The following is a 922,746-nucleotide window of genomic DNA, read 5'->3' as shown; positions in this document are numbered from 1 at the left end:
TAATGGAAACCGACTCCGCCCAGCCGGACTGCCCGCTTTTTGATTTTACTTCAACCAGAATAAAGTCCTTATCCACTTCTGTTCCGACACTTGTAGTAAACGGATTCAGCAGCTCCATTTTCACGTGCCTTAAAATGACGCTTTTAATTTCCATTCCCATTCTCTCCCGGCATTATCTCTTTTCCGAAGGCTCTTTTCGTATAAATTGTTGTTTTCGCCTATCAATGTTGTCCGTTGATTTCCGCTCCAGGCTGCTCGCTTTCCGCGGGGCGGGCGGTGAGCCTCCTCAACGCTCCGCGTCTGCGGGGTCTCACCTGTCCCGCTACTCCCGCAGGAGTCTCGCACCTTCCGCTCCAATCAACTCAGCAAATTAATCTAAGTTATAAAAAAGCAACAAACTTTACGAAAACAGCTTTTCCAAAAGATAAAAGTATTGATTTTCCGCAGCCTCGTGCTTTATAAGATCTGTTACAATCCAGCCTTGGCTGAGATAATGAGCAAACGCTTTTTTCGTGCTCTTTCTCCATTTCTGAGCCAATTCAAAATCCCGCTTTTTTATGTCCTGAAAATTCCCTGGGACCGGTATAAGAATTTTGTTATTTTCATAGTCTAAATTTACTTTTTCAGGGACTGCCAAACCATCAGCGGCCCCTGTTTCTATTGCCCTTGGCAGAACTTCAGAAGACAATTGGCGCACAGGACCCTCATCTTGAATTCGCCACTCCACTAAAAATCGATCAGATGGTATGCCTGCATTCATATGGTCTGACATTTCACCATAAGCATTTTCTATATATTGAGTGCATACAGCCCCGAGCTTATGGAGATTGAGATTCGCATTTACAGTTTCAAGAGGGTCGTATGTCCAGGAAATGAGATCATAGCCTTTTTCAAGCGCAGTCTGTTTTTGCGCATATTTCAGCTTTTCACCAATCCCCAACGCCCGGCACTCCGGGTGAATCCCCAGGCTGTGGGAGCAAAGATATACCTTTGTGCCGTCAAAGCCGGGAAAGCTGTATTGAAAACCGATCAGTTCCTCTCCCAGGAACGCACCTAACACAAACCCTCCATTTTTAACCGTTGCAACTGTATGATTAACCGGCACAGCTTCTTCCACACTCCATATTCTTGCTTCAAGTTCGTATACTGCTTCGAGATCCTTAACTGTGTGAAGGTTTTTAATGGCCAGTGATGTTAATGCTTCTTGCTTCATAACCTTCCCCTTTCCCTATAATTGCGATAAAACCCCTAAAATATAATATGAGCTACAACAGCTACAATCGGCAGCGTAATAATAGTACGGAGAAGGAATATAAGAATTAAATCTTTTATGCTGACAGGGAGATTTGACCCTAAAAGCAGGCCGCCCATTTCAGACATGTAAACGAGCTGTGTTACAGAGACACAGGCAATGACAAATCTCGTCATTTCACTTTCAATGCCGCTGCCGATGACTGCCGGAAGGAACATGTCTGCAAATCCAACCACCATTGTCTGGGCCGCTTCTGCCGCTTCCGGAATTTGCATTAGAGCCAGGACTGGCTCAAACGGCTTGCCAAGAATCGTAAAAGCCGGGGTGAATTCAGCAATCACCAGGGCAACCGTTCCAATTGCCATAACAATCGGCAGAACTCCCATCCACATGTCTAAAACATTCTCCAAACCTTCTTTTACAACAGCGCCTGCACTATTATTTGTACGCGCTTTCTTAATAGCATTATTTAATCCCCATTTAACAGGTGTAGTATGTGAAGGAATAGAAGTTTCCTCTTTCATCACTGTTCCTTCATAAGCAGTATCAGCTTTTCTGGACAATGGCGGAATCCGCGGCATTACTACAGCTGCCACCAGACCAGCAAGGATAATTGTTAAATAGTAATGTATGAAATATTGCTCTAAATTTAAATATTGAATAATGACAATCGTAAACGTTATGGAAACAACCGAGAAGGTAGTTGCAACAACTGCCGCCTCCCGCTTTGTATAATATCCTTCTTCATATTGTTTTGTCGTCAGCAGGACTCCAATTGTTCCATCACCTACCCATGATGCCAGACAATCAAGCGAAGAACGTCCCGGCAGCTTAAAAACAGGTCTCATCACTTTAATCAATAATGCACCAAAAAATTCGAGCAGGCCAAAATTTAATAAAAGCGGCAGCAATAAACCTGCCAGAAGAAAGGTAGTAAACAGGATCGGAATTAGATCATAGATTAAAAGTGCGCCAGTGTTCTCTGAATATACTGGTTCCAGACCAATCTCAAATAAAGTAATAATAGCAAAAACTGTTCCAAGCAAACGGGCCGCTACCCAAAATTTACTTACATTTAGCAATTTGTTCAAATAAGGGCTGTTTAAGATAAAGCCCGGTTTAAAAACTACTGCTATCAGTGAACCAATAACTGATAGAGCCATTATAGTAACAGTAATCGCAGGTATGGAAGCACCCAGCAGCCCGTTAATTTGATTTGCTAAATATGCAACCGGGATTGTAATCCCTTCTTCTCCTTGAATCGGCACCATAAATAGTAAAACCCCGATCAGAGAAGGAATTAAAAATTTTAAATAGTCCCCGGTTGTGTAGGCTTGCCTTTCCTCCTGCTGAATTAATTTCTTTGAAAGACTGCTCATACGTATGCCCCCTTTTATTTTTCTGATTTTAACACTCCTGCTGTTCAGCTTTATTCAACAAATAACTCCTGATCAGCGTATAAGATTTCCAGTTCCTGCTGTCTCTTGGCAATCCTTTCACGATCCTGTTCATCGATACCCGCGATCAGCACTTCCAGTAAACTAATAACCGATGCAATTGAATGATGTCCGGTATCCATTAGTTCATCAGTAGTAAGTGTGACTGCAGCCATCTGCCCAATTGGCGAAAGCTGTCTGTCTGTAATGGCAATCACCCTGGATCCCTTCCTCTTAGCGAATGAGGCCAGCTTTAAGGTTTCCTTTCGATAGCGAGGGAAAGAAAAAATGACAACTGCTGACTGTTCTGTCAAATCACACACATCCTCAGGAAGAAAACCGTGAGGGCCTGAGATATAGACATTTACCCTCATTTGTTTAAGAGTGTAATAGAACCAGTATGAGGCCGCATAAGAGCTGCCAAAACCCCCAATATAAACCCTGTCTGCCTGAATTAAGGCATCAATTGCTTTCCAAAGTTCTCTTTCATCAACCTGATCAAGCAATTGCCGAAGTATTTTCCTCTCTTGATCAATGACTCTCTTAAACAGGTTCTCTTTCGCTGCATTTATTATGTAAGAGTCATTTTCATTTGCAGCCTGCTGTTTCCCTGCTAGCCAGTCTTTTCTGATTTGTTCCTGCATTTGGGAATAACCGCTGAACCCAAGTGCATATGCAAGCCGAATGACCGTTGTCTCACTGACTCCTGCATTTCTGCCAACTTGAAATGCGGTTAACAACACCGCCTCATTAGCATGCTCCATAATAAATTCAGCTGCTTTCCTCTGTCCTGGCGAGAGGGATGAATAGCTTTCTTTAATCATCTGGTTCATTGTTTTCTTATCCATGCCGGCTCCTCATGAATAGTGAAGGAAAAACTTCTTATGCAAATTATAAAGCATGAAATGCTTCTCAAACAAGAAGATTTTCTACTATTCAAAATTATTTTTATTTACATTTCGTTTAGAAATCCACTCTTTTATGTGAAGGTAATCCTTCTTTTAGTAAATTCTAAAGGATGAAATACTTCTTTAGCAAGAGAAAAATGTATTTTTAAAAATACAAATTTATTTTTATGCAAAAACCATATTTCCTTATGATGAATGACTTATAAATTACTTTCAATGCAAACCTTTGATATCCTTAAACGTCTAAAATAATTTTTTAGGCAAACGGTTGCATCATTTTCCTGCCCGTGTTATTTTAAGATAATAATTAAACTAAATAGTATTTTCATAGAATAAATTCATGCATTCATCGAAATTTTTTATCGTGAAATTATGGGAATGCTTTTTTAGTCCACATAATGAAAGCCCATACAATAAGGGAGAGAAGAACAATGAAAAAATTATTTTCTTTTGATTTCTGGCAAAAGTTTGGAAAGGCATTACTTGTAGTAGTGGCTGTAATGCCAGCTGCAGGTATTATGATTTCACTTGGCAAGCTTGTTGGCATGTCAGGTACTGACATAGCATTTGTGCAAGCGATTGCACGAGTTTTGGAGGATATCGGCTGGGCCATTATTACAAATCTTCATATCTTATTTGCAGTTGCAATTGGCGGTTCCTGGGCTAAGGAGCGTGCAGGCGGAGCGTTTGCAGCTCTTATTGCTTTCATTCTGATTAATAGAATTACAGGCGCCATATTCGGAGTAAAGTCCGACATGTTAGGTAATACCGAGGCCACGGTAAAATCCCTTTTTGGACAAGATCTTATTGTCCCGGACTATTTCACTTCTGTTTTAGGTGCACCAGCATTAAATATGGGAGTATTCGTCGGGATAATTTCAGGTTTTCTTGGCGCAAATTTATTTAACAAGTATTATAACTATGATAAATTGCCAAATTCACTTTCCTTTTTCAATGGAAAGCGATTTGTACCCTTCACTGTAATCGCCGGCTCTGTTGCAGCAGCCTTGGTCTTATCAATTGTTTGGCCATTTATTCAAGGATTATTAAATGATTTCGGACAATGGATTGCTACATCACGGAATACAGCACCAGTTATCGCTCCATTTGTTTTTGGTGCACTGGAAAGATTGCTTCTTCCATTTGGATTGCATCATATGCTGACAGTCCCAATTAATTATACAGAGCTCGGCGGAACTTACAAAATCCTCACAGGCTCTAATGCAGGTTCAACGGTCGCTGGACAAGATCCGCTATGGCTCGCATGGATTGCCGACCTGAATAACTTTTTGGCTGCAGGAGATACAGAAAGCTATAAGCAATTGCTGAATGACGTTACCCCTGCCCGCTTTAAAGTTGGCCAAATGATTCTGTCCGCTGCTGCCTTATTGGGAATTGCGCTTGCAATGTACCGCAATGTAGATCCTGAGAAAAAGAAGAAATACAAATCGATGTTCTTCTCAGCTGGTTTGGCAGTATTCTTAACTGGAGTAACAGAACCGATAGAATTTATGTTTATGTTTGCTGCTCCACTTCTTTATATCGTGTATGCAGTTATGACAGGTCTGGCATTTGCAGTCGTTGACATTATTAATATCCGTGTTCATTCTTTTGGCATCATTGAATTGATTACAAGAACACCAATGATTATAAAAGCTGGCTTATGGCTGGATCTTGTAAACTTTGTAATTGCCTGCCTTGTATTCTTCGGACTAAACTTTTGGGTTGCCAATTTTATGATCAGAAAATTTAACTTCCCTACACCAGGACGCAATGGAAACTATATTGAAGAAGAAAATAATGCTTCATCTTCTGAAACTTCAGTCAAGAAAAATTCACTGGCTCCTGTGTTAATCGAATTATTAGGCGGAAAAGAAAATATTGAAGACGTTGATGCCTGTATGACCCGCTTGCGTGTCACAGTAAAGGACACTGCATCAGTTGCTGGTGAACAGGACTGGAAGAAGAATGGAGCTTTAGGTCTTATCGTTAAGGACAAAGGCGTTCAGGCAATTTATGGACCAAAGGCAGATGTCCTTAAATCTGATATCCAAGACCTTCTGGGAGCTTAACAATGAAATTATTAACTCTAAACTGTCACTCATGGCAGGAGGAACAGCAGCTGGAAAAAATCAAAATTCTTGCTGAGGCTATTAAGGAGAACCGCTATGATGTCATCGCTCTGCAGGAAGTCAGCCAGCATATCAAAGCCCCTTTAATAGATGGCCATATTAAAAAAGATAACTATGCACTGCTGTTAATTGAAGAATTGAGAAAAATAGGTGTGGAAGATTACGTTTTTAAATGGGATTTCTCACATATTGGATATGATATTTACGAAGAGGGTCTTGCCATATTGACAAAGCATGAAATAAAGGAGGATTTTTCCTTCTTTATTACCCAAAATAAAGACCAGGCACACTGGAAGACACGAAAAATTATTGGTGTTAAATTAGTTTACAAAAACAGACCAATTACCTTTTATTCTTGTCACCTTGGCTGGTGGGATGATGAAGAAGAATCCTTTAAGTTTCAGGCTGAATCTCTTCTTGCACTTGCATCTAAAGATGAACCCGCCATTTTTATGGGTGATTTCAACAGCTCGGCGTATGTCCGCAATGAAGGTTATGACTTTCTCATCGGCAAAGGGCTTTATGACACTTTTGAATTAGCAGACAAGCAGGATTCAGGAGTGACGGTTAAAGGCAAAATTGCCGGCTGGGACGAAAATAAACATGAGATGCGCATCGACTTGATTTTATCATCGTATCCGATCCATCCAAAATATTCACGAGTTATTTTTAATGGCATAAACAAACCCATCATTTCCGATCATTATGGAGTGGAAATTGAAATTTAGCCATAAAGAAAATCCCTGACAATGAAGTCAGGGATTTTCTTTATACCGTCAGCCTGTAAACCGGTTCGGGATGAAAGGCCTGAAAAATCTCCCCTGTCGGTTCAAAACCAACTTTCTCATATACACGAATAGCCGGCTCGTTCTCCTTGATGACAGATAGGTAGATTTCATGGCACCCATATTTCTCTTTCATTTCCTCAATTACAAGCTTAATAGCCGGTATGCCATAGCCTTTCCCCTGAAATTGATGTCCAAGCATCAGACTGACAAGTTCATAGCGGCCATGCTCTTTATCCAGACCATGAGTCGCAAAGCCAATTAATGATTCGCTATCGTATATACCTTTACATGTCCAGCCATTGACTGAAGCCAGAGCAATGAAAAAAGCATTGGAACCGACAAACCTTTCGAAAATTTGAAACTTCTTTTCCTGCTCTTCTTCAGATTTCAAATTTATAATCTCAAAAAAATTTTTCTCTGTAACAGGTTTCAGTTGTAAATCCATGTCATCTTTCCTCTCATTCCAAATCATTCCTAAAAATAAATTCGCAGCCATAGCCAAGAATTCCTTTATAAAAAGATAAAAAGCCTCCCGTTAAAATTTATAGGGAGGCTCCTGCATTATTATTTTTTCCGTTTCTTTGTCAATCTGCCTAATAAGAAAGCTCCTGCTGCAACACCAATGACTGTATTTGTTTTCTTGGTAAATACCTGCTTAGCCACAAGGTTTAAGTTCTGCGGCCGTTCTGCCAGGCGTCTCATGAAGTAGCCATACCAGTCATGTCCAAAAGGAACATATGTGCAGAAATTATAGCCTTCACCAGCAAGCTTCAGCTGCATATCCTTGCGGAAGCCATAGAGCATTTGAAATTCAAATTTATCTTTAGGGATATTGTTAGCCCTTACAAAATCTTTTACATGATTAATTACATTATGGTCATGTGTTGCAATAGACGTGAATTTGCCATTCAACAGATGCCATTCTATTAATTTAATAAAGTTAGCGTCAATGTCATTTTTGTCCTGATAAGCAATTTCTTCAGGCTCCTTGTAAGCACCTTTGACAATCCGCAGCCGGAAATTCTGATATTTCTTCAGGTCTTCTTCAGCATCCAGGAAATATGCCTGAATAACTGTACCGAAGTTATTGTATTCCTTAGATAATTCATCCAGAATGTCAAAGGAAGGCTGCAAGCGCTTAGAGTCTTCCATATCCATATTCACAAATATACCATACTGGCTTGCTCTCTCTACTATCTCCCTAACATTTTCCAGGCAGAAAGAGTAGTCAATATCAAGGCCTAATTGAGAAGGCTTTAAAGAGATATGTGCATCCACCTGATTTTCATGAATCGCCTCTATCACTTCTATTATTTGTTTTTTCGCTTCTGCCGCCTCTTCTTTTTTATATACAAATTCCCCGAGGTTATCGACAGTACAAGAGATGCCATGAGCATTAAGCTCTTTTATGCTCTGAATAGCTTCTTCTAAATTTGTCCCCGCAACTACATTCTGCGCACCCAATTTCAATCCGTATTTCTTTGCGGCACTATTCAGAAATTCGTTTTGGGAAAGGCCTATAAACAGATCTTTCAACATAGAAATATCCCCTAACTCTTGTAATTTCACAATAAAATTATAGCATAGATTTTCAATAAAAATTATTTTGTGAATTTTTATATTTTAACGATTCCCTATCACTGTTTCGTTAAAACATCGGTAGTTCTCAGTTCAAAAACAAATTTCCTATCAACAAAAAAATGCCTGGCTACGACAGCCAGGCATTTTAAGTATGATTCCGACTGGGTTCGAACCAGCGACCTCTACCCTGTCAAGGTAGCGCTCTCCCAGCTGAGCTACGGAATCGTTATGAATATTTCCCTGTATTGGGGACAATATAAAATATACTTCTTTCTAACATAAAAGTCAATACCTATATTTCATCCATAGACTATAAAGTTAGCAGCCGGGAAGCTAGATTACATTCCCATTACAATTTATGCATTTATGCCTTAAAGGTATCTTTTTGAGAATTTTTGCTTTATAATGCCCTCTATATGATTCATTTGTTAGTTGAATCAAACTATACAGGGTTACGGAAGGAGAAATATCAATGAAGAAACTAATGTATCCCTTTTTACTAGTATTAATATCTGCTGTTTTAGCTGCTTGCGGAGCTGACGATAAAAGCAAGAGTGCAGATAAAAAAGAAGAGCCGAAAACAGCTGAAACCGATCAGCAGGACCAGCAAAAGCAAATGGAAGAAATGCAAAAGAAAATGGATAAGCAAAAGCTTGATGAAGAAAAGACAGTTGCAATTGTGAATGACCAGGAAGTTCTTGGACGTGAGTATAACAGTGTACTTACTTCTTCACAAATGATGTATCAGCAAATGGGACAAGACCCTACTACAAAAGATGCTGCCGAGAAAATTAAGAAGCAGACACTTGATAGTCTTGTGGGCCAGACACTTCTTCTCCAGGAGGCTGATAAAAAAGGCTATAAAGCTTCTGATGAAGAAGTCAAAAAGCAGCTCGAAGAAACAAAAGGACAATTCAAAAATGATAAGGAATTTGAAACAGCAATGAAACAGGCTGGCCTTAATCCCGATTCATTAGAGAAGGAAATTGCCAACAATATTAAATATACGAAATACATCGAAGGCGAGATTAAACCTGAGAATGTTACAGATGCTGAAATTCAAAAATTCTATGAAGAATATGCAAGCCAGGGTGGTGCTGAAGGACAGGAGCCCCCTAAATTGGAAGAAGTAAAACCGCAGATCAAACAGCAGCTCGAACAGCAAAAACAGCAGGAAATGCTCGTTAAGCATGTAGAAGATTTGAAGAAAAATGCAAATATTGATATTAAAGTATAATTATCATTGAGCAGCTCCCATTTACGGGAGCTGTTTTTCTATGATTATTCATCATGGAATCTATTGGATATCTTCTTCCCCTTGAGTAATTATTTAAATGCTGTAATATGTATTGGGGAGGATTCTACATGATTAAACACACTACATTCATTCAAATAATTGCAGGTTATTTAATTCTCACTCTTGGTGTTTCACTAATCATCTTATCCAATCTTGGTGCAGGTGCCTGGGACACTGTTTATGTTGGGCTTTTCAATAAATTCGGTCTTACCATTGGAACCTGGTCATTCCTGGTTACGGCTTCCCTTATATTTTTCAATGCCATACTTTCCTGGGAAAAGCCGCAGTTTAAATCATTTATTGGAACCATTTTAGCGAGTCTGGGGATCGATTTTTGGATGGAGCTTGTTTTTAGCGGCTTCACCGTTACACACTATCCCTATCAGATACTTGCCTTCTTTACTGGTATTATACTTCTGGGCTTCGGAGTATCTATCTATATCCGACCGCAATTATTCAGCGGCCCCATTGATGGATTAATGATCGCAACTGCCAAAAGGCTCAATATCAGTATGAAGACTGCACGTATTATTAATGAATTTTTAGCACTGGCCATTGGCCTTCTCTTAGGCGGTCCGGTCGGAATGGGTACTTTGTTAGTAGCCATCTTTTTAGGCTATGCCATACAATATGGGACTGTCCTTCTAAATCACTTAAAAGATAAGGGATTAAAGATAATTTAAAAGACTTCATTTATGAGGTCTTTTTTTATGCGAACAAATTTTCGCATTTCACTTGATCAGGAACGCACGTTCGTTTATAATGTAAATAAAAGTAAGGAGGGGTTTCTCTATGAAAGGAATTCTTTATCGAGCTATGGAAGAGAGAAAGCCTGTGGAAATCATTTATCTCTCCAAACGCAATTCATTTTCACAAAGAAAAATATTAATCAAAGAACTTCGAGGCAGCACGATTTTAGCCTATTGTTTATATAGAAAACAAATGCGTATCTTTAATTTGAATCATATCATGTCCATTTTACCCGAAAAGAAGGCTCGCCAGATCAGCTAAAAGACCAGTTCACTTCATTCATCAAGGCTGTATTTCACAGAAGAAGTACGGCTTTTTATTATGCCTCCTTCCCGATTATCCTGCTCCCTTTGGGGTATATATTCTCTAACTGGGAATGGACACTAAAATTCCCCATGATTAGGAAAGGAAGGATGTTATGAAAACTAACTCTTTAATTACTGCATTGTTTGCAGGCAGCCTTTTACTGGCAGGCTGTAATCAGACTGAAGAGCAAATTGTAGAGGAGGAAGACAAAAACAACCCTTCTATGGAAGAACAGCGGGCAGAAACGGAGGAAACACCCGAAGAAAACAAAAGAATAACTGAAGAAGTTGGCTTGGGAGACACTCGAGACCTTTTCACAGAGGCTTATGGTGAAAATAAAAACAACGAGGAGATAGCCCGCTTTAATGGAGACAGTATGCTGGTAGAGTTTAAAACCCATCGCGCAGTTAATGTTGAGCTGCAATTTGAAGATATGGAAAAAGATATGAGTAATGAAGAGGCTCTTGCATTTATCGAAAAAAGGATTCCGAAAGATGCTGAGGAAGTTAACAGAGTTAAAGATGATAATAACCAGCGTGAAATCATTGAGTATAAAAGCAAACTATTAAAAGAAACCCTCAGTGAAGAAGTATATGAAGGCGATGAACCCGGTACATTCACTGTTCTATTAACCAGTAGCGAAGAAGATTACGTCAGTGCCACTATTTCTATCGGCCATAGCGACCAAGGTGCCTGACAGACCCAGCAGGAGAAGCAAAAAGGAAGGATCTCATATGAGCATCCTTCCTTTTATTCTATAAATTTATTTTTCGTATTTGGGACCTGCCTGGCTCCAGCGCGCGAGTTTTTTTTATTAAGTTAAGCTGTTTGCGGCTTTGCCTGATCGTCTTTTTTAATGAAAACCTGCAATGCAATCAACAGGATAAAAATAACTAATCCTACAATATCAGTAACCCCTTCAGGGTAGATAAGCAAAAGTCCCCCTGCAATTCCCAGCAGTCTTTCAAAAATATTCAATTTACGCAGCCAGTAGCCAATTACGCCAGCGCCAATTGCCATCATACCTGCCAAAGCAGTAAATACTACCCAGATTAAGTAATACCAGGTTGTATCAATCATCAATAACTCCGGTGAAAGGACAAACATGTATGGAATAATAAAAGCCCCGATGGCAAGCTTTGATGCTGTTACTCCAGTCTTTATCGGATCTCCGCCGGATACACCAGCCGCCGCAAATGCTGCAAGAGCAACTGGAGGTGTGACATCTGCCACAATACCAAAATAGAACACAAATAAGTGAGCAGATAAATCAGGTACGCCCAGAAGAATGATTGCCGGGGCGGCTATTGTAGATGTAATAACATAGTTTGCAGTTGTTGGTGACCCCATTCCCAGGATAATTGCTGCCACCATTGTCAGCATCAAAGTTGGGATCAGCAACCCGCCTGAAAGATCAAGAAGGCCATTCGCCATCTTTAATCCAAGACCTGTTTTAACAACTACTCCAACAATAATACCTGCCGCAGCTGTTGCTGCAGCAACGCCCAAAGCCGTGCGTGCACCATCAACTAAAGCATCGATAGCATCTCTGAATCCAATGCGCGTTTCCTTGCTTATCATACTTACTGCAACCGTAATTACAATTGACCAAAGAGCAGCACGTATTACACTCATTCCGCTCATTAGCAGGATGATAACTGCCAAAATCGGCAGCAGCAGATAAATCTTCTTCAATACTTCCTTACGGTTAGGCATCTCTTCATCTTTCAGCCCTCTAAGTCCTACACGTTTTGCTTCGAAGTGAGTCATTATCCAGACCCCGGCAAAATATAGAAGTGCCGGAATAGCAGCTGCCTTTGCAATATCCCAGTATGTAATGCCGCCGCCAATAAACTCAACCATCAGGAATGCAGCAGCACCCATGATTGGAGGCATAATCTGGCCGCCGGTTGATGCAGTCGCTTCAACTGCGCCAGCGAATTCTTTCTTGTATCCAAGCTTTTTCATCATTGGAATGGTAAAGGAGCCTGAAGTTACTACGTTAGCTACAGAACTTCCGCTAATTGTTCCCTGTAGTGCACTTGAGAAAATGGCAACCTTCGCCGGTCCGCCTGTTCTCTTTCCAGCGATGGATACGGCCAAATCATTAAAATACTGGCCAACCCCCGTTTTTACAAGGAACGAACCAAATAACAAGAATAGGAAAATAAACGTAGCAGATACGCCTAAAGGGGTACCCAGGATTCCCTCGGTCGTAAAGAACATGGTCTGCACCAATCTTTCTAAATCAAGACCCCGGTGCGCCAAAAATGCCGGCATATATGGCCCGAACATCGCATAGGCGAGAAAAATGACGGCAATAATGGTGATGGGAAGACCAACCGCACGCCTGGTCGCTTCCAGAACCAGAAGAACTGCAATTAAACCAACATAAAAATCAATCTCGGTCAGACGCCCGGCCCTCATGACAATTTCATCAATAAAAAGTGGCCAATAAGCTCCTACAGCAATACCCAGTATAGCTAAAATGATATCGTACCAGGCAACCTTATGCTTTCGTCCTCTGTCTTTCTTCCTTGCAGGGAATAACAGAAAAATTAGGGCTAGTGCAAAACCTAAATGAATCGAACGCTGCAGCTGGGCTGTAAGCATCCCGAAAACCCCTGTATATAAATGGAAAAGCGAAAATGCTAAAAGCCCAAAAAAGACGATCCAGCCTAATACTCCTCCTAATTTCCTTGTACCAGCCTCTGGATCATATTTCTCCAGCAATTTCTGCTGTTCCTCAAGAGATAATGTTTCCCCTTTATTTTCCAAGGATATTCACTCCTTTCAACACCTCGAATAAGTTTATTTTTTTTGCCTTTATTCTTACCCATGTACCGGGTTCGATATAATCTGTAAGGACATATTCCTGGCCTTGCAAAATCAATCTGTGATTCGCTCTGACCTTACCCAGCCTTAAGTCAAATGAAGGAAAAACCCTTTTCATATTCTTAATATAATATTTGCCGTTCTTTTGTTCAAATGTTTCTCCATCTGAAGCATTTTCAGGCATGCCGATGGCAAAATCCTCATACATAAGTTCGAACAATTTAATACTTCCATCACCGGTTATAGTATAGCTTTCAACAACATCTGTAAGGTGGATGGAATGTGTATACTTTATCTTAAATGTTCTGTCCTCTTTAATCGGGAAATAAGCAATCACCTTTCCTTTGTTTTGATACTCAAAAACAACTGCCTGCTTAATGGGTATGAAGAACATGATTGCGATGGTTATGATAACGAGGAGTGCCAGGACCGCTTTTTTATTCCCTGGCCTAAAAAAGTTCATGGAACCTCCACCTAAAAAATATTGTCAGCTTTTACATTTGATTGCCATTTCACTTTAAAATTAATTGACCGGCGCAATAACCTTATCAGGTTTTACAGCCGGCCAAATTTGATCATTGGATTATGTTAGTGAAAGATTATTCAGCTTTAAAGCCTTTTTCGTCAAAATACTTTTTAGCACCAGGGTGCAGTTTAATACCAGTACCTTTAACAGCATTTTCAGCCTTAATCATTTTTCCTTTGGCATGTGTAACTTTATCAAGGTTCTCAAAGATTGCTTTCGTAATATCGTAAACTACATCCTCTGAAAGGTCATTTGAAACAACAAGCATTGCCTGTACTGCTACTGTCGGTACAGCTTCTGCAAGCTTATATGTTCCAGATGGCACTTCATCCTGAACATAGTAAGGATATTTTTCAATTAATGAATCGATTTTATCCTGTTCAATCGGAACGATCACAACATCTTCAGTTGCAGAAAGCCCTTCTACAGCACCTGTAGGTGTACCTGCTGTAACGAATGCAGCATCAATCGTGCCATCCTGGATCCCGGCAGTTGACTCATCAAAAGAAAGGTCCTGTTTTTGGATGTCATCCAATTTGATTCCATGCACTTCAAGGATCTGCTCTGCATTTGCAGCAGTTCCTGAACCAGGTGCTCCGATTGAAACTTTTTTGCCTTTTAAGTCTTCAACAGATTTAATGCCAGATTTTGCAGTAGTAACGATCTGGATTGTTTCAGGATAAAGTGTGCCGATCGCACTTACATTGTCAACTGCTGCACCTTCAAACATTAATTTACCTTCTTGCGCATATGACGCAATGTCAGTTTGAGAGAATGCAATCTCTGCATTGCCATCTTTCAATGTGTTCATGTTCTCTGCAGATGCACCTGAAACCTCTGCATTTGTATCAATGCCTGTAGCATCAGAAATAATCTCAGCGAATGATCCGCCCAGCGGATAGTATGTACCGCCTGTCCCACCAGTCACGATGCTCATAAACTTAGGCTTGTCTGCGCCGCCTTCTCCATCTCCGCCGCCTTCATCTTTTCCGCCGCCGCAGGCTGCAAGAACCATAGAAAGCGCTAACAGCAGAGCTGTGGCCAGGAATATACTTCTCTTTTTCATCCTATTTCCCCCTTATAAAGTTTAGATTTTATCAATTATATACTAACATAAACCTTATTAGAATTGTCAAATGATTCCTAGCTGCATTATGATTTGGAAACTTACTTACTCAAATAAAATTGTATCCCGGTCTATGAATGAGAATGCAAGTAAAAAGCAATTCCTATATATATATGATAAAATCATCATGTAAACTCTTACATAAAGACTAAACGGAGGAACAGACATTATGGATTACCCTAGAGGATCAATACAGGATATCAGGATTCAAAGCAAAGAACTGGGTGAAGAAGTTGAACTGCTCATTTATTTGCCCCCTTCCTTCTCACCTTTATATAAATACACTGTTGTTATAGCTCAGGACGGGAAGGATTACTTCCAGCTGGGAAGAGTCGGACGCATCGCAGATGAATTATTAGATGGAAAAGAAATCGAAAACATCATTATTGTTGGTGTCCCTTATAAAAACGTCAAGGACAGATGGGAGAAATATCATCCGGACGGTGGACAGCACAATGCATATATCCGTTTTCTTGCACATGAACTTGTTCCATATCTTGACCGTGAATTCCCGACCTATCAAATGGGAATGGGACGAGCACTTATGGGAGATTCCCTTGCTGCAACTGTTTCCTTAATGGCGGCCCTTCAATACCCTAATACTTTCGGGAGGTTAATTCTTCAATCACCTTATGTTGATAACTCCGTTTCAGTAGCAGTAGAGGAATTTACGCATCCTCACCTTCTTAATATTTATCATGTTATCGGGAAAGGCGAGACATCTGTAAAAACCACAGGAGGGGAAGAGAAAGATTTTCTTACTCCAAACCGGGATCTTTCCAATTTGTTTAAGCAAAGGAAATTTCCTTACTTCTATGATGAATTCGATGGAGATCATACCTGGACATACTGGCAGCCTGATTTAAAAAGGGCATTAAAGTTTATGTTTTAACTGGAAATTGAGTGAAAAGAACTATACTCCGCTATAAAAAGATTACCTAAGCTCACTGCTTTTTATTGTGAAAAAAGGTATAATTATATAGTGAATTTCGAAAATTTGCTATAATAGTTCAACAAAGTGTTTTTCATTTAAGTTAACCTGCAAATTATAAAAATTATTAATAAACATGGAGGTTGTTGTATGGAGACTAATTACGGCATCGTTATTTTCCCGTCAAAAAAGCTGCAGGATTTGGCCAATTCTTATAGAAAGCGGTATGACCCGCATTATGCTCTAATTTCTCCGCATATAACTTTAAGATCGCGCTTTGAAGCATCTGAAGAAGAAATAAAGCGGCTGACAGAAACGCTTTATGAAATTGCTAAGAAACACGAACCATTTCAAATAAATGCATCAAAAATCAGCTCTTTCCAGCCTGTCAACAATGTGATTTATTTCAAAATTGAGCCTTCAGCACAGCTCGAAGAGTTACATGTTGAACTAAATGATCATATTAGCGGAGAAACACCCGAGTATAATTTTGTCCCACATATTACCATCGGGCAAAAACTCTCCAATGATGAGCATTCAGATGTTTATGGAAGCTTAAGGATGCAGCCCGTGAATCATGAAGAGGTTATCGATCGTTTTCACCTTCTGTATCAGCTGGAAAATGGTTCTTGGACCGTTTATGAAACATTCAGGCTAGGAAAGGAATAGTGAAATGGAAGTAAAAGTTGTATCATCTGAGCAAGAACTGCAAGATGCTTTCTCAGTAAGGAAACACGTTTTTGTCAGCGAGCAAAATGTTCCTGAAGAAGAGGAAATCGATCAGTTCGAGGACGAAGCAGTCCATTTTGTACTTTATAATAATGGCATGCCTGCAGGTGCCGGAAGGTTTCGTACCGTTGACGGCAATGGCAAAGTGGAAAGAATTTGCGTATTGAAGGAACACCGCAAGAGCGGATCCGGAAAAGCAATAATGGATAAAATTGAGGAACATGCTTTGAAACAGGGATTGTCTGCCTTAAAATTAAATGCCCAGACTCAGGCCATACCTTTTTATGAAAAACTGGGCTATAAGGTGATCTCTGAAGAATTTATGGATGCCGGAATCCCGCACCGTACAATGAAGAAAACGATATAACGGACAAGCTCCTGCCATGATGGCGGGAGCTTTTTTGATGCCTCATCCCAGACAAAACGCGTTAGAAGCTGCTTTGAAAGTTATTTGCAATAATTATCGGGCTTTCTGCAAACACTATTTGGGATACAGCATTCTAAGGAGTGGTTTGAATGGAATATTTACATATCTTAAGTGTACTTGTGGTAGGATATATTTTCTTGTTTATTATGGCAAAACTCCTGGGAAAAACACAAATTACACAAATTACTCCTTTTGATTTTATCTCAGCCATCGTGCTAGGCGAGCTGGTTGGCAATGCTTTATACGACCAGGAGACTGGAATACCCGAGATTTTCTTTGCTGTTACAGTATGGGGAACTTTAATTTACGCGACGGAAATCATTACTCAGAAATATAAACGGGCACGCAAGCTTCTTGAAGGTGAACCCTCAATAGTTATAAAAAAAGGGAAAATTATTTACGAAGAACTGAAGAAAAATCATCTTGATATCAATCAGCTTCAGCACCTCCTCCGATCAAAAGATGTTTTTTCAATCAGGGAATGTGAATATGCCATTCTGGAAACAGATGGAACGGTCAGCGCATTAAAAAAGCCGCTTTTCGCAGCACCAACCATTCAGGATTTAAATCTCCCAATAAATAATGCAGAACTGCCTGTAACATTAATTTTAGACGGAGAGGTGGTTTGGGATAATCTGAAGAGCATTAATTGGGACGAAAAGATACTAAAGAATGAAATAAAAAAATTGGGAGCGAGCGGTGTCAAAGATGTTCTGTATGCTGAATGGAAAAAAGGAGAGGCATTGCACGTGCAAACGTACTAAGCCTCTCCTTTTTCTGCCTGATGGCTCTTTCTTATATGCATTCACTAATAAAACGCCCTTTTCCTGTCAGCTCTCCATATGTTTCTTCTGCTATTTTCCTTGTGTTGCGTGTTTGGGTGTTTTCCCGCTCCTTAGTAATTGATTTAGTTGACCTTCTTTGAAAATCAAGGGGAAGTTCGTGGCGGAAAGCTTTTTCATTGGATTGTGCTGATATCCTGGCAACTGGCACGAACCGAAAAGGATCATACTTTGTGCCAATCTCTCTTTCTGCATACTGATTATATTGATATGAAGCTACAGGCAGAATATAGCCCATGAAGACTCCCCTTTCGATTATGTATTTAGCTGATTATTAAGAGAATACGTAACTATTTTTAATTTTATGTACCCGTTTCCATGAAATTTTAAACAGAAAAGCACTTTAGAATCCTCTACCGGTTTGTTATGATTAAATTTGTCTTGTTGTTAAAAAGAAATAATATTGTTAAACTCGGCAATTTATATATAATGGGGTATTTTTATGAAAACAGCAAAGTTACATAATAAGACTGTGAATCTGGAACAATTGAACAGAGAAAGTTTTCAGCATATTTATGAAGAAGGCAAAAAAGGAAAGCTGTTCTGCCCTGAATGCGGAGCTTCTGTCCGTTTGTATTTGGGAATTCTTGATGAACCTCATTTTTATCATATTCATCAAGACAGCAGAACGTGCAGAGATATAATTCTTAACCCCGAACCAGTCCAGACTGAGAATGAAGAATATATAGAAAGAAATGGGTTTAAAATTCCTGTTTCGGGGTCAATTGCTTCAGTCGCAATAAAGGAAACCGAATCAGCCTTTAAAAAAGCTCAGCCGGTAAAAAATATCCCCCCCTATAGAAAAGAAGGTACTGCCAGTCCCAGTTTCCCTGATGAATACCTAAAGTCCCTTTTACAGGCAGGTGTATTCTTGGATAAACAGCAGGCAGCGGCTGTGTCTCATTTAGATGGCCCGCTGCTCGTTCTGGCAGGTGCAGGCAGCGGCAAAACCCGTGTTTTAACAACACGGACTGCTTTTATGCTTCGCGAGAAAAATATCGACCCTAAATCCATTATGCTTGTTACATTTACAGCTAAGGCTGCTGCTGAAATGAAGGAGCGTCTTATCCAATACCCCGGAATGGATTCCCGAAAGGTTAGGCAAATCGTTTCAGGCACTTTTCACAGTTTATTCTATCGGATACTTTCCTTCCACAATCCCAATAAATGGACTTCAGGAAAGCTCCTTAATAAAGAATGGCAACGGGAACAGATTATTAAAGAATCCAGCAAAGACTTAAAACTCGATGAAAAGGAATTTGCCTTTGATCTTGCCCTCCAGCAAATCAGCTATTGGAAAAATTCTCTTATCGTACCTGGCAAGGTTAACCCAAAGAATGATTGGGAGGAACAAACTGCGATTCTTTATCAAAGGTATGAACAAACTAAAACAAAAAAAGAATTATTTGATTTCGATGATATGCTCACAGGCTGCCATGCCCTTTTTCTGGAAGAACCTGAGATTCTGGAACAATATCAAAACCGCTTTCATTATTTCCTGATTGATGAATTCCAGGATATTAATAATGTTCAATATGAGCTAATGAAAATGCTGTCTGATAGAACTAAAAATGTCTGTGCCGTGGGAGACGATGATCAATCTATATATGCCTTCAGAGGAAGCGATCCCCAGTATCTTTTGGATTTCGAGAAAGATTTCCCTGGTGCCAAGGTAATAACATTGAATCAGAATTATCGCTCTGCTCATGAGATTGTATCAGCTGCTAACAAAATTATTTCTCTGAATAAATTTAGACGCCCCAAAAGCATGAGTGCTCAATTTTCCGGTGGACAGCACCCCTTCCTCTTTTTTCCTTATGATGAGGAAGAAGAAGCTACGATGATCCTGACTGATATCCGGGAAAAAATTGAAGAAGGATATGAACCGGGGGATTTTGCAGTATTATTCCGTACCCATACCGGGAGCAGAGCCATTTTTGAGCGGCTGGCTAATTCCAGCCTTCCTTTTAAATTGGATCAAGATGCCGAATCATTTTATGATCGATTTATTGTTCGAAGCATGCTTGCTTTTCTAAAGCTATCGGTAAATGAGGATGACCAAAATGCTTTAAAGGATATGCTGCCTTCATTGTTTATTAAACAATCCGTCCTTCAGGATATTAAGGCAGAAAGCATCTTACAGGATTGCTCATTGCTGGAGAGCCTGAAGTTTATAAAAACAGGCTTTGCTTTTCAGGAAAGCAAATTGAAAAAAGTGATCCCTGTTACAAGATCAATCTCAGGGCTTACTCCAACCACCGCAATTGAAACGGTTGAAAAAGAATTGGGATTTCAGGACTTTATAAAAAAACGAGGCAATGAAGGCAATAAAATGGATAAAGGCTCTGATGATATAAAAGATTTGAAGGTCGCTGCACGTAATTTCCAGTCTCTTCAAGAGTTTCTGGAGCATACTGAACATATGAAAGCCATGAACAAAGAAATCAAGCGCCTAAGCAGAAATAATGATAATGCCGTTACATTAAGCACTATCCACCGTGCAAAAGGGCTTGAATATAATGTGGTATATGTGGCCGGTGCAGTTGAAGGAAACCTTCCGCATGACCATGCTTTGGAAGCTTACCGTTCAGGTGAGTCTGCCCCTTTAGAGGAAGAAAGAAGATTAATGTATGTTGCTGTAACAAGGGCCAGGAAGGATTTGTATATATCTGTTCCGGAAAAAAGGCGTGGACGGAAGGCATATCCATCAAGGTTCCTTGCCCCCATCACAAGAAGCGGCAGAAACAAAGACGAAAAATAAACAGAAGACCTGGCTGCTAACCCGGCCAGGCCCTTCTGTTATTTTTTATTCATCATCTGGGAAATGGTATTAAAGTCAAGCTGCTTACCATCAGCAACGATCGATTTAACAATCTTATCTTCCATATCCTTAGAGACGGGTTTGTTTGCAATCTGCGAAACCCTTTTGATTACATTTCGCACTGTTTTCTCATCTTTAAAATTTGCACTCTGCAAAGAGCCGGCCAGTTCAAATACATCCTTCATATTTACGCCTGTTTTCTTTTCAAGGTTTTTAAAAAAGTTGTTATCCATGCTGCTCAATCACGCTCCTTCATTTACTCTTTTATATCTTATGAAGGTGGGCGGAAAACGTGAAATGTATTATATATTTATCGCAGTCTTACGGGCAGTAAGACCCACATTGATTGAAGTTTCACTTTATGTACATTATATGCAAAAAAGCCGACACAAAACCTGCTGCTGGTTCTGAGTCAGCTCTTTATAATCTAGTTGTAGAAACTTGCTCCGACGATAATGAGTAAAATGAATAGGACGACGATTAAAACAAACGTATTTCCATAGCCCCCGCCATATCCGCAGCCTCCATAGCCATAGCCCATGCCTCTCACCTCACTTGGATTTCTCCCTACACAATATGTGATAATTAAGCAGGATGTATGGGCAAGCTCCCAAGACAGGCTTGGTTTATTCATTCAGATTGGAATAAGGGGCTTGTTTTATATAACCTAAAACAACATTCCTGTGTTTTTTCCTAATATGATTTAGCCTTTCGGCTTAAAAATTAGTGCACCAATAAAACCGAAGATAATGGCTGCTGAAATACCGGAGCTGGTCACTTCGAACATTCCCGTCAATACACCGACAAGCCCATGCTGATCAGCTTCCTGAAGGGCTCCATGGACAAGGGAATTGCCAAAGCTGGTTATCGGGATCGTCGCGCCGGCTCCCGCAAAGTCTGCAAGTGGTTCATAGAGTCCAACTCCATCAAGAACAGCTCCTATAACAACCAAAAGACTTAATGTATGGCCAGGTGTCAGCTTAAAAACATCAAACATTAGCTGGCCAAATACGCAAAACAGGCCTCCAATTACAAAAGCCCAGAAAAACATAGGCAGCATACAAATTCCTCCTTTAAGTCATTTCGATAGAAACAGCATGAGCAATACAAGGGATGCTCTCATTCTGCTGGAATGTCAATGGGGATAATAGTGCACCCGTAGCGACGACAAGAATTCTCCTATAAGTCCCCTGTTTCATTTGATTCAATAGATGTCCATAAAGGACAGCAGCCGAGCACCCTGCACCGCTTCCTCCAGCTTGGACTGGCTGATCATCTTTATAAATCATTAAACCGCAATCCTTAAATTTCTCTCTGTCTATCTTCAATCCATTATTTGTGAGCAGTTCATAAGCTGTTTCCTGGCCAATTCTCCCAAGGTCCCCTGTGACGATCAAATCGTAATGCGATGGATCCAGCTGCATGTCTTTAAAGTGTGCAGTAATGGTATCTGCTGCTGCAGGCGCCATGGCTCCTCCCATATTAAAAGGGTCTGTCAGTCCCATATCGATAACTTTGCCGATTGTGGCAGAAGTGGTAACCGGCATATTTGAACCAACTCCTTTCGCTGAAATCAGAGCCGCACCTGCACCAGTTACTGTCCATTGGGCTGTTGGGGGCTTTTGGCCTCCATATTCTGTCGGGTATCTGAATTGTTTTTCAACAGCGGCATTATGACTGGAAGCACCTGTCAAAACGTAATCAGCACCTTGGTAATTAACAATAAAGGACGCCAGCGCAAGTCCTTCCATTGAAGTTGAACAAGCTCCGAAAATCCCGAAATACGGGATTTGAATCGTTCTTGCACTTAAACTTGAAGGTGTGATCTGATTAATTAAATCCCCTGCAATATAAAACTGGACATCCTCCTTTTGGATATTTGCCTTATTTAAGGCCGTCTGTCCCGCCTCTTCCAAAAGGATTCGGTGTGCTTTTTCATAAGAGTCTTCACCCATCCATAAATCATCATGAAGAACATCAAAATCCTCTGACAGGTTGCCGTTTGCCTCAAATGGCCCGCCGGATACACCAGCAGCTGTAATTACCGGGCGGTTTTGAAAGACCCAAGATTGTTTTCCCTTTAGCATTAAATAACCCCCCACATAATTAATAACGTTTTAATCAGGGCCACTACAAAAGCCGAAAACACTCCAAATAGAATAACCGACCCAGCAAGCTTGAACATGTTCCCGCCTACTCCCAGTACAAAACCTTCCGTACGATGCTCAATAGCCGCTGAAATCACAGCATTTCCAAAACCAGTTACAGGAACTGCGCTGCCTGCTCCGCCAAACTGGCCCAATCGGTCATAAACGCCAAAACCTGTCAGCAGCATGGAGATAAAAATCATGGTAGCAACTGTTGGATTTCCAGCTGTCTGTTCCGTGAAGTTAAAAAAGTAGATATAAAAATAAGTGATTGCCTGTCCGACAACACAGATAAGCCCTCCTACCCAGAAAGCACGAATACAATTTTTCAAGATCGGGCGCTTCAGCTCATGTTTTTGCTCAAGCTGCTCATATTGCTGCTGTTCAGGTGTTTTATTTGCTTTTTTACTCATGCCCCTTCTCCCTTCCTATGTCATTTCATTTTTAAGCTTAATGATTTTATCAAGTTTCTTTTTAGCCTTTTTGTCTGTAAAATCGGGATCTTTCATTTTTTCCTGGAGTTCTACTGCCTCAATAAAGATTTTATAATCGCTTGAAACAATGAAGTTCTCATCAGGGTATTTCTCCTCAAGCATTTTTGTCATTTCCTTTTCAATTTTTTTCATGTGGAATCGCTGCAAGTGCTTCACTTTATAAGCAACAAGTGTATCCCCATTGCTTTTGACAACAGCAACATCATAAAGTTCTTTCATTTTTTCAACATCATGCTCAATGTTTTCAACTAAATCCAAATTTTCCTTTGTATTTTTATCAATTAATACAGCAGGGGGATGGGTCGTTTTGAGGAGCGCAAGGTCGCTTTCCGTCACCTTTCCGTCTCCGCTGCAGCCTGATAATAAGATAAGTGAAAATGCAATAAACAATAAAAGTTTCTTTTTCATAATAGTCCCTTCCTATGTAGAATCTTTAAGTATATTGTCCTCGAAATGTTTTGGATTTATGAACATTAATATCCAGCCTATTTTTACCAGGAAAAAACCAAAAAAAATAGCCGGAAACACCGGCTCCTATTTTTTATTGTTTTTTTCCACAGCCGCATCCCTTTTTCTTTTTCTTTTTCTTTTTCTTAATGACCGGCTGAGATTTTTCCGTTTGCTGATCTTTGTCCTTATTTAACATTGATGAGGCCCTCCATTTACAATAATTTTCCTCTAATTAATTTATGCAGAGCCTCAGGAGCTTGTGTAAATCAAATACCCAAATAAATATAAAAAAGCTAATCAATCAGCTTTTGCATAAGAGTTTCTATAATGGCAGCCAGTCCGGCAACCGCTAAAATGAGCAGCACCGGAGCTGCAAAGGATGCATAGAAATAATAGGAAGCATATAAAAATAAGGCACTCCACACGCCAGTACACCAATAACAGCTTAGAAGCTCCCCGAAGAATCCACGCACCCTTCCTTCTTTCACAATCCAATAAACTTCCATTTCCCCGTTCTCATCTGTTTCTTCCACTTCTTCCAGAAAAGGCTTTCGCAAAAAAACAGTAATTTTATCAAATACAATCAGTCTGGTCAGCCTGAAGCTTGCAAGAGCCAAAATCAGCAGCTCCATAGGTGTTATGTCCACTTTTTTCACCTCAAATGTAAAATAATAGCCTATTTTTTGAAAAAACAAGGCGTTTGTCCGTAACCCATAGGGCACTTCGGCAATATGTTAGTAGTGTAGACCACAAGAAACAAACAAGGAGGAAAACAAAAATGGGTTGTGGAAAAAAAGACGACTTCAAAGGCAAAAGCTGTGTATGTGAAGTAGTTCGTGCTATAAAAGATATTCAAGATAACGCAGAAGATGTGTGCGAATGCCCTTCAAACTGTTTCCTGGAGCCGCTTGGAGCGATTTCACCTTCAAACAGAAAGCGGCATAAGCGCCCGGATACACGCGTATTCACACTAAAAACAGCAGATGGGTCACCATTCCATGCATTCTTTACAGGAAATGACTGTGCTTGTGTATCAATCTTCTTTAGAGTAGAAGAAGTATTTGATAACTGCTGTGCAGTGCTTCGCGTTCTAGAGCCAATTAACAGAAAACCTGGCCCGGACAAAACAGTAAACCTTGTTGATGACTGCTGCATCGACTTGAAAAAGGTTTGCGAAGTTGACTACTTCCGCAGTACAAATGACTGCGTAACTGTTGACTTAACATGCTTCTGCGCTGTTCAATGTATTGCCGATGTTGACCTGGATATTTGCGAAGACTAATCATAGAGGCCAGCCGAACCATTCGGCTGGCTATTTTTTGGCCGGCCTCCCCGATTTCAGGTTACCTTCTTAGGCCGATCATTTTGATTGCATTTAAAGATTGCAGATTTATTTTCTCAATACGTTCATCAAATAACTTTACCTCAATCCATTCTTCATTTTTTGAAACAAGAAATCCCCTTATTGCCTTTTCCCCTGTTTCAAATGTGCATGGTATGGGCGGAAGCTGTTTTGGGAAATCAATTAAATAATCCAGACGCTCAAGTGTGTCCATTTCCTTAAAACTCTTTACTCGATTGAAAGATGGTTTTCTTTTTTCTGTCGTAAAAGCAAAGGATGCACCTTTTTTCTCTTCTCTCCCGGATTCAAACTCTTCAATTGCTTCCTGCACCTCCATTTGCCCAGCAGTCTTTTCGACTTTTTCTTCCGGCACCTTTTGTACCTCTTTAGGGACAGCGAAATCAAGCAGGTTTTCCTTTTGTTTTCGTTCCTGCTCTGCTTTCCTGCTCGAATAGATTGTTTGCATCCTGTTTTCAGGAATTTGAAAATTAGGCTGCTGTATATAGAATAGCGGCTCCTTTTCTCTTTTCTCAGTCACTATGCCCACCTCCGCAATCGTTATGGTTCGTCGTATTATATGTATGCAGAAAATGGGCTTTCGTTTCTGAGGAAATAAAAAAAGCCCGCTCACATTGGAGCGGACAAATTCTATTAAATGATATGATAACCGGAGTCTACGTGAATATTTTCACCCGTTATTCCTCTCGACAGACTGCTGAATAAGAATAGAGCAGTATCTCCTACTTCTTCAGGAGTTGTGGTTTTGCGGAGCGGAGCTTTTTCTTCAATTTCTTTAAGAATCGAATTAAATTCGCTTATTCCTTTAGCAGAAAGAGTCCTGATTGGACCGGCTGAAATGGAATTAACTCGGATTCCATCCTTTCCAAGGTCGTTAGCCAAATATTTGACGCTTGCATCAAGGGATGCTTTTGCCACACCCATAACATTATAATTCTTCACAACCTTTTCACCGCCAAGGTATGTGAGAGTCACAATGCTTCCGCCTTCTGCCATTAATCCCCTTGCTTCCTTTGCAACAGCAGTCAGCGAATAAGAACTGATATTGTGAGCCAGCAGGAACCCGTCTCTTGTTGTGTTCATGTATTCGCCCTGAAGTTCTTCCTTATGGGCAAAGGCGATGCAATGGGCTATCCCATGAATTACACCCGCTTCCTCCTTAATTGTGCTGAAACATTTTGCGATGTCTTCATCACTTGTTACATCACATGGAAGCACTAATGATTGGGCATCCTCCAATGAATCAGCCAATTCACGAACACTTTTCTCCAGTCTTTCTCCCGCATATGTAAAGATTAAACGGGCACCAGCATCATGAAGGGATTTGGCAATTCCCCATGCAATGCTTCTTTTATTAGCTACACCCATTACGACGAATGTTTTTCCATTTAAAGAAAGAGTCATTATAAATCCTCCTGAATTTATTATCACATGTTATTAGTACCTAGTGCTAATTGTACATCAATTCTGCGCAAAAGAAAAGCCGAAAAAAATCCTGTTGTTTCTGGAGGATTTTATTCGGCAAGAAAAAAGGCAATCAGATTCTAACACCATTCACAAAATTCAAGTTCACGTTTTAATTCATCAACGTATTCCTTAGATCCTGTAACAATCAAGCGATCATTGATATGCAGTTCAGTATCTCCGTGAGGAACAATGGAATCCTTTCCTCTAAATATCCGGACGAATATTACATCCCCCGTAAACGGGAATCTCCGAAGCATCATGCCTTCAAACTGCTCATTCTTCAATCGGATTTCATATAAAGCAGTCTCCTGGTTCGTTAATATGTTCACCACGCTTGGTGACTCGATTAATGCACGAAGCAGCGCCTTAGAGGAAAGAATAGTTGAAAACAATTCAATGTCATGCTCCCGAAGCGTTTCTTCCATATCAGGGCTTTCCATCCGGCAAATGACACGGTCCACTCCCTTATCTTTAAAAGCAATGGATAATGTAGCATTTGTCTCTTCATCCCCTGTGGAGATTACAACAATATCAGACTCAAAAGCCTCTGTTCCTTCGAAATTTCCAATATCAAACTCATCAACTTCAATGATGTCGAACAAAGAGTCCGCTATCTGCTTTTCCGCCTTTTCCTGCTTCTTATGATATAAAGCCGGCTCGTAAAGGGATGACTTAAGCTCATTATAGATCGGCATAGTCATTTGGTTTGCACCAATAAAGGATACTTTGAGCTTCTTCTCCTCAGCAGCTTCCTGAGGAAATAGCTTTTTAAAGACAACAGGTGTGAATATACTTGTTATGACAGCAACTAAAATTAATGTGCCGCTCATTTCTGCAGTTATAACATCCATTCTTTCACCTATTGTTGCTGCAGCAATTACAAGGGAAAGAGTTGACGTTAACAAGAAACCTGAGGCGATAACCGTTTTGATATCATACCATCTTTTTAAAATATAAATCGGTATAAGCTTTGACAGCAGCAGAGCAATCAGCAGCAATGGTATAAGCATAAGCATCTTGGGGTCTCCAAACAAAGTCCATACGTCGAGCTCTACCCCTACCATTACAAAGAATATCGGTATAAGGAACCCGTATCCAAAAGAATCCAGCTTATGGATCATTTCCTGATTTGGCGCCAGCAGTGATACAAGAACCCCAGCAAGGAATGCACCTAAAATATTTTCTGCCCCGACTGTTTCTGATAATGCCACAAGAAAAATAATTAGTGCAAATACTGCTCTTGTTCCAATCTGAACTGTTCCTGTCGACATCGCTTCAAGAAAATTAAGGTTCTTAAACCTTCTGCCGAGGAAATACAGCAATACGCCTACTCCAAATAAGATTAGAAGCAGCCATGTATTTCCTCCGCCTTTATCATTTAGAGATACAAATACAGCCAGTAAAATCATTGTAGCCAAATCTGCAATAACTGCGATTAAAAGAATAATTTGGCCAATGCCTGTTTTCATTAAGTGTGCTTCCTTAAGAGTAGGAACTACAACTCCCAGAGAGATGGTGGATATTATTAAAGTCATTAAAAAAGCATTATCAATGAATCCTGCCCAAACAAATACATAAGACAGTCCTAATGAAACAAAAAATATTCCTATAAAAACAATTGAAGACACTGCAAATGAATTTGGCTCAAGTTTTCCGCTGGGCAGCTTTTCTCTCTTCTTTGAAGAAGAAAAAGCTGTAAAGTCAATCTCAAGTCCGCTCAGGAACATTAAAAAAATAAATCCAAGTGTCGAAAGAGTTTCAAGCCACATATCCTCATGGACAATATCAAAGCCGCTTTTTCCGATAATTAAACCAATAAGAATCTCGGCCACCACTACCGGAATAAAATTAACCTTCAGCCGATGCAGTATAATCGGCGTTATAAAAGCGGCAAGAATAACAATGACAAGCGATGCTACTGATGCGCCATGTTCCATAATATAACCCCCTTAACCTGTTAAATAACTCATAAATAATGTCGCCATTCCAAAATAAATTAAAATACTGATCAGATCATTAATGGTTGTAATAAATGGACCTGACGCCACTGCCGGGTCAATTTTCATCCTGTGCATCAGTAAAGGGATCAGTGCACCTGCAAGGGTGGCAACGATCAATGTAAACAATATTGAGACGCCAACTAAAACACCCAGAAAGAAATTTCCTTTCCAGAAATAAACAATGAAAGTAACAAGAATACCGCAAATACCTCCATTTATTAAGCCGGTCCCTGCTTCCCTTATCACCAATTTCCATTTGTTTTCTTTCTCAAGGTCTCCAGTAGCAATTCCCCGGACAGCAACGGCCAATGCCTGAGTCCCGGTATTTCCGGCCATCCCTGCAATAAGAGGAATGAAAACAGCCAGTATGGCCACCTTATCCAATGTGTTCTCAAACCTTCCGATAAGGCTTGCAGTTAACATACCCAAAAACAGCAGGATGATAAGCCATGGAAGCCGTTTACGCGCAGCAGAAACTGGATTCCGGTCAATATGATCCATATCTGATACAGCAGCTAATTTGGAGTAATCATCAGATGCTTCTTCTTCCATGACATCCATAACATCATCAACTGTAATAATACCCAGCAAGTGATTTTGAAAATCGACAACCGGAACAGCCAGGAAGTTATAGTCCTTAATTTTTCTTGCGACTTCTTCCTGATCTTCACCCACAGATACGGAAACTACTCTGTCATTGGTGATTTCTGAAATCATCGTGTCATCGTCACTTACTATTAAATCCCTTAATGAAATGACGCCAATAAGCTTCTTTTCGTCATTTACAACGTACACATAATAAATGGTTTCAGCCCTTGGCGCTTCATTCTTTAAGATATACATAGCAGAACGAACCGTCTGATTGGCTGACAGAGAGACAAATTCAGTTGTCATAATACTTCCTGCTGTATATTCTTCGTAATGAAGCAAATCCTTAATTTCTTTTGCCGATTCATCATCCATAATTGTTAAATAGCTGACAACCTGGTCTTTATCAAGTTCATTTAAAACATCAACCGCATCATCGGCATACATTTCTGAAAGCATATCTGCTGCATAGTGGGGATTCATCTCGGCAAGAACGTCTTTATAATCTTCTTCCTCAATCTCCAGGTTTTCAAAAAGAGCCGCCATTTCTTCTGGAGATAGATAAAGATAAATTTTTGCACGGATGTCCTCATCCAGATCTTTAAAAAATGAAGCCTGATCATATGGGTGCATATCAAGAAATTCATTTCTAAAGATATCAATTTCTTCATTTTGTAAAGATTGGATTAAAAGACTGGCATTGATTTGAGATCCTGATCTTTCCTCTGCATGATCTTCCATACAAAATTAACCTCCTCTCATAAAGCATCCATACCCTGTTGGCTAACAGGAAAATGTACTTAACTATACTAGCAAATCTTTGTTTTTTTGTCGTCTCTGAGCAATCCATAAAGTGAAACTTCAATCAGTGGGGAGTGATTTTCTCCCCGCTGATTATTAGTTAAGGGCCACAGGACAAGGAAGGCTTCGTCAGCATGAGCATCGCACGACCAAATGCGACAGCTTTTGGGAGGACGTGTCGTTCTTAGTCTTTGTCCTTATTTCGGGCCTTTACATTATAAAGCGAGGCGACTTGCCCAGGGGTGACAAGCATAAGACGGGCAGATGGCGGGAAGTGCCTTTCTCCCCATCAGCTAATTGACTTAGCCCCTAGGAGCTGCAGCTAGTTTGGGCAGTTTGACCCCCACTTATCCTCCATTGGTTCCTCTGGTTCTTTGAAGTGGGGGTCTTACCCTGCCCGTTAGACTGCGATAAATTTAATTTTCCCATTCTTTAAACTTAAAATCGTTAAAGCTTTATCTGCTGCGGAAAAATAATGCGTTATGATAAATATTATGAAAATTGATATGATAACAGTAGAACTTTAAAGGAGCCTAAAAAATGAGACTAGATATTATTGGTGATATTCACGGCTGCTTTGCTGAATTTAAGGAGCTGACTTTTAAACTGGACTATATCTGGGAAAAGGGATTTCCTGTACATCCAAGCGACAGAAAACTGGCCTTTGTGGGAGACTTAACTGACAGAGGCCCAGATTCACTTGCAGTCATTGAAGCAGTATATAACCTTGCAGCAAACAACTTGGGATACTATGTCCCGGGCAACCATTGCAATAAACTCTACCGCTTCTTTTTAGGGAATAAAGTGCAAATTACACATGGACTTGAAACAACAGTCGCTGAATATGAGCAGCTGTCTCCCAAAGCACAGGATGAGGTAAGACATAAATTTATGGAGTTATATGAAAACGCACCTCTATATCATGTAATCGATAATAACAAACTGGTTATCGCACATGCTGGAATTAAGGAAAGCTATATTGGGAAGCATTCTTCAAAAGTAAAAACTTTTGTTCTGTATGGTGATATTACAGGAGAAAAAAATCCGGACGGCACACCTGTAAGACGTGATTGGGCAAGAGAGTATAAGGGCGAAGCTGTAATCGTCTATGGCCATACTCCCTTAAAGGAAGTGAGGAGAATTAATAACACCTATAATATTGATACAGGCGCTGTTTTTGGCAATAAGTTAACCGCGCTTAGATATCCGGAAATGCAATTGCTATCTGTCCAATCCCGCATGCCTTATGTTGAAGAGAAATTCAGGAAGATGTAACCAAAAAAGCCGGCAAATGCCGGCTTTTTTAAAGTGAAACTTCTATCAGTGGGGAGCTCTTTATCCCCCACTGATTGTTAGTTGAGGCCCACAGGACAAGGAAGGCTTCGTCAGCATGAGCATCGCACGACCAAAGGCGACAGCTTTTGGGAGGATGTGGGTCACAAAGACGTTGCCACAGGACAAGGAAAGCTACGGCAGCGATACATCGCACGACCGAAAGCGTCAGCTTTTGGGAGGATGTGGCGTTATTAGTCTTTGTCCTTCTTTCGGGCCTTTACATTATAAAGCGAGGCGACTTGCCCAGGGGTGACAAGCATAAGACGAGCAGATGGTGGGAAGTGATTTACTTCCCATCAGCTGATTGGCCTATGACCTCGAGCCCCTAGGAGCCGCAGCTAGATTGGGCAGTTTGACTCCCACTTATCCTCCTTTGATTCCTCTGAGTCTTGAAGTGGGGGTCTTACTGCCCGTTAGACTGCGATAAAGTGAAACTTCAATCAGTGAGGGGGCTTTATCCCCCACTGATTGTTAGTTGAACCAATCGGGCCTTTACGGGCAGTTTGACCCCACTTATCCTCCATTGATTCCGCTGAGTTTGAAGTGGGGGTCTTACTGCCCGTTAGACTGCGATAAAGTGAAACTTCAATCAGTGAGGGGGCTTTATCCCCCACTGATTGTTAGTTGAACCAATCGGGCCTTTACGGGCAGTTTGACCCCACTTATCCTCCATTGATTCCGCTGAGTTTGAAGTGGGGGTCTTACTGCCCGTTAGACTGCGATAAAGTGAAACTTCAATCAGTGAGGGGGCTTTATCCCCCACTGATTGTTAGTTGAACCAATCGGGCCTTTACGGGCAGTTTGACCCCACTTATCCTCCATTGATTTCGCTGAGTTTGAAGTGGGGTCTTACTGCCCGTTAGACTGCGACAAAAGACAATTCATGTCTTCCGGAAGCGGTTGATCAAATATAAGGGGTTTGTGCAGGAATGGATGTTCGAAGGAAAGGCTGCAGCAGTGCAGCGCCTGCCGCCTGATGAACCGCCTTGTGCCCCCGTATAATTCGTCACCTGCAAGAGGAAAACCAAGCCATGCCAAATGAACTCTTATCTGATGAGTTCTGCCAGTTTCAAGTTTCAGTTTTACGTGTGTAAATTCTTTATGCCGGCCGATGACCTGATAATGTGTACATGCATATTGGCCTTCCTCACTGACTTCCCGCTCAATTATACTGTCTTTCTTTCGCGCAATCGGCTGTTCTATTGTTCCTGCATCCGGGCAGATTGAGCCTTCAGCAAAGGCTTGATACATGCGATGGATTTTTCGTGAGCGCTGCTGTTCACTGAACAAATGATGTACATGCCTGTGTTTAGCAATCAGAACCAGGCCAGATGTATCTCTATCCAGTCGTGTCACAATATGGGCAGCAGACTTTAAGCCGATTCGCTGATAATATCCAATCAGCCGATTAGCCAGACTTCCGGTAGGATGTTCTCTAGAAGGAATGGAATTCACACCTGCGGGCTTGTTTACTACAAGAAGATAATCATCTTCATAAAGAATATTCAGGGGCAAGTCTTCCCCCTTCATGCCTTCACTTGGAACTTCTTCAGGGAATCCAACCTGAAGAACATCACCTTCTCTTAACAAATAACGGACATTTACTTCCTGACCATTCACCTGAATAAAGCCGCCGTCAAATTTTATATCTGTCAGTGCAGTTTTGGAAATATGATTGTCTTTTAAAAACTCCCTGATTAATAAGCCCGCCTCCCGGGCAGTAATTTTCCATTGTAATTCAAAACGTGCCATGAGCTGCAGGCTCCTGTTCTGTCAGATGGTGACCTTTCTTCAATCAGCAACAAAAGAATCGTGGACCCTTTTCCAGAATGGAAATGGCCTGAACCTCGCAAAACGGATCTTTTCATCTGCCACTCTGAATTGAATTGACTTTACATCTTTATGAAGAAGGGTCAAATGATCAATAGTAATTTGGAAATCCGGTTCATTCACCGGCTTCAGCATGCATGTATGGTGGGCCGGCAGTACGAGCGGCGAGCCCACTGTACGGAATACCTTATTATTAATGGAAGCCATTTCAGCAAGCTGGATGGCAGGCAAAGAAGGGTGCAGAATTGCCCCTCCAAGCGCCTTATTATATGCTGTGCTTCCTGATGGTGTAGAAACACACAGGCCATCTCCGCGGAACCGTTCAAAATGCTGGCCTCGTATTTCCACATCCATAACTAAGGTACCTTCTACAGCCTTGACCGTAGATTCATTTAATGCAAGATAACGGGTTTCTTTCCCGCCATGCTGGTAGCGGATAATCACTTCAAGGAGCGGATATTCAATTACCTGATACGGGGTTTTGGCAATTGCAATGACAAGCTTTTCGATTTCCTCCGGAACCCAGTCTGCATAAAAGCCAAGATGGCCTGTGTGTATACCAACAAAGGCGGTCTTGTCCAGGCGGCTGCTGTATCGGTGAAAGGCATAGAGTAAAGTGCCATCCCCGCCTACCGATATGACTATATCAGGCTCTTCTTCATCATATGTAAGCTCGAAGTCCAATAAATAGGTTCTCATTTTGTGCATGAGTGTATTCGATTTTGAATCTCCTTTTGAGGTAATGGCAAATTTCATCTTATCCAAGCTCCTCTTTTATACTGTTAGTTTTCTCCCTTTTGCTGTTTTTCTTTTTTTCTTGTAAAGAATGCCTGGGCATCCTGGATTTCACCGCGAATGAGTGACATTTCTTCATCAAGCCTGAAAGCAGCCTCTGCCGCCCGCTGAAGCCTCATCTGAATATCCTCAGGAAATTGGCCCTTATATTTGTAGTTCAGGGAATGTTCAACCGTGGCCCAGAAATTCATGGCAAGAGTTCTGATCTGAATCTCCGCAAGTATTTTCTTTTCTCCCTTGATCGTCTGAACTGGATAACGGATCACGACGTGGTAAGAACGGTAACCGCTTGCTTTTTTATGAGATATATAATCTCTTTCTTCAACTATTTCAAAGTCATTTCTTTGTCTTAATAGTTCAACCACTCTCTTAATATCATCAACAAATTGGCACATCATTCTTACACCGGCAATATCCTGCATTTCTGATTCCAATCTGTCGAGTGGAATGCCTTTTTGATTTGCCTTATCTAAAATGCTGGCAATTGGCTTTACCCTTCCGGTAACAAATTCAATCGGAGAATGGGAAGAATCCATTTCAAATTGGCTTCTCATGCCTTTTAGCTTTATTTTCAACTCTTCAACCGCCTGCTTATATGGCGCCAAAAATAAGTCCCAATGCTTCACCTGCAACACCACCAAATATCCGAAATAAAAAAGACGGCAACCGTACTGCACCTGTAAATCAGCAAAATTGATCTCTGTTCAAATACATAGCCTATCTCTATATCCAAGTATTAAGCCGCTTAAACATTCAGCTGGAATACATTCTCTACTTTTTCTACCATTTCATTTCCGTAATTGCTGTTCCCTCGGATATTTTCGATTAAGTCTCCTAATTCCTCATGAAATCCTGCAAGCTCAAGGCGAGCTTGATTAATGTCAGAAGCATAAACCCTCATGTGGCCATCAAGTGCCTTTTTTAATTCCGGCCAGACTGTTTCCGGAAGGGAAATATATGTATAGTCATCGTTTTTCTCTGCTATATAAATAAATGAAAGATTGTCGGAATCAGCTAATATTTGCTGCATAGCGGTTAAACCTGAAACGGTCCCAGACTCTATTCCCAAGATTAATTCATTTCCTATCCATTCTGCATTTACAATTGTAAGTTTCTGTTTCATTTTTCTACCTCCATTGTCATTACCTATTCTATCGCAGATTTTATGGACAGTAAAACCCCTGCTGCAATTTTTACAGCAGCAGGAAGCAAACTCCCCTGAATGAATTTATCACAAGCCTAAAAAGATCTTCAAAGGATTGAAGTCCATGCTTAATAAGGAGATAATACAGATAATTACTTATAGCTGAGGTGTACAGGCTTGTCTAATAAAAATATTGAAATCGAATTTAAAAACATGATCACCACAGATGAATTTACCGCTTTAATGAATTTTTTAAATTTAAGAAGTGAAGATTTTTCTGAACAGGAGAATCATTATTTCGATACACCTGATTTTTTATTGAAGGAAAAAGGAAGTGCCTTAAGGATCAGGCATAAGTACGGCTCGTTTGAATTGACTCTTAAACAGCCCCACCCTGAAGGGCTGCTGGAGACGAATGAAGATCTTTCTGAGTCCGAAGCAGCAGAGATGATTCAGACCGGGAAAATCCCAAGGGAACAGATAAAAAAGTCCTTAGAAGAGCTTGGCATAAAGACAGATAACCTTCGATACTTTGGCACTCTCACAACAAAACGTGCAGAAAAGGAATACAATAAAGGATTGGCTGTTCTTGATCACAGCCGCTATTTAGATAAGGAAGATTTTGAGATAGAATTTGAAGTAGATGATCGGAAGGATGGCCAAATGGTTTTTCTTAATTTACTTCAGCAGCTTAACATTCCTGTCAGGAAGACCGAAAATAAAATTAAGAGGTTTTATAACGAAAAATACAGACAGCAAAAGGCCTAATAGAAACTGGCCTTTTGCCAAGGAGCAATACAATGAACATAGATCAGCTAAAACTATTGATGGAGCTGCAGGCACTGCAAGGATTAAATAACTCTAAACAAACAAATGCTTCTAACCCTCTGTTTCAAGAGCTGCTGGCAGGGCTGGTTTCGGAAAACAATGGTTCATCACATCAAACTACCGGCGGACTTGGAGCAGTTGCGTCTTTAAAGCCTTATATTAGCGCTTTACAAACCGATTCTCCTGCAGCTGCTGCTCTACCGCCTGTTAAGCTAACCAAGTTAGCCGAATCTTCAAAAAGTGATTTTGATGATCTGATTCAAAAAGCATCAGATATGTTTAATGTACCTGTTAATCTGATTAAGTCAGTCATTAAGCAGGAGTCAAACTTTAATCCGAATGCCGTCAGTCATGCAGGTGCTTCCGGCTTGATGCAGCTAATGCCGGAAACAGCCAGGGGGCTTGGTGTTAGAAATATCTTCGACCCTGCAGAAAATATTTTTGCAGGAGTCAAATATTTACGGCAAATGATGGACAGATATGGGGATAATGTAGAACTGGCACTGGCAGCCTATAATGCCGGACCTGGAAATGTGGATAAATACGGGGGTATACCGCCTTTTAGAGAAACCCTAAATTACATAAAGAAGGTTACCACTTCGTTTATGGCTTAAGCTTCCTGACTGCCGCCCGATTTACCGGGCGGCTTTTTCATGTGCTTTTTTAGAAAATGTTCCGGATTGACAGAAAGGGCTTAACCCATACTAAAAAATAAGCTGGCCAAGGAAACGTTAATAGGGCACAGTAAGCTATTTGTTTGAGATATAAATCCCTCATTGATAAAATAAAAAGAGATTACAGCAATTAATATTAAATAGGAAGTTTTTTTACAATGATTAACTCATAAAAGGAGTTTTAAATATGGCCGAGAAAATGCACACTCCCTTCGACGCTATTGGTGAGGAAAAGCTTCACCAGCTAATTGACGCTTTTTACCTGCGCGTAGGACAACATCCTGATCTCGTTCCTATTTTTCCAGATGACCTGACAGAAACAGCCAGAAAACAAAAACAATTTATGACTCAGTATTTAGGGGGACCTCCTTTATATACTTCAGAACATGGACATCCTATGCTTCGCGCGCGGCACATGCCATTTCCTATAACAGAAACCCGGGCAAGGGCCTGGCTTTCATGCATGAATGAAGCGATGGACCATATCGGGCTGGATGGACAATTGAGGGAAGACTTTTTCTCCAGGCTTGTGCTCACTGCTCAGCATATGATCAATACACCCGAGGCCGGAGTGAAAGGTGATAGCCCGTGAATATGCGAGAATCCAATGAAATCAAGTTCACGTCACCACATTGCTATGGCAGTGAAAAAAAACCCATAGAAGTCTATATGTTTGTTGACCCGCTTTGCCCTGAATGCTGGGCTCTGGAGCCAACCTTAAAAAAGCTTCTGATTGAATACGGCCGCTATTTCTCCATAAAGCATGTATTAAGCGGCAGACTGGCAACTTTAAATATGGGGAAAAGACAAAACTACGAAAACATTGCTGATTTGTGGGAAAAAACTGCAAGCCGCTCTGGAATGTCATGTGATGGAAACCTCTGGTTCGAAAATCCAATTTCTTCCCCGCATCTGGCTTCAGTTGCAATTAAAGCGGCTGAATTACAGGGGAGAAAAGCTGGCATCAGATTTTTACGCAAGCTCCAGGAAGTTTTATTTCTTGAAAAGCAGAATGTGTCAAATTTTGAGGTCCTAAAGGATTGTGCTAAGGAAGTCGGTCTTGATGTAGTAGAATTTGTTTCTGATATTCATTCAGATAGTGCAGCCAAAGCTTTTCAATGCGATTTAAAAATAACTTCTGAAATGGATGTTCAAGAAATACCAACTCTTGTCTTTTTCAATGAAAACATAGAAGATGAAGGCATCAAAGTAACCGGGTATTATCCTTATGAAATTTATGAACAGATTTTGGAAGAAATGCTGCCTGCTAAACCTGAGCGTTCTCCTCTTCCGCCCCTGGAATATTTCTTAAAATATTTTAAGCTGGTGGCCAGCAAGGAGATCTCCGTAGTATACGATATGACAGACAGCGAAGTGAACAAGGAAATGAAAAAGCTTCAGCTAAAGCAAATCGCTGAATATGTACCTGCAAAATACGGTAATTTCTGGAGATATTCCGGGTAATCTCAAAGCTGTGCAAACTGCACAGCTTTATTTTTTTCATGAAAAAACCATGCAGTCTAATGCACGGCTCTTTCACAATTTATTTTTTTACGAACAAAGGGGATGGGAGAAATTTTTCACGTCCAAACAAAAGGGGTAAATGCTTGCATGTGATCAACTTCACATCTGTACTATATCATGACCAAAATGAACAAGGCAATTAGTTTGTGCCCCTTTTCACAATATTGTCAAAATCAAGTCATGACACTCTGGACAACCGCATAAAATAATTGTAAATATGTACAAGGAGGAGACTGCAATATGAAAAAGCTGCCTGTATTTCTGATGCTGATGCTCATTTTAGTCTCCTTTATTTTGAATATTTTCGGCCTCATGAAGCTTATTCCCCTTTTCATTACGTCACCTATTCTATTTATTTCACTCCTGATCTTATGTTTATATTTAAATGACCGAAGGAGATTTAAGGGTTTTTAACATCAAAAAAGGTGCCGGGCAATATAGCCTGGCACCTTTACTGTTAAGAAAGCAAGTTTTCCATTTCATTAAGCTTTTCTTCAAATACTTTGCAGGCATCCTCAATCGGCTTGCTGCTCGTCATATCTACACCGGCTTTCTTTAGCACTTCAATTGGGTAATCCGAGCTGCCGGATTTCAGGAACTCAATATATCTGTCAACTGCAGGCTGGCCTTCCTGGAGAATTTGCTTGCTTAATGCCGTAGCCGCACTGAAGCCTGTTGCATATTGATAAACATAATAATTATAGTAGAAATGCGGGATTCTGGACCATTCCAGGCCGATTTCCTCATCAATTACGATATCTTCATCCCCAAAATACTTTTTATTAAGTTCATAATATTCTTTAGTCAATGAATCAGCAGTCAAGGCTTCATTGTTTTGTGCCTTTTGATGAATAAGATGTTCAAATTCTGCAAACATGGTCTGGCGGAAAACAGTGCCTCTAAAGCCTTCAAGATAGTGATTCAGCAGATACAGCCGCTTCTTATCATCATCAATTGTTTTTAGCAGATAATCGTTTAAGAGGGCTTCATTACAAGTCGAGGCAACCTCTGCAACAAAAATTGAGTAGTTTCCATAAGGGTATGGCTGATATTTTCTTGTGTAATAGCTGTGTACCGAATGGCCAAATTCATGAGCAAGAGTAAATAAGTTGTTCACATTATCCTGCCAGTTCATTAGTATATAAGGGTTGGTGCCATATGTTCCCGAAGAATAAGCACCGCTCCTTTTGCCCTTATTCTCATGAACATCCACCCATCTATTTTCAAAACCCTCTTTTAAAATATTTAAATAGTCTTCACCAAGCGGCTTTAATCCTTTTAAAATCAGATCTTTTGCTTCATTATAAGGTATCTCCATTTTTACTTCCTTCACTAAAGGAGTGTAGAGATCGTACATATGAAGCTCCTTAACCCCAAGAACCTTCTTGCGGAGTTTGACATAGCGATGCAGCAAATGCAGGTTATCGTTAATGGTATTGACCAGATTTTCATAAACACTTTCAGGAATATTGTCCGCAGAAAGGGCAGCATGGCGCGCGGAGTCATAATTCCGGATCTTAGCGTTGAAGTTATCTTTTTTTACGTTTCCGCTTAGAGTGCTGGCAAATGTATTACGAAACTTCCCATAAGTCTCATATACAGCTTTGAAAGCATCATGCCGGACACGCTGCTCGTCACTTTCAAGAAAACGGATGAATCGTCCGTGAGTAATTTCGACTTCTTCCCCATTTTCATCTTTAATGGACGGAAACTCCAAATCTGCATTATTCAGCATTCCAAATGTATTACTGGAAGCCCCAAGCACCTCGGAAGCCTGAGCAAGCAGGGATTCCTGCTCAGCAGATAATACATGAGGCCTTTGAAGATTAATTTCCTCCAGTGAATGTTTATATAATTGCAGCTCGGTTTTTTCCTTCAAATAGCCTGCAATCTTCTCTTCATCTTCAGCAAGCAGCTCAGGAACAATATAAGCAAGTGCACTAGCAGCTTCCGAATACAAATTTTTAATTTTGTCATCCATTCCCTGATAAAATGAATTTGTTGTATCCTGGTCATAACGCATATGGGCATATGTATAAAGCTTCCCAAGGCGCGAAAGTAAATGATCCTGGAACTGAAGCGCTGCATATAATGTTTCAGCACTTTCTCCGAGCCTGCCCTGATACTTACCTGCATCCGGAATCAGCTTCTGAACTTCACTGTATTCCTTGTTCCACTCATCATCAGAAGGGAAAATATCCTCCAAACGCCACGTATCTTCAGGTGAAATCTCATTCCTTGCCGGCAGTTTCTTTACAGTAGTTTCATTAGCCATACATTCATCCTCCATTCAAAAGTCCCATTACACTATCTTCTCCTTGAAGAAAAAAATTCCTGCTTTTTTAAATAGCAAAAGTGGAAGTCTTTGATTATTTTATGTTAAATAAGACTTTTTCATTTATTTGCCCTGCAAAATCCTTTGAGTGATGCCTCTATAAAAATCGTCCTCTATTTGGATTATACGGGAGTAATGCTCATGCTCACCGCTTAATGCAGTTTTTTTGTATAAACCTTTTTCTGCATGTTTAACAATGTTTAAATTAATAAGGACATCAAGATATTCTTTAATCGCATGGATTTCGGAGCCGGTTTGAACAAGCGGGATTGACCTGATTTTTATATCGTTATTCTTTACCCTGCTGCGAAAGGCTGCAATCATCTGCGGAAGTGAGAAGGGCCTCTCTTTGCCGACTATATCCATAAACAAATAACTCTGCCACTGTATAGGTGAGGTTTCTATATATGGAGAATGGCGTACAGGAAGGCCAATTTCAGGCGGGAGGAACGCTGGAGCAATTGAGCGGGAGTATAAATCCTGAAGAAAGTTATTTCTAATAGCACCGCTATTTTGTGAAAGGGAATTCTTTATTTTCCGAACTTCTCTTTTCCATTCATCTAGATTTATATCATTTTTAAAATATGGATTAAATAATATAGCTGGATCTGCTTGGAAAATTGGTTTTACATCATAATGCGCGCAGGCATTTCTGACTGTAAGGGGCTGGATATGGTGGATATTGATAAAAGACTTTGTAGTGGGGCAAAAAGAAGGGATTACCCAATGGCCTGAAGCTGCTTGCCGAAGAAATAGGTATTGGAAACCAGATAAAGAAATCTTTGCTTTGCCCATACGCTTAATACTTTTCCCTGCCAGTATCCAAATTGGAACGATACCTGTCTTAAGGTAGGCTTCTGTCCGTTTTATAAATAACTCCTCCGAAATGTTTGAGCATTGATATTCAAGAGCATAATGTACACCTTCATAATGGACATCAATATCCGGCCGCTGTGATATTTCCGGATAAAATGGTTCCAGAATTGGATTTAAACCTTTTTTCTTTAGCCATTGAAACAATAACACCTTTCCGGACATATGGTATTCTGTTTCCCTTTCATACCTTTCCGGACATTCAGAACCCTTTCTGTGGCTGAAATGCGGGATTCTTTTCTTTCCGATTTTCATTATTACTTTCTCTTTGCATTCCGGGCAGTAAAAGTTGTGATTTTTCCTGTACTGCTGTAAAACCGGGATGCTGTGTGAACCTATGAGGCTTATTCGCACTCCATTCTCTGTTGAGGCAACTAACAAGTGACCATCTCCTTTCCTCCTTATTCTTCTATTCTTAATGGTTAAATTCCTTTTTATCTGATGTATTCTCTTACAGTTTTTTGCTTAGGCTCTTTTTCAAATATCAATGTTTCTTTATTTATGAATTTAGCCCGTTGATTTCCGCTGCAGGCACGCAGCGAACCCGCGGAGGAATGTGAGCCTCCTCGGCTTCGCCTGCGGGGTCTCACACTTCCCTATCCTCCCACATTGAATAAGCTTCCTCGAATGAAGACCGCACGAGGAAAATGCGTCAGCATTTTCGAGGATCAAGTGCCCACAGCGAAGATCAACTCAGCAAATTTAACTAAGTTAAAATAGCAACAAACTATACTAAAAAGCGTAAGCTTATTGATTGCTTCTATGAAACAGTTCACATACAAAAAAGCCGATTTCAAAATGAAATCGGCTTTTCTTTACTATTTAAAATGTTTTCTCAGATTTTCAAAAACATCATTTTCTATAATCAATTTACCATATTCCATTACACGGTGAATAGTTGTACTTGTTTCGTGCCCGTATTCAAGAAGAATACTCAGCATGTTATCTATGTCATCCTCTTCAAAAAGCTCTTCAGGGAACTCTGCGAATAAATAGTATTTCCCTTCAAAGGAATATAGCCTTGTAGTAATGGAATCAAGAATTGACCGCTTTGATAATGAAATAATGTCTTCGAAATCTTTAAATGTTAATAGGAACTCAAGATCTCCTTCATATCCGTTATCATTATCATCATCGGATTTACGGAAATGATGATCAAGCATTTCCTCTATATGTTCATCCACAGGCAAATCTTTCACTTTTTCATCCGGGACAGGAAGCTCAAACTTTTGACCATCCTTTGATAGCTGAGCTTTTGTTACAAGAACCTCCAAACCCTTATCCAACGCTTGAACCTGTATCCATAAAGGGCCTTCAACAAGAAATTCTTCCTCCTGATGGACTTCATCCATCATTTCCCAAAAGAGTTCCTCACTCCGCTCACGATTGTACCAAATCTCTTCACGGTCAAAGCCTCTTTCTTCTATATCAAGATAAGAAATATAAAATTTAACAGTATGATCATTAATACGTTCGATTTCCATGCAGCAACTCTCCCTTCTGGCTATGATTGAAGGGACTAAATACCCCCAGCAGTCATGTGTTATCCATTTACCCGTAAATCAATTGGTTAATCCCCGATTAACTTGAAGGTAAAATGTATTTTGTACCTTGTACTTTTATTTTATGACAAATTGAGCATAAAGGGAATTAAAAAGTCATATGTTTAAAAAAACCGTTAAATGCCTATATTGTCCCAGTTGGTCCATCTCATTGGCTTAACTAAGTATTCTCTTATTATATCCATTTTCCTTTTTCTTTTTCACATAAAGGACAAAAAGACCTTCTTCTGTTAAACAGAAAGAAGGCCTCTCAATTTTAAGTATATTTGTTAATTAACCATACGCTGTGCTTCACGCAACTGGTAAGTACGGACTTTTCTTGGAAGGAAACGTCTTATTTCGTCCTCATTATATCCCACCTGCAAACGTTTTTCATCAAGAATGATTGGACGTCGAAGCAGCCCCGGGTTTTCCTTGATTAGCTCAAATAAATCTTGGAGAGGCATTGATTCAAGGTTTACATCAAGCTTTTGGAATGTCTTTGAGCGAGTTGAAATAATTTCATCTGTTCCATCTTCAGTCATACGAAGAATTTCTTTAATTTCATCAATCGATAGCGGTTCTGAAAAGATATTTCGTTCTTTATAGGCAATTTCATGCTCTTCCAACCATGATTTAGCTTTCCTGCAGGATGTACAACTTGGTGAAGTGTATAATGTGACCATTTTACAATTTCACACTCCTTAAATTTAGACATATATGAAACTATCAGAGATTATATTTGTTTAATCAAATATTTCTAGAGTGTTCTAGATTAAAATAACTTTAATCAAGGAATTTATATTATTAATTATACACTAAACAATATCTATTTGGTATAACTTTTTATAAATATGATAAAAGTATTAAACATTCATTAAACAAACGGATTAAGAATTAGAATCTACTTAATAAGACGAATGAACAAGCAAAAAGTTTCATTTTTTTATATGTTTTTTGTTATAATTCCTTCCATAAAGTTTCTTTAGCCTAAACCTAAGGAAATTTTATGTATGAATTTTTTTTAGTTCATTACTAAATTATTCTTTATATACCCTTGTTAATTTTTAATAAACCAAAATGCTTATTAATATTTTCTCAATTAATTAATGAAAATGAAAACACAGCCATTTACAAAAATGGCTGTGTTTTTCCAAATCCTTATAAATCCTCTAAGACATCCGTTCCATTTTTATCTTCTTCATAAGTCAGAACCTCATCTACTGGCTGATATGACTTTCCATAAAAATGCGAATCTTTATAAGTGTGAATCATTTCATAGGTTTTCTTCATGGCTTCATAAATCATTTCTTCACTTTCGTTCTCTGGGGACCAATATAGAATTTCCATTGTATTGATTTCATTGGTCGCAAGAGACCGGCGGCTGTACCCGATTGATTGGGCATGCTCAAACCCTTCTCTTTTATAGAACTTAAGGCGCTTTTCAGTATCCGTGTCTTCATAATCAACCGGCTCCACTTCCAATATGATCGGTTTGCCTTTGGCTTTAAGAGTTTGAAGTAGTTTATGGCCAAGTCCCTGTCCTCTGGATTCCTTCGAAACAAACAGATAATCAATAAAAACAAAGTTATCCAGCTCAACATACATAAGCACATGATGTGGACCTTCATCTTTATGATAGATGTCTGACCGTTCCTTTAATAAGGTTTCCATATGCTCTCTTGATTTCATTTCTTCAATCGGGAAATATTGATTCAGTTTTTCATACCAATGCATGGATCTTCTCCTTTTTTGCCCGTAAACAAAGTATTGTTTTAAGAGCATGAATATTTATTCCAGCATGATAAGCTCCCAGCTTTCCTTTCCACTTACTTACTTAGGGTGATATTATTTCCAATCAGTTTAAGTATTTGTGGAATTTCCCCTTTTAATACTGGAAAATTTCGAATAAAATATGATTAGGGATGTTTAAACACTAACTAATCACAGGAGACTGTGAAAAGAAAGATGGAGGTTTATCATGGTTGGTTACATAGCTGATTTAACGATTGTTGCATTGCTTATAATTGGATTTACTGCCTTGTTAGGTGTACTAACTAATGGTATTGGAGAAAAGATTTTTGGCGGTAAAAATAAATCCGAATTCGTGGATCAATCCGCAAGAGTGCAGACTGGATGGAAAAGCGTAGGCGGACAAAAAAAGCAGTAGCCTATGCCTCTATACTATGATACCGTATACAAAATTCGTGTCAAATAATAAGTAACTTAATTTTTTGATAAACAAATCAAGAAAGAGACCGAAATAATCGGCCTCTTTTTGCTTTCATGGTGTATAATCCACATTTTGTGTATACGAATTACCTGCATTCCATAAAAGGAATTCATTAATTCCCTGTTCTTTCAGTGCCTTTATTTGTGCTTCAACTTCCGCTCTTCCATACTCCTTATAGTTTCCGGCTCCTAAATAAGACGCTGTAAAGTCCTGAAGCCATGGTCTGGATACAGGAGGACTATCCAACTCTCCCAACTTTCGATTCTCAAGTTTAGCATATTCAGAAACCAGCTTATAAGGTTCCAGGTCCGGCTTGGCAATGCCGAAATAAGATGTCCAGTGGCTTGGATAAATCATAGAAGAAATTACATCCACATGTTCTGAGATCTTAGAGAAATTTTGGCCAATTCCCGGTGCCTCAGGAAGGGTCGCCGTGTAGCCAAAGATATCGACCGAGACCTTTACCCCATATGGCTCGAGCTGCTTCCTGGCATACTCGACAAAATCAGTAACCGCACTTACACGCTTTTGTACATTTTCAATTTTAAGACTTTCGTATTCACCCAAACTATATTTCAAAGAGCTATCACGGTGTTCAAACCCCTCAGGAAATCGGACATAGTCAAATTGAATCTCCTGAAACCCCATTTTTGCAGCTTCGATTGCAATTCCAATATTGTAATCCCAAACTTCTTTTAAAAATGGATTTACAAAGGATTCACCTCTGCCATTCTTCCATACTGTATTTCCTTCTTTATATGACCATTCAGGCTTTTTATTCGCCAGAACAGAATCCTTGAAAACGACCACCCGGGCAATCGGATAAATTTGCTTTTCTTCCATGGTTTTCAAGACTTTTTTGGGATCCTTTATGTAAGGCTTGCCGATATCGGTATAGGGTGATTTTTCTTCTGGAATATACGTTAAGTTCCCCCAATCGTCCTTAATATCGATTACCATCGCATTCAAATCGGTTTCATCCATCATTTTCACTAATTTATTAAATTTTTCTCCCCCTGCTGAGTGGCCTGTGACATATATGCCCCTTACAGCATCTGGATATTGAAAATGAAAGCCAGAATCAAATTGAAAACGGCTTACTTTTTCCGGGAGTGTTTTCACAAGCGAAACATGTTCCCTTTGGGGGTTTTGTCCTGCTTCCTGATTTTCCTGTTCTTTTGCCTCACTTGGATTGGCTGACATAAATAAAGCTGACACTAACATTAAGGCAGCAGCTAACTTTAATGACTTATTCACATGTTATGCCCCCTTTTCTAATCATTATCTTGCTACCTACATTATAAATTTTTTCAAAGAATTAAGAACTATCATTATACTAAATTATCTTTTTAACTACTCTTTAAACCAATTTAATTAAAAAATTTGAAATTCATGTTTAAATAAACAAAATGACGGAAAAATATAAATAATTGAAAATTCTCATAGTAATATTCCGGAAAATGAGGTATTATATATAAAAGCACACATTAGCGAATAAAAGTGTTAAAGAGAATTTCCACTCTCTCCATATGTGACTGGGCAATTTACATCTTGGTAATTCCTTTATAGCGAACATTTACTTTTCCAGGATGTAAAAAACGATCTCAGTAGAGATCGTTTTTTGTTATTTGGCATATTTAGCTTTTAATTCGTTATACTCTTTTTCAGAGCAATAAACAAAATGACCAGCTGTTATTTCGCGCATTTCCAGCTTTTCATTGTCAGCGTAATTGTGAACTGCCGGATCATAAGATTTTCTTCTGCGGGACCGTTCCGTTTCAGGATCTGGAAGCGGAATAGCTGACAGCAGTGATTGAGTATAAGGGTGCATTGGGTTATTATATAAATCTTCTGCTGGTGCAAGTTCAACCAGTTTACCGAAGTACATAACACCAATGCGGTCACTGATGTATTTTACCATAGATAAATCATGTGCGATAAACAGGTATGTCAATCCTTTTTCACGCTGCAGCTTTTTCATAAGGTTTACTACCTGTGCCTGAATGGAAACGTCCAATGCTGAAATGGGCTCATCGGCAATAATGAAATCCGGGTCAACTGCAAGAGCGCGCGCAATCCCGATTCTCTGTCTCTGCCCGCCAGAGAATTCATGAGGGTAACGGTTAGCATGTTCTTTGTTCAGACCAACAGTGTCCAAAAGTTCGTATACCCTCTCCATACGTTCCTTTTTGCTCTTTGCCAAACCGTGAATATCGATTCCTTCAGCAATAATATCGGCAACCGTCATACGAGGGTTTAAGGAAGCATAAGGATCCTGGAAGATCATTTGCATTTTCCGGTTAAACTTTTTCAGTTCTTTTGCAGATTTTTTGCCGTGAACATCTTCACCTTCAAAAAGAACCTGCCCATCAGTTGCATCGTATAATCTGATAATTGTTCGTCCAGTAGTTGATTTACCGCAGCCAGACTCACCAACAAGTCCAAGGGTCTCACCCTTATAAATATCAAAAGTAATCCCATCAACTGCTTTCACCATATTCGGACGGCCAACATTAAAATGCTGTTTTAAGTTTTTAATTTCAAGCAATTTTTCTGCCATTACTATTTTCCCTCCTTGACTAGTACAGGCTTTTCAAAAGTGGAGGATAATTGGCGCATACGTTTTTTTACTGCTTCCGGCGGCTCAACCTTAGGAGCATCCGGGTGAAGAAGCCATGTTTTTGCAAAATGTGTTTCTGAGATTTGGAACATCGGCGGCTCTTCTTCAAAATCAATTGCAAGTGCATATTGATTTCTTGCTGCAAACGCGTCTCCTTTTGGAGGATTTGTCAGATCCGGGGGCGTCCCTGGAATAGCAGCTAATTCAGCTTTCTCATCATTTTCTAAGCTTGGCATGGATGCAAGCAATCCCCATGTATAAGGGTGACGCGGGTCATAGAATATTTCATCTACAGTACCCATTTCAACAATCTGGCCAGCATACATTACAGCTACCCGGTCCGCAACATTTGCTACAACACCGAGGTCATGCGTAATAAAGATAATGGATGTATCCATTTTATTTTGCAGATCTTTCATTAGCTCCAGAATTTGCGCCTGAATCGTAACGTCAAGTGCAGTTGTCGGCTCATCAGCGATAAGCAGCTTGGGATTGGCTGCAAGAGCGATCGCAATCATCGCACGCTGTCTCATACCGCCGGAGAATTCATGCGGATATTGATTTACCCTTTTCTCAGGCATCGGAATACCAACAAGTCTCAGTAATTCTATTGCTCTGTTTTTGGCATCAGTTTTAGACATATTCTGATGTTTAATCAGCACTTCCATTATCTGTGTTCCAACTCTCATCGTCGGATTCAATGATGTCATTGGATCCTGGAAGATCATACTGATTTCTTTGCCGCGGATCTTTTCCATTTGTTTTTCTGTTTTGGGCACGATGTCATCACCGCTAAGCAGGATTTGCCCGCCTGAAATTTGGCCTGGCGGCATAGGTATTAACTTCATAATAGACTGGGAAGTAACACTTTTGCCTGACCCTGATTCACCAACAATCGCAAGCGTCTCTCCCTTATGAAGGTCAAAGCTGACTCCACGGACTGCTTTTACTGTACCTCCATATGTTTGGAATGAGACTTCTAAATTTTTTACTTCAAGTAATTTTTCCATGTTCTCACTCCTTATTTACGCATTCTTGGATCTAGAGCATCACGCAAGCCGTCACCAACCACGTTAAATGCAAAGATTGTTAAGCAGATAAACACAGCAGGGAAGAATAAGCGCCATGGGTAGTACCGCATAGCCGCAAGTCCATCATTGGCCATTGTTCCCCAGCTCGCAATCGGCGGTGTTAGCCCAAGACCAATAAAGCTTAGGAATGCTTCAGTGAAAATAGCAGATGGGACAGTCAGCGTCATGGTGACTAGGATAGGCCCCATTGAATTTGGAATTAAGTGTTTGCCCATAATCCTGCTTGTATTGGCACCAAGCGTTTTGGCAGCCAGTACATATTCCTGATTTTTAAGAGATAACACCTGACCACGGACGATTCGCGACATATTGATCCATCCAGTTATGGACATGGCTATAATCATTGTCGACAATCCCTGTCCAAGTACAACCATTAACAAGATTACTAATAATAGATAAGGTACACCATATAAAATATCGGCAAAGCGCATCATTCCTTCATCTGTGCGTCCGCCTTTATAACCGGCAATACCGCCCCAAAGCACACCAATAATCAAATCAATTACAGCTGCTGCAACTCCAATGAAGATGGAAATTCGTGCACCTTCCCATGTACGGGCAAACATGTCACGACCAAGATCATCCGTTCCAAACCAATGTTCAGAAGAAGGGGACTGGTTTTTGTTGCTTAGATCATTTGATGCATAATCATATGGAGTCATATATGGTCCAAAGATTGCCATGAAGATCAGCAGTCCTAATAATACTAATCCAAACAGGGCAAGCTTGTTTTTTCGAAATCTAATAAATACATCCTTCCAGAAAGAAAGACTTGGTTTTGAAATCTTCTCAGCTTCACCAAGCTGTGTTCCGACTAACTTAAATTTATCTTTCGAAATCTGCATAATTACTCTCCTTTCTTCCCGCCTGCAAGTTTGATGCGTGGGTCGATGATTCCGTATGCAATGTCAACAAGGAGAATAGATACAAGCAACAGAATACTGTAGAAAACGGTTACACCCATTATGACCGTATAGTCACGGTTGTTGATACTAGTTACAAAGTGCGCACCAAGTCCAGGAATACCGAAGATTCTTTCAATAACAAAACTTCCTGTTAAAATACCCGCTGTCAGTGGCCCCATATAAGTTACTACTGGTAAAAGGGCATTACGAATCGTATGTTTTACTGTAATTACTCCCCTGCTTAAACCTTTTGACTTAGCAGTCTTAATATAATCATTCGCCAGAACTTCAAGCATGCTCGAACGGGTTAACCTTGCGATAAACGCCATTGGTGTTGAAGCCAATGCCACGGCTGGCAGAACGCTGTGCATAAAAGTTTCCCACCGTGCTACAGGGAAAATACCCATTTTTATTGCCAGGAAATATTGCAGGAATGATGCCATGATAAAGGAAGGTACTGATATACCTAATACAGCCACAATCATTGCTGTGTAATCCGGCCATCTATTGTGCTTTAATGCCGCAATAATTCCTAAAAGAACCCCTACTGCAACGGCGATAAAAATGGCTTCCATTCCAAGAAGAAATGAAACAGGGAAACCTTCATTAATCAAGTCGTTAACAGTTTGACTTTTATATTTAAATGACGGGCCGAAATCCCAATTCACGATACGAACAAGATACTCCCAATATTGTGCATACCAAGGCTTGTCCAAGCCAAAATGAGCATTCAGGTTAGCTTCAATTTCGGGAGGAAGTTTTTTCTCAGATGCAAAAGGGTTTCCGGGTGCAATGCGCATGAAGAAAAAAGTTGCCGTAACGATCATCCATAAAGACAGAAGCATGTACAGCAAGCGTTTTCCAATATATTTCGCCATTGTCAAACACCTCCAATTTATTACTATGCCTTAATCAGAAACGAAGGTATATGGGACAATTAATCCCATATACCTTTCGTCTTAATCAATATTTTTTATTCAAAGTGTGCCCACTTGTACTGAACATCACCAAGACCAGATACAACAACATCTTTTAAGTTATCAGCCTGTACCCAGTTATTAGTGTAGAAGTAAATTGGTGCTACCGGCATATCTTCCATGAAGATTGCTTCAGCATCTTTTAATAGCTGCTGGCGAGCTTCAGGGTCTGTTTCAGTTGAAGACTTAGCAAGCAGATCCTGGAACTCTTTGCTTTCCCATCCAGTATTGTTATTTCCGCCATCAGCGTCACGATACATTTCAAGGAAGTTCATTGCGTCGTTAAAGTCACCTAGCCAGCCCATACGTGCCACTTGGTAATCCATTTGATTTACCTTATCAAGGAATACATTCCACTCAGCATTATCTAGGGTTACTTCAACACCAAGATTTTGCTTCCACATATCCTGAATTGCCTGAGCAATCTTTTGGTGTGCTTCAGATGTGTTGTAAGATAGCGTTACTGCTGGAAGCTCAGAAGCATCTTTATAGCCAAGCTCTTCAAGACCTTTTTGTAAATACTCTTTTGCTTTTTCTACATCATTGTCAGGGAAATAACCTTTTTCATTTTCTTCAAACATTGATGGAGGAACAATCGCCATAGCTGGAAGCTGTTCACCCTGAAGGATATTGTCGATGATTTCCTGACGGTTTATAGCATGTGCAAATGCCTTACGAATATTAACATTGTTGAAAGGTTCAACAGTTGTATTGAATTTGTAGTTGTAAATACCTGCAATTGGGTTTGTTACTAAACGGCCATCATCTTTAAGAGCCTGCATAGCATCAGTTGGAAGTGCACCAGTAGGAGCTCCAGCCCAATCTAGTTCTCCATTGTCAAACATTGATAATTCAGTGTTCGGATCATTGATCATGATCATTTCAATGCTGTCCAGCTTAACTGATTCAGCATCCCAATAAGTTTCGCTCTTTTCAAGAACGATTTTATCGCTGTGAGACCATTCTGTTAAATGGAAAGGTCCGTTAGTTGTATAGTTTTCACCAGCATCAGTTGCCCACTCTGGATTAGCTTCTGCAACTTTGCTGTTAACCGGCAGGTAAGTATAGAAAGCTGTCAATTCCAAGAAATATGGAGTTGGGTTAACAAGCTTTACTTCAAGAGTTTTGTCATCTACTGCTTTAACGCCTACAGCATCAAGTGAGCCTTTGCCAGTGTTGGCTGCTTCAGCACCTTCGATGTAGTAAAGCTGGTATGCATATGTTGAGTTGTTAGCTGGATCAAGTGCCCACTTCCAAGCATATACAAAGTCATTAGCAGTTACAGGGTCTCCATTAGACCACTTTGCATCACGGATTTTGAAAGTGTAAGTCTTTTGGTCATCAGAAACCTGAACATCTTCTGCCATTGCATTTTCAGGCTTTCCTTCTTTGCCAATACGAGTCAAACCTTCAAGAACCTGGCGAAGAACTGTACCAGATGTGGCATCCTCTGCTAAGCCTGGGTTTAATGATGGTGGTTCAGTGTTGATATTTACTCTTAATTCCTGCGGTACATCAGACTTTCCGCCGTCATCTCCGCCTTTTTCGCCGCCGTCAGCATTGTCTCCGCCGCCGCTGCATGCAGCAAGGAACATACTTAGCACAAGCAGCATGCTAAAAAAGATCGATAATCTTTTGTTCACGGTATTAACCCCCTATTAATTTCCTCAAACAATCCCCTTACCATTTGTCTTTCACAAAAAACACAACTGTGCGCCCCAGATATATTACTTAAATAGTCTGTTAATTCAATTTAAAAAATTTGCAGACTATTTAAAAGGCAACAAAAAAAGCAAGTTTATATTCTCTTAACGATAGATTATCCTTATATTCTGATAATTCAGATTAAATAGATTAACCTATAATATGTAAGCTATAAACTTACTCAATATGCACCATATTCTCGCAATCTGGAGTGATATAGTTTTGTTTTAAATGTAACAAATTCGTAAAGATTATGTTTGTTACGTTTATTATAAATAGTTTAAAAACTTATTGCAAGTGGCTTTTTGTACATGCAATTCCTTGAAGTGCGACATTTTTCGTCAAAAAGTCTTATAAATTAAGATTTTTGAGATAATAAAAAAATTTTTTTTTTTAAGATATTTTGCTATTTTACCAGGTTTTTCAACCATATATTGGTAAAATATCTCCTTGAACTACAGGCATGAACGCCCTTTAATTTCTTATTCTGTGCTTGATTTTTGTGTCCGAATAGTTTACCTTATAATATAATACGATAAAAATAAATGATCTTGTCGGCAATGAAAAAAGAGTAGTACATTTACCCAGGGTTAGCAGAGAGTCTGTGGATGGTGCAAACAGGCAGCCCGGTAAATCGAATGGACTTTTGAGCCTCTGATTTTTCAGGCGCTTCCCTGCGTTATCGGGGACCTATGCGTTTTTCTGCATAGGGCAGAGTGACTCAGTTTTTGAGTAATTAGGGTGGCAACGCGGACCATTCGTCCCTATTTTATAGGGATGAATGGTTCTTTTTTATGCCATTTTTTATAATTACGTGGCAAACTTCACTTCAACACCTGACAATTCATGATCTTTTAAGCCGATTAAAGGAGGAAAAACATGAAAACTATATTTTCCGGCATCCAGCCCAGCGGCACAATTACTCTTGGCAATTACATTGGTGCAATGAAACAATTTGTTGAACTGCAGAATGACTACAACTGCTATTTTTGCATTGTTGATCAGCACGCCATAACTGTTCCCCAGGACAGACTGGAATTGAGGAAAAACATTCGAAGTCTTGCTGCCCTATATTTGGCTGTTGGAATCGACCCTGAGAAATCCACCCTGTTCATCCAATCGGAAGTTCCAGCCCATGCCCAGGCAGGCTGGATGATGCAGTGTGTTTCTTACATCGGTGAGCTCGAGCGCATGACTCAGTTCAAAGACAAATCAGAAGGTAAAGATGCCGTATCTGCAGGACTGCTGACCTATCCCCCTTTGATGGCTGCAGATATCCTTCTATACAATACTGACTTGGTTCCGGTTGGAGAGGATCAAAAACAGCACTTGGAATTAACCCGCGATCTTGCTGAGAGATTCAATAAGAAGTACAACGACATCTTCACTGTTCCAGATGTCAGAATCGCCAAAGAAGGCGCAAGAGTAATGTCACTTCAGGATCCATTAAAGAAAATGAGCAAATCTGATCCAAATAAAAAATCATTTATTTCATTATTAGATGACCCAAAACAAATTGAAAAGAAAATAAAAAGTGCCGTAACAGATTCTGAAGGCATTGTTAAGTATGATAAGGAAAACAAACCAGGAGTATCTAATCTCCTTTCCATTTACTCAATACTTTCAGGTAAAACCGTTGCAGAAATCGAAGGAGAATATGAAGGCAAAGGATACGGGGAATTTAAAGCCGGCCTTTCTGATATTGTTATTGGAACAATTAAACCTATTCAGGATAAATACTATGAATTAATGGAATCTGAAGAACTTGATCTTGTACTTGATCAAGGAGCTGAAAAAGCTAATAAAGTCGCATACAAAATGATTAAAAAAATGGAAAACGCCATGGGACTTGGCAGAAAGAGAAAATAAAAAAACAGCCTTGGGCTGTTTTTTTTAATTTACTTTTGGACCATGCTCCATTTCCCACAACTTCTCAAAAAACGGCTGTCCTTTTATTAAGTTTTCACAAAACTTTTCATGTTTACTTGACCAGCCGTATTTACTTTCATCAAATAATTCATACCAGGCCTCTTCAAAATTCATTGATTGTATTTTCGTATAACGTTCAGGGCTCCACTCCGTATACCAATAACGGATTTCAGCATCATTTTTGGAGGAATGAAGCTGATCCAGCGCCATAAACAGAAGCTGTTTAAGCTGTCTTTCTTTTCTTGTCAGGCCTGCCATCAAATCCGGAGAAGGAGAAAGAATATGGAATTCCTTCAATGCGGTTTGATCATTAAAAGAGTAATTAGCCGTTTCCTGATTTTCCAGCATTTCATATGCAAGCTGCTCCTGCCTTGGTATTAACCTGCTTTTTCTGATTGGAATATTGTAGCCGATTGTATCTACAGCCAGTATGCCTGTCCCATCTGATACAACAAAGCAATACTCCAATTGGATGCGTTCATGATTTTTCCTTAAGTAAGCTTTTTGATAAATGTCATCTAGCAGTTGTTGTGGCAGCTCAGAAAGATCATTCTCAATATAATTAAAAAGGACCGGGTCAATCTTCAGCAGCGGAACCTGGTCAAGCAGTTCTACCCCATCATCTTTTCTCCATTCATGAAAATGGCATACATTGTATCCATTTTCTTCTCCTTCAAACCAATTCACCCAAACATCATGAAGATACAACATTTTTCAACCCCCACTTCAACAAACTATTTGTCACTCAGTATGGGCAGCAGGCAGTAAATTTATTCCTATATTGCACTCACAATCCATTTTTTGTAATTAGGAAGCTTTATTTTGATGAGATACTCTTTTAATCATCCTCATTTGAATAGGGAAGATATATGCTCAATGTAATGATAATTATTCCAATCGGAAGCAAATAGCATTCCGGGCGATAGGTGATAAAATGCAAATATCCTTTGAAGGTTTGTCCAGTTGTAAGCAAATTCAAGTACCCTATGACACTGACTCCTCCCGAAACAGAGACTCCAAACCCCGTTAAAAGCCAAAATGCCCTAAATAACATGTTCTTTACTATATTTGTGAGTCATATAAGGTTTTATTGCTGCCATAAACTCACTCCCACTATCTTTTTTACATGTATATGAAAGCATTTGTTTAGATATGTACAAGCTATAGGCCACAAGACAGCAAAAAAACGCCTTATTACAGGCGTTTTTTTGCTATCTGTTGGATTTAGGGTTGAAGGCATCTTTCAAGCCTTCCCCTATGAAGTTGATTGATAGGATTGTAAACGTCAGAATCGCAGCAGGCGGAATCCAAATCCACCATTTACTTGTTAAAACATCAGGACTTCTTGCTTCCTGAAGCATGTTTCCCCAGGTTGGAATGTTGATTGGTACACCAAATCCGAGGAAGCTTAGGCCTGTCTCAGCTACAATCATCGCTGCAAGAGTAATGGTTGCCTGAACAATAATGGTTGACATGACGTTCGGCAGCAAGTGTTTAAAAATGGTTTTTGGTGCAGAGCATCCAATGGATACAGCACTCATAATATACTCATTTTCCTTCTCAGCCATGACCTTGCTTCGCACCAGACGTGCCGTCCCTGTCCAGCTTAGTACACTTATTACAAATATGAGGGTTCCTGTACTTGATTCGATAAAAATGGATTTCAATACGATAACAAACAGCAGGAATGGAAAGTTCATCATAAAGTCTGTAAATCTCATCAGGGCATTATCGACCCAGCCGCCAAAGTATCCGGCAGTAGCACCAACTAGAGTACCAATGGTAATAACAGCCAGCGTGATAGAGAATGCAAGCAAGAGTGATGTCTTGCCGCCGTGAAGAGTTCTGGCAAAAACGTCCCGGCCAGACTTGTCAGTGCCGAAGTAATGGTCAGCAGATGGTTCTTTGCTCATTTGTGTTAAATTAATCTTAGCTGTCTCCTCAACCGGCATAGTCAGCGGCTCAGCTAATATGGACATTACACAGACCAGCAGCAGGAAAACAAGACTGATCATTGCTGCTTTATTGCGCAAAAACTTGCGGCGGGCGAGAGCCCATGGTGATTGACTCTTCGGCGGTTTAACAGGCTCTGCTAAACCAGGCGAAGTTTGCTGTGAAATTGATGGTTCCATACTCTCACCTACCTAACTTAAACGAATACGCGGATCTACTAATCCATATAGTAAATCTGCAACTAAATTTCCAATTAGTGTTAAAATAGTCAGCATCATGGCAATAGCCATCATGACTGAATAATCACGTGAATTAACTGATTCTACGAATAAATAACCGATGCCAGGGTATGTGAAAATGGTTTCTGTGATAATTGCCCCTCCAAATAGGTTGGCAATATCGAATCCAAGTAAAGTAACAATAGGTATGATTGAGTTTCTTAGAATGTGCTTATTATAAATCGCAGATTCTTTCGTACCTTTAGCTCTTGCTGTACGAACATAATCTTTGCGAGAGCTTTCGATCATATCATTTCTTAAGAACTGTGTATAAGCGGCTGTAGCCATGGCTCCAAGTACTATAGCAGGCAAAACTGTATGTTTGGCTTTACTTAAGTAATATTCCAGTGTCCCTGCTTCTACCCCGCTGCCGATACTTCCACTGGCTGGAACCCATCCAAGATTGATGGCAAAAACATAAATGGCAACTAAAGCTGCAACAAAGCTTGGAATTGCAAGTGCTAGATAGTTAAACGCTGATATTAAATAATCTCCAATGCTATAGGCAAACCGCCCAGAGTATCTTCCCATTAAAAAGGCTAAGAAATAAGTAATTAATAGAGCTGATATTCCTAAAATAATCGTGTTCGGCAAACGGTCACCAATTAATTCCATAACCGGGCGCTTATGAACAAATGAATCTCCAAAATCTCCTTGTACCACACCACTCATCCAGCGGACATACTGCACAGGAATAGGATCGTTCAATCCCATCTGCTCACGCATTTCTTCAATATATTCCGGATCTGAGTTTAATGGGTCAATTTTTCCAGATAGTGCATCACCAGGCATAAGCTTTGCCAGGGTGAAAACCACTACCGAGATAAGGAAAATTATGGGAATCATACCTATGAGTCGTCGAATTGTGTACTGTAGCATTTCCATTCCCCTTACCAAACAAAAATTTATTCGCTGGTTAAACTTGTATTCCTTGGAGGAGCAACTCCCCCAAGGAATACAGGTTCCTATTATTCTGTTACTCTACAATATGCCACTTGTGGAACTCATCTGTTCCAAATGGTGTTACTTTAACTCCGCCAACACGCTTGTTGATCGCCCATGGATCTACACGCTGCTCGAAGAAGATGATAGGCAATTCTTCATTAACTAGCTTTTGCCATTCATTATAGACTTCCTGACGGTGTTCAGTAACATCTTTACTTGCATCTTCAGGGAATGCAACACCCTTCTTAATTAGCTCATCAGACTTTTCATTGTACCATCTCCACATGTTCCACTTATCAGTAGATAACCAGATTCCAGCTGGATCTGGATCATTTGCAAGTCCCCATGCACCCATGAATGTTTCAACAGATGGATCATCTGCTTCGATAGTGTCATAGAAAAGGTTGAAATCTTTTAATGAACCGCCGTTAAGCTTTGCGTTTAAGCCAACTTCCTGCCAGGATTGCAGGATGAATTGAGCACGTGCCTCTGAAGTTTCAGCGCCTGCCATTGCATCAAAGTTAATTGTGAATGGCTTTCCTTCTGGATCTTCACGGAAGCCGTCGCCGTCTTTGTCCACATAACCTGCTTCGTCAAGTAATTTCTTTGCTTTTTCAGGATCATACTCATATGGATTGATTTCTGAATCATCAATCTTAGCCCATGATACTGAAGGGAAAGGAGTGTTTAATGGTTTTCCTAAGCCGTTTGCAAAACCATCGATAAATGCCTGACGGTCAATGGCATGTGCCATTGCATGGCGAAGGGATTTGTTCTGGAACTTCTTATTATCAGATACTACTACACCTTTTTTAGTGTCATAGTGACCCCAGTCAAAAGCAATATAGCTGTAAGACATAGCATCTGCTTCTACAGGATTTACATTATCAAGAGCTTTAATAGCTTCCCACTGATCTTTTGGAGCTTCAATAACATCAATTTCTCCGTTTTGTACTAAACCTTGCGCAAGAGAACCATCAATGATTTTGTAAACTACGCCATCCAATTTGGCTGGTCCCTGCCAGTAATCATCAAAACGCTCAAATTCGATCATTTCGCCAGGTACGATGTTTTTCACTTTAAAAGGACCTACACCGATTGGAGCTTTACGAATTTGATCGGCATCCGGAAGCTCTTTAGAAGAAATATCTCCGTAGTAGTGCTTTGGCTCAGGATAAATCCAAATATTTTCCAACAAGTTAACAGAAGGCTCAGTTACTGTTACCTCAATTGTATAATCGTCTACTACCTTGATACCTTCAATTTTGTCAGCTTTACCATCTTTATATTCTTGAGCACCTTTGATCATTGCTACGTTAGCAAAACGAGCACCTTCATAAGTTGGATCTGCAATTAAATACCAAGCAAATTCCATATCTTCCGCTGTTAATTCTTCACCATCATGCCATTTAACACCTTGCTTAAGCTTGAAGGTTAATTTAGTATTGTCTTCAGATAACTCATAGTCTGCCAAGTTCGGTTCAGAAATAAGCTCATCATTTACTTTGAGCAATCCTTCATGCATAAATTGAAGGGCATTTGCATCATCTTCACCTTCATAATAAGCAAAAGATAAAACGCCTTTAAATGGCTGTGTGTAACCGAATGTTACTGTGCCGCCTTCTTTTACTTCTCCAGATGCTTTCCCATCATCTTTTGGTTCCTTTTCAGTGTTCGCTTTTTCTCCGCCGCCAGAACATGCTGCAAGGAATACAGACATGACAAGCAGAAGCGAAAGCAGCCAAAATGCTGATTTCTTCATTGTTTTCCCCCCGAAAAATATTTTTTGACAAAGCCTTATTTATATAAGTGACAAGCGACTCTATGCCCAGGCTTCACCTCCTTTAATTGCGGTTTTACACTCTGGCATTCCGGCATTGCATGTGCGCAGCGCGGATGGAATGTACATCCTTTCGGAGGATCAATCGGGCTTGGTACATCACCCTCTAATATGATTCTTTCTTTTTTCTTGCGCGGATCCGGTTCAGGAATCGCGGAGATCAGAGCCTGAGTATATGGATGCAGAGGCTCTGCATAGAGGCTGTCCTTTTCAGCAACTTCAACAAGGCCTCCCAGATACATAACCCCTATCCGGTCACTCATATGTTTAACAACACTCAAATCATGGGCAATAAATAAGAAAGTAAGATCAAATTCATCCTGCAGCTCTTTTAAAAGATTCAATACCTGTGATTGGACTGAAACGTCAAGTGCTGAAACAGGCTCATCCGCAATTATCAGCTTAGGCCTTAAAGCCAGGGCTCTTGCGATTCCGATACGCTGTCTTTGCCCGCCGGAAAACTCATGCGGATATTTATAGTAGGCATCTTCAGGCAGCCCAACTTTCGCAAGAAGATCCATTACTTCCGGCTTCAGTTCCTTTTCGGATTTGCTGTTGTAATTTCTGATTGGCTCCGACACAAGGTGTCCGACCATCATCGTAGGATTTAATGAAGCATATGGGTCCTGGAAGACCATCTGGAAGTCCTGGCGGATTTTCCTCAGGCTGGTTCCTCTTACATTTGTGATATCCTGTCCGTCAAAGATGATTTGCCCCTCAGTCGGTTCCAGAAGTCTGAGTATTGTCCTGCCTGCTGTTGATTTTCCACAGCCTGATTCTCCAACCAGGCCTAATGTCTCCCCTTTTTTAATTTCAAAGGAAACATCATCGACAGCCTTAACGACAGCTACAGTCCTTCTAAGGATTCCGCCTTTTATCGGGTAGTATGTTTTTAGGTTTTTAACCTCTAATAGCACTTCATTGCTGCTTTTATCCTTTTTTAGAACAGCTGTATTATTATGTTCTGTACTCATTATGCGTTCACCTCTTGTTTCGGCTGGCTTGTCTCGTAAAGCAGGCAGGCAACCTCATGTCCTTCTTCATTTTCTGCCAATTGAGGTGTAACTGTCAGGCATTCTGGCATTGCCTTAGGGCAGCGTGCCGCAAATTTGCAGCCTGTTTTAGGCATATTTTTTAATGAAGGTACAATTCCTTTTATTGTGCTTAGCTTTTCCACTTCTTCATCCATTTTCGGAATGGCCCCCATCAGGAGCTGAGTGTATGGATGCTTTGGATTGTGAAATAAAGAATCTACATCTGTCCGCTCTGCTATTTTCCCTGCATACATAACAATTACTTCATCGCACATCTCAGCCACTACACCAAGATCATGAGTAATCAGAATGACGGACATATCATTGACTTCCTGGATTTCTTTTAAAAGCTCAAGAATTTGGGCTTGTACAGTCACATCCAGGGCAGTAGTCGGCTCATCAGCGATCAGCAGCTTCGGCTGGCAGGCAATGGCTATGGCAATCATGACCCTTTGCCTCATACCTCCTGAAAGCTGATGCGGATATTCATCTACAATTTTTTCAGGTCTTGAAATTCCTACACTTTTTAGAAGTGCAATACTTTTAAGCCGTGCTTCTTTTTTGGAGATCTTCATATGATTGAATAATACTTCCTGCAGCTGGAACCCGATCGAGAAGACAGGATTTAATGAAGTCATAGGTTCCTGGAATATCATCGCGATATCTTTTCCCCTGATCTTATTAATCTCTGAATCTGTCATGTTCTCCAAATGTACACCGTCAAAGAGAATTTCACCGTTTCGGATCTTGCCAATGCCTTTAGGCAGGAGTTTCATAACAGAGAGGCTCATTACAGATTTTCCACACCCGGACTCTCCCACTATTCCAACTATTTGCCGGGGTTTCACTCGGAAAGAAACATTATCAACTGCGTTATAGTATGTACCATCTATGGAAAAAGCCGTTTCTAGATTCTTCACCTCTAGTAAAGGTGCGTCTTTATGCTGACGGGGATTTGCGCTCATAGGACACCTCTTACATTTTTAATTATTCTGTCAATTCATTCTATTTGTCTAAAATATTATTACAAACTTATTACAATTGCAAGATTTTTTTAAAATTTATTAAAATTCATTTTTCTATATTAAAAAAAAAGCCCACATTTTAGGACTTTAAAGCGAATGTGAATCCAGTTTATATAAAGTTTGATCTACAAAATATTCGGACGGCATACTAAAAGAAATTTTTGTAGAAAAACTTTTTTTCTCTTTGAATTCCTTTACAATTTCGTAGCCGGCAGCATAACCAAGTAATAGAGGATAGGGTCTCTCACCATATAATATCTTTTGATGGAGCCTATCATTCTTTTTTAATTTCAGGTTCGGTTTAATCAATTTATCCCAAAAATTCCTGATCTCCTCTTTCGAATACCGGGTGCACCAGGATCCTCTGAACTTCTTTCCACAGTGTATTTCTACTGAATGTTCGGCAAGCCCTTCCAGTATAATGGAATCTAGCAGCGTAAATTCTTCAAGCTTTTTTTTCTGCGAGTTAATTCTGCAGACATGGTGATATTCATGCACAAATAATGCCTCTAGTTCAGCTTCTTCTATTTCAGAAGGAAGAAACAGAAAGAGCATATTTGCAAAGGATACACCTGATTTCCCAGAATGCCGCGAAAAAAGTCCGCCTCCACCAGACGGGAAAATGTAAACATTAATGTCAGGTCCCGCCCACATCCTCCTATATTTTAAGTGAATGTTTTTTGCCAGATCCCACACTTTCTTTTCTTTTAACTCCTTGAAAATATTCCTGCTGAACCGGTCAGGTGTATACATGCCGAAGCCTGTTAGGTACTCGTATATTTTTCGGGGATTATCATCATTGAAGGGTTCGGTAAGCTTTTCACATATTTTAAGGGGTTCTTTAAAACCTTCCTCTAGCCATAAATCTGTTCTAACTATCCCATTTCTGCACCTCCTTATACTCGATAATATGTAGGTATAAGGATTTGGTTAATCAAAAAAGCTGATTCAAAGGAGGTTTGACTTCCCTTAAATCAGCTTTGGTTATTTCTTATTCATATCTTTTAAAAACAATGGTTGCATTGTGGCCGCCAAAGCCCAGTGAATTGCTCATTGCAGCTGTTATTTCTTTTTCCCTGGCCTTATTTGGAACATAATCCAAATCACATTCAGGATCCGGACTTTCTAGATTAATGGTTGGCGGCAGGATTCCTTCCTTCATTGCCAGAACTGTGAAAATGGCTTCAATTCCGCCTGCAGCTCCCAGAAGATGACCTGTCATTGATTTAGTCGAGCTTACTGCCAATTTATAGGCATGCTCTCCGAACACCTCTTTGATTGCCAACGTTTCAAACTTGTCATTATAATCGGTACTTGTGCCATGAGCATTAATATAATCGATATCATAGGGCTTTAAGCCGCCATCTTCGATTGCCATTTTCATGGCTCTTGCTCCGCCTTCTCCTCCTGGAGCAGGTGCAGTGATATGATAGGCATCCCCTGTAGCACCATAGCCCACTATTTCTGCATAAATTTTTGCGCCGCGGGCAAGTGCATGCTCAAGTTCTTCAAGTACTACAATTCCAGCACCCTCTCCAATAACAAACCCGTCACGATTTTGATCAAATGGACGGCTGGCCGTTTTTGGATCCGGATTGGTTGAAAGAGCGGTGTTTGCACAAAATCCGGCTACAGACATTTTTGTGATTGGTGCTTCTGCCCCGCCTGAAATCATCGCATCGGCATCGCCGCGCTGAATAACCTTGAAGGCATCTCCGATTGAGTTTGTACCAGTGGCACATGCAGTCACTGTACATGAGTTAAACCCTTTTGCCCCCAGATAGATCGAGACTTGGCCAGTTGCCATGTCCGGAATCATCATTGGCACGAAGAATGGGCTGACTCTTCTGTATCCACGTTTCATAAATATTTCATATTGATTTTCAAATGTTTCCATTCCGCCGATGCCTGAACCAATCCAAACACCGATGCGATGAGCATTTTCATCTGTAATCTGAAGGTTTGCATCTCTAACAGCCATCATGGATGAAGCAACAGCGTAATGTGTGAAGCGGTCCATTTTTCGGGCATCTTTTTTATCAAAAAAATCTTCCGGATTGAAATCCTTTACCTCAGCAGCTACTTTAGCCGGGTACTCATCTGCATTTAATCTAGTCAGCGGTCCAACCCCTGAAACACCTGACTTAATATTATTCCATGTCGTTTCTGTATTATTTCCAAGCGGTGTTACAGCTCCAATGCCTGTAACAACAACCCTTCTTTTATTCATAAGATTGCAGCTCCTTTTATATTATCATCATATTTAAAAGCTCTTTTCGCGTATATACTGTTATTTTTGTCTATCAATGTTGCCCGTTGATTTCCGCTCCAGGATGCTCAGCGAACTGCGGGGTCTCACCTGTCCCACTACTCCCGCAGGACATTGAATAAGCTCCCTTGAGTAAACAGCGCACGAAGAAATGCGAATGCATTTTCGAGGATCTCGCACCTTCCGCTCCAATCAACTCAGTAAATACTATATAAAATGCAGCAAACCTTGCGAAAACAGCCTATTTAAATGAGGTTCTTATCTTCCCCATCTTATCGCCATGGCTCCCCAGGTTAGTCCTCCCCCGAAGCCGACCATCACAAGCAAATCATCATCTTTAATTTTTCCAGCTTCCAGCTCTTCCACCAATGCAATCGGAATAGATGCAGCAGAAGTATTTCCGTATTTATCCACTGTTTTGGACATCTTTTCAGCAGGAAGTTCCAATCTTTGACGGGAAGCTTCCATGATGCGGATATTAGCCTGGTGAGGGATTAAAAAATCCACGTCTTCTTTGGATAATCCAGCTTTCTCAAGTACGTTGATGCAGCTTTCACCCATTTGACGGACTGCAAATTTGAACACTTCACGCCCGTTCATGATGATATATTCATCCTGGTATAGATGTTTTGCGCCCGTTCCATCTGCTCCTAATTCAAATGATAATATTCCCCGGCCATCCGAGACTTGCCCAATTACAGCTGCACCTGCTCCGTCTCCAAATAAAACGGCAGTATTACGGTCATTCCAGTCTGTAATTTTTGAAAGCTTTTCTACACCTACTACTAAAACATTTTTATATGTCCCAGTTTCAATAAATTGTTTTGCCGTTATGATACCATACATGAATCCTGCACATGCAGCACTAACATCCATTGCCGCCGCCTTGCTAGCTTTTAGCCTCTCCTGGAGCATGCAGGCAACAGATGGAAAGGGGTTATCCGGTGTAACCGTTGCAACTAAAATCAGATCTAACTCCTCTGCTTCAATGCCTGCATTATCCAATGCCTTTAATGCCGACTCATAGGCCATATCTGATGTATCTATGCTGTCATCCGCAATTCTTCTCTCTTCAATTCCAGTTCTGGTCCGGATCCATTCGTCAGAAGTATCAACTATTTTCTCCAAATCAGCATTTGTTACCACTTTTTCAGGAAGATATCTTCCGATTCCTATAATTCCAGCATTCATGGAGCCCCACTCCCTTTCATATTTACAAACCCATAAGTATTCTCTATTTAAATATTATTATCAATTATTATGACTTGGTACTAATTTTATCAAAAGTTTATACAATAACGCAACACTTTTTACCTTCCCGTACTTTTACTCCACAAATGTCTATACCCGGTCAACTTTTCTTCATATGCTGATAATATAGGCATCTGGAAGGAGGGAACTGGCATATGCTTAACAAGGATGAAAAAGACAGGGGAAATACAGAAGACCCTTTAACCCATTTTTTATTTGGAGATAGAGTCAGAAACCATAAGCCAGCTGAAGGGAAAATTGATTTTGACAGCAGTGCTGAAGAATATCAGGGGAAAGACGAATGGCTTTTCGGAGGCAGAAGCAGAAATGCTCATGAAGCTGACGACTGGCTCTTAGGGGGAAAAAGGAGAGAAACTACTGAAAGAGAGAGTTCCGGCAAAGAAAATGAAAACAATATCCTGAACAACATAAACGTAGAGGAACTCATGGGCAACATTGATACGCTGATGTCTTCAGCTCATCATTTAAAGCCGTTGCTGAAAAAAGCGGGTCCTTTGCTGGAGATGTTTTGGAAGAAGTAGAGGCAGAGTTTCCCCCAAAACAACAAAAACCAGCCCAAAAGGCTGGTTTCCCAAATTATTCACTCTCATTCAAAGCATCCGTTTTGCCCATTTCATAGGCTTCGTTCATGACTTTGGTGAATAGGTTCATGAATGGCTGGATCATTTCCATAGATAGTTCGATGCCAGCTTCGTCAAGCTGCTGTTTGGCTTCTGGCAAGTATTTCATTGCGATTTGCATGAATTCCATGTTTTTTTCGTTCATCTTGCAGTACCTCCTATGTATGGTAATTACTATTCAGGCAATTTGCCTGTTTTTTTGTAATTCTCAATGACAGCGTTTAGTTCTTTTTTGAATTCTTCGTCAACGTCAGGGCTGAATTTCCCAAGTGAAATCACTTCATCCTCGAAATCGAAGGATAGATTTCCTGATTCAAGCTCGCCTTCGTTATATTTTTCTGCCACTAGTTCATATAAAACATCTACATGCTGAATTGTACTGGTCAGGACGACTGATTCACCCAAATCAGACTGATCGGAAATATATCCGATGGCGTAGAGCCCTTCTTCTTTCAGCTTTTCGATAACAGGAACATTATACCCATCTCCGGCCGGATATACAACATCTGTCTTATTGGCAATAAGTTTGTCCAAAAGAGCGATGGCTTTGTTATCATTGTCCCAGTTGCCGACATATTGGATCTGCACGTTTACATTATCATTGATATAGTTTGCACCTTCATAAAAACCTTCTACTTCCGGCTGCCATTCAAAAGCCGCCAGTATTCCTACATTATTCGTTTTCGTCATATGTCCTGCAACCATGCCTCCGAAGAAACCCATGGCATATGCTTCAAAGTTCAAACTGGTGGTGTTTTCATTTTGGGCGTCACCATTAAAGCTGACAAAGTGAATGTCAGGATATTTTTTTGAGATGTTATTAAAGTATGCAGCGTATTCATTGCCATGTCCAAAGATCAGGTTTACACCTTTTTGGTCAAACTCTTTAACTGCTCTTTCAACAACCATCTCTGAATTCATTCCTTCTTTATAATAAACCTCAATATCATAATGGGATTGAATCTTTAGCATGCCTTTATAGCCTTTGGTCCCCCATACTTGGTCATTGACAGTATCGGGCACTAATAATCCAGCTTTCTCAAGTTTTCCTGCAGACATCGGCTGTCTGCAGGAGGCCAATAAAAGAAGGCACAAAAGAAGGATCCCTAATTTCTTTAATGTCTTATGCATCTTCTTTTTCTCCGCCTCTCTGTCTTTCGCTTCCTGCTGCCGGCTTAATTTACCAGTCTAATTCAATTCTACCTTTTCTTTATCTCAAATGGAAAGATTTTTTTCCAATTTACCAGTCATCCGGGTTTCCTAATGAAATAAAATGTCTTCTTTGTTTTTCGAGACCATCGGAGAATTTTACTGAACACTGAATCGTTCTTTCAGTTACTTTCCCTATTGCCAAATCGGGACATCTCCAATTTTCATTATAGTCAAAGGAAAGATAGTCAGCGCATTTTCGCCAGTGCCCGGTGATACTGCTTTTTAAAAGATAGGACTTATCGAAAGGACTATCTGCACAACTTGATAAGAAATTGATGAAATCATCAATATAGATAGCATCATGTATCCATTCTCTTTCACTTATCATTACTCTTTCTTTCGCAATAGATTGATGAAAACTGAATTCCTTAGGCTGCCAGGGACCATAAATAACAGGCAGATAAAAGGATGAAACTGAAATATTGTTTTCTTTAAGAATTTTAATAGCATCTTCCAGCCGGCTGTGTGTTCTGCTGATGTCTTTAAGCCACTGAATGGGGAGCAAAAATGCAATTTTAACCTGGAGGCTCTGGAATATAGACAGGTTTTTCATAAGAAATCCTTCAATAAGCTCCTTCTCCCTTAAAGCTGCAAGCTTATTCCTAATATACAAGTCGTATATATCTATAAAAATCATGTCATTTTTTAGTATTTTTCCCGATTTAATCCATTCAAAATATTTTTTTTCATTGAAATTGGCATTCCGTCCGATTGTCAGACGTTTTTCGTGAATTAAAGCGTCATCTTTTTCTTTGTCGAAATGAATTCCATCTATCTCGCAGCCCTGTTCCAGAAGATGCTTGCACAGGCTGAAACCTATAAATTCAAATGTCCCTAAAATGACTGCCCTGTCCATCTTCACCCCTCCTTGAAAGCATATTAATGTATACTATGCTCAAAGGATTGTCTTTATTTCTGCGGAATTTAAGCAGATTTACAGGACTTTTTCATATTTTCTAAAGAAGTTTGTCATTTGAGAAGAAATTCGCTGTTTTTTATCTGGGAGGATATAAAACACTGAGATAGGGCTATTTTCATTTTCCCATTGTATGGATCGTTTCTTTAAATAATCCGATTGCTTGTAAGCTCTTCCGCCGGCCAGAACCTGAATGATTCTGACGGGGACTTTAAGGCCGGATGTGAGGTTTTTTTCATGTTTGCTCAGCTGTTCTGCTATGTTATCCTTTTCTATTTCATAGGAAGCTGCCAGTTCTTTTAATAGTTTCTTATAAAAGAACTTATGCTCTTTTTCCTGGTCGAGATGATGCTTTAGTGAAAGAATAGGATTTATTAATACGGCTGAACGAATTAAATCACTCATTTCATGCAGCAGCCTAAGGGCAACCAATGCTCCCATGCCCTCAGCAATAATATGGATCTTTTCGTTTATAATTTCTGTACGCGTGATATGTTCATACAAGTACTTAGCCTTCTCAACAGCCCGATCGCTTCCCCAGTGCCTTCCGTATAAATTTGAATAAAAGATCGTATAGCCATCTTGTCTTAGTTTCTTAATTAATGAATATTTCCCTTCATTCTGAGTCCAAAAACTGCAGTTTCTATCAACAAAGTGCCGATCATCCCCAATTATCAGAATACCGAAACCACTTGGTTTATCTGGGTAATGAATCATGCACCATTCTGTATCCAGCTGGAAGTTCCGGCTTTCCATAGTAAAACTCCTTTGCAAGTTTGTTCATAATATAATGTATGTAAATAAACTTAAAATGAAAGGGAGATTAGCCTAGTTTTAGACAAGTTCATCAATGGGCTGAAAAGAGAAAAAATAAATTTATTTCTTTAATGGCTTATGCTAATATGAAAAGGGATTAATTATGTTAGAGGTGAAATAGATGAGATTCTTTTGGACATTCTTCTGGACTTTCCTTCTTGTTCAAATGTTAACGTACGTAGTTTCCTCAATGCTTGGAGCGCCATACGATTTTGTAACCGGCACCATTCTGGCGGTTGGGACAACTGTTTTAATTTTTGTTGTCGCTTCCATCATTCCTGAAGGTCCTGTTGAGAAAGAAGGAATTCATTAATCTGCAGCTTCTGCAGGAAATGAAAAGAGTCATCCTGTTAATTCAGGATGATTCTTTTCATTTGTGGCTTTATTTTACCAGCAGTTCAATTCTGCCGTTTTCTGCTGATATAATAACTTCACTTTGATCTTTAATTTCTCCTGCGATTATTTTGCGGGCGAGTGCTGTTTCTACGTTCCTTTGGATAAACCGTTTGAGCGGCCTGGCGCCGTATACAGGATCAAATCCGTTTTCTGCAATATATTCTCTCGCATCATCATTTATACTTAACTTAATATGCTGATCTGATAATCTTGCTTGAAGCTGAGTAATTAATTTTAATACAATACCCTTTATTTCATTGAGAGCTAAAGGCTTAAACAAGATAATTTCGTCCACTCTGTTTAAAAACTCCGGTCGAAAATGGCTCCTCAGCTGTCCAAGTACATTGTCTCTGGTCTCTTCAGTTATGTCTGCCTCATTGGCAGAGCGTTCCAGAAGAAAGTGGGAGCCGATATTGGAAGTCATAATGATAACCGTATTTTTAAAATCAACCGTGCGGCCCTGTGAGTCAGTGATCCTTCCATCATCAAGCATCTGCAGGAGGATATTAAATACTTCTGGATGGGCCTTCTCAATTTCATCAAGCAGGATTACTGAGTATAGCTTCCTTCTGACAGCTTCTGTCAGCTGACCGCCTTCCTCATAACCTACATACCCCGGAGGAGCACCAATCAATCTTGATACAGCATGTTTTTCCATATATTCGGACATATCAATTCTGATTATTTGTTCCTCACTATCGAACAGTGATTGTGCAAGTGCCTTAGCTAATTCTGTTTTTCCCACTCCGGTTGGACCAAGGAAGATGAAAGAGCCAATGGGGCGGTTCGGATCTTTAATGCCTGCCCTGGCTCTTAGGACAGCATCTGACACAAGCTGCACCGCTTCATCCTGTCCAATCACTCTTTCGTGAAGGATATTTTCAAGGCGAAGAAGCTTTTCACGTTCACCTTCAACAAGTTTAACCACGGGAATACCTGTCCACCTTGCCACAATGCCAGCAATCTCTTCTTCTGTGACTTCCTCTCTCAGCAGCCGGTCCCCTTGATTCTCATTAACTGCTTTTTCAAGCTCTTTCAATTCCTTTTCCAAAGCCGGGATCCTTCCATGGCGAAGCTCTGCTGCTTTATTCAAGTCATAATTATTTTCGGCCTCCTCAAGTTCACGGCGCATTATCTCAAGCTGCTCCCGCTTTTCCTGGACTTTTTGGATTCCTTCTTTTTCAAGCTGCCATTTAGCTTTCATGCTATTTGCCTGATCCTTTAGTTCAGCCAGTTCTTTTTGCAGGTCTCCGAGTCTCTGTTTGCTTGCTTCATCACTTTCTTTTCTTAGTGCCGCTTCTTCTATTTCCAGCTGCATGACCCTTCTTGTGACTTCATCCAGCTCAGATGGCATTGAATCAATTTCCGTCCTGATCATTGCACAGGCTTCGTCAACCAAGTCAATCGCCTTATCAGGGAGGAAACGGTCTGTAATATACCTGTCTGATAAGGTTGCGGCAGCCACTAAAGCACGATCGTGGATGTTGACTCCATGATGTATTTCAAAGCGCTCCTTCAGCCCTCTTAGAATAGAGATTGTATCCTCTACATCCGGCTCCTGCACCAATACCTGCTGAAAACGCCGTTCCAGCGCAGGATCTTTTTCGATATATTTGCGGTGCTCCTCAATTGTGGTAGCTCCTATACAGTGCAATTCTCCCCTTGCAAGCATAGGTTTCAGCATATTCCCTGCATCCATGGCTCCTTCTGTTTTGCCCGCACCTACAATGGTGTGTAATTCGTCAATAAAGAGAAGAATTCTGCCTTCGCTTTTCTTAACTTCATTTAAAACTGCTTTCAGTCTTTCCTCAAATTCACCCCGGAATTTGGCTCCCGCAATTAAAGCGCTCATATCAAGGGCAAAAATGGTTTTATCCTTAAGGCCTTCAGGCACATCTTTACGGACAATTCTCTGTGCCAAACCTTCGACTATAGCGGTCTTCCCAACCCCAGGTTCGCCTATTAAAACCGGATTATTTTTGGTTTTCCTTGAAAGGATGCGAATAACATTCCTGATCTCGCTATCCCGGCCAATTACAGGATCAACTTTTCCCTTCTTTACCTCTGAGACAAGATCTCTTCCATACTTTTTTAATGCCTCATATGTTGATTCAGGATTTTGCGATGTCACTCTCTGATTCCCCCTAACTTCTTTAATCGCCTGCTCCACTTGCTTATTACTAATACCGTATGATTTTATAATTGCTGCCGTTTCGGTTTCCGCTGCTGCAGCAGCCAGCAATACATGCTCCACTGACATGAAATCGTCCTGAAAAGTCTTCATATAATTTTCTGCTTCTGCCAGCAGCCTCTGCAGTTTACCGGTAATATACAGCTTCCCTTGTTCTGTTCCTGAACCGGATACTTGCGGTTTTTTTCTAAGTGCTTCCTGCATTTTATTAGAAAAAGAATCCGCTTGAATATGCACTTTTGACAGGATTAATGACACAAGGCTGTTTTCCTGTTCGAGTAAAGCCAGGAATAAATGGGCTTCATCCACCTCCTGATGCTGTTCGCGAATAGCTATTGTCTGTGCATTCAATAACCCTTCCTGAAGCCGCTCTGTCATCCGATTTATATCCATTATGCAACCTCCTTTTGACCTTTTTTGACCTTTTATTTTTATTATAAGTCAATCTTTTCATATGTAAAGTTTTCAGCTTTTTCCATATTTAAAAAGCCATCCGCTATTGGGATGGCTCCATTTCCTATTTCCCCAATTTACATTTAATTAATCAGGGCTTTCTTTTATATGTCCAAATCCGGTTATGATTGGATGTTTCCGGAAATTGGTCTCCAGCTCTCATTTTAAGCATTTGCGGATTATTGACGTTGCTTCCCGTTTCGCCAATTTCTATATAAATTCCATTATTAGGCGCTTTCTGGCCAGGCTTAAATTGTCTGTTTTGCCCCATCCAAATACCTCCTTTAATCGTAAATCACTTATTATTATTTCCACTCTTGCATCTCTCATGAGGGAAACTATTGGCATTCCCCAAAAGCAATGAACAGGATATTACTTTACTCTGCCGTCCTTTTTATTGTTAAATGGGGAGGTGTGAGATTTCAATATGGAGGATTTAAATGTGACTGATTTTCTGGCATTGCTTAAATACTTGTTTTTAGGTTTGTTTCAGGGATTTACAGAGCCTATTCCCATTTCATCCAGCGGGCACCTGGAAATTGCGCAGCACTTTTTCGATCTGGACATTACAGGTCTTAGCTTTGCCCTTCTTGTAAATACAGCCTCTTTATTAGCAGTTCTGCTTATATACAAAGAGGATATTATAAGACTGATTCGAAATGGACTTGCATACGTTACAACCAAGGATAAACAGGCTGAATCAGACTTCCGGTTTATCATTTACTTGATTATCGGTACCATCCCTGCCGGTGTTATTGGCATTTTGTTTGAGGATTTTATTGATGATCATCTTGCCAATATTAAGACAGTAGGGATTACTCTTATCGTAACTGGACTTGCCCTGTGGCTGATCCGGAATTTACGAGGACGGAAAAATGATGCTGAATTATCTTATAAGGACGCAATCATTGTAGGTCTTGCACAGGCAGTTGCCCTGATACCGGGAATCAGCCGTTCAGGTGCTACCATTGTCGCCGCTATGGGACTTGGGATGAAACAGGAAACAGCCTTAAGGTTTTCTTTCCTTTTATATATCCCCGTAAGTGCAGGCGGAATGATATTGGGTTTCAACGACATTTTAACAGATCCCAATTTATCTGAATTGGCTTTGCCCTATACTATAGCCTTTTTTGCCTCACTGATTGCATCTTACTTTTCCCTGAAATGGTTCATGAATATTATGGCTAAAGGGAACCTGAAGTATTTTGCGATTTATTGTTTTATTGTTGGGCCGCTTGTTTATTTCCTATCTTAATGGAAAAGCCTTCTCTGCGATGAGAAGGCTTTTCCATTATAATATCTCTGAAAGAATGGCTTTTTGAACATGAAGTCTGTTCCCAGCCTGCTGAAACACAGCGGAATTGTTTCCATCAATGATCTCTGCTGTAACTTCCTCACCGCGATGGGCAGGCAGACAATGCAAAAAGACGTAATCATTTTTGGCTTTTTGGACAAGATATTGATTAACCTGATATTCAGCAAAGTCTTTGAGCCTCTTGTCATTCTCTGCTTCCTGGCCCATGCTCGTCCAGACATCCGTATAGATGGCATCGGCATTAGCAGCGGCTTCTTCAGGATCCGATGTGACGATTACCTTTGAACCGGTTTGTTCGGCAAACTCTTGTGATTGCTGGAGAACAGATTGATCCGGTTCATATCCTGCAGGACAGGCAATCGTGATATTTACCCCCATCTTGGCAGAAGCAATCATTAATGAATGGGCCACATTATTGCCATCGCCTATATATGCCAGGTTTTGGCCTTTTAACTCCCCATTTTTCTCTTCGATTGTTAGAAGATCTGCAAGAGCCTGGCATGGATGATAAAGATCTGTCAGGCCGTTAATAACCGGGATGTCCGCATGATAAGCAAGTTCCTGGATCTTCTCATGGGAGAACGTGCGGATCATAATCGCATCAACATACTGGGAAAGCACTTTAGCTGTATCCGCAATGCTTTCTCCTCTTCCGAGCTGCAGGTCCTGGCTGTTTAGATATAAGGCATGGCCCCCAAGCTGAAGCATCCCTGCTTCAAAGGAAACCCTTGTACGCGTAGATGACTTTTCAAAAATCATGCCAAGAATTTTCCCATTTAGGAAAGATGTTTCTGCCCCCTGCAGATAAGCTTCCTTTAATTGCTTTGCTTTTTCCAAAAGCCCCTTTATTTCGTCTCCTGAAAAGTCTGCAAGTGTTAGAAAGTCCTTCCCTTTAATATTTAAGCTCTTATCCGCTGCCTGAATTGAAATCATATGACGCCCACTTCCTTTTCTGCCTCATTATTTTTTATACCCTGCCAATCTTCAATGGATTTAACATCCAATTCGCCTGCCGTCATTGAATTTAATAATGCAATAAGCGTTTCCTTTTCACTGAAAGTCAAAATTCGGTTTTTGGTTCCCTTTTCTCTCATTTTTTTATCTTCTTCACTCATTCCGGGATTATATAAAGCAAAGGTTTCCTGGGCATTCCAGTCCATATTGTCTTGAGACAGGAAAACAGGCACAGCTTTAGCCTGATTAATATAATGTGTTAATTCGTCTGTTTTTGGAGAATTTGCTATTACCACACAATTGCCCTTAACACCGTTTAAACCAGCGTGGAAAGACTTTCTGACAGCTTCCTCATAGTTGGGCGCCAGTGAAATGCCCTCACCTGTTGATTTCATTTCAGGACCTACTTTACTGTCCAATCCCTTTAAAGCATAATTCGAGAAGACCGGGAATTTTACACATACAAACGGGAATATCGAATCAGCTGGAATTTCATCTTTCGACAAATTATATTTCCCAAGCAATATTTTTGTCGCAATCTCTACCAGCTGCACACCTGTGACCTTGCTGATAATAGGCACCGTTCTGCTTGCACGGGGGTTAATTTCAAGAATATATACCTCTTCACCATTCACGATATATTGAATATTCATAAGTCCTTTATAATTGAGCTTTTGCACAATCGCTTTTGCATAGGCCAGCATTTTATTCTGGACTTTCTCTGAGAGATTTTGCGGCGGGAGAACGGACATGCTGTCCCCTGAGTGCACTCCGGTTTTTTCAATATGCTCCATAATTGCCGGTGCACAGATATAATTTCCGTCTGCTGCCAGATCAAGTTCCGCTTCTAAAGCATGCACGAATTGATCAATTAAAATTGGATAAGGGACATCACCTTTCGTTAAATAACTCTCCAGCTCAGCTGATGAAGAAATACGCTCCATTCCTCTGCCGCCTATAACATAGGATGGGCGTACAAGAATGGGGTATCCAATGTTTTCAGCTGCTTCTTTTAGCTCTGCTTCTGAGTGGACAACATCTCCTTTTATCCTCGGGATATTTAAATCATCCAATAGCTGATAAAAAAGCTTCCGGTCCTCTAATGCATCAATTGTATTTGAGTCAGTTCCTAGCAGGGTAACGCCATAAGCTTCAAGATCGGATGCCAGATTCAGAGCTGTCTGCCCGCCAAGCTGCACAATGACTTCTGAAACTCCTTCTGCTTCAATCACATTCAGGATATCCTCAAGGATTAACGGTTCAAAATAAAGCCTGTCAGCGGTTGTATAATCCGTACTTACCGTTTCAGGGTTGTTATTGATCATGATCGTCTCAACGCCTTCATCTTTCAGTGCAAACACTCCCTGAACAGAGCAATAGTCAAATTCAATGCCCTGGCCAATCCTGATGGGGCCGCTTCCGATAATCAGGACTTTCCTCTTATCACTCTTCACCTGTTCATTTTCACCAAAATAACTGGAGTAATAATAATTAGATTGTGCTTCAAATTCAGCTGCGCATGTGTCAACCATTTTATAGGCCGGAAGAATGCCAGCCTCTTTCCGTTTGTCCCTGACTGCTTTCTCTGTTACATTCCATTCGAATGCAAGAAATTTATCACTGAATCCCTTTTCCTTAAAAAGCTGCAGATCTTCTTTTGTTGCACCATCAAGTGTTAAGGAAGAAATGTGTTTTTCCAGTTCCACCATTTCACTGAGTATGTGGAGATAGAAATAATCAATTTTTGTGATAGAGTGTAATGCTTCTAATGAGTGATTTCTCCGCAGCAATTCAATCACGGTAAAAAATCTTTCGTCAGTCTGCATTAATAGCAGTTCCTCCAGTTCATCTGCTGATTTAGCAGATAAGACTGGTGATATTAAATCCATTCCCTTCACTTCAAGTGAATGGATTGCTTTTAAAAGAGCCCGTTCCAGATTCCGGTCAATACCCATTACCTCTCCGGTGGCTTTCATTTGTGTTCCGAGCTTGCGGTCTGCTGAAGGAAATTTATCAAAAGGCCATTTTGGAAATTTAACAATGACATAATCCAGAGCTGGTTCAAAGCTTGCAAATGTGTCTCCTGTTACAGGGTTGATAATCTCTGATAAGTTATACCCGACTGCAAGTTTTGCAGCCATTCTGGCAATTGGATAGCCTGTTGCTTTGGAAGCAAGGGCAGATGACCTGCTGACTCTCGGATTTACTTCAATCAAGTAATAATTCCTGCTATGCGGATCCAGGGCGAATTGAATGTTGCACCCGCCAATAATGCCAAGCTCTGAAATGATCTTAATTGATGCTGATCTCAGCATCTGATACTCATCATCTGTTAAGGTTTGTGAAGGTGCGACAACAATTGAGTCACCGGTATGAACCCCCACAGGATCAATATTTTCCATATTGCAAATCGTGATGCACGTATTCTGGGAATCCCGCATGACCTCGTATTCTACTTCCTTAAATCCTGCTATGCTTTTTTCAACCAGGCATTGGCTGATCGCACTCTCTTTTAAGCCGCCCTGCACCAAAGTCGTCAGTTCATCGAAATCTCCTGCTATGCCTCCGCCTGTTCCGCCAAGAGTATAAGCTGGACGGACGATAATAGGAAATCCAATTTCGCGGGCAAATTGGATGGCTTCTTCCACTTCATGGACAATGATGCTTTCAGGAACAGGTTCGTTAAGCTCATGCATCAGCTTACGAAAAGCTTCCCGGTCTTCACCTTTCTTTATGGATTCAATACTGCTTCCCAAAAGCTTCACTCCATAACGTTCAAGCACACCTGATTCACTAAGTTGAAAAGCAAGATTCAACCCTGTCTGGCCTCCAAGTGTGGCAAGCAGGCCATCGGGACATTCTTTTTTTATAATTTTCTCAAGGCTGTCAGCTGTCATCGGCTCGAAATAGACTTTGTCTGCAAAAGCTTTGTCAGACATGATGGTGGCCGGATTGTTATTCACAAGGATAACCTTATATCCTTCTTCCTTTAATGCTGCGCAGGCCTGTGTTCCTGCATAATCAAATTCTGCTGCCTGCCCGATGACAATCGGGCCTGAGCCAATTACTAATATGGATTGGATGCTGGTGTCTTTAGGCATAAGCGAAAACTCTCCTATTCTCCTCTTGAATCATGTTCATAAACTCATCAAAAATATAATCACCATCCGCCGGCCCCGGATGGGCTTCCGGATGGAATTGCACCGTATGAATTGGCAGGACCTTATGCATCAGTCCCTCAATTGACTGGTCATGAAGGTTTACATAGCGGGTTTTAAACCCTGTATCTTTTAAGCTTTCTTCATCAACCACATAGCTATGATTTTGTGATGACATAAAGACTGTGCCCTTTTTCATGTCCGCAATCGGGTGGTTGGCACCCCTATGGCCAAAGGACAGTTTCTTTGTATTGCCTCCAAATGCTAATGCTGCCAGCTGATGGCCAAGGCAAATTCCCAATGATGGATACAGCTCAAGCACCTTTTTTATTTCCGGGAGTATGCTTTTTAATTCTTTTGGATCTCCAGGCCCGTTTGAAAGCACCACACCGTCTGGATTTAGTTTTTTTATCTGTTCAAAGTTTGTATTATATGGAACAGATGTAACCTTGCACGCTCTTTTCAGCAAAGAATCCACAATTGATTTTTTAGCGCCAAAATCCATGACAACTATATGAACGTTGCCCTCTCCAAAGCACTCCATAGCTTGTGAAGATACTTTACAAACTTTTTCATCCTTTGGAAGCAGCAAGCCGTCAGCTGACGTTTCCGAAGAAGACATTTTTGCCGGCATGCTGCCTTCTGAACGGATTTTCTTTACAATGGATCGGGTGTCCATATGCCCTAATAAGGGAATATTCCATTTCTGAAGGTATTCCTGAAGCGAATAAGCCGATTTGTAATGCGAAGGATTTCGGCTTCCTTCATATACAATAACCCCGGCCACATGAGGTTTCTTGCTCTCAAAATCAGACTCATTTATTCCGTAATTTCCGATTAAAGGATACGTAAATACAATGATTTGGTCCTTATAAGAAGGATCTGTCAATACTTCCTGGTAGCCTGTCATTCCTGTAAAAAAAACGATTTCCCCTTCTATTTCCTTTTCAGGCTGATCCGTCAGCCATTGGCCCTTATAGGAATGGCCGCTATTTAAGTGAAGGTATCCTTCCATTATCAACACCTCGAAGCAATCTGTATATTTATATAACTTTGTTAATTTTTATTCATTTATTTGAAAAATAATACAGCTTACACAGCTGATTTTGAAAATTCCTTTATTATGGATTGAAGAATTTGTACCGCTTCATCTATTTCAGATCTGGATGCTGTCAAAGGAGGCAGCAGCCTCAAAACATTTTCCCCTGCAGGCAATGCCAGCAAGCCCTTGTCTCTTAATTTCTTTAACAAAGATGGAAGGGGGATATCTGATTCAATACCGACCATCAAACCAAGATAGCGAATCTCCTTAACAGCTGAAATCTGTTCAAGCGATTCTGCCAATTTTTCAGCAAGATACTCACTCATTTCCTGAACGTCCTGCAAAAAATCATCATTAAATATTGTCTTCATTGTAGCAATAGCTGCAGCAATGCTGATCGGGTTCCCGCCAAATGTTGATCCATGGCTTCCCGGTCCAAACACCCCTTCTAATGTTTTTCTTCCAATTACAGCGCCAATTGGCATTCCGCTCCCCAGGCCTTTAGCTGCGGTTACGATATCGGGAGCAAGGTCAAAATGCTGAAATCCAAAGGCTTTCCCCGTCCTGCCAATGCCGGTCTGAATTTCATCTACTATCAGCAGCGCACCGTATTCTTTGCAAAGCTTCTCTGTTTCTGCAAGAAACTCCTGATTCCCAATGTGAATCCCGCCTTCACCCTGGACAATTTCCAGCATTACAGCGGCTGTTTCCAAATCCATCTCATCCTTTAATGCATTAATATCATTAAAAGGAACATATTTAAACTTTTCCAGCATGGAACCATAGCCACTTTTTATTTTATCCTGGCCTGTTGCAGCCATAGTGGCGAAGGTCCTCCCGTGGAAGGATTGCTGAAAAGTAATGATTTTTTCCCGTCCGGAGGCTTTTCTGGCAAGTTTGATCGCTGCTTCATTTGCTTCTGCTCCACTGTTGGCAAAGAATACAAGGTCCATGCCCGCGGCTTCAGAGAGAGCTTTTGCTGCATTCTCCTGCTGATCCTGTATGAACAAATTGGAAACATGCCAGAATTTATTCAGCTGTTCGTTAATAGATTTTTGGACAGCTGCTGGACGGTGACCCAGATTGCAGACTCCGATTCCTGAGGTGAAATCCAAATAGCGCTTTCCGCTTTTATCAAAAAGATAACTTCCTTCTGCTTTTTCCGGCTCGACTTCCCACCGGGCATATGTTGGAAATAGGTTACTCAAGTTAAGACCTCCTTCTTGGCAGATACGTTCGTCCCGATCCATATGCCATCCTCATAAAACTTTTCTTTACCTGATACAATCATTACGCTATTTAGTCCTTTGCTGATTAGGCTCAAGGCAGAGGTAACTTTTGGAATCATTCCGCCAGTAATTTTTTTATCGTTTATATGCTGTTCAATTTCATCCGCGTCAAGCCGGGGAGCGAGGTTGCCGTCAATGAGAATTCCTTTTACATCCGTTACAAAGATGCAATGTTCAGCTTTAAGGGCATTGGCAACAGCTGCCGCAGCATAGTCGGCATTGATATTCAGTTTCGTGCCTCCTTCTGAAGCTGCAATAGGAGTAATGACAGGGACCAGGTCTTCGTTAAATAACATTTCCAGTACTGACTGATTAACAGACGTTATTTCTCCAACCAGTCCAAGCTCATCCTGATTGATGCATTCTGCCTTTAGTAATCCTGCATCACTGCCATTTACACCAAAACTTCTCAATCCATGCAGTTCGATCATTGAGGTAAGTTTGCGGTTTGATTGTCCTGCCAAGACCATCTCTGCTACCTCCAGAACTGCCGGAGTCGTCTTTCTTAGCCCATTGACAAATTCATGAGGAATACTATAAAGTTCCAGCATGCTGTTAATTGCCGGGCCGCCTCCATGAACAAAAACAATCTGGTATCCTTCATTCTTTAACACTAAAAGACTATCAAAAAAGTCATCTCCCAGTTCTTCCATAACACTGCCGCCGCATTTAATGACTATACTTTTCAAATAGCTTCCCCCTCACGTGCGATAGCTTGCATTGATTTTGACATAATCATAGGATAAGTCACATCCCCAGGCCTTCCCTATGCCAGCTCCCTGATGAAGATTCACAGTAATCTGAATGGCAGAATTGGATAAGTACTCTTTTGCTTCTTCTTCTGAAAATGCCAAAGGAACACTATCTTTCAGCATGACTATAGGTCCGATTGCAATATCAACCAAAGACGGATCAATAGCCGGCTGGCCCTGACCGATTGCCCCGATAATTCTGCCCCAATTGGCATCTGCTCCATATATAGCAGTCTTTACAAGGTTCGAGCCGACAATCTGTTTAGCGATCACTCTTGCATCGTCATCGGTTTTCGTCCCCGATACCTCCACCTCGATCAGCTTTGTTGCTCCCTCACCATCTTTTGCGATTTGTTTGGCAAGACTTTCACATGTTTTGGAAAGCATCTGTATAAATACATCCCAATCTGGATGATCCGGCGAAAGTTTATTGGTACCGCTGGCTCCATTGGCCATGACCATTACCATATCATTTGTTGAGGTATCCCCATCAACGGTTATCTGATTGAACGTTCGATCGATAACCTGTTTTAAAGCAATTTGCAAATCAGAGCTGGCTATATTCGCATCCGTTGTGATAAACGCAAGCATGGTTGCCATATTGGGATGAATCATTCCTGAACCCTTAGCAGACCCGCCCATCGTGACTGTTTTTCCATCTATAAGTGCAGAATAGCAGCATTTCTTCATCACTAAATCTGTTGTTAATATGGCTGTCTGAAAATCGTCTGAGTGTAATGCCTCATTGCCGGGCTTCAGCATCTTAATACCCTCTTCTATCTTATCCATCTGCATATACTCGCCAATGACACCGGTAGAGGCAACCGCCACATGCTGTTCCTTTATATTGAATTTATCTGCTGCTGATTTTCTCATTTGATAAGCATCTATTAGCCCCTGTTCCCCAGTACATGCATTGGCACATGCACTATTTACAATGACTGCCTGTATGAGCCCATCTGCTGCAATGCTTTCCTGTGTCACTTTTAGAGGAGCCGCCTGAAAATGGCTGGTTGTATAAACTGCTGCACAATTTGCAGGAGTCTCACTTAAAATAATCCCTAAGTCCTTTTTGGAATAGCGCAGTCCGGCATGAACACCAGCTGCTGTGAAGCCTTTTGGTGTGATGATGCTTCCGGCGGGCAGTTCAGTTACTTCAGCTTGAGATACTAATTGCATTTATCTTTCCTCCTTATGGATAGAGCGGAACAAATCCGAGACCCGCTGCTTCATCACATCCGCTTATTATATTGGCATTTTGCACAGCCTGACCGGCAGCGCCTTTCATTAAGTTATCAATCACTGAAACGATTGTCAGCCTGCCCGTTCTGGAGTCCATATGGATACCTATGTCGCAAAAATTAGAGCCTGCAACCTCTTTTACAGAAGGGAAAGTATTTTCCGGACGAATCCGGACAAATGGCTGGTTTTCATAGACTGATTGATAAAGTTCAAGAATTTGAGAAGAAGTGTATTCCTTGGTCAGCTGTACATAACTGGTTGTCATAATGCCCCGTGTTATCGGAAGAAGATGGGTCGTGAAGGTGATAGGCTTCATTTCGGAATTCCACTTCATCAGCTGCTGTTCGATTTCCGGTGTATGCTGATGCTGGTTTACCTTATAAACCCGCAGGTTTTCATTTGCTTCAGCATAGCTGGTTGTTCTCGAAAGCGCCCTTCCTGCCCCGGACACTCCGGATTTTGCATCGATGACAACACTATCTGGTCTTATTAAATTTTCATTTACAACAGGTGCAAGACTTAGCAAAGCAGCTGTTGGATAGCACCCAGGATTAGATATGATTTCTGCGGATGCTATTTCTCTGCGGTGCCATTCCGGAAGACCATATACTGCTTTTTCTACGAGTGATTCGTTTGCAGGAGCGTGTTTATACCACTTCTGATAGGCTTGAGCCGGAATTCGAAGATCACCGGATAGGTCAATTACCTTAACGTCTTTACCTGAAAAATCTTCAGCAAGTTTTCCCGAAATCCCGGATGGTGTAGCCAGAAAAACAATATCAGACTGGGCAGCTATTTGATCTGAATCTATTCCCTGTAAATTTTCGTCTAATATTCCATATAGATGCGGATATTCAGTCCAAATGGGGATGTTATCTTTGGTAGAATGAATCGATTTAATGTTAAATTCCGGATGCTGCTTGAGGATACGGAGCAATTCAGCACCCCCATATCCGGTTGTTCCGATTATTGAAACGTTCATAATTGCTCCTTTCACACTTTATTGTATATTTAATCATTTATATACATATTTATGAATTAATGTTTCTCTTATTATAGAAACTGGTTTGAAAAATTGCAACCTATTTTACTGAAGTTTTAAAGATTTCTAATATTAATTATCCGATTTCTTGATAAATTGAAAAAACCGGCCTGTGCAGGCCGGTTCTCAAGTGTGTATGGCAAATAATAGCATAAAGAAGAATATTGAAGCATTAGCAATTTCATAAACACCAATTTTTTTAGGTGTAAATGACTTCCCATAAAATACAATCGACCTGAAAAGGCTGGGAAGAAACGCAGCAGATACAAGCCATCCGCCCGCCAGCAGCCAAAGTATCGGTACCGCAGTATGAAAGATCCATGAAACCCATTTAAAGGAACTATTTTTCTTTTCCCTGATCATTGATTTTACATAGAAAGTGCTTCCTGTAAAAAATAAAACAGATGCCGCAAACACAGTCCAGGCCATTGGTGAAATTTCCCCCTGCGGCAAGAAGCTGCTCGCAAGACCTGCTATTGAAAATGCACAAATAGCACTAAAGTCATTGCCCAATGCTCTATCTCTGTTTTTGGAAGAATAGAGCGCATTAATAATAAAAAAAGGAACCATAAGAAGTCCGAAAATGATAATCGATGGCCTTTCCAGTAAAGGAACTAATAGGAGTAAAATAGCCGGGACCAGATAAATGGCTGTCCATTTAGAGTATAAAGCCATTCTTTTTCTTTTAAATAGCAGAAGTCCTGGATAAGTGGCCAGATATAGTAATATCCATCCTAAAAAAAACGGGATATGAGACCAAATAATATCAGATGCAGCTGCTCCGAGCCAAAATGGCAGAATCAGCATTGCCCAGGCACCATGCTGTTTTGGCATAAATAACTTCATCTATAATACCTCCCCGCTGCTTTCTGCCTATAATATATAATCTTCTGGGTAAATAGAAAGTGAAGATTATCACTGATACACGCAACGCCACAAAACGTTCAATTTTGAGGATATTAAAAACAGCCCAAAATAGAATTGGGCTGTTCTGCTTTTATCTTTATTTCATTCTTTCGCTCACTAAATACTCAACAATCCAATCAGGACCTTTGGGATCACCAATGCTGAAAAACGGCGCTTCAAAATTTGCATCGTTTGGTTTTATAACGTTATCATCCCAGCTGATCACTGTACAGATATTTGTCAATTCCTTCATAAGGTGCATATCTTCATCACTTCTTAGCAAGAGAGCCTTAGAAAAAGATGCCTTTTTATGACCTTCAATAAGCACGACGTCCGGCTGCAGCTGCAGCACAATCCTTACCTGCTCCTCCAGGCTCCAGCTTTTCTTCTCGGCATGCATAAGCAGTCTGCCTCCCCCTTCTACAAGAGAAGCGGCAGCCCCTGATTTAATATGGCTTGTAGAATCCTTTCCTTCCGGGGTTTCAGGTTTGCCGCCATGACCATGATGTTTAATGGTAATGGCAGAAAGCCCCTTCTCTTTTAATCCTGAAATTAATTTATTTATCAACGTTGTTTTTCCGCTGTTTTGATAGCCGGCTACCTGAAAGATAACAGGTTCCTTTACCATGGCCATTCGCTTCCTTCATGGTCCTCAAGCAATAGCACTTCAACGGTGTCCCCCTTGCCATAGCCTCTTGTTCCGCCTGGCAGAATCATTAGCGCATTCGCACCGGCAAGACTCATCACAATGTTTGATTTATCCACTCCGCTTGGTGCTGCCACCAGTCGTCCTGACAAATAATTAACAGATGTCCTGACAAATCGTGTAAACGGGTTTGCTTTTGGAAATTCTGCCACTAGTTCAGCAGTTTCTTTCCTTAAATGCGGTTTCTCAGAGAACAGCATTTTTCGGATGACTGGTCTTGTAAAAAGTTCAAACCCGACATAGCAGGCAGAAGGATTTCCCGAAAGTCCAAACAGAAGCTTTCCTTCATGCTGGGCAACAGTCGTCACACTGCCTGGCCTCATGGCAACTTTATTGAAAAGCACCTCAGCCTCAAGCTTTTCATAAATGCCCGGCAGATAATCAAAATCGCCCACAGATACACCGCCTGTAGTGATCAGCATATCCACATTGTTCAATGCTTCTTTCACAGCATTAAAACATGTATCAAATTCGTCAGGAAGCTTTCCATAATAAATAACTTCCGCGCCGGCCCGTTCAATTTGCGCTGTAATCATATGAGCATTGCTGTTTCTGATTTTCCCCGGCTCCAGCGGTTCATGGACTTCCAATAGTTCAGTTCCTGTTGCAAATAATCCAATAACAGGCTTTTTGGCAACAGGCACTTCTGCATAACCAAAGGTTGCGAGAATGGCCTGAATTCCGGGATTGATCTTTGTCCCCTTTTTAACTAAAGAATCTCCTTTTTTTGCATCTTCTCCTTTGAAAGAAACATTGTCTCCCGGTTTATAGGATCGCTTTATGGACATAAAATTCTTACCGTCTTCTTCATATGCTTTTGCCAGTTCAAGCATTACAACTGCATCACATTCCTGAGGCATTTGCGCACCGGTCATGATCCTCACAGCCTGGAATGGACCAATGTTTTTAGAAGTCACATGCCCCGCCCCAATGTGGTCTACCACCTCAAATACGACGGAATTTTCCATTGAAGCTTCCTTTGTATCTGCAGAACGGACAGCAAAACCATCATATGGTGATCGATCAAAATGAGGGACATCATTTGTCGCTTTTAAATCTTCTGCCAGAAAACGGCCATTGCTTTCATTAATGGATACGTATTCTGCACTTCCGGTTAATTGATATGCCATGATTTTTTCAACTGCTTCAGCAACAGGAATGGGAGTTCTTTTTTCCAGCATGATATCAGCTCCTATGTACTTTTCTTAATGTCTTCTCTAATTCAATTATTATAAACGTACATGAAAATCCATAACATGACAATCGTCACACTTTCTGTTTTCATCTGTGCAGGGTTTACCCAAAGGCTGTTTTCGTAAGGTTTGTTGCTTTTTGTATATTATTTACTGAGTTGATTGCAGCGGAAGGTGCGAGATCCTCGAAAATGCATTCGCATTTTCTTCGTGCGGTGTTTACTCAAGGGAGCTTATTCAATGTCCTGCGGGAGTAGCTGGACAGGTGAGACCCCGCAGACGCGGAGCGTTGAGGAGGCTCACCGCCCGCCCCGCGGTTCGCTGAGCAGCCTGGAGCGGTAATCAACGGAAAACATTGATAGGCGAAGAATAACAATTTATGCGAAAAGAGCCTACCCAAAAAACTTTATAAAAAGCCTGCAAGTGTGATGCCCATCACCAAATCAAAAAGGGAATTCGTATATTCTTTAGATAGTTCACAAGATAGAAGGAGGAAAATACAATGACTATACAAATTACAGAAGATCGTCTCGTAAAAGATATCGTAAATGAATTTCCAAAGACAAGTGATGTTTTTAAACGTCATCGCATTGATTTTTGCTGCGGCGGAAATATTCCGCTGGCGCGTGCTGTTTCAGAACAGTCAGCAGATATGAACGTCCTGATTAACGAATTAAACGAAGTAATTCAAAAGGAAAACCAAACTGATAATTTAGAGGTTTGGACAGATAGTACATCAGAAGATATTATTGAACATGTCATTAATCGATATCATCGTCCTCTTGAAGAAGAACTATCGCAATTAAGCCCATATGTAACAAAGGTGTCAAGAGTACATGGAGAAAGCCATGAGGAGCTTCTTAGAGTCCATCAATTATTCTATGAATTGAAGCACGAGCTTCTTGAACATACTTCCAAAGAGGAAGAGTCAGTTTTTCCACTTCTGCTGAAGCTTGAAGATCCTAAAGTTGAAAATCGCGAAGAAATCATCAGCTATATCCGGGAGCTTGAGAAGGAGCATGATCATGCAGGTTCCATCTTAAAGGAATTGAGGGAAATTACAGCTGATTTTACTCCTCCAGCTGATGCATGCGGTTCTTACCGTCTTGTATATAAGCGGCTTGAAGATTTAGAAAGCCAAACGTTCATGCATGTTCATCTGGAAAATAATATTCTTTTTCCTCGATATATATAAACACTCATTATCTGCAGCCAATATCGGCTGCAGATTTTTTGTGCATTCAAACGGCAAAAATAAAAGCCTGCCCGCTATGTCCATTTTTCATGACACAGCAAAACATGCTTTTTCATCCCCCAATATAGGACATTTCAATCTTTTTCCTGTTTGCAGCGGTTTCTTCTGTCCGTTCGTCTGAGTACCTGTCTTTTCTGCCATTCCAAATCTTAATAATCCGATCGGTAATTTCTTCGTCAGTAGCGCCTTTTCTCATAAATTCCTTTAAATCGTGCCCTTCACCATTAAATAGGCATGTGAAAATTTGGCCATTTGCTGACAATCTTGAACGAGTGCAGCTTGAACAGAAGGATTCAGAAACAGATGTAATAAACCCAACATCCACATCGGTGCCTTTATAGCGGTACCGCTTGGCCACCTCTCCGAAATAATCCGGATCTACCGGCTCTAATAAATAGTGTTCCTTTAAGATCTCATAAATCTCTTTTTTAGTTACAACCTCATCCATTTTCCAGCCGTTTGTGCTGCCGACATCCATGTATTCAATAAAACGGAGCTGTAAGCCGTTATCTTTACAAAACTTAGCCATCGGGACAATTTCAGAATCATTCAGGCCTTTTTTGACGACCATATTAATCTTAACGCCAAGTCCTGCTTCTTTTGCTGCTTCAATCCCTTTAATAACTGGTTTGACACCCACATTGCGTCCGTTGATTTGTCCGAAAAGCTCATCATCCAGACTGTCAAGACTGATGTTAACCCTCAACAGTCCTGCTTCCTTTAAGTCCTTTGCATGTTTGGGAAGCAATACACCGTTGGTGGTTAGTCCAATATCTTTTAATCCCTCAATGTCTGAAAGCATTTTAACAAGTTTAGGCATGTCCTTTCTCATAAGGGGCTCCCCGCCTGTTAACCTGATCTTCTCCACTCCAAGGCTTACGAAGATTTTAGCCAGCCGTTCAATTTCTTCATAGCTGAGCAGCTCGCTTTTTGGAAGAAAAGCAAAATCAGGACCGAAGATTTCTGCCGGCATGCAATATTGGCAGCGGAAATTACAGCGGTCAATGACAGAAATGCGCAGGTCTCTTAAAGGTCTATTCAATTTATCTTTAATAATTGTTTTAGCCATTCCGTTCAACTCCATTTAAAGAGTGACTTTATTAAGCTTTCTATACAGAGGTATATTTTAGCCTTTCCCTTAAAATAACAGAAATAACCCAGTATCTCAAATTAAGGGCTTTTACTATTAGAACATACAATCGCTGCAATGTTAATAGGGAATTGCTGTTTATTAGTTAAGACTGACCATTTCTATAGAAAATGCCACAATAAAGACACAAAAGCCGGCAATGTTTTCACTATACAAATGATATTATTGTGAGAAAAGACAGTTGTTATATGAAGGAGGATTCCCATGGCTCATACAGCCATTAAACAGACACATTCCATTGAGATTAAAGAGCTTCTTCATTTCGCTGACCGGCATATGAAAACACAGAAAGGGGCTTATATTTTTCAGGAAGGCATGGATGCTGATGAGCTATATATCATCCTTTCCGGCAAGATTCAAATCAGCAAGATAACAGCGGACGGCAGGGAACTCACCTTCAGGCTATGCGGGGAAAATGAAATCATTGGTGAGCTGACCTTATTTACCAGCGATCCTAAATATTTATTGAATGCTTTAGTTCTTGAAGCTGGTGAGGTAGCTGTAATAAAAAAAGATGTCCTGGAAAAGGAGATTTTTAAAAATAGTACTCTGGCCTATGAATTTATGAAATGGATGAGCGACCATTTCCGCAATACACAGACCAAATTCAGAGATCTCGTGCTCAATGGAAAAAAAGGTGCCCTGTATTCAACTCTTATCAGAATGACTAACAGCTATGGAATAAAAGTAAATGACGGCATACTCATTGATCTGCCACTTACGAATCAGGAACTTGGAAATTTCTGCGGCACCTCCAGAGAGAGCACCAACCGGATACTGGGCGAACTGAAGAAGGACGGCATTATTTCAATAATAAATGGAAAAATTACAGTTAAAGATCTAGAGTATTTAAAAAATGAAATAGGCTGTGAAAATTGCCCTGCCGTATACTGCAGCATTGAATAGGAGTGCAGTCATGATGCACTCCTTTACTCCTTTATGCTTTTGCTGCTTTCGTTCTAAGTGCCTTAGGAATATATACACAAAACGGCTCGCTTTCCATATAATCCCCTGTCATGGCAAATGCACGTGATCTCGATCCTCCGCAAACATAACGGAATTCGCATTGGCCGCATTTCCCTTTATATTTATCAGGATTTCTGAGATCTTTAAAGATGGGTGATTCCCTGTATATTTCAGCGAGCGGCTGTTCCCTTACATTTCCTGCTTTAACAGGCAAAAGCCCGCTTGGATAAACGTCCCCAACGTGTGAAATGAAAACAAACCCGTTTCCGTCATTTACTCCTTTAGGCGCCCTGCCTAAACCATCTATAGAACCCGTCAGCCCTTGCTGTGTAAGTGCATCGAGATATTGAATATCCTCATTTTGATCTTTTGCTTCCTTCATTTTTTGCTGAATGACAACTCGGCGATAATGCTGGGCTGCTGTTGTCTTAATATCGAAGGAAACCTTTTTGCTTAAGTTATACAGCCATGTAAAAACCTTCTCATGCTCAACCGGTGAGATCATATCCTTTTCCTGCCCTCTCCCTGTTGGGACGAGGAAGAACACACTCCAAAGAACACATTTGAGTTCTTCTACAACCTGTGCCATTTCCTCAAGGTAATCGATATTATAACGTGAGATCACTGTATTAATCTGGACTGGAATTTCAAGCTCGTGCAGATATTTAATCCTTTCAATCGTTAAATCGTAGGAACCGGAAGTCCCTCTAAAGTGGTCGTGTATTTCTGCATTTGGCCCATCAAGGCTGAACGCCCATCGAGCTAAGCCGACCTGTTTGGCTTTTTCAATAGCTTCTTTCGTTACATTTGGTGTCGCACTGGGCGTCATGGAAACACGAACGCCCTTTTTCACCGCATATTCGGCAATGTCGAATACATCCTGCCTCATTAATGGATCTCCACCCGTAAACACAAGCATAGGATTATTCATTTCCCTGATTTGGTCAATCAGGGCCATCCCTTCTTCAAAGGAAAGTTCTCTCGGATCTCTCCTATATTGTGCCTCCGCACGGCAGTGCAGACATTTTAGCTGGCATGCCCTTGTTAATTCCCATATCACAATAAAAGGGTCTTTATTAAAATCTCTATCAAATCCCATTAGAAATGCCTCCTTAATGGCCTTACTCCCGGCCATTTGTCAACGCAAAGCAAACTATATTTTGTCTTTCCATTGTTATTATAGGATAATCGGCATGTGAAATAAGTGAACTACCTCACAAGGGCACAAAAAAACAGCAGGAAATACTCCTGCTGTTTTGAGCTTAAATTTTATCGTACGCCAAGTGCAATTTTTGCATAGCGGGACATTTTGTCCTTGGACCAAGGCGGGTTCCAGACAATATTCACTTCAGTGTCTTTTACTTCAGGGATATCTGCCAGCGCTGACTTTACTTGTTCAACAATTGTGCCTGCCAAAGGACAGCCCATGGAAGTAAGAGTCATATCAACTATAGCTTTCCCTTCCTCTTCCATTTTCACATCATATACCAAGCCTAAATTTACAATGTCAATGCCCAGCTCAGGGTCTACTACAAGCTCCAGTGCACCCATAATGCTGTCTTTTAAATCCTGATCCATATCTGCAGCACTCCTTCATTATTTACTATCTTTATCTTAACAAAAATTTAAATGAATTGAAAAAATACAGGTTATAAATGTTCCTCGAACCATTTAACTGTTTCAAGCAGTCCCTCCCTGCTGACTTTATGCCCCGCTTGTTCATCTGATATAAACAGGAGGGTTTCAGGTGAGTCACTATACAGGGACTGGATGGTCTCATAAAATTGGTATGTATAGGAATAAGGAACAACCGGGTCCTTCTTGCCATGCCAGAACATGAGCGGCCTTCCGCCAAGCTTTTCTGGCTGAAGGCTCAGATCACGCTCCCTAAGGATTCTCAGAAGATCTGCAAGTTCTTCATTTGTGAGCGGAACCTTAATATTATTTTTCTTAAGTTCATCAAGCTGAAGCTGAGCAAACTTTTCATAATATGGCATACCCATAAGGCTAACTGCAGTTTTGACCCATTCATACTGTGTCAGGGCGCCCAAAGTGACTATTCCCCCCATAGAGGTGCCCACAAGCCCTATTCTTCCCTGGTCAATCAGGTCCCTATCCTCATAGACATTCCTGATTATGTTCAATTCTGCAATGGTATTCAGAACAATATCCCAAAGCTTGAAGTTTAAATCGCTGCCTGATAAGCCCTCGGATCTTTCCCCATGAAATAAGGTGTCCGGCAGCACTACCCTAAACCCCTTTTCTGCAAGCAGATAGGCATAATGCAGATTATGTTCTTTGGCACTCGTAAACCCATGAACAAAAATGATAAAAGGCAGGGGTTCCCCTTTTATTTCCTGTCTGGCAAGTTCAAGAACAGGAATTTCTCTGATAAGCTTACGTTCAATAACAACCACATTTTTTCCTCCTAAACCTGTTGTACCAAGATGAATTTTTTTACAAAATTATTATAATATTGATAACATATATGTATAAAATGATTTTGTAAAAGCTTAAGCTCTTGTCTTATGTAAATTCTTTCTATATTTTCAGTTTAACATGTGGACTTTTCTTTTCCAAAACCTTTACACTTAAAAGAAAAGCGGGGCATACTTCAATATAAGCAATGCGCTGCAGTCCGCTGGCTGCAATTACATTATTATTATAAAAGTGCTGAGCGCTTAGAAGGAGATCTTATGGCAGAAAAACATTTAATTGCATTGGACCTTGATGGCACTTTATTAAAAGATGACAAAACCATCTCGGCTAAAACTAAAATGATTATTCAAAAGGCACGTGAACAAGGGCATGAAGTAATGATTGCCACTGGAAGGCCATTTCGCTCGAGTGAAATATACTATCGTGAAATGGGTTTGACTACGCCGATTGTCAATTTCAATGGTGCATACATACATCATCCTAAAGACCATAATTGGGGTGTTTACCACACACCACTGCAAATGAACGTGGCAAAGGAAATTGTCGAAGCCGTTAATAGCTATACTATTCATAATATCGTGGCAGAAGTTATTGATGATGTTTATTTGCACTACCATGATGAGAAGCTTCTCGACATCTTCGGTTTTGGCGATCCGAATATTACGACCGGAGATTTGCGCAGTTACTTAAAAGATAATCCGACAAGCATGCTGATACATACTGATGAGGAACATGTAAAATCCATCAGAAATCATCTTTCCGAGGTCCATGCCGAAGTAATTGACCACCGCAGATGGGCGGCTCCCTGGCATGTCATTGAAATCGTGAAAACGGGACTGAATAAAGCTGTTGGCCTCAAAAAAGCAGCTGATTATTTCCAAATACCGCCCGAGCGGATCATTGCTTTTGGCGATGAGGACAATGATCTCGAAATGCTTGAATTTGCAGGCTACGGGATTGCCATGGGCAATGCGATCGACCAGGTGAAAAATATTGCCAAAGAGGTCACATTAACCAATGAGGAAGATGGAATCGGCATTTATCTAAATGACTTATTAAATCTTAAAGCTCTTTAAGCAGCTGACCAAAAGGAATTAAATTGAAACCATTAAATCCCCTTTTTAAATCCTTCCTTTAGAGCATACTAAAGATGAAGCAGCCCAATTGCGGCTTCAAACTCTTTCATGGAGGGGATTCGAATGGGTAAACGTAATAAATCAAAACGCTTCGTTCAACAGGGTGCTGATACTGTTAGTAAGCATGATGAGCGTATCCCGTACCACATGACCTATGCTGAGGCGGAAGCCCAAAAACTAGCTAATGTGAAAGAATCATCCCTCGGAGGAATATAGCGATGGGTAACAGATTATTTCAGGAAGCCAGAAAATATGTGGAAATAGCCAAAAATTCTGCAGGCGAAGAAACTGTTTCCCGGGCGAAAAATGCTTTAAGTTCTGCATTTGCCAACTCCACAGCGGCTGAACAGGCTCAGCTCCGGGAGATGCAGCAGGAACTTGAACAATATTCGCAGTATCGCTAAAAAGAGCTGGCGGCCTCAATGGCTGCCAGCTCTTTTTAATTGCTTTCCAGTATAACAGGATAAGAATTCATAATATCTCCGTCTTCATCTTTTTCATATAAATGCAAAACCACTGTTCCGTTTTCAGGTATGTTTTCAGAAGGAAGGCTTATCTTTATCCTAAAGCTCTTCCAATCATTTGATGAAGCCAATATGGTCTTTTCAGACTGCAGCTCATTATGGCCGTCTTCAACTGTATACCATAGCTTTCCGCTTTTTGGCCGAGCTTTAAATAATATGATATATTCGCCGTTCCTGCCTGTAACCTTTGCCTGGCTAATGGAAGGATTTTGGCCAGGGATATAAACAGATGCTTCAGATTCAGGTTTTGTCTCCAACTTTTTGCCATTTAAGTTTGATGCCAGAAGCCTGGCTTTTACTATGTACTCTCCCTCCTTAACTCTATTCCCTTTATACCTGTAATCCCACTGCTCTTCCCATACCTTGCTTTCATCCGGTTTGACGGCAATGGTTTGAATAGCTTGTAAAAATGCTTTTCCTTCTGAGGAAGAATATACCTTTTCGCCTTCTTGACTGAAAATCTCCACTTCATAAAACTGAGAGGATCCAAACTCAAAGCTCAGCGGATAATTGGCCTTATTCCTCAGAAGCAAATCGATCTTTAGTGTTTCCTGTCCTGCTTGAGGCATTACATTAAAATCAAAAGGCATTTCCTTTATAGAAGCTTCAAAACTTTGCATAGGCATAGTGAGGATAATTACAGCAGCAGCCAAAAGCCGAAGCATCCTTCATCCCTCCATTCATTTAATCCCTGCGGAAGAAACCATATACACCAGTGGTTTGAACAATATTTGTAAAAGCATTCGGATCCACTTCTTTTATGATCCTTTCAAGGTCAAATAACTCATATCGGGTGATGACAATCATCATCATTTCCTTATTTTCATTTGTAAAAGCTCCCTTTGCAGGGAAAGTTGTTATTCCCCTGACAAGATGGTCATGGATCGCTTTTTTCATTTCTTCGGATTTTTTCGTGATAATCAGAGCTGTAAGTTTTTCATGTCTGGTATGGATGGCATCAATAACCCTTGTAGAAGCATAAAGGGTTACAAGGGTGTATAGTGCTTTTTCCCAGCCATACAAAAAACCGGCTGTTATAATAATAATGGCATTAAGAGTGAAAAAATATGTACCGACAGGTTTGTCTTTCATCCTGGACAAGACCATCGCAATGATATCCATTCCTCCTGTGGAAGCCCCCCATTTAAGTGTAATCCCTACACCTACAGCTGCTATGACACCTCCAAAAACGGCATTAAGCAGAATATCCCTGGATACATGGATTACAGGTATCACTTCCAGGAAGAAAGACATCAGGAAGACGCTTAGAAAACTATAAATCGTAAACGAACGGCCAACCTTTTTCCAGGCCAATATGGTAACAGGAATGTTTAGAATGAACAGCAATATCCCTGTTGATCCGAAATCACCCAAAATACTTGATAAGAGCTGTGCCACCCCTGTAAAACCGCTTGCATATACATTAGCGGGTATCAGAAAAAAATTCATCGCGATAGCATTCAATACCGCGCCAATCAAAACAATAAATACCTTCTTAGTTTCTAGCCAAACCATTTTTTACCCCCTGAATTTTTATAGTTTCTTTACCCCAATAAGGTGCATTTTCAACACAATTCATTGTTTTTTCTCCTTGATTTCTATAAACTTAATTCATATAGTTTGAAAGCAGGTGAAAGATAATGTCAGTAAAAATTCTAGCTGACAGTGCGTGTGACTTGCCGCTTAGCTTTTATAAAGAACATGGCGTCACACTTTTCCCGTTACAGGTCCAACTGAATGATGGAGAATATGAAGATTTAGTCACCATAGAACCTAAGGATGTTTATAGAGCTATACGGGAAGGCCAAATGCCTAAAACATCTCAGGTATCCCCTCTTCTTTTTGAAGAGACGTTCAATAAAATGGCAGAAAACAATGAAAACGGCATTTATATTGCTTTTTCCTCCGAACTTTCGGGTACATACCAGACCGCTGTCATGATCCTGGAGCAAGTAAAAGAGAAATATCCCGATTTCCAATTAAGCATCATCGATTCCAAGGCTGCTTCATTGGGATATGGATTAATTGTGAAGGCTGCTGCTGCTGCAGCGCAATCAGGCGCATCCAAGGAAGACCTCCAGAAAGTAATCGAATTTCGCTGCCGAAACCTCGAGAGCTTATTTACGGTAAATGATCTTGAATACCTCGCAAAAGGCGGCCGCGTTTCGAAAGCCTCGGCTTTTTTGGGCGGACTTTTGAATATTAAACCTCTTTTAACAGTAGAAGATGGCAAACTTGTGCCGATTGAGAAACTGCGCGGCAAGAAAAAGCTGCTTCGCCGCATTATTGAGCTGATGAAAGAAAATAGGACTTCCTTTGAGATGCAGACTGTCGGCATCAGCCATGCTGATGATGAAGACACAGCTCTTGAAATGAAAAAGCTGATACTGGACGAGCTTAATGCCAAAGAAGTCTATATTACTTCCATTGGCTCAGCAATCGGGGCTCATACAGGCCCAGGTTCTATAGCGATATTCTACTTTAAGCAAATTTAAACCATAAGTGCAGGATACATACTCCATTTCATTCTGACAGACAATATGACTGTACTTCAGTTATATTCCTGAAGGCTAAACCCATCAGTATGAAAGGAGTATTTTTATTATGCCGCATACTTCCGATAATGATAAGAAAGCGAAAGACAATAATGCGCTTCTCCACGAAAAAAATATGATGCGCGAGAAAAACCGCAAAGCCGGGAAAAACCAATATTCGAAAAAGACAGATCATCTTTAATAATAAAACGGGCAAGCATTGGCTTGTCCGTTTTATTATTTTTTGCAGTTGATTAGTCTTTCTTAATATATGTCCATCCTTCTTCCTGATAAATCCTGCCTTCCTTCATAAGCCGGCCCAAAGCTCTTTTAAAAGAAGCTTTGCTTAACTGAAAACGCTCCTGGATATCTTCCGGGGCACTTTTATCGCCATATGGCATCGCACCGCTTCGGCTTTCAAGATAAGAGATGATTTTTTCGGAATCATCATCAAGTGCTTCATGCTTTCTTGGAATAAGAGAAACATTCACGGTCCCATCTTCTTTCACATCAACTATGCGGCCTTCCACTTTCTCTCCAAGACGGGGCTCTCTTTTTCGCTGGGATTCATGGATAAACCCTTTAAAGCCCTCAGCTGTATAAATCCAGCTTCCAACCTTTGCGGTTCTATAAATATGTCCGTGAATATTTTTATTAAAGTCACTTTTGGATGCTTTAATTGAAATATCGGTAATGACAGGATCAGTAGCCATTTTCACATAAATTCTGTTATTCTTATTTACCCGGAGTGTAATATATAATCTATCTCCTTCAATCGGCCACACAGCTTCATGGACAGGAAGATCCTCCTCCCCAAGGAGCATGTCTTTCTGAATGCCAATATTGATAAATACACCGATGCCGGGCTTAACATCGCTTACATGTGCCCATCCATATGTACCCGCCTGAACCTCGGGAATGACAGTTGTTGCTGCGATTCTTCCCTGTGAGTCCATGTAAAGGAAAGCCTCAACCTCCTGCCCTTCTTCGAGCTTTTCATCCGTCTCATTCTGATGAAGAAGAACATCCTCCTCTCCATCTGTCAAAAAATAGCCAAATGCTGCTTCCCTTGAAACGATCAGCTTAACAGCACGGCCCAAATTCTCTTCTATAGCCATCTCTTTTCCTCCTTCTCAGCAGTAAACAGCAAATATTCATTATATTAAATCTTTCCCAAAAAAGATCACATAACTCCTAAAGTTGTTTGAACTGCTATATTTTACTATAATAAGGACAAGAAGTGAAACTTAAATTGTAATCGCCAAGGAGGCTGTCATGTCTAAAGAAAGCTCATTTGATATTGTATCTAAAGTTGACTTTTCTGAAGTAACCAATGCCATTAATATTGCCATGAAGGAAATTTCCACCCGCTATGACTTTAAAGGCAGCAAAAGTGATATAAAGCTGGATAAAGAGGAGCTTGTGCTTCTATCTGATGATGAATTTAAGCTTGACCAGCTTAAGGATGTTTTATTAGGCAAGTTAATTAAACGGGGCATTCCTGTAAAAAATCTTGATTACAGCAAGATTGAGGGAGCATCAGGCGGAACGGTCCGCCAAAGAGCAAAGCTTGTCCAGGGCATTGATAAAGAAAATGCCAAGAAGATTAATACCCTGATTAAAAACAGCGGATTAAAGGTGAAGAGCCAGGTTCAGGATGATCAGGTACGTGTAACCGGCAAAAACCGCGATGACCTGCAGAAGATTATTGCTGCTGTTAAAGAGGCAGATTTGACAGTTGATGTTCAATTTGTTAACTATCGCTAAAAAAAGCAAACGGAAAACTCCGTTTGCTTTTTTGTTTGTTTAGTTTATCGCAGTCTAACGGGCAGTAAGACCCCCACTTCAAGACTCAGAGGAATCAAAGGAGGATAAGTGGGGGTCAAACTGCCCGTAAAGGCCCGATTGGTGAGATACAGTGAAACTTGCCGACGCGCAGGCAGAGGCTTAGTTGAACCAATCGGGTTCGTAGTGTCGATTGATCGAAGCGCTAGCGGAGATCTTAGCGACACTAGAACGCGACTAACAATCAGTGGGGGATAAGGAAAACCCCCACTGATTGAAGTTTCACTTTATCCATTCACGCTGCAGCTATTTAACAAATTTATACATTAATAGTTCATCTGCATAGGTCCCATCTTTTCTTTTTATATGTTTGACTTTGCGGCCTTCCTCCTGAAATCCGAATTGCCTGTAAAGGTGGATAGCCCTTTGATTATATGCAAAAACCTCAAGACATATTTTTTCCAGACCAGGTTCTTCTTCCGCCCATTCCAGGAATTGTTTAAGCATTTTGCTTCCCAGCCCCTGGTTGCAATGCTTCTCCTGTATGGTGATGCCGAAATAACCCAGATGGTTCACTTTTTTGCTTTTTGACCGCCGAAAGTTCAGCATTCCAACCACTTCGTTGTCAACTTCCGCTACTAAAATAAGATCCCCAGTTCTAATGCTCCGTTCAATCCACGCTTCTTCTTCTGCAATTGTTAAATTAAACTCATCCGCCTCGGTCATTAAAAAATCTGTTTCTCCAAAAGCCTTCCGGCAATGAGCGAGAATGGCTTCCGCATCACTTTTGGCAGCTGATCGAATCTGCAATTCCTGTTCCCCCACTCTTTTTAAATCCATTATATAAGAGAGATGCAAATAATTTCCATGTTTTTTCATCATAATAAAATGGAATTAAAAGAGTATTAATGATTTGGAGGGATTTAGTAATGTCTAATACTCAAAACAATCCACAGGAATTTCCGCCTCAGCATCAAGATCATCAGCCCGGGACAGAGGCGCCAATGCAGCCTGAGCCCCAAACGGTGGATCCAAATTATAAAGGATCTGATAAATTAAAAGGAAAAGTTGTTTTAATAACAGGCGGAGACAGCGGCATCGGTAAATCAGCCGCCATTTATTTTGCCAAAGAAGGAGCCAGCGTAGCGATTGTCTATCTGGAAGAACATGAAGACGCAGAAAAGACTAAAGAGGCCATTCAGGCTGAGGGACAGGAATGCCTGCTGATTTCCGGTGATATCGGAAGCGAAACATTCTGTAAGGATGCAGTCAGAAAGACACTTGATAAATTTGGTCAAATCGATGTACTGGTGAATAATGCAGCCGAGCAGCACCCTCAAAAAAGTCTGCTTGATATCACTGCTGAACAGCTTGAAAAAACATTCCGAACAAACATCTTTTCATTTTTCCATCTGACAAAGGCAGTACTGCCACACCTGAAAAAAGGAAGCTCCATCATCAATACTGCATCTATAACCGCTTATGAAGGAAACGAACAGCTAATCGACTACTCTTCTACAAAAGGTGCGATAGTCTCCTTCACACGCTCATTGGCCAAATCGCTGGCTGGACAGGGAATTCGCGTAAATGGAGTGGCTCCGGGACCTATTTGGACACCGCTTATTCCATCTACATTCTCAGCCGATAAGGTATCAAAATTTGGATCAAATACCCCAATAGGCAGAGCAGGACAGCCTTATGAATTGGCTCCGGCCTATGTCTATCTTGCCAGTGATGATTCATCTTATGTGAGCGGCCAGATGATCCATGTCAATGGCGGCACAATTGTAAATGGGTAAACGAAAGGGAAGCCTGCCAGAGGCTTCCCTTTTTTTATGATACAATCTGTGGTTCTTCAGTATTCGGACTGCTGCATGAGCAGCGTTTTACAATTTTATGGGGAATAATAATTCGCTTTACAGGCTCCCTCGGGTTTTCAATTCTGTATATGAGGCTTCGTGCAGATTCAAACCCCAGATCGAATATATTGATATCGACAGAAGTTAGGGGAGGCCTGGACATTTCAGCCAAAAGCACATTATTAAAGCTGATGATAGACATATCTTCAGGAACTCTTATACCCAATTCATCCAACGTATTCAGGACACCCAATGCCATTAAGTCGTCGGCAACCACAAGGGCAGTTGGAGGTTTTTTCAGGGAAACGAGTCCTCTGACAGCTTCCTGGCCACCTTCTTTTAAGAATTCCTCATGAACAATATATTCATTTACCAGCTCTATGCCAGCATCCCTTAATGCTTTTTCATAGCCAAGCAGCCGTTCAACTGTAACGGTTAGATTCAAGTTTCCGCCAACAAACGCAATTTGGTTATGGCCAAGCTTAATCAAGTATTCCGTTACTTCTTTGGCTGCACGGAAATTATTATTATCCACGTAAGTGATTTCTTCTTCGTCTGAAAAAGGCTTGCCTATAACAACAAACGGGAAATCTCTTTCCTTTAAGAAGGCAAGGACTTTGTCCTCCACTTTTGAATAGAGCAAAATTACTCCATCTACCCGGCCGCCCTGTACCATCTGGATGACGCCTTCATAGATTTCATCATCCGTTTTTCCGGTTGTCATATGGAGGGCATAATGCCTTTCATGGGCACCCTCACTCAGACCTCTAAGTACAGTAGGGAAGAATGGATTCTGAAATACAACATCTGTGGAACTCGGCATTATCAGTCCAATTGCGCGCGTTGACTGGCTTGCAAGACTGCGGGCAATAAAATTCGGATGGTATCCTAATTGTTCCATCGCCTCTCTGACTTTTTGCTTGGTTTTCTCGCTGATGCGAGGATTGTTGGCAATAACCCTTGAAACAGTAGAAGGCGCGACTTTTGCCATCTTTGCAACATCTTTAATTGTGACTGCCAATAGAATCACCCTCTCCTTGAGGTCTCTGTTATTATTATTATAATCAAAACAGGTTTGATTTTCTTTTCATTTTTAAACTGTTAACAGGATTAGGAAGAAGGGAGGCAATTAAAAATAAAATTACTCTGATCTCTTCTTTTTGGACCGCTTCCATAAAAGATAGAGAAAAATCATAAAAGCTGAATAAACTGCCGCCAGTGCTCCAATTAGCGGAATATTCAATCCTGACTTTTCTTTCAGAACATATACTTCAGCTTCTTCCCGATCAATAATCAACTCATATTTATCGTCTTTACTGCGGATAAGATCATTAGAAATCATGCCGCGGAGCTCTCTTTCTTCTTCCAATTGTGAGGAATCAAGAACCGCTTTCTGTGTCTTTGTTGAATTATTGATTGCAATTACCGTTGTTTCATCATCGAATGTCCGTTTATAAACAGCAAAACCGTCCTTTTCCTCCAGCAGTTCCATGTCGCCTCTCGTTAGAGATGGCAGTAATCCCCTTACTTCCCCGAGTTTTGTAATATAATCTATCAACTCTTTGTCTGTACGGAAATCCATTTGCCTGCGGTTATCAGGATCTTCACCGCCATCCATAGCTATTTCACTTCCATAATAAACAATCGGGATCCCAGGTGAGGTATACATGTATGTTAATGCAAGCTTCCATCTTGGTCCCGGATGATGATTTTTTGTGATAGCATCACGGGTGAACCTGACAGTATCGTGATTATCCATGAAGGTTCCCATTAGATAGGGATTTTCATAAAATGCTTTATTTCGATCCCAGTTTGTAAAAAGCCAGCTTAACGGTTTATCAGGTTCTGCAAAGGCGGTTCTCAGATGGTCATTTAAAGGATAATCAACAAAGCCGTCTATCCCTGTTTTTTCATATTGGGCAATGTATTTGGGATCATCCGACCATACTTCCCCAAGCAAATAAAAGTCTTCTTTGACTGATTTGACATTTTTAGAGAAGTCGGTCCAGAAAGATTTTGGAACATGCTTAACGGTATCAAGGCGATAACCGTCAATATCCGTTTCTTCGATCCACCACTTTGCTGCATCCATTAAATAGTTTTTCACATCAGGGTTTTCCTGATTTAAATCAGGGAGCCCATAAATCCAGCCATTTTCAATTTCAGTTTGATCCGACCAGTTCGCGATATCCTTTTTTTCATGGAACCAATCTTTTTTTTCAGGATCATTAACCCAATCGTGATTGTAGCCTACATGGTTCACTACGAAGTCCAATATCACTTTCATATCTCTTTTGTGGGCTTCTTTGACTAGCTCTTTGAACTCATCCATTGTGCCAAAGTGTTCTTCCGTATTATAAAAATCTTTTATCCAGTAACCGTGATAGCCTTTCTCTTCATTATCAAAAACCGGAGTCAGCCAAATTGCTGTAAACCCCATATCCTTAATATAATCAAGGCGTTCAGTAATTCCCTTGAAATCTCCGCCATGATAAGCCTTTGGGTCCTGAACATCAACTTTAAAGTCATTGTCTGGATCTCCATTGCTAAATCGGTCAACCATTAAAAAATAAATTGTTTCATCTTGCCATTTGCGCTCTTCTTTTTCAGCTGCTCCTGCCGGCAGGGCATAAAAAAGAAGAAACGGGATTAAGATGAAGGTTATGATTCCTTTTTTCATCGCCGCTCCTCCTTCATTTTTCAAGCCGCTCCGAGACTCCAATCAGTTCGCAGCCTGCAGCGGCCAGTAAAGTTTCAGCCCTTTAAGATTAGCCTTTTGTTCCCCCTGCCGTCAAACCTGATACAAAGTATTTTTGGAACATGAGGAAAAGTGCAGCAATCGGAATCGCTATTAAAACCGAGCCGGCTGCAAACTTTGTAAATTCATTTCCAAATTGCTTGGCAACCATTTCATACAATCCTACTGCCATTGTGAACTTTTCATCTGTTCTTAATAAAATTCTGGCAAGGATGAAATCACCAAAAGGAGCAATGAATGAAAATAGCGCAACTACCGCTACAATTGGTTTTGCAAGCGGCATAACAATTTGCCAGAAAACACGAAGATGGCTTGCACCATCCATTTTCGCAGATTCATCAAGTTCTTTCGGAATCGTATCGAGATAGCCTTTCATCAGCCATGTATTCATAGGGATCTGGCCGCCTACATACACCAGGATCAATCCAAGATGTGTATCAATTAAACCAGTTCTTGTCGCTAATACAAAAATGGCGATCAGGGCTGCAAAGTTAGGTATCATTTGCAGTACCAGGAACGTTAATAAACCATTTTTCCGCCCGATAAAACGGTAACGTGAAAACGAATAGGCAGTCAATGATACTGTAATAACCGTAAGTATCATGGTCAGCGTACTTATTTTCAATGAATTCCAATACCATTTAACATAATTGGACTTCTCTAAATCAAATAGGTATTTATAATGGGCCAAGGTGGGATTTTCAGGAAACATAGTTGATCCCGACAAACTCTGGCCCGGATTTAATGATGAGCCTACTACCCACAAAAGCGGATAAATGACAATAAAGCTCATTAAGGCAATGATTACATATGAAAGTGTCAGCCGGATCATTTTATTTTTCTTCATGCTCATATCTACATCAAATCCTCTTCTTGGAATGATTTTGTTCTTCTAAACTGCCATAGTGCTACAGTGATGACGATAAGCGACAGAATCATGGTAACTGCAGCTGCTTTGCCATACTGGGCAGAAGTCATAGTCAGTTTATAAATCCAGGATATAAGAATATCCGAACCGCCGGCATTTTGGCCCGGAATAGCCGGTCCGCCGCCATTAAACAAGAAGATAACATTAAAGTTATTGAAGTTGAACGTATACTGAGTAATGATAATCGGTGCCGTTGCAAACAAAACCAACGGCAGAGTAATCTTTGTGAATTTCTGCAGAATCGTTGCACCATCAACAGTTGCAGCTTCATAAAGCTCATCCGGAATAGACTGCAGCACACCTGTTGTCATGGCAAAAATGAACGGGAATCCAAGCCAGGACTGGATGAAAATTAAAGCTAAACGCGTCCAATTTTCCTCAGTCATCCATGGAACGGCACCGATGCCAATTGCATCTAGAATTGTTTTATTAACCACACCGAATGTTTCATTGAACATTCCTGAGAAAATCAGTATCGAGATAAATGAAGGAACTGCCCAAGGGAGAATGAAAATTGTACGGATAATCGCTTTCCCTTTAAGATCCTTCTGGTTAACGAGAATTGCCAGGAAAATACCCAGAGCTACCTGCAGAGTCGTAGCTACAAAAGTCCAGACTATTGTCCAGCCCATTACGCCAAAGAAGGTTTTTCTCCATAAATCCAGTTTAAAGATATCGATAAAGTTCTGAATGCCAATCCAATCTACCAGCTTTGCAGGTGGAGAATGGTATAGATCATAGTTAGTAAACGCAAGAAGAACTACGAATAAGATGGGAAAAATAACAACGAACACCAAAAGAAAAAACCCGGGTGAGATCATTAAGTATGGGAAACCATTATCAAGGAGATTGTGGTACTGTTCTCTGACACTGTTTAATTCCAGTCCCAAATCACGTTTTTTCCCGTTATTATAAGCATCATAAATATTAAAGGCATAAATGATCAGCCCCAATGCTGTTACGATCAATGCAATAATTCCATCGATCAAAAGAAAAATCGAATGGTCCAGAACTGGAATTTCCCCTAGTGTGAAAAGTCCCCAGAAACCCCAATTCAGTGTGTCAAAGAATGCTGCAAAGAAAGAAACGGTAAGAATTAAAAATATGGCACCTTTAAGGAACTGTTTATTATAAAACTGTCCAAATCCAGGCAGGATGGATAATAGAGCAGCATTTCTTCCATGGTTGGATGTCATTTTTTTTGCGTCCATACGGCTATTGCCTCCCCTTTCTTATAGGAGAAAGTATTTTTCTATTAGTATAATTCATTTATAAGAATATTAGCGATTGTTTTTGTGCAAACGGTTGCTCTTAAGAGGAACATGAAAGCGGCTTTCTGCCGCTTCTGCTTAAAGGTTCGAAAGTATTCATTTGAAGCAGAGACCTATCTGGCTCCAGGCAATCATTACATAAAAGTATGGGCAATACCTCCTCAGAGGTACCGCCCTTTTGTCTGTCAAGCTTTACTTGGCAGGGTGATTTGTTTCAATATTTGTTTTGATCGTTTTAACTGCATCATCAAGCGCTGCTTTTGGCTCCGCTTTACCTGTTGCAATTGTTTGAAGTGCAGAGGCCATTGGTCCCCAAACTTCAGCCATTTCAGGAATGTTTGGCATTGGAACAGCGTATTGAGATTGCTCAGCAACTGCTTTTGCAGCTTCATTGTCTGCGATTACCGGATCTTCAATAAGAGATTTTACAGGAGGGATTTCCTGAGTTGTCTCAAAACGGATTTTTGCGTTTTCTTCGTTTGTAATATGTTCAACTAACTTTGTTGCCCAGTAAGGGTTTTTAGTGAATGCAGTTACATTCCATCCCTTAACACCCATAAATGTCTTAACAGGCTCACCGTTAGGAAGCTTAGGCATTACAGATACACCAACATCGATCCCTGCATCCTTCATTCCTTGAAGTGCCCATGGACCATTCATTACAGAAGCAGCTTTTCCTTCATTGAATAGGCCATCCATTGCAGCTCCTCCGCTTTCCCCGATAATTCCTTTAGGGAATAAGCCTTCACTGTACCATTTTTGAATAAACTCAGCACCTTCAACAGCACCTTCGTTATTTAAACCAACATCTTCACGGTCTAATGCTCCGTCATTTTCATTGAAAACATATCCACCCATGCCGGCGATAGGGCCGTGAGCGAAATAGAAGTTATCGAATAAAGCCAGGAATCCATACTGTCCGCCAGTTGTTAATTCTTTAGCTTGAGTATAAAGCTCATCCATTGTTTCAGGAGCTTTTTCCATTAATGCTTTATTATAGATGAAAACTGGTGTTTCGGTTGCTTTTGGAAGACCATATAGTTTTCCGTCATACATTTGAGCACTGATGGATGATTCTGTGAAAGTATCAAGAACGCTGTCATCAACCTTGATTTCCTGAAGAAGACCTTCCGTTACAACCTGTCCAATTTGGTCATGAGGCAATGTAACAACGTCAGGTGCATTTCCTGCAGGTCCATCAAGTCTTAACTGGTCACGGATTTTATCAGCCATGCCTAATTCTTTGAATTCAACTTTAATTCCATATTCTTTTTCAAAAGACTCAATAGCAGGCTTTAATGCTACGCCTTTATCTGTGTCTTCCCAAACTACTAATTTTTCCGGTTTTGGCTCTTCAGCCTGGTTTTCACCTGTGCCGTTATCTTTATCTGTATTTTCCGGCTGTGCCTCACGCTGAGGACCGCAAGCTGCCAGCATTCCTATTACTAATACCAGCATCATAAAGAAAGATAGTGACTTTTTCATGATATTGCCCCCTTAAATAGATCTGTTGCTTAATGTAAATAGTACAACCGTTTGCACAAAATTGTAAACGCTTTAATCTATTTCTAAAAAAATCAGCGTTCACTTAAACTATAATTCAATGAAACCGCTTAATGAAAACGATTGCACAATTTCTAATTTTTATTATACAAGGTTTCTGGGCTTTTACAACTACTTTTTTCTAAATTATTTTTGAATGAAGAAAATATATTAAAAATACTCGAATATATACTATACATTTTTGCTCCATTCCTATGGTATAATGCAAGCGATTGCACTTTGAAAGGGGAATTATAATGGAAAAGGCAGCCATCATACACTACCCTGCTGATCATTTTGTTTATCCTATCAGCAGGAAAACCTTACATATTAGACTGCAAACAAAGAAAGATGATATTTCTGAAGTCACTTTACTGCACGGTGATCAGTATTTATGGGCGGATGGGAAATGGCAGTACGAAAAAACAGATATGCAGAAATCAGGTTCTGATGGCATTTATGATTATTGGCATGCCTATATTAACCCGCCATTTAGAAGATCCCGATACGGATTTCACTTAAAGTCCGGTGAAGAAGAATTGATTTTGACTGAAAAAGGCTTTTACGAGAAGGCTCCTGCTGATTCAGGTTATTATTTCAACTTTCCCTACCTGCATCCTGAAGAAGTATTTCAAGCCCCATCCTGGGTGAAGGATACGGTCTGGTATCAAATTTTCCCGGAAAGATTTGCTAACGGAAATCCCGACAATGACCCCAAAGGTGTTCTTCCCTGGGGAAGTGAGGAGCCATCTAAAGATAATTTTTTTGGCGGAGATTTTGAAGGTGTTATTGGACATCTGGACTATCTCGTGGAACTCGGCATTACCGGCATCTATTTCACACCTGTTTTTAAGGCATTTTCCAATCATAAATATGATACAATAGACTATCTGGAAATTGATCCCCAGTTTGGTTCGAAGGATACTTTAAAGAGACTGGTAAAAGAATGCCATGACCGGAATATTAAAGTGATGCTAGATGCCGTTTTCAACCATAGCGGATACTATTTCCCCCCCTTTCAGGATGTGCTTGAGAAGGGAGAAAAATCACCTTATAAAAATTGGTTCCATCCGCATAGTTTCCCTCTAAGAGGCGGGGAGTACCCTAATTATGAGACCTTTGCTTTTGTAGAGCAGATGCCAAAACTGAATACAAAAAATCCAGAGGTGAAAAAATATTTGCTCAAAGTGGCCAGATACTGGATTGAAGAGTTTGATATAGACGGCTGGCGGCTGGATGTGGCAAATGAAGTTGACCATCAGTTCTGGCGTGAATTCAGGCAGACTGTAAAAAACATCAAACCAGACCTCTATATATTGGGTGAAGTCTGGCACAATTCAATGCCATGGCTGCGCGGAGACCAATTTGATGCTGTCATGAATTATCCTTTTACCACCAACCTGCTAAACTTAATTGCAAAGAAATCCATAACCGGCAGTGAATTCGCCAATAATATGACCGCTGAAATTCACAGCTATCCTGCCAATGTCTATGAATCTGCATTCAATCTGGTTGGAAGCCATGATACACCGAGGATCTTAACGGAATGTGAAGAAAATAAAGACAGGGTAAAGCTAATTTACACACTTTTATTCACCTTTATGGGTTCACCATGTCTATATTATGGAGATGAAATTGGACTAAGTGGTGTAATGGATCCCGGATGCAGAAAATGCATGGAATGGGATGAGGCAAAACAGGACCGTGAATTGTTTTCTCATATTCAAAAGCTTATTAAGGTTCGGAAGGAAGAAAAGCTGCTCGCAAATGAAGGTCAATTTGAATTCGTTCAGACAGATCCTAATATAGTTGCCTACCGAAAATACGATGATGAAAAAACAATTATAGTACTCGCCAACCCTGCGGATGAAAGCGCGGAATTTGTATTGCCTTATCCGCTTAAGGGTGTTAAGGTAACGAATATGCTTACAGACAAAGAATTTGCAGCTGAAGCGGAAAACCTTAAAGTTCAGCTTGATGGCTGGGGGTTTGAAATCCTGTCCTTCCCTGCAAAGCTTCACTAAATAGGAAACCTGATTGAAATAAGGAAAAGTTTTTAAGGGCAAGACCTTAAGGCTTTTCTTTTTTCGTTTATATATGTCGTGGGTCCCTCCTATTTACATGAAATCATTTCAAATAGGGAGAATAACCATGACTAAGAACCAGAAAAAAATGACATTATTTGCTCTAACCTGGCCGATTTTCATTGAAATATTGCTTCACATGCTCATGGGGAATGCCGATACGCTTATGCTTTCGCAATATTCGGATGAATCTGTGGCTGCCGTCGGGGTGTCAAATCAGATCCTTTCACTTGTAATCGTCATGTTTGGATTTGTAGCGACCGGGACATCCATCCTAATTGCCCAAAATCTCGGCGCGAAAAATAATAAAACGGCTGCTGAAATTTCAACTGTCTCCCTGGGGGCAAACCTGGTATTTGGGGTATTCCTCAGTATTATTTTATTTGTTTCAGGCAAACCGCTGCTCCGCATGATGGATTTGCCTGAGGAGCTATTGAGCCAGGCAAATGCCTACTTAGTCATTGTTGGAGGCTTTTCCTTTGTTCAGGCATTGATTATGACAATTGGAGCCATCATCAGAAGTTACGGATTTACAAGAGATGTTATGTACATTACAATCGGCATGAACATTTTAAATGTGATTGGCAATTACTTTTTTATTTTCGGCCCTTTCGGTTTTCCGGTATTGGGTGTAGAAGGAGTGGCCATCTCTACTGTCGTCAGCAGATTGATCGGATTGGCAGCTGCTGTCGCCGTCCTGCTTAAAAGAACGGATAAAGCACTTCCATTCCGATTACTTTTCCGCTTTCCAAAGGTACATATCAAAAACCTTTTAAAAATCGGGATACCTTCAGCGGGAGAGCATTTATCCTATAATGGATCGCAAATGGTGATTACGATATTCATCGCTGCTCTCGGAACAGAGGCTTTAACTGCAAAGGTTTATACGCAGAATATCATGATGTTCATATTCCTGTTCAGTGTCGCCATCAGCCAGGGCACACAAATCCTGATAGGCCATATGGTAGGCGGAAAGGATTATGAAGGAGCCTATAAAAGATGTATGAAAAGCCTGCGCTTAGCCATCATCATTTCATTCGGGACTGCGGTTCTTTTCTCCCTGTTCTCAGAAAAATTGATGGGCATATTCACTTCTAATCCAGATATCATAAAGGTTGGCAGTGTTCTCATTCTTTTGACCATCCTCCTGGAGCCAGGCAGATCGTTTAATTTAGTCGTCATCAACTCCCTGCGTGCAGCCGGGGATGTAAAGTTCCCCGTTTATATGGGGATCCTTTCCATGTGGGGCGTAAGCGTTACCCTTTCCTATGTTCTGGGAATTCATTTTGGACTGGGTCTTGCCGGCATTTGGATCGCCTTTATTGCCGATGAATGGCTTAGAGGATTGCTTATGTTATGGCGCTGGAGATCCAGAGTTTGGGTGAATAAATCATTCGTGTCTTCAAAAGCGGTATAAATAAGAAAAGCGGAAGCGCCTTGCTCACGAAGGAGCGCAGACTAAGAACGCCACGTCCTCCCAAAAGCTGCCGCTTTCGGTCGTGCGATGTATCGCTGCCGTAGCTTTCCTTGTCCTGTGGCAACGTCTGCATGACCCCCATCCTCCCAAAAGCTGTCGCTTTTGGTCGTGCGATGATTATGCTGACGAAGCCTTCCTTGTCCTGGGGGCCCCAAGCACAAGACGAGCCTCACGGAAAGGCGTTTTTTGCCTTTATGGGTGGATTGCCCGAAATGTGGAGGCGACTGCTCAGGGACGACAGGCATAAGACGGTTCCTGTAAGAAGGCGTTTTTCCTTCTGAAAGGAAACGGCTTATGCCCCGAGTCCCTAGGAGCCGAAACAAGACAAGCTTGTGACCTCGAGGGGGTAGGCGCTGGAGCTAGACAGTTATCGAAGTTTAAAATTATATATATATATTTTACCAATAAATTCTGCAGCCCGCTGCATACTTACTCCATAGCAAAAGCGGCAGTTACGGCTGCCGCTTCTTTTTTCATTCTGCAATATTTATATTATAATCCTTAAACCACACATGGATCTGTGCAAGGTGTGCTAACAGCTGGGGACCAGTCATGAGCTGCCCAAACCATGGTTCCCGGAATGAGTCACCTCCCGACTCAATAATACCCCTCAGCTGGCTGCTGTCAAAGAATTCATACAGTGCGGATGAGCGGTCCTCGAGGTATCCATTGAGCATCTTCTGGACTGCAGCCGTATATTCTGGATTATGCGTTTTAGGATAAGGGCTTTTCTTTCTGTATAACACTTCATTCGGCAGTATGCCTTCAAGTGCTTTGCGAAGGATTCCTTTTTCGCGGTTTCCATGCATTTTGATCTCCCACGGAATATTCCACACATACTCCACAAGCCGATGATCGGCAAAAGGCACCCGTACTTCAAGGCTGGCCCCCATACTCATTCTGTCTTTACGGTCCAATAAGGTCGTCATAAAGTAAATCATATTAATATAGAAAAGCTCTCTCCTGCTTGCATCCTCCCTGTTCTCCCCGTCTAAAGCAGGAGTTTCGGAGATTGCCTGAAGATATTTTTCCCTAGCGTAATCCTTAAGGTTCAGTTTCTTCCTCCAATTTTCTTTCAATAGGTCATGCCGGGCTTCGAGTGACCTCATCCATGGGAATCCCTTCCTCTTCAAGTCTTCCTCTCTATGGAACCATGGATAGCCGCCAAATATTTCATCAGCACATTCCCCTGACAGACTGACAACAAAATCCTTTTTTATTTCCCTGCAGAACCATAGCAGGGAGGAATCAACATCAGCCATACCCGGAAGATCCCTTACATGCACAGATTCGATTAAATCCTCTGCCAGCTGCTTCTGGGTGATTATACTGCTGTTATGTTTCGTATTAAAGGTCTGGGACATCTTCTGTATAAATGCACCATCTGAATTAGGCTGAAACTCATTAGCCTTGAAATACTGATCATTTCCCTCATAATCTATCGAATAAGTGGTCAGTTGGCCCTTACCCTCTTTTTCGTAGGCTTTTGCAGCAATAGCTGTAATCGCACTGGAATCCACTCCGCCGGAAAGGAACGTGCATAACGGAACATCCGAGACCAGCTGCCTTGTCACTGCATCCGTAAATAGGTCTCTGACTCTCTCAGCCGTCTCCTCAACATTATCCTCATGTGGGGCACTTTTCACATTCCAATAACGCCATGCCTTCAGTCCATTTCTCGAAAAGATCAGCGCATGAGCTGGCCTTAATTCATCAATACCTCTGAAAACACCCGATCCCGGAGATCGTGATGGCCCCAGTCCAAAGACTTCAGCCAAACCTTCCCTGCCGACTTCTGCCTTAACTTCAGGGTGAGCTAAAATAGCTTTTAATTCAGATCCAAATAAAAAGCCATGTTTCGTTTCTTTATAAAATAAAGGTTTTACCCCTAAACGATCCCTGCCAATAAATAATTGTTCTTTCTTCTCATCCCAAACTGCGAAAGCATAGATGCCATTCAAATATTGAAGGCAATTTTCTCCCCATTCTATATAAGAAGTCAGCAAAACCTCAGTGTCAGAATGGCCCTCAAACGAATATCCTTTTATAAGGAGTTCTTTACGGAGATCTTCCGTATTATAAAGCTCTCCATTATAGCAAATCGTATAGCGGTTTTGACGTTTTTCCCTAGTCATTGGCTGTTTTCCGCCTGCCGGGTCTACAACGATTAACCTTTTATGGCCCAATCCAGCATGCACATCTGTCCATATGTTTGTTTCATCTGGACCCCGCTTTGCCAGCGTATCCGCCATTTTGCCAATTGCAGTCGTTTCTTTTCTCAAATCCCTTTGGAAATCAATCCAGCCGGTAATTCCACACATATTACATCATCCTTTCAAAGCGGAATTGCATGGGCACATTTTTCATGATGCTATTGTATGCTGGGCCAAGAAAAAAGTTAATTGTCCACATTCATGCGGTTATAAAAATCGCCAAAACTGTCTAAAAAGAAGTTGAGGAAGTTAATGGAGGTTTTATATGAATAGACAGCAGCGAACAAAGCTTATCGAATATCAATCCCGTGCTTTTACAGAAGGCACTGTAGAGTATATCAATGATCAATGGGTATTTTTTGACCACGAAACAGATGAAGCATCCATCTTGGACGAATTCCTCCATCAGGAAATGGAAGTGTTCCGCTTTAAACGCTGGAAAAAGGGCATTTTATTCGAGGATGGCAAGGTGGCTTTTGATGATGAAACGTTTCACTTGAAGAACCAGGATTCAATTCGGATTCGAAAGCATCTGGTTTTCTCACTCGAAAGATTATTGGAAGAAATGAATGATGACGCCTTCTACCAGTTCGTAACCACTCTAAATTCCATGCAATTTTCGGTCTATGACTGCATTTACTGCTATAACCAGCTCGCATTTTTTAATGATAAAGACAGGAAAAGCGGTGTTAACTTCATCGTTTTTGATAACCAGGATCATATATGCAATGTGCAGCATCACTTTTGCTATTATGAAAAAATGAGTGACCGATTTGAATTTACCTTAAACAGCGGAAAAAGAATGGTAATTGAGAAGATTTCTTCATAGAAAAAAACGGAAAAGCGACTGGAGCTGGACAATAATCTGACTTCAGAATTAATATAAAGAAACAGCAGCCTGCCTTTGATGGCAAGCTGCTGTTTCTTTATGGTGCTAGCTGTGCGTTTGAACGTATTTTGATAGACCTTCCTCAAAATCTCTCGTCATAAGCGGCTTATGTATATAGAAGCCCTGTGCATAATGGCATTTCAATTCCTTTAAAAGCTCAATCTGCTCCAGTGTTTCCACCCCTTCAGCCACCACCTTAACGGAAAGTCCATGTCCCATTGTGATGATGGCTTTTACAATAGCAACATCAGATGTATTTAATCGAAGGTTATTGATAAACGACCGGTCGATCTTTAATGTATTGATTGGAAGGTCCTTTAAATAACTTAAAGAAGAGTATCCGGTTCCAAAATCATCAATGGATACCTTGACTCCGATTTCCTGCAGAGACTGCATAACTTGTATACTGTGCTCAACATTTCTCAGCATCGTGCTTTCCGTCAGCTCCAATGTTAAATATTTCGGCTCCATACCGGAGAGCTCCAATGCCATCTTAACTTCCTGGAGAAATCCCGGCTGCTGGAATTGATAAGCTGACACATTCACAGAAATGGAAAGAGATTCATAGCCGAGCATTTGCCAGCGCCTATTTTGCTGACAAGCCGACCTCAATACCCAGCCGCCAATATCCGCAATTAGACCAGTTTCTTCTGCAAGAGGAATAAATTCACCGGGTGAAACAAGGCCAAGTTTTGGATGATTCCAGCGGATCAGAGCTTCGCTTCCGTATAAATTGCCTGTTTCAAGGTCGATTAATGGCTGATAGCATAAATAAAATTCATTTTTCTGCAAAGCTTTTCTTAAGTAGCTTTCCAGCTCAAGCCTAACCATAGCCTGTTCATTCATTTCCATCGAGAAAAAGGTGACCCTGTTACCTCCCTGAAGCTTGGATCGGTTCGTGGCAATATCCGCATTTTTCAGCAGTATGTGCTCATCCGATCCATCGTCCGGATATAGGCTTACACCAATACTCGCAGTAACAATAAACTCCTGATCTGACTGAAATAAAGGTTGGGATATTTCATCTAATATCTTTTTGGAGGCTTTCATAACTTTATCAACGGTTGCTTCCCTCGATAATACCAGGGTAAACTTATCACCGCTGAACCTTCCCAAATAAGAACCGGAAGGCAAAACCCTCTCAATTCTTTCGGAAATTTCCTTTAACACCATATCCCCGGCAAAGTGCCCTAGACTGTCATTTATGATTTTAAAGCGGTCAATATCAATAGAAAGAACGGCAATTTTCTTCTGTTTCTTCCTGGCTCTCTTTAATTGCATTTCCAATTGTTCTGTAAACTTCATTCTGTTTGGCAGCCCTGTATCCCGGTCAAAAAAAGCCAGTTCTGTTATTTTCTCTTCAATTTTTTTCTGTTCTGTAATATTTCTGCCGATTCCATAAATGCCTACACATTCCCCGTTAACCGTAATCGGAATATTTTTCAGCTGAAAGAGATTCTTCTCGCCGTTTTTTGAATCAATATAAACATTATAATATTGCTCCTTTCCCCTTAATGCCCGATAAAAGTGCATCCGGACTCTTTGTACATCCAGATCGCTCACATAGGAAAGAGCTGTTTTTCCGATTATTTCTTCCCGGCTGTACCCGAAGGTTTTCTCAAATGCCGGGTTGACACTAGTGAAATTCCCCTTCAGATCAGTTGAATAAACAAAGTTTGCATTATTATCAAATAGAGACTTATAATATTGTTCTGACATTTTAAGGCTGCTGTTTAATGCTTTAATATCATCCTGAGAAGCATGCATTAAATGAGTTAATGAAGTAATCGTATTAAATTGGGCGGTTTTTTCATAAACAAATTCATTCTGCTGTTCCTTCTTTGATTCAGCACTATTTTCTGATAGAGCAAGGTATGTAAGAGAATGTCCGATCATCTGCGGAAGTCCGCCTTTACGGCAGGAAATTTCTCCATAAGAGAAGAAGCCGTTAGACGGAGCTATTTTCTGGAACATTGCCAGTTCTTTTTCCGTAAAGTCTCTGGCAAATTGCTTCCTGGCCATGCAATTGTATATAAATATGCTTTCAGGAGAAATCTGGTCAAGCTGTTTTAATTCCTGTAAAGACCGGTCAATAATGTCCTCCAGATTTGCATAAGCAAACGTAAGTGTTTCTCCTGCCTCAACCCTTCTGTTTACTTTAATTGCACCATTTTCAAGTAATTTTATTATAAAAACAGATACTTTTTCTCCGCGGTACTGTAAAAGGAACGGGAATTCAGTACCTGATTTCGGCAGTTCCTTAATAAAAGCCTCTCCCAAATAGCGTTTTAGAATAGTTAAAGGCCTCTTATCGTCCAGGGAGTAGATGATAGATCCTTCGGCCTTTGTGACAGTAAAGCTTTTTCCAATCTCCTGCCACTGATAATTTTCAAAATGACGCACTGACAGATGGCCGCTTTGAAGGGCAACTGCAACAAGCCCATCGCTGGTGATCCCATCTTGAGTAAAAGAAAAACCCTCCTGGAATAAAGCATTATCTCCGGCAAGGCCGCCGGAAATCACCATGTTTGGCTGGGTTTCATTTATTCCCTCCAAGAGGTCAGTGGAATCGACATCAAATCCTGCAGGAAAGATAATTACAGCTGCGGTATTAAAGATAGCAAGTTCCCGTGCCAGGGCTTTGCCCATTTCATAACTGTCTTTAAAATCGCTCCTGTTTAACAGGAAAGATTTTAATTCCGTTTTTTCGAAAATAGTAAAGCAAATGATTGTTTGTTTTTCCGTAATGCGCCCTTCATGAATTTCACCGGAGGTTGAACAGCCTGCTATATGTGCAAGTGGAAGCTTATCTGCCAGTTCCTTTTGAAGTTTCGCGATAAATAGGCTCTCAGGGGTCCCTGTAAAAACCTGCACAAGCAAATTCGGGTATTCAGTCAATTCATTCAAGTCTATAAAACTATTAAGCTCGCTAATATTCTTATATAAACATGTAATCGTCTGTGCCATAAAAACCCACCATCATAGTAAGATCATTAGACCCGCTGATAGGATTGCTCCTTATACAGCTGAGACTGCAGATTCTAATTTTTTTATCATATAGTTAGATATAGTTTTAAATTACCATATTTAGTGAAGTCATGACATGACAAAATTAGAAAAAGCTGCCTTTTCGGCAGCCTTTTCTATAAATATCCATATTTAAGTCATAAATGTTAATGGCAATTTAACAAAGCCTAAATATAGAACCAGGATTAATGCAACAATAAACTGGCCCCATAAGATAGAGGTTTTTTTCCCTTTGACAGTGCGGATGATAATCATTTCAAACATAGCAATTACCCAAATGCCTACTAATGACTTCAACACATAAAGAAGGTCGATGCTGTTAAGGCTGCTTAAGATCCAAACTCCTGTTCCAATGATCAGAAGATAAAATAATCTCAAGATCATGTGGACCACTTTTAAACCTTTTTGTTTGCCGCTTTTATGCATTATAAGGGCAATAATAAATAGAACAAGTGCTAATAACCATGTTGTTATATGGGCATGTATCATTCCAGTGCCTCCTAATGTAAATTCGATATCATCATACCATATTGGCTATGAAATTCCTAAAGTTAAGATGCAGAAAAAGATTATCTAAAGGCAAATTTGTGAACTATTTATGACAAAGTGTGATATATATCATTGACATTCTAAAATTATAAAATAAATTCTTAAAAGCCTGTGTTTTTTACACAGGCCATCTTTCTTTTTATTTTTGGCTCTTTATGTATAAATTGTTGTTTTTCGCTTTTCAATATTGTCCGTTGATTTCCGCTCCAGGATGCTCAGCGAAACACGGGGCGGGCGGTGAGCCTCCTCGACGCTGGGCGTCTGCGGGGTCTCACCTGTCCCGCTACTCCCGTAGGACTTTGAATATGCTACCTTGAGTAAACACCGCACGAAGAAAATGCGAATGCATTTTCGAGGATCTCGCACCTTCCACTACAATCAACTCAGGAAATATAATATGAATAGCAACAAACTTTGAGCAAACAGCCTTATTTTTCTATAAAATTCGTCAAAGTTCCTATATTTTCTACTGTAATTTCCACTTTATCTCCCGGCTTAAGAAAGCGTGGAGGCTTAAAGCCCTTGCCTACCCCTGCGGGAGTGCCAGTAGCAATAATATCTCCAGGCTCAAGTGTCATGCCTTTTGACAGAACCGAGATGATTTCATCGATTGGAAAGATAAAGTTTTCAGTATTTGAACTTTGTCTGATCTCTCCGTTTACCTTTGTATGAATGTCAAGCTGATTCGGGTTTTCAACAGCAGAGGAATGGACAATCCATGGACCCATCGGGCACGTGGCATCCAGGCTTTTACCGATAAAAAATTGCTTATGGCGGGACTGCAGATCCCTTGCTGTCACATCATTAATGATCGTGTAGCCAAAAATGTGTTCCCATGCTTTTTCCTTTGGAATCGCCCGTCCTTTTTTTCCGATTACAACGGCGAGCTCTCCCTCATAATCAAGCTCTGCAGTGACATTCTTGTGATTTAAGACTGTTGCATCAGGTCCTATTACCGTTGTTGGCGATTTCGTAAAGACCATTATGTGCTCTGGAATATCTTCTTTGCTCCCCATCTCAATGGCATGCTCGGCATAATTCTTGCCTACACAAAAGATATTCTTATCCGGACGGGGAATCGGCGCTTCCAATGCAACGGAAGCGAGCGGGCGAAAGAGTTCTTCCCTTGCAGGATTGCTGCTTAGCCAATCTGTTAAACTATGTACTTTATCAATGAACTTATCCCCTAAAGCAATACATTCCTTCAAAGTCGCCGGCAACTCACTTTTGTCTTCCATTTTTTCTAAAGCTGCTTTTAGTGGAAGCACCTTTGTCCCGGTCTCGTCCAGTAAACCAACGCCGCTTCCTGTGCTATCCTTAAAAGTAACAAATTTCAATCCTATCACCTCATTCTATTTTTCACTTTTTTAGTATAATATAAATTTTCAGTTTTTTGGACAATTTTAACCTTTTCTCTTCCAATTAGGGACCTTCAAATAAGTGAAGCTCCTCCAGAGCCATTCGACAGGTCCATAATAATAGCGGGCAATCCAGAAGCGGCTGATGATGATCTGGAAAGTGAAGATGACCATAACTAAAAGTGTCCCCCAAAATGCAGAGACCTTCCCATAGAACCCTAAACCATAACTGTAAAAAATAAAAGTCGAGATAATCGACTGGAAAAGATAATTTGAGAGCGACATTTTCCCCACATATGAAAGCGGCAGCAGGAATCCTGGTCCATGACTATTGTTTATCATCACCGCTATCCCTAAGCCATAAGCAATTGCCAGCAGCGGACCTCCAAATATGTCCTGCATGTAATCCAATCCCAGGTTGCTTACCGTTATGTAAGGAAGCAATTTGAACAATAACCCTGCAGCCAAAGAGATCAGCATAATTTTCATGAGGAATGCCCGGTTTTTTACTGGCTCCTCTAGCCATCGCAGCTTGGCTGCTCCTCCCCCTATTAAAAATAAAGGAAAAATAGATGCCAGCATGATAGGCAGTGAAGCAAGATTGTTAACACCTGACCAATCCTTGATACGCTGTGAGGCAATCTCGGAAAAGCTTCCATTTTGATAGGCCTGTAAAGAAGCTAATGCGGCTTCTTGGTCATAGATTGACAGATCTTCAGGCGGAACAACCAGAACTGTTGCAAATAACAATAGAACAAATAGCAGATTGGGAATGATATAAAGCAATATTCCAGTTAAAAGCATATGTTTTCCGGACATTTTTACAAACAATAAAAAGATAAAGCCAAAGATTGCATAGTTTATTAAAATGTCCCCATGCCAAATAAGAAAAGCGTGAATGATGCCTATCAGCAGCAAAAGGGAAAATCTCCTTGCAGCCATTCCTCCAAACCCAAGGCCTTTGGCCATTGCCCTCTCCCTTAAAATGACTAACCCATAACCGAACAACATTGAAAACAAAGGATAGAAGCTTGCCTGCACAAAGATATCGATAAACGCATAAGCCCCTTTATCTGACGGACTGTCCCACCATTCAAAAGGATCAATGTACAGATATGGTGAATGGAAGGAAAGCATATTAACTAAAAAAATCCCGAGAATGGCAAACCCTCTCATAATATCCAGCGAAATGATCCGATCCTTCTCCAGAACTGTTCTGACCTGCCTGTCCATAAAGCTCCTCCTTCTTTGATAAGAAAATCTAACCTTAATGATAGAGAGCTATATTCTGCTTGTCCAGAAAAGAAATGCTCCAGCGCATGTAACTAGGCGCTGGAGCTGGACGGAAATCAACATTGAAAAATTCCCGCTTTCTTTTAATTAACAAAACGGCCTGTTTTCCCTTTCGACTCCCAGTAGCTGTTCCGAAGGTGGATTTTTTGAATTTTCCCTGAAGCCGTTTTCGGCAGCTCTTCGACAAAACTCACTCCCGTTACTGCTTTGAAGTGGGCCAGCTTCTCCCTGGTGAAACTGATAATCTCCTGCTCAGTCAGTGTATTCCCATGTCGCACGACTACAAAGGCATGAGGCGTTTCCCCCCACTTTTCGTGAGGCACTGCAATGACAGCTGCTTCCGAGATGGCAGGGTGCTCGTATAATACCCCTTCTACTTCGATAGATGAGATGTTTTCCCCGCCGCTGATAATAATATCTTTTTTTCGGTCAACGATTTCTATATTGCCATATTCGTCTACATTTCCCATATCACCGGTATGAAGCCAGCCGTCCCGAATCGCTTCCATTGTTGCCTCTTCATTTTTCCAATAGCCTTTCATGACCCCGTTGCTGCGGACAACTACCTCACCGATTTCTTTGCCATTATGGGCAACTTCTTCACCGTGTTCACTGATTACCCGGACTTCACAGCCAATCATCTGATGTCCTGCCTTCGCTTTCATCCGGTACTGCTGGTTAAGCGGAAGTTGTTGAAGATGAGAACGAATCGTCGATACAGTGCTTAATGGAGATGATTCGGTCATGCCATATACCTGTATGAACTCCCACCCAAGCTCCTTTTCCACTCTTGTTACAAAAGCTGGCGGAGGAGCCGATCCAGCTATAACCACCCTGACATCCTGCTCAACAGAAGGAGCAAATTGTTCATAATGCTGCATCAGCGAATTCAGTACCGTAGGGGCCATATGCATGACTGATACTTTATGCTCCTGAAGGGCGCCAAATATCTTTTCCGGCGTGGCTTTTCTCATACACACCTGAGAAGCGCCATTTGCCGTGTAATAAAAAGGCGAACCCCATCCATTCACATGAAACATCGGCAGGACATGCAGCAATACATCCTGATCGCTAACTCTCAAATGATGCATAGTTGACAAGGCATGCAGGTAATTGTTGCGGTGGGTCAGCATGACACCTTTAGGATTGCCGGTTGTACCGCTTGTATATAAAAGGCTGCAAACGTCATTTTCGTCGAGGACCTCTCTTTGAAATGGACTGCTGGCCTGGCTGCTGAGCCATAAATCATAATCGGTTTCTTCTGTATCTTCCTCTTTATAATGCACGAAGATTTTTTCCACCGTTTTCAGCTGATCTTTTACAGGAAGTATAAGATGGTAAAGGTCCTGATCTACAAACAGGATTTTCGATTCGCTGTGATTCAATATGAACAAATAGTCTTCCGGCTTCAGCCTGATATTTAGCGGAACCATTATTCCGCCCAGCTGAAAAACTCCATAAAACCCCTCCAGCATTTCAACTGAATTGGGTGCCAGGTAAGCAATACGATCCCCTTTTTGAATACCTGAAGCTTTTAAACCATAAGAGAGCTGATTAACCCTTGTGTTCAATTCCTCATATGTAAAAGTTCGATCATCTGCAAAAATGGCTTTCTTAGAACCGTAAAGGGATACAGCACGGTCTAAAAACTGCATAAGTATTAATGGAACATTCATTTTACAGCACCTCACAGAAAATTTTGTTAATTTTATATTATCACAAAAATTAAAACAGTTTCATACTAATTTTGTCTGTTATATAACATTTTATCGTCGCCTTGAATTAACATACAACTGAGATATTATTGGGCTGATTAATCACATTCAGCAATTAGGCACATACGATATACAAGAAATCATTTTAAAGGGTGTTATGTATGCCAGCTATTGTGGGAGTCGTACAGGTCATATCAATCGGAAGCAGTTCTGTCTTCAACATTGGGGATGTCTATAAGATCATGCCTGTTTCTAACGCTAAGACCTTTTCAGGCGCTGGATCGTTTAATACAGGGGATGGCCTGAATGTTTACAATCACCGGAGCACAACAAACACTTATGATTGTGATGGCGTGGATCAAGGCAATTATTTTAATGCTTAAAACGGGTGATACTATGAATTTTTATATACAGCAATCCATTCATATTAATTTCATAAAGATCGGCGGGATTACAAACTCTTCCGTCATGCAGATTGGAAGTGCAGGCATCATAAAGCCGGCGTCTTATTTGTATAACACTGGCGGCTTTACTGAACCTGCACCTGAAGCGGAATTGCCAACGCCGGCGGGGCCAGCAGGGGGGAGTGTTTTTCTGGGGCCAGCTGTACCCCTGACATGAGGGCAGAAACAATAAGTTCATTTTAATAAAGCGAGGTGGTGCGCTTGAATCAGCAACTAAATACCTATCTTCAGCAATTGCATGCTTTTGTAGAAGCACAGGAAAAACGAATACGGAGACTTGAAGCTGCGGTTAAAAAACTTCAGGAAGAAACTGAAGTTCTGAAAAGCCGTCCGCCAATGCAGGTGGATCGGATTGAGTATAAATTTGACCAGCTTAAGGTTGAATCTCTTGAAGGTACTTTAAATATTGGCTTAAACCCTTCTGAGCTGCAAAACATTGAAGATTTTGCCGTAGATAACAAAAACATTAAAGCACCTGTTTCGCCTAAAACCCAGATGAAGAGAACGATGGAAATTGAAGACGCCATTTATCAATATTTAGAAAGGGAACTTCCGGAAATTACAGCTTTTGCCCAGAAGAAATTAAATGTCAATGTGGATGACTCGTATATTGAGTTTATCAAAGAAGATATCAAAAAGCAGCTGCCTAACCGGATTGACTTCTATACCCAGCAGCAGGCATCAAATCGCTCCGGGCAGGAAAATAACGAAGAGATTATCGAGCTGATAAAGAAGGAGATTCACAATGGGGTCTATGCCTTTATCTCGCATTTGCCAGAGAATATGAAGGGAATGAATAAGGAATGAACTATCAGGTATACAACAGAGATTTATGTGTTGGGAGCATAAGAGTGCTTGGTGTATCCAGTTCATCTGTTTTAATGGTTGGCGATACACAATCGATCCAGCTTGCAGCAGCTTTTGATACACCTCCTGAATCACTTCTGATAGGGCCTTTTGTGCCTCTGACACCGGAGTAAGCTGCTATGCTGCAAAGAACTTCATCCGTTAATAGAATCAATATTGACACCGTTTCCTTTTCTTCAGTATTTGAAATTGGGGACTCTTGTTTCATTAAAGGATTCTCCAGAGCAATTGCCGCTCAGCGTGAAGTTGAATATTTTAACGCAAAGGAAGGGAATTTTTCAGTATATCCCGTATTCAGGGAACCCATTCCTATAATCCCTATTGAAGAAGATATAAGCATGCAGACTGCACAGCTAAACCCAATCATTAAGGTGCATAACATTGATATTATCGGGGTTTCCTCCTCATCTGTCATTCATATTGGAAACAGTGGAGATATTTCAATGGAAGCCCGAGTCAAGCATATCCGTCAGGTTTATCCCAAAAACAGCACTTCTCAAGGATGAAAATTTTTTTCATAAAGGATGTTTTACATGCCAGCTATTATCGGACCGGTACAAATCATCAATGTCGGCGGGGGTATTGTGCAGTTTGGAGACTCCCTGTACATCTCTCCAAAAAGCAATTCCAAATCAACGACAGGACAGGGTGCCGCAAATTCGGGCGGCTTCATCATTACAAACAATGGCCTGAGTGCCAGCAATGTGCTGGATACCAGTCTGGTTGATCAGCCAAATGTCGGCAATAACTAATTGATTGAAAGTATAATGGACGATAGCGCTTTCGTTATCGTCCTTTTGATTTTCGTTCATTCGACTTCCTTGCTTTTGTCAGCTTAGATGAAGGCTGCTTCCTGATCCATTTCAAATATTTCCGGATTTTATCATCCTGCTGCAGTAACTGGATTGAATTCAGCCGGACAGCCAGCTCTGCATTCGTATATAAAGCATGAATCTGCTTATGGCAGGGTATGCATAATTTAGCGGTCGGCAGGAAGGTGCCTCCCATTTCTTTCGGCGTTAAATGGTGGACTGTTATATCAGTATACTCCCTCAGGCATAATTCGCAGGTTCCGGTTTCTGTGCGCTTTTTTCCCATGCTAAGCCTCCTTTATCTTTACATTACCCTTTATTTTGGGACGGCAGTAATTCGCGGGGATGTTTCGGCTGTGCGAGCCTTTTCAGCTGATGTTCGCAATAAATACACCTCCTGCACATACACGAAAGCCGGCAAGTCCCCTTGCCGGCTTTTCCTATAACTTAATTGTATGAGCTCCATCAAAGAAAAATAGGTATCTTTCATTGACTTCCCTTTTTAAAATCTGCTCCAATGCTCTGGTGTACATATCAATTTGTACTTTGTACCTGTTTTCAAGAACGGGTTTTGCTTCAGCAAACCCTCCCTTATAACGGCCGCTGATTCCATCCGTTTTATAATCCAAGAGCACCAAACCATGCTCATCTTCGAATACACAGTCCACGATCCCCTGAATGAGAACAGGTTCATCTTCACCCTGCCAATCTGAATAAATTTCCCGGGCAGGGAAAGATAAACTGAAGGGGATTTCTCTGCGTAACGATTTAGCCTGAACCATTCTCTGTCCCAGTTCAGTTTCGAAAAATTGCACAATCAGCTGTGGCTCAACGCTGGCACGCTGCTCTTCCGTGAGCAATTCTTTCCTGACCATCTCATCCATTTTGGAGGATATCGTTTCCACTGATGCAGGCCTGCCGAAATCAATATGCTGCATGACAGCGTGCATAGCAGTACCCCGTTCAGCTGGAGAAAGTGATTTTTCCTGCATAAAGCGAGGCCGGCTGAGCATCGGTTTACTGATTTTACGGATTAATTCGGTACCGCTGTCTTCTTCAGAAAAAATCTCCCGCTGTCTCTTCACTTCCGAAACCGATTGTTTAGATCTGGCTTGAGCTGCCTGCTTAAAGGAATATTTCCAGGAAAGCTGTTCCTCAACTTTATCCTTATAAGCCGATTCTGCCGGAACAGTTTTTCCTTCATAAACCAATTTCAGCAATTCCGTTTCGCCCTCAGTGGCTTCTTCCGGAAGAACTGCAGCTTCTTCGCTTTTAATTATGGTTATATTCCAGCAGGAAGGGTGTTCAAGTATATCACCCGAGACGAGAGGATCCACCGGAACTTCCCCTCTCAATGCCTCACACTCCCGATGCCGGACAAGAGCCGGGCCAATCCAGTCCAGATAACTGGTTGCAGAAGCCCTGTCATACTCATTCAGGAGCCAGTCTTTATGTTCGGATGCCTGCAGCCACTTATTTAATTTTTTGTCTGCACTCTTGACAGACGAAACCAGGTACAGTTTTTCCTTCGCCCTCGTTAAAGCAACATATAGAACCCGCATTTCTTCAGCCAGCATTTCCATTTTCTTTTTTCGTTTAAAAGCAATTTGCGGCAGAGAGGGATACGAAATTCTCTTCTCGGCATTTACATATTTTGCAGCGAATCCAAATTCCTTATCAAGCATATATGCCTTTTTCAAGTCCATCGTATTAAAGCTGCGGGCAAGCCCTGCAATAAAAACAAAAGGAAATTCAAGACCTTTGCTGCTGTGGATCGTCATGAGACGGACAACATCTTCCTGCTCACCTAAAGCGCGGGCAGCACCAAGGTCATCGCCTCTATCCCGCATTCGTTCTATAAACCTTAAAAAGCGGAATAATCCTCTGAATGAGGTTGCTTCATACTGCCTGGCTCTGTCGTACAATGCCCGAAGATTTGCCTGTCTTTGTTTTCCGCCTGGCATACCGCCGACAAAATCATAAAATCTGGTTTGTCTATAGAGATGCCAGATCAGCTCCGAAAGGGAACCCTGCCGCGCCATTACACGCCATTCTTCAAGAGCATCAAAAAATGGCCGGACCTTTTCATTTAATTCTCCCGTTTCAAGGGTTGGGTGATTCCGGCAAAAAGAAGTTAATGCTTCATAGAATGAACCCCTTTTATTCTGGATTCTGATTTGTGCAAGCTCTTCTTCGGTCAGACCCAAAATAGGAGATCTTAGAACCGATGCCAGTGGAATATCCTGATACGGATTATCTATCACTTTTAGAAGTGACATCATTATCGCTACTTCTGTTGCTTCAAAATAACCGCTGGAAAGGTTGGCATAGACAGGGATTCCCTGCTGTTTGAATTCCTCCATAATCTGAGGAGCCCATGTCATGGAACGAAGCAGGATGACAATATCCCTGTACTTGGCAGGCCGCCCGGAATGAGTCTTTGTGTTGTAAACTTCTTTCCGATTCCCAATGATTTCTTTAATTTTAGAAGCCATATATCTGGCTTCGAGCTGTGACTGGGCTAAATCTTCGCTGTCAAAACCCTCATCTATGGATTCAGGTTCCGGTTCACTCTTTTCATTTCCCTCAAGGTCAATAATAGCAAGCTCAACAGGCTGCTCCTGATCCTCTGAATAGGGAGCTCCTTTAATAAGTTCAGCTGCCTGGTCATACTCAATTTCACCGACAGACGTCCCCATAATCTGCTTAAAGATATAGTTGGTCCCATGCAGAACTTCTTTACGGCTTCTGAAATTTCGCGCCAGATCAATTCTGAGCCCTGCTCTTTCTCCATCCCGTTCAAACCGCGTGTACTTGCCCAGAAACAGATTAGGCTCTGCAAGGCGGAAACGGTAGATCGACTGCTTAACATCCCCTACCATGAATAAATTCCCGTTCTCTTCTGAATCTGCCGTTACCAGCTGCAAAATAGCTTCCTGAACCATGTTGGTATCCTGATACTCATCAACCAGAACTTCTTTGAACTGATTTCTGCAGACACGAGCCGCTTCTGAAGGCCAAAGCCGTCCCTCCTCATCTGGTGATGAAAGAATTTCAAGGCAATAATGCTCAAGATCAGCAAAGTCAACAAGCCCTTTTTCAGTTTTAACCTGATTAAAGCGAATCGAAAATGCTTTAACTAACGAAACAAGCTCTTCGATATGGGGCTTCATTTCCGCCATATCACGCATGAAGCTTTCCTGTCTGCGGAGAAACAGTTCTTCCTGCAGGCCGGTTATGATTTTCTTGGCCTGATCCCTAAGTTTTTTTGCTTTTTCGACCAGTCCTTCATCATATTCATCGCCCTTACATGCTTTGGCTCTGCCAAAAGACCATGATTGCATCGCTTCATACAGCATCGCCCATGAATCATTTTTCGCTTCAATTAGTGTATTTACAACATGGAGATCTGCGATAAAGTTCTCTGCTCTCGGAGCAGGTCCCCCTGGAAGCTTGGTCAGCTCAAGCCCATATTCAAGCAGCTGTTTGGCTCCTTTCAGCTGAAGATCAATATCCTCCAAAAGCGAACGGACAAATGGAAGCTGCTCAAGACTGCTGACTCCGTCCACATTATACATCTCAACAATTGAATCAAGATATTGATTAGGCGAAGGGTTGGAACAGGCAAAATCGTATAAGTCCCTTATTATATCCTGAAGGGCAGTGTCACTTCTGTCATTTGTAAAAGTGTCAACAAGTGCAAAGAATCCTTCATTTCCCTCTTTGCCGTATTCATCTTCAAAAAGCTCTTCGAGTACTTCATCCCTCAAAAGCTGTGCTTCAGTTTCATCAGCGATCCGAAACCCCGGATCAATATCGGTCATGTAGTAATATTTGCGTATCATCTCTAAGCAAAATGAGTGCAGAGTCGAGATGGATGCCCTGTTTAATAAGCTTACCTGTTTTCTGAGGTGAGCAGATCGCGGATTATCATTTATAGCTTTTTCAAGAGCCTCGCCGATTCTGTGCCTCATTTCTGCTGCCGAGGCATTTGTGAAGGTCACAACCAGCAGTTCATCGACATTAATAGGATCTTCATCCGCGATAATCTTATTGATAATCCTTTCAACCAAAACAGCGGTTTTCCCTGATCCGGCTGCTGCAGCCACCAGGATATCCTGGCCCTTGGCCATAATCGCTTTCCATTGGTCATCAGTCCAGGTTGCACCTTCCGGCTTAGGCGGTATGGTCATTTTCATCTCCCTCCACCTCCTTCTTGATGATTTCAATCATGTCTTCTTTTGGCTTAGGAGTAAATAATCTGTAATCATTTGTTTCAAGAGATTCATCAAATTGGCATACAGATTTATAGGCGCAAAATGTACATGGTGTTTTTTCCTTCATTTTATATGGGGCAATATCAACATTGCCCTCTGTAATCTTATTGCCTGTATGCCTATACATCTTTCTTACATAGCGGCGCAAATAATCAAACTCCTGCTTGCTTGCCACTTTAGACCGCTTCGAAAGGGTGCCGTCCTTTTTGAACCCCGCTGAAATAATGGATGAGTCGCCTGTCTCAATAGTCTGGTCCATTAACTTGATTACATTTTCTTCTCCAAGCAGGAGGCCATTCATTTTGAATTTCTTATAGAGTTCCTGTTCGATATCCTCCAATGTCAGCATTTTTGATGTGCTGACGATTGGATTATGGACATGGAAGTAAAGGACTCCTGCCGGATCGGCTTTTGTTCCAATTAAAGAGCTGGAATGGGCAATAATGATGTCCAGATATGTCAGCATCTGCAGAGCAATGCCATAGTAAACCTCACTTACATTCAGATCCTTGGAGCTGGATTTATAGTCAATTACCCGTAAAAATGTCCCGTTGGCATCCTGAGCCTTGTCTACTCTGTCAATTCTTCCGACAAGCTCCATTTTAGCCCCGTTTTTAAGAGGAAAAGCAAGCGAAGGAAGCTCTCCTTTCGGCCCAAACCCCAGTTCAAGGCCCACCGGCGAGAATCCGCTTGATTTGGCATGCTCGCTGATGACATAGGAAGCCCTGCTGATAATTTGCTCAAGCTTTCTCTTAATATAGTGATGCCTGTTCGAGCTTAAGAGAATTTCATTTTGAAGTTTAGGAGCAAGCATTTCAACTGCTTCTTTTGCAAGGATCTCACACTGTTCCCTCGTCATATCTGTCCATGAAAGTTTCTGAGTCATAACTGTTTCTGCAATAAATTTTAAAGCAGCATGGAAAAGATCCCCGATATCCGGTGCCTCCAGGCGGTATACCTGTCTTTCCCGCAGCCTTAGTCCATGCTGTGCAAAATGGGAAAATGGACAGCTATGGAATAATTCCATTCTCGAAACACTCGCCTGAATATGGTCGCCATATAATTCCTTACTGACGTCCTCACCAAGCTGAAGTGTCCTGTTTTCATAATTAAGGCTGGAAAGCACCTTCAATGCAGGCCTTCTCCACTGCTCATTTTTAAGGTAATAGTTATAAACATCCCACCAAAGGTCATAGATTGGATAGCTGCGTTTTTTGAGCTGAAGCTGTGAAGTCAAATACGATAATGCTGTATTAAGGTTATCAGCATACTCCAGCTGCTCTGTTTCCGGCAGCTCTGCCGGATCAGACATGAAGGAATGATGCCTGCAATCAGGAAATAAATCTCCCAATCTTTTAAAATAAGGAGACGGCATAAGTGCTTTACCTTCTTCATTTGCCAATGGGTAGCTGATATAAAGTTTTTCTGATGGAGTAACAAACGCTTTATAAGCTATAAATTCCTCATCAAGCAGACGTGTGCGGCTTCCCGGCGCCAGTTTCATTCCGTTCGTGTTCAGCATTTCCCTGTCGTCATCCGCCAGCACACCATCCTCCGAGAATTTGGCAGGAAGTACTCCTTCATTAAGCCCAATGACAAAAGCAGCTTTAATATCGGTTAGCCTTGATCTTTCCAAATCGGCCGCCATGACCTGATCAATGGCAGGCGGAACAAGCGTAAAGCGAAGCGACTCCAATCCGGCATCAAGAATGGATGCAAAACGCTTAAGGCTCACTTCTTCTTCACCAAGCATTTCCACATATTGATCCAGAAGCTCCATAATGGAATTCCATGCTTGTCCATGTTCCCTTGACTTAACAAGGTTCCCTTTATCCTCCTGAGCAGTTTTCCACTTTTCAATCTTCAGAGGAACATCCAATTCTTCCATGTATAAGAATAAAGCTTCACACAAGCTGCGGCCATCAGCAGCCTTTCTTAAGCGCCTGTGCAGCCTTACTATTGGGCCTGTAATCATTTCGCGCAGATCATTTAACTCATCTTCTACTTTTTTCTCGGCATCAGTCTGGGCAACTGCTTCAAACTCGAGCCCCCTGATTCTTCTGTATGTCCATCTCTTCTTCTTCGTCCATTTGTCTCCTTGAATGCCATAGGCAAGAACATAGTTCTCAAGTCTGTCCATTTGCTCACGAAGCTTTCCGGTGTTTAATCTGGACGGAAAAATCAGCTCTGTTTTTATAGCTCTGAAAATCGGTTCATAGCGCCAATTCCCATTGATTATCTCAAGTGTTGACCGGATTAACTCAACGAGCGGGTGATTCAGCATGGTTCTTTTCTGATCAATAAAAAATGGGATATCATAGTCACGGAACACTGTTTCAATCATGTCATGATAATCCTGGCCATTTCTTGCCAGTACGGCAATATCACGGTAGCGATAGCCATCTGTGCGAACAAGCTTGTTAATTTCCCTGGCAACGCCCTCAATTTCGGCTCTCCTGCTGACAGCCTGTCCAATGTGAATGTCCGCTTCCCCTGTAAATGCCTCTGCAGGCCTGCTGTCAAAATGTGCCTCAAGATGCTTAAGTGAAGGCGTGATCCACCTTTTTTGCTCGGAAAGGAGCATCTCTTCCACATCCAGCCTGTTGCGGGAAGCCAATTCTTTGATTGTCTGATAGTTCTCTCCCGGCATTCTGAATAAATGAAGCTCATCAGAAGCATTATTCTTAAACGGCTGGTCAAGCGTTAATGTGATTGTGACGTTTTTACACTGCTTCATCAGCTGTTCAACAATTGCATATTCCTGTGGTGTAAAGCTGTAAAACCCATCTATATAAACCTCGGCATTTTTTAGATACTCTGAATGGGAGGCTTTTTCCGCAAGCAGGCGGAAATAATCCTCGGAATCTGTATATTTGCCAGAAAGGGATTCCTCAAAATTTTTATAGATTATCTCAAGATCATGCAGCTTATCCTGGAGTGCCTTATTTGACTTCCCCCTTGCCGAGAGCTGATATTGCCTTTCTGCCAGTTCGTCGGGAGCTACACAATATCGTTTGAATTCGGTCATTATTTGTTCTACTTGCTGAATAAAGCCATTTTTGTCTGCAGCCCTTTGAAAAAGCTTAAGATCATCCTTTTTATCTTCAATGATTTTGCGGATTAGCATGCTGATGCCTACACTATTAAGATGGTATCTGCTCATGCCTCCCGTTTCCTGAAGAATTCTCCAGGCAAGACGCGTGAAAGAGTATACCTGACTGCGGATCATTCCGCCAAGGCCAGGTGTTGTAATTAATTTATATTCTGAAAGGAACGTCATTTGTTCCGGCACTAAATAAATGATTGGATCTCCATCCGGATTAAACCGCAGTTCATCACGGATTTGGTTAAGGCAGTATTCCGTTTTACCGCTCCCGGAACGGCCTATCAATAAACGTACGGTCATATTTTTCCTCCTAACAAAGGTCTCTTTCTATCATTATTTTATCATATAAGCTGTTCAATTTTTTGTATGGGGTTCTTCAAAATTGTGGAAATGACAACTTTCCTATTCGGGGTTTCGGGCATAAAGTATATCGGCAGGTGATAAGGATGATTTCAAAACAGGTCCTGATTGCAACTTCAGTCATTTTGACAATTACAGGAATTTTCGTGGCCAGCAACATTTATACACTGATCCCAATTTACGGGGAAATTGCAGATACATTTAAAGTAAATGAAAATCATATTGTGGCCGGGGGAAGTCTTTTTGCACTTTTTTATGCTGCTGGCCTATTATTCTTTGGACCTGCTTCCGATACATTTGGCAGACGGAGAATTATTATTTCAGGTTTGCTTGCCTCTGCATTATCTACTTTTGCCGTCGGGCTCTCTCCTAATGCAGAGGCGCTCTATATTACCAGGTCAATTCAGGGAGTAACCCTCGGCAGTTTTGCACCTGTTGCCTTCGCTTATTCTTTTGACCTTTTTCAGCCAAGGAGCCGTACGCTTCTGCTGGTTTTCATCAACACAGGATTTCTTGCTGCAGGCATACTTGGGCAGCTGATCAGCTCGGCAATTACTTTTTATTATAAATGGAACTATGCTTTTTATTTCTTTGCTGTTTGCTATTTCATTCTTTTCCTGGTCTCGTATAAAATACTCCCGCCCGCTTCTCGTCCCTTTAAATCAGAGATTTCCACTGTTACTATTATGAAAAAACTAATAAGACAGGGAAGCCTGCTCAAATGTTACGCTATCACCTTTACTCTTCTGTTTTCCTTCGCAGCTTTTTATGATGCAATAGGCAGGTCTTTCAGGGGAACTATGGAGGAATTGTTCACAATAAGGGCAGTGGGGTTGATTGGGGCTCTTTTGTCACTCTTTACCGGTAAATTAATTGCGCGGATTGGGGCATACTCCACATTGAAGCTTGGTTTACTTTTGGGGACAGTAAGTATTATTAATATGTTTTTCTTCAGCAGCACGAAGGCCCTGATAGCTATTTCCATCATGTTTGTGGCCGCCATATCCCTTCTTGTTCCCACTGTTATCACATTGATTGGCATGCTTGCAGGAGCTGACCGTGCAAAAGCCCTTTCTCTCTATTCTTTTATCCTATTAACCGGTGCGAGCCTTGCACCGCCAGCAGCAATGATTCTTCAATTTCATAATGTATTGTATTTGCTTCTTGCGTTTTTTCTTCTGAATTTTGTTTTTTGCTATTTTCTATCAAAAGAAGCTGCTCTTGATCTTCAGTCATAATAATAGGCTAAGCGCGGACCATATCCGCGCTTCTTCACTCTTTCCATTCCTTTCGGAGGAGGCCGTAGAGATACATATCATGCCGTTTTCCATCGCGTTCCAGAAACTCTCTGTAGCAGCCTTCTCTCAGAAATCCAAGGCTTTCATAAAGAGTCTTGGCTCTGGTATTATACGAAAATACTGTAAGCTGCAGCCTATACAGATTCAGTTCCCTAAAAGCATAGCGGATCAGGCATTGCATAGCTTCTTTTCCATACCCTTTTCCCCATTTGGTTTCATCTGCAATGGCTATGGTAACCCAGCCTGTTCTGTGCGGCCATAAAATACCGTTTAACTCTGCATAGCCGATTAATTCATTTCCTTCTTTTAACCTGAGCGAAAACCTGAAGGTGTCTTGCGGGCACTCATCAAGCCACTTCTTAATTTCTGTTTCCTTTTTAGGTTTTACCGGCAGAGCATCCAGATTTCTCATGATTTTTTCGTCCGCATGCCACTCGATTATTTTTTTGATATCTTCGTCAATAAACGACCCGAGAATAATATTTTCCCCTGATAATACTGTTCTGCTTAACACTTTATTCACTCCCGTAAAAATAATTATTCAGGAGATGGAATCCCTTGGATAAAGAAAGAGCTCCCGAAGGAACTCTTTATTCGTACGTTTCCACAAATACTGTGGCTCCCATTCCGCCTCCGACACATAAAGAAGCTATTCCTTTATGGCCTCCTCTTCTCTTTAACTCATGAACGAGACTCACGACAAGACGAGCACCTGTACATCCAATAGGGTGTCCAAGGCTGATTCCGCTTCCATTTACATTTACTTTTTCCCGGTTTAAGCCAAGTTCTCTCTCAACCGCCAAATATTGGGCCGCAAAGGCCTCATTAACTTCAATCAAATCAGCTTCTTCAAGCGACCAATTGACACTGGCAAGACCATTTTTAACTGCCGGAACAGGTCCTCTTCCCATTACTTTCGGATCTACTCCCGCTACAGAGAAGCCAGCAATCTTTGCCAGCGGCTTCAGTCCTCTTTCGAGAGCCAGCTCTTCCGGCATGAGGACCAGTGCTGCTCCGCCGTCATTCAGGCTGGATGAGTTTCCTGCTGTTACCGTTCCGCCCTTTCTAAAGACCGGCTTCAATCTGCTCAGTTTTTCCGCTGTTAAGTCCGCACGCGGGTTTTCATCTTTTGCAACGGTTACTTCTCCTTTCCGGGTCTTCACAGTAATTGGAACGATCTGCGAATCAAAGTAACCGTTTTCAATTGCGTGCAGGGCTCTCTTATGGCTAAGCAATGCCGCTTCATCTTGCTCTTCCCTTGTGATGGAATGAATTTCTGCCAGGTTTTCTGCTGTTTCTCCCATCATGATATGATGGATTGGATCTTCGAGAATCTCCCATACTGTGTCGGTTACCTGTCCATGCTGCATGCGGGCGCCCCAGCGATGCTGTTTTAATACATAAGGACTGGAGCTCATGGCTTCTACTCCTCCGGCAATAACGATATCTGACATACCTGATGCAATCTGCAGGGCAGCGGAAATAATGGCCTGCATACCGGATGCACACTGTCTCTGGACTGTGAACCCTGTTGTCGTATCGTCAAAGCCTGCAAGCAATGCTGCTGTCCTTGCTGTGTTCGGTTCATCAGTACGCTGAATGCAGTGTCCCAAAATTACTTCATTCACGTCACTGCTCTGCAACCCGCTTCTTTCGGCAGCCTCTTTTAATACTGGAACAATCAAATCTGTCGGCAAAAGATCCTTAAAGGCCCCTCCAAAAGTCCCAACCGGTGTTCTTACTGCTGATGTTATTACAACATTTCTCATACTTTTCCACCCCTTTTATTATCTGATTAACGAGCACTCGCTCGGAGTCAGGTTACATCATAATACCGCCATCTACATGCAGGACCGTTCCATTCACATAATCAGATTCATCCGAAGCCAGAAACAGATATGCATTCGCAATATCTTCCGGTTTTCCCAGTCTGCCCAGCGGAACCATACCCTGCATTTGGCCAATCACCTTTTCCGGCACTTTTGCTGTCATGCCTGTAGAGATAAATCCTGGAGCCACGGCATTTACGTTAATTCCTTTTCTGCCGAGTTCTTTTGCCCATGTTTTGGTCATTCCCACCACACCCGCTTTGGCTGCAGCGTAGTTTGTCTGTCCGACATTCCCATAAATTCCGGAAACAGAAGATGTATTGATAATTTTTCCTCTTCCCTGCTCCAGCATGAATGGAAGCACAGCTTGTGTACAATGGAAAACACCTGACAGATTCACATCCATAACCGCCTGAAAATCATCCGGGGATAACTTTGAAAGCATCCCGTCCCTGGTTATTCCTGCATTATTGATAAGGATGTCAATTTTCCCAAATGCCGCTTTTACAGCTTCCGCCATACTGTCTATGCTTTGCCTGTCAGCCACATTAACCTGAAAGAACTGTGCATTTAATCCTTTTTCCTTGAGCTCTTGAGCCCTGGTTATTCCCATGTCCGCGTCATAATCTGCCATGGCTACTGCGGCTCCTTCACCTGCAAACCTTTCTGCTGCAGCGAGACCAATCCCATTGGCTGCACCTGTAATAATGGCGACTTTATCCTTAAGCCTCATTAATTGCACCTCCACTATATATACAAATATTCCGACACCAAAAACTAAAACTAATCCGTAACGTGTACACCAGCTCTTATTCGACAAAGCCCGCAGATTCTCCTGTATCCATGCAATTATTCTTAAACAACGATCCCAGTCTTTCAAGGGAACTGTTGGGAATTTTTTGAATCGGTTTAACCGCAGCCAAAAAAGGCTAAGAAATATAAAACAATAGCAGCAAATTGGAAAGGGGCATTTATCATGAAAGTTGTTTATGGATTGATGGCACAAAACGGAGACGCCCAGGAGCTGTTATGGGACTTGGGATTTTGGGAAAGTGAAGAATCCGCAAAGGAATACTTAAATGCCGAAATGGCCAATTCACGCGGAATTACCGTAGAGCCTATTAATATTAATGACGCTATTCCCATTCACCCGGAAGAAATAGAAGAAGAAAAAATGGTCGCTTGTTCCCTTTGTGGAATTGAATACAATCGTGAAGATGTGAATATGACTGATTATGATCAAAACGTGTGTGTAAACTGCGAACCTGAATATAGGGATAATCCTAATTTGCATGTTATCTAAGATTAACCTTTTCTGCAAAAATAAGGGACTCGAATATTCGAGTCCCTTTTACTATAAGATCTGTTAGAATGACGCATCCATTTCATCAAGCGGCCAATAGCGCAGGTTTACTTTCCCTACAACCTGGCCGGCTGAAATAAATCCAAAATGCCGGCTGTCCCAGCTTCCGAGACGATTATCTCCCATAACAAAAAGTTTACCCTCTGGGACAGTTTCTGTGCCCGTCATCTCCAGCAGTGTAAAGTCACCTGTCAGTTTGCCTCCTGAGATTTCTTTTCGGTACTTATCCAAATAAGGTTCATCCACTTTCCTGCCATTAATAAATAATTCATCATTACGGTATGCAATTTCATCCCCTGGCATTCCAATTATTCTTTTTACAAAATCCTCTTCATCATTATGATGGAAAACAATTACGTCAAAGCGTTCTAAATCGCTGACCTGATAGCCGATTTTATTGACAATCAGCTTATTTCCATCCTGAAGGGTAGGCATCATGGATTCACCTTCGACAATGTAATTGGAGAAGAAAAAAGTCCGTATAAAAGCAAAGATGATAATGCCTATTGCAAAAGCCTTCAGCCATTCCGCTCCTTCTTTTCTCAATCCTTCCTTCACCATTCATCTCCCCTAGTACTTATGCATTCAATGCTTTTTATTCCCGCGATCTTTTTCTACGCTCATATTCATCTTTATTTCAATAATTTTGCCGACATACCAAAGAATGAAAATGACCAGTGCCACAATAGCAGTCCGAATTGGCTGTGTTATTAATGATCTGATATCATATCCGACAAAGCTTATTGTAAAAATCATCACTATTTTCCCAGTCAGGACTGCCAGCATATATTGAGCAATACTGATATTTGAAAGCCCGGCTACAATATTGACAACCGCTGAAGGAGTAAACGGAAAACAAAGCAGGATGAACAATGGCCCGAATCCATGCTTTTCAACCCATTTCATAAGCTTCTGTACCTGCTTATTTTTTTTCAAAAAACGGAGTATTCGTTTCTGGCCATATTTTCTGACCAGCAGGAAAACAATCAGCGCTCCTGCGACCGCTCCGACCCAGGAGTATAAAAATCCCAGCCAGAGACCAAATGCACTCGCATTTGCCATAACAAACAAAAACAGAGGCAGAAAGGGCAAAAATGCTTCTAGCATCGGAAGCAGAATACCCGGAAGAGGCCCAAATGAACGATACTCCCGGATTAAATCCATTATATTCTCTAATGTAAACCAATCTTTGAGCAGTTCAAAATCCATTAGTATCTCCTTGTCCAATATGCAGCAATACCTTAGTCGACTCGTTTTGATAAAGTGAAACTTCAATCAGTGGGGGGTTCTTTTTCCCCCACTGATTGTTAGTTGAGGCCCACAGGAAGTGGGTCACAAAGACGTTGCCACAGGATGTGGCGTTCTTAGTCTTTGTCCTTCTTTCGGGCCTCTACGGGCTGTTTGACCCCCACTTACCCTCCTTTGATTCCTCTGAGTCATGAAGTGGGGGTCTTACTGCCCGTTAGACTGCGATAAATAATAAGTTTCCCCTAGTTTTACCATTTCCCCTTTTATTGTACACCTAATCCGGCAAAAACAGTGTTTCTAACTTTTTTTATTTTCGCACTTTCCGTATAAATTGTTGTTTTTCGCCTATCAATGCTGTCCGTTGATTTCCGCTCCATTCAACTCAGGTAAATTATACACAAAAAGCAGCAAACCATGCGAAAACAGTCGTCTTTATTTTGAAAGAAATTCATGGATTGCCGCTTTATTCGCCTCTTTATCTATGCCCAAAACCGCAGCACCATTAATTCTCTCGTTTTCAAATGTTCCATCAACAGGAACGCGAAGAGTCTCTACATTCCTGTTATCCTTAGATACGAAATCTTTTCCGATATACAGAATGTCACCCGTGTTCATATTGGTATTTACAAAAGGAGTTACCACCCCGATGAGTTTTGGAAGCTTCGTAATGGTCTGAAGGCTTGTAAACTGGCTTGCTACTTCTTTCATTACCTTCTGCTGGCGTTCTACTCTTCCAAAATCCCCTACTGCATCCTGCCTGAACCTGACGTACCCAAGGAGATGCTCTCCATCAAGCCGCTGCAGGCCCGGTTCCAGTGTTACACCAATATTGGCAGACATTCTTTTTTCCACATCAATTTCTACCCCTCTGGGAAAAGCTTCATCAATTAAATGTACAAAGCCTTCAAAGTCAACAATGGAGTAATATTTAATATCTATATCAAAGTTCTCTTTAAGCGTCTGCCTCAATAACTCAGGGCCTCCATAAGCAAGAGCAGAATTTATTCTGTTTTGCCCATGTCCCGGTATGTCCACATACATGTCTCTCATAAAAGAAATAAGCTTATATGTGCCCTTTTCAGGATGATACTGGGCAACCATTATGGTATCAGCCCTTGATTTCTCCTCTCCCCTTGCATCACTTCCAAGAATCAGGATATTCGTCCCGCCATATTTATCTTTTTCGCCATTGAATTCAAACTCTTCTGTCTGTATATTTGCTTCTCCTTCTGTCTGGGAAACACCTTGCTTAAATTGAAAATAAGAATAGCCAAGGGTTCCTGCAATCAAGAGAAGCAGAATCAGGAGGACAGATTTCCACTTTCCTTTCTTTTTCTTCTTTTCATATCTATCTGATCTCATAAGAATAAGTCCTTTCTTTAAAGCAAATTATGGAACAGTGTAAACACCTTCACTTATATTTGACTGCAGAGTTCAATAAAAAGTTTCGATAGCTATGCTGGTATATCCTGTATACCTTATATTTTGCAGATGAATTGAATTCTTTGCAATTTATTTTAAATGGTTTCTTGCATAAAAAATGACAACATTTATATCGGCAAGTTTTGTGTTCCTTTACAGCCTTATGAAAAAACCGCAAACCCGAAGGTCTGCGGTTTTATCTTAGAGATATTCATCAAACCAGCCGGCTATGTAGTTTAGGCGGCTGATTCGCAAATTCGGTTTTCCGCTTCTTGAAAGCTCGTGATTGGCTTCAGGGAACCGGACAAATTTTGCTGTTTTCTTCTGATGCTTTAAGGAAATGAATAATTGCTCTGCCTGTTCAATTGGACAGCGATAGTCTTTTTCACTGTGCAGAATCAGGAGTGGTGTATTTATATCATTCACATAAGCAAGCGGAGAGTGTTTCCATAGTTTTTCTATATCATTCATATCACTCTTGATTTGCCAATCAGTAAAATAGTAGCCGATATCACTTACTCCATAAAAGCTGATCCAGTTGGAAATGGAGCGCTGGGTGACAGCTGCCTTGAACCGGCTGGTGTGTCCAATAATCCAGTTGGTCATAAAGCCTCCATAGCTTCCTCCTGTTACGCCAAGCCTTTCTTTATCGATGAAATCGAAGTTTTCGAGCGCGTAATCGACCGCATCCATAATATCCTCATAATCCTTGCCCCCGTAATCTCCTCTGACAGCGTCTACAAAATGCTGGCCATATCCATGGCTTCCCCGCGGGTTGATAAACAATACCGCATAGCCTTTTGCAGCAAGGCATTGGAATTCATGGAAATAAGAATTGGCATACATAGCATGAGGACCGCCATGGATTTCAAGCACAAGCGGTGCTTTTTGGCCCTCTTTTAGATGGACTGGTTTCATGATCCAGCCATGGAGGTCCCACTCATCCGAAGATTTAAACTGAATGGGCTCTGCATCTGCCAGCTCCACTCCGCTCAGGAACTCTTCATTGACTTTTGTCAGCTGTTTTAATTCCCCTGTCGGAACATCAAGTAAAAATAACTCCCCGGGAGATGACGGTCTGCTGATGGCTACAACCGCTTTATTGATAGTTCCGCCTGTAGTCAGTCCATATACATGCTGCTGATCCAGCAGGGCAGGATATAATTCCCCATCTAAAGAGCCATAATAAACAACTGTATTGCCATGATCAGTTGCCAGTAAATAGAAGCTTCTGCTGTCCTCTGCCCAAAGAATTCCCGGTGTTACTGCACCCTGCTGGAAATCTCCGATGGCATAATCACCAGCCAAAATGTCTGATTCTGCAGTCAGGCACTGCAGATCTTCAAATTCCAGGTTATACACCCATACTTTGGTATGCGTAGCATTTTCGTATTCCCTTTCATGCCCGAACAATCCTATGTATTTTCCATCCGGTGACCATGCAGCGCTTCCGAAATAACCTTTTCCATTTGTAATCTTTTTCATGTCTTTTGTTTCAAGATGAATGATATACACATCGCTTAGAAAAGAAAAATCCTTATCTTCACTCAAATCTGCCGAAACAGCAACCCATTTCCCATCTGGAGACCAGTCCTGCAATTGGAAATCATGTTCTCCGGTTGTCAGCTGCTCCATCTCGCCAGTTTCTATATCTATTAAGGCAACCTGGCTGTACCTTCCGTTCCAAAAACCCTGGGCGTCAGATTTGTGTTTCATTTTTTCAATTTCAATCGGTATTGGCTTTTCTTCCTTTTTTTCCTGATTTTCTAGTGTTTCTGCGTCTTCACCCGGTTTCATTGAAAGATTGAAGGCAAGTTTCTTTCCATCAGGGGACCAGACAGGATTTGAAGCACCATTTGCACAATGTGTCAGCTGTCTGGCTTCTCCGCCTGCTTTGCTCATTACATAAATCTGTGACTTCCCGCCTCTGTCTGATACAAATGCAATTAACTCCCCATCTGGAGACCAGCGGGGTGAATGATTGCGGTGTTTGCCATAAGTCCACTGAACAGGCTTATTGCTTTTTGCAGTATTTATGTAAAAAACATTTGAACTATATGTATTTTCTTCTTCAAGCATTTTGGTCTCGACAAAAGCCAAATCAGATCCATTCCTGGAAAGCTGCGGATCAGCTACAGATTTTAAATGATAAAGGTCTTCTGGTTTAATTGTTCTTTTTTGCGTCATTTATTTCATCCTTCCTAACTGTGTGTTCTACTTATTTCGACATCAGAAATAAAATCCCTTCCCAATTAGCTTCAGACTGAAACTTTTTTTCATTATTGGAAATGATGAAGTATAACAGTATTTCGACAAATATAGGCTCTTGCAAGATAAAACATTCCTTTGTAAAATTAGATAAGAACATACGTTCTTGCGCTAGGCAGGATACTATTATTTAAGGGGAGCAGAACAATATGACCAGAATTCCTGAGGAAGACCGTAATATCATGGAACAGGCTATTTATCTGCCAATGGTGCTGACGGTTTTAAATCGCGACTCCATTGTCATTAATAAAAGCCCGTTTAAACTAAAACAGCCTTATCTTGATTTGGTTGAAGAAACAATGAAGGTCATTCAAAGTGAACTCTCTGAGGTAAAACGCTATATGAATAAAAACCAGCTAAAGGTACAGGAAATAAAGAGGGATGAGGCATTTACTATGTTTATGTTCCTGTACAAAGGATATGAGGAACATCATAATTATTTTAATCCCCGAATCCGCAATAAAGTTCAGGAGCTAATGACGTATTATCTTATTAAAAAACCTTTGCCGGGACCAGGAAAAAATCGGAAAGCCAATTAATTTTTGTATAAGAAAGCCTGCATCTAATAAGGTAATATACTACGGAAAATAGAAGCATGAAACTCCGCATGCTTCTTGGTTATCCTTCAATTCCAGCCCTTTTCTATTGGTAGGCTCCTTTTCTCTCCGAAGCATTCATTATTTTGGAACCATTCGCATAGTAAAGTGACTTTCTCTCTGAATCTTCTATCCTTTTTGTCAATGTCGTTTTCAGCAGTGCTGTTCTGAGCACCTGGTTATTCAGAGTCGTATATGAGACTGGAATTATAAAGCTTTGTTTGTTCTTAAAAACTACCTGGGTTTGTGCGTTCTCCGCTCGCTTGAAGTAATTTATGTGATCCAATGCAATCCACATACATTCCGGATTGCTTGGAGAGGCTGTCGGGAAAAAATAAATGAAATTTGTGGGGTCAATCGTTATCGGAGCTTTATGGGTAAAGCCGGTTAATTGGCGTGTACCCTCTTTTCTTCCTTCATAGCTTGATCCAAAATATTTACAGCTGCTTTTAATAATTTCAATCGGCTTAAAGGGAGAAGTTACTTCCTCATCAAGCTCCCAGATTTGCGAATAGACTTTTATCCCATAAGAGAGAGGTTTAATAATCATCGTATTTGGATTGATTTCATATTCTTCAATTATTTGAATATTTTGGGTCATACATTTTCATCTCCTTTTCTATTTCGTGCTCGCTTTTCCATATTAACACCAATTTATCTAAAAATTACTAATTTATTCAATAGTTTCTAAATTGTTCACATTTTAGACATCCGGAAAATATTTTCTAAAAATTTAAAAAATTAGTTGATTATTCAGAAGCAATTCCATATAATATTAAAAAGCTCAGGGGTGGTTTCCATGAAGGAAAAATCATACACCGACTTAATGAAAACGAGTGGATCTAAGCGGAAAAATCTTAAGGAATCTTATGTACTGGATCTTTACCTTGATATGCTTATTTCCGAAATACTGCTGAATAATGAAAGAGAAAAGCTGATGAAAAAAATAGACGCAGCGATTGATGAAGGAAATAAACCGGCATTTATGCATTTTTCGAAGCAATACAAAGACCTTTCCAAGCGTTTTGGCACATAAAAAGCAGTTTGCCCCCGCCAATCAGCGGGGTATTTTATTTTTAGTCAGAAAGGCGAGGAATAATGAACAGCAGGCATTTATTTTTAATGGGCGGAAGCCCTCCATTTGGGCAAAGGTTAGGAAGAATGTTTACAGAGCTTGCCTGCGGCTCGGATGGCAAAATAGCTATACTCTTTTTGGAAAGGGAAGGCTGGGAGATGTATATGAAGAAGTATACTTCTGCCTTAATTTCTTATGGAGCCAGGAGTTTCTGCTATCTCCCGCTTTCCCCTGACCCAGCAGAATCTTACCTTCAAGAATTAATGTCCTGTTCCGGCATCATTATTGGAGGGGGTAACACAGAAAATTACAGAAAATTCATTGTTGATAGTGAAACCGGAGAATGCATTAGAAGGATGTACATGAATGGTATTCCTGTAGCAGGCTTTTCGGCAGGCGCCCTGATCATCCCGGAACATTGCATCATTCCCCCTATTGATACACCTAAAAGACAGCACCTCTTTTTGAAAGGGCTCGGGTTAATCAGGGGTTGCGCCATCAGTGTCCATTTTACCAAGTGGAATGAACGGGAAAATCTAAAGGCAGCGGCAGGAAAAGTCAATGCAGCGACTGGTTATGGAATTGACGATGATGCAGGCGTCTATTTTCACAATGAAATTCAGGCTGACGATGAAGGAAGCATACATATTTATAAAAATGGAATTTAAAAAAAGCAAGCCGATTGGCCTGCTTTTTTAGTTATAATGAAGCAACTCATTCCTCTGTCTGCTTCCGTTCTTTCTGCCTCTGTTCCATTTCAAATTCTTCCAGCATAGAAATGCGCTCAAGCATCGTTGGATGCCCATATCGGAATACTTTCACAAGAAGCGGCGGATTTACCTGGCTTAAACCGGCACGTGTCAGCTCCTGAAATGTTTCTATTGCGGCTTTTGAATCCTTTGTCATTTCAATGGCATAGCGGTCTGCCCTTGTTTCCTGATACCGTGAAACAAGATTGGATAGAGGGCTTGAAATAAAGAGCAGCATTGAAAGAATCATCAAAAAAAGCGGCAGGGAACGTATGTCATTTACTGCAGGAATTTTTAGCGCTCTTCCCCATTTATCTACTGCTTTTTCCATTAATTTAGCAGTCAAATACAGCCCCAGCAGAGAAAGCAGCAAGTATCCTCCAATTCCGATGTAAATATGCTTCTCCACGTAGTGGGCCATTTCATGTGCCATTATAAACAGAATTTGGTCTTCAGTTAATTTATTTAGAGTTGTGTCCCAAAGAACAATTCTTGAATTTGAGCCGATCCCTGTTACATATGCATTCAGCGCATTCGTTTTCTCGGCCATATCGACCTCAAAGACATGTTCAGCCGGTATTTTAGCCTGATTGGCCAAATCAAGAATTTTCGTTTCAAGCTGTTTATCTTTTAAAGGATAAAAATCATTATACAGAGGGTCAATGACAACCGGCTGCAGAAACATCATAAATAAGGTAAATGGAACTGATAATAGCCATGCGTAAAGCCACCATCTTTTCCTGCTCTTATTAATCAGCCAGTAAAGAACAGACACGATAAGAAGCATCATTCCATAATTAACCCAAAAATCAATGAGTTCATCCTTCATCCACCCACTGAAGCTCTGAGTGGAGATATTATACGTTTTTGAAAGCGAAAAGCTGATATAGCTTAATGGCATCGTAGCAATAAAGGCGAAAAAAGAAAGCCAAATCAAATAGATTGCCGTTTGCAGGAATTTGTATGGCGCAGTCTGTTCCGCCCATTTTTTAAAAGCCTTTGATAAGCCAAATAAAAGAATAAATAAATAAAATATCCATTCAAAAGGTGTAGAAATAAAAAACAGCAGGTTTCTTATTTTAGAATATTCCTCACTGAGCATCAGTTCCCTGCCGTTCAGGAAAGTTGCCGGATCTGCCCGTGACCCTTCATACTCAAAGGGCAGACTGGCATCAGCAAAATAGAATAGATACCAATAAAAAAATAAACCGTATACGAAAAAGGCCAGAGCCCCATAAAAACCTAATTTCCGCGCCATCCAATTCCCCTCCTATGGTACAACCTTTCTATATTTAGTTTAGTATAAAAATCTGTAAATAGAACTCAATTGATGGGACAATCATTTCTTTCTATTCCAGCTGTTCTATTGAAAAAGCCGGTTCAAGAAGGAACCGGCTAAAGAACATCCATCATTATCTTTTCTAAAATAAAAAAGAATATACAGATAACACAGCTATTGATCCCAGTACAACGACAATTACATTTGCACCTAAAAAGGCTGCCAGAAAAGCAGCAGCTGCACCGAGCAGACCAAACCAAATATCTTCATTTATAAAAAGAATACCCGGAAAAATGAGTGCCCCTAATGTCGCATAAGGCACATTCTTTAATATCCCCTGAACAAAGCCGGGAAGCTCCTTCCCCTTAAAAAGCACAAAAGGCAGCAGCCTTGGGATATAAGTAACTGCTGCCATCCCAACAATCATCCACACAATATGGCTACTCATGCTCCTGCCCCCTGTCCCTGTTTTTTACACTTTCTATCCATTCCACTATTACAGCAGATAAAAGCGTGGCCGATACAATTGCCCAGCCTGTCGATAGCGTATTAGTCAAAGTGAAAATCGTGTTAAAACACGCTGCAAGTGCGGCAAGAAAAACAACTTTTGCACTTTTTTTCATAGACGGAACAAGAAGGCCGACAAACATGGCATAAAGTGCAACAGACATGCTTTCCTGCAAGGTCTGCGGAAGGCTCGCCCCAATAAGATGCCCAAGCCCCGAACATATGACCCAGCTTGCATAGGAAACCGATATGAGCCCCAGCATATAACCGCTTGTTACCTTTTCTTCACGTACTGCTGCTACTGAAAAGGTTTCATCCGTAATCCCAAATGATAAAATCACCTTGTTGGCAGCCTGTTCATCGTCCCACTTTTCATTAAGAGAAGTAGACATCAAAAAGTGCCTGATATTCACGATAAAAGTTGTTAAAACAATTTCAAATATGCCTGTTCCCAGTGTAAGCAGGCTCAGGGATATGTACTGTGCTGCCCCGGCAAATACAAGCAAACTCATTAAAACTGTTTCACCTATTGTAAGACCGGTTGTTTTGGCAAGCAGCCCAAATGTTAAAGCAATGGGTGCATATCCTATCGCGATGCTGATTCCCGACTGCACCCCTTTTCTAACTTCACCGGAAGGCTTGCCGACTGCAAGTTCTGCCATGATGCTCACCGCCTAAAAATATAATAAAAGGTTCTAAAAATTATACTATAATAGACTTAAAATTAGAAGAATATGTTATCGTCTTTGAATTTTGATATAATGCCGCTTGAACAAAAAATCCGAACAAGGCAAAAACCTTGTCCGGTCCACAAATCTAAATAAGAATCGCCTTGTCGCTGTTCATTTTCTCCCCACGGATTTTCTGGAATTCCTCCAGCAGTTTTTCCACTGTCAAATCTTTCTTCTCTTCCTCATTTGTTTCAAAAATAATCTGGCCTTTGTCCATCATGATCAGCCTATTTCCCAGGTCAAGCGCCTGCTGCATATTATGGGTTACCATTAATGTGGTAAGATTATATTTTTCCACAATCTCTTTCGTAAGGCTGGTAATTAATTCTGCACGAGCCGGGTCCAAGGCAGCGGTATGTTCGTCCAAAAGTAATATTTTTGGCTCTGTGAAGGTCGCCATCAGCAGGGAGAGCGCCTGCCGTTCTCCGCCTGACAGCAGTCCAACTTTTGCTGAAAGTCTATTTTCCAATCCCAGATTAAGCATTTCCAGGTGACTCTGGAAAAAGTCACGCCGTCTCCTGGAAACCCCTTTCCGAAGTCCGCGCGCCGCAGTTCTCGCATAAGCAATGGCCAGATTTTCCTCTATCGTCATGGAAGGGGCTGTTCCGGCCATCGGATCCTGGAAAACACGTCCAATCAGCCTGGATCTTTTATGTTCCTTCACGAGAGTGACATCCTTTCCATCAACCAGCACTTCTCCCATATCAGGAATCAATTTGCCTGAGATCATGTTCATAAGTGTAGATTTTCCCGCTCCATTACTGCCGATAACCGTCATGAAGTCCCCTGGTTTCAGGTGAAGATCTATTTTGTGTAGAGCTGTTTTTTCATCTGGTGTTCCCTCATTAAACACTTTATGAATCTGATTTAATTGCAGCAAATTGTTCACCACTTTTCCCGTAAGCATTCGTTTTTTTCGCTTCTGCCAATCTCCTGCGCTTTCTCTGCTTCTCCTTCTGCTGCTGAATAAGCTTGGGCAGAATTAGCGCACCAATCACGATTACTGCTGTAATCAGCTTCATATCTCCTGTTTCAAGGAATTCCACTCTCAATGCAAGAGTTACGATAATCCGGTATAGAATGGCTCCTCCGATGACAGCCAATGTAGCTCTGACAATTGTTTTTGCACCGAAAATTGCTTCTCCGATGATTACGGATGCAAGCCCGATGATTATCATCCCGATTCCCATTCCGACATCACTGAATCCGTTATACTGTGCCACTAATGCTCCTGAAAATGCCACCAGTGCGTTTGAAATACCCAAGCCGGCTATCTTCAGGAGGTCTGTATCAGCAGAAAAGCTGCGGATCATCGTCTCATTGTCTCCTGTCGCCCGTATAGCCAATCCAATATCTGTCTTTAAAAAAAGATCAATCAGTACCTTAACAGCAAATGCTAAAACCAGCATAAGCAATAGAATCCCCCAGGTCTTAGGAACAAAACTCATTCCCACCGCTCCGAGCAGGCTTTGGATAGTCTGATCAATTCCAAGTCCCTGCCAGAATGCTGTAATCTTTGTAATAGCCGTTTCCTCAGACAGCAGAGGAACATTTGACTTACCCATAATCCTGAGATTTATAGAGTATAATGCAATCATCATTAATATTCCTGATAAAAGGGCGTTAATTTTTCCTTTTGTATGAAGAAGGCCTGTAAGGCAGCCTGCTGCAAAACCCGCAAGCAATGCTGCCATAGTCGCCAAAAATGGATTGTATCCCCCTGTTATCATGACAGCAGCAACAGATGCACCCGTTACAAAACTTCCATCAACCGTCAGATCGGGGAAATCCAATATTCTGAATGAGAGGTAAACGCCCAGCGCCATTAAGGCATAAATAGCGCCTGCTTCAATGGAGCCAAAGATGGCAGTTGGCATAGTAATCTTCCTTTCTATTAGAAAAGCGCTAATAATTTGCAGACATTACTCCACAAACTCAGCAAGCCCGTTCCATTCATCTTTTAAGTCAATGCCCATTTCTTCTGCAGCCTTTTTATTGATTACCAGCTTTAGGTTCTGCGGATATTGGACAGGCAGTTCGGATGGCTTCTTGCCTTCTTTTAAAATTTTTGCCGCCATTTCCCCGGCTTCATATCCGATATCTTCATAGTCAAATCCGTATGCAGCAAATCCCCCGCGTTTAACAGAATCCAGCTCTCCCACGAAAAGCGGGATATCATTGTCGTTTGAAACTTGAATGACAGATTCCAAAGCGGAAACGACAGTATTATCGGTAATAATATAGATGGCATCTGCTTTTCCGACAAGTGATTCTGCAGCCTGTTTCACTTCAGAAGAATTGGATACGGTAGCTTCGGCCAATTTCATATTTTTACCAGAAAGAGCTTCCTTCACCTTATCAATCTGCACCTCTGAATTTTGTTCTCCTGAATTGTAAATAACACCTACCGTTCCAGCCTCAAATTGCTCATCTATAAATTTAACCATGCTGGGTATCGCATCAGGATGGGTATCTGTTGTACCAGTTATATTTCCTTCAGGTGCATCCAGTGATTTAACTAATTGCGCACCCACTGGATCAGTTACTGAAGTAAATACAATTGGTATATCTTTCGTTGCATTCAGTGCACTTAATGCACTGGGTGTAGAGTTGGCAAAGATCAGGTCCACTCCATCTCCGGCAAAATTATTGGCAATGGATTGATTATTATTCTGGTCCCCCTGAGCAATCTGGACATCGTAGCTTGCTTTAATGCCTGAATCCTCCAATGCCTTTCTAAAGCCCTCCAGCGCCGCATCTAACGAAGGATGTTCGACAATCTGAGTAACTCCTATATTAATTGACTCTCCCTTTTCTTTATCCGAAGAGCCTGCTTCCCCATTTGTACTTTCACTTCCGCAGCCGCTTAGCAGTAAAGTTCCTATAAGGCCTGCCGCAGCTATAGCTTTAAATGTTTTTACTCTCTCTAACATACTGGTTGTCCCCCTCTTATCTCTATCTTTTACTTCAGCACTTTTATGCTTTTATGCTTTTATTCACTAAATTATATAGTCAATAGCTGTACGATTCAAGTGATTTTTTAATAATTTTCAAAAAATTTATTATATTAATAAAGAAACACCGCATTAAATGCTGCGGTGTCTCATATTACTAATTTATTTTATTTCCCTTTAAACTCAGGTTTTCTTTTTTCGGCAAAAGCTGAAAGAGCTTCAACTCTATCTTCCGTTGGAATAATAACTTCGTATGCCTTCCTTTCAATCTGCAGCCCAGTCTGCAAATCAACACCCATTCCATGCTTTACAGCAAATTTAGCCTGCTGAAGGGCAATTGGCCCGTTGTTAAGCATTTGTCCGGCAAACTCAAAGCAATCATGTAATAGATTATCCTTTTCAGTCACTTTAGTAAGGATGCCGTAATTAAGCGCTTCTTCAGAAGTGAGCCTCTTTGCCGTCAATATTAACTCAAGGGCTTTAGCCTGGCCAATCAGTCTTGGAAGCCTCTGTGTGCCTCCTGCACCCGGTATTATGGCTAAGCTTGTTTCTGTAAGTCCCATGGAAGTGCCGGAAACTGCAATGCGGAAGTCGCAGGATAGTGCCAATTCCATCCCGCCTCCGAACGCAAAACCGTTTATGGCAGCGATAGTAGGCTGCGGAAGCTGATCAACCAGGGAGAATACCTCACCTATTTTATATACATTCCTGCGTACTTCCTCATCAGATAATGTCCTGCGCTCTTTAAGATCCGCTCCGACGCTGAATGCTTTTTCTCCAGCCCCTGTAAAAATAACAACACGAACATCCGGACTGGTGCGCAGTTTTTCAACTGATTCCTGGAGCTCCGACAAAGTTTCATAATTAAAAGCATTCATTGCATCAGGGCGGTTAATCGTTACTACCGCAATATGACCTTTTTTTTCGACTGCAATAGAACTCATATGTATCTCTCCTCTTTCTTTTGCTACCTAATAATTCGATAAATTTCGCGAAAACCCTTTCAAATTTAGCAATTCAAATGAAGAATAGAAAAGGACAGACACATGTCATGCCTGCCCTTAAAAGCCTATTTAGCCTGAAGAACCTGATTCTTCAATGCCCTTCGTAAGATTTTGCCAGTTGTATTCTTGGGAAGCTCCTCTAAAAATTCGATCGAAGATGGCACTTTATATCTAGCCAGATGCTCTGCACAGTATGCAAGCAGCAATTCTTCTGTCAGCTGGGGATTATTTGTTACTACATAACACTTTACCGCTTCACCCAGATTCGGGTCAGGCACGCCCAATACAGCAGCTTCTACGACCTCCCTGTGATTATAGAGCACCTCTTCTACTTCCCGCGGATACACATTATAGCCGCCGACTAAAATAAGGTCCTTTTTACGGTCAACGATATAAAAATAGCCTTCCTCATCCCTTTTTGCAAGGTCTCCTGTATGAAGCCAGCCATCACGGATTGTGGCCGCGGTTTCTTCCGGCAGCTTGTAGTACCCCTTCATTACGTTTGGCCCGCGTACGGTCAATTCACCAACTTCGCCAACAGAAACTTCCTCTCCCAATTCATTTACGACTTTATTCTCAACGTTCATAATGGATTGCCCGATCGAGCCTGCTTTACGCGGTTTATCAAGCGGATTGAAGCATGTAACCGGAGAAGCTTCTGAAAGACCGTATCCTTCCGAAACAATGACATTGAATTTTTTCTCAAAACCATGGAGAAGCGCAACCGGCATGGCAGCACCACCTGATATGCACAGCCTTAATGATTTCAGATCTTCCAGATTGCCATCTTCATACTGAAGAAGGAAATTGTACATGGTCGGAACTCCGGCAAAAACAGTAGGTTCATATTTTTTGGCTAGCCTGAAAATCTCTTTCGGGCTGAATTTTGGATCTATTAAAATGGTAGCCCCATTCATCAGAGGTGCATTGAGAGCAACCGTTAAACAGAAAACATGGAACATAGGCAGAGTAGTAATAACCCGGTCATTCTCATTCATGTGTAAATAGTCGCTTACATCCTTTGCATTGCTGTAGAGGTTTTTATGTGTAAGCATGGCACCTTTTGGCTTTCCTGTCGTACCGGATGTATATAGAATAACGGCTGTATCATCTTCTTCGAGTTCAGGGCCCTTAAACCCAATATCTCCTAAAGCAATTAATTGTGTAAACGATTTCATTTTTGAAAAAGCAGATAATGCAGACAGATCCTGTTCTGAAGCTTGTCCCTGGGGTGTATCACAAATAATATAGTTTTCTACCTTTGGAAGCGCCTGATGCATCTTTTCAATTAAAGGCACTAATAGATCAAGCGTGACAACCGCTTTTACATCACCATTATTTACAATGTAGCCGATTTCATCAGGTGTATAAATTGGGTTGATCGGTATAACAGTTGCTCCAAGCCGCAGTGCTCCATGCAGGCCGATGACAAAATGCGGTGAATTCCCCAGTAAAAGAGCAATATGATCCCCTTTTTTCACTCCCAGCTTTGAAAGCCCATCCGCAAATTTGGTTACAGCACCATCAAGCTCCGCGTACGTACTGGACTGATCCATAAAATAATAGGCAGTCTTATCGCCCATCTTAATCGCCGTTTCATGCAGCTGCTCTGTTAAATTCATTTACACTCCCCCTATAATGAATGAATAGTCATTCATTTTTATTAAATAAATTTTCTAAATATATTATATTGAAAGAAATTTTTGTATTCAAGTAGGAAAGCGAATCTTTCACAATTTCTTTTTTTCAGAGTGACTGGCTCGCAAGACTTTATATAAGAATAAGAAAAGCCGGCATTATGCCAGCTTTCTCTCATTAATACACCAGGTTAACGAATTCTTCTTTAGTCACATTTCCGAAGTAATGCTTAATTTCCAATCCTTCAAGAGCCTTTTCAACCTCTGACTTTTCATAGCGAATTCCTGTTAGCTTGTTTTCAATTTCACTTACATCGCCAACCCCAAAGAAGTCCCCATATATTTTGCATCCCTCAATTTTTCCTTTTGTGACATTAAGTCTGATATCAATTTGACCAACTGGAAAGCGATAAGAATGCTGAAGATCAAATTTAGGTGATCTTCCATAATTCCAATCCCAGTTCTGATAGCGCTCCCTGGACAGCTGGTGAATTCTTTCCCAGTCCTCATCCGTAAGCTTGTACTCCGGAATTTCACCTAAATCTCCAAAAATATTCTTTAGAAGCAAAGTGCGAAATTCTTCAATCGTAATTTTTTCGTCCAGGAACTCCGAGATATTAGCAACCCGGCTTCGAATTGATTTAATGCCCTTTGATTCAATTTTATCCTTCTTTACCTTTAGCGCTGAAACGACACTTTCAATTTCGGAATCAAACAAGAGGGTGCCATGGCTAAACATTCTCCCTTTGGTGGAAAACTGGGCATTCCCGGATATTTTTCTGCCTTCTGCCATCAGATCATTCCGGCCGCTTAATTCAGCATTCACACCAAGCTTCTGCAAAGCTTCTGTAACTGGTTCGGTAAACTTTTGGAAGTTGTGAAAGCTGTCACCATCATCTTTTGTAATAAAACTGAAGTTGAGATTGCCTAAATCATGATAAACGGCCCCTCCTCCAGATAGCCTTCTGACAACATGGATGCCATTATCCTCCACGTATTCCGTATTAATCTCTTCTACTGTATTCTGGTTTTTTCCGATAATAATGGAAGGTTCATTAATATAAAACAGCAAATAGGTTTCTTCAATATCAAGATTCTTTAGTGCATATTCCTCAATAGCAAGATTAATTCTGGGATCTGTGATTCCCTGGTTGTCGATAAAAAGCATCTATTTTCCTCCTTAAAATATATGAGACCATTGGTAATCCGCTATAGAAATAGGACCGGCATATTTAGTCGATGCCTCCTCCTTCAGCTTTCGAAGTTCACCATAATGAGGCAAATGTGTCAGCAGCAGATTATTCACCTTTGCTTTGCTGGCCAATGTTCCAGCATCCAGGCTTGTCATATGCCCCGCATTTTTCCCGTTCTGATGACCATAAAAATTACACTCGCAAACTAATAGATCAGCATTTTCGCTAAATGCCACCAGCTCTTCTTTATAAGAAGTATCTGCCGTGTAAACAAGTGATTTGCCGCCTGCTTCAATTCTCATTGCATAGCATGGCACAGGATGATTGGTTTTCATAAAGCGAATCTGAAATGGTCCTGCTGTGAGAGTGCCTTCAGGATCATAGGCGACTCCTTTTGTAATATCCTTATATGTAAGTTTGGCAAATTCAGGCTGGTCGAAAGAATGTCCATAAATCGGGAGTGCAGCTGTTTTCTTGCCCAGGAAGCCCTGAATGAGCCTTGCATGCTGCAGCACTCCTATATCCGCAATATGATCTGGATGGTAATGCGAGATAATCAGCCCATCTAAGTCTTCTGGCTGAAAAAAATTCTGCATTTTTGAAAGCACGCCGCTTCCGCAGTCTACCAGCAAATGAAATCCTTCATGCTCCAGCAAATACCCGGAACTGGCCCCATCTGCTTTAGGATAACCGCCCCAGCTGCCGATTACAGTTAACTTCATCACAAATTCCCTCCTACTATAACTGGATAACCTGGCTTTCCTATGTCCAATATACTCGATTATGCCTATTTTTTCACTTTTTAAAAATTGTATTGAAACAGATGTTGACATAAAAATACTGTTATAATACAATGAACTTAAATAATCAAACTATTTAGAACAAAAACACAAATTAGGAGGCTTCAACATGATTCAAAACATTATGGAGTTTTTCAGAAACCTGCCGGCAAAACAATGTTCAGAATGCGGGAAGTCGATCGAAGAACAGCATGAATGCTACGGAAACAAGTGTGAAAAATGCATGGGAATGACAGATTTATAGAATAATATATTTAAAGCCAGCCCACACAGGGCTGGCTTTGCTTTTACTTATAATCAATCAGTCTGCTCTGCAGCAGCTGCAAATCTTTTCTTGTGCATGGCAGTAAAGTAAACAAAAGATCCTGCAATGAACAAGGCTCCGAAGCTCAGGAGAATTACCGCATTCTCCCACATAAAATCAAAATTGCCGCTTGAAATGACTGCCTTAAAACCGGAAACAGAATAGGTCATAGGCAAATATGAACTGATTGGCTGAAGGGCATTAGGAATCAGCTCAAGCGGAAAAGTACCGGCACTTGTTGTCAGCTGGAGTATTAAAATAATGATCGCAACAAACCGGCCTGGGTCACCCATGACAGTGACAAAGAATTGAATAAGCGCTATGAAAGTCAGACTGGTTAGGATTGTAAACAGAAGAAACAAAGGTACACTCTGAACTTCCAGGCCAAGTCCCAGCAATAGAATCATCGCTGCAATAAGACCCTGAATAATGCCTATTCCTGCTAGGATTCCGAACTTGCTTGCAAACCAGCTGAATCCTGAGCGCGGAACGCCAGCGGGTTCCCTAAGCGGGAATACAATGGAAAGCAGCAGAGCTCCAACAAAAAGACCAAGAGACAGAAAATATGGTGCAAATCCTGTACCGTAGTTTGGAACTTCTGTAATCTTATCATTATCTATTTCTACCGGATTTGCCATCATGTTATACGTTTTATCGCTGGCATTTACTGATGAAGCATTTTCAGCGCCATCAGCTAATTTATTTGCTAACTCAGACGATCCTTCATAAATTTGTGAATTGCCCTCAGCAACTTTGCCTGCACCAGCTTCAAGCTGCTTCGAGCCGTCTGCAAATGCAGCTGAACCTTGTGTCAGTTTGCCAAGGCCTCCTGACAGATCTGCTGCACCGCCTGCCAGCCTGTCTGCTCCGGCCTGCGCTTCACCAAACTTCTGAGCAAATGTTTCCATTCCTGCATCGAAATCTTTATGGCCCTGTACCAGCTTAAGGGAGCCATTTTCCAGCTCGGCTGTTCCTTGGGCAAGCTGATTTATTCCCTGCTGGAGCTGCTGCTGTCCTGCCTTTAACTGCCCCATTCTTTGGGACAATTCAGCTCCTCCACTAGATAGTTTGCCGGCTGATTCGGCAAGCTGGGCTGATCCGGTCTTCAGCTGTGCAAGTGCAGTCTGAAGCTCAGCCTTTTCAGGAGAACCTTCTGGAAGCTGCGATAAGATGCCCTGCAGCCTTTGTTCTAAAAGAACAGTGCCTCCGCTGAGTTTTTGCGCTTCCGTCTGCCATTGCTCCAGAGATGAAGATAATGAGTTTGCTCCATTTTCAAGCTGTTCGGTTCCATCGATCATAACTGGAAGTTTTTCTTTTACTGTTAAGATTCCTTCTTTTGTTTGTGTAACACCTGCAGAAAGATCTTCACTGCCTGACTTTAGCTGATCAGAAGCATTTCTCAATTCCGATTGGCCTCCTGCAAGTTTGCCTAAACCTTCTGAAAGAGATTTAGCTCCTTCTGCCATTTCCTTAGAACCCTTGCTTGCTGTGCTTACGCCGTTATTGAACTCAATGGATTTATTGGCCAAAAGCTCAAGCTTCTCATGCAGGGTTTTGGAGCCGTCCTTAAGATCAGCTGCTCCTTCACTGATTTGAAGGGCACCATCACTTGCCTGTCCAATGCCATCTGCAAGTTCCCCTACCTTATCAAACATGGTTTCTGCATATGTTTCAGTTACTTTCTCTGACAGTGACGCTTTAATTTTTTCAACAGCCGTCCCGCCAATTTGAGCAGATAAGAAATTGTAGCTCTCATTAGGAACGTAAATCAGATTCATTTTCTGCGGTTTGTCTTCCAGCAGAGTGGTAGCATTCTTGGAAAAATCCTTAGGAATTTCAACCAGCATATAGTATTGCTGATCATTTAGATCCTTATATGCTTCTTCTTTATCAACAAATTGAAAGTTAAAGTCCTTGCTTTCCTTTAAATTATCAACAAGATCATTGCCCAGGTGCAATTCATTTCCTTCCAATACAGCACCGGCATCTTCATTAACGATGGCAACCGGGAGATCATCTAAATGATCGTATGGATCCCAGAATGCCCACAGGAACATTCCACTGTATAAAACCGGAATAAACATGACTGCTATAATTGGAATCAGCAGCTTTTTGTTTTTTATAATGGCTGAAAACTCCTTAAGGAAAAGTTTGTTTTTCACCGTAAATCCCTCCAAATTACTTTTTGACTATTTTTCTCATTTGGTCATTTTTCTGAAAAAATAGAGGACTATCTAGTTCGATAATCCTTTCATAATGTATTGCTCAAACAGAAGAGCTATTTTTTCTTTTTCCAATGGTTCATGACGCTGTTCCCAATCAAAAATAAGTGCAATATAAAGCTTAAGCATGACAAAGGAAGTCAGTTCCGGATCGCATTCCCGGATTTCTCCTCTTTCAATGGCAAGTGTAACTTTATCTTTCACATATTTAATTATCGCATCCTCCACTTTCCCAATTACATCTGTAACAGCAGGAGTTCCCATTTCCTTTGCTTCCTGGAAAAGCTTGATTGTCAGCTGATGCTTCATGCGGAATTCAAGTATTTTATACAATCCCCGATGAACATTTTTGTGAAAGGGCAAAGAAGGATCAAGCGCTTCATCGGCTGCATTTTTCATTTCCGTGATAAGCGTATGGATAATTTCATCAAACAGCTCTTCTTTATTTTTAAAGAAATTATAGATAGTGCCTTTTCCAACATTCGCAAGCTTTGCAACCTGATCCATAGTGGTTGCTTTATAGCCGAAAAGAGAAAATGATTTTGTGGCTGCTTCAAGAATCTGCTGTTTCCGATCTGCTGACATAAACTCACCTCTTCGAAAATGACTAAATGAACAATTTGGTCATTAGTACAAGAAGTAATTTATCATACTCTATTTGAAAAAGCAACCTGAAATGAGGCCAATTTAAAAAGCTGTCACACACGGACAGCTTTTGGCTTGTTGATTTGCAGGTATTCTAATGTATTTCGAACTGCCTCTTCTGCCTGATCTATGCAGTCAGGAACACCAAGACCTTCATACGAACTTCCTGCCAGAAAAATGCCCGGCAGCTCATCCTGCGCCTGTTTCTTTGCCAATCCGACGCGTTCTTTATGTCCAACGGTATACTGAGGCATTGAATCCTTCCATCTTGTTACATAACTAAATTCAGGATTCATATTAATATTCATCGTTTTATTTAAGTCATCAAGCACAACTTTAATAATTTGATCATCTGACAGATCCACAACTGCTTCATCACCGGCTTTGCCAACGTAACAGCGCAGAAGCACTTTTCCTTTTGGGGTAGAATGAGGCCATTTTTTATGTGTCCAGGTACAGGCAGTAATGGTGTAATCACTGTGGCGTGAAACAACAAAACCCGTTCCGTCTATATCCCTTTCAATCGCATCCTCTGGAAAAGCCAGAGCAACAGTTGCCACTGAAGTGGACGGCATTTCTTTAAACTGCTCAAAAAGTCCCCAGCCGGAGAAGATGCTGCACAATGCATGGTGGGGAACAGCCATAACTATGCAATCTGCATTAAGGCTTTCTCCCCCATTTATTTCAACGGTATAGCTTTTGCCATTCTTAATAACCGATTCAATGCGATGGCCTTTCAGCACAGTCCCGGGTTCAAGCTTGCTTTCGAGAGCATCGACAAGTGATTGAAGCCCTGATTTGAAAGTAAGAAACATTCCTTCTTTGCTTTTGCTGTTTCCGGCTTGTTTCGGCTGAGAGCCTGCAGACTTCTTCATTCCCATTATTAAGCTTCTATACTTCTGTTCAACCTGATAAAACTGCGGGAAAGTGGCCATAAGGCTCAATTGATCAATATCGCCTGCATATATGCCAGAGAGAAGCGGTTCAATCAAATTATCGACAACTTCGTCACCAAGCCTTCTTCTGAAAAAGGCACCCAGAGACTGATCTGTGGAAGGATTGGAGCGCGGCAGCACAAAATCTGCCGCAGCTCTTGCCTTTCCTGCAGGAGAGAATAAGCCGGTTGTTATAAAGGGAGCAATTTGTGTCGGGATGCCCATGATGGATCCGCCAGGCATTGGATATAGTCGCTGCCTTACAAGGACATAGGACTTGCCAGAAGTATTTCTCACAAGTTCCTTTTCAAGGCCCGCTTCCCTGGCAAGGCGCGCTGCACTTTGCTTACGGGCCAAAAAGGAGTCTGGCCCTCGTTCGATCACAAAACCGTCTCGTATTATTGTTTGAATCTTGCCGCCAAGGCGATGTGAAGCCTCTATGAGCTTAACGTCCAGAGCCAAGCCCTTTTCTTTAGCTTCCTTCTTCAGATAGTAAGCTGCAGCAAGACCCGTAATTCCTCCTCCAGCAACAATAACTTTCTGTCTCTCTCCCTGCACGGTAAATCGCCTTCTTTTCTATTTTTTTGCATTATCGCAGTCAACAGGCAGTAAGCCCCCACTGAGTGAAGTTTCGCTTTATCTATTCAGCAATTTAAAAATGGCATCTGACATTGCATCAATGAACTCAGGCTGTGAATTCGGCATTTCAGGGCGGTAATAGCTTGCTCCCAGCTCATCAGTGACAACTTTGCATTCATAATCATTATCGTACAGCACTTCAAGATGATCTGACACAAAACCTACTGGTGTGTAAACGAATGCTTTGTAGCCTTTATTCTCATAAAGATCTCTTGTCAAATCCTGTACATCAGGCCCAAGCCATGGCTCAGGTGTGTTTCCTGCACTTTGCCAGCCGACAGCATAGTTTTTGACACCAGCCTGTTCAGCTATGAGGTCAGCTGTTTCCTGCAGCTGAAGCGGATATGGATCCCCTGATTGCAGGATTTTTTCCGGCAAACTATGTGCAGAAACAATTAATACTGCAGAATCTTTTTCTTCAGCAGGCATTTTATCGAAGGTTTCTTTTACCCGATCAGCCCAATATTTAATAAACTTAGGCTCTTTATACCAGCTTTCAACTGACCTTATTTCAAGGCCTCCAAGCTTTTCAGCCTCTTCCTTGGCTCTGCCGTTATATGATTTCACGCTGAAGGTTGAGAAATGAGGCGCAAGAACAATGCTGACAGCTTCCTCAATCCCATCCTCATGCATTTGTTTAACCGCATCTTCTATGAACGGTTCGATATGCTTCAACCCAATATACATTTTGAATTCATACTCGTCCTGAATTTCATTTAAATGCTTTTCAAGTTTTTCAGCCTGATCTTTAGTAATTTCTGCAAGCGGCGATATTCCGCCGATCGCTTCATACCTGCTTCTTAAATCTTCAAGCATTTCCTCAGAAGGCTTTCTTCCTCTGCGGATATGTGTATAGTAACGCTCAATGTCTTCTTCCTTATAGGGAGTTCCATAAGCCATTACAAGTAAACCCATTCTCTTTTTACCCATGTCATCCACCTCAAATTCTGTCTCCAGTTTTTATTGTGCCAAAAAACAAATCGATTACCAAAACTAATGCTCATAGCAATATGCAAGTGCAGCCTGCTATCGCTTTAAGCCAGCCGGAGGCTATTTGCTTAATTTTGAGGCAGAGTATTCGTGAATAAAAGCAGTTAATTTCTTTAATGTATCAGGGTTAACCTCCGGGAAAACACCGTGTCCAAGGTTGAAAATATAACCCGGCTGGGCCATTCCCTGATCAAGAATAGCTTTTGCTTTTTCCTCGATAACCTCCCAAGGTGCAAGGAGAATCGCAGGGTCTAGATTACCCTGAACTGTTTTGGTGATGCCTTTTGCCCTTGCTTCCTGAATCGGAAGTCTCCAATCAAGCCCCACTACATCAAGCGGCAGATCATGCCACTCCAGTGCAAGATGGCTTGCGCCTACACCGAACATGATCAGCGGAACATTCTCTTCTTTCAAGGCAGAGAAAATGCGATTCATTACTGGCTTAATAAAATAGCGGTAATCTTCCACATTCAGGGCACCAACCCATGAATCGAAAATCTGGATGGCTTTTGCACCTGCTTTGACTTGGGACTTCACGTAGGTAATAGTCATTTCTCCAAGCTTATCCATTAACGCAAACCAGGCTTCAGGCTCTGCATACATAAATGCTTTTGTTTTGTTGTAATTCTTTGATGGACCGCCTTCAATAATATAACTTGCAAGAGTAAACGGAGCACCTGCAAAACCGATAAGAGGAACAGTGAGCTGCTCTTGAGTAAGAAGCTTAATAGTATCCAGGACATATGGAACATCCTCTTCCGGATTGATTTCACCAAGCTTTTCTACATCTGCTTTGGAACGGATTGGATTTGATATAACAGGGCCGATTCCTGATTTAATTTCCACATCCACCCCAATGGCTGGAAGCGGTGACATAATGTCTTTATAAAGAATGGCAGCATCATTGTTATACTGCTCAACCGGCAGCCTTGTTACATAAGCACAAAGTTCTGGCTGGTGTGTAATTTCGAATAGGGAGTATTTTTCTTTAATTGCTCTATACTCCGGCTGTGAGCGGCCAGCCTGGCGCATATACCATACAGGAACATGCTCTGTCTGTTCTCCTCTTGCTGCCTTCAGAAATGTATCATTAAATGAGTTCGTCATTAAATTTTATCCACCTTTCAAGTCTTGTCTGCGTATTATTGTAATATATATGTAACCAAATTAGAAATCTCGAATATCTATCCTTTATGACTATATCCTTTTTTCTCTGTTTTTGTATAGATTTGAAAGCCAAATGTCAAAAAATTGACGTTTTTAACTGTTTAAATAAGGGAAAATTGAAGATTGTAAGGATATAAGCACAATATAAATATATTTTAAATAATGTAGTGTTTATACTTCAGAGTGAACAATATAAAACTTATCCAAGTGGAGTGAGAAAAAATGAAGCTTTATATGGCCAGAGGAACTTACGATTTTTTGAAAAAAATTGAGGATAAGCACCCAAATGAAAACATGGTTACAATGCAGAATACTGATACATCCTTATTAATTCATGAAACATCAGGCGCCTCCATCTTTAAAGAGCCCCGTTCCTATGAAGTCATCGATTCTTCCGGAACCTTCTCGGGCGCAGGATTTGCCGTTCTGAACAATGTACCTGTTACAGATGAAGGCAGGCCGCTATTTGAGCACCGGCTGAAAAACAGGGCAGGACTTATCGAAAATGAACCGGGATTTATGGCTATCCGTGTCCTGCGGCCTCTTGAATCAAACACATATGTCACCCTAACGCTATGGCAGGATGAAAAATCATTTAAAAACTGGCAGAATTCCAAAGCATATGAAAAAGCACATGAAAAGCGCGGGACGGAGAGCGGCATTGATAAGACACCGAATATTTTTTCCAGCCCTCCATACGTGACCCAATATTATATCCCTGAAGAAGAGTAACAAGAAAAGAATGCTGGAGCCAGATGTTCTAAGTTATCTTTCTTACCTATTAAAAAAGGATGAGCCCTTATAGCTCATCCTTTTTTCGCCTGTTTTTTTATGATTCCATTTCGGTTGGCATAAACGGCTGCCTGTGTACGGTCTGTAACGCCCAGTTTACTGAGGATATTGCTTACGTGTGTTTTGACGGTTTTGATGCCAATGAACAATTCCTCACTGATTTCCTGGTTAGTCATCCCTTCCCCAATGCAGAGCAGAACATCAAATTCCCTTTCAGTTAAATCATCATGAGGCTTTTTCTCTTTTTCTCTGAAACGGCTTACCATTTTCCCCGCAACCTTTGACTCAATGACAGGCTCACCCTGCGCAGCTTTCTTAATGGCATTTACAACTTCGGCAGCATTTGCCGTTTTCAGCATATAGCTGAAGGCACCCGCTTCAATGGCTGGAAAAACTTGCTCATCATCGTAAAAGCTGGTTATAATAATAATTCTGCATTCAGGAAAGCTTTTTAAAATCTCCCTTGTCGCTTCTATTCCGTTCCCATTTTCCATCAGGAGATCCATCAAAACGATTTCCGGCCGCTCTTTCAGCACAAGCTTTACAGCTTCATTCCCACTGCCTGCTTCCCCAATGACCTCTATGTTAGATTCAGTTGCCAAATAAGAAATAATGCCCCTTCTGACCATTTCATGATCATCCACAACTGCTACCCTGATCATTTCAGCCTCTCCCCTTTGCCGGAATTTTAATATCTATATAAGTTCCTTCGTTTTCTTTGGATCGTATTTTGAATATTCCGCCAACCTCCTCGCAGCGTTCCCTCATAGTTTTCAGCCCGTAAGAAGTGATTCTCTCTTTATGAGGATTAAACCCTTTTCCATTATCAGCAATAAAAAGATAGATGTAATCTTCCTCTTCCGTTAGGGTTATTCTGATCTTTCCTGCATCCGCATGTCGGAGCACATTAGATAAAGCCTCCTGGACAATCCTGAATAAATGTTCTTCCGCTGCTTTGGAAAGATTTTCAACCTCATCAATGCTTGCATGGAATTCGATGTTTGTTTTTGCCTTTAACTCCTGTATCAGCTTAATAATACCGTCACAGAGTCTGTCATTACTCAACTGCACAGGCCTAAGATGGAGGAGAAGCGCTCTCATTTCCCCCTGGGCTTTCGCAGCGATTTCAGAGATTTCATTTAACTGCTCTCTCGCTTTAACACTATCCAAATCAAAAACTCTCAGGGCTGCTGAAGACATCATACTTAATGCGAAAAGCTGCTGGCTCACTACATCATGCAGATCCCTGGCCAGGCGCTGTCTTTCTTCCATTACAGCTGCTGAATGGGCGGTTTGTGCCAATGCAGACTTTTCATCGGCAAGCCGCTGCATGGAAAAAACCTGCTCCTGAATATTTTCAGCCAGCTGATTCAGTTCATCTGATATTAATCCTATTTCATCTTTTTCATAAGATTCCATCCGATCAGCATACTTGCCGCTTCTTAAGGTCGAAACAAATAATAAAATATCACCGAGTCGCCCTTTTATTAAGTAGCTGCCCTTGAGCCCAAAATAGGCACCCGTAAGGAGTAATACCGTTAAAACATACAAAAACAGCCAAAAGGTGCTCTTTATTGTCAATGGCGATTCAGAATTGTAAAATAGATAGACCTGCAATCCGACAAAAAAGATTAATGAACTTATAATGGCCATCATAATAAAGCTCTGCACAAACCAATACCTGATTCCGCTTTTTTTCATCTTATACCCCTATACTTTATCGATCCGAATGGATCCAATTTTTACTTGTACAGCGATTTTCAGCTTTCTGGATGCTTCATCATAACCAGGTGACTTATATTGAAGACTGCGGTTGATGTCACCTGTCTTTTGATCAAAAATGCGGATGTCTCCTATATTAATATTTGACTGGATCATCACCGGAATGTTTTCGGGGATGATCATTTTCACATCGCCAATCCACCCTCTCACAATGACAGGCGTCTCTTTCTCCGGGATGAAAGCTTTGCTGAAATCGATAAAATAATCACCGATCATTGTATATAAATCCATCGGCTCGAGAGACCAATTCGGCTGTTTAAAATCCACATCGCCAATTGAAAAGCCTCTTATATTTTTAAGCGGCTGAGGGCTTTCATATTTTGAGATATTAATAACTTTTTTCTCCGATGCACCTTTGTCTTTCCCATAGATATCTGCCGGAAAATCCTGTTCAAAATGTACCTTTAAACGATCTTTTTTCAAAAGAATATTAATGCCGATAAAAATAAGAAACAGGGGCCAGAGTTTCCAGATTTCCATAAACCTGAATTCAATTACTCCGAGACGATCAAGGATTAATAGCATTGAAAATACAATTAGAAATAACCCGGGAAACATCCCGCTCCGGCTATTCTTCAGTATGTATGACAGCAGATAATAACACCCGGCAGCCAATAGGATAAAGGGGTAAATTACGACAAATACCTCTTTTATTTCCAAGGAAATGACACCTATGTTCATAAGAAGAAGCAAAACCCCAATAGCTGATAAAGTTATCGCGAAGATTATTTGATTAACGGACCTGTATCTCATAGGCTTTCCCTTCCCTCTTTTCTCCTATTCTTGTATTCGCTAATGCAAAAACATTTTCCTTCTACATTCATTTTATCAGTCAGCAATTCTATTGAAACATCCCCCGGTGTGTTTTAGCCTCCTCCTCTGGACGGATTCAATTCATATCACCATTTATTTCATTCCATCATATTCTGTACTACATTCCGAATCGGGTGATTCGCCTAAACCGGCGCTTCTCTTATGGAATTTTGAAAGGGGGAAAATCAAGTGGGAGTTGAGCTGACAGCCATCCATTGGATATATGTTCTTTTTATTGTCTTCATCATCGGCTTCATGGTTATGAAGAGAGATACAACGCTTGTCTGTATTGCGGGCATCTTTTTAATTGCCATTACAGCTACCGGCTCCTTAAGCGGTTCAATCAGCAGTATTTTTACCAGTTTTATATTTGCGATAACAGAACTTCTTTCCACTATACTGGTCATTTCCATTATAGTGGCCATGAGCCGGACACTGACCACAACTGGAATTAATGATGTCATGATCTCTCCTTTTTCCAGGTTAATCAGAACACCGGCACTTGCCTACTGGACGATCGGAATTTTGATGATGGTCATCTCCTGGTTTTTTTGGCCATCTCCTGCTGTTGCCTTAATGGGGGCCGTCCTTCTTCCCGTCGCCATCCGGGTAGGATTACCTGCTTTGGGTGTGGCAATGGCCATGAACCTGTTCGGTCACGGCGTCGCACTATCCGGAGATTTTATAATCCAGGCTGCCCCGAAGTTAACTGCCGATGCTGCTGGTCTTCCAGTAGGCGAGGTCATATCAGCCAGTGTTCCGCTTGTTATTATTATGGGTGCAGTCACGACTATTACCGCTTTTTATCTTATCAAGAGAGATATGAAAAGCGGCAAGCTGACTGCAGATACTGGGCTTACTGGGGATACACCAGCTGAACTGCAGGCTGATGCCAGTCAAAAACATCTGCTTTCACTTAAACAAAAACGTTTTTTTGCGTTATTAATTCCAATCTTATTTGCTGCTGATGTAGCAGCCATGTTTGCGTTAGATCTTCAGGGCGGTGACGCAACAGCTTTGGTAGGCGGTACATCGATATTTATTCTCCTGCTGATCACGCTCGCTGCCCATCGTAATAGGGGCCTTGAAAAAACAACAGCATATTTAGTTGAAGGCTTCCAGTTTGGATTTAGAGTATTTGGCCCTGTCATTCCAATTGCAGCTTTCTTTTATCTGGGGGACGCTGGATTTTCTCAGATGATAGGAGACTTTTTGCCAAAGGGCTCGCATGGAATTGTTAATGATCTTGGAGTGGGGCTAGCATCTGTTGTCCCTTTAAGCAAAGAGGTAGGTGCCATTACACTGACTGTCGTTGGAGCCATTACGGGGCTTGATGGATCCGGCTTTTCCGGCATCTCACTTGCAGGCTCCATTGCAAATCTATTTGCGACAGCTATCGGCACAGGTGCTGCAACCTTAACGGCTCTCGGGCAGATAGCTGCCATCTGGGTAGGCGGTGGCACACTGGTTCCCTGGGCCCTTATTCCTGCAGCCGCAATCTGTAATGTAGATGCTTTTGAACTGGCTCGCCGGAACCTGCTTCCGGTCACAATTGGCTTAATTGTAACAACTATTGCAGCCATGTTCCTCATCTAATAGAAGCAAAATGAGACTATCGGGCGATAGTCTCTTTTGCTTCTATGCTGATTCCCGCTCATATGAATTTCTTCTGAACATTGACTTTAAGGCCGTGTATAGGGAGATTGAAATGAATACCCAAATATAGCCTGCTGCAAATCCTGCTGCAATATCAGACGGATAATGTACACCCATCACGATCCGGCTGATCCCCATAAAAAAAATCCAAATGCCGGCTATAATCGCCGTGATCCATTTCGCTGACGATTTCTTCAGCTCGGTAATGATAAAATAGGCTAATAACGTATATAGAATCATCCCAATCATCGCGTGTCCGCTCGGAAAGCTGAGACTCGCCACCTCAACAAGATGCTCCTGATCAGGGCGCGGCCTTCCAACAGCCTCTTTAAGCCACTTATTTACTTCATTTCCCGCTGCAACAGCAAAAACAACAGCTGCCATCGCCTCATAATTCCTATACTTGAGCCAAAGCAGCGCTAAGAAAGCCAATGTAATAATCCCTACACCGGTTTTACTCCCCATATTGTCCATGGCTTCAAAAAACGGATGGGTGCTTTCTGAAAATAATCCTGTAAAGAATTTTGACAAATAACGGTCAAAATCAAGAGTTTGTCCGTTAGTAACGGCAACAAGAAAATATAGAAAAATGGATGCGGATACAGCCAGGAAAAAATAGGTCCATTTAGATTTAAGCATTTCCAATCTTACTAATACCTCCCATTTTGGTCTTAATTTATATTATCATCTCTACTTTACTTTTATTATGTTAAGTTTGCATAAAAAAAACATTTTTCCCTTTATCCCATTAAAGAATGTTATAATAATGGAAAAATTACATCGATAGGAGAGGAAATCATGTCTGAATCACTATTTAAAAAACTGGAAAGCTATTACGATGAAATGGTCTCCATCCGGCGCTATCTTCATCAGAATCCTGAAGTATCTTTTAAGGAAGAAAAGACGGCTCACTATATCAAAACCTTTTATGAAAATCTGGGGATTGAAGTCCGGAGCCATGTAGGGGGAAATGGAGTGGTTGCCAGGATTCATGGCAGCAAACCAGGAAAGACCATCGCTTTAAGAGCCGATTTTGATGCACTTCCTATCCAGGATGAAAAGGATGTCCCATATAAATCATTGGTCCCTGGGGTAATGCATGCTTGCGGACATGATGGACATACGGCAACTTTACTTGTACTGGCGAAGGCACTAAATGAACTTCGCGATGAATTAGAAGGTACATATGTAATGATTCACCAGCACGCCGAGGAATATGCTCCGGGCGGAGCGATTTCGATGATCAAAGATGGCTGCCTTGAGGGTGTCGATGCCATTTTTGGAACACACCTGTGGGCATCAGAACCAACAGGGAAGATCCAATATCGGGTTGGCCCATTTATGGCGGCAGCAGACAGGTTTGAAGTTACCATCCAAGGAAAAGGCGGGCACGGAGCACAGCCTCACAAAACGAAAGATGCGATTGTAACTGCCTCCCAGCTGGTTGTCAATCTTCAGCAAATCGTCAGCAGAAAAGTAAATCCAATTGACTCTGCCGTTGTAACAGTTGGTTCCTTTGTAGCTGATAACGCATTTAATGTAATTGCTGATAGAGCAAAATTGATCGGTACTGTCCGCACATTTAACGAGGACGTCCGCACTAATATCGAAGAGGAAATCGAGCGCATTGTCAAAGGAACATGCTACACAGCAGACAGTGACTATGAGTATCAGTTCCATAGAGGCTACCCTGCTGTTGTCAATCATAAAAGGGAAACCGAATACCTGGCTGAACTGGCAGGAAAAATTGATGAAGTCAGATGGGCAGAAGAGACAGACCCTGAAATGGGCGGTGAAGATTTCGCATACTATCTGCAGCATGTGAAAGGCACCTTCTTCTTTACAGGGGCAAGACCTGAAAATACATCAGAAAATTACCCGCACCATCACCCAAAATTTGATATTGATGAAAAAGCCATGCTGATCGCAGCCAAAACACTGGGAGCAGCAGCTTTAAACTATCATAGCTATCAGGAAAGCAAGGACTCCGTTGAAGTAGGAAAATAAGAAGAAATTCGAGTGTGGGCCAGGTGACTGGCCCATTTTTTTGTGGTGGTGTGGGCCTGCTTTATGAGCCGTTTTAAGTTTTAGCATAATAACCACCCAAAATGACCGCAATGAATCACACTCGCCTCAAGCAAAGTATTAAAAACAGCCCCAAGCCTAATCAGGCCTTGGGGCTGTCTTTAAAATTCTCATACGATAAGCATTTTTAGCGGTTTCACCTAAGTGATCTAGCAAATTATAGTTCGCATACGCCCCGACAGCAGCACCAATACCCGGCACCAGCTGGAGCATTTTAACAAAGTCAATATAATCCCGGTATTCCTGCTGAAATACCTTCCAGTCCATATCAGCCAGTGTTTCCTTCCGGTCATCCCATTCTTCAATCAGCTTCAGCGTTTCTTTCCTTTTATCATCACTGGAAAATGCGAGCTGAAAGACATGGAGGAGAAACAGGCGCTCTTCATAATCTTTTGTATCAAATCCATATATAGAGGCAGATTCAAAAAGAAATTTCATCTTAATGCTCAGCAGCAAGGGAAAATCAGCAATGCCAAGGAGTATTCCCCCTGCCCCGGTTCCGGCACCTTCGACAGCAGCTGTTTTGCGGTAAGTCGAAATCTTTTCTTCCAGCATGAGATCCATGTTTTCCAGGCTGCGGCCGGCAGATTGTTTTTTTCTGGTGAGTGCATTCGATCCAACCAAAGTGGCCTTTACCATATTCTTAATGCTGTCAGTGATAATTTGATGAGCTTTTTCAGGTATTATACTATTTACCTTTGTCTGAGCTTTTTTGGAAAGGCGATTCAGCATGCTGGAGCGCTTGTTGATCCGTCTCTTCCATTCTTCAATTTCATAAAAAGCCTTTAATTCATACTCCATCATTTTTCCTACCTGCCTTTTTTCAGGATGACTCTATATACGCACAAAAGACAGCAATGGTTTCATTTTAAGCCCGGCTGCCTGCCAGCCGTTTCTGAATATAGATATGAGTATATACATATGCAAATAAAACTCCAACGGCTAAAGCCAAAAGCGAAGCCAGCCATCCGCCATTTGCCAGTACAGCAAGAGATAATAGGAGTGCCTGAACATAAAGTATTCCTGTCAGCAGCTGTTTAAAGGACTTCTCCTGTATATCCTCTTTAACCGGATATAAATTCACCCACAGCTTATCCTGATGGTGATTCCATAGCGGCAGCAGCTGAAATCCGGTTAAGTACATGAATAACGGCACAAGCAGGATTTGTCCCATTCCATACGAAATCAAATAAATTGCTCCAGCACCAATAAGAGTTAAACGAATGAATAAACCGAAGTAATCACCGGAACGGAGAAATGTACGGACATAAAGGTTTTTAAAAGTTGCATCCTGTTTGAATGGAATTCCTGAAAGCAGCCAATCAAGCCACTTCCGTCTTTTTACGCGGTCTTTCAGCTTTGGAACATCTGTAAACATATTGGCCAGCCTGTAGAAGGAGGTCATTCTTCGCTCTTCCTGATCAATCAAATATTCCCATTTCAGCCCTTTATACCTGGATTTCATGGTAAAGAACAAATACAGCAGGATCAGCAGCACACCTGCTGCCAGCATAAAAATGGGGGAAGCGCCGCTAAATAGAAAATATAGAAACACAGCGTTAACAGCATAACGGACACATGTATCCAATACATGTACGCTTGTTTCGATATAATATTGTATCTTCCAGCGTATCAGCAAATTGATCATTTTTAGCATCAGCAGGATGAGCAGAAATGGTAAAAACACTTTAAAATTGCCATCATTCACCGCTGCATATAAGGGCAATAAAACTCCAAGCCCCATAACAAGGAGATATGCATGCACAAAAAAGCTGACTGCCATCGAACGTCTGAAATACCCTGAAAGCCTGTCTTCAAGCGGCAGCAGAAAAATTTTGTCTGCTTCAGAAAAGAATGTATAAATTGGGCTGTATGTAACCAGAAGAGCTAAGATGATTGCTATAACCGCTGCAGCAGGAAAATCACCGGGCAGAGTTTTTATCCACTCCTGATAATAAAAAGCTGCAGTTCCCAGAAGAAACACCATGACAATGACAATATGGCCATTAAAGATATATCGGAGATAGCGGGAAAGCTCTTTGACTGTTCTCCCGAATCTCTCCTTCCATAATTGTTTTTCATCAAACATAATCTTCTTCCTTTGTGAGCTGGATATATAAATCATCGAGGGTTGCTCCCGGCATTGCAAATTGCTGCTGCAGCTCCGCTAAAGTTCCCTTCGCCCTTACTTTGCCTTCATGTAAAATCACAAAACGATCACAATACCTTTCAGCAGTTGCCAGGATATGGGTAGACATAAGAATGCCGGCACCGCTCTCTTTCATTTTCTTCATCAAATCGAGAAGTGACTGAATGCCAAGCGGGTCCAGACCTACAAATGGTTCATCAACAATGTATAATGACGGCTGCACCAAAAAAGCGCACATGATCATTACTTTCTGCTTCATCCCTTTAGAAAAATGAGCTGGAAACCATTTCAGTCTTTTTTCCATTCTGAATTCCTTCAGCAGTGTTTCCACTCTTTGTTTATACTCTGTTTCAGGCAGACCGTATGCCATGGCTGTAATACGCAAATGCTCTTCGAGTGTAAGTTCATCATACAAAATTGGGGTTTCCGGAACAAAAGTGAATTGCTTGCGATATCCTTCCTTATCCTTAAGGAATTGCATGCCATTGATCGTTATTTCTCCCTCCTTCGGTTCCATTAAGCCAATTACATGTTTGATGGTCGTACTTTTTCCGGCTCCATTAAGGCCAATCAGGCCGACGATTTCATGTTCACCCACTTCAAAGGAGACATCCTTTAAGACCGGGTTTCTCGTATAGCCGCCGGTAACGTTTTTAATTTCAAGCAGCGCCATTCTCAACGTCCTTCCTACTATGTATAAGTCCATTGTAAAAAAAGCCAAAGTAAATTGTCCAGTTTAGACAAAATTCCTGTATATAAATTACGGGACGGGACATTCTAATCTATGAAGGGGAAACAAGTCATTTGAACACCATTCAGATGATCAAAACTTGAAATGAGGTGTCTGTCGCAGACAGTTTCCTTTCAGTATAAGCTTCAAACGTTCCTAATAAGGGGATGGTTGCATTGCACATGAAACCTGATGATCTTAAACACTTGATCGCTTTACCCGTAAGTGGTCACTAAGTCATTTTTTAAATGAGGTGTTTGTTAAAGACTATCATCCATGCTTTATACGCCTGTAAAAGCTTATAAAGAAAATAAGGGGATGGTCCGATTGAACAAAGATCGATTTTCTCTAGATATGAACACAATTCATTCATAAATGAGGTGTTTGTTAAAGAGAATTCACCTGAAATAGAAACGTACCAATAGAAGCTTCCCCTTCACGAAGGCAGGATTCCAAGCGGATCCTGCCTTTTATTTTTTAAGCTGTTTTCGTAAAGTTTGTTGCTTTTTAATAACTAGATTAGTTTGCTTAGTTGATTGGAGCGGAAATCAACGGACAGTATTGATAGGCGAAAACAACAATTTATGCGAAAAGAGCCATTTTTTATGACTAGACCCACGCCATAATCCCATCCCCTTTTGCTTTTTTGTTTTTTGGAGGATATGGTAGAATTGTGAAAAAGATATCTGGTTAGGAGCTGACATAATGAACGATTGTATTTTCTGTAAAATAATCAATGGCGAGATTCCTTCAGCCAAAGTTTTTGAAAATGAGCATGTGATGGCATTTCTGGATATAAGCCAGGTCACAAAAGGGCATACACTTGTCATTCCGAAAGTACATAAAGAAAACTTATATGAAATGGATGCTGAAACAGCCCGGAACTACTTCGAAGCTGTTCCGGAGATTGCCAGAGCCATTAAGGTCGAATTCGATCCAATTGGCCTGAATTTAATTAATAACAATGGTGAACACGCCGGACAGACCGTTTTCCATTTCCACTCCCACCTTATTCCCCGTTATGGTGACGGAGATGGCTTAGGGGTAGTGTGGAAATCACATCAATCTGATTACTCAGCTTCAGATCTTAAGGAAATCTCTGATGCCATAAAAAAGCATCTGTAACCCTCTGATCCTCCTGTTTCTGCAGGGGGAATTTTTTCTCCAATTTTTCAAAATGTTCATTTTTTTCTCTGTACAAATCAATATAATTTGTTAACATATTAACTATCTTTATTTCTTCACAGCGTTATAGTGAATTGATTTTATATTTGGAGGGAGAAAAATGTACCGTGCTCTAAATTTTAATGCAGGTCCCGCAGCCCTGCCGGAAGAGGTATTAAAAGAAGCGGAAAAGAGTTTGCTGAACTTTGGCAATACAGGAATGGGCATAATGGAGCTGAGCCATAGAAGCAACGAATATCAGGCAGTACATGATCAGGCAATCACACGCTTAAGAAGACTGCTGGCAATCCCGGATGACTTTGAAGTGCTTTTTATTCAGGGCGGGGCAAGTCTCCAGTTTTCCATGGTGCCGATGAACCTGCTGGGAAAAGACCAGGCAGCCCATTATATTCTTAGTGGTTCCTGGTCCGAGAAGGCTTTAAAAGAAGCAGATAAAATTGGCGAAACCGTCATTTCTGCCTCCAGTAAGGAACAAAAATACAGCTTTATCCCTGAATTTAGTCAAGATGATATGCCGGACAATGCTGCCTATCTTCATATTACCAGCAACAATACAATCTACGGCACACAATGGCAAAGCTTTCCTTCAAATAAAAAAACACCGGTAGTAGCAGATATGTCAAGCGATATTTTAAGCCGTCCTTTGATAGTAGACCAATTTGATTTGATCTATGCCGGTGCCCAGAAAAATCTCGGCCCTTCCGGTGTAACAGTAGTCATTATCCGAAAAGAACTATTAAAAAGATCTTCTGAAACGCTCCCTATAATGCTGAATTACAATACATTTGCCAATAACAACTCTTTATATAACACGCCTCCTACTCTTTCAATCTATTTACTGTCACTTGTGCTTCAGTGGGCAGAGCAGATAGGCGGCCTTCAGCAGATTGAAAAGGCCAATGAGAAGAAGGCAAAAATGCTCTATGATGTTATTGATGAAAGTGAAGGTTTTTACATAGGGCATGCCCATAAAAACAGCAGGTCCCATATGAATGTTACTTTTAATCTTCACAGCGAAGATCTCTCCAGGGAATTTCAGATACAGGCAAAAGAAGCAGGGTTCGTCGGGCTTGGCGGACACCGTTCTATCGGGGGGTGCCGCGCATCCATTTACAATGCTGTGCCAGAGCACCATGTTGAAAAGCTGGCCGCATTTATGAAAGCTTTTAAAAATAATAATTAATAAATATAACACCTTTGAATTACAGTAAAATATGTTATAATGAGTTAAAGTTTTTCGCTGCAGGCAAAGAGTGCACTGCAGGAGAGACGAACAGAGCTTAGTCAGAGAATAGCAGAGGAGAGATGAGAATTGAATACAAAAAATTTAGTGGCCTTATCCCTATTGGTCGGGATGGGCGCAGTGCTTCATGCCGTTGTTCCAGGTTTTTTTCTCGGAATGAAACCGGACATGATGCTTACCATGATGTTCTTAGGCATTATCCTTTTTCCATACACCCGAAGCGTTTTGCTTTTAGGTTTAGTTACAGGCCTGATTTCCGGGTTTACCACAACCTTTCCCGGAGGATTAATCCCGAATATCATTGATAAGCCTGTTACTGCATTCACATTTTTGGCATTGTTCCTGATCGTAAAGAAATTCAGGAAGAATATCGTCAGTGCAGCTGTCTTAACAGCAGCAGGAACCATCGTATCCGGAATTGTGTTTTTAACTTCGGCATACCTGATTGTCGGACTGCCGGGACCTTTCACAGCATTATTTGCAGCAGTTGTACTTCCTGCAGCTGCAGTTAACACCGCTGCAATGGTAATCCTTTTTCCTGTAGCACATTCAATTGCAAACAGAACAAAGCTGACTCAGCAGACGATCAGCCAATAATTATATACAAAAAGCCCGCAAATAAGCGGGCTTTTTTATTTGGAAACTATTTAGAAACTGCCCACAATCAGACCCAGCAGGAACAAAAACGCCCCGCCTGCCGCTAAAGCAGCCGCCCTTTTTTTGAGAACATACTTCGGAGGATAGACTCCGGGTTTCTTTATTGAAAGGAAAAAATGAATACCTCCTAAAAACAGCACCACACTTAATGCAAAAATCCCCGCCGCTGCTCCGGACAACCTGCCTCCCCCTTTCGCAAAATATTCTTCTATTGAATTGTATGCCTGTTTGCCGGGAGCTATGAGAATATGGTTTACTCTTATATGTTTTGTGATATAGATATAGATAGAACATTTTTCATTTTCAGCTTTAGAAAAATGAAGATTGCAGTAAAATAGACATATAAATAAGATTCTGAGGTGATGGTTATGAAAGCCAAATCGTTATTGCTTGGACTATTAGCTGGCGGTGCTGCAGCCGGCATATCCACCCTATTAACTGCACCTGCTTCAGGAAGGGATACCCGACAGCAGTTTAAAGAAAACACAAGCCTTCTGAAAGAGCAGCTTTTAGAATTAAAAACAGAATTGATGGCCATAAAGGAGTCAGCTTCATTTGCTTCTAAGGAAGGTAAAACAGCCTTTAAGGAATTCTCAAGTGACATCAAATATTCAATCAGCAATTGGAAAAACGAGATCCTTCCCCATCAGCACAGGCTGCAGCGTGAATTGCAGGAAATTGAAGCAGCCATACACGAACTTGAAACAAATATAAAGTAAATAAAAAAACCCTTCTTTTTTCTTTGGTTAAAAAGAAGGATTTTTTTTATTTTGGAACGAAAACTAATATATTATTAAAATGCTTCAAATTTTTTTAAAACTTTAAATGGGCTCTCATCCCTTGACCTTAAGCCTTTTGTAGAAATATTTGATTATATTTCTAAAAATTTTGTAAATTTATATCTTTATTAATTTTTGTTTTATTGGCATAATGATACTATAAAAGAAAAATGAACTTCCGGCTGAATAGCCAGAATAATTAATTTTACAAAGTAGGTGAACTTTTGAATGTCGGACAAAGCAATTTCTATAAAGGAAGCAATGATTTTCAGCCAGAGAGTGGCACAGCTGAGTAAAGCCCTGTGGAAGTCTATAGAAAAAGATTGGCAGCAATGGATAAAACCCTACGATTTAAACATTAATGAACATCATATTTTATGGATTGCCTACCATTTAAACGGAGCATCGATTTCCGATGTTGCCAAGTTTGGTGTAATGCATGTTTCTACTGCATTCAACTTCTCCAAAAAGCTCGAAGAACGGGGTTTTCTTCAATTTTCTAAGAAAGAAAGCGATAAAAGAAATACCTATATTAAATTGACTGAGGATGGCGAAAAGGTATTATTAAGTCTTATGGAAACCTATTCACCTGAAAAAAACGCCGTGTTCTCTGGTGCAATGCCACTAAGAGAGCTTTATGGAAAATTTCCTGACATCATCGAAATCATGGCAATAGTCCGTAATATATATGGTGACGATTTCATGGAGATCTTTGAAAAATCCTTTGCAAACCTTGAAAATCAATTTGATGAAGATGAGGGCAAATTAAAGAAGAAACAAGCAGAAAAGGAACTTGCTTAATTAAAAAAGTTCCTTCCAACAATATGTAAACCCTTACAAAGCGAATCACATGCATTCGCTTTGTATTTATGAAAACGGTTGCTCACTGCTTCACATTGGTTTCATTTTTTTAAAGTTTTTTTCGACAAAATCTGTTTGTTTTCCCTATTGATTTTTTTATTTATTCATCGTAAAGTATCATAAGTGAGTTTGAAAGATTACTATTTTACTCCTTGTGGAGGTATTTTTATGATGAATTGCTGGAAGACGATTAACTTCACGAAGCAATATGGATCGCAGAGACTTTTTATTTTGTCTTCCTTAACCATGCTGGCTACTTTCATATTTACATATGTTCCTGCAACATATGTATTTATGCCAGGTTCCTTTTACGATAATTATTTCATTTTCTTTGCAGCGGGACTATGGCTAATGTATCCAGTCCATAAGCTGCTTCACTACCTTCCAATTGCACACCTTGGAATTATCGTAAAAAAACAGCTGATTATTAAATATGGATTTATGCCAATTATATATATCCGAATAACGGAGCCTATTTCAAAACGGCTTTTCCTGACTGCCACTCTGGCACCTATGTTCATTATAAACAGCCTGCTTCTGGCTGCTTGCTTTGTTTTTCCTCATTATGTACATTATTTAGTCATTCTGTTTGCTTTCCATGCAGGCCTGTCTTTTTCTGACATTGTCTGCGCAAAAAACGTCCTTAATGCTCCAAATCAATCTTATGTAGAAGAAAATGAAGATGGATTTGAGATTTTACTTCGTTCGAACCATTAGCAGTAATCCCGGGTATCCTGACAAAGGATACCTTTTACTTACCTGACAGGCAATCTTAAATACTATCTTTTTTTCGTGAACTTTGTTATTGTAATTAACAGACAAAACATGTTACAGCAATCATATGACTGCCCAAGGAGGGAATCTTGGATGATCTCCATCTTTATTATTTTTGCCGTTTTTATTTTATTTTATATCAACAAGATGACAAATTCGCTTTGTCTCCAAAAAGAGATTCCTGAGGAACGGCAGCCCAAAGTATTCAGAACCATTAACATTCTTATCACCATATTGCTAATCTCTTCATTTGTAGAAATCTTGTATGCTTAGGATATCCTGAGCGCTCTTACCATGAGCAAAAGCGGCGGTAAATTTCCGCCGCTTTTTATATATACATTAATTTCACACATCAAAGCTTAGCAAAAACAAGAAGCTCCAATGATGATTAACAAAATGAACAGCACGACAACTAACGCAAAACCTCCGCCGCATCCATGTCCTCCAGACATATGGTTGCCTCCTCTCAAATTCCGGCACAGGGCCCTGTCAGACCCTATGCCAACCTAGATTTACAGCCACGCGCAGCCTACAATGATTAATAAAATAAACAATACAACGATTAACGCGAAACCTCCGCCGTATCCAGCACCCATGGATAACACCTCCCCTTCAGGTTGCTACCATATCCTATTCATTTGCCTCTGTTGTCGGATAGGCTTCTATCCCGGCTATCCAAACTTTTTTAGGCTGCTTGAAACCTCCCATCAGAGGGTTCCATGTATCATATGTACAATTGTCCTGAATGGGATGGGCGAATACCCAAATTTTTTTAAAAAACAATGGTTTATGAACCAAGCATTACTTTCTTCTTTTGTTATTTTTTTCATTTATGGTATAGTAGAGAATGTGATAAATGAAGGCACTGTGAAGGCAATTGCTGGTTTTTAAGAAGTCTAAAAATTCAGCAGAAGACAGCAGTCAAGCTCTCCAGAGCCAAATTTGAAAATTAATTTAGGAGTGTTCAACATGAAGAAATGGATGCTATCGCTCTCCATTGCAGCTGGAGTAATTGGATTAAGCGCATGCAGCAGCACCGGCGGCGACTCAGGAGATGTTGTTGTTGAAACAAAGAGCGGAAACATTACGAAGGACGAGCTTTATGAAGCAATGAAGGAAAAATACGGCGAACAGGCGCTCCAGGAGCTCATTTATGAAAAAGTTCTTTCTGATAAATACAAAGTAACAGACAAGGAACTTAACGAGAAAATTGATGAACTAAAACAGCAGCTTGGCGCTAACTTCGAGATGGCACTTATGCAATATGGCTATAAGGATGAAGAAGATTTAAGGGAAACCTTTAAAACAGGCTTGCTTCAGGAAAAAGCCGCTATTAAGGATATTGAAGCAACAGAAAAAGAAGTTAAAGAATACTACGATAACTACAAGCCGGAAATTAAAGCACGCCATATCCTGGTAGAGGATGAAAAAACGGCGAACGAAGTAAAGAAAAAGCTTGATGAAGGCGGAAAGTTTGAAGATCTGGCCAAAGAATATTCTAAAGACCCTGGATCTGCTGCAAATGGCGGAGATTTAGGCTGGTTCGGCCCAGGTAAAATGGTTCCTGAATTTGAAGAGGCAGCTTATGCACTTGATGTTAATGAAATCAGCGCCCCTGTTCAATCAGAACATGGTTTCCATATTATTCAAGTAACTGAGAAAAAAGAGAAAAAGTCCTTTGATGAAATGAAGAAAGAAATGGAATATCAAGTAAAAGTCTCCAAGCTTGATGGCGAGAAAATACAGCAGGCAATGGATCGTGAACTAAAGGCTGCTGATGTTGATATTAAAGATAAGGAACTAAAAGGAGTTCTTGATAAACCTGAAGCTGAAGGTGAAGCTGGAACCGAAGCGAAATAAAAAAACGGGGCTCCATGCTGGAGTCCCGTTTTTTATGTGTTATTAAAGTCAGCCTGCTGATTGCTGAGCGGATTTCCGCTCTTCTTTTTCCCGTTCAAGACGCTTCATATAAATTTCACCCTCGCGTTCTATGCTGTCATGCTCCACTTTTTTCTCTTCCCTGCCTGTCCTTACCGCCATATATGCACTTATAACGATTCCGGCTGCAACAAAATATACCCAAATTGGAATCATCTTTTTCCCCTCTTTCTTTTCATATGGTTGTCCATTTACTATAAAATGTATGCTGAACCGGAAAAAATATGATAGACAGACACTAAAAATGCCATCCTTTCCCATTAGGAAGGATGGCATTTATTATTTATGAAAACTAGGCTTATAGAATGAACGGTTATCCAGAGCAAATACCCGCTCCGAAAACTCTCCAGGTTTTACCCTTTCAAGAGCTCTATCAAGCATATTCATTTTTGCATCAATATTATCAATATAATGAAGAATTTCTGCTTCCTTGATTAATGGCGGCTTCGGACTGCCCCATTCTGCTTTGCCGTGATGGGACAAGACCAGGTGCTGAAGGACCATAATCTCTTCACCGCTGATTCCCAGTTCCTCAGCAGCTTTTCCTATTTCAGTTATCATAATGGTTATATGCCCTAGAAGGTTTCCTTCTATTGTGTAGGATGTCGAAATCGGTCCGGACAGCTCTGTAATTTTCCCTAAATCGTGCAGGATGACTCCAGCGTACAATAAGTCCTTATCCAGGCTTGGATACAAACCGGAAATTACTTTAGCCAAATCCAGCATGGAAACAACATGATAGGCAAGACCGGAAACGAATTCATGATGATTCTTGGTAGCGGCGGGATATTCAAGAAAGTCCTTTTGATGCTTCTTCAGTAAATGGCGGGTGATCCGTTGAATGTTCGGATTTTTCATTTCAAATATATATTGAGTGATTTTACTCATCATTTCATCAGTACTTAAGGGTGCTGTTTCGAGAAAGTCTGCCAGCTTCACCGGATCAGTTGGAGAGGCCGGCCGTATTTGGCGGATTCTTAACTGATTGCGTCCACGGTAATTTAAAATATCCCCCGCCACTTTTACAATGGTTTCGGGACTGTAGTTTTTGGCATCTTCATCAGACACATCCCAAAGCTTTGCTTCAATTTCCCCGCTTTGGTCCTGGAAGATAAGGGTCAAGAACGGCTTTCCATTACTCGCAATACCCTTAGTTGCATTTTTGATGAGCAGAAAAAGCTCGATTTGTTCTCCTACTTCGTAATAAACAATTCCTTTTGACATACGTGCGCCGACGCTCCCTTCACGAGGTTGTTTAAAAAGGGCATTCAGAAATAGACACATCTTTTGCAGCCTCTTTAAACATGCAATTCTATTAACCTAGTATACCACACAGGTCCTGCTCTCTCCTAAATTAATCATGTCTTTTGTCCGCCATAAAAACCCATTCACTTTTTCATGAATGGGTTTTTTGATAATTGCGGGTTACAGCAAAAGCAGCAATATTGGAATAAATAACGAAAGGATAATTGCAGAAGTTGTCATGGCTATACACCCCATGGCACCTTCTTCCTCTCCCCACATGAGTGAACGGCTGGCTCCCAGCATCTGTGCTGAAGTGCCCATTGCCAATCCTTTGGCAGCTTTACTATTTATTCCAAGCCACTTCAATAGGTTTGGTCCCATCATAACGGAAAAAAGACCAGAAAATAGCACAAAGAAAACAGTAAATGCCGTGGTTCCTCCTAGGCCATCCGAGACCGTTAAGGCTACCGGGAGTGTTACCGAACGCGGAATAAGAGATGCCATGATCTCCTGATTAAAGTGAAAAACCTGTGACATAATGTAAACCGAAAATATGCCTAAGGAGGTCCCGGCAAAGACTCCTGAGAATATTTTCTTAAGATGTCTTTTCATTAAGGGCCACTCCTTATATAAAGGAACCGCAAAAGAGACAACCGAAAGCTGGAGGAGCAGTTCAAACAGACTGCTTCCTTTCTGATATACTGATAGAGGGATGTTGCCCAATAGAAGAAGGATAATCAAGAGCGCAGTTCCGGTGTATAAAGGATTTAGCCAGCTCTTCTTAAACTTCCTGAAAACTTGCAGGCTTGCGATATAACTGGCAAGAGTCATCAAGATGCACCCTATACTATTGAATAAAACAGAACTCATTTTTGGCGCCTCCTTCTTATATTTTCATATATTTGAACAGAATACGCTGTGCCCAATAAACAGCAAAAGCTGCTTAGAACCAGGACCAATAGGAAATGAAAATTTAATAGAGGAATAAAATTGGGAGATAAAAATAATCCAATGACAAAGGGGATAAACAGCAGGGACATATGTTTAATTTGAAAAGATGCTGCTTTCTCTATCCATTCTAATCTAATTAAATTGGTTACCAATAGGATCAATAACATAAGCATCCCTATGACACTTCCAGGAAGCGGAATATGAAAGAACGCAGCCGCAAAATTCCCTGCTATCAGAAAAATAGCGAGTAACAACACTTGAATCAGCCAGGGCAAATTATTTTCTCCTTCCTTACCACTTTTTATCATCTTACTGGATAAAATCAGAAAAAACATGATATTTGTAAGGTTTCTTTACACACTTTTTTAATTACCTGTTAGGTTTTGTTAGATTTGCTTACCATACAGATAAAAAAGCTGCCTGCTATAATTAGACAGGCAGCTTTTCCTTTGCAACTGATTGTATTTGTTCTTCCTGAAAATGCGGCAGAAGATGCTTATGACAGGTGAAAAATAAAATTTGCCTTCCTTTTAGATTCTTTAACAGGTTAATCATTCTTGCAGTTCGGACATGATCAAAATTCACGAAGCTATCATCAATAATAATGGGGAATGGGTATTTGCCATAAATCGTCATGGCGAGTGCAAGTCTAAAGGATACATATATCTGTTCCGCAGTCGCCTGGCTCAGCTCTTTTGCTTCAAAAACTGCTCCTGTCCTGCTTTCTATGAGAAAACCGCTCCCTTCCTCTTTAGGAAAAATCCGTACATAGCGGCCATTGGTTAAGTAAGAAAGATAGTGCTCTGCTTTATCCAGCATTTTTGGCAAGCGCTCATTTTTAAAGCTTCTTATCGTTCGATCTAATATATCCTTGGCAGCGGCATATTTTGCCCACTCCCGTGCTTCTGCTTCAAACTCAGATTTCAGCAAAGCGAATTTATGCAGGAGTTCCGCATATGTTCCGCCCTCCTCAAGAATTCCTATTTCATGTTTTACTTCTGAAAGTTTGCTCTGCAGATCAGGAATACTTTCCTTGAGCTGAGCAGCTTTTTCGCTAACGGCCTGGATCTCCGCTTCCGGTTTTGTCACATTGGAATATATTCCGATTTCCTCCTGTGAAAAAGAGTTAAGATCCATTTGCTTGCGGACCTGTTTTATCTGTTCTTCAAGTTCTGCTAATTTCTGTGCTTCAGCTGCTTTTTCCCGGTATTCATCTGAATTATCAGTGCCTGCGCTTGAGAACAGATTCTTGCATTCATTTTGGAAGTGGCTAAGTTCGGCAAGCACTGTGCTGAGTTCCAGCTTTAACTCCTGAAGCTTGGCTTCTCTTTCACCCTGCTTGATCTGTTTTTCCATTTCTTCCTTCAGCCTTTTTTTCAGCTGATAGCCGATTTCCTGAACATTTCCCGGCTCGCTATTTAATAGAGTCTTTAGCTTTTGAAAAGTTTGGAGCTTCTCATTGATTCCCTTACCTGCTGATGCCTTTCTTTCAAGGATGTATTTCTTTTCCCTGGTATGGACTTTCAGCTTTTCAATCAGACTAAAAGCCTCGCTTAAATAGTTTTTGGCAATTTCAGAAGGAAGCAGCAGCTGCTTCCCCAGCTGCAGGAGTTCAGATTCAAGTTCGGCAGATTCCTTTTCCCATTTTTCAAAGGAGTTAATGACCTTTTCATATTTTTCATTTGTTTGTTCAAGCTGAAATTGTAATTGGATAAGCTGATTTTGCCTTTCGCTGTCTTTCTTCAGCTGCGCCTCCAGACTCGCAGCATGCTGAATGTCAGGATGCTTTAATTTCTCCAGCAGTGATTGTTCTTTTTCACTCAGGGCTTTTATCTCATCTTTAATAAAGCTGTCCTCTCCCTTAGGCTCCTTTTTGTTTACACCGGCAAAACAAAAGGCTGCGCCTATCAAACCTGCACCGGCAATCACCCATAATTGACTAAAGATTCCCCAGCCTGCAAAAGCTGCAAACAGAACTCCCAAAAATAAAAGCTGCCTCTTTTCCCGGTATGCTTTTTGCTGTCTTTTTTCCTGCTCCTTTTTTTCTGTTTTTTGAAGGAACTGAAGCCTTTCCTGAGTATCCTGCAGCTCTTTTTCGATATTATGCTTATTCGCGGTGAAGCTCAGTGTTTCTCTAACGGCCGCACGTTCATCCTCCGTAAGAAGCAGCCCTGTCAATTCGCCAATTTTTTGTTCCGTATTCTCCAGCGCCGACCTTTCATCGTTAAACCGCCCGTCCAGCTCCAGTTTCATTGCTTGCAGATGATTTCGCCGGGAATTTACTGCATTAATCTTTTCCTTCATAAAAACACTCGTATCAGCTTGTTCAAGCTGCTGTTCGTCAATTTGAAGATGGAGTCTTTCCTGAAGATTTATGATTTCCTCTGAAATATTACCCAGCTTTATTGATAATTCTTTTTCCTCTTGAATTAATCTATCCAGCAGCGGCAGCCCCTCAACTGCTGCATTGATTTGCGGCTCATGCTTAAGGAGCAAGTGATCAGGCTGACTGCTTTCCAGCTCTTGTTCCAAAATGCTTATTCTGGATTCCAGACTGGCTTTTCGCCCTTCCAGCGGCTTTATAAGGCTTTCAAGCTTCTCCAATAGAGCAAGCCCATTTGCCGGAAAAGGCATGTCTCCAAATCTTCCCCTTTCTTTAATCAGCTCCTGCTCCTCTGCTAATAAAGGATAGAACTCCTTCCACTCTTTTAGCCGGGATAGCTTCTGCTGATATTGCTCCAACTCATGCTGTATTCTCTGTAAATCGTTTGCGATGCTATCTTTTTCCTGCAGCAATATCCAGTAATGCTCATTATTCTGCTCCGCTTTTTTCAAATCCCGATGCAGCTGCTTCATCTCTTTCAGCTTTACATTAAGGGCTGGCTTTTTTCCGTTTGGCTTAAAGCGGCTTTCCAATTCCTTTTGAAGTATATTTTCAGCAGAAACGAGATAATCCGTACCCAGTGAACCTGCTGAAAACAAATACCTGCCCAAATCTTCACCCTTCATTTGGTTCACACTTTGCAGTCCATGAATATTAAAAGAGAAAATAGATTGATACAAGTTTTTGTCAATATGATGAAGGAGTCCGCTTAAAAGGTCTTCTCCTCCCCTGGTACCATCCTCAAGAAGGACGCTGACATCACCTGACGCTTTGCCTTTAACCCGTTCTATGACCGCCTTCCCTCTATCAGGAAAAACAGCGGTAATCCTGCCGCCATATTTTGCTCCTTCCTTAGGCTCATACCTTAATTCTGATTGGGTCTTTGCCGGAAAGCCAAAAAGAACGCTATGAATAAAAGACATGATGGTAGATTTGCCTGCCTCATTTTCTCCGTAAATAACCTGCAAGGATTGAATACCTTCAAGTTTAAAGTCAGTAAGCTTACCATAACCGTAAATTTGTATGTCTGTAATTATCAAGGGTCCGCCTCCATTCATTGTCCTCAAGCTTTGTATAATAGGTCCACCAGCAGTGCTTCAGCTTCCTCGGCGATTCTCTGTTTTTCATCCTTAGTGAGTTCGTTCATAAATCTTCTTGCCAGGGGATGTGAATACAAAGGCAAAGCACTTTCACTGCGCTCTGCAAACTGACCCGCGGTTTTAAAAAGCTCACTGAAAAAATCTGATTCATGTGCCAGATTTTCTTTATTCCACATTCTTTTTTCATTTACTGTGATACCGGAAATCCATACAAATGATTCCTCATCTGCCTCTTCCTCCTGCAGCGTTTCGAGGAGCTCGCCATTGGTTATGCTTCTTAATTCGTGATCAGGTATTCCAGTTTCTGTAAGTGTCAGATTCAGGACTGTCCCCCGCCTGTTTTGGCGCTTTTCTTCCATCAAATTTAAGCAAATATCATATACATCCTGATAGTTCTCCAATCCGGAAGCATCTATTTCTGCATTTTCCCAGATTACAGGAGCAGCTTCCAGAAACTCCATCTTTGCACCCGAACTATCAAGCTCAACTAAATAGCATCCTTTCGGACCGGTTTCTTTCCGGTTTCTTCCCTGTATATTACCGGGGTAAATGACGGGCGGCTGGGAAATGATAATTTCCCGTTTATGTATATGTCCAAGAGCCCAGTAATCAAAGTCCTTTCCAAGCAAATCATTTATTCGGAACGGTGCATATGGAACGTGATCACTGCTGCCTTCAAAAGAGCCATGAAGTATTCCAATATGCAGATCAGCAACATCTTCCCTGTTATATTGATCGATCATCCTTTCCAGCACATGTCTCTTAGGGTAGCTGAAACCATAAAGATGAACAGATGTGCCATTTTCAGCTGTATGCTTCACCACTTCAACTTCATGGGAAAAAATATGGACATTATCCGGCATTGGCAAATGGGCCCATCGGCCATCCATATGGTCATGATTACCATGGACTGCATAAACAGCAATCCCTCGTTCATCCAGCCTCTCCATCTCCTTACGAAAACGGGTTTGTGCCTTTATGCTCCTGTCTTCACCGTCAAATAAATCCCCGGCTAAGATGACAAAGTCAACAGCATGGAAAATGGCTAAGTCAATTATTTTGGTAAATGCGTTGAAAGTACTTTCCTGCAGTTTTTTAAAAATGGCCGGGGGCAAATGCCTCAAACCGGACATCGGACTATCCAGGTGTAAATCTGCAGCATGAATAAACGTAACCCTTTTCATGTAAACTTCCTTTCATTCCTTTTCTTTCATTTTACCTCATCCAAAAAGCGAATGCACGTTCCTATCCTAATTTATATAAGATAATTCTTCTTGAGTTTTCTTAATCGGTTTTAGACCGGGAAGCTTGTGCATAAAAATGTACAAGACTATTTCCTTGAGGACTGGCTTTGAGCTTCTGGGAAAATTTAAAGGGCGGAGTGGTATATTGGGAATTGGAATATATTTAAGTTACGTGTTTCTCGGACTGTCTCTGGCAGCTCCAATTGGGCCGGTTAATGCCGTCAGGCTTGAAAAAGGGATAAAAAATGGATTTTGGCATGCGTGGATTGTTGGAGTGGGATCTATGTTTGCTGATGCGTTTTATATGCTGGTTGTATACCTTGGACTCGTCCATTTTTTGGACACCCCTGTTGTACAGATCTTCCTGTGGCTTTTTGGAGGATTTATTCTTTTATACACGGGGATCGAAAGTATTGTAAATGCCAATAAAATTTCCATAAGCTATGTGCGCAGCCAGGATTCCTTGTTTAAATGTTTTTTCTCCGGATTTATTATGTCTATATCCAGTCCTCTTTCCATTCTGTTCTGGCTCGGCATTTACGGATCTGTACTTGCAAAAACAGCCGCGGCTTATGGAAAAACAGAGCTCTTTTTATACAGTACCATGATTTTTCTGGGACTGATGCTTTGGGATCTATTTGTCGCAGGATTGACCACAGGGTTTCGCCGATTTCTGACCTCCAAAGGGATCATCATCATATCGATTCTTTCAGGATTATCGCTGATTGGATTTGGGGCTTATTTTGCATTCGAAGGGTTAAAGGCATTATTTGCTTAAAGAATATTATTGAAAAAAGCTCCGTTTCTTAAAGTAAAGGGTTCCGTTTTGAGGTGCTATTCTAAAAAAATGCACAGAAATGACAGTCCTTTTGACATCTAAAATGGCATATAAAAAAAGCAAAACTCGCCCCAAAAATGGCGAGTTTTCTTTGTTATAATTCACGGTTCTTCTTTAACTAAACCAGCTAATAGGAGTCAAGAACTTCTTATAAAAATATTTATTCTCTCGTGTTATACTTTTAAAGGCACGCCAAATAACCCTCCAAATACTGTTTGGAAGGTTTTTCATTAGATGCCTTTTCTTGTTGTTTAAGCCATATCTAGGAAGGGCTCATTCCTTTTTAGAATTGCATAAATCCAGTGTAGAAGCTTATTTACACACGCTATCATTGCTACTTTTGAATGCTTTCCTTCATTTCGTTTCCGATCATAGTACTCTTTTAGCTTTTTATTCCTGGAGCTTCTTATACCGCATAATACGGCCATATACAAAGCGTGCCGTAAACGGCCTGAACCTCGTTTAGTAATGTGATTTATCGTAGCTGTGAACTTTCCTGATGAATGGACACTGGGATCTATTCCTGCATAAGCTACAAGTTTTTTAGGGTGGTTAAACCGGTCAACTTCCCCGATTTCGGAAATAATCGTTGCAGCGATTTTTCCTCCTATGCCGGGAATTGATTGGATTATCTTATATTCTTCAATTTCTTCTGCCAGGACATCTATCTGCCTCTCCAAGTTGGATAGGTGCTCCTGGTACTGAAGAAGCATAGAGATATACATATCTAAACTGTACAAGTGGCTTTGATATATACATTGTTGGAACGGATTTCGCTTGGCTGAAGCCATTAATTTAGCTACTCTCTCCCTGGCCCAATTCGCAGAACGTTTTACACGCATTTCCTCAATTCGCTCCATTATCTTTCCTTCACCTGCACTCAAAACATCTTGAGATGTGGGAAAATCCTTCAATACCTGAAGAGAGACTTTTGAAAACAAATCTCCAAACACTCCCCTGTATTCCGGAAATACCTGATCAAGAATAGTATGAAATTGAAGTTTTGCCTGAACGTAAAGGTTCGTAACGGTTTCGTATTGCCTTGATAACGTTCTTAGATTTAGAAGTCTTAATCCTCTTTTTTTATAAGGCTCAAAATCTTCCTTGTAATAAAGAACACAAAGATGATATGCATCAACGGCATCCGTCTTTACTTTTCTAAGGCTTGTTTTCTTGGCTTGATGAGAAATAATCGGATTTACCAAGATATATAGATATTGATTTTCCTCTAGACATTGAATAATTGGTGTGTGGTAATGTCCTTTAGATTCAAGAATCACCGCTGGTCTAACCCCAGTTTTCCTCTCTATTCCTTTTAAAAAGGAAACAAATGAATCCAAAGCCTCCTTGATATGCTTTACACTGAAGCTTTTTCCATATGGCCTATCCTTATCTAAGAAGGCTTGGGCCTCACTTTCTCCCTTGGCCACATCCAGGCCAACTACTGGATTCAATTTCATCTCTCCCTCGTTGTACTCACCAGTAACCCCTATACCTTCCTGTAGTTTCATAGCTTCGCTTGTTATACGAGATCACATTGTCCCAACCAGCCTCAAACATCTTTCTACAAGTAGGGGGTGAACGGTTTAATCCTCGGGATCTATTCCCACGCACCCGTACGTTCTACCCTGGCTACTGAAATAATAGGTCCTATAAAAAAAAGAGCCAACCAGTAAAAACTGGTTAACTCTATAATACGAAAGCACCCGTTAGCTGAATAAGAAAAGCGTGCTTTCTTTTATCATTACACCATAGTTGAAGAGGGAACCAAAATTACCCTTGGATTTCAGTTACAGTAACCCCACTACAATAAAAAAGAAAAAAGTAACTGACATAGATAAGTGTTATATTTATTATAAAAGCAGGTTTTTAATTAACTTTTAATCAAACAACAATATAACACTAAGGAAAAAAATAAGGAAAAGTAATAGTCAGAAATCTACTTTTCTCTTATAGATAAACCGCTTTTATTAAGTTTAAGTTAAACGAACACCCGTTGTAACGCAACCTGATTGAAATGGATTGTCAGTAAATGTAACTTCACCTTCAAGAGTTAATGGGATTCTAATGGTTAGATTTTTATTAATAGGGTCTAATTTCACTTTTAGTTTACACTTTTTTCCCTCTTCCACGCAAGAAATGAAAGAATCTACAAGTATGCGAGAACTTAAATTGTAGATAATGGTTAAACAAACTGGTTGAGTTAAATCTGTTAAAGTACATGGCATTTTTCTGCACCTCCTTTTCTCCTAACTAATATTAGGAAATGTAAATAGGACAAGTTTGGTGTGGACAAATGCATATTGAACGACAAAATGTGTAATTACCTTTCCAAAAATTATTTAAACGCCCCTTAACTAACAATTATTAAAGAGTAGAAATTATTTTCTTGAACCTGCCCCATTAGTTGAATAAGAAAAACATATTGCCGGCAGCTCAAGTGACATTGATTTTGACAGTTATTTTGACACTATATTTTAATGGTACAATACTTATTGTCCACTTTAAAATATAATTTCAATTGCTAAGGCAAAAATGATGAAAGAGGGGAGAAAACCTTAATATATAAGGAAAAAGACGTGTGCCAATTCACACGTCAATTTTTATGTCATTTATCGATAAAGCACTGGAAAACGGAACCCTTTATTCTTAAAGACGGAGCTTTTTTCAGATTATTCGTTTTTAGTAAGCTGTAATGCTTTTTTAATATCTTTAAACGAATTGGATTTGCCATACATCAATACTCCGCCCCTGTATACTCTCGCTCCAAAGACAGCGAGCAGTATAATGGAAACGAGAAGAATCGCAATTCCTAGAATCGGCTCCCATACCGGCAGTGACAGCATCCCTACTCTCATGAACATGAGCATCGGAGTAAAGAATGGGATATAAGACGTGATCGTTACAAAGGAAGCTTCCGGCTGGCTTAAGCCAAACATAGCAATCATAAAGCCTGCCACAACCATCATGGTCATTGGAGTAATCATCTGCTGGATATCTTCAATTCTGCTTACAAGCGAACCAAGAAAAGCCGCCAGTGTGGCGTATAAGAAATATCCAAGAATGAAAAAGATGAGTGCATAAGCGATAGTCGTAGCCGGAATGTTTCCAAATCCAAAGAATTCAAAAAAGCCGCCTTCCATCGTATCAAGATTTTGTTTGACTGAAAAATAACCAACTAATAGTATGAGTGCCATTTGTGTCAGGCTAAGCAGCCCGATTCCCAATATTTTTGCGAACATCTGCTTGATTGGTGAGACACTGGATATCAAAATTTCCATAACACGGGAAGACTTTTCTGTCGCTACCTCCATGGCAATCATATTAGCGTATAAGATGACTGCAAAATAAATGATGAATAACAGAACATAAACAAGCCCTCTTGCCTGATTCAGTTCTTCTTCTGTTTTGGCGTTTTCTTCAAGAGCGGTTTTATCAAAAGGCACAGGCTCATACAGCTTGCTTAATTGCTCCGGGCTAAGGTTTATTTGAGTGGCGGCCATTTGCGTTTTCAGCTGCTGCAGCCCGCCCTGCAATTCGGATGGGATCGCTGAATCGGCTATGCTTCTTGCTTTATAGGCTGCTTCAGGCAGCTCTTCTTCAGTAAAGGATAACAATAAAAGTCCTTTATACTTTTCATCCTTAACAGCATTTTCTCCTTCTGCCTTTGACCCTTTGTAGGCAATTAAAGAAATATTGTTATTCAGGGCATCCATTTGTTCCTGAAGAGGAGCTAACAGCACACCTGTCTCATCGATTACGGCAATTCGTTCTTCATCATCCTTATCGAAATAATCAATAATACCGGATAAGTTGGCAAGCCCTGCAACTATCGCCACAGTAAGGAGAGTCGTAACAATAAATGACTTGGTCTTCAGTTTGCTTAAATAAGTATGAAGAAGAATCGTCATAAAGTTATTCATAGGAAGCACCAGCCTTTTCTATAAAAATATCATTCAGTGACGGCTCTTCCAAAACAAATTTACGGACAAACCCCTTCTCTGCAACCTCTCTGAAAATGGCTTCAGCGGCATCTTCACCGGAAATCTGCAGCTGAATCCCCTCAGCTGTCTGTCTGGCTTTCACCACTCCCCTGCTATCCTTCAAAAAGCTTAAATCATAATCTGCATGGATAATAAGATTTTTCCTGCCAAAGGAACGTTTAATTTCTTTTAAAGATCCGTGCACTACTGGCCGCCCTTTTTGCATGATGCATAAGTGTTCACAAAGCTCTTCTACATGCTCCATCCTATGTGAGGAAAAAACAATCGTTGTACCGTTATCCCTTAACTCCAGTACAGCATCCTTCAGCAGTTCTACATTAACCGGATCCAATCCGCTGAATGGTTCATCCAGAATTAAAAGCTTTGGCTTATGTATAACAGCAGTAATAAACTGGATTTTCTGCTGGTTTCCCTTTGAAAGCTCTTCAATTTTTTTATTGGCGTATTCAGGAACTTTGAACCGCTCAAGCCAATAAGTTAATTCCATTAAACAGTCCTGCTTTCCCATCCCTCTCAGCTTAGCTAAATAGATAACCTGATCCTTGACCTTCAGCTTTGGATATAAACCTCTTTCTTCAGGAAGGTAGCCTATCAGCGGGCTGGTTGAATAATCGATGGGATTTCCATTCCACGTAATCTTTCCTCCGCTGGGATCCAATAGTCCCAGTATCATACGGAAAGTAGTCGTTTTACCGGCTCCATTCGCCCCCAGGAATCCAAACATCTCACTTTCTGGAATAGAAAGTGACAAATCGTCCACTGCCGTAAACTTTCCAAAGCGCTTTGTTACATGCTCAAGCTCTAAAGCCATTTCGAATTCCTCCTTTTCCTATTTAGCAATACGTACAGAATAGGAAAAAAGTTCCCTGATTTAAAGCAATTTTTCCGAATAAATTTTGCACATTCTAAGAAATTATGCAAGAATAATAGTAACTATCTGAATTTTATAATAAGAGAGGAGTCTCATTATGAAGACTTACAAGCTTACTGCATTTGAACAGGACGGGGAAAAGATATTGGATGAAGCATTCCAGGCAGCTTCTGATGACGAAGCTAAAAGTGTGGGAGAAAATCTCCTTAAGGAAAAAGGGCTGGATGAGAAAACTCACCGCTGCACCTCTCCTGCGGGCAAACTGATACTGTTTCATAGATAGGAAGAAAAGTGGAAGCACCTTGCCCACGAAGGAACGCAGACAAAAAGCGCCACCTCCTCCCAAAAGCTGCCGCTTTCGGTCGTGCGATGTATCGCTGCCGTAGCTTTCCTTGTCCTGTGGCAATGTCTGCATGACCCCCATCATGGGGGCCTCAAGCACAAGACGAGCTTGTGACCTCGAGCGGTTTTGCGCTGGAGCTGGACAGTTATCTGAATTCAATGATGTACATTCTGATAAGAAAAGCAAAGGGCTCAGCTCTTTGCTTTTCTTCTATCAATCTTTATTTCCCCTTAAATACAGGCTTTCTTTTCTCAATAAAGGCCTGGATTCCTTCTTTGTGATCCTCTGTTTGCCGCATTTTATGCTGGCCAAGCTTTTCGAGCTCAAGCACTTTTAGCAGGAGCGGCCGGTTTTTATCAGCAAGAATTTTCTTTGTCTTAATCATTGCTTCTGTCGGTCTGTTCAGCCATTGGCTTAATTTTGCATCAACTGCTGTGCTTAAATCAGCTGCTGCTATTTCGTGAATCAGCCCCATTTGCAGAGCTTCATCTGCAGTCAGCACTTTTCCTTCCCAGATTAAATGCTTCGCTTTATCTTCACCAATGCGCTGCTGCAGGAAGAAGTGAGCCCCACCGTCAGGAATTAAGCCGATTCCAATAAAATTCATGGCAAGCTTGCTGTTCCTGTCTGCCAATATATAATCAGTGGCAAGGGCCAGGCTCAGGCCCAAACCGGCAGCTGCCCCTGTAACAGCACTAATGGTCAGCTTCGGCATGCTATAAAGAGTTACAGCCAGCTCGCTGATGCAATCCATCACATCCGGGAAATCGCTTTCATTTGTTTCCAAAAGCATAGTCTTAATATCCCCGCCTGAGGAAAATGCGCGGCCCCTTCCTTTCAATACAACAATATCAATCTCATCCATTTGGCCAATATCTTTCATGGCAGTCAAGAGCCCTTTCAGCATTTCCACATTCAATGCATTCAATGATTCCGGCCTGTTCATTTCAACTGTCGCCACACGCCCATCAAGCTGAACACTGACAGTATCAGTTACAAAATCTGTTGTCAAAATCTTTCCCCTCCTTTAAATGCTTCTTTTATTATAAAGAGTATTATTATATTTAAAAAGCTTTTTGTCTAAAAATTTTTAATTTTGTCACTTGTTGGTCACTTCCTCGATACGCTCTCTCTGAAAGAACTGTAATTTACCCATTTAGCTAAGCCAAAAACTAATTTGATGATATTAAAAACAGCATCCCAAAAGGATGCTGCAAATGACCCATATTTACTTTGCATGACCTGTATATTCTTTTTGGACCTGCTCTCTTAAAGCCATTTTGAGGAATTTTCCTACAGAGGTTTTTGGTATTTCCTCAAAGAAAAGTATTTCATCCGGAAGCCACCATTTTGCAAATTGCGGTTTCAGGAATTCATAAAGCTCTTCTTTTGTGGTCTGCCCTTTAAATGGCTCTTTCAGAACTACGCATGCCACCGGCCTCTCCTGCCATTGCTCATGCGGGACAGCAACAACCGCTGCTTCAAATACCGATTCATGAGCCATTAAGGCATTTTCGATATCAACGGAAGAAATCCACTCCCCTCCACTTTTAATTAAATCTTTTGTCCGGTCAACGATTTTCATAAATCCTTCTTCATCAATGGTTACGACATCTCCCGTGTAGAGCCAGCCATCACGGAATGCTTCATTGGTCCGCTCATCTTTATAATATTCAGAAGCAATCCATGGCCCTCTTATAGCGAGTTCCCCCATTTCCTTTCCGTCCCATGCTGCTTCCCCATCCTTGCCGGCAATCTTCATTTCCAGCCCAGGTACAAGGATGCCCTGTTTGGCTTTTATATCCAGCCTCTCTTCTGCTGATAGCTCTTCCTGATAGCTTTTTAAAGTCGAAATAACAACAAGCGGGCTTGTTTCAGTCATTCCGTAGGCATGCATGAATGGAATTTTGTGCTTTTGCTCGAAGGCTTTAATCATGCCTTTTGGCGCTGCCGAACCTCCACATAGAACCGATCGGAGTGAGCTCATATCATATTTATTTTCATCAAGTTCTTTTAATAATCCGAGCCAGATTGTCGGCACTCCGGCTGTTATGGTAACTTTCTCAGATTGAATAAGCTCTGCCAGAAGTTTCGGTGTAAAATATGGTCCCGGCAATACAAGAGTGGTTCCAAACCAGACAGCAGCAAACGGCAGCCCCCATGCGTTTACATGGAACATCGGCACTACCGGAAGAGCGATATCCTTCTCGCTTACAGCTGCACTGTCTGCCATCCCAAGTGCCATACTGTGGAGAACAATGCCTCTGTGGGAATAGACGACCCCTTTAGGGTTGCCTGTAGTTGCCGAGGTATAGCACATTCCCGCTGCTGAATTTTCATCCAGATCATCAGGATATTCATAGGCACCACTTGCTTCATTTATAAGCTTTTCATAGTGATATACCGGGGAAAGAGAAGTCTCAGGCAATTCTTCTTCATCTGTCATAATGATGAACGCCTTGACCGTCTTCAGTTCATCCTTAACCTTCTCAATTAGCGGTACAATGTCAGGATCAATCAGCAGCACTTTATCTTCGGCATGGTTAATAATATATGTTATATGCTGAGGTGACAGACGGATATTAATCGTGTGGAGAACAGCTCCGCTGCATGGGATGGCGAAATAAGCCTCCAGGTGACGATGATGGTTCCATGCCAGTGTCCCGACCTTATCCCCTCTTTCCACTCCCAGCTTTTGCAGGCTTTCTGCCAGCTTCCTGGTCCTTTCTGCAATCTCCTTATATGTCAATCTCTGAATTCCGCCGGCCGTTCTTGATACGACCGTTTTCTTTGGAAAATACTTTTCTGCCCGCCTGATCATTTGCGTCATAGTCAAAGGTGTCTGCATCATCATTATAATTCCCCCTTTTTAGAAAACGCTTACATTTAGAATCATAGAGATCTATGATCTTTTACCTATTCATTCTCTTTATTTTCATGAATTCCTTTAATATTTTTCTCAATTTTCCGAAATATTTTTTTAAAAAAATCCCCGCCTATTCGGCTAGGGATTCATGTTTATTAAATAGCTCTTTTAATATTTTCAATTTCTCATCTGTATAATATTCAAAACTGTCATTATACGATTTTGGATCCTTCGGGTTCGCAAAATGAGTGATTTTTCCTGTCCCGGGATCAATGAACTTACTGGAAGCCCCGCATCCAAGCCCGATAATTGTCTGCTGTTCTTCCATGATCATAATGTTATAAATGCTTTCCTGATTTGGAAGGGCATAACCGACATTTTCAAGATTGCCGAGAATATTTTTCTGGCGGTAGAGATAATAAGGATCGTAATTATGCACTTTCGTCCAATTCTCAGCCATGTTCATCATTTTTTCAATCTCTTCACGATCGGCAACTTTATATTTTTGCTTGTTCTTTGTCATTTCCGAAGCTCGTTTAAAGGATAAAGTATGGACAGTCAGGGATTCCGGCATTAATTTTTCTGTTTCATCCAGAGTATACGCAAATTCCTGAACACCTTCTCCAGGCAATCCAATGATCAGATCCATATTGATATTGTTCATGCCCATATTACGGGCCAAATAGAATTTATCCACGGTTTCTTCTACTGTGTGGTGACGGCCAATTGCTTTCAAGGTCTCCTGAATATAGGACTGAGGATTGATGCTGATACGGTCAATATTCCATTTTTTAAGCACTTCAAGCTTTTCAGGTGTAATCGTATCCGGACGGCCTGCTTCGACAGTGACCTCCCGAATGTTTTCTACATCTGGAAAAGATTCATACATTTCCTCATAAAGCATATCCATCTCTTCTGCCGTAATGCTTGTCGGAGTCCCTCCGCCATAATAGACAGTAGTAATTTTCACATTATTTTCTTTCAGCCAATCACCAATTTTGCGTATTTCAAAATGAAGGCCGCCAAGAAATGAGTTAACAGAACCCTGCCTGCCATTAATCGCATAGGCAGGAAAAGTACAATACGCGCACTTTGTCGGGCAGAACGGAATGCCAATATATATGCTTACCTCATTTTTTAAGTCATAAAGATCCGGCACAACAGCAAGCTGCCGGTCTACAATATTCTGCATAAGCTGAATTTTTTCATCTGTAATCAAGTACTCTTCCTTCAGCTGCTGATGAGCTTCCTGGAGAGGTGTCTGATTCTGCATGGCACGGTGAAGCAATTTTGTGGGACGTACTCCGGTCAGGATACCCCACTTCTGGGTAATGCCAGTCCAGTCCTGCAAAACAGTCAGGTATACATGTGATACTGCATTCTTCACTTGTCTGAAAGTCTCTTTGTCAGACTCAGCCGGAACAAATTCCTTTTCAAAATTGGCTGTAAGATTCCTGTTGTCTTTATCAGTAAGCTCTGCAATGGCTTTAATGCGTTCTCCCTGCTCAAGCTGAAAAGAAATGGTCAGATCTGCTGCAGCATTCTCACCCAGCACCACTTCACATTCTTCAAAAAAGAGGTTCCCGATCAGCCGAAGCGGCCGATGGAACCGTTCATCCTGTATGCCTAAAATTGAAATGTTCAAATCTATCACCTTTTTTTAGAAATTATAATAAATCTGCCGGTGTTTCATCTCACTGACGGCAGCTGCAGAGTCTTTATTATTCATGTTGACAAACTCCTTTTAGTGTACAGAAATGGGGAAACAAGGTCAATATCAGGGAAGTGAATCCTATTGGAACACTTTATTTAATTCACTCTTTTTCTATCTATCTCTTTATCCAATGCCCTAAATCAAAAAGAGAGCCAATCTGCCTGACTGGACTCTCTTTCATTCATTTTATTTTAGCAGATTCATTTTCTTCAGGAAATCGATCGGATGCTGTTTGCGGAAATGTTCTTTAACCATGTAGCTTACGCCGCTCTGGTCATTGGATCGTGTCAGCCAGTCTGCTGCTTTTTTTACCTCTGCCGGGGCATTGCCCATTGCCACACCCAGACCGGCGGCTTCAATCATTTCCAGATCATCTCCAGAATCTCCTATGACGACCATTTGATTTCTGGAAATTCCAAGGTGCTCGCATAAATAGAGCAAACCATTCAGCTTTGAAACTCCGGCAGGAACAATGTCCATCCTCAGATCATTCAGTTTAATGACTTCCACATTTTCAAACATGCCCCAAATGGCTGTCTTAGCATCCTCAAGGTCTTCTTTATCTTCAAAGTACACTTCAATTTTTGGCGGTGTGACCGGCTCATCTAAAATGGTGTCACTTAATGAATCCACAAACTGCTGGGAATAAAAAATGGGATCGCCGGTTGTAAAAACAGTTTTAGCAAGCATGTTGGTATTGAGCTTCGTTTTGTTGGCAAGGGAATATTTTTCGTGCACCAGCCTGATTTGACAGGTAAAGCCTTCAAGCAGGCGCACGATTTCAAACGTTTCATCTTCCTGAATCCTTTTTACAAAAATCGGCTTTTCCTGAGAAGCTGCAATATATGCCCCCCTGTGTGTGACCAGCAAAGAATTGATTTTCAATGCTTTAGCCACTTTTTTCGCGGATGGAAAGCTTCTGGACGTAACAAGTGTTACATAGATCCCTTTTTGCTGCACATATTCAATCGCTTCTTTTGTTGATTTATGAAGTCTTCCATTTGATTGGAGTAATGTTCCGTCTATGTTTAAAGCAAGCATTCTGTATATCATCCAATTTGCCCCCTATTCTCGGTGTAAAATTGTCCTATTACACTTTTATGAAGAGAAGGACTGGAATAGAACATGACATGGACAATGCAGAAATTTTTTATAGCTTATCTGTGTTAGTGAAGGCGTTTATCTGTTTTCATAGATCAATTGATTTGAAGAATTATAAATTAGTCATTTACAATTTGGATGCTCCGTATTAAGATGGAGTCAATAAAAACTGCATATCTTATTTTGCACTAGGGGAGCTTTTTGGCTGAGAGGAACAATCCGTTCTGACTCTTATCACCCGATCTGGATAATACCAGCGTGGGGAAGTGCAGGTGAACGGCTATCATTTCTAGTGTTTTGATATCATTCAACTGCATTTCCTTATGGGAATGCAGTTTTTTATTTTCATTAGGCTCTTTTCGTATAAATTGTTGTTTTTGGCCTATTAATGCTGTCCGTTGATTTCCGCTCCAGGCTGCTCGCTTTCCGCGGGGCGAGCGGTGAGCCTCCTCGACGCTTCGCGTCTGCGGGGTCTCACCTGTCCAGCTACTCCCGCAGGAGTCTCGCACCTTCCGCTCCAATCAACTCAGTAAATAAGATACAAAAAGCAACAAACTTTGCGAAAATAGCCTTTCATTAAAACTAAAATAGGAGGATGGCAAAATGCAGGAAAATTTTTTATGTGGAACTAGTGAAATTACAGGGTGCAGGTTTTCAATTTACCCAATGACTGACAGGTTTGCGGAGGTTATTTTGTCAGCTCTAAAAGAAGTGGACACGAGCAAGGTATGGATGGAAACAGATGATGTGAGCACCTGTGTGCGAGGCAGGTCCATTCATGTTTTCGATGTGGTCAAAGCTATTTATCTTGAAACAGTTAAGCATGGGGACCATGTAGTGTTTAACGGGACTTTTTCAAATGGATGTCCCGGTGATACTGCGGGCGATGCTTATCTTGCTGAAAATGAGGAACGGGCGAATGAAGATTCAGCAGCAGGAATCAGCCAGGAAGTCGCTGTCCAGTTTGCCCTTTATCCGATGGGGATTCCTGATTACATGAACGTCATTATGAACCAGGTCGAGCTCGCAAAGAATCGGGAAACTTTTACTAAAGGAGTGCATTATGCTTCAAGACTGGATGGAGATGCACACGCTGTTTTTAAAACACTGGAGGATGCTTTTGAAAACTGCAAGAAAAGCGATTCTACACATATTGTTATGACAGTGAATATGTCTGCCAACAGTCCATCCAAAAAGGAGACTGAGTAATATGCTTGAAAAGTGGAAGCTTCGAGAAGTCATTGTCCTGTCTGTACTCGCTGTCGTGTTTGCAGTTGTATATCTGGTATTCCTGCAATTTGGCAACGTGCTATATGGAATGTTCGGCTTAATTGGATATGATCTTATTTTTGGCATTTGGTTTATTGTTTCAATTATCGCAGCTTACATAATCAGAAAACCCGGAGCAGCCTTTTTATCGGAAACCATCGCTGCAGCCATTGAAGTCATGATCGGCAACGCAGTTGGTCCCCGCCTGATACTGTCAGGGATGATTCAGGGGATTGGAGCAGAAGCTGTTTTTGCGGCCACGAAATGGAATAATTACCGGCCATGGGTTTTAATTGCTGCCGGAATGGGCTCATCTGTTACTAGTTTTATTTGGGGCTATTTCATTTCCGGCTATGCGGCCCTCTCACCCGGTTATGTTACGGCTATGTTTTTTGTGAGGCTGATCAGCGGTGCTTTATTAGCTGGATTGCTAGGCAAATGGCTAAGCGAAAGCCTTGCGAAAACAGGGGCATTAAACAGCTTTCCTATTGGAAAAGAGCTAAAAAGGGGAAAACCGGAAAATGGAATTACAGCATAATAGGCACATATTAAAAACTGAACAGCTTTCCTTCAGGTATGAAGATGTGAAAAAACCTATTTTAAAAGATGTGCAATTCAGCCTTTATCCAGGGGAAGCAGTTCTATTGCTGGGCCCAAGCGGCTCGGGAAAAAGCACACTTGCTTTCTGCTTAAATAAATTATATCCGGAGGCCGTTGATGGCAAATTGGACGGGACCATTTCATTCAAGGGAAAGATGCTGGAGGAGTTCGGCCCTGGCGAAATTAATCAGCACATTGGCATTGTGTTTCAAGACCCCGAAAGCCAATTTTGCATGACCACAGTCGAGGATGAGCTGGCATTTGGGCTTGAGAATATGAAAACACCTCCTGAAGAAATAGAGAGTAAGATTGATGAAGCATTGGAGCTTGTTCATCTTTTGCCGTATAAACATTCCTTAATCCACACCCTTTCCGGGGGCCAAAAGCAAAAGCTTGCACTGGCATGTGTTTTATCATTAAAACCGGATATCCTGATTTTGGACGAACCGACAGCAAATCTGGACCCGGCTTCAAGCTATGAACTTACACGCATAATCAAAGAGCTTAAAGAGAACCAGGCATTTTCCCTGCTAATAATTGAGCATAAGCTGGATGATTGGATTGATTTGACCGATCGGTGCGTGGTCCTAAACAAGGAAGGTGAAATTTTATTTAATGGAAGCACGGCAGAATGCTTTAATCAATATGCAGAAGAACTACTGCATGAGGGCATCTGGCTGCCAAGCGCGGTTAGAGCCGGCCTATTAGGAAAAAAAGAAGGTATTTACAAAGGGGAAAAGCTCCCGTTGTCTGATCGGGAATTAATCGCCGGATTAGCAAATCCCTTTTGTGCACTTCAGATTTTAGACAACCGGAAGAAAAAACACCAAGCTCATGAAGAGCAGATTATCCTATCAGCAGAGAATCTAACGTTTAATAAAGCTGGTAAGGACTTGCTAAGAAATATTAGTTTTTCTGTAAAAAAAGGCGAATTTGTGGCAATTGCCGGTTCAAATGGGTCAGGAAAAACAACACTTTCCAGACTGCTGGCTGGACTATATCCTCCTTCAAAGGGCAATATACTATTTTATGACAGCTCCCTTTCCCAATGGAAGGAGAAGGAGTTAAGACAGAAATTAGCTTACGTTTTTCAAAATCCCGAGCATCAATTTATTGCAGACTCTGTCTATGATGAAATAGCCTTCAGCCTAAAAATACAACAAATTCCTGATGCCGATATTCAAAAAACAGTTCAGGCTGCTCTGCTTCAAGTGGACTTGCTCCAATGTGCTGACTTGCATCCTTTTTCCTTAAGCCAGGGACAAAAGCGGCGGCTTAGTGTCGCATCGGTGCTTGTGAATGATCAGGAGCTTCTCCTCCTTGATGAGCCAACCTTTGGACAGGATGCCAGGACGTCCGGGGAGCTTATGAAGCTATTGGAAACAAAGATCCAAAGTGGAGGTTCCGTGGTGATGATCACGCATGACATGGAAATCCTCCATTCCTATGCGGACAAAGTGATTGTTCTTTCAGAAGGAGAGAAGATTTACGATGGTTTGCCAGATGCATTATGGAAGAAAGATGAGATTATGAAGATTGCTTCCCTAAAGGTTCCTTACCTAGAAAAACTCAGGAACGATATCGGGTCCATTGCAAGGGGGAAAAAGCTTGTTCTTACATGAATTTAACCCAAGCATTAAAGCATTCACTGTCATAGTCTGTGTGTTAATTCTATCGGTTTTCTTTGATCCGGTTACACCTTTTCTGACCTTAGTGATGACTGCAGCAGCCACCTTTATTTTTGGAAGAGTTTCATTCAAAAGATGGATACTGCTTTTCACGCCATTTATCTTTATGGCTGCAATATATATTTGGTCAGCTCTGATTTTTTCTAAAACGATTGAAGGAGAAACCATCCTTTGGTCATGGGGGATATTCACATTGACTGAGGAGAGCTTTCTGCGTGCCCTCTCCCTTGGAATGAGAGTTTTAAGCTTTACCTCTCTGTCTCTTCTTTTCATTTTAACCACAAAGCCGACAGAGTTTCTGCTCAGTTTAATGCAGCAATGCCGGCTCTCTCCAAAGCTTGCATATGGAATCATGGCAGGCTATCGGTTCCTGCCATTAATGAAAGAAGAATTTGAGATTATCCGAAGCGCCCACCGGATCAGGGGAGTACCCAAAGCCCGAAAACTCTCGGAAAAAATGGCTGAGCTTAAGAGGTATGCAGTTCCTCTCCTTGCCGGAGCGATCCGTAAAGCTGAAAGGACAGCGATGGCTATGGAATCAAAAGGGTTTACCGGAGATAAAAACCGGGAATTTTATCATAAAATCTCTGTTTCCTGGAAAGATTGGGCATATTTTACCTTCTTTATAGGAGCAGTACTGGGCAGTGCCTATATTTCATGGCTATTCGGGTTTCTGCAGCTTTACAATGGCGAACTTTAGCAGACAATTCTTGATTTCCGTGCGGATAGAATCTTTTTATGTGCGGTAGGAGCAATTTTATGTGCGCGTTTAGCTCCATTTTATGTGCTCAAAGCTGATTTGGAGACATACCAGCAAATTTCTTACATTTAAAAATACCATAAAGTACCATAAATAACTATGAATAAATCTTATTTACTCTCCTAAAGCTATAATTGTAACAATCAAGAAAACTACACCAAGGAGATGATTTACATGGCAAGAAACAGCAATTCTAATCAGCTTTTAGTATCAGGAGTCAGTCAGGCAATTGATCAAATGAAGTATGAAATTGCAACAGAATTCGGTGTGAACCTTGGCCCGGAAACATCTTCAAGAGCAAATGGATCAGTAGGCGGAGAAATTACGAAGCGCCTTGTGCAAATGGCTGAGCAGCAGCTTGGCGGAGCACGATAGTCCTTCAGCGAAATCATAGTAAAATAAAATGCCGCTTCCAGCTGATCCCGGAAGCGGCTTTTCACCCTATTTAAGCATATCCAATATATCTTCCACAGCCTCAAGAAGAGATGACGCCTGGATATCGGCACTTGTTGGACCAGAGCCGATAAAAACAGTTTTACAGCCTGCCTTCTTACCCGCCTCAATGTCCCGTTCATGATCGCCTACCATAATGCTTTTAGTCAGATCAAGATTGTGCCTTTCAGCCAAATCCACCAGCATGCCTGCATTTGGCTTGCGGCATTCACAGCCTGCTTTCGGCTTATGAGGGCAATAGGCGACCTCTTTAATATGTCCGCCTTTTGCTGAGACAAGCTCCTGCAGCCTTTCATGAATTCTCTTTAGCTCCCTTTCTTTCAAAAAACCGAGCCCCACGCCGCCCTGATTGGTCACAACGAAAATTTCATAACCGGCTTTGGTCAGCTCATCCACAGCTTCTGCTGCCCCTTCCAGTAAATATAACTGCTCCGGCTTGTTAACGAATTTCACCCTGTCTGATAGAACCTCATTCAAAACGCCGTCCCGGTCCAAAAAAATGGCTTTTTTCAATGTGCTGCCCCTTTCATTAAATCGATATCTATCATAAAGGTACCCAAACCTTGTTCAGTTTAATATACGAAGATGCTTTTTTCTTATAAAAAAAACCCCGGAATCAATTTCCGGGAGTTTTCTCATGGTATTATTCAGCTGCACCATAAAGGTCTTCAAGAGGCTTCATGATGATTTTGTTCATTTCTGCAATCATCATGCTCATGCGCTGTTCTGCTTCCATAAGCTTTGAAATCTGGGCGTGCTGCTGTACAAGCGCGACTGTCTTTTGAGCCTGTTCTACTTCTTCCTGTGTAATATCCTGGCCCATCATTTGTTTTTGCTGAAGTTCCATCTGGATTTTGCGGAAGTTATCAAACATTGCTTTTGAAGACGGATCTGCATTCACATCATCATATGCCTGCTTTAGAGCCTTATATTCATCGCTTTCCCGCACTGCTTTTTCTAATTCATAGGCTGAGTCATATAAATTTACTGCCATTAAAAACACTCCTTCCGATTCTTGTTCAAAATGGACAATTCACTCTCCGTTTCGAACATCCACTACACTATAACAAACTATGACAGTAAACGCGAGGCGATACCCTTTAATTAATCAATATAGCAATGATTCCCTGTACGAGACCAATAATACCCCCAAGCAGAAAACCTAAGTTTGTAATCATGGCTAACTCGCTTTTGATGATGGAAAAGACCATATCTTCTAATCTTTCAACCGAAAAATTGCTGACCTGTTCACGGACAATTTCTGCCAGACGAAGCCGTTCCATAACCATTTCTGTCTTTCCTGAAAGCCAATCAGAAAGCATCTGAACACTTTTAGGAGCAAGCTCTTCTATCAGTACTGTCCTATAAGGGTTCATAAAAGATGAGATAGGCTTTTTAAATACATTTTCCAGATTTATGACTCTGTGTGCAATATTCTTTAATACTGAAAGAATCTGTTCCTTTTCGAGCTGCTCTTCAATAACTGCAGCTTCCATCTCAAGGATTTTACGCCACTCTTTTTGTAAAAGGGTTGTAATCAGGTCGGCCGTACCCTCATTACTTAAAAACCTAACAATTTCCGGCTGAATTTTATCCGCAAGATTAATGTTGCCCATGAACATCTGCAGCATATTGCTGAGCACGCCGCTGCGTTCACGAACAAAATCATCAGCCATTCTTTGTATCCTCATTTTGCCTTCAATGCTGGAGAAATAATCAACCCCCTTTTGAAGGATCATTGAGCTGATAGCCGGAATTTTTTCATCCGCTTTATCCAACAGGCCCTGAGGAATAACATTTTTAAGAGGCAGGCCTCGATATTCACTTATAATCTTTTCATATTTCTGCTCAATTAATAAGTTTATGCGGTACTCCGTTTTCGATTGGCCATCCGTGATTCCAAACGCTGCAAGAATGTCCTCTGCTGATTTTTCTGATTGCAGGATAGTTTCCATCTCTTTCTGAACAATCCCGGTCATATCATGCAAGAATTGATCATTGATGAACTTTTTCTTAATGCTTTCCGGTGTCAGAAGATGATTAACAACCAGCTTTCCCATCTGATCAGCCATTTCATCTCTTCGTTTAGGAATCAGCCCAGGGGTAAATGGAACCTTCCATTTACCTATGTACACGGCATTATAAGGTTTAAAGAGCATTTTAATAGCCAGGTAGTTAGTAAACCCGCCAATGAGTGCCCCAATTATCATCATTAATATTATTGTCATTGCAATTTCCATAGATATCTCTACCTTCCTTAAGTTACAGGCGCCTCTTGACGCACCATTTAATTGCCCAGAACATACGATATGGTATCAGCTTTTGCCTATTTTTTCATTATACAGTGAAAACTTCATCAATGGGAGTTTTGCACATTCTGCGGAATAAATTCAGCATTCAATTTGCAAACTGCATGAGGTTGTTCAGAATAGGCTCAAATTAAGATAAGCAAATGAGGAATGATCATGACAGTTTCTTTATTGCCTATTACGATTGTTCCGGTAAAAATGTTTCAGGAAAATCAATTTCGCATTCAACTTAGCCATTCTCTCGTACATTACTGGAATATTGATTTGCAAAAGCCCCATTTGCTGCGGATCGGCATGCATGCCATTCAGGTAACCATCGAAGGAGCAAACATTACAAAAGATGAAATTATGTTCTGTGAACGGCTTTTTCAGGAATGCTGCCTGCCAATGGAAGATCTCCATTTTGTCGCCAGTTACTCCAGAAAGGACTTTACTATTACTGCCGGGCCGGTTATTGGACTGATGACGGATTTTAATGAAAGTGGCGAAGAGCCTGATTTCCGATCAATTCATTCTTTTTGCGAAGAATTGCATGAAGTTGTTTCCGGCTTGCGCGGATATTTCTATGTATTTCATTTTCGAGACTGCATTGAAGGAAAGCTGCAGGGTTATTGCCTGCGTGAGGGAAAATGGATAAAACGTCCCGTTCCTTTGCCTGGTGTGATTTATAACCGGATCCACTCCCGGATGCTTGAAGCAAGTTCTGCTTTTCAATCATTTAAAAATAACTTGATAAACTTTAACATCCCAATGTTTAATGACCGTTTCTTATCGAAAAAGGAAGTTCATAACCTCCTCTTTTCTGAGGACCATATGCATCCCTATCTGCCTGATACAGCCATTGCGGATGAACAAACCATCAAGGAAATGCTGGCCAGACACAGGTTAATATTCCTTAAGCCCATACATGGCAGCCAAGGACGGAATATTATCAGACTTAGTATACAGGACGAAGAAATCATGACAGAAGTATCGACCGGAAACGGCAGGGAAAATACGCTCACATTCAAAAATTATGACCGTTTTGCACAATGGTTCAAGCAGTACCAAAAGAAAACAATTTTTCTGGCACAGCAGGCCATACCTCTGCAAACTTATAAGAACAGGCAGCTTGATTTCCGCGTGCTCTGCCATAAAAACTTTCAGGATATCTGGAGGGCCACTTCTGCAGTGGCAAGGATTTCTGCCGAACAGCAATTTGTTTCCAATATTGCAAGAGGCGGGGAAATTATGAAGCCCCTAAGAATCTTCACGATGCACTCTGATCAGAAAACAGCGGTTCAGCAGCTGGCGTTATTTAAGGAGCTTGCAGTTGAAACAGCAACCATCATCAGTCAGAAATGCGAAGGCCTTGTTGGAGAACTCGGGATTGATATTGGATTGGACTCTAATGGAAAACTCTGGATCATTGAAGTGAATTCTAAACCCTCCAAGAACTTTGAAGACAAAGAAAAAAGAATAAGACCCTCTGCCAAGGCACTGATCGAATATGCAACGGCTTTATCATTTATCCAAAAAGGAGGACTACAAAATGCTTTCATTCGGAATCATGACTCTAAACAAACGGAGTGAACAGCCATACTTTACGGAATTGGCGAAGAGAGCTAATGAATATAACATTAATTGCTTCAGGTTTGTGCCTACAGATATCAATCCTGTTTCAGAAAGGATTGCAGGTGATTCCTATAACCCTTCTTCAGGGGAATGGGAGCCGGCAGAATTTCCAGTGCCAGAGATTCTTTATGATCGCTGTTTTTACAGAAATGACTCCCGCTCGAAACAATGTATATCCATCGTGAATTGGCTAAAGGCAAGAAATGACATCCAATTCCTTGGCTACGGATTGCCTAATAAGCTTGAATTATATGAAATTCTCTCCTGTTCAAACATATCACCTTATTTGCTGAAGACGGCTCCATTTACCGGAGCTGACAGTTTCATAAACAGCCTCATTACTAATCAGCCCTGCATTTTAAAACCGGCAAGCGGGTCACAGGGACATGGAATCTATTATATTGAAAAAACGGGCAAAGATATTCTTGTTAAAACAGATAAAAGGAATGCCCAGGTTTCACGCAGCTTTGAAACTGAAGAAAAGGCAGCTGGATGGTTGAATAAATTGACCGCAAAACATCAATACCTCATCCAGCCATATGTGAATCTATCAAACAAGGACGGTCAGCCCTTTGATATAAGAATATTGCTTCAAAAGGACAGGAATGGTGCCTGGAAGGAGCTGGGCCGGGGCATTCGCACAGGCAGAAAAGGAGGCATCGTCTCCAACTTAAGCGCTGGCGGCAGCAATATTTCTTTTAAGGAGTGGGTCACTAAATACCCACCTTCATTAAAGAGTTTTCTTTCCGATGAGCTTTATGACATTATCGATACACTTCCTGCTGCACTTGAACGAAAGCTTCCCCCGCTATTTGAGATGGGAATCGATATCGGAGTGGAAACTAACGGCTCTATTTGGATTCTGGATATTAACTCAAAGCCAGGAAGGAAAACCATCCTGAACAGCCAGCCTGAGAAGGAGGAAGAGTTATATACCGCTCCCCTTCTCTATGCCAAATTCCTGGCAGCCAATAAGGAAATGGAAAGGAGAACGAATCATGAGAAAACAATATCAAATTGAAATTTCCGATTCCGCCTCCAAAACAGTTTATATTCCAAATGAGCTGAACCTTCATACTCATTTGACGAAACTGGCATTTGGCACTCATTCGGCAGATTCTTCTTTCTTACTCCAGAAGACAAAGAAGAACTCCATCATCATAAGTAAAGATGTTGCCGAAGCACTGCATTTCCCTGATCTCAAGATTCCTCTGCATGCATTTGCCAATAAGGGTACTCTGTACCTCGGCCCGCTCGTAGGTATCTTCACATCAGGATTCACCTCTTTTCCTTTAAGGCCGGTTGGGGATCGAACCCTATTTTTTGCCAAACTGCTTTCGGTCAAAAAAACGGTAGGTGCCATTCCGTTTTTATTCGGTGACCAGCAAATTAACTGGGAAAAAGAAACCATCCATGGGCTTTTTTATCATGAGGAAGGCTGGGAAACCTTTGAAGTCCCTTTTCCGAATGTTGTTTATGATCGGCTTCCCAACCGAAGAAGTGAAAGAAGGAATGAGCTGAAGGAAGTTCGCGCCCGCCTTCAGAAAGACTATTTAATTCCCTGGTATAATCCTGGTTTCTTTAATAAATTAGATGTTTATGAAAGACTGCAGAACGATGATAATATTAGTCATTACCTGCCTGAAACCCACCCTTTTTCTTCTTTTTCTGTAATTGAAAGAATGCTGGCTGATTATGGCCATGTTTTCCTGAAGCCTATTAATGGAAGCCTTGGGCTTGGGATTCATCAAATTATTTATGATAAAAGGGATGGGAATTATTATTGCCGATATAGAGTTCGGGACGAAAATCGGCTGAGAAGGTTTAACACTTTGGAAAATTTAATGCGGAATGTTTTTGCAGGACGAAGTTTAAGCCGGATGCTTGTTCAGCAGGGAATTCATTTGCTCCGTCATGAACAGAGAGCGATTGATTTCAGGGTTCATACCAATAAAGATGAGAATGGAGAATGGAAAGTTACCGCCGCAGCGGCAAAAATGGCGGGACCCGGAAGTGTTACAACTCATGTGAAAAGCGGAGGTGAAATCAAAGTCCTTGAAGAAGTATTTGAATCGGATGCAGAAAAAAAAGAGGCAATGTCGAAGTTAAGTGAGGCGGCACTTAATATCAGCAAGGCACTGGAACGGAACATGGAAGGTATCATCGGTGAAATCGGCTTTGACTTTGGATTGGACCGAAATGGCCATGTATGGCTGTTTGAAGCAAATTCAAAGCCCGGAAGATCCATATTCAAACACCCTCAGCTCAGGGAGTTCGACTTTCTTACCCGCAAGCTATCACTTTCATTCGCCGTTTTCCTTGCCGAAGCATCTATTATGAAGCCTCAGGAAATTGTGAGATGAAGGTTTATTATGACTGGGCCAGCAGGACCTGGTTCGGCAGCAGCAGTTGTACCCTTGGAAGCAGCCAACACCCTTTAAACATTATTAGCCCGCAGGCAGCACGAGATTCGCTTTCCTTTTCATTATCCTTGCGGAACGGTAATGCGGGACCGGTGATTGGCATTCTTACCGGAAAAGGAAAGGATCAGGCTATTGCCGGCAATGGTCCTTTATTTAAGGCCCTCCAGAATAGCATATTGCAAAAGAGCGGGGTTTCCTATGTATTTACCCCAGAGAACTTTAAGGATAATTCCGTGAACGGCTATATTTATATTCCCAGTCAGGATAAGTGGATTGAAGCCATGTGCCCTCTTCCGCATCTTGTCTACAACAGGGTGCCATTCCGGAAACTTGAAAAAACAGAAGCCTTTCATAAAGCAAGCCGTATTTTCAACCAGCAGGCTATTCCATTTTTCAATCCGGGCTTTCTGGACAAATTCGACATTTACCAGCTATTAAAAGACCATTCGCCATTAAAGGATTATATTCCTGAAACCATTCTTGTCACCGGGCCAAAGCCTCTAAAGGATTTTATCCACAGATATAATAATATCTACTTAAAGCCGGCAAACGGTTCCAAAGGCAAAGGAATATACCAATTAATCCGGCTGGAAAAAAGCATCACATTAAACGGTCTGCACGATTCATTCAGTTACGCTGATTTTGAACATTTCTGGTGCCAATGGGAGACTCACCTGATGGGTAAACCTTATTTAGCACAGAAAGCGATCAGCCCTGCCAAATTAGAAGGCAAGCGATTTGATTTTAGAATCTTAGCCCATTTCAGCGGAGGCAGCTATTCGGTTACAGGGATTGGCATTAGGCAGTCTCAGGACCAGGACATTACAACCCACATCCCGAATGGCGGGGTGATGATTCCATATGAAAGTGTCCGCACAAAAGAACATGATGCGTTTATTCATACTGCAGCATCGGAGGCAGGAAAACTTCTTGAGAAAACGAAAGGTTTTCATGGAGAATACTCTATTGATGCTGGATTAACTGATCAGGGCAACTATGTGATTTATGAAATAAATTCAAAGCCGATGAGTTTTGATGAAACCTGGATAGAAGAAAAAAGAATTGAAGAACTGACCCGCTTATTTCTCTCATTGTCCGGGTTCTAGAATGCTACTAAAAATAGCCGTGCACCCACAGCGTGCACGGCTATTTCTATGCGATTTTTTTACAAGTGTCCCTGACAAAGAATTAATAAGTCGTTACAGGGCTTTTCGCTGTCTTAACCCGATTTTTTTTAGAGGCACTTCCGGCAAAAGATTTAAACTGGTCTTTAAGCTTTTGGCGTGACTCGGGGTTTCTCATTAAATAAGCTGCTCCAAGGGCCATGGCTGACATCATAAATTTGTTGTTTCTTTTCATCCTTTTTGCCTCCTTTTAATGTTAAAATGTTTCTACATCTGTTCCATTCCCTTTTTCAGGAACGTTAAACGGGATATTACAACATCTGGAGGAATCCTAATGCTGACACACTTTCAATTCAAACCTTTATATGAAAACAAACAATTGCCGGGATGGACATTTTCTTTTTACTTCAAAAAGCAAAAAGTTACCGGCATCTATCATCCAGACGGAAAAATTGAATGGACATCCGGAGATCCTGCCGGACAGGAGGAGGACCTGAAATCCCAAATTCATGAATTGATGTTATTTCATGTGTATGAATAAGCATTTTTCACAAAGTTTGTTGCTTTTTGCAGATATAATGAGTTGATTGTAGCGGAAGGTGCGAGATCCTCGAAAATGCTCTCGCATTTTCTTCGTGCGGTGTTTTTTCAGGGAAGCTTATTCAACGTCCTGCGGGAGTAGCGGGACAGGTGAAACCCCGCAGACGCGCATACGCCGAGGAGGCTCACCGCACGCCCCGCGGTTCGCTGAGCAGCCTGGAGCGGAAATCATCGGGCTACATTAAAAGGCGAAAAACAGCAATTTATACGAAAAAAAGCCAGGAATAAGAAAAAAACTAGAGAAATCATGCATGACGATAAAGCTCTTTTGGAAAAATAATCCCGCCAGGATATTACATCTAAAGGAGCGATTGACACATGGATAAAAAACGCAGGGTTTCAGAGGACGTCCATTATGAAGGCAGGGACAAAGCTTATATGGATATAGACAGGATCATAAACGAGGGTCTTTCCGGAGGCTCCGTCCATGGGCGCGGCGGTGATGTTAATATCGAACAAGCCAGGGAACTGCATGAGGAAGAACCTCCATATGAGGCTGAGTAAAAATAAGAGGCACCTGAATTCAGGTGCCTTTTATAGAGATTAAATTGAATTTATTGTACTGTTAGATAACTATCTAGCTCCAGGCGCCAAAAAGCGGGCGCCTTCCGCTTTTCTGGTTATCTGCTTTTCACAATCATATTCACAGCTTCCTGGATTGCATCCTCCGCATTTTTGCCTTCATTGTTTGCTTCACGGATGCATGTCTCCAGGTTTTTAGCTACAATATATCCCATTGCACGGTCAACAGCAGAACGGACAGCAGATAATTGTGTAACAACATCCTTGCAGTGTTTTTCTTCTTCCATCATTCGGATCACACCCCGCACCTGGCCTTCCAGCCTTTTCAAGCGGTTTTTCATTTCAGGTGTATATTCCATGAGTCTCACTCCTCACACTCTCAATTCCCTTTATAGAAACATTCACAGATTAAGTTAATTTTTTCAATTAAATTATAACTGCTATAATATAAGAAACACAAAAAATTATCAAACCAAAGGGTAAAGATATGTTAAACAAATTACATGACCGGTATCCGGGCTCTCAACTTCAATTTAAAAAACCTGATTTTAGCTTTAATTCTGATTTGTACTGGTTTCATCATGAAGAGTCAGGCCAATGGCTTGGCATTCCAGTTCAAGAGGTATCTGGGGATAGTCTGATGGTATTGAAAACTTTGTTTGAATTCCATGACAGTTCCATTCACCTTGCCCCTGCTGCGCAAGCCTGGTTTCAATACTTATTTTTAAATGGGGATCACCCATCATACGCAAAAGATGTTCCATACAGGCTGGTTCAGTTCAAAATGTCTGAGGGCGAATGGATACGTGAGGATATGGAAGCTGCTTTTAGAGGTTTTTTCGAAAAGGACATAACGATTTTATGGAACGGGGAAGCCACAGGGGTCATCATTGAAGAGGGTAAAGACTCTCTTGCCGAAGAAGAATTCCTTGCTGTTTCCAATGCTTTGGAAAGTGATTTTTTTGTAAATACAGCCTTTTACATTGGCATTCCGAATAAGGCGGGGACACAATTACACAAGCTTTTTAAAGAAGAACAGCTTCTATTCGCGCAGGCTTCCTCATTGCTTCCAGCTGAAAGAGTGCTGAATTTTGAAAAGCTCTTCCCCTCCCTTATCACTGGGCATCTGGATGTATTTTTAAAAAAGAGCCTGCTTTCACGCCTTTCTTTACTGGAAGAAGACCCTGAACTCCTGCACACCATAAAAGTGTTTTTAAAGAACAGCTCCAACGTTTCATTAACGGCGAAAAAATTGTACATCCACCGGAATACTCTGCAGTACAGGCTTGATAAGTTCACAGAGAAGACCGGCATTCAGTTGAAGGACTTTAACAGCGCGCTGACTGTTTATTTAGCCTGTTTGCTGATTGAGCAAACCTGACTTGAGCACATTGCATAAAAACGCTTTCAGTTTTTTGTGCAGTTTGGCCATATGGGAAAACACTCGTATCCATTAAACTGTAATTAAGAAAAAGATTATTGGGAGGTTACCCTGATGGCAGAATTAAAACTCGATAATATTTATAAAATTTATGATAATAAAGTAACAGCTGTAGAAGATTTTAACCTTCATATTAAAGATAAGGAATTTATTGTTTTTGTCGGCCCTTCCGGCTGCGGTAAATCCACAACTCTCCGTATGATTGCAGGTCTTGAGGAAATTTCAAAAGGCGACTTCTATATCGATGAGAAGCGTGTCAACGATGTTCCTCCAAAAGATCGCGATATTGCAATGGTTTTCCAGAACTATGCACTTTATCCGCATATGTCCGTGTACGATAATATGGCTTTCGGCCTTAAGCTTCGCAAGTTTCCAAAAGATGAAATCGACCGCAGAGTTAAAGAAGCAGCAAAAATTCTGGGGCTGGAGCCTTACCTTGACCGCAAGCCAAAAGCATTGTCTGGCGGACAGCGCCAGCGTGTAGCTTTAGGCCGTGCGATTGTCCGTGATGCAAAGGTGTTCCTCATGGACGAGCCTCTATCAAACCTTGATGCAAAGCTTCGTGTTCAAATGCGTGCAGAAATTGCCAAGCTTCACCAGCGTCTTCAAACAACTACTATCTATGTAACACATGACCAGACAGAGGCCATGACAATGGCTACCCGCCTTGTTGTTATGAAGGATGGAGTAATTCAGCAGGTTGGCGCACCAAAAGAAGTTTATGAAAAGCCTGAAAACGTTTTTGTAGGCGGATTTATCGGCTCACCTGCCATGAACTTCTTTAACGGTACGCTTGAAGACGGCAAATTTATTATTGGCAAAACTCAGATTGCAGTCCCTGAAGGTAAAATGAAGGTTCTTCGGGAACAGGGTTATACAGGCAAAAACATTATCCTTGGCATTCGTCCGGAAGACATTCACGATGAGCCGGTATTTATTGATGCATCTGCCGGTTCAAAAATCAATACCCGCATTGACGTTTCCGAACTGACTGGTGCTGAAACAATGATTTACTCAAGCATAGAAGGCCAGGATTTCGTAGCACGCGTGGATTCCCGCACTGATATTAAGCCGGGCCAAAACCTTGAGCTTGCTTTCGATATGAACAAAGCGCACTTCTTTGATGCAGACCATGAAAGAAGAATCCGTTCTGAAAAAGAATAACATTGAAGCCCCGTCAAAGCTGACGGGGTTTTTTAATACTGTCAGCATCCGCCAAGCCGTCACCAGGTGCTGCCGCCATCTATTTTCTTTCTACTCTTTGATAAATTTCACCGAATCATGACCGCATGATGGACACTTCAGCAAGTGGGGACATTCCTCCTGCTGATAATCCCGGGGATAGCCATCTTCCATTTTCATCTGGTCAATTGGCATATAGGCACTATAATCATCGTAAAAGTCCATTACTCTTCCACTGTCCTCCATCCTGCTTCCGCAGGAGCTGCAGGCTGATTCGATTTTCTCAAAGCCGTTGCAGACTGGGCAAATAGCCATTCCAATCCTCTCACTTTCGTTTTCTTTGCTGATATTTATTATGATTTGTCTGTTTAATCTTCGTTATGTAAGACTCTTAATCAGTGAATTTTATCAGGAAAAAATTCCCGATTTCTTGAAAGAATAAACTTTTATAAATCAAACATAATAGAGAGTAAACACAGCGGCATCAAGCATCCGCAGTAAAAACCGATGGGTTACGCCAGGCAGTGGAGCAGGATAAAATCCTTGCGCTGGTGCAATTCCAGCTAACCCAGCCAAAAACCAATACACTTATATTTCGAGGAGGAAATCACATGAACAACCAATCATCTAGCAGAAGCAATTCCTCAAACCAGTTACTAGTACCTGGAGTAGCTCAAGCACTTGATCAAATGAAGTACGAAATCGCTACTGAATTTGGTGTAAACCTTGGTGCAGAAACAACTTCCCGTGCTAACGGATCTGTTGGGGGAGAAATCACAAAACGCCTTGTTCAAATGGCTGAACAACAGCTTGGCGGCGGTTCTTTCTAATAAAGCAAGATAACAACAATTGAATAAATATGGCTTTGGCCCTCCTTCTTGAAAGGGGGGCCATTTTATTTAGACCATCTTTTCGGGCACAACCCAATTCTCATATTGTTCTTCCGTGATATACCCTGTTTTTAAGGCTGCTTCTTTCAAGGTTGTATTCTCTCTGAATGCGAGTTTGGCAATTTCCGCTGCCTTTTCATAACCTATATGCGGATTGAGTGCCGTTACAAGCATTAGTGATCTCTCAACATGGCCATTAATCACTTCTTTATTAGCCTCCAGTCCCATCATGCATTTTTCATTGAAAGAGGCCATTCCATCTGCAAGAATACTGATGCTTTGGAGAAGATTATAGATAATAACAGGCTTGAACACATTCAATTCAAAGTTCCCCTGACTTGCTGCGAATCCAATGGATGCATCATTTCCAAATACCTGGCAAACCACCATTGTAAGGGCTTCGCTTTGTGTCGGATTTACTTTGCCAGGCATGATTGAACTGCCTGGTTCATTTGCCGGGATCGATAATTCCCCAATTCCGCTGCGCGGCCCGCTTGCCAGCCAGCGGACATCGTTGGCTATTTTCATCAAATCTGCTGCCAGCCCCTTCAATGTCCCATGAACATGGACAATTTCATTATGGCTGGTCAGGGCCTGAAATTTATTGTCAGACGAACGGAATGAATAGCCTGTAAGTCTGGATATTTCGTTTGCCATTTCAGGTCCAAATGACTTCTCTGCATTAATGCCCGTTCCGACTGCTGTACCGCCAATGGCTAAGTCAAGCAGATACTGCATTGCGTCCATCAGCATCTTTTCATTCTTTTCAAGCATGGCACGCCAGCCGCTGATTTCCTGACCCAATGTAAGAGGTGTTGCATCCTGCAAATGAGTCCTGCCTATTTTGACGATTGATTTGAAGGCCTCTTCTTTCGATTTAACCGTCCTTATTAATTCCTTTAATGACGGAAGCAGCTTTTGCTCCGCCTCCGTATAAGCTGCGATATGCATGGCAGTCGGAAATGTATCATTAGAGCTTTGAGACATATTGACATCATCATTTGGATGCACTTTACTATCCCGTACCCCTTTCTCGGCCAGCAGTTCATTCGCCCTTTTGGCGACAACCTCGTTTACATTCATATTTGATTGTGTGCCGCTCCCTGTCTGCCATACAGCCAGAGGAAAGTGGCTGTCAAACTTATGGTTTAGAACTTCATCACAAGCTGCTGTGATAGCTTCCATCTTGTCATGGGAGAGCTTCCCAAGCCTGTTGTTGACTACTGCTGCAGAACGCTTTACCTTGGCAAAAGCATAAATTACTTCCATCGGCATCTTTTCAATGCCGATTTTAAAGTTATCCTTGCTCCGCTGTGTCTGGGCTCCCCAATATTTATCAGCTGGCACCTTCACTTCGCCTAGAGTATCTTTCTCAATTCTAAAATCAGCCAATTTCATACCTCCTTAAATGATTATTATGATTCCTTTATATTCTTTTCCCTTATTTTCAAAATTTAATGATAAAAATGAGCAAAACAAAAGCGGAAGCTCCTTGCTCACCCCCGACATGCACAAGACGAGCCGCTCGGGAAGGTGTTCTTTACCTTTCTGCGCGGCTCGTCTTGTGGCCCCGAGGGGGTAGGCGCTGGAGCTAGATGCAAACACTCTTCCACAGAGTTATTCTCACCGTTCAATCTTATAGTTTCCTCTACAATAAAAAAACTGCCTGGCTGGATCAGCCGGCAGCTATGCTTTTACAATTGTATACCCAATAAAGTATCCAAGCACCATAATACTTGCTATCACTAAGGTAATAGAAAATTCCTCCATAAAAATCTCCTCCAGATCTGTGTGATAGCTTAAGATTATCATGAATACCGGATTACAATTTCTTTATACCAGTACTATTGTGTGTCTGAGTAATGAATTTTTTTTGAACAAAATTCCTAGTGGGATAAAACCATTAATAAAAAAGAAGCGCCATCCGGCGCTTCCCTCTATCCTGCAAGTGTTGACCCCTGCTGGAGCTGATACATTTGATAATATTTGCCCTTTTGCTCCATTAACTCATCATGGTTACCTTTTTCAACGATCCTGCCCCTATCCAGAACGAGGATTTGATCAGCATTTCGGATTGTCGAAAGCCGATGGGCGATGATAAAGGTGGTTCTTCCTTTTTTCAGCACGTCCATGGCTTCCTGGATAATTAATTCTGTCTCAGTATCTATGCTTGATGTTGCTTCGTCCAGAATCAGGATGGCCGGATCAAAAGCAAGGGCACGAGCAAACGAAATGAGCTGCCTCTGCCCGCTGGAGAGCGTGCTCCCCTTCTCGATAACCGGCTCATCAAAACCTTTTTCAAGATGCTGAAATATCTTATCTGCTCCGACATCCTTCAGGGCTTTTTCCACTTTCTCCCGCGATATTTCAGGATCATCAAGGCTGACATTGGAAGCAATGGTCCCGGTGAACAAAAATGGATCCTGGAGGACGATGCCCATATGCTTTCTGAGCTCCTGCCTTGGAATCTGTTTTATGTCCATTCCATCGATCCTAATCTTCCCTTCCTGGCAATCATAAAAACGGAAAAGAAGATTCATGATCGAACTTTTCCCTGAGCCGGTATGGCCAACCAGCGCAACTGTCTCCCCGTGCTTTGCTTCAAAATTAAGATCCTTCAGCACATATTCCTTCTCCTTATAGCCGAAGTGAACATGATCAAAAGTAACATTCCCTTTATAGCGGGATATTTTATTATCACTGATATCAATGCCTTCTTCATCAAGCAGTTTGAAGACTCGTTCACCGGCAACCAATGCCTGTTCGAGATTGGCCAATTGGTTGACAATGCCCTGCACAGGCTGAAACAGGCGGTTAATATAGTCAACAAAAGCATATAGCATCCCAAGTGAAATGACAGCTGCCGCATTGAGCGACTCTCCTCCGAAGTACCAGATAAATGCAACAAAAACCACATTTCTCAGCACACCCACTAAGTTATGCGATGTAAGTGAATTCAGGCTCAGAAGTTTATTTTGGAAGGTAAAATGCTCTGTATTCAGCTTTTCAAAATCCTTCTGTGTATCTTTTTCGCGGCCAAACGCCTGGATAACATTCATTCCCTGAATCGATTCATTCACCATGCCATTTATATCACTTACCCTGGAACGGATTACATGATTGTATTTTGATGCATACTTACGGTACACAATCGCCCATACATATAAAATCGGGAGCAGGATTAAACATATCGCAGCAAGCTTGGCATTTAAAATAAACAAAGCGATATAAATACCTGAAATATATATGGCACTTGTAAAAAAGGTTGCCAATACGGTCACATAAAGCTCACGGATGGCTTCGGTATCATTGGTTATGCGAGCAACCACCTTGCCTGCCGGAAGATTATCAAAATAACTGATTGGAAGCCTTTGAATCTGCCCGAAGACATCCTCTCTCATTTGCTGGATAATCCTATTTGCTGACTTTTGCAGAAAAAAACGCTGGCCGTACTGAAAAAATGCAGCGATAACCAGTAATCCAAAGTAAAAGGCCAAAAGCTGAACAATCTTAGGAATCTCGGGTGAATAGAATAGCATTAATTCTTCACCAGTCAATGCCTTCCCTGCATAGGTTTCGGTTTGGCCGCTTTTTTCAATATAGAGTTTGCCCTCTTTGAAGGTTCGCTCTCCATCAAAAGCAATATCACCCCTGATAAAGACGAATTGGCTGCCAGCCTGCAAGATGCGGGCCTGATCAATTTTCCGCTCACCCTGATCAATATTTTGCTCCTTTTTGTAAAACTGGCCATCATACTCCACAGCATCTTTTCCGCCTTCTGTCTGATACCAGACAGATTCTATGCCAAGGATATGGTCATCAATCATCTTCTTCGCGATGAAAGGCCCTGCCAGATCTGCTGCCACAGCGACTGTAAGCATCAGCAATGCCGCAATAATCATTTTTTTATAATGAAGTGCATATTTGAATAACCGCTTTCCTGTGGTCATGAAAGCACCTCCTCTTCAGCAGATGTTTGAGCCTGCTGCCTCAAAAATTGTTCCTTGTACCATCCATCCATAGCCATCAAGTCCTCATGAGTGCCTTCTTCTGCTATCATGCCTTCATCAAGGACGATAATATGATCGGCGTGCTGGACTGCTGACATTCTGTGTGTCGTAATGATTGTCGTTTTTCCTTTGCGCTCAGTCCGGATATTATCAATAATTTTCTTTTCTGTTTTAGCATCAACGGCTGATAAAGAGTCATCAAGTATCAGAATTTCCGGATCCTTCACAAGGGCACGTGCAATCGAAATCCGCTGTTTTTGCCCTCCTGATAAGGCCACTCCTTTTTCACCGACCATTGTTTCAAGCCCTTCCGGCAGAAGTTCAAGGTCTTTTCGAAAAGCTGCCAAATCAATCGCTTTTTGCATATCCTCTTCAGTTGCATCCTCTTTTCCAAAAAGGATATTTTCTCTAACAGTCCTCGAGAAAAGAACATGATCCTGTGGAACATACCCGATCCATCCTCTCGTTCTTTCAAGCTCCTGTTCTTCAATCGGAACATCTGCAATCGCAAGCTTCCCTGTGCCTGACGGATATTCTCTTAATAGCTGCTTTATAAAAGTGGTCTTTCCGCTTCCTGTTTTTCCTACAATGCCCAGCGTTTCCCCGCGTTCAATATGCAGCTTAATCCCTGTGAGATTAGCCGTTTTTGAGGAAGGATATTGGAAATGAACATCCTTGAAGATAACATTCTCAGGAACTTCAACGATAGACGGGTTTTCAGGATTCACAATATCCTGCTTAGCGGACAATGTTTCCTGTACACGGTCAAGGGATGCATTTCCCCTTTGCATGACATTAATTAATTCTCCAATAGCAAACATTGGCCAAATCAGCATGCCTAAATACACATTAAAGGACACGAGCTGGCCCAGGGTGATGGTTTGGTGGAAAACAAGATAAGCACCGTATCCAAGTCCTATCAGATAGCTTAGGCCCACAATCACTTTTATCGTCGGCTCAAATAGTGAATCAATTTTGGCCACTTCAATATTTTTGCTGTATACATCTTCAGTGAGTTCATGGAAACGCTGCTGATCCGCTCTTTCCTGAACATAAGCGCGCACCACCCGAACTCCCGAAACAGATTCAAGAACCCGGTCATTTAGTTCCCCGAAGGCATCCTGTGCGCTCATAAACCGCGTATGAATCTTCTTCCCGTAAATTTTTATCAGATAGGCCATGATAGGCAAAGGCAATATTGCTGCAAAAGTTAGTTTCCAGCTAACCAGGAACCCCATCGTAAACAATATTGTCAGCATGAAGACGCTGGAATCCACCAGTGTTAATATTCCGAAACCGGCCGTTACCGAAATAGCTTTTAAATCATTTGTTGCCCTGGCCATTAAATCACCGGTCCGGTTTTTCTCAAAAAATGTTGGAGTCATTTTCAATAGGTGCCCCATAAACTGTGAACGCAGTTTTCTTTCTACCAGGAATGCCCCTCCAAAAAGCTGGTACATCCAGATATAAGTGATTGCATAGGACACGATTGTGATGATTGCCAATAAACCAAGGTACTCCATTACTTTAGCACTGCTCATTTGACCAAGATGAATATCATCAATTGCCATCCCTACAAGCCTTGGAGGCATAACATCAAGGATTCCGACAATTATCAGCAGAGAAATGGCAATTGTATACCTTTTCCAGTTTTCTTTAAAAAACCAGCTTAATTTTCCTAAAATCGAAAACAACGATCTCTCCCCTTTCCGGTATGAAGCTCACGTTTCTAAAGAGAGCTTTCATACAAAAACCAGCAGCAAATACATAACTAGCCTCCATCCAGATCCTCCGGCAAAATTGTTTTTCTTTTCATTCTTACTGCATTCATAAAATTTTCCTCCCTTTTTTACGGCTGCCGACAACAGCCGCTATTGAAATATATGGAAACAGGCAATGCCTGAATTTCCTATTGGTGATATTTGAGAATTAGACGAAAAAAAGACATACCGCGGCATGCGATATGTCTTAAGAGACAAAAGAGCCCACGTTACGAAATGTAACCTGTGCTCCTTCAAAATGTGCAGGCAGATCCTGTTTACATTTTAATATTGTTCTAAAGGAGAGGTTACAGATTTTAATTTTTGTGTTGTTGTTTGATGATGATGAATTAAGATCATTTTGTAGCCCTCCTTTTCATTTTTTTCCATATTGGTAAGATTATCACCGCTTACACTAAAAGTCAATCAGCTTTTTACCTACTTTTAAAAATTTTCTGTTATTTATTATAAAGGCTCTTTTCGTATAAAGTGCTGTTTTTCCTCTATCAATGTTGTCCGTTGATTTCCGCTCCAGGCTGCCGCTCCAATCAACTCAGTAAATAAAATACAAAAAATCAATAAACCTTGTAAAACAGCATTTAAAAAAAGGATCCGCCGGGATCCTTTATGAAGCCAATCTTCTTTTTTGCCTGTTGATGAAGTCGATGGTTATCCTGTTAAAGGCATCAGGTTTGTCGATGTTGCATACATGTCCTGCATCTGTAATGATTTTGACTGTAGCTGTTTTAGCTTTTTGGGCAATGCTTTTTACAGACTTAATAAACAAGTGGTCTTCCTGTCCCATAATAAAAAGGGTAGGAATGTGAGAAATGCTGGATTGGATTCTTCCCAGGTACGGATTAACCGATTTTGTTAAGGACAGCCAGTTGATGAATTCTTTTTGGCACATTTTTGCTGCCTGCCTTACAAAGGCATGTCTTGATTCAAGGTGGTTTCTTTTTGGCATGATAATCCACGCAAAAAGCTTATAAAGCAGCATATATGGCAGGATATACTTAGTCAAATTCGCAATGGCTATCAAAAACCTTGTGCGCCAATTCAATTCAGTAATGGCACCGCCCAAAATCATGGAAGCTACTCTTTCCTGATGATTCTGCGCGATTGTCTGGATCACTATAGTCCCCAGCGAAATTCCGACAAAGTGGGAGTCTGTAATATGAAGATGATCGAGCACATCCACTATATCCTGAGAAACCTCTGTAAAATGATCTCCTTCTTCCCAGGTGCCCTTTCCTGATTGACCATGTCCCCGCAGATCTACCAGCAGAACATTGAAATGCTTTTTGTACTCTCTCATTTGTTTATACCAAATTGCAGAGCTGCCCCCTGCACCATGAACAAAGGTAACCCATGGCAGGGACTCATCTTTCACATACGTACGGTAATATAGCATATATACTCCAATCCACATTCAAGTGTCATTTTTCTTAGTTTTGTTTTTAAGAAGTTTCATTCTATTGTAAAGGATTTCAGCGAAAAATGCTTATAATATCACAAAAAATTCACTAGTTTCTTTTCAAGTATTTTCTGCCAAATATTCATCCTTTCCCTATTAAAGACATTAAAAAACCAGCTAACTATGTCAGCTGGTTCTTCTCCTGCTATTCTTCAATTATTGCTGCAGTCCCATAGGCTATGATTTCTGCAGCATTCTGCATAACCGCTGAGGTTTGCAGCCGCATTCCAATGATTGCGTTGGCCCCTTTTGCCTTTGCATCTTCAACCATTCTGCCAATTGCCTTCTGTCTGGCTTCATCCATCATTTCAGTATATTCGCCAATTTCTCCGCCTACAATTGTTTTTAATCCTGCCAGAATATCTTTTCCTATATGCTTTGTCTGGACGGTACTCCCCCTTACAAACCCTTTAATCTCTTTAATCTTTTTTCCGGATACCGTATCAGTAGTCACGATAATCATTTTGTTCTTCCTCCTCTTTTTCTCTTTTTCTCTCAGCTATCAGCACAATAAATAATGCAAAAATCATTAAAGCATATAAAATATAAAACATAATTGCAGCCTTCATATTAATAAACAGCATGACAATCCCGAGAAGCTGGCCGCCACCGGCTGCAAGAAGCAGCATCTGTTTTAATTTTTTCATCCTTCCATCCCTCAATTAATCTTTTTTCTGCCAGATCTTTCTGACGAAAATCAAGTAAAACAGCGTCGGCATTGGCGCCTGAATTAAACCGATAATTCCCCATAGCCAATAATTGTGGCCGTGCTTTCTTGCATCAAGAAATAGGAACGTACTCTGTGCTATTAAGATGACTCCCACAATAATCAGCAACGGAAGAGATATTTCTTCGCTGTTCATGTGCCATTCACCTGTTTCACGAAGCTGACTGTGCTATAGGCCATAATAAAAACTGTGACAACTCCCTGCAGAATAAAAAATACAGACGGAACCTGATACAGCATGAATAATACAGAAGTTACAATGAGGAGTGCTGCAACAGTGAAGATAGCTAACTCCCTGATCAATTTCCTTTTCATTTCCTGTTTTTGCTCTGCAACTAAGTTTTCAAAAAATTGCAGATCAGGTGTATATACCGGGACGTTTTCTTCCAGCGTTTCCCATCCGTCTTCAATTTCCTTAACTGCAGCCAATAATTGCTCATCTTGATGATCTTGTTCCAGCTGCAGCACTTTCCTGTTCACCATGTAGCTTCAACTCCTCTCTTACAGACATGATTCCATTGTGCACTCTAGATTTGACAGTGCCTGAAGATATGTTCATCATTTTTCCTATTTCCTCATACGAGTAGCCATAATAATGTTTAAGAACAATAGGTATCCTAATCTCGTCTTTTAGTTTTCCCAAAGCAGACAAGGCATCATTCCATTCTTCATTTCGGCTTTCAAGATGCCATTTCAAGCGTCTGAAAACCTCTTCCTGTGCTTTCCAGCTCTTCTCTCTTTTCGACTTTCGCTTCTGATCAATATACAAATTTGTCGCAATGGTTATCAGCCAGGAGGAAAATTTTGATTTGCCATTAAAAAGTCCGATTTTTTCAACACATTTGGCCATTGTTTCCTGAGCAAGCTCTTCAGCTGCATCGGGATTCATTGTAATTTTGATTAAGTATTTAACCAGAAAGGGATAGTTATTTTTAAAAAGCATGGCAAAAGCGAGCTGATCACCTCGTTTGGCACTTGCTATAAGGTCTTTCTCCTCCATCAGCTTCTTTCCTCTCTTCTTATCATCCCATTGTTTTCTGTTTATTTCACTCATAAGACGTTCAAGAGATGAAAAGGTTCATTATTCTTTAAATTATTTTTTATACATAAAAAGCCCCTGTTATAGGGGCTTTTCTGCCTTTTATTACATTATACTGCACCAGTCTGTTCCAAAGAATGTGCTTCACCTGTTTTTTCTGATTTTTTCGTTAATCCCGGGAGAACGATGCTGTAAAAAACACCGACAAGTGCTAAACAGCCGCCTACCATCCAATAAAGCATTTCCACTCTGAGGAACCCCGGAAAGCTGACAGCAATAAATCCGAGTGTTATGGATTGTGAAAGCATCATCAGCGGACTTATCCACCCCTGTACTCTTCCCATCATCTTCGGATCAACAATACTTGGCATCCAGCCGCCAATTGCGATGTTCACTAAAGGGAGTCCGAAAGCTGCAGCAAATAATAAAGATAGGAAAATAAACGTGTTCTCTGCAAAAGAGGCAGCAATGATGAAGATTCCGGATAACAGCAATCCGGCAATGATCAGCTGATAAAGTTTGAATTTTTGAGTAAGCAAAGAGGCCACAAAGCTGCCAATAAGAACGCCAACCCCAAATGTTATTCCGAGCAGGACTGAGTATTCCTCATAGGATTGCGGCTCGAGTTTGTATTTCAGCATAAAAATAGGCATGACTGAAAATCCGCCGTTTACCACTCCGAAAACGAAGAAGCCAACAAGTAAAGCAGATAACAATTTGTGCTGGAGAATATATTTTATCCCCAGATTAAAGTCCTTGAAAACAAGCGGGATATTCAGGTCTTTAAATCCATGAGCGCCATTTGGCAGACGGACCTCTTCAGGTATACGGCAGGATTTTATTAATAATGCACTGATGATAAAGGTAAGTGCATCAGTTACAATCGCACCGTATACTCCCACTGTCCAGTAGGCAAAAATGCCAAGGCCGTTTCCGAACAGCATGAAAAGACTCATCACGACCTGATTAAGGCCTGCAGCAGTTGTATAATCTTCACTTTTCAATATGCCTTGAATCATTGCATGTTCAGCTGGAAAGAAGAATTTCTGAATGGCGCTCCTCAGGAACAATACTGCAAATACCAGCGGCATCCAGCCAATAATAATAGTCAGTAAAAGCAAAATGGATAATAACGCGCTGATCCAATCACAATGATAAGCTATTTTCTGGCGATCCATCCTATCCGCAAACACTCCAACTAAAAAAAACACCGCCAGGGTCGGAACAGAGAACATCAATTCAGTTAATGTGGCATAAAAAGGCTGTTCCGAGAAACGATCCAGCAAATAAAACATAAATGCTGTTAAACCAATCGTGCTGCCCATCTGAGAAGTAAAGTTGGCGAAAAATAATTTCACATAATTGGCATTTTTAAAAATTCCTTTGAATTTCTTCATCCCTTTTACCTCAGTTTCCCTGTTTATATCTCTACTATATATTGCCACAAGCAGTTGATAAAGCGGCTTTTGATGGTTTTTATCTCCTTCTGCAGACTGATGGTGCCTCAACCCCTAAATACGTATGAATTAAAAAAGGTAATTATTCACTCTTGAAACCCGGGTGGTTTACGGTTGTGATTACCGGGGTAATTCCATAGTACAACCACATCATTAATCCATTAATATATAAAATACTTTTTTAAAAGGAGATTTTTAAAATGAAAGAAATTATTTCTAGTAATGTATTAGTTCGAAACAAGTTCACTATGAAGAAAATGCTTGAAATTTACCAGGCGTCAAAACAATTTGAAGGCACCACTTATCTCTACAGCAAACACAAAGCGGTGGATGCCTCAAACCTTTCTAAATTAGTGTCTTTCCTTTTAACAGTGAAACCGCAAACGAGTCTGAAAATCATTGTGGAAGGAACTGAAGTCCAGAACCATCTGGAGCATATCAAAGACATGTGCAGCAACCATGTTTCTGTACTTCGCATGTCAGAAAAACGTTTAATCAATACAGCTGAAACAATTCAGCTATAATTGACTATTTTATTGCAGAGTGAATGGAGTGAAAATAAATGATACGTACAATTTTTATGGTAGTTGGAGCGATTGTGGTAATTGGAGCACTAATCAGCTGGTTATTCTAAATTATTTCTATTAAAAAAGGCCGAATGGCCTTTTTTTTGGCTCTTTTCGTATATATTACTGTTTTTCAGCCATCAATGTTGTCCGTTGATTTCCGCTCCAGGCTGCTCAGCGAACCGCGGGGCAGGCGGTAAGCCTCCTCGACGCTCCGCGTCTGCGGGGTCTTACCTGTCCTGCTACTCCCGCAGGACCGTGAATAAGCTTCCTTGTGTAAACACCGCACGAAGAAAATGTGAATGCATTTTCGAGGATCTCGCACCTTCCGCTCCAATCAACTCAGTAAATAAGAGGAAAAAGCAATAAACCTGGCGAAAACAAACTTTATTTATTTATATGCAATGGCAATTGGCTGATAAAATCCAGACTCTTCAGGGAGGAGCCATTTGACCCGCCGAAACCCAGCTTTGCGCAGAAAATTGTTTAACTCTTCCTTTCTGTAGGCCCTATACTGAGAAAGTCTTTCTGACACAGACCAGGTCCCGTCTTTTTCAATCATTGTAAAATGCCTCAAATTATATATATCAGAATTCTGATGCCAATCCCAAAGCTGAAAGGTTATGGTGTGACCCCTTTTTGCAGGCAATGTGGATGTTGGCCTTTCTTTATGTATTTCATCATAATTCCTGATAGAAAAGAGAAAAATGCCTTTCTCGCTGAGTATACTGTAAACCTCTTTAAGTGCCTTGATGCATTCTCTTTCGGTGATAAGGTGCGGCAAGGCGTTATCCATCGAGATAATGGCATGAAAAGATTCACTGTGCACAGATGACAATGACCTCATATCTGCATGAAAAAATGGGATGTACAGTTTTCTCAGCTCTGCTTCTCTTTTTGCCCTTAAGATAGACTTTCCGCTAATGTCTGATGCAGTTATTTTGTACCCCTTTTTGGCGAGAGCTAATGTCTGAGTCCCTATTCCGCAAGAACAATCCAATAAAGATGATGTTTTTTTTATGCCTTCTGCCGATAAAAGTTGATCCAGTACATCGCCCTGTCTGGCAATGGAACGATCCCAATTCTCAAATATTAAGTGATACTCTTCAGCTAATTCATCATAAAATTGTTCTGCCATGGTAGATTACCTCCTTAAAAAAAAGAGTACAGCTTTTCACTGTACTCGTAAAATGTATTAATCATTCTTCTTTTCTTTATCTTTCTTTTTATCTTTATCTTCTTCCTTGTGTTTTTCTTTCCCTTTATTCCATTTCTCTTTCCATTTCTCTTTTTCTTTTTCAATTTTTTCTTTTATCTTCTCTGTTTCTTTTTTTATGTTGTCTTCCCATGCTTTTCTTTGCTGCTCCCTTTGCCTCTGTTCCATCAGGCCGGCAATATGAGGGACATTAAATGACTCTGCTTCCTGATTTTTCAGGGCTTCTGACATGATTGCCCGGAATATCGGAGCCGTGCCTTCACTGCTGGAGGTAGTAAGATAATTATTCGCATCTGTCTTATCATGGCCTACCCACACAGCACCAACCAGCTGTGGGGTGTAGCCGACAAACCATTGATCCTTAACTCCGTCAATGCCTTCGATGGTCATTTGTGTACTGCCTGTTTTCCCTGCAACTTCTCTGCCTGGTATTTGGGCAGCCTTCCCTGTACCATGCTGAACTACCCCGAGAAGCATGGTTGTCATTTTATCTGCAACATCCTTGGAAATGACTCTTGTATTCTCACCTTTCCACTCTGCTACTGTGACTCCATTTTTATCAACTATTTTTGTAATGGAGTGTGCTTCCGGCCTCTCGCCGCCATTTGCAAATACAGCATAGGCCTGTGCCATGGTCAGAGGTGAAACTCCAACACTTGTGCCCCCAAGAGCAAGTGCAAGATTTTGATTGATGGCTTCTTCAGGTATGCCAAACCTCTTCGCCGCATCTACCCCTTTGTCCACACCAATCTCATCCAAAAGCCATACAGCAGGCACATTCAAGGAGTCCTTGACTGCTTCATACATTGGCACATTTCCCCGGAACTGGCCATTATAGTTATTCGGCTCATAATCTTTCCCGAATGTCATTCTTTCATCTTTAAGTTCATCGGTGATCTTCCAGCCCGATTCCAGTGCTGCTGTGTATGGCACAATCGGCTTCATTGTCGATCCCGGCTGGCCTACTTTATGAACGGCACGGTTATGTCCAAGAAGGGTATGTTCACCTCTTCCGCCTGCAAGGGCACGGATTCCGCCATTCTTTGGATCCAGAAGTACGGCTCCGCTTTGAACCTGCTGATCTCCAGTACCTTTAGGAAATAATTGATCATTTGTGTAGGTTTCTTCTACACTGCTCTGCATATCCTGATCAAGCTCAGTATATATTTGATACCCTTCACTTAAAAGCTCATCAAGCGAAATATTATATTTATTAATCGCCTCTTCCAGAACCACGTCTACATAATATGGGTATTTCCCTTTAAAGGGATCACCGCCGCTGTCTTCAAAAACAAGCTTTTCATTTTTTGCCTTTTCCCATTCCTTTTCAGTAATAAAGTTGTGTTCCTTCATACGGTCAAGGACGGTATTCCTTCTCTCAATTGCCTTTTCTTCATTTTGGTAAGGATTGATGGCTGATGGGGCTTTAACCAGCCCTGCCAGCAATGCTGCTTCACTAATGGAGAGATCCTCAACATCTTTTCCATAGTACTTCATCGCCGCACGTTTGATCCCCCATGCGCCTTCCCCGAAATAAACCTGGTTTAAATACATTTGAAGAATTTCGTCTTTGCTGTATTCCTTTTCAATTTCAAGGGCCAGGAAGAATTCTTCCAGTTTTCTTTTGTATGTTTTTTCTGCAGACAGCAGCGCATTTTTGGTCAGCTGCTGGGTAAGTGTACTGCCGCCCTCGACTATTCCGCCTGCTTTCACGTTTGTAAAGAAAGCCCTGCCTATTCCTTTTAAATCGATGCCCCCGTGTTCATAAAAACGGTGGTCTTCAATGGCAATAACTGCATTTTTCATATGATCAGGAATTTGATCTATGGAAATGCCTTCATTTTTATTTGCTGAGATCTTGCTGGCTACTTCCCCATCAGCGTCATAAATGACTGTGGATTGTGCAAGCCCTGCTTCGAGTGCACTGATATCCGCATCCTTATATGAAAAATAGACGAAGCTTAAGAAAGCCAGGACCACAGTAGATGCAAGCAATATGGATACCTGTGTCAAGTGAAGCTTATTCCAAGTTGACTGAAACTTTTTAATAACTGAAGTTTTCTTTCTCATATTTCCTCCAAATTCTTGCTGATGATTAATTTGCATTTGTGCGGAAGTCTTCAGATTACACCGATATCAGCATAACTTCAAAGAATATGTTTTTATATAGTATTTGTTACCATGCAAATTTCTGAAGTTCATATAAAAATACCCTGAAATTCCCAATGTTACTCTTCACTATGCTGAAAATGTGCATTAGAATTTACGGAGTCCGGTCATTTTTTATGGGGGTATTGTGTTTTCAAGCTGTATTTTTATGATTTACTCTTCTCAGCAGAGGGTATAGAACCAATAAGTTTCCTTACCATAAGAAGGAGTGAACACTGATGAATTTTAACAAAATTGTATTGGGCTATGATGATACAGACGGAAGCAGACAGGCTTTGAATATGGCAATCGGATTAGTTAAACAAAACCCTGATGCTCAGCTGCTGGTTGTTCAGGTCTTTGAAGAAACAGTTGAAAATATTCCCATAAACAATGAAAAAGCGGTAGAGCCTGTAAGAACGAATGGCTATCTGCTTGAAGGAATTCAGATCCCTCCTCTTCCTGTTTATCATGATGAATCCTCTTCCAATACACACGCAAGAGTAAAGCATAGCGTAGACAATACTTTTTACAATGCAAGGGAAATTCTTGAGCCTTACAGCATTAATGCGAAGTTCGATGTTATTGAGGGAAATTCTGCAGAAAGCATTTGTGAATATGCAGCGGCCGAAAATGCAGATTTAATTATTGTGGGAAGCTCAGGCAAGGGCGGAATTAAAAAGATGTTCCTGGGCAGCACCAGTACAAAAATTGCCAGGAATGCTCCTTGCCCCGTGCTTATAGCTAAGGATAAGGAAAGTCCGCAAATCCCTTAAAATAGAAAAGCAGCCCGGAGGCTGCTTTTTTATGTGAATTCAGCTATTATTGGTGAAGGTCTTTATTCTCTGCTGCCAGCTCCTCAAATCGTTCTTTAGAAGACAATTCATCGAAACTGCTGTAAATTCTGAAATGGTCCTGATCAATAATCCGGTAGTGCTGGCTGATGATATTCTGCTGAAGGATCAGACCGTTGCTTCTCTTCAATTCCCTCCACCAGAGTTTTCCGCCAAGAGTCTTTTCCTTCCTGTAATCAATTCCTTCTCTAGCAATAGTTTCCAGAACTTCTAATGGTTCATTTCCAAACAAAAACCGGACCGTTTCCGTTTCTCTGAATAAAGCACAAACGGCTACCACTGTCGACCAGCCTGCCTCTGCCCGCCCTTTCTCAATTTGAACAAGCGTCTTTTTTGAAACACCAATAATTTCCGCCATTTTATCCTGTGTGTATCCTGCCTCTGTACGTATAAGACGGATCTTATCTGAAACTTTCAGTATAATTTCATCTCTAGTCAATGCAGCTTCATTCCCTTTTTGTTGTTGGTGTAAATTTACACCTGCCTCTATATTATAAAAGAAATAATAACCATTTTACAAATAAAAAACTGCCTTTTTCTTTAACTATACCAATTATCACAAAATAATGACTGTGCTTTTAGTCACAAGTTGGCCTTATTCCTCAGGGTAAAAATTACTGATATTTTCCATTAAATTAACAGAGGATTTTGCCGGATTCTATCGAAATCTATTGGTTAACTGTTATTATGCAAAAAAGTGGAGGATAAAATGACGATTGAAACAAATAATGCCATATTGGAACTTCTGCTGACGGAAAAAGAAAACCTTTTAAGTGAATGGAATGAGAAAATCCTCATAAATAAGGATGACCCTTTTAAAGATAAAATTAAGGATAATGGCGATGCCATGTTCCAATTAATTATTCAAATCTTAATAAAAGACGGGCAAGAACTGGAAAACTATATTCAGAAACTGGCCTACACTGTCGCTGAACAGCGAGTAAAAGCAGATAGTAATATTGGAGACTTTGTTTATAATGTCAACTTGGGAAGAACAATCGTCCTCAATATATTTAATCGTTCCGAAATACATTTTCATGAACTCCAGAGACAGTACGAAAGAATCGGTTATTGCTTCGATAAATTCTTATATCATGCTGTGTCCAGATATACGGATGCCAAAGATCAGATTATTAAGGAAAAAACACAATTTATTGATTCCACCCATAAAGATAGATTAACTCTTCTGGGCCAAATGACTTCAAGCTTTATTCATGAGTTCAGAAATCCGCTTACCTCTGTACAAGGGTTTATTCAGCTTTTAAAATCCGAAAATCCCTCCATGAAGTATTTGGATATCATTTCAAATGAACTTGAGCAGCTGAATTTTAGAATTTCACAATTCCTTCTCCTCTCTAAAAAGGAACTGATCGGAAAAGAAAAAATTACATTCTCTCTAAATGAATTAATAGATGAAGTCCTGATATTCTTATATCCCAGTATCCTGGATGGAAAGGTTACAATCCTTCAGGATATAAAAGATGATATCTTTTTGGTTGGCTATGCGGATGAAATCCGCCAAGTCTTCATTAATATTATCTTCAATGCCATTGATGTGCTTACACAGTACCGCAGCGACCCTGTCATCCATATTAAAAGCAAATGGACTTCAGATGGGCACATAAGATTGGATATTTCGAATAATGGGCCAAGAATTCCTGATCATCTTATCAATTCCATTTTTGAGCCATTTGTTACAACAAAAACACTCGGAACAGGGCTGGGTCTATTTGTCTGCAGAGAGATAATTGAAAAACATCAAGGGACTCTGACATGTGATACCGAATCAGACTGGACCGTTTTCAGCATAACTTTGCCAACTGAAAAGCTGACTGAAGATATGAGCTGACTCCGAATCCTGGGAACAGCTTTTTCGTCTTCCATACTAAAAATGCTTATATGATTTAAACAATAAATTATTATATTTATAGTTTGCCGGAGGGGGTTTGTCACTTGTTTTCTTTAAAGGTAGATGAGGATATAGAATTGCAATTGTTCCAGCTTCATCATTCAGAAGAGCTTTTCAGCTTGGTGGACCGGAACCGAAGCCACTTAAGAGAATGGCTTCCATGGGTAGATAATATGGCTTCACCTGTTCAGTATCATTCGATCATTCCTATATGGCTGAAACAGTTTGCCGATAATAACGGATTTAATGCCGGAATCCGTTATCAGGGAAAACTTGCAGGCTCTATTGGTTTTCACCATATAGACTGGAACAACAGACAAACCAGCATTGGATACTACCTTGCTGAAAATTTTGAAGGCAGAGGAATTATGACACGAAGTGTGCAAGCCATGGTCAATCATGCTTTTTTTGATTTAAAACTGAACCGCATCGAAATACGCTGCGGAATCAGAAATGGAAAAAGCCGTGCGATCCCTCAACGGCTTGGCTTTCGGCAGGAAGGAATCATCCGGGATGGCGAGTATCTTTATAATCGATATCACGATCTTGCCGTATATGGACTTCTGGCAAGAGAATGGAATGTTTAAACAAAAAGCCTGCTCAGGCTTTTTTATTTTTCCCTGCATACAAGATCTTGGATTAATTATTTCTCCTGATTACATCTCTTAAATAAGGGTAATTTCAATTAAAGTAAATCCTTTATTCATGGTTTATTTGTAAAATTCATGAATAAGGGAAAAGTACTTATTATAAAGGAGGTGCCGGCCCCTTACATATCGTGTAAGGGATAATATGATCACCCTTAACCTTTTCTTATTATTTTTATTAATCGCATTAACTGCTTTTTTTGTTGCATCTGAATTTGCCATTGTTAAAGTGAGGACTTCACGAATTGACCAGCTTATGCTGGAGGGAAATCCTAAAGCCGGTTCTGCAAAACAAGTTATAAGCAGTCTGGATGAATATTTATCTGCCTGTCAGCTTGGAATTACAATCACCGCACTGGGTCTCGGGTGGCTCGGTGAACCGACTATTGAGAGACTGCTTCATCCTGTATTTGAAAGTCTTAACTTGCAGGCTTCCGTAACTCATTTCCTATCCTTTGTCATTGCTTTTGCTGTTGTGACATTTCTCCATGTGGTCATTGGAGAGCTTGCGCCAAAGACCTTTGCGATTCAAAAGGCAGAAGCTATTACTTTAACTTTTTCAAAGCCATTAATATTATTTTACAGGGTTATGTATCCGTTTATCTGGGTTTTAAATGGTTCAGCCAGAGTTGTTACAGGATTATTCGGACTGAAACCAGTTTCAGAGAGTGAAATGGCCCATACAGAGGAAGAACTGCGGATTATCCTATCTGAAAGCTTAAAGAGCGGTGAAATTAATCCCTCTGAATACCAGTATGTGGACCGGATATTTGAATTTGACAATAGAATCGCCAAAGAGATTATGGTTCCCCGGACCGAAATTGTTACCATTCCGGAAGATTCATCACTGGAAGAAACCCTCGATCTCATATTAAATGAGCGTTATACCCGCTACCCGGTTACGGCGGGCGATAAGGATAATATTCTCGGAATCATTAATGTTAAGGAAATTTTAACTGACTGTGTAAGAAAAAAATGTGAAGGCAAACACCCCTTACTGCAATATATTAAACCTGTCATCAGGGTGATTGAAACCATTCCCATTCACGATTTGCTCCTTAGAATGCAAAAGGAGCGTTCACATATGGCGATTCTTCTTGATGAGTACGGCGGAACAGCTGGAGTGGTCACAGCAGAAGATATCCTGGAAGAAATCGTAGGTGAAATCAGGGACGAATTTGATGCCGATGAGCTTCCGCTTGTTCAAAAGACAGGGGAAAACCATTATATCCTTGATGCAAAACTGCTGATTTCAGAAGCAAATGATCTCCTGGGAACAACATTATCTGATGATGATGTTGACACTATCGGCGGTTGGATTATGACGCAGAAGTATGATGCTGTTCAGGGAGACTTTGTTGAAGAAGAAGGATACAGATTTATGATTAAAGAAATGGATGGACACCATATTTCTTATATAGAAGTTGTGAAAATATAAACTGCATTTTCTTTAAAACCGGGAGCGCACTTTTTGCTCCTGGTTTTTACTGCCTAAGGCGTGCTTTTGCTGAAACTTTTCTGCCTCTATAAAAATTTTTATTTTTCCGAATCTTTTTACTTCATATTTAATGAATAATTTCATAAAATAAATGTAATCCATTTTTCCAAACTGCTACGTTTGACTGTACGGTTTCCGCTAACGTATAATTGATTCTAACTATATCTCTTGTTGTAAAGCATTATTATGGAGATATAAGTATTCAAAACAGAGGTGATATGATGGGGCTTACTATCGTATCGGCGAATTAGCCAATATTGCTAACGTTTCTAAAAGAACGATTGACTACTACACTAGCATTGGCCTAATAAAAGCGAAACGCTCAAAATCAAATTATCGCATATATTCAGAAGAGGTTTTGTCTGATCTAAGATTTATTGAAGAATGCAAAATACTGCATCTTCCACTTGAAGAGATTAAGAGAAAACTAGAAATGAAAACGAAAAGGGAGATTCAGACAGGGGAAGTTGAAAAGCATATTAACGCAGTCACATTACAGATGAAACAGCTGCAGCAGGAAATAGCTGTGCTCATGCCGCTCATCAATACAATGAATGAGGAGCAGAAAGATGGCTTCTCCAGAAAGCTGACTGCCGAAAGTACTGCATTGCTCCGTTCCCTTTCCGGCTTAACAAGCTAATCCCATTTTTCACAAAATCAGGAGGTGACACCCTGCCCGTTTAGGCGGGATAAGGGGAACTTATTTGGACATATTAAACTTGGTTTTTATAGCCATTTTAATTGCTTTAACGGCTTTTTTCGTTACTTCGGAATTTGCCATTGTTAAAATACGAAGTTCCAGAATTGATCAGCTAATTGAAGAAGGCAATAAAAATGCAATTGCTGCGAAGAAAGTGATTTCCAATTTGGATGAATACCTTTCAGCCTGCCAGCTGGGAATTACCATTACAGCACTCGGTCTTGGCTGGCTGGGTGAGCCGACAATTGAACACCTGCTGCGTCCGGTGATAAATAGTTTCGGTCTGCCGTCATCCATTTCGCATGTTATCTCATTCAGCATTGCTTTTGCTTTTATCACCTTCCTGCATGTAGTTGTGGGAGAATTGGCCCCAAAGACTCTGGCGATACAAAAAGCAGAAGCGGTAACACTTTTAACAACACGTCCTTTAATCTGGTTTTACCGGGTTATGTATCCGATCATTTGGGCGTTGAATGGTTCTGCCCGCCTATTGACCAGCATGTTTGGATTAAAGCCTGCTTCTGAACACGAATTAGCACATTCTGAAGAAGAACTTCGCATTATTTTATCAGAAAGCTATGAAAGCGGCGAAATTAACCAATCTGAGTTTAAGTATGTAAATAAAATCTTTGAGTTTGATAATCGGATCGCGAAAGAAATCATGGTTCCGCGTACTGAAATTGTTTCTCTCTCAAAAGATGATACACTTGAAGATTTTCTGCAAATCGTTCAGGAAGAGAAATTTACTCGATATCCCATTATAGATGGAGATAAGGATCATATCATTGGCATGGTCAATATTAAAGAAGTCATGACAGATCTCATTATGAACCGGGAATTATCATCAAGCACTCTTGAATCATACATTCGTCCCATTATCCGGGTCATTGACAGCATACCTATCCATGAGCTGCTGCTTAAAATGCAAAAAGAACGCATCCACATGGCCATCTTAATGGATGAATACGGCGGTACCTCGGGGTTAGTGACTGTTGAGGATATCATTGAAGAGATTGTTGGCGAGATCCGTGATGAGTTCGACATGGATGAAGTACCGATGGTCAGAAAGACGCAAGAAGGCCAATATATCATTGATTCAAAAGTTCTTGTCAGCGAAGTCAACGACTTGCTGGGTACCGATATTAATGATGAAGATGTTGATACCATTGGCGGATGGATATTGACTGAGAATTACGAAGCCAAACAAGGTGATATTATCGAGTACGAAAAATATCGATTTAAAATTCTGGATATGGAAGAGCACCATATTAAGTATGTTGAAGTGACAGCAGTACCTGAAACAGAAGAGCCGGCACCTGCAAAAGAAGTGCCCTTTACTGAATCAGAAGTATTGTCTTAAATAATAAAAGGAACAGCCTTCTTGTGTGCTGTTCCTTTTATTTGTCCTTATTGCTCCCGCGGAAATCTAATCGTGAATTTGGTCCCTTCCCCCTTTTCACTGCTGACAGTAATTTCTCCGCTGTGCAGCTGAACAAGCTGTTTGACAATGGAAAGACCAATGCCAAACTCACCAAATGAATGATTGGTCCTGGATAGATCCGCTTTATAAAATCGCAGCCAAATTGACTCAATTTCTTTCGGGTCGATGCCTATACCCGTGTCTTCTATTAAGATCAATGTCTGATCAGGATCTTCTTTGCCCCTTAAAAATATGGAGCCCTGCTCGGTGAATTGAATGCTGTTCTTCACAATATTCACCAGAATCTGAATCAGCCGGTCATAATCCGCATACACCGAAACCCCTTCTTCAGCCTCTATATAAATCCTGTTACCTTTTTCCTCTGCCTGAATTTCCAGCTGTTCCTTAACAATTTCAAAGGCTTCCATGAGATCAATATCCATTTTATTCAGCTGCAGCTGGTTGGAACGAATCTTTTCATAATCCAGATTTTCATTCACCAGCCGAATAAGCCTCTTTGCCTCCCTGTCTATCAGGATCATCCCTTTTTCTGTATCCGCCTCCGGGATCAGACCTCCCTTAATACCTTCAGCCAAACCGCTTATGGTGGTCAAAGGAGTCCGAAGCTCGTGCGAGACATCAGCGATGAATTTCCTTCTTCTATTTTCCAGTCTTCTGATTTCTTCATTAGATTCCCTCAATCTTGCTGCCATATCATTAAAGTCTTTGGCCAATTCCCCAATTTCGTCCATATAGGTGTAAGGCACATTGATATCATAGTTCCCGGATGAAATCATAGAGGCAGCATTCCTAAGCTCAGTTATCCTCTTGATCAGATTTTTAGAAAGAACCAGACTTAAAAGGATGGTCGCAGAGAGTGAAATAAAAATGGTATATAATAAAAATCGATTTAATTCGCTGACAACCTCCATAGCCCCTGTTATTGGGGACAGAAGCAAAACTCCGCCAACAAGATTGCCCCCCTGCATATATGGCATGGCAACTAATGTTACCTCCTGGCCGAAACGTTCTATATCATGCTTTACAGTTACTTTTTTTCCTTTCGAAATTCCAGCCCATTCGGATTTGGTCAGCTGAATCATCGGATCCGATTTAAGTTCAGGATACAAGACCCTTCCTTTATGATCGAAGAGAATGTATTTGATGTTTCTGGCATCGAGCAGCTGGCTGTATTCTGTTAGAAATTGTTCATCCCCTTCTATCCTGACTGTTATGTCTGTCAGGATCTGCTCTCCATAGGAATCGAGCTCTTCCACTTTATTTTCAAAAATATAATTCTCCACAAACTGGGAGAATAGAAGGCTTAATAACAGGAAGGCCAGTATTAGGATGCTGACATGACTGATCAGCAGCTGATAAAAATACTTAACCTTCATTTTCCGCTGCCGTTTCATCGAATTTATAACCTACACCCCATACAGTATGAATAAAGGGCTGCTCATCCGTGCCTATTTTTTTCCGGAGCCTTTTTATATGTACATCTACGGTTCTTTCATCTCCATAAAACTGATAACCCCATACACTATCGAGCAGCTGCTCTCTAGTAAAAACCTGTTTGGGATGTTTTACAAGGTAATACAGCAAGTCAAATTCTTTTGGGGTCAAATTCTTTAAAAGCTGCCCATTATAATATGCCTCTCTGGATTCTTTGCTGATTTTGAAATATTCACTGGCAACAAAGTGATGTTCATCTGTTCCTGCTTCAGCCTGAAATCTGCGTGTCACGGCTTTTATCCTGGCCATCAGAGTAAGCGGGCTGAATGGCTTGGTCACATAATCATCGGCACCCATTTCAAGTCCAAGAACCTGATCGGATTCGCTGTCTTTTGCCGTCAGCATAATAATCGGAACCTTGCTCAGTTCCCTTATTTTCAGGCAGAGCGTCACTCCATCCATGACCGGAAGCATCCAATCAACGATAATTAAGTCCCATTTTTCTTTATTAAAATGCTCAAACCCCCGCTGGCCATCGTGAACAAACACACCCTGATACCCTTCTTTCATAAAGAACATCTCCAGCATTGAACAGACACTTTCATTATCTTCCACAACCAGTATTTTCAATTTCCCTTCACCGCCCATGAACAGTCTTTTATTCTTAATGTAATCGATATGAGTGTTTTTTTTCAATGAATATCTCTAACAATAATGTTTTTCTAAAATCTTTCTTCAAAGAATATTGTGTTTTGCTTATAAATTCAGCCCGTTGATTTCCACTGCAGGCACGCAGTGAACCCGCGGGGAGGAATGCGAGCCTCCTCGGCTTCGCCTGCGGGGTCTCACACTTCCCTCTCCTCCCGCAGGACATTAAATAAGCTTCCTCGAAGGAACACCGCATGAAGGAAATGCGTCAGCATTTTCGAGGAGTAAGTGCCCACAGCGAAGATCAACTCAGTAACTCAAACTAAGTTATGTACTATCAACAATACTTTACGAAAGCAGCCTTTTCTATAAAGTCAGCCAAATTCTTTATTGTTATCAATATCTTGGGAAATGCTAATTACGACTTATCATTTTGAAAGGAGTGCAGTATAAGATGAATAAAAAATTTCTTTTATTTGTATCTTTTTGCTTTATTTTAATAGGGGCCGCGATTTCGGTTAATGCTGAATCTGCGCCAAGGGGAAAGTCACCGGCACAGGAGCAAATACATGAACACCATCACAGAATGATCGATGAATCTTTAATGAAATCTCTTCTGGAACAAGGATTCACTAAAAGAGAAATCTTCATAGCTGCCCACATTGCGAAGTTTTCAAATAAACAGGTTGCAGAGGTATTGACTTTTTATAAAAAAAATAACTCCTCCTGGGAAAAAACAGCTCAGCAGTATGGAGTGGATTTAGACAAAATAAAGAAGCACCATCATCACATGGATAAGTTCCTTGAAGCGAACAAGGGGGTTGTTCTGCAAAAGGTCTCCGAGTACTCCGGCAAATCGGCTCAAGTGCTGCAGGGGTATCTTGACAAAGGAGTTCCACTTCGTTTCCTGGTTTCAGGTGCAGCCATGGCAAAGGCGGCAAATAAGGATTTGGGTGAAATCATCCAATTGAGGGAACAGGGAAAATCATTACACGAAATAAAAACAGAATTAAATGTTGATAAAGAACAAATCCATGCAGAAATGAAAAAACTGGTTGATGAAATTCACAAGGAAATCAGTAAGGCAAAATAATAAGATAAAACCGCAGAGTCAACTTCTGCGGTTTTGTTTTATATAAAACAGACTTATAATGAAAGAAAGAGGTGAAACAAAATGACAGATGAAAACCCGGTGTACCCTGCCGACCTGGATGAAGAAACTTTATTCATGGTTTCCCAGACTTTTAAAGCTTTATCCGATCCAACAAGGCTTAGAATTCTTCACTTATTATTTCACGGAGAGTATTCTGTAAATGAAATTGCCGAAAATCTCTCCCTGCTCCAGTCTACCGTTTCTCACCAGCTTCGCTTTTTGAAAAACCTGCGCCTGGTAAAATTCCGCCGTGAAGGAACAACTCTCTTTTACAGCCATGATGATGAACATGTTATTAGTTTATTGAACCAGGCTATTGAACATAGCCAGCATTCATGAATAAGCTGTCCTTAAGGCTTTATTAATTGCAGCTTTCATTATGGCCTGGACAGCCTTTTCTTTCTCCCTCCACTTGTATCGTGCTATGTTCAATCCCATATTCATCATGCAGAACAGATTGAGCCGCATGAAGGACTGCATCGTGTCCGCCCTCATTTTCAATTACAAGATGGCAGCTAAGAGAAGGAAAACCGGAAGTAATCGTCCAAATATGAAGATCGTGAACGTCTTTTACATGTGCAAGTCCGAGGAGCGCACTTTTAATGTCCTCTGGATTCAGGTGGGAAGGTGTCCCCTCCATTAAAATGTGGAAAGACTCTTTTGCCACTCTCCATCCGCTTACAAGAATGAGAACTGCTACTATTACACTTGCAATTGGGTCGGCAATGCCCCACCCGAAGAAATAAATTAACAGTGCAGCGGCAATTGCTCCAACAGAACCAAGCAGGTCACCTAGAACATGCAGAAAAGCACTCCTAACATTTAAATTATGCTCCTTATCCCCGCTCATTAATATGAATGCTGCTGCAATATTGACGAGAAGACCAATCGATGAAATCACGAGCATTCCCATACTTTGAACAGCCGGCGGCTCAAGAATGCGGTGATAGGCCTCATAGAAAATATAGAGAGAAATTAGGAGCAGTGTAATGCCATTTATTGAAGCAGCAATAATTTCAAATCGTTTATAGCCGAATGTTTTTGAATTTGTCGCCTTTTTTTCGCCTATTTTGATAGCCAGAAAACTCAAGCCAAGCGCAGCTGCATCACTCAGCATGTGTCCGGCGTCCGATAGCAGCGCAAGGCTATTAGTCCATATTCCGCCAATCACTTCTACAATCATAAATGAAGCAATTAAAATAAATGCCCACATCAAAGCCTTTTTATTGCCAGTATGATGGTGATCATGTGAATGTCCATGCCCGTGCCCATGACTGTGTCCCATATAATGCACCCCTTTTATATGAATATATGCTCATATATATTATGTATGACTTTGGCTTATTGTTCAATAATTTTTACTATTCCCTTTTAATTTAGACTAAATGAATAGACTCAAACATCTGCAGGCGATTTCAACAGGAACAGCAGAAAATTGAAAGAATTATTCCGGGCAATTATAGAATTCATAAAAGGGCTGCCTGACTATACAGGCAGCCCTTTCCCTTATGAAAGATAAACAAAATAACCCATAAATGCAATACATAGTCCATACATGATGGGATGGATCTCTTGTGGCCTTTTAAGTGCCAGCATTGTAATTGGGTATAAAATAAAACCGAGTGCAATCCCTGTTGCTACACTGAAGGTCAATGGCATCATTAAGATGGTCACGAACGCAGGAATTGCGATTTCCAGTTTACCCCAATCAATATGTTTTACCTCCATGGCCATCAGTGCTCCAACAATGATCAGTGCCGGCGATGTTACTTCGGCCGTTATCACACTGAGCAATGGAGAGAAGAATAATGCAACCGCGAAGCATGCAGAGATGATTACTGATGTAAAACCTGTTCTTCCTCCAGCCGCAATCCCTGAACTGGACTCAATCATGGAAGCAGTTGTAGAAGTTCCAAGCACAGAGCCTACTACAGTTGCACTGGAGTCTGCCAGAAGCGCTTTGCCGGCATTAGGAATTTCATTATTTTTCATCAGGCCAGCCTGACTTGCGATAGCTATTAAAGCTCCTGCTGTATCAAAAAAGGCAACAAATAAGAATGTAAATATTACTGCCAGCATTTCCGGAGTAAAGACTTGATCAATATGCAGAATAACCTCACCAAATGTCGGTTCAAGGCTCGGAATAGCACCGACGATTTTTTCCGGCTTATCAATAAGGCCAATTAACATTCCGGCAGCAGCTGAGATGACCATCCCATAAAAAATGGCCCCTTTAATACCCCTTACCATCAATACAATTGTTAATATAAAACAGAAGACAGCCAGCAGCGTGACTGGGGATTTAATATTGCCAATCGCCACAAATGTCGCATCATTTCCGACAACAAGTCCAGCATTTTTCAATCCTATGAAAGCAATAAAGAATCCGATTCCGCCTGCAATTGCATGCTTTAAATCCTTCGGTATAATGTTAATAATTTTTTCGCGTATTTTTAATAAACTTAAAATCACAAATAAGACCCCTGAAATAAATACACCTGTTAACGCTGTTTGCCACGGAATACCCATTCCGATGCAGACAGAAAAAGTGAAGAAAGAATTGAGGCCCATGCTTGGGGCAATCCCAATCGGATAATTGGACAGCAGGCCAATTAATAAAGAGCCAATAATAGCCGAGAGTGCCGTAGCAGTAAAAACAGCCCCTTTATCCATTCCGGCCTGGCTAAGGATAATTGGATTTACAATTAGAATATATGCCATTGATAAAAACGTGGTTAAACCTGCAATTGTTTCCTGTTTGTATGATGTTTCTCTTTCATGAAACCGGAAAAAAGATGACATGCCAATCCCTCCTTTTTTTAGGAAATTAAAAAAGCTCCGCAAGATGCGAAGCTGCCATAAAGAAAAACAGAAGAAATAGCATGCCTATTCAAACAAGCTATATCCCCTGTAGTCAAGCTATTTACGGCAGCCCGGTAGAAACGCTCAGACCCTATCTCTGAACATATACAGGTAAAATGTAAAACGCAGCACATCAATCAGTGTACTGCCCAAACATTATATATTGATATAATGAAACCAATTCTAGCAAACTCAAATTTGGACGTCAATTCTTTAATTTATTCTGAGAATTCTCTTTTATCTTGAAGCTGATTAATAAGATTTAACGTTAATTTTTTGAGTTTATGGGTAAATAATAAGAAAAACCGGCATGAGGAGGAAGGTCGTAATGTTCATTGTATATGCAAGCTTGATTCTTATAGCAGCATCTCTGATTTTTCTGGGCATCTATGCTTTTAAAACTTATAAGGATGCCAAACCCGCAATTAAGAAGCTGACAGCAATAAGCACTGTCATGCAGCTAAAGGCAGATCAAGTGAAAAATGGGGTTGACGAACTGACAGCAACCCAGAAAGAAATCCAAAGGGATATCAATTTTAAGAAACAAACATTTAATAATACAGTGGCTGCTGTTAAAGAAACACCGAAAAAAATTAAAAAGTGGTGGAACATTAAAATACCTTTTATCCATCAGATAAAGTGAAACTTCAATCAGTGGGGGTTTTCCTTATCCCCCACTGATTGTTAGTCGCGTTCTAGTGTCGCTAAGATCTCCGCTAGCGCTTCGATCAATCGACACTACGAACCCGATTGGTTCAACTAAGCCTCTGCCTGCGCGTCGGCAAGTTTCACTGTATCTTACCAATCGGGCCTTTACGGGCAGTTTGACCCCCACTTATCCTCCTTTGATTCCTCTGAGTCTTGAAGTGGGGGGCTTACTGCCCGTTAGACTGCGATAAAATAAAACGAGGGCTGAGCCCTCGTTTTATTTTGCCCTATTTGATTGAAAGTGTACGATACGCTTCTCCATCGGATTGTACTTTGGGATCTTTTTTATCATTTTTCTTCCCGCTGCCCGGTTTGAATGTATTATTTCTGTGATAGAGGGCACTTATTTCTCCGCCAATAACAAGTGCAAGGCCGGTTAAAAAGAACCAAAGCATTAATACAATAACTCCGCCAAGACTGCCATATGTGGCTGAATAATTTCCAAAATTGCTTACGTAAAAGGATAAGCCAAAAGATATGATCTGCCACATAACCGTTGCGGCTATTGCACCCGGCAATACCTGTTTGAAAGGAAAATGTTTATTCGGCGCTACCTTATAAAGAATAGCCAGGACTGTAACCATGATCACAAAAGCAATAGCCCACCTCAATACATTGATCAAAATTTGCATCCCATCAGATATATTTATAAAATTACCAATAAAATTCAAGATAACTTTCCCGAATACAGGAAGAACCATGGCAACAATGAATGCTGCAAGCAGTCCAAGTGTTAAGCCTATGGAAACCAGTCTTGATTTTATAAATGATCTCGATTCCTTTACATCAAACGCATCATTCATAGCCCTTATGAAAGCCTGCATTCCATTAGAAGCCGACCATAATGTACCGATAATACCAAAAGTCAGCAGACCGCCGTTCGGCTTCGTAATGATATCTATCACATTATCCTCGATCACACTAAACGAATCAGACGGCATTACACTCTGCAGATATGTTAATGCTTTTTGAGGATCCAGAGATAGATATGGAACAATGGAGATAAGCAGGATTAATAAAGGAAAAATGGAGAGCATATAATAATAGGCTTGTTCGGCTGCAAGCCCGGTTGCCCGATCTTTCTTAAACTCCTTTCCGAGCTTCTTGCCAAATTGAATAACCTTATGCATGTAACTGCCCCTCCCTTATACAGCTAATTTGCTTGTATGTGTTTATTTCCCCGAAGAGCTTTGAACTAATCGTATTTTCATAAAATATTCAATCAGGCTCGTAAAAAAGATATCATTAAATGATCCTTACAAAGGAGTACAGATCTAAGCGTATTAATTAACCCCGGAATCCCTCATCTAATATAAGAAATGTTATAATTAGATATAGTGATTATCAGACTTGCCAATTAATTAGTTTGAGCTAAACTGGCACAAGCCATCATATTATATTATTAGCTTATACAGATACTCGGGTATCATATAAAAATGGGGGTCATTTATGAACGTATCACTCGAAACTGCTGTTGAAGTAAATGTACATAAAGGATTGACTAAAGGAAAGCTTGCAAAAAGAATTTTCTTCATCATAGTTGGAGCCATACTTATGGGCGTAGGAATCGAAGAGTTTCTTGTGCCCAATAAAATTCTGGATGGCGGAATAGTAGGCATCTCCATTATCCTCTCTCACCTGTCCGGCTGGAAACTGGGCTGGTTTATTTTCATCCTTAATATTCCATTTTTTTACATAGGATACAAACAGATAGGGAAAACCTTTGCGTTGTCTACGCTGCTTGGGATTGCCGTATTATCAGCAACTACCCTCCTTTTGCATGACGTTCCTGTTTTTACTGAGGACTTGCTGTTAGCAACGGTATTTGGCGGCATTGTTCTTGGTGTTGGGGTCGGCATGGTGATCAGGTATGGAGGATCATTAGATGGAACTGAGATTCTGGCCATTCTGGTAAATAAAAAACTTCCGTTCTCTGTCGGGGAAATTATTATGTTTTTTAATATCTTCATTTTTGCTACGGCAGGCTTTGTTTTCGGCTGGAACCGGGCTATGTATTCCATCCTCGCTTATTTCATTGCTTTCAAAACAATTGATGTGGTGATCAGCGGGCTGGATGAATCAAAATCAGCCTGGATCATCAGTGACCAGCATAAGGTAATCGGTGAAGCGATTCTGGCACGGCTGGGAAGAGGAGTTACCTATTTAAATGGGGAAGGTGCTTACACAGGGGATGATAAAAAAGTAATCTTTTGTGTCATCACCAGACTGGAAGAGGCAAAATTAAAAGCCATCGTTGAAGAAATTGATCCCAGTGCTTTTTTAGCAGTTGCTGATATTGCGGAAGTTAGGGGCGGAAGATTTAAAAAGAAAGCCATTCATTAATTAATAATTTATAAACATGAGGCACCTGTTAAATCAAAATAACAAATAAATATATTAGCAATAAGATAAATATCAAAAAGATAACAGCTGTTATTAAGTATATTAGAGATCGGGATGATGAGTAGGTCTGCTGGTTAATTCTTTTTCTGACCTGAAAATAATTCATGGTAGAGTAAACAAGAATTGTCAGGCCGGTAACCAGAGAAAACAGACTTAATGAAATGGCAATGCTGTCTGCAAACTTATTTACTCTCTGCACATTATTAAAATGCAGCGTGGAAGCAAGTACGCCTATTCCAATTACAGCGATCGATGTTCTTACCCATGCCAGGAAGGTTCTTTCATTTGCCAGATGCTGCTGTATGTATTTCGACTCTTTGGTTTCTTCCATCAGAAACAGCTCTCCCTTATCTGAAGTTTACGATTATTTTTACCGCTTAACCACAGGTTAAACATTAAAGGGAACAGCACCCGCTGCCCCCTCCCCAGAATTATAAAATATCCATCCAGATTTTAATGGATGTAGCCAGTATTAGTACAGCCAAAATAATTTGAAGAATTTTTGTATTTACTTTCTTTCCTGAAGCAGCTCCTAATGGAGAAGCAATTAAGCTGGCAATAATCATAACGGCTGCAGGAACATAGTCTACCTGTCCGGTTGCCAATTTACCAGCTGTAGATCCAATCGATGAAATAAATGTGATTGCCAGTGATGTCGCAATCGTCATCCTTGTAGGAATCTTCAATACTACCAGCATAATAGGAACCAGTAAAAAGGCACCTGCTGCACCGACGATACCAGCCCCGATGCCGACAATCAAAGCAAAGAAGGCTGCAAGCCATTTATTGAACTTTACTTGATCCAAAGGGATATCATCCAAGCCTTTTTTCGGCACAAACATCATGATGGCAGCAATTAAAGCTAAAACACCATATACAAGGTTAATGCCGCCTTCAGTCATAAACCTTGAACCATAGCTTCCGATTAAACTTCCGGCCAGTATGGCTGAACCCATATAAATAATTAGTGTCTTATTCAGATATCCGCCTTTCCTGTAGGCCCATACACCTCCGATTGTAGCAAAGAAGACCTGTACTGCACTGATTCCGGATACTTCATGAGCAGAAAAAGCAGCTAATTCAAATAACGGCGGAATGTATAATAGCATTGGGTATTTAATGATTGAGCCGCCAATTCCCACCATTCCGGAAATATAAGACCCGATAAAACCAATTAAAAATATAACGATCAAAAAAGTAAAATCCATGTGGCCATCCCCTCCTTTTAAGCAATAAAAGGGAGCGCAGACCCCCTTTTATCTTTTCAATAGATCAGCCTTTTTTTATCCAGAACTTTAACACTCCATTGTCATCCTCATGTTTTAAAAGCTCATGTCCTGTTGACTCTGTCCAGGCAGCCAAATCTTTAACTGCTCCTTTGTCTGTTGTATGAACTTCAAGCACTTGCCCTGATTCGATTTCACCTATTGCTTTCTTCGTTTTTACGATTGGCATTGGGCAAGCTAAACCTTTTGCATCCAGTATTTTTGCTGCGTTCATATTTCATTCCTCCAATTTTTATTATTAGTTTTTGATAAATCCTTCAAAAAATTATCTTACAGCACAGCGATTTGGACCGATTTCCATCTCACGCTGTTTTTCTTCGTCCGGGCTGATTTTTCCCATATTTGTTTCGCGGATTTCCTGATAAGCATTAGGCTGAGGAGGAAGATTTTCAGAAACTAACTTTCTGAACTCACCTTCGTCTTCAATGTTTAATCCGTGATTTTTAGCAAATAATGTGCCAAGTTTTTCGGATACGCTGCCATCCTCATTTAATTCTTCAATAATCATGAAGTGTGCAGGCATAACAACTAATTCGCCTGATAGGTCTTTATAGCGTTTATAAAGTGTTTCTCTTAAATCTCCAGCCCAATCCCCGGCTTTACCGGCGAGGTCAGGACGTCCGATAGAATCGATGAATAGAATATCACCTGAAAGAAGGTATTGATCGTCCACTACAAAAGATGTTGAACCTATTGTATGGCCTGGTGAGTAAATAGCTTGAATGCTGATTTTAGTAGAACCAATCATGACTTCGTTTCCATCTTCAAGACGGCTGTATTCAAATGTTACTTCTTCAGCATCTTTAGGAGGAAGCCAGTAGGAAGCACCCGTTTTTTCAGCAATTTTGCGTCCGCCAGAAATATGATCTGCATGGAGATGTGTGTCAAAGACATGCTTGATCTCTGCATTCTTTTCAGCAGCAAAATCAGTAAATACGCCTGTCATTCTTGTGGCATCGACGATTGCAGCTTCACCGTTTGAAATCACCATGTAGGAAAGGCAGCCTTTTCCAATGCGGACGAATTGATACATTTCTCCGCCATCCTTTAAATCTCCCACTTTAACAGGCTCAAGGTGTTCACTCCATGATTTCATCCCTCCTGCGAGGTAGGAAGCATCTCGTCCTGCTTCTTCAAGCATTTCTGCGACCATGACAGAAGAACCTTCTTTTGCACACACTACTAAAAGCTCTTTATCAGCCGGAATTTTATCAAGAATAGGTTCCACTCCATCAAGAAGGTCGAAGTATGGAACATTCAAGTATTCAAAGTTTTTGCCTTCAATCTTCCAATCGTTAAAGTCGGTTTCATTACGTACATCAAGTATAAATAATTCTTCATTATGAATAACCTTTTTTGTTACTTCACTAGCAGTCATTGCTTTCATCGTTTAAATACCCCCTGATGTATAATTTAGTTTAAAAAATTTTAGTTAAGCTTCGTTTCTGTCGGTCCATTCCATTCGGACATTCCCGGAACTACATTAATTACATTTGAGAAGCCTTTTTCAGCTAATACCTGGGATGCCATATCACTTCGGCTCCCTGTACGGCATACTACAAAAATCTTTTTATCCTGGTTCAGCTCGCTAATTCTTTCCTCCAATTCTCCGAAGGGAATCGAAACAGCATTGGGAATATGGCCGAATGCATATTCAGCAGGTTCCCTGACATCGAGAACAACAAGATCATCATTAGAATCTATCTCTTTTAAGAGATCATCGTTAGAGGCAACAGGCTCAAAAGTTGCAGCTTCGCGCTCTTCATTTTCACCTGCTTTTCGTATATAATGCTTAAGCACTTCGCCTTCTTCCATTGTGCCAAGATATTGATGTCCAGAGCTTTTTGCCCAAGCCTGAATATCTGCTTTTGAACCTTTATCTGTTGCAAGGACCTCAAGTACTTCCCCCGGATTCAGATTAGTGATTGCCTTTTTCGTTCTTACAATCGGCATTGGGCAGGCAAGCCCCTTTGCATCTACTGAAGAGTTTGTTTTTAACGTTTCCATTTAATATTCCTCCTTATAAATTTAGATAAATAAGTTGACATTGCCGTCTTCTGCATCTGCAAGATATGCAGCTACACCGGCATATTCCACACCATCAATGATTTCTTCCTGTTTAAATCCAAGAAGGTCGACAGTCATTTGACAGGCTACCAGCTTAACATCCTGTTCTTTTGCCAATTCAATCAAGTCTTTAACTGGCATAGTGTTGTGCTTTTTCATAATATCTTTGATCATCTTAGGACCCATTCCAGCCATATTCATCTTCGATAATCCCATTTTTTCCGGACCTCTTGGCATCATTTTGCCAAACATTTTTTCCATAAAAGTTTTTTTGACTTGAATTGGCTCATCTTTTCTAAGAGCATTCAGTCCCCAGAATGTGTGAAAGATGGTTACCTCATGATCGTAAGCAGCTGCACCGTTTGCAATGATATAAGCCGCCATCACCTTGTCATAATCTCCGCTGAATAGAACGATTGTTGTTTTTTTCTTTTCCAATCTTTTATCCTCCCTTTGGGTATTTTTATAATCAAAAAAATTTATTTATTTGTTATAAGCTTTTAAAACGAATCCAAATACCTTACAGGGTATATACTAGAGTAAATTTGACTTTCTGTCAACACCTGTTAATGGCCGTTTGCAGATCAATACTATAATGGTCCTTCCCAGTTCATCATACCTCCAAGCATGTTAATGACACTAAACCCCTGTCCTTCAAGAAATCGTGCAGCTAATCCGCTGCGGTTGCCTGATCGGCAAACCATAACATATTCCTGATTCTTATCCAGCTCATGCATACGAAATTCAATTAGTCCAAGCGGAATATGAATAGCTGAAGCTATCTTTCCTTCTTTTACTTCATCAACTTCCCGCACATCAATGATATTTAACTTTACTCCGGCAGCAAGCTGCTGCTCTACTTCATTAACAGTCATTGTTTTCATTTAATATTCTCCCCTTTATCTCCAGGCGCTTACTCCGCCTTTGATGTTTGTAATGTTCTTATATCCGGCTTTTTTTAGAATTTTACTTGCTTTGCTGCTTCTCATTCCGCTTTGACAGATAACAACAACTTCCTTATCTCTTGATAGCTCTCCCAGATTCTGGTGTAGCTGATGAAGAGGCATGTTCTTAAATCCTGGAATATGGAAGCTTTTAAATTCAGCTGTTGTTCTCACATCAATGTATTGCTTTGTTTTATCCTTCATTTCATTCTTCAGCTGAGCAGTTGTCATCTGCTTTACGCCCTTTACTGGAATCAGCTTCTGAACGAGAAAAATAATTAGCAGGGCGATAATGATTCCATTTGCAATAGTCATTTGCTTACCTCCAAATTTATGTGATAACGCTTTTTGTTTTTATACCTTATGGGGTATATTATAACTAAATAAAAAAAGGAAGTCAACTAACCATCATCTGCTTTTAACAAGTAAGTTGACAGCCTCTTCAATCATGATGGAACTCTCAATTCCCTTTTCAGCGTTTTCAACAATACATTGTTCAAGATTGGAACTGACAATAACTGCAATTGCTTTATCAATTGCTGATCTTGAAGCTGTTAGCTGGGTAATGACAGATTTGCAATCTTTTTCATCCTCCATCATTTTTAAAATCCCTCTAAGCTGGCCCTCCGCCCTTTTGATTCGATTTTTAGTTTTTGCATCGTATAACACACGCTTCACCCCATTTTAGTTTTATTTTACACAGTGACAATCAGGCATTGAAAAACCAACTATCTTAAACCCTTTTTTTCGCAGCAGCCTTACTCCAACATTTTTCTCTAAAGAGCTGGAGGCAACTAAATGGATTTGGTTATAAGGTATATCGTTTATATGCCTATTGATATATGGAATGGGCAGATTGATCGCTCCGGGTATTTCACAATGACAGGAATCATTATAATCCCTGACATCCAGCAGGGCTATGCCTTCCTTGGGCAGGCATTGATCCAAATGATAACAAGGTATATTTTTAATAGGATAATACCTTTTAAATAATGGGAAGCTAACTAGCAGCAAGGTTAAAAAAATCAGCAGCATATTTCTCTCCTCTGCGTAAATAATTCAATTACAATTCATACAATATACCCTATCGGGTATATTGTCAATACCTTTTTTACAAATAGAAAAACACCCGCGTGGGTGTTTTTCATTAGCAGCAGTCACTGTCATTGCCTAACAGGACCAGTCTTTCATTATCCTGATCATGATCAAGAATCATACTTTCCGTATGCGGCTTGATTTCCGGGTCGATCGCCACCTGTATTTCATTTATAGTTTCGATTATATCATCTGCTTCCGGCTCATCCAGAGCCAGTCCAATTTGAGGGCCTCCTCAGCCAAAGCCTGCAAAATAAACTCTAATGCCGCCAGTATTTTTCTCTTGAAGAATCTTTTTCAATAGATCCCGAGCTGAATCCGTAATTTTCATGATCATCATCCTTTCCTCAGTTTATCAATGGCTGTAAAGAAAATATTAATATCAGGGAGGCATTTAGTTACCTTTCTATACCCCCGCCTGTACACGTTAATATTACTTCAATACTCCTTGAGAAGGAAAGTATTTAGTTTTATTCTGCCCATTTTAAAAAAACATGTTTGCAGCCCAGCCAAAAAAAGACGAACCAAAACATACTTTGGTTCGTCCGTCATTTTTATAAATATTTTCTGTGGATGCTCTTTCCATCGTAAGTGAAAAGCATGTTCTTGCCTTCAACAATGGTTTCCATATGGACGCCTCTGCCCCAAAGCTGGTGTACATATGGGAGTACTTTTTCAAGATATTTAAGATCAAGCTCTACACCTTCAAACCAGTGCTTTAAGTATAGTTCACCATTCTTCATATAATCGCCGTCATTAACCGTCAAATATGGGAATCCTCCATTTACACGCATGCTGACAAGCTGATCGCGCACATGCTCCCACTGTTTATCCACTACTTTATAATCCTTACCCTGTTTTTGGAACAGATACATATCTTCTCTCATAACAAGGTCTTTTGTTAAATAATTTCTTAAAAATGATATATCTGACTCGATTTCACGAACCTCGAACATTTTTTCCCGGCCTGAATTTGGCACTGCACCGCGCCTCTTCATTTCCTCAGTCGGATTGTTATATCGTTCTTCAATATCTTCAAAAATCTTCAGACCCAGATAATATGGATTGATTCCGGTTCTGGACGGCTGCACAACCCCTGCATTCAACTTTGCAAATTCCAGCGCTTCAGCAGATGTCAAATCCATTTCCCTTAAGATGCGCTGATGCCAATACGATGCCCAGCCTTCGTTCATAATTTTAGTTTCCAGCTGCGGCCAAAAATAGAGCATTTCTTCCCGCATCATCGTTAATATATCCCGCTGCCAGTCGGTTAGCTCCCTGCTGTAGCTCTCTATAAACAGCAGTAAATCTTTTTCTGGTTTCGGAGGGAATTTCTTATTTTTCTTCTTTGGTACATGCTTCTTGTTTCTTTCATCCAAATCCCATAAATCATCATAAGGGCTGGCCGCTGCTGTATCACCGCTGCTTTCATATTCATCATCTGTACTCCAGGCTAGCTTCGGCCTCATTAGAGACGGATCAATATGTTCTTCAATTGCCAGCACGGCATCAAGGAAAGTTTCCACTTCCTTTTTCCCAAACTCAATTTCATACCGCCTTATTCTTTCAGCGGTGGCAGCCATGCTCTCTACCATGTCCCTCTTTGTGTTTTGAAAACGGACATTATTTTTAAAGAAATCGCAGTGTGCTAAAACATGCGCCACAATTAATTTGTTTTGGATAAGGGTATTGGAATCAAGCAGAAACGCATAGCAGGGATCCGAGTTGATTACAAGCTCATAAATTTTTGATAAACCTAAATCATAATGCAGCTTCATTTTATGAAACTGTTTTCCAAAGCTCCAATGCGAAAACCTGGTCGGCATGCCATAAGCGCCAAATGTATAAATGATTTCTGCAGGGCAAATTTCATACCTCATAGGGTAATAGTCCAAGCCAAACCCATTTGCAATTTCAGTAATTTCCTGAATGGCATATTCCAATGATTTATTATCTTCCTCCCGCATTGCCACTCCCCCTTTTAGTCCTTACCATAATCTATGAACCAACAAGAGGATTGATGAGTAGTCTCTTCATAAGCTTGTAACAAATTACAGCAAAAAGCGGAGCATTTCGCCCCGCTTTCCATATGGCATTAGTCATCCAATTCGACTTTTAATACTTTACCTGTTTCAGCGTCAATATCAACATCTGCTTCGCCTTTTTTTGTCTGCAGTTCAACTTCATATAGGATTTGTCCATCGTCTTCATCTATTTCAATTTCTTTCATCATTCCATTAACTTCTTTTTCAGCTATTTCAATAGCATTTTGTTCGGAAATTATTTTTTCCCCATTTATCTCTTTTTCGGCCTGATCATTGTCATCATTGTCATCCCGCTCTTTATTAATTGAAATGACTTTACCATCTAAAGCGTTAATTTTAATATCGAAATCTTCTTCCCCATTATCAATATCAATTTCATAATACTGTTTGCCTTTTACTCTTTCCAATTCAATGCTCTCAACGCTTCCCTCTGCTTCAGAAAGAGCAATCTTCTTCGCCTCTTCAACAGTAATCAAATCCTGCTCAGCTTCTGTCTTACTCCCAGTACTTCCTTTTTCATTTGTATCTGCGGCACCTGCTGCAACAGCACCACCCAACAATAAGGCTCCTGCCAACGAAATAACTGCAAATTGTTTGTTCATTTTACTTTTCCTCCTTTTTCTTTTCTACATGTTCAATATAACCGGTGAAAATGAGAGAAAAAGGATAAGAAAATTAAAATTTGATGAGAAAGGAATTAATCATCCCATGTAACCGACATTACTGTTCCTGTAATAGCATGGATTTGGACAGCGGCCTCTCTGCCGTCATCCTTTTCTATCTCAACAAGATAATAAGATCCGCTGTCTGTTTTCTCAAAGCTGATATCATCCACCTCTCCAGGTTCATTTTTTAGAGCAATTTGAATAGCTTCCTCTTCGGTTAGATTTTTAACAGGAACCTTTGTTTCCTCGGCAAAACGGGATAGAACTTCTCCAGTCAGGGCATCAACAGTAATCTTTATCTTCGCTTCATCTTTCTGAACGATTGCCTCGAAGGCTGGTTTTTCTTTATAAGTCATCTTTTTCATGGAGAGTAATTCACCAGATTCTTCTACCCGAATAATTTCCTTTATTTTTTCTTCATCAAGCTGCTTCTGTTCACCGTTAGGAGTCTGTTCCTTTTTTTCAAAAGAAAGAATTTCTCCTCCGTTTTCACTTAGCTTTATTTGATAAAACGCTTCGTCTTTTTTCATTTCAATCAAATAAGTGCTGTTTACTTTTTTCACATTCAGAATTTCTCCCTGATATCGGTCTTTTATTAATTCTCTGGCTTCACCTTCAGTAATTGATTCAGAAGCAGAGACATCAGTGAATTGTATTGCAGCAAATACAAGGAGCGCAGCCAGCAGAAGCCCCGAAGCTGCAATTATAAGTTTTTGCTTCATTCCTTACACCTCCCACTTAGCTTATTTCTCCATTATCTATTAATAAGATGAGAAATAGATGAGAATGGTTATGTCACTTTGAATATGACGAATGCTGCAGTTCCTACTCCTTCAGTACTTTCGAGCCTTATTTCAACTCCTAGCGCATCTGCTATTTCTTTGGCAAGGGACAGTCCCAGTCCTGATCCCCCTGTTTTTCTATTTCTAGCCTCATCAACCCGGTAAAAACGATCAAATACTCTTGGCAGATCCTTCATAGGTATACCCATGCCGCGATCTTCAATCCGGATATAGACTTCTTGTTTCTCTGCTCCAGCAGTAACCTTTATGACATCATCACTGTATTTCCTGGCATTATCCAGAAATATAAACAGGAGCTGCTTTAATTTATTTTCATCAGTTTGAATAAGTGTATTTTCAGACAAATCCGAATCCAAATGCACAGTCCTATTAAAAGCATCTTCATATGTCCGAGTGACTTGGGTTAAAAAACTGTTTAGTTCCACCATTTTCAAATCAATCATCCAGTGGTCATCATGCCGTGCAAGCAAAAGAAGCTGTTCTGTCATCTCCTTCATTCTTAACGCCTCTGAGTGAATGGCTTCTATGGATTCATTAAATAATTCAGGTTTTTTCAGCCCCCTTCTCTTAAGCAGGCTGGAATAACTTTCTATAACAGTTAATGGAGTTTTTAATTCATGGGAAGCATTTGAAATAAAAAGTTTTTGCTTCTCATAATTGGATTCAAGAAGATCTATCATATGGTTGAAGGTTTCACCCATTTGCTGCAGCTCATCATGAGACTTCCCTTCCAGCTTAAGACGCTTGAATTGTCCGCTTTTTCTAATTTCTTTCATTGTGGCTGTCATAGTCGCTACAGGCCTTGTAATAAACTTGCTAAGGATCGCACTGGAAATCAAAACCGGAATCATTGCCACGACTGTGCCAATCCCCAGAACGAAGCGAAGAGTCTTTAATATTTTTTCCGCACTTTCCATGCTTCTGGTCAGCTGAAAACTTCCTATTTCACCATCCGGCAGAATCACAGGTGCAGATGCAAACATATAGACCCTATTATCACGTTCCATTGTTTTTATTAATTCACTGCTGATGTACTCTGCAGGGATTTCACTGAGCCCCTTTTCGTCCGGGGATGTGGAGGTTACTGCCTTTTTATCTGGCTGAACAAGTCTTACCATTCCATTTGAAGGAACAAAGGCCCTAAGCAGTTCAGTTTCCGGAACATTCCCGATGGATCTTTGGGTAATCTTTATCATATTTGCCATTTCATTCGATATAGCAGCCCGCTCATTTTCATATACCAATTTGCTGAAAACAGCATAAACAGCGAAATTCATTATAAGCAGAAGGACTGCAAAAAGAACGGTTGTATACAAATAAATTTTCTTCCTAAGATTCATTTCGTCTCCTTTAATACATACCCTACTCCGCGGATAGTGTGAATAAGAGAAGGCATCTCAGGCAAGTCTATTTTTTTGCGCAAATACCTGATGTAGACATCAACAACATTTGTGTCCCCCAAAAAGTCATATCCCCAGACAGCCTCCAAAATCTGTTCCCTGTTTAGGACCTGTTTTTTATTTGTCATTAAATAAACCAGTAAATCAAATTCTCTGGGCGTCAGTTCTATGGATTGATCTCCCCTGCTGACTTCCCTTGTTTTCTCATTGAGCTTTAAATCTGACACTTCAAGACAGTCAATAGCCGGAGTTTTTTCTGCAGCTGCTGTTTTAACCCTTAGTGCCGCCCGAATCCTCGCAAGCAGTTCCTCAATCTGAAAAGGTTTTGTTATGTAATCGTTCGCCCCCAGATCTAAACCAGATACTTTATCTTCCACTGAGCTTTTTGCCGTCAGCAGCAAAATGGGGGTCTGTTTATCCTTGCTGCGAATTCTTCGCAGAATTTCAATTCCGCTAAATCCTGGAAGCATGATATCCAGGATGATTAGGTCCCAGCTTCCAGTCCTGTATAACTCCATTGCCTGAAAACCATCCATTGCCTTTGTTACTCGATAGCCCTCGAATTCAAGCTCAATTTCCAGAAGCCTGGCAATTTTAGCTTCATCCTCCGCAACAAGAATTGATTCCTTCAAAAAACTCACTCCCCAATTTGACAGTTTTATTCATATTCCAAGATTATCAGAAAGATTTGTTTTTATCATTATTTTGAATAAGGAAATGAAAAAAGCCCCCGAAGGAGCTTACTGAGTTTTTCTCTCTACAGATAGGCTAACCGCTTTGTTATCCTTGAGGTTATGCGTGACCATCACCAATACGGTTACCGGATTCCCATCTTCTTTTACGGTAAAAGTGAAGGTGTCTGTTACATCTGTTTCAGTAACTTTCTTTCTTCCTCCATACTGATAATCCACTACTTCTTCCCCAGGGTAGTCTTCTTTTACAACTGCAATGGCGATTCTCCCATACTTTTCATAATCCGGTTTCTGTACAGCTCCTGCCAATGAACCTCCCCCGGCTAATAAACAAATCAGCATAAAGATGGATAAATACTTTTTCATTTTTCCCTCCAAAGCATATGTCGTTACTTATATTTTTGACCCAGGCTTTGATTTTATGTAACCGAATTTCCTATAAATGAATGTGGCCAATATATACAGGTAAATGATGAAAACCCATGTATATCAACAAGTCCAAGATTTACTTTGAAATAAAATGCCGCATCATCATAAACTATAATCAACTCCTGGAAGAGGAGGAGAGGACAAATGAATAAAGTGGATTATGACCGTGCGTTATATTATACACACCGGTCTGAATGGGATAACCTGCTGATCCTGATGGTCAGGACAGAAGACCAATTTCTTTCGAAGAAAATCGAACATTTTCTTCATGCCTACAATTTCGAAAAAGACTATTCTGTCATTGAGAAACATTTATACTCACTGCTTAGATATATTGACCACGCCAATGAATTATCGGAAAATCAGCTGCCAAACACTGTATTTTATGAACTAACCTGACAAAAGAATTCCACCAATAATAAAACACGGATTTTTTTGGTCCGTGTTTTTGTTTTTTATTGTTTTAATTCCTGCTTAATTTGACCATATGCCTTCATATATACCTGAAGTTCCTTCATTAAACCCTCTACCAGTTTGGCTGGTTCCTCAAAAAGGCCATCATTTTCATAATCAAAACAATGCGGGTCCAGAACAAGCTGTTTAGGTATAACATTGGCATATACGCCTCTGCCGGCAATTCTTAAATTATTCAGTGCATTGATGCCGCCTTTTCCGCCACCTGCCACAACCAGCAGGCCGACTGGCTTATGGGCAAATTGCTCACTCCCCAGGAATTCCAGCACATTCTTTAATGCTCCGCTCATGGCACTGTGGTACTCAGGGGATGCCAGAATAACTCCATCAGAGTCAGCAATCTGCTGGCGCAGTTTTTTAACAGCAGGCAGCCCATATTGTTCTTCTGTTCCATTGTATAAAGGAATTTCTCCAAGGCTTAAGTCGATCAGTTCAGCATTATATTTTCTTGCAATATAACGGGAGGCTATTCCCGTGCGTCCCTTCATTCGCGGACTTCCATTAATAATTGTAAGCTTCATTATAAACTCTCCTTTAAGATCCTATATTATTTAGTATATAGAAACATGCGCTTTTACACATCGTCAGGATGGCTGAGTTTTATAAAGCTTGTTTTAGTACTAATTCAGTAAATATTTCCTCAGACTTTTGGATGAGTTTTTATTTTGTCTCGGCAATCCCATGACGCACGGCATAAAGTGCTGCCTGTGTCCTGTCTGCGAGCTCTAACTTGGAAAGCAGGTTGGAAACATGGGTTTTGACTGTCTTTTCTGTGATAAAAAGAGATGAAGCTATTTCTTTATTGCTTTTTCCTTTTGCGATCTCTCTCAGTACCTCGAGCTCTCTCTTTGTCAGCTCTTCAAGCGGCTGTCTTTCCGTATTGTTTTTATTCGTTAAATGTGTAAGCAAATGGGAGGTGGCTTTTGGATGAAGCTGATGCTCCCCTTTCATCAGCTGGGTTATTGCCTGAACAAGAATATCCGGCTCAATATCCTTCAGCTGATATCCTGATGCTCCTGCCTCAATGGCGGGTATTACATGATCCTGGTCTGAAAAACTTGTGAGTATCATGATTTTTACATCAGGATAATTCAGTTTAATCTGCCTTGTGGCTTCAATCCCATTCATTACAGGCATATCCAGGTCCATTAATACAACATCAGGCTGGTGTGTTTGCATCATCTCAACAGCTTCAAGGCCGTTTTTTGCCTCCCCGATAATTTCGATTTCCGGCTGAGTTTTAAGAAAAAATACAAGTCCCCTTCTAACAACATGATGATCATCCGCTATTAAAACCTTGATGGCCATTTATTTCCCTCCCTTTTCCAAAGGAATGACAACTTCAATATTCGTTCCTTTATTTGGCTCTGTTATTAATTTGAATAAACCATTCAGTGCTTCCGTCCTTTTCTTCATGCTTTTGAGGCCGAGAGAAGGGATATCGTTTTCACGGTAGTGAAACCCTCTGCCGCAATCGGAAATCACCATGGTAACTGTTCTTTCATCCACAGTCAGTACTACATCAGCTGTTGATTCACCGGAGTGTTTCTTGCAATTAGCCAGAGCTTCCTGGCCAATTCTCCAAAGTGTTTCTTCAATTTTTCCCGGAAGGCAGATTACACCCTTAACTTTTGAGTTTAGCTTTAGGCCAAGCATTTGACTGTAAGTCTGCATAGCACATATAATTCCATTTTCCAGTCCGCGCGGTTTGAGCTGCCAGATAAGCGCTCTCATCTCGCTTAAGGCTTCCTGTGCGAGATCCTGCATGTAGGAAAAGGTTTCTTTCATTTCCGTGTTATCAGTCATTTCCGCTCCTCCTCTCGCCGTCAAGCTTAAAGAGAACAAAAGCTGGTTGACAGAATCATGCAGGTCCCTTGCCAGCCGGTTTCTTTCCGCAGCAAGTGCCGTCTCATGTTCGAGCTGTGTCAGCTTGATCCGTTTTATAGCCGTTCCGATTTGGAAAGCAACAGATTCCAGCAAAGCCAATTCTTCCGGTGAAAAATGGGTTTTAGCAGGTGAGCCAATATTAAGAACACCAAACTTTTCCTCTCCCGCTCTCAGCGGTACGGAGGCATGATGGGTTAGCCCGTTGGTTTCCTTTCTTTGCTCTGCAATCGCATCTTCTATTCTTTTGCATTCAATTATATTTGAAGCTTTGTTTAATCTGCCGTCATTATAGCGGTCAATACACCAGCAATCTCCCTTGCACATCGGCCTGCAGTTATCCGCGGAAAGGGCAGGGGGCAGTTTCTCTTCTGCTGCCAGGCGGAAGTCCCCCTGGCTGTCGATCAAAAATACCCAGCCCGTTTCCAGACCCGTGATGTGAAGCAATTTTTGCAGCACCTCTTTAAGAAGCGAATCTATTTCTGTTCCCTCATTCAATAGCTCTGCTATTTCTTTTAATATTCCGATTTCTGATTGTCTTTTTTTCCCCAACACCCAAATCCCCCTTGGTCCTTGTCATATATGTACTTATTATTATATAACTTATTTTCCCTTACTTCCTTGGCATTTGGGAGGAAGCAGCCTGCGACTAAAGATGTAGACCCAAGAAGCCCATCATTAAAAACACCGAAGAGCAATTCTCTTCGGTGCAGATTTTCTATGCTATTGGATAATTTTGAACAAATGGATGAAGAACGATTTCGTCTATTATCATGTGTTTCGGTGCTGATGCCATGTAAACAACAGCATTTGCGATATCTTCGACTTTCAGCCAATCTTTTTTCTCTTCGAGTCCCTGCTTGGATTCTGCAAAGAACGTATCAACCATTCCAGGATTTATCGTTCCGACGCGGATACCGTATTCTCTGACTTCCTGAGCTAAAGATCCCGAGAAGCCTTGAACTGCATATTTTGTTGCCGTATAGGCTGATCCATTCGGGATAGTATACCTGGCTACATCTGAAGAAATGGTAATGATTGTACCTGATTTCCGCTCTTTCATATGCGGCAGTACTGCCCTGCTTCCGAGAAAAACTCCCTGCACATTGACTTCAAAGACTTTTTTCCACTCTTCCAGTGTCGTTTCATCAACCTGTTTAAAAAAGCCCATACCTGCATTGTTCACAAGAAGGTCAAGCTGCCCGTATGTCTGAAGAGTTTTTTCAACTGCTGCCTTTACTTGTGCTTCATTTGAGATATCCGCCTGAATGGGCATTACATCTGAAAATCCCATTTTATTGAGGTCTTCTGCAGATTGATGTATTTCCTCTGAACTTCCAATCAGGGTTAGCTTCATGCCCTGCTGAGCCAGCTTAACAGCGATTTCCTTGCCGATCCCTCTGGATGCACCTGTTACAATTGCCGTTTGTCCCTTTAACATCGAATCTTCCTTTCTGTTGACACTTATGGGTGTGAAATTTATTTTGATAGTGAAATACCCATTCTTTCTTCGACGATGCCCATAAATGCTTTTTGAACGGATTCCAGTTTCTCCTTGCTGCCGGCTAATGAAGAGTCATTGATTCCAAAGTAAAATTTAATTTTCGGTTCTGTACCTGATGGCCTTAGGCAGATCCAGTTACCTTCTTCGAAGAAATACTTAATAACATTGGACTTTGGCAGGCCGATATTCTCCTCTGTTCCATCTGCTTCCGTTCTGATTCCTGTTAAGTAATCTTCTACAGCCTGAACTTTCATGCCTTCAAGTTCCTTTATCGGATCAGCACGGAAAGATGCCAGTGTCTGCTGGATTTTTTCAGCTCCTTCAATTCCTTTGAGTGTCATTGAATTTAATCCTTCAAGGAAATAGCCAAACTCATCAAATAAGCTGAGCAATGCTTCATATAGGGACATGCCTTTCTTTTTATAATAAGCAGCCATTTCTGTCGCAAGCAGGGCTGCCTGGATAGCGTCCTTGTCCCTTGCAAAGTCGCCGATAAGATATCCATAGCTTTCCTCATATCCGAACAGGAAGCTGTATTCACCCGACTCTTCATATTCCTTGATTTTTTCTGCAATGAATTTGAAGCCAGTTAAAACATCAATGGTTTCTACTCCAAAAGAAGAGGCAACCCTGCGGCCAAATTCAGATGTAACGATCGTTTTTAGCATGATGCCATTGTCAGGCAATGTATTCTTTTCTTTTTTCTGAGAAAGTATGTAGTGAAGCAGCAACGCCCCTGTCTGATTCCCTGTCAAAAGAACATACTCACCTTCTTTGTTCTTCGCAGCGATTCCAAGCCGATCGGCGTCCGGGTCTGTAGCAATTAATAAATCTGCATTGGTTTCTCTTCCATCTCTCATTGCCAGCTCAAAAGCATCTTTTTCCTCTGGATTAGGGCTCTTTACTGTTGAGAACTCAGGATCCGGGAGCTCCTGTTCCTTTACCACATGCACATTTACATAACCCAGCGCTGACAAAGCCTCTCTGACAGGCTTGTTGGCCGTACCGTGAAGAGGCGTAAATACTACACGCACATCCGCTTCGTTCGCAGCACCGGGATTTTCGGAAATGGTAAGGAGCTGCTTCTGATAGACCTGATCAACTGTTTTGCCGATCATGGTGATGAGCCCTTTTTCCTTTAATACATCTTCATCCAGTACTTCTATCAGCAACTCGTTTTCTAATTCATTTACTTTGCTTATAACAATGTCAGCTTCCGAGGGAGTCAGCTGAGCCCCATCCGATCCATACACCTTATAACCATTGTATTCCGGAGGATTATGGCTGGCTGTAATGACTATACCTGCATACGCATGCAGGTACCGGACTGCGAATGAAAGTTCGGGAGTTGGACGAAGCTCGTCAAATACATACGTCTGTATGCCCCTGCTGGCAAGTGTTTTAGCCGCTTCCATTGCAAATTCCGGAGACATCCGGCGTGAATCATAAGCAATAGCCACTCCCCTATTTTTTGCTTCCAATCCTTTTTCCTCTATGTATGCCGCTAATCCTGCAGATGCCTTCCGGACAGTATAGATATTCATGCGGTTTGTTCCCGGGCCAATTTCCCCGCGCATGCCTCCTGTTCCGAATTCCAGTCCCTTATAAAATGCTTCTTCAAGGAGCTTTTCATTTCCCTGCAGACCTTTTAGCTGTTCTAATAATTCATTGTCCAGATCCTCATGGTTTATCCATCGTTCTGCTGCTGTTTTCCATTCCATTGTATAACCTCCTAAAAAAAGCTTCTGCATATCCTTTTCGAGTTTCAGATGGATATTCCTTTTAATAATATCCGAGTTATTTTGACAAAATTCCACCCTGAGATTATGTATTCTTCCATGAAAAAGCATTTGAGCGCCAGGTGAAAGGCGCTCAAGCTGCAACTATATATTACTTCTTATATTTAATGCTGTAAATATCATGCCGGCGGTCTTTTAGCTGGCGTACTGTGCCATCCTGCCTCTGGCGGCGGAGGATTTCCAGATCAACATCACCTATCATGACCATTTCGATATTCGGATTTGTTTCCCCCACTATGCCATCCCTTGCAAACTCAAAATCGGATGGGGCAAAAATCGCAGATTGTGCATACTGAATATCCATATTCTCTGTTTGCGGAAGATTGCCGACCGTACCTGAAATAACCGTGTATATTTGATTTTCAACAGCGCGCGCCTGAGCACAATAGCGTACCCTTAAATATCCCTGACGATCTTCGGTACAGAAAGGGGTAAATATTATTTTTGCCCCTTTATCAGTCGCAATTCTCGCCAGCTCAGGAAATTCGATGTCATAGCAGATTTGAATGGCTATTTTTCCGCAGTCCGTATCAAATACCTTTACTTCATCTCCGCGGCTGATTCCCCACCATTTGCGCTCATTTGGCGTAATATGGAGCTTATACTGCTTTTCAATCGTTCCATCCCGGCGGAAAAGGTAAGCAATATTATATATCTCGTCATCATCTTCTTTAACAAAATGAGAGCCGCCAATAATATTGATATTATACCTGACTGCCAAATCCGTAAATAACTCGATGTATTGCTCAGTGTATTCTGTCAGCTTTCTGACCGCTAGGCTTGGTGAACGTTCTTCCAAAAAGGACATCAGCTGGGTAGTAAATAACTCGGGGAAAACCGCAAAGTCGGACCCTGAGTCAGAAGCTACATCTGTAAAATATTCCACCTGATGAGCAAACTCATCGAAGGATTTTATCTGCCGCATTAAATATTGAACCACGCATATACGTACCGGGTAGCTCGTTTTATAAAAGCGTTTGCTCATTGGTCTGTAGTCGACATTATTCCATTCCATCAGGGTGGCATATTTATTTGACTGCACATCGTCAGGCAAATAGTTGGGATTAATCCTCATCAGGGTAAATCCATTCAGGAGCTGAAAGGATAAAACCGGGTCATAGATTTTATGAAGCGACACCTCGTTAACATATTCTCGCGGGTTCATTTCATTGGAGTATTTATGATAGTTTGGAATTCGTCCGCCTATGATGATGCTTTTTAAATTTAAAGACCTGACAAGCTCCTTCCTTTCTTCATACAGGCGATGGCCGATTTTCATTCTGCGGTAATCAGGATGAACCATTACTTCTATTCCATAAAGGTTATAGCCTTCCGGATTATGGTTCGTTATGTATCCTTTGTCTGTCACATCATCCCAGGAATGACGGTCATCATACTCATCAAAATTTATAATAAGGCTTGAACAGGATCCAATGATTTCCCCGTCATATTCTGCAACAAACTGGCCTTCAGGGAAAATTTCCAGATGGCTTTCAAGCTGATCCTTCTTCCAGGGAACCATGCCGGGAAAACATAACTCCTGAAGGGCAATGATATGATCTATATCTGAATGCCGGGTATTTCTGATAATCATTTTCTTCTCAAACTTCGTTAAATCAAGCTTTGTCAATGGTGGTGCACTCCTTTTGTCAGAAAAGCGGAAGCGCCTTGCCCACCCCCGACACCTCGAGGGGGCAGGCTGCTTGCGCTAGACAGTTTTCAAAGTTAAGATTTTATACTTGCTTTCTCTCGTAATAAATCTCCTGGGGGCTGTTACAAAGATCAGCCTCTCCAGAGATGTACAGATTTCTATTCCCTTTTTTGCAGCATTCGTAACTTCTTAAGTAAATTCCCTCTTAATTATCTTGCTTCTTTTCCTTTGTATATATTTCTATAAAGGTGTTAAATGTCTTCTTTTTATTTATAACCCGTTAATATCTTTGCCACAAAAGCCCTATTTCTGCTGATTGTCTGCACATGTTGATTTACAAGGGATGTCCAATAGCTTTATAATTTTAGAGTACATATTAATAAGGAGATTATTATGGAGAAAACACAAACAGACCGGCGGGAGAATTTGCTGTTTATTGCCTGGGCAGCTTCGATTCTTGCTATGTTCGGCAGCCTTTATTTTTCGGAAATCAGGCAATATGAACCGTGCGAGCTTTGCTGGTATCAGAGGATTGTCATGTATCCCTTTGCTGTCATACTAGGCTTGGGTGTGGTTAAAAAGGATTATCGCATCAGCTTATATACAATGGTGTTATCTGCTGTTGGAGCCGGTATTTCCATCTACCACTACTCAATTCAAAAGATTTCATTTATGGCTGATCATGCAGCAGCATGCGGGAGAGTTCCCTGTACGGGGCAGTATATTAATTGGCTGGGATTTGTTACAATTCCATTTTTAGCATTAACAGCTTTTATTATTATTTTTATTTGCAGTTATCTTGTCTGGAAGAAAACGAAGGAGGCAGCAGAATAATGAAAAAGGTCATTATATTTCTTGCCATTATCGTTGCATTATTTGCAGCAGTTGGAATGTTAACTAAAATGCAAAACGAAGAAAAAGTGTCTGAGAAAAATCCATATGAAAAGGATTCACTTCATCCTGAAACAGTCAAACAGCTTGGAGACCCGAATTATCAAAACCTGATCCTTCCCGAAGAATTGGACAAAAAGTTAGATGAAAAAGAAGATGTAACGGTTTATTTTTATAGCCCGACATGCCCTCATTGCCAAAAGACTACTCCAGTGGTGGCCCCGCTTACAGAAGATATGGGAATTGATCTGGTGCAATTCAACCTGCTTGAATTTGAAGACGGCTGGGACAATTACGGAATAAAGGAAACTCCAACAATCGTTCAATTCAAGGACGGCAAAGAGGTTAACAGAATTACCGGTTCACAGGAAAAAGAAGTTTTTGAACAGTGGTTTAATGAGAATTCCAAATAACCCAAAAACGCCTGCTGCAGCAGGCGTTTTTTCATACAAGCAATTCATTTGCGGCTTTAGCATAAACACTGAATAAATCATTCCGGGGCATTCTCTCTCCGCAAAAATGACTGTAATCAAACGGAAATGATAAGCCGAATTCTTGAAGTATTTGAACATTTTTGAAGAATATCGTTTCATATTTGCCGCTGATTGGGCGGGATTCCAGGATAGCCATGAGCGTCTGCAGCCCTGCTATAACCTGATAAGCCTCCTTTAATGTTCCAAAGTATTCAAAGTGTCTGGTAGAAGTATGTAAAATCTTCTGCTGTTCAAATTCTCTTATATCATCGTCTGTGAAATAAAGAGGAAACACATTTGAATAGAATTTTCCTATTAATTCTTGAATTTTTAGTTCCTGATCAGGAGTTGATGCAAATACAACCTTCACTGATAACCCACCTTTGTAATCCTTGTAATCAGTTCGTAATATATACATAAGAATATCATATTCTAAAAGCCCTTTAGGGTGGTAATTATACCCATGGAGTAGGGATTTGTTGGTATTTATTCCTCCTCCGGAAATAGATGGCACAGGTATAATGCTAAATAATTAGTTCTAAAGATCTATAATAACCCCCTTTTCAGCAAAAAAAAAGGTGATTTTAAATATTACAATAATTTTTCGAGGACCACTATTCCTTTTATCAGCTGGCTTTAAAGGCTAAAATATTATTGTCATTAATTTATATGTAATAAAGGTCAGATTATTCAATCAGGATAAGGAGTAATTTATGGTAAAACTACAAAGGTTTGGTGAATGGTGTGAAATAGAAGTACCTGCCCACTGGGAGGGATATTCAATCGAATATATTGTCAGGACATTATGGGGAGCACCAAAGAAACAAACACACAATATGAGAATGAAAAAACAGGTATTATCCAATGATGAACCTGCCAATTGGACAAAACCTGTGCATGCAGGAGATAAATTAAAATTTCAATTTTTCGAGGATGAAGATCCAGGCGTTATCCCATCATATTATGAGATTGATGTTCTTTTTGAAGATGACCATATGCTTGTTTTGAATAAACCGGCCGGTATGGACACGCATCCTAACTTACCGGATCAAACGAATACCCTCGCAAACGCTGCAGCTTTTCATATACAAATGCAGGGGGAGTATAGAGGCATAAAACATATACATCGCCTGGATCGTGACACAACCGGAGCCATTTTATTTGCGAAACATGCATTAGCTGGTGCAATTCTGGATAAAGAGCTGGAAGAAAGAAGAATTAAGCGCACATATTTAGCTTTAGTCCATGGCAAAATGTCAAAGAATAGAGGGACCATAAGGGAACCAATTGGGCGGGACAGGCATCATCCAACCAGGAGAAGGGTATCCCCCGGCGGTCAGCCTGCTTCAACAAACTATGAATTAATTGAGTACTATCCTAAACAAAATCTTTCACTTATTAAGTGCCGTTTGGATACAGGCAGAACACACCAGATCCGTGTTCATCTAAGCCATATTGGACATTCTCTTGCGGGGGATACATTATATGGCGGGAAACCTGTTTTTGCACGGCAGGCACTGCACGCAGTAAAGCTTGAGATTCCGCACCCATTCTTAGAGGAGGCTATAGTCTGTCATGCGCCTTTCCTGGATGTCCCTGGGATTTTCAAGGGAATTGACCCATATCGTTTTTAACTTAGAGCTGCCCTATCTTAAGGCAGCTTTAGTTTTCTGCTAAAAAGCAGAGGAATTGATGCAAAAAAAGAAGCCCCAAATGGGACTTCTTTGGATTAATTCAATTAGTCATGAGATTTACGCATAGCCTTCATGATGAAGCCTACGATGAATACAAGCACGATAGCACCAATTAAAGCAGGAATAATAGCAAAGTCAGCTACGACTGGTCCCCAATCACCAAGAATTAATGACCCTAACCATGCACCAATGAAACCAGCGATGATGTTACCGATAATTCCGCCTGGAATATCTCTTCCCAAAATCATACCTGCTAACCAACCAATAATACCACCTATAATTAATGCCCATAAAAAGCTCAACATTGAAAATCACTCCTCGTTTTAATTTATTTTAGCTTTTGATCAGATAAAGAATTTCATTCAGCTGCGCAGCTTTTGGTGATCTTATCTGCTTGTACAATTAAATTACCCAGGATTCATTATCTAAAACCAAAAATTTAAAAACTATTCTACTGGAAAAATTTTATAAAATAAAAAAACACCCGTTAGGATGTTTTTTGCTATATGATTTTAGAAATCAAAGTTGTCCGGATCTGCTCCAAAGCGATGGTTATTATTTAATGCATTCATTTGTCTCATTTCATCTTCAGTTAATTCAAAATCAAATATATCTGCATTTTCCCTTAGTCTATCTTTTTTCACAGATTTAGGAATGACCATTATGCCGTTTTGGAGATGCCATCTTAGAATAATCTGGGCTGCTGATTTGTTGTGCCTTTCAGCAATTTCTTTTATGTCACTGTCCTCGAGCACTCTTCCCCTGGCAATTGGAGACCAGGCCTGTACTTTTATATTATGTTCACTGCAAAATGCCCTCAATTCTTTCTGAGAAAGAAGAGGATGCAGCTCAACCTGATTGACTGCAGGCTTTTCAGAAGAATTCTCCAGAATATCCTTTAAATGATGAATTTGAAAATTGCTCACCCCTATGGCTCTTGCCTTGCCATCCTTATAAAGCTTTTCAAGCGCCTTCCAGGTTTCGAGGTATTTCTCCTTAACCGGCCAATGGATAAGGTATAAATCTATGTAATCCAATCCCATCTTTTTCAAACTATTATCAAAAGTATTAAGGGTCTGATCATATCCCTGATCCGTATTCCATACTTTTGTCGTAATGAACAGCTCTTCTCTGGGCACTCCGCTTTCTTTTATTGCCTTGCCAACACCCTCCTCATTTTCATAAAAAGCCGCAGTATCAATCAGCCTGTATCCTATGTTAATGGCATCTTTTACTGTGTTTTCAATCTGCAATCCCTTTTCGACTTTATATACTCCGAGCCCGAATTGAGGCATTTCAACTCCATTATTTAAGGTTAAAGTGCCGCTGATATCCTTCATATGATGGAATCATCTCCTTCCTTGTTTTAATTCATTTTATCATTTCCAGGAGAAGGGGACCTACTGTTTACACTCCAAAACAAAAGCGATTGCCTTAGAGATGCAATCGCCCATCTATATAAACGGCAGATGCCGGGATTTTATATTTCCGCATTATTTACCAGTTTTTCTCATGTAAAAATGATTTTCCCGGTGAAATTTTGTCCTAAACAAAGGACAGGATCATTTTTCAAAAAAGAATAAGCAGCTGACAAATCAGCTGCTGAAGTTTTAAACTACTATGAAATTGCCTTGTTTCAATCCATAAAAATATAATCGGTGAAGAGGCCGTGTCATGGCGACATAAAGCAATTTAATGTCCAGTTCAGAATTTCTGGAAAACTCCTCTTCCATGGACAGAATCATAACAGCATCAAATTCAAGTCCCTTGGCCAAGTAAGATGGCACGATAACGATTTCATCCTTCGGTATGCTTTCCTGTTCCTGCAGCAGTTTAAAAGGGAGCCTGGCATGCTTTTCAAAAAGGCTGTGAATGAGCTGACAGTCTTTCATCGTTTTCCCGATCACCGCAAATGTTTTATACTCTTCTTCTTTCAATGAAATGACCTGTTTCTCAAGCTGTTTTACCAGTTCGCTTCCATCTTCCCTCCTGATAAACTCAGGATTTCTGCCATGGCGGACGACCGGCTCCACCTCGGGGAATGAGTAAGGAAGAAGTTTAAGTAATTCATTTGCTTTTTCCATAATTTCCACTGTAGTACGATAGCTTTTCTGAAGCTCTGTATATGTTGCACGGGGAAAAATAAAATCCAGGACCTCCTGCCAGCTTATGAGCCCCCTGTAGGAGTGAATTCCCTGGGCAAGGTCCCCCACTAGTGTAAACATATCTGTATCAAGTGACTTTTTTAGTGAGAGAAGCTCCATAAAGCTGTAGTCCTGGGCTTCATCAATGACAATATTTTTCGCCTTCAGCTCTTTGGGAATGCCAAATAAGCTTTCCTGCAGATAAAGCATTAAAGCTAAGTCTTCCCTCTCATAAACTTTTTTTCTGAACAGCTCCCGGCAATATTCACAAAGTTTATGTGCATCGTCAACAGGCAATTTTCCGCCTGATAATCTTGAAAGACGTACAGAATCTTCGAATAGGTCTTTGTAATACCGGACCAGGCTTTTTTTCGGGAATTGCTTCATGTATTTAGGCACAGCTGTCCTGAAGCTTCTTTTTAGTTCTTCCAGTCTGGATGCTTTTTTATCAAGAGCATCTGAAACATATTGTCTTCTTTTCTCAGGGTCCCTGCCTCTATAGAGGGCCCTTTCAATTCTTTCGTCATAATACGTTTCGATTTTCTTAATGATATTTTTCTTTTTCTTTGCAAGATCGTTTTGAAGCACAGCCTTCAATTTTTCCAGCCTGCGGTAAAGAGGGAGATAATTGTAGTCCTCTAAAAAAAGCTGGAAGAATTTCTTGCGGCCAAAAAGCCTGAACTTATCTACCATAAAATCATCACTGGGGCAGAAGCTATTATATATTTCTCTGAGGTAATTAGTGAGGATGGTTTGAAATACCGGTGAACCTTTAATGGATGATGCCCAGGCTGCAAGTTTTACTTCCTCACTGCCCTGGTCTTCAAGCAGATTCACTAATTTATTGTCTTCCGCCAATTTCAGGTTTTCGCCAAGACATGCCAGGACATATTCCGGGTAAGTTGTCTGACGGACTCTCTCTACCCCAAGTTCAGGGAGCGCCTCAGAAATATAATCAATGAAAAGCCTGCTCGGCGCCAGTATCATCAGCTGTTCAGGGGCAAAATTTTCTTTGTACTGGTAAATGAAATAACTTATTCTATGCAAAGCAATGGTTGTCTTGCCGCTGCCTGCCGCCCCTTGAACAATGATGGGCTTATTCAAATCAGCACGTATTATTTTGTTCTGTTCTTCCTGTATGGTTGAAATAATTTCAGTAAGGCGGTTGCTTGAGCTTTTTGAAAGTGATTCCTGAAGCAATTCGTCTGTGGTCGTGAGGTCAATATCCCGTATTTCATCCAGAATCCCATCTTCAATCATATATTGCCTTTTCAACGATAAATGTCCCGTAAAGCTTTCTTCATAGGAATGGTATTGAACTTCTCCCAGCCTGCCTTCATAGTATAAATTGGCTATCGGAGAACGCCAGTCAACTATAATCTGCTCCTGATTTTCCCTTGAATACAATGAAGTTTTGCCTATGTACAGTATCTCTTCTTCTTTTAAATCCTGCCGTAAGAAATCAATTCTGGCAAAGTAAGGCTTTTTCCGGGCTTTTTTGAGCTGCATTAATTCATCTTTGGACATTTCAAAAAAACGGGCATTTGTCAGGAGCGAAGAGTAACTTAAACTGGATTCAAGCCAGTCAATGTCCTCGAAAGCTTCTTTCATATTTTCCTGAAACTTGTCTTTACTTGATTCGGATGTTTTAATCACGACATCAATATAACGTTTCGTGAATTCAAGCCGCTGGACTTCCTTTTGAAAATCGGGGTGTTCAAAATCAGATGACATATGTTTCTCCTTTCAAATATTTTTCAGCCGCAATGGAGAAATACATATGAGCGTACGCGTGGGCAGAAAAATATATTATCAGAAAAGTCTGCAAGAATCAAGTGGTGACAGGCACCGCCCGAAATTTGTCGAATTGAACAGATATATACATCAGCAATCATTTTAATTTATAATATGAAAAAATACATTTTAGGAGGTGATGGGAATGGCCATTGCAGCTGCAATGCCTGATAATGCAGCGTCTCATGCAAAGCCTGATATTGGTGGCGATACTTTGCATGAGGCGGTAATGGACTAAATTATCGCCCATTCAGCTAAAACCATTTCTGATATCGGCTTTGCACCTTATTCATTTTTTATTTATCAAAATAAATAAGGAGCTGGCAGAAATGAGTTATGTAAAAGCACATGCTGTTTTACCGGAGAATCTGATCGCAGAGATTCAAAAATACGTTCAGGGTGAGGCTATTTATATCCCCAAACCGGAAAAGGACTACCGAAAATGGGGTTCCCGCTCTGGAGCAAGAAAAGCTCTGGATGATCGGAACCATTCTATAAAAGTCGCCTTTCAGAACGGTAAAACCATCACCCAATTGGCGGAGGAATATTTTCTTTCCGCTGAGACAATCAAAAAAATAGTTTATAAAAAATGAATTTTTCGCACTGAACTCTGTTCAGTGCTTTTTCATATGCCATGTTCATTTCCAAATCGTTTTATACATTTACATTTTTATGTAATTCTTATAAAGTGAAGTTGATATACAGAGGTGCTGAAGGTATAGGAGTGTGTATAATGGAACCTTTTATCAGGAATGATCAATATAATTTTATTAAATATCAGACCCAAGTGCTGATTAATGGCCATGCATCTGTCAATGATACAGGGGTGCTGAATGCACTGAAGTCTCTTTCAGCAGAAAAGGTAATGGGCCTTTTTGCAGAGCTGAGTGAGGAACAAAACCAGCTTCTTTCCCCAGTCAGTGATATAAAAGAAAGAGATCAGGCTGATGCCTTCCTAGCGCATATTAAGGAATATGTAATACCCTTTCCGTCTATAACTGAACAATCGATCAAAAAACTGTTTCCCAAGGCAAAAAAACTAAAAATGCCAGCACCTGAAAATATCGATTTCAGGGAAATAAGTTACTTGGGATGGGACGACAAAGGTACAAACAGGAAATATATGATCAGCCTCCTGGATGGCAAGCTGACTGGCATATATGGAACATTTAAACCGCTTGGCAAAAAAGGAATCTGTGCCATCTGCAACAAACTGGAAGAAACAGGCATGTTCTTAACTGAAATTAAGGGTTCTCAGTTAGGCACCTATACCAAAAAAGGGAATTACATTTGCCAGGACAGCCGGAAATGCAATGAAAATTTGATTTCACTTGAAAACTTGCATGATTTTATTGGAAGGCTAAAAGGGTAGATTGTCATTTCCCAATAATTAAGACACCGCCGAATTTGGCGGTGTTTTTTTTCAGCTGAAAATAGTCACTTCGTTTATTCTTATTAAACTAGGGAATATTACTGTAATAAAAAAAACTATCATATTTTGTCGATTTCGTATAAAATAATTACGTTTGATTGAAGTTTTCCTAAAATATTGGGGGTAAAAAAATGGTTTTTAAGAAAAAGGACAAGTTTAACACGCTGTTAAGCAATATTTCCATGAATCTAAAGGATAGTGCAATTTATTTTGCCGACTATAAGATCAACAATGTCAGTGATTTAAAAACCTTTTCAAAAACGATGAAGGACTATGAAACAAAAGGCGATTCCTATGTACATGAAGTCATTAAGGAGTTAAATAACGCTTTTATTACGCCGATTGAAAGAGAAGATATTCTTCACCTCGCCATGAGCATGGATGATGTGCTGGATGGATTTGAGGAATGTGCTGATTTATTTGAAATGTATTCCATGACACAGGCTGATGAATTTATGCTGAAGTTCGTGGATGCAATTAAGAACTGTGCAATTGAAATTGAAAAATCTGTTGAACTTCTTTCAACTAAGAAATTACTGCAAATAAGAGATCATGCAATCAAAATCAAAGATTACGAATCCAAATGTGATGGAGTCCGCCGTCAGTCAATCAAGCATCTTTTTGCCACCGAAAAAGATCCTATCCGCATCATTCAGTATAAAGAAATTTATGAAACTCTGGAAGATATTGCTGACAGCTGCCAGAATGTCGCCAACACGCTTGAAACCATCATCATGAAAAATGCTTAAGGGGCGATCACAATGGATGCAGTATTTATTATTACAATCTTAATTGTCATTGGAGCTCTGGCATTTGATTTTATCAATGGATTTCATGATACGGCAAACGCAATAGCTACCTCTGTCTCCACGAAGGCTCTTAAACCAAGGCATGCCATCCTATTGGCTGCCGTCATGAACTTTGTTGGTGCCATGACATTTACTGGGGTTGCCAAAACCATAACAAAGGATATAGTGGACCCTTTCACTTTGCAGAATGGTTCTCTTGTCATTCTGGCTGCTTTAGTTGCTGCGATATTCTGGAATCTGCTGACTTGGTATTATGGCATCCCAAGCAGCTCTTCCCATGCAATCATAGGATCAATTGCCGGTGCTGCGATTGCCGCAGCAGGATTTTCAGCTTTAAACTATCAGGGGTTTTTAAAAATCCTTCAAGCACTTATCTTTTCGCCGTTAATTGCATTTGCAGCCGGTTTTATTGTTTACAGCATCTTTAAGATTGTTTTCAAAAATAATAACCTGACTAAAACAAATCGGAACTTCAGGCTGTTTCAGATTTTCACAGCAGCCCTGCAATCTTATACACATGGAACAAATGACGCACAGAAAGCCATGGGTATTATTACAATGGCACTTATAGCAAACAACTATGTCACTTCAACTGATATACCATTTTGGGTACAGTTTTCCTGTGCATTAGCAATGGGTCTCGGGACTTCCATCGGCGGCTGGAAAATCATTAAGACAGTCGGAGGAAAAATTATGAAGATCCGCCCGATTAATGGAGTGGCTGCTGACTTAACAGGTGCAATGATCATCTTCGGCGCTACATATATTCATTTGCCAGTCAGTACCACACATGTTATTTCCTCTTCTATCCTGGGTGTAGGTTCTGCCCACAGGCTTAAAGGAGTAAAATGGGGAACCGCACAGAGAATGCTTATTACATGGGTAATCACATTGCCGATATCAGCAACATTAGCGGGTATTGTTTACCTCATCTTGAATGCGATTTTTTAAATTTAAAAGGAGCGGGCTTAGCCTGCTCCTTTTTTTATCTGCTGCTTTGCCCTATTATCAGTTCATCAATGGGTATTTCAGAAAAAGCCTTGTACCGATTAACCTTCTCATGAAAGGAAAGAAAATGGGTCACATCATTAGGAACGGCCACACAGTGCATTCCTGCCTGAACAGCAGCAATTGACCCATTTACAGAATCTTCGATGGCCAAACTTTCTTCCGGTTCAACGCCCATTTCTTCAAGTGCCTTTATGTAAAGAGCAGGATCAGGTTTTACCTTTTCAACATCTTCTTTTGTTTTAACCGTTTGAAATAGAGACTCGATTCCAAAGTGTTTTAAATAATGCTTAACCCACTCTCTTCCTGAGCTGGATGCAACTCCAAGCATTAGGCCTTTTTCAATGCATTTTCCTATCAGTTCCTGAACCCCTTCTCTCAGAATTAAAATATCTCTTTGGCTCTGGAATGCTCTTTCTGTTTTTTCCTGTATAGATTTACGATTAACTTTAATACCTAATTTATCATCAATGTAATTAAAAAGAATATCATCTGTGGTGCCAATGCCCTTCGCAAAATCCTCCAGCCTAAGATCAAATCCGTAATCTTCAAACAGAATATGCTTAAAGACCTTATACCACAAAGATTCTGTGTCTACAATGGTTCCATCAAAATCAAAAATTACAGCCTTTATCATTCTGTCACCGCCCCAAATTCTCTCCTTACATTAGACGCTTTTTTTCAGATAAAGTTACTTCTGCCTCGAAAGGCGAGAGATTTAATTTACCTGCTTTTCAAGTATTCTTTTTGTAAGCTTTCGGATAACCTCAGGCAAAATGTCAAATGTATACGGTTTATAGACCCGCTCAGTCCACTTGTGGCCAGCTTTGCCATAAACACCAAGGTTAATTACAGATATATTCAAATCCCTCATCGCCTTTAATGGAATCGGAAACAGGCTGTTCAATGCGGGGAAATTCTTTTTAAGAGATTGTATGTCCTCATCCGAGCCGTCAAAAGATAAAAAGCTTCCATCTGATAAATAAGGGAAATATTTGCGGACTTTGAATGTTTCGCCTGTTTTCTTAGCCTCTTCAGCAAGCACTTCCTCCAGACAACTTTTTAAAAAGATGCCTCTTTCTGCAGTCACATCAATTGTGTTGGCAGGAAGAAAGGGTGTTCCATAAAAAAGAATCACTCTGGGTTTTTTCTCAGGGTCTGATTGGTGAAGAGCTTCTACAATATCAAAAGCAATCATTCTGGCATCAGTTTCATGAAGCGAGCTCTTTTTCCGTGCTTCTTCCATAACACTCACAGTATCGATGCCCTTTTCTTCAAGATAGACAAGAAACTCATCTAAAGCCGTCACTTCTGTTCCCCAGTCCAGCTGTCTTTCCGGCAGCTTATTGACGGTCCGAAAATCCTTATAGGCACCTTCCAGGCGGTGCTCAACAGCTATGGCCGCACCTTCTGCAATCATTTTCAGTTCTTTCGAAAGCTGCTTCAGAGGTTTCTCATAGAAAAAATAATTGAAATAAACCCTGCAGCCCACTGCCGTCTGAACGTCATATCGTTTTTTATCATCCCTCATATATAAACAGCTTGGCGGAAGCACCAGTTCTCCTTCCAGCTTCTCAGTCAGCTGAAAATTCTGGCTGATGCGCGCAGTCAGCTCTGCAGCAATTAATGTAGGATCAATTCCTGCAAGACTTTCACCAGCGTGGGTCTCCCTTCCGAAAATGGAGAAACACGGCAAAATCTTGCCTGCTGTACCCGTGTAGATATACTTAGTGGTATCTCCGTCATACAATGGCGAGATAAAATCATTATTTATGGCAGCCATATATTCCAGGCCCATCTTTTCTTTCAGTCTCAGCAATTCGGAAAGCGCTGCTCTGCTTCCTTTATGCTCACCCTCCTCATCAGCGTTGAACATAACCAGCAAATTGCCTTCCAGCTCACCGGGATTTTCCGAGAAATACAGGAGATTGGCCAGATGGACAGCAATTCCGCTCTGCATATCCAACGCCCCTCTCCCAAAAAGCCACTCATTGGACCGGGCATCTTCCTGCACTTCCGGATCAGAGTCGTATTGTTCAAAAAACTCCTGAAGTTTATCTGGATTATGGGCCATGCCCTGGATGGGACCAAAATCCTCTATGCCGACCGTGTCCAAATGGGCCAGATATATAATGGTCTTTTTGCTCATCTCCCTCCCCTTGAGGAAGGCAAACACATTCTTGCGGCCCAATTCATCTCCGGGGATTTCCTGGGTCCATACTAAATGATCATTATTCTGAAAAGATGGAAACGAACAGATTACTTCCTTTAGAAATTCAGCTTTATGCCCTTCTCCATCTGAATGGTTATAGCTCTCCATCTGCACAATGGCCTTTGTTAAATATTCGGCCTGCTGACTAAGATTCATGGTTTTAAGATTTGCAAACATAGGCCAACCCCATTTCGTTGTCGTTTGACCTTAGTTTATAAGCATCCTCTATTGAGAATCAACACTTTTTTATTTCAGGGGGAAGCAAAATTGCATTAGAGTAGCTTTTTTCTATATATTAGGATGAAACAGCCAATATATAGAATAATAACATTAAGGTCTTGAAATTTTCATTAAAAACGAATATTATATAATTTGTGCTTTCTAAACGTTCGTATTTATCAATAACACATATAACCTGAAAGAAGTTATAGTTTATGGGGGACTTTTTATGTTCAAATTAAAAGAAAATCAAACAAATGTAAAGACTGAGGTCTTGGCAGGCATCACAACTTTCTTAACAATGGTTTATATTGTGGTCGTAAACCCTGTCATCTTATCTGATGCAGGTGTACCTTTTGAGCAAGTCTTTTCTGCAACCATTATTGCAACTGTCGCAGGTACTCTATGGATGGCACTGTTCGCCAATTATCCAATTGCCATCGCACCGGGAATGGGCCTGAACGCCTATTTTGCTTACTCTGTTGTCGGCACCCACGGAAATATAGATTACATGACTGCATTCTCAGCAGTATTTATTGCTGGTATTATCTTTATTATATTGTCACTTACCCCTTTCCGGGAAAAGCTGATTATTGCAATACCGGATAATTTAAAGCACGGAATTACTGCCGGAATCGGGTTGTTTATCGCCTTTATCGGGTTGCGCTTAACCGGGCTGATTACAAGCCACCCAACAAATCTTGTGGCACTCGGAGACTTGCATTCTCCTCAATCGATTCTTGCGCTTGTCGGCCTTGCTGTGACATTAATTCTCATGACGCTCGGGATTAACGGGGCTTTATTTTTCGGCATGATTATCACTGCCCTGATTGCCTTCTTTACAGGACAGCTTTCTTTTGACCAGGGATTTGTTTCATTGCCTTCGCTTCCGGATGGGATCATCATTTTAAATCCATTCGAAGCAATAGGAGATGTTATCCAGCACAGTTTATACGCCGTTGTATTCTCCTTCCTGCTTGTAACGATTTTTGATACAACTGGAACGATGATTGGTGTTGCCCAGCAGGCCGGATTAATGAAAGGCAAAACGATGCCCAGAGCACGTGAGGCGCTTTTGTCGGATTCCATCGCTACTTCTATCGGTGCCATGTTCGGTACAAGTCCGACTTCAGCCTATATTGAATCTTCAACAGGTGTGTCAGTCGGCGGAAGAACAGGATTAACAACCTTGACTGTTGCAGGTTTGTTCCTGCTTTCAGCTTTCTTCGGACCTCTTGTCAGTGCGGTATCAGGTCTTGCTGCCATTACTGCACCTGCCCTGATTATCGTTGGAAGTCTGATGATGGGCAGTATTTCTCATATTAAATGGAATGAACTTGATGAAGCATTCCCTGCATTCCTGATTATCTTAAGCATGCCGCTGACATCCAGTATTGCTACAGGTATTGCACTTGGATTTATCGCTTATCCGCTTATGAAAGTGGTAAAAGGGAAATGGAGAGACGTTCATCCCCTTGTATATTTATTTGCAGTATTATTCTTTTACCAGCTTGCGTTCCTGCCTCACTAACCGGAAGCGCCAGCTGAATAAGATCAAAAGCTTGTCCAATCCGGACAAGCTTTTTTTTGCATGGAACCGCTTCTATTTCATCCCTGAACCTTCATATTCTAGAAGTAAAGAATGGACAAGTTAGGGTGATAGGCTTATGTTTGAAAAGCTGCTTGTAACTTTAATAGGAAGTTTATTATTAGGCATTGGCATTAACGGCTTCCTTGTCCCCCACCATTTACTTGACGGGGGCATTATTGGCATAGGGCTGATCCTTCATTATTACTACGAATTTCCCACTGGATTGAGCATGATTGTCCTGAGCATTCCATTATATGTACTTGCCTGGTTTTACGAGAAAAAATACTTCTTCTATAGCCTGCATGGCCTTCTGATTTCATCCTTCATCATTGATTTGCTCTCGGAAATACGGGGGAATTTTGAGCTTTCCATATTGCCCAGCTCCATTTTAGGGGGATGCCTGGTGGGGTTTGGGATCGGCCTTATGCTCCGTTATGAAACCAGCACAGGGGGCACAGACCTGCTGGCACAGCTGATGACAAAGCTCCTTCCTATTAATATCGGCGCTTTAATATTCGCAATTGATGGATTGGTTATTTTAAGCGGATTAAAGATAGTCGGTATTGAAAAATTCCTGTACTCGTTTATAACCATACTATTCGTAGGCGCCATGACGTCCTTAACGGTTATAAAAAAGACGGTCAAATGAAAAAAATCGACAGGTGCCTGACACCTGTCGATTTTTCTTATGCTTCTGCTTCAATTTTTTCATTTATATCGTTATAAAGATTTCCATCCATTTCACCTGTGATTCGGCTCGTTAGGATACCGGAAGTCATAGATCCGCTGACGTTAAGGGCTGTGCGTCCCATGTCGATTAGCGGCTCAATGGAGATCAGCAAACCAGCCAGTGCAATAGGCAGATCAAGGGCAGATAGTACCAGGATCGCTGCGAATGTCGCACCGCCGCCGACCCCTGCCACACCAAAGGAGCTGATCGCTACAATGAGAATGAGAGTAAAGATAAATCCCGGTGACAGCGGGTTAATGCCCACAGTCGGAGCAATCATTACAGCAAGCATGGCCGGATAGATTCCCGCACATCCATTTTGGCCAATAGAAAGGCCGAATGATCCTGCAAAGTTGGCAATTCCCTCAGGAACACCGAGTGACTTTTGCGTTTTAATATTCAAAGGCAATGCACCCGCACTTGTTCTTGACGTAAAAGCAAAGGTCAATACCGGGAATGCTTTTTTCAAGTATGTGATTGGATTTAATCCGCTTAATGTTAAAAGCAGCAGGTGAATCAGGAACATAATGGCTAGTGCCACATAAGAAGCAATAACAAATTTTCCTAAATTCAAAATGGAGTCAAAATCACTCATGGCGACTGTTTTCGTCATAATTGCCAAAACTCCATATGGTGTCAAGCGTAAAATTAATGTAACAACTCGCATGATGATTGCATAGAATGCATCCACAATTTTCGCAAAGAGTTCAGCCTGCTCTGGTGATTTCCTTCTCACACCAAGATAAGCAATCCCTAAAAAGGCTGCAAAGATAACGACTGAAATCGTAGATGTTGGTCTTGCCCCTGTAAAATCAAGGAATGGGTTGGCCGGAAGCAAATCAAGCATTTGCTGCGGGAACGTTCTTCCTTCAATGCCCTGATAGGTTTCTTCAAGCTGTTGGCCGCGGGCAGTCTCAGCATCCCCTCCGCTGATTTGGACAGCCTCCAGGTCAAAACCGACAGCTGTTGCAATTCCGACAGCAGCAGCAACTGCAGTGGTACCTACAAGCAGTCCAAGGATAAGGACACTTATTTTTCCAATATTATTTGTTAATTTCAGTTTAGTAAAAGCACCTAAAATCGAAATGAAGACAAGCGGCATGACGATCATTTGCAGGAACTTCACATAACCTCCGCCAACTAAATTAAACCAGTCTGCTGATTTGGCAATAACCTCAGCACCCGGTCCATATATCAGCTGAAGTGCGAAGCCAAACAGGATCCCTAAACCAAGCGCTGTAAACACACGCTTTGAGAATGAAATATGCTTTTTCTGCATAAAGAATAATGCGCCTAAAAGAAGCAGCATTACGATAATATTTAAAACTAAAAGTCCTGTACTCATCGGACTGAATCCTCCCCAAAAGATGTTATCATAATGACTTACTATAATACATGTATTCCTATGAGTCAAGTCGGAATTAAAATTTAAATTTTCTTATTATATATTCCATTTAGCTGTGGAATGTTCTTGTTTTTCTTTTTATTTGTGCCTAAAACCATTGAAAAACCCTGCAGTATAAAAAGTGCCGGGTCCAGATAGATAATTCTTGTCTAATTATTTTTCCGGGAAAGTGCCTTTGTCTTTTCAAAGCATTGTTCCATCGCACTCATCACCGCTGAACGGAACCCTTTTCTCTCCAGTTCGGCAACAGCTTCTATTGTTGCACCTCCTGGAGTACAGACCTCATCCTTCAATTCCGCAGGATGCTTGCCTGTTTCCAGCACCATCCTGGCTGCCCCCAAAATAGCCTGTGCTGCAAGCTCATAAGACTGATCACGGGGCAATCCGGCTTTTACACCTCCATCTGCCAATGCTTCAATGAAGATATAGGCATAAGCGGGCGAAGAACCGCTGATAGCCGGAATTGCGTCCATCATCTTTTCTTCCATAACCGCTGCTCTGCCAATACATGAAAATATTTTGATTACATCTTCCATCTCCTCAGGAGATAGCGATTCATTAGCTGAAAGAACACACATGCCTTCACCTACCAATGATGGGGTATTAGGCATGGAACGGACTGATTTAATCTTTCTGCCAAATGACTTTTCCAGAAAAGAAAGACTTATGCCTGCCGCAATCGTTATGATAATTGTATGGGAAGTAATGCTATCTTTAATTTCTTCAATAACCGCAGCATGCGCATCAGGCTTAATAGCCAGAAACAGTATATCTGCTACCTCAGCTGCCTCACTATTAGAAAAGCGTGTTTGTATATCCCACCTGCTTTTAACGTCAACAAGCGTCTTCTCCGTTTTCGCTGAAGCAATAATCTGCCTTGCATTCACCAGATCAGATTTTAATATACCCCCGATTATTGCCTGAGCCATTTTTCCGCATCCGATAAAACCGATATTTTTATTCATTAATCCACACATCCTGTCTTGTATTCCTTTTGCTATTATACTGCAGGTATGGTTATGAAAAAATAGCACAGGGTAAAAACATAAGACTGACCTCATAAAATACTATTGGAGAGATTGACTATGAAGGAAATAACACAATATGCTCCTCTTCCAGAAAGTTTTTACCGGCAGCCGACGCTTCAGCTGGCTGAAGCACTTCTGGGCTGCTTATTGATCAAAGAAACTGAAGAAGGAATGGCATCAGGCTATATTGTTGAGACAGAAGCTTATATGGGCCCGGAAGACAGAGCAGCACACAGCTTTGGAAACAGGAGAACAAAAAGGACCGAGATCATGTTCAATGAACCCGGTTTTGTCTACACTTATGTGATGCATACCCATTGCCTTGTTAATGTGGTAAGCGGCCCAAAAGAAAAGCCGGAAGCTGTATTGATCAGAGGGATTGAACCTGTCGAAGGACTTGAGTTAATGAAGAAAAGACGTAAGATGGAAGATCTTAAAAACCTCACTAATGGTCCCGGTAAATTAACTAAAGCCCTTGATATAACAATAGATGATTATGGCCGCCATTTTACCAGCCCTCCTCTAATGATTGCTAAAGGAATCCCTCCCGGGGAAATCAAACAGGGAAAACGAATAGGCATTGATAATTCCGGTGAAGCACGGGATTATCCCTGGAGATTCTGGATGGCGGATAGTCCTTATGTATCACGGAACAGAAAATAACAGCTATGTAAAAAAACGACCGGAAAGCCCCCTTCTGATTGGGTTTTCCGGTTATTTATCTGCCTTAACCTGTTAGTTTTTTTATTTTTTTAAAAATTGGATAGGATAGGAATAACTGTGCGTTCTCTGAAGAGGTGAATGGAATGAATGCTCTTTATGCTTTTTTGTGGATTTTCGCTCTATGGAAGTGGGGTGACTGGAGAAATTGGAAAATGTATTATCCCACCATCCTTTTTTACATATTAGGGGATTTTTTATATTTATATCTGCTCTCAGATTTTTATCCGATGTGGACATATGATCCACAGGGGGTCGATGAGAAGGTGAATCTTACAAATACCCATGTCAGTTTTTCCATAATGGCTGTAAAGTATCCGGTAACCATTTTGATCTATTTATACAGATTTCCTGGCGGCAAACTTATTAAGAAACTGCTTTATATTTTAGGCTGGGTCCTTCTCTATACTGTAAATGAGGTTGTTGACATCAAATTAAATTTGATAAAGTACGATAATGGCTGGAGTTTAAAATGGTCGATTCTTTTCAATGCTGTTATGTTTACCATCCTTTGGGTGCACCACAAGCGGCCAGCTGCCGCATGGGGACTGTCCATTCTTTTCATCCTCTTCCTATGGAGGCAGTTCGATGTACCATCAGCTGTTTTTAGATAAGTGTCTAATTTCATTGCAATTTGTCGATAAAAAAACAAGCTATTTTACTGGACTTTTTTTATTAAAGCGTTTATTTTACTATAAAAAGGCAATATTCTATGTATAAGTTTCAATAAATTGGAATGGGATGGTGTTACGATGGCAAACAAGAAAAATGTTAAATCTCCCGGCAAAGATCTAAATATTGGTGCGAATGTTTCATTAAACGGCCTGGTAACAGCTGTTTTTGATAATATGGTCCATGTCCAGATTGGCGCTAAGATAGTAACAGTTCATGTTAAAGACCTGTATTCCGGATTAAATAATCCATTATTTAATAAACAGCAGGCTTAGTATCCACCATCTCTAAACATACTTCAGGAGGGGCAGCTCAAAGGCTTGCCCCTTCTGTTTTTTAGACCGGCTGTACCTGCTTATACTTCCCTGCCGTGACTGCATAATCTCCAAGCACTTGATAAGCCTTCAAACCGGATTTGTCTAATAATGACACAGCTTCTGCAGCTCCCTTAACGATCAGGGCCTGTTCTGACACTTTGCTGGCGATTTCAACTCCCTCAGGGAATTCATATCCTTCAGCATCACCCAATATTACCCAGAGCGGCTGTTCAGGAACAGTTTCTTCCGATCCAGCTTCCTCAAATACTGAAGGTAAATCGGCTTTGCCCACATGAATCAGATCTTCAATAATCGCACTCGCTGTCGGGAACATGCCTGCTCCAGGTCCCTGCAAACTGATATTTCCGACAATATCCGCATCGATTGAAACGGCATTCTGCACGCCTTCTACTCTGTATAAAGGATGAGATTCTCCTGTCAGGACCGGCTTTACTGTACAGCGGACAGAATCTTTTTCCTTCTGAATTGATGCTATATGTTTAAATTTCAGCCCCAGCGAATCAGCCAAACGGATTTGTTCAATCGTAATATCAGTAATGCCTTCTCTTACAGAGTATTCCTGTTCCGGCGCTTTCCCGAATACAAGCTCGCTCAGAACAACTGCTTTGTAAAAGGCGTCATATCCTTCGATATCGTTTTTAGGATCGGCTTCTGCATAGCCTTTTTCCTGAGCGATTTTCAATGCTTCTTCAAATGATAAGTTCTCCTCGCGCATACTTGTCAAAATGAAATTGGATGTGCCATTTAAAATTCCTTCAATCCGTTCGATCCTGTTGGCATTTAGCAGCTGCCTGATGGTCTGAATGATGGGGATTCCGCCGCCGACTGTTGCTTCAAATCCCAGTGATACATTCTTTTCTTTTGCCAGCCTCGCAAGCTCACTTCCATGAAATGCAAACATCTCTTTATTCGCTGTAATGACGTGGCATCCTCTCAATATGGCCTGGCGCAGATACGTATAGCCCGGCTCCCTGCCAACAATGGCATCAATTACGACATCAAGCTTTGGAAGCTCAATAATATCCTGAAAGTCATCTGTTAAAAGCACCTCATCATCAGGCAAAGAATGTTTATTCACATTTTTGACCAGGATAGCGGAAACCTTCACTTCTTTCCCGAGTATCGCCTGAAGCCTTTCCTGATGCTTTCTGATTGTTTCATACACTCCTTTTCCAACAGTTCCAAACCCCAATAGCCCGATCGTTATCGCTGACATTATTTATTCCCCCTTGTTAAAATTTAAGGCTCTTTTCATATAAAATGTTGTTTTTCGCCTATCAAAGATGTCCGTTGATTTCCGCTCCAGGCACTCGCTTTCCGCGGGGCAGGCGGTGAGCCTCCTCGACGCTCTGCGTCTGCGGGGTCTCACCTGTCCCGCTACTCCCGCAGGACGTTGAATATGCTTCCTCAGATAAACATCGCACGAAGAAAATGCGATAGCATTTTCGAGGATCTCGCACCTTCCGCTACAATCAACTCAGTAAATAAGATAAAATTAGCAAAAAAACTTATGAAAATAGCCAGATTTAAAGTGCGTATTCCAATCAAAACAAAAAACCCCTTCCGTCCATTACAGACAAGAAGGGGTTTGAATTAATATTCCGTTCATTCCGCCTTCTTATCTTCGGAAAATGTATTCCTCTGAATTTGGCACCGTGCATGAATGCTGGTTGCCGAGGCTTCATAGGGTCAGTCCCTCCGCCTCTCTTGATAAGAAGTTTCTAAGTATTCAATTTATATGAATCATAAACATTTATCAGGTCTACGTCAACCTTTTTTGAAAAATTATTTTCTTCAGACGCTTTCACTTTCATTGAAATCTTCCGTTATGATCTCAAGAAAATGCTTAAGAATTCTGGCAGTCAGCCCCCAGATGACCTTATCCTGGAAATAGTAAAATACCTCTTCCGCTCTCCTTGTCTGCCAATTGTAATTTTCACCTCCGGCAATCAAATCAAAAGGAAAATTTTCTTCTGGCTCTACCTTAAAATTCACGTGATACGTTTCCGGTTTTACTTTTTTCAGAAATGACAGAGGCACAGTAAAAACCTCTTCTACTTCATCAGGGTTCGGCACAATCTTGTCCGGGTTTTGGATAATGCCTGCATAAGGGTAAATAATTTGACCGAAGGAAATCATGTAATCCAGCGGGGAAACATTTGTGATGCTGTCTTCGCCCACACCGAGTTCCTCAGAGGTTTCACGGATGGCCGTATGTTCTTCATCCCTATCTTCCGGATCTATCCTTCCGCCGGGGAAACATACCTCCCCAGGCTGCCTTCTCATTTTTAGTGAACGTACTTCAAATAGGACATGTACCTCATTATTGATTTCAACCAGCGGAAGCAAAATAGCGAACTTCGAAAATCGCTCACTCCCCAAAATGATGGGGGTTCTGTTCCTTAACCTTTTAGCCAGTTTCTCAATCTCCATATCTGCCCACCTCCAGCAGCAATTCAATTAAGTTATTATCTCTTTATCATACTGTATTCTTTGCATTTTATTAATTTATACGGCTTGTGCCAAATAATGATTCCGGACTATATATTATTGCATCCTGCCTTCAAAAGGAAAAGAACGTTTCTCCGCCTGCAAATCAGGGAAAATAAAAAAATATCATAATACACTGGGAGTGAAAAATATGAAGAAGAATATATTAATAGGCGGATACGATACACAGCAAGAGCTTAAAGAAGCCATTGAAGGTGCAGGGTCAAATGGGTATCAGAAGGAAAATCTTGTGATCGTCTCAAAGGATGGAGCAAATCTTGAAAGCTTTGCAGACAATTACGGAGTGAACTTGCGAATAGTCGGTTCCCAGGAGCTGGGCAATCAGCGTTTTCTTGATTCTGTTAAAGCTCTTTTCATGGGGGAAGATCCGGCCACAAGTTCAGGGATTGATCCCGATAAAAAAGATGGTACACGGTTTGATGAACATGACCTGGATCGATACGCAGGCATGGTTTTTGACGGAAAATATGTCTTAATCGCTGACTATTATGGGAAATATCCAAACTCCATGCAGGACAATCAGAGAATCACTGCCGAAAACTCTGAAGGATATATGGAGAGTGCTTCAGCCCGGGAGGTTGTCCATGAATCGGATATCAAAACACTGGCAGATAAATCCGCTGATACATGCTGTGTCAACGAGAATCCCAGTCGTGTTCAGCATTCACATACTTTAGCAGAGATGAAAACCAGTGAAGTAAATCGGGAAGAAGTGCTTACAAAAGACAGGCTTAAATAGCAGCAGCCCCCTGAAAATGGGGGCTTTTTGCTGAAACAAAAAGAGAGGTTTCCCTCTCTTTAGGCATATTTCTTCTTATCCTCTTCCTGTTTGAAAAAGCTTTTCATTGCATGGAATACATCTGCTTTTTGCTTAAGAATAAAATATCGGAAATCATCATTTTTGATATTTTTATAGGCGGACATCAGGGTCGAGTGGCGGTTGTACTGGTTGACCTCACCGTATCCAAACATATTGGACACCTTCATCAGGTCTTCCACAAGCTTGACACAGCGGGCATTATCAGAGGTCAGGTTATCACCGTCTGAGAAGTGGAAAGGGTAAATATTAAATTTACGCGGATCGTACTTGGCATCTATCAGCTCAAGTGCTTTTCGGTAGGCAGATGAACAAATCGTTCCACCGCTTTCTCCTTTTGAAAAAAAGTCCTCTTCTGAAACCACTTTTGCTTCTGTATGGTGGGCAATAAATTCAATTTCAACTGTCTCATATTTGGTTCTCAGGAACCGCGTCATCCAGAAGAAAAAGCTTCTGGCCATATACTTTTCCCATATCCCCATCGATCCGCTCGTATCCATCATCGCAAGCACGACAGCCTTTGAATCAGGCTTTACAATTTCGTTCCAGGTCTTAAACTTCAAATCTTCCTTATAAATCGGGTGGAACGCTGCCTTTCCCTTCATTGCGTTGCGCTTAAATGCCGACATCATGGTCCTTTTCTTATCAATATTGCCCATTAACCCTGTCTTTCTGATGTCATTAAATTCAATATCCTCTATCACATTTTCATCCTGTTCTTTTCTCTTTAAATTAGGTAATTCCAATTGTTTAAATAAAGCTTCTTCAATTTCCATCAGTGATACTTCTGCTTCAAAATAATCCTCGCCTGCCTGGTCGCCTGCTCCTTGCCCCTTTCCGGGTCCTTTCTTGCTGCCGGATCCGTCACGGGCCACTACATCTCCAATCTGGCTATCTCCATCGCCTTGGCCGACATGTTTGTTTTTATCATAGTTATAACGGATTTTGTATTCATCCAATGAGCGAATCGGAATCTTTACCACTTCCCGCCCATTCGACATTACAATGTTTTCTTCCGTTATTAAATCAGGCAAATTGTTGCGGATTGCTTCCTGGACTTTATCCTGATGACGCTGCTGGTCATCATAGCCTTTGCGATGGAGGGACCAATCTTCTTGGGAAATCACAAACTGATGGTTATTGACATTCGTCATGTTAACCCCTCCTTTTAAATTAAATTTCACACATTACAGCTTTCCAACATACAATATCGCGAGTGTCAAAAAAGATGAAACATCCCCATTTCAGCAGTCTGCCTTCATTTCATAGATTCATTTCCCGGCAGTGATTTTGATATTCATGCACCAATACAAAGAAATGTTTATTACTCTATCATATGCGGGAAGGCAAAATAATTTACAAATAATTTTGACAATAAGACATTCGAAGCATCTTTTGGACAAGCCCATTTTTTATACAAAATAAACCTCCGCGGTTAGCGAAGGTTCTTGTCTTTGTTTTTATTCTGAATAGGATCCGGATATTTATCGTAATCCTCTTTTAATTCTTTATTGGTCCGGAGATTTTCCATCTGCTTGCCCAGGTTTTCCATTTCCTCAATATTTTCTGCCATTGAGCTGTTTCTCGGTGTATAATCCTTATCTAATTCTTTCTTTTTCATGAATATCACCTCTGCTGTATATATACCCCTAAACGGGCTAATCTAAACTTTTATACTGATTCTGCAGGCATAATTATGGCCAAGTGTAAATAGGATTATACAAAAGGGGGGGATTTTATGAGTGAAATCCTTTGCTGCAGCTGGTGCGGTGAATTATCGATATTTGAGCGGACCGTTTACCTTGAAAATAAGCCAATCTGTCCGGAATGCCAGAAAAAAAAGAAAGAACCCGCATTAAAAATCGACAAAAATAGATGAAGAGGCTTTTCGAAGCCTCTTTTTTTATATGTATTAAATCTATTAATTACATACTAAAAAATAAGCCTGGCAGCAATACTGCCAGGCCCTCCATTTATCGATTCAGCAAGCTTCCCACATAGCGGAGCAGTTCGTTTGCTGATGTGGAGTTATATCCATGTTCGTCGATCAGACGTGCTACTACCTCATTCACCTTCTTCAGCTGCTGCTCATCCGGCGTTTTTGAAGATGTTGTGATTTTCACGACATCCTTCAGGTCGGCAAAGAGTTTCTTCTGAATGGCTTCGCGCAGACGGTCATGCGAATTATAATCAAAGCGCTTGCCTTTCCTGGCATAAGCGGAGATGCGGATGAGGATTTCCTCCCTGAATGCTTTCTTCGCATTTTCGGAGATGCCGATCTGCTCTTCGATTGAGCGCATCAGCTTTTCATCCGGACTGATTTCCTCACCGGTTAATGGGTCGCGCAGTTTCGCTTTATTGCAGTATGCTTCAACATTATCAAGATAGTTTTCCATAAGCGTTTTCGCAGATTCTTCATAGGAGTAAACAAATGCCTTTTGGACTTCTTTCTTAGCGATATCATCATACTCTTTGCGGGCCAGAGAAATAAAGTTCAGATATCTTTCCTTAAGCTCTGGAGTAATGGATGGATGCTGATCCAATCCTTCTTTTAGCGATCGCAATACATCCAGCGCATTGATGCTTGTGATATTTTTGCGGATGATTGTCGAAGAGATCCTGTTGATGACATAACGCGGGTCAATGCCGCTCATGCCCTCATCTGCATGCTCTTTTTTCAATTCTTCCACATCTGCTCTATTATAGCCTTCAACACTCTCTCCATCATACAAACGCATTTTCTTAACTAAATCAATATCGCCTTTTTTCGGATCCTTCATGCGGGTTAAAATCGTAAACATCGCTGCCACTCTTAAAGTATGCGGTGCAATGTGCACATTGGAAACATCGCTTTCACGGATCATTTTATCGTAAATCTTCTCTTCCTCTGAAACCTTTAAATTATATGGGATTGGCATAACGATTATCCTGGAATGCAAAGCTTCATTCTTTTTATTGGAAATGAATGAACGATACTCTGTTTCATTCGTGTGAGCGACAATTAGCTCATCTGCCGAAATCAGGGCAAAGCGTCCGGCTTTAAAGTTGCCTTCCTGAGTCAGGGATAATAAATGCCATAAAAACTTCTCGTCACACTTCAGCATTTCCTGGAATTCCATCATACCGCGGTTTGCTTTATTCAGTTCCCCGTCGAAACGGTAGGCACGAGGATCGGATTCTGAACCATATTCAGCAATAGTTGAAAAGTCAATGCTTCCAGTCAGATCAGCAATATCCTGGGATTTCGGATCTGAAGGGCTGAAAGTTCCAATCCCCACCCTGCGGTCTTCGGAGAAAATGATTCGTTCAATTAAAACATCTTCTATGCGGCCGCCATACTCCTGTTCGAGACGCATACTATTCAATGGCGATAGGTTTCCTTCAATTCTTATTCCATACTCATCATAAAAATCCTTGCGGAGGTGATGCGGAATTAAATGAAGCGGATCTTCATGCATTGGGCAGCCCTTAATAGCATAGACCGCGCCCCTTTCAGCGTGGGAATATTGCTCCAAACCTCTCTTTAGCATTGTCACTAAAGTTGATTTACCGCCGCTGACAGGACCCATTAATAAAAGGATCCTTTTACGGACATCAAGGCGTTTGGCAGCAGGGTGAAAATACTCTTCTACCAGCCTTTCCAATGCTTCTTCTAATCCAAAGAGCTGATTGCTGAAAAATTGGTATCGTTTTTGCCCTTTCACTTCTTCGACACCGGCATCCTTAATCATATTATATACCCGCGAATGTGCTGACTGGGCAACCCATGGCTTCTCTTTGACAATTTCTAAATACTCTCCAAAAGTCCCTTCCCATTTAAGCTTTTCTTCCTCGTGTCTGTACATCTCAATTTTTTTTAGAATATCCATAAGGACCTCCCCCTGTCGCATTATCAGAGACGATTAATATACTCTATGCGCACCGGCAATCGAACATGCGTAAACTATTAAGAGTTTGGTTTGTACTTTTTACGGGGATTAATTATTAGGAATACTTTGCTGCAGGAATCTTACTGTAAAAAAAACTCCATACTTTTCATTCACAGTTATTCATTTTTGGGCTATAATAAGCTTATATTTACATGCTTGCCTATTGAGATACCGCTAAAGGAGGATTACATATACATGGGTACAATTATTATTATCGGTGTAATGGTTGCTTTCCTTGCTGCTATTTTCACTGCCGGCTATGATGACAAGCCAGGCGTAAGCAAAAAATAAGCTGCTGATCTATTCAGCAGCTTTTTTCTTATTTCAATATTCTCCTAGCTTAAATCCATCTTGTTTTTCTGAACAAAATCCTTCATATACATGCGTGTCTGCTTTTCGAGCATGTCGGCAATTTGACTGGTCCAAGTGTCCTTCCGCTTGCCGCCTGTACGCTCATCATAATACTCGGAAATGATTTTATTATACACTTCCAGCTCTTGGCGGTATGCTGTTTCATCCTGATTATACTCATTTTCATGATAAATGTGCTGAAAAGGGAGCCGAGGTTTTTTGTCGTTCTTTTTGGAAGGGTAGCCAACAGCCAGTCCAAACAAAGGAATCACACGATCTGGTGTTTTTAATAGCTCAGCCACTCCCTCCAGATTATTTCTTATTCCGCCAATATAGCAGAGTCCAAGTCCCAGCGATTCTGCAGCAATGGCAGCATTCTGCGCAGCCAAAGCAGCATCAATGACAGCCACCATAAACTTCTCTGTGCTTTCGATTGATGGGATTACATTTTTATTTTCCATTTGTCCGATGACTTCATGACGATGCAGATCAGCACAAAACACGAAAAAATGGCCATTTTCAGCTACATAATTCTGATTGCCTGCCATTTCAGCAAGTTTCGCTTTCTTTTCTTTATCTGTCACTCCGATTATTGAATAGGCCTGAACAAAACTTGAAGTGGAAGCAGCTTGAGCAGATAGTACAATTGTTTCAATCTGCTCTTTAGACAGAGGCCTGTCCTCAAAATTCCGGACGGAACGATGGTCCATCAGCAAGTTGGTAACTTCATTCATCACATCTCATCCTTTCCATATGTACTTTTTCATTTTACCCAGAGAAGAAAGTTTTCTCCAAAGAAAAAGGCCTGATAATCTTTCAGGCCCTGTGTTTTCCTATGATAAATGTAAGTATTCCTGCTGGCGCAGTGCTTCATAGACAAGAATGGCAGCTGTGTTGGATAAGTTAAGCGAACGGATATTATTGTTGATTGGTACCTTTAACAAGCGCTCTTTGTTTCTTTCAATAACATCATTGGGAAGACCGGTCGTTTCCTTGCCGAAAATAAAATAATAATCCTTCTCGACTTTGCTATAGTCAAAAGTGGAATATGGCTTGGTGCCATCCTTCATTAAATAGAAGTATTCACCTTGTTCAGTGCTTTTAAAGAAATCATCCAATGAATCATGATAAACAATTTTTACAAATTGCCAGTAATCCAGGCCAGCCCGCTTCAGCATTTTATCATCTGTTGAAAAGCCGAGCGGCCGGATCAGATGCAATGTCGTATCAGTAGCCGCGCAGGTACGGGCTATATTGCCTGTGTTGGCCGGAATTTCCGGCTGGTATAATACTACATGCAATCCCACTTTTTTCACCTCTAAATTAAATCTGCATGTGTTATTATATCACGTTGAAATCACCATACAAATTACTGATCATCGGTAATTGTCAAAAATTTATATTTAATATTTGGTGTATAAGCTGTTGAATCTTCGTAAGCCCAATAGCGCATTCGGCTGTTATAGGTGTGGGCATTGACGAGGGGCATTCCTGATGCATCTTTGCCCGTCACGATTGTTGTATGGTCAAAGCGCCCGTCTCCCTGAAAATCGTAGCAAATAACATCTCCTATTAAGAGCTGATCCGCACTGGAGACTTCCTCGGCCCTCAACCCTGAATTTGAACTGGGCAAATACCACCGCATTGAATTCGCTACTGTCCAGCTGTAGCTCCAATTCCCGCTTCTCATCCACCAGCCTTTACCGCGGTTGGGGTATCCCCTCATTGGGCCGCCGCCTGCATGAAGGCACTGGGAAATATAATTGGTGCAATCCACATCAAATTTCTTATAGGCCGGATTATAAGTGTTCCACCATTTTTCTGCATACTGTACAGCCTTCATGCGGTCATATTCATACTCATACCTTTCTTCTTCTTCAAATACCCGGTCTGAAGATACTTCTTCTTTTTTACTATCTTTAAAAGGATTTTTCTCCCGGTCTTCAACAAATACTCCTTTATAGAAGTCGGCTATCCGCTCTTCAATCTCTTCTTCCAAATAAAATATGCCTTTTTGTTTAATTAGATATTTGAAGTGAACTCTATATTCGACCGGAGTCACATCTTCCTTCTCCTTGCCGACCCTGATCACATTTCCGGTTGCCTGTGCTTTCACAATCTCACCGGAGCGGCCGGAAAGAGATTCTTTCTTTTTCTCAATCTTAGGGCATGTATGAATTGAACTTCTTGAATGGGAAACGCACTGCTGCACTCTTTTCTTTAACAGCTCATGAAGCTGGTCCCTCACGCACCTCACTCCTCTCCTATTCAATACATATGAGAGGAAGCAAAGGACTTTGCTTAATTTTTCGCGCAATCCTGCAGTAAATCAGCCGGGCTGACCAGTTTCTGCGGTCATACAGAAAAAAAGCTATAAAAAAAGGGGGGATTTCTCCCCCTCATTGTTCAAAAAAACTCAAACCTTTTTCTATTTCAGCAATGACTTCTCCGTCTTTCTCCTGCTGCAATGCCTGTTTTAGTGCAGGGAGTGATTTTTCCCCGCCTATTTTCCCGAGCGCCCATGCGGCCGTTCCCCGTATTACCGGCCTCGGATCCTCTTTCATAACTTTAATTAGGTCTTCTGCCGCTGTCTCATCTTTGTAGTGAGCCAGGGCGATGATGGCATTTCGCTGGATCGGCTTTTTCCCTCTCCAGGAACCTGAGACCGGGCCATATTTTTCTTTGAATTCACGGTTGCTGATAAAAAGAAGCGGCCTTAAAAGCGGCTTTGCCACTTCCGGATCCGGCTCCATTTCATCATGCAGATGAAAATCCTTGCCTTTATTTTCAGGACATACAGTTTGACAGGTGTCGCAGCCATAAAGCCTGTTCCCCAGTTTTTCTCTATACGGCTCTGCGAGAAAACCCTTTGTCTGTGTCAAAAAGGCAATGCATTTCTGTGCATCAAGCTGACCTCCCTGAATTAAAGCTCCTGTCGGGCAGACCTCAACACATTTATTGCAGCTTCCGCATTTGTCTTCCATTGGCTTATCAGGCTCAAAAGGCAGATTTGTTATCATTTCTCCAAGATAAACATACGATCCGAATTCCGGTGTGATGATGGAACAGTTTTTTCCGCTCCAGCCGATTCCGGCACGCTGGGCAACGGCCCGATCTACCAGCTCACCTGTATCCACCATGGATTTGCATATCGCCTCAGGAATTCTTGACTGAATGAATTCCTCAAGCTTCTGAAGACGTTCCCTCAGGATATGATGATAATCCTTCCCCCATGAAGCCCGGCAGAAAATCCCCCTTCTTTCACCTCTTTTGCTGACAACCCTTACCTTCATTTTGGAAGGATAAGCAACCGCAATGGAAATAATAGACCGGGGCTTGTCCATTAGCAGGCCGGGATTCACCCTCTTCTCAATATCAGGCTCTTCAAAGCCTGACTGATATTGAAGCTCCTGCTGGCGAATCAGCCTATTTTTCATTTCATCAAATGTGCCCGCTGTCGTAAAACCGATTTTATCAATGCCAATTGTTTTGCTGTATTCAATCACTTCCTGCTTGAATTGTGCAAAGTCCATTGTATGACCTCCTTTCGCGGAGAATTTAATTTATCGCAGTCTAACGGGCAGTAAGACCCCCACTTCAAGACTCAGAGGAATCAAAGGAGGATAAGCGGGGGTCAAACTGCCCGTAAAGGCCCGATTGGTTCAACTAACAATCAGTTGGGGATAAGGAAAACCCCCACTGATTGAAGTTTCACTTTATATGAAAGTCTTTAATTTATTGAATCACCGCTTATTATGATAAACTATTTTAAAGTAATTTTGGAGGTGGAAAGCTTGGAAATTATGATAGCTCCAGAGCTGTGCAAATTATTGCCCCATTTTAAAGTCGGATTTATTACATATAAAAATATCGAAGTCGGACAATCTCCTCAAATGGTAAAGGGCAGACTCCAATTATTTCAGGAATCTATTTATTTTGACTTAGAGGACAAGAGTGTTACAGAATTTGAAGGGATCAAAGAATGGCGGCAGATCTTCAAAACGGCAGGCAAGGATCCAAACCGCTACCGCCATTCTGCAGAAGCACTTTACAGAAGAATTAAAAAACAAAATTATCTGCAGCCGGTCAACAGCTCCATCGATATTAACAATTTCTTTTCCCTGGAATACCAAATACCGATCGGCGTATATGATGCCGATAAGCTTTCAGGCCATCTGACTATCAGGTTAGGCAAAGAAGGCGAAGAATATAACGGCTTAAACGGAAGGCCCAATTCGCTTGCCAATTTAATAATCAGTGAAGATGCGGAAGGGCCATTTGGCAGTCCGTTTGTGGACTCTGAAAGGACAGCTGTCACCGAACAGACTAACAATGCCGTTCAAATTGTTTATTTGCGCCCCTCTCTGGAAACGGATAATGCTGAAAAAATGACAGAATCATTAATGAACATGTACACTCAAGTGCATGGCGGAGAAGGAATCTTTAAGGTCATTGAATGTTAGTCACTTCTATAGAAATCGAGTGGAATCTGCGGATGCCGCCCGATTTTTTTATTTAATAGCCAAAGAACATGAAAAAACGCAATACCTCGTTCTTTTTGAACGAAACACTGCGTTGGCTATGTATGGAGCGGGTGAAGGGAATCGAACCCTCATCATCAGCTTGGAAGGCTGAGGTTTTACCACTAAACTACACCCGCGTTTATATGAAGTTGCAGATTACTGATTTCGTTCCCGTTCTTGCATGCCTCTTCCTCTGAAAGATTATTCAAGGAAGCCCATGCGTCGAGGCAACTCGCTGATGATTCATGGATGTATTGCTCGTAGCTGAGGTTTTACCACTAAACTACACCCGCGTTTGTGAATGTATATTCAATCATAAATGCAAATATGAATATACATTTTGTCGAATCAACTATTTTATAGTACTAAAATCAGCGTAAATGGTCAACCCTTTTTGAGAAATTTGTCGAAAAAACAGAGAGGGGCTATTTCCCCTCCCTGTTTTATACCCACCACATTTCCGAAGGCTGCTCTTCGATTAAGATGGATTTTAGGTTCCTTACTGCTCTTGTAAATCCTTCTTCAATCGACATAAGCGGATCTTCGTGCTCGATGCTGACAACATAGTCATAACCAAATGTGCGCAAAGCGCTCATCATATCAGACCATTCCTGCAGGCTGTGTCCGCATCCGACTGACCTGAATGTCCACGCCCTGGTCTGCACATTGCCATACGGCTGCATATCCGTTAACCCGTACATATTCACATTTTCCTGGTCAATATAGGTATCTTTTGCATGAAAATGATGAATGGCATTTTCTCTTCCCAGTATCTTGATTGCTGCCACAGGGTCGATGCCCTGCCACCATAAATGGCTTGGATCCAGATTGGCCCCAATGGCGTCACATGTTTCTTCCCTTAATTTTAAAAGCGTGTAAGGAGTGTGCACTAGAAATCCTCCATGCAGTTCGAGACCAATTTTCACATTATGGTCTTTGGCAAATTGTCCTGCTTTCTTCCAGTAAGGAATGAGCTTCTCCTCCCATTGCCATTTCAGCACTTCTCCATACTCATTCGGCCACGGTGCGACCGGCCAATTCGGATGCTTTGCTCCATCCCCGTCACCTGCAGTGCCGGAAAAACAGTTAACAACCGGAACATTCATTAAGCTGGCTAACTTAATCGTGTCGCATAATACACGGTCTGACTCCTTTGCAAATGCTTTATCAGGTGAGATCGGATTGCCATGACAGCTGAATGCGCTGATTTCTAGCCCCCTCGACAAAACCTTGTTAAGGTAATCATCCCGGAGTTCATTGCTTTCCAAAAGCTCCTGCAGGCTGCAGTGAGCGTTACCGGGATAGGCTCCCGTTCCGATTTCAACAGCCTTAAGTCCTGCAGCTTTCACATGATCGAGCATATCTTCAAAATTTTTCTCAGCAAATAATACGGTAAATACGCCGAGCTTCACAAAATCCCCTCCTGGCTTCTCTTAAATTTCTCGATTGCTGCTACTGTAAATCGCATCAATAATCCTGGTTGTCTGCAGTGCTTCTTCTGCTTTAACCATAAATTCTTCGCTGCCCAAACAGCTGTTAATAAAGTTCCGTGCCTGCTTTAAAGCATAGTCATCTTCTCCCGGGAGCCATTCAGAACGTGTATTCAGGAGCATTCCATGTTTGGATTGATTTAAACTGAAGGGAAATAAATCAATTCCTCCATACTGCCCTGAAAGACTGAGGCTTTCATCATCCTGTTCAATATTGGCAGACCAGGAAGTCTCAAAAAGAAGGGAAGCGCCATTCGCAAATTTTATGTAAGCTGTCACATGATCATCTACTTCAAAGGATTGATGGTCAAAACTGCCCCATAGATTCACCTGATCAGGCATTTTGCTTAATGTATTGTAAGCTGTACCGGATACCTCCGTTTCAGCCGGGTTTCCCAAAAGCCAAAGCGAGAGGTCAAGCAAATGGCAGCCATAATCAATCAAGCTTCCTCCGCCCTGGAGTTCCTTATTGATAAAAACACCCCAGCCCGGCACCTTTCTTCTTCTCATCGCTCTTGCCCGGGCTGCAAACGGAGTGCCAATTTCATTTTCTGAAATGAGTTTTTTGGCAGCCTGTGCCTCTTTCATAAACCGGTAGTGATAAGCAATGGCCAATACCTTCCCGGACCTGTCTCTTGCCTCAATCATTTTCCTGCATTCTTCCGCCGTCATGGCCATCGGCTTCTCACACAAAACATGCAGCCCGGCCTCCAGCGCAGCAGCAGTAATTTCAGCATGAAACTTATTCGGTGTACAAATAACCACGGCATCTGTTTCATTGAATACTTCTTTATAATCTGTAAAAGCGCTGCTGATTCCAAACTTCTTTGCAGCCAGCTGTGCAGTATCCTCATTCACATCGCAGATAGCTGTTATGGAAGCACTTTCCGATAATTTCATTAAAACGGGAATATGCCGGGATTGGGCAATTCCGCCAGCACCGATAATTCCGATCCGAAGTTTTTTCATGGATGCACCTCAATTAATTCTTACAATCTGCTTTGTTTCGCTGGACTCCAGGGCAGCAAGAATCACTTGGAGCGACTTCATTCCCTCGGAACCGGAGATGGCAGGCTCCTGTTCATTTAAAATACTTTCAATGAAGTGGTCAATGACCCCTGAACTCTTTTGCCCGCCTTCTTCATTTGTCTGGATTCCGCCGAGCTCGTACTTCACTGTTTCACCGTTTGCATACTGAACAATGAGAGAGTTCACCGGATCATCCTCGAGTCTCAAAATAGCTTTTTCACCATAAATAATTGTAGAATTGTCTTCTTTAGATACGTAAGACCAGCTTGCAGCCAATGTACCGATCACACCGCTTTCCGTTTTCAAAACGCATACGGCTGTATCATCGACATCAGCACCGGCTTTGGCACTTGTTTCGACAAATGCTCCGACCTCAGCAAACTCTTCTCCCAGAAGGTAACGCAAGAGGTCGGTCTTATGGACACCAAGGTCACCCATCGCGCCAATAAAAGCCTGATCCTTTTTGAAGAACCAGCTTTCTTTGCCATCTGCACTCCATCCCTCCGGCCCGCCATGTCCAAAAGCAGTCCGGAAACTGTAGATTTTTCCCGCTTCCCCCCTTGCAATCAACTCCTTTGCTTTTTTATGAGATGGAACAAAGCGCTGATTATGAGCAATCATTAATTTCTTTCCATTTTTATGGGCCGCTTCTATCATATCCTGCGCCTCTTCCATAGAAGTGGCCATTGGCTTTTCACATAAAACATGCTTGCCCGCGTTCAATGCTGCAACTGAAATTGGGGCATGCAGATAATTCGGGGTGCAGACACTCACTGCATCTATATCCTTGTCATCCAACAATTCCCTATAATCGGTGTATGCCTTCGCCTCGTAGAGATCAGCAAATCCTTTTGCACGCCCTTCATTAATATCACATACTGCTGCAATGACAGCCCCGCTGCTTGCATGATATTCAGGCATATGCCGATGCTTGGCTATACTTCCGCATCCAATGATCCCAATCTTGAGTTTTTTCATCTTAATTCTCCACTCCTTCCTGTTTCACACTGATACTCTCAAGCGGCTCCGCATTTCCATAGACCGGTACCGGAAGATCAGCCGGCTTCGCCCATTTAACAGCATTTTTAATAACCTGCTGGACGTCCTTATGATAATAGGTTGGATACGTTTCATGTCCCGGACGGAAATAAAAGATTTTTCCTTTTCCCCGCTTGTATGTGCAGCCGCTCCGGAAAACCTCACCGCCTTCAAACCAGCTCACCATTACAAGCTCATCCGGTGCAGGGGTATCAAAATGTTCTCCATACATCTCTTCTTTTTCCAGTTCAATATATTCTCCAAGTCCTTCTGCAATCGGATGACTCGGGTCTACAATCCAAATTCGTTCCTTTTCATCCGCTTCTCTCCACTTTAAATCACAGGAAGTTCCCATCAGCACTTTAAAAATTTTAGAAAAATGGCCGGAATGAAGGACAATCAGCCCCATTCCATCGAGTACTCTTTGTTTTACTTTTTCGACGATTGCATCCTCAACTTCCCCATGCGCCAGGTGCCCCCACCAGACTAAAACATCTGTTTCCTGCAGGACAGCATCACTGAGTCCATGTTCGGGCTCATCCAATGTCGCTGTTTTCACCTTAAAATCTTCTCCACTTAAAAAATCCGCAATGGCACCATGGATACCATCAGGATAGACTGCCCTTACCTTTTCATCCTTTTGCTCATGGCGATTCTCATTCCAGACAAGCACGTTAATCATGGATCTTCCTCCTTCTTAATTCATATTTCTATATTCATTTGGGGAAATTCCCTCAGTCTTTTTAAAGACTTTGCTAAAATACTTTTCATCCTGATAGCCAACCTGAAAAGCAATTTCATAGATTTTCAGTTTATGGTTCTGCAGAAGCTCCTTGGCCTTGTTCATTCGGACATTCGTTATAAAGTCTGTAATAGTAGCCTGATATTCCTGTTTAAACTTCCTGGAGATGTACTCCCTGCTTAAATAAAATCTATCTGCAATTTCCTGCAGATTAATATCTTTGTTATAACTTTCCAGCAGAAACTGTTCTATTTGCTGGATCACATTCATTTCCCTGTTTTGCTCCTGATGGCATTCTACTGGAGGATTTTGCTGCTTCCATTCATTAATGGCTTTTTCCAGGATTTCATTCAAAATGTCCGGATCGATAGGCTTCAAGATATAATCAAAGCTTTTATAACAGATGGCATTCCTCATATAGTCGAAATCATCATATCCGCTGACAACAATCGTCTTGCTGGATAGATCTGAAGAATGTATCCATTTTAAAAGGCTTATGCCATCTCTCTTTGGCATGCTCATATCTGTGAATATGATTTCCGGGCGATGCTCTTTAATCAGCTTTATGGCCTCATTTCCATCTGCCGCCTCCATGATCGTGTCAATCCCCAAACGGCTCCAATCTCCAAGAAGCATTAAACCTTCCCGCACATGCTGTTCATCATCCACAATAATTGCTTTCATCTTTTCCACCTTCCATCCTTTTTGGAAGTTTAATAGAAACCAGCAGCCCGCCCTGCTCCAAGTTCTTAAGCTGCAGGTAAGCCCGTCTGCCATAATAAAGTTTTAACCGGACATAAACATTCTTCAGTCCGATATTCATTGACTCACCCTTTTGCCCTATCCTGTCATTCATCAAATGCATCCGGATTTCCTCCAGCCTGCTCTCAGAAACGCCTGTGCCATTATCCTCAATAAGAAGATCCAGGTAAAATTCATCCTGTCTGCAGGTTATTTTAACCTCTCCAGTTTTTTCGCGTGCATCAAAGCCGTGTTTAAAGTAATTCTCCACTAAAGGCTGTAATATCATTTTCGGGACAGGGAACCCCAATGCTTCATCATCAAGCTGAAAATTAAACTGAAGCTGATCACCAAATCGTTCCTTTTGGAGCAGAAGGTAGGCCTTGGTATGGTCAATCTCTTTTTGAAGAGGAACCATCCCCTCCTCCATATTCATGCTGTACCTCATGATTTTTGAAAGGCGGGTAACAGAAGAATAAATTTGCGGGCCCTGATTTTTCAAGGCCGCAGTTCCAATTGACTGCAATGCATTGTATAAAAAATGCGGATTAACCTGTGACTGCAGAACCTTAAGCTGATTTGTCTTATTTTCAAGCTGAAGCTTATACTCCCGATTAATCAGATCATTAATTTTATCGATCATTTGCCTGAATCGATCCCCGAGATAACCAATCTCATCATTACCGAAAGATTTAAAACGGACATCAAGATTTCCCTTTTCAACTTGATCGATATTTTTGAGGAGAATTCTGATGGGAGAGGTAATCCTGACAGAAATAAATAACGTGGCGAGAATAACCAGGCACAGCCCGACTACGCCAAACATGATATTGATTTTTGCCACACTGAATGCACTTTCATATAAAGTGGTATATGGGACTCGCTTAACAAGATACCAGCCGCCTGAATTTTGCGATAATTGATCGTATATCATTACACCGCTGAATGTATCTTCCTCCCATTCAGCCGTGCCTTTTTCTTTATTTGCCCCTATCACCCAATCAATCCACTCAGGTGTTTTATCTCCGTTATCAGCTTCATCCGTTGAACGATAGATCATGTCACCTTCAGGAGATATAATATAAAATTCTTCATTTTCCCCCGAATAAAGATTGCGGCTGATATTAGTTATTTGATCCGGTGAAAACTCCAATGATATATAGGCCAATAGATCATCCGCTGGAATATTGATTAAAGACCGGTGAAGCGTAATTACATTCTCAGGCTTCTTTTCATCAGGATCCTTTATCTTATGGACCGGCTCAAGAAACATATTGTTTGGACTTTCTTCCGCTTTTTCGTAATATTCCTGATTGGCATTTGTCAGCCTCTTTGAAAAAACAACAGTAGAGCGGCGGCTCGCTGTTATAAGCCGATCTTCCTTTGCAACTGCTATATTAACCCGTTTGATATTTTCCTCAGCATACAATATGGTCGAAATTACATTTCTTACAGCTTCGACAGCCTGGTAATTATTTTCCTTCCTCGGATCTTTTAAAAAGTTTATAAAACCTGGATTATTGTAGAGAGATAGTGTCAGCCCATCCAGTTCATTTATGTACCCCTCCAGGTTCACTTTTCCTTGATATAATAGGTTGCTATTTTCTTTAATGGCCTGGTCCTTCAAGGATTCGGCTGTATGGTAGTAAGTGATGATAATAGACGCCCCAAATGGAACGATTGTGGCAACCATTAATAGAACAATCAGTTTATTCCTAATGCTCCTTTTGAACATTTACATCCCCCGCTGCTATCTCTTTTACAATAGTATAAAGCAACTTCCCTTTTTGGGGATGCCTTTTTTCTATGGGATTTTCCGGATTATAAAGTGAAACTTCAATCAGTGGGGGTTTTCCTTATCCCCCACTGATTGTTAGTCGCGTTCTAGTGTCGCTAAGATCTCCGCTAGCGCTTCGATCAATCGACACTACGAACCCGATTGGTTCAACTAAGCCTCTGCCTGCGCGTCGGCAAGTTTCACTGTATCTCACCAATCAGGCCTTTACGGGCAGTTTGACCCCCGCTTATCCTCCTTTGATTCCTCTGAGTCTTGAAGTGGGGGTCTTACTGCCCGTTAGACTGCGATAAAAATAGAAAACAGAAAGCATATCTTTTGCAGACATGCTTCCCGTTTCACCAAAATTTATTTCAAGTTATCCCAGGATGCCTGGAAGCGTTCAACAACCGTATCATAATCAATCTTTCCGGCAGCATATTCCTGGATTGTTGCTGCAAACTCTTTATTTGCACCATCCGGCCATCTGAACCATGTCCAAGGAATCGTTTTCTCTTCCTTAGAATACTCAAGAATATGCTTTCCAAGTGGCCCTAAACCTGTTGGCTCAATATTGTCAAAGGCTGGAATGAAAGCAAACTCTTCTGTGATATAACGTTTGCCTGTTTCAGATGAAACCATCCAGTTAAGGAATAACTTGGCTTCTTCAAGATGCTCAGAGTTTTTGTTAAGAACCCAGTTGTTCGGTACGCCTACCGGTAAACGGTCTGCCTTAGCTTCATCATCAGTCAGAGGAATCGGGAGGAATCCCATATTAATGTCAGGGTCAATTTCAAGAATCATGTTCTCTGTCCAGTTCCCCTGCTGAAGCATAGCTGTTTTGCCGGAAGCAAATAGTGTGACTTGCGTATTGTAATCAGTTGTTAACGGATTGTCATTTCCGAAGTTAATTTCAGTATCAAGAACTTCTTTGAATTCTTTAAATTTATCATTGCCGGTTAACTTTTCAGATCCGCTGTATAAGCCTTCAATAAATGCAACAGGATCCTCCTGCTGTGCAAATGGAATGTTTAACAAATGCTGTCCAATGACCCACCACTCACCGTAACCGGCAGAGAAAGAGGTAATTCCTTTATCTTTGAGCTTTTTAGCAGCATCCTTCAATTCAGAAATCGTATTAGGCGGTTCAGTAATTCCCGCTTCTTTAAATAAATCCTTGTTATAAATAAACCCGTATCCTTCCAGGTTTACCGGCATTCCATAAAGCTTGCCATCTGTATCGGTCGTTGGCACCTTTCCAATTGGAAGTACATGCTCTGCCCACGGCTCATTTGAAAGGTCAGCAAGATGCTCTTTCCAAAGCTCCAGTTCCTTAAATCCGCCATTATTAAAAATGTCAGGCTGTTCTCCGGAAGCAAACTTCGCTTTTAATGCGGCACCATAATCAGCTCCGCCTCCGACAGACTCAAGCTTAATTTTAATATTTGGATGCTCTTTTTCGAATTCGCTAATCATTTCCTGAAGCTGATCGGCAATCTCCACTTTAAATTGGAACATGTTCAGTGTTACCACTTCATCACCATTTTTTGAATCATCCTTTGGCTTTTCATCCCCTGAAGAGCTGGAAGAAGAACAGCCCGCCATAATGCCGGCCATCAGAATCAATGACAGCAGTAATAGAGCAAAGCGTTTCATTTTGTTTCCCCCCTGAATAATTTTATATAAACTTTCACAGCCTCTTTGGATGTAAAAGTCTCTACCACTACTTAATGGATCCTTGTGCAATGCCTTTTATAATATGCTTCTGCAGGAACAGGAAGAAAATGATGACCGGTGTAATGCCCATCACAAGGGCAGCCAGTCCCATATCCCACTGCTTTGTATATTGTGCGAAGAATGAGCTTGTGGCCAAAGGAATCGTCCTAAGCTCTGCATCCTGAAGCACCAGAAGCGGCAGCAGATAGTCATTCCAGATCCACAATGTATTTAGAATGACAACCGTTACAGTTATTGGCTTCAGAAGCGGAAAAACAATTCTCCAAAAGACGCCAAACTGGCTGCACCCATCAATTCGGGCCGACTCTTCGATCTCGATTGGAACTGTTTTAATAAAACCGTGATAAAGGAAAAGTGATAATGGTACACCAAAGCCAAAGTACATAATGATGAGACCAGGTATGCTGTTTGTCAGATTCAGCGTGCCACCGAGTTTCATCAGAGGAATCATAACGGTCTGGAATGGAATAACCATCGCAGATACAAATAAAACAAACAGGATTTTGCTGAATTTCCCCGGAGTCCTAACCATCTTCCAGGCAGCCATAGAACTGATGACAACCAGTCCAATATTGCTGATTACCGTTATTATAAGTGAATTCCAGAAGGCCCGAGGGAAATTAATGATATCCCATACCTTCAGATAATTGGAGAATAAAAATTCCTGCGGCCATGCTGCAGCATCAATCAGGATATCTGCAAAACCCTTTACAGAATTAATGAACACGAAGTAAAAAGGAATGAGGAATATGATTCCTAATAGAATTCCGATGATCTCCAGCAGCAGCGTAACCTTCGTATATCTGGGATTCATTATGCCTCAACCTCCCTTTTCTTCGTCATCATCACCTGAACCGTTGTAAAAATAGCTACCACAAGGAAGAATAAAATCGATTTTGCGGTACCAAGACCATACCGGTTATTCTGGAATGCCTCTTGATAAATGTTAATCGCAACCGATTGTGTCGAGTTAAATGGCCCGCCGCCTGTCAGTGAAATATTCAGGTCAAAAATCTTAAATGCCATTGATATCGTTAAGAAGAAACAAATCGTAAATGCCGGTAAAATAAGCGGAATGATTATTTTTGTCAACAGTGTCCAGCTTGATGCTCCATCGATTCTTGCTGCCTCAAGCAGTGTCTGATCAACCCCCTGCAGTGCTGCAATATAAATAACCATCATATATCCGCTGATCTGCCAGGCAAACACAATTACAATGCCCCAGAATGCTGTTGTCTCATCTCCAAGCCATGGAAGCTTAAAAACTGAAAGATCCGTTAGATTACCGATAGCAGCAAACCCTTTTACAAAAATAAACTGCCAGATGAACCCAAGCAATAATCCCCCAATAACATTCGGGATGAAAAACACAGTCCTCAATAAATTCCTGGACTTCAAGGCTGCGTTCAATAATAATGCAAGCCCAAACCCTAGTAAATTACTAATAATAACCGAAGCTAACATAAATTTAGTAGTAAATATAAAGGAATCAAAAAACTTGGGATCACTCTTAAAAATCTTTATATAGTTTTCAAGCCCAACCCACTCAACTACAGAACTAACTCCATTCCAGGACGTAAACGAATAATAAATCCCCATTAGGAAAGGAAAGATCTGTATCACCAGGAAAAAAATTAATGCCGGTCCTACAAAAGCAAGGTATGTTAAGATCTTTTTCAAATTTGCTTTTTTCCTGGAAACTGTTTTAATCTCTGACTTAATTACCGGTTCCCCGATCTCAACCTTTGTCTCCAACTCTCTTCACCGCCCCCTCTTCTCTTGCAAACGCTTTCCTACATTATATTTGAAACCGTTTGCATATATAGGTGACTGAATTGACTAAATGGTGCAATATTTTGACTTTTTCAAAGGGTATAACTTGTGTTAATGGAAAACATTGCATAGAATGAAGCTATCTTGAATATAGGGATGTGAATTATGATAGTAAAACTTCGGTATGAACCAGAGGAATTAAAGCTGCTTCGCTGTTTACAGGGAAGAATGCGGCTTTCCCCTAAAGATTACAGCTACTTTCTTAATTTAGAAAAAGGTTTTTCAGGAGAGCAGCAATTTGATCAACTGCTGGAACAATCGTCTGAGGAATGGATTATTCTTAATGATTTATTGTTCGATTACAGTAACACCCTTTTCCAAATAGATTCACTATTAATCACTGGAGACTGTATTTATATTTTTGAAGTCAAGAATTATGAAGGAGACTTCTATATCGATCAAGACAGATGGTACACAGCACCATCAAAAAACGAAGTGAAAAACCCCCTTCTGCAGCTGCAGCGAAGTGAATCACTCCTGAGAAGACTTCTGCATGAATTGAGAGTAAAAACCCCACTTAAGGCTCTTCTTATTTTTATTAACCCCGAATTTCATTTGTATCAGGCCGCAATGAATCTTCCTGCTATATTTCCAGCGCAGCTTAATCGCTTTTTAGACACATTGAAAATGAAATCCCAGCCGGCAACTAAAAATCATTTTATGCTGGCGGAAAAGCTAATGTCGCTTCATATGAAAGATATTCCTTATGGCAGGCATTTTAAGTATACTTTTGAAGAATTAGAAAAGGGGGTTAAATGTACTTCTTGTGGCTTATTTATGTCTTTATTAAATAAAAACAATTTAAAATGCGGCTGCGGATCAATTGAGAAAACTGAATTTGCTATATTGAGGAGTGTTGAAGAATATAAAATACTATTCCCTGAAGAAAAAATAACAACCAAGTCTATTCATATGTTTTGTAATATTCTAAACTCAAAAAGATCCACTCAAAAAATCTTATCTAAGCAATATCAGATCAATGGATTTGGTAAGACATCCTATTATGAACCTTTTTGAAATGTATTTTGGTCAAAGTATTCAAATTCCCTTGAGGTATAGAGAGTAGGCTACCTTGTATCTATTCTATGCTTTGAAGCTGCCCTTCTTTTTGTTTTTAGTGGAGACCTGGTTTCTATGCTTTGATGCAGCTTCTTTTGGATTTTAATGAAGATGTGGTTACTAACCTATCCTTTGACGTACCTTCTTTTGGTTTTTAGTGAAGATGTGGTTACTATCCTATACTTTGATGCAGCTTCTTTGGATTTTTAGTGAAGAAGTGGTCTCTATCCTATACTTTGATGCAGCTTCTTTGGGTTTTTAGTGAAGATGTGGTCTCTATCCTATACTTTGACGCAGCTTCTTTGGGTTTTTAGTGAAGATGTGGTCTCTATCCTATACTTTGACGCAACTTCTTTTAATTTTGATGAAGATGTAGTTTCTATCCTATGGTTTGACGCAACTTCTTTTAATTTTGAGAAGATGTAGTTTCTATCCTATGCTTTAACTCTTTCATTCTCGTTTGCTAATAAAGAGTTATCTACTTTGGAGCTACACCACATCCATTATTTGCTTCATTAATTCAAACTTGGTTTATCTTGTAGCATAGGAAGCTTCCGAACAGTTCAGAACTCTATTCAAAACCACCCTCTGAACCGTTCGGAACTCTGCATTGAAACAATTGGTGATAATCAGAAAAATAGTTGTATGGATGATTAATGTCCTTCAAAATTAGCAGGGATATAAATTAACAACAAAAAAAGGTTTCCTATTAAGGAAACCTTTTTTTCAGATACCGGTGGTCGGGGTCGAACCGACACTCCAGAAGGAACACGATTTTGAGTCGTGCGCGTCTGCCAATTCCGCCACACCGGCATATTAAAATGTAATAAATCTTGTGGTGCCGAGGACCGGAATCGAACCGGTACGGTAGTCACCTACCGCAGGATTTTAAGTCCTGTGCGTCTGCCAGTTCCGCCACCCCGGCGTATATCAGCGAATCAAGATTTAAATTATGGAGGCGGCAACCGGATTCGAACCGGTGGTAAAGGTTTTGCAGACCTCTGCCTTACCACTTGGCTATGCCGCCATAAAAACAAAGAAATTCTGGAGCGGAAGACGGGATTCGAACCCGCGACCCCCACCTTGGCAAGGTGATGTTCTACCACTGAACTACTTCCGCAAAATGGCTGGGCTAGCAGGATTCGAACCTGCGAGTGACGGAGTCAAAGTCCGGTGCCTTACCGCTTGGCTATAGCCCAATGATCAATTCATAATACATTTATATGAGAGTTACACTTGTACTGTTACATTAAAATATGGGGCGACTGATGGGAATCGAACCCACGAGTGTCGGAGCCACAATCCGATGCGTTAACCACTTCGCCACAGCCGCCATAACAATATTGGCAGGGGTAGTAGGAATCGAACCCACATCAAAGGTTTTGGAGACCTTCGTTTTACCATTAAACTATACCCCTATATAAATGGTGGAGGGGGGCAGATTCGAACTGCCGAACCCGAAGGAGCGGATTTACAGTCCGCCGCGTTTAGCCACTTCGCTACCCCTCCATATTAACATAAAAAAGTGGTGCCGGCGAGAGGACTTGAACCCCCAACCTACTGATTACAAGTCAGTTGCTCTACCAATTGAGCTACACCGGCTAATCACAAAACAAGGTGGCTCAGGACGGAATCGAACCGCCGACACAAGGATTTTCAGTCCTTTGCTCTACCGACTGAGCTACTGAGCCATATTAAGATATTTTGCCTAAATAAAATTTGGCTTCGTCCTTCGTCCCGATTTATCAATCGGTACGCTGAAGTATTTCAAGGCAGCTTATTCGGTCGTGCTCTACCGACTGAGCTACTGAGCCATAAAATTATTTATATTGTGAAAAAATGGCGGTCCGGACGGGACTCGAACCCGCGACCTCCTGCGTGACAGGCAGGCATTCTAACCAACTGAACTACCGGACCGGATTGCGGGGGCAGGATTTGAACCTGCGACCTTCGGGTTATGAGCCCGACGAGCTACCGGACTGCTCCACCCCGCGATAATAATAATATGGTGGAGGATGACGGGATCGAACCGCCGACCCTCTGCTTGTAAGGCAGATGCTCTCCCAGCTGAGCTAATCCTCCAAAATGGTGACCCCTACGGGATTCGAACCCGTGTTACCGCCGTGAAAGGGCGGTGTCTTAACCGCTTGACCAAGGGGCCAATATGAAATTAAAATGGCGGAGAGCAAGGGATTTGAACCCTTGATACGCGGTTAGCGTATACACGATTTCCAATCGTGCTCCTTCGGCCACTCGGACAGCTCTCCATTTGGCTCCGCAGGTAGGATTCGAACCTACGACCGTTCGGTTAACAGCCGAATGCTCTACCACTGAGCTACTGCGGAAAAGTGGTATTATAAAACAGCCTGGCAACGTCCTACTCTCACAAGGGGACAGCCCCTAACTACCATCGGCGCTGAGAAGCTTAACTTCCGTGTTCGGTATGGGAACGGGTGTGACCTTCTCGCTATCGCCACCAGACTATTTTCAAGACAAGTATTATTATACCGTCTTTCTATCATTTTTCAAGAGGAAATTTACTTTTTTTCGTTCCCTCAAAACTAGATAATGTATGAAGAAGAATTTGTCGAGTATTCACCAATGACTTGGTTAAGTCCTCGATCGATTAGTATCAGTCAGCTCCACATGTCGCCACGCTTCCACCTCTGACCTATCAACCTGATCATCTTTCAGGGATCTTACTAGCTTGACGCTATGGGAAATCTCATCTCGAGGGGGGCTTCATGCTTAGATGCTTTCAGCACTTATCCCTTCCGCACATAGCTACCCAGCGATGCCTTTGGCAAGACAACTGGTACACCAGCGGTGCGTCCATCCCGGTCCTCTCGTACTAAGGACAGCTCCTCTCAAATTTCCTGCGCCCACGACGGATAGGGACCGAACTGTCTCACGACGTTCTGAACCCAGCTCGCGTACCGCTTTAATGGGCGAACAGCCCAACCCTTGGGACCGACTACAGCCCCAGGATGCGATGAGCCGACATCGAGGTGCCAAACCTCCCCGTCGATGTGGACTCTTGGGGGAGATAAGCCTGTTATCCCCGGGGTAGCTTTTATCCGTTGAGCGATGGCCCTTCCATGCGGAACCACCGGATCACTAAGCCCGACTTTCGTCCCTGCTCGACTTGTAGGTCTCGCAGTCAAGCTCCCTTGTGCCTTTACACTCTGCGAATGATTTCCAACCATTCTGAGGGAACCTTTGGGCGCCTCCGTTACTTTTTAGGAGGCGACCGCCCCAGTCAAACTGCCCACCTGACACTGTCTCCCGCCCCGATCAGGGGCGCGGGTTAGAATTTCAATACAGCCAGGGTAGTATCCCACCGACGCCTCCACCGAAGCTGGCGCTCCGGCTTCTCAGGCTCCTACCTATCCTGTACAAGCTGTACCAAAATTCAATATCAGGCTACAGTAAAGCTCCACGGGGTCTTTCCGTCCTGTCGCGGGTAACCTGCATCTTCACAGGTACTATAATTTCACCGAGTCTCTCGTTGAGACAGTGCCCAGATCGTTACGCCTTTCGTGCGGGTCGGAACTTACCCGACAAGGAATTTCGCTACCTTAGGACCGTTATAGTTACGGCCGCCGTTTACTGGGGCTTCGATTCAAAGCTTCGCTTGCGCTAACCTCTCCTCTTAACCTTCCAGCACCGGGCAGGCGTCAGCCCCTATACTTCGCCTTGCGGCTTCGCAGAGACCTGTGTTTTTGCTAAACAGTCGCCTGGGCCTATTCACTGCGGCTCATCAGGGCTATTCACCCTAATGAGCACCCCTTCTCCCGAAGTTACGGGGTCATTTTGCCGAGTTCCTTAACGAGAGTTCTCTCGCTCACCTTAGGATTCTCTCCTCGCCTACCTGTGTCGGTTTGCGGTACGGGCACCTTTTCCCTCGCTAGAGGCTTTTCTTGGCAGTGTGGAATCAGGAACTTCGGTACTAAATTTCCCTCGCCGTCACAGCTCAGCCTGTATGGTAACGGGATTTGCCTCGTTACCGGCCTAACTGCTTGGACGCGCTAATCCAGCAGCGCGCTTACCCTATCCTCCTGCGTCCCCCCATTGCTCAAACGGTAAAGAGGTGGTACAGGAATATCAACCTGTTGTCCATCGCCTACGCTTTTCAGCCTCGGCTTAGGTCCCGACTAACCCTGAGCGGACGAGCCTTCCTCAGGAAACCTTAGGCATTCGGTGGATGGGATTCTCACCCATCTTTCGCTACTCATACCGGCATTCTCACTTCTAAGCGCTCCACCAGTCCTTGCGGTCTGGCTTCAACGCCCTTAGAACGCTCTCCTACCACTGACATCGGAAGATGTCAATCCACAGCTTCGGTGATACGTTTAGCCCCGGTACATTTTCGGCGCGGAGTCACTCGACCAGTGAGCTATTACGCACTCTTTAAATGGTGGCTGCTTCTAAGCCAACATCCTGGTTGTCTAAGCAACTCCACATCCTTTTCCACTTAACGTATACTTTGGGACCTTAGCTGGTGGTCTGGGCTGTTTCCCTCTTGACTACGGATCTTATCACTCGCAGTCTGACTCCCATGGATAAGTCTTTGGCATTCGGAGTTTGTCTGAATTCGGTAACCCGATGGGGGCCCCTAGTCCAAACAGTGCTCTACCTCCAAGACTCTTACTACATGAGGCTAGCCCTAAAGCTATTTCGGAGAGAACCAGCTATCTCCAAGTTCGATTGGAATTTCTCCGCTACCCACACCTCATCCCCGCACTTTTCAACGTGCGTGGGTTCGGGCCTCCATCCAGTGTTACCTGGACTTCACCCTGGACATGGGTAGATCACCTGGTTTCGGGTCTACGACCACATACTCATTCGCCCTATTCAGACTCGCTTTCGCTGCGGCTCCGTCTTATCAACTTAACCTCGCATGTAATCGTAACTCGCCGGTTCATTCTACAAAAGGCACGCTATCACCCATTAACGGGCTCTAACTACTTGTAGGCACACGGTTTCAGGATCTCTTTCACTCCCCTTCCGGGGTGCTTTTCACCTTTCCCTCACGGTACTGGTTCACTATCGGTCACTAGGGAGTATTTAGCCTTGGGAGATGGTCCTCCCTGCTTCCGACGGGATTTCTCGTGTCCCGCCGTACTCAGGATCCACTCTGGAGGGAACGAAGTTTCAACTACAGGGCTTTTACCTTCTCTGGCCGGCCTTTCCAGACCTGTTCATTTACCTCGTTCCTTTGTAACTCCGTATAGAGTGTCCTACAACCCCAGGAGGCAAGCCTCCTGGTTTGGGCTAATCCCGTTTCGCTCGCCGCTACTCAGGGAATCGCGTTTGCTTTCTCTTCCTCCGGGTACTTAGATGTTTCAGTTCCCCGGGTCTGCCTTCCATATCCTATGTATTCAGATAAGGATCCTATCCCATTACGGATAGGGGGTTTCCCCATTCGGAAATCTCCGGATCAAAGCTTACTTACAGCTCCCCGAAGCATATCGGTGTTAGTACCGTCCTTCATCGGCTCCTAGTGCCAAGGCATTCACCGTGCGCCCTTTCTAACTTAACCGTATTTGACAGGTTCATCGAAGATGAACAGTATCAAAGGTTTTTAACTCTATTTAACATAGAGAGAATTCACTAAAATGGCGATTACTCGGTTATTGCTTCTTCATAATCATTATCTAGTTTTCAAAGAACGAATCTTTCATTGAGAGATTGAACTCTCAAAACTGAACGAACAAAGAACGTCACGTTTCTTGTAAATATTCCTTAGAAAGGAGGTGATCCAGCCGCACCTTCCGATACGGCTACCTTGTTACGACTTCACCCCAATCATCTGTCCCACCTTAGGCGGCTGGCTCCAAAAGGTTACCCCACCGACTTCGGGTGTTACAAACTCTCGTGGTGTGACGGGCGGTGTGTACAAGGCCCGGGAACGTATTCACCGCGGCATGCTGATCCGCGATTACTAGCGATTCCGGCTTCATGCAGGCGAGTTGCAGCCTGCAATCCGAACTGAGAATGGTTTTATGGGATTCGCTTAACCTCGCGGTCTTGCAGCCCTTTGTACCATCCATTGTAGCACGTGTGTAGCCCAGGTCATAAGGGGCATGATGATTTGACGTCATCCCCACCTTCCTCCGGTTTGTCACCGGCAGTCACCTTAGAGTGCCCAACTGAATGCTGGCAACTAAGATCAAGGGTTGCGCTCGTTGCGGGACTTAACCCAACATCTCACGACACGAGCTGACGACAACCATGCACCACCTGTCATCCTGTCCCCCGAAGGGGAACGCCCTATCTCTAGGGTTGTCAGGAGATGTCAAGACCTGGTAAGGTTCTTCGCGTTGCTTCGAATTAAACCACATGCTCCACCGCTTGTGCGGGCCCCCGTCAATTCCTTTGAGTTTCAGCCTTGCGGCCGTACTCCCCAGGCGGAGTGCTTAATGCGTTTGCTGCAGCACTAAAGGGCGGAAACCCTCTAACACTTAGCACTCATCGTTTACGGCGTGGACTACCAGGGTATCTAATCCTGTTTGCTCCCCACGCTTTCGCGCCTCAGCGTCAGTTACAGACCAAAGAGTCGCCTTCGCCACTGGTGTTCCTCCACATCTCTACGCATTTCACCGCTACACGTGGAATTCCACTCTTCTCTTCTGCACTCAAGTTCCCCAGTTTCCAATGACCCTCCCCGGTTGAGCCGGGGGCTTTCACATCAGACTTAAGGAACCGCCTGCGCGCGCTTTACGCCCAATAATTCCGGACAACGCTTGCCACCTACGTATTACCGCGGCTGCTGGCACGTAGTTAGCCGTGGCTTTCTGGTCAGGTACCGTCAAGGTACCGGCAGTTACTCCGGTACTTGTTCTTCCCTGACAACAGAGTTTTACGATCCGAAAACCTTCATCACTCACGCGGCGTTGCTCCGTCAGACTTTCGTCCATTGCGGAAGATTCCCTACTGCTGCCTCCCGTAGGAGTCTGGGCCGTGTCTCAGTCCCAGTGTGGCCGATCACCCTCTCAGGTCGGCTACGCATCGTGGCCTTGGTGAGCCGTTACCTCACCAACTAGCTAATGCGCCGCGGGCCCATCTGTAAGTGATAGCCGAAACCATCTTTCAGCTTTCCCTCATGTGAGGAAAAGAGTTATCCGGTATTAGCCCCGGTTTCCCGGAGTTATCCCAGTCTTACAGGCAGGTTGCCCACGTGTTACTCACCCGTCCGCCGCTGACTTCAGGGAGCAAGCTCCCATCTGTCCGCTCGACTTGCATGTATTAGGCACGCCGCCAGCGTTCGTCCTGAGCCAGGATCAAACTCTCCATATAAGAGTTGATTAAGCTCGTTTTGTCTTTTCAAAAAAGACTAATGATTAAACGTTGACGTTTTGTTCGTTCAGTTTTCAAAGATCAATTTCGCTTGTTATATTTTACCTAATCGCTCAGAAGCGACTTTATTAATATAACATGTGTTGATTTTATCTGTCAACACTTTTTTTATAAGTTATCCGTCGCCTGTGAAAGTGTTTTTCGTTCATATCGCAGCGACGGATATAAATATAACAAGGATTTAAATAAAGGTCAATAGCTTTTAAAGTTTTTTTACGATAATTTTTTTTTGAGTTTGTAATACCTGTGATAAATTCCTTGACCTTTTGTTTCTATATTCACTACATCTATGAAATGCTTATCAATCAAATACTCCAGAAGCATGCTTAAGTCAACCGCATACAGATGAAGTTCATCATGGTTCATAATATCATGGATGGACCATTCTTCTTTCTCAGCAAGCACATCGGCAAGATGACTTATTCCTTGCTTGGTTCTTGAATGGATTAAAAATTCACTTGCAAGGAACAGCAGCTCCAGCCTTTTTTCAAGCGGCTCCTGGCTATTCACCAATTCTTCATACAGCTTCATGATTTCAGGCTCAATTTGCTTTACCTGATTCCATACAGTTACTTCCGGATGGAATCCATTTTCGATAACAGCAAGCCTGGCCAGATGATGAAGGGAATGGACAATATGGTTATAGGCATCAAAATAATGCCGATTTTCAAAGAAGGCTTTGCCATCCATATATCGTCTGATCAGCTTGGCAAACTCAAGTCCCATTTTTAATTTTCGTCCATAGAATGGAAACTCTCTTAATTCCACCTTCAGGTTATGAATATATTCATTTCGATCAAATAAAACTTTTCCACTATAGAGCCAATCAAAGATTTTCCGGTTCGACCCCAGCAGGATCCATTCGCGAAGCTGCTTATCGGTCACGATATGCAGAGCCGCTTTTTTATCTTTATATGTGTAATGTTTAACAAACACAGGTTCATCTGCTTCCTCAACAAGGATCAGCAGTACAGCATCAAATGTATCAGTAGCAGGAATAGCCTTTTCCATTTTTTCGGTCATAATCACGCCTAGAGTGTTTGTCTGGCTTGCCCGTTCCTGGTATATAGGACGGAGAATATCTTCCATCTTAATTCCTCCATTTTATTGATAGCGTATATCTTCGACAATTATAAATGAAATCCTTCTTAAAGGTGAGACATTTTTCGACACCATTCTATATTAATATTTATTTCAGTAAAAGGAGTATGGTATAGTTAGTTTTTAGGAGGGAGCAGTATGGCTAAGTACTCAAATAAAATCAATAAGATTCGTACATTTGCCCTTAGTTTAATTTTCATCGGATTTATTGTTATGTATCTCGGAATATTCTTCAGGAATTCCGCTCTTCTCATGACAATATTTATGCTTCTCGGAATGCTCTGCATTCTTGCCAGCACCGGTGTTTATTTTTGGATCGGCATGCTTTCAACAAAAACCGTGCAGGTGGTTTGCCCGAATTGCGGAAAACACACAAAGATGCTTGGCCGCGTTGATATGTGCATGTACTGCAATGAACCTTTGACGCTTGATCCAAATCTTGAGGGCGCTGAATTTGATGAAAAATACAACAAAAAAAATACGAAGCAGAGCTGATTTATCTCTTGCTTCCATATTCAAGTTCTAAAATGACCGGCTCTCTAACAGCCGGTTTTTTATTGGATAAAAATAAAAAGCTGACAGCACAGCGCCGGCAGCTTTAAAAATTTATTAGTGAGCTTCTTTACTTGCACAATCCGGACATGTTCCGTAAATCTCCATTCTATGATGGCTGATTTTAAAACCTGTAACATGCGAAGCAAGGTGCTCTACTTCATCCAGGCCAGGATAGTGGAAGTCTACGATCTTGCCGCAGCTTTCACAAATGACATGATAATGATGAGTGGTAACAAAATCGAAGCGGCTAGATGCGTCACCATATGTCAGTTCCTTTACCAGGCCAACCTCACGGAATACTCGTAAATTATTGTAAACTGTTGCCACACTCATATTTGGGAATTTCCCCTCTAATGCTTTGTATATATCGTCAGCAGTCGGGTGTGACATGGAGTTTATTAAATATTCAAGTATCGCATGACGCTGCGGAGTGATACGTACTCCAGTGTCTTTTAAAGTATCCAGCGCCTCTTTTAATTCCATATGCGCCACCGCCATGCACCTCTTTTCCAACAAATATTCTTACTTTATAATCTTTATAAATAGTGTACTAATTTTTTACCACATTTGTCAATATTACAAACACCTTAATAGAGGGAATCAGCTCTTTTCATCATGCAGCGGCTGCTCACCAGTGCCCAAATGGTGATTCACAAATCGCGCAGCAACAAACAGCAGATCAGACAGCCGGTTCAGATAGATTAAAACGAGCGGATTTACTTCATCACTGAGTGACACCGCACATCTTTCCGCTCTTCTCACAACGGTTCTCGCTACATGGAATGCCGCTCCTGAAGGATGGCCGCCAGGCAAAATAAAGTTATTAAGCACAGTAAGATCAGCTTCCCACTCATCAATTTGCGTTTCCATGAAGGTGATATCCTCTTCCTTTATCGTCCATTTAACTTCTTTTCCTGCGGGCGTTGCCAGCTCTGCTCCTGCATGGAACAAGTCAGTCTGCACTTTATGGAAAACCTGCTCCGCTTTTTCTTTACCGCTGAAATACTCGCTTCTTAAATGGCTTAAAGCCAATCCAATCATAGAATTCGCCTCATCACATGAACCGTATGCCTCTACGCGAATGTCATTCTTACTGACTCTTTGCCCATATATTAGTGATGTTGTCCCCTTATCTCCCGTTTTGGTATAAATCCTCATTTCAATACCCTCTTTCAAAATCGATGACATTCATATAATCTTTGTTATTTTTTATATATGTATGAAGGTTATGCCTAAAAATTTCAAAAGATCTTGGTAAATAGTTTTTTGTTCGGCTTGACAGGTGAGGTGTGACCGTTACATTTTCCATCCTCCAGAAAGAATGGCCTTCAGGCAGGGGCTCGTTTTCAAAAACATCCAGGTACGCATGTGAAATCTGGTGTTTTTCGAGTGCAGACAGAAGCACCTTTTCCTCGACAAGATCACCTCTTCCTATATTCATAAACACTGCAGAATTCTTCGTAGCAGCGAAATGCTTTTCTTTTAACAGATATTTAGTTTCTGGTGTGCTTGGAAGGACAGAAACGATAAAATCAGCTTCAGGAAGGATCCCGGTTAGCCTGCTGAGTGGAAAAATACGATCTGTCCACATATTTTCCCTTCCGCTCCTATTCACTCCAGCCACTTTCATGCCGAAGCATTTGGCGAGTCTTGCAATCTCTCCCCCTATTGCCCCTACACCGATAATTAATAAGGTTTTTCCATGCAGCTCTTCCATCGGCAGATTACGATTCCAGTCTTCTGCCTTTTCATTTTCAGCCAGCAATGCTCTTTGTTTAACATGCCCTAACATAGTTCCAAGTGCAAATTCAGCCATAGGGATTTTATGGATTCCTCTTGCATTTGTAATTAAGATGCCTTTCTCCTTACAGGCTTTCAAAGGCATTTCATCCATTCCCGCTGACATCACCATAATCCACTTTAATTTTGTTGCTTTATGAATATGTTCTTCTGTCAGATCTTCTCCATAGGTAATAAATACTTCAGCATTATAAAAGGATTCCCCTGCAGCTTCTATTCCGTCGCAAAACAGGAAATCTCCCTCAGGGAAATCCCGAATTACTTCCTCGCGCAGCTCTTCGGGAGGCAAAATGGAAGACACAATTTTCATAAACTCCACTCCAACGTAGTTTTATTCATCATACCACTCATCACTGAAGGGTAAAAATATTAAAAAAAAACGGACCTGTTCAGGTCCGTTTCGAAAAAGTATCTGAGGAGGTATGCCCTAATAAAATGATATGCAAAACTTGTTCTTCGGAATGGACAAAAGCCTTGTTCCGATAAAAAATAGGCTACCCATTTAAGCTTTAGTCAAATTCTCCTTAATATACTCCAGTGCTTCCTCGACATGATCCTTAACCTTTACCTTGCGCCATTCTTTCACGAGCTTGCCTTCCTGGTCAATTATAAAGGTTGAACGCTCAATCCCCATATATTCTTTCCCGAAGTTCTTTTTCAATTTCCACACACCGTACGCCTCTGCCGCTTTATGGTCTTCATCTGCAAGCAGCAGGAAAGGCAATCCATGCTTTTCAATAAACTTCTCATGTCTGCTGAGCGGATCAGGACTTACTCCTAAAACGACTGCGTTCACATCTGCAAAATTCTGATGCTGGTCCCTGAAATCACATGCCTGCGTTGTGCAGCCAGGTGTCATGTCTTTCGGGTAAAAATACAGAACAACATTTTTCCCGCGGTAATCTGATAATTTCACTCTTTCACCATTGCTTGCCTCAAGCTCAAAATCTGGAGACGTTTTACCGATTTCAATCGCCATCTTCATTCCTCCTGTTGAATAGTTTATTACTCTAAGCCTATCCAACTTTTCCGGCAAAAACAACCGATATCATTATAAAGCACGGTCACCTGCATCAAATACTACCCTGGCTACGAATGCTGCCGGGATCACATACCCGATTAACGCTTCCAATACGGCAATAAGCCTGCCTATTCCAACAGGACTGACATCTCCATACCCAACAGAAAAAAGGGTTACGGCACTAAAATAAAAACCCGTCTCCAGCCTCTCGAGGAAACCGGTTTCCATATATTCAGTGCCGTCCATCAAAACCACCAGACCATGTAAATCAAGCCAAATATATATCAGCCCAAACCCAATCAGAATCGTTGCATATAAACTTATGAGATAAAGGAAATTCTCAGCAGACACCCATCTTCCCTTAATCTTGGCGGATGAAAAAAGAGTCTGCAGACTCATGATCATGCACAGCACGATTAAAATCAGCGATAAATAAAAAGCCATACTGCACCTCATTTCGAAATGCCTTCCAATTCATTTATACGCTTATGGCCTTTCCCATATGACAGCCTGTCTCGGAAACTCTTTCTGCTTTGGGACGGGTTCGCCCAATTAAGAAAAGCTCAAGCGCCTTGCTCACCCCCGACAAGCACAAGACGAGCCTTCCGGAAAGGCGTTCTTTGCCTTTTTGGAAGGATTGGCTTGTGACCTCGAGGGGGTAGGCGCTGGAGCTAGACAGTTATCGACGTTCAAAAATTAAATACTTACTTATCACTTAAAAAAAACCGGGATTTTATCCCAGTTCTAATTGCCCGCTCCCCGATATCGCTTAACACCTGAATTCCAGGTCAGGATCGAGATGCCGAAAAATACGATTCCGATTACAGGTGTTAAAAAGGAGTATAAAAACCATTCTTCTTTCCCCAGAAAGTAGGAAGCCGGATATACACCGACAAAGGCAAACGGAAGAACCCAGGTGAGGACAAAGCGTATAACACTATTGTAAATATCAACCGGATACCTTCCATAATTCCCGATGTTATACATCATCGGCATGATAGAGGTTCTGGCATCTGCCCAAAAGCTGATACAGGCAATCAGTACAAAGATGCCTCCATACACAAGCATTCCGCCTATCACAAATAAGAAAAACAAGAACGGGTCAGTCCAGGTAATCCCTAAACCAAGGCTGTTTCCAGCGTAGATCATAACAGCAATGCCTGTTACGGCCCCAAACAGGGATTCAAGCTCCATCCGTTCCAATACGATTTGAAACAAACTATGGATCGGCCTGGTTAAAATCCTGTCGAGTTCACCTTTTACTATATATCTCTCATTAAAATCCCAAATATTAAAGAACGATGAAAACAGCGCATATGGCACAAGGAAAAAACCGTAAATAAAGATGATTTCATCCCTCGTCCAGCCGCCAAGAAAATTAGTATGGCCAAAGACGACTAGGATAAAAATTAAATTGACTGCCTGAAATAGAAGATCTGAAAAGATCTCAACAAATAAATCTGCGCGGTACTGCATTCTTGTTTTCATATATTGGGCGACATATTGAAAGAAAATGGCTATATAAAACATGCGTCACCCTCCTTGAATAATGAGCTGTTTTTTCGCTATGATCCACAGAACCTGAATGGGTATGATCAGAATAAGAACCCAGATCCCCTGCATAATAATCGCCTGGATGGCTTCATTATTCGAAAAACTATTTGTAAAAATCATGCTCGGCACATAGCTGATACCCTGAAAGGGCAGAAATTTCAGTACATCCTGTGCCCATAACGGAAAAAAGCTGATAGGAATCAGAAGGCCGGAAAAGAGATCAATCACAACTCTTTTTGCCCGGATAAGCCCTGTGTTATTAAATAAGAAGAAAGTGGTAATGCCTGTCAGCAAATTAATTTGCGTATTAATAAAAAAACTTAATACTATCGATACCGCAAAGAAAATCCAGGTCGTCCAATCCGCAGAAAATTGGAGCGGAAAAATGAACGAGACGATAACCATGCCCGGAACGGAGAAAAAGAAGAGACGGAATATTCCTTCCCCCAGTCCCTGCATCGTTTTCATACCCAGATAATTATATGGGCGGATCAGCTCCACCGCTACTTTTCCTTCTTTAATTTCAGCAGCCATTTCCCGGTCTATATTATTAAAGTAAAACGCTCTGGCCATCCAGGCTACAGCCACATATGTCGACATCTGGACCACAGACATGCCCTCAATCGCATCTTTTTCTCCATAAATGGCACTCCACAAGAAATAGTAAGCGCCAATATTAATGCTGTAAATCAGAATACCTGTATAATAATTTGTTCTGTAGGCAAGCATCATCAAAAAACGGATCCGAATCATTTCGATATACTTATCCACAGGAACACCCCCGGGTAAAAGTAAATTCTTTCATTAAGACATCCCCCGGTCATAAATATTTCTTATGATTTCCTCTGTTGAAGTTTCTTTAATATTGATGTCTTTCACTTTCAAATCCGCAACCACCTTGGCAATCAGCAGGGAAATCAGTTCATCATTATCCTCTGTAAAGGCTGTAAAGATCGCTTCTTTCTCATCCTTTTCCCATTTCACTTCCGATGAAGCCGTTATTCGGTTTAAGTCGTTCAGGGTCACGTCTTCAAGGAACTGGAATTCTATTTCCTTCCCTTCTCCCCATTTTTCCTTCAGGCTTTTTAAGGCTCCATCATAAATGATGCTCCCCTCATCCAGCATCACTACGCGTTCGCACAGCGCCTCGATATCCGACAGATCATGAGTAGTCAGCAGAATGGTTGTATTATATTTTTCATTGATTTCTTTTAAAAACTCTCTGATCTTCAATTTAACAAGCACATCAAGTCCAATAGTCGGCTCATCCAGGAACAAGAGCGGCGGATTGTGGATGAGTGCTGCTGCCAGTTCACACCTCATTCTTTGCCCGAGTGAAAGCTTCCGGACCGGCTTATCGAGCAGAGGTTCAATATCCAGGGTTTTGATCACATGTGCCATATGGCTGTCGTATTGCTCATCGGAAACTTTGTACACCTTCTTGAGCAGCCTGAAGGATTCCTGAACAGCAATATCCCACCAAAGCTGGGATCTTTGGCCGAAGACAACTCCAATCGTGCTGACGAATTTTTCACGGTCTTTATGAGGGTTCATTCCATTCACGATCACTTCACCGCTTGTCGGGGTCAGGATCCCTGTCAGCATTTTTATGGTCGTTGACTTCCCGGCTCCATTTTCACCTATATAGCCAACCATCTCGCCCTGCTTTACATTAAAGCTGATATTGTTCACCGCTGGCACAATCTTATAATTCCTTGTAAGCAAATCACGGAAAGCACCCTTTAATCCGGAGCGGCTGGAATAAGCTTTAAACTCCTTTTTTAAGTTCCGGACTGTTATTGCATCATTCATCTTTACTCCTCCTGCCAATTAATGCCCTAATGAAATAGTTTAGACAAACAGCGCCTTCTTCACAACTAGATTGCTTCAAATCCTATTTTTAAAATACAGAATAATCCGCCTTCCCTTAGGATTGGACGAAGCCCCTTCCAAACATGTTAAAATAATGACGGACATATAAATGGATTTTATCAGGAGGATTAACATGCAATTTACTAATTCTGAACGGCTGCATAAACAAGCTTTAGAACATATTGTCGGCGGGGTAAACAGTCCTTCCCGCTCCTATAAAGCAGTTGGCGGCGGCTCGCCGGTCGCAATGGAACGGGCACAGGGTGCTTATTTCTGGGATGTGGACGGTAATCAATATATTGATTACTTGGCTGCATATGGTCCCATCATTACCGGGCATGCCCATCCGCATATTACAGAAGCCATAAAAACAGCTGCTGAGCGCGGAGTATTATATGGAACTCCGACACCACATGAAGTGAAATTCGCCGAGATGCTTAAGGAAGCAATGCCTAATTTGGACAAAGTCCGTTTTGTGAATTCAGGTACTGAAGCCGTTATGACAACGATCCGTGTGGCAAGGGCCTATACGGGAAGGGACAAAATCATTAAGTTTGCAGGCTGCTATCACGGCCATTCCGATCTTGTCCTGGTTGCTGCAGGCTCAGGGCCTTCAACACTTGGAACGCCTGACTCTGCCGGAGTTCCAAAGAGCATTGCCCAGGAAGTGATCACGGTTCCTTTCAATGAAATCGAACCATATAAGGAAGCGCTGGAAAAATGGGGTGACCAGATCGCTGCTGTGCTGGTGGAACCGATTGTCGGCAACTTCGGAATTGTTGAACCAAAAACGGGGTTCTTGGAACAGGTTAACGAATTAACACATGCAGCCGGTGCGCTTGTCATTTATGATGAAGTCATCACAGCTTTCCGTTTTATGTATGGCGGCGCTCAGGATCTGCTTGGTGTAAAACCGGACTTGACAGCCATGGGGAAAATCATTGGCGGCGGCCTTCCAATCGGTGCTTATGGCGGAAAGAAAGAGATTATGGAAACAGTAGCTCCTTTAGGTCCAGCCTATCAAGCTGGTACAATGGCTGGAAATCCGGCATCGATTCTATCAGGAATTGCCTGTCTCGAAGTTTTAAAACAGCCTGGTGTCTATGAATATCTGGACAGACTGGGAGAAATGCTTGAAAAAGGGATCAGCGAGGCAGCTGAAGAACATAATATCCCCATTACCATTAATCGATTAAAAGGTGCCCTGACAATCTACTTTACGGAAGAAAAAGTGGTGAATTACGAGCAGGCGGAAAATACAGATGGAGAAATGTTTGCAAAGTTCTTCAAGCTGATGCTCAATCAAGGTATAAACCTGGCTCCTTCGAAATATGAAGCCTGGTTTATGACAATCGCGCATACAGAGGATGATATTCAAGCCACCATTCATGCAGTGCAAAATGCATTTCAGCAATTAAAGGACGAATAAATATTCACTATTTTATACACTGACGGGAGCAGAAATGCTTCCTTTTTCTTTATTTCCAATAATGAAAACGTTTACAATAATGGGGTTTTTTTATACAAAAGCCTATTTCCCCCTCCAAACCATATCCAACTTTTTGTATAAATAATTGATTTCTGAAAATTCATATGATATGATGGGAGAAATCTTTTGTGTAAGAGCGGATTACGCTGACATAAAGAACATTATGTCCTGCAGCATATCCCGAATTATCCAACTATTCATTCAATAAATGCTCCATGCATTTACCTTTCAAACCAAAGATAACTTTGCAATACCCTCATTTAAAACCCGTAAACAAAAAAAACTTATAGATTACTATTTTTCAGGAGGTGAACGGCTTTAAGGCACAGCCTTATTTTCAGCCGAATTTTATGACATTACAGCAATGGAGTCCTTCACTTTTTAAAGAGTTTCACCGTCAGGAGCATGATGCGTGCGGCATCGTTTCTGCCATGGAGAAAAAGAAAGTCCCAACCCGCGAAAATATTTTCAGCTGCATCAATGCGCTTGTTACGATGAATCACCGTGCCGGTTTTATTAATGGAGAAGGAGACGGTGTAGGGATCCATATTGATATCCCCAGAGAGCTGTGGAAAGAAAAATTAAAGGAAGCGGGAGCCGATTCTAACGCAGCAGAAAAAGATGGATTTGTGGTTGGCCATGTATTTATGTCCAGAAAGCAGGATACTGAATTACTGAAAACGATCTTGCTGCAAAAACTCGCTGACGCAAATCTGACGGTTATTTATGCATCTGACGAAGTAACCGAATCTTCAGCTTTAGGACCGATTGCCATACAGGAAAATCCAGTATTCTGGCAGTTTGCCTGTTTAGCAGAATCGAATGGTGCAGAGCTTTCCAAAAAGCTGTTTGAATTAATCGTTGATTTTGAAGAAGACGAACATGTCCATGTCGCCTCCCTTAGCCAGCATCATGCTGTGTACAAAGTTATGGGAGCCGGAGATATTCTTCCGAAATATTATCATGACCTGGCAAGCCCCATTGTTGCTTCAACAATGACACTTGGGCATAATCGCTATTCAACTAACACATTATCAAGCTTTTTCCGCGTGCAGCCTTTCAGCGTGCTGGGACACAACGGGGAAATCAACACCATTGCCAAGCTTAGGGATGAAGCCAAAATGGTCGGCGTTCCGCTAGTAAAAGACGGCAGTGACTCACAGGATCTGAGCAGAACGCTTGAAACGTTTATTTGCCGTGACGGCTATACTCTCTTTGAGGCAATGGACGTCATGTTCCCTCCTATTGTGAATGAAATCAAGTCATACCCTGAGCATCTTCAGGATATGTACGCCTATATCCGGGAAGCATGGGGACATTTTGCCCAGGGACCAGCAGGAATTATTTCAAGATTTGCCGATGAGGCAGTGTTCAGTGTTGATGCATTGGGCCTTCGCCCGCTGTGGATGCTGGAAACCGAAAGCTCCTACCTGTTCTCATCAGAACCAGGAATCATCCCATCCAGTGAATATGTTAATGAGCCAAAGCCGCTATCACCAGGTGAAAAGGTGGGGCTGAAATGGGACGGAGACACTCTGGCTGTTTACGAACATAGCCACTATCAGGCTGAAGTTTTTGAAAGATTTTCAAAGAGAGTGAACGCTGAAAACTTCCGGATTCACCTGCAGGCTCCTAAACTGGAGAAAACCATTACTGTAAATTACCCGGATAAGATTCATAACGGGCAGTATAAAGCATTCGGCTGGGAGAGAGACCATGTCCAGCTTGTCGAGCAAATGGCAGAAAAAGGAGCGGAGCCAATCCGTTCTCTTGGACACGACTCACCTTTAGCAGCACTGAATCCTCAGCGGAAAAACATCGCAGATTTTATTAAGGAAAGTGTTGCTGTCGTTACAAACCCTGCCATTGACCGTGACCGGGAAACGGAGCATTTCTCAACCCGTACGATTATCGGCCAGCGTCCTTCTTTATTTGAAAAACAGGAGCAAGGGGCCGTTATTGAATTGCAGACTCCTATTTTAATAGAAGGCAAAGCAGGCTTTGAATGTTCCGATGAACTCAATCAGCCGAGCTATGACCAAGTAACCGGCTTCTATCAGGAACAAAAGCTGATATCTTATTTATCTTCCACATTTACGAAAGATGAAACGGTAAAAGAAGCTTTAGACCGTTTAGCAGCAGAAGCGGTTGATGCGGTCAAAAATGGCAAAACCCTGCTTGTACTGGATGATGCCAATGCTCATCAGGAGGACGCTTACTGGATTGACCCGCACCTGGCCGTCTCTGCGATCGATCAGGCTCTTGTCAAAGAGGCATTGCGCCGTGAATGTTCCCTGCTGCTCCGGTCTGCTTCAATCAGATCGCTTCATGATATCATTACCGCGTTCGGTTTAGGCGCTGATATTATAAGCCCTTACTATATGTTTATGACGGTTCTAGGCGAATCTGATACACCGCTGAAGAATTTATATTCAGCTCTGACTAAAGGACTTGAAAAAGTCATTTCCACTATCGGGATTCATGAATTAAGAGGCTATGGCCGGTTGTTCTCTGCCATTGGTCTTCATGAGGAATTAGCCGGATATCTGAATATCGTCAACTTCTTCGGATCTAAAGAACTTTCATTCAGCTTCAGCGTTTTAAAGGAAGACGCTTTTGCCAGAGCGGAAGATTACCAGAATGAAAAGGAACGGATCGGAAAAACGTTCAGCCTTTTCCCGCGCATCTGGAAAGCGATCGGCGAAGTGGCATCGACTGGTGACTATAGTGTTTACAAGGAAAAAATTACTGAACAGGAAGACCAGAACCCGACAACAATCCGCCATTTAACCGGATTTAAGGAAACGGCTTCTCATCTGAAGCCGGATGATATCAGCCTGCATGTGGGCGAGCATGACCTGCCATTTGTTATCTCCTCCATGTCCTTTGGCTCTCAGAATGAAACGGCCTTTAGAGCCTATGCAGAAGGTGCTGACAGGCTGAACATGGTCAGCCTGAATGGTGAAGGCGGAGAAATCAAGGATATGCTCGGAAAATATCCGAGGACCCGCGGACAGCAGGTAGCATCAGGACGCTTTGGTGTTAATGCCGAGCTCCTGAATTCATCCAACCTGCTGGAAATAAAAATTGGGCAGGGTGCAAAGCCTGGTGAAGGCGGTCACCTTCCGGGATCCAAGGTTACGGCAAAAATTGCAGAGGCACGTAATGCTACAATTGGATCGGATTTGATTTCACCTTCCAACAATCATGACATCTACTCGATTGAAGATTTGGCACAGATGATTCATGAACTTAAGACAGCCAATGACAAAGCCAAGGTTGCAGTTAAGGTGCCGGTTGTGCCGAATATCGGAACCATTGCAGTCGGGATTGCAAAAGCTGGTGCTGATATCATCACATTGAGCGGTTTTGACGGAGGTACAGGGGCAGCGAGAATTCACGCCCTTCAGCATGTTGGCCTTCCAGTTGAGATTGGTGTAAAGGCAGCTCACAACGCCCTGCTCGAAGCAGGCATCCGCGATAATGTGGAGCTTTGGGCTGATGGCGGCATCAAGAGTGCTGCAGACGTATTGAAGGTTATGCTGCTGGGTGCTAACCGTGTAGGCTTTGGTACACTCTCCATGCTTGCTATCGGCTGTACGACATGCCGCGGCTGCCACCTTGATACTTGCCATGTTGGAATTGCAACACAAATAGATTCAGAGGCACAGGCGAAGGAACATGGCTTAAGAAGATTTGTTCCACGCCAATTCGATCTTGCTGTTAAAGGCATCATGAACCTGTTTACTGCTTTTGGCGAAGAACTGAAAGCATTGGCAGCTTCTGTTGGCATAAAAAATCTGCAGGATGCTGTAGGACGTTCTGATTTGCTTGTACAGATTAAAGGACAGGATCAGCTTGACCTGACCCACCTGCTGAAGACACTTGAAATCGGCCAATTTTCTGCCCAGGAAGCACCTGAAGCCCTGCAGGAAGCCCAGCTGCAGGTAGCTGTTGGAGCAGAGTATCTCGATGCAAGTGTAGAAGAACTGGATCAGTCACGTGAATTCCAAAGCGTCACTTCCGAGCAGCGTGTACTGGGAAGCCGGGTTTCCTGCCACCGTGTAAGAAACAGACTCGACGGTTCTTACAAAACTCTTCCGCAAGTTGATTTGAAATACAAAGGCGGTTCCATCCCAGGCAATGGCCTTGGAGCTTACAACAGCTTCGGCATCAACATCGAAGTTGCCGGAGGCGCACAGGATGGCATCGGAAAAACTTCTTTCGGCGGACAAATTAAAATCTTTAAAGCAAAAGGCAAAAATGGCAAGTTCTATAATGGCTCTGTTGGTAAAGGCTTCGGCTATGGAGCACAGGAAGGCTTGCTTGTAGCTCAAGGAAATGCTGACGCCCGTGCCGGAATCAGATTATCCGGAGCGGATATGATTATCGGCGGCCAGCTGCAAAGGCCGCTGCCTGAAAAAGAATACGGCAATATCGGTTCAAACGCCAATATTAAAGGGTTTGCCTTTGAGTATATGACGAATGGCCGAGGCCTGGTCCTTGGCGATGCCGGTCCATGGATCTGCGCAGGAATGACAGGCGGTGTTGTTTACTTAAGACACCAGCCGGAAATGGGCTTAACAAAAGAAGCCATCCAGCGCAGAATTGCCAAGGGAGCTAAAGTTTCGGTTACTTCTCTTTCCGATAAAGGAAAGGAAGATGTAAAAGAACTGCTTGGCCAATACATTGCCATGCTGAATGATCAGGGACAGACAGAAGAAGCTTCCCAGCTTGCTTCCCTTCTTAATCATCCGGAAGACCACTTTGTTCAAGTAATACCGGTCAAAGAACAGGCAGACCCGTCCGTTTCCACAGAGTGATTATCTGCACAATCATGCCCCACCCGTTTCTGCGGATGGGGCTTTTTGTCTTCTTTAAGGCACACTTAACTTTTTTACTAACTTTTAATAATAATTTCATATAAATGCCCCTTGAACTTCTTTCCATATCCCTGTATAGTACATTATTGTTTAACAATGAGCAAAATCGTTTAAAGTAGGTATAATTACTGCTTTTACGGTTAAATCACTTTTCAATGAACCCAATTTTTATGAAAGAAAGGACATACATTGTATGAAACTTGGCGCCCGCATACTTAAGACGGGAATCGCAATCATTCTAGCTCTATTATTATCAGAACTTTTTCAGCTTCCTGCTCCTATCTTTGCAGGAATTGCCGCTATTTTTGCGGTTCAGCCGACCATTTACAGATCTTATCTTTCTATTGTGGAACAGATCCAGGGGAACGCAATCGGTGCATTAATTGCCGTGATTTTTGTGCTTTTATTCGGCAACCATGTCTTTATCATAGGTCTGGCAGCTATTATTGTTATCACGATTAATCTTAAGCTAAAAATAGAGAACACAATTGGCCTGTCACTTGTAACCCTGATTGTCATCATGGAGACACCGGGTGATACCTTTCTGCAATTTGCACTTATTCGATTCTCAACCATTATGCTCGGGGTATTATCAGCTTTTATTGTTAACCTTGTATTTCTTCCGCCTAAATACGAAAACAAGCTTTATTTTAAAATATCCAATAACACAGAGGAAATTACCAAATGGATCAGGCTTACCATACGCCATGCATCTGAACACAGACTGCTGAAAAACGATATAGATAAAATGAAAGACAGCAATGTTAAGCTTGAACAGCTGTACTTAATGTATAAAGAGGAAAGAAATTATTTTAAACGAAACGATCTGGTTAAATCCAGGAAACTCGTTATTTACCGCCAAATGATTTCCACTGTAAAACGCTCACTGGAAACATTAAAAAAGCTTCATCGATTTGAAAATGATCTGCAGCAAATGCCTGAAGAATTCCAGCATGCTGTGCAGCAGCAGCTTGATATTCTTATCCATTATCATGAACACGTCATGCTAAAATTTATCGGGAAAGTTCGTCCGAATGTAGTATTTGAGGAAGGCGACTTCAGCCTGAGCAGAAAGGAACTGGTGAATCTTTTCCTGGCTCAGCAAAAAGAACATGAACATGATGAAGAATCCATTCTCCCGCATATCATGCAGATTGTATCAGCTATTGTTGATTACGATGAACATGTGGAGCACCTGGATAAACTTATATCCAGCTTTCAGTCATATCACAAGGACGAAAATGAGGTTACCATACCGGAGAATGCCGAGTAGACTGTGGTCTATTTACAACTTACATTCATAGGAAAAAGCAGCTGATGTCAGCTGCTTTTTTGTTAATTCTTCATACGCGGATCAAGTGCATCCCTTAATCCATCACCCATTAAATTAAATCCGAGAACTGTAAGCATGATCGCAAGTCCCGGGAAGATCATCGTCCATGGAGCCTGTATCAAATATGCCTTCGCATCAGAGAGCATTTTCCCCCATTCAGGATTTGGCGCTTCTGCACCAAGGCCAAGGAATCCAAGGGCAGCACACTCAATAATCGCTGTTGCAATCGCAAGTGTTCCCTGTACAATTATTGGTGCCATACTATTTGGCAGAACATGCCTGAATAGAATACGGCTGTTGCTCATCCCAATCGCTTTTGCAGCCATAATATATTCCTCCTGTTTGACACTCAGCACTCTTGAACGGATCAGTCTGCCAAAGTTGGGAATATTGATAACCGCAATGGCAATCAGGGCATTTCTTAATGATGGGCCAAGCACAGCCACAATCGCAATAGCCAGCAATATGCTTGGGAAAGCAAGCATGATATCAAAAACGCGGGAGATGATGGTATCAACCCATTTGCCATAATATCCTGCTACTACCCCCAAAAGGCATCCAACTACAATAGATCCGATTACGGCCAGAAAACCTACCCATAATGAGATCCTTGCCCCGTAAACCACCCTTGAAAAGATATCCCGGCCAAAGTCATCTGTTCCAAACCAATGCTGGCTGGATGGAGCCTGAAGCCTTTTTGAGAGCATCTGTTCATTAATCCCCTGCGGTGCAATAAGCGGTGCAAATACTGCCAGAATGATGAAAAATAATACAATGATCGTGCCGATTAAAGCCAGTTTGTTTTTTCTAAAGCTCCTCCATGCTTCCACCCAGGGGGAAACCGCTTTTTCTTCAGCTGGCATAATAGGCGGCTGAAGGTCTTTTTGTGTTGAAAGTTCCAAGTCTGTTCCCCCTCCTTAATTATATTTAATCCGCGGATCAATTGCTGCATACAGCAAGTCCACCACCAGATTGATCATGACAAAGATAAATGCAATGATAAGAATGCCTGACTGGATAACAGGATAATCACGATAGTTGATAGCCTCATAGATATACCGTCCGATTCCCGGCCAGCTGAAAATCGTTTCTGTTAAAATGGCGCCCCCCAGCAATAATCCCATTTGAAGACCAATAATCGTAAGAACTGGAATGATGGCATTCTTTAATGAGTGCTTATAAACAACCCAGAACATTCTCAAGCCTTTGGCCCTCGCTGTTCTGACAAAATCGGATCTCATTACCTCAAGCATCGTAGAACGGGTAATTCTCGCAATGATCGCCATTGGGATGGTCGCCAGGGCAAATGCCGGCAGAATCAGGTGTCTGATGACATCCCAGAATTGATCGATTCTTCCCTGCAGGAGAGTATCGATCATATATATGTTCGTTATGGCTTCAATCGGATTTCTTACTTCTTCCCTTCCCGATGTAGGCAGCCAGTCCAGCTTAATGGCAAATGCCCACTGCTCCATCAAGCCGAGCCAGAAGATTGGCATGGAAACGCCAATAAGCGCCAGCACCATTGCCACATAATCAAACCATGAATTCTGATACCAGGCACTGATGATTCCGGCATTCACACCGATAAAAACAGCAATTAACATGGCAACGAATGTAAGTTCAATTGTTGCAGCCAAATACGGCCAAATTTCCTGGCTTATTTCCGTTTTAGTCCGGAGTGATTCTCCAAGATCCCCCGTAATAAGCCCGCCCAGATATGTAAAATATTGAAGGTACCAAGGCTGATCCAGCCCCAGCTGCTTCGTTAATTCCTCTACTGCTTCTTTTGTTGCCAATTGTCCCAAAATAATCTGTGCCGGATTACCCGGTATTGCCCGGATCATAAAAAAGACGATCAGCGAAAGCCCCAGCAGAACGGGAATTAGGGAAAACAGACGTTTAAGTGTGTAGGACAGCATTGCCATCTCACCTCTCTTGAAGGTTATTAAGAAAAGCGCAAGCGCCTTGGTCACCCCCGACAAGCACAAGACGAGCCTCTCAGAAAGGCGTTCTTTGCCTTTTTGGGGGGATTGGCTTGTGACCTCGAGGGGGTAGGCGCTGGAGCTAGACAGTTATCGAAATTCAAAGTTTCCTAATTTATAATATTTCTATATAGAAAAGGGAGCTACAGAACTGTACTCCCTTTTCCTTGAATATAAGAAGTATTCTTATCTCACTTGAAAATCAGCTTATTTAAATTCTACAGTTGCCAGTAAATCAGAACCTGTTGGATGCGGCTTGAAGCCTGTGATATCAGCTTTACCCGCAAGGATTGGTCTTGAGTGAACAAGCGGAATCCACGGAGCATCTTCTTTGATCAGAAGCTGAGCCTCTTTGTAAAGTTTTTCACGCTCTGCCTGGTCTGCACTAGCCTGAGCTTTTACAAGCAGTTCATGCACTTCAGGGTTTTCGTAGTAAGAGTAGTTGTTAGAACCAATGCTGTCCTGGTCAAGAAGAACATACAGGAAGTTATCAGCATCCCCATTATCGCCAGTCCATCCTAATAGGAATGTATCAGCTTCACCATTCTTAGCTTTATCCAGGTAAGTACCCCACTCATAAGTTACAATCTTTGCTTTTACGCCGATTGCATCAAAGTTGGCTTGAAGTGCTTCAGCCACTTTTTGTCCATCCGGCATATATGGTCTAGGAACCGGCATTGCCCATAGCTCCATTTCAAAACCATCTTCATATCCTGCTTCTTTTAAAAGTTCCTTAGCCTTCTCAGGGTCAAACTCATAATCCTTAACGTCATCATTGTAACCCGCTACGACTGAAGGCATTGGGTTTTTCGCAGGCTCAGCTGCACCGGCATAGAATGCATCAATAAGAGCTTGCTTATCAACTGCATAGTTCAATGCCTGGCGGACTTTTTTATCTTTTAATGGTCCACGTGTGCTCGTCAATCCAAGGTAAGCTACGTTTAATGATGGACGTTCAAACGTTTGAAGATCCGGATTTCCTTCGATTTGGCCAACATCACTGAAGTTAACGCCATCGATTAAGTCGACTTCGCCTGTAGCCAGGGCGTTCAGACGAGCAGAGTTTTCAGGGATGACACGGAAGATAACCTCATCCAGCTTTGGAAGGCCATCCTGCCAGTATTCTTCATTTTTCACAAGAGTAATGCGGTCGTTTGCTTTGTATTCTTTAAATGCAAATGGACCTGTTCCCACCGGGTTGTGAAGGAATTTTTCACCATGCTTTTCAATCGCAGCCGGGCTTGCAATTCCAAATGGAGACATTGCAAGGTTCTTTAAGAATGGTGCAATTGGCTTGTTTAAAGTAAACTCAACTGTGTAATCATCTACAGCTTTCACTTCAGAGATTTTATCCCCAAACTGAGAGTTATAGTAATAGAACTGCTCAGCGTTTCCAGCTTTCCATCTTTCAAAGTTGAAGACAACCGCTTCGGCATTAAAGTCAGTTCCATCGTGGAACTTTACGCCTTCACGAAGCTTTAATGTATGCTTTAGCCCGTCTTCGCTCATTTCCCATTCAGTAGCAAGGCCAGGCTGAATTTCCGTATCCTGCTCACCAAATTCGATCAGAGTTTCATAGATGTTTTTTGTAACTTTAAAAGATTCGCCTTCTGTTGTAATAGCGGGATCAAGTGAAGTAGAATCACCGCCGCGGCCAAATACTAATGTGCCGCCTGATGACGTTTCTTCTGTATCTGTACCTTTCTCTTTATCCTTTTCGTCTTTCGTTCCGCTGCTTGAGTTGCTGCTGCAGCCGGCAAGAGCCAGTGACAGTAACAAAGCTGCAACCAGGAACCAAATGCCATTGCGCTTCTTCATTGTTTTCCCCCTTTATTCTTTTGCCGGTATCGGCTGTTTACATATTTATCATCCATGCAGTTCTGCCTATATAGCTCAGCTATAGAGATGGCAGGCTGCAAAGTGACCCGGTTCAATTTCCTTCAGCTGCGGCCTATCTGTTTTGCAGATTTCCATGCATTCTTTACATCTAGTATGGAAGGCACATCCAGCTGGCGGATTCTGCGGGCTTGGAATGTCCCCGGTTAATAATTCCCTGTCTTTCTTTAATGTCGGGTCAGGGATGGGAACTGCACCAAGCAATGCCTTTGTATAAGGATGCAGCGGCTTATCGTAGAGCTGGTCAGAGGTTGTGATCTCTACTAACCTTCCAAGATACATAACACCGACTCTATCACTGATATGTTTAACTACCCCGAGATCATGGGCAATGAATATATACGTCAGCTGAAATTCTTTTTGAAGATCTTCCAGCAGGTTGAGCACCTGTGATTGAATGGATACATCAAGTGCTGAAACTGGTTCATCTGCAATGATCAGCTTAGGCTTGGTCATCAATGCTCTTGCGATTCCAATCCTCTGCCTTTGGCCTCCGCTGAATTGGTGCGGATAGCGTTTGGCATGGTAGCTGCTGAGGCCGACAACCTCAAGCATCTCTCTTACCCGCTGTTTACGCTCTTCTTTGTTCCCGATGCCGTGGACAATGAGAGGCTCCTCCAAAATCTGCTCAACAGTATGGCGGGGATTTAACGATGCAAACGGATCCTGGAATACCATCTGCATTTCCTTTCTCATCTTGCGCATTTCCGCTGAGTTTAGGGAAGTCAGATCCTTGCCTTCAAAAACCACTTTCCCCTCTGTCGGTTCAATCAGGCGCATCAGCATTCTTCCTGTGGTTGATTTGCCGCAGCCAGATTCACCTACAAGGCCAAGCGTTTCCCCTTTGTTAACGAAAAAGGTGATATCATCAACCGCTTTCACATCACCCTGTTTTCTTCCAAACAGGCCGCCTGTTACGGGGAAATATTTCTTTAACTGATTAACTTCCAACAGCACTTCGGTCATCAATGACACCCCCAGACTCATGCAGAAAACAGCGCACTGTATGCTGTTCTGCATCATTGGCATTATAAAGCGGAGGACTTTCCGTCATGCACCGGTCATGGACAAATTCACAGCGAGCTGCAAAACGGCATCCAGTCTTGATGGAGCCCGGTTTAGGCACATTTCCCGGAATCGAATATAATCGCTCTTTTTTCTCTCTTACATCAGGCACTGATTGCAGAAGTCCCTGGGTATAAGGATGTTTTGGATGTTTGAATATCTCTTCTACAGGAGCTTCCTCCACTATTTTCCCGGCATACATGACAATTACCCTCTCACATACTTCCGCTACTACCCCAAGATCATGCGTAATCATGACTATGGCTGTGTCGAGCTTTTCATTAAGATCCTTCATAAGGGATAATATCTGGGCCTGGATGGTCACGTCCAAAGCAGTTGTTGGCTCATCTGCAATCAGAAGCCGAGGATGGCAGGACAATGCCATGGCAATCATTACCCTCTGCCTCATTCCCCCTGACAGCTGGTGGGGATATTCCTTTACTATCTGCTCTGCCCTAGGCAGGCCAACAAGCTTAAGCATTTCAACAGCCTGCTGGATTGCAGCCTTCTTATTTAACTTCTTATGTAATTTGATTCCTTCTGTCAGCTGATCTCCTATTGTAAATAACGGATTCAATGAAGTCATCGGCTCCTGAAAAATCATAGCCACTTCATTTCCCCTTATTTCACGCATTCTTTTTTCTGATGCTTTTACGAGATCTTCTCCATCTAAAAGAATTTCACCGCCAACAATTTTTCCCGGGGGCTGTGGAATCAGCTTCATAATGGATAGAGATGTAACACTCTTCCCGCAGCCTGATTCTCCTACTATCCCCAGAATTTCACCCTTGTTGACCGAGAAGCTGATATCATCCACAGCCGGAACTTCTCCATCTGAAGAGAAAAAGGATGTCCTTAGCTGTTTTACATCTAAAACTGGAGCTTGAGTCACACGGATACTCCTTTCCTGATCGTCCGTTTCTATGAAATGGGACATATTTAACAATTTTGGACCTTAGGTCACTATCTTTTTTTCATTCTATAAAAAAAGATTGGTTAAGTCTACTCATTTTTCTAAATTATTTAAATATAGTAAACATTATATATTTTTAGATATGGTTTTAAAGTAATATCCTACTAATAATTATGAAAAAGATGGAGATTAATGACCGTTATTTACAGGCAGCTATTTTAACACTATAGTAATTTAACGCATTGCTATAAAAAAGCACACAAACAAAGCCGGCCCTGTAATAGAGCCGGCTTTTAAACCTAATTTTCAAGCTGCTGAACTTGAAAAAGCTTGTAATAATTGCCTTGTCTTTTCATTAATTCGTCATGGCTTCCCGCTTCAGAAATTTCACCATGCTCTATCAGAATTATCCTATCTGCATGTGTGATGGTGGAAAGGCGATGAGCGACGATAAAAGTCGTGCGGTCTTTAGCCAATTTTTCCAATGCTTCCTGTATCAGATGTTCACTCTCCAGATCAAGGGCTGAAGTGGCTTCATCCAGTACAAGGATCGGCGGATTTTTCAAAAAGATTCTCGCAATGGCAATTCGCTGCTTCTGTCCTCCCGAGAGTTTCACACCGCGCTCGCCAACCTTGGTATCATAGCCTTCAGGCAAATTCATAATAAATTCGTGGGCATTTGCAGCCCTGGCAGCATCAATTACTTCCTCTTCAGTGGCATCGGGTTTGCCGAGCAGAATGTTAGTTTTGACCGATTCACTGAACAAAATATTATCCTGAAGCACCATCCCGATTTTATCGCGAAGGCTCCTTACTTTAAACGAACGGATATCAGTGCCATCAAGCAGAATTCTGCCTTCATTCACATCGTAAAAACGCGGAATCAGCCCTACCAGAGAGGACTTTCCTCCTCCGCTCATCCCTACAAGGGCAATCGTTTCCCCTGCTGATACATCGAGATTTATTTCCTTTAATACCGGAGGCTCATTCTCATTGTAGGAAAAGCTCACTTCTTCAAATTGGATATGCCCTTTAACATCCCGGCATTGAATGGCATCAGGTGAATCGTCAATATCGTATTTCTCATCCATTAACTCAAATACCCGGTCCATGGATGCGATTGATTGCGTTAAGGTGGTTGAAGAGTTAACAAGTCTTCTAAGCGGTCCATACAATCTATCTATATAAGCGACAAATGCCATCATGACACCGAGGGAAATATCTCCCTGGATAACCTGATATCCTGAATACCCAATGACTAAAAGCGGTGAAATATCTGTAATGGTGTTAACTACTGCAAATGCTTTTGCATTCCACTTCGTATGGTCGATCGCTTTTGTAAGGAAATTCTTATTTTGCGCATCAAATTGGGTCTGTTCATAATCCTCAATGGCAAAGCTTTTAACAACTGCCATCCCCTGAACACGTTCATGAAGATAGCCCTGCACCTCTGCAAGAGCCTGTGAACGGGCCCTTGTCAGCTTTCTGAGGTTACCAAAAAAGTACTTAACTGAGAAAGCATAAAATGGAAATAACAGCAGTGACACAATCGTCAGCGTAACGTCCATATTCAGCATAATGACAACTGCAATTAAAATGGTTGCCACATCAAGCCATAAATTCATTAAACCGGTTACTACAAATGTTTTGGTTTGCTCAACATCATTTATGACCCTGGAGATCACTTCCCCTGTTCTGGTATTTGCATAGAATCGGAAGCTTAACTTTTGAATGTGGGTAAAAAGCTTATCCCTGATATCATATAAAATTTTGCTAGCCACCCACTGGGCAAAGTATTGGCGGTAATACTCAATTGGCGGACGGGCGATGACAAATAAAGCAATCATCACAGCCATAACCATTAACAGTGTGCTGTTCTTATCGCCCTGACTCAATGTATCATTGCCAATAATATCATCTATTACATACTTAATCAGAAGCGGAATCAGTAGCGGTATGGCAAATTTAATGATGCCTATGATAATGGTTCCGATAATCTGAAGCCGATACGGCTTAACGAATTTCAAATATCTTTTTATACTGTCCAACCGGATCGCTCCCCCTCTCTATCTCAATCCCTGTTATTTTCTTAAACTTACCCCTAAACCCGGCAATCATGCAGATTCATGGCGAAAAGCGCAAGCGCCTTGCCCACCCCCGACAAGCTGTGACCCCGAGGGGGCAGGCTGCTTGCGCTGGACAAAAATAAAAACCTGCTGACTCAAGGTCCAACAGGCGTTTTTTCGGCATTCAGCCCTTTTTTAGCGTCTGTAAGTAAGATAACGTTCATACCATATATCAATAAAGTCGGGTGCAAAAGGACCTTTTCTCTGACGAATCCAATGGATGAGGTTGTCCACATTTGATTTAAGGATGCTGTCAATCACATCGGGATAATTCATTTCCTGACGGTGCCGTTCATATTCGTCTTCGTCAAGCAAATTGAATGTCATGTCAGGATATACTTTAATATCGAGATCATAATCAATATACTTTAACGCTTCACCATCAAAAATAAATGGTGAACTAATATTACAGTAATAATAAACACCATCTTCCCGAATCATTCCAATCACATTAAACCAGTGCTGAGAATGAAAATAACAAATGGCTGGCTCTCTCGTCACCCATGTTCTTCCGTCAGATTCTGTTACGATTGTCCGGTCATTGCCGCCAATCACCAGATTTTGTGTCCCTTTTAATACGGTTGTTTCCTCCCAGACGCGGTGGATATGCCCATTATGTTTATAGCTGTGTATTTGCATTGGTTCGCCTTCGATGGGTACCGCCATTCTTTTCCCCTACTTTCCTTCCGGAAGCTTTGCAACCTGATAATACTTTTTTGGCGCCTTTAATAGGCTTCCTCCCCTTCATGCTAAGCGCATACTGCACAGCATGACTCAATAATATCCAAAAGAAAAAGGCAACAAAGTACGATTCCTGTTTTCTACTATTATAACGGTAAAAGGAAATTTTTAAAACAAAGAGCCATTGAAATGTATCAATGGCTGTAAAAAAAGGATATAATAGCTTATTTTATAGGTATTGAAGACAACGAAAGATTATAGAGAGTTTATCTTTAAACGGTTACATTTACTTTCTGATAGGAGCGGATGACCTCTTCGGTCTGTTCCTCAAATATACGATGAATTTGTTTGAGTTCTTCTTTCATTCTGGCAATTTCATACTGTACACTTTCAAGCTCTGTTTCCTGCTGAATGGCTTTTAATTCCTCTTCAATCTCCTGGCAGCGCTCCAGTTCACTCTGCAGATAAAGAAGCTTTTCCATCGTTTTCATCTGTTCTGAAACCAAACTGTTAAAGTTCTCCATGTTTGTTCCACCGTCCCCATTATTTTTCCTATTTCTATAATTTCGCTGTCCCTTTTTTTAACCCTTTGACTAGTTATGTTGACTTTATGGAAGTTTTGTCGAAGGGACACAAAAAAAAAGAAGCCGCCTTTTCCATTTAAAAGGCGGCTTCTTTCTTTAGATGTAATTATTAGCTTTGTTTGCCTGCATTTTGACCTTTGCGAGCTTCAGCTTGCTGGTTTTGCTGTCTTACTTCAGCAGCATTTGTTTCGCTGGCAAATTCAGTACCGTACTGGCCTTGGCCAGCAGATTGTGCGTTTTGTTGTCTCACTTCTTGAACGTTAGTTCCAGCTTGAGATTGGTTTGGTTGTTTAGCCATTATAATCACCTCCACGCTCATTAATTTAACCGGGAGTGGAGGAAACTATCCAACTTTTTTATAAACCAAAAATATCCATATCTTATTAAACCAGCAGAGAAATGCCGCCATCCACAATAATCGTCTGGCCGCGGATCATGCTAGATTCCTCACCTAACAAAAACATAACCGTATTCACCATATCTTCAATTTCAACCATTCGTCCTGCAGGTGTTTTCGTTTTTGCTTCTTCGAGAAGCTCTGCACGGTTAGGGAAATGTTTTAAAGCCTCTGTATCCACTGCACCGCCTGAAACAGCGTTTACGGTGATATTTTTAGGAGCCAGTTCAACAGCCAGGTAACGTGTCAATGCTTCCAATGCTGCCTTGGAAACCCCTACAGTCGTATAGTTTTCCAGGTAGCGAATCGATCCCAGCGAGCTGATGCTTACAATTTTTCCGCCGCCGCTTTTCTCCATTAGCTTTGCAGCTTCCTGACCGCAGAAAAGCAGGGCTTTGCTGTTGATATTCATTGTCCAGTCCCAATGAGATTCTTCCAGTTCCATAACCGGACGCAGAACCCCAGAAGCTGCATTGTTGACAAACACATCGAGTCTTCCGAATTCACGGTCAATCTCAGCGAAAAGTCCTTTAATTTTCTCTACATCCCCAACGTTTGCTTTTACAACCAGGGCTTTTCTGCCGAGCGCCTCAATTTCAGCTGCTGTTTCATTTGCAGCTGATTTGCTGCGTGCGTAATTGATGACAATGTCATAGCCGTCTTTGGCAAGCCTGATGGCTGTCGCCTTTCCAATTCCTCTGCTGCTTCCTGTTACCAGTGCTACTTTTTGTGTCATGATTCAATTTCCTTTCTGTTATGTATTTCTGTTGTTTAAGGATTTTTATCAAGGGAATTTATAAACAAAACACCTTACCGATTCATTTTAGCTTTTTCCATGTATATATGGCAATTCGAATTAAAACACTATCTGTAATCCAATTGAGGAAAGGAAGATGGCATATGTTTGTGGGTCGTGATATGACAGAGCTTTCGATGATGTCAAAATCGGACTGGAAGGACAGCGAGCTTGCTTTTTACCATCATTCATTTCAGCAGATCATGCCTTATTTAAATGCTGAAGGCCAGACGATTCATAGGGAGATTGTCGAAGAAATAGAAAACCGCGGCGGCTTGAAAAGACAGGAAGCCGATTATACACACGGGACCAGGGTAAGCTACGATTAACCTTATTGAAAAAGGGGGCACTCCCCCCTTTTTCTATTCTTAGCTTTTCAAATATTGCTTCCAGATTTTCTGATGGGAAACCGGAAAAGGAAATTCCTTCATTTCTTCAAGAGTGACTAATTTCAAATCATTTTTTTCCTCTTTAAGTTCTAATAATTTTCCTTTATAAACATTTATGTTCCATGTTAAATGGGAAAAAACGTGTTCGATCTGACCCGTCATTTCCTGTATATCCACATGGGCGCCATATTGTGTGCTGAACGCATCCTTCATCTGCTCTTTGTCGCTTACATAAGCAATATTGATCTCTGCCATGGGGAATTCCCAAAGATTAGCAAGCAGGCCTTTGCCGGGTCTTTTGTGTATTAGCACTTTGTCCTGATCATCTATAAGGACAGCTGCTGCTAATTGCACATTTTTTTGCTTTTTGGTTTTCGTTTTTACGGGCAGCTCCTGCTGAGTCCCTTCATAAAACGCAGTACAATGTTCTCTCACCGGGCATAATAAGCAGGAAGGAGAAGTTGGTGTACATATTAATGCGCCAAGCTCCATAAGCGCCTGGTTGAAATGGGACGGATTTTCATGTGAAATTAATGTCCGGACAGAAGACTCAAAGATTTTCCTGGAAGAAGGCTTGGCGATATCTTCCCAAATGGACAGGATGCGCGAAAGGACACGCATTACATTGCCGTCCACGGCGGGTTCAGGTATCCCGTACGCAATACTGAGAATGGCCCCTGCAGTATAGGGCCCTACTCCTTTTAAGGAAGAGATCTCTTTTGGCGTATCCGGAACTTTGCCGCCATATTTTTCATGAACCTCCCTGACGGCAGCCTGAAGATTTCTTGCCCGTGAATAATAGCCCAGACCCTCCCAGGCTTTTAATACCTTTTCTTCGTCTGCTTCAGAAAGATCCTTGATGGTCGGAAACTGCTTAATAAAACGGTGAAAATAGGGGATTACGGTGTCCACCCTCGTCTGCTGAAGCATAATCTCAGAAACCCAGACTTTGTACGGATCCTGGTCCTTTCTCCAGGGCAAATCCCTTTGCTCGGCTTCGAACCAGCTGAGCAAATCATCCTGAAAACCTTTTATATCCGTTGATTCAATTGTATTTTGGCTAACTTCTTTCAATTTTTTAATCCTCCTGATGTTAAACAATCGGAAAATATGGGAATATATTAGTACAGTCGCTGCTTATTAATAATTGGACATCAACTTCTGCGACACCTTTAAAGGTACCCATATTCGGCTGTTAATACAAGAATTTTGCTGTTACACTTTAAGTAAATTAGGTACTCCACATAAGATTTGTTACCAGGGAAGGAGGTATTTTCCTCTTGGATACCGGCACACATGTAGTGATGGGGCTGGCGCTTGGCGGCATTGCCACTCTTGACCCCGTTGTTGCGGAAAGTTCTGCTACTGCAACGAGTGTCATGATTGGAGCCATCGTCGGTTCACAAATACCTGATATCGATACTGTCTTAAAACTAAGAAATAACGCCGTTTACATTCGCAATCACAGGGGAATTACCCACTCCATACCGGCCGTCCTGCTTTGGCCGCTTGTCATACTTGCAGTGGTTTACCCGTTTTTTCCGTCAGCGGATCTGCTGCACTTATGGCTATGGACTTTTTTGGCTGTATTTCTGCATGTTTTTGTAGACATTTTCAATGCATATGGAACACAGGCACTCCGGCCCTTTTCATCCAAATGGGTAGCACTGGGGATTATTAACACATTTGACCCATTCATTTTCGGGATTCATGTCGCCGGATTATTCATATGGGCATTTGGGGCTCATCCCGGTTATACATTTCTAATCATTTATGGCATAATTTTCGTTTATTATCTTCTGCGGTTTGCAGCCCAGAGAAGTGTATTAAATGCCGTAAAGGTTATGATACCGGATGCAACTGAAATCATCATTGCCCCAACGATGAGGTTTAATCAGTGGCGTGTGGCGGTTATGAACAGGCAGCAATTTTTCGTCGGGCGTGCAGTTAAAAATCACGTGAGGATTCTTGATCAATTTAATCGCGTTCCCGTTCCCGAGACACCTGTAATAGAAGCCGCGAAGAAAGATAAAAATCTATCTGCATTCCTGTCCTTCTCACCGGTTTACCGCTGGGAAGTGGATGAATATGATGATTATTATGAAGTTCGCTTTATTGACCTTCGCTACCGGAGCAATGGACATTATCCATTTGTAGCCGTGGTCCAGCTCGATCGGGAGTTTAACATTCAATCATCCTATACAGGCTGGATTTTCAGCGAGGAAAAGCTTCGAAAAAAACTGGATATTCTTCCCGGATAATAAAAACAGGCTGCTACGATTGGCAGCCTGTTTTTAATTTAGGGTATTCTTATCCTGCTCAAGCAAATGCTTGTATTTAGGATTATTGGCAACAAATTCATGAAGCCTGCTGCCATAGTTTTCTATCCATTGCCTTACAATTCTTTCTGTCATTTCAGCACCCTTATATTCTCTGCCAGCCTTGGCATATGTTGCTTCGAAATCCTCCCAAAGCAGCTCAATCCATGTCTGGGCCTGACTTGCCGAAAGCAGGTTATTCTTTTCCAATAAAAGCTCATAAAGCTTTTGCTGGTACTCATTCATAAAAATCACCTCTTTTCCATTTATTAATCCCCTTAATCCTTCATAGCCTTCCGTAAAATACAAATAATAGTATTACGTGATTAGCTATTTGCCGGTCACGCTCTTATTCCGGTTTAGGAGGCTTGTTATGCGCAATAAAGCGAGAAATTTCCCAAATCAGAACAATATAAAATTGGAGGGGGAGCCGCGGGCAAAAGCAGAGTATGCTTCACGCCGGGCTGATGGCACGATTAACACACACCCTCAGGAACGAATGAAAGCTTCAACAGACCGCGAAAGTGACACACCTGAATTTTAAAATACGGGGAGGCTTGGTTATGGGAAACAGCAAAAACTTTTTTGGTGATAATCCTTATTCCAGTCCATTTACTTCACCGCACTTTAGGCCAAAACGTGCACATTCACAAGTAAATGGCGAGACCCAGCAAACTCAAGACCTCATTATTTTAAAAAGGCAGATTCGCAAAAACTCTTAAAGTGAAATTTCAATCAGGGGGGCCTTTCCCCCTCTGATTGTTTTTTACTCCACGTCAGGTCATCCTTTTTTCGCTAATTTTTTCAGCATGGAAATGGGCAGAGCCTCTTCGCCTTTGCTTCCGTTCAGCCTGAATCCCCAGGCAAATACTCCATTCATATAGTCAATCTTAAAGTAAACACCCGGATCCCCGTCAATTTCATAAATTTCACCGGGTAAAAAGTCATCTGGATTGAGCAGGTAGGATTTCGCCATTATGACTTTGCGTTCAAGCACGGCAAACTCATTTACCATACCCATCTGTTCCGCTTTCCTTGCTTTTTCATTTAAACTGGCAATTTCCTGCTGAAGCTCATACGTAGACATTGTACTGTATCTTTTTTCCTGCATATTAATATCCTCTTACTTTCTTCAGATAGTTACATTTACTGTTAAGGCTTCCATAGCTAAGTATATGAGAAAATGCCCGTTTAGAAAAGGCTCCTGTTTTTTGTTTTAATGCATTTCGCATGTGCTGGACTTTTTTGCTAAGATGGTGATTATAAGACGTTTCAAAGGAGGATTCAGATGAAGTCAGTCATCATTACCGGCGCAGGGTCGGGCTTGGGAAAAGAGCTTGCTTTATTGTTTGCGGGACAGGGATTTCATATTATTTTAACTGGCAGGACATTGGACAAGCTGCAAAGCGTGGAACAGGAAATTCATGAAGCCGGCGGAAGCGCTCAATCCTATACTGTAGATATCACACAAACCAAAGAAATCAGCAAATTGATTACTCAACTCCAAAACCATGAACTCTATGGGCTGATAAACAATGCCGGGGTTGGGCATTTCGGGCCTGTTCACAGCCTTGCAGCTCAAGACATTCAGGAAATGTTCGAAACTAACACGCTGGGCACTATTTTTATGACACAGGCCGTTCTCTCCCTTTTAAAGGAAAAAAACGAAGGCCTGCTGATGAATATCATTTCGACTGCGGGCTTAAAAGGGAAAGTAAATGAATCCGTGTATGTGGCAAGCAAATTCGCTGTAAGAGGGTTTACGGAGAGCCTTCAGAAGGAACTGGAGAATACAAATATTAAAGTGAAAGCGGTTTATATGGGCGGCATGGACACCCCTTTCTGGGATGAAAGCGACCATATCAAGGACAAATCCAGGCTTCGTTCTCCTAAAGAAGTGGCAGCCATGATTCTGGATCACATGGAAGAAGACTCAATTGTCATCGAGTCAAAAAAATAACACATGGGCTTTCCATGTGTTATTCTTCTTCACTTAAAAATTGCTCTATCAAATCAAAAGAAAAACCTTTTCTGAACAAGGCTTGCTTCATTTTTTGCATATATTCGAACTCAGGAAGGTTTGCATATTTCTTCTTCGCTTTTTCCGCCTGGAACCTCAGGGCAGCCAGTTCTTCATCCTCTTCTTTATCAATCTCCGTTTCAGTTACAGCTTCTTGAATGATGTCGAAATTAAAGCCTTTACGCATTAACATCTGTTCCAGCTTTTGCTTAAGGATTTTGGATGAATCACGAGCATATTTCTTTGAATATTTTTCACACAGCCTTATAGCGGCAGCTAACTCAGCATCCCTTTGATATTCCTCCAATGCCATTTCGATTAATTGAGGGGAAATCCCTTTTTCCTTTAGTTCTGTGCGGATCAGGCCTTTACCTTTATCTGATGTGTTCATTTGTGTACGCACAAAAGCTGCTGCAAATTCTTCATCATTTAAAAAATGGTAATCATACAATTTGTGGATAACTTCCTGAATAACCGGTTCTTCCACTTCTTTTTCAGCTAAATGTTTGCGGACTTCGGTTTCTGAGCGCATTCTTCTGGATAAATAATGAATAGCCCTGTTATAGGCTTTCCGGATATCATCCTGATAGCCAATTTCATTTAAAGAGAATTCATCAAGCTCCATTCCCTTTTTTAGCTGATGCTTAATTAAAACATCTTCATCCACACTAAATGCATATTCTTCACCTTTCCCATAATCCATATATATATTGTAGCGGTCTGTGTTTTTTTTCTGAACTGTGATTTTAGTAATAGTCGGCATTTTCTCCACCTCTTATCTTAAATGTAACACATCCAAAAAAGGATTTTGAAAGAAAACGTCGTAAAATGTACCAAAGTATATGACACTTGAAAGGGGAATTTCCCATGAGAATTGCCATCGCCGGCGGAACTGGTTTTGTTGGAAGCGCCTTGGTTAAAAAATTACTGGATAAAAAACATGAACTGTTTATTCTTACAAGGAATTCAGCTGATAAACATGCTTCTAAAAATTTGCAATATGTACAATGGCTGAACGATGATGACTCACCTGAGGATGCTCTGGAAAGCATTGACGTGTTTATCAACCTGGCTGGTGAGTCCATTAACAGCGGAAGATGGACAGATGAACGTAAAAAGCGTATATTAAACAGCCGCATTACTGCCACAAGGGAAGTTCTCCGCATTGTTAGCCGCCTTGAAGAAAAGCCATATACATTAATCAATGCCAGTGCGGTCGGTTACTATGGCACATCCCGGAATGAAACCTTTACAGAAGCCAACAGCAAAAGCGGCACTGATTTTTTAGCTGAAACAGTAAGATGCTGGGAAGAAGAGGCCTCCAAAGCAGAAGAATTTGAAGTCCGGACCGTTTTCTGCAGATTTGGAATCATTCTCGAAAAGAGCGATGGAGCTCTTCCGCGAATGGCCCTTCCCTACAAGCTATTTGCCGGAGGGTCTGTTGGAACAGGGGATCAATGGGTTTCCTGGATTCATTTAGATGATGTTGTAAACGGAATCCTTTATTGCATTGAATACGAGCAGCTGCAGGGGCCCGTTAACTTTACATCACCAAATCCCCTGACAATGAAAGAATTTGGAAAAATACTCGGTGAAGTCCTTAATCGTCCCCACTGGCTGCCCGCTCCCGGTTTTGCTTTAAAGATAGCTCTCGGGGAGATGAGTACATTGGTACTGGAAGGGCAAAAGGTGCTTCCTGAAAAACTGCAGGCATTAGGCTATGACTTTTTATATCCGGATTTACGTTCAGCTCTAAGGAATATTTATCAATGAAATTTGTATCATTTATGTCAAATAAGGGAAAAATAAGGTAAGTGTGTACCCTTATTCTGAAAGGATGATGCAAAGTGGATAAAAAGAAAAAAGACAAATCCAAAAGCACGTTATCAAGCATGCAGGAAGTAACTTATTCAAGAGAATTCAAACGGGCTGACAAGGCCGGCGGATTTGCAGGCAGACAGTTCAAACATTAATTTCCACTCATACCGCCCTGATCGATGGTACATGATAAAGGTACGGAAACACCTAAGTTTCCGTACCTTTATTGCTGAAAGGGGTTATTTGCAATGGGCCGTGCACATGGACATAAAACTCGTGATAAAAACAAAGCATCACTTCCACAAGTACCGAAAAACATGAAATCTGACGGCATCGACGTAGAATTTAACCGCGAACTCGCCGATCATGATGATCTCGAGGCAATGGCACGTTCCAAGGCTGCCGATCAGCGGGCAAAAAGCAGGAAAAAACGCTAGCTCAAAGGTAAAAAAGAAGCAGGACCATCAGGCTCCTGCTTCTTCCTATTACTGCTTAGTGAGTGTGTGCTTCTCTTTTGCCTATGCCGTGACCGCCTTTCATCATTGTCTTAATATACGGGATGGCGAATCTGTCAATTCCCCAGTAGTAAGCACCAGCGCCTGTAAATAGAAGGATGATTGCTGCTGTATACAGTATTGGGTTAGTGCTTGTTGTTCCTGCTAATAAGAAGTTTAGATTCATGAAAGCTGCTGCAATTAAAGCCGGAATGGTCGCAGCTCCTAGTATAAGTCCAACCCCGACAAGAACTTCGCCCCATGCCACTAGAGTGCTGAATAAATCCGCGTTTGGCAGTGCTACATTTTCCAGGAATCCCGCATACCAGCCCTGCACTGCCGGATGATCGCCAGCTGCTTTGGCAATGGCCCCCTGCATAAATCCGCCTGCATCGAATCCGTCTGCAACCTTATGCCATCCTGCTTCAAGCCACTGAATACCCAGCCAAACCCTTAATACGGTCCAAACAGCTGCTGCCTGAGGAGTTTTCCACCATTTCATCATCATAATCATCTCCATGTTATTATTGTGAATTATTTCACATAATCTCTTAAAATTTTTTCCCTGTTAGGGATTTAAAAAGCCGGCCAGCTCTTAGGAGAAAAGAATGCTTTAGTGAAGTTGTTTTCGAATTAATTTGTGAAACACTTCACTAACTTTCCTCACTTATAATATACTCCATCCCTCCCCTTTTCGCAATACACTTCACCAATTCTTCACAATTATTGGGCCATCATAAAACAGGCTGTTTTCATCCTCCCAAAGCGGGAATAGTAAGAGAGGACTGTGTAAATTTATTGCTGTATTAAAGGAGGACCTTTGACATATGCTTGAAAACTTATTGAAAGATCTCATTTCAATTGACAGCTCTTCAAAGGAGGGAGCAAACCAGGCCATTGAATATTGCCATCAATGGCTGTCGGGACATGACCTCCCTTCCAGAATCATCGAAAATAATGGCTATAAAATGGCTGTCTGTGAAATCGGAAGCGGGGATCAGACCATTATTTTTAACGGACATGTGGATGTTGTTTCAGGAAAGGATGAACAGTTCATTCCTGTAGAAGTCCGCGATAAGATTTATGGACGTGGAGCTGCGGATATGAAAGCCGGTGTTGCCGCCATGATGTGCGCAGTAAAAGAGCTCAAAAATATGCCCATAGGCGTAAAAATACAGATTCAAATTGTTTCAGATGAAGAAATCGGAGGCTTTAATTGTTCCGGGTATTTAGCAGAACAGGGATATCGCGGCGATTTTGTCATTTGCTCTGAACCCACTCAGCTTGGAATTGCGCTCGAAGCAAAAGGCGTTATCAGGCTGGACATTGAGATAGAAGGAGACCCTGCACACGGCAGCCGTCCATGGGAGGGAGTCAATGCTATCGAAAAGGCTTTTGAAGTTCATCAAAAACTATTAAAATTGCCTTTTGCAAAGGAATCATCGGAATTTTACCCATACCCTTCGATTAATCTGGCAAAAATAAGCGGAGGGGATGTATATAATAAGGTGCCTGAAAAATGTGTAATGTCGTATGATATCCGCTATTTGCCGCAGCAGAACCATGAAGAGATCATCAAACAAATTGAAAATATCACAGATGGGGAAATTATCATGAATATGTTCTCAAAGCCGCTTGTGACAGCCAGAGATAATCCTTTCATCCTGATGCTCGAACCCATTGTCGAAAAGCACACAGAAGATAAAGCTGTTTTCTTTGGACAGCATGGTTCTGCGGATACTGTGTTCTTTGCCAATTACGGGATCCCTGCCATCGAATTTGGCCCAACCGGCATGAACTGGCACGGAGATAAGGAATACGTTCTGCCGCATTCCATCCATTTATATGAAAAAATGCTGATCGACTTTGCTATGAAATTCTCAAATTAGAAGCTTTTTTAATGCGGATAGTCTCCCGATATGGTAAACATTAGAATATATGATTAAAGGGGGATTCCACAGAAATGAGCTCTATTAGTTTATTAAAAAAATCAGCAGGCATTGTATTGGAAAAAAAGAATTTGACAAATGTCACTGCCAGAGTAGGTTTGGTGCTGGACATTTCCGGCTCCATGCGCAAGTTATATAAAAATGGAACCGTCCAGAGGGTTGTGGAGAGAATCTTAGCTGTTGCCAGCCAATTTGATGATGATGGCGAATTGGATGTCTGGGTCTATGATAATGAATTTTCCAGGCTGAAGCCGGTAACCGAACATGATTTTGAAGGATATGTGGATCAGTATATTTTAAACAATGATCTAATACACAAATTCGGACGAAATGATGAGCCTCCGGTAATGGAGGATGTCATTCAGAAATATACCTCTGAAGATCCGAGCAAAGATCCTGCCTTCATTGTTTTCATTAATGATGGCGGCTGCAAAAGAACCATCAAAAAACCTGTTGTTTCATCATCCGATAAACCCTTGTTCTGGCAGTTTGTCGGGATAGGCGATTCAAACTTTGAAGTATTGGAAAAGCTGGATGAAATGGATGGCCGCTATATTGATAACGCAAATTTTTTCCACATTAAAGATGTAGAGGCCATTTCTGATAACGAACTATATGACCTCCTGCTGAACGAATTCCCGGACTGGCTAAAAGAAGCAAGAGAAAAAAATGTTATTCGATAGATTAGCGAAAAGGCGGATTTGATCGTAATCAAGTCCGCCTTTTGTGATGGAATAGCCATTGACTTCATGCATTTGCCCCAGCCGCCGCTTTACCATGCAGCCGGTAATAAAAGCCCTCCTGTTCAAGCAGTGATTCATGTGTTCCTTCCTCAATAATCCTGCCCGCTTCCAGAACAAAAATTTTATCCGCATTTTGAATGGTGTTCAAACGGTGGGCAATGACAAAGCTGGTCCTTCCTTTCATCAGCTCCCGAAGGGCATCCTGAATTTTAAGCTCTGTCACCGTATCAATGCTGCTTGTGGCTTCATCCAGAACTAAGATGTCCGGGTTGGCCAAAAATGCACGTGCAATGGAAAGAAGCTGCTTTTGCCCCTGACTAATGCCATTTCCGTCCTGACTCAGCACTGTATCATACTGCTGCGGAAGTTTCACGATAAATGAATGGGCATTGGCAAGCTTAGCCGCCTCCACCACTTCTTCTTCTGAAGCTTCCAGCCTGCCGTAGCGGATATTTTCACGCACAGTGCCGCGGAAAAGAAATGAATCCTGCAGGACAAATCCCATATGCTTTCTAAGGCTTTCTTTTTTCACATTTGCGATATCTTCACCGTCAATTAAAATACGGCCTGAGTCCCGTTCATAAAAGCGGGAGAGCAAATTGATCATGGTGGTCTTTCCTGCACCTGTCGGACCAACGAAAGCAGCGGTCTGGCCTGCTTTGACATGGAGGTTTACGTTTCTTACCGTATTTCCGTCTTCTTCATACGAAAAAGAAACATCCTGGAATTCGACCTCGCCTTTCACTTCGGCAAGCTCTTTCAGCTGCTCTTCATTTCGGAATTCTTCATCCTCATCCATGATGTCGAATACCCGCTCTGCTCCGGCAAGCGCAGATAGAAGGGTGTTAAATTGGTTTGCCAGGTCATTAAGCGGACGTGTAAATTGGCGGGAATACTCTGTGAATATGACAATCACACCGATTGAGATCATCCCATTCAGGGCAAAAATGCCCCCTGCCCCGGCGATAATGGCAAAGCTCAAGTTGTTCAGGACATTCATCAGCTTCGGGATAAACCCGGAATAAGTTTGAGCCCAGAACCCTGCCAGCTTAAGTTTTTCCCCTTTTTCCCGAAACTCGGCCATCACTTTCTGTTCCTGAGAAAAGGTCTTGATGATCCTTTGCCCTGATATGGTTTCTTCAATAAAACCGTTCAGCTCTCCAAGATTCTTCTGCTGCTCTTTGAACAACCTTCCTGTCCGTGCTGTAATCCATTTCATTCCAAAGAACATCAGCGGCACAATGATCAGGGTAATGAGCGTCAGCAAAGGACTTAGCCAAAGCATAACAGAGACAGTGCCAATCAATGTCAGCAGGCTGGAAAAGACCTGTATCACTGAACTGTTCAGAGTCGAGCTGACATTTTCAATATCGTTTGTAACCCTGCTCATCAGTTCACCCTGCTGCCGCTTGTCAAAGAACGGAATAGGCAGCCTGTGCAAGTGGCCAAAAAGCTTCGTTCTCATCGTAAAAACCGTTTCCTGTGCGATGCCGATCATCCAATAATTCTGAAACCAGAGGGCAAGCGAGTTCAACACATAAATGACGCCAAGCCAGATCAGTAAAGCGATAAATCCATCGCTGTTCTTTGTGACAATATAATCGTCAATAGCCATTCCGACTAAATAGGGGCCAAGCAGCCCCATTGCCGAGCTGATGACCACCATGAATAAAACGAGATATAACAAACCCTTATTATAGGCTAAATAGGACCAGATTCTTTTTAGTGTGGCCCCCATGTTTTCAGACTTGGGCTTTTTCCCTTTTGTAAATTCACCATTCAGCTCAAGAGGAATTCTTTTATGCTGGAAAGGTTCTTTAAAGTGTTTAAGCATAGTTTCTGTTCCCCTCTCCAGACTGGGATTGAAAAATTCGCTTATACAATCCGGATGTTTTAAGAAGAGTCTCGTGGTCTCCCTCAGCAAGAAGCACCCCATCCTCAAGCAACAGGATTCTGTCTGCTTCCATTGCTGTACTGATTTTCTGCGTAATAATCATGGTTGTACAGGTATATTGTTTCAATGAATTCAGAAGTTTTGCTTCTGTTTTCATATCCAGCGCACTTGTGCTGTCATCAAGAAGAAGGATTTTAGGCTTTCGTACAAGCGCCCGGGCAATGGAAAGACGCTGTTTTTGCCCGCCGGATAAGTTAACACCCTTTTGCCCCACTCTTGTTTCATAACCCTGCGGAAGCTTCATGATGGTTTCATGTATCTGCGCATTGACCGCTGCTTCAGTGATTTCCTCCATCGCTGCATCTTCTTTTCCCCATGATATGTTTTCTTTCACACTGCCTGTAAAGAGCAGGGCTTCCTGAGGAACAAAGCCGATTTTCCTGCGGAGGTTCTCCATTTTCAATTCCCTTACATCCCGCCCATCAATTTCAACTCTCCCGCCGGTCACATCATAAAGGCGGGGGATAAGCTGGAATAAAGAGGTCTTCCCGGAGCCTGTTGCACCCATTATTGCCACTGTTTCCCCGGGATGGATGATAAAGCTGATTCTATCGAGTACCTTCTCTGAAGTGCCTGGATATTTAAAAGATACATCTTTAAAGTGAATTTCCCCCCGGCTCACTGTTAAGCCCTTCCTATCATGAGATTCTTGACGGTCAGTTAAATCCACTTCGGTGTCCAGTACCTCTGTTACACGGTTTGCTGATGCCCTCGCCCTGGAAAATGCCATGATAATCCAGGAGAAAATGGAGAAGGCGGCCGTTATTCTGGTTGCATAGTTCACAATCGCAACTACCTCGCCTACCTTTACATCCCCTGCATTTACCTGTATGCTGCCAAACCATAGGACTCCAAGAATACTAAGATTCATAATGAAAAGCAGAACAGGCATAGTCACTTCCATCAGACGCAGTGCTTTAACGGTTCCATCTCTGAGATCCTCATTTGTGCGCGTGAAGCGTTTCACTTCATGGTTTCTGCGGACAAACGCTTTAATTAGCCGGATTCCCGTCAGGTTCTCCTGCATGACGCTATTCACAGAATCAAGCTTTTCCTGCACTGCCTTAAAAAGCGCGCCGCCTTTTCCCATGACCCAAAACAGAAATAGAAAAAGGAAAGGGGCAACAGCTGATAAGATAAGAGCAAGCTTTACATCTACCACAAATGCCATGATCAGGCCGCCGATGATTAAGAGAGGCGCTCTCATCATGATTCGAAGGCTCATAAAAACAGTATTCTGAAGCTGCGTAATATCATTCGTCATACGGGTAATTAATGAAGAGGTCGGAAAAAGATTAAAGTTGGCAAAGGAGAAGGATTGAACCTTGTCATATAAGCTTTTCCTTACATCAAAACCGAAGCTCTGGCTGACATGTGCAGCATAAAAGGAATTAATGACTCCAGCCGCAAAAGCCGCAAAAGAAGCAGCCAGCATGATCCCTCCCCACTTCAGGATCTCCTGAAGATCATTCTGCAGGATGCCTTCATCTATGATTTTTGCCATTAATAATGGCTGAATAAGCTCAACAGCAAGCTCCGTCAGCATTAATGACAGAGCTATAGCCACCGCTATCCGGTAAGGCTTAAGAAATGCCAATACTTTCGCCATTTATAGTCCCCCAAGCTGTAATTGCAGTTAATATATGTATAATAATACTCTTAAAATCCTTCGGCAAACTAAATAAACCTATCCATATCATAATCCTTTTTACAAAATTTTTAAATAATTCCGTTAAAAAATTTTAAAAACGCCTGGATCAGACCAGACGTCTATTCTTTACTATATACTGGGGCAATCAGCTCAATCCTGTTTGTCCAGATGCCTCCTGAATAGCTCTCAGGGAGCCGTTGTAGGTCTTCCGGTCTGTCAAAGCCTTCCGACCAGCTCCCATCCCCGGCAACCACTATAACTCTTGTACCTGCCTCATCCATTCGGTTTAAGAACTTATTTGGCCATCCCCACAGCAGCTTTGTATATGATTCAGGAATATGAACCTGTGTGTTTTTGCAGGCATTTGGCACATAACCTGTCCATCCCGCACCTATATATGGCAGGAGGCAATCTTTCAATGTAGCCTTAGACATAGCCCGCATTCCAGGCATTTCTTCCTTCAGTGCGGCAATTGGATGGTCTCCTCCATATACAGTTATTTTCTCCAACCTGTCTGCTGGAAATATCGACAGGTATTCAGCAAGCTTTACTCCTTCCTGGGAGTCATTGCTTTTAATATGGATTAAGAGATCTCCTTTCGGGAACTCTTTCATGACTTCATCCAGGCTTGGCATCATTCCGATTCCCTTGCCGCGAAATGGATGGGTTTTACCGTGATCGGCTGTATAGCCGTATCCAATGTCCAGCTTTTTTAATTCCTCCATTGTATACTCTCTCGTATTTCCTTTTGCATTTGTCCGGCAATCCAGGGTCCAATCATGGAACACCGCAAATTGTCCATCCTTTGTAAGCTGTATATCCAGTTCGACTATATCTGCCCCTGCCTCAAAAGCTGCTTCCATGGAAGGAATCGTATTCTCAAGAAAGTTATGCTCAGGCTCGTAAATTCTTTCAGCCGTACACGTCTCTCCTGTGATCCCTTCCATATGAAAGGTCTGTGCCATTCCTCTATGAGCGAGCAGGAGCGGCTTATCGTTTCTTTCTTTTGTAAGCAGAGAGCTGTTGTTTAAAAATAGAAATACGCCGAGAATTAATAAAGTTATCATTATCCTTTTTAAGATTTTCTTTCTCTTATTCATTTGTCCTCCGGTTTTTGCACGTTGATTTCCGTTATTATCATAATGCATTAGGTAAAAAGATAAAAGGCCAAATCAAAAGATTCGGCCTTTTATCTTTAGCTTGATTTGCGCCCCAGGTATGCTTCCATGATGCGCGGATCATTCAGAAGCTTCTCTGAACTTCCTTCAGCAACCATTTTGCCTGTTTCCAAAACGTATCCGTAATCGGATATTTTCAGGGCCTGCCTTGCATTCTGTTCAACCAATAGAACAGTCGTGCCCGCTTCATTAATCTCTTTTATAATTTTAAAGATGTCAGCCACGATCAGAGGGGCCAGTCCCATTGACGGTTCGTCCAGAAGAAGCAGCTTTGGTTTGCTGAGGATGGCCCTAGCAATGGCCAGCATCTGCTGCTGTCCGCCGGATAATGTTCCGCCAAGCTGTTTCTGCCTTTCTTCGAGGATGGGAAAACGCTCCATTACGTTCTTAATATCCTGGTCAATTTCATTATCCTTCCGGTGGTATGCCCCCATTTCCAGGTTTTCAAGCACTGTCATTCCGGAAAGAATCTGGCGGCCTTCCGGAACAAGGGCAATCCCTTTGCGCAGCAGCTGGTCCGGCCGGAGTCCCGTTACATCCTGCCCCTGAAATTGAATGCTGCCGGCTTGAGCCTTAAGCATTCCGGAAATGGTCTTCATGGTCGTTGTCTTCCCTGCACCATTTGCACCAAGGATCGTAACAATACTGCCTTCTTCCACTTCGAGGCTGATGTTTTTAAGAACTTGGATTTTCCCGTAAAAAGCGTTAATCCCATTTACCTTAAGCATACATATCCTCCTCCTCACTGCCGAGATAGGCTTCGATGACATCAGGATTATTCTGGATTTCAGCAGGTGTGCCTTCAGCAATCTTCTTGCCGAAATTCAGGACGGCAATACGGTCGCATAATTTCATGACAAGCGGCATATCATGCTCAATCAGGAGGACCGTAATGCCCTGTTCCTGAATTTTTTTGATGAGTTGAAATAATTCGCTTGTTTCTGTTTCATTCATTCCGGCTGCCGGTTCATCAAGCAGCAGCAATTTAGGAGAACTGGCCAGGGCACGGGCAATCTCCAGCCTTCTTTGCTGGCCGTATGCGAGGCTGTCTGACACAGTTTCGGCGAAGCCGCCCAGCCCCACAAACTCTAATAGTTCATTCGCTTTGCTGCGGATTCTCTCTTCTTCCTGCCGCTGTGATTTTGTCCTGAATACACTGCTGAAAACCCCTGATTTGCTTCGGCAGTGCTCCCCAACCATCACATTTTCTTCTGCTGTCATCTGCGGAAACAGGCGAATATTCTGGAATGTCCTGCAAATTCCCTTTTTCGTGATCAGGTGCGGCTTTAAGCCATTGATATTGTCTTCATTAAAGATAATCTCGCCTGAGGTAGGAGTAAACATCGATGTTATCAGGTTGAACATCGTTGTCTTCCCGGCTCCGTTCGGTCCAATCAGCCCAAAGATTTCTCCCTGATTAATGGAGAATGAAACATCAGACAGGGCACTCAGCCCGCCAAAGTTTTTACATGCTTTTTTGACTTGAAGTACCATGCTTTTGCCTCCTCTTTGATGTTTTAAGCTTGAGCCAGTTTAAAATATTTACATCAATTAATCCTTGCGGTCTGACTGCCATCATAATAATAATGATCAGACCGTAAATCATGTAGCGGTATTCGCTGATAAATCGGAGCACTTCCGGCATTACAGTTAGAAAGAGCGCCCCAAACACCGGTCCCCAGATTACTTCGCTTCCCCCGAAAACGGCAAAAATTAGAATCTCAACGGCACGGTGATAGGCAAAATCTGCAGGACTTATGTACGCAAGAACATGGGCAAACAGTGCACCTGCAAAACCCGCTACCAGGGCCCCCTGTGCAAATGCCAGGACCTTATAATACGTAATATTGATGCCCATTGATTCTGCAGCTTTTTCATCCAGCTTAATCGCTGCGAAAGCCCGTCCTACTCTTGAGCGGTTCTGCCTCCTGAAAAATGCGATGATGCTGATTGTCACCCCTAATAAAATGAGGAAGATAGCCAGAAATACAAACTGGTTATTTTGAAGTCCAAGTATTTTCGGATCAAAGCCTAAGTCTTTTAATGTATTCAGCAGCTCACGGCCCATATGCGGTATGCCTGATAAACCGACAGCTCCCTTTGTCATAGACTCCCAGTTTACAAAAATAACGCGGATAACCTCTCCAAACCCAAGGGTAACAATGGCGAGATAAACACCCTGAAGCCTTAATGTCGGTATCCCGATCAGGATTCCAAAAACACCTGCCAATAAAGTGCCTGCCAGTATGCCCACAATAATCGGAAGGTCAAAATTCAGCGTCAATAGTGCAGAGGTATAGGCACCGATCCCCATAAATCCGGCATTGGCGAGCGAAAGCTGTCCAGTTGATAGAGTAATATAAATACTAACTCCTAATATAATGTTGATTAATATAAAAGAAGCTACCTGTAAATAATATGGATTTATTAATTCTGCAAGCATGATTTCACCTTCTTACGCTGAAATTTTTTGGCCAAACAATCCCTGCGGCCTGATGAGAAGTATGATGATGATGGCCGCAAAAGCGATTGCATCTTTGTAACCTGAATCGCCGTAAACAACGACAAAGGTTTCGGCCAGACCAAGAATAAGCCCTCCTGCCATCGCTCCCTTGACATTCCCCATCCCGCCAAGAATGATGATGGCAAGTCCTTTTAGCCCAATGGATAAACCCATCTGCGGCGTTACAGAGTTAAAGGCCATCCCGACAAGGATACCGGCGATTCCGCCCATTGCCGATGCGATGATAACCGTCATTGTAATTGTTCTTTTGACATCAACACCAAGAAGGCTTGCTGTTTCCAGATTTTCAGCAGTTGCTCTTAAAGCTTTTCCTGCCTTTGTTTTGCCAAGCCAAAAAGAAAGGGCGTACATGAGCAGGACGGAAATGACAAAGATAACAATCTGCACAAGATATACAGTTATCGAACCGATCTGGAAGCTGATTTCCGCAAAAGAAGCACGGAAAGGATGGTTGCCCGGTCCAAAAATATGGTGGGACAGGTTTTCCAGCAGTATCGATACACCAATGGTGCTGATCAATGGCGCCAGATGGGATACACCCTGTTTATTCCGGAGCGGTCTCAGGGCAAATCGTTCAAGCAGATATCCCATTGCAGCAGTTACCGCAATCGCAGCCAGAAAAGCCAGCCAAAGCGGCCCTTTAAAAGTGGAAGTGACAACAACGCCAATGAAGGCTCCGAACATAAAAATTTCTCCGTGTGCCATATTGATAATCCCAAGCACCCCGAAAACCAATGTAAACCCAAGTGCAACGATGGCATAAATGCTGCCAAGGGTAATTCCGTTTATTAATTGTTCGATTAACACGGCATTCACCTGCTTACTCGTAATTTTCTTAAAAGTAAGCTCTGGCACTGAAGGCGCCAGAGCTTCACTTTCGCAGCTTTTTAATTAAATTCCTTAAATGCTCCTTCTTCAATAACTAAAACGGTCGGATCCATCACGACATCTCCTTCTTCATCGAAAGAGAACTCTCCAAGAATTCCATTAAAGCCCTTGACCTCGGCCAGAGCATCCCGAAGTGCATCACGATCAGCTTCACCCGCATTCTTCAATGCCTCAGCCATTATGTAAAGCGCATCGTATGCCTGTGCTGCAAACTGATCCGGCTTTTTGCCGTATTCCTTTTCATATTTACTTACAAATTCCTTGACCTTATCATCTTCTTTTTCACCATACCAGGGAGTTGCCACAATCAGGCCATTTGCTGCATCCCCTGCGATATTGATGACCTCAGGAGAATTGAAGCCATTTCCTCCGACAAACGGAACCTCAATGCCCATTTTCCTGGCCTGATCCATGATGACCGCACCTTCATTGTATAGAGCCGAAGCCAGAATTAGGTCCGGTTTTAAACCTTTAATTTTTGTCAGCTGAGCATTATAATCTGATTGGCCTTTTTGGAACGTTTCAATCGTTAAGATTTCGAGACCCTTCTCTTCCGCTGCTTTTTTCATTGTGTCAAAACCTGATTTTGTAAAAACATCATCATTTCCATATAGAATTGCTACTTTTTTAGCATCATATTTTTCAATGGCTTTATCTATTGCAGCCGGAATCGCCAAGGCTTCAGGCAGTGAGTTGCGGAAGACATAGTCCCCAATTTGCGGAATTCCTTCTGCCGTTGTTGAAGTTCCCATAATCGGCACTCCGTTGAGGTCGGCTTCCGGACCGACTACGTTCATTTCTGTGCTTAAGGTTGGCCCGATAATGGCTGTCACATTCTCGGAATTCATAAGCTTTTGTGCTGCTGTCAATGCCTGATCCTGCTTGCCGGCAGAATCCTCAGTTACAAGGTTAATCTTGACTTCTCCCTTGCCATTTATTTCTTCCTGTGCGAGCTTTAAGCCATTTGTGATAGCTTCACCATAAGCAGCACCCGGTCCGCTGATATAAGAAATAACTCCAATATCCGCTTTAACGGCTCCTCCGCTGCTCTCCCCATCTTCATCCCCTGCAGTCTGATTGCCGCCGCATGCTGAGAGGACCAGCAAGCTTGACAATGCTGTAAACTGCGCAAATTTCTTTAACTGCTTTCTCATCTTTCTCTAACCCCCATTTTCTGAAATAAATAAATATTCAAAACTATATTACTATTTAAATACAAATGCTTGTCATTGTAAACAATAATATGGAAACTTTTCTTACATATTAATTGACAACGAGAATTGGAAGTGACTGGAAGCGCAGAATATGTTTTCTCATATGGAAAATGCAGCCTTTCATTGTCTTATGTCAACAATAGATTGATAGAATCTTTGTTTTTTATGAACATTGTCGGAACTTGTCACAGAATTGTAAGATTAATCTAAAGATATAACCATTGGAGGTGCTTGTTTAAATGGAAGCGATTACAAGGGACTTTTTCCTATATTTATCTAAAAATAGCTTACTGAATAAAATCGCCCAGAATAGAGGCGGAAGTTTTGCAGCAGGAAAATTAATAGGCGGGGTTGATTTCAAAAGCAGCGTCCGATTTATCAGGGATCTGAATAATCAGGGACTTTCTGTAACAGTGGATCATTTGGGAGAATTTGTTGATTCTGTTGAAGTGGCAAATGAACGGACAGAGGAATGTATTTCAACCATTGAAATGATCAGCAAAGAAGGACTGGATTCACAAGTATCCCTGAAAATGACTTCTCTTGGTCTGGATATTGATCATGATCTTGTTGTGAAAAACATGACCAGAATTCTTGATACTGCCGAGAAGCATAAGATCATGGTGACAATCGATATGGAAGATGTGCCGCGCTGCCAGGCAACGATCGATTTGTTTAAACAGTTTAAAGAAAAGTACAGCTGTGTAAGCACCGTTCTGCAGGCGTACCTGTACCGGACTGAAAAGGACCTGGAGGATCTGGGGAAATACCAACCGTTCTTAAGAATGGTAAAAGGGGCATATAAAGAAGCACCTGAGCACGCATTTCCTGAGAAGACAGATGTTGATGAAAACTATAAGAAATTGATAGAACAAAGTCTCTTAAACGGAAACTATACAGCAATAGCTTCCCACGATGACCAGATCATCGAGTACACAAAAGAATTAGCAAAGAAGCATAACATTTCAAACGACCGTTTCGAGTTTCAAATGCTTTATGGCATGAGGAATAAAACACAGCTGGAGCTGGCAAAGCAAGGCTATAAGATGCGTGTCTATGTACCATACGGCATGGACTGGTACGGCTATTTCATGAGAAGGCTTGCTGAACGGCCGGCTAATATTGCATTTGCTTTTAAGGGCATTTTCAAGAAATAATATTTTTCTTCCAAAATATTAAAATATAACTATAATAAAAAGAAACCAGTCATGATTTCTAGGTAATGAGAAAGCAAACCACTGCTTTCTCATCGCTTATTTTATCTAAATATTTTGTTAAACCAACAAAAAGGAGGCTGACAAAATGGATTATGCATTAATTATATCCATTACCGTGTATATGATTGGAATGCTTTGGATTGGCTATTATGCGTATAAACGGACTTCCAATCTATCAGATTACATGCTCGGAGGACGGACACTGGGTCCTGCGGTAACCGCTTTAAGTGCGGGTGCTTCCGATATGAGCGGATGGCTTTTGATGGGCCTTCCAGGAGCCATGTATGCCACTGGCCTAAGCGCTTCCTGGATTGTCATCGGCTTGACTCTCGGGGCATGGGCAAACTGGATCTATGTGGCACCAAGGCTCCGCACGTATACTGAGGTAGCCAATGATTCTATTACGATTCCCGGTTATTTAGAAAACCGGTTCGGGGATGCTTCCAAAATCCTCCGCCTGATTTCAGGATTAGTTATCTTAATTTTCTTTACCTTTTATGTATCATCAGGCATGGTTTCCGGGGGCGTTTTATTCCAGAGCACTTTCGGGCTGGATTACCACACCGGTTTATGGATCATTACAGGTGTTGTGGTTGCGTATACACTATTTGGAGGATTTCTTGCGGTTAGCTGGACAGACTTTGTTCAGGGTTTGATTATGTTTCTCGCCCTCATTCTTGTACCAATCGTAACCCTTTTCCATATAGGAGGATTTGGGCCGGCAATTGATACTGCCAGAACAATCAATCCAGCTTTCCTTGATATCTTTAAAGGGACAAGTCTATTAGGCATCGTTTCCCTTTTTGCATGGGGCCTTGGCTACTTTGGACAGCCTCATATTATCGTCCGCTTTATGGCTATCAGTTCAGTTAAAGAAATCAAAAAAGCCACCCGCATTGGGATGGGCTGGATGATTTTCTCGAGTATTGGCGCTATGCTGACTGGTTTTGTCGGAATTGCTTATGTGGCGGATACCGGAATTAGCATCGAAGATCCCGAAACGATCTTCATCCTCCTGGGCGAGGTATTATTCCACCCGATCATTACAGGCTTTTTAATCTCGGCAATCCTTGCAGCTATCATGAGTACCATCTCATCACAGCTGCTAGTCACATCAAGCTCATTAACGGAAGATTTATATAAGACATTCTTCCGCCGCTCAGCTACAGATAAAGAATTGGTTACAATAGGAAGATTATCTGTATTGCTGGTTTCTGTCATTGCATTATTTATCTCATGGGAGAAAAATGAAACGATTCTGGACCTTGTGGGTTATGCTTGGGCTGGTTTCGGATCTGCTTTCGGACCGCTTATCATTCTCAGCTTATACTGGAAGCGCATGACAAGATGGGGAGCACTAGCAGGGATGATCATAGGTGCCAGCACCGTCATCATTTGGTCTCAAGCCGGATTATCCGACTTCCTCTATGAAATGATCCCTGGCTTTGCTGCCAGCTTAATTGCCATCATCGTGGTGAGTCTTCTGACTGAGAAGCCATCTGCAGAAGTTGAGAAACAGTTTGCAGACTTTGAAAAATCCTTAAAATAAACTAGACTAATCAGGACTGGGCTAAGAAAATGCCCGGTCCTTTTTCTATACCACAAAATTCGGGTGGTGCCTGTCACCGTTTTTCACTATAATAAGAACAGCAATAATGAGGAGGGAGCTTAATGAGCCAGCCGCTGGAGAAAATCCTTACTTTGACTGATATTGATGAGATTACAGAAATGGTCAGCACTTTTTTGAAGAAGCCTGTTGTCATCGAGGATGAGCAATTCTCGCTGCTGGCTTATAGCTCGTATTATATTGAGCATTTTGATTTGGCGAACCAGCAGACCATATTTTCGAAGAGATGGCCGATTCCCATTTTGGAGAAATTTATGGATGAAGGCATTGTTGACCAGTTAAAGACAATCCCTGAGCCTTTCAGAATTAAGAAGATGGAAGAAATCGGCCTTAACCAGCGTGTAGTTGTAAGCGCTAAATATAAAGAGCAGATACTTGGATTTATCTGGGTTCAGGAATTGGACGGTTTCCTGTCAGAAAGCGAAATGAAGTTTCTGCATGACGTTTCCTTCCATATTGGAAAGCTTTTATATCAGAAAAACCTGAAGAAGCTCCGTAAAGAAGAAGAAAAACATCAATTTTATCAAAAAATCATTGATCGTACGTATCAGACCGAAGATCAGATTAAGTGGGAAGCTGCCAATGTCAAAATCATCCTCCCGGAGGCCTTTATCATCAATGTATTTACGGTCCTTCAGGGAGATGAAGAGATGTTGGCAGAGTTAAATGAAACCGTTCGGCTGTTCGCTAATGCGCTCAGCCATCCTGCTTATATCTTTACGAATCAGCATGAGATCATCGTGATGATCGGCAGCAGCTCCCCTGCACCCGGCAGCCTTTCAGAAGACGCACACGAATTAACCAATACCGTCCTAAGCCAATTCAGGCAGCAGACTGTGTATGCGGGAATCGGAGGAGAGTATTCCTCCATCCTCAAACTTCGCAAAAGCTATCGAGAGGCCCTGGAGGTCATCAAAGCCGCCAAATTCATTGGCTCGCCTGAAGAACTGCCCTATGAATATAAAAAGCTCTGGGTGTTCCGTTACCTGGAACCGATCGCCCAGCATAACAGCAAGACCAATTATGTTAATGAAGATCTTATGAAGCTGCAGAAAAAAGACCTGGAGAGCCAAACCAGCCTGCTGAAGACGCTTGAAGTCTATTTATTGAACAACTGCCGCCTCAAGCCGACAGCGGAACAGCTTTTCATCCATACCAATACATTAAAATACCGAATGAAACAAATTACTGACCTGACTTCAATCGATTTTGACGACTTTAATACAAGATGCCAGCTGTACATTGATTTACAGCTGCTTAAGCGGAAGAAATAAGAATGTGAGGAGGCTGGCGGGGGAATGCCTAAACGTGCGGCGTCATGGAGCGTTTATGGCGACCGTTTTCCTCGCTGCTTCCTCTTTTTCGGCTTCATCCCGCCTCTTTTTCCGTCACTTGCTTCTAAACTTGCCAGGATTTTCAACTCTGATAGATACAATCTCCCCGCAGCTTAAACAAAAGCGAAAGATCTTCAGAGATCCAGTTGAAAGTTTTTTATTCAATGGCCTGACTGCCACATAGTCAGTGCCTTCTGCAAATTCTGTCCCTTTGCATCTCGGGCATTCTTTAACATGGTTCACCTTCATCAGCTCCCTTCAGCTTATATACGCATCAGAATGGTAAAAGTTCCCCAAAAAAGAAATGCCTGTCCCCTATCCAGGGAGCAGGCATTTTATCGCAGTCTAACGGGCAGTAAGACCCCCACTTCAAGACTCAGAAGAATCAAAGGAGGATAAGCGGGGGTCAAACTGCCCAATCTAGCTGCGGCTCCTAGGGGCTCGAGGTCATAAGCCAATCAGCTGATGGGAAGAAAAGCACTCCCCTCCATCTGCTCGTCTTATGCTTGTCACCCCAAGGCAAGTCGCCTCGCTTTATAATGTAAAGGCCCGATTGGTGAGATACAGTGAAACTTGCCGACGCGCAGGCAGAGGCTTAGTTGAACCAATCGGGTACGTAGTGTCGATTGATCGAAGCGCTAGCGGAGATCTTAGCGACACTAGAACGCGACTAACAATCAGTGGGGGATAAGGAAAACCCCCACTGATTGAAGTTTCACTTTATTGTTCTTCTTTTTCCGGCTTGAATAAAAAATAGGAGATAACACCTGATAATAGTGCTGCACCGGCTGCTATCATCAAGCGGATCATCAGATCAATCTGCTGGTAATCCTTATTCAGCATCCACATGGCAGCCCCGGCTACAAGTATCATAATGGGAATGACAATAAGCTTTCTATTTTTCAAGATTTCTTACATCCTTTCGTGCTCATGCTAGTCATAACTATTATATAAGAATTAAACAAAAATAGATAATAGCATCCACTTTTGCGAACCCTTCCAATTTTCTTAATTATTAAACCTTATTTTTTTCCTCTCATTCCCTTTACAAAGGGTCTTGATGGGCTTTATAATCCCGTTGTTCCGCTTTTTACGGAATCCGAAAAAAACTATAATAAAGGAGGTTGCGGCGATGCGGCAAAAACTGTTTTCTTTTATGATGATCAACCTGGGAGCTTTCCTGGTTTCTATAAATGTCCATTTTTTCTTATCCCCCAATAATTTAGCAACTGGAGGGGTCAGCGGATTGTCGATTATCATGAATGATGTATTTCCAGATTTCTCAATCGGTACATTCATGATTCTTGTCAATTTGATATTGTTTGCAGTTGGGTTTGTTTTTCTTGGATCTGGTTTTGGGGCAAAAACCATTTATGCAAGCTTTGCATTGTCCTTTTATGTATGGGCGCTTGAGAAGTTCGCCCCGATGGCTCAGCCGCTTAGTGATGACTTGCTTATTCAGCTGATCATCGGGCAATGCATCGCCGCAACCGGCATGGCGATTGTGTTTAACCAGCAGGCCTCCACTGGCGGTACAGATATCATCGCTATGATTTTTAATAAATATTTAAATATTGAAGTTGGCAGAGGAGTGCTTCTGGCTGATTTAGCCATTGCCCTGTCTTCCGCCGTTCTATTTGGGCCGCAAGTCGGCATGTATGCCTTTTTTGGAGTCATTATTAATGGATTTGTGATTGATTATGCACTTCAGCAATTCAATTCAAATAAGGAAATTGTGATTATCAGCCACCACAGTGATGAAATTAAAACCTTTATAGTTCATGAATTGGGGAAGGGTGCAACCATTCACACGGCAACCGGTGCCTTCACTTCAGATAAAAAAGAAGTCATTACAACCATCCTGGGCAGAAAAGATTTTACTAAGCTGAAAAGCTATATTACCCAGGTTGACAATAAAGCATTTATCACAGTACACACGATGAATGAAATACTCGGCCAGAATTTCAAACGGCTGGCATAAACGGCAAAGCTTCATCCGCAAAGGATGGAGCTTTATTTTATATGCAGTGAGCCGTCTGAGCCACATAACGATTATAGTAAAACCAGCCGGTCCACTTAATGGGCCGCTTTTTTGTTTGCCTGATTTTGGTTTTAAATAAACCCCTTGTGGAAAAAAGGTAAAAAAGGAGGCGTTAGCATGAAGGTGATTGTAATCGGTGCCAATGGAGATGTCGGTGAGCATGTAATCAGGAAGCTCGCTGACAGGAAGCATGAAGCTCTTGCCGTTGCGGCAAAGGAAAACCAAATGGAAGATCTGATCAAGCTGGGAGCAGCACAGGCAATTGTTTATGACGAGGAAAAGCTGATCCCCTATCTGCAGGCATCAGATGCCGTGATTTACTTGACAGGCGTCAATCCTAAAAAACATACAGGCAAAACCGTTATGGTCGATCACCAATCTATATCCGACATCATCCAATTGGCACAAAAATCAAATGTCAGGAGATTTGTGATGATGAGTGCAGTTAAAGCGGAGGAAAGCGAAACAGACCCTTCCCGCAAAATTGCGGCGAAGGATCTTCCGGAGGATATGCTCAAAACTGCCAATCTAGTATACACAGTGGTTCGGATTGGCCAATTAACGGACAATCCCGGGAACGGAGCCATTACCCTGTCGAAGAAAATCCATGACCGAAAGGCTGAGATACCGCGCGAGGACGCTGCTGAAGTTCTGGTAGAGTCCCTTAACCAGGAAGCGGTCTTTCATTCGACCATTGAAGCAGCCTCGGGAGACACCCCTATCAGTGAAGCCCTAAGCATGTTTTAATAGAAGGAGGATAAAATGAGTTTAACAGATTACCTTGTCATTGCATTATTCGTATTTATCTCATTGGTTATTTTTGTCCCTGTCATTCTATTTATTTATTGGTATATAAAAGATGACAGGCAGAAACAGCACTCCATACTTAGGAACTTCCCGGTAATCGGGAAGGTGCGGTACTTCGCAGAAAATGTGGGGCCTGAGCTAAGACAGTACCTGTTCAATAATGATACAGAAGGCAAGCCTTTTTCCAGAAAGGAATACCAGGATGTTGTCAAAGCCGGCAAATACAAAGAAAGACTAATAGGCTTCGGATCGATAAGAAATTTTGACGAAGAAGGCTTTTATATACGAAACACCCTGTTCCCAAAACTGGTTGATGAAATGAAGGTGGATAATACAAGAAAAATAAACACACGTGTCTATAAGGTCGATGGGGATAATCTTTTTTCAAGAAAGGAGCACAGCGAAGAAAAATTGGCTGATCCTTACTATCTTCGGGATGAAGATGCGGTTGTGCTGGGAGAAAAAAGCTGCCGGCAGCCATTCAGGGTTAAGGGTCTTGTTGGACAATCGGCCATGAGCTATGGATCCCTCGGTGAAAAAGCCATCACGGCCCTTTCCAAAGGGCTTGGCCTTGCAGGAGGAACCTGGATGAATACCGGTGAAGGCGGCCTGTCTCAGTATCATTTGGCCGGCAGCCCGGACATCATTATGCAAATCGGCCCTGATATGTTCGGTGTCCGAAAGGCCAATGGGGAATTTTCATGGGAAGAATTTAAAAAGAAAAGTGAAATCCCTGAGGTCAAGGCCTTTGAACTAAAGCTTGCACAGGGTGCGAAAACCCGCGGCGGCCATGTGGAAGGCGAAAAAGTAACCGAAGAAATCGCCAGTATCCGGCTTGTCGAAGTCGGCAAAACTATTAACAGTCCAAACCGTTTCTATGAATTTGATAATGTCCCTTCCATGTTCGATTTTATAGAGGAGCTCAGAAGTGTTGGCGGAAAGCCTGTCGGCATGAAAATTGTGGTAGGTGACCTGGATGCTCTTGAAAACATGATTTCCTATATGAAGGAGAGCGGCAAAGGCCCGGATTTCATCACAGTGGATGGCGGTGAAGGCGGAACAGGGGCGACTTATCAGGAGCTTGCGGACAGTGTGGGGCTCCCTATCCAATCAGCCCTGACAGTTGTCGATGAAATGCTGAGGGAGTATGGGGTACGGGACCGTGTGAAAATTATCGCTTCCGGTAAATTAATCACTCCTGATAAAATTGCCATAGCTCTTGCAATGGGAGCGGATCTGGTCAATATTGCCCGCGGTTTTATGATCAGCGTCGGCTGCATTATGGCCGGTGTCTGCCATACCAATCACTGCCCGGCAGGGGTGGCGACAACCGACAAAAAGCTTCAGGATGGATTAATTGTTGAGGAAAAGCATTACCGGGTATGCAACTATGTCATTTCGCTCAGAGAAGGGTTATACAATCTGGCGGCAGCGGCAGGAATTGATAATCCCACCCAATTTGAAAGAAAACATATTGTCCATAAAGATAAATTCGGGAGAGTCTCTCCCATCGAAGACATTCTGCATGCCGCCAAACGCGCACAGCTGCAGAAAGAAAACTGAACAAATGGAAGCCCGGTCCTGAATGGCCCGGGCTTTTATAAGGAATAAGATTTACCATCCGCACCTTTTTCTGGCATAAAAACAGGACTATCGTGTTATTTTGAGGTTATCATTCGAAATCCCCCGGCAATAAAGGTATAATTTAGTTTGGTAAAAAAATAGATACCGAGAAAAAAAGTGTTTACATAAGGGAGGATTTTAGGATGGGATGGGTAATTGCCATATTATTTGGTTCAGCAGTCGTGCTGCTCATTTTATCGTTTTTAAAAACGGCGCAGTCAAAATCAAATATTGAGCAGCAAATTGATCAGGTTACTTTTACACTAAAAAATGAAATTCATGAGCTTCAGCAGCAAATCAGAAATATTGAATTGGACGCAGAGATTACGGCGAAGCAATCAGGAGCTATGAGCGGGCCATCAGAAGAAAGATTGCTGCTTCGCGAAGTACTGGATATGCATAAACGCGGATATTCCAATGAAAGCATTGCATTAAAAAAACAGCTTACGCCTAACGAGGTTGATCTGATGCTCTTGCCTTATTCAGCGAACAAGGGTGAAAGGAGTATGGTTGCCCAATGACACCAAATTCCTTGCGCAGTTTTGCAGCAGGCCTTTTAGCGGCTGCCATTTTGACGGGAAGTGTCTATCTATTTGGACCTTCTGAAGCCAAGAGCACTGAAAAACCATCGGATAAAGCAGAGAAAGTGGAAAAGCTGTCAGATGAAGAAATGATTGACCTGCTGGCATCTAAAGGCTACGTCATCAACACAGAAGACGAATGGAGCAAACAGCTTGCTGCTGCCGCAAAGTCCAGCGAGAAAAAAGAGGATAAAACCGAAAAGAAAACCGATGACAAGACCGGCGAAAAAGTTGTTTACCGGACTATTTTAACCGTATCAATGGGAATGACCAGCATTGATGTGGGGAACGCGCTTGAAAAAGCGCATATAATTGAAAGCGGCATCCAATTCTATAAAGATGTAGAAAAACGCGGTCTTGAGAATGATCTGCGTCCCGGCACGTTTGAAATAGAAAGCGGAATGACGACGGACGAGATTATTTCAGTTATTTTCAAATAAGCAAAAGCTCCTTTTCGGCTTGAAAAGGAGCTTTTTTCTATATTTCAATCGCAAAAATGATTAATTTGATGGCACAGTGAGAGCTTTATGTGCGCATAACGCCAATTTATGTGCGGATAAGATTTTTTGTGTGCGGATAACACAAATTTATGTGCGGATAAAAAATTTTATGTGCGCTCCAAAACAGAGACTGCTTACTCTTTCAAAAACAAGCGGATAGCCTCTGCAAGTTCTTCCGGTGCTTCGTACATGCTCATGTGCCCAGCACCATTAATGGTCACCTGCTTGATGTTAGATCCTTCAACTGCAAATGATTTTTCCGGAGGAACAATCTGGTCTTGGTCTCCAGCCACAATTAATACTGGCAGCTTTGTACTTTTCAAAACATGACTGCGGTCCTCACGCTGTTTCATCGCTTTCAAGGAAGCCTTTGCACCTTCAGCACTTGTACGATAGCCAATTTCTTTTGCAACTTGAATTTCGTCCGGATGTTTCTCTCCTGGTGCAAAAAGCTTCGGCACCAGTCCATCTATAAAAGATTCCACACCCTCTTTATCGATCTTACCGGCTGCTACATCCCTTCCTTTTTTCCCTTCTTCAGAATCCGGGCTGGCTGTTGAATGGATAAGGGAAAAGGATTTCAGCTTTTCCTCATAGGCTTCCGCAAATGCAAGGGTTACATAGCCGCCCAATGAATGGCCGAAAAGAGATACTTTATCAAGTTCCAGCTCATCTATAGCCCCTTTGATTGCTTCTGCCATCTTTTCAATAGAGGGTTCACCCTCTGGCAGTCCTGACTCTCCATGCCCCGGAAGATCGGCCGCAATGACGCGAAAGTCCTCTGCCAATAATGGAATCACCCTTGCCCAATAATCTTTGCTGCCGCAAAATCCATGCAGCAATACAAGCGGCTCCCCTTTGCCTTCATCATAGTATGAAATGGCTGTTCCATTTACATTCATTCTTTTTGCGTCCATTCAGAAAACCTCCTTTAGTTTGCAGCAAATCCTGATATTCGCTCTTTCGGTCAAAAACAGCTTTGGCATATGAGCAGGCAGGCACAATCTTATATCCCTTGCTGCGTGCCTCCTGAACGACGCTTTCCAGAAGCTTTCCTGCAATTCCCTGTCCGCGCAGGGAGTCGCTTACATATGTATGGTCTATGGTTATGACAGAATCACCGCTTGGAATATACGTAATTTCTGCTATCATATTCCCTTCTTCATCATTCATAAAAAACCGGTTTTCTTCTTTTTGGATATCTGTATTCATCGCATTTCCTCCTTTAATTAAATATGTCCTTATACTTGATGTTAACATACTGTCTTCGGAATTATTTGAATATCCCTTCCTATATCTTCCCTGCTTAATAAAACTTTTAAACTTTAGTTTTCTTGCGGGTACTTACTATACTCTTGCATTGCATGCTGCCGCTGCTCAGGGATTTAATCTTTCGGGGACATCTATATAAACCAAAAGAAATCCCTTTCCGCTATTAAAACAGAAAGGGATTTCTTACCTAAAAACTATGCAATTACATTATACCAGCGGTAAATAAAATATCCTCTATTTCTTTGTATCCTTTTCTTCTGGCAAGCTCAATCGGCTTCACACCATATTGGTCTGTTAGACTTGTATCGGCCCCGTATTCAAGCAATAGCTTTATGATGGCCTGCTGGGTTTCTCCTCCATCATTCAAAACAATGGCTTCAATCAAAGGTGTCCATCCGCAATAATTGGTATGATTTACGTTCATATCTGTAGATGTTAAAAGCTCCCGAACTACTTCTAAATGTCCCTTTTCGCAGGCTGGAGTAATACCCACTCCGCCAAATCTCGTTAAAAGATTAATATCAGCCCCAGCGCTAATCATCATTTTTACTAACTTCAAATCTCCATGAATGCATCCATATAAAAAGGGGTTTAAGCTGGTTTGATCTTGAAGATTAATGTCTGCTCCGGACTCCGCCAGAAATTGAACCAAATCATAATGCTTATTTATTGAAGCAATCAAAATGGCCGTTCGTTTTTTCTTATCTCGCAGATTAATATTAATGCCGCTCTCTATACAGGCTTTCAAACATTCAAGGTCACCATTTTCTGCTGCTGCGAATAACACAAGGCTATCATCCATTTTTAACATATGATCCTCCGTAAAATATGGTATTTATACCAGAAACGCTCTATGTCAGCTGCCCTGCGACCACTTTCCCTCTAAAAATGACCGCTTCTCTTTCAGGTGTTCTCGCAACAGCTTCTGCCGAACACGAAGCATTGACTAGCACCAAGTTTGCTTCTTCTCCCTCAAGCGGCCAACTCATCTCTCCATCCTTGTTTAATGGAACAGGACCCCCAGTGGCCCATTTTAATGATTGTGCCAGAGAAACTTCATCGCTCTTGCGATAAAGTTCACCATATCTCGTTACTTTTTCCAGCAGATCTCCATTCCCGAAAGGTCCCCAGGAATCATAGAACCCATCACAGCCCAGAAAAACATTTACACCTTTCCTGTCCAAGAGTTCAATTGGCGGAAGAGATTTTGTTATAGGAATAGTGGACATGATCGACATTCCAAGCCCATTCAATCTTTCCGCCATTTCTTCTGCTTGCGGCACTGGTACTTCCCCTAAACAAAATGCATGGCTTACAGCAGCACGATTGTGCCACTTGGCTTCTTCTATCATTTCAGCAAATTTATCAATAGTATATAATCCAGCATGTCCGCCATCATGTAAATGGATATCTATATCTGCATCAAATTCTGTACTCAGATTCATAACTTCATAAAGTGACTTTTCAATGTTGCGGTCAATTCCTGCAGGATCAAGACCGCCTACAATGCTGGCGCCAGATCTCATCGCTTCTTTCATGAGAGGAATTACATGTTCCCTTAAAAGACCGTGTTGAGGGAAAGCTACAATTTCGTATGTCAGTTTGTCGGAATAGTCTTCTAGAGCTTCTCTTACGCCCTCCAGGTTCTTTAAGCCAATATAAGGATCAATATTAACATGGGTACGAATATGAGTTGACCCCTTAGAAAGGAGAAGCTCAATCATTTTGCTTGCCCGCTGTTTGGCTGTAGGCGCCAATTCCTCAAGCTCCATTGCTTCATACCGTAAACGTTCCTCTAAGTTTTTGACCGGCCTGCATGCCTTCCAATCAAGAGATAGATAGGTCTTATCAAGATGGTTGTGCATTTCTTTAAAAGATGGCAGTGCCAGAAATCCTCTTCCGTCCACCTTTTTTTCATTATCGGAAATTTTATAAGTGCTGCCCTGTTTTTCTATGATTTTTCCATCTTCAATTTTTAAATGAAAGAGTTCTGTTGTTGTGGTATAAGCTCCCTTGTCATCCTGAAGATATCCTGTTTCAAGCTTTATATTTGTTAACCAATGGGAAGTTGACACTGTATATCCTCCTTTTTGCTCTTAAGCTATGAATTTATCAGGTTTTTCTCACTTCGTTTGCTTTCAACCTTCCTGCCCTTGAAAAATAATGCCTCAACCGGTGCTCGTCTTGCAATTGCCTCTGCTGAACATGCCGCATCAACAAGCATCATCGTTGCATCATCGCCTACTTTTGGCCAAACCCTTTCACCAGCTTTATTCAGAGGAGTAATCCCGCCAGTTGCAAACTTCAAGACTGATGATAAAGAATATTCATCAATCATTCGGAACCTTTCCGCAAGTGTCCCCAGTTTCTGTATGGTGTTTCCTGTTCCGAACGGGGACCAGTGATCGGTGATGCTGTCATGGCCGACTGAAACGGGAATACCATAACGATCAAGGGCAGGAACCGGAATAGTGGTACGATTAATTGGAATGGTAGTGGTCACGTCAATTTCCTGCTCTTTCAATATTGCCGCCATCCCAGCCAATGCATCTTCGGACAAGTCAGCTAAAGCAATTCCATGGCTAATGGTTGCTCTTCCTGCCATGCCTGCTTCTTTTGTATAATCTGCCATTCTCTCGAATGTAAAAGCTCCCAATGAGTTAGGATCATGAAGATGGATATCGACTCCCTTATTATGCTCTGCTGCGATTTCAAATATGGTGTGCAGGGACTTTTCAATGTTTCTGTCCACGGTAGCTGGATCAACCCCGCCTACTAACGTGGCACCATTTTTCATAGCATCCCGAATTAACTGGACAGAACCGCTTCTCAGCAGTCCATGCTGCGGAAACGCAACAATGTCATATGTAAGGACATCTTCATATTTCTTTAGTGCATTGACAGTAGCTTCCAAGTTTTTCAGGCCTATTACAGGGTCAACATTACAATGTGTGCGAATGTGGGTATGGCCATTTTTTAAATACAGCTCTATCATTTTCTCAGCACGTTCTTGTGCGGTTGGGAGAAGCTTTGGCAATAGCTCCTTTTCCTCTTCTAATCTAGTGAAAATGCCATTCGTGATCGGTGTACAGGCTTTCCAGGGCCCGCCATAATAGGTTTTGTCAATATGAATGTGCATATCTCTTAAAGAAGGAAGCAGAAGCTTCTGTTTTGCATCAAGCTGGCTTTCATTAGAATCTGGGGCAAGCTGTGAAATTTCTGCAATTTTCCCATCTTCGATTTTCAAGTGGCAAATTTCTGTGCTTGTGCCTGTAATTTGTTCATTTTCGCTGATGAATCCTGTTTCCAGCCGAACATTTGTGATCCATTGAGCTGTCATTCTGATTCCCCCTTAGTATTGAAGATGAAGGAAAAGTACTTTTGCTTCAAAAGTACTTTTCCGTTTCACTCTTTAACTTCTATTTATTTAATGACTGCTTCATCAATCATTAAATAATTGGCAGCATTGAGCCAAAAGCCGCTTACGTTTTTGCTGTGCGCAGCCATATGTTCATAGTTTCGGATTGGTATATAGACCGCATCCTCTAATTCCATTTGCATCACTTTCTCATAAAGATCCTTCCGCTTTGCTTCGTCAGTCTCTCTGCGTGCTTCTTCAATGATTTTGTCTACCTCAGGGTTGCTGTAATAGAAATGGTTTCCGGGAGGTCCCTGTGATGCCGTATGGAATAGATTATACTGGTTATAATCTCCATCTCCAGTGGCATTTCCCCATCCCCCGATAAACAAATCATGCTCAGATTTATCGATTGTATCGATATATGCACCATATTCCATTACCTGAATATCTACCTCAACGCCAATTCCCTTTAATTGCGATTGAATAACTTCAGCCATATTGATGCGTTCTTTTCTATCACTTGTCAGTAACTTAAGCTTAAGCCCGTTTTCATATCCTGCTTCTTTTAGCAATTTCTTTGCTTCATTTAAATCATAATCATAAGGCTTAACATTTTCACTGTGGCCAAACACTTTTGGACTCATCGCAGCATTAGCAAGTGTCCCCACATTGTTGTAAACCCCTTTAATGATTGCTTCTCTCTCAACGGCATGGCTGATTGCTTTGCGGACTTTAACATCATCCAATGGCTTTTTCTTGGTGTTAAATCCGATGTATTCAACTGCAAGCCCCTCAGCACGGAGAAGTCCCATTGATTCAGAAGCCTCAATTCTCTCAATTTCTGTAACAGGCACCTGATCATTAATATGTGCTTCCCCAGTTTCAATCATAGCCAGCCGAGTCGCGTCTTCAGGAACAACCTTAAAAACAACCTCATCAATACTTGGCTGTTCTCCCCAATAGTTTTCATTTTTCTCCAAGGAAATTTCCTGTCCAGTCTTCCATTCTTTAAAAACAAACGGGCCTGTACCAACAGGTTTCTCTGCAAGCGTCTCCTGGTTTTCGGCCAGCGCCTTTGGACTCATGATGCTTCCTTCGCTGCTTGCAAGAATAGAAAGCAGCGGAGCATATGGATAATCAAGCAATAATTGTATTTTGTACTCATCAATTACTTTTACTTCATTAATCATCGCGAATTTCTCACGCTGAGGAGACCCGGTGTTTGGATCCAGTAAACGGTCAAATGTGGCCTTCACAGCCTCAGCGTTAAACGGTGTACCGTCATGAAAGGTTACGCCTTCTTTTAGTTTAAACTCCCAGGTCGTATCATCAATGACATTCCATTCTGTTGCCAGCAGCGGCTGAATGTTCATATCTTTATCTGGTTCCACTAAAGTTTCATATACTTTTTGATAAATTATATTTGCTGAAGGTATATCTGTTATAAAGTGAGGATCTAATTTTGTTGCATCTGATAAACGGACAACTGTTAAGGTGCCGCCATCCTTTTTACCCTCGGATTCATTGCCAGCTGCCTGCTCTTTTTTTGTTTGTGTAGAACATGCTGTTGACAGCAGCATCATTAAGCATAGGAAAATCATTAGCATTCCCTTTCGAAAGTGCTTTCTATCTTTCTCCATTTTTCTCTCCCCTTTTTTAATAAATAATTCCGATAGTAAAGTCAATGTTCACCGTCCCTCCGTAAATGCTTATCTGCATTATAGAAGATGATGCATTCAGATATTTACAGAATATTTACCTTATTTTTAAATATTTTGACAACTGTTTTAAAAAATATTTACTTTACAGGTAATTTTGATAATTTTAACTAAACGTTTGCAATTCACTCTTTCTTTTGAAAGGAGGAATATCGATTTACATTTTAGTACTAGTAAAAAAATCTATTAGGGGGGAAATAAGATGACAGTTCAAGTAAAAACGGAGCAGCCGGAAATAGCTGTAAAGACATTGATCAGCACTAAGGAGTCTAGAATAAAAGATTTTCTTTCTATATTGATGCAAAATAAAGCTGCACTGGCTGGGGCCATTATTATTTTTGTTTATCTGTTAATGGCGGCATTTGCACCGCTGCTGGCTCCATATAGCCCATACGAAATTGATTTGGAAAATAAGCTGACTCCACCATCTGCAGACCATTGGATGGGAACAGATGATAAAGGAAGAGATATTTTAAGCCGGATTCTTTATGGTTCCAGGCTATCAATGGGGGTCGGCTTTGCTGCTGTGTTATTCGGAGCATTTTTCGGAATTATTTTTGGCCTTGTGGCCGGGTTTTATGGCAAATGGGTTGACACCATTATCATGAGGATGATGGATGTTATGCTCGCATTCCCAGGAATTCTTCTTGCCCTGGCCATTATTGCAGCATTGGGTCCAAGTCTGATTAATGTGACCATAGCAGTAGGGGCTTTTTCTGTACCTTTATTTGCCAGGATTGTCCGCGGATCTACTTTAGAAGTAAAGCGCCTTGAGTATATTGATGCAATCCGATCGCTTGGTGCCTCTGATTTTGTCATTATTTTCAAGCATATTTTCCCGAACATTCTATCACCTATTATTGTTCAAGGGACTCTGCGTTTAGCTACTGCCATTCTGTCAGCAGCTGGATTATCATTTCTTGGACTTGGGGCACAGCCGCCTTCACCTGAATGGGGAACCATGCTCAGCAGCGGGAGGGATTTCTTATTCTCTGCACCGTATATTGCCCTGTTCCCTGGTCTCGCTATTTCCATCCTCGTCCTTGGATTTAATATTTTTGGTGATGGCTTACGTGATGCTTTTGATCCCCGCATGAAAAAATAAAAGCTTTGAGGAGGTTACATCTATGCTGATGTTTATATTACGCCGGATTTTACAGACGATCCCGGTTATTATTGGAGTTACTTTTGTTGTCTTCTTCATTATGCAGCTCGTTCCAGGGGATCCTGCAGTACTTCTTGCCGGTGAAGGAGCCTCAAAAGAAACGATTGAAGCTATTCGTGAACAGCTTGGATTAAACCAGCCTTTATATATCCAATACTTCGAATACTTAACAAATGTGTTTAAGGGGGATTTAGGCGTCTCCTTAAAAAACAGCCAGCCGGTTCTTGATGAAATATTGGTAAGACTGCCAATTACGATTGAACTCGCCTTCTTTAGCATCATTATCACAATTGTGCTGGGAATGGCAGCAGGTATTATTTCAGCTGTTAAACCTTATTCTTTGACCGATGTCAGCGTCATGCTTGTTGCGCTCTTAGGAATTTCACTTCCAAGCTTCTGGTTTGGCCTCATGCTTATGTATTTCTTCTCTGTTAAGCTTCAAATTTTGCCTGTAGCAGGATGGGACAGTCTGCTCCATGTCATCTTGCCGGCTATAACCCTTGGAGCAGGAGGAGCAGCAATTGTCGCAAGGATGACCAGGTCGAGCATGCTGGAAGTTATCCGCCAGGATTATATTCGTACAGCACGTGCAAAAGGGCTTCGCGAGCGAATCATTATTTCTAAACATGCATTAAGAAATGCACTGATACCAGTGATCACGGTTGTGGGCCTGCAGTTTGGCGCACTCCTTGGAGGTACCGTATTGGTGGAATCGATCTTTGCTATTAATGGCCTTGGAAGAATGATTGTCGATGCAATCCGAATGCGTGATTTGCCAATGGTCCAGGGAGGAGTATTATTTGCCTCACTTATTTTCGTAGTTGTGAATTTATTCGTAGATGTCTTTTATCGGTTCTTCAATAAACGCATTGAACTAAATTAGTTAGGGGTGGTGACTGGACATGAAAGAAATAAACAAGCCAATACTTGAAGTAAAAGGGTTAAAAACCCACTTCACAACAAAGCGGGGAGTCAGCAAAGCGGTTGATGGCATCGATTTTACACTGCATAAAGGGGAAACGCTGGGAATTGTTGGGGAATCCGGATGCGGGAAAAGTATGACCTCCCTCTCCATTCTCCGCCTTATTCCTTCTCCTCCGGGAAAAATTGCCGGTGGTTCCGTTCTTTTTAAAGGAAGAGATTTAGTAACAATGCCAGAGGATGAAATGAGAAAAATTCGCGGGAATGAAATATCTATGATTTTTCAGGAGCCAATGACCTCCTTAAATCCTGTAATCCCGGTTGGAGAGCAAATTGCAGAAGCTTTAAGGCTGCACCAAAAGATGGGAAAAAAAGCTGCATGGGATAAATCAGTTGAAATGCTGAAGATGGTTGGAATCCCCTCTCCTGAAAAACGGGCGAAACAAGAGCCATTCCAATTGAGCGGCGGGATGCGCCAGCGTGTCATGATTGCAATGGCTCTTGCATGTACACCTGAGGTATTAATAGCAGATGAGCCTACGACAGCCTTGGATGTTACGATTCAAGCACAAATATTGGAGCTGATTAAAGAGCTGCAAACAAAGATCGGAATGGGTGTAATTATGATCACCCATGATTTGGGGGTAGTGGCAGAAACTTGTGATAAGGTAGCCGTAATGTATGCCGGCAATATAGTCGAGCATGCTTCCACAGAGCAAATATTTGCTGCTCCAAAGCACCCGTATACCCAAGGTTTATTGAACTCATTGCCTAAAATCCATGAAGATCAGGAAGAATTAATTACGATAGATGGCAGTGTCCCAAGCCCTTACAATATGCCTGCCGGTTGCCGTTTCGCCTCTAGATGCCCTTATGCAGAAGATATATGTGCTGCACAACAGCCTGATCTTGTTGCCTATTCTGATGATAGTAAAGTAAGATGCTGGAAATACACCGACAAGTGGACTGGCAAAAGAGAGAAAGAAGGGGTTGTCTAATATGAACACGGCCGCAGAAAAAAATATCATCCTGCAGGTAGATCAATTAAAACAATATTTCCCGGTTAAAAAGGACTCTATCTTCAAGCCAAAGACATATGTAAAGGCGGTAGACGATATTTCATTTGAGCTTTTTGAGGGTGAAACATTAAGTATAGTCGGGGAGTCAGGCTGCGGGAAATCAACAACCGGACGTGCCATTTTAAGGCTTGATGAACCTACTGACGGAAAGGTTCTTTATATGGGGAAAGATATTTTAACGCTAAATAAAAAGGATATGAGAAAACTTAGAGGTGATTTGCAGGTAATATTTCAAGATCCTTTTGCTTCTCTTAATCCCCGTCAAACGGTGAAGCAAATTTTGAATGAAGCCATGGCCATTCAGAACGTGGTTGAAAAATCAAAGCGAAAGGAAAGAATGCTGGAACTGCTGGGCTATGTTGGACTTCCTCCAGAAGCGCTTGACAGATATCCGCATGAATTCAGCGGCGGCCAGCGCCAGCGTATTGGGATCGCCAGAGCATTGGCCGTCAATCCGAAATTAATCATTTGTGATGAAGCTGTATCTGCCCTGGATGTATCTATCCAGGCACAAATTCTCAATCTATTAAAGAAGCTGCAAAAGCAGTTTAAATTGACCTTTCTTTTTATCTCTCATGACCTTAGTGTCGTCAGGCATATTTCAGACAGGGTTATGGTGATGTATCTGGGTAAAGTGGTCGAGATTGCAGAGAAAAAAGAAATGTTCGATTCTCCGCTCCACCCTTATACAAAAGCGCTTCTCTCGTCTATTCCAGTCCCGGATCCAACTTTAAAAAGGGACCGTGTAATATTAAAAGGAGATGTACCATCACCAATTGATCCTCCTGGAGGCTGCAGGTTCCATACACGCTGTCCTTTTGCTGCAGAAAAATGCAAACAGGAGGAACCTCCCCTTAGGGAGCTTGTTAATAATCACTTTGTAAGCTGTCATTTCGCTGAAACTCTTCCAGTTTAATACAAATACCTCTATTATGTATAAAATGTTATATTAAAAAAGGGATAGGTTATAATACCTCCCTTTTTTAATACTTAAGGAGAAACGAACCCCATGCTGCCTATTGAATCATTCTCCATATACATTATGTTTTGTGTTCTGGTTCCGCTGGCAGGGGCCTTTACCCTGCTATTTTTATTTGTTTTTGAAAAAAGAATTGATTTACTTGAGAAGCAAAAAAGAGAGATAGCGCTGGAAAGTGAATTGCAGACAGCTTTATACAATCAATTAAACCAGGAAATCCAGCCGCATTTCTTTTTTAATACCTTAAACTCAATCCTTGCTCTAGCCAGGCTCGACCGCAAAGAAGAATTGATACGGTCGATTGAAACCCTTTCAAAACTCCTGAAATTTAAATATCGGACTTTAAATAACTTTATCTCAATTGAAGATGAACTTACTTATGTTAATTACTATCTGGAGATACAAAAAACCAGATTTAGAGATCGTCTTCATTATGAAATTCAACTGGACAATCATGTGAATAAAGCCATTATCATTCCCTTTTTAATACAAACTCTTGTGGAAAATGCTTTTAAGCATGCCTTTGAAAGACATATTGGCGAGGCTTTATTAAAAATAAAAGTAATAAAGATTGAATCATCCATTCATGTCTCAGTGTGGAACAATTCCATAGAACGCTATGAAACAAGTTCCCTGGATGGCGGGGTGGGGCTGGAGAACATAAAAAGAAGACTTGAGCTTTTATTCCCCCATGATGAAACTTCAGTTCAATTAACAGACCAGGGGGACGGAACAGCTGTTTTGGCTATATTCCCCCACGTTATTATGTCAGAAAAATTGGAAGGAGAAAGGATGCAATGAATATTTTGCTTGTAGATGATGAACTTATCGAATTGGAACAGCTGGAATATCTCATCAAAAAGAAATTTCCCAATTGGATTCTTTATAAGGCTCAGGATGCCTCTCAAGCTCTTCAGATTATTAAGAAGCATGACATCTTTCTTGCGTTCCTTGATATTCAGCTCCCAGGAAAATCAGGGTTAGATTTAGCAATGGAGCTTTCCTCAGCTGGTGACATTGATTTAATCATGGTTACAGCTTATCAAAATTTTGATTATATTCAAAAGTCACTCAGACTCGGGGTAATTGATTATATTACAAAGCCCGTCATTGAAGAGGAATTAATGAGCGTTTTGCGAAGGTATGAACGAATTGGCAGTTACTCTGAGCAGATAGTTAAAGCCTTGCAAATTATTCAAAAGGAATATAATGAAAAACTTACTTTAAATTATTTAGCATCTAAAATTCATATCAATTCAGCTTATCTGAGCAGAAAGTTTCATGAGGAAGTAGGAATGGGGTTTTCCGAATACTTAAATGACTTTCGATTAAAACAAGCACAAAAAATGCTGATTGAAAGTCCTGATTTAAGCATTAGCAGTATTTCAGAAAAGTGCGGCTTTAACAGTCAGCACTACTTTAGTCAAATCTTTCGGAAAATGACTGGCCAATCTCCAAGGGATTACCGTCTGAAGGAGACTTCACAATGAAGAAAACCGATTTTCAATACTATATTGGCGGGGCATTCCAGCTCGGAATCGGTTTTGGTGTTGTGAGTCTTTTGTCCAGATGGGTAACAGGCAATACGATTCTTTCATCGCCCGAAACATTAATAAAGTACGGACTAACCGGAGGAATCGGCTATTCTCTTATGGGGGCACTTGCACTCATCTTATTTGGAATATTAGCAAAAAAGATTCGGGATCGGTTTCACGACCATCAAACGATAGGAGATGTACTGCGCGAAAGATTGACTCCACGCGGCTACTGGTTCATGATCTCTATTCTTATTGTGATTAGTTTCCATTCTATATTTGTTCAGGCTATGGGTGCAGGAATCCTTCTGCACATGATTTTTCCCCTGCCTGTTTTTTCTGGTATGGTTTTCTTTTTATTGTTTTGTTTTTTTATTGGGGGAGCAGGAGGCATGCAAAGAATTCATCAGCTTGCAGGCATTAATGTTGTGCTCATATTCAGCGCTGTCATCGTCATCCCTGTTTACTTTTATATCCAGGAAGGTGTATACCCTGTTTATGAAGGCATTAAATTATATCATCCATACATACTTTATGTTAAAAACACGGAAGCTATTTTGTTTATTTTCACAGCCATTTTAATTGGCTTTGGACAAGTGATTATCGATCGTGCCTCATGGCAGAGAGTTTTTATTATAAAAAAAGAAAAGCTGAGAATTACGTTTACATTAGCGGGTTTAATATGGGCAACGATTCCTCTTGCATTATCATCGCTGATCATGATTATTATTTTTGGAAGAAGCTATGATTCCATTTATTCTTTGTTATTTGAGTTAATTGGAAAAATCAATTCAACTTTGCTTATTGTTTTATTTGTCCTGTTTTGCTTCAGTGCCATTTCATCTGCCATTAGTGCAGAATTACATGCTATTGTCACATTAATCATTAAAAATATCGCCGGTGTGCTTCGCCCTCTCAGCAATAAAGAAAAATGGGGATTCACCTATCTGTTTTCCGGAGCCATTTGTCTATTATTACTAATTATCGTTAGTATCTTGCCTCCATCCCCTATTGAACTGCTGTTTTTTTTCGGTAATATTTATGCTTCCATGATCGTTCCAATGCTGTACATTATACTAGGGAGTAAAACCTTGCCTGCCCTTATTCCCCTTGCCTCCATTATTGGGACTGCCGGGGGGTTTGCAGCTTTGCCTATTATGGAAAATATTCTTACGATTTGGATCAGCTTTTCTCTGTCCAGCTTAATTTGCTTAAGTTATTTTATTTACAATCTATTAAGAACGAAGCTGACTATGAACGTCTAGCGGGGACACCTTATGAATATATATTTCGTGTTCAATTCAGCATATCGCTCTCTTCCAGAAGATCCGGCTTAGAGCGATATGTTTTTTATCTGAATGCAGATTTAATATCTTGTAATATCCATTGGAAGAGAGCCAGCAGCAAATCCAACAAATAAAAATCGATCCTTCCCTGTATTGCGCATTCCATGAATCTGATTAGGCTTAGCAAGGATCACCATGCCTTTACTTATTTGAATTTCATTCTCCAAGTCAGGAAAGTAGGTTCCTGTTCCCTCCATACAAACCCACATATCATCTACATTTGAGTGAGAATGCAAGTATACCTCCTGGCCTGGTTCCAGACACCAGACAGCTCCCACTGTTTTATCAGTTTCATAAAAATAGTTCTTTTGCGGTTTCTCAGGATCAAACTTTGCTATTTTATCGATTTCAAATACTCTTTCTTCCATAATCCTCTGTATGTTTGACACCGTTATTTCTCCTCTCCTGAAATTTTTTATAGTTCAGCGTCCCGATTGCAATCTTTTGAATAGACATATGTTAAATTTTCTCTCCCTACTGCATACGCGGCCTGGTGAACATAAGGGCCCATGAAAATATAATCGCCCTTTTTGACTGGGATCCACTTGTTATCAAGATTATACATCCCTTCCCCGGAGAGGATATATGCTCCGTGTTCCTGTACATGTGTTTCAATAAACGGGTGGCTCGCAGCAGGATCGAACGAAAGGATATGAAAATTCATATCAAAATCTAAATCAGCAGGCAGCAGATCTTTAATGTTTACATTATGCATATCATCATAGTTCCTGAATTCAATTCTATTTGCATGTCCTGATATAACCCATGGCTTCCGCCCTTCAAGAGGGCGATATCTTTGCTTGTATAAAAAGAGCTTAGAATCCCCATCATCCAAATTTTCCAAATACATTTTCACTCCCGGCGGACAATAAAGGTATCCGCTTTCCTTCAGGATAAACTCTTTTTCATCTGCAGAAGCTTTTATTTTTCCCTCCAGTATGTAAACAAATGTCTGAACATCCTCCTGTCCGCCGAATCCTTCCTTATTTCCGCCTCCTTTTTTCATTGTCACATAATAGTCGACAAAGCTTGCCCCTAGCTTAGGAGAACCTAAAATCGAAATAAGGCAATGATCAAATCCAGGAATAACATTGTTCACTAATCCTTCTGGTGCAATTAAAGCAAATTTCCCATGTTCTATTACAGACCTGCTTGATAATAGATCTTTTGGATAGCCCATACATAACTCCCCTTTTCATTGATATTATTTATAAGCCAGTTCATATAAAGTGCTGATCAGTGCTTTAACTCCTTCAGCTAAATCAGCTGGCGCAGTATATTCACCAGGGTTATGGCTAATGCCCTTTTCACTCGGCACAAATAGCATGGCCGCCGGAATGGAGGCTGCAAAAATTTGTGCATCATGGCCTGCACCACTATGCATTACTTTATAGCTCAAGTTTTTTTCCTTGCACTTCTTCTCAATTAATTCCGTAATTTCAGGATCCATTGGGACCGGATCGGTATCAAGCCATTTTTCAATTACCGTTTCAACCCCATGCTCTCGTGATATATCATTTATTTTTTCTATAAATCTTTCAGTAAAATGGGATATCGTATTTTTATCAATATGGCGCAGATCTAAAGTAAACGCAGCTTTTCCCGGCACCACATTTGCAATGTTGGGTGAAATATCAACCCTCCCAACGGTTGCTACCAGCGGGTCACCATATTGCTCAGCCATATTAAGTGTTTCATATATCATTTGGCTGGCAGCATACACAGCATCTCTGCGATATGCCATGGGTGTTGTTCCAGCATGATTGGCTTGACCTTTTACTTCAATTGTAAAACGCCTTTGCCCAACGATGCATTTCACAATACCAACAGATTTTTTCTCAGTTTCAAGAACATTTCCCTGTTCGACGTGGATCTCTACGAATACTTTCAGGTCCTGCCGCGGAGATTGGGTTTCATCCCTAAATCTGAACCCTGCCTCATTTATGGCGTCAGAAAAAATTACTCCATTTGAATCTGCAAGATTTTCAACATCCTTTTTATATGCGCATCCTGCCATATTCTTTGAACCCCAAAAGCAATAAGGAAATCTGCTTCCTTCTTCTTCTGCCAGTGAAACAACCTCGAGATTGCGTTCTGGAGTCCCATAATGATCTTTTAAATAAATTAAGGACAGTATTCCAGCTGCAATGCCAAATTGCCCGTCAAACAGCCCGCCATTTTTCACGGTATCTATATGGGATCCTGTTAGAATGGTCTCTGTCTGATTTACTCCCTTTAATATCCCACTCAGATTTCCCACTTCATCAAACTTTACTTCCAAACCCTCGGCTTCCATCCATCTTTTCAAAGCTTGCTGAGTAGCCGTCCATTGCTGGGAGTATAACAGCCGGGTAATTCCTCCTTCCGGGTCCTTTGCAAATGAACCCAGCCATTCAAGCCTGTTCACAATATGTTCTGCTAAATTTTCATATTCAAGTTTCCCCTGCAAATTGATTAAGTCTGTCATCCCAAATTCCCCTATCTATAATCTTTCTGCGGACTATTTGATTTCAGATCATATTCAAAGCTGACCTGCCGTTTTTTAACTTAAGGGCTTTTCCGAGAGGTTTTCCAACAATCCCCTGTTCCAAATCATATACAATCCTGCCGCGGACAAGGGTTTTAGTTATCCGGCAATTAATCATCCTCCCAATGTATGGGCTATGCTTATGCCGATAATACAAACCTTCCTCCTCAACAACATAGGAACGATTAGCATCAATGAAGATGATATCTGCATCCATTGATACTGCTATTTCTCCTTTATTGGGAATGTTAAAACGTTCAGCGGGATTAGAAGAAATCATCCTTGCAAAATGAGTGATTGGCAGCTTTCTTTTCAAAACCGCTTCATCAAACATTAAATCAACGCTGTTTTGACACCCTGTGATTCCTCCCCACACTTCGAAAAAATTATTTGAAGAACTATACTTCATTTCAGGCGGACATGGTGAATGATCAGATGTTAACATATCAATCTTGCCTTCTATTAACTTTTTCCATAGCTTTTCCTGATCTTCTTTACTTCGCAGCGGAGGAGAGCATTTGGCAGCCGGGCCAATTTTTTCGAGCTGTTCAGATGATATCGTAAAATAATGGGGACACGATTCAAGAGAGACATCCTGACCCGCGTTTCGGGCCTTCATAATTTCTTCTACTGCTTCTGCGGTGCTAATGTGCACAAAATGAATAGGGCATTTCGTTTCTTTTCCAAAATAAAGAGCGCGTTTCACTGCTTCAACCTCTGTTAAAACCGGCCGTGAAAAAACATAATCTGCGGCAGCTGTCCTGCCCTGTGCCGTTAACTCTTCGCCTAACCGATCGGTAATTTGGGCATTTTCCGCATGAATGGATAAAATTCGGCCCAGTTCAGCAATTTTTTTCATCCCCGCAAAAAGGGTATAATCATCCACATTGGAAAAATCATCGGGATTATCCGTTCCACAAGTGGACATAAAGCATTTATATGCAATAACTCCTTCATCTGAAAGCTCTTCAAGCCTTTCAAGATTGCCTGGAACAAGTCCGCCATAAAATGCATAATCAATATAATTTTTCCCCTTGGCTGCTTCTGTCTTTAACTGCAGTGTGTGCTTGTCTATCGTAGCCGGAAGGGCATTCAAGGGCATATCCGCATAGCATGTAGTTCCTCCTGCTGCCAGCGCTTGAGTTCCAGTTATAAACCCTTCCCACTCTGTTCGGCCAGGCTCACAAATATGCACATGAGTATCGATCATTCCAGGCATGACATATTGATCAGATGCATCGATAATCTGTTCAGCTTCATGAACAATTGTTTCCGCAATCGCTGCAATTTTTCCATTTATAATGGCGATATCATTCTTTATTACCTCGTCTTTAAGAACCACATTGCCGCCTTTTATAATCAAATCATATATCATCGTATTTCCCCCTCTGCTTTTAATACATATCCTGTATCTTGCGGAACCTCATACTGCTTTCTTAAATTGTATAAAAAAATCTAACTATTTTTTTCGGATTCCTTTACCAATTTTTTAGTTTTCTTTACTTCTTCATTTTTTTAGAAATATATAAGAAGACAATTACCAGAGAATGATCAGATCACTCTGGATTTATGCCTTTTTTATCGCAAACTAAAGTTCCCTTATAGTACACTGCATGGCGTTCCGCCCTTCTCGCCATAGCCTCTGCTGAACAGCTTGCATCGACAAGGACCATGCTGGCTTCATCACCAGGTGCTGGCCAGATCCGGTTTCCCTTCTGATCAAGCGGCGTTCTGCCCCCTGTAATATATCTAAATGCCTGTGAAAGAGACTTTTCATCCGTCCATCTATACCGTTCAATTAAACGGCCTGCTCTTTCCAGGATATCTCCATTTCCTGTTGGCCACCATGAATCAAAAATATTATCGTTTCCGACAGCAACCTCTACTCCCCAATCACTTAACAGATCAACAGGCGGGATCGCACGTCCAGACGGAAGGCTAGTAACGATCGAAATACGAGCGTCTTTTAAAATCTCTGCCACCTCGGAGGCTTCTTCCCTTGAAACATCCCCCAGGCCAAATGCATGGCTAATTGCAACCCTTCCTTCCCAGCCAGCTTCCTTAGTCAGAAAGGCCAGTCTTTTCATTGTAAAAGTCCCAAGGTGACCAGGATCATGTAAATGCAAGTCAATATCTGCATCGCTTTCTACAGCTAAATCCATCAATTGAACAAGCGAGGCTTCAATATTGTTGTCAACAGTAGCAGGATCGACCGCACCTACAATTCCAGCACCGTTTCTAATAGCTTCTCTAATAAGCTGAGGTGTCCCTGAGCGCAGCAAACCATGCTGGGCAAAGGCCACAATCTCGGAGCTGGCATAGCCTGAAAATTCCTCCAATGTCTGCTGAACTTCAGCTAAATTCCGTAATTGGACTTCAGGGTATATATCCACATGGGTTCTAATGTGAGTTGATCCATAGGATATTAGCTGCTTAAGCAAAGCTTTTGACCGCTGATAGGTGCTTGAAGACATAGATAACAGTGCATTCTTTTCAATTTCACATCGATCTATGACACCCGATGCAGGAATGCAGGCTCTCCACTTATCCCCCATATACGTTTTATCGAGATGGACATGCTTTTCCACAAAGGATGGCAATAACAGCAGTCCCTTTGCATCTTCTATTGGCAGATTATCAGAGGACGCCTCTAATTCCTTCGTAATCTTAGCAATGCAGCCGTCCTCTATTAATAAATGAAATTGATCTGTTATCGTACCTGACACTCTATTATTCTCATTTTTGTATCCGCATTCTAATCGCACATTCTTCAGCCAATAGCTATTATTCATTTTCATTCACCTTTCCGGCCCCGGACAAGATAAAAGGGTACCCAGAATGGATATCCCTCTTATCTTAGAGCTTATTTAATTGAAATGTCATTGATCTCCAAGTATCCAGATGGACTTATAGAGAAGCCTTTTACATCTTTTGAAATAGCCGCCATATTCTCAATTACACGAACCGGAATATATACGGATTCTTCCATTTCGATTTCCTGAGCTTTTGCATAGAACTCCATCCGCTTATCCGAATCTTTTTCAGCGCGTGCAGCTTCTATTAAGCTGTCCACTTCTTTATTGCTGTAAAAGAAGGTATTACCGGCAGCGCCGTGTGAACTGCTATGGAAAAGGTTATATTGATTATAATCAGCATCTCCCGTAGCGTTTCTCCAGCTTAAAATAAACATCTCGGAATCACCGCGGTTTACCTGTTCTACAAATGTCCCATATTCATATACCTGAATATCCAGTTTGATTCCAATACCTTTCAGCTGTGATTGAAGAACTTCCGCCATATTGATCCATTCTTTCTTATCCATTGTTTTCAATGTGGATTCAAAGCCGTTTGGGTAGCCCGCTTCTGTGAGAAGCCTTTTTGCCTCATTGAGATTATATTCATATGCCTCTAAGCTTTCATGATATCCAAAGACCTTTGGCCCCAGCAGTGAATTGGATTTTTTCCCAACATTCTCAAATACTCCTTCCAAGATGGAATCCATTTCAACAGCATGCCCAACCGCTTTGCGGACTCGGGCATCATCGAATGGATCCTTTTCTACGTTGAACCCAATATATTCTGTGCCAAATCCTTCACTGCGGTAAATTTCTGCATTTTTGGAGTTTTCCACTGTTTCCATCATTGTGACCGAGAGCGGTTCGGCTATATGGGCTTCGCCGGTTTCGAGCATGGATATCCTTGTTGTTTCTTCAGGGACGATTTTAAATATTACTTTATCCAGCTTAGATTGAGTCCCCCAATACGACTCATTTTTGTTAAAAACAATTTCCTTGCCTGGTGTCCAGGACTCAAATACAAATGGGCCTGTCCCAACAGGTTCTTGAATAACTTTTTTTCCATATTTCTCGATAGTTTTTGGTGAGATGATGCCGCCTTCATGATTGGCCAATATGGATAGCAGGGGTGAAAACGGTTCTGATAACTTAAATTGAACAGTAAATTCATCGACTGCCTTTACCTCTTCTACCATTTTGAATACAACAGCTCTTGGGGAGGCAACATCGGGATCTAATAACCGGTCAAATGTTGCTTTCACTGCATCGGCATTAAAAGCAGTCCCGTCATGGAATGTTACATCTTCTCTAAGCTTGAACTCCCAAGTTGTTTCATCTAACTGTTCCCACTTTTCAGCCAGCACCGGCTTGATTTCCGCATTTTTATCCCGGCCAACAAGCCCCTCATAAATCTTATTATGTGTTACGCTGGCAGCATTGATCGTCGACATAAAATGATGATCTAAATTTTCTGCATCAGATAAACGGGCTATAACTAATGTTCCGCCGTTTCCAGATGCTATTCCCTTGGTGTCCTGACTGCTGTTCACTTGCTTCTTGGTGGAACAGCCTGAAATAAGGATTGCGATCAGCAAAGCTAAAATGACTAACTCCATTCTTTTTTTCACTTTCAAATTCAATCCCCCTTTTTTAAGCCCTAAAGCCTTTATCTAATTATATAAAATATTCTGATTAATCTTTTTCTACTTTCTTTACATGTTTTTAAACTTTTTCTACTACTTATTCAAAATATTAAACGTCATTGCTGATTAATAGAATCGACAAATCTGAAAGAAGGCGGCAGCAATTCATTCTCTGGAAGCTCTTGATAATCTCTTTTCAAATAACCTTTTTTCATTTTTATAAAATATTCTTGTGCTTTTCCTTTTAATGCCTCTAAATCAAGGTTGGGTAATTTTCGGTCTTTCATGACTACTTTCCCATTAATGATGGATAACTTGACATCTCTTCCAGTTCCGCTTACCATCACTGTCCTTAGGGGATCATCTAAAACTCCCATATGGAATCCGTCTAATTCAATTGCAATAATATCTGCTTTTGCACCGGCGCAAAGACGGCCCAAATCTTCTCTTCCCAGAAACTTTGCAGCCCCTAATGTAGCAGCACGGTAAAGGTCTGAGTATGATGAGTCTTTAACTTCTTTATTTACGATCCGGGAAAGCATGCTTCCTGTCCTGATATTCTGGAACATATCGGGAGGAAAGGTGTCTGTTCCCAACGCCAAATTAATTCCTGACTGCTTATATTTTGCAAAGGACTCCATTGCCTGCCCATGCCTTCCAATTATCAATGGGCAATGAATAACAGTTGTCCCCGTTTCCCTCAGAAGAGACAAATCATCCCCGCCACCTGTTTTTGCCTCACTGTATCCTGCAATAAAATGGGCATGAGGAATCGCCGTTCTGGATCCTAAAAATCCAAGATTATACAAGTGCCTAATTGGCGTTACGCCATATTTCTCAACCATAGTATGGTATTCAAAATCACCTTGGGCTGCATGCAATTTTATCGGAACTTTATAATGTTCACTATATTGCTTTGTCAGGAGAAGGCTTTCTTCCGTTTGACTTTCAATCCGCTCAGGTGCAAGCATTCCCCTGACCAAACCATTAAATGAACCATCAAACTCCTCCAAAAAACGCACAGCTCTTTCTAATCCTTGCCTTCCAGCTTCTTCATCCCAATAAATCTTTATATTGCCATCAGCCTGAACGACTCTTATCCCCGATTGATAGCTTGGCCCCATATATATACGCAGTCCCAGGTCAGCAGCATGCCTCGCTGCTGCAGCAAGCTCCTCATATGTTTCTGCCCATTTTTTATAATGCACAGAAGTGATTGGCATAGCAGTTGTAATTCCATGAAGGATCAGCTGTGAATAGGCATATAAAGATTTAAAGGCCTCTTCTTCAGCCGTCATAATTTCATGGTGCCCTTTCTTCACATACCTCTCTGACCAAAGCAGATTTTTCTGTCTTGCTGAACTGGCCTCCAAATGCAGGATATCATGATCAATATCGCCTAATGCATTCAAATCAATGAATCCCGGACTGATTAAAGCACAGCCGGCATCTATAACTTTATCAGCTTGGCCCGAATAACTTTTTCCAACATAAATGATGGTATCATTTTCAAAAACAACTTCAGCATTTTCTATCAGGACATGATCTTTTCCATCATATCCAATTACATATTTCCCCTTTAGCCTGGTCTTCATTGATGATCCCCTTTCTCCCCAGCAGCTTCTTCAGCGTTATGGTCCATTCCATCTCCATAGGTTCGTGTGTGACCCCAAAAATATTTCGTTTGCCTCATATATCTTTCAAGACCAGCACGTTTAATTGTTGCGTCAGCTTCTTCATTTGCTTCTGCCAAAACTGACCTTTCATCAACAGAGCAGACTTTTCTGTCTTTCATAAGAACCCTGCCATCTACGATAACATGCCCCACATCAGTTGCATAAGCTTGATGGACAAGCCGATGAATATGCATAAATTCAGGTGTTAAGTGCGGCTGATGCATGTTGACAGTTATAACATCGGCCTTTTTCCCCGCTTCCAGAGAGCCCAATTCATCATCCCATCCAATACATTTTGCTGCATCAATCGTAACCATTTCCAGAAGTTTACCAGGAGGTAAGCAATATTCATCTCTATGGGCGGCCTGATGTATAAATTGTGTTTTTCTCATGGCTTGAAACATGTCAAAGCCAGTGGACGGTGAAGTACCATCTGTTGATATGGCAACCGTTGTTCCCAGCTCGATCAATTCTATCATTGGTGTGCGGGCATGAATTTGAGAGAATCCAGGAGAGGCACTGACATTTGTTCCGGTTTCAGCTAATATTTTCGCTTCATCAAAGGATATCCCCCTGCAATGCTGAAGATGAACATCTGGACCTAAAAGAGCATTCTCCCAATCCTTTACTGCTAAGTGAATCATGCCACCAAAAGCATCAGAGTGGATTCTTGTATTATATTTTCTGGCAATTTCTCTGACTTTCTTTGCTTGGTATAAATCATGCTCTGTTAAATGATGAAGTTTCGCAGGTGAAGTTGGGCCAGATGGTTCAACTGATGTAACAATTACGAAAGGTGTAATAAAAGCTCTTGTCCGGTCTTGATTGGAATGGTTTAAAGCTTCAATCACTGCTTCTGCACCATTTAACACTTCCTCATAGGTGACTTCTTTAGTCATTCTTTGACCGTCTATCCACCTGCTGAATGAATGAGGCCATGGCGGATTGCAGGGACCGGTGCAAACAACCTCCCTGACACCAGTCTCTGCATAGGCTTTTGCATGATTGATGGCAAAAACCGGATCATCCGACCTTGGCATTGAGCCAAGAACAGATACACCTGTTGTTATGCCCGCCTTCAGACGTTCAAGCGCTGAAAGCTTTCCTTCAAAATACCAGAATTCATCTGTTACAAAATGCTTATACGTATTCGTCATGATAGGCATCCAATCATCCAGGCTTTCCATTGCAATTGTCTTAAACATTGAATGTCCGCCATGTCCATGTACATCTATTAATCCCGGCAGGATACAATGATGGCTGCAATCTATTACTTCTTTCGATTCATATTTTTCCAATAGTTTTTCACTCATACCCACATCAAGGATCCTGCTTCCTTTTATGGCAACAGCTCCATCAGTGATGATACGCCTGTTTTGATCCATAGTAATAACTGTTCCATGAATCAGGAGTAAATCAATCATTTCCTTCTCCCTCACTTCTTTTAACTTTAAGTATAGGAAAAAAGAAAACACTAAACTTTCAGAATCATTACTTAAATTTAAAGTATTTCTACCTTTTTTTTATTTTTTTCCTGCCTATAACATTAAGCTTCATTTCTCCTTGCTTAATAATTCTTCCAATAATACAATTGCATGGTTATTTACTGTATCTTTTGCAGCATATAGTAATGTAAGTTTTTGCTTCTTCGATATCTCGTACAGTTCTTCCATCTTGCGAATCTTGTCTGTCTGTGTGCGCAGCTCAATGAGATACTTTTCCCGGAACATACAGAAAAGTTCAGGTTTATGATTAAAAGTTTTTCTAAGTCCGCTGCTTGGTGCAACTTCTTTCTCCCAGGCTGATAAATGTGCTTCTTCTTTTTTAATTCCCCTCGGCCACAGCCGATCCACTAATACTCGGTATCCATCAGCCTCTTCATACGGATCGTATACTCTTTTTATAGTAATTTCAGCCATTTCTTCACCACCAGATAATTTTCGCGTTTCTATCTCTCTTGTCATTTGCTATAATTTTTACAAATACCAATTATACAAAATTTTCTAATTCAATTAAATGTGAGGTGCAAGGAATTTGACAGGTATTATTGCCGTTGTTATGACTTTCTCTATTCCCATCATTGCCATCCTGACTGTTCATACTCAAAAACTCGCAAAGATCAAACATAATATGATAAAAGATGAAATCACCCTGGAAAAGCTGAAGCAAGAAAACTTTTTGCTTGAAACCGAAAAAATGAAGCTCGAACTGGAGCAAATGAAGCTTGAAAGTCCTAAGGATCTTACCAAAATCATATAAGCAAAAAATCCCCATCTTACACAGAAGGGGATTTTTGTTTTACATATTCTCAATAATTTTACCGGCCGTTTCTGCCCCATTTTCAATGCAGTCAGGGATGCCGACACCGTAATAAGAGCAGCCTGCAAGCCATATTCCAGGGTATTCACGGCCCAGCCTGTTTTCAAGTGCTGCTACTGTCTCAGGATGGGAAATCAGATAGTTTGGCATTTTTTCAGTCCAATTCGTCACTTCACTTGCCAAAGGCTCAGGCGTTATGCCGAGGCTTTTTTCAATATCAGCCAGAGCCGTCTGCAGCAGCTCTTCTTCATTCATTTCCTTTAGAGATGTAAAGGCCGGATGGCTGCTTTTATAAAATAATCTTACAAGCAAATTACCGCTTTCTGATGTATGCTTCCACTTGCGGCTTGTCCATGTACAGGCATTGCAGGTTAATTCATCCGTATTGGCCGTGATGAAGCCTGTCCCGTCTTCAGGCAGTTCGCTGTCTGGAATATCATAAGCAAGATAAATAGAAATTAGGGAACTGTTCTTCAAAGGTTCGAACTCCGCTTTCAGCTCCTCATCAGCGAACAGGGCTGCAGCGGCATTATGCGGAATGCCGAGCACTATATGATCCGCCTCCAGGGTTTCGCCATTTGAGAAATCAACCGTATATCCTCGATCCGTTTTTTCTATTTTAACAGCCTGTGTGCTTTTTAATATTTCTGTTCCGTCCAATCTTTCCTCATAAGCATCAATTAATGTATCCAGGCCCTTATTAAAGGAAAGGAACTTCTTTCCCCCGGCGCTCTGGAACACCTTTTTATTTTCCTCGAACCCTCTGATGATGCTGCCGTATTTTTCTTTATAATCAAACACCTGCGGAAGAGTCGAAGCAATCGTTAAGTCACTGAGATTTCCGGAATATACTCCCGAAAGAACAGGCGCAATTTGTTTTTCCACCAGTTCTTTTCCAAAGAAGTGCTCAAGGAAATCGCCGATGGAATCATTCTTTGTAAAGCGGTCATTCTTCGTATAAAAATCCTTCAGGGCTTCCACTTTTCCTTCTGCTGAAACAAGCGTGGATTTGGCAAGAGATTCAACACTGGCCGGGATTCCAAATACAGAATCTGCCGGTATCAGCTTCAGCTCGCCGTCAGTGTAAATATACGACCGTCCTGCCGCATTGTACACAACCGCTTCTTCCAAACCGAGCTCCTGGATAAAATTCATCGTATTTGCTTTGCGGGCAACAATCGAATCAGCTCCCGCCTCGATTGTAAATCCGCCTTCCCTTACTGTGCGGATTTTTCCGCCAAGCTGTTCTGCTGATTCTGCCAGGACAAGCCGTATATCCTGATCATTTTCTTTTTTCCACTTATTCAGCTCATACATGGCGGACAATCCTGTTACACCGCCGCCTATGACTAATACTGTTTTCACTCGTATGCACCTCAGTTTACATCCAATTCATATATAAAGTGTACCACAACCTAAAGCTATGAAAGAATGTGAGGGTTTGTCCAAATGATGAATCTATTCTTTCAAATAGATTTATCATTTCCTGAACCAGTTCGCATGCTCATCCATATGCAAAAAAGGAATGTCCGTATCCACTTCACCAGTAATTCTATTCATGTTAATGTCCTCGCCTTCAAGCCATCTTCTGAAGTCAAAAACAACAGGCTCTCTGTCGCCGCCAAGCGCAAACCAGGCTTTCATCTCCCCCGGCAGATAGGCTGATGTATGAATGGTCCCTGCCCAGCTTCCATAAAGATCTGAAAAGACACCTTTATCGCTATCATTCAGAAGGCGGAATGCATCATATGCATCCAGGCGCCCATCCTGACGGCTTTTCATGACATCCAGCCTGCGCATGCTGTCAGCCAGATGGTTGCGGTTTTCATCCTTCATGATTTCAAAATGGTTTGTACAGGCAGTTGTCTGACGGACCTCTATACCTCTAGGAGATGTTTCCACAGCATATGTCTCTCCGCTTGTGTCATACACCACGTATGTAAAGGAATGGCGGTGCGGTATTTCCTTCAGCATCTCAACCGCTTCTTTGACATTTGCACATGCCTCCAAAATCAGGCGGCCGATCATGCAGCAGATAAAGCCATCAGCAGGCTTTTTACGGTTCATGAAATTATAGCCGATGACAAGTCCTTTTTCATTCATGCCATCCATCCGGCCAGTCACCCTCTGGCTGGGACCCATAATCGCATAGCCCTGATCTGTTGGCTGATAAAAAGTATAGCGCCCCTCATAGGTTTTCGGATGATAATCATAATTGCGGACCAGATAGTCATTCCCTGTCAAGATGGAACAGCCTGAACGGACATAATCGAGTCGATATCCGCCAAACTCCTGTAACACCCGCTTCATCGGCCATTGCAAAGCTTCCTGTAACCCAAGCAGCTCATCCCAGATTCCGGGCGCAAATCTCGTAATTGCTTTTTTCACTTCTGCTTCATTTATTGAAAAACGCGGCTTCCGTACCTTCCACTGATCCTCCCGATTTTTAACAGAAAGAGAATCCTTTATTCGCTCTCCCTGCATAAAGCCAAAATCAAAGTGTGTGCCGCGGAATTGAATAATATCACTGTAAATCTTTTTCAAAGTTGATCCCTCTTCTATTCATTTCTTCTATTTAGAATAAAGGAAGGCTGCATGAAATTCCAGCCGAGGGATTTATGAAATTCTAAATCTCTTTCAATTTAATGCTATAAAACCTCATACTTTTCGGAATCCCTTTTATCGCAAATATTCCGTTATAAATCAGGGATCTTACTCTATACTCAGCAAAGCCATCACTAATTGGCTCATCCAGATGCCCTATCACTTCCCCGATTAATCTGGCTGATTTTATAAAACCCTTGTTGCTTTTATGAAGCTTTTTGGCTGACTCGATGATATAGTCATCAAAATAACTCTCTGGCACACTGTGTATTTCGTTATCTTCCCATATACGCAATACTTCTTTTGTCTTGGAAAGTGCCTGCCAATCCAAAACAAAAGCAGTTCTTTCTTCTGCAGATAAAGGGCTTCCCATTTTTTTATCTAATATGATCTTCAGTTTTTCCGGAGCTGCTTCACCTGAGTGCCTTAAAAGGTATTGATTCTTTTTCGCAGGAAAAAGCTCCTTATATGACTGAGCAGTATTAATAACATGCACATTATTATCTTTGTTTCTTAATAAGTGAAGGAAATACCGCAAACCGGTTTGTTCATCGGCGTTGTCAGCTGTCCAGATCACAATCGGTTTTCCCGCAGGAATGGCATCAATCTCCTCAAGTGCTGAGGCTATTTTTCTATCATATTCCTTTTCCTGATAATCTTCATGCATATTTATATGATCCATCAGCCATTCTAATCGCTTTTTTCTCCCTTCCTCTTCATCTATCTTCCAGAGCGGTCCATTGCTGAAGAAGTCAGGAAAACCAATGACCTTATTTTCTTTACTGAGCCCAACCTTTAAAGACCCTGCCGGTGATTCTCCACACAAAATGTGGTATGTATCATATTCCCGCTCCAATTTTCTCTCTTGGGAATAAAAAATTATCTTTTTTTGAATATCATTGAGCAGTTCCATGATCTCTTCCTGAGAATCAGCGCAGTTTTTTAATAAGTGAACCCGAAGCAATATGTGGAATAAATAGCTCTTCGCCCCTGACTCCGGCAGTTTCTCAATGGCTTCCCGCAATTCGTCCAACATTATAATCATCCTTTGTAAATGAATTGGAAATCTATCTTTCCTACGAATGAACCTTAATGGTAGTTTCATAAAAACCTGATTTGTTGCAAAAGGAATTTAAATCGCTTAAGATTAAATCGCACACGATTAAAAATAGGAGGTATCCCAATGACAACGATTTATGATTTTGAAGTCAAGAAAACGAATGGTGAATTGAAATCTCTGAAAGAATACGAAGGAAAGCCTCTAATTATCGTAAACACAGCAAGCAAATGCGGATTGACGCCCCAATTTAAAGGCCTGCAGGAGCTCTATGAAAAGTATAAAGACAAAGGCCTTGAAATTCTTGGATTCCCTTGTGATCAGTTCAATAACCAGGAGTTCGATAATATTGAGGAAACCACTGAGTTTTGCCAGCTCAATTATGGTGTGTCTTTCCCGATTTTCGCAAAAATCGATGTAAATGGCGACAATGCGGATCCATTGTTTGCTTACTTGAAAGAACAAAAAAAGGGCATTCTGTCCAAAAACATTAAGTGGAACTTTACCAAATTCCTCGTGGACCAGGGCGGCCAGGTTATAGAACGCTATGCGCCAACAACAGAGCCGGGAAAAATTGAGGATGATTTGACGAAGTTATTGTAATGCCGGAATCAGGTGATGATGTGAAAGATTTTTTTACACTGGATAAACAGCTTTGTTTTGCTGTTTATGAAACAGCAGGTGAATTTACCAAACTCTATACAAGTGCCCTTCAGCCATTCGGCTTAACCTACCCGCAGTATCTGGTACTTCTGGCCCTTTGGGAAAAGGATAGCATGACTGCCAAAGAGCTTGGAGAAAGACTGAACCTTGGCACCGGGACACTAACTCCGATGATCTCAAGGATGATTGCTAACGGATGGCTTCGCAAAGAACGCTCCAAAGCGGATGAACGCAAGGTGTATATCTTCCTTGAGGAAAAAGCACACAACGAAAAACAGGATATCACCAAAAGTGTCGGAGAGGCCATTCAGACGTGCAGCATTGAACTGGAAGAATATGAAGAACTTATGAAGCTTCTCGGAAACCTTAGAGTTAAGCTAAGGAGCAGAGTACCTCGCTGATGCGGGGTACTCTTTTCACAGTTCCGTGTTTAATCCCTCCAAAAATAGCCATATTAAGGATAGCTAATATGGAAGGGAGCAATCATAATGGAGTTTTTACCAAGAGAGCAAGTTTTAAATTCACTGCAGGAGCCATTTCAGTCCTATATAGACAAATATGGAATTGATGATATTGGCATTTTCGAGGAAGAAGGCCAGGACCAGCACTGCTATATGGGATACACGGTGAAAAAAGCAGGGAAAACGTACCATGTGCACAGTCCATTCCTTAAAGATGGGAATGGAGGATTATCACCAGAAAGAAATGAGTGGATCATTGAATCAGATGAACCCGATGGTGCTGATAGAAGCGGATTTACCAGTATAGAACAAGCACTTCAGGAATTATAAAGATTGTTGTGATTTTGACTTTTGAACTATATTAATATTAGAAGATTTTGTCTATAATGGAATTGTATTCAAAGGAAGGAGTGGACAGGTTGGCTGTTAATGCCTATTTAAATTTTGATGGAAATACACGCGAAGCTATTGAGTTTTATGTAAAGGCTTTTGAACTGGAAATGCCTGAGATTACAACTTTTGGTGATGCTCCGCAGAATCCTGAATATCCTCTCCCGGAGGAAGCCAAAAATCTGGTTATGCATTCAAGCCTTACTATTTGCGGCAGTACTGTCATGTTTTCAGATACGTTTCCAGGTATGCCATTTACAGTAGGAAATAACATTAATCTCGCAGTTGTCATTAATGATGTGGATAACCTGAGAAAGTATTTTAACAATCTGGCAGATGGCGGTAATGTAACAATGGAGCTGCAGGAAACATTCTGGAGCAAGAGCTTTGGCCAGTTAACAGATAAATTCGGCGTTAACTGGATGTTCAGCCACGAAAGCGAATAACATACATAGACTAAATGGAGGCATGAGCCTCCATTTTTTTATTCATTCAGCAAATGATGAAGCATTCGCTTCTTATCATCGAAAAATTGCTTCATAATGCGGTAATGATTCGTTTCTTCCAGCTTCTTTTCTGAGATGCCGTCATCAGTGAATTCATATATGGCTGCATCAGGATAGGCCATAATGATCGGAGAATGGGTAGCGATTATAAATTGTGAATGTTCGCTGACCAAGTCATGAATCCTTGTCAGCATAGACATTTGCCTCAATGGTGAAAGTGCCGCTTCCGGCTCATCCAGTATGTAGATTCCGCTGCCGCGAAAGCGATGAAGAAAGGTGGAGAAAAATGCTTCCCCATGCGATTGCTCATGTAAAGAACGGCCGCCAAAGGAGTCAATCACTTTTGGTGCTCCGCCTTCCCTGTCCATTTCCTCAATATTGGAAGCTACATTATAGAAGCTCTCTGCTCTTAAGAAAAAACCATCAGATGGTCTATCTACGCCTTTTATTACCTTTAAATATTCGCCCAGTATGGAATGTGAATCAAAGGTAGAAAAATTAAAATTGAATGATCCGCCTTCCGCATTGAATCCCAATGCAACCGCTACTGCCTCCAGCAAAGTCGACTTACCCATCCCATTCTCGCCGATCAGAAAGGTGACTTTCGGGTGAAACGCCATTTCATCCAGCGTTTTCAGGCTCGGAAGGCTGAAGGGATACTGATGGAAGGATGGTATATCTTCTCTTTTAAGCCTAATGCCTCTTACGTACTGTGAACTTAATAGATCCATAATAATACCTCATATTTACTTTAGTCAGCTATTTGCCATCGGGGCTGAACCCCGTTTTTGATACACCTAATTGAATGGGTGCATCTTGAAATTCCTGCTCCAGCATTTTAAGAACCACTTTATATGCAGACGGATTATACCATTTCTCCAAACCAAGCTCATCAAAAATCTTACGGATTCCCAGTCTTTCGGTCCTTCTTCCTCCGCTTCCATCCCCCATCCAAAAATCGTCTATCGTAACACGGTTGGCAATAGATTTAAGTTTTGCAGGAAATTCCCTCGAGCATGGAAGTAACGGGGCCAGTGTTGCCTGAGTTATAATTCCTGCATCTTTTATGTCTTTTAGTGCAGCCATTCTTGCCGGGATGGGAGGTGCCGCTGGTGCAAATGCTTTTCTGACTTCTTCTTTGTCTGTCTCGATTGTCATAGAAATTCTGATTCTATCTCTGAATTGCTGGAATAAATCGATATCCCGCTTTACCAATGGCGAACGGGTTTGTACATGTAAAAAGTCAGGCTGATTTTCAAACATAACTTCCAATAAACTTCTGGTCAGTTTTGAGGTATATTCAATCGGCTGGTAAGGATCTGTGGAAGAGGACATAAATAAAGCAACTTTTCCCCTTTTTTTGGCTTTAGCCAATTCTTTCTCCAAAAGCTCTGCCGCATTTGATTTTATATCAATCCACGCACCCCATTCCTCTTCACGGAAAATGGAAACAGGGAGCTCCCTTACATAGCAATATTTACAGCCAAAAGCACAGCCCGCATAGGGGTTCAATGAATGAGTAAAATTGTCTATCGCACCTTTGGCAGGTGTTAAGATACTTTTTGATATGATTTCTTTAAGCTGTATGTTCAAGTCAATCACCAAATCGAATGTATGTTCTATATCAAAAGTAACATTGTGAGCTCATGATGTCAACAATAAGCACCAGCTTCTCCTGCCATTAGAACTCTTCTATCAATTAGTGAACTCAACTATTTCAATTTGATTTCCTGAAGGATCCTCAATAATGAAGTAACGGCCAGGAGGACATGGCTGAGGATTTTCAAAAAGCATTTTCACACCAGCTTCTCTCATTTTGCTAAAATCACTTTCGATATTTTTTGAGAGGATTCCAGGCAATACGTTTGATCCCGTTTTTTCATCTGCGCTTTCTTCCAGAACAACCGGCACATCATTATGTACAAGACTGACAATTTTATCTCCATAATGTTTCGATACTTTGAAGTCTAAAACCTCAGTATAAAAATTCACCGCACTTTTCAAATCCTTTACTTTGATCGTAATAACACATAATTGATTTAACATGGAAATTCCCTCCTTTTTTAATCATAGATAGTATTCTTTTCTAAAATGAAAATTCCTGCATAATAAAAAATGCCCGACCCGATAATGGGTCAGGCTTTGCCTATTTATTGTTATTAAGTTCCGCAAAATGTTCGATAGGGTGCGCCGGCTGGCTCTGGAAGCCTGCAGTATTCTTCCTGATCTTCCCTATAAGCATAAGGATTCTCCAGCACTGCAAGAAGCTTTTTCATCACGCTGTAATCTCCATTGTTAACCGCTGCTTCCAGAGCTTCTTCCACCCGGTGGTTTCGCGGGATGACGGCCGGGTTGCTGGCCCTCATTAACTGATTTACTTCTTCTTTCGTTTCCTTCTGCCTGGTCAGCCTTTCCTGCCATTGACCATGCCAGCCGGCAAATTCCTGATTATTACCTAACACAGTGTTCTCAAGGTCGCCCAGCGTTAAGGCACGGAATGTGTTCGTATAATCGGCTTCAGACTTTTGCATAATCTTTAGAAGTCCGGTAAAAAGGGCTTCATCTTCTGCTTCTTCATTAAAGATCCCAAGCTTTGCCCTCATGCCGGCAAGCCAATAGTCCTGATACATTTTATTGTATTCTGAAATGGCGCCCTGAGCTATTTTAACAGCTTCCTCTTCCTCTTCATGCAGCAGAGGCAAAAGGGTTTCCGCAAATCTCGCCAGATTCCAGCCGCCAATATACGGCTGATTTCCATAAGCATAACGGCCTTCCCTGTCAATGGAACTGAAGACAGTTGCCAGATCATACTTATCCATAAAGGCGCACGGACCATAATCAATCGTTTCTCCGCTGATTGCCATGTTGTCGGTGTTCATGACTCCATGGATGAAGCCTATATGCTGCCATTTCGCAATGAGAGCAGCCTGACGCTGGATCACTTTCTTTAGGAGAGCCAGGTAAGGATTGTCATCTTCTTTGATTTCAGGATAATGACGCTCAATCGTGTAATCTGCCAGGGTTCTAAGCTCCCCAACAGGCCGCCAATTCGCCGCATATTGAAAAGTCCCCACCCGTATATGGCTATCCGCAACTCTTGTCAGGATCGCACCCGGAAGCATGGTCTCCCGGATAATGGCTTCCCCTGTTGTTACAACCGCCAGACTGCGGGTAGTGGGAATTCCAAGGGCATGCATGGCTTCACTGATAATGTACTCCCGGAGCATAGGGCCCAGAGCCGCCCGCCCATCTCCGCCGCGCGAAAATGGCGTTCTGCCGGAGCCCTTCAGCTGAATGTCGACCCTTTTATCCTCTGGTGTTATCTGCTCGCCAATCAGCATTGCCCGGCCATCCCCAAGCATATTAAAATGTCCAAACTGATGTCCTGCATAAGCTTGAGCAAGAGGTTCAGCTTCTTCTGGAACTTGAGAGCCTGAAAGGCCCTCAATGCCTGTTTCACTTGTCAAAGCATCCATATTTAACCCCAGAGATTTCGCCAGTTCCCCGTTAAGGATTACCAGCTCAGGGGATTGTACAGGGTTAGGCTTCATTTTTGAGAAGAATGTCTGCGGGAGCCGCGCATAGCTATTATCAAAATTCCATCCGATTTCATTGCTAATTGTCATCATAACTCCTTCCTTGCCTTCATGGTTTTATAGTCATTTTCCTTTATTATACCCTTTCTTGTAAAACATAGCGGGCATCTTTTTGTATGTAAAAAAACCTGACAGCCGGGATTTTTTCATCCTCCGGCGGTCAGGCTTTCTCATGCTTATGCATCTGGCTCAAACGTTTTACAGGCTGTTTCCTCTATTTCATCCGCTTCCCGGCCATTCTGGCCAATCACATAAATAGAGTCAGCTACACATTTATCACCTTCAGCCCAGTACTTACAGTTTTCCACGTTACACAAAACTTCTACTTCCATTTTTGGCCACCTCCTTTTGGTTTAGTGATTATATACCCCTTTTTCGGATAGTTAACCATATGAGATAATATTCCAAATCGAGGCAGGAAAGCCTTGGAGGGAGTTAGTCTGAGAGGATTAGGCTTCTTAGTTTCTTTGTCATTTGCGGTGAAGTCTGGTAAATATCTTCATTGGTAATATACATGAATGCGCTCTTTTCATTATCCTCACCGAGCCATAAATGAATGCCGTGAGAAGGGAGATCTCCTTTGTATTCTACTGCTATATCATACTCAGGTTTACTAATATCTGCCTTCCCTGACTGTTTTACAGCAGTTGTTATTGCTTTTTCAAATACAGCGATCGATTTTCTGTCCTTGAAAGAAATAAAACTTTCTTCATTTATTCCGCCTAAACCCTCTGATTTTGAAACTTTGATTTCTTTGATTTCTTCATCTAAGAGAACCATTGTTTCAGCTGATTGACAGCCTGTTATGATTGCAAAAGAAAATACCATGAATGTGCATAATAAAAAAGCTTTCATCCTCGTACCTCAAGTTTAATATTTTGATTCTTTTCCTATATATTGTTGTTTTCGCTTAGCAATGCTGTCCGTTGATTTCCGCTCAAGGCTGCTCGCTTTCCGCGGGGCGGTCGGTGAGCCTCCTCGACGCTGCGCGTCTGCGGGGTCTCGCCTGTCCCGCTACTCCCGCCGAGTCTCCTACCTTCCGCTACAATCAACTCAGAAACCTTGTGAAGAAAGCCAAAATTTATTTATAAAAAAGGAGGATGGACCGCTAGCCCATCCCCCTTAAGAATTCAATTATTATTTTCAAGGTTCTGTGACGCAAAGGCATCAAGCAATTCACGCACTTCATTTGTTGACCTTGTGTTCATCAAATGATTTCTTAGTGCACTTGCCCCTGGGAATCCTTTGACATAGATCTTGAAGAAGCGGTGAAGAGCCGTGAACGGCCGCAGCTCTAAATGTGAATATTGATCATGGAGATCCATATGCAATCTTAAGAGGGCCAGCAATTCCTCACTTGTATGTTCCTTCTTCTCCTTTTCAAAGGCAAATGGATTATGGAATATGCCGCGCCCAATCATGACTCCATCAATCCCGTATTTCTCGGCAAGCTCCAAGCCCTTTTGACGATCAGGAATATCTCCATTGATCGTCAAAAGTGTATCCGGTGCAACCTGGTCACGAAGTTCCTTAATCTCCGGAATCAGCTCCCAATGCGCCGGCACTTTGCTCATTTCGTCCCGTGTTCGCAGGTGGATGGAAAGATTCGCAATGTCCTGCTCCAAAATATGCTTCAGCCAGGTCTTCCATTCGTCTACCTCTGTGAAGCCAAGCCTTGTCTTTACACTTACCGGCAAACCTCCTGCTTTGGCTGCCTGTATTAGTTCTGCTGCCAGTTCGGGACGGCGGATCAGCCCGCTTCCCTTCCCATTCTGGGTCACATTGGGGACCGGACAGCCCATATTGATATCCAATCCCTTAAAGCCCATTTCCGCCATCCCAATACTCATTTGACGGAAGTATTCAGGCTTATCTCCCCAGATATGTGCGACAATTGGCTGTTCATCCTCAGTAAAAGTCAAACGCCCTCGTACACTATTGACCCCCTCAGGGTGACAATAACTATCTGAGTTTGTAAACTCAGTAAAAAACACATCAGGTCTTGCTGCTTCACTCACCACATGGCGGAAAACAACATCTGTCACCTCTTCCATGGGTGCCAGTATAAAAAATGGCCGCGGTAACTCACGCCAGAAATTTTCTTTCATTTTTACATTCCAATCCTCTCATTAAGGGATATCATGCTAACCCATATCCCAAAATTAAAAGCAGCTTATTTCTGCTACTTATACACTTATACCATGGTTGGTCACTTTTTATCAAACGGCCTGCAGAGGTTTCACATTAGATATTTTTTCCTTAGTTTTTAATCAGCGGCTCTTTAGCAAGTCCGTTTTGTCAGTCAAGGTTAAAATCTTCCTCCCGCAGTTGTTGTGCCTGCGGCTTTTGATTTAAATACGCTTCAAATTTTGAGCCAAACAGTGTTTCAGGTCTCAGGTAGCGGGAATATTGCGGGTCTCTCTTCCATTCCGCTGCCTTCAAATCAATAACCTTTTGAAAATCCCCCAGCGTGAAGCCTTGTTCCCACCAAGCCCTGATCAGACTCCTCGATTTCCTGGAGCTCTCCCGGTAGCCCGAATCCGTTTTCTCATTAAGATATTGGATGATGGCAGCGTACGGAATTTCCGTTTCCTCGTCATCCTGATGGGAATATTCACCGCCCTTTATTTGAATGGGCCCCTTTAACTCTCCTTCAATCTCCCTCAGCTTTTCATAGTCAATCGAATACCATTTCGTCTGATCCCAATTATGCGCATTGAAGTTATCCGACAGGAGATAACCCTTTTCCTCGAGAATGGCAATTGTCCGTTTAATGGTACTCAGCGACCAGAAAGGCAACTGTTTCTTCCATTCTCCATACGTGTTGTAAACCCATTTTCGGCCATCCTTCTCATTCCTGCTGACTGAAAGCCAATAATGGACATGCTGAAGCACGATCGCCTCCTTCATTCCCAGCTTCACCGCGAGCGATGGAATCAATATAATAGGCCGCTCCCCCACCAAAAACTTGCTCATTTGAATCCCTCCAAAATATCTTCAGAAATGGTTCGCCGAATCACATCATGATCATCATTGAGACTATCCATTGATTCAGCTCCCTCACCCCTTATATATAAAGAAAACAGCAAAAAGGACAGGGTGAATTAAAAAATTTTTAATATGGCTGATTAATACATCAGGAATGAAACCCTTCAGCTGACTGAAAAAGAGAGACTGTATATATCATTTTGTTAGTATTCTTTGTAGTACTCTATGGTATTGGTTTGCTCAACCGGGAATGCTTCAAAGGGGTCAATCTGAACTCATTAGGCGGGTCAGGGGGACAGTTCATCGTTCGAGCATAGCACTTTATTATTCCAACAAAGAAAGAGCGGTTAATAGCATATCACTCCTTATTCGGGCTTGTTTCAGGATAGGGTCTGAAAGAAGCCTATAAAATGTTTTTTCTAAAAAAGGTTTAGGTGCATTAATTTTACGAATATTCTGTACACATTTAATACAATTAGATTATAATTTTCTTATCAATGATTAAGGAGGAATTTCAATGAGAAACATCATGAACAAAACCGTACAAACATATAAGGGAGAAACACTTCTTTAATTGTAACGGTGTACTCCCTTATATGTGTTTATTTAAATAACACATAAAGGGGTAACTCATGGATTTTCCAGTCAAAAAATTTTTCTCTTATTATAAGCCTTATCGGAAATTATTATTGTCCGTATTGGCATGTGCCTTTATCGTCTCCGCCTTGTCTTTGTTGTTTCCACTTCTCGTAAGGTATATTACAAAGGACGTCCTTGAAGGGGACCTGTCAATCGCATTAAATAAAGTGTTTTGGATTGGCGGGCTGATGCTTGTTCTAACCGCAATCCAAAATCTTGCGAATTACTTTGTTGACTTTAAAGGACATGAATTAGGCGCTCGCATGGAAAGCGCCCTGCGCGGCGAACTGTTTGAGCACATGCAAAAACTTTCTTTCAGTTTTTACGATAAAGAAAAAATCGGCAAGCTCATGTCGAGGATTACGAACGACCTATTGATGCTCTCCGAACTATACCATCATGCACCAGAAGATTATCTAAAATACCTGGTTCGTTTAGTCGGTGCGTTTGTCATCTTATTTTTCATCAATGCCCCCCTGACGATTATTGTATTTTGCTTTTTGCCGTTCCTGGGTTTATTTATTTTTCAGCTCAATAAGATTGAAAACAGGGCATTAAGAAAGAACAAAGAAAGGATTGCCGACGTAAACGCTCAGGTAGAGGATAGTCTGGCTGGCATCCGCGTTGTAAAATCGTTCACCAATGAAAAAGTGGAAATTAAAAAATTCGCTCGTGAAAATAACCTCTTCCTTGAAAGCAGGATAGCCTTCTATAAAGCAGAAGCGATTTTTTACAATGGGGTACAAACATTTATCCAGCTGATTACAATTGCAGTTATTATTTTCGGCAGTGCCAGTATTGTAAAAAACACACTTGATTTAGCAGATTTAATTACTTTTTTGCTGTATATAAATTTTATGCTGGAACCGATTCAAAAAATGGTTCATATGAGCACGCAACTCCAGGAAGGAATTACCGGCTTTCAGCGCTTTATGGAAATTATGAATCTAAAGCCCGCAATTGAAAGCAAACCGAATGCCGTGAGTCTCAAGAAAGTCCTTGGTGAAATTGAATTCAGGCATGTTCAATTCCGGTATGAAGATAATTTGGATCATGTTTTGGAAAATATGTCGCTTAAAATAAAACAGGGAGAATATGTTGCCTTGGTTGGCCCATCGGGTGCAGGCAAAACGACTTTCTGCTCTCTTATCCCCCGCTTTTATGATGTAACTGACGGCAAGATAATGCTGGACGGAATTGATATCCGTGATATCGATCTTTATTCATTAAGAAAAAACATCGGTATCGTTCAGCAGGATGTTTACCTGTTTGCTGGAACGGTAATGGATAATATCCGGTATGGGAATCCCAATGCAAGTGATGAGGAAATTATCGCTGCGGCCCAGTGCGCCAATGCACATGACTTTATCATGAAGCTGCCAGACGGTTACCAATCTGGAATTGGTCAGCGGGGGGTCAGGCTTTCGGGCGGACAAAAACAGCGACTAAGCATTGCCCGCGTATTCCTTAAGAATCCGCCAATCCTCATTTTGGATGAAGCAACGAGTGCACTTGATAACGAAAGCGAAAGCATCATTAAGGACTCACTAGAATTACTCGCAAAAGGGCGAACAACCCTCGTCATAGCCCACCGCCTTTCAACAATTCGGAACGCACAGCGGATTATCGTTTTGACTGAGGAGGGTATTGTCGAAGAAGGAACACACGATGCGCTGCTTGCAAAACATGGAGCCTATTCAAGCCTCTACTCCAAACAGTTTGAATCAATACTGTAATTTGCTTGTTAACTCGGCTCTTAAAAAAGGGCCGATTTTTGTTCGTGCCTTAATATCCTCAGACATTTAAAACGGGAATGAATTAATCGGATTTCCATTCCACAAACAAAAAGGCAACTTCCCTTAAGGGTTAGTTGCCTTCTTTTAAAATGAGCTGTGCCACACACTCAACATGCGCCGTCTGCGGAAACATATCCACAGGCTGGATGCCATTTACTTTATATTTGGAGCTCAAGACCGAAATATCTTTCGCCAATGTTGATGGATTACACGATACATAAACCACTTTCTTTGGCTGGACTTTCAAAATAGTCTTTAACAGCTGCTGATCCAGTCCTGTTCTTGGCGGATCGACGATGATGACGTCCGGCTTCCAGCCTTCTTTTGTCCATTTCGGAAGCCATTCTTCTGCTTTGCCGACCACGTATTGGGCATGCTTAATTCCATGGCGGGCCGCATTTTTCTTGGCGTCTTCAATGGATTCCCTGATGATATCCATGCCGCGGATTTCGGCTGCCTGCTCAGCTACCCATAGTCCGATCGTTCCGACACCGCAGTATGCGTCAGCTACTTTTTCCTTGCCGGTTAAAGCCGCTGCTCTTTTGACTTCATTATAAAGTTTGACGGTCTGTTCAGGGTTCAGCTGGAAGAAAGTCCGTGCCGATAGTTCAAATTGAAGGTCTCCAAGTGTTTCCTGGATAAAGTCGCTTCCATCCAGATTCGTGGTTTCCTGTCCAAAAATAATGGAGGTTTTTTCACCGTTCACGTTTTGGATGATGGACTTTACTTCAGGCAGCTCACTTTTTATTTTTTCGATAATGATTTCTTTTTTAGGAAGCTCTTTTTGAGCTGTAATTAATACGATCTGCAGTTCGCCTGTCTGTATCCCCACCCTGGCAACGATGGTTCTCACGATGCCTTTGCGGTTTCTCTCATTATAAATGGGGATTCGCAGGTCCTGGAGAATCCCCTTCACTGTTTCTGTCGCCTTTGTTGTCTGCGGATGCTGGACCGCACAGTGCTCAATATTAATCAGGCGGTGCGAATTCATGCCATATAAACCGGCCAGCACCTTCCCGTCTTTTTGGCCAACCTGGAACTGGCTTTTATTTCTGTAGCTCCATGGATCTTCCATTCCAATGGTCTCTTTTATATCCAGCTTCTCAGGATTCAGCTTGGTGTGCCGTTCTAAAGCTTGAATAATGATATCCCGCTTTTCCTTCAGCTGCTGATCATAGCGGAGATGCTGCAGCTGGCAGCCGCCGCATTCATGATAGACCGGGCATGGGGGCTGGACGCGGAACTCCGATTTTTTGCGGATTTTCTTGATTTTGGCCTCAGAAAACTTTGGATTTACCTTTGTGGCTTCTGCTACGATTTCCTCGCCAGGCAGTGCCCCAGGTACAAATACAACCTGCCTTTTAAAATATCCGACACCTTCACCATTGATGCCAAGCCTTTTAATTGTCAGCGGGAACGTCTGCTTTAGTTTTAATTTAGCTGTTTGTTCTTGTTTCATGATCCTTTATCACTCCAAATTACTCGATGCTTCTCCACAAATAAAGCGAAGCATAGCTCAAATAAGGATTCCAGCTCTTTGAAAATGTCTCCATCTCTTCCAGAGTCGGTTTCGCTTCTAATTTATATAGTTTTTTCAAGGCATTTTGAATGCCGATGTCTGCAGCCGGAAAAAGATTTGGCCGGCCAAGCCCGAACATTAAGAAATTCTGGACAGTCCAGGGTCCGACACCGCGCAATTTGATCAGTTTATCATAAATTTCTTCATCTGCAAGGTTTCTAAGCTCATCAAAGTTTAAATTTCCCGCGGCCGCTTCTTTTGCAATGCCAATCACATATTCAGCCTTCCGTCCGCTGAACTGCAGTTCCCTCAGGTCCTCCACCTTAAGTTCCGCCACTTTTTCAGGCAGCGGATAGAACCACACACCGTCTTGTTCAAATCCAAAGGTTTTCACAAACCGCTCTGTTAATGTGTGTGCAAACGCAAGGTTCAGCTGCTGATGTATAATGCATTTCAAGATACAGCCGTATGGATCAAAGTCGAGCACAATAGGTGTTCCATAATGCGCTTCAAATATCGGCTGTAATTCTGTGTTTTGAAAATGCCTGTGAATGGTCTCAAGCGGCAGATGCCATTGAAATATTTCCGATAGGCGCTCAGCTGCCTTTTCTTTAAGGGGGCCATCCGTTCCGGAAATTAAAAATTCCGGCTGTTCCGTCGTTCCGATTGCCTTTACTTCTGCCACAACCGGCTGATGGCTTAGCATCAGAGGCACTTTCACAGACCTTTCCTCTATATTAACCTGATTAAGAGGATCGTTCGAAAGCCTGTCCAGTACGAGGTCAAAATTATAAGGTCCTTCTACTTGTATCTTTTCCAAGAAGAATCCGTCCTTTATCATTTTCCCCGATTATAGCATTTTTTGCTGTTATTTTTCTAACATTGTTCGCTTATGTAAAAATAGACCCTGAAGAACGGGTCTATTTCATGGAAATATTGAAATTCAGCTGTTTTACCGGCCGATATTGGAGATTTACCGGCCATTTTAAGGAAGATACCGGCCAAAGTACATTATTTACCGGCCGAATTAAAGGTTTTACCGGCCAAACCTAATCAGTACAGCATCCGCTCCTCAATCGCCTGCTCCCATGTCAAGTCGTCAAGGCTCTTAAACGTGTACCCGCGTTTTTTCAGATCCTGAATGGCTTTTTCAAGAGCATCGGCATTGTCCTTTGAGACTGTGTGCAGAAGCAGAATACAGCCAGGGTGGATCTGGCGCATAATATTGTCATAAGAATACTGCCAGCCCTTCTGCCGGTCAGTGTGCCAGTCTACAAAAGCGAGTGACCAGAATACGTGCGTGTAGCCTTCCTTTTTAGCAAGAGCCAATGTACGCTCACTGAAGATTCCGCGCGGCGGCCGCAAATAAGCCATATGCTTAACACCAGTCAGCTTTTCGGTTTCAGCACGGACCATTTCGAGCTCTTTGATAAATTTCTCATCGCTCACTCTTGTCATATCAGGATGATGCCAGGAGTGGTTGCCAATGATATGCCCTTCAGCCGCCATCCTCTTGACGAGATCGGGTGCGCTTTTTAAATAATGGCCAGTTACAAAAAAGGCAGCAGGGACATTTTCCTTTTTTAAAACGTCCAGGACCTGTCCGGTATAGCCGTTTTCATATCCATTATCAAATGTTAAATAGATCTCCTTTTTGCTTGTATCGCCTTTATAATAAGAGCCATGCCGTTCAAGCAATGAATCGAGCGGCTTGCCTGCTTCGGCGGGCACCTCATTTTTTGCTTTTTTAAATCCCCAATGAACCGGCGAGTTGCCATAGTTTGCATAAGCTGTTCCGGAAAAAAACAGAATAAATACACTCAGGAAGATACTTAATTTTTTCATCTGAGCTCCTCCAATATTTTTTCTTAGTGTTTGTGAATGAAAAAAAAACATTCACAGGGCCGGCTGGCAAAAATGCACAAAAAAAGAGAGACCGCATGCAGTCTCTCTCGTTCCAATATTAAAATACACGCTCTTTAAATTGCGCCAGTTTCTCAAGTGAAGATTTATCTACATCACGATGAAGGCTGTTGCCGTGGGAATCCATTGTCACCACTGCGGTAAAGCCTTCAACCTTAAGGTGCCACATGGCCTCAGGAATACCGAATTCCATCAGATCCACACCTTCAACCGATTTGATGCAGTCTGCATAATATTGTGCAGCCCCACCGATTGCATTTAAGTAAACGCCGCCATGCTCCTGAAGTGCTGCCAATGTTTTCGGCCCCATTCCGCCTTTTCCGATTACAGCACGGATGCCAAACTTTTTCATGATATCGCCCTGATAAGGCTCCTCACGGATACTTGTAGTCGGACCGGCTGCTTTTACATGCCACTTGCCGTCTTCATCCTTCATCATAACCGGACCGCAGTGATAAATAACCTGTCCATTAAGGTCAACTGGTGCATCATGGTCCATTAAGTGGTGGTGGATGGCGTCGCGCCCAGTGTACATCATGCCGTTGATTTGAACGACATCACCGACCTTAAGACCTCGAATCTGTTCTTCCGTGATCGGAGCCTGCAAGGTCACGATGTTGGTTTGCTCAGCTGTTTCTGCTGCTGCCGCTGTCTCAAGCTCAGCTTCAGTTGCACCAAAGTCGATGTGCTCGCCTTCCTGGTACATCCATTCATTAATTTCGCCTGTTTCCATGCTGATTGCCACGCCAAGACGGCGGAACGCCCAGCAATTATAAGCCACAGATACGAAGAAACTGGCAGGAATGCGGTTCATCACACCGACTTTACAGCCAAGGAGCGTTGTTTCCCCGCCGAAGCCCATTGTTCCGATGCCAAGCTCATTGGCATTTTCCATCACATAATCTTCAAGCTTGCGAAGATCTTCATTAGTGTTCACATCATCTACAGAACGGAACAGCTGCTCTTTCGCCAGGTCATATCCTGAAGAGCGGTCTCCCCCGATTCCTACACCGATGAAACCGGCGCTGCAGCCTTGTCCCTGGGCCTGGTATACAGAGTGCATAATGCACTTGCGGATTCCATCCAAGTCGCGTCCAGCGCGGCCAAGGCCGTCAAGTTCACATGGAAGGCTGTATTGGATATTTTTATTTTCACAGCCGCCGCCTTTTAAGATCAGGCGTGCGTCAATATAATCTTTTTCCCATTGATCAAATTTAATAACAGGAGTGCCGAAGCCAAGATTGTCCCCGCTGTTGGCTCCTGTCAAAGAATCAACAGAGTTCGGGCGAAGTTTTCCGTCCTTGGTTGCCTGGGCAATTGCGTTTTTGATCGCTTCTTTCATAACCAGCTGGTTCGCACCGACAGGCGTCTTGATTTTGAATGTCGGCAAGCCGGTATCCTGGCAGATTGGCGACACATTATCATCGGCCATTTTAATATTATTCGTAATTGTATCTAGGCTCATCGCCGCTCTCGTGCCGGCATTTTCTCTTTCTTTCGCTGATTTAATCGCACGGCGCACGTCACGCGGAAGATTCGTGGATGTCTCAACGATCAGCTGATACATGCTTTCCTGAAATTTGTCGATATTCATTGCTTTAGTCCCCTTCCCTTTGCTCCCTATATCGCTATATCTTTTATGAAAATTATAATTATTAATCGTCTACCATTATACTCCTATCTGATGTGTATTTAAAGATAAAGGTTGCAATCGTTTACAGGAAGGATGAAAAAGGAATTTTCCGCAAAAAAAAGAGCCCTCAGGCTCCTATTGTTAATCGCGGTTATTAAATTCACGGCATTTGGATTCGAGGTCATCGATCATTTCAATCAGACGGTCGATGTCTTCGATTTCAGTGTCTTCCGGCTCAATAGCTTCCAGTACGTCCAGGAACATATTTAAGCGCTGTTTTAGAAAAGTAACCTGTGAATTTTTATCTTGAATCGGACTGCCCAAAACGTTCTCTCCTTTCGTCTCGATTACATCCTACATGAAATCTGTTGTTTCAGCAAATAAGTATTTTTACTTAATATACCCGTCAATGCTGCCCTGCAACATGAAAATGAATAAAAAATCGTCCGTTTACTGTCTTTCTTTAAAAGGAATAGACACTATATAGAAGGGAGGCAAACCATGCTTTTTTCCAGCTGGCAGGACATATGGAGAGTTCTCTCGATTGGGGCAATGAGTTATATATTCCTGGTTATATTCCTAAGGATAGCAGGAAAAAGAACCTTAACCAAAATGAATGCATTTGATTTAGTGGTGACAGTTGCCATCGGCTCTACCCTTGCCACTATATTCCTTAATAAACAGGTATCACTTGCCGAGGGGCTGACTGCTTATGTTCTTTTGATCAGCCTGCAGTATATCGTTTCCTGGCTATCTCTTCATTCAGCCAAATTCAATAAGATCATAAAAGCCAGTCCGGAACTTCTCTATTACAAGGGTCATTTTGTTGAATCGGCTTTAAAAGAGAACAGGGTTTTACAATCAGAAGTCCTGCAGGCAGTGCGCTCTGCCGGTCATGCCTCAATGGATGAAATTGAAGCAGTTGTGTTTGAAACTGACGGCAGTATGTCAGTCATTCAAAAGAGCAGTTCAACCAGCACGATGAGCACCCTTAGTGATATTGGCCAAAAGAAAAGCTGATGCCAAAAAAGGTAAAGGGTACCGGTTTCGGGTGCTTTATTGAGTCAATGACATTAAAACTGACGAGTGAATTGACACACGTCAGTTTCCTTGTTTATTAAGGTTTTTAGCCTATTTCTTCCGTTTTTGACATAGCAATTTGCAATACAATTTATAATGGACAATACGTATTGTACGATTAAAATGTGGTACCAAAATAGCTGTCATTTACGATGTCTTTTAGGCTGCTGGTAATATTGTTTTCATATTGAACTAACGGGGCAGGTTTGTGGAAGAAGAGCCCTTGAATGCTATCTCACTTTGTAGTCTTTCAAGAACTAATACAAAATAAAAAGGTACTTCCCTACAGTGAAAGCACCTTTACTATAATTTAATCCCAGATTCGAATCCGGGGTACCCCTGCAGTTCTTAAATAATCCAAAAGCTGACCAGTGTGAATTGATTCGTGGTAGGCAATACGGAGGAGCATATCCCCCAAGTCTCTTATGTATCCTGCATCAGAGCGGTCTATCTTTATGTTTGTTAAATCTTCCTCAGAAAATGACTTAATTGTATCAATGAAATTATTGCGATATGGTTTTGCAAACTCCAATTCCGCGTTTACATTAGTGAAAGGCCTATTTTTAAAAGGTGAAATAAACTCTGAAAGACTTCCTCTATTTATAAGTGCTAGGTGATAATAATGTTCGCTTTCCAGAACATGCCTGATCATTTCTATGCAATTCATGGCTTCATCATCAGGCTTCCATTTTAATTTTTCTTCAGGAATTGATGTCCACACATTAACGCTTCTTCTTCGAACTTCATTAAAGTTTAAAATAATTAGGTCAATTGAATTCAAAAGAACCCCTCCCTTAATAGTCATAAATGAATTATACACGAATATATGTTCTGATGGAATTTTGTTGAGATTTATTAGAAACTATTTTAGAGAATTATTACATTAACAATACAGTCTCGACTACCACCTGGCACAAATACAGTTCTTATTAAACAAAAGGGTCAGGTTAGTTGAATATATTTGACTAATAGAAAGAGGAGTTAATTGTGAAGAGAGTAGATGTTGTATATTCGTTTATTTATGACGAAATAACAGAGAAGGTTTTAATGGTTAATAATCGACATTCAACTTGGTCTCTACCAGGTGGGGCGGTTGGAAAAGGTGAAACGTTAGAGCAGGCAGTTATCCGAGAAACAAAAGAAGAAACTGGTTTAGTAGTTGAAATAAAAAGTATTATTGCAGTTAATGAAGCGTTCTTTTCTAAACAAGGTCATCACGGATTAATGATTACATTTGGGGCAAAAGTTATAGACGGAGAAATTACAATTAAAGATAAGAACGAAATTGCAGAAATAAAATGGGTAGACATAAATACTGCTAATAAGTTAATGCCTTACCATCCAGGTGGAGTAGGGGACTTATTAAAATCCTCTACACCTTACATTTTTCAAGGTGAGTGTTAATAAATTTTATTCAGCTAACAGGTGCATATATTCAAGATCAACTGCTAAGTCAGGTGGCTTTTTCTTTTTTAACAACCGGGGCAGGTTAGTTGAATAAGGTTATGACCTATATGAACCTAGGGAATGACTATAAAGAGGTGATTTCCTTGAAATTTATATCAAATGACGGAAGAAGAAAAAAGAAAGTTATTAATGTCAATTTACTTTTTGTATAAAGGTTTGCATCATTTAGGAAGAATTCAGGATAAATTTAGTGAGAAGGAAACTGATTTTGAAATAAGAGAAGCTATGATAAAGAGACAAAACCTTTCAGCTGCTATTGCCAGTATAAATGATTATTACCTTGATTCAGAGGATGAAAAAGAAAATGAGCAAATTCAGGCACTAGAGGATGAGGTCTTTGAATGGATTGAAGATACTGGGTTTACTAAGGAGGTTAAGTAGTATTTTGGTAAGAACAGCCTTATGTTCAGCTAACGATTGCATTAGTCCGAGAAGGATTAATGCATTTTTTGTTGAATTGCTTATTAAACAAACGATGCAAGTTAGTAAAGCAATGTGAAACCTTCTTTACAATAAGTTGTATAAAATTATACAAAATCAATCAATTTTTTATTAAGCTAAAAGAGGGATTTAAATTCGGAAATCAAGAAATTTTCTTGTATTATGTTCAACGGCAAGATAATTATACTCATAAATAGGAATTTATCAATTTGAAAGAAAGGTGAATACTATGGAAAAGAAACTTACTCCTGAATTAAAAAAATACAAAGAAGAATTTGATTTTCTTCATAAAAAGATTGGTGAATTAGAATGGGAAATTGCTACAATATATTATGGGCGAAAAGTTGTTGCTAGTTCGAAATATGAGACATTAGAAGCTCAGCTTGAAAATTATAGAGATAATATTGGAATGTTAGTAGAGAAGATTAGAGATGAAGTAAGAGCAACTAATAAATCCAAATAGGATGATAAATTCCAATTTGTAGTGTAACTATTGCGGATAATTCTTATATTATGATATAGTGTCTAATTCACTTCAAAAACGAGTTTGTGAACAATTATACTTAAACTATAGGGTGCTTTAGCTCAATAAGAACGACTAATTAATAACAAAGAAAACTCGCCATTTAGGGGCGAGTTTTGCTTTTTTTATGCCATATTGGATGTCCAAAGGACTGCAATTCTGTTCATTTTTTTAAAAAGCACTTCAAAACGGAACACTTTACATAAAAGGTATCAGCTCTTTATTTGCTCCTCTGTAATTCCGGCTGCCTTCCCTTCACGGCTGGAGTCAGCCGCTCCATATAAACGGCCTTTCTCCCGGTCGATCTGGATGGCCTGAACATTTCCGATCCGGCTTGGCTTATCTCCAAATTCATACCCCATGGACTCCATTTCTCCCTTGGATTCCATGCTGATGCCCGGCTCCCATTCAATAAGCGGTCCTGTTGTGGCAAAGATCCGGGGCTCTTCAATCGCTTCCTTTAAATTCATGTTATGATCAATAACATTCACGATCGTCTGAAAAACCGAGCCGATAATGGTTGGGCCGCCTGGAGAACCAAGGGTTAGGACTGGCTGATCATCCTTAAACAAAATCGTCGGACTTTTACAGCTGACCGGCCTTTTGTCCGGTTTTGGTTCATTGATGCCGCCAGGGTTGGCATCAAAGTCTGTCAGCTCATTATTTAATAAAAATCCGTAGCCCTTTACCATAATACCTGACCCAAATGGGTGCTCAACGGTTGATGTACATGCAGCAATATTGCCCCATTGGTCAACAACTGTGAAATGGGTCGTTTCACTTTTCTCTAAATCATCCGGCTGGCGGATAATCTGCTTTGGTTCGCCCTCTTGATATTTCCATGGGTTCCCAAAATCGATGGCATCATTTCTTCTTTTAAAATTAATGGCTTTGACCCTTTCAGCAATATAAACATCATGCAGCAGCCCTTCAATCGGGAGATCTGAAAATTCCGGATCACCTGAATAGGCAACCTTATCAGCAAACGCCAATCGCATGGCTTCCGTAATCAGATAATACTTCTCCCAGGACTTTGGATCATATTGGCTTAAGTCAAACTTCTCAAGGATCTTCAATATTTGAATCACGGTTACACCGCCTGCACTCGGAGGAGCGGACGAAGCAATCTTATAGCCTTTATATTCGCCCCATATCGGTTCATCAATTGTAAGACGGTAATTCTTCAGGTCCTCAAGCGTCATAAAGCCGCCTTCTTCTTCAAGACTTTTTACAATTGCTTGGGCAATTTCCCCTTCATAAAAAGAAGAAATCCCCTCTTTTTGCAGGATCCGGAATGTCTGGGCTAAATGATCCTTAACTAACCTGTCACCCTCCTTCAAGGTTTTGCCTTCAGGGAAATAAAATGCTTTAGCCTCTTCTCCAAGTCTGTAATGAAAGTTCTGAAGAGCTTCCTCCATTACCCAGTTCACTTCCACACCGCTCTCAGCAGCTTCGATTGCCGGCTGGATCAGATCGGCTAACGGCTTGGATCCGTGCTCCTCAAGAGCTGTATCCAAAGCCTTTAAAATACCCGGAATGCCCACTGCTGACCCATGGGTAGAGCGTTTGCGGAAATCGATTACTTCCCCGTTGTCATCAAGAAACATCTCCGGATGCACGCCTTTTGGCGCCCGTGTGTGGCCATCATATATTTTGACATCTTTCTTCTTATTATCATAGACCATTAAAAAGCCGCTTCCGCCAATGCCTGTCATCATCGGTTCTACAACATTTAAAGCAAACTGGATGGCTGCAGCAGCATCTACTGCATTGCCGCCCTCCCGCAATATTTTTTCACCAATATCTGTGGCAACTGAGTGAGGACTCACGACCATCCCCGCAGTACCAACAGCTGTTTCTCTTTCGTGTGATTGTTTTTCCATATCGTTTGATAATGATTTCCCTCGTCTATAACCCATAATGTAACCTCCAAAAATTGTCCTGTACCTATAATTAAGGGTTACCCCCTCCTTGAAAATATAAAACAACCATCATTAGGAAAAAAAACGACAAAAAATCCTCCACTCATAAGAGCAGAGGATTTTTAATATCATTCATTAAAGGTTATTGCTGTTTTTTTGAGTCTCAGGGCTGTAGGTAACTGCACTTTCACCGCGCTCTGCCGGAAAAGCAGTATTTGTGCTGCTCACTGCGCCTGTACCTTGATAGTTTGAGCCTGTGGAAGTTCCACTGTTTTCAACAGGGCTTTCCATTAATTCTGAGCCAGCCTCTTTCACTTTTGAACCGATATCAGCCAGCTCGCTTTTCGCATCCTTCGCTGTTGACATTGCGTCGGTTGACACTTCCTTTACCACATCCATATTGCCGAAAACATCTTCATTGACGCGCTGATATAAACTCTGGGCGTCTTTAATGGCATCTTTCAGGGTATTGGAAGCACTCTTGAATTGGTTAATCATGTTTTCCTTTACATCGCCTGGATTTTCCCTTACTTCTGAAATCAGATTTGCTGAAGAATCCTTAAGATCCATCGCTTTCGTTTTCACTTTCGTTCTTGTTGAGGTATCAAGCATAGCTAAGGCTCCGCCAATAATACCGCCAATCACAATCCCTTTCATCAGCTTGCTGTTTTGTCCATTGTCATAATTCATGTCCATATCCTGACCATAATCAGACCTCAAAGCAGTTGTTGTGTTTGTCGTATTATAAGTGTTATTCTGTTCCATGTTCAGATCCTCCTCTTTATTTAGAAAGTATTTCTCGTTTGATATTGAGTTAATTCCCGCAGGAGGAGAAATTAAACGTTATTATGTCATTTTTAGTCCAAACTATCGATTGACAATAGATTCCAAAGATTAAATAATGACAAAGGACTTAGATTTTTTAAGGAGCTGCATATGAAAACACAACTTTCACCCATCACACCGGAATATGATCCATGGGAAGCTTATTCCGACATCGATCAGCACGGAAAAATGGTGCTTTCAAATATTGAATTTACCACAACGGTATTATGCAATATGCGCTGCGAACACTGTGCTGTCGGCTATACCCTTCAGCCGAAAGATCCTGACGCACTGCCAATCAATTTGCTTCTGAAAAGGCTGGATGAGATTCCCCTGTTAAGATCGCTGAGCATAACAGGCGGGGAGCCGATGCTTTCCAAAAAATCGGTTGAAAATTATGTTGCGCCGCTGCTGCGCTATGCACACGAAAGAGGGGTCAGAACACAGATTAATTCAAATCTGACGCTGGAGTTAGCCCGTTACGAAGAAATTATTCCTTATTTGGATGTCCTACATATATCTCATAACTGGGGAACGGAAGAGGACTTTATTGAAGGCGGCTTTGCAATGATGGAACGAAAGCCGACAATAGAGCAGCGTCAGCGTCTTTTTTACAGGATAATTGAAAACAGCAGGGAGCTCGTAAAAGCCGGGGTAATGGTTTCCGCTGAAACCATGCTTAATAAACGGACATTGCCTTATCTTGAGAAAATCCATAAACAGATTACGGAAGAAATGAACTGTCAGCGCCATGAGGTGCATCCTATGTACCCCTCAGACTTCGCCTCCTCATTAGAAACGTTAACTCTTGGAGAAATGAGATCAGCCATCCATCATCTTCTCGATGTAAGGAACGAGGATACCTGGATGCTGTTTGGCACTCTGCCCTTTTATGCCTGCAGCAGCGAGAAGGAAGACCTGGAGCTTCTAAGAAGACTGCACTCATCCAAAAATGTGACGGTCCGAAATGATCCTGACGGAAGATCACGTCTTAATGTTAATATTTTCACGGGTGATGTCATTGTCACTGACTTTGGTGATACACCGCCGCTCGGGAATATCCAGACAGATCAGCTTGAGGATATTTATCAGAAATGGAGCAGAACGGAACTCGCCGATTCCCTGAACTGTCATTGTGCCGGTGTAAAATGCCTTGGCCCTAACGTTCTTGTGAAGAACAGCTATTATAAAGAAACAAATTTTAAGACGCGACGCTCGAATATCTAAAAAAATCAGCCAGCCCGAATTTTGGGCTGGCTTTCTTACAAAAAAATATAAAATTTTGAACGTGGATAACTGTCTAGCTCCACAAGGAACGCTTCGACAGCATCATCATCGCACGGCTAAAAGCTTTAGCTTTTAGGAGGAGCGCCTACCCCCTAGAGGTGTTGGGGGTGGGCACCAAGGAAAGCTTCCTTGGATGATCTTCGCAGGAACAAGCGATTTTGGCTTGTTCCGAAGGCGCTTCCGCTTTTCCTTTTATCTTGGTCTTTCCGAAACAACAAACCCGAATGTCACATGATCCTGAATCGGAATCCAGGCACCTATTCCCTGTGAAGTGACATTTTTTATGACGATCATTTTTTTGCTGCCTTTCAGCATCAAGTACACTTCTCCATACGTGACTTTCCCCTTTTCATTGATGGCAGGAGCATAGCCGTATAGATACCCTAATCTTTTAGGCGGAATATTATAGATATGATCCTTTTTGGTGCCTGCGCCTATAATCGTTTCAAAAGCAAGAGGCAGACCTGATTTCTCCATGGCCTTGAGGAGCATCATCTTTTTAACATCCTCGGCATTGGGAACTTTGGCAGTCAGACCCCCGCGTACAACCTTCTGGGCTTCCTGCACATAATGAATCTGGTAAGGCGCCTTGCCGCCCCGGTTATCGAAATAATTCGTGTTTATCCGCTGATATTCCCAATTTGGAGAGGTTTCCGCAGACTCATAATTTAACGGCCATTGACCGAGATAGACGATCGCTCTATAGCCAAGTGCGAACGGAGTGCTGCTGACCGAGGTTTCATTCAGCATCCGGATGAGATCCGGATTTTCGATCGTAACCTTCGATGAATCAATGAGCTGCTGGGTTAATTCGCTCGGCTGCAGCGTCGGCATATCCTGCGCAGGGTTCGGATACGTATTTTCCTTCGTTACATTCAGCACCGAATTAGGGATAGTGATTGCTTTCGCTGGCTGTTTTGCCGGCTTTTCAGACCCTTTCTGCGCTTCTGCGGCCGGATGGAATGACAGCAATAGTATAAGACCTAAAAAAAGAATGCTTACGTATTTTTTCATGATGTCTTTCTCCTTTCAAGTCACAATCTTTTTAGGTTGATATTAGTTTTTTCGGAGAAAGGGGATATTATCCCTCCCATGCAAAATAAGCTTTGTTTCGATTGTTTTGTAACAAAATTGTAAAAATCAGAATATTTACAAATATCAAATAAAGGGTTATAATGAGATTACTAAATTAAAGGAGGGCAGTGGAAATCAACCCCACTACTATGTAAAAGGAGGAGAATCGTTTTTTTGTTAAGTCATCTGCAAGTCAGGTTAATGATCAAAAATCAGCATGAAGGTTGGTGATCAATGACAGAAAGCGAACAGAACCATTCTCTGAAAAAACATAATCCTTTAAGAAAAGTACTTAAATACCCATATAAATAACCGGCTCTGAGAATTTTCAGAGCCGGTTTTCTATGTGCTATAAAAGATAAAATCCTATTCCCATGATTACGTAAGCTGCCAGGAGAGTGGCTCCTTCAAACCAGTTGGTTTCCCCGTCATTGCCAATGACAATCATCAGCAGAACGGCCGTCACCATGGCAATCAGCTCAGGTAATGTAAAAACAAGCGGCATGGCTGTTGGGAAGAGCAGCGAAAGCAGTACAAGGACTGGCGCTACGAACATCGCCACCTGAAGTGTGGAACCAACGGCAATTTCAACAGCAATGTCCATTTTATTTTTATAAGCCATAATGATGGCAGAAGCATGCTCTGCCGCATTTCCGACGATGGCCACTATCACTACCCCAATAAACAGCTCTGTCCAGCCAAACGCTTCTCCGACTGTTTCGAAGGTATGCACCAGATTCTCTGATACATAGGCAACGGCAATGGTCGAAATGGCAAGCACCGCAATGGCCTTCCCTTTGCTCCATTCGGGGGTTTCCTCCTCATGAGAGCTTTTGCTCTCCTCTTTTGATTGATAGACGCCCCGGTGGGTGACCAATTTGAAGAACAAAGCCGCTAAATACAGAGCGATTAAAATGACAGAAATGCCGATGCTGAACGTAATCGTTTCAGCTTCATCCATGGTCATGGAAAAAACCTCCGGGATTACAAAAGCCACAATGACCGCAAACATCAGAAGTCCTGAATTGTGGCGTGCATCAAAGACATTAAAGGACTGGGTCTTGTATTTTACTCCTCCAACGAAAAATGATAGTCCTGCCACTAAAAGTAAATTCCCCAATACGGATCCTGTCAGTGATGCAAGCACAACACTTATCAGGCCGGCCTTTAAAGCGAAAATCGAAATGATAAGTTCAACTGCATTTCCAAAGGTGGCATTCAGTAATCCGCCAATTCGGGGACCCGCTACTACGGCAAGGCTTTCTGTCGCCCTTCCCATATAGCTGGCTAATGCGATAATTGTGATGCAGTATATCACAAACAGCAAGATATTGGACCAGTGCATCAATGTTCCGATGACAGACAGCGGAACACCCGCAAACGCCAATACCATAAACACTTTATTTGTCATATCTTTAACTCCTTACGTTTTATAATATTTTTTAGTATTGCCTGCACATTCCTGCCTATGTGATTATATGCAGTCACTTTATGTAAAAGGTACTTTCTCTTTAGCCGATTTTGAAAGAAGTCAAACTTGCCACAAATGGCATATAAAAAAGCTGCCGTCTAAAACAGCAGCTTTCCTCGTTACTTTATCGCATTTTTTGCTAATGCCTGAATTGTCATATCATCCATTGGCGGGTTATGCAGCCCGGCACGTACATCCCTGTAATAGCGCTGCAGCGGATTTTTTACTGATAAACTGCGGGCACCTGCTACCCGCATGGCCAAATCGACTACTGTAATGGCCGCGTTCGTTACAGCCAGCTTGACCGCTCCCAATTCAGGCTGCATCCCGCTTCTCGTTTCATCGTTTGCTTCATCCCATTTATCTGCAACTGAATAAAGGAAATAGCGTGCTCTCATGAGTTCAAATTCCATCTCTCCAATTTTTTGCTGAACATTGGGCAAATCAATGATGGCACCCTTTATGCTGTTCGGGGAGTAGTCTTTCGCAAAGGTAATCGCATAATCCTGAGCAGCCTGTGCAATGCCCAAATAACAGGCCGGAATGTGGAGAAGCCAGCCGGCAGCGCCTTTTTTCCCGGGCTGAAACAGCTCAACAAGGGCCTCTTCCTTTACCCTTACATCTTTTATAAGAAGGTCATGGCTTCCTGTTCCTCTCATAGCAATACTGTCCCACGTTTCCTCAATCTCCAGACCTGTAGAATTTCCCGGAATTAAAAAGTTCCCAATCTCTCCACTCTCTTCAATCGTGGCGCTCACATTGAAGTAATCCAGCACGGGAGCCATGGTTGTGAAGCTTTTCCGGCCATTAATGATCCAGGAATCCTCCTCTTTTCGTGCAGAGGTAACAGGCTTGCCTCCCCTTGTAGGGCTGCCGGTCTGCGGTTCTGTTGCACAGTTATTCATTAGGGCACCCTTTTTGACGTCTTCACACAGCTTCTTAAATACTGCTTCTTCCCAGTTGTTTTTCTCGCCAAGGCTTTTGATAATCCCCATATGCCATCCAATGGACAGGGCGGTGGAGCCATCACCTTCCGCTATCTTTTCCTGGAGGTGCAGAAATTCAGATAGGGAGATTTCTTTTCCCCCGTATCGTTTAGGGACGGTCAAGGAGGTGTAGCCGGATTCTTTTAGTTCTTTCATATTTTCAAACGGAAAAAGGCCTTCTTCATCGTTTTTGGCTGCTCTTGATAAAAATTTTTTTGAGAGCTCTTCCATGAGCCTGATTCTTTCTTCGGGGGTTTTTAAGTCTTGGAATTTCAATGAGGGGCACCTCGTTTCACTTAAATTCTTATTATTTGTATAGGAATTATTATACTATTATTCTCCCGCCTTTCACAAAAGTACGCTTGTATAAGAAAAGCGCAAGCGCCTTGCCCACCCCCGACACCTCGAGGGGGTAGGCGCTCCTCCTAAAAGCTAACGCTTTTAGCCGTGCGATGATGATGCTGTCGAAGCGTTCCTTGTGGAGCTAGACAGTTATCGACGTTCAAAAATTATATACTTTTCTTATCTTTTAAAAAAACAGGAAAGAGGCATCCTCTTCCCTGTCTGCGTGTTAAATAAGTTCAAATGTCTCTTCTATTTCAATGCTTCCTTCCACTGAGCGCACCATTGAACAATTCTTTCTGGTCAATTCCAATGCCTTGTGGAGTTTCGCCTCATTCAAATCCGTTCCTTTAATAATGAAGTGGATTTGCACCTTTTCCACACGGTCAGCGATTTCAGGATTTCTTTCTACACTGGTTTTCATTTGGATATCCTCGAATTCCATGCGCATTTTTTTCATGATTTTTCTTAGAACACCGCCGCTGCAAACAGCCAGCGAAGCGACAAGCAGCTGGTACGGCCTGAAGCCATACTCTTCATCCCCGGCCACCTCCAGACGTCCGAATGGCAAATCGGCATAAAAGCCTGCTTCTTCCTTCATTTTAAATTCCATGGTATTCGCCCCTTTTTATCTTATTATTAGTAGAGATTACACTATTTTGCTTTCGAACAAAACTATTATGACCATAAACTTACTCTTGCCAAGATAACTTATTCCCGATACCATCATTTAGGAGACATTTATATTTCACGTCAGAAAAAGAGGTTTTTTTATGAATAAAGAAACAATGCGTTTTTGGATTCTAATCAGCATTGTGGCCATTTCAGGCTTCAGCCAGGGAATGCTGCTGCCGTTAATTGCTATTATTTTCGAAAATGACGGCATCTCCTCCAGCTTGAATGGTTTAAATGCAACAGGTTTATATATTGGTATCCTTCTCATTTCACCTTTTATGGAATACCCATTGCGAAAATACGGCTACAAGCCGGTCATTATCCTTGGAGGATTATTAGTGGTTGTATCTCTCATGCTTTTTCCGCTGTGGAAATCGTTTTGGTTCTGGTTCATACTGCGGCTTCTTATCGGCATCGGCGACCATGCCCTGCATTTTGGAACGCAGACATGGATCACATCCTTTTCCCCGGAAAACAGACGCGGACGGAATATCTCCCTGTACGGACTTTTCTTCGGAGTTGGATTTGCAGTAGGTCCATTAATGGCACCGCTTGTCAAAATCAATGAAACCATGCCGTTTGTCATTTCTTCTATTCTATGTCTGATTGCCTGGCTGTTTTTATTCTCATTGAAAAATGATTTCCCTGAACAGTCCATAGAAATTAATTCATTCAGAGAAACAATGAAGCGTTTTTCAAAAGCCACAAAATATGGCTGGGTTGCCTTCCTGCCGGCAATGGGATACGGGTTTCTTGAAGCTTCATTGAACGGAAGCTTTCCCATCTATGGCCTGCGCATCGGGCTCGAAGTTTCAAGTGTTTCCCTGCTGCTGACTTCATTTGCGATCGGGGGCATCCTATTCCAGCTTCCTTTAGGCATCATGAGTGATAAATTTGGAAGACGCCAGGTTTTAATGAGTGTTCTTTTTATCGGGTTTATCAGCTTTGTCGCTGCAAGCCTGCTTGAGGAAATCGTGCTTGCACTGACCATTTGCCTATTCATAGCAGGCATGGCCGTCGGATCAACCTTTTCACTCGGCATTACGTATATGGCAGACTTAATGCCAAAGAACCTGCTTCCAACAGGCAACCTGCTTTGCGGCGTAGCCTTCAGCATCGGAAGCCTGATTGGCCCCTACTTCGGCGGCCTTTTCATTGAATTATTCGAGACGATCAGCTTTTTCAATATTATCAGTGTGATGCTGCTGATAATCTTTGGTGCCGTCACATTGTTTGGAAATAAACAGCAAGTATTGGAGAAAAGCCAGTCTTTCTAAGCTTCGTAATAGTTGGAGCTTCAAAAGATTAATATTTGTTTGAGCTTGCAAATGCAAATTAAGTTTAAATTACTGAGTTGATTGGAGCGGGAGGGTACTTGATCCTCGAAAATGCTGACGCATTTTCTTCGTGCGGTGATCATTCAAGGAAGCTTATCCAATGTCCTGCGGGAGGAGAGGGAGCGGGAGACCCCGCAGGCGAAGCCGAGGAGCTCTGTTCCTCCCCGCGGAAAGCAAGTATCCGCAGCGGAAAGCAACGGGTAGAATTCGTAACCTAAAATTAATTTTATTCATTTTTAAAGACCGTTTAACTTTTCTTTTCATAGGCTATATAGTAATATAAGTGTAATAGATTACCATAATTGCATAGTGCAAGCTGCATTACTGATTTTAACGCTGTCACCTATCTGGTGGCAGCTTTCGTCGTTTTTTAGGGGTATTGAATGTGATTATTCTTCTCAATAAGACAACTGAAAAACATTAAAACCATTTTAGGAGGACAAACGATGAGTATGGAGGCAAAGGCTCTGCTTAAAAGCAGCAATCGATCTGAAGAAAATCTTTTAGAAAAAATCAGACCCCATGCTGAATTAATTGCCGCACTTCTGAGCGGTGTATTGATTCTGGCAGGCTGGCTGTTAGACCGAAGCGGAATGGAAACCCCATCGATTGCCGCTTACCTGCTGGCTTTCATAATCGGCGGTTTTGCGAAAGCGAAAGAAGGCATCGAAGAAACCATTGAGAATAAAGAATTGAATGTTGAAATGCTGATGATTTTCGCTGCAATCGGCTCAGCAATTATCGGCTATTGGACAGAAGGCGCAATCCTGATATTTATTTTCGCAGTCAGCGGTGCTTTGGAAACCTACACCATGAACAAAAGCCATAAGGAAATCTCTTCCCTCATGGAGCTCCAGCCTGAAGAAGCCCTGAGGATCACAGACGGTTCCGAGGAGCGTGTCCATGTTTCCGAGCTGGAAATTGGGGACTTTATCCTTGTAAAGCCGGGTGAGCGGGTTCCCTCTGATGGAACCATCGTAAAAGGCCATTCATCTCTGGACGAAGCTGCTATTACGGGTGAGTCCCTGCCTGTTTCAAAAGGGGCGGATGACCAGGTATTTGCCGGCACTGTGAATTTGAACGGATCGATTACGGTTGAAATCACAAAACCGAATAACGAAACCCTTTTTCAAAAAATTATTGAGCTTGTGCAATCAGCTCAAAGCGAGAAATCACCTTCACAGCTTTTCATTGAAAAATTTGAAGGCACCTATGTCAAAATTGTTTTGGCTGTTGTTGTTCTGATGATGTTTGCTCCACACTTTCTGTTAGGATGGAGCTGGACTGAAACTTTTTACCGGGCCATGATTCTTCTTGTTGTAGCATCACCTTGTGCCCTGGTCGCATCCATCATGCCTGCGACTTTGTCAGCCATTTCGAATGGAGCGAGACACGGCATCCTTTTTAAAGGCGGTGTGCACCTCGAAAACCTGAGCCATCTTAAGGCGATTGCCTTTGACAAAACCGGCACACTGACAAAAGGAAAACCGGAAGTAACCGATGTAGTAGTCAAGGATGGGCTTTCCAGGGAAGAACTGCTTCTAAAGGTCGCATCTATTGAAAGTCATTCAAACCACCCGCTGGCTAATGCCATTGTCAAATATGCCAAGAGCACACTTACAGAGTCCCTTATCCACCCGGAGAGCATTGAAGATGTTACCGGATTTGGGGTCAAAGCGAAGGTTGATCATGATGAATGGAAAATCGGCAAATCCTCTTTTGTCGGTAAAACAGAAGCCATGGCATTTGCAGACGGAGCTGCCGACCGCATGGCAAGCGAAGGAAAGACGGTTGTATTTGTCAAGAAAAACAATGAAATCATCGGCCTCCTTTCCCTGAAGGATGTTGTCCGGCAGGAAACCAAACAGGCCATTGACCTTTTAAAGAAACAGGGAATCTACACGATCATGCTGACAGGTGATAGCCAGACAACAGCAGCTGCAATTGCGGGCGAAAGCCATGTCAATGAGCATATTGCCGAATGCCTGCCTGAAAACAAAGTCGAGCATTTGAAAAAGCTGAAGGAAACATACAGCAATGTCGCCATGGTTGGTGACGGAATTAACGATGCCCCTGCCCTTGCCACTGCCAATGTCGGAATCGCTATGGGCGAAGGAACGGATGTAGCGCTTGAAACGGCTGATGTGGTTTTAATGAAAAATGACTTGCCGAAAATTGCGGAAGCCATCGAACTTTCAAGGCGCATGAATACCATCATCAAACAAAATGTCATCTTCTCCATCACGGTGATTATGTTTTTGATTGCATCCAACTTCCTGCAGCTGCTTGACCTTCCTTATGGAGTTATCGGCCATGAAGGATCAACCATTTTGGTTATTTTAAACAGCTTGAGGCTGTTGAGATCATAAGGAAAGCCTGGGAATTCAGATTCCCAGGCTTTTTTATGTCTGGCGCAAGCAGCCTGCCCCCTCAAGGTGTCGGGGGTGAGCACCAAGGGAAAGCTTCCTTGGATGTTCTTCGCAGGAACAAGCGTTTTTGGCTTGTTCCGAAGGCGCTTCCGCTTTTCTAATTAATGATAGCCGTTCTGCCCGTTAGCAGAACCGGATGTTTTTTGTTTTGGTTTGTTTTTGCCTTTTTGCTTAGTGCCGCCGTCTTTTTTCGTGTGCTTTGTCATATCGGTCCCCTCCAATGTATTCATTTTCCCCCATTACTAGTGTGTAACGAAGAGGGACTTTTTAAGAAGGAAACTTTTATCAGCAATCCTCTTTATTGATCTTCGAACTGATGGCATTGATTTCGCCGCCCAAAATGATAATAATGCCGGATATGTAAAACCAGATCATAAGCACGATAATAGCTCCAATGCTTCCATAGGTCGCGGAGAAATTGCCGAAGCTGCTGACATAGTATGAAAAAGCAAGCGAGGACAGCACCCAGCCGACTGTTGCGAAAATGGCACCAGGCACAGCGCTTATACAGGTTAATTTTTTATTGGGGGCAATCCAGTATAACCCTGTAAACACCACAAAAAGGATGAAAGGACTCACTAACCAGCGAATCATATTCCATATCGCCAGAAATTGGCCTGACAAACCAAATTCTGAAGAAATAAACAAGCCAATCTGTCTTCCAAAAACAGGAAGAAGCAGGGCCAGTACAAACACAAAAATCATCGCAAACGTAAGCAGGATCGCCATCCCGCGTGCAAGGATAAAATGCCGGGTTTCCTTTACGTCATACGCCTTATTAAAAGCCTTCACCACGGCATTGATTCCATTTGAAGCCGACCAGAGCGTCGCGATGATCCCGAAGGAAAGCAGCTTTCCATTTCGCTGCGTAATTTCATAGATATTGGTTTCAATGAGCTTCATGGTCTCTCCCGGCGCAAAATCACGGACAACATTTAAAATATCCTGCTGTGTAATCGGCAAATAAGGCACGAGGGTGACCAGAAAAATCAGCAGAGGAAAAAGAGAGAGAAGAAAGAAATAAGCCAATTGGGCAGCAAGTCCAAAGACATCATCTTCTTCTACTCTTTTCCATAAGTTTGGAATCAGAGCCGAAAAAGTTCGTCCCATTCCAACACCTCACTTGTTATTAATGCGGAACCTGAACCGAATCGTCAGCCGGTTGTTCCGGCAGTTCACCTGATCCCTTCGGCTTTATATCGGAAAAAGCCTGTTTTGTGTTCTGAACAATCTGTGTTACTTCCGGTGCCATTTCTCTTATTTCTTCCACAGTACCAGTAATAAAAGCGACGTCTTCACTAACCTGGTCAATAGCGGTTTTGACCTTATTGGAAACATCCTTCACCTGATTCACGGCTTCACTTGGGTGTTTTAAATAATAGCCGACATTGCTGGATGTTTTCCGGCAATTATCAAAAACGGTTTCCCTTGTGGATTTGTCAAGAAGGCTTAGCGCACCGCCTGCAAGTGCTCCATATAGTACACCTTTCCAAAACAATGATTTCCCCATATTTTATTCTCCTTTAGTAAAATTATTATAAGAAAATTTTATTCAATTTTTCCCTTTTTTTCGTTTAATGAAACCTTACTCGTCCTTTTCCTGTATTATCTTATGTAATTTGTACAACTTCTCCTTTATTTTCTACTAATTTCCTTGGTACATGCAAGTCTAATTTAAGTTGACATTTTGCTGATATCGTGGAAAGATGATAAGAAAAGTGTGTTCGTCCTAATACATAGCTATGAGAGGGTGTCTGTAATGAATAATTTATCGGAGAAGTCGGTTGAGAATGTGGAATTTATGATTGAGGCTATTAAGGAGAAGCTAAAGGTTTTGAATTTAGGTGCTATTAAGCCTTCACATTTTGACGAGGAAATGTATGAGGAATTGAAGGATATTTATGATCTTGTCATGAAAAAGGATTCGTTTAGTCCGAATGAAATGCAGGCTTTGGTTGAGGAGCTTGGGAATTTGAGAAAGAATAAATAACTTGGGAGCAGCCTTTTGATGGCTGCTTTTTTGATCGGTTTTGATTATACCTATTACATAGTTTTACGGCTGTTGACCTGGGTGCTGATTTCCGCTGCAGGGTCTCGCTTTCCGCGGGCGGCCCGGGAGCCTCCTCGACGCTATGCGTCTGCGGGGTCTCCCGTTTCCCGCTGCTCCCGCAGGAGTCGAGCCCCTTCCGCTACAATCAGCACGATATTAATAAGGAATTTAGGAAATCAAAGCCCTGATGGATAATCCCTTAAAAAATCATTAATAAAATATAAAAAACCCCCTGCCAGTCAGGCAGAGGGTAAGTAATTTTCATTATCCTAACAATTTAAGCGATTCACGTGTGAATGCGGGAATATCTTCCGGCTGTCTGCTTGTGACGAGCTGGTTTTGGCAGACGACGACTTCTGAGTCCTGGAATTTGGCTCCTGCGTATTCCATGTCAACCTGGATAGATTTGTAGCCGGTTGCATCGCGGCCTTCTAGAGTCTTGGCTGTCAGCAGCAGCTGCGGTCCGTGGCAGATCGCGAAGACAGGTTTCTTTTCATCCATGAATGATTTGGCAAATTGGACGAATCGATCATCGGCACGAAGCTGATCCGGTGAGAAACCGCCTGGCAGGAACAGGGCATCAAAGTCCTGCGGATTTACGTTATCAATGCTCTGATCTATTTGAACAGTGGCTTCACCCTGTTTGCCTTTAACGGATTTACCTTGTTCCTTTTCAATTGTAACCACTTCATGTCCTGCTTCTTTGAAGCCTTTAGCAGGTTCCGTGTATTCACTATCCTCGAACATCTCGGTAATTAAGCATGCGATTTTTTTACTCATCTATACCATCTCCTTTTAAAAATCTTCACATAAGGAGATTTCCCTGAATGAACAATCTTAAACGTAAAAAAGCATGTTACACTCCGCTGTCCATTCTTCTCGCAAAATCAACAAACCTGAACTTGTCCGGCCTGTGCCTGGATTCTGTGTACTGAAAAAGGGTGGCATCGTCAAAATAAATATAATTTTTGACCACGACAATGGCATGGAATCCTTCCATATCCAGAAGCCTGCGGTCTTCAGCAGTCGGTTCTTCCACTGTAAATTCTTTTTTGGCAAAGCTTATTTTTTTGCCGAGATCGCCCTCAATGTAGGCAAAAATAGAGCTCTGGCATATGTCCTTCGTTAAGCCCGGGACATATTTTTCAACTAAAAAATCCTTGTCCAAAATGATCCGCTCATCTTCAATTTTCCGGACCCGATAGACTTTCCAGACCTTTTCATCTTTATCAATATGGAGATGCTTCATCTTTTCTGCGTCAGGCTGAATAAGCGAAAATTCGTCCACAATCGTTTCCGCACGCTGCCCCATCTTCCCGGCCAGCTCTTTAAAGCTGACCAGACCCGAGATGGGAAACTGCAGCTTTTTTAAATCAAGAACCATCGAGCCTTTCCCGCGGATTTTCTGAATAAACCCGTTTTGTGCAAGCAAATTCAAGGCCTTTCGGATGGTTTCCCTTGAAGTGGAATACATCTCTGTCAATTCATGTTCAGATGGCAGAATGGATCTGGCGGGATACTTGCCTTCCTGAATTTGCTGGGCAAGCTCCTCATAAATCACTAGATATTTATTAGTTCTCATTTCAATCACCATTTCAGTCAAGTTAACACCATTCTACCATTAAACGGGCTTGCTTTGAATTATCGGTTGGACAGCTGGATAAAATACCAGCCGCCTTCCGTGACAACAGGCTTGAAGGTTTTCACTTTCAGCTTCAGCTCTTTCGCAAGCTGGTGGATATCCTCCTCAGTCGGGGTTGGATAAAGATTTTCAAAAGCAGAAAAGAAGCTGTTAAACACACTTGAAAACTCCTCGCCTTTTTTTGAATGAAGAATGGGTGTGATAATCGTAATGGATCCTTTCCGGCTAAGCCAGCTTTTCAATCGGGACAGCAGCTGTTTGCGATCCTCCGGCTGGATATAGTGCAGCAGGTTGTTGACCATAATTAAATCAGCCTGATGATCAGGTGAGTATTCATGAACATCTGCTGTCACAATATTAATGTTGGGAATGTCTTTGCAATTGGTTCGGGCAGATTCTGCGACGTCTTCATTAATTTCAATTCCCGCCAGTTTTGCATGGGGGAACTTCTGGCTGATTCTGCTTAAATAGCCGCCTTCCCCGCAGCCAATGTCGATGATTCTTTCCATTTTGTTTTTCTTAATGGTTTTCATAAGCCGCGGCAGTGCAAGCTGTTCAAGCAGTGATGAAGTTCTCGCAACGGTTGGTCCATGTTCTTCATGGTCAAAAGTATTTTTCGTATTGGAACGGAGCAGTTCTGGATAAGAGAGTAAAGTCGGGATATGCAATTCCATCATTTCCTTCAGGATGATTCCTGTGGATCGGGGATTTTTCGGCGTGGACGGAAGGCTGAATTTAGATGCTGTCTTGATTTTATCCTTGCCTTTCTTTTTCAAATGGCGGATCGCAAGTCCCACCTCCACCCATCTTAAAAGCAGCTCCTCCTGAAGATTTCTGCTTGAGGCCACTTCTTTTACCGTTCTCCAGCTGCGGAACTGTGAAAAAAGGTCCAGCTCAAATCCAACATATGCATGCCAGCTGTATAAAAAGGGCTGGTTCTTTTTCATCCAGTTTCGTGCTTTTAGTAATCTCACATATTCATTTATCATGGCTGTTCAACCTTCTTCCAGGGATAGTCTTCTTGTTCTGTATAAAAATAATGGCTTTTATCGGCAGCTGATAATTCTGTTTTTCTTGCCGGCAGCATTCCTGCCTGAATCAATCGGTCCCAAAGGCTCTCTGACCAATATCCAAGACCTGAAACATTCAGCATTTGCTTATATTGCAGGGTTTTGTCTCTTTCGATCTGCTTTAGGCCTTTGCGGCGTATTCCTGTAATAACCCGATTCGAATAGGAATAAGCTATGGCGGATAAATGGCTTAGGCTGATCATGTTTTCAGCGCGTGGCTTCCGGACTTTTTCATACCATTTAAGCTTGTCCGGCGAAATTCTTCCGCTCGCATACATCTCTGCAAGCAATTCCCCCAGCACATCCGCATCCTGAATCGCCATATTCATGCCTTCCCCTGCCATCGGGTGGACCGTATGGGCCGCATCGCCCAATATCGCGAGTCTTCCATCCAAATATTTATCAGCATAAAAAGCTGTTGGGATCATCAGCTGGATATCCTTCCAGTTTTTCAGCCTGGTCACATACCCTTCCAATTCAGGAAAAAGCTCTACATAATTTTTATGGAAATAGTGAATTCCTTTTTTGAGATGCTCCTTATACGTGCCCTCAGGAATTAAGTAAACAGATCGCACTTTCGCATCCGGCAGCGGAAATAATCCGAGGAACCGCTCATCTCTAGAAATGATTTTTCCTTCCTCCAAAGATTGGGGCCGGGGGAAGGTGACCGTTAAAAATTGATGGTTGTACTCAATCTTTTTAATTTTGCTGTTCATTTCTTTTCTGGTAATGGAATTCCTTCCTTCAGCGCCTATATAAAAATCAGCCCTCACTGTCAGCTGTTCCTTTACATCCTTCCGCTCAACCATTAATTCGCCATTGTCATACCCTTTTGCCAGGGACCCTGACAGATAATGAAAGTTTGAATATGGAAGCGCCTGATTCAGAAGGATTCCTTTCAGCCTTTCATGCTCGATCATAAGCGAGTAATCATAATTTCCCGGGAGGATGCTGTAATCCATGGCAAACTCTTTTTCCCCTTCTTCAAAAGCTATTCGGGAAAAAGAAAAGCCGTTATCAAGGATTTCATCCAAAGCACCCAGCCCCTTAAAAATTTTCAAGCTCTTTGGCTGCAGGAGTTCTCCCTTATAAACGGAAGAGGGGGCATCCAGCTTTTCCAGAACGGTGACATTAATATTGGCTTGAGCCAGCTTCAGTCCCAGCGTTAAACCGCCAATCCCTCCGCCTATAATGGCAACCTCTGTATTCAAGGACATGTTTCCACCACCTTTGCCTTTTATTTAACCTTCTTTTTAAAAAGCAAAACCAATGGATATGCTGATATTACAAAGTCTGGAAAAAATTATAAGAACAATCTTTTGGAAATAGGAGTATGATTGTGATAGACACCTATAATTTCAAAATCCTGTATAATAGAGAGAGTCAATTTAATTAACGTTCCTTTTTGGCGATATATAGCAATACCGCAGTCTAACGGGCAGTAAGATCCCCACTAGAAACTGCAGTAAAATTCAAAGGTGAATTAACGGTGCCAAACTGCCCGTAAGGCCCGATTAGTTCAACTAACCAATCAGCGGGAAAACTCCCACTGATTGGAGTTTCACTTTAATTTTGGAGGCAATAAAATGAGAGAAATAGCAGTCGAACAATATATCCAAATGGACAACGCAGTTCCGATCGATGTCAGGTCTCCAATCGAATTTGAGGAGTGCAGCATTCCCGGTGCTGTCAATGTGCCGCTTTTCACCAATGAAGAACGTGTGGAAATCGGAACACTATATAAAAAAGAAGGTTCTGATGCGGCTAAGTGGAGAGCGATGGAAATCGTTTCACCTAAAATTCCGTCCATGATGCAGAAAATCAGAGACCTGAAAAATGATGGCTTACAGCCTGTCATTTACTGCTGGCGCGGCGGAATGCGCAGCAAAGCGGTTACTACATTTATCACGTATGCTGGCGTTTCGATCCCTCGTTTAATTGGGGGCTACAGAGCGTACCGTCAATATATCCTTGAAAACACAGCAGATCTGATTCCTGAAAAAGCAGTTGTTCTGCACGGGATGACCGGCGTTGGGAAAACGGATGTGCTAAAGGTATTAAGTGAAAAAGGCTATCCGGTTATTGACCTTGAAGAAATGGCAGGGCACCGCGGATCGATCTTTGGCTCCTTTGGCATGGGGGACGGCAGTACACAGAAAACATTTGATGCACTTTTGTATAAATCCCTTTCTGAGGTTAAAGGGTCCCCTTATATTATTATGGAAGCCGAAAGTAAGCGGATTGGCAAGGTGGTTCAGCCGGACGAGCTTCTGGATACAAAAAAAACCGGTATTCATATTGATATGTTTGCAAGCATGGAGTCCCGTGTCCAGCGCATCCTCCGTGACTATGTTGCACCCTATCAAAAAGAAGAATGGTTCAAGCCGAAAGTGGATGAAAGCCTTGTGTTTATTAAAAAACGGCTGAAGGATACTGAAATCCGCGAGCAGCTTGATGAATCAGTTGAAACGGAGAACTACGAACTATTTATCAAGCTTTTATTAGAACACTATTACGATCCGCGCTATGCTTTTAAACAGCATGACTATGAGGGCGAATTCCACCATGTAAATGCAGATGATGTGGAAGCAGCTGCACAGCAGGTTATTCAAATAATTGAAAAGCAAAATGCTCCCGTCTTATGACGCGGAGCATTACTTTTTGAGAGCGACAAAAGTAATATTTTTATAAAACTGTGATAGCTATCTATTTTAGTCAGTTGACACTGTGGTATGATGATAATAATATTGAACAAAACGTTCTTAATATGGAACTAAATATGATATAATCCTATTACATACAAAATAAGGTGTGTGGTATACGATGATCGGTGATCGTGTAAAAAAACTTCGTCAGGAAAAGAAAATGTCCTTATCCGAGCTTGCAGACCAAGCCGGTGTGGCAAAATCATATTTAAGCTCACTTGAGCGCAACCTTCAAACCAACCCATCGATTCAGTTTCTCGAGAAAATCGCTGGAGTTCTGAATGTACCTGTGGACCATTTGATCCATGAGCAGATCAATAAGGAAGATTTGGATTCAGAATGGATGAAGATTGTGAAAGAAGCGATGGAATCCGGGGTTTCCAAGGAGCAATTTCGGGAGTTTTTGGATTTTAATAAGTGGAGAAGCGGACAAAAATCATAAATGTAATGAGCCTGAATGTACAGGCTTATTTTTTTTGGTAAAATAAAAAGCATTTCCATTTAGAGATGCCTCTAACAGAAATACTTAGCAATACCAGATATTAAGCTTCGATCAGAACCTCTTTGGCTCTGTTATTATGTAAAAACTCTCTAATTTCTTCCTTTTGCAAGCCTAAGTTCTTGGCTTCCATAATTAACTGCAGCCACTCCAAATCAATTCCCTCAACCTTTACATTTTGCTCTGTCAACATTCTTCCCCCCAGGATACGTATCGCATTCCAGGCAATCCAGCCATCGTAGTATTTTTCAATACCTTAGACCCGCGACTTTGCGTCCTCATTTTTCAATGAGTTTGCCTTTTTCTGTGCCTATTGGCTCAAAGAAATATTTTCCATAGATGTATTCTACTATGACTGTATTGCTAACGTTGTCATATTTTGTAATTTTTATTAATTATTTTAATATTAAATCAATTTATTTTTCGACAAAAATCTTTCAAATACATCACTTATTAGTTAATTGTTCTCTGTTTCGAATAGTAAGAATAGCCGATTCTTTTCCTATAATTCTTATTAATTTCCTGCAGAGAAGACGTTTGTGAAATTTTCTTTTTCTTATAGATAATATGAACCGGTTCCCGTGTCATCGCATCAAGGAACGTTTCATTCGTCAGGTCCTTTCCGCAAACCGGGCACAGCCATTCTCCGGTTTCAGTGCTGCTGAAAGATGGGTTATAGCATTTTAGACAGTTTTTTTGGTACATCAGAGTCCCCTTCCAATAAAATTGTATTAATTGATGTCTCAAAGAGCGTTAAATATTAATTAACGATCCTTGCAGTAACCCAATAAACATGAATCAAACATACAACTGTGTACAATGTCGCAGCTCCAGCTGCCAAAAACATAATTTTAGATTCTGGTTTAACTAGTTCAGATAATATTATTAGAAGTCCCGAAAGCATGATTTTTAGAGAAAAAAATATAAAGGGACTATGTTCATAGAGATAGCTCATTAATGGATTACTTTCTTCTATTGCCTTAAAAAGGAGGCCTATTGTAGTAAGGAATGTATCTAGTAAATTAATAAAAGCAAGATAATGTAACAGTTTTTTTATACTATCACCTCTTTTTATCTGGTATAAATTCAATAGCAATTTAGCCCTCAGTATTCACCTATTAAACATTTCCTAATCTATCTTTTACAGTTTATTATTCATCAATCAAAATAATTAACAATTCAAATATAGTTCATCTAGATTATTTTTTAAAATTGTATAATACGTCTATTTTTCTCTTTTAAGAACAAATATCGTTCTTTTTCTAAGAATACCTCAAGAATTCTCACTATTTTGTATTTTTTATTGAACGATTTGTTCGTTATAATGAAAATATCTTTATATTTTATGTTAAGGGAGTATTATGCCTATGATAGGTGGCCGGATTAAAACCTTAAGAATCAAGAAAGGATACTCAATTAATGAGCTTTCTGAAAAAGCGGAGGTATCCAAATCGTATTTGAGCTATATCGAGAGAGGCATACAGGAGAATCCTTCACTGCAGGTTTTATCGCGGATCGCCAGGACACTGGATGCTAATCTTGAGGATCTGCTGGAAGAGAACAAAGAGGACATTACCGACTTGTCTAAGCTGGATGAGGAGTGGGTTTCCCTTGTCAAAGAAGCAATCAGGCAGGGTATCACAAAAGAGGATTTCGCCTATTATCTGGAGTTTATTAAATTTAAGAAGATGAATGGAGGGAACGTTTAGTTGAAGGTTAGAGGCCGTTTGCTGATTTTAGCTGCCTCCTTCCTTTTCTTAATTGGAGGCGGTTTGGTCCTGTTCTCTCTGCAGGAAATGTATGCTCAGGAGAAGAAAACAAAGGATTCCTTAGCCCAGGCACAAGAAAGAATTCAAAACGAAGTGAATAAAGAAAGCAAAAGTGTTCTACAAACAGAACAGCCTATAGATGTTTCCTTTGAGCAAGGTGAAGCCATTGGCATCTTAAAGATCCCCCGCCTGAAGGCTGAACTTCCCATTATAGAAGGAACAGATGAGGATGAGCTGGAAAAAGGGGTTGGCCATTACTCCACAACTGTATTTCCAGGGCAGCATGACCAGATTTTATTATCAGGGCATCGGGATACGGTCTTTCGCAGCCTCGGCGAACTTGAAATCGGTGATATTTTTCTAGTCAGCATGCCATATGGTGAGTTTACATATGAAATTACCGATTCTAAGATTGTTGATGCAGACGATACCACTGTGATCCGCTCCACCGCTCCTAACGAAATTCTCACTGTTTCCACCTGCTACCCCTTCTCGTATGTGGGCAATGCACCCTCCCGGTATATCCTGAATGCTAATAGAATACAAAATTAAGAGGCTCTTTCCCCAGGAAAGTGCCCTTTTTACTTCATCTAGACAAACACCCGTCCCCTATCCAAGAACCTGTACATATCCTTTACTATATGGGTTTCCAGAAGGGACGGATCCTAATGATCAATTTCTTAAGATTACTATTATATTTAGCCATCATCATCACAGCTATCATTCTATCAATATAAAAAGCCAGACTTCCCAAGCCTGGCTTTTCCCTTTACTTATTCAAACTAACAGCAATCTTCGAGCCCACTTCGGCATTATGCTTTACCAATGCGATGTTCGCTGTCAAGCTTCTTCCTTCTGTTAACTCCTTCACTTTACCCAGAAGGAATGGTGTCACTTTTTTGCCGGCGATGTTGTTTTCTTTTGCTTCTTTAAGAGCCGTTTCAATAACATTTGTGATAAACGATTCTTCCAGCGCATCAATTTCAGGAATCGGGTTGGCGATAACAACGCCGCCTTTTAGGCCCAGCTCCCATTTTGTGCGGATCATTTCGGCTGCTTCTTCTGTATTGTCCACCCGGTAGTTCACGCTGAACGGACTTGTGCGTGTGTAGAAGGCGGGCAGTACATCTGTTTCAAATCCAACTACCGGAACGCCGTGGGTTTCTAAGTATTCAAGCGTCAAACCGATATCCAGGATGGATTTCGCCCCTGCGCAGATTACGGCAACATTGGTCATCGCAAGCTCCTGCAGGTCTGCGGAGATGTCCATTGTGGTTTCAGCTTCGCGGTGAACTCCGCCTATTCCGCCGGTGACAAACACTTCAATGCCGGCAAGCTCTGCACAGATCATGGTAGCCGCTACCGTTGTGGCGCCATTTTTCTTTTTAGCCACTAAATAAGGCAGGTCCCTCCTGCTCGCTTTCTCAACATCCCTGCTTTGGGCCAGAAACTCCAGCTCCTCATCTGACAAACCGATTTTAATTTTCCCATTTAAAATGGCAATGGTTGCCGGAACCGCACCGTTTTTGCGAATAATTTCTTCTACCTCTTTTGCTGTCTGAACATTTTGAGGATACGGCATTCCATGTGAAATGATGGTGGATTCAAGGGCAACAACCGGTTTATTTGCTTTCTTTGCTTCTAACACTTCTTCTGAGTACTCAAGCCATTTTTCTAACATGATGTCACTTCTCCTTAGTCGAAATATTGTTTGAATGTTTCCTGCAAGCGTGTATTGTTTAGGTTCGGATTAACCGTTTCAAGGGACTGCAGAGCAAGCATCGAGCAGGACATGCCGATTTTGCAGGCATCCTCAGTGCTCAGGCCTTTTAAATGGGCAAAAATAATACCCGATACAAGCGAGTCCCCTGCCCCTGTCACATCGGCAATTTTCACCTTCGGAGGAAGCTGCACACCTGCTTCACCCCTGTTTGTAAAATAGATCAGCCCTTTATCTCCCCGGCTGATGACGACTTTTTCAACACCTTTTTTCATAATCTCCTGTGCCGCCTTAAAGAAGTCTCCTTCATTGCTGATCTCTATCCCTGTTAGTGCTTCTGCTTCATTTTTGTTGGCAATCAGCCAGGTAACACCTTTCAGATCTTCCGGGAGATTTTTTATTTTTGGTGCTGAAACAGGTGTAATGCAAAGCGGAATGTTCTCTTCATAACACCTTTTAATAATCTGTTCCAGAACCTTGGGCGGGAAGTTTGTATCGAGAATCACCATTTCAGATGATGCCAGGTAACCCCACTTTTTCTCGACAAACTCTCTGTTAACGCTTTCATAAATGGACATATCAGCGAGTGCTACAGCCATTTCTCCTTCAAGGTCAAGCACTGCTGTATAAGTACCAGTGGTGGACCCTGCCAGCAACTGTGAAGGAGTGATATCAGCAAAAGCTTTCGTATATTCAAGAAGCCATTCGCCTTCCGGATCATCTCCCACTACGGTCATCAAACCCACATCACAGCCCAGCCTGCCAAGGTTTTCAGCAATGTTGCGGGCCACTCCGCCGCAGGATTGGGAGCTTTCTGCAGGGTTCGATGTTCCGAATTGGAGCTGCCCGGTTGTCTGGATTTTCCTGTCAACATTGGCTCCTCCCACACAAAGCACTTCTTTCTTTTGCGGCAGAACATAGGCTCTGCCGAGAATTTTCCCCTGCTTGGTCAGTGAAGAGATATAGCCGGCAACAGCGGACCTTGAGAGCCCCGTTTTGTCAGCCAGCTCGTTTTGGGCAATAAAAGGATCCTCTTTAATCAGCTGCAAAATCAATAGTTCTTTATCATTCATAATTGACCAGCCCTGCCTTATTAAACTTTTGTCTATATTATAGACTTATGTCCATTTGTAATACAAGTGTTATTTTTCAAAAAATTTACGAAGTAAAAAAAAAGTCTCCCGCCTTAGGCGGGAAGACCAAGCTTTACGCAGCATTATCTTCTTTTTTAATATCCTTTAAATAATATTTTTCAGAAGTAAAGAACTCGTTTTTCAGCTGTTTTACCTCTTTGCTCAGAAGGAGGACAGCCACGATGTTCGGTATCAAAATCATGGCAAGTGCCAGGTCAAGGAATTGCCAGATCGTTTTCGCCGCTCCCACTGAACCAAGAACAATGGCAGCAATGTAAACGACTTTGATGGCTTTTCCGGCAAAAGAGCCAAAAAGGAATTCTGCCATTTTGGATCCATAAAAGACGACGACAATGATCGTTGAAATGACAAAAAATACGAGTGATACAGCTACGAGAATACCTCCAAATGATCCAAAGTACTCCGTAAATGCCGCTGCTGTCAGGGCTGAAGGATCCTTCATTGCCCCTTCCCTTGTCCACACACCTGATGAAAGCACTACAAATGCAGTGGCTGTACACACAATCAGTGTATCAACAACAATTCCGACAATTGCCCAGAAGCCCTGGCGCACCGGGTGATCGGTTGTGGCAGCCGCATGGGCAATCGGTGCCGTTCCAAGTCCTGCCTCATTGGAATATAATCCTCTTGCAAATCCCCAGCGAATGATCTCGCCAATTGCCGCACCGGCAAATCCGCCTATTGCTGACATTGGCTGAAACGCATAAGTGAAGATTAATTCCAACACTTCAGGAAGCTTGCCCAGATTCATAAATAAAACCACTAAAGCTGCTCCTACATAAATAAGAGCCATAAACGGAACGAAGATTTCAGTAACTTTGCCGATTCTCTGAATTCCGCCAAAAACAACCAATGAAACCAGTAAGGCTACAGCGATGCCCGTATAAAGGCCATCAATCTTAAAAGTCTCTCCAACCGCAGACGCTACTGCATTGCCCTGAACCATGATGCTTGGGATTAATTCGATCATGAGCGCAAAGGCAAATATCACACCAAGCCACTTCATGTTAAGCCCTTTTGTCATGTAATACATAGGGCCGCCCACATATTCGCCATCTTCATTTTTCTCTCTATACTTAATGGCCAATACACTTTCCGAGAACTTAATGGACATTCCAATTAGCGCAATGACCCACATCCAAAAGACTGCTCCAGGGCCGCCAAACATGATGGCTGCCGGTACACCTACAATATTCGCAGCTCCAATGGTGGAAGCCAGTGCTGAAGTGAGTGCCTGCAGAGGTGTAACGGTTCCTTTTCCCTTCGGCTTTTTAAAAACACTTCCGAATGTCTGTTTAAAAATATATACCGGATAACGGAACTGGAAGAAACCCAGCAAAAAGGTTAAATACAGACCTGTTCCAGCTAATAATAGGATGATGGGATATCCCCACAGCCATCCTGAAATATCTCCTACGACTTCTAATAACTTATCCAAAAAAATTTCCCCCTTATTGTTATGCACAGTTGCCCTTGTTATTTCATTCCCTTTCATTTGCCAGTTAAACACTTAGTTAGCAAAGAAATATGTGAGGTAGACATTTTCTTGAAAATCCTGTATAGTTAGCTAGGTAACTATTTTAAGCAGGTGAAACCAATGCACCCTAATCAAAGTGAATTTTTTCATTCCATCAACCAATTTACACGCCATTTTTCCAAAGTACTTAATGAAAGTCTGGTGCCGCTTGGGTTATATGCGGCTCAATGGACGATTATTTACCGTCTGAAAACCGGAGGACCAAGCACTCAAAAAGAGATTTCCTCTTATTTGGGAGTTGAAGCTCCGACCATGACCAGGACATTGGCCCGTCTTGAGAAATCAGGCTGGATCACCAGAACAGCCGGCAAGGACAAACGCGAAAAACTGATTTCACTGACTGATGCAGCCATCCTGGAATACGACAATTGGCTTGCCGCAGTAAGATCAAGCGAAAGCAATGTCCTGCAGAACATTACGGAAGAAGAAATCAGCACGATGATCAAACTTATGGCAAAAATGAGAGAAAATATGGTACCAGGCACCTAGACCAGTTCACGAAATTGGTTTAGATACCTGGTACCTTCATTGTTAGGAGGACAACATGAAGAAACAGCCATTATGGACGAAGGATTTTTTGAGTATTTCTGTTACGAGTTTTTTCTTGTTTATGGGGTTTTATGTATTGCTCACAACGCTTCCCCTTTATATTTTGGATGATTTGAAAGGGGACGAAACACAGGTTGGCCTGATTATTTCGGTCTTTTTGATTGCTGCCGTGATCAGCAGGCCGTTTACAGGGAAATGGATTGACGAGGTTGGGCGGCGGAAGATTCTGCTTGCTTCCCTGATTGTGTTTGCTGTCTCATCTCTTCTTTATTTTTGGGCTGACACTATGCCTGCACTTTTAGCTCTAAGATTCCTTCATGGTGCAGGTTTTGGCATGGCCACCACAGCGACTGGAGCGATTGTTGCTGAAATTGTGCCGGGTGAGCGGAGAGGCGAAGGGCTTGGATATTATGCGATGTTCATGAATCTGGCTATGGTCATCGGCCCGTTTGCCGGTTTGACGATTGTTCAATACGCAAGCTTCACATGGATTTTTACGTTATGTACCGTTTTATCATTTATTGCGATAGTGCTGGGCGCTTTTGTTAAAATACCGCAAACAGCAGAAAGCTCTGTGAAGCATCCGAATTTCACACTATCAAGCTTATTCGAAAAAAATGCCGTTCCTGTTGCGATTTCGGCTGGTATCCTTGCTTTCGCGTACTCAGGAATTCTATCCTTTATTTCCGTTTATGCGAAAGAGCTTGATTTGCTTGAAGCCGCGAGCTTCTTCTTCGTGGTATATGCAGCGTTCATCATTATGTCCCGCCCATTTACAGGCCGCTGGTTTGATACGTACGGAGAAAATAAAGTGATCTATCCAGCGATTATTCTGTTTGCGGCAGGATTGTTTTTGCTCAGCCAGGCCAACAGCACCTTTGTGTTTCTGCTGTCGGGTGCAGTAATCGGACTGGGGTATGGCACGATTGTTCCGAGTCTTCAAACCGTTGCCATCAAGCAGGCCGATCCTGCGAAACGCGGGCTGGCCACCTCGACCTTTTTCACCCTCTTTGATACAGGGATCGGTTTAGGATCCTATGTTCTCGGAATACTTGCGGTCAAAACAGGCTTCGCTTCGCTGTATTTTATGCTTGCCGGAGTAGCGTTATTTGGCCTGCTCGTATACTACCTGCTTCATGGAAGAAAGACAGAACCCAAAACCATTCATTCAGAAGCAGACCTTCCATTATAAAGTGAAACTTCAATCAGTGGGGGTTTTCCTTATCCCCCACTGATTGTTAGTCGCGTTCTAGTGTCGCTAAGATCTCCGCTAGCGCTTCGATCAATCGACACTACGAACCCGATTGGTTCAACTAAGCCTCTGCCGCGCGTCGGCAAGTTTCACTGTATCTCACCAATCGGGCCTTTACGGGCAGTTTGACCCCCGCTTATCCTCCTTTGATTCCTCTGAGTCTTGAAGCGGGGGTCTTACTGCCCGTTAGACTGCGATAAAGAGCCCCTTGCGGCTCTTTTTCTTTGTCAAGCTGATTTGTGTGTATTTTCTGAAAATTATTTGTCTTTTTTGTGAACGTTGGCATATAATGTAATTAATATATTTGGGGAGGTTCGCTGATGACCATTGTTCACATATTAAACTTTTCCATTCCCATCGCCTGTGTATTTCTATTTGGTGTAATGGTCGACCGCATGTGCAAACCGGACGGCACTGAACAGGAAGCAAATGAATAATTTCGGGAAAGCGGCTGGCTGACAGCCTTTTTTTATTTGTTATATAAAAAAGAAACCAGCCCCCTATGGCTGATTCCCCGTTCTTGGCAATATTAAAATCTCTACCCGTCTGTTCTTCGCCCTGCCTTCTTTCGTGTCATTTCCGGCAACCGGCTGGAATTCCCCAAAGCCTTTGGCACTGAACCATTTCGGGTCCAGCTGATCATTTTTCAGGATGATTTTCATAAAGTTGACCGCCCGCATGACACTGAGCTCCCAATTGGACTCGAAGTTCGAATTGCGGATCGGGACATTGTCTGTATGGCCGCTGATGATGATATTTCTTGGCGGGTCCATGATGAGAAGCCCGGCAATTTCACCAGCCATTTTTAAATCCTGCTCACGGACCTCTGCACTTCCTGAGCCGAACAGGACATTGTCTCTGATAGACACGAGCAATCCTTCCGTGGTTAAGGAGGTTTCCAGTTTGTCAGCCAGGTTTTGATTTTCAATAAAGGCATTGACTCTTTGCTGCAGCTCTGCCAGTTCTTCCTGATCGGCAGCCTGCTTCAATTTTTCTTTTTCCAATTCATCCAGCGCTGCCACTTCCTCGAGATCCTTGCTTGGCTCTTCAGACAAAGCATCCGTGGATTGCATTTGTCCTTCCGGCATTGGACTTGGGAATTCAAAGACGCCCGTTCCCCCTGAAAAGACATCATTGAATGCCTTTGACAGCTTCTGAAATTTCTGGGCATCCACTGAACTCATGGCAAAGAGAACAATGAACAGGGCGAGAAGCAGAGTTAATAAATCAGCATACGGCAATAGCCAGGATTCATCTACATGTTCCTCATGATGCTGCTTCTTTTTCCGCCTACTCATCCTTTGCCACGCTGCTTTCTTCAAGGAATTTACGGCGTTCTCCTGCAGGAAGATAGGAAGCAAGCTTTTGCTCGATTACCCGCGGTGCTTCCCCTTCTAAAATAGAAAGAATTCCTTCAATCATCATGCTTTTAATTTTTGCTTCCTGCTTGGACTTTCTCTTTAGCTTATTGGCAAACGGATGCCAGAACACATAACCGGTGAATATCCCCAGTAAAGTCGCTACGAATGCCGCACTTATAGCATGTCCCAATGTGGTGGTGTCGTCCATATTTCCTAGTGCTGCAATCAATCCAATAACGGCTCCCAATACTCCAAGGGATGGCGCATACGTGCCTGCCTGGCTGAAAATTTGCGCTCCAGCCTGGTGCCTTTCTTCCATTGCTTCGATTTCTTCACTTAATACATCCCGAATATAATCGGCACTTTGCCCATCAACAGCGAGAGATAAGCCGCTTCTTAAAAAAGCATCTTCCACTTCGCTTGTCTTGACTTCCAGGGCAAGCAATCCTTCTTTTCTTGCCAGCTGAGCCCAATCCGAAAACATCTTAATCATTTCAGGGGGGTTCATCAGCTTTTCTTCTTTAAATAAAATGCCAAAAAGCTTGGGTACACGCTTGATTTCATTCGTTGGAAATGCAATGGCCACAGCTGCTGCAGTACCCAGAATAATGATCAGAATTGCGGCAGGGTTAATCAGAACAGACGGGGAAACCCCTTTAAAAACCATTCCGACTCCAACTGCTATGATACCTAATATAACTCCAATAATCGTTGTTTTATCCATGCAAGCCACACCTTCTATGTAAAATCGCTAAAACCTTCTATTAATAATTTCGGATGATTTTTACAGTTCTTTAGGAAAATTTTCATATATAAAAGGCAGAGGTGCTTCCCCTGCCTTTGTTTTCATTATATTAGATCCAGCGGCATCCGCAGAAACCTCTTCTTCTGCGGTCATCGTCATCTCGGCGGCGTCTGCATCCTCTTCCAGATCCAGCTAAATCTCTGTTGTACCATAGGTCACCAGCACCGCGTACATCATCGCGGCGATGTCTTCTGCCGTCGTCTTCTGCTCCGCCCACACTGTCTCTTCCACAGCCGCAATGTCTTCTGCGATTGTCCTCGATTCCAGCTACATCGTCATCTCGGCGGTGATTCCTGCGGCGGTCTTCCGCTCCACGCACATCATCTCGGCGGCGATCATCATCTTCTTTTACAATAACTCTTTCGGCTCTGATTTCTACTTCATCTGCATTAATCTCAAACCTTCTTCTCCAATCTCTCGACATATGTCTACCTCCTTTCTCATGGATACTATAGAATATGTGCCAGAGAAAGTTTTCGCATGGACAAATCCCCAATCAGAAAGAAAATGTGCCTGTATAAGTAAAAAACCCCTATCCTATTCAGGAGAGGAGTCTTTTAGAATTTAGATTTTTTGAAAGGCAAGACTGTTTATTTTCATTAAATGCTTTAAAGCCGCCTGGAAGTTAGCATGTGTTTCAGCATTTAATTCAATGCCGGACAACACGATTTCCTTTATCAGCTGCGGGGTCATCCCTACAAAGTAAGGCTTAACTCCCATGAGGTTAATGGAATCAGTCAGATTGCGGATTTGTTCTCCAAGTTCGGAAAGGCACATCTGCTCTATGCGGTCGACCGTGATATCAGTAAAATCTATGATGGCAAATTCAATATCATGTTCTTTAATATGCTTCAATATTTTTGCTGTGATTTTTTCGAGTCTTTCCGCCATAAGCAGGCCAGTAATGGGCACCAGAATCGTCTGGGGAATGATCGATGGAATGATGGGTGCCGTCATATCCGCTATGGCTGCCTCATATTCCTCCACTCTTTTTTCAAGGACCTTTATATATTCATCTTTATTCATGTGTTCTCCTCAATTCCAATCATCTAATTCATTAGAATAATTTATTGTTTATTTTTTCTTCGTAGTTTTTGAAAAGGGATGAGTTGGTGTTTTGTCTTCTTTTCGACATCATGCTGTTATAGCGGAGCAGCTTTTCGTTTAATTTCTTCTGCAGTGCCTTCTTTTCTTCCTGATCCTCACATTTCTTCATCAGGTCTTCAATCGTCATCATTTCCTTTTTCACCTGGTTTTCTTCATCAGTAAATCCGGCATTCTTCATGATGCGATAGGCCATGCGCAAGTTCTCAGGGACGGAAGACAGATCATCAGGCGGCAGCGGTTTCCCATATCCCGGCAGATTATCAAACTCGCCGTCCTTGTAAGCTTTTTTTATGCGATCTTCAGAAAGTATAGAAAAAAAGTCCACTCAAGCTCCCCCTCCACTTCATTTGTACTTATTATATATTTTCGGAGCTGCAGATTAAAGTAATTATGTATATAGAAGAGAAAGCTTGCGCCTTCTCCTTTTAGATTTTACCTATTAAGTTTGGATCCTTGTTAATCCCTTGCTGGCCGGGCTGCCAGTTTGCCGGCACACCTTTCCCTGTCTGCTGCGCATATTGAATTCCCTGCATGATTCTGACATGTTCATGCAGATTTCTCCCGACTTCTCCAGGGTAAATGAGCTTTGCCGCGATAATGCCATTGGGATCGATAAAAACGGACGCCCTGATGGCCGCTCCTGACTTTTCATCCAATACCCTATAAGCCCTGCTTATTTGATGTGTCCGGTCGCTGACCATTGGATAATTCACGTTTTTTAATGACGGAGATGTTTCCTTAAATACTTTATGTGCATATACACTGTCCGTACTGATGGACATGACTTCGCAATTTAAGGCTTTTAAATAAGGGTTCACAGCGGCGACCGCCGCCAATTCTGTCGGTCAGACAAATGTAAAATCACTCGGATAAAAAAATAGCAGCACCCATTTTCCAATATAGTTCTCCAGATTGACTTTTTTTATTTGATGATCAATGACAGCATCGGCAATAAAAACTGGCGCACGGTCTCCCCGTCCCGCACAGAACACGGAAGTATTCGGATCAATCACGGCTGTCCCCCCTCCTTTTCTGTTTCGTCTTTGCTCTATATACTTATGCGAACAAGAGCAAAATTGAACGGAAAATATTGATTGACCCACCCGTACATACTCCTGATGCCGGAGGGAAAAATAGTGGAAGAATGCAAATTCAACTATGAAAGGAGCCTGATTATGTCACGCGGAGTCCATTTTAATCATAAAAAAAAGCATCACCCGGGGGAATTTCCTGAACACACAATGGTTGAGCGCCATACAACTGAGGCACAGGAAGATGAGGAATTTATTGTGACACAGGAAGCGTTTAAAAACCGCTTTGAAGAAGATGAAGCCAAGGAACTTGAGGAAAGAGCCAAAGATTAAAAAGTCAGGGGCCTGAATAACATTCAGACCCCTTTACTCTTATGCATTCTAACGGGCAGTACCCCCCTCTAGATTCAGAGGAATCAAAGGAGAATAAGCGGGGGGTAAACTGCCCGTAAAGGCCCGAAAGGAAGAACAAAGACTAAAAACGCCACATCCTCCCAAAAGCTGCCGCTTTCGGTCCGTGCGATGTATCGCTGCCGTTGCCTTCCAACGTCTTTGTGACCCACTTCCTGTACGCCTCAACTAACAATCAGTGAGGATAAAGACACCCCCACTGATGGAAGTTTCACTTTATATTGCGTCTATTTCAACATCTTTCAGCCAGGCTGCGCATGCTTCAATATCCTTTGAAAATACGCGATCTTTTGTAATGGAAGGAACCACTTTTCTAGCTTCTTCGTAAAAGCGTTTTGTTTTATCAGCCATTTTATCAGAGCCGCGGAATTCTGCTGCCTGAAGTGCACAAATCAGTTCAATTGCCAGCACTTTATTGACATTCTGGATGATCTGGTAAGCATGCCTGGATCCGATAGTTCCCATGCTCACATGGTCTTCCTGGTTCCCTGATGAAGGGATTGAATCCACACTTGCCGGATGGGCAAGTGTCTTATTCTCCGAAACAAGGGATGCCGCAACATACTGGAGAATCATCGCACCGGACTGCAATCCAGGCTCCGGGCTTAAAAATGGCGGCAGGTCACTAAGCTGCGGGTTAACAAGCCTTTCAATACGGCGCTCTGAAATATTGGCCAATTCCGCTACAGCGATTTTCATGAAGTCCATTGCAAGAGCGATTGGCTGTCCATGAAAGTTTCCGCCTGATATGACGCTTTCCCCATTTTCAAAAATAAGCGGGTTATCTGTGGCTGCATTCATTTCGATTTCAAGCTTTTCTTTTACATAGTCAAGAGCCTGCCAGGATGCTCCATGCACCTGCGGAATGCAGCGGATGGAATAGGCGTCCTGCACCCGGATTTCCCCCTGTCTTGTGATCAGGCTGCTGCCTGACAGGTATTCCCTTATTCTTCTGGCTGTGTCCACCTGCTGCTGATACCCTCTTGCCTGATGGATGTTCTCATCAAACGCATCAATTATGCCGTTTAATCCCTCCATTGTAAGTGCTGCGATCAGCTCACTTTGATAAGCGATTTTTTCAGCCTCCAGATAACCAATGACTCCCATTGCCGTCATCGCCTGCGTGCCGTTAATGAGGGCAAGCCCTTCCTTCGCCTGTAAGGTTACAGGTTCTATTCCTTCCTGAACAAGCACTTCAAGCGCAGGCTTCCTTTCCCCCTTGTAAAATACTTCCCCTTCTCCCATTAATACTAATGCCAGGTGGGATAAAGGAGCCAAATCTCCGCTTGCTCCAAGAGAGCCCTGCTGCGGAATGACAGGATGGATACTTTTATTCACAAGTGCTAAAAGAGTTTCGATCACGACCGCACGAACGCCTGAGAATCCTTTCAATAAGGCATTTGCTCTTAAAAGAAGCATTGCTCTTGAGACAGACTCAGGGAACGGCTCCCCTACTCCGCAGGCATGCGAACGGATTAAATTCAGCTGAAGATCCTCGACATCTCCCTGGTCAATTCTTACATCGCTGAATTTTCCAAAACCAGTATTTATTCCGTATATGACTTTTTCTTCACTTACAATTCTCTTTACGGCTTCATGGCTGTTTTTTACACGAAGCATGCTTTCTTCTGATGCCGCAGCCTTTACTCCTTCAAAAAGAACTCGTTTGACTTCAGACAAAGTAAGAGTATTTCCATTTAAAGTAACCACCCTGTTCTCCTCCCCGTGAGTTAAAGTCATCATCGATTCTGTCAATTTTTCCATTTTATATCCTCCCCGGTACATTAGCGAGATAAAGAAAAGGCTGTATCTCAAACACAGGTTTGAAATACAGCCTTTTTTAGAAGATTATTTGCACTATCTGTTGTCAGATGTCTCATCTTTATCACAGCCTATTTTTGTTATATTTTCTGAATATAATTAATTTTATGTTCCTATTGGAGGGATGTCAACAATAAATTCCCACTATTTAACAAGTTAGATTGTTAGAATGGTAACACAGTAAAGCGTATTTTATTATATCCATATAAATAGCCGGCAGTTCTGCCGGCTTTTCGTTCTTCTTTCTATCTTAAGTTTTCACCTTGTCTTCTTAAAGCATGTTTTAGTTTTCCATATGTTTCAATACCCGTGAAATCCAGGCCGAGCTGAATGGAAGTCTGGGCAACCTCAGGGCTGATGCCGGAAATGGTGGATTTGACCCCTAATAGCTTGAGAGCTGTCGTTAAAGAAAATATTTGATGGGCAACCATCGTATCGATAATGGCTACACCAGATAAATCAATAAATAAATGCTCAATATTTTCTTTTGCACATTTTTTCGGAATTTCCTCCAGCAGGATTTGCGCACGCTCGGTGTCAATATCGCCGATAAGCGGCAGAACAGCTGTGTCATCTTTAACAGGAATGACTGGAGTGCCAAGTTCATTGATCAGACTTTGCTGGGCAACAAGCCTTCTTGTGGTCAGCTCATAATACTTTTCCGAAAATTTGTTGATCAGTTTATCGAAAGCCCTATTAATGGTCTTGCTCCATATTAATACATCATCTGTTGTTACTTCTGACTGGTTTTCCTTAATGAATTTTTCAACAAAATGCCAATAGGTTTCTCTTACGGTGCTTAAAGCACCAAGCACTTGAAAAATGGGAGTGCTCGTGTCCACTCTGCTTTCAGCCACAGTCCTGGCCCACTCCTCCATATTTTCAATAAACACTGCTTCGTCATCAAGTAAAGCGGATGAAACGGTACGGTTGGTAAAAGCATTCTGTTCTCTCAGGAGCTGTTCATAAGCTGGGTCTGCATCCGCAGAATAAATGGAGCCCTTTTGTTTCTCCCTTAAGGACAGCCACATGTCTGTAATGTTTATCGAGTTTTCCTGAATGTAATCAAGTAAGCGCTGATTCTTTTGATTCATTATTTTCACCTTGTCTTTCTAATTGTAAACAAACTGTTAAGTTCATTGTAGAATGAATCAGGACTATTGAAAAGCGATACAGCTTAGATGGCAGCTATATCATTTTGTCCACAATAACCTCTTCCATTACAAATATAAATGATTTTCCGCTATACTTAGTTAGGATACAAAAGGAATTGAATGGATTTGAAAGGAGTCATTATGAAATCACTTGTTCTTGCTGAAAAGCCCAGTGTTGCCCGTGAAATCGCAAGGGTGCTGGGATGCCGGCAATCTCATAAAAGTTACATGGAAGGCGATAAATATATCGTCACTTGGGCTCTTGGCCACTTAATCGAATTAAAGATGCCGGAGCATTATGACAGCAAATATAAAAACTGGAACCTGGAGGATCTGCCGATTATTCCTGACCAAATGGGCCTGAAGGTGATGAAGCAGACCAGTCACCAGTATAAATCCATTGAAAACCTTGCAAAGCGGAAGGATGTTAAGGAAATAATCATTGCGACAGATGCAGGCCGTGAAGGGGAGCTTGTCGCTCGCTGGATATTAGAGAAAATCCGCTGGCGCAAGACAATCAAGCGCTTATGGATATCCTCTGTAACGGACCGTGCTATCCGTGACGGTTTTCAAAACCTTAAACCCGGAAAACAATTTGAAGATCTTTATGAATCCGCTGTGTGCCGGGCAGAAGCGGATTGGCTCATCGGGCTGAATGTCACAAGGGCTCTGACGACTAAATACAAGGATCCCCTATCCGCAGGCCGGGTGCAGACACCGACTCTGGCGCTCGTTATGGAAAGGGAAAAAGTGATTCAGCAATTTGTTCCAAAAGAGTACTGGACGATTCGCGCCCACATTGGCCCCCTGCAGGCTGACTGGGAGAAAAATGGTGAAAAGCGCATTTTCGCTAGAGAAACAGCTGATGGAGTCCTTTCCAAAGTAAAGGGGCAAAAGGCGGTTATCCAGTCCATTAACCGGAAGGAAAAAACAGAGCCGCAGCCGCTTCCTTATGATTTGACGGAGCTGCAGCGTGATGCGAATAAACGTTTTGGCTTCTCTGCCAAGAAAACGTCGAATGTGCTGCAGAAGCTTTATGAGCAGCATAAGCTTGTCACCTATCCTCGGACAGATTCACGCTATTTGACAAAGGATATGGAAGCAACCATGATGGATCGCCTTCATGGAATCGCTGCTTCCTATAAGGATGAAGTGAAGCCAATCCTTGCGAATCAGGGCAGGGTGCTCGCAAAAAGAGTTTTTAATAATGAAAAGGTAACCGATCACCATGCGATTATTCCGACTGAAGAACGTGTGCATCTCGGTGATTTGTCACCTGATGAGCGTAAGCTGTACGAAATGATTCTGCGCAGATTTCTCGCCATTTTCCATAACCCTTATAAGTATGAAACCATTCATGCTGCTATCGATGTTAATGGTGAGACATTCACAGCGAGGGAAACGGCCGTTATCGACCTCGGTTATCGCAAGGTGGAACGGAATACTGAAGAAGAAACAGGAAAACAGAGCCTGAAGAATATTTCGAAAGGACAGAGCTTTACACTGCAAAATGCCGAATCCGCTGCGAAGCTCACTGAACCGCCTCTTCGCTATTCAGAAGCTGACATTTTGACCCAGATGGAAAAATACAGCCTGGGAACACCTGCGACAAGAGCGGAAATCATTGAACGGCTTCTTGAGACTGAAGCCCTTGAAAGGCAAAATGGACGCCTGTTTCCGACTAAAAAGGGCAAACAGCTGATGGACCTGGTGAATGAAGATTTGAAATCACCGGAACTGACAGCCAAATGGGAGCAGGAGCTTGAGAAAATCGCACGCGGAAAAGCAGATCCAAAAGAGTTTCTGCAGAACATCCGCAAGCAGACTCAATCTCTGGTTTCTGAAATTAAAAAGAGCGACAAATCGTACCGTGCCCATAATCTCACGGGTTCAAAATGTCCGGAATGCGATTCCTTCCTGAAAGAAAGGAATACAAAGGACGGAAAAATACTTGTCTGCTCCAACCTTGATTGCAGTTTCCGAAAGCGCAAGGATCCAAAGCTTTCAAACCGCCGCTGCCCTCAGTGCCGCAAAAAAATGGAGATCCACCAGGGCAAGGCAGGCGCCTACTTCCAGTGCCGTCCATGCAATGTAGTGGAGAAAGCCCAGGACAAAAAGAAAGCCGTCAACAAACGCGAAGAACGAAAACTTGTTCAGAAATATACCCAGAAGGAAGAGTCCTTTGGAACAAGCCTTGGTGATTTGCTGAAGGCCGCAATGGATGATAAAGATTAATGTATAGCCCTGGCTGCTGCCGGGGCTTTTCTATATGAACTGGCATACACAGCTTGTCCTCTCCACAGCATGTACTAATACTGAAAGGAGAGTGACAGGATGTTAACCAGAATGGCAGACCGTTTCTCCAAGCTTGTGGAAAGGTATCTCCCTGACGCCTTTGTCATTGCTGTACTAATGACTCTGTTTGTATTCATAGCCGGATTTTTCATGAAGCCTTCTGAACCTGCCCAGCTGTTTAAATCATTTGGTGACGGCTTCTGGGTATACCTTGCTTTTACCATGCAAATGGTGCTTCTCTTGATGACAGGCATGGCGCTTACTTCTGTTCCTTCTGTACAGCGTATACTTGAAAAGCTTTCCTCCAAAGCGAAGACAGCCAATCAGGCCTACGTACTGACTTTTCTTGTTTCTTCTGCTGCTTATTATATTAACTGGGGCCTTGCTGTTGTCGTTGGCGCCATTATTGCCCGTGAAGTCGGAAAAAGAAATCAGAACGCACACTTCCCTCTATTAGTGGCTGCAGCCTATGCACCAACTGCTCTATATACAGCCGGCTTGTCAAGTTCAATTGGTTTGACTGTTGCGACAAAGGGTCACTTTCTGGAGGATATTGCTGGGGTGATTCCAACTTCAGAGACGATCTTTCATCCCGGAACAATCGCAATATTAATTGCCCTTATTGTTACAATGCCGATTTTCATCGTGCTGATGGCACCCAAAAAAGACATTATATCCTACGTACCCCTTAAAACATCCAAGCAGGAAGCTGAGCAGCAGGAAATTTTAGAAACGCCCGCCGGAAAGCTTGAAAGAACACCTTTTCTCGGCATCGTTACCGGATTAATCGGTTTAATCTATGTCATTTTCGAGTTCATAAACGGGCGTGACCTTGACTTGAATATTATCAATATTACCTTTCTATCCCTGGGGCTCATCCTTCACAAATCGCTTGTACAGTACGCAAATGCCTTTAAAGAAGCGGGTTCTGCCATATCCCCTATCATTCTGCAATTTCCGTTTTACGCCGGAATCATCGCCGTTCTTGGCAGCTCCGGGTTAGCAGAGTCTATAATCAATGGAATGGCGTCCATAGCAAGTAAAGATACCTTTGATATTTTCACCTATTGGGCAGCTGGAATCGTCAATATTCTTGCCCCTTCAGGGGGCGGGCAGTGGGCTTTGCAGGGGCCGCTTCAAGTTCCTGCCGGGCTGCAGCTGGGTGTGGATCCCGCCATTACCGCTATGGCTGTAGGCTGGGGAGATGCCTGGACGAACCTGATCCAGCCTTTCTGGGCACTTCCTATTTTAAGTGTAGTCGGCCTTCATATTCGTCATATTATGGGCTACTGTGCATTGCTGGCCATATGGGTGGGCATTGTTACCACTGTTTTGATGTTTTTTGTCTATTGATATGAAAAGCCAAACCTTAATCAAGGTTTGGCTTTTTTGAACAAAAAGTCTTCTTGTGTTCCTTCTAAATTTGGTAGTATGATAGCGTTATTCTGAGGTTGAAGATGGGGACGCAGCATGAAATTAAAAGATTGGGATAAGAATCTAAAAGTAAGATTATTTGGGGAAGCGCTTATGAATATTACATTCTGGATGTTCTTCCCGTTTTTAACGATTTATTTCGCGGATGAATTCGGAAAAGACAAGGCTGGTTTATTGCTCATTTTTTCTCAGGTATTCTCCGTGCTTGCCAACTTAATGGGCGGTTATACAGCTGACCGCTTTGGCCGCAAAAAAATGATGGTTCTTTCTGCTTTCGGTCAGGGACTTTCATTTATGATTTTTGGATTTGCCAGTTCACCCTGGCTGGATTCTCCCGTGCTTGGTTTTATCTGCTTTGCTTTTGTGGGAATATTTGGCTCATTTTATTGGCCGGCAAGTCAGGCAATGGTTGCCGATGTGGTGAAGGAAAAAGACAGAAGCCAGGTATTTGCTATTTTTTACACTTCTATTAATATTGCGGTTGTGGCGGGTCCCATTTTAGGAGCCATTTTCTATGTCCATTACCGTTTTCAGCTTCTTATGGCCGCAGGCATTATCTGTATTCTGTTAGCTTTCATCCTTTTCCGATGGACAAGGGAAACTTTACCCCCGCAGATACATGGATCAAGTGAAAACAGTAAATGGCATCATGTTTTAATAAAGCAGACCAAAGATTATGGCATTATCTTCAGGGACAGGACCTTTCTCCTTTTTATCCTAGCAGGTGTTTTGGCTGCACAGACTTTTATGCAGCTTGATCTGTTAATACCTGTCTATACAAACGAAGTGATTCATAACCAGCAGCTTTTTAAATGGATGGACTGGTCCTTTACCGTTCATGGGGAACAGGCTTTTGGCATTCTGCTGTCCGAGAATGGCTTCCTTGTCGCCTTATTTACCGTGGCTGTCACCAAAATGATGATAAAGTACAAGGAAAGGAATGTCTTTATCTTATCATCTCTTACGTATGCGGCAGCCATCATCATGTTTGGACAAACTCAATGGATATGGGGATTAATTCTGGCAATGGCCGTTTTCACTATGGGAGAATTAATGACAGCTGGCCTCCAGCAGAGTTTTGTATCAAAGATTGCTCCCGATCATATGCGAGGTCAGTACTTTGCAGCTGCCTCCCTTCGATTTACAGTCGGAAAAACCATTGCACCTATCTCTATACCGCTTACAGTCTGGATCGGTTATGACTGGACATTCTTTATACTGGCGCTGCTGGCTGTTATAAGTGCGTTTTTATATTGGCTGATGTTTGCTTTGCCTGAGGGGAATAAAGCATTTCATGCAAAAAAGGAATCTGTTTAAGATTCCTTTTTAATTATGTCTCCGCCCGGAGATGGAGCCCGGAAGTTCTGCAACATGATTTTCAGTTCAATAGGTTTCTTTTTCCGGACAGAACAGCTACAATGAAAATGAAGATTCTGACAAAAGGAGAATACATAATGAGTCAATTTCAAACGAATTTAGAGAAATACGCAGAGCTTGCAGTGAAGGTCGGCGTAAATGTACAAAAGGGGCAGACGCTGGTTATTAACACAACACTTGATTCAGCTGAACTAGTTCGCACTATTGTGAAAAAGGCATATGAAGCAGGAGCTCATAACGTTGTTGTGAACTGGAGCGATGATGCGGTCACACGGACAAAGTACGATTTGGCACCGGATGAGTCTTTCTCGGAATACCCGGAATGGCGTGCGAAGGAAGTCGAAGATTTAGCTGAAAAGGGTGCGGCATTCATGTCAATCGTTTCCGCAAGCCCTGATTTGCTGAAAGGCGTGAAATCAGAGCGAATCGCAAGTTTCCAGAAAGCAGCCGGACAGGCGCTTGCAAAATACCGCAAATTCATCCAGTCTGATAAAGTGAGCTGGACAGTTATCGCAGCTCCATCTCAGGCATGGGCAAACATGGTATTTCCTGAAGCTCCGGAGGAATCCAGAGTGGAAATGCTTTGGGACGCTATTTTCAAAGCCACTCGCGCTGACTTGGATAACCCGGTTGAAGCTTGGAAAAAGCATGACGAAACACTTCATGAAAAAGTGGATTATTTAAACAGCAAGCGTTATCAGAAGCTTCATTATAAAGCTCCAGGCACAGACCTGACAATCGAGCTTCCAAAAGGCCATTTATGGGTCGGGGCAGGCAGTGTGAATGAACAGGGACACGAATTCATGGCAAACATGCCGACTGAAGAAGTGTTCACAGTACCATACAAGACAGGTGTGAACGGTACAGTTTCCAGCACAAAGCCGTTAAGCTATGGCGGAAACATCATCGATAACTTCAGCCTGACATTTGAAAACGGCCGGATTGTAGATGTGAAAGCTGAAGAAGGAGAAGAAATCCTCAAGCAGCTGGTTGAGACAGATGAAGGCTCCCACTATCTTGGTGAAGTGGCACTGGTTCCTTTCAACTCGCCAATTTCCAAGTCCAATCTGCTTTTCTATAATACTTTATTTGATGAAAACGCTTCAAACCACCTTGCCATCGGCAGTGCGTATGCATTCTGTATTGAAGGCGGCAAGAAAATGTCCAGTGAAGAACTGGGTGAAAACGGCTTGAACGAAAGCTTAACACATGTTGATTTCATGATCGGTTCCGCTGAAATGGATATCGACGGAATCACTGAAGACGGCAGCGCTGAACCTGTATTCAGAAAAGGTGATTGGGCATTTTAAAGCGGAGGCGCCTTGCCCACGAAGGAACGCAGACTAAGAACGCCACGTCCTGTGGCAACGTCTGCATGACCCACATCCTCCCAAAAGCTGTCGCTTTCGGTCGTGCGATGTTTTGCTGACGAAGCCTTCCCTGTCCTGTGGGCCTCAAGCACAAGACGGTCCTCCCGGAAAGGCGTTCTTTGCCTTTTGGGGAGGATTGCTCGAAATGTGAAGGCGACTGCCCAGGGACGACAGGCATAAGACGGTTCCTGTAAGAAGGCGTTTTTCCTTCTGAAAGGAAACGGCTTATGATCCCGAGTCCCTAGGAGCCGAAACAAGACAAGCTTGTGACCTCGAGGGGGTAGGCGCCGGAGCTAGACAGTTCTCGATGTTCAAAGTCTAATGTTTTCTTATTCTATAAAAAATCATGCGGTCATTGACCCGCATGATTTTTTGTTTTTCTTAATACGATTTCACTAACGTTTCCTTCTAAATCAGAAATCATATCGATGGAATATTTATCTGCCGGGTAGGTGGAGATGGTTTCACCTGACAGCTTCTCTTCCCTAACCTCCGCTGGAGTGCCAAACATGGCAGTAATCTCGTCCATTGACGTTCTCACCCGCTGTCCAGGAATGGAAATAGCTGTTACGTTCCCCGTTTCCCGTTCATAATAATAGGTAATTTCAGGGTACATCACAAAAGGGCTTCCACCTTCAAACCCCTCTTCAACAAAGTTTGGATCTGACTTTTTAATTTCAGATATGTTTGTGCCAATCGGAAATGGACTTCCGAGGGGGATTCCCTGTTTTGCTTTCTCAATGGCATCCCCACTGAGTGCCAGGTTTTTAAATGGATAGTAAAGGGCTTCCTTTTTCAGCCACAGATTCATCCAGTCGATATCAGAATGATCTTCTTCTGAAAGCTCGATTTGGTCGTGCAGGCTCATTGAATGGGCTTCCTCATTAAAAAGCCATGTTGAAATAACCCATCCGTCACTCTTTTTTTGGGCAGTTTGAAGATATTTTTGATTAATAGTTTTTATTTTCGCTTTGGAGGTAGTGGTCATGTCTTTTTCCGTACTTATTCTTTGCACTTCTCCGTCCTTAATCGCCAGCAGCTGGCCCTTGACTAAGTTTTCCCCCTTGGACTGAAAGATCGAGATGATGGTTTTATTCCTCATTTTCTGGGTGTAAACCTGTTCCTTTGAAGGATTAAAGGACATTTCAGAACTGTCATTTAGAGCTGCTTGTTTATACGCTTCTTTTGACCCCTTCAAAGCCAGGTATACTGAATAATGTCCTGTAAAATAGGAATCGCCTTTCTTTCCTTTCGCACTGTCCTCTTCCAGAATGGTTCTTCTTTCGTCTTCCGAAAAAAGGTAAACCGTATATTTCATGATCCCGTCTGCTGCGTCAATCTGGAATAGTGACTTGCGTTCAAGCCAAACCGTATCTTTTTTATCTTTACCAGCCTCTTGTACTGATATATTATCTTCTGCTTCCACTTTATCTTCTTTTTCCAGTTTTATTTCTTCTGTATTTAAAGATGCATTTATTTCACTTGAACAGCCTGCTATAACGGATGACAGCATGGCAATCATGATCATATTTATAAAATTTTTCATTATAGTCTCCCTAATGTTAAAAAACATTTCCATTTTAAGTCAAATGTTACAATTACGTTTCAACTAATTAAGTGTAACAAATAGGGATCGTTTCTACAAACCTATCAATATGCTCATTTTTTTACAAAAACCCATGTTTCCTCCCTTATCCTTAATATATGACTCTTCTCCTGCTTCAATCAAACGTTTGATTATAGTGACGAGGGCCTGATCTATAGGCACTTTGCCGGTTAATACGAAAGGCCCCGGAATACCTCTCCGGGGCCTTTTGGTTAAATTTCTGCTGCCGCAGGTGCTGTTTTTTCGGTAAATAGACTTACCGCTATATATGCGGCCAGTGATAAAGCAATAGGCAATACGACTGTATTCATGCCTAAAGCATTGGGATAAAAAGTATGGAATAAAATATAGGAAGCCGTTCCGGTTATCATGGAGGCCACTGCACCATATTTATTTCCCTTCGCCCAATAAAGGCCCAGCACAACAGGCCATATGAATGCTGCTTCCAGTCCTCCAAAAGAAAAGAGATTCAGCCAGATCAGCAAATCGGGCGGACTGAGCGCCATGATGCATACCAGAACCCCCAGCAGGGCTGTGACTGCAAAACTCATTTTCTTAACCGTGCTTTCTTCAGCATCAGGTTTAATGTAATTAATATACACATCTTTAACAATCGCCGAGCTGACCAGAAGGAGCAGGGAATCCACGGTTGACATAATGGCAGCCATCGGTGCAGCCAGCACAATTCCCGCAAGCCATGGTGGAAGGACTTCCATGGCAATCATCGGCATAACTTTATCCCCCACCTCAATTCCGGGAAGAATCGGCCGGGCAAACACGCCAATTAAATGCATGCCAAGCATGATAAAGCCGACCACGATTGTTCCGATGATAATGGCCCTATGCATGGCTCTGGCATTTTTATAAGACATGGCCCTTACTGCAACCTGAGGAAGACCTACAACCCCAACTCCAACCAGAATCCAGAATGAGGATACATATAAAGGGGTCAATCCGCCATCAAAGCCAAACGGTGTAATTAGATTCGGGTTTTCTGAAGACAGATCGCTGACAATATTCGGTATTCCTCCACCTGCCACAATAACAGCAACCAGAAGGATCATGGTTCCGATAAACATTATCCCGCCCTGGACGGCATCCGTTACGGCAACAGCCCGGAAACCGCCTATGACAACATAGACCATGACAGAAGCTGCGAAAATAAACAAAGCCGATAAATAGCTTAATCCTGTCAGTGATTCAATTAATCTTGCTCCGCCAACCCATTGGGCAGCCATGGCGGAAAACAGGAAAATAATGATGCTGAGAGAGGATAGCCAGACAACCCATTTGCTGTTATATCTTTCTTTCAGAAAATCGATGAGTGTTACAGCATTATACTTTCTTGCTGTAATTGCAAATTTTTTCCCCAGAACCATGAGGACGAAATAACCAGTAACAACCTGTGACATGGCAAGCAGTACCCAGCCAAGCCCCTGTGTGTATGCAACACCAGGACCCCCAATGAAACTGCTGGCACTTCCGTAGGTGGCAATCATGGTCATGGCCAGAATAAAACCGCCCAGCTGCCTTCCTCCAAGAAAATAATCCTGCAGAAACGAACTGCTCGTATCAATCTTCCTGCTGGACCATAAACCCACCAGAAAAATAATGATTAAAAAGAAGATAAGAGGAGCAATGACCTGCCAGTTCATTCGGATTCTCCCCCTTCCCCGTTTTCTTCGAACGGAACTTCCTTAAACAGGAATTTTACAGCTGCTGATACCAGTATCACCATGACAACAAATCCGGCTACACAGCTCCAGAAAAACCAGGCAGGCAGCCCCATGATGAATGTATACTCATCGGCAGGTTCGGACCCCAGCCCATAGGCAAACCCATACCACCAAATAAAATTAAAGAGTACGAGACCAATGCCAATCCACGCTTCTTTCTCTGCAATCTTAAAGCGAGGATCTTTTTTATGTATGCTTTTCTTCATTATGTCCCCTTTCAGAGCTTTATTATTGTACTGCTCTATTAAAATACAGAATATTCCCTAAATATAATCCCACTTATGTATATTTTCTGCAACAAAAAAAGCAGATTGCTCTGCCTTTTTTGATATTATTTTAAAATTGCAGTTTAAGCAAGGGTCTTAGCGATTGTCAATTGTCTCCGGATATAGATCATGGTTCATCAAGCGGTAATCTGCCATTTTTTCATATTTCGTCCCCGGCTTTCCGTAGTTGCAATAAGGATCGATGGAGATTCCTCCACGCGGAGTGAACTTGCCCCAAACCTCAATATAGCGGGGATCCATTAATTCGATAAGATCATTCATAATGATGTTCATGCAATCCTCATGGAAATCGCCATGATTTCTGAAGCTGAAAAGATATAGCTTTAACGACTTGCTCTCTACCATCTTTTGATCCGGAATATAGCTGATATAGATGGTCGCAAAATCCGGCTGGCCTGTTTTCGGACAAAGGCTCGTAAACTCAGGACAATTAAACTTAACAAAATAATCGCGGTTTGGATGCTTATTATCAAAAGCCTCCAGAATCTCAGGCGAATATTCAAAAAGATAGTTAGTACCCTGATTTCCCAATAATGTAATATCCGTTAATTCCTCATCTTTTCTTCCTGACATAAAAATAGCCTCCCTTTATATGATCCCGCTGATCCTAAAGAGAGGCCCGAAAAGTACAGCTTGAAAAATAAAACCATATCCTCTCATGGATATGGTTGATTATTATAATCAAAGCCATAGTTTTTTATAGAGGGTGAAGCTATGAACCTCTCCCGCTCACACGGGAATAATAGAAATATAATTGTCATAGTTACTATAGAGAAAAAGCCTGTTTCTGTCAATAGGTGCTTTCTCTATCTGGTTTTCAAACATTCTTCATAGTATAATAACGGTAATTTTTCAAAGAAAGGTGACTTGTTATGTGGAATGAGTTTAAAAAATTCGCCCTAAAGGGAAATGTCCTGGATTTGGCAGTTGGGGTTGTAATCGGAGCTGCCTTCGGAAAGATTGTATCTTCCCTTGTAGATGATATTATTATGCCGCTTGTCGGATTGCTGATGGGCGGAGTGGACTTTAGCGATCTGATGATAAAAGTCGGCAGCGCCGAGGTCAAATATGGTTTATTCATACAGAATGTGGTGGATTTCTTCATCGTGGCATTTTCCATTTTCGTCTTTATCAGGATTATTAACAATCGTTTCAAAAAGAAAGAAGAGGCAGCACCGGCACCAGCTGTGGATAAAAATGTGGAGCTTTTAACTGAAATAAGAGACCTTTTAAAAAATAAATAATTTATGAAACTTAAATAATAGCTCAGTCGTATATACATATACAAATGATTAAAGAGGAGAAATGAAGAAATGTATGTACAGCATACCGCAAATAACAGTTATTTGCCTTCTGTTTTACGGGCGTTTGCCTTATCATTGGGGATTGCTTTTATTGGAACGATGGCTGGTGTTTTCATCCCTCCAGCCCTGTTTTTGCCGCTGATGCTTCTTGAGCTCGGAATGCTGCTTTTCGCTTTCCTGCTCCGCCGCAAAAAAGCTATTGGGTATACATTCCTTTATGTATTTACATTTATTTCAGGGATGACGACCTACCCGATTGTTGCCCACTACCTGGCTGCTATTGGACCTAACCCTGTTTTAACAGCACTTGCGACGACAACGGTCGTGTTCACAGGCTTAGCCGTATATGCTTCAACAACGAAGCGGGACTTATCTTTCCTTGGCGGCATGCTGATGGCGGCATTGCTCGCTCTTATTGCGATTGGAATTTTCAGCCTCATCTGGCCATTAAGCTCTAATGCGATGCTCGCGTTCTCCTTCATCGGAGTGCTCGTGTTCAGCGGATATGTGCTATTCGACTTCAACCGCATGAAGCAGTATGGAGTGTCACCGGAAGAAGTGCCTTTGATGGCTCTTAACCTATACCTTGATTTTATCAACCTGTTCATTAATATCCTTCGCATTTTTGGGATATTGGGGAGCCGGGACTAAACAGGAGTGCGAACTCCTGTTTTTTTATGTGCAAGCCGCAATTCTTTATTCCTTCAAAAGAATTAGGTATGATCAGATGTAAATCCGAAAGGCGGGATATTCATGAAATATATTTTAGAAACCCAAAATCCTGATAAAAATATTACGCTTGAACAGGCTATCAGCAGCCAGTACACAATGGCTGTCTTTGTCCGCCATCTTGGCTGACCGGTCTGCCGGGAATATCTTGCGCAGTTGCGCGAGCGCATAAATGAAGTAGAAGCTAAAGGATTTCAAGTCATTGTCATTGCTCCTTCGAAAGGAACCTTTATCAGTCAATTCCTTGAGCAATTCGGTCCGTTCCCTTTTCCGATCCTCGGAGACCCTTCCAGGGAAGCTTATAGAGGAATGGGACATAAAACCATGCCAAAGTGGAAGCTTCTTTCAAAAGCAGCACTTGGGTTTATTACAGGAAAAGTCGGCGGCTTTATCCCTAAGGATGAAAAACAAAAGGAGTTTGTCATGAGATCCATGAAAACTCAGGATGTCTACATTCAGGGCGGGACATGGCTTTTCTCGCCTCAGGGCAAAATTTTATGGAATCATATTGATGAATCCCCTGAAAATCACGCAAAGATTGATGATGTTTTAAAGAAAATGGACGAAGTTAAAGCTTAAAAGGCAGTCAATTACTTGGCTGCTTTTCCTTTTGTGATCTCCCATATTTCACGCAAAACCGGCATCTCTTCCATTTCCTTCTCCGTTACAAGATCCCATTGAATCCCGTTTGGTTTTGGATATGGCGTGTTGGTTTTGATCAGTTCCTTTTCAGTGGCAATCCAGTCGACAGTCAGATCATATGGATCCCTCGGGATATCTGCGTCTGTCACCTGGGCGCTGTTAACTGTTCCAATCACGGGGATTTCAGGATTCCCCAATTCTCTAATTATCGCATACTCCCGGTCAGCATAGCCCTCCCCTTTTCCGACCCGCCGGCCATCCCGGTGAAGCCCCACAGATCCGGCAAAAAACAAATCAATTTTCGGCAATTCTGTAAGGGGAACTTCTTTTCCGTATGAGTGGATATGCTTAAGGCTCGCTGCTTTTCGCTCCTCCCCTGCAGGTACCCATTCCGGCTTTACCATAATAAAGCCTGCTTTAAGCCGTGGAGTGGGAACCAGCAATGTCTTTCCATCTTTCAAAATTTGGCTGCGGACCGGCAGCTGCGGAGAATCAGGATTTACCTTAATGACTTTAGCCTCTTTATACTCAGGCATAGTAAAAACAAATGCAGCCGCTTTTTCAGCTCCTTTGAAATTGGGAATTCTATTCGATAAAGGAAACGGAAAGCGGCCAAGCTTGTTCTCCTCAAGAAAATTCCATATGTACTCACGGATTTCTTTCTTCGTTTTCATCGTGTTTCACTTCCTTTCTTTCATTTTATCTATTAAAGAAAAAAACTCCAATTTTTTAGATAAACAGGTTTTAAGACAAGTTCACGGGGTAAACAAATAATGCAAGGCCAATAACAAAACGGAAGGGACTGGTTGACGATGAAAAGCGTAACAGCGACTTCAAGGTTCGTCATTGGCATTGCAAGAAACCAGGGAGGGTTTGCAGAGCGTTCGAAAGGCACTCTCGTCTATAACCGATATATTTAAAATCGGTTCGGCCCTATGCAAATCGTAATCTCCAGGTTGCCCGTCATTCGGACTTAAAAAAGGTGCAGACCAATCGGTTTGCATCTTTTTTAATGCCATAAAAACCCCCTTATCTCCTCTCTTCTTTTCACAAGCCAAAAAATAATCCCATCGAACTGTTTAGACAAGTATATTTTTCTCCATAATGGCAAATAAAAGGAGGTTTCCATATAAATGTCTGAACATGAACAAAAACAAGAATCAACCATGTCCCGGAGGAGATTCATCCGCAATTCCGGGTTAGTTGCCGGAGGTTTAGTAGGAGGCGGTATTCTTGGCGGCTTAATTGGTGCAAACATGAACAAAGACGGTACAGCAACGAAAGAGAATGCCCATACAAACAGGCATGATCAGGTTGCCTATCAGCAGTCGCCTTTATATTTCACAAACCCCGAGACATTCGGAATCCTGCAGGCTGCCGTTGAGAGAATTTATCCAAAGGATGAAAATGGCCCTGGTGCCAATGATTTGGATGTTCCATTTTTTATCGACCATCAGCTTGCGGGCTCATGGGGCAATAATACAAGGGAATATATGCAGGGTCCATTCTTTCCAGGGTCGAACTTTCAGGGCTACCAGTCCCCTTTAAAACGGCATGAAGTATTTGATGTCGGACTTGCTGCCCTGCAGACCTACAGCAATGAAAAGTTCAAGAAGCCATTTGCTGAACTGGAGGGCGAACAGCAGGATGAAATTCTTACAGCCTTTGAAGAGGATAAAGTGAAGCTCCGGGGTGTTACTTCAAGGACGTTCTTTAATATTCTCCGGGCCGCCACCATTGAAGGTGTATATGCAGATCCTGCCTATGCCGGAAACAAAAATATGGAAGGCTGGAAAATGAAAGACTTTCCTGGCCATCAAATGAGCTATATCAATCAAATTGAGTCTGAAAAATTTGTGAAAATTAAACCCAACAGCCTCCATTCATATACGAAATAGTACTATCTTTTAAGGAAGTGGTAAAAATGGCGAAAACATTGCCAAAAACTGATGCAGTCATTGTAGGAGTCGGATGGGCCGGCGGAATCATTGCGGCTGAACTTGGGAAACAGGGATTAAAAGTTGTCGGCCTGGAGCGTGGAAAAGAGCGCGGCGTCAAGGACTACTATGTGGTCCATGATGAACTGCGCTATGGAATCCGCTATGAATTAATGCAGGATCTTTCTAAAGAAACGATTACGTTCCGCAATCAAGGGAAGGAACGTGCCCTTCCGATGCGCCAGCTTGGGTCCTTTTTGCTGGGCGAAGGCTTAGGCGGGTCCGGTGTTCACTGGAATGGGCATACTTTCCGCTTTCTGCCTTATGATTTTGAAATCAAGTCACAGACAGTTAAAAAATATGGCGAAGCCAAGATCAAAGGTCTTCAAGTTCAGGATTGGGGCATTACATACGATGAATTGGAGCCTTATTTCTACGAATTTGAAAAGGCGGCAGGAATTGGCGGAGAAGAAGGTGAGCTTGGGCCAAAAAGAGCAGAGCCGTTCCCAAATCCTCCAATGAAGGAAACACCTATTACAGCAAGATTTAAAAAGGCCGCGAAATCATTGGGGATGAAACCTTACCAAATGCCATCCGGCAATATGAGCGAGGCTTATGAAAACCAATATGGCGCCAAGATGGCTCCATGCCAGTATTGTGCGTTTTGCGAACGCTTCGGCTGTGAATATGGAGCAAAAGCTGATCCGACTGTGGCCGTTATTCCGTTTGCCAAAGAAACGGGAAATGTGGATATCCGCAACTTTGCGAATGTAACGGAAATTATTCACGACGGCAAAAAAGCAACCGGTGTACGCTATGTGGATGTCCAGACAAAAGAAGAATTCATTCAGCCGGCCGAAATGGTTATTGTGACCAGCTATGTCATGAATAACACACGCCTGCTGCTGACATCCAAACTGGGGCGCCCATACAATCCTGATACAGGATCAGGGGTGATCGGGAAGAACTATTGCTATCAGATCCTTCCCGGGTCAGCGGGCTTTTTTGATGAAGAACAATTTAACACCTTCATGGGTGCCGGTGCCCTCGGTGCAACTGTGGATGATTACAATGGAGACAATTTTGACCACTCGGATCTTGGATTTATTCATGGCGGCTCCATATCTATCAACCAGTCAGGATACCGTCCAATTCAATATAATATGGTTCCGACTGATACACCGAAATGGGGCAGCAAGTTTAAGGAGAATTCCATCAAGTATTTCACACGGGCTTTAAGCATTGGCACCCAGGGAGCATCCATGCCTGTTCAGCACAATTATATGGATCTGGATCCTTCTTATAAAGATGCTTACGGGCTTCCGCTGCTTCGTATGACATACGATTTCACGGAACAGGATAAGAATCTTTATAACTATATTGGAAAAATCACAGACAACATCATGAAGGAAATGGGACCATCAAAAATTAACGACAGGCAGCAGCTGGAGCATTACGATATCGTCCCTTACCAGACGACACACAATACAGGCGGTGTCATCATGGGGGCTGAGCCTGAAACATCAGCCGTAAATAACTATCTCCAAATGTGGGATGCAGAGAATGTCTTTGTCGTTGGTGCTTCCGCTTTCCCTCACAATGGAGGATATAATCCGACAGGAACTGTTGGGGCACTCGCCTACCGTGCTGCTGAAGGAATCATCAAATACAGCAAAGAAGGCGGCTTGCTTGCATAAGAAAAGCGCAAGCGCCTTGCTCACCCCCGACAAGCACAAGACGAGCCTCACGGAAAGGCGTTCTTTGCCTTTTTGGGAGGATTGGCTTGTGACCTCGAGGGGGTAGGCGCTGGAGCTGGACAGTTCTCGAAGTTCAAGCTAATACTAACTTACCTTTTAATAAATTTTTCAAGAAGGAGTGAACTCCATGGGGCTTTCAAATATCGGGATACCCGGATTGATTATCATCCTGGTTATAACCTTAATTATCTTTGGGCCAAAAAAACTTCCGGAAATCGGATCTGCGTTTGGAAGGACCTTATCAGAATTCAAAAAATCAGCCAGAGAAATTATGAGTGATGACGATGAACCTGATTCAAAAGCACGTTCAATTGAAACGGCTGATCGGAAGGATAAACCGCTTTAACAGGAGGGTTTAGAATGAAAACGGACGAACAAACCCTTATAGAGCATTTAACAGACCTGCGAAAAGTGCTGATTCGATCTCTGATTTTCTTTATTGTCAGCTTTGCCCTATGTCTGTTTTTCATCAACCGGCTGATACCTATGCTGGCAAACGATCATGAGCTGGTTATGCTTGGACCGCTGGATGTCATTAAGCTGTACACAGGAATTGCAGGAAGCATCAGCCTTGGGCTTTCGCTTCCTTTCATTTCCTATCAGATCTGGCTATTTGTAAAACCTGCTTTAACGGAAAAAGAAAGCAGAGTATCTCTAATGTTTTTCCCTGCCATTCTTTTCAGCTTTATCGGCGGGCTTGGCTTCGGATTTTTTATTATATTCCCTGCCATTTATCAGTTTTTAATGCTATTAGGTGAATCACATTTTGCGATGATGATCACGGCCAGGGAGTATTTTTCGTTTCTTTTGATGTCGACCATTCCTTTTGGTTTCCTGTTTGAAGTGCCTTTGCTGTTATTGTTTTTGACAACAATCGGCATTGTCACCCCAGCCATGCTCAGCTCAATGCGAAAATATGCTTATTTGATCATGGCTGTTGTATCAGCTCTCATTACACCGCCTGATTTATTTTCACAGATTCTAGTCCTGGTGCCTCTTATCGGGCTATATGAACTTGGCGTTATTTTATCCAAAGTAAAATTCAGGAAACTGAAAGCTGTTCAGGAAACACCATCCAGTGAAATCTAAAAGAGTTTAATTCTCCTTCTGAAAGGATATTTAATAAGAAAACAATCCTTTGGGAGGTCTATAAAAATGAATGAACAAGAACATGTAATCAAACAAGATGGTGAACTGGATACAAAAAATATTAAGAGCGCAATGGACAAGATGTCCAATGAACGAGCTGAGGACATCTTAAGCAGCTTCGATGAATTTAAGAGCTATCTGGCGGAACGAATTGAGCTTGGCAAAAAGCTGGGGTTAAATGAGGAACAGCTTGCTGTAACCGCAGAAAAAGTGGCTGGCTACCTCGCTGAGAATGTGGAGCCAAAAAACCGTGAAGAACAGCTGCTGAAGGAATTATGGAAGGTCGGGGATGATGAAGAAAGGCATAAGCTCGCACATATGCTTGTACGCCTGACAGAGCAGGCATAATAATTTAGCCGGAATTGTTGTTCGTGACAATTCCGGCTTTTACTTTTTAAGATCTCTATACAGGTTTATAAAGTGACTCGGCTCTGACTTTACTTGAAAAGAGAACACACCCCGATTGGTATGAAGATACAGGAAACCAAATTCGCAGCTGGAATTTCTGTATGACATATCCCAAACTTCATCAAGGAGAAACTTTTCTGATGGCGACAGGATATGATCCTCAAATAAGTGAAGAAAAAGTTCCTGTTCAATGTATTGCTGCTGATTCCAGTCGATCTTCCTTCTGACTGTAAAAAAAGGATGGGAAGCAATGATCCGCACATGAACCTCCATGATTAAAAAGGATTTGCTTCTATTGAAACATATTGTGGAGTGCGATTCAAACAGCGGCTCCCTTACCCGGTGTATTCCTCACGCAGAATGGCATAGTAGGTCAAATCCACCGGCCTTTCATCTCTTATTGCATGCTGCCGCAAAATCCCTTCATGCTTCATCCCCGATTTCTCCATAATCCTCCATGATCCGGGATTGTCCGTAAAGGCAAGAGCATAAATCCGGTTATGGTTCAGTTCTTCAAATCCGTACTTAATAATTGCCCTGGCAGCCTCTGTACCATACCCTTTGCCCCAGTAAGGCTTGCCGATCCAATAGCCGATTTCCGCCCTTCTATTTGCATTAGTGCCTGTAATATTGATGAGTCCTATTAAGCCATTATCCTCTTTTCTCGTAATAGCGAAAATCGCAATCTTACCGTTTCTCTCTGCTTCCAGGATGCTTGTAATAAACTCCCTTGCTCCCCCTTCAGGATAAGGATGGGGAATATTTAATGTCGTTTTTGCCACATCATAATCACTTGCGTATTCTTCTACCCTGGCTGCATCATCAAGGGTAAGGCGGCGCAAAATAAGGCGGCTGGTTTCTAGGGTTTTCATTGGCGGGGCCTCCTTTTTAATCTTAAGAAGCAGGTGTGCCTGCTTTCGCTAACTTCTCCATAAAAATAAATATGGTTTCTTCTCTCTCCAGCTTTTCTGTCTTATATCCCGCGTAACCGAGCTTTTCATAGAAACTAATATTTTTCTCGCTTTTGCTGCCGGTAAATAATTCAAATCGTTCCACATTAAACTGACGTTCGATTTCATTCATTAGTGCTTTTCCAATACCTTTATTCTGAAAGTCTGGATGCACCATTAATTTGCCTATATAACATGTTTCATCCTTTTGGTATGCTCTAACGGAACCAACTAGTTCCCCGTCTTCTATGTATTTTAAAATTAGATAATCTTCAAAAGCTTTTTCAACATCGCTGACGGTTTGCTTTAATGGCTCTATATTAAAATCTCCATAAAGTTCTGCTTCACTTCTATATGCCAGCTTTTGAAGGGATAATATTTTCACTGCGTCGCCTATTTTTGCTTCGATAATCTTCCCCATAAATAGTCCCCCTATTTAATTTCCTCCTGCGAAAATTTTTTCAAAAAAGCGCACCACTTGGTGATGCGCTCGCAGACTTACTCAATAGTCACAGCCAGCTCCCTGATTAAAAGAGATGGGGAGCCAATGTAGCCAGTGGCCATGAAGCCCAACGAAAATTCCAGGTCTGAACCGATGGCTTCAATATTATTTAACAGCTCATAGAAGTTTCCGGCAATCGTCATTTGGTTAACGGCGTTTTGCACTTTTCCGTCGCTGACATAATAGCCGTTAGCCGCAATGGAAAAATCCCCTGATACGGTATTGGCACCAGAATGGAGGCCGGATAATTCGGTTATGATGATGCCCTCTGAGATCGAAGATACCAGCTCATCATAGCTTTGATTGGATGGATTGACGTAAAGATTCGTTGGAGCCACCGTCAAAGCTCCCTTATAAGAAGCTTTATAGGCATTGCCCGTCGATTCCACACCATCTTTTTGTGCTGTTTTGCGGTTATGCATCAAGGTAATAAGCCTGCCGTCTTTCACAATATCTTTTCTGGCAGTGGCAACCCCTTCACTGTCAAAATTAGAACTTAGCAGACCTTCTTCTAAAAATGGATCATCTACGATATTCAATGACGCCACAGCAATGCATTCACCCGTTTTCCCCTTTAAAGCTGATTGCCCTTTTTGGGTGTTTTCGGCTGAGAAAATCGGGATGTATGTCTGAAGCAGGGCGCTGGCAGCATCATTTCTCAAGAGCACAGGGTAGTTTTTGCTTTCAGCACTTCTGGCATCCAGCTGTGATAACGCTTCTTCTGCTGCATGCCTGGCTATTTCCTCCGGATTCAAGATCGAAAAGTCTCTCGTAAACTTGGAATATTCGCCATTTTTCACCTGATCTCCCTGCTTTACGATGACTGATACATAAATGCCGGCATGATTGCTCTTTTCGCTGAGGCTCAACCCTTTGCTGTTGAGAAGAACTCTTTCTGTTTCACCGCTGCGCACCATGAAATAATCTGTCCCGGTTACCCGCTCATCATAGGCATAGATGTGCTTTTCTATTTCCTTAAGCAAATTTATTTTTTCAGCAATCGTAACTTCCGCAAGACTGCTTGAATAGTAGCTTCCAGACTCATACTTATCGCTGCCGGCAAAGATTTCTTCCTGTACTTCATCCTCAATAAACTGAGAGTTTTCCTTCGCATTCTCGATCAGAAAAGACAGGGATTCCTCATCCAGTTTCTCCGTAAAAGCATAGCCCATCCTGCCTTCGTAAAGGCCTCGGAAGGAGGTTCCGAACACTTCGGAAGTGTCGTAGGAATCAATTTCACCTTTGAAAAGCTCGCAGGCGAACTTTTCCTCTCTCTCATAATAAAGCTCCATATCTGTAAAACCATGCTGCCCGCCAAGCTGAAATAGCTTTTCCTTAAATTCCTGCAGGTTCATATTATTCGCCTCCCTTTGTTCCGCCAACAGTCATTTCGCTTACGCGGATCATCGGCTGGCCAACATTGACAGGAATGCTTCCGCTCTGTGAACCGCACATGCCAGCACCATGGTCCAGGTTATTTCCCACCATATCAACCAGCTGGAGCGTTTTCGGGCCATTCCCTATTAAAGTAGCACCTTTTAACGGTTTGCCGATTTTTCCGTCTTTTACGAGATACGCCTCCATGACGGCGAAGTTGTAATCGCCCGTTGTGGTATTGACCTGGCCGCCGCCCATGTATTTGGTATATATTCCGTACTCAGTATTTGAGACGATTTCTTCCGGAGTGGACTTGCCGTTTGCAATGTACGTATTGGTCATTCTCGAAGTCGGCGCAAAACGGTAGGACTGCCGTCTTCCCGATCCTGTCGATTCCATGCCCATCCTGCGTCCGCCGAATTTATCAATCAAGTAACCTTTTAAAATTCCATTTTCAATCAGGACATTTTTACGCGCCTTTTCGCCTTCATCATCGATCGTAATCGATCCCCACTCATTGGCAAGCGTGCCGTCATCAATGTATGTAACCACATCCGAGGCCACTTTTTCGCCGATCCGGTTTGCAAAAACAGAGTTTTCCTTCGCTACAGATGTAGCTTCAAGGCCATGTCCGCATGCTTCGTGGAAAATAACCCCGCCGAATTCATTATCGATGATCACAGGGAACTTCCCGCTTGGACAAGGGTCTGCCCCAAGCATCGTAACGGCGATGCGAGATGCTTCATTGGCGTAATGCTCCAAGTTCAGGTTTTCCATAAATTCAAAGCCTCTATGGGCTCCAGGTCCATAGAATCCAGGCTGCATTTGGTTTCCTTCTGCCGCAATCGACTGAATGGCAAGGCGGCTTCGCACCCGTCGGTCTTCAACAAACTTACCCTCCGAATTGGCAATCAGCACATTCTGTTCTTCATCCAAATACCTGACCGTAACCTGCTGGATGCTGCTGTGATAGTTTTTCGCAATTTCATATGCCTTTTTCATGACATCTACTTTGCGGAGCTTCTCCACTTCACGCGGATTCAGAGATATAGGATGCCCTGCCGGAATAATTTCCTTTTGCAGCTGTGCGGGCTGAATGATTTTTTCTCCTCTGATCGCCTGGGCAGCATTGCCCGCAGCTTTCAGTAAACCTTCCTTTGATCCATCCGTTGTGTAAGCATACACACTCTGCAGCCCCTTAAACACACGAATGCCGATCCCGTAATCCCGGCCTGATAAGCTGCTCTCGATTTTCCCGCCCTGAAGCGCAAGGCTATTGGTGAAACGATCCTCAACAAATACTTCGGCAAAATCCCCGCCAGTGGCCAGAGCTGCCGTAATAACATCATGAATGACTGATTGTGAAAGCATAGTGACCCTCCTTCTATCTAACTTTTCAAACTATTCTAATCATACCGTACTGATCTTTATTTTAGTATGATTTTTTCCTTTTTTGACCAATAAAGAGGATGATTATGCCTCGGTCTGGAGACGTAAATGGGTGGGTTGCTTTTTGTGGGGTGGGCCTATTTGCAGGTTTGGTTGATCTATTTGCAAATTTGCTCATCTATTTGCAGGTTCCGGGTTTCTATTTGCATTTACGTATCTATTTGCATTTACCTATCTATTTGCAAGATTGGCTAGTCTATTTGCAGGTTTCCTCATCTATTTGCAGGTTCCGGGTTTCTATTTGCATTTACTTATCTATTTGCAAGTTGGGCTGGTCTATTTGCAAATTTGCTCATCTATTTGCAGATTCCGGGTTTCTATTTGCAGGTTTGGCTGGTCTATTTGCAGGCTTGTTCATCTATTTGTAATTCCGGCTGGTCTATTTGCAAATTTGCTCATCTATTTGCAGGTTCCGGGTCTCTGTTTGCATTTTACCTATCTATTTGCTAGTTTGGCTGGTCTATTTGCAGGTTTACTCATCTATTTGCATTTACCTATCTATTTGGCTAGTCTATTTGCAAATTTGCTTATCTATTTGCAGGTTCCGGGTTTCTATTTGCATTTTACCTATCTATTTGCAAGTTGGGCTGGTCTATTTGCAGGTTTACTCATCTATTTGTAATTTCGGTTGGTCTATTTGCAAATTTGCTCATCTATTTGCAGGTTCCGGGTTTCTATTTGCATTTACGTATCTATTTGCATTTACCTATCTATTTGCAAGATTGGCTAGTCTATTTGCAGGTTTCCTCATCTATTTGCAGGTTCCGGGTTTCTATTTGCATTTACTTATCTATTTGCAAGTTGGGCTGGTCTATTTGCAAATTTGCTCATCTATTTGCAGATTCCGGGTTTCTATTTGCAGGTTTGGCTGGTCTATTTGCAGGCTTGTTCATCTATTTGCAATTTAGGTTGCAAGTCCCCTCATCTATCTGCAGATTAAAAAAACAGTACCCCTCCACACAAAAAAAGCGCCACACCTATGGCACTTTTTCACAACACCCCCGAAAACAGCCGGGCGAAGGATTCCTTCGATCTTTCCGCCAATCCCCGTTTATAATATTGGACGGGACTTAATTTCACACTTTCCTCCAGATCCTCTTCATAATGGGCGACAAGATCGCGGATGGAGCTTGTGCCGTATAAAAAGACATTTACTTCAAAGTTCAAGTGGAAGCTGCGCATATCCATGTTCGCCGTTCCTATGGAAGCGAGGATTCCGTCCACGATAATAATCTTCTGATGGAGAAAGCCTTTTTTATAAGAATAAATTTCGACGCCATATCGCAGAAGCTCCGCAAAGTAGGACCGGCTTGCGTATTGCGTCAGGAAACTGTCATTGATCTCCGGAACAAGGATGCGCACTTCCACTCCTTTAGCCGCCGCCACCCTCAATGCGGTGCGAATCGATTCATCAGGGACAAAATAGGGTGTGGCAATCCAAATGGATCTGGTCGCACAGGATATCATTGAATAATATAGATCACTCATAATTCCCTGCTGTGTGTCGGGACCGCTGGCCACCACCTGCACCGCACCATCAAGCACATCATCATCAATCGGATACTTTACATCCCGGTATTCCTCCAGCACATCTTCCTTGCTGACATATTCCCAATCCAGGAGAAAAACCGTATGCAATGTATACACTGCCTCCCCCTTAAGGAGCATATGCGTATCACGCCAGAATCCAATCTTTTCATTTTCTCCCAGATATTCAACTCCCACATTCAGTCCGCCCACAAAGCCGACTTTTCCATCTATAACAACAATTTTGCGATGGTTTCTGAAGTTGAATTTCTGATTAAAAAAACCGTACTTCAGCGGAGAAAATGGCTTTACCTTAATCCCTGCATCCTCCATGGACTGCAAATCCTCCAGTGTAATCCCCATGCTGCCTGCCGCATCAAAAATAAACAGCACTTCCACTCCCTGCCTGGCTTTGTCGATCAGGATATTGATGATTTCCTTGCCAAGCCTGTCAGACCGGAAAATATAATATTCCATATGGATAAACTCTTCTGCTTCACGCAGCTTTTTCTTGATTTCATTGAATGTCTCTTCCCCATTTTTAAGTATTTTCGCCCTTGAATTGGTGCTCAGAGGGGTCAACGCCACATTATTGGCGAATTTAGCAAAGCAGTGCTGGCTGTCCTGCAGAAATGATATATCAGGCGTGTCTTCCCTTTTCATCAGCCTTTTCCATTCATCCCTGTCCCGGCTTCTTTTGCTTTTAAATAAATAGCCTTTCAAATAAAGCTGCCCGGAGAACAAATAAAACAAATAACCGGCAACCGGAAAAAATACCAGCACATACATCCAAAGCAATGTCTGATTAGGGCTGCGATTTTCGAGCATCAAGGAAATAGCGCTGATAACTATAACAGCTGCATAAAGAAGGGCAGCACCGATTTTGATTGGCTGACCGGCATCCGTGAATAATATCGTATAAACAGATGCAATCAGGATAAATACAAATAAAGATTCCACTCTTCTTTTTTTCATAGGGGCCACTTCTCCTAAAAAAGGTTACAATATGTATGTTTTCCTTATACCCTTTTTGATGCGCTTTAGAAACCAGGCAACATTATCTTTTCCCATTTTCCGGATAAGAAAGCATGATCCGGAAAAAAAGAAGAGCCTTGCTGATATCGCAAAACTCCATAGCTATTGTCCCCCTCCGGTATAATGATTATCACCCATCGTATAATTCGAGCTCTCCCCCGGTTTTTCACTTGGGCTGATCCCTTTTTGCATTGTATTGTTTATCTTCTTCCTTCTCCGGTCAATGCAATAGGCGAAAACCAGAGTCGCAATAATTAAACCAAACAGCACTCCCATTCTGCTTCCCCCTTTATATATGTATATTCCATATGCGGAAACCATTGCTTACAATTCGGCCTAAAAAAAGAGAGCTATTCTTCATAGCTCCCTCTCAAAATTACTTCCTCATATTCTCCTGGTCCTTTAATCGGTTTTGCTGATCCGGCTTACGCTCCTGATCTTTTAATGACTGTTCTTGCTGCTGCCGGGAATCCTGCCCTTTTACAATCTCTTTTAAGTCCTTGTTGTTATCCTGTGCCATACTGATCCCTCCTGTACTTTTTTATCCTGTTCCCTTATCAAAGCAAAGAAAAACAATTTTTGCTAAAGGATTTTGTAATGGTAAAGAGAATTTAAGGGGTAAGAAAAAATAAAGGAGTGACCCTGATGGAAATCAGACTGCTGCGCCAGGATGATGGTGAAATGTACAAAGAGATTAGGTTAGAAGGATTAAAAAAGAACCCGGAAGCTTTTGGTTCAAGCTATGAAGAGGAAGCCAGCCGGCCTCCTGAAGTGTATGGAGAAAGATTTATGGCAGAAAACTCTTTTCACTACGGCGCATTTGAAAACGGAAAGCTTATAGGTGTTGTCAGTTTAGTAAGAGATACAGGGTTAAAAATGAAGCACCGCTCGAATATATATGCAATGTACGTGACAGAGCCCGCCCGAAAGAATGGTGTCGGCAAGAGCCTTGTCAGCAAGGCTGTAGAAAAGGCACGATCCTGGGACGGGGTTGAACAAATCCACTTGGCCGTCATGTCTGAAAATACTCCTGCTAAAAAGCTCTATGCTTATTTCGGCTTTGAGGTTTACGGCAAGGAGAGGCATGCATTGAAGATAGATGGCAATTACTATGATGAAGACCTGATGGCATTGTATTTTTAAAGGCAGCATCCTCTATGATGGCTGCCTTTTTATCATTGATAGTTATTCACTATTTCCTGTAATTTGAGGGCAAGGCCCATTTTCCCATCCACCTTAAGACTGCCTGTCATAAATGCTATGGTTGTGTTTAAATCGCCTTTTAATAGCTTAGAAAAGTTTTTTTCTGACAATTTCAGCGTTACTTCTGATTGGTGTGGAGCACCCTCTTCCACTATGACTTTTCCATCCTTTAAGAAAATTTGAATAGGACCGCTTTCCTCCAGGTCCACTTGAAATACCCGATTTTTTTCATCTTTGATATGTATGGGATCAGCGTTTATTTTATCCGCCAGCTGATATAATTCATTTTTAACCGTCATGGCATATTCCCCCTTCTATTATCCAAAATACCTTTTTGCCTGACCCGTTCTATTTCAACAAATATAGATGAATCCCTGCTAAAAAAATGAATTTGTATTCATTTTTTTACCAAAAGAATAGCACCTTATCAGCAAGGTGCTATTCTCATAAACTCTATTTTCTTTTCCCTTTCAAATCAACGCCAATGGCAGCTCCATTACGGCTGGAGTCTGCTACACCTTTGAAAATACCTTTATCACGGTCAATCAAAATACTTTGTACGTTTCCAATTGTGGTCGCACTTGGACCAAAATTATGCCCCATTCCGTTTAGCCTGTTAATAACTTCTGACGGAATGCCTTCTTCAAAGCGGTAGGAATTCAGGTTATTGGTATAAATCCGCGGTTCCTCAACTGCTGCTTTTAGCTCCATGTCATATTCAATGGCATAAAGGATTGTCTGCAGTACTGATGTAATAATCGTTGGGCCGCCTGGTGAACCAACTGTCAGAATAGGCTCTCCATCTTCAAAGACAATCGTCGGTGTCATCGAGCTTAAAGGCCGCTTGTTCGGCTGGACTTCATTTGCCCCGCCTGGCACGGCATCAAAATCTGTTAGCTCATTATTCAGCATCAGCCCGTAGCCTGGAACCATGATTCCTGTTCCGAATACCTGTTCAATGGTTGTCGTATAAGATACAACATTTCCCCATCTGTCCGTTACGGAGAAATGGGTAGTCTCACCATATTGGCGGTCATTCGGCTGTTCAGCCGCTTCATAATTGGCTTCACTGTTCTCATATTTCCAAGGATCTCCCGCTTCAGGATTTTTGTTGACTTTATCCAGGCTGATCAGTTCCTGGCGCTCCTTAATATAATCCGGGTGAAGGAGCCCATTGACCGGGACATTTACAAACTCCGGATCCCCTGCATATACTGCGCGGTCTGCATAAGCAAGATGCATGGTTTCAGCAAGCAGGTGATATTTTTCCCAGGATTTCAAATCATATTGGGATAGATTGAAATCATCCAGAATTTTCAGCATCTGCAGCAAAAATACTCCTCCAGAGCTTGGAGGCGGCATGCTGGCAATTTCATACCCCTGGTAATCCCCCCAAATAGGCTCGTCAATGGTTACTTCATACTTTGCCAGATCTTCCGGTGTCATTGATCCTCCGTATTCCTGCACCACACCTGCAAGAGCGTCTGCTATTTTCCCGTTATAAAACGCGTCAGTTCCGCCAGAACGAATCATTTTAAGCGTTTTGGCAAGATCTTTCTGGACTAGACGGTCCCCTTCTTCAAGAGGTTCCCCCTTAGGCAAAAACACTTTGCCGGCAGCCGTTCTGTCAAGCTTGTCCTGATTATCGGCAATCGCATCGGCTAATACAGAATCAATCGGAAAGCCTTTATCTGCCAGCTTAATCGAAGGACCGATCAGCTGCTGCATAGAACGGGTTCCCCATTTTTCAAGAGCTGTTTCCAATCCTTTCAATGTTCCGGGCACACCCACAGCCGTACCGCCTGTTGAACGCTCAGCAAATGGAATCGGCTTCCCGTTTTCATCCAGAAACATATCCGGCGAGGCTCCGGCCGGGGCACGTTCGCGGCTGTTAATGATGGTGGTTTCTTTCGTTTTGCCATCATAGACCATCATGAAGCCCCCGCCGCCAATTCCGGACATCATCGGTTCCACTACATTGAGGGCAAACTGGACCGCGACAGCCGCATCGATGGCATTACCGCCCTTTTTCAAAACATCTGCCCCAATTTTTGAGGCAAGCGGATGAGCTGAAGCCACCATTCCGTCCCTGCCTACATCAACCTGGCTATATCCGCCATAGCCATCATCATGCTTCGGCTTTTTCGCCTGCCCGGTCAACGGCATGGTTCCGGCAACCAGTAAGATACTTAAAAGCATGAGAATACTAGCTTTCAAAACTCTTCTCATAATCTTCCTCCTTCAGTTAGGTTCTACACGTCTAACTTAAGAGGAAGGAAAAGGATAATCAAGAAATAAGAGTTAATATTCTGAAATTTAAGTCTATTTTACTAGATGATGGTGTGTAAAAAGGTTCAATTATCCTTGCAGGATAGGAAGATATAAGGAGTCAGTTTTTTACAATTGAAAGTTTCTTTAACTCGGCAGCCCCCAGCTCCACGGATGCTTCCACGTAGCCGATGATCTGTTGGAATGTAAACACTTCAAGGGGCTTTTCAGCATCGCTTTTATCATATTCAAAGTCTTTTAAAACATAAGGTATGAAAGCACTGACTTGATCGGCAGAAACCTCATCTAAATTTGGAACATTTACATTTTTCATCTCAAATCTAACTTGGCCGTAATGTTCAGACAGCTTTGCATTACATAGGCGAAAATCATTATGATAGCGGGTAAAGACTTCCTCATCTTTTTCCATTCTGTTTTTCAGCCAGGGAAGATAGAAGCCTGTCAGCCAGACATGGTCTGCAATTAAGTGGGTGTAATAGCCGAGGATGTAAGGTGAATGACTTTTGCTCCTGTATTTATCAAGGAAACTCTTATAATCTATTCTTCGCGTGTAATCATCCGTATTCCCTTTGTAAAAATGGGAAGTATCTTTGGGAGAAACAGCGTCAGGCGCTATTCCTCCAAGTAAAAATGCTGCTTTGTTCTCTATTTTCATTCTGGAAGCAATTTCATTGTTGATTATGCTATGCATCACTCTGGATCCCATTCTTCTCCCCCTTATTTACCAGGGCAGACCTGTACCGTATGTCTTTGCCCTGGCTTCACTGTCCTTTCTCCGCTTTTTGCGAATTTCCGCACGTTCTTTTGCTGATTCATATAAGCTCTTTTCTTCATCTGTCTCAGGCACAACCGCCGGCACCGGAGTCGGCTTTCCATTCTCGTCAACCGCAACCATTGTCAAAAAGGACATCGCACACACATTTCGATCGCCTGTCAGCAGGTCTTCTGCAATTACTTTTACGAAAATCTCCATCGAAGTCCGGCCTGTATAGGTCACAAACGCCTCCAGGCAGACTGAATTGCCTTCATAAACCGGATGAAGAAAATCAACAGAGTCTGTAGATGCGGTTACGACATTTCTTCTTCCATGCCTCATCGCCGCGATGGCTGCCACATCATCAATATAAGCCATTAGCTTGCCGCCGAATAATGTTCCATATGTATTCGTGTCCGGCGGAAGCACGATGCTTGTTTTTACTGTAAAAGATTCTCTGCAAGTTTTTGTTTCATTCATGTTGTTCCCTCCTGTTTTAATAAAGCATATCAAATGCTGATGGCTAATAAAAATAATTTGGATAGATATTAAAAAAGTATTGCCAAAAATATCCTCTTTATCATATAATCTTATTGACCAGTGTTCAATAATGAAAGGTGATTCCATGAGTCCAAGAAAATCAGCCCAAGATGAACTAACAAAAGAAGCAATTATTTCTGTAGCACGTGATCTGTTTGTTCAGGAAGGATATGCCGCAGCATCCATGAGAAAAATTGCGGACACCCTTCAGTGCAGCCATGGTGCCATCTATTATCATTTCAAAAATAAGGCCCAATTATTTTACGAAATGGTTGAAGCCGATTTTCAAAAGCTCGACCAGGTCCTCGACAGTGTGCTGAGAAAATCTGCAGATACCAGTGAACAGAAGCTTTTCAATATTTTTTACGGTTATATCCAATTTGGCTTGACCCATCAAAAGCATTATGAGCTGATGTTTTTAATTCGGGATGATGATGTGAAAAGCTATCTGAATGAAGGGCCAAATAAAAGCTACCTGCATTTTGCGCAAGCGATTAATTCACTCGCTCCTGAAGCTCTTTCCATAAAGGATATTTGGTCTGTATTTTTAAGCTTGCATGGTTTTGTCACGCATTATTGCAGATCGGAAACGACATTTGAAGAAGTGAAGGAACTCGCCTCTTCACATGCCCAATTTTTGATAAAAGCCATTTATTAAAGAAATGACATCCATTTCTTTAATTTTTCCCTTTAATTGAACAGTGGTTAATAAAATAAAAAGGATGATGAAAAATGATAAAAACAGCTGCAGTTTTAGGAGCAACAGGCGGAATGGGCTATGCTTTAACAGAGGCATTATGCCGCAGAAATATAAAAACTATTGCCTTTGCCAGATCCGAAGAAAACCTGCTTAACTTCAAAAAAGACTGGGGACCAAATGCGGTTATCCATTCAGGCGATGCACTGAATCCTGAGGATATTGAAAAGGCAGTGACAGAAGCGGATGCAGTTTTTCATGCCATCAATATTCCTTACCCTGACTGGGATCCCGCACTCTCAATTATATTAGATAATATCCTGCACGCATGCCGCAAACATCATAAGCCTTTTATTTATGCTGATAATATATATTCCTATGGCCTTCAATCCAGCCCTGCTGCCGAAGTTTCTCCCAAGAATCCGCACACAAAAAAAGGCAAGCTGCGCCAAACCTTAATTGAGATGATAAAAAACTCAGGCGTGCCATACATCATTGCCCACTTCCCTGACTTTTACGGTCCACATACAGGAAACACACTCTTACACTATACTCTCAGCCAGATTATTGAAAAAAATAAAGGCGTGTTTGTCGGCAAAACCGATATTCCAAGAGAATTCATTTTTATTAAAGATGGAGCAGAAGCTTTAGCCGAGCTTTCATTAAATGAAAACTCATACGGTGAAGTCTGGAATATCCCTGGTGCAGGGACCATAACCGGAGAAGAAATAGCCAGTATTGTTTCTAACCATCTTAAGAGAGGCGTTACCTTCAGACCTGTCCATAAATGGATGATTCGTGCCATCGGTATTTTCGATCCCATGATGAGGGAATATACTGAATTGATGTATTTGAACCAGACACCTGTTACTTTGGACGGCAGTAAATATGAAGCGAGAATCGGCACTCTCCCTAAAACACCATATGAGACTGGAATCAAAAGGACACTGGAGCATTTATTAAACAAAAGGAATGCCGCACTCTGACGGCATTCCTTTATTTGAAGAATGAATTTTTCTTTTTCCCCCTGAGGATATCACCCATCCAGCCTTTTTTCACGAGCATGATATAAAGGGCTGCGGTGGATGCAATGATAATAAGAATGGAGAACAAATAGCCATACCTCCACTCGAGTTCTGGCATAATCTTAAAGTTCATGCCCCAGAGAGCTCCCCACGTTGCAATCGGAGTCATAAGAGTGGTAATGACAGTGAGCGTCTTCACGATTTCGTTTCCCCGGTGCATGGATACCATTTCTTCAAAATTCACAAGGTCATCAATTTCCTGCTGAAACTCACGAACCAGCGTATACCCTCTTTCAATTCGCTTGCAGGTTCGTTTAAATTCAGTTCCTTCTGTAACATCTTCACCAAAGGTTTCTTCCACACCCAGCCTGATTTCCTTAACAGGAATCATAATATTTTTCCATACAAGAATCTGGTGTCGGAGCTCATATATTTCTTCCAGGCGATTAATATTATTTTTATCTTTTATTTTCCATAACAGATCATTTAAACGTACTTCAAACTTATCAATCTTCTTGATATTATCACTTAGAATCTCGCCTAAAATCACAAAAAAGCCGTCAATGGCATTGTTCGTATAATCCATTTTTTTCAAAAGCAGTGATTCATCAGACTGAATGATAGTCGAATCAAAGTCGACAGTGAGGAGAAAATCTCTAGTCAGAAAATAGTGAAACAAACTATTTTCATGCTGCTCCTTCGTTGTCTGCTGGTAAATGAGAGAGCCGCTGATAAATTCCTTATTGCGGACGGAAGTATCTATTTCCATTACATTTGTTTTGTTCTCAGAAGTATTTTTGGCCCATACCTGCAGCGCCTCTTTATAGTCGCCAGCGTCATTAAAGTCAATTTCATTTAAATGATCGTAACGGTGCCATGTCCAATTATCTTCACTATATTCTTTTTCCATCCCCATCTTCCTCCTATAATTCTACCCTTTCTATACTAAGTACATAATTCCCCTGTCAGGACCTGAATAAAACCATTCACAATGAGTAAATATTTCTTGTGCTGGAAACAATCTTATTAAGACTAAATGTTTGCACTTCATTATGCCGGGTAAATATACATCAAGAAATACAAATCCAATTATTGAGGAGGAGCATAATCATGAATTCTCGTCCGTTAAATCCATATCTGTTAGCCGGTGTTGGCATTACAAGTATTTTATTATTAGCAAGCAAAAACAATCGAAATAAAGTTCAGTCACTTGCAGTTAAAATGAAAGGCATGCTGCCTGACCGTTTTTTAAACGATACAGTGCCAACAGAAAAACTGGGTCATCCGGACCCTCATAATATTGAAGATAATAAAATGGTTGATGAAGGTGCCATGTATTCAGTAAATTACTATAATGAAACTGTTCAGCAATGACCTAAGGACTGGCTCCTTAGGTTTTTTATTTAAATCTGAATTTTCGGAGGAAGAAAGATGGGTGTTCTGTTCATCCTGATTTATTTGGGAATCGTATTAGCAGTTATTGAAATTCATACTCTTATTTTCACCTATACAGGACTTGATAAGCATATTGCAAGATTTCAGGTGATCAGCATGCTTACAGGCACTGGTTTTACAACCGGAGAATCGGAACTCATCATTGATCATCCGATCCGCAGAAGGTTCGGAGCTTTTTTAATTTTATTTGGCGCCTTTTCATTGGCAGTTATCATTTCGGCAATCAGCAGCATTCTGTCAGATGAATTTTTCACTGCCAAGATCTCGATCGTGGCAGCAGTCCTGCTCGTGGTTATTATTACCTTAAAGATGCCAAAAGTGCGGCATTATCTTTCGGAGAAGCTGGAGCATGAGCTCGAAGAACATTACGATTTTCGTGATCTCCCCATCAGAGAAGCTCTTCTCACGGAGGATAATGATCATGTATTGGACTATTTCATTGACGAAAAATGTGAATTTAATGGTAAAGAGCTGGGGGATATTATCGGCGAGGATGAGGATATTAATGTGCTATTTATCCAGAGAGGCGATGTAAAAATCAGAAAAGATCGGCTTGTTACGGAACTGCAGGAAGGCGACCATATTATTTTATATGGAGAAGAACAAACAATTGAAGATAAGTTTGGTCCTAATGAGGATAACGAAGAATAAAGCACCTCCATAGTGGAGATGCTTTTTTTGCGGCTTCAGTTAAACTGCTTAACTGGCGATAGATAGAGTGTCAGGCCAATCTTTTTGCATACTGTTACATAATGCATCATCGCCAGGAGAACAGCTCCCATATTCATGCCCATTATAATTCCGTCCATCTGCAGGCTGTGCATCGAGCCAAGCACAAACATGGCTGAGAATGAAACAACGGTTGACCAGACGGAATGATAGAAAGCATCCTTCATCAGCCCCAGGCCGATTAAATAGGCCTGCATCGGGATTATGAAAAAGTGGAGTAGAAAGAATGGCCACAGCAGCTGTAAATACACGGCTGCATCTGTCGAGTGAAAAAACATCTCCGTCAGCGGCTGTGCAAAGAAATAGAAAAAAACAACCGATGGGATCCCGTATAAAAAGGTGACAAAGAACACCTGCTGAAGTAGTCTCCGAAGCTCCCCCAGATTATGATCAGCATACTCTTTGGAGACTGTCGGAATCAGCATAATTAAAAAAGAATGGGCAATAAAGGATGGAAAAAAACCAATGGTCATGGCAACACCGGCGAGCATTCCAAAGTGTGCTGTTGCAATTTCGCCCGGAACCCCTGCTTTTAAGAGCGCCGCCTTAATCAAAAACGGCTGAACAGCATGTGTCAGGGCATGGAAGACCCTTAAAGCCGTTGTCGGAACAGACACAGAGATTAGGTTCTGCCTCACACTTTTTCCGCTGACATATTCAGATGGTTCTTTCTTAATCCGCTGATACTGAATAATAAACATATTCAGCAAGTATAGAAAAACAACAATCTCACTTCCTACAAACGTACAAAAAGCAATAAAGACCGCTGTATTGACATCAAATTGAAAGGCCTGATAAAGCACCACGAGCAGCAGGAGCTGAACGGATTTGCGCAGAAAATTGGATGCTGCAATTTTTCCCATTTGTTGCTTGCCCATGAAGAATCCTCTGGCAATCGAGGAAAAGGACACGATGGGGATAAAGCCGATCACAACCCATCTCAAGAGCGGGTGGTACTCATCAAAGACACTGATAAACGGAATTATAATCGCGGCAGCCGGCACCAAAACGGCTGTAAAGATAATGGTCAGCTTGATGACATGATGAAGCATGCTTAGATGATACCTTTTATCTTTTTCGGCAATGAATTTAGAAATAGAGATCGGAAGCTCAAAACTGGCCAGCAGCACTATTAAAAAAATAGTCGGCAAAATCGACATGTACATGCCGAGTCCCCTCTCCCCCAGTTCCCGGGCGAGCACCATATTCACCACAAACTCTATACATTCACTTGCAAAAGCCGCCAGTGCAAGCAGTATAACTCCTTTAAAGAATTTACTCATTGCGCCTCTCCTTATATAATGCAGATTCTATATAAGATATGAGACATGCTCCGATAATATATTGCCCTTTTGGAACTTTTAAAAAAATTAATATAACGAAAAAAGGAGAGCTGGCAATATGCCGCCCCCCTCTCAGTTAAAATACAAAAACATGTGCAATCAGTACAATAACAGGTAAAGTAATAATCGTTCTTTGGATAAAAATAACGAATAAATCCATAAAGCTCAGCGGAATGTTTGAACGCAGGATCAGAATCCCGATTTCAGACATGTATACTAATTGTGTTAATGACAAGCCTGCCACAACGAATCTTGTCAGCTCGCTCTCAATTCCGCTTCCAATAACAGCTGGAAGGAACATATCAGCAAAGCCGACAAGCATAGTCTGTGCTGCTGCTCCTGCTTCCGGCAATTGCATAAACTCCAAAACCGGAATGAGCGGGTAAGAAATAAACTTAAATGCAGGCGTGTATTCCGCAATGATCAAGGCTGCTGCTCCCAGGCTCATCACAAGCGGTATCAGGCCCATCCAAATATCCAAAACAGTTTCAATGCCATTGGTTAACAGCTTTTTGGGACCCGGAGCATTCCTTGCTTTATCAATTGCCTGCTCCCATCCCCATTTCACTTTCGAAACCCCTTCCGGAATGGTTTCATCTATCTGCTGTCCTACTGGCTCATAATAGGTATCCGGCTTCCGGGATAATGGCGGTATTCTTGGCATAATCAATGCTGCCACGACACAGGCGGCAGAAACGGTTAAGTAAAAAGGGATGAATAAATGGCCAAGGCCAACCACATTCGCTACGACAAGGCTGAAAGCCACAGATGCAATTGAGAAGGTTGTGGCAATCACCGCTGCTTCTCTTTTTGTGTAAAAACCTTCATCATATTGCTTCGTGGTAACCAATACACCGACTGTTCCGGCACCCATCCAGGACGCAAGGCAATCGATGGAGGACCGACCGGGCAGTGTGAAAAGTGGCCTCATAAATTTCTGGACAAGCGCCCCTATGAACTCCATTAAACCAAACTCTACTAAAAGCGGCAGAAGGATGCCTGCGAACAGGAACCATGTAAGCAGAACGGGAGCCAGGTCGTAAAGAACCACTCCGCCTGTATTCCGCGACCAGATAAATTCAGGCCCGATTTCAAAGAAAGTCATGATTCCCACTGCGAATCCGAGGACTCTCATGGTCAACCCAAATTTCCCGGTATCAAATAAACCCTTTAAAAACTTATTATCCAGTATAAATGCCGGCTTAGCTGTTTTAGCCAGGATGGAAAGAAAAACAGATAATCCTAAAATAAAAATGATAATGGCAGGCATCTGCTCACTGAACGCTTTGCCTAAAAGAGAGGCTAAAATACCAACACCAATCGTTACGTCACCTTGAAATTTAACAGGAACCAGGAATAGGAGCGACCCAATTAAAGATGGAATTATAAATTTCCAATATTCTCCTGTGACGGCTTGCGGCTTAACCCTTGTCTCAGCTTTCATGCTCTTACCTCCTTATGATTTGGAAACAACTGCTTCATGTTCCATAAGTGCTTCTTCCAATACTCTCAGACCCTGATCAATTTGCTCCTTTGTTACAACAAGCGGCGGAATCATCCGAATCACTTCCCCTGAATTTCCGCATAGATAAAAGAGGACTCCCTTATCAAGAGAAGAATTCAGGATATCCATTACCGCGTTTCCATCCGGTTTTCCGGTTTGCGGGTCGATAATTTCAATGCCGATCATCAGCCCCAGACCTCGGACACTGCCAATTGCAGGATGCTCGGCTTTCAAAGCCTGTAATTTCTTTAATGCATACTCTCCCATTTGCTTAGCATTTTCCAAAAGATTCTCTGTTTTTAGGACTTCCAGAGATGCCAATGCTGCAGAGCAGGCAATCGGATTTCCGCCGAAGGTTGTGCCGTGGGCACCCAGCGGCCATTTTTCCATCAGGTCCTTTGAAGCTGCTGTTGCGCTTAACGGCAGTCCTGCCGCGATTCCTTTTGCAATTGCCATGATATCCGGCACCACATCAAAAGCCTGAGCGGCAAACCATTCCCCAGTACGCCCAAAGCCGGTTTGCACTTCATCAAATATCAGCAGGATTCCATGCCGGTCACAGATTTCCCTGATCTTCTGCAGCCATGTCTTCGGAGGAATGATATAGCCGCCTTCCCCAAGAACCGGTTCAATGATCATGCAGGCAACCTCTTCCGGGTCTACCTGATGCTTGAAGAGTGTTTCAGCATCCTTTTCCAGTTTTCTTGGGAAGTACTCCTCAGGATCTTCACCAAATGGACAGTCCCGCTCATCCGCATATGGAAGCTGATAGGTCAGCCAGGACGGCTGCTGAAACTTGCGGTATTTGCTCTTGGATGTGGATACACTCAGCGCTCCCATCGACCTTCCATGGAAACAGCCTGTGAAGGAAACAACATAGGGCCTCCGCGTGACATACTTTGCAAGCTTAATAGCTCCTTCGATTGCCTCAGTCCCGCTGTTCGCAAAGAAAAAGCAATCCAGATTTCCCGGCGTAATTTTCCCAAGCTCATCTGCGAGCCGCAAAATCGATTCATAGATGATTACGCCTGACGGGCCGTGCACCAGATGGTCTGCACTGTCTTTAATGGCCTGTACAACCTTCGGGTGGCGATGTCCGACATTTTCCACTGCGATGCCTGATGTAAAATCCAAATATTCTTTTCCGTCGACACCATAGTAATAGCAGCCTTCCGCTTTGACTACCGGCAAATTCGGATGATCCTTTGCCATGCTTGGCGCCAATAGGTTTGAAATGTTTCCGACAAGATGACTCCAATTTTCTCCGTTCATACTTTTCCCTCCTGAATCCTGCATAGATGTTATGGTTATGTTTTCTCTGCTATTCTTTAATGCAATATTCATGCCAAAGTATGTATTAACAATCATATTTTTTTAATTTTCTTACTACTGAAGGCTGACTGATCCCCAGGGCACCCGCTATTTCAGTAGTGGTCCGGTAACGTTTCCTCGCATTGATTAATACTTTTTTCTCTACATCTTCCAATATAGCGGGAAGAGTATGTCCCTCATAATCTATAAAACCCTCTTTTTTTCCTTGCATATGGTATTCATAAGGCAGGTCGTCTTTCGTGATCATCAGGCTGGTGCTTGTCACGATAAGCCGCTCCATCAGGTTTTCAAGCTCTCTTACATTTCCCTTCCACTCAAGCTGCAGCAGGTGATCGACCAGAGATTTGTCCAGGTGCCTTTCCCGATTATGCCGCTTGGAGATAGAGTGGAGAAAATAATGAATGAGGGCAAATAAATCCTCTTTCCTCTCCCTGAGCGGCGGTATCTTTAAGGGCACCACATTCAGCCGGAAGAATAAGTCCTGTCTGAAGTCCCTGGATTCCACTGCTTTTTCAAGATCCTTATTCGTAGCTGCCAGAAGCCGAAAGTCTGCATGAACAGGCTTTGTTCCTCCTACTCTATAAAACTGCTTGTCTTGTATGAATTTCAGCAGCTTTGCCTGCAGATGGGCTGAGAGTTCGCCAATTTCATCAAGAAATAGTGTGCCTCCTTTTGCCATTTCAGCAAATCCCATTTTGCCTTTATTCTTTGCACCTGTAAAAGCACCGCCTTCATACCCGAAAAACTCAGCTTCAAAGATGGATTCCGGAATCGCACTGCAGTTTACTTCAATGAACGGCCCGGCTTTTCGCGTACTGTTTTGATGAATCCACTTGGCGAGAGCCGATTTTCCGACTCCTGACTCACCCAGGAGCAGGACTGTGACATCTACATCGCGGATTCTTCTGATGGTTTCGGCAATATTTCTCATCGCTGTACTGTCAGCTACCATGCCATCCATTTTGATGCTCTTATTGCGCAGGAGATCCAGTTCACTCTTCACCCGGGCCATCTCTTCTTCAACACTATTCAGATATTCTTTTATAACAAGAAGTTCTGAAACATCATAAGAATAGCTGACAATATGATCGATATTCCCAGTTTCATTGAATACAGGAATACCAGTAACCAGGATCTTTTTGCCTGAGCCGGCTTTTTGCACCAGAATGACTTTTTTCTTTTTCTTTAATACTTCAGGAGTAATCGCAGGCTTAAACACTCCTCTTCTTTCCAGTTCATATACAGATTCACCAAGCAGCGTATCCGGTTCGATGCCATAATGCACACCGCTTCCTTTACTGACCTTTATAATTATGCCGTCTGCATTGGTGACCATAATGTCTTCTTCCATTGAAGAAATGACTTCTCTGTCATTATTCCAGTCCATGAAAAAGCTGTTCATCTAGTTCCTCCCGCAGATTATTCATTATTGAATAATCATATTTCTAAAGAATGTTGTGTTTTAGGAGATTTGCCCTTAGATTATTCAAATTTAAATAATTATTCAGATTTGTATAAGACTATACATCATTTTAGTGAAAATGAAAAGATAATAAGGGGATAAATTAATAAAAATTCGTATTTTAGTATAAATATTATTATTTTCTCATATGAATTGTTGTTTAACCTATTACTATTGTCCGTTGATTTCCGCTCTTCACGCTTTCCGCGGGGCGGGCGGTGAGCCTCCTCGACACTGCGCGTCTGCGGGGTCTCTCACCTGTCCCGCTACTCCCGCTGGACATTGATAAGCTTCCTTGAGTAAACACAGCACGAAGAAAATGCGAATGCATTTTCGAGGATCTCGCAACTTCCGCTTCAATCAACTCAGTAAATCAGATACAAAAAGCAACAAACCTTGCGAAAATAGCCAAAAATAAAATAAAAACTTTTAAAGATTATAGCTGCATTAAAAGTGGAATATATACTCTTATTAGGGGAAGGAGAGGTATTTTTGATTCTATTGTTTGAAATAGCGGCCTATTTGGTCATGATTGCAGTAAATGCGCTGGCAAACATTCTGCCCTTGAATGGACAGACAACAGGTGAGATATCCAACAAGCTGGAAGTTCTTTTCACGCCGGCAGGGTATGTATTCGGCATTTGGGGGTTTATCTATTTGCTGCTGGGAATCTGGCTGGCAAGGCAAATTCCAAAGAAGCGCAGGAGCCTGCCCATTTATAGGCAAACCAGTCTTCTATTTATTGTGAGCTGCATGTTAAACAGTCTATGGATTTTCGCCTGGCACTACGAATATTTTCTTTTATCCGTAATCATTATGATTGCACTTCTTTTCACTCTCATTTTACTATACAAAAGTGCCTCGGAATTTGATCCTGATTTTCTGGATATTGCCCCATTTTCTGTTTACTTAGGATGGATTTCTGTAGCGACGATTGCAAATATAAGCTTTTATCTTACCTATATTAGCTGGGATGGATGGGGTCTTAAAGACAGTGTGTGGACATACATTATGCTCGCAGTGGCCACCGCCCTGGCCCTTGTGTTCAGGATTAGGAATAATGACTGGGTTTATCCGCTCGTGTTTGTTTGGGCATTTATCGGCATTGGCGTCAGAAATATGGAAAACGACCCAAATGTGGCTTTTGCCGCTTACTTCGCTGCCTTTTTTACAGCCGCAGGGATTCTGCTGACCAGGAAAAAAAGGTAAGACATACAGAAAGGAAGCCTCATTGCGAGGCTTCCTTTTCTCATTATTTCCATGTCTGGATTTGGTCTGTCTCAAGTATTCCGAGCGTTACGTCACTAATATCAGGATCATCAAGCAGCTGATTCCTTACACCAATTTTTATATCATCTGCATCCGCTAGGGTCAGTCCTTCAACCAGCTCAATGTATCCTTCCACATGATATCTTCTTCCCTCCTGAATCAGACGCAGCTGTTTAATATCCACGACCTGGGGATCACCAAGAATAATATCGGCAATACGGTCTTCGATATCTTTTGGTGCGGCCACTCCAATCAGGCCAAGCGTATTTTCAAATCCGATTTTCACAGCGATGCCCACCAGAAGCAGCCCAATTAAAATCGTGCCCACTCCGTCCAGAAAGTAAAGCCCTGTAAAATGAGCGATTAAAATCGAAACAAGGGCAAGCAGCGCACCAAATGTCGCAATAATATCTTCATAAAAAACCAGTCGTGTTGGTGGAGAGGCAAGCCTGACATTTTTAAAGGCAACCGGCACAATGCCAAATCCTTTGGCAGGATTCCTCGTTTCATGGCCGATTTCCTTCATGGCTTTTAATAAAATAAATCCATCAACAGCGACGGCAAGTATCATTACTCCCACATTGAGCCAGAGGTCGGTTGATTCCTTTGGATGCTGAATCAATTCCCAGCCTTTATGTATCGTTTCATAGGCCATAATGGAAATGACGATAACAGCAATTAATACAAACAGGTTGATCACCCGGCCAAATCCTGTTGGGAATCTTTTGGTTGGCGCCTTTTCTGCAAGCGCGCTGCCAAAGAACACAAACCCCTGATTCAGTGCATCTGCAAGAGAATGAAGGGTAGTGGCAAGCATGGCCCCGCTCCCGCTTGCAAAAGCTGCCAGCCCTTTAGCAATCGCGAGTGCCGTATTTCCGATTGCTGCCATTCCCGATGATTTGTTTCCTTTTTTCAATAAAGCAATCACAGACATTACATCACCGCCAAATATTTTTGTTTGGTTTTATTGTTACCCTCATCAGCAGATTCTGAATCATTTTTGGCAAAAATAAAAAGAGCTAATATCATGATTAGCTCTCCAAAGACATTATTTAACCAGCGAGTGCTTAAAGGCATATATGACCGCCTGGGTCCTGTCCTGCACCTGCAGTTTGCTTAGTATATTGCTCACATGTGTTTTGACTGTTTTTAAGGCAATGAAAAGCTCGTCGGCGATTTCCTGGTTCGTTTTGCCTTCTGTCATTAAAAGGAGGATTTCCATCTCGCGGCTTGTCAGCTCTTCATGGGGCAGCAGCTGATTTTTCTGCCTCATTTTCACCATCATTTTGCCTGTTACTTCCGGTTCAAGCACTGACTGTCCATGATAAGTCGAGCGGACTGCCTCAGCAATTTCACTTGCTTTGGAGGTTTTCAGCATATAGCTTGTCGCCCCTGCTTCCAAAGCCGGATACACTTTTTCATCATCCAGGAAGCTTGTCACAATGATGATCTTAGCTTCCGGCCATTGTTCGATGATTCTTCTGGTCGCCTCGATTCCGTCCATTTCCTTCATCACTAGATCCATCAGAATGATATCCGGCCGCAATTCAAGTGCCATATCAATCGCTGTTTTTCCGTTATCCGCTTCTCCTATAACCTCAATATCCGGCTGTGCCGTCAAATAGGAAGACACTCCAATCCGAACCATTTCATGATCATCCACAAAAAGTACTTTAATCATTGGCCTCATCCTCAAAATTTAGTCTTGCCTAAGCAGACATTATTTACATAATCGGAACCTTTACTTCAAGACGGGTTCCCTTATTTTTCACACTGATGATTTTCATGCTGCCGCCAACTTCCGCTGCACGTTCATACATATTCTGCAGGCCATAGGAGCCTGCCTTTGTTTCCTCTACATCAAACCCGACTCCATCATCAGCCACCCGGAGAATGGCATAATCATCTCTTTGAATCAGGAGCACTTCAAGATTTTGCGATTTGGAATGGCGGAGTGTGTTGGACACTGCCTCCTGAAGAATACGGAATAAATGGTCTTCCACCCCTTTATCAAGCGGAAAAGTCTCCACCTTCCATTCAATCTCCATGGAAACTTTCTGAAGCAATTCGACCAAAAGCTCTTCAATTCCTTCCTGAAGGCTTTTGCCCTTAAGTGCAGCCGGACGAAGGTGTAAGAGCAGGGCACGCATTTCGAGCTGTGACTGATGGATCATTTCCTCCACCATTTTCAGCTGCTTTGTTTGCCTGTCTTCCGGATCCTGCTGGGTTTCAGTAATGGCGGACATCATCATCGATGCTGCAAACAGCTGCTGGCTGACAGAGTCGTGAAGCTCACGGGCAAGCCTGTTCCGTTCCTGGGAAACGATTTCCTGCATCCTGCTCTCGATATCTTCTGCTTTTTCATTTGCCAGTTTTTGAGAGATCTTTGCCTGTTCTGCCATATTCTTTTGAATCTTCTCGGCCCTGACAGCTATGGACTGCAGTTCTTTACCCGTTTCCGGCACATCCAATTGCCTGCCTTCTTCGACCTGGCGGAACATAGTGTCTACTGCAAAAAGCTGCCGGCGCCAGTAAATGCCTGACAGCACACCAAAGATCAGGCCTATGGCCAGGCTTACGCTCGGCACAAATAAGATAAATGGAATATCAAGTATTTCCGTTTCCCAAAGATCCCGCCAGCCGGGAATGGGAAACATCGTAAAAAAAGAGGCTGTCAGGACAGCAAGAATGAGGAGGGACATGCCCGCTCCCCATGCAATTTGCCGCTGAATGATATTCATACGCGCTTCACCTCGATATCCCCGACTGCAAAAGAAGTGAAAATTTTAACGCGCTGTCCTGATTGATCATAGCCAGGTGTCTGGAGGTGCAGATGCTGATTAAACATCTTTGATTCCTCGTATTCGAATATCCGTGCCTTTCCGGCTATTGCTGAATGACTAACAGTAACCTCCACGTCATAGGGAACAAGCACCTGCACATTTCCGATGAAGTTCCGGATGAAAATGACGGTCTCTCCCTTTGGAATAACTGTATAGCTTAAGTCGATGACCGTATCACCTATGCCGGTCTGGATATTGATATCATTCCATTCATACACCTGCTCAGGCGTTTTTTGCTGGCCGACAAATATATTGGAAAAAAGAGGATTCTTTTTTATGACTGTTTCTTTCTGGAGATTTACTGCCGGTTCCTTCAAATCTGGCAGAATTCGTTTAGGTTCTTTTTTGGACTGCCAAAACTGAATCAGCAGGTGAACCAGAATCGCCAGCAGGAAAAATTTCAGCGTCATCATACTGAAGATATTGATGAGAAGAAAAATTAATCCAAGCCAGAAAAACCATTTACCGGAGCTCTTAGGCATCCACTTTCTTCCGATATATACCATTCCAATTGGCACTAGAAGAGAGAATATCACGCCGCTGTTAAAAAAGGCTATTTCCACAAAGAGAAAGACAATGCCTAATATGATAATCCAGCTCATATAATCGCTTTTGTTGTTCATGTTCATGAGGCATCCCCCCTTCTGTGTTTTGGAATGATAAGAAAAGCGGCAAGCGCCGTGGTCAATAGACTTTAAAAGGCGCAGTATCCCTACGCCTTTTTAGAATACCATTTTTTGTTCATAAAATAGAAAAAGTTTTTATCTTTTTGGGAAAAAAGATTATACAGGCAGGCTTGATTTTGTAGTTTGCATGATACAAACTTATTTCTGACTTGTTATTGAATATTACAATACCGGCTTCTTCTCAAGCTCTTTTTCCAGCTGTGCGATGCGGGCATCGATTGTGCTGCGGTGATAGGAGCTTTTCACCTGATGCTCAAGACGGTCAAGATAAGATTCGATTTCCTGGAATTTTGTAAAGGATTTATCATTGTTTTGATCGAGCACCTTATCCATTCGGTGGTTGGCGCGTGTGATGTTTTCACGGCCCATCAGTTCCATGCGGCGGATATGCATATCCTTCAGCTTATGCTTCATTTCCTCGTATTTTCTTTCAAGATCATCCATTTGATCTGCCGCCTGGTTCAATAGATCCTTCAAACGGCCGGCACGCTCTTCATATTGCATTTGCTCCTGTGAAGCAAACTGATAGAGTTCCTCTTCCCCTGCCTGTGAAGCTACCTCTGCCTGGCGCTTGCGTTTTTCTGCAAGGTTTTTCGCCTGATCGTATTCCCGGGTGAATTCATCCTTTAATGTATATTGACGTTCCAACAGCTTGCGGACCTTCTCAGTTTCCCGCTCACAATCACGAAGGTATTGGTTTAGAAGGGCAATCGGATTCTTTTTCTCCTTTTTATCCAATGCTTCGTGAAGGTCTGCCATTACTGTATCTTTGATTCTTGTTAATAGGTTTGCCATATCGATCTCTCCTCTTTTTAGTTTCTATTTAATTCTGCCCACTGCTTTTCAAAGCTGGCAAAAGGGTCATTGTCTTCTTCCATTACACTTGAGCCTGAATCGTTCCACTTTTTATAGACCAGATATAAAACGTATGCTGCTGCAAGCCCTAAGATGGCCGGGAAGTTGGAAGCTGTAGCCATCAAAGCAATAAACCCGATGATTCCATAGCCGATCTTCGCCATCGTGCTTTCTGCTTTTAAAAATTGTTTAAACACAAAGTATAGAATTGCTGCGCTTACTGCCAGACCCACGATCGGTCCAAGGTTTGAAATCAGCACCATCGCCGCAATACCACCTGCAATCAATAATCCAAGTTTTTTCATTTTTCATTTCCTCCTTTCTTGATTTCATCTTACCTGTAATACGCAAATGCTATAACGAGCCTCAGCTTTATTTTCAAATAAGACCTGAGACGTAGCAGCTGGTCGGCCTCTTTCAATAAAGTGAAACTTCAATCAGTGGGGTTTTCCTTATCCCCCACTGATTGTTAGTCGCGTTCTAGTGTCGCTAAGATCTCCGCTATCGCTTCGATCAATCGACACTACGAACCCGATTGGTTCAACTAAGCCTCTGCCTGCGCGTCGGCAAGTTTCACTGTATCTCACCAATCGGGCCTTTACATTATAAAGCGAGGCGACTTGCCTTGGGGTGACAAGCATAAGACGAGCAGATGGTGGGGAGTGCTTTTCTTCCCATCAGCTGATTGGCTTATGACCTCGAGCCCCTAGGAGCCGCAGCTAGATTGGGCAGTTTGACCCCCACTTATCCTCCTTTGATTCCTCTGAGTCTTGAATGGGGGTCTTACTGCCCGTTAGACTGCGATAAAGCTGGGAAATCTGGAAAAAGAATGTACGTTAGAACAGCAGACAGGGGGGTACACATGGGGTATGCAAACAAATAATAATGATGTCTGCAATATGCAGTTTTTGATACACATCTATTGAAATGGAGGTCTTCCCATGTTTGGGTATGATGATTTTATGAAGTTCATGCAAGCCTTTTTTGTGGTATTCCCAATAGTGACACTCATTCATTTACTTGGTCATATATTCTTTGCAGCCATTTTTGGCGGGAAAGGGATCCGGGTTATTATTGGCACAGGCAAAATACTATTCTCAATGAGGTTTCTGGAGGTTAGGCGGTTTTACTTCTGGTATGGAGGGTGTGAGTATACTTCTTTAACATACAGCAACAAACTGACCAAATCTCTTATCTTTTTAGGTGGGTCCATATTAAACATTGCCAGTATTTTTCTTGTGAATTACCTGATCCGCATCGGCATTCTGGATGCTAATATGCTGTGGTATCAATTCGTCTATTTTTCCTTTTATTACGTCTTTTTCGCCCTGCTGCCAATGGATATGGCAGATGGAACGCTTAGTGACGGGAAGGCAATGTACAAGCTCTGGGTTGATAAAAATGAAGATGATTCCTCAGCAGACTGCCAGCTGGTTGATGAAAAAAAATAATATGCATTCAAAAGGAAGCCCCAATCACCGGAGCTTCCTTTTTGTCTGTTTTTCATTTCATAATTGCTTCTTACAGCAAGGGCCAATGGTGATGAAATTGCCTGATAAACAGTTTTTTCGGCACATGAAAGAATTCTTTCCTGCCAATACTAATGGCGGAGGTGAAGTGTGATATGTATTTCTCATGGATATTAGGGGTTATGTTATTAGTACAAACACAGACTGCTGGACTTCCAGAAGGTTTATCCATCGAAAATAACGGCGAATCCATTTCAAATATCAGCAGAATAGACTATCAAATACCTTTTCCCGGACTCCCTCTGGTAGATAGTGAACGGTTTATTCAGCTGCTTGAGAAATTGGATCGTCAGACGTATATTCCGCCTATGAACGCTTATATAGGTGATAGCGGGCGGATCGTTGCGGAGAAACCCGGCAGAATACTGCATCGTAAAGCATTCACAGATATTTTTTATTCATGTTTTTATAATAAAGGGCCGGCCAGAATTGAAATTCCGATGCTCCCCGTTTATCCACGAGTCGATCGGGACCTTCTTTCCCATATCCGGGTTAAAATGATCGGCCAGTATGTTACATATTTTAATCCAAATAACACCTCACGCTCTCATAATATTCAGCTTGCAGCCGAAGCCCTTGATAATACAGTTGTTTTTCCGAATGAAGTATTTTCTTTTAATCGTGCTGTCGGCAAAAGAACGGCGGGGAAAGGCTATATGCGCGCTCCAGTGATCGTTAGAGGGGAGTTGTCGGAAGATATCGGCGGCGGGATCTGCCAGGTATCCTCCACTCTGTTCAATGCAGTTGACCGGGCAGGCGTTAAGGTGCTCGAGCGTTATTCCCATAGCAAAAAGGTTCCATATGTACCGTCCGGACGGGATGCAACGGTAAGCTGGTATGGCCCTGATTTCACCTTTAAGAACCGTTACAGCTCACCACTGCTTATACGGGCAAAAGCCCTGCACGGTCAGATGGTGATCAGAGTATACTCATCTGATGAAATTGATTATGAGCCCCGCCAGGTACCAAAGGCTTCTACAATGCTGCCGGAAGAAATCAGCATTGAAAAGGAAGCGGTTAAAGAGGATTGAAAGCCTTCATTTCATTCGAAATTACGACAGTCTATAAAAAAAGACCAAGGAGCATTATTACCAGCCCAAAAATCGCAGAGACCCGCTTCACGCTTCTGTTCTGCTGGGGCTTCAGGAATAAACTGATCACAAAACCAACCGGCAGAACAATGCCATTAAAGCTAAAAGTAAATGTCCCTAATAGATAATAGCCAATCAGCTTCAGCACCAAGTGTTCTTCTTCCTCTTTCCTGCTGCGGAACAAAAGATAAATGCCGGCTGCCCATAAAAGCAAAAAGATTATAATCATGTTATGCACCCCCTTTAGATACGGTATTCTGTGTTAAGCAGGAAGGTGCCAAAGATAGAAAACACCCGCTCATAAGCGGGTGTTCATCTTTAAATAAGTGGTACAGAAGAGACAATCATTCCATCTTCATCTGCATATACATATTCACCCGGCTTCCAGTCAATCCCGCCAAATGTAACAGGAATGCTGCGGTCCCCTTTTCCCTCCTTTCTGCTTTTTAAAGGGTTGCTGCCAAGTGCCAGGATGCCTGTATCGAGGCTTCCAAGCTCCACAGTATCCCGAACGCATCCATAAACAATAACACCGGCAAGCTTTCTTGATTGAGCTATCTCACCAAGCCTGTCCCCCATTAGTGCACATCTTTTTGAACCTCCGCCATCCACCACCAGTACACTTCCCTCCGGAATGGACTCCAGCGCCTCTTTGACCAGCACGTTATCTTCAAACACTCTAACAGTAGAAATGGGACCGGAAAATTTGCTTTTTTGCCCATAAGATTTAAACTCCTGCTGGCAAATACGCAACTCCTGGCTATGATCATCACATAAGTCCGCCGTTTTAAAATCCAAAAGAGATCTCCTCCTTTAGCGCTTTTGGCTGTAAACCTCTTTATGCCATCTTTCAATACTTCGATATGCAGCAGCCTGTTCCCTTCCTTTTTTTCATAATCGAAAGGGAAAGATTGAAGATTTAAGGCATATATCTTTTAGTAAGGAAACTATGCGCTAATAGAAAAGGGAGGTTAAAGGATGGCTTTAATGTGGGCTATTACAATCGGTTTTATTGTTTCATTGGGGCTTGTCGGATTTATGCTTGTCCATTTTCTAAAGGGTGCAATGGATTCCCGCGATTCCACGACTGTTGACAGGATTCAGAGTGATTCGAAAGAATAGTGAAAAGAGGCTGCCGGAATGGGCAGCCTCTTTTCTAGCTTTGGCAATTTGCACAATAGAACGTTTTCCGTGAGGATATTTCTTCTTTGACTATAGGGCTGCTGCAGCGGAGGCATGGTTCTCCTTCTCTGTCATAGACCCTGCACTGCTCATTATAACCCCCGGTTTTGGCATCTCCTTTAAATAAGGGCTCTTCCATGTAGCCCCCAAACTGAATAGCACGGGTTAATACGCCCTTCATGGACTGATACAGGATTTTTATTTCATCCTCATCCAATTCATCTGCTTTTTTCATTGGCAGCAGTCCAGCCTCAAAACAGATTTCATCGCTGTAGCAGTTGCCGATTCCGGAGAGAAACTTCTGATTGATAAATGTCGTTTTCAGCATTCCTCTTCTGCTTCCGATCAGTTCCCGGAAGGCCGGAAATCCCAATATGTGATCCAGAGGCTCAGGTCCCAGATGGGAAAACTCCTTATCCATCTCTGCATCTGTCAGCAAATGCAAATAGCCAAGTCTTAGTCCAATAAAATAAAGCTTTTTATCACCAAAAGAAATAATAACCTGTTTGGTTCGGTCAGGATTGTCCGCTTCGCTGCCGATATACATCCATCCCCCGAGCATAAGGTGCAGCAGCAGATTTTTACCGGAGCTCAACTTAAAAATAAGGTGCTTGGCCCTTCTTTGGATTTGCGTTATTTGCACATGAATCAGCTGACTTTTGAATTGGGCAGGCTGCACATTTATTGATTTTTCGCGGTTTACCTCTACATCAGTAATGACTTTAGGGACCAGTTTCTCCGTTAACAGCCTTCTGTAGGTTTCCATTTCCGGAAGCTCAGGCATGGTGTGTCAGCTCCTTCCTAAAATACTGTTACCTTAGTATTTAATGGAAGGATTCACTTCATTCCTGAAAACTGCACAATCAATTTTTTTCGTTTGTTCAACTTTTCGCAACAATAGTTTCCAATATTTTGATGTTAGAAATGGTACGATGAAGATATAGGGAGGTTTTTCCATATGCAAAAGAACCATTCCAGCAATCAGGCTTTAATGTTTTTTATCATTTATATTGCGTTATTAGGAAGTTTAATTTTTGCGGCTGTCTCATTCAAACCCGCTTTTCAACAGGAACAGCCTTCAGAAATTTCTTCTGCTTTCTCCAAAGAACTCCAGATTCAAAATTCACAATCAGGAAAAGAAAGCAGCTGAGAACGAAGGAAAATGGCAGCCATCCAATACTTTTGTGATCACAGCCATAGCCATCGGCTCATGTCTTGATATCATCGTTGTACTTCTCTGGGCCCGGCATGAAAATAAAAAGAAACAGCAGGGGCAATTCACCAATCCGAATAGATTGACCAATAAGAAGTGGTTCTGGTACCTGGTTTCAATGGGCATTGTTTTGCCCAAGAATGGCAAGTTGACATTCAGTCTGAAAAACTTCATCTTAACTGTTATTTTTTTGGTTTTATTGAAGTTTTGGCTGTTTGACCAGCTCGAGAGCATCTAAGATCCTCACAGACTCCGATTAACAGCCTCATTCAGCTGCGCAATAATATCATCCGTATGTTCAATGCCAATGGATATCCTTACCACCTGCTTGGTAATGCCGAGTTCTTTGCACACTTCAGAAGGCAGTGCCCGGTGGGATGTTGTCAGGGGATGGGATACGGACGTTTCAACACCCGCAAGTGTCGGCACAATTTTAATCCATCCAAGCTCTTTAAAAAACTTATTCACATCAGCAGTGTCAGACAATTCAATCGTGACGATGGCACCGAACCCTTCTTCGCCGTGGTGAAAAGGATAATAGACTTTGTTTACTTCCTGGTTTTGCTCTAATGCCCTTGCCACTCTTCTGGCATTGGCAGACTGCTGCTTCATTCTGAGAGCCAGCGTTTTCACTCCCCTGCAGGTCAGCCAGGCTTCAAACGGACTTAGATTTGCCCCGAGGTTTACAATTTTGCCGCGCGCTTTTCCAACCAGCTCTTCATCTCCCACGAGGACACCTGCAGTGATATCACTGTGCCCGCCTATGTATTTGGTTGCACTGTGGACAACTAGATCAATGCCTTTCAAATAGGGCTTGCAATGATAAGGAGTGGCAAATGTATTATCAATCAGGGTAACGAGATGATGCTTCTTCGCCAGACGGACGACTTCTTCAAGGTCTTCCACTCGCAATAAAGGATTTGTGATGCTTTCTGAGTATAGAAGTTTTGTATTTTCCTTAATGGCCCCCTCCACCTGATGAGCATCAGAAAATGGCACAAAGGTAACTTCAATACCGAGCTGTGTCAGCTCTTCCTTAATTAAATGGAAGCTGCCTCCGTACAGGTCATCGGCAGCCACAATATGGTCGCCGCTTTTGACCACAGCAAGCACTCCCGAGAGGATGGCAGATAAACCGGAGGAGGCAGCTGTCCCGGCTGGTGCTCCTTCAAGGCCGGCAATTAATTCACCAAGCTCATCTGTATTCGGATTTCCCACCCGGGAATAAAGATAGTTGCCGTTCCCCTGATAAAATCCCTCCAGCTCATCAAGATCGCTGAAAGCAAAAGCGGAGGTTTGATAGATGGGCGTGACTTTACTTTTAATTTTGCGATTGCTGTTATTTTTTCTATGAAGAACAGAAGTTTCGAAATTCATTTGGCCTTTCCCCTTTAAAAGAAATAAGTCTGGAGAAGTGCCCAGACCTTTTTAATAATAATTAGCTGAATTTATAAAAAATTATATCAATACAGCTTTTATGCGTCAATGAATGAAAGGATCACTACTTTACTTCCTTCAGAAAGCTTTTAGTCCTGATGCCCGTTCGCCGAATGATTAATGCTGTGTCTACTTGTATATCCGCATCAGCAAATTTTTCGTCCCAGTTATTCTGGACTTTTTTGAAGTTCTGATAATCCTGTCTCAGCACAACTTCACCAAAACCAAAAATATCGGTGCCATATTCCTGCTGAACCTTCTCAATCGTTTTTCCAACCATATCATTAATCTGCTTTTGGGCAATTTCTCCATTTTCTTCATATGTCTTTGCCTTATCAAACTGATCGCTGCAATGAGTCCCGTCAATATACGCCTCTGCTCTGATTTTTATATCTATCTTTGCTTTTCCATTTTCGAGTTTCCCTTTAACCTTTGTCCTTGTATCATATACTCTAAGCCCCATATACTGGCTTTCATTGCACTTAACGGTAATGGATGTTTTATTAATTTTATTCTGAATCCATAAGTAATTTCTTGAATCCTCCAATGTCAGAAACCCTTCCAGCTTATCACCCTTGAATATAGCCAGTGAGTCCAGGACGACAAGCGCATCCGGGGTGACCTTCATCATATTTTCCGCACTGGCGCCAGCTTCCGGGTCACCCTTAATCCTGACAGCGGCCATTACAGGCTGGCGTCCCGGGGCGGTCCAGGCTGTAATAACATCATTCATCCTCACTCCTGGGTCTCCACCCCAATCCTTCATCATGGTGTCCAGCTGCGTGTGCAATTTTAAAGAAGTTGATTTCTGGAATTGATACGTCACTTTTAAAACATCAGAGCCCTTGGCCCCTCTTGCAATCAAAATATTAAAATCATCCCGAATTTCTCTGTTTCTCTCCAAGAAATCAATAAAGTCAATAATGCCTTCTTCTGCAAGCTCTTCTCCGATAATCAGAGTGCGCATGTGGGAATAGATCAAATGCCTGGATATCCCTTCGTTCACTCTATAAGTCAGTTCAGCCAAAGAGTTTCCTTCAGCAGAATAAACAATGGATGGAGCATAGCCGCTGGCGGTGCGGTTATTCAACTCTGTTGCATTAATACCTTCAACAGTCAGGGTATATTTACCATCCTCGCCCTTATCCACAGCCATTCCTGTCACAACGGTTATTTCACCCAGCTCTCTCTGGTCCCAGCATCCAGAGAGCAGTATAACCGTCAAAACAATGGCGGACATCACACCAAATTTTTTCAATTGGGCTGCTCTCCTTTCATTGGGGGAGGAGAAGGCGACCCTGTCTTTGGAAATTTTTCAGGATTCTGCGTTTTTAAATAAGCAGGCCTCTTCCTCATGCTCCAGATCGGGAATCGGAAAAATACATCCTTCTGCTGCTCGATGATAAACGGTGCAACCGGCGAAAGATATGGAACGCCAAAAGATCTGAGAGAGCTCAGATGGGCCACAATAAAAACAAGTACTATCAGGACGCCATATAAGCCCAATATGGCCGACACAATAATCAGGAGAAACCTTAACAGCCTTGCTGCTGCAGCAAAACTATAAGTGGGCGATACAAAATTGGCGATGGCTGTAATAGCGACAATGATGACCATAATATTCGATATAATCCCTGCTTCTGCTGCAGCCTGTCCGATTACGAGAGCCCCTACAATTGAAACAGTCTGCCCCACAGCCCTTGGCATCCGGACACCTGCTTCCCTCAGGATCTCAAAGGTTACCTCCATCAATATTACTTCAATGACTGCCGGAAACGGCACTCCTTCCCGCTGGGCAATAATCCCGAGAAGGAGGGGCGTGGGCAGAAGCTCATGATGAAAGGTTAAAATCCCGACATATAAGGATGGCGTAATCAAGGCAATCATAAAGGATAAATATCGGATTATTCTTAAGAAGCTTCCCATCATGAAGTTTTGATAATAATCTTCTGCGATGGAAAAGAAATCGACCAGTACAGCCGGAACCACCAGTACAAAAGGTGTGCCATCGACAAGGATGGCAATTTTCCCTTCAAGCAAATTGGAAGCCACCGCATCAGGCCTCTCACTATTTAGCGCCAGCGGAAAAGGTGTCGCAGATTTATCTGCAATCAGCTCTTCAATATTACCGGATTCAAAGATGGCGTTCACCTTTATCTGGCCAAGTCTTTTGCGTACCTCTCCAACGATCTTTTCATTTGCTGTGCCTTCCATATACCCGATGTATACAGAAGTGTTTGTCTCAGTACCAATGATGAATTTTTCAAAACGGAGGTTTCTGTTTTTTATTCTTCTTCTCAGCAGGCTAACATTTGTTGTTATCGACTCCACGAACCCATCCTTAGGACCCCGGATAACCGTCTGAGTGCTTGGCTCTGTTATGGACCGGTCTTCGCCGATAGCCATGGATAGGGAAAGCCCCTTTTCCATATCTTTAAATAAAATGATGATGTTTCCATAAAGCAGAGAGGTGATAATCTCATCGAATGACCCAATCAGCTGATAGCCTGCTCCTCCGAATTTCTCCTTACATAAAGACTTTAAATCATCCGCATTTGTTAATTTAAAACCATCCTCTTTCCCGCTGATTGATTGCAGGATCGTTTCCTTTAGTAATTTAGTATCAATCATGGTTGTAAGATAGATAAGCAGCGCATCTTTGCCTTCTGTTTTGAGCTCATCCATGCTTAAATCAATCGTGTTCCCGAACTCTGCGTTTATTTTTTCCTTCAGCTGTTCCAGATTCATGCTTTTAAGATCCGGACCTGCGACTGCCGCTTCTTCAATCTGAACAGGGTATTCCTTTTTTTTGCGCATTTTTAAAAGTGACTTAAGAATACTCAAAACTTCATCCCCTTCGTGCCGGGTTTAACCTTTTTCTTTCGCCTCTTCCATAAAACTGCGATTAATACGAGTGAAGGCAGCCCGAACTGCATCGGCAAATGCAGGAAGTATGGGACCATCTCAAGTCCCTCCTGCCAATGGTCACCAAAATTTACTGATATCAATACAGAATAAGCTGAAACAATCATGGCAACCGGCAGGGAAAAATACCGGTATGGAAGTCTGAAGGTGTATTCCAGGCCCTTCAATCCAGCAAACATAAACACCGACCCCTTTACCAAAATCCCCAGCATCATGATAAAAACAACGAGCGCATCAATTCTTTCGATGAAATTGCCGATGGAGACCTCACGGGCTGAGCTGAGCATGGGAAAATTGGAACGCAGCAAAGCATCTGTTCCAAGTGTCACAATCATCAAAAACATCGCAAATAATAAAAGCGCACCCGCAATTGCCACTCCCAGCAATGACACACGCAGGCAATATTTAAAATTGGTTACTACAGGAAGGATGAGCGTAAATGCAATAAGCTCGCCAAAAGGAAACACGATTAAAGTTGGAAAAAGCGCCTTCAAAACTGGTTTAACCCCATCACCGAGCACGGGCTTTATTTCATTTAAATTGGCATTCCCGCTTGCAAATAAAAGGATGGTCAGAAGGAATAAAAATCCGAATAAATAAGGAGTAAAAATTTCTGAAGTTCTGCCAAGTACTTCAAGACCGAGATATAAAATATAGGCCATGGCAAGACAGATGGTCAGCGAAATGATCTCAATTGGCGTCGACGGGAGAATGGCCGAAGCAATCAATTCGCCAAAATCCCTGACCACCCGGCTGGCAAGGTACAGAAAATAAACTGCATATAGATTAGAAAAAATAATGGCAATTGGTCTTTTAAAACCAATTTCCATGAGCTCATAAAAATTTTTCCCGGGCACCCTGCTGATCAGGAAGTAATAGAATAGCATGATCCCAAACCCAAACATAACGGAAGCTGCAATGGCAATCCAGGCATCCTTCTTGGCATCCCCGCCTACTCCGACAACAATGGCGCTTCCTAAAAGGAAATTGATCAACAATGTCAGCAGCTGGCTGAGAGAGATATTCTCTTTTAACATTCCATCACCAATCCCTTTTACGATGTGTACGTTCAATTAAGCATCTATGATGGCAGCTTCTTTTTCCTCGCTTTCAAAAGGCGGAAATCAACAGCGACACTCGAGGCCAAGCCAATCAAAACAGTAAAAATAATAATCATTCTTCCAGTGGCAATCTCTGAAAACAGCAGATTCCTCAAAGCTTCCCAAAACGTATAATCAAATATTTTCATATCAAATATGGTGCTCAATATAGCCAAGAGCAGAAAAATGGTCAGATAGCTAAATGTAATCATGACTGTACCCCATTAACATTGGATATTGTATATCTTTTCTCGGTCTGCCCATTTTATCCAGAATTAAAGAAAAAACCGTCCAGGTTCCGATTTACCAATCCACCTGATTAATTAAAAATTATTTGGGTATGGTTAGAGAAGGAGAAATTGTATAGAAATAGGGTTTGCAGGAAAAATTATGAACGAATATAACGTTACAGGAGGACAGGGTATGACGACATCCAACCACAATACGCCCCAATATCCAGAGCCTTATTGGAGAGAGGAGGAACTTCCGGCCTTTGACAAGCTCAGAGAAGATGCTCAAACGGAAATTGCAATTGTCGGCGGAGGCATTACCGGGATAACGGCAGGGTACCTTCTTGCCAAGGAAGGCTTTAAAGTGGCGATTCTTGAAGCAGGCAATATTCTGAACGGTACTACTGGCCATACAACAGCCAAAGTGACGGCACAGCATGGCTTACTATATGATGAATTGATCAGCCACTTTGGCGTGGAAAAAGCCAAGCTCTATTATCAGGCTTCGGCTGATGCACTGAATTTCGTCCGGAACACAGTAACTGAAAAACAAATTGAATGCGACTTCAGTAATGAAGAAGCAATTATCTACGCTGTATCGGAAGAGTATGCACAAAAAGTCGATAAAGAGCGGCAAGCCTATGAAAAACTCGGAATCCCACACGGAATCAAGGAGAGCATTCCGTTTAACATCAATACTACAGCCGTGCTTTCCATGTTTGACCAGTCCCAGTTCCATCCGGTTAAATACTTGAAAAAGCTGCTTAAAGACTTTGTGGATTTGGGAGGAATTGTGTATGAAAATACAACAGCAGCAGATATTGAAGAAGGCAGTCTTCCTGATGTTGTAACCAGAGATGGCTATCGCCTGAAATGCAAATATGTCATTGCGGCTTCCCACTTTCCTTTTGCGGATATGAAAGGGTTTTATTTTTCCAGATTATCTCCGGAAAGATCTTATGTACTTGGCGTAAAAATCAAAGAGGATTTCCCTGGAGGCATGTATTACAGTGCCGATTCACCGACCCGCTCGCTGAGGTACACACCCTATAATGGAGACAAGCTCATTTTAGTGAGCGGCGACAGCCACAAAACAGGCCATGGGCCGGATACAATGAAGCACTACGAAGCCCTGGAAGTCTTTGCGGAAGAGGTGCTTGGTATTACCGATTATCCTTATCGATGGTCTGCCCAGGATTTATACACACTTGATAAGGTCCCTTATATCGGCCCGATCACGTCCAAACAGAAGAATATCTTTGTCGCAACAGGCTACCGGAAATGGGGTATGACAAACGGGACAGCAGCTGCCATGCTGATAAAGGATCAGATTATGGAAAGAGACAATCCTTATGCCGAACTGTTTACGCCATCCAGATTCCAGGCTGACCCAAGCATAAAAAAATTTATCGCAGCCAATACAGATGTGGCGGGACAGCTGATCAAAGGCAAGCTTGAATTCGTGCCAAAAGAAACAGGAGATCTGTCAAATGATGAAGGCGGCGTCGTGATGATTAAAGGCAAGCGGACAGGTGCATACAGAGATCCTGAAGGCAGCCTTCATCTTGTGGATACAACCTGCACCCACATGGGATGTGAATGCGAATGGAACCATGGTGACCGCACATGGGACTGTCCATGCCACGGCTCCCGCTTTTCCTATGATGGAACCGTTGTGGAAGGTCCGGCGGCCAAACCGCTGAAAAAGGTTGAAGAATAAGATATAAATAATTGAAATGTAAAAAAGACAGTTTTCTAATGGGAAAACTGTCTTTTTTATGCATTTTCCGGGGATTTACTTGCCAGTGATGGAGCTAGTACCGATTTATGTGCGGATAGAATTCTGCTTTGCAAATATGGTTGACTTATAGATATTGAACTGCTGTATAGCCCGCTTTTACTTTCGGATAACTGGATTTACTTGCAAATTTTATTTTCGAATAAATTTTTTATTGCTGTATAGCTCATATTTATTTTCAGATAGCCGGCGGCAGCAAAAAATCCCCCTTTAAAAAGGAGGATTTGGCTCAATCAGTCCTGCACGTTGTTTTCTTTCTTTTCTTTACTGCCGGTTGTGAATTCAACAAGCTCTTCGCTTGTTCGCTGCGGTCTGTGTTTATTGTTATTGCGCTGTGCATTGCCATTTCCAAGTTTGGTTCTGCCCATATTCTCATCTGCTCCTTTTTTGTTTTATCAGGTGTAGTATGAGTCAATTATGTAACAGTTATTCTGATGCCGGCACTCCAAGTTCAGGTGCTTTTCTATGACTCGTAGCCTGTTCAAAGGCATAAGCAAGTTTGATCAGGAGCGGCTCACTATAGGCAAGTCCTGTAAATGTAATGCCCACCGGCTCTCCTTCCGGGGTATACCCGGCCGGTACTGTGATGGATGGATATCCCGCTTTTGCCGGGATGCCTGCTCCATAATTATTCGGGAACACGATGGCATCCAGATTATGCTCCTGAATTACATAGTCAATGCCCTGCTCCCCGGAAAAATATATATCCTTCTCAAGTGCTGATATATAGGCCATTTCCGTTAAATCTCCGCTTGTTTCCTCCGCTTCAATCAGAATGGATTGACCGTATTTCAAGCACTTTTCACTGTTTTTTTCATTAAATTTAATGACATCGGACAGGGTGCGAATATGAATGTGCGGGGCGACAGTCCGCAGATAGGCATTCACATCCGCTTTAAATTCATAAGTCAGGACGTCATAGCTCCACTCAGTTTTTGTGGAAGGAATCACTATTTCATCGACCACCTCTGCCCCCAGTTCATTTAACTGGGCTACAGCTTGATTCATAACGGCGAGCTTCTCAGAACTTAAGTAGTCAAAATAGGTCTCTCTGGCAATGCCGATTCGTGCGCCATGCAGTCCATTTTCATCAAGGAAAGCGGTAAAATCCTTCCCCTGCAGATCCTGATTTGTCAGGGTAACCGGATCATTTTCATCAGAGACTGCCAGTACGTTCAATAATAATGCTGCATCCTTTACCGTTCTTGCCATAGGCCCGGCAGTGTCCTGGCTATGGGCAATTGGAATAATTCCGGTTCGGCTGACAAGTCCCACTGTCGGCTTTATTCCAACGAGAGAATTCTGGCTGGCAGGACTTAGTATGGAGCCTGATGTCTCCGTTCCAATGGCTGCAGCTGCAAAATTAGCGGCAATAGCGGCACCGGATCCTGCGCTCGAACCTCCTACATCAAATTTCCCAGGCCCATAAGGATTTAAGGTCTGTCCGCCCCGTGAGCTGTATCCGCTCGGCATCCCTTCTGTCATAAAATTGGCCCATTCTGTCATATTCGTTTTTCCGATAATGACGGCTCCCGCTTTTCTTAATTGAAAAGCCACAAATGAATCACTTTGTGCATAGTGATCCTTCAAAGCAAGTGACCCGGCAGTTGTCTGCATCTTGTCTCCTGTATCGATATTATCCTTTAACAATATAGGTATTCCATGAAGAGGGCTGCGCGGCCCCTTCTTTTCTCTTTCCGCATCAAGAGCAGCTGCAATATGCAGTGCATCCGGATTGAGTTCCAAAACAGAATGAATGCTTTGATCCAGCTGACCAATTCGGTTCATATACATTAATACAATTTCTTTGGAGGTGATTTCCCCATTCTGCATTTTTTCCTGCAGTTCTTCTATCGTGGCTTCAAGCAAATAATCATCATGAAAATTCTTTAGCCTTGGATTCTCCATCATTGATTTTCCCCTTATTCTTTAGTGAAATAAAGTTCCACTTACTAATTCGCTTAGAAAAGGAGAAATTCCTTTTTATAAAAAAATGCCCGGCACCAATTGATATAGGTGCCCGGCACTTTATTTTTAAACGATTTGGCCGCCGCGCATGACTTTCTTTTCGGCAGTGAGGCCCAGTTCTTTCGCCATTTTTTTAAGTTCTCGCTCTTCTCTTTCAGTGACGAGAGAAATAACGGTTCCGCCTGCGCCGAATCTTCCTGTTCTTCCCGAGCGGTGGACATATTGATTCATATCCTTCGGGAAGTCAAAATGTACGACATGGGTGACTCCCTTGATGTCCAGTCCTCTTGCCGCAACATCTGTGGCAATCAGCATATTCGTTTTGCCCGTGCGGAAGTTCTTGATGGCTTTCTGCCTGTCAAATTTGCTCAGGTCGCTGTGCAGAGTGCTTGAAGAGATATTTTTAAAATCAAGCTTTTCGGCCATTACCGTGAGGTTGCCGATATCCTTGACAAATACCAGTGCCTTTATATCTTCAAGCCTTGAGACCTTTTCGAGCATTTTGATTTTGTCCCGCGCTTCTGCCACAAAATAAATATGGTCCACACCTGCAGCCTGAATGGTTTCATCCTTCTCGACACGAATGACTTCAGCATCAGCTGTCAGTTCTTTTGCAAGCTGCTCAACAACCGGCGGCAGTGTCGCTGAAAACAGCAGGACCTGGCGTTCTTTAAGTGTAGATTTAACAATGTTTTGAACCGTCTGAGTGTGTTCCTTAACGAGAAGCTGATCACCTTCATCCAGGACAATGGTTTTCACTTCATGCATTTTCAGCTTTTTTTGTTTAATCAGCTCCAGCACCCGTCCCGGCGTTCCTAAAGCAATGTGCGGATGCTTCTTTAATTTTTCAAGCTGCCTTTTCACATTAGCTCCGCCGATAAAAGAAGCTGCCTTAATTCCGCTGCCTTCAGCCCATTTTTGGATCTCGCTTAATATCTGCATCACAAGCTCCTGTGAAGAGGCTAAAATGACAGCCTGTACCGCCTGTTTATCCGGATCAATTTTTTCCAGGACCGGCAGCAGGTAAGCAAGTGTCTTGCCTGTTCCAGTCGGAGACTCGGCAATAATATCCCTGCCTTCCAAAGCCGGAGGAACCGCTTCTGCCTGAATGGTCGTCGGCTGAGTAAACGCAGACTTTTTCCATGCCTCCAGGATAAATGGTTTCATATTTTCAATAAAAAATTGTGTCATATGTTACTCCTTTAACTTTATTGCGTGTAATCAGATAAATTATTTTTAGTATAGCCGAAAAATCGGAAAAAACTAGTATCGGTAATGATACTAGCTTATAGGCAGGAAGTTGTCCACCCTTAACAGGAAAAGGCACGAAGCCATTTCTGGCATCCGTGCCTTAATACTTACTTATGAATCCATACAGCTCCGGCAGAGTTGTCCTTGGCTTCACCGACCACTTGGAATTTCAAGCCATGTTCAGGAACAATTCGTCCTGCATCAGGAATCAGACTGTTGATGTACTTGTTGGAATCATCAAAAACTGAAATTCCTTTAAGGCCAGGGTAGTCATAATCCCCGCGGGTTGGAGAACTTACTTCCCATGCTGGTGCTTTGTCCAAGGAGAACGCAGCATCCGCAATCTGATATCTTGTGCTTTGAGATACTGTTTCTTTGCCATCTAACAGACCGGTAATGGCTTCCGGATGTGAATCCACCACTCCAAGAAAACCTTCTCCCGGATGAACACCAACCCAGTTGTCTGTGTGGCTGTCATCAGCATACCAAACAACTAAACCAGTGTTGTATTTTACACCTCTTGATTGGGCAAGGGCTGTATCGGAGCCTGCGTAATTTCTCCACTCAAGGTAATAATGGTTCTTCGCAAAGCTGATTCCGTTGGAAACAATGAATCCGTCAAGTGCCATCTGAGAGGCGCCTTCAGCATCGTCTGAGAAAATCACATTTCCATCAGCTGTTACAGTGATTTCATCCATCGCAAATCCGTCCAATGCTAAGCCGCCATCTGTTACATATTCGAATGTCAGGCTAACTTTTTTACCGGCAAATCCGCTTAAGTCATATTCCTTATCCACCCATTGTCCTTTTGAAGATTCTGCACGGGCATCGCCGTCTGTATCTTCATCACCAATTGTATCAATTACTGTTTCTGTGCCATCGGATGTTGCAGTAACTGTCAGATAATCATAATCAAACTCAATATCATAATAAACTTTCGCATTGAAGACAGCTTCTTTGGCAGTTGTTAAGTCGAATTCAGGCGTCGTCAAAGTGGTATGAAGGTCATCACCTTTCGTGCTGTAGTAATATTTCTCTCCAAACGCAGGTTCAATTCCCTTCACTTCTTTTTCAGGAAGATTTACTTTTACAATGCCCGGGTTTTTAGATTTGGTTACACTTTGGTCAATAACTGTTGCCAAACCTTTTTTATCAATATCTTCATAATTTACTTCCATAATATTGGCCCAGTTTCCGCCCATTCCTTTTTGGAAAAATTCTTTGTTTTGCGGTGAGAAGCTGGTTGGCTCTGTACCAGCTATTTTGCCGTTCCAGCTGCCTCCGCTCATGATGGACCAGGAAGCAACCGGCTCACCTTGACCGGTGTATTGCGTATCATACTCGTCCGGCAATCCTAAATCATGTCCGAACTCATGGGCAAACACCCCGACAGCTCCATCTTCAGGCTGAATCGTATAATCAAATGCCCCCATTTTTCCGCCCCAATAATCTACCTTGGCAGTTGTATTCGGAACTGCAAATACTCCGCCAAGCGTCCAGCGGTGAGACCAGATGGCATCATCACCGAGCGCACCTCCGCCAGCTTCCTGTCCTGTACCAGCGTGGATAATCATTAGATGGTCAACCAATCCATCAGGCTCGTTAAGGTTTCCATCTCCATCTAAATCATATAGATCAAATTCATCGTATTCTGAAAGATCCATCCCAGCGTCTACAGCTGCTTTTAAAGCCTCTTTTACTAAGTCGCGAGGTCCTAGAGGAGATAAATTGTCATGGCCTCCGTTAGGGTTATCATCACCATAATCGCCCGCTTTTCCAGGGACCGTCAGCCATTCGGACACAGTGCCGTCCACCGTGTAGCTGCCTCCGGACTGCTCTTCATAGAATTGCTTAAATGTTTTTACTTTGTCTCCATTAAATAACTCAAATTCAGTATCGCCAAACATCAGTTTTTCATAGTGCTCTTTGCTGAAATCATCAGCGTACATGTAGCCCTCTTCCTGTGTTACATTGTTATGCTTGAAATCTTCAAATTCAGTTAAAAGCACAAGCACTTTGTCTGTTCTGACATCACCATTGTAGTTTGCTTCTTTGGCCGGATCTACTTTTACATATCCGTCCGGTTTTCCCTTTTTAAAGTTTTTATGACCTTTATTCAGCTGCTTTGACAGCTTGTCTTTTTGATTGGTTAAAAAATCTTTTGTTTTTTTGTCAAACTCATCCTTATGGTCATGGCTACCTTTTGTACTTCCAGGCTGCTTTTCACCTTGTTTTTCATTTATGTAATCCTTTACTGCCTTTTCTATTTCTTTGGAGGAAGCATCCTTTTTAATCAATCCTCTTTCTTTTAAAGCCTTTCCGAGGCGGTCTTCATTCACAATGTTTAAATCAATCGGTGCAGAAAGTTCCTCTGCTGAAGCTTTGGAAGGAGCTGCTGTTGTCCCGGCAAAAGATCCCGCAAATAGTGCAGCTGCCATCATTGTGCTGGCTGTAATGGAAGATACAACCTTAAAAGGTTTATTCTTATTACTCATCTTATAGCCTCCTATTTAGTTTTTCTGAATTTTCGAAGTGCGAGATTAATTCTATCAAACTAACATAAAGTTTTTAATAGTCTAACAATACTGTTATTTTAATATTTTGATAACATTTTAGTAGGTAATTGTGTTCACTTTTTTCAGCGCAAAAAAATAACTGGGTATTAATGCTTATTCAGGGGGATAAAAAAGAGAGCATCAGACTGCTCTGATGCCCCCATACTTTTATTTATTCAATTTGGTAATTCTTCCTTCAACCACTGGATTTACTTCTTTCTGTTCTTTGATGTAGTTGAGTAAAGCATCAAGGTCGACGATATCCACAGTGCGGTTCTTGCCGTTTAACAGGGCGCTGTAACCATCTCCCCCATCAGCCATATAATTGTTTACTGTCACAGAATATTCTTGTTCTGCAGTGATTGGCGTTCCATCGGTCTTTACTAAAGAAACGATGCGATCTCCAGCAGCTCTCGAAGAATCATACGCCACCTTTAAACCGGAAACATGCATAATTCTTTCTTTTGAACCCCACTGCTGTTCAAAAAGTTCTTTAATCTGCGCACCGGTCAATGTCAATGTCACAAGGTCATTTCCGAAAGGCTGTACTGTAAAAGCTTCTTTCCACGTAATATCTCCCGCATCAATGCCTGCACGGACGCCGCCTGAGTTCATGAAGGCAAAGTCAGTATTGGTCTGTGCAATCATGGAGTCTGCAATCAGGTTCCCCATCGGAGACTCTCCGTCAGCATTTACATCCCTCGGAATACCAGTTGAAGTATGGCCGATAACCTCATTTAAAATTGGAGCTGCATCAGCAACATAAGCATCCAGCATTTCCTTGATTACAGCATCTGGTTCAATATCACGTGCAGCGTTTACGATTTCAGCTTTTTTAGCAACAATATCTCCGGAAACCGGATCAATTGTTAAATCTACATCAGAGAAAGCTGTACCATATGAATAGGATTGAACAAGCAATTTTCCGTCTACTACAGTGTTTGTGTACTTATGATTGTGCCCGCCGAACATCACATCCACTTCATCATCAACCGCATTTGCAATTTCTGCGAGTTCTTCCTGAGGATTAGCCCCATCCAAATCAGACACTGCAGGATTGTGAGTAATGACCACAATCGATTTAACGCCCTGCTCCTTCAGCTCTGCCGTGTACTTGTTGATCGCTTCCGCTTCGTCTGTGAATTCTACTCCAGCTGTTCCGCTTGGCGTTACGATTCCAGGAGTATCGGAATAGGCAATGCCAATAAAGCCGATAGGCACTCCATTTACTTCTTTAATAACATATGGATCAAGGATTGGTTCCTTTGTTGTTTCATCGACTACATTTGCTGCAACATACGGAAAGTCTGCTCCTTCAAACTCACCATACTTTTCCACCGTTTTAGGATGGGCACCGCCATTGATGAGACGGAGCATTTCATCTACCCCTTCATCGAATTCATGGTTTCCGACTGTACCTATATCAAAACCGATCTCATTAAGCATATTAATGGTTGGCTCGTCCTGAAGAAGGGCAGAAACAGGGGAGCTCGCCCCGACTGCATCACCGGCATGCAGCATGATTGTATTGGGGTTCGCTGCTTCTCGCTGTTTTAAATGTGCAGCTAAATATTCGACTCCGCCCGCATTCAAGCCGGCATTAAATGTATCAAGCTGGCCATGGAAATCATTGATTCCCAAAAGCTGGACTTCAAAAGGCTTTGGCTCCGGAAATTGAAGCGAATACTTCGAAAAGCCATTGCCTGCTTCACCGGCGTAGCCGATTCCGCTGCCTTCAGCAATTGCATTCTTTGCATCCGGTGAAGATTCAAACGTTACATTTACTTCACCGGCAACCGGTGCAAATGACCAATTGGCATCTGCAGAAGGATCGATGGTTTGTTCTTCACGGATATAATCAATGATTGCCTGGCGGTTTTCATCCGGATAAAGCTCTACTGCTGTGTTGTTTCTGACTCCAGGGAAAGTGCCGCTGGCCCGATAATTATTTGTTACAACGATGAATTCCTGATCTGGATCAATAGGTGCTCCGTTATACTGAAGATTTTTGATTCTGTTTGCATCAGCATTAATCTGCTTGCCATCCTTATCATACTTAGCAGGTTCTGTTACATCGATCTCATATGTCACACCATCGATTACATCATAGTTATAAGTAGGGAAATCATTATTAATGAGAGACTGTTCTCCTGCTTCATTTTCTTTTATCTGATTGAACTGCCCTGCAGACATTTCAAGCCATTCTTTCACATCTGCACCTTTAATTTTTACCGTAGCGACTGTATTGGGATACAAATATAGATCAGCTACATTTTTGATGGCGATTGTGCCTTCAGGGATATATGTGTAATAGCTCGCCCCGTTGCGGCCGCCTGCTTTAAAAGGGGCTCCCGCTGAAAGCACGGGTGTATTTTCATCCAGTGTTCCTATTAATTGCTTCTCGATATACCACTTTTGTGCATTCGTTACAATTTGAATGGAAGGATCATCTTTTACAAGTGCAAAATAGCTGTGGATATCCGCTGTTGTTTCCCCGACAGGCTGGCGGACATAATTCACGGTTCCTTCATGCTCTTCCTTTACAGCTTTCAAAATAGCAGGATCTGCATCTGCCAGGCTTTCCTTGACGGTCGCGCCGGATTCATTTTTATAGCTTCTGAAAATAGACCTTAAAGATGACTGGGAATCCTTAACCTGCCACTTGCCCTTTACCTTGGCAATGGTCAGGTCCATAACGCCAAGCTGGTTGCCCCAGCTGCCCGGCATGATGAACGGCACCCCGTTGACCGTTCCCTTTTCTGTATCTACTCCAGGAAGATCGGTGAAATCTCCCGGAAAATTCTTATGGTTGTGTCCGGAAATGACCGCATCAATGCCTTCAACATTTGTTAAGTCGTAGGCTGCATTCTCTTCCATTTCAGCATATGCTGCATCCCCCATGCCGGAGTGTGCAAGCGCAATGATAATGTCCGCACCTTCTTCTTTCATTTTAGGAATATTAGCTTCTACTGATTTTACAATGTCTTTTGTGATGATTTTTCCATCAAGATTGGCTTTGTCCCATTGTGTAATCTGCGGAGTCACAGCACCGATAACCCCAACCTTAATAACCTGGTTTCTGCCTTTTTCATCAACCACTTTTTTCTTGATGATTTTATATGGCTTAAAATAATTTTTATCATTTTCCGGATTTAGATCGTGGTCATCTTTGTAGACATTGGCATTCACATAAGGAAATGGCGCATCATCCAGGACCTCATCCAGATAATCGAGCCCATAATTGAATTCATGGTTTCCTACCGTAGCGGCATCATAATCTAATAGTTCCATAGCCTTGAAAACAGGGTGCACTTCCCCATCCTCAAGCTTATCTACTTTTGCTTTATAATCGCCAAGCGGATTTCCCTGGATTAAGTCGCCGTTGTCAAATAATAATGTATTCTTTGCTTCTTTTCTTGCCTGTTTAATTAAGGTAGCTGTTTTAGCCAGTCCAAATTCAATGGTTTCTGCATCTTTATAGTAATCATAGTTATAAAGGTGTGTGTGTATATCCGTTGTTCCCAGTATCCGAAGGCTTACTTCATGGCTGAATTGATGTTCAGGTTTCCCTGTATGATCAGGCTTTGCTGCCATTACAGAATCATATGAAACAGGAGCTGCCAAGACAGATAGGGACATAGTTGCAGCAAGAATTGTTTTACCTAATTTGCGCGCAGGATTTTTCAAATGGATACATCTCCTCGATATTAGTAGATTAGGATGATAACATTCATAATTCTATCTATTTTTAGACTTATTTGAGAATGAGTAAATAGGAGCGTTTCGTGTGGCGATTTATTAATTTTTTGTAAAAATCAGTTTCTAAATACCTAAAAAAAAAAACAGCACCCTCAAAGGATGCTGCATCATTTTAACTAGTTATTATAATAGAGATTAATAATTCCTATCTCCGCCCTCAGCCTTTTCCTTCAGCTCATTTGCAAGAAGGGACAGGCTTTCGGTTGTATGATTAATTTCCTGAATGGACTGAACAATGCTGTCGAGGTCTGTTTTATTGCGGCCGAACATGTCCAGATACTGTTTCATTTCCATTTTCACGGTAACAAGCCCGCCTTTAACCTGCTGAATCTGAGCTTGTGATTCTTTTGTTGAGAGATTCATGGAGTTCATCGTATCAGCCAGCACGCTGATTTGATTGTCGCTTTTTTCGATTTGTTCCTTGATATGGCTGCTCATCTTCTTAGAGTTTTCTGCAAGCTTTCTCACTTCGGTTGCCACTACAGCAAATCCACGTCCTTCATCACCCGCCCGGGCTGCCTCAATAGATGCATTCAGTGCCAGCAGGTTCGTCTGATCGGCAATATCCTCAATCCCTTTTGTCATCGTGATAATTTGCTCAGAGATTCCTTTTAATGCTTCAATTCCGCTTATAGACTTCTCCACATCCTGAAGGACTTTATTGAAAGCATGAACCATCTCACCCATTTGTGTTTGGTTGAGGTTAGTCAGGTTCAGCAGATTTTTGCTGCTTTTTTGCGTTGTTTCGGTTTCCCTGCGGATTTGATCAGCTTTTAAGCTTGTCTCATTGATCGAAGCTTCCGTTTGCTGGACCGAGGCTGCTACTTCCTGGCTGATAGAATTTAATTCTTTCTGCAGATGGGCATTTGAAGCATTTAATTCATTGAGTTCATTCATTCTGGCCTGCAGATAATTTTCGACAACCAGCTGGGAATCCAGATTGATGATATGTGTAAGAGCCAGCAATGCGTTCGTCAGCTTATCAGGATCCTGGTGCAGTTCTGCGACGACCTTAGGCACCAATAATGAATTAATGGCAGAATATGTGGCCAGAAACCACTCAACTGGAAGACCAGCGCCGTTATGGGTATTGCCAATCCTCGTTCTCATCGCGAAGTATTCATCATCCAGATTGCCGCTTAATAAGCTCTGGAAATAACGGACATATACGCCATAAAGCCTATCCCTGCTTGTATTATTATCTGCAATTCTCTTTAATGGCGACTGTTTATAAAGATGATCCAGAACTTTCTGAAGCAATTCATCCAGCAGGGGTGAAATCACCGGGTTCAGGTCCTGAAGTGTCTCAAGATGCTTCTTTGAAAAGCCCATATACCACAATCGTTCAGTAATACGCTGATCTTTTACTTCAACTGTTTCCTCTACTCCTGGAAAGTTCATTTCCGGCTGAAAAAATGAAGATGGATTCCTCTTTTTTAACTGAAATAGCATAGTCGTGTCCCTCCGGCTCTTAGCCAATTTGTACATATTTTGTATATATTATGTATAATTAATAGGTAATTAGCAACTATTAACACTTAATTTATATCGGGTCAATAGTCCTGAATACAAAAAGAGGATGCACATTAAATGTACATCCCCCGAAATTCTTTTATTCTGCCGGCTGCTCTATAGGGATAATTAAGTTCACAATGGTCCCTTTTCCCACTTCACTCTCAAATATGATCTTCGCCTCGTGTTCATCCATAACCTGCTTGGTAACCATCAGTCCTAAACCGGTGCCATCCGGCTTCGTTGTATAAAATGGATCCACGACCCGTTCCATATTTTCTGCATCTATCCCGCAGCCTTCATCTTTAATGCTGATCAAAACCTGTTCACCCTCCGCCAATTTGGCCGAAATCACGATTGTGCCGCCTTCTGTCATAGATTCCATCGCATTTTTGATCAGATTAATAAAAGCCTGTTTCAGCATATGCTCGTCACATTGAACTTTAGGAAGGGATTTCAGATTCTCTGTTTCGAAACGGATATTCTGATTGGCTGCCTGTTCTTTAATGATTGAGAGGACGTAGTGAATCACTGCATTCAGTTCAACCCTTTTAAACATAGGCAGCCTTGGTTTGCTCAGGATCATAAGGTCATCAGCAATCAGATTAATGCGGTCGATTTCCTCAATCATCATTTTATATCGATCCCTATCTTCAAGGTGCTTTTCCATCTGCAGCTGAGTAAACCCTCGTAATGCTGCTAAAGGATTTCTCACTTCGTGGCCCACTGCCGAAGCCATCTGCCCAACAGCAGCCAGCTTTTCCGTCTGGCGGAGTTCCTGGAAAACATGTGTCAGCGAGTTAATATATGAATAGAAGCGGTTCAGCAGAACATATGAAACACTTGAAAAGATGATCAAAAGCACGATTGGCACCATTACCTTCTGGCTGCTCAGTATCAAACCAGCCAGAAGATACTTCGCAACCATACCTCCGGTTACAATCCAAAAATAGCGCTTATTCACAAAAATTGGCGCAAAAATAATAAATAGAAGTTCTACTGCGCTTCCGCTCTGGAATTCCTTCGATTCTCCAAAATAAATCAGCATGCTGCTGCTAAAATCAATCATGGAAAAACCTGCAAAAAATAAGTATTTTACGAGAAAAGGCCGTTTCGTCCTGATAAAATAAAGCCCAAACGGCAAAAGACCGATAATAGCCAGATAATAGCCCCAACCGAGTCCTCCATCCGGGAGCCCGGCAGTGCCGCCTGTATTAAGTGGAAGCAGATAATAATAAAATAAATCATAAAGCGTTAAAATAATATAAAACAGCCAGATAAAAAGGGTGACTGCTTTTGTTTCTTCTTTTATCAAAGTATCTTGATTAAAGCCTTTCATTTTCATGCTCCTTGGTTAACTCTTTTAATAGTATGCCTTTAGCACTATTATATACGTTTGTGTCGAAACATGTATATTATGTTATATTCTTAAACTTCAAAAAACCGGCCAAGGTATTTCCTGGCCGGTTTGTGTATAATAGCTAAGGTTTTAAGATGACTTTGATGCAGTCATCTTCATGGTCATTAAAAATCTTATATGCACGATCTGCTTCTTGGAGGGGAATTTGATGAGTTATGATCGACTTTGGATCAAATTCCTTGTTCGTGATCTTTTCGAACAGCTCAGGCATGTAGTGAACAACAGGGGCTTGTCCCATTTTAATGGTAATATTTCTCGAGAAAAATTCCTCCAGCGGGAACATATTATAAGTCAGCCCGTAGACACCTGTCAGCTGGACAGTTCCAAATTTACGGACGGCTTTTGTTGCAATTTGAATCGGGCCAAGCGTTCCTCCCTGCAGCTTCAGCTTCTGTTCGATTTTTTCAACTGCGGATTTCTTTCCATCCATGCCCACACAATCAATGACCACATCAGCTCCACCCTGGGTGATTTCTTTCAGATAAGCTCCCATGTCATCATATTTAGTGAAGTCATAGACCTCTACATCATTGGTGAGTTTGGCATGGTTCAGACGGTAATCAAGATGATCGACCGCTATTACCCGCTTAGCACCTTTCATCCAGGCAAATTTCTGGGTCATTAACCCGATGGGACCGCAGCCGAGGACGACGACTGTATCTCCCGCTTTTACACCTGAATGCTCCACACTCCAATAAGCTGTCGGCAGCACATCTGATAAAAAGAGCAGTGACTCATCCTCCAGCTCGCATGATTCCGGTATGACAAAGGGCATAAAATTGCCAAATGGCACCTTCAAAAACTCTGCCTGGCCGCCCGGGTGATTTCCATATTTCTCTGTATAGCCAAAATAGCCGCCTGAATCATTATGCGGGTTCGAATTATCACATTGGCTCTCCATATCATGCTGACAGTAGAAGCAATGCCCGCATGACACATTAAATGGAATAACCACCCTGTCGCCTTTTTTGACCCGTGTCACATCAGGGCCTGTCTCCTCAACGATTCCCATCGGTTCATGCCCGATAATATACCCGGGCCGCAACGGCATGTTTCCCTGATATAAATGAAGGTCCGATCCGCAAATGGCTGTTGACGTGATTCGGACAATCACATCATCTCTTTTTTCAATTCTGGGATCCTCCACATTTTTCACTTGAATATCTTTTGCTCCCTGGTAAGTTACAGCTCTCATGCTTCACACTCCTTTATTGACTTAATAGGCTATACCCTCCTCCGTGCTCAAATAACTCCATTTATATCCAATTTATAAGTTGAAATATTTACCTTAAAAGTTAAATTTCTTTTAATTTAGAAAAATAGTACAAAAGACCAGTTTAACTATTCTGAATTTTGTAAATATAATAGAGTCACAGCTTTTCCGGCTGTGGACAATACATATTTTGAGAGGAGATTTTGGATGAAGAAAAAAAGAATAATTGGATCAGCGGTATTAAGTGTCGCAATGGGGCTTTCTGTATTTGCATCAGGGGCATTTGGCCAGCAGGTTGAGAGCAATGAAACCTACCGGGTCGTTATTCAGGGACCAAGTGCGGAAAAGGCAAAGGCAAAATCGAACTACGGAGTACGGTGGGATTTTGGACAGAAAGGTTTTACTACAACAGTCAATGCTAAACAGTATCAGGCACTTTTAAAAAATAAAAACTTAAAGATTGATAGAGTAGATGAAGTTAAGAATGCACCTGTGACAGCTGCAAAACCTGGATCGGGGGCTGCATCAGCTCCGGCAGACGGTACACCTTGGGGAATTGAGGCCATTTATAATGACAGCTCCATCCAAAGCACTTCAGGCGGAAATGGGGTAAAAGTTGCCGTGCTGGACACAGGGGTAAATACAGCGCATGCTGACCTTGCTGGACAAGCTGAACAGTGTAAAGACTTTACACAAAGAAAGACACCTTTAATTGACGGAAGCTGCGGAGACAAGAACGGACACGGCACACATGTTGCGGGTACTGTACTGGCTCATGGCGGCGCTAACGGACAAGGCGTTTATGGGGTGGCTCCAGACGCAGATCTCTGGGCATATAAGGTATTAAATGACAGAGGATCAGGGTATTCTGATGACATCGCCGGAGCTATTAAGCATGCGGCCGATGAAGCGGTCCGCACAGGATCTAAAGTGGTCATTTCCATGTCATTAGGTTCAAGCTCTAAAAGCACATTGATTGCAGATGCAGTTGATTACGCATACAGCAAAGGTGTCCTGGTAGTGGCTGCTGCCGGAAATGATGGTCCTGCCGATAACACGATTGGCTATCCTGGCGCATTGGTGAATGCTGTTGCAGTGGCGGCTCTTGAAAATGTTCAGCAAAATGGATCCTACCGTGTTGCAGATTTTTCATCACGGGGCAATCCTGCAACTGATGGCGACTTCGTGATTCAGGAGCGTGATGTTGAGGTGTCTGCACCAGGCAGAGCGATTGAATCCACATGGTATGATGGCAGCTACAGCACAATCAGCGGCACATCCATGGCTACTCCCCACGTATCCGGATTGGCTGCTAAGATCTGGGCCCAGAATCCATCCATGTCCCATACACAGCTTCGCGCCGAGCTTCAGAACCGCGCCAAGCAAAATGATATTCTTGGCGGAACAGGAGCTGCCGCTGGAGATGATTATGCATCAGGCTTTGGCTTCCCGCGTGTAAAGTAAGAGAATAATAGAAAAGCTTGGACATTTACGGTCCAAGCTTTTTTGTGTTTTAGTTTTAATTAAAATTACTGCAAAACAGCCTGCTTTTTCTGCTTTCTGTTATATATGATTTTGGACAGGCTCACACTCGCCTCGTACAGGAGCAGGAGAGGCAATGTGACCAGCATATCTGAAATAAAGTCAGGCGGTGTGACTAATATGGCCACCACAATCAGCACGAAATAGGCATACTTCCTAACCTTCTGCAGCGAATAGGGATTGATTATGCCAAGGCTGGTCAAGAACATAATCACAACCGGAAGCTCGAACAGAAAGCCGAATGGCAGTGTTAAATGCAGCACAAATTGAAAGTACTTTTCTGTTGTAAAAAAGGCGGTGAACATCTCTCCGGATAAGGTCATTAAAAAATTCAGAACCAGCGGCAAAAGGATGAAATATCCGAATGCTATACCGGTAATGAACAGGAAAAATAACGCGGGAATATAGGATAAGGCCACCTTTTTCTCCATTCCGGTAAGCGCCGGACTGACAAACAGCCAGATTTGATGGGCAGCTACCGGGATGGCGGCTGCAATGGCTACAACAGACGCAAGCATAAAATAGACCCATAGAATTTCAGATGGACCGAGAACAGCTAATTTAAAGTCCAGATCCTTAACCAGCCACTGGTAAATGTCGCTGACGAAAATAAAAGATAGTGCCAAGAACGCTATAAAGACAGCAGCTATAATCATAAGCCTCTTCCGGAGCTCCTCAAAATGCTGGAGAACATTTACTGCTTCATTGTTCATATTAATCACCTCATTAGAAAAGCGCAAGCGCCTTGCCCACCCCCGACAAGCACAAGACGAGCCTCCTGGAAAGGCGTTCTTTGCCTTTTTGGGAGGATTGGCTTGTGACCTCGAGGGGGTAGGCGCTGGAGCTAGACACTTATCGACGTTCAAAAATTATATGCTTTCTTATCTTATATAAAAGGAAGGAAGATAACTCTCCCTTCCCTATTCATTCTTACAGCAATTCTTTTTTCTTATCTTCCGGCTGTTCGTCTGAAACAAGTTCGCGTGTGGATTTCTTGAATTCCTTTAGGGTGGTGCCGAATGCCCTGCCGATTTCAGGAAGCTTGGATGGGCCGAAAATAATCAGCGCAAGCACTAGAACAATAATCAATCCTGGTATCCCGATATTTGATAGCATAGTAACCTCCTAGTATTTGAAGCCTGTAATTGCCACAACTCCCGGACGCGGCATGGTGTCTCCCATGCGGTGCGGCCATTTGCTTGTCAGATTGTTCAGGTCTTCCGTCTCTTCTCCCGGATGCTGAATGGACAGGAACAGGGTTGTCTCGTTTGGTGTAAAAGAGGGTCCAGTCAGTTCTGCTTCAACGGGAGCTGAAGCAAACTGAAAGGCATCACCTGTATTTTTTCCGATCGTCGGGATGACAAACATGCCATTGTTGGCGAAATGTGTGTAGATTCCTGTATTCAGCTTGCTTGATGACATATCTGTTACAGTCCAGAGATTGCCAAGGCTATCAAAAGTCAGATTGTCAGGTGCACTGAAGCCGCTCTGTTTTCCGCCGGCTGCGAAGATTTCAAAATCAAAAGTAAGTGCCCCCAGGTCATCTCCTTCTTCGATAAATCTGGTAATGTGGCCGTGGAAGTTGCCATGTTTATCATTGTTGGTGTGGGCAATGAATACCGTATTATCGAACGGGCTGATTTCCACATCTTCCGGACGGTCAGTAGGCGTTCCGCCAACAAGCAGAGCTGCTTCATGGCAGTGGACAGCCACATCAGCCTGTGTTTGGAATTTCTTTAAAAGATCTGCATTCCCCTTGACGGCTTTCTGCACATTTTCGATCGTTAATGGCACCCATTTTCCGCTCCCCATATTAGCCGCATAAAGTGTCCCTTCTTCCAGAAGGTCTGCGTTGGCTTTCCCGCGGGACTTTACATATTTATTTTTGCTGATGAATTTATACACGCATGCATCTTTCTTATCATCGCCCATATAAACCACAACCCGATTGTCATTGGTCAGGCCGACTGCTGCATTTTCATGGTTGAAGCGACCAAGGGCGGTGTGCTTGCGCGGCTTGAAATTTGGATCAAACGGATCGATTTCCACGATCCAGCCATAATGCGTATCATTTAATCCTGCATCCTTTGATGTAGATTCAAAATTCTCCTCAGCTGATAAAACCGTGCCCCACAATGTCATGCCGCCGGAACAATTGGCAAAAGTCCCCTGTACATTCGTTGCACCGCCGACTGCTTTTGAACCTTTGGCAGGACCTGTCAGCTGAAACGGAGTCAAGCCTGTAATACGGCGCGCATATTTGGAATTCGTGTCCAATTTCCAGGTGCCCTCTTTATCACGGTATACTTCGATAATCGATCCGCCCTGGTTGTAAAGCATTTTTTGAATTTGCCCTGCGGAATACTTGCCATTTGCCGGCCTTGCACCATGAACAAATAGATCGCTTGAATATTCATGATTCACCCATAAAAGACCGCGCTTGTCCCCATCAATTGGAAAAAATAAGGTAAAGTCATTGTTAAAGCCGAATGTATCGCCCTTTTTATTAATGACATCTCCATAGGCTGCCACAACATCGTATTTGTAACCACGCGGCAAAACAAGGTCATCCTTATCTGTCGGATCAATCGGCTTAAAATTTAAACCAGAGATTTTTTTTTGGAATCCGAATAAATGGGAGGCTGCTTCAACGCCCTTAGCTTCTGCTTTTGGAATCATTGCCCCCAAACCTGTCGAAGCTACAGTTAAAGCTCCCACACCTGTACCTACATACGTTAAAAACTTGCGGCGATTCAATTCTGACATCCTTAGCACCTCTTCTTTTATATTGTTTGCAGCGTATTTATGTATCAAACCCAAGTACAATACTAAAAGATGAATATTAAGAGAATGCTAAGTAATTACATGAAAATTGTAAAAGTAGTATAAAGATTGTAAAAAAAATGCCCGGCATCAGCCGGACATCTCTTATCTTTCTATTAAGATACTTTTTCTTCCTGCGGCTTGTATTCCTCTTCCCAATACTCAGCATTTTTAATGCCAAGCTTCTTGGAATTGAATACTGGATCAAGACCTTGTTTCTTCTGGGCCTCATAATCTTTAAGTGCAATCAGAGCAGGTTTTCTTAGGATCACGATGGCAATTAAGTTCAGCCAAACCATTAGTCCCAAGCCAACATCTCCGAGTGCCCACGCCAGGCCTGCCGTTTTAACAGCACCATAGAATGTTGCAGCAAGCAAGACTATCTTCAGGATAAACATCGCCAGCTTGCTGTTCTTGCCGCTAATCAGGTAAGCTACGTTTGTTTCAGCCATATAGTAGTAGGCCATGATGGTTGTGAAAGCAAAGAAGAAAAGAGAAACAGCAACAAATCCGGCACCGAAGCCTGGAAGCACAGATTCAACAGCTGCCTGAGTATACCCAGGTCCAGCTTCCACTCCTGGAAGATTTTCTACAATTGGAGTCTTTCCATCAGCACCGACTGTATTGAACATTCCAGTAAATAGGATCATGAAAGCTGTAGCGGAACATACGAATAGCGTATCAATATATACTGAGAATGCCTGTACAAGACCTTGCTTGGCAGGGTGGGAAACCTCAGCAGCTGCAGCAGCATGCGGGCCAGTACCCTGACCAGCTTCGTTTGAATAAATTCCGCGTTTTACACCCCATGCGATTGCGCTTCCGATAATTCCCCCAAACATGGAGTCTGCACCAAAGGCACTGCTGAAAATTAACGAAATTACGCCAGGCAGCTCACCAATGTTCATGGCAATAATAATTAAAGCGACTAAAATATAACCCACTGCCATAAAAGGAACGGTATATTGAGCTACAGTTGCAATACGCTTAACACCGCCGAAAATAATCAGGGCAAGTAAACCGATAATGATAAGGCCTGTTACTGTTTTGTCTATGCCAAACGCATTTTCCATTCCAAGCGCAATTGAGTTTGACTGGATGCCAGGCATTAAAAGTGCCATAGCAAGCAAAGCAGAAATTGCGAAAAGGACGGCAAACCATTTAATTCCGATTCCCTTTTCAATATAATAGGCCGGACCGCCTCGGTATAGCCCGTCTTTTTTCACTTTGTAAATCTGAGCCAGCGTTGATTCAACGAACGCACTGCCTGCTCCGATAAAAGCAATGGCCCACATCCAGAATACAGCACCAGGTCCACCCATTGCGATGGCAGTGGCAGTACCTGCAATGTTACCAGTTCCTACACGGCCGGAAAGAGCAATAGATAAGGCCTGGAAAGACGAAACGCCCGCTGCGGAACTTTTCCCTTGAAACATGAGCAGTACCATATCCTTGATATGGCGGACCTGTAAAAATCGAGTTAAGACTGAGAAGAACAACCCTATTGCAAGACAGATGTAGATAACAGGTGTACTCCATAAAATACCGTTTAGCTGATTAATAAAAGCTTCCAAACAACTTCCCCCTTTTAGTATATATTCTGAATCTTTTTCCTATTAGGAATTATAGAATAAATACTGTTATAAGACAATGTTTTTTTAACGGACTGTGGTAATAATGTCATAGAATTTTCTGGATTCCTTGAGTAAAGCGGTTTTTATCATATTTGAGAGGATATATAAAAATTAGAGTGATAGCATAACCCTTCCTATTTTTTGTAATCTTCGTTATTATATATTTAGGGAAACGAAACGTTGACCGGAAAGAAGTGTTTCAAATATGGTAAAACAGACGAAAAGAAATTTAATGATTATGTGGTTTGCCAATTTTTTTGTGGCTGGCAGCATGACGATGGTCCTTCCCTTTATTTCGTTATATATAGAAAGCTTTGGCGACCAATCTCCAACCTATGTGCAGCATTGGTCAGGGTGGACGTTTGCGATCACATTTGTGACTGCGTTTCTTTTTTCACCTGTGTGGGGAAGAATCGGGGATCTTTTTGGGCGCAGGAAAATATTGATTCTGTCCGGAATCGGCATGGGCATATCCATATTTCTGATGGGGTACGTAACAAATGTCTGGCAGCTGTTTTTTCTCAGGCTGTTTACGGGGATTTTTACAGGCTTCATCGGAATGTCACAGGCGTTTATTTCCACGCAAACTCCGAAGGAAATTGCCGGCAGGGTGATGGGGACACTGCAGACCGGAAGCATCACAGGTTCATTGATGGGCCCTCTTCTCGGCGGAGTCCTTGCAGATTTATTCGGATTTTCAGATACCTTCAAATGGACCTCCATCGCCATCTTTGTTTCCGCTTTTCTTGTCTTTTTCACAAAAGAACACAGAATCCAAACTCAAAAGGGCGAGAAAACGCGGTATTCAAGCAAGGCGGTCATTCAGCATATTATCAGTAATCCCATCCTGCTGACAGTTATGCTGATATCAACGCTTGTTCAAATCGCCCACTTCAGCATCCAGCCTATCCTATCCCTATATGTCAGTGAATTGCACGGACCGGAAAATCTGGCGTTTTTTGCGGGGATTGCTTTTTCAGCTGCAGGGCTTGGCAACTTGCTGATGGCCAGGCAATGGGGGAAAATTGGGGATCAGTACGGCTATATTAAAACGTTGGTTGTTCTCCTCTTCCTCGCAGGCGTGTTTTATCTGCCGGGAGGATTTGTCTCAAACATGTGGCAGCTTGTTCTTGTCCGCTTTGCACTTGGTGTCACCATCGGGGGCATCATTCCTGTCCGGATCGCCTATATCCGCCAGGAAGCGCCGGTTGCTATGCAGGGTGAAGTGCTTGGGTACAACACAAGTCTTCGTTTTTTCGGGAATATAATCGGACCGGTCATCGGCGGTTTGATCTCCGGCTATTTGGGTTTTTCTGCCGTCTTCGTGGTCACAAGCCTCCTGCTTATCCTGAGCGGACTGATTCTTCTAGGTGCCATGAACCGCCATCCTAAGCTAGCGAAGGACTCTTATTAATAACTGTAAAAGCTGCCTAAAAAGGCAGCTTTTCCTTACTCTTTAAAATGGCATACGCCAAGCTTATTGCCGTCAGGATCTTCAAACTCAAACCACTTTACCGTTCCATCATCCTCGATTGGACCGGTTTTCACTTTATACCCTGCCAGATGCTGATGTGCTTCTTCAATATCGGAAACATAAAAGTTAAATGGCATATAAGAGGAGGGAATTACTTTTTCAGAACGGACAAGGGTTAAAGGCGTTTCCCCAACCTCCAGGGCTGCATACCCTCCCTGATCATCCTTCCATCTTACCGGGAAACCCAGCACTGTGCTGTACCATTCAATGGCTTTTCCAAAATCAGTTACCTGCAGAAAAACTGTATCAATTCTTGTAAACATTTCAGCCTCCATAAAAGGGATTGTATATGGACAATATTCAACACCTTCTTACAAAAACCTCCTGAGAAAATTAAAAAGCCAGCGAATTCCGCTGACTTTAATCCATTACTTTGCTGCATTGCTTGCGATATGGACAGCATCCCAGACACCCGCAAACGGCGGAGCATAACAAAGATCCACCATGCCAAGCTCTTCTGCTGCCATCTTATTGTGGATGGCAACGGCAAATACATCAATTCGAAGGACCACTCCTTTATTTCCGATGGCGTGGGCTCCGAGTATTCGGTTTGTTCCTTTCTCACATATCAGCTTGATCCAGATAGGAGTCTGATTCGGGTAGTAGTCCGGATGGTCGGCCGCTTTTACAAATTCAGTTGTGTAGCCAATATCAAGCTTTTTAGCATCCTCCTCGGAAAGCCCCGTTCTCCCAAGCTCCATATCAAAAATTTTAATCGCGGCACTCCCCAAAGTTCCCACATATTTTTCATGACTGCCGGCTATATTGGCCCCAGCCAGGCGGCCGCATTTATTCGCGTTTGTTCCCAGCGGAATATAATCATTTTCTTCAAGCACCTTGTGATAAACCTGAGCGCAATCCCCCGCAGCATAAACACCTTCAATATTTGTCCGCATTTCACGGTCGATGATGATGGCTCCATTTTCCGCCATCTCTATTCCCGATCCTTCCAGAAACTTCGTAGCAGGCTTTACACCAACAGCAACAAGCACTAAGTCTGCTTTATAAGTGCCTTTATCCGTTTTGACACTCTCCACTTTCCCATTGCCGCTGAAGCTCTCTACCTTTTCACCCAGATTCAGTTGTACGCCGTTATCACGGATTTCTTTTTCAGCGATATCGGTTATTTCCTTATCGAAAGGAGCTAAAATTCTCTCACCCATTTCAATAACCCGCACATTTTTGCCGAGGGTTTTCATCGCTTCAACCACTTCGATTCCAATATAGCCTCCGCCGACAATTACAACATCATTCACTTCTGGTTTGCGGGAAATTTCTTTTAGTACCATTCCATCTTCCATTGTTTTCAGCACCTGAACGTTCTCAAGATCGGCTCCAGGAAATGGGGGCATGGTAGGAAACGTGCCTGTTCCAATCATCAGCTTATCGTATGTATCTGTAAACGTTTTACCAGATGCAAGGTCTTTAACCGTTACTTCCCTTTTGTTTGTATCCACTTTTAAAACTTCATGCTGCAGATGTGTTTTAATGTTCCTCTCATCAAATTGCTCCTGTGTTCTTGCGATCATTTTACGGTAATCATCATTTTCGCCGGAAATATAATACGGAAGACCGCAGGCACCGTAGGATAAAAATTTGCCTTTTTCATAGACGGTAATTTCCGCTTTATCGTCCATTCTTCTTAATTTCGATGCGGCTGACATACTTGCAGCCACCCCGCCAATGACCAGCAGTTTCATCAGAATCTCTCCTCACGTTTCAATAAGGTATTCAAGATAGGTTTCGTTAAAAGGGGTAAATTATACAATGTTGCTATACCCTTATAGCTATCCCTTTTTGGCTATTTTAAAACGTTTTTTAGGACTTCTTCCGTTACTCTCCGAACAATATTTTCGATTATTTCTTCCGGCAGGCCGGAAGCTGTCCGGATTTCTTTATCACTTTTCGAAACCGGTATTCCACCCGTATGAATACCCATTTTTTCGCGGATTGTGATCAGCTCTGCAATTTGTTCTGTACTAAGTTCGTTTGACTTTTGAATGATGTGTTCAGAATACATCAGCATGAGTGCATAGTGTTCCAATGACTCCATCCGAAAAAAGGCCTCAGTTATGTTTCTTCCCCAGGTTAGTGCGCCATGATTCGCTAAAAGGACAGCATTGTAATCCCTGCAGTATGGAGCAATGGAATCCGGCACTTCCTGTGTTCCGGGGGTGGCATACGGGGCTACCGGAACTTTGCCAAGCAAGACTATCGCTTCCGGTGAAACGGGTTTTTCAAGGCTGATTCCGGCTATGGCAAATGAAGTTGCAACAGGCGGATGGGCATGGACAACAGCTTTTGCTTCAGTATTTTCCTGATACACTCTAAGGTGCATCTTTACTTCTGAAGAAGGCTTCAGCTCTCCTTCCAGGACATTACCTGAAAGGTCCATCTTAACCATCATATCCGGTGTCATAAACCCTTTGCTCACTCCGGTTGGTGATGTCCAAAGTTCACGGTCGTTCACTTTAATGGAAATGTTTCCGTCGTTTGCAGCAACGAAGTTTTTATTGTATATTCTTCTGCCGATTTCGCAGATGAATTCCTTTGCTTCCTGGTCATTAAGATATGTATTATGAACAGCCATGGCTGCCAGCTCCCTTCCTATTCACATCCACTCCCTATTGTATATTCAAAATAAATTTGTTTCAGCATTTTCTATTAGTTTTCTTGTTTCGCCAAAATTTGATCATTTCCGCGGAAATATTAAAAAAACCGCCTGATGAGAGATCAGACGGTTATCAGGGGTATGATTCTGTTCGTTTATTTTACACGTGGGTATCCGAAGCCTGACGCATAGTCATCACCAGTTGCTGCTCCGTATCCGCCTTTTATGTCATATTGCTTGGCACGATTTTGAAGCTCTGTGCGAAGCTGAGTGTGGCTCATGGATGGGCTGGAAGACCAAATCTTTGCGGCAAGGCCTGCTACGTGAGGTGTTGCCATGGATGTTCCGCTGATCGTGTTATAGCCTCCGTTATACCACGTAGACTCGATGCTTGCACCAGGTGCAGACACTTCCACGTCTTTTTCCTGAATGATATAGTCACCGTCCGTGTTAGGATTTCCGCGGGATGAGAAGTTGGCTACACGGTATGTACCGTTTTGCTGAACGTTTTCAAGAGCTGCAACCGCAATCGCATTCTTTAAAGCTCCAGGATAGCCGATTGTATTAGCGCTGTAGCCTGAGTTTCCTGCTGCAGCAACAACAAGGACACCTTTGCTGTATGCGTAATCAACCGCACTGCTGATGAGGGAATCCTTGCCGCTTGAACCAAGGGACATATTGATGACCACTTTAGAACCAGTACGGGATGCTTCATCCGCTACGTGGCGGATTGCTCCTGCAATATCATCCGAATATCCCGAACCATTATCTCCAAGGACTTTATATGCCCATAACTTCGCCTGTGGAGCAACTCCATAGATCCCCTGGCCATCATATCCTCCATGTGCTAAAACCGTCCCGGCTACATGTGTTCCATGGCCCTGGCGATCCGTACAAGAACCATTTACAAGCGGAGTGGATTGAGTGAAGTCTTTACATTGCTCCGCAGAGCCTTCCAGGTCAATATGACCGGTATAAACGCCTGTATCAAGAACTGCAACCTTAATGCCGCTTCCGCCTGACGTACTCGTAATGCTGCTGTTATTATAGATCGAAGCAATTCCCCATGGTGTTTGATCACTAGGATATCCTGCTGCCTGAATAGAAACTGAATCTTTCTTGGATGCCTCTGTTCTGGCAGTATCAAGAGTAACTTCGCTTACTTTTTCAATCTTTAAGTTCTTATTTTTCAGAAGTGCCTGATATTGCTTAGCATTAACCTCTGCAGTCATGCCATCGCTGCCAAAATCCCAACGCTTGTCCACCTGTGAATTCACACTGGCTTTAGCATTTGCCGGACCCTGGATCAATACCCGGTAGGTTTCATTTTGGGTCTCCGGTTCTTTAGCGAATGCCCCCGCTGTGAAAACTGATAAACCCATGGTCATACTTAGAAGTGCTGCTCCTAATGCCCTTTTTTTCTTCATCCTTTTTCTCCTCTCAAGTCTATATTTTTCTGTCGATTCCTGTTGTATTTCTAGTATATTTAAAATATTCAGACTCTAACAATATGCTAAAATGTTTAATTATCAGACTTTAGAATCAGGCATAGAAACATAGCTTCTAAAAAAGTAACAGGCATTTTGACTGATTTACAAAATTTTTCCACTATCCATATGTTGTTAAATTCATAATATTTCCAGCAATAAATAAATTACCCCAAAAAAATTAGTTCCTTCGATAGATACAAAGAGTAAAATTACACTCCGTTTTTATGGATGCCAGGGACATTTTCCTAGTTAAACGCTTTAAAGATATGAAGAATAAAAATCCTCCTAACCGCTTGGTCAGGAGGCTATTTCTTCTTATTTGAACATCTTTGGAAGGCTTTCTGTGTAAGGTGCATACGCGATGCCATTTTCCGTGATAATGCCTGTGATCAGTTCACTATCTGTTACATCGAAGGCGGGATTATAGGTTTTTACACCCTCTGGCGCCATCGGCTTTTCGTACCATTTAGAAGTAATCTCTTCTGAATTTCTTAATTCAATATGGATGTCGTCCCCTGTTTTGCATGCAAGATCAACTGTTGACAGCGGAGCACAAACATAGAAAGGTATATTATAATGTTTCGCGAGAATCGCAACGCCGGATGTTCCAATCTTATTGGCTGCATCACCATTGGCTGCAACACGGTCACAGCCGACAAGTACAGCTTGAATCTTTCCTTCTTTCATGACGATGCTGGCCATATTATCGCAGATCAGCGTGACATCCACACCTGCTTCTTCGAGCTCCCATGCGGTCAGGCGGGCCCCCTGCAGAAGCGGGCGGGTTTCATCGGCGTATACTTTAAAATCATATCCCTTTTCCTGCCCTAAATAAATCGGAGCAAGGGCTGTCCCATATTTAGCGGTCGCAATTGTTCCTGCATTACAGTGTGTCAGAATGCCCCATCCAGGCTCAAGTACAGAAAGCGCGTACTGTCCGATCGATTCGCAAACTTTTTCATCCTCAGCACGAATTTTTTCTGCTTCCGCTTTCAGGGCCTGCTTTATTTCCGCTGCAGCTTTACCTTTTTCCTTCTGGAAACGGGCTTCCATGCGGTCGAGCGCCCAAAACAGATTGACAGCAGTTGGCCGTGATGACGCCAGGTATTCTTTCGCTTTTTTAAAATCCAGATAAAGTTCTTCATAGCTATCTGCGGCTGATTGCTTTGTGCCCAAATAAACACCGTAAGCCGCGGCTATTCCAATGGCAGGTGCACCTCGGACCTTTAAATGATAGATTGCATCCCAAATATCCTTTAATTCTTTCAAATGCAAAAAGTTCTTTTCATTCGGCAGAACTGTTTGATCTAATAGAATGAGTGTATTGATTTCATCGTCCAATCTCACAGACTGGATCACATCCACTGGTTTCCCCATCATGCTGCCTCCTCTAGAATCTTTTTTCACAGTCTTTTAAAGTGCGCACAAAATCCGCTCCTGTTTTAAAAGATTCCCTATCCATAATAAACATTTTTCCGGCTGCCAGACAAATCATTTCTGCTGCAGCTCTGCTGGTGTTATCTTCAATGGATGTGACATCCTTTACAGAAGCCAGCCCGATAATTCTCCTGCACAATTCAAGTCCTGTGACTGCTGCTGTGTCACGCAGAATTGTATCAAGATAGTATTCCTTAAAGCCTTCATAGCTGGCTGTTTGTTCAGTTGCTTTCTCATCCCAGGCCTGCAGGAATTTCGTTTGGAACAAGTCGATAATATCTTCTATTGTGTTTTCAAGATAACCAAGCTGATCGGTTCTTGCTTCATCTTCAGTGATGGTATATTTCGCATTCACATAGGCGAAAATCAGGTTGGCAATCACGTTTCCGATATCGTATCCGGCCGGGCCATAAAAGGCGAACTCAGGATCAATAATTTTAGTAGAATCTTCTTTTACAAAAATTGAACCTGTGTGCAGATCGCCATGCAGCAGGGACTGGGCATTGGTCATAAACTCAAATTTAAGCTTTGCCGTTTCAAGCTGAAGCTTTAGATCCTCCCAAATTTCCTTTTTGGCAAATTCCCTGGTGCCTTCAAACACTTCATTTCTCACACAATCGTAAAACGGTTCTGTGAAGACGAGGTCCTCTGAAATTTCGCATAGTTCCGGGTTGATAAACTTTTTGACGAGCTCTTTCTTTTCCTTATGCCCCATTACGACATCTGAAGTAAGCAATAAGGTATTTACCAGAAAAGTCGAGATATGGTCAGCAAACAGCGGGAATTTTTCATGCTGCATTAAGGCTGTTCTCATAATAGTGTAATCTGACAGATCCTCCATTGCGGTACAATTCATTACTGGATCGTAGTTAAACACTTGTGGCACGAAGCCAGAAGCGAGCTTGTTTTGCAGATCAAGAATTTCATATTCAATACGGTTGCGGTCAGGAGACAGCTTAAATTCATCTGATATCCTGGCAACCGGTCCGGCCTGCTTGATAATCAGCGACTTCTTGTGTTTATGGTCAGTCAGCCTGAAAACATAGTTCAAATTGCCATCGCCAATTTCCCTGCAGTCCAATTCAGCATCTGGAGCAAAATAATTCAGCCTTGTCCTGGCATATTCAATGGCTTCCTGTTCAGTCATTGTAAAATAAGCGGATGTAAAAACAGTCATGCAAAAAGCCTCCCATACGAATCTTTTTAATAGTATCTATAATTTTGTTAATTTAATATATTGGAAAATATCTAAATACTATCATGTGACTTGGGGTTCGACAATTGTTTTTTAAATATTCCACTTTCTAATTTTTATAAAAAAAAGCCGCTTTATGAGCAGCTCCATTCATTACCATTATTTAATGCTTCTAATCGCCTGCAGGACGTTCGTGTATACTTCAAGGGATGACAAGTCAATGCCAAGGACAACAGCATTTTTTGCTAAATCCGGTCTCACACCTGTTGCAATGGTCTTAACACCTATTAGCTGGAGAATATTCCGGATATCAAAAATATGATTGGCAATTTCAACATCTATATTCACCGTGCCGGAAAAATCGATAATTAGGGTTTCAATTCCCAGCTGACTGACCCGAGGGACTGTCTTCTCAATGATGATTTGAGCTCTGTCATAGTCTATGCTGCCGATCAATGGAAGGATTGCAATGCTGTCCTGAATCGGTACAATGGCTGCAGAAAGCTCATTTACCTGAGATTGCGTCTCTCTCAGTTGTTCCTCGGAGTGCCGTTCAAAGGCAAATACGGTCTCATTGATGCTGATATCCAGCATAAAGTTCACTTTTTTAACTATAGAAATAATCTCATCAGCCGTTAATTCAAACTTCTCGCCAATATTCTTTAATCTATCAGTAAAAACGAGGCGGGTGTCCGGATACCGGATGACGATATCAGAAATTTTCCCTCCCTCGGAGGCAGCCCGTTCGCCATTTCCTTTGCTCCATTCAACCAGCCCTTCAGGAACCATGTCATTGCTGCTTGCAATCATGGTTCCCAGGAACTTCATAAACTCCAAATACATCGAAACGGCAGCCTCAAATTCCGGTTTGGGGATTTCGAAACCAAATCGCTTTACGATTTCTTTAACCAGTTCTCTAGATAAAACCTCTGCATTTTGAGTAAGATACGCTGAAACTTTATGAATAGGCTCCATTTATGTATATATCTCCCCTCTTATGTCTTTCTTCGATTATATCGTACTATAACTTCAAAATGACAGAATGGGAAATAAATAGGAGGTTTTCCCTAAGAGGGAAAGTCAGTAGCTATAGTTTTTAAAACCACTCCTCATAATCCTCTTCCCTTATATCACTGATCAGAAGTGATTCAAACCTTTTGTAAAGCTCCTGGATGCCGGGATCGTTGTTAATCAGCGGCAGCTTGCTTTGATAGTCCTCTTCCGACTTAAAAAAACTGATTTCTGTCCACTTTGTCTCATCTTTTTTATTTTTTAACATTTTAGTCTGAGCCTCGATGTAATTCCGGTAGATTTTACCAGCTTTCCGCTGGACCAGCATCAATTCCTGTTCGTTTTCCGGGCGGATATGATATTGATAGATTTTAATGTACATGGCAGCTCCTTTGGTTACTCGCGTTATGGGCGGAATTTGGGATGTTATGAGCAATTTTTGTATTTATGGGCGAAATTCCTATTTTATGAGCGATTTTTTTGTGTTTATGAGCGAAATTCCCATTTTATGAGCGATTTTTTGTGTTTATGAGCGAAATTCCCATTTTATGAGCGAGGTTTTTGTGTTTATGAGCGAAATCTCATTTTATAAGCGAATCCAGTTTTTGAGTGACATTCAGATAAAAAGATTCTCAGCCGGCATCAGTTATTCAATCTCCCAGCTTTTTATAGAAGCCCAATGATTCTATTAAAAACTCCCGATTATACCCTGTCTTTTGATGAATACGGTCTGCCCATTCTTCAATAGATTCAGCAGGAACATCATGGTACAGGCCTTCTGTGGTACTGAGGAAGCTTTTCCAATTGTAAAATTCCCAGTGAGCGGTTTCGCTTTTATAGAGAAGCCGCTGCTCCAGTAAAGCTTTTGGATAAATAGAGTTTTGCGATCGTTCTGCTGCTTCCAAAAAGGAATTCAGTTCAACCGGATCCGTATCATAACTCTGCTGCGATATTTTTCCGTTGGGGCGGTGATAGATAATTTCCAGCTGCCCGCTTTCAGATGAAACCTGGACATCTGCTGCCGGGAAAAATCCGCTTATTTTTTCAGGAGTAAAATCCCGGGCCTTTGAATCAATTAATATGGGCTGCAGCCATTGGTCGCCCAGATCACATAGAAAGCGGCGGCCTTCTTCATCCACCGCCACCACTGCTGCATGTGCAGAAGGTGTTTTCAAATCGTGGCCAACAGGATAGGCCTGAATTCCTGCCTCCTTAAATTCATGGAGAAGCCAAATCGCGAGGTCAAAACAGTTTCCGGCAATGCCATATTGGGCACGGTGCTCCTTCATTAAAGAAACATCTCTCTGCTTTTTCGTTCCTGCTTTATCGTAGTACCATGCTTTTGTCAGTGTTTCCATCGGAAAACGATCAAAGATTTTCCAGACTGACAATATCGAATGGGGTGCGTTCAACCTCATCATCCTCTCCTATATGTACCTTTTACTATTCTTTTTCCCATGCAAAATTCCTCTTCCTTTTGTTTAGAAGGCAAATTATGATAGAGTATTTTCAGGAGAAAACATATAGAGGAGGCTTCATATGACCAAGTACAGAGGATACATAGGCACATACACAAAGGGTGAAAGTGAAGGGATATATTCATTTGTTCTGGATACAGAAGCAGGCAAAATTTCCGATGTAAGGACTGCAGCACAATTGGATAATCCCACCTACCTGACAATCAGCCGGGATAATCAATTTTTATACTCGGTAGCCAAGGAAGGCGTATCCGGCGGAGTGGCTGCGTATCGTCTTGAAAGCAGCAGCGGTTCACTTGAGAAAATCAACAGCCAGGTTTCTGCCGGATCCCCTCCATGCCATGTCAGTGTGGATTCTTCCGTGCGCAATGTTTTCAGTGCTAACTACCATAAAGGGACAGTCGAGTCTTACTTAACAAATGAGGACGGCTCATTAAATCCTGCTGTTTCGGTTATGGAGCATAGCGGATCAGGTCCTGACAGCAGGCAGGAAAAACCGCATACTCACTATGCCGGGCTGACTCCGGACGAAAAATACTTAGCTGCAGTTGACCTGGGAACAGACCAGGTGATTACGTATGAAGTGAATGAAGGAATCCTGAAGGAAAAAGGTATCCTGTCTGTAAAGCCGGGCAGCGGTCCCCGACACCTTGTGTTCCATCCAAAAGGCAAGTATGCCTATGTGATGACCGAGTTTAGCTCTGAAGTTCTTTTGCTTCAGTATCATGGAGATGGAAGCTTCGTACAAAAGCAGGCTATAACCACGCTTCCGGAAGGCTTTACGGAAAATAACCAGGGAAGCGCCATTCATATCTCTTCCGACGGCCGCTTCGTTTATGCCGGCAACCGCGGGCATGACAGCATTGCTGTTTTCTCCGTCAATCAGGATAATGGAGAGCTTGCATTTGTGGAGCATACCTCCACAGAAGGAAACTGGCCGCGTGATTTTGTACTCGATCCATCTGAAAAATTTTTGATCGGCTCGAACCAGAATTCAAGCAATATTGTTTTGTTCTCGAGAAATGAAAATACAGGGAAGCTTACATTGCTTCAGTCTGATGTGAAAGTACCGGATCCGGTTTGTGTGAAGTTTTTACATGTATAAGAAAAGGGTGAGATACTGCTTTTTGCAGCATCTCACCCCTTTTTTTATTCGCTGATTTTGAAAGCAATTTTCCCCCATTGCTCCGCGTTTGCGATTTTTTCAAAAGCCTGTTCATATTGTTCCAGGTGAAATGCCTGATCCAAAACCGGCCTAATTTGATGTTTTTCAATAAAATGGAGCATTTCATGGTATTCCTCTGCACTTCCCATTGTTGAACCAAGCATGTTTTGCTGAGCGTAAAAAAGGCTGCGGAGATTGAGTTCCAGCACATCCCCTGTAGAGGAGCCAAATGTTACGATGGTACCGCCACCCCGAAGGATTTCCAGAGATTTATTAAATGTAGCCGGGCCAACAGATTCAATGACAAGATCCACCTTTTCCCCGCCAAGGGCTTCCGTCCACTCTTCACTGCTGTTTAAGGCTTTATCTGCACCAATTTCTAAAGCTCTTCGGCATTTTTCCTCTGAACGTGAAGCCACATACACAGATGCCCCTGCCGCTTTTGCGAATTGCATTAAGAAGGTTGCCACACCCCCTCCAATTCCGGGAATGAACACCTTCATGCCTGCCTGAAGCTTTCCTCTAGTGAATAATGCTCTGTAGGCGGTTAGTGCTGCCAGGGAAAGGACACCCGCTTCCTCCCAGGTTAAATACCCTGGCTTGGGTGCAGCGTTTTCAGCCGGAATTATGATGTATTCCGCAAATGTCCCATGAAACGGCAAGCCGACGATTTCAAAGCCGGCTGGGGGTGCCTCGCTTTTTTCCTTCCAGCCGAGTCCGGGATTGATGATAACTTCATCGCCTGACTTCATGTCTGCAACGCCATCTCCGACTGCGTCGATAATTCCCGCTCCGTCTGAACCGATGACAAGCGCAGGATCTTCCGGCTTGTGGCGGTTCAGGACAAATAAATCCCGATGGTTCAGCCCTGCCGTCTTTAATTTCACCCTGACTTCGCCGGCACCCGGCTCAGGCTTTTCAATTTCACCATAAGATAACCCGGCAAGACCGGCTTTACCTTCATGAATGACCGCTTTCATTTTCTCCACCCGCTTTTCTTTAAAAATTTCGTCTATTCTATCATATCTTGAAAAGGATTGGGGAAAAAAGCGATTTGCCTAGTTCAGCCTCAGTTTCACAAACTTTCTTTTTCCTGCCTGAAGAACTAATCCGTCTGTAATTTTCACGAGCAGCTTTGCATCGCTGACTTTTTCTCCGTTTAAACGGATGCCGCCTCCTGCAATCATTTTTCTTGCTTCTGTTTTGGATGAAAGCAGGCCAAGGCCGGCAATCAGGTCGGTAATGAACATTTCACCCTCACCCCTCCATTCGGTTTCCGGGATCTCATCCGGCATGGCTCCTTTTTGGAAAATGGTTTGGAAATGCTGTTCGGCTTTCTCGGCTTCAGCTGCACCATGGTACATGCGGACAATTGTTCTTCCCAAGAGCATTTTGGCGTCACGCGGATGAAGAGTTCCGTTTTCCAGTTCTTCCGCGATTTGCTGTTTTTCGGTCACCGGCAAATCTGTTGCGAGATTGAAGTATTTTACAATCAGCTCATCCGGAATGGACATCGTTTTGCCATACATATTATTAGGATCCTCATCGACACCGATGTAATTGTTTTTCGATTTGGACATTTTCTCTTTGCCATCCAGGCCCTCAAGGAGCGGCATCAGGATGACAACCTGCTTTTCTTTTTGAAAATGCTCCTGCAGATGGCGTCCCATCAGGACATTGAAATGCTGGTCATTTCCGCCAAGCTCGATATCACTTTCGAGAACAACCGAGTCGTGGCCCTGCATCAGCGGGTAGAAAAACTCATGAAGCGAGATCGGCTTACCTGTGGCCAGGCGCTCTGAAAAGTCATTTCGTTCGAGCAGGCGGGCAACCGTTATGCTTGCAGACAGGCGGATAACGTCTTCAAGCTGGAGGTCAGAAAGCCATGCTGAGTTGTAGTGAAGGTCGACTTTATCCATGTCCAGCACTTTGCTGAATTGCTCGAAGTAGGTTTTGGCATTATGCTTCACTTCTTCATCTGTGAGCTGATTTCGGGCTGCAGATTTCCCTGTCGGGTCTCCAATTTTCCCTGTAAAATCGCCAATGATCAGCTGAATGACGTGGCCGTTGTCCTGGAACTGCTTTAATTTATTCAGCACGACCGTATGGCCGATATGGACATCCGGAGCAGAGGGATCAAGACCCAGCTTAATTTTTAAAGGCTGATTTTGAAAAATGGATTTGGCTATTTTATTCTTCAATTCGGCTTTTGGCAGAATCTCCTGGGCACCATTGCAGTAAATCTCAAGCTGCCTCTCTGTTTCAAGCTTTTGTTGGGCTGTTAATTTTTCGAAAAAATTATCCATGATTTCCATCCTTTCTGTTTATGGAATACAAAAAACCACGCCCCTAAAGAAAGGGACGTGGTTAACGCGGTACCACCCTTATTGAAGATTGCTCTTCCACTCAGCGGATTAACGGTCCGAGCCGTTCCCTGCTACTTCTGTTCACAGAGAAAGTTCAAGAAGGTAATTCACTGCTATCTATGTGCTGATTTTCACCGGGCATCAGCTCTCTAAAACAGGGAGAAAACAGCTACTGATTTCTGTCATTACTTTAAAATTTGAAATTTTTATTATTCTAGCGAATTGCTTTGGAATGTTCAAGTGTTTTTTTAATAAATCTTAAAAGTAAATAAACCAGGAACATTCAATGCCCCTGGTTCATGATTATTTCGTTAAGATAATGGGTCCTTCTTTTGTGACAACAACGGTATGTTCACATTGGGCGACATGGCTTTTATTAGGTGTGACAAACGTCCAGCCGTCGCTCATTTCTCTTACTTCTTCATCTCCGCTTGAGATAAACGGTTCGAAGGCTACAACCATTCCTTCTCTTAGCAGCTGCTTATCCCATGGATCAAAATAGTTCAGGATATGGTCCGGCTTCTCATGAAGGGAGCGGCCTACACCGTGGCCGGTCAGATTCATGATTACATTGAATCCATTGTTTTTTGCGACTTTATGAACCGTTTTACCAACGAGGCTCAGCTTGCCGCCCGGCTTTAATTTTTTCAGGCCTTCGTCAAAAGCTTCCTGTGCCGCATCACATAACTTTTGCAGCTTCTCGTCTTTACCAACGACAAATGATAGGCCTGTGTCTGCGAAATAGCCATCCTTTGATCCGGAAACATCAATGTTTACAAGATCGCCTTCTTTTATTATGCGGCTTCCGGGAATGCCATGGGCCACTTCTTCGTTCACGCTTATGCAAGTAAAGCCTGGAAAGTCGTATTCTCCTTTAGGGCCTGAAATAGCTCCGTGTTTTTCAAACAGTTCTCCGGCTAAATCATCAAGCTCTTTGGTTGTTACGCCTGGCTTGGTTTTTTCAATCATCGCATCGCGAATCTCCGCGACAATTTTACCGATTTTCTTCAGTTTTGCTAATTCTTCTTCATTTTTTACAATCATACAAAATCCTGCCTTTTCTTTTGTTGTTATTTCTCTATTATAATCTAAATGCAGCGCGCTTAATAAGATTTCGGCTTTTCTCTTGATAAAAGTCTAATAATTAGCAGGAGAGTGATAAAGCCAGTTAAGGAAAACAGTAAGATTTCAAGCAGATAGCCTTCACTTTCATTTTTTTTAACAGGGCTTGGTATTCTTGCTTCTTCATTTATTATTTTTCCGTAATAGTCCTCATGCCCAGATACAATTCTGTCATCCTGCACTTGAACCATTCCATTGGGGCCAGCAACGGGAACAAGAAAGCGTGTTTCCTTTGTTTTTTCCAAAAATAACAGAAACTTGCCGCCATCCTGCTGAAATTCCTCAGCCCATCCATCATCGAATATTTCAATGCCTGCCGTGATGTTATCTGCCGCTTCTCCTTTATAAACCTTTTCAACATGAAACTGGCTTCCATAAAAATTATTCTTGCCTGATTTTGGTTTACTTTTAAAATTATATGTTCCCAGCACAATGACTTGTGACCGGGATTCGACCTCTTCCGGATTTAGTTCCACCCATTTTGTTGCCAGTATTGGCGAACCGCCTGGCAGCATAAGCAATATCAGTATTAAAAACACCTTTTTCATTGGTTTCTTCCTTGAATTTCTTCAATCCCTGGCCATAATAATTTCCAGTTCTTTTTTTCAATTCGCTCCAGGTAAACTCCAAATAACTTGCTATCTTCAGCAAACATAGGTGTTGGCTTTATTTTAAGGGCAAGCAAGTCCTCGATCCCCCATGGAGCAGTTAATATAATATTGTTTTTGTCATCAAGCTTTAATCCAAGGGCAGTCGCCGTTTCAGGAAATTTTGAGATCGCATCCACTGATGATATATATGGGGAAAGGTCATTAATGAGATGCATTCTTGCCTCATTTTTCACTGACCATGGCACTTTGGGCAGAAGGTATTTAAGCTTAGACTCCAGTTCTTTTTCCGTTTCTTCGCTAAGGTCACACTTGTTATAATAAACGACATCCACATCTGGCAAGTGAGTTCTTTTACTGAATCCATGAAGAGTATCCCAGACATTTGCCCTCACAAAGCCGGCACAGACCCACCAGTCAGGGAGGTCTAGAGACTTTGCAGCTGTTAGGATGGCCATCATCCATTTGTCCTGCTTTACCATCTTCACTATATCTTCTTCAGTCTTAATCAGCATGTTCCCTCTCCATCTCCCGAATTGAATGCAGTACGCGCCTGTAATAGTAATCCTCATGCGGAACAAAGTCCTCTTTGCGCACTGTAATGGCAGAGGTGATTCTTTCGTCTCTTTCAACCTGAAACCCTTCTGCCTTAATATGTTCTCTTGCTTCAAACCAAAGCTCATAGAAGTCCTCCAGAGCAATCCGGTAGATTCCTGTTACCTCTTCCAGCTGCGGGTTGAACTCCTCCAGTGCATGGACGCTGTCATAAAGAAATACATGCGCCAGTTCTTTGTCGATAAAATTTTCTTTCTCTGCAATATATTCAATGACACCCAGCGGCACCAAGTCCGCAAAATCAACATGAATCCCCAGTTCTTCCTCCACTTCCCTCATGCCGTCCATGACAGATTCATGACTCATAAGGTGGCCTGCAGCGGTTATGTCCAGAAGTCCGGGGTAATCCTTTTTGTCAATGCTGCGGTATTGAAAATAAATATATTCCTGATCATGCTCCCTGCTAACAAACCAGCAATGGAAAGTTTCATGCCAGTGGCCTTTTTGATGGACCTCTTCACGAGAAGCTACACCGATTTGTTTTCGGTTATCATCAAAAATATTGAGAATTTCTGTGTCCAATTAATTGGCCTCCTCTTTTTAGATAAACTATATTGAAGGGATACCCGGCTTCCAGTTTCCCCTGTTACTGCTTTCCTGATTGATTATGATAATTACGCTGCACCATTCCCGAAGATTTGATCATTCCGAACTTTTCATAAAACGGCTGTAATTCAGGGTCGCACATAATATCGATCATGTAAATGCCGTCCAGCTCTTCAAGCATTCGGGTGACCAGCTTTTGGCCGATTCCCTGCTGCTGGTATTCAGGCAGTACTTCAAGCAGGGGAATGTAGGCAGATAGCACTCCATCGCTGATTGCTGTGATGAATCCGGCCACTGCATGTTTATCGCGGTCAACAGCAAGCACAATCTTCGTGCTGTTTTTTAAAAGCTTCAGATGTTTTTCAGGGCTCGGCGGATTTGGCCACCCGTCAAAAAAACCGTCCAGCATATCTGGTGATATTCCTTCTATATCCACTTTATATTCGATCATTTTGTCAGCTCCATTATTATCGGAAAGAAGCAGTCAAAAAGCCTGCTAACAAGATATTTTCGACAATTATTTATAAAAAGCCTGCGATTTTTTTGAAAAATTCAAACAGGCCATTTTTCATTTACACTTTAATCTATTAGAATGATGATAATAGACTTGGTTAAAGGGGCATAAGGGATGCTTGAACTGCTGATTACAATGCTGGAGCGGCTTGGAATCATTGTTACGATTGCGCTGGTTCTGACAAGGTTCCGCTTTTTCAGAGAGATGATTTATGGTGAAAGATTAAAACGGCAGCAAGAGTATAAAGCCATTCTTTTTTTTGGTTTCTTTGGCATCATTGGAACTTATTCCGGGCTAGCATTTAATACAGACACACTCCAGTTTAACCGCTGGGCATCCGAGCTTGCTTCTGATGAAGCCATTGCCAATTCCAGGGTGATCGGGGTCGTGCTCGCCGGATTGCTTGGCGGCCCTAAAGTAGGAATTGGCGCAGGAATTATAGCAGGATTCCACCGGTTTACGCTTGGAGGCTTTACCGGAATTGCCTGCGGGCTGGCGTCCATAGTGGCAGGGCTGCTTGCCGGCTTTTTCCGCCGAAAGAACGAACATGTGAAGCTATCATCGGCCTTCTTCATTGGTGCTGCGGCTGAAGCCGTGCAAATGCTGATTATCCTTGGAATATCACGGCCCATGGAAAAGGCAGTCGCACTTGTCGAAATGATTGGAATTCCTATGATAATAGCAAATGGGCTTGGCAGTGCCTTATTCCTGCTGATTATAAAAAATGTTATTAACGAAGAAGAAAAAGCAGGTGCTTTTCACGCACAGAAAACGCTTCGGATTGCAGACCAGACCCTTGCTCACCTTCGGGAAGGCATCAATCATAAGTCCGCTCTGGCAGTCTGCCTGATTTTACATAAGGAACTTCAGATGAAAGCAGTTGCAATCACCAATCACACTGAAATTCTTGCCCATGTCGGCTTTGGAAATGACCACCACCGTTCCGGAAGCCCCATTCAGACCCGGATCACACGGGATGTCATTCAGCACGGAGAAATTGCGGCTGCCAATGACCAGTCCATTCACTGCCGGCAGGAAAACTGCCCACTTGGTGCAGCCATTGTCGCTCCTTTAAAGCTGCGCGGCGAAACGATCGGAACGCTGAAGTTTTACTTCACTTCGGAAAAAGAAATGACAACTCTCGTGATGGAGCTGATTTCGGGACTCAGTGTACTGCTCAGCAATCAGCTTGAGATCGCTGAAGCTGACAAATCGTTCCAGCTGGCAAAAGAAGCTGAAATTAAAGCGCTGCAGGCGCAAATATCACCGCATTTTTTATTTAATTCATTAAATACGATCATTTCCCTTGTGCGGATTGAGCCTGCCCAGGCACGGAAATTGCTTGTATCACTCTCCCATTTTTTGAGGCAGAACCTGACGGCCACAACTGTCAGCTGTACAACCCTTGAACAGGAGCTTAGACATGTAAAGGCCTATCTATCAATTGAGGAAACCCGGTTTGTGGATCGGCTCCAAGTTATATATGACATTGAAGAAGATGCCCTTTTGGAGAGAATCCCGCCGCTCACTCTGCAGCCGATTGTGGAGAATGCAGTAAAACATGGGATTCAGAACAAGGAACAAGACTGTATCATTATGATTAAAATTCAGAAACAGGACGGAATGACTATAGTAAAAGTGAAGGACAATGGACAGGGCATGAGCAAGGAGAGAGCTGAACAGATTGGGAAGGAAACCCTGCAGTCAAAAACGGGATCAGGACTTGCATTGTACAATGTAAACCGCCGGCTGACCATGATGTTTGGCGAGGAAGCTTCGCTGCAAATTGCAAGCACGCCAGGCATAGGCACTGACATTCAATTCGCCATTCCGAAAACGGAGGAAGAAAGCTGATGGAAAAAACGATCCGAGCCTTAATCGCAGATGATGAACGCTACAGCAGAGATGAATTAAAGCATTTACTGGAGGAATTTCCTGCAATTCAGGTTATCGGCGAGGCTGAATCAGGCGAAACAGCGGTGATGAAAGCCATCCAGCTTCAGCCGGATGTTGTTTTCCTTGATGTCGAGATGCCTAAAATGAACGGAATGGAAGCGGCCAAGTCCCTGCACGAGCTGAAAAAAGTACCGCTTATCATCTTTGCAACGGCCTACCCGCAGTTTGCTGCTGAAGCCTTCCGCTATGAAGCAACCGATTACTTACTGAAGCCCTACGACGAGGAACAGCTCGAGCAGACCATCAGGCGTGTGGAAAAATTGATTGGCGCCAAAAAAGAAAATGACATCGGCAAGCCGGCCGGCAAACTGGCTGTTGAAGAAGATGGGGAAATTTTATACCTGGAGCCAAAAGAAATCCTCTATATCGGCCGGGATGAAAAAGTATCCCGGATTATCACCAGGACCGGAGAGCATGAAACCAAAACCCCCCTGAAGGATTTGGAGAGCAGGCTTTTACCCTTCTCTTTTTTCAGGATTCACAAGAGTTACCTGGTGAATCTGGATTATGTAACTCGATTGACCCCCTGGTTTAACGGTGCCTATCAGCTTGAGATGGAAGGCCGGGAAGAACTCTTGTCTGTGAGCAGGAACTATGTGAAAGCACTGCGGGTGCGATTGGAATTGTGAAAAAGCATCGGGACGGTGCTTTTTTGTTTTTTTGCTGCTTGGGGATGCGAGTGCACTTTGAATTAGGTTTGTACTGATCTCGAGGTTAATTGCGCTTGATCTAAAATATGCACCCTACCCTTTTTCCAATCATAATATAATGAATTTTCAAACACACTTACGTTTTTCCATGCATCTTAATCCCCCTTCATTGCCTTTTAATCTTCATTTTTTACATGTTGGACACAAATTGTTCAAATTTTCTCCTTCTTTTATATAATTAATGTAAACGCATTCATAAAGGGGGATAAATATGATTACTTTTTTAGTCTGTATTGCACTTTTAATTGTAGGTTATTTTACGTACGGCAAGTTTGTTGAAAAAGTTTTCGGTGTGAAGGAGGCACGTACAACACCTGCCTATACACATGCTGACGGTGTGGATTACATCGCCATGAGTACGCCAAAAAACTCGTTAATCCAGCTGTTGAACATTGCTGGCACCGGCCCGATTTTCGGTCCGATCATGGGAGCTCTTTACGGGCCTGCAGCTTTTATCTGGATCGTGGTCGGCTGTATTTTTGCCGGTGCTGTTCATGACTATTTAACAGGAATGATTTCTATCCGCAACCGCGGCGCACATTTGCCCGAGCTTGCGAGCAAGTTCCTCGGGAAAGTCATGAAGCATGTTGTGAACGCTTTCGCTGTACTGCTTCTGTTATTGGTTGGTACGGTGTTTGTTACGACTCCGGCTGATCTGCTTTATGTGGTGATGGATCAGAAGGTATCTGTAACCCTCATCATTGCTGCAATTTTCATTTATTACATTTTGGCGACTTTACTGCCTGTTGATAAAATTATTGGCCGCTTATACCCATACTTTGGAGCATTGCTTTTAATCAGTGCACTTGGTGTTGGTATCGGTTTAGTTGCGACCGGCGCTAATATTCCCGAAATTTCACTGCAGAATTTCCACCCGGCTAATGCACCTATTTTTCCATTGCTGTTTTTCACGATTACTTGCGGTGCTCTTTCCGGCTTCCATGCAACACAGACACCGATTATCTCCCGTACAACTCAGAATGAGAACCAGGGACGCAAAATTTTCTATGGCATGATGATTGCAGAAGGAATTATCGCGATGATCTGGGCGGCTGCTGCAATGAGCTTGTTTGATGGCTATAACGGATTAAGTGATTTCCTTGCAAACGGAGGTCCTGGAGCAGTCGTCAGTGAAGCTTCCACTATGATGCTTGGTGCGATCGGCGGAACACTTGCTGTCCTTGGAGTTGTTGTCCTTCCAATCACTTCAGGAGATACGGCTTTCCGAAGTGCACGGATGATTATTGCTGATTATATTAATTTTGCTCAGAAGAAATTCTCAAGCCGTTTGTGGATCGCCATTCCTTTGTTCGCGGTTTCACTGGCACTAACGCAAATCGACTTTAACATTTTATGGAGATACTTCAGCTGGGCTAACCAATCAACAGCAGTTATCGCACTGTTTGTCGGTGCCATGTACTTGTATATCGCAAAGAAAAATTACTGGATTTCGCTTATTCCTGGCACATTCATGCTGCTGATGGTCTTAACGTATATCTTAAACGCACCAATCGGTTTCGGATTATCCTGGAGTACTGCCTGGATTGGCGGTGCAATCGGCACAGTTGCTCTTGTAGCCCTGTTCTTCTCCGCGGCTAAAAAAGCTCGGGCGAATAATCTGCCGCTTGAAGAGGATATTTCCGGCTGGAAAAGATCTGCTTAATGGGCTGCTGCAATCCCAAATACCGGGAAACGGTAAATGAGGAAGAGAAGAGAATAAACGCGAAAGGCGAGGATTCACTCTCTCATTCTGCCAAATTAATTTTAGCAGCAGTTATGTTATCAGGAACAGGCATCTTCTTCTATTTAACTTAACAATCTGGCAAAGGTGCACGTACATGCGTGCACTTTTCCATTTAATCAAAGGGAGGCACTATTGTATGAGAATATTGGTTGTTGGAGCCGGAGCCATTGGGGGCTATTTTGGCGGAAGACTTTTGGAAAAAGGTGAGGATGTTACGTTTTTGGTAAGGGAGACAAGAAAGCAGCAGCTTGAGAAATATGGGCTGCTGGTGGAAAGTGTTTATGGGGAAATGATGTTTTCGGGACCAAAAACGATTCAGGCTGGAGAAAAGGCAGAATCATTCGACGTCATCCTGCTCTCTACCAAAGCTTATCATCTTGAGGGAGCCATCAGGGATATCCGTCCATACACAGACAATAAAACTTTGATTCTTCCTCTCTTAAATGGAATTGCTCATATGGATCAGCTGACAGCTGCTTTTGGAGAAGAGAACGTTCTGGGCGGCCTATGCTTTATTGAAACCACTCTTGGTGAAAATGGGAAAGTGGTTCAGACCAGCCCTGTCCATGACTTGGTTTTCGGGGAGCGTTCCGGTGAGAAAACGGATCGGATTCTGCAGCTTCAAGAAGTTTTTTCAGGTACAAAAGCAAACTTCCGCCTCTCTGAAAAGATTGAACAGGAGATGTGGCATAAGTACCTGTTTATCTCCACACTTTCCGGCGTTACCTCCCTGTTCCGCTCACCTATAGGTCCGATCCGCGAGCAGGCTTTCGGATTAAATTCGATTAAAGAGGTACTAAAAGAGGCATCTGCCATAATGAAAGCGCTGGGTGCTCCGCTAGCTGAAGGGATTAAAGAAACTCAGGTTAAAAAAATACATGAAATGGGCTATGAAATGAAATCTTCCCTGCAGCGAGATATGGAAAAGCAGCAGGCTATTGAAGCGGATCATTTCTTCGGATACTTGCTGAAAAAGGCTGAACTGCTGAATTTAGATGCTCCTGTTCTTGGAGCGATTTATGCAAACTTGCAAGTATATGAGAAAAATAGTCTTTAAACAAAAATCCGAGCAGGGTAGCCTGCTCGGATTTTTAGTCTATTATTTTGTACTGCTGTTCGAATTATAGAAGAATTTCGCTGTGATAGATCCATCCGCATTTTCTTTAATGTCTGTTACATGGATTCCGGAGTCAGCCGGTGTTGAGCTGTTGCCCTTCCAGAAATAGTAAGAGCCAGTATGAACATTTCCGGAGACAGGTGTGATTTGGCTGCCTGATTTGAAGAAATCGCCTGCATCCCCGCGGTTTAGATTTTTCTCCAGGTCATACTTGCCATCAGCCTGCAGAACAGATAAGCCGTAGTGTGTTACGACTGTTCCGTCACTAGCTGTTTCCGATTGGTTGTACTGGAAGCGTTTGTTCATCCAGTTTTCCACATTGTTTGGACGGAAGCCGGCTGTCTGGTACAGGTTGATAATGTTCTCATCTACATGCCATGCCACTAAGCCTTTAGCGTCTTCACCCTGACGGATAAACCCTTTGTTAAAGCCGTCCTGCTGAACGTTTTCAAATAGGAAGTATTCAGTTCCGTTTGAGCCTGGCACTTCCATTTTGACAATGCCGTTGTCAGCATCCGCTTTATTGATTGGAGGCAATGTAATAGTTTTCGTGTCCCCAGGCTTTACTTCAACTGGATTTACCCACCCTAAGAAAATCTTAGAGAACGGGTCAAAGTGTGCCGGAGAGTTTCCGCCATATTCAGGTTTATTCGGATAGCGCAGCCATGATCCGCCTGCCATCATCGAGTAGTTCCCTACCCCTTCAGAGCTATAAACCGTATCATAAAAGTCAGGTAATCCCAATGCATGTCCAAATTCATGGGCATAAACCCCAGTTTGTGCCGGGAATGGACCTGTTTTTGCTTCATCTTTATACGTATTTGTTGCTGCATCAAATCCAGCCACGTTACCGCCGATTCCTGGCTGGATGTTGTAGTTGTTGACTACTACCCCATCATATGTCATATCTTCAGCAACTGTTTTGTTAATCCATTCACCTTGGGACATGCCAGCATGAACATCTGCAGGTTTGCCAGTTTCATAGTATTTTCCATAATACAAAGCACTTAAAAGGCTCCACTTATGAGACCAGAACTGTGCCGGATCACGGCTGAATTCAGCTCCTGTACCTTCATGAATGACGAAGATATTAGGCACTTCCCCATTTTCGGCATACTTCGAAAAATCAACCTGATCGTCTGCTGCTTTTAATAGATCACGGATGAATTCACCTGTATGTGCGTCTCCATTCACATTTCCAAGCTTATATTCTCCGCCCTCGGCATATGCTCCCTCTTGGTCTAAGTAATAGGAAGCTCCTCTTGGCATCTCAACCCATACAAATTCGGTGTTTTCTTTGCGGACAAGATTTGTCTTTCCATAACTGGATTCTTTGTAAGCATTTTGCATTGTTCGGTCCTTTGGAACATCCGGTCCATCATATTTCTGGAATTGAGGAAGCTCATAAGGATTATATTCTGTTCCAAAGATTAAATCCTCATAATATTTAGCCGGAACTTGTCCAGGCATATCGCCGACCGGCTCATCGCCTTCCGGATACTTTGCCAGAAGAACCAGAACTGGAATATCCCCTGTTGCCTCTTTATACGCAACATGGTTGTCGCCAGGCTGCTGGAATTTTGCACCTGCCTTAGCTGCTTTTTCAGCCGGGTCAACCTTCGATAGGTCAATTCCCAATTCTTTAGCTTTTGCAGCAAGCTCCGGTGACGCACCGACATGATGTGCAAGACTGATTTGATACTTGCTTTCCTGCTTAGCCTGAGTATCTGCCGGCCCGGCTCCTGCAAAAACGGCACTTCCTGCTAAAGCAAGCGATAAAGCTGAAGTTGATAGAACTTTTAACAATATACTCACTCCCTATAATCTATTTCTGTAATCTAAATATTATATAATATTCAGTATATTCTAAATAGGAAGAAAGCATGGTTTCATATAGAAGTTCGTGATACTAAAGACTTATTTTTCAAAAAAGTTACAGGTGAAAAGATTATTTCACTGAGAAATTTCCTTTAACAGGTTAATGATTTATAATAGAGGGATATGTAAATAAAGGAGACTCTAACATGACTAATATAGAAGATAATGCACCAAAAAAAATCAGCCTTAAAGAAGCAATGAAACAGCAGCTTATGAATAAAAAGCAGGGTCAGTCAGGCGGAGCGTTTAATAATACCCCTGTTAAATCCACGAAAGCACTGAAAAGCCAGCAGACTAAGAAGACCAATAATCAGCGGAAACGGACGGGTGTGTAATGGAAGGTCAGAATCGCGCTGCCATAGCGCCAGGGTTAAAGGTGAAGATCGTTCTTAAAAAGGATCAGCGGACAGGTGCTCTGACAGAAGGAATCGTGAAAGACATTTTAACGAAGTCCCCTTCCCATCCGCATGGCATTAAAGTAAGGCTTGAGGATGGTCAGGTTGGCCGGGTAAAACAAATCCTGCGCCCATAAGGAGCGGCCTTTTAATTTGATAACTCACGGAGGAGACTATTGGTTACACTGATTAAACCTTTACTGGTAAATATTACGATACTATTTTCATTTACGTTTAACGGAAATTTACTTTTTCCTTATCAGACAAAGGCCCCCCTTACCTTTAAGCAAAAATTGATTTACGGCCTGCTTGGCTCATTCGGGGCACTTCTGTGTATGTTTTACCCCATTGAAACACTGGGGGAAACCCATTTTGATTTGCGCATGGTCGCGATCATGATTGTGACACTCTATGTAGGGTGGCTGCCGGGATCCATTGTGATGCTGAGTACCGTCATTGCCCGCTATGTAATAGGCGGCCAGTTTATTTATATTGGAATATTGGTTTCTATTTTATCCTTTGTGATTACATTTTCCTTAAGAAGAGTGTTTCTTAATTCTAAACACCGGTTGATAACAGGTTCATTTATTCTCTTTTTTTATTTTTACTTATATATAGCCATTCTTGCGACAGCCGTCATGTTTCTGGACACCTTTTTTTATCTGACCTATTTCGCGGCATTTTACCTGACATTTATTGCTCTTGTTTTTATAATCGAGAGTCTTTTCAGAACGAATAAACAGATCAGTGAAATGGTATATATGGATAAGCTTACAATGGTCGGCCAGCTGGCAGCTTCGATTGCCCATGAAATTAGGAATCCTTTATCAACTGTAAGGGGCTTCATTCAATATTTGAGCCAGGATACGGCGGATGAGAACTTTAAAAAGTTCTCCCCTCTCATAATTGAAGAACTGGATCGCACAAACAGCATCATTACCAACTATCTTAAAGTTTCAAAGCCCGAACAGTTCCAACTGGCTAATGTTCCCCTGCATGAGGTGATTCAGGATTGCGTCCTGCTCATGAGGCCGCTTGCCTCTTATTCAAATGTAGTGATTGAGTACGGGAATAAAGGGCCATTTTATGTGAGAGGTGATGAAGACCACCTAAAACAGGCCCTCATGAATATAATCAAGAATGGAATTGAATCGGTTCAGGAAAAAGGAAAAATCTCAATCATTACTTCAGCAGATTATTTTCATAATACCGTTAAATTGACAATTACGGATAACGGACGGGGCATGACCTCCGAGCAGCTGGAAAATATCGGTTTGCCTTTCTACACAACGAAAACAAAGGGGACTGGCCTGGGGAGCATGGTTACGAACAAAATTATCCGTGAAATGCACGGAACAATAGAGTATGATAGCGAAATCGGCAAGGGGACGACAGTGAACATCATACTGCCTTTGCTGAAAAATGAATAAGAAAAAGAGTGCCAAAAAGGATGCACTCTTTTTCTGTATAGACTTTTAGCCAAGCCGGCCCTGAGCTGCTGGCTGGTATTTTCTCATTGGTCCTTTTGCCAGAACATCACGCATATAGAAGTCACCGGCCGGATTTCTTTTTTTCAGCAGTTCTAAGAGGTATGTAATATCATCCATGGCGCGGTGTGTCTGGCTGTCTGCGATGCGGTGGGATTGAATAAGCGTTAGCAGCCGGCTGTCTGTAAAGCCGTATTCTTTCCAAGGAACACTTCTCATCGTGCAGTACCATTTTAATTCGTTAATATCTTCCGGATACATCCGGTATAAAAAGCTGCGGTCAAAGGATGCATTATGAGCGAAAACCGAATCAGCGTGAAAGAAGTATTTTTTTATTTTGATATCATCAAAGCTTTTTCCGCTGACAGCTTCATAAGGAATCCCATGGACTCTGAATGCACGGCTGTAATTGTTTTTGGCCGATTTGCTGATGGGTTCCCGCAGGAATGAGGATTTATCCTTTATATCAAGAATCTCCCCTGTGTCGGCACGGTATGAAAATAACTTTAATGCCAATTCAATGATTTCATCGGAATTTGGTCCTAGCCCCGTTGTTTCCACATCCAGCAGCAATCCCATATTTTCCTTGTTTTTCATTGCCTGCCTCCTCTATTGATTTTAAATTAAGCATATAATAGAGGAGTGCTGAATGCCAGCGGAACCGCTATTAAATCTTTTTATCGTTTTTCAAGCGGTCCACATAGTCGGCATGGTAATTCTGATGCATGTATTCGCGGTTTTTCATGGAATAGAAATATCCTGTTGAAAGCGAAAGAAATGCGAACAGAAAGCCTACCCCAAAGCCGAAGTTGTGGTAGCCCATGACAATGCTGACAACGGTAGTGATCAAGAGCGCTACTAATATATAGAATAAAATGTTTTTGTTTTTCAAGGGTGTGCCTCCTCTTACTTGAAACTAAAAAGCTGTCTTATTATTATACCAAAACCGAAACAAAACGGCCGCTTTATCCGTAAAGAATAACAAGGAGGTTTTTGCCATGATTGGACTTGTCATTACACAGATTTCTGTGATTCTGCTCTTCCTGATTCTGGGATGGGCTGTACGATTCAAAAAAGCTTACTGGCTCATTTCCGGATTTGCCTCGCGGCCGGAGATTGAACAAGAACAATTAATTAACAGCGGTTATCCGCAAAAAACCGGCAGCCTGCTCATTGGCACTGCTATCGGGATGCTGGTGCTACTGCCTTTATCATTCACCGGATTCAGATTTGCAATGGAAGTGCAGTTCGGCTTTATGATGATTGTTTTGCTTGGGGGATTCATCTACTTATCGAAATATGAAGTGCCGTCTAAAAGAAAACGAAGTTATATCATCGCTCTCATTCTTTTTATTGTGACACTTGGCCCCCTCATTTACCTGACTGTCTCCAGCCAGAAAGGCTATGAAATGGCATTAACAGAGGATTCATTTGAAATCTCCGGAATGTACGGAGACAAATGGGATTATCGGGATATTCAGTCTGTTCAATTATTGGAGGAGATGCCTGAGGTAACCTGGAAGCAGAATGGAATCGGCCTCCCCACCCTTTCACAGGGGCATTTTAAAGTGACTGGCTATGGCAGCAGCTTATTATTCATACAAAAAGGCCATACGCCGATTCTATACATTGAACTTAAAAATGAGAAAATCTTTGTGAACAGCAAAGATTCCGCAGAAACAGAAAGCTGGTATAAGGTAATGAAAGAAGAGGCGGATATCAAATGAATCCGCAACGGCTTTTAATTGAATCCATAATTGGGTAATCATAGTAAAAACAGGAGGTGACTCGTTAAGGTGTCATATATACTTTTAATTATTGGATTTTCTTTATTGATTGCAGGGGCAAACTTTTTTGTGGATGGCGCTTCAAAAATTGCGGGGTTCCTAAAGATTTCCCCGCTGCTGGTTGGGCTGACAATCGTTGCATTTGGAACGAGTTCACCTGAAGCCACTGTCAGCATTCTGGCTGCGCTGGATGGAAATGCCGATGTGGCTATAGGAAATGTTGTCGGCAGTAATATTTTTAATATCACGCTGGTGGTCGGTGTGACCGCCATGATTTTTCCTTTAAAAGTCGAAAGTGCAACCATCCGCAAGGAGATTCCCTTTACTTTGCTTGCCACAGCTGCTCTTATGATTTTCATCAATGATGCATATCTTGACTCTATCAGCAGCAATATGGTTTCCCGCAGTGATGGTCTCGTGCTGCTGCTGATATTTGCTGTATTCATGTACTACTTATTTGAAGTGGCCCGGGAGAACCGAAGCAGCACAGGGTCTTCTCCTGTCAAAACAAGTACTGCCCAATGGACAAAGCAAAGTCTTTTGACGATTGCCGGATTGGCTGCCATTATTTTTGGCGGCGACCTGGTTGTTAAAAGCAGTACGGAAATTGCTTTATCATTGGGGATGAGTGAAACATTGGTCGGCTTAACGATTGTAGCCATCGGGACTTCTCTGCCCGAGCTGGTGACATCTGTCGCCGCAGCCATAAAAAAAGAGAGTGAAATTGCTTTAGGAAATATCGTAGGAAGCAATATCTTTAACATCCTTTTCGTCCTTGGGGCATCGGCTTCCATCTCCCCGCTTCCTGTAGACCCTAAAATGTTCATCGATATTACAATCTTAATTCTAATTACATTCGTGCTCCTTATCTTTTCAAGAAGCCATTATGCCGTTGGAAAATATGAAGGGGGTTTTCTCGCAGCCTCTTACATTATGTATTTGATTTATATCATAATGCGTAATTAATATCAGTGCCGGTCCTTTTGGGTCGGCGCTTTTTTTTAAGCGGACGTTGTTTCTGAAAAATACTGCTGCTTCCCCGGCTTTAAAAGCTGAAAGCAGACATATAGAGAAAGAAGTAAATTCAGGGCTGCCAAAATGACAATCGTATAGCGGAGCGGAAACAGATCACCAAGAACACCGATACCGATGAGCAGGAAAATCTGGGCAATGCTTTGAATGACACCAATCACGCTGGTCATTCTGCCCATGATTTCCACAGGTATATTATTCTGATAAAAGGTTTGGTAACCCGAACTTGAGAAAGCATTAAAAATGCCAAGTACCGTAAACCCAATGACAACCATCATGAAGGAGTCTGCCACTGCATAAATCAGATAACCTGCCGCTGTCAAAAGCATGCCGTAGCCCATGAGCTGTTTGATGCTGAGCATTTTTGAAACGATGGTGATAAAGAGAGCTCCGAGCGCAAAACCAATTCCGCTGATGCTGACAAGGAAACTATAATCCGCTTCTGTCAGCCCCACAACATCCTGAATATAAACAACCTCCTGGGAATCCATTGCGAGAGAGAACAAACCAAATGCCTGGAAGCAACCGTAGACAGAGATGAAAAAAGCCTCTCTCCTGCCAAATGCAATGACCTGCTTCCAATCATCCCGGAGAGTTTCATAGGCTGACGTTTTGATTGAAGCCTCCCCCAGATCTTTATCCATGTCCGGCAGCAGCCATATGATGACAGCTGAAAAAACAAAGGAAGCCGCATTTAAAAAGACAGCTGTGTCAATGGTTCCAATCAGAAATAATCCGCCTGCGATGGCTGGTCCCACGATAAAAGCACCTGAAGCAACAAGACTGTTGATAGAGTTGAACCTTTTTCTGCTTTGAATCGGAACCAGCTTGGCTATATACGTGGCGGAAGCCGGCATGAATAGTGCCTTCGCTATGCTGATGAGAAAAAGGGCTGCATAAATGAAGCCTATGCTTCCGAGAAATGGTATCAGAGCTACACCCAGGGCTCTGGCCATATCAGTCCAAATCATAATGCTCTTTTTGTTTTTCCGGTCAATCATGCCTCCGCTCCATGAATTGGTTATAACGGAAGTAATGGGACCTATAATCCATAATCCTGCCACAGCAGCTGCTGATCCGGTCATGTCATAGACAATCAAATTAATAGCAATCAGGTAAATATTAAATCTCCTAATTTGGATATCCCTATTCCCGCCAGCAGCATTGACGCCAATTTCCAGTTAAATTGTTTCATGGATCACCTTTATAATTTTAGAATTTTCCCAATTATTAGTGTACCATAAAAAACCCTGAAGAGTGATCTCCAGAGCCTCAATCATCAGCCAGCTGCTGATTTTTTATGATAAGGAACTTTTGTGCCGACACTTCTTAACCCAGCAAAAAACCTTGCGGTGAAGATGATCGCAGCCAGAACGATAAAGATTCCGCTGACTGCGCCAACCTGGTCGGACAGTACCCATTGCGGCAGGTGCTCTGCCCATCTTCTAGGAGCACTGATTCCGCCGGCGTAAAGGAATGAGCCCACCAGACCCGTAAAAAACGCAAAATAGAGCGTAATGGTGAATGTATCGATTCCCCTGTGCTGCTGATTGCCTTCGGTTTTATTGAAATAATACATAAATCCGATAATCATAGCGACTACCCCCATTCCCATATATGTATGGAAATGGCCTGGAACCCATTTCGTGTTATGCATCACATGATTGACAACAATCGTGGCATCAATGATGGCCGGAATGGCTCCTGCCACCCATCCGAACATGGAAAGGAAAAACAGGCTTGAGGCAAAGTCCCATTTCATCCGCGAACGGTAGACAATCATAAGTGCACCGTAGGCCGTAACGACCATAACGGGCAAGCCGTTAGCATAGGAAAACACCTGCCCGATGATGAGCATCCATTTTGGCACTGCAAAGTCCATCAGCAAATGATGCGTATAAATCATTAAGGTAAAAAGTGTGGAGCAGTTCCAAGCAATTAAAAAGACTTTGTTAGCTTTCCACGGCCGTTTTGTATATTCTGACAGGACCTCATAGACGGCAATAACAGCCATATAGATTGTGCAGTTGGCAAAGATATGGCCGAACGCATAGGTAAGATGCTTGGCAAGCAGCGGATCTATCGTAATGGCCGGATTCATAATATTCACCAATGATGCGGCCAGCACCGTGGCACCTGCCAGCAGTGCAGTCGAGTTGGTGATGATAACCATGGCTGTCGCCACGACAGCAGCAGGCGGTCCGTATCCTTTCTTCCCCCTGAAAATGATATCCCATCCGAGCGCCTTTCCGATGCCCCCATAAACTGCTGTCAGCCTTGCAGCCAGATACATGTACAGGAGTAAAAAGCCAATGCCGAGAATCAGCATGCCTGATAAGAAGAAAACTGCCCCTGCTGCCCCGTACATTTTAGCTGACTGGGCAGGAAGCGGATATAAGAACGTCCATCCATCTGAAAAGTCAAAGACGAAAATGGCGATGAGGACCATCGTGACTCCGGTTAAAAAAAGGACAAAGTTTACAATGAGAATGGCAGGGTTAAGCTTCACGTATTTAGACAGGAAGTACCATAGAATAGCCGTTCCTCCCAATGCCGCGATGCCAACCATGCCTGTACCGTGTGCAGTCATGATTTTATAAAACCATTGCGGTGTGATGCTGATCATTTCCCCCTGATTCATCAGCATAATAACCCCAAAGATCATCATAAGAATTAAAACAAGTGCCGTCACAGCCAGGTGCCATATCACTGCTTTCCTGGCTAAAGGGTGAATCGCATCATTCATCAGAGCTTCCCCCTTCCGGCTCAACAACAATTTTTTTGACCATCACATGATGGCCTGTTGAACAATATTCAAGACATAATATTTGATAAGTTCCAGGCTCTTCAAACGTATAATAAACGGTATTTGTATATTCAGGCATGGCCTGAGTCTGTGCGACAAGCTCCATTTTTTCATTGTATAAGCCGAAACCGTGGGTAACATCCGAAGCTGTCACATCAAATTGAACTGTGTCCCCAACTTCGAACCTTTCCTCGCTCATCTCCCACGCATATTGGATTCCGGTTACCTTCACTACCTTCGTTTCACTAAACCCTTCCGCTTCTGCCTGATTCCGGTCATACGGCAGCCTGCCAAGCGTCATAATTGTGGCAAAAGCCATTATTGCAATAAGTCCGAGAAAATAGAATTTCCTTATTTTATATCCTTTTTCCTGAATGGCGCTATATTCACCGCTGCGCTTGGATTCGCCGTAAACAAACGCAAAAGCCAGCGCCAGCAGGAAAACAAAGAAAACAGTCGCATACATGGCGATAAGCTGATACATTTCTACCCCTCCCATAAAATATTCAACAATTCCCCAAACCCTATTTTATGGAAGCTTAAAAATTAATTCGGTGATATATGTCCTATTCGACGAATTTTTTTGAAATTTTCCCACAAAAAAATGCCCTGGATTATCAGGACATTTTCTTCTCTATCGTGTACATCATCCAAAAACCTATATCTTCAAATCCGATGCGTTTATAGATCGCGCCTGCTGCCGGGTTATCATAAAACAGGCACAGCTCTTTATTTTCCGAAAGAAGCTGGCGGCAGAGCTTGACCATGCACTGAGTAGCATATCCCTTCTTTTTGAATTCACTGTCTGTTGCTACACCTACAACCATGGCTGAAAGGGAGTTTTCAGCTGTCGTTGAAGCAGTGCTGACCATCTTACCATCCTCTTTGATAAAAAAGGAACGGGATGAGCCATCCTTTAGCACCCTGCTTTTTCGTTCAACGGTAATGGCGGAATCGCTGAATTCTGGAATGCTGTTCAGAAGCTCAACAAGCTGTTCTGCATCTTCAGGAACAGCCTTGCACACCGCTGATACTTCAACCCCTTCTGCATTTAACTTTGTGCATTTTGCATAATAGGTTTCCCGCTTTCTTTTTATGCGGTGTGATACATAAGGTTCAATTTTCGCCGTAACAGCTTTCAGGCCGGACATCATTCCAAAGTTCGGGTCCTCAAGCATTATCTCCGCAAAACCCTTGGCGTCAAAGTCTCCTGCTGTATATGGGATGAAATTTTCTTCATATTTTAATAAAACGGCCTTTAATCTGCCATCTTCCCCAAAGTCCCCCCACACCTTTTGAAAGTCCTGTTCATAGCCGTATGCTTCAATATCTCCAATAATGAACAGATTCTCAGCCGGCTGCTGTTTTAAAAGGCTGAAACACATTTCATGATCTTGTTCAGTAAGTTGTCTAATCATATTTAATTAATCTCCTTCCGATCAAATTGGCTGATACAGGCGGGAGATTCAGGTCCCTTGCCCAGACTGACAGCTGTCCAATGTGATGGATTTCATGGGCAATCACATGGTTCAAGATGTCTCCCCTTTTATATTGCTTCTCCATCCATGGCGGTGTAACAAACTCATTGTATGGAACTGGCCATTCCTCCTGAAAAAAGTGTTCTAATCCCCTTCGGTATTCCTCAGAAAGTGCCATTACTTTATCCAATTCAGCATAGTCGGAAAACAGGGGATCTTTCACTTCCTTGCCCTGTATCACACAAATCCAGCTGTATTCTACATCTGCGATATGAAAAAGGGTTTCCAGTATGCCTCCAACTCCTCCAGTCCGGCTGGCTTTCAGCTCTTCGGCTGAGAGCTGACGGCACCATTCAAACCACTCATCACGCACTTGCCAGTTATAGCGGAATAATGTCAGCAAATCCACTTACCTCCTTGTCCAGATACCTATGAATTTCGTCAGCATATGGGAATTTCCTGCAAATTTATGTTTCAGCCGCATAATTACTGGCTATATATTTAATCCTAAAGGAAGCAGCATGAGAAGAAAGGGGATTGCATGTGAAGAAAAGCTTAATGGTTTTCTATATATCGGCCGCCATTTTATTATTGCTTGTTTTATTCGGTGTTTTTGTCCCGGATTCACTGGAGAGTGTGACAGCAAATGTACAGGCCTTTATCACCGATAAATTCGGCTGGTATTATTTGATTCTTGTTTCGTTTATTGTCATTGTTTGTTTATATTTTTTAATCAGCCCTTTAGGAAGAATCAAGCTTGGGAAGCAGGATGATAAACCGGAATTTACCCGCCCTACCTGGTTTGCGATGCTGTTCAGCGCTGGGATGGGAATCGGGCTGGTTTTCTGGGGTTCAGCAGAACCGATTTATCACTATGCAGTTGGGTCTCCAACCGGAGGTGCAGTGGGGACGGACGAGGCGATTAAGAATGCGATGAGATATACGTACTTCCATTGGGGGATACATGCCTGGGCCATATATGGAATTGTCGCACTTGTGCTGGCTTATTTTAATTTCCGCCATGGGGAACCTGGTTTAATAAGTGCCACTTTAAAACCCATATTGGGAGACCGTACACAGGGGGTGACAGGAAAAGTCATTGATATTCTATCAGTGGTAGCAACTGTTATCGGTGTGGCCACGACACTTGGGTTTGGAGCTGTGCAGATTAACGGAGGATTGTCATATCTATATGGACTTCCTGTTAATTTCACCGTTCAGTTTGTGATTGTCGCTATTGTTACAGTCCTGTTTATAATTTCGGCCCTGTCCGGTCTTGGAAAAGGCATTAAAATTCTGAGTAATGCCAATATGATTCTTGCGGGTGCTCTATTTATTCTGACGTTCTTTCTTGGACCGTCATTATTCATTCTGAATCTGTTCACCAATACGCTTGGAAGCTATCTTCAATATTTGCCGGGCATGAGCCTCAGGATTGCCCCTCTGAATCCGGAGGTCAGGGAATGGATTAATGGCTGGACAATTTTTTACTGGGCCTGGTGGATTGCCTGGGCGCCGTTCGTTGGCATTTTCATTGCCCGTGTTTCTAAAGGAAGAACCATCCGGGAATTTGTCTTTGGGGTCCTGCTTATTCCGTCGCTAATTGGATTTATCTGGTTTGCCACATTTGGGGGAACCGCCATTATGCAAGAGCACCAAGGCACAGCGAAAATCTCGGAATTGGCTACTGAAGAGGCACTATTTGGCGTATTCTCCAACCTTCCGATGGGTACAGTCCTCTCGATCATCGCCATTTTGCTCATTTGCACGTTCTTTATTACTTCTGCCGACTCCGGCACCTATGTCCTGGGAATGATGACGACTAATGGTTCACACCATCCCGGCAACAAGATTAAATTAGTGTGGGGAATATTGCTTGCTGCCATTTCATTGGTCCTGCTCTATTCCGGCGGGCTTCAAGCTCTGCAGAATACGATGATTGCAGCGGCTCTTCCCTTTTCCGTTATTATGGCTTTAATGACCTTCAGTCTAATCAAGGCTCTGCAGAAAGAAGCGAAGGAGCTTGGTATTGGGAAGATCCCGAAGAAGAAGGTGTAGATGAAGAAACCTGCAGATCTGGCATCTGCAGGTTTTTTGATGGTTATTTTACCGGAATCCAGATCTCTGAATAATAATCCGGACTGGACGCATCACCTGCTGTATAGACCTCCAGTTCAGGTGCATCAGCATGTTCATAGCCGCTTGATGGAAACCATTCCGAGAAGATTTTTTTCCAGGTGTTTTGCATGGCATGCGGCATGGCGCCATGTACTTCAAACACCGCCCATTTGGAGGCCGGGACTTCCATGCTCTCGAAGCTGTCAGGCTCATCACCTTTGAAGCTTGCGGCAATCCAGTAATCCATGCTGTCAGGCTTCTGGCTGCGGTTATCCACACACACGCCTAGAATTCCTTTGATATCCCCATTATTCAGCTTGAATAGCTTATCAGAGGTGCCGTTACTGTTTACTTCATCCCACAATTTCGGGATGCCGGCCAAATTTTCTTCATTGACTAAAGAGAACTCCTTTTTGATGCCCGCTACTTGAAACGCTTCTTTTTCGACAATTGCATATTGCATTTGTTCCGCCCCTTTCAGACTCACCTGGATCACCAGGCGGTTATATGATTTCAGCTTTCCGGAAAAATTTCTGGCTTCCGTCGGTGTCATGCCATGCTGTCTGCGGAAAGCCTTTGTAAAAGCTTCGGGAGTGTCATAGCCATATTTATAGGCGAGGTCAATTACTTTGAGGTCTGTACAAACCAGGTCCTGTGCGGCGAGCGTTAATCTTCTGCCCCGGATATATTCTCCCACCGGCATATCTGTCAGAATGGCAAACGTGCGCTGAAAATGAAATACGGAGGAGTTCGCTGCCTCCGCAGCTCTCTGGACTGAAAAATCCTCATCCAGCAAATGCTCCTCTATATAATCAATAGCCTTCTGCAGCGATTCAATCCATGACATTACTAATCACTCCCTTATGTATATCCTACCTTTATCTCTTTTTAACTGCCTGTCATTTTTTGCTTTGTTTTGGCAGGAAGATAATAAAGAATTCTTATTATAGGAGGGGAATACCTGCATATTGGGGAAATTTTGTTGCGGATGCTGGCGGGCCGGGGCAGAATCAGGAAAATACCGGCCGAAATGAGGGATTTACAGGCCTATTTTGCAGTTTCGCCGGCCAAGGTGGGGCATTTACAGGCCATAATTAAAGATTTATCGGCCAAACTCAACGATGGCCGAACAATTTTCCGTTTATCGGTCACTTCATCAGCTTTATCGGTCATAATTTTAATTTATCGGTTACTATTCGATTTTATCGGTCAGTTTCTGCATTATTTCGGTCACTTTTGAAATTTAACGGTCAGTCCTTAATCTATCAAGGAATCAGAAAAAAAGCCAGCCGCCCGATAGCGGGCAGCTGGCATTGATTTTATATGGCACGGCCCCAATGACGGTGCATGGCAATGCTATTAATTAAATTCTCACTGGAGGAAGCATCGCCGCTTTTGATTTCGACGATTCCCATATCCGAAAGAGTTTGGGATTGCCCCAGCAGGTTTAAAGCTTCTGCAGGCAGCAGTTCGGCTCCTTCGCCGCCAAAAGCAATGGTTTTAAAATGCTTGTAGGCTTCGCTGACGAATTCCTTTGCCTGCGGCATCATTTTCAGAGCTTTGGCACTTTCTTTTCCTCCTGCCACATAGATGGCATCATACATAACGGAGTGTGAAGTCAGGAATGTTTTCATAACTTCCAGTTCTCCGCCGTCTCCTTTGATCATACCGAGGTTTTTGCTGACAATTTCAGGCATAATCCCAGCACTTTTCAAAGCTTCCATTACGCTATTGACTTCAGTATAGCTGAAGCCATTATCAGCAAGGATGGCGACTTTTCGGGTCTTAGGTGATTTGGCTGTGTTCATTTGGCTTAATGCTGGTGAAGAGTGCGTCACTTTGGATTCATTTGCAGCATCAGGCACGATAGCGCCAACTCCGAGGGCAATTTGCTCAGCCAGGAAGCTATCTACGTTGCTGAACATGTTTACAACCTGCTGCTTCACATCCTTGTTCTGCACTTTTCCAACTTCAAAACGGAACGCCTCGATCATATGCTGCTTCTCGACTTCGGACATGCTGTTCCAGAACATTTTCGCCTGGCTGTAATGGTCTTTGAAGCTGTCGCTGCGCTGGCGCACTTTGCGCCCTTCGATCTTTTCCTGATAATGAACATAGCCGCCCTCTTCTGCTGTGGCAGGGCTTGGATCATTATTCTGCATCGAGTTTTTATGATAAGCAACCGGCCCTTTGTTGATCGTCATGCGATGATAGCCGTCATACTGATTATTGTGGAATGGACATACAGGACGGTTGATCGGGATTTCATGGAAGTTTGGACCGCCTAGGCGGATTAGCTGTGTGTCTGTATAGGAAAACAGGCGGCCCTGCAGTAATGGGTCATTTGAAAAATCAATGCCCGGCACCACATGCCCAGGGTGGAACGCGACTTGTTCTGTTTCAGCAAACACATTATCCTGATTCCGGTTCAGGGTCATTTTTCCTATGATCTTAACCGGAACCATTTCCTCCGGCCACAGCTTCGTGGCATCCAGAATATCAAAGTCAAAGGAGAATTCATCTTCTTCATCAATCATCTGGACACCCAGTTCAAATTCAGGGTAATCTCCCATTTCGATGGCTTCCCAAAGATCCCGGCGGTGGAAATCCGGATCCTTTCCGGCAAGCTTTTGGGCTTCGTCAAAAACAAGTGAATGCGTGCCCAGAACAGGCTTCCAGTGAAATTTCACAAAACGCGCCTTCCCCTGCTCGTTCACAAATCGGAACGTGTGAACACCAAAGCCCTCCATCATGCGGAAACTGCGCGGAATGGCACGGTCTGACATCGTCCACATGATCATATGGGCTGTTTCAGTATTGTTGGCGGCAAAATCCCAGAATGTATCATGGGCCGTTGAAGCCTGCGGCATTTCGTTATGCGGCTCCGGCTTGAATGAATGAACGAGATCCGGGAATTTGATGGCATCCTGGATGAAAAACACCGGAATATTATTTCCTACTAAATCATAATTGCCTTCTTCCGTGTAAAACTTGGTGGCAAAGCCGCGGGCATCACGTACAGAGTCTGCCGAGCCGCGGGAGCCGGCAACTGTCGAGAAACGAACAAAGACCGGGGTCTTGACAGATGGGTCCTGCAGAAACTTGGCCCTAGTGTATTCTGCCATGGATTCATACACCTGGAAATAGCCATGTGCGCCAAACCCGCGGGCATGAACAACCCGTTCAGGGATGCGCTCATGGTCAAAATGCGTCATTTTTTCCCGAAAGTGAAAGTCCTCCATCAGCGTCGGTCCGCGGGTACCTGCTTTCAGTGAATGCTCATCCTCCGAAACCTTTACCCCCTGGTTCGTTGTCAGCTTCTTGCCTGTGTTATCCATGCGAAACTCCTCAATCTGCTTGTCTTTGCTGTGCTCATTTACGCTTTTATTTTGCGGATCTTGTTTCAAATGTCCTTCCTCCTTATATAAAGAAGCAATTGCTTCGGGGTTACGATGTTATCTATGTATCTATAAGTTGAAATACCCCAGAATGAAGGCGGTAAACGGCAAAATAAAAGAAAGCAGCGGAAAACTGCTTTCTCTCAGGCTTGTGGGCTAATCTCAGTTTTAGGCTGATCCGCGTCTCTCAGCAGCTGGATAAAGGTTCTTTTTTGCAAATGATACAGGATTAGCACCAGAATACTGCCGCCGGATGCAGCCATTAGGATCCAGACAGGCAATTTTTCGAGTAAAAATCCAAAAAAGATAAAGCCCAGTGGTGTCATGGCACTTGCTCCTGTTTCAAGGAGTGACATGACCCTGCCCCGATAGGCATCAGGCGTGCCTTTTTGCAGCAGAACCATTACTGGAATGTTGATTACCATGATAACTGAAGATAGCAGCAGGACCAGACCTATTAAAAAAGGAAACATGATGCTGTTTGAAATGCCCATTAGGCCAGGAAAATTCGGGAGGCCAAGCAGAGCAATGATAAGGGACATGGCCATTACGCCCCCAAAAATGGTCACTTCTTTTCTCTTTACCTCGGGACGGGCAGATAGAACGACCGACATGATCAGCATCCCGACGGAAAAGGCTCCTTCAATGATGCCCAGCTGGAGTGAACTCATTTCCCGCACAGTCAGAACCAGATAAGGCATGGCAACGGGAAAAACCGCAAACCAAAAGTTCAGCCAGATGCTAATGATAATGAGATTTTTTATAAACGGCTGATTTTTCACATATGAAATACCCATTTTCAGATCGTAGATCATTCCATTTTCTTCTGGTCTTTCTTTTTTTTCTGCAAATAGATTGTATTGAATAAGTAAACTGGTGATGCCGGAGACTGTGAAGGCGATGATGTTAATAAGCATGAAGACTGATAGATGAAAGATGCCAAAGAAGACGCCCCCAAGAACGGGTCCCAAGATGGAGGATGATGAAGCTGCGGCCTGATTGAGTGACATTGCTTTTTGCAGAGTATCAGGACCGACCATGTTGTAAATTGCTGAAGTGACTGCCGCTGAATAAAAAGTATTCAAAATGCTTAAAACGGCTGTGGCTGTGTAAAGGAGCCAGATTTCCTGTGTGACCAAAAGGTACAGAAGCAAAATGGCAATAAGCCAGACGGCACAGGCGAAATCGGAAATAATGATGATTTTTTTGCGGTCCCATCTGTCACTGAGTGCGCCCGCAACAGGAGAAAGCAGGATTCTTGGCAGTGTACTAAGAATGAGGGTTATGGCAAAATTGAGGCTGGACCCTGTTTCTGAAAGGATATATAAGCCAATGGCAAATCCATAAATGGAGGAACCGAGCACCGCTGTCAATTTCCCTGCCAGAAACAGTGTTATATTTCTTTTAATCTGTGCTTCCATCTATTCTTCCTCCTCGGAATCAAGCAATTTGAAGCTGCAGGAAACCTCATAAGAATTGCGCTTTAGAGCTCCCTTTACGCTCTTTTCCATGTATTTAACCATCAAATCATAAAAATCGTCCTGAAATCCCTTTAATTCTTCTTCTGTGAGGGAGATGTTTATTCCCATGGTGCTGCAGCTTTCTCCTTTCTCCTGTCCGCTTTCTTTCAAGTTGAATTGGGTCGCTTTTGAACGGTAATACTTTTCGATAATTCCCCTGTTTTCTTTCGTCTCCTCAATCTCGAGTATTCCGCCTTTAAAAAGCTGCTGAATATGATAATGAATGCTTCCCGCAGACTTCCCAAGCTCTTCGGCAACCTGTTTGGCTGTCATGGGACTTTTAGCGAGAAGATATATAATTTTAATCCTTAACGGGCTGGATATCAGCTTCTGCTGTTCAAGATTGATCTCCATCGTTTTCTTGATTAAATCCAAGATGGTTCACCCTTTCTAATTCATATATTCTAACTTTATTATACGTTCTAAAAAATTAGAATGATACATTTTTTTAAAATGGAAAATACAAATCCGTTGTAACAGTTTATCTTTTTACAGGAATTCTTCGTCCCACCCTCCACAATTTCGTATTTTCTGACAATATTATATAAAAAAAGCAAATGAGTATTGTCATAAATAGTAAAACAATATAGAATTTTCTTATAACCTCACAAAGAGGCAGGTGAAACGGTGGAAATCACAAAGCATTTTTTCTTTAATCTATCGCTCTTGATCGTTATCTTGTTTATTGTGCTTGTATGGGCGGAAAAAAGCTCTAAATTCCGGTTTTCCAAAAGCTGCTCTTTTATATGGCTTTTGTTTATGATCTGGATATGCTTTCAGTTTTCCTTTCAGCCAAGCCCCCATTATTTTTTTGATTTACGATTGATACCTGTCATCATCGGCGGTTTATATGCCGGGCTCGGTCTCACATTGGCCGGGTCTGTGATTTTGATGAGAAGTTTTTATGGAATAGAGCCTGGGTTTTATTCTAATATTCTTTTATATTTGCCCCTGGGGATCATTCTTTGGAAGCTCTATCCCTGGTTTTGGAAGCAGGGGTCCCGAAAAAGGATTCGTTTTTCGGTTATCATTACCCTGATTTTAAGTGTACTGACGGTCATGGTAATGGAAATATTCGCACCCCCACAAAACAGGTTCGATGCCTGGTTTGCCTATTTGATGATACCGCCATTGGGTGTCTTTATGATTACATATGTATTTGAATTTGCTAAAAGGAATCTGGATATGCGTGAGAATCTCGTCCGGGCCGAAAAACTTGAAGCTGTTGAGCAAATGGGTGCAGCCATCTCACATGAAATACGCAATCCACTGACAGCCGCTATCGGATTTGTTCAGCTTTTGCAGGAGCAGCGGCTGCCACCGCGAAAAAGGGTGGAATATTTGAGCATTGTGAAGGCTGAGCTGGAATCAGCAGAGCAGGTCATCCAGAACTATTTAACCTTTTCCAAGCCATCCTTAGATAAGATCGAGGAGATCAATGTAAAAAAAGAGCTCATGCAGGTATTGAATATATTAAAGCCGACAGCCAACCAGAATTCAGTCGAAATCAATGCCCACTTTTCCCTCCTCGGATCTATTAAGGGGGATCGGCAAAAATTCCACCAATGTTTCTTGAATGTAATTAAAAATTCAATTGAGGCTATGCCGCGCGGAGGGCAATTATACATAGAAACGCACTACAGCAGCAGCCAGATTACCATCGAAATAAAAGACACCGGCGTAGGCATGACTCCCGAACAGCTTCAGCGCCTGGGAGAACCCTATTATTCGACTAAAGGCTCCAAAGGGACCGGCCTTGGAATGATGGTCGTATTCAGTATTGTAAGAGCCATGGATGGTAATGTCCGGGTCAAAAGCGAAGTCGATAAAGGAACTGTTTTCAGCTTTACTTTTCCGAATTATAAGTCGGAACTACATAAGGATTAACAAAAAAACAGCAGGGTCAATACTGCTGTTTTTCTTTTTCCCAATTTTCATGGAACCTCCAGCCAGTACCCCTCGTCTAAGTGTTACCAACGAAAGGAGCATAAACATGCTGGTAAAAATAACAGACAATCAAGGGCCGCCCCTTCAATTCGATACAGAGTCCAAAGAAGAGAAGCTTATTTGGCTCATGGATAAATATGGGGACATGGTTATCAGGGTTGCCTTCTCCTATTTAAAACAAAAGCAGCTGGCTGAAGACGTATCTCAGGAAGTTTTTATTAGCTGCTATCAGAACCTTGAAGGTTTTCAGAAGAAAGCTGCCTATAAAACCTGGCTTTACAGGATCACTGTCAACAAATGCAAGGATGTTTTAAAAAGCTGGTCTTATAAAAATTTATTTTATAAAGAATGGATTGGATCCCTGCTGGCAGATCGAATGGATTCTGTTGAAACTGTGCTGCTTCATATAGAAAACAAGGAGTATCTGTATAGCAGAGTTCTTAGGCTCCCTTTGAAAATGCGTGAAGTCATTATCCTTCACTACTATGAAGAACTAACGCTTGCCGAAATTTCCGACCTCCTGAGCATAAATATGAATACAGTCAAAACGCGGCTTCACCGGGCGAGAAATTCCTTAAAGGACGTTCTTTCAGAGAAGGGAGATGAACAGACATGACCAATCATTTTAAATACCCTGATAATCAAATTCGATTCGAGGATAGACAGAAAGAAATGGTATTAAAAGCTGTAAGACCTAACTCATATTCTTTTCAAAAGAAAGAAAGAATAAGCCGGAAAAAGAAATGGGCTTACGCAGGTATAGCTGCAGCAGCTTTGTTCATTCTTTTTATCGGGACAGCTTATTTTTCTCCCGGAATGGCAAAGGTTGCCGCCAAGATTCCTTACTTCAGCGTATTTATAAAACAGGAAGAATACAAAAATGCTTTATATGATGTCATTAGTGATACTGCTAATAAGCATCGCTATGACTTAAGAAGAATGGATGCCTCCATCCCTGATAAAGAGTTAACCGTCTGGCTTGGAGGAACAAAGGAGGATGTAAACAGCATTAAAGGAGATGTAAAAAAAACCTTCAGTCACTCATTAAAAGATCATAACTTTGGTGCGTATGATATCAGAATAAAAAGGGACAAACATGATAACACGATACCAGAAGAAACCCCTGAAATGAAAAAGCAGCAAGCTGACAGCCTGGAGCTGGAACAAAAAATCATTAAAGCGCTTGAAGCGAATAATTACACGATGGCCTTCCCAGTTCAGGCCAGGATTAATGAAATTGAGAAATATATTTTTGTAGCTATTCCGAAGACCGAAAAAAGGACTGACGAGCTTAATAGTTTATTGAATTCCATTTCAAGTGAATATGGAAAGGGGTTCAAATTTGACATTAGACAGATTGATATGGAGGCCAGAGAACAGGAACAGCGATGGGATGAAGCCGGAGTCATTCACGTCATCGCAAGCGGCTTGATGGAAAACAAAGAATTCAAGGTAAAGGGGTTTTCATACTCTTTCCATCCTCTCCCGCTGCAAATCAAGGTGAAAACATCCGTGAAAGCAGATGACCCGGATGCAAAGGTGCTGGCAGAACGTATTGAAGAGGAAATCAAGAGCTTCTTACAAACACATGAAAAAGCAGAGGATATTCGAAATGACCCATATGAGCTGACGATCTTAAGTAAAGATAAAAAGAAAATAAATTAAAATATGTACAGGTAAGCTTTATTTAGAAGATGCCTCCCGTTTCGGGGAGGCTTTTATTTTTTCTCCCAGGAAAAGCCTGCGATTCCACCTGTCCGGCCTCTATGGCTTATGCTTCTTTCATTATGATTCGACCTGCTCCGCCTCCAGATGCTTCGTGCAGTTATACAGCTCACAGTTCCACTTGCTTTCTTTTATTAACAGTTCTGTGATGGAAGTGTTCTTCGGCGGAGTGGAAAGGTCTGTCTGCGGAACCAGTTCTCTTAACAGATGACGAATAAAGGCGCCATGGCTTACGATCAGCACGTTTTCACCCGGATGCTTTTCTGTAATCTCCTGCAGGAAACCAAGCCCTCTTTTTATAACACTTTCTTTCGGCTCGAAACCAAGGTCCATTTCACGCCAATTCTTGCCCCATTTTTCAAGGCGTTCGGCTTCGGTTGTGCCTTCAATCATCCCGCCGCCTACTTCTCTAATCCTCGGATCGAGGTGAAGGGGAATGGAGCCGATTTTCTCCTGGATTGCTACTGCCGTCTGCTTTGCCCTTAAGAGATTACTCGAGTAAATAACATCCCATTTTTCGCCGTTAACTCGTTCGGCCAGGCGTTCTGCCTCAGCCAAACCTTCTTCATGAAGGGGAATATCCGAGCTTCCCTGGGCCCGTCCCTCCTTATTCCAGGGTGTGATTCCGTGCCGGATTAATCCGATTCTTGTCATATGTAAAAACATCCTTTCTTTTGACTAGATTGTTTAGGTGTTCCCTTATCTAAGTAAAAGAGCGGGCATGCCGCTCGCTCCTGCAGCTAATCTACTTTTCTCATGCTTGTAAAAGGATACCAGACAAATTCACTGACGCCGATGATGCGCTCTTTCTCAATAAAACCGAGCCCATTTCGGCTGTCCAGGCTGACAAGGCGGTTGTCCCCCATAACGTAATAGTGATTACTCGGAACCGTGAGAGGGCCGAAGTCACCGGTCAGTTTGCTGACAATTCCATCTGCTGCTTCACGATTTTCGTCAAGGTAGTCTTCATTCCATTGCTGGCCGTTAATATACAGCTGGTCATTCTTCATTTCCAGTTCATCGCCAGGAAAGCCTATTAATCTCTTTACATAGTTCTTTTCATCGCCCCTGATGATGACAATATCGCCTCTGTTCAGTTCTTCAAATTTATTAACAAAGATTTTTTCCTCGTCATGAAGGGTCGGATCCATGGAGGCTCCTTCCACATAGTAGGGTGAAAAAAGAAAGACCCTGATGACCAGTGCAATTCCAAAGGCAATCAGAAGAGACTTGAGCCAGCTCGCTATTTCATGCTTATTCATGTGCTCCTCCAAAGCTTTCAGCACCCAGATACCGGTCTTTGATTAAGGTGCGGTGGTGAAGTTCATGTCCGGCAATGATATAGGCAATGGCCCGGGCAGTTACCCCAGTGCCGTTCGCATTTCCTCGCCCAAGCAGTGCTTCATCATCCAGGCTTTTCAGTAAAGAAATCGTATTTTGGCGAACCTGGGACAGCTGTGCTGAAAGCTCCCCAATGCTGAAGCGGTTGAATTTGCCATTCTTTACATACTGGTTATCATCATAGCCCGGCAGCTCAGCCATCTCCCCTCTTCCAATGCAAAGCAGGCGGTAGCTCATGATGCGTTCAGTATCTGTAATATGGCCGATCACTTCCTTAACCGTCCATTTTTCCGGAGCATAGCGGAAATGCGCCTGATCTTCATTCAGATCTTTGACCAGATTGATTGTCTCCTTCATTTGTTCATCAAGGATCTGCAGAAGATCCCCTTCCGGTACAGAGCTGACATATTTCTTATAATACGGTGCATACTCATCCAATCCAGGTTTCTTTAACATCTCGTTCCCTCCCATTCTATTCCCTTATTTTACTAAATTTTCATATAAAGAGCCAACTTCAGGTCTGAAAAAGCTCGCCCCTGATTGCTTTAACATACCGTTCGGCTGACCGCTGCACTGCAAGGTCTGCCTCTTTTTCTACCACTCTGTGAAACGCATTGTAAATCCGGTCAAATGACAGCGGTTTGATTTTGCCGGCCATCCTTTCAACCGTTTCAGCGGGAAGCGGAATGAGGTTCGGATAGCTGTACATGAAGCTGACCCATTCCCTGTCCGCAGCGACCTGAATGATGTCGCCGGTAAGCATGACGCCTTTGCCCCCATTCCCCTTTTCCCAATGAAGGACAGCACCGCCTTTAAAATGGCCGCCGAGGCGGTGGATGACCAGGCCATCATGAATTTTAAAACTTTCTCCGCTCCAGAAAATGATGTGGTCACTTTCCCTAATTACCCACTCCCTGTCGTCTTCATGGATATAGATCGGCGCATTAAATGCTTCCGCCCATTCAACTTGTGCTGAATAATAGTGAGGATGGGACAGTGCAATCGCGCTAATACCGCCCAGTTCTTTTATGGCTTCAATCGTGCACTCATCCAGGTAGGTGATGCAATCCCACATCAGATTAAAACCGTTTTGCTGAATAAGATAGGCTGTCTGGCCGATGGCAAATTCCGGAGCTGTTTTCAAGCTGTAAAGATTGGATTCCTCCTGCTTTATTTCATTCATATAATTTTGGCTTTCCGTCATTTCATGTAAAGTAGTCCACTCCTGGCCGCCGGGTCTAACATACTGGCGCTCTTCCATGCAGATCGGGCAGCTTTCAGGCTGATGATCGCATGGTGGAAATTGCGTTCCGCACGTTTTGCATATATGTTTTTCCATAGATATTGCCTCCGTTTCTCATATTGGTTATATTAACCAGTTTACTATTGGAAACGTTCAGTTAAATCGCCGTTTCGGCTGAAAGCGGCTACAGCTTTAGACTGAGGACTTATACTTTAAGCTTAATGTGAAAACCTCAGGCAGCTTCAAGAAGTCATTCCAGCCGTCATTTTCATATAACTGAAACAACTGAGCCTGATCCGGTATAGCCAATTCATATTTGATCATAAAAAAACTCCTTAGTAAGGCAATGCTAATCCTATTCTGGCTCGGGGCGGAAGATTCCTCTTTCTTTTAACGATTATCCAGCATCGAGATACAGGCTTCTTCGTTATGTTCCGTATTCTCCGTTACAAACTCATATGTGGCAGCGTCCTCTTTTTCACAAAACTGAACGACATCTCCAAACCACTTCTTTTTACCATAGTAATAAATGATGTTCGGTTCATCCTTGAAAATGACATAATAATGGGTATGGTAGAAGTCATGATTGATGTCCATCTTAGGTATGTTATAGCTGTGCTTTTGAAAATCACTTTTGCTATAGCCTGTTACATCCAGATGCGCCTTCACTTCATGTGTTATCCACTTGTTCATGATCGGATTTCCATTATTCAATACATAAAGAAAAAGGGCGGGTGAAGTCAGAAATAACAAGCCCGCTATAATTAACAGTAATTTTTTCATGTATTTGACACTCCTATTTTCATTACAGTGTAATTTTACACTAATAAGAACTTAAAGTGGTAGTTTTTTCTTTTTGAAACTTTTTTGCATGCCACCCGTATTAGATACTAACGAACTTATTTTAGGAGAGATTCATAATGGGAAATATTTTTATTTTTTCACTGATTGCCGGACTGGCGATTTCGATCCTGCTGATTCCGTTCAGCTATAAACCGAAGGCGAAGGAAAAGGAAGGCAGGAAACTGGGAACCGGAATTATGGCCGCCACCGCCGCTGTATCTGTACTGCTTGTTTTTGCCGTGTACTATTTCACCAATCTGGACCGGAACTTAACCAGTTTGTGGCTGTTCGCGGTTATCGCTTCTGTAATCGGGGCTGTTTTTGCGACTGGCCGAGAGCGTATGATCAAAACGGGTGTGTTTGTCCTTAGTTTAGCTGCAGGGGCTTTCTTTCTGACAGCTTTCCTGTTTAATGCGGACGATAAGTATGAAAGTGCCAAAATGAAGGAAAAAACGGAGATTGAAACATTTGATGAAAAAGAAACACCGGCGAGCGTTCCGCCGAAGTTTGCGCGCAATAAGATGAAGAAGGCTTTCGGGCAGGTTCCGAACACGAGTTATTATGAACTTGGCAGCCTGCAGATCCAGAAAGTCAATGGAGAGTATGTTTATATTGCGCCTGTAGAGTTTTCGGGCTTTTTCAAATGGTGGAATGGGGATAAGACACCAGGCTATTTTACAATTAGCGCGACTGATTCCTCAGCTAATCCAAAATTCGTGAAGAGCGATATGGTGTACACACCATCTTCTTATTTTAATAAAAATATAGAGCGCCATATCCGGATGCAGTATCCGCAGGCCATCTTTTACGGAGATGTTCAGCTGGAAGTGGATGACGACGGAAAACCATTTTATATCCGTTCGTATGGAGAATTTATTTCGGCGAGAAATGGCTTTGACGTTAAAGGAGTGGTCATGGTTGACCCGCTGAGCGGACAGACGAAGTCTTATAAACTTGCGGATGTGCCGGCCTTTATTGATGGAGCAGTTTCCCCTGAAACGGTCAGCCTGCAGAACAGCTATTTCGGAAATTACGTCCATGGCTTCTGGAACAGCAAATTCGGAAAGTCAGATGTAAGGATTCCATCGGATGAGGGAACAGAAGCCAATGTGAGTCCAATTTTTGATGAAAATGGCGACATGTACTACTTCACTGATTTTACAAGTCCAAAAGAAGGCGTCGATTCGATGCTGGGCTATTCTCTGACAAATTCAAGGACGGGCAAAGCCACCTTCTTTACAGGCAATCTTGAGGAATCTTATATGGATTCGCAGGGTGCCCTCCAGATTATCGAGAAAAAATTCATCGAGAAGAAATGGAGCGGGGAAATGCCTGTTCTGTATAACTTCTACGGGGAAGCGAGCTGGCTGACGCCTGTGCTTGATGCCAACGGATTCCTGCAGAACTACTTCATTGTATCAGCTGCCAATCCGGAAATTTCCGCTTATGGAACGACGCCAAATGAAGCATTGCGTTTGTATAAAACTGCATTGCAGCGGGGCGGAGGCACAGTAGACGGTAGCTCGAAAGCAGAGGAAAAACAGATAGGCGGCACTGTGGTGCGGGTGTACAAGGAGAAATCCGGTGATTTCACGGTCGTATCATTCCTTCTGGACAACCGGCAAAGCTATGTGGTTTCATCCGAAACCGTGCCGATGGCCATTTATCTGCAGGAAGGTGATCAGGTCAGCGTTAACTATCTGGATACAGGTGAGGCATTCCTGCCTGTGAAGGAAATGAGCATTAAAGGATTGGAATAGATGCAAAAACACGATGAAGACTGTCTTCATCGTGTTTTTTATTACCCTGCTATGATATTCGCTGATTTAATGGCACTAGATAGCGTGGATTTGATGCTGACGTGATCAAAAGACAGTCCGAGCTGTACTGCTGTCTGGGCAATTTCCGGTCTTAAGCCGGAGATTGTAGTCTTTACACCGATCAGGCTTAGAGCTTCAATCAGCTGGAATAGCTGATGGGCTACCATTGTATCGATCATGACTACGCCTGAAAGGTCAAGGAACAGCTGGTTGACGCCTAATTTATTGCATTGCTGAAGTGTATTTTCAAGCATGATTTTCGCTCGTGCTGTATCAATATCCCCGACAAGCGGCAGAAGTGCGATATCTTCTGTCAATGAGATGACCGGGGAGCTGAGCTCAAGGATTAAAGCCTGCTGAGCCTGCAGCCTCTTCTGGGAATGGTTATTATACTCTTCCGTAAACCAGGTAACTACTTCCCCAATGGTTCTTATGATCATCCTGCGCCATAAGACGATTTGCTTGTCATCATATTGGCCCTGACTGGTTTCAAGGAACTGCTCAAGCAGGTTTAAATACTGTTCCTGAGTGTTAAAGAACTCCTTGAGGATCATCTCAAGAGGTGTGCGGAGATGTTCATCATCCTGCGCCACTTTGACAATCCAGACTTCCAAATCATTAAAGAACGCTTCTTCTTCTTTACGGAATACTTCGGAGAACTGCTTGTGGAATTCATAATTTTGCTTTTTGACTTTTTCAATTACAGCGGGGTCTTCCGAGGTATAAATCCCCCCGCTTTCTTCTTTGTTCACATTTTTATACCATTCTTCTGTTAAGTCCCATGTTTTCTCAAGGAAAAATTGATATAGATCATGATTACGATGCATGCCCCGTCTCCCCTAACCCAACTGTTATTTCAATATTTTTATTTTAACCGAAGAGAAATAAAGTGTCATTTTTAAGCTCCTACCTATTTCCCGCCAAATCCCTGCTGTTTGCATACTGATAGTCTGCCCCCTGCCTTGGAAGCATTATGCTAAAGACTGATGCGAATACCAGAAGAATGATGGATGCAATGAAAGAGCTGTCATAGCTGCCTGTCAGATTAAATAATACACCAGGCACGAATGAACCGAGAGCTGAACCCAGCTGATGGCTCAAATAAATCCAGCCGATTACGGCTCCTGCGGACAGATGTTTGAAATATTCTGCAGCCAATTTCATGGTTGGTGCGACGGTGGCAAAATTGACAATCCCAAAGCTGATGGCAAACAGAATGAGCAGATGGGACTGAGTGACGAAAAAGCCAAACAATGACGCATCATTTACGATGATGAGCAGAAGAACAATGGTTAACGCCCGTACTCCATAGAGAAAGGCAAGGATTTTTCTGCAATTCCACTTGTCTGCGAGGAACCCCGAAACGACAGTTCCAAGAATATTAAAGCCGGCCAGCAGGCTGACAGCAGCTCCCGTTACACCAGGCGAAAATCCGCAATACTGGGCAAAGGGAATCAGATGCGTATCCATCAGGCCAGTGGTAGTGACGCCGCACACGAAAAACGGGAGCATGAGAAACAGGAATTCTTTCCGCTTTAAGAGCTGAAATATGGAAAGCGTTCCTTTTGGTGCTTCCTTTTTTCCCTGCTTCCCCTTTTGACTGTCACTCACGTTTGCCCCATAAGCATCGATTTGCAGATCGGCCGGGTTCGAGCGGATAAAGAGCAAAAGCAGCGGGAAAATGATTACAATCAAAAAGAAGCCGAGCACAAGTACGGTTGTCTTCCAGCCCAGCAGGTCAATCAGGAATAATGACAGCGGGACGAGAATAAGCTGCCCTGCGGCTGTTCCGGCAGACATCAGTCCCATTGCCATACCCTTTTTATCGGCAAACCAGGTCGCCACTGCCATCGTTCCTGCTACATTGGATGCACCGCCAAAGCCAACGGAGGCAATCACACCGTAGATAATCATCAGCTGGACGGGATTGGCGGTAAAAAAGGTCAGAAGTGTTGAAAAGCCAATAACCAGTATACTGAAGGACAGAATATAACGGATGCCGTATTTATCAATCATCCGTCCGACATATGGCTGTGAAATGGCAAAAACAATATAGCTGACAAAGGCTATAAACGATATAACACTGCGATTTGCGGAAAACTCATGCTCCCATGGCGCCATAAACGCGCCGAACGACAATCGGACACCCTGCGCGGCAAGCAAAGCCAAAAACGTCAGGACTAAAATTATCCACGCATAATGAACCTTTAAGCGCTTCACGATGTGAACCTTCTTTCCGGTGACAGGCACCTATACCACTTAGTCCAAGTGGTATAGGTGCCTGTCACTTTTTTAAAAATAATCATACCATATATTTTTTGTAACTTTCTAAATTATGTTTACCTTTCGCGTTTATTCAACAATTTACTTTTCAATCAAACGTTTGATTGAAATAACAAGAAGTACTTACATATCTGAATTTTTCCCGGGAAATAGCTGCAGGAATTGTCGTCTGCTCAGTGGGATTTTCGACAATAAATGAGAAAAAGCCATCCCTCTTATCGGAATGGCCTTTCCATTTATACTGCCTGCTTTTGCTGTTCCTGCTTCATTAATTTCATTTCACTGATGGCTTTCTTAGCCTTATTTTCATCAAATTCATTTTCACTCTTTGCTACAACCATTGTTGCGATTCCGTTTCCGATCAGGTTCACGATTGCTCTTCCTTCACTCATGAAGCGGTCTACACCCAGAAGAAGCGCCAATCCTTCAAGAGGAATAACCTGAAGGGCGGCAAGCGTCGATGCCAATACGATAAATCCGCTGCCTGTTACACCCGCGGCACCTTTTGAAGTCAGCATGAGCACTAATAGAATGGTAACCTGCTGGCCTATTGTCAGATCCACTCCGAATACTTGTGCAAGAAAGACAACTGCCATTGACAGATAGATGGATGTACCATCCAGGTTAAAGGAGTAACCTGTTGGAATGACGAGTCCCACAACTGATTTGGAGCAGCCGATCCGCTCCATTTTATCCATCATTCTCGGAAGCACTGATTCTGAAGAACTTGTGCCTAATACGATTAGTATTTCATCTTTGATAAACTTTAGATAATTCCATAAGCTGAATCCGTACATTTTGCAGATAATATTTAGCACAACAAAGATAAATAAGAACATTGTCACGTACACGGAAATCATCAGTTTGCCAAGCGGAACAAGTGATGCCAGTCCGAAATGGCCAATTGTATAGGCCATCGCGCCAAAAGCACCAAGCGGAGCTGCCTTCATGACATAGCCGATAATTTTAAAGAAAACTAATGATAGCTTATCCAAAAACTCAATGACGATTTTGCCTTTGTCCCCAAGAGCCGCCAAACCGACACCAAATAGAACAGAAAAGAATAATACCTGCAGGATATCTCCTTTTGCAAAGGCATCTACCATGTTGGAAGGAACAATATGTGTCACAAACTCAATCCAATTGATGCCCTCTCCGCCATTGGCTGTGTACTGTGAAACATCTCCTTTTTCCAATTCATTAAAGTTCAGGCCTGCACCTGGTTTAATGACATTAACGACGATCAGACCGATCATTAAAGCAAGTGTAGTAACCACCTCAAAATAGATGAACGCTTTTCCGCCCACTTTGCCGACTTTTTTCATATCGCCCATTTTAGCGATTCCAAGGACGATGGTCAGGAAAATAATTGGGGCGATGACCATTTTGACTGCGTTGATAAAGGTGTCGCCGACCGGCTTCATTTCTTTTCCGACTTCCGGCCAAATCAGCCCGACCATAACACCGATAAAAATAGCCGTTAACACCTGAAAGGTTAAATTCTTATAAATCCGCTGCTTCTTCACTTTTATCTCAGCTCCTTTTTTCTAACTATTCATTCTATTAGAAATGATAGCGTTTTCAGATAAAAGTGAGAAGTTTATGGTCATAACGGATGTTTTGTTCATTTTGGTCTCAGGGAATGCAGCTAAACGATGACATACCGATTAACCGGCCTGCCCACGCCTCCGTACTGAATATCCAGCCGGATCGCACCGCTTTTTTCCAGATAATCAAGATAGCGGCGGGCGGTGACTCTGGCAATACCGATGCCGTTCGCAACTTCTTCGGCAGAGCGGGGTTCGGTCTGCTGTTTCATAAATACGGTAATTTCATTTAAAGTGAATTCATTCAGCCCTTTAGGCAATACGTTTTCTTCTTTCTTCGCCTGCTTGGCATAAAGCAGAGCATCGAGCTGCTCCTGTGACAGAGTGCCCGCTTCCTTCAGGCTTTCCCTGTAATGGCGGTATTTCTCGAGGGCCTGCTGAATCCTGTTCAGCTTAAAGGGCTTGATAATATAATCCCTGGCGCCGTTTTGAAGCATCAGCTTAATGGTTTCCTTATCCTTTGCGGCGGATACGACAATGACATCAGAATCAAGGTTTTGCTTCCGGAATTCCTGCAGGGTTTGGATTCCATTTTTTTTCGGCATGAAAATATCCAAAATCACAAGGTCAGGCTGCAGCTCTTTCGCCAGGGCAATGCCTTCCTCCCCATTCCCGGCCGCAGCGATGATCGTAAATCCGGGCACACTTGCAATAAATTCCTTATTCACTTCCTGGACCATTGGATCATCTTCAATCAGCAGCACACTGATTTCTTCTTTAACCGCCATATGTTTCTCCCTCCGATTCCATCGGAAAAACGATTGTAAAAGAGGTTCCTTCATCCCTGTGTGTTGAAACCTCGATCGCTCCCCCGCCTTTTTCTGCAATTTGTTTGACAAGGTAAAGCCCGTAGCCTGTCCCGCCAGATTTATTGGCGGTAAATCCTTTTTCATATATTTTCGGCAATATCGCTTCCTCTATCCCGCTGCCGTTATCTTCCACCAGCACCGCACAAATCTCCTCGGTCTGTTCAATGCTGATGTCAATTTTTCGATCTTCCCGGTCACTATGCTCAAAGGCACCGAAAGCATTTTCAATCAGATTGCCCAGAAGCAGAACAAAATCATGGTGATCCAGCCGGTCCGGGAACTCCTCGAGGCTGCTCTTTGGGTCGATGACCACCGAGATGCCCAATTCCTTTCCGCGCCTTACTTTGCTTAATAAAAGCCCTGCAATGGCATCGTTCCTGATTTTATCGCTGAGGAAATTCGAGAGGTTTTCCTGCTCTTCAGATGCATCAAACGTCAGCTGGAGTGCTTTGTCAGCTTTCCCGAGCTGAATCAATCCCGCAATGGTATGAAGCTTGTTCATATGTTCATGGTTCTGCACCCTGAGCGCCTCAACAAAGCTTTTTACACCGGTCAGCTCTTCTGCAAGCTTCGTAACTTCCGTGCGGTCCTGGAAGATGGCCACAGCTCCGATCTTCTCATTGTCTTTCCGGATGGGAATTCTGGTGCTCAGGATGACCTTGCCGCTTACAATGATCTGTTCATTATAGACGGCTCGATTACTTTCTACAATTTCCGGAAGCCTTGTGTCTTTTAGCACGTCTCTGATTTTTTTGCCTGCGACTTTGCCGGACACACTAAAAATTTTCTTTGCCTTTTCATTGAAAATCGTAATGTTTTCCTGGTTATCGATTGCAATTACGCCTTCATTGATCGAGTGGAAAGTGGCTGTCCTTTCCTCCAGCATCCGTTTGATTTCATGGGGCTCCAGCTGGAACATCTGCTTTTTAATATGATTGGCGAGCATTAAAGAACCGATCAGTCCAAATATGAGCGTCAAAAGCACAATGATGCTGATCTCATTTGCCAGATCTGTGATAATCTCCGTAATCGAAGGGATCTTATTGCCGACAACAACCACACCGATTTGATTGAGGCTTTCATCTTTAATCGGTATGAATGCGCGTATAAAGGTGCCGACGTCTCCCTCAGCCTTGGAAAAATAGATATGCTCGGCAAAAGCAGGTTTCTCATCCTCACCTGATGAAGGCCTGCCGATCAGCTCCCGAACCGGATGGGAATAGCGGATACGTTCCATATTCATGATAACGATATAGTCGGTTTCATTGATAATCCGGATTTCCTCAGCAACTTTGTTAACCGTCTTCCAGCCCTGCGGCTGCAGGATTCCTTTTTTCACATCTGACAGCTCTGCCACCGTTCTGGCCGTATTCATCGAGCGTATCCTCAGTTCTTTTTCTTCCTGCTCCTGGATGTTTGCAATCACGACCATTCCGCCAATCAATAAAGAAAAAATAACGACTGCATAAGACAATATGGTAATCTTCCAGCGGATGGGCAGCTGATTCACAAAGGGTCCCTCCCTTCTGTCTTTACGGATAGAATTCTTGTAAGTATGATAACATTAATAGTTTTAAAAAGGAGGATTCAAATGAAAAGCTATGTTCTCCTTGCCGGCATGGTTTTACTGCTGGCTGCCTTCTTTGGCTATCGAAGCTTTTTTCCGGGGGAAGAGATTCCCTACGATGATGACCAGGAAGGGCTTAAGGATCAAATTGTCTTCAAATTCAGCCATGTGGTGGCTGAAAATACGCCGAAGGGCCTTGCCGCTCAAAGATTTGCAGAGCTTGTCGCCGAAAAATCGGATGGCCATATAAAAATAGAAGTGTTCCCAAACGGCAGCCTCTATTCTGATATTGAAGAAATTAATGCGCTTAAGGAAGGGCAGGTTCACTTTATTGCCCCTTCCACCTCTAAGCTTGGGATGCTTTCCCCAAAGTGGGCTGTGCTGGATTTGCCTTTTGCCTTCCCATCGCGCAAAGCGGCTCTTGAAGGCCTGAATGGGGATATCGGCGAGCAGCTGCTTGATTCGCTTCGAGGGGACGGCATTAAAGGGCTCGCCCACTGGCCAAATGGATTTAAGCAGCTCACCACGAATAAAGGGCCCATTCAAAAACCCGAGGATCTGAAAGGGCAATCCTTCCGAATCATGCAAAGTGATGTGATATCGGCCCAATTCAGCCGCCTGAAGGCAAAGGCTATTCAGGATTCCTTCAATTCCACTTACAAGCTGCTGGAAGAAGGTGAAGTGGATGGTGAAGAAAACACGGTTTCCAATATCTACTCAAAGAAATTTTATAACCTGCAAAAGCATATGACAATCAGCAATCATGGCTATCTGGGATATGTGGTGATGATGAGCGGGAAGGTCTGGAATGAGCAGAGTGAGGAAACAAAGAAGATTCTGCTGGAGGCGATGGAAGAAACAACTGCCTGGAACAGCCGGATGGCCTTTGACATGAACGAAGAACTGCTTGAAAAAATCAGGCAGAATTCCTCCATTCAGATTCATGAACTTACACCGGAAGAAAAACAGGAATGGCAAGCTGTGCTGGATCCCATCTATGAAGACTTTTCACAGGATATCGGGAAGAACCTGGTGGAAGAGATGAAGGAACTGCGGGGTAAATATGAATAAAAAGGTGACAGGTACCTATACCAGTTGGCTGAAGTGGTATAGGTGCCTGTCACCCCTTTTTTACAGCTTCTGTATGAATGCTACTTTAAGGTAGTCTCCTTCTTTGAATTCCTTAATGGTGCGGAAGTCTTCAGGAAGGGTGAATTCCTCAAGGATTTTGTAGCGGTCACCTGTCTGTGCGAATGCTTTTTTGATAAAGTCTTTGAATTTTTTCATGTTGAATGTGCTGCAGTTGGATGAGGCCACAATGATTCCGTTTTTTTCTGTGATCTGAATGGCCTGCGCAAGCAACTCCGGATAATCTTTTCTGGCGCTGAAAGTATGCTTTTTGGAACGGGCAAAGCTTGGAGGATCCAGGATAACCATATCAAATGCCAGCTGCTTCCGGACAGCATATTTGAAGTAGTTGAACACATCTTCCACAATGATATCCTGTGCCTCAAAATCAATGCAGTTGACGCTGAACATTTCAATGGTTTTGCTTTTGCTGCGGTTGGCAAGGTCGACACTGGTTGTTTTCACTGCTCCCCCTAATGCGGCAGCAGCTGAAAAAGCGCCTGTATAAGAGAACGTATTCAGGACCGTTTTTCCTTTTGCATACTTGTCCCTGATCGTCTTCCGGACATGCCTCTGATCAAGGAATACACCTACCATGGCGCCATCATTCAGATAAATGGGAAAGCTGATTCCATTCTCCTTCACCATCAGCGGAAAAGAGGCCCGCTCTCCTGCCGCAAAATCATCGTCCTCTATATAAGTGCCTTTTACAGCAAACCGTTTCTTTTCATACAATCCTTTTACATCAGCACTGTTCATGAATGCCTGAATCACCGTATCCCTGAACGTATAAATGCCTTCACTGTACCAGCTGATCACATAAAAGCCATCATAATAATCAATCGTGATGCCTCCGATTCCGTCTCCTTCTCCATTAAAAACCCGAAAAGCGGTTGTATCGGGATCACGGAATAGAGCTTCCCGTCTCCTTAACGCTTCTTGGAATTTCTTCGCAAAAAATGCTTCATCAAAGTTTTCCTGAGGATTTCGCGACAGTATCCAGCCCCTGCCTTTATTCTGCTTTCCATAATATCCTTTGCCGATAAACCGGCCGCTCTCGTCGGTCAGCTCAATGACCGCACCCTCTTTGATGCCATTCGGAATCCGCAGCACCGACTCCTCCGTCACAAGCGGATAGCCATCCCTAAAACTATTCTTATATTTAGAAGCCGCGATTAATTTGATAGCATTACTCATAAATTCACCCAATCATTTTGTTAGTATAGCTATCATTGTAACATTAAAAGTGACAGGTACCTATACCGCTTGGATGAAGTGGTATAGGTGCCTGTCACCATCTCTTCACTGACGGGCAGAAGCTGCCGCTGTTTCTTTCAGCATGGTTCCATTTTTTGCAAAGTCTGTGTGCCAGGAGAGTGCCTTTTCCAGTACGTGCGGTGTTTGGCCGCCTCTTGTGAGAGCTTCCCGGTAATAGTTGCGAAGCTGGTCGCGGTACAGCGGGTGTGCGCAATTTTCAATGATCAACTCCACGCGCTGCCTTGGAGCCAGCCCCCGCAGGTCTGCAAAGCCCTGTTCTGTTACAATGATATCTACATCATGCTCGGTGTGGTCGACATGGGAGACGAATGGGACGATGCTTGAAATCTTGCCGTCTTTGGCAATAGACTTCGTCACGAAGATTGCCAGTCGCGCATTTCTGGCAAAATCGCCGGATCCGCCGATGCCATTCATCATTTTCGTTCCAAGGACATGGGTGGAGTTCACGTTTCCATAAATATCAAGCTCCAGTGCTGTATTGATCGAAATCAAGCCGAGGCGGCGGATGATTTCAGGATGGTTGGAAATCTCCTGAGGACGCATGATTAAGCGGTCCCTGTACCGGTCAAAGTTCGTGAAAACCTCTTTCATCTTTTCATCTGATAGTGTGATAGAACAGCAGGAAGCAAAGTTCACCTTTCCGGCATCCATCAAATCAAATACGGCATCCTGAAGCACTTCTGAATAGACTTCCAGATTCTCAAACTCAGAGTCAAGCATTCCATGAAGCACGGCATTCGCCACAGATCCGATCCCCGACTGCAGCGGTGCAAGGCTATTTGTCAGCCTTCCTGCTGCAATTTCCCCGCGGAGAAACTGAAGCAGATGCTGTGCCATGATGGCGGTTTCTTCATCCGGCGGCACGATCGTCGAAGGCGAGTCCTGCTGATTCGTGAATACGATTCCCCTCACCTTATCCAGATCCACATTAATTCCTGGAGTGCCGATACGGTCGTCCGCTTTCGTCAGCGGGATCGGATTACGCTCCCCCTGCCTGCCAGGTTCATATAAATCATGCAATCCTTCCAGCTGTGCGGATTGGGCCAAATTGATTTCAACAATGATATGTCTCGCATTTTCAGCGAAAGACAGTGAGTTTCCGATAGAAGTAGACGGAATGATCAGCCCGTCCTCCGAGATAGAAACCGCTTCCAAAATAGCGAAATCAATAGGATCCATGACATTAGCGCGGATAAGCTCTGCCGTGTGGGATAAATGCTGATCGACAAATAGAAAATCCCCCTGGTTAATCCCTTTTCTCATGGTCGGATCGGCCTGAAATGGCAGCCTTTTTCCCAAAATCCCTGCTTCCGCAAAAAGCTTATCCACATCAGATCCCAAAGAAGCGCCCGTGTAGACATTCACTTTAAAACTCTCATGTTTGGCACGGTCTGCGAGCGCAAATGGCACCGCTTTCACATCACCTGCACGTGTAAAGCCGCTTAGCCCCAGAGTCATGCCATCCTGAATCCAGGATGCTGCTTCTTCAGGTGTAACTACCCGGTCACGCAGGCGGCTATCGCGAATCCGTTCTAAATGTTTCTCCATGATGCTCATCCCCTTTATCAAGATATATGTAATCATTTTACCCGGATAAAGAGGGAGCCAGGATTTTTCCGATTAACTTACGGAAAATTCCGATAAAACAGCGAATTTCACCACTGAAACAGAAAGAATTTTCTAAAAACCGAGTAATTTCCTGAAATAGCTGGAATAGGACTGGCTGACAGGCACCCGGTCCCCATTTTTCATGACGAGGAGAAAGGTGGAATGGGTATCAGGAAAGATTTCCTTGATATGATTAACATTTACAATGAATGAGCGGTGGCAGCGGATGAAACTGTCCTTAGGCAGCGAATACTCAAAATCCTGCAGCGAGTATTTATGGGTGCCTGAATGGCCGCCTGTATGTACATAGGTCTTCTTATCCTTTGCCTCCAGGCAGACAACCTCGGAAAAAGGAATCGGAATCCAGCCATCATTCGTTTTCATCGTCACAACCGATTTGCCGTCCGTCAAAGCCGGGAAAATCGCCGTTACACAGCCTTCAAGCTTCCCTTCATGCAAAAATGGCACAGCCATGCCGTTATACGGAACACCGAACACATCACGGTCTATAAACTCCGACACCCTTTGCTGTGTCCCTAAAGCCTTATAGGCGATGGTCCCTTCCTTTACCATGTCCCCCGGCCTGATTTTCAAATCGATGCGCTTGCTCGGCCTGTAATAAATATATTCACTCGTATTGGAAACCGCTATGGAAATCTCATCGGAAAACAGCTCCCCAATTACATCCAGCAGCGATACAACTGTAATGCTTTCCACGTTCTTTTCAGCACCTTTCATGATGATTGCTTTTTCTTATTTTACAAGTTTTCGGAGGGGGATTCACTTAATTTCTTATCATTGCCGAAAAGGCACCGGCATAGAATAGAGAAGGTTATGGGGTAAAGGAGGATGCTCGTATGCTGATTCGCCATCAGATGGTGGAGAAAAAAGATGTCCGGTTTTGTGATGAAACCTTTAATTTGCAACAGGCACTGCAGTTTATAAATGAAACTGGCTACCGCTGTGTCCCTATACTGGATGCGGCACATACAAAGTTTGTCGGCAATATTTATAAGGTTGATATTTTAGAATACAAGGAGAATCATTCTTTGGATGAGCCGATTACGGCACTGGCTAAAGACCAGCAGACCATAATTGATGAGGATGACTCCTTCATGAAAGCCTTTTTCACGCTGAAGAGATATCCTTATCTTCCGGTTGAAAATGACCAGGGGCATTTTGTCGGATTGCTGACACATGCGGCCGTACTGGAGCTGCTGGAGGAAGCGTGGGGACTGAACCGCGGAAGCTATACGCTGACTGTAGGCAGCTATGGCACACAGGGAACATTGAAAAAGATAAGCAGTATTATCAGTAAGTACAGCGATATCCAGGGAGTCATCTCATTGGATTCATCCAACTTCCATGTCAGTCTGATCCGCCGTATCCTCTTTACATTGCCGAAGGATACGACTGAAGAAACTTTAGATAAAATCAAGAAAGAACTGGACATAAATGGATTCCGGGTGATCGGAGTCGAGTGTCATAATGGAGAATGCTGATAAAGTGAAACTTCAATCAGTGGGGGTTTTCCTTATCCCCACTGATTGTTAGTCGCGTTCTAGTGTCGCTAAGATCTCCGCTAGCGCTTCGATCAATCGACACTACGAACCCGATTGGTTCAACTAAGCCTCTGCCTGCGCCTCGGCAAGTTTCACTGTATCTCACCAATCGGGCCTTTACGGGCAGTTTGACCCCCACTTATCTTCCTTTGATTCCTCTAAGTCTTGAAGTGAGGGTCTTACTGCCCGTTAGACTGCGATAACAGATGAAAAGCCGTTCCTTGATGGAGCGGCTTTTTCTTACCTGTGATTCCTATGAAAGAATTCCTGGTACCCATAAATTATCCATGCGTAAGAGGTGAAGAACAGGAAAATATGTATGGGCTTAAATTTTACGAGCTTGTACAAGTTAAACCTTTGATACAAGTAATTAAGCGGGTATGCAAACAGCAGATCCATGATGGCATTTACTGCCAGGTACTTCTTGAAACTGCCGAAGGTGAAATGGAAGATCCAAATTGTCCCAATAAAGAATGGTCCCATTATGAAGGTTAGATCATTAAGCAATTTCTTGAAGTGTCCACCCTCCACTGTCCACCATTTAAACGGTATGGCCAGTGTGCTTAAAATCAACACAAAAATACCTGCAAAAACCGAAACGGTTGAAAATTTATTGAATGACTTTTTAGGCAGAAAAACGATGGTCAGCCAGGGTATGACCAGGTGCATCAGCCTTATCACAGTTGTGGCTTTCATATAAAAATCCCCCTTCTTCCATATTATGGTTTAGGGGGATTTGAATTATTCTCCATTTTTTTATTAAACAGCTGATTCCATCTTAAACATTCCGTCCATCTTCCTCACGATCTCTTTTCCAATCTCTATGGACGCCGTCGCGGCCGGAGATGGTGCATTTAAAACATGGATGGAGCGTTTGCTGGGTACAATGAAAAAGTCATCGACTAATGAACCATCGTCCTTCAAGGCCTGCGCTCTGACACCGGCAGGCCCGGGTACAATATCATCCTTCTGAATGTCCGGCATAAGCTTCTGGACATTTTTCATGAACAGCTCTTTGGATGCAGAGCGGATCATTTCTTCCACTCCCTCTTTCATATATTTCTTTGCAAGCTTCCAGAAGCCTTTATAAGCCATAACCTCCATCAGGTCCGCCACATTCAGGTCTGTCTTTTTATAGCCTTCCCTTTTAAAGCTTAGAACGGCATTTGGACCCACATCAATAGCTCCGTTAATCATGCGGGTAAAATGGACCCCAAGGAACGGGAAGTTGGGATTTGGCACCGGGTATATCAGATTTTTGACGAGACTGCTTTTCTCCGGCTTGAGCATGAAATACTCGCCCCTGAATGGCACGATTTTAACATCCGTCTTCAATCCGGCAAGCTTGGCAATCCGGTCTGACTGCAGGCCGCCGCAGTTTACATAGTAAGCTCCCCTTACCTCTCCCCTGCTGGTCTGAACGATAACTTCCTGAGTATTTTCATCAATCGCCAAAACTTTATGATTCAGCAGGATGTCCCCGCCTTTTGCTGTAATGATCTCCGCCATTTTTTCCGAAACCTGCTTATAGTTGACAATTCCGGCCATTGGCACATGGATGGCCTTTTTTCCGTTCACATGCGGCTCGATTTCATGCAGCTCCGACTGGTCAATCATGCGTATTCCAAGGCCGTTGTCCAGCCCGCGCTGATATAAATCGTCCAAAAGCGGCAGCTCGAAATCTTCGCTCGCGACAATGACTTTCCCGCAGATATCCACTTCAAGCCCATGCTTCCGGCAAAATTCTGTCATGGACTCACTGCCTTTTTTGGCAAGCCTGGCTTTATAGCTGCCAGGCTTATAATAGATTCCGGAATGGATGACTCCGCTGTTATGGCCCGTCTGGTGGGCCGCTACGTGGCTTTCTTTTTCCAGGATGGCCACTTTTGCTGATGGAAACCGGTTCAGCAGCTCCATTCCTGTTGACAGGCCGACAATGCCCCCGCCAATAATGATGTAATCATACATGATCCTCCACCCTTTCTCTTATTTATGATTAATCCCGCAGGCTTCTGCCAGTAATTCGATGATATGGACCACACGCACCTTGTCTTCAAGCCCCTCGCGTTTAACCCCGAGGCACATCTGCAGATGGCAGCCAGGGTTGGACGTTACGATGGTATCAGGCGATATTTTTTGGACATGTTCCATTTTGGCGTCGAGTATTTCCATGGACTCTTCATAGTGAACAATATTATAGATTCCGGCCGATCCGCAGCACATATCCCCTTTCGGAAGCGGAACATATGTAATGCCTGGTATGCTTTCGAGGAGCTGAACGGGATCATCCGCCACCTTCTGCACATTTAACAAATGGCAGGATGGCTGATAGGTCACAGCACCTGAGAGTTCCCGGCTGAAATTGATTCCGAGTTTGTTCAGTATTACACTTACATCTTTATTCTTTTGTGCGAACACCCTGGCACGCTCTGCCCATTCCGGGTCTTCTGCGAGAAGGTGATCATATTCAACGAGCATCGCACCGCAGCCGCCAATCGCATTAACCACAAAATCAAAGTTCCCTTTTTCAAAAGCTGCAATATTTTCCTTCGCCAATTTCCTGGATGTTCCCGTATCTCCGCTATGATTCTGAAGCGCCCCGCAGCAGGTCTGTTCCTTGATTACGGTGACTTCGCACCCGGCATGCTGAAGCAGCTTGATGCTAAGGTCATTGATTTTGGCAAAAAACACATCCATAATACAGCCTGTAAAAAATGCTACACGGGCTTTCGGCTCGCGCTCTGGCAGAAGGATGCCTGTTCTCAGCTGTTTATTTGGCATTTCCACAGCCGGAGCGATCTCTTCAAAAGCCCTAAGCTGTTCTGGAAGAATGCTGAGCGCCTTGCTTTTGCGGGCAATCGAATCCATGCCTGTTTTCTGATAGGCCCGAAGTGAAGCTCTCATGGATGCGAGCAGCTTTTTATTGGGCAATGCTTTTTGCAGAGCCATGTTCTCCATGAAAGGAGCTGGTGCGTCAGCCCTCTTTACTTGCTTAAAAGACTCGAGGATTTTGCCATATTGAACATTGGTTGGACATGCCGTCTCACAGGCGCGGCAGCCAAGGCAGAGCTCCAGCGATTCGGTAATTTCATCGACGGATATTTTTCCTTCCGCCGCCATTTGCACAAGATTGATCCGGCCCCTTGGTGAGTGCCTTTCTTTCCCCATACTGGCGTATGTGGGGCATGCAGGAAGACAATAGCCGCATTGGACACAGTCAAACGTTTCTTTATAGGCGAGCTGGCTAGTCATGGACTAACACCAGCCTCTGTCCTTTTGTCTCGGGAAAAATTTTGCCCGGATTCATAATGTTGTTTGGATCCCAAGCTTTTTTCATTCGTTTCATCATGTCCAGCCCTGCTTCACCAAGCTCCATTTCCATAAACGGTGCCTTCATTGTCCCGATTCCATGCTCGCCTGAGAGGGTTCCTCCCAATTCAATCGCTGCCGTAAAAATCTCCTCCACCGCTTTTTCCACGCGCTTCATTTCTTCTTTATCCTGCTTATCAGTTATGATATTCGGATGCAGATTTCCATCACCCGCATGGCCGAATACGACTAAGTCGATTTCATATTTTGCTTTAATTTCCTGAAGCCTTCTAAACATTTCAGGTATCTTGCTTCTTGGAATGGTGGCATCTTCGGAAATTTTCGTTGGCTTTTTCCTGACGATGGCCGGCGAAACAAGTTTTCTCGCTTTCCATAGATTCCCGGCAGATTCTTCATCCCTGGCAATGATGGCTTCTCTCGCCCCAACTTCCAGGCACACCTGCTTCACCTGCTCGCTTTCATCCCTGATGGCAATTGGATGGCCATCAAGCTCAATCAGGATAATGGCATCTACATCTGTCGGGAGCCCGATCGGCTGAAACTCTTCCACCGCCTGGATTGAAGCCTGGTCCATGATTTCCATTTTGGATGGCAGGATGCCTGATGTGAGTACCGCCGATATTGCTTTTCCGGCATCAATAATGTCATCAAAAATAACCATCATCGTCTGAGTGGCCTGGGGTCTTGGAATCAGCTGAAGGATGGCCTCTGTGATGATGCCGAGCGTCCCCTCGGATCCAACGATCAGCTTCGTCAGGTCATAGCCTGTAACGTTTTTGACCGTCCGTCCGCCTGTCCGAATGATGTCCCCTTCCGGCGTGACGATCTCCAGACCCAGAACGTAATCCTTTGTTACCCCGTACTTTAAACCGCGTGGCCCGCCTGCATTTTCAGCGAGATTCCCTCCAATTGTGGAAACATGGGAGCTGCTTGGGTCTGGCGGATACATCAGCCCATGCCGCTGTGCTTCACGGTCAATATCAGCAGTAATAACACCTGGAGATACAATCGCAACGGTATCCTCCGGGTCAATGATCAGCTTTTGGGTCCATCTGGAATAATCAAGGACCATCCCCCCGTGGACAGGGAGCGGACCTCCGCTCAGACTCGTACCCCTGCCTCTTGGATAGACGGGAATTTTCAGTTCATTGGCGAGCTTTACAATGCCAGCCGTTTCCTCTGTCGAAACCGGCTGCAGGATGATCTCTGGAATATAGGCTCCAAATGAGCCGTCGTATGAATAAGAAACCAGGTCCGCTTTTTCAAGCAGAATGCGTTTTTCTGATCCCATGATGCTTTTAAGCCGTTCAACAATCTGTTCGGTGATCACAACGGCACCTTCTTTCCTTCCCTTTCGTTCACCTTCAATTTATTTGTCACATTCTCAAGATGAACTTGCATCGCCTTTGCTGCTTTTCCTTCATCCCGTTCTTTTATAGCCGTAAAAATGCTCATATGCTCCTGAAATACCTGCTCGCGCTTTGCCGGAAGACCCACGTTTTTCTGAAGGGAAAACGCAATTGCTTTCCGGTACAGATCATCGATGTTTTCCATTACCTGTATCATGAAGCGATTTTTCGTTGCTGCAATCAGGTGTTTATGAAAATTTACGTCAGCCTGGTCGCCAACTGCTTCAGGGTTCGTCAGTGTGATTTCAAATTGATCAAGCGCCATTTTCAAATTTTTCAGGTCGTCCTCATCACGACGCAAGGCAGCAATTGCTGCTGCCTGTGTCTCCATAACCATCCTCATTTCCAATAGCTCAAATACCTGTTCCACGGGAATGTATTCAATCGCTAACGAACCAAGCATGTCTGCCATATTAACCTCTTTAACGAAGCTTCTGCCCCCTTGCCTGGACTCAATGATTCCGCTGGCAGATAACACACTCAATGCTTCTCGAACAGGCGCACGGCTGACGCCAAATCGTTTGGCCAGTTCATTCTCGGATGGCATGGGCTCATTTGGCGGGAACTTGCCTTCTTTTATCATTTCCTTCAGCTGATCCAGCACCTGGGCCGAGATTTTTTTCCGTTCGATTTTCATGAATGTTAGCTCCTTATATGGTGATTTCGACTGAACTGCTTTTCTTTACTCTGATGATATGGAAGAGAATCGCAAACACGCAAAGCCCGAATCCGGCAATATCCGTGATCATGCCAGGTTTAATCAGCATTAAAGCCCCTGCAAACATTAGGACTCTTTCAACAATCGTCAGCTTGGCATTCAGGTAGTTTCCAAGTGAACTTGCCAGGGCGTAAATGCCCAGTGTGCTTGTGATGACCACAAGCGCTACCGATAAAATGGATATCGTTTCTCCCTCTGCTGCCTGAAGCAGAATGATAGGATTATAGGCAATCATGAACGGGATGATAAAGCCCGGCAGTGAGATTCTAAGCGCTTCCCATGATGTCTGCATCGCATTGGCGCCGGCAAGGCCCGCGGCGGTATAAGATGCCAATGCCACAGGCGGTGTAATGTTGGACAATGCACCAAACCAGAACACAAAGAAATGTGCCGCGATCGGGTTAACGCCAGCTTCTACAAGGGCAGGAGCTGCTGTAACGGCAACGACGATGTAAAGTGCTGTGGATGGAAGCCCCATACTTAAAACGATGCAAGTGAGCATGACGACGATTAAAATCAGCCAAAGCTGACCGCCCGTTAATTCAACAATATTATAAGCTAATGTAGATCCAATTCCCGTCATGGTGACAACGCAGATGATAATTCCGATGGCGGCACAGGCAATCCCGACCTGAATCGTTCCTCTTCCGCCTTCAATGAATGCTTCAATAGTTTTAGAGATCGTGATTCTAGAAGATTTATCTTTTGCCAGCCAGCTCGCAATGATGACCGCGCCGATCCCGGCAAATCCGGCAAACAGGGCTGTTTTTCCCATTAAGAGTGTGGTGATAACAACGATAATTGGGATAAGGAGAACCCCGCGTTCCTTCAGGATTTGGACGACATCCGGGATATTCTCTTTGCTGATGCCTTTTAGGCCTTGCTTTTTCGCTTCAATATCAATGGCAAAAATCAAAGCAATATAGTATAGAAAACTTGGAATGATCGCTGCCAGGATGACTGTCGTATAAGAGATTCCAAGGAAACCGGCCATGATAAAGGCCGCAGCGCCCATAATCGGCGGCATAATCATTCCGCCTGTTGAAGCAGCCGCCTCTACTGCTCCGGCAAACTTTGGCTTAAGGCCAATGGATTTCATCAAAGGAATCGTAAAAGCTCCTGTTGTCGCAACATTGGCAACCGCACTCCCGCTCAAAGACCCTGTCAGCGCACTGGAAATGACCGCAACCTGAGCCGGGCCTCCGCGCTTTCTGCCTGCAATGGCAAGGGCGAGATCATTGAAAAGCTGGGTGGCACCGCTGACCGACAGGAAGGCACCAAAGAGGACGAACATGACGATGAACGTAGATGCCGTCGAAAGCGTTAATCCCAGCACGCCCTCAGTCGTCATATAAAGACGGTACAGCAGGCGTTCCAGTGAAAAGCCGGCATGTCCGAAGATCCACGGGAAGTAGGTGCCAAACAGGGCATATACAATAGCGCCTCCGCACAGGATCGGAATAAAGATCCCAACAGCACGTCTCGAAGCTTCAAGGAGAACGATGATCGTAATGGCTCCAAAGACATAGTCGATCATAATCGGCTGGGAGCCCCGGTCCACATGAATTGTTGTGTAATTCAGGAGCAGGTAGCCGAGACCTGCAATCGCAAGTGCCGCAAAAACATAATCAGGGGCTGTAAACCTTTTTTGATTGGAAGACTTTCCGGCAGGATAATAGAAAAAAGTCATTACCAAAAGGATGCCCAGGAAAATGAGGTTTCTATAAATCTCTTGAATATTGGATAATCCATTGGAATAAATGGCAAAAGCAGAAAACAATACAGCAATGATGGCAGCCGCTTTTTTGTATGGACCATCCAGCAGCCGCATGCCGCCGCCAGCTTCTTTATCAAGATCAGCTGGCTGTACAATGGGTTCGCTTGTTGATTTTGTCATTCTTTTCCCTCCTTTATTTCGCTTCCGGCGGAATTAGATTTTCAGGTATATCAAGGCCCGCTTCTTTAAAATATCTGTAGGCTCCGGCATGCAATGGCACAGATACGCCATCAAGTGCCGTTTCCAAAGTCATTTCCTTGGCAGAGCTATGAACCTCATACATTTCATCAAGATTCTCATAAAGTGTTTTGGTTAGAATATAAATCGTTTCTTCATCCATTTCTTTAGTTGTGGATAATAGGTTTGGCTGAGCAATCGTGTTGATATCTTCGTCATTGCGAGGATAAGTGCCTCCAGGAATCACATAGCGGTACCAGCTGTCCGATACTGCATTGATGGCATCCAGCTGCTCATCAGTTACTTCCAGGATCGATGCTTTGACATTACTTGCATACATATCTGTTACAGCGGAAATCGGGATACCTGCCGGAAGGGAACCTCCATCCAATCTCCCATCACGCATCGCGGAAACCGTGTCACTGTAGCCCAGATACTCAGGAGAAATATCCTTTTTCGTAAGACCGAGACCATCCATCATCACGACTGTGGATTGCTCCGTACCGCTGGCCTGCGGCCCAACAGAGAATTGCGTTCCTTTTATATCGTCGATAGTTCCGCTTTTGATCTTATTGTTCATCAGTACGAAATGTTCCACATTGGGCCAGAGCATGGAGATTGTGCGCAAATCCTCATAGCGCTTTCCTTCAAAAGAGTCGTCACCTGCATAAGCCTGAGAAGATATTAATCCCTGAAGAATAGCAAGCTGTGCTTCCCCTTCACGAAGCAGTTCAATATTTTCAATGGAGCCGGCTGAGGATTGGCCGCTCGCCTGGATTTTCTCACCCTTTAAATGGCTGCTCCATACATTGGCCATTCCAACCCCAATCGGGTAATATGTACCTCCTGTTGAAGCGGTGGCAACGGATACGAACTTTTTATCCTTGTTCTCGGCTGCTGTCCGCACGCCAACAATGGCAATAAAAACAAGTGTCAGAACCGATATGATAATCTTCCACTTCTTTTGAATCATAAAATCCTCCCTTTCCAGCAAAAATGTAAGCGTTTTTTCAAACTTGTATTACAAGTATACAAGATTACGTGTTTTGAATTCAATTAAAATTCTGATTTTTCTTTTTTGTTTTGTGGAATTGGATGCTGGATTCCTTGAGAATACGGGGGTTTCTGAAGTGAAAATAGGAAAATTTACCTTGTAGGATTTAAAGGTTTATTCTATTAAGTTATATGGACGGCGGGTTCGTGCTTTCTTTGTTTAAAGCGGGAAGGGGTTCGGACTCTGGGTGCACGGTTTCGGCTTTCTCTGTCCAAAGTTGAGCCGGGTTCGGACTCTGGATGCCCGGTTTCGACTTTCGCTGTCCGAAGTTGGACCGGGTTCAGACTCTGCCAACAGGATTTCAGCCTTCTCTGTCCGAAGTTGGGCCGGGTTGGGACTCAAACTCTCCGATGCCCTTTTTCTCTCTTTCTGAAGTGCCATCAGGGTTTAGACCTGAAGAAAAGGCCATTCCCCTTGTTTTAAAGGGAATGGCCTATCTGTTATAACAGCTTACTCATATAGTATTCGTCCACAAATTCTCCGTTTATCATAAGCGAATGTTTTTTGGTGCCTTCGATCTGGAATCCTGCCTTTTTGTAGAGGGTGACACCGGCCTGATTGTGGATAACTACTGTGAGTTCCAGCCTGTGGATTTCGTGTTTACTTGCCCAACAGTCAAGCTCTTCAAACAGCTTTGTGCCGATTCCCTGGCCTCTGTGTTCGCTGAGGATGCCTGCAACGAGATAGGCTGAGTGCCGGTTTCTCCGTGCAGCACCGCCAATGGCCATTAAGAAGCCGACCAATTGATTATCTTTTTCCGAGATGATGATAGTCGATTGGTCTTCTTTTTGTATGGCTTCTATTCTTTTTCTTTGTGCCTCGGCTGAGGTCTTTCTTTCACCTGGCTCGAAAAGCATGTATTCTGATTCGTTTTCTACTTGTGTGATCAAGTCGGCCAGGGCCTGGGCGTCTTCTGGTTTTATATCGCGGATGATCATGCGATTGCTCCCTTTTACTATTTTTTCATAAGCCCTTCAACAAAATGTTTCAAAACATGTACACCATATACACAGTCATTTAATGACGTCCATTCCCGCGGATTGTGGCTGATGCCATCCCTGCTGCGGACGAACAGCATGGCGGCCGGCACTTCGGTTCCGACGATCATGGTGTCATGGCCGGCACCGCTTGGGATGTAAACGGGGGTTATATCGAACTTCTCAAGCGAGTCTGCAATACCAGCCTGCAAAACTTCACTAATTGGCAGAGGTTTAATCTTGGCATTCAGGTTCATTTGCACATCAATGCCTCGTTCCTCTGCAATTTTCACCGCTTCAGTCTTAATTAGATCAAGCAGCTGATCACGGGTTTCTTCAAAAATATCCCGGATATCCACTGTTAATATTACTTCCTGTGCAATGACATTAAAGCCATTTGGATGCACGTCCAGCTTGCCGACAGTGGCAACAGCTGTATCACTGATCTGCTTTGGAAAATTCTCGATGGCCGCTACAAATAATGAGGCAGCCACTAAGGGATCTCTGCGCCCAGCCATTGGCGTATTTCCCGCATGGCCGGCTTCTCCTGTAAACGTAACCTCCAGAGAGGCTGGACCTGCAATGCCTTTTACCACTCCAACTGGCTGATTCTCTCTTTCAAGCACCTTTCCCTGCTCGATATGGACTTCCACAAAGGTTTCGAATTCACGCCCGTTTCTTCCTGCCTTTAAGCACTCTTCCGCGCTGCTGCCATATTCGCTCAACACCTCCCGAAACGTTTTGCCATTTTCATCATGCAGGCTATCCATTTCCTCAGGCTTCAGCTGACCCATAAATGCCCGGCTGCCTGTTAAGCTGCTCTTGAATCTCGAACCCTCTTCATCTGAAAAAATAACAATCTCGTACGGCTTCTCCGGTATGAATCCTGTTTCTCTCCATGACTCGGCAACTTCCAATGCTGAGAGAACCCCTAACGGCCCATCAAAGTGCCCTCCATTTGGAACACTGTCAACATGGGAACCTGAAGCGATTGAGGGTCCTGCTGTTTTGCCTTCCAATCTGCCGAATACATTTCCTGCTCCATCTTCAGTTACAGTAAGACCAGCGTTTTTCATCCACTTGATTACTAGCTCTTTCGCTTCTTTCTCTTCGGCAGAATAGCCCGGGCGGGTGACCCCGCCGCTGTCCATGAGGCCTATCCTTGAAAGCTCATCAAGTCTTGAGGCCAATCTTTCGCCGTTTACACCCGAATGAGTAAGTTCTTGGTCATAATCTTTTACTAACTGTTCATAAAGGTTCATGGGTTTCACTCCTTCTTATTTTTTTGGATACTGTTAATACTGTGAGATTATTGGAATGTTGACTCTGCGCGAAGTGACCGATATATAGGAAAACTGACCGATAAAATAGAATTTTGACCGATATATCAAAAAAGTAACCCATAAATTATTAATCTGGCCGATAAATCTGTTAAAGCGGCCGATATCTTTAGAAACAGTGCCCAAATAATGATTTTGAGCCTGATTCAGAGCAAAAAGCCCGGCAGATATCCACCTGCCAGGCCGCAAATCATTAAATAATTCCCTGCATCCGCAGAATAATCTCGGCAATTACTGCAGATCCGATGAAGGTTCCGAAGAACACGAAGACTGCGACAATAATGCTTCTCCAGCCCAGCTTGGAAAAGTCAGCCCAGTTCTTTCCGATCGAGATCCCTGCATAAGCGAGAATCGGTGTAGCAAGAGCCAGGATATTGACCTGAGTTGTCCACTCGACAACATATTCAGATCCCGGTACTCCCGGAATGGAAACGATGATTCCGATAATCCCGATATATCCGACGCTCGGGATATTGCCTGGCAGCACTTTTTCAAGAATCAGGCCCAGCACACTGATAACAATTAAAACAAGCATGCCCGGAATGGCTGCAGACGGCAGGATATCGTAGCCTACCCAGTTCCCGATCAGCGCTGAAAGACCAAAAATCGCCAATATCAAAAACCATTCAGTGATATTTTTAAGCATGGATATCTCCCCCTTTGTCCGAAGCCTTTTTCTCTTTGCGTTTCATCATGATGCTGTACAGCTTCTCAGTAAGAGGCAATCCAATAAAAATACTGGCATACAGACCCGTTGAAAGTGAAAGCAGGTTACTGGCGCCTGCGAAGGCAACAATCTGCGCCTCCATTTCAGGGAAGGCAGCGACGAGCGATCCGCTGGCGGCCGCCATCATGCTGCCGCTTCCCACACCCGATGCCATCGCGAACGACAGCGGATGGAGCGGGGTAATGGTGGCCAGGAATCCGGAAATCAACCCCAGGAAGGCAGCACCAAACACAGTACCGAAAATATAAATAGCCATTACTCCTCTGCCTTCTGGCGAATCAAATCCATATTTATTCATAATCAGCCCGACGTTCGGCTCCCTGCCAATCGAGTGGGTCATGCCAATGGCTTCTCTTTTAAAGCCAAGAAAAATGGCCACTGGCAGTGCAAATAAGATCGTTCCCAGGTTACCAAGTTCCTGCAGCAATAAAGATGGCCCCGCCGCAATGATTGCCTCGATTTGCGGCCCAATTGTTACGCCAATTTTCGCAATTAAAAGAGTAACCCCAAGCACGATGAGGGGCTCTGCATTTTTAGCCTGTTTTTCCTTAATAAGCGGAGTGAAGTAAAGACCCAGCCCCAGGAAAAAAGCATAAAGCATAGGCAGCAGCAGAATAACCCCTGCGCCTACTTTAAAGCTGATCTGTCCAATCGCTTCGGTAGCCGCAACCAGAACCAGCACAACGGCATGCAAGCGCCAATCTTTTAAAATTTCTGTCTTTTCATTTTTCATGTTTTCCCCCCTAGATTAAAAGATTCCTAGATAGATCCGCACACGGCAGAAGAATCAAGCTTGCCCTTCCCTTGCTCCATCGCCTTCCCATAGATATAGCACACCAGCTGACCCAAAGGAGAATCTTGGCTATAAAATTCGGCTGTTTCTTTGTACAAGTGAATATCCTTATTCATGTGCTCCAGGCTGAACAGCACATTCCCGTATGTATGCTGAAGGATATTCTCACCGAATACGGTCAGGACGCGATTATGCGCAGACCCGCTTTGAATGACTTCCGCCAGCTGAGACCGGCTGACACCTGCTTTCTCCCCCACTGCAAGGACCTCCCCCAGGCCTGCAGTCGTTAAAGCAACCAGCATATTATGGCACAGCTTTGCCACCTGTCCTGATCCTGAAGGACCGAGCAGAAAAATATCTTTTCCAACGCTCTCCAGGACCGGGCGAATGTCCGGCAAAAATTTATCGTCTCCCCCTACCATTATGGTCAGCGTACCGGCATCAGCACCCTTTGGTCCCCCGCTTAACGGACAGTCATAAAAATGGATGGCGTTCGCCTTTGCAGACTGATTCAATTCCTGGGCTGTTTTTGGGTCAATGGTGCTCATATCCAGCACAAAACTGTGAGGCTTTAAAGCAGAAAGGACTCCGCTTCCACCCATCATAACATCCTTCACAATACTTGGTCCAGGCAATGAAGAAATTACTAGATCCGCCTGACTTGCTGCCTCGAAAGGAGAAGGCTGGGGAATGGCCCCCAGCGCCTCGCATTTCGCAAGTGCATCCTGACTTGGATCATAAGCATACACCTTATATCCGTTTTTGATTAAATTTTTCACAAGGCCCTTTCCCATGGCCCCGCAGCCAATTACACCTATGTTTTTCATCCTCTCCCTCCTTAAGGTTTGATATAAACTGTTTTTGTATCAAGCCAGAAATCCAATGCCGTGCTGCCCTGTTCACGCGGTCCAATGCTTGACGTTTTTTTGCCGCCAAACGGGAGCTGGTTTTCATAATGGTTGGATGGGATATTCACGTGCGTGACGCCTGTTTCAATTTTCCGGACAAAATCGAATGCTTTTTGAAGGTCATTCGTAAAAATGGCAGATGACAGGCCAAAGTCCGTATCATTTGCAAGCTCAATCGCCTCTTCGTAAGAATCCGTTTCCATCACAGCCACAACAGGACCGAAAATCTCTTCCTGGGCGATTGTAAAATCCTTTGTAACTTTACTGAAAACTGTCGGAGCAACGAAATAGCCATTTGCCATATCGCCATCTGTCAGCTGCTTTCCGCCATATTCAAGAACAGCTCCTTCTTCGATGGCGCTATTCACATAATGGAGATACGTATTCAATTGATGCTTATTCGCAACCGCACCGTTGTCATATCCTTCCCGCACCCCATTGCCGACTTTTACTTGCTTCGCTTTTTCAACTAATAAATCAATGACCTTTCGCGAAATGGACCGGGGCACAATCACGCGGCTGGTTCCCGTACAGCTTTGGCCGTTATTGTAAAATCCGCTGATGACCACACTCTGGACAGCCTCTTCCAGATTGGCATCCTCCAGAATGACCGTCGCGTTCTTCCCGCCCATTTCGGCCTGCATTTTTCCGCCATGGGCTGTCACAAGCTTGCCAAGATGGATGCCCACATCAGAGGAGCCTGTAAACGAGACTGCCTTAATTTCCGGATTGGTTCCAAGCTCTTCTCCTACGACAGAACCCGGGCCCGTGATCATATTCAGCACGCCCGCTGGCATTCCAGCCTTTTCGAACAGCTCGACTACCTTCACTGCGATTAAAGACGTGTCACTTGCGGCCTTATAGATGATCGTATTTCCCGCCAGCATGGAAGGTGCAATTTTATAAATGGCGATTCCGAGCGGAAAATTAAATGGCGTAACGACAGCCACCACTCCCAGCGGCTCCTGAATCGTGCAGGCAAAGGTTTTCGGATCAATTGCAGGCACGGTTTCACCTGAAATCCGGTTAGCCTCACCGCTGAAATGCTTTAGAGCCTGAACCGTTGCATCCACTTCCTTTCGGGCTGCCTCGATCGTTTTGCCTACTTCCTTCGTAATAATTTCTGCTAATTCCTCTTTTTCCTGCTGGATGAGAAAGATCAGTTTAAAAAGGATGTCCCCCCGGCTGATTGGAGATGTATTTTTCCATTCGGGAAAAGCTCTCTTTGCACTATCGATTGCTTTTTGCACATCAATCCCATTCGATTTCTGAAAGTAACCCAGTACCTCATCTGTATTGGCTGGATTCACACTCGGATACGTTTCCCCTGTCACAGAAGGAACCCATTCCCCGCCAATGTAATTGTAATAAGTTTCTGCACCAGTATTCCTGACTGCAGTTTTCTGGCTATTAACCTCTGTACTCATCCAATCTCTCCTTATCGCTTAAGTTGAGATTATTATAATATTTAGAATATTCCCTGTACATGTGCCAACAGCCAAATAATCCTTCTGTTCTTTGTGACAAGCACCAATTATGGGTTTAAAAAATCAAAGACCTGGAAGGCCAGGACCACTGTAATCCAATCTTCTTTCCGGGAAAAATCCAGCTGCAGCTCGCTCTCGATTTTTTTCAGCCGGTATGCAAGGGTATTGGGATGGATATGCATCTCTTCTGCTGTTTGTTTATGGCTTTGATTATGTGCCAGGAAGGTTTGCATCGTTTTTAAGTATTCTGGCTCCATTTTTAAAAGAGAGCCTATTTTATCGGTGACAAATTTATTCAGCAAGCTGCGGTCGGTGTTGAGCCACAGTCTTTCAGCACCAAGCTCAGAATAAGTGATAAAGGTTTTGTGCTGATGGTTTTTAGCAAATGATAAAGCTTCGGCAGCTTCCTGATAAGTATCTGTCATATCTGTTAGATCAACCTCTCTGCCCAAACCAATGATAGCTCTGCTCACTTTTCTCTGAATATCAACAGCTAGAGACTGGTCATACTTTTTTCGTCCATTCACCAAGAGTGCTATGATCTGGTTTGATTTCGTAAAAACGATTGAGGTTTCACAGTATTTCATGATGATCTGCTCGATCGATCGGATGAGTTTTTCTTTTTGAAGGATGGAGGCAGCATCCCATAGAAAACCAGACTTGCAGTCCACCATCATACAGGCGATGCTGCTTTTCTCATTCATGCGAAACTTTTCCAGAATCCTTGCATTCAGACGTCCGCCATTAATCAAATCATGAAAGGCCTCTTCTCTTAGGTGCATCTCTTTTTCAAAAAGCGTATTCTGCCTGACAAACTCCAGTGATAAAGCCGTTGAAGCATGCTCAAGAGCGGCCTTCTGGATATTCGTCAAACGTTCAACAGGCTCATCCAGAAGGAAATATCCGAAAAGTTCGTTGGAGTTTATGATCGGAAAAGAACTGGATGGATTTATTGGTTCCTCTGCAAAGATTACAGAGGAACCCAAAATGTGACTGATCGTATCCAGGATAAACGAAGTCCCCCTTCCCTCCAGCAGAATCTTCGTGAATTTCCGGTGGATATCAAGGGATTCGCTCAGTTCCTCATTTTTCTGCCTCACTTCTTCGTAAAGCTTCGAGTTCATGATAGCAATAGCCGCCTGGTCTGCCACCACCTCCAGCACTTGAAAGTCGGCTTCAATAAACTGTACATCCTTGTCGAAGTTATCCACCACAAGCACGCCAATGCAATTCTCCTTATAAACCAATGGGACGACGATCCCGCTCTTCACTTCACGCCGGTAGACTCCATTAAAAAAATGAACATAATTTGTCTCAGACATACGGCTCATATGCTCCCTGAACTCATTTCCTGATGCAATTAGGCCCTTTTTAGTCAGAAATACCAGCCCCGTCAAGGATTCACCCGGCTCAAACTTCACCTGGCTCATAAATCCTGTCTCCACCCCGACCCCGCTGGAAAAATGCAATAATCCATCTTCCTTTAATGTGTAAAGAATGGTGGTATCTGCATGGTCTACTAAATCAAAGGCTGCTTGTACCAGCCTCTTTAGAATTTCCTCCAGTTCAAGAGACTGGGTTAAACTGCGATTAATTTCCAGGAGGCTTGAGATTTTGTCCTGCATGATGGCCATAGCAGTTCTCCTTTCTAATAGGCTGGTGAATGTCATTACCATCTATTATTGTTCAACCTATCTATTTTTCTGAAAAACTATCCTTTTTCAATTAACTGCCTCTCTATTGTCCGCGCCAATATCGCCCCGGCAACAAGTCCCCAAACAGGAGCGCTTATATGAAGAAAGCTCACGCCTGATAAAGTGACGATGAAGGCTGCGAGGGCACTTAGCCTGTACCGGTTTCCGGAAAAGCCAGTTTGCAGGCTGGAATGGAGGACGCCAATCAGGGCGAACCCGGCGAGCAGTGAGACAAATGCCTGCGGAAGCGACTGGATAAAGGGCACGATTTTCCAGGCGAATATCCCAAACACAATCGTAATTACACCTGACACCACTGCTCCCATATACCTTTTCTCCCTGGGCCCTGAATCCGGTCCGGCACAGATGGCGCTCATCATGCCGGCGATATTGGCACACTGTCCGCCAAAGAAGCTGGTGATTACGGAGAAGACGCCGCTTGATGAGACGATTTTCCGAATAGGGGGCTTGAAATCTTCGCTTTCCAATGCCCCGATTCCTGGTGCTGCATCATTGCTCAGAATCAGCATCGCAAGCGGGAGGGCAATGGTTACGATCCCCATCCAGCTGAATTCGGGCATCTGAAGAGACGGCAGAAAATACGCTATCTCTTTGGCCGGATGTACATCGGCTGTCAAAAACAATGCGGCAAAGGCAGCCGCAATTGCTGCGAGCACAGGCGGAAATTTTTTCACATATCTCGTAAAAAGCAGGAAGCTGACTAACGCCGCTCCTCCGACAACAGGCATTTCCTGTATGGCAGGCACGAGCTTCACGACATACCCGGCAACGAGCCCGCCAAGCATGGAGGCAATAACCTCTTTCGGCACCCAGCCAATGATTTTTGTAAACAGACCTGAAATGCCTACCAGAAAAATCAGCAGCCCGGAAATGACATACCCGCCAATCAGCTCAGGATACGAGTATTGCGCAGTCACCGTCGCCAAAAATGCTGCACCTGTAATCGAATGCCCCCCAGTAATCGGAATACGATATAGAAGCGGCATGAGGATGCTGTAGACACCGCCGAAAAAATAAACCGCAAACATCCAGTTAATCGTCTGCTGATCCGTGAATCCACCTGCTGATGCTGCCTGCAGGATAATCAGGGCCGGCCCGGTCATGACCAGCGTGCTTGCAATGATTCCCGATGAAATGTTTTCAGCATTTAGATCCCTTATGAAGGAACCCTTTTGTTCCGCCTGACTGTATCCGTTATGCCTCTCCTTCGGCAAACCCATTTTTCCTGCCCCCGACTTCTGAGTATTTTACTTACTATCATGATTTTAATCATGTAAATTGTCAAACTATTTCGCATTTAGAAACAAAAAAAAGAAATACCCTCTTAAGGATATTTCTCTGTTTCGACAAATTTCGAGTGGTGCCTGTCACCCTATATGAGATTTCGGCGTTCTTCCATTTGCGGGGGTTCTTCCATCCAGCCGTTTTGGATCATGATTTTGGCGCCGCGGTGGGCGTATTCGAAGATGTCTTTTGTAAAGATGGCGGCTTTGGCCGGAATGTCGTTTCTTAAGCTGAAGGCTGTTCCGATGGCATTTTTTCCGATCGAAAAGCTGCAAAACAGGCTGATGCAGTACATCATAAGCTTATCGGAGAACGGGGCGGCAGTAGAACGGGTAGCATTGCCGCCTGGACCAAGGGGGGGTGAATTCCATCTTCCAGCAGCATGTCCGTGAATTCGCTAATAATCCCTTTTGCCAGTTCCACGCCTTCTGAAAAATACTTCCTTACTTCTTTTACCTGGGCACATTGTGCAAAGCCCGTAATCATCTGCATGCCTGTTACATTGGCTTCAATTGTAAAATATAACTGGCTCAGCTCAACCGTATTGATCGTCCGTTTGCTTCCCAGTAAGTTTGTACCCTTTAAATAATTTGTATCCTTTACAAATTCAACTTTATCAGGCATGGTCACAAAAGGCGCACGGATCAGCAGACCTTTTCCCAGTAAGTATTGGGTGCATTTTTTGGAATATTCCTGGGTCATGGCGGTAAGCTCTCTATACAGTAAGATGATATCTTCCCGGTAAGACATGCTTAAGTCCAGAGTGTGCAGCCCCATGCTGATCGATTTCATGAGACGCACAAACATGATATCAAACCCGTTGGCGAATAGGGCCGGAGCATCAGGCACAACATCCTGTTCGGTAAATCCGACAGGAATGGCCGCACCTTCTTCCTTTAATATTTGAGCAATCTTTTGAATAACAGCCTGAACTTCTCCTCTTAAATCGGCCATGATTTTCTTGGCCTCTTCATCTTCCGCTTTTTCAATAAAGTATTCGAGCATTCTTACTAACATTGTTTTCTGCTGATAAGTCATCCAGAGTGTGGCCAGTTCATTTGATGTAATCGGCGGTCTTTCAAGCATGAATGTTCCCCCATCATTTAAGTTACTACTATCCTCCCTTCAGTTACAAAAATCATGCATTTTTCGCAAAAAAAAAGACCCCCTAAGAGGCCCCCAGCTCGTTCCGATTAAAATAGATATTTAAAACCTGCTTCAGAGATTGATCGATCTGCACCCATTCATCAAGCTTATAGTTATTCAGCACTTCTGCCAGGTTTGGCTTTATGCCAATCAATTTGATGATGCTGCCTGTCATGAAGTTCAATGTTTTAATCAGCTGGGTGAATTTCTCGATGCCTTTTCCTTCAATTTCCCCAACAGCTGTCAGATCAAAAAGAATTTCGTCATATTCGCCTGCAAAAACAGCCTTGAGGCAGCTTTCGGAAATAATGTTAATTTTATCTGCAGTTATATCGCCAAATAAAGGGATCAGGCAAAGGGTTTCAGACAGCGGGATAAACGGCCCGGACAATTGATTCAGGCGGGTCAGCACCTGCTCCAGCTCTTCTTTTTTCTCCAAAAGTTCAAAGTCCGTGGAGGTGAGGCGCTGCTGCAGCTGCATCAGTTTATCCATAAGTCCCTCGTTTGAGCTGTCCTTGGGCAGAAATAGCATATTGGCATGATCCTCACTGTCCCATTGGATATGAACCTCAAATAAACAGAGAGGCATTTCCCTGGTTTTCATATTCAGTTCCAGCTTCACAGGATTCACACCGGGCTCCCAGCTGTACTGAATAAGCTTTTCAATGCTTTCTTCATCAATGATCCCTTTTAGGTGCCCCCCGCTCAGGTCAAAGCTTTCCCGTGCGATAGTGGAGTAGGTTACTATTTTTCCGTTTCTGTCAGCTTTCAAAAACGCAAGCGGAAGTGTATGATTAAAATATTGCATTTTGCTGTCCTCCCGCTTCATAATTTTGGAGCCATCTCTTTGTTTCCGGCAAATCTTTAAGGATAACTGTACGATCGGAACAATACGGCAGCAGGTCATACTTCCCTGCTAATCGCCCGCCAAGGATAACAGCCGGCTTATGCGGAAGTTTGGCAAATGCCTCGGCATATTCCTTCAGCTTCGGCAGGTGATAGACGATGGTGACTGACAGGCCGATTACGCTTGGCTTCCAGTCTTTTGCCGTTTTAAGCGCATATTCCAAAGGCAGGCTTGGACCAAAATACTTTGTCTCCCAGCCATGCTCTTCAAATAGACTGTTCACCATCTTCAGGCCGATATAGTGCTGTTCCCCATCCAGACAGAGAAACATGGCTTTTTGGCTTGATTGTCTTTTTTCGCTTTGGTAAGCGAGTTTCGACAATACAAAATCACATGTAGCTGTTGCCAGATGCTCATCCGCCACTGTGATTTGATTCGTCTCCCATAGATGGCCGATGTGCTGCATCGCAGGTGTAATCAGATTTTGATAAACCTCGATACGAGACAGCTGCGGGTATTTTCGGATATTTTCCCAAACTTTCACGGAATTACCTTCAAGTAATAAGGAAGCAAGTATTTCTGCCTGCTGCATCCTACGCGCCCCCTTCCGCTGGTTCACCCTTCAAGACAGCGATAGCTTCCGCCAGGTAAAGATGGAACCGTTCTGCCTTCTCCGCAGATCCTTTTTCTTCAGCCAGCACAGCCTGAATGATTTCGAAGTTGTCGATCAGATGCCGGGTTTTCATCCCATGCCTGGTTAATATGCCATTAAGCCAGACTGCATAATCATTGAAAAAAGAGGACTGATCCAGTTCATAAGCTGTCTCCAAATGCTTCATATGATGATGATTATCTTCCCGGCACTTCTCTTTCCCCTGTTCGCCGAACCGTTCGAGAAGGGAAGGCTCACGCTCATAAATTTTCTCGGTTACACTATTTACGACCCTATCATGATTCACCTAGCCACCACCTTGTATTGCGCTACTTTTGGAATCACAGCAGCCAGTTCCTGATCCGGATATTTCTTTTCCAAATCATGGATTCTTTTAAAATCCTCGCTCCGGACCCAGTTTAAATAGTTTTCTTTTGTATCAAAAATAAGCTGCACAGTCAGTTCGCCGGCGCGTTTATCATTCTGCAGAAGCAGAAAATCGACAAACCCCTCTGCCTGGTCAACCGACCGCGAGCGATTTTTATATATGCGAATGACTTCTTCCGACTTTTCATCGGGAACGTCAAATGTTGAAAAAACAGTGTACATGAACTCTCCTCCAATTTTAGGAGTTTTATGGCTTCTTCAGTATAACATACTGTTTGGGATTGTCATTTTGAGAGGGTTATGAGTAGGGGGGCGGGGATATGGCTGATGTTAATTTACATTTTCGCCATCTGCTTTTGCCACTCCCCTCCGCTCTCAAGTTTGTCGTCCTTAAGCTTCTTATCAGCCTTAAGTCTGATAGCAAGATATGTCTCTGGCTCGTTATGCCTTCTCTTGATCCCGATTAAGATAGTATCTGTAAGAATTGTTAAGTTTTTCCTGCAAACAAGATCGCATTTTGGCGAAATAGGTCGGACGAATTATTGGAAAATTCAAGAAAAAGTAGTTATTAATACCTACTAACCTCTGTATAATTAGATCTTGGGTGCAAATTTTCACTATTAGGGAGTAAGGAGAATGTTAATGAAATTCTTAAAATTGATTGTGCAGAGAAAGATTTTGGTTGCCCTGATGACGGTATTAACTCTCGCCATCGGCAGCTATTCCATTATGGACTTGGATAAAGAGCTGATGCCGCCTGTGACGATGGATGGCGCCTATGTAGAGGTCAGCGCCGGGGAGATGGCAGCGGCTGAAGTGGAGCGATCGATCACCATTCCCCTGGAGCAGCAGATCAGGGGGATTGACGGAGTCGAGTCGGTAGACTCTACAACTACAATCGGACGGAGCTCACTTCAAATTACGTTCGATGAAGGCCTGGGCGATGAGCTGTTTAATGAAGTAGAGGCAGCTGCCAACGCAGCAAAGGGCGACAATGCCGCGATTACAGATGTTACAGCAGGTCAGTACGGTACCACTCAAAGCTATGAATTTTATATGGATGTATCCGGCGGCAGCATGGAAGAGATGACCGCTTTTGCTGCTAAAGTTCTGGAGCCCCGCCTGGAAGCATTGCCGGAAGTCCGGGATGTATCGCTTGCAGGGGTTCAGGAGCACGAGGTACTCATTGAATTGGACCGCAGCAAATTGGCTGAAAAAGGGCTGGATTCAGCAGCTGTGATCGGCGCGATTCAGCAGGTTAACAGCGAAGCCACACTGGGAGAACTCAGCAGAGATGCCAGCTCTCCTTCCCTTCGCTGGAATACGAAGCTGGAAAATGCCGCAGATGTACAGAATATCACAATCCCCTCACAAAATGGATTTGTTAATTTGAAAGATGTGGCGGATGTTACATTTCAGCCGGTTGAAAGCTCATCCTTTGTATGGAAAAACGGCACGAAAGATTTCATTTTTGTCCAGGTCGGACGCGCAGCTGATTCCACACAAATTGAAATGGCAGCCGCGGTCCGTGATGAGGTGAAGAACATTCGCAAAGACGGTCAGGTAAAAGGCTTTGAACTGAATGAAATGGTGGCACAGGCAGATTATGTGCAGGAATCGATTGATGGCGTGACCGGCAACATTTTAATCGGCGGCGTCATTGCCATTGCCATTCTGCTGATCTTTTTAAGGAATGTAAGGGCCACCTTTATCATCGGTCTGTCAATCCCGACTTCCATCCTGCTGACATTTACAGCGATGTGGGTTTTTGATTACAGCTTTAATATTCTGACACTGATTGGCCTCGGTCTCGGGATCGGAATGATGGTGGATTCCTCGATTGTCATTATAGAATCCATCTATCGAAAGAAGGAACAGGGCCTTGGCAAGCTTGAGTCCGTGCTGGAAGGAACCAAAGAAGTATCCTCAGCTGTCATTGCTTCGATGCTCACCACAATTGTGGTATTCCTGCCAATCGGCCTGATTGGCGGCGATGCGGGCACATTCATGATCATGCTGTCTGCTGTGGTAGCCATTACGCTCATCAGTTCGGTTATTGTCTCGTTTACATTAATTCCTTCACTTTCGGAAAAAATGCTGAAGCTCCGCAAGCCAAAGAAAGAGCACAAAGAAGGACCGATTATGCGTATGTATAGCCGTCTTGTAGCCTGGGCCATCCGGAAAAAACGCTACAGCTTTGCGGTCATTGCGATTTTCTTCCTGATGTTTGCCGGTTCCTTAACGCTTGTGACGAAAATTCCGATGACGATCATGCCGGACATGTTCAACCGCTACACAGAGCTGATGGTTAACCTGGAAACAGGACTTTCTCCTGATGAAAAAGAAAACATCGCTCAAGGGATCAACCAGAAACTGCAATCCATTGAAGATGTTGAGTCCAATTATGTCATGGATGAGGGCGGGATGTTCTATACGATCATCAATATGACAAAGGGCGATGACATTACAAGAGAACAGAAAGATGTCAATGAAGAGATTATGAAAGAACTTCGCAGCCTGTCCGATACTCTTCCAGTAAAAAATGTTCAGAGTGCGATGTCAGCTGGCGGCGGCTCTCCAGTTCAGGTAACTATCAAGGGAGAAGATTTTGCAGATTTGCAGAACCTTGCCGGGGATTTTACAAAGGATCTGGAAAAGATTGACGGCATCGTCGGTGTGACCAACTCAATGGAACGCACATCAACGGAGCAGGTTGTTGTTTTAAAAGAAGAAGCAATTGAAAAAGCAGGCTTAACCCAGCTGCAAATCAGGCAGTTTATCGAACAGGCGTTCATGGAAATGCCTGTCGGAGTAATGAGCATAAATGAAGAAAATGTGCCGCTTGCTTTAAAGTGGGCTGAGAAAACAGATTCCAAATCAGCTCTGCTGGACTTAAAAATTCCGACTGCCGAGGGAGAGAAAGCATTATCTTCCTTTATTGAATTAAAAAGTATCGATACACCGAATGAAATTTCCCATAATGACGGGGAGCGCTTCATCTCCATTTCGGCTGATATTGAAGGCAAAGATCTTGGGGCTGTGAATCGCGAAGTTCAAAAGCTGATTAATGATTTTGAAGCCCCTGCCGGCTATAGTGCTGCAGCTGCCGGGGATCTTGAGCAGCAGCAGGAATTAATTATGGATATGGTGTTTGTTTTAGCGATTGCCATTTTCCTTGTCTATCTGGTGATGGCTGTCCAGTTCAACCACCTTGGACATCCTCTGATCGTTATGTCTGTCATTCCGATGACCATCGTCGGCGTCATTCTTGGATTGTTCCTGACACAAATGGAGCTGAGCGTGATGTCTGGAATGGGTATTGTTATGCTGATTGGGATCGTGCTTAATAACGCCATCCTGCTGATCGACCGTACGAATCAGCTCCGCAAGGAAGGATTCTCTGTTGAAGATGCACTTATTGAAGCAGGTAAAAACCGGATCCGGCCGATATTTATGACCACTCTGACAACGGTTGGCGGAATGCTGCCCCTTGCTCTGGCATCGGGAACTTCCGGCAACTATCAGGCGCCTATGGCAACGGTCATTATTTCCGGCCTGCTGTTTGCAACCTTTATCACGCTGCTGCTGATTCCGGCGGTTTACCGCTTGTTCACCACATCCAGCCTCCGTATTGGCTGGCTGAAGAAAAAGCAGAAAAAGAACAGCAGTGATGTTAAAGTGATTCCGGAGACCGTTAATTAACATAGTTTCGCCCCCTCAAAAACCGAGGGGGCTTTTGCGGATTTTCAAGCACTATGGACAAGGGCTCTTTCCTTCTGTTTTTTTCTTCATATATTAGTAGGAGAAAGGAGTGAATCCCATGTGCCAATATTGTGTTGAAGAATATTATTACAAGAAGAAAGTCTGCTGCAACAAGAAGGACAAACATGAACATCACGGCTGCAAGAAATGCACCAGCGATTTTATACCTCACTGTCCATGTAAAAAATGCTCTGATGAGCATAAGCACTGTAACTGTAAAAAATGTTCTGATGAGCACAAAAAATGTTCCTGCAAAAAATGCTCTGATGAGCATAAAAGATGTTCCTGCAAAAAATGCTCACCGGAAATTCATCATTGCTCTTGCAAGAAATGCTCATTTGAACACAAGCATTTTTGCTGCTGTATAAAACGTTTCCATAGCTATGACTATTAATCCGATAAAACAGCGGCCAGCTTTGCTGACCGCTTACTTTATTTTATCAGCCGCACGCTTTAAGGACAGCATTAAAAGTCGGACGCCAAGAAAAAAGAGGATAAAACCGATGAAGGAATAGGTGTGAGTCCAATTGATAAGGACAAACATATTCAAAAAGCTAAATAACGGTTCAAAGATATAAGCAAACATGATTCCAAGGCCTACGGCTGCAAAGGCATAGCTTTTCCACGTACTGAAGTACTGATATATCAGCATGCCCGAAATTGGGATCACCACAAAATCTGCAGGCAATAATGGCGGAATAAAGTGTAACAGCTTATCCGGATATCCCCACAAAAGAAAGTTCACTCCCACAACATCAAGAAAACAGGCGAAGATTGCACAAAGTAGCCCGAAAGCAAGTATTTCAAAGAACCGCCCCTTATCCACCAGCCTCCACCAAATAAAAAACGGCAAAATACTCGCTGCCAGCAGCAGCCACCAATTAAAGCTGAACAAATCCTCCTTCAGCCAATGCTCAAGAGAAACATCTCTTAGCTTTTCTCTAATGTTTTGCTCATCTTTATATGAAGGAATACGGCTCATTTTATCACCTGCCCACCTGAGTTGATATCTTGTTACTCATCTTTCCCCATGGAAGGTGTTACATACAGTAAGCCGATGGTTTTAGTGAAATATTGGCGGTGTTGGCCGGATTGGTTTGCGGGGGTGGCCCATACAAAAAAGCAGCTGGCAGAGCCAGCCGCTTTCATTCCTATTGCTGTCCAGTATAAATGTTAATCGCATCTCTTAAAAACTCGGCTGCACCTGGGCGGATTTTATCATAATAGGCTTTGAACCTTTCATCTGCCACATACATTTCACCAAGGCCGGCGTGGGCCTCTTTGCTGTATTCACTCCAGTAGAAAGTAATCCACTGCTTGTGCAGATCGGCAGCTTTTTGTGCAAGCTCGCCTGCCGGATCGCCAGTTTCCATGGCTTGGGCTAAGGTGCTGTTCACCTCTTCAGCCAGTTTGGTAACGGCCTCATGCTCCTCCCGGGTCATGTTCATAAGTTTGGCATTCGATTTCTCAACCGTCTCCTCACCATATTTTTCGCGGATTTCCTTTCCATATTGCTTCTCATTATCTTCAATCATTTTCTTTTTGAACCCTTCAAACTTTTCTTTATCTGACATGGTCGTTCTCCCTTCCGCTGACGCGATCGTTTTTTCTACATTCGTAATAAGCAGATCGAGCTGCTTTCTTTTCTCAAGGAGTTTCTCGCGGTGCTCCTTCAGTGCATCCGCAGCATCGAAAGCCGGTGCTGTGATGATTTCCTTGATCTGATCGAGACTGATACCAAGCTCTCTATAAAATAGAATCTGCTGAAGTCTGTCAACTTCCTTTTGGCCATAAATCCGATATCCCGACGAATTGGTTCTTGCCGGCTTAAGAACGCCAATTTCATCATAATACCTGAGGGTCCTCGAGCTGACCCCGGCCAGCTGCGCGAGCTTCTGCACTGTGTATTCCATGCGATGTGCCTCCTTTCAAGAAAAGCGGAAGCGCCTCCAGATGAACTTCAACTAAAAACCGCCACGTCCTGTGGCGAACGTTGAAGTCAGCACATCCTGAGCAAGCCCGACAGGCATAAGACGAATCACGCAGGAAACCTGATTTCTGGAGTGATTTGGCTTATGACCCCGAGCTGCTCAAAGCATCATTCTTCGAATCATGCTCCTCGCAAGTAATTCAGGGGAGGAAATTCATGAAGAAAATACTGGCTAGGCGCTGCAGCTAGACAATGAAGTTATAGAAAGTACTTTCTGTTACTAACGATACACCTTTACGCAGCGTGAAGGTCAACCATATTTTTTAAAAAATTAATCCAGCTTTTTAATCAGGAGAGCGGCGGTTGTCCTGGAGATTCTGCACCCTTCCAGGTCAGCTTCCTTAATCAATCCAAGATCCATGGCGGATTTAATTTTTCCTTCATCCGGACGCTTTTGAATCAGATCGATAAGATTCAGCTCCTCGAGTTTGTTGACAGTTGGAACTGGGTCGAATTTCTCCGTCCTTCTAATCTGCCTCTGCAATTTGTAGCTATCAATCTTAACTTCCCCTTTTTCATTCTGTCCTACAGCTGTATCGAAATACTGATGAAACAGGTCTTTCAATTTATCCAATTCTGCTTCCAGGTCCTTTTTCCTGCGGTTCAGTTCATCAAAACGGATCAGCATCTCTTTTGTAACCATGGTAGAATCGCCTCTTTTCTTGGATGATACTTCATCTTATTTAGGAAGCGGAGGATTTATGCATATTCAGAGAACATACGTTCTTAAATACATACTCAATAGAGATGTTGTAAAATGGAATTAACTAGGAGGGTACTTAATGTTTTTGATTATTTTTTGGGGGATTGTCGGATTGTATGTTTTGTTTTCACTTCTCATTCTGCCCATGCAATACCGTTTTTTGGTCAACCTTAAAGAGATGGAGGCCCAAAATAAAGCGAAGGGGAAAACACAGGGAGAAATGTATGACAGCATGAGAGTGGATGAACTGGTTCTGCATGAGAACATGCAGGGAAACCCGATCTTTTTTCTGGCCAATTTGCTGGCATCGGTTATCTATCGAATTAAGCATTAAATAGCCTGGCAGGCTTCCGCCAGGCATTTTTTTATTGCAATTCCTCCAGCGCAATCGTCTGGTAGGCTTGAAAAAAGGAATCGCAGAACATATCCCACTCTTCAGCCGCTTCCATGGAAGCTTCGCTCACTTCCCCGCACACCGGGCGCTGCAGGAGATCCGTCAGCTGCTCCGCAAATCGATCAATCGTTTCCTTAGAAGCACCTGCAAGCACATTTGACACGAATTCCCCCGGCGAATACCAGTCTGCCACTCTCTGAATATCCCGGTAAATTTGCGTCAGCAGCAGATTGCGCGGCCCTTCCCACTGCTCATTGACGACGACATCCCGGAAGATGCGCGGCAATGATGAGAATTCCTCCATGACACCATGGCCGGCAAAGACAGAGATAGCATCGTGCACCACCTCTGCCCCTTCGTTTGTGGCACAGATTTTCTGCAGCAGCACCATCTCCCTCAAGTTAAAGAGCTGTTTTCTCCGTTCGAGCGGCTGATCCACCGGAATCCCGGCATTCAGCGGCTGGTCAAGGCGGAGGTATAGATCATAGATTTTAAAAGCGCCTGCAGCTGTCCGATGGGCGGCATTTTCAATTTTTTTCAGCGTCCTCGCTGATAGCGGGTATTCTTTTACCTTTTTGCCAAAAACGGTCCGGAAATCGCCATAAAGATTGGCTTCACGAGATGCACGGAGCATAAATGCGGCACAGGCAATGCCTATTTCAAGGCGGGATAGTGTGAGGACGATGCCGACTGCAACGGCCACTCCTTTTCCTGCCGGGCCAACCGGATAAGCAAGAGCCCCATTATACTGAAATTCCCCTGTAGGCAGCTCGGCCGTGCCCATTTTCCACTTGATCCGGTTGATCTCATAGCCATTGCGCTTTTCCTTCTCCTCCTCACCAGGAAGCCAGGAGGGCACAATGAACGTGGACACTTTATCAGTGCCGGAAATCTTAGCAGTGACCACAGAATAGTCGGCATGTGCAACCGAGCAGAAAAATTTATTGCCATAAAGGCGATAGTTTTTACCATCAGGGACCGCCTCAAGCACATTGGCAGGCAAATCGGACCCTCCCTGTATCTCCGTCATGAATTGGGCACCGATGGCAAAATCTCCGTCAAGTCCCTCTTTCGTATGCTGTAAAATTTTCTCCAGCTCAGGAATATCTTCATTCGGATATTGTTCAAGGAGTGCAATTAATCCAATCGTGCATGTCAGCGGACAGGCGACACCCGCTTCCCCCAGCTGGTGAACCAGCATCCGCTTCACGAAACTTTCCCAGGACGGCATGCGGCTTGAAAAAAGGCCCTCCCCAAACACTTCTTTTTCCAGCTGATGCGTTTCCAATGGTCGGACGACACGGTCAATGCGGTGATTGAAGGCATCAAAATGAAGCATATACGGACGGGATTCAGGCCTTGCTGCACTTTCTGCAAGCGTGTTCCATCTGGACGAAACAGCCGGAGAAAAATCCTGCAGTTCATTATGTATCTGTTCATATTGCGAGCCTGCATATTTTTTTAAGGCCTTTTGCAAAAAGGGATCATCCTTATACCAATCCTGGTTGGCACGCCGGTCTAAAAACTCATCAAATGTGTATGAATTCCTGCCTCTTATCTGCTGGTCCCGGGAAGTTATCGTCATGGAAAAATCACTCCTTTTTTGATTGACAAATACTAATTTTCAGAATTATTATAAAACTAAGTTAACGTTAACGTCAACTAGGAGGATACATAATGCCAGAAGAAAAGGTTTTTACCATCAGCGAGCTTGCGGCAATGTTTGACATCAGCTCCAGGACGATCCGCTATTACGAGGAAATAGGAATGCTGACCTCGGAAAACCGCGACAGCCTGACCAAACAGCGCACCTATACCAATCGGGAACGACGGCGCCTGAAGATGATTCTGCGGGGGAAAAAACTCGGCTTCGGCCTCCAGGAAATCAGAGAAATGATTGAGCTGTATGAATCGAACCCGGAAGGCGAAGCGGAGAAAAGCAGAATTATTGCATTTGCTGACAGCAAGCTGAGGGAAATCGAAGAGCAGATCATGCAGCTGCAAATGCTGCGGGAAGACATTTTGACGTACAAAGCAAAGTATGAAAACAGCCGGGTGAAGACATAAATTCATTTTTAATAAGGGGCTGAGTATAGTGGGAGCAACCATTCACGGAGTATTGGAGAGAAATGCAAGGAAGTTTCCAGAAAAGGACGCCTTTATGACGGTGTCGAACCGCCTTACATACGGAGACATGAACCGCTTATGCAACAGGCTGGCACGTTATCTTCAGAATGAAGGAGTCCGGAGGGGCGATCGGGTTGCGGTAATGTCCCGCAATACGGAGCACTTCTTTTATGCTTTTTTTGCCTGCATGAAGATCGGCGCGATTCCGATGCCGGTGAATATCCGCCTGACACCGAAAGAATTGTCGGCTATTTTCCAAAGTGCGAATGCTTCAGGAATTCTATATGAGGATGAGCTTGCTGAAACGGCTGCAGCGTTAAAAGAGAATGTAAATTTCTATTTTTCGATTCAGGATGCAGTTGAAGCTTCTGCTCATTTTTCTGAGGGTAATCTTGATGTGCCGATTGATTCGCGGGACGTCTGTGAGATTCTTTTTACATCCGGAACAACCGGGACGCCAAAGGGAGTTGTGTTCAGCCATGAACGCATTCTGGCGATCGCTTCGGCTGTTTCGGTTAATTTTAGCTTGTCGCATAATGATTCCATGCTCACCCTGATGCCGCTCTCCCACTCTGCTCCTTTGAATACCTTTTTCATGAGCGGGCTTTATTGCGGAGCATCCCATGTGATCGGCGACTTTACTCCAAAGGGCTTCCTGAACTGGATTCAGCAGGAAAAGACGACCTTCTCATTTGCGGCACCTGTTGCCTATTTGCTTGCGGCCAAGGATCCGGATTTGGCTTCCTATGATTTGTCCACCATGCGTGTCTTTGCCTATGGCGGCGGCCCGCTGGCTCTTGCCTCCTATCACCATGTGAAAAAGGCGTTCCGTAATGAAAACTTCTATCAGGTATACGGACTGACAGAAGCGGGACCAAATGGCATTCTCTTATACCCGGAAGAGCATCTGGAGAAGGCCGGAAGCATCGGCAAAAACCCGACGGTGAACATGGAAATCCGGGTCGTCCGGCCGGATGGCACCGATACGGCTCCAAATGAATATGGTGAGATTCTTCTGACTGGCGACAGCCTCATGCTTGGTTATGACAATAATCCGGCTGAAACGAATGCTGTGCTGAAAGGCGGCTGGCTCCATACCGGCGACATTGCCTACCGGGATGAGGATGGCTACTTTTACATCGTGGACCGTAAAAAGGATGTCATTATTTCGGGCGGCGTCAACATTTATCCGCGTGAAATTGAAGAAGTACTCGCGAAGCATGACGCGGTTTTGGAATCCTGTGTCGTCGGTGTGCCTCATGAAGAATGGGGTGAGACCGTCAAAGCAGTCGTTGTGCTGAAGGGCCAGGTGTCTGAGGAAGAATTGCGGGCGTTTACAGCCGAACATCTCGCAGAATTTAAGTGTCCGCGGATCTATTCTTTTGTGGATGAACTGCCGCGGAATGCGAGCGGAAAGATTTTGAAGCAGCAGGTGAAATTGGTGCATGCTTAATAGAATACAATTCCGAACTGCTAAAAATCCCATTGGGTTATGAATGGGCATCAAAGTCAATGATTTAAGACCAAGAACCCTGGAATAAGATCTATTTCTATTTTTCAGGGTTCTTTTTTTCTCATTATATTTTCATCTAGCTTAACTCCACCCATCCTGCAGACACGAATGAGGAAACCATACAAAAGGAGTCCTATCATTCAATATACAGCCTTTCTTCATCGGAATATAGGTTATCCCGGAAAATGCCTGATTGCCCCATCACTAATGTTTTCATTAGAAAATGAACGTTCTAATGATAATCCGTCAATAGGGATGGCTGGTATTTTATGTTGGGTCATATCAGAGATAACTTGACCAACAGCTGGTGAAATAGTAAACCCATGACCGCTGAATCCAGCTGCTATTAAATACCCAGATACTTCTGGTATTCGACCTAATATTGGAATTTCATCTATACTATGAGCCTCAGCACCATAGTAGGTAAAATCTATTTCATAATCTTCGATTGCAGGAATAATAGATAGTACAGTTCTTCTTTGCTCATCAAGACCTTCTTTATTAAAGGAACCACTATATTGATTTGGACCTGGTTTTGCAGAATAGCCGCCTCCAGCTCTAATTCGTCCATCTATTGTCTGTTTAAGAGATATTTTTGTATCTTTTCCACTTATTGTTGGCCCGGGCAATATTTTAGGTGCACCATATGTTGCCGACATTTGATGACAGAAAGGTTTCATTTGCAAAGGGGTAAGCCCTAAGGCAGCATGAAGCTCGGGTGCCCAAACACCGGCCGCATTAATAACTGTATGACAAGGCATAAACCCTGAACTGGTCTTTACACCTGTAACCGAACCATTTTGCGTTTCAATTGAAAAAACTTCAACCCCTGTTGCGATTTCTGCTCCAAGGCGGCGGGCAGCTGAAGAAAAGGCAATGGTCGTTAGCAGTGGATTTGCTTGACCACCGCTGGGATAAAAAATACCCTTAACATACAAAGAAGACAGAAAAGGGATTAGCTCTTTTAATTCGTCCTGATTTAAAATCCGGGCAGGAATTCCATTTTTTTTATCCTCTTCTGCCTGTCTCCAGAGTATTTCAATACTAAAGCGATGATCATATAACATGACTTGACCTGAAGGAATATATTCCAGGTCAGCTTCAAGTTCATCTTCTAACGATTCCCATCTTTTGATACTCGCTTTTGCTAAAGGAAGCTCTCGCAAATCGCGATTATTTAACCTGATTCCCCCGGCTGATGCCCTTGAGGCAGCTCCCTGGTTTGCAATACTTCCCTTCTCCAATTGCTTTACTTTTACACCGTCACGCGCTAAATGATAAGTGATCGATGATCCTATGACACCGCCGCCAATGACAATTACATCTGCTTTCATCCCATCTCTCCTTTTAATTCCCTAATTTAGATCACCTTTAATATCCAAATAATCTTGGCAGAAACATTGATAAAGGTTCCCAAAATACGGTCAATAGTAAAACTGGAAGATATCCTAGAAGGATAAACATGAACGTTGGCTTTAATACTTCACTAAAGTTCGCTTTCCCCACTCTCATTCCAAAGTACAGGACACTTGCATAAGGAGGAGTAACACCGCCCATCGCCAGATTTACACACATAATGGATGCGAAGTGAATCGGATCAATTCCATACGATACAACTAGAGGCAATAGCAAAGGAGCACACAGAATAATTGCCGTAGTATCGTTAACGATCATCCCTACAAAGAATAGAAAGATACTAATTAGTATAAGAATGACAACTTTACTTTCAGTAATCCCCATAAATATTTCAATGAGCTGTTGAGGTATCCTCAGCTGCACATAAGTTTGTGCCAGCAGTAAACAAAATAAAATCATGGCCATTATGGCGCCAATGGAAGAAGATGACTCTTTAAAGACCTTATAAAGCTTTACTCTACCCATCTCCCGATAAACGGCAATACCTATGAAAAGGGCAAATACACCAGCAACCGCGGCTGCTTCTGTTGGAGTAAACACTCCGCCATATATTCCGCCCAAAATAATGATCGGCATCAAGAAGCCTGGAATAGCCCCTATTATTACTTTCAAATTCTTCTTTTTCTCTGCAGGGTCCATCTCGACTTTTGGTTCTAGTGCGCTAGCTGTTTCCTCAAATGTACCTAAAGTTTTGCGGGAGTATACAATATTAATAATTGAAAATAAAATCATAACTAAAATTCCAGGTCCTACTGTTGATAGAAAAGAGCCTAGTACTGAAGTGCCTGTAACCCAGCCATAAATAATTAAAGGTACGCTTGGCGGTATTAGCACTCCCAAAATGGAAGAGACACTTACTAATGAGGTGGCATATCCCCTGCTGAATCCTTGGGCCATCATTTGCGGAATCATAATGGGCCCTACTGCTGCAATCCCTGTGAAAGAACTTCCGGATATTGCTCCCAACAGCCCGCATGCAACGATAACAAGTACCCCTATTGCTCCTTTTACCTTTCCGATTAGGAGATTAATAGCATTTAATAATCTTGGGGCAATTCCACTTTCAGCGATAACCGATCCTACTAAAATAAACAAAGGCCCAGCTAAAAGGACAGGTCCAATCATCTGATTAAATCCCCACAGCATTAAACTGTTAATAGGGATTCCAGCAAAGATAACCATAAAAATCAGGGCTGCCCCAAAACAATAGGGCAGCGGTGTCCCAATGAGCAGCAAAGCGAAAAGAAGTAAAATATCCAGAGCAAATATAGATAACATTATTGAACACCCTCCCTTTGCTTCGAAACATTCTTTGATAGCAATGATTTCATATTCTTAACAAAATCAGAAATCGAATAAAGTGCCATTAGTAAGACGCCAATAAAAAGGGCGGATTCAGCAAAAAACATGGGTAATGAAAGCAATGGACTATACTTCCACAAATGTAAGGAGTATTGGAAAAAGGTAAAGAACCAAAAAGTTAAAATAACCCCAATAACCATACACACCAAGTACTTGATGAAATGGATAACCTGCAGCACTTTTTGATTTTTAATAAACACATCCGCAATGTCCACTACAATATGACTTCTTTCTTCAGAAGCATTCGCTGCTCCAAGCATATAGAGCCAAATAGTCGGAAACAGCATCAGCTCCTCTATCCCCATAAGAGGCAGGTTGAATACATATCTGAGTAATACTTGAATAAAAATAAGGGTTAGTAAAGAAATAAGGATTACTACACTTATGATGTGCTGGAATGAAATTAGCTTGTCTGCGATGAACTTTGTTTTATTAACCAATGACATACATCCACCTCCAGATATCAATTGATTCTGACAGAATAGGGGCACTGGTATATCTGCGCCCCTATTGCTCAAATGGCTTTTCTTCTTTGTTCCCTAGGGATCACAAATTCAAAGTTCTCATTTATTTCAGATTTCGTTTGCTTTCCGTTCGCAACTTTCAGCAAAAACTCGTACAAGGATTTACCGGTTTCTTCAATTGATTCTCCCTCTAACACAACACCTGCATTAAAATCTAAAATACTTTGGAACTTCGTATAGGTTACAGGGTTCCCAGTTATTTTAATTAGAGGCATAACAGCATTTCCTATTGGCGTGCCTCTACCTGTACTGAACACTGTCACATGCGCCCCTAAAATTCCAAAACCTGTAGTACTAAATTGATCAGGGCCCTGAACCCTTGAATCTACAATCCATAGTCCTGGATAAGGTATTTTATCCTCTAGTTTTAACAGGCCTTGTACTGGGGAAGATCCCATTTTCTTAATGTTCCCCATTGATTTCTCAACTAAAGTGGTGATGCCCCCAGCCTTATTCCCAGGAGTCGGGTTAATCTTTTCAATGGTTTGGCCATGGTCTTTTACAAAATCTGCTCTCAATTCGTCCACCATTTGAAATACGTCTAATCCCACTTGATGAGAAACCGCTTGTTCAGCCACGATATGCTCGCTGCCAGGAAAGCCGGCAACCTCTGACATAAGAACTGACCCTCCATTTTGTATCACGAGATCAGTCATCTTCCCGATAACCGTGTTGCCGGATATCGCTGTTGTCCAGTCAGAACCTCCACATTGGACACCTACCACTAGCCCTTCAAGCGTACATTCCTCCCGAGCCAACTCTTCAGATTGTTTTTGGAGCTTTTCTATCAGCTCAACTCCCTTTTGAATGGCCTCAGGTGACCCTCCCTCATCTTGGACTCTTACAAACTCTACTGGCTTTCCACTAGCCTGAATGGATCTTATTAATGGCTGTGAGGATGTTTGTTCACAGCCTAAACCAACTACTAATACTCCAGCCACATTAGGATTTCTGCCTGCAGATGATAAAGCTAGGACTGTCCTTTTATGGTCATCTTCAAATTCGACACATCCTTGTTCGTGATTAATCGGAATGGCACCCGTTTTTTGAGCAATCTTTGAAGTGACAGTATTCACACATGAAACGGTTGAAATCACGAGTATATAATTCCTGATGCCTATTTTTCCGTTGTCTCTCTTATATGCTTGAATGATACTCATAAATTTATTCCTTCTCCTTTCTTAATAAAAACTTCCTTATTCTCATTACAAAGCTCCTCTGTAATATCTTCCACATTATGAATATGAACGTGTTCTCCAATAGTAATATCCGAAATTGCTTTTCCAATAGGCACATTATATTTCATTACAATGTCATCTTTTTGAATCTCCTGCAGTGCCATTTTATGACCGACAGGGATGTCTTGAAGTGAAAGGATATTCATTCCTTCAACACTGACACGGTCTCCTTTTTTTATATCTTGAACGACCACTGCCACATTATCATTTTTATCAACCTTTATCGCTCTCATATCATTGCTCCTTTCATGCAATATTTTTGCCCCTTTTAATCAATGCCTAATTCTGACTTGACCTCATCAAAAATATCTCCATATTGGTCTTCAATTTTTGGCCATACTTCTTTCCTTACCTTATCTGCATAGGCTTTAATTTCTTCATCGGTGAAGTCATATACTTCGATTCCTTCGCCCTCTATTAACTCATCGTATTTTTTGTCCTCTTCCTCTGCTTGCTTAAATGCGCTGTTTTCAAACTCTTGTGCAATGTTTAATACTGAATCCTGGTCGGCCTTCGATAGCTTATTCCAGATCTCCTGATTAACAGTTAGGTAATGTGCTTCAAAATGTGTTCTCATTGGCATTACAAATTTCCCCAGTTCTCGATATTCATTGTAATAAAGCTCAGTTCCACCACCTACAGTCCCTTCAATAACACCTGTTTGCAGGGAGGTGAAAATTTCAGAAGCAGGCAGAGGTGTCACTGAGAATCCTAATCCTTTTCCAAACTCCTCAAAAGACTTCATTCCGGGCACACGAATTTTGACATTCTTTTTAGAGTCCGGATTGGTTGGATCATTTGGTTCTTTTGCCAGGAAGATTGAACCAAAGTATTGTGGATAAACTGCTAATAGTTTAATATTTTGTTTGTTTAGCTGATCTGTAAGGTATTTATTGATTAATCCATCCTCTGAGTTATACATCTCCTTAGCTTCTTCCCAGTTTGAAACAAGATACGGGGCAATCGCTATTTGCAGAGTCGGATCAACATTTGTTCCCATTGACGCCAACTGCATTTCAATTTCCCCCATAGAAACGCTTTCTTGCACTAATTGATAATCTCCTAATTCTGCATTAGGATATACTTCAATTTTTAATCTGCCTTCGGTAGCCTCTTCCACATCAGCTGCAAATTTCTTTGCGGCTTTGTCGGTTCTTGTATCTGTTGGCCTGATGTGATTCAACTTCCACACAATTTGTTCTTCTCCATTAACTGTCGTACTGCTTTCTCCCCCTGAACATGCTGCCAGAAAAACCATTGAGACAGTTACTAATAATATCGCCATTAGGCTTGCCTTTTTTCTGCTTTTCATTTTGCGAATTCCCCCTTTTATTAATTATTTGTGTTAAGAAATAACCTTTATAAATTCCTTAAACTCTTCCTTTTGAAAGCCGAGTCTTTCTAAAGTCCTTCCCTCCTTCCAATAGTCAATCTGCAATACAGAATTGGCAGTTTCGATAAAAGCATTTGTTATCGGCATTTCAATATTTAACAGTTTTCCTAAACTAGCCAGAGGCACGAGCCCACATGGGACATCTTCTGTAAGAAAACGGGTTTCCAATTTTGATGGTGCTTTAATTCCCTTGTAGGAAGCGTTCTTAGTTAATGCTTCATAGACAGAAGCAGCCTCAACCCCATAGGCTTCATATTGCCATCTAAGTATGGAAGTTAGCTCGACTCCTAATGCCTTTCCAATAGCTAATCTTTCTTGGTCAATCTGCTCGACTACATGAGCGATTCCTTTTGTTATGCCGTCACCATAATAATCAAATTTTTGATTAGTCTCTATCCGGCCAGCGTTCAATAACGTAGGGACAGGATGGATCATAGCTCCAAGATTATTTAAGCTTGTAAAAAGCACGTTTGGCCTAGCACGAAATTGCGGGAAGATATCTTTAAAAAGATCTGCGGTGTAAGTAATCTGTTCTGAGGGGAGAGCGGCAATATCCATTACCTGTTTAATGCCTGACACTTGAATAACTCCTGGACTAGCTGCTCTGCAGCTGAATAATAGATCCTGTGTTTCTGCAATAATTGGAGGACTAAAACAGCCATGCTGCTGAATGGTATGTAAAAATTCTAGTGCCCCTCCTGTATGTCCGGGGTTAAGCACAACAATTTGTCCCTTGTGAAGATATGGGGCTAATTCAATGGCTAAATCGAAGTGAGAATCTGCAGTTGTAACCACCATGATTATTTCTGTGCCTGCTATCGCTTCTTGAATTTCAGAAGTAATTAAATCCAAATCAGCCACACCTGTTACTTTACCTTCTAACCTGATTTGTTTTCTTTCTTTCAACTGCCTTATAAGTTCAGCATCTTTATCATGAAGCTTCACAGAATGACCAAGCAATGACAAATATCCTGCCATGCATTGACCTCCATTTCCAGCTCCGATCACTCCAAAATTCATTCATCTGCCCCCTTGTTTTTGATTAACCATATCTTAAACTCTGATTGTCTGTTTGTCTACATGTTTTTAGAAAATTTAATCAATTCATTTTATTGAAACTTCTATTATTTCCCTATATATCGCTGTTTTGTCCAATAAAATATTTTTTAATATTGTCAGACAAACTTACATGAATTTTCTTGTAAAAATATCAAATTAATGGAATAATAGAAGATAAACGAAGAATAGTTGGAATTATCTGAATGACGAAAGCGGGTGTGTATATGAAAATCCCTAAACTATCAAAATCAACCTTAGTGGATAGAACTGTAGAAGTCCTGTATCAGCAGATACTTGACGGAGAGATCAAACCAGGTGATCGTCTTCTTGGAGAGGTCGAAATGGGAAAGGGGCTGGGAGTGGCGAGAACCACTGTCAGAGAGGCATATTCCCATTTAATTGGTTTAGGCATTATCGAAAGAAAAGACAAGGGAATTTATGTAGCTACAGAACCATCATTGATGATTGACTCAAGATTATCCAGCTTCATCCTGGGGAATTGGGAGCTGCACCAGTTTTATGAAGCAAGAAGAGTCCTGGAATCAGAATTGGTATACCTGGCTGCAGAGCGGGCAACAGATGAAGAAGTGGAAGAATTAATACAAATCAATGAAAAATTCAAGGAAAATGAATTTGAGAAGGACGATTATTGGCATCATGATAAAATGTTTCATCTCGCACTTGCAGAGCTGGCAGATAATGACATACTCTTCTCTATGTACAAAATACTTATGGAGCTGTACAAGAAATTTGAGGAGGATGTTTCTAAATTAAATAAAAGCGGCATTCGAAATCCTTATTTAACCCATAAGAATATTATCAATGCAATTAAAAACCATGATTCTGATACAGCTAAAGAGTTAGTAATTGAAATGTTATCCTCTGTTGAAGAAGATATTGTTAAACAAAAGGTAAAAGAAAACCTTGTTTTAGATAAAGATAAAGAAATTGCGGGTGCACTTACCAAAAAATAAGTGCTGCTGTATATCATGGGCAACAGATCCAGGAGGCCACATGAAGTCAAGAACCGAAACCGAGATGATGAATCTGATTCTATCAACTGCCAAGAATGATGAGCGGGTTAGTGCGGTGATCCTTAATGGGTCGCGCGCGAATTCTAATCTAAAGAAAGATATCTTTCAGGATTATGATATTGTGTACATCGTGAGGGAAATGGAGTCCTTCACCTTTGATCATAGCTGGGTGGATGTGTTTGGCGAGCGGGTGATGATGCAGATGCCTGAGGAGAAGGTGCTGCCGCCTGCCGATGGGAACGGCCGCTTCCCTTATCTGATGCAGTTTGTGGACGGGAACAGGATCGATCTGACGCTGATTCCGGCTGAAAGGATAGATGAGCTGCTGGAGCCTGACAGCCTGAGTGTGCTGCTTCTTGATAAGGATGGGCTGATTGGGTCCCTGCCGCCAGCCAGTGATCGGGATTACCACATCAAGAAACCTGATGCCAGAGAGTTTGCAGATCTGTGCAATGAGTTTTGGTGGATTACGATGAATGTCAGTAAAGGACTTTGGCGCAGGGAGCTGACTTACGCGATGTTTATGCATGAGCAGATCAACCGCAATGTGCTGATAACCATGCTGGAATGGAAGGCCGGCATCGCAGCAGATTTTACAAAGAGCGCAGGCAAGGCCGGCAAGTATCTTCCCGATTTTCTTTCTGCCGGGGACTGGGAACAGTTTCAGGCTACGTACTCAGACGCCGAATTTGAACACATCTGGGATGCCCTTTTTACCATGTGCTCCCTTTTCAGAAAAACAGCGGTCGAGGTAGCCGAGAAACTCTGTTATGAGTACCCATTTGAAGATGATAAGCGTGTGACAGGATTCTTAAAGCATATCCGCAGCCTGCCTGCAGACGCCCAATCCATCTATTAAAAAAAATCCCCTAGGCTCAGGGGATTTTTCTAGTTGTTCTTTAATTCCAACTGTTCGAACGCAGACCAGTTCACCATTTTTTCCAAAAGAATGGAGATCAGGACGCCCATCAGCAGCCCGTTTGAGATAAATGGCTGAATCAATACAGGGAATTCCGCGAACACGGCAGACGGTGTATTCATCAGGCTGATGCCGATCAGGACGGGTGCCGCTAAACGGAAGATGGTATCTGAGTTGAACACTTTTCCGCTTAAGCTATTGAAAGCAGTCCCGAACAGCTGCAGATACGCGACAAACAGAACGGCATTCCCGACTGTTACCGGCATGCCGGCGAGCCATGAGCCCAAGTGCGGGACCAGGCCAATTACAGTTAAGAGCGCTCCCCCAATGAAGAAGGGTGTTCTCATCAATACGCGGGTACTCTGCAGGAATCCGATCGATGAGGTGAATGGCGTATACGGCACAAGGCCAAACCCGCATCCAATTACTGTGAAGACCGAGGTAATAAAAATCGAGCCGCGGTACTCGCGCTTCCCGGATTCCTTTTTAAACAGGAGGTCACCAGAACTGATCGAAGCGACTGTGTTGCTAAGGTTCATCAGACACGCAAAGAAGGCTACTGCCACAATTCCGATTTCCAGGTTAGGCTGTCCCAGCGGAAAGAGTGTAAAGCTCACATCTCCGGATGCCGTCGCCTGTACTGCTTCACCGGCAAACAAGAGATCATAGCCGATCCACCCTGCCAGCAAGCCTATTAAAATAGAAAAATTACTGATGAGGGCATTCCCTTTTAATTTTAATAAACTCACAAAAATGACGAGAGCAAAGGAATAAAGCGTAATCGGCACATCAATGGTGCCCTGCTCGCCGACCTTCATCATGCCTTTAAAAAAAATGAAAATCAGCTGAAAGGTTAATAGAAACAAATAAACGGACATCACCATCGGGCTGAAGATTGACTTCAGCAGTGAAATGCCGTTGAATGCTGCGAGAATTAGCGTGACACCCGAAGCGAGCATCACCCCTGTCGCAATTCCGCCTCCGATTTCTGTAAAACTCATGCCAAGGGAAGATGCGGACAGGCCAAGGTTCAGAATGACTCCCCACAGCAAGCCGGAATGACCTTCCATAAGCGGATAGCGATGCCCTTTCCAGCCCTGAAAAATGGTCGCCAGCCCCGTAAAGATAAGCGAGGCTCTCAGCATCATCGCAATCGTTTCGCCCGGAAGCCCGAAGACGGTTCCTACTGATATCGGGACCATCACGGTATTTGCAAAAATAAAAAATAGCCATTGAACAGAAGAAAATATCGTCACGGTACCAAACCGTTTATCCAAGATGCCAACACTTCTTTCTATTATTTCGTTTCTCTAAAAATAACTAGCTATTATTATAGTACAAATTTCGAGAAATTTCTTTGGGTTTATCTTGAAGAAAAGTAGAAATAGGGAGAAAGTGGAGGCGAATAGGAAAAGCCCGCAAAATCTTGCGGGCGCTGCTCCATTTTTACATAAGTCCGGAAAACCATAGTCCAAGCGCAGTGCCGACATAGTTGCCGATGATATAGCCCAGTGTTCCGACAACGAGAATCGGTCCAATCAGGTCCTTCCAGCCCTTGGCGATGGCCATGGCGGCAGCTGTGGTTGGTCCGCCGACATTGGCATTGCTGGCCAGGAGGATTTCTTCGAGATCATATTTTAATAGTTTGCCTGCAGTTAATGATACGGCCAGGTTCACTACTACGATGATGAACACAAACACCAGCAGCAGCGGGGCATTCTCGATTATGAGCGGGATTGATGCAGGAATGCCGATCACGACAAAGAACAAATAAATCAGGAACGTTCCGATTTCCTGGCTCCCGTTAATAGACTCAAAGTATCTCGGGAACATGGCCAGAGCCACGAATGTCAGAGTAGTAAGCATCAGATACTTGTCTCCAAACAGCCCATTTACAAGATTTATAAAGAAAGAGACTTCATCCCCGGAAGGAATAGCCTTATCCAGGAATTCAGCAATCTTAAAAGCTATAATCACCAGTAAAAAAGCCGTCCCAGCGGATAAAGCGATATCCTTTAATGAAATGTCCTTTCGCTTCCAAAAGCTTTCCGCAAGTGTCTTCCCCTCTTCTCCTATACTGCCACTTTCCACCTGATCTACATGCGGCGTTTTGAACCGGCGCCGGAAAAAACCAATGGCCGGTACCATCATCAGAACGACGAAGTAAATCGCCATCATTAAATTATCGGCGACAACTGCTGCTGATACTATTTCTCCAGGTGTCTCGAACTTTGCCGCCATGGCCGCGAAGTTTACCCCGCCGCCAATATAGGACGCGCTGAGCATCGCTCCGAGTTTATCGAGGACAGGTATATGATCTTTCAGTAAAAAGAAACTGATGATCACCCCTGCCACTGTCCCCATGGAGCTGATCAGAAAGATAATCAGCAGCCGGCCGCTTTCCTGCCAGATTCTTTTAATCTTCACATGAAAAAGAAGCAATGGGATAGCGAGCGGAATGATAAAAGTCCAGACTGCATCGTAAACAGGCGATACAGTCGGAATAATGCCGGTGTTAGATAGAATGATGGCGCCAATCAGGGCAACAATCGCCCCTGAAATTTTTGCTGCCCAGCTGTATCGCTGCTCCAGATAGATGCTTGCCGAAGCCCAGACCACAATAATTCCCCATAGTGTTACATAATCATCGGCTTTAATAAGTGACTGCTCCAATAACATTTCCTCCTTTTTTTCAGTATCACTCCCCACCATATTAGCTCTATCTCTTATAAAATTCAAAATATTCAAATTGAATAGGTTGATTCGACAAAATTCGGGTGGTGCCTGTCACCAAAAATTATTTTATTATTTTTTGAATCCGAAAGTGCCCTTTCGTACGTCTAGATGGCAGACACTTTTTTAGAAGGAAGGTTATTGCGTGATAGAAGTTAGAGAGTTAAGCCATGCGTTTGAGATTGGCAAGAAAGAAAAGAAGACGGTAATTCCTGTATTGGAGAATGTTTCTTTTTCAGTGGAAAAAGGCGAGATTGTTACGATTGTGGGCAGGAGCGGTTCCGGGAAGTCGACTCTTCTAAATATCATCAGCGGTTTTATTAAGCCGAAGCAAGGAGAGGTGTGGATACATGGCGAGAAGGTCAGTGACTTTAACGAAGGCAAATTTGCTGATTTCCGCCTGGCGAATCTCGGATTCATTTTCCAGAGCTTTCAGCTGATTCCGAGCATGACGGCTTACCAGAATGTCGAGCTCCCTCTCATTCTCAAGGGGATGCCCGAAAAGGAAAGACAGCAGAAGACGGAAGAGACGTTAAAGCGTGTAGGACTCATTGAATATAAGGATCATTATCCAAGTGAGCTTTCCGGCGGACAGCAGCAGCGTGTCAGCATCGCCCGGGCGCTTGTCGTGAATCCTCCCCTCATTCTGGCGGATGAACCGACTGGCAGCCTGGACAGCGAAACAGAAAACGAGCTGCTGCAGTTCATTCAAGAGCTGAACCGTGATCTGGGCATTACGTTCCTGATTATTACGCACGACGAAAAAGTGGCAGCCATCGGCCATAAGACAATTGAAATCACAGATGGAAGGGTTATGGAGGGTGTATTGGCATGAATGTAAAAGATCAATTCCGATTTGTAAGGCAAAATATGAAGAAGAATAAAACAAGGCTGTTTATGACAATTTTAGCCACAGCGATTGGATGTACCTTCCTGATTGTGCTGGCATCGGTCGGATTCGGTCTTCATAAATCGATTATCCAGGATGTAATGGAAGACAGCCTTGTGACGGAAATCCAGGTTCACGGCAAGGAAATGGGCGAAGGAAATTTCCAGGGCATAAAAGATGAGGATATCAAACATTTTCAAAAAATCACCGGGGTAAAAGCAGTCACCCGCAGGCAATCTCTGCAGCAAAGCCCAATCTTTAAAACAGATGATTATACCGCTCAATCAGAAGCTGTTTCGGCTTATTTTCCGGAAGAAGTGAAAGCAGGATTCGAGCTGTCTGAAGGAAGACTCCCGGAAAAAGAGAATGAAGTCGTTGTTGGCTCCTCCTTTGCGGATGGTCTGTCTCTGGAGCCGAAAGAAGGAGAGAATGCCTTTAATGAGGATGGAACTATAAAAGAAGAATACGCCTACAAGGGTGAGTTAGTCGGAAAGACGATTGGAATGGAAGTTATCAAAATGGAGGATGGCAAGGAAATCAAAAAGTCCATTCCCCTGACCATAACCGGGGTCACAAAAAAGCCTTCTAAAGAATGGATGCAGATCCGCACAGTCTTCATTTCCGAAGACATTTTTAAGGAAGTGGAAGCTTACACCGGCACACCTGGCGGCAGCCCGGAGGAAGTGGAAGGAGCTTCCGGGGATACCGGCCGAATATACGATAGTGTCAGCCTTTATGCTAAAGATGTCGAGGCTGTTACAGGGATCAATGACAAATTGAAAGAAGACAATTATATGGTTTATTCTATCGTGAATGAGATGAAGCAGATTAATATGGTTTTTACGATTCTAAAAATCGGCCTTCTCTTCATCGGAACCATCGCTTTAATCATTGCTTCCATCGGCATTTATAATACAATGACGATGGCCGTTACGGAGCGTGCCCCAGATATCGGCATTATGAAAGCAATCGGTGCCCATCCAAAAACGATTAAGCGGATCTTTGTCCTTGAAAGCAGCTATATCGGACTGCTAGGCGCCCTGTTTGGCACGATTGTTGCTTATGGAATCAGCTATGCGGTCAACCTGGCCCTTCCGCTCGTTCTGGAAAGAGTATTTGAGGAAGCCCCGCCTGAGGGACTCATGCTTTCTTATATCCCTTGGTCCCTTACTCTGATCAGTGTGGCGATTTGCCTGACAGTCACCATCTTCTCCGGCTGGCGTCCGGCCAAGCGCGCGACACAGGTGGATGTCCTGAAGGCAATGAGACGGGAAGTATAATAGAAAAAACATCGCTGGTTTAAGCCGGCGATGGTTTTTTATTATAGCTTGAATGCTTCCTCGCGAACCTTCTGCAGGAATTCCTCTACCACCTTCATGTTGTTTTTATCGCCGCCAAGCTTCAGCATGGCCCTTCCAACGAAGTTAACTCCTTTATTTTCCCCTTCATAAATAAACCTGGTGTGGGATTCATCGATTTTGACCAGCGTAAATGCGAGGGTGATTTCAAAGGCTTTTCCCAATACAAAATGGATTTGCTTATGCTTTTTATCATCTGAATTCTCATAAGCCAGCGTTTCGACAATATAAGTTTCGAGGCGCTTGCCTTCTCTGTAGGTTTGCCTGCGCTTTGCCCCTGCTTCATCATCCCTTTTTTCGATCAGGGTATGCTCTTCCACCTTGGGCATGATTTTCTTTATGTGCTGGTCGGAAAACAAGCTCCACACCTTTTCAATATTCCTTTCAATCATGATTTCTTCTTTCCAATGAATCACGATTCTACCTCCTTCCCCGATTCCAAAAAGGCATCGATTTCCTCTATCTGACCTTGAAGCTCCTTCATCTGCTTCTCGATCAGCTTTCTTTTTTGCATCAGCAATGCATCCAGATTGGCGAATGATTCATCCTCCATCACAGAAATCATTTCCTGAATGGTGAAGCCTAATCTTCTTAGCTTTATTAAAAGGATAGCCAAAAAGTAGCTGCCGTCATCGTAATACCGGTAATTGTTTTTTGAGTCAATAAAAGCGGGTTCCAGCAGCTTTACTTCTGCGTAATATCGCAATGTTTCCTTCGTTAACCCGGTCATTTCCGAAAACTCGCTAATCTTGTACATCGCTTCCTCCTTACTATCTTAAAGTGTGGGGTGCACCACATGGTCAATGTTTTTTTAAATAATATTTTGTATTATGTATATCACAATGCACATCAGATAGAAAGAGATAGAAAAAGCCTCTGGCGGCATGATCCGCTGAGGCTTTTTTCAATGCTTACCCATTTAAAAACAAGGTAGCCGTTACATATTTCTTTGTCATCGACTTGTAGTAGGCCGATAATACGGTGAGGGAGGCCGTTACAAGAATATTCGAAACGATGTCTTTCTGCTGATCCGTAAAATCCTGAAAGCTATCCAATGTCTGCAAGGCTTCCTGCTTGATGCATCTCTCAATGCCATCATGCATGTTTTCGCCTAATATATTATGATGATGGGCTTTTTCAAAAATAGCCGCGTAAGCAGAATAAAATGGGATCGGCTCAATCAAATCGTCTGACCTGTCATCGAGATCATTAAAAAGGAGATCCAGAATTTTCCGGATAGAATCGAAATCGAGTGTCGCTTTCAGATCCTCCACGATAAAAAGCATGGCAGCCTGGTCGACTGAATATTTTTTGCCGATCTGAGGACTGCCAATCAGGTTCTTCACATCCCGCTTCACCCAATTCTGTACCGCCGTAGAAGATAAATGGGTGAATTCAATCTGGTTCCCCAGTGCGGCAATTTCATTGATGGAAAAGCCGATTCTCTGCAAATCTGCCCGCAGCAATTTTTCAAATATGGCCGGCATTTTCGTATCGAGAAAAGCTTCCGTTGATATTCCTTTTTTTACATGAGCGGCTGCCCATGCCTGCTGAAGGATTTGTTTGGGTGAAAGCTCCCCTTCCCCCTTCAGCGACAGCAGGAAATCAGCCATGCTTTTCCTTGATAGCTGGAATAATTCCAAGGTAATCAGCCCCTGCGTTCTCTATTCAATGCTTTCATCCTAATCGTTTCAATGATTACAGTCAATGTCTATTTCAGCTTAGCCTAGTTATGACTTGCCATTTTTACAGAAAAATTATATTATATAGTCAGATGACAAGTTCATATGAACTCAAAATAGATAAAAAGGGTGAGGAAATGGGTAAACGTATTTTTTATTTTCTATTGACGAACGTGCTTGTTCTTTTGACAATCAGCATTATTTTCTCGCTGATTGGCGGAGGTAATTACATTAATGCCCAAGGCGGCATTGATTTCGGCGCATTGCTTGTATTCAGTGCGGTCATTGGCTTCTCTGGCTCCTTCATTTCTCTGTGGATGTCCCGCTGGATGGCCAAGAAAATGATGAATGTCCAGGTGCTGGATCCGAACGGTGCCCTTTCAGGAGCTGAACGGGACATCGTGGAGAAAGTTCACCGCCTTTCAAGAGCGGCAGGCTTAACACATATGCCGGAAGTCGGGATCTATCACTCTCCTGAAGTGAACGCTTTTGCGACAGGTCCTTCGAAAAAACGCTCGCTTGTGGCAGTTTCAACTGGACTGCTGCAGGAAATGGACGACGATGCCATTGAAGGTGTTATCGCCCATGAGGTGGCACATATTGCAAACGGAGACATGGTCACCATGACCCTTCTCCAGGGGGTTGTCAACACATTCGTTGTCTTCCTTGCCAGAATCGCGGCGTGGGTGGCATCCCGTTTTGTCAGAGAAGAGATGGCGCCAATTGTGCATTTCATCGCGGTAATCGTGTTCCAGATCGCCTTCTCGATCCTTGGAAGTCTTGTCGTCTTCGCCTACTCCCGCCATCGCGAGTTCCATGCGGACCGCGGCGGTGCTGACCTGGCCGGCAAAGACAAAATGACACATGCCCTGCAGATGCTGAAGGCCTACTCCAACCGCATCAAGGGAGAAGAACAGACGGCTATTTCCACTTTGAAAATTAATAACAGAAGCAAAGCTTCCCTTTTCTCAACCCATCCTGATTTGGATGAGCGCATTAGACGGCTGAGTGCAAAGTAAGTAAATAAGCGCAAAGTGCTTTAACCGGAAATTTCCATATGATTAAAAACAAAGCTATCCTTTTGCGGGATAGCTTTTTCTCATTTTTGTGAATGTTTTCCTCAAATTAAGTGTTCGTTTCCCAAATTTCACATTTAGCGGGAATCGTTTTTATTTCTCCAACTCTCCAAAAATTGTTTTCTCCTCCAATAAAAGGGTAACTTCTTAATATATAGCAGAAAAAAGCATCGGAGTAAGGCTGTGACGGTTTGTACCGATGCGGGCACGCTGTATGATCACTCATTTTAAGGAGGACTAGAACATGAACGGATTCCAGCGTATTGCACTTGTACTAACGATTATAGGAGCCATTAATTGGGGGCTGATTGGATTTTTCCAATTTGATTTAGTTGCCAGCTTATTCGGAGGACAGGATGCAATGTTATCAAGAATAGTCTATGGATTAGTGGGAATTGCCGGTCTCATCAATCTCGGTCTCCTCTTTAAACCAAGCCGCGAATATGACAGAGAACCTGAATCAAGGCCTGTACGATAAAGTGAAACTTCAATCAGTGGGGGTTTTCCTTTCCCCCACTGATTGTTAGTCGCGTTCTAGTGTCGCTAAGATCTCCGCTAGCGCTTCGATCAATCGACACTACGAACCCGATTGGTTCAACTAAGCCTCTGCCTGCGCGTCGGCAAGTTTCACTGTATCTCACCAATCGGGCCTTTACGGGCAGTTTGACCCCCACTTATCCTCCTTTGATTCCTCTGAGTCTTGAAGTGGGGGTCTTACTGCCCGTTAGACTGCGATAAAAAGAAATCCCCCCAGCCTTTTGGCAAGGGGAATTTTTCAATCAAACGTTTGATTGAAACGATAGACCAGGAATCGCTCGTTTTCATCACCCTTAAGTGCCACCTCTTTGATCAGCTCAAATGGGGTGCTGTTTTCCAGATAAAATAAATAATCCTCTGAAGGGTAGTACAGAATAATATCCATTTTGCGCGGGCTGCCTTCGGCTGAGCGGAGTATATTATTGACGACTTTCATAAAAATCTGCACCGAAAACGGATTGAAAAAGTAAAAATGAGTGTCCTGCGGAGTGATTTCATACTCCTGAGCCAGGATCTTATAAAAGCTGATTCCTGCTTTTTCCCCTTTGTACGTCCGGAGATTTTTCATTGCCTCATGGTAGAAGTCATCATTCATTTCCACACCTGCAGCGGAAGCCCGAAAGGTATGGTGTATGTAAAACGGAAGCCGGCCCTTTCCGCAGCCGAAGTCCACGAGGCGGTCACTGCTTTTCAGCGTGTATTCACTGAACAGTTTTTCCAGGCCCTCATAAGGAGTAGGTTCGTAGCGGTGATAGTGAAAGGATTTGTGAAACCCTTTTTGGTCGCCGTGTGTTTGGATATCCAGCCAGTCGTCAAAGTCCTTCATCTTGGGCTCCTTTTAAAAAATGCCTGCCGCGTTCCAATAAGGACAGCGGCAGGCAGATTATATGTACTATTTTTTAGGTTCAATCACTAAATATTCCCGTAAGGTCTGCTGCAATGTTCCCTTTGTTTCCGCCTGGCTCTCGAACGAAACACCAGCATGGATCATTTTGCGGACAAGCTCAGCTCTAAGACCGGTAATTACTGCATCACAGCCCATCATCCTAATGCCGCTCAAAATCTTTTTGAAGTGGACAATAACATCAACTTCCATATCTGCAATTCCGGAAAGATCCATTATTAAGGTCTGGATTTTAATCGATGAGATATCCATCAGAACTTTCTCTTCAATCGTCTGAATCCGGTACGAATCAATCATGCCAATCAGCGGCAGTACAGCGACAGACGTGCTGACCGGAATAATCGGCACGGACAAATGCTCCACCAGTTTGCGCTGTGATTTAAGCATTTCATCTTTATAATCAGAATAGCTGATAAAGAAGTTATTTAAAAATTGATCGACATGATCATTGACCTCTTTTTCCATATTATAAAAATCCTCAGGCGCCTTGTCCTGCCCCTTAACTTTGTCATACTGGAACAGGAAGTGCCACAAAGTCCGCCGGATCGCCTGCACCCATTCCAGTTTAAAAGAAAGCGTCAGGGAATGCTCAGCCCAGGCAACGCCTTCCTGTCTGGCAAAAGCAATCAGTTCTTCTTCTTTATTTTCCGCAACATATAAAGCCAATCTTTCTGCATTTTTTAAAAGATCAATATTCCCTCTTTGCAGAATTTCACTGATCTTAGAGGCTACATTCACAGCCTCTGACAATAATTTTTGCTGAAAGTTCTCACGATTCGCAACAATAAATCCCGCAATATCGCTTGTTTCTTTGTAGGTTGCTTCCATTTCAAACATACGCCCCCTTGTTTTATATATTATACAATTCGTTTAAATCGAATAAAATCCTTCTCTTGAATTCGATATTGAAGTTCACTTCATTTTTATGGCAGAATCCAAAAATTATATACCCTTATTATTTTACCCATAAACCATAAATATAAATTTTTCATGAAAAAGTAAAAAAAGCGCCGGATAGGCGCTTCTTTAAATAACTCCTAGTGTGCTCAAAAACACAACCACAATTGTAACCGGAACAACCACTTTCATCAGAATGCTCCACACTGTGTACATGGCTTGCGAAATGTCGCTGCCAACCAGAAATTCTTCTTTGACAAGCCCTTTGTCCATTCTAAAAGAAATAAACAGGGCAATCAGCAGGCAGCCTAGCGGAAGCAGGATGTTGCTTACAAGGTAGTCGGTTGCATCAAAAATATTTTTCCCGAAAATGGTGAAATCCCCAAGCAGGCTGAACGACAGCGCAGCAGGAATTCCGGCGGCAAACATGACAATTCCGGAAATCCAGGAGATTTTTTTCCGGGAATGCTTTCCGTTCTCGATGAATGCAGATACGATGATTTCCAGCATGCTGAACGATGATGTCAAAGTGGCAAATAAGAAAAGCAGCAGGAAGATCGCCAGGAACATTTCCCCTAATGGGATCTGTGAAAAGACAGCCGGCAGGACCATGAACAGAAGCCCTGGGCCTTCCGCCGGTTCAAATCCGAATGCAAACACAACCGGGAAAATCGCCAATCCTGCCAAAACAGAGATAATAATGTTCATGATGACAACAGAGCCCGCTGAATTTGGGATGCTGACTTTTTTATCCAGATACGAGCTGTAAGTGACCATGCATGAGAAGCCGACTGCAAGTGCAAAGAATGATTGTCCCAATGCATAAAGAGCCGATTCCCCTGTGATTTTGCTGAAGTCCGGGTTCAGGAAGAACTTGACTCCTTCCATCGCTCCATCCAGTGTCAGTGCGCGTACCACAAGCACGATAAAAAAGATGAATAATAGCGGCATCATATATTTGCTTGCAGCTTCAATCCCGTTTTGGATTCCGAATGTGATGACCACAATGTTAATTAGCAGAAAAGCAGCCAGTCCCATTAGTGTCCAGCTTGGCGTGGAAGTGATCATGCCAAACAGTTCCGGATAGGCTGCACCTGGCGTAATGATTTGACCGCCAATCGACAGGACTGTGTAAATCAGCACCCAGCCCCCAACAACCGAATAAAAACTCAGCAGCAGGAAGCAGCCGACAACGCCCAGCTTGCCGGTAATGGTCCACGGACTGTTTGGCGCCAGCTTATAATAGGCAGACACCGCTTCTTTTTGTGCCCCGCGCCCGATAATAAATTCTGAAATAAGCATCGGAAGACCAATCAGAATCGTAAACGCGATAAACATCAGCAAAAAGGCACCGCCGCCGCTCGTTCCGGCCACATACGGGAACTTCCAGATCGCTCCCAGGCCAATCGCGGCACCGGCCGAGGACATGATAAAGCCGAATTTAGATGACCATTGCTCTCGATTTGTACTCATAGTACCCCCCTGTTCTCTATTTTTATGTAAGGCCCGATTTAGGAAGACTTTCGGGCCCCGATCCCCTTTTAAATCCTGGATTACAGCTCTGTGCGGATATCCCAAAGTTCTGGGAAGAAGCGCTGATCCAATACTTTTTTCAAATAGCCTACACCGGATGAACCGCCTGTGCCCATCTTAAAGCCGATAATACGTTCCACCGTTTTCATATGGCGGAAGCGCCACTGCTGGAGCCAATCTTCGATATCCACAAGTTTTTCCGCAAGTTCGTATAACTCCCAGTACTTTTCAGGATTTTTATACACAGTCATCCAGGCTGCGCGGACAGAATCATTTTCTTTGTATGTTCTGGTTACATCTCTGTTCAGAATGTCTTCATCAACTGGCAGGCCTGCTTTGTGAAGCGCGCGGATGGCCACATCGTATAGGCCCGGCTTTTCAAACGCTTCCGTTAACTTGGCATGCAGCTCCGGATCTTTTTGGTAGATTTTTAGAACATGCTCAGTTTTGTAGCCTAACGCAAATTCTACCATACGATACTGGTAGGATTGGAAGCCAGATGCCTGGCCGAGCGAGTCGCGGAACTCCATATACTCGGACGGGGTCAATGTGGACAGCACATCCCACGCCTGAATAATCTGTGATTGCGTCTTCGAAACGCGCGCCAATCTTTTCTGTGCTGTGGATAAGTCATTGTTTTCAATCGATTCGATGGCTGCGCCCATTTCATGAAGAATCAGCTTCATCCACAGCTCGCTCACCTGGTGGATGACGATGAACAGCATCTCATCATGATGTCCGGAAAGCCTGTTTTGCGCGGATAGGATTTTGTCCAGCTGCAGGTATTCGCCGTATGTCATGTTGTTGGTGAAATCTGTATGGATACTCTTTTCAGAGGTTGTCGCGTTTACGTCCTGGTGTTTTTCGTTGCTCATGTGGGTTCCTCCTTGGAATGGGTTCTTGTCGTTCTCGATTCGGCCGGTATATCAGCAGCTGACCGATATATCTGGAAAGTGACCGATATATTGAAAATCTGACCGATATTGTTATGTGATTGACCGATAAATTATTTCTTTGACCGATATACCTGCTGCGGGTTGCGGCCGAACTTCATTTGGCCGGTAAATCCCGCAGTTTGGCCGGTATTTTATTGAAATTGGCCGGTAATTGTGCCATTTTGACCGGTATTTCCTTCAAATCGGCCGGTAAAGGCTATCTCTGCTGGCTGCTGCGGTTCCAGCAAGGCAGAAATTTAGCATTCTTCTGATAAACCTGGCCGTTCGGCCGTTAAAAATGTTAGTTTGGACGTTAAATTTCCGTATTGGCTGTTATATACAGGATTTTGGCCGATAAATTCAGGATTTTGGCCGTTCCCCGCTTAAATCGGCCGAATAACCGCCCGCACCGGGCTGCCATCTCCTTCTTTTATCGGGAGAGGCAGGGCAATTAGCTCATATTTTCCTTCTTCTACATCATCCAGCATGATATTTTCCAGAATATGAATGCCATTTCGATATAAAGCATGGTGTGTTTCCATCTCTTTGCTGTCGAGCGCATCGACGGATGGCACATCCACTCCGAGCAGGCGAACCCCTTTACTGCCAAGGAAGTCGGCCATATCTGGCGTAAGTTCAGGGATCCGATTCGGAAACACTTCCGAATTATTCGGAACCGCCGTCCTAAGCAGGACACGTTCCACGCCTTCGAGATTAAATCCGTTCAGAACTTCCGAATCCACCGTTTCATAGGCAGATACATCAATCACACGCGCTGGCCCGATATACAGCTCGATGTCCAGGTCCAATATCTTTTCGCCTTCGTCATTAAAGTGGAACGGCGCATCCACATGGGTGCCGGTATGCAGGCTGGTCGTAATCCGGCCAATATTGACAGAGCCGGTTTGTTCTTTTGTAAAAGCCGTTTCATAGCTGAAGGGCGTATCACCGGGCCAGTGGGCGATGCCGCTGGTGAGCGGCTGTGAAATATCAATCCAGCCTTTTTTCATCATGCTACGACTCCCCGCTTATTTTCATATTGTTTGTATTTTTCCTCTTCCATGATGCCTTTTAAAATTTGCACCGTTTTCCACACTTCTTCAAATGTGTTATACAAAGCAACCGGCGCCAGGCGGATTCCGTTTGGCGCACGGAAATCCGGGATGACTCCCTCTGCCTTCAGCGCCTTGCAGATCCGCGCCGCTTCCGGGTGCTCCAGGTAAATATGGCCGCCGCGCTTCTTTTCATCAAGCGGGTTGCGCAGGATCAATCCGTGTCCGTCAAGTTCATGCTGAATCAGCTCAATCATATAACCAGTCAGTTTAAGCGATTTTTCCCGGATCCTTTCCATGCCAGCTTCATTAAACATGCTGAGTGACCCAATAATTGGCGCCATGCTAAAGATATTCGGCGTACCGATCTGATATGCGCCCGCATCTTCTGCTGCTGACAGCACATGTTCCATATCAAACTGCTTATCCTTGCGGGAGCTGAACCAGCCGGTAAGTCCCGGCACCTGGCCAAAATGGCGCTTGTTCACAAACAATCCTCCCGTCGAGCCCGGTCCGCCATTCAGATGCTTATAGTTGCACCAGAACGCGAAATCCACATCCCAATCACTCAGGGAATGCGGGACAGATCCAACCGAATGGCATAGATCAAAGCCAATCCCAATCCCGCGCTTGTGCGCTTCAGCAGTCAGATACTCCATATCCAGCACCTGGCCGCTTCGGTATAAAACACCCGGCAGGACAACTAGCGCGATTTCGTCTGTCATCGCCGCGACAATGTCTTCTTCCTTCAGCGTATGGCCATCCGCGCTTTTTACCTGGACAAGATGCTCATCAGGATCATAGCCCTTCAGCTTAACCTGGCTTTGCAGCGCATAAATATCGCTTGGAAAATTCAGTTCATCCGCCAGTATCTTCGTTCTTTTTCCTTCCGGCTTATAAAAAGTCGAGACAAGCTGATGCAGGTTAACGGTAGTGGAACCGCTTACAATAACTTCCTCCGGATTTGCTCCCACGATTGGCGCCAATTCTTTTCCGAGTTTTTCAGAAAGATAGAACCAGGGATTGTCCCCTTCTGTCCAGCCGTCAATAGCATGGTGCTTCCAGGAATCCAGCAGTTCGAGGAGTGACTTTTCCGCACGTTTTGAAAGCAGTCCAAGTGAATTGCCATCCAGATAAATTCCGTCTTCTTTTATATAAAACTCTTCCCGGTAGGACAGGTCATCTCCAGCATCCATTCCGATTGCATACTCTCGTGTAATATCCATAGATTTCCAACCTTTCAGAATATTTATTATTTACGAAAATTATATTGTTTGATTGACACTATGTCAATGATATAATGTCAGTATAGTTGTCAGAAAATGAACGAAGGAATGAAAGAAATGACGAACCCGATCGATCAATTGCCGGCAAGGCAGCAGCAGGCCCTGAAAACACGCCAAAAGCTTCTCCAGGCCGGAAAAGAAGTTTTTCTCGAAAACGGTTTCCAAAAAGCAACCATCTCCCAAGTGATTAAAAAAGCTAAAACAGGCTACGGCACGGCGTACGTCTATTTTAAAAATAAAGACGAGCTTTTCATTACCTTAATGGAAGATCTCATGAACCAATTTTACGAAGTGGCAGAGATGCCCTTTAAGCCACAGGCCAAAGAAGAGGCCTATGAAAATATTAAGAAGCAGGTAAGGCTGTTCCTGCAGCTGGCTTTGGACGAGCGGGATATGATGAAGGTCGTAAAAGAGGCAATCGGCGTCTCATCTGAGATAGAGGAAAAATGGTACGGAATCCGCGAACGCTTCATCGAGCGGATTTCAGTCGATATCCGCTACGCACAGGCACAAAAGCTTGCCAAAGAACACCTCGATCCGGCCCTTACCGCGAGAGGCTGGTTTTATTCAAATGAGATGTTCATGTGGGAGCTGGTTATGAATGAGGAGAAGTATCAGATGGATGACGTGATTGTGAATTTGACGAGGATGTATACGGGCGGGCTGTACGAATAAAGATTTATGTGCCACTTTTAATGATTTGCGTACCACTTTTTCATTTTATGGTCCAATTTTGCTCGATTATGTGCCACTATTCAATTATATGTGCCACTTCCCATTCCACCGTCTGTTTTAAAGTTCAAAAAAAGGTGCCCCTTCCCTCAGGAAAAGGCACCTTTTTTCAATTTGAAACCAGCTCGGGTTCATTCGATGTAACCGTAATACTCCCTTTCGAAAGCTTCACAACCACATCCGAATCTCTCGCAATGTCGGGGTCATGCGTAACGACGATCACGCATTTCCCTTCTTCATGGGCCAGCGCCCGTAAGAGCCCGACAATCTCCTTAGCGGTATCTTCATCCAGATTGCCGGTCGGCTCATCCGCCACAATCAGCTCGGCGTCACAGCACAAGGCCCGTGCAATGGACACACGCTGCTGCTGGCCGCCGCTTAATGTAAGCACTTTTTGCCGTGCCTGAATTTCTGAAATCCCGACCCGCTTCAGCATCTCCACAGCAATTGCCTTTTTATTTTTCGCAGAAGACCCTGTAATCTCCATCGCCGTCAATACATTCTGCAGGGCTGTCATATAAGGAAGAAGATTATAGGATTGAAAGACAGTCGAGACAAATTTGTTCCGGAACCGCGTCAGCCCGATCTTTCGGATGTCCTTTCCTTCGTACAGCACTTCTCCCTCTTTCGGAACATCCAGGGCACTGGCCAGTGCCAGAAATGTCGTTTTCCCCGATCCGGACGGCCCGATTATGCTGTAAAAATTCCCTTTTTCAAAACTCACATTAATATTTTTCAAGATATCGTGTTTTTTATTTTCGTGTTTATACCAGTAGCTGATATCTTTAAATTCCAGCAATGAACTCATTTTTCCATCTCCTTTTAATCCTGCTTGCTTAGAATGGCTTTTGGCTGAAGGCGCAAAACGGTTAACGAAGGCAATAATGCCGACAATGCCGCTATCACGAGGCCAATTAGCGCAAGAAAGCCAAGCTCTTGTCCTGTTACCTGAACATTCATTTCATCTATTGTCTCCACTGTTTCCTGAGCCTGCAGCATTCCCGGACCGAAGCCGCCCATGCCTCTTCCTCTGAAGGATTCCGGTGTTTTGGTCTGTTCCGCTGATGCCAATTCCTGATTCAGGAGCTGGTCGCCAAGCTGGCTCGCCACCACATTGCCGCTCGCTGTGGCAATGCCGAGCGATAGGACAGCCACGACTAAAATTTCCGCCATAAATTGGCCTGCGAGCTTCCACCTTTTTTCCCCGATCGCAAGCAGGACGCCCATTTCATACTTCCGCTCACGGATCGACATCATGACGATTAGACCTAATATGATGGCTCCTGCAATGGACACCAAATACACAATATTTTTCGAAAAGCTTGCTACGTTCTCAATCGGGCCGACCATCTGCTGATAAAGCTGGTCATCGGCATCTAGCTTGAACGTTTCGAAATCGATGCTGCTCTCTGCTTTTGCCTGATCGATAAAGCTCTGCATATCAGCAGGATCATCTATGTAGTAGATAGCGCTATCGATTGTATTTTTGTAGTCAGATCCTTTTAGTGCTGCAGCAGCAGTATATGGAACATACAGCTTGTTATAAGGATTCAGTGCTGTAAAATCCATTGCCTGATCAGATCCGGCAGAAGCTGTTTGATAGATTCCGATTACTTCAAGCTCCATTACAGCCGTTTCATCACGCGGGTTCCTAACAGTAATCTTGCCGCCAACACCCAGCTCATTTTCTTCCGCCAATGTCTGTTCAATCAGCGCGACATTTTCCCCGATATGCTCTTCAGTGATCCCGGTTCCTTCAACAATCGAGGAGGTTCCATCCATAAACTCCGCAACCGAGTCTGTAAAGGCAACCCCCTGCAGGCTCACATCCCCCTGCATCATTCCGCCCGGCATGCCTCTCCCAGGCTCCTGCCCTTCACTGCTTTCTTCAGATGTGTCAGAGGCAGCCGACTCGCTTTCAATCGGCTCAAAATCTGAGGCTATCCCCGTAGTAGATGAGTAAAAATTATAGCCTTTAATCTGATCATAAGAAGCCAGCTCATCGGCGGCTTCAAGCGGGACAGACACTGACTGGAAACGTACCCGCTCCCCTCCGCTCTGCTGCTCGGACACCGCCTGCTCTCTCAATTTTTCCATATCAGCCTGCAGGGTGACATCTGCCCCAAGCTTCTGCCGGGCGAGATCTCCCGACTTTTCGGCAGCTGTCTGGATCGATAGTCCAGCCAGCACTAATACACAAATCACGGTAAATACGAAGATCTGCAGAATGCTTTTCCCTTTTCGGGCCTTCACGCTTAAAAACGCTCGTTTTAAAAAATTCATCTCAAAATTCCCCTCAGCCCTCTAAATAATGCTTAATCTCATATTCTTCAAATTTTTCTTCCAGCCATGCAGTGTATTCAGTCTGCATCTCTGTTTCAAATAATGTATTTTTAACCTCTTCTTTCACATCTTCATAAACTGCTTCTTTTGCTTCCTGCTTTTCTGCTACCCTGATGACATGATAGCCATATTCCGTTTTAACTGGCTCGCTGATTTTGCCAGGCTCGAGTGCGAATGCAACTTTCTCAAATTCCTCGACCATGTCTCCCTTTCCGAAAAAGCCGAGGTCACCGCCCGCATCTTTATTGCTTTCATCCGTTGAGTATTCAGCTGCCAGCTCTGCAAAATCGCCGCCATCTTTCAGCTTCTCAATGACTTCATTTGCCGTTTTCTCATCTTCTACTAAAATATGGCTAGCCGACACCTGTTCCTCCTGGGCAAAGCTGTCTTTGTTTTCATCAAAATAGGCTTTCATATCTTCTTCCGAAATCTCAATCCTGGGTTCCAGCAGCTTCTTCGTTGCCAGGTAGGATTCGATATCCTCCTCAAAATCAGCCATCGTCAGGCCGCTTGATTCGAGCGTCTGCTTTAAAGCATCCTCCCCGCCATAGGACTCCGCATATACTGCCTTTTCCTCATTAATTTCTTCCTGTGTCACTTTCACATTTTCTTTCTTCGCTTCCTGATCAATCACTTTCTCGGTGATCAGCGAATCCAGAAGCTCCTGCCCGTACTGGTCAACGAGACGCTCATGCAGCTCATCCCTGCTGATTTCTTCCCCGTTTACGGTTGCAGCAGCATCATCCTCTTTTATTGTAAAAAAGATGGCTGCCGCTGCCCCGATTGTTACTGCACTGCCTAAAATCCAATAGAAAACTTTCTTATTCTTCATCCTGTTCCCCTCTCCTAATTCACTTTCTGATTGCTTGTCAGCGTGACTTCAGCTGTTTTCATTTCTCCCCCGCGGTAAAATTTAATTTTCATCTTATCGCCAATCGAAAAACCGCTGTATAAATGCTTGCGCAAATCTCCTGAATTCGTAATTTGCTTTCCGCCAATACTGACGAGAATGTCTTCCACCTGAAGACCGGCTTTGGCAGCTGCCGAATCCGGGTCAACATTCGCCACAATTGCCCCGTTTGTCACGCCATCAGGAAGATTGCGCAAATATTGAGGCGGCACTTCGTCAAAGCTTACCAATCCAACGCCAAGATACGGGCGGACCACTTGTCCATTTTCAATCAGCTGATCAATCAGTGTTTTCACTTCATTGCTTGGGATGGCAAACCCAAGGCCTTCCACCCCGCTGTCCGCAATTTTCAGGCTGTTGATCCCAACCAGCTGGCCGGATGTATTCATCAATGCGCCGCCGCTGTTGCCAGGGTTGATCGCTGCATCCGTCTGAATGACATTTAAGTTCCATTCCCCTGCAGAAGTGCTGACTTCAATCGAGCGGTCGACCGCACTCACAATGCCCTGTGTCACTGTTCTGGATAAATCAAGCCCAAGCGGATTGCCAATCGCCAGCACCTGATCGCCGGCTCTCAGCTTGGAAGAATCGCCAAACGTCATGGCTGCAGCGTCTACATCCCCTTTGATTTTCAGCACCGCAATGTCTGTCAGCGCATCGGTTCCAATCAATTCTGCTGTTGCCTTCTCACCATCATGCAGTGTCACCTGAATTTCGCTTGCATTTTCAATCACATGGTTGTTGGTCACAATGTAGGCCGCATCATCTGTCTTTTTAAAAATAACCCCCGAACCCGTTCCGCTTTCTAATGCTTCACTTGACTGGCTGAACGGATTATTGTTTTGCTGCTGCATATTCACAACGCCGACAATCGCCTTCGAAGCCTGTTCAATTGTATCCGCCAGGGAATTGGATGAAGAAGATACTGGCGTCACATCAAGATTGGATGAGCTTTCAGCTTGTCCAGCTTCTTCCGGAACCGTTGCCTGCGGTGTGTCTTCCTGGAAATACGGAACGGCTGTCAGCGTAAGCGCCGAACCCAGCACACCTGCTGCCACGGTTGACAGGAATCCTTTCCATACCGGCTTTTTCGCTGCTCGGTTCTCCGTCCTGCTTTCTTCGTTAAACTCTGTCATGATTGAACACTTCCTTCTTATCTATTTTGAATTGGAATTAGTTTTCGTTTGCCTTACAAGTCATACTTTAAAGGCCCAATGTGTCAGGAAAATGTCAAAGAATTTTTTTTTGAAAAAAAATGGCTGATTTTATGGATGGAACTGTTCAGCGTGGGATGGAGGAAGCAAGATGGAGAAAAAACAAAAGGGCAGAAATGACAATGAAAGCTGTCACTTCTGCCCTTTAATATAATTATAAATGTACGGTCATCCAATCATTTAATCCACAACCGGAAACCACCCCGGAGTGTTCACAATTGCCTGCCAGAGCGGATCCGGGATAACCAGTTTCTCCTGATCCTTTTTAGATAATGTGACGGCAATTTCAGATTCTTTTCCTTCCTGCACCTTCTGCACCCAATCCGGCTCCATAATCAGCTCGCGGCCAAGGGCGACCATGGCCACTCCTGTTTCCAGTGCTTTCACAGCTTCATCAGGAGTATGGATTGCCCCTACCCCGATAAGCGGTACACGGTTATCGATCTTTTCTAACAGATGCTGAATTCTTGGCTTAGCTTCATCAGCCCCGCGTCTCGGTTTGGACCAGAAGTCCATCAGGGAGACATGAAGGTAGTCCAGCCCTTTATCTGACAGGACATCCACCAGTTGAAGAGTATCGTCCATAGTGATTCCTGGATCGGTCGGTTCTTCCGGAGAAAAACGGTATCCGACAATGAACGGCTCCATTGCATGTTCTTTTACCGCTTTTTGAACTGCATCTACCACAGCAAGAGGGAACGTCATGCGCTTCTCAAGGCTGCCTCCGAATCGGTCCTCACGTCGATTTGAATGCGGAGAAAAGAACTGCTGTATTAAGTAGCCATTGGCGCCGTGAATTTCAACGCCATCATAGCCTGCCTGGATTGCCCGGCGGGTAGTTTCGCCGAAAGCAGCAATGATATCCTCCACTTCTTTTTCCGTCAGTGCTCTTGGCGTATTGCTGCTTCCTTCAGACGCAACCTCACTGGCACTGACCGTTTCGCCATTTGGAACGAGCTCTGGAGGGCATTCCCTCCCGCCATGAAAGATCTGCAGAATGGCTTTGGCACCCTGCTCTTTAATGCTTGATGCCAGCCTTGAAAGACTTGGAATCATCCCGTCATGATCGCCGCCGAATTCACCATGGAATCCCTTTCCGTTGGCCGTCACATTTGTACAGGCCGTAATCACCATTCCGGCCCCTTTGGAGCGGCGTACATAATAATCGATCTCGGCATCTGACACAGTTCCATCGGGATGTGATGAAAAATTGGTCATCGGAGCCAGGACCACTCTGTTTTTTAACTCGACATTATTTTTTAACTGAAGAGATTCTAACAGCGGTTTATAGCTTTGATTCAAGTAAATCACTCCTCTTTTTCGTTCAGTCCTAGTTTGTTTAACTTTTACGCAAAATAAACTGACAGCGAAACAATACTGTAATGTTATATGTTACAGTTTAGGAAGTCAATTATTTGAATCTCAGCGTTCCCAAAGGAACAGAGGGACAAGTCACTTGTCCCTCTGCTTCTTTTCCCGCGTTCAGCCTGCCCCCTGGTCCCATGATATATTTTCTATGACCACATCCAGCTGGCCGCTTGGGATCATGAGTGACGTCTTTTCTCCCAGATTTTTTAACAGAAGCTGCCTGCCAACCGGAGACAGGAACGAGATACAGCCATTATCAGGGTCTGACTCTTCCGGGAGGCAAATATGATAAACTTCCCGATCATCCTCCCCGTCAAATAATACAGTTACCTTTGTTCCAATTAATACTTTCCGCAAAGGCTGTTCCGCCGGCGCCTGATTACAAAGAGCAAGGTATTGCTCTACTTCCCTTACATAAATACTGAGAAAATCCTTTCTCCGCTCTTTTAGCGGAGTCGAAGAAAGGTAAAGGCCATTCAAATCCTGATGATTTTCATCAATATACGTCAGCTGTTTAATAAAGAAGTCTTTTTCAGTGAGAGCCTCAAGACTATGGTTCATAATAGATAACCCCCCTGCTCGGATTAAACACTTTGCAAAACTTCAATTCTACTGTCATTTTCCATGCACCATCCTTTTTTGAATATATAAAAAGCAGACCTTTCCCATTTACAAAAGAAAGGTCTACTATATATTTACAACATAGCATATAGATACCTGAAAAGCCAGCTAACTTATGTGATCATTGGCAAACTCCGAGCGGATTCCCATCAGGATCAAAGAATGTAAAAAATCTCGCAGTTCCTTCCCCGCCAATTGGATTTACGTTTACACCCTTTTCAATTAAAAGCTTATGAGTTTCTTCAATATCTTCCGGAATGAAATTATAATATTTCCCCACTCCAAAATGGTTTTCCGGAAACTTCATCGGCTGATGAGGACTGGTTCTGACAAGGCAGACGACAGTTTGCGCCTGTTCCCCAATTCGCATGACAGCTGCCTCCCTTTCCATGTAAATCAGCTGAAATCCCAGTATTTCTTCGTACCATCTTGCTGATAGCTCCGGGTTCTTGACCGGTATAAAGATTCCTTCCACGCCTTTCAGCAGCGGCTTGCTCATTAGAATCTCTCCTTTTAAATTTGAATGATATTTACCTATTTCCTTAGCCATCTTATTACTTCTCCTTTTTGTATTATTTTTCCTTTTAAATTCAGACTATCTGCTCATCTCTGCAAGAAAAAACGCTCCTGTTTTTCTAGGAGCGTTAGATTTGGACTGATTTCTCTTGTATTCCCGCTTCTTGTGTCCGAAGTTGATCCATGTTGTTCAGACTCTTCCCGCCGCTTTCCCTCTTTTCCTGTCCAAAGTTAGCCCGGCTTCGGATCACCCGCACCGATTTCCCCTTGTACTTGTCCGAACAGGGAGACCGGACCCGCTCTGAATACTTTTCCCAATTTTAAGCACTCTAATTGTGTATGGGAGGTGAAGGATTTGACGCGTCAGAACAATAAATCAGAGAAACAGAAAACAAATTCCGCAGCAGTAAAACGTCAGGGTTCAGGATCAGAATATGAAAAAGAACGTGCCGGGAATGTGGAAGGGTACGGTCAGCCCTACCCGGAAAATGGAGCTAAACAGTAATGATGGATAAGAGTGAATTAAACATTAATTCACTCTTTTTAGATTGCCTTCACCACTTTGGATGCCTTCTCTGCAGGCTTTTTCCACAGCAGGGTTAAACCAATCCCCACTGCAGTGATGAGAGCTGCGAAATAGTAAGGGTAGTTAATATTGATATCAAACAGCATTCCCCCTATAATAGGTCCGCTGATATTCGCGAGGCTTGTAAACATCGAATTCATTCCGCCCACAAAGCCCTGTTCATTGCCGGCGATCTTGGAAAGATAAGAAGTGATAGCCGGACGGAATAAATCAAATCCTACAAATACAATGAAGGTTACAAGCAGTATCGCAAAATAGGAATGAACAACGGTCATTAAAAACACAAGCAGGCCGGATAATAGTAAGCTGTAGCGGATCAGTTTGATTTCGCCCCAGATGCGGGTGAGGCGGTCAAATAGCAGAATTTGCGATACTGCGCCAAAAATGGCTCCGCCCGTTATGACAATAGCAATATCCGCTGGTTTAAAGGCAAACTTGTGATCGACAAATAAGCTAAAGAAGGATTCAAAAGCAGCAAGCCCGAATGAGGCAATAAAAATCAGAATAAAGGCAAGGAGGTACTTTGGCTCCATCACCCGTCTTAAGCCGCTCTTTCCTGCTTCGGCTCCTTCATTATTTTCCTCATTGCGCTCAGGCTCTGTTAATAAAATCAGGGAAAGCACAGCTGCAAGCGCACCAAGTCCTCCCGCAAAGAAAAATGGCACCCGCGTTCCGAACTCTGCTAAAAATCCGCCAATGCCTGGACCGATGATAAAACCGGTGCTGATGGCCGCTGACATATACCCGAGTGCCTTCGGGCGGGTTTCAGTCGTGGTAATGTCCGCAATAAAGGCTGTAACGGCCGGCATAATAAAGGCCGCACTAATCCCGCCTAAAATCCGCGAAACGAACAGAACTTCGATTTCTTTGCCGAACCCGAATAAGAATTCTGATAGACCGAAAATAAACAGGCCGGTGACAATCATGATTTTCCTGCCCCATTTATCGGCTGCTCTCCCTGCAAACGGGGAAACAATCAGCTGGGCTAAGGCAAATGCGGCTGTCAAATAGCCGACCGTTGTGCCCGTTATGCCTAATTCATTCATCAGCGTAGGCAGGACAGGAATGACCAGGCCGATTCCCAAAAAGGCAATGAATAAATTCGTCAATAATAATCCTAATGTGATTTTGGGTGTTTTCATCTATATCATGCTCCTTACAAAACAGTCAAACTTGATTTATTTATACGATCTATCCTAGTGTATATAGTAACTATATAGTCAAGGGCAGTGATGTAAAAAATGAGTAAAAAAGACGGCAAATATTTAACGACAGGTGAATTCGCAAAGCTTTGCAAGGTTAACAAGCAGACCATTTTTTATTACGATCAGATTGGAATTTTGTCACCGGTCATGAAAAATGAAAAAGGATACCGCTATTATTCCATTCATCAATTAGAGTTGTTTTTTGTGATTGATTTATTGAAAGATCTTGGCATGTCGCTTAACGATATACAGCAATACATGCAAAATAAATCGCCCGAAAGCTTTTTATCCATCATGTACCGGAAAAAAGAAGAGATTGTAAAGAAGCGTCAGGAAATCGAAATGAAGGAGAAAATGATTGAAGCCAAAATAGCCATAATGGAAGAAGCCTCCCACCTTGATTTTAACCGGATTACGCTTCAGCGTTTGCCGGAAGCAACCCTTTATTTAAGCAGAAACATTCAAAATATATCGGACGAAGAATTTTTAGAGGTCATCTCGGATTTTATTAATGAATTGCAGATCTCGCAGCTTGATTCAGGCTACCCGATCGGGTCTATAACGAAGCGTGAGCAGGTGCTGAAGGGGGAATACGCCAATTACAGCTATTTGTATATCGAGCAGCCCAATCCAAAGGAAGGCCATCCCTATTTTCGGGCTGTTAAAGGGGATTTTCTCATCGGCTATCATGTTGGGAGCGAAAAAACGATCGGCGATACCTATAAGCGGCTTTTTTCAGAAATGGAACGGCTCGGTTTAACCTTGGGAGAGCATGTATTTGAAGAGTACATTTATGATACTGTTGTCCGGAATGATAAGGAGCATTATGTTACGAAAATTATGATGGAGGTGGACCGGGGATAAGATACTAAACATTTGCCCTGCTTATTAGTGAGCGGGGTCCCATAAGTTCACAAAAAAACAGGCCCATAAAGGGCCTGCTCTGAGTTGGTTTAAAATTAAGCTTTGCGAACGTTAGCTGCTTGAGCTCCACGCTGGCCTTGCTCAACGTCGAAAGTCACTTCTTGACCTTCTTCTAGAGATTTGTAGCCTTCGCCTTGGATAGCTGAGAAATGAACGAATACGTCTTCTCCACCTTCACGCTCGATGAATCCGAAGCCTTTTTCACTGTTAAACCATTTTACTTTACCGTTTTCCATGTTTGTTGCCTCCTTGTGTGTAAACCACACATTGTGTTACTATCCTTGCTCTCAGTGATCATCAAGACGTAAAGTTATTACTCAAACTATCCTTTACACCGAACAAAAATAATTCTTATTCAGCATAACACTTTTCAGAATTATATGCAAGAAAAGTCGTAAAGTCTTCCATATAAGCATTGCACAAGCGTCGAATTTTAAGCATTAAAAAACTGCTATTTATTTCATAGCAGTCATGGATAGTGCCTTAAGAAGTAATCGAATATCCTGATGAATGCTGTTGCATACTTGATCATCGCTACAGTTCTCATAATCAGCCTGTAAACGTCCAAGTTCTCGAATGAATAGTAAGTTTTCTTCCTTACTAAGCATAGTGTATTCGCCCCTTTTTACATAGGAAAAACACTATGTCGTTAAAGGTTAACACTATTGCATTTTATTTACAATCAATCAGCAGGGCTTTAAAAAGAAGAATTTCTACTTTCGCTGTTGAACCCTTTTCAAGATCAAAGTATGATAAACTGAAATTGCAGGCATAAAATGTCAGAATTCTATGGGGTGCAAATTTGGAAAGTATGCAGGTAAAAGAAGTCCATGAAATTCAAGCTCTTACTAAGGGACATGTATTATATTTTTTCAAGAATCCGGACCAATATATATCAAATGTCATTGAATTTGTTCTTTCGGGCTTAGAACGAAATGAATACTCAATCATTATAGAAAATGACCGATTGACTCCATTGATTAAGAAAAGTCTCACAGAAAAGCTGAATAATAAATGCCTGGAAAAAGTAATGTTCGTCAATAATTATGACTTCTATTATGCCAAGGGGGACTTTAGAGTTAATTCTATCTTCGATTATCTTCCGAACTTAATTGAAGAATATTCAGAACACAAATTGGCTGTCCGGAGCTGGGCTCATGTCGAATGGCGGGATGAACCGGAAGTCAGGGTAAAATTATCGGTTTCTGAAAAAGAAGCTGATCTAATCGTTGCCAAAACAAAACTTCTATCTGTTTGTGCTTACGATTCAGAAAGGGTTAGTCATGAATTAAAAGAAAGTCTTCTGCTGTGCCATAACTTTCTTATAAATGAATGAGTGAAGAAAATCCAGGCTTGATTCACTGTAAACAAATTAGTCTCACCCTTTATAAGTGAGACTAATTTGGATCCCCCGAGATGTTTTTACTGTTTAGTAAAAACGAGGTATTTCTGCCCCATATAATTGATTGCAGTATAAATGCCCGCCCCCAAAAGAACCGCAAGCTCTTCAGGCGATGCTTCATGTCCGAAAAGCGTAAAGCCCTTTAAACTCTCTGCAGCCATGCCGCTAATTGAATAAGATAAACTATAGCACAGAAATAAAATCAAAACGAAGCGCACAGCACTGCTTTGAATGCAGATCCCGCTCCTGAAGGTGAACGTTCTGTTCAGGAAAAAGCTGACCGCCACCCCCGTACTGTTCCCAAGGAATGTAGCTGTCCAATATGACATTCCTGCTAAATTCAGCAGTATAAATATCATGGATAGCCCGACTAATGTATTGACTGTTCCTACGATCAAAAAGCGAATAAAGGTATTAGTTCGTTTCAGATAATGTTCCAAAATGAATGTCCGCGAACTCATCATCATGGTCTCCATCCGTAATCAAATGACGGGAAATCGGTAAATTAAACGCATCTACTTCAATCGAAAACTTAGGTCTGCGTTTTGTCTCTTTATAGATTTTCCCAATATATTCGCCAACCAGTCCAATGGCTGTCAGCTGAAGTCCTCCCAGCATCCAGATCGAGGCGATTAACGAGGTCCAGCCGGTTTCCGTTTCTCCAAAATAGCGCAAACCTAGAAAGTAGAGGCCAAATAAAAAGCTGATAAAAAAAGATCCGATCCCCAATGCCAATACCATCCGGATCGGCGTCACGGAAAAAGAAGTGATTCCTTCAAATGAAAAGGCCAGCATTTTTTTCAGCGGGTACTTCGTTTCCCCGGCAAGGCGTTCCTTGCGGTCATAGTAAACACTGGCTGTTTTAAAGCCCAGCATAGGCACAATTCCCCGCAAGAACAGATTGGCCTCCTCATAGCGCTGCAGCTCCTCCAAAGCTCGCTTGCTCATCAGGCGGAAATCAGCATGATTATAAACAAGATCTACGCCCATTTTCTCCATCAGCTTATAAAATCCCTGTGCTGTGCTTCTCTTAAACAATGTATCACTGTCCCGCTTTCTTCTAACTCCATAGACAATGTCATAACCTTCACGGAATTTCAGGATAAACTCCCGGATCACGGCAATATCATCCTGAAGATCGGCATCGATGGACACCGTGCAATCCGAAACCTTTCCTGCTGCTGTTAATCCCGCAAGCAGCGCATTCTGATGTCCGGCATTTCTAGCAAGCTTCAGCCCCCTCACTTGCGGGTTATTCAGGCTCTGCTTATAGATGATCTGCCAGGTCCGGTCCCTGCTGCCATCATCCACAAACAAAATTTTGCTTTTATCAGAAACAAGTTCATTATTCATCAATTCTTCAAGCAGCCCATTCAGCTGATTAATGGTGTCCGGCAGTACCTCCTCTTCGTTATAGCAAGGAACTACGATGGTGAGTACCGGGTTGGTCATTCTAATCCCCCCTGCTTATATGGCTTTATAAAGGTAGATTTTCCACACAGAGCTTTTTGATTCAAAAACCTTCTCCAATACAAGCTTATTATCTTCGGCATTGTCGATGGGAACGGATGAAAAAAGATAGGAGCCTCCCATGGCTTTAAAGGCGTCTGTATTCAATTCCAGGTTCTTCAGCCTTTTTTTCGTGCGCTTCTTGAACATATAATGCTTGCCAAGCTCGTCTGTAAAGATATAGCATCTTCCACCCCACTCATCATAATAGGTGCGGATGGTTTTATTTTTTTCAAGCTCTTTTTCAATGATTTTTCGAAATTGATATTTGTATGTTAAGGGGTAGAAATTATTATAGGAATCCAGCGTATAGAACCCATTATACTGGGCAATAGCCGGATGAAGCCCAATGCTTGCGACCCGGTAATCCTCCTGAGGAAGCCCAATGTAGTCTTTAATAGCCGAGAACTGCTCTTCTGCATAAAATTGTTTGAAAGAAGGCTTATCCTGGAAAAGAGTTTCCTCGTTAAAAAAGGACGCGGCAATCACCTGGGCAAGCACAAATACAGGGACCATCCTCCTCCCTAACCTCCCGTATGACCAAACAATTTTTAACGATAGCGCAAACAGGAGATAAACCACCAGGGGTCTTAAAAAGTGATATCTGGCAAAGTTGAAAGTATCAAGCACATGAAAACGCTCTGTAAGGGGAAGCCAGCCTTTGTAGAACCAGAAGGCATACCATGCAGATAACGCAAAGTTCAGGAAAAACAGGAACAAAAACACCTTCTCCTTTTTCCACTCTTTTTTCCTCAGTACCATAAAAAGGGCCACAAACATGATGGGTAGAATGATGAGCGTATGAATGGTGGCAGCATGGTGGTGCCCGATAGCAAAGTTCTTGAATGTCAGCCTGACGCAATGCCAAAAGGTGAGCCTTGCATGGAAATATTCATCCCGGCTGTTCGGCTCATCATCAAATAGGAAGGAATAAACGAGCCTGTATTCAACGATGAAAAAGATTCCGGTCATATAAATAATTGATAAGAGAAATGGCCAATTCCATGTTCTTTTCCGGATCAAGTCTGTCAGCCAGAATACTCCCATGGCGCTCAGGAAAAAGAAAAAGCCAAGGACGATGCTTGCATATAAAGGCAACAGGGTGAGGACAAGCACATTTTTCCACGACCTTTCCCCTTGCCTGATATTCAGGAAAGCCCAAAGCGCAAGCGGCATCCCAAGCGTGCTCAGCATACCGGAAGGCCAGAATGGCGTGAAAGCAAAAGCGAGGGCTGTCCCAATCGTTACGGGCGCCCACTTTTCACCTATTAAAAAATGCGTTTTCAAGAGCAAATACATTCCGATAAAAGCAAACACTCTTGTGATTGTCTGGCTGAGGGCATACGCAATCATTGTCGGAAAAAGGGCATACAGCCAAACAATGATGGTCCATTCAGATCCGAACGCATTGCGGGATAGATTTCCGTTCATAACTTGCGGAATGACAGCATCTATTGATCCTGCAAGCTGCCCGCTTTCAGCAAGAACTTTATACCACGCCAGATTGCTGTCAAGATTATCATGAACGCGGATATGTGCATTTTCACCTAATATGTATAAAGGGGAAACAAATAAAGCTAAAGCAATGCCTGCCAGAATAAGGAGATTTTTCTCGGCTGCCATTTTGTTTAGAAGCAATCTCTACACCTCTGGGTTGAAGAATATTTACAATTTTAGGGTTCACGAAGAGGGGCAAATTATTCAGGAAGGGATAATACAACCTTCCTCCTACATAAAAATAGAGTGGAAAGGGGGATTTTATGATTAAAAAAGCGGTCATTCCAGCTGCAGGCCTCGGAACCCGCTTTCTGCCCGCAACGAAGGCACAGCCGAAGGAAATGCTCCCCATCGTCGATAAGCCTGCCATTCAATATATTGTGGAGGAGGCCATTTCTTCAGGAATTGAAGATATTATCATCATAACGGGGAGAAACAAACGGGCCATTGAAGACCATTTTGATAAATCGGTTGAAATGGAGCTGCTGCTGCAGAAAAGCGGAAAGCTTGAAATGCTTGAGGAAGTTCGCGAAATAACCAATCTGGCTGATATCCATTATGTCAGGCAAAAGGAGCCGCTCGGATTGGGGCACGCCATTTTATGCGCGAGAAAGTTCATTGGCAGGGAGCCGTTTGCCGTCCTCCTTGGCGATGATATCATCGACGGAGAACCACCTGCCATGCTGCAAATGATTGAGCAATATAATCAAACGGGGGCAAGCATCCTTGGATGCAGTGAGGTTCCTATGTCCGAAGTCAATAAATATGGAATTGTAGGCTATTCAGAACAGAGGGGCCCATTATACAAAGTGGATAGCCTCGTAGAAAAACCATCTGCTGAAAAAGCCCCATCTGCCCATGCGATTATTGGCCGCTATATCTTAACACCCGCAATCTTTGACATGCTTGAGAACGGAAGCCCTGACAGCAAAGGTGAGCTGCAGCTGACAGATGCGCTCCATGCCTTGCTTTGCCGGGAAAAAATTTATTCCTACCTGATCCAGGGAAGCCGCTATGACATTGGGGATAAATTCGGCTTTCTTAAAGCCTCGATTGATTATGCCCTGCAAAGACCTGAACTGAAGGATAAGCTTTCCCTATATTTAAGGCAAGCCCGCTTATGAATTGCGATATCCGTCAGGATGGGATCTGTGCCAGCTCCAGGCATCCTCAACAATCTGGCGGATACTTGTTTTTTGCGGCTTCCAGTTCAGCAGTAGCCTTGCTTTTTCAGATGAAGCAACCAGTTCTGCCGGGTCTCCTTGTCTGCGGGGAGCAATTCTTACTTTAAAACGCCTGTTTGTTGCCTCCTCTGCAGCTTCAATCACCTCTTTTACAGAGAACCCTTTGCTGCCCCCCAGATTAAGCACATTGCTGTCCCCTCCATCTTCCAGGTGCCGGAGTGCCAGCAGATGGGCTTCAGCCAAATCCTCTACATGTATATAGTCCCTTATGCAGGTACCATCCTTTGTTGGATAGTCATCCCCAAAAATGGAGACCGATTCTCTTTTTCCAAGTGCCGCCTGCAGGATGATCGGGATTAAATGCGTCTCATTTTGATGGTCCTCGCCCATCTCCCCTGAAGCCTTTGCCCCTGCAGCATTAAAATAACGGAGCGACACGAACCTTGCTCCTGATGCCTGCGCCCACCAATGGAGCATCCGTTCAACGGCAAGCTTCGTCTCACCATACGGGCTTGCAGGCGATAGCGGCGCATCTTCCCGTATTGGCTGGCTTTTCGCCTCCCCATATACGGCTGCTGTTGACGAAAACACCAGCTTTTTTACCTTATGCGCTTCCAAAGCCTTTAAAAGGCTAAGAGAACCAAGTACATTATTATTATAGTAATTTAGCGGATCTTTCATCGATTCCCCTACAAGGGATAACGCCGCAAAATGAAATACTCCCTCTATACGCTCACGGCAAAGGACACTATTTAGAAAATCCTGCGATCTGATATCCCCCTCATAGAAAGCTGCCTTCGGATGGACCGCCTTTCTATGGCCAGTAGTCAAATTATCGGCAACTACTGTTTTGTACCCTTTTCGCATGAGAAGATCTACAATATGCGAACCAATATAACCTGCTCCTCCAGTAACCAAAATTGCCATTCTATCACTCCTGCATATAGTTTCGTTCCCTTTTCTATATGCAGGTGGGATCTTGAGTATGATATATAAGAAAAGCGGCAGTACAAGCCTGCCGCAGTGAATACCCCCTATTCTATAATTAACTCCAAAAATATGAATGCTCTGTTATATCCTGAATATTTAATCAATCATTAATCAGACCGCCGCCTGAATCTGCTTCGTATAGAAAAAACGCACTATGAAGAAGTAAACAACCTGGATGGCCAGGAAAACACTCAGAACAGCGACAGATTCTTTAAACAAGTTAAAGTAGAACAGATTTGATAACGCAGTCAGGGCCACAGCACCATGAATAAGAGCGACGAGGATCGGGGCGAAAAACAGAATCATCGTCTGTCTATTTAAGACCTTTTTCAGCTCTTTACCGGTCAGCCCCATCTTAGATATCGACTTGAATTTTTGTTTATCTTCATCCAGGTCCATGTAAAGCCTGAAGTATAGGAAGCTGCCGGCTGATACGAAAAAGACAATTCCGATAAACAGACCGACAAATAATATGGGGCCGTAGCCTTTCATTATTTCATTTATTTCGTATTCTACGGATGTAATTTCATATCTTGGCAGTTCCTTGTAGAGCTTTTCAGAAGCAGCCATTACCCTTTCCTCGCCATTTGTTGCCTGCCAGGCATAATAGCTTTCTTTCCAAGTCGGTTCAGGAAGTTTTTTAAAGTCTATATCAGACATGATAAAATAGGAATCTATTGCAGGCAGGGCTTTCGAATGAATAGCTTCTTTCGGTTTCAAAACTGTGCCGGACGTCAGTGTAATGGTTTCATTCATGAGGTCCTTCGATTGCCCGAAGTTGGTGCCTTCAAACTCCACCACCACCACTTGTCCTTCTTTTAAAGTAACGGGATCTTCGCCAATAAGGGAGGCAAAACGGTTAAAATCGGATTGGCTGGCAATCTGAGTGGAACTTCCGCCCACTTCAAAGCTCTGCAATACAGTATGTGCCGATTCGGTTTCAATGTTTTCTTCCTTTAATATTCGGTTGATAGCCGCAACATTTTTCTCTTCTTGATCTTCACTTGTTTTATAGGAAAACGTTGTGGCATTCAGATCTTTGATATTGGAGGTCAAAACCGTCTGAAATCCGAACAGCGTGCCGATTGCACTGAAGGCAACCGTTGAAACCATGGCCACCATGAAGAATGTCCGCGCATTATCCTTCATGCGGAAGGCTAAGTCAGAAAACAGCAGCATATTGGTCTTAAACCAGAAAACACTCTCATTCTTCTTTAATCGTCTAATGATAAACACGCTTAATTGCGTAAATAACAGGTATGTCCCAATGCTGACAACGATGATCACCGGCACCATTGCCGCTACAACCATCACACCTCTTGCAAGTAAGGCAGCTGCATACCCCGCCCCTAATAAAAGGACAGCCAGCATGGTTAAGAAAAGATTGGCTTTTGGCTCACCCTTTGACATTTTATTTCCCTTAATTAATTCAATCAGCTTTTTGCTGCGCAGAACATACGTGACAAACAAGGAAATAAAGAAAAATAAAATGATGAAAGATATAAAGGTAACCAGAATGGCTTTCACCGGAAAATAAAAAGAAAGCGTACGTTCAATAATCAGCACATTCTCAGCCAGCAGCAAAATCCCTTTTGCAAACACAAGGCCCAGCAGAATACCGCCCACGGTTGCAAATAAGCCAATCAGCATATTTTCCAAAAAGACCATGAGGCGGATTTGTTTCATGCTCATGCCCTGTATCATTAATAAGCCGAATTCCCTTTTTCTGGACTGCAAAAATGAGCTCATCGAATACAACACAAAAAAGAACGAAAACACATAGATAATTCCGGCTGCTGCATTCATTCCCTTCGTGACAGTTGAGTTCATCGCATCCCCGCTTAATGCAGGATGATTTGCAAAAATCGAGAAGGTAAAGAAGACCATGACTGTAAATAAACTGCTGAGAAAATAGGCTGCATACAGCCGCTTGTTGCGGATGACGTTGTTAAACGCGAACTGACGAAAAGTCATGTGCATCCCCTCCCAGCAGCGAAAGTGTATCGATGATCTTTTGGAAAAAGGCCTGGCGGTTATCGCCGCGGTGTATCTCCGAATAGAATTTTCCGTCCCGGATGAAAATGACGCGGTTGCAATAGCTCGCCGCCTGGGCATCATGTGTGACAAGCATCATGGTGGTCTTCTCCGTTTTATTAATCGATTCAAGCATTTCCATTACATCCTTGGAAGACTTGGAATCCAGATTCCCTGTCGGTTCATCTGCCAATAGCAGCTTTGGCGTATGAATCATCGCTCTTGCCACAGCCGCTCTTTGTGCCTGTCCCCCGGATATTTCATACGTCCGTTTATTCATAATGCCGGTAATCCCCAGTTTTTCAGCAATTTGATACGCTTTTTCCTTCATTTCCTTCACTTTTTTTCCGTCCAATGTCAGCGGAAGGACCATATTTTCTTCAACCGTCAAGGTATGAAGCAGGTTGAAGTCCTGAAAGACAAACCCCAATTCACGGCGCCGGAATTGAGCAAGCTCCTCTTTTTTTAAGACATGTGGATTTCTTTCATTAATCAGGATTTCCCCTGTGGTCGGTTCATCAATGGTGGCAATCATGTTCAGCAGCGTCGTTTTCCCGCTTCCCGAAGGACCCATGATTCCGACAAACTCCCCTTCTTCAATCGTTAAGTTAATATCGGTTAACGCACGATAGGCGATCTTTCCTTCATAAATCTTGCTTACTTGTTTTACTTTTAGCATCACAAGTTCTCCTTTCACATTCTGTTGACTTGTGATCAGTATATCGTCTATTCCCAGTTCCAAAAATCGATTTTTCTTTCACTTACCTTACAAGATTGTAAGGTTCTGTGTTTTTCCGAAAATCAGCCGGAAAAGAGACCCTTCACCAAGTGTGGATTCCAGTTCAATCCGATGGCCAAGGTAGTCGGCCGCCTCCTTCGTCAAGTACAGCCCCATACCTGTGGACTCTCTGAATTTCCGCCCATTTTCACCGGTATAAAAAGGTTCAAACACACGGCGCTTATCCGCTTCCGGAATGCCGGCGCCAAAATCCTTCACTTCTAAGACAGCTTCCCCGTCTTTTTCATAGACGGAAATATCAACCCTGCTGCTCTTTCCCCTGGAATACTTGACCGCATTATGGATCAGCTGAGAAAGCATAAAGAACAGCCATTTCTCATCTGTCTCCACGATTATGTTTTCTTTTTCCTGCAGAAGATTCGGATACACTCCGTTCCGGATATAAAACCGTTTGTTTTCGCCATTTACTTCATGAATGATTTTCGATAAGTGTACAGGTTTGATATGAAAATCCTGTTCGATTGTCCGAAGTCTCGCCATATAAAGGATCGTGTTCAAGCCCGTTTTCATCCTGTCTGTTTCTTCCCGGATGCTGGATGAATCCGGTTCATCCAGGTTTTGTGCAATCAGCTCAATGACAGAAAGCGGTGTTTTCATCTGATGAACCCATTGATCCATGAACTTCAGGTGCTCATCCTGCCTGGATTCCAGCGCTTTTATTCTCGTTTGATAATGTTTATACTGGGCCTTCAGCAGTTCATCAAGCGCCATGGAGATGGGGGAGTTTTCTGTTGTTTGAAAGGAATCGTCAAGAGAAGAAAGCTCATTTGTCAGCCTCTTATAAAACTTGCGGCGGCTAAAATAGTGGTAGGCAAGGTAAGCCGTGAGAAAGAATAGTCCGAGAAATATGCCATAGAGAGCCGGCAATAGACGCTGATAGCCATCAAGCCAGTAAATAGCCAGAACCACAAAAAATTGAACAATCTGTACAGCAATTAATAGCGCATGCTCTTTAAAAAATAATTTCATGTCTCTCCAGCCTTTCACCAGGTAACAATCAAACGATAGCCTGCCCCTCTCACAGTTTCGACCGCTCCTGAAAGCCCAATTGCCTCAAATTTTTTTCTTACCCTTGCCATATTTACATTCAGTGTATTTTCATCCACATAAACCTGCTCATCCCACAGCTTTTCAAGAAGATCCTCACGCCCTGCCACACGCGGGTGCCGCTCCAGTAGACTTTCGATAATATCCGCTTCTTTTTTTGACAGCTGGACCGTTTTATCACGAAATGTGAGTTCCATTCTTTCCGGAAACAGCTTTAATCCTTCTATCTCAATTATCCGTTCCTGTGCCTGTGAGGCATACTCCCCGTATGCCCGGCGCAGCTGGCTGCGGATTTTCGCCATCACAATTTCCGGATGAAACGGCTTCGTGATAAAATCATCCCCGCCATTTTCAAGCGCCATTACCTGGTCCATCTCCCCTACCCGGGCGGAAATAAAGATGACCGGACAAATGGACTCCTTTCGGATTTGCCTGCACCAGTAATACCCGTCAAAGCTCGGAAGATTAATATCCAAAAGGACAAGATCCGGCTTCTGCTTATGAAATTCTGCCATTACATCATCGAGCTGTTCCGCCATAACTGCCTGGTAGCCATACTTCACTAAATAAGATTGCAGGTGCTCCGCAATTTTCGGGTCATCCTCAATAATAAATACTTTCTGCATCCTCTCACTCCTTTGTCTTAGAAAATTATGCCATAGGGAGGACGTGAAAAAAAGAGCTGCGTGTGCACCCCTTTCTGAACAAACATTAGATAAAATAAATCACTGCTCCAATACCGCCTGCTAACATTAACCCAATGCCCTTTTTAAAGTATCTTTGTCTGAAAGCGCCCAAACATCCAGAAACGAATCCGATGAACACTAAGCCTGCGCCTATATGCTGCAGGAGTTTTATTTCTGAGATATTGCCGGTAATCAACACCTGAAAACCAATACAGGTGAAAACAAACAGAAGGAACGAGGGGTTCTTCAACTCATCTTTAACATCCTGCTTTTCTTCATAATCCATTTTTTTATAAGTTTTTCTTATACTGAAAATAGGAATCGCCCATATTAATATGATTATAATAGCCTGGATGATTTTCATATGAACTCCTCTTGTAAGATAGAAATCTACTACTTCGTAATTATACCATATTTTAACAAAAGAGCACCATCCAATGAGATAGGCGCCCTATTAAAATACTTATGATAAATGCTTTATTTTCCTGTCAATCGGTGTACGTTCCTTCGCTTCTGGCACTTCCTCAGGGAATCCTACTCCCAGAATACCGACTACATCGTAATCATCAGGGACATTTAAAGTTAATCTGGCTTTAGCTGAAGTCCCCAGAGAAGACCAGAATGTCCCCACTCCTGATTCCCAAGCCATCAGCATAAAATTCTGGATAAAGCAGGATACGGCAGCCATATTCTCTGTTCGCTCAAGAGCTGTTGCTCCATGTTTGGACAGAATCGCCAGCACAACAGGGGCACCGCCGAAATCGGTTTTATGATTCAGCTTGGCTCTTGTTTCCGGACCAGCAAATAATACTTCCCAAGGCTCCGTCATTTTATGGTTGGGTGCCATGCTTGCAGCCTCCAGCCAGGATGTGATTAAACTATGCTCTACTTTATCAGATTTGAATTTTTTTATGTTGCGGCGTGTTGTAATGATTTTCTGTATATCCACTGTGTATTTCCCCTTTTTGTTTATTTACTATATATAATACTAGATTAATTGGATTTTCGATAATCCCTGGTCCGGACAGGCTTTTTATTTGAAGCTCAATGTTTCTGAACCACCCCAGGCTCAAGGTGTCCTCCAGAAACTTTTGAGGACCCTATCAATACGCCAATTCCAAGCAGCAAAAGGAATATCCCCAGCCAGGAAGTCATGTTTAAAGATTCCCCTAATAGAAAAACGCCTAATAATGCTGCAGTTAAAGGCTCCGCCAGTGCAAGTGTGACAGCCGTTGAAGAGGAAACATGGACAAGCCCTTTTGAAAAAAGGAAATAGGCAAATCCCGTAGCCAGAATCCCCAGGTGCAGGCTGACAGTCAACCCCCGACCACTCGCAAGCCAGGACATGTCAAAAATAAATAAGAATGGCGATAGAAAGATGGCGCTTAGTGTGAACACAACGGCAACGACTGAGAGGGATGAATAACTTTCAACCAGATCCCTGCTGACAAGCGTATAGCCTGCAAATGTTAAACCAGCCCCCAATGCCATTAATAGGCCAATCGGGTCCATATGAACCGAATTTTTGTTCATGAAAAGCAAAACACATCCCAAAATGGACAGGGAGGTAGAACACCACCAAATGGCAGACGGGCGTTTTTTTAAATAGAGCCATTCAAGAAAACCCGATAAGACCGGCGCACTCCCGATCGCTGTCACGGTCCCAATGGCTACCCCTGTAAGAGTGACCGCTGAAAAGAATAATGGCTGGTACAGCGCCATACAAAGTGAAGCCAAAAGGGTGTTCTTAATAGGCCAATTTTTCAGGTTCAATTTCCCCGCCATCAGAACCATGCATGATAAAAATAAACCGCCTGCCGCCAGACGGGCAGCCCCGATGGCAATCGGGTGTGCGTTTTCTGGCGCGAATGCCTGCGTGGTACCCGTGGTCCCCCAGAGCACTCCGGCAAGCAGTATATAAAACGGAGCTATTTTCACACTCATTTTCTCACCTCAATAAAAAAGATAAAAGGACCTCATTAAACTTATCTTAGAAAATTCCAAGTGAATTTTCTTTACCAAGTTTAATATCCCTTTTATCCATTCTTAAGGATCCTGTACTTTTGTGGTGCTGCCCCTTCACAGCGGCTGAACCAGCGGGTAAAAGAGGAAGAATTTTCAAACCCTAATTCCCCGCTGATCACCGAAATGGACCAGGAGGTTGTCATTAATAAATGCTTCGCTTCTCTCAATCGAAGATCAGATATATAGGCTTTCGGGCTTTTTCCGGTTTTCTTCTTAAACCATGCGGAATAATAGGCTGGATGATAATGTTCGATTTGCGCTAAAGTCTCTAATCGGATGGACTCCTTAAAATGCTTATGAATATAGTCAATCGATGGGGGCTTGGCGATTTGCAGTTTACTGGCCACATACCTGGTCAAATCTGCCAGGGAGGATGCATTCCCCTGATTCCCCGCCTCTTCCAGCAGCAAATACCGGATCGAAGACCATTGCTGGTTCAGCTGAATATACATGCTGCTGGTCTCTTCCGGCAAATAGACCGTCGGGATATCCAGGATCAAAAATTCATTCCGGTCCATGGACCGATAATTATGATCAACCCCTTGCGGAAGGTAAAAACAATGCTCGGGGTCAAGCTTGATTTCCTGCCATTTCGTCTGGATATCCAGGGAGCCCTGCAAGGGGAACAGAAACTGGCCAAACTCATGCTGGTGCGAATGAAACTCTCTGGAATAGGATCTTTTTTCGCAGGTGATGCTTTGCATTTTAATCCCCCCTGATCATGCTTTAGTTTATTATAATCCGAAACTATGAGGGATGATAGATTGGACAATGAATCGGGAATTCTAAACTGAATAAAAAAATCCAAATGTCACATGATAATGAAATAAATGGGGGTGGCATCCGGATGGCAAGTTTCTTTAGAATAGTCAATGCAATTATCTTATGGGCTTTAGTTATTAAATTTCTTCCAAAGAAATCATTAAAAAGGTATCTGCCGGTTACATTGTTCTGCGCAGGCAATTTGCTGATACTTTCTCTTCTTAACTTCATCTTTAAATGGTGGAATGTAAAGGGCGGCACTAAATTTCTTATATTTGATGACCTTGCTTTCATCTACGGGCCATTTTTCACCATTAACTTGTGGGTATTCCATTTTACATATGGAAAATTCTCGATCTATGCCTTATGCAATCTCATCATGGATCTCTTATTCGCTTTTCCTTTGAGTGCACTGTTTCAAAAAATTGGCCATTATAAGTTAAATAAATTAAACTCAGTGGGATTGTTTATTATGTATTATGCTTTGGCATTATTAAATTACGGATTCCAAATGCTTTTCGAAAAAGAAGTTAACCGCTAAAAAAAAGACAAGGACCGCCGGGAGTTTTTCGGTCCGGAATTCAGTGACTGTTTGATAGCTGATTCAACCTATAACATCCAGAAAAAATCAGTATTAATAACTGTCAATAACAAAACTAAAACAAAGACCAGATGAATAATGGTCACCATATAAGCCCTGCGGTTTTCGGCATACTTCCACTCCATTAAAGCCCTGGCGCTTTCTGAAACACCGATAAAAATAAAGAGCAGGAACCATGGTTCTAAAAACCAGAGCCACTCCATCGGATCCCTCGTCATGTTAAAAGCGCCTCCGCCCAGGATGGCCACTAAAAACCCTATTCGAATGGTCCAATCCACCTTTTTATGTTTTCATTGATATGGTTATATGAAAAAAATTTCTTTTTCTCAACCTTCAGCCATTTTCTTAAACCCAATTCGAAGAAATACATAGATGCTCCGACAATCGCTACTCAGAGTAATAACTTAGGCCAGATCATTGGATCAATGTCATACATACCCTTCCCTCCTCCGCCTTTGCACAACCACTGTGTTCTCTTAACTATTTCTACGGATACGGGAGGAAAAAGTTCCCTTTTTAATTATGACGCTCCAGCTGCAGAAAAAATAAAAGCCGAAGAGGCATCTCTTCAGCCTTGTTTCTCCAATTCAAGCAGAGTCTGCTTCATTTCAATGCCCCCTCGGTAGCCGGTTATCGCACCATTTTTGCCGATGACACGATGGCATGGGACCGCGATTAACAGTGGATTGGCACCGATTGCTTTCCCTGCTGCCCTTACTGCCTGCGGCCTGTTTATTCGCGCGGAAATGTCCGAATAGGAGACAGTTTTCCCGTAAGGAATCTGTGCTAATGCCTCCCAGACTTCTTCTTGGAACGGAGTCCCTTTCACATCAAGGTCCATTGAAAAAACTTGTCTTTTTCCCTGAAGAAATTCCTTTATCTCCATCATGTATGGCTGCAATGCATCTTTATTTTCCGCAAGCACTGCAGCTGGGATATATTTCTTCAGGGAACTTTCAAATTCCTCAAACTCCGGGTCAGATCCAATATAGCAGAGACCCTTTTCTGTTTTCGCCAGATAAAGGCTCCATTCCCCTTCCTGCAGGTTCGCCCATTCAATGTTCATTCTTTCTCCTCCCTTGTTTTGTTTCTATATGCTGCAGGGGTTGTGCCGAGCTTCTTTTTAAATAAAGAGATAAAATAAGGGGTGCTGGGGAATCCTGCTGATGCACCGACATCGGCAATCGAATGCTCCCCAGTCTCCAGCATATGAACCGCTTTTTCGAGCCGGATATCCTGAATATACTCTGTGGGCGACTTCCCGGTGACCCGTTTGAACACCCGCTGTAAATGATAGGGACTTCCATGAAACAGATCCCCCAATTGATGCAATGTAATCGGGTCTTTATAATGCTGATCGATCCACCCGGTTATTTGCTTAACCCATTCTTCTGCTGGCAGGCTGAGGCCTTCTGGTCTGCAGCGCTTGCACGGTCTGAAATTTTCCGCCATTGCTTGATCAGCATTTTTAAAAATAGCGACATTGCCGATATTCGGGACTCTCGATCGGCACGATGGCCTGCAGAATATTCCTGTCGTTTTAACGCCATAAAGAAAGAGATCGTCATAGGATTTATCGCAATCCTTTATTGCAGTCCAGTATTCTTCCGGAATCTGTTCATAAGCCACATGCGCTCACCTCTGCTAAAAAGTATACACAAAAAATACTCATCATCAGCCATTTCCTATATAAAAACGCAAGATAACGTAATCCTGAGGACTTACAATAAAGAAAAGGGGGAATCAAAATGAGCTTTCAATTTGTTAACTGGAAAGATGCTGAAAATGGTCTGGTGCTTTTCACTCCGCCTGAATTCAGCTTTTCCGAAAACCTGCGATACTTGTCACGTTCTGCAAATGAATGCCTTTATGAGATTTCCGGCGAGGCCATTAGACGCGCTATTTCCATCAGAGATGAAAAGCTGCTGCTAGAAATAAGCGGTGAGTCAGATCAGTTCCTGGCTGTCAGGATTCATAAGCCTGTCACGCATCAAATGAAAGCGGAGATTGCGGCATATATTCATGATTGGTTCGACCTGGGAACCGGCCTGACTTCATTCTATGAAATGGCGAAAAAGGATCCCTTGCTTAAAAAGCCTGCTGAGCAATTTTTCGGACTGAGAGTTATGGGAATTCCCGATTTATTCGAGGCTCTGGCCTGGGGAATCCTCGGACAGCAAATTAACCTTACATATGCATATACACTAAAACGGCGGCTCGTTGAAAAATATGGGGAGCCGCTGGAAAACGGCGGGTGCAAATACTGGCTCTTCCCTGCAGCGGAAACGATTGCCCGGTTAACCATCGAAGATCTGGCCGACTTAAAAATGACCGTAAAAAAATGCGAATATCTGATAGACACAGCCCGCTTAATTGCAAACGGCGAGCTGTCGAAAGAGGACCTGCTTAAAGGCGATGTAAAAGCTGCAGAAAAAAAACTAACGCGAATACGCGGCATCGGCCCCTGGACCGCGCATTATGTCCTCATGCGGTGCCTGCGCTTCCCGAACGCTTTTCCTATCGATGATGTCGGCCTGCATAATGCGATCAAAGTGATCACAGGCTCTGAAAGGAAACCCGCGAGAGAGGAAATCCTGAAATATTCAGCTCGATGGGAGAATTGGGAAGCGTATGCTACTTTTTATTTGTGGAGAGTATTATATTAAATTATTTTGCACTGTGCCATTGCCGCAAATCAACGTGAAGCGGAGTGGCAGATAAAATGTAATTCTGGCCGATTGACCTATAAAATGATCAAAAGCACAGTAAAAGGCCGTCAATTAACGGCCTTTTTACTACTTATATCAAGTTCAAGCTTGTAAATGAGATCAATCATCCGCGTCCCGATCATCTGGCAGATCACCGCATAAACAATAACCTTCCAGTCCACGACAACCCCTGTAAGCAAAAGCAGACTGCCATTTATGTAAAACAGCGTCCGTCCCGGCGCACTTCCTCTTGCTTTGGAAATGATTAACGCCAGGATATCCATGCCCCCTGACGAAGCGCCCATCCGGAATAAGATGCCGACTCCAACTCCAAAGACTGCTGCTCCAAGCAAAAGATCCATGAGAACCGGATTCAGCGGTTCCGTTATGTATGGAGTCAGAAAATCAATCGTAACCGAAGTAACCGAAACACAAAACAGCGTCCAGATCACACTGCTTTTCCCGAGCCATTTGGCCGCTGCCAGCAGCAGGCCCGCATTCAAAATCCACAATGTCACCGAATAAGGGGTGTCCAATAGATAATTGAATAAAACTGCCAGACTCGCCGCTCCGCCGGAAGGGATAAAATGCGGAAACAAGAAAAAGGTCATCGCGATTCCCTGGATGCCGGCAGCTATTCCTAAAATCAAAGATTTATAGAGTACGTGCATAACAAAAACTCCTAACTTTTTTCCTCACTCTATCTTATAATATTTTCATAGAAGACGAAACTGCGAGAGGTGAATAGAATGGCCATTCCTTTTGAAACAGACCGGCTCCAGCTCCGGACCATGCAGGCCGATGACCTGGATGCAATTTCTGAGATTTGGGGCAGTCCTGAGGTAATGAAACACTGCGGCGGTGCCAGTACAAAAAGCCGAATCCAGCGCTCCATTGACTTTTACCGGAGGCTGCAGAATGAAAAAGGCTACTCTGTTTATACTGTTTTGCTAAAAGAATCCTCCTCCACCATCGGGGTTTGCGGGTTTAACCCGACTGAAAATGAACACGAAGTCGAGCTCCTCTATCATTTTAATCAGCATTACTGGGGCAAGGGGTATGCTACTGAAGCTGCGGCTGCGTGCGTGGCCGCTTTAAGGAAAAGTGGCCTGAATGTGCGGAAAATATCCGCGGCAGTGGATCCGGCCAACCCTGCATCCGGAAAGGTGCTCGAAAAAATCGGCATGACTGCGGCCGGCATGAAGTGGTTTGAAGATACACAGCAGGAAGAACTCTGTTATGAAATGGAATTTACATAAACAATTGTCCATCTTAAATAAAAAACGAGTCTGCACTTGCTGCAGACCCGCCTCTTCTATTCTATTAAAATCCAACCGCTTTTCTTCCGCCCACAACAGGAAGACTGATATAACTTTGCCCCATTTTTACTTCAAATGTCGCGCCTGTTGTTGAAGGAATGGCACGTCTCCGGTCACTTCCGGCGATGATGATGCCAATTCGGTGACCTTCCTTAAATACGTAGTCTTCGGGCAAAGCACCCCATTCAAACTTATAATTCTTGCCCTCTTTTAAAGGGTCGTCCTGCTCAATCGTTTTCCAGTTCTGCGGATCAAACCATCCTCTTGTCACAACTTCATATGGTGCTGTGTGAGTGGTTTTCTCTGTTTCTTTGTAGCAGGCATCATCTGTTGAACTGCTTTCTCCCCAGCAGGTTTCTGTATCAAGTGTCCGGACACCCTCTCCTGGACCCTCATGATTGATGCGGGTATCTGTTCCATAGTCTACAATGAGAACTGTTAAGTTGGAGTCTTCTTTATCTACCTTTGCCCGAAGTGAAATTTCAGGTATGCCGCTCAAACGGACGTCTTCTTTAAGCTGTGGAGATAAAAATGCCAGGCGATCGCTTTTGACAGCCGTTTCATTCGTGACCATCTGCTGCTCCGTTTGGGTTGGGTTATCTGTAAAAGATTGTTTAAAATTGCCCTTCACAGATCCTGTTGTCAGCGTGCCATTTGTCTGGTCATTCTCGCCTGGTGCCAGACGGATCTTGACATCTGCCGCATTTTGATCCGGCCAGGAAGCTTGAGTTTCCCAATTATCCGCGCCTCTTTCAATATCAACAGCGGGCTCATCCATAATGCCATTCTCCATATCCATCAGCCAGTAATCAAACCAGCGGTGAAGGGTATCAACCCACTCTGCCCTGCGGAAGTCAAATGGATCGACATGGCCGGTTTGAGTGAGCCATAATTTACGCGGTACATCTTCTTTCGCAAGTGCTGTCCACCAGTCCGCAAGGTGATTCATTTTCACATTGTAATCGTTTAATCCATGGACTGCAAACACACTTGCTTTTACGTTTTTAACGTCTTTCACGTAATTTCGTTCATCCCAAAAATCATTATAATCGCCTGATGGATCATCCGCTTCTGAGTTCAAGCGATCGAACACCGGCTTGCAGGCCTCTTTGCGGGAGCTGCTTGCAACTCTGCTGGCCAGGCCGCCTGGCCCGTTGTTGTAATATGTAAGTCCCTCATAACGGTAATAATTGTACCAGCTGCTTATGGCGCCAATTGGAACAATGGTCTTTAAGCCTTCTACTCCTGTAGCGGCAACCCCATTTGCCAGTGTACCATCATAGGACTTTCCAATCATGCCTACATTCCCGGTTGTCCATTCTGCTTTCACTTCGTTATTATCTTGATCCCATGCCTTTGCTCTGCCATTCATCCAGTCAATTACTACTCTGATGCTCTCAATCTCTTCATATCCGCCAGTTGTCGGGCAGCCATCAGAATTGTTCGTTCCAACCATCTCGGGCAATGCTACAGCATACCCTCTTGGAACAAAATAATTATCATAAAATAGAGGAAACTTCTCGTTCACGCCATCCTTGTCCCGGTCTTTCACTTCACTTTCATTTCCGCGCCCAAGACTCTCATAGTACGGGCTCGCATCCATGATCACGGGAACCTTCAATCCTTCTTCTGTTTCTTTCGGACGGATGATATCTACGGCAATCCGGTCTGCTTTTCCGTTTTCATCCGAATCAAGTGTGGACTCGACATAGATCGTCTCACGAATCGCCTCTTCATATGAATAAATTGGCTGAGACTTTACATCCTCGATTTGTGCTGCCTGTACAGGCTCTTCTTTCGCAGCTGCATTTGAAGGCGTGTAGGCAAGTGATGATAGAGTCATAGAAATGACCGCTAACACAGCTGCAGGTCTGAGAAGCTTTTTCTTTTTCATATAATCCCTCCTCTACTATTTGCCACTCATTATATTTCGAGAGCAGAAATATTAATAGATTACTTTTTCCTAAAATTCAATATTTTTCAAAAAATGTTTTTTAGAAGGAATAGGAGGAAAGTCTTGTAAGTGTGAGCTTCGCCAGCTTTGCTGAAGTCGAATCTGAGGGAGGGAATAGGCAGGAGCTTACCGCCAGTTTTAACTAAAAAAAAGCCTGGCACTCATCAAGAGCACCAGGCTATCCATTAACAAACCGAATCTGTAGATTTCGGGTTCTTCAATCCAAACAGCGGACGGATGAACAACGCCACACCTGTTCCAAGCATGGCCATAATCGCCCATACCCAGCCGTGCAGGCTGAAGGATGCAATTCCGCCAAAGTAGGCGCCGATGTTACATCCGAATGCAAGACGGGAACCATATCCCATCAGCAGTCCGCCGACAATCGCAGCACCTGCGACACCCGGCTTAATTTTCCCAGGCTTGAATGTTCCCTGTGATGCCGCTGAAATAAAGGCACCCAGGATGATGCCGAAGTTCATAACACTTGTAGAATCAGCAAGCACTGTATTTTTCAATGCCGCTAAGTTCGGATCTGATGCAAAGTATCCCCATGATGTTACATCGATTCCCATTGCCATCAGCGTTTTTCCGCCCCATAGCGCGAACGCGGATGTGATGCCCCAAGGCGTTCCGCGGACAGTCAAAGTCAGTGCATTCAGCAGCGCCAATACAATTGCCGCTGTGAACAATGGCCATGAGCCTCGCAGGATTTTTTTCCACCCAGCCATTGTAGGCAAAGCTTTCATCATTGGTGCTTTGCGCTTTTTCGCAATTTGCAGGGTCACCCAATAAATCAATGCAAACAAAGCAAGCTGGACCACCAATGCCCCGCCATATCCGAGTCCCGTAGAGGTAGCCAGGGAGATTGGCGGCAATGACGGTGTTTCTTCCATCCAAAATGAGAAGTGGTACGCTCCAATCGTGGAACCAGCGATGAAAGAAATCAGTGTCAGGATCATGGAGGATTGCCCTCCGCCTACAGAATATAAAGTACCGGATGCACAGCCATTCCCAAGCTGCATCCCTATTCCAAAAATAAAGGAACCAAACAGGACGCTGACTCCTACAGGAGACACATATCCTTTAGGCTCAATTCCTGTAAAACTGAAGCCTGTGCTTAAAATAATCGCAAATAAAGCTGAAGCAACTGCCAGCATCAGCATATGCGCCTGCAGGCCCTGCCCGTTCCCTACGCTTGCAAAGCGCCTGAATGCAGATGTGAAGCCAAAGCGGGCATGAAGCAAAGTCATGCCAAGTGCTATTCCAATAATAAATAGAACTCCCTGCGTCATGTTCGCTGTATTTATAATGGAAATGAACAAAATGATAGCTGCAAGAACACCAGCTGCAACGAAAGGCTTTTGAATCGGATTTAAGTTTGAAACAACTGTTGTTGGTGCCGAAACCCATGATTTACTATTACCTTCTACTTGAGCCAACCTCATTCACTCCTTTTCTTATCTTTTTAGTCGGATTAAAGTGTTATTCTATACTATATTTTTTAAAAAGTAAATGGTGAATTTTTCTCCATCCCGAAGATTTCCTGATATAATTATATCTTTGGAGAGTCATAATTTTACAGACAGGAAAGGACAGATATCATTGTTTAAGCGGTTAAAATGGCCTTCGTGGGCAGTATTCTGCCTCTTCATTATGGGCATCTATTTTTTCATCAGCTCTGGAGCTGACACCAGCCTGCAGGCCTTTTCCAGAACAGAAACAACTTCCCCGGCAGCTTTCCCCGGATTAAACCTAGAAACCCGGACAAAGGAAACGAAATCTTATACCCTTGCGATCAGTACTCCTATAACTAAAATTGAGAATTTAAACAAACCCATGAAAGAGTGGATTCAGGCTCAGGAAATGGAATTCCTGGAACTTGTGCAGGCAAACCGGCAAGTGCTGGACAGCGAAGAATTCCGTGCCCATCTCAATATCAAAGCTGAGCCGAAAAAGGCCTCCGATACCATGTACACCCTGGTATTTGAAGCCTACCAGTACACCGGCGGCGCCAATGGGCAGGCCGCGGTCAAAACGTTCACGATTGACCTTGCGAATCAGAAAATGGTGCAGCTTGCCGATGTTTTCCATATGGATGAGGAGTCACTGACAACACTCAGGACGATGATAAAAAACCAAATTGGCCAGAAGGAAGAACTCCAGGACTATCTGTTTGATGACATGCTTGAAGAAGCGCTTGAAAATCCGTCGAGCTGGAAATGGTCACTGAGCGGCAAGAATTTCACGCTTTATTTTAACGAATATGAAATTGCTGCCGGTGCAGCCGGAGCGGTCAAGGTGAAAATTCCAATCGAACAGATTCGTCCCCTCTTAAAGGATGAAATTGCCCTGCATTTGAAGCTCCCTGACATCCAGCTGCCTGAACCCGAAGTCGAAGAACAGGAAGCAGCTCCACTTGATCCAAACGGCAAGTATATTGCTCTTACCTTTGATGATGGGCCGCACCCGAAAGTCACACCGCTTATATTGGATATTTTAAAGAAGCATAACGCAAAGGCTACCTTTTATATGCTTGGCAGTCAGGCGCAATTTTATCCTGCACTCGCAAGCCAAGTGGCTGCGGAAGGCCATGAAATCGGAAATCACAGTGACAGCCATGCGGACCTTTCTTCTCTCGGCGAAAAAGAAATCCGCAAAGAAATGGAAGAGGCCAGCGCCAAAATCAAGGAAGCAAGCGGCCAGCTTCCCGCAACCGTCCGTCCGCCTTATGGCGCCATGAATGAAGATGTGAAAAAAATTGCCGGAATGGCCCATACACCGCTTATTCTTTGGTCTGTCGACTCACTTGACTGGAAAACACTAAACGCTTCATCGATTCAAAAAATTGTGAAGGCCAATGCCGTGCCAGGCTCAATCGTCTTAATGCACGACATCCATATGCCAACTGCTCAAGCACTTCCAGACCTGCTGAAGTACCTGGAAAAAGAGGGCTACGAATTCATTACCGTCTCCGAGCTTCTATCCCTGCAGGAACAGGAAGTGACCGGTACGTTTTTTGGAAAAAGATCATAAGCATTCAGCAAAACGCTCAGGATTCTTCCTGAGCGTTTCTTTTTAAGTCCCTGTCCCCTTTTCATAAAAGGGAATGGAGCCGCCGCCCGCCCCGTACACCTCTCCTCGATGCGTCCAGCCGTATTTTTCATAATACCCTTCCAAATCCGTCTGAAGATAGAGTTTTTTAAATCCAAGGTTCGCCGCTTCTTCAATAGCATGATCAAGCAGCCGGGCGCCAAACTGCTTCCCTCTGCAGTCCGGGTCAATGTACAGACATGCCAGCCACGGATGCACATCCTGCCGGCTATTAAGATCATTGCGGATTAATGCATACGTGCCAATGAATTGCTCATCCTGGATGGCTGCATAAAACCTCGGAATCCCGTCCTCAGTTTTCCCGGAGTGAATCATGCAATCCTGGTAAAAAGTGAAGTTTTCTTCTGTTCCCCACTTCTCCCAGAAAAATTGAACTGCGCTATCCAATAAATGAGGATGTTCGTGAACTGCGATAATTCTCATTGTCATTCCTCCCGCATTACTTATTCCTCCCTGGTTTTGATAATTCCTTTTTTGGGTGGCGGAACTCTCTTGATGACCAGCGGGATTAAGAGGCTGTTTGTTTGCGGCAGGCTGATTTGAGGGGGATAGTTGGATTGATTATTGCCATTCACTGGACATTTCACTTATGAAAAGTCGCCTATATTAACACTTTAAAGGCTTAAGATGTCCACCCCTCTCTTTTTTAGCCGAGGGCTAAAACTCCAAATAAATTTTTTAGGAATAAAATTTTCCAGCAAGCGAAAGTTAATAATATTTATGTCTTTACGAAAGGGTAACCCGCAATGGATCGATTTATTAATGAAATAAAAGCAGAGCTTGGGAACAACGGAGATTTTCATCTTCAAAGGGACTATCTAGCCGATTCTGCCGTGATGCTGCTGGGATTTAATACACTCATCGATTTTATTAAAACGAGAACGGTGCTTCACAAACATGCGGAGAGTATCCTTTTGCAGAATCAGCCTGCTGAGGATTTATGGCGGGCCATTGGGGAAGTGTTTGAAGGGGATGTCCAAAAAGCCATTTCATCCATTTATGAAGGCAAGCTGGTAATCCATTTTGAAAACACCGACCGTTTTATCATTATGGAGCCTGTATCCGCTATGCTCGATCGTTCGATTGATTCACCCACAAATGAAAATGTTATTCAAGGGGCATTGGATTCCTTTACAGAAGGAATCGATACTAATATCGGCATCGTCCGAAAACTGATGAATTCAGACGAAATCAGAATCGACTCTTTTTTAGCCGGCTGCAGCCGCAAAAACAAATTATCCTTGCTGTATTTAGACGGCCAAGCGGATGTGAATCTGGTTAACAGCATTCGTGATCATATTGAAAAAAATATCCAAATGGAAGCATGTGATCTGCAGGGGATTGCCAAAATGCTGGGGTTTCCGTCTTGGAATGCGATTTCAAAGTTTAATACGACTGAGCTGCCCCATCATGCGGTTCAGAATCTGAAAAAAGGAAAAGTCGTTCTGTTCGTAGATCGATTGCCTTTTGCTCTCATTCTCCCAAGTCTGTTCTGGGATATGTTTGCTATTGAAAATGACCGGAATTTTCCTCTTCCTATTATGTTTGCCATTAGGATTATCAGAATCATCGGCATTCTGGTGACGCTGATCAGTCCTGGGCTTTATGTGGCTTTGGTCTCAGTCAACCCTGAAGTATTGCAGATTCAGCTTGCTTTATCAGTTGCCCAAAGCCGTGAAGGGGTTCCCTATCCGGCTTTGGTAGAAATTATTCTCATGCTTGTCATCCTTGAATTAATCCTGGAAGCAAGTGTAAGGCTGCCGAAATCCATTGGCCCCACCATTACAATGGTCGGAGGAATTATCCTGGGACAGGCTGCCGTGGAAGCAAAATTAGTCAGCAATCTGCTGATCATCATTCTTGCCGCCACAACCATTGCCAATTCAACCATCGTCGGGTTTCAGAATGCTGTCTCCATTCGGCTGTTCAAGTACGCCATTGTGCTTCTCGCGGCAATATTTGGCATCTTAGGGCTGGTTGCCGGCTTGGTTTTCATTGGCGCTTACCTGGCAAGCCTCAATACCTATGGAAAGTCCTATCTCTACTTAAATGTAAAAGGGAATGAAAGCAATGGCGGATAAAAGTTTGCATGTCATGCTGATGTACATCATCAGCCATTTGGGCCTGATTTTCTTTATGTATCCGGGCAATGTGATTTCAAGTACAGAACAGGGCCACTGGCTTCCTGTTCTGGTCGGCGTGATCATTCATTTCATTTTCATCTCTATTTATATGAAGGGACTTAGCTATTTTCCGAAAAAAGACATCATTCGCATCTATGCGGGGATCGGAAAAGGCACAGCGGTCCTTTTTATCGCCCCGGTTTTCTTATATTTCAGTATGATTTTATTAATTACGCTACGGGCCTATGCCGAAATCATTACTATTGTCTTTTTATCAAACACTCCTTTATGGGCCATCATGCTCTTATTGATATCTATTTCGACCTATATAGCAGCCAAAGGAGTCGAAACGATTTTTCGCACAGGACTCCTCCTATCCCTTTTATTTCTTCCTATCATCATCTTTATTTTCTTCACTTCTTTTCAAAACGTGGATTGGAGGTACTTAGTTCCTTTAGATGCAGATCTCGGTTTCATTATAAAGAGAACATACTTGGAAAGCTTTTTTGCTTTTTCCGGAGGCTTTCTGTTTCTCGGTTTTGTCCAGCCTTATTTCTCCTATGACAGAAAATATGTATTATGGGCTGCCGCCTTTCTTATTCCCTTTTTCCTTTTTTCAGTCTATATTCCGGTCCTGACTTTTGGGCAGGCCACCTCAGCTACAACCTTCCTGCCCTATGTTGTGGCAGTGGATGCCATTAATATTAATTGGCTGATGTTCGACAGGGTCACGATGTTTTTTCTGTTAAGCCTCATCTCCTTTATCATGCTTTACCTTGCCCTTGTATCCTGGAAAACAATCAGAATCTTAAGTCATTACTTTCCTTCCATTAAACCGGTAAAATTGTTGCTCGCCCTATCTGCCGCAGTCTATTTTTCATGTTTTTTAATCCCGGACTGGAAAGATGTCGAGAAATTATTTTGGTGGAATACGTTCCTGAGGTTCTACATTTTGATAGCCATTCCATTTTCAATCTTTTTCTTTGGACGCCGCATGAAGAGGAAGGGTAAAAATGAAACCATTTAATTTAAAATCTAAAGCCCCTATTACTGTCTGTCTCCTTCTGGCAATGATGACATTAACCGGCTGCTGGGATATTAGGGATATCAATCATCGGACACTTCCTGTTGTCCTTGGCATTTCTACTGTTGAAGACGATCAATACAAGGTTTTCCTAAAAATCCCTGAGCCTGTGGAAGGGTCTATGGAAGTAAAGATTGTATCCGGTACGGGGAAGACCATTTCCCACGCGGTTGATGTCATCAGCCGAAACATGGAAACCAGCGTAGATCTGCTTCATGTAAAAGTCATCATGATTGAGCGGAAAACAGCGGAGAAAGGCATGAAAGACATCATCGCCGGTTTCATGAGATCACGGGAGGTATCACCAAAAGCACTAGTCACGATTTGTGACCAGAACATGGATGAATTTTTTTCGATACTCTCAGAATCAAAGAATCTTAAAGGAACCAACATGTTCGATTATTTCGAAAAAAATGCAGGCTGGAATCCGGAGATTGCCCTTACAAGGATATGGGAAGTCTACCGCAGCATCCATTCCTATACACGAGATGTAGCTATCCCCCTGATTGTGACGGGAGAAACGACAACTTACGAACAAGCAGGCTCTGCCGTTATTAAAAACGGAAAGATGGTGGAGCAGATCAGTAATGACGAAACCCTGCTATTTAACGCGTTTAATAATGAAAGCACCCATGGACAAATTGAAGTCCTGAATCACGCAAGTGTCATGATCATCGGCAACTCCATGGACCACCATACTGACTTGACTGATAAACAGCCAGTTTTGAAGAGCCGAATAAACCTAAAGGTTGTCGTACTTGAAACAAGAGGCAAAACATCCAGTGTCATGATCAAGAAAGAATTGAGCCATCTCCTGTCAAGCCGATTCAGCAGCATGTTAGCCACACTCCAGGAAAGCGAAGCAGATATTTTGGGCTTAGGCCAATTGTATCGCACTAAAATCGACCGAAAAGAGCTGAAAAACTGGCGGTCCATTTACTATCCAAACTTGAAATCTGATATCCAATTCAACATAGACATCCAAAATGAAGGGTACTTAAGAACAACCTGATGGGACAGTGAGGCTGTCCCTTTTTCAGGTCAGGCGGGAATGCATGATAATTTTGCTAAAATCAGGGGAACCAATCGGTTGCGGTTGCGTTGCTCGTCGTCGGTCTTCCAATCTGAGGAGCACTATTTTACGTGATTAATGCCGCTCGCTAAACTATTTTGCTCGATTAGTACCTCTCATGTATTCAAACTCTTTATGCCAAATGTGCATTCCATCCAATTCGCTTCGCTCACCCTAACTCCCCCGGCGGCAGATCTCCAAACTTCCCAATCTCCTTCATAAACGCCAGCCGTACTGTCCCAATCGGCCCATTCCGCTGTTTGGCGAGGATGATCTCAATCGTATCCTTGCGGTCGGATTCCCTATAGTAATAATCATCACGGTATAAAAACGCTATCACATCTGCATCCTGCTCAATCTGCCCGCTCTCCCGCAAATCTGATAGCATCGGCCGCTTGTCCTGCCTGCTCTCCACGCCCCTGCTCAGCTGTGACAGGGCAATGACCGCTACATTCAAATCCCTTGCCATCGTCTTCAGCTTCCGGCTGATCTCGCTGATCTCCGCCTGACGGTTCTGATGCCTGGGATCCCCCGCAATCAGCTGCAGATAATCAATCACCACCAGCATCCGTTTACCCTCCCCGTACTTCCGGCGTGCTTTTCTGACCTTGGACCAGATGTACCCGATATCCATTCCCGCCTGGTCGAAAATATGCAGCTTCACCTCACCAAACGCCCCCATCACATCGGAAAATTGAGACCAGTCCCCCTCACCGAAATAGCGCTTGGGGTTTCTCATTTTAATCGAACTGATTTCCCCTTTGCAGCTGATCATCCTTTTCAGGAGCTGCTTTTTGGACATCTCCAGTGAAAAAATAAGAGCCGCATCCTGACCAGCCGCGTTCAGAGCCATATTTAGAGCAAAGGCTGTTTTCCCGACACTGGGCCTCGCTCCGACAATTATCAAATCAGATTCCTGAAATCCGCCGGTCAGCTTATCCAGATTCCTAAAACCAGACGGAATCCCGGTCATTTCCCCCAGATCCTTTTCCGATTCCCCGTAAAGCTCCACCAAAGAAGGCAGAACCTCCCCCAAGTCATCATCACCAACGTGATCTTCTATCTGCATGAGCTCCTGAATACCCTCCCTCAAGGTACAGGAGATATCTCCAGTCTGCGCATTTTCCTGAATTCGCCCCGCAATTTCGACAGCCTTGCGCTTCTGGTAATATTCAAGAACCGTATCCTGATAAAATGTAAAGTTCGCCACTGTCGGAACACTACCGGCAATCTGGGTGATATAGCCGATTCCCCCAATGCTCTCAAGATTGTGAGGGCCCGCTTCCTCCACAACTGAAATCACATCAACAGGCTTCCCCTTCGCATCAAGCTGCAGGATAATCGTCATCAGCCGCTTAAGTCTCGCTAAATAAAAGTGTTCCGGCCGCAGCGTACAGTCTTTGATAAGCCCATCCTCCAAAAACAGCGCTCCCACTGTCGCCTCTTCTGCCTCCTGGCTGTAGAGCCCGTAACCTTGCATCAGGCTTCCCCCCTGGCTATTCCGAGTATCTCCCGCATTTTCGCCAGCTCTGCCTGAATCACTTCCTCTCTTGCCGGCTTCCAGGATATCGGCACAACATAGGCCGTATCCCGGCAATCCGGAACCGCTCTGGAAACAGCCGCAGATTTCCGCACCAAATCCGATATCTTCGGCGGATAAGGTGACACCTCCACATGCCGATACAAATTCAGGCGAAGTTCTTCAACCTCATATGGCTGCAGCACCTCGTGCCAGTTATCAATTTTCTGCTGATTCACCTCAAACTGCTCGTAATAACCGGCAATCAGCTCTAGCAGCGTATACGTATCCCGTTTAGTCATCAAGGTTAAAGTCCTCCTCCCGCAGCAGCTTACCAAGCGGCTTTTGATTCAAGTACGATTCAAAGCGGGAGCCAAACAGCGTTTCCGGCCTCAGAAACTTTCTCCAGTAAGGATCATGCAGCCATTCCTCCGCCTTCAGGTCGATCACTTTTTTAAAATCATCGAGACTGAATCCCTCCAGCCACCGGGCCCGGATCAGCTTCTTCGTTTTCTTCGAGCCTGTCCGATATGCAGTATGGGTTTGGCTGTTCAGGTATTCGATAACCTCAGCATAAGGGATATATTTTTTCTCTGTTGTTGTCTCTGTAGTACTCTCTGGTACTGGCTGTTGCACATTGTCATCCACGGGGTTGCAATCTGTTATATTCATTTCTTCAACTTGAGATACTCGATGTTCTACTCCAAGTGATGCTTCCAATTCAGCTATTTTTTCATAATCAATCGTGTACCACTTGGTCTTATCCATCTTACTGGCATTAAAATTCGCAGATATCAAAAACCCCATTTCCTCAAGGGAACGAATGGTACGTCCAATCGTCGCATGGGACCAAAATGGCATCTGCTTCTTCCAATCTTTATATGTATTGTAAATCCATTTGCGCCCTTCTTTTACATGCCCGCTCTTCACAAGCCAATAATGAATCTGCTGAATGAGCACCGCCTCATTCAATCCCACCTTTTCCGCCAATGACGGAAGAATTAACATAGGCCTTTCATCTACTAAAAGTGAACTCATATACATCCCTCCACTATTTTTAATGCTCGAATTCTGCTAGATTCGGTTTGGCAGATTCGAGAATCGCAACCCTTTCATATATATATATAGGTTCGCGACCCCCAAAAAGACAGGGTGAATGAATATTATTCCGGTAATTATGAATATTTCATGAACAAATAAAGAAAGGCTGTCCTTTTTCGGCAGCCTTAAGTTTGCAATCGTTTCTCCAGCACGATCTTATGCAGTCCTTTTTCATCCGTGTAAGTTTCAATAACATCAAATCCATGCTTAATATTCAAAATCAGCATGCCTCTCCATTTGTTCATCGTCTTCGTCCGCACCATCTTAAATCCCATTTCTGTTAAATATTCATGCTGCTTTTCCATTAGCATGGAAGCAATCCCGTTCTCCCTGTATTCAGGGTCTACTCCGCCTAACCAGCTATAAAAGGTATCATCATCAAGGGGATATCCCATTTTATACCCAATCACTCTTTCTTCAGCCATAGCTGTCTGCACCAGCAAATGAGATTTGCTTTTCATCTTACTGACTAAGTCTTCAGAGTCGCCGAATATGTTCCTATGAAGTTGCATGATTCCTTTTAAGATGTCATCCCCTGGCATTGAATAAAAGATAGTTAATTTCATATGTCCCTCCTGCTTAGAAAGCTTCCCTTCTCTTTAAATATAGCAGTTTTAGACTACCGCTTCCCTCTGCTTTTCGTTATTACAGGAATCCAGTCTTAGGTCTTCTCTATCATTTTGAATATTTTAAATATTTTATATTTTTAATACCGAAACAAAATTGTATAATTTACCATAATACTAGAATTAAGGGAGGCGAAATAAAATGAGGCAATTGAAAAAATCTTTTATCTTCTTTGTTACATTGCTTTTAATGACCATTTCTTCTGCGGCTTATGCAGAAAAGCCGGGTCTTGAAGATTTCCCGGAACCCGCAGATGGGCAGTCCTGGGAGCTTCCTGAGGATATGACCTGGGAAGATTACCGGCCGGTGCCGGGAATTGACTGGCGTACGGCTGATATTGAGCCTGAAAGAGTATTACGGGGAGCTCTTGTCATTGTCGATTTTCCTGACCGGGAGTTTATTTTAAGCCAGCCGGAAGGATCTGAAGTCGCAGGCAACCCTATTGGCACCGGCAATATCCCGCGCGATGAAATCGGCCAGTTCTGGGTGGATTTCCTGAACAAGCCGCAGCCGCTGAATAATCATCGGACCATCAATGAATATTGGAGAGAAAATTCGTATGGCAAATGGGCTGTTGAACTGGATTCATTCGGAACCTATCGGATGGACCACAATGAATTCCAGTACGGACTGAACGAATTTGGGCAGCAATCCAACATGCCTGAAGAGTATCAGGCAAAAAATTTAAGATCTGAAGCAATAGAAAAGGCACAAGCTGATATCGCAGCTTCAGGCAAAAATTACGATTTCACCTTCATCCTGCATGCCGGATATGATGAATCAGGTGTCTGGCAGGAGTTTGGAGAAATGATGTTCCAAACAGCAGAAGATGTGGCGAAGGAATTTGGCCCGCCTTTTGAAGGATTCCCGAATTCCGCCAATACCCGCTATGTCCCTTGGACTTCATGGCTTGCTGCAAAAAGCATCTGGTCCAGTGCAAGCCGGGGTGTTTCCATCCAGGGTGAAAACGATGGAATGGGAACCTTCGCTCATGAATTTGGCCATATTATGAATTTGGGGGATAACTACAATAATCCATATGGAAAGCCTGTTTCCCGCTCTTATTCCGGACCATGGGAATTAATGAGCCGCGGAAGCTTCAATGGTCCTGCAGGGCCGCATACAAGATGGATGGTCCTTCCTACCCTGGGCGGATCAGCGCCGGCGCATCACATGCTCCGAAACAAAATCAAGCAAGGCTTCTTATCGGAAGACCAGTACTTGAACATCAGCCGGGAGGAATTGGCTGAATCCGGACCTGTCTTTACTGATATCCTGGCACGTGCGGTACCGGCCGGTGAAGAGTTTGGCCGTAATGCCCTTCACGGCATCAACATCAGCATGGAAGATCTGACGCCAAAAAATTCACTTGAGGACGACTGGCGTGCGGACATGCAGCGCGGGGAAAAATGGTATAACAACTATACGGTGGAAGTAGTGGACCGTGTAGGATTCGACTCCTTCACCCCAGATTCCGGCGTTCTTCTTGCCAAAACCAAAAATACGGAAGCAGCACCAAATATCTGGGTCATCGACTCTCATGCAGAAGACATTAACAAGGTTGACTTTAAACGCCCTGACGGAACAGAAGCTATGTATTCAAAAGGGGATTACAGACAGCTTTCCGATTCTCTCTTCAAGGCAGGCACAGCAGATGGGGTTGTCAGCGAATATAAGGACGAGCATAACCGTCTTCACTTTTATATTTTAAATAAAAAGCTTGATAACGAAGGAGCCCTCTCCTATCGTGTCGCCGTCCGCCATATGGATGAGTCAGGCCCGGCCACAAGAGGCATCTCAGCTGAAAACAGCAGAGTCCAATTTGCCGCTCCAGGCAAGGTGGCAGCCTATTCCTTCAAGGTAACCAATACGGGCAATGCTGCGGATCTTATCCGCCTCAATGCTAAGAACGAAGCCGGCTGGGAAATCATGCTGGAGCATAATGTGATTGAGGTGCAAGCCGGGGAAACAGTGGAAGTTCCAGTTTACGTGAAAATTCCAAAAACCAAGCCTGTACCGACAAACCTTACATTTACAAGCACCTCAGAAACCGATCCTGCCAAAACGGATACAGTTACACGCCGTGTTGGCCCTGGTGCGGGGAAATAATCGATTAAAAAAGGGACAGGCCCGCCTGTCCCTTTCCATTTGCCTACTCTCTTTCATGCAATTGGTTCTTATAAAACTTTAAAAATCCCACAAACACCATGACAGCGCCAATCGTATTGCACGCTACTCTGATCCAATTGATCATCAGAAACTCTCTTGCTGTCTGTTTTAGAAATTCCACTGAATGAACACTCTGCCCATCAATAAACATTATTTCATTCCGCGGCCATTCAAATATCATGGAGACGAGCCCCAGGAGAATCATAACAAGGATACTTCCCAGAACCCAGCTTCGGGCAGATTTTATTTTCCACACCAGAATCAGCGCCCCAGCCCCAGTGATCCAGCTCGCTAACCCAAGCGGCGGGAAAAACGTATGAGGACTCGCAGCCTCCATAAAGTCCATCGAAACCTCAAACGATTCCGGCACGTTATGAAAAATATTCGGATACACCATGAATACCTCCAGTATAAAAGCCCCCAGCATAATAAAGGTGATCCATAAATATGAAACCATAAAGAAATATGTCAGTTTTTGCTTCATTGCTTTTCCTCCTTCTTCTTTTATTTCTTCTTATACTGCCAGGCAGGTACCATCACCGCGAATAAGGCAGCCAGATAAAACGGCAGAAATTTAATCCCCACTGGCTGATCGAATAAATAGAAACTAATGTTTCCAATCAGATTAGATAAAATAACACCTGCTGTTAATCCGCCGGCTGCGCCAGCCAATACCCAAACCAGCAGCCCTCTGTTTTTTTCTTTGGAGCGAACAGGCTCCTTCGGCTTCCATACCTTTCGGACCGCAGCCGCGCCTGCCCCAAGAAACAGTAATCCCGCAACCGGGTGGAACGCTCCAAGCCAGCTGATTTTCCAGCCCATATTGGCAGTGAAATACATGGCAAACAGCAGCAGAAAAACCGCTATCATTTCTTGATAAATCCTTTTAAAAAATCCTCCTGCCAGCGCACTCAGCATCATCAGCACCGGAATGGCATAGCCAAACAAATGCACCAACATTTTATGGGCGGCCCATTTGGACGGATCACCAAAGATCGACATCCCCGCCAGCAAAAACTGAATCAGCAGGCAGCCCAGATATACCAAGCCCAATCCTATATAACTATTTTCAGCCAATGTTCTTTTTGGCATTTTCTTTCATCTCCTCTGCTGTTTCATTTACAAAACCCATTCTAAGCAGAGGTTCTAACGGCACTCTTATCAAATTCTTACAGAAATATTAAATCCAGAAATAAAAAAAGAACGCATAGAAAATCTATACGCTCTTACCGTTTAAACCGATAGCCCACGCCCCAAACCGTTTCGATATAATCCGGTTCGGATGGGTCTTTTTCAATTTTCTCCCTCAGCCTTCTGATATGAACTGTCACGGTTGTGACATCCCCATAGAAATCAAATCCCCACACCTGCTCGAGCAGATGCTCTTTGCTGAAGACCTGGTTCGGGGAGGAAGCCATGAACAGCAGCAGGTCGAACTCTTTGGCCGTAAGGATTTTTTCTTGATTGCCCTCAAATACTTTCCGTGTACCCGGCTGAATCATCAAATCCCCAATCCTGATGTCTTCGTCCTTGCCGGGACCGCTGGAAGTCAGCCTGTCATACCGGACTATATGCGCCTTCACCCTGGCGATCAATTGATTGGGATTAAAAGGCTTGGCAATATAATCATCTGCTCCCCGGCCCAATCCCCTGATCATATCAATGTCCTCATTTTTTGCCGTCACCATAATAATGGGTATCTCTGAAACCTCCCTGATTTTCCTGCAGACTTCATAACCGTCCATATCCGGAAGCATCAAGTCCAGCAGCACCAGCCGATAGGCGTTGGTTTTTAAGCGTTCCAGCCCTTCCTGACCCGTTGCTGCAATATCTGCCACATAATGGTTCAGTTCCAGGTAATCCCGTTCGAGCTCAGCAATGCTGGGCTCATCTTCAATGATCAAGATTCTTTCCAATCATCTTCCCCCCTTTTTTAACGTGAAAAAGATACTAAGCCCCTGTCCGGTTCCGCCATTTGCCCAAACGGTCCCCCCGTGGCCTTCAATGATTTTTTTCACAATGGCCAGACCCAGCCCGCTGCCGCCTGTGGCAGAATTCCGGGAGACATCCGTACGGTAAAAGCGGTCAAATAAATGAGGAAGCTCTTCGCGTGAAACGCCAGCACCATTATCCTGAATTTCAACCGTGACGTCCTCCGCTTTTGACGACAGCCTGACGACTAATTCTTTCTTTTCTTCCTTCATGTATTTCAAGCTGTTCTGCACAATATTGCCAACAACGCGATTCAATTTCTCCCTGTCAGCCTGTACCCGATACGATTGATTCGGCTCGCACTCAAGACGGAGACTGACAGGCTGTCCCGCCAGATTAAACCGAAGCTCCTCGAGATAATCATCAAAGTAGGACGCTAAATCCAGCTCCCTCAAATCATAAGGAACATTCGGCAAATCAAGCTTGGAATACAATAGAAGCTCCGAAATCAAAGCTTCCATATCATCCGCTTTTTTTTCAATTGTGCCCAAATATCGTTCCATCTTTTCCGGCGTATTCGCCACACCATCTGCCAGGCCGCGGATATAGCCCTTTATGCTCGTTAAAGGAGTTTTTAAATCATGGGAAATGCTTGCAATCAATTCCTTCTGATTTTCTTCATACTGCTTTTGCATCGCTGCGGCTTCCTTCAATCGGCTTCTCATGCTTTCAAACGCCATGGCCAGTTCGTTCAGCTCATCCTTTTTCCCGGAAACCACTATTTCTGTATCCAGATTTCCTCTGCTGATATCATTTGCCGACTGCTTCAGCCGGAGAAGCGGAGCAATGATGCTTTTCGAAACAAGGAAAGTCAGGATTCCATTGGTCAAAACGAGCACCCCGACCAGCAGATAAATCCGAATCGACCGGAAAAATTCAAGATCCTCCTGATCCACTGAACCTTTCACAGGATAGAACAATATATACCCAATGACCATTTCCAGCAGCAAAAATAAAGCAACAGGAAGCAGCACCATCCCTATATTCGATAAAATCAATCGTTTTTTTATGGACATCCAGTCACCCCGGTTTTTTATCATAATAGCCGGGTTGAACCCAGCTTGATAGTCTTGAAAGAAGTATAAACAAAGATTCTAAACAAAACATTATATAGTTATTACAAATTTCTTAACAGTTGGTTTTTTTTGCAGAGGGGCGGTGTACGGGATTTTTTCAGATTAACAACGGGTTCTGACTCTAAATGCAGGCTTCCTGCCTTTTGTGTCCGAAGTTGGACTGGATTCTGACTCTATCTCTCGATTTCCTGCACTTTGAGTCCGAAGTTAGAGCAGGTTCTGACTCTGACTCTCGCTTTCCTGCCTTTTGTGTCCGAAGTTAGACCAGGTTCTGTCTCTGACTCTCGCTTTCCTGTTTTTTGTGTCCGAAGTTAGACCAGGTTCTGACTCTGACTCTCGATTTCCTGCACTTTGAGTCCGAAGTTAGAGCAGGTTCTGACTCTGACTCTCGCTTTCCTGTTTTTTGTGTCCGAAGTTAGACCAGGTTCTGACTCTATCTCGTCCTCTCCTGTCTTTTGTGTCCGAACCTCCACAAGCTCCTTTGGTTTAATAAAAAAAGTGCACAGATTCATTCTGCACACCAGCTTCCCGCCATACACCAACCCTATTTATTTTTGCTTTCCATTTTAAAAAGGATTTGATCCAGCTTTTCTTCCATTCGCTTTAACCTGTCGTTTCTTCTCTTGAAAATAAAAAAGAAGATGACAAGGATCCCAGGAATGGTCAATAAAAAGGCAAAAGCCAAAAGCTGAAATAAAATATCGAAGGCATTCAATCCGGCCAGAGCCAATGTGAACAAATTCATGATGGTTCCCCTTTTCGGGATGACATGGTTAGGGTATATAACTGCCTGAGGGATACTACTAGAGCAAAAACAGCCAAAGCATTGGTCACGGAAAAGAAATCTATGTCCGCTAACATGTTCCTGATCATTAAAACTATCGCTATCACTGAAATAATTATGGCCGAGTAAAAATCAAACCTACTGGTATTTTCTTCCAAAACCAGTTCCCCCTTTTAATAGTTTACGAATATCCAGAAGGGAAAGTTTCATTTTCGGTCATAAAAAGGGACAGGTTTATTGTCCACCATCCCCCTGGGACAGTAAACTATTTCTCATTTAACATTGTATACTTACGATAAGCTTTATAGAAACTGATGCAGAAGAACACAGCCATAAAGACTGGAAGCAGCCTCAAAAGGACAAATGGAGTCTCAAATATAAAGGATTTCCAAAATAATGCACCTTCCATACTCCAAAGACCTTCGGCTAAATATAGGCCTGAATCCTTGTAAATCATATACGAAAAAGACAATAACAGTATCCCCAAACCAGATGAATACCCCATCAGCCTTCTATAATAATGACTCTCTGATTGGCGATCCGAGAAGATTTGACTTTGGCCATCATCCTCTTTTTGCCAATATCGAATTCCGCCAAGCCACGGCCCATTTATATAAACCCAGCCGAAATCTTCATATAACCCTTTGTAACCTTCAAACTTTTTCTTTGAAAAATAATCTTGATAATCGAGCCGCATCACATATTTGTTGTCTGTTTTTTCGAAAGTGTATATGCCCAATCCGCTAATATTTGTACAGCGATAGCCTTTTTGCAATTGCTCGTTCAGCCAGAGCTCCTCTTTTTCAATATCAAAAAACATCTTAAATTTCTTCATTCGATTCACTTCCTTCGTACAGGGATAAAATATGCAGCAGCCTGTTTTGTTCTATTTTCAAAATTTCGCTTCCTTCCGCAGTAATCCTATAAACTTTTCTCCGGCCTGACTCTCCAACAGGTTCGATCCAGCCATGCTTATTCAAGTTTTCAATCGCACCGTATAATGTACCAGCCGCTAAAATAACAGAGCCGTTACTTATCTCTTCTATCTTCTGCATGACGGCATAGCCATGGAGCGGCTCGCGCAGAGCTAATAAAATATAATGCATGGTTTCAGACAGCGGTAATAATTTATGTTTCATATTCTCATCCTCTATTCAGTTCAGCTATATAGTTCAACTTAATAACAAGATAATACAGTTCAACTGAATAGTCAACGTAATTTTAAGTGAAAAGCTTATTAACAAATCAAACTAAAAAAGCCGCTTTCCTTACGCAAGGGAAAGCGACTTTTAACCGCTAGTGAAATAAAGGCAAAAATACCATCAATCTCTATCAGCAGCCGTTGGAGGCTGTTCAAACCAGCCTCTCTCAAGCATGATTTTTGCAGCACTCTGAACAAAATGTGAATTTTTCATTGTTGCCTTTAAATAAACCATCCCTACATCGCGGCGGCCATTGACTGCCACTGAATTTCCGAAGGCTCTAAGTTTTATTGAAAACATATCCATCTTATGGAAGAGCATGATTTTATCAGAAAAAGGTGGGAAAGTGGAATTGGTTATTAAGTCATCCAGATAAGGTGGAGAAGGCAAATCTTCTTCATGCAGTTTTTGCCTATAACTTTCAATATTCGTTGTGGTAATTTCTTTTCCCCGCTCAAACAATTTGCGTATCTTTTCATCCTTTGCCACTTGGGCAAATGCCATGATAAGTGCTTTACTTGTTACATTATTTTCAATATTATCGTAAAAATGAGTGATTTCCATTGCATGCAATGGGCGTTTATCTCCAAGGTAGCCGTTCAAAAAATCCTTATGCACAATTTCCACTTTTTCAGGAACTGGAATCAACGGAGGTTTAATGATTAGCCCTTTATGTATTAATATCTCTTTAATCTGCTCCATTAAATCCATGGCGGAATCCATGGAATACCTAAAAAATTCTTTTACGTCTTTTCTGTACATTAGAGGGAGGGCAATGCTATAAATACTCAATCCTGCTTTTGCCGTATACTTTAAATAGTGGACGTAAAATTCATCCATAAACAGTCTGGGAGCACCTAAATTTACATCCTCTTCTGTAAAACCATTAGGAATGGGAAACCCCTCTTTCTTGAAAATACCTTTAATGGTCTCCATAAATTCTTCTGATAGCTGCAAGGCATTTTCCAATAAGCTTTTAATGTCCTTATCTTCAACATGCTGCAGAAAATACTTTAAAAAACATGATGCCATACTGTTTCCCATATATGTAGCCCAAAGCTTGCCCATTTCGGCTGATGTTAATTTTTCTGTGCTATCCAGATTATGAGAACTTAATTTAATGGGTTTAATTTTTTTCATGACAATCCCTTCTTTTTTACTTACTATCTCCTTCCTTTAAATTCGTATACTTTAAATATACATATCACCATGTTTAAAGTTTCTACAGGAATCCATCTCAGCAAAAAAACCGACCAGTCTGCAGCATATGGGATGGTCTATTTACAATTTTTTAGATTCTATTTGCAGATTAATCGTTCTATTTGCAAAATCAGCGTTCTATTTGCAGGTCCTATCCATCTATTTGCAGACTGATATTCAATTTGCAGAAAAAGCTTTCCTATTTGCAAATTCAGCTGCTCTATTTGCAGGTCCACTCCATCTATTTGCAGATTGATATTCAATTTGCAGAAAAAGCTTTCCTATTTGCAAATTCAGCTGCTCTATTTGCAGGTCCACTCCATCTATTTGCAGATTGATATTCAATTTGCAAAAAAAGCTTTCCTATTTGCAAATTCAGCGTTCTATTTACAGATCCCTTCCCCCCCCCCCGGCCAGCAGTCTGCCAAAAAGAAAACCCGGCTCCACCAAGGAAGCCGGGTTTCCCATACTATTTAAAGGGCACTGCTAAAAAAGGCAGACAGCAGCAGATGGGCTGGTGGTCTATTTGCAAGTTTTAAAATTCTATTTGCAGAATCAGCCTTTCTAATTGCAAGTCCTCTCCATCTATTTGCAGATTGATATTCTGTTTGCAAAAAAAGCTTTTCTATTTGCAGGATCAGCGTTCTATTTGCAAATCCTCTCAGTCTATTTGCAAAATCCCCTACCTCTGCAGATTCCTTTTACCAAAACACCCTTTAATTGGATATTTATGTTAACATATTACTTAGGATCCCTAAGGCGATCCAGAATCTCATGATTCAGCTTTATGATATATTCCTGCTCTTTCTTGATTTCGTGCTGTTTAATAACAACAAATAGGAATAAACATAAAGAAAGAATAACGAAAACCAGCCAGAATACGTCCGCAGCAAAGTCCATACCACTACCTCCATTTAAGTATTTGCCCCATTTTAAAAGGAAAGCGGTGAAAATATTGAGTAAGAATAAAAGAATATTTCTAAGCCTGTTTGCCATCCTCATTTGCCTTGCGCTATTTGTGATTGGAATCCTATTTGCCGAAAAAATGCCTTTCCTTATCGTGCTGGGGATAGCCGGACTTAGCGGAATCTATTATGTTGTGTTCCGGCTTGTAAAGACATCAGCGGAGATAGAAAAATAGCTTAGATGAAAAGGAGATACTCATGAATACATTTAAAAATATCATAACCACAAAAGAAGAATTTGCGTTTTTTCGGGAGGAAATCGGCCAGCCCAGTGCGCGTGCCGCCGGCAAAGTCATCTCTTTCATCGATGAGCACTGCATTGACTTTATTTCCAAGTCGCCTTTTTTAACGATGTCCACTTCAAATGCAGCCGGGAAATGTGATGTTTCTCCAAGGGGGGATTCCCCCGGGTTTGTGACAATTCTTGATAAGCAGCATCTATTTATTCCGGAACGGCCGGGGAATCGAAGAATGGATACCGCACATAATCTTATCGAAAACCCCAATATTGGTCTTCTTTTTCTCATACCAGGGCTTGGTGAAACGCTAAGAATTAATGGTAAAGCATACATATGCCGTGACCCGGAGCTCTTAGAAATGAGTATAGCCAATGGACGCACTCCGTTATTTGGCATTTTAGTAGAAGCAGAGGAATGCTTTATCCATTGTGCAAAAGCATTGATCCGATCGGGATTATGGAACGGGGAGTCATGGCCTGCGAAAGAATCCCTTCCTTCCGCCCCTGCTATGCTGGCAGCCCATACAAACCTGCCGAATCAAACCGCTGAACAAGTGGCGAAGGATCTTCAGGAAAGTTATAAGAACAGATTGTATTAAGGGAAAATAGACGGCACAGAAAAAAGGAGCTGAGCAGGTTTGCTGGTTAAAAAGAAAGCATCAGCTGGAGAGAAAAACGGCGTTTCCTATCTGAATGGCCCAAATAAAGTTTCAGGGTGTTTCCTTAAACGTGCACAGCTATTTAACGGATGGAGTCTTAATCGACACTGGGGCACAGTCTCTCCATAAATTTTTTGAACCCTTCATGGATGAAGCAGACTATGATCAGATCATGATCACCCATTTTCATGAAGACCATTCCGGCTGTGCGGCATATGCTGAAAAAACGAAGAAACTCCCTATCTATCTAAACAAAACATCCATTCCTTCCTGTGAAAAGAGGGCTGATTACCCCTTATACAGACAGTTTTTTTGGGGCAAAAGGAAGCCATATCACGCCCAGGCGATGCCGGATTCCTTTTCCTCCCGAAAAGCACTATGGGATGTATTCGACACTCCCGGCCATGCTTTCGATCATAAAGCCTTTTTAAACAGGGAAACCGGCCAGCTGTTTACGGGGGATTTATTTGTCAGTGAGAAGACCAAGGTGGCTTTAGCAGAAGAAAGCATTCCGGAAATTATCCGCTCCCTTGAACGCGTTCTAACCTATGACTTTGAAGATGTATTCTGCAGCCACGCAGGCTTTGTAGAAAATGGACGCACAGCCCTCCAGCGAAAACTGGACTATTTGCTGTCCATCCGGGATGAAGTACTCTCTTTGTATAAAGAAGGGAATCCCGCTGACGAGATCTGTCAAAAGCTGTTTCCAAAAAAATACCTGATCGTAAAATTTTCACGCGGCGAGTGGGATTCCAGGCACATCGTCACATCGATATTAAAGGAGTACAACACACGCACAAGTTAAGCAGACTCTTTATAAATCGGGTTTCTATATGATTCTTTGTTTCTATTTCCTTGCACTCCAGAGGCTGTAAAGTCACCAAGCTTAAGAAAAGCTTAACTTTACCTGGAAAGATCCGGACCAGTTCGAGTCCTATATGAAAAATGAAGACGGCTTAACCTGTAAGTGTGAGCTTTAAGCCAATAGTTTTCCACCTGGTTTTAAAACTCTGTGAACCACTGAACATCCTTGATTAATGTCAGGCCAAAAATAGAAAGTATGAATTGAAAAAACCTTATCAAAGATAGAATCAGTGTAAGGCAGGGAGATAATGTTTCCTTTATGAAGTTCAACAATTCCATCTTCTATTTGTTTCTTATTTAGTTTTTCTGCTTCCTTAATCATTTCTTTAGATAAATCTATTCCGAAAACTTTGCCAACTTTTGTATTATTAACAATGCGATTTATAGTAGACCCATTGCCAATTCCGACCTCTAAAAGTACATCATTCTCTTTAATTTCTATTAAATCAGCAGTCCAGCAATTTATTGAATTGTTACCTCTTTGCATATATAGTCCAATCCATTTAGATAATGGTCCCTTAGGTTGTTTTAATTGATTACCCAACCATTTTTGAATCATTTACCTTCCCCCAAATTAATAATCTATATATTTTTTACGGAATATCAACTGAAGGTTTCATTCTTATTTAACTAATCTCCCTTTTGTCCAAAAAGAGCCGACTTTATAAGGATCATTCATTACCGGAATTATGTTTCGGGAGAGAGATTATAGCCTAAAAAAATCTCCGTCAATTTGTATGTTGAGATGAGATAGACATTAAATTAGAAACAGATTCCAATAAATATTAGAATATATTAAACCCTAAATGGGCAACTTACTTATGCATGAAAGCATTTTATTCATGCTCCTTTCTAAGTTGGATACCTTCAAATTTTAATTTGGGGGTGTCTTTATTTTTGTTTTACTTACTTCAGAAATTCTATACTTAAATTATTTAGGGTTTTTCAAGAATAATCCTTAATGAGTAAAACTTCTCTAACTTTTTGTTGAAAAAATCCTCATAATTTATTGGCATGTGGAAAAAATAAGCCAAGTTCTTAAAGATCTAATTTAGAGTAAGAAAGGGGGATTGAACATGGGTAAAAAACTGCTTCTCATACTATCGGGTATATTCCTTTCTTCTATGTTAGTTGGTTGTAACTTTAATGGTGATCAAGAACCGCCTCCTCCTGAAGTAGATCAAAATGGAGATCATGAAGAGCAAACAGAGCCGAATCCAGCTCCTGAAGAAGAACAGGATCCAGATACAGGGAATAACCCCGGGGAAGAACTTGAGGAAGACATAGAAGAGCCATTCGAAGATCCAGACGGTGATGGAGTAGACGAAAATGATGTAAACCCAGAAAGCTAGTTCTAACAAAATAAGCCCCACTCTTGCCAAAGGGAGGGCTTATTTTTTAAACAATAGTAATGTCATTGGTTTATTTCACTCGAAATACACTTTTCCTATCAGTGTTGCTCAATATATACAGTCTTGTAAATGAAAATTACGAGATTCGGTTTGTTACTCAAGATAACGGCGCTATAATGGTCGATCAGACTAAACCTCGTATTTTATAAATTTTACTTGGGAGATACCTCTCATTCCAAAGCGGGCATTTGGCCTTCCACTTGTAAACGTATATTGAAACTTTGTCAAGGTGGCCGCTTTTGCAGTCCTTCTTTAAGTAATCATGCCGTTAGTCCATTCTTTTTCTGCGTTTCCAAATTTCATGCGGCTGAGCCAGATAATTTTGCAGAATAAAGGAGGGACTATCTTTGCTGTCCTGTCCTCTCCTTTCTTACGTCACATCATACTTCAAGCCTTATTTCGATTGATAATTAATAAAATAACAGAGGTCAAAATCCTAATTAGAACTATTTCAAAGAGCAGGTGAATTTTATTGACTCGTTTGCTTCTTATTATTAGCATATCTATTCTTGTAATAGGCTGCACCAGCTGTGGAAATAAAGCAGATGAACAGGAAATGAAAGTATCTGTTATTCAAACAGAAAGTCAGTCTTCACCTAAAATTATACTTCTTGTTATTGATTCACTTATGAATGAGCCGTTAAAGAAGGCTATCCAGGAGAAGAAAGCTCCTGCTCTTGCCTTCTTTTTAAAACACGGTCAATATAGTAAAAATTTAGTAAGTTCCTATCCAACCATGTCGGTTACAATCGACAGCTCTCTAATAACTGGTGCTTACCCGGATCAAAGTAAGATTCCTGGACTTGTTTGGTTTGATAATAATGAGAAGCAAATCAACACTTATGGAAATGGTATGTTTGAAATTATGAAACTCGGGGTTTCCGGATTTGCTGATAATATCATGCATCAATATAATAATGTAGATCTCAGTCCAAATGTAAGATCTATACATGAAGATTTATACAATATGAAAAAAGATTCAGCATCCATTAACGCATTTATTTATCGGGGAAATTATCATCATACCCTTAAAGTTCCAAAGTTGATAACAAAAGTGAGCAATCTGCCTGAGGAATATGAAACACTTGGACCAAAAATACTGTCTTTAGGTGCATTTATACGCCAGAACACAAAGAATAATCACATTGTCAATCGTATAGGACTTAATGATGCCTTCGCGGTTCAAGAATTAAAATATCTTTTGGAAAAAAATATTCTTCCTGAATTTACAATCCTGTACATCTCAGAAAATGACTTTACTGTACATAGGAAAGGGCCAGATACAACAAAAGGAATTGAAAAACTTGATAAACATCTCCAGGAGGTCCTAAATATTTTTCCAAAATGGGAAGATGCCCTAAATAACAACATTTGGGTTATCATTGGAGACAGTAATCAGTCGTCTGTCAATGAACGAAAAAAAGAAGCGCTAATAGATTTACAAGAAAACCTTTCTAAATACAGAATTTTAAAGCTCGGGAAGCCTGTTTCAAAAGACGATGAAATTGTCATTACAGCAAATGAACGGATGGCCTATATCTATAAAATTAACGAGAGTGTTTCTGTAAAAAATATCGCAGGAAAATTGCAAACTGACCCTCGGATTGCCTGGATTGCATGGAAAGAAAAAGAGATGATACATGTGATATCTGGAGATCATAAGGGATCCTTTATTTTTAAACCAGGTGGAACCTATAAGGATATTTACAATCAAGCCTGGACTATAAAAGGGAATACCTCCATTCTCGATTTATCCTTAAAGGACAAGAATATTCATTATGAGGATTATCCTGATGGATTAGCAAGGTTATATGGAGCTATGCAGTCTCAGGAAGGTGAATTTATTGTTGTTGATGCAAAACCCGGATTTGAATTCATTGGAGAAAGTTCACCTGAACATTCCGGCGGCGGTGCCCATGGTTCAATGCATAAAGAGGATTCACTAGTCCCCATCATTGTTACAGGAACCAATAAAAGTATCGATCAGCTGCGGATTGTAGATTTAAAAAAATGGATTTTGGATTTTTGGAATTAATTAGTTGCCATGCCTGGAACACAAGTATAAAGCCCTCAAAATATGAGGGCTCATTTTAATAATTAGTACTCTTGTCTAAAGCAGTTAATTAACCAATTTTAATACATATCCTTCTGAGTAAAATTCCAAAAAGCCACAGCCAGGCAGCCTGCCGTCCAAACCCCAAGCACCGTCAGTGAAAACGGCAGGGACATCCCTTCAATCGGTGGAGCCTGGCCTTCCAGGTAGTTAATGAGATCAAAGTTCAAGTTCACCAGGTATTTGGAGCTCGTCCAGCTTGAGCCGATGGAAGACAGCAGAGTGCCTGCGATTAACACAGCCATCATGGCCCCAATCCCCGTTGCTGTATTTTTCACCAGGACGGAGATCATCAGGCTTATTGTTCCAACGACCGCTGTTACCACCCACGCAAGCCCGGCTGACATCAGCAGGTATTCCCACATCGGCAGGGTATGGATGTATTCCGTTGAAAACTCACCGGAAGCAGAAGCTTGAAAGCCTGTTAAAATAGGGGCCGTCCAGCCGTCATATCCGAGGACGATCCCTGAAACCCCATAACAGACGATCACCGTAACCGCCATTAGCATGGAGGTATACAGCAGCACCGTCAGCCATTTTGCCATCAGGATCCGCCACCGCTTAACCGGCCGGGACAGTAATGTTTTGATCGTGCCATCATTGTATTCCCCGCTCACAATGTCTGCCATGATAATGATAATGAATAACGGCAGGACAAGTGTGACTCCCTGCGATAAAAAGATGCGGATAAACGTAGGGGCTCCAGGATAGTTCGGGTTGATATCGTTGTCCAGATAATACTGCTTTTGCTTCAGATCAAATTCGAGGAACTGTCTGAACTCGTCCTGAATTCCGCTCGATGCCAGCCGATTTTGCCGGTCGACAATTTCCTGCTGAAGCTCCACCCGCCAGTCCAGAGTGCCCTGCTTTTCGATTTTCTCCTGTATCTCCCGGTATTGGGCGTATGTAAACATCGACACCAGAATGACTAATATAACGCCGACAACCGCGAGGCGTTTTTTGGAAGCAATCTTCATCACTTCATTGCGAATCAGGCCAACCATATTCGGATTAGACAATATGATCGCCTCCTGTCAAACTGATAAATAGATCCTCCAAGGTCTGCACTTTCCTTTCAATCGTCCATACATCAATGCCCGCTTTCATTAGGGCTTCATTCAGGATTGAGGTTTTGCTTTCATCCATCAGCGTATGTATCGTATGGTCATCGTACAGTTCTGCCGCCTGGACATGCGGGGACTCCTGTAAAATATCAAGCGCACGGAAAGAATCACTGACTCTCCAGTCCACACCGGAGGACAGTGCACCAACCAGATCGCTCACACTGCCGACCTTTACGATTTCTCCATGGCTCATAATAGCCACTCGATCTGCCAGCAACTCGATTTCACTTAAAATATGGCTGGATACGAGAACCGAAAGACCCGTTTCATCGACCAGATTTCTGATAAATTGGCGAAGATCCTTGATTCCCATCGGGTCCAGTCCATTCGTGGGTTCATCCAGTATCAGCACATCCGGCCGGCCCAACAATGCCTGTGCGATTCCAAGCCGCTGCCGCATCCCTAAAGAATAGGTCCGCACCTGATCATCAATTCGCGCAGTCAGATCGACCAGATCAATGACCTCCTGTATCCGTTCTTCATCTACATCTGCCAGCATCCGGGCAAACATCTGCAGATTTTCACGGCCGCTTAAATACTTATACAGCTCCGGATTTTCGACGATGGAACCAAGGCGCTGCATCGCCTGAACGAATTGCTTTCTCACATCGAATCCGCAGATGTGAATCTTTCCGGACGTTGGCTTAATGAGCCCGACAAGCATCCGGATCGTAGTGGTTTTCCCGGCGCCATTCGGACCGAGGAATCCAAAGACTTCGCCTGGATAAATGTCAAATGATATATTATTAATAATCGTTTTCTTTCCAATGATTTTCGTTACATTTTCTAATTGTACTGTTGGTTTTACACTCATAGCATCACCCCTGTTCTATTCTAACTAAATTTTCGAACATTAACTCTTTTGAGTACTCCATTTGAGAAAAAAATTGGTACAATCACTTTAGAAGGAGAGGTCAAAACATGAAAAAATGGATGTGGCCGTTATTTTTCACCCTATCCCTTGCTCTGACAGTTCTGTTTGGATATGGACTTGCCAGTGCCTATATGGATGTTACCAGCCCGCCCCGAGGAAAAATTTTAGAGAAAACAGAAGATAAACCTGCCACACCTGGCGATGCCTATGTCGCCCTTGGAGATTCATTAACAAGGGGTGTCGGTTCCTCAAAAGGAGAGGGTTTTGTCTCGCTTGCTGGAAAAGAGCTGAAAGAAAAGAAGATGGTTGATCGCTTTCAAAACCTTGGAGTGCGCGGCGCCAGAATGGAGGATTTGCTGACACAGCTGGAACAAAAGGAAGTCCAGAGATCGCTTAAAGAAGCCAAAATAATCTCCATCACCATTGGTGGCAATAACCTTTTTAATAGCGGGGAGATCCTGGAGAAATATTCAGAGGAAACCGCACTGGGCATCGTGAACACCGAAATTCCGAATCTGGAGAAGACATTCAAAAGCATTCGCGAAACCAATCCGAATGCCGTTATCGTCTATATGGGACTTTACAATCCTTTCAAGCAATCGCCCAATGGGGATTCATTTGATTCCGTCATCCAAAAATGGAATGAATCTGCCCGGACATTAGGCTTGAAATACAGAGTTCAAATAGTAGATACTTTCAATCTGGTCACAGATGCCAAACGCGATCTTTCCAGTGACATCTTCCATCCAAATGATGCCACTTATCAGGAGATGGCTGAAAGCCTGTCACTTGTCATTGAAAAAAATATCGTTGAATAACCAAAAGGTGAATCTGCAGCAGATGTGCGGATTCACCCTTTTCTTCTAAATAAATAGTAGAAGAGTACACCAGATCCCCGGAAAGCTCCAGCGCCTAAAACACTTGCCGCAATTCAATCTGCCCTTCCCCATGTCCTTGAGGATCCGGCATCTGCATGGCCCACTCGATCGCTTCTTCCCTCGAATTCACATCAATCAGAATGAACCCGGCAGTCAGATCTTTGGATTCAGTAAATGGGCCTTCCGTAACCACAGGCTTTTCCCCTGGTCTCGGATAGGAAATGCGAATTCCATTTGAACTTGGATGAAGTCCTTTAGCCATAACCCGCACGCCCGCCTTAACTAATTCTTCATTGTACTTCGTCATGGCTTCCATGAGCTCAGGGCTTGGGAGCTTTCCGGCTTCGGAATTCTTTGAAGCTTTGACTATCAGCATAAACAGCATAACTATTTCCTCCTTTTCAGAGGCAAATCCCCTGATTGACCTCTTTTATACAATAACCGTCAACTTCAATATCGGCACATTGCAAAATCTATGCTATAAATCTATTCATCACAAATCTCTAATATCCGGTTTATTGGACTGTACCCGGTTGATATTCAGAACCTTTGGATCTGTTGCATCTGTATTGTCTATTTTACAGATGATGCACCATCTGCCTTTTACTTTTGAAGTTAACGGAACTTCTATATCATCTCCGTTGCCGGTTTTGACGAGGACGCGGCCATCGTATCTGGCAAAGTTCTCCCCTTTGGAGATGAAGCCGAGAAACCGGAAGATATTCGTGGCAATGATGACTGAGTCCAAATCCTTCAGTGTTTTGATTGTCAGGTTTTCAGCATTGTTACCAGACGTGTTTCCGACACCAGAGTCTCGATCAAGCTTAATAAATGGAGAGACATGGAACCCGCCCTTATTGCCAAAATAAATATGTCCAAACTGGCCTGTTTTGGTTTTATAAAAAGCGTGCAGATCCAAATCAACCCCCTTTGTCCATTTAAGCCTGACTTTAACATTTTCAATTTTGGCTGCCTTTCTGAGTGAAACCCCTTCTCCGGGCTTATCCAATGTGATTTTTCCAAGCTTAATCGGCTGCTGCTGAGCAGCTGGCTCGGGCACAATAGGCGGTTCGGGTTTTACTGCAGTCTCTTGTAAAATAGGACTTTCTATTTCAAGCGCAGGTGCCGCCTCAAAAGCGCCGCTCTCCTGCTCTTCTTCCACTTCAATGCCAAAATGATTGCACAGTGCAGCAAGTCCGCCGGAAAAACCTCCGGTATTGGCTGAAAACTTCCAATCTCCGTTTCTATTATATAACTCACCCAATACTAAAGTGTTTTCAATCGTAAAAGACCCCAGCTTATATGTAAGCAGTTCTTCCCCCGTTGCTGCATTGCTGAATAAAATAGAAGCATTGTTCATTTCTGAGAAAGTCTGATTCTTTTTATCACCTTCATAGATGGTCAGTGTAAAAACAAGCTTTTCGATAGAAGGTGTTATTAAAGGCAAATTAATGTGAAATATTTCTGTGCTTCTGCCCGTCTCTGCAACCACAGAATGCTGTACAGATTGATCTGTTGAAACACTATTGCCATAAAAAATCATGGAGGAATCATCAGGGCAATGTCCATTTTGATCAGCCATGAATACAGCTGCATCTATATCATAAGAATCAGGACTTTCCCAGTTGATCCGAATAGCAAGCTGCGATAAGTCTGGCCTTGTTTTTGTTAAATCAATACGGGATCCCTTTTGAATGTCGGCTGCCATATTTTCTTCTCCTTTATTACCTGTTTAATGATATGATAGCTCATTCGTCCAATAATTTCCATATTAAAGCAGGTGTTTTAGCTGTTCTTGTTTGGTAAGCTCTTTACCTGTATTACTTCAGAAATTAAAGTAAACTCTCTCTTTTTCCTATCGCGCTCCCATACTTTCTCCCTTTTTTCCAGTACCTTGACCATAAAACCTGTTCATTGCATCCATAAAAAATAACTTTGGCTTTTTTGCCAAAGTTATTAGTGTCTAAATCGGATTGTTCCATATTTGGCGAGCTGAACCCCAGCCATGAGTTTATTAATCATTGCCCCTCGCACATTCCCGAATATCTTCACCTTCAAGCGTAAAAATGCCGCTTCTTGGCGGTTTCACGGATTGGATCATGGCTTGAGCCAATATTTCTGTCGGCAGCGGTTCCTGAGAACGAAGCAGTCCGAATTTATTAAAAAACTGTACGGCTTTCATTCCGGCAACCTCCATGGTTCTATCACTATTTTTTCTTACCAGCACAGGCGGCTTAATAATTGTCACGCCAGGAAACCCTAAATCTTTTACCGATTCTTCCAGCTGCCCCTTCATCCTTGGATAAAATAAGGGAGAATTAGGAGACGAGCCCCCTGAAGATACCAAAACATAATGACTGACATGGTTTTCTCTGGCTATCTTGGCAAACTGGTATTGGTAGTCGTAATCGATTTTCCATTGCGCTTCTTTACTTCCCGCAGCTTTTAAGGTCGTTCCCAAACAAGAAAACAAGACATCGCCTTTCACTGAATGCTTCCATTGTTCAGATTGATCAAAGTCAATCACATGATCTTTTAATTTCTCATGCTGGATAGGAAGATCCCGCCTGACAAAAACATCTATCTGATGAAAGTACTCATCTTCCAGCAGCAAATCCAGCAGGTCCTTGCCTGTTGCTCCAGTTGCTCCTATTATTAATGCGTGCATTTTCTTCTCCTTCTATTCTGAATAGTATCTTTTATTATATATCACGTTCTTTTAAATAGAGGGCATAAAAGACTTATTTGTCATTATCTAAGTCACGATCAAGAAAGGAATCCTTATCCTTTTTAATCCCGTACTTATTTTCAAGAAACTGACCAGCAACAGACTTGTTAATTCCATCCCTGACTGCTGCAGAAATGACGATATACAGAATAAATAGCCCAATAACCCAAAGAAGGATAGAAAATAATAAGGAACCGAAAACCACCTGTAACTCCTCCAGACTTTTTAGTAAGTATGTACACTAGTTATTTGACTTCCTTGCTCGATTAACCTGCCCCTATACGTTAAAAAGAATAAAAAAATGCGGCTGATCACAGATGATTCTGTCCCCTATTCGAACCTATTTGCCCGCCTGATTCCATCAGTCTTTGTCCTAAAACTTCAGCTTTTTTTGAATACACTCGTTTACTCGACTGTTTAACAAAATGCCAGTTTATACCGTCGTTTATTCCCATTTTTCACACCCCCGGCATGACTGAGCATCTTGGACATCCCGCCCTTAAAAAGTTTGATTGGGATATACCTGAATAAAAGCTTGTTTAAAGGGTAATATAACTCTATAAAACTTTTACGAGGTGATGGAAATGTCTAACATGATCAATCAAGAAGAAATAGAAACACTGCGAGAGTTAATCAAAGACATTGACACGGCCATGCTGACCACGGTTACGGAGGAAGGACTTGTGTCCCGTCCAATGAAAACACAAGAAGTAGAATTTGATGGTGACTTATGGTTTTTCACGAAAAAAGAGACTGCAAAGTATGAGGAAATTCTTCATGATCAAGATGTTAATGTGTCTTATGCAGGCAACTCCTATGTTTCCGTCCGCGGAAAAGCGGAAATCGTTGAGGATTTAGAAAAGAAAAAAGAATTGTGGAGCAAAGCATATGAAGAAATTATGCAGACATCTTATGATGATCCTAACGTTGTCCTTATAAAGGTAAAAGCGGAAGCGGCCGAATATTGGGAGACTGGCAATTTCACGAAAAAAGCAGCATTTCTCTTTAAACGCATGACAGGGCAAAACTCTAAATCGGCTGATATTAATGAAACTGTTGAAATGAAGAAATAAAGCAGAAATGGATTGTCTGGATGACAATCCATTTTTGTTTGGTCAGATGAGGTCATTTGGACGAATTATGACCACTCCGCTTTATTGCGAGAGTAGTATTTTCTCCACAAATGAACAACACAGCACATCACCAGTATGGATTGAATGGCCCATACACTATGAGGCAATGAAATGACATCTGCAAGCAGTGGCGCTCCTCCAAATCCTGCTAAAAATCCGCCTCTTACTGCAAGCGTGTTAAGACCAAACAAGCGGCCGCGAACACGTTCGTCACTGCGCTGAAGGAGCGTATAGTGACACACTTGCACCATTGCTTCTGCAGCCCCTGCAAGCAATAGGATAAGAAACGTGACGGGCGCCAGCTCATACATGAATGCCATCGACACCAACACTGCAAACAATAGCAGACTGACAATATAGCGTTTCTCGTTTACAAACTGTTTCCTTAGAATCAATGAACATAGAAAGGAGCCTGCTGCGACAGTTGACCACATCAAACCATTATATAAGTCCCCATGTTCCTTGACAGAAGCCAAAAGCGGAAGGGCATATTGATAAGAAGCAGCTGCAAGCGGGTAAACAAATCCAATCGCCAGTAAAAATCGATAAATCCGTGATTTCAAGACGTGACTGACAGTAAGCTTCGGCTGATCGGTCTGCATCGGGTTCGTTTGTTCCTTCCAGTGAACCTTTAACAAAATCAAGGCGGACCCAAGATAGATCGCACTGTCAAACATTATTAAATATTTATAGGAAGAAAAAGCTGAAATTAAGCCTCCAGCGGCAAAACCAATGATACTCATTATTGCTCCAAGGCGCACAAGAAGCGTATTAATTTCTGATATGCGCTCTTCCCCAAACATCGATGGGATCGATGCCCGAAAACTGACATCAAAAAATGTATATGTGATGCCAAGGAAAAAAGCAATAACCACAATAAACACTGGATGTTCAATGAAAATCAAACTGGACAGAGCGAATCCGCTTGCAAGTTCTGAAAGTATCATCGTTCGGCGCCTTGAATAACGGTCGGCAACAACACCCGCCAGGTAACTGACCAAAATTCCGCCAATTTGTCTGCCTAAATAAAAGAGCATCAAATACAATTCAGGATGTTCACTTATTAACAATGCGCTCGTCAAACCGATGAATTGCATGCGTGAACTAAAATCAGAAAATGCTTTCGCATATAAATAATAGATTGGTTTCATGATCGCAGCCTCCAAAAAGTACGGCGGCTAAAAGAAGTGTACGTCCCCCTTATTAAGGGCGTACACTGATGATTGTATGCATAATCCTACCTCCTAAAAAAGTCATAAATCAAAAAAGAGCGGAAGGGACGCGCTTCCATTGCCCGCCTGAAATTCCCTTTTATTATAGGGTGAATTTACTGAAAAGTATAGACAATTATACACCTGGCCCTAGCCCATTATGGTTTCTTTTATCTTAGGAATCAGGAGCGGAGTTATCCGATTCATCATCCGAAGTTCCATTTTTAAGGATCTCATTAATTTCCCCAACATCCCCTTTGGCATTAATGATTTCAAATATCTGATTCAGTCCTTCACTAGTTTCCTGATCTTTGTCTTTCATTAGAATCCCTCCATATAAAAATCTTTCATTATAGGGTTTCCAACTTCTCCGTTTATATCCAGACGGACCCCGTCCTATCTCCCTTCCCGTGATACTTGACATGCTTCATAAAAACTCCCCTAAAAATTCCTTTTGACAATATTAAGTAATCGGAGTAAATTCATATCATAGTATATTCAAATAATCAGATATACAAATTATAAAATTAAAGAAGGGTTAGATATGCAATACAAATCGATTTTTACTGGAAGATATAGCGGGTATTCCTTACAAAGTTTCCAGAAGGATCTTCTGTCGGGTCTTGTGGTTGGCGTGATTGCCATTCCATTAGGTATGGCGTTTGCCATTGCTTCAGGAGTAAAACCTGAATATGGAATTTATACGACAATCATAGCAGGGATTTTGATTTCACTGTTCGGCGGGTCGAAATTTCAGATCGGTGGACCTACAGGTGCGTTTATCCCCATTTTGTTTGGAATTGTGATGACATATGGATATGAAAACCTATTAATTGCCGGATTTATAGCAGGGGTTATATTATGTTTTATGGGCATTTTCCGGCTGGGGTCTTTGATTAATTTTATTCCAAGACCTGTAACGATTGGTTTTACAGCAGGGATCGCTGTCATCATTTTTGCCGGTCAAATTGCCAACTTTTTAGGACTGACAGGTGTTGAGAAGCATGAATCATTTCTTAGAAATATAAATGAAATTATCGTTCACTTTCATACCATGAATGGTTATAGTGTTTTAACAGGCGGGATTTGTTTAGTGACCATCTTACTGACATCTAAATTCTTCTCCAGGATACCCGGATCTCTTGCGGGATTACTGCTTTCTACGCTTGTGGCGATTTTCTTCTATCCAAATCAAGTAGCAACGATTGGATCAACATTCGGGGATATTCCAAGTTCGTTACCCCGTTTTGAGATCCCGGAGATTACGTTTGAAAAAATACAGCTGTTAATCGGACCTGCCTTCATTATTGCTTTACTTGGCGGCATTGAATCCTTATTATCTGCAGTAGTAGCAGATGGAATGACAAAAAGTAAGCATAATAGTAATCGAGAACTCGTGGGCCAAGGAATTGCGAATATAATCACTCCATTATTTGGCGGGATACCGGCTACAGGCGCAATAGCCAGAACAGCCACAAATATAAAAAACGGAGCCGTTTCTCCCTTTTCCGGAATCATCCATGGAATCGCGGTTTTGCTAATTTTACTGCTCTTTGCACCTTATGCGTCGACTATTCCTTTAGCAAGTATGGCCCCTATTTTAATGGTCGTTGCTTGGAACATGAGCGAGAAGCATGAATTTTATCATGTATTAAAAACCAGGACGGGAGATTCACTTGTTTTACTTGTGACCTTTTTATTAACGGTTTTTGCAAATCTAACGATTGCTGTTGAGGCAGGGCTCATATTAGCTATAGTTTTATTTACGAAACGTATGAGTGATATGATGGTAGCTTCAAAGGCACTGCCCAATCATGAAAACAAACATGGAAAAATCCAATCTCACATGGTGACAGATACTCATGACTGTCCTCAAATTAGTATTTATACGGTAGAAGGCCCATTATTTTTCGGGGATGCTCAATCGTTCGAACAGTCAGTCATGAATACGTTCAACCATAAACCGAGAGTTTTACTTTTAAGAATGGGGAAAGTCCCGCTTCTGGATACAACGGGCGAATATTATTTATCCAAGGTTGTAAAGGATTTCTCAAAACACGGGATCATTTTAATATCTGGAATAAAACCTCAGCCAAAACATGTGCTTAAAAAGACAGGATTATTTGAATTTATAGGAAAAGAATATTTCTTTGAACATACTGGTGAGGCGATTAATTTCTCACTTACACACTTAAATAAAGGTAAATGCCTGGGCTGCAAACACTTTGCGTTTAGAGAATGTACAGTCCTTTCTGGTGAAGAAAGTGATAGGCAAGAATTAAGAAAGACTGCCAGTTCATCTTAAAAAACGATTTGAAAGAGAGGGCCAATAAATTGAACCTTGAAATCCAGCAGTTTAAAGCTGAATTCTTTAAAGCTCTTGCCCATCCGTTAAGGATTAGGATATTGGAATTATTAGCGGATGGAGATAAGAATGTTAATGAAATTCAAAGTCTTGTAGGAAGTGAAGGGTCTGCAGTTTCACAGCAACTAACTGTCTTAAGAGCTAAAAATATTGTCACGGGAACGAAAGATGGAAATCGTGTAATCTATTCCTTAAGAGACCCCATGATTGTTGAACTACTTCAAGCAGCACGCCAAATTTTTAATAACCACCTTGTCGATACGATCGAAATGCTAGATAAGTTTAATGATGATGATAATACCGAACAGTCTTAAACGGAGATTATGAAAAAACAGATGAAATCAGGTGACTAAAATGTTAACGGGATTAATAATTGTTGGGGTTTTGATTGTTTTAATTGTGCTGTTCTTAAGTGTTATCACAACTTCTAAAGCCTATAACTTTAAGCATACCGTGGACCCCTTAGAAAACAATCCAAATATAAGCGAAGATCGCCAGGTTCAAAATAGTAACAATAAATAATATTAGATGCCACTTCAGCAAAAAAATAAGGGATAATCCTTCTTGGATCATTCCTTTTTTTGTTTGTTTACTATCTTTTATCGTTCTTTATCAAATCAACTAATCTCACTAATGACCATGTGAACAATAATAGAGGTAACCCGATTAAAGCCACTACAATTGCCACCCCAATAATGATATCCAATGTTTTTTCCTTATCTCATTTATGACTAAGTTTCAAATCTCTTTTGATATTACGGATAGTTGGAGAATAAGTTTCAATTAAGAAAACCTCCCCCTTTAATAAAAAAAAATCAGCCTGGACAGCAGCTGATTTCGACTATTCTTCAACCTTTCACTTATTATAAATGTATTATGAAAACCTTGATCCTCATTAAAATATCTATTTGGAAATGAGATATTTCTCTTTGAAGGCTGGACTTAATTCACTCCAAACATCAAATTTATTGCCGTCTAAATCATAAAAGACAAAATTCCTTCCAGAGTGTCCTCTGTCTTCGATCTCTCCAACTCTCATTCCACTTTGCTTAAAGTCTCTATGAATGGCTTCTAAGGCACTTAATCCATTAACTTCAAATGTAAGCGAAAATCGCTCATTGCCGTAAATATCCAAGAAATTGGCGCTTTGATCCTCCTTAGATTTCACAAGAAAAATACTCTGATTGGCAAAATTTAAAATTGCTTTGTCTCCATCTTTGTAGCTTAACTCTGCTCCTAATTTATTTACATACCACTCAGAGGAAAGCTCTACATTTGTTACTGGTATATAGGTTGTACCTACTCGTAATAATTTCTCGCTCATTTTCGTCATCTCCTCATATATTATTTGCAATAAATGCGATTGGAGCACCCAGATTCATTCATTTCTCTCCCTGCAATTTCTGTTTAAAATCCGTCCTGGCACGCCTTATATCAAAAAAACCGATTGCTCCACAAAGAAAAACACCTAAGCCCAAAACACCTGTAAGAATCCAATTCTTACCCCAGCTGCTGATTAAACTTAATAAACAACTAAATGCGATAACAATTGCTCCATATTTCGCACGCCATTTATCCAATATTGAATGGTTTTTATTACTCAAAATCACTCAACTCCATTTGGGAACTGCTTGCCCTGTACTGTTCGCTAAGCAGCAAGTATTTTTAATATGGACCTCAGAGCAATGAATCAAGAAACCCTATAAAGAAGACTGACAGGATAAAAACGGGTATGGAGATAAATATTTTATTTCTCAGTCTAATAGCGTCGAAACGTCTATATAACTTGCTTATAACGATAAAAATAATGATGAGGACAGGCACACTGATACATATGGCTATAAAATCAACCTTGGTAAATGGCCTGCTGATATACTGATCAAAACGGATGTTTAAAACAAAAAGCGCTGAAAATAAAAAGAATTGGTATAGACAAAATTTAATATATAGCATGGATGGTTCTCCTATTTTGCATGACTTCCTATGTTGTTATGAGTTCATTCCTGTCCACTTAAAGTATCAATTGTATCCCAGCCGTAAACAAGTTCATAAAGTTTCTTTCCTGCAATCTCAACTTCAATCTTATCAATGACCTTGCCGCCCATGGCCTCATAAAATAGCGTGGAATTATTATCCGCTAAAACAAAAACGAGCATGGTGTTCATCCCTGATTTCCCCAATTCCTTAGTTACAGATTTAACAAGAGCCTTACCTATTCCTTGCCCTTGAAATTCTTTCAAAATATAGATGGAACTGAGTTCTCCCTGGTATTCTTTGTAATCTCCACTTCTTTCCTTGCCGCCAGATGAAAAACCAACAATCTGTCCTTCATCATTTTCTGCCACAAAGACAATCCCCTTTGGAATAATATTAATCCATAACTCTTCACGGCTTTGATATGATAAATTCTCTAAGAATTCTTCTGGGATAATATTTTTGTATGTAGTTCTCCAGCTGTCAACGTGTACCTTAGCAATCCCGCCTGCATCTGATAATTCAGCTGCCCTAATCTTCATATAACACCCCTTTTCCGTTTGTACAATGCAGATTATAGTGAATCATTATTTCTAGGCATTAATTTAATTAATGCTACTATAAAAAATGCTCCCAAAAGTTTAAGTATGCTATTACCTATAATAGAGTCATCAAATATGTACCTAGCCTGGTTTTATGGTTTTTAATTTCCTTCCTGGAATAAATGGTATTCTTGCTCATTTAGCACCACACCTTAATCTGCAGGCGGAATAACACCTGAAATAAGCAGAATAAACAGCACTAATCCAATGGAGAAAAAAATGATGGAGGAAGTGAAGACTGGCCCCCTCCTAAACACAAACACTTCCCGCTTTTGGATGAGGCCTGTTTGTGCGCTTGCATTTGAAGAACTGAAATCGGAAATGACTCCCCCGCTGCTTGAAAAGTAAAAGCTAAGGCCAGCAAAAGCCATTCCAGTAAAAAACATGACCTCAATGAACCTTACAGAGAATGTGGAAGCAACGAAAAACGTTACACCCGCTTCAGCCAAAAAGGCCAAAAGAAAAATAATAAAATATTTAGTCCGTATGATTTTTTCCTCCTTTTCATTTACTTTCTAAAATATAGTTTAACATATTTTTACAAAAATTACTCTATTCTGAAAAAAGTGCACAGGCGGGCAATACTCAAATTTTGAATGGCACGTACTGAGATTAAACTTTACCTTGCCGAATGGAATTGCCTCCTTTAATCTAGTAGTAAATAAAATTGCCAGAGGTGGCCAAAGTGTCGAAACTTATTAAATTAAAACGGCCGGGGCTTTTCGGGCAAATGGTTCTGCTTGTTCTTACTGTACTCATACTTTGCATACTGTTAATAATTATTTCTTTTTCCTCCATCATTGATCAAATGATTGAGAGAACCACTGGACAGCAGGCACTGACCGTTGCCGAATTGGTCGCTGAAAACAATTCCATTATCGATGCGTTTGATGCAGAACATCCGGCACAGCTTATACAGCCGATTGCCGAGAAACTTAGAGAGCGGACAGGTGCAGATTATATTGTAATAGCGAACGAGGCTGGCATCCGTTATTCCCATCCTTACCCGGATCAAATAGGGAAAGAGACAGAAACAAGCAACAAAGCCCCGCTCTCTGGAGATTCTGTTATTTTCATAGGAAATGGCGTCTTAGGAGAAGCAGTTAAAGCGAAAACACCCATTTATGATGAGGCAGGTACTATTATCGGTGTTTCTTCCGTTGGCTTCTTAACGAATGAAGTAGAAAGTAGAATCTTTGTTTATCAGCTGCGGGTAGCAGCTTTCGGAGGACTTGCCCTTCTGATTGGAATACCAGGCGCATTTTATATTGCCAGACGAGTCAAAAGGCTAATATTTAATTTAGAGCCCGAGGAGATTTCCCATGCCTTTTCTGAAAAACAGGCTATTCTGGAGTCGATTGGGGACGCCACTCTTGCCATTAGCCCTGCGCTCCAAATTTTATCAGCCAATAAAAAAGCACGTGACATTCTGGGGGATCATGCAGAAGGTACACTGACAGAGCCTCACTTGAAAGCGCTTATCAGAACGGCATTACAGAATCCGAACCGATTAATCCAGGAACAAGCGCTCATCAAGAACTCGATATATATTGTAGACATTTCGCCCATCTTAGCTGAAGAAACGGAAATATCAGGTATAGTGCTGACTATCCGCCCCTTCTCTGAAGTAGAAGATCTGGCGAATGAACTTATTGAGATCCGGCAGCACGCGAACCATATTCGGGCACAGACCCATGAATATTTAAATAAATTGAATACATTAAACGGGCTCCTGCTACTGGAGCGTTACGAAGAGGCTAAGGCATTTATGAAGATGGAGGTGCAGGAACTGCAGCAGACTGTCACCTTTTTAATGTCCACCATAAAAGATCCTTTAATTGTTGCCGTTCTTCTTGGGAAAGTGAACCGGGCCAAAGAAATGAAAGTCTCAATCACCTTTGATGAAAACAGCCAATGGCTGGACTTCCCTGATACCATTCAAAGTGAACATGTCGTTACTGTAATTGGCAATCTGATTGATAATGCTCTTGAAGCATCTTCTGAATGGAAAGGAAAGAGCGCCGCTGTCCACTTGTCCTTTACAGACTATGGAGACGAGCTTGTTATGGATATCGAAGACAATGGCAAAGGCATGACCTCCGAAGAAGAAGCCTACTTTTTCACCGAAGGAGCCACAACTAAAAACCACCCGCAGCACGGCCTGGGCCTGACAATCATGCAGCATGCACTAGGCCAGCTTGGAGGGGAATGGTACCGGACAGACCGGTTAGAAGGAACATGTATGACCATCGCCATTCCAAAAAACAATCCTGAACACACAACCGCGGAGGAGAGAGAAAATCATGACTAACCCATCAATTGGGGTGCTTATCGTTGAGGATGACCCTGTCGCTTCGTCTGTATATGAACAGCTTATCCAAAAAAGACAGGATTTCACTGTCATAGGGAAAGCACAAACTGCTTCTGAAACGATTCAATTGCTAAACGTGATTACACCTGACTTGATCTTGCTCGATGTTCACCTGCCGGACGCCAATGGCATTGATTTGCTGTTTCAGATCAAACACAACCATCGCCATATCGATATCATCATGATAACAGCTTCAAATGATGCTAAAACCGTAAGAGATGCCATGCGCGGGGGAGCATATAGCTATCTGCTGAAGCCCATAATGGTTGAAAGCTTCTTTTCAACTTTAGAAGAGTACAGCCAAACAAGGCACGCCTGGCAAACCAATGCTCAAATTAAACAAGATCAAATACAGCGGCTCTTTCAAAAAAGTTCCCCTGCTGCGGAGACAAAGCACGAGGCTGAAGCTTTGCCAAAAGGCATCGACAAACATACACTGAGAAAAGTTACACAAGCAATGAAAGCAGCATCCACAAGCCTGAATGCTGAAGAAGTAGGAATGCAAATTGGCGCAAGCCACTCCACGGCAAGGCGCTATTTAGAGTACCTGGTTTCTATTGACCTTGTGGAAGTGGATATAGTCTATGGCAGTGTAGGCCGCCCCGAACGCCGATACAAACAACTCTAGCAAGCCCTCCTATAAAGGGGCTTGCTTTTTTTTGGAAAGCAGAACTCCTCCCTCCCATATCCCCGCTTCAAGGATCATGGGTAACCCAATAAGTCTTCATCTCCAGTTTCATAAAAAATATGAAAATTATGAAATTATTATGTTTTATTCAACTTAAACAACTAATCTAGCCTTTGAGGAGCACCCCTGATAAAGTGAGTCAAAAGGAAGCGCTTACAAATAATTAGGAGGGGTTTTATGCTCGCATTGCTTGGATATTGTATGGTTGCAGTTTTTATGGCTTTAATTATGACGAAACGAATGTCTGCCCTATTGGCATTAATTATTGTTCCGATTATATTTGCTTTAATTGGCGGCTTCTATACAGGGATTGGGGATATGATGCTTGAAGGGATTAAGCAGGTTGCTCCTACAGGCGTGATGCTTGTATTTGCTATCCTCTATTTCGGCATTATGATTGATGCTGGCTTGTTTGAACCAATTGTGAATACGATTTTGCGGATTGTTAAGGGGGACCCGCTAAAGATTGCCCTTGGAACTGTTGCTCTCGCGTCGCTGGTCGCTCTGGACGGAGATGGAACAACAACGTTCATTATTACTGTTACAGCCATGCTGCCTCTATATAAAAAGCTGAATATGAATTTATATATGCTGGCAACGCTCGCCCTTCTCTCCATCGGCGTTATGAACATGACACCCTGGGGCGGACCGACAGCCAGAGTCATCAGTTCTCTGCAGCTTACAACCGAAGAAGTGTTCCTTCCGCTGATTCCTGTAATGGCAGCCGGCATTCTTTTTGCCTTCCTTGCTGCCTGGTACTTTGGCATTAAGGAACGGAAACGAATCGGAATCCGCCAAATGGATGATTCAGCTATCAGGGAGCTGCAGACTGCAGAAGAACAGGTAGCCGCTGCTGTCAGCAGAGAATCGCTTGCAGATCTGCAGCGTCCAAAGCTGATTTGGATAAATGCAGGACTGACCATAGCTCTTCTGATTGCCTTAATCGCCGGATTGCTGCCGCTCCCTGTTCTCTTTATGTTAGGCTTTGCGATTGCCGCGATGATTAATTACCCAAACCTGGTGCAGCAAAAAGAACGTGTTGCCGCGCATGCTGGAAATGTCCTCGCAGTTGTCGCCTTAGTCTTTGCTTCTGGTATATTCACAGGAATCATGAACGGAACTGAAATGGTGGACGCAATGGCGACAGCGCTTGTTCAAGTCATTCCGGATCAACTGGGATCACAGCTGCCATTAATTACAGCGATCACAAGCATGCCATTTACGTATTTCATGGCGAACGACCCCTATTATTATGGAATTATCCCGATCATAGGAGAAACGGCTGCGAGCTACAATATTCCTATGGCTGAAATTGCCCGTGCATCAGTGCTCGGCCAGCCTGCTCACGTGCTAAGCCCGCTCTATGCCGCAGGGTACCTGCTAGTCGGAATGATCGGCATTGACTATGGCCAAAATCAGCGCTTTGCATTAAAATGGGCAGTTGCCTCTTCACTATTTATGATTATGGCTGCCATTTTATTTGGTGTTATTTCGATTTAATGATATCTTGTTCGACCTAGCGAATACTGGTGTTTTCACCTCGCATTTGATCGTATGCTATAATTTAAAGGCTAAATCAAAACATTGAGGTGACAACCCTTGGCCATACATGTCGTACTATATCAGCCGGATATTCCGGCCAACACCGGAAATATTGCCCTGACTTGTGCTGGAACAGATACAGCTCTGCATTTAATCCGGCCGCTTGGCTTTTCAACAGAGCCGGAAATGATCAAGCGGGCAGGCTTTGATTTCTGGGACTCTGTGAACATATCGTATTATGATTCCATGGATGAATTTTTCTCAAAAAACCAGGGCGAGTTTTACTATATTGAAACCTTTGGTGAACAGGCCCATTCATCCTTTGATTTCAGTGATGTCTCAAAGGAGCACTATTTTATGTTTGGAAAAGAAACCACAGGCTTGCCAAAAGACTTGCTGGAAGAAAATAAAGATCACTTCTTAAGAATCCCTATGAATGGCAATGTCCGATCACTCAACCTTTCGAGCACAGCTGCGATATTGGTATACGAGGCATTGCGCCAGCAGCGATTCCCGAATATGAAATAAACCATCTTCTGCGCTGGAAGATGGTTTATCTTTGCCCTCCTATAAAAGACATTCTCAAAACTGATTCAGTCCCCCTATCTCTTTTTAGCACTTCAAGTCCATCATTTTTCCGGTTTCAGAATGGTTCTCTGCAGGGGAACGCCTCCCATCGAAACATTGCGTTCTATGAAAATATAGGTCTGGCCATCAATAATGAATTTCCGATTCCCTATATAACTGACCTCTCTCCCTTGATTGGCAAGTTCAATTTGGATTGCTTCAACATACTCTTTAAAGTCAACATACCTCTCATCCAGATCAATGGTGATATGATTTTTTCTATATCCCATAAGCCAATTAAAACCAATTAGGCATAAGCCCAGTATGGCCAAAAATAGTATGATTTCCATATCGAGGTTTCACCTCCCTGTAAATCCGTTTTCCCGCCTATACCTAATGTATGATTTAGTAATTGTTATGTTTCATTTAGGCTCTGTTAAAGTTTAATGTTGTTATTAATTATAAAATGGAACTTCCACAAATTAGGAAGTTCCATTTTATAATATTGGCTTGTTCAACTAACGCACCCGTTCGTTTAAGTACATTGCTTCAAATTCTTCTGGAATTAAGAAGTTTTTAATAGCTGTTCTTTATTTGCTTCCAAGTGATTGATAATTTCTTGAATTTGAGGTTCATAGCTGCGAATGGTTTCTTCATTCGGTATGGATTTTCTCTGAAGAAACTCTTTCCATTCCATTTCAAAATGTTCTAATTTTTTCCCATAGACCGCATGTATTTCATCAGTTAAATTCGGGCGGTCATATATTTTCAGAAACTTTTCCATGCCATATTGATTAATAAGAAAATCTGAGAATGAAGCAGATTCAATATACCCCAACCACCTTAAAGAATAGGAATCTTTATTTAAATTTGATTGAGTGAAAATTTTTTCCTCTCTCAGCAGCGTTTCCAGAGAAATGCTGATTCCTCGTGTCATTAAATATTTCATAATACCGTGCACATCTTCATGAAAATTGGGGAATGCTCCTCTGTCTGAATACGAATCCTGCATAAAAATCGCAAGACCTTCCTGTGTCACATGTCCTTCAGTGTAACCCAATATGACATGGGTAAGTTCGTGGATAAGAGGATAATTTCCTTCTTTCACCCAGTAGAGGTGAATGGTGTTGTCGCTCGCATAGCTTACCTTCTTCTCATCATAGAGGTGTAAATAGATTTTTGATGGGGAAGACAACAATACATTTTCTTTTTTCAGTGCAGTGTAAAAGGAAAGAGTTTCCTCTTTTATTTGCTTTAAAGTTGCTTCGGAAAAACTTCCTTTATTGAAAATATTTATTTCTATTTCTCCATCTTCCGTTTTAAATTTCTGAAAGTCATTATCTTGTGAAGAAGACTCATTATCGGATGCAGCTGAATTCTGTTTTATGTCGCTGCACCCAGCAAGAATCAACATTATCAAAAATACAAAAGAACCAAATTTTTTATATCTGCTCAACATTCTTCTCTCCCACTTTCTTTAGAAAATATTGCTACATGAAAATTCTATCTTCATAATCCTTATGTAAAAAAACATCTAATTCTAGTACGGTTTAACTTTGATTAGTTTCAATATTCCTGCAATTATAGGTATTCTTTACCTGCGTCCTACCTTAAATTAAGATGTTTGTTTTAAACTACAACATTATTTTAAATCCATATATCCTATTAAACTAAACTGCTTAATTAGTTGAACAAGAAAATAATGCTTAAATCGTGAATTTAGATAACCTTAGTGTATCATATGTTTCCATATTTTGTATTAAATTCCCTTTAATCATCAAGTCATTTATAGTAACAGCATTCCTTTGATGTTGAATGGATTCTAACACTTGAAACCAAGCTAAGTAATTGTTCAGATATTTAGTTGCAACTCCATTAAAACGTTGTATCCATCCTTTAAGCCTACGGTGATAATTGTTTACGTTCTGGATATGATATAGTCCCTTTGTACGAACTTTACCATCAGACTTGAATTGATAAATATCCATCCCTTTTTCAGCAGCATATGTTTTAAAGGCTCGCCAAGAATCGGTACATAAAACATTTTCATTTGAAAGTTTATGTCCGATAGCTTTGTCTAACTGTTCTTTTGTTAATCGACCCTTTCCCAATGTTTGCGAAAAAGTCATCTTTTCACGGTCTCTTGCGACTAATACACATACTTGTTCGTTGCTTATGCCCCGTTTCTAGCGGAACCACCACGTTTGCGGGGTTTTCTGTCTTTAATTATTCTTTGTCCCTTTTCGGAGTATAGGAAATAGGTCTCGTCCATTTCGACGATACCTTCAAAATTAGATTTTTCCATTTGTTTTAATGATGATAAGAGTTTGTGCCTCCAGTAGAACAATGTAACGTGAGTAACATTACCAACTAATTCAGCAGATTTACGAAGAGAATATCCTTCTATCATACATTCAACGAATTTAATCCATTGATTTAGATGGCGTGTTCGATAAAGAGGAGTATTTGTTAGGTCAGTAAATGTCTTTTTACACGCTTTACAACGATAACGTTGTTTTTCTACTTCATCTCCATCAACTCTTGTTGAGTATGTGCCATACCGAACGATATGCTCTGAATCACAATCAGGGCAATGATAACCGCGTTTATTTTTGCGTTCAGATATTTCTTGTAGAACAGTTCCTGTCGAGGAAGATGCAGTAAGAGCATCAATTAAATACTCTCGTAGTCGGTGTTTTTCTGCTGTATTTAGTTTTTGAATGGCTTTAAGAATATCAGTTGCTCTCACAGACATCACCACTTTTATATAGTTAAAACCATTATAGAACATACGTTCCTGTTCCTGTATATCAACAACAGCCTTTAACAAAGCCTTCATTTAAAAAGAATCCTCAAGTTTATGTGACTCTAAAAAAGAAACAAGTTTCTCATCTCTTTCACTTGCTAATTTCCCTATCCAGATTAAATGTCCCCAAGAATCAAGTACACTGATTTCAGAATGTGGAATATTTTTATGTGCGTGATAAGGATGTTTCAGTGGAATAAAACCGTCATTTTTACTATGAAGAATCAAAACAGGACTGGAGATGGATCTTAGATCCTTGTCAGTTAATTCCTTGGTTTGTTTAATGTCAATAAGAAAACCACTGCCCGAACGCTGACGGTTATTCATCTTTTTAAATTCCGTGATATCATTGTCACCAATTCTTTGTTTAATGTCCTTTTTTGAGAGGGAACTAAACTGTGAAGACATCATATTGAACATTAGCTTTGAAAAGAAATTACTGAAAAAACCAAGAATCTTCCATGTGAACCCTTCAATAGATGGCCGAAAGATAATGTGGGCTGCCTTATACTCCAGATCCTTCGATGTCAGCCATTCCTTTGAAACCGCACTCTCTAAGGTAAGACTTGTGACTCTTTTCGGAAATAAAGAGGCAAATCGGATTCCTGTTGGACCTCCCGCCGATATAGCCAGTACATGTACCTGTTCAATTCGAAGATGGTCTAACAATTTTGCGTAATATTCACAAGCAGCAGTTAAACTTTCTCCTATCACTTCTGAAGTCTTTCCATATCCTGCTCTCGATGGGGTAATGATAGAATATCCATTCTCCACTAAACCTTTATAGCCAAATTCTTCGTTGCAATTTGAGTGGCCTCCATGAAAAACAAAAATAGGTTCACCTTTCCCAATAATAGAATACTCGATAGCCACATCGTCTAATGAAATTAATCCAACTCTTCTTTCCACACTTCCATCCCCCTGATTGCTTATCTCTCTATCAATACTAACATAATATTCCAAATACTAAAAAACAGAGGGCCATCTGGGTTCCTCTGTTTTTCCTATAAACCTATAATCTCTTTTTAAATTTCCCCTCCATCAGCTGGGCCATTTGCTTAGAATCAAAATCATTCTCTTCATAGAGTTTATGAATGATGTTTTGATAGTCTCTTTCATTACGGTTCTGGCTTAGTTTATTGGCAGCTTGAATTTCCTGTACTTTTATCTTGAATCCAACAATTCCTTTTAGCTGCTGTTCTACAAGCTCAGGAGAAAGTGTATCCCATAAGACAGGATTTTTGCGATGCTTTTCATATTTTTGAAGCAGGATGGCCAGGTCACCCTTTAATTCCTCTTCACTCAGAATACTCGCTTGACCATATACATGGACAGCCTGATAATTCCAAGTCGGTACATTTTCTTCTTCGTACCAGGAGGAAGAAATATAAGCATGAGGCCCCTGGAACATCACCAGTACATCATCAGAGTCTGCAAATGTTCTCCATTGCGGGTTCCCGTAAGCCATATGCCCTGTTAAATAGCACGTATCTCCTTCTTTTATTAGCTGCAGTGGCAAATGAGCGGCAATGGGCCTTCCTTGTTTTACTGTGACGATCGTGCCAAACGAATTACTTTGAACAAACTCCCATATTTCATCCGCATCTGTGACTTTATAGTATTTTGGAATATACATAACCATCCGCCCTTCGAAAAAGTTAGTTAAGAGTCTTGGCCATTATAAAATCTGTTTGTTCTTCATCTCCCATATAAAAAGAATGGACTCCCGTTTGGACAAACCCCATTTTCTTATAAAAGGAAATTGCTTTTTCATTTTTTTCCCATACACCCAGCCAAATTTTCTTTTTATTAAGCTCCATCGCACTTTCAAGGGCTTTATGGAACAGATACTTACCAAGCCCTTGTTTCTGAAATGGGCTTCTGATATAAATTCTCTCGATTTCGAGTGCTTCGTCGCCCATTTCTTCAGTCTGAGCCTCATCAGTATTGACCTTTAAATACCCGGCTGTCTCGCCCTCAAATTCAACAAAATAGAACTGTGATGAAGGTTGAGATAGTTCAGTCTCCAGTTGCTTTAGGTTAAATGCCTTTTCCAAATAGGCCTCCATATTATCGGGTTAATTTTGATCCTTAAACGTCTCATTAAAGGTTTCATAGCTAATTTCCTGTAGTCTTCTTAAATCTTCAAGCGTACATTTTTTTATATTAATAGTCATTGTGCCTCTCCTTTAATAATTTCTCTTGTTCCCCTTTTTCACATATTCCCAGTCTTTCTCGACATTTTTTCTAACTTTTTGAAGCAGACTGAAAATGATTTCTGCTTCTTTTTCGGTGAATCCCTCTAAGGCAATCGCATTGGAATATTCATGTTCTCTTTTTATGAAAGGAAAAGCTTTTTTCCCTTTCTCTGTCGGGAAGAGCTTCCTGATTTTCTTGTTCTGTTCATCATCTTTCTTTTCTATGAAGCCATTCATTTCAAGCTTTTTAATCGCTCGGGCCGCTGTTGTCCGATCTACTTTTATCATCTCAGCTAACTTTTCCTGAATAATTCCTGGTTTTTCACATATTCGCACAAGGTACAGATACTGCCCTTTTGTAAGGTCAAGCTCTTTAAATTCGATATTGCTTATGGAATCCAGCGCCCTCGCGATCATGCCTATTTCACGGAGAATTTCCAGTGTACTCAGCTCCTCAACACGAATTTTTGTTGTAAATACAACAATGGTGCAATATATTTAATTTAACTTATTTTTGTTGCATTTGCAATAAAATTTTTGCAGCCTTGTTAATGGCTGGAACAATTTTTATGAAAAACAGCCTTTTATTTTCATACTTTGACTCATTCTGCTATACCATAAGGCTATAACAAAGAAAACTCGCATTAGAAAACTGCGAGTTTTTGTTATTTAAGGATTTGCTTATTCAACTAAAGCACCCGTTAGTTTAAGTACAATATTTCACAAACTTTTTTAAAGTCCCCATTACTGAATATTTGAAATGCCCTCTTGGATTTTTCCCTTGTCAAACCAAAAAATTATTAATTTTCCATGCAATATTACATAAATGATAAAAAAATACCAATACTTGTTATAGAATATAAAATTAATCTTAAAAAGGAATTGATTATATGGATAATACAAAAGCTGCAAAGTTAACTGCGGGTGAGTTAGCACATTGTTGGGAACAGTTAATGAATAATAGTATGTCAAATGTTGTTTTGGAGTATCTTACCTTAACATCAGAACAAGAAGAAGTTAAATCTCTTTGTAGTGAGGCGGGTTCTATTTCTAAATCTGCTGTACAATTTTTTGAATCTGTTCTACGAAGTGAAAACTATCCAATTCCTAAAGGCTTTAACATTAAAGATGATTTAAACCCAAATGCCCCTAAGATGTATACGGATGTTTTTATACTATTTTATTTAAATAATTTGTCTAAAATTGGAATGTCCTTAACAAGTATGGCACTATCCGATTCCGTAAGGGAGGATATCCGCAATTTTTTCCACGAACAGTTAAAAAACCTTTCAAGTTTATTTGAACGTACAACAACCATTCTATTGGAAAAGGGAGTATTTGTAAGACCTCCTTCAATTACCTCCACTCATGAAACAAACCCAATTGCAGATAAAGGATTTTTGGGTAACTTCTTTAATGATAATAGAGAATTAACGGCAAGAGAAGCAAATGAGCTACACAAAAATGTTTTTATGAATTATATTGGTAAAAACTTATTAATTGGATTTATACAATCTACATCTAATCAGCAACTAATGAGTTTATTGCAACATGGAAAAGAATTATCTATAAATATTATAGACAAATTAGGTGATATTTTAGTTCAAAATGATTTACCTATTTCAATGACTTGGGATACGAATGTTTTGGATGGTAAAACATCTCCTTTTTCAGATAAATTAATATCTTATCTATTAGACCAACTTAATCGTGATGGTATCGCCAGTTATGGATATAGTGCAGCAGTAAGTATCCGAAAAGATTTAAAAACAACATATGCAAAGATAATTGCAGATGTGTATCAATATGAAGAAAATATAAAAACCTTTATGATAAAAAATGAGTGGCTGGAGAAACCTCCTGTTGCACTAAATAGGGATAAGCTTGCTCAAGACTAAAGAAAAGTAAAGCTACCAAAAGTTAGAGTGACCCAGTAAAATGAGACAAGGAAAAAACACCCCCTGAATCGTATTTAATATCTATACGATTTTTGGAGGTGTTTTTCTTATGGGGACAAGAGTTCATTATCCAGAAGAAATAAAGTGGGAAGCGATTAAGTTAAAGCAAAAGGGATTAAGCAATCAGGCAATTATGGAACAGCTCGGAATTAGAAATGTTTCACAAATCAAAACTTGGATGAAATGGCATAGAGAAGGTCAGGTTCACCGGTTTTCTCAGCCTGTAGGCAAACAGTACACGTATGGTAAGGGGCCAGACGAATTAAGTGAAGTAGATGAACTAAGAAGGAAGAATAAACAATTGGAGATGCAGCTGGATATTTTAAAAAAGTACCAAGAAATAGAAAGGAGCTGGAGCCGCAAGTAGTGTTAAAAGTCGTAGAGGAGCTGTCTTCTGTGTATTCTATAATCAGTATTTTAGGCACCTTGGAAGTACCAAAAGCGACTTATTATCGGTGGAAGAAAAAGTATATTCACACCATAATGAGTCCATTAGAAGAGCTCATAGTACATCTTTGCGAGGAAAATCACTTTCGTTATGGTCACCGGAAAATTAAAGCTCTTCTCAAACGAAATCATCGGGTTGATGTTAATCGAAAGACAGTCCAAAAAATTATGCAAAAATACAAAGTGCAATGCCAGATAAAGGTGAAGCGACCTAAATACTTAAACGGAGAAACCAATATTATTGTTGAAAACTTATTAAATCGGCAATTTAGAGCAGAAAAGCCGAATGAGAAGTGGGTCACAGATATTACATATCTGCCTTATGGTCCATCAATGGTCTATCTGTCGACAATTATGGATTTGTACAACAATGAAATTGTAGCGTTTAAGGTGAGCACAAGCCAGGAAACTCAATTGGTTTTAAGCACCCTTCGGGAAGCTCTAGAAAAAAGAAAACCAGCTGAAGGAATCATGATTCATACGGATCAGGGGGCTGTGTATACCTCCTATGCGTTTCAGAATATGGCAAAAGAAAACGGCTTGATCACAAGCATGTCCCGAAAGGGAAACTGCCATGATAATGCCGTCATCGAATCCTTTCACTCCTCGCTAAAGTCGGAAGGATTCAAAGATCAAAAAAGATCTTCTCTTTCTCATTGTAAGTTAGTAAATATCGTAAATCTATATATGAGTTATTATAACGAGATACGCATTCAGGCAAAATTAAACTACCTGTCCCCTATTGAATATAGAGGACAGGCAGCATAGGTGTTTTTCTAAGTCTCAAAACCGCGGGTCAGTCCAAGTTACGGTAGCTTTTTTGTTTTTCAAAGGAGTATTCCAAATCTCCTTTAAGTGTGTACCAGATATATGAAAGCCATTATTCCACTAACCTGCCCCGTTTGTTCAATTGGAAGGAATCAATACGTAATACTCTTTAGATCAATAGGGCATAATCTAAAAATAATCTTAAAATAACGCCTAGCTAAGGTGGATAATATGTTTCGTAAAGGAATAATTTTAATTTTTGTTGCTCTGTTTCAATTTAACTTATCTACTGTAAACGCCCAGGGAAATAATATTGCTAAGCTGTTTGATATTGAAAAGAATCAAATAATAAAAACAACCCCAACAAATTCTAACGTTCAATTAGAAACTGAAAAAATAATAAAAGGGATAGATGGTGTTGTGAAAAAATTTGAGCCTATTCCAAACCAAGGTTATATGGTTAAAATCCCTTTAGAACCGTCTTACCTTTTGGAAAATAAATGGATAAACACTTTAATTGATGAAATTATAATTATAATTCCTAAACAGGAGGATCCCTATTTGGTTACCTTTGATGATGAAAACAATCCTTATTTTTTTACTTTTAATACAAAAATTGATTCTTTATTGAATACTTTAGAATTTTCCCTTTAAGAGACCTTATTGGTCTTTTTTTATTATGGTTTTTCCTTTCCTGCCTCGATAGTACCTAAGACAACTCATTTTAGAACAAATCTGTATAATTAGGGAAAATCTTTATTGAGCTAACCTCCCTCAATAAACAAACACTTATCTCTTAAATACGCGGTTTTTCTCAATATCGCTATCCAGCTTGTTTAACTTTATAGAGTTGATAAGTACGAAAAGAACACAATCAAGCAGTTTAAGAAGAAAATGAGCGCAAGAAACTAGCCAACCTTCGGTTAATTTCCAAAAAATTGGATAAATAGGTATGTACGCACCAATGGATATCCACATATCTTATGGGGGTCTACCCTCCCAAGTCTCACAGAGTCTACGCTCCTACATTCCTTCGTTCAACCTTTCCATAAGGTGGATGTCGGTCATGCTGCCCTACAGGATCTAGGTCCTTACGTTAGTTGCGTTGCCGACTAATCCCATGCTGATCTTGTCTGTTTAACCGTCCAAATCTACTCGTTAAAAGTCAGTTTGATAGTGATTAAGCTGCTATTGGTTCTTGAATAAATGCATGCATATGGGGGATATCCTTCAACATCTTCTCTTCCTGGAACACAAACTGTTTCTTCCCAATAGAAAAGAGAATGCGTATAAGCTTATTACACAAAGCAATTAAAGACTGCATCTTTTTCAACGGATTGTCAGGCCTTGTTGTGTAATGATGATGTAGAGTTTTAAAGGCTTTATTCTTCGCTACTAGAATCATAGATGCCCGAAATAATAAGGCTCGTAATTTCTTTCGACCCCGTTTCGTGATTTTCGTTCTTCCTTTATGCTTTCCTGATGTATTTTCTTTTAAGCTGAGTCCTGCCAGCTTGGTTATTTGACGGGGATGATTATACTCCCTCAAATCTCCTACTTCAGCGAAGAAACCCGCCACTGTATCGCGTCCAATTCCTGTTATGTCTAACATTTGATCAACGCCTGGAATATCCTGAAGGAGTGTATCCAGAGTTTGGTCAAGCTCTTCGAACTTGGCTTGAATGAGTTCATACTTTTGAATTAACGCTCTTAATTCCATTTTAGCCATCATGGCGCCCTGACGAATGCCAATCGACCGATTGGCTGCTTCCTTTAAGGCCTGAATCTTCTTTATGCCTATACTACGTTTCACTGCTTGCCTAAGGTATTCTAGTAATCCTTCGTCTGTATAACTCACCAATTCATCCGGTAATGCTTCAAGCTTTAATAAATGAAGAGCTGCCTTCCCTTCCCAACTTTTAAAAACGGTAAAGAACTCTGGAAAGTATCGATCAATCCAGTTGTGTACCTGTCCCTGCACAATTTGTAAGTCTACATTTAATAAATCGCGTAATTTCTTAGCCACACGCAGTTCCGCGAAAACTCCTTGTGGTATTGTTGGTTCGGCGTATCTACCATCTTTAACTAGTTGTGCAATGACTTTTGCGTCTTTTACATCATTTTTTGTTGGAGAGTTATCGTCTAGCTCCTTACTATGCTTGACGTGTAAAGGGTTGACCGTTACGAACTTAATCTGTTCCTCCTTTAGAATATGAGCTAAATTAAGCCAATAATGGCCTGTTGGCTCCATTCCAGTAATGACAGACTCCATTTCGTATGACTCTTTTATTTGATTAATCCAATTAATAAATGCCCTAAATCCTTCTTGGGTATTATCAAAAAAGCAAGTCGATCCTAGCTCCATCCCACGATAATCCTGTGCTCTAGCTACATGATGATGCTTGGCAATATCAATCCCGATTATTAGGGTATTAGGTGTAATTTGAGCTATTTTATGATTTTGGTTATAATTCATGGTAAGACCTCCGAGTAGATGTTTTGTCCCTTTTAGCTGGCCAGCTCAGGACACATTCATCTTATCAAGAGGTCTTTTTTCATTCAAACCGCATTTTCAGTTATTACAGGAATGCTGCCCCGTTAGTTCAATAAGTTCAACAAAAAGAGCATCAATCCTTCTTGGATCAATGCCTCTGATAGTTTAAAAACACTAATTAAAGTTGAACCTTCTCAAAATGTTCAACTATTGGAAATGGGTCATAAAAATGATGTAATTGCTTTTTCCATTGTTGATACTCATTGGATTGTCTAAATCCAACTGTATGGTCTTCTAATGATTCCCATTGAACCAGTAGTAAATATTTTCACTCAACTTCCATACATCGTTGAAGATCGTGAGATATGTAGCCTTTCATTGAAGAAATAATTTTGGATGCCCCACGAAATGCTTCTTCATATTCTGCTTCCATACCTACCTTAACTTGTAGCATAACAGCTTCCAATATCATTAATTTCCAACCTTTCCAACAGTATAACATTACGACTATTACAGTTACTTTATTGAACTAACCTGCCTTTTTTGTTAAATAAGAAAAAGCTGCCTGGTTCGGCAGCTGATCTTAAATATAAGCCCTTTAGTGCAATATTAATATGTTTCTCGTTTGTTATCTGTACTAACGTTTGTCCTTGTTTATAACAATACTAAAAGAAATATTGAGTTTTTCCCAAACCCAAGCTTGAAAAATCCTATCTATTTCTATTTTTAGCGCTTCATTATCCAAATCCTCATCAATACCTAATTCTTTAAAATTAAATGTTTCTGTCGCCTCTGTACCTTCATATTTTGTGCTACTGAATGAAAAAGTGACTGTCTTATCCAATTGATTCAACCACTACCTCAACCTGCATAATTTAGCTCCTTCTTCTTTCACTAACCTGCCCCGTTAGTAAAACAAGTTTATTTCGATTATTCTAATTTTAACATAAGTTCTTAAAGAGGTTTCCGGCTTATTTCAAATTTTTGCACACCAAATATACCATCAAAAACGTAATTTTTAAGCTGTTCTTAATATCTCCACTGTAGAATGGTTGGAATTCCGGCAAGAACCTAAGAGGAGTTGTTTTACCCGTTCAGATTTGGCAATAGTTTTTGTTTTGTTTGGTTAATATATTTGAACCAGAAAAGGTAGTTATCCAAGTACTTGGTCGCCACACCTTGAAACCTTTGCATAAATTTCTTGAGCTGAGCGTGATAAGCATTGACGTGTTGGATATGGTAAATTGACTTCTTGACGTAAATTCCCTTTCGAATATTCACAATTTCGTGCTTTAGCCCTTTTTCTGCTGCAAGGATATCCTTAATTATCTTTGCTACGTCTCCTTGATCTGCCGGAAACAATAGAAACTTAATCGCATTATATAACTTAAATTGTTCTGATTTAGGTAGTTCTGAGAATCCCTGGAATAAACTTTCCCACATTTTTACCGCCTCCTAGAACGCAATTATATTAAGGTCCTATTAGCATCGGGAAAAAACAACAATCTATGTGAAAAAAGCCAATAAAAAGAGCACTCTTTCACCTAATAAACAACCTATCCATCCAAACGCATATGCTAAAATAGATAAAAATGGGAGGTGTTTATTTGCCGGATTGGTCGTATCATCCTATTTTCAAGCCCATACTTCAGAAGCTTCCAACTTCCTTCAGCCGGGAGTTTATCCATCGCGGAATGAGCATGATTTCATCCACCCGTATAGGGGAAGGAGTAATCGAGTTTCTTGGTCATATGGAACCCTCCGGCAAGCTTGCGAAAAATATATTTGGCGTTCATTTTTCCGCTCCAGTCGGACTAAGCGGCAGGATTGACCCTCACTTAACGGGGACGAAGGCTTTTCAGAATTTGGGGTTTGGTTTTATTGAGATCGGGCCTGTTTCCATTCGAGGGTCAGCAGAAGAACTATATATGGACCCGAAACAAGAGAAGATACATAGATTAACTGACGCTTCTATGGAGTTAACGGCTGCTAAGAAACAGCTGCTTTCTCTAAAGAAAAAGAAAATTCCTTTCCTCATTAATGTGGAAGGAACTTATCGGGAAGCCATGCAAATTTGTGAAGAATTGCTGCCTTTTAGTGACGGATTTATTTTGGACAGTCAGACCTTTCAATCAGAGAGCCAATTTAATCAATTTAAATATGAATTAAATAAACCTATCATCCTTACTTCTCCAAAAAATGATCCTCTCAGCCTGGACTATCGCCCGGACGGCATTCTTCTTACAGGCTATGATTCACAGGAAGAACTCATTCATAGGCTTGTGGCTCTCAGGGAAGTATTCAGCGAAGATTTGCCCATCATCACGTCAGGCTGGGTAAAAGAGCCTTCAGATGCTACTAAACTGCTGGAAAGCGGAGCTTCTTTAATCATGTTAGGCGATGAGTACATTTTTACTGGACCTGGATTGCCAAAGAGGATTAATGAAGCCTATACCAGCACATTTCCGATGGAGCCTGTAAAAGCGGAGGGATGGCGATGGTATTGGCTGTTTGGCTTGGCTATTGCCATTGCAGGGTTTATTGCGCTGTTTTTCAGCATGACTTCGGTGGTCCTTCCATATGATGAGAGATTCCTGGGGATCTTCAGGAAAGATATTCTTTATTTTAACCCTGCCATTTTATACTTTATGGCACATGACAGAATGACCCTTTCAGGAACGATGATTTCAGGCGGAATCATCTATATGCAGCTTGCCAGGCATGGAATAAGAAATGGCCTCCACTGGGCAAGAAAAGCAGTAAATATAGCAGGAACCATCGGCTTCCTGGGAATTGTCCTGTTTATTGGCTATGGTTATTTCGATTGGCTCCATGGGCTGTTTTGGCTTATTTTACTGCCCTTGTTTATTTTGGGATATTTAAAATCAAGAACAGCAAATGCATCCCCCGTCAGTTCAAACCTTTTCAACAGTGCTCAGTGGAAGCTGAGTTTAGCCGGCCAGCTTTGCTTTGTAATACTGGGCTTTTCATTAGCTATTGGCGGGATGGTCATTTCCTTCATTGGAGCTTCACATGTATTTGTACCAACTGACCTTGCTTATCTTTGCCTGACTCCGGAAGCTCTTAATGAGTTTAACGATCGGTTAATTCCTGTGATCGCACATGACCGTGCAGGATTTGGAAGTGCTCTTTTAAGTGTGGGCTTGCTCGTCTTGATGCTGGCTTTATGGGGAATCCGCGAGGGGGAAAGGTGGGTGTGGTGGACCTTCACCATTGGAGCCATTCCGGCATTCGCCGCTGGAATTATAACTCATTTTTTTATTAACTATACGGATTTCATCCACCTGCTTCCTGCTTACTTCGCATTGCTTTTGTATGTGATTGGTGTAATTGCAACTGCCCCTTTTTTATTAAAAAAATAGCGGCAGCAAAAGAAAAGCGCAAGCGCCTTGCCCACCCCCGACAAGCACAAGACGAGCCTCACGGAAAGGCGTCCTTTGCCTTTTTGGGAGGATCGTCTTGTGACCTCGAGGGGGTAGGCGCTGGAGCTAGACAGTTATCGACGTTCAAAGTTTATACTTTCTTATCTTTTAAAAACACCGGGCGGTGCCAGAAACTGGACATCACCCGGTTTTCAGTATATTGATCACTCTTTAACAGCCAATTCCTCACCTGTCTGATTCTCATGATGAGGTTTCACTCTCTTAATAAAGAAAGCAAGTATAAGTGCGATGACCGCAATCAATGCAGAAAGGAAGAAAGTGAAATTAATGCCATGCAGCATCGCTTCATTCATGATTTGCTGCTGCATGTCAGCTGCGGCCTGTGCAGATGGCTGAGCTGCACTTGCACTCATATTGGCCAGTGTGTCAGCAGCCAGCTCCTCTGCTTTTTCTTTTGTACGGTTATTCATGACGGTAATCAGCAGCGCGGAGCCAATGGCGCCGGATACCTGCTGCAGTGTATTATTCATGGCGGTTCCATGCGGATTGCTGATCGGCGGCAGCTGATTCAATCCATTTGTCATGACAGGCATCATAACCATTGACATCCCGAACATTCGAAAAGTATACAGCAGAACAAGGGTTGAATAGGCCGTATTCATGCCAATTCTGCTGAAATAATAAGATGTTACAACGGTAATGGTCAGCCCAATCACCGCTAAAACTCTGGCCCCATACTTATCAAAGAGTTTCCCTGTAATGGGAGACATGATTCCCATTACAATTGCTCCCGGAAGCATTAATAGGCCTGAGTCCATCGGTGAAATTCCGCGGATGGTCTGTACATAGATGGGCATCAAAATCATCGCTGAAAACATGGCAACGGCGATCACGATTGAAATGGCTGATGACAGGGCAAACATCGGATATTTGTAGATGCGAAATTCAAGCATAGGATCATCCATCCGAAGCTGACGGAGTACAAAGGTAAGTAAAGCAAGTGCCCCAATCACAATCGTGCCGTACACGAGGGGATTATCCCATCCTTTTTCCCCTGCTGAACTAAAGCCATAAAGCAGGCCGCCAAACCCGATGCTTGATAAAACCAGCGAGATGAAATCAAGCTTAATCGCTCTCTGCGGTGTGATATCTTTTAACTTGAAGACTGCAAAAACTACTGTTAGCAGGGCAATTGGCAGAACAAGGTCAAATAACATTCTCCAGCTGTAATGTTCAATCAGCCATCCGGAAAGAGTCGGCCCAATTGCTGGAGCTGTAATCATGACAAGACCAAACATCCCCATTGCTGCCCCTCTTTTTTCGACCGGAAATGCGGTAAGCATGACATTCATTAATAGGGGCATCATTATCGCGGATCCTGAAGCCTGAATCATCCGAGCCCCTAATAACACACCAAATGCAGGCGCAATGCTGGCCAGGAATGTTCCCAAAGTAAACAGTGACATGGCTGTAATGAATAATTTCTTATCGGAAAATCGCTGAATGAAAAATGCACTCGCTGGAATTAAAATCCCGTTAATAAGCATATAGCCTGTAGACAGCCATTGTACGGCAGTTGCATTCACATCAAATTCTTCCATAATGGATGGGAGAGCAACGTTCAACAATGTTTCATTCAATATCGCGACAAAAGCCCCGATAAATAAAATGGCGATCATGCCATATGGCGGTTTGTTTTGATCCGTATTGGTTTGCTGCGACATTCGATCAATCCTTCTTTCTAAGTTAACTATAGATGATACACCCAGCCAAGTCAGACCTGAATAAGACCTTCCCGTAAAACATCCTGCAAGAAGGGACTCGGTTCACCCACGCTGCAGAGCTGCAAATCATGCATCGCTCTCGTGCAGGAGGTATAAAACACTCTTCGCAGGCTTTCATCACCATATACACTTTCCGATGCATCATAAATAATAACGGCATCAAATTCAATGCCCTTGGATAAATACGAAGGTACGACAACTACTCCTTCTTCATATTCGGTCGAGTTGCTTTTCAGGAGTTTTATTCCCTCGATGCCGGACAAGGCTTCATAGGCCTGTGCACTTTCTTCTGCAGACTTACAGATAATGGCCATGCTGTTAAGCCCCTGGCTTCTCCAGTCAGCAACCTTGGAGGCAATGAAGCTGTGCAGTTCGGTTTGATCGGACAATCGCTTCAGCTCAGGCAGCTTTCCATCACGGTCAAATGGGATGATCTCTTTCCCGTTAGGAACCAGTCTTCGTGTAAATTCGATGATCGGTTTAGTCGACCTGTAGCTCCTCGATAAATTAATCAGTTCTGTCTGATCCGGTCCATACAGGCTGGTGAGTGTGTGAAAATCAGCTGTTTCGCTGGCATGGGCAAAGATCGCCTGGTTAAAATCACCGAGCACCGTCATCTTGGATGCAGGAAACAAACGCTTTAAGAACTCAAATTGAAACGGAGAGTAATCCTGTGCCTCATCCACCACAATATGTTTAATCGCACTATTTGTCTGAAAGCCTTGAATTTGCTCTTTCACATATAAAAATGGAGTAGCATCTTCATAACATAATCTGCCTTCATCGAGCATTTCCTGAGTCGACTGACAGATAGCAGCCCATTCTGCCGGCATCTCCTCTTCCATCCACTCTCGGATTTTCTGGGGATCTGCAAAAAGCTGCTTGTATATCGCCTTAAAATCAATGAAACGCATGGCCCGGATTTGTTTTCGCAGCGGCTTGAATTTTTTCCGGACAATCAGGCGGGCTAATGCTTCAGGCTCGATTTCATAATCATGAATCGAATCCCCTGAAAAGCCGCGTTTTTTCGCCAGGTAGGCATGCGCCTTATGGTATTCCTCATTGCTGAGCAGCTCGATTTCCTCCTGTACCCACTCCTTGGACCGTTCAGCTTTTTCAGCTTCATTAATTTGCTTAATAAGCCAATCCGCCAGCTTCTCAAGTCTGTTATGAAAACGAATTGAAGTGCCTCTGCTGTAGAATTGATCTGCCATTTGCTGAGCAGCAGCAATTGGCTTTCCTCTAAAAGTTATTTCCTTAAATACCATTCCCGACAATTCAAGCGACTTCAAGTAGGCATTAATCGCCTCAAAAAAACGGGCAGATGCTTTAAATTTAATGCCCGTAACCCTTGATTTGTACTCAGGGGTTTTCGCAGCAGTTAAAACATACTCCAATTGCTCATATGGATTTTCTACGGCGAACTCTTTACCCAGCTGATGATCCAAATATTCCTGGAAGGTAACCTGCTGCATGTTCTCTTCCCCCAGCTCCGGCAGCACATTGGATACATAGCTGTTAAACATCCTATTAGGTGAAAACAGGATGATTTGATCTGCATTCAGATTTTCCCGGTACTTATAAAGCAGATAAGCAATCCGCTGCAGGGCAGCTGACGTCTTGCCGCTACCGGCAGCACCGTGAACAATAAGCAGCCTTCCCTGATCATGACGGATGATCCGGTTTTGATCCTGTTGAATGGTCGCCACAATATTATGCATATGCTTATCAGTTCCCTTGCCGAGAACCTGCTGCAGAATTTCATCCCCAATGGTCAGACTCGTATCGAACATGGATTGAAGTTCTCCGCGGCGGATCAAATATTGCCACTTTTTCTCCAATGTGCCCTTAATTGTGCCTCCGGGTGTTTCATACTTAGCAGGTCCCGGCTGGCAATCATAGTACACACTCGAAACCGGCGCCCTCCAGTCGTAAATAAGAAAATTCTCGCCGCTCTGATCCCTCAGCGTAGAAATGCCAATATAAACAGGCTCCTGTTCCGAAGAGCCTTCTTCCATAAAATCGATCCGGCCGAAATAGGGCACCTCCTCCATCCTGCGCAAGGCAGACAAGCGCTTGGAAGCATGCCGATGGGTACTCTGGCTGACAGACAGAGCCTGTGCCTCCTGCCTCAAACCAATAATGGTCTCCAAATAATCATCAAAGGTATCCGTATTCACCTTGACTTCATCCCAAAAGTGTTTGCGGATATGAACCACTTCGTTTTTACGCCTGGAGGTTTCTTCTTCCAATCTGCGGACTTCCTCCGTAATCGTCTCCATTACACCATCCAATCGTTTTTGCTCCTGCTGAAGTTTTAAATTCATAGCAAACACTCCTTAAAAAAATTTATAAAAAGGTTGACAAACGAATCGATTGCATTATATAATTAAGATAGGGATAATATACTTAACTTTATTTACATAATGCGCATCTATATAAATTTACCACAGTAATTCATTTATTTCAATGGATTAATCAATAAAAAAAAGCCGTATTTACAGTTTTAGCGTAAATACGGCTCTTTTTATGTCTATTTTAATCCAGATGCCCATTTCTCCACATTCAGTCTAAAGAAGAAACCACCGGAAATTTTGGCTTTAAGGTACTTAGAGATATGTTAGGGTAATACATATAGGGATGTGTCCCTTGTTAAAAAAATTTTTTAAGGAGGCCCATCATGATTATCAAGTGGATTCGGCACAGATAATGAACTGGGGCAGGCCTAAATGCTCCGGAAACAATCTGATCTGCGATATATACGATTATACGGAGGTAAAATATGAGTGAACAAATAATGAAAATAAATAATGTGGATATATGTACAGAGAGCTTTGGAAACTCCAAGGATCCAGCAATTCTTTTGATCATGGGCGCAATGTCTTCACTGGACTGGTGGGACGAAGATTTCTGTCTCCGTCTGGCTGATCAGGGGAGATTTGTCATTCGGTACGATCATCGGGATCTGGGCAGATCGACCACTTATGAACCCGGGACTTCCAATTATACAATAACGGACTTGGCTGACGATGCGGCAGGCGTACTGGATGCTTATCACATTGACCGGGCCCATATCGTCGGCATGTCCATGGGCGGATTGACCGGACAGATTCTTGCCTTAAGATATCCGGCACGTGTATTGACACTTACGCTTATCGCATCAAGTGTATTTGGAACTGAGATGGAAAAACTGCCGCCAATGGATCAGAACATCCTGGATTACCACGCGATGAGCGCTTCCATCGATTGGTCGGATCGGAATGCGGCTATTCCTTATCTCGCGGGCGGATGGAAAACATTAGCCGGCTCCAAACCTTTCGAGCAGGAAAGAATGTATAAACTCGCAGCACGAGAAGCAGACCGTGCCAATCATCTGCCGAGCAGATTTAACCATGCCCTGCTGCAAGGCGGAGAAGAATATTACGATAGAATGGATGAGATCCGCGTACCAGTTCTCATTATTCATGGAACAGAAGACCCGGCCCTCCCATACGAGCACGGACTTGCCCTTAAGAAAGCCATCCCGCATTCTGAAATGGTGACACTTGATGGAACTGGACATGAGATTCATAGTGAAGACTGGAATCAGATTATAGATTCTGTTAAAAAGCATAGTTCCTGATAAAATAATAGTTAGAAAAGTTTAAAGCCCAATTTCTCAATAATTATTAATGAAAAATTGGGCTGCTTTTTTTACAATTACGAGATTAATAGACCCCTGCTACTAATGGACCGGAATCAAGGCTTCAGCACATTTAATACTTTCTTTTAAGTAAACAGGCGCTTTCGGGTGATGTAAAATCTCTTTAGTTGTTAACCAAAGCACCTCTTCTACCTCATCGGAACATAAAGGTAATGCATCACCAGATTCATATTCGCAAAGAAAAACAATATCGACTACATTTTGATTAGTATCTGTTACGAAAGAAGTACTGTGTACATAAATTAAACGGTCTTTTACTTTTACACCGACTTCCTCTAAAATTTCACGCTTTACAGTTCTTTCTAAAATATTTGATGAGTTTCCTTCTAAATCCACCTTTCCTCCAACAAGGGAAAGCAAACCACCTGCATGTTCCTCTTTTTTACTTCTTTCAACAATGAGCCACTTGTCATTTTTCCTTATAGCTCCTTCTACATTTACAATAAACATTTTAAGCCTCCCGCTCATAAATTTCACTTTCCATAATAAATAGAAGCAGACCACGTTTTATAAAGGAGCAATTAATTCAACTTTAATTCGATCAGGATCTTCGAAATAGACTGCGTAATGAGCAGTTCCTCCTGCAAAAGGATGCTTGTTTTTATAAAGAATATTGACCCCTTTAGCCTCTAATACATTCGTTATTTCATCAACGTGAAGCCGTGATTCAGCATAAAATGCCAGATGATTCAGCCCCACTCGGCATCTGTGATATGGAATTTCAAGAAAGCGTTCCTCTGCCTGCACAAAGACAATGTAGGTTTCACCTAGTCTCCAGCTTTGTCCGAATTCCCACTTTTGAAAAGATACATATCCTAACTCCTCGAGAAACCACCCCCAAAATTCGGATGACCTTTCCAAATTTGATACGTACAGCTCGATATGATGGAGCAGCCCCTTTGACAAATACACACCTCCTGCTGAATAAACATTCCAAAATAAAAATAAGCTGCTATGATAGCTGCTTATCAAATAATCAATTACCTAACCTACTATTTCTACTTCTTTTTCAATTCCCCTTTGTTTAACTAACGCACCCGTTCACAAACTTCTTTCAGGAATATTGAACGTAACTTCAATAACGGGTAGCGTCAGGAAAATGCGGATTAACAACGATATGGAAACTCCAAATTAAAAAGCCCAACTTCTCTGCAAAACAAAATAGAGAAAGTGAGCTTTTCAGTTACTTCATTATTTTTATTTGAACTAATATAAAACTGCTAAGTAGATTTTTTAGCTCAGCTATTTATTGAATTCATTAACTGGAAGTAGTATTCAGATTTATGAGTCTTATTTAGGTTATACCAGGCATGTAATGTATCTGGTGCAAGTACATCTAATTTTTTCAGTACTTCCTTCGCAAATTCCAGAGGAGCTATTCCTGATGCAGTAACTAAATTCGCATCAGTTACCGCAGATCCCACCTCATAGAACCTTTCTCCTTTATAGTTAGGACATACCATTTTTGTGTATTCTAAATTATTACTTGTATGCTTTCTAGTATCTAAGTATCCCATATTCGCCAGGGCCTCAGTTGCACCACAAATTGCAGCAACAACAGTGCCAAACTTTAAAGCTTGGCCTATTCTTTCCAAGATAGGTTGGTTAATTTCTTCACTCCAAGTAGTCCCTCCCGGTAAAATTAAAAGATCTTTACTTTCAAGAGTACATTCATCAAGGGAAATATCTGGTTTTATGCTCAGTCCTCCCATAGTAATAATCATTTCTTTATTAGCTCCTACAGTAATTACTTTTAAAGGTGCTAAATCTTTTTTGAAGTATCTTCCTGAGTTTAGTTCAGCAATTAAATATCCATATTCCCAGTCCGACATTGAATTAAATACATATAGAAAAACTTTTTTTGTTTGCATCCAACAACACTCCCAATCACAATTTATATAGCAATTATAAAATAACTTCCCTGACAGTTAACGTCAGGGAAGTTATCATTCTTGATGAAATTTTATTAATTCCGACAGAACTTCAATAAGTCTTTTCTTAAGACTTATAGGCTCAATAACTTTAATAGATTTATTGTACGGTAAAAGTAAATAAGGTACATATGTATGTATTATATCTTCTTCAAGAAGAAAAACTGCTTGATTTGAAGTCCGTTCTTGTAAATAATGTCCTAAAAACCAATGTTGGCAAATATCAGCCAATACACTTTTAACTCCATTAATAACCAAAGGAATAATCCCTTCCTTATCTTCTATAGTTGGAAGAAGGTTTTTTATAAAAAAGTCACGTGCTGAAAAATTTTCTGGCCGGTTACACTTATTTTCGGTTAGCATTAGACTTTCAATTCGATCTACTCTAAAACTACGGATATCATTCCTAAGATGACAAAATCCAATCACATACCACTTATTATTCCAATAGATAATTCTGTACGGATCGACCAATCTATAATTTAATTGCTTTTCACCACTTTTATGGTAAAGAATTTTTACTGAGTACCCGTCAGCAACGGCCTGCTCCAACTCCTTCAAAAAAGGTTCCATAGAGAGTGAACTTAATCGACTTATTACTTCAAGACTAGTTAAATGTTGATTTATCTTTGTTTCCTGCTCTTGATTTGAGTATTTACTTAGTTTTGAAATGGCCCTATTTAGTGCTTCACCTCCATAATATCCGGCTTCTTCTGCAAAAACAGCAGCGTGAAATAGTGAAGTTTGCTCCTCAAAATCAAAAAAAAGAGGAGCCTCAATAAAGTTGTTCAATAAAGTGTATCCACCGTTATGTCCTGGTTCTGAAATTATAGGTACGCCACTTGTTGAAATGGTATCAATATAACGATACACAGTTCTTATATTCATCTCTAACTTTTCTGAAATTTGTTTTGCAGTAATTTTTTCACCTGAACGAAGCATCCATAGAATTGCTAACATATTGTCAATTTTAGGCATATAATTCAACCTCTATATGAAATTTATTTTCTAACAACTTACACAATTCCTTCATAAAGTCCTCCTACACAGTTTTCACCTATCCAGAAAAGAAAAACTTCTTTTCAGATAAAAAGGTTCTCCTTTTTTAACTAACCTGCCCCTTTTGTTTAATAAGAAAAGACCGCCAAATTTGGCAGCCGTATCTTTAATTAATGCACCCTTTACTTTAGGTGTAACCCTTCACAATCTTTATCTATAGAACATTTCATTACTTTAGAATGTCTTGCAAGGTCTTATCAAGCGTTTTAAAAGTAAACGTGTAACCTTCACGTTCTAACCGTTCTGGAAGAACCCACCGACTTTTTAACACTAATTCTGTTTCTGTTTTAATGAATAGTGAGCCAATCTCCAACATCCATTTGGGCGAAGGTAAACCGAATGGAACCTTCATCGTTTTTCTTAGTTCTCTCATTAATTCATGATTACTTACAGGGTGTGGTGAAGAGCAGTTAAAAACACCACTTAGCTCTTCATTATCTTTCAAAAAGAGAACGATTTGAAACAGATCGTCGATATGTATCCAACTAAACTTTTGGTTTCCCGTACCCTGAATTCCTCCAAGTCCAAACTTCACTAAATTTCGATAAGGTGTCATAACTCCACCGTCCTTACCTAATACAATAGCTATGCGTAAGGCGATCTGCCTTGTTTTAGGTAAGTCAAAGGAAAAGAAGGTTTTCTCCCAGTTTGTTGCAACATTAACCGAGAATCCTGAACCAATTTCTCCTGTTTCTTCAGTCATTGGACGATCTTCTGCGTGCCGATAAATAGTTGCCGTACTGGAATTCATCCAAGTGGCAGGTGGATTAGTACACGCCTGGATAGCTTCTCCAAGTATTTTAGTAGTCCTTATCCTTGAATTCATAATTTCATTCTTATTTGCTTCATTGTATCGACAATTCACAGATTTCCCCGCAAGATTGATTAGAAGTTCAGCATCTTCTAACGCATCTTTAACACTCAATTTATCTTTCCAAGAAATATGTTGCTTTTGCCTTGATATGATATGTACCTCATATCCTAATTCCTTAAATTTGCTCTTAAAATATTCACCAATAAAGCCTGTTCCACCTGCTAAAACTACTTTTTTCATAAAAAAACTCCAGTCTGTTTTATAAGTCGGCTTCTTACTTAGCCTCCCCATAGTAATACTCAAGCAATTTCTTCAAGTATTATAAGAACCGTTTTCTTTCTTCAGGGGAAGGTAACATACAGCTCTCTTTTTTGCCAAACCATTTATATCTATTTTTAGCTATAAGCCCATAAAAGAAGTCTCTGATGGGTTTTGGGATAACTACCAGGACATAAGGTATCTTCCATGCTCCTTTCAAGTTTTTGCAAACTCGAAGTGCTGCCGATGATTTAAAGCAGCAATTGTTATCTTCTATAAGAACAAAACTATCTATGTCCTCTGGAGCATTATGCTTATTCAATAATACTTTTCCTAAATAAATTTGTAACGAAGCGAATTTAAGTGTCCTTTTGGGTCTCTTTTGATGATAAATTGAACGCTTTGATCACAATAAATACACTTTCCATCAAATAAAATAATTCTTTCCATTCCAAATCCCACCTTTCTTTTAGTATAACGTTTATTATTTCTATACTGTTTTACAATTTTAGTTATTTTACTAAACTGCCACGTTTGTTTAAAAAGAGAAAGAAACCTGAATCGGCAGCTGATCTTGAATATAGCACCCGTTATAAGTCATTTCTTCACAAACAGCCCATTTTCTTAACTTTTGCACCCTCTTTTAACTACTTCCCTTCATAACGTTATTAATTGTTAATTAGGGCGATTTTCCCAAGGTTCAATTTGACCAATAATCAGCACTTTCTTTTTCTTCTGAATAGCTTCAATTACACCTTCAGAAATTTCCTTATTTTTAACCATCTTGACTGGGTACCTTCAGATTTAAAACCTAGTTGAACTTGATAATATACAAAACTGGCAGGTGCTGCAGTCTTTTTCTTGATTTCTTCTAAGTTTGAACTACTCCCTAATATATGAAATAGTTCCCAATCATTTTTACCTTTTGAAACCTCATTGGCAATAATTTGAAGAGCATTTTCTGCAATTGAATGAATCCATGCCACAACAATATCAATATCTCCATTTTGCTTAATTGTTAGGTTTATTTTCTCTATTAATTCGTCATTATTTCTATAATCAACTAATAATGGAGTTACATCACTATTCGAACTGGTCTTTTGTAGTAGTTGCTTCATTCGTTCAGCGCTTCTAGCAATAATAGAAACATGATAGCCGTTATCTATTAACCAAAGCGAAACTCTTGATAACATACCAGTACCACCAACAACTAATGCGTGCTTCAATCATGTCTCCCCCTCTAATTTTTTTTACCAATATTCGATAAACCATTTGAATTCCCTCTTTGTCTTAATGAACTAAACTTCCCCTTTTGTTGAATAAAAAAAGCTGCCCAATCCGGCAGCTGATCTTGAAAATAAGCACCCCTAAGTTGAATAACCAACTTTTCCGTTAGTACATATTTTGATCGTACTATTCATTGCAAATGTAATGTTTGTCCAATCAATGATTTGTTCTATTTAATATAATATTAAAAAACGAGAAAGGATTGATTAATATTGAGAAATAATAGTTGCTCATGTAATGAGGTTGACTGTCCTCATTGTAATCCATGTGAACCTTTTGGTCCTATAAATCCAAATGTCCCTTGCACATGTTCTGCCTCATTTAAAATCAAAACAAAAACTCAAGTAAGTATTTTCCCAGTGGGAAATAAATCAGGAATCTTAACAGTAATCGGCAGCATCTGCCCTAATTGTAATAATGATACCAGTAATTTTTTTATAAGCTTTACCGATTTAGACTTATCCGAAGGAGACCAGAGTTTTAGAGTATCTCCAGTTTCTATAGAACCGAGTGGATGTAGCCAAAGTGACAATAGAATAACCCTAGGTATAAATTTTGCTGGAATTTATAAACCAACTGTTGGAAATCCCCAGCTAGTAATTGGTCAAATGAACCTTAGCCACAGCTTAACAGGTGGACAAGATAGCGTAGATATTGCACTATGGGATTATAGTTTCAACCTCTTTCTCGGAGCAGCAGCCAATGTTCCTCCAACATCCGTGACTATTACTCAATGTTCCTAAGTTTATTGTATTGCTCTGTATTGTTTCACATTATATGTCAAATGTGATATAACAGCATAGATTCTTATTGAATAAACACCTGCCCCTATAGTTGCATAAAAAGATAATGCGCTGTTTCGTTTAAGTATATATCATCACAATCTCTACTAGATTTTATCTATCAGCATCAGTAAAATCTAATTGTCTTATTTCTTATCTTATTACCTTCCTTTACGATAATTCTTTTATATACCAAGCGTCCATAGCATTATGCTCTGAACCATCTAGTGGTCTTTCAAGTTGTTGGAAACCTAATTTGATGTAAAGGAGATTAGCTGCTTTGAGTTTCTTCAGTGTTTCTAAGTAACAGTGTGTATAGTGTTCCTTGGCGAAGTCGAGTGCTACTTTCATAAGCACCTTCGACAGACCCATACCTTGAGCTTCAGGTGCAATGTATAGCTTTTGCAACTCGCAAATCCCTGTCTTCTGTCCAAATGCTGCAATACCCACACCGCCTACTACTTCATCTTGTTCATTCACCGCAACCCAATATTTTCCATTCGATTGTTGCTTGTAAAATTGTGCTAGACTGCTCAGTTGGGGGTCAAAATATGCTGTTCCTGGAATATTTAAGTTAAATGATTCCAATGAGCGTTTTATAATTTGCTCCATTGTTTGATTGTCCTTTTTTTCAATTTCACGAATTTGCAATATTTCATCCCCCACATCTAAATAATATATGTATTCTAATATTATACTTCTAATAATTCCATACTACTAGCTCTTTATTCAAGTAACCTGCCCCGTTAGCCCATTAAGAAAAGCCGCCTTAGATGGCAGCTGGTTCATAAGTCATTTATTAGGGGGCTACGCTTTGTATAATAGTGAATTGATTAAATATCTAGATGCAATACAGTCTCTAAAAATTTTTGTCAAATAAAGTCTGTTTTGGTTCAGCCATTCCAAATTGTGCCCATTCTTCTTTTGAAGGACCGTAAATCCCTGGAACACTAATTCCTGCTTGTCTCATTAGAATAGTCATTTGTCCCCGGTGATGAGTTTGATGTTGGCTTAAAAATAATAAAAGACTTCCCTTTGTCATGTTTATGCCAAAGAAATTAATTTGTTCCAATAGGGTCTGATCAGTCCATTGAGTTTTCAAAGCCTCAACAAATTCATGTGAAGATTTAATATAGCTTTCAGCAATGAAATTAGCAGATGATGGGACAGACCAGTCTTCATCAGGAGCGTCAAACCTTAATCCTGCCTGTGAACTAATCACTTTAATAGAAGTGACCGTATGCCACGCAATACGTCCTAAAGACCATTGATTTGGAGTGACTTCTTGATTTAATGATTCATCCGTGAGATTTTTAAGAATCCTGCTTGTAGCTCCTGCCTCAAATTCCCAAGATGTATAAAAATCGCTTAAACTATGATACATCTTCAAACTCCTCTCAATAATATGCTTATTAACATTCTCCCTTTTAATAAGATTACCTCCTCCTTTTTTCTTTAAGGCTGCACTCCATAAATTTGGATTTCCGATTTTGGGTGAATTCTCCTTTTATAAAAAACCTTTTCTTATTTAACAACTACCCTCGTTGGTACAACAAACGCAGCAGCCCTCTTCTTCATCAGAATAGAAGTAGGCTTCTTCATCTTGGTCTATATAAGTAATAACACCCTCACTTGATTTTCAATATGGCTTATTCCACTCCCCCCTTTACCTTAATAAGGAATTCAATTATAGAACGTTCTTTTATCTTGATCTCACTGGAACCCATAACTCATGCCTTGGTTGATGCTTTGGTCCGTAATAACATTCAATACAAGGCAAATTTGCTAACTCATAGCCAGAAGTCGGAACCCATTCTGAATACAACCTTTTCCATGCATTAGGTATATTGGGGAAGACAGCCCATGTACTTGGAGGTATACAAATTGTTCTTAGATCCTTCGGGAGTTCCTCCTCATATCTCACCCCCATAAAATACTCAAACTCTTCATCTGTAATAGCAGCTTCATTACCGCAAATCCCCAATAGACCTTCAAGTGTACATTTTGGATTTTCCCATGACATATCTATTAGCCTTTGCATAAATCCATCCTTTTTCGCAGTATTCCATATTGAAGGTATGGTTTTGAATGCTCTACTAGTTTTTACCGGACTTCCCTTTCCAACAATTCTTAGTTCAAAGTCGATTTTCTCTAATCTGTACTCCATTTCCACATCTCCTTTAATAGAAATTTGAAAAGAGATTCTTGGAAAGGCTTTTTAATTGTATTCCATTTTTACGGGCAACAGAAGGCGTCATTCCATGTGTCTTTTTAAAAGCCCGGGTAAATGAATCAACAGAATCATAACCGTATTTTGCTGCTATATCTATTATCCGCATATCACTTTTTTGAATATCAAAAGCTGCAGCTGTTAGACGTCTTCGTCTAATGTATTCTGATAATGATATACCAGAAATAGATGAAAACATCCTTGAGAAATGAAACTCCGAAGTATATGCAATTGCTGCCATCCTTTTATAGTCAATTTCACTATCAAGGTTTTGTTCAATATAATCCAATACGTTATTCATTTTTTCCAGCCAATCCAACTATTCCATCCCTTTCCATTAATTATTTTAGAAGAAAGCAGGCATTGCTGCCCGACATCTATTGCCTAAAAATGTCGGTTCTAATTTCACAATAATGAGGTATTTCGATTGATTGAAAGAAATTCCTGTTCCGTTAGCTGAAAAAGAAAAATACTTTGCTTCATATTGAAGCAAAGCAATCATAGTTCAACGACCTAGCATATATGCATCGCGCCCCTTTACCGCACCCTGGTGGATCTTCAACTCACTATCTTATACATTATTGACATTGAACGTGAAAGCGCTATTAAACTATGGCCTCCTAAACAAATAATCTAATTGGAAATAAGGCTTCCTCAAAGTTTTAGATGCTTACTCTCCTACCATACTATCATTGTCATTATCTCGCATAAACGGGTATAACCAATGTTTGATTTAGGTTAGATAGGTAAAACAGTTGATAATAAAAGGACCGCACATATTAGACATATCTAAAATGTGTGGTCCTTTATTTAGTCCGTTCTTAAACTAACGCACCCTATAGTTTAAGTACAGTTCTTCACAATATAGTTTGTATTTTTTATTTTTCCTTTGTTACAAGTTTAATGTCTTCTATTCTCCACTTTTTCACACTATCATACCTTCCTATCGCCTTAGTCATAACAAATTGATAATTGTTTTTGATATCTTCGACAGTATTATAGGTAAGGTATACTTTATCTTTTTCAATTCTGAATTCCTTAAGATCCAGAACAGCATTTGGTATCCATTCAAATCCTTTGCCATTAAAGCCAAAGCCACAAGGGCAGTTCCCTGCTTTGTCTGTTGTAAAGTAACCCTGTCCAGCCTTAAAGGCCATAAATTTAGTTGCTTCCTGAAATGATTGTGAAGCTTTGTAAGACTCAATAGTATCTATTGCCGCAGTAAATTCTTGATATTCAAAGGCAGATCTTAAAGATTCAACTTCTTCTTCCATTTGAGAAAGGTTTTCTTCTAAGTCCTCCTTTTCCTCTCTTACCTCAACGAATAGATTAGACCTATTTTCATTTTCTTTTTCTAACCTTGTAACTTTAGAAGCTAACTTATCCTTTTCCTTTCGGACATCTTCCGCAACATTTGAACTGTTTATACTATCAAAGATAGCTAAAGCTGCAATGATTAATAAAATTACCAAGAAATATGCTTTATACCTTCTTATCATACAAATGGCCTCCGATTACAGCTAAAATAAAACAAAAGATACAAACTTAAATTATAACAAGTAAAAAGGAATCTATGCTATTTATAGCTAACCTGTCCTTTAGTCAAAAAAAAGGCCACCTATACTGGCAGCAGATCAATCTAAATAATTAGATTTACCCTATTAGTTAAGAAAGAAATAAAGAAGGAACGCAGTTATAATATTTGGTAATCCAATAAAAACTGAGCCAATACTTGATCTTTTTCGCTTCTGTCTTTCGTCAGGAGAATCAGGTGCTTCTAAACCAGCCCTCACACGGTGGGTACCAACTATAGAACCTGACATAAGCACAGAAATTGCTAAAAAAAATAATCCAATTGCTCCTGTCACCAAGTAAGCCTTACTTAATTCCCAAAAACCCAATGATAACAAAACACCAGTTATTGATAAAACAATTCCAATAGCCAGATACTTCAAAACCCAAACCTCCCTTTTACTAACTATACGAATAAAACACTAAATTGTTTCAATTTTGTCATTATTATGTTTATTATTGTGAAGCTTGTTTCCTTCCTAAGTATTACTTATTATCAAATAGGTTCAAAAATTGCTTTTTATAAATTTAAAAAAAATCCTTATTCCACAAAACTGCCCCTTTTGTTGAATAAAAAGGACAGTTGTAATGGCAGCCGTTCTTTAAGCAGTGCACCCATTAGTTGAAGTTAAATTTCTTTTTTAAAAACTACAACGACCATTTTTTTTAGAAGTTTATTTCTTATGGACCTTAACATACACACTTCCGAATAGTTTATCTCCAATATAAGCATCTAATTTCCACATACCACTCTTTGGTAATGACATATTAGATGGGGCGTGTCGGTCTGCTCCGTTATTATCACCACCTAGTCCGCCTTCTGCCACAGTTATTTGCTCTTCTTCATCATTCTCATGTATAGCAACTACTTTAAGATTTCCGTTAAACTCTTGTTCTTCTCCCCAAAAATGCCACATATATTTTTGAGTTTTATTTGGATAAAATCTAACAACCTCACTATCATCATAAATGAAACCTAAGCGCCCTTTTTCACCAATCATTGTATAATTACCAGATTTGAATAGAGGGCTTTGATTCCATTTTTGTGCTAGATTATTATTTTCCACATTTGTAGTTATGGCTTCCTTATTCTTATTTATACACCCTACAGTAGTTAAGATAACAATAATCGAAATAATTGAAACAAAACCTTTTTTTAACATAAACACCACTCCACTCTTTTTATGAATATATTCCCAGTCAACTTCAAATATCCTTTATTATACTAACCTGACCCGTTAGCTGATGATGGCCCATACCATGAAATTTATAGCAAGCTTGCTTTCCTAACTTTTTTGAACTGTATATCACTTATTCCTGACGAAATAAGGTATAGGGAGATCAAAAACATAATGTAAGCAAGAAGAGGGAATAAGATGATCCATTGAGAATGGTACATAAAGCCTCTCGCCTGACCAATTAGACCAGACCATTCGTGTGTTACTGACAGGTAAATTGTGGGAAAGAATTGCTGAGCAGTGCCTCCAAAGAACAAATTGAATATGCCTAATTGCCCAATTAAATGTAATACGAGAATAGATTCGTTTATTAAGATAATCATCACGTTCCCTTTTAAAGCGGGCAAAATATGCTTCACCATTAAATGGCTGTTCGACGCCCCAAGGGTTTTTGAAGCAACGACATATAATTCTTTTTTTAATTCAGCTGTTTTCGAAAAGATCACGTTATAAATGCTGCTTACTCCCAGGAAAATCATTAATACGCTTTGAATCAGAACCAGTCCCCATATAGGAATACTGGAATTAATATTAATACCAACCATAATGAAATAGATAATAACAAAGGTTGGTATGCCTGACCAAACTGAAATTGTCGCTTTCCTAAGTGTTCTTTCCTTTTTATAAAGACCCATTAATATTCCTGCAATACCCCCAAGGAAAACTCTTGCGATCGCTATTAATAAGGTTCCGAGTACTGTATATTTCGCACCGTGAAGCATTAGTGTCAAAATATCGTATCCCCATTTATCTGTTCCGAGTATAAATTCCTGGGAGGGCGGGAATGGAGAGGAAACCAATTGCTGGCTATCTGCAGTCTGGATATATCCAATCTTCTTATTGTAGTCAACTTCATATGGAGCAATCAGTGGCCCTATTAATGAAATCAGAATAAAACTGCCAAATAATAGAACACCAAGGACTAACTTTGCATTCATTTTGTTAAGCATGCCTCAGGATCCTCTCGACGATATATATTAACAGTTTAAAAGTATATAAAACGGAAATGTAAAGAAGCATTATGCTTATTAAGCAAAGAACAACTAAATTGTACTGATATCCAAACTTCACTTGAATCTGAAAAAGCATGGTTGTAATTCCCCTAGTATTGTACAGATATTCAACCACGAAAAGATTACTGATCATAATCCCCGTAATTTTTTGCAAATCTGCTTTTAAATAAGGGAGTACATTGGTTGTTACATGATATAAATATATTCTCGGCTTACTTAACCCTTTTCCTATTGCGGTTAGAATATAATCTTCCGATATCACTTCATGTGTATGTTCATTCAGAGCCCTGATAAAGTAAATAAGGGGGATAAGGACAAGGGTAACAATCGGAAGAAATAATGCCGGATCATCCATGCTGAGCGAAGCTACCTTCACAGTCTTGAACCCTGTACTTTTATAAATAAAATTTACCATTAATTGCATTAGTAAAATAAAGATAAAGTCAGGGATCATCCCCAGAAAACTCAACGCACCGTTCAGGTACTTGACACTTATCTTCCACAACCAAATTCCAAACAGAAAAGATATAGTTATCACAATCAATCCAGACGAGGTTAAATAAAAATAAGACGATTTAAAATAGGCAACAATATCAGCTGGAAAAAACCTTGTATTGCTACCAGTTTTATAATAAAAAGCGTCCAATGAAAAAATTCCTGCCATAAAAGCTTTTATTAGAATTACAATCTGTTGGGGTTGAAATGTAATTTGTTGTTGAGACTGTAAGGGATCCCCTGTATTATGGAAAACCAAAGGAATTGCTGCTAATATGAGCAATAGAAAAAAACCGATAAGTTGCTTGATTAAACTTTTAAAAGAATACAACTATCCTTTTCTCCTTTTTAAATTGAGATTCTTGAAGTTATTCTCCAAAGACTTCTACAATCCTTTTATTTTCCATTTCAGATTCTACAAACAATCCTTAAGCTACACAAAAAAGCCGCCTGGTCGGCAGCTGATCTTGAACATAAGCACCCTATTGTTTAAGTACATTTGTTCACAAACTTAGCTTTATTACAGGAACGTTGCCCCGTTTTTTTTATAAAGTTGAAAATATAAGGTGCTGCCAATGAGAGGCAACACCTTTTCCCGTTAACACCTTAATTTTTGCTAAGTTGGAAAAATACAGGGGCAGAATCAACATTTTCTATCCATACATATTGTTGTCCGTTTAAACCATCCCTTACCCATACAACTCCTGAATGGGCTTTTCCTTTATTACGAAACCAAGTAAGATTGGAACCCACAACTACAGGATCCTCATCGAGTTCATTATCTTTAGGAAAGGTAATCTGAGTCTGTTCTTCCGTTTTAATGTTGATTGTAAATAGGGATGTATACATTGTGGGAACAGACCCTTCATTCCACTCCTTGTTCTCCTTTGCACGAGCAACAATTACTTTATCCGGGGAGAACCACTCCAAATCAAGGTCAACATAACCTTTTGGTGTGAACTCTTTTTGCTGCCTGGAAATCGGAATGTCAGCAATCTTTGTTTTCTTGTTTTCGACGAAAAATCTTCCTTCTCCTGAGATGTAGGCTAGTTGATTAGCTTTAGGTGCCCACTTTATCCAGTCTTTGTACCACAGCATCTTCCCCACAACTTGAAAATTTTTTCCTTCTGAGGATAAAACGCATAATGTATTGCTATCATTTGCCCAGGAAGCAGTAGGTATCGCTAAGAATCTGACCCAGTTTCCATCAGCACTCCACTTAAAGTAGTCAGCATCTATCGCAAATAAATCTGGTTCCTTTGTTTGAATAGTATAGAAAGTCTTTATTTTATCAGCATTAAGATTGGCATCAACCGGAACTCTGTAAAGAGGTATAGGACCCCATCCAGTAGGACGTATACTCGCTTGTGAGGAAACGATAAATTCTTTTCCATTAGGAAACCATTCAAAGCCGCTGACACCTAAAGAAACGTTCTCGAACCCTTCAGGACGGCTGTTCTTTGTTTTTGTAACATTTAATAAGCCCCGGTCATTGTATGCTAATTGATTTTTGACAGGCGACCATTTAAAGTCAGATGTTTCAACTCTTACATACGGCTGATAACTTTCTTTTTTCACCGTATCATAAATGAATAAATCTGATTTTCCACCCTGCTCGTCTCCATCTATATAACCAATAAACCGTCCGTCATAGGACCATTTCGGGGAATAAACGTAACGATCCTTTGTAATTTGAATTTCTTGGTCTCCCTTTTTTATCCATAACTGGTGATCACGGATAAAGGCGGCCTGAAGTGAAGATGCACTTACCATTTGGGAAAGTTGAAAACACATAAAGATTAATAATAGTAAAACTCTAACAATCAAGGTCATCCCTCCTAAGTATAGGATGACCAGGTAATATAGTTTGATTCCAACACATAGTTAAACTACAAAAGCTGGTTTAATACTCTTCATCCGAGAATTATTCATCCATAAACCTGCCCCTTTAGGAAAATAAGAAAAGCCGCCTGAGATGGCAGCTGGTTCTTTAAGTAATGCACAGTTTGTTGAATAAGGTAATACCTCTTATTGAGACAAATGTTTGTAATCTAATATTTCAATCTTAAAATCATGATTACATTTCAGCTTATTAAGCTTTCCACTGTCACAGGATGGGGATACTCTTACCTTAACTAAATCTTCTTTATCATTATCATTATTTTTAGAAGGAATGAGAATTCTTACGGCAACATCATAAGAATGATTGTCATTGTAATTTATACCGACGATTCTTTGCCATTGCCAGTCAAAAAGGGTATCGCCCCCATACTCTTTAATTACTCTTTTATCAATAGTTGGAAACACAAAAAAGGCGGTTAATCCTTTTGGATCACGCACCTGATAGTTGAACAAGAGAGGTGTACTAAATTACATACACCTCTCTTTAAATTTTTTTATATTAGAAGGCCATTTCTATTATTTTTTTGATTTGGTCTTCATTTTCTTCGATATTAACTTGCTTACTTAGGTATTTATTCAGCCTAAGAATTTCTGATGCCATACTAACCATTGTTTTCATAATTTGATTAGTATTCTGACCGCAATCCCAACTTTCCAAAAGTGATAATTGCCAATCTTTCAATTTACTTCTTTTCCCTTCAATTTTGGACCAAACACCAAAGGGCTATCCAAATGCTGTTCCATTTCCATATACCAACCTAAAACAATTAACCAACGTACTCTATCTAAGTTAGATAAAGCATAATATATTTCATCCCTCATAACGGCACGGTAAGTTTCGTGTATAAAAGCAAAAATTTTTCCTCTCCAAAACTCAACTTCATCAGAAGGGGGTCAACTCAGGATTATGCGGATTTACAACGATAAAGAAAGGAATCCTTATACATTCAATATTGTAGCTTACCTTTGTAAATCCACATTTTCGGAGTGCTACCCCATAATCATTTATGCTGTTTCTTCATCAGTATAAATATCGAACATAAATTGTAAACCTGCCGGATTTGATCCATCGGATTGAATCAAGTAATTAGTTACCTCAAATGACACAACAATTCTAAAAAACCTTAAAAAACTTCTGTATTAAGAACTTCAAAATGAGTCGAATACATGCAAATGTCCTGCCAGTTATACGGTTTCATCTCCGTCAATCCGACAGCCGGCGTATCGGGATCACCTGAGATCAATAAAAACTCATCTAATCCTCCCGGCTGAGGAAATGCCTTCGCATAGGGACCATCTCCACCACCTCCAATGTCTTCAAAAAGTTCAATTTTTGCTTCCATGGCATTATCAGCAAAGGCACCCAAAAAAACACTACATGATCGAATAAAACCTGGATTAGCATTAATCCTTTCAGAAGCAACTGCAAAAGCTACCGTTTGACCATCTGATGTGGGCTGATTCCAAATATACTCAGGGTTAGAAACACCGCCAAAGGGGGAATAAGGTTGGGTCGTTGTATCATTACCAAATTTTTTTAATGATGGCCATACATTTACTCGGGGAACAGGGTCTGGATGATTTCCACCATTTATATCGTTTGCAGCATTGAATGCAGCTTGAGCCATGGTAGCACCAAGAAATACAGTAGTTGTATTACTAGTAAGCCTTTCAAAAAATTCAATAGCCATACTATACATCACCTTTTTGAATAGAATTTAGGGGAGAAGAAAAGAGAGGATATATGCCAATGCTTATTGCTTATGTTCATTAAAAGCCTCACAATATCTTAACGTACTAAACCTGCAGTTTGTCGGACTCCCTCCTATATTCTATGAACATACTGGACTAGCTGTCTGTGCTTATGAAGGAATTTCAAATTAGAAAAAAACTTAGTTCTTACAAAAAAGAGGTTGAGTATCTAAAATATACTCAACCTCTTTCATTTGCTATAGAATATACACTTTAGTTTAGGTGTCTAAATCACTATAGATATCGCAGATAAATTGTAACCCTGCTGGATTGGGTCTATTGGGTTGAATCAGGTAATTGGTGACCTCAAATGATACAACAATTGTAAAAGTCCTAGAGCTAGTGGTTGCAATAGGAGCAGAAAAACGAGTGGAATACATGCGAATGTCCTGCCAGTTATACGGTTGTGTCTCCGTTAATCCTTCAGCCGGTGTATTGGGTTCGCCTGCCACTAATAAAAACTCATCCAAACCTGTCGGCTGAGGGAATGCTTTTCCAAATGTGCCTCCAGCAAATTCAAAAAGTTCAATTTTGGCTTGCATGGCATTATCAGCAAAAGCATTCAAAAAAACACCAAATGACAAAATTTCACCAGGGATAACTACAAATGCGCCAGAAGCAACTGCAAAAGCTACCGTTTGACCATCTGATGTCGGCTGATTCCAAATATACTCAGGGTTAGAAACACCGCCAAAGGGGGAATAAGGTTGGGTCGTTGTATCATTACCAAATTTTTTTAATGATGGCCATACATTTACTCGGGGAACAGGGTCTGGATGATTTCCACCATTTATATCGTTTGCGGCATTGAATGCAGCTTGAGCCATGTTGTTACCAAAAAATACAGTAGTTGTATTACTGGTGAGCCTTTGAAAAGGTTCAATAGCCATACTATACATCACCTCTTTGAATAGAATTTAGGGGAGAAGAAAAGTGAGGATGTATGCCAATGCTTATTGCTTATGTTTATTAAAAAGCCTCACAATATCTTAACGTACTAAATCTGTAGTTTGTCGGACTCCCTCCTATATTCTATGAACATACTGGACTAGCTGTCTGTGCTTATGAAGGAGGTTAATAGTTAGAAAAAAAACCATTTCAGAAACCCTGATATACTGGGTTTCTGAAATGGCTCGGTTCCTATAATATAGCTTGATGTTAACTAGGTTCGTATAAGACAAAGCACAGCAGTCATTTAGGCAATCCCCAAATTAGGCATAATGTGTTCAACTGTTTCATGAGTTGTTCTATATTATTATCAATATGCAAGAGTAGTTTTACCACTTACCATCGGTCCAGTAATTAAATAGATCAATGAAATCCCTCTATTATTAATTCTTTACTCGAATCACCTAGAAAATAGTATTAATTTTAAGATCTCTTTATGATTTCTATTTCAAGGAATAATATTGAGTAAATTTACCTTTTTTAATTGGTATTTTTACTAAATTTTTGAATTCGGGAATTAGTTTGTATAAGGTTGCCTTGAAAATAATTTTTTTAGGGGGAATTTTATGTCACATCATAATAAGAAAAGAATTACAGAAAAAGATAAGGAAATATATAGTGCACTTTATAAACTATACAAGGAAAGTCAATCTGGAGTAGGGCCAAGTCAGATTGGAATTAATCTGGGAAGAGAAAAATATGATGCGGCTTCTTATTGTAATTTATCACTTAAGAAACTTATTGAATTTCAGTTGGTAAAGAAATTACCAGAGGGCAAATATAAGCCCTCAAACATGGATATTAAAGAAATTTAGATGCCTTTGAGAAGTTTGTAAAGAAATCTATATAAGAGGACATTACATATTTTATATAACTAAAATGTAATGCCCTTTTTACTTTTAATAATCATTCTTTTAAAGTACGAGATGTTTTTCACCACTCACTTCAAGATGCCTATTGAAGTAATGCACCCTATAGGTTAAGTGCAATACTTCACAATGTAGAAACTTTTCATAAAAACTGTTGTCGTGATGGTTTGTCTAATACTAAAAAAGGCATTACATCATTGTTGAAGTAATTCACCTTAGATATAGCTACTTACACTTATTGATACTGCTTCTTAGAATTGGTGGGCCCAATTTTTCATTTTTTGAATTAGAAAGACGAACCTGCACTTCTACATTTTCCATCTTTGCTGTTATCACATCAAATCTTCCTGCCCAAGTCGGACTATCTATTTCTGGAGTAGGATATAGTCTGAAACGCCAACTTATTTCACTCGGCTTAAAAGCGAATCCTTCATAACTGTCGTAATTGCCAAAAGAGGATGGTTCAGGAAGGTGAACTCCAAGGATACTTATATTAGTTCGTGCAAAACTAGGCGGACGTAACTGCACTTTATAAATTAATGCTGTACCCTTCGCATTTTCAAGTTTTTCATCAGTTGGTTCCAAGACCATACTGCAAGGTAAGGTTGCTGCCTTTGATTGTATAGGATAAATACAAAAGGTTGAAATGATAAATACACTTAAAATAAATCGTTTCATAAAGCACCTCTAACAATTCTTTTGGTTAATTTACCCTCATTATGTGCCAAATATGATACTCCCTGCTCAAGGGTAAAGAAAAACGATTCTTCCGTAATGAAGAATCGTACAAGTTACTTTGAGAAGACGTTATAAATAATAAAAGCAATAATTAATCCAATTACAATTAATCCACCGATTGTAGGACTGCCATAAAATGCCCTATTCCAACCGTCATTGGTCTCTATTTTGCTTTTTTCTTCATTCTTATTAGCCTTTTTCAATATAACACCTCCTAACGTGTTATGCCTTTTCCTTTTGTAAATGAATATTCCCTTTCCTTAGCAAGAATACCTTTCTTCCACTAACCTGCCCCGTTTGTTAAATAAGAAAAAAACTGCCTGGTTCGGCAGCTGGTCTTGATTATAAGCACTGGTATATTTAGCTAGAAGTTATGCTTATTGAGTTAATTGTTCTTTGAAGATCTGTTTGAAATACGGCTTAAAATCAATTTCAATACTTTGTTGAGAGTCCTCATTAATAACTGTTAATAGTATACTGGCACGTTCTTTTTTATCTGCTGTAATTTCAAATTTTTTGACCCGTTTTAGGTCTAGAATTGATAACAATCTATTTGAAATACTTTGAGTTACTTGTATTTCAACTTCACTATAGGAAGGGGAAAGCTTAACAATAAAGTCCTCCTCTCCATTAGAGAATCGGTATGTGGCTTCATTATAATAGAATGGTAAGTCTTTTGAAGTAGTATCTAATAATGTTGGTTCACATTCAAATAAAGAAAGAAAGTCGTTCTCTTCTGGAAATATAGGCATTGTACCATCACCTTTTTCATCTCTATTTTATCATTTCTTCTTCAACAAACCTGCCCCTTTTGTTAAATAAAAAAGGCCGCCTAGTTTGGCAGCTGTTCTAAATATATGAAACAGTTAGCTTAATAAGCATTATTCTTCTTCATGTCATCACCTTCAACCAATGTATCGTTTATTTGCGTTATGACAGTTCCTTTTGGTAAGTTCGCAATAAATTGATCATGCGGAAAATATTTTTCCTCGTTTGAAAATAAATAAAAGCCAGCTCCATCGTGAAAAACAGTAATAAAACTAGTTTCTGTTTCTGCTTCTATTTTGAAGATCGGGATGGACCGTTTCCTTTTTCTTAACCACTCAATAACTTCCTCAGCTTTGAACCTTAAATTGTCGGAAAAGGAAATTGAATAAAACTCATTTTGAGTTGGAAGCCAATATGTTTCATTTATTAATTGAGCTAAAGAATCCGGATCATAAATCTTAGCAGTAAAGCAAGGCGGGTGATATTGGTGTTTCCCAGAGAAATCATAATAAGTTCGCTTTTCTTCAAGTATATTTAGCCTAAAATCGATATTATTCTGTTTTAAAAAAGTGATATATTCTTCAGTTTGTTCCTCATAAACAATAAAGGTAATAAATAATGGATACCTATTTTGGTGAAATAAAAATTCCAGTAAAAAGTTTTTATTTTCATCCACATAATTTTCCCCATCAGCACTAATAAAATAGGCAGAATCCAATTTTCCGTCCAGGCTCATATAATGTCCCAAATCATCGAGAAACTCGTTTGAAACTGGTTCTTCTACAATCCATATTTCCGCCATATTTACTCCTCAGTATATTATTAAAGTCTAATTTTCTTTGATGCTTACAAATGTTACAACCAAATTCACCATTTCTAACTTTTGATTTAAATGAGAATTACCGCAGTTGCAGCAGCGGCCAGCTAAGGTGTTATCAAGACCTGAATTAAAAAAAGATAGTAAATAAAAGGACATTACATATTTTATATAACTAAAATCATATGTCCTTCTACTTTTAAATTAATCCTTTTTTTATAGTAGGAAATGTTTTTCCAACCCTCGCTTGAAGATTATTAGTGAAGTAATGCATCCGTTTTTTATTAACATTGTAAACTATTTAATTGCTATGTGAATCTCAATTTGACCATTAGGATAATATTTTTCAAAGTCAAATGAATAAGCTCTAATCAAATCTTCCTTCTCTTCACGACCCCATATCTCCTTCCAAGCGTTAAGTACCCCAAATTCATCTAATGTATCCACTTCAAAAATTTCATATTTACTTGTGTTTGGAATTTTAACCATGGAATCGTTATCACTACTTTCTATTGCTACACTTAATGTATAATCGCCTTTATAATCAGTCTCGTAATCATAATACAAACCATATTTAACCTCATCCTGATTCCTCAAAATACTTGATGCCTCTTTCCACATTTCTGTAATCTTATGCACAATAGTTTCATCTTTAAAATTATTAGTTCTAACACTCTTAATTATTGTTAGGTTCATTAAATTACCCCTCTCATTTTATTTTACTTATTTCTACAAAAATAAAAATTTCACCTTCTTATTTAACAATACTGCCCCCGTTAGCCGAATAAGAAAAAGGCTGTATTTTTTGCAGCCAGGATCTTTAAGGAAAGCACCCGCTGGGTTAATAACAAAACGCTTTATAGAAAAAGTTCCATTTCACTTTCCTTATTAGTAAAACCCATTTTTTTATAAAGAGGTTTGCCCTCCTCAGATGCGTGCAGCCAGATGCGTTTAACCCCACTTCTTTTGCATTCATTAATACAATGTTCAAGCAGATGTTTTGCCAAACCTTTACCACGATACTCAGGGATGGTATACATATTAAGAATGTAGGCTTCAATCCCTTTAAGATTTTCTAAATATGGTGGTCTTTTAAACAGAACCATACTACTGATACCTACAGGTTCTCCATTTATCTCTGCCATATAGGATATAAAATCATTATTTGATAATGCTTTCTGTAAATACTTCCTTGTTGCAGTTTCCATAAGTTGTTCTTCTTGAGGAGAACTCAACTCGTCTAATTCCTTTAGTAATGCCAAGCGTAAATTGATTATTGTATCGATATGTTCAATGGTGACTTTAATAGAATTGAACATCATAAACACACCCTTTCTTTTGAACACCGAAGAAATAATATCAAACAGCGGGGCTAGCCTCTATTATTAGAAATAAATTATTCCCTGGTAAAAAACTTAGGATCAATTTGGTCAATCACAGAAGCAGCATCATAAAAATACCTCATATAAAGCTTATCTCCATATGTTAGTTCCGTTTGACTTTCTTTTACATAAGCTATCCAATCATTTTCAATCTCACTAATATTCTTTCCGTATACTTCTTCTATTTTAGAAGCTAAGTCTTCTTTGTTGTAGATTCCCTCAAACTTTTCCAATCCATATGTATCGATTAAATAGGTGACAAAAGAAGCTGATTGTATATAGCTCATCCATTGAAGGGTGTACTCTTCTTGGTTTGTAAGCGGGGGACGAAAGTAGGCATCGTCTTGGTTTAGATCGATCAATTTACTAATTGGAATTGTTTTATTGATGTCGAAAAAGTACTTCATAATCTTATGAGAGTGTGATTTTTGTTTCCCATACTTATCTTCCATATAAGTAGCAAAACCCTCTTGTGTCAAATAGCCCATACCTGAATCAAAGTTATTCCCATAACCAAGTAAGGAATGGGTCAATTCATGGACAAGGGGATATTGATTTTCCTTAACGGAATAAAGTTTGAGTTCCGATCTTAACCCCCATGATGCTTGGTTTCCTTTATTAAGAAATACATTTATTCGCTCGGATGGAGCATAGTTAGTATGAATTGAGTTCTGAACATCATCATATGCATCAAGGAGTTCTTCTTTTATAGATTCTACTTTTTCTTGTGGAACCTTTACTGTATTAAAAATCTGAAAGGTTATTTTACCATCTGCTGTAACGGCGATATTTTCTTCATTTTTTTCTTTTTTTACTTTTTCTTCAGGAACAGCTGCATCTCGAGTGCATGCTGTTAATAAAAATATTGATATGAGACAGATGACTCTAAATCTAAGCATATTATTCACCTCAGAAAAAACAGTATCTTCCAAATATACGGAATTAAAATCTGAAAGTTTCATTTTTGATAAAAAATACAACCATCTATTTGAACTCCAATTTGTTTCTAATTTTATTACTAAAACACTTTTAATTTACTTTTATTTATCAACAATCTCCCTCGATTGTTTAAATAGAAAAAAAGCTGCCTGATTAGCAGCTTAACTTGAACTACTTCTCAATTAACTTTTTTATCGCCCAGACCACCAATTCCGGTTCGTCATTTTGTATGTAGTGGGCACTGTTTTCAGCAATGACCAATTCGCCATCTGAGGATATTTTAAGAATCTCTCTCTGCAATTCATTCCATAACTTTTGGGATTCCATGGAATAATGAGCTTTCTTACCCGCTGAAAGAACAATTAATGGTACATTTAACTTTTGCCTAGTGTCTTTTAACTGCTTTAAACTTTCCATAAATTCATCATAATTTCCTTCGTAAACGAATTGCTTGTTATATGCTTGCTGAAAATCTTGTGACATAGCAGGGAGAAATCGTTCTCTGTAATCTTCGGGAGTAGAGTCAATCAAGACTAGTCCACAAACTTCATTTGGATATTCTGCAGCAAACATCCGCATATTAACTCCGCCAAAGGAATGACCTGCTAAAATATAGGGAGGCTTAATCTTGGCTTCATTAAGCATTTCCTTTAATTCTTTTACCATTTCACGGCTGGTTCTGGGGTTAGAGCTTGATTCACTTTTCCCAAGTCCAGCTCTATCATAAATTAGTATACTAGAAAGCATTGAAATCTCCCTTAATACTGAATTCCAGGTCTTAGAAAAGTCTCCGTATCCGGCATCCATTATGACTGTTGGTTTTCCGTTATTTTCTCCCATTAATCTAGCGTATAGTTTACATTTACTTATAGGTATAAACATTTCCTTATCCATCGGTTCATTCCTCTCATTTTGCCAACTAACATTAGTTAAAATTTAACAATACTGAAACTATTATTCAACGATCCTCCCCGTTAGTAACATAACAAAAAGCCACCTGGCTTGGCAGCTTAATATTTAATGAATGATGTCTGGTCCCCCACCGACTTTAAAGCTTAAGGCACTTATTTTAAGTAAAGGCTGCTTATTGTGCTGCTGTATACCTATTCATTTTCTTTCGTTCATGTGTATTATTTTATTTAAGGGGAGGTATGTGTAAATGAAAATTGAGCGCTTATCAAATGGAAGAGTAGAAGATTTTTTAAATTACTGCAGGCTTCATAAAGGAGCAGTCGATTCTTCCTATTTATATGAAGATGATTTAAAACAATTTCAGAATACTGAAGAGAACCCAGCCTATTTAGCAATTGATGAAAACGGGAAAGTAAAAGCAGCCGCTTCCTTGATTATGGATGAATATGCGAAACGCGGGCGGAAATCAAGATTCCGCATTTTCCACTCTGAGATTGAAGATATTGATGTTTATAAAGGCTTAATGAACCAATTGTTGAAGTATAAAGAAGGCTACGATAAATATTTTATATTTATACCACTTGATAATAAGAAGCTGCAAAGCAATGTATCACAATTACAATTTACAGCAGAACGGTATTCGTTTATCCTTTTACGAGATCATTCACCGGTTGCGTCAGTAAATTTTCCGGAAAACTATGAAATCAAAAGTTATGAATCAGGGAAGGACGAAGAAATCTGGTGTATGGTCCGAAACACTGGTTTCGCTAAGCTTAAAGGGAGCGAAACACCAATGAGCCCGGACCAAGTAAAGAAAATGATGGCTTCTGATGACTATCTCGATGGCGGGGCCATGATACTCTACCATTATGAAAGGCCGGTTGGAGTGGTGAAATGTTCCGACGATGAATATGATGATATTCAGACGATGAATATCGGGTCTCTTGCCTTGATTCCAGAGTACCAAGGTAAAGGATTAGGAAGAATGCTCCTGCGGAAAGCTCTGCAGTTTGGATTAGACCAGTCATACAAACAAATATATTTATCTGTAAATGGAGAAAATGAGCAAGCAAAATCATTGTATTTACAAGAAGGATTTAAAGAGGCAGAAGGCTTTGTGTGTTACTCTTGCCATTTTTAAATACTTAAACAAAAATATGGCAGTCTGGAATTTTAACAAGAGGTTCCGGCTGTTATTTTTTTCACTCATAATGTTGCAGCCCACTATTCAATTCACTCCATAACTTCTGGGTTCCATAGAATAATGAGCTTTCGTACCCTGAAAAATAAGAGCCAGCGATTTATTCTTTAAATGATAGCCCTTCTTCTTCTAAGGAGGTTCTCATAATAGGCAGGGAAGCTGGTCCAATACCATGAAGTTTTAATATTTCTTTTTCTTTGTAATTTGATAGTTTTTCCAATGTATCTATTCCTTCGAATACCAATGCATTCCTTGCAGGAGCACTGAGTTTTGAAAGGAAGCCACTTTTGGGTTTATTCTCTTTATCACAGGCAGGGCAGCTTTTACACTCACTAGTTTTGTAAAATTTATGTCCCTTTTCACAAATCCTTAAACTTTTACCTGCTGCCAAGATAATTCCTCCAATCCTAGTCTAATCCTGTATTATCTATTATAAATCGTATATTCATTTTATAAACTATTCGTATTTACCGCCACCCTATTCATGACTTCCCTTTTCATTTAAGCTTCCCGATTGGTTAAAAAAGGATCGGCTGTAATGAACAGCCGATCTTTGAAATTCAATTTATACAGATGCTGCTGCAGCGTATTTTTCTTCTAGTATCTTCTTTAGGAAAGCAGCTAATTCGAGCATGCCATACTTACCGGCTTTCGCTTCCGCATCTGAATTATAGTTTGTGTTTGTATTAATATCATATGTAAAAATGTCACCTTCAGCATTTCTGATAAATTCGATTCCAGCGACTTGAATATCATTCCTGGCCAGAACCTCTTTATATTTTTCCAAAGTTTCGTCTTCAAATTCATCAATGATCTGGAACTTAGGCTTTTCTTCAACCTCTTCTCCTACGGGACAAAATAAGTCGCCAATCTGGCAGGTATCCGCCGGACAAAGTTCAAATCCTTCAGAAGTATCAACCCGGACAGCATAAACAAATCTGCCCCCAACAAATTCGCAGCGCGTGATATAGCTTTCAGGTGATTGAATATATTCCTGAATAAGAGTAATGCCATCTACCGGTTCTTCGAAGGAAGGGCCTTCCACATAAGATTTTAAAGCTTCAATACTATGGAATAATTGAACACCCAGACCTTTGCCGGCACGATTATGCTTTGTGATAAACGGCTGTCCGGCAAATGCTTCGGCTGCCTTTAGGATATTTTGTTTTCCAGCCGCTGCAATAGTTTTTGGAGTCCTCACACCAGATTTATTTAACTCCAAGTATTGTAAAACCTTACTTACTTCCAGCTTTAAAGCGTTCGTTCCATTAATCACCGCACGGTCATGTGCTTCAAGCCAGGCCAATACTTGTCCGGAAAATTCAGCCGCAAAACGGTGATCACGTGTATGAGAAGAAGCACTCATACGGCTATAGAAAATACCTTCCGGCGGTTCTGCCGATAAATCCAACGTTCCTTCGTCTAAATGCCATTCTTCATAAGGAACACCCAGTTCCTCCAATCTTTTTGTCAAATGGACTGTCCACTCACTATTTTCATGTATAACGTATACCTTGCTCACTATTCAGGCCCCTTTCTAGCTCTTTATTAAACTGCGTTTTTGTTCCACTAACGGCATAACGGTCTTTGCGAAGCGTTCCATTTCCTCCAGCTGAGGTGAAAATTGCAGCAACAGCAGGTCCAGCCCAACTTCTTCATATTGCAGGATCCGATCAGCAATTTGTTCTGGTGTTCCTACTAGATTTGGACGCAGACCTCTATTGGAAACAGAGTAATCCTGCAGCTGAATCTGCTGCTCCAGATGTGACTTTGTCGTGAAGTCCTTAAAGCCGGCATAACCGCTGGAATCCTTCACAGTCGTGATTTTTTCAAGCTCAGCGAGTGCCTCTTCTTCTGTCTCACGGCAAATAACATACGCTGCCATTCCGAATGAGCTGAATGGCACATTGCCCGCTTGTTGACGCCTCGCCTTCATATCGGCTATTTTTGTCTCAATCTCTTCTACCGTTCCGCCGTGCATCACATAAGCATCACATTTTTCGGCAATGGTCTGCTTGCCTTTTTCACTTTCACCGCCTGCATACAGAATCGGATTAGGCCGCTGAACAGGCTTAGGAGCAAGCTTTGTATCGTTTAAGTTGTAAAATTGGCCGGAATAACTGAAGGTATCTTCTGTCCATAACCCTTTTAACACATCAATGAACTCCTCGGTGCGGGCGTAACGCTCATCATGTTCTGTAAAAACACCGCCATACTGGCGCGCTTCTTCGGCCCACCAGGCAGAAACAACGTTAAGGGTAAAACGGCCATTGCTGATTTGATCAATATTAGCGGCCATTTTTGCTGCTACTGCCGGATTATGAAAACCGGGACGAATCGCGGTCATAATTTCAATTTTCTCTGTCACTGCGGCAAGCGCGGCAGCCGTGGACCAGGCTTCAAGAGAATCATGGCCCGGTCCTTTAATATCATTTAAATATAATTCCGCGATTAACGTAGTCGAGTATCCCCATTCTTCTGCCGACTGAATGACGTTTTTAGCATACTCAAAGGTTGGCGGCATACTTTCATCTTCGACATTCCGCAGCCATCCTCCAAAAATCGGCAGCCAGAAACCATATTTCATTTTTCTTTCTCTCCCTATCTTTCAAATATCTACTTTTCTTATCATTTAAGTAGGATTTACAAACAACTAAAAAACTCTCCTCCAAAGAAGAGAGTTTTTTATACTCTCTTCTCATCTTTCAAGCGATGCGCTTGCTGGAATTGGCACAGTATTCATCAGAACCTGCTGCCGAGGTTTCAAAGGGCCAGTCCCTCCACCTCTCTGGATAAGAAGAAAAAACTATTCAGCTTTTTAATTATTTAAAGTGATAATAATTTATATAGATCAAATTGTCAATTAAATATTTCTAAGCTCTAAATATTTTTAATACGCTTTATTTTCCCACAATACTTGCTGCAACGTTTTTAAAGTAAAGCACCCTTTACTTAAAGTGTATTTCAATCTTTTTTACGTTCTTCTCTTTCACACTCCCGAAAACTGTTGTTTTATTAAAAATATCAAAATACATTATATACTCAAGAGTCTTCCGACATTATGAATTCTTGTGAATATTTTCCTATTATAGAGCTAAAATATCCTTAAATATACTTTATAAGGGTGACTCGGTAAATGCCGGATAAGCGACTTGAGCAATTTGATCATATAGTGAGAATGGGAAAAGAGGGACAAGAGGCTTTAAATAAGTATTGGTTAGATTTTGAGCTTTATACTTCATTTGAATACTGGTTAATGGCATCTCTTCTTATAGGCCCTCTTATCTACCTATTTTTTAAAATTGATAAAAACAAAATATTTTTCTTTGGTTTCTATGGTTACAGTATTCATGTAATATTTGGATATATCGATTTGTTCTCAAAAAATTCAGGATATCTAAATTATCCTTTCCCAGTGATCCCCATGCTGCCAGGGTTAACCCTTGATTCGAGTTTCGTTCCTGTTACTTTTATGCTTGTTTACCAATGGACGATAAACCGGGAAAAGAATTACTATCTGTATATGATCATTACCTCTGCGGTTATGGCATTTATCTTTAAGCCGGTTCTGTTCGCAATAGGGCTAATGAGGCTTTATGGAAACACAAATTATATCTATCTATTTGCTGGTTATTTAATTGTCATAACGATAGCTAAATTTATCATGAGTGTGTTTTTGTGGACAGAGGCTAAATACAAAAAAGGATAAATGGATTTACATTCATCCTTTTTCCTTTTTAGCCAACCTGGACTTTGAGTTTTAAAGAAGAAGCTGCCTGGTTAAGCAGCTGTTTCTGGGTTTGCGAATCTTTATATTAATAACTGCCAGACTGAACGCTGCAGCTGTGTTTTTCATTAGAATCAAATTACCTTACTTTTATTAACTGGATTTACATCTTTCTTATATTTCATAAGATCCAGCACTTTTATAATTCCACTCAATAATCTTCTCTACAGAAAGTAAAAGAAAATAGAGTAATTAAAAAATCTCGATCTTCGGGGAAGGATAACTCTAAGGTTCTTAATTCCTCGAGACTCTTCCAGTCAATGTCATAAATTAGTTGATCAGGATCCTGAATGGCTGCTTTTCCTCCAATAATCTCCACTTCAAAATATCTTACTTCCCCGCTGCAGCTCACTTTATTGAAAATAGGCTGTATAACCTTCACCTCAAACCCTGTTTCTTCCCTTACTTCCCTGATGCAGCATTCCTCAAACGTTTCTCCTTCTTCCAAACCGCCTGAAGGAACAGACCATCGTTTCGGTTCGTCTGCTGCCCCCTGCAATACCATTAAAACCTTATCCCCTCTAATGCAAACTCCCGCCGAGCCAAGCCACTTTTGCATTTTAACTCCCCCATATTTCTTACTTTCGATAACTATTCAACACTATTAGTGCTATTTCTTTCATGAAAATCCTCAAGTGCTTCTGCAGCCAGCTCTAACGCTTTTATTCTTCTTTCCAAAAGTATCCTCTGGGGACTTCCATCTTTTAATTTGGCATAAGCGCTCTCTATTGAAGGTATTAAACCACTAAGAACTTTGCTGGCTTCTGCTAAATCCTCCCCGTTATAAGGATGGGGCCGCTGATTCCATACATTCTCCAGGACAGCCAAGCCGATGCAGCATGCTTTGTACCGCTTTTCTACCAGAGTAGTATTGGCACCTTTCTCAGTCATCTGAGTCAGGGCCTTTCCAAGTTTACCGATTGTCGATTGAAAGGATTTGATGGATTCCAATTTAACTGCATTTGATACGTTTTCCATGATAGGCGCTGTCCTCTCTTCATTTTGTTATAGTTTATATGACTTAATCATTCTATGTTCTATTAAAAAGCACTACACTAAGCAAATATTCCGCATCTTTCCCAACTCCACAAATCAAAGCGGATCCTCGCTGATATTGCCAGGGCAGACCTATAAAATAGAGCCCACATATTTCAGTCACTCCCCTTTTATGTACCGGTTTTCCTTCAGCAGAGACCACACCATCTATATGAATCCAATCGTATGAGGGAACAAAACCCGTAGTCCAGATGATACTTTCGAAGTTCCTCTGAGTCCCATCTCCAAAGAGAACTTCTGTACCACTGACCTGTAAAACTTTTGGCTTTACATCAACCTTTTTATTCTGAATGAGTATTTTCAGCTCTTTTCCAAAAATCGGGTCCTTCTGTTTCTGAAACCAGCTGCCTTTAATCGTATCTTTCCCCGCAAACAGCAGCCCGAGTTTTTCCAGCCAATAAAAAATGCTTTTCCCCAGTATTGTTAAGGGTAAAAATTTCATGTGATGTCCAGCAGCTATTGTGACTTTGCGAGCTTTGGCCAGCTCCACAGCAAGCTGCGCACCTGAATTGCCGCCACCCACAATCAATACTTCACCACCTGGCACTTCTTCCGGGGATCGATATTCTGAAGAGTGAAGCTGGAAAGCACCTGTTCCATCTTTAATAAGAGGAGGTATATAAGGTTTTTGAAATGCACCAGCTGCGATGATAACTTGTTGAGCTTTAATGATACCGCTGTTAGTCTCTATAATAAATGAACCGTCTGGCAGCTTATTCAACTGAGTGACGTTCGTATCCAGCATGACCGGAAGATCAAAATGCGTCACATAGTCATTCAGATAATCTGCTATGTCATCCTTCGTCGGAAAATCCTCTGATGGACCTCTCATTTGCAGTCCGGGCAGACCGCTATACTGGCGCGGAGTAAATAAAACAAGGGAATTGTATCTTTGTCTCCAGGAGTCCCCAATCCCACCGTTTTTTTCTATTATCACAAAGGATACCTTCTCTTTTTTAAAAAAATATCCCATCGCTAATCCGGCTTGACCACCGCCAATAATGACAGCTTCATACTTTTTCATGGCCATCGCTCCCCGCGTTACATTCAAATATACATTTGAATATTATTATACATAATATCCAGAAAAAGGAATACGATTTCTCAAAAAAAGAGCCGCCTAATGGCAGCTCGATAGCAGGTAATAGCCTGCAGCAGATCCTTTTATGTTAATTGCATCGTGGTAATGCAAGTAGCGTCATCCTTAAACGTTGAAATTTCCGATTCTGATGCTTTTCCATCATGCTTAATCTTTATTTGATAAGTTTTGTCTCTTGGAAGCCATAAATCGAAAAATCCATTAGCCTGGGTTTTGATCGTATCATCCAAAATCACATTGCCTTCCGAATCCTCAATATATACATCAAACTCTTTTTCAGCCAGTTCACCTTGACAACCTGTCAAGCTATGATTCGTTCAAGGGTGCGTTTCATTAGCGTAAGGGGCAATCGATACGAAGAACTCTTCTTCCGGCAGATCATAGGATAATTCTTCTCCGTCCGATTCTTTAACGATCAGCTGCTCTGAGCTAATGGAGGCAGATCCGGTCTTTATGTTTCCAACGCTGTAATCCTTCACTAATGCTTTGATGTCTTCAGTCTCTGAAACAGCATCATCCTTGGAATCTGCTTGTCCACATCCAGCTAATGCCATAGAAATCAGTGAAGCAGCAAGAACCAATTTGATCTTCATCATTTTCACATCCTTATTCTGTCTTCTTCTCTTACTATACCAAAGTACTATAGCAAATAAATATGAACAATTTATGAAAGCTTCCAAAATAAAGTGTCTGGCAGAACAGCAAAAGGGCCCGCTTCTTTAGCGGGCCTTACAGAGCTACCTTACAAACGTAAGTTTACTTTCCTTCCCATGAGCTTCACTTGGTCTGCCTTCCGCTTTTCCAAATACGATGCTTCTGCCGCAGATGGCTTCCACATCTTCTTTATCATGCGTCACCATGATACAGGTCATGTTTGCCTTTTTCAGTATCATCAGAAGCTCATCCCTTATCGATCCTTTTAAATTCGCATCCAAATTGCTGAATGGCTCATCCATCAGCAGCAGCTTGGGCTTGGGAGCCAGAGCCCTTGCCAGAGCAATCCGCTGCTGCTGACCGCCGCTTAGCTCATGCGGATATCGTTTCTCAAACTCTGTCATCTGAACAAGCTCAAGCATCTCCCTGACACGAGGATATCTTTCCTTCCTCGGGAGGCGTGATAAGCCAAATAAAAGATTATCCTTTACTGACATATGAGGAAACAGGGCATAATCCTGGAATACCATGCCCACTCCGCGGGCTTCCGGCTGTATAAACGTCTTCTCTCCAGCTGCTTCCGTGCCTGCGATTTCAATTCTTCCCGACCTCGGAATTTCAAGACCTGAAATCAATCTGAGCAGCGTGCTTTTACCGCTGCCGCTCTGTCCGAGTATGCCAACGATTTCCCCCTCGTCCACTCTAAAAGAAAAATTCTCAATTACAGGAACACGGGATTTTGGAAATGAAAATGTCAGATTTTGAATGGTAAGGATGTTCATTTCTTCACCTTCTTATCAATCATTTGGAACACTGCAACAGATAAAACACTTATGAGGATAATCATGAGAGAAGGGATGGCTGCTTCATGAATCATCTCATCTTTTGCGTATTGATAGGTCTTCGTGGCAAGGGTATCAAAGTTAAACGGCCTGAGCAGCAAAGCCAAAGGCAGTTCCTTAATAATCTCTACAAATGTTAAAATAAACCCGCTGAATAAAGCTCCTTTGATCAGCGGTAAATCCACCTTGAAAAAGGTTTTGGTGACACCGAACCCGAGCATTCTGGATGCCTCAGTGTATTTTGGCCCGATTTTTTCAAATCCGATTTCAACAGCATTATAGCCTGTTGCCATAAAACGGATGGTATAGCCAATTACGAGCATAGCCAGAGATAAACTTAAGATAAGGGGAGCTTTTCCCCATCCCATATAAGCATAAAATGGCGCAAGCAAAGAATCAAGTTCAATAAATAACGCAAGGATGCCAATCGCAATAATCGCCCCTGGAATCGAGTAGCCGGCTGTTGCGAGCTTGGATAAGACATAGGCTCCGTTCGAATGCGACCTCGTTACATTGGCGATAATCACAGCAAATAAGAGTATCAGCGCCGTAGAGATCATCCCAACAAAAACAGTCTGGTTTAACAGGGTAAAGAACGTGTCGTTCCATACCTTTGCGAAGGTCAGCCTGGTCCATGCCAGCAGCTGTACCACAGGTATAAAGAACCCGAGCAGGAAGATGGCCGAACAATAGCTGAACACCGCTGCTGCCTGAAGCCCCTTTAGCTTTTTGCGGACCAGAGGCCTTGATTTGCTGCTGATATTATAGCGTCTCCCCTGCCTGAGCAATTTTTCTATAAAAAATAATCCAACGATAATGACCATTAGCCATGCCGCCAGCCTCATGGCTGAATCTGCATCATACATGCCAAACCATGTCTGGAAGATGGCTGTCGTAATCGTATGGATGCCAAAATAGCTTGTTACTCCGTAATCACTTAAGACTTCATAAATGACAAGCACAGCGCCGGCCACGATTGCCGGCCTGGAGAGCGGCAGGACAATTCTTACAAAAATCGAAAAAGGCTTTCTTCCCAGCAGCCTTGCATTTTCAAGGAAAGAAGAGCTCTGGTTTTCAAGAAACGCTCTGCAGATAATGTATACATACGGAAAAAGAAAGATCGTAAATATAAATACGGCCCCTCTCAGTGAGGAGATTGACAGCCACTCCGGATTGATCTGATAATCGAACTTGTTCCTTAATGTAACCTGTACGACCCCTGTGTAGCTTAACATCGTCCGATAGGTGTAAGCAGCGATATAGGGAGGAATGGCCAGCGGGAGAATAAGCCCCCAGCTAAAAAAGCACCTCAGCGGGAAATCGTATGCGGCAACGAGCCAGGCCAGGCTCACCCCTAGTATGGCTGTAAATAGCCCTGTCAGCACTACAAGAATAATCGAATTGGCAGCATAAGTTTTTAATAGATATTCCCTAATCTGAAACCAGTTTTCATTCGGTTCCTGGAAAATAGAAAAAAAGATAAACAAGATGGGCAGCAAAATAATTGCAGCCCCAATCAAGCTTACCAGCCACCATCCGTTAAAATCTTTTCGAAAAAAATGTTTAACAGATTCCGTATTCATGTTTATTTCCAGCCTGTTTTATTAAAAATTTCAATCGCTTTTTGGTTATGCTTTCCTAAAGTATCAAAGTCAAGCTCCTGCATTTTAAAGTCGCCCCATGACTTAAGGATTTCAGGCTTTTCTGCGTCAGGGTTAACCGGGAACTCATAGTTGTTTGCTGATAAATATTCCTGAGCTTCTTTTCCAGTCATGTATTCGATTAGTTTCGTTGCATTTTCAGGGTTTTTGCTGTGCTTCGTTAAACCAATTCCGCTGATATTCACGTGTGTGCCGTTTGTTTCCTGGTTAGGGAAGAATACACCAAGAACTTCTGCCACTTTCACTTCTTCAGGGTCTGATGAATTGGCAAGCAATCCCACATAGTACGTATTCATAATCCCTACATCACCAGTGCCGGCTGCAATAGCCTTCGCCTGATCGCGGTCACCGCCATCCGGCTGACGAGCGAAGTTTTTCACAATGCCTTCTGACCATTCTTCAGCCGCTTTTTCACCATTCAACTCAATGAAAGAAGCAAGCAAAGACTGGTTGTAAAGGCTTGTTGAAGAACGGGCAAGCACTTTGCCCTTCCACTTATCACTTGTTAAATCTTCATAAGTTGATAATTGATCAGGTGAAACTCTATCCTTTGAATACACGATGACACGTGCTCTGGTCGCCATTCCAATCCACTTGTTTTCCTTATCACGCATGTTCTCAGGAACATTTTCGCTGATCACGTCGGATTCAACCGGCTGAAGAATATCATTATCTTTCGCGTGTGCAAGGACACCGCCATCCACTGTAATAAATAAGTCGGCTTCCGTGCTTTCGCCTTCACGCTTCAGTCGCTCAATCAGCTCTTCCGCTTCCCCTTTAACGACATTAACCTTAATGCCGGTTTCTTCTGTGAAATCTTTGTAGACTTGTTCATCTGCTTCATAATGTCTGGCAGTATAGACATTGACCACCTGCTCTTCCTTTTTGGAAGCGGTGTCTTTTTCTTTTTCACCTTCAGATGTGCCTTCTCCCCCACACCCGGCAAGAGCCAGAGCTAGAGCTGTTGTGGCAATAAAAGGCTTTAGTAATCTCGATAAGTTCATGTTTTCTTTCCACCTTTATATATGTATTTGAAAATGATAATTATTATCACTTAGTTAATTCTATATATTAATATTCATTTCGTCAACATTCTTTTGCTATGAAAATAATAAATTTGTCAAATGAAATGTTTTATTCAGATTAATCACTATAAATCTATGTAAAAAGCAACAAGATCCTGATGCGTATCAGGATCTTGTTGCTAAGGAATTCCCGGAACCTCTATTTTCTACCTGATCGCACACCGGTTTGGACCAATTTCAATTTCACGCTGTCCTTCTTCCTCTGGTGAGATTTTGCCCATATACCCCGGCCCATTGCTTTAGAGTTTTTTAAAACAAAAAAGCTGTCCCGCATGATTGTGCGGGACAGTCCCATACCTATTCGATTATTTCCACACGAACTCTTTTTCTCCCCCACTGAAGGGCATCGCCCTGGTTTGGAATGAACACATCGATTGAACTTCCGTTTATGCCCCCGCCAATGTCTGCTGCTATTGCAGTTCCATAGCCTTCCACTTTCACGATGGAGCCAAGCGGAATGACACCGGGATCAACCGCAATCACTTTTGCATCAGGATATTTCTTTAAATCAAGTCCCATCCTGGTCACACCTGAACAGCCATCACAACTCGCTGTATATGCTGTGCTTTCCACAGTCAATGTTTTGCCTGCCGCTGTGCCACGTTGGGACTTTCGATCGAGCGCTGCTCTTGTGGCAGGTCCGGCAATTCCGTCCACAGCCAGTTCCTGCTGTTTTTGAAAGCTCTTGATAGCGCTCACTGTGCCATTTCCATAAATACCATCTAAATTAGATTTATAGTGCCCTGCTTGCTTTAATTGATATTGAATTTGGATGACCTGCTTTCCAATGTCCCCGTATCTAAGCACTTTTAGTGCGTGGTTAGTCTGCGGTCCGGCAATTCCATCAGCCTTCAGATTACGCTTACGCTGAAAATCCTTGACGGCTTCCACCGTGATGCTTCCATAGTATCCTGTCGAAGTATGGTAAGGGAATACCCCTTTTGTCATCAGGTAATCCTGCAATTCGGCCACATCTGACCCTGATGATCCATTGGCAAGTGTACGATCCCCGAGCGCCGCTTCTGTAAACGAAGGAGCAGCCAGCATGAGAACCACAGCCACGAGGGCCATTAGCATGTTTTTAAATCTCAATAACATTATTAAATCCTCCCCAATTTCCTTTGATATAAAAGAATTCGGGAGGAATTGACATTATTCGAGTGTTGCAAACAGAATCACAACGTTCGTCCCTCTATCATCCATTATATTGCAATAATGTATTCTATTTTGTCTGTGTATATATTACCCAACATTATAAGAAAAAGCTGAAGACCTTTATCTTCAGCAATTTGATCTATTTCCATATATCCAAGTACTTTTTCTTGTATTTTTTGTCATCAACAGTATCAATCAAATCTAAAGCTGTTTGTTTGATAGCCTCATCATTCAGACGATCATATAAATTTTTCATATTTTGAAGGATGTCATTACGGATTAACGTGTAATTTTTTTCATTTGTTCCATTAATAAAACGTTCAGCCATTACTTCCATGACCATTTCTTTTTGGGGTGTACCGGAAATCCCGACTTTCCATATAGATTGAAGGCTATGTCTGGCTGTAACAAACTTTTCATCTTTTGTTACCTCCCACAGCTTAGGGAAATCCCTCATAATTCTCATCTCTGGATCGCTTTTAGCCAGGTTAGCTAAGTATTGAGCTGCACGGGAGCGTTGATGGTTATCTTTATGAGTCAAGTCCTCTACTAGCTGATCCCATACTTCATACGCCCAATCAACTTCTTTGTCAGTAGCATTTAAAATGTGCTGATAAGCTTCATAACGCTCATCTTTATCGCCTGACTTTGATCTTTGAAATTCCACTTTCAGCTGTCTGTCCATTGTTCACCGCCTTACTTACAGACAAGAATTTCTTTTATTTTATAAAGCTACTTCTGCGCTATTTGAATAAGGTTGCCGCATGTATCATCGAATACAGCCAATGTGACATCCCCCATTACTGTCGGCTCCATAGTAAACTTCACTCCGTGGTTTATTAATCGGTTATACTCTTCGTGAAGATCAGCAACGCCAAACATTGTGGCCGGAATTCCTTCTGCAAAAATCTTCTTTTGATATTCTGTGGCAGCCGGATGTACATTAGGTTCCAGCAAAAGCTCCGTCCCATCTTGATCTTCGGGAGAAACCAGGGCGATCCACCTGTGTTCCCCGACTGGGATGTCATGCTTTTTTACAAACCCCAGCGTTTCGGTATAAAATTTCAATGCCTTCTCCTGATCCTGGACGAAGATACTGGTAACAATAACTTTCAACATGTATTTGCCTCCTTTGATAATTGTAACGGGCTTCCAGCAAAGCCCACACGTACCTCTGTATGAATCCTTATTCCGCTTTTAGTAAGGTTACTCCAGCCATCTTTCCAGCAGATTCTTAAGTGGCTGGTTATTAAAAATAATTACCCGATATTTTCCCTTTCGTTCGGATCTAATGAGCTGTGCATCTTCCAATACTGAAAGATGTTTAGCTATTGCCTGCCGCGAAATGGAAAGGCCGTGCTTCATAATGAGACGAGCCGTCAGTTCATATAGCGTCATCTCTTTGCGTTCGGACAGTTCGTCCAATATAAGCCGCCGGGTCGAATCACCAAGTGCTTTGAATATAGCGTCTTTGTCCCAATTCATATTATGATTATAAGCAACCCGTTTGTTGCTTGTCAACACACGCAACTTAAAAGTTGCACAAAAAAAGATTCCGTATCCATTTTGGAAGTAAGTACCGAGAACAAGTGGTTTAGCCAAAGAACTGCATATATCATTCTGTATTGGTAAAAAATACGGAAGAGGTGAGAACAATTGGAAAATGATAATTTAAAGCTTACATCTTCCGAAATAGGAACCCTATGGGGGGAGTATGTAAACGGAACAATGACCGAGATTGTAAATAGGTATATGAATTCAATTATAGAAGACGAAGAAATAAAACAAGTTTTTGAAATAGCAATTAAGACAGGGGAAAAGCAAAAGAAGCAGCTTGTCTCCTTCATTGAGAAGGATGGATTTCCAATTCCAATTGGTTTTTCGGAGTCCGACCTCAATAAAGGTGCTGAGAGATTGTTTTCAGACATATTCTGCCTGAATTATTTACATATTATGACTATCCATGGTTTGTTAGGTCATACAACCGCTTTAGGTGTTTCGGTCAGAAAAGACATACGGGAGTTTTACAGCTCATGTGTAGATGATGCCAAAAATATGTACGATTTAACCATTGAGCTGCTTCTGAAAAAAGGAGTTTTTCAGAGAGATCCCTATTTTTATCCTGCCGAAAGCCCTGAAATTATTACTGCAACAGATTTTACTGATGGATTTTTCGGAAAAGGAAGACGTTTATCTTCTACAGAAATAATCAGTATCTCCCTTAACATTAAAAAGGGAGTTATGGCAAAAGCACTTTCCATCGGATTCAGCCAAGTCACAGAATCGAAAGATATAAGGAAGTTTTTTGAGGAATTAGAAAAAACAGCCGATGAAAACCTCCAGGCTCTTTCAAAAATATTGCACAAGGATAACTTGCCAGTCCCAATGTCGTGGGAATCAGAAGTTACAACGTCAAAGGACTCTCCGTTTTCCGATAAATTAATGTTATATCATCTGGGTTTCCTGGTGCAGACTGCACAAGTATATTACGGAACAGGCCTGGCCGGATCCATGCGGACAGACCTGGCCTTAACTTATGAAAAAGCAATTCTGAAATCCTTGAGAGTCACCCGAAAATGGTTCGGCATTATGGTGAAGAACAAGTGGTTAGAACAGCCGCCGCTTGCTCCCAATAGAAAAGAACTTGCACAGGATAAATAAGTTATCCCCCTCATTTTTGTGAGGGGGATATTTTTAATTCATTTAATAATAATTCCAATATAAAGAAGTAATTCCTTCTTCACAAAACCTGCCTTGCTTGGTTAATAAAAAAAGCCGCCTGATTTGCCAGCTGATCCTGAACATTACTACCGTTACAATAAGTACAATTCTTCACAATGTAAAAACGTATTATCGACCTTGACAAGGTAATTTAAAGTTAAAGGTTTCACAAATTCTATGATTATGACCCCCCCAAAAAAACAGTGGGAAACAAGTGCTTCCCACTGTTTTAAATTTATTCAGCAGGTGTTTTCATTAATTGTTTTGAATAATTGACTGATCTAAATTCACTAACAAGTGTAGAGCCTATTAGCAATACACCACCAAGCATTTGAACAATTGTCATGTGTTCTTGCACAATAATTGCAGAAATCAATATAGCTACAAAGGGATCTACATAACTTAACATAGCTATACTCTGCCCATTTAATTTTTCCATACCAGAGAAAAATAACCAAAACCCAATCCCTGTGTTGACGATTCCTAAAATTAGCATATAAGGGATGGAAGAACTCGATATTTCAAAGATGCCAAATCCTTCGGCAAGGAAAACATATGGCATAAGCAGTAACGTGGTTGTTCCAAGCTGAATAATGGTCTGCTCTAACTTTCCCATTTCTTTGATAAATTTATTTAATAGTAATAACGCAGCATAAAATGCAGCTGCGATTAATCCAAAGGAAAGTCCAAGAATATCATCTGATTCCGATGCACTCATGCCTTCTCCTACAATCATTAACATACCAATGATCGCTACACCAATACAAACCATTTTTTTAATGGATAATTGTTCCCGAAGTACAAACGGTGAAAGAATCATCACAAGCACAGGCGCAAAGTAATAACCCAGCGTTGCATTGGCAATGGTCGTATAGTCATACGATTGATAAAGAAAAATCCAATTCCCTCCCAATGCAATGCCTGAAAGAATCAATAAAAAAGCATTCGTTTTTACTAAACTCCATGATATTTTTTTCTTCATCATAAAGAATATCAACAGTAAAAATATGCATCCCAGGAAACTGCTTAGTAAAGCTCTTTCGCTCGAAGCTAAGTCAATGTACCGGACCACCAGACCAATTGTACCGAAAGTAATCATTGATAATATAAACTGAATTTTAGAATTCATCGTCTGCTCCTGCCAATCTGCGAATCAGCTTGTATTTCGCAGATTCTTAATATGTTTGCTTAATTTCACATTTCAATCTCAGTCGGAATGTGATTAGCATAGGTTAGGAAGTTATTGACGCCCCTTTCTTGCGGCGGAGACTTAAAGCAGACCGGTGCTTTTTTCATTATTTCACTCACAAAAAACATTTTTTTTGTTCTCCTTTCCTGTCTTGAATTTTTGATAGTAATAACATATCATGGTGTCACACATTACAAAAACGAATGTTTCTCATGGTACACATGACAAAACCAGATGGGAAAGGAAAAGAGCTATGAATATCCAAAAATATATGGCATTTGTCAAAGCAGCAGAATTCGGCAGCTTCACGAAAGCTGCCGAAGTACTGGACTATACACAGTCTGGGATCAGCCGTATGATAAACGATTTAGAAACGGAATGGGGGGTTTCCCTTTTTGAAAGAGGCCGTGCGGGTATCAGTTTAACCTCTGATGGCTTAAAATTGCTGCCCCAACTGAAGCGGATTTGCAATGAGTATGAAATCTTAATGACGCAGATCGAAGACTTACACCATATACAATCCGGGATGATTCGTATTGGGACATTTTCCAGCGTAGCGACTCATTGGCTCCCTAACATGATCAGAGTTTTTAAGCAGGATTACCCGAGGATTGATTTTGAACTTCTGCTTGGTGATTATACAGAAATTGAAAGATGGGTTTTAGATGGACGTGTGGACTTCGGCTTTGTGCGGCTGCCGTCAAAAGCAGAACTTGAAACGATCTTTTTGGAGCAAGACCGTTTGCTGGTTGTAATTCCGCAAAATCATCCGCATGTAAATTGCGAGAAGTTTCCAATCAACGGCTTACTGAACAGTCCGTTTATGCTATTGGAAAAGGGAGCAAAAGCAGAGATCTCTGAAATTTTTGAGATGCACCATATTTCTCCGCAAGTCAATTTTACAACTTGGGATGACTATGCAATTATGTCTATGGTGGAAAACGGGCTGGGAATCAGTATATTACCAGAATTGATTTTACAGCGTATTCCACACAAAATTATAGCGAAAGAGCTAGAAGTTCCTGCTTTTAGAAATATTGGTATTGCTATGAGAGACCAAAAATCACTTTCTCTTGCATCCAAGAGGTTTTTAGAATATTTATCATATAGAAACAGGGATTAAAAAGGTGTGATGGAGAAATCATGTATTCACACTGTTAAAATACCACATCTTTCCAATCCTGATTTCTCTCTCCACTTATCTTTGGATTTAATTTTGTCTAGCTTAATTTCATGTCGTAAAAAGGTTATTATTTAATTTAACGATTTCAAAAACTGCCTGTTCAGCTGACAGAAAGGCACCTTCAAGATGGCCGCCAAATTGTGAATTCAAACCCCGTACCAGCAATAATAACCTTCTTTCCTGCCATCCATATAGGTCTCTTCAGACTGTCAGCATTGAATCATTTTGTATTTCCCGGTGCAATACTTCTCCCATACGCTTCATCCCCTCAATAATCTTCTCTTTAGACATATTGGAGTAATTTAAACGCAATGTATTTGTTTGTGTGCCATTTGGAAAGAAAGGAACACCAGGAACACAAGCAACATTGTTTTTCAGGCACTCTTTAAATATATGTGCTGAATCAATGCCCTCCGGGAGCTCTACCCAAATAAATAAACCTCCTTCTGGCTTACTGTAAGACAAATTCTTTGGGAAAAATTCTTCAATGCAACATAACATAGCTGTGCATCTTTCTTTATAAACAGCTTTGATTTTATTTATGTGCTCTTCGATATCGTAAAGCTCCATATACTTTGCGGTAATTCTTTGAGCAAAGCTGTCAGTATGCAAGTCAGCTGTTTGCTTAAAAGCAACATACTTATCAATGAAAGTTTGGTCTGCACAAATCCATCCTAGCCGAAGACCTGGAGTGAAAATCTTAGAGAAAGTGCTTAAATAAATGACTCTGCCTTCTGTGTCAAAATGTTTCACAGGCGGGAGTTCCTCTCCAGCAAATCTTACAGCTCCATAGGGGTTATCCTCTACAATCAGCACATCATACTGATTAGCAAGCTCAATCATTCTTTTTCGTCTTTCGAGTTTTAAGGTGCGGCCAGTAGGGTTTTGGAAATCAGGAATCGTATAAATAAATTTTGCATCAGGATGATCTCGCAGCATTTGCTCCAGCTCTTCCATTACCATTCCATCATCATCCATGGCTACTTCAACAAACTTTGCATTATATGACTTGAATACATTAATGGCTGCAAGATAAGTTGGGCTTTCACAAATAATAGTATCTCCCTCATTGATAAATAATCTTCCAGTCAGGTCGATTGCCTGCTGGGATCCTGATGTAATAAGAACATTTTCAATGCTGGAGTCAATCCCAGCACTTTTCATTCTCTGACAAATAGCTTCTCTCAAAGGAATATATCCTTCAGTTGTACTATATTGAAGGGCAGCCGCACCTTCTTCATTCAATACAGCATTGCATACTTCCTTCAGAGCTTCTACAGGAAACAGTTCTGGAGCCGGCAGTCCTCCCGCAAAAGAGATTACTTCCGGTCTTTCTGTTACTTTTAATATTTCACGTGTCTCAGAAGATGTTACAAAGCGAGCTCTCTCAGCAAATTTATGTTCCATTTATACACATTCCTTTTCTATTTTTGGAGTTGTTTTAATACTGAAAATTCAGTCACTAATGCTTATACTTTTCTCTTTTTGATAGATACCTGCCCATATTACAATGGGAATGAGCAGTAATGAAAGGACAGCACCTGCAATGGAAAGGGCTGCATAACTGGAATGTGCTACAACTATTCCGGATAATCCTCCTCCTAATGCTCCTGACAAAGCAATCCATACATCGATCGAACCCTGAGTTTTAGCCCGGGAAGAAGCATGAGTTGAATCTACCAGAATAGCAGTGCCGCTGATTAAGCCAAAATTCCATCCAAGCCCAAGTAAAACAAGGGCTATATTGAGTATGAGCATCGACTCACCAGGTCCTGCTGCAGCCAAAATGCCAGAAGCAAGCAGCGTAATAGCAGAAGCAGCAGCCATAGCCGCACGGCCAATTTTATCAACAAGAATACCAGTTACTAATGAAGGCAAAAACATCGCACCTATATGAAATCCAATGACAAGCCCCACCTCATTCAAATCATGTCCATGATGTCCCATATGTATAGGGGTCATTGTCATAATGGCCATCATCACAAATTGAGTTAAAACCATTACAGCCGCTCCTGCAAAAGTGCCTCGCCTGTTTATCGATGCCAAAATAGAGCTTTTCTCTAAATGATTGGCTTTAGTGTGTGCATCTGATATGGCTTTTGCCACAATAAAAGGATCAGGACGAAGGAACAAAAATAAAACAAATCCAGCCAGTATATACGCCGCAGCCGCTAATATAAAAGGACCGGCTAAAGCAGGAATTCCTATGGATATAGCAAACTCCCCCATTACATCCACCAGGTTAGGTCCTGCGACAGCACCGAATGTGGTGGAAACCATGGCCATACTAATAGCCTTTGCCCTCTGTGCGGGGCTTGCCAGGTCAGTTCCAGCGTAGCGCGCCTGCAAGTTTGTAGCCGTCCCCGCCCCGTAGATGAGCAGTGAAATAAATAATAGCAGAATGCTGTTTGTTATTGCTGAAACCACTACTCCAATGGCACCTATGCCTCCAGCCAAAAATCCTACCGCAAGTCCAGGACGGCGTCCAAGCCGCTGAGAAAGCCGTCCCACCAGCAGCGCAGCACCTGCTGACCCTAAAGTAAATAACGCGGTTGGAATTCCTGTTACACTATCTGTCCCCATCATGTTTTGCGCGAGAAGTGCTCCTACTGTAATTCCTGCTGCAAGTCCTGCTCCTCCAAAAATTTGGGATATGACAATGACAATTAATGTTCTTTTGTATAGTTGCTTCTGTTTTTCTGAAGAATTTATGTAGCTTTGCAGCCAGGCAGATTGCGCGTCTAACGGTAACAAAAACTCACCTCCCTTTTTATTTTCATAATATTCCAACTAGATTTCAATCATCTTAACACGCAAAAAAAAACCATACAATATTATAATTGTATGGCGAACAATATTAGATATGATTGTTTAACAGGCGTTTAAGGATGATCAAACCTCTCTCAAGCTCTTCAAGCGTTTCCGGTGCACAAACAGAAACTCTTACAGCCCTCTCCGGACAACTATTTCCAACTACAAAACGTTCAGCTGCAAACACCTGTACTCCATGCTGCTTAGCCAGCGTTTCAAATTCAGCACCTGTAATCTTTCCTGGCAATAGCAGCCAGCGAAAAATGCCTGTTTCAGCGCCTAGACACGTAAATTCTGCCAAATATCGGTTAACGAGTTGATTTCTGAGGATCGTCTGCTCCTGATGTCCCTCAATTAAGGCTTCAAATTGATTCGATACAATTGTACGTGCTGCAAGTTCTGCCAGTAATGGAGAAACGGAAACATTTAAATTATAAAGCGCCCTTGAAATTGATTCCTTGAATTGACTCGGCACTGCTGTATAGGCCAGCCGCAAGCCCGGTGCAAATGATTTAGATAAGCTTGCAATATAGATGACCTGTTCTGGTGCAAAGGATGCGACTGCCGGCAGCGGCTCTTTGCTTAGAAGATGGTATGATGCATCTTCGATAATGAACTGATTATACTTTTTGGCAATGGCTGCGATCATTTTTCGATTCCCAACCGACATAAAGGAAGCTGTCGGATTATGATAATCCGGAATCAAGTAAATACCTTTAATATTTTCATTTTTACACGCATATTCAAAAGACGCCGGACTCATTTCATAGTTGTCTGTTTTTATTGGCACCAGCTGCACACTAAGCATCGCTGCGGCCGTTTTTAAGCCAGGGTATGTATGCTGGTCAACTCCAATGCGCTCTCCGGGCTTACATAGACTTGCCAGTGCAGCAGCAATAGCATTTTGACCGCCATTCGCAAATAAAATGTGATCAGCAGTTGTTTCTAACCCGCCTCTGCGGATAAGCTTTACCGCTGCATTCTTTTGCCAATGGCTTTCGCCTCCCCGGCCATAGCCAAACCATTTTTCATAATCGGTCTCTTGCAGCATACTTTTCAGCTGGAGAATCAGCGGCTCGAAAGAAGCATTATCCGGAAGGGTTGCTCCCATTTCAATTAAGTGCTTCGGCTTCGTATCTTCAAGTAAATACGCATTCGATAGAGCATCATAGGACACAAATGTGCCGCTTCCAACCGTTGCACTTAATAACCCCTTTAACTCACACACTTTAAATGCTTTTGAAATGGTGCTCACATTTAAATCTAAATAATCGGCCAGTTCCCGCTGTGGAGGAAGCCTGGTTCCGGGCAATAACACTCCGTTTAAAATATCCTTTTCCAATTGCCCTGCCAGCGCTTGATAAATGGGCTTTTCTTTTTTATCAAGGGATGGCTTCCAGGTCATAGGATAGTTTTCAAAAGAATTAATCGGCATGAGACGCACCCTTTTTTGTACAAGTTTTCAATAAAGCTTTTTCTTTCATTATAACCCTTGTTCCTCTACCCTGCCCATTTCGTCTAACAAAGAAAAAATTTAATTTTTATTCTCCAAATACTTTTCCCATTCGCTTAGATACATCTTAGGTTTATCTTCAGGCTCAGATGATAATTTACAGATAAATTCTAATGAATTTCCATCTGGGTCATGAAAATAGACCATAGCATGCGTCTGGTCTGGCAGTACAATGGGTTCAAGAGGTTTAAAGCCGAATTCTTCACGCATTTCAATGCCTCGCATTTCAAGCCACTCTTTTGCATTCTTCAGATCTTCTAAATCTACTCTAAATGCAATATGTCTGATGGAAGGATGATAGTTCATTTTTGCTTGGTCACATTCCCATAATCCCAGCCAGCTTTCGTTCTTAACGATCCAAAAAAATGCCGTTTTTTCGTATTTTATTGCTAAAGCCAGCCCCAAGCCCCTGTAAAACTCAATCGAATTATTGATATTACTTACTGGTAAATGTGCTTCATACAGTCCATTAATCATTTTTTAACCCCTGTCCTTCATTTTCTTAGCATTAATTTACCAGTAACTGATCCATTTTCCGTCCACAATATGGTTGAAATTTTCTACTGCTTTATATGTATTGGCCCCTTTAGAACTTAAGTAAATTCCAAAACAAAAAAGCTGTCCCGCATAATTGTGCGGGACAGCCCTTATTAATCTCCTCCCCCGCCGCAGCTTGAGCAGGAGCTGCAGGATGAGCAGGAACTGCAGGAGCTGCCCGACCCGCAGCTTGTACAGCTTGATGAGATCTTGCAGCTGATTTTCATGTAACTGGCAAAATCATCATAATGAAAATACGATACAGATAAAAAAGGAACCAGCATTGCGTTATAGTTTTGCTGATTTTTCCTTTTTCTCATCATTTCTTGTATGACGCTTTTTTCATAGTTTTTTACTTTCTTTGCAGTTTTTTTCATAGCAGAAATAAGCGAGAGCACAGTAGCCATATATTGGCTATCACGCTTAAAATAGAGCTCAATTAGTTCATTTTCCGGCAAACACTTAAAATCATCAATTATATTTGGAGGTACAGGGAATCTGTAAAATCCCTTATAAAGTTTGATATTTTCCTTTCTTATGAAAAAGAGCTCACCATACACCCAATCAAAAAATCCGCGTACATCGGGTTCAGGTGACTTCTTTAGATTGGGACTATGATGAAGAGTGCTTCCTAAATATTCTTTTGAAAAATCATCATACTCACGGGTAAACATGAGCATATGATGCCACAGATCATCGACTTTTTCACTGAACATAGGGGACTCCTTTAAAAGAGAAGTCAAAATAAAGTAGCGTTTTAAATCCAGCAGACGCCAGCTGTACTCATTTTCTTTTAGCTTAATTTCTTTCATTACCCTCTCTTCTACGTTTCCCATATAACTTTTACTAAGAGACTTCTCCAGGTGATCACTTAGCTTTTTTAACCCTTTAATCGGTTTTATGTCTAAAGATTTGGGAGATAAACCAAATTTAAATGAGAGTTTCTTGCGCAAAAAGAAACTAAACCAGATAACCACTGCTAACAGGAGTAACCAGACCATGTAATCCCTCCTTCTTTCATACTATTACGAATTCCATTTTCAGAAGTTCCATATTTTGCAATATTAATATTGTTTAGCACAAAAAGAAAAAGCTGCCTTACTCGGCAGCTGCTCAATATATGCACCATTTAAGATAATATCACACCCGCAAAATTCCCTCTTAGTACTTGTTTCTTATTCTGGTTCGTACAAAGGAAAGAGGCAGCAATGGCCATTCTATTATGATCTTGCTCTTCATATTTATCGATCGTTACTTCACATATGATTGTATCTCCTGTAAAGACAGGTCTCAAAAACTCAAAATTCATCGTACGGGCCAACACGTTTGCGTCTCCGCCCACTTTGGTTGGCAGTGTGGCCGTTAATAATCCTTGGACTACAAGCCTCCCTTGTTCATCCGGGGTTATATGGTGAATTCCTTCATCACCTGATATTTCTGTAAATAATTCAACATCCCTTTTTGTAAAAGTCCGTTCAAATGTAATCATGTTCCCTACTTTTAAAAGCATATTAATCTCCCTCCGAAGGCTTAAAACAATATATCAATTAACGACTGAATATTACAATAATTATCAACGGTATTCATCTTATTAGCCCAGTTTTTAATTGCTGTTTATGTATCAAATTCCCAATATTTTGGCTTTATATCCTTATTCACCCATTCCTTTTGCGGTGCCTGGTATGGGGTGTTGGCGACCAAATGATTATTGTGCCAGCTTGCTGCTCCGGAACGAATCATTTCATCGAGCAGGACTGGAATAAATTCTTCAGGCTGCAGCTGGAAAGAATAGCGTGCAAAATCCTGGAACCATCCGCACTTTAGCAGGTAGTCGCTGATCTCTTCTTTAGCCAATCCATCTTTCATGATTAAGGTGAATGAAAAAATCCGCTTGCAGGCATGCCATGACACTTTTTCTGGCGCCTTAAGCCACTTTTCAAACCGTCTCTTTGCTGTATCAATGGCAGCCAGAGGATCCTCGATTTGAGGCCCATGTCCTGAATAGGCCTGCCCGATCCGGAGTTCCGACAGCCGTTCCAGACTTTCCATCGATCGCTGGATTGATGAAACACCCTCACGAAAGATATTCAACCATCCGATATCATTTTGGTGAAAAAGATCCCCGCAAATTAATACCTCTTCTTCAGGTTCATACAAAGAAATATGCCCTAATGTATGTCCAGGTGTATGCAGGACTTTAAAGGTTCTGCTTCCTGTCTGAATTTCATCTTTATCTGAAAGTTTAGTATCAACACGATAAGGTTCTACAGACTGATCCAGCCATTCTGCACTGCAGGCTTCGGGATCACAAGAGTTAATTAATTCCGCTTCTCATTTATGAGCAGCAATCCTAACACCATAATTTTTTTGAAAATGAAAATTGCCTCCCGCATGGTCACTATGGTAGTGCGTGTTGACTATAAGGTGCAGTTCTTCTGGTGAAACGCCTGCTTCTTTTATTAATTGCTCAGTTTCTTTGACATCACTGCCAAATCCAGTATCAATAAGGATTGGAAGTTCATCCTTGATCAGAATCATATTCGCACTTGGAAACTTTCTTTCAAAAAAAATAATATCCAAAGCTCAACCTCCTTAATTTAACCTCAATTTAAATGTGAAATATATTCAAATGCTGTCGTCCCATATACGCTTTTAAAGTGCTTATTTAAGTGAGTTAAATCAACAAAACCACATTCAGTAACAGCTGCATAGATGTCTTTATTCTTTTCGATTACCTGCTTGGCGCGTTCAATCTTGCAGTTGAGAAAATACTGATATGGTGAAATTCCGGTATGAGCCTTAAATAATCTGATAAACTGGTATTTTGATAAATTCAGCTCTTTACATATGTCGTCCAGTTTAAGTACATTCTCCAAGCTCCCATGAACCATATTCTTCGCCTTTCTAATTAGAGCATTATCTTTCTTATCATATGATGAAAGTTTAGTTTGAATGAGATGATCTGTGAGAGATAAAAGCAATTCACTGCATAGTGCTTCATCTTTTTCGCTTAATATAGCATGAGAAAGAGTCAATATTTTTTGTTCAAGCAGATCATCATACACAACGGGATTTGAAAAACGGACGATATCCTTTGTCCCGCTGACATCTGAAATCAGCTGAGGGTCAATATATAACATCACATAGTCAAGACCGGTCTCATCATGCGCCATTCCGTCATGTGCCTGTTCCGGATTAAAAAGCATAACGCCATTAGGATAGGATAATTGCAGACCGCCATCCAGGGTATAATGCTGAATGCCGCGCAGCGTCACACCTATTGCATATTCAGCGTGAGCATGCTTTTTATAAGCAAATTCAGAAATACTTGCTGACAACGCAGTAATCCCTGCCGATTTTTTATAGATAAATTTGTCCATTGGACTCACCCCTTAACAGCATGCCTACATCCAGATCATCACGCCGGAATAAGCTAAAAATATGGCCATGACTATATTCACAATTTTATCATGCTTCTGTAAAAACGCCTTGAAAATGGTACCGAACAGCACCCATGTAATAAATGCTAAAAATCCAATAATCGTGATGGCGAGAACACTCATTGTCACAGCCGGCACTTCCGTATAATACGGCATGATGAAGCTGGGAATAACAGTCATTGTAAATAAAACGACCTTTGGATTTAAAAACTGCATCAGGAAGCCTGACATAAAGGTGCCATTTTGGATTGCAGCTGGCTTTGATGTGTCTGACTTAAAAATTTTATAAGCGAGATAGAAAATATAAAAGCTGCCGATTAACTGCATGACGATTAAGATTTTTGGTATGACCTCCATAAGGATCGTATTCAGCATAGCTGAAATCATAAGCAGCAGACCAAAAGCAATCGTAGCACCATACGTATATTCCATCGCCTTTTTTGTCCCAATATTATGGACAGTGGATAATATGACGATATTCGTCGGGCCTGGCGTAAACGTAACAATAAAACAATATACTAAAAAAGATGTAATATTCATGAAGAAAACTCCTTTCAGGGTATTCTCACATAAATATACATCTTAGGATTAAGCGGCTGATAGTATATTATTGCAGAGGCAGCAGTAGAAAAGCTGTATCTATGGAAGAAAGTTTTAATAACACTAAAATCACTCTAAACCATCATTAATCCTCTTCACAATTTTCGCAGGTACTCCCGCAGCAACAGTATTTTCAGGAACATCTTTAGTGACAACGGCTCCTGCCGCAACCACAGAGTTTTCACCAATCGTCACACCAGGCAGGAGGGTTGCGTTTGAACCAATCCAGACGTTTTTGCCAATGATAACTGGGGAGGGATATGTTGTGTTTCTTGTTTCTAAGGATAACCCATGATTCAGTGTAGCAATCGTGACATTCATACCGATCATGGTGCCGTCTCCAATACGAATCCCGCCCCTGTCCTGGAAGGAACACCCAGTGTTTAAAAAAACGTTTTTGCCAATCGAGATATTCTTGCCGAAGTCGGTATAAAATGGCGGAAAACACATAAATGAAGAATCAACTTTGCTGCCTGTCAGTTCTCTGAAAATCTCAGCTATTTCCTCTTTTGAATGATACGAATTATTCAATTCCATAGTGATCCTTTGAGCTTCATAACTGCATTGAGTCAAAAGCCCATGCAATTCCTTGTCCTCACCTGAAATGGGATTTCCCTTTCGGCAAAAATCTATAAAGTCTTCCATGTTCATTTTTTAACCACCTATCTTTGTATGACCCTAACCAAACCCAATTAAAAATAGAATGTCCCAAAAGCCAGGCTTTCAGGACATTTTTGAACTATTTACATAGTGCTGATATCAATCACAAATCGATACTTCACATCTGAAGCTAAAACTCGTTCATAAGCTTCATCTATTTGATCAGCTGTAATGACTTCTATCTTTGGAGAGATGTTATGTTTTGCACAGAAATCCAGCATTTCCTGCGTCTCACGTATGCCCCCAATCATAGAGCCCGCAAAGGAACGGCGATGGCCGATGAGTGAGAACACATTGACTGACAATGGCTCTGCTGGAGCACCCACGTTAACCAATGTTCCATCAAGCGTGAGCAGCGAGAAGTAAGCATCTATGTCGATTTTCGCACTTACCGTGTTAATAATTAAATCAAACGTTCCGGCAAGTTTTTTGAACGTTTCCGGGTCGTTTGTGGCAAAGTAATGGTCTGCGCCAAATTGCAGGCCGTCTTCTTTTTTATTCAATGTTTGCGAAAGGACAGTCACTTCTGCACCCATGGCATGTGCAATTTTGACAGCCATATGGCCAAGGCCGCCCATACCGACAACCGCTACTTTCCTGCCCGGGCCAGCTTCCCAATGATTTAGCGGCGAATAAGTAGTAATCCCCGCACAAAGCAGCGGTGCTGCAGCGTCAAGCCCAATGCTATCAGGTATGCTGAGTACGAATTCTTCCTGTACTACAATGTGCGTTGAATACCCGCCTTGAGTTGGTTCGCCGTATTTGTCAACACCAGCGTAGGTTTGGATATTTCCCTTAAGGCAGTATTGTTCTTCTCCTTTACGGCAGTTTTCACATTCGCCGCAGGAGTCAACCATACATCCGACTCCTACCCGGTCTCCTGCTTTGTACTTTGTAACCTCAGCTCCTACTTCTGCAACAATTCCTGCAATCTCATGCCCGGGTACAAGCGGATAGTTCACAGGACCCCACTCCCCGTGTGCAGTATGGATGTCAGAATGGCATATGCCAGCATATTTAATTTCAATCAGAACATCATGCAAATCCAGATTGCGCCTTTTAATCTCAGCCGCTCTAAACGGCTTGTCCGGACCGTCAACGGCCCGCGCTTTAGCAGTTATCATGAATAAACCCTCCTGAAATATTTTAAGAGAATGATAGATTTTAATAGAACTCAATTAAGTTCCCATCATTTATCTCTTTTCACCACCATGTTAAGGCTTATAGTTAACTCTAGGTCAAGTGGTTAATATAATTTTTTTATTCCCGATAAAATGTCTTTGACATTTATAAAATACCATGATAATCTCACGTCATACCTTATAGTTAACTCTAGGTCTATATCTTTGATAATAGGAGATAAATAATGAAGACATACACGATCAGCGAAGTGGCAAAGGAATTGAATCTGACAGTATATACCCTGCGCTACTACGATAAGGAAGGTCTGATGCCCTTTGTAGAACGGACCCCCAGCGGGAACCGTTTATTTAAAGAATCCGATCTTAGCGCTCTAAAAGTGATTGAATGCCTGAAAGCCACCGGAATGCCTATTAAAGAGATTAAAAATTTCATTGATTGGTGTTCTGAGGGGGATGCCACACTGCAGCAAAGATATGACATGTTTCTGAGCGAAAAGCAAATGCAGAAGCACAAATGGAAGAACTAAGAAAAACAATGGAAGTCATTGAGCATAAATGCTTATACTACAAGACTGCACTGGAAGCCGGAACAGAAAATATTCATAAAGAAGATAAAATAGAGATTAATAGCTGATTGAAAGCCGCCTGTATGTAATACAGGCGGCCATCTTTAACTAAAAAAATCCAATAAGCATCACAGTACACAATTAAGGGAAAAATCAATCTAGTAAGCCGCTTTCCATACGCAAGGGAAAGCGGCTTTGGATGTAGTTTTATTCAATCAATGTCCCTGTTGCTGAATACAAGTGTTAAACATCTCTTTTCACCTAGACTGCCTGATGAGAGCTTTTGACCATTTCACCCAAGAGTTTGAAGCTATAAGCCTTTTTAGCTTAGTGCTCCATCATTTCATGGGCAATGTCTTGGCCATCCATGTCAGATGGATAGTACGTAGGCCAATGGGTAACTTCATCCAGCAATTTTTCCCGGTCGTCACCCCAATAAAGGTGATAGTGACTAGCTTCTGTCGGATAGATACTATGATCACTAAACTGAATATATTGAGGAAGACCTTCAGCTATTGCTTCTAGCTTAAATACATATCTAACCCCTCTATTTCCCGCATCATATGTTAGAATTTCAAATCCATCGTAGACATACTCCCCAGTAAATTCTTCTCCGTTTTTGAAAAACGTTACCTTATTCCCCTGTATCTGAATTCGTTCAACATTTGTTTGATATCCTTCATTATAATATTCCTTGTATTCTTTAGCTGTCATCTCACCCCCATGCTCTGCTTTATGTGCAAATACTTCGTCAAGGGCGCCATCTTGAAGATATGGGTATACTGACTGCCAGTCACCTTCCCAGTCGGATAAGGATCGATCCTTCACTTGACTATTTTCAAAATATCCTTCATAAATTTTTGCTGTTTCTTCATTATGTGCATGAGTATGGCCATGATCGTGTTCACCCTGCTCATTTGTCTCAGAATCTCCCTCGGATGAAGGTTCCGATAATGCTTTTGTCAACTCCTCTAAGTTGTGCTGCATAAGCGTAAAGTAGTCCTCATTATTCTTTATATCTTCATCTGTTAAAACCGATAAATTGTGTATACGTAAAGCCTCTGCACCAATTTCCTTCCTAACTACTTCTGCCACTTTAGGAGTTATATTCTGTTCAAAAAATACATGCTTCAAACCATGCTTTTCAGCAGTCTTAATGATGTTTTGCACCTCTTTATGTGAGGGTTCGTTAGCAGGGCTCAAGCCGGATACTGCGATTTGCTCAATCCCATAGTTTTTCTCCCAATAGCCATAAGCAGCATGAGATACAATAATTTTATTTTCAGGTAAATGTTCAAGTTGTGTACGGAAGTCCTGGTCTAAGTTTTCGAGCTTTCCTTTCAGCTCCTCAAAGTTTTGGTTAAAAATCTTTTCTTTCTCAGGTTTTAATTCAACTAATAAATCTTTTATATGCTCTGCCAGCTGAATAGAACGAATAGGATCCAGCCAAACGTGAGGATCCTGATCCCCATGATTATGTCCTGCATGTCCGTCCTCATGACTGCCTTCTTCTTCATGCTCATGGCCGCCATCCTCTCCTTTATGGTCATGTACATGCTTTTCCAAGATAATTTCTTTTGATGCTTCAAGTACCTTGACGTCGTCAGATTGAATAGTTTCCGAGATTTTGTTTGCATATGATTCTAAACCGGCCCCATTATAAATAAAAGCATCGGATTCAGATATTTTTATCATATCGCTGGTTGTTGGTTCATATGTATGCGAGTCTGATTCCGGTGGCAGAATAGACTCCACAGAAGCTTGATCTCCTGCGATTTGTTCAGCAAAAAACTGAAGCGGATATACGGTTGTATAAATCTTAAGCTCTTTGCTGGATCCTTTTGATTCCCTCTCACTTTCACTGCTGTTTGCAGCTTTTCCTCCACACGCAGCCAGCGTGAAGATGACTATAAATAAACTAAGTAAACCTGCAAATCTTTTTAACAATTTTATTCCCCCTTTACTTAGGGAATATTTTATCGTAATGATTACGATTTGTAAATAGTAATCATTACGATTTTTCGGTTGAACCCTTTCAACTCCTTTGTTTAAAAAGAAAAAGCTGCTATATTAGCAGCTAATTTTGTACATAAGCACCAATTAGTTCAATACCTTTATCAATTCAATTTCATCTCTGATTGGAATACCATCATTTCCAATTAAGGGTATTTCGGGTTTTACCTTCCTTGCTTTCTCAACCGCATTAAGTATAAATTGAGACAGAATAAATCCTCGTTTCTGATAAAATTTTAATGCTGACAAATTATCGTTAGTTGTAATAAGTTTTACGATTTTACAATTTTTCTTTATAGCAAGATTTTCTACTTCTTGAACTAACGATGTACCTATCCCCTTACCTTCTTCCATACTATCTAAGGATATAATTTCACATTCATTATCTTTAATTAGGTAAGTAATTAAGCCAATGATTTTGTCATCTACATCTACAACAGCAAAACCGTCCAGTGCACTGCAATCATAAATCCCACTGGAAATAACCATTTCCGTGCTCCCCCAATGCAGCTTAAAAAACTCTACTATTATACTTTTCGGTAAATTCGCAGCTGGGTAAATATTCATTTTTAGCCACCCTTAGATTTATAAAGTCTTTCTTAATTATCTTAAAAAGCCATCCAATTAACAACCTTTTTATTCCAGTCACTTAGAAGGAAGACCTAATGAATTCCTAAATCCCCTTTAGCAAACAGCAGCTCTAATGGTACCACCGAATTAATGGAATATTTTTTGAAAAGAGGTTAAGGTGATGGAGGACGTAACTGGCACCTGAAGTATTATGCGCACTCCAGTCTCCTGCAATAAAAATAGACATCCCGCGAAAGGATGTCTTCTTATGTTTTTATCAGCTGAACAAAAACTAACATGATAAATGATATCCCGATCATACACGCTACCCATAACCAGGCCATCTCCATATTGCCTGAATCAATGGCTACATATATAGCTGTTGGAATCGTTTGTGTTTTTCCCGGAATATTACCGGCAAACATTAAAGTGGCTCCGAATTCCCCCAAAGCTCTTGTAAAGCTCAGTATGCCGCCTGAAATAATGGCCTTGTATGAAAGAGGTATCGTGATATTCATAAATAATTGAATGTCATTCGCCCCATCTACCCGAGCCGCATTTTCAATGTCACGATCAATTGCTTCAAAGCCTGTCTTGGCAGACTGATACATAAGAGGAAATGCGACAACCGTTGAAGCGATAACAGCAGCCCACCATGTAAACATAACTGGCTGTTTAAAAATAAACTCAATGAATTGGCCTGCAAAACTATTTCTTCCAAAAATGACAATCAGCAAAAACCCTACAACAGATGGCGGTAATACTAATGGCAAAAGGAAAGCGGTCTCTGCGATGGCTTTCCCTTTAAATCTTTTATTTGCCATACCCTTCCCTATGATAACGCCAAGAATAATTGCCAATACTCCTGAGACAGCCGCAACTTCAGCAGATATTAGGACTGGTGACCAAAAATCAGTAGCCATATAATTATTTCAATCCTTTAAATCCATACTCTTTAAAAATATCCATAGATTTTTCATTTTGAAGATAATCATAGAAAAGCTTAGCTTCCTCAGGATGACTTGTATCCTTAATCACACCCAAAGGATAAATGATAGGATCATGAGTATTCTCCTCTGCCGTGTCCACTATGTTGACCTTTTCAGATATTAACGCATCCGTTTTATAAACAATTCCGGCATCCACATTATTTGTCTCTACATATGTAAGGACCTGGCGGACATCTTTGGCATACACTACTTTTTCTTCTATGTTGTTCCAGATATCTATTTTCTCTAATAATTCCTTCGCATATTTCCCGGCAGGAACCGACTCCGGTGTGCCGATGGACAATTTATCTGCTTCTGTGAGAGCATGAAACGATTTGACCTTCGAACCCTTTGGCACCACTAGTACAAGCTCATTCCCGACCAAGTCAATTCCATTCTTTTCTTCAATCAGTCCGTCATTCACCAGTTTATCAAATTTATCCTCTGCAGCTGAAAAGAAAAGATCAGCGGGTGCTCCCTGGGAGATTTGCTGCTGAAGAGAACCTGAAGCTCCAAAGTTAAAGTTGATCAGCACATTTGGATGTTCTTTTTCGAACCTTGCTTCGATCTCCGTTAAGGCATCCTGCAGGCTTGCCGCTGCTGAAATAGTCAGTTCCACACTCTCTCCGGCTGCATCCCGCTGCTCTTCTCCTGTATTTTTAGACTGACATCCAGCCAATGATAAAAAAAGGACCATTGATGAAAAAAATAACAGGGATTTCTTTTTCATTATGTATCTCCTTCACTGAATAGTTATATCTGATTATAACTAATTATAACTGCTAATGCCCTGGATATCAGCGGTGAGGACATTGTGACAATACCTCTGGGAAAAACAGTGAAAAAACTCCATTTTTAGGGCTGGAAAAAAAGAAGGCACAATGGCCTTCCTTATAAAAATAATTGAACCAGCATTGGCTTGCTTTAGTACAGCTTATTACTGATATTCTCAGATATCTCCATTTTCACTTTTGAAGCTTGTTCATAGTTTTTCATGGTGATCCCCGTGCAGATAAGATCGATTAAATAAAGCTGTGTAATTTTGGCTACTAATGAACCGCTGTCTAACGGGCTTTCTTTTACAGAGGTCAGTAAAATATAATCCGCGTATTTGGCCAAAGGTGATTTCACATAGTTTGTTAATACAATCACAGTAGCTTTCTTTTCATTGGCTATTTTAACAGTGTCGACAATATCCTTTGTGCTGCCTGTTAAACTTATGGCAATCACAACGGAATGTTCATCCAGGGAGGTCGCCCTCATTACCTGGAAGTGAGGATCTGTGACGACATCAACATGTTTTCCTATTCTCATGAGGCGGTTTTGCATATCAAGCCCGGCAATTCCGGAAGAGCCTATGCCAAATATCACTACATCCCTGGAACGGACTATTGCTTCGATGCTGTTTTCAAGAGCTTGATTATTCAGCATTCTATACGTATCTTCAATGGCATGTACCATGTTTGTGCGGATGCGTTCAATATAGGTCTCGTCACCCGCCTGACTGGAATTACCAGAAACCTCTTGCGCGAGCGAAAATTTAAAATCCTGGAAGCCTTTAAAGCCCAGCTTTCTGAAGAAACGCAGAACTGTAGCCTCTGCAGCTCCTATTGCTTCCGATAATTCCGTTAATGAATGGTATAACACCTTGTCTGTATTCGTTAAAATATATTCATGAATTCTATGGTCGGATTTAGTAAAGTTGTGTTTATGCTGTTCCATTAATATAGTAGGCTTCAGCCCTGTCATTTTTCTATTCGTTTCCATAGTAACCCCTCTGCTAACTTTTCCTGTTCATGTCCAAAAAGTGCTTGGCTGCTCCTAATAAATTGGCTTTGTTTTCATGTGCGGCAATTCTCATCCGAAGCGACTTCCAGTGGTTTGGCATTACTTTCTTCGCTAAAGACGATTGTACCTCTTCCAATAAAAAGTCTCCTTGTGCAGAAATTCCGCCGCCAATCAGTACAAGCTCGGGGTTAAAAATATGAACAAGGCTCTGAATGCCTGTCGCCACATCATCTGCCCACTGTACAAATAGGTTATTAGCTTCCTTATTTCCCTCTCTGGCAAGTTCGAAAAACTTCTCTAATGGAAGGTTCACACCCATTCTTTCCTCCACTAGCTCTGATAGGGCTGAACTGGAAGCATACCTTTCATAACAGCCCTTGTTACCGCAGGTGCAGGGCTTCCCATTTGGGTACAGATTGATATGCCCGATTTCCCCGGCTGAAAAATTGGCTCCTGTGTATAGCTTACCATTTAAGAATAACGCACCGCCAATCCCCGTGCCAATAGTTACACAGAGAAAATCATCCATATCTTTAGCTGCACCTTGCCAATATTCACCTAATGCTGTGCAATTCACATCGTTTTCAACCGTAACCGGCAATCCGGTATGTTTTGAAATGACCTCAGCCAGACTTGTACCGGTATATCCCGGAATATTATCCGTTGCATGCACCACGGTTCCATTCTGGTTATCAATCTGCCCTGCAGAGCTGATGGCAATGCCCTCGACTCTTGCCTGTTTTAACAACATATCACAGATCATCTTCACTTTTTCTACTATTAAAGGACCGCCCTTATAAGCCTCAGCCGGGATGGAATCAAGACTAAAAAGCTCTCCTGCGTCTGAAGCGATGCCATATTTTATAGATGTTCCGCCAATATCAATAACTCCAAGCTGCATGATTGTGCTCCTCCCTTACAATTGAAAAAAGAGAAAACCCATACCAGGTTTTCCCCTCCATCTATGAGCATTAAAGCTACTCCCTATTCATTTAGAAAGCGATACTCCAATGCTCCATCATCTTTCATGGAAATAAACAATCTTTTATTATATTCTTCACGTTCTTCCGGATAATCCTCACGAAAATGTGCGCCCCTGCTTTCTTTTCGTTCCAGCATGGCCTCAAGCAGAATTTGCGAAAGCTTGAAGAAGTTTCGTGCCTTAATTGTCAGCTTTCGGGTTGCCTGCTGTTCGAACAATCTACCTAAATCAAGCTCTGACTCGAGCTTTCTGATGGTTTCTAATGCTTTTAATAGACTGTCCTTATTGCGCACGACATTCCCATGATACCACATTAGTTTTTTGATCGATTCAATAGCCTGATGAACTTTTTTCTCCATATCTTTAACAGGACCTTTTGTTTGCCCCTGAACGCCAAACATGTTCTCGATCTGTTTCAATGCTTCAGGTTCAGAAATTTCCTCATGGCTTTGTGTTTCGATATACCTGACACAATCTGCCGCAGCCCTTTTGCCAAATACCATGCAGGCGCCAGTCGAATTTCCTCCCAATCGGTTCGCTCCCTCAATATTGCAGGACAGCTCACCAATGGCATATAATCCGTTCACACCGGTTCTGCCATACGTGTCAATATAAACCCCGCCGTTGCTGGCATGGGCAAATGGGGCAATACGAATTTCATTCTCCAAAAGATCAATATTTCTCTCTTTCAGCCAATTTAAATAGACCGTGTAGAACTCTTCCCCATTTTCATATAACTCGGACCGATATAAAAGCCTGAATCCGCGGTCATTCCGATTCGCGATGATGTTTTTCATCATCGCGATATCCACATACTTCGAATCAAGTGAATGGGTGAACGGACCGTGTGTGCTCCTGATCTGCAGACATTCCTGCTTCGATATCTCCTCAGGCAGCATAGAATCCAGTAAGCTGCTTCCCGCTTCATCGACTATATCATCACAATACATTAATGTATGTTCCCCAAAGAGGGTTTTATATTTCGGAGCCGTAATGCCTGGAATGAATTGAATAAATTCCATGTTTACAAGACGGGTCCCTGCTTCGACAGCCAGGATATGGCCGGAGCCATCCACATCATTGGGATTTAAGTTATGCTGATAAATACTGCCGAATCCGCCCGTTGCTAAAATGACAGATTTGCATTCCACCATAACGAGGTCATTATTCTCATCTAAAAGTATGGCTCCCGCCACACGGTCATCTTTCTTCAGCAAAGTAAGGACGATTGTCTTTTCCAGGATAGACAGGTTTTCATACTCTGCAAAAATAGTTCTCACATTTTCGCGAATCTGATCCCAGTCACTTAATAAATAGATATCCCGTTCATGTTCAGCGAAACAGGCTTTACGCTCCCCTTCCAGCTTTTTCGCCTTCACACCAATCTCCTGATATTCCTTTACACGCTTCGGAATTTCTTTTACATACACCTCAGCTAAATCCCGCCCATGCATGCCATGGCTCAAGCTTTCAATATCTTCAAGAAATATCGATTCATCTTCATGATCTTTTGTCACCTGAGTTCCAAGGGAGGCTTTCAGCGGATAAAAGCTTGAACCTGAAGCTACCTGCATTTTTGTCACCATCAATACATCGGCCTGTTGATCTGCAAGCTCTTTGCTTACTTTTATCCCGGCCAGCCCGCTTCCGGCCACTAAGACATCCGTTTTTATTTTCTTTTTTATTTGAAACATAGTCTCACCATTTTACGCTGGTTTTTTTCTATCATAGTATGTCAGATTTTCATCTTCAGCTTTGCTTTTTTGCTTGAATAATAAGCTAAAGACATAACCGAACACGATAGAAGCAATTAAATTAATGATGGAATAGGCCCATAAAGTAATATCAGTAAAGTAAGACACATAGACTGCAAGGGCTGCTGTTGCGAAGAAACCGCAGATGGCCCCTTTCGCGTTTGCTCTTTTCGTCATGACTCCAAGCGTGAAGGTACCTCCGATGATACCCAATACTAATCCCATCAATCCATTAAACCAGGAATAAGCATCTCCAACATCTGTGTAAATCAGGACAATGGCAAAAGCAATGGAGAAAATCCCTACAATTGTGGATACATTACGCGCCATTTTGGTGCTTTTTTCATCACTCATATCTGGTTTAAGAACTTTCTGAATATCCAATGTCCAGCTTGTCGCCACACTGTTCAAGCCCGTTGAAAGTGTTGATTGTCCCGCAGCGAATAATCCGGCAATCAGCAAGCCTGAAATTCCTGCCGGCAGCTCAGCCACGATAAAGTTGGCAAAAATCAGGTCGGCTTTACCTTCAGGCATCGCACCTGCCTGCTGCGTATAAAATGTATATAAAGCTGTTCCGATAAAGAAGAATAATGTTGCCGTACCAAGTGACAGAATACCATTTAAATAAGTCATTTTATTCATTTCTTTTAAGTCAGTGGTTGTTAAATAACGCTGAACCATGTCCTGACTTGAAATATATGAGAATGCAGTTGAAATCCCGGCGCCAAAAATAAGAAGAAGAACACTGTTATTGACAAAGTTCGGATCGAAGAATGGTGTATCCGTAAAGAACTTCCCGTCTTCGGTACCGACACGGACCACTTCTCCAAATCCGCCATCAATGGAGAACATCAGCATAATGAGGGCAAAAATACCTCCGCCGATTAAGACTACACCCTGGATGAAGTCTGTCCAAAGCACTGATTTAATTCCTCCAAAGGCTGAATAGATGGTTGCCACTACACCCATGAATAATACGATCAGTACAGCATTGATGCCAGTAACAGCCGCTAATGCTAACGCCGGCAGATACATAATAATGGACATGCGCCCAATCTGATAGACGATAAAAAGAAGGCTCCCAATGACGCGCAGCTTTGTATCAAAGCGGCGCTCTAAATATTCGTAAGCTGTATCTAAATTTAATTTCCGGTAAACCGGCAGGAAATAATAAATCGCGATTGGCACGGCAATAAATAAACCTAATTGTGCAAACCACAGCTCCCATGATCCTAAATAGGAGTTTCCGGCTAAGGATAAGAATGAAATCGGACTTAATAAGGTTGCGAATAAGCTGACAGATGTCACCCACCAAGGAATAGAGCCATCCCCTTTGAAGAACTCTTTTCCCTGCATTTCTTTTTTGGCAACTGCAATCCCTACCCAAAGAATGAACAATAGATAGGCAAATAATATAACGTAATCAATTACAGCAAAAGATCCAGTCATCATTTATCCCCCTGATTTTACAGATATTTTTCCGCAATCATTTTCGCACGCTGAACTTTGTCCTCTTCAAGCGCTTTCATTGGCTTCCTGCATACACCTGCATCAACGCCTTGTGTCTTCAGGATCTCTTTAATCGTCTGGTATAAGCCGTTATCTAAAATCTCGCCGATTAAATCATTGGTTACTTTTTGAAGCTCCCTTGCTTCTTCAATCTGGCCATTTTGTGCCAGTTCAAAAATTTGCTTGGCACGCTCTCCATTTACATTAAACGTACTGCCAATCGCTCCGTCTACATTCAGGACACTTGCCGAAAGCAGCATTTCATCAAATCCCGAGTAGATGAGCTTATCAGGATAAGCATGGCGAAGTCTTTCCAGTAAGAAGAAATCAGGTGCTGTAAATTTCACGCCGATTACTTTTTCATTCTCAAAAAGCTCTCCAAATTGCTCAAGATTCATGCTAACCCCTGTTAAGGCTGGGATAGAATAGATGATCATTTTGTTGTTAACGCTTTCTAAAATGGTGTAATAATAATCTTTAATCTCCTGGAAATCAAACTTATAGTAGAATGGTGTAACAGCAGAAATAGCATCATAGCCTAAATCTGTTGCAAATTGTGCTAATTCTACTGCTTCATCAATATTTAATGAACCCACCTGAGCAATCAATTTAACCTGATCTTTAGCTTCATCTTTTACAATTTCAAAGATTTGCTTTTTTTGTTCAGTGGAAATCAGAAAGTTCTCACCTGTACTTCCATTGACATACAAGCCATCTACCTTTGAAATTTCGATATTGTAACGGACAATCTCCCTTAATCCCTTTTCGTTCACCCTTCCGTTTTCATCAAATGAACACATCAACGCTGTAAAAATTCCTTTCATCTCGAACACCCTCATTTCTAATTTTCACTAGTAGTTTTGTATAGCTTTTGCAAATTTCTCTGTAATTAATTTCGGACGTGTAATGGCACTTCCTACAACAACTGCATGAGCTCCTAATTCAATAGCCCTTTTTGCTTTTTCCGGTGTATCCATATTTCCTTCCGCTATAACAGGAACTGAAACATGGGATATTACTTGTTCCAGTAATTCCAAAGGAACAACTCCTTCCGAATAAGGAGTATATCCCGCTAAAGTGGTTGCCACAATATCAACTCCGGCTTTTTCAGCTGCCAGCGCTTCTTCTAATGTAGAAATATCAGCCATAAACAGCTGGTCCGGGTACCTGGCTTTCACTTCTGCAAAAAATCCCTGAAAACTTTTTCCATCCGGACGGACTTGCTTTGTTGCATCAAAAGCAATGATATCCACACCTTCCTGATACAGGTCATCTACTTCTTTTTCCGTTGCCGTAATATACACTCCGCTGCCGGGATAATCCTTTTTGATAATCCCAATGATGGGAAGATCGACCTCCTTCTTGATTGCACGGATATCTTTCACGCTGTTTGCTCTAATTCCGGAAGCCCCTCCTAGCTTTGCCGCAAAAGCCATCTTACTCATAATATATGAATCATGAAGCGGCTCATCTTCAAGGGCCTGACACGAAACTATTAATCTGCCTTTTATCTTATCTAATACATCCATAATACCTCTCCTACCTGTCATTCCTTTGATGCTTCCATAACGGCAATCATCCCTGCACACAAGAAAATGCTCAGAAAACGTTTTCATATCGTCACTATATCACCGTGATATTTTATTGTCAATTTTATTTTTAAAAATGACAGTTTATTATCAAAATAAATGAAATTTATATCATTGTAGAATCCGAGTCAAACAAAAAAATGCAAGATTCTTATTTATAAGGAATCTTGCATTAGAATCTATTTTAATTTGTATTAAATGATTTCAGGATCTCCTTCATCTAAATTTTCAACTATACCGCTCTGACTTTCACAGTAATACGACCCCCTCTTTCATAGTTGAGTATAATCTCGGCTGCTTGTTTACCCATAACCTAACTGTCTATATTTACAATGTTGCACATATCTTCAATATCAGCCTTAATAATGGTCTTCATCCTACTTCTCCATTATCAGTAATATCAAGGCAGTTCTACAAAAATAGCGTTAATCCCTTCCCGGATTAACGCCTCAATCAATATGAGTGCACTACTGACCCTTTCTCTTTTTACTTAGTTTTTCACTGAACCTAAACTCTCAGCGAGCCGCGGAACCCCCTTGCAGCATAGTAGGAATCAGCTCCATTGTGATACACAAAGACCGTGTCGTAGCGGCGGTCACAGAAGAGAGCCCCGCCAAGTTTTCTGATATGAGCAGGTGTCTGCACCCAGCTCGATGTTTTCTTATCAAAAGCTTCAAGCTCCTGGAGCTCCCGGTATTGCTCTTCCGTTAAAAGCTCAACGCCCATGGCAGCTGCCATATCCATCACACTGTTTTCCGGCTTATGTTTTTTCCTTGCCTCCAGCGCTTCACGATCGTAGCAAAAACTTCTGCGGCCCTTAGGACTTTCTGCTGCACAATCATAAAATATGTATTCGCCCGTCTCTTCATCATACCCGGCAACATCCGGTTCGCCGGCCGTTTCTTCCATTTCATTCAGCGACCATAATTTCTCAGGATTAGCCTCAAGCTTAGCTTGTACATCTGCCCATACCAGCCCTTCATGCCTGTGCGTATTCTTCTCAAAACGGGCCTTCAATGTTTGCAGCAATTCATCCCGCTGTTCTGGTGACAGCGCCTTACTTCCCTGTGTCATATGAGTACCTCCCTTTTTTCTTCATTATAATATAATTATGACCCTAAAGGGCTAGTTGATAAAAGCTGGAGCCGCATTTTACTTTTCATATTTGGCTGTTTCGCCGGTTTCCCCTTTTTTTGTTTGCTGCTGCTCTTACTTCGGACTTAAACCCGGCGTTTTCCCCTTCCTGTGTCCGAACCTGCACCTACTTCAGACTCAAACCCGACGTTTTCCCCTTCCTGTGTCCGAACCTGAACCAACTTCGGACTCAAACCCGGTGTTTTCCCCTTCCTGTGTCCGAACCTGAGCCAACTTCGGACTCAGACCCGACGTTTTCCCCTTTCTGTGTCTGAACTTAAACCAACTTCAGACTCAAACCCGGTGTTTTCCCCTTCCTGTGTCCGAACCTGAGCCAACTTCGGACTCAAACCCGTCATCTTCCTCTCCCTGTGTCCGAACCTGAGCCAACTTCGGACTCAGACCCGACGTTTTCCCCTTTCTGTGTCTGAGCTTAAACCAACTTCAGACTCAAACCCGGTGTTTTCCCCTTCCTGTGTCCGAACCTGAACCAACTTCGGACTCAAACCCGGTGTTTTCCTCTTCCTGTGTCTGAACTTAAACCAACTTCAGACTCAAACCCGGTGTTTTCCCCTTCCTGTGTCCGAACCTGAGCCAACTTCGGACTCAGCCCCGAGGATTTTCCCTTCCTGTGTCCGAACCAGAACTATCCTGCTCCACAAAAAAACACTAACAAACGATACCATTTGTTAGTGTTTCCAAATCTATTATGAAGCTTGTTGTTCAAATCTTTCTTCTGCTGGAGGGTTGAATTGCCCTTCCCACTTCGCAATAACAATTGCCGCCAGTGAGTTCCCCACCACGTTAACTGCTGTGCGTCCCATATCAAGGATACGGTCGATGCCGGCAATAAAGGCAAGGCCTTCTGCAGGCAATCCAATGGTACTGAATGTCGCCAGCAGCACCACAAAGGATACGCCCGGTACACCCGCCATTCCTTTCGATGTAACCATCAGCACTAACATTAGCGTAATTTGCTGTCCGATGCTTAATTCGATCCCAAACATCTGGGCAATAAATAAAGAGGCAATCGCCTGATATAAAACAGATCCGTCCAGGTTAAAAGAATAGCCTGTCGGAATAACGAATGAAGAAATATGTTTCGGGCTTCCCGCTTTCTCCATTTTGTCCATAATTCTTGGAAGAACTGTTTCCGAGCTTGCTGTTGAAAATGCCAAAATTAATTCCTCTTTGATCATCTTCAATAATTTAAAGATACTGAACCCGACAATTTTGGCCATGACTCCCAGAACAACTAGAACAAAGAAAATCATCGATCCATATACAGTAAGCGCCAGCTTGCCTAATGGAATCAGTGAGGCGAAGCCATACTTGGAAATCGTAACACCAATTAAGGCAAATACCCCGATCGGCGCATACTTCATAAATAGGTTCGTTACATAGAACATCGCCTTGGCTGTACCTTCGAAAAATCTCAGAACCGGCTTTCCGACATCTCCAATTGCTGCGATTCCGAGTCCAAATACAACAGCAAAGAAGATAATCGCCAGCATATCGCCTTCAACCATGGCTTGTACCGGATTAGTAGGCACAATATGCAAGAATGTATCCGCTACAGACTTGCCTTCCTGCTCTTTATTGGTTTCGACATAGCTTGAAATGTCACTTTGCTGCAGGCTGTCCATATTCAGGCCGGCACCTGGCTGAAATACATTCCCGGCGATTAAGCCAACCACAATGGCAACCAACGTCATGCCGATAAAATAGGTCAATGATTTACCGCCAAGCTTACCAACGGATTTTAAATCACCTACACCAGCAATAGCAACGATAATCGTGGATAGTACAATAGGAACCACAATCATTTTAATTAAACGGATGAACAGATCGCCAAATGGCTGTAAGGCACTTTGCGCTGCTTCATTACCGTAAAAGATACCGCCAACCACAATCCCCAGGACAAGACCGATAAAAATTTGAGTGGCTAAACTTAATTTAATTCTTTTCATCAATTACCCTACCTTCTTGTTTAGTTTTAACATGCTGCGCAGGCAAGGGAAACAAAGCTGATCTCAAAAAAAAGAAAATCGACAATTGTCAATTCACTCTGATTCATATTATCTTCTGTTTCCTTAAACGCTGACGAGGTTAGCTTTCGGGTTAGGACTGCGGAAACAGTAAGCCCTTCCATCTTTCGGATTCACCCCGTGCGGAAACTCCGCCGTAAATAATGGGTCCCCCGTTCTTAAAATAAGATTAAGCATAGAACACTAAATCATTATATTATCCCAAGATAATTTTTGTAAATAGTTAAGTATTCCCGGTATAAAACAAAAAAGCACTTGGCTCCACCTGCGCCAAATGCCATGATAGCCACACATGCTATCCCCGCTACATCTAAATTAGCATCTTAGTATTAAGAATATTGAACGGGCTTGTAAACTTTTCTTAAATATCAGGTGATAACGAGGGCATTATAATATCTCAATCAATATGCAATAAAAAATCCAGCATTTTGCTAAATGCTTCTTGTTCTGATTTTGCATCATACTTAGAGGAATAAGGATCACTGAATCCATGTTTCCCGGTAAATTTATATGCTTTAATTTTCTTTTTCTCCAAAGCCAATACTAACTCATCAACATTAAAAGATTGCTCTTCTTGCGGAAAAAATAGCATGGCAGGACTCCGGGGTGTCACCTCTAAATAGTCCCTAATCCTTGAACCATAGTATCCAACTATTCCATCCACACAATCTTCCTCGCTGCACAGCCAGGCAATAGTTGCACCTATACTAAATCCAATGATATATATTGTTTCGTATTCATCTTTAACATCCAATAACAAATCTTTGACTTTACGTGCCGCTCTATCGAAACCAACATGTTCCATAAAGTGATGATAAGCGTCTTCCTCTTGAGAATAATCAAAAGGCATCTCTCGCTCTAATAAATTGGGGCATATCACTTCAAAATTCTGCTTGGTTAACAATTCGTAAAAACTCTTTATATGTTGATTTATTCCATAGATTTCGTGGATTACGATGATTAAAGAATTAGAATTTCTATCATAACTATGTCGCTTATTCTCCATATTTCTTCACCCAATCATTTTTACACTATATTCCATTAAAAGGTATTCTATATTAATATGAATTATTCCTCCAGCCTCAAAACACCCTTTTAAAACAAAAAAAAGCCGCCTAATTGGCAGCCCGACTTTAAGCAATGCACCATTATAACATTAAACACACGCTTCATATTCCCTTTTGATCTTATGAATGATCGTCTGAACAGGCAAAATCTCGTTAATTTCATGGACTCTTGCCCCCGCAAATACGAGACCATTCTCACAGTCCCCCTCCATGGATGTGACCAGAGAATCCAATGTGCAAAAGCGGTAGGAGCAGTTTTTCAGACAATCGATGCATTTCTTGATTTTCACCTTTTTATTGTCAGATATTTGTTCAGTAAAGTTATTCTTAATGGCACGGCCTTCCAAACCTACGGTGGTTTTCACCATAACGATATCTTCCTGTTTGGCTTGTACATATTTTTCCTTGAAGGATAGGGGTGCATCACATTCTTGACTTGCGACAAACCTGGTTCCCATCTGAACACCGGAAGCACCGACACGAATGGCATGCGCGATATCTTCTCCTGTCATGATTCCCCCTGCAGCTATGACAGGAATCTTAACAGCATCCACGACTTCTGGCAAAATATCGAATAACGGCCTTTCGGTCCCTAAATGTCCTCCCGCCTCATTGCCCTCTACGACAACAGCAGAAGCACCCAGCCGTTCAGACATTTTGGCAAGCCTTGCAGATGACACAATCGAAATGACCGGTGTCCCGGATTCTTTGCCCCAATTGTACATATCTCTAGATATTCCTGCACCTGAAATAATGAAATCCACCTTTTCCTCAATGGCAGCCTTCATTTTTTCAGCAAAATCATTCATGGCAAATAAAACATTCACCCCAATATAGCCCTCACCCTTGATAGCTGCCCTGGCCTTTCGTATATGAAGCCTCAGCTCTTCAATGCTAATTCCTGTTCCTGAAATAATTCCAATCCCCCCGGCATTCGCAACCGCTGATGCCAGGCCGCTCAGCGAAATCCCTACGCCCATTCCCCCTTGCATAATGGGAAACTCAGGCGTCATATGACCGATTTTTAATTGTGGAAATTTCAAAAGAACTACCCCATTTCATCGCCAATTTATTTCTTCTTCATTATTGGACGAATGGGGTTAATTGAATAGTGACAAACATAATACCTGGTACTAAAATCAGGTGTTATTTCCGCGATATTCACAGAATGTTCAATAATTCCCAAACCAGAGACTTATCTGGAATCACCACCGCTGCTAACCATAAAAAGATTTTATCTGCCTCTTTGAAATATACGATGTAACAGGTAAGCTAAACCTAAATAAAGGATCATGATTGAAAACACTTTATTTATGGAAAGCTGTTCGATCAGAGGTGTGTGCGTTGAACGATCCGAAGAAAAGATAGACCACCAACTTGGTTCGGGGAATAGGACAGATACTATAGCCCAAATGCATAAGGAACATAACACCAAAAACCAATATAATTTCATAAGCTCCCCTCTTTTAGAAAGCAGTACTAATATCTTTGAGTAAAAACCGTTTATAACAGCTACATTGACAGTAACTGCTTCACCAAACACCGATTTAATTGAGCTAACAGTCTTTTCGGACAAAACGGATAGGTCATCTTCTAGTCCGTTTTTCTTCGTTTCTAATCTAATTCCTCTATTTTTATGTTATCAGTCATCCAATCTACTAAATCGTTTGTCTGAAGTTCGATATTAAAAAAAAAACGTTCTGCATTCCCCCCTATCATCATACTGGATCAAAGTTGTTGTGATCCCGTTGAGATTTACCGGTACGCTGATAAATCCGAAAGCAGTTATATACCTAAAACCTTTCTGTTCCCTCCACATTCGGGGTCCAAAAATAAATTATGAAAAAGCAAAGAAATCACCTTTTTATTAAGCTCATTACCTGCATATTCAATAAAAAAGCAATTTCTCCTTTGAAGGCCTTTTCCGGGGTGCTCATTCAGCCATAACAAGAAAGTTAATGATAGATAGGTGGTATGGATTCTGCTTGTTCATTTTTCATGGAAATATGCAGCTCTTTCTTAGAGCTGATAGAGGCAAAAAATATATCCCCTAATACGGAGATCCCTTTTCTGGAAAGCTCCCGTTCGAGCCAGTCCCTATCCAAACCTAACTGCTTAAGTACCGTGTTGTATACCACTCCCTCAACAATCACTGGAAAAGCTATTTGATTGGAACTCTCGGTAATGTTCAAATCTCCAAGGGTTGCTGGCATTTGTGAAGGTTTTAATTGGACACTTAACATACCGCTTCCTTCGAGCACCCCCATCTCCACATTCTGGATATCAAAAATATTTTTCTCCCTAAGCATTTGAAGAATGTTATCGATCGTATAGTTAGTCCTTCTTAAATTGGCCTGAAGCAATTTCCCCTTATAGATGACAATCACCGGTTCGAAAGTAATCAATTTTCCTATTTTCCTGTTCGAAATTTTTACTTTCCCGATGATTCTCTGAAAGATGCCGATGGCAATAATGGCAAACCCAGTTTCCAGATGTCTGACAGACGGATCTGCGATATCCGCCCCAGCCACAGCACCTAGTATAAGAATAACCAGGTAATCGAAGATCGGAAGCTCCCCTATCGAGCGTCTTCCCATATAAAGTGTAATAAAAAGAAATAGAGGCAGAATGGTAATAATTCTTCCTAATATAAGAAGACAATGATAAAAAAAATCACCCATATTTTACTCCTTTTGTTGTATAGTTGTTCTTATCTTTTCGGTCTCTGAAGGAGATTATACGGCAGAAAGGGGCCTTCGAAAGGATTTTGACCATCGCAGCATAACTAAATAAAATGAAACACACCAAATTGGAGGCCTTTGTTTGTTGAACTTATGTTTAGAGTGGAGGAGCAACACTTTCTTCATGGCTGCCCGCATGAGAAAGTGCCATTTATATCAAACTTTATAAATCACTTATAGGACAGGAGACTACAATATGGATATTTTTATTCGGCAAGAACTCCCTGCAGACTATTATTCCACGCAAGGAATGATCAAAGAAGCTTTTTTAAATGAAGGATACAGCGACAAGACAGAACATTTCCTTGTTAAAAGAATCAGAAATTCAGACGCATTCATTCCGGAGCTTTCTTTAGTAGCGTTAACCCATGCTAAGGAGATTGCGGGTCACATACTTCTATCAAAAATCACCATAGGTGATGGTGAAAAAGCTGCAGATTCTCTGGCACTTGCCCCGGTTTCTGTTGCTCCGGCTTATCAAGGAAAAGGCATCGGCAGTCAATTGATTCGTACCGCACTTTACAAGGCAAAAGAGGCCGGATATCAATCCGTAATCGTTCTGGGCCATAAAGATTACTATCCAAAGTTCGGCTTTAAGCCAGCCAGCCTTTGGAATATCCAGGCCCCGTTTGAAGTGCCTGATGAAGTGTTCATGGCTCTGGAGTTAACAGAGAATGCTCTTAAAAATACTGCCGGGGTTGTTCATTATTCAAAAGCTTTTTCAGAATAAGAGGCTGGATAAAAAAAGAGCTGCCGATCAACAATCTTAATCGGCAGCTCTTGTATCTATTAGTTGATAAGGGCATTGGAACTTATTCTGTAAATTCCCAAGCAGGATTCCAGACCACTTCCCACAAGTGTCCATCTGGGTCTTGAAAATATCCGGAATATCCACCCCAAAAAGTCTCATGGGCTTGAACCGTAATAACGGCACCCGCACTCTCTGCCTGTTTCATTACCATATCTACCTCTTCTTTACTCCCAACATTATGCCCAATCGTAAATTCAGTTGTCCTTTTTCCTGTCTGGTTCATATTGGTATCATGAGCGATATCTTTTCGATTCCAAATTGCCAGTTTTAATCCAGATTGCAGATCAAAAAATGCCACAGCACCATGCTCGAACTCTCTTCCTACTATGCCCTGTGTTGGAAGCCCAAGACCAATTTGATAGAAATGTAAGGACCTTTCTAAATCATCTACACCTAATGTGATAACTGAAATCCGCGGTTTCATATAAGACCTCCCAATAAACTTGCAAATCTTTGCGAAGAAAAGATCATAAAGCATCATCATTCATTTATATCGTAAATCAATTGATCGAATAATTCCCCATCCACATAAAGCAAAATGGCCCACTCACCCTTTTTGGGAATTTTAACAGATGATGGTGTATGGGCATCCGCCCCGTTGTTTGGACCATATGCACGAATGGTCCATCCCATGCCATTTGTTAAAATGGGATGAACTGTTTGCGATTCTTTATGAAAGCCAACGATAGTCAAGTCTGCATTCTCAACGCCCCATAAATGCCACATCCACTTTTGGCCGTTTAAACTGGGCATATCAGCGCCAATCACACCGGACTTGTTTTCATTTCCAATTATGCCCCTGCTGCCGAACTCCACAGCTTTTCTCTTCCAATCAATAGTGTCAAAATCGCTCTCTTGAACAAAATCCGGTATATCCTGAGGCAGTGTAATAGGGTCATCCTTAGCTTTTTCTGCTACACTGACCACTACATCCCCATAGGATTTGCCATCCAGATACACTTCAAACTTCCACAGGCCTTGGTAAGGAAGGGTGAATGTCGTCATGAACCGCTGCAAACTTGGGTACCCGGGAGAAGGTTCTATTATTTTTTGCTGAGATAAGACTTGTATTCTTTCGCCAGTTTCTTTATGAAAGGCAGAAATAGAAAGCTCTTTTCCTTTATACGTGTTAAAAGGCTCCTGGAAACTAAAGATATAGCCATAAGGCGTTCCAGCTTTCAGATAAGGATCGGGTAATATGCTGAATATCATCTTTTGATTCACCTTATATTCATGCCGGATGTTCCATTCACCAGCCGTACCGCCATGTATCTGGTTTTGATCCTGCCTGACCCATGTCTCAGTTGAAACCAAGAAAGCTAAGAGGCAGATGGCAAAAGTGGATATGGCAAATATAACGAATTTATGAGGCTTTTTTGTTGGCTTCTCTCTTCTATCGGAATGGAGCGCTTTTCTAATATTCATTTTTTGAAATTCCGTAAAGTGCTCGCCCTTGTGAGTTGTCGAGTCCATTGCCCGCCGCAGCTGCCTAAGCTTGCTCTCCATTGTATCCCCGCCTCTCCATCATTTTTTTTAACTTCATCCTGCCTCTGCTCAATCTCGTTTTAATCGTATTTTGGTTTACTCCTATTAATCCCTGGATCTCTTCAATCGAACATTCTTCATAATAATAGAGAGTAACAACTTCCCGATACTTCACAGGCAAAGACAATACACAAAAGGAAAGAAATTCTTCCTCGCTGCGCTTCAGCAGCTCCTTTTCCGGAGGTAATTCCTTCGATGAAAATAAAGAAAACAGGCTCGAATTAAGCACCACTTTCCGAAATGCATGACTCTTCAAGATATCCTTTGATCTATTAATAGCCAATCGATAAATCCATGATTTAAAGGAGGTCACTTCATCGATTTTGTCATAATTTTGGTAACATGTGATGAATACATCTTGAACAATATCTTCAGCCAGCTTCCAGTCTTTCACATAGTTATAAGCAAGCTTCGTGAGCCGTTCACCGTACTCATCCATTATCAACTCAAGCCAAACTTCACGATTTTCTAATGAATCATCGTCCCTGATCTTTCTCACACACTCCCCACCCTATTTTCACTTTAATGCTAAGACGACTGAGTTGAGTAAAGGTTTCATTTTTTTAAAAACCTTCGTCCTTAAATCCCATCCCTAATTGCCTCTTATAAGACCTGTTTATTCAAAAGGCCTTTTTCATATAAATTGTTGTTTTTCGTCTATCAATGCTGCCCGTTGATTTCCGCTTCAGGATGCTCAGCAAACCGCGGGGCAGGCGGTGAGCCTCCTCGACGCTGTGCGTCTGCGGGGTCTCACCTGTCCCGCTACTCCCGCAGGACGTTGAATCAGCTTCCTTGAGTAAACACCGCACGAAGAAAATGCGATTGCATTTTCGAGGATCTCGCACCTTCCGCTCCAATCAACTCAGTAAATAATTTACCAATAGCAACAAACCTTGCGAAACAACCATTCAAAAAGAAAAAGCCACCTGGACTGGCAGCTGCGTTTGTTAATCATTTTCCCTCATTGAAAATAAATAAATAATTGCAATGGTAACGGCAATTATTGAAGTGATTACAGAATATCGAAAAATAGTAAAAAAGAACTCAGGATATGGTGTTATTATACTTGAAGTCATACCATCAACATCTGTTGTGCTTTCAATTCGCTTCATAAAGGCGACCAATAAGAAAAAGGAAACAATAAATGAATAGATTCCTGTTTTAACTATGATTTTCTCCATGAAATCCCCCTAAATTGACTCATTATTTTATAAAACTCCAGTTATATAAAATTACTGAAATCCGCCTGTGTCCTTATTATCTCCCATTAAATAATTTGAACTTTCCCCTGGCTTTGCGTTCGGATTTGTTGGGGGAAGAGGGTTATTATTGTTTCTCCTGCGTCTCCAATCAATAAACAAAGCAAATAATATAATTCCTGCAATAAAAATTACTAACCACCACATAGGTTCACCCCTTATTTTGAAAGGCGCCTTTATAGATAAACAACTCTCAGTTTAAGAAAAGATAAAGAAGCAGCGCAATCATAATATTTGGCAGGCCAATTAAAACTGAGCCGATGCTTGTTCTTTTCCGCTTTCGTTTTTCGTCAGGAGAATCATGTGCTTCCAAGCCTGCCCTCATCCGATGGGGACCAGCTATAGAACCTGACATAAGAACAGACATGGCTATAAAAAATAATCCAATGGCTCCTGTCACTAAGTAAGTCTTACTTAATTCCCAAAAACCAAGTGATAATAAAACACCAGTTATTGAGAAAACGATCCCGATAGTTAGATGTTTCAACACACCAAACCTCCTTTATTACTAACTATACGGCTGAAATCTTAAATTGTTTCAATTTTTAATTTATTATGAATACCAATGAAGAAAAAAGGGAGCTCCTCTTCGGAACTCCTTTCTAAATAGAATTAATATAATCTTTAATCACTTTACGATCTGGAGGACTTATATTCGAGGGAATCTCATGGACATGAAAAAAACGCAAATCTTTAACCTCTTCGCTATCCATTGTAAGTTCTCCATCATAGTTGTTGCAGATATAAGCGGTGATGACATTATATACTTCATCACCGTGCGGGTATTTATAGTAAAATTCTTCTCCTGAATAAATATTAAACAACTGCAGATCATTTGCTGTTAACCCAGTTTCTTCCAACAGCTCTCTCTTAGCCACCTCTTCCAATGTCTCTCCAGGCTCCAGAGAACCTCCCGCCAATGCCCAACAGTTATTATCCATTCTTAACTGCAGCAACAGCCTGTTATTCTTATCCAAAACGATAACACTTGCCCCAGGAATAACAAGAGGACGGCTTCCAACTATTTTTCTTAAATCCATTACATAACCCATAGTAATCTCCTATATATAAGACTTTCCTAACCTTATTCGCTGCGTGGAAAGGAAATCCTTTAAACAATATGGAATTTTATGTTAATATATAAATAACTAACAGGCAATGATTTCATTAACGAAAGGAGGATTTTTATGAGCCCCAATAATAAACACACCACAAAATCATTAGGACTTTCATTGTTAATAACTATATTTGCCTTTTACAATGTGAATACCCCTTATACATCAATACTCTTCGTGTCTGTTGCTTCGTTCATAAGCATTTATTTGATTTCAAGGATTACCGCAAAAGCATATCAAAAGTTTCTAACACACACTGACTATAATTAAAAGTTCCTTACAACCCCAATGCCTAATGGTAAAGGAATGAAAGCAAACCGCTATTCCTCGGGATGGAAGTCCCTTACACCTGCATACCAATCAAGCGCCTTCTGCTCCATCCCTTTCACAAACACCTTTTTTGCCTGGCTATAATCAGCCGTGTCTTCAAACCTTTGAGCCAATTCTTCCTTAAACTTCGTATACCTTGCTGCTTCACGGGGATGGGTCCGCAGATAATCTCTAAAAATAAGATGCCGTTCTATTTGGGGGTTATCAAATTGATAGAAATGTATATGATGAGATCGGTTTTCCCCGCCTTTACGAAATAATCTTCTCCCTGTAATGCCCCATTCCCCGGCAGAGTCATATCCAAGCTTCTTCATCTTCTCATTAAATTCATCTATCTTCTCGATGTTTCTCACAATACACATCATATCGATTACAGGCTTTGCCTTCATCCCCTGGACTGCGGTACTCCCGAAATGTTCACATTTAATGATTTCATCTTTAAAGATGGATTTTAGGAATTGTGCTTCTTTTTGATACATAGGGGCCCAATTATTGTTAAATTCCGTAAGACGAATCTTCATATGGCCACCTCTGTTAGATAAGCTTGAATGTGTAACTCACATATTAAAAATCCCAATTTCTCATCAAGAAATTGGGAATCCATTTCAACGAGGAATATCCTTAAACTATAATTGAATTTACCTATTACCTATAAGAATCATGTATTGGATGAAACAAGTCTTCCGCTGCATTTCTGACAACTGAAAAGTGTTCCACATTGTAATGGCCATGAAGAATTTCATTATGATGCTTAATAATTTGTTCCGCACTTAAAGTATCGCTATCCGTTGTTGAATGTCCATCACCTACTAATGTGACATCCAATCCATTAATAGTTGCGGTTCTCACTGCACTGTCTATACAGTGCTGGGTTTTGCATCCCATTATTACAACATGCTTGACCTTTTGAGATTTCAGGTGATCCAGGAGTCCCGTTCCATGAAAAGAATTGGTTGCCGCTTTATCAAAGTACTTTGTTTCTGCAGGCACAATAATTTCTTCGTGTACCTGAAATCCTTTTCCTTTCCCTTTCGCAACATCTAAATCCCTTACAAAGACAACTGGAACACCTGATTGTTTTGCTTTATCAATCACTAAATTGATATTCCCAAGAAGGTGCTCTTTATTAATAACTGCACTTTCTTCCAGATTCCCATCGATTAACTCTTGCTGGGCATCAATAATTAATAAGGTTTGATTCAAGCGGCTCTCCTCTTTCGTTATCTAAATTTTTAGATATTTTTGATTATAACACAATATCCAGATTAAAAAAATTTGCTTTGAAACCATAAGAAATAGGCCGCCTGAATGAGGCGGCCCTAAAAACAATTGACTCTGAAAGATCACGTTATATTTCACATTCCAGGTTTAGTAAGCCCGCGCAAACCAAACCGTATGCTTCGCTTCTTTTCCACAATGGATGCAGGTATCTTTCGTTGCCGGCGGGTTGAACGGGATGTTCCGTGTCGTGAATTTCGTTTTTTCTTTTACACTTTCTTCACAGGCATCATCACCGCACCATCCGGCTAAGATCCAGCCTGGGATGGCATCATTTTGTTCAGATTGGGCAATGTGCTGTTCTAATTGCTCGATAGTATCGATATGTGTGTGTGAATGCTCTTCACGGAATGCTTTAGCTTTCTCTAATAAACGAGTCTGCATCGTTTCAAGCTCATTTTTGATGCTTTCTATAATCGAATCAAGCGGTACGGCCACTTTATCACCAAGATCACGCGCCTTCATTAAGCATTGATTTTGGTCTAAATCACGAGGGCCAAGCTCTATGCGGACAGGCACGCCTTTTAGCTCCCACTCATTAAATTTATAGCCTGGTGATTGATCGGAATCATCAAGGCGTACACGGATTCCTTCCGCCTTTAATGCAGCAAACACTTCATCTAATTTCTCCATAATCGCAGGGTTCTTTTTCCATGGGCCGACTGGAATCAGCACGACTTGAGTCGGTGCTACTCTTGGAGGGAGAACAAGGCCTTGTTCATCACCATGAACCATGATGACAGAGCCGATTAACCGTGTGGATGTACCCCATGATGTTGTATGGACAAAAGTATGTTTATTTTCTTTGTTCAAATATTTGATATCAAAAGCTTCCGCAAACTTTGTGCCCAAGTAATGGGAAGTTCCCGCCTGTACCGCTTTTCCATCCTTCATCATCGCTTCAATGGAGAACGTATCAACCGCACCTGCAAAGCGCTCGGATGGTGTTTTTTGCCCATCATACACAGGAATGGCAAGCAAGCCTTCTACCACTTCTTTATAAATCTCGAGCATCTGCATCGTTTCCTTGCGCGCTTCTTCTTCGTCCACATGAGCTGTGTGGCCTTCCTGCCATAAAAATTCTGACGTGCGGATGAAAGGAAGTGTTTTCTTCTCCCAGCGGAATACATTCGCCCATTGATTGATTAAGACCGGCAGATCCCGGTAGCTTTTAATCCAATCGGAATACAAATGTCCAATCATCGTTTCAGAAGTTGGGCGCAGTGCCAGACGCTCCTCAAGCTTCTCTCCTGCCGCTTCTGTGATCCACGGAAGCTCCGGCGAAAATCCTTCAATGTGATCCTTTTCCTTTTGAAAAAAGTTCTCCGGAATCAGCATCGGAAAATAGGCATTGCGGTGGCCGGTTTCCTTAAAACGCTTATCCATCTCTGCCTGAATATGCTCCCAAATTTCATAGCCATCAGGCTTAAAGGCGATACACCCGCGAACAGGGGTGTAATCAAATAAATCTGCTTTTTGTATCGTTTCCAGATACCATTTTGAAAAGTTGTTGGTGTTTTGAGACATCTTCTTTTCCTCCTGAAAATACTTTTTAAGAATAAAAAAAGCATAAAGAGTCCTTCAAAAGGACGTCTTTATGCTAATAGACGCGGTACCACCTTAGTTCGGCTTTTACAAAATCTAAAGCCCTCTAATCGTTAATAACGAAACGACCCGGTTAGCTTTTTCCTAACATCTCCGTGGCAGGTTTCAATAAGGAGTGGTGATATAGCTCTCAGCCCAGGCTATATTTTCTGTTTCACAATCCTTATTTACTTGATCACATCATTGATTACATATATATGATAATATACCAACTTGTGATGAGTAATTCAATACACGCAGAAATAAATTCCTGATGGAGTGTTCCCTCCATCCTATTTCCCCTCAGCTCTTCTCTCTATCTTAGACGTTTTCAGGAAAAATAATTCATACACAACAGGAACAATTATTAACGTCAGCAGTGTGGATGATGTTAAACCGCCAATGACCGTTACCGCAAGGCCCTTTGAAATAAGTGTTCCTGATGAGGTGGTCAAAGCCAGCGGGATTAATGCCGCAATTGTCGCAAATGCCGTCATTAAAATTGGTCGTAACCTTGTTTTCCCTGCTTCAACTAACGACTCTCTAATAGGCAAACCTTTCGTTCTGTTCTGCCCGATCCGGTCGACAAGCACAATCGCATTCGTTGTGACGATTCCAATCAGCATCAGGAAGCCAATCATCACACTTACAGAAAGAGGCTCATTAATCATGTAAAGTGATACAAGCGAACCAATAGGAACAAAGATAAGTGATGAAAGGATAATAAATGGAATACGGGCTTTACCAAAGGTAATCAGCATGGTTAAATACACAAGCCCGATTGCCACAAGAATGGAAATCCCCAGTGATTGGAAAATCTCCACTGTTTCATCGTTGCCTCCGCCGCTCGTTAAGGATACTCCATCCGGCAGATCAAGCTTTTCCACTCCCGCCTTTACCTCTGATGATACTGCCTGCACATCATTTCCTTTTACCTGGCCTGAAACACGGGCATAAACCTTGCTGTCCAGTTTCTGAATCGATGTGAAGGTATCGATTTCCTTTACCTCAGCCACCTCTGAAAGAGGGACTGGTCCTCTTTGAGAAAATAGAGTAACCTCTTCTAATTCATCTTTTGACCCGAGTTCTTTATCAAAGGACAGCTGAACCTCCTGCTCCTTATCATCGAGCAGCAGCGTCCCAACATTCACGGGCTTCGTCTGATCGCTGACAGTTCCAAGAATCTGAAATCCTGACAAACCATATTCACTAGCTTTCTCAGAATCTATTTCCACTAAAAATTGTTTTTGCTTTTCACTGAAATTGTTGGTAATATATTTCAGGTCATTATTTTCCTGCATATACTCTTCCACTTGCTTGGAAGCCTTCTGCAGCGCCTCTAAATCATTGGAAAATAAGTCGATATCCACGTTATTATTCGAAGGAGGCCCGCCTGTTTCCAGCTCCTGGACACTAATCTTCAAATCAGCGTTTTCCTCTTCTGAGATATCTTCTATTTTACTTTCAATTGATTTAATCGTTTTCTCCACATTTACATTATCTTCTAAGTTAACAAAATAGCTTGCTTTGTTTTCAAGCCGCAGTCCTGTGGCAAAATCCCGGGCTCCTATAGCGGCTGTGACATCTGCCGCTTCTTTCTGCTCATCCAGCATCTCTTCCACCTTCAGTGAGATGGCATTTGTTTTTTCCAGTGAAGCGGATGATGGCAATTCAATCGATGCTGTCAGCGTTTTGGACTGTTCATTAGGAATAAACGTAAATCCTAAAGAAGGCACAACCGCTAATGAACCAACAAGCAATACGAGCGAAATAAATAAGATAACTAACTTGTGATTGAGAGATTTTTCAATTAAACGGCCATAAAACCTCTGAAGAGCTCCCTCTTTTTCTTCAGCCGGCACTTTCTTGAACGAAAATTTTGCCAGGATCGGCACTATCGTGATGGAAACCAGCAGCGATGCTAAAAGGGAAAACACAATCGTTAAAGCAAAAGGCAGAAAGAATTTCCCTGTTATCCCGCCAACAAAGCCGATTGGAAGGAATACCACAACGGTCGTTAATGTTGATGAGGTGATCGCCTTTAATATTTCTTTGGTGGATTCCAGAATAATTTTATCGGACATTCCCTCATTGGATTTACGGACCCGCCTGAAGATATTTTCGATGACGACAATACTGTCATCCACCACACGCCCTACAGCTACAGCCATTCCGCCCAGTGTCATGATGTTCAATGAGATGTCCATTTGGTTTAGAAAAATCGCTGCAATCAGAATGGACAAAGGAATGGAAACGACTGCGATAATGGTCGCTCTGGCATTGCGAAGGAAAACCAGAACGGCAATGGACGCAAATAGTGCCCCTAACAGCCCTTCTTTGACTAATGTGCTGACAGACTTTTCAATATCCTTGGCAGAGTCGATGCCAATTTCGTAGTCGAGCTGATCATCGTATTTTTCAAGCACACTCGTCACCTTGTCTGCCACTTCAACGGTGTTGGCTTCCTGTTTTTTCGTGATCGCCATGGATAAAGAATCTTTCAGATTATAACGGGCTAATTCACTTTTATCTGTTATTGGCTCAATGTCTGCAATATCCTTTAGGGAAATACCTGCAGATTTCTGGTTGCCCTGCTCTCCTCCGCCACCGGCACCTTCAGCTGGAGCGCCGCCAAAAGCAGGCTGAAGCTGAAGATTTTCCAGATTTGCAATAGAATCAAGGTTTTCTTCTACACGGATCGGGATTTGCTCTTCACTTTCCGTCAGCTCACCTGCCGGGAAAGAAAGATATTTTTGATTGATCTGCTCTTTAATGCTGCTGAGTGATAATCCTGCTTCTGCTGCTTTCTCTTTATCGACCGTAATTTGCACAAGATTATCGGTTAAGCCTGCAACAGATACGCTGTTGATTCCTTCTATTTTATTTAATTCAGGAATCACTTCATCCTTCATGACAGCTTCTATGCTTTCCCCGTCCTTGCTGAAGAAGGAAATATTATAAATTGGAAAAGAACCAAAAGAAAGCCTGTTTAACTTAACATCCGCCTCTTCAGGCAATCCGGCTTCATCAATAACCGAATTCACCTGCTGTTCCACTTTATCAAGATCTGTATCAAACGGAAATTCCAGGTTAATGATCCCAATGCTGTCATAAGCAGAACTGGTCATCTTTTTTACACCCTCAATGGAATCCAGCTGATCTTCAAGCTTCGAAACTACCTGTTTATCCACATCAGATGGAGATGCACCAGGGTATACCGCTTCAATGGATATCTGCGGGAACTCAATATCAGGAAATTGATCCACTTTTAATTTTGAAAAAGAGTAAATACCGCCAGTGATTAATAAAAATGAAATGATAAAGACCGCAGCGGCATTCTTTAAACTGAACTTTGTTAAAAAATTCATCATTTAATCTCCTTTATAATTAATTTATAAAAATATTATACAAAAACTATACAAACCTATCAATTGATAGACTGTTTCCAAAAAAAAACTTTAACATGCCACTTTGTTAAAGTTACTAATCGTTATTCCTTTGACGCCGATAAAGTGAAACTTCAATCAGTAGGGGGGGCTTTATCCCTCGCTGATTGTTAGTTGAACCTATCGGGCCTTACGGGCAGTTTGACCCCCACTTATCCTCCTTTGATTCAACTAAGTCTTGAAGTGGGGTCTTACCGCCCGTTAGACTGCGATAAAGTGAAACTTCAATCAGTGGGGGATTTTTCCCCCGCTGATTGTTAGTTGAGGCCCACAGGAAATGGGTCACAAAGACGTTGCCACAGGACAAGGAAAGCTACGGCAGCGATACATCGCACGACCGAAAGCGGCAGCTTTTGGGAGGACGTGGCGTTCTTAGTCTTTGTTCGTATTTCGGCTTTACGGGCAGTTTGACCCCACTTATCCTCCTCTGATTCCGCTGAGTCTCAAAGTGGGGGCTTACTGCCCGTTAGACTGCGATAAAGTGAAACTTCAATCAGTGGGGGGGCTTTTCCCCGCTGATTGTTAGTTGAACCAATCGGGCCTTTACGGGCAGTTTGACCCCCGCTTATCCTTCTTTGATTCATCTGAGTCTTGAAGGGGGGGTCTTACTGCCCGTTAGACTGCGATAAACCATAAAGAATCACTTTGATATAAAATCTGGCTTGTTCTTTCGCCAGGCTTTCTTTCAATTTGTAATCAGTATTCCTTGATGAAATCAGACTTAAAAGCAGGTACGCCGATGAAACCGGGTCAGATCCTATTTCCCCGGGATCCCTCAGCTTTTGATCTTTAATGCCTTTTTCAAAGATCGAGGCAATAGGATCCTGATAAGACTCCATCCACCATTTCCGAACGGTTCCCTGATGCTCCTGATCTAATTCTTTTTGAATATCATGAAACATCTGGCCCATTGAAGGAGGCTTATTGATTAAAATATAATAAGTGACCTGGAATAAGCATTCTTCAATATCATCCTCAAAACGCTTAATAATTCTGCCTAATGCGTTTTGCATATCAACCAGTTCAGTCCTCAGCACTTCCATATAAATGGCCTTTTTATTGGAAAAGTGATGATAAAGGGTAGGCTGCGTAATGCCGCAGGCTTCAGCAATTCTTCTCGTGGAAACCGCCCGATACCCTAAATCCATAAAAAGCTTATGTGCTGCTTTCACAATTTTTTTATGTGTATCGTTTGCATTTAGTGACATAAACAAAATCCCTTTCAAGTAAGCGAACCCTATCACTTGATAAGATTATAAAAACCAAAGTCAAATACGTCAACAATCAATGTGCTCATTTATAAAGTTAAAATTCCATCCTACTACATATTCCCATTTCTCCACTTTTCAATCAAGGTTCATAAGGCAAAATATATGATAATATAAATAATTATGTTAACCTATTTATCATTTTAGTTTACCAATATATCTAATCTAAACAATGGGGGGATATTATGTATAAGCTGCGTGGCCATCATCTATTTTGCCTTCTGGGCTATCGGGGAATGGGCTACTCTCAGGAATATGTGGAAAATATGACCCGTATGCATCAAACCTTGAGAGACAACCCCAGGACATGGATACAGCTTGTTAAAGGGCCGGATCACCTGTGTGAAAAGTATCCCAACTCAGGTGAATACCATTGTGAACACGATGATATTTATGAAAGGGATGCTGTTATTTTAGAGAAATTAGGGCTGAATATCGGACAAATTCTTTACTGGCAGGACATAGAGTCAAACATCCAGAAGTATGCTCTTCCCTCAGACATACAGACTGTTTGTGAAACTTGTTCGTGGCGCTCATATGGCGTTTGTGAAGAAGGTATCCGGGATATTCTTGAAGGGCAGGGCTTAAGGGAAGTTAAATAAGCACCCCTATTAGAATCTAAAATGGCAACATCCATTTAAATTATCCTCTCCATCCAGGAATTAGTCCATTCTTTTCAGAATATAGGTAGATAAAAAGGAATGATGGGGGAATTAACTTGGCATTTGCGGCAATTTTGACAGTTGGACAGCTAAAGCATACAGAAGAGCACCCTGCCTCCAGGGAGTTCTTTATAGCAGGAAATCATATAATGAGAGAGGCTGCTAAAACTGGACAGCTCATCAAAGAATTCAACCCAAATAGAGTGAAGCTCCCTGAAGAAATGATCAAAGGGAATGGTACTCCTGTTCTTACCTTAACAGTATGGAAAGACCTGCAATCTATATATCTGTTTACCTATTCAGGTCTTCATAGGCAAGCATTGCAGGACAGGAATAAGTGGTTTGATCCTCTTCCTGAGAGACAGCCTAATTATGTTATATGGTGGTCGGATATGCTATCAAATGTTTCCTGGATGGAAGCTTTCAAAAGATATGATTCTTATATCCAGCATGGACCAGATTCTTTTGCATTTGACTTTAAGCATCCTTTCGATGAATTTGGGGTGCCGGTCGCGCTTAAGTAGCGGACAATTAATGAGTTACCGTTTCTTATTAATTAAATCAATTAAATAACACATCTGCGAGATAATAAATAACATAAATAAGACAATGATTGTTCCGAATGTGTATACTGCTTCTTCTGCCGGATTCCCTCCGTCCATAAATACTGAACCAAAGATAAAAAAGAGTAAGACACTTACCAACACACCTAAGAAGAAAATACGAATATACTTTGACATGGAATTCCTCATTGATTCGATATTCCTTCCTAATATTATAAGGTTCCCGCACTATCCAGATGCGGGAATTACGTTACTCTCCAGTCATCCCAAACATTGCTGATTGTATGCTATAATCCCCAATATGGCACCTGCACCTGCGCCAAATAGTAAACCCCCGATCGCCCAAATCCCTTTTTTATTCCCTTTGTTATCCTTTTTGAACATGAACTGCACCTCCTCACAGTAGATTAAGAATCAGACAGAATCCTTTTACACTAATTTTTCATTTTATATTACTTTTAAACTTCCATACATTTACTTTCATTTCTTTTCACGATTGGAATTCCCTTCTAGCACTCGTAAATTTTTTATTTCTTGTTGTGAGTCATACAAACCTCATGGTATATTTTAGTAGGTTATTTGAACTATAAATAGCACTTTATTATCGGTGAAGAGAAATGAAAAAACCTATAAGATTACGCATCCAGTGGCTTATTTTAGGCTTACTGGCTTTTGCTATGCTTGGCACCTATGCAGGAAGTGTCATTTCAAGTGTAGTGGTCAGCAGGAACAACCTGGAGAAAAATTATTTAATAGAAAACCAATATTATGCTCAAAAACTCGCAGCTGTTACAGATTCTCTTTTTGTCAATATGATTAAAAATCTGACGATGGAAGCACGAAATGAAGATCTTATGACGAACGATTCCCGAAAAATCCACAAAGAGTTAGATTTCATTCTGCAGTCGACTACCTATTTCAATTCTACATTTTTTGCGGACAAAACAGGCCGCGTCGTGGCATCTGCTCCTGATATGGCTTTAAAGGGAACAAAGTTAACTAGTGTCGGTGCAAAAAAATCTCTGGAAAAGAAAGTTCCTATAATATCAAAGCCTTATGTAGGTGTGACCGGAAAATTAATTTTGCTTATTTCTGTCCCCGTTTTTGATGAAAGCGGATCGTATGAGGGATTTCTTGCCGGAACAATCTATTTGCATGAAGATAATAGCCTCATCCAAGTTCTGGGGCAGCATCCAAAGCATGAAAATAACTCTTATGTATATGTGGTTGATTCTGAAGGTAATATTATTTATCATCCGGATAAAAATAGAATTAACGATAATGTGAAGGAAAACAAAGTGGTACAGTACGTTTTAGAAGGAAGAAACGGAAATCTGGAAGTCACGAATACGAAAGGCATAGCCATGCTTGCCGGGTATGCCTCTGCTGCCTCAACAAGCAAATGGGGCATTGTATCCCAGACTCCTAAAGAATCTGTGATGGAGCCGACCTTTGAAATGGCCAGGCAAGTGAGTTTGATTGCCATTCTTTTTATGCTGTTTGTATTCGCCCTCTCCCTGAGCATGCTGAAAAAAATTGTCAATCCGATCAGAAATTTAGCTCTATACGCAAAGCAGATGACGACCGAACCATCTCGTCCTGTGCCGCAAATTCCCAACTGGTATTTTGAGTTAAAGGAATTAAAGCGTGCTATTTTAATAGCTGTGGATTTTTATCAGACCAAACTGACGAATGCGGAAAGTGAGTCGAACCTGGATCCGCTTACCGGCTTCTATAACCGCCGTTTTTTAGAAAAAAAGATAAGTGAGCTCGATAGGTACTCCATCATTTTATTTGATATTGACCATTTTAAAGCAGTAAACGACCAGTTTGGCCATCAAGCGGGAGATGAAGTATTAAAATTTTTGTCCGAATTAGTTAAGGGGGAAACGAGAGCAAGTGATCTGTGCTTCCGCATAGGCGGTGAAGAATTTCTAATCATCCTTCCAGAAACCGATATCTATATCACGGAATCTGTTGCAGAACGGATAAGGAAAATCACTGAATACACTTTAAGCCCCTCCGGAAAACCAGTCACTGTTTCCATGGGAATTAGCAGCTATCCCGCTGCAGCGTACAGCTTTTCAGAGTTATTGAACAAAACAGACCAGGCGTTATACAAGGCCAAACATGAGGGAAGAAATAGAGTGGTTATCGCCTTGTAAAATAAAGAGGGCAAGCTTTGAGTGAATATCTCTCAAAGCTTGCCCTCCTTTTATGCTACATCTCTAAATCCGTAAACGCATACGGCAATAAATCTTTTAATGTCAGTTCCAATATTTCTTGCTTTTCATTTGTTAAGTAGACTGGCATATCAGGCATACAGAACTCGGCTAACACCTGTCTGCAGATGCTGCACGGCGGAAGAAAGTCTGCCGTATCACCAGCTACAGCTATAGCTTGAAGATCACCTTTTTTGTAACCGTTAGCAATTGCAGTGAAAATAGCTGTTCTCTCAGCACAGTTTGTTGCACCTAACGAAACATTTTCCACGTTCACGCCATTAATGACAGTGCCGTCTTTCAGCAATAATGCAGCTCCTACCGGGAATTTGGAATAGGGAGCATAAGCTCGTTCCTTCATACTGCGCGCACTTTCCATCAATTGCTCTTTATTCATTGTACCCATCCTTTTCAAAGAAGAATGAACTTTTCATAGTCCCCTTAGGCCAATGTAAAATTGGCAGGATTCTTATCATATATTTTTTTGAAATGCTTGTCAATATCAGCGTTAAGGTTCTCCGCCTTAAAGGCATAACCCACTTCCTCCTTTGATATGTTATACAAATGAATATTTTGAATGGGAGGAAGATAAATGAAAAAAATCATTTTGTTTGCAGACCCTGGCATTGATGATTCTGTTGCCATCATGTATGCCCTTCTCAATCCCGGCATCAAGGTGTTAGCTATCGTATCGAGTTACGGGAATGTCACCAAAGAACAAGCAACAGACAATATCGCTTATCTGCTCCGACTAGCCGGCAGGAAAGATATCCCTATTATCGGCGGAGCTAATAGTCCTTCATTAGGGGAGATCCCAAGGTTCTATCCTGAAATTCATGGTGAAGAGGGATTGGGTCCTATACGCCCTCCGGTGGATGTGCAGGGAGAACTAACGAATTTTTCGGAGCTCTACAACATTATAAGAATGAACCCGGACGTTACTGTAGTAGACGTGGGGAGAAATACCTCATTAGCTGCACTTTTTATATTAGGGGAAAATATATCCGACGTCATTAAAGAGTTTTATATTATGGGCGGTGCTTTTTTGGTTCCTGGAAATGTAACTTCTTCAGCAGAGGCAAATTTTTATGGTGATCCCGTTGCCTCACAGGTAGTAGTAACCAATATGGATAATATCTATATTGTCCCGCTTAATGTTACTAACAAGGCCATCGTTACAATGGAACATATTAATATGATACAGAAGCTGACTGACAACAAGCTGATTCAGATTATGGATGAGGCAATGGCGTACTATATAGAAGCTTATAAAAAACTCATTCCCGGGATTAACGGTGCTCCATTACATGATGTCTTAACACTCTTCCTCATGGTCAACCCCGAAATGGGAAGCTCCATTAGAAGAGATGTAAAAATATTAACAGCGGCTGAAGGAAGAGGCACATCCATCGCTGATTTTAGAGTCAGCTCCAAGCCTGCTGAAAAAAATATAAATATTTATCTTGATTTTAACTATCAGGGATTTATTGAAGATTTTATACAAGTTATGAGTTCCACAGGAAATTCTAGAGAATAAGCGCCGGATGGTTTTTTCTGTTCTGACCGCAGGAGTATGGTTCGGACTCATTCTCTTGATTTTTGCTCATTCTGCAGGAAGGTGAACTCGGTTCGGACTCTGAACCCCGGATTTTCACTTTTTATGTCCGAAGTTGCCCCGGGTTTGGACTCTGAACCCCGGATTTTCACTTTTTGTGTCCGAAGTTGCCCCGGGTTCGGACTCTGAACCCCGGATTTTCACTTTTTGTGTCCGAAGTTGCCCCAGGTTCGGACTCTGAACCCCGGATTTTCACTTTTTGTGTCCGAAGTTGCCCCAGGTTCGGACTCTGAACCGTGAATTTCTGCATTCTCTGTCCGAAAATGCTCCAAGTTCAAACCCTCCGCAGCCCAGATTTCCGCATTCTATGTCCCAGGCAGCATCAAGTCCCGGCTCACTCGCCAGAGATCTGCCCCCAAAGCGCATTCCAGAGTACAAACTCTATCAAAAAGAGGAAACAGAGTTACTATAGTCCCATCCCTCATCTGTATCTTTGCTTACATATGTATGTTACAATGAAATAAGCTTCAAAACTTTAGGGTCAACTCGACTTTTCTTAGTCACCCCTTTGAAAGGGGATTAAAAAAATGGAGAAAATAAGCGTATTTCTGGATGATTATCGGAGAGCGCCGGATGGTCATGTATTAGTTGAGACCATTGATGAATGTATCCTTTTGCTTCAGACCTATGAAATTGACCACCTTTCTTTAGACCATGATTTAGTAAGCAAATCGAGAAATGGTCTTATGCTTGTTCATATCATGGTTCAAAAACAGTTATTTGCGGATCGAATAACTGTCCACTCTGCCAACTCAGTAGGCGGGAAAGCCATGTATCGTTATTTAAAACAAGCACAGCAGGATTTTGAAATGCCCACTGACATTAAAGTACTTTTACGTCCACTGCCCCTCAACTACATTCCGCCAAACTATCTGCACAACTATTAGAGTCCATCGACAACCACCTTTTCTCCTTAGTCACAGGAATTAAATAAATCAATAGTGTATAGGGAGCAGAGTTAATCGACTGCTTCCTTTTTTTATTTCTTTAAAAGTTAAAAAAATCCGCTCCTCCCATAAGAGGAACGGATTGATCAGATTTACTGCTTTTCGTTCAAGTATGCCCATGCATATTGCACATAAAGCTCTGCACCTGTCGCTAGGGCATCTTCATCAATATTGAATTTGCCGTGGTGGTGAGCCCACTCTGTGCCTTTCTTTGGGTTGCCGCTGCCGACAAGGGCGAAGCTGCCAGGTGCTTTGTCGAGATAAAAACTGAAATCTTCGCCCCCCATTGTGGGCTTTTCAGTAAATAGAACATCTTCCCCGAAAGCTTTAGAGGCAACCTTTTGGACGAGCTGCGCACTGTATTCATCATTGATTACTGCCTGCGAACCCCGAATGTATTCCACCTCTGCTTTAGCACCGTAGATAGCTGCCGTATTTTCAGCATAATGCTGCAGCTGTTTTTCAATATGATCTCTTGTTTCAGGATCGAAGCAGCGGACTGTCCCCTCGATGACTGCAATTTCAGCGATGATGTTGAATCTTGTACCCACAGTCATTTTACCAATGGAGAGTACGGCCGGCAGCTGGGCATCAATGGTTCTGGACACCACACTCTGCACATTCATGACAAAAGAAGAAGCAACCACAGCTGCATCAATGCAATCATGCGGCATTGCCCCGTGCCCGCCTTTCCCTTTGAATGTCACCTTAAATATATCAGCTGATGCGAAGGATGGCCCGGGCGTACAGGACACTTTATGTGTTGGCATTTGCGACCAGATATGGATGCCAAAGACATTGTCCACGCCTTCCATCGCTCCCTGTTCCACCATCATCTTTGCCCCTTCCGCCACCTCTTCGGCTGGCTGGAAAAGCAGGCGGACAGTCCCCGGCAATTCTTCTTTTATCTCATTTAATGCCTTGGCAGCAACCAGCATCATCGCAGTATGAGCATCGTGTCCGCATGCGTGCATTTTGCCGTTCTCCATGGATGCATAAGGAAGGTCCTTATTCAATTCCTCCACCTGCAGTGCATCCATATCTCCCCTTAAAGCTACCGTCCTTCCAGGCTTCCCGCCTGCAATTTCAGCAATGACACCCGTTGGTTCTGTCCTTCTGTAAGAGATGCCTAAGCCATCCAGATACTCACAGATAAATTGAGTCGTTTTAAATTCCTCCCATGACAATTCCGGTTCACGATGCAATTTTCTGCGCAGTTCCGTTAATTCATCACTATATGCCCCAATCAATTCCTTTAGCCTGTTATGAATCATCTCTTATTCCGCCTCCGTTAGCTCTATTGCTGCCTCAAACAAAATCTGAACTGCTTCGGCAATATGCCGGGAATCAGACCATTCTTCCGGACAATGGCTCAGTCCATTTTTGCTTGGAATGAACAGCATTCCGGTACTTGTGTAATCAGCAAAAACCATGGCATCGTGTCCGGCGCCGCTATTCATGGAGCAAGAAGGGAAACCAAGTGTACTGCTTTTCTCCTTTAGCAGACTGACAATCTCTTTATTCATCTCTTTTGGCTGAATATATAACAGCTGTTCAACCGTTATTTCTAATCCGCTATCAAGATAGGACTCTGCTAATTCCTTCACTTTCTGAATGACATTCTGAACATGTTCCTCCCTGCCGGAGCGTATGTCTACAGAAAATACTGTTTGATCGGGTATCACATTGGCTCCATTTGGATACACCTGCAATCGTCCCGTTGTTACAACCGTCCCTTCTCCTTCTGCCGCAGCAAGCCCGGGAAATTGGGCGATCATTCCGGCAGCGGCAACCAGCGAATCCGACCTTCTGTCCATCGGAGTGGTCCCTGCGTGCCCGGCCTTCCCTTTTACGGTTACTTCCAATTGTGTTAAACCGACAATCGTTTCGACTACTCCGATTGGTATATTCTTTTCTTCTAAAACTGGACCCTGTTCGATATGCAATTCCAGGTAAGCCTTTACTGTTTGAGGGTCACGAACTTTCGGGAGAGATGGATCCAGCCCGATTTTCTCCATGGCTTCAACCGTCGTTATGCCATCTTTGTCTTTCAATGCTTTGAAGTCTTCCTCAGCCAGCAAACCGGTCATTCCGCGCGAACCCATTAAGCCGCCGCCAAACCTGGAGCCTTCTTCTTCGATAAGAGCAATAACCTCCAGAGGATACTTCGGCGTTAATCCATACTCAGTAAAAAGTGCGGCCACTTCAAGTCCTGCTACAACTCCGGCAGGCCCGTCATAGGATCCCCCATTCGGCACAGAATCAAAGTGAGAGCCGACCAGAACACTCGGTGCATCTTTTAAGGAGCCATCAAATTTTCCAAAGATATTGCCCAATCCATCTTCACGCACAGTCAAGCCGGCTGCCTTCATTTTTTCTTTAATATACTGCCGTGCAAGCAGGTCCTCCTGACTATATGTCAGCCTGGTTGTCCCTCTTCCAGGAGTTGCCGTATAATTGCTTAATGTGTCAATATGACTTTCTATTCTCTCCTGTACTTTTTCCAGATTCACATTTTTCCCTGTCTGAACATCACTCATTTCAATTCCATCCCTTTCTTATAAAAGTCCGACAAATATTCCGGCCAGCACGACCGACACAATGGTCACTGTGATGAATCCGCCGACAAGCATAGGCGGCAGCATATTGCTGGTCAGCATTTCCCTTTCTTTTTCATCCTCGGTTAATGCTTTAATGACTTCATTTGTAATAATGTAGTCAGCCGGAAACCCATATAATGCCGTCAGTGAAACAGCAAAAGCCATTTCCTTGCTCACTTTTAAAAGTTTCCCTGCGATAAATGAGAAGACATACATTCCGATTACACCCAAAATAATGGTTCCGGCAAGCGGATAGATAATTTCAAGCATCATCCCTGGTGTAGCCTGCTTTAAGCCGTCAAAAATAAAGAGCATTAGAGCCATGATCGCAAAACCGAAGCCATTTGCTTTTTGCAGCACCTGCTTTTCAAGAAAGCCAATGCTTGTGGCAATCACCCCGAACAACAGGCAAAGGACAAATGGACTGACACTGGCAACTGGAGCCAGCAATGTCGATGTCAGATAAGCAAGGTAGGATACTACTGCCAATCTTAAAAACTTGAAGAAATCTGTATTATATTTCTCAGGCATATTCTTAAAAAGCTTAAGTTCAGGTTTTGAAACTGTCATTGATGCTGCAGCCGTCTCTTCAGCTGCAGGCCCCTGGGCCTTATAAGCAAGCTGACCGCTGCGGTACTGCTTCAAAAGCCGCTTTCCTTCTTTTTTCAGGACGATGGATGTAAGCGGATATCCCGCAAATCCCTGCATCACATAAATCACGATGGCAAAAACCGATAGTGAAGCCAGTCCCGCTTCCTTCGCTCCCTCCGACATGATCAGAGCAGATACCACACCTCCAACCAATGGCGGAATAGCGACAACCACCGTTTTAAATCCAAAGATAAATGTTCCGATTCCTAGTAATATCGCAATAATTCCTAAAATCCCTGATAAAGCAATCACAATCGTCTTCCACTGATTTTTCAATTCCTTAATCGAAAGCAATGTTCCCATATTGGTAATCAATAGGTACATCATCATCGTTGCCACAACAGGCGGAACCCCGGCCAATGCTACGATATCCTGCGGAAAGAATGTCCAATAACCTGCAAGGAACAGTACGGCACAGACGAAAATGGACGGCACCCACGCCTTAGTCCGGACTGCAACCAGATCCCCAATGAATAAAATAAGCAAAAGAATAACTAACGCTAACAGCTGTGACATAAACCCTTCCCCCTCTAAGTTGAATACCTATTCATTCGTGTTTCGAAAAGTATATATTGTTAGAATAATAATACAATTATACTTTTCAGTCAATTTAAATTATTAAAATATTTAGGAAACCGCTATCATTCTGACCTCTGTATTAGCATGCCTCCAGAATTAATTTAGTAAAATAATATTATTATTTTAAAAATCTATTGAAAACGTAAAAAAACCCGTCCTAATGGACGAGTTTCCTGCATATGTTAACGAGCTAAAGACTAGCTTCTAGGATCAACATAATCCGGATAATCGGTGATGATAGCGTCAACTTCCATCTCGAACAGGAAGTCAGCAGCTTCCTGGCTGCGCACTGTCCAAGATCCAATTTGCATGCCATGAGAGTGAACCTGATTCACTAATTCTTCGGTGACAATTCCATAGCTTGGATTAAACCAATCAGCATAAGCTGAAAATTCCTGTAAAGCTTCCGCTGTAGTATCAGCACGATTAGATGTCAGTACACCAATCGGAACTTTAGGCAGAAGCTGGTCCATCTTTTTCATGGACTCAAAGTTAAAAGACTGGATAATGATTTTTTCATTTTGCGGTTTATCAAGATTTCGTGCTTTTAATGCATCTGCCACTTGTTCTTCAATGCCAGGGTAAAGCTCTGGAGCTTTCAATTCTATTAATATTCCAACCTTACCATGGTAACGCTCCAGAATCTCTTCAAATATCGGAATTGGTTCTCCCGCAAATTGTTCCCCTTTCCAGCTGCCGGCATCGAGACTTCTTAAATAGTCAAACGTTAAATCCCCTACTTTTCCGGTTCCATCTGTTGTACGATCCACAGTTGTATCGTGGATTACCACTAATTCGCCATCTTTGCTTCTTTGAACATCAATTTCAATATAATCAGCTTTCATGTCTACAGCCAAATCAAAGCCGGCTATCGTATTCTCCGGTGCATACCCTGTTGCACCGCGGTGCGCTATATTATCCACTTGTTTCCTTTCTCCTGTTGCCGGTTCTGCTGCGAACGCCTGGCTGATTGGGCTGAACAGCAGTGACAAAGCCACCCCTGTTCCAATTAATACTTTTTTGTTCATGCTCTCCCTCTCCTATCTTGAATATGTATTCAATCATATTCTAGAAAAGGAATGTTGAAGGGGTGTGTGTTTATTCTTATGAGTAAATAAAGATCTTGTTAACAAAAATCGGCCATTTTCCTTACGATTTTTTACAAAACGGTTATATGAAAATGAATAAAATTCCCCTTTCACATGTTTCAGAGGGGGAGAAATCCCCGCTGGTATATGCTTTAATCCAAAGCCTTTATTGTCATCTCCGCTGTTTTTGCAATCAGGGAATTGTCGTATTCGGCATCCTTTGAATCCCTCCTGGAAAGGATCGTCATGATAATCGGCTCCCTGTTTGGAGGCCAGACAATTGCAATGTCATTACGAGTGCCATAGCCTGCTGCACCACTCTTATCAGCCACCTCCCAGCCGCTTGGCACACCAGCACGGATTAATGGATCCCCAGTAACGTTCCCCCGCATCCAATCGGCTAAAACGTCCCGCTTTTCTACAGACAGAAAATCGCCAAGTAAAACTTTTTGAAGGCTTGCCGCAAGTGCTTTAGGTGTACTCGTATCCCGGATGTCACCTGGCTCCGCCTCATTCAAATCTGTCTCGAATCGCTCAGGCTTTGTGACAGTATCCCCCATTTCCTTTAAAGCTGCTTCGAATCCTTTAGGTCCTCCTAATTCCTCTAACATTATGTTGCCTGCGGTATTGTCGCTGAACCGGATTGCCGCTTCACAAAGTTCCCTTAAAGTCATGCCTGTCTTTACATGCTTTTCTGTAACCGGAGAATATGTAACCAGGTCATCATTTGTGTATGTAATGATTTCATCCATTTCCTCCAGTGATTTTCTCTCCAGCAATATTGCAGCAGCCAGCGGCTTGAATGTAGATGCGTAAGCAAACCTTTCATTAGACCTGTAAGCAATTGTCTTTTTTGTTCCTGTGTCATATGCATAAACGCCAAGCCGTACGTCAAACTCCGTCTCCAGCTGTTTGAATTTTTGATTTGTATTTACAGAAGTTTCTTTCTTTTTTTCAGCCGCACTGGCATCTGATTGAGAATTGCCATTTGCACAGCCAGTCAGGGCAAGAAGAAGAACCACACTGAATAGCCCGACTTTCTCTAACATTTTTACACTAAAAATAGAATGATTTTGTTTCCTCAACTTTATTACCTCTTTCCATAAAGAATTTGAACTTATATTCCAACTATATTTTAAACACCTCCATTAGACTACAAGTGTAATACAATATTACGTTTGTAGTCCCGTTTTGTCAACCGTTAGTCAAACCCCTGATATTATGGTGTTTCACAAGATCTCCCTGATTTGATAAAGTAAAAATAGGATGCTAGAATGGTTGGTATTCATTTTGTCTCTGGAATTTAAACTAGATGTCAAATATTGCGAGGAAGGTTTGAGAATGATAACAAGCTCACAGTCTTTACCTGTTTTTTTGGAATGTCTGCTGGTGTCTTCCTTTACAATCGGAGTCATTCTTCTGTTAAAAAAATTTTTCAAGAAACATTTAACAGCACAAACTCACTATAATCTTTGGTTTCTATTATTGCTTGCTCTGCCTTTGCCTCTTATTCCATTACAATTCATGCCATTTGCGGATTCATTACCCTTTTGGAATAGCAATAGCAGCCTTCATTCCCAAAGTGCGCCATCTGCAGAGATTCCTTTAAGGCAAAAGAATTGGATGGAAGACATAACCGTTTCGGTAGCACGCTATGATTTAACATTTCTAAATAATGCTTTATTCTATATTTGGATTTCCGGAGTGGCTATTTTAACTGTATTTACGCTGATTGCAATGCTCAAGATCAGTAAAGTAAAGAAACACACAAACAGCTTGAGAAATAACAGGCTTTTAACCTTATTCGAACACTGCAAACACAAACTGAAGATTACTGGATGTATTATTGTCGGAGAGTCATCTCTCGTTAAAACCCCAATGACGTTTGGATTATTCAAGACATATGTAGTGCTTCCCCGCCATTTTGACCAGTGGATTTCTGAAAAGGATATAGAATATATCTTTTTACATGAACTGACCCACTATAAAAATAAAGATTTTGCAGTCAATTATTTAATGATGATTCTTCAAATTTTATATTGGTTTAATCCTCTAGTTTGGCTTGCTTTCAGGAGAATGAGACTGGATCGCGAAATTGCCTGTGATGCTGCGGTTTTAAATTCTTTGGATGAGCAGGCTTATATGGATTATGGAAACAGCATTATTCATTTTGCCCATAAAGCCTCAAGGGCAGTGACAGTTGATTTGGCAAACCATTTAAACGGGTCAAAGAAACAGATCAAAACAAGAATCGAAAAGATTGCCTATTTTAAGCCGGAATCAAAACGGCTGAGATGGAAAAGTGCGGCTATACTCCTGTTTGCGGGGATATTTATTGCAGGCCAAGCTCCATTTATCTCCGTTATGGCTCGTGAAAATAGCAGCTATAACTTTAAGGATGAAAACATTATTTATGAGGATTTAGGCAATTATTTTGCAGGATTTGATGGAAGCTTTGTGTTGTATGATAAAGATGCAGACCAATATCTTATTCATAATAAAAATCAAAGCACATTAAGGGTTTCGCCAAATTCCACTTATAAAATTTATAGTGCTCTGCTTGGTTTAGAGTCGGGTACCATAACGGATGAAAACTCATCGGCCAAATGGAACGGACTAAAGTATCCTATTGATTCCTGGAATGGGGATCAGGATTTAACATCTGCAATAAGAAATTCCGTTACATGGTATTTTCAGTCATTAGACAAGCAGGTGCAGCCCGGTAGGATACAAACGTTTTTAGACCGGATCAGGTACGGGAATCGTGATTTATCCGGTGGTATCGAGGAATATTGGCTGGAATCTTCCCTTAAAATTTCTCCAGTGGAACAAGTTCAGCTGCTTAAAAATTTTTATGTAAATCAATTTGGATTTAAAGAAAAGAATATCCAAACAGTGAAAGATTCCATTAAACTAGAAAGAAATGAAGGAGCCATTCTTTCAGGAAAAACTGGTACAGGCACTGTAAATGGAAAAAACATCAATGGATGGTTCATCGGATATGTTGAGTCAGGGCAGGACACATACTTTTTTGCAACGAATATACAGAATGAAAATAACTCTAATGGAAGTAAAGCAGCTGAAATTACATTATCCATATTGAAGCAAAAAGGCATTTATTAAATCGTTCATCTTATTAAATAAGGAGGGTGGTAATATGACTGATAGGATTCCCAGCATTTCAGAATCCGAGTGGGAAGTCATGACTGTTCTATGGCAGGACTCACCCAAAACCGCTAATGAAGTCATTCTATCCTTACAAGAGCGCACAGACTGGAAGCCCAAAACAATCCGTACTCTTCTGGATAGGCTTGTCCATAAAAGTGTAGTCGGCGTAAATAAAAACCAGAGAATCTATACCTTTTTCCCGCTCTATTCACAGGATGAATGCCAGCGGGCAGAAGCTCAATCCTTTATCAAGCGAATCTATGGCGGAACGGTCAAATCCATGCTAGTCCAATTCATCCAGGAAGACTCCCTGTCCGATGAGGAAATTAACGAACTGCGCACAATTTTGGCAAAGAAACAAAAGAAGGATCAATAACTTACATGCGAGACCTTCTACAATTGTGGGGGATTTTTGCATTAACTTCTTTGCCAAGCCCCCAAAAGCTGCGACTGACCCTCCTACATTTCCGCTTTAATACAATAGTGATACCAGTCTTGCAAGTTATAGCGCCAGGAGTTTATGTTCTGTCCCCTTTTTTCTAACTTTCACCTAGACATTTTAATTGACTGTCCTGGCCTCCGCTCTATACTCTGTATAGTATAAAAACATTTACTTGGGAATGACTGCTGCAGGAGAGTACGTATCTCACGTCACAGATGGGGCAGGCCTTATGAAATAGGTAAACCTCTCAGGTTCAAAGGCATAGATACTTGATTAGGGGGGATTGTATGGTTTGGGATGTATTGAACGTGATTGGAACCATTGCGTTTGCAATGAGCGGGGCAGTCGTTGCGCTGGAAGTAAAATACGACATTATGGGCGCCTATGTTTTGGGATTGATTACTGCATTTGGCGGCGGGGCTATCAGAAATCTTCTTACCGGCATTCCGATCATAGAATTATGGCAGCAAACCACTCTTTTTATCGTTGCCCTTATTACCATCAGCATCGTTATCCTATTGCCAGTCAGCACAGTTCAGCTTTTGACGAAATGGAGCATCTTTGATTCAATTGGCTTATCAGCGTTTGCTGTTCAGGGAGCTATGTATGCACAATCAATTGATTTACCCTTATTTGCTGTTATGTTCTCAGCTGCTATAACCGGTGCCGGCGGAGGAATGATCCGCGATGTGCTGGCTCAGCGAAAGCCCATTGTTTTACGTGATGAAGTATATCTTTTATGGGCCATCTTTGCCGGGTTTATCATAGGCCTTGATTGGTTATCCAAGTCTTATCATTTCTATATTCTTTTTACTATTACTTTAATGCTGCGGGGAATTTCGCATCATTACAGCTGGAGATTGCCTATTAAATCGATTCAAAAACAATAAGAAGCAGACTTCCTTTAAACATAAAAAGCTCACTTCAGCGTGAGCTTTTCGTTTCGTTAAACTTGAAATAATTGCAAACAACATATCCCACTGATTTTGCGGCAACTAGCAACGAACCTTCATCTATATCAAATTTAGGGTGATGATTGAAATAAGGTTCTTCTGTCCCCTTTGGCGTGCACCCAATATAAAAATAACAGCCAGGGACCTTCTCCAAATAATGCGCAAAATCGTCCGATGGTGCCATTTTAGGAAACTCTTTTACCTCCATAATGTCTTTATCCCCGGCTGATGCCAGCGTACCTGCAACAAACCTCGTCAATTCAGGATCATTATACAGCGGCGGGTAGTCGGGTTCATATGTCAGCTCACAGCTTACACCAAATAACTCCTCAAGTCCGTTTACAATGCGGTGAATTTCTCTATTCATCACATCTTTTGTTTCATCATTGGAATAGCGCACATCCCCCTCAATTTCGATATGATCCTTGATCACATTAAAACTCCCTTTACCGTCAAATGAACCGATTGTCACTACACCGGCATGAAACGGATCCACTCTGCGGCTCACAACTGTTTGGATAGCTGTTACAAAATAGGCTCCTGCAACAATAGCATCGTTGGCCTTATGCGGAGAAGAACCGTGTCCACCGCTTGCCTGCACTCTTAGTTTAAAATAGGCGCGGCCATTAAAGGAATATCCGCTGTGATAGCCAACAGTTCCAGCGGGGGCGATTGGCAAAACATGTATGCCAAAAATGGCATGGACATCATCCAGAAATCCTTCTTCAACGATGCTTTTGGCTCCGCCTGGAGGCTCTTCTTCCGCATGCTGATGGATTATTTTGACGGTGCCATGGATCTTATCTTTTAATTGGATCAAACAATCAGCCAAAACCATAAGGTATGCTGTATGTGCATCATGGCCGCAAGCATGCATGATCCCTTCCATTTTTGATTTAAACGGAACATCCAGCTCTTCTTTAATAGGAAGCGCATCAAAATCAGCCCGAAGTGCCACGGTTTTTCCCGGCTTTCCACCCTCAATAGTGACAACAATGCCATATCCATTCCCTGCATTTGTTATCAGATCAACATCTTTCCCTCTGTAAAAATCAGCGATATAGGCTGCCGTTTTTTCCTCTTTAAATGAAAGCTCAGGATTCTGATGTAAATAACGGCGTATTCCAATCATCTCTTCTTCTCGTTCTTCCAGCATTTTCATTAATTGATCAATCATGAATATCAGCTCCTATCCTACTTTGACCTCAAAAGAACCTGACTAAACACACAAGTTCTGAGACACTATTTATATCATTCCTATACAGCTGACATACTAAAACTGCCAGAACAAGAGGGCCGCCAGGAATTCAGATCGTGCACCAATGTCTTTAATATCAAATTAAAAGAAGGAGAGCACAGTGCACATCCATTGCTCTCCTTCTCCATTATTCTCTGATTTATTGGCATCTAGCTGTTCACTACTTTTTTAGGATATTCTTCTCCATCTCCGTCTCCTGCTTCTTCAATCCTTTTCAATCTAAGTGGAGCGTAAAATAAGACAGCAATTAGGACCAATCCAAGATAACCTATCAGCGGGTAGAAGTAGCTGACAAGATCAGTAAAACCTATGAAGCTTGCTGCAAATGCTACAATCATGGTTCCTGCGAATAACCTTTTAAAATGTGTGGTATCAACCTTGGAAAACCGGGCCACAAAAGAGAAAAACATGCTTATAGCTGTATTGAAGATCATGGCAAAGAGAACCGCCGACATGATCGTACCCAATGCAGGTGAAATATCATTAACAATGGCCAGCATTGGCATATCCATACTGCCTACACTTTCAATCTTAGAGAAAATAGCCAGATGGCTAAGCAGAATAAGAACACCTAGCCCAAAACCTCCAACTAATCCACCTAACGCGGCCGTTTTACGTTTATTTTCAGCTCCCCCCATCACGATTGCCATTGAAGCACCTACTGCCGTGTTAAAGGACACATAATTGATAGCAGAAATAAACCAGTTTGGCAGAGTTGTCGGAGTCTCCTTCGCCACACCATTCAAAGCGTGGAATGACCCATCAGCATTTATAAAACTATAGATAGATGTGATGATGACAAAAAGGATTAGAAATGGGGTAATCCCACCGATGATAGCAACAACACGGTCAACCTTTAACATTCCCGTTAAAAAAACAAGAATCGCCATAACACTAGTCCCAATTATGACAGGTAATCCAAATTGTTGATTTAAGTTTGACCCTGCACCTGCTATCATGACTACACCTACACCAAACAAAGTGAAAATTAGAATATAATCAATAATTAAACCTAGATATCGGCCGCTTATCTTATAAATCACAAGTTTATGTGAGGAAGTTTTCATGCTGCTCCCTAACCATACCAATATCATACCGACATAAGCAAATAAAGCGGTTGCAACAATAGCAGCAAAAATACCCATTATGCCAAAACTGGTAAAATACTGAAGAACTTCCTGCCCCGATGCAAATCCAGCACCAACAATTACACCAATAAAAGCGCTTCCAATTTTTAAAATGTCTTTCATACGGTTCCTCCCCCCAGTTGCCTAATATGTTTAGTATATCAATGTAAGAATAATAGATATTTGTGAAAATATAAAAAAATCTAATAATTTTATTGTTAAACTCTCCAAATCCCTTTCCATATTTATACTAAATCTTGAAGCAGCTTAGTAGAGACCTTCTAATAGGTAGCTGTCAGAATAAAAAGCGTTAACCAGATACCTATAACCTATCGCACTGAGGAGGCTTTTTTTCTCCCTCAGCAAAATCGCATCCATCTGCAACTGATTTTAGGCCATAGTCCGGGTTGCTAAACTCATTGAAATCTTCTTTTTGACCGCTGTCTTGCACCGTATTCTCAAGTTTTTCTTTATTATCCCTCATGACTTTCCTCCAGAGTTTTTATTTCACAGTTTTCTCTTTGAGGAGTAATGTTATTCGTTTCGTGCGAAATCCATGTGGCTTGTTTAAAAATCGGAAGATGGACTGGCCAGAGATATAGTTGAACAAAGACCAAAAATAGAGTCGGCTGCCCTGCGCTGAAACATAAGAAAAGCCAAATCCGCAATGGGAAATGACTTTTTTTATGGATGCTGGGAAGAATTCAAAGCTCAATCTGTTTAATTATTTTAGCTGGATTTCCGCCTACTACCACATTATCAGGCACATCTTTCGTAACAACTGCACCTGATGCGATCACCGCATTGTCCCCTATTGTTACACCTGGATTAATGACTGCACTTCCCCCGACCCACACATTGTTTCCAATCGTAATCGGCTTAGCATATTCTCTGCCTGAATTGCGTTCAGCGGGATGAAGCGGATGCGTTGCCGTATAGATATGTACACCGGGAGCAAGCATGCAATTATCTCCAAAACGCACTTCACAGACATCCAGGATGGTACAGTCAAAGTTCGCAAAAAAGTTTTCACCTACATGAGTATTATAGCCGTAATCAAATCTGATATTGGGCTCCATATATACGTTTTCTCCGGTAGACCCAAGTAGCTCCTTTAATAACTTTATTCGCTTTTCCCCTTCAGTCTCCAGAGTCTGATTGTACATTCTGACCTTTCGTCTTGCTTCCTCGCGTTCCTTTAATAATACCGGATCGGCAGGATCATACATTTCTCCGGCCAGCATTTTTTCTTTTTCTGTTTTCATTTTATGACCTGCTTTCAAATACATTTTCAAATACAGAACTGAAAAAAGGACAGTGTATCTGTCCCCGTGTCCCCTTTAGCGTGACGCTTTAGGCGGCTGGCAAACGTCACATTTGCGCTGGTGATTATTTTTAAATTTCGTAAATGTTTTTTCAAACTGGCTGCCGCATGCACATTGAAAAAGCAGCTTTTGAGAAAAACCATGATATTCCGTCGATAGCAGCTTACTATCCGAGTTTTTCTCAACGAAATCGTTAATTTTGCTGATGGTCCATCGTTTATTCATTACCTTACCCTCCATATTGAATCGCTGAGCGGACATCCGTTCCACTATTAGCGCATTTCATCATTCCTAAGTTCCTCATTATAACACAAAGGGACAGGTTCATTGTCTAACCCAGCCCCAATTGGTTTAGCATCTTACATATTTCCTTTTAAAGCCAATCTTTCCTCTATCTGCTTCCTTTTGGATATTTTCTGAGGCCTGCAGAATGGTACTTTTTTTCTTATCCCGTTTCATTTCGACCGGCCCAATGGCTTTTGCAATCTCAACCGCCTTTTCATGGAGCGGCAAATAAGAAACACCCACTGTATAGACAAAATTATTCATGGCGGATTTCGTACGCTCCGGAGAATTGTGGATGGTGTCTTTCACTTTATCAAGCATTTTGGCCAGCTTCTCTTCAGAAAATTCAGCGTCCGGACGATTTCCCAAAAGCCAGCAATAGCAGCTCCAGCCACCTGACATCCGCAGTTCTTCCCCGCTTTCGATCCATTTGTCGGCAACATCCTGTGCAATATCTGCTTCAGCTAATGTAACGGCCACTACATAATCGGACAGCATGTAAAAATAAGCAGCATCCATCCAGCGGTCAAAATCCGCTTCGGTCATGGCCTCAGGATCTGCAATGACGCCTGCAAAGTACATGGCATCGTAGTTCCCTGTGGCGTATAACTCCTCCGCCAAAGGCTGATTTCTTTTAATTTTTTTAGCTATCGGTTTCATTGCACCTGTTGCAGCACCAAAAAGCGGCTCATGTGCTCCGTTAGATATGTACATTTTCTTGGTCCGTTCCTTGCCGAGAGCCTCAAGCTCCTGCATAACCGTCTGTAAATCCATCTTTTTAAGCACTTCCTTCTATTTAAATAAAGTTAACAGCAAAAGACTGATTCGCTTCAAGAACCCAAATATTCGGTTTTCAGTTCAATCTCTTTAACTTCTTTATCGAAATAGACCTTATAGGCCATGGCATCCGGTCTAGAGCTTACGATTCGGCTGACCTCCTCCTCAATGAAGTGGATAGCCACTCCATCATCCGCTGCAATTCCAGGCTTTATTTTATCAGAAGCCAAAAGCTGGTGATAGGCAGGCCTTCTTTCCGCTTCTCCGTCGTAATGAGGGCAATTGCTTCCTTTCAAAAAGCCGAGGCATGTTAATGGCTCCAGTTTATCTCCATAAGAATCCGTAACCCCTTCTTCAAACCAGCAAATGGAGCCCGCACTGATGCCGGCTAATATGATCCCTTGGTCCCATGCCTTTCGTAAAATCTTATCTAATCCCCATTCTTTCCATAAAGCCAATAAATTCTTCGTATTTCCGCCCCCAACATAAATGATATCTTTATCCAGTATAAACCCCTCTATATCTCTTGCTGGCGGTTTAAATAATGATAAATGAGAGGGCTGGCACTTCTGTTTTTCAAAAAAGTCATAAAACCATTTAATGCAAACCTCGGAATCCCCTGTTGCAGTAGGCACATAGCAGACTTTAGGATTTTCTTTACCTGACTGACGTAAAATGTATTCATCTAACAATGGATTCTCCGGCTCCATGGAGAACCCGCCTCCTCCTAATGCGATAATTTGCCTCATAACTTATTCCCCCTCAAAGAAATGCTAAATATAAATATTCTCCTTTAATTCCAGCTGTTCCTTGCTACTCATTCTAAAAGTGATTCTGCATAACAAAACGCTTAGGATTTAGCCCAAGCGTTTTGTTATTTAAAAATAAATTTATTAAATTCCTCTACTGTTTCAAAATAATACTTTGAATCTAACTTCATTTGTTCCTTGATTTCAGGGATAATGTGAGACCATCCGGCAGCCGCAAAATCCACATTGCAGCTTCTGGCCATATCCAATCCGGGCTTCAGGTCATCGAGCATTAATGCATCAGTCTCTTGAAGTTCATAGCGCCTTAATATTTCTTTAATTGGATATGGATGCGGTTTTCTTTGATTCTCAGGAAGATCCCAGCCAAAGATGGCATCTGGCACAAATCCACAATGAATGGAATAATCTCTTTCAATTCTGCTTGTCTCAGAATGAGAAACAACCGTCACAATTCCACCTTGCTTTTTAAACTCTTGAACTGTCTCAGCAAACAGCTCATAGAAGTCAGGTACAGTTGACTCGGTATATTTTTTCCATACCATCTGCTGGTGATTTTGTTCCTCATCTGTAAATTTAATAATATCCTTACATAATGCAGTAAATCCCGGATGATAACAATATCTGACGAAATCTTCAAAAGATATAGGTTTATCATTTGGCCGCAAGTCTTTAAGAGCCTCTGCAAATGATGGAAAGTGTATACCAGGTGTGCTTTTTACCCCTGTATCATCATGATCTAAGATTAAACATTTATATTTTAAACCCATAACTGCCTCCTGCTAACCTCTACATTAAAACATAAATAAAATCCAGCATTCATTTATAATTATATTAGCAAAAAGCCCAATTCATTGCGAATTGAGCTTTTTATTTTGACTGTTGTTTGTTTCTCTTAATTTAATCAGAAGGGTTTACGATTCACTCAGCTCAGGCTTCCCGGCTTCCAGAAGCACCTGATCCCGTCCTAAAATGACAGCTAACAGGATAATGAATGCCCCTGTTCCCACAAGAAGCCATTCGATGGCAATGACATCTGCAATCGGGCCAAATATCAGCATGCCAATCGGCATCATGGAGGTGGAGATCATCCCTATGACACCAAACACTCTGCCTAAATAATCCTCTTCAATTTTTTCCTGAAGCAATACAGTTACCGGTGTATTGAAAATTGGCATGGCAATCCCGAAAAACGCCATGAACAATAAATAAATCCAGAAAACCGGCACGATGCCGAGTGCCAGGGTGCAGATCCCCATGATGAGACTGGCAAGGGTCATGGTTGTAATTTTATTTGGATATCCACCCCAGGAAGCAATAATTCCGCCTCCAGCCATCATTCCGACTGAAAAAGCAATTTCAATGGCAGTCAGCTCCCACACATCTCCCCCAAAGGTACGGGTAACCTGCAGCGGCGTCAGAAAGGCCGCAGGCGCCATTAGCACGATGAATACGGCAAAGAATAAGAAAAACTTCTTCAGGAAAGGATTACTGTTCACATATTGCAGCCCTTGTTTAAAGTCGCTGAAGTAACTCGCTGTCTGTTCCGCTGCTGCTTTTTTGTGCACAGCAATTTTAACAAACGTCATCAGTGTAACAATGGCAATCGCCGCTGTGATGACATCGATGAAGAAGATGACCTCAAGCGATGCCATAGCGATTAAAGCGGCACTGACCATCGGTGAAACAAACATAATGACAGCCTGTATGCTCCCATTTACTCCATTCACCTTTGTCAGCTTCTCCTTCGGAACAATCTGAGGCAGAATCGCCCCGACAGCAGGAGTCTGGATTCCTGTTCCAAGGGCACGAATTCCTGCCATGACAAACAGCAGCCAGATGGACTCATACCCCATTAAGAAGAGGATGGCGAGTATCAGTGTTGAAAAGGCAATGAGGCCATCTGCTAAAATAATCAGCATTTTCCGGTTGTACCGGTCTGCCCAAACACCCGCAACCGGTGATAAGAAGAAGGTCGGAATGAACCCGCAAATAATGTAGAGAGTCATCATCAAACCGGATTCTGTCGTTAACGTAATATGCCACATAATGGCATATTGAACGAGGGACGATCCAAAAAGGGAGATCGTCTGGCTGCTTAAAAAGAGAATAATATTCTTCAGCCAATTTTCCTGCAGATTAGAATTTAAGGTACTCATATATTAATCACTCATTTCTATATTTAATAAAAACAAGCTTTGCCTATATTCAGCTGAATCCATCCGATCTCTATATTCTATTTCCGAAGACAGCAAAAAAGAGGAGAAATTCATCCCCTCTTTAAAAAATACCGTTAAATATAGGTTTCCTTAAATAGACAGACCAATCCCTATGCTCTGAACATAGGCAGAGCCTTCAAACGTATTCAATTAACGATTGAAAAGCGGGCTTCTTAGTCTCATTGATGCTGTCAACAGGAAAACCTCCATTTCATTATAATTACATTTATCATACCAGCAGAGAACCGTTCACGCAATAGGGACTCAGGGACAGGTTCCAAGTCCCAGTCGGGGGCGTGGGTGTCTGTCCCCGAGTCCCTACTTATAAACTTCATCTCTGGAATGAAACCCATCTGCAATAATGGTGCTATCCATGTTGTGTTTATCAACAGCGATAGGCGAAAGAAGGACTGAAGGCACTTCAATTTTGCCATTATTAATTTTTCGGGTTGTTTCTACCTGTTCACCCTTTGCTATTCTGACCGCAAGTTCAGCAGCTTCTTTGGTCAGTGTGCCGATAGGTTTGTATACTGTCATCGTCTGCGTGCCTCTGATGATCCGCTGGGCAGCGGCAAGCTCGGCATCCTGCCCGGCTACAGGGATTTTTCCTGCCAGCCCTTGCACCGCCAATGCCTGGATGGCACCGCCTGCAGTTGCATCGTTTGCCGCGATCACGGCATCAATTTGATTTTGATTGGCTTTAAGAGCCTCTTCCATATTCACAAATGCATTCGCCGGTGTCCAATCTCTGGACCACTGATCATAAACAATCTGAATATCTCCTTTATCAATTAAAGGCTGAAGCACGTTAAAGACTCCTCGTTTGAATAAATGTGCGTTATGGTCAGTGATTGCTCCGCCAATATACACATACTTCCCATTAGGTACCAGTTTGGTGATGGCCTTTGCCTGCAGCTCACCAACCTTTTCATTATCAAAGGATATGTATAAGTCGATATCAGCATTTTTCACAAGCCGGTCATATGAGATGACCTTAATGCCTGCCTCATGTGCTTTTTTGACGATCGAAGCGGTGGCTTCAGCATTATGGGGAACGACAACCAGCAGGTCCACCCTTTGTTTTATTAATGTTTCTGCCTGTGATATTTGAACCGCATCATTCCCATTCGCAGCCATGATCTCCACTTCCGCTCCAAGCTCTTCTATAGCCTCTTTGAACAGATCTCGATCCTTCAGCCAGCGTTCTTCCAATAAAGTATCCATTGAAAAGCCGATTTTAATGGGTTTCTTCCCATCCTCTCCTCCTTGCACTTTGCCTGCCGCAGGTATTGCTTTCCCGGGATTTTTTTCGATTGCTGTATCCATTTGGCAGGCTGACAGGAGGCAAACCAGAAACAGTGCAGCCAGAGTCAGCTTCCTTTGAATCCTATCCATCTGTCTTGCCCCTTTTCCTTCCATCAGTCTTTTTTGCCCAGAAGGGTTTTGCGGAATTCCGTCGGTGAGCGGCCGCACATCTTTTTGAAAACCTTGCTGAAATAGTTCGGTTCATGATAGCCCACCTCAAAGGTAATTTCCTTCAGACTTTTCCCGTGATCTGCCATCAGCTTCTTTGCTCTTTCAATACGGCATTCAGTCAGGAAGTCAATATAGTTAACCCCTAGCTTCTCCTTGAACATTTTACTGATATAAATCGGGCTTAACCCCACTTTCCTTCCCAATGCTTCAAGAGAAATATCTTCATGGGAATGTTCGGTTATATATTGTTTCAGCTGATGGACAGTATCCGCTTCCAGCCTGTCGTAATGCTCCATATACGATTTCCTCATCTGTCCTAACAATTCATCCGTTTCAGAGCGAAGCTGCCGGAAATCCTGCGTTTGATAGGCAAAAAATGGTGCGGGAGCTTCAACCCCAATCTCACTCATTACGCGTGAAGCAATCCAAAGCATTTGCAGCACCCGCTGCTGCGCTTGAATCACCCCTGCTCTTTCCGTTTCACAACGCTGAATCATCTCCATTACACGCAAGCTGATTTGCTGCCATTTTCCAAGTCTGACTTGATCGAAAAACTGTTTTTCCCGTTCTTTGGTCAGCTGCAGATCCTCCCCTGCACTAAGTACTGGCACGTCGGAATAAAAACGGTATTTAACAGGAAGAGTTGAATCCAAAGTGGCAATAAGAGATTCCTGATAGGATTGACGGATGGATTGCAGGGAACCGCAAGCATTCCCGATCCCGACGAACCAGCCTTCTGATGACCCTTTTTTTGCAAGAGAAAGAATTTCGCCGGCCATGGATATAGCCTGCGAACGGAATGAATGCTGCTTTTCCCGAAAAACAATGATGGGAAGCTGACGGCCATATAGTGCACCTACCCATGCACTGCCTGCTTGTCTGACCTTCTCTTTGACTGCGGTATAGAGGTGTCCCTGTCCATCGGGAAGCAGGATGCTCATGACAAACTGTTCATCTGTTGAGCGAAGATCGAGCATTTCAACCAGCATATCCAGATGAACTTCATGGACATGATCGAACAGCAGCTGTGTCACGACATCTGTCTCAATGACCGGAAGAGCCCTTTGCAGCGCATCCTGCTGGAGCTTTGTCATTTCACGGAACCTCCGCTCTTCCTCAATCTGTTCAAGCACCCTCCCAATTGTTGCTTCAATTTCCGTGATCTTGCTTGGCTTCAGTAAATAATCCTTTACCCCAAGCTTTATCGCCTGGCGTGCATAATCGAATGTATCGAAAGCTGTAATCATGATAAATTTAATATGCGGAATCTCTTCACTGATTTGCTTTATAGCTTCCAGGCCATTCATCCCTGGCATTTGGATGTCCATCAGGATTAATTCAGGCATAAACTCTTTAGCCAGCTGAACGGCCATCTTTCCATTTTTCGCCTGGATGATTTCAACACCAGGAAAGGCTGTCTGCAGAATCATTTCCAGTCCTTCCCGCTCAATTTGTTCATCATCCGCGATCAGAAGTTTTGTCATGCAGCCCCCCTCCTATCTTTCGGTATTTTCATCACTACTTTTGTGCCTGCAGCACTGCTCTCAATGCTCATGACATCGTCACTGCCGTAAAAAAGGCGCAAACGCCTGACTACATTGGTAAACCCGATGCCTGTTGAATTTCCATCTTTCTGAATGAACTGCCCTTGAAGAATCTGTTTAATTTTAAATTCCTCAATTCCTGGACCATCGTCTTCCACTTCTATAATTACACAGTCATTTCCGTCCTGAATGCGAAACCAGATTTTCCCGCCATCTTCCCTGGGCTCGACTGCATAATTAACGGCATTCTCGATGATTGGCTGCAGCGTGAGACCCGGAATGTCCACATTCAGACACGTTTCATCTATAGACATTTTCAAATGCAGACGATCTGTAAATCTGGCTTTTTGAATATCCATGTACTTCTGCAGGACCATCACTTCTTCACCAAGTGTCACGGGCCTATCAAGCCTTTTTAAGTTATAGCGCAGCAGGCCGGCAACACTTACAAGCAAGTCACTTGTTTCAAGAGAACCTTCCAGATAGGCTTTCTTGGAAAGGGTATTTAATGTGTTAAATAAAAAATGAGGGTTAATTTGGCTTTGCAGGTTCAAGAGCTGGCTTTCCTTCAGCAGCAACTTGCTTTCCTGCAGCTCATGCTCCAGCTGTGCCTTATGCTGGATTTCTGAAATCAGATTATTGATATTAACCCGCATCCGGTCAAAAGTCTGCGCAAGGAAAGCAATTTCATCATTCGAATCAACCTTTATCGGCAAATGAAATCTTCCCCTTGATAAATCATTGGCTGCCTTGGTCAGCTTCTGTACAGGCTTCGTGATGCTCAAGGAAAAGCCATAGGTCAAGAACATTAAAAGGCATGTGATCATCAGCATGAGCCAAATCCCCAGTTTTTTCATTTCTTCGGATTGTTCAATGATCCCCCGGTAAAACCGTTCATATGTATTCAGTTCACTATCGACCAGTGTCAGCGTCATCTCAGATATATACATGGAGATGCGCGTTGCTTCCGAAAATTCCTTGGCCGAGTCCTCTGTCTCCTTTTCTTTAAAGAAAAGAAGGGAGCGGTCCGTCGTCTCAACCAGGCTATCAATTAGATTCATATAATTTGTCAGTGCAAAATCATTTTCTGAATTTCGCAGATATGAAACTTCACTTCTCACCTTTATCATTTTTTCCTTGCTAGTGTTCAATTTGTCCAAATTCTCCGGAATGGGGGTGATAAAATAGTTATTCAAGTCTGCAATCATCTGCTGGCTTGTCCTTGTAACCTCATTCATCCGAAGGTACCGCTGAAGAATATCGTTATATTGATTCTGAGTTTTCTGATTATAATAAGTAAGTGTGATCCAAATGGCTGCCATGATCAAAAGAATTACAGTCGTAAGTGTCCAGATTTTCTTATGTATTTTGTTCATTTCTTTTCCAGCGCCTTTAATATCCTGATATCGGTCAGGTAGCCATCAGATTTCAGCGGCACTTCTTCATCCCTGAGCCATTTTAAAATCAGCTCTGCACTGAGGCTTCCCATTTTCTCAGGGGATTGTTCAATGATTCCATCAAGTTTTCCCTGAGTAAGCAAAGAAATTGAATCCGGACCATCGTCAAAAGAATAGATATAATAAGGTTCAACCAATGATCGCCTGCCAATTTCATGAATCATCGCTCCGGCTATATTGGCCTTAATAGCTACAAAACTATCAGTATCCGGGTTTTGATTCAGCATGTTCTGAGTGGCAGCAATAATTTCCTCCCTAACATCAGTCGTTTCCGCATAGACTGTCTGGATATTTGGATAATCCTTCAGTACTTCATGGATCCCATCGAGGCGCTGCTGCTGATAATACTCTTTATGCTTGTCGCCCATAAGGATGACTTTTCCCTCATGGCCCATATCGTCAAGAAGCTGTTCTGCAATTAACTGCCCGGCCAGATATTGATCAGAGCCGACGTACGTTTTTCTCAAACTTTCAGATTTGGGCACGTCATTGGCCACTGTAATAATCGGAATTCCATAAAAAGCTGCTTTTATCTTTGCTAAATCTTTGAATTCCTGAGTGTCCAGACCCTGAACAATGATGCCGTCCACTTTTGATTGAATGGCTATCTCCAGCTTTTTTAAAAATTCCTCTTGATTCTTTCCATAGCTTCCCCAGACTTCCAGACTTGCCCCATCCTTCCGTGCTTGTTCCCGTGCAGCAATACCTGCCTTATCCCAAAAAGGGGTCTCTAATTCCTGCGTTATCAGAACCAGCCGGTATTTCACTTCCTGTCCATCTGATGCTGCCGGAAGATCCCGTTCGGATGTAAACGCTTTCTTGTAAAGCGTGAATGTGAAATAACCAAGGACGATACATGTTAGACAAAATATAAAAATACCCGTTTTACGCAAGGCTGTATCTCCGTTTCTAAGTATGAATAGTTAAATAATTTTAATTCTATCACCTTTTTAAGGCTGATAGAAGAGTTAGAAAGTGAGAGGATTGTTTGGTGTTAACAAGAGGATAATCAGTGCTTTATGGAATGCTGCCCATCTGCATCATAAAGGCACCCTTGCCGGATGCCCCATTTTCAAAACTATGAATGCAGGAAACTGGTAATCTAGCCTCTCTTCTTCCGAGTCATGACATCAAAGATCACAGCACCCGCCAATACGCCTCCACGGATCATATACTGGAGGGAAACCCCTACTCCGAGCAGATTCATACCGCTGGATAAAGAGGCCATGACCACAGCACCAATAATAGCACCGGTGATTTTGCCCACGCCCCCTGCTGATGAAACCCCGCCAACATAAGCAGCTGCAATGGCATCAAGTTCAAATAATGTCCCGGCAGTAGTAGTCGCTGACTGAAGCCGGGAGGTAAATAATATACCTGAAAGGGCTGCCAGCATCCCCATTGAACCGAAGACTATATACGTAATTTTATTTACATTGATTCCGCTCAGATGTGCCGCTTCCGGATTGCTTCCTACTGCATATATATGTCTTCCGAGCACGGTTTTCGTTGTCAGGAAATGATAGACGACAACCACTAAAAGCATGATGACAACTGTCCAGGAAAATCCGTTGTAGCCTGCGAGGATCCATGTAATATAGGAAATGATAGCTGAAACGAAAACTAATTTGACAATAAAAATCCCTTTAGACACTACCTCGAATTGATAGTTGATCTTTTTTGTCCGGGTGGAAATTTCACTGTATATATACAGCAATATCGCCAGTAATCCCAGAATCAGTGTAAGCAGGTGCAGTCCATTCACTTGCATAACGGAAGGAATAAATCCGTTCCCGATTGCGTTAAATCCGTCATCCTTGATGATAATGGTCCCTGTTTTCTCTGTTACCTGAAGAAGGGCTCCTCTGAAGATCAGCATTCCTGCAAGTGTAGCAACAAAGGATGGGATACCAAATTTTGCAACTAGAAGACCGTTGAACAGTCCGACAAAAATACCCAGCGCCAGAATAACCGGAATAGTGATATAAAAAGGCACTCCCATTCCCGTCAGGAGAATTGCAGCAATGGCCCCCAAAAAGCCGGCAACAAATCCGACTGAGAGGTCAATATGGCGAATCACGATAACCAGCGTCATCCCCACTGCCAGGACAGCAATGTACCCCGTTGAATCAAGCATGTTGCTTATATTTCGTGAAGACATAAACAGCCCGTCAGTCATAATGGTGAAAGTGAGCATAATAACGAATAAGGCAATGTACATGCCGTAGTCACGGATATTATCTTTAAATAGCGTCTTCGCTTCGTTAATAAATTCCATTAGATTAACCTCCTATTGCGTAGCAAGCTGCATAATACTTTCCTGATTGGCTTCTTCAATCGACAGCTCACCTTTCATTTGGCCTTCCGCCATGACATAGACACGATCGCTCATCCCAAGAACTTCACCCAGTTCCGAAGAAATCATAATGATGCTCATGCCTTCCTCAATCAATTGGTTCATAATCGTATAAATCTCGAACTTAGCTCCCACATCAATGCCACGCGTCGGCTCGTCCAGAATCAGCAATTTCGGCCCGACAAATAGCCATTTGCCCAGGGATACTTTCTGCTGGTTTCCTCCGCTTAAGTTGCCGACAACCTGTTCAAGTGATGAAGCTTTGATATACATGGACTTTTTATATTCCGCTGTTTCCTTCACTTCTTCGTTATCGTTAATCACTCCATTTACTGCAACCCGTTTGAGATTTGCTGCAGAAATGTTGTTTTTAATGTCCTGTATTAAAAACAGGCCGTCCCCTTTTCGGTCTTCCGTCACATACGCAATCCCTGACCTGATGGCGTCACTCGGATGCTTCAGCGTCTTTGGAACGCCATCCACCAGGAGCTCGCCTTGCAATTTATAAGATTTTGGATTTCCGAAAATACTCAGGGCAAGTTCTGTCCTGCCTGACCCCATCAAGCCAGCAATCCCGACAATTTCTCCTTTTTGAACATGAAAATTAACATCTTTTACAACCTGCCTGCCCAAATGCACAGCATACGCAGACCAGCTGCGAAGCTCAAGAACAGGATCACCAAACGTCTTGTTCGGCCTCTTCGGATAAATATCTTCAATCTCCCTGCCAACCATGTTTTTGATAATGACATTTTCAGAGATTTCACCTTTTGCTGCGTCCAGGGTACAAATTGTTTGGCCATCACGAAGCACCGTAGCCTTATCTGCAATGGAAATGACTTCCTTCAGCTTATGGGAGATCATAATGCAGGTAATTCCCTGCTTTTTCAGCTCACCTAATAAATCCAGCAGATTTTCGCTGTCATCTTCATTCAATGCTGCAGTCGGTTCATCCAGGATAAGCAGTTTCACATCCTTGCTTAAAGCTTTGGCTATTTCGACCAACTGCTGTTTTCCAACGCTCAGGTCTTTAACGAGTATCTCAGGGTTCACATCGAGCTTAACCTTATCCAGCATTTTTTTAGCTTCAGCAATGGTCCGGTTCCAATCGACGATTCCCCCTTGCTTGATTTCATTGCCCGCAAAAATATTTTCATAGACTGTGAGATCAGGAAACAAGGCAAGCTCCTGGTAGATAATGACGATTCCTGCCTTTACACTGTCACTAATTTTGTTGAATTGCTGCACACTGCCCTCAAATACAATATCACCCTCATATGTGCCATAAGGATATACGCCGCTGAGCACCTTCATCAGAGTGGATTTGCCCGCTCCATTTTCACCGATTAAGCAGTGTATCTCACCTTTCTCCACCTTGAAATTGACATTGCTGAGCGCTTTAACACCTGTAAACTCTTTGGAGATTCCGTGCATTTCCAAAATATTTTCGCTCATTATGACTCCCCCTTAGCCAAACAGCTATTCAGAAGGAGAAATAGTGATAGACGCATCTATCACTACTTCTCGTCCTTATTGATTAAAGCCCTGTAAATTCATCTGCTTTATAGTATTCAGAATCGATCAGTTCATTTTTTACGTTATCTTTGTCGACAACGATTACATCTGTTTGCTTTGCTTTAACTTCAATCTTGCCGTTATCGTAAGATCCAGTTGTCTCAGGGTCTTTGTCTTCAAGGATATCAATCGCCATGCCCATTGCATCTTTTACGAGAGTACGAACATCCTTGAATACTGTCATGGATTGCTTTTCATCAATAACGTATTGAATGGAAGCTTTCTCTGCATCCTGACCTGTCACAAGATAGCTGAATACTGCGCTGTCAGTTCCAAATACATCTGCAATGGAACGGGCAGTTCCGTCATTCGGAGCAAGAATAGCCACATCGCCCTTCAGATCGTCAGAGGCTGCTGTCAAATGGGTTTGCGCTTTGTTCTTTGCTTCGTTAGGATCCCAGTTCGTTGTTACCTGACCAATAATTTTGCTTAGCTGGTCACGGGACAGATCAGCTGTATCTTTCAAAGCTTCGGCTTCGCTTGAGTTAGCAATCTTGAATGTGCCATCTGAAATTTTAGGCTGAAGCACGCTCCATGCTCCCTGGAAGAATAAGAAGGCATTATTATCAGAAGCAGCGCCGGCATATAGGTACAGAGGCACGTCCTTGCCCTTTGCGTTGTCAACTAAATATTGTGCCTGTGCAGCTCCTACTGCAAGGCTGTCAAATGTTACATAATAATCAATTGCATCTGTGTTAGTAATTAAACGATCATAGGAAATGACTTTTACGCCATCCTTCTTTGCGGCTTCAACCGCCGCTGCAGCTGCATCACCATCTTGAGGACAGATGATCAGTACATCAATCCCTTTGTTCAGCAAAGTCTCTACATTTTCTTTTTCCTTAGCCGAAGATCCCTGGCTAAATAAAATTTCAGTTGTGTATTCCGTTCCTTTTAACGCATCTTTAAATCTTTGCTCATCCTGAACCCACCTAGGCTCATCTTTCGTTGGCAAAACAATCCCGACACTTACTTCACTGCTTCCGCCGCCGGTTCCCTGGCTGCACCCTGCTGCAATAAATGCAAATATCAACAACATAAGAGAAACGACTTTCCACTTTCTTTTCATTCTTTTTCCCCCTTTATAATGGATAAGAATTACCTGTCTACAGGAAAAATTATAACTTTATTCCCAGTTCATGAAAGCGTTATCACTAGCACTCTTTTAATATCACCTGTAATTTTTTATACTTTAATCGAATGTTCAGCAGTTTTATTTTCCCAATCAAAAAAGACAGCCCGCAAAAGCTGTCCATAAGAAAATGCGTTAATCCTAAGATCAACGCATTTCTCTTTATAAAGCTTCACCCTCCGTTTGTTTCTTACCCGGAGCAAACCACCCAAGCAGCGCAATGGCCACTAATACGCCATAGAAGACGATAGTCCAGCCTGTACTATGAGGAAAATGATGATCAAGGACACCAATATCCTCATGGGCAAGTGTGATAACAGCAAGCTTGACACCAACCCAGGCGACAATCGCATAGGCCGTTGTTTCCAATGCAGGCCGTTTGGCAAGCAGCTTCACAAACCAGGTAGCTGCGAATTTGATCAGGATCAGTCCGGCAATCCCGCCTAAAACGACGACAATAAACTGGCCTCCATCCATGCCGCCGAAATCATCAAGCGGTGAATCCGGCAGTCCAAGTGCCAGTGCAACAGCCGCAAGAATCGAATCGATGGCAAAGGCAAGATCCGCTAATGCAATCTTTCCTACAGTAGGCCAAAATCCTTTCCCGGCTGCGTCTTTCTTCACATCCTCGCGAATATTTTTATTTTCTTTACCGAACTTGGCCTTAATCACATGTTTTAAGCCAAGGTACAATAGATAGGCCGCTCCAATAGCCTGTATCTGCCATACGTTTGCAATAAAAGATATGGCAAACAGCGCACCAAATCGGAAAACAAATGCCATAATTATTCCATAATTGATTGCCCTTTTCTTCTCATCTTCCGGTAAATGCTTGGCAATGACTGCCAGAACAAGGGCATTGTCCGCTGACAGCAATCCTTCCAGTCCAATTAATATCAATAATGCCCAGGCATACTCCAGCCATATGGACTCCATCCGCAGCACTCCTTTTAGCAGCATATTCTTCGTTGATAACTATAGATTCCCCAAAAATGCTAAAGGAAACCTTAAAATATATATAGAAAAATGGCGTCCTATATTCAGGACGCCATTCGAAAAAAACTAATTATTCAAATCAAAAAGCCCAGGTGCATGTTCATTCGGCATGTCCGGCATTTCTGGAACAGGATAGCCTTTTGACTGCCCATTATTCATCACGGATTGATGTCCCAGCACTCATTTTTTGGAGAAGCAGGACCTTGCATTAATAAAAAATAAAGTCCCCAGGAAAAATAAAGTAACGGTAAGCCAGGTTGCCATCGCCGAGTACTCTCCATTTAATATAAATTCACTTGTCAGATTAACTAAAACCATAATCGCCATAACCGCATACATGCTAACTAAAAATTTCATGCTGTTCCCACCCCTTCATCGCTCTAAATAAACGGGCGGCTGCACCACTCTGCAAAAAAAGATGCCGTCATAATGCTTTTGAGGATAAATGGAAATCGGCAGCTGTCCCATCATTCCTGCTTCAAGGAGCTGCCATCTCCGCTTCATCCAATTGCGCTCCGGCAGCCCCTTGTCACATAACGGCACAAAGCTGTCATGTCCGCAAGCCTCCATAAACAAACTTTCCAGGTGCTTATTTTTGGTGGCATCAATAGAAAAGTTAACTCTTAGCAGGGAAGCAAACTCACCCTCTCCTGCATAAAACCCTACTGAATAAACTTGATCACTATATCTGCTATTGGACAAGAGCTGTCCGACAGTCGTAATTCCCAAAAGGCTTGAGGTCAGTGTTTTGCTTTTTCTAATATGAAAATTATGAGCCCAGACAATGAGCTTTTCACCCTTGAAATGCTCTTCTAATAACCACTGCAGATTTTTGAACATATTCGTTCCCCGCATGACACCAGATGCCATCCAGCTTTTTGTATTGATTTCCAGCCACTTCAGACGGTTTTTCAGCCCCTGTCCAATAACCTTCAGGATTTCTTCTCTTTCCCGATTAGCTTCAATTACCCTGCTTGCAAAAAGCTCCAGGCATGATTGATATAAACCCATGCACATTCGTATCTTTTCTTTGACCATTTTCGGTATTTTGGCTTGTCCCCTAATCTCCTCATCGATTTCAAAGAATACGGTTTCTGCCCGATTGATTGAAGAAACCATTTCTTCGTCAGTATGTAGTTTGAGCCAGTCCAGCATCCTATGGGATACCTGCTGATATGCAGGCTGAATATCCATTCCTGAAATATGAAGGCTATCCGCCCAGGACTCCTGAAATAAAGGAAGCATCTCTTCGCTATGAAAAATATCAAGAAGACTGTGCTGAATTTGTTCTTTAGCAGGAAGGTCTTTCAGCAGACATCTGCTTAATACCGCTTCAAGTAAACCACTCTCCAATACAACAGCATTAAATCCATGGACCTCATGCAAATACTTAATCATATTCACTTTAGTTCTATAAAAATCTCCGATTCCATGGCTGCTCTCTCCCAGCAGCACAACCCTTTTCCCCTCAACATATCGATCCATACAGGAGAAATCAAATGGATCCGTTATTTCACAGCTCTTGCCGGCTATTTGATCTATCCAAAATGATTTTGTTTTTCGAGTTATGAAGTTCATTAACAAGCCTCCAACTTGGGTCTCAATATGACTATACCTATTAATACGATTTGGAAATAAATTGGTTTCACCTATTCATATACTTGGCAAAAGAAGCCATCGAAAAGGTAAAATAAATTGAAACCATTCGCAGAAGAAACGGGGAGACTATATGAATGCCTATTTTCTTTTAGCATTAGCCATTGTAAGTGAAGTGGCTGGCAGCTCCTTGCTTAAAGCAGCAGACGGATTTAAAAAGCTCCTGCCATCCATTGGTGTAATCATTGGATACAGTGTCGCTTTTTACGCGCTATCTTTATCGTTAATAACGCTGCCTCTAGGCGTTGCCTATGCGATCTGGGCCGGTCTCGGGACTGTGCTGACAGCCTTAGTCGGGATCTTTATCTACAAAGAGAATATAAATGGCAAAAAGCTTCTGGGATTGGCTTTGATAGTCGGCGGCGTCATCTTATTGAATAGCGGTGGAGGCCATTAGTATGAGAGGTTATGTATTCTTAACAATTTCAATCGCTGGAGAGATTTTTGCCACTACCATGCTCAAACTGTCGGATGGATTAACTATGCTCCTGCCATCTGCAGGAGTCGTATTTGGCTATGCACTTTCATTTTATTGCTTATCATTATGTCTTAAAACCCTTCCATTAAGCCTGGCTTATGCCATTTGGTCTGGTGCAGGAACCGCGTTGACTGCTTTTATAGGCGCCATTTTATGGGGAGAAGCATTCAGCACCATGAAGACCCTGGGAATCATACTGATTATCGGCGGAATATTCGCATTGAATTCTTCCAGCAGTGAAGAAACGGTAAAAGAGCCTTTACATTAAGGGCTCTTCTTTGTTCCATGTCTTATCTTCATTTATGCCATTCCCCTCATTAAATATCCTTCAAGGCCCTCAATGTCTTATCCCGAATCTGAACACGATTGACATAATCTTTTGCAACAAGTTCTGTATACAGCAGGTCAAAGAGCAGGAAGAGCGGCAGCGTTGGAGAAATATTCTGGCCCATATGCATACTGCTTTTACTCATTACCAGAAGGGATAGATCTGCCAGCCGGGAGAGTTCGGATGTTTTCTCACTTGTGATGGCAAGGACCGACGCACCTTGCTTCTTAGCAATTTTAACAGCGTCGATTATTTCTTTTGTGTTCCCTGAAACAGAAATGCCAATGACAAGGCTTCTGTCTGAGCTTAATGCTGCATCCATGACAGCTTGATGAGGATCTGTAATCGACTCAACCTGGATTCCGATCCGGAAAAACTTCCATTTAAACTCCTGTGCTGCAATCCCTGAGTTGCCGATGCCATATACATGCACTTTCTCCGCTTCCGTTAAAAGAGAAACAGCTTGCTGAATATCAAAATAAGTCATTTTTCGAAAAGTCGTTTCGATGATCTCCAAATGGTTTTGATAGAGATTGGAAAAATAATCAATCTCCTTAATATCACTGGACACAGTCGGTTTGTTCGTTAAATCGATATATCTTTTTAATTCATGCTTAAATTCATTAAAACCTGTAAAAGAGATTTTCTGACAAAAACGGGTGATTGTAGCTGGGGAAATATGAATTTTTTTAGCGATTTGATTAATAGACATTTGGCTGATTTCATCCGGATTTTCAATTATATACTTTGCTAAGTCCGACTCCGAGATTGTAAATTTCTCCATAGAGCAGGCTATGCTATGAAGAAGGTTTTCACCGAGATATTCCATATTCTATCTCCTTTTTAATAATCCATAGGCTCATTATACAAGATGTTAACCTTATTTTTATTCAAAGGGCAGAAAACTATGAAATATCTATACCTTTTTTCACTAAAGCAAAAAGCTGAAAACAACACAGTCAGAAGACTGAGTTATTTTCAGCTGATCTTATTTTTTAATAGCATCTACAAATCTTTTCGTGATAATCTGAGGTCTGGTTATCGCACCGCCAACCACAACCGAGTGAACATGAAAGTCCAGTACTGAACGGGCAATTTCCGGAGTTGAAACATTTCCTTCAGCTATAACCCTAGCATGCTTCACTTCTTTGACGATTTGTTTAATAACGGTGTAGTCATGATCATCGATTTTCAAACCGTTTGTCTCTTCTGTATATCCGTATAATGTCGGTGCGACAATATCGAATCCGAGCTCATCGGCAAATATAGCTTCTTCTACTGAAGAGACATCGCCCATCAGCAGTATATCTGGATACTTTGATCTTACATCCTGATAAAACGATTTCAGATCCTTTCCATCCGGCCTAATCCGGTTCGTTGCATCTGTTGCAATAATTTCGACACCTGTCTCAGCTAAGGCATCGATCTCTTTCATCGTTGGTGTAATAAAGACAGGATGGTCTTTGTATACCTGTTTAATGATGCCAATTACAGGAAGATCCACTTGTTTTTTTATTTCCTTTATATCAGGGACAGAGTTGGCACGAATGCCAGCAGCTCCTCCCTCTTTTGCAGCCAATGCCATACGTCCCATAATGAACGAGCTATGAAGAGGTTCTCCTTCTAAAGCCTGGCAGGAAACAATTAGCCCGTTTTTGATCTGTTTCAGCACTTGATGCATTTAAAAACACGTCCTTATTATTTATTACTGACCTAGATACTCTTCTATTTCGTTTTTAACAATGGTGACTTGTGGTCCATAAATAATTTGAACACCCGTTCCTTTTTTCACAATTCCTTTTGATCCAGTCTGTTTAATGATATCATCTTTCACCAGGGAATCATCTTTAACAGTGACCCGGAGACGAGTCGCACAGCAATCAACAATATCAATATTATTTGTTCCGCCCAATCCTTCTACAATTGTTTTGGCACGGTCTGTAGCTGAAACTTGCTCTGCTGCCTGTTCTTCGTCTTCACGTCCAAGAACTTTGAAGTTCTTTTTTCTGATTAAGAATTTAAAGGTAAAGTAGTATAGGAAGAACCATGGAATCCCTACCATCAATACATATGGCCAATTTGTTTTATCGGCACCTTGAAGAATTCCAAATAAAATGAAATCAATAAATCCGCCTGAGAAGGTTTGACCAACAGTAATATTGAAAATGTCTGCCATCATAAAAGCAAAACCATCAAAAATAGCATGCACTAAATAAAGAAGAGGTGCCACGAATAAAAAGCTGAATTCAAGCGGTTCTGTGATACCAGTCAGGAATGATGTTAACGCTGCTGAAAGCAAAATACCTGCTACCACTTTTCTGTTTTTCTTTTTAGAACAATGGTAGATGGCCAATGCAGCTCCCGGCAGGCCAAACATCATTGTAATAAAACGGCCTGACATAAATCTGGATACCCCTTCGTAATATTGTTCAGTCGATGGGTCACCCAATTGCGCAAAAAAGATATTTTGTGTACCGCTGACTAATTTTCCGCCAATCTCCAGTGTTCCGCCAAGAGCGGTTTGCCAGAAAGGAAGGTAGAAAATATGGTGCAGGCCAAGCGGTCCAAGCATACGCAAAATAAATCCATAGAAAAGGGTTCCGATTTCCCCGGTGCCTGTAACCACTGACCCCAGCCCATTGATTAATGCCTGAAAATAAGGCCATATTACAAATAGAATCGCTCCTACAAAAATTGAAGCAAATGAAACGACTATAGGAATAAAGCGAGATCCTCCAAAGAATCCTAACACTTGAGGCAGCTGAATTTTATTGTATTTATTATGCAGGGCAGCAGCTGTTATCCCGACGATAATCCCGCCAAATACCCCCGTTTCCAAAGTCTGAATCCCAACAGCCATTCCTTGACCGGCTCCTGCCAAATTATCCTTCACCAAGTCTCCGGTTAATGAAAGCAGTGCACTAATGGTGCTATTCATAACAAAATAACCAATCATGGCTGCTAATCCAGCCGTTGCTTTATCTGAACGTGCTAAACCGATCGCTACCCCTACCGCAAATATGATCGGCAAGTTGGCAAATACGATTGAACCTGCGGCACTCATTATTGTAAAAATGGCCTGTAGCCAACTGATATCTAAAAAAGGATATGCTGAAACCGTATTCGGGTTGGACAGCGCTCCGCCTATTCCTAATAACAAGCCTGCTGCCGGTAAAACCGCAATAGGCAGCATGAATGATTTACCAAATTGCTGTGCTTTTTCAAAAGCTTTTTTCATTGATGTTGACCCCCTTTATCTTGATGAGAAATCTTGTTGTTTTTTCCCTCCTGTCCGTATCATATATTCGCAGCTGCCGAAGTTCAATGAGGTTGAAATCGGTTTCAATTCTTTTCATCAATTCCCCGATAACACTGAAAACACGTTCAATTTAGAGTATGTATCTACTTTTCATTCATTCCTGATAGTAGAATATCTACTAGAAAGAAGCTTCCTTCACCCGGAAAACAGGGAGCTCTTGAAACATTGGTTATGAATACTATAGAGATTAGCGAGACTTAACCAGCTGATCTGCACAAAGGGAGTTGTTTACCTTGAAAGCTATTTTGCTTAAAGGAATGCAAATATATGCGGAAGACCAAAAGATTGAAGAAGGCTATATTCTATTGCAGGATCACCAGATAATCGGGATTGGACCAATCACGGAACTTCCATCACCGGAGGGAGTTGAAGTGATGGAAGTTCCCTCTTCCTTTCTGGCCATTCCCGGACTAATAGATATTCATATACATGGAGTTAATGGTGCTGATGTGATGGATGCCACAGTGGAGGCGTTAGAGATCATGTCTGCTGCTCTTCCTAAAGAAGGAACTACCAGCTTCTTAGCCACAACAATGACTCAGAGCCAAACAGCCATTGAAAAGGCTCTAATAAACGCTGGGGGCTATATACAGAAGAATCAGCCTCCCGGTAAAGCAGAAATTCTTGGCATCCACCTTGAAGGACCTTATGTCAATAAGTCCAAAGCTGGTGCTCAGCCTGAGGAGTTCATTGTAAATTCCAGTATTGAGCAATTTGAAAAGTGGAATAATCTCGCAAATAAAACGGTAAAAATTGTTACACTGGCTCCTGAACAGCCAGGCGGCATGGAAATGGTGAAATACCTGGATGAAAACGGCATTATTGCTTCTATCGGCCATTCCGATGCCACATATGAAGAAGTCTCCCAAGCTATTGAGGCTGGTGCTAAACATGTCACACACCTATTTAATCAAATGCGCGGCCTGCATCATCGGGAACCCGGTGTGGTGGGTGCTGCTTTGCTTCGCGAAGAATTAACAGCAGAATTAATCGCCGACGGTGTTCATGTACGTCCTGAAATGATGAAGCTTGCCTTTCAGCAAAAAGGCGAAAAAGAACTGATTCTTATCACAGACGCCATGCGTGCCAAATGCTTAAAAAGTGGAGTCTATGATCTTGGCGGACAGGCTGTAACGGTTGAAGACGGGAAGGCTGTTTTACAGGATGGGACCCTCGCAGGGAGCATTCTAAAACTCGGAAATGCAATGAAAAATATGATGGCTTTCACGGGCTGCTCACTGGAAGATGCAATCCAAATGGCTTCTGTAAATCCGGCTAAGCAGTTAAATGTCATTGATCGCAAAGGAACCCTTAGCATTGGAAAAGATGCTGATATCGTGATATTGGATGAGCAGCTTGAAGCAGCCATGACATTTTGCCGCGGAGAGCTTGCCTATCATCGAGGAGGAGAACAGCAGTGAAAGTCTTACAAGCAAAAAATTATGATGAAATGAGTCAAAAAGCAGCGGGATTTTTAATCGAAAGAGTTCGCCGCAGCCCTGATATTAAGCTGGGATTGGCAACAGGCGGTACCCCAGTTGGATTGTATGATCGATTGATAGACGATCATCAAAAGAAGCATACATCCTACAGGGACGTAACAACATTTAATCTGGATGAATATTTGGGGCTTTCTGGTATAGACCCGAATAGTTACCGTTATTTTATGGACAAGCATTTATTTAATCATATTGATATTCAAAAGGAGAATACTCATGTTCCTTCTGGCGATAAAATCAATCCCCAGCAGCAATGCAGGGACTACGAATCTCTGATAAAGAGACATGGAGGCATTGACCTTCAAGTTCTGGGCATCGGCAGCAACGGCCATATCGGCTTTAATGAACCAGGAACATCCTTTGACTCCGAAACACATATAGTCGAATTAACACCTTCCACACGCAAAGCCAATGCAAGATATTTTAACAGCATGAATGAAGTTCCCTCTCATGCCATTACCATGGGAATTACGAGCATTATGCGCAGCAGGGAAATACTATTGCTTGTCTCGGGAGATGCAAAAAGTGCAGCTTTAGAGCAGCTCTTGGAGGGAGAAGTAAACGAAAGCTTCCCAGCATCAATATTAAAAAAACACCCCGCTGTGACCATTATTGCAGACGAGGCGGCTTTAGGTAAAATCCTTGTTTAAACTGATCAGGATCGTTCCTTAGTAAATAAGGAGCAGAGTACACGACCAATTGGAACTGCAAAGAAGTTTTTCCTCACTTTGTATGAAGATGGAGGAAAAACTTCTTTTTATAGGGAGAGATAACCTTACCCTAATCTCCTATTTCAATGGCGAAAAGTATGGATAGAATCAGCCTGACTCGCCAAATCATATGATGAGCCCCTTCTCCCCAGTAACATTTTACAGGGTAGTCTGGTTCTCCAAATTTCTTTTTCCAGACTTTTTGGGAGTTTTTATATCCTGAATCTAAACAGAATTCCATAATTCTGAAAAATTAAATCCAAATTTGAAAGACCCTCCAATTACTGAATGACCACATTCCCTGCATATTGTGCGCTTCCTTTATCAGAACAAAGATACACTTCTATTACATATTCACCTTCTTCTTCAGGAAGAGAAAAAGAACGATGTTCATTTAAATCCAATTGAATCTCCTTATCATTTTTCCAAAGGGAAACTGATAACTCTTCCACCATAAAATCTTCATTGTCAAACAGCAGATCTATTTTTTGCCCGGCATTATAGGTCAATGTTTTCTGTTTCTTCGCAAATGATAACAAATCATCTGTTTCTTTTTTGATCTGTTTGTTATTTTCTCCTCTCCAATCAACATTTGCTTCCTTTAATTCTGCTGACTGTACACTATCGGTGTTGGAGAGAGTTACAGCTGGCGGAGTGAAATCATATTCTTCCGCTATGCATCCTGTCAATGCCATAACCAGCCATAAACCGGCAGCCAGTTTCCAAAGATAGTTCATTTAGCACCTCTATTTATTAATAATTGGCCTGGATTCAGTCACCGCCGCCTCCGCACCCGCCGCTATCTCCTCCGAAACTCTCACAGTTATCCGAGCTGCTGCTATAATCTCCTATATAATAATGGGAGGAGGAATTCCCACTATCATAAGTACGTTTTGATGGTTTGGAACCACTAATACCAATTACAATAATAAGAAGCAAACCCATAATAATTATTCCTGACATGTCCATCACCTCTTATTTTTATATACGGATAAGTGCTTAGTTGGTTTCAGAAAATTTACAAAATTTTTCCCTTTATTAAATTCCAGCAAGCTTGGCCGAAAAAACTAGTAAGATGCTTTTGATTAAATAGAAAATGAGGATTTTAAAATGGAAGAAATAAAGGTTTACAGGTATGAAGATGTCATTCACGCCCCCATTGATCTGGTTTTTAAATACGTGGATGACGATGAAAAAATAAAGCTCTGGAATACCATGCTGATCGAAAACATATATGACAATGAGGAAAATAAACCAATCCCGCAGCCTGGGACTAAATTTGTTACCGTTCAGAAATTGGATAAAAAAATACTCAAAATCGATTCCGAGCTGATCGAATATGAGGCTCCCTATAAAGTGGTTATGCACTCCCATTCCAAAGAGGGATTAAGCATTTCAAGGTATCTCTTATCAAGGGAACATGACGGGACGCGCCTGATTGTAGAAGCAAGCCTGATTCCGAGCAGCCTCTTTTATAAGCTGACAACCAAGCTTTTAGGCTGGACGGCTAAATTTGTGTTTGAAGAACAATACCAGAACTTGAAGAAATATGTTGAGAATGAAGCGGAAGAAGATTGAAAAAAGGTGTCCTCAAACGGGACACCTTTTACCTATTTACTCTTCCTTTTCAACCCATTTATCATCATCATTCTTCTCATATTTCTTCTTCACTGCACTCCAGGCCACCTTAAAGGCCGTTTCTTCTTCGTCATACTCTTCACTTGCAGAATTAAACGCTTCCTTAAAGATTTCCTGGGCGTGATGCGGAAGATTGTCTTTAACGAAGTCTGGCAGATCACTTAGTTTATCATATGGCATTTTTGTTTCCTCCCCTGCACAAGTACTTATATGTATTTTTCCTGATTATGTTTGTTTTAAACACAGTCAAGAATACCACTCATACAGAAAAGCTAATCGGCTGCCCGTCCATCGTTTAAATCCAATCTTTCACATAAGCCACTAATCCGATCACAGAACCAATGCTGCGCCAAAAAGCACATAATACCGGGTTTGGAGCTGCGCGAGCTTTTTCGTCAACCTAATCCCTCCTGAACTTTGTTTCTAGATTCTACTACGATTTTTTCTGGAAAAGGTTTCACTTTTCCCATAACAATGCTATTCCTGAATCGGCAGTACCGTCGAATCTTTTATCTCCCTCAGCGCCAGGCTGGTCTGTATTTTCGTGATTCCCAATTCATTCAGCTTCCTGATGAACATCTCCAGCCCCTTGCGATCCTTGCACGCCACTTTCAAAAGATAATCATACTCTCCTGTTAAACAATGACATTCTAAAACTTCCTTCATGGATTCCAGCGTCTTTTCAAGAGATTCCAGTTTTTCCGCCTGATGCATACTGGTGCTCATAAACACGAAGCATAATAAATCAAAGCCCAGCTTCTCATGGCTTAGAATAGCGACATGCTCCTGGATATACCCTTCCGCTTCCAGCCGCTTAATTCTTGCATGAACAGCCGGAGCTGACAGGTTCACCCTTTTCGACAGTTCCAGGTTGCTAATCCGCGCATCCTTTTGAAGCAAATCCAAGATTTTTATATCCAGGTGATCCAGTACCTTACTTACAATCGATTCCACTGTCCATCCACCCTTTTCAATTATTCCAAATCCTTTTCAAATCACATATCAAAACTGAACTTTTCATACTTATTATCTAATAAACTTTTAATTATTTTAAATTAACTTCATTATACAAAATTATCTTTTGTTTAATATAAAAAATGTTAAAATTATTCATATAAACAATGTCATTGTGCACAATGGCTCTGAAATGGGGCTAAATGACGTGAAATATTATCTTCTCCTTTTATTAACAAGCTTACTTTGGGGCGGAAATTTTATTGTTGGAAAAACGCTTGTGGACCACGCATCTCCTATTACCTTAACCATTTTAAGATGGACCATCGCCATTATATGTCTTGTTCCTCTTGTCTGGCATAAAGAGAAACGGCTCCTGCCGCCGAAAAATGCCATCCTGCCATTATTGCTGATGGGTATCACGGGGGTTGCTTTGTTTCAGGCTCTGCAATTCATGGCACTTGAAAAAACATCAGCTACGAATGTTGGGTTAATTTCAACCTTGAACATGTTTTCGATTGCTGCCTTCTCTTTCATTTTTCTAAAAGAAAAAATGAATTCACTTCAATTCCTTTCTATGTTTGTTTCATTATTCGGCGTTCTGATTGTCCTCTCAAAAGGGAACTTGGAATTATTATTTTCAATGACATTTAATGCAGGAGATCTCTATATGATGGCAGCTGTAGGTATGTGGGGAATTTATTCTGTCAGCAGCAAATGGGCGATGAGGAACGTCTCACCGATGATGTCAATTCTATACTCTGGCATTTTCGGCCTTCTTGCCTTGCTTCCTTTTAGTGTTTCCAGCTTCACGGTATCGAACATAAATGCTTCTTTTATTCAATCCATTTTATATACCGGCCTGATTTCGACCGTCCTGTGTATGGTCCTTTGGAATATCGGAGTGAATAAACTTGGCCCCAATACCTCTGGATTGTTCTTGAACTTTAATCCCGTTTTTACAGCCGTTTTGGCATTTGCTTTTTTAGGGGAAGAAATGACCTGGATTCAGACTGTGGGCAGTTTCATTGTGATTGCTGGTTGTATTTTATTTACAATACTGAAAAACAAGCCATTTAAAATACTAATTAGAAAAATGGCAACACGTCCCCCTCTACCGGTTAAGCAAAGTCACTAATAGAATACGCAAAAGTGCCTGTCTCTTCATTCATATGAAGAGACAGGCACTTTTTATATTAATTAATCCAAAATTATGCTTTTTTCGTTGTCACCTTTTTTCTAATATCAACTATACGCTCCTGCTGACTTTTACTTACTCTCATCATTTTTAGCTCATCCTTCAATCCTTTATAAGTTGAATAACACATCACAAGCATTAGAATAGCTAATGGAATAGAAGTTGCTACTAAGGCAGATTGCAGCCCTGACAAACCGCCTGTCATAATTAGTACAGCTGATACCGCTGCAATGACAATACCCCAAATGATTTTCGTTGAGTGAGATGGATTCGGATTTCCATTTTCACTGATCATCCCTAATACGAAAACAGCTGAATTGGCAGAAGTAATAAAGAAAACAAGTACTAACACCATTGCTAAAATACTTAAAAATACACTCATTGGAAAATAGTCAAAAAACTTAAACAAAGCAGAGGTTACGTCAGTAGAAACTGCCGTGGCAATAGCGTTCTCCCCCATGTTTTGAATCAGATCAATGGCTGATCCGCCCATTACAGCAAACCAGAAGAAAGCCCCTATAACAGGAATGAAGATAGCCCCAACCATAAACTCCTTAATGGTTCTTCCCTTTGAGATTCTGGCTACGAAGCTGCCGACAAGAGGAGCCCAGGCAATCCACCAGCCAAAATAAAACAGCGTCCAGCTTGCAATCCAGGATCCCTCACTATAAGGTTCTGTCCTAAATGACATCCCAATAAAGTTTTGAGCATAATCCCCTATGCCTTGAACGAAGATTTTTAATATGGATTGAGTCGGCCCCAGGAATAGTATGAAAGCCAATAACGCAAATGCCAATGCCATATTGAGGTTTGAAAGGTTCTTCATAGCCCCTTGAAGGCCTGAAACCGTAGAACCCACATATATTAAGCTAACAACCAGAATGATAGCCATTTGAGAGTAGAAGCTTACTGGAATACCCCATAGATAATTCATGCCGCTATTCACTTGCAATGTACCAAAGCCCAGTGAAGTTGCTATTCCAATAACAATTGATAAAATAACCATAATATCGATCATTTTGCCAAAAGGCCCTCTAATTTTGTCGCCTATTAAAGGGTAGAATACAGAACTTAAAGATGCAGGGAGCTTTTTGCGGAATTGGAAAAAGGCCAAAGATACTCCTACCACAGCGTAACACGCCCAGGCTGAGACTCCCCAATGAAGATAAACAAACTGCATGGCTAACTTTGCCGATTCTTCTGAAGAACCTTTTCCGAACGGAGGGTCAATATAGTATGAAACAGGCTCTGCTACACCCCAAAATACCAGACTGATGCCAATGGAGGCACTAAACAGCATGCCTACCCATGTAGCTGTTTTATACTCTGGCCTGTCATCGTCTTGACCTAACCTGATATGCCCGAACTTTGAGAGGCCAATATACAGGCAAAAAGCAAAAAAGAAAAATACACTGGCCAAAATAAACCAGCCTAAATTATTATAGATAAACTCCAGAGAGTTATTGGAGAAACTCTCTAATTTTTCAGGAGCAAGCACCCCAACACTAATCAAAGCCAAGCTTATAGCTAATGAGGAATAAAAGACAGTTCTTTTACTGTTCATATCAACACTCCTTGTCAGATATTGAATTTTCAGTAATTTAAATGTAAGCGGTTTCCAATCTCTTCAAAAAAAGCAAGACTATTCAGCAGAGAAATTTGCGATTAAAACCTACACTTACGTAAGGTAAATCAAACTGGCGCGCAAAAAATGGTAATCTCTTTCGGTCAGTTTTTGGAAAAATCGGTCACTCTGCGGCACCCAGTATTCTAGTATATATAAGGTGACAATAGGTTTAAAGCAGCCTGCTAATAAAAGTTAAGTATAAAAGAAATAGGAGAAAAATCAACCTATACCATAGGAAGAAACAATCTTCCTCCTATGATATCCATTGACTTTTAAACACCTATTTTTCCCGCTGATATACGGGTATCTATGAGGTCAATGATTCGATCGGCCACTTCACTTGTAGAAGCTGTTCCTCCCATATCAGGTGTCAGAACCTGATCTTCTATCAGCAGCTCTTCTATTGCATCGAGTACTTGCTTCCCATAGTTTTCATACCCGAAGAAATCCAGCATCTGGCTGGCAGACCAAATGGAAGCCAGCGGGTTGGCAATCCCCTTTCCGGCAATATCAGGAGCAGAGCCATGAATAGGCTCAAACATGGACGGATATTCTCTTTCAGGATTAATATTGGCACCAGCTGCAAGCCCAATTCCTCCCGCAATGGCAGCCCCCAGGTCTGTTAAGATATCTCCAAATAAGTTGGATGCGACGACCACTTCAAACCTTTTTGGATCCTTAACCATCAGCATGGCAGCGGCATCGACCAGATAGGAGGCAGTTTCCACATCAGGGTACTCAGCGCTTACTTTTTCAAAAACCTGATCCCAGAACACCATTGAATAATTCAATGCATTTGCTTTCGATATGCTTGTAAGAGACCTGCCCTCTTTACGGGCTGTTTCAAACGCATACCGGATGATTCTTTCCGTTCCTTTACGGGAAAACACGCTGTTTTGCAGTACAACTTCATTCGGCTTCCCCTTAAACAGCCATTCACCCGCACCAGCATACTCTCCTTCGGTATTTTCGCGTATAAATAGCATATTGATATCTTCCCGTTTTACATCCACTAAGGAAGTTTTTGCCCCTTTCAGCAATTGGACAGGCCGGATATTCACGTATTGCTGAAACTCTTTGCGGATTCTTAAAAGCAAATCCCATAATGAGATATGGTCAGGGACGCCGGGAAACCCGACTGCCCCCAAGTAAATGGCGTCAAACTCTTTCAATGTCTCTATGCCATTGTCTTCCATCATCTTTCCATGCTTAGTATAAAATTCACATCCCCATGGAAAATAAGTGAAATTAAAGCTGAAACCTGAATCAATTTCCGCCACTTTATTCAATACTTTAATCCCTTCGCCAATCACTTCAGGTCCGATTCCATCTCCTGCGATCACCGCAATCTTATAATTTTTCACAGAATTCTCCCTTCACCTTCAGTTATTATTCCAGACAATTAATTTCATTTCGGTCATTTCTTCTATTGCATATTTGATGCCTTCCCGTCCGGTGCCGCTTTCCTTTACACCGCCATATGGCATTTGATCAACACGGTAGGTTGGAACATCATTGATTATGACTCCCCCAACATGCAGCTCCTGTGAAGCATATAGGGCGTGCTTCACATTGTTGGTGTAAATTCCCGCCTGCAGTCCAAACCGCGAGTTGTTGACTTGCTCAATGGCTTTCTCAATGGAGTTGAATTTATTTACAACGACAACGGGGGCAAAAGCCTCCTGGCAGGATACTTTTAAATCATGTTCGGCATTTGTAATGATTGTAGGCTCAAGTACTCCATTACGAAGGCTTCCGCCAGCCGTAATCTCAGCACTGCTGCTCTTTGTTTCCTCAATCCAGCCCAGTACTCGATCAGCCTCTCCTTTTGAAATTAAAGAAGAAATATACGTATCCGGCTCAAGCGGATCGCCAACCTTCAGCTGCTTTGCGGCCCTAGTAAATTTTTCTGTGAACTCTTCATACACATCTTCATGTGCATAGATTCGCTGAAGCGAAATACAGACCTGCCCCTGATTTGAAAAAGCCCCCATAATGCAGCGGTCAATGATTCGATCAACCTCCGCATCTTTATCAATAATCAGTGCTGAGTTAGAGCCCAGCTCCAATGTTGTTTTCTTTAAACCTGCCCTGTTGCGGATCCCAATCCCTACTTCAGGACTGCCGGTGAAGGTGACCATGCTGACGAGGTCATTTCTGACAATTTCTTCTCCCACTACACTTCCAGGTCCGGTCACAACGTTTAACACCCCTGGCGGAAGCCCTGCCTCTTCAAATAACTCTGCTATAAACAATGCCGAGAGCGGCGTCTGAGAGGCTGGCTTTAATACCACTGTATTGCCTGCTGCAATCGCTGGACCTACCTTATGAGCTACAAGATTCATAGGGAAGTTAAAAGGAGTGATGGCTCCTATGACCCCAATCGGTTCCCTTAATGTATAGCCGATCCGGCCAACACCGCCCGATGCAGCATCGAAAGGAATCGTTTCTCCGTGAATGCGCTTCGCTTCCTCAGCGGAAAATTTATAGGTTTCGATTGTTCTGGCCACTTCCGCTTTTGAAAACATGATCGGTTTGGAAGACTCACGGGTAATGATCTCTGCCGCTTCATCCGCTTTTTCAGTCAAAAGAGAAACCACTTTTTCTAAAATCTCCGCTCTCTTAAAGGCAGGCATTTTTGCCATCAACTGTCTGGATTCATACGCAGCTTCAATGGCCTTTTCAGTCTGTTCTTTGCTGGCCATCGCGATTTGGGCAATTTCTTCCCCAGAATAAGGTGAATAAAGGGATGTGTAACGGTTTGCTTCCACTTTTTCTCCATTAATCATTAAATATTTCTTAGTTGGCTGAACTCCGGTTAATTTACTCATTTAGGGCCTCCAATACCATTTCATGAAATTGAACAATTGCCTTTTCTGAAGACGAATATCTGCCTTTATTGAACGCTCGTGAACGGAAGCCAATCTGCTCCAATTCCACCAGCTCAATATCCTCTGAACGGACCTGCTCCGCGAAAGTCATTAAATCCTTTTCTGCCTGTGAGAGGTTTTCATCGCGGAAGTAATAAGTATAGACAGCCATGGATGTCTCATGATCAATCGGAATGATTTGAATGGTCGCCATATTGCCTGGTCCAGGGTAAATGGTCAGCATCAGATTTGGCCAAAGCCAGTAGAATTGGCCGCCTTGCATTTCCGCTTCATCTAAATTAACCGTTCCATACTTTTTATCCGGCTTTACAACCGTTCCTTGCATGGAATAGTTCTCACACGTAATAATCTGATAATCATTCATATCCAGTGCCGCCACGAAGCTTGGATGAGCAACATGGCAATGGTCACACTCCAAGTAGTTATCCATAAAGGCCTTCCAGTTTGCCTTAAATGTACGTGTTTTTTGGCTGGTTCTTTTTAGCTCACTCAAAAATGTATTCTTGCTTAATCTTTCGAAGAAATCTCCATATGACTCGCTTAATGGCTTTGCATTGTCATCCAAATTCACAAAGATGAGTGATTCTAAAATTTCCATTCGCACAGAACGCAGACAGGCATCCTTTACACACGCCTCATCTTCTCCTTTGAAGTTAGGAGCTTTATTCAGCTGGCCATCAAGCTTGAATGTCCAACCATGATAAGCACATTGAAGGATCTTCTTATTTCCGGCTTCATTTTTTTCAAGCTTTGTCGCCCGATGCGGACAAACATTATAAAAAGCACGAACGACTTCATCTTTCCCGCGGTTAACGATAATCGGCTCCCCCGCCACCTCCGCAGTAAAAAAGTCTCCGGCCTTTTCCACCTGGCTAACATGCCCAACGAGCTGCCAGGACTTTGCAAAAACAAGGTCCATCTCTTTGTCTAATACTTTCGGATCTGTGTATTTGTCATAGGTTAATGTTCTTTCAAACGTACGGTTTGTTGCATTTTGCACTTTATTGTAAGCAGTCATGATATATCTCCCTCTAATATGAATTTTTATAAATTAAATGGCTGAACCGGTTTTTTCCTTATTCGCCATCATGCTTGTACTATGGAGCGGCTGTACTTTTGAAGCTGGGTCAATATAAACCTTTGCATTACTGATAGCAGTCGGCGCCTCCCCAAAGCCGCTGGCAATCAGCTTTACTTTGCCTTCATAGGTGCAGATGTCGCCTGCTGCATAAATCCCGGCAATATTCGTTTCCATTTTGGAGTTTACTAAGATCGCATTTTTCTCTATTTCCAAACCCCAATCTTTAATGGGACCCAGAGAAGATACAAATCCAAAATTCACTAGTATATCATCTGCCTGAATGAGCGTTGTTTCTCCGCTGTTTGTGTTTTCCACCATCACGTTTTCTATTTCATCTGCTCCAGCCAGTTCCAGTGGGATATAAGGCGTCAGCACTTCCACTTTGGAATCTTTCAATTTTTCAAAACTATGCTCATGAGCCCGGAACTTATCTCTCCTGTGAATCAGTGTTACTTGTTCGGCTATCGGCTCGAGCATCAATGCCCAGTCAACAGCGGAATCTCCACCGCCAAAGATGACCACCTTTTTGCCGGCAAATTGCTTTAAGTCTTTAACAAAGTAATGAAGGTTTTTGTTTTCATATTTTTTCTCGCTGTCGATATTTAATTTTCTTGGCTGAAAAGCACCGTTTCCCGCGGTAATGATCACTGCCTTCGAATAATGGGTGCCTTTATTTGTTGTGATTGCAAATGACCGGTCAGACAGGCGGGAGATGCTTTCAACTGATTCTCCTAAACAAATGCTTGGTTCAAATTGATTCATTTGCTTTAATAAATTATCTACAAGTTCTTGCGCTCTTACCTTTGGAAAACCAGCGATGTCATAAATATATTTTTCTGGATATAACGCTGATAGTTGGCCGCCAAGCTGCGGCAGGCTCTCGATCACTTTCACGGAAGCCTGGCGCATTCCCGCATAAAAAGCGGTAAATAAACCAACTGGTCCTCCGCCAATAATGGTGATATCGAGAATATTTGGGGTATTTCCCATTCCCTAACCTCCTTTATGTCGTTCTATACTCCTTTTCAATGCAAGTACTGTGCCAATAGTGCAAACCCTTTATAATTAAACAAAAGATTAAAAATATACTGAAAAACAAGTGATATTGAGTTAAAATGGACTCATTACGCAGATTTATCCGAACCAAAAATGACTCAGGAGGGATCATCTAATGAAAATGCCAACAAATACAGGCAATGTAGAAATGACACTGGAGACCTTGTTAAAAATTCTCGATTATTCCTCAGATGAGATCTTTGTTTTGGATGGAGAAATGCGGATTTTATATGTAAATAAGGTATGTGAGAGGCATTACGGGCTTAAGCCAAAAGACATCATCGGAAAGTACAATGTGGAACTTTTTGAAAAAGGCTACTGGAAACCTTCTATTGTACCTGAGGTCTATCGGCGGAAAGAGCCGTGCTACATGAGACAGCAGACCTATATCGGGGCAGAGCTGATGACTACGGCCATCCCGATCTTAAATAACAAAAATGAAATTGAACTGGTTGTCATTACATCTACAGAAATACAAAAAATGAAAATAATGAATGCGATTGAGGATCAAATTGAGTCAAAATCAACTCAGCAGGATGAAGATGAGGAAATCACCATTGTGACCAATAGCGGGGAGATTAAAGGAATATTGGAGTTTTGCAAAAAAGTAGCTCCAACTGATTCAAATATTCTGATTCTCGGAGAATCTGGAACTGGAAAAGGTGCCTTCTCTCAATATATTCACAAAGTCAGCAATCGAAATAAACGACCTTTTCTTGCTATTAACTGTGCGGCCATCCCGGAAGAATTATTGGAGTCAGAACTATTTGGCTACTCAAAAGGCGCCTTCACCGGGGCAAATAAGTTAGGAAAACAAGGATTAATAGAAGCAGCGGACGGCGGTACCATCTTCCTGGACGAAATCGGCGAAATGCCCCTATCCGTGCAGGCTAAGCTTCTCCAGCTTATTCAGGAAAAACAGTTTATCCCTGTAGGAAGCAGCGAAATGAAAAAAGTTGATGTCCGCATCATCGCGGCTACCAACCAGAATCTGCAGACTATGATTGAAAACAAGTTATTTAGAGAAGACTTGTTTTATCGCTTAAATGTCATTGACATTCACCTGCCGCCATTACGGGAAAGAAGAGAAGATATCATCCCGCTTACCTACAATTTCCTGAATAAATTCAATCATAAATATAATGATAATAAAGTCATTTCTGAAGAATGCCTAAATATCCTTACTCACTATTCCTGGCCGGGAAATGTGCGTCAGCTTGAAAACCTGATTGAAAGATTAGTCATCATCAGCAACTCTATTATTCAGATTGCAGATCTCCCTGACATGATCAAGGAAAGTACTAATCAAGCAGTCTGCCCATCTCATTACACTACTCTGGATAATGCTTTGGATGAGACCAAAAGAAACCTGGTAAGACGATCCTATCAGATTCATAAATCCTCCAGAAAAGTAGCAAGCGACCTTGGAATCAGCCAAACAAAAGCAGTTAGGCTGATTAAAGAGTATTGCGGGTCAGAGGGGCAGGTTCATCGTCCCAGCTGAAATAGGGGACAGAATACCTGTCCCTTTGTCCTTTCTTATTATTAGTGCGGTATTGAATGTGTTATCAAATAAAAAATCATAAATATACTAAACAGAAATAGCAGAATTAACATCGTATAAAAAACCTTTCTCCATAATCCTCCTAAGTAGTATACACTTACTAAAAAGTAATAGATTAATGCACATCCAAAAATAAACAGAAGGAATTCTTTTGTTTCCTCCTTTGATGGCAGTGGTGTCGTCACATTTGTTAAAGCCATACCACCGAAAATAAATAGGCCTATACCATATAATAAATTTTTCAGGCTTACTTCTCTTTTATCATCTTTAGTTTTCAAGATACCTCACCCCTTAAATAGTGGTACGAATTCCCAAAGTGAAAGTTTCACCCAATGTTTACTTTTCTGCATTTCTCTAACAGACATAGCATATAAATTAGCAAGCTCATTAACTCTAATATTTATATAACTAATAAGGGGGTGCTGAACGCGATGCAGTTTGCACCCCCAATTAATATTTTCTAAGTTTAAAACTGAACCTGGTAACATGTTTGCAGAATTTCTTAATACAATTCCTTTAGAGGTGATAAAAAGTGCCAAGAGTACAATATACCGACAGCGATGTGGCAATAATGGCCAGGATGATGAGAGCAGAGGCCGAAGGTGAAGGAAAACTGGGGATGCTTATGGTCGGGAATGTAATCGTCAACCGCCGAAAAGCTAATTGCCTCGATTTTGAAGGCTTAAGGACCATCCCGCAAGTCATTTTCCAGGTGCAGGGAGGGAATTATTCTTTTGAAGCTGTACAAAAAGGAAATGTTTTTTACAACCGGGCACGAAGTGTGGAAAAGAGGTTGGCCAAACAAACGTTAGATTATTGGAGACAGCATCCTTCCAAGTTTGCTCTCTGGTATTTCAACCCGTACGCTGCATGTCCGCCAACATGGTACGATCAGCCTTTCTCAGGGCAATTCAAACAGCATTGCTATTATGAGCCTAAGGCCAATACATGTGAAGGCGCTTATATTTGGTGAACATGACCCCCACGTTTTGTGGGGGTATTAGTTAATTCCTATATGTTTTTTCAAGGGCATCTGAATAATAATTATTTATAATCAGCATGGGTTCCTGTATAGATTCCAGGAGCCTTTCTATATCGACAGACTCCTTTTCTGCCTCTTTGCTGACATTTCGATACACAGAAATAACTGCATCCATTTTTTCTTTTTCTTCATCACTTATCCGATATGACCGGTTTTCCAGAAACTTAATAGTCATGCCATCTATAAACATATCAACGCGAAACAAACTATATTGAAGCAAATTCCAGTCATCGATCTCATCCTCCATATGTAAAGTGGACATACGGGACAAATAGGAGTAAATACTCCTGCTCTCACTGCTGACAACCCGCCATGAGCCAAACAATTCAGCTTTCTTTTCATCCTCTTGCTCAATAGGTATCCTCGTGAATTCATCCAGCCTGTGAGCCAGATTATCTCCAATTGCAGATATAGCTCGCAAATGCTGGTAATTTCGTTCCTGACTTTGCTTCATATGATTTCTGTAATCGAGATTTATAAAAGTGCTATATACAAAATAGGAAAATAATAATGTTACTATAATTCTCTTAAAATACTTTTTCATATTCCTTATCGTCATGGAATCCCTCTTTGTAACTGCTGTTTGTCAAAAATAAAAAGCCGCCCTCTGGCAGCTGAACTAATTGGCAAAATTGATTAACACTGCTCCCCAATAAAGAAAACTCATAGTTAGAAAGACGAATGCAAATGCGGCTATTGCTTTTGGCAATTTACCATATGTATAGATCAATGCATACCCCATTACAATGTGAATAATAGCAAACAGAATCAGGTTCATTTTTCCACCTCTTTCCTAAAGGGTATCATCATTAAAAGTGGTAAGTAAACCCAAAATCCATATCTTGAAAAAAGGCTGTCGACTTAACAGCCTGTGAAAATTTTCCCTTATTCCCCTGCACAATCCTCTTCCGGCTTCGTGTACACCTGCTCCCACTCCTCATTTCCCGCTTTACGGAATTGGGCGATTTCTATGTCGGTCCCATTGGTTAAAAGCGCAAAGATAATGCAATAATCCGCTCCGTCCTTACCATGAAAATAAATGCTCTTAATGTACTCATTTCTAATCGTTGGGTAAATATGCTCTATTAAGTGGCACCAATGTCCATACTTCACCTTAACAACAGCTTCCCCATCATGATCCCAGCCATGGTATGGCGCACACAGGAAATCCTCCTCAAACCTGCTCATCTCAGAAATCCGAAAACCTTCCTGTTCCTTTACAAGACTGATAAAACCATAAGAATATCCGAAGTACTCAGCTTTCTTGCCTTCAGCCCCTTCAATCGTTTCAATTTCATAAAAGTATCTAATTCCCCGCTTTCTATCCGGAACCCGGCATAGCTTTATTAAACTTGTATGCCCGATCCCGGAAAATAAATGAACATATTCTTTATAGCTTAATTTATTCTGATATTCCTGAGACAAAAAGTTATAAGCAATGGGAAAAGGAAGTTTTGCCTGGCCTATAGTGCCGCAGCCCCTGTCGTACATATTTTCAGCTTCCCGCAAAATACTGAAGTAGTTGAGAACCGTGTCTTCAGGGGTTATGGTCAATTGAGGAGGAATCTTGATTTGGTCGTGAGTTTTGTCATAGAAGGGAGCAAAGAAATCCCAGCTGCTAAACCTTAGATTTAACGCTCGCAAACAGGACGGGCGGAAATAGTTTTGATGATAGGATTCTATATCTTTTTGGTTTAGTCTAAACATATTCATCACCCCGATTTCAGTTTATGGGCAATGGAGGGAATGGTGTATTGTGATATTTGCATCTTGGAATTCCATTGTGTTCGGACAAACATAGGCTGACTCGGACAATACACATCAAATCCCACCAACATCCATAAGATACATGCCGCCCATAAACACAATCCAGATGAAAACCGGCAAACATAATGATTTCAAAGCATTTCTCCAGCCGCCGATTTGTTTACGGCGTAAAACAATATCCGCAACAAAAAATAATACAGCTGCAGCTAAACTTAATCCAAGCAAAATTAATCCAAAAAGCAGGTGAAGAAGTAATGAAATATAAAATTCCAGTTTCCTGTTTGTATGATTCGAAAAAAAAAGACTATGCAGTCACTAATGACGGAAGTTACTGTGCCATAAACCAAAATGACCGGGAAGCTGTACAGAAGATAGAAGGGAATGGACAATATAACTCCCTGAAAATAATCGCCAGCTGAATTAACTTCTCCGGCAAACGTATCCGCTGTAATCAGACCTAACATAACAGAGAACAGCGACCCTGTTATGGATGCCGCTATTATTTTTCTTGCCAGCATTTGACTGATATTGTATTTGATATAACATCATTCCTTTTAATAAAATTGCACGATTACTCACATGCGACCTTTCACCAAATATAAAAAGCAACAAAAACCATAAAAAATGAAACAGCTAAATTTAGATACCTATACTGTATTCTGCCTTTTATAAACTCATCCGTCCCCATCACCATCATAAACAAGCTTAGCAAAAACAAATTAAAGGGCATCCACTCAAAGTTATGAGTAATTAACATATAAAGTGCTAACGGAATAATAACAACAGACAAAACTATTCGAAGTATTTTTATCAAAGACTATCCTCCCAATCAGCCGATACGCGATATTAAAACTTACAAAAATAGTGGTAACCCACCTGGAATAATATATTCGAAATCCAAGCTCTAATCCCTCTTCAAATGGTATTTTTATGGGAATAACTACAAAATAAAAACAAAGTGCCTGCATCCACCTGCTGATAAGCAGACTGACACAGGCACTTCCCCGGATTTATTTAACACCCTTAACAAGCTCTCTCATCGAGTTAAGCTTCGAAGTCAATTCAAAGAACCATTCTTCATCTCCAGTGGAAAGAGCAAGATCAATCAGGAAATGAATCTGTTCCTTGTTGGCCACTTTCGCCGCGGGCATTTTCTTAACCTGTTTGCTCTGCAGGGGAATGATTTTGCCTTCAATGGTTTTATTATCACTCGAAATCACCTTTGTCTTAATAATTCCTTCTTCAAGGTTCTCGATATAGCCAATGATCAGTTCCCCTTCTCGGGATTTCCCCTTAACCCAATCTCCCGTTTTTAAAATCGCATTATGGTTGGACATCATTTAATTCACCTTCTTCGAAGTGTTTTTTAAAACTGTAACTTTTTTTATTACATTTCAGCTGCTGGAAAGCCTGGAAGCTCCCAATTATTTTTCTTTATGGATAAGATCAACAATATCTTTTAAGGTATAGTGCTTCAAATATTCTCCCAAATGTTCCTCTGCACCTAAAAAGATGCTGATCAGAACTCTTTGCATATTCGCACCCACTACACACGCTTCATTTGAATCCGGACACTTCGGCTGAAGTGCACCTTCAGATGTAATCTTATAAATATCCCAAAGATTCACTTCACTTAAATCCCGGGCAAAAATAAATCCGCCGCCCGTTCCCTCTTTTGATTTGATAAATCCATGTTTTTTTAATAAACTCAGGACTTTTCGGATGCGGACCGGATGGACACCTGCACTTTCAGAAATCGCATCGCTCGTTGACATGCGATCCAGCTGCAGAGCGAGATAAGTTAGACTGTGAATGGCAAGAGTAAAATCGCTATTCATGGCCGGCCTCCTATATTTCTGATACTGTACTGTAAGACTAAGTGTTACAGAATGACTTGTCAAGAATTTACAGACTGGCGCTGTCTAGTTAGCCAATCTTTGCAGTTCATTGTATGAAAACGTACGAAACTTCCGAGGAAGGAAGCTGCGAATTTCATCCTCGTTAAAGCCTACCTGCAGTCTTTTTTCATCCAGTATAATCGGTCTGCGGAGCATTTGCGGGTTATCAATGATTAATTGATATAACTCTTTCAGCGGCATTGAATCAATATTCACGTTAAGCTCCTGGTAAGCTTTTGATTTAGTTGAAATAATCTCCTCGGTCCCATTCTCAGTAAGACGAAGAATCGATTTAATTTCATCGACTGTAAGCGGCTCCGTTACTATGTTCCTTTCCACATACTCAATTTGATGCTCCTCAAGCCACGCACGTGCTTTCCGGCAGGAACCGCAGCTTGAAGATAAGAATAGATTCACCATTTAAAACACTCCCTCTATTGTATTCGTCTTTTTAAAATGTAATAATAAAAATTACAGTTAACACACCATTAATCTGCATTCATTTATTTTACAGGATATACTGTAATAATAATATTTACAGTTTCAAAAGTCAACATGAACTTTTACTCAATATTGCAGCCGATAATTTTTCAAAGAGCTGATATAATATTACAAAACTCATTTTTTTATAAAAGGATGTTTCAATTGGATTGGAAACCTGATAGAAAATTAAAAACACCTATTTATAAGCAGCTGGCGATGTATATAGAAAAAGGAATAGCAGATGGCACCTTCCCGCCAGACAAACCGCTTCCCTCAGAAAGAGGATTAGCAAAACAGTTTGATATCAATAGAAGCACGGTTGTTGCTGCATATGATGAACTGGAGTCAAACGGGATCGTCGAACGAAACCGGGGAAGCGGTACGATGGTCAGCAAGGATATTTGGGGAATGGCGAAAAGACGTATTCCAAGCTGGAACCGGTATATTGAAGCAGGCTCCTTTTTGCCCAACTTGCCAGTCACACAAAGGATACATAAAGAACTGGCAGAGACAAAACTGATCAACCTGGCCAGCGGGGAACTCTCTCACGACCTCTTTCCTTTGGCTTCTCTAAGAGAAATTACTTCTAATCGCTCTTTTATCGGGACACTGGGGTACGATCACCCGCAGGGAAATGAAATTCTGAGAAGTACACTGGCTGATCATGTAAAAGAGTACCGGGACATCGAGACCAGCCCTTCTTCCATACTTATTACATCCGGTGCCCAGCAGGCCCTGCACCTTGTCGTCCAATGCCTCTTAAAACCCGGGGACTCTGTTGCCATCGAGGATCCCTCTTATCACTACAGCCTGCCAATCTTTAAATCAGCCGGAGTCAAAACCTATTATTTAAAAACAGGCAAGCATGGAGTAAATCCTGATGATATTATAGCCTTATATAAAAAGCATCGAATAAAGATGATCTTTTTAAATCCTATTTTTCAAAACCCAACAGGCACATTGCTTCCTGAAGACAGGCGCAGAAAAATCCTTGAATTGTCCTCTGAATACGGGATTCCGGTGGTGGAAGATGATCCTTACAGCCTAACACCCTTTACCGGTGAAAAAATGAATACACTCAAATCCCTGGATCGCGATGGCATTGTTTTATATATTAGTTCTTTGACCAAAATTGTCGCTTCCGGGCTTAGAATCGGCTGGATCATCGGCCCCAGATCGGTAATTGAGCGGCTATCAGATGCCAAGCAGCAGGTGGATTTCGGCCATGGAAGCTATTCGCAATGGATTGCGAATGATTTTATTGAGTCCGCAGGCTTTGAGTCACATTTAAAATTTCTGACCAGGCAATTGGAACAGCGGAGAAACTCAATTGTTTCAAGCCTGAATCAGTTTCTGGAAGACCAAGTGGAATTTAGTACACCGCAAGGCGGAATACATCTTTGGTGCCGGATCAAAAAAGAGCACAATGAAAATCAGCTGCTTGAAGAGTCAATAAAACGGGGTGTCATATATGTTCCCGGAACAACCATGGGATCCGAGAAAGGGTTCGTTCGATTTACATTTGGCAGGGAAAATGAAGCAAACATCCATGAAGGGATTAAACGGTTTGCCGAGGCTCTGATAAATCTCGAATAATCAAAAAACGCCTGTTGTCAGGCGTTTTTTCATTTTCATTAAATATTTAATTCATAATGATAAAATTGCTCATCCCGCGTAAACCCGATTTTTTCATAGAGTCTTTGTGCAGATATATTATCATGAGCCGTACTCAGGCTGAGACTCACTGCCCCAGTTTCAGCAGCGAGATCTTTTGCCTTGTCTATGAGCATTTCCCCTATTCCCTGTTTTCTTGCCTCTGCATCCACATACAAATCATTCAGGATCCAGGCCCTTTTCATAGATATAGATGAATAAGTTGGGTATAGCTGAGTAAATCCAAGATACTTTCCTTCCTTTTTCACCACATATATGACAGAGTCCTCCTTCTCCAAGCGTTCTTTTATGTAATCGGCTGCTGCTGCCAAATCGGGTGCCTGGCTGTAAAATACACGGTATAAATTAAATAAAGCGGAAACTCCTTCTAGATCCTCCATTGAAGCTTGATAGATTTCCATTTTTATAACCACCTTTATAACTTTAATTAAGTAATTATATAAATATTAACAAATGTTTGTAAACTCAATATGTATGTATTGATAAAGGCCCAAATTTCTTATGGGTATTTTCTATATGTTACCATAATCAAAGCAGCATGCACGATCAGCATGGTAAGCTGCTGTTAATTACATCCCTCCTGCAGACATAAAAAAGCCTAGATCCAAGGATCTAGGCTTTCATTTAATATTCTTAGTTTAACTGGCCTTTATTGCCAGTGAGCTGCTTTGAAGGCTATCAGAAATCAAGCTGTATGCGATTACCTTATTTCTGCGCTGTTTAACCACATCAATGCGGTCCTTATAGCTATATACCAACAGCGTGGCTTCTCCTTCCAGAAACTCAATAACTATAGGTGTTCCACTGATCTCCGGCCGTAAAAAAAGCTGTTCGTTCCCAGGGTGGATATAATGTTTCTTAATAAATATTCCTTCATTGAACTGATTGATAATCTGAAGTTTCTCCTCATCTTCAAGTCTATTATCACCAATTGTGACTGTAACCTCTTTTACATCAAGCTTGGAATGAGTTTCAAATTTCCGGATCAGCCAATTAACCGTGCCCGTCGGCATACAGGTCAGCACAATTTTCAGCAGACTAACGAAAATAATTGAAACCAATACGGCCCATGTCATATTTCTTCATCTCCATCTGTATTTAGATCCGCCAAATATAAATTCCTAGAGAAGCTAATCCGATAAAAATAATTACCACATATATTAAGGTTAAATTGGTGGTGTTCCGTTTTGTTGAATTTCCATAGTTCTCGTCAGCCTTGCCTGTCAGCAGCAAAGTTGAAACCACAGCAAAAATTAAGATAATTAGTACCAGTCCAAGCATTACTCCCATGCTGCGCACCTCTTCTTTTACATTTTAATAAACTGCTATATCTAAATAATATCGCAAAAGGGCCAACAATTAACCATCCAATTAAATATAAAATTCACCATCCACTTTCACCATATAAAAAAATGCCGCTCCCAGCTTATATTAGGCACGGCTTAATAATCTTGAATTCTACTTATCAGGCATAGTAAAGACTGCTAAACCATTTCCTCCATGCTCTAATTTCTTATGAATTTGTTCAACCACTTCCAATGCTCTTACATGAGAATCATATTCCCCCAGCACTCTGCTCCAATATACAAAAAAACTTCTGCTGATTATTCCTTCCACAGCTTTCCCTTTAACGGTTATTTCCTTCACATTGACTAAGCTTCTCTTATTTTGCGTCTTAACCCAAAGCATTCATTTCCTCCTAATGGCTCCTTTTTAAATCTATAAAACTCACCTTTTCACCTGATGTTCCCCTTTCCTTCCAAACAATGAAAAAAAGAAGTTCATCTTTCTGGTCATAATAACCGCAGTCACTGCACGACCAATAATAGCTTCCATTTTTATCGAAATCTGGATAGCTCCCTTCATAACCATTTGGGAAAACTCTATAATCTGCTCGCTCAATGGTGCCTGTCCCTGTATAGCGAATCTTAATTGAGTGACTTCCTTCAAGCCCAGTCAGCTTAGCATTAATTTCAATCGACCAATCCCCGTTTTCACCCGTATAATCAACTGTTTTGGTTTTTAACAGTACTTCATAAATTGTAAAAATCAAGACTATGACTAAACATAGCCATATATGTTTCTTTTTCATCATGAACACCTCTGTATAAGAGATGTCCCCAGCTGCCAAAATATGATACTTAATCTACAGAGGCGATTTCATTAAATGCTCCCAGAATCCTTTATATTATAATAGCTGACAGTTGGTTTTTTGAGTAAAATATGGAAAAATTATGTTATTATTATCAAATACTATTTTTAAGCGGTGATATTTATGAAGAAAATAATAAGATTGATCATGGGAATTAGCTTTCTTTCTTACTTATGTGCCTTAACAGTATTACTCTTCTTTATATCGAGAGGATTCTGGTCAGACATGCAGTTAATCGAATATATGAAGCAATCCTCAAACCTCGTCCCCTTTAAAACCATTAATGGGTATATATTGGCTATTTCCAATGGAAGCATGAATTTAATCATTCCTATAAAAAATCTTGCTGGCAACGTGGCTGCATTTTTGCCAATGGGAATTTTCCTGCCCTATTTTATTAAAAGGCTAAACAGACTTAAGTCATTTACAATTACCATGACTGTCATGATCCTTAGTGTGGAAATTATACAGCTGTTCACAAGAAGAGGCAGTTTGGATATTGATGACTTTATTCTAAATATGATCGGAGCTTTAATAGGGTTTGGCTTATGGGAAGCGATGACAAACCGGAAAGTGAGAAAAAATGCAGTGAACGTATAATAAATGCCTGTCTAACTGGTTTAAACAGGCATTTTCATCACCATGTTTTTTTAAGAATTAATCTAAACAGCAGCAGCCCATTTATGGCCATCACAATTACTGCCAATATCGTTAAAAAGGCAATATCAGGTGCAAAGCAGAGATGGAATGCCAAGGAGAAGATGTGGTAAATATGAAAAGAGGAATTAACGCTGCTGACAGGCCAATAAATAGCAAACCTAAGAAAAGTCCTGTTCCCTTTTTAAAATATTTACGGGTTCTGAATCTTGTCCCTAAAAATATTGAAAGTATAACCAGCAGCAGGATACACCCCAGCATAATGTATTGTATGGCCAAACTATGACTCGGTACCTTTTCAGGTTCATCGTCATTTAGTAGACTAATAATATGATTCTTCAGGTAGTAAAGTCCATCCTCCTCTAATATATGATTCTTATTTGTCAGAATCACACCGCCCCAGCTGGTTCCCGGAATATAAAAGACTTCTGCATGCGAATCAGGGGTAGAACCAGAATGCCAGATCATTTCTTTTGGAGTATCCGGGTTGGATATGCGGATTCCTAGACCATAATAACGGTCTTCTCCTGTTTGGACCTGCGGTGTCTTAAATAAATCCAAAGTTTTATCACTGATAAAATGATCCGGCCCTTTGCCGCTCAATAATTTTACAAATTGGATCATATCTGCAGAACTGGAAGTAATGTATCCGTATGGTGCCCCGGCGTTATCATAGGCTACGGAACTTTTCACCGGAAATCCAAACCAGGATTGATAACCTCTAAGGTAGCCCTTCTCATAAGCTCCCTCTTTATCAGCCGCAGCATATTTCATCCCTAAGGGCTCAAAAATCTGCTGTTCCATGTACTCGGCATAGGACATTCCTGTCAATTCTTCAATCATCGCACCCAAGATTAAGAAATTGGCATTGCTGTATTGATGCTTTTCACCAGGTGCAGCAGTCAGTTCAACTTTTGCCAGTTTCTTGACTTGATGCTTAATAGCCTTACTGCCTGTTGACTCTTTATCAGATAGGGCAAGCCCGTCATAGGTGCTGAACCCGCTTGTCTGCGCGAGCAATTGCTCCACTGTGATTTCGCCCGCTTTCCCATTGTTCAGTTTCAACCACGGAAGATATTCTTGAATGCTGGCATCCAGGCGGATGGTTCCATTATCAGCTAATTTCATAATGGCCATTCCCGTTAATGATTTGCTTATGGAGCCAATCGTAAAAGGAGTTTGTTCTGTAACCTCCTCCGCTGATTCTCCAGTAACTCCCCATGATTTTGAAAAAAATAGTTCGTTATTATGGACGAGGGCAACTGAAGCGCCTGGAACCTGATAGTCTTCCAGGTAATCCTTAATTGCCTTCTCAATTTTTGCTTCGATGTTTTCTTCAGCTGAAGCCGAATTTTCAGGCAAATAACTAAAAGAAGTGAACAAGAAAAGAACCAATATTATTTTTAATAAACTGGACGGCAAGACTGCCATATAACCTCTCCTTCTACCAATGGTCTTAACCAACGGAGTGTCCCGTTGTTGGGATGCTAAAAAATATCTATAGGCACATTCCCTTTCTCGATTTCATCTTACCTGTAAATGGAAATGTCTATAATGAGCCTCAGCTTTATTTTCAAATAGGACTTGAGACGTAATAGAAGATCGGACTATTTTCATCAAGATGGATATCATGGAAAAGTGTATGTTAATGCAGATTAATGAAGGGTACACACGGGGCAGGCAAACAAATAACAAAGACTGCAGCTCTTAGGATGATTTAACATTTCATCCCAGCTTGCAAACCTCACTGCTTTTTTTCTTCATTTATTGCTCTCCTTTTTCAAACACAACCGTTATTCAGGTACATGCACTGATGGTGGGCATATGCATACTTTATCTGAGACATTTATTTTCCCAAAAGGACTGAACAGCAATGGTTAAATATTTGGATTACACCTCTCCGTCTTTAAATTACTTTTTCGATGTGAATAATAGCAATCTGATGAAAAAAGATAACCGAAACTTAATAAATGTATTGGGCATCCAACAATTAAACACGCTGGAAGATGTCTCGCTTCTGGACATCTATCTAAGTAAAAATAATGTGATAGAACCTCATTATCACCAAAACGCTGCTGAATTGGTTTACTGTATTTCAGGTGCAGCAACTGTTTCATTGCTTAATCCATTTACAAAACAAATTCAGAACTATTACATTACATCTGGGCAAGTAGCCAATGTCCCTCAGGGCTGGTGGCATTATGAGATAGCTAATGCCGACAGCACTCATCTGCTCGCCATCTTTAATGCGCCAACGCCGGAGGTTATCTTAGGATCTGACATTCTCAAGTTAACTCCTTCAAATGTAATGGCGCACACTTATTCTATGGATGAAAAGCAATGGAAAAAGGCGGTTGCACCTGTCCAGCCTTCAACCTTTATCGGCCCGAGAAAAGACTGCAGCAGAAATGCTCACAGCCCTGACCCAAACCAGCAATATCAATACACCCAGCAATATTCCCCCCAGCAAATGTATTTTTATTAGGGACTTCCATGGCATGGATAGTACCATGCCTGTCTTCTTAGGTCTTCAGCATGTACAAGCCTTCCACTTTTATTCCAACCTGGACCGGCGCCATAATCAAACAAGAAAAAGAGCTACCGATAAGGATCGCTGACATAAGAATTTTCGAGTAATTAATTATAATAATTATGAAACGACCAAACAATAAGGGTAATACTCACTATTCCCCAAGCTGTGGTACCTACTATCCACCAAACTATGAACCTAGCTTTTATTGCAACCTCCTCACTCTCCATATTTGTTTTTATAAAAGCAATATCATTTTTTATATTTTTCTTCTTATATATGATAAAAACAAATCCGATTATAATGAAGGCGATCGTTACCCAAAGTGATAAGTCCATCTTTTATAACTCCTTAGTTTTTTTGCAAATTGTATTCTATATAAACACTATTATAGATTTTTGCTGAAAACCTCAATAATTAAGGAAAATGACGTGTGCCAATTCACACGCCATTCATTATACAGGCTATCTATAAAGCTCCCGAAAAACGGAACAGGATAACATTCTATACCTGTTCTCTGCTGACATAAGTTCCGGCAATCAGATCATGAATCGCCCTCTTGTCTTCTCTAAAAATAATCATAAACATACTGACCAGTGTTGATATACCAAACGTCACATTAGACAATAGAAATTTACCCACAATTTCTCTTAGAACCATCGTTTTCAACGTTAAGCCTTCTTCATCTATCCTTCTAACCTTAATCTTAAAAAAGCGCTTTCCAATGATATAACCGGTCCAGACAAGGGGAACGAGTGTTAAATAGATAGTATAGATGATCGGCCAGGTCCATCCCATCATCCAGGTAAATGGGGAATCTCCCTCTATCAGAAAGAACACCGTTGAAATGGGTATTGTAAGTATTAGAGCATCAACAATATCCGCTGCAAATCTTATGCCAAATCCGGCCTGTTTCTCCATTCATCTATCTCCTTCTCTATTAAAAAAATGCAACAGTTGCATGATAAGCAATCACAATCAGTATGGGGCTCCAAACTGCAAAAGCAAATTCCATTATATGTTCATTAGAATGGCCTGCAAATCTTCTGATCATATACCCTCTGTATCCGCCTATAACCATTATAAGTAACGCCATCCAAAGATGAGAGGGTATCGGATTTATCGGAGTTTGTACCCCGTTCTCTTCAACCGTAATACTTGCCAATATGCATCCAAAAAGAAATACAACGAAGATTAACGACTCTATTACCGTTTGCTGTTTGTTAAACCTTTTTGTATACTCCCGCTTCTTTGGGATATTAAACTTCCATTTCAGCAGCCTTTCCAGCCAAAAAGCACTGCCTATTAAAAAGAAATATATGAAAATGGCTATCCAATACACTTCATTTCCCCATTTCATCTGTGTGTGATGCCAATTGGTTACCCTCCTGACCATTTCCTTATTATACCAAAATATCCCTCAGATTAATTAACAGATTGGTTCAGTAAAATTTTGGGTACATTAAAATCAACATCGTGACCAAGGAGGACTTTATGAAACTGAAACTTATAATCTCGGCATTTCTATCTTTATTTTTGCTTACAGCCTGCAATGATGACAAAGTAGAAAATCCGCCTGAAAATGTACCTGCTGAAAACCAAAGTAATGAAACTTCCAATGAGGCTGCATTTAATTTTACGAATTTCGATCTTGAGGTGGAGTACAAAGATAATACAACCATTGATGTGGATTATGAAAATGAAAAAAACGGAATGGAAGCCGCATATCAGGATGACCTTGCTGATCAGAATTTAACTTCGGATGAAGCGATGGAGAAGCTGACTCCAATTTTTGAGGGGCTGTCGTTTGATCAAAATACAGAAGACCAAGAGGTCATTAACCAGGTAAAGGATGCATTTTCAGTAGAGGACAATTACCAAAAAATCGAATTGGAAATAAAATTCCCAGATGGAACGGAAAAAGAATATTCTGAAACGAAAACTCAATAAAAATCAAATGAGCTCAGAAGCATTGCCTTTTGAGCTCATTTAACGTGCCTCAGCTATCCCAGGTCACTTTAGCACTCAACTAAATCTGCTGCATTAGTTTATTGCGGTGAATTTTCCCCAGTCTTTTGTTCAAAGCTATTCTCAACATATACAAGTCTTCCGCTTAATCCCAACCCGGCCTTTCGATTCGACCTTCTCAATATATTCCTTGGCCAAAGGCACTTTGCAGGCTGTGTTGCCGACATCCACATGCACTTTTCCGATATGCTCAGCAACATTATTCGCTTCCTCATTCAGCTCCGGTACATAAGAGCCCACAGAGATGACAAAGCCGTTCATTACATATCTTACTCTGTTTTTTTCTTCATGAATGGTATTATTAACTTGTGTCAATAATGCTCTTATCTCACTGACATCAAGCTCGTCATCAGGTGTGACTGATATATAATTAGAATACGTGCTCCAGCCGCAGACCGAAACCATTTCATCCTCAGATTTGATCCACTCCCGGGCCAATTCAAGAGCATACTCACTTTCCGCTGCCACCTGGGCAACTGTATACTCTGCAGCCATGTACCAATATGCCTTTTCAGCCCATTCCTGTAAAGTCTCTTTTGTCATTAGCTTTGGATTGACAGATAGTCCTGCCAGATACATCGCATCATGATTTCCTGATTCATATAATTGAAGTGCCAGCTCATGATCCTTCTTTACAAACTTCACCAGCTTTTTTAAATCTCCAACTCTCACACCAAAAAAAGGCTCCTTCGCCCCGTGATTTTTGAAAGTCTTCTTCGTCTGCTCTGTACCAAGCTCTTCAAGCTTTTGCATGATTTCTTCATAAATCATGATCCTCACCCTTTCAACAATTGCTCCTATACATTATTGGCCTTGAGCCTTTACTTTAAGCCGAAGTTTATATGTTCGTTAAAAAACTAATATCATAGGGGCTGCGACCAGCCTGCATGGTCATTACCCTGTACTTTTTAACCCTCACCGTAGTATTCAGCAAAATAGAAGAATCCATATTTTCTTACTAAATAGTTTCTCAACTTTCCTTGAGTCGTTTTTTCAACAGGAGGTTCCGTTAATGTATAAGCTTTAGCATTTAACTCAGCAAACCTATCCCGATCCACCTCATTATGAAAGGCGTCTTCAATAATTCCTGAACCGATGGCAGCTGCAGGATATCCGCTGAAAAAGACGTGGGTTCTTAATGCCATGTTTGGAGTTGAATGCAGCAGAATCAGCAGTACTCCCAAAACCGCTAATGGTATCAGTTTTTTCATAAGTGCTCCTTCATGCGCATGGTAATCCGGCTTTTTTATCCTGCCAATATAGAAAGAAGTCCAACCTGTTCGATGAAAAATAGGATAACAGCCGTGAGCGGGATAACCCTTATGCGCTGAAAATGATTTTTAGGCAAAACAATCCACAAAAACACTGCTAACAGCAAAACAAATCCTTTTGGGATGGATTAAGTATAGATAAAGCTAAACCCTTCACCAATAAGCAGGCTGATCGGCACAGCAGCACAAAACGCTGCAAGCCACCCTGCCCCTCTCGCAAACCATACAGTATAACCGCAAACAGGAGAAAGCAAGGCAATGCTCCCCCAATAGATAAATTGGGATTTTGGAAAAAATCCGAACAGAATCATAGAATACAAGCCGACAGCATCGCAGAAAAGAACACTAAAACATGCAGACCAGCAGCCATTGGAGTTCGGCTCCAGGCTATCTATTTGCAGGTTTGCCCATCTATTTGCAGGTTTGCCCATCTATTTGCAAGTTTGACTGATCTATTTGCAGCTTTGCCCATCTATTTGCAAGTTTGACTGATCTATTTGCAGGTTTGCCCATCTATTTGCAGGTTTGACTGATCTAAAGCTGAACCATCTGCGTATTTGGCTATGAGCCCTAACAATGCTCCCAAAGTGAACACCGCTAGAGCAGTACCTATTATCCTCTTGACAGTTAAATGGTGGCTTGTTTTATCCCTTTCCTCTTCCAAACCTTCCATCAGCACATTTCTAAGGAAAAGCAGAATCAGTCCTGGAATACCTATATTGGCTAACAAATCTGTACCTCCCTCCCTCCAGCCAATATTAAAATCAAACTTTAGTCTCTCTCTTTATTTAAGCTTTTTTACACAAACATTTCACCTTAAATATATAAATTTTCAATAAAAATCAAAAACAGTAAAAAACACCCATAAATTTATGTTGCGTTTTTTTTATAAAAAAGGGTAATTTTATATAATATAGAATAAATTGTTACATCTGTTGTATTGGATTGTAGACTTACATCTTCAAGGAGAGAACGAGAAAATATGTTAAGAAAAAAGGGGATTAAAACATATGCAAAAGTATAGAAGGAGAAACACGCCAGCTTTTACATTTTTAGCATACTTTACACTGATTGCCGGCGTTGGGCTGTTTCTGATCGGACTTTACAATGCTGATATGGAGCTTAATGAAAAAGGGTACTACATTGCCGTCATGCTTCTGGTGGCGGTCGGGTCCATTCTGACTCAGAAAGTGACACGGGACAATGCCGAAGATGCGGAAATCATGGCAGAGCATGAGCGCAGATCAGCTAAAATTGAGCAATAATACACAAGCTCAGAAAGGCTTCTGGGCTTTTTCTTTTGATAAAAATAAAAAGGTGTTGACTTTAATGCTTAAAAGCGTTTAAGATATAAAGCATCCTAATACTTAAATGCTTTGAAGGAATTGAAGTAGTGGTATCCTCCCTGTTTCAGAGAGCTGGTGGTGCTGAAAACCAGTACAAAGGAGATCACGAATTACGTTTCTGGAGCTTCTTATTTCTTTTCTGAAATAAGACGGTTTAGCCGTTATTCTGTGAAGTGGTAAGTTCTATACTTACAATCAGGGTGGTACCGCGAATAAATTCGTCCCTGCTGAATGAATATTCAGCAGGGATTTTTTATACCTAAATACTTTCGCACTTAAAAGCGTTTAAGCATAAAAACCAATAAAAGGAGACATACCAAATGAAGAAATCGATACCCCTGCACTTACGTCCATTTACAGCCCAGCAGCATTACAATGCTTACAGCCCCATTGATCATGCGGTTTGGAGGTATGTGATGAGGCAAAACCATCATTTCCTTGAAGACATCGCCCATGATGCATTCACTTCAGGCCTGAAGTCATCCGGCATTTCCATCGACAGCATTCCACGGGTAAGTGAAATGAACGATCATTTAGATAAAATTGGCTGGGGAGCTGTCATTGTCGACGGATTGATTCCCGGCACAGCATTTTTTGATTTTCAAGCGCATGGCATTCTTCCAATTGCAACGGATATACGCCAGAAGACCAATATCGAATACACACCAGCTCCTGACATTCTCCATGAGGCGGCGGGGCACGCGCCGATTTTATTTGATGAAACCTACTCAGAGTTTGTTAAATTAATAGGGAATATCGGAGCTAACGCTTTTGCGACAAAAGAAGAACATGAGGTGTTTGAGGCAACCAGGCATTTATCGATTGTCATGGAAAGTCCAGCTTCAACTGAAGAAGAAATAGAAGCAGCCAAACAGCGATTAAAGGAAAAACAGCAGCACGTAAAAGGACTTTCTGAAGCTGAGCAAATCTCCAGGATTTTCTGGTGGACGGTCGAATTTGGACTGATTGGCGAACTGCAAAAGCCCAAGATTTTTGGTGCAGGACTGCTGTCATCTGTTGGCGAAAGCAAACATTGCCTGTCCAATCAGGTAAAGAAACGCCCGTTCACAATTGAAGATGCTATTAACACCAGCTATGACGTTACCTCTATGCAGACCCAGCTATTTGTTTGCGAAAGCTTTGAACAATTGATAGAAGAAGTGACGAGATTCAGCGAGTCGATGGCCTTCAGGCAAGGCGGAACAGCGGCTATCGAAAAAGCGATCGCTTCCAGCCAGGTTGCGCATATCGAACTCAATTCAGGCATTCAAATTACTGGTCTTTTCACTGATATCATGAAGGATGCAGAAGGTGAAGCCATCTATGTCAAAACGACAGGTCCGAGTGCCCTTTCCATTCAAAATGAACAAATTAATCATCATGGTCCTGATATTCACCATGACGGCTTTGGAGCACCGATCGGAAAATTGGCTGGAGGCATTTGGCTTGAAAATCAAACGGAACAGAGCCTGAAAAAACTTGGCATCGAGATGAATAAAATGATGCAAATCACCTTCGAAAGCGGAGTAGAAATTTCCGGCCATGTGACGAATCTTTTATTTAATCATGATTCCCTTGTTTTAATATCACTTGAAGAATGTCTCGTCAAAATGGGAGATGAAATCTTGTTCCACCCCACTTGGGGCACCTATGATTTAGCAGTGGGCAGCCAGATTGTTTCCGCACGTCCAATCGCAGCGGATTACGCTGCATTCCACGGAGAATCTGTTATGAATGAAGAAAACCCAAAAGAAGGAACATCCCTAGCCCCTCTGGAAGAATTATATGCGGAAGTAAGACAAATCCGGGAAACGAATTTCCCTCAGGATGTCCTTCTTCACAGTGTTATCGGAAAAATTCTCGATGAGTTCCCGGAAGAATGGCTTCTTCAGCTGGAAGTTCTGGAACTGCTTGAAAAGCATGACAAAGAATCGCCTTTGAAAAAACTGCTCCTGGACCAGCTTGAAAAGTTAAGTCAGGAAGAACGCTATGTCCGCCTGATTCAAAACGGACTCGATGTCATCTTTGATCGGAGGCATGTCACAGTATGACAAAAATAAGTGAAGAAGAAATAGCCCGGAAACTATCCACGCTGCCGGACTGGAAAAGAAAAGAGAGCAAATGGATTGAACGGCGCTATCGCTTCAAAGAATATTTAGACGGTATCGCCTTCGTAAATAAAATTGCATCCCTTGCTGAAAGCGAAAACCATCATCCTTTTATCGCCATTCAATACAAAATGGTGATCGTCTCCCTCACTTCCTGGAGTGAAAATGGGCTGACAGGTCTGGATTTTAAGCTAGCCCGGCAGATAGATGATGTTTACCTTGCAGACCATAATTAAGAAAATAAGTGCCTGTTGAAGATGACGGGCACTTACTTTTCCATTGCATCAAGTGGATTTTCATATTCCCGTACACATAAAAAAATTCTCAAGCCCCATTTAGTTTTTAAACTAAATGGGGCTTTTCCTTATAGCGCCGACTGCAAATCCTCAATTAAGTCTTCGGCATCCTCCAGGCCAACTGAAATCCGAACCAGGCCATCTGTAATTCCCAGTTCCAGACGGCGTTCTCTCGGTATCGATGCATGCGTCATTTTGGCGGGAAGGGAAATCAGGCTTTCAACTGCACCCAAACTTTCTGCCAGGGTAAAGTATCTTACTTTTTTCAGCACCTCTTCTGCCTTTTCACCGGTTCCTGCATCAAAGGAAATCATTCCGCCAAAGCCCCGTGCCTGCTTCGAGTGAATATCATGGCCTTTATGATCTTTAAATCCTGGATAATAAACCTTTGAAACCTGCGAATGATCGGCAAGAAAATGTGCCACCCTTTTCGCATTTTCTTCAATTTCCTCCATCCGAATGGCCAGTGTCCGAATCCCCCTGATTAATAGCCAGCTATCCTGAGGCCCCAAAACAGCACCGATTGAATTTTGGATAAAGTGCATATCTGCTGCAAGCTGTTCGGAATTCACCACAACCAGCCCAGCAACAACATCACTATGTCCGCCTATATATTTGGTGGCACTATGCAGGACAATATCAGCTCCCAGTTCAATTGGATTCTGCCAGTAAGGTGTACTGAAGGTGTTATCCACAATCATAAGCAAATTCTTGGATTTGGCCAGCTTGGAGATTCCAGCCAAGTCTGTAATCTTCAGCAATGGATTCGTTGGCGTCTCAACATAGATAGCCTTTGTATTTTCCTTTATCGCCGCCTCCACAGCAGCCAAATCACTTGTATCGACAAAGGTTACATCTACATTATATTTCGTCAAAACCTTTGTCACTAACCGATAGGACCCACCATACACATCATCAGTAAAAATAACATGATCTCCTGTTGAAAATAAGTGCATTACAGAAGAGATAGCCGCCATGCCGGAACCGAAAGCAAAGCCTCGGTATCCGCCTTCCAGATCCTTTATTAGTTCCTCAAGAGCATGCCTGGTCGGATTCCCTGTTCTTGCGTACTCATAAACAAAATTGCCCACACCATCTTGTTTAAACGCACTGGCATGGTGGACAGGTATGGAGACGGCACCTGTATGTTCATCTCTGGAGATGCCCCCGTGAATTATTTGTGTTTTCTTTCTCATTGTTCATCCTCCTCATAAATAGATTTACTTAAATATCGCTCACTGCTGTCAGGAAAAATGGTGAGAATATTCGTGCCAGGCGGAGCATTTTCAGCTTCTCTCAGTACTGCTTCGAAAGCCGATCCTGACGAACTTCCAACTAAGTATCCTTGAAGCAATGCCAGCTCCTTTACTCGTTTGAAGGCATCTTTATCTGAGATGGTATGAATGGCGTCAAATAAGCCTATTTCCATATACGGGGGCAAAAACTCCATCCCGATTCCCTCGGTTCGATGCGGTCCTGCCTTTCCGCCATTTAAAATGGAGCCTTCAGGTTCAACGATAACTGTCTTTATCTTTGGATTCTTTTCTTTAAGATATCTGCCGCAGCCCATGAACGTACCGCCAGTCCCTGCTCCAGCTGCAAAAATATCAATCTTCCCATCTAACTCTTCGTAGATCTCAGGTCCCAATGTTTCATAATACGTTAGCGGGTTATTCTCATTGCTGAATTGCTGAGGACTATAGGAATTAGGAATCTTCATCAGCAGTTCCTTTGCCTTCTTAATAGCACCTTCCATGCCTTCTTCAGTTGGCGTATTAACCACTTCTGCCCCTAACGCCTTCATTAGTTCCTGCTTTTCAATGCTGAATTTTTGAGGTACGACACAGATGATTTTGATCTTTGTCCCAACAGCAGCAAGCGCTAAGCCGATCCCTGTATTCCCTGCAGTCGGTTCAATTACAGCGCCGTCTTCCGGGAGAAGTCCATCCTTAATCGCTGTCTGAATCAGCTTCTGTCCTAACCGGTCCTTTACACTGCCGCCCGGGTTAAAGTATTCAAGTTTTGCAAAAATATTTACACCTTGCGGAATAGCATAGTGTTTGATTTTCACAAGAGGGGTAAGCCCAATCAGTTCTTTCACGCTGCTGTAATAATTCATCGTCAGCACCTCTGTGTTTCAGAAAGAATGGTTACTCTTTTTCATTTCGTTTTTTGGATATTATTACGTTCTTTTTAATTCTTATTATTCCTACTTGTATAGTATGTTTTAAGTTTATTTTTGTCAATTATCAGCTAAAAAATCAGCTGGCATCTGAGAATTAAGGCAGATTGCAAAGTTGCCAAGTGAGACATTAATTCATACTATACCAATAAGTATTATATGAATTAGAGGGAGAGATTTTACAATGGGACGTGAATTTGTGGAGTTGTTTGACCATTGGGCAGAATCCTATGATGAGACTGTGGCCGGTAAAGACCTTGAATATCAGGAGGTGTTTATGAATTATGAACAGATTCTTCATAAAGTAGCCGATCTTGTTCATGGGAGTGTAGTGGAATTCGGTACAGGTACAGGCAACTTAACTCAAATGCTCCTGGAGAAAGGCTGTTCAGTAGTCGGAGTTGAACCTTCTGCTGCCATGAGGAAAATAGCAAGCAAAAAAATGCCTCTTCTCACAATATTGGATGGTGACTTCTTAAGCTTTCAATTGAATGGCCCTATAGATGCTTTCGTCAGCACCTATGCATTCCATCATTTAGAAGACAGCGAAAAATCCAATGCCATCTCTAAATACAGCGCCCTCCTTTCAACTGGCGGAAAAGTTGTTTTTGCCGATACTGTCTTTCGCAGCAAGGACGAAAAAGAGATTTTTATCCAGGAAGCTAAAAACAAACACTACCTCAGCCTGGCGCAAGACCTGGAAACAGAATACTATACAACCATCCCCATATTAGAAAGCATGTTTCATTCCAATGGATTCTCTGCTGAGTTTAAGCAGCTAAATCGATATGTGTGGCTGATTGATGCAGAGAAAAGTTAATAAAACAAACCCTGCTGATCCATAAGCTATTCAGCAGGATTTTCTCTGCCTTAAACATCCAGTTTGACTTATAAAATATTTTGCAGTATATTAATTGACGTATCAATCATTGACCTATCAATTATCTAAAAAGGCGGGGGATGCTGTGTTCAAATGTTCTAAGCAAGAAGAGTTAATTGCTGCCCGGCTGTTTGAGCTCAATAAGCAGACAATGCCGAAGTTTGAACGCTGTACAGGCATCAGCCAGTCACGGCTTGAGATTCTCCGGGAGCTTTTTGAAGCGGAAGAAATTACACAGCGGGAGCTTCAGAAAAAAGTGAATATCGATCATGCTGCTGTCACAAGGCATCTAAAACAGCTTGAAGAAAAAGGCATGGTGATACGCAGGAAAAATCCTGCAGATAACCGTTTTACTTATGTCAGCCTGACAGAGGAAGGCAAAACGAAGATTGCTGCTTACTGTGAAGAAAATCAACGGTTTATTTCCAAAATCCTGAACGGCTTTTCTGAGCTTGAGCGAAGCACACTATTAAATATGCTCACTCGCATCCAGGAAAATGTAGATAATCTGTAATTTTTTCATCCAGAAAAACATAAAGGAGAGTTCACCATGAATAAAACCATTATTAATGACTTTAAAGAAATCGTTACAGGCCGCCGTTCCATCCGTAATTATGACCCAACAGTCAAAATTAGCAGAGAAGAAATGGCTGAAATTCTGGAGGAAGCCTCTTTAGCTCCTTCATCTGTAAACCTGCAGCCATGGCGTTTTGTGGTAATCGATTCAAAAGAAGGCAAAGAAACACTGGCACCACTTGCAAAATTCAATCAAAGGCAAGTAGAGACATCAGCAGCTGTCATCGCAGTTTTTGTTGATATGAAGAGTGAAGCATTCATTGAAAAAATATATGACACAGCTGTTGAAAAAGGATACATGCCTGCCGATGTTAGGGACAAACAGGTGCCATCCATCAAAGGCTTAGTGGAAAACATGACATTCGAGCAAAAGAAAGAAATGAACCTGATTGATGCCGGTCTTGTATCCATGCAGCTAATGCTTGCAGCACGTGCTCATGGCTATGATACAAATCCAATTGGCGGATATGAAAAAGACCGAATTGCCGAAGCTTTTGATTTGGACAAAGAACGCTACTACCCTGTTATGCTAATCTCAATCGGGAAATCCGCTGATCAGGGCTACAAATCGGTCCGCCTGCCTGTTGAAGAAATCACGGAGTGGAAATAACTCACAAAGGAGAAATGCAACATGATCATTATTCATGCTGGCTTCCAAATACAAACTGATAAAGAAGATGATTTTCTTGTTGAAATCCGTCCGCTAATCGAGTCTTCCAGATCAGAAGAAGGCAATATCTCTTATGACCTTGTAAAAGATACAGAAAAAACGGGTGCCTATACTATGGTGGAATTGTGGAAGGATATGGATGCTGTGAAGTTCCACAACCAGACTGAACACTTTACATCCTTTACGGCAAAAGCTCCTAAATATTTTGCTGTACCACCTCAGGTGAAAGTATATGATGCGAAACCTGCAGATAAAAAATAAATTATAGACAAAAAGACGCTTGGGAAAGGAGATTCCTAAGCGTTTTTTTGTCGTTTTTAATGCTTTTGATTCTCTTTCTGATCATGATAAGCAATGAGAATTACTTCTTCTCCCTTTTCCTCACTTAAGCGTTTTTCCAGATTATGCACCTGCTTCAGATCCCCGTCGGACAAATTTGCAAATTGATATTCTTTATCCATTTTTCATCACCTTTTCGTTGTAAGATACCTAAAGTTTGTGTTTCCTATGCGTTTTTATACACATAAAAAGCCCGGGAATCTTCCCCGGACTTCATTTCCTATTTAATCCCCAAAATGGAAATTGTTATGACAGCTAACACCAGGCTCAGCAGCACTGACATGCCCCAATGCTTTTTTTCAGTCATCTTGAATAACACATTCATCACTGAACTGATTGCCAGAAAAATAAAGAAAACAAATAAAAAAATCATAAATTCCATATCTCTTAACCTGCCTTCTTCCCTGTTTTCGCCAGGAAATAAGAAGAACTTCCCATCATCATGCCTCCGAAGATCCCCATGAAGCTGCCGGCGATTGCCGAATAGGCAGATAGAAAGATGCCGGACATAAGCAAAATCAGCCCTCCAAAAAAAAGGGCCATTCCCACTTTCATTCTGCATCTCCCCTCCTGTTACTCAGTCTAAATCTTTCACAACCGCCATTTCCTTCCCAAATCGGTGGCCATGATCTGCAAATCCCAAACTTGCATAAAGATGGTGTGCCCCAAGATTCTGCGGATGGTAGCCTACTGCAAGTTTTTTAGCATTCGGCAGTTTCGACATCTCAGCAATCATCAGTTCTGTCGCTTTTTTGCCTATTCCCCTGCCTTGGTGTTCCTTATCAACCATAATGCGGTAAATCCAGTACGCATCCAATTCTTCTAAACATGTATTAAACATTAAGAAGCCGACAGCTTCATCTTCCAAGTAAATCACATACGGTCTAAGCGCTGTTTCAAATTTAGATTGCGCAATGGAAACAGCATTAGGCTCCATATAAGCTCTTTGTTCCTCTGAAAGCTCCAATAAACAGCAATCATACCAATTGTCTGCTGTTACTTCTTCAATTTTCACTTTGCCAGTATTCATAAAAAATTTCCCCTTTTCACATTTTTGGGGAAACGCTGTTTTTAATTAGGCGTTCTCCCCTTATTTTGATCCAAAATTACTAAAGTTTTATTTAGCATATTGAACGCCTCCTTTTACTAAATTGTCAGAAAAAAACAAGACCCACTCATTATACTATATTATTCCAGTAAATGCGCACATCGGATTTCAGTTATTTTTTCTTTGGAAAGGCCATATATAATATATTGATTCAGCAAAAAAGGGGAGGATGCGATACTATGCCAGCGAAGCAAATTCGTTTACGGAGAATTCAAAGCCTTGCTCACGACATTATGCTAGAAATGAACTCAAAGGAAGACCATAAGAAGAATGAATCATACAGAACAGTCATTGATCACTTATCACGTGCGATTGGGGAACTTTCTGATCCATCGGGTGATTATTCATTGGATTATGTAGAAGAAAAAGTAGCTACTGCCCATTATAAGATCTTTAAGAACATGAAAAAACTGACTCCGCTTCGAAAAACAAAAGAATCAGCATGGTAAATTTTTTTGAATGAAACTGATAATTATTATCAATAATAAATAGCAGGGAGGTAACCAGATCGGTTACCCTTTTGGCTTACATTGTCGGCTCAAACGTTTTACAGTCTGTTTCTTTGCTGTTGGAAGCGTGCTTGCCTTTATGGCTGACAACATAAATAGCTTCTGCAGCGCACTTATTTCCCTGTTCCCAATAAGTGCAGTTATTTACTTCACAAAGAACATCTTTAGCCATGTAAATCACCTCCTGGCCATATTTTCTTCAAATCAGGATGGTGATATACATGGCCCTTTATTTATCTGAATTCCATTCTTCCTTCAAAATCGCATAATAATATTCATCCCACCACTCATCCCCATGTGGAATGCACTTTTTGAAAAAGCCTTCCCGCTTCATGCCGATTTTCTCCATCACCCGGTAAGACGGCGGGTTCTCTGGCTGGCAGGTTGCAATAATCCGGTGAACGCCAAGTTCTTCAAAGCCATATTTCAGCACTGCATATGCTGCTTCTGATGCGTAGCCTTTATTATAAAACTCGGGATTAAATACCCAGCCAATTTCAAAAGTATGATCGCCAAAATACTTATGAAAAGCAACATGGCCAACCAGTACCCGTTCATTTTTCAGAAAAACGGGAAAATGCTCAGCTTTTTCGGAATTCTTACGGATAAACTCTTTAGCAGCTTCTTCTGTAAAAATACCACCTGGAATGTATTTCATTACTTCTGGATTTGATGTGTACTCATAAACTGCCTGCCAGTCTTCTGACTTGAACTTTCTTACGGTTAATCTCTTTGTTTTAATGTCCATAGTCTTTCCCCTTATTAAAAGTTATAAGAAAAGTATTCTTCGTTTTTGAGAATATCCCCTCTAATTTCTGGAATATTCCATCGTGAACCCTCCTTCATGTTTATTCACTATATAAAAAGTGTAAATAACTTATATATCTCAAATAGATAAGGAGAGGTTTAAATGGCATTAGTAAAAGAGTTTAGTACAATTAATGAAGCTGTTCAAGCAGCCAATTCATTGCATGGCAGAGGTGTCGCAGAAAATGAAGTGTTCGTTCTTGCACATGATGATAGCATAACTGATACGGTAGCCGACCACTCTGAAGCTAAAAAAATTGGCGTGGATGAAACTGGGATGGGTACAGCTTTCAAAAATATGTTCCAAAGCCAGGGAGATGAACTTCGTACTAAAATGGAGGAAATTGGACTATCTCAAGCTGAGGCAGAAACATATGAAAAAACGCTTGATGAAGGCAAAATTCTGCTGATTTGCAAAGATGATAACCAAAGCAGCTTCTTAGGATACTAAATCATAATAAATTTAACAGGTTCAAAGGATAATTACCCTTTGAACCTTTTTATATTGCTGACTTTATTTCTGCACGAAAACAGCATCCGTATCGGATGCTGTTTTCAGGTCATGTTTATTTATTGATTATTATTCTCTTCAGATGGCTCTTCATCCATATCTGGCTCTTCTTCATCCATACCGGAGCCTCCCTGTTCTTCAGAAGGTTCTTCATCTAAATCCGGTTCTTCTTCATCCATATTTTCTTCACTAGGCTCTTCTGTTACATCTGGTTCCTGGTTATCTTCCTGGTTTTCCATTTCCATGTTTTCCTCATCTTCAGGAGGCGGGTCCTGCTCAGAAGCACATCCTGCTAGCAATAATCCTGCTCCCAATGGAATCGATAGAAGTAGATTTTTATATTTCATGTGATGTCATCTCCTTTTGCAGTAATATGTTTCTATTCAGACTATTCCCCTGAGTCTGCAATATAAACATGAGTGGAAGGTTACATATATTGCGGATAGATTACATAAAAATTTTTCAGTTCTTATACGGCAAAACATGAAAAACCTCTGATCCTGATCCAGGAAGAACCTTCAAAAAACTGAACGCACATAAATTTTTCTTTCCGCACAGAAAAAATTTTAAATGCATATATTTTTCAGCTATCCGCACATAATATTTCCAGATAGAAAAAAACAATAGAGTTTGGTTTAGATTTGCAAAATACAGTCATTTTCTTCATTACTTTACTGATACCTTATCTTTTTTTGCTATCGGCGCAGGTTTTCCACACAAATACCCCTGAAACAGCTGATATCCTCTGTCCCGGAGCCACTCAAAGTCTTCCCGGGTTTCAATCCCTTCAGCAAGCGGGACGGACCCCATCTTAAATGCCTGCTGTAAAATAGCTTCCGCTGTTTTCTGTTTTTCTGGATCTGTTGACACGCCCTGAACATATTTCATATCCAGCTTCATATAATGGGGCTGAAGCTCGCTCAATAACTCGACCGTGCTGAACCCGGCGCCCACATCATCAAGTGCATAGCAGAATCCTTTTTCCCTATAATAAGCGAGAATTCTTTTCAAATGATCCGTATCCTCCACTTTATCTGTTTCCACTACCTCAAATACGAGCCGATTTGGATCCACACCTAAGCGGTTCGCAAGCTGTACCGTTGATTTCAAGCAGAACTCCGGTGAGTAAATGCTTGTAGGAATAAAATTGATAAACGCCTTTTTATCGATAAACGAAGCAAACCTGACCGCCGTCATCCTGCACAATCGATCGAGCGCATACAACCTCCCGCGCTTTCTGGCTGCACCAAATATTTCTCCCGGAAAAATCACCGACCCATCATCCCGGTAAAATCTCGCCAGCATTTCATAGGCGAACACTTCTTCCTCTCCATTGAGAATCGGCTGTGCATGACAGGTAACCAGCCCATTGGCAATCACTTCATCAATCCACTGGCTATCCAGGATCTCAGCAGCCTCCGCAATGGGGCGCCAGACTTCATCACCCGCCCTGAAGCTGATATATTCAGCTTCCATATGGTCCCTGCAAAAATCAAGAAAATCCCGCATGCCGTCTTCCTTCAGAATGAACCGGTCTGATTCAGCTTCCACCAAAACACCTTTTCGCTCCAAATGCTCAGCAACACTTGAAAACATTCGGCAATTCTGTTCACCATCTGCCTTTACCTCAAAGCGCAAATCCTCTACCATACAAGCATTACAGCTCATTCTAAGCACACCCTTATTATGCAATAGTTCTATTTTACTATATTACCGGATTGCTTATAGGTAAAACGCATTGAATCAGTTTTTAAAATAAAAAGAATGAATGATTAATGCAACAAGATAGTCGGGATTGTTATCCTCTACATTGATTTCCTGAACACCGCTAATGATATGACTCCGTTTTAATCTGCCAAGCACGGCTGTTTCTCTGGATAAAGTAATGGCAGACATAACCGATGACGCAGAGGATATATAAGAAACGTCATGAAGTCTGTATTCAATAGCTTCTTTTAATTTTGCTGCATTCTTTAAGGTGATGACTGTATGAGCTTCTCCTATTTGGATTCCGTTCTTATAGATCCTCCATTGATCCTGTTGGCTTATCCACTTTTTACGATACCAGCGTACATCATACAAATCCTGGTCAATGCGTACTTCAAAAGACAAATACCAAATTAAATCGAAGCTATCTCCTAAGACATACTGCCATCTCTGAGGAAAATACCGTTTTACGTATCCTCTCAGATTTTGTCCTTTAAAAAGCGGCTTTTCAATCATTAACGACTTTTGGATGTGATAAAATGACCAGCCATCCTTTGATTTCGGCTGATAAGCCCGCTCCCTGTCTGCAAGTCTCTTACTAATGAAAAAAATCACAATGGATGCAGCAGGAAACAAAAAGGCAGCCGCAAACATAGCGGGTTCGAATGCTCCATACACCAAATACCGCGCAAGTAAGGTTAATATAAACAATACAAAAATGCTATTTAATTGAATCATTGTGTTCACCTCAAACAAAAGACTACCTCCAGTCTCAGCCGAAGATAGCCTCTTTATTAATCACTCATACCGCAAAGATTCAATCGGACTCAGCCTAGAGGCTTTATTCGCCGGCAGCAGACCGAAGATGATGCCGATCGCCATTGAAAAGAATAGGGCTCCGGTGACGACCTGCCAGGAAATGAGCGATGGCCAGCCCGCAAAGAATGAAATGAGAGATGCTGAACCCCAGCCCAGCAGGATCCCCAGCACTCCGCCGATCAAGGTCAGGGTGACAGATTCAATTAAAAACTGCCCCATAATTTGTCCCCTGGTCGCTCCGAGTGCTTTACGGATACCGATTTCCCTCGTTCGTTCCGTTACAGATACGAGCATGATATTCATGACGCCAATTCCGCCGACAAACAGCGAGATGCCGGCGATACTGCCGATGATTAACGTCATGACCTTTGTAATCTGGCCGATTCCTTCTGCCATTTCTTCCATGTTGATGACCATATAAGAATCTTCTGTATTATGCATCTTGTTAAGTAAGCTGGCAGCCTTCTTTCCAGCCGTCTGAAGCTGATCAGCGGATTCTGCCTGAAGCGTCACCTGGGTAAAGTCACTCTTCCCATAAATAGTCTGCCATGTTTTCGTAGGCACATAGATCTCCAGAACACCGAATGAAAAGAGTCCTGTCGGCTTTTCCATGACGCCAATAATCTCAATCGGCTGGTTCCCAATCCGGATCACTTCGCCAACCGGCGACTTTCCGTCAAAGAGCTCCTCCTGAATGGAAAAGCTGACAAGTCCCACCCTGCGTCCGCCAAGGAAATCGGCAGCCGTGAAGGATCGCCCTTTTTCCAGATCCACATTGTTCAGCTCAAAATACGCAGGACCAACTCCTGTTGTTGAAGTCTCTGCAGTCTGTTCTCCATATGAAGCCTGTGAAAACTGTGAGCTTGATGCAACTACCCGTTTAATCTCGGGAATCTGCTCAAGTGCTTTAATATCTTCCCCGTCAAAAGGAGCTTCATTAAATATGTTCGGGTTTGCCTGAATTTCCTCCTCAGAAGGCTGATAAAATAATTCAACTGTATTGCCCGGGCCTGTCAGTTGCGTTTTCAGCATCGCTTCTCCGCCCTGGCCGATGGCAACCACAATGATGACCGCCCCAACACCAATAATGATTCCGATCATGGTTAAAATCGATCTCATTTTATGCGCCTTCAATGAGCTGAGCGCCATTTTGATATTTTCTAAAAAGCTCATACAGGCGCCCCCCTCCGGGAAGGTTCAGCGTTCACAATCAGCCCGTCCCTCACCATAATTGTGTGATGAGCATATTCTGCTATCTCAGGTTCATGTGTCACCATTACAATCGTTGACCCTTCATGGTTCAGCTCACTGAACAGCTCCATAATGGAGGCACTTGTTTTCGTATCAAGTGCACCTGTCGGTTCATCCGCCAAGATGATTTTCGGCTCGTTCACAATCGCCCGGGCGATGGCAACCCGCTGCTTCTGCCCTCCTGATAAGGCATTCGGCAGATGCTCCATCCGATCGCTCAGGCCCACTTTAACCAGCGCTGCTTCCGCCCGTTCCAATCGTTCCTTTTTGGCAAGGCCGCTATAAATCATCGGCAGCTCAACATTTTGAATAGCCGTCAGCCTCGGAAGCAGATGAAACTGCTGAAACACAAACCCGATCGACTGATTTCTGACCTTGGCCAGCTCTGCTTCCAAGTAATGGGATATATTCTCTCCATCCAGTTCATATATTCCTTCTGTCGGCAGATCTAGACATCCAATAATATTCATAAGTGTGGATTTGCCCGATCCGGATGGCCCCATAATGGCTACAGAATCACCTTGCTCAATGCTTAGGTTAATTCCTTTTAATACTTCAATGCTTTCTTTTCCCGCCTGATAGGACTTGGTTATGCCTCTTAAGTTGATCATTCCGCATCCACTTCCACGCCGTCTTTCAGCTGATCTGATGGATTCGTAATGATCAAATCCTTCTCTACAAGTCCACCTGTTATCTCGATTTTATTTCCGGAAGCAACACCAGTTTCCACTTCCTGTTTATAGCTTTTCTGATCCCTGACCACGAATACATATACACTGCTGTCACCCGTGACTACTGCGTTAGCAGGAACAGTGAGCGCCTTCTTTTTATCCGTTTCGATTTCCATTATGAGCTGAAAGCCCGGTTTCAGAGGCATCTCCTTCACCGAAATCTCCACCCGATACTGCGGCGCATTATTTTCCGCAGGGTTTATTCCCTGGTTCTCTTCAGGCATGTCAGCCACTTCACTGACTTCACCTTTCCATTCCTTGTCAGGAATCGCATCGGAACGGAGTGTCACTTTTTGCCCCTCACCGACCTTCAATGAATCGAATTCTGAAAGCAGGCCCGATGCTAAGGTCGCTTTCAGATCCCCTATATAAATGACTGGCTTTCCTGCTGATGATGGATCGGATGACGTTTCTTTGTTCACCTGAAGCACCACTCCATCCATCGTGCTCTTAATCTCTAATTCTTCCAGGCGTTTTTCAATATCCTTTTTCTGCAGTAGCACCTGGCTTAATTCCAGATTCGCCAACCGCTTTTCCAGCTTTAGCTGATCCCTTTCAGGCTGTATCTGTTTTTCAGCTTCTTTTTTTCCAGCCTGTTTGCGCAGCTCTTTTTCCTTATCACCAAGCTCATCTTCCTGTTTTTCAAGCTGATTGATTTTTAAATAACCTGATTCAGCCTGGAGTTTAACTTTTTCCAGTTCCAGGGCTAAAGCCTGCTCATCAAACCTGGCCAGAACCTCTCCTTTTTTGACTGAATCCCCTTCTTCCGCAAGGAACTCCTTTATTTCGCCTTTTTCGGGAGAAGCATATATCTTCTGTTCATTTACCAGCTTCACTGTTCCGGGAATCATTATTTGTTCTCTTATTTCCTCCTGCACCGGATGGGCGGTCTTTACTTCAGGCCCTTTCGCAAACGCCTGTCTGTAGATGCTCACGCCAGCCATCAGCAACACCACAGCCGTCACTCCGATGGCAATCCAAACTTTCTTTTTCATTTAAACACCAGTCATTCCTGAGACGGTATTGCTGAGTAACGCGAACAGAATGCCAATAATGAAGAACGCAATCGCAATGCCCCAAGCCCAGCCTTTTGATAATCCTGCCACCCTCTGCAAGCCTATCGCCGTGATAACCGACTGCCAAATACTGAATAATTCAATAGAACCTAAGATTCCCGGCTTCTCACTATTCATCAGCCCTGCTAAACTAGTAATAAAAATTTCAGGATTTCCGCCGATCGCGGCTCTCAGTGCCATGTTAAGGATAAGACCAAAACCGCCAATCACAATAATATGGACATTCATAGAGAAAAGCTGTTTAAACGTCGCATCAGATCCAGCAATCTTCGTGAAAATCATATAGATAGCACTTGAAATCAGCGCCACAAATACCGGAGTGAAAATACCTGTAATGGCAACTCCGCCTCTGGCAAACATCATCACCATTTCCGCTTCCGCATCACTCATTCCTTCGAGGCCCAGATAAGAAGCATCCATCGACATTGCCATCAAAAACATGCCGATCGAATAAATTATACTCACCAATATGAGCGGCACCCAAATCCTCGGATTCTGGCGGATCCTGTCAAACTGCTCCCCCGGACTCCATATCATCCCTAGCAAACTCGGTTTTGCACTGCTCGTTTTTACTTCCTGTTCCATATTGAACACTCCTATTCCAGTTAAAAATAATTCCACTATGCATTACGGAAATATATAGAAAAGGTTTCAAAAAATTACATTTTCACCCTAAAAACATCTTACCTACACAGCCTTCCGCTGAAAATAAAAATAGCCGCCCAGATAAAACAGTAAAAAGAATCCCCCAATCACAGTCAAAAGCTGCTCCCATGGAATAAAGAAAATGTCACCATTATCTGTCGCTGGGTACATCATGGCAAATGGCTGGGCCCACGGATAATAGGGACCCACTTTCTCGGAATTCATCGCCAGAATGGATGGCAGCGTAAAAACGACGTTGACCGCAAAAGGTGCAGCAAAGCTTTTGAACCAGACGGACATCCACAGCTGCAGCGCGACTAATGGAAACGCTGCGACCCAGCCTCCCAGTATGCTCTTCCAGACAATCGCCGCCGGAAAGGGATCAGCTATGCCTTTGTATAATCCTGCTCCTGCTATAGCGGCTAAATAAAATAACTGGATGAACAATACCAATAAAAGGATCAGAACATATTTAGCCGCAAACACTTTCCCCCTTGTGACTGGCAGCGCCAGCAGCTGCTTCCAGCCCCCGGCCTGATGCTCATACCTGCAGACAAGACTTGCCAGGACTCCTGTTACTAACGGCAAAAAGAGAACCGCATAAGGCAAATTCATATAAATCAGAAGCATATACCATTCATTAATCATCCCCGCTGCTTCTGTTGTATCTGCTCCAATCCCTGCACCTATCCCAATCAGCGGCCCTGCTAGAAGGATGCCGATCATGTTTGATTTGCGCAGTTTAAACCATTCCGATTTCAAAATAGTAAGCATCTATTTCACATCCCTTTTCACAAAATCAATCATTCCTGCTGCGTATAATAATAAGCCCGCTCCGGCACCAAGCAGGACGTTGATGAGAGGTTCCTCCCAGTCATTCAGCAGCAGCGGCCATTTCCAGATCAGCCAATCCGGTAAAGCATAGCCGGCATAGGTCAAAATAACACCCAGAATGCCCAGAGTGATTGGCACACCCTGGTTTACACTCACAGCCGCTACCCAAAGCTGCAGCGCCAAAACAGGCAATGCCGCAAAAAAAGGATAAAAACTATATTTCAGCAGTCCGGCATACGGAATCTCACCGCCCAAATCCAATGAGATTCCAAAAGCAAGCGTAAACAGCAGCAAAAGCACAGAAGAAATCAAAAGCAGAACTGACAGCACCGTGAATTTTGATAAATACACACTCATTTTCGAAACCGGCAGTGCCATCAGCTGTTTCCAGGCATTCGTTTCATTTTCAATGCTCGACATGAATGACGTCAGGATGACAATGCCCAGAACAATCGCCAGCGGTGTGAACGAATGGATATTGTCCAGATAATACCCCCAGCGGTCATCATTCTGGCGGAACAAATACTCCTTGCGCACCCCGTAATTGACCATCTGCATGGCTACTACCCCAATTGGACCTAGGACGGTCAGGAACCAGATTCCTTTCCGTTTGATTTTCATAAATTCGGCTGACAGCAATTTTCCCATCATCCGGCCTGCTCCTCTCTTGTCATTTGCAGGAATATGTCTTCCAATGACCGTCTTTCTTCTTCCACCCGATACACGGAAAACCCATCTGCCACAAGTCCGCGTACAGCTTCAGCCACATTTTCATTGGACTGCTGGGGCAGCGAAATGATGCCATTATCCAAACCAGCCTTCATTCCTCTTCCAAGCAGGGCACGCCAGGCTTTATCGCTCTCGCTTACCTTTAATAGAATAGATTGCTGCGCAAACATGCGCATCGCTTCAATAGAATCCTGAAATATCATTTTCCCTTTTGACACAATGCCTACTGTTGTCGCCATCTGGTCAATCTCCGATAATAGATGGCTGGAGATCAGCACGGTCATTCCGCATTCCGATGGCAGGCTTTTAATTAAATTGCGTATCTCAATAATTCCTGAAGGATCCAAACCGTTTGTCGGCTCATCCAAAATCAGCAGTTCCGGGTTATTTAACAGCGATGCAGCAATCCCAAGCCTCTGTTTCATCCCAAGCGAGAAGCCCTTTACTTTTTTATCTCCGGCAGCTGTCAGCCGGACAATTTCCAGCACTTCATCGATTCTCTGTTTCGGCACACCCACTATTTTTCTCATGGCTTCCAGATTTTCTTTTGCAGTTAAATGCGGATAATAGGATGGTGACTCTACAAGCGAGCCCACACGTCTCAATATATTTAACCTTTCTTTCTTTAAATCACTTTGAAAAATTTCAATTCTGCCTGAAGTGGGCTTCATCAACCCCAAAAGCATCCGGATCGTCGTTGTTTTCCCCGCGCCATTCGGACCCAGAAATCCGTATATTTCCCCTTTGGGTATTTTCATTTCCAGTCCTGATACAGCTTTCTCCTGACCAAAATGCTTTGATAAATTCTCTGTTCTTACGATATACTCCATTCCTCTCACCTCACTTTCCATCTTATCCGGCAAAGGTTAAAACAAAGGTGGAGGGAAGTTTAAAATTTGTTTAAAAATAACACTTTTTTCCTCCCCTATACGTCTAGTACAGGAGAGAGGAGGAAACATTATGACGTTTAAAAAACTGTTTAACATTGGGTACGCGGTATTCCTGCTTGCCTGCTTACTCGTATATTTCCTTATTTCGCACACTTATGGCTGGGTTGTCCTGGTGACACTGGCTGTTCTTTTTGGCATCTATCAATTGATTATCCTATGGAAAATGAAGCAAAAAAGGAGCACCTCATGAGGCTGCTCCTAATGTTTTCTAATGATTTTAAGCACTGTACCACTGTCACTTGACTCAATATCCCACTCCAGCTTCATACCCTTTACCATCATATCCACAATGGATAAGCCAATCCCCGCTCCTTTTTCATTGGAACTGTTTTTCAGCCCTTTTCCATGATCGATAAAAACAATAGCATCACACTCTTCGGTGGATACTGTCGCCACTTCAAGGTAAAGTCCTTCCTTCGCATGCCGCAGCACGTTTTGCAGAATGTTATCAAAAATACGGCCCAGCCACATTGGATCGGCCTGCCATTTCTTCTTAAACGGCTCTAACTCGATGTTCACTTCAAAGCCTTCCTTCTCAAAGACAGGATACCAGGACGCCATATTTTCACGAACAAACCGGACCGCATCCAGCTCGGTCAGCTCCTGCTTATGCTTGCTCGCCATTAAAAGCGTGTAGCTCATTAAATTTTCTATCAGTCTATCAATATTGACGATGGAGGTTTCCAGTGCTTTGACAGCCTGTTTCCCTTCAGGAGAAAGATCCTCCTTTCCGATTGAGTAGGTGTGCGCATTTATTTTCGTCAAAGGCGTACGCAGATCATGTGACAGATTAGCAATCAGCTCCCTCCTCAGCTGCTCTTCCTCCTGTTCGCGCCGCTTGCTTTCTTTAAGCTCCCCGACCATCTCATTAAAGGTCTTCTCCAGCTGGCCAATTTCATCATTCTTTTGCACATCAATACCGATCGGCAGGCTGTCCATATCCCGTCTTTCCATTGCCTCCTGGAGATGAAGCAGCCTTTTGCGAATGCCCCGGAAAAATAAAAAGGAGACAATGATAAACAGGGTAATGATCAAAAGCAGACCCGCTCCTAAGAAGATTCCGTATTTTTCTGCTACCTTCACCATCGGCGGAAGAAACAAATTCCGAGGTATTTCCAGAACGATAAAACCATTTTTTTCATCCCCGCCAATAAAGCTAATGACTGTAAAAGGGTCTCCGCCATACCTCTCCTTAATAAACCTCGCTGTATAGGCAGGCGTCCACTGAGCAGGCAGATTCGACTTCACATCCCGCTGCCCCATTAGATTTCCCATTTCATCCACCCAAAACATCGAAGCATCAGGATACGTCTTTTTCCATTCAGCAAATAGACTGCTTATGGATTCTCTTGAGCTATTATCCAGTGCTTTTACATCCGCATGCCATTTTTCTTCAATCTGCTTCGGATCCGTTTCATTTTGGTTCTGTTCCCCTGAAATGTCTTCCTGAAGACCCATAGCCAGCATAGCCACGAGTAAATAAGCAGCTTGAAACAGAAATAAGGCAACCAGAATAATTGCCATATACCTCGCCTGCAGCGATTGAAAAAATTTTTTCATATCTTCACCCTGTAGCCGATTCCGCGAATGGTCTCAATGATCTCAGGACGTGAAGGATTCTTCTCAAGCTTTTCACGAAGATAGCGGATATGAACCATCAGGGTTTTGTCGCCCTCCATGTATTGTTCACCCCAAACACCTTCATAAAGCTGCTCTTTTGTCAGAATCTGATTCAGATGGCGAATGAAGAACTGAAAGAGCTGATACTGCTTGCCTGTTAATTGAATTTCACCGTCTGCCTCCCGGTCGATAATCCGCATATCCTTTGTATGTACCTGCAGGTGGTGAAGCTTTAGCACCTGATCATTCTTTTGAAATCGCCTTAACAATACTTCAATCCTCGCAGCAAGCTCATCCGGCTGGAAAGGCTTTGTCAAATAATCATCCGCAAAGCTCAGGCCCTCCAGCTTATCCTCCACCGCCGTCCTTGCCGAAAGCATAAGTACCGGCATGTCATTCTTTACTTTCTTAATCCGCTTCCCTATCGAAAAACCATCAAGTCCGGGAAGCATCACATCCAAAATCGCCATATCCGCTTCAGAAAGAAACCCTTCCATCCCTTCCCCGGACTGCAGCCAGATCACCTCATGGCCTCTTTCCCCTAAATCATTTTTCAGCCAGCTGCCAATATCGCTTTCATCTTCTATGTATAAGATTCGCGCCATACTCTCCACCCTTAAACTTATCTTTTATTAATTTGCTATTTCAGGAGCTTTTGCTTGATTATGTGCAAGAAACAGAGGAACAGAAAATATGGCTATGGTTATTCGCCATAACGATGAGGACTGGGTCAGCACCAATATTAGAATGACTCCAGTACTGATCCAAACCATCTTCAAAAGGGAACCACCAAGATTATCTTTTATTTACTACATACGAAAGCTAATCCCAGAGGTTTCAATTTTATGGAAAAAACTATTTAATTTTCACTTCATCTGTCCGGCCCTTATACCAGCTATGGAAGGATGAAGCCCATTCCGCCGGTACATTCTCCACGCCGGCATGCTGAACAGGCTTTCCGCGGTTTACAGTCTGTATAGAGGCCAGACCAAACATTTTTTGCCAGCGTGTTGCCTTTACTTCTGCCTCAATGATTTTACTGCGTTTGGAGATAAAGACCCGTGTACCAATAATTCCAGTCTTAAATTGGATAAAAGAGCCATTGATTAAGTACCGTGCATTTGCATATCCAGCTGCCCTTGCAAACACAACCAGGATGAATAGAATAACAGAAGCCGCTATCCAGGTTTCCCCAAACCCCAGAAACTCAGGCTTAAAATAAGAAAGGGCTGCTGTCGAGATGATCCATAGCCAGCTTGGCGATAATAGGCTTGCCCATAAGGCGTTTTTCGGAAGCGGAACCATGGACTGTGAAACCTCATAAGCCGGCAAAATCTCCTCTGCTAACTTATAGGCCCGATCCACAGGCAGAAAAGGAAATAGTGAATTTACACCTTCCTTCTCCTCTCCCTCCATAACATCACCTGCCACCGCCAGCTTAACTTCCGCCACTCCAGCCAAACGTTTCATAGCATTTTGCTTAATTTCGATGGCCTGAACCCGGTCTTTTGAAATGGAGAAAGAAGTTTCTTCCAAAAAACCCTTGCGGATATAAATCCGTTTTTCATCAGATAAGATTTCATATTTTCCATACTTTATATACGTTCGCAGAAAACCTGCCAGTACGGATAAAAGCAGAAAAAAGATGAGTGCAGAAGCCTGCACCTGCCATGATGAAAAATGCACTTTTAAAAAGTCCAGTCCTCTTTCTTCCAAATCGATAAATTCTGCTGCTTTTGTATAAATGGAAGCGATCAGTGACAGCAGCACTAGGAAACTCAGCGAAGTATATGCTGCTTTTATAAGATCTTTTTTTTCAGGTGTGAAATGCAGTGTTCTTCCGCTCATATCCGGCATTTCTGCTTCTGTTTCCACTGAAACCTTTTCCTCCAGCCAGGCAGCTCCCTTTAAGGAAATCACCTTGAACTCAACTGCAGAATCAATACCCTCCATTCCTGTTTCAAGTGTAAGAGATGTAACACCAAATAACCGATGAAGAATGGACGTATGCCTATGGGTATTCTGAACTTTAGAAAATGGCACAGTCTGCTTAGAACGGACAAAAACTCCTTTAGATAAATGAATTTCAGCATCGTCAACCGTATACTTATTTGAAAGCCATTTTAAGAAAATTGATATTCCAGCCAAGGCAAGAAACGGAAGAAAAAGATTACGTCCCCATACAATTAATAAGAATTGTGAATCGGCTTTCATCACAAATAAAAACAGGGCGATAAATGCTGCATTTCTCAGTAATTGAATAACTCCAAATAACATATGAAGCGGATGATATCTTCTGGCTTGCTTCATTCGTCTTCTTCCTTTATTTTGGCATATTTGGCTATCTGATTTCTTAATGAGACCGCCTCACCTTCCGGCAAAGCCGGAATCGTGTGAGAGGAACCCATTGTCCCCATAGTCACTGAATATAGCCCGTATTTCCTCATAATGGGACCCTGTACGGTTTCAACCGATTGTACTTTTGTCATGGGAATCAGCAGATGCTTTTCCTGCCATACCCCTGACTTCATCTGTACATATTCTTCATCCACATCATAGCGCCAGCTTTTATACTTAATAAACGGTGATATAAAAGACCAAATTGCAGCTGGGATCGAGACAAATAATAAGATAATTAGAACCCAGCCGATCCATTCCTTCCATGAGAATAAATCATTCAGATAAAACAAAACTCCCAGAACAGCAAATCCGATGATATTCTGGATCACCTCAGAGATGATCCATACCCGGATGGCCCTTGAGGATATCCGGTTTTGAGGCTCCTTTATATTTACGAGCATATAAATCTCCTATTCATTTAAAAAGATTTCTTCTAGAGAAGGCTCTTCAACTTCCACCCTCAGAACATCCGCCTTGCATTGTGTGAATGCCCTTATCATTTCAGCAATCTTTTTCTCATCGCTGATCGTGATTACTGTATAAGCATCCCCGTGTTCAAGCAGAGTGCCAGCTGACTCAAGCCACTGCTTCAGCTTTGCTCGTTCCTGCATTGGCACATTGGAGTGTTTTATCTTGACCGTTATGGTTGAACGGTAAAATGCCTGCAGCTCTTCCATCGTTCCAATCTTATCAATGATTCCATCCCGCATGATGGCAATCCGCGAGCAAATCTTCTCCACTTCATCCAGGTTATGAGATGTCATGAAGATTGTCTTTTCCTGCTTTTGAAGCTCTCTAATGAGCCGGTGAATGAGAATCGCGGATTCTGCATCCATACCCGATGTAGGCTCGTCGAGAAATATCAGCTCAGGATCATGTATAATCGCTTGAGCAATCCCGAGTTTCTTTTTCATTCCAAAGGAGAATTTGCCTGCTTTCTTATTGGCATGAGATAAGAGATCCACACTTCTCAGAACCTCCATGCATTTTTCTTTCGTAGCCCTGGCGCCCGATAGCTCTGAGAAAAAACGCAAATGATCCAGAGCGGTCCATGACCCATAGAAAGATGAATAATCCGGCATAACCCCCACTCTTTTCATCATTTTGCTATCAGGACCTTCTATTCCGAGGAGTGAATACGTTCCGCTGCTCGGAGAAATGATGCCTGTCAGCATATTAATAAAGGTGGACTTTCCTGCACCGTTACGCCCCAGAAATCCAAATATCTCTCCTTTTCTTACGGTTAAATCTATCCCCATGACCAGCTGTTGGGCACCATAGGATTTTGAGAGCTGTTTCGCTTCGATGGCATTCATCAGCACTCCCTCCTTTTAAAAACAGCATTTGCAGCCAGCATCATCATACCAGCCAATCCCAATATGACTAGAAATGTAAAATCATCCCGCTCTAAATAGTAGAAAGGAACAAAATATTTCATCCAATTTACCCAGCCGTTTGGTGTAAAAGCAGCCCAAAAGCCAAACGCCGGCAGCAGAAGCCCAAGAATATTGCCGAGGAACATGGTATACCCCGGCCTTGGAATGAGAACGGACAACAGCAGAGCCAAAGCAGCCTGATACGTCACCAGACTCAGCGTCTGAGAAAAGATGAACAGATCGAACTTCCTGGAAAAAATACTGATAAGCAAAAAGGACACCGTAATGCAGACAAACCAGAACATCCAAATCCCGAGGAATTTCCCGAATAATATAGCAGATCGTGATACCCTGGTCACAAGAAACCTCATGGTGCGTTCATGGACCTCTCTATTTATTGTGTCGTGTGATAAACCGAATACAAATAATTGGCCAAAAAGCAAAATGACACTTAAAAGGCCAATTGTGTGGATATCCTCGGCCTCACCTGCAGTCAAATCCGCACCCGATGCTATGAAACTGGAAAATTTCGCGGCATAATACGAAACTGCAAATAGTATAGCGATTAAAATAATCGATTTAAAACTCTTAAAAAGGCTTATAAACTCTCTCTTGCACATCATAAACATGAACCTTGCTCCCTTCAGCCTGATATGACTTAAGAATAAATGCTGAAGCTTAACCTATCTGAAATACTACCTTAATTTTTCCTTAATTCCTATAATTTCGGAAGTTGAATGATAAGATAAGTGTTGAACATTTTAGATTAGGAGAATAGTGATGCAAAATTCAAAAATACTGCTTGTAGATGATGAGCAAGCCATTCTGCAGATGCTGGCTACGATTTTACAGCGTGAACAGTTTAAAAATATCGATACCGCCTCTACCGCTGCTGAAGCACTGAAGCTTTGCCGTGCCAAAGCCTACGATCTCATTCTATTGGATGTCATGCTGCCGGACCGAACCGGTTTTGAGGTCTGCCCATTAATCAGAGAAACTACGGATGCTCCCATCTTCTTTCTGACTGCACGATCCACCGACCTTGATAAACTTTCAGGATTTGCCCTTGGAGCGGATGATTATATAACGAAGCCGTTCAATCCGCTTGAAGTGGCAGCAAGGATCAAAGCACATTTGCGCCGCCATAAAGGCAGCCAGCCTGCCTCCGTGCAGACAAACTTCGATCTTGGCAGAATTAAGATTAATACATTAGCAGGTGAAGTTACTGTTTCAGGAAAGAAGATCGATCTGCCGGCACAAGTCTACCAGCTGCTTCTTTTCCTGAGTAAACATCCCAATCAGCTTTTCAGTAAAAGTCAGTTATACGAGCATGTGTGGGGAGAAGAAGGCTTCGGAGAGGACAACACAGTCATGGTGCACATTCGAAAGCTGCGGGAGAAGATCGAAATCAATCCGAGTAATCCCAGTCACATCATCACCATAAGGGGACTTGGCTATAAATTCGTTCCGGAAGGCAGTATTCATGAACATCCATAGACGATTCATTTTTCAATTTTTTGGTCAATTAATTACCGTTTTCGTGCTCTTTTTTATCATTTTGATTTCTTTTTGGGCTTTTCTTGGTTTTTCCATGATGGATTTTGAATCCAAACAGGATCTCTCCAATGCTGAAGATTATTTCGTATCTGACCATGTGACCTTTAAAGACGGGAAAGCTGTTTTTAAAGAGGAATTGAAAACTCTCGTAAAGGAACAGAAGGGATGGCTCCTCGCTATCAATAAGAACGGAGAAGTCCTGGGTGATTATAATGTGCCAGGAAATCCGCCTGTAACATTAAAGGAAAGTGAAATTGCTGCCATGATCTATGGAAGAGACAGTGGCTTATCCCAATATACATACTGGGAAATTGGCGATGAATCTCAATTTGTTCTTTTCGGAAGAATTCAGATGGCAGCTAAACTGCTGGAACAGATATCTCCAGCTGTTGACTGGGAGCTTAAGAAGCTAAACCTTCCTGAGAATGTACAGAATGAACTTGTCAAGAGAAACGGATGGGTCCAGTTTATCGGCGCAGATGGAAAAGTAGCGGATGATTTTGGAGTCCGAAATCAGCAGACCCATTATTCAGTCAAGGAGCTATTGGCAAAACAAGATACGGAAAGAAGTTCCACAGCGTTACACTTTGATCCAGACACAGCACAGGCAATCCTGGTGGGAGTTCCTGCTGATGAAAAAGGCTCAACCCTGGAAAAAAGCTTGTTTGAGTCTCTAAACAAGAGTCTCATAATCATTTTTATCATGGCATTCCTCTTGCTTCTTGGCGGAACACTCTGGTATGCACGTAAGTTCGGTGTGCCCCTGCTGACCCTAATGAAATGGATTCAAAATCTGGGGAATGGTGTTTATCAGGAGCCTGGCGATGTTCATGGCAGGCCGGCAACACGAACCAAAAAAGGGAAACTGAAAAGAAAATTCCGCCTGTATAAAGAACTGATTGCCACTTTAGCCCAGCTGACTGAAACGCTTAAGGAAACCGAGAAGCAGCAGCGTATTATGGCCCAGACCAGAGAAGAATGGATCAGCGGCCTTTCCCATGATTTAAAAACACCGCTATCCTCTATCTCGGGATATGCTCAAATGCTTGCATCCCCTGACTATTCCTGGTCTGAAAAGGAAACAAGGGAATTCTCAGGCATTATGTCTGAAAAGTCGGATTACATGATGGACCTCCTGGAGGACCTGACCTTAACCTACCGGCTCAGAAACCGTGCGCTGCCAATTGCCAAGGTGCCGACCAATATTAACGAATTTATTCGCCGGATCATCATTCAATACATTAATGATCCCGTTAACCAGGATAAAACATTCAATTTCATTCCGCATCCTGAATCCATTACAGCTCCCATTGATGCCAAATGGTTTCAGCGCATCCTGGATAATATCCTTGCCAACGCGGTCAAATATAACCCGGCAGGCACAGCCATTACGGTTACCCTCTCTTCTATAGAGGAACACTTACTTGTCGTGAAGATTGAAGATAATGGCATCGGCATGGACAGCATAACACTCGGAAAGCTCTTCAGCCGCTACTATAGAGGAACCCAAACTGGTGAAACCGGAAGCGGAACCGGATTGGGCATGGCCATCGCCAAGCAGCTGGTCCAGCTTCACGGCGGCAGCATCAATGTCCAAAGTGAGCCGCAAAACGGCACAATCATTCGCATCATACTTCCGGCCAGCTAACGTAATTGAAAGAGTGCGAAAGCGCACTCTTTTCCTGTATATTGCAATTCAATCAAACGTTTGATTGAATTTAATGGGTTCAAAAACTTAGGCATAGCCTCTTAAAAAGAATGCAAACTAAACACAGTGCTTAATGACTAAAGGGGGTGAAAATCGTGGCAAAGAATAAGAAAAGCAGATCAGATCATAAGAATAATGCACTTCCAAAAGATACAGAATTTGCGGGTGACAGAGAAAACGGCCTTGAAAGAATCGCTTTAAAAGCCCAAAGAGACAACACCAAGTAAGCCATATGGGACAGTTAAACTGTCCCTATTTATCCCTGTCGTTTCGTCCGAAATGCATGTGATATACCTTTCGTGCTTTCGTTTCTGTTTCTATATTGCTTATAAACCGCTCTTTAACCTCCTCCAGCAGCAGCCGCTCCAGCTTTTCAAGCCTTTTTGGACCGAATCCGGTCATTTTTCCGGTAAGCTGCACCTTGTACTGCCCACTTTCCTTATACTTTCGAATGGTTCCATTGCCCTTCCTTTTTGTTTTTCCTACTGTAAAATCAAATTCATATTTCTGCTCAACAAAGGAAGAAACTTCAGGAAGCCCCAGGTTCTCATATAACGGGGGAAATTGATGATGGACAGGAGGATCGGTGAACTTTATGGAGTCAATGTTCATATTTCTCTCCTCTCAATGTTTACAGTAATTATCTCCAATCTGAAGTAAATTAAAGCGAACTATCCCTTAGTTGAAATTGTTTTTACAGCTTTATACTGATAAAATCGCTAATATAAGATATGAATTAAAGGAGACCTTTTTCATGATCAATAAAATTGGAAAAATCACAGTATACGTTGAGGATCAGGAACAGGCAAAAGATTTTTGGCTAAATAAGATGGGGTTTGTCCTAAAATTCGAACAGCCTATGGGACCAAATGCATCCTGGATTGAAGTGGGTCCAAGCGATGATGAGTTCACGACTCTGGTTCTTTATTCAAAGGCAGCAATGGAACAGCAAAATCCATCTGCTGTTGCCCACCCTTCCATCCTTTTCAGCACCACTGATATTGAAGCTGCCTATGAACAAATGAAACAAAATGGCATAGAAGTTGAAGATATGTTAAAGATGCCTTTTGGAACTATGTTTACGTTTAAAGACCAAGATGGGAATAACTACTTATTAAGAGAAGATAAGTAATTAAAAAAGGCCTGCCCTTCAAATGAAGAATGGACAGGTCTTTTTTTATTTAGCCTTAAATGCTTAGCCGATAGACAAAACTCATTATCCAAGGAAACGATGATACAGGTTCTTTGCCTCTAGAATGTCTCTTACACCATGCACCAGCACTCTTCCATCCTTAAATACAACTACTCTGGCGTCATTGATCGAAAAAGAGAGCAAATAAGGATTGCTCTCTACATTGATTCCTTGAGAGACCAGGGATTTTTCGAGATAGGCAACATCCATATCCTGAAGAGCTGAAGGCCTGATTTGAACGGTATCCCTCCCGCAAAGCAGCGCTGTCTTTGTCTGATTTCTGTAGTCCAGGAAGGGATAAACTGGTTTAGTCCCGCACGATAAGCACTGCGGATTTCTTAAGGAAGAAACATTCACAGAACTAAATTGATTTTTCCATACATCAAAAGAAACAAGTGTCGCGCGTAAGGATTCCAAGTCTTCTGCCAATATCTTTAATGCCTCAGCAGACTGGTGAGCCGCAACCATTTGAATAGCTGGCTGAATAACACCAGCCGTATCGCAGGTAATTCCCCCCATTGGCAATTTGTCCATCAGGCAATTCAGGCACGGTGACATCCCAGGCAAAATAGTATAGCTTAAACCATAGCTCCCCACACAGCCTCCATATATCCAGGGAATCCGGTGCTTTTGAGAAATATCATTGATCAGAAAGCGAATGTCAAAATTATCCGTTGAATCGATGATTAAATCAACATCCTCAATCAGCTCTTCCATTTCCTGTACACCTACATCCATAATACGTGCGAAAATTTGCACCTCTGAATTGATGGCTTTTAGGCGTTTAGCCGCTGCTATCGCTTTTGGCACTTTTCGTACAGCATCTTCTTCACAATAAAGCTGCTGACGCTGCAGGTTGCTCCACTCCACATAATCCCGATCGGCAATGGTTAATTTGCCGACGCCTGCCCTTGTGAGAGTTTCCGCATTTGCAGCCCCTAATGCACCAGCCCCTATAATCAAAGCGTGTTTTCCCCTCAGCTTTTTCTGTCCTTCTTTGCCAATCGGAGGAAATAACATCTGGCGGGAGTATCGCTCACTCAACTAAAAACCATTCCTTCCGCCGGGCTGCTTGCTGATGCATAACGTTTTTTGGGTGTCCGGCCTGCTTCATAGCCGAGCCTCCCTGCTTCAATCGCGAGTTTCATTGCTTTTGCCATTTTAACAGGATCAGCGGCAGAGGAAACTGCCGTATTTAATAATACTCCATCTGCTCCCAGCTCCATTGCCAATGCCGCATCTGCCGGACTCCCAATTCCAGCATCAACAATAACCGGCACATCAGCCTGTTCTGTAATAAATTGAAGATTAATAGGATTAATGATTCCCTGTCCTGAACCAATCGGCGAAGCACATGGCATGACAGCATGGCAGCCTAGTTCTTCAAGTTTTCGAGCAAGCACGACATCATCAGAAGTATAGGGAAGAACAATAAATCCCTCGTCTAATAGGATTTCCGCTGCTTTTATTGTTTCTATTGGATCGGGAAGAAGCGTTTTGCTGCATCCAATAACCTCAACCTTAATCATGTCGCAGAGCCCGGAAGCTTTGGATAGCCTTGCTATTCGGACAGCCTCCTCAGCTGTACTCGCTCCTGCCGTATTAGGGAGTAATTTATATTTCTTTAAATCCAGCTTTTCCAAAAAGTTGGGCTGGTTCGCTTCAAAAATGTTCATACGGCGTACAGCAAAGGTAAGCACCTCTGATTCCGAAGCTTCTACAGCATCCCTTTGCACATCAAAGTTTGGATATTTTCCTGTTCCGAGCAGCAGCCGTGAGTTAAATTCATATGGTCCAATTTTCAACAAAATCATCCGCCTCCTACAAAGTGTACTATTTCGATTCGATCCCCATCTGTCAGCATGGTTTCAGCATGCATGGACTTATCCAAAATATGCTTGTTCAGTTCGACAATGACTACCTTTTGCTCCAAATGGAAATGCTCAAGCAGAAGTGAAACAGAATTAACTGTTTCAGGCAGCACCATAGCATCTCCGTTAATGACAACATTCATAAGAGCACCCCTTTAGACGATTGGACAAAGCAGTCCAGTCGGGACAGATTAAACGGATTAAACTGCTCTGTTTTGCCTTCGAGGATGTCTGCCATCAGCTCTCCTGTTGCCGGGGCAAGGAGGATCCCATTCCGAAAATGCCCAGCTGCAATGTATAACCCTTCATAGGCCGGATGTTGTCCCAAAAAAGGCTGCCCATCAGCTGATTGCGGACGAATACCTGTCCAGGCCCTTTCCCATTCTGTATTTGCAATATCCGGGACAAGGTTTTGAGCCTTTTCCATCAGCAGGGATATCCCTTCAAAGGTCACCTTTTCATCAAATGAGTTTACCTTAACCGTCGCGCCAACTACCAGCCTGCCAGATTGCTTTGGAACGATATAGCATCCGTGTGAAAAGATCGTCCCCTGTACAAGAGGTTTTTCAACCTTGACCGAGAAGCACTCGCCTTTTACCGGAATAATTGGCAGCGAAAGACCCGTTCTTTCAAGAATCTCCCTGCTCCAGGCCCCCGAAGCAACAATAACGGAATCTGCCAGAAATTCTCCCTGGCTGGTTCTGACCCCATAAACCTTTTCATCTTTTAAAATAAAATCTATTACATGTGTATACTCATAAATTT

General features: G+C 42.0%; 935 protein-coding genes, 18 tRNA genes, 3 rRNA genes, 11 pseudogenes, 7 riboswitches and 4 other annotated features (2 of these 978 running past the window's edge). Of the genes and pseudogenes, 280 read left to right on the top strand and 687 right to left on the bottom strand.

What is annotated here, in order from left to right; translation table 11 throughout:
- The 4 genes from menC to NAF01_RS07490 all read right to left on the bottom strand — a co-directional run.
- Positions 1-154: the 5' portion of an o-succinylbenzoate synthase gene (menC, locus tag NAF01_RS07505; protein ID WP_250802041.1), read on the bottom strand. It extends 956 nt beyond the left edge of the window; only the first 154 of its 1,110 coding nucleotides appear in the window; the start codon lies at positions 152-154; the stop codon falls past the left edge of the window.
- A gap of 246 nt (positions 155-400) precedes the next feature.
- Positions 401-1,213, bottom strand: coding sequence for a GNAT family N-acetyltransferase (locus NAF01_RS07500; protein ID WP_250802040.1), 813 nt, complete (start codon positions 1,211-1,213; stop codon positions 401-403).
- A gap of 35 nt (positions 1,214-1,248) precedes the next feature.
- Positions 1,249-2,631 (bottom strand): YjiH family protein, encoded by a 1,383-nt coding sequence (locus tag NAF01_RS07495; RefSeq protein WP_250802039.1) that lies wholly within the window; start codon positions 2,629-2,631, stop codon positions 1,249-1,251.
- A 50-nt stretch (positions 2,632-2,681) separates the two neighbouring features.
- Positions 2,682-3,536: a MurR/RpiR family transcriptional regulator gene (locus tag NAF01_RS07490; protein ID WP_250802038.1), complete on the bottom strand. Its 855-nt coding sequence runs from the start codon at positions 3,534-3,536 to the stop codon at positions 2,682-2,684.
- A 491-nt stretch (positions 3,537-4,027) separates the two neighbouring features.
- Between NAF01_RS07490 and NAF01_RS07485 the strand changes: the two genes are divergently transcribed.
- Entirely contained in the window at positions 4,028-5,668 is a 1,641-nt protein-coding gene (locus tag NAF01_RS07485; RefSeq protein ID WP_250802037.1) for a PTS transporter subunit IIBC, read from the top strand.
- A 2-nt stretch (positions 5,669-5,670) separates the two neighbouring features.
- Positions 5,671-6,456 (top strand): endonuclease/exonuclease/phosphatase family protein, encoded by a 786-nt coding sequence (locus tag NAF01_RS07480; RefSeq protein ID WP_222497325.1) that lies wholly within the window; start codon positions 5,671-5,673, stop codon positions 6,454-6,456.
- Between the two features lie 40 nt (positions 6,457-6,496).
- Here the strand turns inward: NAF01_RS07480 and NAF01_RS07475 are convergent, their stop codons facing one another.
- The 3 genes from NAF01_RS07475 to NAF01_RS07465 form a co-directional block, all read right to left on the bottom strand.
- Complete coding sequence (locus tag NAF01_RS07475; protein ID WP_250802036.1) at positions 6,497-6,961, bottom strand: GNAT family N-acetyltransferase; 465 nt, start codon at positions 6,959-6,961, stop codon at positions 6,497-6,499.
- A 119-nt stretch (positions 6,962-7,080) separates the two neighbouring features.
- Entirely contained in the window at positions 7,081-8,055 is a 975-nt protein-coding gene (locus tag NAF01_RS07470) for a proline dehydrogenase family protein (RefSeq protein WP_248346717.1), read from the bottom strand.
- A 194-nt stretch (positions 8,056-8,249) separates the two neighbouring features.
- Positions 8,250-8,322: transfer RNA gene (locus NAF01_RS07465), tRNA-Val, on the bottom strand.
- Positions 8,323-8,569: 247 nt separating this feature from the next.
- On the opposite strand from NAF01_RS07465, the gene NAF01_RS07460 reads away from it, so the two are divergent.
- From NAF01_RS07460 to NAF01_RS07445, 4 genes are all read left to right on the top strand, one after another.
- Positions 8,570-9,334: a SurA N-terminal domain-containing protein gene (locus tag NAF01_RS07460; RefSeq protein WP_250802035.1), complete on the top strand. Its 765-nt coding sequence runs from the start codon at positions 8,570-8,572 to the stop codon at positions 9,332-9,334.
- Positions 9,335-9,462: 128 nt separating this feature from the next.
- Complete coding sequence (locus tag NAF01_RS07455; RefSeq protein ID WP_222497330.1) at positions 9,463-10,077, top strand: YczE/YyaS/YitT family protein; 615 nt, start codon at positions 9,463-9,465, stop codon at positions 10,075-10,077.
- Positions 10,078-10,186: 109 nt separating this feature from the next.
- On the top strand, positions 10,187-10,405 hold the full coding sequence (locus tag NAF01_RS07450) for a hypothetical protein (protein ID WP_048009084.1): 219 nt from the start codon (positions 10,187-10,189) through the stop codon (positions 10,403-10,405).
- A 157-nt stretch (positions 10,406-10,562) separates the two neighbouring features.
- Complete coding sequence (locus NAF01_RS07445) at positions 10,563-11,147, top strand: hypothetical protein (protein WP_250802034.1); 585 nt, start codon at positions 10,563-10,565, stop codon at positions 11,145-11,147.
- A 122-nt stretch (positions 11,148-11,269) separates the two neighbouring features.
- Here NAF01_RS07445 and NAF01_RS07440 read toward each other — a convergent pair whose 3' ends face one another.
- The 3 genes from NAF01_RS07440 to NAF01_RS07430 all read right to left on the bottom strand — a co-directional run bounded on the left by NAF01_RS07440 (position 11,270) and on the right by NAF01_RS07430 (position 14,877).
- Positions 11,270-13,228 carry a TRAP transporter permease gene (locus NAF01_RS07440; protein WP_019381507.1) on the bottom strand — a complete coding sequence of 653 codons (1,959 nt, stop codon included), beginning with the start codon at positions 13,226-13,228 and terminating at the stop codon, positions 11,270-11,272.
- Positions 13,218-13,748, bottom strand: a complete 531-nt coding sequence (locus NAF01_RS07435; protein ID WP_250802033.1) for a DUF1850 domain-containing protein — start codon at positions 13,746-13,748, stop codon at positions 13,218-13,220. The genes NAF01_RS07440 and NAF01_RS07435 overlap by 11 nt, the downstream gene beginning before the upstream one ends.
- Positions 13,749-13,884: 136 nt before the next feature.
- Positions 13,885-14,877 (bottom strand): TAXI family TRAP transporter solute-binding subunit, encoded by a 993-nt coding sequence (locus NAF01_RS07430; RefSeq protein ID WP_250802032.1) that lies wholly within the window; start codon positions 14,875-14,877, stop codon positions 13,885-13,887.
- A 229-nt stretch (positions 14,878-15,106) separates the two neighbouring features.
- Here NAF01_RS07430 and NAF01_RS07425 point away from each other — a divergent pair, with 229 nt between their 5' ends.
- The 4 genes from NAF01_RS07425 (at position 15,107) to NAF01_RS07410 (ending at position 17,788) form a co-directional block, all read left to right on the top strand.
- Complete coding sequence (locus NAF01_RS07425) at positions 15,107-15,829, top strand: alpha/beta hydrolase (protein WP_250802031.1); 723 nt, start codon at positions 15,107-15,109, stop codon at positions 15,827-15,829.
- Positions 15,830-16,018: 189 nt separating this feature from the next.
- On the top strand, positions 16,019-16,537 hold the full coding sequence (locus NAF01_RS07420; RefSeq protein ID WP_222497337.1) for a YjcG family protein: 519 nt from the start codon (positions 16,019-16,021) through the stop codon (positions 16,535-16,537).
- Between the two features lie 4 nt (positions 16,538-16,541).
- Positions 16,542-16,964 carry a GNAT family N-acetyltransferase gene (locus NAF01_RS07415; protein WP_197207630.1) on the top strand — a complete coding sequence of 141 codons (423 nt, stop codon included), beginning with the start codon at positions 16,542-16,544 and terminating at the stop codon, positions 16,962-16,964.
- A gap of 149 nt (positions 16,965-17,113) precedes the next feature.
- Positions 17,114-17,788: a DUF421 domain-containing protein gene (locus tag NAF01_RS07410; protein ID WP_048009076.1), complete on the top strand. Its 675-nt coding sequence runs from the start codon at positions 17,114-17,116 to the stop codon at positions 17,786-17,788.
- A 31-nt stretch (positions 17,789-17,819) separates the two neighbouring features.
- Here the strand turns inward: NAF01_RS07410 and NAF01_RS07405 are convergent, their stop codons facing one another.
- Complete coding sequence (locus NAF01_RS07405; RefSeq protein ID WP_222497346.1) at positions 17,820-18,104, bottom strand: hypothetical protein; 285 nt, start codon at positions 18,102-18,104, stop codon at positions 17,820-17,822.
- A 204-nt stretch (positions 18,105-18,308) separates the two neighbouring features.
- Between NAF01_RS07405 and NAF01_RS07400 the strand changes: the two genes are divergently transcribed.
- On the top strand, positions 18,309-20,627 hold the full coding sequence (locus NAF01_RS07400) for a UvrD-helicase domain-containing protein (protein ID WP_250802030.1): 2,319 nt from the start codon (positions 18,309-18,311) through the stop codon (positions 20,625-20,627).
- A gap of 38 nt (positions 20,628-20,665) precedes the next feature.
- On the opposite strand, the gene NAF01_RS07395 is transcribed toward NAF01_RS07400, so the two are convergent.
- From NAF01_RS07395 to NAF01_RS07365, 7 genes are all read right to left on the bottom strand, one after another.
- Positions 20,666-20,920, bottom strand: coding sequence for a sporulation-specific transcription regulator SpoVIF (locus NAF01_RS07395; RefSeq protein ID WP_076256981.1), 255 nt, complete (start codon positions 20,918-20,920; stop codon positions 20,666-20,668).
- 194 nt (positions 20,921-21,114) lie between these two features.
- A complete protein-coding gene (locus tag NAF01_RS07390; protein ID WP_019381501.1) occupies positions 21,115-21,228 on the bottom strand; it encodes a YjcZ family sporulation protein in 114 nt (37 codons plus the stop codon).
- A gap of 162 nt (positions 21,229-21,390) precedes the next feature.
- Positions 21,391-21,747, bottom strand: coding sequence for a stage V sporulation protein AE (gene spoVAE, locus NAF01_RS07385; protein WP_206835378.1), 357 nt, complete (start codon positions 21,745-21,747; stop codon positions 21,391-21,393).
- Positions 21,748-21,760: 13 nt separating this feature from the next.
- On the bottom strand, positions 21,761-22,774 hold the full coding sequence (gene spoVAD / locus NAF01_RS07380; RefSeq protein WP_226619945.1) for a stage V sporulation protein AD: 1,014 nt from the start codon (positions 22,772-22,774) through the stop codon (positions 21,761-21,763).
- Positions 22,774-23,247, bottom strand: coding sequence for a stage V sporulation protein AC (spoVAC, locus tag NAF01_RS07375; protein ID WP_226619944.1), 474 nt, complete (start codon positions 23,245-23,247; stop codon positions 22,774-22,776). Before spoVAC ends, spoVAD begins: the two co-directional genes overlap by 1 nt.
- Positions 23,248-23,262: 15 nt before the next feature.
- A complete protein-coding gene (locus NAF01_RS07370) occupies positions 23,263-23,736 on the bottom strand; it encodes a YhcN/YlaJ family sporulation lipoprotein (protein WP_226619943.1) in 474 nt (157 codons plus the stop codon).
- 335 nt (positions 23,737-24,071) lie between these two features.
- Positions 24,072-24,425, bottom strand: a complete 354-nt coding sequence (locus tag NAF01_RS07365) for a DUF1360 domain-containing protein (protein WP_048008293.1) — start codon at positions 24,423-24,425, stop codon at positions 24,072-24,074.
- Positions 24,426-24,556: 131 nt separating this feature from the next.
- On the opposite strand from NAF01_RS07365, the gene NAF01_RS07360 reads away from it, so the two are divergent.
- Positions 24,557-25,060: a CotY/CotZ family spore coat protein gene (locus NAF01_RS07360; RefSeq protein WP_048008286.1), complete on the top strand. Its 504-nt coding sequence runs from the start codon at positions 24,557-24,559 to the stop codon at positions 25,058-25,060.
- 61 nt (positions 25,061-25,121) lie between these two features.
- Here the strand turns inward: NAF01_RS07360 and NAF01_RS07355 are convergent, their stop codons facing one another.
- From NAF01_RS07355 to mgtE, 4 genes are all read right to left on the bottom strand, one after another.
- Positions 25,122-25,658, bottom strand: coding sequence for a CotO family spore coat protein (locus tag NAF01_RS07355; RefSeq protein ID WP_048008287.1), 537 nt, complete (start codon positions 25,656-25,658; stop codon positions 25,122-25,124).
- A gap of 113 nt (positions 25,659-25,771) precedes the next feature.
- A complete protein-coding gene (gene fabI / locus NAF01_RS07350; RefSeq protein WP_048008288.1) occupies positions 25,772-26,542 on the bottom strand; it encodes an enoyl-ACP reductase FabI in 771 nt (256 codons plus the stop codon).
- Positions 26,543-26,682: 140 nt separating this feature from the next.
- Positions 26,683-28,542, bottom strand: a complete 1,860-nt coding sequence (locus NAF01_RS07345) for a monovalent cation:proton antiporter family protein (protein WP_197214658.1) — start codon at positions 28,540-28,542, stop codon at positions 26,683-26,685.
- Positions 28,543-28,554: 12 nt separating this feature from the next.
- Complete coding sequence (gene mgtE / locus NAF01_RS07340) at positions 28,555-29,934, bottom strand: magnesium transporter (protein WP_048008290.1); 1,380 nt, start codon at positions 29,932-29,934, stop codon at positions 28,555-28,557.
- Between the two features lie 600 nt (positions 29,935-30,534).
- On the opposite strand from mgtE, the gene prpE reads away from it, so the two are divergent.
- Positions 30,535-31,269 carry a bis(5'-nucleosyl)-tetraphosphatase PrpE gene (gene prpE, locus NAF01_RS07335; protein ID WP_250802029.1) on the top strand — a complete coding sequence of 245 codons (735 nt, stop codon included), beginning with the start codon at positions 30,535-30,537 and terminating at the stop codon, positions 31,267-31,269.
- A gap of 909 nt (positions 31,270-32,178) precedes the next feature.
- Here prpE and NAF01_RS07330 read toward each other — a convergent pair.
- The 4 genes from NAF01_RS07330 to NAF01_RS07315 all read right to left on the bottom strand — a co-directional run bounded on the left by NAF01_RS07330 (position 32,179) and on the right by NAF01_RS07315 (position 35,077).
- Positions 32,179-33,081 carry an RluA family pseudouridine synthase gene (locus NAF01_RS07330; protein ID WP_250802028.1) on the bottom strand — a complete coding sequence of 301 codons (903 nt, stop codon included), beginning with the start codon at positions 33,079-33,081 and terminating at the stop codon, positions 32,179-32,181.
- A gap of 39 nt (positions 33,082-33,120) precedes the next feature.
- The gene (locus NAF01_RS07325) at positions 33,121-33,915 is read right to left on the bottom strand and encodes an NAD kinase (RefSeq protein ID WP_009331194.1); all 795 of its coding nucleotides are present in this window, start codon (positions 33,913-33,915) and stop codon (positions 33,121-33,123) included.
- A 26-nt stretch (positions 33,916-33,941) separates the two neighbouring features.
- Positions 33,942-34,580: a GTP diphosphokinase gene (locus tag NAF01_RS07320; protein WP_048010943.1), complete on the bottom strand. Its 639-nt coding sequence runs from the start codon at positions 34,578-34,580 to the stop codon at positions 33,942-33,944.
- Between the two features lie 119 nt (positions 34,581-34,699).
- On the bottom strand, positions 34,700-35,077 hold the full coding sequence (locus tag NAF01_RS07315; protein ID WP_048010944.1) for a UPF0738 family protein: 378 nt from the start codon (positions 35,075-35,077) through the stop codon (positions 34,700-34,702).
- Positions 35,078-35,275: 198 nt separating this feature from the next.
- Here NAF01_RS07315 and NAF01_RS07310 point away from each other — a divergent pair, with 198 nt between their 5' ends.
- The 4 genes from NAF01_RS07310 (at position 35,276) to NAF01_RS07295 (ending at position 38,064) form a co-directional block, all read left to right on the top strand.
- Positions 35,276-35,866, top strand: a complete 591-nt coding sequence (locus NAF01_RS07310; RefSeq protein WP_250802027.1) for a CYTH domain-containing protein — start codon at positions 35,276-35,278, stop codon at positions 35,864-35,866.
- 32 nt (positions 35,867-35,898) lie between these two features.
- Positions 35,899-36,540, top strand: coding sequence for a lytic transglycosylase domain-containing protein (locus NAF01_RS07305; RefSeq protein WP_197214652.1), 642 nt, complete (start codon positions 35,899-35,901; stop codon positions 36,538-36,540).
- A 247-nt stretch (positions 36,541-36,787) separates the two neighbouring features.
- Positions 36,788-37,192: a globin domain-containing protein gene (locus NAF01_RS07300; protein ID WP_048010947.1), complete on the top strand. Its 405-nt coding sequence runs from the start codon at positions 36,788-36,790 to the stop codon at positions 37,190-37,192.
- A gap of 2 nt (positions 37,193-37,194) precedes the next feature.
- Positions 37,195-38,064 (top strand): ClpXP adapter SpxH family protein, encoded by an 870-nt coding sequence (locus tag NAF01_RS07295; protein ID WP_250802431.1) that lies wholly within the window; start codon positions 37,195-37,197, stop codon positions 38,062-38,064.
- A gap of 517 nt (positions 38,065-38,581) precedes the next feature.
- On the opposite strand, the gene pepF is transcribed toward NAF01_RS07295, so the two are convergent.
- From pepF to NAF01_RS07270, 5 genes are all read right to left on the bottom strand, one after another.
- On the bottom strand, positions 38,582-40,399 hold the full coding sequence (gene pepF / locus NAF01_RS07290; RefSeq protein WP_250802026.1) for an oligoendopeptidase F: 1,818 nt from the start codon (positions 40,397-40,399) through the stop codon (positions 38,582-38,584).
- 123 nt (positions 40,400-40,522) lie between these two features.
- Complete coding sequence (locus NAF01_RS07285; protein ID WP_284709499.1) at positions 40,523-41,713, bottom strand: competence protein CoiA; 1,191 nt, start codon at positions 41,711-41,713, stop codon at positions 40,523-40,525.
- 437 nt (positions 41,714-42,150) lie between these two features.
- The gene (mecA, locus tag NAF01_RS07280; RefSeq protein WP_048010951.1) at positions 42,151-42,816 is read right to left on the bottom strand and encodes an adaptor protein MecA; all 666 of its coding nucleotides are present in this window, start codon (positions 42,814-42,816) and stop codon (positions 42,151-42,153) included.
- A gap of 347 nt (positions 42,817-43,163) precedes the next feature.
- The gene (gene spxA / locus NAF01_RS07275; RefSeq protein ID WP_009331204.1) at positions 43,164-43,559 is read right to left on the bottom strand and encodes a transcriptional regulator SpxA; all 396 of its coding nucleotides are present in this window, start codon (positions 43,557-43,559) and stop codon (positions 43,164-43,166) included.
- 475 nt (positions 43,560-44,034) lie between these two features.
- Complete coding sequence (locus NAF01_RS07270; RefSeq protein ID WP_048010952.1) at positions 44,035-44,610, bottom strand: GNAT family N-acetyltransferase; 576 nt, start codon at positions 44,608-44,610, stop codon at positions 44,035-44,037.
- A 244-nt stretch (positions 44,611-44,854) separates the two neighbouring features.
- On the opposite strand from NAF01_RS07270, the gene NAF01_RS07265 reads away from it, so the two are divergent.
- Entirely contained in the window at positions 44,855-45,043 is a 189-nt protein-coding gene (locus NAF01_RS07265; RefSeq protein WP_048010953.1) for a hypothetical protein, read from the top strand.
- 114 nt (positions 45,044-45,157) lie between these two features.
- Here the strand turns inward: NAF01_RS07265 and NAF01_RS07260 are convergent, their stop codons facing one another.
- The 6 genes from NAF01_RS07260 to NAF01_RS07235 all read right to left on the bottom strand — a co-directional run bounded on the left by NAF01_RS07260 (position 45,158) and on the right by NAF01_RS07235 (position 52,342).
- On the bottom strand, positions 45,158-46,309 hold the full coding sequence (locus NAF01_RS07260; protein ID WP_412059439.1) for a putative glycoside hydrolase: 1,152 nt from the start codon (positions 46,307-46,309) through the stop codon (positions 45,158-45,160).
- A gap of 421 nt (positions 46,310-46,730) precedes the next feature.
- Positions 46,731-47,666, bottom strand: coding sequence for an ABC transporter ATP-binding protein (locus tag NAF01_RS07255; RefSeq protein ID WP_048010955.1), 936 nt, complete (start codon positions 47,664-47,666; stop codon positions 46,731-46,733).
- A 2-nt stretch (positions 47,667-47,668) separates the two neighbouring features.
- The gene (locus tag NAF01_RS07250; protein ID WP_048010956.1) at positions 47,669-48,736 is read right to left on the bottom strand and encodes an ABC transporter ATP-binding protein; all 1,068 of its coding nucleotides are present in this window, start codon (positions 48,734-48,736) and stop codon (positions 47,669-47,671) included.
- Between the two features lie 11 nt (positions 48,737-48,747).
- Complete coding sequence (locus tag NAF01_RS07245; protein WP_048010957.1) at positions 48,748-49,665, bottom strand: ABC transporter permease; 918 nt, start codon at positions 49,663-49,665, stop codon at positions 48,748-48,750.
- The gene (locus tag NAF01_RS07240) at positions 49,665-50,600 is read right to left on the bottom strand and encodes an ABC transporter permease (RefSeq protein ID WP_048010958.1); all 936 of its coding nucleotides are present in this window, start codon (positions 50,598-50,600) and stop codon (positions 49,665-49,667) included. Before NAF01_RS07240 ends, NAF01_RS07245 begins: the two co-directional genes overlap by 1 nt.
- Before the next feature lie 95 nt (positions 50,601-50,695).
- Entirely contained in the window at positions 50,696-52,342 is a 1,647-nt protein-coding gene (locus NAF01_RS07235; protein WP_048010959.1) for a peptide ABC transporter substrate-binding protein, read from the bottom strand.
- A 612-nt stretch (positions 52,343-52,954) separates the two neighbouring features.
- Positions 52,955-53,172 (top strand) — a binding site (T-box leader).
- A gap of 110 nt (positions 53,173-53,282) precedes the next feature.
- Here NAF01_RS07235 and trpS point away from each other — a divergent pair.
- Positions 53,283-54,272, top strand: a complete 990-nt coding sequence (gene trpS, locus NAF01_RS07230) for a tryptophan--tRNA ligase (RefSeq protein ID WP_197245497.1) — start codon at positions 53,283-53,285, stop codon at positions 54,270-54,272.
- A 24-nt stretch (positions 54,273-54,296) separates the two neighbouring features.
- Here trpS and NAF01_RS07225 read toward each other — a convergent pair whose 3' ends face one another.
- The 9 genes from NAF01_RS07225 to NAF01_RS07180 all read right to left on the bottom strand — a co-directional run bounded on the left by NAF01_RS07225 (position 54,297) and on the right by NAF01_RS07180 (position 64,867).
- Positions 54,297-55,043 (bottom strand): YjbA family protein, encoded by a 747-nt coding sequence (locus NAF01_RS07225; protein WP_048010961.1) that lies wholly within the window; start codon positions 55,041-55,043, stop codon positions 54,297-54,299.
- A gap of 500 nt (positions 55,044-55,543) precedes the next feature.
- Positions 55,544-56,464, bottom strand: a complete 921-nt coding sequence (gene opp4C / locus NAF01_RS07215; protein WP_035327219.1) for an oligopeptide ABC transporter permease — start codon at positions 56,462-56,464, stop codon at positions 55,544-55,546.
- A 12-nt stretch (positions 56,465-56,476) separates the two neighbouring features.
- Positions 56,477-57,442 (bottom strand): oligopeptide ABC transporter permease, encoded by a 966-nt coding sequence (opp4B, locus tag NAF01_RS07210; RefSeq protein WP_048010963.1) that lies wholly within the window; start codon positions 57,440-57,442, stop codon positions 56,477-56,479.
- Positions 57,443-57,539: 97 nt separating this feature from the next.
- A complete protein-coding gene (gene opp4A / locus NAF01_RS07205) occupies positions 57,540-59,270 on the bottom strand; it encodes an oligopeptide ABC transporter substrate-binding protein (RefSeq protein WP_048010964.1) in 1,731 nt (576 codons plus the stop codon).
- 35 nt (positions 59,271-59,305) lie between these two features.
- On the bottom strand, positions 59,306-60,322 hold the full coding sequence (locus NAF01_RS07200) for an ABC transporter ATP-binding protein (protein ID WP_048010965.1): 1,017 nt from the start codon (positions 60,320-60,322) through the stop codon (positions 59,306-59,308).
- Positions 60,322-61,347, bottom strand: coding sequence for an ABC transporter ATP-binding protein (locus NAF01_RS07195; protein WP_048010966.1), 1,026 nt, complete (start codon positions 61,345-61,347; stop codon positions 60,322-60,324). The genes NAF01_RS07200 and NAF01_RS07195 overlap by 1 nt, the downstream gene beginning before the upstream one ends.
- A gap of 147 nt (positions 61,348-61,494) precedes the next feature.
- Positions 61,495-62,160 carry a DUF2268 domain-containing putative Zn-dependent protease gene (locus NAF01_RS07190; RefSeq protein ID WP_053071383.1) on the bottom strand — a complete coding sequence of 222 codons (666 nt, stop codon included), beginning with the start codon at positions 62,158-62,160 and terminating at the stop codon, positions 61,495-61,497.
- Positions 62,161-62,398: 238 nt separating this feature from the next.
- Positions 62,399-63,637 (bottom strand): beta-ketoacyl-ACP synthase II, encoded by a 1,239-nt coding sequence (gene fabF, locus NAF01_RS07185; RefSeq protein WP_250802024.1) that lies wholly within the window; start codon positions 63,635-63,637, stop codon positions 62,399-62,401.
- Between the two features lie 297 nt (positions 63,638-63,934).
- Entirely contained in the window at positions 63,935-64,867 is a 933-nt protein-coding gene (locus tag NAF01_RS07180) for a beta-ketoacyl-ACP synthase III (protein ID WP_250802023.1), read from the bottom strand.
- 215 nt (positions 64,868-65,082) lie between these two features.
- On the opposite strand from NAF01_RS07180, the gene NAF01_RS07175 reads away from it, so the two are divergent.
- Entirely contained in the window at positions 65,083-65,469 is a 387-nt protein-coding gene (locus tag NAF01_RS07175; RefSeq protein ID WP_250802022.1) for a hypothetical protein, read from the top strand.
- Positions 65,470-65,524: 55 nt separating this feature from the next.
- Here NAF01_RS07175 and NAF01_RS07170 read toward each other — a convergent pair whose 3' ends face one another.
- The 4 genes from NAF01_RS07170 to NAF01_RS07155 all read right to left on the bottom strand — a co-directional run bounded on the left by NAF01_RS07170 (position 65,525) and on the right by NAF01_RS07155 (position 68,452).
- Positions 65,525-65,713 carry a ComZ family protein gene (locus NAF01_RS07170; protein ID WP_197245493.1) on the bottom strand — a complete coding sequence of 63 codons (189 nt, stop codon included), beginning with the start codon at positions 65,711-65,713 and terminating at the stop codon, positions 65,525-65,527.
- Between the two features lie 29 nt (positions 65,714-65,742).
- On the bottom strand, positions 65,743-66,699 hold the full coding sequence (locus tag NAF01_RS07165) for a BMP family ABC transporter substrate-binding protein (RefSeq protein ID WP_048010972.1): 957 nt from the start codon (positions 66,697-66,699) through the stop codon (positions 65,743-65,745).
- A gap of 109 nt (positions 66,700-66,808) precedes the next feature.
- Positions 66,809-67,636, bottom strand: a complete 828-nt coding sequence (locus NAF01_RS07160) for a hypothetical protein (RefSeq protein WP_250802021.1) — start codon at positions 67,634-67,636, stop codon at positions 66,809-66,811.
- A 78-nt stretch (positions 67,637-67,714) separates the two neighbouring features.
- Complete coding sequence (locus NAF01_RS07155; RefSeq protein WP_048010974.1) at positions 67,715-68,452, bottom strand: alpha/beta hydrolase; 738 nt, start codon at positions 68,450-68,452, stop codon at positions 67,715-67,717.
- 181 nt (positions 68,453-68,633) lie between these two features.
- Here NAF01_RS07155 and NAF01_RS07150 point away from each other — a divergent pair, with 181 nt between their 5' ends.
- Positions 68,634-68,825, top strand: coding sequence for a DUF2929 family protein (locus NAF01_RS07150; RefSeq protein ID WP_048010975.1), 192 nt, complete (start codon positions 68,634-68,636; stop codon positions 68,823-68,825).
- Positions 68,826-68,894: 69 nt separating this feature from the next.
- On the opposite strand, the gene clpB is transcribed toward NAF01_RS07150, so the two are convergent.
- Both clpB and NAF01_RS07140 read right to left on the bottom strand, forming a co-directional pair.
- Positions 68,895-71,492, bottom strand: a complete 2,598-nt coding sequence (clpB, locus tag NAF01_RS07145; RefSeq protein WP_250802020.1) for an ATP-dependent chaperone ClpB — start codon at positions 71,490-71,492, stop codon at positions 68,895-68,897.
- Between the two features lie 151 nt (positions 71,493-71,643).
- A complete protein-coding gene (locus NAF01_RS07140) occupies positions 71,644-71,823 on the bottom strand; it encodes a YjzC family protein (protein WP_048010977.1) in 180 nt (59 codons plus the stop codon).
- Positions 71,824-71,994: 171 nt separating this feature from the next.
- Between NAF01_RS07140 and NAF01_RS07135 the strand changes: the two genes are divergently transcribed.
- Positions 71,995-72,807: an undecaprenyl-diphosphate phosphatase gene (locus tag NAF01_RS07135; RefSeq protein ID WP_404323683.1), complete on the top strand. Its 813-nt coding sequence runs from the start codon at positions 71,995-71,997 to the stop codon at positions 72,805-72,807.
- Between the two features lie 36 nt (positions 72,808-72,843).
- Here NAF01_RS07135 and argF read toward each other — a convergent pair whose 3' ends face one another.
- The 10 genes from argF to NAF01_RS07085 form a co-directional block, all read right to left on the bottom strand.
- On the bottom strand, positions 72,844-73,800 hold the full coding sequence (gene argF / locus NAF01_RS07130; protein WP_250802019.1) for an ornithine carbamoyltransferase: 957 nt from the start codon (positions 73,798-73,800) through the stop codon (positions 72,844-72,846).
- Positions 73,797-76,922: a carbamoyl-phosphate synthase (glutamine-hydrolyzing) large subunit gene (locus NAF01_RS07125; RefSeq protein WP_250802018.1), complete on the bottom strand. Its 3,126-nt coding sequence runs from the start codon at positions 76,920-76,922 to the stop codon at positions 73,797-73,799. Before NAF01_RS07125 ends, argF begins: the two co-directional genes overlap by 4 nt.
- Positions 76,915-77,994: a carbamoyl phosphate synthase small subunit gene (locus NAF01_RS07120; RefSeq protein WP_197214636.1), complete on the bottom strand. Its 1,080-nt coding sequence runs from the start codon at positions 77,992-77,994 to the stop codon at positions 76,915-76,917. The genes NAF01_RS07125 and NAF01_RS07120 overlap by 8 nt, the downstream gene beginning before the upstream one ends.
- Positions 77,995-78,071: 77 nt before the next feature.
- Positions 78,072-79,229 (bottom strand): acetylornithine transaminase, encoded by a 1,158-nt coding sequence (locus NAF01_RS07115; RefSeq protein ID WP_276570914.1) that lies wholly within the window; start codon positions 79,227-79,229, stop codon positions 78,072-78,074.
- Positions 79,226-79,999 (bottom strand): acetylglutamate kinase, encoded by a 774-nt coding sequence (argB, locus tag NAF01_RS07110; RefSeq protein WP_197245483.1) that lies wholly within the window; start codon positions 79,997-79,999, stop codon positions 79,226-79,228. Before argB ends, NAF01_RS07115 begins: the two co-directional genes overlap by 4 nt.
- A 12-nt stretch (positions 80,000-80,011) precedes the next feature.
- Positions 80,012-81,241, bottom strand: coding sequence for a bifunctional ornithine acetyltransferase/N-acetylglutamate synthase (gene argJ / locus NAF01_RS07105; RefSeq protein WP_250802017.1), 1,230 nt, complete (start codon positions 81,239-81,241; stop codon positions 80,012-80,014).
- Positions 81,242-81,254: 13 nt separating this feature from the next.
- Complete coding sequence (gene argC, locus NAF01_RS07100; RefSeq protein WP_197214632.1) at positions 81,255-82,286, bottom strand: N-acetyl-gamma-glutamyl-phosphate reductase; 1,032 nt, start codon at positions 82,284-82,286, stop codon at positions 81,255-81,257.
- A gap of 186 nt (positions 82,287-82,472) precedes the next feature.
- Complete coding sequence (locus NAF01_RS07095; RefSeq protein ID WP_053071384.1) at positions 82,473-83,192, bottom strand: YwiC-like family protein; 720 nt, start codon at positions 83,190-83,192, stop codon at positions 82,473-82,475.
- Between the two features lie 157 nt (positions 83,193-83,349).
- Positions 83,350-83,886, bottom strand: coding sequence for a molybdopterin-guanine dinucleotide biosynthesis protein B (mobB, locus tag NAF01_RS07090; RefSeq protein WP_163143765.1), 537 nt, complete (start codon positions 83,884-83,886; stop codon positions 83,350-83,352).
- The gene (locus tag NAF01_RS07085) at positions 83,874-85,139 is read right to left on the bottom strand and encodes a molybdopterin molybdotransferase MoeA (protein WP_197214631.1); all 1,266 of its coding nucleotides are present in this window, start codon (positions 85,137-85,139) and stop codon (positions 83,874-83,876) included. The genes mobB and NAF01_RS07085 overlap by 13 nt, the downstream gene beginning before the upstream one ends.
- Positions 85,140-85,653: 514 nt before the next feature.
- On the opposite strand from NAF01_RS07085, the gene ric reads away from it, so the two are divergent.
- Positions 85,654-86,346: an iron-sulfur cluster repair di-iron protein gene (gene ric, locus NAF01_RS07080; RefSeq protein ID WP_048011916.1), complete on the top strand. Its 693-nt coding sequence runs from the start codon at positions 85,654-85,656 to the stop codon at positions 86,344-86,346.
- 112 nt (positions 86,347-86,458) lie between these two features.
- Here ric and moaA read toward each other — a convergent pair whose 3' ends face one another.
- Positions 86,459-87,475 (bottom strand): GTP 3',8-cyclase MoaA, encoded by a 1,017-nt coding sequence (gene moaA / locus NAF01_RS07075; RefSeq protein WP_197207683.1) that lies wholly within the window; start codon positions 87,473-87,475, stop codon positions 86,459-86,461.
- 285 nt (positions 87,476-87,760) lie between these two features.
- Here moaA and NAF01_RS07070 point away from each other — a divergent pair, with 285 nt between their 5' ends.
- Positions 87,761-88,462 carry a Crp/Fnr family transcriptional regulator gene (locus tag NAF01_RS07070; protein WP_197214628.1) on the top strand — a complete coding sequence of 234 codons (702 nt, stop codon included), beginning with the start codon at positions 87,761-87,763 and terminating at the stop codon, positions 88,460-88,462.
- A gap of 31 nt (positions 88,463-88,493) precedes the next feature.
- Here NAF01_RS07070 and NAF01_RS07065 read toward each other — a convergent pair whose 3' ends face one another.
- From NAF01_RS07065 to NAF01_RS07055, 3 genes are all read right to left on the bottom strand, one after another.
- Positions 88,494-89,621 carry a TIGR04053 family radical SAM/SPASM domain-containing protein gene (locus NAF01_RS07065; RefSeq protein ID WP_163143761.1) on the bottom strand — a complete coding sequence of 376 codons (1,128 nt, stop codon included), beginning with the start codon at positions 89,619-89,621 and terminating at the stop codon, positions 88,494-88,496.
- A gap of 170 nt (positions 89,622-89,791) precedes the next feature.
- On the bottom strand, positions 89,792-90,100 hold the full coding sequence (locus NAF01_RS07060) for a metal-sulfur cluster assembly factor (protein ID WP_048011912.1): 309 nt from the start codon (positions 90,098-90,100) through the stop codon (positions 89,792-89,794).
- Positions 90,101-90,171: 71 nt separating this feature from the next.
- Positions 90,172-90,939: an alpha/beta fold hydrolase gene (locus NAF01_RS07055; RefSeq protein ID WP_250802016.1), complete on the bottom strand. Its 768-nt coding sequence runs from the start codon at positions 90,937-90,939 to the stop codon at positions 90,172-90,174.
- A gap of 279 nt (positions 90,940-91,218) precedes the next feature.
- Here NAF01_RS07055 and NAF01_RS07050 point away from each other — a divergent pair, with 279 nt between their 5' ends.
- The 3 genes from NAF01_RS07050 (at position 91,219) to NAF01_RS07040 (ending at position 92,501) form a co-directional block, all read left to right on the top strand.
- The gene (locus tag NAF01_RS07050; RefSeq protein ID WP_048011910.1) at positions 91,219-92,037 is read left to right on the top strand and encodes a Cof-type HAD-IIB family hydrolase; all 819 of its coding nucleotides are present in this window, start codon (positions 91,219-91,221) and stop codon (positions 92,035-92,037) included.
- 123 nt (positions 92,038-92,160) lie between these two features.
- Complete coding sequence (locus NAF01_RS07045; RefSeq protein ID WP_174750431.1) at positions 92,161-92,313, top strand: hypothetical protein; 153 nt, start codon at positions 92,161-92,163, stop codon at positions 92,311-92,313.
- A gap of 2 nt (positions 92,314-92,315) precedes the next feature.
- A complete protein-coding gene (locus NAF01_RS07040; RefSeq protein ID WP_048011909.1) occupies positions 92,316-92,501 on the top strand; it encodes a DUF3813 domain-containing protein in 186 nt (61 codons plus the stop codon).
- Between the two features lie 35 nt (positions 92,502-92,536).
- On the opposite strand, the gene NAF01_RS07035 is transcribed toward NAF01_RS07040, so the two are convergent.
- Entirely contained in the window at positions 92,537-93,286 is a 750-nt protein-coding gene (locus NAF01_RS07035) for a BsuPI-related putative proteinase inhibitor (RefSeq protein ID WP_197214625.1), read from the bottom strand.
- 19 nt (positions 93,287-93,305) lie between these two features.
- Positions 93,306-94,136: a YitT family protein gene (locus NAF01_RS07030; protein ID WP_048011907.1), complete on the bottom strand. Its 831-nt coding sequence runs from the start codon at positions 94,134-94,136 to the stop codon at positions 93,306-93,308.
- 125 nt (positions 94,137-94,261) lie between these two features.
- On the opposite strand from NAF01_RS07030, the gene NAF01_RS07025 reads away from it, so the two are divergent.
- Entirely contained in the window at positions 94,262-95,116 is an 855-nt protein-coding gene (locus NAF01_RS07025; RefSeq protein ID WP_250802015.1) for a DegV family protein, read from the top strand.
- A 109-nt stretch (positions 95,117-95,225) separates the two neighbouring features.
- Positions 95,226-95,357, top strand: coding sequence for a DUF3941 domain-containing protein (locus NAF01_RS07020; protein ID WP_009331260.1), 132 nt, complete (start codon positions 95,226-95,228; stop codon positions 95,355-95,357).
- Between the two features lie 52 nt (positions 95,358-95,409).
- On the opposite strand, the gene NAF01_RS07015 is transcribed toward NAF01_RS07020, so the two are convergent.
- Positions 95,410-96,273: a CvfB family protein gene (locus NAF01_RS07015; RefSeq protein ID WP_048011905.1), complete on the bottom strand. Its 864-nt coding sequence runs from the start codon at positions 96,271-96,273 to the stop codon at positions 95,410-95,412.
- 157 nt (positions 96,274-96,430) lie between these two features.
- Here NAF01_RS07015 and NAF01_RS07010 point away from each other — a divergent pair, with 157 nt between their 5' ends.
- Entirely contained in the window at positions 96,431-96,922 is a 492-nt protein-coding gene (locus NAF01_RS07010) for a YajQ family cyclic di-GMP-binding protein (protein ID WP_035327116.1), read from the top strand.
- A gap of 324 nt (positions 96,923-97,246) precedes the next feature.
- On the opposite strand, the gene NAF01_RS07005 is transcribed toward NAF01_RS07010, so the two are convergent.
- Complete coding sequence (locus NAF01_RS07005; protein WP_250802014.1) at positions 97,247-97,750, bottom strand: GNAT family N-acetyltransferase; 504 nt, start codon at positions 97,748-97,750, stop codon at positions 97,247-97,249.
- Between the two features lie 119 nt (positions 97,751-97,869).
- Here NAF01_RS07005 and NAF01_RS07000 point away from each other — a divergent pair, with 119 nt between their 5' ends.
- Complete coding sequence (locus NAF01_RS07000) at positions 97,870-98,739, top strand: SDR family oxidoreductase (RefSeq protein WP_048008496.1); 870 nt, start codon at positions 97,870-97,872, stop codon at positions 98,737-98,739.
- 34 nt (positions 98,740-98,773) lie between these two features.
- On the opposite strand, the gene NAF01_RS06995 is transcribed toward NAF01_RS07000, so the two are convergent.
- From NAF01_RS06995 to NAF01_RS06975, 5 genes are all read right to left on the bottom strand, one after another.
- The gene (locus NAF01_RS06995) at positions 98,774-99,820 is read right to left on the bottom strand and encodes a LacI family DNA-binding transcriptional regulator (protein WP_048008495.1); all 1,047 of its coding nucleotides are present in this window, start codon (positions 99,818-99,820) and stop codon (positions 98,774-98,776) included.
- 120 nt (positions 99,821-99,940) lie between these two features.
- Entirely contained in the window at positions 99,941-101,479 is a 1,539-nt protein-coding gene (locus NAF01_RS06990) for an alpha-amylase family glycosyl hydrolase (protein ID WP_250802013.1), read from the bottom strand.
- Between the two features lie 88 nt (positions 101,480-101,567).
- Positions 101,568-102,410 carry a sugar ABC transporter permease gene (locus NAF01_RS06985; protein ID WP_048008493.1) on the bottom strand — a complete coding sequence of 281 codons (843 nt, stop codon included), beginning with the start codon at positions 102,408-102,410 and terminating at the stop codon, positions 101,568-101,570.
- A gap of 2 nt (positions 102,411-102,412) precedes the next feature.
- A complete protein-coding gene (locus NAF01_RS06980; protein WP_048008492.1) occupies positions 102,413-103,696 on the bottom strand; it encodes a carbohydrate ABC transporter permease in 1,284 nt (427 codons plus the stop codon).
- A 252-nt stretch (positions 103,697-103,948) separates the two neighbouring features.
- Complete coding sequence (locus NAF01_RS06975) at positions 103,949-105,241, bottom strand: extracellular solute-binding protein (RefSeq protein WP_048008491.1); 1,293 nt, start codon at positions 105,239-105,241, stop codon at positions 103,949-103,951.
- 314 nt (positions 105,242-105,555) lie between these two features.
- Here NAF01_RS06975 and NAF01_RS06970 point away from each other — a divergent pair, with 314 nt between their 5' ends.
- Together NAF01_RS06970 and NAF01_RS06965 are read left to right on the top strand one after the other, a co-directional pair.
- Positions 105,556-107,322, top strand: coding sequence for an alpha-glycosidase (locus NAF01_RS06970; protein ID WP_197214621.1), 1,767 nt, complete (start codon positions 105,556-105,558; stop codon positions 107,320-107,322).
- Between the two features lie 127 nt (positions 107,323-107,449).
- The gene (locus NAF01_RS06965; RefSeq protein WP_197245451.1) at positions 107,450-108,799 is read left to right on the top strand and encodes an MATE family efflux transporter; all 1,350 of its coding nucleotides are present in this window, start codon (positions 107,450-107,452) and stop codon (positions 108,797-108,799) included.
- A 533-nt stretch (positions 108,800-109,332) separates the two neighbouring features.
- On the opposite strand, the gene asnB is transcribed toward NAF01_RS06965, so the two are convergent.
- Positions 109,333-111,180 (bottom strand): asparagine synthase (glutamine-hydrolyzing), encoded by a 1,848-nt coding sequence (gene asnB, locus NAF01_RS06960; protein ID WP_197245449.1) that lies wholly within the window; start codon positions 111,178-111,180, stop codon positions 109,333-109,335.
- 157 nt (positions 111,181-111,337) lie between these two features.
- Between asnB and NAF01_RS06955 the strand changes: the two genes are divergently transcribed.
- Positions 111,338-111,901, top strand: coding sequence for a DUF2777 domain-containing protein (locus NAF01_RS06955; RefSeq protein ID WP_048008486.1), 564 nt, complete (start codon positions 111,338-111,340; stop codon positions 111,899-111,901).
- Positions 111,902-112,006: 105 nt separating this feature from the next.
- Here NAF01_RS06955 and NAF01_RS06950 read toward each other — a convergent pair whose 3' ends face one another.
- The 5 genes from NAF01_RS06950 to NAF01_RS06930 form a co-directional block, all read right to left on the bottom strand.
- On the bottom strand, positions 112,007-114,928 hold the full coding sequence (locus NAF01_RS06950) for an EAL domain-containing protein (RefSeq protein WP_250802012.1): 2,922 nt from the start codon (positions 114,926-114,928) through the stop codon (positions 112,007-112,009).
- Between the two features lie 192 nt (positions 114,929-115,120).
- Positions 115,121-115,477, bottom strand: a complete 357-nt coding sequence (locus tag NAF01_RS06945) for a YisL family protein (protein ID WP_048008484.1) — start codon at positions 115,475-115,477, stop codon at positions 115,121-115,123.
- Positions 115,478-115,965: 488 nt separating this feature from the next.
- Positions 115,966-116,874, bottom strand: a complete 909-nt coding sequence (locus NAF01_RS06940) for a fumarylacetoacetate hydrolase family protein (protein WP_250802011.1) — start codon at positions 116,872-116,874, stop codon at positions 115,966-115,968.
- Between the two features lie 66 nt (positions 116,875-116,940).
- A complete protein-coding gene (locus NAF01_RS06935; RefSeq protein ID WP_250802010.1) occupies positions 116,941-118,128 on the bottom strand; it encodes a DUF418 domain-containing protein in 1,188 nt (395 codons plus the stop codon).
- Positions 118,129-118,271: 143 nt separating this feature from the next.
- Positions 118,272-119,864 (bottom strand): long-chain-fatty-acid--CoA ligase, encoded by a 1,593-nt coding sequence (locus NAF01_RS06930; protein WP_250802009.1) that lies wholly within the window; start codon positions 119,862-119,864, stop codon positions 118,272-118,274.
- 200 nt (positions 119,865-120,064) lie between these two features.
- Between NAF01_RS06930 and NAF01_RS06925 the strand changes: the two genes are divergently transcribed.
- From NAF01_RS06925 to NAF01_RS06900, 6 genes are read left to right on the top strand one after another with little or no spacing between them, the layout of a single operon-like run.
- On the top strand, positions 120,065-120,286 hold the full coding sequence (locus tag NAF01_RS06925; RefSeq protein ID WP_082139024.1) for a spore germination protein: 222 nt from the start codon (positions 120,065-120,067) through the stop codon (positions 120,284-120,286).
- 13 nt (positions 120,287-120,299) lie between these two features.
- Positions 120,300-120,524, top strand: coding sequence for a spore germination protein GerPB (locus NAF01_RS06920; RefSeq protein ID WP_048011210.1), 225 nt, complete (start codon positions 120,300-120,302; stop codon positions 120,522-120,524).
- A gap of 44 nt (positions 120,525-120,568) precedes the next feature.
- Entirely contained in the window at positions 120,569-121,174 is a 606-nt protein-coding gene (gene gerPC / locus NAF01_RS06915) for a spore germination protein GerPC (protein WP_250802008.1), read from the top strand.
- On the top strand, positions 121,171-121,347 hold the full coding sequence (locus tag NAF01_RS06910; protein ID WP_197214613.1) for a spore gernimation protein GerPD: 177 nt from the start codon (positions 121,171-121,173) through the stop codon (positions 121,345-121,347). The genes gerPC and NAF01_RS06910 overlap by 4 nt, the downstream gene beginning before the upstream one ends.
- A 6-nt stretch (positions 121,348-121,353) precedes the next feature.
- Positions 121,354-121,740, top strand: a complete 387-nt coding sequence (locus NAF01_RS06905; protein ID WP_048011203.1) for a spore germination protein GerPE — start codon at positions 121,354-121,356, stop codon at positions 121,738-121,740.
- 27 nt (positions 121,741-121,767) lie between these two features.
- Entirely contained in the window at positions 121,768-121,986 is a 219-nt protein-coding gene (locus NAF01_RS06900; protein WP_048011202.1) for a spore germination protein, read from the top strand.
- Positions 121,987-122,020: 34 nt separating this feature from the next.
- On the opposite strand, the gene NAF01_RS06895 is transcribed toward NAF01_RS06900, so the two are convergent.
- The 3 genes from NAF01_RS06895 to addB form a co-directional block, all read right to left on the bottom strand.
- Positions 122,021-122,332, bottom strand: a complete 312-nt coding sequence (locus NAF01_RS06895) for an HNH endonuclease (RefSeq protein ID WP_163145302.1) — start codon at positions 122,330-122,332, stop codon at positions 122,021-122,023.
- A gap of 154 nt (positions 122,333-122,486) precedes the next feature.
- A complete protein-coding gene (addA, locus tag NAF01_RS06890; protein ID WP_250802007.1) occupies positions 122,487-126,245 on the bottom strand; it encodes a helicase-exonuclease AddAB subunit AddA in 3,759 nt (1,252 codons plus the stop codon).
- On the bottom strand, positions 126,223-129,729 hold the full coding sequence (gene addB / locus NAF01_RS06885) for a helicase-exonuclease AddAB subunit AddB (RefSeq protein ID WP_250802006.1): 3,507 nt from the start codon (positions 129,727-129,729) through the stop codon (positions 126,223-126,225). The genes addA and addB overlap by 23 nt, the downstream gene beginning before the upstream one ends.
- 146 nt (positions 129,730-129,875) lie before the next feature.
- Here addB and NAF01_RS06880 point away from each other — a divergent pair, with 146 nt between their 5' ends.
- Positions 129,876-131,027 (top strand): MFS transporter, encoded by a 1,152-nt coding sequence (locus NAF01_RS06880; RefSeq protein WP_250802005.1) that lies wholly within the window; start codon positions 129,876-129,878, stop codon positions 131,025-131,027.
- A gap of 34 nt (positions 131,028-131,061) precedes the next feature.
- Here the strand turns inward: NAF01_RS06880 and NAF01_RS06875 are convergent, their stop codons facing one another.
- From NAF01_RS06875 to fabG, 3 genes are all read right to left on the bottom strand, one after another.
- Positions 131,062-131,601, bottom strand: coding sequence for a GNAT family N-acetyltransferase (locus NAF01_RS06875; RefSeq protein WP_226619897.1), 540 nt, complete (start codon positions 131,599-131,601; stop codon positions 131,062-131,064).
- 76 nt (positions 131,602-131,677) lie between these two features.
- Positions 131,678-132,856 carry a thiolase family protein gene (locus NAF01_RS06870; protein ID WP_250802004.1) on the bottom strand — a complete coding sequence of 393 codons (1,179 nt, stop codon included), beginning with the start codon at positions 132,854-132,856 and terminating at the stop codon, positions 131,678-131,680.
- 52 nt (positions 132,857-132,908) lie between these two features.
- Complete coding sequence (gene fabG / locus NAF01_RS06865; RefSeq protein WP_250802003.1) at positions 132,909-133,649, bottom strand: 3-oxoacyl-ACP reductase FabG; 741 nt, start codon at positions 133,647-133,649, stop codon at positions 132,909-132,911.
- Positions 133,650-133,892: 243 nt separating this feature from the next.
- Between fabG and NAF01_RS06860 the strand changes: the two genes are divergently transcribed.
- Positions 133,893-134,219, top strand: a complete 327-nt coding sequence (locus tag NAF01_RS06860; protein WP_197245429.1) for a hypothetical protein — start codon at positions 133,893-133,895, stop codon at positions 134,217-134,219.
- A gap of 63 nt (positions 134,220-134,282) precedes the next feature.
- Here the strand turns inward: NAF01_RS06860 and lepB (NAF01_RS06855) are convergent, their stop codons facing one another.
- The 4 genes from lepB (NAF01_RS06855) to NAF01_RS06840 form a co-directional block, all read right to left on the bottom strand.
- On the bottom strand, positions 134,283-134,837 hold the full coding sequence (gene lepB / locus NAF01_RS06855; RefSeq protein WP_076261283.1) for a signal peptidase I: 555 nt from the start codon (positions 134,835-134,837) through the stop codon (positions 134,283-134,285).
- 27 nt (positions 134,838-134,864) lie between these two features.
- On the bottom strand, positions 134,865-135,488 hold the full coding sequence (locus NAF01_RS06850; RefSeq protein ID WP_076261195.1) for a TVP38/TMEM64 family protein: 624 nt from the start codon (positions 135,486-135,488) through the stop codon (positions 134,865-134,867).
- 471 nt (positions 135,489-135,959) lie between these two features.
- Positions 135,960-136,889, bottom strand: a complete 930-nt coding sequence (locus NAF01_RS06845; RefSeq protein WP_197207713.1) for an LCP family protein — start codon at positions 136,887-136,889, stop codon at positions 135,960-135,962.
- Between the two features lie 261 nt (positions 136,890-137,150).
- On the bottom strand, positions 137,151-139,136 hold the full coding sequence (locus NAF01_RS06840) for a S9 family peptidase (protein ID WP_250802002.1): 1,986 nt from the start codon (positions 139,134-139,136) through the stop codon (positions 137,151-137,153).
- Between the two features lie 230 nt (positions 139,137-139,366).
- Between NAF01_RS06840 and NAF01_RS06835 the strand changes: the two genes are divergently transcribed.
- Positions 139,367-139,756: a YhjD family protein gene (locus tag NAF01_RS06835; RefSeq protein ID WP_076261187.1), complete on the top strand. Its 390-nt coding sequence runs from the start codon at positions 139,367-139,369 to the stop codon at positions 139,754-139,756.
- Between the two features lie 103 nt (positions 139,757-139,859).
- Here NAF01_RS06835 and NAF01_RS06830 read toward each other — a convergent pair whose 3' ends face one another.
- Positions 139,860-140,414, bottom strand: a complete 555-nt coding sequence (locus tag NAF01_RS06830) for a competence protein ComK (RefSeq protein WP_248346632.1) — start codon at positions 140,412-140,414, stop codon at positions 139,860-139,862.
- A gap of 198 nt (positions 140,415-140,612) precedes the next feature.
- On the opposite strand from NAF01_RS06830, the gene NAF01_RS06825 reads away from it, so the two are divergent.
- Together NAF01_RS06825 and NAF01_RS06820 are read left to right on the top strand one after the other, a co-directional pair.
- Positions 140,613-140,849 carry an IDEAL domain-containing protein gene (locus NAF01_RS06825; RefSeq protein WP_250802001.1) on the top strand — a complete coding sequence of 79 codons (237 nt, stop codon included), beginning with the start codon at positions 140,613-140,615 and terminating at the stop codon, positions 140,847-140,849.
- Between the two features lie 62 nt (positions 140,850-140,911).
- On the top strand, positions 140,912-141,556 hold the full coding sequence (locus NAF01_RS06820) for a Type 1 glutamine amidotransferase-like domain-containing protein (RefSeq protein WP_163143206.1): 645 nt from the start codon (positions 140,912-140,914) through the stop codon (positions 141,554-141,556).
- A gap of 46 nt (positions 141,557-141,602) precedes the next feature.
- Here NAF01_RS06820 and NAF01_RS06815 read toward each other — a convergent pair whose 3' ends face one another.
- From NAF01_RS06815 to NAF01_RS06770, 10 genes are all read right to left on the bottom strand, one after another.
- A complete protein-coding gene (locus tag NAF01_RS06815; RefSeq protein ID WP_048010685.1) occupies positions 141,603-142,895 on the bottom strand; it encodes a M48 family metallopeptidase in 1,293 nt (430 codons plus the stop codon).
- Between the two features lie 163 nt (positions 142,896-143,058).
- Positions 143,059-143,364, bottom strand: coding sequence for an AzlD domain-containing protein (locus NAF01_RS06810; protein WP_009331384.1), 306 nt, complete (start codon positions 143,362-143,364; stop codon positions 143,059-143,061).
- Positions 143,357-144,085: an AzlC family ABC transporter permease gene (locus NAF01_RS06805; RefSeq protein ID WP_048010686.1), complete on the bottom strand. Its 729-nt coding sequence runs from the start codon at positions 144,083-144,085 to the stop codon at positions 143,357-143,359. The genes NAF01_RS06810 and NAF01_RS06805 overlap by 8 nt, the downstream gene beginning before the upstream one ends.
- A gap of 154 nt (positions 144,086-144,239) precedes the next feature.
- The gene (locus NAF01_RS06800; protein WP_250802000.1) at positions 144,240-145,034 is read right to left on the bottom strand and encodes an ABC transporter ATP-binding protein; all 795 of its coding nucleotides are present in this window, start codon (positions 145,032-145,034) and stop codon (positions 144,240-144,242) included.
- Positions 145,009-146,031 (bottom strand): ABC transporter permease, encoded by a 1,023-nt coding sequence (locus NAF01_RS06795; protein ID WP_197214603.1) that lies wholly within the window; start codon positions 146,029-146,031, stop codon positions 145,009-145,011. The genes NAF01_RS06800 and NAF01_RS06795 overlap by 26 nt, the downstream gene beginning before the upstream one ends.
- Before the next feature lie 45 nt (positions 146,032-146,076).
- Complete coding sequence (locus NAF01_RS06790; protein WP_250801999.1) at positions 146,077-147,087, bottom strand: ABC transporter substrate-binding protein; 1,011 nt, start codon at positions 147,085-147,087, stop codon at positions 146,077-146,079.
- Between the two features lie 188 nt (positions 147,088-147,275).
- Positions 147,276-148,052, bottom strand: coding sequence for an enoyl-CoA hydratase-related protein (locus NAF01_RS06785; protein WP_048010691.1), 777 nt, complete (start codon positions 148,050-148,052; stop codon positions 147,276-147,278).
- 125 nt (positions 148,053-148,177) lie between these two features.
- Positions 148,178-149,734 (bottom strand): fatty acid--CoA ligase family protein, encoded by a 1,557-nt coding sequence (locus NAF01_RS06780; RefSeq protein WP_250801998.1) that lies wholly within the window; start codon positions 149,732-149,734, stop codon positions 148,178-148,180.
- A gap of 193 nt (positions 149,735-149,927) precedes the next feature.
- A complete protein-coding gene (locus tag NAF01_RS06775) occupies positions 149,928-150,917 on the bottom strand; it encodes a lipoate--protein ligase (RefSeq protein ID WP_197214601.1) in 990 nt (329 codons plus the stop codon).
- Between the two features lie 12 nt (positions 150,918-150,929).
- Complete coding sequence (locus NAF01_RS06770; protein ID WP_048010694.1) at positions 150,930-151,664, bottom strand: MBL fold metallo-hydrolase; 735 nt, start codon at positions 151,662-151,664, stop codon at positions 150,930-150,932.
- Positions 151,665-151,851: 187 nt separating this feature from the next.
- Between NAF01_RS06770 and yhfH the strand changes: the two genes are divergently transcribed.
- A complete protein-coding gene (gene yhfH / locus NAF01_RS06765; protein ID WP_076261153.1) occupies positions 151,852-151,986 on the top strand; it encodes a protein YhfH in 135 nt (44 codons plus the stop codon).
- Positions 151,987-152,039: 53 nt separating this feature from the next.
- Here yhfH and NAF01_RS06760 read toward each other — a convergent pair whose 3' ends face one another.
- From NAF01_RS06760 to hemE, 5 genes are all read right to left on the bottom strand, one after another.
- Complete coding sequence (locus tag NAF01_RS06760; RefSeq protein WP_250801997.1) at positions 152,040-154,208, bottom strand: YhgE/Pip family protein; 2,169 nt, start codon at positions 154,206-154,208, stop codon at positions 152,040-152,042.
- Between the two features lie 72 nt (positions 154,209-154,280).
- Entirely contained in the window at positions 154,281-154,853 is a 573-nt protein-coding gene (locus tag NAF01_RS06755; protein WP_035327005.1) for a TetR/AcrR family transcriptional regulator, read from the bottom strand.
- Between the two features lie 113 nt (positions 154,854-154,966).
- A complete protein-coding gene (gene hemY / locus NAF01_RS06750) occupies positions 154,967-156,406 on the bottom strand; it encodes a protoporphyrinogen oxidase (protein WP_197214597.1) in 1,440 nt (479 codons plus the stop codon).
- 78 nt (positions 156,407-156,484) lie between these two features.
- Positions 156,485-157,417, bottom strand: coding sequence for a ferrochelatase (gene hemH, locus NAF01_RS06745; protein WP_163143232.1), 933 nt, complete (start codon positions 157,415-157,417; stop codon positions 156,485-156,487).
- A gap of 120 nt (positions 157,418-157,537) precedes the next feature.
- Positions 157,538-158,584, bottom strand: coding sequence for a uroporphyrinogen decarboxylase (gene hemE, locus NAF01_RS06740; protein WP_250801996.1), 1,047 nt, complete (start codon positions 158,582-158,584; stop codon positions 157,538-157,540).
- A 282-nt stretch (positions 158,585-158,866) separates the two neighbouring features.
- Between hemE and NAF01_RS06735 the strand changes: the two genes are divergently transcribed.
- Positions 158,867-159,376 carry an antibiotic biosynthesis monooxygenase family protein gene (locus NAF01_RS06735; protein ID WP_197214596.1) on the top strand — a complete coding sequence of 170 codons (510 nt, stop codon included), beginning with the start codon at positions 158,867-158,869 and terminating at the stop codon, positions 159,374-159,376.
- A 74-nt stretch (positions 159,377-159,450) separates the two neighbouring features.
- Here NAF01_RS06735 and NAF01_RS06730 read toward each other — a convergent pair whose 3' ends face one another.
- The 3 genes from NAF01_RS06730 to liaF (NAF01_RS06720) are packed head-to-tail and all read right to left on the bottom strand — an operon-like array spanning position 159,451 to position 161,971.
- Positions 159,451-160,098 carry a response regulator transcription factor gene (locus NAF01_RS06730; RefSeq protein WP_250801995.1) on the bottom strand — a complete coding sequence of 216 codons (648 nt, stop codon included), beginning with the start codon at positions 160,096-160,098 and terminating at the stop codon, positions 159,451-159,453.
- A gap of 1 nt (position 160,099) precedes the next feature.
- Positions 160,100-161,137, bottom strand: coding sequence for a sensor histidine kinase (locus tag NAF01_RS06725; protein WP_250801994.1), 1,038 nt, complete (start codon positions 161,135-161,137; stop codon positions 160,100-160,102).
- Positions 161,138-161,146: 9 nt separating this feature from the next.
- Positions 161,147-161,971, bottom strand: coding sequence for a cell wall-active antibiotics response protein LiaF (gene liaF / locus NAF01_RS06720; RefSeq protein WP_434964680.1), 825 nt, complete (start codon positions 161,969-161,971; stop codon positions 161,147-161,149).
- Positions 161,972-162,220: 249 nt separating this feature from the next.
- Between liaF (NAF01_RS06720) and NAF01_RS06715 the strand changes: the two genes are divergently transcribed.
- Positions 162,221-163,627 (top strand): hypothetical protein, encoded by a 1,407-nt coding sequence (locus NAF01_RS06715; RefSeq protein WP_226619829.1) that lies wholly within the window; start codon positions 162,221-162,223, stop codon positions 163,625-163,627.
- A gap of 42 nt (positions 163,628-163,669) precedes the next feature.
- Here the strand turns inward: NAF01_RS06715 and NAF01_RS06710 are convergent, their stop codons facing one another.
- Entirely contained in the window at positions 163,670-164,326 is a 657-nt protein-coding gene (locus NAF01_RS06710) for a phosphatase PAP2 family protein (RefSeq protein WP_250802429.1), read from the bottom strand.
- 159 nt (positions 164,327-164,485) lie between these two features.
- Here NAF01_RS06710 and NAF01_RS06705 point away from each other — a divergent pair, with 159 nt between their 5' ends.
- On the top strand, positions 164,486-165,694 hold the full coding sequence (locus NAF01_RS06705; protein WP_197245408.1) for a M20 family metallopeptidase: 1,209 nt from the start codon (positions 164,486-164,488) through the stop codon (positions 165,692-165,694).
- Positions 165,695-165,850: 156 nt separating this feature from the next.
- Here NAF01_RS06705 and NAF01_RS06700 read toward each other — a convergent pair whose 3' ends face one another.
- From NAF01_RS06700 to NAF01_RS06690, 3 genes are all read right to left on the bottom strand, one after another.
- On the bottom strand, positions 165,851-166,576 hold the full coding sequence (locus tag NAF01_RS06700; RefSeq protein ID WP_197245406.1) for an EcsC family protein: 726 nt from the start codon (positions 166,574-166,576) through the stop codon (positions 165,851-165,853).
- Between the two features lie 64 nt (positions 166,577-166,640).
- The gene (locus tag NAF01_RS06695; RefSeq protein ID WP_197245404.1) at positions 166,641-167,861 is read right to left on the bottom strand and encodes an ABC transporter permease; all 1,221 of its coding nucleotides are present in this window, start codon (positions 167,859-167,861) and stop codon (positions 166,641-166,643) included.
- Positions 167,854-168,594 (bottom strand): ABC transporter ATP-binding protein, encoded by a 741-nt coding sequence (locus NAF01_RS06690; protein ID WP_163143259.1) that lies wholly within the window; start codon positions 168,592-168,594, stop codon positions 167,854-167,856. The genes NAF01_RS06695 and NAF01_RS06690 overlap by 8 nt, the downstream gene beginning before the upstream one ends.
- Before the next feature lie 762 nt (positions 168,595-169,356).
- Between NAF01_RS06690 and NAF01_RS06685 the strand changes: the two genes are divergently transcribed.
- From NAF01_RS06685 to NAF01_RS06675, 3 genes are all read left to right on the top strand, one after another.
- Positions 169,357-169,776 (top strand): HIT family protein, encoded by a 420-nt coding sequence (locus NAF01_RS06685; protein WP_250801992.1) that lies wholly within the window; start codon positions 169,357-169,359, stop codon positions 169,774-169,776.
- Between the two features lie 160 nt (positions 169,777-169,936).
- Positions 169,937-171,019 (top strand): 3-phosphoserine/phosphohydroxythreonine transaminase, encoded by a 1,083-nt coding sequence (gene serC / locus NAF01_RS06680; RefSeq protein WP_250801991.1) that lies wholly within the window; start codon positions 169,937-169,939, stop codon positions 171,017-171,019.
- 129 nt (positions 171,020-171,148) lie between these two features.
- Positions 171,149-171,676, top strand: a complete 528-nt coding sequence (locus NAF01_RS06675) for a tryptophan transporter (RefSeq protein ID WP_250801990.1) — start codon at positions 171,149-171,151, stop codon at positions 171,674-171,676.
- A gap of 50 nt (positions 171,677-171,726) precedes the next feature.
- Here the strand turns inward: NAF01_RS06675 and NAF01_RS06670 are convergent, their stop codons facing one another.
- Positions 171,727-171,915: a membrane protein YhzF gene (locus NAF01_RS06670; RefSeq protein WP_035326942.1), complete on the bottom strand. Its 189-nt coding sequence runs from the start codon at positions 171,913-171,915 to the stop codon at positions 171,727-171,729.
- A 189-nt stretch (positions 171,916-172,104) separates the two neighbouring features.
- Between NAF01_RS06670 and NAF01_RS06665 the strand changes: the two genes are divergently transcribed.
- From NAF01_RS06665 to NAF01_RS06650, 4 genes are all read left to right on the top strand, one after another.
- A complete protein-coding gene (locus NAF01_RS06665; protein WP_250801989.1) occupies positions 172,105-172,455 on the top strand; it encodes a YtxH domain-containing protein in 351 nt (116 codons plus the stop codon).
- Between the two features lie 288 nt (positions 172,456-172,743).
- Positions 172,744-173,316, top strand: a complete 573-nt coding sequence (locus tag NAF01_RS06660; RefSeq protein WP_048010713.1) for an HTH-type transcriptional regulator Hpr — start codon at positions 172,744-172,746, stop codon at positions 173,314-173,316.
- Positions 173,317-173,544: 228 nt separating this feature from the next.
- Positions 173,545-174,093 carry a DUF3267 domain-containing protein gene (locus tag NAF01_RS06655; RefSeq protein ID WP_197207740.1) on the top strand — a complete coding sequence of 183 codons (549 nt, stop codon included), beginning with the start codon at positions 173,545-173,547 and terminating at the stop codon, positions 174,091-174,093.
- Between the two features lie 150 nt (positions 174,094-174,243).
- Positions 174,244-174,423, top strand: a complete 180-nt coding sequence (locus NAF01_RS06650; RefSeq protein WP_009331432.1) for a hypothetical protein — start codon at positions 174,244-174,246, stop codon at positions 174,421-174,423.
- Positions 174,424-174,509: 86 nt separating this feature from the next.
- Here the strand turns inward: NAF01_RS06650 and NAF01_RS06645 are convergent, their stop codons facing one another.
- Together NAF01_RS06645 and NAF01_RS06640 are read right to left on the bottom strand one after the other, a co-directional pair.
- On the bottom strand, positions 174,510-174,602 hold the full coding sequence (locus tag NAF01_RS06645) for a YjcZ family sporulation protein (RefSeq protein ID WP_082139012.1): 93 nt from the start codon (positions 174,600-174,602) through the stop codon (positions 174,510-174,512).
- Positions 174,603-174,662: 60 nt separating this feature from the next.
- Positions 174,663-174,746 carry a YjcZ family sporulation protein gene (locus NAF01_RS06640; RefSeq protein ID WP_019381424.1) on the bottom strand — a complete coding sequence of 28 codons (84 nt, stop codon included), beginning with the start codon at positions 174,744-174,746 and terminating at the stop codon, positions 174,663-174,665.
- Between the two features lie 373 nt (positions 174,747-175,119).
- Here NAF01_RS06640 and NAF01_RS06635 point away from each other — a divergent pair, with 373 nt between their 5' ends.
- Complete coding sequence (locus NAF01_RS06635) at positions 175,120-176,010, top strand: peptidylprolyl isomerase (protein WP_197214586.1); 891 nt, start codon at positions 175,120-175,122, stop codon at positions 176,008-176,010.
- Between the two features lie 48 nt (positions 176,011-176,058).
- On the opposite strand, the gene NAF01_RS06630 is transcribed toward NAF01_RS06635, so the two are convergent.
- From NAF01_RS06630 to NAF01_RS06605, 6 genes are all read right to left on the bottom strand, one after another.
- Entirely contained in the window at positions 176,059-176,244 is a 186-nt protein-coding gene (locus NAF01_RS06630) for a sporulation YhaL family protein (protein WP_035326924.1), read from the bottom strand.
- 123 nt (positions 176,245-176,367) lie between these two features.
- A complete protein-coding gene (gene yhaM, locus NAF01_RS06625) occupies positions 176,368-177,312 on the bottom strand; it encodes a 3'-5' exoribonuclease YhaM (RefSeq protein ID WP_197245396.1) in 945 nt (314 codons plus the stop codon).
- A gap of 201 nt (positions 177,313-177,513) precedes the next feature.
- Positions 177,514-178,203, bottom strand: a complete 690-nt coding sequence (locus NAF01_RS06620) for an LrgB family protein (protein WP_048010718.1) — start codon at positions 178,201-178,203, stop codon at positions 177,514-177,516.
- A complete protein-coding gene (locus tag NAF01_RS06615; RefSeq protein ID WP_226619823.1) occupies positions 178,200-178,592 on the bottom strand; it encodes a CidA/LrgA family protein in 393 nt (130 codons plus the stop codon). Before NAF01_RS06615 ends, NAF01_RS06620 begins: the two co-directional genes overlap by 4 nt.
- Positions 178,593-178,713: 121 nt before the next feature.
- The gene (locus NAF01_RS06610) at positions 178,714-181,707 is read right to left on the bottom strand and encodes an ATP-binding protein (RefSeq protein WP_250801988.1); all 2,994 of its coding nucleotides are present in this window, start codon (positions 181,705-181,707) and stop codon (positions 178,714-178,716) included.
- A 23-nt stretch (positions 181,708-181,730) separates the two neighbouring features.
- Positions 181,731-182,951, bottom strand: a complete 1,221-nt coding sequence (locus NAF01_RS06605) for a metallophosphoesterase family protein (RefSeq protein WP_250801987.1) — start codon at positions 182,949-182,951, stop codon at positions 181,731-181,733.
- A gap of 205 nt (positions 182,952-183,156) precedes the next feature.
- Between NAF01_RS06605 and NAF01_RS06600 the strand changes: the two genes are divergently transcribed.
- On the top strand, positions 183,157-183,789 hold the full coding sequence (locus NAF01_RS06600) for a LysE family transporter (RefSeq protein WP_048010742.1): 633 nt from the start codon (positions 183,157-183,159) through the stop codon (positions 183,787-183,789).
- Between the two features lie 311 nt (positions 183,790-184,100).
- Here NAF01_RS06600 and NAF01_RS06595 read toward each other — a convergent pair whose 3' ends face one another.
- From NAF01_RS06595 to NAF01_RS06580, 4 genes are all read right to left on the bottom strand, one after another.
- Positions 184,101-185,303, bottom strand: a complete 1,203-nt coding sequence (locus NAF01_RS06595) for an IS110 family RNA-guided transposase (protein ID WP_250801986.1) — start codon at positions 185,301-185,303, stop codon at positions 184,101-184,103.
- Positions 185,304-185,825: 522 nt separating this feature from the next.
- Positions 185,826-186,077, bottom strand: coding sequence for a hypothetical protein (locus tag NAF01_RS06590; protein ID WP_250801985.1), 252 nt, complete (start codon positions 186,075-186,077; stop codon positions 185,826-185,828).
- Between the two features lie 444 nt (positions 186,078-186,521).
- Positions 186,522-187,772, bottom strand: a complete 1,251-nt coding sequence (locus tag NAF01_RS06585) for an ABC transporter permease (RefSeq protein WP_250801984.1) — start codon at positions 187,770-187,772, stop codon at positions 186,522-186,524.
- The gene (locus NAF01_RS06580) at positions 187,765-188,664 is read right to left on the bottom strand and encodes an ABC transporter ATP-binding protein (protein WP_197214580.1); all 900 of its coding nucleotides are present in this window, start codon (positions 188,662-188,664) and stop codon (positions 187,765-187,767) included. The genes NAF01_RS06585 and NAF01_RS06580 overlap by 8 nt, the downstream gene beginning before the upstream one ends.
- Positions 188,665-188,821: 157 nt before the next feature.
- Here NAF01_RS06580 and NAF01_RS06575 point away from each other — a divergent pair, with 157 nt between their 5' ends.
- The gene (locus NAF01_RS06575) at positions 188,822-189,007 is read left to right on the top strand and encodes a YhzD family protein (protein WP_048010724.1); all 186 of its coding nucleotides are present in this window, start codon (positions 188,822-188,824) and stop codon (positions 189,005-189,007) included.
- Positions 189,008-189,287: 280 nt separating this feature from the next.
- Here NAF01_RS06575 and NAF01_RS06570 read toward each other — a convergent pair whose 3' ends face one another.
- From NAF01_RS06570 to NAF01_RS06555, 4 genes are all read right to left on the bottom strand, one after another.
- The gene (locus NAF01_RS06570; RefSeq protein ID WP_250801983.1) at positions 189,288-190,079 is read right to left on the bottom strand and encodes an enoyl-CoA hydratase; all 792 of its coding nucleotides are present in this window, start codon (positions 190,077-190,079) and stop codon (positions 189,288-189,290) included.
- Between the two features lie 216 nt (positions 190,080-190,295).
- Positions 190,296-191,921 carry a long-chain fatty acid--CoA ligase gene (locus NAF01_RS06565; protein ID WP_197245388.1) on the bottom strand — a complete coding sequence of 542 codons (1,626 nt, stop codon included), beginning with the start codon at positions 191,919-191,921 and terminating at the stop codon, positions 190,296-190,298.
- A 142-nt stretch (positions 191,922-192,063) separates the two neighbouring features.
- On the bottom strand, positions 192,064-193,578 hold the full coding sequence (locus tag NAF01_RS06560) for a coproporphyrinogen III oxidase (RefSeq protein ID WP_250801982.1): 1,515 nt from the start codon (positions 193,576-193,578) through the stop codon (positions 192,064-192,066).
- Between the two features lie 255 nt (positions 193,579-193,833).
- Positions 193,834-194,700 (bottom strand): Cof-type HAD-IIB family hydrolase, encoded by an 867-nt coding sequence (locus tag NAF01_RS06555; protein ID WP_076262444.1) that lies wholly within the window; start codon positions 194,698-194,700, stop codon positions 193,834-193,836.
- 228 nt (positions 194,701-194,928) lie between these two features.
- Positions 194,929-195,030: riboswitch (TPP riboswitch) on the top strand.
- A gap of 321 nt (positions 195,031-195,351) precedes the next feature.
- Between NAF01_RS06555 and NAF01_RS06550 the strand changes: the two genes are divergently transcribed.
- From NAF01_RS06550 to NAF01_RS06530, 5 genes are all read left to right on the top strand, one after another.
- On the top strand, positions 195,352-195,957 hold the full coding sequence (locus NAF01_RS06550; RefSeq protein ID WP_250801981.1) for a YkoF family thiamine/hydroxymethylpyrimidine-binding protein: 606 nt from the start codon (positions 195,352-195,354) through the stop codon (positions 195,955-195,957).
- A gap of 1 nt (position 195,958) precedes the next feature.
- Positions 195,959-196,555, top strand: a complete 597-nt coding sequence (locus NAF01_RS06545) for an ECF transporter S component (protein WP_197198745.1) — start codon at positions 195,959-195,961, stop codon at positions 196,553-196,555.
- Complete coding sequence (locus tag NAF01_RS06540; RefSeq protein ID WP_250801980.1) at positions 196,539-198,239, top strand: ABC transporter ATP-binding protein; 1,701 nt, start codon at positions 196,539-196,541, stop codon at positions 198,237-198,239. The genes NAF01_RS06545 and NAF01_RS06540 overlap by 17 nt, the downstream gene beginning before the upstream one ends.
- Positions 198,226-199,005: an energy-coupling factor transporter transmembrane component T family protein gene (locus tag NAF01_RS06535; protein WP_197245382.1), complete on the top strand. Its 780-nt coding sequence runs from the start codon at positions 198,226-198,228 to the stop codon at positions 199,003-199,005. The genes NAF01_RS06540 and NAF01_RS06535 overlap by 14 nt, the downstream gene beginning before the upstream one ends.
- Before the next feature lie 234 nt (positions 199,006-199,239).
- Positions 199,240-199,440: an alpha/beta-type small acid-soluble spore protein gene (locus tag NAF01_RS06530; protein WP_009331452.1), complete on the top strand. Its 201-nt coding sequence runs from the start codon at positions 199,240-199,242 to the stop codon at positions 199,438-199,440.
- 66 nt (positions 199,441-199,506) lie between these two features.
- On the opposite strand, the gene NAF01_RS06525 is transcribed toward NAF01_RS06530, so the two are convergent.
- The 3 genes from NAF01_RS06525 to NAF01_RS06515 form a co-directional block, all read right to left on the bottom strand.
- Complete coding sequence (locus NAF01_RS06525; RefSeq protein WP_197245381.1) at positions 199,507-200,031, bottom strand: D-glycero-alpha-D-manno-heptose-1,7-bisphosphate 7-phosphatase; 525 nt, start codon at positions 200,029-200,031, stop codon at positions 199,507-199,509.
- 130 nt (positions 200,032-200,161) lie between these two features.
- The gene (locus NAF01_RS06520) at positions 200,162-200,512 is read right to left on the bottom strand and encodes a YlbF/YmcA family competence regulator (RefSeq protein ID WP_048010735.1); all 351 of its coding nucleotides are present in this window, start codon (positions 200,510-200,512) and stop codon (positions 200,162-200,164) included.
- Between the two features lie 106 nt (positions 200,513-200,618).
- Positions 200,619-201,758 carry a DUF445 domain-containing protein gene (locus NAF01_RS06515; protein ID WP_197245380.1) on the bottom strand — a complete coding sequence of 380 codons (1,140 nt, stop codon included), beginning with the start codon at positions 201,756-201,758 and terminating at the stop codon, positions 200,619-200,621.
- 225 nt (positions 201,759-201,983) lie between these two features.
- Here NAF01_RS06515 and NAF01_RS06510 point away from each other — a divergent pair, with 225 nt between their 5' ends.
- Genes NAF01_RS06510 through NAF01_RS06495 form a run of 4 tightly spaced genes read left to right on the top strand, consistent with a single transcriptional unit; the run spans position 201,984 to position 206,970 of the window.
- Positions 201,984-203,399, top strand: a complete 1,416-nt coding sequence (locus NAF01_RS06510) for a YheC/YheD family endospore coat-associated protein (protein ID WP_250801979.1) — start codon at positions 201,984-201,986, stop codon at positions 203,397-203,399.
- On the top strand, positions 203,359-204,462 hold the full coding sequence (locus tag NAF01_RS06505; protein ID WP_197245378.1) for a YheC/YheD family endospore coat-associated protein: 1,104 nt from the start codon (positions 203,359-203,361) through the stop codon (positions 204,460-204,462). The genes NAF01_RS06510 and NAF01_RS06505 overlap by 41 nt, the downstream gene beginning before the upstream one ends.
- Positions 204,440-205,804 carry a YheC/YheD family endospore coat-associated protein gene (locus NAF01_RS06500; protein WP_197245376.1) on the top strand — a complete coding sequence of 455 codons (1,365 nt, stop codon included), beginning with the start codon at positions 204,440-204,442 and terminating at the stop codon, positions 205,802-205,804. The genes NAF01_RS06505 and NAF01_RS06500 overlap by 23 nt, the downstream gene beginning before the upstream one ends.
- Complete coding sequence (locus tag NAF01_RS06495) at positions 205,801-206,970, top strand: YheC/YheD family endospore coat-associated protein (protein WP_250801978.1); 1,170 nt, start codon at positions 205,801-205,803, stop codon at positions 206,968-206,970. Before NAF01_RS06500 ends, NAF01_RS06495 begins: the two co-directional genes overlap by 4 nt.
- Positions 206,971-207,052: 82 nt before the next feature.
- On the opposite strand, the gene NAF01_RS06490 is transcribed toward NAF01_RS06495, so the two are convergent.
- Positions 207,053-207,223 carry a hypothetical protein gene (locus NAF01_RS06490; protein WP_169799746.1) on the bottom strand — a complete coding sequence of 57 codons (171 nt, stop codon included), beginning with the start codon at positions 207,221-207,223 and terminating at the stop codon, positions 207,053-207,055.
- A gap of 99 nt (positions 207,224-207,322) precedes the next feature.
- Between NAF01_RS06490 and NAF01_RS06485 the strand changes: the two genes are divergently transcribed.
- Together NAF01_RS06485 and NAF01_RS06480 are read left to right on the top strand one after the other, a co-directional pair.
- On the top strand, positions 207,323-207,529 hold the full coding sequence (locus NAF01_RS06485) for a YheE family protein (protein WP_197207761.1): 207 nt from the start codon (positions 207,323-207,325) through the stop codon (positions 207,527-207,529).
- A gap of 377 nt (positions 207,530-207,906) precedes the next feature.
- The gene (locus tag NAF01_RS06480) at positions 207,907-208,092 is read left to right on the top strand and encodes a hypothetical protein (protein ID WP_197198740.1); all 186 of its coding nucleotides are present in this window, start codon (positions 207,907-207,909) and stop codon (positions 208,090-208,092) included.
- 116 nt (positions 208,093-208,208) lie between these two features.
- Here the strand turns inward: NAF01_RS06480 and NAF01_RS06475 are convergent, their stop codons facing one another.
- Positions 208,209-208,469, bottom strand: a complete 261-nt coding sequence (locus NAF01_RS06475; protein WP_035326844.1) for a metal-sensitive transcriptional regulator — start codon at positions 208,467-208,469, stop codon at positions 208,209-208,211.
- A 128-nt stretch (positions 208,470-208,597) separates the two neighbouring features.
- Here NAF01_RS06475 and NAF01_RS06470 point away from each other — a divergent pair, with 128 nt between their 5' ends.
- Complete coding sequence (locus NAF01_RS06470; RefSeq protein WP_250801977.1) at positions 208,598-209,491, top strand: PucR family transcriptional regulator; 894 nt, start codon at positions 208,598-208,600, stop codon at positions 209,489-209,491.
- A gap of 114 nt (positions 209,492-209,605) precedes the next feature.
- The gene (locus tag NAF01_RS06465) at positions 209,606-210,715 is read left to right on the top strand and encodes an ABC transporter ATP-binding protein (RefSeq protein WP_076262477.1); all 1,110 of its coding nucleotides are present in this window, start codon (positions 209,606-209,608) and stop codon (positions 210,713-210,715) included.
- Positions 210,716-210,805: 90 nt separating this feature from the next.
- On the opposite strand, the gene NAF01_RS06460 is transcribed toward NAF01_RS06465, so the two are convergent.
- Positions 210,806-211,048 carry a hypothetical protein gene (locus NAF01_RS06460; protein ID WP_048012079.1) on the bottom strand — a complete coding sequence of 81 codons (243 nt, stop codon included), beginning with the start codon at positions 211,046-211,048 and terminating at the stop codon, positions 210,806-210,808.
- 296 nt (positions 211,049-211,344) lie between these two features.
- Between NAF01_RS06460 and NAF01_RS06455 the strand changes: the two genes are divergently transcribed.
- Positions 211,345-211,563: an alpha/beta-type small acid-soluble spore protein gene (locus NAF01_RS06455; RefSeq protein ID WP_035326833.1), complete on the top strand. Its 219-nt coding sequence runs from the start codon at positions 211,345-211,347 to the stop codon at positions 211,561-211,563.
- 69 nt (positions 211,564-211,632) lie between these two features.
- Here NAF01_RS06455 and fumC read toward each other — a convergent pair whose 3' ends face one another.
- From fumC to NAF01_RS06405, 10 genes are all read right to left on the bottom strand, one after another.
- Entirely contained in the window at positions 211,633-213,021 is a 1,389-nt protein-coding gene (gene fumC / locus NAF01_RS06450) for a class II fumarate hydratase (RefSeq protein WP_197245369.1), read from the bottom strand.
- A gap of 539 nt (positions 213,022-213,560) precedes the next feature.
- Positions 213,561-215,573, bottom strand: a complete 2,013-nt coding sequence (locus NAF01_RS06445) for an ABC transporter ATP-binding protein (protein WP_250801976.1) — start codon at positions 215,571-215,573, stop codon at positions 213,561-213,563.
- Positions 215,570-217,327, bottom strand: a complete 1,758-nt coding sequence (locus NAF01_RS06440) for an ABC transporter ATP-binding protein (RefSeq protein ID WP_197214563.1) — start codon at positions 217,325-217,327, stop codon at positions 215,570-215,572. Before NAF01_RS06440 ends, NAF01_RS06445 begins: the two co-directional genes overlap by 4 nt.
- Before the next feature lie 691 nt (positions 217,328-218,018).
- Positions 218,019-218,807: an alpha/beta fold hydrolase gene (locus tag NAF01_RS06435; protein WP_250801975.1), complete on the bottom strand. Its 789-nt coding sequence runs from the start codon at positions 218,805-218,807 to the stop codon at positions 218,019-218,021.
- Positions 218,808-219,015: 208 nt separating this feature from the next.
- A complete protein-coding gene (locus NAF01_RS06430) occupies positions 219,016-219,333 on the bottom strand; it encodes a YbjQ family protein (protein ID WP_250801974.1) in 318 nt (105 codons plus the stop codon).
- Positions 219,314-219,517 (bottom strand): hypothetical protein, encoded by a 204-nt coding sequence (locus NAF01_RS06425; RefSeq protein WP_048011863.1) that lies wholly within the window; start codon positions 219,515-219,517, stop codon positions 219,314-219,316. Before NAF01_RS06425 ends, NAF01_RS06430 begins: the two co-directional genes overlap by 20 nt.
- A 15-nt stretch (positions 219,518-219,532) precedes the next feature.
- Positions 219,533-219,733 (bottom strand): hypothetical protein, encoded by a 201-nt coding sequence (locus NAF01_RS06420; protein WP_048011862.1) that lies wholly within the window; start codon positions 219,731-219,733, stop codon positions 219,533-219,535.
- Positions 219,730-220,080, bottom strand: coding sequence for a YxlC family protein (locus tag NAF01_RS06415; protein WP_048011861.1), 351 nt, complete (start codon positions 220,078-220,080; stop codon positions 219,730-219,732). The genes NAF01_RS06420 and NAF01_RS06415 overlap by 4 nt, the downstream gene beginning before the upstream one ends.
- Positions 220,034-220,597, bottom strand: a complete 564-nt coding sequence (gene sigY, locus NAF01_RS06410; RefSeq protein ID WP_048011860.1) for an RNA polymerase sigma factor SigY — start codon at positions 220,595-220,597, stop codon at positions 220,034-220,036. Before sigY ends, NAF01_RS06415 begins: the two co-directional genes overlap by 47 nt.
- 149 nt (positions 220,598-220,746) lie before the next feature.
- A complete protein-coding gene (locus NAF01_RS06405; protein ID WP_250801973.1) occupies positions 220,747-222,033 on the bottom strand; it encodes an MFS transporter in 1,287 nt (428 codons plus the stop codon).
- 260 nt (positions 222,034-222,293) lie between these two features.
- On the opposite strand from NAF01_RS06405, the gene NAF01_RS06400 reads away from it, so the two are divergent.
- Positions 222,294-222,617, top strand: coding sequence for an HPr family phosphocarrier protein (locus NAF01_RS06400; protein WP_197207770.1), 324 nt, complete (start codon positions 222,294-222,296; stop codon positions 222,615-222,617).
- 433 nt (positions 222,618-223,050) lie between these two features.
- Here the strand turns inward: NAF01_RS06400 and NAF01_RS06395 are convergent, their stop codons facing one another.
- Both NAF01_RS06395 and NAF01_RS06390 read right to left on the bottom strand, forming a co-directional pair.
- Positions 223,051-223,797 carry a class I SAM-dependent DNA methyltransferase gene (locus NAF01_RS06395; RefSeq protein WP_250801972.1) on the bottom strand — a complete coding sequence of 249 codons (747 nt, stop codon included), beginning with the start codon at positions 223,795-223,797 and terminating at the stop codon, positions 223,051-223,053.
- A 57-nt stretch (positions 223,798-223,854) separates the two neighbouring features.
- Positions 223,855-225,945, bottom strand: a complete 2,091-nt coding sequence (locus NAF01_RS06390) for a transglycosylase domain-containing protein (RefSeq protein WP_197245352.1) — start codon at positions 225,943-225,945, stop codon at positions 223,855-223,857.
- A gap of 317 nt (positions 225,946-226,262) precedes the next feature.
- Between NAF01_RS06390 and NAF01_RS06385 the strand changes: the two genes are divergently transcribed.
- Positions 226,263-226,799 carry a universal stress protein gene (locus tag NAF01_RS06385; RefSeq protein WP_048009312.1) on the top strand — a complete coding sequence of 179 codons (537 nt, stop codon included), beginning with the start codon at positions 226,263-226,265 and terminating at the stop codon, positions 226,797-226,799.
- A gap of 46 nt (positions 226,800-226,845) precedes the next feature.
- On the opposite strand, the gene NAF01_RS06380 is transcribed toward NAF01_RS06385, so the two are convergent.
- The gene (locus NAF01_RS06380) at positions 226,846-227,316 is read right to left on the bottom strand and encodes a helix-turn-helix transcriptional regulator (RefSeq protein WP_048009313.1); all 471 of its coding nucleotides are present in this window, start codon (positions 227,314-227,316) and stop codon (positions 226,846-226,848) included.
- 270 nt (positions 227,317-227,586) lie between these two features.
- Here NAF01_RS06380 and NAF01_RS06375 point away from each other — a divergent pair, with 270 nt between their 5' ends.
- The 5 genes from NAF01_RS06375 to NAF01_RS06355 all read left to right on the top strand — a co-directional run bounded on the left by NAF01_RS06375 (position 227,587) and on the right by NAF01_RS06355 (position 232,991).
- The gene (locus NAF01_RS06375; RefSeq protein ID WP_197245350.1) at positions 227,587-228,726 is read left to right on the top strand and encodes a histidine kinase N-terminal domain-containing protein; all 1,140 of its coding nucleotides are present in this window, start codon (positions 227,587-227,589) and stop codon (positions 228,724-228,726) included.
- 104 nt (positions 228,727-228,830) lie between these two features.
- The gene (locus NAF01_RS06370; protein WP_250801971.1) at positions 228,831-229,373 is read left to right on the top strand and encodes a GNAT family N-acetyltransferase; all 543 of its coding nucleotides are present in this window, start codon (positions 228,831-228,833) and stop codon (positions 229,371-229,373) included.
- 205 nt (positions 229,374-229,578) lie between these two features.
- Entirely contained in the window at positions 229,579-230,871 is a 1,293-nt protein-coding gene (locus NAF01_RS06365) for a hemolysin family protein (protein ID WP_197245348.1), read from the top strand.
- A gap of 298 nt (positions 230,872-231,169) precedes the next feature.
- Positions 231,170-231,571, top strand: coding sequence for a MerR family transcriptional regulator (locus tag NAF01_RS06360; protein WP_081757221.1), 402 nt, complete (start codon positions 231,170-231,172; stop codon positions 231,569-231,571).
- A gap of 64 nt (positions 231,572-231,635) precedes the next feature.
- Positions 231,636-232,991: a hemolysin family protein gene (locus tag NAF01_RS06355; RefSeq protein WP_163143333.1), complete on the top strand. Its 1,356-nt coding sequence runs from the start codon at positions 231,636-231,638 to the stop codon at positions 232,989-232,991.
- 47 nt (positions 232,992-233,038) lie between these two features.
- Here the strand turns inward: NAF01_RS06355 and NAF01_RS06350 are convergent, their stop codons facing one another.
- Together NAF01_RS06350 and NAF01_RS06345 are read right to left on the bottom strand one after the other, a co-directional pair.
- Complete coding sequence (locus NAF01_RS06350) at positions 233,039-234,448, bottom strand: sensor histidine kinase (RefSeq protein WP_163143342.1); 1,410 nt, start codon at positions 234,446-234,448, stop codon at positions 233,039-233,041.
- Positions 234,438-235,136: a response regulator transcription factor gene (locus tag NAF01_RS06345; RefSeq protein ID WP_163143345.1), complete on the bottom strand. Its 699-nt coding sequence runs from the start codon at positions 235,134-235,136 to the stop codon at positions 234,438-234,440. Before NAF01_RS06345 ends, NAF01_RS06350 begins: the two co-directional genes overlap by 11 nt.
- A 472-nt stretch (positions 235,137-235,608) precedes the next feature.
- On the opposite strand from NAF01_RS06345, the gene NAF01_RS06340 reads away from it, so the two are divergent.
- A complete protein-coding gene (locus tag NAF01_RS06340; RefSeq protein ID WP_197214556.1) occupies positions 235,609-236,247 on the top strand; it encodes a hypothetical protein in 639 nt (212 codons plus the stop codon).
- A gap of 81 nt (positions 236,248-236,328) precedes the next feature.
- Positions 236,329-236,646, top strand: coding sequence for an ArsR/SmtB family transcription factor (locus NAF01_RS06335; protein WP_035326772.1), 318 nt, complete (start codon positions 236,329-236,331; stop codon positions 236,644-236,646).
- Positions 236,647-236,668: 22 nt separating this feature from the next.
- Here the strand turns inward: NAF01_RS06335 and NAF01_RS06330 are convergent, their stop codons facing one another.
- Complete coding sequence (locus NAF01_RS06330) at positions 236,669-237,592, bottom strand: cation diffusion facilitator family transporter (RefSeq protein ID WP_048009320.1); 924 nt, start codon at positions 237,590-237,592, stop codon at positions 236,669-236,671.
- 221 nt (positions 237,593-237,813) lie between these two features.
- A complete protein-coding gene (locus NAF01_RS06325; RefSeq protein WP_250801970.1) occupies positions 237,814-239,109 on the bottom strand; it encodes an NCS2 family permease in 1,296 nt (431 codons plus the stop codon).
- A gap of 89 nt (positions 239,110-239,198) precedes the next feature.
- A riboswitch (purine riboswitch) is annotated at positions 239,199-239,300 on the bottom strand.
- Positions 239,301-239,497: 197 nt separating this feature from the next.
- Between NAF01_RS06325 and NAF01_RS06320 the strand changes: the two genes are divergently transcribed.
- Positions 239,498-239,812, top strand: a complete 315-nt coding sequence (locus NAF01_RS06320; RefSeq protein WP_048009322.1) for a DUF948 domain-containing protein — start codon at positions 239,498-239,500, stop codon at positions 239,810-239,812.
- A gap of 292 nt (positions 239,813-240,104) precedes the next feature.
- Here NAF01_RS06320 and NAF01_RS06315 read toward each other — a convergent pair whose 3' ends face one another.
- Positions 240,105-241,007, bottom strand: a complete 903-nt coding sequence (locus NAF01_RS06315) for a YihY/virulence factor BrkB family protein (protein WP_197245341.1) — start codon at positions 241,005-241,007, stop codon at positions 240,105-240,107.
- A 319-nt stretch (positions 241,008-241,326) separates the two neighbouring features.
- Between NAF01_RS06315 and NAF01_RS06310 the strand changes: the two genes are divergently transcribed.
- On the top strand, positions 241,327-242,220 hold the full coding sequence (locus tag NAF01_RS06310; RefSeq protein WP_197207784.1) for a YitT family protein: 894 nt from the start codon (positions 241,327-241,329) through the stop codon (positions 242,218-242,220).
- 28 nt (positions 242,221-242,248) lie between these two features.
- On the opposite strand, the gene NAF01_RS06305 is transcribed toward NAF01_RS06310, so the two are convergent.
- The 9 genes from NAF01_RS06305 to NAF01_RS06265 all read right to left on the bottom strand — a co-directional run bounded on the left by NAF01_RS06305 (position 242,249) and on the right by NAF01_RS06265 (position 247,246).
- Positions 242,249-242,611: a YidH family protein gene (locus NAF01_RS06305; protein WP_197207785.1), complete on the bottom strand. Its 363-nt coding sequence runs from the start codon at positions 242,609-242,611 to the stop codon at positions 242,249-242,251.
- 100 nt (positions 242,612-242,711) lie between these two features.
- A complete protein-coding gene (locus NAF01_RS06300) occupies positions 242,712-243,488 on the bottom strand; it encodes a sulfite exporter TauE/SafE family protein (protein WP_250801969.1) in 777 nt (258 codons plus the stop codon).
- Between the two features lie 64 nt (positions 243,489-243,552).
- Positions 243,553-243,780 (bottom strand): sulfurtransferase TusA family protein, encoded by a 228-nt coding sequence (locus NAF01_RS06295; RefSeq protein WP_095243726.1) that lies wholly within the window; start codon positions 243,778-243,780, stop codon positions 243,553-243,555.
- A 51-nt stretch (positions 243,781-243,831) separates the two neighbouring features.
- A complete protein-coding gene (locus NAF01_RS06290; RefSeq protein WP_197214551.1) occupies positions 243,832-244,953 on the bottom strand; it encodes an MBL fold metallo-hydrolase in 1,122 nt (373 codons plus the stop codon).
- A gap of 41 nt (positions 244,954-244,994) precedes the next feature.
- Positions 244,995-245,573, bottom strand: a complete 579-nt coding sequence (locus NAF01_RS06285; protein WP_250801968.1) for a sulfurtransferase TusA family protein — start codon at positions 245,571-245,573, stop codon at positions 244,995-244,997.
- Positions 245,574-245,594: 21 nt separating this feature from the next.
- Positions 245,595-246,071 (bottom strand): DsrE/DsrF/DrsH-like family protein, encoded by a 477-nt coding sequence (locus NAF01_RS06280; RefSeq protein WP_082139053.1) that lies wholly within the window; start codon positions 246,069-246,071, stop codon positions 245,595-245,597.
- 152 nt (positions 246,072-246,223) lie between these two features.
- Positions 246,224-246,517 (bottom strand): rhodanese-like domain-containing protein, encoded by a 294-nt coding sequence (locus NAF01_RS06275; RefSeq protein ID WP_250801967.1) that lies wholly within the window; start codon positions 246,515-246,517, stop codon positions 246,224-246,226.
- 15 nt (positions 246,518-246,532) lie between these two features.
- Entirely contained in the window at positions 246,533-246,892 is a 360-nt protein-coding gene (locus tag NAF01_RS06270) for a rhodanese-like domain-containing protein (RefSeq protein ID WP_197214549.1), read from the bottom strand.
- Positions 246,893-246,985: 93 nt separating this feature from the next.
- Positions 246,986-247,246: a metal-sensitive transcriptional regulator gene (locus NAF01_RS06265; RefSeq protein WP_048011895.1), complete on the bottom strand. Its 261-nt coding sequence runs from the start codon at positions 247,244-247,246 to the stop codon at positions 246,986-246,988.
- A 129-nt stretch (positions 247,247-247,375) separates the two neighbouring features.
- Here NAF01_RS06265 and NAF01_RS06260 point away from each other — a divergent pair, with 129 nt between their 5' ends.
- A complete protein-coding gene (locus NAF01_RS06260) occupies positions 247,376-247,570 on the top strand; it encodes a hypothetical protein (RefSeq protein ID WP_197245336.1) in 195 nt (64 codons plus the stop codon).
- Between the two features lie 656 nt (positions 247,571-248,226).
- Here NAF01_RS06260 and NAF01_RS06255 read toward each other — a convergent pair.
- The 6 genes from NAF01_RS06255 to NAF01_RS06230 form a co-directional block, all read right to left on the bottom strand.
- The gene (locus NAF01_RS06255) at positions 248,227-249,639 is read right to left on the bottom strand and encodes a SpoVR family protein (RefSeq protein ID WP_197214547.1); all 1,413 of its coding nucleotides are present in this window, start codon (positions 249,637-249,639) and stop codon (positions 248,227-248,229) included.
- 128 nt (positions 249,640-249,767) lie between these two features.
- Positions 249,768-250,319 (bottom strand): PepSY domain-containing protein, encoded by a 552-nt coding sequence (locus NAF01_RS06250; RefSeq protein ID WP_197214546.1) that lies wholly within the window; start codon positions 250,317-250,319, stop codon positions 249,768-249,770.
- Between the two features lie 95 nt (positions 250,320-250,414).
- The gene (locus NAF01_RS06245) at positions 250,415-251,104 is read right to left on the bottom strand and encodes a PepSY domain-containing protein (RefSeq protein ID WP_048011891.1); all 690 of its coding nucleotides are present in this window, start codon (positions 251,102-251,104) and stop codon (positions 250,415-250,417) included.
- Positions 251,105-251,172: 68 nt separating this feature from the next.
- Positions 251,173-252,525, bottom strand: a complete 1,353-nt coding sequence (locus tag NAF01_RS06240; RefSeq protein WP_250801966.1) for a HAMP domain-containing sensor histidine kinase — start codon at positions 252,523-252,525, stop codon at positions 251,173-251,175.
- Positions 252,522-253,217, bottom strand: coding sequence for a response regulator transcription factor (locus NAF01_RS06235; RefSeq protein ID WP_197245332.1), 696 nt, complete (start codon positions 253,215-253,217; stop codon positions 252,522-252,524). Before NAF01_RS06235 ends, NAF01_RS06240 begins: the two co-directional genes overlap by 4 nt.
- Positions 253,218-253,325: 108 nt before the next feature.
- Positions 253,326-253,643: a DUF3889 domain-containing protein gene (locus NAF01_RS06230; protein ID WP_048011888.1), complete on the bottom strand. Its 318-nt coding sequence runs from the start codon at positions 253,641-253,643 to the stop codon at positions 253,326-253,328.
- A 207-nt stretch (positions 253,644-253,850) separates the two neighbouring features.
- Between NAF01_RS06230 and NAF01_RS06225 the strand changes: the two genes are divergently transcribed.
- Positions 253,851-254,105, top strand: coding sequence for a YhdB family protein (locus NAF01_RS06225; RefSeq protein ID WP_250801965.1), 255 nt, complete (start codon positions 253,851-253,853; stop codon positions 254,103-254,105).
- Between the two features lie 56 nt (positions 254,106-254,161).
- Here the strand turns inward: NAF01_RS06225 and NAF01_RS06220 are convergent, their stop codons facing one another.
- The 6 genes from NAF01_RS06220 to NAF01_RS06195 form a co-directional block, all read right to left on the bottom strand.
- Positions 254,162-254,701: an NADPH-dependent FMN reductase gene (locus NAF01_RS06220; RefSeq protein ID WP_250801964.1), complete on the bottom strand. Its 540-nt coding sequence runs from the start codon at positions 254,699-254,701 to the stop codon at positions 254,162-254,164.
- Between the two features lie 139 nt (positions 254,702-254,840).
- A complete protein-coding gene (locus NAF01_RS06215; RefSeq protein ID WP_048011886.1) occupies positions 254,841-255,488 on the bottom strand; it encodes a response regulator in 648 nt (215 codons plus the stop codon).
- The gene (locus NAF01_RS06210; RefSeq protein ID WP_250801963.1) at positions 255,489-256,619 is read right to left on the bottom strand and encodes a GAF domain-containing sensor histidine kinase; all 1,131 of its coding nucleotides are present in this window, start codon (positions 256,617-256,619) and stop codon (positions 255,489-255,491) included.
- Positions 256,620-256,782: 163 nt separating this feature from the next.
- Complete coding sequence (locus NAF01_RS06205; protein ID WP_250801962.1) at positions 256,783-257,505, bottom strand: SDR family oxidoreductase; 723 nt, start codon at positions 257,503-257,505, stop codon at positions 256,783-256,785.
- Between the two features lie 38 nt (positions 257,506-257,543).
- Entirely contained in the window at positions 257,544-259,289 is a 1,746-nt protein-coding gene (locus NAF01_RS06200) for a phospho-sugar mutase (protein ID WP_250801961.1), read from the bottom strand.
- A gap of 169 nt (positions 259,290-259,458) precedes the next feature.
- Positions 259,459-260,961, bottom strand: coding sequence for a bifunctional GNAT family N-acetyltransferase/carbon-nitrogen hydrolase family protein (locus NAF01_RS06195; RefSeq protein ID WP_250802428.1), 1,503 nt, complete (start codon positions 260,959-260,961; stop codon positions 259,459-259,461).
- Positions 260,962-261,411: 450 nt separating this feature from the next.
- Between NAF01_RS06195 and NAF01_RS06190 the strand changes: the two genes are divergently transcribed.
- The gene (locus NAF01_RS06190) at positions 261,412-261,852 is read left to right on the top strand and encodes a disulfide oxidoreductase (RefSeq protein WP_197245322.1); all 441 of its coding nucleotides are present in this window, start codon (positions 261,412-261,414) and stop codon (positions 261,850-261,852) included.
- Positions 261,852-262,322: a thioredoxin family protein gene (locus NAF01_RS06185; protein ID WP_048011213.1), complete on the top strand. Its 471-nt coding sequence runs from the start codon at positions 261,852-261,854 to the stop codon at positions 262,320-262,322. Before NAF01_RS06190 ends, NAF01_RS06185 begins: the two co-directional genes overlap by 1 nt.
- Positions 262,323-262,353: 31 nt before the next feature.
- On the opposite strand, the gene NAF01_RS06180 is transcribed toward NAF01_RS06185, so the two are convergent.
- Positions 262,354-262,752, bottom strand: a complete 399-nt coding sequence (locus NAF01_RS06180) for a YhcU family protein (RefSeq protein ID WP_048011214.1) — start codon at positions 262,750-262,752, stop codon at positions 262,354-262,356.
- A 343-nt stretch (positions 262,753-263,095) separates the two neighbouring features.
- Here NAF01_RS06180 and NAF01_RS06175 point away from each other — a divergent pair, with 343 nt between their 5' ends.
- A complete protein-coding gene (locus NAF01_RS06175) occupies positions 263,096-264,016 on the top strand; it encodes an RluA family pseudouridine synthase (RefSeq protein WP_250801960.1) in 921 nt (306 codons plus the stop codon).
- 104 nt (positions 264,017-264,120) lie between these two features.
- Here the strand turns inward: NAF01_RS06175 and NAF01_RS06170 are convergent, their stop codons facing one another.
- The 3 genes from NAF01_RS06170 to helD (NAF01_RS06160) all read right to left on the bottom strand — a co-directional run bounded on the left by NAF01_RS06170 (position 264,121) and on the right by helD (NAF01_RS06160) (position 267,954).
- Positions 264,121-264,381, bottom strand: a complete 261-nt coding sequence (locus NAF01_RS06170; RefSeq protein ID WP_035326710.1) for a GlsB/YeaQ/YmgE family stress response membrane protein — start codon at positions 264,379-264,381, stop codon at positions 264,121-264,123.
- 207 nt (positions 264,382-264,588) lie between these two features.
- Positions 264,589-265,416 (bottom strand): aldo/keto reductase, encoded by an 828-nt coding sequence (locus NAF01_RS06165; RefSeq protein WP_250801959.1) that lies wholly within the window; start codon positions 265,414-265,416, stop codon positions 264,589-264,591.
- Between the two features lie 270 nt (positions 265,417-265,686).
- A complete protein-coding gene (gene helD, locus NAF01_RS06160) occupies positions 265,687-267,954 on the bottom strand; it encodes an RNA polymerase recycling motor HelD (protein ID WP_250801958.1) in 2,268 nt (755 codons plus the stop codon).
- A 389-nt stretch (positions 267,955-268,343) separates the two neighbouring features.
- Here helD (NAF01_RS06160) and NAF01_RS06155 point away from each other — a divergent pair, with 389 nt between their 5' ends.
- The 4 genes from NAF01_RS06155 (at position 268,344) to NAF01_RS06140 (ending at position 271,206) form a co-directional block, all read left to right on the top strand.
- The gene (locus NAF01_RS06155) at positions 268,344-268,607 is read left to right on the top strand and encodes a CD3324 family protein (RefSeq protein ID WP_197207806.1); all 264 of its coding nucleotides are present in this window, start codon (positions 268,344-268,346) and stop codon (positions 268,605-268,607) included.
- A gap of 140 nt (positions 268,608-268,747) precedes the next feature.
- The gene (locus tag NAF01_RS06150) at positions 268,748-269,386 is read left to right on the top strand and encodes a FusB/FusC family EF-G-binding protein (RefSeq protein WP_197214535.1); all 639 of its coding nucleotides are present in this window, start codon (positions 268,748-268,750) and stop codon (positions 269,384-269,386) included.
- A gap of 191 nt (positions 269,387-269,577) precedes the next feature.
- Positions 269,578-270,195: a DUF47 domain-containing protein gene (locus tag NAF01_RS06145; RefSeq protein WP_048011739.1), complete on the top strand. Its 618-nt coding sequence runs from the start codon at positions 269,578-269,580 to the stop codon at positions 270,193-270,195.
- A 12-nt stretch (positions 270,196-270,207) separates the two neighbouring features.
- The gene (locus NAF01_RS06140) at positions 270,208-271,206 is read left to right on the top strand and encodes an inorganic phosphate transporter (RefSeq protein WP_197207808.1); all 999 of its coding nucleotides are present in this window, start codon (positions 270,208-270,210) and stop codon (positions 271,204-271,206) included.
- Between the two features lie 34 nt (positions 271,207-271,240).
- Here the strand turns inward: NAF01_RS06140 and NAF01_RS06135 are convergent, their stop codons facing one another.
- Both NAF01_RS06135 and NAF01_RS06130 read right to left on the bottom strand, forming a co-directional pair.
- Entirely contained in the window at positions 271,241-271,900 is a 660-nt protein-coding gene (locus NAF01_RS06135) for an HAD family hydrolase (RefSeq protein WP_197245315.1), read from the bottom strand.
- Between the two features lie 81 nt (positions 271,901-271,981).
- Entirely contained in the window at positions 271,982-273,652 is a 1,671-nt protein-coding gene (locus NAF01_RS06130) for a M20 family metallopeptidase (protein ID WP_250801957.1), read from the bottom strand.
- Positions 273,653-273,923: 271 nt separating this feature from the next.
- Here NAF01_RS06130 and NAF01_RS06125 point away from each other — a divergent pair, with 271 nt between their 5' ends.
- Together NAF01_RS06125 and NAF01_RS06120 are read left to right on the top strand one after the other, a co-directional pair.
- Positions 273,924-275,225 (top strand): NCS2 family permease, encoded by a 1,302-nt coding sequence (locus NAF01_RS06125; protein ID WP_048011735.1) that lies wholly within the window; start codon positions 273,924-273,926, stop codon positions 275,223-275,225.
- Positions 275,226-275,361: 136 nt separating this feature from the next.
- Positions 275,362-275,934: a YitT family protein gene (locus tag NAF01_RS06120; protein WP_197207812.1), complete on the top strand. Its 573-nt coding sequence runs from the start codon at positions 275,362-275,364 to the stop codon at positions 275,932-275,934.
- Between the two features lie 37 nt (positions 275,935-275,971).
- Here NAF01_RS06120 and NAF01_RS06115 read toward each other — a convergent pair whose 3' ends face one another.
- Together NAF01_RS06115 and proC are read right to left on the bottom strand one after the other, a co-directional pair.
- Positions 275,972-277,360 (bottom strand): L-cystine transporter, encoded by a 1,389-nt coding sequence (locus NAF01_RS06115; protein ID WP_222500992.1) that lies wholly within the window; start codon positions 277,358-277,360, stop codon positions 275,972-275,974.
- A 209-nt stretch (positions 277,361-277,569) separates the two neighbouring features.
- Positions 277,570-278,385, bottom strand: coding sequence for a pyrroline-5-carboxylate reductase (gene proC, locus NAF01_RS06110; RefSeq protein WP_226619785.1), 816 nt, complete (start codon positions 278,383-278,385; stop codon positions 277,570-277,572).
- Between the two features lie 120 nt (positions 278,386-278,505).
- Between proC and NAF01_RS06105 the strand changes: the two genes are divergently transcribed.
- From NAF01_RS06105 to NAF01_RS06095, 3 genes are all read left to right on the top strand, one after another.
- Positions 278,506-279,111: a DNA-3-methyladenine glycosylase gene (locus NAF01_RS06105; protein ID WP_197245307.1), complete on the top strand. Its 606-nt coding sequence runs from the start codon at positions 278,506-278,508 to the stop codon at positions 279,109-279,111.
- A gap of 143 nt (positions 279,112-279,254) precedes the next feature.
- A complete protein-coding gene (locus NAF01_RS06100) occupies positions 279,255-279,782 on the top strand; it encodes a CBO0543 family protein (RefSeq protein WP_048011730.1) in 528 nt (175 codons plus the stop codon).
- 138 nt (positions 279,783-279,920) lie between these two features.
- A complete protein-coding gene (locus NAF01_RS06095) occupies positions 279,921-280,115 on the top strand; it encodes a hypothetical protein (protein ID WP_035326689.1) in 195 nt (64 codons plus the stop codon).
- A 61-nt stretch (positions 280,116-280,176) separates the two neighbouring features.
- Here the strand turns inward: NAF01_RS06095 and NAF01_RS06090 are convergent, their stop codons facing one another.
- Together NAF01_RS06090 and NAF01_RS06085 are read right to left on the bottom strand one after the other, a co-directional pair.
- Positions 280,177-281,394: a homoserine dehydrogenase gene (locus NAF01_RS06090; RefSeq protein WP_226619784.1), complete on the bottom strand. Its 1,218-nt coding sequence runs from the start codon at positions 281,392-281,394 to the stop codon at positions 280,177-280,179.
- A gap of 399 nt (positions 281,395-281,793) precedes the next feature.
- A riboswitch (SAM riboswitch) is annotated at positions 281,794-281,895 on the bottom strand.
- 77 nt (positions 281,896-281,972) lie between these two features.
- Entirely contained in the window at positions 281,973-282,611 is a 639-nt protein-coding gene (locus tag NAF01_RS06085; RefSeq protein ID WP_048011727.1) for an NUDIX hydrolase, read from the bottom strand.
- A gap of 208 nt (positions 282,612-282,819) precedes the next feature.
- On the opposite strand from NAF01_RS06085, the gene NAF01_RS06080 reads away from it, so the two are divergent.
- Positions 282,820-283,428 (top strand): general stress protein, encoded by a 609-nt coding sequence (locus tag NAF01_RS06080; RefSeq protein ID WP_226619783.1) that lies wholly within the window; start codon positions 282,820-282,822, stop codon positions 283,426-283,428.
- A 59-nt stretch (positions 283,429-283,487) separates the two neighbouring features.
- Here the strand turns inward: NAF01_RS06080 and yhbH are convergent, their stop codons facing one another.
- A complete protein-coding gene (yhbH, locus tag NAF01_RS06075) occupies positions 283,488-284,660 on the bottom strand; it encodes a sporulation protein YhbH (protein ID WP_048011725.1) in 1,173 nt (390 codons plus the stop codon).
- A gap of 281 nt (positions 284,661-284,941) precedes the next feature.
- Positions 284,942-285,127: a hypothetical protein gene (locus NAF01_RS06070; RefSeq protein WP_035326683.1), complete on the bottom strand. Its 186-nt coding sequence runs from the start codon at positions 285,125-285,127 to the stop codon at positions 284,942-284,944.
- Between the two features lie 117 nt (positions 285,128-285,244).
- On the opposite strand from NAF01_RS06070, the gene NAF01_RS06065 reads away from it, so the two are divergent.
- Entirely contained in the window at positions 285,245-285,385 is a 141-nt protein-coding gene (locus NAF01_RS06065) for a hypothetical protein (protein WP_197214524.1), read from the top strand.
- Between the two features lie 94 nt (positions 285,386-285,479).
- Here the strand turns inward: NAF01_RS06065 and NAF01_RS06060 are convergent, their stop codons facing one another.
- From NAF01_RS06060 to queG, 5 genes are all read right to left on the bottom strand, one after another.
- On the bottom strand, positions 285,480-287,375 hold the full coding sequence (locus tag NAF01_RS06060) for a PrkA family serine protein kinase (RefSeq protein WP_048011724.1): 1,896 nt from the start codon (positions 287,373-287,375) through the stop codon (positions 285,480-285,482).
- Between the two features lie 395 nt (positions 287,376-287,770).
- The gene (gene nfsA / locus NAF01_RS06055) at positions 287,771-288,520 is read right to left on the bottom strand and encodes an oxygen-insensitive NADPH nitroreductase (protein ID WP_226619782.1); all 750 of its coding nucleotides are present in this window, start codon (positions 288,518-288,520) and stop codon (positions 287,771-287,773) included.
- Positions 288,521-288,619: 99 nt separating this feature from the next.
- Positions 288,620-289,093, bottom strand: coding sequence for a tRNA (uridine(34)/cytosine(34)/5-carboxymethylaminomethyluridine(34)-2'-O)-methyltransferase TrmL (gene trmL, locus NAF01_RS06050; RefSeq protein WP_197245299.1), 474 nt, complete (start codon positions 289,091-289,093; stop codon positions 288,620-288,622).
- Between the two features lie 62 nt (positions 289,094-289,155).
- Positions 289,156-290,034, bottom strand: coding sequence for an amidase domain-containing protein (locus tag NAF01_RS06045; protein ID WP_048011721.1), 879 nt, complete (start codon positions 290,032-290,034; stop codon positions 289,156-289,158).
- A gap of 151 nt (positions 290,035-290,185) precedes the next feature.
- A complete protein-coding gene (queG, locus tag NAF01_RS06040; protein ID WP_163144215.1) occupies positions 290,186-291,319 on the bottom strand; it encodes a tRNA epoxyqueuosine(34) reductase QueG in 1,134 nt (377 codons plus the stop codon).
- A 261-nt stretch (positions 291,320-291,580) separates the two neighbouring features.
- Here queG and NAF01_RS06035 point away from each other — a divergent pair, with 261 nt between their 5' ends.
- Positions 291,581-292,249: a B3/B4 domain-containing protein gene (locus NAF01_RS06035; protein ID WP_197245297.1), complete on the top strand. Its 669-nt coding sequence runs from the start codon at positions 291,581-291,583 to the stop codon at positions 292,247-292,249.
- Between the two features lie 123 nt (positions 292,250-292,372).
- Here NAF01_RS06035 and NAF01_RS06030 read toward each other — a convergent pair.
- The 10 genes from NAF01_RS06030 to NAF01_RS05985 all read right to left on the bottom strand — a co-directional run bounded on the left by NAF01_RS06030 (position 292,373) and on the right by NAF01_RS05985 (position 302,615).
- Positions 292,373-292,446 (bottom strand) — tRNA-Gly (locus tag NAF01_RS06030).
- A 306-nt stretch (positions 292,447-292,752) separates the two neighbouring features.
- A complete protein-coding gene (locus NAF01_RS06025) occupies positions 292,753-293,721 on the bottom strand; it encodes a sugar phosphate isomerase/epimerase family protein (RefSeq protein ID WP_222500974.1) in 969 nt (322 codons plus the stop codon).
- A gap of 21 nt (positions 293,722-293,742) precedes the next feature.
- Positions 293,743-294,768, bottom strand: coding sequence for a Gfo/Idh/MocA family protein (locus NAF01_RS06020; protein WP_250801956.1), 1,026 nt, complete (start codon positions 294,766-294,768; stop codon positions 293,743-293,745).
- Between the two features lie 9 nt (positions 294,769-294,777).
- Entirely contained in the window at positions 294,778-295,806 is a 1,029-nt protein-coding gene (locus tag NAF01_RS06015; protein ID WP_250801955.1) for a Gfo/Idh/MocA family protein, read from the bottom strand.
- 1 nt (position 295,807) lies between these two features.
- Positions 295,808-296,548, bottom strand: coding sequence for a ThuA domain-containing protein (locus NAF01_RS06010; RefSeq protein WP_250801954.1), 741 nt, complete (start codon positions 296,546-296,548; stop codon positions 295,808-295,810).
- 15 nt (positions 296,549-296,563) lie between these two features.
- Positions 296,564-297,292: a response regulator transcription factor gene (locus NAF01_RS06005; protein WP_250801953.1), complete on the bottom strand. Its 729-nt coding sequence runs from the start codon at positions 297,290-297,292 to the stop codon at positions 296,564-296,566.
- Complete coding sequence (locus NAF01_RS06000) at positions 297,270-299,084, bottom strand: sensor histidine kinase (protein ID WP_226619776.1); 1,815 nt, start codon at positions 299,082-299,084, stop codon at positions 297,270-297,272. Before NAF01_RS06000 ends, NAF01_RS06005 begins: the two co-directional genes overlap by 23 nt.
- 408 nt (positions 299,085-299,492) lie before the next feature.
- Positions 299,493-300,779: an ABC transporter substrate-binding protein gene (locus NAF01_RS05995; RefSeq protein WP_226619775.1), complete on the bottom strand. Its 1,287-nt coding sequence runs from the start codon at positions 300,777-300,779 to the stop codon at positions 299,493-299,495.
- 67 nt (positions 300,780-300,846) lie between these two features.
- The gene (locus NAF01_RS05990) at positions 300,847-301,674 is read right to left on the bottom strand and encodes a carbohydrate ABC transporter permease (RefSeq protein ID WP_048012034.1); all 828 of its coding nucleotides are present in this window, start codon (positions 301,672-301,674) and stop codon (positions 300,847-300,849) included.
- Positions 301,674-302,615, bottom strand: coding sequence for a carbohydrate ABC transporter permease (locus tag NAF01_RS05985; RefSeq protein WP_250801952.1), 942 nt, complete (start codon positions 302,613-302,615; stop codon positions 301,674-301,676). The genes NAF01_RS05990 and NAF01_RS05985 overlap by 1 nt, the downstream gene beginning before the upstream one ends.
- Positions 302,616-302,861: 246 nt before the next feature.
- Between NAF01_RS05985 and NAF01_RS05980 the strand changes: the two genes are divergently transcribed.
- Positions 302,862-303,710, top strand: a complete 849-nt coding sequence (locus NAF01_RS05980; protein WP_250801951.1) for a nuclease-related domain-containing protein — start codon at positions 302,862-302,864, stop codon at positions 303,708-303,710.
- Positions 303,711-304,483: 773 nt separating this feature from the next.
- Here NAF01_RS05980 and NAF01_RS05975 read toward each other — a convergent pair.
- The 20 genes from NAF01_RS05975 to NAF01_RS05880 all read right to left on the bottom strand — a co-directional run bounded on the left by NAF01_RS05975 (position 304,484) and on the right by NAF01_RS05880 (position 312,200).
- Positions 304,484-304,565: transfer RNA gene (locus NAF01_RS05975), tRNA-Leu, on the bottom strand.
- Positions 304,566-304,588: 23 nt separating this feature from the next.
- Positions 304,589-304,677: transfer RNA gene (locus NAF01_RS05970), tRNA-Leu, on the bottom strand.
- Between the two features lie 28 nt (positions 304,678-304,705).
- Positions 304,706-304,779: transfer RNA gene (locus NAF01_RS05965), tRNA-Cys, on the bottom strand.
- 18 nt (positions 304,780-304,797) lie between these two features.
- Positions 304,798-304,872 (bottom strand) — tRNA-Gly (locus NAF01_RS05960).
- A 4-nt stretch (positions 304,873-304,876) separates the two neighbouring features.
- A tRNA-Gln gene (locus tag NAF01_RS05955) sits at positions 304,877-304,951 on the bottom strand.
- A 58-nt stretch (positions 304,952-305,009) separates the two neighbouring features.
- Positions 305,010-305,085 (bottom strand) — tRNA-His (locus NAF01_RS05950).
- An 11-nt stretch (positions 305,086-305,096) separates the two neighbouring features.
- Positions 305,097-305,170: transfer RNA gene (locus NAF01_RS05945), tRNA-Trp, on the bottom strand.
- 7 nt (positions 305,171-305,177) lie between these two features.
- A tRNA-Tyr gene (locus tag NAF01_RS05940) sits at positions 305,178-305,261 on the bottom strand.
- 17 nt (positions 305,262-305,278) lie between these two features.
- Positions 305,279-305,354: transfer RNA gene (locus NAF01_RS05935), tRNA-Thr, on the bottom strand.
- Positions 305,355-305,370: 16 nt separating this feature from the next.
- Positions 305,371-305,443 (bottom strand) — tRNA-Phe (locus tag NAF01_RS05930).
- Positions 305,444-305,592: 149 nt separating this feature from the next.
- Positions 305,593-305,669: transfer RNA gene (locus tag NAF01_RS05925), tRNA-Asp, on the bottom strand.
- Positions 305,670-305,672: 3 nt separating this feature from the next.
- Positions 305,673-305,746: transfer RNA gene (locus NAF01_RS05920), tRNA-Met, on the bottom strand.
- Between the two features lie 12 nt (positions 305,747-305,758).
- Positions 305,759-305,834 (bottom strand) — tRNA-Val (locus NAF01_RS05915).
- Between the two features lie 4 nt (positions 305,835-305,838).
- A tRNA-Glu gene (locus NAF01_RS05910) sits at positions 305,839-305,913 on the bottom strand.
- A gap of 15 nt (positions 305,914-305,928) precedes the next feature.
- Positions 305,929-306,019: transfer RNA gene (locus NAF01_RS05905), tRNA-Ser, on the bottom strand.
- 3 nt (positions 306,020-306,022) lie between these two features.
- A tRNA-Asn gene (locus NAF01_RS05900) sits at positions 306,023-306,097 on the bottom strand.
- A 19-nt stretch (positions 306,098-306,116) separates the two neighbouring features.
- Positions 306,117-306,233, bottom strand: a 5S ribosomal RNA gene (rrf, locus tag NAF01_RS05895).
- A 125-nt stretch (positions 306,234-306,358) separates the two neighbouring features.
- Positions 306,359-309,294: ribosomal RNA gene (locus tag NAF01_RS05890) — 23S ribosomal RNA — on the bottom strand.
- Positions 309,295-309,501: 207 nt separating this feature from the next.
- A 16S ribosomal RNA gene (locus NAF01_RS05885) occupies positions 309,502-311,051 on the bottom strand.
- Together the 16S, 23S and 5S rRNA genes with 16 tRNA genes alongside form the textbook arrangement of a ribosomal RNA operon.
- 273 nt (positions 311,052-311,324) lie before the next feature.
- Positions 311,325-312,200: a nucleotidyltransferase-like protein gene (locus tag NAF01_RS05880; protein WP_048010461.1), complete on the bottom strand. Its 876-nt coding sequence runs from the start codon at positions 312,198-312,200 to the stop codon at positions 311,325-311,327.
- Between the two features lie 150 nt (positions 312,201-312,350).
- On the opposite strand from NAF01_RS05880, the gene NAF01_RS05875 reads away from it, so the two are divergent.
- The gene (locus tag NAF01_RS05875) at positions 312,351-312,707 is read left to right on the top strand and encodes a YgzB family protein (protein ID WP_048010460.1); all 357 of its coding nucleotides are present in this window, start codon (positions 312,351-312,353) and stop codon (positions 312,705-312,707) included.
- Positions 312,708-312,821: 114 nt separating this feature from the next.
- Here NAF01_RS05875 and perR read toward each other — a convergent pair whose 3' ends face one another.
- The 8 genes from perR to NAF01_RS05835 all read right to left on the bottom strand — a co-directional run bounded on the left by perR (position 312,822) and on the right by NAF01_RS05835 (position 318,954).
- Complete coding sequence (perR, locus tag NAF01_RS05870; protein WP_162272000.1) at positions 312,822-313,259, bottom strand: peroxide-responsive transcriptional repressor PerR; 438 nt, start codon at positions 313,257-313,259, stop codon at positions 312,822-312,824.
- Between the two features lie 108 nt (positions 313,260-313,367).
- A complete protein-coding gene (locus tag NAF01_RS05865; RefSeq protein WP_197214476.1) occupies positions 313,368-313,925 on the bottom strand; it encodes a cob(I)yrinic acid a,c-diamide adenosyltransferase in 558 nt (185 codons plus the stop codon).
- Between the two features lies 1 nt (position 313,926).
- The gene (locus NAF01_RS05860; protein ID WP_197214475.1) at positions 313,927-314,877 is read right to left on the bottom strand and encodes a D-2-hydroxyacid dehydrogenase; all 951 of its coding nucleotides are present in this window, start codon (positions 314,875-314,877) and stop codon (positions 313,927-313,929) included.
- 192 nt (positions 314,878-315,069) lie between these two features.
- On the bottom strand, positions 315,070-315,546 hold the full coding sequence (gene bcp / locus NAF01_RS05855) for a thioredoxin-dependent thiol peroxidase (protein ID WP_197214474.1): 477 nt from the start codon (positions 315,544-315,546) through the stop codon (positions 315,070-315,072).
- Between the two features lie 72 nt (positions 315,547-315,618).
- Positions 315,619-316,032 carry a potassium channel family protein gene (locus NAF01_RS05850; RefSeq protein ID WP_035333128.1) on the bottom strand — a complete coding sequence of 138 codons (414 nt, stop codon included), beginning with the start codon at positions 316,030-316,032 and terminating at the stop codon, positions 315,619-315,621.
- A 300-nt stretch (positions 316,033-316,332) separates the two neighbouring features.
- Complete coding sequence (locus NAF01_RS05845; protein ID WP_048010456.1) at positions 316,333-317,118, bottom strand: ABC transporter permease; 786 nt, start codon at positions 317,116-317,118, stop codon at positions 316,333-316,335.
- 3 nt (positions 317,119-317,121) lie between these two features.
- Positions 317,122-317,913, bottom strand: coding sequence for an ABC transporter permease (locus tag NAF01_RS05840; RefSeq protein WP_048010455.1), 792 nt, complete (start codon positions 317,911-317,913; stop codon positions 317,122-317,124).
- A 33-nt stretch (positions 317,914-317,946) separates the two neighbouring features.
- On the bottom strand, positions 317,947-318,954 hold the full coding sequence (locus NAF01_RS05835; RefSeq protein ID WP_197214472.1) for an ABC transporter ATP-binding protein: 1,008 nt from the start codon (positions 318,952-318,954) through the stop codon (positions 317,947-317,949).
- 193 nt (positions 318,955-319,147) lie between these two features.
- Between NAF01_RS05835 and NAF01_RS05830 the strand changes: the two genes are divergently transcribed.
- The 3 genes from NAF01_RS05830 to NAF01_RS05820 all read left to right on the top strand — a co-directional run bounded on the left by NAF01_RS05830 (position 319,148) and on the right by NAF01_RS05820 (position 326,659).
- Positions 319,148-320,443 carry a glutamate-1-semialdehyde 2,1-aminomutase gene (locus NAF01_RS05830; protein WP_206701398.1) on the top strand — a complete coding sequence of 432 codons (1,296 nt, stop codon included), beginning with the start codon at positions 319,148-319,150 and terminating at the stop codon, positions 320,441-320,443.
- Between the two features lie 410 nt (positions 320,444-320,853).
- Positions 320,854-325,326: a glutamate synthase-related protein gene (locus NAF01_RS05825; RefSeq protein WP_226619343.1), complete on the top strand. Its 4,473-nt coding sequence runs from the start codon at positions 320,854-320,856 to the stop codon at positions 325,324-325,326.
- A 253-nt stretch (positions 325,327-325,579) separates the two neighbouring features.
- Complete coding sequence (locus tag NAF01_RS05820; RefSeq protein ID WP_048010451.1) at positions 325,580-326,659, top strand: FUSC family protein; 1,080 nt, start codon at positions 325,580-325,582, stop codon at positions 326,657-326,659.
- Between the two features lie 62 nt (positions 326,660-326,721).
- Here the strand turns inward: NAF01_RS05820 and nikC are convergent, their stop codons facing one another.
- From nikC to fabL, 10 genes are all read right to left on the bottom strand, one after another.
- Positions 326,722-327,582 (bottom strand): nickel transporter permease, encoded by an 861-nt coding sequence (gene nikC / locus NAF01_RS05815; protein WP_048010463.1) that lies wholly within the window; start codon positions 327,580-327,582, stop codon positions 326,722-326,724.
- A gap of 54 nt (positions 327,583-327,636) precedes the next feature.
- Positions 327,637-328,641, bottom strand: coding sequence for an ABC transporter permease (locus NAF01_RS05810; protein ID WP_048010462.1), 1,005 nt, complete (start codon positions 328,639-328,641; stop codon positions 327,637-327,639).
- 270 nt (positions 328,642-328,911) lie between these two features.
- Positions 328,912-330,522 carry an ABC transporter substrate-binding protein gene (locus tag NAF01_RS05805; RefSeq protein WP_197214470.1) on the bottom strand — a complete coding sequence of 537 codons (1,611 nt, stop codon included), beginning with the start codon at positions 330,520-330,522 and terminating at the stop codon, positions 328,912-328,914.
- 75 nt (positions 330,523-330,597) lie between these two features.
- Positions 330,598-331,566: an ABC transporter ATP-binding protein gene (locus NAF01_RS05800; protein ID WP_197205562.1), complete on the bottom strand. Its 969-nt coding sequence runs from the start codon at positions 331,564-331,566 to the stop codon at positions 330,598-330,600.
- Entirely contained in the window at positions 331,541-332,557 is a 1,017-nt protein-coding gene (locus NAF01_RS05795) for an ABC transporter ATP-binding protein (protein WP_226619344.1), read from the bottom strand. The genes NAF01_RS05800 and NAF01_RS05795 overlap by 26 nt, the downstream gene beginning before the upstream one ends.
- 320 nt (positions 332,558-332,877) lie before the next feature.
- Positions 332,878-334,626 carry an ABC transporter ATP-binding protein gene (locus NAF01_RS05790; protein WP_222498699.1) on the bottom strand — a complete coding sequence of 583 codons (1,749 nt, stop codon included), beginning with the start codon at positions 334,624-334,626 and terminating at the stop codon, positions 332,878-332,880.
- A gap of 213 nt (positions 334,627-334,839) precedes the next feature.
- Positions 334,840-335,370 (bottom strand): nucleoside tri-diphosphate phosphatase, encoded by a 531-nt coding sequence (ntdP, locus tag NAF01_RS05785; RefSeq protein WP_009335840.1) that lies wholly within the window; start codon positions 335,368-335,370, stop codon positions 334,840-334,842.
- A 287-nt stretch (positions 335,371-335,657) separates the two neighbouring features.
- The gene (locus NAF01_RS05780; RefSeq protein ID WP_035333110.1) at positions 335,658-335,909 is read right to left on the bottom strand and encodes a YgaB family protein; all 252 of its coding nucleotides are present in this window, start codon (positions 335,907-335,909) and stop codon (positions 335,658-335,660) included.
- Positions 335,910-336,078: 169 nt separating this feature from the next.
- Positions 336,079-336,267 carry a gamma-type small acid-soluble spore protein gene (locus NAF01_RS05775; protein WP_197214468.1) on the bottom strand — a complete coding sequence of 63 codons (189 nt, stop codon included), beginning with the start codon at positions 336,265-336,267 and terminating at the stop codon, positions 336,079-336,081.
- A gap of 85 nt (positions 336,268-336,352) precedes the next feature.
- Positions 336,353-337,102, bottom strand: a complete 750-nt coding sequence (gene fabL / locus NAF01_RS05770) for an enoyl-[acyl-carrier-protein] reductase FabL (RefSeq protein ID WP_222498697.1) — start codon at positions 337,100-337,102, stop codon at positions 336,353-336,355.
- A gap of 164 nt (positions 337,103-337,266) precedes the next feature.
- On the opposite strand from fabL, the gene NAF01_RS05765 reads away from it, so the two are divergent.
- Entirely contained in the window at positions 337,267-337,491 is a 225-nt protein-coding gene (locus NAF01_RS05765) for a hypothetical protein (protein WP_048011776.1), read from the top strand.
- 39 nt (positions 337,492-337,530) lie between these two features.
- Here NAF01_RS05765 and mutY read toward each other — a convergent pair whose 3' ends face one another.
- Entirely contained in the window at positions 337,531-338,625 is a 1,095-nt protein-coding gene (gene mutY / locus NAF01_RS05760; RefSeq protein ID WP_222498695.1) for an A/G-specific adenine glycosylase, read from the bottom strand.
- A gap of 206 nt (positions 338,626-338,831) precedes the next feature.
- On the opposite strand from mutY, the gene NAF01_RS05755 reads away from it, so the two are divergent.
- Complete coding sequence (locus NAF01_RS05755) at positions 338,832-339,812, top strand: metal-dependent hydrolase (protein WP_197214465.1); 981 nt, start codon at positions 338,832-338,834, stop codon at positions 339,810-339,812.
- Between the two features lie 33 nt (positions 339,813-339,845).
- On the opposite strand, the gene NAF01_RS05750 is transcribed toward NAF01_RS05755, so the two are convergent.
- Entirely contained in the window at positions 339,846-340,115 is a 270-nt protein-coding gene (locus NAF01_RS05750) for a YfhJ family protein (protein ID WP_048011773.1), read from the bottom strand.
- 127 nt (positions 340,116-340,242) lie between these two features.
- On the opposite strand from NAF01_RS05750, the gene NAF01_RS05745 reads away from it, so the two are divergent.
- Both NAF01_RS05745 and NAF01_RS05740 read left to right on the top strand, forming a co-directional pair.
- Entirely contained in the window at positions 340,243-340,413 is a 171-nt protein-coding gene (locus tag NAF01_RS05745) for a small, acid-soluble spore protein K (RefSeq protein ID WP_048011772.1), read from the top strand.
- 19 nt (positions 340,414-340,432) lie between these two features.
- Positions 340,433-340,591: a YpzG family protein gene (locus NAF01_RS05740; RefSeq protein ID WP_009335831.1), complete on the top strand. Its 159-nt coding sequence runs from the start codon at positions 340,433-340,435 to the stop codon at positions 340,589-340,591.
- Between the two features lie 59 nt (positions 340,592-340,650).
- Here NAF01_RS05740 and NAF01_RS05735 read toward each other — a convergent pair whose 3' ends face one another.
- On the bottom strand, positions 340,651-340,980 hold the full coding sequence (locus NAF01_RS05735) for a YfhH family protein (RefSeq protein WP_226619345.1): 330 nt from the start codon (positions 340,978-340,980) through the stop codon (positions 340,651-340,653).
- A 177-nt stretch (positions 340,981-341,157) separates the two neighbouring features.
- Between NAF01_RS05735 and NAF01_RS05730 the strand changes: the two genes are divergently transcribed.
- A complete protein-coding gene (locus NAF01_RS05730) occupies positions 341,158-341,829 on the top strand; it encodes an SDR family NAD(P)-dependent oxidoreductase (RefSeq protein ID WP_226619346.1) in 672 nt (223 codons plus the stop codon).
- Between the two features lie 19 nt (positions 341,830-341,848).
- Here NAF01_RS05730 and recX read toward each other — a convergent pair whose 3' ends face one another.
- On the bottom strand, positions 341,849-342,652 hold the full coding sequence (gene recX, locus NAF01_RS05725) for a recombination regulator RecX (protein ID WP_250801950.1): 804 nt from the start codon (positions 342,650-342,652) through the stop codon (positions 341,849-341,851).
- A gap of 104 nt (positions 342,653-342,756) precedes the next feature.
- Between recX and NAF01_RS05720 the strand changes: the two genes are divergently transcribed.
- The 3 genes from NAF01_RS05720 (at position 342,757) to NAF01_RS05710 (ending at position 344,144) form a co-directional block, all read left to right on the top strand.
- Positions 342,757-343,662, top strand: a complete 906-nt coding sequence (locus tag NAF01_RS05720) for a TIGR01777 family oxidoreductase (protein WP_197214460.1) — start codon at positions 342,757-342,759, stop codon at positions 343,660-343,662.
- A 74-nt stretch (positions 343,663-343,736) separates the two neighbouring features.
- Entirely contained in the window at positions 343,737-343,862 is a 126-nt protein-coding gene (locus tag NAF01_RS05715; protein ID WP_226619347.1) for a YfhE family protein, read from the top strand.
- A gap of 93 nt (positions 343,863-343,955) precedes the next feature.
- Positions 343,956-344,144: a YfhD family protein gene (locus NAF01_RS05710; RefSeq protein WP_048011767.1), complete on the top strand. Its 189-nt coding sequence runs from the start codon at positions 343,956-343,958 to the stop codon at positions 344,142-344,144.
- 55 nt (positions 344,145-344,199) lie between these two features.
- Here the strand turns inward: NAF01_RS05710 and NAF01_RS05705 are convergent, their stop codons facing one another.
- Complete coding sequence (locus NAF01_RS05705) at positions 344,200-344,703, bottom strand: DoxX family protein (protein WP_226619717.1); 504 nt, start codon at positions 344,701-344,703, stop codon at positions 344,200-344,202.
- Between the two features lie 325 nt (positions 344,704-345,028).
- Between NAF01_RS05705 and NAF01_RS05700 the strand changes: the two genes are divergently transcribed.
- Positions 345,029-346,090 (top strand): M20 family metallopeptidase, encoded by a 1,062-nt coding sequence (locus NAF01_RS05700; RefSeq protein ID WP_197214459.1) that lies wholly within the window; start codon positions 345,029-345,031, stop codon positions 346,088-346,090.
- A gap of 74 nt (positions 346,091-346,164) precedes the next feature.
- The gene (locus tag NAF01_RS05695) at positions 346,165-346,833 is read left to right on the top strand and encodes a vWA domain-containing protein (RefSeq protein ID WP_226619348.1); all 669 of its coding nucleotides are present in this window, start codon (positions 346,165-346,167) and stop codon (positions 346,831-346,833) included.
- Positions 346,834-346,897: 64 nt separating this feature from the next.
- On the opposite strand, the gene NAF01_RS05690 is transcribed toward NAF01_RS05695, so the two are convergent.
- The 8 genes from NAF01_RS05690 to NAF01_RS05655 form a co-directional block, all read right to left on the bottom strand.
- On the bottom strand, positions 346,898-348,727 hold the full coding sequence (locus NAF01_RS05690) for an ABC transporter ATP-binding protein (protein WP_226619349.1): 1,830 nt from the start codon (positions 348,725-348,727) through the stop codon (positions 346,898-346,900).
- The gene (locus NAF01_RS05685; protein ID WP_226619350.1) at positions 348,720-350,456 is read right to left on the bottom strand and encodes an ABC transporter ATP-binding protein; all 1,737 of its coding nucleotides are present in this window, start codon (positions 350,454-350,456) and stop codon (positions 348,720-348,722) included. The genes NAF01_RS05690 and NAF01_RS05685 overlap by 8 nt, the downstream gene beginning before the upstream one ends.
- A gap of 161 nt (positions 350,457-350,617) precedes the next feature.
- Entirely contained in the window at positions 350,618-351,598 is a 981-nt protein-coding gene (locus NAF01_RS05680) for a glycerophosphodiester phosphodiesterase family protein (protein WP_226619351.1), read from the bottom strand.
- Positions 351,599-351,693: 95 nt separating this feature from the next.
- Entirely contained in the window at positions 351,694-352,404 is a 711-nt protein-coding gene (locus NAF01_RS05675; protein WP_197205547.1) for an ABC transporter ATP-binding protein, read from the bottom strand.
- Complete coding sequence (locus NAF01_RS05670) at positions 352,397-353,170, bottom strand: ABC transporter ATP-binding protein (RefSeq protein ID WP_197214454.1); 774 nt, start codon at positions 353,168-353,170, stop codon at positions 352,397-352,399. The genes NAF01_RS05675 and NAF01_RS05670 overlap by 8 nt, the downstream gene beginning before the upstream one ends.
- Positions 353,142-354,119 (bottom strand): branched-chain amino acid ABC transporter permease, encoded by a 978-nt coding sequence (locus tag NAF01_RS05665; protein WP_197205545.1) that lies wholly within the window; start codon positions 354,117-354,119, stop codon positions 353,142-353,144. Before NAF01_RS05665 ends, NAF01_RS05670 begins: the two co-directional genes overlap by 29 nt.
- A gap of 12 nt (positions 354,120-354,131) precedes the next feature.
- Positions 354,132-355,007 (bottom strand): branched-chain amino acid ABC transporter permease, encoded by an 876-nt coding sequence (locus NAF01_RS05660; RefSeq protein WP_048011758.1) that lies wholly within the window; start codon positions 355,005-355,007, stop codon positions 354,132-354,134.
- 80 nt (positions 355,008-355,087) lie between these two features.
- Complete coding sequence (locus NAF01_RS05655; RefSeq protein ID WP_197249145.1) at positions 355,088-356,242, bottom strand: ABC transporter substrate-binding protein; 1,155 nt, start codon at positions 356,240-356,242, stop codon at positions 355,088-355,090.
- Between the two features lie 299 nt (positions 356,243-356,541).
- Here NAF01_RS05655 and NAF01_RS05650 point away from each other — a divergent pair, with 299 nt between their 5' ends.
- From NAF01_RS05650 to NAF01_RS05640, 3 genes are all read left to right on the top strand, one after another.
- A complete protein-coding gene (locus tag NAF01_RS05650) occupies positions 356,542-357,459 on the top strand; it encodes a proline dehydrogenase family protein (protein WP_163140272.1) in 918 nt (305 codons plus the stop codon).
- A gap of 145 nt (positions 357,460-357,604) precedes the next feature.
- Positions 357,605-359,068: a sodium/proline symporter PutP gene (putP, locus tag NAF01_RS05645; protein ID WP_226619352.1), complete on the top strand. Its 1,464-nt coding sequence runs from the start codon at positions 357,605-357,607 to the stop codon at positions 359,066-359,068.
- 122 nt (positions 359,069-359,190) lie between these two features.
- Positions 359,191-360,420, top strand: coding sequence for a PucR family transcriptional regulator (locus NAF01_RS05640; RefSeq protein WP_197205542.1), 1,230 nt, complete (start codon positions 359,191-359,193; stop codon positions 360,418-360,420).
- A gap of 780 nt (positions 360,421-361,200) precedes the next feature.
- On the opposite strand, the gene NAF01_RS05635 is transcribed toward NAF01_RS05640, so the two are convergent.
- Positions 361,201-361,386 (bottom strand): hypothetical protein, encoded by a 186-nt coding sequence (locus NAF01_RS05635; protein WP_035326541.1) that lies wholly within the window; start codon positions 361,384-361,386, stop codon positions 361,201-361,203.
- A gap of 226 nt (positions 361,387-361,612) precedes the next feature.
- Here NAF01_RS05635 and NAF01_RS05630 point away from each other — a divergent pair, with 226 nt between their 5' ends.
- From NAF01_RS05630 to NAF01_RS05610, 5 genes are all read left to right on the top strand, one after another.
- Complete coding sequence (locus NAF01_RS05630; RefSeq protein ID WP_226619353.1) at positions 361,613-362,461, top strand: YitT family protein; 849 nt, start codon at positions 361,613-361,615, stop codon at positions 362,459-362,461.
- A gap of 177 nt (positions 362,462-362,638) precedes the next feature.
- Positions 362,639-363,268, top strand: a complete 630-nt coding sequence (locus NAF01_RS05625) for an NAD(P)H-binding protein (protein WP_226619354.1) — start codon at positions 362,639-362,641, stop codon at positions 363,266-363,268.
- 15 nt (positions 363,269-363,283) lie between these two features.
- Positions 363,284-364,891, top strand: a complete 1,608-nt coding sequence (locus NAF01_RS05620) for an FMN-binding glutamate synthase family protein (protein WP_197214448.1) — start codon at positions 363,284-363,286, stop codon at positions 364,889-364,891.
- A gap of 203 nt (positions 364,892-365,094) precedes the next feature.
- Positions 365,095-365,472: a hypothetical protein gene (locus NAF01_RS05615; RefSeq protein ID WP_048010370.1), complete on the top strand. Its 378-nt coding sequence runs from the start codon at positions 365,095-365,097 to the stop codon at positions 365,470-365,472.
- Positions 365,469-365,972 (top strand): endolytic transglycosylase MltG, encoded by a 504-nt coding sequence (locus NAF01_RS05610; protein ID WP_163140264.1) that lies wholly within the window; start codon positions 365,469-365,471, stop codon positions 365,970-365,972. Before NAF01_RS05615 ends, NAF01_RS05610 begins: the two co-directional genes overlap by 4 nt.
- A 194-nt stretch (positions 365,973-366,166) precedes the next feature.
- On the opposite strand, the gene NAF01_RS05605 is transcribed toward NAF01_RS05610, so the two are convergent.
- The 6 genes from NAF01_RS05605 to NAF01_RS05580 all read right to left on the bottom strand — a co-directional run bounded on the left by NAF01_RS05605 (position 366,167) and on the right by NAF01_RS05580 (position 372,305).
- Positions 366,167-366,949, bottom strand: coding sequence for an alpha/beta fold hydrolase (locus tag NAF01_RS05605; protein ID WP_250801949.1), 783 nt, complete (start codon positions 366,947-366,949; stop codon positions 366,167-366,169).
- Entirely contained in the window at positions 366,900-367,244 is a 345-nt protein-coding gene (locus NAF01_RS05600) for a GNAT family N-acetyltransferase (RefSeq protein WP_250801948.1), read from the bottom strand. Before NAF01_RS05600 ends, NAF01_RS05605 begins: the two co-directional genes overlap by 50 nt.
- A gap of 262 nt (positions 367,245-367,506) precedes the next feature.
- Positions 367,507-368,115, bottom strand: coding sequence for an ankyrin repeat domain-containing protein (locus NAF01_RS05595; RefSeq protein ID WP_226619357.1), 609 nt, complete (start codon positions 368,113-368,115; stop codon positions 367,507-367,509).
- Positions 368,116-368,155: 40 nt separating this feature from the next.
- Complete coding sequence (locus NAF01_RS05590; RefSeq protein WP_226619358.1) at positions 368,156-369,379, bottom strand: amidohydrolase; 1,224 nt, start codon at positions 369,377-369,379, stop codon at positions 368,156-368,158.
- A gap of 26 nt (positions 369,380-369,405) precedes the next feature.
- Positions 369,406-370,644, bottom strand: coding sequence for an amidohydrolase family protein (locus NAF01_RS05585; protein WP_226619359.1), 1,239 nt, complete (start codon positions 370,642-370,644; stop codon positions 369,406-369,408).
- 83 nt (positions 370,645-370,727) lie between these two features.
- Positions 370,728-372,305 carry a glutathione ABC transporter substrate-binding protein gene (locus NAF01_RS05580; protein WP_226619360.1) on the bottom strand — a complete coding sequence of 526 codons (1,578 nt, stop codon included), beginning with the start codon at positions 372,303-372,305 and terminating at the stop codon, positions 370,728-370,730.
- A 280-nt stretch (positions 372,306-372,585) separates the two neighbouring features.
- Here NAF01_RS05580 and NAF01_RS05575 point away from each other — a divergent pair, with 280 nt between their 5' ends.
- The 7 genes from NAF01_RS05575 to NAF01_RS05545 all read left to right on the top strand — a co-directional run bounded on the left by NAF01_RS05575 (position 372,586) and on the right by NAF01_RS05545 (position 379,327).
- A complete protein-coding gene (locus NAF01_RS05575) occupies positions 372,586-373,488 on the top strand; it encodes an ABC transporter permease (RefSeq protein WP_226619361.1) in 903 nt (300 codons plus the stop codon).
- 22 nt (positions 373,489-373,510) lie between these two features.
- Complete coding sequence (gene nikB, locus NAF01_RS05570; protein WP_197214440.1) at positions 373,511-374,431, top strand: nickel ABC transporter permease; 921 nt, start codon at positions 373,511-373,513, stop codon at positions 374,429-374,431.
- 19 nt (positions 374,432-374,450) lie between these two features.
- Positions 374,451-375,467 (top strand): ABC transporter ATP-binding protein, encoded by a 1,017-nt coding sequence (locus tag NAF01_RS05565; protein ID WP_048010380.1) that lies wholly within the window; start codon positions 374,451-374,453, stop codon positions 375,465-375,467.
- A gap of 1 nt (position 375,468) precedes the next feature.
- On the top strand, positions 375,469-376,464 hold the full coding sequence (locus NAF01_RS05560; RefSeq protein ID WP_226619362.1) for an ABC transporter ATP-binding protein: 996 nt from the start codon (positions 375,469-375,471) through the stop codon (positions 376,462-376,464).
- A 93-nt stretch (positions 376,465-376,557) separates the two neighbouring features.
- A complete protein-coding gene (locus NAF01_RS05555; RefSeq protein ID WP_226619363.1) occupies positions 376,558-377,328 on the top strand; it encodes a sensor histidine kinase in 771 nt (256 codons plus the stop codon).
- The gene (locus NAF01_RS05550; RefSeq protein WP_048010383.1) at positions 377,325-378,017 is read left to right on the top strand and encodes a response regulator transcription factor; all 693 of its coding nucleotides are present in this window, start codon (positions 377,325-377,327) and stop codon (positions 378,015-378,017) included. Before NAF01_RS05555 ends, NAF01_RS05550 begins: the two co-directional genes overlap by 4 nt.
- A complete protein-coding gene (locus NAF01_RS05545; protein WP_226619364.1) occupies positions 378,014-379,327 on the top strand; it encodes an SLC5/6 family protein in 1,314 nt (437 codons plus the stop codon). Before NAF01_RS05550 ends, NAF01_RS05545 begins: the two co-directional genes overlap by 4 nt.
- 101 nt (positions 379,328-379,428) lie before the next feature.
- On the opposite strand, the gene NAF01_RS05540 is transcribed toward NAF01_RS05545, so the two are convergent.
- The 9 genes from NAF01_RS05540 to NAF01_RS05500 form a co-directional block, all read right to left on the bottom strand.
- Entirely contained in the window at positions 379,429-379,797 is a 369-nt protein-coding gene (locus NAF01_RS05540) for a cupin domain-containing protein (protein ID WP_226619365.1), read from the bottom strand.
- Positions 379,798-379,823: 26 nt separating this feature from the next.
- Positions 379,824-380,588 carry a (S)-ureidoglycine aminohydrolase gene (allE, locus tag NAF01_RS05535; protein WP_226619366.1) on the bottom strand — a complete coding sequence of 255 codons (765 nt, stop codon included), beginning with the start codon at positions 380,586-380,588 and terminating at the stop codon, positions 379,824-379,826.
- 24 nt (positions 380,589-380,612) lie between these two features.
- Positions 380,613-381,875, bottom strand: coding sequence for an allantoate deiminase (allC, locus tag NAF01_RS05530; RefSeq protein ID WP_226619367.1), 1,263 nt, complete (start codon positions 381,873-381,875; stop codon positions 380,613-380,615).
- 43 nt (positions 381,876-381,918) lie between these two features.
- Positions 381,919-383,310, bottom strand: coding sequence for an allantoinase AllB (gene allB, locus NAF01_RS05525; RefSeq protein WP_226619368.1), 1,392 nt, complete (start codon positions 383,308-383,310; stop codon positions 381,919-381,921).
- Positions 383,311-383,491: 181 nt separating this feature from the next.
- Positions 383,492-384,727, bottom strand: coding sequence for an amidohydrolase (locus tag NAF01_RS05520; RefSeq protein ID WP_226619369.1), 1,236 nt, complete (start codon positions 384,725-384,727; stop codon positions 383,492-383,494).
- Positions 384,728-384,798: 71 nt separating this feature from the next.
- A complete protein-coding gene (locus NAF01_RS05515) occupies positions 384,799-386,364 on the bottom strand; it encodes a glutathione ABC transporter substrate-binding protein (RefSeq protein WP_413227269.1) in 1,566 nt (521 codons plus the stop codon).
- 125 nt (positions 386,365-386,489) lie between these two features.
- Positions 386,490-387,968, bottom strand: a complete 1,479-nt coding sequence (locus NAF01_RS05510) for an amidohydrolase family protein (protein ID WP_226619370.1) — start codon at positions 387,966-387,968, stop codon at positions 386,490-386,492.
- Positions 387,965-389,473, bottom strand: a complete 1,509-nt coding sequence (locus NAF01_RS05505; protein ID WP_226619371.1) for an amidohydrolase family protein — start codon at positions 389,471-389,473, stop codon at positions 387,965-387,967. Before NAF01_RS05505 ends, NAF01_RS05510 begins: the two co-directional genes overlap by 4 nt.
- 129 nt (positions 389,474-389,602) lie before the next feature.
- Positions 389,603-389,968 carry a DUF488 domain-containing protein gene (locus NAF01_RS05500; RefSeq protein ID WP_222498657.1) on the bottom strand — a complete coding sequence of 122 codons (366 nt, stop codon included), beginning with the start codon at positions 389,966-389,968 and terminating at the stop codon, positions 389,603-389,605.
- A gap of 115 nt (positions 389,969-390,083) precedes the next feature.
- Here NAF01_RS05500 and NAF01_RS05495 point away from each other — a divergent pair, with 115 nt between their 5' ends.
- On the top strand, positions 390,084-390,308 hold the full coding sequence (locus NAF01_RS05495; RefSeq protein ID WP_048010392.1) for a hypothetical protein: 225 nt from the start codon (positions 390,084-390,086) through the stop codon (positions 390,306-390,308).
- Between the two features lie 39 nt (positions 390,309-390,347).
- On the opposite strand, the gene hemG is transcribed toward NAF01_RS05495, so the two are convergent.
- The 3 genes from hemG to NAF01_RS05480 form a co-directional block, all read right to left on the bottom strand.
- A complete protein-coding gene (gene hemG / locus NAF01_RS05490) occupies positions 390,348-391,733 on the bottom strand; it encodes a protoporphyrinogen oxidase (protein WP_226619372.1) in 1,386 nt (461 codons plus the stop codon).
- Positions 391,734-391,847: 114 nt separating this feature from the next.
- Positions 391,848-392,912, bottom strand: a complete 1,065-nt coding sequence (locus NAF01_RS05485; protein WP_226619373.1) for a C45 family autoproteolytic acyltransferase/hydrolase — start codon at positions 392,910-392,912, stop codon at positions 391,848-391,850.
- A gap of 82 nt (positions 392,913-392,994) precedes the next feature.
- Positions 392,995-394,008 (bottom strand): DUF1835 domain-containing protein, encoded by a 1,014-nt coding sequence (locus NAF01_RS05480; RefSeq protein WP_226619374.1) that lies wholly within the window; start codon positions 394,006-394,008, stop codon positions 392,995-392,997.
- 147 nt (positions 394,009-394,155) lie between these two features.
- Here NAF01_RS05480 and NAF01_RS05475 point away from each other — a divergent pair, with 147 nt between their 5' ends.
- From NAF01_RS05475 to NAF01_RS05460, 4 genes are all read left to right on the top strand, one after another.
- Positions 394,156-394,632, top strand: coding sequence for a glutathione peroxidase (locus tag NAF01_RS05475; protein ID WP_226619375.1), 477 nt, complete (start codon positions 394,156-394,158; stop codon positions 394,630-394,632).
- Positions 394,632-395,093 carry a MarR family winged helix-turn-helix transcriptional regulator gene (locus tag NAF01_RS05470; protein WP_206701399.1) on the top strand — a complete coding sequence of 154 codons (462 nt, stop codon included), beginning with the start codon at positions 394,632-394,634 and terminating at the stop codon, positions 395,091-395,093. The genes NAF01_RS05475 and NAF01_RS05470 overlap by 1 nt, the downstream gene beginning before the upstream one ends.
- Before the next feature lie 87 nt (positions 395,094-395,180).
- Positions 395,181-395,483, top strand: coding sequence for a DUF5634 family protein (locus tag NAF01_RS05465; protein ID WP_226619376.1), 303 nt, complete (start codon positions 395,181-395,183; stop codon positions 395,481-395,483).
- An 89-nt stretch (positions 395,484-395,572) separates the two neighbouring features.
- Positions 395,573-395,989 (top strand): VOC family protein, encoded by a 417-nt coding sequence (locus NAF01_RS05460; RefSeq protein ID WP_197249172.1) that lies wholly within the window; start codon positions 395,573-395,575, stop codon positions 395,987-395,989.
- A gap of 38 nt (positions 395,990-396,027) precedes the next feature.
- Here NAF01_RS05460 and NAF01_RS05455 read toward each other — a convergent pair whose 3' ends face one another.
- From NAF01_RS05455 to NAF01_RS05420, 8 genes are all read right to left on the bottom strand, one after another.
- On the bottom strand, positions 396,028-396,780 hold the full coding sequence (locus tag NAF01_RS05455) for an AAA family ATPase (RefSeq protein ID WP_197214424.1): 753 nt from the start codon (positions 396,778-396,780) through the stop codon (positions 396,028-396,030).
- 28 nt (positions 396,781-396,808) lie between these two features.
- Positions 396,809-397,642: an SPL family radical SAM protein gene (locus tag NAF01_RS05450; protein ID WP_264193744.1), complete on the bottom strand. Its 834-nt coding sequence runs from the start codon at positions 397,640-397,642 to the stop codon at positions 396,809-396,811.
- A gap of 102 nt (positions 397,643-397,744) precedes the next feature.
- A complete protein-coding gene (locus NAF01_RS05445; protein ID WP_226619377.1) occupies positions 397,745-398,095 on the bottom strand; it encodes a VOC family protein in 351 nt (116 codons plus the stop codon).
- 113 nt (positions 398,096-398,208) lie between these two features.
- On the bottom strand, positions 398,209-399,675 hold the full coding sequence (locus NAF01_RS05440) for a protein adenylyltransferase SelO (RefSeq protein WP_226619720.1): 1,467 nt from the start codon (positions 399,673-399,675) through the stop codon (positions 398,209-398,211).
- A 146-nt stretch (positions 399,676-399,821) separates the two neighbouring features.
- Entirely contained in the window at positions 399,822-399,977 is a 156-nt protein-coding gene (locus NAF01_RS05435; RefSeq protein WP_064503396.1) for a DUF1540 domain-containing protein, read from the bottom strand.
- A 103-nt stretch (positions 399,978-400,080) separates the two neighbouring features.
- A complete protein-coding gene (locus NAF01_RS05430; RefSeq protein ID WP_226619378.1) occupies positions 400,081-400,500 on the bottom strand; it encodes a YhfM domain-containing protein in 420 nt (139 codons plus the stop codon).
- A 275-nt stretch (positions 400,501-400,775) separates the two neighbouring features.
- On the bottom strand, positions 400,776-401,753 hold the full coding sequence (locus NAF01_RS05425) for a tRNA dihydrouridine synthase (RefSeq protein ID WP_226619379.1): 978 nt from the start codon (positions 401,751-401,753) through the stop codon (positions 400,776-400,778).
- 190 nt (positions 401,754-401,943) lie between these two features.
- On the bottom strand, positions 401,944-402,621 hold the full coding sequence (locus NAF01_RS05420) for a conserved phage C-terminal domain-containing protein (protein WP_226619380.1): 678 nt from the start codon (positions 402,619-402,621) through the stop codon (positions 401,944-401,946).
- Between the two features lie 644 nt (positions 402,622-403,265).
- Between NAF01_RS05420 and NAF01_RS05415 the strand changes: the two genes are divergently transcribed.
- Positions 403,266-405,008, top strand: a complete 1,743-nt coding sequence (locus NAF01_RS05415; protein WP_226619381.1) for an ABC transporter ATP-binding protein — start codon at positions 403,266-403,268, stop codon at positions 405,006-405,008.
- 130 nt (positions 405,009-405,138) lie between these two features.
- On the opposite strand, the gene rlmD is transcribed toward NAF01_RS05415, so the two are convergent.
- Together rlmD and NAF01_RS05405 are read right to left on the bottom strand one after the other, a co-directional pair.
- Entirely contained in the window at positions 405,139-406,527 is a 1,389-nt protein-coding gene (gene rlmD / locus NAF01_RS05410) for a 23S rRNA (uracil(1939)-C(5))-methyltransferase RlmD (protein ID WP_250801947.1), read from the bottom strand.
- Between the two features lie 19 nt (positions 406,528-406,546).
- Complete coding sequence (locus NAF01_RS05405) at positions 406,547-407,428, bottom strand: DNA-3-methyladenine glycosylase family protein (protein ID WP_197214417.1); 882 nt, start codon at positions 407,426-407,428, stop codon at positions 406,547-406,549.
- A gap of 86 nt (positions 407,429-407,514) precedes the next feature.
- On the opposite strand from NAF01_RS05405, the gene NAF01_RS24950 reads away from it, so the two are divergent.
- Positions 407,515-407,640 carry a hypothetical protein gene (locus tag NAF01_RS24950; protein WP_284709498.1) on the top strand — a complete coding sequence of 42 codons (126 nt, stop codon included), beginning with the start codon at positions 407,515-407,517 and terminating at the stop codon, positions 407,638-407,640.
- Here NAF01_RS24950 and pdaA read toward each other — a convergent pair whose 3' ends face one another.
- The 3 genes from pdaA to NAF01_RS05390 all read right to left on the bottom strand — a co-directional run bounded on the left by pdaA (position 407,641) and on the right by NAF01_RS05390 (position 410,467).
- Positions 407,641-408,432: a delta-lactam-biosynthetic de-N-acetylase gene (pdaA, locus tag NAF01_RS05400; RefSeq protein WP_250801946.1), complete on the bottom strand. Its 792-nt coding sequence runs from the start codon at positions 408,430-408,432 to the stop codon at positions 407,641-407,643.
- A 118-nt stretch (positions 408,433-408,550) separates the two neighbouring features.
- Positions 408,551-410,104 carry a fumarate hydratase gene (locus NAF01_RS05395; protein ID WP_284709497.1) on the bottom strand — a complete coding sequence of 518 codons (1,554 nt, stop codon included), beginning with the start codon at positions 410,102-410,104 and terminating at the stop codon, positions 408,551-408,553.
- Positions 410,105-410,284: 180 nt separating this feature from the next.
- Positions 410,285-410,467 carry an SE1561 family protein gene (locus NAF01_RS05390; RefSeq protein WP_035326476.1) on the bottom strand — a complete coding sequence of 61 codons (183 nt, stop codon included), beginning with the start codon at positions 410,465-410,467 and terminating at the stop codon, positions 410,285-410,287.
- A gap of 177 nt (positions 410,468-410,644) precedes the next feature.
- Between NAF01_RS05390 and NAF01_RS05385 the strand changes: the two genes are divergently transcribed.
- Positions 410,645-411,163, top strand: coding sequence for a DUF421 domain-containing protein (locus NAF01_RS05385; protein WP_250801945.1), 519 nt, complete (start codon positions 410,645-410,647; stop codon positions 411,161-411,163).
- A gap of 370 nt (positions 411,164-411,533) precedes the next feature.
- Here NAF01_RS05385 and NAF01_RS05380 read toward each other — a convergent pair whose 3' ends face one another.
- On the bottom strand, positions 411,534-412,004 hold the full coding sequence (locus NAF01_RS05380) for a DinB family protein (protein WP_250801944.1): 471 nt from the start codon (positions 412,002-412,004) through the stop codon (positions 411,534-411,536).
- 206 nt (positions 412,005-412,210) lie between these two features.
- On the opposite strand from NAF01_RS05380, the gene NAF01_RS05375 reads away from it, so the two are divergent.
- The 3 genes from NAF01_RS05375 to NAF01_RS05365 all read left to right on the top strand — a co-directional run bounded on the left by NAF01_RS05375 (position 412,211) and on the right by NAF01_RS05365 (position 413,594).
- Complete coding sequence (locus NAF01_RS05375) at positions 412,211-412,627, top strand: NUDIX hydrolase (protein WP_197214413.1); 417 nt, start codon at positions 412,211-412,213, stop codon at positions 412,625-412,627.
- Positions 412,628-412,789: 162 nt separating this feature from the next.
- The gene (locus tag NAF01_RS05370) at positions 412,790-413,071 is read left to right on the top strand and encodes a hypothetical protein (RefSeq protein WP_250801943.1); all 282 of its coding nucleotides are present in this window, start codon (positions 412,790-412,792) and stop codon (positions 413,069-413,071) included.
- A 289-nt stretch (positions 413,072-413,360) separates the two neighbouring features.
- Positions 413,361-413,594 (top strand): hypothetical protein, encoded by a 234-nt coding sequence (locus NAF01_RS05365; protein ID WP_250801942.1) that lies wholly within the window; start codon positions 413,361-413,363, stop codon positions 413,592-413,594.
- Positions 413,595-413,866: 272 nt separating this feature from the next.
- Here NAF01_RS05365 and ggt (NAF01_RS05360) read toward each other — a convergent pair whose 3' ends face one another.
- Positions 413,867-415,573 (bottom strand): gamma-glutamyltransferase, encoded by a 1,707-nt coding sequence (ggt, locus tag NAF01_RS05360; RefSeq protein ID WP_250801941.1) that lies wholly within the window; start codon positions 415,571-415,573, stop codon positions 413,867-413,869.
- Between the two features lie 138 nt (positions 415,574-415,711).
- Complete coding sequence (locus NAF01_RS05355; RefSeq protein ID WP_197247421.1) at positions 415,712-416,341, bottom strand: hypothetical protein; 630 nt, start codon at positions 416,339-416,341, stop codon at positions 415,712-415,714.
- Positions 416,342-416,512: 171 nt separating this feature from the next.
- On the opposite strand from NAF01_RS05355, the gene yfkAB reads away from it, so the two are divergent.
- Complete coding sequence (yfkAB, locus tag NAF01_RS05350; RefSeq protein ID WP_434964679.1) at positions 416,513-417,628, top strand: radical SAM/CxCxxxxC motif protein YfkAB; 1,116 nt, start codon at positions 416,513-416,515, stop codon at positions 417,626-417,628.
- A 252-nt stretch (positions 417,629-417,880) separates the two neighbouring features.
- On the opposite strand, the gene NAF01_RS05345 is transcribed toward yfkAB, so the two are convergent.
- The 4 genes from NAF01_RS05345 to NAF01_RS05330 all read right to left on the bottom strand — a co-directional run bounded on the left by NAF01_RS05345 (position 417,881) and on the right by NAF01_RS05330 (position 422,174).
- On the bottom strand, positions 417,881-418,702 hold the full coding sequence (locus NAF01_RS05345; protein WP_048010417.1) for a YfkD famly protein: 822 nt from the start codon (positions 418,700-418,702) through the stop codon (positions 417,881-417,883).
- Between the two features lie 409 nt (positions 418,703-419,111).
- Positions 419,112-420,173 (bottom strand): calcium/proton exchanger, encoded by a 1,062-nt coding sequence (gene cax / locus NAF01_RS05340; RefSeq protein ID WP_048010418.1) that lies wholly within the window; start codon positions 420,171-420,173, stop codon positions 419,112-419,114.
- Positions 420,174-420,352: 179 nt separating this feature from the next.
- Entirely contained in the window at positions 420,353-421,495 is a 1,143-nt protein-coding gene (locus NAF01_RS05335; protein ID WP_048010419.1) for an acyl-CoA dehydrogenase family protein, read from the bottom strand.
- 295 nt (positions 421,496-421,790) lie between these two features.
- Complete coding sequence (locus NAF01_RS05330; protein WP_163140195.1) at positions 421,791-422,174, bottom strand: OsmC family protein; 384 nt, start codon at positions 422,172-422,174, stop codon at positions 421,791-421,793.
- A 160-nt stretch (positions 422,175-422,334) separates the two neighbouring features.
- Here NAF01_RS05330 and NAF01_RS05325 point away from each other — a divergent pair, with 160 nt between their 5' ends.
- Positions 422,335-423,513: an MFS transporter gene (locus NAF01_RS05325; RefSeq protein ID WP_250801940.1), complete on the top strand. Its 1,179-nt coding sequence runs from the start codon at positions 422,335-422,337 to the stop codon at positions 423,511-423,513.
- Between the two features lie 506 nt (positions 423,514-424,019).
- Positions 424,020-425,942, top strand: a complete 1,923-nt coding sequence (locus NAF01_RS05320) for a heavy metal translocating P-type ATPase (RefSeq protein ID WP_250801939.1) — start codon at positions 424,020-424,022, stop codon at positions 425,940-425,942.
- Between the two features lie 345 nt (positions 425,943-426,287).
- Here NAF01_RS05320 and NAF01_RS05315 read toward each other — a convergent pair whose 3' ends face one another.
- The gene (locus NAF01_RS05315) at positions 426,288-427,112 is read right to left on the bottom strand and encodes a YihY/virulence factor BrkB family protein (protein WP_048010423.1); all 825 of its coding nucleotides are present in this window, start codon (positions 427,110-427,112) and stop codon (positions 426,288-426,290) included.
- A 19-nt stretch (positions 427,113-427,131) separates the two neighbouring features.
- Positions 427,132-427,512 (bottom strand): YtxH domain-containing protein, encoded by a 381-nt coding sequence (locus NAF01_RS05310; RefSeq protein WP_197214405.1) that lies wholly within the window; start codon positions 427,510-427,512, stop codon positions 427,132-427,134.
- A gap of 249 nt (positions 427,513-427,761) precedes the next feature.
- Between NAF01_RS05310 and NAF01_RS05305 the strand changes: the two genes are divergently transcribed.
- On the top strand, positions 427,762-427,992 hold the full coding sequence (locus NAF01_RS05305) for a DUF1128 domain-containing protein (RefSeq protein WP_035326433.1): 231 nt from the start codon (positions 427,762-427,764) through the stop codon (positions 427,990-427,992).
- A gap of 324 nt (positions 427,993-428,316) precedes the next feature.
- Here the strand turns inward: NAF01_RS05305 and NAF01_RS05300 are convergent, their stop codons facing one another.
- The 4 genes from NAF01_RS05300 to NAF01_RS05285 all read right to left on the bottom strand — a co-directional run bounded on the left by NAF01_RS05300 (position 428,317) and on the right by NAF01_RS05285 (position 431,981).
- Complete coding sequence (locus NAF01_RS05300) at positions 428,317-428,832, bottom strand: type 1 glutamine amidotransferase domain-containing protein (RefSeq protein ID WP_048010425.1); 516 nt, start codon at positions 428,830-428,832, stop codon at positions 428,317-428,319.
- A 76-nt stretch (positions 428,833-428,908) separates the two neighbouring features.
- Complete coding sequence (treR, locus tag NAF01_RS05295; protein ID WP_250801938.1) at positions 428,909-429,634, bottom strand: trehalose operon repressor; 726 nt, start codon at positions 429,632-429,634, stop codon at positions 428,909-428,911.
- Positions 429,635-429,693: 59 nt separating this feature from the next.
- Entirely contained in the window at positions 429,694-430,683 is a 990-nt protein-coding gene (locus NAF01_RS05290) for a class I SAM-dependent methyltransferase (RefSeq protein ID WP_095244407.1), read from the bottom strand.
- Positions 430,680-431,981, bottom strand: coding sequence for an FAD-dependent monooxygenase (locus tag NAF01_RS05285; protein WP_250801937.1), 1,302 nt, complete (start codon positions 431,979-431,981; stop codon positions 430,680-430,682). Before NAF01_RS05285 ends, NAF01_RS05290 begins: the two co-directional genes overlap by 4 nt.
- Positions 431,982-432,350: 369 nt before the next feature.
- Here NAF01_RS05285 and mnmH point away from each other — a divergent pair, with 369 nt between their 5' ends.
- Both mnmH and NAF01_RS05275 read left to right on the top strand, forming a co-directional pair.
- Positions 432,351-433,409: a tRNA 2-selenouridine(34) synthase MnmH gene (gene mnmH / locus NAF01_RS05280; protein WP_250801936.1), complete on the top strand. Its 1,059-nt coding sequence runs from the start codon at positions 432,351-432,353 to the stop codon at positions 433,407-433,409.
- Positions 433,410-433,587: 178 nt separating this feature from the next.
- Positions 433,588-433,911, top strand: a complete 324-nt coding sequence (locus tag NAF01_RS05275; RefSeq protein ID WP_048010430.1) for a helix-turn-helix domain-containing protein — start codon at positions 433,588-433,590, stop codon at positions 433,909-433,911.
- A 100-nt stretch (positions 433,912-434,011) separates the two neighbouring features.
- On the opposite strand, the gene NAF01_RS05270 is transcribed toward NAF01_RS05275, so the two are convergent.
- The 3 genes from NAF01_RS05270 to NAF01_RS25040 form a co-directional block, all read right to left on the bottom strand.
- A complete protein-coding gene (locus NAF01_RS05270; RefSeq protein ID WP_179289014.1) occupies positions 434,012-434,161 on the bottom strand; it encodes an anti-repressor SinI family protein in 150 nt (49 codons plus the stop codon).
- Positions 434,162-434,188: 27 nt separating this feature from the next.
- Positions 434,189-434,277: riboswitch (cyclic di-GMP riboswitch) on the bottom strand.
- A gap of 144 nt (positions 434,278-434,421) precedes the next feature.
- Positions 434,422-434,673 carry a hypothetical protein gene (locus NAF01_RS05265; protein ID WP_250801935.1) on the bottom strand — a complete coding sequence of 84 codons (252 nt, stop codon included), beginning with the start codon at positions 434,671-434,673 and terminating at the stop codon, positions 434,422-434,424.
- Between the two features lie 55 nt (positions 434,674-434,728).
- Positions 434,729-435,058 carry a DUF5658 family protein gene (locus NAF01_RS25040; protein ID WP_226619397.1) on the bottom strand — a complete coding sequence of 110 codons (330 nt, stop codon included), beginning with the start codon at positions 435,056-435,058 and terminating at the stop codon, positions 434,729-434,731.
- 277 nt (positions 435,059-435,335) lie between these two features.
- Between NAF01_RS25040 and NAF01_RS05260 the strand changes: the two genes are divergently transcribed.
- Together NAF01_RS05260 and NAF01_RS05255 are read left to right on the top strand one after the other, a co-directional pair.
- Positions 435,336-435,677, top strand: coding sequence for a helix-turn-helix domain-containing protein (locus NAF01_RS05260; RefSeq protein ID WP_226619398.1), 342 nt, complete (start codon positions 435,336-435,338; stop codon positions 435,675-435,677).
- Complete coding sequence (locus NAF01_RS05255; protein ID WP_250801934.1) at positions 435,678-436,289, top strand: class D sortase; 612 nt, start codon at positions 435,678-435,680, stop codon at positions 436,287-436,289.
- A gap of 217 nt (positions 436,290-436,506) precedes the next feature.
- On the opposite strand, the gene NAF01_RS05250 is transcribed toward NAF01_RS05255, so the two are convergent.
- The 3 genes from NAF01_RS05250 to NAF01_RS05240 all read right to left on the bottom strand — a co-directional run bounded on the left by NAF01_RS05250 (position 436,507) and on the right by NAF01_RS05240 (position 440,049).
- Positions 436,507-437,418 (bottom strand): pseudouridine-5'-phosphate glycosidase, encoded by a 912-nt coding sequence (locus NAF01_RS05250; RefSeq protein ID WP_250801933.1) that lies wholly within the window; start codon positions 437,416-437,418, stop codon positions 436,507-436,509.
- A gap of 14 nt (positions 437,419-437,432) precedes the next feature.
- Positions 437,433-438,530 (bottom strand): carbohydrate kinase, encoded by a 1,098-nt coding sequence (locus NAF01_RS05245; protein ID WP_250801932.1) that lies wholly within the window; start codon positions 438,528-438,530, stop codon positions 437,433-437,435.
- A gap of 133 nt (positions 438,531-438,663) precedes the next feature.
- Complete coding sequence (locus NAF01_RS05240) at positions 438,664-440,049, bottom strand: alanine/glycine:cation symporter family protein (RefSeq protein ID WP_197247397.1); 1,386 nt, start codon at positions 440,047-440,049, stop codon at positions 438,664-438,666.
- A gap of 159 nt (positions 440,050-440,208) precedes the next feature.
- On the opposite strand from NAF01_RS05240, the gene NAF01_RS05235 reads away from it, so the two are divergent.
- Positions 440,209-440,637, top strand: a complete 429-nt coding sequence (locus NAF01_RS05235; RefSeq protein WP_250801931.1) for a MarR family winged helix-turn-helix transcriptional regulator — start codon at positions 440,209-440,211, stop codon at positions 440,635-440,637.
- A 55-nt stretch (positions 440,638-440,692) separates the two neighbouring features.
- The gene (locus NAF01_RS05230; RefSeq protein WP_250801930.1) at positions 440,693-441,889 is read left to right on the top strand and encodes an MFS transporter; all 1,197 of its coding nucleotides are present in this window, start codon (positions 440,693-440,695) and stop codon (positions 441,887-441,889) included.
- Between the two features lie 560 nt (positions 441,890-442,449).
- Here the strand turns inward: NAF01_RS05230 and motB are convergent.
- The 6 genes from motB to NAF01_RS05200 all read right to left on the bottom strand — a co-directional run bounded on the left by motB (position 442,450) and on the right by NAF01_RS05200 (position 446,235).
- Positions 442,450-443,247 (bottom strand): flagellar motor protein MotB, encoded by a 798-nt coding sequence (gene motB, locus NAF01_RS05225; protein ID WP_250801929.1) that lies wholly within the window; start codon positions 443,245-443,247, stop codon positions 442,450-442,452.
- Positions 443,240-444,034: a flagellar motor stator protein MotA gene (gene motA / locus NAF01_RS05220; protein ID WP_048011976.1), complete on the bottom strand. Its 795-nt coding sequence runs from the start codon at positions 444,032-444,034 to the stop codon at positions 443,240-443,242. Before motA ends, motB begins: the two co-directional genes overlap by 8 nt.
- 130 nt (positions 444,035-444,164) lie before the next feature.
- Positions 444,165-444,539, bottom strand: coding sequence for a hypothetical protein (locus tag NAF01_RS05215; protein ID WP_197247387.1), 375 nt, complete (start codon positions 444,537-444,539; stop codon positions 444,165-444,167).
- Positions 444,540-444,679: 140 nt separating this feature from the next.
- A complete protein-coding gene (locus NAF01_RS05210; RefSeq protein WP_197247385.1) occupies positions 444,680-445,141 on the bottom strand; it encodes an STAS domain-containing protein in 462 nt (153 codons plus the stop codon).
- Between the two features lie 31 nt (positions 445,142-445,172).
- On the bottom strand, positions 445,173-445,547 hold the full coding sequence (locus tag NAF01_RS05205; RefSeq protein WP_048011973.1) for a DnaJ family domain-containing protein: 375 nt from the start codon (positions 445,545-445,547) through the stop codon (positions 445,173-445,175).
- A gap of 100 nt (positions 445,548-445,647) precedes the next feature.
- Positions 445,648-446,235 (bottom strand): peroxiredoxin, encoded by a 588-nt coding sequence (locus NAF01_RS05200; protein WP_396021335.1) that lies wholly within the window; start codon positions 446,233-446,235, stop codon positions 445,648-445,650.
- 123 nt (positions 446,236-446,358) lie between these two features.
- Between NAF01_RS05200 and NAF01_RS05195 the strand changes: the two genes are divergently transcribed.
- Complete coding sequence (locus tag NAF01_RS05195; protein ID WP_226619409.1) at positions 446,359-446,586, top strand: hypothetical protein; 228 nt, start codon at positions 446,359-446,361, stop codon at positions 446,584-446,586.
- 294 nt (positions 446,587-446,880) lie between these two features.
- On the opposite strand, the gene hutH is transcribed toward NAF01_RS05195, so the two are convergent.
- Both hutH and NAF01_RS05185 read right to left on the bottom strand, forming a co-directional pair.
- Positions 446,881-448,374 carry a histidine ammonia-lyase gene (gene hutH / locus NAF01_RS05190; RefSeq protein ID WP_250802425.1) on the bottom strand — a complete coding sequence of 498 codons (1,494 nt, stop codon included), beginning with the start codon at positions 448,372-448,374 and terminating at the stop codon, positions 446,881-446,883.
- 356 nt (positions 448,375-448,730) lie between these two features.
- The gene (locus NAF01_RS05185; RefSeq protein WP_048010526.1) at positions 448,731-449,579 is read right to left on the bottom strand and encodes an STAS domain-containing protein; all 849 of its coding nucleotides are present in this window, start codon (positions 449,577-449,579) and stop codon (positions 448,731-448,733) included.
- Positions 449,580-449,780: 201 nt separating this feature from the next.
- On the opposite strand from NAF01_RS05185, the gene NAF01_RS05180 reads away from it, so the two are divergent.
- From NAF01_RS05180 to NAF01_RS05165, 4 genes are all read left to right on the top strand, one after another.
- Positions 449,781-451,874, top strand: a complete 2,094-nt coding sequence (locus tag NAF01_RS05180) for a DNA topoisomerase III (protein ID WP_250802424.1) — start codon at positions 449,781-449,783, stop codon at positions 451,872-451,874.
- A gap of 99 nt (positions 451,875-451,973) precedes the next feature.
- The gene (locus NAF01_RS05175) at positions 451,974-453,287 is read left to right on the top strand and encodes a short-chain fatty acid transporter (protein ID WP_250801928.1); all 1,314 of its coding nucleotides are present in this window, start codon (positions 451,974-451,976) and stop codon (positions 453,285-453,287) included.
- Positions 453,288-453,404: 117 nt separating this feature from the next.
- On the top strand, positions 453,405-454,685 hold the full coding sequence (locus NAF01_RS05170; RefSeq protein ID WP_250801927.1) for an MDR family MFS transporter: 1,281 nt from the start codon (positions 453,405-453,407) through the stop codon (positions 454,683-454,685).
- A 137-nt stretch (positions 454,686-454,822) separates the two neighbouring features.
- Positions 454,823-456,055, top strand: a complete 1,233-nt coding sequence (locus tag NAF01_RS05165) for an aminopeptidase (RefSeq protein ID WP_095244380.1) — start codon at positions 454,823-454,825, stop codon at positions 456,053-456,055.
- Between the two features lie 412 nt (positions 456,056-456,467).
- Here NAF01_RS05165 and NAF01_RS05160 read toward each other — a convergent pair whose 3' ends face one another.
- The 4 genes from NAF01_RS05160 to queF all read right to left on the bottom strand — a co-directional run bounded on the left by NAF01_RS05160 (position 456,468) and on the right by queF (position 460,317).
- A complete protein-coding gene (locus tag NAF01_RS05160; RefSeq protein WP_197247377.1) occupies positions 456,468-457,661 on the bottom strand; it encodes a hypothetical protein in 1,194 nt (397 codons plus the stop codon).
- A 272-nt stretch (positions 457,662-457,933) separates the two neighbouring features.
- Positions 457,934-459,376, bottom strand: a complete 1,443-nt coding sequence (gene panF / locus NAF01_RS05155; protein ID WP_048010521.1) for a sodium/pantothenate symporter — start codon at positions 459,374-459,376, stop codon at positions 457,934-457,936.
- Complete coding sequence (locus NAF01_RS05150) at positions 459,373-459,663, bottom strand: YhdT family protein (protein ID WP_048010520.1); 291 nt, start codon at positions 459,661-459,663, stop codon at positions 459,373-459,375. Before NAF01_RS05150 ends, panF begins: the two co-directional genes overlap by 4 nt.
- A 156-nt stretch (positions 459,664-459,819) precedes the next feature.
- The gene (queF, locus tag NAF01_RS05145; protein WP_095244376.1) at positions 459,820-460,317 is read right to left on the bottom strand and encodes a preQ(1) synthase; all 498 of its coding nucleotides are present in this window, start codon (positions 460,315-460,317) and stop codon (positions 459,820-459,822) included.
- Between the two features lie 110 nt (positions 460,318-460,427).
- Positions 460,428-460,473: riboswitch (PreQ1 riboswitch) on the bottom strand.
- A gap of 143 nt (positions 460,474-460,616) precedes the next feature.
- Between queF and mscL the strand changes: the two genes are divergently transcribed.
- The 3 genes and pseudogenes from mscL to NAF01_RS05130 all read left to right on the top strand — a co-directional run.
- On the top strand, positions 460,617-460,988 hold the full coding sequence (gene mscL, locus NAF01_RS05140) for a large conductance mechanosensitive channel protein MscL (RefSeq protein WP_197247372.1): 372 nt from the start codon (positions 460,617-460,619) through the stop codon (positions 460,986-460,988).
- A 69-nt stretch (positions 460,989-461,057) separates the two neighbouring features.
- Positions 461,058-461,699, top strand: a complete 642-nt coding sequence (locus NAF01_RS05135; RefSeq protein WP_048010518.1) for a Bax inhibitor-1/YccA family protein — start codon at positions 461,058-461,060, stop codon at positions 461,697-461,699.
- Between the two features lie 219 nt (positions 461,700-461,918).
- Positions 461,919-462,356, top strand: a pseudogene (locus NAF01_RS05130) (AhpC/TSA family protein); the annotation flags it as partial.
- A gap of 11 nt (positions 462,357-462,367) precedes the next feature.
- Here NAF01_RS05130 and NAF01_RS05125 read toward each other — a convergent pair.
- A complete protein-coding gene (locus NAF01_RS05125) occupies positions 462,368-463,093 on the bottom strand; it encodes a 5-formyltetrahydrofolate cyclo-ligase (RefSeq protein WP_197214379.1) in 726 nt (241 codons plus the stop codon).
- A gap of 459 nt (positions 463,094-463,552) precedes the next feature.
- Between NAF01_RS05125 and NAF01_RS05120 the strand changes: the two genes are divergently transcribed.
- The 5 genes from NAF01_RS05120 to NAF01_RS05100 all read left to right on the top strand — a co-directional run bounded on the left by NAF01_RS05120 (position 463,553) and on the right by NAF01_RS05100 (position 467,610).
- Positions 463,553-464,317, top strand: coding sequence for a gluconate 2-dehydrogenase subunit 3 family protein (locus tag NAF01_RS05120; RefSeq protein WP_250801926.1), 765 nt, complete (start codon positions 463,553-463,555; stop codon positions 464,315-464,317).
- Between the two features lie 26 nt (positions 464,318-464,343).
- Complete coding sequence (locus NAF01_RS05115; RefSeq protein ID WP_250801925.1) at positions 464,344-466,053, top strand: GMC family oxidoreductase; 1,710 nt, start codon at positions 464,344-464,346, stop codon at positions 466,051-466,053.
- Between the two features lie 187 nt (positions 466,054-466,240).
- Entirely contained in the window at positions 466,241-466,459 is a 219-nt protein-coding gene (gene tatA, locus NAF01_RS05110; RefSeq protein WP_048010511.1) for a twin-arginine translocase TatA/TatE family subunit, read from the top strand.
- Positions 466,460-466,473: 14 nt separating this feature from the next.
- Positions 466,474-467,202, top strand: a complete 729-nt coding sequence (gene tatC, locus NAF01_RS05105; protein WP_250801924.1) for a twin-arginine translocase subunit TatC — start codon at positions 466,474-466,476, stop codon at positions 467,200-467,202.
- A gap of 66 nt (positions 467,203-467,268) precedes the next feature.
- Positions 467,269-467,610 carry a DUF3243 domain-containing protein gene (locus NAF01_RS05100; protein WP_035326325.1) on the top strand — a complete coding sequence of 114 codons (342 nt, stop codon included), beginning with the start codon at positions 467,269-467,271 and terminating at the stop codon, positions 467,608-467,610.
- Between the two features lie 39 nt (positions 467,611-467,649).
- On the opposite strand, the gene NAF01_RS05095 is transcribed toward NAF01_RS05100, so the two are convergent.
- The 8 genes from NAF01_RS05095 to NAF01_RS05060 form a co-directional block, all read right to left on the bottom strand.
- A complete protein-coding gene (locus NAF01_RS05095; protein ID WP_197204989.1) occupies positions 467,650-467,931 on the bottom strand; it encodes a hypothetical protein in 282 nt (93 codons plus the stop codon).
- A gap of 74 nt (positions 467,932-468,005) precedes the next feature.
- Positions 468,006-468,542, bottom strand: coding sequence for a GNAT family N-acetyltransferase (locus NAF01_RS05090; RefSeq protein ID WP_250801923.1), 537 nt, complete (start codon positions 468,540-468,542; stop codon positions 468,006-468,008).
- Positions 468,543-468,564: 22 nt separating this feature from the next.
- Positions 468,565-469,041 carry a GNAT family N-acetyltransferase gene (locus tag NAF01_RS05085; RefSeq protein WP_250801922.1) on the bottom strand — a complete coding sequence of 159 codons (477 nt, stop codon included), beginning with the start codon at positions 469,039-469,041 and terminating at the stop codon, positions 468,565-468,567.
- Positions 469,042-469,118: 77 nt separating this feature from the next.
- Entirely contained in the window at positions 469,119-470,477 is a 1,359-nt protein-coding gene (locus tag NAF01_RS05080) for a TldD/PmbA family protein (RefSeq protein WP_197247362.1), read from the bottom strand.
- 1 nt (position 470,478) lies between these two features.
- Positions 470,479-471,870 carry a TldD/PmbA family protein gene (locus tag NAF01_RS05075; RefSeq protein WP_250801921.1) on the bottom strand — a complete coding sequence of 464 codons (1,392 nt, stop codon included), beginning with the start codon at positions 471,868-471,870 and terminating at the stop codon, positions 470,479-470,481.
- A gap of 1,068 nt (positions 471,871-472,938) precedes the next feature.
- Complete coding sequence (gene cls / locus NAF01_RS05070; protein WP_250801920.1) at positions 472,939-474,450, bottom strand: cardiolipin synthase; 1,512 nt, start codon at positions 474,448-474,450, stop codon at positions 472,939-472,941.
- A gap of 162 nt (positions 474,451-474,612) precedes the next feature.
- Complete coding sequence (locus NAF01_RS05065; RefSeq protein ID WP_197214370.1) at positions 474,613-474,786, bottom strand: hypothetical protein; 174 nt, start codon at positions 474,784-474,786, stop codon at positions 474,613-474,615.
- Positions 474,787-474,886: 100 nt separating this feature from the next.
- On the bottom strand, positions 474,887-475,030 hold the full coding sequence (locus NAF01_RS05060; RefSeq protein ID WP_197214369.1) for a hypothetical protein: 144 nt from the start codon (positions 475,028-475,030) through the stop codon (positions 474,887-474,889).
- A 125-nt stretch (positions 475,031-475,155) separates the two neighbouring features.
- On the opposite strand from NAF01_RS05060, the gene NAF01_RS05055 reads away from it, so the two are divergent.
- On the top strand, positions 475,156-475,653 hold the full coding sequence (locus NAF01_RS05055) for a GNAT family N-acetyltransferase (RefSeq protein WP_250801919.1): 498 nt from the start codon (positions 475,156-475,158) through the stop codon (positions 475,651-475,653).
- Between the two features lie 32 nt (positions 475,654-475,685).
- Here NAF01_RS05055 and NAF01_RS05050 read toward each other — a convergent pair whose 3' ends face one another.
- From NAF01_RS05050 to NAF01_RS05035, 4 genes are all read right to left on the bottom strand, one after another.
- Entirely contained in the window at positions 475,686-476,012 is a 327-nt protein-coding gene (locus tag NAF01_RS05050; RefSeq protein ID WP_197247357.1) for an SCP2 sterol-binding domain-containing protein, read from the bottom strand.
- A gap of 154 nt (positions 476,013-476,166) precedes the next feature.
- Entirely contained in the window at positions 476,167-477,942 is a 1,776-nt protein-coding gene (gene ggt, locus NAF01_RS05045) for a gamma-glutamyltransferase (RefSeq protein WP_250801918.1), read from the bottom strand.
- Positions 477,943-478,102: 160 nt separating this feature from the next.
- Entirely contained in the window at positions 478,103-478,708 is a 606-nt protein-coding gene (locus NAF01_RS05040; protein WP_250801917.1) for a zinc dependent phospholipase C family protein, read from the bottom strand.
- A 15-nt stretch (positions 478,709-478,723) separates the two neighbouring features.
- Entirely contained in the window at positions 478,724-479,236 is a 513-nt protein-coding gene (locus tag NAF01_RS05035) for an acyl-CoA thioesterase (protein WP_009334951.1), read from the bottom strand.
- Positions 479,237-479,381: 145 nt separating this feature from the next.
- Between NAF01_RS05035 and NAF01_RS05030 the strand changes: the two genes are divergently transcribed.
- A complete protein-coding gene (locus NAF01_RS05030; protein ID WP_163140120.1) occupies positions 479,382-479,954 on the top strand; it encodes a TetR/AcrR family transcriptional regulator in 573 nt (190 codons plus the stop codon).
- Positions 479,955-480,028: 74 nt separating this feature from the next.
- On the top strand, positions 480,029-480,979 hold the full coding sequence (locus tag NAF01_RS05025) for an SDR family NAD(P)-dependent oxidoreductase (protein WP_197214366.1): 951 nt from the start codon (positions 480,029-480,031) through the stop codon (positions 480,977-480,979).
- A 10-nt stretch (positions 480,980-480,989) separates the two neighbouring features.
- On the opposite strand, the gene NAF01_RS05020 is transcribed toward NAF01_RS05025, so the two are convergent.
- The gene (locus NAF01_RS05020) at positions 480,990-481,928 is read right to left on the bottom strand and encodes a magnesium transporter CorA family protein (protein WP_250801916.1); all 939 of its coding nucleotides are present in this window, start codon (positions 481,926-481,928) and stop codon (positions 480,990-480,992) included.
- Positions 481,929-482,128: 200 nt separating this feature from the next.
- On the opposite strand from NAF01_RS05020, the gene NAF01_RS05015 reads away from it, so the two are divergent.
- Positions 482,129-482,392 carry a hypothetical protein gene (locus NAF01_RS05015; RefSeq protein ID WP_009334955.1) on the top strand — a complete coding sequence of 88 codons (264 nt, stop codon included), beginning with the start codon at positions 482,129-482,131 and terminating at the stop codon, positions 482,390-482,392.
- 57 nt (positions 482,393-482,449) lie between these two features.
- Entirely contained in the window at positions 482,450-483,124 is a 675-nt protein-coding gene (locus tag NAF01_RS05010) for a TrkA C-terminal domain-containing protein (protein WP_197214364.1), read from the top strand.
- A 35-nt stretch (positions 483,125-483,159) separates the two neighbouring features.
- Here NAF01_RS05010 and NAF01_RS05005 read toward each other — a convergent pair whose 3' ends face one another.
- The 4 genes from NAF01_RS05005 to NAF01_RS04990 form a co-directional block, all read right to left on the bottom strand.
- Positions 483,160-484,485 (bottom strand): polysaccharide biosynthesis protein, encoded by a 1,326-nt coding sequence (locus NAF01_RS05005; protein WP_197247345.1) that lies wholly within the window; start codon positions 484,483-484,485, stop codon positions 483,160-483,162.
- 136 nt (positions 484,486-484,621) lie between these two features.
- A complete protein-coding gene (locus NAF01_RS05000) occupies positions 484,622-485,989 on the bottom strand; it encodes a YjiH family protein (protein WP_197204923.1) in 1,368 nt (455 codons plus the stop codon).
- 12 nt (positions 485,990-486,001) lie between these two features.
- Positions 486,002-487,321, bottom strand: a complete 1,320-nt coding sequence (locus NAF01_RS04995) for an aspartate aminotransferase family protein (RefSeq protein WP_197247343.1) — start codon at positions 487,319-487,321, stop codon at positions 486,002-486,004.
- Positions 487,322-487,406: 85 nt separating this feature from the next.
- Positions 487,407-488,783, bottom strand: coding sequence for a sigma-54 interaction domain-containing protein (locus NAF01_RS04990; RefSeq protein WP_197247341.1), 1,377 nt, complete (start codon positions 488,781-488,783; stop codon positions 487,407-487,409).
- A 588-nt stretch (positions 488,784-489,371) separates the two neighbouring features.
- Here NAF01_RS04990 and NAF01_RS04985 point away from each other — a divergent pair.
- On the top strand, positions 489,372-490,052 hold the full coding sequence (locus tag NAF01_RS04985) for a TspO/MBR family protein (RefSeq protein ID WP_197247462.1): 681 nt from the start codon (positions 489,372-489,374) through the stop codon (positions 490,050-490,052).
- A gap of 43 nt (positions 490,053-490,095) precedes the next feature.
- Here the strand turns inward: NAF01_RS04985 and NAF01_RS04980 are convergent, their stop codons facing one another.
- The 6 genes from NAF01_RS04980 to NAF01_RS04955 all read right to left on the bottom strand — a co-directional run bounded on the left by NAF01_RS04980 (position 490,096) and on the right by NAF01_RS04955 (position 494,801).
- Positions 490,096-491,046 carry a cation diffusion facilitator family transporter gene (locus NAF01_RS04980; RefSeq protein ID WP_159344252.1) on the bottom strand — a complete coding sequence of 317 codons (951 nt, stop codon included), beginning with the start codon at positions 491,044-491,046 and terminating at the stop codon, positions 490,096-490,098.
- Between the two features lie 114 nt (positions 491,047-491,160).
- Positions 491,161-491,793: a response regulator transcription factor gene (locus NAF01_RS04975; RefSeq protein ID WP_035326266.1), complete on the bottom strand. Its 633-nt coding sequence runs from the start codon at positions 491,791-491,793 to the stop codon at positions 491,161-491,163.
- A gap of 43 nt (positions 491,794-491,836) precedes the next feature.
- Positions 491,837-492,853, bottom strand: a complete 1,017-nt coding sequence (locus tag NAF01_RS04970) for a sensor histidine kinase (protein WP_250801915.1) — start codon at positions 492,851-492,853, stop codon at positions 491,837-491,839.
- Positions 492,850-493,584, bottom strand: coding sequence for a cell wall-active antibiotics response protein LiaF (gene liaF, locus NAF01_RS04965; RefSeq protein WP_197247335.1), 735 nt, complete (start codon positions 493,582-493,584; stop codon positions 492,850-492,852). Before liaF (NAF01_RS04965) ends, NAF01_RS04970 begins: the two co-directional genes overlap by 4 nt.
- A gap of 219 nt (positions 493,585-493,803) precedes the next feature.
- Positions 493,804-494,436, bottom strand: a complete 633-nt coding sequence (locus NAF01_RS04960; RefSeq protein WP_197247333.1) for a PspA/IM30 family protein — start codon at positions 494,434-494,436, stop codon at positions 493,804-493,806.
- Positions 494,437-494,453: 17 nt separating this feature from the next.
- Positions 494,454-494,801, bottom strand: coding sequence for a lmo0954 family membrane protein (locus NAF01_RS04955; protein WP_197204916.1), 348 nt, complete (start codon positions 494,799-494,801; stop codon positions 494,454-494,456).
- Between the two features lie 636 nt (positions 494,802-495,437).
- Here NAF01_RS04955 and NAF01_RS04950 point away from each other — a divergent pair.
- Both NAF01_RS04950 and NAF01_RS04945 read left to right on the top strand, forming a co-directional pair.
- The gene (locus NAF01_RS04950) at positions 495,438-495,947 is read left to right on the top strand and encodes a hypothetical protein (RefSeq protein ID WP_222498514.1); all 510 of its coding nucleotides are present in this window, start codon (positions 495,438-495,440) and stop codon (positions 495,945-495,947) included.
- A 173-nt stretch (positions 495,948-496,120) separates the two neighbouring features.
- Entirely contained in the window at positions 496,121-497,056 is a 936-nt protein-coding gene (locus NAF01_RS04945; protein WP_250801914.1) for a VanW family protein, read from the top strand.
- Positions 497,057-497,087: 31 nt separating this feature from the next.
- On the opposite strand, the gene NAF01_RS04940 is transcribed toward NAF01_RS04945, so the two are convergent.
- Both NAF01_RS04940 and rraA read right to left on the bottom strand, forming a co-directional pair.
- Positions 497,088-497,345, bottom strand: coding sequence for a hypothetical protein (locus NAF01_RS04940; protein ID WP_159344259.1), 258 nt, complete (start codon positions 497,343-497,345; stop codon positions 497,088-497,090).
- 89 nt (positions 497,346-497,434) lie between these two features.
- A complete protein-coding gene (gene rraA / locus NAF01_RS04935; RefSeq protein ID WP_250801913.1) occupies positions 497,435-497,914 on the bottom strand; it encodes a ribonuclease E activity regulator RraA in 480 nt (159 codons plus the stop codon).
- Between the two features lie 180 nt (positions 497,915-498,094).
- Here rraA and NAF01_RS04930 point away from each other — a divergent pair, with 180 nt between their 5' ends.
- Complete coding sequence (locus NAF01_RS04930; protein ID WP_175609172.1) at positions 498,095-498,238, top strand: hypothetical protein; 144 nt, start codon at positions 498,095-498,097, stop codon at positions 498,236-498,238.
- A 34-nt stretch (positions 498,239-498,272) separates the two neighbouring features.
- Here the strand turns inward: NAF01_RS04930 and NAF01_RS04925 are convergent, their stop codons facing one another.
- Positions 498,273-499,082 carry an Fpg/Nei family DNA glycosylase gene (locus tag NAF01_RS04925; RefSeq protein WP_250801912.1) on the bottom strand — a complete coding sequence of 270 codons (810 nt, stop codon included), beginning with the start codon at positions 499,080-499,082 and terminating at the stop codon, positions 498,273-498,275.
- Positions 499,083-499,332: 250 nt separating this feature from the next.
- Here NAF01_RS04925 and NAF01_RS04920 point away from each other — a divergent pair, with 250 nt between their 5' ends.
- Positions 499,333-499,749, top strand: a complete 417-nt coding sequence (locus NAF01_RS04920; RefSeq protein WP_250801911.1) for a hypothetical protein — start codon at positions 499,333-499,335, stop codon at positions 499,747-499,749.
- Between the two features lie 5 nt (positions 499,750-499,754).
- Here the strand turns inward: NAF01_RS04920 and NAF01_RS04915 are convergent, their stop codons facing one another.
- The 5 genes from NAF01_RS04915 to NAF01_RS04895 form a co-directional block, all read right to left on the bottom strand.
- Positions 499,755-500,888 (bottom strand): trans-sulfuration enzyme family protein, encoded by a 1,134-nt coding sequence (locus tag NAF01_RS04915; protein WP_250801910.1) that lies wholly within the window; start codon positions 500,886-500,888, stop codon positions 499,755-499,757.
- Between the two features lie 124 nt (positions 500,889-501,012).
- On the bottom strand, positions 501,013-502,206 hold the full coding sequence (locus NAF01_RS04910) for a Ger(x)C family spore germination protein (protein WP_226619440.1): 1,194 nt from the start codon (positions 502,204-502,206) through the stop codon (positions 501,013-501,015).
- Positions 502,203-503,792, bottom strand: coding sequence for a spore germination protein (locus NAF01_RS04905; protein WP_197247319.1), 1,590 nt, complete (start codon positions 503,790-503,792; stop codon positions 502,203-502,205). The genes NAF01_RS04910 and NAF01_RS04905 overlap by 4 nt, the downstream gene beginning before the upstream one ends.
- Positions 503,789-504,946, bottom strand: coding sequence for a GerAB/ArcD/ProY family transporter (locus NAF01_RS04900; RefSeq protein WP_241746592.1), 1,158 nt, complete (start codon positions 504,944-504,946; stop codon positions 503,789-503,791). The genes NAF01_RS04905 and NAF01_RS04900 overlap by 4 nt, the downstream gene beginning before the upstream one ends.
- 8 nt (positions 504,947-504,954) lie before the next feature.
- A complete protein-coding gene (locus tag NAF01_RS04895) occupies positions 504,955-505,185 on the bottom strand; it encodes a hypothetical protein (protein WP_048010600.1) in 231 nt (76 codons plus the stop codon).
- A 211-nt stretch (positions 505,186-505,396) separates the two neighbouring features.
- Between NAF01_RS04895 and NAF01_RS04890 the strand changes: the two genes are divergently transcribed.
- Positions 505,397-506,923 carry an FAD-dependent oxidoreductase gene (locus NAF01_RS04890; RefSeq protein WP_250802423.1) on the top strand — a complete coding sequence of 509 codons (1,527 nt, stop codon included), beginning with the start codon at positions 505,397-505,399 and terminating at the stop codon, positions 506,921-506,923.
- A gap of 311 nt (positions 506,924-507,234) precedes the next feature.
- Here the strand turns inward: NAF01_RS04890 and NAF01_RS24945 are convergent, their stop codons facing one another.
- The 8 genes from NAF01_RS24945 to NAF01_RS04855 all read right to left on the bottom strand — a co-directional run bounded on the left by NAF01_RS24945 (position 507,235) and on the right by NAF01_RS04855 (position 520,661).
- Positions 507,235-507,369, bottom strand: a complete 135-nt coding sequence (locus NAF01_RS24945) for a hypothetical protein (protein WP_258549819.1) — start codon at positions 507,367-507,369, stop codon at positions 507,235-507,237.
- Between the two features lie 58 nt (positions 507,370-507,427).
- Positions 507,428-508,909 (bottom strand): amidase family protein, encoded by a 1,482-nt coding sequence (locus NAF01_RS04885; protein ID WP_250802422.1) that lies wholly within the window; start codon positions 508,907-508,909, stop codon positions 507,428-507,430.
- A gap of 126 nt (positions 508,910-509,035) precedes the next feature.
- Positions 509,036-510,160, bottom strand: a complete 1,125-nt coding sequence (locus NAF01_RS04880; RefSeq protein ID WP_163140094.1) for a DEAD/DEAH box helicase — start codon at positions 510,158-510,160, stop codon at positions 509,036-509,038.
- Between the two features lie 167 nt (positions 510,161-510,327).
- The gene (locus NAF01_RS04875) at positions 510,328-512,715 is read right to left on the bottom strand and encodes an immune inhibitor A domain-containing protein (protein WP_250801909.1); all 2,388 of its coding nucleotides are present in this window, start codon (positions 512,713-512,715) and stop codon (positions 510,328-510,330) included.
- Between the two features lie 228 nt (positions 512,716-512,943).
- Positions 512,944-516,462: a bifunctional 2',3'-cyclic-nucleotide 2'-phosphodiesterase/3'-nucleotidase gene (locus tag NAF01_RS04870; protein ID WP_250801908.1), complete on the bottom strand. Its 3,519-nt coding sequence runs from the start codon at positions 516,460-516,462 to the stop codon at positions 512,944-512,946.
- A 207-nt stretch (positions 516,463-516,669) separates the two neighbouring features.
- Positions 516,670-517,986, bottom strand: coding sequence for a globin-coupled sensor protein (locus NAF01_RS04865; RefSeq protein WP_250801907.1), 1,317 nt, complete (start codon positions 517,984-517,986; stop codon positions 516,670-516,672).
- A 160-nt stretch (positions 517,987-518,146) separates the two neighbouring features.
- Positions 518,147-519,385 (bottom strand): ATP-binding protein, encoded by a 1,239-nt coding sequence (locus NAF01_RS04860; RefSeq protein WP_227888929.1) that lies wholly within the window; start codon positions 519,383-519,385, stop codon positions 518,147-518,149.
- 142 nt (positions 519,386-519,527) lie between these two features.
- Positions 519,528-520,661: a zinc-dependent alcohol dehydrogenase gene (locus NAF01_RS04855; protein ID WP_048010592.1), complete on the bottom strand. Its 1,134-nt coding sequence runs from the start codon at positions 520,659-520,661 to the stop codon at positions 519,528-519,530.
- 225 nt (positions 520,662-520,886) lie between these two features.
- Here NAF01_RS04855 and NAF01_RS04850 point away from each other — a divergent pair, with 225 nt between their 5' ends.
- Positions 520,887-522,143, top strand: a complete 1,257-nt coding sequence (locus NAF01_RS04850) for a S8 family peptidase (RefSeq protein ID WP_163140082.1) — start codon at positions 520,887-520,889, stop codon at positions 522,141-522,143.
- Positions 522,144-522,208: 65 nt separating this feature from the next.
- Here NAF01_RS04850 and tatC (NAF01_RS04845) read toward each other — a convergent pair whose 3' ends face one another.
- From tatC (NAF01_RS04845) to NAF01_RS04830, 4 genes are all read right to left on the bottom strand, one after another.
- Positions 522,209-522,934 (bottom strand): twin-arginine translocase subunit TatC, encoded by a 726-nt coding sequence (gene tatC, locus NAF01_RS04845; protein ID WP_250801906.1) that lies wholly within the window; start codon positions 522,932-522,934, stop codon positions 522,209-522,211.
- A 217-nt stretch (positions 522,935-523,151) separates the two neighbouring features.
- Positions 523,152-523,337 carry a twin-arginine translocase TatA/TatE family subunit gene (locus tag NAF01_RS04840; protein WP_035326193.1) on the bottom strand — a complete coding sequence of 62 codons (186 nt, stop codon included), beginning with the start codon at positions 523,335-523,337 and terminating at the stop codon, positions 523,152-523,154.
- A gap of 9 nt (positions 523,338-523,346) precedes the next feature.
- Positions 523,347-524,987, bottom strand: coding sequence for a PhoX family protein (locus NAF01_RS04835; protein WP_250801905.1), 1,641 nt, complete (start codon positions 524,985-524,987; stop codon positions 523,347-523,349).
- A gap of 173 nt (positions 524,988-525,160) precedes the next feature.
- Positions 525,161-526,618: an alanine/glycine:cation symporter family protein gene (locus tag NAF01_RS04830; RefSeq protein WP_048010588.1), complete on the bottom strand. Its 1,458-nt coding sequence runs from the start codon at positions 526,616-526,618 to the stop codon at positions 525,161-525,163.
- A 265-nt stretch (positions 526,619-526,883) separates the two neighbouring features.
- Here NAF01_RS04830 and NAF01_RS04825 point away from each other — a divergent pair, with 265 nt between their 5' ends.
- On the top strand, positions 526,884-528,092 hold the full coding sequence (locus NAF01_RS04825; protein ID WP_163140076.1) for an MFS transporter: 1,209 nt from the start codon (positions 526,884-526,886) through the stop codon (positions 528,090-528,092).
- Positions 528,093-528,127: 35 nt separating this feature from the next.
- Here the strand turns inward: NAF01_RS04825 and NAF01_RS04820 are convergent, their stop codons facing one another.
- The 9 genes from NAF01_RS04820 to NAF01_RS04780 all read right to left on the bottom strand — a co-directional run bounded on the left by NAF01_RS04820 (position 528,128) and on the right by NAF01_RS04780 (position 537,374).
- Positions 528,128-528,475 carry a VOC family protein gene (locus tag NAF01_RS04820; RefSeq protein WP_241746591.1) on the bottom strand — a complete coding sequence of 116 codons (348 nt, stop codon included), beginning with the start codon at positions 528,473-528,475 and terminating at the stop codon, positions 528,128-528,130.
- 105 nt (positions 528,476-528,580) lie between these two features.
- The gene (locus tag NAF01_RS04815; protein ID WP_163140072.1) at positions 528,581-529,912 is read right to left on the bottom strand and encodes a CoA-disulfide reductase; all 1,332 of its coding nucleotides are present in this window, start codon (positions 529,910-529,912) and stop codon (positions 528,581-528,583) included.
- A gap of 101 nt (positions 529,913-530,013) precedes the next feature.
- A complete protein-coding gene (locus NAF01_RS04810) occupies positions 530,014-530,802 on the bottom strand; it encodes a class II aldolase/adducin family protein (RefSeq protein WP_048010584.1) in 789 nt (262 codons plus the stop codon).
- A 176-nt stretch (positions 530,803-530,978) separates the two neighbouring features.
- A complete protein-coding gene (locus NAF01_RS04805; RefSeq protein WP_197247294.1) occupies positions 530,979-532,250 on the bottom strand; it encodes a S8 family peptidase in 1,272 nt (423 codons plus the stop codon).
- 378 nt (positions 532,251-532,628) lie between these two features.
- Entirely contained in the window at positions 532,629-533,690 is a 1,062-nt protein-coding gene (gene mtnA / locus NAF01_RS04800) for an S-methyl-5-thioribose-1-phosphate isomerase (protein WP_197214498.1), read from the bottom strand.
- 13 nt (positions 533,691-533,703) lie between these two features.
- Positions 533,704-534,927 (bottom strand): S-methyl-5-thioribose kinase, encoded by a 1,224-nt coding sequence (mtnK, locus tag NAF01_RS04795; protein ID WP_163140065.1) that lies wholly within the window; start codon positions 534,925-534,927, stop codon positions 533,704-533,706.
- Between the two features lie 177 nt (positions 534,928-535,104).
- Positions 535,105-535,920 (bottom strand): STAS domain-containing protein, encoded by an 816-nt coding sequence (locus NAF01_RS04790; protein ID WP_250801904.1) that lies wholly within the window; start codon positions 535,918-535,920, stop codon positions 535,105-535,107.
- Between the two features lie 121 nt (positions 535,921-536,041).
- On the bottom strand, positions 536,042-536,338 hold the full coding sequence (locus tag NAF01_RS04785) for a hypothetical protein (protein ID WP_048010579.1): 297 nt from the start codon (positions 536,336-536,338) through the stop codon (positions 536,042-536,044).
- Positions 536,339-536,606: 268 nt separating this feature from the next.
- Complete coding sequence (locus tag NAF01_RS04780; protein WP_222498467.1) at positions 536,607-537,374, bottom strand: hypothetical protein; 768 nt, start codon at positions 537,372-537,374, stop codon at positions 536,607-536,609.
- A gap of 121 nt (positions 537,375-537,495) precedes the next feature.
- Between NAF01_RS04780 and NAF01_RS04775 the strand changes: the two genes are divergently transcribed.
- On the top strand, positions 537,496-538,539 hold the full coding sequence (locus NAF01_RS04775; protein ID WP_250801903.1) for a lactonase family protein: 1,044 nt from the start codon (positions 537,496-537,498) through the stop codon (positions 538,537-538,539).
- A 44-nt stretch (positions 538,540-538,583) separates the two neighbouring features.
- Here NAF01_RS04775 and NAF01_RS04770 read toward each other — a convergent pair whose 3' ends face one another.
- The 7 genes from NAF01_RS04770 to NAF01_RS04740 form a co-directional block, all read right to left on the bottom strand.
- The gene (locus NAF01_RS04770) at positions 538,584-539,579 is read right to left on the bottom strand and encodes a zinc-binding dehydrogenase (RefSeq protein ID WP_048010576.1); all 996 of its coding nucleotides are present in this window, start codon (positions 539,577-539,579) and stop codon (positions 538,584-538,586) included.
- 78 nt (positions 539,580-539,657) lie between these two features.
- Positions 539,658-540,905, bottom strand: a complete 1,248-nt coding sequence (tyrS, locus tag NAF01_RS04765; RefSeq protein WP_250801902.1) for a tyrosine--tRNA ligase — start codon at positions 540,903-540,905, stop codon at positions 539,658-539,660.
- Between the two features lie 48 nt (positions 540,906-540,953).
- Positions 540,954-541,160 (bottom strand) — a binding site (T-box leader).
- A gap of 108 nt (positions 541,161-541,268) precedes the next feature.
- Positions 541,269-542,009 carry a type I methionyl aminopeptidase gene (gene map, locus NAF01_RS04760; RefSeq protein ID WP_250801901.1) on the bottom strand — a complete coding sequence of 247 codons (741 nt, stop codon included), beginning with the start codon at positions 542,007-542,009 and terminating at the stop codon, positions 541,269-541,271.
- A 59-nt stretch (positions 542,010-542,068) separates the two neighbouring features.
- A complete protein-coding gene (locus NAF01_RS04755; RefSeq protein ID WP_250801900.1) occupies positions 542,069-542,635 on the bottom strand; it encodes a hypothetical protein in 567 nt (188 codons plus the stop codon).
- On the bottom strand, positions 542,632-543,210 hold the full coding sequence (locus NAF01_RS04750) for a nucleotidyltransferase family protein (protein ID WP_226619464.1): 579 nt from the start codon (positions 543,208-543,210) through the stop codon (positions 542,632-542,634). The genes NAF01_RS04755 and NAF01_RS04750 overlap by 4 nt, the downstream gene beginning before the upstream one ends.
- A complete protein-coding gene (locus NAF01_RS04745; protein ID WP_226619465.1) occupies positions 543,200-543,832 on the bottom strand; it encodes an NUDIX hydrolase in 633 nt (210 codons plus the stop codon). Before NAF01_RS04745 ends, NAF01_RS04750 begins: the two co-directional genes overlap by 11 nt.
- Positions 543,833-543,896: 64 nt before the next feature.
- Positions 543,897-544,307 (bottom strand): GNAT family N-acetyltransferase, encoded by a 411-nt coding sequence (locus tag NAF01_RS04740; protein WP_222498452.1) that lies wholly within the window; start codon positions 544,305-544,307, stop codon positions 543,897-543,899.
- A gap of 177 nt (positions 544,308-544,484) precedes the next feature.
- Here NAF01_RS04740 and NAF01_RS04735 point away from each other — a divergent pair, with 177 nt between their 5' ends.
- The 4 genes from NAF01_RS04735 (at position 544,485) to NAF01_RS04720 (ending at position 549,837) form a co-directional block, all read left to right on the top strand.
- On the top strand, positions 544,485-546,224 hold the full coding sequence (locus NAF01_RS04735) for a sensor histidine kinase (RefSeq protein WP_197247269.1): 1,740 nt from the start codon (positions 544,485-544,487) through the stop codon (positions 546,222-546,224).
- Positions 546,224-546,955: a LytR/AlgR family response regulator transcription factor gene (locus NAF01_RS04730; RefSeq protein WP_197214332.1), complete on the top strand. Its 732-nt coding sequence runs from the start codon at positions 546,224-546,226 to the stop codon at positions 546,953-546,955. Before NAF01_RS04735 ends, NAF01_RS04730 begins: the two co-directional genes overlap by 1 nt.
- 292 nt (positions 546,956-547,247) lie before the next feature.
- Positions 547,248-548,699, top strand: a complete 1,452-nt coding sequence (locus NAF01_RS04725; RefSeq protein ID WP_048010567.1) for a carbon starvation CstA family protein — start codon at positions 547,248-547,250, stop codon at positions 548,697-548,699.
- 217 nt (positions 548,700-548,916) lie between these two features.
- The gene (locus tag NAF01_RS04720) at positions 548,917-549,837 is read left to right on the top strand and encodes a ketopantoate reductase family protein (protein WP_250801899.1); all 921 of its coding nucleotides are present in this window, start codon (positions 548,917-548,919) and stop codon (positions 549,835-549,837) included.
- 42 nt (positions 549,838-549,879) lie between these two features.
- On the opposite strand, the gene NAF01_RS04715 is transcribed toward NAF01_RS04720, so the two are convergent.
- Complete coding sequence (locus NAF01_RS04715) at positions 549,880-551,712, bottom strand: M6 family metalloprotease domain-containing protein (protein WP_250801898.1); 1,833 nt, start codon at positions 551,710-551,712, stop codon at positions 549,880-549,882.
- Between the two features lie 209 nt (positions 551,713-551,921).
- Between NAF01_RS04715 and NAF01_RS04710 the strand changes: the two genes are divergently transcribed.
- The 3 genes from NAF01_RS04710 to NAF01_RS04700 are packed head-to-tail and all read left to right on the top strand — an operon-like array spanning position 551,922 to position 553,600.
- Entirely contained in the window at positions 551,922-552,110 is a 189-nt protein-coding gene (locus tag NAF01_RS04710; protein ID WP_404323446.1) for a hypothetical protein, read from the top strand.
- Positions 552,110-552,307, top strand: a complete 198-nt coding sequence (locus NAF01_RS04705; RefSeq protein WP_048010563.1) for a YwbE family protein — start codon at positions 552,110-552,112, stop codon at positions 552,305-552,307. Before NAF01_RS04710 ends, NAF01_RS04705 begins: the two co-directional genes overlap by 1 nt.
- Positions 552,308-552,346: 39 nt before the next feature.
- Positions 552,347-553,600, top strand: coding sequence for an ATP-binding protein (locus NAF01_RS04700; protein WP_250801897.1), 1,254 nt, complete (start codon positions 552,347-552,349; stop codon positions 553,598-553,600).
- A gap of 45 nt (positions 553,601-553,645) precedes the next feature.
- On the opposite strand, the gene NAF01_RS04695 is transcribed toward NAF01_RS04700, so the two are convergent.
- Positions 553,646-554,254: an exonuclease domain-containing protein gene (locus NAF01_RS04695; RefSeq protein ID WP_226619469.1), complete on the bottom strand. Its 609-nt coding sequence runs from the start codon at positions 554,252-554,254 to the stop codon at positions 553,646-553,648.
- 70 nt (positions 554,255-554,324) lie between these two features.
- Positions 554,325-554,549 carry a hypothetical protein gene (locus NAF01_RS04690; protein WP_048010560.1) on the bottom strand — a complete coding sequence of 75 codons (225 nt, stop codon included), beginning with the start codon at positions 554,547-554,549 and terminating at the stop codon, positions 554,325-554,327.
- A gap of 106 nt (positions 554,550-554,655) precedes the next feature.
- On the opposite strand from NAF01_RS04690, the gene NAF01_RS04685 reads away from it, so the two are divergent.
- Positions 554,656-555,384, top strand: a complete 729-nt coding sequence (locus NAF01_RS04685; protein WP_250801896.1) for a DUF3784 domain-containing protein — start codon at positions 554,656-554,658, stop codon at positions 555,382-555,384.
- A 69-nt stretch (positions 555,385-555,453) separates the two neighbouring features.
- On the top strand, positions 555,454-556,410 hold the full coding sequence (locus NAF01_RS04680) for a calcium/sodium antiporter (protein ID WP_197214327.1): 957 nt from the start codon (positions 555,454-555,456) through the stop codon (positions 556,408-556,410).
- A 35-nt stretch (positions 556,411-556,445) separates the two neighbouring features.
- On the opposite strand, the gene NAF01_RS04675 is transcribed toward NAF01_RS04680, so the two are convergent.
- From NAF01_RS04675 to NAF01_RS04655, 5 genes are all read right to left on the bottom strand, one after another.
- A complete protein-coding gene (locus tag NAF01_RS04675; protein ID WP_250801895.1) occupies positions 556,446-557,561 on the bottom strand; it encodes an MFS transporter in 1,116 nt (371 codons plus the stop codon).
- 194 nt (positions 557,562-557,755) lie between these two features.
- Positions 557,756-559,222, bottom strand: coding sequence for a cbb3-type cytochrome c oxidase subunit I (locus NAF01_RS04670; RefSeq protein WP_197246786.1), 1,467 nt, complete (start codon positions 559,220-559,222; stop codon positions 557,756-557,758).
- Positions 559,215-559,766 carry a cupredoxin domain-containing protein gene (locus NAF01_RS04665; RefSeq protein WP_197246788.1) on the bottom strand — a complete coding sequence of 184 codons (552 nt, stop codon included), beginning with the start codon at positions 559,764-559,766 and terminating at the stop codon, positions 559,215-559,217. The genes NAF01_RS04670 and NAF01_RS04665 overlap by 8 nt, the downstream gene beginning before the upstream one ends.
- Before the next feature lie 133 nt (positions 559,767-559,899).
- Positions 559,900-560,700: a GNAT family N-acetyltransferase gene (locus NAF01_RS04660; protein ID WP_250801894.1), complete on the bottom strand. Its 801-nt coding sequence runs from the start codon at positions 560,698-560,700 to the stop codon at positions 559,900-559,902.
- Complete coding sequence (locus tag NAF01_RS04655; protein ID WP_250801893.1) at positions 560,693-561,163, bottom strand: DinB family protein; 471 nt, start codon at positions 561,161-561,163, stop codon at positions 560,693-560,695. The genes NAF01_RS04660 and NAF01_RS04655 overlap by 8 nt, the downstream gene beginning before the upstream one ends.
- A gap of 140 nt (positions 561,164-561,303) precedes the next feature.
- Here NAF01_RS04655 and NAF01_RS04650 point away from each other — a divergent pair, with 140 nt between their 5' ends.
- Complete coding sequence (locus NAF01_RS04650; protein ID WP_284709496.1) at positions 561,304-562,818, top strand: glycine betaine uptake BCCT transporter; 1,515 nt, start codon at positions 561,304-561,306, stop codon at positions 562,816-562,818.
- Positions 562,819-562,861: 43 nt separating this feature from the next.
- On the opposite strand, the gene NAF01_RS04645 is transcribed toward NAF01_RS04650, so the two are convergent.
- The 4 genes from NAF01_RS04645 to NAF01_RS04630 form a co-directional block, all read right to left on the bottom strand.
- Positions 562,862-563,725 (bottom strand): AraC family transcriptional regulator, encoded by an 864-nt coding sequence (locus tag NAF01_RS04645; RefSeq protein WP_250801892.1) that lies wholly within the window; start codon positions 563,723-563,725, stop codon positions 562,862-562,864.
- 472 nt (positions 563,726-564,197) lie between these two features.
- A complete protein-coding gene (locus NAF01_RS04640; protein ID WP_250801891.1) occupies positions 564,198-566,285 on the bottom strand; it encodes a catalase in 2,088 nt (695 codons plus the stop codon).
- Positions 566,286-566,419: 134 nt separating this feature from the next.
- Complete coding sequence (locus NAF01_RS04635) at positions 566,420-567,697, bottom strand: MFS transporter (protein WP_250801890.1); 1,278 nt, start codon at positions 567,695-567,697, stop codon at positions 566,420-566,422.
- Positions 567,698-568,171 (bottom strand): ArsR/SmtB family transcription factor, encoded by a 474-nt coding sequence (locus tag NAF01_RS04630; protein ID WP_241746572.1) that lies wholly within the window; start codon positions 568,169-568,171, stop codon positions 567,698-567,700. It abuts the gene before it with no gap.
- Between the two features lie 252 nt (positions 568,172-568,423).
- Between NAF01_RS04630 and NAF01_RS04625 the strand changes: the two genes are divergently transcribed.
- From NAF01_RS04625 to NAF01_RS04615, 3 genes are all read left to right on the top strand, one after another.
- Positions 568,424-569,683, top strand: a complete 1,260-nt coding sequence (locus NAF01_RS04625; protein WP_197246801.1) for an ATP-binding protein — start codon at positions 568,424-568,426, stop codon at positions 569,681-569,683.
- Between the two features lie 106 nt (positions 569,684-569,789).
- The gene (locus tag NAF01_RS04620) at positions 569,790-570,359 is read left to right on the top strand and encodes a sigma-70 family RNA polymerase sigma factor (protein WP_250801889.1); all 570 of its coding nucleotides are present in this window, start codon (positions 569,790-569,792) and stop codon (positions 570,357-570,359) included.
- The gene (locus NAF01_RS04615; protein WP_250801888.1) at positions 570,356-571,408 is read left to right on the top strand and encodes a DUF4179 domain-containing protein; all 1,053 of its coding nucleotides are present in this window, start codon (positions 570,356-570,358) and stop codon (positions 571,406-571,408) included. The genes NAF01_RS04620 and NAF01_RS04615 overlap by 4 nt, the downstream gene beginning before the upstream one ends.
- 120 nt (positions 571,409-571,528) lie before the next feature.
- Here the strand turns inward: NAF01_RS04615 and NAF01_RS04610 are convergent, their stop codons facing one another.
- From NAF01_RS04610 to NAF01_RS04590, 6 genes are all read right to left on the bottom strand, one after another.
- A complete protein-coding gene (locus tag NAF01_RS04610; RefSeq protein ID WP_250801887.1) occupies positions 571,529-572,122 on the bottom strand; it encodes a histidine phosphatase family protein in 594 nt (197 codons plus the stop codon).
- 86 nt (positions 572,123-572,208) lie between these two features.
- Complete coding sequence (lepB, locus tag NAF01_RS04605) at positions 572,209-572,730, bottom strand: signal peptidase I (protein WP_163140011.1); 522 nt, start codon at positions 572,728-572,730, stop codon at positions 572,209-572,211.
- A complete protein-coding gene (locus NAF01_RS04600) occupies positions 572,723-573,265 on the bottom strand; it encodes a DinB family protein (protein ID WP_048010542.1) in 543 nt (180 codons plus the stop codon). The genes lepB (NAF01_RS04605) and NAF01_RS04600 overlap by 8 nt, the downstream gene beginning before the upstream one ends.
- Positions 573,266-573,323: 58 nt before the next feature.
- On the bottom strand, positions 573,324-574,148 hold the full coding sequence (locus tag NAF01_RS04595) for an MBL fold metallo-hydrolase (protein WP_197246807.1): 825 nt from the start codon (positions 574,146-574,148) through the stop codon (positions 573,324-573,326).
- 96 nt (positions 574,149-574,244) lie between these two features.
- Positions 574,245-574,376 (bottom strand): hypothetical protein, encoded by a 132-nt coding sequence (locus NAF01_RS24940; protein WP_261391295.1) that lies wholly within the window; start codon positions 574,374-574,376, stop codon positions 574,245-574,247.
- A 66-nt stretch (positions 574,377-574,442) separates the two neighbouring features.
- Entirely contained in the window at positions 574,443-574,835 is a 393-nt protein-coding gene (locus NAF01_RS04590) for a DUF3139 domain-containing protein (RefSeq protein WP_250801886.1), read from the bottom strand.
- Positions 574,836-574,972: 137 nt separating this feature from the next.
- Between NAF01_RS04590 and NAF01_RS04585 the strand changes: the two genes are divergently transcribed.
- Positions 574,973-576,655, top strand: coding sequence for a hypothetical protein (locus NAF01_RS04585; RefSeq protein ID WP_163140005.1), 1,683 nt, complete (start codon positions 574,973-574,975; stop codon positions 576,653-576,655).
- A 41-nt stretch (positions 576,656-576,696) separates the two neighbouring features.
- Here the strand turns inward: NAF01_RS04585 and NAF01_RS04580 are convergent, their stop codons facing one another.
- From NAF01_RS04580 to NAF01_RS04560, 5 genes are all read right to left on the bottom strand, one after another.
- Positions 576,697-577,542 carry an STAS domain-containing protein gene (locus tag NAF01_RS04580; protein WP_197246814.1) on the bottom strand — a complete coding sequence of 282 codons (846 nt, stop codon included), beginning with the start codon at positions 577,540-577,542 and terminating at the stop codon, positions 576,697-576,699.
- A 79-nt stretch (positions 577,543-577,621) separates the two neighbouring features.
- On the bottom strand, positions 577,622-578,935 hold the full coding sequence (locus NAF01_RS04575; RefSeq protein ID WP_250801885.1) for an MFS transporter: 1,314 nt from the start codon (positions 578,933-578,935) through the stop codon (positions 577,622-577,624).
- A 299-nt stretch (positions 578,936-579,234) separates the two neighbouring features.
- Positions 579,235-580,524: a C4-dicarboxylate transporter DctP gene (gene dctP / locus NAF01_RS04570; RefSeq protein WP_163139999.1), complete on the bottom strand. Its 1,290-nt coding sequence runs from the start codon at positions 580,522-580,524 to the stop codon at positions 579,235-579,237.
- Between the two features lie 122 nt (positions 580,525-580,646).
- Positions 580,647-581,333, bottom strand: coding sequence for a response regulator (locus NAF01_RS04565; RefSeq protein ID WP_250801884.1), 687 nt, complete (start codon positions 581,331-581,333; stop codon positions 580,647-580,649).
- Complete coding sequence (locus NAF01_RS04560; RefSeq protein ID WP_250801883.1) at positions 581,323-582,924, bottom strand: ATP-binding protein; 1,602 nt, start codon at positions 582,922-582,924, stop codon at positions 581,323-581,325. The genes NAF01_RS04565 and NAF01_RS04560 overlap by 11 nt, the downstream gene beginning before the upstream one ends.
- An 81-nt stretch (positions 582,925-583,005) precedes the next feature.
- Between NAF01_RS04560 and NAF01_RS04555 the strand changes: the two genes are divergently transcribed.
- Positions 583,006-584,052: a TRAP transporter substrate-binding protein gene (locus NAF01_RS04555; protein ID WP_250801882.1), complete on the top strand. Its 1,047-nt coding sequence runs from the start codon at positions 583,006-583,008 to the stop codon at positions 584,050-584,052.
- A gap of 60 nt (positions 584,053-584,112) precedes the next feature.
- Here the strand turns inward: NAF01_RS04555 and NAF01_RS04550 are convergent, their stop codons facing one another.
- The 3 genes from NAF01_RS04550 to NAF01_RS04540 form a co-directional block, all read right to left on the bottom strand.
- On the bottom strand, positions 584,113-585,306 hold the full coding sequence (locus NAF01_RS04550; protein ID WP_250801881.1) for a class I SAM-dependent rRNA methyltransferase: 1,194 nt from the start codon (positions 585,304-585,306) through the stop codon (positions 584,113-584,115).
- 105 nt (positions 585,307-585,411) lie between these two features.
- Entirely contained in the window at positions 585,412-586,935 is a 1,524-nt protein-coding gene (locus NAF01_RS04545) for a succinyl-CoA:acetate CoA-transferase ScpC (protein ID WP_250801880.1), read from the bottom strand.
- A 132-nt stretch (positions 586,936-587,067) separates the two neighbouring features.
- Positions 587,068-587,733 carry a LytTR family DNA-binding domain-containing protein gene (locus NAF01_RS04540; protein ID WP_434964678.1) on the bottom strand — a complete coding sequence of 222 codons (666 nt, stop codon included), beginning with the start codon at positions 587,731-587,733 and terminating at the stop codon, positions 587,068-587,070.
- Between the two features lie 119 nt (positions 587,734-587,852).
- On the opposite strand from NAF01_RS04540, the gene cbpA reads away from it, so the two are divergent.
- Positions 587,853-588,497, top strand: coding sequence for a cyclic di-AMP binding protein CbpA (gene cbpA / locus NAF01_RS04535; protein WP_250801879.1), 645 nt, complete (start codon positions 587,853-587,855; stop codon positions 588,495-588,497).
- Positions 588,498-588,797: 300 nt separating this feature from the next.
- Here the strand turns inward: cbpA and NAF01_RS04530 are convergent, their stop codons facing one another.
- From NAF01_RS04530 to NAF01_RS04435, 21 genes are all read right to left on the bottom strand, one after another.
- Complete coding sequence (locus NAF01_RS04530; RefSeq protein WP_250801878.1) at positions 588,798-589,253, bottom strand: hypothetical protein; 456 nt, start codon at positions 589,251-589,253, stop codon at positions 588,798-588,800.
- Between the two features lie 63 nt (positions 589,254-589,316).
- On the bottom strand, positions 589,317-590,525 hold the full coding sequence (gene lhgO, locus NAF01_RS04525) for an L-2-hydroxyglutarate oxidase (protein WP_197214313.1): 1,209 nt from the start codon (positions 590,523-590,525) through the stop codon (positions 589,317-589,319).
- 18 nt (positions 590,526-590,543) lie between these two features.
- Complete coding sequence (locus NAF01_RS04520) at positions 590,544-591,809, bottom strand: (Fe-S)-binding protein (protein WP_250801877.1); 1,266 nt, start codon at positions 591,807-591,809, stop codon at positions 590,544-590,546.
- Positions 591,802-593,217, bottom strand: coding sequence for an FAD-binding oxidoreductase (locus tag NAF01_RS04515; RefSeq protein ID WP_197246830.1), 1,416 nt, complete (start codon positions 593,215-593,217; stop codon positions 591,802-591,804). The genes NAF01_RS04520 and NAF01_RS04515 overlap by 8 nt, the downstream gene beginning before the upstream one ends.
- Entirely contained in the window at positions 593,214-593,933 is a 720-nt protein-coding gene (locus tag NAF01_RS04510; protein WP_163139980.1) for a FadR/GntR family transcriptional regulator, read from the bottom strand. Before NAF01_RS04510 ends, NAF01_RS04515 begins: the two co-directional genes overlap by 4 nt.
- 13 nt (positions 593,934-593,946) lie before the next feature.
- Positions 593,947-595,911 carry a TRAP transporter permease gene (locus tag NAF01_RS04505; protein WP_197246832.1) on the bottom strand — a complete coding sequence of 655 codons (1,965 nt, stop codon included), beginning with the start codon at positions 595,909-595,911 and terminating at the stop codon, positions 593,947-593,949.
- 13 nt (positions 595,912-595,924) lie between these two features.
- The gene (locus NAF01_RS04500; RefSeq protein ID WP_250801876.1) at positions 595,925-596,941 is read right to left on the bottom strand and encodes a TAXI family TRAP transporter solute-binding subunit; all 1,017 of its coding nucleotides are present in this window, start codon (positions 596,939-596,941) and stop codon (positions 595,925-595,927) included.
- 521 nt (positions 596,942-597,462) lie between these two features.
- The gene (locus NAF01_RS04495) at positions 597,463-597,960 is read right to left on the bottom strand and encodes a GNAT family N-acetyltransferase (RefSeq protein WP_197246833.1); all 498 of its coding nucleotides are present in this window, start codon (positions 597,958-597,960) and stop codon (positions 597,463-597,465) included.
- A gap of 17 nt (positions 597,961-597,977) precedes the next feature.
- Positions 597,978-599,261, bottom strand: coding sequence for a M20 family metallo-hydrolase (locus tag NAF01_RS04490; RefSeq protein ID WP_250801875.1), 1,284 nt, complete (start codon positions 599,259-599,261; stop codon positions 597,978-597,980).
- Between the two features lie 271 nt (positions 599,262-599,532).
- Positions 599,533-599,985, bottom strand: coding sequence for a hypothetical protein (locus NAF01_RS04485; RefSeq protein WP_048010782.1), 453 nt, complete (start codon positions 599,983-599,985; stop codon positions 599,533-599,535).
- Entirely contained in the window at positions 599,978-600,799 is an 822-nt protein-coding gene (locus NAF01_RS04480; protein WP_048010783.1) for a DUF3100 domain-containing protein, read from the bottom strand. The genes NAF01_RS04485 and NAF01_RS04480 overlap by 8 nt, the downstream gene beginning before the upstream one ends.
- Positions 600,800-600,825: 26 nt before the next feature.
- Positions 600,826-601,686 (bottom strand): NAD(P)-dependent oxidoreductase, encoded by an 861-nt coding sequence (locus NAF01_RS04475; protein WP_250801874.1) that lies wholly within the window; start codon positions 601,684-601,686, stop codon positions 600,826-600,828.
- Positions 601,687-601,697: 11 nt separating this feature from the next.
- Complete coding sequence (locus NAF01_RS04470) at positions 601,698-603,194, bottom strand: aldehyde dehydrogenase family protein (RefSeq protein ID WP_250801873.1); 1,497 nt, start codon at positions 603,192-603,194, stop codon at positions 601,698-601,700.
- A gap of 107 nt (positions 603,195-603,301) precedes the next feature.
- Positions 603,302-604,888, bottom strand: a complete 1,587-nt coding sequence (locus NAF01_RS04465) for a helix-turn-helix domain-containing protein (protein ID WP_250801872.1) — start codon at positions 604,886-604,888, stop codon at positions 603,302-603,304.
- A 77-nt stretch (positions 604,889-604,965) separates the two neighbouring features.
- The gene (locus NAF01_RS04460; RefSeq protein ID WP_250801871.1) at positions 604,966-606,189 is read right to left on the bottom strand and encodes a benzoate/H(+) symporter BenE family transporter; all 1,224 of its coding nucleotides are present in this window, start codon (positions 606,187-606,189) and stop codon (positions 604,966-604,968) included.
- A gap of 152 nt (positions 606,190-606,341) precedes the next feature.
- Entirely contained in the window at positions 606,342-606,551 is a 210-nt protein-coding gene (locus tag NAF01_RS25035; protein ID WP_350457427.1) for a DUF3231 family protein, read from the bottom strand.
- On the bottom strand, positions 606,548-607,339 hold the full coding sequence (locus NAF01_RS04455) for a DUF3231 family protein (RefSeq protein WP_350457426.1): 792 nt from the start codon (positions 607,337-607,339) through the stop codon (positions 606,548-606,550). The genes NAF01_RS25035 and NAF01_RS04455 overlap by 4 nt, the downstream gene beginning before the upstream one ends.
- Before the next feature lie 82 nt (positions 607,340-607,421).
- Complete coding sequence (locus NAF01_RS04450) at positions 607,422-608,207, bottom strand: STAS domain-containing protein (protein WP_250801870.1); 786 nt, start codon at positions 608,205-608,207, stop codon at positions 607,422-607,424.
- Positions 608,194-608,838: a cobalamin B12-binding domain-containing protein gene (locus NAF01_RS04445; RefSeq protein ID WP_048010790.1), complete on the bottom strand. Its 645-nt coding sequence runs from the start codon at positions 608,836-608,838 to the stop codon at positions 608,194-608,196. The genes NAF01_RS04450 and NAF01_RS04445 overlap by 14 nt, the downstream gene beginning before the upstream one ends.
- 1 nt (position 608,839) lies before the next feature.
- Positions 608,840-609,205 carry a hypothetical protein gene (locus tag NAF01_RS04440; RefSeq protein WP_197214302.1) on the bottom strand — a complete coding sequence of 122 codons (366 nt, stop codon included), beginning with the start codon at positions 609,203-609,205 and terminating at the stop codon, positions 608,840-608,842.
- Positions 609,202-609,507: an antibiotic biosynthesis monooxygenase family protein gene (locus NAF01_RS04435; protein ID WP_250801869.1), complete on the bottom strand. Its 306-nt coding sequence runs from the start codon at positions 609,505-609,507 to the stop codon at positions 609,202-609,204. Before NAF01_RS04435 ends, NAF01_RS04440 begins: the two co-directional genes overlap by 4 nt.
- Before the next feature lie 420 nt (positions 609,508-609,927).
- Between NAF01_RS04435 and NAF01_RS04430 the strand changes: the two genes are divergently transcribed.
- Entirely contained in the window at positions 609,928-612,987 is a 3,060-nt protein-coding gene (locus NAF01_RS04430) for an efflux RND transporter permease subunit (RefSeq protein ID WP_250801868.1), read from the top strand.
- Here NAF01_RS04430 and NAF01_RS04425 read toward each other — a convergent pair.
- From NAF01_RS04425 to NAF01_RS04410, 4 genes are all read right to left on the bottom strand, one after another.
- Complete coding sequence (locus NAF01_RS04425) at positions 612,980-613,321, bottom strand: hypothetical protein (RefSeq protein WP_250801867.1); 342 nt, start codon at positions 613,319-613,321, stop codon at positions 612,980-612,982. The genes NAF01_RS04430 and NAF01_RS04425 overlap by 8 nt on opposite strands.
- Before the next feature lie 153 nt (positions 613,322-613,474).
- Entirely contained in the window at positions 613,475-614,029 is a 555-nt protein-coding gene (locus NAF01_RS04420; protein ID WP_197246850.1) for a CBO0543 family protein, read from the bottom strand.
- 169 nt (positions 614,030-614,198) lie between these two features.
- The gene (locus NAF01_RS04415) at positions 614,199-614,960 is read right to left on the bottom strand and encodes a MerR family transcriptional regulator (RefSeq protein WP_250801866.1); all 762 of its coding nucleotides are present in this window, start codon (positions 614,958-614,960) and stop codon (positions 614,199-614,201) included.
- Between the two features lie 348 nt (positions 614,961-615,308).
- Positions 615,309-615,680: a hypothetical protein gene (locus tag NAF01_RS04410; RefSeq protein ID WP_197214298.1), complete on the bottom strand. Its 372-nt coding sequence runs from the start codon at positions 615,678-615,680 to the stop codon at positions 615,309-615,311.
- A 139-nt stretch (positions 615,681-615,819) separates the two neighbouring features.
- On the opposite strand from NAF01_RS04410, the gene NAF01_RS04405 reads away from it, so the two are divergent.
- A complete protein-coding gene (locus tag NAF01_RS04405; RefSeq protein WP_197214297.1) occupies positions 615,820-616,074 on the top strand; it encodes a DUF3949 domain-containing protein in 255 nt (84 codons plus the stop codon).
- A gap of 31 nt (positions 616,075-616,105) precedes the next feature.
- Here the strand turns inward: NAF01_RS04405 and NAF01_RS04400 are convergent, their stop codons facing one another.
- Positions 616,106-617,719 carry an acyl-CoA dehydrogenase family protein gene (locus NAF01_RS04400; protein WP_250801865.1) on the bottom strand — a complete coding sequence of 538 codons (1,614 nt, stop codon included), beginning with the start codon at positions 617,717-617,719 and terminating at the stop codon, positions 616,106-616,108.
- A 92-nt stretch (positions 617,720-617,811) separates the two neighbouring features.
- Between NAF01_RS04400 and NAF01_RS04395 the strand changes: the two genes are divergently transcribed.
- Both NAF01_RS04395 and NAF01_RS04390 read left to right on the top strand, forming a co-directional pair.
- Positions 617,812-618,201 carry a MerR family DNA-binding protein gene (locus NAF01_RS04395; RefSeq protein ID WP_048010800.1) on the top strand — a complete coding sequence of 130 codons (390 nt, stop codon included), beginning with the start codon at positions 617,812-617,814 and terminating at the stop codon, positions 618,199-618,201.
- A 28-nt stretch (positions 618,202-618,229) separates the two neighbouring features.
- Positions 618,230-619,714: a class I adenylate-forming enzyme family protein gene (locus tag NAF01_RS04390; protein WP_250801864.1), complete on the top strand. Its 1,485-nt coding sequence runs from the start codon at positions 618,230-618,232 to the stop codon at positions 619,712-619,714.
- Positions 619,715-619,947: 233 nt separating this feature from the next.
- Here the strand turns inward: NAF01_RS04390 and NAF01_RS04385 are convergent, their stop codons facing one another.
- From NAF01_RS04385 to NAF01_RS04355, 7 genes are all read right to left on the bottom strand, one after another.
- Positions 619,948-621,108, bottom strand: a complete 1,161-nt coding sequence (locus tag NAF01_RS04385) for an NAD(P)/FAD-dependent oxidoreductase (RefSeq protein WP_250801863.1) — start codon at positions 621,106-621,108, stop codon at positions 619,948-619,950.
- Positions 621,109-621,145: 37 nt separating this feature from the next.
- Positions 621,146-622,468 carry a TRAP transporter large permease gene (locus tag NAF01_RS04380; protein ID WP_250801862.1) on the bottom strand — a complete coding sequence of 441 codons (1,323 nt, stop codon included), beginning with the start codon at positions 622,466-622,468 and terminating at the stop codon, positions 621,146-621,148.
- On the bottom strand, positions 622,468-622,998 hold the full coding sequence (locus NAF01_RS04375) for a TRAP transporter small permease (RefSeq protein ID WP_197246863.1): 531 nt from the start codon (positions 622,996-622,998) through the stop codon (positions 622,468-622,470). The genes NAF01_RS04380 and NAF01_RS04375 overlap by 1 nt, the downstream gene beginning before the upstream one ends.
- A 68-nt stretch (positions 622,999-623,066) precedes the next feature.
- Positions 623,067-624,236 carry a UxaA family hydrolase gene (locus NAF01_RS04370; RefSeq protein WP_197246865.1) on the bottom strand — a complete coding sequence of 390 codons (1,170 nt, stop codon included), beginning with the start codon at positions 624,234-624,236 and terminating at the stop codon, positions 623,067-623,069.
- The gene (locus NAF01_RS04365) at positions 624,233-624,547 is read right to left on the bottom strand and encodes a UxaA family hydrolase (RefSeq protein ID WP_248348976.1); all 315 of its coding nucleotides are present in this window, start codon (positions 624,545-624,547) and stop codon (positions 624,233-624,235) included. Before NAF01_RS04365 ends, NAF01_RS04370 begins: the two co-directional genes overlap by 4 nt.
- A 35-nt stretch (positions 624,548-624,582) precedes the next feature.
- Positions 624,583-625,626, bottom strand: a complete 1,044-nt coding sequence (gene dctP / locus NAF01_RS04360; RefSeq protein ID WP_197246869.1) for a TRAP transporter substrate-binding protein DctP — start codon at positions 625,624-625,626, stop codon at positions 624,583-624,585.
- A 33-nt stretch (positions 625,627-625,659) separates the two neighbouring features.
- Positions 625,660-626,727: an NAD/NADP-dependent octopine/nopaline dehydrogenase family protein gene (locus NAF01_RS04355; RefSeq protein WP_197246871.1), complete on the bottom strand. Its 1,068-nt coding sequence runs from the start codon at positions 626,725-626,727 to the stop codon at positions 625,660-625,662.
- A 263-nt stretch (positions 626,728-626,990) separates the two neighbouring features.
- On the opposite strand from NAF01_RS04355, the gene NAF01_RS04350 reads away from it, so the two are divergent.
- Both NAF01_RS04350 and NAF01_RS04345 read left to right on the top strand, forming a co-directional pair.
- Entirely contained in the window at positions 626,991-627,740 is a 750-nt protein-coding gene (locus tag NAF01_RS04350) for a FadR/GntR family transcriptional regulator (RefSeq protein WP_250801861.1), read from the top strand.
- A 40-nt stretch (positions 627,741-627,780) separates the two neighbouring features.
- The gene (locus tag NAF01_RS04345; RefSeq protein WP_250801860.1) at positions 627,781-628,659 is read left to right on the top strand and encodes an aminoglycoside 6-adenylyltransferase; all 879 of its coding nucleotides are present in this window, start codon (positions 627,781-627,783) and stop codon (positions 628,657-628,659) included.
- 29 nt (positions 628,660-628,688) lie between these two features.
- Here the strand turns inward: NAF01_RS04345 and NAF01_RS04340 are convergent, their stop codons facing one another.
- Together NAF01_RS04340 and NAF01_RS04335 are read right to left on the bottom strand one after the other, a co-directional pair.
- A complete protein-coding gene (locus NAF01_RS04340) occupies positions 628,689-629,996 on the bottom strand; it encodes a uracil/xanthine transporter (RefSeq protein WP_226619512.1) in 1,308 nt (435 codons plus the stop codon).
- A gap of 169 nt (positions 629,997-630,165) precedes the next feature.
- Complete coding sequence (locus NAF01_RS04335; RefSeq protein WP_250801859.1) at positions 630,166-631,392, bottom strand: DUF819 family protein; 1,227 nt, start codon at positions 631,390-631,392, stop codon at positions 630,166-630,168.
- A 205-nt stretch (positions 631,393-631,597) separates the two neighbouring features.
- On the opposite strand from NAF01_RS04335, the gene NAF01_RS04330 reads away from it, so the two are divergent.
- Complete coding sequence (locus NAF01_RS04330) at positions 631,598-632,287, top strand: ABC transporter ATP-binding protein (RefSeq protein WP_250801858.1); 690 nt, start codon at positions 631,598-631,600, stop codon at positions 632,285-632,287.
- Entirely contained in the window at positions 632,284-633,621 is a 1,338-nt protein-coding gene (locus NAF01_RS04325; RefSeq protein ID WP_250801857.1) for an ABC transporter permease, read from the top strand. The genes NAF01_RS04330 and NAF01_RS04325 overlap by 4 nt, the downstream gene beginning before the upstream one ends.
- A gap of 41 nt (positions 633,622-633,662) precedes the next feature.
- Here the strand turns inward: NAF01_RS04325 and NAF01_RS04320 are convergent, their stop codons facing one another.
- From NAF01_RS04320 to NAF01_RS04310, 3 genes are all read right to left on the bottom strand, one after another.
- Positions 633,663-634,115: an SRPBCC family protein gene (locus NAF01_RS04320; RefSeq protein WP_250801856.1), complete on the bottom strand. Its 453-nt coding sequence runs from the start codon at positions 634,113-634,115 to the stop codon at positions 633,663-633,665.
- Positions 634,112-634,456 carry a MerR family transcriptional regulator gene (locus NAF01_RS04315; protein WP_226619517.1) on the bottom strand — a complete coding sequence of 115 codons (345 nt, stop codon included), beginning with the start codon at positions 634,454-634,456 and terminating at the stop codon, positions 634,112-634,114. The genes NAF01_RS04320 and NAF01_RS04315 overlap by 4 nt, the downstream gene beginning before the upstream one ends.
- A gap of 154 nt (positions 634,457-634,610) precedes the next feature.
- Complete coding sequence (locus NAF01_RS04310; protein ID WP_250801855.1) at positions 634,611-635,342, bottom strand: DUF1836 domain-containing protein; 732 nt, start codon at positions 635,340-635,342, stop codon at positions 634,611-634,613.
- Between the two features lie 176 nt (positions 635,343-635,518).
- Between NAF01_RS04310 and htpX the strand changes: the two genes are divergently transcribed.
- Both htpX and NAF01_RS04300 read left to right on the top strand, forming a co-directional pair.
- Positions 635,519-636,400: a protease HtpX gene (gene htpX, locus NAF01_RS04305; protein WP_048010809.1), complete on the top strand. Its 882-nt coding sequence runs from the start codon at positions 635,519-635,521 to the stop codon at positions 636,398-636,400.
- 301 nt (positions 636,401-636,701) lie between these two features.
- On the top strand, positions 636,702-636,935 hold the full coding sequence (locus NAF01_RS04300; RefSeq protein WP_048010810.1) for a DUF378 domain-containing protein: 234 nt from the start codon (positions 636,702-636,704) through the stop codon (positions 636,933-636,935).
- 297 nt (positions 636,936-637,232) lie between these two features.
- Here NAF01_RS04300 and NAF01_RS04295 read toward each other — a convergent pair whose 3' ends face one another.
- The 6 genes from NAF01_RS04295 to kynU all read right to left on the bottom strand — a co-directional run bounded on the left by NAF01_RS04295 (position 637,233) and on the right by kynU (position 643,541).
- Entirely contained in the window at positions 637,233-637,820 is a 588-nt protein-coding gene (locus NAF01_RS04295; protein WP_163144925.1) for an SAM-dependent methyltransferase, read from the bottom strand.
- Positions 637,821-637,886: 66 nt separating this feature from the next.
- Positions 637,887-638,726 (bottom strand): STAS domain-containing protein, encoded by an 840-nt coding sequence (locus tag NAF01_RS04290; protein ID WP_163144926.1) that lies wholly within the window; start codon positions 638,724-638,726, stop codon positions 637,887-637,889.
- 198 nt (positions 638,727-638,924) lie between these two features.
- Positions 638,925-640,268 carry a sodium-dependent transporter gene (locus NAF01_RS04285; protein ID WP_197246892.1) on the bottom strand — a complete coding sequence of 448 codons (1,344 nt, stop codon included), beginning with the start codon at positions 640,266-640,268 and terminating at the stop codon, positions 638,925-638,927.
- Between the two features lie 80 nt (positions 640,269-640,348).
- Positions 640,349-641,203, bottom strand: coding sequence for a tryptophan 2,3-dioxygenase (gene kynA / locus NAF01_RS04280; protein ID WP_197246894.1), 855 nt, complete (start codon positions 641,201-641,203; stop codon positions 640,349-640,351).
- A gap of 443 nt (positions 641,204-641,646) precedes the next feature.
- Positions 641,647-642,276, bottom strand: coding sequence for an arylformamidase (gene kynB, locus NAF01_RS04275; protein ID WP_197246896.1), 630 nt, complete (start codon positions 642,274-642,276; stop codon positions 641,647-641,649).
- Positions 642,273-643,541, bottom strand: a complete 1,269-nt coding sequence (gene kynU, locus NAF01_RS04270; protein WP_197246898.1) for a kynureninase — start codon at positions 643,539-643,541, stop codon at positions 642,273-642,275. The genes kynB and kynU overlap by 4 nt, the downstream gene beginning before the upstream one ends.
- Before the next feature lie 117 nt (positions 643,542-643,658).
- Here kynU and NAF01_RS04265 point away from each other — a divergent pair, with 117 nt between their 5' ends.
- Complete coding sequence (locus tag NAF01_RS04265) at positions 643,659-644,276, top strand: TetR/AcrR family transcriptional regulator (RefSeq protein WP_197246971.1); 618 nt, start codon at positions 643,659-643,661, stop codon at positions 644,274-644,276.
- Positions 644,277-644,442: 166 nt separating this feature from the next.
- Here the strand turns inward: NAF01_RS04265 and NAF01_RS04260 are convergent, their stop codons facing one another.
- The 7 genes from NAF01_RS04260 to NAF01_RS04230 all read right to left on the bottom strand — a co-directional run bounded on the left by NAF01_RS04260 (position 644,443) and on the right by NAF01_RS04230 (position 651,288).
- Positions 644,443-645,141: an ABC transporter ATP-binding protein gene (locus tag NAF01_RS04260; protein ID WP_250801854.1), complete on the bottom strand. Its 699-nt coding sequence runs from the start codon at positions 645,139-645,141 to the stop codon at positions 644,443-644,445.
- 14 nt (positions 645,142-645,155) lie between these two features.
- On the bottom strand, positions 645,156-646,616 hold the full coding sequence (locus NAF01_RS04255) for an ABC transporter permease (protein ID WP_250801853.1): 1,461 nt from the start codon (positions 646,614-646,616) through the stop codon (positions 645,156-645,158).
- Between the two features lie 13 nt (positions 646,617-646,629).
- On the bottom strand, positions 646,630-647,508 hold the full coding sequence (locus NAF01_RS04250; RefSeq protein WP_250801852.1) for a peptidylprolyl isomerase: 879 nt from the start codon (positions 647,506-647,508) through the stop codon (positions 646,630-646,632).
- Between the two features lie 14 nt (positions 647,509-647,522).
- Complete coding sequence (locus tag NAF01_RS04245) at positions 647,523-648,722, bottom strand: S1C family serine protease (RefSeq protein ID WP_250801851.1); 1,200 nt, start codon at positions 648,720-648,722, stop codon at positions 647,523-647,525.
- 258 nt (positions 648,723-648,980) lie between these two features.
- The gene (locus tag NAF01_RS04240) at positions 648,981-650,102 is read right to left on the bottom strand and encodes an NADH-dependent flavin oxidoreductase (protein ID WP_250801850.1); all 1,122 of its coding nucleotides are present in this window, start codon (positions 650,100-650,102) and stop codon (positions 648,981-648,983) included.
- 180 nt (positions 650,103-650,282) lie between these two features.
- Complete coding sequence (locus NAF01_RS04235) at positions 650,283-650,729, bottom strand: GreA/GreB family elongation factor (protein WP_163144946.1); 447 nt, start codon at positions 650,727-650,729, stop codon at positions 650,283-650,285.
- Between the two features lie 181 nt (positions 650,730-650,910).
- Entirely contained in the window at positions 650,911-651,288 is a 378-nt protein-coding gene (locus NAF01_RS04230) for a VOC family protein (RefSeq protein ID WP_163145006.1), read from the bottom strand.
- A 372-nt stretch (positions 651,289-651,660) separates the two neighbouring features.
- Between NAF01_RS04230 and NAF01_RS04225 the strand changes: the two genes are divergently transcribed.
- A complete protein-coding gene (locus NAF01_RS04225; protein WP_163144947.1) occupies positions 651,661-651,810 on the top strand; it encodes a hypothetical protein in 150 nt (49 codons plus the stop codon).
- A 38-nt stretch (positions 651,811-651,848) separates the two neighbouring features.
- Here NAF01_RS04225 and norA read toward each other — a convergent pair whose 3' ends face one another.
- Entirely contained in the window at positions 651,849-653,033 is a 1,185-nt protein-coding gene (gene norA, locus NAF01_RS04220) for a multidrug efflux MFS transporter NorA (protein WP_163144948.1), read from the bottom strand.
- Between the two features lie 99 nt (positions 653,034-653,132).
- On the opposite strand from norA, the gene NAF01_RS04215 reads away from it, so the two are divergent.
- On the top strand, positions 653,133-653,960 hold the full coding sequence (locus NAF01_RS04215; protein WP_163144949.1) for a MerR family transcriptional regulator: 828 nt from the start codon (positions 653,133-653,135) through the stop codon (positions 653,958-653,960).
- 95 nt (positions 653,961-654,055) lie between these two features.
- Here the strand turns inward: NAF01_RS04215 and NAF01_RS04210 are convergent, their stop codons facing one another.
- Entirely contained in the window at positions 654,056-654,256 is a 201-nt protein-coding gene (locus NAF01_RS04210) for a cold-shock protein (RefSeq protein WP_009335135.1), read from the bottom strand.
- A gap of 575 nt (positions 654,257-654,831) precedes the next feature.
- Here NAF01_RS04210 and NAF01_RS04205 point away from each other — a divergent pair.
- The gene (locus NAF01_RS04205) at positions 654,832-655,356 is read left to right on the top strand and encodes an MEDS domain-containing protein (RefSeq protein WP_226619727.1); all 525 of its coding nucleotides are present in this window, start codon (positions 654,832-654,834) and stop codon (positions 655,354-655,356) included.
- 86 nt (positions 655,357-655,442) lie between these two features.
- Here NAF01_RS04205 and NAF01_RS04200 read toward each other — a convergent pair whose 3' ends face one another.
- Genes NAF01_RS04200 through NAF01_RS04190 form a run of 3 tightly spaced genes read right to left on the bottom strand, consistent with a single transcriptional unit; the run spans position 655,443 to position 658,554 of the window.
- Positions 655,443-655,862, bottom strand: coding sequence for a GtrA family protein (locus tag NAF01_RS04200; RefSeq protein WP_350457425.1), 420 nt, complete (start codon positions 655,860-655,862; stop codon positions 655,443-655,445).
- On the bottom strand, positions 655,837-656,874 hold the full coding sequence (locus NAF01_RS04195) for a glycosyltransferase family 2 protein (protein WP_250801849.1): 1,038 nt from the start codon (positions 656,872-656,874) through the stop codon (positions 655,837-655,839). The genes NAF01_RS04200 and NAF01_RS04195 overlap by 26 nt, the downstream gene beginning before the upstream one ends.
- A gap of 15 nt (positions 656,875-656,889) precedes the next feature.
- Positions 656,890-658,554: a DUF6044 family protein gene (locus NAF01_RS04190; protein WP_250802418.1), complete on the bottom strand. Its 1,665-nt coding sequence runs from the start codon at positions 658,552-658,554 to the stop codon at positions 656,890-656,892.
- Positions 658,555-658,691: 137 nt separating this feature from the next.
- Between NAF01_RS04190 and galU the strand changes: the two genes are divergently transcribed.
- Positions 658,692-659,552 carry a UTP--glucose-1-phosphate uridylyltransferase GalU gene (gene galU, locus NAF01_RS04185; RefSeq protein ID WP_250801848.1) on the top strand — a complete coding sequence of 287 codons (861 nt, stop codon included), beginning with the start codon at positions 658,692-658,694 and terminating at the stop codon, positions 659,550-659,552.
- On the opposite strand, the gene galE is transcribed toward galU, so the two are convergent.
- The 9 genes from galE to NAF01_RS04140 all read right to left on the bottom strand — a co-directional run bounded on the left by galE (position 659,547) and on the right by NAF01_RS04140 (position 667,897).
- A complete protein-coding gene (galE, locus tag NAF01_RS04180; protein WP_250801847.1) occupies positions 659,547-660,539 on the bottom strand; it encodes a UDP-glucose 4-epimerase GalE in 993 nt (330 codons plus the stop codon). The genes galU and galE overlap by 6 nt on opposite strands.
- 174 nt (positions 660,540-660,713) lie before the next feature.
- Entirely contained in the window at positions 660,714-662,576 is a 1,863-nt protein-coding gene (locus NAF01_RS04175) for an ABC transporter permease (RefSeq protein ID WP_250801846.1), read from the bottom strand.
- Positions 662,551-663,315 carry an ABC transporter ATP-binding protein gene (locus NAF01_RS04170; RefSeq protein WP_250801845.1) on the bottom strand — a complete coding sequence of 255 codons (765 nt, stop codon included), beginning with the start codon at positions 663,313-663,315 and terminating at the stop codon, positions 662,551-662,553. Before NAF01_RS04170 ends, NAF01_RS04175 begins: the two co-directional genes overlap by 26 nt.
- 87 nt (positions 663,316-663,402) lie before the next feature.
- On the bottom strand, positions 663,403-664,404 hold the full coding sequence (locus NAF01_RS04165; protein WP_197246921.1) for a sensor histidine kinase: 1,002 nt from the start codon (positions 664,402-664,404) through the stop codon (positions 663,403-663,405).
- Positions 664,405-664,418: 14 nt separating this feature from the next.
- Complete coding sequence (locus NAF01_RS04160) at positions 664,419-665,108, bottom strand: response regulator transcription factor (RefSeq protein ID WP_048009529.1); 690 nt, start codon at positions 665,106-665,108, stop codon at positions 664,419-664,421.
- Positions 665,109-665,193: 85 nt separating this feature from the next.
- Positions 665,194-665,532, bottom strand: coding sequence for a hypothetical protein (locus NAF01_RS04155; RefSeq protein ID WP_250801844.1), 339 nt, complete (start codon positions 665,530-665,532; stop codon positions 665,194-665,196).
- 99 nt (positions 665,533-665,631) lie between these two features.
- Positions 665,632-666,117, bottom strand: coding sequence for a nitroreductase family protein (locus NAF01_RS04150; RefSeq protein WP_048009531.1), 486 nt, complete (start codon positions 666,115-666,117; stop codon positions 665,632-665,634).
- A 95-nt stretch (positions 666,118-666,212) separates the two neighbouring features.
- Entirely contained in the window at positions 666,213-667,112 is a 900-nt protein-coding gene (locus NAF01_RS04145; protein WP_250801843.1) for an EamA family transporter, read from the bottom strand.
- 92 nt (positions 667,113-667,204) lie between these two features.
- Positions 667,205-667,897 (bottom strand): AraC family transcriptional regulator, encoded by a 693-nt coding sequence (locus NAF01_RS04140; RefSeq protein ID WP_250801842.1) that lies wholly within the window; start codon positions 667,895-667,897, stop codon positions 667,205-667,207.
- Between the two features lie 143 nt (positions 667,898-668,040).
- On the opposite strand from NAF01_RS04140, the gene NAF01_RS04135 reads away from it, so the two are divergent.
- A complete protein-coding gene (locus NAF01_RS04135) occupies positions 668,041-668,496 on the top strand; it encodes a hypothetical protein (protein WP_197246933.1) in 456 nt (151 codons plus the stop codon).
- Between the two features lie 68 nt (positions 668,497-668,564).
- Here NAF01_RS04135 and NAF01_RS04130 read toward each other — a convergent pair whose 3' ends face one another.
- From NAF01_RS04130 to NAF01_RS04120, 3 genes are all read right to left on the bottom strand, one after another.
- Positions 668,565-668,834, bottom strand: coding sequence for a DUF4181 domain-containing protein (locus NAF01_RS04130; protein WP_250801841.1), 270 nt, complete (start codon positions 668,832-668,834; stop codon positions 668,565-668,567).
- A gap of 290 nt (positions 668,835-669,124) precedes the next feature.
- Complete coding sequence (locus NAF01_RS04125) at positions 669,125-669,622, bottom strand: methylated-DNA--[protein]-cysteine S-methyltransferase (protein WP_250801840.1); 498 nt, start codon at positions 669,620-669,622, stop codon at positions 669,125-669,127.
- Positions 669,619-670,185 (bottom strand): bifunctional transcriptional activator/DNA repair enzyme AdaA, encoded by a 567-nt coding sequence (locus NAF01_RS04120; protein ID WP_250801839.1) that lies wholly within the window; start codon positions 670,183-670,185, stop codon positions 669,619-669,621. Before NAF01_RS04120 ends, NAF01_RS04125 begins: the two co-directional genes overlap by 4 nt.
- A 119-nt stretch (positions 670,186-670,304) precedes the next feature.
- On the opposite strand from NAF01_RS04120, the gene NAF01_RS04115 reads away from it, so the two are divergent.
- Positions 670,305-671,222: a DNA-3-methyladenine glycosylase family protein gene (locus NAF01_RS04115; protein WP_250801838.1), complete on the top strand. Its 918-nt coding sequence runs from the start codon at positions 670,305-670,307 to the stop codon at positions 671,220-671,222.
- Between the two features lie 110 nt (positions 671,223-671,332).
- Here the strand turns inward: NAF01_RS04115 and NAF01_RS04110 are convergent, their stop codons facing one another.
- Positions 671,333-671,935, bottom strand: a complete 603-nt coding sequence (locus NAF01_RS04110) for a YitT family protein (protein WP_250801837.1) — start codon at positions 671,933-671,935, stop codon at positions 671,333-671,335.
- Positions 671,936-672,013: 78 nt separating this feature from the next.
- On the opposite strand from NAF01_RS04110, the gene NAF01_RS04105 reads away from it, so the two are divergent.
- Positions 672,014-672,523 (top strand): GNAT family N-acetyltransferase, encoded by a 510-nt coding sequence (locus NAF01_RS04105; RefSeq protein WP_250801836.1) that lies wholly within the window; start codon positions 672,014-672,016, stop codon positions 672,521-672,523.
- Positions 672,524-672,587: 64 nt separating this feature from the next.
- Here NAF01_RS04105 and NAF01_RS04100 read toward each other — a convergent pair whose 3' ends face one another.
- On the bottom strand, positions 672,588-674,477 hold the full coding sequence (locus NAF01_RS04100; protein ID WP_250801835.1) for a Xaa-Pro dipeptidyl-peptidase: 1,890 nt from the start codon (positions 674,475-674,477) through the stop codon (positions 672,588-672,590).
- A 245-nt stretch (positions 674,478-674,722) separates the two neighbouring features.
- Complete coding sequence (locus NAF01_RS04095) at positions 674,723-675,985, bottom strand: YeeE/YedE family protein (RefSeq protein WP_197246946.1); 1,263 nt, start codon at positions 675,983-675,985, stop codon at positions 674,723-674,725.
- A gap of 157 nt (positions 675,986-676,142) precedes the next feature.
- On the opposite strand from NAF01_RS04095, the gene NAF01_RS04090 reads away from it, so the two are divergent.
- Positions 676,143-677,573, top strand: a complete 1,431-nt coding sequence (locus NAF01_RS04090) for a polysaccharide deacetylase family protein (protein WP_250801834.1) — start codon at positions 676,143-676,145, stop codon at positions 677,571-677,573.
- 42 nt (positions 677,574-677,615) lie between these two features.
- Here NAF01_RS04090 and NAF01_RS04085 read toward each other — a convergent pair whose 3' ends face one another.
- Positions 677,616-678,074, bottom strand: coding sequence for a GNAT family N-acetyltransferase (locus NAF01_RS04085; RefSeq protein WP_250801833.1), 459 nt, complete (start codon positions 678,072-678,074; stop codon positions 677,616-677,618).
- Between the two features lie 323 nt (positions 678,075-678,397).
- On the opposite strand from NAF01_RS04085, the gene NAF01_RS04080 reads away from it, so the two are divergent.
- Genes NAF01_RS04080 through NAF01_RS04070 form a run of 3 tightly spaced genes read left to right on the top strand, consistent with a single transcriptional unit; the run spans position 678,398 to position 681,870 of the window.
- Positions 678,398-679,732 (top strand): spore germination protein, encoded by a 1,335-nt coding sequence (locus NAF01_RS04080; protein WP_250801832.1) that lies wholly within the window; start codon positions 678,398-678,400, stop codon positions 679,730-679,732.
- A complete protein-coding gene (locus NAF01_RS04075) occupies positions 679,722-680,801 on the top strand; it encodes a GerAB/ArcD/ProY family transporter (protein WP_250801831.1) in 1,080 nt (359 codons plus the stop codon). Before NAF01_RS04080 ends, NAF01_RS04075 begins: the two co-directional genes overlap by 11 nt.
- A complete protein-coding gene (locus NAF01_RS04070; protein WP_250801830.1) occupies positions 680,788-681,870 on the top strand; it encodes a Ger(x)C family spore germination protein in 1,083 nt (360 codons plus the stop codon). The genes NAF01_RS04075 and NAF01_RS04070 overlap by 14 nt, the downstream gene beginning before the upstream one ends.
- A 229-nt stretch (positions 681,871-682,099) precedes the next feature.
- On the opposite strand, the gene dnaB is transcribed toward NAF01_RS04070, so the two are convergent.
- The 4 genes from dnaB to NAF01_RS04050 all read right to left on the bottom strand — a co-directional run bounded on the left by dnaB (position 682,100) and on the right by NAF01_RS04050 (position 685,116).
- A complete protein-coding gene (gene dnaB / locus NAF01_RS04065; protein ID WP_250801829.1) occupies positions 682,100-683,410 on the bottom strand; it encodes a replicative DNA helicase in 1,311 nt (436 codons plus the stop codon).
- Positions 683,410-683,751 carry a replicative helicase loader/inhibitor gene (locus tag NAF01_RS04060; protein WP_250802417.1) on the bottom strand — a complete coding sequence of 114 codons (342 nt, stop codon included), beginning with the start codon at positions 683,749-683,751 and terminating at the stop codon, positions 683,410-683,412. Before NAF01_RS04060 ends, dnaB begins: the two co-directional genes overlap by 1 nt.
- Complete coding sequence (locus NAF01_RS04055; protein WP_197246961.1) at positions 683,744-684,487, bottom strand: conserved phage C-terminal domain-containing protein; 744 nt, start codon at positions 684,485-684,487, stop codon at positions 683,744-683,746. Before NAF01_RS04055 ends, NAF01_RS04060 begins: the two co-directional genes overlap by 8 nt.
- A gap of 188 nt (positions 684,488-684,675) precedes the next feature.
- A complete protein-coding gene (locus NAF01_RS04050) occupies positions 684,676-685,116 on the bottom strand; it encodes a GNAT family N-acetyltransferase (RefSeq protein WP_204260562.1) in 441 nt (146 codons plus the stop codon).
- Between the two features lie 202 nt (positions 685,117-685,318).
- On the opposite strand from NAF01_RS04050, the gene NAF01_RS04045 reads away from it, so the two are divergent.
- Complete coding sequence (locus tag NAF01_RS04045; RefSeq protein ID WP_250801828.1) at positions 685,319-687,286, top strand: M6 family metalloprotease domain-containing protein; 1,968 nt, start codon at positions 685,319-685,321, stop codon at positions 687,284-687,286.
- Between the two features lie 43 nt (positions 687,287-687,329).
- Here NAF01_RS04045 and NAF01_RS04040 read toward each other — a convergent pair whose 3' ends face one another.
- The 10 genes from NAF01_RS04040 to NAF01_RS03995 form a co-directional block, all read right to left on the bottom strand.
- Positions 687,330-687,830, bottom strand: coding sequence for a DUF1772 domain-containing protein (locus NAF01_RS04040; RefSeq protein ID WP_250801827.1), 501 nt, complete (start codon positions 687,828-687,830; stop codon positions 687,330-687,332).
- Positions 687,831-687,850: 20 nt separating this feature from the next.
- Complete coding sequence (locus NAF01_RS04035; RefSeq protein ID WP_250801826.1) at positions 687,851-688,438, bottom strand: DUF5957 family protein; 588 nt, start codon at positions 688,436-688,438, stop codon at positions 687,851-687,853.
- 134 nt (positions 688,439-688,572) lie between these two features.
- The gene (locus tag NAF01_RS04030; protein WP_250801825.1) at positions 688,573-689,262 is read right to left on the bottom strand and encodes a response regulator transcription factor; all 690 of its coding nucleotides are present in this window, start codon (positions 689,260-689,262) and stop codon (positions 688,573-688,575) included.
- The gene (locus NAF01_RS04025; RefSeq protein ID WP_250801824.1) at positions 689,263-690,354 is read right to left on the bottom strand and encodes a sensor histidine kinase; all 1,092 of its coding nucleotides are present in this window, start codon (positions 690,352-690,354) and stop codon (positions 689,263-689,265) included.
- Positions 690,355-690,958: 604 nt separating this feature from the next.
- A complete protein-coding gene (locus NAF01_RS04020; RefSeq protein WP_250801823.1) occupies positions 690,959-691,159 on the bottom strand; it encodes a hypothetical protein in 201 nt (66 codons plus the stop codon).
- Positions 691,156-691,356, bottom strand: a complete 201-nt coding sequence (locus NAF01_RS04015; protein ID WP_163144968.1) for a hypothetical protein — start codon at positions 691,354-691,356, stop codon at positions 691,156-691,158. The genes NAF01_RS04020 and NAF01_RS04015 overlap by 4 nt, the downstream gene beginning before the upstream one ends.
- 107 nt (positions 691,357-691,463) lie before the next feature.
- On the bottom strand, positions 691,464-692,033 hold the full coding sequence (locus NAF01_RS04010; protein ID WP_250801822.1) for a DUF2812 domain-containing protein: 570 nt from the start codon (positions 692,031-692,033) through the stop codon (positions 691,464-691,466).
- Positions 692,020-692,337 carry a PadR family transcriptional regulator gene (locus tag NAF01_RS04005; RefSeq protein WP_163144970.1) on the bottom strand — a complete coding sequence of 106 codons (318 nt, stop codon included), beginning with the start codon at positions 692,335-692,337 and terminating at the stop codon, positions 692,020-692,022. The genes NAF01_RS04010 and NAF01_RS04005 overlap by 14 nt, the downstream gene beginning before the upstream one ends.
- A gap of 183 nt (positions 692,338-692,520) precedes the next feature.
- Positions 692,521-693,540, bottom strand: coding sequence for a DUF3231 family protein (locus NAF01_RS04000; protein WP_250801821.1), 1,020 nt, complete (start codon positions 693,538-693,540; stop codon positions 692,521-692,523).
- A gap of 801 nt (positions 693,541-694,341) precedes the next feature.
- Complete coding sequence (locus NAF01_RS03995) at positions 694,342-694,500, bottom strand: hypothetical protein (RefSeq protein WP_197248888.1); 159 nt, start codon at positions 694,498-694,500, stop codon at positions 694,342-694,344.
- Between the two features lie 55 nt (positions 694,501-694,555).
- Here NAF01_RS03995 and NAF01_RS03990 point away from each other — a divergent pair, with 55 nt between their 5' ends.
- The 3 genes from NAF01_RS03990 to NAF01_RS03980 all read left to right on the top strand — a co-directional run bounded on the left by NAF01_RS03990 (position 694,556) and on the right by NAF01_RS03980 (position 696,267).
- The gene (locus NAF01_RS03990) at positions 694,556-694,741 is read left to right on the top strand and encodes a hypothetical protein (RefSeq protein WP_197248887.1); all 186 of its coding nucleotides are present in this window, start codon (positions 694,556-694,558) and stop codon (positions 694,739-694,741) included.
- A gap of 22 nt (positions 694,742-694,763) precedes the next feature.
- Complete coding sequence (locus NAF01_RS03985; RefSeq protein WP_250801820.1) at positions 694,764-695,402, top strand: pyridoxamine 5'-phosphate oxidase family protein; 639 nt, start codon at positions 694,764-694,766, stop codon at positions 695,400-695,402.
- A 130-nt stretch (positions 695,403-695,532) separates the two neighbouring features.
- Positions 695,533-696,267 (top strand): MBL fold metallo-hydrolase, encoded by a 735-nt coding sequence (locus NAF01_RS03980; protein ID WP_250801819.1) that lies wholly within the window; start codon positions 695,533-695,535, stop codon positions 696,265-696,267.
- 171 nt (positions 696,268-696,438) lie between these two features.
- On the opposite strand, the gene NAF01_RS03975 is transcribed toward NAF01_RS03980, so the two are convergent.
- Positions 696,439-696,885: a class I SAM-dependent methyltransferase gene (locus tag NAF01_RS03975; RefSeq protein WP_226619566.1), complete on the bottom strand. Its 447-nt coding sequence runs from the start codon at positions 696,883-696,885 to the stop codon at positions 696,439-696,441.
- 517 nt (positions 696,886-697,402) lie between these two features.
- Between NAF01_RS03975 and NAF01_RS03970 the strand changes: the two genes are divergently transcribed.
- The gene (locus tag NAF01_RS03970) at positions 697,403-697,678 is read left to right on the top strand and encodes a hypothetical protein (RefSeq protein ID WP_197205857.1); all 276 of its coding nucleotides are present in this window, start codon (positions 697,403-697,405) and stop codon (positions 697,676-697,678) included.
- Between the two features lie 532 nt (positions 697,679-698,210).
- A complete protein-coding gene (locus NAF01_RS03965) occupies positions 698,211-699,773 on the top strand; it encodes an alkaline phosphatase family protein (protein ID WP_197248879.1) in 1,563 nt (520 codons plus the stop codon).
- Between the two features lie 98 nt (positions 699,774-699,871).
- Here the strand turns inward: NAF01_RS03965 and NAF01_RS03960 are convergent, their stop codons facing one another.
- Both NAF01_RS03960 and NAF01_RS03955 read right to left on the bottom strand, forming a co-directional pair.
- Positions 699,872-700,870, bottom strand: coding sequence for an ABC transporter permease (locus NAF01_RS03960; protein WP_250801818.1), 999 nt, complete (start codon positions 700,868-700,870; stop codon positions 699,872-699,874).
- A complete protein-coding gene (locus NAF01_RS03955) occupies positions 700,863-701,789 on the bottom strand; it encodes an ABC transporter ATP-binding protein (protein WP_197248877.1) in 927 nt (308 codons plus the stop codon). Before NAF01_RS03955 ends, NAF01_RS03960 begins: the two co-directional genes overlap by 8 nt.
- 107 nt (positions 701,790-701,896) lie before the next feature.
- Between NAF01_RS03955 and NAF01_RS03950 the strand changes: the two genes are divergently transcribed.
- The gene (locus NAF01_RS03950) at positions 701,897-702,667 is read left to right on the top strand and encodes an SGNH/GDSL hydrolase family protein (protein ID WP_197248876.1); all 771 of its coding nucleotides are present in this window, start codon (positions 701,897-701,899) and stop codon (positions 702,665-702,667) included.
- A 94-nt stretch (positions 702,668-702,761) separates the two neighbouring features.
- Here the strand turns inward: NAF01_RS03950 and NAF01_RS03945 are convergent, their stop codons facing one another.
- The 4 genes from NAF01_RS03945 to NAF01_RS03930 form a co-directional block, all read right to left on the bottom strand.
- The gene (locus NAF01_RS03945; protein WP_197248875.1) at positions 702,762-703,112 is read right to left on the bottom strand and encodes a YciI family protein; all 351 of its coding nucleotides are present in this window, start codon (positions 703,110-703,112) and stop codon (positions 702,762-702,764) included.
- A 108-nt stretch (positions 703,113-703,220) separates the two neighbouring features.
- The gene (locus NAF01_RS03940; RefSeq protein WP_250801817.1) at positions 703,221-704,435 is read right to left on the bottom strand and encodes a TerD family protein; all 1,215 of its coding nucleotides are present in this window, start codon (positions 704,433-704,435) and stop codon (positions 703,221-703,223) included.
- Positions 704,436-704,741: 306 nt separating this feature from the next.
- Complete coding sequence (locus tag NAF01_RS03935; RefSeq protein ID WP_250801816.1) at positions 704,742-705,395, bottom strand: NAD(P)H-binding protein; 654 nt, start codon at positions 705,393-705,395, stop codon at positions 704,742-704,744.
- A gap of 73 nt (positions 705,396-705,468) precedes the next feature.
- Positions 705,469-705,660, bottom strand: coding sequence for a hypothetical protein (locus NAF01_RS03930; RefSeq protein WP_174752232.1), 192 nt, complete (start codon positions 705,658-705,660; stop codon positions 705,469-705,471).
- Positions 705,661-706,039: 379 nt separating this feature from the next.
- On the opposite strand from NAF01_RS03930, the gene NAF01_RS03925 reads away from it, so the two are divergent.
- Positions 706,040-706,528, top strand: coding sequence for a pyridoxamine 5'-phosphate oxidase family protein (locus tag NAF01_RS03925; protein ID WP_250801815.1), 489 nt, complete (start codon positions 706,040-706,042; stop codon positions 706,526-706,528).
- 65 nt (positions 706,529-706,593) lie between these two features.
- Here NAF01_RS03925 and NAF01_RS03920 read toward each other — a convergent pair whose 3' ends face one another.
- A complete protein-coding gene (locus tag NAF01_RS03920; protein ID WP_250801814.1) occupies positions 706,594-707,739 on the bottom strand; it encodes an MFS transporter in 1,146 nt (381 codons plus the stop codon).
- A gap of 235 nt (positions 707,740-707,974) precedes the next feature.
- On the bottom strand, positions 707,975-708,121 hold the full coding sequence (locus NAF01_RS03915) for a hypothetical protein (RefSeq protein WP_250801813.1): 147 nt from the start codon (positions 708,119-708,121) through the stop codon (positions 707,975-707,977).
- Positions 708,122-708,343: 222 nt separating this feature from the next.
- Here NAF01_RS03915 and NAF01_RS03910 point away from each other — a divergent pair, with 222 nt between their 5' ends.
- Genes NAF01_RS03910 through ytzI form a run of 3 tightly spaced genes read left to right on the top strand, consistent with a single transcriptional unit; the run spans position 708,344 to position 710,686 of the window.
- Positions 708,344-710,104 carry a SulP family inorganic anion transporter gene (locus NAF01_RS03910; RefSeq protein WP_250801812.1) on the top strand — a complete coding sequence of 587 codons (1,761 nt, stop codon included), beginning with the start codon at positions 708,344-708,346 and terminating at the stop codon, positions 710,102-710,104.
- Positions 710,105-710,133: 29 nt separating this feature from the next.
- Positions 710,134-710,478, top strand: a complete 345-nt coding sequence (locus NAF01_RS03905) for an ArsR/SmtB family transcription factor (RefSeq protein WP_197248863.1) — start codon at positions 710,134-710,136, stop codon at positions 710,476-710,478.
- Positions 710,479-710,518: 40 nt separating this feature from the next.
- Entirely contained in the window at positions 710,519-710,686 is a 168-nt protein-coding gene (gene ytzI / locus NAF01_RS03900) for a YtzI protein (protein ID WP_197248861.1), read from the top strand.
- A 382-nt stretch (positions 710,687-711,068) separates the two neighbouring features.
- Here the strand turns inward: ytzI and NAF01_RS03895 are convergent, their stop codons facing one another.
- The 4 genes from NAF01_RS03895 to NAF01_RS03880 form a co-directional block, all read right to left on the bottom strand.
- Entirely contained in the window at positions 711,069-711,488 is a 420-nt protein-coding gene (locus tag NAF01_RS03895) for a VOC family protein (RefSeq protein WP_250801811.1), read from the bottom strand.
- Between the two features lie 58 nt (positions 711,489-711,546).
- Positions 711,547-711,768, bottom strand: coding sequence for a hypothetical protein (locus tag NAF01_RS03890; RefSeq protein WP_206701371.1), 222 nt, complete (start codon positions 711,766-711,768; stop codon positions 711,547-711,549).
- A gap of 393 nt (positions 711,769-712,161) precedes the next feature.
- Positions 712,162-712,680 carry a GNAT family N-acetyltransferase gene (locus NAF01_RS03885; RefSeq protein WP_197248855.1) on the bottom strand — a complete coding sequence of 173 codons (519 nt, stop codon included), beginning with the start codon at positions 712,678-712,680 and terminating at the stop codon, positions 712,162-712,164.
- A gap of 212 nt (positions 712,681-712,892) precedes the next feature.
- Entirely contained in the window at positions 712,893-713,126 is a 234-nt protein-coding gene (locus NAF01_RS03880; RefSeq protein WP_346769652.1) for a hypothetical protein, read from the bottom strand.
- A 299-nt stretch (positions 713,127-713,425) separates the two neighbouring features.
- On the opposite strand from NAF01_RS03880, the gene NAF01_RS03875 reads away from it, so the two are divergent.
- From NAF01_RS03875 to NAF01_RS03860, 4 genes are all read left to right on the top strand, one after another.
- On the top strand, positions 713,426-715,051 hold the full coding sequence (locus NAF01_RS03875; RefSeq protein WP_250801810.1) for an ATP-binding protein: 1,626 nt from the start codon (positions 713,426-713,428) through the stop codon (positions 715,049-715,051).
- Positions 715,044-715,739 carry a response regulator gene (locus NAF01_RS03870; RefSeq protein WP_250801809.1) on the top strand — a complete coding sequence of 232 codons (696 nt, stop codon included), beginning with the start codon at positions 715,044-715,046 and terminating at the stop codon, positions 715,737-715,739. The genes NAF01_RS03875 and NAF01_RS03870 overlap by 8 nt, the downstream gene beginning before the upstream one ends.
- Positions 715,740-715,976: 237 nt before the next feature.
- Positions 715,977-717,299 (top strand): CitMHS family transporter, encoded by a 1,323-nt coding sequence (locus NAF01_RS03865; protein ID WP_250801808.1) that lies wholly within the window; start codon positions 715,977-715,979, stop codon positions 717,297-717,299.
- Positions 717,300-717,398: 99 nt separating this feature from the next.
- Positions 717,399-717,869: a tRNA (cytidine(34)-2'-O)-methyltransferase gene (locus NAF01_RS03860; protein WP_250801807.1), complete on the top strand. Its 471-nt coding sequence runs from the start codon at positions 717,399-717,401 to the stop codon at positions 717,867-717,869.
- 101 nt (positions 717,870-717,970) lie between these two features.
- On the opposite strand, the gene NAF01_RS03855 is transcribed toward NAF01_RS03860, so the two are convergent.
- The 7 genes and pseudogenes from NAF01_RS03855 to NAF01_RS03825 all read right to left on the bottom strand — a co-directional run bounded on the left by NAF01_RS03855 (position 717,971) and on the right by NAF01_RS03825 (position 723,329).
- Positions 717,971-718,258: a hypothetical protein gene (locus tag NAF01_RS03855; protein ID WP_250801806.1), complete on the bottom strand. Its 288-nt coding sequence runs from the start codon at positions 718,256-718,258 to the stop codon at positions 717,971-717,973.
- Between the two features lie 215 nt (positions 718,259-718,473).
- Entirely contained in the window at positions 718,474-719,367 is an 894-nt protein-coding gene (locus tag NAF01_RS03850; RefSeq protein WP_250801805.1) for a hypothetical protein, read from the bottom strand.
- A gap of 247 nt (positions 719,368-719,614) precedes the next feature.
- A pseudogene (locus NAF01_RS03845) lies at positions 719,615-720,663 on the bottom strand (IS1595 family transposase).
- An 84-nt stretch (positions 720,664-720,747) separates the two neighbouring features.
- Positions 720,748-721,623, bottom strand: a complete 876-nt coding sequence (locus NAF01_RS03840) for an alpha/beta fold hydrolase (protein WP_250801804.1) — start codon at positions 721,621-721,623, stop codon at positions 720,748-720,750.
- A 103-nt stretch (positions 721,624-721,726) separates the two neighbouring features.
- On the bottom strand, positions 721,727-722,350 hold the full coding sequence (locus NAF01_RS03835) for an FMN-binding negative transcriptional regulator (protein ID WP_250801803.1): 624 nt from the start codon (positions 722,348-722,350) through the stop codon (positions 721,727-721,729).
- Between the two features lie 22 nt (positions 722,351-722,372).
- Positions 722,373-722,891: pseudogene (locus NAF01_RS03830) on the bottom strand (GNAT family N-acetyltransferase).
- 12 nt (positions 722,892-722,903) lie between these two features.
- Complete coding sequence (locus tag NAF01_RS03825) at positions 722,904-723,329, bottom strand: MarR family winged helix-turn-helix transcriptional regulator (RefSeq protein WP_250801802.1); 426 nt, start codon at positions 723,327-723,329, stop codon at positions 722,904-722,906.
- A gap of 473 nt (positions 723,330-723,802) precedes the next feature.
- Here NAF01_RS03825 and NAF01_RS03820 point away from each other — a divergent pair, with 473 nt between their 5' ends.
- The 3 genes from NAF01_RS03820 (at position 723,803) to NAF01_RS03810 (ending at position 726,739) form a co-directional block, all read left to right on the top strand.
- Entirely contained in the window at positions 723,803-724,810 is a 1,008-nt protein-coding gene (locus NAF01_RS03820) for a DUF3231 family protein (RefSeq protein WP_159871906.1), read from the top strand.
- A 109-nt stretch (positions 724,811-724,919) separates the two neighbouring features.
- Positions 724,920-726,085, top strand: a protein-coding gene (locus tag NAF01_RS03815; RefSeq protein ID WP_250801801.1) for an IS3 family transposase whose coding sequence is annotated in 2 segments (ribosomal slippage) — positions 724,920-725,196 and positions 725,196-726,085 — 1,167 coding nt in all. Because the reading frame shifts where the segments join, the coding sequence is not laid out codon by codon here.
- A 231-nt stretch (positions 726,086-726,316) separates the two neighbouring features.
- Positions 726,317-726,739 (top strand): hypothetical protein, encoded by a 423-nt coding sequence (locus NAF01_RS03810; protein ID WP_159871903.1) that lies wholly within the window; start codon positions 726,317-726,319, stop codon positions 726,737-726,739.
- Between the two features lie 526 nt (positions 726,740-727,265).
- Here NAF01_RS03810 and NAF01_RS03805 read toward each other — a convergent pair.
- From NAF01_RS03805 to NAF01_RS03790, 4 genes and pseudogenes are all read right to left on the bottom strand, one after another.
- The gene (locus NAF01_RS03805; protein WP_159871962.1) at positions 727,266-728,561 is read right to left on the bottom strand and encodes an IS110 family RNA-guided transposase; all 1,296 of its coding nucleotides are present in this window, start codon (positions 728,559-728,561) and stop codon (positions 727,266-727,268) included.
- Positions 728,562-728,757: 196 nt separating this feature from the next.
- Positions 728,758-729,051 (bottom strand): annotated as a pseudogene (locus tag NAF01_RS03800) (antibiotic biosynthesis monooxygenase family protein).
- Positions 729,052-729,216: 165 nt separating this feature from the next.
- Positions 729,217-729,432: a hypothetical protein gene (locus tag NAF01_RS03795; protein ID WP_250801800.1), complete on the bottom strand. Its 216-nt coding sequence runs from the start codon at positions 729,430-729,432 to the stop codon at positions 729,217-729,219.
- A 165-nt stretch (positions 729,433-729,597) separates the two neighbouring features.
- Positions 729,598-729,881: pseudogene (locus NAF01_RS03790) on the bottom strand (IS1595 family transposase); the annotation flags it as partial.
- A gap of 305 nt (positions 729,882-730,186) precedes the next feature.
- Here NAF01_RS03790 and NAF01_RS03785 point away from each other — a divergent pair.
- Positions 730,187-731,962 carry a dihydroorotate dehydrogenase gene (locus NAF01_RS03785; RefSeq protein ID WP_250801799.1) on the top strand — a complete coding sequence of 592 codons (1,776 nt, stop codon included), beginning with the start codon at positions 730,187-730,189 and terminating at the stop codon, positions 731,960-731,962.
- Positions 731,963-732,186: 224 nt separating this feature from the next.
- Here NAF01_RS03785 and NAF01_RS03780 read toward each other — a convergent pair whose 3' ends face one another.
- The gene (locus NAF01_RS03780; RefSeq protein WP_250801798.1) at positions 732,187-733,707 is read right to left on the bottom strand and encodes a DHA2 family efflux MFS transporter permease subunit; all 1,521 of its coding nucleotides are present in this window, start codon (positions 733,705-733,707) and stop codon (positions 732,187-732,189) included.
- Positions 733,708-733,757: 50 nt separating this feature from the next.
- Positions 733,758-736,094 carry an RNA polymerase recycling motor HelD gene (gene helD / locus NAF01_RS03775; protein WP_250801797.1) on the bottom strand — a complete coding sequence of 779 codons (2,337 nt, stop codon included), beginning with the start codon at positions 736,092-736,094 and terminating at the stop codon, positions 733,758-733,760.
- A 455-nt stretch (positions 736,095-736,549) separates the two neighbouring features.
- On the opposite strand from helD (NAF01_RS03775), the gene NAF01_RS03770 reads away from it, so the two are divergent.
- Positions 736,550-737,389: a CBF family alpha/beta fold macrolide esterase gene (locus tag NAF01_RS03770; RefSeq protein WP_250801796.1), complete on the top strand. Its 840-nt coding sequence runs from the start codon at positions 736,550-736,552 to the stop codon at positions 737,387-737,389.
- Between the two features lie 102 nt (positions 737,390-737,491).
- On the opposite strand, the gene NAF01_RS03765 is transcribed toward NAF01_RS03770, so the two are convergent.
- From NAF01_RS03765 to NAF01_RS03735, 7 genes and pseudogenes are all read right to left on the bottom strand, one after another.
- Positions 737,492-737,920 (bottom strand): NUDIX hydrolase, encoded by a 429-nt coding sequence (locus tag NAF01_RS03765; RefSeq protein ID WP_061794426.1) that lies wholly within the window; start codon positions 737,918-737,920, stop codon positions 737,492-737,494.
- A 57-nt stretch (positions 737,921-737,977) separates the two neighbouring features.
- Positions 737,978-738,376, bottom strand: coding sequence for a VOC family protein (locus NAF01_RS03760; protein WP_135149560.1), 399 nt, complete (start codon positions 738,374-738,376; stop codon positions 737,978-737,980).
- A gap of 332 nt (positions 738,377-738,708) precedes the next feature.
- Positions 738,709-739,341, bottom strand: a complete 633-nt coding sequence (locus NAF01_RS03755; protein WP_250801795.1) for a type 1 glutamine amidotransferase family protein — start codon at positions 739,339-739,341, stop codon at positions 738,709-738,711.
- A gap of 75 nt (positions 739,342-739,416) precedes the next feature.
- Complete coding sequence (locus NAF01_RS03750) at positions 739,417-740,379, bottom strand: helix-turn-helix transcriptional regulator (protein WP_250801794.1); 963 nt, start codon at positions 740,377-740,379, stop codon at positions 739,417-739,419.
- A 250-nt stretch (positions 740,380-740,629) separates the two neighbouring features.
- Positions 740,630-741,514 carry a TIGR01777 family oxidoreductase gene (locus NAF01_RS03745; protein WP_250801793.1) on the bottom strand — a complete coding sequence of 295 codons (885 nt, stop codon included), beginning with the start codon at positions 741,512-741,514 and terminating at the stop codon, positions 740,630-740,632.
- Between the two features lie 79 nt (positions 741,515-741,593).
- Positions 741,594-741,982: pseudogene (locus tag NAF01_RS03740) on the bottom strand (thiol-disulfide oxidoreductase DCC family protein).
- A 299-nt stretch (positions 741,983-742,281) separates the two neighbouring features.
- The gene (locus NAF01_RS03735) at positions 742,282-742,758 is read right to left on the bottom strand and encodes an SDR family NAD(P)-dependent oxidoreductase (protein WP_250801792.1); all 477 of its coding nucleotides are present in this window, start codon (positions 742,756-742,758) and stop codon (positions 742,282-742,284) included.
- Positions 742,759-743,031: 273 nt separating this feature from the next.
- Here NAF01_RS03735 and NAF01_RS03730 point away from each other — a divergent pair, with 273 nt between their 5' ends.
- A complete protein-coding gene (locus NAF01_RS03730; RefSeq protein WP_250801791.1) occupies positions 743,032-743,562 on the top strand; it encodes a hypothetical protein in 531 nt (176 codons plus the stop codon).
- Positions 743,563-743,772: 210 nt separating this feature from the next.
- Here the strand turns inward: NAF01_RS03730 and NAF01_RS03725 are convergent, their stop codons facing one another.
- The 14 genes and pseudogenes from NAF01_RS03725 to NAF01_RS03660 form a co-directional block, all read right to left on the bottom strand.
- Positions 743,773-744,252, bottom strand: coding sequence for a GNAT family N-acetyltransferase (locus tag NAF01_RS03725; protein WP_250801790.1), 480 nt, complete (start codon positions 744,250-744,252; stop codon positions 743,773-743,775).
- Between the two features lie 208 nt (positions 744,253-744,460).
- Complete coding sequence (locus NAF01_RS03720) at positions 744,461-744,985, bottom strand: DinB family protein (RefSeq protein ID WP_250801789.1); 525 nt, start codon at positions 744,983-744,985, stop codon at positions 744,461-744,463.
- 318 nt (positions 744,986-745,303) lie between these two features.
- Positions 745,304-746,150, bottom strand: a pseudogene (locus NAF01_RS03715) (AraC family transcriptional regulator).
- A 27-nt stretch (positions 746,151-746,177) separates the two neighbouring features.
- Positions 746,178-746,333, bottom strand: a complete 156-nt coding sequence (locus NAF01_RS03710) for a hypothetical protein (protein ID WP_250801788.1) — start codon at positions 746,331-746,333, stop codon at positions 746,178-746,180.
- Positions 746,334-746,709: 376 nt separating this feature from the next.
- The gene (locus NAF01_RS03705) at positions 746,710-747,330 is read right to left on the bottom strand and encodes a hypothetical protein (RefSeq protein WP_250801787.1); all 621 of its coding nucleotides are present in this window, start codon (positions 747,328-747,330) and stop codon (positions 746,710-746,712) included.
- 162 nt (positions 747,331-747,492) lie between these two features.
- Positions 747,493-747,786, bottom strand: a complete 294-nt coding sequence (locus NAF01_RS03700) for a DUF5316 family protein (RefSeq protein ID WP_250801786.1) — start codon at positions 747,784-747,786, stop codon at positions 747,493-747,495.
- Between the two features lie 291 nt (positions 747,787-748,077).
- The gene (locus tag NAF01_RS03695; RefSeq protein WP_250801785.1) at positions 748,078-748,566 is read right to left on the bottom strand and encodes a DUF4871 domain-containing protein; all 489 of its coding nucleotides are present in this window, start codon (positions 748,564-748,566) and stop codon (positions 748,078-748,080) included.
- 104 nt (positions 748,567-748,670) lie between these two features.
- Positions 748,671-749,591: an ABC transporter permease gene (locus NAF01_RS03690; protein WP_250801784.1), complete on the bottom strand. Its 921-nt coding sequence runs from the start codon at positions 749,589-749,591 to the stop codon at positions 748,671-748,673.
- Positions 749,584-750,480 (bottom strand): ABC transporter permease subunit, encoded by an 897-nt coding sequence (locus NAF01_RS03685; RefSeq protein ID WP_250801783.1) that lies wholly within the window; start codon positions 750,478-750,480, stop codon positions 749,584-749,586. Before NAF01_RS03685 ends, NAF01_RS03690 begins: the two co-directional genes overlap by 8 nt.
- 275 nt (positions 750,481-750,755) lie before the next feature.
- On the bottom strand, positions 750,756-751,976 hold the full coding sequence (locus tag NAF01_RS03680; protein WP_250801782.1) for a TolB-like translocation protein: 1,221 nt from the start codon (positions 751,974-751,976) through the stop codon (positions 750,756-750,758).
- Positions 751,977-752,177: 201 nt separating this feature from the next.
- Positions 752,178-752,504 carry a hypothetical protein gene (locus NAF01_RS03675; RefSeq protein ID WP_250801781.1) on the bottom strand — a complete coding sequence of 109 codons (327 nt, stop codon included), beginning with the start codon at positions 752,502-752,504 and terminating at the stop codon, positions 752,178-752,180.
- Between the two features lie 46 nt (positions 752,505-752,550).
- Positions 752,551-752,733, bottom strand: coding sequence for a hypothetical protein (locus tag NAF01_RS03670; RefSeq protein WP_250801780.1), 183 nt, complete (start codon positions 752,731-752,733; stop codon positions 752,551-752,553).
- 442 nt (positions 752,734-753,175) lie between these two features.
- On the bottom strand, positions 753,176-753,742 hold the full coding sequence (locus NAF01_RS03665; RefSeq protein WP_250801779.1) for a hypothetical protein: 567 nt from the start codon (positions 753,740-753,742) through the stop codon (positions 753,176-753,178).
- A gap of 279 nt (positions 753,743-754,021) precedes the next feature.
- Complete coding sequence (locus tag NAF01_RS03660; RefSeq protein ID WP_250801778.1) at positions 754,022-754,693, bottom strand: hypothetical protein; 672 nt, start codon at positions 754,691-754,693, stop codon at positions 754,022-754,024.
- 624 nt (positions 754,694-755,317) lie between these two features.
- On the opposite strand from NAF01_RS03660, the gene NAF01_RS03655 reads away from it, so the two are divergent.
- Positions 755,318-755,566 carry a hypothetical protein gene (locus tag NAF01_RS03655; protein ID WP_250801777.1) on the top strand — a complete coding sequence of 83 codons (249 nt, stop codon included), beginning with the start codon at positions 755,318-755,320 and terminating at the stop codon, positions 755,564-755,566.
- 279 nt (positions 755,567-755,845) lie between these two features.
- Here NAF01_RS03655 and NAF01_RS03650 read toward each other — a convergent pair whose 3' ends face one another.
- The 8 genes from NAF01_RS03650 to NAF01_RS03615 all read right to left on the bottom strand — a co-directional run bounded on the left by NAF01_RS03650 (position 755,846) and on the right by NAF01_RS03615 (position 761,158).
- The gene (locus NAF01_RS03650) at positions 755,846-756,298 is read right to left on the bottom strand and encodes a YoqH family protein (protein WP_250801776.1); all 453 of its coding nucleotides are present in this window, start codon (positions 756,296-756,298) and stop codon (positions 755,846-755,848) included.
- Between the two features lie 113 nt (positions 756,299-756,411).
- Positions 756,412-756,561: a hypothetical protein gene (locus NAF01_RS03645; protein WP_250801775.1), complete on the bottom strand. Its 150-nt coding sequence runs from the start codon at positions 756,559-756,561 to the stop codon at positions 756,412-756,414.
- Positions 756,562-756,735: 174 nt separating this feature from the next.
- Positions 756,736-757,110, bottom strand: a complete 375-nt coding sequence (locus tag NAF01_RS03640) for a hypothetical protein (RefSeq protein WP_250801774.1) — start codon at positions 757,108-757,110, stop codon at positions 756,736-756,738.
- Between the two features lie 119 nt (positions 757,111-757,229).
- A complete protein-coding gene (locus tag NAF01_RS03635; protein ID WP_174752397.1) occupies positions 757,230-757,802 on the bottom strand; it encodes a hypothetical protein in 573 nt (190 codons plus the stop codon).
- Between the two features lie 438 nt (positions 757,803-758,240).
- A complete protein-coding gene (locus NAF01_RS03630) occupies positions 758,241-758,639 on the bottom strand; it encodes a GyrI-like domain-containing protein (RefSeq protein WP_250801773.1) in 399 nt (132 codons plus the stop codon).
- Positions 758,640-758,800: 161 nt separating this feature from the next.
- Entirely contained in the window at positions 758,801-759,265 is a 465-nt protein-coding gene (locus NAF01_RS03625; RefSeq protein WP_250801772.1) for a GNAT family N-acetyltransferase, read from the bottom strand.
- Between the two features lie 74 nt (positions 759,266-759,339).
- Entirely contained in the window at positions 759,340-760,224 is an 885-nt protein-coding gene (locus NAF01_RS03620) for a gluzincin family metallopeptidase (RefSeq protein WP_250801771.1), read from the bottom strand.
- A 211-nt stretch (positions 760,225-760,435) separates the two neighbouring features.
- A complete protein-coding gene (locus NAF01_RS03615) occupies positions 760,436-761,158 on the bottom strand; it encodes an alpha/beta fold hydrolase (protein WP_250801770.1) in 723 nt (240 codons plus the stop codon).
- A gap of 265 nt (positions 761,159-761,423) precedes the next feature.
- Here NAF01_RS03615 and NAF01_RS03610 point away from each other — a divergent pair, with 265 nt between their 5' ends.
- Positions 761,424-762,317, top strand: a complete 894-nt coding sequence (locus tag NAF01_RS03610; protein WP_250801769.1) for a GNAT family N-acetyltransferase — start codon at positions 761,424-761,426, stop codon at positions 762,315-762,317.
- A gap of 160 nt (positions 762,318-762,477) precedes the next feature.
- On the opposite strand, the gene NAF01_RS03605 is transcribed toward NAF01_RS03610, so the two are convergent.
- The 3 genes from NAF01_RS03605 to NAF01_RS03595 all read right to left on the bottom strand — a co-directional run bounded on the left by NAF01_RS03605 (position 762,478) and on the right by NAF01_RS03595 (position 764,964).
- Positions 762,478-762,768: an RNA polymerase alpha subunit C-terminal domain-containing protein gene (locus NAF01_RS03605; protein ID WP_250801768.1), complete on the bottom strand. Its 291-nt coding sequence runs from the start codon at positions 762,766-762,768 to the stop codon at positions 762,478-762,480.
- Positions 762,769-762,942: 174 nt separating this feature from the next.
- Positions 762,943-763,899, bottom strand: coding sequence for an ATP-grasp domain-containing protein (locus tag NAF01_RS03600; protein WP_250801767.1), 957 nt, complete (start codon positions 763,897-763,899; stop codon positions 762,943-762,945).
- Positions 763,900-763,914: 15 nt separating this feature from the next.
- Positions 763,915-764,964 carry an LLM class flavin-dependent oxidoreductase gene (locus tag NAF01_RS03595; protein WP_250801766.1) on the bottom strand — a complete coding sequence of 350 codons (1,050 nt, stop codon included), beginning with the start codon at positions 764,962-764,964 and terminating at the stop codon, positions 763,915-763,917.
- 108 nt (positions 764,965-765,072) lie between these two features.
- A riboswitch (SAM riboswitch) is annotated at positions 765,073-765,176 on the bottom strand.
- 337 nt (positions 765,177-765,513) lie between these two features.
- On the opposite strand from NAF01_RS03595, the gene NAF01_RS03590 reads away from it, so the two are divergent.
- The gene (locus NAF01_RS03590; protein ID WP_250801765.1) at positions 765,514-766,086 is read left to right on the top strand and encodes a hypothetical protein; all 573 of its coding nucleotides are present in this window, start codon (positions 765,514-765,516) and stop codon (positions 766,084-766,086) included.
- A 229-nt stretch (positions 766,087-766,315) separates the two neighbouring features.
- On the opposite strand, the gene NAF01_RS03585 is transcribed toward NAF01_RS03590, so the two are convergent.
- The 12 genes and pseudogenes from NAF01_RS03585 to NAF01_RS03530 form a co-directional block, all read right to left on the bottom strand.
- The gene (locus tag NAF01_RS03585; RefSeq protein WP_250801764.1) at positions 766,316-766,723 is read right to left on the bottom strand and encodes an NUDIX domain-containing protein; all 408 of its coding nucleotides are present in this window, start codon (positions 766,721-766,723) and stop codon (positions 766,316-766,318) included.
- 32 nt (positions 766,724-766,755) lie between these two features.
- Positions 766,756-767,142: a hypothetical protein gene (locus NAF01_RS03580; protein ID WP_250801763.1), complete on the bottom strand. Its 387-nt coding sequence runs from the start codon at positions 767,140-767,142 to the stop codon at positions 766,756-766,758.
- Positions 767,143-767,194: 52 nt separating this feature from the next.
- Complete coding sequence (locus tag NAF01_RS03575; RefSeq protein WP_250801762.1) at positions 767,195-768,244, bottom strand: flavin-containing monooxygenase; 1,050 nt, start codon at positions 768,242-768,244, stop codon at positions 767,195-767,197.
- 140 nt (positions 768,245-768,384) lie between these two features.
- Complete coding sequence (locus NAF01_RS03570) at positions 768,385-768,912, bottom strand: CueP family metal-binding protein (protein WP_250802415.1); 528 nt, start codon at positions 768,910-768,912, stop codon at positions 768,385-768,387.
- Between the two features lie 144 nt (positions 768,913-769,056).
- Positions 769,057-769,755, bottom strand: coding sequence for an ABC transporter ATP-binding protein (locus NAF01_RS03565; protein ID WP_250801761.1), 699 nt, complete (start codon positions 769,753-769,755; stop codon positions 769,057-769,059).
- A complete protein-coding gene (locus tag NAF01_RS03560; protein ID WP_250801760.1) occupies positions 769,752-771,398 on the bottom strand; it encodes an ABC transporter permease in 1,647 nt (548 codons plus the stop codon). Before NAF01_RS03560 ends, NAF01_RS03565 begins: the two co-directional genes overlap by 4 nt.
- Positions 771,399-771,400: 2 nt before the next feature.
- Positions 771,401-772,480, bottom strand: a complete 1,080-nt coding sequence (locus NAF01_RS03555) for a Fe(3+) ABC transporter substrate-binding protein (RefSeq protein WP_250801759.1) — start codon at positions 772,478-772,480, stop codon at positions 771,401-771,403.
- Positions 772,481-772,707: 227 nt separating this feature from the next.
- Positions 772,708-772,782: pseudogene (locus tag NAF01_RS03550) on the bottom strand (hypothetical protein); the annotation flags it as partial.
- A 76-nt stretch (positions 772,783-772,858) separates the two neighbouring features.
- Positions 772,859-773,659 carry a peptidoglycan-binding protein gene (locus NAF01_RS03545; RefSeq protein WP_250801758.1) on the bottom strand — a complete coding sequence of 267 codons (801 nt, stop codon included), beginning with the start codon at positions 773,657-773,659 and terminating at the stop codon, positions 772,859-772,861.
- Positions 773,660-773,855: 196 nt separating this feature from the next.
- Positions 773,856-774,401 carry a hypothetical protein gene (locus NAF01_RS03540; protein WP_250801757.1) on the bottom strand — a complete coding sequence of 182 codons (546 nt, stop codon included), beginning with the start codon at positions 774,399-774,401 and terminating at the stop codon, positions 773,856-773,858.
- A gap of 47 nt (positions 774,402-774,448) precedes the next feature.
- Complete coding sequence (locus NAF01_RS03535) at positions 774,449-774,832, bottom strand: VOC family protein (RefSeq protein WP_048009761.1); 384 nt, start codon at positions 774,830-774,832, stop codon at positions 774,449-774,451.
- Positions 774,833-774,922: 90 nt separating this feature from the next.
- Positions 774,923-775,201, bottom strand: a complete 279-nt coding sequence (locus NAF01_RS03530; RefSeq protein ID WP_061792423.1) for an ArsR/SmtB family transcription factor — start codon at positions 775,199-775,201, stop codon at positions 774,923-774,925.
- A 171-nt stretch (positions 775,202-775,372) separates the two neighbouring features.
- Here NAF01_RS03530 and NAF01_RS03525 point away from each other — a divergent pair, with 171 nt between their 5' ends.
- Positions 775,373-776,377 (top strand): DUF3231 family protein, encoded by a 1,005-nt coding sequence (locus NAF01_RS03525; RefSeq protein ID WP_250801756.1) that lies wholly within the window; start codon positions 775,373-775,375, stop codon positions 776,375-776,377.
- 295 nt (positions 776,378-776,672) lie between these two features.
- On the opposite strand, the gene NAF01_RS03520 is transcribed toward NAF01_RS03525, so the two are convergent.
- Positions 776,673-777,566, bottom strand: coding sequence for a DMT family transporter (locus NAF01_RS03520; protein WP_250801755.1), 894 nt, complete (start codon positions 777,564-777,566; stop codon positions 776,673-776,675).
- Positions 777,567-777,879: 313 nt separating this feature from the next.
- Here NAF01_RS03520 and NAF01_RS03515 point away from each other — a divergent pair, with 313 nt between their 5' ends.
- Positions 777,880-778,749, top strand: a complete 870-nt coding sequence (locus NAF01_RS03515; protein WP_250801754.1) for a LysR family transcriptional regulator — start codon at positions 777,880-777,882, stop codon at positions 778,747-778,749.
- 261 nt (positions 778,750-779,010) lie between these two features.
- Here NAF01_RS03515 and NAF01_RS03510 read toward each other — a convergent pair whose 3' ends face one another.
- The 11 genes and pseudogenes from NAF01_RS03510 to NAF01_RS03460 form a co-directional block, all read right to left on the bottom strand.
- Positions 779,011-780,216 (bottom strand): aminotransferase-like domain-containing protein, encoded by a 1,206-nt coding sequence (locus NAF01_RS03510; RefSeq protein ID WP_250801753.1) that lies wholly within the window; start codon positions 780,214-780,216, stop codon positions 779,011-779,013.
- Positions 780,217-780,264: 48 nt separating this feature from the next.
- On the bottom strand, positions 780,265-781,563 hold the full coding sequence (locus tag NAF01_RS03505) for an MFS transporter (RefSeq protein WP_250801752.1): 1,299 nt from the start codon (positions 781,561-781,563) through the stop codon (positions 780,265-780,267).
- 103 nt (positions 781,564-781,666) lie between these two features.
- On the bottom strand, positions 781,667-783,055 hold the full coding sequence (locus NAF01_RS03500; protein WP_250801751.1) for an aminotransferase-like domain-containing protein: 1,389 nt from the start codon (positions 783,053-783,055) through the stop codon (positions 781,667-781,669).
- 99 nt (positions 783,056-783,154) lie between these two features.
- Positions 783,155-783,610 carry a VOC family protein gene (locus NAF01_RS03495; RefSeq protein ID WP_250801750.1) on the bottom strand — a complete coding sequence of 152 codons (456 nt, stop codon included), beginning with the start codon at positions 783,608-783,610 and terminating at the stop codon, positions 783,155-783,157.
- Positions 783,611-783,783: 173 nt separating this feature from the next.
- Positions 783,784-784,671, bottom strand: a complete 888-nt coding sequence (locus NAF01_RS03490; protein ID WP_250801749.1) for a glycine-rich domain-containing protein — start codon at positions 784,669-784,671, stop codon at positions 783,784-783,786.
- 128 nt (positions 784,672-784,799) lie between these two features.
- On the bottom strand, positions 784,800-785,180 hold the full coding sequence (locus tag NAF01_RS03485; RefSeq protein WP_163143880.1) for a hotdog family protein: 381 nt from the start codon (positions 785,178-785,180) through the stop codon (positions 784,800-784,802).
- Between the two features lie 104 nt (positions 785,181-785,284).
- Positions 785,285-786,208: pseudogene (locus NAF01_RS03480) on the bottom strand (MBL fold metallo-hydrolase).
- Between the two features lie 65 nt (positions 786,209-786,273).
- A complete protein-coding gene (locus NAF01_RS03475; protein ID WP_163143882.1) occupies positions 786,274-787,050 on the bottom strand; it encodes a helix-turn-helix domain-containing protein in 777 nt (258 codons plus the stop codon).
- A 24-nt stretch (positions 787,051-787,074) separates the two neighbouring features.
- Positions 787,075-787,650 (bottom strand): LysE family translocator, encoded by a 576-nt coding sequence (locus NAF01_RS03470; RefSeq protein WP_163143884.1) that lies wholly within the window; start codon positions 787,648-787,650, stop codon positions 787,075-787,077.
- Between the two features lie 129 nt (positions 787,651-787,779).
- Complete coding sequence (locus tag NAF01_RS03465) at positions 787,780-788,361, bottom strand: sugar O-acetyltransferase (protein ID WP_163143886.1); 582 nt, start codon at positions 788,359-788,361, stop codon at positions 787,780-787,782.
- Positions 788,362-788,453: 92 nt separating this feature from the next.
- Entirely contained in the window at positions 788,454-789,494 is a 1,041-nt protein-coding gene (locus NAF01_RS03460) for an NAD(P)-dependent alcohol dehydrogenase (protein WP_163143888.1), read from the bottom strand.
- A 242-nt stretch (positions 789,495-789,736) separates the two neighbouring features.
- Here NAF01_RS03460 and NAF01_RS03455 point away from each other — a divergent pair.
- A pseudogene (locus tag NAF01_RS03455) lies at positions 789,737-790,146 on the top strand (MerR family transcriptional regulator).
- Between the two features lie 259 nt (positions 790,147-790,405).
- Here the strand turns inward: NAF01_RS03455 and NAF01_RS03450 are convergent.
- From NAF01_RS03450 to NAF01_RS03380, 15 genes are all read right to left on the bottom strand, one after another.
- The gene (locus NAF01_RS03450) at positions 790,406-792,025 is read right to left on the bottom strand and encodes a metal ABC transporter solute-binding protein, Zn/Mn family (protein WP_250801748.1); all 1,620 of its coding nucleotides are present in this window, start codon (positions 792,023-792,025) and stop codon (positions 790,406-790,408) included.
- A 153-nt stretch (positions 792,026-792,178) separates the two neighbouring features.
- A complete protein-coding gene (locus tag NAF01_RS03445) occupies positions 792,179-792,658 on the bottom strand; it encodes a GNAT family N-acetyltransferase (RefSeq protein WP_197248786.1) in 480 nt (159 codons plus the stop codon).
- A 269-nt stretch (positions 792,659-792,927) separates the two neighbouring features.
- Positions 792,928-793,584, bottom strand: coding sequence for a molybdate ABC transporter permease subunit (gene modB, locus NAF01_RS03440; RefSeq protein ID WP_250801747.1), 657 nt, complete (start codon positions 793,582-793,584; stop codon positions 792,928-792,930).
- Between the two features lie 4 nt (positions 793,585-793,588).
- Positions 793,589-794,380, bottom strand: coding sequence for a molybdate ABC transporter substrate-binding protein (modA, locus tag NAF01_RS03435; RefSeq protein ID WP_197214174.1), 792 nt, complete (start codon positions 794,378-794,380; stop codon positions 793,589-793,591).
- Between the two features lie 194 nt (positions 794,381-794,574).
- Positions 794,575-795,417 carry a MurR/RpiR family transcriptional regulator gene (locus NAF01_RS03430; RefSeq protein WP_250801746.1) on the bottom strand — a complete coding sequence of 281 codons (843 nt, stop codon included), beginning with the start codon at positions 795,415-795,417 and terminating at the stop codon, positions 794,575-794,577.
- 13 nt (positions 795,418-795,430) lie between these two features.
- Positions 795,431-796,339, bottom strand: a complete 909-nt coding sequence (locus tag NAF01_RS03425; RefSeq protein ID WP_197214172.1) for an ROK family protein — start codon at positions 796,337-796,339, stop codon at positions 795,431-795,433.
- Positions 796,340-796,422: 83 nt separating this feature from the next.
- Positions 796,423-798,114, bottom strand: a complete 1,692-nt coding sequence (locus tag NAF01_RS03420; RefSeq protein WP_250801745.1) for an FAD-binding protein — start codon at positions 798,112-798,114, stop codon at positions 796,423-796,425.
- 12 nt (positions 798,115-798,126) lie between these two features.
- Positions 798,127-799,626: a sodium:solute symporter family protein gene (locus tag NAF01_RS03415; RefSeq protein ID WP_226619632.1), complete on the bottom strand. Its 1,500-nt coding sequence runs from the start codon at positions 799,624-799,626 to the stop codon at positions 798,127-798,129.
- A gap of 14 nt (positions 799,627-799,640) precedes the next feature.
- Positions 799,641-800,507, bottom strand: a complete 867-nt coding sequence (locus NAF01_RS03410; RefSeq protein ID WP_048009635.1) for an N-acetylneuraminate lyase — start codon at positions 800,505-800,507, stop codon at positions 799,641-799,643.
- A gap of 27 nt (positions 800,508-800,534) precedes the next feature.
- On the bottom strand, positions 800,535-801,212 hold the full coding sequence (locus tag NAF01_RS03405) for an N-acetylmannosamine-6-phosphate 2-epimerase (protein ID WP_048009636.1): 678 nt from the start codon (positions 801,210-801,212) through the stop codon (positions 800,535-800,537).
- Positions 801,213-801,779: 567 nt separating this feature from the next.
- A complete protein-coding gene (locus NAF01_RS03400; protein WP_197248765.1) occupies positions 801,780-802,346 on the bottom strand; it encodes a DUF4256 domain-containing protein in 567 nt (188 codons plus the stop codon).
- Between the two features lie 767 nt (positions 802,347-803,113).
- A complete protein-coding gene (locus NAF01_RS03395; RefSeq protein ID WP_048009638.1) occupies positions 803,114-804,376 on the bottom strand; it encodes a cation:dicarboxylate symporter family transporter in 1,263 nt (420 codons plus the stop codon).
- Between the two features lie 113 nt (positions 804,377-804,489).
- Positions 804,490-804,640: riboswitch (cyclic di-AMP (ydaO/yuaA leader) on the bottom strand.
- Between the two features lie 211 nt (positions 804,641-804,851).
- A complete protein-coding gene (locus NAF01_RS03390) occupies positions 804,852-805,460 on the bottom strand; it encodes a dienelactone hydrolase family protein (RefSeq protein ID WP_250801744.1) in 609 nt (202 codons plus the stop codon).
- 150 nt (positions 805,461-805,610) lie between these two features.
- The gene (locus tag NAF01_RS03385) at positions 805,611-806,564 is read right to left on the bottom strand and encodes an NAD(P)H-dependent flavin oxidoreductase (protein ID WP_250801743.1); all 954 of its coding nucleotides are present in this window, start codon (positions 806,562-806,564) and stop codon (positions 805,611-805,613) included.
- A 912-nt stretch (positions 806,565-807,476) separates the two neighbouring features.
- Positions 807,477-808,202, bottom strand: a complete 726-nt coding sequence (locus NAF01_RS03380) for a DUF421 domain-containing protein (RefSeq protein ID WP_250801742.1) — start codon at positions 808,200-808,202, stop codon at positions 807,477-807,479.
- Positions 808,203-808,458: 256 nt separating this feature from the next.
- Here NAF01_RS03380 and NAF01_RS03375 point away from each other — a divergent pair, with 256 nt between their 5' ends.
- Positions 808,459-808,992, top strand: coding sequence for a GNAT family N-acetyltransferase (locus NAF01_RS03375; RefSeq protein ID WP_250801741.1), 534 nt, complete (start codon positions 808,459-808,461; stop codon positions 808,990-808,992).
- 82 nt (positions 808,993-809,074) lie between these two features.
- On the opposite strand, the gene NAF01_RS03370 is transcribed toward NAF01_RS03375, so the two are convergent.
- The 12 genes from NAF01_RS03370 to NAF01_RS03315 form a co-directional block, all read right to left on the bottom strand.
- Entirely contained in the window at positions 809,075-809,497 is a 423-nt protein-coding gene (locus tag NAF01_RS03370; protein ID WP_250801740.1) for a VOC family protein, read from the bottom strand.
- 56 nt (positions 809,498-809,553) lie between these two features.
- Entirely contained in the window at positions 809,554-810,579 is a 1,026-nt protein-coding gene (locus tag NAF01_RS03365) for a DUF4871 domain-containing protein (RefSeq protein WP_250801739.1), read from the bottom strand.
- A complete protein-coding gene (locus tag NAF01_RS03360) occupies positions 810,563-811,117 on the bottom strand; it encodes a sigma-70 family RNA polymerase sigma factor (protein ID WP_250801738.1) in 555 nt (184 codons plus the stop codon). The genes NAF01_RS03365 and NAF01_RS03360 overlap by 17 nt, the downstream gene beginning before the upstream one ends.
- A 448-nt stretch (positions 811,118-811,565) precedes the next feature.
- The gene (locus tag NAF01_RS03355) at positions 811,566-811,799 is read right to left on the bottom strand and encodes a hypothetical protein (protein ID WP_250801737.1); all 234 of its coding nucleotides are present in this window, start codon (positions 811,797-811,799) and stop codon (positions 811,566-811,568) included.
- Positions 811,800-811,850: 51 nt separating this feature from the next.
- Positions 811,851-812,024 carry a hypothetical protein gene (locus tag NAF01_RS03350; protein ID WP_250801736.1) on the bottom strand — a complete coding sequence of 58 codons (174 nt, stop codon included), beginning with the start codon at positions 812,022-812,024 and terminating at the stop codon, positions 811,851-811,853.
- A gap of 46 nt (positions 812,025-812,070) precedes the next feature.
- Positions 812,071-812,367 (bottom strand): DUF5316 family protein, encoded by a 297-nt coding sequence (locus tag NAF01_RS03345; protein WP_250801735.1) that lies wholly within the window; start codon positions 812,365-812,367, stop codon positions 812,071-812,073.
- A 112-nt stretch (positions 812,368-812,479) separates the two neighbouring features.
- Positions 812,480-812,929 carry an NUDIX hydrolase gene (locus NAF01_RS03340; protein ID WP_197214159.1) on the bottom strand — a complete coding sequence of 150 codons (450 nt, stop codon included), beginning with the start codon at positions 812,927-812,929 and terminating at the stop codon, positions 812,480-812,482.
- Positions 812,930-813,312: 383 nt separating this feature from the next.
- Positions 813,313-813,843 carry a GrpB family protein gene (locus NAF01_RS03335; RefSeq protein WP_197248749.1) on the bottom strand — a complete coding sequence of 177 codons (531 nt, stop codon included), beginning with the start codon at positions 813,841-813,843 and terminating at the stop codon, positions 813,313-813,315.
- A gap of 124 nt (positions 813,844-813,967) precedes the next feature.
- Complete coding sequence (locus NAF01_RS03330; protein WP_197214157.1) at positions 813,968-814,525, bottom strand: cysteine hydrolase family protein; 558 nt, start codon at positions 814,523-814,525, stop codon at positions 813,968-813,970.
- Positions 814,526-814,690: 165 nt separating this feature from the next.
- Positions 814,691-816,127, bottom strand: a complete 1,437-nt coding sequence (gene proS / locus NAF01_RS03325; protein WP_197248746.1) for a proline--tRNA ligase — start codon at positions 816,125-816,127, stop codon at positions 814,691-814,693.
- 55 nt (positions 816,128-816,182) lie between these two features.
- Positions 816,183-816,398 (bottom strand) — a binding site (T-box leader).
- A 79-nt stretch (positions 816,399-816,477) separates the two neighbouring features.
- Positions 816,478-819,552 (bottom strand): efflux RND transporter permease subunit, encoded by a 3,075-nt coding sequence (locus tag NAF01_RS03320; protein ID WP_250802414.1) that lies wholly within the window; start codon positions 819,550-819,552, stop codon positions 816,478-816,480.
- Positions 819,553-820,235: 683 nt separating this feature from the next.
- The gene (locus NAF01_RS03315; protein ID WP_250801734.1) at positions 820,236-820,838 is read right to left on the bottom strand and encodes a TetR/AcrR family transcriptional regulator; all 603 of its coding nucleotides are present in this window, start codon (positions 820,836-820,838) and stop codon (positions 820,236-820,238) included.
- Positions 820,839-821,083: 245 nt separating this feature from the next.
- On the opposite strand from NAF01_RS03315, the gene NAF01_RS03310 reads away from it, so the two are divergent.
- The gene (locus NAF01_RS03310; RefSeq protein ID WP_159345749.1) at positions 821,084-821,500 is read left to right on the top strand and encodes a DUF1284 domain-containing protein; all 417 of its coding nucleotides are present in this window, start codon (positions 821,084-821,086) and stop codon (positions 821,498-821,500) included.
- Between the two features lie 116 nt (positions 821,501-821,616).
- Positions 821,617-822,084, top strand: coding sequence for a DUF3291 domain-containing protein (locus NAF01_RS03305; protein ID WP_250801733.1), 468 nt, complete (start codon positions 821,617-821,619; stop codon positions 822,082-822,084).
- 15 nt (positions 822,085-822,099) lie between these two features.
- Here NAF01_RS03305 and NAF01_RS03300 read toward each other — a convergent pair whose 3' ends face one another.
- Complete coding sequence (locus NAF01_RS03300; protein ID WP_226619647.1) at positions 822,100-822,300, bottom strand: hypothetical protein; 201 nt, start codon at positions 822,298-822,300, stop codon at positions 822,100-822,102.
- 84 nt (positions 822,301-822,384) lie between these two features.
- Positions 822,385-822,507: a hypothetical protein gene (locus NAF01_RS24935; RefSeq protein WP_264193751.1), complete on the bottom strand. Its 123-nt coding sequence runs from the start codon at positions 822,505-822,507 to the stop codon at positions 822,385-822,387.
- 233 nt (positions 822,508-822,740) lie between these two features.
- On the opposite strand from NAF01_RS24935, the gene NAF01_RS03295 reads away from it, so the two are divergent.
- Positions 822,741-824,288: a sensor domain-containing diguanylate cyclase gene (locus tag NAF01_RS03295; protein ID WP_250801732.1), complete on the top strand. Its 1,548-nt coding sequence runs from the start codon at positions 822,741-822,743 to the stop codon at positions 824,286-824,288.
- Positions 824,289-824,343: 55 nt separating this feature from the next.
- On the opposite strand, the gene NAF01_RS03290 is transcribed toward NAF01_RS03295, so the two are convergent.
- On the bottom strand, positions 824,344-824,742 hold the full coding sequence (locus NAF01_RS03290; protein WP_197214151.1) for a cytidine deaminase: 399 nt from the start codon (positions 824,740-824,742) through the stop codon (positions 824,344-824,346).
- 195 nt (positions 824,743-824,937) lie between these two features.
- On the opposite strand from NAF01_RS03290, the gene NAF01_RS03285 reads away from it, so the two are divergent.
- Entirely contained in the window at positions 824,938-825,882 is a 945-nt protein-coding gene (locus tag NAF01_RS03285; protein WP_250801731.1) for a nucleoside hydrolase, read from the top strand.
- Between the two features lie 605 nt (positions 825,883-826,487).
- Positions 826,488-826,847: a cyclic-phosphate processing receiver domain-containing protein gene (locus NAF01_RS03280; RefSeq protein ID WP_197248724.1), complete on the top strand. Its 360-nt coding sequence runs from the start codon at positions 826,488-826,490 to the stop codon at positions 826,845-826,847.
- Between the two features lie 152 nt (positions 826,848-826,999).
- On the opposite strand, the gene NAF01_RS03275 is transcribed toward NAF01_RS03280, so the two are convergent.
- The 5 genes from NAF01_RS03275 to bla form a co-directional block, all read right to left on the bottom strand.
- Positions 827,000-828,181 (bottom strand): M20 family metallopeptidase, encoded by a 1,182-nt coding sequence (locus NAF01_RS03275; protein ID WP_250801730.1) that lies wholly within the window; start codon positions 828,179-828,181, stop codon positions 827,000-827,002.
- A gap of 3 nt (positions 828,182-828,184) precedes the next feature.
- Positions 828,185-829,447, bottom strand: coding sequence for a Zn-dependent hydrolase (locus NAF01_RS03270; RefSeq protein ID WP_222499924.1), 1,263 nt, complete (start codon positions 829,445-829,447; stop codon positions 828,185-828,187).
- 18 nt (positions 829,448-829,465) lie between these two features.
- Complete coding sequence (locus NAF01_RS03265; RefSeq protein ID WP_197248717.1) at positions 829,466-830,674, bottom strand: hypothetical protein; 1,209 nt, start codon at positions 830,672-830,674, stop codon at positions 829,466-829,468.
- 260 nt (positions 830,675-830,934) lie between these two features.
- On the bottom strand, positions 830,935-831,765 hold the full coding sequence (locus NAF01_RS03260; RefSeq protein WP_197248715.1) for a glycerophosphodiester phosphodiesterase: 831 nt from the start codon (positions 831,763-831,765) through the stop codon (positions 830,935-830,937).
- Between the two features lie 212 nt (positions 831,766-831,977).
- On the bottom strand, positions 831,978-832,874 hold the full coding sequence (gene bla, locus NAF01_RS03255; RefSeq protein ID WP_226619737.1) for a class A beta-lactamase: 897 nt from the start codon (positions 832,872-832,874) through the stop codon (positions 831,978-831,980).
- 292 nt (positions 832,875-833,166) lie between these two features.
- Between bla and NAF01_RS03250 the strand changes: the two genes are divergently transcribed.
- The 3 genes from NAF01_RS03250 (at position 833,167) to NAF01_RS03240 (ending at position 836,325) form a co-directional block, all read left to right on the top strand.
- On the top strand, positions 833,167-834,948 hold the full coding sequence (locus tag NAF01_RS03250) for a BlaR1 family beta-lactam sensor/signal transducer (RefSeq protein WP_250801729.1): 1,782 nt from the start codon (positions 833,167-833,169) through the stop codon (positions 834,946-834,948).
- Between the two features lie 34 nt (positions 834,949-834,982).
- Positions 834,983-835,369 (top strand): penicillinase repressor BlaI, encoded by a 387-nt coding sequence (blaI, locus tag NAF01_RS03245; protein WP_226619653.1) that lies wholly within the window; start codon positions 834,983-834,985, stop codon positions 835,367-835,369.
- A 353-nt stretch (positions 835,370-835,722) separates the two neighbouring features.
- Positions 835,723-836,325, top strand: coding sequence for a trimeric intracellular cation channel family protein (locus NAF01_RS03240; RefSeq protein ID WP_250801728.1), 603 nt, complete (start codon positions 835,723-835,725; stop codon positions 836,323-836,325).
- Between the two features lie 34 nt (positions 836,326-836,359).
- Here NAF01_RS03240 and NAF01_RS03235 read toward each other — a convergent pair whose 3' ends face one another.
- From NAF01_RS03235 to NAF01_RS03145, 19 genes are all read right to left on the bottom strand, one after another.
- The gene (locus NAF01_RS03235; protein ID WP_197214141.1) at positions 836,360-837,565 is read right to left on the bottom strand and encodes an amidohydrolase; all 1,206 of its coding nucleotides are present in this window, start codon (positions 837,563-837,565) and stop codon (positions 836,360-836,362) included.
- Between the two features lie 230 nt (positions 837,566-837,795).
- The gene (locus NAF01_RS03230; RefSeq protein ID WP_250801727.1) at positions 837,796-838,896 is read right to left on the bottom strand and encodes a YkvI family membrane protein; all 1,101 of its coding nucleotides are present in this window, start codon (positions 838,894-838,896) and stop codon (positions 837,796-837,798) included.
- 199 nt (positions 838,897-839,095) lie between these two features.
- A complete protein-coding gene (locus NAF01_RS03225) occupies positions 839,096-839,257 on the bottom strand; it encodes a hypothetical protein (RefSeq protein ID WP_197214139.1) in 162 nt (53 codons plus the stop codon).
- Positions 839,258-839,477: 220 nt separating this feature from the next.
- Complete coding sequence (locus NAF01_RS03220; RefSeq protein ID WP_197214138.1) at positions 839,478-840,038, bottom strand: sugar O-acetyltransferase; 561 nt, start codon at positions 840,036-840,038, stop codon at positions 839,478-839,480.
- A gap of 75 nt (positions 840,039-840,113) precedes the next feature.
- Entirely contained in the window at positions 840,114-840,323 is a 210-nt protein-coding gene (locus NAF01_RS03215) for a hypothetical protein (protein ID WP_048009674.1), read from the bottom strand.
- 126 nt (positions 840,324-840,449) lie between these two features.
- Entirely contained in the window at positions 840,450-841,157 is a 708-nt protein-coding gene (locus NAF01_RS03210) for a DNA alkylation repair protein (protein WP_197214137.1), read from the bottom strand.
- A gap of 56 nt (positions 841,158-841,213) precedes the next feature.
- Positions 841,214-841,909, bottom strand: coding sequence for a Type 1 glutamine amidotransferase-like domain-containing protein (locus NAF01_RS03205; protein ID WP_048009676.1), 696 nt, complete (start codon positions 841,907-841,909; stop codon positions 841,214-841,216).
- 125 nt (positions 841,910-842,034) lie between these two features.
- Positions 842,035-842,697 (bottom strand): HAD family hydrolase, encoded by a 663-nt coding sequence (locus NAF01_RS03200; protein WP_197214135.1) that lies wholly within the window; start codon positions 842,695-842,697, stop codon positions 842,035-842,037.
- 144 nt (positions 842,698-842,841) lie between these two features.
- The gene (locus NAF01_RS03195; protein WP_250801726.1) at positions 842,842-844,086 is read right to left on the bottom strand and encodes an MFS transporter; all 1,245 of its coding nucleotides are present in this window, start codon (positions 844,084-844,086) and stop codon (positions 842,842-842,844) included.
- A gap of 378 nt (positions 844,087-844,464) precedes the next feature.
- Positions 844,465-845,568, bottom strand: a complete 1,104-nt coding sequence (xylF, locus tag NAF01_RS03190; RefSeq protein ID WP_434964683.1) for a D-xylose ABC transporter substrate-binding protein — start codon at positions 845,566-845,568, stop codon at positions 844,465-844,467.
- A complete protein-coding gene (locus tag NAF01_RS03185; RefSeq protein ID WP_250801724.1) occupies positions 845,565-847,106 on the bottom strand; it encodes a response regulator in 1,542 nt (513 codons plus the stop codon). The genes xylF and NAF01_RS03185 overlap by 4 nt, the downstream gene beginning before the upstream one ends.
- Positions 847,103-848,542, bottom strand: coding sequence for a sensor histidine kinase (locus NAF01_RS03180; RefSeq protein WP_250801723.1), 1,440 nt, complete (start codon positions 848,540-848,542; stop codon positions 847,103-847,105). The genes NAF01_RS03185 and NAF01_RS03180 overlap by 4 nt, the downstream gene beginning before the upstream one ends.
- Positions 848,539-849,516 carry a sugar ABC transporter substrate-binding protein gene (locus NAF01_RS03175; RefSeq protein ID WP_197248687.1) on the bottom strand — a complete coding sequence of 326 codons (978 nt, stop codon included), beginning with the start codon at positions 849,514-849,516 and terminating at the stop codon, positions 848,539-848,541. The genes NAF01_RS03180 and NAF01_RS03175 overlap by 4 nt, the downstream gene beginning before the upstream one ends.
- 209 nt (positions 849,517-849,725) lie before the next feature.
- Positions 849,726-850,901: a sugar ABC transporter permease gene (locus NAF01_RS03170; RefSeq protein ID WP_061791860.1), complete on the bottom strand. Its 1,176-nt coding sequence runs from the start codon at positions 850,899-850,901 to the stop codon at positions 849,726-849,728.
- Between the two features lie 12 nt (positions 850,902-850,913).
- Entirely contained in the window at positions 850,914-852,434 is a 1,521-nt protein-coding gene (locus tag NAF01_RS03165) for a sugar ABC transporter ATP-binding protein (protein WP_250801722.1), read from the bottom strand.
- Between the two features lie 82 nt (positions 852,435-852,516).
- Entirely contained in the window at positions 852,517-853,623 is a 1,107-nt protein-coding gene (locus NAF01_RS03160) for a sugar ABC transporter substrate-binding protein (protein ID WP_250801721.1), read from the bottom strand.
- A gap of 225 nt (positions 853,624-853,848) precedes the next feature.
- Positions 853,849-854,622, bottom strand: a complete 774-nt coding sequence (locus NAF01_RS03155) for a TerC family protein (RefSeq protein WP_035326567.1) — start codon at positions 854,620-854,622, stop codon at positions 853,849-853,851.
- 240 nt (positions 854,623-854,862) lie between these two features.
- Positions 854,863-855,039 (bottom strand): hypothetical protein, encoded by a 177-nt coding sequence (locus NAF01_RS03150; RefSeq protein WP_250801720.1) that lies wholly within the window; start codon positions 855,037-855,039, stop codon positions 854,863-854,865.
- 15 nt (positions 855,040-855,054) lie between these two features.
- Positions 855,055-856,260: an erythromycin esterase family protein gene (locus NAF01_RS03145; RefSeq protein ID WP_197248683.1), complete on the bottom strand. Its 1,206-nt coding sequence runs from the start codon at positions 856,258-856,260 to the stop codon at positions 855,055-855,057.
- A 151-nt stretch (positions 856,261-856,411) separates the two neighbouring features.
- Between NAF01_RS03145 and NAF01_RS03140 the strand changes: the two genes are divergently transcribed.
- Together NAF01_RS03140 and NAF01_RS03135 are read left to right on the top strand one after the other, a co-directional pair.
- Positions 856,412-856,735, top strand: coding sequence for a DMT family transporter (locus tag NAF01_RS03140; RefSeq protein WP_197248681.1), 324 nt, complete (start codon positions 856,412-856,414; stop codon positions 856,733-856,735).
- A 1-nt stretch (position 856,736) separates the two neighbouring features.
- The gene (locus NAF01_RS03135) at positions 856,737-857,084 is read left to right on the top strand and encodes a DMT family transporter (protein WP_197248679.1); all 348 of its coding nucleotides are present in this window, start codon (positions 856,737-856,739) and stop codon (positions 857,082-857,084) included.
- A 49-nt stretch (positions 857,085-857,133) separates the two neighbouring features.
- Here the strand turns inward: NAF01_RS03135 and NAF01_RS03130 are convergent, their stop codons facing one another.
- The 3 genes from NAF01_RS03130 to NAF01_RS03120 all read right to left on the bottom strand — a co-directional run bounded on the left by NAF01_RS03130 (position 857,134) and on the right by NAF01_RS03120 (position 860,382).
- Positions 857,134-857,973: a MurR/RpiR family transcriptional regulator gene (locus NAF01_RS03130; RefSeq protein ID WP_197248677.1), complete on the bottom strand. Its 840-nt coding sequence runs from the start codon at positions 857,971-857,973 to the stop codon at positions 857,134-857,136.
- A 159-nt stretch (positions 857,974-858,132) separates the two neighbouring features.
- Positions 858,133-858,825 carry an N-acetylmannosamine-6-phosphate 2-epimerase gene (locus NAF01_RS03125; RefSeq protein WP_226619668.1) on the bottom strand — a complete coding sequence of 231 codons (693 nt, stop codon included), beginning with the start codon at positions 858,823-858,825 and terminating at the stop codon, positions 858,133-858,135.
- A 24-nt stretch (positions 858,826-858,849) separates the two neighbouring features.
- Positions 858,850-860,382, bottom strand: a complete 1,533-nt coding sequence (locus NAF01_RS03120) for a maltose/glucose-specific PTS transporter subunit IIC (RefSeq protein WP_197214124.1) — start codon at positions 860,380-860,382, stop codon at positions 858,850-858,852.
- 314 nt (positions 860,383-860,696) lie between these two features.
- Here NAF01_RS03120 and nagA point away from each other — a divergent pair, with 314 nt between their 5' ends.
- Together nagA and nagB are read left to right on the top strand one after the other, a co-directional pair.
- A complete protein-coding gene (gene nagA, locus NAF01_RS03115) occupies positions 860,697-861,884 on the top strand; it encodes an N-acetylglucosamine-6-phosphate deacetylase (RefSeq protein WP_250801719.1) in 1,188 nt (395 codons plus the stop codon).
- On the top strand, positions 861,881-862,612 hold the full coding sequence (gene nagB / locus NAF01_RS03110; protein ID WP_250801718.1) for a glucosamine-6-phosphate deaminase: 732 nt from the start codon (positions 861,881-861,883) through the stop codon (positions 862,610-862,612). The genes nagA and nagB overlap by 4 nt, the downstream gene beginning before the upstream one ends.
- Positions 862,613-862,742: 130 nt before the next feature.
- Here the strand turns inward: nagB and NAF01_RS03105 are convergent.
- The 3 genes and pseudogenes from NAF01_RS03105 to NAF01_RS03095 all read right to left on the bottom strand — a co-directional run.
- Positions 862,743-862,916 (bottom strand): annotated as a pseudogene (locus tag NAF01_RS03105) (GNAT family N-acetyltransferase); the annotation flags it as partial.
- Between the two features lie 37 nt (positions 862,917-862,953).
- Positions 862,954-863,409 carry a hypothetical protein gene (locus tag NAF01_RS03100; protein ID WP_250801717.1) on the bottom strand — a complete coding sequence of 152 codons (456 nt, stop codon included), beginning with the start codon at positions 863,407-863,409 and terminating at the stop codon, positions 862,954-862,956.
- Between the two features lie 34 nt (positions 863,410-863,443).
- Positions 863,444-863,635, bottom strand: coding sequence for a hypothetical protein (locus tag NAF01_RS03095; protein WP_163139475.1), 192 nt, complete (start codon positions 863,633-863,635; stop codon positions 863,444-863,446).
- A gap of 147 nt (positions 863,636-863,782) precedes the next feature.
- On the opposite strand from NAF01_RS03095, the gene NAF01_RS03090 reads away from it, so the two are divergent.
- Complete coding sequence (locus tag NAF01_RS03090; RefSeq protein ID WP_250801716.1) at positions 863,783-864,250, top strand: SRPBCC domain-containing protein; 468 nt, start codon at positions 863,783-863,785, stop codon at positions 864,248-864,250.
- A gap of 36 nt (positions 864,251-864,286) precedes the next feature.
- Here NAF01_RS03090 and NAF01_RS03085 read toward each other — a convergent pair whose 3' ends face one another.
- Both NAF01_RS03085 and NAF01_RS03080 read right to left on the bottom strand, forming a co-directional pair.
- On the bottom strand, positions 864,287-864,490 hold the full coding sequence (locus NAF01_RS03085) for a ChaB family protein (RefSeq protein ID WP_250801715.1): 204 nt from the start codon (positions 864,488-864,490) through the stop codon (positions 864,287-864,289).
- Positions 864,491-864,787: 297 nt separating this feature from the next.
- Complete coding sequence (locus tag NAF01_RS03080; RefSeq protein WP_250801714.1) at positions 864,788-865,264, bottom strand: Lrp/AsnC family transcriptional regulator; 477 nt, start codon at positions 865,262-865,264, stop codon at positions 864,788-864,790.
- A 208-nt stretch (positions 865,265-865,472) separates the two neighbouring features.
- On the opposite strand from NAF01_RS03080, the gene NAF01_RS03075 reads away from it, so the two are divergent.
- Entirely contained in the window at positions 865,473-866,402 is a 930-nt protein-coding gene (locus tag NAF01_RS03075) for a DMT family transporter (RefSeq protein ID WP_250801713.1), read from the top strand.
- Positions 866,403-866,475: 73 nt separating this feature from the next.
- Here NAF01_RS03075 and NAF01_RS03070 read toward each other — a convergent pair whose 3' ends face one another.
- The 5 genes from NAF01_RS03070 to NAF01_RS03050 form a co-directional block, all read right to left on the bottom strand.
- Positions 866,476-868,026, bottom strand: a complete 1,551-nt coding sequence (locus NAF01_RS03070) for a BCCT family transporter (protein ID WP_197214116.1) — start codon at positions 868,024-868,026, stop codon at positions 866,476-866,478.
- Between the two features lie 335 nt (positions 868,027-868,361).
- Complete coding sequence (locus tag NAF01_RS03065) at positions 868,362-869,453, bottom strand: tartrate dehydrogenase (protein WP_250801712.1); 1,092 nt, start codon at positions 869,451-869,453, stop codon at positions 868,362-868,364.
- Between the two features lie 18 nt (positions 869,454-869,471).
- A complete protein-coding gene (locus tag NAF01_RS03060) occupies positions 869,472-870,920 on the bottom strand; it encodes an aldehyde dehydrogenase family protein (protein ID WP_250801711.1) in 1,449 nt (482 codons plus the stop codon).
- Entirely contained in the window at positions 870,913-871,998 is a 1,086-nt protein-coding gene (locus tag NAF01_RS03055; protein ID WP_222499970.1) for an aromatic ring-hydroxylating oxygenase subunit alpha, read from the bottom strand. Before NAF01_RS03055 ends, NAF01_RS03060 begins: the two co-directional genes overlap by 8 nt.
- A gap of 33 nt (positions 871,999-872,031) precedes the next feature.
- Positions 872,032-873,051 (bottom strand): NAD(P)/FAD-dependent oxidoreductase, encoded by a 1,020-nt coding sequence (locus tag NAF01_RS03050; RefSeq protein ID WP_250801710.1) that lies wholly within the window; start codon positions 873,049-873,051, stop codon positions 872,032-872,034.
- Between the two features lie 181 nt (positions 873,052-873,232).
- Between NAF01_RS03050 and NAF01_RS03045 the strand changes: the two genes are divergently transcribed.
- Positions 873,233-874,621 (top strand): sigma-54 interaction domain-containing protein, encoded by a 1,389-nt coding sequence (locus NAF01_RS03045; RefSeq protein WP_250801709.1) that lies wholly within the window; start codon positions 873,233-873,235, stop codon positions 874,619-874,621.
- Positions 874,622-874,662: 41 nt separating this feature from the next.
- Here the strand turns inward: NAF01_RS03045 and NAF01_RS03040 are convergent, their stop codons facing one another.
- The gene (locus NAF01_RS03040; RefSeq protein WP_197248650.1) at positions 874,663-874,959 is read right to left on the bottom strand and encodes a hypothetical protein; all 297 of its coding nucleotides are present in this window, start codon (positions 874,957-874,959) and stop codon (positions 874,663-874,665) included.
- 254 nt (positions 874,960-875,213) lie between these two features.
- On the opposite strand from NAF01_RS03040, the gene NAF01_RS03035 reads away from it, so the two are divergent.
- Positions 875,214-875,654 (top strand): cell wall hydrolase, encoded by a 441-nt coding sequence (locus NAF01_RS03035; RefSeq protein WP_048009700.1) that lies wholly within the window; start codon positions 875,214-875,216, stop codon positions 875,652-875,654.
- Positions 875,655-875,685: 31 nt separating this feature from the next.
- On the opposite strand, the gene NAF01_RS03030 is transcribed toward NAF01_RS03035, so the two are convergent.
- The 3 genes from NAF01_RS03030 to NAF01_RS03020 form a co-directional block, all read right to left on the bottom strand.
- Positions 875,686-876,282: a hypothetical protein gene (locus tag NAF01_RS03030; protein ID WP_250801708.1), complete on the bottom strand. Its 597-nt coding sequence runs from the start codon at positions 876,280-876,282 to the stop codon at positions 875,686-875,688.
- Between the two features lie 60 nt (positions 876,283-876,342).
- The gene (locus tag NAF01_RS03025; RefSeq protein WP_197214109.1) at positions 876,343-876,501 is read right to left on the bottom strand and encodes a hypothetical protein; all 159 of its coding nucleotides are present in this window, start codon (positions 876,499-876,501) and stop codon (positions 876,343-876,345) included.
- Between the two features lie 107 nt (positions 876,502-876,608).
- A complete protein-coding gene (locus NAF01_RS03020; RefSeq protein WP_197214108.1) occupies positions 876,609-877,430 on the bottom strand; it encodes a hypothetical protein in 822 nt (273 codons plus the stop codon).
- A gap of 314 nt (positions 877,431-877,744) precedes the next feature.
- Here NAF01_RS03020 and NAF01_RS03015 point away from each other — a divergent pair, with 314 nt between their 5' ends.
- On the top strand, positions 877,745-877,909 hold the full coding sequence (locus NAF01_RS03015; RefSeq protein ID WP_250801707.1) for a hypothetical protein: 165 nt from the start codon (positions 877,745-877,747) through the stop codon (positions 877,907-877,909).
- Positions 877,910-878,500: 591 nt separating this feature from the next.
- Here the strand turns inward: NAF01_RS03015 and NAF01_RS03010 are convergent.
- The 3 genes from NAF01_RS03010 to spxA (NAF01_RS03000) all read right to left on the bottom strand — a co-directional run bounded on the left by NAF01_RS03010 (position 878,501) and on the right by spxA (NAF01_RS03000) (position 879,808).
- Positions 878,501-878,830, bottom strand: coding sequence for an IDEAL domain-containing protein (locus NAF01_RS03010; protein ID WP_197248644.1), 330 nt, complete (start codon positions 878,828-878,830; stop codon positions 878,501-878,503).
- Positions 878,831-878,914: 84 nt separating this feature from the next.
- Positions 878,915-879,328, bottom strand: coding sequence for an RrF2 family transcriptional regulator (locus NAF01_RS03005; protein WP_035325467.1), 414 nt, complete (start codon positions 879,326-879,328; stop codon positions 878,915-878,917).
- Positions 879,329-879,412: 84 nt separating this feature from the next.
- The gene (gene spxA / locus NAF01_RS03000; RefSeq protein WP_048009705.1) at positions 879,413-879,808 is read right to left on the bottom strand and encodes a transcriptional regulator SpxA; all 396 of its coding nucleotides are present in this window, start codon (positions 879,806-879,808) and stop codon (positions 879,413-879,415) included.
- A gap of 225 nt (positions 879,809-880,033) precedes the next feature.
- Here spxA (NAF01_RS03000) and NAF01_RS02995 point away from each other — a divergent pair, with 225 nt between their 5' ends.
- Positions 880,034-881,467 carry a MocR-like pyridoxine biosynthesis transcription factor PdxR gene (locus NAF01_RS02995; protein WP_250801706.1) on the top strand — a complete coding sequence of 478 codons (1,434 nt, stop codon included), beginning with the start codon at positions 880,034-880,036 and terminating at the stop codon, positions 881,465-881,467.
- 38 nt (positions 881,468-881,505) lie between these two features.
- Here the strand turns inward: NAF01_RS02995 and NAF01_RS02990 are convergent, their stop codons facing one another.
- The 5 genes from NAF01_RS02990 to NAF01_RS02970 all read right to left on the bottom strand — a co-directional run bounded on the left by NAF01_RS02990 (position 881,506) and on the right by NAF01_RS02970 (position 883,640).
- Positions 881,506-881,946 (bottom strand): GNAT family N-acetyltransferase, encoded by a 441-nt coding sequence (locus tag NAF01_RS02990; RefSeq protein WP_048009707.1) that lies wholly within the window; start codon positions 881,944-881,946, stop codon positions 881,506-881,508.
- 237 nt (positions 881,947-882,183) lie between these two features.
- Positions 882,184-882,621, bottom strand: a complete 438-nt coding sequence (locus tag NAF01_RS02985; RefSeq protein ID WP_163139510.1) for a YfmQ family protein — start codon at positions 882,619-882,621, stop codon at positions 882,184-882,186.
- A 22-nt stretch (positions 882,622-882,643) separates the two neighbouring features.
- Positions 882,644-882,835, bottom strand: coding sequence for a hypothetical protein (locus NAF01_RS02980; protein ID WP_163139512.1), 192 nt, complete (start codon positions 882,833-882,835; stop codon positions 882,644-882,646).
- A 168-nt stretch (positions 882,836-883,003) separates the two neighbouring features.
- The gene (locus NAF01_RS02975) at positions 883,004-883,234 is read right to left on the bottom strand and encodes a hypothetical protein (protein WP_197214103.1); all 231 of its coding nucleotides are present in this window, start codon (positions 883,232-883,234) and stop codon (positions 883,004-883,006) included.
- A gap of 10 nt (positions 883,235-883,244) precedes the next feature.
- Positions 883,245-883,640, bottom strand: a complete 396-nt coding sequence (locus tag NAF01_RS02970) for a hypothetical protein (RefSeq protein WP_226619678.1) — start codon at positions 883,638-883,640, stop codon at positions 883,245-883,247.
- Between the two features lie 180 nt (positions 883,641-883,820).
- Here NAF01_RS02970 and NAF01_RS02965 point away from each other — a divergent pair, with 180 nt between their 5' ends.
- Positions 883,821-884,297, top strand: coding sequence for a VanZ family protein (locus NAF01_RS02965; protein WP_222499991.1), 477 nt, complete (start codon positions 883,821-883,823; stop codon positions 884,295-884,297).
- Positions 884,298-884,408: 111 nt separating this feature from the next.
- On the opposite strand, the gene NAF01_RS02960 is transcribed toward NAF01_RS02965, so the two are convergent.
- On the bottom strand, positions 884,409-885,785 hold the full coding sequence (locus NAF01_RS02960) for a serine hydrolase domain-containing protein (RefSeq protein WP_350457424.1): 1,377 nt from the start codon (positions 885,783-885,785) through the stop codon (positions 884,409-884,411).
- A gap of 442 nt (positions 885,786-886,227) precedes the next feature.
- Here NAF01_RS02960 and NAF01_RS02955 point away from each other — a divergent pair, with 442 nt between their 5' ends.
- Positions 886,228-886,839 (top strand): cupin domain-containing protein, encoded by a 612-nt coding sequence (locus tag NAF01_RS02955; RefSeq protein ID WP_250801705.1) that lies wholly within the window; start codon positions 886,228-886,230, stop codon positions 886,837-886,839.
- A gap of 152 nt (positions 886,840-886,991) precedes the next feature.
- On the opposite strand, the gene NAF01_RS02950 is transcribed toward NAF01_RS02955, so the two are convergent.
- The 3 genes from NAF01_RS02950 to NAF01_RS02940 form a co-directional block, all read right to left on the bottom strand.
- Positions 886,992-887,222, bottom strand: a complete 231-nt coding sequence (locus tag NAF01_RS02950; RefSeq protein ID WP_222499998.1) for a hypothetical protein — start codon at positions 887,220-887,222, stop codon at positions 886,992-886,994.
- 166 nt (positions 887,223-887,388) lie between these two features.
- Positions 887,389-887,805 carry an RDD family protein gene (locus tag NAF01_RS02945; RefSeq protein WP_250801704.1) on the bottom strand — a complete coding sequence of 139 codons (417 nt, stop codon included), beginning with the start codon at positions 887,803-887,805 and terminating at the stop codon, positions 887,389-887,391.
- 19 nt (positions 887,806-887,824) lie between these two features.
- A complete protein-coding gene (locus NAF01_RS02940; RefSeq protein WP_250801703.1) occupies positions 887,825-888,226 on the bottom strand; it encodes a DUF4181 domain-containing protein in 402 nt (133 codons plus the stop codon).
- A gap of 152 nt (positions 888,227-888,378) precedes the next feature.
- Here NAF01_RS02940 and NAF01_RS02935 point away from each other — a divergent pair, with 152 nt between their 5' ends.
- Positions 888,379-888,834, top strand: a complete 456-nt coding sequence (locus NAF01_RS02935; RefSeq protein ID WP_197248638.1) for a YusW family protein — start codon at positions 888,379-888,381, stop codon at positions 888,832-888,834.
- 141 nt (positions 888,835-888,975) lie between these two features.
- Here NAF01_RS02935 and NAF01_RS02930 read toward each other — a convergent pair whose 3' ends face one another.
- The 4 genes from NAF01_RS02930 to NAF01_RS02915 all read right to left on the bottom strand — a co-directional run bounded on the left by NAF01_RS02930 (position 888,976) and on the right by NAF01_RS02915 (position 890,913).
- Positions 888,976-889,683: a DNA alkylation repair protein gene (locus tag NAF01_RS02930; protein ID WP_197248636.1), complete on the bottom strand. Its 708-nt coding sequence runs from the start codon at positions 889,681-889,683 to the stop codon at positions 888,976-888,978.
- 137 nt (positions 889,684-889,820) lie between these two features.
- On the bottom strand, positions 889,821-890,123 hold the full coding sequence (locus NAF01_RS02925; RefSeq protein ID WP_197248634.1) for a hypothetical protein: 303 nt from the start codon (positions 890,121-890,123) through the stop codon (positions 889,821-889,823).
- A gap of 188 nt (positions 890,124-890,311) precedes the next feature.
- Positions 890,312-890,614 carry a hypothetical protein gene (locus NAF01_RS02920; RefSeq protein ID WP_250801702.1) on the bottom strand — a complete coding sequence of 101 codons (303 nt, stop codon included), beginning with the start codon at positions 890,612-890,614 and terminating at the stop codon, positions 890,312-890,314.
- A gap of 62 nt (positions 890,615-890,676) precedes the next feature.
- The gene (locus NAF01_RS02915) at positions 890,677-890,913 is read right to left on the bottom strand and encodes a hypothetical protein (RefSeq protein WP_250801701.1); all 237 of its coding nucleotides are present in this window, start codon (positions 890,911-890,913) and stop codon (positions 890,677-890,679) included.
- Between the two features lie 280 nt (positions 890,914-891,193).
- On the opposite strand from NAF01_RS02915, the gene NAF01_RS02910 reads away from it, so the two are divergent.
- The 3 genes from NAF01_RS02910 to NAF01_RS02900 all read left to right on the top strand — a co-directional run bounded on the left by NAF01_RS02910 (position 891,194) and on the right by NAF01_RS02900 (position 893,873).
- On the top strand, positions 891,194-891,448 hold the full coding sequence (locus tag NAF01_RS02910; RefSeq protein ID WP_197248629.1) for a YiaA/YiaB family inner membrane protein: 255 nt from the start codon (positions 891,194-891,196) through the stop codon (positions 891,446-891,448).
- A 102-nt stretch (positions 891,449-891,550) separates the two neighbouring features.
- Positions 891,551-891,758 (top strand) — a binding site (T-box leader).
- A gap of 91 nt (positions 891,759-891,849) precedes the next feature.
- Entirely contained in the window at positions 891,850-893,580 is a 1,731-nt protein-coding gene (locus NAF01_RS02905) for an aromatic amino acid hydroxylase (protein WP_250801700.1), read from the top strand.
- Complete coding sequence (locus NAF01_RS02900; RefSeq protein ID WP_250801699.1) at positions 893,577-893,873, top strand: 4a-hydroxytetrahydrobiopterin dehydratase; 297 nt, start codon at positions 893,577-893,579, stop codon at positions 893,871-893,873. The genes NAF01_RS02905 and NAF01_RS02900 overlap by 4 nt, the downstream gene beginning before the upstream one ends.
- Positions 893,874-894,001: 128 nt before the next feature.
- Here NAF01_RS02900 and NAF01_RS02895 read toward each other — a convergent pair whose 3' ends face one another.
- Both NAF01_RS02895 and NAF01_RS02890 read right to left on the bottom strand, forming a co-directional pair.
- Positions 894,002-895,129 (bottom strand): bifunctional cystathionine gamma-lyase/homocysteine desulfhydrase, encoded by a 1,128-nt coding sequence (locus NAF01_RS02895; protein WP_250801698.1) that lies wholly within the window; start codon positions 895,127-895,129, stop codon positions 894,002-894,004.
- Complete coding sequence (locus NAF01_RS02890) at positions 895,126-896,052, bottom strand: PLP-dependent cysteine synthase family protein (RefSeq protein WP_250801697.1); 927 nt, start codon at positions 896,050-896,052, stop codon at positions 895,126-895,128. Before NAF01_RS02890 ends, NAF01_RS02895 begins: the two co-directional genes overlap by 4 nt.
- Positions 896,053-896,299: 247 nt before the next feature.
- Here NAF01_RS02890 and NAF01_RS02885 point away from each other — a divergent pair, with 247 nt between their 5' ends.
- The 4 genes from NAF01_RS02885 (at position 896,300) to NAF01_RS02870 (ending at position 898,502) form a co-directional block, all read left to right on the top strand.
- Complete coding sequence (locus NAF01_RS02885) at positions 896,300-896,935, top strand: class I SAM-dependent DNA methyltransferase (RefSeq protein WP_250801696.1); 636 nt, start codon at positions 896,300-896,302, stop codon at positions 896,933-896,935.
- 145 nt (positions 896,936-897,080) lie between these two features.
- Positions 897,081-897,509, top strand: coding sequence for a MarR family winged helix-turn-helix transcriptional regulator (locus NAF01_RS02880; protein WP_250801695.1), 429 nt, complete (start codon positions 897,081-897,083; stop codon positions 897,507-897,509).
- A 36-nt stretch (positions 897,510-897,545) separates the two neighbouring features.
- Complete coding sequence (locus NAF01_RS02875) at positions 897,546-898,181, top strand: nitroreductase family protein (RefSeq protein WP_250801694.1); 636 nt, start codon at positions 897,546-897,548, stop codon at positions 898,179-898,181.
- A 21-nt stretch (positions 898,182-898,202) separates the two neighbouring features.
- A complete protein-coding gene (locus NAF01_RS02870) occupies positions 898,203-898,502 on the top strand; it encodes a putative quinol monooxygenase (protein ID WP_250801693.1) in 300 nt (99 codons plus the stop codon).
- 56 nt (positions 898,503-898,558) lie between these two features.
- Here NAF01_RS02870 and NAF01_RS02865 read toward each other — a convergent pair whose 3' ends face one another.
- From NAF01_RS02865 to NAF01_RS02850, 4 genes are all read right to left on the bottom strand, one after another.
- Complete coding sequence (locus NAF01_RS02865; protein WP_250801692.1) at positions 898,559-898,702, bottom strand: hypothetical protein; 144 nt, start codon at positions 898,700-898,702, stop codon at positions 898,559-898,561.
- 98 nt (positions 898,703-898,800) lie between these two features.
- The gene (locus NAF01_RS02860) at positions 898,801-898,962 is read right to left on the bottom strand and encodes a hypothetical protein (protein ID WP_250801691.1); all 162 of its coding nucleotides are present in this window, start codon (positions 898,960-898,962) and stop codon (positions 898,801-898,803) included.
- Positions 898,963-898,967: 5 nt separating this feature from the next.
- A complete protein-coding gene (locus NAF01_RS02855; RefSeq protein WP_250801690.1) occupies positions 898,968-899,135 on the bottom strand; it encodes a hypothetical protein in 168 nt (55 codons plus the stop codon).
- A 22-nt stretch (positions 899,136-899,157) separates the two neighbouring features.
- Complete coding sequence (locus NAF01_RS02850) at positions 899,158-899,610, bottom strand: GNAT family N-acetyltransferase (protein WP_250801689.1); 453 nt, start codon at positions 899,608-899,610, stop codon at positions 899,158-899,160.
- Between the two features lie 257 nt (positions 899,611-899,867).
- Here NAF01_RS02850 and NAF01_RS02845 point away from each other — a divergent pair, with 257 nt between their 5' ends.
- Complete coding sequence (locus tag NAF01_RS02845) at positions 899,868-900,137, top strand: hypothetical protein (protein ID WP_035333089.1); 270 nt, start codon at positions 899,868-899,870, stop codon at positions 900,135-900,137.
- Between the two features lie 76 nt (positions 900,138-900,213).
- Here the strand turns inward: NAF01_RS02845 and NAF01_RS02840 are convergent, their stop codons facing one another.
- Both NAF01_RS02840 and NAF01_RS02835 read right to left on the bottom strand, forming a co-directional pair.
- Positions 900,214-900,369 carry a DUF1540 domain-containing protein gene (locus tag NAF01_RS02840; protein ID WP_226619693.1) on the bottom strand — a complete coding sequence of 52 codons (156 nt, stop codon included), beginning with the start codon at positions 900,367-900,369 and terminating at the stop codon, positions 900,214-900,216.
- 57 nt (positions 900,370-900,426) lie between these two features.
- Entirely contained in the window at positions 900,427-900,945 is a 519-nt protein-coding gene (locus NAF01_RS02835) for a GNAT family N-acetyltransferase (RefSeq protein ID WP_226619694.1), read from the bottom strand.
- A 162-nt stretch (positions 900,946-901,107) separates the two neighbouring features.
- On the opposite strand from NAF01_RS02835, the gene NAF01_RS02830 reads away from it, so the two are divergent.
- Positions 901,108-901,455, top strand: a complete 348-nt coding sequence (locus tag NAF01_RS02830) for a YflT domain-containing protein (RefSeq protein ID WP_197248584.1) — start codon at positions 901,108-901,110, stop codon at positions 901,453-901,455.
- 119 nt (positions 901,456-901,574) lie between these two features.
- On the opposite strand, the gene NAF01_RS02825 is transcribed toward NAF01_RS02830, so the two are convergent.
- The 10 genes from NAF01_RS02825 to NAF01_RS02780 form a co-directional block, all read right to left on the bottom strand.
- Positions 901,575-901,862 carry a hypothetical protein gene (locus NAF01_RS02825; protein WP_226619695.1) on the bottom strand — a complete coding sequence of 96 codons (288 nt, stop codon included), beginning with the start codon at positions 901,860-901,862 and terminating at the stop codon, positions 901,575-901,577.
- 319 nt (positions 901,863-902,181) lie between these two features.
- Positions 902,182-903,183, bottom strand: a complete 1,002-nt coding sequence (locus NAF01_RS02820) for an EAL domain-containing protein (RefSeq protein ID WP_250801688.1) — start codon at positions 903,181-903,183, stop codon at positions 902,182-902,184.
- Between the two features lie 75 nt (positions 903,184-903,258).
- Positions 903,259-903,978: a hypothetical protein gene (locus tag NAF01_RS02815; RefSeq protein WP_226619697.1), complete on the bottom strand. Its 720-nt coding sequence runs from the start codon at positions 903,976-903,978 to the stop codon at positions 903,259-903,261.
- Between the two features lie 42 nt (positions 903,979-904,020).
- Positions 904,021-905,214, bottom strand: a complete 1,194-nt coding sequence (locus NAF01_RS02810) for an ABC transporter permease (RefSeq protein ID WP_250801687.1) — start codon at positions 905,212-905,214, stop codon at positions 904,021-904,023.
- Positions 905,211-905,903, bottom strand: coding sequence for an ABC transporter ATP-binding protein (locus tag NAF01_RS02805; protein WP_250801686.1), 693 nt, complete (start codon positions 905,901-905,903; stop codon positions 905,211-905,213). Before NAF01_RS02805 ends, NAF01_RS02810 begins: the two co-directional genes overlap by 4 nt.
- A complete protein-coding gene (locus NAF01_RS02800; RefSeq protein ID WP_250801685.1) occupies positions 905,900-907,018 on the bottom strand; it encodes an efflux RND transporter periplasmic adaptor subunit in 1,119 nt (372 codons plus the stop codon). Before NAF01_RS02800 ends, NAF01_RS02805 begins: the two co-directional genes overlap by 4 nt.
- Positions 907,019-907,684, bottom strand: a complete 666-nt coding sequence (locus tag NAF01_RS02795; protein ID WP_197248578.1) for a YknW family membrane protein — start codon at positions 907,682-907,684, stop codon at positions 907,019-907,021.
- A 102-nt stretch (positions 907,685-907,786) separates the two neighbouring features.
- Positions 907,787-908,518, bottom strand: a complete 732-nt coding sequence (locus tag NAF01_RS02790) for an ABC transporter permease (RefSeq protein WP_250801684.1) — start codon at positions 908,516-908,518, stop codon at positions 907,787-907,789.
- The gene (locus NAF01_RS02785; RefSeq protein WP_250801683.1) at positions 908,519-909,229 is read right to left on the bottom strand and encodes an ABC transporter permease; all 711 of its coding nucleotides are present in this window, start codon (positions 909,227-909,229) and stop codon (positions 908,519-908,521) included.
- The gene (locus NAF01_RS02780) at positions 909,226-910,137 is read right to left on the bottom strand and encodes an ABC transporter ATP-binding protein (RefSeq protein ID WP_250801682.1); all 912 of its coding nucleotides are present in this window, start codon (positions 910,135-910,137) and stop codon (positions 909,226-909,228) included. Before NAF01_RS02780 ends, NAF01_RS02785 begins: the two co-directional genes overlap by 4 nt.
- Positions 910,138-910,267: 130 nt before the next feature.
- Between NAF01_RS02780 and NAF01_RS02775 the strand changes: the two genes are divergently transcribed.
- Positions 910,268-910,447, top strand: coding sequence for a hypothetical protein (locus NAF01_RS02775; protein WP_250801681.1), 180 nt, complete (start codon positions 910,268-910,270; stop codon positions 910,445-910,447).
- A gap of 8 nt (positions 910,448-910,455) precedes the next feature.
- Here NAF01_RS02775 and NAF01_RS02770 read toward each other — a convergent pair whose 3' ends face one another.
- The 6 genes from NAF01_RS02770 to NAF01_RS02745 form a co-directional block, all read right to left on the bottom strand.
- Positions 910,456-911,817, bottom strand: a complete 1,362-nt coding sequence (locus NAF01_RS02770) for a sensor histidine kinase (protein ID WP_250801680.1) — start codon at positions 911,815-911,817, stop codon at positions 910,456-910,458.
- Positions 911,814-912,482 (bottom strand): response regulator transcription factor, encoded by a 669-nt coding sequence (locus NAF01_RS02765; RefSeq protein WP_250801679.1) that lies wholly within the window; start codon positions 912,480-912,482, stop codon positions 911,814-911,816. The genes NAF01_RS02770 and NAF01_RS02765 overlap by 4 nt, the downstream gene beginning before the upstream one ends.
- A 250-nt stretch (positions 912,483-912,732) precedes the next feature.
- On the bottom strand, positions 912,733-914,187 hold the full coding sequence (locus NAF01_RS02760; RefSeq protein ID WP_197248568.1) for a PH domain-containing protein: 1,455 nt from the start codon (positions 914,185-914,187) through the stop codon (positions 912,733-912,735).
- The gene (locus tag NAF01_RS02755) at positions 914,184-914,678 is read right to left on the bottom strand and encodes a PH domain-containing protein (RefSeq protein ID WP_197204856.1); all 495 of its coding nucleotides are present in this window, start codon (positions 914,676-914,678) and stop codon (positions 914,184-914,186) included. The genes NAF01_RS02760 and NAF01_RS02755 overlap by 4 nt, the downstream gene beginning before the upstream one ends.
- A gap of 9 nt (positions 914,679-914,687) precedes the next feature.
- The gene (locus NAF01_RS02750; protein WP_197248567.1) at positions 914,688-915,593 is read right to left on the bottom strand and encodes an ABC transporter ATP-binding protein; all 906 of its coding nucleotides are present in this window, start codon (positions 915,591-915,593) and stop codon (positions 914,688-914,690) included.
- Positions 915,593-916,282 (bottom strand): ABC transporter permease, encoded by a 690-nt coding sequence (locus NAF01_RS02745; protein WP_197248566.1) that lies wholly within the window; start codon positions 916,280-916,282, stop codon positions 915,593-915,595. The genes NAF01_RS02750 and NAF01_RS02745 overlap by 1 nt, the downstream gene beginning before the upstream one ends.
- 151 nt (positions 916,283-916,433) lie before the next feature.
- On the opposite strand from NAF01_RS02745, the gene NAF01_RS02740 reads away from it, so the two are divergent.
- The 3 genes from NAF01_RS02740 (at position 916,434) to NAF01_RS24930 (ending at position 919,145) form a co-directional block, all read left to right on the top strand.
- Positions 916,434-917,150: a response regulator transcription factor gene (locus NAF01_RS02740; RefSeq protein WP_197248564.1), complete on the top strand. Its 717-nt coding sequence runs from the start codon at positions 916,434-916,436 to the stop codon at positions 917,148-917,150.
- Positions 917,137-918,858 (top strand): sensor histidine kinase, encoded by a 1,722-nt coding sequence (locus tag NAF01_RS02735; RefSeq protein ID WP_250801678.1) that lies wholly within the window; start codon positions 917,137-917,139, stop codon positions 918,856-918,858. The genes NAF01_RS02740 and NAF01_RS02735 overlap by 14 nt, the downstream gene beginning before the upstream one ends.
- 155 nt (positions 918,859-919,013) lie before the next feature.
- Positions 919,014-919,145 carry a hypothetical protein gene (locus tag NAF01_RS24930; protein ID WP_261391598.1) on the top strand — a complete coding sequence of 44 codons (132 nt, stop codon included), beginning with the start codon at positions 919,014-919,016 and terminating at the stop codon, positions 919,143-919,145.
- A gap of 25 nt (positions 919,146-919,170) precedes the next feature.
- Here the strand turns inward: NAF01_RS24930 and NAF01_RS02730 are convergent, their stop codons facing one another.
- Positions 919,171-919,530, bottom strand: coding sequence for a hypothetical protein (locus NAF01_RS02730; RefSeq protein ID WP_222500060.1), 360 nt, complete (start codon positions 919,528-919,530; stop codon positions 919,171-919,173).
- Between the two features lie 142 nt (positions 919,531-919,672).
- On the opposite strand from NAF01_RS02730, the gene NAF01_RS02725 reads away from it, so the two are divergent.
- Positions 919,673-920,050, top strand: coding sequence for a VOC family protein (locus tag NAF01_RS02725; protein ID WP_197214014.1), 378 nt, complete (start codon positions 919,673-919,675; stop codon positions 920,048-920,050).
- 84 nt (positions 920,051-920,134) lie between these two features.
- Here the strand turns inward: NAF01_RS02725 and NAF01_RS02720 are convergent, their stop codons facing one another.
- The 4 genes in view from NAF01_RS02720 to thiO are tightly spaced (at most 2 nt apart) and all read right to left on the bottom strand, a layout consistent with a single transcriptional unit that may run on beyond the window.
- Positions 920,135-921,154 carry a MoeB/ThiF family adenylyltransferase gene (locus NAF01_RS02720; protein ID WP_250801677.1) on the bottom strand — a complete coding sequence of 340 codons (1,020 nt, stop codon included), beginning with the start codon at positions 921,152-921,154 and terminating at the stop codon, positions 920,135-920,137.
- On the bottom strand, positions 921,151-921,918 hold the full coding sequence (locus NAF01_RS02715; RefSeq protein ID WP_197248555.1) for a thiazole synthase: 768 nt from the start codon (positions 921,916-921,918) through the stop codon (positions 921,151-921,153). The genes NAF01_RS02720 and NAF01_RS02715 overlap by 4 nt, the downstream gene beginning before the upstream one ends.
- A 2-nt stretch (positions 921,919-921,920) precedes the next feature.
- Complete coding sequence (gene thiS, locus NAF01_RS02710; protein ID WP_163139584.1) at positions 921,921-922,124, bottom strand: sulfur carrier protein ThiS; 204 nt, start codon at positions 922,122-922,124, stop codon at positions 921,921-921,923.
- On the bottom strand, positions 922,121-922,746 hold the 3' portion of the coding sequence (thiO, locus tag NAF01_RS02705) for a glycine oxidase ThiO (RefSeq protein ID WP_250801676.1). Its footprint extends 514 nt past the window's final position; only the last 626 of its 1,140 coding nucleotides appear in the window; its start codon lies off the right edge, out of view; it ends in the stop codon at positions 922,121-922,123. Before thiO ends, thiS begins: the two co-directional genes overlap by 4 nt.

The organism is Cytobacillus firmus, assembly GCF_023657595.1.
GTDB lineage: Bacteria > Bacillota > Bacilli > Bacillales > Cytobacillaceae > Cytobacillus > Cytobacillus firmus_B.
This window is presented reverse-complemented; position numbering and strand designations above follow the sequence as displayed.

Coding starts and splice junctions, on each gene's coding strand:
- NAF01_RS07500 (WP_250802040.1), bottom strand. CDS start 1,213: ATGAAGCAAGAAGCATTAACATCACTGGCCATTAAAAACCTTCACACA.
- NAF01_RS07495 (WP_250802039.1), bottom strand. CDS start 2,631: ATGAGCAGTCTTTCAAAGAAATTAATTCAGCAGGAGGAAAGGCAAGCC.
- NAF01_RS07490 (WP_250802038.1), bottom strand. CDS start 3,536: ATGGATAAGAAAACAATGAACCAGATGATTAAAGAAAGCTATTCATCC.
- NAF01_RS07485 (WP_250802037.1), top strand. CDS start 4,028: ATGAAAAAATTATTTTCTTTTGATTTCTGGCAAAAGTTTGGAAAGGCA.
- NAF01_RS07480 (WP_222497325.1), top strand. CDS start 5,671: ATGAAATTATTAACTCTAAACTGTCACTCATGGCAGGAGGAACAGCAG.
- NAF01_RS07475 (WP_250802036.1), bottom strand. CDS start 6,961: ATGGATTTACAACTGAAACCTGTTACAGAGAAAAATTTTTTTGAGATT.
- NAF01_RS07470 (WP_248346717.1), bottom strand. CDS start 8,055: ATGTTGAAAGATCTGTTTATAGGCCTTTCCCAAAACGAATTTCTGAAT.
- NAF01_RS07460 (WP_250802035.1), top strand. CDS start 8,570: ATGAAGAAACTAATGTATCCCTTTTTACTAGTATTAATATCTGCTGTT.
- NAF01_RS07455 (WP_222497330.1), top strand. CDS start 9,463: ATGATTAAACACACTACATTCATTCAAATAATTGCAGGTTATTTAATT.
- NAF01_RS07450 (WP_048009084.1), top strand. CDS start 10,187: ATGAAAGGAATTCTTTATCGAGCTATGGAAGAGAGAAAGCCTGTGGAA.
- NAF01_RS07445 (WP_250802034.1), top strand. CDS start 10,563: ATGAAAACTAACTCTTTAATTACTGCATTGTTTGCAGGCAGCCTTTTA.
- NAF01_RS07435 (WP_250802033.1), bottom strand. CDS start 13,748: ATGAACTTTTTTAGGCCAGGGAATAAAAAAGCGGTCCTGGCACTCCTC.
- NAF01_RS07430 (WP_250802032.1), bottom strand. CDS start 14,877: ATGAAAAAGAGAAGTATATTCCTGGCCACAGCTCTGCTGTTAGCGCTT.
- NAF01_RS07425 (WP_250802031.1), top strand. CDS start 15,107: ATGGATTACCCTAGAGGATCAATACAGGATATCAGGATTCAAAGCAAA.
- NAF01_RS07420 (WP_222497337.1), top strand. CDS start 16,019: ATGGAGACTAATTACGGCATCGTTATTTTCCCGTCAAAAAAGCTGCAG.
- NAF01_RS07415 (WP_197207630.1), top strand. CDS start 16,542: ATGGAAGTAAAAGTTGTATCATCTGAGCAAGAACTGCAAGATGCTTTC.
- NAF01_RS07410 (WP_048009076.1), top strand. CDS start 17,114: ATGGAATATTTACATATCTTAAGTGTACTTGTGGTAGGATATATTTTC.
- NAF01_RS07405 (WP_222497346.1), bottom strand. CDS start 18,104: ATGGGCTATATTCTGCCTGTAGCTTCATATCAATATAATCAGTATGCA.
- NAF01_RS07400 (WP_250802030.1), top strand. CDS start 18,309: ATGAAAACAGCAAAGTTACATAATAAGACTGTGAATCTGGAACAATTG.
- NAF01_RS07395 (WP_076256981.1), bottom strand. CDS start 20,920: ATGGATAACAACTTTTTTAAAAACCTTGAAAAGAAAACAGGCGTAAAT.
- NAF01_RS07390 (WP_019381501.1), bottom strand. CDS start 21,228: ATGGGCTATGGCTATGGAGGCTGCGGATATGGCGGGGGCTATGGAAAT.
- spoVAE (WP_206835378.1), bottom strand. CDS start 21,747: ATGCTGCCTATGTTTTTCTGGGCTTTTGTAATTGGAGGCCTGTTTTGC.
- spoVAD (WP_226619945.1), bottom strand. CDS start 22,774: ATGCTAAAGGGAAAACAATCTTGGGTCTTTCAAAACCGCCCGGTAATT.
- spoVAC (WP_226619944.1), bottom strand. CDS start 23,247: ATGAGTAAAAAAGCAAATAAAACACCTGAACAGCAGCAATATGAGCAG.
- NAF01_RS07370 (WP_226619943.1), bottom strand. CDS start 23,736: ATGAAAAAGAAACTTTTATTGTTTATTGCATTTTCACTTATCTTATTA.
- NAF01_RS07360 (WP_048008286.1), top strand. CDS start 24,557: ATGGGTTGTGGAAAAAAAGACGACTTCAAAGGCAAAAGCTGTGTATGT.
- fabI (WP_048008288.1), bottom strand. CDS start 26,542: ATGACTCTTTCTTTAAATGGAAAAACATTCGTCGTAATGGGTGTAGCT.
- NAF01_RS07345 (WP_197214658.1), bottom strand. CDS start 28,542: ATGGAACATGGCGCATCAGTAGCATCGCTTGTCATTGTTATTCTTGCC.
- mgtE (WP_048008290.1), bottom strand. CDS start 29,934: ATGGAAGATCATGCAGAGGAAAGATCAGGATCTCAAATCAATGCCAGT.
- prpE (WP_250802029.1), top strand. CDS start 30,535: ATGAGACTAGATATTATTGGTGATATTCACGGCTGCTTTGCTGAATTT.
- NAF01_RS07330 (WP_250802028.1), bottom strand. CDS start 33,081: ATGGCACGTTTTGAATTACAATGGAAAATTACTGCCCGGGAGGCGGGC.
- NAF01_RS07325 (WP_009331194.1), bottom strand. CDS start 33,915: ATGAAATTTGCCATTACCTCAAAAGGAGATTCAAAATCGAATACACTC.
- NAF01_RS07315 (WP_048010944.1), bottom strand. CDS start 35,077: ATGAAACAGAAACTTACAATTGTAAATGCAGAATGGATAGGAAATGAA.
- NAF01_RS07305 (WP_197214652.1), top strand. CDS start 35,899: ATGAACATAGATCAGCTAAAACTATTGATGGAGCTGCAGGCACTGCAA.
- NAF01_RS07300 (WP_048010947.1), top strand. CDS start 36,788: ATGGCCGAGAAAATGCACACTCCCTTCGACGCTATTGGTGAGGAAAAG.
- NAF01_RS07295 (WP_250802431.1), top strand. CDS start 37,195: ATGCGAGAATCCAATGAAATCAAGTTCACGTCACCACATTGCTATGGC.
- pepF (WP_250802026.1), bottom strand. CDS start 40,399: ATGGCTAATGAAACTACTGTAAAGAAACTGCCGGCAAGGAATGAGATT.
- mecA (WP_048010951.1), bottom strand. CDS start 42,816: ATGGAAATCGAACGTATTAATGATCATACTGTTAAATTTTATATTTCT.
- spxA (WP_009331204.1), bottom strand. CDS start 43,559: ATGGTCACATTATACACTTCACCAAGTTGTACATCCTGCAGGAAAGCT.
- NAF01_RS07270 (WP_048010952.1), bottom strand. CDS start 44,610: ATGCATTGGTATGAAAAACTGAATCAATATTTCCCGATTGAAGAAATG.
- NAF01_RS07265 (WP_048010953.1), top strand. CDS start 44,855: ATGGTTGGTTACATAGCTGATTTAACGATTGTTGCATTGCTTATAATT.
- NAF01_RS07260 (WP_412059439.1), bottom strand. CDS start 46,309: ATGTCAGCCAATCCAAGTGAGGCAAAAGAACAGGAAAATCAGGAAGCA.
- NAF01_RS07255 (WP_048010955.1), bottom strand. CDS start 47,666: ATGGCAGAAAAATTGCTTGAAATTAAAAACTTAAAACAGCATTTTAAT.
- NAF01_RS07250 (WP_048010956.1), bottom strand. CDS start 48,736: ATGGAAAAATTACTTGAAGTAAAAAATTTAGAAGTCTCATTCCAAACA.
- NAF01_RS07240 (WP_048010958.1), bottom strand. CDS start 50,600: ATGGCGAAATATATTGGAAAACGCTTGCTGTACATGCTTCTGTCTTTA.
- trpS (WP_197245497.1), top strand. CDS start 53,283: ATGAAAACTATATTTTCCGGCATCCAGCCCAGCGGCACAATTACTCTT.
- NAF01_RS07225 (WP_048010961.1), bottom strand. CDS start 55,043: ATGTTGTATCTTCATGATGTTTGGGTGAATTGGTTTGAAGGAGAAGAA.
- opp4C (WP_035327219.1), bottom strand. CDS start 56,464: ATGGAACCATCAATTTCACAGCAAACTTCGCCTGGTTTAGCAGAGCCT.
- opp4B (WP_048010963.1), bottom strand. CDS start 57,442: ATGCTACAGTACACAATTCGACGACTCATAGGTATGATTCCCATAATT.
- opp4A (WP_048010964.1), bottom strand. CDS start 59,270: ATGAAGAAATCAGCATTTTGGCTGCTTTCGCTTCTGCTTGTCATGTCT.
- NAF01_RS07200 (WP_048010965.1), bottom strand. CDS start 60,322: ATGAGTACAGAACATAATAATACAGCTGTTCTAAAAAAGGATAAAAGC.
- NAF01_RS07195 (WP_048010966.1), bottom strand. CDS start 61,347: ATGAGCGCAAATCCCCGTCAGCATAAAGACGCACCTTTACTAGAGGTG.
- NAF01_RS07190 (WP_053071383.1), bottom strand. CDS start 62,160: ATGTATACACCTGACCGGTTCAGCAGGAATATTTTCAAGGAGTTAAAA.
- fabF (WP_250802024.1), bottom strand. CDS start 63,637: ATGAATAAAAGAAGGGTTGTTGTTACAGGCATTGGAGCTGTAACACCG.
- NAF01_RS07180 (WP_250802023.1), bottom strand. CDS start 64,867: ATGAATGCTGGAATTATAGGAATCGGAAGATATCTTCCTGAAAAAGTG.
- NAF01_RS07175 (WP_250802022.1), top strand. CDS start 65,083: ATGCTTAACAAGGATGAAAAAGACAGGGGAAATACAGAAGACCCTTTA.
- NAF01_RS07170 (WP_197245493.1), bottom strand. CDS start 65,713: ATGAACGAAAAAAACATGGAATTCATGCAAATCGCAATGAAATACTTG.
- NAF01_RS07165 (WP_048010972.1), bottom strand. CDS start 66,699: ATGCATAAGACATTAAAGAAATTAGGGATCCTTCTTTTGTGCCTTCTT.
- NAF01_RS07160 (WP_250802021.1), bottom strand. CDS start 67,636: ATGGACAGGGCAGTCATTTTAGGGACATTTGAATTTATAGGTTTCAGC.
- NAF01_RS07155 (WP_048010974.1), bottom strand. CDS start 68,452: ATGGAAAGCCGGAACTTCCAGCTGGATACAGAATGGTGCATGATTCAT.
- NAF01_RS07150 (WP_048010975.1), top strand. CDS start 68,634: ATGAGATTCTTTTGGACATTCTTCTGGACTTTCCTTCTTGTTCAAATG.
- clpB (WP_250802020.1), bottom strand. CDS start 71,492: ATGGATATAAATCGGATGACAGAGCGGCTTCAGGAAGGGTTATTGAAT.
- NAF01_RS07140 (WP_048010977.1), bottom strand. CDS start 71,823: ATGGGGCAAAACAGACAATTTAAGCCTGGCCAGAAAGCGCCTAATAAT.
- argF (WP_250802019.1), bottom strand. CDS start 73,800: ATGATTTCAATTCAGGCAGCGGATAAGAGCTTAAATATTAAAGGGAAG.
- NAF01_RS07125 (WP_250802018.1), bottom strand. CDS start 76,922: ATGCCTAAAGACACCAGCATCCAATCCATATTAGTAATTGGCTCAGGC.
- NAF01_RS07120 (WP_197214636.1), bottom strand. CDS start 77,994: ATGGAAGGATACCTTCACTTAAATAGCGGCCATTCCTATAAGGGCCAA.
- argJ (WP_250802017.1), bottom strand. CDS start 81,241: ATGCAATTAGTATCTCAAGCTGAAGTAACTGAACTGCCCGCCGGAAGC.
- argC (WP_197214632.1), bottom strand. CDS start 82,286: ATGAACGTTTCAATAATCGGAACAACCGGATATGGGGGTGCTGAATTG.
- NAF01_RS07095 (WP_053071384.1), bottom strand. CDS start 83,192: ATGAAGTTATTTATGCCAAAACAGCATGGTGCCTGGGCAATGCTGATT.
- mobB (WP_163143765.1), bottom strand. CDS start 83,886: ATGGCCATGGTAAAGGAACCTGTTATCTTTCAGGTAGCCGGCTATCAA.
- NAF01_RS07085 (WP_197214631.1), bottom strand. CDS start 85,139: ATGCTGGAAAAAAGAACTCCCATTCCTGTTGCTGAAGCAGTTGAAAAA.
- ric (WP_048011916.1), top strand. CDS start 85,654: ATGACTATACAAATTACAGAAGATCGTCTCGTAAAAGATATCGTAAAT.
- moaA (WP_197207683.1), bottom strand. CDS start 87,475: ATGGCTAAAACAATTATTAAAGATAAATTGAATAGACCTTTAAGAGAC.
- NAF01_RS07070 (WP_197214628.1), top strand. CDS start 87,761: ATGGCTCATACAGCCATTAAACAGACACATTCCATTGAGATTAAAGAG.
- NAF01_RS07065 (WP_163143761.1), bottom strand. CDS start 89,621: ATGGGATTTGATAGAGATTTTAATAAAGACCCTTTTATTGTGATATGG.
- NAF01_RS07060 (WP_048011912.1), bottom strand. CDS start 90,100: ATGGATCAGGATTTAAAAGACAGCATTATGGGTGCACTGGAGCTTGTA.
- NAF01_RS07050 (WP_048011910.1), top strand. CDS start 91,219: ATGGCAGAAAAACATTTAATTGCATTGGACCTTGATGGCACTTTATTA.
- NAF01_RS07045 (WP_174750431.1), top strand. CDS start 92,161: ATGGGTAAACGTAATAAATCAAAACGCTTCGTTCAACAGGGTGCTGAT.
- NAF01_RS07040 (WP_048011909.1), top strand. CDS start 92,316: ATGGGTAACAGATTATTTCAGGAAGCCAGAAAATATGTGGAAATAGCC.
- NAF01_RS07035 (WP_197214625.1), bottom strand. CDS start 93,286: ATGCTTCGGCTTTTGGCTGCTGCTGTAATTATCCTCACTATGCCTATG.
- NAF01_RS07030 (WP_048011907.1), bottom strand. CDS start 94,136: ATGGTTTGGCTAGAAACTAAGAAGGTATTTATTGTTTTGATTGGCGCG.
- NAF01_RS07025 (WP_250802015.1), top strand. CDS start 94,262: ATGTCAGTAAAAATTCTAGCTGACAGTGCGTGTGACTTGCCGCTTAGC.
- NAF01_RS07020 (WP_009331260.1), top strand. CDS start 95,226: ATGCCGCATACTTCCGATAATGATAAGAAAGCGAAAGACAATAATGCG.
- NAF01_RS07015 (WP_048011905.1), bottom strand. CDS start 96,273: ATGGCTATAGAAGAGAATTTGGGCCGTGCTGTTAAGCTGATCGTTTCA.
- NAF01_RS07010 (WP_035327116.1), top strand. CDS start 96,431: ATGTCTAAAGAAAGCTCATTTGATATTGTATCTAAAGTTGACTTTTCT.
- NAF01_RS07000 (WP_048008496.1), top strand. CDS start 97,870: ATGTCTAATACTCAAAACAATCCACAGGAATTTCCGCCTCAGCATCAA.
- NAF01_RS06990 (WP_250802013.1), bottom strand. CDS start 101,479: ATGAAAAAAGGAATCATAACCTTCATCTTAATCCCGTTTCTTCTTTTT.
- NAF01_RS06985 (WP_048008493.1), bottom strand. CDS start 102,410: ATGAGCATGAAGAAAAATAAAATGATCCGGCTGACACTTTCATATGTA.
- NAF01_RS06980 (WP_048008492.1), bottom strand. CDS start 103,696: ATGGACGCAAAAAAAATGACATCCAACCATGGAAGAAATGCTGCTCTA.
- NAF01_RS06975 (WP_048008491.1), bottom strand. CDS start 105,241: ATGAAAAAGTCACTATCTTTCTTTATGATGCTGGTATTAGTAATAGGA.
- NAF01_RS06970 (WP_197214621.1), top strand. CDS start 105,556: ATGGAAAAGGCAGCCATCATACACTACCCTGCTGATCATTTTGTTTAT.
- NAF01_RS06965 (WP_197245451.1), top strand. CDS start 107,450: ATGACTAAGAACCAGAAAAAAATGACATTATTTGCTCTAACCTGGCCG.
- asnB (WP_197245449.1), bottom strand. CDS start 111,180: ATGTGTGGAATTACCGGCTGGATTGATTTCCAAAGGGATTTGAGAAAA.
- NAF01_RS06955 (WP_048008486.1), top strand. CDS start 111,338: ATGAATAGACAGCAGCGAACAAAGCTTATCGAATATCAATCCCGTGCT.
- NAF01_RS06950 (WP_250802012.1), bottom strand. CDS start 114,928: ATGGCACAGACGATTACATGTTTATATAAGAATATTAGCGAGCTTAAT.
- NAF01_RS06945 (WP_048008484.1), bottom strand. CDS start 115,477: ATGATACATGCCCATATAACAACATGGTTATTAGCACTTGTTCTATTT.
- NAF01_RS06935 (WP_250802010.1), bottom strand. CDS start 118,128: ATGGACAGGCAGGTCAGAACAGTTCTGGAGAAGGATCGGATCATTTCG.
- NAF01_RS06930 (WP_250802009.1), bottom strand. CDS start 119,864: ATGAATGTTCCATTAATACTTATGCAGTTTTTAGACCGTGCTGTATCC.
- NAF01_RS06925 (WP_082139024.1), top strand. CDS start 120,065: ATGCCAGCTATTGTGGGAGTCGTACAGGTCATATCAATCGGAAGCAGT.
- NAF01_RS06920 (WP_048011210.1), top strand. CDS start 120,300: ATGAATTTTTATATACAGCAATCCATTCATATTAATTTCATAAAGATC.
- NAF01_RS06910 (WP_197214613.1), top strand. CDS start 121,171: ATGAACTATCAGGTATACAACAGAGATTTATGTGTTGGGAGCATAAGA.
- NAF01_RS06905 (WP_048011203.1), top strand. CDS start 121,354: ATGCTGCAAAGAACTTCATCCGTTAATAGAATCAATATTGACACCGTT.
- NAF01_RS06900 (WP_048011202.1), top strand. CDS start 121,768: ATGCCAGCTATTATCGGACCGGTACAAATCATCAATGTCGGCGGGGGT.
- NAF01_RS06895 (WP_163145302.1), bottom strand. CDS start 122,332: ATGGGAAAAAAGCGCACAGAAACCGGAACCTGCGAATTATGCCTGAGG.
- addA (WP_250802007.1), bottom strand. CDS start 126,245: ATGAAAATGACCATACCGCCTAAGCCGGAAGGTGCAACCTGGACTGAT.
- addB (WP_250802006.1), bottom strand. CDS start 129,729: ATGACCGTACGTTTATTGATAGGCCGTTCCGGGAGCGGTAAAACGGAA.
- NAF01_RS06880 (WP_250802005.1), top strand. CDS start 129,876: ATGATTTCAAAACAGGTCCTGATTGCAACTTCAGTCATTTTGACAATT.
- NAF01_RS06870 (WP_250802004.1), bottom strand. CDS start 132,856: ATGAGAAATGTTGTAATAACATCAGCAGTAAGAACACCGGTTGGGACT.
- fabG (WP_250802003.1), bottom strand. CDS start 133,649: ATGAGGCTTAAGGATAAAGTCGCCATTATTACAGGTGCAGCCAATGGG.
- NAF01_RS06860 (WP_197245429.1), top strand. CDS start 133,893: ATGAAAGTTGTTTATGGATTGATGGCACAAAACGGAGACGCCCAGGAG.
- NAF01_RS06850 (WP_076261195.1), bottom strand. CDS start 135,488: ATGGATTTTGAACTGCTCAAAGATTGGTTTACATTAGAGAATATAATG.
- NAF01_RS06845 (WP_197207713.1), bottom strand. CDS start 136,889: ATGAGATCAGATAGATATGAAAAGAAGAAAAAGAAAGGAAAGTGGAAA.
- NAF01_RS06840 (WP_250802002.1), bottom strand. CDS start 139,136: ATGACGCAAAAAAGAACAATTAAACCAGAAGACCTTTATCATTTAAAA.
- NAF01_RS06835 (WP_076261187.1), top strand. CDS start 139,367: ATGACCAGAATTCCTGAGGAAGACCGTAATATCATGGAACAGGCTATT.
- NAF01_RS06830 (WP_248346632.1), bottom strand. CDS start 140,414: ATGACCCAAAATATTCAAATAATTGAAGAATATGAAATCAATCCAAAT.
- NAF01_RS06825 (WP_250802001.1), top strand. CDS start 140,613: ATGAAGGAAAAATCATACACCGACTTAATGAAAACGAGTGGATCTAAG.
- NAF01_RS06820 (WP_163143206.1), top strand. CDS start 140,912: ATGAACAGCAGGCATTTATTTTTAATGGGCGGAAGCCCTCCATTTGGG.
- NAF01_RS06815 (WP_048010685.1), bottom strand. CDS start 142,895: ATGGCGCGGAAATTAGGTTTTTATGGGGCTCTGGCCTTTTTCGTATAC.
- NAF01_RS06810 (WP_009331384.1), bottom strand. CDS start 143,364: ATGAGTAGCCATATTGTGTGGATGATTGTTGGGATGGCAGCAGTTACT.
- NAF01_RS06805 (WP_048010686.1), bottom strand. CDS start 144,085: ATGGCAGAACTTGCAGTCGGCAAGCCTTCCGGTGAAGTTAGAAAAGGG.
- NAF01_RS06795 (WP_197214603.1), bottom strand. CDS start 146,031: ATGCCAACTGCCATCTTTGGCTCCATTGAAGCAGGCGCTATTTATGCC.
- NAF01_RS06790 (WP_250801999.1), bottom strand. CDS start 147,087: ATGTTAGAGAGAGTAAAAACATTTAAAGCTATAGCTGCGGCAGGCCTT.
- NAF01_RS06785 (WP_048010691.1), bottom strand. CDS start 148,052: ATGAGTTCTATTGCAGTCGAAAAAAAAGGTCATATTGCGGTAGTAACG.
- NAF01_RS06780 (WP_250801998.1), bottom strand. CDS start 149,734: ATGAATTTAACAGAGCAGCTGCATGAAACGGCGATTAAGATGGGCGAT.
- NAF01_RS06775 (WP_197214601.1), bottom strand. CDS start 150,917: ATGCTTTTTATCGACAACCAGGGAATCACAGATCCCAGAATTAATCTT.
- NAF01_RS06770 (WP_048010694.1), bottom strand. CDS start 151,664: ATGAAGTTAACTGTAATCGGCAGCTGGGGCGGTTATCCTAAAGCAGAT.
- yhfH (WP_076261153.1), top strand. CDS start 151,852: ATGATTCAAAACATTATGGAGTTTTTCAGAAACCTGCCGGCAAAACAA.
- NAF01_RS06755 (WP_035327005.1), bottom strand. CDS start 154,853: ATGTCAGCAGATCGGAAACAGCAGATTCTTGAAGCAGCCACAAAATCA.
- hemH (WP_163143232.1), bottom strand. CDS start 157,417: ATGGGTAAAAAGAGAATGGGTTTACTTGTAATGGCTTATGGAACTCCC.
- hemE (WP_250801996.1), bottom strand. CDS start 158,584: ATGACGAACTCATTTAATGATACATTTCTGAAGGCAGCAAGAGGAGAA.
- NAF01_RS06735 (WP_197214596.1), top strand. CDS start 158,867: ATGAAGCTTTATATGGCCAGAGGAACTTACGATTTTTTGAAAAAAATT.
- NAF01_RS06730 (WP_250801995.1), bottom strand. CDS start 160,098: ATGATCAGGGTAGCAGTTGTGGATGATCATGAAATGGTCAGAAGGGGC.
- NAF01_RS06725 (WP_250801994.1), bottom strand. CDS start 161,137: ATGAAAAAAAGCGGAATCAGGTATTGGTTTGTGCAGAGCTTTATTATG.
- liaF (WP_434964680.1), bottom strand. CDS start 161,971: ATGAGATACAGGTCCGTTAATCAAATAATCTTCGCGATAACTTTATCA.
- NAF01_RS06710 (WP_250802429.1), bottom strand. CDS start 164,326: ATGCTTAAATCTAAATGGACCTATTTTTTCCTGGCTGTATCCGCATCC.
- NAF01_RS06705 (WP_197245408.1), top strand. CDS start 164,486: ATGTCTGAATCACTATTTAAAAAACTGGAAAGCTATTACGATGAAATG.
- NAF01_RS06700 (WP_197245406.1), bottom strand. CDS start 166,576: ATGATGGAGTATGAATTAAAGGCTTTTTATGAAATTGAAGAATGGAAG.
- NAF01_RS06695 (WP_197245404.1), bottom strand. CDS start 167,861: ATGTTTGATGAAAAACAATTATGGAAGGAGAGATTCGGGAGAACAGTC.
- NAF01_RS06690 (WP_163143259.1), bottom strand. CDS start 168,594: ATGGCGCTGCTTGAAATTAAAAACGTTACCGGCGGCTATACGAGAAAC.
- NAF01_RS06685 (WP_250801992.1), top strand. CDS start 169,357: ATGAACGATTGTATTTTCTGTAAAATAATCAATGGCGAGATTCCTTCA.
- serC (WP_250801991.1), top strand. CDS start 169,937: ATGTACCGTGCTCTAAATTTTAATGCAGGTCCCGCAGCCCTGCCGGAA.
- NAF01_RS06665 (WP_250801989.1), top strand. CDS start 172,105: ATGAAAGCCAAATCGTTATTGCTTGGACTATTAGCTGGCGGTGCTGCA.
- NAF01_RS06660 (WP_048010713.1), top strand. CDS start 172,744: ATGTCGGACAAAGCAATTTCTATAAAGGAAGCAATGATTTTCAGCCAG.
- NAF01_RS06655 (WP_197207740.1), top strand. CDS start 173,545: ATGATGAATTGCTGGAAGACGATTAACTTCACGAAGCAATATGGATCG.
- NAF01_RS06650 (WP_009331432.1), top strand. CDS start 174,244: ATGATCTCCATCTTTATTATTTTTGCCGTTTTTATTTTATTTTATATC.
- NAF01_RS06645 (WP_082139012.1), bottom strand. CDS start 174,602: ATGTCTGGAGGACATGGATGCGGCGGAGGTTTTGCGTTAGTTGTCGTG.
- NAF01_RS06640 (WP_019381424.1), bottom strand. CDS start 174,746: ATGGGTGCTGGATACGGCGGAGGTTTCGCGTTAATCGTTGTATTGTTT.
- NAF01_RS06635 (WP_197214586.1), top strand. CDS start 175,120: ATGAAGAAATGGATGCTATCGCTCTCCATTGCAGCTGGAGTAATTGGA.
- NAF01_RS06630 (WP_035326924.1), bottom strand. CDS start 176,244: ATGATTCCAATTTGGGTATATTTTGTTGCAGCCGGAATCGTTATAAGT.
- yhaM (WP_197245396.1), bottom strand. CDS start 177,312: ATGTCAAAAGGAATTGTTTATTACGAAGTAGGAGAACAAATCGAGCTT.
- NAF01_RS06620 (WP_048010718.1), bottom strand. CDS start 178,203: ATGAGTTCTGTTTTATTCAATAGTATAGGGTGCATCTTGATGACTCTT.
- NAF01_RS06615 (WP_226619823.1), bottom strand. CDS start 178,592: ATGATAAAAAGTGGTAAGGAAGGAGAAAATAATTTGCCCTGGCTGATT.
- NAF01_RS06605 (WP_250801987.1), bottom strand. CDS start 182,951: ATGAAAAGGGTTACGTTTATTCATGCTGCAGATTTACACCTGGATAGT.
- NAF01_RS06590 (WP_250801985.1), bottom strand. CDS start 186,077: ATGCCATGTACTTTAACAGATTTAACTCAACCAGTTTGTTTAACCATT.
- NAF01_RS06585 (WP_250801984.1), bottom strand. CDS start 187,772: ATGAATAACTTTATGACGATTCTTCTTCATACTTATTTAAGCAAACTG.
- NAF01_RS06580 (WP_197214580.1), bottom strand. CDS start 188,664: ATGGCTTTAGAGCTTGAGCATGTAACAAAGCGCTTTGGAAAGTTTACG.
- NAF01_RS06575 (WP_048010724.1), top strand. CDS start 188,822: ATGAAGACTTACAAGCTTACTGCATTTGAACAGGACGGGGAAAAGATA.
- NAF01_RS06565 (WP_197245388.1), bottom strand. CDS start 191,921: ATGATGATGCAGACACCTTTGACTATGACGCAAATGATCAGGCGGGCA.
- NAF01_RS06555 (WP_076262444.1), bottom strand. CDS start 194,700: ATGATATACAGAATGCTTGCTTTAAACATAGACGGAACATTACTCCAA.
- NAF01_RS06550 (WP_250801981.1), top strand. CDS start 195,352: ATGCAGGAAAATTTTTTATGTGGAACTAGTGAAATTACAGGGTGCAGG.
- NAF01_RS06545 (WP_197198745.1), top strand. CDS start 195,959: ATGCTTGAAAAGTGGAAGCTTCGAGAAGTCATTGTCCTGTCTGTACTC.
- NAF01_RS06540 (WP_250801980.1), top strand. CDS start 196,539: ATGGAATTACAGCATAATAGGCACATATTAAAAACTGAACAGCTTTCC.
- NAF01_RS06530 (WP_009331452.1), top strand. CDS start 199,240: ATGGCAAGAAACAGCAATTCTAATCAGCTTTTAGTATCAGGAGTCAGT.
- NAF01_RS06520 (WP_048010735.1), bottom strand. CDS start 200,512: ATGGCAGTAAATTTATATGACTCAGCCTATGAATTAGAAAAAGCAGTG.
- NAF01_RS06515 (WP_197245380.1), bottom strand. CDS start 201,758: ATGGAAATTGCAATGACAATAATATTAATGATGATAATTGGGGCACTC.
- NAF01_RS06510 (WP_250801979.1), top strand. CDS start 201,984: ATGACAGTTTCTTTATTGCCTATTACGATTGTTCCGGTAAAAATGTTT.
- NAF01_RS06505 (WP_197245378.1), top strand. CDS start 203,359: ATGCTTTCATTCGGAATCATGACTCTAAACAAACGGAGTGAACAGCCA.
- NAF01_RS06500 (WP_197245376.1), top strand. CDS start 204,440: ATGAGAAAACAATATCAAATTGAAATTTCCGATTCCGCCTCCAAAACA.
- NAF01_RS06495 (WP_250801978.1), top strand. CDS start 205,801: ATGAAGGTTTATTATGACTGGGCCAGCAGGACCTGGTTCGGCAGCAGC.
- NAF01_RS06490 (WP_169799746.1), bottom strand. CDS start 207,223: ATGAAAAGAAACAACAAATTTATGATGTCAGCCATGGCCCTTGGAGCA.
- NAF01_RS06485 (WP_197207761.1), top strand. CDS start 207,323: ATGCTGACACACTTTCAATTCAAACCTTTATATGAAAACAAACAATTG.
- NAF01_RS06480 (WP_197198740.1), top strand. CDS start 207,907: ATGGATAAAAAACGCAGGGTTTCAGAGGACGTCCATTATGAAGGCAGG.
- NAF01_RS06475 (WP_035326844.1), bottom strand. CDS start 208,469: ATGGAATATACACCTGAAATGAAAAACCGCTTGAAAAGGCTGGAAGGC.
- NAF01_RS06470 (WP_250801977.1), top strand. CDS start 208,598: ATGTTAAACAAATTACATGACCGGTATCCGGGCTCTCAACTTCAATTT.
- NAF01_RS06465 (WP_076262477.1), top strand. CDS start 209,606: ATGGCAGAATTAAAACTCGATAATATTTATAAAATTTATGATAATAAA.
- NAF01_RS06460 (WP_048012079.1), bottom strand. CDS start 211,048: ATGGCTATTTGCCCAGTCTGCAACGGCTTTGAGAAAATCGAATCAGCC.
- NAF01_RS06455 (WP_035326833.1), top strand. CDS start 211,345: ATGAACAACCAATCATCTAGCAGAAGCAATTCCTCAAACCAGTTACTA.
- fumC (WP_197245369.1), bottom strand. CDS start 213,021: ATGAAATTGGCTGATTTTAGAATTGAGAAAGATACTCTAGGCGAAGTG.
- NAF01_RS06445 (WP_250801976.1), bottom strand. CDS start 215,573: ATGACCACAGGAAAGCGGTTATTCAAATATGCACTTCATTATAAAAAA.
- NAF01_RS06435 (WP_250801975.1), bottom strand. CDS start 218,807: ATGCTATATTACCGTACGTATGTGAAAGATGAGTCCCTGCCATGGGTT.
- NAF01_RS06430 (WP_250801974.1), bottom strand. CDS start 219,333: ATGATTATCGTGACTACTGATACGGTATCCGGAAAAAAGATTAAAGAG.
- NAF01_RS06425 (WP_048011863.1), bottom strand. CDS start 219,517: ATGAAAAAATTAAAACAGATGCTGCTTCTTGCAGCCGGTGGCGGCCAG.
- NAF01_RS06420 (WP_048011862.1), bottom strand. CDS start 219,733: ATGAACAGCGAAGAAATATCTCTTCCGTTGCTGATTATTGTGGGAGTC.
- NAF01_RS06415 (WP_048011861.1), bottom strand. CDS start 220,080: ATGGTGAACAGGAAAGTGCTGCAGCTGGAACAAGATCATCAAGATGAG.
- sigY (WP_048011860.1), bottom strand. CDS start 220,597: ATGGAGGAGAAAGACCTTATAGCAAGTGCCAAACGAGGTGATCAGCTC.
- NAF01_RS06405 (WP_250801973.1), bottom strand. CDS start 222,033: ATGAAGAAATTCAAAGGAATTTTTAAAAATGCCAATTATGTGAAATTA.
- NAF01_RS06400 (WP_197207770.1), top strand. CDS start 222,294: ATGAAAGAAATTATTTCTAGTAATGTATTAGTTCGAAACAAGTTCACT.
- NAF01_RS06395 (WP_250801972.1), bottom strand. CDS start 223,797: ATGGCAGAACAATTTTATGATGAATTAGCTGAAGAGTATCACTTAATA.
- NAF01_RS06390 (WP_197245352.1), bottom strand. CDS start 225,945: ATGAGAAAGAAAACTTCAGTTATTAAAAAGTTTCAGTCAACTTGGAAT.
- NAF01_RS06385 (WP_048009312.1), top strand. CDS start 226,263: ATGAATTTTAACAAAATTGTATTGGGCTATGATGATACAGACGGAAGC.
- NAF01_RS06375 (WP_197245350.1), top strand. CDS start 227,587: ATGACGATTGAAACAAATAATGCCATATTGGAACTTCTGCTGACGGAA.
- NAF01_RS06365 (WP_197245348.1), top strand. CDS start 229,579: ATGATCACCCTTAACCTTTTCTTATTATTTTTATTAATCGCATTAACT.
- NAF01_RS06350 (WP_163143342.1), bottom strand. CDS start 234,448: ATGAAGGTTAAGTATTTTTATCAGCTGCTGATCAGTCATGTCAGCATC.
- NAF01_RS06340 (WP_197214556.1), top strand. CDS start 235,609: ATGAATAAAAAATTTCTTTTATTTGTATCTTTTTGCTTTATTTTAATA.
- NAF01_RS06335 (WP_035326772.1), top strand. CDS start 236,329: ATGACAGATGAAAACCCGGTGTACCCTGCCGACCTGGATGAAGAAACT.
- NAF01_RS06330 (WP_048009320.1), bottom strand. CDS start 237,592: ATGGGACACAGTCATGGGCACGGGCATGGACATTCACATGATCACCAT.
- NAF01_RS06325 (WP_250801970.1), bottom strand. CDS start 239,109: ATGTCATCTTTTTTCCGGTTTCATGAAAGAGAAACATCATACAAACAG.
- NAF01_RS06320 (WP_048009322.1), top strand. CDS start 239,498: ATGTTCATTGTATATGCAAGCTTGATTCTTATAGCAGCATCTCTGATT.
- NAF01_RS06315 (WP_197245341.1), bottom strand. CDS start 241,007: ATGCATAAGGTTATTCAATTTGGCAAGAAGCTCGGAAAGGAGTTTAAG.
- NAF01_RS06310 (WP_197207784.1), top strand. CDS start 241,327: ATGAACGTATCACTCGAAACTGCTGTTGAAGTAAATGTACATAAAGGA.
- NAF01_RS06305 (WP_197207785.1), bottom strand. CDS start 242,611: ATGGAAGAAACCAAAGAGTCGAAATACATACAGCAGCATCTGGCAAAT.
- NAF01_RS06300 (WP_250801969.1), bottom strand. CDS start 243,488: ATGGATTTTACTTTTTTGATCGTTATATTTTTAATTGGTTTTATCGGG.
- NAF01_RS06295 (WP_095243726.1), bottom strand. CDS start 243,780: ATGAACGCAGCAAAAATACTGGATGCAAAAGGTTTAGCTTGCCCAATG.
- NAF01_RS06290 (WP_197214551.1), bottom strand. CDS start 244,953: ATGAAAGCAATGACTGCTAGTGAAGTAACAAAAAAGGTTATTCATAAT.
- NAF01_RS06285 (WP_250801968.1), bottom strand. CDS start 245,573: ATGGAAACGTTAAAAACAAACTCTTCAGTAGATGCAAAGGGGCTTGCC.
- NAF01_RS06275 (WP_250801967.1), bottom strand. CDS start 246,517: ATGAAAACAATGACTGTTAATGAAGTAGAGCAGCAGCTTGCTGCCGGA.
- NAF01_RS06270 (WP_197214549.1), bottom strand. CDS start 246,892: ATGACTATTGCAAATGGAATCATTATCGCCCTGCTAATTATTTTTCTC.
- NAF01_RS06260 (WP_197245336.1), top strand. CDS start 247,376: ATGGATTTGGTTATAAGGTATATCGTTTATATGCCTATTGATATATGG.
- NAF01_RS06255 (WP_197214547.1), bottom strand. CDS start 249,639: ATGCGGGAGGAAGATAATAAATCATTGGAATATGCCATTCAGGAAATT.
- NAF01_RS06250 (WP_197214546.1), bottom strand. CDS start 250,319: ATGAACAAACAATTTGCAGTTATTTCGTTGGCAGGAGCCTTATTGTTG.
- NAF01_RS06245 (WP_048011891.1), bottom strand. CDS start 251,104: ATGAAGCAAAAACTTATAATTGCAGCTTCGGGGCTTCTGCTGGCTGCG.
- NAF01_RS06240 (WP_250801966.1), bottom strand. CDS start 252,525: ATGAATCTTAGGAAGAAAATTTATTTGTATACAACCGTTCTTTTTGCA.
- NAF01_RS06230 (WP_048011888.1), bottom strand. CDS start 253,643: ATGAAAAAGTATTTATCCATCTTTATGCTGATTTGTTTATTAGCCGGG.
- NAF01_RS06225 (WP_250801965.1), top strand. CDS start 253,851: ATGAATAAAGTGGATTATGACCGTGCGTTATATTATACACACCGGTCT.
- NAF01_RS06220 (WP_250801964.1), bottom strand. CDS start 254,701: ATGAAGCTTACAATTATTAATGGAAGTCCGCGAATGAAGGGACGCACG.
- NAF01_RS06215 (WP_048011886.1), bottom strand. CDS start 255,488: ATGGCCATCAAGGTTTTAATAGCGGATGATCATCATGTTGTTAGAAGG.
- NAF01_RS06205 (WP_250801962.1), bottom strand. CDS start 257,505: ATGTTAAAGGGACAAACGGCAATTGTAACAGGTGCATCCAGAGGGATC.
- NAF01_RS06200 (WP_250801961.1), bottom strand. CDS start 259,289: ATGGAATGGAAAACAGCAGCAGAACGATGGATAAACCATGAGGATCTG.
- NAF01_RS06195 (WP_250802428.1), bottom strand. CDS start 260,961: ATGATTATCAGAAATACCCGGCATTCAGATATAGATCATATCATTGCC.
- NAF01_RS06190 (WP_197245322.1), top strand. CDS start 261,412: ATGGAGAAAACACAAACAGACCGGCGGGAGAATTTGCTGTTTATTGCC.
- NAF01_RS06185 (WP_048011213.1), top strand. CDS start 261,852: ATGAAAAAGGTCATTATATTTCTTGCCATTATCGTTGCATTATTTGCA.
- NAF01_RS06175 (WP_250801960.1), top strand. CDS start 263,096: ATGGTAAAACTACAAAGGTTTGGTGAATGGTGTGAAATAGAAGTACCT.
- NAF01_RS06170 (WP_035326710.1), bottom strand. CDS start 264,381: ATGTTGAGCTTTTTATGGGCATTAATTATAGGTGGTATTATTGGTTGG.
- NAF01_RS06165 (WP_250801959.1), bottom strand. CDS start 265,416: ATGAAGGATATCAGCGGCACTTTAACCTTAAATAATGGAGTTGAAATG.
- helD (WP_250801958.1), bottom strand. CDS start 267,954: ATGTCATCTGATTTTGAACACCCCGATTTTCAAAAGGAAGTCCAGCGG.
- NAF01_RS06155 (WP_197207806.1), top strand. CDS start 268,344: ATGAGTTATGTAAAAGCACATGCTGTTTTACCGGAGAATCTGATCGCA.
- NAF01_RS06150 (WP_197214535.1), top strand. CDS start 268,748: ATGGAACCTTTTATCAGGAATGATCAATATAATTTTATTAAATATCAG.
- NAF01_RS06145 (WP_048011739.1), top strand. CDS start 269,578: ATGGTTTTTAAGAAAAAGGACAAGTTTAACACGCTGTTAAGCAATATT.
- NAF01_RS06140 (WP_197207808.1), top strand. CDS start 270,208: ATGGATGCAGTATTTATTATTACAATCTTAATTGTCATTGGAGCTCTG.
- NAF01_RS06135 (WP_197245315.1), bottom strand. CDS start 271,900: ATGATAAAGGCTGTAATTTTTGATTTTGATGGAACCATTGTAGACACA.
- NAF01_RS06130 (WP_250801957.1), bottom strand. CDS start 273,652: ATGTTTGCAAATCTTAAAACCATGAATCTTAGTCAGCAGGCCGAATAT.
- NAF01_RS06125 (WP_048011735.1), top strand. CDS start 273,924: ATGTTCAAATTAAAAGAAAATCAAACAAATGTAAAGACTGAGGTCTTG.
- NAF01_RS06120 (WP_197207812.1), top strand. CDS start 275,362: ATGTTTGAAAAGCTGCTTGTAACTTTAATAGGAAGTTTATTATTAGGC.
- NAF01_RS06115 (WP_222500992.1), bottom strand. CDS start 277,360: ATGAGTACAGGACTTTTAGTTTTAAATATTATCGTAATGCTGCTTCTT.
- proC (WP_226619785.1), bottom strand. CDS start 278,385: ATGAATAAAAATATCGGTTTTATCGGATGCGGAAAAATGGCTCAGGCA.
- NAF01_RS06105 (WP_197245307.1), top strand. CDS start 278,506: ATGAAGGAAATAACACAATATGCTCCTCTTCCAGAAAGTTTTTACCGG.
- NAF01_RS06100 (WP_048011730.1), top strand. CDS start 279,255: ATGAATGCTCTTTATGCTTTTTTGTGGATTTTCGCTCTATGGAAGTGG.
- NAF01_RS06095 (WP_035326689.1), top strand. CDS start 279,921: ATGGCAAACAAGAAAAATGTTAAATCTCCCGGCAAAGATCTAAATATT.
- NAF01_RS06090 (WP_226619784.1), bottom strand. CDS start 281,394: ATGTCAGCGATAACGATCGGGCTATTGGGGTTTGGAACTGTTGGAAAA.
- NAF01_RS06085 (WP_048011727.1), bottom strand. CDS start 282,611: ATGGAGATTGAGAAACTGGCTAAAAGGTTAAGGAACAGAACCCCCATC.
- NAF01_RS06080 (WP_226619783.1), top strand. CDS start 282,820: ATGAAGAAGAATATATTAATAGGCGGATACGATACACAGCAAGAGCTT.
- yhbH (WP_048011725.1), bottom strand. CDS start 284,660: ATGACGAATGTCAATAACCATCAGTTTGTGATTTCCCAAGAAGATTGG.
- NAF01_RS06070 (WP_035326683.1), bottom strand. CDS start 285,127: ATGAAAAAGAAAGAATTAGATAAGGATTATACACCGAGAAACAGCTCA.
- NAF01_RS06065 (WP_197214524.1), top strand. CDS start 285,245: ATGAGTGAAATCCTTTGCTGCAGCTGGTGCGGTGAATTATCGATATTT.
- NAF01_RS06060 (WP_048011724.1), bottom strand. CDS start 287,375: ATGGATATTCTAAAAAAAATTGAGATGTACAGACACGAGGAAGAAAAG.
- nfsA (WP_226619782.1), bottom strand. CDS start 288,520: ATGAATGAAGTTACCAACTTGCTGATGGACCATCGTTCCGTCCGGAAT.
- queG (WP_163144215.1), bottom strand. CDS start 291,319: ATGGACTTTGCACAATTCAAGCAGGAAGTGATTGAATACAGCAAAACA.
- NAF01_RS06020 (WP_250801956.1), bottom strand. CDS start 294,768: ATGAAAAAACTTCGGATCGGAATTATCGGTGCTGGCGGAATTGCCCAA.
- NAF01_RS06015 (WP_250801955.1), bottom strand. CDS start 295,806: ATGAAAAAACTCAAGATTGGGATCATTGGATGCGGAAGTATAGCCAAG.
- NAF01_RS06010 (WP_250801954.1), bottom strand. CDS start 296,548: ATGATTAACGTGCTTGTCTGGAATGAGAATCGCCATGAGCAAAAGGAT.
- NAF01_RS06005 (WP_250801953.1), bottom strand. CDS start 297,292: ATGAAAGCAATTATTGTGGATGATGAACAGCATGTGCGGGAAGGTTTA.
- NAF01_RS06000 (WP_226619776.1), bottom strand. CDS start 299,084: ATGTTCAAAAGGAGCATTAGGAATAAACTGATTGTTCTATTAATGGTT.
- NAF01_RS05995 (WP_226619775.1), bottom strand. CDS start 300,779: ATGAAACGCTTTGCTCTATTACTGCTGTCATTGATTCTGATGGCCGGC.
- NAF01_RS05990 (WP_048012034.1), bottom strand. CDS start 301,674: ATGAATCCCAGATATACGAAGGTTACGCTGCTGCTGGAGATCATCGGA.
- NAF01_RS05980 (WP_250801951.1), top strand. CDS start 302,862: ATGCGGCTTTCCCCTAAAGATTACAGCTACTTTCTTAATTTAGAAAAA.
- NAF01_RS05880 (WP_048010461.1), bottom strand. CDS start 312,200: ATGGAAGATATTCTCCGTCCTATATACCAGGAACGGGCAAGCCAGACA.
- NAF01_RS05875 (WP_048010460.1), top strand. CDS start 312,351: ATGGCTAAGTACTCAAATAAAATCAATAAGATTCGTACATTTGCCCTT.
- NAF01_RS05865 (WP_197214476.1), bottom strand. CDS start 313,925: ATGAGGATTTATACCAAAACGGGAGATAAGGGGACAACATCACTAATA.
- NAF01_RS05860 (WP_197214475.1), bottom strand. CDS start 314,877: ATGAAAATTGTGTCTTCCATTTTGCCTCCCGAAGAGCTGCGCGAGGAA.
- bcp (WP_197214474.1), bottom strand. CDS start 315,546: ATGGCGATTGAAATCGGTAAAACGTCTCCAGATTTTGAGCTTGAGGCA.
- NAF01_RS05850 (WP_035333128.1), bottom strand. CDS start 316,032: ATGGCTTTTTATTTATCGCTGATTTTAATCGTGCTGTGCATGATCATG.
- NAF01_RS05845 (WP_048010456.1), bottom strand. CDS start 317,118: ATGTTTTATATAGCCATTTTCTTTCAATATGTCGCCCAATATATGAAA.
- NAF01_RS05835 (WP_197214472.1), bottom strand. CDS start 318,954: ATGAATGATGCAATAACAGTCCGGAACTTAAAAAAGGAGTTTAAAGCT.
- NAF01_RS05830 (WP_206701398.1), top strand. CDS start 319,148: ATGCAATTTACTAATTCTGAACGGCTGCATAAACAAGCTTTAGAACAT.
- NAF01_RS05825 (WP_226619343.1), top strand. CDS start 320,854: ATGACATTACAGCAATGGAGTCCTTCACTTTTTAAAGAGTTTCACCGT.
- NAF01_RS05820 (WP_048010451.1), top strand. CDS start 325,580: ATGAAACTTGGCGCCCGCATACTTAAGACGGGAATCGCAATCATTCTA.
- nikC (WP_048010463.1), bottom strand. CDS start 327,582: ATGCCAGCTGAAGAAAAAGCGGTTTCCCCCTGGGTGGAAGCATGGAGG.
- NAF01_RS05810 (WP_048010462.1), bottom strand. CDS start 328,641: ATGCTGTCCTACACACTTAAACGTCTGTTTTCCCTAATTCCCGTTCTG.
- NAF01_RS05805 (WP_197214470.1), bottom strand. CDS start 330,522: ATGAAGAAGCGCAATGGCATTTGGTTCCTGGTTGCAGCTTTGTTACTG.
- NAF01_RS05800 (WP_197205562.1), bottom strand. CDS start 331,566: ATGACCGAAGTGCTGTTGGAAGTTAATCAGTTAAAGAAATATTTCCCC.
- ntdP (WP_009335840.1), bottom strand. CDS start 335,370: ATGGCGGTACCCATCGAAGGCGAACCAATGCAAATACACAGCTATAAA.
- NAF01_RS05780 (WP_035333110.1), bottom strand. CDS start 335,909: ATGGAGAACTTTAACAGTTTGGTTTCAGAACAGATGAAAACGATGGAA.
- NAF01_RS05775 (WP_197214468.1), bottom strand. CDS start 336,267: ATGGCTAAACAACCAAACCAATCTCAAGCTGGAACTAACGTTCAAGAA.
- fabL (WP_222498697.1), bottom strand. CDS start 337,102: ATGACACAAAAAGTAGCACTGGTAACAGGAAGCAGCAGAGGAATTGGA.
- NAF01_RS05765 (WP_048011776.1), top strand. CDS start 337,267: ATGTTTGTGGGTCGTGATATGACAGAGCTTTCGATGATGTCAAAATCG.
- NAF01_RS05750 (WP_048011773.1), bottom strand. CDS start 340,115: ATGAATGAGTACCAGCAAAAGCTTTATGAGCTTTTATTGGAAAAGAAT.
- NAF01_RS05745 (WP_048011772.1), top strand. CDS start 340,243: ATGCGCAATAAAGCGAGAAATTTCCCAAATCAGAACAATATAAAATTG.
- NAF01_RS05740 (WP_009335831.1), top strand. CDS start 340,433: ATGGGAAACAGCAAAAACTTTTTTGGTGATAATCCTTATTCCAGTCCA.
- NAF01_RS05735 (WP_226619345.1), bottom strand. CDS start 340,980: ATGCAGGAAAAAAGATACAGTACAATGTCTACGTATGAGCTTCAGCAG.
- NAF01_RS05730 (WP_226619346.1), top strand. CDS start 341,158: ATGAAGTCAGTCATCATTACCGGCGCAGGGTCGGGCTTGGGAAAAGAG.
- recX (WP_250801950.1), bottom strand. CDS start 342,652: ATGCCGACTATTACTAAAATCACAGTTCAGAAAAAAAACACAGACCGC.
- NAF01_RS05720 (WP_197214460.1), top strand. CDS start 342,757: ATGAGAATTGCCATCGCCGGCGGAACTGGTTTTGTTGGAAGCGCCTTG.
- NAF01_RS05710 (WP_048011767.1), top strand. CDS start 343,956: ATGGGCCGTGCACATGGACATAAAACTCGTGATAAAAACAAAGCATCA.
- NAF01_RS05705 (WP_226619717.1), bottom strand. CDS start 344,703: ATGAAATGGTGGAAAACTCCTCAGGCAGCAGCTGTTTGGACCGTATTA.
- NAF01_RS05700 (WP_197214459.1), top strand. CDS start 345,029: ATGCTTGAAAACTTATTGAAAGATCTCATTTCAATTGACAGCTCTTCA.
- NAF01_RS05695 (WP_226619348.1), top strand. CDS start 346,165: ATGAGCTCTATTAGTTTATTAAAAAAATCAGCAGGCATTGTATTGGAA.
- NAF01_RS05690 (WP_226619349.1), bottom strand. CDS start 348,727: ATGCTTAAACACTTTAAAGAACCTTTCCAGCATAAAAGAATTCCTCTT.
- NAF01_RS05685 (WP_226619350.1), bottom strand. CDS start 350,456: ATGGCGAAAGTATTGGCATTTCTTAAGCCTTACCGGATAGCGGTGGCT.
- NAF01_RS05680 (WP_226619351.1), bottom strand. CDS start 351,598: ATGAATAAGAGAAAGAAAATCTTAAAAAGGATAATGATAACTTTATTA.
- NAF01_RS05675 (WP_197205547.1), bottom strand. CDS start 352,404: ATGCTTAAGGTAAATGGGATTAACGCTTTTTACGGGAAAATCCAAGTT.
- NAF01_RS05670 (WP_197214454.1), bottom strand. CDS start 353,170: ATGGTACTTCAAGTCAAAAAAGCATGTAAAAACTTTGGCGGGCTGAGT.
- NAF01_RS05665 (WP_197205545.1), bottom strand. CDS start 354,119: ATGCTTGCAGAATTAATAAATCCATATTATTTACAGGTAGCTTCTTTT.
- NAF01_RS05655 (WP_197249145.1), bottom strand. CDS start 356,242: ATGAGAAAGCAGTTAAAGAAATTTGCGCAGTTTACAGCATTGTCAAGC.
- NAF01_RS05650 (WP_163140272.1), top strand. CDS start 356,542: ATGGAAGCGATTACAAGGGACTTTTTCCTATATTTATCTAAAAATAGC.
- putP (WP_226619352.1), top strand. CDS start 357,605: ATGGATTATGCATTAATTATATCCATTACCGTGTATATGATTGGAATG.
- NAF01_RS05640 (WP_197205542.1), top strand. CDS start 359,191: ATGAGCCAGCCGCTGGAGAAAATCCTTACTTTGACTGATATTGATGAG.
- NAF01_RS05630 (WP_226619353.1), top strand. CDS start 361,613: ATGCGGCAAAAACTGTTTTCTTTTATGATGATCAACCTGGGAGCTTTC.
- NAF01_RS05625 (WP_226619354.1), top strand. CDS start 362,639: ATGAAGGTGATTGTAATCGGTGCCAATGGAGATGTCGGTGAGCATGTA.
- NAF01_RS05620 (WP_197214448.1), top strand. CDS start 363,284: ATGAGTTTAACAGATTACCTTGTCATTGCATTATTCGTATTTATCTCA.
- NAF01_RS05615 (WP_048010370.1), top strand. CDS start 365,095: ATGGGATGGGTAATTGCCATATTATTTGGTTCAGCAGTCGTGCTGCTC.
- NAF01_RS05610 (WP_163140264.1), top strand. CDS start 365,469: ATGACACCAAATTCCTTGCGCAGTTTTGCAGCAGGCCTTTTAGCGGCT.
- NAF01_RS05605 (WP_250801949.1), bottom strand. CDS start 366,949: ATGGACGCAAAAAGAATGAATGTAAATGGAACAGCCATTTCATACTAT.
- NAF01_RS05600 (WP_250801948.1), bottom strand. CDS start 367,244: ATGAATACAGATATCCAAAAAGAAGAAAACCGGTTTTTTATGAATGAT.
- NAF01_RS05595 (WP_226619357.1), bottom strand. CDS start 368,115: ATGTTAAAAATGGATGATAGCCTTGTGTTATTCGCAGCAGCAGAAAAT.
- NAF01_RS05585 (WP_226619359.1), bottom strand. CDS start 370,644: ATGACAGCTCAATGGATCACAAATGTTCGGCTGGAAACAGGATTCATC.
- NAF01_RS05580 (WP_226619360.1), bottom strand. CDS start 372,305: ATGGAGAAAGATAGAAAGCACTTTCGAAAGGGAATGCTAATGATTTTC.
- NAF01_RS05575 (WP_226619361.1), top strand. CDS start 372,586: ATGACAGTTCAAGTAAAAACGGAGCAGCCGGAAATAGCTGTAAAGACA.
- nikB (WP_197214440.1), top strand. CDS start 373,511: ATGCTGATGTTTATATTACGCCGGATTTTACAGACGATCCCGGTTATT.
- NAF01_RS05565 (WP_048010380.1), top strand. CDS start 374,451: ATGAAAGAAATAAACAAGCCAATACTTGAAGTAAAAGGGTTAAAAACC.
- NAF01_RS05560 (WP_226619362.1), top strand. CDS start 375,469: ATGAACACGGCCGCAGAAAAAAATATCATCCTGCAGGTAGATCAATTA.
- NAF01_RS05555 (WP_226619363.1), top strand. CDS start 376,558: ATGCTGCCTATTGAATCATTCTCCATATACATTATGTTTTGTGTTCTG.
- NAF01_RS05550 (WP_048010383.1), top strand. CDS start 377,325: ATGAATATTTTGCTTGTAGATGATGAACTTATCGAATTGGAACAGCTG.
- NAF01_RS05545 (WP_226619364.1), top strand. CDS start 378,014: ATGAAGAAAACCGATTTTCAATACTATATTGGCGGGGCATTCCAGCTC.
- allE (WP_226619366.1), bottom strand. CDS start 380,588: ATGGGCTATCCAAAAGATCTATTATCAAGCAGGTCTGTAATAGAACAT.
- allC (WP_226619367.1), bottom strand. CDS start 381,875: ATGACAGACTTAATCAATTTGCAGGGGAAACTTGAATATGAAAATTTA.
- allB (WP_226619368.1), bottom strand. CDS start 383,310: ATGATATATGATTTGATTATAAAAGGCGGCAATGTGGTTCTTAAAGAC.
- NAF01_RS05520 (WP_226619369.1), bottom strand. CDS start 384,727: ATGAATAATAGCTATTGGCTGAAGAATGTGCGATTAGAATGCGGATAC.
- NAF01_RS05510 (WP_226619370.1), bottom strand. CDS start 387,968: ATGAAGACCAGGCTAAAGGGGAAATATGTAATTGGATATGATGGAAAA.
- NAF01_RS05505 (WP_226619371.1), bottom strand. CDS start 389,473: ATGATTGATTTACTCCTGATTCATGGAACAGTTATTACTATGGATCAA.
- NAF01_RS05500 (WP_222498657.1), bottom strand. CDS start 389,968: ATGGCTGAAATTACTATAAAAAGAGTATACGATCCGTATGAAGAGGCT.
- NAF01_RS05480 (WP_226619374.1), bottom strand. CDS start 394,008: ATGTTGGACGAATTGCGGGAAGCCATTGAGAAACTGCCGGAGTCAGGG.
- NAF01_RS05475 (WP_226619375.1), top strand. CDS start 394,156: ATGACAACGATTTATGATTTTGAAGTCAAGAAAACGAATGGTGAATTG.
- NAF01_RS05470 (WP_206701399.1), top strand. CDS start 394,632: ATGCCGGAATCAGGTGATGATGTGAAAGATTTTTTTACACTGGATAAA.
- NAF01_RS05465 (WP_226619376.1), top strand. CDS start 395,181: ATGGAGTTTTTACCAAGAGAGCAAGTTTTAAATTCACTGCAGGAGCCA.
- NAF01_RS05455 (WP_197214424.1), bottom strand. CDS start 396,780: ATGGATCTATTAAGTTCACAGTACGTAAGAGGCATTAGGCTTAAAAGA.
- NAF01_RS05445 (WP_226619377.1), bottom strand. CDS start 398,095: ATGTTAAATCAATTATGTGTTATTACGATCAAAGTAAAGGATTTGAAA.
- NAF01_RS05440 (WP_226619720.1), bottom strand. CDS start 399,675: ATGACAATTAGCAATGAAATCGGATGGAATTTTGATAATAGCTATGCG.
- NAF01_RS05435 (WP_064503396.1), bottom strand. CDS start 399,977: ATGGAAGTAGAAGTTTTGTGTAACGTGGAAAACTGTAAGTACTGGGCT.
- NAF01_RS05430 (WP_226619378.1), bottom strand. CDS start 400,500: ATGAAAGCTTTTTTATTATGCACATTCATGGTATTTTCTTTTGCAATC.
- NAF01_RS05425 (WP_226619379.1), bottom strand. CDS start 401,753: ATGAAAGAAAATTTCTGGCGTGAGTTACCGCGGCCATTTTTTATACTG.
- NAF01_RS05420 (WP_226619380.1), bottom strand. CDS start 402,621: ATGAGCAAGTTTTTGGTGGGGGAGCGGCCTATTATATTGATTCCATCG.
- NAF01_RS05415 (WP_226619381.1), top strand. CDS start 403,266: ATGGATTTTCCAGTCAAAAAATTTTTCTCTTATTATAAGCCTTATCGG.
- rlmD (WP_250801947.1), bottom strand. CDS start 406,527: ATGAAACAAGAACAAACAGCTAAATTAAAACTAAAGCAGACGTTCCCG.
- NAF01_RS05405 (WP_197214417.1), bottom strand. CDS start 407,428: ATGATAAAGGACGGATTCTTCTTGGAAAAGATACAAGTAGAAGGACCT.
- NAF01_RS24950 (WP_284709498.1), top strand. CDS start 407,515: ATGGAAATATTGAAATTCAGCTGTTTTACCGGCCGATATTGGAGATTT.
- pdaA (WP_250801946.1), bottom strand. CDS start 408,432: ATGAAAAAATTAAGTATCTTCCTGAGTGTATTTATTCTGTTTTTTTCC.
- NAF01_RS05395 (WP_284709497.1), bottom strand. CDS start 410,104: ATGAATATCGACAAATTTCAGGAAAGCATGTATCAGCTGATCGTTGAG.
- NAF01_RS05385 (WP_250801945.1), top strand. CDS start 410,645: ATGCTTTTTTCCAGCTGGCAGGACATATGGAGAGTTCTCTCGATTGGG.
- NAF01_RS05370 (WP_250801943.1), top strand. CDS start 412,790: ATGACGGAAGAAGAAAAAAGAAAGTTATTAATGTCAATTTACTTTTTG.
- NAF01_RS05365 (WP_250801942.1), top strand. CDS start 413,361: ATGGAAAAGAAACTTACTCCTGAATTAAAAAAATACAAAGAAGAATTT.
- ggt (WP_250801941.1), bottom strand. CDS start 415,573: ATGGGTTATAGACGAGGGAAATCATTATCAAACGATATGGAAAAACAA.
- NAF01_RS05355 (WP_197247421.1), bottom strand. CDS start 416,341: ATGGAACAGAATAACACTTATAATACGACAAACACAACAACTGCTTTG.
- yfkAB (WP_434964679.1), top strand. CDS start 416,513: ATGAAAACACAACTTTCACCCATCACACCGGAATATGATCCATGGGAA.
- NAF01_RS05345 (WP_048010417.1), bottom strand. CDS start 418,702: ATGAAAAAATACGTAAGCATTCTTTTTTTAGGTCTTATACTATTGCTG.
- cax (WP_048010418.1), bottom strand. CDS start 420,173: ATGACAAATAAAGTGTTTATGGTATTGGCGTTTGCGGGTGTTCCGCTG.
- NAF01_RS05330 (WP_163140195.1), bottom strand. CDS start 422,174: ATGGAATTTAAAATGAAGGAAGAAGCAGGCTTTTATGCCGATTTGCCA.
- NAF01_RS05325 (WP_250801940.1), top strand. CDS start 422,335: ATGAATAAAGAAACAATGCGTTTTTGGATTCTAATCAGCATTGTGGCC.
- NAF01_RS05320 (WP_250801939.1), top strand. CDS start 424,020: ATGAGTATGGAGGCAAAGGCTCTGCTTAAAAGCAGCAATCGATCTGAA.
- NAF01_RS05315 (WP_048010423.1), bottom strand. CDS start 427,112: ATGGGACGAACTTTTTCGGCTCTGATTCCAAACTTATGGAAAAGAGTA.
- NAF01_RS05310 (WP_197214405.1), bottom strand. CDS start 427,512: ATGGGGAAATCATTGTTTTGGAAAGGTGTACTATATGGAGCACTTGCA.
- NAF01_RS05305 (WP_035326433.1), top strand. CDS start 427,762: ATGAATAATTTATCGGAGAAGTCGGTTGAGAATGTGGAATTTATGATT.
- NAF01_RS05300 (WP_048010425.1), bottom strand. CDS start 428,832: ATGAGTAAAAAAATCGCATGCTTAATTACCGAGATGTTCGAGGATAGT.
- treR (WP_250801938.1), bottom strand. CDS start 429,634: ATGAGAACTAATAAATATCTAGTGATTTATGAGGAGCTTGCCCAGCAA.
- NAF01_RS05290 (WP_095244407.1), bottom strand. CDS start 430,683: ATGATAAATGAATATGTGAGATTACTAAAAGCACGAAACTGGATGAAA.
- NAF01_RS05285 (WP_250801937.1), bottom strand. CDS start 431,981: ATGTCCTTGAATACAGAGGTTGCCATTATAGGCGGAGGGATTGGCGGT.
- mnmH (WP_250801936.1), top strand. CDS start 432,351: ATGAGAGAAATAGCAGTCGAACAATATATCCAAATGGACAACGCAGTT.
- NAF01_RS05275 (WP_048010430.1), top strand. CDS start 433,588: ATGATCGGTGATCGTGTAAAAAAACTTCGTCAGGAAAAGAAAATGTCC.
- NAF01_RS05270 (WP_179289014.1), bottom strand. CDS start 434,161: ATGTTGACAGAGCAAAATGTAAAGGTTGAGGGAATTGATTTGGAGTGG.
- NAF01_RS05265 (WP_250801935.1), bottom strand. CDS start 434,673: ATGTACCAAAAAAACTGTCTAAAATGCTATAACCCATCTTTCAGCAGC.
- NAF01_RS05260 (WP_226619398.1), top strand. CDS start 435,336: ATGATAGGTGGCCGGATTAAAACCTTAAGAATCAAGAAAGGATACTCA.
- NAF01_RS05250 (WP_250801933.1), bottom strand. CDS start 437,418: ATGTTAGAAAAATGGCTTGAGTACTCAGAAGAAGTGTTAGAAGCAAAG.
- NAF01_RS05245 (WP_250801932.1), bottom strand. CDS start 438,530: ATGAATGATAAAGAACTATTGATTTTGCAGCTGATTAAAGAGGATCCT.
- NAF01_RS05235 (WP_250801931.1), top strand. CDS start 440,209: ATGCACCCTAATCAAAGTGAATTTTTTCATTCCATCAACCAATTTACA.
- NAF01_RS05230 (WP_250801930.1), top strand. CDS start 440,693: ATGAAGAAACAGCCATTATGGACGAAGGATTTTTTGAGTATTTCTGTT.
- motB (WP_250801929.1), bottom strand. CDS start 443,247: ATGAGTAGGCGGAAAAAGAAGCAGCATCATGAGGAACATGTAGATGAA.
- motA (WP_048011976.1), bottom strand. CDS start 444,034: ATGGATAAAACAACGATTATTGGAGTTATATTAGGTATCATAGCAGTT.
- NAF01_RS05215 (WP_197247387.1), bottom strand. CDS start 444,539: ATGTCGAGAGATTGGAGAAGAAGGTTTGAGATTAATGCAGATGAAGTA.
- NAF01_RS05210 (WP_197247385.1), bottom strand. CDS start 445,141: ATGAATAAAGATGAATATATAAAGGTCCTTGAAAAAAGAGTGGAGGAA.
- NAF01_RS05185 (WP_048010526.1), bottom strand. CDS start 449,579: ATGAATCAAAAGAATCAGCGCTTACTTGATTACATTCAGGAAAACTCG.
- NAF01_RS05180 (WP_250802424.1), top strand. CDS start 449,781: ATGAAATCACTTGTTCTTGCTGAAAAGCCCAGTGTTGCCCGTGAAATC.
- NAF01_RS05175 (WP_250801928.1), top strand. CDS start 451,974: ATGTTAACCAGAATGGCAGACCGTTTCTCCAAGCTTGTGGAAAGGTAT.
- NAF01_RS05170 (WP_250801927.1), top strand. CDS start 453,405: ATGAAATTAAAAGATTGGGATAAGAATCTAAAAGTAAGATTATTTGGG.
- NAF01_RS05165 (WP_095244380.1), top strand. CDS start 454,823: ATGAGTCAATTTCAAACGAATTTAGAGAAATACGCAGAGCTTGCAGTG.
- NAF01_RS05160 (WP_197247377.1), bottom strand. CDS start 457,661: ATGAAAAATTTTATAAATATGATCATGATTGCCATGCTGTCATCCGTT.
- panF (WP_048010521.1), bottom strand. CDS start 459,376: ATGAACTGGCAGGTCATTGCTCCTCTTATCTTCTTTTTAATCATTATT.
- NAF01_RS05150 (WP_048010520.1), bottom strand. CDS start 459,663: ATGAAGAAAAGCATACATAAAAAAGATCCTCGCTTTAAGATTGCAGAG.
- queF (WP_095244376.1), bottom strand. CDS start 460,317: ATGTCAGGAAGAAAAGATGAGGAATTAACGGATATTACATTATTGGGA.
- mscL (WP_197247372.1), top strand. CDS start 460,617: ATGTGGAATGAGTTTAAAAAATTCGCCCTAAAGGGAAATGTCCTGGAT.
- NAF01_RS05135 (WP_048010518.1), top strand. CDS start 461,058: ATGTATGTACAGCATACCGCAAATAACAGTTATTTGCCTTCTGTTTTA.
- NAF01_RS05125 (WP_197214379.1), bottom strand. CDS start 463,093: ATGAAAACGAAGAAAGAAATCCGTGAGTACATATGGAATTTTCTTGAG.
- NAF01_RS05120 (WP_250801926.1), top strand. CDS start 463,553: ATGTCTGAACATGAACAAAAACAAGAATCAACCATGTCCCGGAGGAGA.
- NAF01_RS05115 (WP_250801925.1), top strand. CDS start 464,344: ATGGCGAAAACATTGCCAAAAACTGATGCAGTCATTGTAGGAGTCGGA.
- tatA (WP_048010511.1), top strand. CDS start 466,241: ATGGGGCTTTCAAATATCGGGATACCCGGATTGATTATCATCCTGGTT.
- tatC (WP_250801924.1), top strand. CDS start 466,474: ATGAAAACGGACGAACAAACCCTTATAGAGCATTTAACAGACCTGCGA.
- NAF01_RS05100 (WP_035326325.1), top strand. CDS start 467,269: ATGAATGAACAAGAACATGTAATCAAACAAGATGGTGAACTGGATACA.
- NAF01_RS05090 (WP_250801923.1), bottom strand. CDS start 468,542: ATGAAAACCCTAGAAACCAGCCGCCTTATTTTGCGCCGCCTTACCCTT.
- NAF01_RS05085 (WP_250801922.1), bottom strand. CDS start 469,041: ATGGGGAAGATTATCGAAGCAAAAATAGGCGACGCAGTGAAAATATTA.
- NAF01_RS05080 (WP_197247362.1), bottom strand. CDS start 470,477: ATGAACCTGCAGGAATTTAAGGAAAAGCTATTTCAGCTTGGCGGGCAG.
- NAF01_RS05075 (WP_250801921.1), bottom strand. CDS start 471,870: ATGCTTTCACAATCAGTCATTCATGATGTTATTACGGCAGCTCTGGCC.
- cls (WP_250801920.1), bottom strand. CDS start 474,450: ATGAAAAAAAGAAGAGTGGAATCTTTATTTGTATTTATCCTGATTGCA.
- NAF01_RS05065 (WP_197214370.1), bottom strand. CDS start 474,786: ATGGGAGTGCTGTTTGGTTTAATTATTGCGACTCTGGTTTTCGCCTAT.
- NAF01_RS05060 (WP_197214369.1), bottom strand. CDS start 475,030: ATGGCACAGGATAACAACAAGGACTTAAAAGAGATTGTAAAAGGGCAG.
- NAF01_RS05055 (WP_250801919.1), top strand. CDS start 475,156: ATGGAAATCAGACTGCTGCGCCAGGATGATGGTGAAATGTACAAAGAG.
- NAF01_RS05050 (WP_197247357.1), bottom strand. CDS start 476,012: ATGACGGTTAAAAATGAATTATATCAGCTGGCGGATAAAATAAACGCT.
- ggt (WP_250801918.1), bottom strand. CDS start 477,942: ATGAGAAGAGTTTTGAAAGCTAGTATTCTCATGCTTTTAAGTATCTTA.
- NAF01_RS05040 (WP_250801917.1), bottom strand. CDS start 478,708: ATGGGATCCAGAGTGATGCATAGCATAATCAACAATGAAATTGCTTCC.
- NAF01_RS05035 (WP_009334951.1), bottom strand. CDS start 479,236: ATGAATGAAACAAAAACTTGCAGAGAATCTTTTACAGTAAAAACAAGC.
- NAF01_RS05030 (WP_163140120.1), top strand. CDS start 479,382: ATGAGTCCAAGAAAATCAGCCCAAGATGAACTAACAAAAGAAGCAATT.
- NAF01_RS05025 (WP_197214366.1), top strand. CDS start 480,029: ATGATAAAAACAGCTGCAGTTTTAGGAGCAACAGGCGGAATGGGCTAT.
- NAF01_RS05020 (WP_250801916.1), bottom strand. CDS start 481,928: ATGGAAAAAGAATATAGTGAAGATAATTGGACATGGCACCGTTACGAT.
- NAF01_RS05015 (WP_009334955.1), top strand. CDS start 482,129: ATGAATTCTCGTCCGTTAAATCCATATCTGTTAGCCGGTGTTGGCATT.
- NAF01_RS05010 (WP_197214364.1), top strand. CDS start 482,450: ATGGGTGTTCTGTTCATCCTGATTTATTTGGGAATCGTATTAGCAGTT.
- NAF01_RS05005 (WP_197247345.1), bottom strand. CDS start 484,485: ATGAGTAAATTCTTTAAAGGAGTTATACTGCTTGCACTGGCGGCTTTT.
- NAF01_RS05000 (WP_197204923.1), bottom strand. CDS start 485,989: ATGAAAGCTGAGACAAGGGTTAAGCCGCAAGCCGTCACAGGAGAATAT.
- NAF01_RS04995 (WP_197247343.1), bottom strand. CDS start 487,321: ATGAACGGAGAAAATTGGAGTCATCTTGTCGGAAACATTTCAAACCTA.
- NAF01_RS04990 (WP_197247341.1), bottom strand. CDS start 488,783: ATGAACAGCTTTTTCATGGACTGGAATAATGACAGAGAAGTCATTTCT.
- NAF01_RS04985 (WP_197247462.1), top strand. CDS start 489,372: ATGATTGCAGTAAATGCGCTGGCAAACATTCTGCCCTTGAATGGACAG.
- NAF01_RS04980 (WP_159344252.1), bottom strand. CDS start 491,046: ATGTCTGTGATTGCTTTATTGAAAAAAGGAAACAAATCATCGGGAATG.
- NAF01_RS04975 (WP_035326266.1), bottom strand. CDS start 491,793: ATGATTAAAGTACTTTTTGTGGATGATCATGAAATGGTTCGGATTGGA.
- NAF01_RS04970 (WP_250801915.1), bottom strand. CDS start 492,853: ATGAATATCATTCAGCGGCAAATTGCATGGGGAGCGGGCATGTCCCTC.
- liaF (WP_197247335.1), bottom strand. CDS start 493,584: ATGAACATGAACAACAAAAGCGATTATATGAGCTGGATTATCATATTA.
- NAF01_RS04960 (WP_197247333.1), bottom strand. CDS start 494,436: ATGGCAAACCTATTAACAAGAATCAAAGATACAGTAATGGCAGACCTT.
- NAF01_RS04955 (WP_197204916.1), bottom strand. CDS start 494,801: ATGAAAAAACTTGGATTATTGATTGCAGGTGGTATTGCGGCGATGGTG.
- NAF01_RS04950 (WP_222498514.1), top strand. CDS start 495,438: ATGTTTGGGTATGATGATTTTATGAAGTTCATGCAAGCCTTTTTTGTG.
- NAF01_RS04945 (WP_250801914.1), top strand. CDS start 496,121: ATGTATTTCTCATGGATATTAGGGGTTATGTTATTAGTACAAACACAG.
- NAF01_RS04940 (WP_159344259.1), bottom strand. CDS start 497,345: ATGATTATAATCTTTTTGCTTTTATGGGCAGCCGGCATTTATCTTTTG.
- NAF01_RS04930 (WP_175609172.1), top strand. CDS start 498,095: ATGGCTTTAATGTGGGCTATTACAATCGGTTTTATTGTTTCATTGGGG.
- NAF01_RS04925 (WP_250801912.1), bottom strand. CDS start 499,082: ATGCCTGAGCTTCCGGAAATGGAAACCTACAGAAGGCTGTTAACGGAG.
- NAF01_RS04915 (WP_250801910.1), bottom strand. CDS start 500,888: ATGAATTTCGAAACTTCTGTTCTTCATAGAAAAAATAACAGCAATCGC.
- NAF01_RS04895 (WP_048010600.1), bottom strand. CDS start 505,185: ATGATTACATTTAGCTATCTGACCATTTTTCTGCTCTTGGCTATATTG.
- NAF01_RS04890 (WP_250802423.1), top strand. CDS start 505,397: ATGACGACATCCAACCACAATACGCCCCAATATCCAGAGCCTTATTGG.
- NAF01_RS24945 (WP_258549819.1), bottom strand. CDS start 507,369: ATGGGCAGAACCAAACTTGGAAATGGCAATGCACAGCGCAATAACAAT.
- NAF01_RS04885 (WP_250802422.1), bottom strand. CDS start 508,909: ATGGAGAATCCAAGGCTAAAGAATTTTCATGATGATTATTTGCTTGAA.
- NAF01_RS04880 (WP_163140094.1), bottom strand. CDS start 510,160: ATGACACAATTTTTTATTGAAAATATGAAACCATTTATCCTGGAGGCA.
- NAF01_RS04875 (WP_250801909.1), bottom strand. CDS start 512,715: ATGAGTAATAAGAATAAACCTTTTAAGGTTGTATCTTCCATTACAGCC.
- NAF01_RS04865 (WP_250801907.1), bottom strand. CDS start 517,986: ATGCTATTTCAGTTAAAAAAGAGGAATCCATCTTCATTTTTTCAGCCG.
- NAF01_RS04860 (WP_227888929.1), bottom strand. CDS start 519,385: ATGAAAGGCTTTAATCAAGATACTTTGATAAAAGAAGAAACAAAAGCA.
- NAF01_RS04855 (WP_048010592.1), bottom strand. CDS start 520,661: ATGAGAGCTGTAACTTACCAGGGAGCAAAAGATATTCAAGTGAAAAAT.
- NAF01_RS04850 (WP_163140082.1), top strand. CDS start 520,887: ATGAAGAAAAAAAGAATAATTGGATCAGCGGTATTAAGTGTCGCAATG.
- tatC (WP_250801906.1), bottom strand. CDS start 522,934: ATGAACAATGAAGCAGTAAATGTTCTCCAGCATTTTGAGGAGCTCCGG.
- NAF01_RS04840 (WP_035326193.1), bottom strand. CDS start 523,337: ATGCTATCAAATATCGGGATACCAGGATTGATTATTGTTCTAGTGCTT.
- NAF01_RS04835 (WP_250801905.1), bottom strand. CDS start 524,987: ATGTCAGAATTGAATCGCCGCAAGTTTTTAACGTATGTAGGTACAGGT.
- NAF01_RS04825 (WP_163140076.1), top strand. CDS start 526,884: ATGGTAAAACAGACGAAAAGAAATTTAATGATTATGTGGTTTGCCAAT.
- NAF01_RS04820 (WP_241746591.1), bottom strand. CDS start 528,475: ATGTTTACAAGAATTGATACAGTTTTTCTGCAGGTAACTGATTTTGGA.
- NAF01_RS04815 (WP_163140072.1), bottom strand. CDS start 529,912: ATGAAACTGCTGGTCATTGGCGGGGTGGCTGCAAGTATGTCAGCCGCA.
- NAF01_RS04810 (WP_048010584.1), bottom strand. CDS start 530,802: ATGGCTGTTCATAATACATATCTTAATGACCAGGAAGCAAAGGAATTC.
- NAF01_RS04805 (WP_197247294.1), bottom strand. CDS start 532,250: ATGAAGAAAAAAAGGGCATTAGGAGCAGCACTTCTAAGTATGACCATG.
- mtnA (WP_197214498.1), bottom strand. CDS start 533,690: ATGGGGAAACCAGTGGATGTGATCCAGTCTGTGAGATTGGACGATGAA.
- mtnK (WP_163140065.1), bottom strand. CDS start 534,927: ATGACTGTTTTTACATCCGCTTATTTTACAATGACTGAACAGGAAGCC.
- NAF01_RS04790 (WP_250801904.1), bottom strand. CDS start 535,920: ATGGAGCCTATTCATAAAGTTTCAGCGTATCTTACTCAAAATGCAGAG.
- NAF01_RS04785 (WP_048010579.1), bottom strand. CDS start 536,338: ATGTACATTAAAATCTATCAATATCATATCCGCCCGGAAAACGAACAG.
- NAF01_RS04780 (WP_222498467.1), bottom strand. CDS start 537,374: ATGAGGTTGAACGCACCCCATTCGATATTGTCAGTCTGGAAAATCTTT.
- NAF01_RS04775 (WP_250801903.1), top strand. CDS start 537,496: ATGACCAAGTACAGAGGATACATAGGCACATACACAAAGGGTGAAAGT.
- NAF01_RS04770 (WP_048010576.1), bottom strand. CDS start 539,579: ATGAAAGCGGTCATTCATGAAGGTAAAGCCGGTCTTGCCGGGTTATCT.
- tyrS (WP_250801902.1), bottom strand. CDS start 540,905: ATGGATAATTTTTTCGAAAAATTAACAGCCCAACAAAAGCTTGAAACA.
- map (WP_250801901.1), bottom strand. CDS start 542,009: ATGATTGTAAAAAATGAAGAAGAATTAGCAAAACTGAAGAAAATCGGT.
- NAF01_RS04755 (WP_250801900.1), bottom strand. CDS start 542,635: ATGAAAAAGGTGTTTTTAATACTGATATTGCTTATGCTGCCAGGCGGT.
- NAF01_RS04750 (WP_226619464.1), bottom strand. CDS start 543,210: ATGCTGATTAAGACTGAAGAAGATATAGTGAAGATGGTAAAGCAGGAC.
- NAF01_RS04740 (WP_222498452.1), bottom strand. CDS start 544,307: ATGATCGAATATAAAGTGGATATAGAAGGAATATCACCAGATATGCTG.
- NAF01_RS04735 (WP_197247269.1), top strand. CDS start 544,485: ATGCTTGAACTGCTGATTACAATGCTGGAGCGGCTTGGAATCATTGTT.
- NAF01_RS04730 (WP_197214332.1), top strand. CDS start 546,224: ATGGAAAAAACGATCCGAGCCTTAATCGCAGATGATGAACGCTACAGC.
- NAF01_RS04725 (WP_048010567.1), top strand. CDS start 547,248: ATGATTACTTTTTTAGTCTGTATTGCACTTTTAATTGTAGGTTATTTT.
- NAF01_RS04720 (WP_250801899.1), top strand. CDS start 548,917: ATGAGAATATTGGTTGTTGGAGCCGGAGCCATTGGGGGCTATTTTGGC.
- NAF01_RS04710 (WP_404323446.1), top strand. CDS start 551,922: ATGACTAATATAGAAGATAATGCACCAAAAAAAATCAGCCTTAAAGAA.
- NAF01_RS04705 (WP_048010563.1), top strand. CDS start 552,110: ATGGAAGGTCAGAATCGCGCTGCCATAGCGCCAGGGTTAAAGGTGAAG.
- NAF01_RS04695 (WP_226619469.1), bottom strand. CDS start 554,254: ATGAAAAACAAGGAAAATATGGGATTGCTGCTGGATGTGGAAACAACG.
- NAF01_RS04685 (WP_250801896.1), top strand. CDS start 554,656: ATGATTGGACTTGTCATTACACAGATTTCTGTGATTCTGCTCTTCCTG.
- NAF01_RS04675 (WP_250801895.1), bottom strand. CDS start 557,561: ATGACCGGATCAGCAGCTGCTGTGGCAGGATTATGGATTATAGGTCCC.
- NAF01_RS04670 (WP_197246786.1), bottom strand. CDS start 559,222: ATGAATGATGCGATTCACCCTTTAGCCAGGAAAGCAGTGATATGGCAC.
- NAF01_RS04665 (WP_197246788.1), bottom strand. CDS start 559,766: ATGTATCAGCTTATCGCCATGTATGCGACTGTTTTCTTTGTTTTCCTG.
- NAF01_RS04660 (WP_250801894.1), bottom strand. CDS start 560,700: ATGATTAGACAACTTACTGAACAAGATCATGAAATGTGTTTCAGCCTT.
- NAF01_RS04645 (WP_250801892.1), bottom strand. CDS start 563,725: ATGTCATGGATTGAATCGCTGCAGAAGGCTATTGATTATATAGAGGAG.
- NAF01_RS04635 (WP_250801890.1), bottom strand. CDS start 567,697: ATGGAAGCACAGATTAAAAGAAATATAACACTGTTTCTGGCAGGGAAA.
- NAF01_RS04620 (WP_250801889.1), top strand. CDS start 569,790: ATGCTGGTAAAAATAACAGACAATCAAGGGCCGCCCCTTCAATTCGAT.
- NAF01_RS04615 (WP_250801888.1), top strand. CDS start 570,356: ATGACCAATCATTTTAAATACCCTGATAATCAAATTCGATTCGAGGAT.
- NAF01_RS04610 (WP_250801887.1), bottom strand. CDS start 572,122: ATGACAAGAATCGGATTAATCCGGCACGGAATCACACCCTGGAATAAG.
- lepB (WP_163140011.1), bottom strand. CDS start 572,730: ATGAATAAGCATGAAATAGCGAGCTGGCTCAAGTCTCTTCTGATTGCC.
- NAF01_RS04600 (WP_048010542.1), bottom strand. CDS start 573,265: ATGTTAAAGAAACCTGGATTGGATGAGTATGCACCGTATTATAAGAAA.
- NAF01_RS04595 (WP_197246807.1), bottom strand. CDS start 574,148: ATGGAAAAACATATATGCAAAACGTGCGGAACGCAATTTCCACCATGC.
- NAF01_RS24940 (WP_261391295.1), bottom strand. CDS start 574,376: ATGATCAAATATGAATTGGCTATACCGGATCAGGCTCAGTTGTTTCAG.
- NAF01_RS04590 (WP_250801886.1), bottom strand. CDS start 574,835: ATGAAAAAATTACTGTTAATTATAGCGGGCTTGTTATTTCTGACTTCA.
- NAF01_RS04585 (WP_163140005.1), top strand. CDS start 574,973: ATGGGAAATATTTTTATTTTTTCACTGATTGCCGGACTGGCGATTTCG.
- NAF01_RS04580 (WP_197246814.1), bottom strand. CDS start 577,542: ATGCATCGTAATCATGATCTATATCAATTTTTCCTTGAGAAAACATGG.
- NAF01_RS04565 (WP_250801884.1), bottom strand. CDS start 581,333: ATGGCGGTTAAAGAAGAAATCAGTGTGCTGCTGATTGAAGATGATCCA.
- NAF01_RS04555 (WP_250801882.1), top strand. CDS start 583,006: ATGAAAAGCTATGTTCTCCTTGCCGGCATGGTTTTACTGCTGGCTGCC.
- NAF01_RS04550 (WP_250801881.1), bottom strand. CDS start 585,306: ATGAGTAATGCTATCAAATTAATCGCGGCTTCTAAATATAAGAATAGT.
- NAF01_RS04545 (WP_250801880.1), bottom strand. CDS start 586,935: ATGGAGAAACATTTAGAACGGATTCGCGATAGCCGCCTGCGTGACCGG.
- NAF01_RS04540 (WP_434964678.1), bottom strand. CDS start 587,733: ATGAAAGGTGCTGAAAAGAACGTGGAAAGCATTACAGTTGTATCGCTG.
- cbpA (WP_250801879.1), top strand. CDS start 587,853: ATGCTGATTCGCCATCAGATGGTGGAGAAAAAAGATGTCCGGTTTTGT.
- NAF01_RS04530 (WP_250801878.1), bottom strand. CDS start 589,253: ATGAAAGCCACAACTGTGATAAGGCTGATGCACCTGGTCATACCCTGG.
- lhgO (WP_197214313.1), bottom strand. CDS start 590,525: ATGTATGATTACATCATTATTGGCGGGGGCATTGTCGGCCTGTCAACA.
- NAF01_RS04520 (WP_250801877.1), bottom strand. CDS start 591,809: ATGACTAGCCAGCTCGCCTATAAAGAAACGTTTGACTGTGTCCAATGC.
- NAF01_RS04510 (WP_163139980.1), bottom strand. CDS start 593,933: ATGAAAATCGAACGGAAAAAAATCTCGGCCCAGGTGCTGGATCAGCTG.
- NAF01_RS04505 (WP_197246832.1), bottom strand. CDS start 595,911: ATGACAAAATCAACAAGCGAACCCATTGTACAGCCAGCTGATCTTGAT.
- NAF01_RS04500 (WP_250801876.1), bottom strand. CDS start 596,941: ATGATTCAAAAGAAGTGGAAGATTATCATATCGGTTCTGACACTTGTT.
- NAF01_RS04495 (WP_197246833.1), bottom strand. CDS start 597,960: ATGATCATCCGCGATATAAAACCAGAAGACGCCCAGGCCCTGGCCGAC.
- NAF01_RS04490 (WP_250801875.1), bottom strand. CDS start 599,261: ATGAACCTTTATGAACAGTTAGTAAAAGATTATGACCAAGAACTTACT.
- NAF01_RS04485 (WP_048010782.1), bottom strand. CDS start 599,985: ATGCTTAAAAATATCACTGAATGGTTTTTGATATTGGCGATTTTTGGT.
- NAF01_RS04480 (WP_048010783.1), bottom strand. CDS start 600,799: ATGAAAAATGAAAAGACAGAAATTTTAAAAGATTGGCGCTTGCATGCC.
- NAF01_RS04475 (WP_250801874.1), bottom strand. CDS start 601,686: ATGAAAAACATAGGTGTAATTGGCTGCGGGGCCATGGGAAAGGGCCTT.
- NAF01_RS04470 (WP_250801873.1), bottom strand. CDS start 603,194: ATGAGTACAGAGGTTAATAGCCAGAAAACTGCAGTCAGGAATACTGGT.
- NAF01_RS04465 (WP_250801872.1), bottom strand. CDS start 604,888: ATGGCCATCATGCAGGACAAAATCTCAAGCCTCCTGGAAATTAATCGC.
- NAF01_RS04460 (WP_250801871.1), bottom strand. CDS start 606,189: ATGGGTTTGCCGAAGGAGAGGCATAACGGATACAGTCAGGCGGAACAA.
- NAF01_RS25035 (WP_350457427.1), bottom strand. CDS start 606,551: ATGATGTACTGCATCAGCCTGTTTTGCAGCTTTTCGATCGGAAAAAAT.
- NAF01_RS04455 (WP_350457426.1), bottom strand. CDS start 607,339: ATGCTTGAAAGACCGCCGATTACATCAAATGAACTGGCCACACTCTGG.
- NAF01_RS04450 (WP_250801870.1), bottom strand. CDS start 608,207: ATGCAATATTTTAATCATACACTTCCGCTTGCGTTTTTGAAAGCTGAC.
- NAF01_RS04445 (WP_048010790.1), bottom strand. CDS start 608,838: ATGCAGCAGGCAGAAATACTTGCTTCCTTATTACTTGAAGGTAATTCC.
- NAF01_RS04435 (WP_250801869.1), bottom strand. CDS start 609,507: ATGTACACTGTTTTTTCAACATTTGACGTTCCCGATGAAAAGTCGGAA.
- NAF01_RS04430 (WP_250801868.1), top strand. CDS start 609,928: ATGAAATTCTTAAAATTGATTGTGCAGAGAAAGATTTTGGTTGCCCTG.
- NAF01_RS04425 (WP_250801867.1), bottom strand. CDS start 613,321: ATGCTCATCAGAGCATTTTTTGCAGGAACATTTTTTGTGCTCATCAGA.
- NAF01_RS04420 (WP_197246850.1), bottom strand. CDS start 614,029: ATGAGCCGTATTCCTTCATATAAAGATGAGCAAAACATTAGAGAAAAG.
- NAF01_RS04415 (WP_250801866.1), bottom strand. CDS start 614,960: ATGGAATACACAGTGCAGAAGCTCGCGCAGCTGGCCGGGGTCAGCTCG.
- NAF01_RS04410 (WP_197214298.1), bottom strand. CDS start 615,680: ATGGTTACAAAAGAGATGCTGATCCGTTTTGATGAACTGAACCGCAGG.
- NAF01_RS04405 (WP_197214297.1), top strand. CDS start 615,820: ATGTTTTTGATTATTTTTTGGGGGATTGTCGGATTGTATGTTTTGTTT.
- NAF01_RS04400 (WP_250801865.1), bottom strand. CDS start 617,719: ATGACGATAACTTCCCGGGACCAGCAGATAAGAGGCAGGAATTCATAC.
- NAF01_RS04395 (WP_048010800.1), top strand. CDS start 617,812: ATGCCAGAAGAAAAGGTTTTTACCATCAGCGAGCTTGCGGCAATGTTT.
- NAF01_RS04385 (WP_250801863.1), bottom strand. CDS start 621,108: ATGAAAGCAGATGTAATTGTCATTGGCGGCGGTGTCATAGGATCATCG.
- NAF01_RS04380 (WP_250801862.1), bottom strand. CDS start 622,468: ATGTTATCTATATTTGCTCTGGATATTTTACTTCTTTTCGCTTTGCTG.
- NAF01_RS04375 (WP_197246863.1), bottom strand. CDS start 622,998: ATGTCATTGGTTAATAAAACAAAGTTCATCGCAGACAAGCTAATTTCA.
- NAF01_RS04370 (WP_197246865.1), bottom strand. CDS start 624,236: ATGAGTATCATTCAAGCATATAAGAGAGACAACGGAAAAATAGGCATC.
- NAF01_RS04365 (WP_248348976.1), bottom strand. CDS start 624,547: ATGAGAGCGATAAAGGTTGATAAAAATGATAATGTGGCAGTGGTCGTT.
- dctP (WP_197246869.1), bottom strand. CDS start 625,626: ATGAAAAGCAGAAAAAAGGCAAGCCTAATGGCGATATTATTAGTAACT.
- NAF01_RS04355 (WP_197246871.1), bottom strand. CDS start 626,727: ATGAATTTTGGAGTGATCGGAGCTGGAAATGGAGGTCAATGCATGGCA.
- NAF01_RS04350 (WP_250801861.1), top strand. CDS start 626,991: ATGAAAATCCCTAAACTATCAAAATCAACCTTAGTGGATAGAACTGTA.
- NAF01_RS04345 (WP_250801860.1), top strand. CDS start 627,781: ATGAAGTCAAGAACCGAAACCGAGATGATGAATCTGATTCTATCAACT.
- NAF01_RS04325 (WP_250801857.1), top strand. CDS start 632,284: ATGAATGTAAAAGATCAATTCCGATTTGTAAGGCAAAATATGAAGAAG.
- NAF01_RS04315 (WP_226619517.1), bottom strand. CDS start 634,456: ATGTACAAGATTAGCGAGTTTTCGGAAATGACCGGGTTAACGAAGGAA.
- htpX (WP_048010809.1), top strand. CDS start 635,519: ATGGGTAAACGTATTTTTTATTTTCTATTGACGAACGTGCTTGTTCTT.
- NAF01_RS04300 (WP_048010810.1), top strand. CDS start 636,702: ATGAACGGATTCCAGCGTATTGCACTTGTACTAACGATTATAGGAGCC.
- NAF01_RS04295 (WP_163144925.1), bottom strand. CDS start 637,820: ATGAAGGACTTTGACGACTGGCTGGATATCCAAACACACGGCGACCAA.
- NAF01_RS04290 (WP_163144926.1), bottom strand. CDS start 638,726: ATGGAAGCAACCTACAAAGAAACAAGCGATATTGCGGGATTTATTGTT.
- NAF01_RS04285 (WP_197246892.1), bottom strand. CDS start 640,268: ATGAGTACAAATCGAGAGCAATGGTCATCTAAATTCGGCTTTATCATG.
- kynA (WP_197246894.1), bottom strand. CDS start 641,203: ATGAGCAACGAAAAACACCAGGACGTAAACGCGACAACCTCTGAAAAG.
- kynB (WP_197246896.1), bottom strand. CDS start 642,276: ATGATGAAAAAAGGCTGGATTGATATTTCACAGCCGCTCACCAGCGGC.
- kynU (WP_197246898.1), bottom strand. CDS start 643,541: ATGGATATTACACGAGAGTATGCAATCGGAATGGATGCTGGAGATGAC.
- NAF01_RS04265 (WP_197246971.1), top strand. CDS start 643,659: ATGACGAACCCGATCGATCAATTGCCGGCAAGGCAGCAGCAGGCCCTG.
- NAF01_RS04260 (WP_250801854.1), bottom strand. CDS start 645,141: ATGAGTTCATTGCTGGAATTTAAAGATATCAGCTACTGGTATAAACAC.
- NAF01_RS04255 (WP_250801853.1), bottom strand. CDS start 646,616: ATGAATTTTTTAAAACGAGCGTTTTTAAGCGTGAAGGCCCGAAAAGGG.
- NAF01_RS04250 (WP_250801852.1), bottom strand. CDS start 647,508: ATGAAGAATAAGAAAGTTTTCTATTGGATTTTAGGCAGTGCAGTAACA.
- NAF01_RS04245 (WP_250801851.1), bottom strand. CDS start 648,722: ATGACAGAGTTTAACGAAGAAAGCAGGACGGAGAACCGAGCAGCGAAA.
- NAF01_RS04235 (WP_163144946.1), bottom strand. CDS start 650,729: ATGAACCATAGTCTTGAGGCTCTCACTGAAAAAGACTTCTTTATTAAA.
- NAF01_RS04230 (WP_163145006.1), bottom strand. CDS start 651,288: ATGAGCAAGCCGCTGCTGAAAGGCGTGGAAGGAATCTTTATACCGGTC.
- norA (WP_163144948.1), bottom strand. CDS start 653,033: ATGAAAACACCCAAAATCACATTAGGATTATTATTGACGAATTTATTC.
- NAF01_RS04215 (WP_163144949.1), top strand. CDS start 653,133: ATGAGTAAAAAAGACGGCAAATATTTAACGACAGGTGAATTCGCAAAG.
- NAF01_RS04210 (WP_009335135.1), bottom strand. CDS start 654,256: ATGGAAAACGGTAAAGTAAAATGGTTTAACAGTGAAAAAGGCTTCGGA.
- NAF01_RS04205 (WP_226619727.1), top strand. CDS start 654,832: ATGCAGGTAAAAGAAGTCCATGAAATTCAAGCTCTTACTAAGGGACAT.
- NAF01_RS04195 (WP_250801849.1), bottom strand. CDS start 656,874: ATGACCAACCCGGTACTCACCATCGTAGTTCCTTGCTATAACGAAGAG.
- NAF01_RS04190 (WP_250802418.1), bottom strand. CDS start 658,554: ATGGCAGCCGAGAAAAATCTCCTTATTCTGGCAGGCATTGCTTTAGCT.
- galU (WP_250801848.1), top strand. CDS start 658,692: ATGATTAAAAAAGCGGTCATTCCAGCTGCAGGCCTCGGAACCCGCTTT.
- galE (WP_250801847.1), bottom strand. CDS start 660,539: ATGGCAATTTTGGTTACTGGAGGAGCAGGTTATATTGGTTCGCATATT.
- NAF01_RS04175 (WP_250801846.1), bottom strand. CDS start 662,576: ATGACTTTTCGTCAGTTCGCGTTTAACAACGTCATCCGCAACAAGCGG.
- NAF01_RS04170 (WP_250801845.1), bottom strand. CDS start 663,315: ATGCTAAAAGTAAAACAAGTAAGCAAGATTTATGAAGGAAAGATCGCC.
- NAF01_RS04165 (WP_197246921.1), bottom strand. CDS start 664,404: ATGAAATTATTTTTTAAAGAGCATGCGCTATTAATTGCTGTACAGATT.
- NAF01_RS04160 (WP_048009529.1), bottom strand. CDS start 665,108: ATGCAGAAAGTATTTATTATTGAGGATGACCCGAAAATTGCGGAGCAC.
- NAF01_RS04155 (WP_250801844.1), bottom strand. CDS start 665,532: ATGAAAATCATCCAGGCTATTATAATCATATTAATATGGGCGATTCCT.
- NAF01_RS04145 (WP_250801843.1), bottom strand. CDS start 667,112: ATGAGTGTGAAAATAGCTCCGTTTTATATACTGCTTGCCGGAGTGCTC.
- NAF01_RS04140 (WP_250801842.1), bottom strand. CDS start 667,897: ATGCAAAGCATCACCTGCGAAAAAAGATCCTATTCCAGAGAGTTTCAT.
- NAF01_RS04135 (WP_197246933.1), top strand. CDS start 668,041: ATGGCAAGTTTCTTTAGAATAGTCAATGCAATTATCTTATGGGCTTTA.
- NAF01_RS04125 (WP_250801840.1), bottom strand. CDS start 669,622: ATGAACATTGAATGGGCGAACCTGCAGGAAGGGGAATGGAGCCTTTAT.
- NAF01_RS04115 (WP_250801838.1), top strand. CDS start 670,305: ATGAGCTTTCAATTTGTTAACTGGAAAGATGCTGAAAATGGTCTGGTG.
- NAF01_RS04110 (WP_250801837.1), bottom strand. CDS start 671,935: ATGCACGTACTCTATAAATCTTTGATTTTAGGAATAGCTGCCGGCATC.
- NAF01_RS04105 (WP_250801836.1), top strand. CDS start 672,014: ATGGCCATTCCTTTTGAAACAGACCGGCTCCAGCTCCGGACCATGCAG.
- NAF01_RS04100 (WP_250801835.1), bottom strand. CDS start 674,477: ATGAAAAAGAAAAAGCTTCTCAGACCTGCAGCTGTGTTAGCGGTCATT.
- NAF01_RS04095 (WP_197246946.1), bottom strand. CDS start 675,985: ATGAGGTTGGCTCAAGTAGAAGGTAATAGTAAATCATGGGTTTCGGCA.
- NAF01_RS04085 (WP_250801833.1), bottom strand. CDS start 678,074: ATGAGAATTATCGCAGTTCACGAACATCCTCATTTATTGGATAGCGCA.
- NAF01_RS04080 (WP_250801832.1), top strand. CDS start 678,398: ATGGATCGATTTATTAATGAAATAAAAGCAGAGCTTGGGAACAACGGA.
- NAF01_RS04075 (WP_250801831.1), top strand. CDS start 679,722: ATGGCGGATAAAAGTTTGCATGTCATGCTGATGTACATCATCAGCCAT.
- NAF01_RS04070 (WP_250801830.1), top strand. CDS start 680,788: ATGAAACCATTTAATTTAAAATCTAAAGCCCCTATTACTGTCTGTCTC.
- dnaB (WP_250801829.1), bottom strand. CDS start 683,410: ATGCAAGGTTACGGGCTCTACAGCCAGGAGGCAGAAGAGGCGACAGTG.
- NAF01_RS04060 (WP_250802417.1), bottom strand. CDS start 683,751: ATGACTAAACGGGATACGTATACGCTGCTAGAGCTGATTGCCGGTTAT.
- NAF01_RS04055 (WP_197246961.1), bottom strand. CDS start 684,487: ATGAGTTCACTTTTAGTAGATGAAAGGCCTATGTTAATTCTTCCGTCA.
- NAF01_RS04050 (WP_204260562.1), bottom strand. CDS start 685,116: ATGAAATTAACTATCTTTTATTCAATGCCAGGGGATGACATCTTAAAA.
- NAF01_RS04045 (WP_250801828.1), top strand. CDS start 685,319: ATGAGGCAATTGAAAAAATCTTTTATCTTCTTTGTTACATTGCTTTTA.
- NAF01_RS04040 (WP_250801827.1), bottom strand. CDS start 687,830: ATGAAGCAAAAACTGACATATTTCTTTATGGTTTCATATTTATGGATC.
- NAF01_RS04035 (WP_250801826.1), bottom strand. CDS start 688,438: ATGCCAAAAAGAACATTGGCTGAAAATAGTTATATAGGATTGGGCTTG.
- NAF01_RS04025 (WP_250801824.1), bottom strand. CDS start 690,354: ATGTCCATAAAAAAACGATTGATTTTATCGAATATAGGGATGGTGCTG.
- NAF01_RS04020 (WP_250801823.1), bottom strand. CDS start 691,159: ATGAATTTGTTCACATTGGCTCTGGCCGGATTGAATGCCTTCGATATT.
- NAF01_RS04010 (WP_250801822.1), bottom strand. CDS start 692,033: ATGAAGAAATTTAAGATGTTTTTTGATATTGAAAAAGAGGAGCTCTGG.
- NAF01_RS04005 (WP_163144970.1), bottom strand. CDS start 692,337: ATGAAACATAAATTATTACCGCTGTCTGAAACCATGCATTATATTTTA.
- NAF01_RS04000 (WP_250801821.1), bottom strand. CDS start 693,540: ATGAAAAAAATTAAACCCATTAAATTAAGTTCTCATAATCTGGATAGC.
- NAF01_RS03995 (WP_197248888.1), bottom strand. CDS start 694,500: ATGGACTTTGCTGCGGACGTATTCTGGCTGGTTTTCGTTATTCTTTCT.
- NAF01_RS03985 (WP_250801820.1), top strand. CDS start 694,764: ATGAATACATTTAAAAATATCATAACCACAAAAGAAGAATTTGCGTTT.
- NAF01_RS03975 (WP_226619566.1), bottom strand. CDS start 696,885: ATGATTCAAAAATGGTTGGGTAATCAATTAAAACAACCTAAGGGACCA.
- NAF01_RS03970 (WP_197205857.1), top strand. CDS start 697,403: ATGGGTAAAAAACTGCTTCTCATACTATCGGGTATATTCCTTTCTTCT.
- NAF01_RS03955 (WP_197248877.1), bottom strand. CDS start 701,789: ATGAGTGTAAAACCAACAGTACAATTAGAAAATGTAACGAAAATCATT.
- NAF01_RS03950 (WP_197248876.1), top strand. CDS start 701,897: ATGAAAAAATGGATGTGGCCGTTATTTTTCACCCTATCCCTTGCTCTG.
- NAF01_RS03945 (WP_197248875.1), bottom strand. CDS start 703,112: ATGCTGTTTATGCTGATAGTCAAAGCTTCAAAGAATTCCGAAGCCGGA.
- NAF01_RS03940 (WP_250801817.1), bottom strand. CDS start 704,435: ATGGCAGCCGACATTCAAAAGGGATCCCGTATTGATTTAACAAAAACA.
- NAF01_RS03935 (WP_250801816.1), bottom strand. CDS start 705,395: ATGCACGCATTAATAATAGGAGCAACTGGAGCAACAGGCAAGGACCTG.
- NAF01_RS03925 (WP_250801815.1), top strand. CDS start 706,040: ATGTCTAACATGATCAATCAAGAAGAAATAGAAACACTGCGAGAGTTA.
- NAF01_RS03920 (WP_250801814.1), bottom strand. CDS start 707,739: ATGAAACCAATCTATTATTTATATGCGAAAGCATTTTCTGATTTTAGT.
- NAF01_RS03915 (WP_250801813.1), bottom strand. CDS start 708,121: ATGAAAGACAAAGATCAGGAAACTAGTGAAGGACTGAATCAGATATTT.
- NAF01_RS03910 (WP_250801812.1), top strand. CDS start 708,344: ATGCAATACAAATCGATTTTTACTGGAAGATATAGCGGGTATTCCTTA.
- ytzI (WP_197248861.1), top strand. CDS start 710,519: ATGTTAACGGGATTAATAATTGTTGGGGTTTTGATTGTTTTAATTGTG.
- NAF01_RS03895 (WP_250801811.1), bottom strand. CDS start 711,488: ATGAGCGAGAAATTATTACGAGTAGGTACAACCTATATACCAGTAACA.
- NAF01_RS03885 (WP_197248855.1), bottom strand. CDS start 712,680: ATGAAGATTAGGGCAGCTGAATTATCAGATGCAGGCGGGATTGCTAAG.
- NAF01_RS03880 (WP_346769652.1), bottom strand. CDS start 713,126: ATGTTTTTTACTGGAATGGCTTTTGCTGGCCTTAGCTTTTACTTTTCA.
- NAF01_RS03870 (WP_250801809.1), top strand. CDS start 715,044: ATGACTAACCCATCAATTGGGGTGCTTATCGTTGAGGATGACCCTGTC.
- NAF01_RS03865 (WP_250801808.1), top strand. CDS start 715,977: ATGCTCGCATTGCTTGGATATTGTATGGTTGCAGTTTTTATGGCTTTA.
- NAF01_RS03855 (WP_250801806.1), bottom strand. CDS start 718,258: ATGGAAATCATACTATTTTTGGCCATACTGGGCTTATGCCTAATTGGT.
- NAF01_RS03850 (WP_250801805.1), bottom strand. CDS start 719,367: ATGTTGAGCAGATATAAAAAATTTGGTTCTTTTGTATTTTTGATAATG.
- NAF01_RS03835 (WP_250801803.1), bottom strand. CDS start 722,350: ATGTATATTCCAAAATACTATAAAGTCACAGATGCGGATGAAATATGG.
- NAF01_RS03825 (WP_250801802.1), bottom strand. CDS start 723,329: ATGATCGCGAGGGCGCTGGATTCCATAAGCAATATCGAATTTAAAGAG.
- NAF01_RS03820 (WP_159871906.1), top strand. CDS start 723,803: ATGGATAATACAAAAGCTGCAAAGTTAACTGCGGGTGAGTTAGCACAT.
- NAF01_RS03810 (WP_159871903.1), top strand. CDS start 726,317: ATGTTTCGTAAAGGAATAATTTTAATTTTTGTTGCTCTGTTTCAATTT.
- NAF01_RS03805 (WP_159871962.1), bottom strand. CDS start 728,561: ATGAATTATAACCAAAATCATAAAATAGCTCAAATTACACCTAATACC.
- NAF01_RS03780 (WP_250801798.1), bottom strand. CDS start 733,707: ATGTCGCAGCAAACCAATACGGATCAAAACAAACCGCCATATGGCATG.
- helD (WP_250801797.1), bottom strand. CDS start 736,094: ATGAATTTAAAACTTCAGCAGGAGCAAAAACGATTGGATGGTGTAATG.
- NAF01_RS03770 (WP_250801796.1), top strand. CDS start 736,550: ATGAGTGAACAAATAATGAAAATAAATAATGTGGATATATGTACAGAG.
- NAF01_RS03765 (WP_061794426.1), bottom strand. CDS start 737,920: ATGTTTATTGTAAATGTAGAAGGAGCTATAAGGAAAAATGACAAGTGG.
- NAF01_RS03755 (WP_250801795.1), bottom strand. CDS start 739,341: ATGCAAACAAAAAAAGTTTTTCTATATGTATTTAATTCAATGTCGGAC.
- NAF01_RS03750 (WP_250801794.1), bottom strand. CDS start 740,379: ATGCCTAAAATTGACAATATGTTAGCAATTCTATGGATGCTTCGTTCA.
- NAF01_RS03745 (WP_250801793.1), bottom strand. CDS start 741,514: ATGAAAAAAGTAGTTTTAGCAGGTGGAACAGGCTTTATTGGTGAATAT.
- NAF01_RS03720 (WP_250801789.1), bottom strand. CDS start 744,985: ATGTATCATAGTTTAAGCGATTTTTATACATCTTGGGAATTTGAGGCA.
- NAF01_RS03710 (WP_250801788.1), bottom strand. CDS start 746,333: ATGATTGCTTTGCTTCAATATGAAGCAAAGTATTTTTCTTTTTCAGCT.
- NAF01_RS03705 (WP_250801787.1), bottom strand. CDS start 747,330: ATGATAAGAAGGTATAAAGCATATTTCTTGGTAATTTTATTAATCATT.
- NAF01_RS03695 (WP_250801785.1), bottom strand. CDS start 748,566: ATGTTAAAAAAAGGTTTTGTTTCAATTATTTCGATTATTGTTATCTTA.
- NAF01_RS03690 (WP_250801784.1), bottom strand. CDS start 749,591: ATGCTTAACAAAATGAATGCAAAGTTAGTCCTTGGTGTTCTATTATTT.
- NAF01_RS03665 (WP_250801779.1), bottom strand. CDS start 753,742: ATGGCTATTGAATTTTTTGAAAGGCTTACTAGTAATACAACTACTGTA.
- NAF01_RS03660 (WP_250801778.1), bottom strand. CDS start 754,693: ATGGCTATTGAACCTTTTCAAAGGCTCACCAGTAATACAACTACTGTA.
- NAF01_RS03655 (WP_250801777.1), top strand. CDS start 755,318: ATGTCACATCATAATAAGAAAAGAATTACAGAAAAAGATAAGGAAATA.
- NAF01_RS03650 (WP_250801776.1), bottom strand. CDS start 756,298: ATGAAACGATTTATTTTAAGTGTATTTATCATTTCAACCTTTTGTATT.
- NAF01_RS03640 (WP_250801774.1), bottom strand. CDS start 757,110: ATGCCTATATTTCCAGAAGAGAACGACTTTCTTTCTTTATTTGAATGT.
- NAF01_RS03630 (WP_250801773.1), bottom strand. CDS start 758,639: ATGAACCTAACAATAATTAAGAGTGTTAGAACTAATAATTTTAAAGAT.
- NAF01_RS03625 (WP_250801772.1), bottom strand. CDS start 759,265: ATGATGTTCAATTCTATTAAAGTCACCATTGAACATATCGATACAATA.
- NAF01_RS03620 (WP_250801771.1), bottom strand. CDS start 760,224: ATGCTTAGATTTAGAGTCATCTGTCTCATATCAATATTTTTATTAACA.
- NAF01_RS03615 (WP_250801770.1), bottom strand. CDS start 761,158: ATGGATAAGGAAATGTTTATACCTATAAGTAAATGTAAACTATACGCT.
- NAF01_RS03610 (WP_250801769.1), top strand. CDS start 761,424: ATGAAAATTGAGCGCTTATCAAATGGAAGAGTAGAAGATTTTTTAAAT.
- NAF01_RS03595 (WP_250801766.1), bottom strand. CDS start 764,964: ATGAAATATGGTTTCTGGCTGCCGATTTTTGGAGGATGGCTGCGGAAT.
- NAF01_RS03590 (WP_250801765.1), top strand. CDS start 765,514: ATGCCGGATAAGCGACTTGAGCAATTTGATCATATAGTGAGAATGGGA.
- NAF01_RS03585 (WP_250801764.1), bottom strand. CDS start 766,723: ATGCAAAAGTGGCTTGGCTCGGCGGGAGTTTGCATTAGAGGGGATAAG.
- NAF01_RS03580 (WP_250801763.1), bottom strand. CDS start 767,142: ATGGAAAACGTATCAAATGCAGTTAAATTGGAATCCATCAAATCCTTT.
- NAF01_RS03575 (WP_250801762.1), bottom strand. CDS start 768,244: ATGAAAAAGTATGAAGCTGTCATTATTGGCGGTGGTCAAGCCGGATTA.
- NAF01_RS03565 (WP_250801761.1), bottom strand. CDS start 769,755: ATGAACATCCTTACCATTCAAAATCTGACATTTTCATTTCCAAAATCC.
- NAF01_RS03560 (WP_250801760.1), bottom strand. CDS start 771,398: ATGAATACGGAATCTGTTAAACATTTTTTTCGAAAAGATTTTAACGGA.
- NAF01_RS03555 (WP_250801759.1), bottom strand. CDS start 772,480: ATGAACTTATCGAGATTACTAAAGCCTTTTATTGCCACAACAGCTCTA.
- NAF01_RS03545 (WP_250801758.1), bottom strand. CDS start 773,659: ATGTTATTGAGATTTAAAAACATGCTAATGGCCCTCGTGGCTGTGGTT.
- NAF01_RS03540 (WP_250801757.1), bottom strand. CDS start 774,401: ATGGACAGACAGCTGAAAGTGGAATTTCAAAGATCAAAGTCAGGCGAT.
- NAF01_RS03530 (WP_061792423.1), bottom strand. CDS start 775,201: ATGAATTGGGACAAAGACGCTATATTCAAAGCACTTGGTGATTCGACC.
- NAF01_RS03520 (WP_250801755.1), bottom strand. CDS start 777,566: ATGAATTCTAAAATTCAGTTTATATTATCAATGATTACTTTCGGTACA.
- NAF01_RS03515 (WP_250801754.1), top strand. CDS start 777,880: ATGAATATCCAAAAATATATGGCATTTGTCAAAGCAGCAGAATTCGGC.
- NAF01_RS03510 (WP_250801753.1), bottom strand. CDS start 780,216: ATGGAACATAAATTTGCTGAGAGAGCTCGCTTTGTAACATCTTCTGAG.
- NAF01_RS03500 (WP_250801751.1), bottom strand. CDS start 783,055: ATGCCGATTAATTCTTTTGAAAACTATCCTATGACCTGGAAGCCATCC.
- NAF01_RS03495 (WP_250801750.1), bottom strand. CDS start 783,610: ATGATTAATGGACTGTATGAAGCACATTTACCAGTAAGTAATATCAAT.
- NAF01_RS03490 (WP_250801749.1), bottom strand. CDS start 784,671: ATGGTCTGGTTACTCCTGTTAGCAGTGGTTATCTGGTTTAGTTTCTTT.
- NAF01_RS03485 (WP_163143880.1), bottom strand. CDS start 785,180: ATGCTTTTAAAAGTAGGGAACATGATTACATTTGAACGGACTTTTACA.
- NAF01_RS03475 (WP_163143882.1), bottom strand. CDS start 787,050: ATGGACAAATTTATCTATAAAAAATCGGCAGGGATTACTGCGTTGTCA.
- NAF01_RS03470 (WP_163143884.1), bottom strand. CDS start 787,650: ATGAATATTACATCTTTTTTAGTATATTGTTTTATTGTTACGTTTACG.
- NAF01_RS03465 (WP_163143886.1), bottom strand. CDS start 788,361: ATGAACATGGAAGACTTTATAGATTTTTGCCGAAAGGGAAATCCCATT.
- NAF01_RS03460 (WP_163143888.1), bottom strand. CDS start 789,494: ATGATAACTGCTAAAGCGCGGGCCGTTGACGGTCCGGACAAGCCGTTT.
- NAF01_RS03445 (WP_197248786.1), bottom strand. CDS start 792,658: ATGAATATTTACCCAGCTGCGAATTTACCGAAAAGTATAATAGTAGAG.
- modB (WP_250801747.1), bottom strand. CDS start 793,584: ATGGCTACTGATTTTTGGTCACCAGTCCTAATATCTGCTGAAGTTGCG.
- modA (WP_197214174.1), bottom strand. CDS start 794,380: ATGAAAAAGAAATCCCTGTTATTTTTTTCATCAATGGTCCTTTTTTTA.
- NAF01_RS03430 (WP_250801746.1), bottom strand. CDS start 795,417: ATGGAAACGAATAGAAAAATGACAGGGCTGAAGCCTACTATATTAATG.
- NAF01_RS03425 (WP_197214172.1), bottom strand. CDS start 796,339: ATGCAGCTTGGAGTTATTGATATTGGCGGAACATCTATAAAATATGGC.
- NAF01_RS03420 (WP_250801745.1), bottom strand. CDS start 798,114: ATGTTTCAAATAAAAAAGAAAATAAAAACGGATGTCTTAGTGGCCGGA.
- NAF01_RS03415 (WP_226619632.1), bottom strand. CDS start 799,626: ATGATGACTGGATCTTTTGCTGTAATTGATTACGTTATATTATTTGCC.
- NAF01_RS03410 (WP_048009635.1), bottom strand. CDS start 800,507: ATGAAAGGAATTTTTACAGCGTTGATGTGTTCATTTGATGAAAACGGA.
- NAF01_RS03405 (WP_048009636.1), bottom strand. CDS start 801,212: ATGGATGTATTAGATAAGATAAAAGGCAGATTAATAGTTTCGTGTCAG.
- NAF01_RS03400 (WP_197248765.1), bottom strand. CDS start 802,346: ATGACACAGGGAAGTAAGGCGCTGTCACCAGAACAGCGGGATGAATTG.
- NAF01_RS03395 (WP_048009638.1), bottom strand. CDS start 804,376: ATGAAAAGAATTAAATTAAGTTTAGCCACTCAAATTTTTATCGGTCTT.
- NAF01_RS03390 (WP_250801744.1), bottom strand. CDS start 805,460: ATGGAGAATAAGCGACATAGTTATGATAGAAATTCTAATTCTTTAATC.
- NAF01_RS03380 (WP_250801742.1), bottom strand. CDS start 808,202: ATGGGTGATTTTTTTTATCATTGTCTTCTTATATTAGGAAGAATTATT.
- NAF01_RS03375 (WP_250801741.1), top strand. CDS start 808,459: ATGGATATTTTTATTCGGCAAGAACTCCCTGCAGACTATTATTCCACG.
- NAF01_RS03370 (WP_250801740.1), bottom strand. CDS start 809,497: ATGAAACCGCGGATTTCAGTTATCACATTAGGTGTAGATGATTTAGAA.
- NAF01_RS03365 (WP_250801739.1), bottom strand. CDS start 810,579: ATGGAGAGCAAGCTTAGGCAGCTGCGGCGGGCAATGGACTCGACAACT.
- NAF01_RS03355 (WP_250801737.1), bottom strand. CDS start 811,799: ATGGAGAAAATCATAGTTAAAACAGGAATCTATTCATTTATTGTTTCC.
- NAF01_RS03350 (WP_250801736.1), bottom strand. CDS start 812,024: ATGTGGTGGTTAGTAATTTTTATTGCAGGAATTATATTATTTGCTTTG.
- NAF01_RS03340 (WP_197214159.1), bottom strand. CDS start 812,929: ATGGGTTATGTAATGGATTTAAGAAAAATAGTTGGAAGCCGTCCTCTT.
- NAF01_RS03335 (WP_197248749.1), bottom strand. CDS start 813,843: ATGAAGATTCGTCTTACGGAATTTAACAATAATTGGGCCCCTATGTAT.
- proS (WP_197248746.1), bottom strand. CDS start 816,127: ATGTCTCAAAACACCAACAACTTTTCAAAATGGTATCTGGAAACGATA.
- NAF01_RS03320 (WP_250802414.1), bottom strand. CDS start 819,552: ATGAATTTTTTAACAAAGTTCAGTTTAAAGAATGCCGCTGCGGTCTTT.
- NAF01_RS03315 (WP_250801734.1), bottom strand. CDS start 820,838: ATGTCACTAAATGCAAACGATACACATAAAAAAATTGTGAAAGCAGCA.
- NAF01_RS03310 (WP_159345749.1), top strand. CDS start 821,084: ATGTATAAGCTGCGTGGCCATCATCTATTTTGCCTTCTGGGCTATCGG.
- NAF01_RS03300 (WP_226619647.1), bottom strand. CDS start 822,300: ATGTCAAAGTATATTCGTATTTTCTTCTTAGGTGTGTTGGTAAGTGTC.
- NAF01_RS24935 (WP_264193751.1), bottom strand. CDS start 822,507: ATGTTCAAAAAGGATAACAAAGGGAATAAAAAAGGGATTTGGGCGATC.
- NAF01_RS03295 (WP_250801732.1), top strand. CDS start 822,741: ATGAAAAAACCTATAAGATTACGCATCCAGTGGCTTATTTTAGGCTTA.
- NAF01_RS03290 (WP_197214151.1), bottom strand. CDS start 824,742: ATGAATAAAGAGCAATTGATGGAAAGTGCGCGCAGTATGAAGGAACGA.
- NAF01_RS03285 (WP_250801731.1), top strand. CDS start 824,938: ATGAAAAAAATCATTTTGTTTGCAGACCCTGGCATTGATGATTCTGTT.
- NAF01_RS03280 (WP_197248724.1), top strand. CDS start 826,488: ATGGAGAAAATAAGCGTATTTCTGGATGATTATCGGAGAGCGCCGGAT.
- NAF01_RS03275 (WP_250801730.1), bottom strand. CDS start 828,181: ATGATTCATAACAGGCTAAAGGAATTGATTGGGGCATATAGTGATGAA.
- NAF01_RS03270 (WP_222499924.1), bottom strand. CDS start 829,447: ATGAGTGATGTTCAGACAGGGAAAAATGTGAATCTGGAAAAAGTACAG.
- NAF01_RS03265 (WP_197248717.1), bottom strand. CDS start 830,674: ATGTCACAGCTGTTAGCGTTAGTTATTCTTTTGCTTATTTTATTCATT.
- NAF01_RS03260 (WP_197248715.1), bottom strand. CDS start 831,765: ATGAACAAAAAAGTATTAATTGGAACAGGGGTGGCTTTGTCACTGCTG.
- bla (WP_226619737.1), bottom strand. CDS start 832,874: ATGTTAGAGAAAGTCGGGCTATTCAGTGTGGTTCTTCTTCTTGCCCTG.
- NAF01_RS03250 (WP_250801729.1), top strand. CDS start 833,167: ATGATAACAAGCTCACAGTCTTTACCTGTTTTTTTGGAATGTCTGCTG.
- blaI (WP_226619653.1), top strand. CDS start 834,983: ATGACTGATAGGATTCCCAGCATTTCAGAATCCGAGTGGGAAGTCATG.
- NAF01_RS03240 (WP_250801728.1), top strand. CDS start 835,723: ATGGTTTGGGATGTATTGAACGTGATTGGAACCATTGCGTTTGCAATG.
- NAF01_RS03235 (WP_197214141.1), bottom strand. CDS start 837,565: ATGATTGATCAATTAATGAAAATGCTGGAAGAACGAGAAGAAGAGATG.
- NAF01_RS03230 (WP_250801727.1), bottom strand. CDS start 838,896: ATGAAAGACATTTTAAAAATTGGAAGCGCTTTTATTGGTGTAATTGTT.
- NAF01_RS03225 (WP_197214139.1), bottom strand. CDS start 839,257: ATGAGGGATAATAAAGAAAAACTTGAGAATACGGTGCAAGACAGCGGT.
- NAF01_RS03220 (WP_197214138.1), bottom strand. CDS start 840,038: ATGAAAACAGAAAAAGAAAAAATGCTGGCCGGAGAAATGTATGATCCT.
- NAF01_RS03215 (WP_048009674.1), bottom strand. CDS start 840,323: ATGAATAAACGATGGACCATCAGCAAAATTAACGATTTCGTTGAGAAA.
- NAF01_RS03210 (WP_197214137.1), bottom strand. CDS start 841,157: ATGGATTTACAGACGGTTATGCAGGAGCTTGAGGCTCTCGGCAAGGAA.
- NAF01_RS03205 (WP_048009676.1), bottom strand. CDS start 841,909: ATGAGGCAAATTATCGCATTAGGAGGAGGCGGGTTCTCCATGGAGCCG.
- NAF01_RS03200 (WP_197214135.1), bottom strand. CDS start 842,697: ATGGGTTTAAAATATAAATGTTTAATCTTAGATCATGATGATACAGGG.
- NAF01_RS03195 (WP_250801726.1), bottom strand. CDS start 844,086: ATGAGTACCTTAAATTCTAATCTGCAGGAAAATTGGCTGAAGAATATT.
- NAF01_RS03185 (WP_250801724.1), bottom strand. CDS start 847,106: ATGACAAAACTTCTGATCGCGGATGATGAACAAATTGAGCGGGAAGGA.
- NAF01_RS03180 (WP_250801723.1), bottom strand. CDS start 848,542: ATGAACAAAATACATAAGAAAATCTGGACACTTACGACTGTAATTCTT.
- NAF01_RS03170 (WP_061791860.1), bottom strand. CDS start 850,901: ATGGAATTTATTAACGAAGCGAAGACGCTATTTAAAGATAATATCCGT.
- NAF01_RS03165 (WP_250801722.1), bottom strand. CDS start 852,434: ATGAGCGAAAATATTTTGGAAATGCACGGAATCTCCAAAGAGTTTACA.
- NAF01_RS03160 (WP_250801721.1), bottom strand. CDS start 853,623: ATGAAAAGAAAGTGGAAAGTCGTTTCTCTTATGTTGTTGATATTTGCA.
- NAF01_RS03155 (WP_035326567.1), bottom strand. CDS start 854,622: ATGGAGTCCATATGGCTGGAGTATGCCTGGGCATTATTGATATTAATT.
- NAF01_RS03150 (WP_250801720.1), bottom strand. CDS start 855,039: ATGAAATTTTTAGTTAGCATGTATGCGGTTATGGCGATTATGGTTTTA.
- NAF01_RS03145 (WP_197248683.1), bottom strand. CDS start 856,260: ATGAACTTCATAACTCGAAAAACAAAATCATTTTGGATAGATCAAATA.
- NAF01_RS03140 (WP_197248681.1), top strand. CDS start 856,412: ATGAATGCCTATTTTCTTTTAGCATTAGCCATTGTAAGTGAAGTGGCT.
- NAF01_RS03135 (WP_197248679.1), top strand. CDS start 856,737: ATGAGAGGTTATGTATTCTTAACAATTTCAATCGCTGGAGAGATTTTT.
- NAF01_RS03130 (WP_197248677.1), bottom strand. CDS start 857,973: ATGGAATATCTCGGTGAAAACCTTCTTCATAGCATAGCCTGCTCTATG.
- NAF01_RS03125 (WP_226619668.1), bottom strand. CDS start 858,825: ATGCATCAAGTGCTGAAACAGATCAAAAACGGGCTAATTGTTTCCTGC.
- NAF01_RS03120 (WP_197214124.1), bottom strand. CDS start 860,382: ATGAAAAAAGCTTTTGAAAAAGCACAGCAATTTGGTAAATCATTCATG.
- NAF01_RS03100 (WP_250801717.1), bottom strand. CDS start 863,409: ATGAACTATCTTTGGAAACTGGCTGCCGGTTTATGGCTGGTTATGGCA.
- NAF01_RS03095 (WP_163139475.1), bottom strand. CDS start 863,635: ATGTCAGGAATAATTATTATGGGTTTGCTTCTTATTATTGTAATTGGT.
- NAF01_RS03090 (WP_250801716.1), top strand. CDS start 863,783: ATGGAAGAAATAAAGGTTTACAGGTATGAAGATGTCATTCACGCCCCC.
- NAF01_RS03085 (WP_250801715.1), bottom strand. CDS start 864,490: ATGCCATATGATAAACTAAGTGATCTGCCAGACTTCGTTAAAGACAAT.
- NAF01_RS03070 (WP_197214116.1), bottom strand. CDS start 868,026: ATGAACAGTAAAAGAACTGTCTTTTATTCCTCATTAGCTATAAGCTTG.
- NAF01_RS03060 (WP_250801711.1), bottom strand. CDS start 870,920: ATGAGTAAATTAACCGGAGTTCAGCCAACTAAGAAATATTTAATGATT.
- NAF01_RS03055 (WP_222499970.1), bottom strand. CDS start 871,998: ATGACTGCTTACAATAAAGTGCAAAATGCAACAAACCGTACGTTTGAA.
- NAF01_RS03050 (WP_250801710.1), bottom strand. CDS start 873,051: ATGGGAAATACCCCAAATATTCTCGATATCACCATTATTGGCGGAGGA.
- NAF01_RS03045 (WP_250801709.1), top strand. CDS start 873,233: ATGAAAATGCCAACAAATACAGGCAATGTAGAAATGACACTGGAGACC.
- NAF01_RS03030 (WP_250801708.1), bottom strand. CDS start 876,282: ATGACGATAAGGAATATGAAAAAGTATTTTAAGAGAATTATAGTAACA.
- NAF01_RS03025 (WP_197214109.1), bottom strand. CDS start 876,501: ATGAACCTGATTCTGTTTGCTATTATTCACATTGTAATGGGGTATGCA.
- NAF01_RS03020 (WP_197214108.1), bottom strand. CDS start 877,430: ATGTTTAGACTAAACCAAAAAGATATAGAATCCTATCATCAAAACTAT.
- NAF01_RS03015 (WP_250801707.1), top strand. CDS start 877,745: ATGAAATATAAAATTCCAGTTTCCTGTTTGTATGATTCGAAAAAAAAA.
- NAF01_RS03010 (WP_197248644.1), bottom strand. CDS start 878,830: ATGATGTCCAACCATAATGCGATTTTAAAAACGGGAGATTGGGTTAAG.
- NAF01_RS03005 (WP_035325467.1), bottom strand. CDS start 879,328: ATGAATAGCGATTTTACTCTTGCCATTCACAGTCTAACTTATCTCGCT.
- spxA (WP_048009705.1), bottom strand. CDS start 879,808: ATGGTGAATCTATTCTTATCTTCAAGCTGCGGTTCCTGCCGGAAAGCA.
- NAF01_RS02990 (WP_048009707.1), bottom strand. CDS start 881,946: ATGGAAATCTATCAAGCTTCAATGGAGGATCTAGAAGGAGTTTCCGCT.
- NAF01_RS02985 (WP_163139510.1), bottom strand. CDS start 882,621: ATGACATGGGCCGTATTGGTTTCAATTATTTTCGTTAGTCTGCTGAAA.
- NAF01_RS02980 (WP_163139512.1), bottom strand. CDS start 882,835: ATGGGAGTAATGCTTGGACTGGTACTAATTATCTTAATTTTTGCTGTG.
- NAF01_RS02975 (WP_197214103.1), bottom strand. CDS start 883,234: ATGCTTTGGGTTAAGACGCAAAATAAGAGAAGCTTAGTCAATGTGAAG.
- NAF01_RS02970 (WP_226619678.1), bottom strand. CDS start 883,640: ATGATGAAAAAGAAACATATATGGCTATGTTTAGTCATAGTCTTGATT.
- NAF01_RS02965 (WP_222499991.1), top strand. CDS start 883,821: ATGAAGAAAATAATAAGATTGATCATGGGAATTAGCTTTCTTTCTTAC.
- NAF01_RS02960 (WP_350457424.1), bottom strand. CDS start 885,785: ATGGCAGTCTTGCCGTCCAGTTTATTAAAAATAATATTGGTTCTTTTC.
- NAF01_RS02955 (WP_250801705.1), top strand. CDS start 886,228: ATGGTTAAATATTTGGATTACACCTCTCCGTCTTTAAATTACTTTTTC.
- NAF01_RS02950 (WP_222499998.1), bottom strand. CDS start 887,222: ATGGACTTATCACTTTGGGTAACGATCGCCTTCATTATAATCGGATTT.
- NAF01_RS02945 (WP_250801704.1), bottom strand. CDS start 887,805: ATGGAGAAACAGGCCGGATTTGGCATAAGATTTGCAGCGGATATTGTT.
- NAF01_RS02935 (WP_197248638.1), top strand. CDS start 888,379: ATGAAACTGAAACTTATAATCTCGGCATTTCTATCTTTATTTTTGCTT.
- NAF01_RS02930 (WP_197248636.1), bottom strand. CDS start 889,683: ATGATTTATGAAGAAATCATGCAAAAGCTTGAAGAGCTTGGTACAGAG.
- NAF01_RS02925 (WP_197248634.1), bottom strand. CDS start 890,123: ATGAAAAAACTGATACCATTAGCGGTTTTGGGAGTACTGCTGATTCTG.
- NAF01_RS02920 (WP_250801702.1), bottom strand. CDS start 890,614: ATGGGCAAACCTGCAAATAGATGGGCAAACCTGCAAATAGATAGCCTG.
- NAF01_RS02910 (WP_197248629.1), top strand. CDS start 891,194: ATGCAAAAGTATAGAAGGAGAAACACGCCAGCTTTTACATTTTTAGCA.
- NAF01_RS02905 (WP_250801700.1), top strand. CDS start 891,850: ATGAAGAAATCGATACCCCTGCACTTACGTCCATTTACAGCCCAGCAG.
- NAF01_RS02900 (WP_250801699.1), top strand. CDS start 893,577: ATGACAAAAATAAGTGAAGAAGAAATAGCCCGGAAACTATCCACGCTG.
- NAF01_RS02895 (WP_250801698.1), bottom strand. CDS start 895,129: ATGAGAAAGAAAACACAAATAATTCACGGGGGCATCTCCAGAGATGAA.
- NAF01_RS02890 (WP_250801697.1), bottom strand. CDS start 896,052: ATGAATTATTACAGCAGCGTGAAAGAACTGATTGGGCTTACCCCTCTT.
- NAF01_RS02885 (WP_250801696.1), top strand. CDS start 896,300: ATGGGACGTGAATTTGTGGAGTTGTTTGACCATTGGGCAGAATCCTAT.
- NAF01_RS02875 (WP_250801694.1), top strand. CDS start 897,546: ATGAATAAAACCATTATTAATGACTTTAAAGAAATCGTTACAGGCCGC.
- NAF01_RS02870 (WP_250801693.1), top strand. CDS start 898,203: ATGATCATTATTCATGCTGGCTTCCAAATACAAACTGATAAAGAAGAT.
- NAF01_RS02865 (WP_250801692.1), bottom strand. CDS start 898,702: ATGGATAAAGAATATCAATTTGCAAATTTGTCCGACGGGGATCTGAAG.
- NAF01_RS02860 (WP_250801691.1), bottom strand. CDS start 898,962: ATGGAATTTATGATTTTTTTATTTGTTTTCTTTATTTTTCTGGCAATC.
- NAF01_RS02855 (WP_250801690.1), bottom strand. CDS start 899,135: ATGAAAGTGGGAATGGCCCTTTTTTTTGGAGGGCTGATTTTGCTTATG.
- NAF01_RS02850 (WP_250801689.1), bottom strand. CDS start 899,610: ATGAATACTGGCAAAGTGAAAATTGAAGAAGTAACAGCAGACAATTGG.
- NAF01_RS02845 (WP_035333089.1), top strand. CDS start 899,868: ATGCCAGCGAAGCAAATTCGTTTACGGAGAATTCAAAGCCTTGCTCAC.
- NAF01_RS02840 (WP_226619693.1), bottom strand. CDS start 900,369: ATGGCTAAAGATGTTCTTTGTGAAGTAAATAACTGCACTTATTGGGAA.
- NAF01_RS02835 (WP_226619694.1), bottom strand. CDS start 900,945: ATGGACATTAAAACAAAGAGATTAACCGTAAGAAAGTTCAAGTCAGAA.
- NAF01_RS02830 (WP_197248584.1), top strand. CDS start 901,108: ATGGCATTAGTAAAAGAGTTTAGTACAATTAATGAAGCTGTTCAAGCA.
- NAF01_RS02825 (WP_226619695.1), bottom strand. CDS start 901,862: ATGAAATATAAAAATCTACTTCTATCGATTCCATTGGGAGCAGGATTA.
- NAF01_RS02820 (WP_250801688.1), bottom strand. CDS start 903,183: ATGAGCTGTAATGCTTGTATGGTAGAGGATTTGCGCTTTGAGGTAAAG.
- NAF01_RS02810 (WP_250801687.1), bottom strand. CDS start 905,214: ATGAGCTTTTTAGAAAATATCAAAATGGCGCTCAGCTCATTGAAGGCG.
- NAF01_RS02805 (WP_250801686.1), bottom strand. CDS start 905,903: ATGATCAACTTAAGAGGCATAACCAAGTCCTATCAGGCGGGAAAAGAA.
- NAF01_RS02800 (WP_250801685.1), bottom strand. CDS start 907,018: ATGAAAAAGAAAGTTTGGATTGCCATCGGAGTGACGGCTGTGGTGTTG.
- NAF01_RS02795 (WP_197248578.1), bottom strand. CDS start 907,684: ATGGAACAGGAAGTAAAAACGAGCAGTGCAAAACCGAGTTTGCTAGGG.
- NAF01_RS02790 (WP_250801684.1), bottom strand. CDS start 908,518: ATGCTTACTATTTTGAAATCGGAATGGTTTAAACTGCGCAAATCAAAC.
- NAF01_RS02785 (WP_250801683.1), bottom strand. CDS start 909,229: ATGATGGGAAAATTGCTGTCAGCCGAATTTATGAAAATCAAACGGAAA.
- NAF01_RS02780 (WP_250801682.1), bottom strand. CDS start 910,137: ATGGAGTATATCGTAAGAACAGAGAATTTATCAAAGCATTTTGGTCAG.
- NAF01_RS02775 (WP_250801681.1), top strand. CDS start 910,268: ATGACGTTTAAAAAACTGTTTAACATTGGGTACGCGGTATTCCTGCTT.
- NAF01_RS02770 (WP_250801680.1), bottom strand. CDS start 911,817: ATGAAAAAATTTTTTCAATCGCTGCAGGCGAGGTATATGGCAATTATT.
- NAF01_RS02765 (WP_250801679.1), bottom strand. CDS start 912,482: ATGGCGCGAATCTTATACATAGAAGATGAAAGCGATATTGGCAGCTGG.
- NAF01_RS02760 (WP_197248568.1), bottom strand. CDS start 914,187: ATGAAGCAAGCCAGAAGATATCATCCGCTTCATATGTTATTTGGAGTT.
- NAF01_RS02755 (WP_197204856.1), bottom strand. CDS start 914,678: ATGCTCGTAAATATAAAGGAGCCTCAAAACCGGATATCCTCAAGGGCC.
- NAF01_RS02750 (WP_197248567.1), bottom strand. CDS start 915,593: ATGAATGCCATCGAAGCGAAACAGCTCTCAAAATCCTATGGTGCCCAA.
- NAF01_RS02745 (WP_197248566.1), bottom strand. CDS start 916,282: ATGTTTATGATGTGCAAGAGAGAGTTTATAAGCCTTTTTAAGAGTTTT.
- NAF01_RS02740 (WP_197248564.1), top strand. CDS start 916,434: ATGCAAAATTCAAAAATACTGCTTGTAGATGATGAGCAAGCCATTCTG.
- NAF01_RS02735 (WP_250801678.1), top strand. CDS start 917,137: ATGAACATCCATAGACGATTCATTTTTCAATTTTTTGGTCAATTAATT.
- NAF01_RS02730 (WP_222500060.1), bottom strand. CDS start 919,530: ATGAACATTGACTCCATAAAGTTCACCGATCCTCCTGTCCATCATCAA.
- NAF01_RS02725 (WP_197214014.1), top strand. CDS start 919,673: ATGATCAATAAAATTGGAAAAATCACAGTATACGTTGAGGATCAGGAA.
- thiS (WP_163139584.1), bottom strand. CDS start 922,124: ATGAATGTTGTCATTAACGGAGATGCTATGGTGCTGCCTGAAACAGTT.